General features: G+C 70.7%; 818 protein-coding genes, 10 tRNA genes, 1 other RNA gene, 6 pseudogenes and 1 riboswitch (2 of these 836 cut by a window edge). Of the genes and pseudogenes, 468 read left to right on the forward strand and 367 right to left on the reverse strand.

Features of this window, described 5'->3' with window-relative positions:
• Positions 1-730, forward strand: the end of a protein-coding gene (locus tag LL946_RS06400; protein WP_404385936.1) for an AAA family ATPase. It extends 2,183 nt beyond the left edge of the window; 730 of the gene's 2,913 nt are visible here — the last part of the coding sequence; the start codon falls outside the window, past its left edge; it ends in the stop codon at positions 728-730.
• Between the two features lie 8 nt (positions 731-738).
• On the opposite strand, the gene LL946_RS06405 is transcribed toward LL946_RS06400, so the two are convergent.
• Complete coding sequence (locus tag LL946_RS06405) at positions 739-2,688, reverse strand: amino acid transporter (protein ID WP_404385938.1); 1,950 nt, start codon at positions 2,686-2,688, stop codon at positions 739-741.
• A 131-nt stretch (positions 2,689-2,819) separates the two neighbouring features.
• Between LL946_RS06405 and LL946_RS06410 the strand changes: the two genes are divergently transcribed.
• The 5 genes from LL946_RS06410 to LL946_RS06430 are packed head-to-tail and all read left to right on the forward strand — an operon-like array spanning position 2,820 to position 6,529.
• Positions 2,820-3,602, forward strand: a complete 783-nt coding sequence (locus tag LL946_RS06410) for a prolipoprotein diacylglyceryl transferase (protein WP_404385940.1) — start codon at positions 2,820-2,822, stop codon at positions 3,600-3,602.
• Positions 3,603-3,622: 20 nt separating this feature from the next.
• Entirely contained in the window at positions 3,623-5,173 is a 1,551-nt protein-coding gene (locus LL946_RS06415) for a radical SAM protein (RefSeq protein WP_404386813.1), read from the forward strand.
• Complete coding sequence (locus LL946_RS06420) at positions 5,166-5,486, forward strand: hypothetical protein (RefSeq protein WP_404385942.1); 321 nt, start codon at positions 5,166-5,168, stop codon at positions 5,484-5,486. Before LL946_RS06415 ends, LL946_RS06420 begins: the two co-directional genes overlap by 8 nt.
• A 28-nt stretch (positions 5,487-5,514) precedes the next feature.
• Positions 5,515-6,054: a hypothetical protein gene (locus LL946_RS06425; protein WP_404385944.1), complete on the forward strand. Its 540-nt coding sequence runs from the start codon at positions 5,515-5,517 to the stop codon at positions 6,052-6,054.
• Position 6,055: 1 nt separating this feature from the next.
• Positions 6,056-6,529, forward strand: a complete 474-nt coding sequence (locus LL946_RS06430) for a hypothetical protein (protein WP_404385946.1) — start codon at positions 6,056-6,058, stop codon at positions 6,527-6,529.
• Here LL946_RS06430 and LL946_RS06435 read toward each other — a convergent pair.
• From LL946_RS06435 to LL946_RS06445, 3 genes are read right to left on the reverse strand one after another with little or no spacing between them, the layout of a single operon-like run.
• Positions 6,510-6,923, reverse strand: coding sequence for a PPOX class F420-dependent oxidoreductase (locus LL946_RS06435; RefSeq protein WP_404385948.1), 414 nt, complete (start codon positions 6,921-6,923; stop codon positions 6,510-6,512). The genes LL946_RS06430 and LL946_RS06435 overlap by 20 nt on opposite strands.
• An 18-nt stretch (positions 6,924-6,941) precedes the next feature.
• Positions 6,942-7,310, reverse strand: coding sequence for a UBP-type zinc finger domain-containing protein (locus LL946_RS06440; protein ID WP_404385950.1), 369 nt, complete (start codon positions 7,308-7,310; stop codon positions 6,942-6,944).
• An 18-nt stretch (positions 7,311-7,328) separates the two neighbouring features.
• Positions 7,329-7,706 (reverse strand): DUF1304 domain-containing protein, encoded by a 378-nt coding sequence (locus tag LL946_RS06445; RefSeq protein ID WP_404385952.1) that lies wholly within the window; start codon positions 7,704-7,706, stop codon positions 7,329-7,331.
• 190 nt (positions 7,707-7,896) lie between these two features.
• Here LL946_RS06445 and LL946_RS06450 point away from each other — a divergent pair, with 190 nt between their 5' ends.
• From LL946_RS06450 to LL946_RS06465, 4 genes are all read left to right on the forward strand, one after another.
• Complete coding sequence (locus tag LL946_RS06450; RefSeq protein WP_404385954.1) at positions 7,897-8,271, forward strand: ArsR/SmtB family transcription factor; 375 nt, start codon at positions 7,897-7,899, stop codon at positions 8,269-8,271.
• A complete protein-coding gene (locus tag LL946_RS06455; RefSeq protein WP_404385956.1) occupies positions 8,268-8,789 on the forward strand; it encodes an SRPBCC domain-containing protein in 522 nt (173 codons plus the stop codon). Before LL946_RS06450 ends, LL946_RS06455 begins: the two co-directional genes overlap by 4 nt.
• 68 nt (positions 8,790-8,857) lie before the next feature.
• On the forward strand, positions 8,858-9,610 hold the full coding sequence (locus tag LL946_RS06460) for a histidine phosphatase family protein (RefSeq protein WP_404385958.1): 753 nt from the start codon (positions 8,858-8,860) through the stop codon (positions 9,608-9,610).
• Positions 9,603-10,517 (forward strand): NAD(P)H-hydrate dehydratase, encoded by a 915-nt coding sequence (locus LL946_RS06465; protein WP_404385960.1) that lies wholly within the window; start codon positions 9,603-9,605, stop codon positions 10,515-10,517. The genes LL946_RS06460 and LL946_RS06465 overlap by 8 nt, the downstream gene beginning before the upstream one ends.
• 27 nt (positions 10,518-10,544) lie before the next feature.
• Here the strand turns inward: LL946_RS06465 and LL946_RS06470 are convergent, their stop codons facing one another.
• The 3 genes from LL946_RS06470 to LL946_RS06480 are packed head-to-tail and all read right to left on the reverse strand — an operon-like array spanning position 10,545 to position 11,918.
• On the reverse strand, positions 10,545-11,033 hold the full coding sequence (locus LL946_RS06470) for a pyridoxamine 5'-phosphate oxidase family protein (protein WP_404385962.1): 489 nt from the start codon (positions 11,031-11,033) through the stop codon (positions 10,545-10,547).
• Positions 11,026-11,475: a PPOX class F420-dependent oxidoreductase gene (locus LL946_RS06475; RefSeq protein WP_404385964.1), complete on the reverse strand. Its 450-nt coding sequence runs from the start codon at positions 11,473-11,475 to the stop codon at positions 11,026-11,028. Before LL946_RS06475 ends, LL946_RS06470 begins: the two co-directional genes overlap by 8 nt.
• Positions 11,472-11,918: an SRPBCC family protein gene (locus LL946_RS06480; protein WP_404385966.1), complete on the reverse strand. Its 447-nt coding sequence runs from the start codon at positions 11,916-11,918 to the stop codon at positions 11,472-11,474. The genes LL946_RS06475 and LL946_RS06480 overlap by 4 nt, the downstream gene beginning before the upstream one ends.
• 201 nt (positions 11,919-12,119) lie before the next feature.
• Here LL946_RS06480 and LL946_RS06485 point away from each other — a divergent pair, with 201 nt between their 5' ends.
• From LL946_RS06485 to LL946_RS06495, 3 genes are read left to right on the forward strand one after another with little or no spacing between them, the layout of a single operon-like run.
• Positions 12,120-14,297 carry a catalase gene (locus tag LL946_RS06485; protein WP_404385968.1) on the forward strand — a complete coding sequence of 726 codons (2,178 nt, stop codon included), beginning with the start codon at positions 12,120-12,122 and terminating at the stop codon, positions 14,295-14,297.
• Positions 14,294-15,469, forward strand: a complete 1,176-nt coding sequence (locus tag LL946_RS06490; protein ID WP_404385970.1) for a zinc-dependent alcohol dehydrogenase — start codon at positions 14,294-14,296, stop codon at positions 15,467-15,469. The genes LL946_RS06485 and LL946_RS06490 overlap by 4 nt, the downstream gene beginning before the upstream one ends.
• Positions 15,466-16,476: an SDR family NAD(P)-dependent oxidoreductase gene (locus LL946_RS06495; RefSeq protein ID WP_404385972.1), complete on the forward strand. Its 1,011-nt coding sequence runs from the start codon at positions 15,466-15,468 to the stop codon at positions 16,474-16,476. The genes LL946_RS06490 and LL946_RS06495 overlap by 4 nt, the downstream gene beginning before the upstream one ends.
• On the opposite strand, the gene LL946_RS06500 is transcribed toward LL946_RS06495, so the two are convergent.
• Genes LL946_RS06500 through LL946_RS06540 form a run of 9 tightly spaced genes read right to left on the reverse strand, consistent with a single transcriptional unit; the run spans position 16,458 to position 24,350 of the window.
• Positions 16,458-17,189 carry a response regulator transcription factor gene (locus LL946_RS06500; RefSeq protein ID WP_404385974.1) on the reverse strand — a complete coding sequence of 244 codons (732 nt, stop codon included), beginning with the start codon at positions 17,187-17,189 and terminating at the stop codon, positions 16,458-16,460. The two genes, LL946_RS06495 and LL946_RS06500, sit on opposite strands and share 19 nt — an antisense overlap.
• Positions 17,190-17,198: 9 nt before the next feature.
• Positions 17,199-18,044, reverse strand: coding sequence for a glycosyltransferase family 2 protein (locus LL946_RS06505; protein WP_404385976.1), 846 nt, complete (start codon positions 18,042-18,044; stop codon positions 17,199-17,201).
• The gene (locus tag LL946_RS06510; RefSeq protein ID WP_404385978.1) at positions 18,037-19,134 is read right to left on the reverse strand and encodes a glycosyltransferase; all 1,098 of its coding nucleotides are present in this window, start codon (positions 19,132-19,134) and stop codon (positions 18,037-18,039) included. The genes LL946_RS06505 and LL946_RS06510 overlap by 8 nt, the downstream gene beginning before the upstream one ends.
• The gene (locus LL946_RS06515) at positions 19,131-20,213 is read right to left on the reverse strand and encodes a glycosyltransferase (RefSeq protein WP_404385980.1); all 1,083 of its coding nucleotides are present in this window, start codon (positions 20,211-20,213) and stop codon (positions 19,131-19,133) included. Before LL946_RS06515 ends, LL946_RS06510 begins: the two co-directional genes overlap by 4 nt.
• Complete coding sequence (locus LL946_RS06520; RefSeq protein WP_404385982.1) at positions 20,214-20,912, reverse strand: glycosyltransferase; 699 nt, start codon at positions 20,910-20,912, stop codon at positions 20,214-20,216.
• Positions 20,909-22,285: a PIG-L family deacetylase gene (locus LL946_RS06525; RefSeq protein ID WP_404385984.1), complete on the reverse strand. Its 1,377-nt coding sequence runs from the start codon at positions 22,283-22,285 to the stop codon at positions 20,909-20,911. The genes LL946_RS06520 and LL946_RS06525 overlap by 4 nt, the downstream gene beginning before the upstream one ends.
• On the reverse strand, positions 22,282-23,367 hold the full coding sequence (locus LL946_RS06530; protein ID WP_404385986.1) for an acyl-CoA dehydrogenase: 1,086 nt from the start codon (positions 23,365-23,367) through the stop codon (positions 22,282-22,284). The genes LL946_RS06525 and LL946_RS06530 overlap by 4 nt, the downstream gene beginning before the upstream one ends.
• Positions 23,368-23,376: 9 nt before the next feature.
• Positions 23,377-23,811 carry a hypothetical protein gene (locus tag LL946_RS06535; RefSeq protein ID WP_404385988.1) on the reverse strand — a complete coding sequence of 145 codons (435 nt, stop codon included), beginning with the start codon at positions 23,809-23,811 and terminating at the stop codon, positions 23,377-23,379.
• Positions 23,808-24,350 carry a hypothetical protein gene (locus tag LL946_RS06540; protein WP_404385990.1) on the reverse strand — a complete coding sequence of 181 codons (543 nt, stop codon included), beginning with the start codon at positions 24,348-24,350 and terminating at the stop codon, positions 23,808-23,810. Before LL946_RS06540 ends, LL946_RS06535 begins: the two co-directional genes overlap by 4 nt.
• Before the next feature lie 85 nt (positions 24,351-24,435).
• Here LL946_RS06540 and LL946_RS06545 point away from each other — a divergent pair, with 85 nt between their 5' ends.
• On the forward strand, positions 24,436-24,687 hold the full coding sequence (locus LL946_RS06545; protein ID WP_404385992.1) for a DUF6582 domain-containing protein: 252 nt from the start codon (positions 24,436-24,438) through the stop codon (positions 24,685-24,687).
• A 1-nt stretch (position 24,688) separates the two neighbouring features.
• Here the strand turns inward: LL946_RS06545 and LL946_RS06550 are convergent, their stop codons facing one another.
• Positions 24,689-25,618: an amidohydrolase family protein gene (locus tag LL946_RS06550; protein ID WP_404385994.1), complete on the reverse strand. Its 930-nt coding sequence runs from the start codon at positions 25,616-25,618 to the stop codon at positions 24,689-24,691.
• A 141-nt stretch (positions 25,619-25,759) separates the two neighbouring features.
• Between LL946_RS06550 and LL946_RS06555 the strand changes: the two genes are divergently transcribed.
• Positions 25,760-26,242 carry a hypothetical protein gene (locus LL946_RS06555; RefSeq protein ID WP_404385996.1) on the forward strand — a complete coding sequence of 161 codons (483 nt, stop codon included), beginning with the start codon at positions 25,760-25,762 and terminating at the stop codon, positions 26,240-26,242.
• 40 nt (positions 26,243-26,282) lie between these two features.
• Entirely contained in the window at positions 26,283-26,708 is a 426-nt protein-coding gene (locus LL946_RS06560) for a hypothetical protein (protein WP_404385998.1), read from the forward strand.
• Between the two features lie 74 nt (positions 26,709-26,782).
• Here LL946_RS06560 and LL946_RS06565 read toward each other — a convergent pair whose 3' ends face one another.
• From LL946_RS06565 to LL946_RS06590, 6 genes are read right to left on the reverse strand one after another with little or no spacing between them, the layout of a single operon-like run.
• On the reverse strand, positions 26,783-27,364 hold the full coding sequence (locus LL946_RS06565) for a glycine cleavage system protein R (RefSeq protein ID WP_404386000.1): 582 nt from the start codon (positions 27,362-27,364) through the stop codon (positions 26,783-26,785).
• Positions 27,365-27,392: 28 nt separating this feature from the next.
• Positions 27,393-29,810, reverse strand: coding sequence for a phosphoenolpyruvate synthase (gene ppsA, locus LL946_RS06570; RefSeq protein WP_404386002.1), 2,418 nt, complete (start codon positions 29,808-29,810; stop codon positions 27,393-27,395).
• A 37-nt stretch (positions 29,811-29,847) separates the two neighbouring features.
• Positions 29,848-30,678, reverse strand: a complete 831-nt coding sequence (locus LL946_RS06575) for a pyruvate, water dikinase regulatory protein (RefSeq protein WP_404386004.1) — start codon at positions 30,676-30,678, stop codon at positions 29,848-29,850.
• Complete coding sequence (locus LL946_RS06580; protein ID WP_404386006.1) at positions 30,675-31,349, reverse strand: lactate utilization protein C; 675 nt, start codon at positions 31,347-31,349, stop codon at positions 30,675-30,677. Before LL946_RS06580 ends, LL946_RS06575 begins: the two co-directional genes overlap by 4 nt.
• Positions 31,346-32,821: a LutB/LldF family L-lactate oxidation iron-sulfur protein gene (locus tag LL946_RS06585; RefSeq protein ID WP_404386008.1), complete on the reverse strand. Its 1,476-nt coding sequence runs from the start codon at positions 32,819-32,821 to the stop codon at positions 31,346-31,348. The genes LL946_RS06580 and LL946_RS06585 overlap by 4 nt, the downstream gene beginning before the upstream one ends.
• Positions 32,818-33,588 (reverse strand): (Fe-S)-binding protein, encoded by a 771-nt coding sequence (locus LL946_RS06590; RefSeq protein ID WP_404386010.1) that lies wholly within the window; start codon positions 33,586-33,588, stop codon positions 32,818-32,820. The genes LL946_RS06585 and LL946_RS06590 overlap by 4 nt, the downstream gene beginning before the upstream one ends.
• 76 nt (positions 33,589-33,664) lie before the next feature.
• Here LL946_RS06590 and LL946_RS06595 point away from each other — a divergent pair, with 76 nt between their 5' ends.
• From LL946_RS06595 to LL946_RS06605, 3 genes are all read left to right on the forward strand, one after another.
• Positions 33,665-34,186 carry a hypothetical protein gene (locus tag LL946_RS06595; protein ID WP_404386012.1) on the forward strand — a complete coding sequence of 174 codons (522 nt, stop codon included), beginning with the start codon at positions 33,665-33,667 and terminating at the stop codon, positions 34,184-34,186.
• The gene (locus LL946_RS06600; RefSeq protein ID WP_404386014.1) at positions 34,186-34,674 is read left to right on the forward strand and encodes a DUF421 domain-containing protein; all 489 of its coding nucleotides are present in this window, start codon (positions 34,186-34,188) and stop codon (positions 34,672-34,674) included. The genes LL946_RS06595 and LL946_RS06600 overlap by 1 nt, the downstream gene beginning before the upstream one ends.
• 130 nt (positions 34,675-34,804) lie before the next feature.
• Positions 34,805-35,233, forward strand: a complete 429-nt coding sequence (locus LL946_RS06605; RefSeq protein WP_404386016.1) for a hypothetical protein — start codon at positions 34,805-34,807, stop codon at positions 35,231-35,233.
• A gap of 141 nt (positions 35,234-35,374) precedes the next feature.
• Here the strand turns inward: LL946_RS06605 and LL946_RS06610 are convergent, their stop codons facing one another.
• Complete coding sequence (locus LL946_RS06610) at positions 35,375-36,892, reverse strand: fused MFS/spermidine synthase (protein WP_404386018.1); 1,518 nt, start codon at positions 36,890-36,892, stop codon at positions 35,375-35,377.
• A 159-nt stretch (positions 36,893-37,051) separates the two neighbouring features.
• Between LL946_RS06610 and LL946_RS06615 the strand changes: the two genes are divergently transcribed.
• The 3 genes from LL946_RS06615 to LL946_RS06625 are packed head-to-tail and all read left to right on the forward strand — an operon-like array spanning position 37,052 to position 38,876.
• On the forward strand, positions 37,052-37,570 hold the full coding sequence (locus LL946_RS06615; protein WP_404386020.1) for a YqcI/YcgG family protein: 519 nt from the start codon (positions 37,052-37,054) through the stop codon (positions 37,568-37,570).
• Entirely contained in the window at positions 37,567-38,253 is a 687-nt protein-coding gene (gene gntA / locus LL946_RS06620; RefSeq protein WP_404386022.1) for a guanitoxin biosynthesis heme-dependent pre-guanitoxin N-hydroxylase GntA, read from the forward strand. The genes LL946_RS06615 and gntA overlap by 4 nt, the downstream gene beginning before the upstream one ends.
• Complete coding sequence (locus tag LL946_RS06625) at positions 38,250-38,876, forward strand: DUF1989 domain-containing protein (protein ID WP_404386024.1); 627 nt, start codon at positions 38,250-38,252, stop codon at positions 38,874-38,876. The genes gntA and LL946_RS06625 overlap by 4 nt, the downstream gene beginning before the upstream one ends.
• 59 nt (positions 38,877-38,935) lie before the next feature.
• Here LL946_RS06625 and LL946_RS06630 read toward each other — a convergent pair whose 3' ends face one another.
• The gene (locus tag LL946_RS06630) at positions 38,936-39,970 is read right to left on the reverse strand and encodes an NAD(P)-dependent alcohol dehydrogenase (protein WP_404386026.1); all 1,035 of its coding nucleotides are present in this window, start codon (positions 39,968-39,970) and stop codon (positions 38,936-38,938) included.
• Between the two features lie 149 nt (positions 39,971-40,119).
• On the opposite strand from LL946_RS06630, the gene LL946_RS06635 reads away from it, so the two are divergent.
• Positions 40,120-40,941 carry an SDR family NAD(P)-dependent oxidoreductase gene (locus tag LL946_RS06635; protein WP_404386028.1) on the forward strand — a complete coding sequence of 274 codons (822 nt, stop codon included), beginning with the start codon at positions 40,120-40,122 and terminating at the stop codon, positions 40,939-40,941.
• Positions 40,942-40,946: 5 nt separating this feature from the next.
• On the opposite strand, the gene LL946_RS06640 is transcribed toward LL946_RS06635, so the two are convergent.
• Complete coding sequence (locus tag LL946_RS06640; RefSeq protein ID WP_404386030.1) at positions 40,947-42,449, reverse strand: esterase/lipase family protein; 1,503 nt, start codon at positions 42,447-42,449, stop codon at positions 40,947-40,949.
• A gap of 32 nt (positions 42,450-42,481) precedes the next feature.
• Positions 42,482-45,070 carry a CHAT domain-containing protein gene (locus tag LL946_RS06645; RefSeq protein WP_404386032.1) on the reverse strand — a complete coding sequence of 863 codons (2,589 nt, stop codon included), beginning with the start codon at positions 45,068-45,070 and terminating at the stop codon, positions 42,482-42,484.
• Between the two features lie 128 nt (positions 45,071-45,198).
• On the opposite strand from LL946_RS06645, the gene LL946_RS06650 reads away from it, so the two are divergent.
• Positions 45,199-47,445, forward strand: coding sequence for a CHAT domain-containing protein (locus tag LL946_RS06650; protein WP_404386034.1), 2,247 nt, complete (start codon positions 45,199-45,201; stop codon positions 47,443-47,445).
• A gap of 93 nt (positions 47,446-47,538) precedes the next feature.
• On the opposite strand, the gene eda is transcribed toward LL946_RS06650, so the two are convergent.
• From eda to LL946_RS06675, 5 genes are all read right to left on the reverse strand, one after another.
• A complete protein-coding gene (gene eda / locus LL946_RS06655) occupies positions 47,539-48,225 on the reverse strand; it encodes a bifunctional 4-hydroxy-2-oxoglutarate aldolase/2-dehydro-3-deoxy-phosphogluconate aldolase (RefSeq protein WP_404386036.1) in 687 nt (228 codons plus the stop codon).
• On the reverse strand, positions 48,222-50,132 hold the full coding sequence (gene edd, locus LL946_RS06660) for a phosphogluconate dehydratase (protein ID WP_404386038.1): 1,911 nt from the start codon (positions 50,130-50,132) through the stop codon (positions 48,222-48,224). The genes eda and edd overlap by 4 nt, the downstream gene beginning before the upstream one ends.
• 235 nt (positions 50,133-50,367) lie before the next feature.
• A complete protein-coding gene (locus tag LL946_RS06665) occupies positions 50,368-50,871 on the reverse strand; it encodes a 2'-5' RNA ligase family protein (RefSeq protein WP_404386040.1) in 504 nt (167 codons plus the stop codon).
• A 46-nt stretch (positions 50,872-50,917) separates the two neighbouring features.
• On the reverse strand, positions 50,918-51,757 hold the full coding sequence (locus LL946_RS06670) for an Fpg/Nei family DNA glycosylase (RefSeq protein WP_404386042.1): 840 nt from the start codon (positions 51,755-51,757) through the stop codon (positions 50,918-50,920).
• Between the two features lie 3 nt (positions 51,758-51,760).
• Positions 51,761-51,982, reverse strand: a complete 222-nt coding sequence (locus LL946_RS06675; RefSeq protein WP_404386044.1) for a DUF2945 domain-containing protein — start codon at positions 51,980-51,982, stop codon at positions 51,761-51,763.
• Between the two features lie 209 nt (positions 51,983-52,191).
• Between LL946_RS06675 and LL946_RS06680 the strand changes: the two genes are divergently transcribed.
• Positions 52,192-53,007, forward strand: coding sequence for a class I SAM-dependent methyltransferase (locus LL946_RS06680; RefSeq protein ID WP_404386046.1), 816 nt, complete (start codon positions 52,192-52,194; stop codon positions 53,005-53,007).
• A 47-nt stretch (positions 53,008-53,054) separates the two neighbouring features.
• Here LL946_RS06680 and LL946_RS06685 read toward each other — a convergent pair whose 3' ends face one another.
• Entirely contained in the window at positions 53,055-53,525 is a 471-nt protein-coding gene (locus LL946_RS06685) for an META domain-containing protein (protein WP_404386048.1), read from the reverse strand.
• A 121-nt stretch (positions 53,526-53,646) separates the two neighbouring features.
• On the opposite strand from LL946_RS06685, the gene LL946_RS06690 reads away from it, so the two are divergent.
• Together LL946_RS06690 and LL946_RS06695 are read left to right on the forward strand one after the other, a co-directional pair.
• Positions 53,647-54,969, forward strand: a complete 1,323-nt coding sequence (locus LL946_RS06690) for a DUF2252 domain-containing protein (RefSeq protein ID WP_404386050.1) — start codon at positions 53,647-53,649, stop codon at positions 54,967-54,969.
• An 83-nt stretch (positions 54,970-55,052) separates the two neighbouring features.
• Positions 55,053-55,613, forward strand: a complete 561-nt coding sequence (locus LL946_RS06695) for a phage tail protein (protein ID WP_404386052.1) — start codon at positions 55,053-55,055, stop codon at positions 55,611-55,613.
• An 83-nt stretch (positions 55,614-55,696) separates the two neighbouring features.
• Here the strand turns inward: LL946_RS06695 and LL946_RS06700 are convergent, their stop codons facing one another.
• From LL946_RS06700 to LL946_RS06715, 4 genes are all read right to left on the reverse strand, one after another.
• On the reverse strand, positions 55,697-56,146 hold the full coding sequence (locus tag LL946_RS06700; RefSeq protein ID WP_404386054.1) for a hypothetical protein: 450 nt from the start codon (positions 56,144-56,146) through the stop codon (positions 55,697-55,699).
• 825 nt (positions 56,147-56,971) lie between these two features.
• Complete coding sequence (locus tag LL946_RS06705; protein WP_404386056.1) at positions 56,972-57,445, reverse strand: hypothetical protein; 474 nt, start codon at positions 57,443-57,445, stop codon at positions 56,972-56,974.
• Between the two features lie 286 nt (positions 57,446-57,731).
• Positions 57,732-58,331, reverse strand: a complete 600-nt coding sequence (locus LL946_RS06710) for a hypothetical protein (protein ID WP_404386058.1) — start codon at positions 58,329-58,331, stop codon at positions 57,732-57,734.
• A 225-nt stretch (positions 58,332-58,556) separates the two neighbouring features.
• On the reverse strand, positions 58,557-61,208 hold the full coding sequence (locus LL946_RS06715) for a replicative DNA helicase (protein ID WP_404386060.1): 2,652 nt from the start codon (positions 61,206-61,208) through the stop codon (positions 58,557-58,559).
• 469 nt (positions 61,209-61,677) lie between these two features.
• Here LL946_RS06715 and LL946_RS06720 point away from each other — a divergent pair, with 469 nt between their 5' ends.
• Positions 61,678-62,463, forward strand: coding sequence for a thioesterase family protein (locus tag LL946_RS06720; RefSeq protein WP_404386062.1), 786 nt, complete (start codon positions 61,678-61,680; stop codon positions 62,461-62,463).
• A 16-nt stretch (positions 62,464-62,479) separates the two neighbouring features.
• On the opposite strand, the gene LL946_RS06725 is transcribed toward LL946_RS06720, so the two are convergent.
• Positions 62,480-62,755 (reverse strand): DUF2277 domain-containing protein, encoded by a 276-nt coding sequence (locus tag LL946_RS06725; protein ID WP_404386064.1) that lies wholly within the window; start codon positions 62,753-62,755, stop codon positions 62,480-62,482.
• Positions 62,756-62,825: 70 nt separating this feature from the next.
• Between LL946_RS06725 and LL946_RS06730 the strand changes: the two genes are divergently transcribed.
• Positions 62,826-63,173, forward strand: coding sequence for a YidH family protein (locus LL946_RS06730; RefSeq protein ID WP_404386066.1), 348 nt, complete (start codon positions 62,826-62,828; stop codon positions 63,171-63,173).
• 2 nt (positions 63,174-63,175) lie between these two features.
• Positions 63,176-63,505 (forward strand): DUF202 domain-containing protein, encoded by a 330-nt coding sequence (locus tag LL946_RS06735; RefSeq protein WP_404386068.1) that lies wholly within the window; start codon positions 63,176-63,178, stop codon positions 63,503-63,505.
• 78 nt (positions 63,506-63,583) lie between these two features.
• Here LL946_RS06735 and LL946_RS06740 read toward each other — a convergent pair whose 3' ends face one another.
• Positions 63,584-64,228, reverse strand: a complete 645-nt coding sequence (locus LL946_RS06740; protein ID WP_404386070.1) for an NADPH-dependent F420 reductase — start codon at positions 64,226-64,228, stop codon at positions 63,584-63,586.
• Between the two features lie 109 nt (positions 64,229-64,337).
• Here LL946_RS06740 and LL946_RS06745 point away from each other — a divergent pair, with 109 nt between their 5' ends.
• Together LL946_RS06745 and LL946_RS06750 are read left to right on the forward strand one after the other, a co-directional pair.
• Positions 64,338-65,009, forward strand: coding sequence for a TetR/AcrR family transcriptional regulator (locus LL946_RS06745; RefSeq protein WP_404386072.1), 672 nt, complete (start codon positions 64,338-64,340; stop codon positions 65,007-65,009).
• A gap of 23 nt (positions 65,010-65,032) precedes the next feature.
• Entirely contained in the window at positions 65,033-66,409 is a 1,377-nt protein-coding gene (locus LL946_RS06750) for an MATE family efflux transporter (protein WP_404386074.1), read from the forward strand.
• Between the two features lie 204 nt (positions 66,410-66,613).
• Here LL946_RS06750 and LL946_RS06755 read toward each other — a convergent pair whose 3' ends face one another.
• Positions 66,614-68,149: a gamma-glutamyltransferase gene (locus LL946_RS06755; RefSeq protein ID WP_404386076.1), complete on the reverse strand. Its 1,536-nt coding sequence runs from the start codon at positions 68,147-68,149 to the stop codon at positions 66,614-66,616.
• A gap of 34 nt (positions 68,150-68,183) precedes the next feature.
• Here LL946_RS06755 and LL946_RS06760 point away from each other — a divergent pair, with 34 nt between their 5' ends.
• The 7 genes from LL946_RS06760 (at position 68,184) to LL946_RS06790 (ending at position 76,238) form a co-directional block, all read left to right on the forward strand.
• Complete coding sequence (locus tag LL946_RS06760; RefSeq protein ID WP_404386078.1) at positions 68,184-68,969, forward strand: S-methyl-5'-thioinosine phosphorylase; 786 nt, start codon at positions 68,184-68,186, stop codon at positions 68,967-68,969.
• On the forward strand, positions 68,966-70,312 hold the full coding sequence (locus LL946_RS06765; protein ID WP_404386080.1) for an amidohydrolase family protein: 1,347 nt from the start codon (positions 68,966-68,968) through the stop codon (positions 70,310-70,312). The genes LL946_RS06760 and LL946_RS06765 overlap by 4 nt, the downstream gene beginning before the upstream one ends.
• Positions 70,313-70,315: 3 nt before the next feature.
• A complete protein-coding gene (locus LL946_RS06770; RefSeq protein WP_404386082.1) occupies positions 70,316-70,807 on the forward strand; it encodes a cupin domain-containing protein in 492 nt (163 codons plus the stop codon).
• A 118-nt stretch (positions 70,808-70,925) separates the two neighbouring features.
• Entirely contained in the window at positions 70,926-71,987 is a 1,062-nt protein-coding gene (locus tag LL946_RS06775; protein ID WP_404386084.1) for a BMP family protein, read from the forward strand.
• Positions 71,988-72,238: 251 nt separating this feature from the next.
• Positions 72,239-73,858 carry an ABC transporter ATP-binding protein gene (locus LL946_RS06780; RefSeq protein ID WP_404386086.1) on the forward strand — a complete coding sequence of 540 codons (1,620 nt, stop codon included), beginning with the start codon at positions 72,239-72,241 and terminating at the stop codon, positions 73,856-73,858.
• Complete coding sequence (locus tag LL946_RS06785; protein ID WP_404386088.1) at positions 73,855-74,973, forward strand: ABC transporter permease; 1,119 nt, start codon at positions 73,855-73,857, stop codon at positions 74,971-74,973. Before LL946_RS06780 ends, LL946_RS06785 begins: the two co-directional genes overlap by 4 nt.
• A complete protein-coding gene (locus LL946_RS06790; protein ID WP_404386090.1) occupies positions 74,970-76,238 on the forward strand; it encodes an ABC transporter permease in 1,269 nt (422 codons plus the stop codon). Before LL946_RS06785 ends, LL946_RS06790 begins: the two co-directional genes overlap by 4 nt.
• Before the next feature lie 176 nt (positions 76,239-76,414).
• Here the strand turns inward: LL946_RS06790 and LL946_RS06795 are convergent, their stop codons facing one another.
• On the reverse strand, positions 76,415-76,744 hold the full coding sequence (locus LL946_RS06795; protein ID WP_404386092.1) for a hypothetical protein: 330 nt from the start codon (positions 76,742-76,744) through the stop codon (positions 76,415-76,417).
• A gap of 95 nt (positions 76,745-76,839) precedes the next feature.
• On the opposite strand from LL946_RS06795, the gene LL946_RS06800 reads away from it, so the two are divergent.
• The 13 genes from LL946_RS06800 (at position 76,840) to LL946_RS06860 (ending at position 91,522) form a co-directional block, all read left to right on the forward strand.
• Positions 76,840-77,730 carry an alpha/beta fold hydrolase gene (locus tag LL946_RS06800; protein ID WP_404386094.1) on the forward strand — a complete coding sequence of 297 codons (891 nt, stop codon included), beginning with the start codon at positions 76,840-76,842 and terminating at the stop codon, positions 77,728-77,730.
• Positions 77,731-77,803: 73 nt separating this feature from the next.
• Entirely contained in the window at positions 77,804-78,925 is a 1,122-nt protein-coding gene (locus LL946_RS06805; protein ID WP_404386096.1) for a ferredoxin reductase, read from the forward strand.
• A gap of 89 nt (positions 78,926-79,014) precedes the next feature.
• On the forward strand, positions 79,015-80,328 hold the full coding sequence (locus LL946_RS06810; protein WP_404386098.1) for a fatty acid desaturase family protein: 1,314 nt from the start codon (positions 79,015-79,017) through the stop codon (positions 80,326-80,328).
• Positions 80,329-80,463: 135 nt separating this feature from the next.
• A riboswitch (cobalamin riboswitch) is annotated at positions 80,464-80,706 on the forward strand.
• A 150-nt stretch (positions 80,707-80,856) separates the two neighbouring features.
• On the forward strand, positions 80,857-83,280 hold the full coding sequence (locus LL946_RS06815) for a ribonucleoside-diphosphate reductase subunit alpha (protein WP_404386100.1): 2,424 nt from the start codon (positions 80,857-80,859) through the stop codon (positions 83,278-83,280).
• Positions 83,277-84,299, forward strand: a complete 1,023-nt coding sequence (locus LL946_RS06820; protein WP_404386102.1) for a ribonucleotide-diphosphate reductase subunit beta — start codon at positions 83,277-83,279, stop codon at positions 84,297-84,299. Before LL946_RS06815 ends, LL946_RS06820 begins: the two co-directional genes overlap by 4 nt.
• Positions 84,300-84,518: 219 nt before the next feature.
• A complete protein-coding gene (locus LL946_RS06825; protein WP_404386104.1) occupies positions 84,519-87,380 on the forward strand; it encodes a Na+/H+ antiporter subunit A in 2,862 nt (953 codons plus the stop codon).
• Positions 87,380-87,883, forward strand: coding sequence for a Na(+)/H(+) antiporter subunit C (locus LL946_RS06830; RefSeq protein ID WP_404386106.1), 504 nt, complete (start codon positions 87,380-87,382; stop codon positions 87,881-87,883). Before LL946_RS06825 ends, LL946_RS06830 begins: the two co-directional genes overlap by 1 nt.
• Entirely contained in the window at positions 87,880-89,478 is a 1,599-nt protein-coding gene (locus LL946_RS06835; RefSeq protein ID WP_404386108.1) for a Na+/H+ antiporter subunit D, read from the forward strand. Before LL946_RS06830 ends, LL946_RS06835 begins: the two co-directional genes overlap by 4 nt.
• Positions 89,475-90,002, forward strand: a complete 528-nt coding sequence (locus LL946_RS06840) for a Na+/H+ antiporter subunit E (protein ID WP_404386110.1) — start codon at positions 89,475-89,477, stop codon at positions 90,000-90,002. The genes LL946_RS06835 and LL946_RS06840 overlap by 4 nt, the downstream gene beginning before the upstream one ends.
• On the forward strand, positions 89,999-90,292 hold the full coding sequence (locus tag LL946_RS06845) for a monovalent cation/H+ antiporter complex subunit F (RefSeq protein WP_404386112.1): 294 nt from the start codon (positions 89,999-90,001) through the stop codon (positions 90,290-90,292). Before LL946_RS06840 ends, LL946_RS06845 begins: the two co-directional genes overlap by 4 nt.
• Positions 90,289-90,648, forward strand: coding sequence for a monovalent cation/H(+) antiporter subunit G (gene mnhG / locus LL946_RS06850; protein ID WP_404386114.1), 360 nt, complete (start codon positions 90,289-90,291; stop codon positions 90,646-90,648). Before LL946_RS06845 ends, mnhG begins: the two co-directional genes overlap by 4 nt.
• On the forward strand, positions 90,645-91,022 hold the full coding sequence (locus LL946_RS06855; RefSeq protein ID WP_404386116.1) for a hypothetical protein: 378 nt from the start codon (positions 90,645-90,647) through the stop codon (positions 91,020-91,022). The genes mnhG and LL946_RS06855 overlap by 4 nt, the downstream gene beginning before the upstream one ends.
• Positions 91,019-91,522 (forward strand): DUF427 domain-containing protein, encoded by a 504-nt coding sequence (locus tag LL946_RS06860; RefSeq protein ID WP_404386118.1) that lies wholly within the window; start codon positions 91,019-91,021, stop codon positions 91,520-91,522. Before LL946_RS06855 ends, LL946_RS06860 begins: the two co-directional genes overlap by 4 nt.
• A 105-nt stretch (positions 91,523-91,627) precedes the next feature.
• Here LL946_RS06860 and LL946_RS06865 read toward each other — a convergent pair whose 3' ends face one another.
• Genes LL946_RS06865 through LL946_RS06900 form a run of 8 tightly spaced genes read right to left on the reverse strand, consistent with a single transcriptional unit; the run spans position 91,628 to position 100,882 of the window.
• On the reverse strand, positions 91,628-93,130 hold the full coding sequence (locus LL946_RS06865; RefSeq protein ID WP_404386120.1) for a CoA-acylating methylmalonate-semialdehyde dehydrogenase: 1,503 nt from the start codon (positions 93,128-93,130) through the stop codon (positions 91,628-91,630).
• Positions 93,127-94,212, reverse strand: coding sequence for a Gfo/Idh/MocA family protein (locus LL946_RS06870; RefSeq protein ID WP_404386122.1), 1,086 nt, complete (start codon positions 94,210-94,212; stop codon positions 93,127-93,129). The genes LL946_RS06865 and LL946_RS06870 overlap by 4 nt, the downstream gene beginning before the upstream one ends.
• Positions 94,209-96,152: a 3D-(3,5/4)-trihydroxycyclohexane-1,2-dione acylhydrolase (decyclizing) gene (gene iolD / locus LL946_RS06875; RefSeq protein ID WP_404386124.1), complete on the reverse strand. Its 1,944-nt coding sequence runs from the start codon at positions 96,150-96,152 to the stop codon at positions 94,209-94,211. Before iolD ends, LL946_RS06870 begins: the two co-directional genes overlap by 4 nt.
• Positions 96,145-97,068, reverse strand: a complete 924-nt coding sequence (gene iolB / locus LL946_RS06880; protein WP_404386126.1) for a 5-deoxy-glucuronate isomerase — start codon at positions 97,066-97,068, stop codon at positions 96,145-96,147. The genes iolD and iolB overlap by 8 nt, the downstream gene beginning before the upstream one ends.
• Positions 97,065-97,943 carry a deoxyribose-phosphate aldolase gene (locus LL946_RS06885; protein ID WP_404386128.1) on the reverse strand — a complete coding sequence of 293 codons (879 nt, stop codon included), beginning with the start codon at positions 97,941-97,943 and terminating at the stop codon, positions 97,065-97,067. The genes iolB and LL946_RS06885 overlap by 4 nt, the downstream gene beginning before the upstream one ends.
• The gene (gene iolC / locus LL946_RS06890; protein WP_404386130.1) at positions 97,943-98,908 is read right to left on the reverse strand and encodes a 5-dehydro-2-deoxygluconokinase; all 966 of its coding nucleotides are present in this window, start codon (positions 98,906-98,908) and stop codon (positions 97,943-97,945) included. The genes LL946_RS06885 and iolC overlap by 1 nt, the downstream gene beginning before the upstream one ends.
• Complete coding sequence (locus LL946_RS06895) at positions 98,901-99,857, reverse strand: TIM barrel protein (protein WP_404386132.1); 957 nt, start codon at positions 99,855-99,857, stop codon at positions 98,901-98,903. The genes iolC and LL946_RS06895 overlap by 8 nt, the downstream gene beginning before the upstream one ends.
• On the reverse strand, positions 99,854-100,882 hold the full coding sequence (locus LL946_RS06900) for a Gfo/Idh/MocA family oxidoreductase (protein ID WP_404386134.1): 1,029 nt from the start codon (positions 100,880-100,882) through the stop codon (positions 99,854-99,856). The genes LL946_RS06895 and LL946_RS06900 overlap by 4 nt, the downstream gene beginning before the upstream one ends.
• An 89-nt stretch (positions 100,883-100,971) precedes the next feature.
• On the opposite strand from LL946_RS06900, the gene LL946_RS06905 reads away from it, so the two are divergent.
• Positions 100,972-101,712: a GntR family transcriptional regulator gene (locus LL946_RS06905; protein WP_404386136.1), complete on the forward strand. Its 741-nt coding sequence runs from the start codon at positions 100,972-100,974 to the stop codon at positions 101,710-101,712.
• 199 nt (positions 101,713-101,911) lie between these two features.
• Positions 101,912-102,406, forward strand: a complete 495-nt coding sequence (locus LL946_RS06910) for a helix-turn-helix domain-containing protein (RefSeq protein ID WP_404386815.1) — start codon at positions 101,912-101,914, stop codon at positions 102,404-102,406.
• A 176-nt stretch (positions 102,407-102,582) separates the two neighbouring features.
• Here LL946_RS06910 and LL946_RS06915 read toward each other — a convergent pair whose 3' ends face one another.
• Entirely contained in the window at positions 102,583-103,077 is a 495-nt protein-coding gene (locus tag LL946_RS06915; RefSeq protein ID WP_404386138.1) for a hypothetical protein, read from the reverse strand.
• A 165-nt stretch (positions 103,078-103,242) separates the two neighbouring features.
• Here LL946_RS06915 and LL946_RS06920 point away from each other — a divergent pair, with 165 nt between their 5' ends.
• The 6 genes from LL946_RS06920 to LL946_RS06945 all read left to right on the forward strand — a co-directional run bounded on the left by LL946_RS06920 (position 103,243) and on the right by LL946_RS06945 (position 107,359).
• Positions 103,243-103,983: an AIM24 family protein gene (locus tag LL946_RS06920; protein WP_404386140.1), complete on the forward strand. Its 741-nt coding sequence runs from the start codon at positions 103,243-103,245 to the stop codon at positions 103,981-103,983.
• 71 nt (positions 103,984-104,054) lie between these two features.
• Positions 104,055-104,585 (forward strand): OsmC family protein, encoded by a 531-nt coding sequence (locus tag LL946_RS06925; protein WP_404386142.1) that lies wholly within the window; start codon positions 104,055-104,057, stop codon positions 104,583-104,585.
• Between the two features lie 57 nt (positions 104,586-104,642).
• The gene (gene lysS / locus LL946_RS06930; protein WP_404386144.1) at positions 104,643-106,151 is read left to right on the forward strand and encodes a lysine--tRNA ligase; all 1,509 of its coding nucleotides are present in this window, start codon (positions 104,643-104,645) and stop codon (positions 106,149-106,151) included.
• A gap of 2 nt (positions 106,152-106,153) precedes the next feature.
• The gene (locus tag LL946_RS06935; RefSeq protein ID WP_404386146.1) at positions 106,154-106,321 is read left to right on the forward strand and encodes a lysyl-tRNA synthetase; all 168 of its coding nucleotides are present in this window, start codon (positions 106,154-106,156) and stop codon (positions 106,319-106,321) included.
• A 46-nt stretch (positions 106,322-106,367) separates the two neighbouring features.
• Positions 106,368-106,700, forward strand: a complete 333-nt coding sequence (locus tag LL946_RS06940; RefSeq protein WP_404386148.1) for an Lsr2 family protein — start codon at positions 106,368-106,370, stop codon at positions 106,698-106,700.
• A gap of 251 nt (positions 106,701-106,951) precedes the next feature.
• Positions 106,952-107,359, forward strand: coding sequence for a (2Fe-2S)-binding protein (locus tag LL946_RS06945; RefSeq protein ID WP_404386150.1), 408 nt, complete (start codon positions 106,952-106,954; stop codon positions 107,357-107,359).
• 348 nt (positions 107,360-107,707) lie between these two features.
• Here the strand turns inward: LL946_RS06945 and ligD (LL946_RS06950) are convergent, their stop codons facing one another.
• A complete protein-coding gene (gene ligD / locus LL946_RS06950; protein ID WP_404386152.1) occupies positions 107,708-108,589 on the reverse strand; it encodes a non-homologous end-joining DNA ligase in 882 nt (293 codons plus the stop codon).
• The gene (ligD, locus tag LL946_RS06955; RefSeq protein WP_404386154.1) at positions 108,582-109,523 is read right to left on the reverse strand and encodes a non-homologous end-joining DNA ligase; all 942 of its coding nucleotides are present in this window, start codon (positions 109,521-109,523) and stop codon (positions 108,582-108,584) included. The genes ligD (LL946_RS06950) and ligD (LL946_RS06955) overlap by 8 nt, the downstream gene beginning before the upstream one ends.
• Before the next feature lie 46 nt (positions 109,524-109,569).
• Between ligD (LL946_RS06955) and LL946_RS06960 the strand changes: the two genes are divergently transcribed.
• From LL946_RS06960 to LL946_RS06990, 7 genes are all read left to right on the forward strand, one after another.
• Positions 109,570-109,902 carry a hypothetical protein gene (locus LL946_RS06960; RefSeq protein ID WP_404386156.1) on the forward strand — a complete coding sequence of 111 codons (333 nt, stop codon included), beginning with the start codon at positions 109,570-109,572 and terminating at the stop codon, positions 109,900-109,902.
• 45 nt (positions 109,903-109,947) lie between these two features.
• Entirely contained in the window at positions 109,948-110,862 is a 915-nt protein-coding gene (locus LL946_RS06965; protein WP_404386158.1) for a Ku protein, read from the forward strand.
• Positions 110,863-111,714, forward strand: a complete 852-nt coding sequence (locus LL946_RS06970) for a hypothetical protein (RefSeq protein ID WP_404386160.1) — start codon at positions 110,863-110,865, stop codon at positions 111,712-111,714.
• Positions 111,715-111,840: 126 nt separating this feature from the next.
• Positions 111,841-112,677, forward strand: coding sequence for an Fpg/Nei family DNA glycosylase (locus tag LL946_RS06975; RefSeq protein WP_404386162.1), 837 nt, complete (start codon positions 111,841-111,843; stop codon positions 112,675-112,677).
• A 352-nt stretch (positions 112,678-113,029) separates the two neighbouring features.
• Positions 113,030-113,701 (forward strand): slipin family protein, encoded by a 672-nt coding sequence (locus tag LL946_RS06980; RefSeq protein WP_404386164.1) that lies wholly within the window; start codon positions 113,030-113,032, stop codon positions 113,699-113,701.
• 153 nt (positions 113,702-113,854) lie between these two features.
• Entirely contained in the window at positions 113,855-114,589 is a 735-nt protein-coding gene (locus LL946_RS06985) for a hypothetical protein (protein ID WP_404386166.1), read from the forward strand.
• A gap of 206 nt (positions 114,590-114,795) precedes the next feature.
• The gene (locus LL946_RS06990) at positions 114,796-117,339 is read left to right on the forward strand and encodes an ATP-dependent Clp protease ATP-binding subunit (RefSeq protein ID WP_404386168.1); all 2,544 of its coding nucleotides are present in this window, start codon (positions 114,796-114,798) and stop codon (positions 117,337-117,339) included.
• 168 nt (positions 117,340-117,507) lie between these two features.
• On the opposite strand, the gene LL946_RS06995 is transcribed toward LL946_RS06990, so the two are convergent.
• Positions 117,508-118,188 carry a DUF305 domain-containing protein gene (locus LL946_RS06995; protein WP_404386170.1) on the reverse strand — a complete coding sequence of 227 codons (681 nt, stop codon included), beginning with the start codon at positions 118,186-118,188 and terminating at the stop codon, positions 117,508-117,510.
• Between the two features lie 174 nt (positions 118,189-118,362).
• Between LL946_RS06995 and LL946_RS07000 the strand changes: the two genes are divergently transcribed.
• From LL946_RS07000 to LL946_RS07010, 3 genes are all read left to right on the forward strand, one after another.
• Positions 118,363-119,778 carry an LVIVD repeat-containing protein gene (locus tag LL946_RS07000; RefSeq protein ID WP_404386172.1) on the forward strand — a complete coding sequence of 472 codons (1,416 nt, stop codon included), beginning with the start codon at positions 118,363-118,365 and terminating at the stop codon, positions 119,776-119,778.
• A gap of 262 nt (positions 119,779-120,040) precedes the next feature.
• A complete protein-coding gene (locus LL946_RS07005) occupies positions 120,041-120,610 on the forward strand; it encodes a hypothetical protein (protein WP_404386174.1) in 570 nt (189 codons plus the stop codon).
• Positions 120,611-120,860: 250 nt separating this feature from the next.
• Positions 120,861-121,313 carry an amino-acid N-acetyltransferase gene (locus LL946_RS07010; RefSeq protein ID WP_404386817.1) on the forward strand — a complete coding sequence of 151 codons (453 nt, stop codon included), beginning with the start codon at positions 120,861-120,863 and terminating at the stop codon, positions 121,311-121,313.
• 68 nt (positions 121,314-121,381) lie between these two features.
• Here the strand turns inward: LL946_RS07010 and LL946_RS07015 are convergent, their stop codons facing one another.
• The 11 genes from LL946_RS07015 to LL946_RS07065 all read right to left on the reverse strand — a co-directional run bounded on the left by LL946_RS07015 (position 121,382) and on the right by LL946_RS07065 (position 132,380).
• Complete coding sequence (locus tag LL946_RS07015) at positions 121,382-123,025, reverse strand: MFS transporter (RefSeq protein ID WP_404386176.1); 1,644 nt, start codon at positions 123,023-123,025, stop codon at positions 121,382-121,384.
• A complete protein-coding gene (locus LL946_RS07020) occupies positions 123,022-123,936 on the reverse strand; it encodes an A/G-specific adenine glycosylase (protein ID WP_404386178.1) in 915 nt (304 codons plus the stop codon). The genes LL946_RS07015 and LL946_RS07020 overlap by 4 nt, the downstream gene beginning before the upstream one ends.
• Before the next feature lie 18 nt (positions 123,937-123,954).
• Positions 123,955-125,007, reverse strand: coding sequence for a DNA integrity scanning diadenylate cyclase DisA (disA, locus tag LL946_RS07025; protein ID WP_404386819.1), 1,053 nt, complete (start codon positions 125,005-125,007; stop codon positions 123,955-123,957).
• A gap of 124 nt (positions 125,008-125,131) precedes the next feature.
• A complete protein-coding gene (locus LL946_RS07030; protein WP_404386180.1) occupies positions 125,132-125,419 on the reverse strand; it encodes a DUF4287 domain-containing protein in 288 nt (95 codons plus the stop codon).
• A gap of 37 nt (positions 125,420-125,456) precedes the next feature.
• Positions 125,457-126,842, reverse strand: coding sequence for a DNA repair protein RadA (gene radA / locus LL946_RS07035; RefSeq protein ID WP_404386182.1), 1,386 nt, complete (start codon positions 126,840-126,842; stop codon positions 125,457-125,459).
• A gap of 102 nt (positions 126,843-126,944) precedes the next feature.
• Positions 126,945-127,391 (reverse strand): 50S ribosomal protein L9, encoded by a 447-nt coding sequence (rplI, locus tag LL946_RS07040; protein WP_404386184.1) that lies wholly within the window; start codon positions 127,389-127,391, stop codon positions 126,945-126,947.
• A 34-nt stretch (positions 127,392-127,425) separates the two neighbouring features.
• Complete coding sequence (rpsR, locus tag LL946_RS07045) at positions 127,426-127,662, reverse strand: 30S ribosomal protein S18 (RefSeq protein WP_035904052.1); 237 nt, start codon at positions 127,660-127,662, stop codon at positions 127,426-127,428.
• Positions 127,663-127,741: 79 nt separating this feature from the next.
• Positions 127,742-128,344, reverse strand: coding sequence for a single-stranded DNA-binding protein (locus LL946_RS07050; RefSeq protein WP_404386187.1), 603 nt, complete (start codon positions 128,342-128,344; stop codon positions 127,742-127,744).
• 117 nt (positions 128,345-128,461) lie between these two features.
• Positions 128,462-128,749 (reverse strand): 30S ribosomal protein S6, encoded by a 288-nt coding sequence (gene rpsF, locus LL946_RS07055; protein ID WP_147063234.1) that lies wholly within the window; start codon positions 128,747-128,749, stop codon positions 128,462-128,464.
• Positions 128,750-128,889: 140 nt separating this feature from the next.
• On the reverse strand, positions 128,890-130,125 hold the full coding sequence (locus tag LL946_RS07060) for a hypothetical protein (protein ID WP_404386190.1): 1,236 nt from the start codon (positions 130,123-130,125) through the stop codon (positions 128,890-128,892).
• A 62-nt stretch (positions 130,126-130,187) separates the two neighbouring features.
• A complete protein-coding gene (locus LL946_RS07065; protein ID WP_404386192.1) occupies positions 130,188-132,380 on the reverse strand; it encodes a transglycosylase domain-containing protein in 2,193 nt (730 codons plus the stop codon).
• Between the two features lie 253 nt (positions 132,381-132,633).
• Here LL946_RS07065 and LL946_RS07070 point away from each other — a divergent pair, with 253 nt between their 5' ends.
• Together LL946_RS07070 and LL946_RS07075 are read left to right on the forward strand one after the other, a co-directional pair.
• Complete coding sequence (locus tag LL946_RS07070; protein ID WP_404386194.1) at positions 132,634-133,215, forward strand: PadR family transcriptional regulator; 582 nt, start codon at positions 132,634-132,636, stop codon at positions 133,213-133,215.
• A 71-nt stretch (positions 133,216-133,286) separates the two neighbouring features.
• Positions 133,287-134,378 carry an inositol-3-phosphate synthase gene (locus LL946_RS07075; RefSeq protein WP_404386196.1) on the forward strand — a complete coding sequence of 364 codons (1,092 nt, stop codon included), beginning with the start codon at positions 133,287-133,289 and terminating at the stop codon, positions 134,376-134,378.
• Between the two features lie 91 nt (positions 134,379-134,469).
• Here LL946_RS07075 and LL946_RS07080 read toward each other — a convergent pair whose 3' ends face one another.
• The 3 genes from LL946_RS07080 to LL946_RS07090 form a co-directional block, all read right to left on the reverse strand.
• On the reverse strand, positions 134,470-135,150 hold the full coding sequence (locus LL946_RS07080) for a hypothetical protein (RefSeq protein WP_404386198.1): 681 nt from the start codon (positions 135,148-135,150) through the stop codon (positions 134,470-134,472).
• A gap of 16 nt (positions 135,151-135,166) precedes the next feature.
• On the reverse strand, positions 135,167-136,057 hold the full coding sequence (locus tag LL946_RS07085) for a hypothetical protein (protein ID WP_404386200.1): 891 nt from the start codon (positions 136,055-136,057) through the stop codon (positions 135,167-135,169).
• 256 nt (positions 136,058-136,313) lie between these two features.
• Positions 136,314-136,922, reverse strand: coding sequence for a M23 family metallopeptidase (locus tag LL946_RS07090; RefSeq protein ID WP_404386202.1), 609 nt, complete (start codon positions 136,920-136,922; stop codon positions 136,314-136,316).
• A 221-nt stretch (positions 136,923-137,143) separates the two neighbouring features.
• Here LL946_RS07090 and LL946_RS07095 point away from each other — a divergent pair, with 221 nt between their 5' ends.
• Positions 137,144-137,359 (forward strand): biotin/lipoyl-binding carrier protein, encoded by a 216-nt coding sequence (locus tag LL946_RS07095; protein WP_404386204.1) that lies wholly within the window; start codon positions 137,144-137,146, stop codon positions 137,357-137,359.
• A gap of 12 nt (positions 137,360-137,371) precedes the next feature.
• Here LL946_RS07095 and LL946_RS07100 read toward each other — a convergent pair whose 3' ends face one another.
• From LL946_RS07100 to LL946_RS07155, 12 genes are all read right to left on the reverse strand, one after another.
• Positions 137,372-143,755: an Ig-like domain-containing protein gene (locus LL946_RS07100; RefSeq protein WP_404386206.1), complete on the reverse strand. Its 6,384-nt coding sequence runs from the start codon at positions 143,753-143,755 to the stop codon at positions 137,372-137,374.
• 112 nt (positions 143,756-143,867) lie between these two features.
• Entirely contained in the window at positions 143,868-150,257 is a 6,390-nt protein-coding gene (locus LL946_RS07105) for an Ig-like domain-containing protein (protein WP_404386208.1), read from the reverse strand.
• Positions 150,254-152,665, reverse strand: coding sequence for a transglutaminase domain-containing protein (locus tag LL946_RS07110; protein WP_404386210.1), 2,412 nt, complete (start codon positions 152,663-152,665; stop codon positions 150,254-150,256). Before LL946_RS07110 ends, LL946_RS07105 begins: the two co-directional genes overlap by 4 nt.
• Positions 152,666-152,744: 79 nt before the next feature.
• On the reverse strand, positions 152,745-154,388 hold the full coding sequence (locus LL946_RS07115; RefSeq protein ID WP_404386212.1) for a DUF58 domain-containing protein: 1,644 nt from the start codon (positions 154,386-154,388) through the stop codon (positions 152,745-152,747).
• Between the two features lie 35 nt (positions 154,389-154,423).
• Positions 154,424-155,392, reverse strand: a complete 969-nt coding sequence (locus tag LL946_RS07120; RefSeq protein WP_404386214.1) for an AAA family ATPase — start codon at positions 155,390-155,392, stop codon at positions 154,424-154,426.
• 408 nt (positions 155,393-155,800) lie between these two features.
• Positions 155,801-158,554, reverse strand: a complete 2,754-nt coding sequence (locus tag LL946_RS07125; protein WP_404386216.1) for an immune inhibitor A domain-containing protein — start codon at positions 158,552-158,554, stop codon at positions 155,801-155,803.
• A gap of 288 nt (positions 158,555-158,842) precedes the next feature.
• Positions 158,843-159,535, reverse strand: a complete 693-nt coding sequence (locus LL946_RS07130; RefSeq protein ID WP_404386218.1) for a hypothetical protein — start codon at positions 159,533-159,535, stop codon at positions 158,843-158,845.
• A gap of 4 nt (positions 159,536-159,539) precedes the next feature.
• Complete coding sequence (locus tag LL946_RS07135) at positions 159,540-161,030, reverse strand: serine/threonine-protein kinase (protein WP_404386220.1); 1,491 nt, start codon at positions 161,028-161,030, stop codon at positions 159,540-159,542.
• Positions 161,027-162,535 carry an FHA domain-containing protein gene (locus tag LL946_RS07140; protein WP_404386222.1) on the reverse strand — a complete coding sequence of 503 codons (1,509 nt, stop codon included), beginning with the start codon at positions 162,533-162,535 and terminating at the stop codon, positions 161,027-161,029. The genes LL946_RS07135 and LL946_RS07140 overlap by 4 nt, the downstream gene beginning before the upstream one ends.
• A 13-nt stretch (positions 162,536-162,548) precedes the next feature.
• Complete coding sequence (locus tag LL946_RS07145; RefSeq protein ID WP_404386224.1) at positions 162,549-163,361, reverse strand: PP2C family protein-serine/threonine phosphatase; 813 nt, start codon at positions 163,359-163,361, stop codon at positions 162,549-162,551.
• Positions 163,358-163,837 carry a hypothetical protein gene (locus LL946_RS07150; RefSeq protein WP_404386226.1) on the reverse strand — a complete coding sequence of 160 codons (480 nt, stop codon included), beginning with the start codon at positions 163,835-163,837 and terminating at the stop codon, positions 163,358-163,360. The genes LL946_RS07145 and LL946_RS07150 overlap by 4 nt, the downstream gene beginning before the upstream one ends.
• A 224-nt stretch (positions 163,838-164,061) precedes the next feature.
• A complete protein-coding gene (locus LL946_RS07155) occupies positions 164,062-165,513 on the reverse strand; it encodes a CCA tRNA nucleotidyltransferase (RefSeq protein ID WP_404386821.1) in 1,452 nt (483 codons plus the stop codon).
• A 316-nt stretch (positions 165,514-165,829) separates the two neighbouring features.
• Here LL946_RS07155 and LL946_RS07160 point away from each other — a divergent pair, with 316 nt between their 5' ends.
• From LL946_RS07160 to trxA, 6 genes are all read left to right on the forward strand, one after another.
• Complete coding sequence (locus LL946_RS07160) at positions 165,830-166,312, forward strand: NUDIX hydrolase (RefSeq protein ID WP_404386228.1); 483 nt, start codon at positions 165,830-165,832, stop codon at positions 166,310-166,312.
• Between the two features lie 61 nt (positions 166,313-166,373).
• Positions 166,374-168,731 carry a hypothetical protein gene (locus tag LL946_RS07165; protein WP_404386230.1) on the forward strand — a complete coding sequence of 786 codons (2,358 nt, stop codon included), beginning with the start codon at positions 166,374-166,376 and terminating at the stop codon, positions 168,729-168,731.
• Between the two features lies 1 nt (position 168,732).
• Positions 168,733-169,311, forward strand: a complete 579-nt coding sequence (sigM, locus tag LL946_RS07170; protein WP_404386232.1) for an RNA polymerase sigma factor SigM — start codon at positions 168,733-168,735, stop codon at positions 169,309-169,311.
• Positions 169,312-169,396: 85 nt separating this feature from the next.
• On the forward strand, positions 169,397-170,197 hold the full coding sequence (locus LL946_RS07175) for a hypothetical protein (RefSeq protein WP_404386234.1): 801 nt from the start codon (positions 169,397-169,399) through the stop codon (positions 170,195-170,197).
• 101 nt (positions 170,198-170,298) lie between these two features.
• Positions 170,299-171,327, forward strand: a complete 1,029-nt coding sequence (gene trxB / locus LL946_RS07180; RefSeq protein WP_404386236.1) for a thioredoxin-disulfide reductase — start codon at positions 170,299-170,301, stop codon at positions 171,325-171,327.
• 61 nt (positions 171,328-171,388) lie between these two features.
• Positions 171,389-171,715, forward strand: coding sequence for a thioredoxin (trxA, locus tag LL946_RS07185; RefSeq protein WP_404386238.1), 327 nt, complete (start codon positions 171,389-171,391; stop codon positions 171,713-171,715).
• 236 nt (positions 171,716-171,951) lie between these two features.
• Here the strand turns inward: trxA and LL946_RS07190 are convergent, their stop codons facing one another.
• The 8 genes from LL946_RS07190 to rpmH form a co-directional block, all read right to left on the reverse strand.
• Complete coding sequence (locus LL946_RS07190; RefSeq protein ID WP_404386240.1) at positions 171,952-173,091, reverse strand: ParB/RepB/Spo0J family partition protein; 1,140 nt, start codon at positions 173,089-173,091, stop codon at positions 171,952-171,954.
• Positions 173,088-174,395, reverse strand: coding sequence for a ParA family protein (locus LL946_RS07195; protein WP_404386242.1), 1,308 nt, complete (start codon positions 174,393-174,395; stop codon positions 173,088-173,090). The genes LL946_RS07190 and LL946_RS07195 overlap by 4 nt, the downstream gene beginning before the upstream one ends.
• 901 nt (positions 174,396-175,296) lie before the next feature.
• Positions 175,297-175,983 carry a 16S rRNA (guanine(527)-N(7))-methyltransferase RsmG gene (gene rsmG / locus LL946_RS07200; RefSeq protein ID WP_404386244.1) on the reverse strand — a complete coding sequence of 229 codons (687 nt, stop codon included), beginning with the start codon at positions 175,981-175,983 and terminating at the stop codon, positions 175,297-175,299.
• 20 nt (positions 175,984-176,003) lie between these two features.
• Positions 176,004-176,600 carry a protein jag gene (locus tag LL946_RS07205; RefSeq protein WP_404386246.1) on the reverse strand — a complete coding sequence of 199 codons (597 nt, stop codon included), beginning with the start codon at positions 176,598-176,600 and terminating at the stop codon, positions 176,004-176,006.
• Between the two features lie 91 nt (positions 176,601-176,691).
• Positions 176,692-177,699 (reverse strand): membrane protein insertase YidC, encoded by a 1,008-nt coding sequence (yidC, locus tag LL946_RS07210; RefSeq protein ID WP_404386248.1) that lies wholly within the window; start codon positions 177,697-177,699, stop codon positions 176,692-176,694.
• Positions 177,700-177,754: 55 nt separating this feature from the next.
• On the reverse strand, positions 177,755-178,048 hold the full coding sequence (gene yidD / locus LL946_RS07215; protein WP_404386250.1) for a membrane protein insertion efficiency factor YidD: 294 nt from the start codon (positions 178,046-178,048) through the stop codon (positions 177,755-177,757).
• Positions 178,045-178,410, reverse strand: coding sequence for a ribonuclease P protein component (gene rnpA / locus LL946_RS07220; RefSeq protein WP_404386252.1), 366 nt, complete (start codon positions 178,408-178,410; stop codon positions 178,045-178,047). The genes yidD and rnpA overlap by 4 nt, the downstream gene beginning before the upstream one ends.
• Before the next feature lie 7 nt (positions 178,411-178,417).
• Positions 178,418-178,555, reverse strand: a complete 138-nt coding sequence (rpmH, locus tag LL946_RS07225) for a 50S ribosomal protein L34 (RefSeq protein ID WP_010849920.1) — start codon at positions 178,553-178,555, stop codon at positions 178,418-178,420.
• A gap of 401 nt (positions 178,556-178,956) precedes the next feature.
• On the opposite strand from rpmH, the gene dnaA reads away from it, so the two are divergent.
• From dnaA to LL946_RS07250, 5 genes are all read left to right on the forward strand, one after another.
• Entirely contained in the window at positions 178,957-180,543 is a 1,587-nt protein-coding gene (gene dnaA / locus LL946_RS07230; protein WP_404386823.1) for a chromosomal replication initiator protein DnaA, read from the forward strand.
• Between the two features lie 644 nt (positions 180,544-181,187).
• On the forward strand, positions 181,188-182,321 hold the full coding sequence (dnaN, locus tag LL946_RS07235) for a DNA polymerase III subunit beta (protein WP_404386254.1): 1,134 nt from the start codon (positions 181,188-181,190) through the stop codon (positions 182,319-182,321).
• Positions 182,322-182,382: 61 nt separating this feature from the next.
• Entirely contained in the window at positions 182,383-183,495 is a 1,113-nt protein-coding gene (gene gnd, locus LL946_RS07240; protein WP_404386256.1) for a phosphogluconate dehydrogenase (NAD(+)-dependent, decarboxylating), read from the forward strand.
• Positions 183,496-183,504: 9 nt separating this feature from the next.
• A complete protein-coding gene (gene recF, locus LL946_RS07245) occupies positions 183,505-184,701 on the forward strand; it encodes a DNA replication/repair protein RecF (RefSeq protein ID WP_404386258.1) in 1,197 nt (398 codons plus the stop codon).
• On the forward strand, positions 184,694-185,299 hold the full coding sequence (locus LL946_RS07250) for a DUF721 domain-containing protein (protein WP_404386260.1): 606 nt from the start codon (positions 184,694-184,696) through the stop codon (positions 185,297-185,299). The genes recF and LL946_RS07250 overlap by 8 nt, the downstream gene beginning before the upstream one ends.
• A 91-nt stretch (positions 185,300-185,390) precedes the next feature.
• Here the strand turns inward: LL946_RS07250 and LL946_RS07255 are convergent, their stop codons facing one another.
• From LL946_RS07255 to LL946_RS07270, 4 genes are all read right to left on the reverse strand, one after another.
• Positions 185,391-185,738: a YbaY family lipoprotein gene (locus LL946_RS07255; protein WP_404386262.1), complete on the reverse strand. Its 348-nt coding sequence runs from the start codon at positions 185,736-185,738 to the stop codon at positions 185,391-185,393.
• A gap of 72 nt (positions 185,739-185,810) precedes the next feature.
• Complete coding sequence (locus tag LL946_RS07260; protein ID WP_404386264.1) at positions 185,811-186,776, reverse strand: hypothetical protein; 966 nt, start codon at positions 186,774-186,776, stop codon at positions 185,811-185,813.
• Positions 186,777-186,780: 4 nt separating this feature from the next.
• Positions 186,781-188,190: a Dot/Icm T4SS effector Zinc-dependent metalloprotease LegP gene (legP, locus tag LL946_RS07265; protein ID WP_404386266.1), complete on the reverse strand. Its 1,410-nt coding sequence runs from the start codon at positions 188,188-188,190 to the stop codon at positions 186,781-186,783.
• A 162-nt stretch (positions 188,191-188,352) separates the two neighbouring features.
• Positions 188,353-189,423, reverse strand: coding sequence for a T6SS phospholipase effector Tle1-like catalytic domain-containing protein (locus tag LL946_RS07270; protein WP_404386268.1), 1,071 nt, complete (start codon positions 189,421-189,423; stop codon positions 188,353-188,355).
• A 132-nt stretch (positions 189,424-189,555) separates the two neighbouring features.
• Between LL946_RS07270 and LL946_RS07275 the strand changes: the two genes are divergently transcribed.
• The 7 genes from LL946_RS07275 to LL946_RS07305 all read left to right on the forward strand — a co-directional run bounded on the left by LL946_RS07275 (position 189,556) and on the right by LL946_RS07305 (position 201,437).
• Positions 189,556-191,892, forward strand: coding sequence for a S8 family serine peptidase (locus tag LL946_RS07275; protein ID WP_404386270.1), 2,337 nt, complete (start codon positions 189,556-189,558; stop codon positions 191,890-191,892).
• Entirely contained in the window at positions 191,892-193,304 is a 1,413-nt protein-coding gene (locus tag LL946_RS07280) for an MBL fold metallo-hydrolase (RefSeq protein ID WP_404386272.1), read from the forward strand. The genes LL946_RS07275 and LL946_RS07280 overlap by 1 nt, the downstream gene beginning before the upstream one ends.
• Positions 193,305-193,323: 19 nt before the next feature.
• Positions 193,324-194,841 carry a tyrosinase family protein gene (locus LL946_RS07285; protein WP_404386274.1) on the forward strand — a complete coding sequence of 506 codons (1,518 nt, stop codon included), beginning with the start codon at positions 193,324-193,326 and terminating at the stop codon, positions 194,839-194,841.
• A 6-nt stretch (positions 194,842-194,847) separates the two neighbouring features.
• Positions 194,848-195,582 carry a DUF2182 domain-containing protein gene (locus LL946_RS07290; RefSeq protein WP_404386276.1) on the forward strand — a complete coding sequence of 245 codons (735 nt, stop codon included), beginning with the start codon at positions 194,848-194,850 and terminating at the stop codon, positions 195,580-195,582.
• Between the two features lie 389 nt (positions 195,583-195,971).
• Positions 195,972-197,480, forward strand: a complete 1,509-nt coding sequence (locus LL946_RS07295) for a protealysin inhibitor emfourin (RefSeq protein ID WP_404386278.1) — start codon at positions 195,972-195,974, stop codon at positions 197,478-197,480.
• Between the two features lie 103 nt (positions 197,481-197,583).
• The gene (locus LL946_RS07300; RefSeq protein ID WP_404386280.1) at positions 197,584-200,616 is read left to right on the forward strand and encodes an alpha/beta fold hydrolase; all 3,033 of its coding nucleotides are present in this window, start codon (positions 197,584-197,586) and stop codon (positions 200,614-200,616) included.
• Positions 200,613-201,437: an ABC transporter permease gene (locus tag LL946_RS07305; RefSeq protein WP_404386282.1), complete on the forward strand. Its 825-nt coding sequence runs from the start codon at positions 200,613-200,615 to the stop codon at positions 201,435-201,437. The genes LL946_RS07300 and LL946_RS07305 overlap by 4 nt, the downstream gene beginning before the upstream one ends.
• Here the strand turns inward: LL946_RS07305 and LL946_RS07310 are convergent.
• Entirely contained in the window at positions 201,430-204,090 is a 2,661-nt protein-coding gene (locus LL946_RS07310; RefSeq protein WP_404386284.1) for an AMP-binding protein, read from the reverse strand. The genes LL946_RS07305 and LL946_RS07310 overlap by 8 nt on opposite strands.
• Positions 204,091-204,176: 86 nt before the next feature.
• On the opposite strand from LL946_RS07310, the gene LL946_RS07315 reads away from it, so the two are divergent.
• The 16 genes from LL946_RS07315 (at position 204,177) to LL946_RS07390 (ending at position 220,150) form a co-directional block, all read left to right on the forward strand.
• Positions 204,177-205,214 carry an extracellular solute-binding protein gene (locus LL946_RS07315; RefSeq protein ID WP_404386286.1) on the forward strand — a complete coding sequence of 346 codons (1,038 nt, stop codon included), beginning with the start codon at positions 204,177-204,179 and terminating at the stop codon, positions 205,212-205,214.
• A 60-nt stretch (positions 205,215-205,274) separates the two neighbouring features.
• Positions 205,275-206,966, forward strand: a complete 1,692-nt coding sequence (locus tag LL946_RS07320; protein WP_404386288.1) for an ABC transporter permease — start codon at positions 205,275-205,277, stop codon at positions 206,964-206,966.
• A gap of 13 nt (positions 206,967-206,979) precedes the next feature.
• Positions 206,980-208,089: an ABC transporter ATP-binding protein gene (locus LL946_RS07325; protein WP_404386290.1), complete on the forward strand. Its 1,110-nt coding sequence runs from the start codon at positions 206,980-206,982 to the stop codon at positions 208,087-208,089.
• 180 nt (positions 208,090-208,269) lie between these two features.
• On the forward strand, positions 208,270-209,262 hold the full coding sequence (locus tag LL946_RS07330; protein ID WP_404386292.1) for a methionine ABC transporter ATP-binding protein: 993 nt from the start codon (positions 208,270-208,272) through the stop codon (positions 209,260-209,262).
• On the forward strand, positions 209,259-209,942 hold the full coding sequence (locus LL946_RS07335; RefSeq protein ID WP_404386294.1) for a methionine ABC transporter permease: 684 nt from the start codon (positions 209,259-209,261) through the stop codon (positions 209,940-209,942). Before LL946_RS07330 ends, LL946_RS07335 begins: the two co-directional genes overlap by 4 nt.
• Before the next feature lie 149 nt (positions 209,943-210,091).
• The gene (locus LL946_RS07340; protein ID WP_404386296.1) at positions 210,092-210,949 is read left to right on the forward strand and encodes a MetQ/NlpA family ABC transporter substrate-binding protein; all 858 of its coding nucleotides are present in this window, start codon (positions 210,092-210,094) and stop codon (positions 210,947-210,949) included.
• Between the two features lie 45 nt (positions 210,950-210,994).
• A complete protein-coding gene (locus tag LL946_RS07345) occupies positions 210,995-211,441 on the forward strand; it encodes an acyl-CoA thioesterase (RefSeq protein ID WP_404386298.1) in 447 nt (148 codons plus the stop codon).
• The gene (locus LL946_RS07350; protein WP_404386300.1) at positions 211,438-212,118 is read left to right on the forward strand and encodes a GNAT family N-acetyltransferase; all 681 of its coding nucleotides are present in this window, start codon (positions 211,438-211,440) and stop codon (positions 212,116-212,118) included. Before LL946_RS07345 ends, LL946_RS07350 begins: the two co-directional genes overlap by 4 nt.
• A gap of 87 nt (positions 212,119-212,205) precedes the next feature.
• Positions 212,206-212,928, forward strand: coding sequence for a hypothetical protein (locus tag LL946_RS07355; RefSeq protein WP_404386302.1), 723 nt, complete (start codon positions 212,206-212,208; stop codon positions 212,926-212,928).
• A 346-nt stretch (positions 212,929-213,274) separates the two neighbouring features.
• Complete coding sequence (gyrB, locus tag LL946_RS07360; RefSeq protein WP_404386304.1) at positions 213,275-215,458, forward strand: DNA topoisomerase (ATP-hydrolyzing) subunit B; 2,184 nt, start codon at positions 213,275-213,277, stop codon at positions 215,456-215,458.
• A 273-nt stretch (positions 215,459-215,731) separates the two neighbouring features.
• Positions 215,732-218,509 (forward strand): DNA gyrase subunit A, encoded by a 2,778-nt coding sequence (gene gyrA / locus LL946_RS07365; RefSeq protein WP_404386306.1) that lies wholly within the window; start codon positions 215,732-215,734, stop codon positions 218,507-218,509.
• Positions 218,510-218,577: 68 nt separating this feature from the next.
• Positions 218,578-219,039, forward strand: coding sequence for a DUF3566 domain-containing protein (locus tag LL946_RS07370; protein WP_404386308.1), 462 nt, complete (start codon positions 218,578-218,580; stop codon positions 219,037-219,039).
• Between the two features lie 129 nt (positions 219,040-219,168).
• Positions 219,169-219,245 (forward strand) — tRNA-Ile (locus LL946_RS07375).
• Positions 219,246-219,276: 31 nt separating this feature from the next.
• Positions 219,277-219,417: a DLW-39 family protein gene (locus tag LL946_RS07380; RefSeq protein WP_404386310.1), complete on the forward strand. Its 141-nt coding sequence runs from the start codon at positions 219,277-219,279 to the stop codon at positions 219,415-219,417.
• 27 nt (positions 219,418-219,444) lie between these two features.
• Positions 219,445-219,520: transfer RNA gene (locus tag LL946_RS07385), tRNA-Ala, on the forward strand.
• A gap of 84 nt (positions 219,521-219,604) precedes the next feature.
• Complete coding sequence (locus tag LL946_RS07390; RefSeq protein ID WP_404386312.1) at positions 219,605-220,150, forward strand: hypothetical protein; 546 nt, start codon at positions 219,605-219,607, stop codon at positions 220,148-220,150.
• Positions 220,151-220,262: 112 nt separating this feature from the next.
• Here the strand turns inward: LL946_RS07390 and LL946_RS07395 are convergent, their stop codons facing one another.
• From LL946_RS07395 to uvrA, 3 genes are all read right to left on the reverse strand, one after another.
• Positions 220,263-221,555, reverse strand: a complete 1,293-nt coding sequence (locus LL946_RS07395; protein WP_404386314.1) for an RNA polymerase sigma factor — start codon at positions 221,553-221,555, stop codon at positions 220,263-220,265.
• A 32-nt stretch (positions 221,556-221,587) separates the two neighbouring features.
• Positions 221,588-221,935, reverse strand: a complete 348-nt coding sequence (locus LL946_RS07400) for a YciI family protein (protein WP_404386316.1) — start codon at positions 221,933-221,935, stop codon at positions 221,588-221,590.
• Positions 221,936-222,106: 171 nt separating this feature from the next.
• Complete coding sequence (uvrA, locus tag LL946_RS07405) at positions 222,107-224,587, reverse strand: excinuclease ABC subunit UvrA (protein ID WP_404386318.1); 2,481 nt, start codon at positions 224,585-224,587, stop codon at positions 222,107-222,109.
• Positions 224,588-224,670: 83 nt separating this feature from the next.
• On the opposite strand from uvrA, the gene LL946_RS07410 reads away from it, so the two are divergent.
• Entirely contained in the window at positions 224,671-225,846 is a 1,176-nt protein-coding gene (locus tag LL946_RS07410; RefSeq protein ID WP_404386320.1) for an NAD(P)/FAD-dependent oxidoreductase, read from the forward strand.
• Positions 225,847-225,974: 128 nt separating this feature from the next.
• On the opposite strand, the gene LL946_RS07415 is transcribed toward LL946_RS07410, so the two are convergent.
• Positions 225,975-227,390 carry an FAD-binding oxidoreductase gene (locus LL946_RS07415; RefSeq protein WP_404386322.1) on the reverse strand — a complete coding sequence of 472 codons (1,416 nt, stop codon included), beginning with the start codon at positions 227,388-227,390 and terminating at the stop codon, positions 225,975-225,977.
• A gap of 108 nt (positions 227,391-227,498) precedes the next feature.
• On the reverse strand, positions 227,499-227,918 hold the full coding sequence (locus tag LL946_RS07420) for a Rid family hydrolase (RefSeq protein ID WP_404386324.1): 420 nt from the start codon (positions 227,916-227,918) through the stop codon (positions 227,499-227,501).
• Between the two features lie 138 nt (positions 227,919-228,056).
• On the opposite strand from LL946_RS07420, the gene LL946_RS07425 reads away from it, so the two are divergent.
• On the forward strand, positions 228,057-229,199 hold the full coding sequence (locus LL946_RS07425) for a helix-turn-helix transcriptional regulator (RefSeq protein WP_404386326.1): 1,143 nt from the start codon (positions 228,057-228,059) through the stop codon (positions 229,197-229,199).
• On the opposite strand, the gene LL946_RS07430 is transcribed toward LL946_RS07425, so the two are convergent.
• On the reverse strand, positions 229,171-230,013 hold the full coding sequence (locus LL946_RS07430) for a DUF998 domain-containing protein (RefSeq protein ID WP_404386328.1): 843 nt from the start codon (positions 230,011-230,013) through the stop codon (positions 229,171-229,173). The genes LL946_RS07425 and LL946_RS07430 overlap by 29 nt on opposite strands.
• 230 nt (positions 230,014-230,243) lie before the next feature.
• Between LL946_RS07430 and LL946_RS07435 the strand changes: the two genes are divergently transcribed.
• Entirely contained in the window at positions 230,244-230,960 is a 717-nt protein-coding gene (locus tag LL946_RS07435) for a hypothetical protein (protein WP_404386330.1), read from the forward strand.
• Between the two features lie 55 nt (positions 230,961-231,015).
• On the opposite strand, the gene LL946_RS07440 is transcribed toward LL946_RS07435, so the two are convergent.
• Genes LL946_RS07440 through LL946_RS07455 form a run of 4 tightly spaced genes read right to left on the reverse strand, consistent with a single transcriptional unit; the run spans position 231,016 to position 235,479 of the window.
• Positions 231,016-231,966, reverse strand: coding sequence for a hypothetical protein (locus LL946_RS07440; protein ID WP_404386332.1), 951 nt, complete (start codon positions 231,964-231,966; stop codon positions 231,016-231,018).
• Positions 231,941-232,945, reverse strand: a complete 1,005-nt coding sequence (locus LL946_RS07445) for a glycosyltransferase family 4 protein (RefSeq protein ID WP_404386334.1) — start codon at positions 232,943-232,945, stop codon at positions 231,941-231,943. The genes LL946_RS07440 and LL946_RS07445 overlap by 26 nt, the downstream gene beginning before the upstream one ends.
• Positions 232,942-235,257 carry a glycosyltransferase gene (locus LL946_RS07450; protein WP_404386336.1) on the reverse strand — a complete coding sequence of 772 codons (2,316 nt, stop codon included), beginning with the start codon at positions 235,255-235,257 and terminating at the stop codon, positions 232,942-232,944. Before LL946_RS07450 ends, LL946_RS07445 begins: the two co-directional genes overlap by 4 nt.
• Positions 235,258-235,260: 3 nt before the next feature.
• Entirely contained in the window at positions 235,261-235,479 is a 219-nt protein-coding gene (locus LL946_RS07455) for a hypothetical protein (protein ID WP_404386338.1), read from the reverse strand.
• Between the two features lie 206 nt (positions 235,480-235,685).
• Between LL946_RS07455 and LL946_RS07460 the strand changes: the two genes are divergently transcribed.
• A complete protein-coding gene (locus tag LL946_RS07460; protein WP_404386339.1) occupies positions 235,686-235,946 on the forward strand; it encodes a hypothetical protein in 261 nt (86 codons plus the stop codon).
• A gap of 2 nt (positions 235,947-235,948) precedes the next feature.
• Positions 235,949-236,263, forward strand: a complete 315-nt coding sequence (locus LL946_RS07465) for a hypothetical protein (RefSeq protein ID WP_404386341.1) — start codon at positions 235,949-235,951, stop codon at positions 236,261-236,263.
• Between the two features lie 28 nt (positions 236,264-236,291).
• On the opposite strand, the gene LL946_RS07470 is transcribed toward LL946_RS07465, so the two are convergent.
• Positions 236,292-236,681: a PPOX class F420-dependent oxidoreductase gene (locus LL946_RS07470; protein WP_404386343.1), complete on the reverse strand. Its 390-nt coding sequence runs from the start codon at positions 236,679-236,681 to the stop codon at positions 236,292-236,294.
• A 92-nt stretch (positions 236,682-236,773) separates the two neighbouring features.
• Here LL946_RS07470 and LL946_RS07475 point away from each other — a divergent pair, with 92 nt between their 5' ends.
• Positions 236,774-237,388, forward strand: a complete 615-nt coding sequence (locus LL946_RS07475; protein WP_404386345.1) for a dihydrofolate reductase family protein — start codon at positions 236,774-236,776, stop codon at positions 237,386-237,388.
• 18 nt (positions 237,389-237,406) lie between these two features.
• Here LL946_RS07475 and LL946_RS07480 read toward each other — a convergent pair whose 3' ends face one another.
• Complete coding sequence (locus LL946_RS07480; RefSeq protein ID WP_404386347.1) at positions 237,407-238,729, reverse strand: glycoside hydrolase domain-containing protein; 1,323 nt, start codon at positions 238,727-238,729, stop codon at positions 237,407-237,409.
• A 123-nt stretch (positions 238,730-238,852) separates the two neighbouring features.
• The gene (locus LL946_RS07485; protein WP_404386349.1) at positions 238,853-239,464 is read right to left on the reverse strand and encodes a LysE/ArgO family amino acid transporter; all 612 of its coding nucleotides are present in this window, start codon (positions 239,462-239,464) and stop codon (positions 238,853-238,855) included.
• A gap of 86 nt (positions 239,465-239,550) precedes the next feature.
• Between LL946_RS07485 and LL946_RS07490 the strand changes: the two genes are divergently transcribed.
• Both LL946_RS07490 and LL946_RS07495 read left to right on the forward strand, forming a co-directional pair.
• Complete coding sequence (locus tag LL946_RS07490) at positions 239,551-240,417, forward strand: LysR family transcriptional regulator ArgP (RefSeq protein WP_404386351.1); 867 nt, start codon at positions 239,551-239,553, stop codon at positions 240,415-240,417.
• Positions 240,418-240,576: 159 nt separating this feature from the next.
• Positions 240,577-241,389, forward strand: a complete 813-nt coding sequence (locus LL946_RS07495) for a hypothetical protein (protein ID WP_404386353.1) — start codon at positions 240,577-240,579, stop codon at positions 241,387-241,389.
• A gap of 63 nt (positions 241,390-241,452) precedes the next feature.
• Here LL946_RS07495 and LL946_RS07500 read toward each other — a convergent pair whose 3' ends face one another.
• The 3 genes from LL946_RS07500 to LL946_RS07510 form a co-directional block, all read right to left on the reverse strand.
• Positions 241,453-243,666, reverse strand: a complete 2,214-nt coding sequence (locus tag LL946_RS07500) for a PxKF domain-containing protein (RefSeq protein ID WP_404386355.1) — start codon at positions 243,664-243,666, stop codon at positions 241,453-241,455.
• A gap of 235 nt (positions 243,667-243,901) precedes the next feature.
• Complete coding sequence (locus tag LL946_RS07505; protein ID WP_404386357.1) at positions 243,902-245,017, reverse strand: PLP-dependent cysteine synthase family protein; 1,116 nt, start codon at positions 245,015-245,017, stop codon at positions 243,902-243,904.
• Positions 245,018-245,150: 133 nt separating this feature from the next.
• On the reverse strand, positions 245,151-246,020 hold the full coding sequence (locus LL946_RS07510) for a hypothetical protein (protein WP_404386359.1): 870 nt from the start codon (positions 246,018-246,020) through the stop codon (positions 245,151-245,153).
• A 156-nt stretch (positions 246,021-246,176) separates the two neighbouring features.
• On the opposite strand from LL946_RS07510, the gene LL946_RS07515 reads away from it, so the two are divergent.
• Positions 246,177-246,695: a peptidylprolyl isomerase gene (locus LL946_RS07515; protein WP_404386361.1), complete on the forward strand. Its 519-nt coding sequence runs from the start codon at positions 246,177-246,179 to the stop codon at positions 246,693-246,695.
• 72 nt (positions 246,696-246,767) lie between these two features.
• Positions 246,768-247,697, forward strand: coding sequence for a rhomboid family intramembrane serine protease (locus LL946_RS07520; protein WP_404386363.1), 930 nt, complete (start codon positions 246,768-246,770; stop codon positions 247,695-247,697).
• Between the two features lie 332 nt (positions 247,698-248,029).
• Here the strand turns inward: LL946_RS07520 and LL946_RS07525 are convergent, their stop codons facing one another.
• Entirely contained in the window at positions 248,030-248,284 is a 255-nt protein-coding gene (locus LL946_RS07525) for a cell division protein CrgA (protein ID WP_404386365.1), read from the reverse strand.
• Between the two features lie 67 nt (positions 248,285-248,351).
• On the opposite strand from LL946_RS07525, the gene LL946_RS07530 reads away from it, so the two are divergent.
• The 4 genes from LL946_RS07530 to LL946_RS07545 are packed head-to-tail and all read left to right on the forward strand — an operon-like array spanning position 248,352 to position 250,661.
• Positions 248,352-249,107: a DUF881 domain-containing protein gene (locus LL946_RS07530; protein ID WP_404386367.1), complete on the forward strand. Its 756-nt coding sequence runs from the start codon at positions 248,352-248,354 to the stop codon at positions 249,105-249,107.
• On the forward strand, positions 249,104-249,787 hold the full coding sequence (locus tag LL946_RS07535; protein ID WP_404386369.1) for a class E sortase: 684 nt from the start codon (positions 249,104-249,106) through the stop codon (positions 249,785-249,787). The genes LL946_RS07530 and LL946_RS07535 overlap by 4 nt, the downstream gene beginning before the upstream one ends.
• Positions 249,787-249,993 (forward strand): hypothetical protein, encoded by a 207-nt coding sequence (locus tag LL946_RS07540; RefSeq protein WP_404386371.1) that lies wholly within the window; start codon positions 249,787-249,789, stop codon positions 249,991-249,993. Before LL946_RS07535 ends, LL946_RS07540 begins: the two co-directional genes overlap by 1 nt.
• Positions 249,990-250,661: an aminodeoxychorismate/anthranilate synthase component II gene (locus LL946_RS07545; protein WP_404386373.1), complete on the forward strand. Its 672-nt coding sequence runs from the start codon at positions 249,990-249,992 to the stop codon at positions 250,659-250,661. Before LL946_RS07540 ends, LL946_RS07545 begins: the two co-directional genes overlap by 4 nt.
• Before the next feature lie 70 nt (positions 250,662-250,731).
• Here LL946_RS07545 and pknB read toward each other — a convergent pair whose 3' ends face one another.
• The 10 genes from pknB to LL946_RS07595 all read right to left on the reverse strand — a co-directional run bounded on the left by pknB (position 250,732) and on the right by LL946_RS07595 (position 262,606).
• Positions 250,732-252,609: a Stk1 family PASTA domain-containing Ser/Thr kinase gene (pknB, locus tag LL946_RS07550; RefSeq protein WP_404386375.1), complete on the reverse strand. Its 1,878-nt coding sequence runs from the start codon at positions 252,607-252,609 to the stop codon at positions 250,732-250,734.
• Between the two features lie 7 nt (positions 252,610-252,616).
• Positions 252,617-254,074 carry a peptidoglycan D,D-transpeptidase FtsI family protein gene (locus tag LL946_RS07555; RefSeq protein WP_404386377.1) on the reverse strand — a complete coding sequence of 486 codons (1,458 nt, stop codon included), beginning with the start codon at positions 254,072-254,074 and terminating at the stop codon, positions 252,617-252,619.
• Positions 254,071-255,453: an FtsW/RodA/SpoVE family cell cycle protein gene (locus tag LL946_RS07560; RefSeq protein ID WP_404386825.1), complete on the reverse strand. Its 1,383-nt coding sequence runs from the start codon at positions 255,451-255,453 to the stop codon at positions 254,071-254,073. Before LL946_RS07560 ends, LL946_RS07555 begins: the two co-directional genes overlap by 4 nt.
• On the reverse strand, positions 255,450-256,829 hold the full coding sequence (locus LL946_RS07565; protein ID WP_404386379.1) for a PP2C family protein-serine/threonine phosphatase: 1,380 nt from the start codon (positions 256,827-256,829) through the stop codon (positions 255,450-255,452). The genes LL946_RS07560 and LL946_RS07565 overlap by 4 nt, the downstream gene beginning before the upstream one ends.
• A gap of 3 nt (positions 256,830-256,832) precedes the next feature.
• Positions 256,833-257,363, reverse strand: a complete 531-nt coding sequence (locus LL946_RS07570; protein ID WP_404386381.1) for an FHA domain-containing protein — start codon at positions 257,361-257,363, stop codon at positions 256,833-256,835.
• Between the two features lie 19 nt (positions 257,364-257,382).
• Positions 257,383-258,267 (reverse strand): FhaA domain-containing protein, encoded by an 885-nt coding sequence (locus tag LL946_RS07575; RefSeq protein WP_404386383.1) that lies wholly within the window; start codon positions 258,265-258,267, stop codon positions 257,383-257,385.
• Positions 258,268-258,409: 142 nt separating this feature from the next.
• Positions 258,410-259,324, reverse strand: coding sequence for a LysR family transcriptional regulator (locus LL946_RS07580; RefSeq protein WP_404386385.1), 915 nt, complete (start codon positions 259,322-259,324; stop codon positions 258,410-258,412).
• 40 nt (positions 259,325-259,364) lie between these two features.
• A complete protein-coding gene (locus LL946_RS07585; RefSeq protein WP_404386387.1) occupies positions 259,365-260,579 on the reverse strand; it encodes an acetyl-CoA C-acetyltransferase in 1,215 nt (404 codons plus the stop codon).
• The gene (locus LL946_RS07590) at positions 260,572-261,822 is read right to left on the reverse strand and encodes a CaiB/BaiF CoA transferase family protein (protein ID WP_404386389.1); all 1,251 of its coding nucleotides are present in this window, start codon (positions 261,820-261,822) and stop codon (positions 260,572-260,574) included. Before LL946_RS07590 ends, LL946_RS07585 begins: the two co-directional genes overlap by 8 nt.
• Positions 261,815-262,606, reverse strand: coding sequence for an SDR family oxidoreductase (locus tag LL946_RS07595; protein ID WP_404386391.1), 792 nt, complete (start codon positions 262,604-262,606; stop codon positions 261,815-261,817). Before LL946_RS07595 ends, LL946_RS07590 begins: the two co-directional genes overlap by 8 nt.
• Positions 262,607-262,875: 269 nt before the next feature.
• On the opposite strand from LL946_RS07595, the gene LL946_RS07600 reads away from it, so the two are divergent.
• Genes LL946_RS07600 through LL946_RS07645 form a run of 10 tightly spaced genes read left to right on the forward strand, consistent with a single transcriptional unit; the run spans position 262,876 to position 271,688 of the window.
• Positions 262,876-263,856: a tripartite tricarboxylate transporter substrate binding protein gene (locus LL946_RS07600; protein WP_404386393.1), complete on the forward strand. Its 981-nt coding sequence runs from the start codon at positions 262,876-262,878 to the stop codon at positions 263,854-263,856.
• 7 nt (positions 263,857-263,863) lie between these two features.
• Positions 263,864-264,328, forward strand: coding sequence for a tripartite tricarboxylate transporter TctB family protein (locus tag LL946_RS07605; RefSeq protein ID WP_404386395.1), 465 nt, complete (start codon positions 263,864-263,866; stop codon positions 264,326-264,328).
• A complete protein-coding gene (locus LL946_RS07610) occupies positions 264,328-265,938 on the forward strand; it encodes a tripartite tricarboxylate transporter permease (RefSeq protein WP_404386397.1) in 1,611 nt (536 codons plus the stop codon). The genes LL946_RS07605 and LL946_RS07610 overlap by 1 nt, the downstream gene beginning before the upstream one ends.
• Positions 265,935-266,789 carry an enoyl-CoA hydratase-related protein gene (locus LL946_RS07615; RefSeq protein ID WP_404386399.1) on the forward strand — a complete coding sequence of 285 codons (855 nt, stop codon included), beginning with the start codon at positions 265,935-265,937 and terminating at the stop codon, positions 266,787-266,789. Before LL946_RS07610 ends, LL946_RS07615 begins: the two co-directional genes overlap by 4 nt.
• Positions 266,789-267,529: a 3-oxoacyl-ACP reductase FabG gene (gene fabG, locus LL946_RS07620; RefSeq protein ID WP_404386401.1), complete on the forward strand. Its 741-nt coding sequence runs from the start codon at positions 266,789-266,791 to the stop codon at positions 267,527-267,529. The genes LL946_RS07615 and fabG overlap by 1 nt, the downstream gene beginning before the upstream one ends.
• Positions 267,529-268,014, forward strand: coding sequence for a MaoC family dehydratase (locus LL946_RS07625; RefSeq protein WP_404386403.1), 486 nt, complete (start codon positions 267,529-267,531; stop codon positions 268,012-268,014). Before fabG ends, LL946_RS07625 begins: the two co-directional genes overlap by 1 nt.
• A gap of 1 nt (position 268,015) precedes the next feature.
• A complete protein-coding gene (locus LL946_RS07630) occupies positions 268,016-268,822 on the forward strand; it encodes an enoyl-CoA hydratase/isomerase family protein (RefSeq protein ID WP_404386405.1) in 807 nt (268 codons plus the stop codon).
• Between the two features lie 36 nt (positions 268,823-268,858).
• Positions 268,859-270,034, forward strand: a complete 1,176-nt coding sequence (locus tag LL946_RS07635) for an acyl-CoA dehydrogenase family protein (protein WP_404386407.1) — start codon at positions 268,859-268,861, stop codon at positions 270,032-270,034.
• A 2-nt stretch (positions 270,035-270,036) separates the two neighbouring features.
• Positions 270,037-270,888 (forward strand): HpcH/HpaI aldolase/citrate lyase family protein, encoded by an 852-nt coding sequence (locus LL946_RS07640; RefSeq protein WP_404386409.1) that lies wholly within the window; start codon positions 270,037-270,039, stop codon positions 270,886-270,888.
• Positions 270,885-271,688, forward strand: a complete 804-nt coding sequence (locus LL946_RS07645; protein ID WP_404386411.1) for a mesaconyl-C4 CoA hydratase — start codon at positions 270,885-270,887, stop codon at positions 271,686-271,688. Before LL946_RS07640 ends, LL946_RS07645 begins: the two co-directional genes overlap by 4 nt.
• A gap of 47 nt (positions 271,689-271,735) precedes the next feature.
• Here the strand turns inward: LL946_RS07645 and pcaD are convergent, their stop codons facing one another.
• Both pcaD and LL946_RS07655 read right to left on the reverse strand, forming a co-directional pair.
• Positions 271,736-272,521, reverse strand: a complete 786-nt coding sequence (gene pcaD, locus LL946_RS07650) for a 3-oxoadipate enol-lactonase (RefSeq protein ID WP_404386413.1) — start codon at positions 272,519-272,521, stop codon at positions 271,736-271,738.
• On the reverse strand, positions 272,521-273,741 hold the full coding sequence (locus LL946_RS07655) for an acetyl-CoA C-acetyltransferase (RefSeq protein WP_404386415.1): 1,221 nt from the start codon (positions 273,739-273,741) through the stop codon (positions 272,521-272,523). The genes pcaD and LL946_RS07655 overlap by 1 nt, the downstream gene beginning before the upstream one ends.
• Positions 273,742-273,849: 108 nt before the next feature.
• On the opposite strand from LL946_RS07655, the gene LL946_RS07660 reads away from it, so the two are divergent.
• The 6 genes from LL946_RS07660 (at position 273,850) to LL946_RS07685 (ending at position 278,642) form a co-directional block, all read left to right on the forward strand.
• Positions 273,850-274,743, forward strand: a complete 894-nt coding sequence (locus LL946_RS07660) for a LysR substrate-binding domain-containing protein (RefSeq protein WP_404386417.1) — start codon at positions 273,850-273,852, stop codon at positions 274,741-274,743.
• Positions 274,744-274,999: 256 nt separating this feature from the next.
• Complete coding sequence (locus LL946_RS07665) at positions 275,000-276,103, forward strand: mandelate racemase/muconate lactonizing enzyme family protein (RefSeq protein WP_404386419.1); 1,104 nt, start codon at positions 275,000-275,002, stop codon at positions 276,101-276,103.
• Positions 276,104-276,150: 47 nt separating this feature from the next.
• On the forward strand, positions 276,151-277,014 hold the full coding sequence (gene catA / locus LL946_RS07670) for a catechol 1,2-dioxygenase (protein WP_404386421.1): 864 nt from the start codon (positions 276,151-276,153) through the stop codon (positions 277,012-277,014).
• A gap of 1 nt (position 277,015) precedes the next feature.
• A complete protein-coding gene (gene catC, locus LL946_RS07675; protein ID WP_404386423.1) occupies positions 277,016-277,306 on the forward strand; it encodes a muconolactone Delta-isomerase in 291 nt (96 codons plus the stop codon).
• Positions 277,306-277,977 carry a 3-oxoacid CoA-transferase subunit A gene (locus tag LL946_RS07680; RefSeq protein WP_404386425.1) on the forward strand — a complete coding sequence of 224 codons (672 nt, stop codon included), beginning with the start codon at positions 277,306-277,308 and terminating at the stop codon, positions 277,975-277,977. The genes catC and LL946_RS07680 overlap by 1 nt, the downstream gene beginning before the upstream one ends.
• Positions 277,974-278,642 (forward strand): 3-oxoacid CoA-transferase subunit B, encoded by a 669-nt coding sequence (locus LL946_RS07685; protein WP_404386427.1) that lies wholly within the window; start codon positions 277,974-277,976, stop codon positions 278,640-278,642. Before LL946_RS07680 ends, LL946_RS07685 begins: the two co-directional genes overlap by 4 nt.
• A 146-nt stretch (positions 278,643-278,788) precedes the next feature.
• Here the strand turns inward: LL946_RS07685 and LL946_RS07690 are convergent, their stop codons facing one another.
• From LL946_RS07690 to LL946_RS07700, 3 genes are all read right to left on the reverse strand, one after another.
• Entirely contained in the window at positions 278,789-279,373 is a 585-nt protein-coding gene (locus LL946_RS07690) for a DoxX family protein (RefSeq protein ID WP_404386429.1), read from the reverse strand.
• A 211-nt stretch (positions 279,374-279,584) separates the two neighbouring features.
• Complete coding sequence (locus tag LL946_RS07695; protein ID WP_404386431.1) at positions 279,585-282,086, reverse strand: phosphoketolase; 2,502 nt, start codon at positions 282,084-282,086, stop codon at positions 279,585-279,587.
• A gap of 37 nt (positions 282,087-282,123) precedes the next feature.
• On the reverse strand, positions 282,124-282,696 hold the full coding sequence (locus tag LL946_RS07700; protein WP_404386433.1) for a DUF4188 domain-containing protein: 573 nt from the start codon (positions 282,694-282,696) through the stop codon (positions 282,124-282,126).
• Positions 282,697-282,799: 103 nt separating this feature from the next.
• Between LL946_RS07700 and LL946_RS07705 the strand changes: the two genes are divergently transcribed.
• Genes LL946_RS07705 through LL946_RS07715 form a run of 3 tightly spaced genes read left to right on the forward strand, consistent with a single transcriptional unit; the run spans position 282,800 to position 285,791 of the window.
• Positions 282,800-283,423 (forward strand): MerR family transcriptional regulator, encoded by a 624-nt coding sequence (locus tag LL946_RS07705; protein WP_404386435.1) that lies wholly within the window; start codon positions 282,800-282,802, stop codon positions 283,421-283,423.
• Complete coding sequence (locus tag LL946_RS07710) at positions 283,420-284,535, forward strand: NYN domain-containing protein (RefSeq protein WP_404386437.1); 1,116 nt, start codon at positions 283,420-283,422, stop codon at positions 284,533-284,535. The genes LL946_RS07705 and LL946_RS07710 overlap by 4 nt, the downstream gene beginning before the upstream one ends.
• Positions 284,532-285,791, forward strand: a complete 1,260-nt coding sequence (locus tag LL946_RS07715; protein WP_404386439.1) for a glycosyltransferase — start codon at positions 284,532-284,534, stop codon at positions 285,789-285,791. Before LL946_RS07710 ends, LL946_RS07715 begins: the two co-directional genes overlap by 4 nt.
• 24 nt (positions 285,792-285,815) lie before the next feature.
• Here the strand turns inward: LL946_RS07715 and LL946_RS07720 are convergent, their stop codons facing one another.
• Genes LL946_RS07720 through LL946_RS07730 form a run of 3 tightly spaced genes read right to left on the reverse strand, consistent with a single transcriptional unit; the run spans position 285,816 to position 288,126 of the window.
• Positions 285,816-286,685: a biotin-dependent carboxyltransferase family protein gene (locus tag LL946_RS07720; RefSeq protein WP_404386441.1), complete on the reverse strand. Its 870-nt coding sequence runs from the start codon at positions 286,683-286,685 to the stop codon at positions 285,816-285,818.
• The gene (locus LL946_RS07725) at positions 286,682-287,350 is read right to left on the reverse strand and encodes an allophanate hydrolase subunit 1 (protein ID WP_404386443.1); all 669 of its coding nucleotides are present in this window, start codon (positions 287,348-287,350) and stop codon (positions 286,682-286,684) included. Before LL946_RS07725 ends, LL946_RS07720 begins: the two co-directional genes overlap by 4 nt.
• Positions 287,347-288,126, reverse strand: a complete 780-nt coding sequence (locus LL946_RS07730; RefSeq protein WP_404386445.1) for a LamB/YcsF family protein — start codon at positions 288,124-288,126, stop codon at positions 287,347-287,349. Before LL946_RS07730 ends, LL946_RS07725 begins: the two co-directional genes overlap by 4 nt.
• A gap of 263 nt (positions 288,127-288,389) precedes the next feature.
• Between LL946_RS07730 and LL946_RS07735 the strand changes: the two genes are divergently transcribed.
• Positions 288,390-288,472 (forward strand) — tRNA-Leu (locus LL946_RS07735).
• Positions 288,473-288,657: 185 nt separating this feature from the next.
• Positions 288,658-289,842: a YibE/F family protein gene (locus tag LL946_RS07740; protein WP_404386447.1), complete on the forward strand. Its 1,185-nt coding sequence runs from the start codon at positions 288,658-288,660 to the stop codon at positions 289,840-289,842.
• Here the strand turns inward: LL946_RS07740 and LL946_RS07745 are convergent.
• Positions 289,839-291,005 carry a sensor histidine kinase gene (locus LL946_RS07745; RefSeq protein WP_404386449.1) on the reverse strand — a complete coding sequence of 389 codons (1,167 nt, stop codon included), beginning with the start codon at positions 291,003-291,005 and terminating at the stop codon, positions 289,839-289,841. The genes LL946_RS07740 and LL946_RS07745 overlap by 4 nt on opposite strands.
• A complete protein-coding gene (locus LL946_RS07750; RefSeq protein WP_404386451.1) occupies positions 291,002-291,745 on the reverse strand; it encodes a response regulator in 744 nt (247 codons plus the stop codon). The genes LL946_RS07745 and LL946_RS07750 overlap by 4 nt, the downstream gene beginning before the upstream one ends.
• 148 nt (positions 291,746-291,893) lie before the next feature.
• On the opposite strand from LL946_RS07750, the gene LL946_RS07755 reads away from it, so the two are divergent.
• The 4 genes from LL946_RS07755 (at position 291,894) to LL946_RS07770 (ending at position 296,374) form a co-directional block, all read left to right on the forward strand.
• Positions 291,894-292,136 (forward strand): SHOCT domain-containing protein, encoded by a 243-nt coding sequence (locus LL946_RS07755; protein WP_404386453.1) that lies wholly within the window; start codon positions 291,894-291,896, stop codon positions 292,134-292,136.
• Between the two features lie 87 nt (positions 292,137-292,223).
• A complete protein-coding gene (locus tag LL946_RS07760) occupies positions 292,224-294,656 on the forward strand; it encodes a heavy metal translocating P-type ATPase (RefSeq protein WP_404386455.1) in 2,433 nt (810 codons plus the stop codon).
• A 180-nt stretch (positions 294,657-294,836) separates the two neighbouring features.
• Positions 294,837-295,442: a DUF305 domain-containing protein gene (locus LL946_RS07765; RefSeq protein WP_404386457.1), complete on the forward strand. Its 606-nt coding sequence runs from the start codon at positions 294,837-294,839 to the stop codon at positions 295,440-295,442.
• Positions 295,443-295,486: 44 nt separating this feature from the next.
• A complete protein-coding gene (locus LL946_RS07770; protein ID WP_404386459.1) occupies positions 295,487-296,374 on the forward strand; it encodes a F510_1955 family glycosylhydrolase in 888 nt (295 codons plus the stop codon).
• 40 nt (positions 296,375-296,414) lie between these two features.
• Here LL946_RS07770 and LL946_RS07775 read toward each other — a convergent pair whose 3' ends face one another.
• Both LL946_RS07775 and LL946_RS07780 read right to left on the reverse strand, forming a co-directional pair.
• Positions 296,415-297,086 carry a DUF2625 family protein gene (locus LL946_RS07775; protein WP_404386461.1) on the reverse strand — a complete coding sequence of 224 codons (672 nt, stop codon included), beginning with the start codon at positions 297,084-297,086 and terminating at the stop codon, positions 296,415-296,417.
• Between the two features lie 40 nt (positions 297,087-297,126).
• Positions 297,127-297,414: a hypothetical protein gene (locus LL946_RS07780; protein ID WP_404386463.1), complete on the reverse strand. Its 288-nt coding sequence runs from the start codon at positions 297,412-297,414 to the stop codon at positions 297,127-297,129.
• Positions 297,415-297,558: 144 nt separating this feature from the next.
• Between LL946_RS07780 and LL946_RS07785 the strand changes: the two genes are divergently transcribed.
• Positions 297,559-299,097, forward strand: coding sequence for a serine/threonine-protein kinase (locus LL946_RS07785; RefSeq protein WP_404386464.1), 1,539 nt, complete (start codon positions 297,559-297,561; stop codon positions 299,095-299,097).
• Between the two features lie 10 nt (positions 299,098-299,107).
• Here LL946_RS07785 and LL946_RS07790 read toward each other — a convergent pair whose 3' ends face one another.
• The 5 genes from LL946_RS07790 to LL946_RS07810 form a co-directional block, all read right to left on the reverse strand.
• A complete protein-coding gene (locus tag LL946_RS07790) occupies positions 299,108-299,731 on the reverse strand; it encodes a rhodanese-like domain-containing protein (protein WP_404386465.1) in 624 nt (207 codons plus the stop codon).
• 61 nt (positions 299,732-299,792) lie between these two features.
• A complete protein-coding gene (locus LL946_RS07795; RefSeq protein ID WP_404386466.1) occupies positions 299,793-300,602 on the reverse strand; it encodes a sulfite exporter TauE/SafE family protein in 810 nt (269 codons plus the stop codon).
• A gap of 6 nt (positions 300,603-300,608) precedes the next feature.
• A complete protein-coding gene (locus tag LL946_RS07800; RefSeq protein WP_404386467.1) occupies positions 300,609-300,788 on the reverse strand; it encodes a hypothetical protein in 180 nt (59 codons plus the stop codon).
• A 64-nt stretch (positions 300,789-300,852) separates the two neighbouring features.
• Positions 300,853-302,250 carry a rhodanese-like domain-containing protein gene (locus LL946_RS07805; protein ID WP_404386468.1) on the reverse strand — a complete coding sequence of 466 codons (1,398 nt, stop codon included), beginning with the start codon at positions 302,248-302,250 and terminating at the stop codon, positions 300,853-300,855.
• A gap of 83 nt (positions 302,251-302,333) precedes the next feature.
• Entirely contained in the window at positions 302,334-302,663 is a 330-nt protein-coding gene (locus LL946_RS07810) for a rhodanese-like domain-containing protein (RefSeq protein ID WP_404386469.1), read from the reverse strand.
• A gap of 142 nt (positions 302,664-302,805) precedes the next feature.
• Between LL946_RS07810 and LL946_RS07815 the strand changes: the two are divergent.
• The 4 genes and pseudogenes from LL946_RS07815 (at position 302,806) to LL946_RS07830 (ending at position 304,585) form a co-directional block, all read left to right on the forward strand.
• Positions 302,806-303,173, forward strand: a pseudogene (locus LL946_RS07815) (thioredoxin family protein).
• 56 nt (positions 303,174-303,229) lie between these two features.
• Complete coding sequence (locus LL946_RS07820) at positions 303,230-303,622, forward strand: DUF302 domain-containing protein (protein WP_404386470.1); 393 nt, start codon at positions 303,230-303,232, stop codon at positions 303,620-303,622.
• 142 nt (positions 303,623-303,764) lie between these two features.
• On the forward strand, positions 303,765-304,007 hold the full coding sequence (locus LL946_RS07825; RefSeq protein ID WP_404386827.1) for a metal-sensitive transcriptional regulator: 243 nt from the start codon (positions 303,765-303,767) through the stop codon (positions 304,005-304,007).
• Between the two features lie 68 nt (positions 304,008-304,075).
• A complete protein-coding gene (locus tag LL946_RS07830) occupies positions 304,076-304,585 on the forward strand; it encodes a hypothetical protein (protein ID WP_404386471.1) in 510 nt (169 codons plus the stop codon).
• Between the two features lie 41 nt (positions 304,586-304,626).
• On the opposite strand, the gene LL946_RS07835 is transcribed toward LL946_RS07830, so the two are convergent.
• Genes LL946_RS07835 through LL946_RS07850 form a run of 4 tightly spaced genes read right to left on the reverse strand, consistent with a single transcriptional unit; the run spans position 304,627 to position 310,388 of the window.
• Entirely contained in the window at positions 304,627-305,286 is a 660-nt protein-coding gene (locus LL946_RS07835; RefSeq protein WP_404386472.1) for a hypothetical protein, read from the reverse strand.
• The gene (locus LL946_RS07840) at positions 305,283-306,653 is read right to left on the reverse strand and encodes an SWIM zinc finger family protein (RefSeq protein ID WP_404386473.1); all 1,371 of its coding nucleotides are present in this window, start codon (positions 306,651-306,653) and stop codon (positions 305,283-305,285) included. Before LL946_RS07840 ends, LL946_RS07835 begins: the two co-directional genes overlap by 4 nt.
• Positions 306,650-309,460, reverse strand: a complete 2,811-nt coding sequence (locus LL946_RS07845) for a hypothetical protein (RefSeq protein WP_404386474.1) — start codon at positions 309,458-309,460, stop codon at positions 306,650-306,652. The genes LL946_RS07840 and LL946_RS07845 overlap by 4 nt, the downstream gene beginning before the upstream one ends.
• A gap of 58 nt (positions 309,461-309,518) precedes the next feature.
• Positions 309,519-310,388 carry a hypothetical protein gene (locus tag LL946_RS07850; RefSeq protein ID WP_404386475.1) on the reverse strand — a complete coding sequence of 290 codons (870 nt, stop codon included), beginning with the start codon at positions 310,386-310,388 and terminating at the stop codon, positions 309,519-309,521.
• A gap of 287 nt (positions 310,389-310,675) precedes the next feature.
• On the opposite strand from LL946_RS07850, the gene LL946_RS07855 reads away from it, so the two are divergent.
• Both LL946_RS07855 and tssD read left to right on the forward strand, forming a co-directional pair.
• On the forward strand, positions 310,676-314,977 hold the full coding sequence (locus tag LL946_RS07855) for a DUF2272 domain-containing protein (protein ID WP_404386476.1): 4,302 nt from the start codon (positions 310,676-310,678) through the stop codon (positions 314,975-314,977).
• Positions 314,978-315,116: 139 nt separating this feature from the next.
• Positions 315,117-315,461, forward strand: coding sequence for a type VI secretion system tube protein TssD (tssD, locus tag LL946_RS07860; RefSeq protein ID WP_404386477.1), 345 nt, complete (start codon positions 315,117-315,119; stop codon positions 315,459-315,461).
• Between the two features lie 38 nt (positions 315,462-315,499).
• Here tssD and LL946_RS07865 read toward each other — a convergent pair whose 3' ends face one another.
• Positions 315,500-315,841, reverse strand: a complete 342-nt coding sequence (locus tag LL946_RS07865; RefSeq protein WP_404386478.1) for an MmcQ/YjbR family DNA-binding protein — start codon at positions 315,839-315,841, stop codon at positions 315,500-315,502.
• 38 nt (positions 315,842-315,879) lie between these two features.
• Positions 315,880-316,683 carry an aminoglycoside phosphotransferase gene (locus LL946_RS07870; RefSeq protein ID WP_404386479.1) on the reverse strand — a complete coding sequence of 268 codons (804 nt, stop codon included), beginning with the start codon at positions 316,681-316,683 and terminating at the stop codon, positions 315,880-315,882.
• A gap of 103 nt (positions 316,684-316,786) precedes the next feature.
• On the opposite strand from LL946_RS07870, the gene LL946_RS07875 reads away from it, so the two are divergent.
• The 4 genes from LL946_RS07875 to LL946_RS07890 all read left to right on the forward strand — a co-directional run bounded on the left by LL946_RS07875 (position 316,787) and on the right by LL946_RS07890 (position 322,099).
• The gene (locus tag LL946_RS07875) at positions 316,787-317,332 is read left to right on the forward strand and encodes a hypothetical protein (RefSeq protein ID WP_404386480.1); all 546 of its coding nucleotides are present in this window, start codon (positions 316,787-316,789) and stop codon (positions 317,330-317,332) included.
• Between the two features lie 117 nt (positions 317,333-317,449).
• Positions 317,450-318,202: an SDR family NAD(P)-dependent oxidoreductase gene (locus LL946_RS07880; RefSeq protein ID WP_404386481.1), complete on the forward strand. Its 753-nt coding sequence runs from the start codon at positions 317,450-317,452 to the stop codon at positions 318,200-318,202.
• A 150-nt stretch (positions 318,203-318,352) separates the two neighbouring features.
• Entirely contained in the window at positions 318,353-321,589 is a 3,237-nt protein-coding gene (locus tag LL946_RS07885) for a P-loop NTPase fold protein (protein ID WP_404386482.1), read from the forward strand.
• A gap of 216 nt (positions 321,590-321,805) precedes the next feature.
• Positions 321,806-322,099: a DUF1905 domain-containing protein gene (locus LL946_RS07890; RefSeq protein ID WP_404386483.1), complete on the forward strand. Its 294-nt coding sequence runs from the start codon at positions 321,806-321,808 to the stop codon at positions 322,097-322,099.
• A 92-nt stretch (positions 322,100-322,191) separates the two neighbouring features.
• On the opposite strand, the gene LL946_RS07895 is transcribed toward LL946_RS07890, so the two are convergent.
• Complete coding sequence (locus LL946_RS07895) at positions 322,192-323,214, reverse strand: sensor histidine kinase (RefSeq protein WP_404386484.1); 1,023 nt, start codon at positions 323,212-323,214, stop codon at positions 322,192-322,194.
• Positions 323,211-323,945, reverse strand: coding sequence for a response regulator transcription factor (locus LL946_RS07900; protein WP_404386485.1), 735 nt, complete (start codon positions 323,943-323,945; stop codon positions 323,211-323,213). Before LL946_RS07900 ends, LL946_RS07895 begins: the two co-directional genes overlap by 4 nt.
• A gap of 172 nt (positions 323,946-324,117) precedes the next feature.
• On the opposite strand from LL946_RS07900, the gene LL946_RS07905 reads away from it, so the two are divergent.
• Positions 324,118-324,585, forward strand: coding sequence for a hypothetical protein (locus LL946_RS07905; protein ID WP_404386486.1), 468 nt, complete (start codon positions 324,118-324,120; stop codon positions 324,583-324,585).
• Between the two features lie 76 nt (positions 324,586-324,661).
• Here the strand turns inward: LL946_RS07905 and LL946_RS07910 are convergent, their stop codons facing one another.
• Complete coding sequence (locus LL946_RS07910) at positions 324,662-326,044, reverse strand: alkaline phosphatase PhoX (RefSeq protein WP_404386487.1); 1,383 nt, start codon at positions 326,042-326,044, stop codon at positions 324,662-324,664.
• 165 nt (positions 326,045-326,209) lie between these two features.
• Positions 326,210-326,443, reverse strand: coding sequence for a PLD nuclease N-terminal domain-containing protein (locus tag LL946_RS07915; protein ID WP_404386488.1), 234 nt, complete (start codon positions 326,441-326,443; stop codon positions 326,210-326,212).
• A 227-nt stretch (positions 326,444-326,670) separates the two neighbouring features.
• On the opposite strand from LL946_RS07915, the gene LL946_RS07920 reads away from it, so the two are divergent.
• Entirely contained in the window at positions 326,671-327,594 is a 924-nt protein-coding gene (locus LL946_RS07920; protein ID WP_404386489.1) for a hypothetical protein, read from the forward strand.
• A 6-nt stretch (positions 327,595-327,600) separates the two neighbouring features.
• On the opposite strand, the gene LL946_RS07925 is transcribed toward LL946_RS07920, so the two are convergent.
• On the reverse strand, positions 327,601-328,071 hold the full coding sequence (locus tag LL946_RS07925; RefSeq protein ID WP_404386490.1) for a hypothetical protein: 471 nt from the start codon (positions 328,069-328,071) through the stop codon (positions 327,601-327,603).
• A gap of 94 nt (positions 328,072-328,165) precedes the next feature.
• Here LL946_RS07925 and LL946_RS07930 point away from each other — a divergent pair, with 94 nt between their 5' ends.
• Complete coding sequence (locus tag LL946_RS07930) at positions 328,166-331,627, forward strand: ATP-binding protein (protein WP_404386491.1); 3,462 nt, start codon at positions 328,166-328,168, stop codon at positions 331,625-331,627.
• Positions 331,628-331,712: 85 nt separating this feature from the next.
• Here the strand turns inward: LL946_RS07930 and LL946_RS07935 are convergent, their stop codons facing one another.
• Positions 331,713-332,396 (reverse strand): GNAT family N-acetyltransferase, encoded by a 684-nt coding sequence (locus LL946_RS07935; protein WP_404386492.1) that lies wholly within the window; start codon positions 332,394-332,396, stop codon positions 331,713-331,715.
• 67 nt (positions 332,397-332,463) lie between these two features.
• Between LL946_RS07935 and LL946_RS07940 the strand changes: the two genes are divergently transcribed.
• On the forward strand, positions 332,464-332,826 hold the full coding sequence (locus tag LL946_RS07940; protein WP_404386493.1) for an antibiotic biosynthesis monooxygenase family protein: 363 nt from the start codon (positions 332,464-332,466) through the stop codon (positions 332,824-332,826).
• On the opposite strand, the gene LL946_RS07945 is transcribed toward LL946_RS07940, so the two are convergent.
• The 6 genes from LL946_RS07945 to LL946_RS07970 all read right to left on the reverse strand — a co-directional run bounded on the left by LL946_RS07945 (position 332,723) and on the right by LL946_RS07970 (position 339,372).
• Positions 332,723-335,242 (reverse strand): AAA family ATPase, encoded by a 2,520-nt coding sequence (locus LL946_RS07945; protein ID WP_404386494.1) that lies wholly within the window; start codon positions 335,240-335,242, stop codon positions 332,723-332,725. The two genes, LL946_RS07940 and LL946_RS07945, sit on opposite strands and share 104 nt — an antisense overlap.
• A 4-nt stretch (positions 335,243-335,246) precedes the next feature.
• A complete protein-coding gene (locus LL946_RS07950; protein ID WP_404386495.1) occupies positions 335,247-335,735 on the reverse strand; it encodes a hypothetical protein in 489 nt (162 codons plus the stop codon).
• A 150-nt stretch (positions 335,736-335,885) separates the two neighbouring features.
• Complete coding sequence (locus tag LL946_RS07955) at positions 335,886-336,335, reverse strand: cupin domain-containing protein (protein ID WP_404386496.1); 450 nt, start codon at positions 336,333-336,335, stop codon at positions 335,886-335,888.
• 58 nt (positions 336,336-336,393) lie between these two features.
• Positions 336,394-337,134, reverse strand: a complete 741-nt coding sequence (locus LL946_RS07960) for a hemerythrin domain-containing protein (protein WP_404386497.1) — start codon at positions 337,132-337,134, stop codon at positions 336,394-336,396.
• Positions 337,131-338,096 carry an SDR family oxidoreductase gene (locus LL946_RS07965; RefSeq protein ID WP_404386498.1) on the reverse strand — a complete coding sequence of 322 codons (966 nt, stop codon included), beginning with the start codon at positions 338,094-338,096 and terminating at the stop codon, positions 337,131-337,133. Before LL946_RS07965 ends, LL946_RS07960 begins: the two co-directional genes overlap by 4 nt.
• A 166-nt stretch (positions 338,097-338,262) precedes the next feature.
• Entirely contained in the window at positions 338,263-339,372 is a 1,110-nt protein-coding gene (locus tag LL946_RS07970) for an EcsC family protein (protein ID WP_404386499.1), read from the reverse strand.
• A gap of 82 nt (positions 339,373-339,454) precedes the next feature.
• On the opposite strand from LL946_RS07970, the gene LL946_RS07975 reads away from it, so the two are divergent.
• The 7 genes from LL946_RS07975 to LL946_RS08005 all read left to right on the forward strand — a co-directional run bounded on the left by LL946_RS07975 (position 339,455) and on the right by LL946_RS08005 (position 349,322).
• The gene (locus tag LL946_RS07975; RefSeq protein WP_404386500.1) at positions 339,455-340,975 is read left to right on the forward strand and encodes an N-6 DNA methylase; all 1,521 of its coding nucleotides are present in this window, start codon (positions 339,455-339,457) and stop codon (positions 340,973-340,975) included.
• The gene (locus tag LL946_RS07980; RefSeq protein WP_404386501.1) at positions 340,972-342,108 is read left to right on the forward strand and encodes a restriction endonuclease subunit S; all 1,137 of its coding nucleotides are present in this window, start codon (positions 340,972-340,974) and stop codon (positions 342,106-342,108) included. Before LL946_RS07975 ends, LL946_RS07980 begins: the two co-directional genes overlap by 4 nt.
• 3 nt (positions 342,109-342,111) lie before the next feature.
• Positions 342,112-343,209, forward strand: coding sequence for an endonuclease NucS domain-containing protein (locus LL946_RS07985; RefSeq protein WP_404386502.1), 1,098 nt, complete (start codon positions 342,112-342,114; stop codon positions 343,207-343,209).
• A gap of 45 nt (positions 343,210-343,254) precedes the next feature.
• Positions 343,255-346,608 (forward strand): DEAD/DEAH box helicase family protein, encoded by a 3,354-nt coding sequence (locus LL946_RS07990; protein ID WP_404386503.1) that lies wholly within the window; start codon positions 343,255-343,257, stop codon positions 346,606-346,608.
• 116 nt (positions 346,609-346,724) lie between these two features.
• Positions 346,725-347,540, forward strand: a complete 816-nt coding sequence (locus LL946_RS07995) for an SHOCT domain-containing protein (protein WP_404386504.1) — start codon at positions 346,725-346,727, stop codon at positions 347,538-347,540.
• Positions 347,541-347,806: 266 nt separating this feature from the next.
• Positions 347,807-348,700, forward strand: coding sequence for a hypothetical protein (locus LL946_RS08000; RefSeq protein ID WP_404386505.1), 894 nt, complete (start codon positions 347,807-347,809; stop codon positions 348,698-348,700).
• Positions 348,701-348,731: 31 nt separating this feature from the next.
• Positions 348,732-349,322: a DUF5701 family protein gene (locus LL946_RS08005; protein WP_404386506.1), complete on the forward strand. Its 591-nt coding sequence runs from the start codon at positions 348,732-348,734 to the stop codon at positions 349,320-349,322.
• A 10-nt stretch (positions 349,323-349,332) separates the two neighbouring features.
• On the opposite strand, the gene LL946_RS08010 is transcribed toward LL946_RS08005, so the two are convergent.
• The 3 genes from LL946_RS08010 to LL946_RS08020 form a co-directional block, all read right to left on the reverse strand.
• Complete coding sequence (locus tag LL946_RS08010) at positions 349,333-349,800, reverse strand: hypothetical protein (protein ID WP_404386507.1); 468 nt, start codon at positions 349,798-349,800, stop codon at positions 349,333-349,335.
• Positions 349,801-349,862: 62 nt separating this feature from the next.
• Positions 349,863-354,131: a hypothetical protein gene (locus LL946_RS08015; RefSeq protein ID WP_404386508.1), complete on the reverse strand. Its 4,269-nt coding sequence runs from the start codon at positions 354,129-354,131 to the stop codon at positions 349,863-349,865.
• Between the two features lie 11 nt (positions 354,132-354,142).
• Positions 354,143-358,336 carry a hypothetical protein gene (locus tag LL946_RS08020; RefSeq protein WP_404386509.1) on the reverse strand — a complete coding sequence of 1,398 codons (4,194 nt, stop codon included), beginning with the start codon at positions 358,334-358,336 and terminating at the stop codon, positions 354,143-354,145.
• A gap of 409 nt (positions 358,337-358,745) precedes the next feature.
• Here LL946_RS08020 and LL946_RS08025 point away from each other — a divergent pair, with 409 nt between their 5' ends.
• The gene (locus LL946_RS08025) at positions 358,746-359,645 is read left to right on the forward strand and encodes a GNAT family N-acetyltransferase (RefSeq protein WP_404386510.1); all 900 of its coding nucleotides are present in this window, start codon (positions 358,746-358,748) and stop codon (positions 359,643-359,645) included.
• Between the two features lie 93 nt (positions 359,646-359,738).
• Here LL946_RS08025 and LL946_RS08030 read toward each other — a convergent pair whose 3' ends face one another.
• Both LL946_RS08030 and LL946_RS08035 read right to left on the reverse strand, forming a co-directional pair.
• Entirely contained in the window at positions 359,739-360,512 is a 774-nt protein-coding gene (locus LL946_RS08030; RefSeq protein ID WP_404386511.1) for a hypothetical protein, read from the reverse strand.
• A gap of 375 nt (positions 360,513-360,887) precedes the next feature.
• Positions 360,888-363,764 (reverse strand): hypothetical protein, encoded by a 2,877-nt coding sequence (locus LL946_RS08035; protein WP_404386512.1) that lies wholly within the window; start codon positions 363,762-363,764, stop codon positions 360,888-360,890.
• Between the two features lie 164 nt (positions 363,765-363,928).
• Between LL946_RS08035 and LL946_RS08040 the strand changes: the two genes are divergently transcribed.
• Positions 363,929-364,609 (forward strand): alpha/beta fold hydrolase, encoded by a 681-nt coding sequence (locus tag LL946_RS08040; RefSeq protein WP_404386513.1) that lies wholly within the window; start codon positions 363,929-363,931, stop codon positions 364,607-364,609.
• Positions 364,610-364,618: 9 nt separating this feature from the next.
• On the opposite strand, the gene LL946_RS08045 is transcribed toward LL946_RS08040, so the two are convergent.
• The 3 genes from LL946_RS08045 to LL946_RS08055 are packed head-to-tail and all read right to left on the reverse strand — an operon-like array spanning position 364,619 to position 367,624.
• Positions 364,619-365,671, reverse strand: a complete 1,053-nt coding sequence (locus tag LL946_RS08045; RefSeq protein ID WP_404386514.1) for an LLM class flavin-dependent oxidoreductase — start codon at positions 365,669-365,671, stop codon at positions 364,619-364,621.
• Between the two features lie 10 nt (positions 365,672-365,681).
• The gene (locus tag LL946_RS08050; protein WP_404386515.1) at positions 365,682-366,326 is read right to left on the reverse strand and encodes a response regulator; all 645 of its coding nucleotides are present in this window, start codon (positions 366,324-366,326) and stop codon (positions 365,682-365,684) included.
• A complete protein-coding gene (locus LL946_RS08055; RefSeq protein ID WP_404386516.1) occupies positions 366,323-367,624 on the reverse strand; it encodes a sensor histidine kinase in 1,302 nt (433 codons plus the stop codon). The genes LL946_RS08050 and LL946_RS08055 overlap by 4 nt, the downstream gene beginning before the upstream one ends.
• A gap of 139 nt (positions 367,625-367,763) precedes the next feature.
• Between LL946_RS08055 and LL946_RS08060 the strand changes: the two genes are divergently transcribed.
• Positions 367,764-368,345, forward strand: a complete 582-nt coding sequence (locus LL946_RS08060) for a hypothetical protein (protein ID WP_404386517.1) — start codon at positions 367,764-367,766, stop codon at positions 368,343-368,345.
• Between the two features lie 13 nt (positions 368,346-368,358).
• On the opposite strand, the gene LL946_RS08065 is transcribed toward LL946_RS08060, so the two are convergent.
• The gene (locus LL946_RS08065; protein WP_404386518.1) at positions 368,359-369,279 is read right to left on the reverse strand and encodes a hypothetical protein; all 921 of its coding nucleotides are present in this window, start codon (positions 369,277-369,279) and stop codon (positions 368,359-368,361) included.
• A 200-nt stretch (positions 369,280-369,479) separates the two neighbouring features.
• On the opposite strand from LL946_RS08065, the gene LL946_RS08070 reads away from it, so the two are divergent.
• The 9 genes from LL946_RS08070 (at position 369,480) to LL946_RS08110 (ending at position 378,693) form a co-directional block, all read left to right on the forward strand.
• Complete coding sequence (locus LL946_RS08070) at positions 369,480-369,872, forward strand: four-helix bundle copper-binding protein (protein ID WP_404386519.1); 393 nt, start codon at positions 369,480-369,482, stop codon at positions 369,870-369,872.
• Positions 369,873-369,911: 39 nt separating this feature from the next.
• Complete coding sequence (locus LL946_RS08075) at positions 369,912-370,868, forward strand: SDR family NAD(P)-dependent oxidoreductase (RefSeq protein WP_404386520.1); 957 nt, start codon at positions 369,912-369,914, stop codon at positions 370,866-370,868.
• 12 nt (positions 370,869-370,880) lie between these two features.
• Positions 370,881-371,522 (forward strand): DNA-3-methyladenine glycosylase family protein, encoded by a 642-nt coding sequence (locus tag LL946_RS08080; RefSeq protein ID WP_404386521.1) that lies wholly within the window; start codon positions 370,881-370,883, stop codon positions 371,520-371,522.
• 38 nt (positions 371,523-371,560) lie between these two features.
• Positions 371,561-372,073 carry a pyridoxamine 5'-phosphate oxidase family protein gene (locus LL946_RS08085; protein WP_404386522.1) on the forward strand — a complete coding sequence of 171 codons (513 nt, stop codon included), beginning with the start codon at positions 371,561-371,563 and terminating at the stop codon, positions 372,071-372,073.
• A 419-nt stretch (positions 372,074-372,492) separates the two neighbouring features.
• Positions 372,493-372,933, forward strand: coding sequence for a Fur family transcriptional regulator (locus LL946_RS08090; protein WP_404386829.1), 441 nt, complete (start codon positions 372,493-372,495; stop codon positions 372,931-372,933).
• 41 nt (positions 372,934-372,974) lie between these two features.
• Positions 372,975-375,176: a catalase/peroxidase HPI gene (gene katG / locus LL946_RS08095; protein ID WP_404386831.1), complete on the forward strand. Its 2,202-nt coding sequence runs from the start codon at positions 372,975-372,977 to the stop codon at positions 375,174-375,176.
• A gap of 161 nt (positions 375,177-375,337) precedes the next feature.
• Positions 375,338-375,673 (forward strand): hypothetical protein, encoded by a 336-nt coding sequence (locus LL946_RS08100; RefSeq protein ID WP_404386523.1) that lies wholly within the window; start codon positions 375,338-375,340, stop codon positions 375,671-375,673.
• A 109-nt stretch (positions 375,674-375,782) separates the two neighbouring features.
• Positions 375,783-376,778 (forward strand): DNA topoisomerase IB, encoded by a 996-nt coding sequence (locus LL946_RS08105; protein WP_404386524.1) that lies wholly within the window; start codon positions 375,783-375,785, stop codon positions 376,776-376,778.
• A gap of 121 nt (positions 376,779-376,899) precedes the next feature.
• Positions 376,900-378,693: an alkaline phosphatase D family protein gene (locus tag LL946_RS08110; RefSeq protein WP_404386525.1), complete on the forward strand. Its 1,794-nt coding sequence runs from the start codon at positions 376,900-376,902 to the stop codon at positions 378,691-378,693.
• 84 nt (positions 378,694-378,777) lie between these two features.
• Here the strand turns inward: LL946_RS08110 and LL946_RS08115 are convergent, their stop codons facing one another.
• Complete coding sequence (locus LL946_RS08115) at positions 378,778-379,479, reverse strand: M50 family metallopeptidase (RefSeq protein WP_404386526.1); 702 nt, start codon at positions 379,477-379,479, stop codon at positions 378,778-378,780.
• A 140-nt stretch (positions 379,480-379,619) separates the two neighbouring features.
• Here LL946_RS08115 and LL946_RS08120 point away from each other — a divergent pair, with 140 nt between their 5' ends.
• Positions 379,620-381,716, forward strand: coding sequence for a M14 family zinc carboxypeptidase (locus tag LL946_RS08120; RefSeq protein ID WP_404386527.1), 2,097 nt, complete (start codon positions 379,620-379,622; stop codon positions 381,714-381,716).
• A 98-nt stretch (positions 381,717-381,814) separates the two neighbouring features.
• Here LL946_RS08120 and LL946_RS08125 read toward each other — a convergent pair whose 3' ends face one another.
• Positions 381,815-383,521, reverse strand: a complete 1,707-nt coding sequence (locus LL946_RS08125; protein ID WP_404386528.1) for a LuxR C-terminal-related transcriptional regulator — start codon at positions 383,519-383,521, stop codon at positions 381,815-381,817.
• A gap of 106 nt (positions 383,522-383,627) precedes the next feature.
• On the opposite strand from LL946_RS08125, the gene LL946_RS08130 reads away from it, so the two are divergent.
• Positions 383,628-387,479: a CARDB domain-containing protein gene (locus LL946_RS08130; RefSeq protein ID WP_404386529.1), complete on the forward strand. Its 3,852-nt coding sequence runs from the start codon at positions 383,628-383,630 to the stop codon at positions 387,477-387,479.
• Positions 387,480-387,591: 112 nt separating this feature from the next.
• Here the strand turns inward: LL946_RS08130 and LL946_RS08135 are convergent, their stop codons facing one another.
• The 5 genes from LL946_RS08135 to LL946_RS08155 all read right to left on the reverse strand — a co-directional run bounded on the left by LL946_RS08135 (position 387,592) and on the right by LL946_RS08155 (position 391,273).
• Positions 387,592-388,797 (reverse strand): N(5)-(carboxyethyl)ornithine synthase, encoded by a 1,206-nt coding sequence (locus LL946_RS08135; protein WP_404386530.1) that lies wholly within the window; start codon positions 388,795-388,797, stop codon positions 387,592-387,594.
• The gene (locus LL946_RS08140; RefSeq protein ID WP_404386531.1) at positions 388,781-388,915 is read right to left on the reverse strand and encodes a hypothetical protein; all 135 of its coding nucleotides are present in this window, start codon (positions 388,913-388,915) and stop codon (positions 388,781-388,783) included. The genes LL946_RS08135 and LL946_RS08140 overlap by 17 nt, the downstream gene beginning before the upstream one ends.
• Before the next feature lie 183 nt (positions 388,916-389,098).
• Positions 389,099-390,019, reverse strand: a complete 921-nt coding sequence (locus LL946_RS08145; protein ID WP_404386532.1) for a universal stress protein — start codon at positions 390,017-390,019, stop codon at positions 389,099-389,101.
• Positions 390,020-390,206: 187 nt separating this feature from the next.
• Positions 390,207-390,839 carry a GntR family transcriptional regulator gene (locus tag LL946_RS08150; protein ID WP_404386533.1) on the reverse strand — a complete coding sequence of 211 codons (633 nt, stop codon included), beginning with the start codon at positions 390,837-390,839 and terminating at the stop codon, positions 390,207-390,209.
• Positions 390,840-390,850: 11 nt separating this feature from the next.
• Positions 390,851-391,273 carry a VOC family protein gene (locus LL946_RS08155; protein ID WP_404386534.1) on the reverse strand — a complete coding sequence of 141 codons (423 nt, stop codon included), beginning with the start codon at positions 391,271-391,273 and terminating at the stop codon, positions 390,851-390,853.
• A gap of 112 nt (positions 391,274-391,385) precedes the next feature.
• Here LL946_RS08155 and LL946_RS08160 point away from each other — a divergent pair, with 112 nt between their 5' ends.
• The 3 genes from LL946_RS08160 to LL946_RS08170 all read left to right on the forward strand — a co-directional run bounded on the left by LL946_RS08160 (position 391,386) and on the right by LL946_RS08170 (position 393,397).
• Entirely contained in the window at positions 391,386-392,147 is a 762-nt protein-coding gene (locus LL946_RS08160) for a class I SAM-dependent methyltransferase (protein ID WP_404386535.1), read from the forward strand.
• A gap of 81 nt (positions 392,148-392,228) precedes the next feature.
• Entirely contained in the window at positions 392,229-392,660 is a 432-nt protein-coding gene (locus LL946_RS08165) for an OsmC family protein (RefSeq protein ID WP_404386536.1), read from the forward strand.
• A complete protein-coding gene (locus LL946_RS08170; RefSeq protein WP_404386537.1) occupies positions 392,657-393,397 on the forward strand; it encodes an MOSC domain-containing protein in 741 nt (246 codons plus the stop codon). Before LL946_RS08165 ends, LL946_RS08170 begins: the two co-directional genes overlap by 4 nt.
• Here LL946_RS08170 and LL946_RS08175 read toward each other — a convergent pair.
• Positions 393,381-394,469, reverse strand: a complete 1,089-nt coding sequence (locus LL946_RS08175) for an NAD(P)-binding domain-containing protein (RefSeq protein ID WP_404386538.1) — start codon at positions 394,467-394,469, stop codon at positions 393,381-393,383. The genes LL946_RS08170 and LL946_RS08175 overlap by 17 nt on opposite strands.
• Before the next feature lie 179 nt (positions 394,470-394,648).
• Between LL946_RS08175 and LL946_RS08180 the strand changes: the two genes are divergently transcribed.
• The 10 genes and pseudogenes from LL946_RS08180 (at position 394,649) to LL946_RS08225 (ending at position 404,232) form a co-directional block, all read left to right on the forward strand.
• Positions 394,649-396,307 carry an HNH endonuclease gene (locus LL946_RS08180; protein WP_404386539.1) on the forward strand — a complete coding sequence of 553 codons (1,659 nt, stop codon included), beginning with the start codon at positions 394,649-394,651 and terminating at the stop codon, positions 396,305-396,307.
• Positions 396,308-396,484: 177 nt separating this feature from the next.
• The gene (locus tag LL946_RS08185; RefSeq protein WP_404386540.1) at positions 396,485-396,874 is read left to right on the forward strand and encodes a hypothetical protein; all 390 of its coding nucleotides are present in this window, start codon (positions 396,485-396,487) and stop codon (positions 396,872-396,874) included.
• A 49-nt stretch (positions 396,875-396,923) separates the two neighbouring features.
• Positions 396,924-397,229 (forward strand): hypothetical protein, encoded by a 306-nt coding sequence (locus LL946_RS08190; protein ID WP_404386541.1) that lies wholly within the window; start codon positions 396,924-396,926, stop codon positions 397,227-397,229.
• A gap of 100 nt (positions 397,230-397,329) precedes the next feature.
• Positions 397,330-397,566, forward strand: coding sequence for a hypothetical protein (locus LL946_RS08195; protein WP_404386963.1), 237 nt, complete (start codon positions 397,330-397,332; stop codon positions 397,564-397,566).
• A 52-nt stretch (positions 397,567-397,618) separates the two neighbouring features.
• Positions 397,619-397,987, forward strand: a pseudogene (locus LL946_RS08200) (hypothetical protein); the annotation flags it as partial.
• 214 nt (positions 397,988-398,201) lie between these two features.
• The gene (locus tag LL946_RS08205; RefSeq protein WP_404386542.1) at positions 398,202-399,272 is read left to right on the forward strand and encodes a BMP family protein; all 1,071 of its coding nucleotides are present in this window, start codon (positions 398,202-398,204) and stop codon (positions 399,270-399,272) included.
• A 12-nt stretch (positions 399,273-399,284) separates the two neighbouring features.
• The gene (locus LL946_RS08210; protein ID WP_404386543.1) at positions 399,285-400,886 is read left to right on the forward strand and encodes an ABC transporter ATP-binding protein; all 1,602 of its coding nucleotides are present in this window, start codon (positions 399,285-399,287) and stop codon (positions 400,884-400,886) included.
• Positions 400,883-402,022: an ABC transporter permease gene (locus LL946_RS08215; RefSeq protein WP_404386544.1), complete on the forward strand. Its 1,140-nt coding sequence runs from the start codon at positions 400,883-400,885 to the stop codon at positions 402,020-402,022. Before LL946_RS08210 ends, LL946_RS08215 begins: the two co-directional genes overlap by 4 nt.
• Positions 402,019-402,897 (forward strand): ABC transporter permease, encoded by an 879-nt coding sequence (locus tag LL946_RS08220; RefSeq protein WP_404386545.1) that lies wholly within the window; start codon positions 402,019-402,021, stop codon positions 402,895-402,897. The genes LL946_RS08215 and LL946_RS08220 overlap by 4 nt, the downstream gene beginning before the upstream one ends.
• A 294-nt stretch (positions 402,898-403,191) precedes the next feature.
• Positions 403,192-404,232: a thermonuclease family protein gene (locus tag LL946_RS08225; protein WP_404386546.1), complete on the forward strand. Its 1,041-nt coding sequence runs from the start codon at positions 403,192-403,194 to the stop codon at positions 404,230-404,232.
• An 18-nt stretch (positions 404,233-404,250) separates the two neighbouring features.
• On the opposite strand, the gene LL946_RS08230 is transcribed toward LL946_RS08225, so the two are convergent.
• The 4 genes from LL946_RS08230 to LL946_RS08245 all read right to left on the reverse strand — a co-directional run bounded on the left by LL946_RS08230 (position 404,251) and on the right by LL946_RS08245 (position 407,936).
• Positions 404,251-404,745, reverse strand: coding sequence for a hypothetical protein (locus tag LL946_RS08230; RefSeq protein WP_404386547.1), 495 nt, complete (start codon positions 404,743-404,745; stop codon positions 404,251-404,253).
• A gap of 142 nt (positions 404,746-404,887) precedes the next feature.
• Positions 404,888-405,298, reverse strand: coding sequence for a DUF2177 family protein (locus tag LL946_RS08235; RefSeq protein WP_404386548.1), 411 nt, complete (start codon positions 405,296-405,298; stop codon positions 404,888-404,890).
• A complete protein-coding gene (locus tag LL946_RS08240) occupies positions 405,298-406,230 on the reverse strand; it encodes a lysophospholipase (protein WP_404386549.1) in 933 nt (310 codons plus the stop codon). Before LL946_RS08240 ends, LL946_RS08235 begins: the two co-directional genes overlap by 1 nt.
• A gap of 167 nt (positions 406,231-406,397) precedes the next feature.
• Positions 406,398-407,936 (reverse strand): DEAD/DEAH box helicase, encoded by a 1,539-nt coding sequence (locus LL946_RS08245; protein ID WP_404386550.1) that lies wholly within the window; start codon positions 407,934-407,936, stop codon positions 406,398-406,400.
• 277 nt (positions 407,937-408,213) lie between these two features.
• Here LL946_RS08245 and LL946_RS08250 point away from each other — a divergent pair, with 277 nt between their 5' ends.
• Both LL946_RS08250 and LL946_RS08255 read left to right on the forward strand, forming a co-directional pair.
• Positions 408,214-409,116, forward strand: a complete 903-nt coding sequence (locus LL946_RS08250; RefSeq protein ID WP_404386833.1) for an ROK family protein — start codon at positions 408,214-408,216, stop codon at positions 409,114-409,116.
• Complete coding sequence (locus LL946_RS08255; protein ID WP_404386551.1) at positions 409,113-410,042, forward strand: 1-phosphofructokinase family hexose kinase; 930 nt, start codon at positions 409,113-409,115, stop codon at positions 410,040-410,042. Before LL946_RS08250 ends, LL946_RS08255 begins: the two co-directional genes overlap by 4 nt.
• Before the next feature lie 181 nt (positions 410,043-410,223).
• Here the strand turns inward: LL946_RS08255 and LL946_RS08260 are convergent, their stop codons facing one another.
• Together LL946_RS08260 and LL946_RS08265 are read right to left on the reverse strand one after the other, a co-directional pair.
• Complete coding sequence (locus LL946_RS08260) at positions 410,224-411,063, reverse strand: class II fructose-bisphosphate aldolase (protein ID WP_404386552.1); 840 nt, start codon at positions 411,061-411,063, stop codon at positions 410,224-410,226.
• A complete protein-coding gene (locus LL946_RS08265; RefSeq protein ID WP_404386553.1) occupies positions 411,063-411,962 on the reverse strand; it encodes an SIS domain-containing protein in 900 nt (299 codons plus the stop codon). The genes LL946_RS08260 and LL946_RS08265 overlap by 1 nt, the downstream gene beginning before the upstream one ends.
• A gap of 117 nt (positions 411,963-412,079) precedes the next feature.
• On the opposite strand from LL946_RS08265, the gene LL946_RS08270 reads away from it, so the two are divergent.
• From LL946_RS08270 to LL946_RS08305, 8 genes are all read left to right on the forward strand, one after another.
• Positions 412,080-412,889, forward strand: a complete 810-nt coding sequence (locus LL946_RS08270; protein WP_404386554.1) for a DeoR/GlpR family DNA-binding transcription regulator — start codon at positions 412,080-412,082, stop codon at positions 412,887-412,889.
• 34 nt (positions 412,890-412,923) lie between these two features.
• Positions 412,924-413,427, forward strand: coding sequence for a glutathione peroxidase (locus LL946_RS08275; protein WP_404386555.1), 504 nt, complete (start codon positions 412,924-412,926; stop codon positions 413,425-413,427).
• 277 nt (positions 413,428-413,704) lie between these two features.
• The gene (locus LL946_RS08280) at positions 413,705-414,970 is read left to right on the forward strand and encodes an extracellular solute-binding protein (protein WP_404386556.1); all 1,266 of its coding nucleotides are present in this window, start codon (positions 413,705-413,707) and stop codon (positions 414,968-414,970) included.
• The gene (locus tag LL946_RS08285) at positions 414,967-415,902 is read left to right on the forward strand and encodes a carbohydrate ABC transporter permease (RefSeq protein WP_404386557.1); all 936 of its coding nucleotides are present in this window, start codon (positions 414,967-414,969) and stop codon (positions 415,900-415,902) included. Before LL946_RS08280 ends, LL946_RS08285 begins: the two co-directional genes overlap by 4 nt.
• Positions 415,899-416,735 (forward strand): carbohydrate ABC transporter permease, encoded by an 837-nt coding sequence (locus tag LL946_RS08290; protein ID WP_404386558.1) that lies wholly within the window; start codon positions 415,899-415,901, stop codon positions 416,733-416,735. Before LL946_RS08285 ends, LL946_RS08290 begins: the two co-directional genes overlap by 4 nt.
• Before the next feature lie 234 nt (positions 416,736-416,969).
• The gene (locus tag LL946_RS08295) at positions 416,970-421,490 is read left to right on the forward strand and encodes a BTAD domain-containing putative transcriptional regulator (RefSeq protein WP_404386559.1); all 4,521 of its coding nucleotides are present in this window, start codon (positions 416,970-416,972) and stop codon (positions 421,488-421,490) included.
• Between the two features lie 110 nt (positions 421,491-421,600).
• The gene (locus LL946_RS08300) at positions 421,601-421,873 is read left to right on the forward strand and encodes a hypothetical protein (protein WP_404386560.1); all 273 of its coding nucleotides are present in this window, start codon (positions 421,601-421,603) and stop codon (positions 421,871-421,873) included.
• Between the two features lie 95 nt (positions 421,874-421,968).
• Positions 421,969-422,904 carry an N-acetylglucosamine-6-phosphate deacetylase gene (locus LL946_RS08305; protein ID WP_404386561.1) on the forward strand — a complete coding sequence of 312 codons (936 nt, stop codon included), beginning with the start codon at positions 421,969-421,971 and terminating at the stop codon, positions 422,902-422,904.
• Between the two features lie 82 nt (positions 422,905-422,986).
• Here the strand turns inward: LL946_RS08305 and LL946_RS08310 are convergent, their stop codons facing one another.
• The 4 genes from LL946_RS08310 to LL946_RS08325 all read right to left on the reverse strand — a co-directional run bounded on the left by LL946_RS08310 (position 422,987) and on the right by LL946_RS08325 (position 427,908).
• A complete protein-coding gene (locus LL946_RS08310; protein ID WP_404386562.1) occupies positions 422,987-423,625 on the reverse strand; it encodes an alpha/beta hydrolase in 639 nt (212 codons plus the stop codon).
• Between the two features lie 80 nt (positions 423,626-423,705).
• The gene (locus tag LL946_RS08315; protein WP_404386835.1) at positions 423,706-425,319 is read right to left on the reverse strand and encodes an ATP-dependent DNA ligase; all 1,614 of its coding nucleotides are present in this window, start codon (positions 425,317-425,319) and stop codon (positions 423,706-423,708) included.
• Between the two features lie 23 nt (positions 425,320-425,342).
• Positions 425,343-425,762, reverse strand: a complete 420-nt coding sequence (locus LL946_RS08320) for a VOC family protein (protein WP_404386563.1) — start codon at positions 425,760-425,762, stop codon at positions 425,343-425,345.
• Between the two features lie 130 nt (positions 425,763-425,892).
• Positions 425,893-427,908: a PhoX family protein gene (locus LL946_RS08325; protein ID WP_404386564.1), complete on the reverse strand. Its 2,016-nt coding sequence runs from the start codon at positions 427,906-427,908 to the stop codon at positions 425,893-425,895.
• A gap of 126 nt (positions 427,909-428,034) precedes the next feature.
• Here LL946_RS08325 and LL946_RS08330 point away from each other — a divergent pair, with 126 nt between their 5' ends.
• Positions 428,035-428,403 carry a DUF5655 domain-containing protein gene (locus LL946_RS08330; protein WP_404386565.1) on the forward strand — a complete coding sequence of 123 codons (369 nt, stop codon included), beginning with the start codon at positions 428,035-428,037 and terminating at the stop codon, positions 428,401-428,403.
• Between the two features lie 22 nt (positions 428,404-428,425).
• Positions 428,426-429,184, forward strand: a complete 759-nt coding sequence (locus tag LL946_RS08335) for a VOC family protein (protein ID WP_404386566.1) — start codon at positions 428,426-428,428, stop codon at positions 429,182-429,184.
• On the opposite strand, the gene LL946_RS08340 is transcribed toward LL946_RS08335, so the two are convergent.
• Entirely contained in the window at positions 429,174-430,253 is a 1,080-nt protein-coding gene (locus tag LL946_RS08340) for a hypothetical protein (RefSeq protein WP_404386567.1), read from the reverse strand. The two genes, LL946_RS08335 and LL946_RS08340, sit on opposite strands and share 11 nt — an antisense overlap.
• A 91-nt stretch (positions 430,254-430,344) precedes the next feature.
• Between LL946_RS08340 and LL946_RS08345 the strand changes: the two genes are divergently transcribed.
• The 5 genes from LL946_RS08345 (at position 430,345) to LL946_RS08365 (ending at position 435,509) form a co-directional block, all read left to right on the forward strand.
• Positions 430,345-431,091, forward strand: a complete 747-nt coding sequence (locus tag LL946_RS08345; protein ID WP_404386568.1) for a GAF and ANTAR domain-containing protein — start codon at positions 430,345-430,347, stop codon at positions 431,089-431,091.
• 101 nt (positions 431,092-431,192) lie between these two features.
• Complete coding sequence (locus tag LL946_RS08350; RefSeq protein WP_404386569.1) at positions 431,193-432,311, forward strand: App1 family protein; 1,119 nt, start codon at positions 431,193-431,195, stop codon at positions 432,309-432,311.
• Positions 432,312-432,315: 4 nt separating this feature from the next.
• A complete protein-coding gene (locus LL946_RS08355; protein WP_404386570.1) occupies positions 432,316-433,176 on the forward strand; it encodes an Fpg/Nei family DNA glycosylase in 861 nt (286 codons plus the stop codon).
• A gap of 187 nt (positions 433,177-433,363) precedes the next feature.
• A complete protein-coding gene (locus LL946_RS08360; protein ID WP_404386571.1) occupies positions 433,364-435,010 on the forward strand; it encodes an alkaline phosphatase D family protein in 1,647 nt (548 codons plus the stop codon).
• Positions 435,011-435,170: 160 nt separating this feature from the next.
• Positions 435,171-435,509: a rhodanese-like domain-containing protein gene (locus LL946_RS08365; protein ID WP_404386572.1), complete on the forward strand. Its 339-nt coding sequence runs from the start codon at positions 435,171-435,173 to the stop codon at positions 435,507-435,509.
• Here the strand turns inward: LL946_RS08365 and LL946_RS08370 are convergent.
• Entirely contained in the window at positions 435,506-436,453 is a 948-nt protein-coding gene (locus tag LL946_RS08370) for a hypothetical protein (RefSeq protein ID WP_404386573.1), read from the reverse strand. The two genes, LL946_RS08365 and LL946_RS08370, sit on opposite strands and share 4 nt — an antisense overlap.
• A gap of 195 nt (positions 436,454-436,648) precedes the next feature.
• Here LL946_RS08370 and LL946_RS08375 point away from each other — a divergent pair, with 195 nt between their 5' ends.
• Positions 436,649-437,221: a peptidoglycan DD-metalloendopeptidase family protein gene (locus LL946_RS08375; RefSeq protein WP_404386574.1), complete on the forward strand. Its 573-nt coding sequence runs from the start codon at positions 436,649-436,651 to the stop codon at positions 437,219-437,221.
• Between the two features lie 343 nt (positions 437,222-437,564).
• On the forward strand, positions 437,565-438,782 hold the full coding sequence (locus LL946_RS08380) for an ATP-binding protein (protein ID WP_404386575.1): 1,218 nt from the start codon (positions 437,565-437,567) through the stop codon (positions 438,780-438,782).
• Positions 438,783-438,938: 156 nt separating this feature from the next.
• On the opposite strand, the gene LL946_RS08385 is transcribed toward LL946_RS08380, so the two are convergent.
• On the reverse strand, positions 438,939-439,208 hold the full coding sequence (locus LL946_RS08385; protein WP_404386576.1) for a hypothetical protein: 270 nt from the start codon (positions 439,206-439,208) through the stop codon (positions 438,939-438,941).
• A 162-nt stretch (positions 439,209-439,370) separates the two neighbouring features.
• A complete protein-coding gene (locus tag LL946_RS08390; protein ID WP_404386577.1) occupies positions 439,371-440,336 on the reverse strand; it encodes a DMT family transporter in 966 nt (321 codons plus the stop codon).
• Between the two features lie 135 nt (positions 440,337-440,471).
• On the opposite strand from LL946_RS08390, the gene LL946_RS08395 reads away from it, so the two are divergent.
• Positions 440,472-440,945: a DUF4234 domain-containing protein gene (locus LL946_RS08395; RefSeq protein ID WP_404386578.1), complete on the forward strand. Its 474-nt coding sequence runs from the start codon at positions 440,472-440,474 to the stop codon at positions 440,943-440,945.
• Positions 440,946-440,958: 13 nt separating this feature from the next.
• On the opposite strand, the gene LL946_RS08400 is transcribed toward LL946_RS08395, so the two are convergent.
• Positions 440,959-444,189, reverse strand: a complete 3,231-nt coding sequence (locus LL946_RS08400) for an MDR family MFS transporter/patatin-like phospholipase family protein (RefSeq protein WP_404386579.1) — start codon at positions 444,187-444,189, stop codon at positions 440,959-440,961.
• A 195-nt stretch (positions 444,190-444,384) separates the two neighbouring features.
• Here LL946_RS08400 and LL946_RS08405 point away from each other — a divergent pair, with 195 nt between their 5' ends.
• Positions 444,385-445,425: a hypothetical protein gene (locus LL946_RS08405; RefSeq protein ID WP_404386580.1), complete on the forward strand. Its 1,041-nt coding sequence runs from the start codon at positions 444,385-444,387 to the stop codon at positions 445,423-445,425.
• Here the strand turns inward: LL946_RS08405 and LL946_RS08410 are convergent.
• Positions 445,380-449,405 (reverse strand): tetratricopeptide repeat protein, encoded by a 4,026-nt coding sequence (locus tag LL946_RS08410; protein ID WP_404386581.1) that lies wholly within the window; start codon positions 449,403-449,405, stop codon positions 445,380-445,382. The genes LL946_RS08405 and LL946_RS08410 overlap by 46 nt on opposite strands.
• An 80-nt stretch (positions 449,406-449,485) precedes the next feature.
• Between LL946_RS08410 and LL946_RS08415 the strand changes: the two genes are divergently transcribed.
• Positions 449,486-452,416, forward strand: a complete 2,931-nt coding sequence (locus tag LL946_RS08415; RefSeq protein WP_404386582.1) for an ATP-binding protein — start codon at positions 449,486-449,488, stop codon at positions 452,414-452,416.
• Between the two features lie 114 nt (positions 452,417-452,530).
• On the opposite strand, the gene LL946_RS08420 is transcribed toward LL946_RS08415, so the two are convergent.
• The 3 genes and pseudogenes from LL946_RS08420 to LL946_RS08430 all read right to left on the reverse strand — a co-directional run.
• Entirely contained in the window at positions 452,531-454,213 is a 1,683-nt protein-coding gene (locus LL946_RS08420; protein ID WP_404386583.1) for an ABC1 kinase family protein, read from the reverse strand.
• 27 nt (positions 454,214-454,240) lie between these two features.
• The gene (gene arr, locus LL946_RS08425; protein WP_404386837.1) at positions 454,241-454,693 is read right to left on the reverse strand and encodes an NAD(+)--rifampin ADP-ribosyltransferase; all 453 of its coding nucleotides are present in this window, start codon (positions 454,691-454,693) and stop codon (positions 454,241-454,243) included.
• A 165-nt stretch (positions 454,694-454,858) separates the two neighbouring features.
• A pseudogene (locus LL946_RS08430) lies at positions 454,859-455,326 on the reverse strand (putative immunity protein); the annotation flags it as partial.
• Positions 455,327-455,349: 23 nt separating this feature from the next.
• Between LL946_RS08430 and LL946_RS08435 the strand changes: the two are divergent.
• The 4 genes from LL946_RS08435 to LL946_RS08450 all read left to right on the forward strand — a co-directional run bounded on the left by LL946_RS08435 (position 455,350) and on the right by LL946_RS08450 (position 461,715).
• Positions 455,350-455,847 (forward strand): SRPBCC family protein, encoded by a 498-nt coding sequence (locus LL946_RS08435; RefSeq protein WP_404386584.1) that lies wholly within the window; start codon positions 455,350-455,352, stop codon positions 455,845-455,847.
• A gap of 244 nt (positions 455,848-456,091) precedes the next feature.
• The gene (locus tag LL946_RS08440) at positions 456,092-458,515 is read left to right on the forward strand and encodes a zinc dependent phospholipase C family protein (RefSeq protein WP_404386585.1); all 2,424 of its coding nucleotides are present in this window, start codon (positions 456,092-456,094) and stop codon (positions 458,513-458,515) included.
• A 2-nt stretch (positions 458,516-458,517) separates the two neighbouring features.
• Positions 458,518-459,849 (forward strand): hypothetical protein, encoded by a 1,332-nt coding sequence (locus LL946_RS08445; protein WP_404386586.1) that lies wholly within the window; start codon positions 458,518-458,520, stop codon positions 459,847-459,849.
• 123 nt (positions 459,850-459,972) lie between these two features.
• The gene (locus tag LL946_RS08450; protein WP_404386587.1) at positions 459,973-461,715 is read left to right on the forward strand and encodes a DUF222 domain-containing protein; all 1,743 of its coding nucleotides are present in this window, start codon (positions 459,973-459,975) and stop codon (positions 461,713-461,715) included.
• A 220-nt stretch (positions 461,716-461,935) separates the two neighbouring features.
• Here LL946_RS08450 and LL946_RS08455 read toward each other — a convergent pair whose 3' ends face one another.
• From LL946_RS08455 to LL946_RS08465, 3 genes are read right to left on the reverse strand one after another with little or no spacing between them, the layout of a single operon-like run.
• The gene (locus tag LL946_RS08455; protein WP_404386588.1) at positions 461,936-462,517 is read right to left on the reverse strand and encodes a DUF664 domain-containing protein; all 582 of its coding nucleotides are present in this window, start codon (positions 462,515-462,517) and stop codon (positions 461,936-461,938) included.
• Positions 462,514-463,389 carry a DinB family protein gene (locus LL946_RS08460; RefSeq protein ID WP_404386589.1) on the reverse strand — a complete coding sequence of 292 codons (876 nt, stop codon included), beginning with the start codon at positions 463,387-463,389 and terminating at the stop codon, positions 462,514-462,516. Before LL946_RS08460 ends, LL946_RS08455 begins: the two co-directional genes overlap by 4 nt.
• 11 nt (positions 463,390-463,400) lie before the next feature.
• The gene (locus tag LL946_RS08465) at positions 463,401-463,973 is read right to left on the reverse strand and encodes a dienelactone hydrolase family protein (protein ID WP_404386590.1); all 573 of its coding nucleotides are present in this window, start codon (positions 463,971-463,973) and stop codon (positions 463,401-463,403) included.
• A gap of 71 nt (positions 463,974-464,044) precedes the next feature.
• Here LL946_RS08465 and LL946_RS08470 point away from each other — a divergent pair.
• Positions 464,045-464,194: pseudogene (locus LL946_RS08470) on the forward strand (HTH domain-containing protein); the annotation flags it as partial.
• A gap of 335 nt (positions 464,195-464,529) precedes the next feature.
• Complete coding sequence (locus LL946_RS08475; protein WP_404386591.1) at positions 464,530-465,015, forward strand: helix-turn-helix transcriptional regulator; 486 nt, start codon at positions 464,530-464,532, stop codon at positions 465,013-465,015.
• Between the two features lie 45 nt (positions 465,016-465,060).
• Here the strand turns inward: LL946_RS08475 and LL946_RS08480 are convergent, their stop codons facing one another.
• Positions 465,061-465,972: a peptidoglycan DD-metalloendopeptidase family protein gene (locus tag LL946_RS08480; RefSeq protein ID WP_404386592.1), complete on the reverse strand. Its 912-nt coding sequence runs from the start codon at positions 465,970-465,972 to the stop codon at positions 465,061-465,063.
• 143 nt (positions 465,973-466,115) lie between these two features.
• The gene (locus LL946_RS08485) at positions 466,116-466,634 is read right to left on the reverse strand and encodes a CHRD domain-containing protein (protein ID WP_404386593.1); all 519 of its coding nucleotides are present in this window, start codon (positions 466,632-466,634) and stop codon (positions 466,116-466,118) included.
• A gap of 149 nt (positions 466,635-466,783) precedes the next feature.
• Here LL946_RS08485 and LL946_RS08490 point away from each other — a divergent pair, with 149 nt between their 5' ends.
• The 3 genes from LL946_RS08490 (at position 466,784) to LL946_RS08500 (ending at position 469,940) form a co-directional block, all read left to right on the forward strand.
• Positions 466,784-467,224: a VOC family protein gene (locus LL946_RS08490; protein WP_404386839.1), complete on the forward strand. Its 441-nt coding sequence runs from the start codon at positions 466,784-466,786 to the stop codon at positions 467,222-467,224.
• Between the two features lie 60 nt (positions 467,225-467,284).
• Positions 467,285-467,878 carry a DedA family protein gene (locus LL946_RS08495; protein ID WP_404386594.1) on the forward strand — a complete coding sequence of 198 codons (594 nt, stop codon included), beginning with the start codon at positions 467,285-467,287 and terminating at the stop codon, positions 467,876-467,878.
• Positions 467,879-468,032: 154 nt separating this feature from the next.
• A complete protein-coding gene (locus LL946_RS08500; RefSeq protein WP_404386595.1) occupies positions 468,033-469,940 on the forward strand; it encodes a penicillin-binding transpeptidase domain-containing protein in 1,908 nt (635 codons plus the stop codon).
• 26 nt (positions 469,941-469,966) lie between these two features.
• On the opposite strand, the gene LL946_RS08505 is transcribed toward LL946_RS08500, so the two are convergent.
• On the reverse strand, positions 469,967-471,331 hold the full coding sequence (locus LL946_RS08505) for a cryptochrome/photolyase family protein (protein WP_404386596.1): 1,365 nt from the start codon (positions 471,329-471,331) through the stop codon (positions 469,967-469,969).
• 38 nt (positions 471,332-471,369) lie between these two features.
• Here LL946_RS08505 and LL946_RS08510 point away from each other — a divergent pair, with 38 nt between their 5' ends.
• Together LL946_RS08510 and LL946_RS08515 are read left to right on the forward strand one after the other, a co-directional pair.
• Positions 471,370-472,875 (forward strand): hypothetical protein, encoded by a 1,506-nt coding sequence (locus tag LL946_RS08510; RefSeq protein ID WP_404386597.1) that lies wholly within the window; start codon positions 471,370-471,372, stop codon positions 472,873-472,875.
• A 106-nt stretch (positions 472,876-472,981) separates the two neighbouring features.
• Positions 472,982-473,434, forward strand: coding sequence for an SRPBCC family protein (locus LL946_RS08515; RefSeq protein ID WP_404386598.1), 453 nt, complete (start codon positions 472,982-472,984; stop codon positions 473,432-473,434).
• A gap of 175 nt (positions 473,435-473,609) precedes the next feature.
• Here the strand turns inward: LL946_RS08515 and LL946_RS08520 are convergent, their stop codons facing one another.
• From LL946_RS08520 to LL946_RS08540, 5 genes are read right to left on the reverse strand one after another with little or no spacing between them, the layout of a single operon-like run.
• Positions 473,610-475,823: a heavy metal translocating P-type ATPase gene (locus LL946_RS08520; RefSeq protein ID WP_404386841.1), complete on the reverse strand. Its 2,214-nt coding sequence runs from the start codon at positions 475,821-475,823 to the stop codon at positions 473,610-473,612.
• Between the two features lie 16 nt (positions 475,824-475,839).
• A complete protein-coding gene (locus LL946_RS08525; protein WP_404386599.1) occupies positions 475,840-476,802 on the reverse strand; it encodes a hypothetical protein in 963 nt (320 codons plus the stop codon).
• Entirely contained in the window at positions 476,799-477,002 is a 204-nt protein-coding gene (locus tag LL946_RS08530) for a heavy-metal-associated domain-containing protein (RefSeq protein ID WP_404386600.1), read from the reverse strand. The genes LL946_RS08525 and LL946_RS08530 overlap by 4 nt, the downstream gene beginning before the upstream one ends.
• Before the next feature lie 46 nt (positions 477,003-477,048).
• On the reverse strand, positions 477,049-477,357 hold the full coding sequence (locus tag LL946_RS08535; protein WP_404386601.1) for a metal-sensitive transcriptional regulator: 309 nt from the start codon (positions 477,355-477,357) through the stop codon (positions 477,049-477,051).
• A gap of 43 nt (positions 477,358-477,400) precedes the next feature.
• On the reverse strand, positions 477,401-478,321 hold the full coding sequence (locus LL946_RS08540; RefSeq protein ID WP_404386602.1) for a pirin family protein: 921 nt from the start codon (positions 478,319-478,321) through the stop codon (positions 477,401-477,403).
• 52 nt (positions 478,322-478,373) lie between these two features.
• Between LL946_RS08540 and LL946_RS08545 the strand changes: the two genes are divergently transcribed.
• The gene (locus tag LL946_RS08545) at positions 478,374-478,688 is read left to right on the forward strand and encodes a GNAT family N-acetyltransferase (protein ID WP_404386603.1); all 315 of its coding nucleotides are present in this window, start codon (positions 478,374-478,376) and stop codon (positions 478,686-478,688) included.
• 30 nt (positions 478,689-478,718) lie between these two features.
• On the opposite strand, the gene LL946_RS08550 is transcribed toward LL946_RS08545, so the two are convergent.
• Positions 478,719-479,240, reverse strand: a complete 522-nt coding sequence (locus LL946_RS08550) for a GNAT family N-acetyltransferase (RefSeq protein ID WP_404386604.1) — start codon at positions 479,238-479,240, stop codon at positions 478,719-478,721.
• 18 nt (positions 479,241-479,258) lie between these two features.
• Between LL946_RS08550 and LL946_RS08555 the strand changes: the two genes are divergently transcribed.
• Positions 479,259-480,038 (forward strand): fructosamine kinase family protein, encoded by a 780-nt coding sequence (locus tag LL946_RS08555; protein ID WP_404386605.1) that lies wholly within the window; start codon positions 479,259-479,261, stop codon positions 480,036-480,038.
• Between the two features lie 39 nt (positions 480,039-480,077).
• Positions 480,078-480,896, forward strand: a complete 819-nt coding sequence (locus LL946_RS08560) for a VOC family protein (protein WP_404386606.1) — start codon at positions 480,078-480,080, stop codon at positions 480,894-480,896.
• Here the strand turns inward: LL946_RS08560 and LL946_RS08565 are convergent.
• Positions 480,880-482,610: an ABC-F family ATP-binding cassette domain-containing protein gene (locus LL946_RS08565; RefSeq protein WP_404386607.1), complete on the reverse strand. Its 1,731-nt coding sequence runs from the start codon at positions 482,608-482,610 to the stop codon at positions 480,880-480,882. The two genes, LL946_RS08560 and LL946_RS08565, sit on opposite strands and share 17 nt — an antisense overlap.
• Before the next feature lie 185 nt (positions 482,611-482,795).
• Here LL946_RS08565 and LL946_RS08570 point away from each other — a divergent pair, with 185 nt between their 5' ends.
• The 4 genes from LL946_RS08570 (at position 482,796) to LL946_RS08585 (ending at position 485,720) form a co-directional block, all read left to right on the forward strand.
• Positions 482,796-483,482, forward strand: coding sequence for a hypothetical protein (locus tag LL946_RS08570; protein ID WP_404386608.1), 687 nt, complete (start codon positions 482,796-482,798; stop codon positions 483,480-483,482).
• Positions 483,483-483,631: 149 nt separating this feature from the next.
• Positions 483,632-484,819, forward strand: coding sequence for an acyl-CoA dehydrogenase family protein (locus LL946_RS08575; protein ID WP_404386609.1), 1,188 nt, complete (start codon positions 483,632-483,634; stop codon positions 484,817-484,819).
• A gap of 101 nt (positions 484,820-484,920) precedes the next feature.
• Entirely contained in the window at positions 484,921-485,304 is a 384-nt protein-coding gene (locus LL946_RS08580; RefSeq protein WP_404386610.1) for a tetratricopeptide repeat protein, read from the forward strand.
• A gap of 110 nt (positions 485,305-485,414) precedes the next feature.
• The gene (locus LL946_RS08585) at positions 485,415-485,720 is read left to right on the forward strand and encodes a hypothetical protein (protein ID WP_404386611.1); all 306 of its coding nucleotides are present in this window, start codon (positions 485,415-485,417) and stop codon (positions 485,718-485,720) included.
• A gap of 136 nt (positions 485,721-485,856) precedes the next feature.
• Here the strand turns inward: LL946_RS08585 and LL946_RS08590 are convergent, their stop codons facing one another.
• The 3 genes from LL946_RS08590 to LL946_RS08600 form a co-directional block, all read right to left on the reverse strand.
• Positions 485,857-486,780, reverse strand: coding sequence for a MerR family transcriptional regulator (locus tag LL946_RS08590; RefSeq protein WP_404386612.1), 924 nt, complete (start codon positions 486,778-486,780; stop codon positions 485,857-485,859).
• A 67-nt stretch (positions 486,781-486,847) separates the two neighbouring features.
• Complete coding sequence (locus tag LL946_RS08595) at positions 486,848-487,453, reverse strand: methylated-DNA--[protein]-cysteine S-methyltransferase (RefSeq protein ID WP_404386613.1); 606 nt, start codon at positions 487,451-487,453, stop codon at positions 486,848-486,850.
• Positions 487,450-487,929, reverse strand: coding sequence for an RNA polymerase sigma factor (locus LL946_RS08600; protein ID WP_404386614.1), 480 nt, complete (start codon positions 487,927-487,929; stop codon positions 487,450-487,452). Before LL946_RS08600 ends, LL946_RS08595 begins: the two co-directional genes overlap by 4 nt.
• A 76-nt stretch (positions 487,930-488,005) precedes the next feature.
• Here LL946_RS08600 and LL946_RS08605 point away from each other — a divergent pair, with 76 nt between their 5' ends.
• Genes LL946_RS08605 through LL946_RS08625 form a run of 5 tightly spaced genes read left to right on the forward strand, consistent with a single transcriptional unit; the run spans position 488,006 to position 492,565 of the window.
• Positions 488,006-488,842, forward strand: coding sequence for a glycerophosphodiester phosphodiesterase (locus LL946_RS08605; protein WP_404386615.1), 837 nt, complete (start codon positions 488,006-488,008; stop codon positions 488,840-488,842).
• Between the two features lie 10 nt (positions 488,843-488,852).
• Positions 488,853-489,314 carry an ATP-binding protein gene (locus LL946_RS08610; RefSeq protein ID WP_404386616.1) on the forward strand — a complete coding sequence of 154 codons (462 nt, stop codon included), beginning with the start codon at positions 488,853-488,855 and terminating at the stop codon, positions 489,312-489,314.
• Positions 489,315-489,349: 35 nt separating this feature from the next.
• The gene (locus LL946_RS08615) at positions 489,350-490,246 is read left to right on the forward strand and encodes a DUF5926 family protein (protein WP_404386617.1); all 897 of its coding nucleotides are present in this window, start codon (positions 489,350-489,352) and stop codon (positions 490,244-490,246) included.
• Positions 490,246-491,064, forward strand: a complete 819-nt coding sequence (locus tag LL946_RS08620; protein ID WP_404386618.1) for a glycosyltransferase — start codon at positions 490,246-490,248, stop codon at positions 491,062-491,064. The genes LL946_RS08615 and LL946_RS08620 overlap by 1 nt, the downstream gene beginning before the upstream one ends.
• Complete coding sequence (locus tag LL946_RS08625; RefSeq protein WP_404386619.1) at positions 491,045-492,565, forward strand: hypothetical protein; 1,521 nt, start codon at positions 491,045-491,047, stop codon at positions 492,563-492,565. The genes LL946_RS08620 and LL946_RS08625 overlap by 20 nt, the downstream gene beginning before the upstream one ends.
• Here LL946_RS08625 and LL946_RS08630 read toward each other — a convergent pair.
• Complete coding sequence (locus tag LL946_RS08630) at positions 492,492-494,693, reverse strand: hypothetical protein (RefSeq protein ID WP_404386620.1); 2,202 nt, start codon at positions 494,691-494,693, stop codon at positions 492,492-492,494. The genes LL946_RS08625 and LL946_RS08630 overlap by 74 nt on opposite strands.
• Positions 494,694-494,769: 76 nt before the next feature.
• On the opposite strand from LL946_RS08630, the gene LL946_RS08635 reads away from it, so the two are divergent.
• On the forward strand, positions 494,770-496,062 hold the full coding sequence (locus tag LL946_RS08635) for a glycosyltransferase 87 family protein (RefSeq protein ID WP_404386621.1): 1,293 nt from the start codon (positions 494,770-494,772) through the stop codon (positions 496,060-496,062).
• 15 nt (positions 496,063-496,077) lie between these two features.
• Here LL946_RS08635 and LL946_RS08640 read toward each other — a convergent pair whose 3' ends face one another.
• Positions 496,078-496,695 (reverse strand): TMEM165/GDT1 family protein, encoded by a 618-nt coding sequence (locus LL946_RS08640; protein ID WP_404386622.1) that lies wholly within the window; start codon positions 496,693-496,695, stop codon positions 496,078-496,080.
• 102 nt (positions 496,696-496,797) lie between these two features.
• Here LL946_RS08640 and LL946_RS08645 point away from each other — a divergent pair, with 102 nt between their 5' ends.
• Together LL946_RS08645 and pheA are read left to right on the forward strand one after the other, a co-directional pair.
• Complete coding sequence (locus tag LL946_RS08645; protein WP_404386623.1) at positions 496,798-497,214, forward strand: DUF4446 family protein; 417 nt, start codon at positions 496,798-496,800, stop codon at positions 497,212-497,214.
• A complete protein-coding gene (gene pheA, locus LL946_RS08650; RefSeq protein ID WP_404386624.1) occupies positions 497,211-498,143 on the forward strand; it encodes a prephenate dehydratase in 933 nt (310 codons plus the stop codon). The genes LL946_RS08645 and pheA overlap by 4 nt, the downstream gene beginning before the upstream one ends.
• A 36-nt stretch (positions 498,144-498,179) precedes the next feature.
• On the opposite strand, the gene LL946_RS08655 is transcribed toward pheA, so the two are convergent.
• Both LL946_RS08655 and LL946_RS08660 read right to left on the reverse strand, forming a co-directional pair.
• Positions 498,180-499,187, reverse strand: a complete 1,008-nt coding sequence (locus LL946_RS08655) for a 1-acyl-sn-glycerol-3-phosphate acyltransferase (protein ID WP_404386625.1) — start codon at positions 499,185-499,187, stop codon at positions 498,180-498,182.
• 18 nt (positions 499,188-499,205) lie between these two features.
• A complete protein-coding gene (locus tag LL946_RS08660) occupies positions 499,206-500,018 on the reverse strand; it encodes a patatin-like phospholipase family protein (RefSeq protein ID WP_404386626.1) in 813 nt (270 codons plus the stop codon).
• Positions 500,019-500,095: 77 nt separating this feature from the next.
• Between LL946_RS08660 and LL946_RS08665 the strand changes: the two genes are divergently transcribed.
• The 5 genes from LL946_RS08665 (at position 500,096) to LL946_RS08685 (ending at position 509,325) form a co-directional block, all read left to right on the forward strand.
• The gene (locus tag LL946_RS08665) at positions 500,096-501,490 is read left to right on the forward strand and encodes an HAD-IB family hydrolase (RefSeq protein WP_404386627.1); all 1,395 of its coding nucleotides are present in this window, start codon (positions 500,096-500,098) and stop codon (positions 501,488-501,490) included.
• 174 nt (positions 501,491-501,664) lie between these two features.
• Positions 501,665-504,967: an SNF2-related protein gene (locus LL946_RS08670; RefSeq protein WP_404386628.1), complete on the forward strand. Its 3,303-nt coding sequence runs from the start codon at positions 501,665-501,667 to the stop codon at positions 504,965-504,967.
• A 26-nt stretch (positions 504,968-504,993) separates the two neighbouring features.
• Positions 504,994-506,091 carry an esterase/lipase family protein gene (locus tag LL946_RS08675; protein ID WP_404386629.1) on the forward strand — a complete coding sequence of 366 codons (1,098 nt, stop codon included), beginning with the start codon at positions 504,994-504,996 and terminating at the stop codon, positions 506,089-506,091.
• A complete protein-coding gene (zwf, locus tag LL946_RS08680) occupies positions 506,088-507,572 on the forward strand; it encodes a glucose-6-phosphate dehydrogenase (protein ID WP_404386630.1) in 1,485 nt (494 codons plus the stop codon). The genes LL946_RS08675 and zwf overlap by 4 nt, the downstream gene beginning before the upstream one ends.
• Before the next feature lie 91 nt (positions 507,573-507,663).
• Positions 507,664-509,325 (forward strand): MFS transporter, encoded by a 1,662-nt coding sequence (locus LL946_RS08685; RefSeq protein ID WP_404386631.1) that lies wholly within the window; start codon positions 507,664-507,666, stop codon positions 509,323-509,325.
• 48 nt (positions 509,326-509,373) lie between these two features.
• On the opposite strand, the gene LL946_RS08690 is transcribed toward LL946_RS08685, so the two are convergent.
• A complete protein-coding gene (locus tag LL946_RS08690; RefSeq protein ID WP_404386632.1) occupies positions 509,374-510,576 on the reverse strand; it encodes a diacylglycerol/lipid kinase family protein in 1,203 nt (400 codons plus the stop codon).
• A gap of 66 nt (positions 510,577-510,642) precedes the next feature.
• Between LL946_RS08690 and LL946_RS08695 the strand changes: the two genes are divergently transcribed.
• Positions 510,643-511,164: a DinB family protein gene (locus LL946_RS08695; RefSeq protein WP_404386633.1), complete on the forward strand. Its 522-nt coding sequence runs from the start codon at positions 510,643-510,645 to the stop codon at positions 511,162-511,164.
• Entirely contained in the window at positions 511,161-512,489 is a 1,329-nt protein-coding gene (locus LL946_RS08700; RefSeq protein ID WP_404386634.1) for a cation:proton antiporter, read from the forward strand. Before LL946_RS08695 ends, LL946_RS08700 begins: the two co-directional genes overlap by 4 nt.
• A gap of 121 nt (positions 512,490-512,610) precedes the next feature.
• Here the strand turns inward: LL946_RS08700 and LL946_RS08705 are convergent, their stop codons facing one another.
• Entirely contained in the window at positions 512,611-513,075 is a 465-nt protein-coding gene (locus LL946_RS08705) for a hypothetical protein (protein ID WP_404386635.1), read from the reverse strand.
• Between the two features lie 121 nt (positions 513,076-513,196).
• Between LL946_RS08705 and LL946_RS08710 the strand changes: the two genes are divergently transcribed.
• The gene (locus LL946_RS08710) at positions 513,197-513,460 is read left to right on the forward strand and encodes a hypothetical protein (protein WP_404386636.1); all 264 of its coding nucleotides are present in this window, start codon (positions 513,197-513,199) and stop codon (positions 513,458-513,460) included.
• A 121-nt stretch (positions 513,461-513,581) separates the two neighbouring features.
• Here the strand turns inward: LL946_RS08710 and LL946_RS08715 are convergent, their stop codons facing one another.
• The 3 genes from LL946_RS08715 to LL946_RS08725 all read right to left on the reverse strand — a co-directional run bounded on the left by LL946_RS08715 (position 513,582) and on the right by LL946_RS08725 (position 516,437).
• Positions 513,582-514,196: a DUF4352 domain-containing protein gene (locus tag LL946_RS08715; RefSeq protein WP_404386637.1), complete on the reverse strand. Its 615-nt coding sequence runs from the start codon at positions 514,194-514,196 to the stop codon at positions 513,582-513,584.
• Positions 514,197-514,479: 283 nt separating this feature from the next.
• On the reverse strand, positions 514,480-514,803 hold the full coding sequence (locus LL946_RS08720; protein ID WP_404386638.1) for a hypothetical protein: 324 nt from the start codon (positions 514,801-514,803) through the stop codon (positions 514,480-514,482).
• Positions 514,804-514,979: 176 nt separating this feature from the next.
• Entirely contained in the window at positions 514,980-516,437 is a 1,458-nt protein-coding gene (locus LL946_RS08725; protein WP_404386639.1) for a Fis family transcriptional regulator, read from the reverse strand.
• A gap of 181 nt (positions 516,438-516,618) precedes the next feature.
• On the opposite strand from LL946_RS08725, the gene LL946_RS08730 reads away from it, so the two are divergent.
• The 16 genes from LL946_RS08730 (at position 516,619) to LL946_RS08805 (ending at position 537,049) form a co-directional block, all read left to right on the forward strand.
• The gene (locus tag LL946_RS08730) at positions 516,619-518,724 is read left to right on the forward strand and encodes a hypothetical protein (protein ID WP_404386640.1); all 2,106 of its coding nucleotides are present in this window, start codon (positions 516,619-516,621) and stop codon (positions 518,722-518,724) included.
• Between the two features lie 3 nt (positions 518,725-518,727).
• Positions 518,728-520,356 (forward strand): type I restriction-modification system subunit M, encoded by a 1,629-nt coding sequence (locus LL946_RS08735; protein WP_404386641.1) that lies wholly within the window; start codon positions 518,728-518,730, stop codon positions 520,354-520,356.
• Complete coding sequence (locus LL946_RS08740; protein ID WP_404386642.1) at positions 520,349-521,473, forward strand: restriction endonuclease subunit S; 1,125 nt, start codon at positions 520,349-520,351, stop codon at positions 521,471-521,473. The genes LL946_RS08735 and LL946_RS08740 overlap by 8 nt, the downstream gene beginning before the upstream one ends.
• Before the next feature lie 28 nt (positions 521,474-521,501).
• Positions 521,502-524,723, forward strand: a complete 3,222-nt coding sequence (locus LL946_RS08745) for a type I restriction endonuclease subunit R (RefSeq protein WP_404386643.1) — start codon at positions 521,502-521,504, stop codon at positions 524,721-524,723.
• Complete coding sequence (locus LL946_RS08750) at positions 524,723-525,361, forward strand: DUF4433 domain-containing protein (protein WP_404386644.1); 639 nt, start codon at positions 524,723-524,725, stop codon at positions 525,359-525,361. Before LL946_RS08745 ends, LL946_RS08750 begins: the two co-directional genes overlap by 1 nt.
• 18 nt (positions 525,362-525,379) lie before the next feature.
• Entirely contained in the window at positions 525,380-526,444 is a 1,065-nt protein-coding gene (locus LL946_RS08755) for a macro domain-containing protein (protein ID WP_404386645.1), read from the forward strand.
• Between the two features lie 78 nt (positions 526,445-526,522).
• Positions 526,523-527,125 (forward strand): hypothetical protein, encoded by a 603-nt coding sequence (locus LL946_RS08760; RefSeq protein ID WP_404386646.1) that lies wholly within the window; start codon positions 526,523-526,525, stop codon positions 527,123-527,125.
• Positions 527,122-528,018: a hypothetical protein gene (locus LL946_RS08765; RefSeq protein ID WP_404386647.1), complete on the forward strand. Its 897-nt coding sequence runs from the start codon at positions 527,122-527,124 to the stop codon at positions 528,016-528,018. Before LL946_RS08760 ends, LL946_RS08765 begins: the two co-directional genes overlap by 4 nt.
• Positions 528,019-528,042: 24 nt before the next feature.
• Positions 528,043-529,311 carry a serine--tRNA ligase gene (serS, locus tag LL946_RS08770; RefSeq protein WP_404386648.1) on the forward strand — a complete coding sequence of 423 codons (1,269 nt, stop codon included), beginning with the start codon at positions 528,043-528,045 and terminating at the stop codon, positions 529,309-529,311.
• A gap of 385 nt (positions 529,312-529,696) precedes the next feature.
• Positions 529,697-530,752 carry an iron-siderophore ABC transporter substrate-binding protein gene (locus LL946_RS08775; protein WP_404386649.1) on the forward strand — a complete coding sequence of 352 codons (1,056 nt, stop codon included), beginning with the start codon at positions 529,697-529,699 and terminating at the stop codon, positions 530,750-530,752.
• Entirely contained in the window at positions 530,749-531,846 is a 1,098-nt protein-coding gene (locus LL946_RS08780; RefSeq protein WP_404386650.1) for a FecCD family ABC transporter permease, read from the forward strand. The genes LL946_RS08775 and LL946_RS08780 overlap by 4 nt, the downstream gene beginning before the upstream one ends.
• A gap of 80 nt (positions 531,847-531,926) precedes the next feature.
• Positions 531,927-533,024 carry a FecCD family ABC transporter permease gene (locus tag LL946_RS08785; RefSeq protein ID WP_404386651.1) on the forward strand — a complete coding sequence of 366 codons (1,098 nt, stop codon included), beginning with the start codon at positions 531,927-531,929 and terminating at the stop codon, positions 533,022-533,024.
• Complete coding sequence (locus tag LL946_RS08790) at positions 533,021-533,815, forward strand: ABC transporter ATP-binding protein (protein WP_404386652.1); 795 nt, start codon at positions 533,021-533,023, stop codon at positions 533,813-533,815. Before LL946_RS08785 ends, LL946_RS08790 begins: the two co-directional genes overlap by 4 nt.
• On the forward strand, positions 533,812-534,654 hold the full coding sequence (locus LL946_RS08795; protein WP_404386653.1) for a siderophore-interacting protein: 843 nt from the start codon (positions 533,812-533,814) through the stop codon (positions 534,652-534,654). The genes LL946_RS08790 and LL946_RS08795 overlap by 4 nt, the downstream gene beginning before the upstream one ends.
• Positions 534,655-534,750: 96 nt before the next feature.
• On the forward strand, positions 534,751-536,223 hold the full coding sequence (locus LL946_RS08800) for a peptide ligase PGM1-related protein (RefSeq protein WP_404386654.1): 1,473 nt from the start codon (positions 534,751-534,753) through the stop codon (positions 536,221-536,223).
• Between the two features lie 28 nt (positions 536,224-536,251).
• Complete coding sequence (locus LL946_RS08805; RefSeq protein WP_404386655.1) at positions 536,252-537,049, forward strand: HAD family hydrolase; 798 nt, start codon at positions 536,252-536,254, stop codon at positions 537,047-537,049.
• Between the two features lie 3 nt (positions 537,050-537,052).
• Here the strand turns inward: LL946_RS08805 and LL946_RS08810 are convergent, their stop codons facing one another.
• Complete coding sequence (locus tag LL946_RS08810) at positions 537,053-538,609, reverse strand: AMP-binding protein (protein WP_404386656.1); 1,557 nt, start codon at positions 538,607-538,609, stop codon at positions 537,053-537,055.
• Positions 538,610-538,737: 128 nt separating this feature from the next.
• Here LL946_RS08810 and LL946_RS08815 point away from each other — a divergent pair, with 128 nt between their 5' ends.
• From LL946_RS08815 to LL946_RS08830, 4 genes are all read left to right on the forward strand, one after another.
• Positions 538,738-539,538, forward strand: a complete 801-nt coding sequence (locus tag LL946_RS08815; protein WP_404386657.1) for a DUF1206 domain-containing protein — start codon at positions 538,738-538,740, stop codon at positions 539,536-539,538.
• A gap of 6 nt (positions 539,539-539,544) precedes the next feature.
• Positions 539,545-539,982: a pyridoxamine 5'-phosphate oxidase family protein gene (locus LL946_RS08820; RefSeq protein ID WP_404386658.1), complete on the forward strand. Its 438-nt coding sequence runs from the start codon at positions 539,545-539,547 to the stop codon at positions 539,980-539,982.
• A gap of 21 nt (positions 539,983-540,003) precedes the next feature.
• Complete coding sequence (locus LL946_RS08825; protein WP_404386659.1) at positions 540,004-540,819, forward strand: TrmH family RNA methyltransferase; 816 nt, start codon at positions 540,004-540,006, stop codon at positions 540,817-540,819.
• Positions 540,820-540,919: 100 nt separating this feature from the next.
• A complete protein-coding gene (locus LL946_RS08830) occupies positions 540,920-541,555 on the forward strand; it encodes a VOC family protein (RefSeq protein ID WP_404386660.1) in 636 nt (211 codons plus the stop codon).
• An 85-nt stretch (positions 541,556-541,640) separates the two neighbouring features.
• Here the strand turns inward: LL946_RS08830 and purB are convergent, their stop codons facing one another.
• Both purB and LL946_RS08840 read right to left on the reverse strand, forming a co-directional pair.
• Positions 541,641-543,050 (reverse strand): adenylosuccinate lyase, encoded by a 1,410-nt coding sequence (purB, locus tag LL946_RS08835; RefSeq protein ID WP_404386661.1) that lies wholly within the window; start codon positions 543,048-543,050, stop codon positions 541,641-541,643.
• Between the two features lie 5 nt (positions 543,051-543,055).
• Positions 543,056-543,592 (reverse strand): low molecular weight protein-tyrosine-phosphatase, encoded by a 537-nt coding sequence (locus LL946_RS08840; RefSeq protein ID WP_404386662.1) that lies wholly within the window; start codon positions 543,590-543,592, stop codon positions 543,056-543,058.
• Between the two features lie 56 nt (positions 543,593-543,648).
• Between LL946_RS08840 and LL946_RS08845 the strand changes: the two genes are divergently transcribed.
• Positions 543,649-544,245, forward strand: a complete 597-nt coding sequence (locus LL946_RS08845; protein ID WP_404386663.1) for a dihydrofolate reductase family protein — start codon at positions 543,649-543,651, stop codon at positions 544,243-544,245.
• Positions 544,246-544,293: 48 nt separating this feature from the next.
• On the opposite strand, the gene LL946_RS08850 is transcribed toward LL946_RS08845, so the two are convergent.
• Genes LL946_RS08850 through LL946_RS08875 form a run of 6 tightly spaced genes read right to left on the reverse strand, consistent with a single transcriptional unit; the run spans position 544,294 to position 551,364 of the window.
• Positions 544,294-545,199 carry a M56 family metallopeptidase gene (locus LL946_RS08850; protein ID WP_404386664.1) on the reverse strand — a complete coding sequence of 302 codons (906 nt, stop codon included), beginning with the start codon at positions 545,197-545,199 and terminating at the stop codon, positions 544,294-544,296.
• 16 nt (positions 545,200-545,215) lie between these two features.
• Positions 545,216-545,608 carry a BlaI/MecI/CopY family transcriptional regulator gene (locus tag LL946_RS08855; RefSeq protein ID WP_404386665.1) on the reverse strand — a complete coding sequence of 131 codons (393 nt, stop codon included), beginning with the start codon at positions 545,606-545,608 and terminating at the stop codon, positions 545,216-545,218.
• Between the two features lie 9 nt (positions 545,609-545,617).
• A complete protein-coding gene (cydC, locus tag LL946_RS08860; RefSeq protein ID WP_404386666.1) occupies positions 545,618-547,198 on the reverse strand; it encodes a thiol reductant ABC exporter subunit CydC in 1,581 nt (526 codons plus the stop codon).
• A complete protein-coding gene (gene cydD / locus LL946_RS08865; protein WP_404386667.1) occupies positions 547,195-548,820 on the reverse strand; it encodes a thiol reductant ABC exporter subunit CydD in 1,626 nt (541 codons plus the stop codon). The genes cydC and cydD overlap by 4 nt, the downstream gene beginning before the upstream one ends.
• Positions 548,821-548,836: 16 nt before the next feature.
• A complete protein-coding gene (cydB, locus tag LL946_RS08870; protein WP_404386668.1) occupies positions 548,837-549,880 on the reverse strand; it encodes a cytochrome d ubiquinol oxidase subunit II in 1,044 nt (347 codons plus the stop codon).
• A gap of 14 nt (positions 549,881-549,894) precedes the next feature.
• Positions 549,895-551,364, reverse strand: a complete 1,470-nt coding sequence (locus LL946_RS08875) for a cytochrome ubiquinol oxidase subunit I (RefSeq protein WP_404386669.1) — start codon at positions 551,362-551,364, stop codon at positions 549,895-549,897.
• Positions 551,365-551,538: 174 nt separating this feature from the next.
• On the opposite strand from LL946_RS08875, the gene LL946_RS08880 reads away from it, so the two are divergent.
• The gene (locus tag LL946_RS08880; protein ID WP_404386670.1) at positions 551,539-551,991 is read left to right on the forward strand and encodes a hypothetical protein; all 453 of its coding nucleotides are present in this window, start codon (positions 551,539-551,541) and stop codon (positions 551,989-551,991) included.
• A 25-nt stretch (positions 551,992-552,016) separates the two neighbouring features.
• Here LL946_RS08880 and LL946_RS08885 read toward each other — a convergent pair whose 3' ends face one another.
• On the reverse strand, positions 552,017-553,705 hold the full coding sequence (locus tag LL946_RS08885; protein ID WP_404386671.1) for a substrate-binding domain-containing protein: 1,689 nt from the start codon (positions 553,703-553,705) through the stop codon (positions 552,017-552,019).
• Between the two features lie 40 nt (positions 553,706-553,745).
• Positions 553,746-554,135 (reverse strand): phage holin family protein, encoded by a 390-nt coding sequence (locus LL946_RS08890; RefSeq protein ID WP_404386672.1) that lies wholly within the window; start codon positions 554,133-554,135, stop codon positions 553,746-553,748.
• Between the two features lie 95 nt (positions 554,136-554,230).
• Here LL946_RS08890 and hisC point away from each other — a divergent pair, with 95 nt between their 5' ends.
• Together hisC and LL946_RS08900 are read left to right on the forward strand one after the other, a co-directional pair.
• Entirely contained in the window at positions 554,231-555,331 is a 1,101-nt protein-coding gene (hisC, locus tag LL946_RS08895) for a histidinol-phosphate transaminase (RefSeq protein WP_404386673.1), read from the forward strand.
• Positions 555,332-555,625: 294 nt separating this feature from the next.
• A complete protein-coding gene (locus LL946_RS08900; protein WP_404386674.1) occupies positions 555,626-558,913 on the forward strand; it encodes a S8 family serine peptidase in 3,288 nt (1,095 codons plus the stop codon).
• 84 nt (positions 558,914-558,997) lie between these two features.
• Here the strand turns inward: LL946_RS08900 and LL946_RS08905 are convergent, their stop codons facing one another.
• Complete coding sequence (locus LL946_RS08905) at positions 558,998-559,675, reverse strand: hypothetical protein (protein WP_404386675.1); 678 nt, start codon at positions 559,673-559,675, stop codon at positions 558,998-559,000.
• A gap of 57 nt (positions 559,676-559,732) precedes the next feature.
• On the opposite strand from LL946_RS08905, the gene LL946_RS08910 reads away from it, so the two are divergent.
• The 5 genes from LL946_RS08910 to LL946_RS08930 all read left to right on the forward strand — a co-directional run bounded on the left by LL946_RS08910 (position 559,733) and on the right by LL946_RS08930 (position 565,789).
• On the forward strand, positions 559,733-560,530 hold the full coding sequence (locus LL946_RS08910; RefSeq protein ID WP_404386676.1) for an NAD-dependent epimerase/dehydratase family protein: 798 nt from the start codon (positions 559,733-559,735) through the stop codon (positions 560,528-560,530).
• A 313-nt stretch (positions 560,531-560,843) separates the two neighbouring features.
• A complete protein-coding gene (gene pdhA, locus LL946_RS08915; protein ID WP_404386843.1) occupies positions 560,844-561,938 on the forward strand; it encodes a pyruvate dehydrogenase (acetyl-transferring) E1 component subunit alpha in 1,095 nt (364 codons plus the stop codon).
• Between the two features lie 4 nt (positions 561,939-561,942).
• Positions 561,943-562,929 (forward strand): alpha-ketoacid dehydrogenase subunit beta, encoded by a 987-nt coding sequence (locus LL946_RS08920; protein ID WP_404386677.1) that lies wholly within the window; start codon positions 561,943-561,945, stop codon positions 562,927-562,929.
• A gap of 19 nt (positions 562,930-562,948) precedes the next feature.
• A complete protein-coding gene (locus LL946_RS08925) occupies positions 562,949-564,424 on the forward strand; it encodes a dihydrolipoamide acetyltransferase family protein (RefSeq protein ID WP_404386678.1) in 1,476 nt (491 codons plus the stop codon).
• A gap of 162 nt (positions 564,425-564,586) precedes the next feature.
• Positions 564,587-565,789, forward strand: a complete 1,203-nt coding sequence (locus tag LL946_RS08930; RefSeq protein WP_404386679.1) for an MFS transporter — start codon at positions 564,587-564,589, stop codon at positions 565,787-565,789.
• A 90-nt stretch (positions 565,790-565,879) separates the two neighbouring features.
• Here the strand turns inward: LL946_RS08930 and LL946_RS08935 are convergent, their stop codons facing one another.
• The 3 genes from LL946_RS08935 to LL946_RS08945 all read right to left on the reverse strand — a co-directional run bounded on the left by LL946_RS08935 (position 565,880) and on the right by LL946_RS08945 (position 568,976).
• Positions 565,880-567,556: an MDR family MFS transporter gene (locus LL946_RS08935; protein ID WP_404386680.1), complete on the reverse strand. Its 1,677-nt coding sequence runs from the start codon at positions 567,554-567,556 to the stop codon at positions 565,880-565,882.
• Positions 567,553-568,026 (reverse strand): MarR family winged helix-turn-helix transcriptional regulator, encoded by a 474-nt coding sequence (locus LL946_RS08940; RefSeq protein ID WP_404386681.1) that lies wholly within the window; start codon positions 568,024-568,026, stop codon positions 567,553-567,555. Before LL946_RS08940 ends, LL946_RS08935 begins: the two co-directional genes overlap by 4 nt.
• 101 nt (positions 568,027-568,127) lie before the next feature.
• Positions 568,128-568,976, reverse strand: coding sequence for a maleylpyruvate isomerase family mycothiol-dependent enzyme (locus tag LL946_RS08945; protein ID WP_404386682.1), 849 nt, complete (start codon positions 568,974-568,976; stop codon positions 568,128-568,130).
• 41 nt (positions 568,977-569,017) lie between these two features.
• Between LL946_RS08945 and LL946_RS08950 the strand changes: the two genes are divergently transcribed.
• Genes LL946_RS08950 through idi form a run of 5 tightly spaced genes read left to right on the forward strand, consistent with a single transcriptional unit; the run spans position 569,018 to position 572,999 of the window.
• A complete protein-coding gene (locus LL946_RS08950; protein WP_404386683.1) occupies positions 569,018-569,809 on the forward strand; it encodes a UbiA family prenyltransferase in 792 nt (263 codons plus the stop codon).
• A complete protein-coding gene (locus LL946_RS08955) occupies positions 569,806-570,915 on the forward strand; it encodes a type III polyketide synthase (protein WP_404386684.1) in 1,110 nt (369 codons plus the stop codon). Before LL946_RS08950 ends, LL946_RS08955 begins: the two co-directional genes overlap by 4 nt.
• Entirely contained in the window at positions 570,912-571,454 is a 543-nt protein-coding gene (locus LL946_RS08960) for an isoprenylcysteine carboxyl methyltransferase family protein (RefSeq protein WP_404386685.1), read from the forward strand. The genes LL946_RS08955 and LL946_RS08960 overlap by 4 nt, the downstream gene beginning before the upstream one ends.
• Positions 571,447-572,469: an NAD(P)/FAD-dependent oxidoreductase gene (locus LL946_RS08965; protein ID WP_404386686.1), complete on the forward strand. Its 1,023-nt coding sequence runs from the start codon at positions 571,447-571,449 to the stop codon at positions 572,467-572,469. The genes LL946_RS08960 and LL946_RS08965 overlap by 8 nt, the downstream gene beginning before the upstream one ends.
• Positions 572,466-572,999 carry an isopentenyl-diphosphate Delta-isomerase gene (gene idi / locus LL946_RS08970; RefSeq protein ID WP_404386687.1) on the forward strand — a complete coding sequence of 178 codons (534 nt, stop codon included), beginning with the start codon at positions 572,466-572,468 and terminating at the stop codon, positions 572,997-572,999. The genes LL946_RS08965 and idi overlap by 4 nt, the downstream gene beginning before the upstream one ends.
• Here the strand turns inward: idi and LL946_RS08975 are convergent.
• Positions 572,950-573,381 carry an SRPBCC family protein gene (locus LL946_RS08975; protein ID WP_404386688.1) on the reverse strand — a complete coding sequence of 144 codons (432 nt, stop codon included), beginning with the start codon at positions 573,379-573,381 and terminating at the stop codon, positions 572,950-572,952. The two genes, idi and LL946_RS08975, sit on opposite strands and share 50 nt — an antisense overlap.
• 80 nt (positions 573,382-573,461) lie before the next feature.
• On the opposite strand from LL946_RS08975, the gene LL946_RS08980 reads away from it, so the two are divergent.
• The 7 genes from LL946_RS08980 to LL946_RS09010 all read left to right on the forward strand — a co-directional run bounded on the left by LL946_RS08980 (position 573,462) and on the right by LL946_RS09010 (position 580,130).
• Positions 573,462-575,438 (forward strand): cytochrome c oxidase assembly protein, encoded by a 1,977-nt coding sequence (locus LL946_RS08980; protein WP_404386689.1) that lies wholly within the window; start codon positions 573,462-573,464, stop codon positions 575,436-575,438.
• Position 575,439: 1 nt separating this feature from the next.
• Positions 575,440-576,285 (forward strand): carbon-nitrogen family hydrolase, encoded by an 846-nt coding sequence (locus LL946_RS08985; protein ID WP_404386690.1) that lies wholly within the window; start codon positions 575,440-575,442, stop codon positions 576,283-576,285.
• Between the two features lie 116 nt (positions 576,286-576,401).
• Positions 576,402-577,046, forward strand: a complete 645-nt coding sequence (locus LL946_RS08990) for a fasciclin domain-containing protein (RefSeq protein WP_404386691.1) — start codon at positions 576,402-576,404, stop codon at positions 577,044-577,046.
• A gap of 50 nt (positions 577,047-577,096) precedes the next feature.
• Positions 577,097-577,909, forward strand: a complete 813-nt coding sequence (locus tag LL946_RS08995; RefSeq protein ID WP_404386692.1) for a DUF4397 domain-containing protein — start codon at positions 577,097-577,099, stop codon at positions 577,907-577,909.
• Position 577,910: 1 nt separating this feature from the next.
• On the forward strand, positions 577,911-578,693 hold the full coding sequence (locus LL946_RS09000; protein WP_404386693.1) for a class F sortase: 783 nt from the start codon (positions 577,911-577,913) through the stop codon (positions 578,691-578,693).
• On the forward strand, positions 578,686-579,243 hold the full coding sequence (locus LL946_RS09005; RefSeq protein WP_404386694.1) for an RNA polymerase sigma factor: 558 nt from the start codon (positions 578,686-578,688) through the stop codon (positions 579,241-579,243). Before LL946_RS09000 ends, LL946_RS09005 begins: the two co-directional genes overlap by 8 nt.
• Entirely contained in the window at positions 579,240-580,130 is an 891-nt protein-coding gene (locus tag LL946_RS09010; RefSeq protein ID WP_404386695.1) for an anti-sigma factor, read from the forward strand. The genes LL946_RS09005 and LL946_RS09010 overlap by 4 nt, the downstream gene beginning before the upstream one ends.
• 10 nt (positions 580,131-580,140) lie before the next feature.
• On the opposite strand, the gene LL946_RS09015 is transcribed toward LL946_RS09010, so the two are convergent.
• Entirely contained in the window at positions 580,141-580,950 is an 810-nt protein-coding gene (locus LL946_RS09015; protein ID WP_404386696.1) for a PIG-L deacetylase family protein, read from the reverse strand.
• A 42-nt stretch (positions 580,951-580,992) separates the two neighbouring features.
• Positions 580,993-581,661: an ankyrin repeat domain-containing protein gene (locus LL946_RS09020; RefSeq protein ID WP_404386697.1), complete on the reverse strand. Its 669-nt coding sequence runs from the start codon at positions 581,659-581,661 to the stop codon at positions 580,993-580,995.
• A gap of 59 nt (positions 581,662-581,720) precedes the next feature.
• On the opposite strand from LL946_RS09020, the gene LL946_RS09025 reads away from it, so the two are divergent.
• From LL946_RS09025 to LL946_RS09035, 3 genes are all read left to right on the forward strand, one after another.
• Positions 581,721-583,115, forward strand: a complete 1,395-nt coding sequence (locus tag LL946_RS09025; RefSeq protein ID WP_404386698.1) for an FAD-binding oxidoreductase — start codon at positions 581,721-581,723, stop codon at positions 583,113-583,115.
• 54 nt (positions 583,116-583,169) lie between these two features.
• Positions 583,170-583,430, forward strand: coding sequence for a DUF6458 family protein (locus LL946_RS09030; protein ID WP_404386699.1), 261 nt, complete (start codon positions 583,170-583,172; stop codon positions 583,428-583,430).
• Between the two features lie 278 nt (positions 583,431-583,708).
• Positions 583,709-584,344 (forward strand): hemerythrin domain-containing protein, encoded by a 636-nt coding sequence (locus LL946_RS09035; protein ID WP_404386700.1) that lies wholly within the window; start codon positions 583,709-583,711, stop codon positions 584,342-584,344.
• Positions 584,345-584,449: 105 nt separating this feature from the next.
• Here the strand turns inward: LL946_RS09035 and LL946_RS09040 are convergent, their stop codons facing one another.
• Entirely contained in the window at positions 584,450-586,321 is a 1,872-nt protein-coding gene (locus LL946_RS09040; protein WP_404386701.1) for an acyl-CoA dehydrogenase, read from the reverse strand.
• Positions 586,322-586,499: 178 nt separating this feature from the next.
• Between LL946_RS09040 and LL946_RS09045 the strand changes: the two genes are divergently transcribed.
• The 3 genes from LL946_RS09045 to LL946_RS09055 all read left to right on the forward strand — a co-directional run bounded on the left by LL946_RS09045 (position 586,500) and on the right by LL946_RS09055 (position 588,766).
• Entirely contained in the window at positions 586,500-587,099 is a 600-nt protein-coding gene (locus LL946_RS09045) for a hypothetical protein (protein ID WP_404386702.1), read from the forward strand.
• A 191-nt stretch (positions 587,100-587,290) separates the two neighbouring features.
• The gene (locus LL946_RS09050) at positions 587,291-588,226 is read left to right on the forward strand and encodes a serine/threonine-protein kinase (RefSeq protein ID WP_404386703.1); all 936 of its coding nucleotides are present in this window, start codon (positions 587,291-587,293) and stop codon (positions 588,224-588,226) included.
• Positions 588,227-588,325: 99 nt separating this feature from the next.
• On the forward strand, positions 588,326-588,766 hold the full coding sequence (locus tag LL946_RS09055) for a DUF3592 domain-containing protein (RefSeq protein ID WP_404386704.1): 441 nt from the start codon (positions 588,326-588,328) through the stop codon (positions 588,764-588,766).
• A 76-nt stretch (positions 588,767-588,842) separates the two neighbouring features.
• Here the strand turns inward: LL946_RS09055 and LL946_RS09060 are convergent, their stop codons facing one another.
• Positions 588,843-589,718 (reverse strand): hypothetical protein, encoded by an 876-nt coding sequence (locus LL946_RS09060; RefSeq protein ID WP_404386705.1) that lies wholly within the window; start codon positions 589,716-589,718, stop codon positions 588,843-588,845.
• 218 nt (positions 589,719-589,936) lie between these two features.
• Here LL946_RS09060 and LL946_RS09065 point away from each other — a divergent pair, with 218 nt between their 5' ends.
• The 7 genes from LL946_RS09065 to LL946_RS09095 all read left to right on the forward strand — a co-directional run bounded on the left by LL946_RS09065 (position 589,937) and on the right by LL946_RS09095 (position 599,382).
• Positions 589,937-591,175, forward strand: coding sequence for an NAD(P)/FAD-dependent oxidoreductase (locus LL946_RS09065; RefSeq protein ID WP_404386706.1), 1,239 nt, complete (start codon positions 589,937-589,939; stop codon positions 591,173-591,175).
• Positions 591,176-591,450: 275 nt separating this feature from the next.
• Entirely contained in the window at positions 591,451-592,389 is a 939-nt protein-coding gene (locus LL946_RS09070) for a peptidoglycan-binding protein (RefSeq protein WP_404386707.1), read from the forward strand.
• 103 nt (positions 592,390-592,492) lie between these two features.
• Positions 592,493-593,329: a DUF5995 family protein gene (locus LL946_RS09075; RefSeq protein WP_404386708.1), complete on the forward strand. Its 837-nt coding sequence runs from the start codon at positions 592,493-592,495 to the stop codon at positions 593,327-593,329.
• A 194-nt stretch (positions 593,330-593,523) separates the two neighbouring features.
• A complete protein-coding gene (locus LL946_RS09080; protein ID WP_404386709.1) occupies positions 593,524-596,220 on the forward strand; it encodes a response regulator in 2,697 nt (898 codons plus the stop codon).
• On the forward strand, positions 596,217-596,612 hold the full coding sequence (locus tag LL946_RS09085) for a response regulator (protein WP_404386710.1): 396 nt from the start codon (positions 596,217-596,219) through the stop codon (positions 596,610-596,612). Before LL946_RS09080 ends, LL946_RS09085 begins: the two co-directional genes overlap by 4 nt.
• Complete coding sequence (locus tag LL946_RS09090) at positions 596,609-597,802, forward strand: response regulator (RefSeq protein WP_404386711.1); 1,194 nt, start codon at positions 596,609-596,611, stop codon at positions 597,800-597,802. Before LL946_RS09085 ends, LL946_RS09090 begins: the two co-directional genes overlap by 4 nt.
• Complete coding sequence (locus tag LL946_RS09095; RefSeq protein ID WP_404386712.1) at positions 597,799-599,382, forward strand: peptide ligase PGM1-related protein; 1,584 nt, start codon at positions 597,799-597,801, stop codon at positions 599,380-599,382. The genes LL946_RS09090 and LL946_RS09095 overlap by 4 nt, the downstream gene beginning before the upstream one ends.
• Before the next feature lie 44 nt (positions 599,383-599,426).
• Here the strand turns inward: LL946_RS09095 and LL946_RS09100 are convergent.
• Positions 599,427-599,500, reverse strand: a tRNA-Gly gene (locus tag LL946_RS09100).
• 169 nt (positions 599,501-599,669) lie between these two features.
• On the opposite strand from LL946_RS09100, the gene dcd reads away from it, so the two are divergent.
• Genes dcd through LL946_RS09115 form a run of 3 tightly spaced genes read left to right on the forward strand, consistent with a single transcriptional unit; the run spans position 599,670 to position 601,219 of the window.
• Positions 599,670-600,245, forward strand: a complete 576-nt coding sequence (dcd, locus tag LL946_RS09105) for a dCTP deaminase (RefSeq protein WP_404386713.1) — start codon at positions 599,670-599,672, stop codon at positions 600,243-600,245.
• Between the two features lie 3 nt (positions 600,246-600,248).
• On the forward strand, positions 600,249-600,587 hold the full coding sequence (gene cutA, locus LL946_RS09110) for a divalent-cation tolerance protein CutA (protein ID WP_404386714.1): 339 nt from the start codon (positions 600,249-600,251) through the stop codon (positions 600,585-600,587).
• Positions 600,584-601,219, forward strand: coding sequence for an alpha/beta hydrolase (locus tag LL946_RS09115; RefSeq protein ID WP_404386715.1), 636 nt, complete (start codon positions 600,584-600,586; stop codon positions 601,217-601,219). The genes cutA and LL946_RS09115 overlap by 4 nt, the downstream gene beginning before the upstream one ends.
• Here the strand turns inward: LL946_RS09115 and LL946_RS09120 are convergent.
• The 7 genes from LL946_RS09120 to LL946_RS09150 all read right to left on the reverse strand — a co-directional run bounded on the left by LL946_RS09120 (position 601,216) and on the right by LL946_RS09150 (position 610,727).
• Positions 601,216-602,868, reverse strand: a complete 1,653-nt coding sequence (locus LL946_RS09120; protein WP_404386716.1) for an ABC transporter ATP-binding protein — start codon at positions 602,866-602,868, stop codon at positions 601,216-601,218. The two genes, LL946_RS09115 and LL946_RS09120, sit on opposite strands and share 4 nt — an antisense overlap.
• Complete coding sequence (locus tag LL946_RS09125; protein ID WP_404386717.1) at positions 602,865-604,556, reverse strand: GNAT family N-acetyltransferase; 1,692 nt, start codon at positions 604,554-604,556, stop codon at positions 602,865-602,867. Before LL946_RS09125 ends, LL946_RS09120 begins: the two co-directional genes overlap by 4 nt.
• Before the next feature lie 5 nt (positions 604,557-604,561).
• On the reverse strand, positions 604,562-605,776 hold the full coding sequence (locus tag LL946_RS09130; protein ID WP_404386845.1) for an anhydro-N-acetylmuramic acid kinase: 1,215 nt from the start codon (positions 605,774-605,776) through the stop codon (positions 604,562-604,564).
• A 1-nt stretch (position 605,777) separates the two neighbouring features.
• The gene (locus tag LL946_RS09135) at positions 605,778-606,659 is read right to left on the reverse strand and encodes an ABC transporter permease (RefSeq protein WP_404386718.1); all 882 of its coding nucleotides are present in this window, start codon (positions 606,657-606,659) and stop codon (positions 605,778-605,780) included.
• On the reverse strand, positions 606,656-607,633 hold the full coding sequence (locus tag LL946_RS09140; RefSeq protein WP_404386719.1) for an ABC transporter permease: 978 nt from the start codon (positions 607,631-607,633) through the stop codon (positions 606,656-606,658). Before LL946_RS09140 ends, LL946_RS09135 begins: the two co-directional genes overlap by 4 nt.
• Entirely contained in the window at positions 607,630-609,219 is a 1,590-nt protein-coding gene (locus LL946_RS09145; protein WP_404386720.1) for an ABC transporter substrate-binding protein, read from the reverse strand. The genes LL946_RS09140 and LL946_RS09145 overlap by 4 nt, the downstream gene beginning before the upstream one ends.
• Positions 609,220-609,317: 98 nt before the next feature.
• A complete protein-coding gene (locus LL946_RS09150) occupies positions 609,318-610,727 on the reverse strand; it encodes an MFS transporter (RefSeq protein WP_404386721.1) in 1,410 nt (469 codons plus the stop codon).
• A gap of 48 nt (positions 610,728-610,775) precedes the next feature.
• On the opposite strand from LL946_RS09150, the gene LL946_RS09155 reads away from it, so the two are divergent.
• Positions 610,776-611,891 carry an acyltransferase gene (locus tag LL946_RS09155; RefSeq protein ID WP_404386722.1) on the forward strand — a complete coding sequence of 372 codons (1,116 nt, stop codon included), beginning with the start codon at positions 610,776-610,778 and terminating at the stop codon, positions 611,889-611,891.
• 97 nt (positions 611,892-611,988) lie between these two features.
• Here LL946_RS09155 and LL946_RS09160 read toward each other — a convergent pair whose 3' ends face one another.
• Genes LL946_RS09160 through LL946_RS09170 form a run of 3 tightly spaced genes read right to left on the reverse strand, consistent with a single transcriptional unit; the run spans position 611,989 to position 615,330 of the window.
• The gene (locus LL946_RS09160) at positions 611,989-613,425 is read right to left on the reverse strand and encodes an ABC transporter substrate-binding protein (RefSeq protein ID WP_404386723.1); all 1,437 of its coding nucleotides are present in this window, start codon (positions 613,423-613,425) and stop codon (positions 611,989-611,991) included.
• A gap of 52 nt (positions 613,426-613,477) precedes the next feature.
• Entirely contained in the window at positions 613,478-614,368 is an 891-nt protein-coding gene (locus LL946_RS09165) for a carbohydrate ABC transporter permease (RefSeq protein WP_404386724.1), read from the reverse strand.
• Positions 614,365-615,330, reverse strand: coding sequence for a carbohydrate ABC transporter permease (locus tag LL946_RS09170; RefSeq protein ID WP_404386725.1), 966 nt, complete (start codon positions 615,328-615,330; stop codon positions 614,365-614,367). The genes LL946_RS09165 and LL946_RS09170 overlap by 4 nt, the downstream gene beginning before the upstream one ends.
• Before the next feature lie 185 nt (positions 615,331-615,515).
• On the opposite strand from LL946_RS09170, the gene LL946_RS09175 reads away from it, so the two are divergent.
• From LL946_RS09175 to LL946_RS09200, 6 genes are all read left to right on the forward strand, one after another.
• Positions 615,516-616,676, forward strand: coding sequence for an ABC transporter ATP-binding protein (locus LL946_RS09175; RefSeq protein ID WP_404386726.1), 1,161 nt, complete (start codon positions 615,516-615,518; stop codon positions 616,674-616,676).
• Positions 616,673-617,320, forward strand: coding sequence for an ABC transporter permease (locus LL946_RS09180; protein ID WP_404386727.1), 648 nt, complete (start codon positions 616,673-616,675; stop codon positions 617,318-617,320). The genes LL946_RS09175 and LL946_RS09180 overlap by 4 nt, the downstream gene beginning before the upstream one ends.
• On the forward strand, positions 617,317-618,099 hold the full coding sequence (locus tag LL946_RS09185; protein ID WP_404386728.1) for an ABC transporter permease: 783 nt from the start codon (positions 617,317-617,319) through the stop codon (positions 618,097-618,099). The genes LL946_RS09180 and LL946_RS09185 overlap by 4 nt, the downstream gene beginning before the upstream one ends.
• 86 nt (positions 618,100-618,185) lie before the next feature.
• Positions 618,186-619,100 carry an ABC transporter substrate-binding protein gene (locus LL946_RS09190; protein ID WP_404386729.1) on the forward strand — a complete coding sequence of 305 codons (915 nt, stop codon included), beginning with the start codon at positions 618,186-618,188 and terminating at the stop codon, positions 619,098-619,100.
• Between the two features lie 139 nt (positions 619,101-619,239).
• A complete protein-coding gene (locus LL946_RS09195) occupies positions 619,240-619,848 on the forward strand; it encodes an AAA family ATPase (RefSeq protein ID WP_404386730.1) in 609 nt (202 codons plus the stop codon).
• Positions 619,848-620,759: an LLM class flavin-dependent oxidoreductase gene (locus tag LL946_RS09200; RefSeq protein ID WP_404386847.1), complete on the forward strand. Its 912-nt coding sequence runs from the start codon at positions 619,848-619,850 to the stop codon at positions 620,757-620,759. Before LL946_RS09195 ends, LL946_RS09200 begins: the two co-directional genes overlap by 1 nt.
• A 178-nt stretch (positions 620,760-620,937) precedes the next feature.
• Here LL946_RS09200 and LL946_RS09205 read toward each other — a convergent pair whose 3' ends face one another.
• Positions 620,938-622,329: a DUF222 domain-containing protein gene (locus tag LL946_RS09205; protein WP_404386731.1), complete on the reverse strand. Its 1,392-nt coding sequence runs from the start codon at positions 622,327-622,329 to the stop codon at positions 620,938-620,940.
• Between the two features lie 213 nt (positions 622,330-622,542).
• Positions 622,543-626,388, reverse strand: coding sequence for a heterodisulfide reductase-related iron-sulfur binding cluster (locus LL946_RS09210; protein WP_404386732.1), 3,846 nt, complete (start codon positions 626,386-626,388; stop codon positions 622,543-622,545).
• A gap of 354 nt (positions 626,389-626,742) precedes the next feature.
• Between LL946_RS09210 and cysK the strand changes: the two genes are divergently transcribed.
• Both cysK and epsC read left to right on the forward strand, forming a co-directional pair.
• Positions 626,743-627,678, forward strand: coding sequence for a cysteine synthase A (gene cysK / locus LL946_RS09215; protein WP_404386733.1), 936 nt, complete (start codon positions 626,743-626,745; stop codon positions 627,676-627,678).
• A gap of 4 nt (positions 627,679-627,682) precedes the next feature.
• The gene (epsC, locus tag LL946_RS09220; protein WP_404386734.1) at positions 627,683-628,315 is read left to right on the forward strand and encodes a serine O-acetyltransferase EpsC; all 633 of its coding nucleotides are present in this window, start codon (positions 627,683-627,685) and stop codon (positions 628,313-628,315) included.
• Positions 628,316-628,371: 56 nt separating this feature from the next.
• On the opposite strand, the gene LL946_RS09225 is transcribed toward epsC, so the two are convergent.
• From LL946_RS09225 to LL946_RS09240, 4 genes are all read right to left on the reverse strand, one after another.
• Positions 628,372-630,741 carry a CHAT domain-containing protein gene (locus LL946_RS09225; protein WP_404386735.1) on the reverse strand — a complete coding sequence of 790 codons (2,370 nt, stop codon included), beginning with the start codon at positions 630,739-630,741 and terminating at the stop codon, positions 628,372-628,374.
• 229 nt (positions 630,742-630,970) lie between these two features.
• Positions 630,971-631,474 carry a carboxypeptidase-like regulatory domain-containing protein gene (locus LL946_RS09230; RefSeq protein WP_404386736.1) on the reverse strand — a complete coding sequence of 168 codons (504 nt, stop codon included), beginning with the start codon at positions 631,472-631,474 and terminating at the stop codon, positions 630,971-630,973.
• Positions 631,471-632,103 carry an RNA polymerase sigma factor gene (locus tag LL946_RS09235; RefSeq protein WP_404386737.1) on the reverse strand — a complete coding sequence of 211 codons (633 nt, stop codon included), beginning with the start codon at positions 632,101-632,103 and terminating at the stop codon, positions 631,471-631,473. The genes LL946_RS09230 and LL946_RS09235 overlap by 4 nt, the downstream gene beginning before the upstream one ends.
• Complete coding sequence (locus tag LL946_RS09240; RefSeq protein ID WP_404386738.1) at positions 632,100-633,644, reverse strand: S8/S53 family peptidase; 1,545 nt, start codon at positions 633,642-633,644, stop codon at positions 632,100-632,102. The genes LL946_RS09235 and LL946_RS09240 overlap by 4 nt, the downstream gene beginning before the upstream one ends.
• A gap of 329 nt (positions 633,645-633,973) precedes the next feature.
• Here LL946_RS09240 and LL946_RS09245 point away from each other — a divergent pair, with 329 nt between their 5' ends.
• Together LL946_RS09245 and LL946_RS09250 are read left to right on the forward strand one after the other, a co-directional pair.
• Entirely contained in the window at positions 633,974-634,678 is a 705-nt protein-coding gene (locus LL946_RS09245; RefSeq protein ID WP_404386739.1) for a phosphotransferase family protein, read from the forward strand.
• A 139-nt stretch (positions 634,679-634,817) separates the two neighbouring features.
• Positions 634,818-636,092, forward strand: a complete 1,275-nt coding sequence (locus LL946_RS09250; RefSeq protein WP_404386740.1) for a lanthionine synthetase LanC family protein — start codon at positions 634,818-634,820, stop codon at positions 636,090-636,092.
• Between the two features lie 42 nt (positions 636,093-636,134).
• Here the strand turns inward: LL946_RS09250 and LL946_RS09255 are convergent, their stop codons facing one another.
• Positions 636,135-636,485 carry a protoporphyrinogen oxidase gene (locus LL946_RS09255; protein ID WP_404386741.1) on the reverse strand — a complete coding sequence of 117 codons (351 nt, stop codon included), beginning with the start codon at positions 636,483-636,485 and terminating at the stop codon, positions 636,135-636,137.
• 121 nt (positions 636,486-636,606) lie between these two features.
• Between LL946_RS09255 and LL946_RS09260 the strand changes: the two genes are divergently transcribed.
• Both LL946_RS09260 and LL946_RS09265 read left to right on the forward strand, forming a co-directional pair.
• A tRNA-Ser gene (locus tag LL946_RS09260) sits at positions 636,607-636,691 on the forward strand.
• 127 nt (positions 636,692-636,818) lie between these two features.
• Positions 636,819-639,350: a GH32 C-terminal domain-containing protein gene (locus tag LL946_RS09265; RefSeq protein WP_404386742.1), complete on the forward strand. Its 2,532-nt coding sequence runs from the start codon at positions 636,819-636,821 to the stop codon at positions 639,348-639,350.
• A 122-nt stretch (positions 639,351-639,472) separates the two neighbouring features.
• On the opposite strand, the gene LL946_RS09270 is transcribed toward LL946_RS09265, so the two are convergent.
• Complete coding sequence (locus tag LL946_RS09270) at positions 639,473-640,498, reverse strand: LacI family DNA-binding transcriptional regulator (RefSeq protein ID WP_404386743.1); 1,026 nt, start codon at positions 640,496-640,498, stop codon at positions 639,473-639,475.
• 140 nt (positions 640,499-640,638) lie between these two features.
• Here LL946_RS09270 and LL946_RS09275 point away from each other — a divergent pair, with 140 nt between their 5' ends.
• The 6 genes from LL946_RS09275 to LL946_RS09300 all read left to right on the forward strand — a co-directional run bounded on the left by LL946_RS09275 (position 640,639) and on the right by LL946_RS09300 (position 646,204).
• A complete protein-coding gene (locus tag LL946_RS09275; RefSeq protein WP_404386744.1) occupies positions 640,639-641,730 on the forward strand; it encodes a substrate-binding domain-containing protein in 1,092 nt (363 codons plus the stop codon).
• Positions 641,731-641,732: 2 nt separating this feature from the next.
• A complete protein-coding gene (locus LL946_RS09280) occupies positions 641,733-642,755 on the forward strand; it encodes an ABC transporter permease (RefSeq protein ID WP_404386745.1) in 1,023 nt (340 codons plus the stop codon).
• Positions 642,752-643,594, forward strand: coding sequence for an ATP-binding cassette domain-containing protein (locus tag LL946_RS09285; protein WP_404386746.1), 843 nt, complete (start codon positions 642,752-642,754; stop codon positions 643,592-643,594). Before LL946_RS09280 ends, LL946_RS09285 begins: the two co-directional genes overlap by 4 nt.
• Positions 643,591-643,980, forward strand: a complete 390-nt coding sequence (locus LL946_RS09290; protein WP_404386747.1) for a universal stress protein — start codon at positions 643,591-643,593, stop codon at positions 643,978-643,980. The genes LL946_RS09285 and LL946_RS09290 overlap by 4 nt, the downstream gene beginning before the upstream one ends.
• A gap of 313 nt (positions 643,981-644,293) precedes the next feature.
• Complete coding sequence (locus LL946_RS09295; RefSeq protein ID WP_009776543.1) at positions 644,294-644,497, forward strand: cold-shock protein; 204 nt, start codon at positions 644,294-644,296, stop codon at positions 644,495-644,497.
• 189 nt (positions 644,498-644,686) lie between these two features.
• A complete protein-coding gene (locus LL946_RS09300) occupies positions 644,687-646,204 on the forward strand; it encodes an LCP family protein (protein ID WP_404386748.1) in 1,518 nt (505 codons plus the stop codon).
• Between the two features lie 5 nt (positions 646,205-646,209).
• On the opposite strand, the gene LL946_RS09305 is transcribed toward LL946_RS09300, so the two are convergent.
• The 8 genes from LL946_RS09305 to LL946_RS09340 form a co-directional block, all read right to left on the reverse strand.
• A complete protein-coding gene (locus LL946_RS09305; protein WP_404386749.1) occupies positions 646,210-646,758 on the reverse strand; it encodes a methylated-DNA--[protein]-cysteine S-methyltransferase in 549 nt (182 codons plus the stop codon).
• Positions 646,759-646,858: 100 nt separating this feature from the next.
• Positions 646,859-646,948, reverse strand: a tRNA-Ser gene (locus LL946_RS09310).
• Between the two features lie 292 nt (positions 646,949-647,240).
• Positions 647,241-648,695: a sensor histidine kinase gene (locus LL946_RS09315; RefSeq protein ID WP_404386750.1), complete on the reverse strand. Its 1,455-nt coding sequence runs from the start codon at positions 648,693-648,695 to the stop codon at positions 647,241-647,243.
• A complete protein-coding gene (locus LL946_RS09320; protein WP_404386751.1) occupies positions 648,692-649,426 on the reverse strand; it encodes a response regulator transcription factor in 735 nt (244 codons plus the stop codon). Before LL946_RS09320 ends, LL946_RS09315 begins: the two co-directional genes overlap by 4 nt.
• Positions 649,427-649,526: 100 nt before the next feature.
• Positions 649,527-650,693, reverse strand: a complete 1,167-nt coding sequence (locus LL946_RS09325) for an acyl-CoA dehydrogenase family protein (protein WP_404386752.1) — start codon at positions 650,691-650,693, stop codon at positions 649,527-649,529.
• A gap of 42 nt (positions 650,694-650,735) precedes the next feature.
• On the reverse strand, positions 650,736-651,602 hold the full coding sequence (locus LL946_RS09330; protein ID WP_404386753.1) for a CoA transferase: 867 nt from the start codon (positions 651,600-651,602) through the stop codon (positions 650,736-650,738).
• Between the two features lie 4 nt (positions 651,603-651,606).
• Positions 651,607-653,796, reverse strand: a complete 2,190-nt coding sequence (locus tag LL946_RS09335; protein ID WP_404386754.1) for a 3-hydroxyacyl-CoA dehydrogenase NAD-binding domain-containing protein — start codon at positions 653,794-653,796, stop codon at positions 651,607-651,609.
• Between the two features lie 44 nt (positions 653,797-653,840).
• Positions 653,841-655,061, reverse strand: a complete 1,221-nt coding sequence (locus LL946_RS09340) for an acetyl-CoA C-acetyltransferase (RefSeq protein WP_404386755.1) — start codon at positions 655,059-655,061, stop codon at positions 653,841-653,843.
• A gap of 126 nt (positions 655,062-655,187) precedes the next feature.
• On the opposite strand from LL946_RS09340, the gene LL946_RS09345 reads away from it, so the two are divergent.
• The gene (locus LL946_RS09345) at positions 655,188-655,799 is read left to right on the forward strand and encodes a TetR/AcrR family transcriptional regulator (RefSeq protein WP_404379961.1); all 612 of its coding nucleotides are present in this window, start codon (positions 655,188-655,190) and stop codon (positions 655,797-655,799) included.
• Between the two features lie 98 nt (positions 655,800-655,897).
• Here the strand turns inward: LL946_RS09345 and LL946_RS09350 are convergent, their stop codons facing one another.
• From LL946_RS09350 to LL946_RS09360, 3 genes are all read right to left on the reverse strand, one after another.
• Positions 655,898-657,121 (reverse strand): SGNH/GDSL hydrolase family protein, encoded by a 1,224-nt coding sequence (locus LL946_RS09350; RefSeq protein ID WP_404379963.1) that lies wholly within the window; start codon positions 657,119-657,121, stop codon positions 655,898-655,900.
• 277 nt (positions 657,122-657,398) lie between these two features.
• Positions 657,399-660,389, reverse strand: a complete 2,991-nt coding sequence (locus tag LL946_RS09355) for a M36 family metallopeptidase (protein ID WP_404379965.1) — start codon at positions 660,387-660,389, stop codon at positions 657,399-657,401.
• 349 nt (positions 660,390-660,738) lie between these two features.
• Entirely contained in the window at positions 660,739-662,571 is a 1,833-nt protein-coding gene (locus LL946_RS09360) for a phosphoenolpyruvate carboxykinase (GTP) (RefSeq protein WP_404379967.1), read from the reverse strand.
• Positions 662,572-662,956: 385 nt separating this feature from the next.
• Between LL946_RS09360 and LL946_RS09365 the strand changes: the two genes are divergently transcribed.
• Positions 662,957-663,029: transfer RNA gene (locus LL946_RS09365), tRNA-Arg, on the forward strand.
• A gap of 75 nt (positions 663,030-663,104) precedes the next feature.
• On the opposite strand, the gene LL946_RS09370 is transcribed toward LL946_RS09365, so the two are convergent.
• A complete protein-coding gene (locus LL946_RS09370; protein ID WP_404379969.1) occupies positions 663,105-663,548 on the reverse strand; it encodes a PA2169 family four-helix-bundle protein in 444 nt (147 codons plus the stop codon).
• Between the two features lie 217 nt (positions 663,549-663,765).
• Here LL946_RS09370 and LL946_RS09375 point away from each other — a divergent pair, with 217 nt between their 5' ends.
• The 4 genes from LL946_RS09375 to LL946_RS09390 all read left to right on the forward strand — a co-directional run bounded on the left by LL946_RS09375 (position 663,766) and on the right by LL946_RS09390 (position 668,226).
• Positions 663,766-664,149 carry a hypothetical protein gene (locus tag LL946_RS09375; RefSeq protein ID WP_404379971.1) on the forward strand — a complete coding sequence of 128 codons (384 nt, stop codon included), beginning with the start codon at positions 663,766-663,768 and terminating at the stop codon, positions 664,147-664,149.
• Between the two features lie 243 nt (positions 664,150-664,392).
• Entirely contained in the window at positions 664,393-665,478 is a 1,086-nt protein-coding gene (locus LL946_RS09380; protein ID WP_404379973.1) for a DUF418 domain-containing protein, read from the forward strand.
• Positions 665,475-667,145 (forward strand): gamma-glutamyltransferase, encoded by a 1,671-nt coding sequence (locus LL946_RS09385; protein WP_404379975.1) that lies wholly within the window; start codon positions 665,475-665,477, stop codon positions 667,143-667,145. Before LL946_RS09380 ends, LL946_RS09385 begins: the two co-directional genes overlap by 4 nt.
• A 70-nt stretch (positions 667,146-667,215) precedes the next feature.
• Complete coding sequence (locus LL946_RS09390; protein WP_404379977.1) at positions 667,216-668,226, forward strand: aldo/keto reductase family protein; 1,011 nt, start codon at positions 667,216-667,218, stop codon at positions 668,224-668,226.
• Between the two features lie 65 nt (positions 668,227-668,291).
• Here the strand turns inward: LL946_RS09390 and LL946_RS09395 are convergent, their stop codons facing one another.
• Together LL946_RS09395 and LL946_RS09400 are read right to left on the reverse strand one after the other, a co-directional pair.
• Complete coding sequence (locus LL946_RS09395) at positions 668,292-669,665, reverse strand: MBL fold metallo-hydrolase RNA specificity domain-containing protein (RefSeq protein WP_404379979.1); 1,374 nt, start codon at positions 669,663-669,665, stop codon at positions 668,292-668,294.
• Positions 669,662-670,558 carry a universal stress protein gene (locus tag LL946_RS09400; RefSeq protein WP_404379981.1) on the reverse strand — a complete coding sequence of 299 codons (897 nt, stop codon included), beginning with the start codon at positions 670,556-670,558 and terminating at the stop codon, positions 669,662-669,664. The genes LL946_RS09395 and LL946_RS09400 overlap by 4 nt, the downstream gene beginning before the upstream one ends.
• Positions 670,559-670,725: 167 nt before the next feature.
• Here LL946_RS09400 and LL946_RS09405 point away from each other — a divergent pair, with 167 nt between their 5' ends.
• From LL946_RS09405 to LL946_RS09425, 5 genes are all read left to right on the forward strand, one after another.
• Positions 670,726-671,670, forward strand: coding sequence for a Gmad2 immunoglobulin-like domain-containing protein (locus LL946_RS09405; RefSeq protein ID WP_404379983.1), 945 nt, complete (start codon positions 670,726-670,728; stop codon positions 671,668-671,670).
• A 140-nt stretch (positions 671,671-671,810) separates the two neighbouring features.
• A complete protein-coding gene (locus tag LL946_RS09410) occupies positions 671,811-672,920 on the forward strand; it encodes an aromatic acid exporter family protein (protein WP_404379985.1) in 1,110 nt (369 codons plus the stop codon).
• A gap of 91 nt (positions 672,921-673,011) precedes the next feature.
• The gene (locus LL946_RS09415; protein ID WP_404379987.1) at positions 673,012-674,370 is read left to right on the forward strand and encodes an APC family permease; all 1,359 of its coding nucleotides are present in this window, start codon (positions 673,012-673,014) and stop codon (positions 674,368-674,370) included.
• A 53-nt stretch (positions 674,371-674,423) separates the two neighbouring features.
• On the forward strand, positions 674,424-675,248 hold the full coding sequence (locus tag LL946_RS09420) for an SDR family NAD(P)-dependent oxidoreductase (protein ID WP_404379989.1): 825 nt from the start codon (positions 674,424-674,426) through the stop codon (positions 675,246-675,248).
• Positions 675,245-676,033, forward strand: coding sequence for a 2-oxo acid dehydrogenase subunit E2 (locus tag LL946_RS09425; protein WP_404379991.1), 789 nt, complete (start codon positions 675,245-675,247; stop codon positions 676,031-676,033). Before LL946_RS09420 ends, LL946_RS09425 begins: the two co-directional genes overlap by 4 nt.
• A gap of 16 nt (positions 676,034-676,049) precedes the next feature.
• On the opposite strand, the gene larC is transcribed toward LL946_RS09425, so the two are convergent.
• Genes larC through uidA form a run of 4 tightly spaced genes read right to left on the reverse strand, consistent with a single transcriptional unit; the run spans position 676,050 to position 682,041 of the window.
• Positions 676,050-677,255 carry a nickel pincer cofactor biosynthesis protein LarC gene (larC, locus tag LL946_RS09430; protein WP_404379992.1) on the reverse strand — a complete coding sequence of 402 codons (1,206 nt, stop codon included), beginning with the start codon at positions 677,253-677,255 and terminating at the stop codon, positions 676,050-676,052.
• Positions 677,252-678,796, reverse strand: a complete 1,545-nt coding sequence (locus LL946_RS09435; protein ID WP_404379994.1) for a gluconokinase — start codon at positions 678,794-678,796, stop codon at positions 677,252-677,254. Before LL946_RS09435 ends, larC begins: the two co-directional genes overlap by 4 nt.
• Before the next feature lie 2 nt (positions 678,797-678,798).
• Positions 678,799-680,256, reverse strand: coding sequence for an NADP-dependent phosphogluconate dehydrogenase (gene gndA / locus LL946_RS09440; protein ID WP_404379996.1), 1,458 nt, complete (start codon positions 680,254-680,256; stop codon positions 678,799-678,801).
• Positions 680,257-680,259: 3 nt separating this feature from the next.
• A complete protein-coding gene (gene uidA / locus LL946_RS09445; RefSeq protein ID WP_404379998.1) occupies positions 680,260-682,041 on the reverse strand; it encodes a beta-glucuronidase in 1,782 nt (593 codons plus the stop codon).
• Between the two features lie 259 nt (positions 682,042-682,300).
• Between uidA and LL946_RS09450 the strand changes: the two genes are divergently transcribed.
• The 3 genes from LL946_RS09450 (at position 682,301) to LL946_RS09460 (ending at position 687,568) form a co-directional block, all read left to right on the forward strand.
• Positions 682,301-683,770, forward strand: a complete 1,470-nt coding sequence (locus tag LL946_RS09450) for a glycoside-pentoside-hexuronide (GPH):cation symporter (RefSeq protein WP_404380000.1) — start codon at positions 682,301-682,303, stop codon at positions 683,768-683,770.
• Between the two features lie 162 nt (positions 683,771-683,932).
• Positions 683,933-686,329 carry a glycoside hydrolase family 3 N-terminal domain-containing protein gene (locus LL946_RS09455; RefSeq protein WP_404380002.1) on the forward strand — a complete coding sequence of 799 codons (2,397 nt, stop codon included), beginning with the start codon at positions 683,933-683,935 and terminating at the stop codon, positions 686,327-686,329.
• A gap of 168 nt (positions 686,330-686,497) precedes the next feature.
• Positions 686,498-687,568: a LacI family DNA-binding transcriptional regulator gene (locus LL946_RS09460; protein WP_404380004.1), complete on the forward strand. Its 1,071-nt coding sequence runs from the start codon at positions 686,498-686,500 to the stop codon at positions 687,566-687,568.
• Here the strand turns inward: LL946_RS09460 and LL946_RS09465 are convergent.
• Positions 687,472-688,770 carry a lactate racemase domain-containing protein gene (locus tag LL946_RS09465; RefSeq protein WP_404380006.1) on the reverse strand — a complete coding sequence of 433 codons (1,299 nt, stop codon included), beginning with the start codon at positions 688,768-688,770 and terminating at the stop codon, positions 687,472-687,474. The genes LL946_RS09460 and LL946_RS09465 overlap by 97 nt on opposite strands.
• Before the next feature lie 91 nt (positions 688,771-688,861).
• On the opposite strand from LL946_RS09465, the gene uxaC reads away from it, so the two are divergent.
• Both uxaC and LL946_RS09475 read left to right on the forward strand, forming a co-directional pair.
• Positions 688,862-690,274 (forward strand): glucuronate isomerase, encoded by a 1,413-nt coding sequence (gene uxaC / locus LL946_RS09470; RefSeq protein WP_404380008.1) that lies wholly within the window; start codon positions 688,862-688,864, stop codon positions 690,272-690,274.
• The gene (locus LL946_RS09475; RefSeq protein WP_404380010.1) at positions 690,271-691,662 is read left to right on the forward strand and encodes a mannitol dehydrogenase family protein; all 1,392 of its coding nucleotides are present in this window, start codon (positions 690,271-690,273) and stop codon (positions 691,660-691,662) included. Before uxaC ends, LL946_RS09475 begins: the two co-directional genes overlap by 4 nt.
• 101 nt (positions 691,663-691,763) lie before the next feature.
• On the opposite strand, the gene LL946_RS09480 is transcribed toward LL946_RS09475, so the two are convergent.
• The 3 genes from LL946_RS09480 to LL946_RS09490 form a co-directional block, all read right to left on the reverse strand.
• The gene (locus LL946_RS09480) at positions 691,764-693,080 is read right to left on the reverse strand and encodes a TRAP transporter large permease (protein ID WP_404380012.1); all 1,317 of its coding nucleotides are present in this window, start codon (positions 693,078-693,080) and stop codon (positions 691,764-691,766) included.
• Positions 693,081-693,087: 7 nt separating this feature from the next.
• Positions 693,088-693,609, reverse strand: coding sequence for a TRAP transporter small permease (locus LL946_RS09485; protein ID WP_404380014.1), 522 nt, complete (start codon positions 693,607-693,609; stop codon positions 693,088-693,090).
• Positions 693,610-693,814: 205 nt separating this feature from the next.
• On the reverse strand, positions 693,815-694,834 hold the full coding sequence (locus LL946_RS09490; protein ID WP_404380016.1) for a TRAP transporter substrate-binding protein: 1,020 nt from the start codon (positions 694,832-694,834) through the stop codon (positions 693,815-693,817).
• A gap of 245 nt (positions 694,835-695,079) precedes the next feature.
• On the opposite strand from LL946_RS09490, the gene LL946_RS09495 reads away from it, so the two are divergent.
• The 4 genes from LL946_RS09495 to LL946_RS09510 all read left to right on the forward strand — a co-directional run bounded on the left by LL946_RS09495 (position 695,080) and on the right by LL946_RS09510 (position 698,725).
• Positions 695,080-696,171: a LacI family DNA-binding transcriptional regulator gene (locus tag LL946_RS09495; RefSeq protein ID WP_404380018.1), complete on the forward strand. Its 1,092-nt coding sequence runs from the start codon at positions 695,080-695,082 to the stop codon at positions 696,169-696,171.
• Positions 696,172-696,248: 77 nt separating this feature from the next.
• On the forward strand, positions 696,249-697,097 hold the full coding sequence (gene larE, locus LL946_RS09500) for an ATP-dependent sacrificial sulfur transferase LarE (protein ID WP_404380020.1): 849 nt from the start codon (positions 696,249-696,251) through the stop codon (positions 697,095-697,097).
• The gene (larB, locus tag LL946_RS09505) at positions 697,090-697,779 is read left to right on the forward strand and encodes a nickel pincer cofactor biosynthesis protein LarB (protein ID WP_404380022.1); all 690 of its coding nucleotides are present in this window, start codon (positions 697,090-697,092) and stop codon (positions 697,777-697,779) included. The genes larE and larB overlap by 8 nt, the downstream gene beginning before the upstream one ends.
• A 76-nt stretch (positions 697,780-697,855) precedes the next feature.
• Positions 697,856-698,725, forward strand: coding sequence for a dimethylarginine dimethylaminohydrolase family protein (locus LL946_RS09510; protein ID WP_404380024.1), 870 nt, complete (start codon positions 697,856-697,858; stop codon positions 698,723-698,725).
• Between the two features lie 4 nt (positions 698,726-698,729).
• On the opposite strand, the gene LL946_RS09515 is transcribed toward LL946_RS09510, so the two are convergent.
• Positions 698,730-698,897, reverse strand: coding sequence for a hypothetical protein (locus LL946_RS09515; RefSeq protein ID WP_404380026.1), 168 nt, complete (start codon positions 698,895-698,897; stop codon positions 698,730-698,732).
• Between the two features lie 148 nt (positions 698,898-699,045).
• Here LL946_RS09515 and LL946_RS09520 point away from each other — a divergent pair, with 148 nt between their 5' ends.
• From LL946_RS09520 to LL946_RS09530, 3 genes are all read left to right on the forward strand, one after another.
• Entirely contained in the window at positions 699,046-699,720 is a 675-nt protein-coding gene (locus LL946_RS09520) for a hypothetical protein (RefSeq protein WP_404380028.1), read from the forward strand.
• Positions 699,721-699,956: 236 nt separating this feature from the next.
• Entirely contained in the window at positions 699,957-701,282 is a 1,326-nt protein-coding gene (locus LL946_RS09525) for an acyl-CoA dehydrogenase family protein (RefSeq protein WP_404380030.1), read from the forward strand.
• Between the two features lie 41 nt (positions 701,283-701,323).
• On the forward strand, positions 701,324-702,583 hold the full coding sequence (locus tag LL946_RS09530; protein WP_404380032.1) for an acyl-CoA dehydrogenase family protein: 1,260 nt from the start codon (positions 701,324-701,326) through the stop codon (positions 702,581-702,583).
• Between the two features lie 20 nt (positions 702,584-702,603).
• Here LL946_RS09530 and LL946_RS09535 read toward each other — a convergent pair whose 3' ends face one another.
• Positions 702,604-702,957 carry a hypothetical protein gene (locus LL946_RS09535; RefSeq protein WP_404380034.1) on the reverse strand — a complete coding sequence of 118 codons (354 nt, stop codon included), beginning with the start codon at positions 702,955-702,957 and terminating at the stop codon, positions 702,604-702,606.
• Positions 702,958-703,056: 99 nt separating this feature from the next.
• On the opposite strand from LL946_RS09535, the gene LL946_RS09540 reads away from it, so the two are divergent.
• Together LL946_RS09540 and LL946_RS09545 are read left to right on the forward strand one after the other, a co-directional pair.
• Positions 703,057-703,557: a hypothetical protein gene (locus tag LL946_RS09540; RefSeq protein WP_404380036.1), complete on the forward strand. Its 501-nt coding sequence runs from the start codon at positions 703,057-703,059 to the stop codon at positions 703,555-703,557.
• 50 nt (positions 703,558-703,607) lie between these two features.
• On the forward strand, positions 703,608-703,982 hold the full coding sequence (locus LL946_RS09545) for an MmcQ/YjbR family DNA-binding protein (protein ID WP_404380038.1): 375 nt from the start codon (positions 703,608-703,610) through the stop codon (positions 703,980-703,982).
• A gap of 116 nt (positions 703,983-704,098) precedes the next feature.
• On the opposite strand, the gene LL946_RS09550 is transcribed toward LL946_RS09545, so the two are convergent.
• The 6 genes from LL946_RS09550 to LL946_RS09575 form a co-directional block, all read right to left on the reverse strand.
• Complete coding sequence (locus LL946_RS09550; protein ID WP_404380040.1) at positions 704,099-704,449, reverse strand: fluoride efflux transporter FluC; 351 nt, start codon at positions 704,447-704,449, stop codon at positions 704,099-704,101.
• A complete protein-coding gene (locus tag LL946_RS09555) occupies positions 704,446-704,859 on the reverse strand; it encodes a fluoride efflux transporter FluC (protein ID WP_404380042.1) in 414 nt (137 codons plus the stop codon). Before LL946_RS09555 ends, LL946_RS09550 begins: the two co-directional genes overlap by 4 nt.
• A gap of 1 nt (position 704,860) precedes the next feature.
• The gene (locus LL946_RS09560; protein WP_404380044.1) at positions 704,861-706,090 is read right to left on the reverse strand and encodes a pyridoxal phosphate-dependent aminotransferase; all 1,230 of its coding nucleotides are present in this window, start codon (positions 706,088-706,090) and stop codon (positions 704,861-704,863) included.
• Positions 706,091-706,102: 12 nt separating this feature from the next.
• Positions 706,103-706,921 (reverse strand): PIG-L deacetylase family protein, encoded by an 819-nt coding sequence (locus LL946_RS09565; protein WP_404380046.1) that lies wholly within the window; start codon positions 706,919-706,921, stop codon positions 706,103-706,105.
• A 76-nt stretch (positions 706,922-706,997) separates the two neighbouring features.
• Positions 706,998-707,615, reverse strand: a complete 618-nt coding sequence (locus LL946_RS09570) for a hypothetical protein (RefSeq protein WP_404380048.1) — start codon at positions 707,613-707,615, stop codon at positions 706,998-707,000.
• A gap of 96 nt (positions 707,616-707,711) precedes the next feature.
• Positions 707,712-708,626 carry a universal stress protein gene (locus tag LL946_RS09575; protein ID WP_404380050.1) on the reverse strand — a complete coding sequence of 305 codons (915 nt, stop codon included), beginning with the start codon at positions 708,624-708,626 and terminating at the stop codon, positions 707,712-707,714.
• Between the two features lie 72 nt (positions 708,627-708,698).
• Between LL946_RS09575 and LL946_RS09580 the strand changes: the two genes are divergently transcribed.
• Complete coding sequence (locus LL946_RS09580) at positions 708,699-710,339, forward strand: AMP-binding protein (RefSeq protein WP_404380052.1); 1,641 nt, start codon at positions 708,699-708,701, stop codon at positions 710,337-710,339.
• Positions 710,340-710,439: 100 nt separating this feature from the next.
• Positions 710,440-712,965 carry a hypothetical protein gene (locus LL946_RS09585; protein ID WP_404380054.1) on the forward strand — a complete coding sequence of 842 codons (2,526 nt, stop codon included), beginning with the start codon at positions 710,440-710,442 and terminating at the stop codon, positions 712,963-712,965.
• A gap of 116 nt (positions 712,966-713,081) precedes the next feature.
• Here LL946_RS09585 and LL946_RS09590 read toward each other — a convergent pair whose 3' ends face one another.
• On the reverse strand, positions 713,082-713,519 hold the full coding sequence (locus LL946_RS09590) for a hypothetical protein (protein ID WP_404380056.1): 438 nt from the start codon (positions 713,517-713,519) through the stop codon (positions 713,082-713,084).
• Positions 713,520-713,672: 153 nt separating this feature from the next.
• Here LL946_RS09590 and LL946_RS09595 point away from each other — a divergent pair, with 153 nt between their 5' ends.
• The 3 genes from LL946_RS09595 (at position 713,673) to LL946_RS09605 (ending at position 717,732) form a co-directional block, all read left to right on the forward strand.
• Entirely contained in the window at positions 713,673-715,220 is a 1,548-nt protein-coding gene (locus tag LL946_RS09595; protein WP_404380058.1) for a Re/Si-specific NAD(P)(+) transhydrogenase subunit alpha, read from the forward strand.
• 7 nt (positions 715,221-715,227) lie between these two features.
• Positions 715,228-716,607, forward strand: coding sequence for a Re/Si-specific NAD(P)(+) transhydrogenase subunit beta (gene pntB / locus LL946_RS09600; RefSeq protein WP_404380060.1), 1,380 nt, complete (start codon positions 715,228-715,230; stop codon positions 716,605-716,607).
• A gap of 339 nt (positions 716,608-716,946) precedes the next feature.
• Entirely contained in the window at positions 716,947-717,732 is a 786-nt protein-coding gene (locus tag LL946_RS09605) for a hypothetical protein (RefSeq protein WP_404380062.1), read from the forward strand.
• Between the two features lie 49 nt (positions 717,733-717,781).
• Here LL946_RS09605 and LL946_RS09610 read toward each other — a convergent pair whose 3' ends face one another.
• The 4 genes from LL946_RS09610 to upp all read right to left on the reverse strand — a co-directional run bounded on the left by LL946_RS09610 (position 717,782) and on the right by upp (position 721,161).
• Positions 717,782-719,269, reverse strand: a complete 1,488-nt coding sequence (locus LL946_RS09610; RefSeq protein ID WP_404380064.1) for an amino acid permease — start codon at positions 719,267-719,269, stop codon at positions 717,782-717,784.
• Positions 719,266-720,138 (reverse strand): PH domain-containing protein, encoded by an 873-nt coding sequence (locus tag LL946_RS09615; protein WP_404380066.1) that lies wholly within the window; start codon positions 720,136-720,138, stop codon positions 719,266-719,268. The genes LL946_RS09610 and LL946_RS09615 overlap by 4 nt, the downstream gene beginning before the upstream one ends.
• A 2-nt stretch (positions 720,139-720,140) precedes the next feature.
• Positions 720,141-720,317, reverse strand: a complete 177-nt coding sequence (locus LL946_RS09620; RefSeq protein ID WP_404386957.1) for a hypothetical protein — start codon at positions 720,315-720,317, stop codon at positions 720,141-720,143.
• 205 nt (positions 720,318-720,522) lie between these two features.
• On the reverse strand, positions 720,523-721,161 hold the full coding sequence (gene upp, locus LL946_RS09625) for a uracil phosphoribosyltransferase (protein WP_404380068.1): 639 nt from the start codon (positions 721,159-721,161) through the stop codon (positions 720,523-720,525).
• Positions 721,162-721,246: 85 nt separating this feature from the next.
• On the opposite strand from upp, the gene tadA reads away from it, so the two are divergent.
• Together tadA and LL946_RS09635 are read left to right on the forward strand one after the other, a co-directional pair.
• Complete coding sequence (tadA, locus tag LL946_RS09630) at positions 721,247-721,678, forward strand: tRNA adenosine(34) deaminase TadA (protein ID WP_404380070.1); 432 nt, start codon at positions 721,247-721,249, stop codon at positions 721,676-721,678.
• Entirely contained in the window at positions 721,675-722,286 is a 612-nt protein-coding gene (locus LL946_RS09635; protein ID WP_404380072.1) for a DedA family protein, read from the forward strand. Before tadA ends, LL946_RS09635 begins: the two co-directional genes overlap by 4 nt.
• Positions 722,287-722,311: 25 nt before the next feature.
• Here the strand turns inward: LL946_RS09635 and LL946_RS09640 are convergent, their stop codons facing one another.
• Both LL946_RS09640 and LL946_RS09645 read right to left on the reverse strand, forming a co-directional pair.
• Positions 722,312-724,036 carry an alpha-amylase family protein gene (locus LL946_RS09640; protein WP_404380074.1) on the reverse strand — a complete coding sequence of 575 codons (1,725 nt, stop codon included), beginning with the start codon at positions 724,034-724,036 and terminating at the stop codon, positions 722,312-722,314.
• Positions 724,037-724,046: 10 nt separating this feature from the next.
• Positions 724,047-725,024 (reverse strand): TIGR03885 family FMN-dependent LLM class oxidoreductase, encoded by a 978-nt coding sequence (locus LL946_RS09645; protein ID WP_404380076.1) that lies wholly within the window; start codon positions 725,022-725,024, stop codon positions 724,047-724,049.
• A 75-nt stretch (positions 725,025-725,099) separates the two neighbouring features.
• On the opposite strand from LL946_RS09645, the gene LL946_RS09650 reads away from it, so the two are divergent.
• The 3 genes from LL946_RS09650 to LL946_RS09660 all read left to right on the forward strand — a co-directional run bounded on the left by LL946_RS09650 (position 725,100) and on the right by LL946_RS09660 (position 727,534).
• On the forward strand, positions 725,100-725,999 hold the full coding sequence (locus tag LL946_RS09650) for a cation diffusion facilitator family transporter (protein WP_404380078.1): 900 nt from the start codon (positions 725,100-725,102) through the stop codon (positions 725,997-725,999).
• Between the two features lie 374 nt (positions 726,000-726,373).
• The gene (locus tag LL946_RS09655; RefSeq protein WP_404380080.1) at positions 726,374-726,988 is read left to right on the forward strand and encodes a CueP family metal-binding protein; all 615 of its coding nucleotides are present in this window, start codon (positions 726,374-726,376) and stop codon (positions 726,986-726,988) included.
• A 240-nt stretch (positions 726,989-727,228) separates the two neighbouring features.
• Entirely contained in the window at positions 727,229-727,534 is a 306-nt protein-coding gene (locus LL946_RS09660) for a hypothetical protein (RefSeq protein ID WP_404380082.1), read from the forward strand.
• Positions 727,535-727,783: 249 nt separating this feature from the next.
• On the opposite strand, the gene LL946_RS09665 is transcribed toward LL946_RS09660, so the two are convergent.
• The 7 genes from LL946_RS09665 to LL946_RS09695 form a co-directional block, all read right to left on the reverse strand.
• Positions 727,784-727,873, reverse strand: a tRNA-Ser gene (locus LL946_RS09665).
• Between the two features lie 133 nt (positions 727,874-728,006).
• Positions 728,007-728,639: a DUF305 domain-containing protein gene (locus LL946_RS09670; protein ID WP_404380084.1), complete on the reverse strand. Its 633-nt coding sequence runs from the start codon at positions 728,637-728,639 to the stop codon at positions 728,007-728,009.
• Between the two features lie 17 nt (positions 728,640-728,656).
• Positions 728,657-729,403, reverse strand: coding sequence for a DUF3105 domain-containing protein (locus tag LL946_RS09675; protein ID WP_404380086.1), 747 nt, complete (start codon positions 729,401-729,403; stop codon positions 728,657-728,659).
• Positions 729,404-729,479: 76 nt separating this feature from the next.
• Positions 729,480-730,625 carry a mannosyltransferase family protein gene (locus tag LL946_RS09680; protein WP_404380088.1) on the reverse strand — a complete coding sequence of 382 codons (1,146 nt, stop codon included), beginning with the start codon at positions 730,623-730,625 and terminating at the stop codon, positions 729,480-729,482.
• Entirely contained in the window at positions 730,622-731,488 is an 867-nt protein-coding gene (locus LL946_RS09685) for a CHAD domain-containing protein (RefSeq protein ID WP_404380090.1), read from the reverse strand. Before LL946_RS09685 ends, LL946_RS09680 begins: the two co-directional genes overlap by 4 nt.
• Positions 731,485-732,036: a LytR C-terminal domain-containing protein gene (locus LL946_RS09690; RefSeq protein ID WP_404380092.1), complete on the reverse strand. Its 552-nt coding sequence runs from the start codon at positions 732,034-732,036 to the stop codon at positions 731,485-731,487. Before LL946_RS09690 ends, LL946_RS09685 begins: the two co-directional genes overlap by 4 nt.
• 6 nt (positions 732,037-732,042) lie before the next feature.
• A complete protein-coding gene (locus LL946_RS09695) occupies positions 732,043-732,336 on the reverse strand; it encodes a type II toxin-antitoxin system VapB family antitoxin (protein ID WP_009776380.1) in 294 nt (97 codons plus the stop codon).
• 339 nt (positions 732,337-732,675) lie between these two features.
• On the opposite strand from LL946_RS09695, the gene LL946_RS09700 reads away from it, so the two are divergent.
• Complete coding sequence (locus LL946_RS09700) at positions 732,676-734,193, forward strand: helicase HerA-like domain-containing protein (protein ID WP_404386849.1); 1,518 nt, start codon at positions 732,676-732,678, stop codon at positions 734,191-734,193.
• A 39-nt stretch (positions 734,194-734,232) separates the two neighbouring features.
• Here LL946_RS09700 and LL946_RS09705 read toward each other — a convergent pair whose 3' ends face one another.
• The 5 genes from LL946_RS09705 to LL946_RS09725 are packed head-to-tail and all read right to left on the reverse strand — an operon-like array spanning position 734,233 to position 737,615.
• Positions 734,233-734,628 carry a hypothetical protein gene (locus tag LL946_RS09705; RefSeq protein WP_404380094.1) on the reverse strand — a complete coding sequence of 132 codons (396 nt, stop codon included), beginning with the start codon at positions 734,626-734,628 and terminating at the stop codon, positions 734,233-734,235.
• 53 nt (positions 734,629-734,681) lie between these two features.
• Positions 734,682-735,530 carry a M15 family metallopeptidase gene (locus LL946_RS09710; protein WP_404380096.1) on the reverse strand — a complete coding sequence of 283 codons (849 nt, stop codon included), beginning with the start codon at positions 735,528-735,530 and terminating at the stop codon, positions 734,682-734,684.
• Between the two features lie 47 nt (positions 735,531-735,577).
• Entirely contained in the window at positions 735,578-736,042 is a 465-nt protein-coding gene (locus tag LL946_RS09715) for a VTT domain-containing protein (RefSeq protein WP_404380098.1), read from the reverse strand.
• Positions 736,032-736,652 carry a CDP-alcohol phosphatidyltransferase family protein gene (locus LL946_RS09720; protein WP_404380100.1) on the reverse strand — a complete coding sequence of 207 codons (621 nt, stop codon included), beginning with the start codon at positions 736,650-736,652 and terminating at the stop codon, positions 736,032-736,034. The genes LL946_RS09715 and LL946_RS09720 overlap by 11 nt, the downstream gene beginning before the upstream one ends.
• A gap of 39 nt (positions 736,653-736,691) precedes the next feature.
• The gene (locus LL946_RS09725) at positions 736,692-737,615 is read right to left on the reverse strand and encodes an AEC family transporter (RefSeq protein ID WP_404380102.1); all 924 of its coding nucleotides are present in this window, start codon (positions 737,613-737,615) and stop codon (positions 736,692-736,694) included.
• A gap of 200 nt (positions 737,616-737,815) precedes the next feature.
• Between LL946_RS09725 and LL946_RS09730 the strand changes: the two genes are divergently transcribed.
• The 4 genes from LL946_RS09730 to LL946_RS09745 all read left to right on the forward strand — a co-directional run bounded on the left by LL946_RS09730 (position 737,816) and on the right by LL946_RS09745 (position 744,565).
• Positions 737,816-738,193: a hypothetical protein gene (locus LL946_RS09730; protein ID WP_404380104.1), complete on the forward strand. Its 378-nt coding sequence runs from the start codon at positions 737,816-737,818 to the stop codon at positions 738,191-738,193.
• Positions 738,194-738,302: 109 nt separating this feature from the next.
• Complete coding sequence (locus LL946_RS09735) at positions 738,303-739,934, forward strand: NAD(P)-binding protein (RefSeq protein WP_404380106.1); 1,632 nt, start codon at positions 738,303-738,305, stop codon at positions 739,932-739,934.
• A 3-nt stretch (positions 739,935-739,937) separates the two neighbouring features.
• Entirely contained in the window at positions 739,938-743,525 is a 3,588-nt protein-coding gene (nifJ, locus tag LL946_RS09740; RefSeq protein WP_404380108.1) for a pyruvate:ferredoxin (flavodoxin) oxidoreductase, read from the forward strand.
• On the forward strand, positions 743,522-744,565 hold the full coding sequence (locus LL946_RS09745; RefSeq protein WP_404380110.1) for a dihydroorotate dehydrogenase-like protein: 1,044 nt from the start codon (positions 743,522-743,524) through the stop codon (positions 744,563-744,565). The genes nifJ and LL946_RS09745 overlap by 4 nt, the downstream gene beginning before the upstream one ends.
• Positions 744,566-744,572: 7 nt before the next feature.
• On the opposite strand, the gene LL946_RS09750 is transcribed toward LL946_RS09745, so the two are convergent.
• Entirely contained in the window at positions 744,573-746,483 is a 1,911-nt protein-coding gene (locus LL946_RS09750) for a propionyl-CoA synthetase (protein WP_404380112.1), read from the reverse strand.
• 252 nt (positions 746,484-746,735) lie between these two features.
• Here LL946_RS09750 and LL946_RS09755 point away from each other — a divergent pair.
• From LL946_RS09755 to ffs, 12 genes are all read left to right on the forward strand, one after another.
• Positions 746,736-746,820: transfer RNA gene (locus LL946_RS09755), tRNA-Ser, on the forward strand.
• Between the two features lie 293 nt (positions 746,821-747,113).
• On the forward strand, positions 747,114-747,836 hold the full coding sequence (locus LL946_RS09760; protein ID WP_404380114.1) for a hypothetical protein: 723 nt from the start codon (positions 747,114-747,116) through the stop codon (positions 747,834-747,836).
• 232 nt (positions 747,837-748,068) lie between these two features.
• Positions 748,069-749,874 (forward strand): glycoside hydrolase family 3 protein, encoded by a 1,806-nt coding sequence (locus tag LL946_RS09765; RefSeq protein ID WP_404380116.1) that lies wholly within the window; start codon positions 748,069-748,071, stop codon positions 749,872-749,874.
• 74 nt (positions 749,875-749,948) lie between these two features.
• Entirely contained in the window at positions 749,949-751,277 is a 1,329-nt protein-coding gene (locus tag LL946_RS09770) for an exo-beta-N-acetylmuramidase NamZ domain-containing protein (protein ID WP_404380118.1), read from the forward strand.
• The gene (locus LL946_RS09775; protein WP_404380120.1) at positions 751,274-753,010 is read left to right on the forward strand and encodes a serine hydrolase; all 1,737 of its coding nucleotides are present in this window, start codon (positions 751,274-751,276) and stop codon (positions 753,008-753,010) included. Before LL946_RS09770 ends, LL946_RS09775 begins: the two co-directional genes overlap by 4 nt.
• 9 nt (positions 753,011-753,019) lie before the next feature.
• Positions 753,020-753,904, forward strand: a complete 885-nt coding sequence (locus LL946_RS09780) for a MurR/RpiR family transcriptional regulator (RefSeq protein WP_404380122.1) — start codon at positions 753,020-753,022, stop codon at positions 753,902-753,904.
• A 72-nt stretch (positions 753,905-753,976) separates the two neighbouring features.
• Entirely contained in the window at positions 753,977-755,008 is a 1,032-nt protein-coding gene (locus tag LL946_RS09785) for an N-acetylmuramic acid 6-phosphate etherase (protein WP_404380124.1), read from the forward strand.
• Complete coding sequence (locus LL946_RS09790) at positions 755,005-756,309, forward strand: ABC transporter substrate-binding protein (RefSeq protein ID WP_404380126.1); 1,305 nt, start codon at positions 755,005-755,007, stop codon at positions 756,307-756,309. Before LL946_RS09785 ends, LL946_RS09790 begins: the two co-directional genes overlap by 4 nt.
• 43 nt (positions 756,310-756,352) lie before the next feature.
• On the forward strand, positions 756,353-757,252 hold the full coding sequence (locus LL946_RS09795; protein WP_404380128.1) for a carbohydrate ABC transporter permease: 900 nt from the start codon (positions 756,353-756,355) through the stop codon (positions 757,250-757,252).
• Positions 757,249-758,166, forward strand: coding sequence for a carbohydrate ABC transporter permease (locus LL946_RS09800; RefSeq protein WP_404380130.1), 918 nt, complete (start codon positions 757,249-757,251; stop codon positions 758,164-758,166). Before LL946_RS09795 ends, LL946_RS09800 begins: the two co-directional genes overlap by 4 nt.
• A gap of 13 nt (positions 758,167-758,179) precedes the next feature.
• Positions 758,180-759,133 (forward strand): BadF/BadG/BcrA/BcrD ATPase family protein, encoded by a 954-nt coding sequence (locus LL946_RS09805; RefSeq protein ID WP_404380132.1) that lies wholly within the window; start codon positions 758,180-758,182, stop codon positions 759,131-759,133.
• A 229-nt stretch (positions 759,134-759,362) separates the two neighbouring features.
• Positions 759,363-759,459, forward strand: an RNA gene (gene ffs / locus LL946_RS09810) — signal recognition particle sRNA small type.
• A 10-nt stretch (positions 759,460-759,469) separates the two neighbouring features.
• On the opposite strand, the gene LL946_RS09815 is transcribed toward ffs, so the two are convergent.
• The 4 genes from LL946_RS09815 to LL946_RS09830 all read right to left on the reverse strand — a co-directional run bounded on the left by LL946_RS09815 (position 759,470) and on the right by LL946_RS09830 (position 762,806).
• Complete coding sequence (locus LL946_RS09815; protein WP_404380134.1) at positions 759,470-760,189, reverse strand: DsbA family oxidoreductase; 720 nt, start codon at positions 760,187-760,189, stop codon at positions 759,470-759,472.
• Positions 760,190-760,255: 66 nt separating this feature from the next.
• The gene (locus tag LL946_RS09820) at positions 760,256-760,810 is read right to left on the reverse strand and encodes an Hsp20/alpha crystallin family protein (protein WP_404380136.1); all 555 of its coding nucleotides are present in this window, start codon (positions 760,808-760,810) and stop codon (positions 760,256-760,258) included.
• Between the two features lie 143 nt (positions 760,811-760,953).
• Positions 760,954-762,180 (reverse strand): alpha/beta-hydrolase family protein, encoded by a 1,227-nt coding sequence (locus LL946_RS09825; RefSeq protein ID WP_404380138.1) that lies wholly within the window; start codon positions 762,178-762,180, stop codon positions 760,954-760,956.
• Complete coding sequence (locus tag LL946_RS09830; protein WP_404380140.1) at positions 762,177-762,806, reverse strand: hypothetical protein; 630 nt, start codon at positions 762,804-762,806, stop codon at positions 762,177-762,179. Before LL946_RS09830 ends, LL946_RS09825 begins: the two co-directional genes overlap by 4 nt.
• 164 nt (positions 762,807-762,970) lie before the next feature.
• Between LL946_RS09830 and LL946_RS09835 the strand changes: the two genes are divergently transcribed.
• Genes LL946_RS09835 through LL946_RS09850 form a run of 4 tightly spaced genes read left to right on the forward strand, consistent with a single transcriptional unit; the run spans position 762,971 to position 766,135 of the window.
• Complete coding sequence (locus LL946_RS09835; protein WP_404380142.1) at positions 762,971-764,287, forward strand: sensor histidine kinase; 1,317 nt, start codon at positions 762,971-762,973, stop codon at positions 764,285-764,287.
• 5 nt (positions 764,288-764,292) lie between these two features.
• Positions 764,293-764,952 (forward strand): response regulator, encoded by a 660-nt coding sequence (locus LL946_RS09840; protein ID WP_404380144.1) that lies wholly within the window; start codon positions 764,293-764,295, stop codon positions 764,950-764,952.
• A gap of 15 nt (positions 764,953-764,967) precedes the next feature.
• Complete coding sequence (locus LL946_RS09845; RefSeq protein ID WP_404380146.1) at positions 764,968-765,624, forward strand: class I SAM-dependent methyltransferase; 657 nt, start codon at positions 764,968-764,970, stop codon at positions 765,622-765,624.
• A gap of 40 nt (positions 765,625-765,664) precedes the next feature.
• Positions 765,665-766,135 carry a hypothetical protein gene (locus tag LL946_RS09850; RefSeq protein ID WP_404380148.1) on the forward strand — a complete coding sequence of 157 codons (471 nt, stop codon included), beginning with the start codon at positions 765,665-765,667 and terminating at the stop codon, positions 766,133-766,135.
• Here the strand turns inward: LL946_RS09850 and LL946_RS09855 are convergent.
• Both LL946_RS09855 and LL946_RS09860 read right to left on the reverse strand, forming a co-directional pair.
• Positions 766,092-767,552, reverse strand: a complete 1,461-nt coding sequence (locus LL946_RS09855) for a hypothetical protein (protein WP_404380150.1) — start codon at positions 767,550-767,552, stop codon at positions 766,092-766,094. The genes LL946_RS09850 and LL946_RS09855 overlap by 44 nt on opposite strands.
• A gap of 5 nt (positions 767,553-767,557) precedes the next feature.
• Positions 767,558-768,193, reverse strand: a complete 636-nt coding sequence (locus LL946_RS09860; RefSeq protein WP_404380152.1) for an ATP-binding cassette domain-containing protein — start codon at positions 768,191-768,193, stop codon at positions 767,558-767,560.
• 81 nt (positions 768,194-768,274) lie between these two features.
• On the opposite strand from LL946_RS09860, the gene LL946_RS09865 reads away from it, so the two are divergent.
• The 8 genes from LL946_RS09865 (at position 768,275) to LL946_RS09900 (ending at position 777,946) form a co-directional block, all read left to right on the forward strand.
• On the forward strand, positions 768,275-770,782 hold the full coding sequence (locus tag LL946_RS09865; RefSeq protein ID WP_404380154.1) for a DNA polymerase III subunit gamma and tau: 2,508 nt from the start codon (positions 768,275-768,277) through the stop codon (positions 770,780-770,782).
• Positions 770,779-771,462, forward strand: a complete 684-nt coding sequence (locus LL946_RS09870; protein ID WP_404380156.1) for a lysophospholipid acyltransferase family protein — start codon at positions 770,779-770,781, stop codon at positions 771,460-771,462. Before LL946_RS09865 ends, LL946_RS09870 begins: the two co-directional genes overlap by 4 nt.
• Positions 771,463-771,568: 106 nt before the next feature.
• Positions 771,569-772,168 (forward strand): recombination mediator RecR, encoded by a 600-nt coding sequence (recR, locus tag LL946_RS09875; RefSeq protein WP_404380158.1) that lies wholly within the window; start codon positions 771,569-771,571, stop codon positions 772,166-772,168.
• Entirely contained in the window at positions 772,161-772,760 is a 600-nt protein-coding gene (locus LL946_RS09880) for a DUF5063 domain-containing protein (RefSeq protein ID WP_404380160.1), read from the forward strand. Before recR ends, LL946_RS09880 begins: the two co-directional genes overlap by 8 nt.
• Positions 772,761-773,040: 280 nt before the next feature.
• Positions 773,041-774,324, forward strand: coding sequence for an aspartate kinase (locus LL946_RS09885; RefSeq protein WP_404380162.1), 1,284 nt, complete (start codon positions 773,041-773,043; stop codon positions 774,322-774,324).
• A gap of 20 nt (positions 774,325-774,344) precedes the next feature.
• Entirely contained in the window at positions 774,345-775,415 is a 1,071-nt protein-coding gene (locus tag LL946_RS09890) for an aspartate-semialdehyde dehydrogenase (protein WP_404380164.1), read from the forward strand.
• A gap of 243 nt (positions 775,416-775,658) precedes the next feature.
• Positions 775,659-776,648 carry a LytR C-terminal domain-containing protein gene (locus tag LL946_RS09895; RefSeq protein ID WP_404380166.1) on the forward strand — a complete coding sequence of 330 codons (990 nt, stop codon included), beginning with the start codon at positions 775,659-775,661 and terminating at the stop codon, positions 776,646-776,648.
• A gap of 98 nt (positions 776,649-776,746) precedes the next feature.
• Positions 776,747-777,946: a pyrophosphate--fructose-6-phosphate 1-phosphotransferase gene (locus tag LL946_RS09900; protein ID WP_404380168.1), complete on the forward strand. Its 1,200-nt coding sequence runs from the start codon at positions 776,747-776,749 to the stop codon at positions 777,944-777,946.
• 145 nt (positions 777,947-778,091) lie between these two features.
• Here the strand turns inward: LL946_RS09900 and LL946_RS09905 are convergent, their stop codons facing one another.
• Entirely contained in the window at positions 778,092-779,303 is a 1,212-nt protein-coding gene (locus LL946_RS09905) for an oxygenase MpaB family protein (RefSeq protein ID WP_404380170.1), read from the reverse strand.
• Positions 779,304-779,458: 155 nt separating this feature from the next.
• On the opposite strand from LL946_RS09905, the gene LL946_RS09910 reads away from it, so the two are divergent.
• Positions 779,459-780,442, forward strand: coding sequence for a hypothetical protein (locus LL946_RS09910; RefSeq protein WP_404380172.1), 984 nt, complete (start codon positions 779,459-779,461; stop codon positions 780,440-780,442).
• A 107-nt stretch (positions 780,443-780,549) separates the two neighbouring features.
• Positions 780,550-781,815 (forward strand): AGE family epimerase/isomerase, encoded by a 1,266-nt coding sequence (locus LL946_RS09915; RefSeq protein WP_404380174.1) that lies wholly within the window; start codon positions 780,550-780,552, stop codon positions 781,813-781,815.
• Between the two features lie 60 nt (positions 781,816-781,875).
• On the opposite strand, the gene LL946_RS09920 is transcribed toward LL946_RS09915, so the two are convergent.
• Positions 781,876-781,952, reverse strand: a tRNA-Pro gene (locus LL946_RS09920).
• A gap of 103 nt (positions 781,953-782,055) precedes the next feature.
• A complete protein-coding gene (locus tag LL946_RS09925; protein WP_404380176.1) occupies positions 782,056-782,997 on the reverse strand; it encodes a metallophosphoesterase in 942 nt (313 codons plus the stop codon).
• Positions 782,998-783,039: 42 nt separating this feature from the next.
• On the opposite strand from LL946_RS09925, the gene LL946_RS09930 reads away from it, so the two are divergent.
• Complete coding sequence (locus tag LL946_RS09930) at positions 783,040-783,501, forward strand: GatB/YqeY domain-containing protein (RefSeq protein WP_404380178.1); 462 nt, start codon at positions 783,040-783,042, stop codon at positions 783,499-783,501.
• A gap of 86 nt (positions 783,502-783,587) precedes the next feature.
• Here the strand turns inward: LL946_RS09930 and LL946_RS09935 are convergent, their stop codons facing one another.
• Positions 783,588-786,014: a transglycosylase domain-containing protein gene (locus tag LL946_RS09935; protein ID WP_404380180.1), complete on the reverse strand. Its 2,427-nt coding sequence runs from the start codon at positions 786,012-786,014 to the stop codon at positions 783,588-783,590.
• A gap of 210 nt (positions 786,015-786,224) precedes the next feature.
• On the opposite strand from LL946_RS09935, the gene LL946_RS09940 reads away from it, so the two are divergent.
• Positions 786,225-786,533 carry a WhiB family transcriptional regulator gene (locus LL946_RS09940; protein ID WP_404380182.1) on the forward strand — a complete coding sequence of 103 codons (309 nt, stop codon included), beginning with the start codon at positions 786,225-786,227 and terminating at the stop codon, positions 786,531-786,533.
• Positions 786,534-786,625: 92 nt separating this feature from the next.
• On the opposite strand, the gene LL946_RS09945 is transcribed toward LL946_RS09940, so the two are convergent.
• A complete protein-coding gene (locus LL946_RS09945; RefSeq protein ID WP_404380184.1) occupies positions 786,626-787,786 on the reverse strand; it encodes an ArsA family ATPase in 1,161 nt (386 codons plus the stop codon).
• Positions 787,786-788,802: an ArsA-related P-loop ATPase gene (locus tag LL946_RS09950; RefSeq protein WP_404380186.1), complete on the reverse strand. Its 1,017-nt coding sequence runs from the start codon at positions 788,800-788,802 to the stop codon at positions 787,786-787,788. The genes LL946_RS09945 and LL946_RS09950 overlap by 1 nt, the downstream gene beginning before the upstream one ends.
• Positions 788,803-788,840: 38 nt before the next feature.
• Here LL946_RS09950 and LL946_RS09955 point away from each other — a divergent pair, with 38 nt between their 5' ends.
• From LL946_RS09955 to LL946_RS09975, 5 genes are all read left to right on the forward strand, one after another.
• Complete coding sequence (locus LL946_RS09955; RefSeq protein WP_156969677.1) at positions 788,841-788,999, forward strand: DUF4177 domain-containing protein; 159 nt, start codon at positions 788,841-788,843, stop codon at positions 788,997-788,999.
• 2 nt (positions 789,000-789,001) lie between these two features.
• Positions 789,002-789,475: a RidA family protein gene (locus LL946_RS09960; RefSeq protein ID WP_404380188.1), complete on the forward strand. Its 474-nt coding sequence runs from the start codon at positions 789,002-789,004 to the stop codon at positions 789,473-789,475.
• Between the two features lie 18 nt (positions 789,476-789,493).
• Complete coding sequence (locus tag LL946_RS09965) at positions 789,494-790,192, forward strand: NUDIX hydrolase (RefSeq protein WP_404380190.1); 699 nt, start codon at positions 789,494-789,496, stop codon at positions 790,190-790,192.
• A gap of 161 nt (positions 790,193-790,353) precedes the next feature.
• A complete protein-coding gene (locus LL946_RS09970; protein WP_404380192.1) occupies positions 790,354-791,253 on the forward strand; it encodes a hypothetical protein in 900 nt (299 codons plus the stop codon).
• A 128-nt stretch (positions 791,254-791,381) separates the two neighbouring features.
• A complete protein-coding gene (locus tag LL946_RS09975; protein WP_404380194.1) occupies positions 791,382-792,176 on the forward strand; it encodes an MBL fold metallo-hydrolase in 795 nt (264 codons plus the stop codon).
• A gap of 3 nt (positions 792,177-792,179) precedes the next feature.
• Here LL946_RS09975 and LL946_RS09980 read toward each other — a convergent pair whose 3' ends face one another.
• A complete protein-coding gene (locus LL946_RS09980; protein ID WP_404380196.1) occupies positions 792,180-792,857 on the reverse strand; it encodes a Crp/Fnr family transcriptional regulator in 678 nt (225 codons plus the stop codon).
• An 86-nt stretch (positions 792,858-792,943) separates the two neighbouring features.
• Here LL946_RS09980 and nth point away from each other — a divergent pair, with 86 nt between their 5' ends.
• Positions 792,944-793,729 (forward strand): endonuclease III, encoded by a 786-nt coding sequence (gene nth, locus LL946_RS09985; protein WP_404380198.1) that lies wholly within the window; start codon positions 792,944-792,946, stop codon positions 793,727-793,729.
• Positions 793,726-794,391 (forward strand): NUDIX hydrolase, encoded by a 666-nt coding sequence (locus tag LL946_RS09990; RefSeq protein ID WP_404380200.1) that lies wholly within the window; start codon positions 793,726-793,728, stop codon positions 794,389-794,391. The genes nth and LL946_RS09990 overlap by 4 nt, the downstream gene beginning before the upstream one ends.
• Positions 794,392-794,513: 122 nt before the next feature.
• On the opposite strand, the gene LL946_RS09995 is transcribed toward LL946_RS09990, so the two are convergent.
• Together LL946_RS09995 and nhaA are read right to left on the reverse strand one after the other, a co-directional pair.
• Complete coding sequence (locus LL946_RS09995; RefSeq protein ID WP_404380202.1) at positions 794,514-794,900, reverse strand: phage holin family protein; 387 nt, start codon at positions 794,898-794,900, stop codon at positions 794,514-794,516.
• Between the two features lie 69 nt (positions 794,901-794,969).
• A complete protein-coding gene (gene nhaA, locus LL946_RS10000) occupies positions 794,970-796,307 on the reverse strand; it encodes a Na+/H+ antiporter NhaA (RefSeq protein WP_404380204.1) in 1,338 nt (445 codons plus the stop codon).
• A gap of 171 nt (positions 796,308-796,478) precedes the next feature.
• Between nhaA and LL946_RS10005 the strand changes: the two genes are divergently transcribed.
• A complete protein-coding gene (locus tag LL946_RS10005; RefSeq protein ID WP_404380206.1) occupies positions 796,479-797,273 on the forward strand; it encodes a glycerophosphodiester phosphodiesterase family protein in 795 nt (264 codons plus the stop codon).
• A gap of 82 nt (positions 797,274-797,355) precedes the next feature.
• On the opposite strand, the gene acs is transcribed toward LL946_RS10005, so the two are convergent.
• Positions 797,356-799,320, reverse strand: coding sequence for an acetate--CoA ligase (acs, locus tag LL946_RS10010; RefSeq protein ID WP_404380208.1), 1,965 nt, complete (start codon positions 799,318-799,320; stop codon positions 797,356-797,358).
• A gap of 265 nt (positions 799,321-799,585) precedes the next feature.
• Between acs and LL946_RS10015 the strand changes: the two genes are divergently transcribed.
• Positions 799,586-800,539, forward strand: coding sequence for a hypothetical protein (locus LL946_RS10015; protein ID WP_404386959.1), 954 nt, complete (start codon positions 799,586-799,588; stop codon positions 800,537-800,539).
• A gap of 83 nt (positions 800,540-800,622) precedes the next feature.
• On the opposite strand, the gene LL946_RS10020 is transcribed toward LL946_RS10015, so the two are convergent.
• Together LL946_RS10020 and LL946_RS10025 are read right to left on the reverse strand one after the other, a co-directional pair.
• Positions 800,623-801,066, reverse strand: a complete 444-nt coding sequence (locus LL946_RS10020) for a hypothetical protein (RefSeq protein ID WP_404380210.1) — start codon at positions 801,064-801,066, stop codon at positions 800,623-800,625.
• Between the two features lie 419 nt (positions 801,067-801,485).
• Positions 801,486-802,100: a DUF6318 family protein gene (locus LL946_RS10025; RefSeq protein ID WP_404380212.1), complete on the reverse strand. Its 615-nt coding sequence runs from the start codon at positions 802,098-802,100 to the stop codon at positions 801,486-801,488.
• 256 nt (positions 802,101-802,356) lie between these two features.
• Between LL946_RS10025 and LL946_RS10030 the strand changes: the two genes are divergently transcribed.
• Positions 802,357-803,250, forward strand: a complete 894-nt coding sequence (locus tag LL946_RS10030) for a phenylalanine 4-monooxygenase (protein WP_404380214.1) — start codon at positions 802,357-802,359, stop codon at positions 803,248-803,250.
• 102 nt (positions 803,251-803,352) lie between these two features.
• Here LL946_RS10030 and LL946_RS10035 read toward each other — a convergent pair whose 3' ends face one another.
• The 3 genes from LL946_RS10035 to LL946_RS10045 form a co-directional block, all read right to left on the reverse strand.
• Positions 803,353-803,889: a hypothetical protein gene (locus LL946_RS10035; protein ID WP_404380216.1), complete on the reverse strand. Its 537-nt coding sequence runs from the start codon at positions 803,887-803,889 to the stop codon at positions 803,353-803,355.
• Positions 803,890-804,119: 230 nt separating this feature from the next.
• Positions 804,120-805,760 (reverse strand): cation acetate symporter, encoded by a 1,641-nt coding sequence (locus LL946_RS10040; RefSeq protein ID WP_404380218.1) that lies wholly within the window; start codon positions 805,758-805,760, stop codon positions 804,120-804,122.
• 3 nt (positions 805,761-805,763) lie between these two features.
• Positions 805,764-806,105, reverse strand: coding sequence for a DUF485 domain-containing protein (locus LL946_RS10045; RefSeq protein WP_404380220.1), 342 nt, complete (start codon positions 806,103-806,105; stop codon positions 805,764-805,766).
• Positions 806,106-806,361: 256 nt separating this feature from the next.
• On the opposite strand from LL946_RS10045, the gene LL946_RS10050 reads away from it, so the two are divergent.
• Positions 806,362-806,859 carry a GNAT family N-acetyltransferase gene (locus tag LL946_RS10050; protein WP_404380222.1) on the forward strand — a complete coding sequence of 166 codons (498 nt, stop codon included), beginning with the start codon at positions 806,362-806,364 and terminating at the stop codon, positions 806,857-806,859.
• A 15-nt stretch (positions 806,860-806,874) separates the two neighbouring features.
• On the opposite strand, the gene LL946_RS10055 is transcribed toward LL946_RS10050, so the two are convergent.
• Both LL946_RS10055 and LL946_RS10060 read right to left on the reverse strand, forming a co-directional pair.
• Positions 806,875-807,399: a TetR/AcrR family transcriptional regulator gene (locus LL946_RS10055; protein WP_404380224.1), complete on the reverse strand. Its 525-nt coding sequence runs from the start codon at positions 807,397-807,399 to the stop codon at positions 806,875-806,877.
• On the reverse strand, positions 807,396-807,842 hold the full coding sequence (locus LL946_RS10060; protein ID WP_404380226.1) for an SRPBCC family protein: 447 nt from the start codon (positions 807,840-807,842) through the stop codon (positions 807,396-807,398). The genes LL946_RS10055 and LL946_RS10060 overlap by 4 nt, the downstream gene beginning before the upstream one ends.
• A 110-nt stretch (positions 807,843-807,952) precedes the next feature.
• Here LL946_RS10060 and tdh point away from each other — a divergent pair, with 110 nt between their 5' ends.
• A complete protein-coding gene (gene tdh / locus LL946_RS10065; protein WP_404380228.1) occupies positions 807,953-808,993 on the forward strand; it encodes an L-threonine 3-dehydrogenase in 1,041 nt (346 codons plus the stop codon).
• Between the two features lie 93 nt (positions 808,994-809,086).
• Entirely contained in the window at positions 809,087-809,929 is an 843-nt protein-coding gene (locus LL946_RS10070) for a peptidoglycan-binding protein (RefSeq protein ID WP_404380230.1), read from the forward strand.
• A 22-nt stretch (positions 809,930-809,951) separates the two neighbouring features.
• Here LL946_RS10070 and LL946_RS10075 read toward each other — a convergent pair whose 3' ends face one another.
• Positions 809,952-810,386: a DUF732 domain-containing protein gene (locus tag LL946_RS10075; RefSeq protein WP_404380232.1), complete on the reverse strand. Its 435-nt coding sequence runs from the start codon at positions 810,384-810,386 to the stop codon at positions 809,952-809,954.
• A 104-nt stretch (positions 810,387-810,490) separates the two neighbouring features.
• On the opposite strand from LL946_RS10075, the gene LL946_RS10080 reads away from it, so the two are divergent.
• Positions 810,491-811,684: a glycine C-acetyltransferase gene (locus LL946_RS10080; protein ID WP_404380234.1), complete on the forward strand. Its 1,194-nt coding sequence runs from the start codon at positions 810,491-810,493 to the stop codon at positions 811,682-811,684.
• Between the two features lie 85 nt (positions 811,685-811,769).
• On the opposite strand, the gene LL946_RS10085 is transcribed toward LL946_RS10080, so the two are convergent.
• Together LL946_RS10085 and LL946_RS10090 are read right to left on the reverse strand one after the other, a co-directional pair.
• Entirely contained in the window at positions 811,770-812,123 is a 354-nt protein-coding gene (locus tag LL946_RS10085) for a cupin domain-containing protein (protein ID WP_404380236.1), read from the reverse strand.
• A gap of 159 nt (positions 812,124-812,282) precedes the next feature.
• A complete protein-coding gene (locus LL946_RS10090) occupies positions 812,283-813,593 on the reverse strand; it encodes a PP2C family protein-serine/threonine phosphatase (RefSeq protein WP_404380238.1) in 1,311 nt (436 codons plus the stop codon).
• A gap of 209 nt (positions 813,594-813,802) precedes the next feature.
• On the opposite strand from LL946_RS10090, the gene LL946_RS10095 reads away from it, so the two are divergent.
• A complete protein-coding gene (locus LL946_RS10095) occupies positions 813,803-816,391 on the forward strand; it encodes a hypothetical protein (RefSeq protein WP_404380240.1) in 2,589 nt (862 codons plus the stop codon).
• A gap of 15 nt (positions 816,392-816,406) precedes the next feature.
• On the opposite strand, the gene LL946_RS10100 is transcribed toward LL946_RS10095, so the two are convergent.
• The 4 genes from LL946_RS10100 to LL946_RS10115 all read right to left on the reverse strand — a co-directional run bounded on the left by LL946_RS10100 (position 816,407) and on the right by LL946_RS10115 (position 820,460).
• On the reverse strand, positions 816,407-817,939 hold the full coding sequence (locus LL946_RS10100; protein WP_404380242.1) for a cation acetate symporter: 1,533 nt from the start codon (positions 817,937-817,939) through the stop codon (positions 816,407-816,409).
• Positions 817,932-818,324, reverse strand: a complete 393-nt coding sequence (locus tag LL946_RS10105; RefSeq protein ID WP_404380244.1) for a hypothetical protein — start codon at positions 818,322-818,324, stop codon at positions 817,932-817,934. Before LL946_RS10105 ends, LL946_RS10100 begins: the two co-directional genes overlap by 8 nt.
• Entirely contained in the window at positions 818,324-819,151 is an 828-nt protein-coding gene (locus tag LL946_RS10110) for a LytR/AlgR family response regulator transcription factor (RefSeq protein ID WP_404380246.1), read from the reverse strand. The genes LL946_RS10105 and LL946_RS10110 overlap by 1 nt, the downstream gene beginning before the upstream one ends.
• A gap of 115 nt (positions 819,152-819,266) precedes the next feature.
• Positions 819,267-820,460 (reverse strand): sensor histidine kinase, encoded by a 1,194-nt coding sequence (locus LL946_RS10115; protein ID WP_404380248.1) that lies wholly within the window; start codon positions 820,458-820,460, stop codon positions 819,267-819,269.
• Between the two features lie 75 nt (positions 820,461-820,535).
• Between LL946_RS10115 and LL946_RS10120 the strand changes: the two genes are divergently transcribed.
• The 9 genes from LL946_RS10120 to LL946_RS10160 all read left to right on the forward strand — a co-directional run bounded on the left by LL946_RS10120 (position 820,536) and on the right by LL946_RS10160 (position 828,169).
• Positions 820,536-821,366: a thioesterase family protein gene (locus tag LL946_RS10120; protein WP_404380249.1), complete on the forward strand. Its 831-nt coding sequence runs from the start codon at positions 820,536-820,538 to the stop codon at positions 821,364-821,366.
• 11 nt (positions 821,367-821,377) lie between these two features.
• Complete coding sequence (locus LL946_RS10125) at positions 821,378-822,241, forward strand: hypothetical protein (protein WP_404380251.1); 864 nt, start codon at positions 821,378-821,380, stop codon at positions 822,239-822,241.
• Between the two features lie 537 nt (positions 822,242-822,778).
• Positions 822,779-823,504, forward strand: coding sequence for a hypothetical protein (locus LL946_RS10130; protein ID WP_404380253.1), 726 nt, complete (start codon positions 822,779-822,781; stop codon positions 823,502-823,504).
• 38 nt (positions 823,505-823,542) lie between these two features.
• The gene (locus LL946_RS10135; RefSeq protein WP_404380255.1) at positions 823,543-824,826 is read left to right on the forward strand and encodes a TadA family conjugal transfer-associated ATPase; all 1,284 of its coding nucleotides are present in this window, start codon (positions 823,543-823,545) and stop codon (positions 824,824-824,826) included.
• The gene (locus tag LL946_RS10140; RefSeq protein WP_404380257.1) at positions 824,823-825,575 is read left to right on the forward strand and encodes a type II secretion system F family protein; all 753 of its coding nucleotides are present in this window, start codon (positions 824,823-824,825) and stop codon (positions 825,573-825,575) included. The genes LL946_RS10135 and LL946_RS10140 overlap by 4 nt, the downstream gene beginning before the upstream one ends.
• Positions 825,575-826,144 (forward strand): type II secretion system F family protein, encoded by a 570-nt coding sequence (locus LL946_RS10145; RefSeq protein ID WP_404380259.1) that lies wholly within the window; start codon positions 825,575-825,577, stop codon positions 826,142-826,144. Before LL946_RS10140 ends, LL946_RS10145 begins: the two co-directional genes overlap by 1 nt.
• 249 nt (positions 826,145-826,393) lie before the next feature.
• A complete protein-coding gene (locus tag LL946_RS10150; protein ID WP_404380261.1) occupies positions 826,394-826,948 on the forward strand; it encodes a hypothetical protein in 555 nt (184 codons plus the stop codon).
• A gap of 33 nt (positions 826,949-826,981) precedes the next feature.
• Positions 826,982-827,767, forward strand: a complete 786-nt coding sequence (locus LL946_RS10155; RefSeq protein ID WP_404380263.1) for a sortase domain-bontaining protein — start codon at positions 826,982-826,984, stop codon at positions 827,765-827,767.
• A gap of 312 nt (positions 827,768-828,079) precedes the next feature.
• The gene (locus LL946_RS10160; protein ID WP_404386851.1) at positions 828,080-828,169 is read left to right on the forward strand and encodes a DUF4244 domain-containing protein; all 90 of its coding nucleotides are present in this window, start codon (positions 828,080-828,082) and stop codon (positions 828,167-828,169) included.
• On the opposite strand, the gene LL946_RS10165 is transcribed toward LL946_RS10160, so the two are convergent.
• On the reverse strand, positions 828,140-828,445 hold the full coding sequence (locus tag LL946_RS10165; RefSeq protein WP_404380265.1) for a hypothetical protein: 306 nt from the start codon (positions 828,443-828,445) through the stop codon (positions 828,140-828,142). The two genes, LL946_RS10160 and LL946_RS10165, sit on opposite strands and share 30 nt — an antisense overlap.
• Before the next feature lie 141 nt (positions 828,446-828,586).
• On the opposite strand from LL946_RS10165, the gene LL946_RS10170 reads away from it, so the two are divergent.
• From LL946_RS10170 to LL946_RS10300, 27 genes are all read left to right on the forward strand, one after another.
• Positions 828,587-829,039 carry a helix-turn-helix domain-containing protein gene (locus tag LL946_RS10170; RefSeq protein ID WP_404380267.1) on the forward strand — a complete coding sequence of 151 codons (453 nt, stop codon included), beginning with the start codon at positions 828,587-828,589 and terminating at the stop codon, positions 829,037-829,039.
• A gap of 405 nt (positions 829,040-829,444) precedes the next feature.
• Entirely contained in the window at positions 829,445-829,843 is a 399-nt protein-coding gene (locus LL946_RS10175; protein ID WP_404380269.1) for a hypothetical protein, read from the forward strand.
• A 719-nt stretch (positions 829,844-830,562) separates the two neighbouring features.
• Positions 830,563-830,802 carry a hypothetical protein gene (locus tag LL946_RS10180; protein ID WP_404380271.1) on the forward strand — a complete coding sequence of 80 codons (240 nt, stop codon included), beginning with the start codon at positions 830,563-830,565 and terminating at the stop codon, positions 830,800-830,802.
• Between the two features lie 14 nt (positions 830,803-830,816).
• The gene (locus LL946_RS10185; RefSeq protein ID WP_404380273.1) at positions 830,817-831,515 is read left to right on the forward strand and encodes an SAF domain-containing protein; all 699 of its coding nucleotides are present in this window, start codon (positions 830,817-830,819) and stop codon (positions 831,513-831,515) included.
• 4 nt (positions 831,516-831,519) lie between these two features.
• On the forward strand, positions 831,520-832,311 hold the full coding sequence (locus LL946_RS10190; protein WP_404380275.1) for a hypothetical protein: 792 nt from the start codon (positions 831,520-831,522) through the stop codon (positions 832,309-832,311).
• Positions 832,308-833,858 (forward strand): ATPase, T2SS/T4P/T4SS family, encoded by a 1,551-nt coding sequence (locus LL946_RS10195; protein WP_404380277.1) that lies wholly within the window; start codon positions 832,308-832,310, stop codon positions 833,856-833,858. The genes LL946_RS10190 and LL946_RS10195 overlap by 4 nt, the downstream gene beginning before the upstream one ends.
• Complete coding sequence (locus tag LL946_RS10200; RefSeq protein WP_404380279.1) at positions 833,855-834,724, forward strand: type II secretion system F family protein; 870 nt, start codon at positions 833,855-833,857, stop codon at positions 834,722-834,724. The genes LL946_RS10195 and LL946_RS10200 overlap by 4 nt, the downstream gene beginning before the upstream one ends.
• Entirely contained in the window at positions 834,724-835,632 is a 909-nt protein-coding gene (locus LL946_RS10205) for a type II secretion system F family protein (RefSeq protein ID WP_404380281.1), read from the forward strand. Before LL946_RS10200 ends, LL946_RS10205 begins: the two co-directional genes overlap by 1 nt.
• A gap of 80 nt (positions 835,633-835,712) precedes the next feature.
• Positions 835,713-835,916 (forward strand): hypothetical protein, encoded by a 204-nt coding sequence (locus LL946_RS10210; protein ID WP_404380283.1) that lies wholly within the window; start codon positions 835,713-835,715, stop codon positions 835,914-835,916.
• Between the two features lie 110 nt (positions 835,917-836,026).
• Positions 836,027-836,332: a pilus assembly protein gene (locus tag LL946_RS10215; protein ID WP_404386853.1), complete on the forward strand. Its 306-nt coding sequence runs from the start codon at positions 836,027-836,029 to the stop codon at positions 836,330-836,332.
• 35 nt (positions 836,333-836,367) lie between these two features.
• Positions 836,368-836,760, forward strand: a complete 393-nt coding sequence (locus LL946_RS10220) for a TadE/TadG family type IV pilus assembly protein (protein WP_404380285.1) — start codon at positions 836,368-836,370, stop codon at positions 836,758-836,760.
• Positions 836,761-836,774: 14 nt separating this feature from the next.
• Positions 836,775-837,209, forward strand: coding sequence for a pilus assembly protein TadG-related protein (locus tag LL946_RS10225; RefSeq protein WP_404380287.1), 435 nt, complete (start codon positions 836,775-836,777; stop codon positions 837,207-837,209).
• A 44-nt stretch (positions 837,210-837,253) separates the two neighbouring features.
• Positions 837,254-840,463 carry a LysM peptidoglycan-binding domain-containing protein gene (locus LL946_RS10230; protein ID WP_404380289.1) on the forward strand — a complete coding sequence of 1,070 codons (3,210 nt, stop codon included), beginning with the start codon at positions 837,254-837,256 and terminating at the stop codon, positions 840,461-840,463.
• 280 nt (positions 840,464-840,743) lie between these two features.
• A complete protein-coding gene (locus tag LL946_RS10235) occupies positions 840,744-841,532 on the forward strand; it encodes a hypothetical protein (protein ID WP_404380291.1) in 789 nt (262 codons plus the stop codon).
• A complete protein-coding gene (locus tag LL946_RS10240) occupies positions 841,532-841,780 on the forward strand; it encodes a hypothetical protein (RefSeq protein WP_404380293.1) in 249 nt (82 codons plus the stop codon). Before LL946_RS10235 ends, LL946_RS10240 begins: the two co-directional genes overlap by 1 nt.
• On the forward strand, positions 841,777-842,610 hold the full coding sequence (locus LL946_RS10245; protein ID WP_404380295.1) for a hypothetical protein: 834 nt from the start codon (positions 841,777-841,779) through the stop codon (positions 842,608-842,610). Before LL946_RS10240 ends, LL946_RS10245 begins: the two co-directional genes overlap by 4 nt.
• Positions 842,604-842,903, forward strand: coding sequence for a hypothetical protein (locus LL946_RS10250; protein ID WP_404380297.1), 300 nt, complete (start codon positions 842,604-842,606; stop codon positions 842,901-842,903). Before LL946_RS10245 ends, LL946_RS10250 begins: the two co-directional genes overlap by 7 nt.
• Entirely contained in the window at positions 842,903-843,748 is an 846-nt protein-coding gene (locus tag LL946_RS10255) for a hypothetical protein (RefSeq protein WP_404380299.1), read from the forward strand. Before LL946_RS10250 ends, LL946_RS10255 begins: the two co-directional genes overlap by 1 nt.
• A 2-nt stretch (positions 843,749-843,750) precedes the next feature.
• Positions 843,751-845,241 (forward strand): hypothetical protein, encoded by a 1,491-nt coding sequence (locus tag LL946_RS10260; RefSeq protein ID WP_404380301.1) that lies wholly within the window; start codon positions 843,751-843,753, stop codon positions 845,239-845,241.
• A 12-nt stretch (positions 845,242-845,253) separates the two neighbouring features.
• Positions 845,254-846,756: an SCO6880 family protein gene (locus LL946_RS10265; RefSeq protein ID WP_404380303.1), complete on the forward strand. Its 1,503-nt coding sequence runs from the start codon at positions 845,254-845,256 to the stop codon at positions 846,754-846,756.
• Between the two features lies 1 nt (position 846,757).
• Positions 846,758-848,278 (forward strand): ATP-binding protein, encoded by a 1,521-nt coding sequence (locus tag LL946_RS10270; RefSeq protein ID WP_404380305.1) that lies wholly within the window; start codon positions 846,758-846,760, stop codon positions 848,276-848,278.
• Between the two features lie 10 nt (positions 848,279-848,288).
• The gene (locus tag LL946_RS10275) at positions 848,289-849,842 is read left to right on the forward strand and encodes a peptidoglycan DD-metalloendopeptidase family protein (RefSeq protein WP_404380307.1); all 1,554 of its coding nucleotides are present in this window, start codon (positions 848,289-848,291) and stop codon (positions 849,840-849,842) included.
• 57 nt (positions 849,843-849,899) lie between these two features.
• A complete protein-coding gene (locus LL946_RS10280) occupies positions 849,900-850,352 on the forward strand; it encodes a hypothetical protein (RefSeq protein WP_404380309.1) in 453 nt (150 codons plus the stop codon).
• Positions 850,353-850,681: 329 nt separating this feature from the next.
• Positions 850,682-851,830, forward strand: coding sequence for a type IV secretory system conjugative DNA transfer family protein (locus LL946_RS10285; protein ID WP_404380311.1), 1,149 nt, complete (start codon positions 850,682-850,684; stop codon positions 851,828-851,830).
• Positions 851,827-852,489, forward strand: coding sequence for a hypothetical protein (locus tag LL946_RS10290; RefSeq protein ID WP_404380313.1), 663 nt, complete (start codon positions 851,827-851,829; stop codon positions 852,487-852,489). The genes LL946_RS10285 and LL946_RS10290 overlap by 4 nt, the downstream gene beginning before the upstream one ends.
• Before the next feature lie 37 nt (positions 852,490-852,526).
• Entirely contained in the window at positions 852,527-853,069 is a 543-nt protein-coding gene (locus tag LL946_RS10295; protein ID WP_404380315.1) for a thermonuclease family protein, read from the forward strand.
• Positions 853,066-853,581, forward strand: a complete 516-nt coding sequence (locus LL946_RS10300) for a hypothetical protein (RefSeq protein WP_404380317.1) — start codon at positions 853,066-853,068, stop codon at positions 853,579-853,581. Before LL946_RS10295 ends, LL946_RS10300 begins: the two co-directional genes overlap by 4 nt.
• On the opposite strand, the gene LL946_RS10305 is transcribed toward LL946_RS10300, so the two are convergent.
• The gene (locus LL946_RS10305; protein ID WP_404380319.1) at positions 853,559-854,728 is read right to left on the reverse strand and encodes an ATP-binding protein; all 1,170 of its coding nucleotides are present in this window, start codon (positions 854,726-854,728) and stop codon (positions 853,559-853,561) included. The genes LL946_RS10300 and LL946_RS10305 overlap by 23 nt on opposite strands.
• A gap of 583 nt (positions 854,729-855,311) precedes the next feature.
• Here LL946_RS10305 and LL946_RS10310 point away from each other — a divergent pair.
• Entirely contained in the window at positions 855,312-856,226 is a 915-nt protein-coding gene (locus LL946_RS10310; protein WP_404380321.1) for a DNA adenine methylase, read from the forward strand.
• Here LL946_RS10310 and LL946_RS10315 read toward each other — a convergent pair.
• Positions 856,165-857,646 (reverse strand): hypothetical protein, encoded by a 1,482-nt coding sequence (locus LL946_RS10315; protein ID WP_404380323.1) that lies wholly within the window; start codon positions 857,644-857,646, stop codon positions 856,165-856,167. The two genes, LL946_RS10310 and LL946_RS10315, sit on opposite strands and share 62 nt — an antisense overlap.
• A gap of 254 nt (positions 857,647-857,900) precedes the next feature.
• Positions 857,901-863,624 (reverse strand): MobF family relaxase, encoded by a 5,724-nt coding sequence (mobF, locus tag LL946_RS10320; RefSeq protein ID WP_404380325.1) that lies wholly within the window; start codon positions 863,622-863,624, stop codon positions 857,901-857,903.
• 253 nt (positions 863,625-863,877) lie between these two features.
• On the opposite strand from mobF, the gene LL946_RS10325 reads away from it, so the two are divergent.
• On the forward strand, positions 863,878-864,237 hold the full coding sequence (locus tag LL946_RS10325; protein ID WP_404380327.1) for a hypothetical protein: 360 nt from the start codon (positions 863,878-863,880) through the stop codon (positions 864,235-864,237).
• A gap of 1,245 nt (positions 864,238-865,482) precedes the next feature.
• On the opposite strand, the gene LL946_RS10330 is transcribed toward LL946_RS10325, so the two are convergent.
• The 4 genes from LL946_RS10330 to LL946_RS10345 all read right to left on the reverse strand — a co-directional run bounded on the left by LL946_RS10330 (position 865,483) and on the right by LL946_RS10345 (position 868,281).
• Positions 865,483-865,674, reverse strand: coding sequence for a heavy-metal-associated domain-containing protein (locus tag LL946_RS10330; RefSeq protein WP_404380329.1), 192 nt, complete (start codon positions 865,672-865,674; stop codon positions 865,483-865,485).
• Between the two features lie 170 nt (positions 865,675-865,844).
• Complete coding sequence (locus LL946_RS10335) at positions 865,845-866,168, reverse strand: metal-sensitive transcriptional regulator (RefSeq protein ID WP_404380331.1); 324 nt, start codon at positions 866,166-866,168, stop codon at positions 865,845-865,847.
• Positions 866,169-866,488: 320 nt separating this feature from the next.
• Entirely contained in the window at positions 866,489-867,571 is a 1,083-nt protein-coding gene (locus LL946_RS10340; RefSeq protein WP_404380333.1) for an ATP-binding protein, read from the reverse strand.
• 53 nt (positions 867,572-867,624) lie between these two features.
• Positions 867,625-868,281: a winged helix-turn-helix domain-containing protein gene (locus tag LL946_RS10345; RefSeq protein ID WP_404380335.1), complete on the reverse strand. Its 657-nt coding sequence runs from the start codon at positions 868,279-868,281 to the stop codon at positions 867,625-867,627.
• A gap of 233 nt (positions 868,282-868,514) precedes the next feature.
• Here LL946_RS10345 and LL946_RS10350 point away from each other — a divergent pair, with 233 nt between their 5' ends.
• The 3 genes from LL946_RS10350 (at position 868,515) to LL946_RS10360 (ending at position 871,160) form a co-directional block, all read left to right on the forward strand.
• Positions 868,515-868,757 carry an SHOCT domain-containing protein gene (locus LL946_RS10350; RefSeq protein ID WP_404380337.1) on the forward strand — a complete coding sequence of 81 codons (243 nt, stop codon included), beginning with the start codon at positions 868,515-868,517 and terminating at the stop codon, positions 868,755-868,757.
• Between the two features lie 49 nt (positions 868,758-868,806).
• A complete protein-coding gene (locus LL946_RS10355; protein WP_404380339.1) occupies positions 868,807-870,300 on the forward strand; it encodes a multicopper oxidase family protein in 1,494 nt (497 codons plus the stop codon).
• 323 nt (positions 870,301-870,623) lie between these two features.
• The gene (locus tag LL946_RS10360) at positions 870,624-871,160 is read left to right on the forward strand and encodes a DUF2892 domain-containing protein (RefSeq protein WP_404380341.1); all 537 of its coding nucleotides are present in this window, start codon (positions 870,624-870,626) and stop codon (positions 871,158-871,160) included.
• Positions 871,161-873,057: 1,897 nt separating this feature from the next.
• Here the strand turns inward: LL946_RS10360 and LL946_RS10365 are convergent.
• From LL946_RS10365 to LL946_RS10430, 14 genes are all read right to left on the reverse strand, one after another.
• On the reverse strand, positions 873,058-873,471 hold the full coding sequence (locus LL946_RS10365; RefSeq protein WP_404380343.1) for a hypothetical protein: 414 nt from the start codon (positions 873,469-873,471) through the stop codon (positions 873,058-873,060).
• Complete coding sequence (locus LL946_RS10370; RefSeq protein ID WP_404380345.1) at positions 873,468-875,231, reverse strand: NUDIX domain-containing protein; 1,764 nt, start codon at positions 875,229-875,231, stop codon at positions 873,468-873,470. Before LL946_RS10370 ends, LL946_RS10365 begins: the two co-directional genes overlap by 4 nt.
• Positions 875,186-875,653, reverse strand: a complete 468-nt coding sequence (locus LL946_RS10375) for a hypothetical protein (protein ID WP_404380347.1) — start codon at positions 875,651-875,653, stop codon at positions 875,186-875,188. The genes LL946_RS10370 and LL946_RS10375 overlap by 46 nt, the downstream gene beginning before the upstream one ends.
• Before the next feature lie 153 nt (positions 875,654-875,806).
• On the reverse strand, positions 875,807-877,198 hold the full coding sequence (locus tag LL946_RS10380) for a DHA2 family efflux MFS transporter permease subunit (RefSeq protein ID WP_404380349.1): 1,392 nt from the start codon (positions 877,196-877,198) through the stop codon (positions 875,807-875,809).
• Positions 877,199-877,518: 320 nt separating this feature from the next.
• Positions 877,519-880,008 (reverse strand): heavy metal translocating P-type ATPase, encoded by a 2,490-nt coding sequence (locus LL946_RS10385; RefSeq protein ID WP_404380351.1) that lies wholly within the window; start codon positions 880,006-880,008, stop codon positions 877,519-877,521.
• Positions 880,009-880,131: 123 nt separating this feature from the next.
• Complete coding sequence (locus LL946_RS10390) at positions 880,132-880,407, reverse strand: DUF2933 domain-containing protein (RefSeq protein ID WP_404380353.1); 276 nt, start codon at positions 880,405-880,407, stop codon at positions 880,132-880,134.
• 329 nt (positions 880,408-880,736) lie between these two features.
• Complete coding sequence (locus LL946_RS10395; RefSeq protein WP_404380355.1) at positions 880,737-881,675, reverse strand: magnesium transporter CorA family protein; 939 nt, start codon at positions 881,673-881,675, stop codon at positions 880,737-880,739.
• A 1,067-nt stretch (positions 881,676-882,742) separates the two neighbouring features.
• Positions 882,743-886,012, reverse strand: a complete 3,270-nt coding sequence (locus LL946_RS10400; protein WP_404380357.1) for a beta-phosphoglucomutase family hydrolase — start codon at positions 886,010-886,012, stop codon at positions 882,743-882,745.
• Positions 886,013-886,251: 239 nt separating this feature from the next.
• Complete coding sequence (locus LL946_RS10405) at positions 886,252-887,130, reverse strand: SPFH domain-containing protein (protein ID WP_404380359.1); 879 nt, start codon at positions 887,128-887,130, stop codon at positions 886,252-886,254.
• A 244-nt stretch (positions 887,131-887,374) separates the two neighbouring features.
• Positions 887,375-888,925 (reverse strand): ABC transporter permease, encoded by a 1,551-nt coding sequence (locus LL946_RS10410; RefSeq protein WP_404380361.1) that lies wholly within the window; start codon positions 888,923-888,925, stop codon positions 887,375-887,377.
• The gene (locus LL946_RS10415; protein WP_404380363.1) at positions 888,922-889,707 is read right to left on the reverse strand and encodes an ATP-binding cassette domain-containing protein; all 786 of its coding nucleotides are present in this window, start codon (positions 889,705-889,707) and stop codon (positions 888,922-888,924) included. Before LL946_RS10415 ends, LL946_RS10410 begins: the two co-directional genes overlap by 4 nt.
• Positions 889,704-889,907, reverse strand: a complete 204-nt coding sequence (locus LL946_RS10420; RefSeq protein WP_404380365.1) for a hypothetical protein — start codon at positions 889,905-889,907, stop codon at positions 889,704-889,706. The genes LL946_RS10415 and LL946_RS10420 overlap by 4 nt, the downstream gene beginning before the upstream one ends.
• On the reverse strand, positions 889,894-890,595 hold the full coding sequence (locus tag LL946_RS10425; RefSeq protein WP_404380367.1) for a methyltransferase family protein: 702 nt from the start codon (positions 890,593-890,595) through the stop codon (positions 889,894-889,896). Before LL946_RS10425 ends, LL946_RS10420 begins: the two co-directional genes overlap by 14 nt.
• Before the next feature lie 157 nt (positions 890,596-890,752).
• On the reverse strand, positions 890,753-891,187 hold the full coding sequence (locus tag LL946_RS10430) for a hypothetical protein (RefSeq protein WP_404380369.1): 435 nt from the start codon (positions 891,185-891,187) through the stop codon (positions 890,753-890,755).
• 77 nt (positions 891,188-891,264) lie between these two features.
• Between LL946_RS10430 and LL946_RS10435 the strand changes: the two genes are divergently transcribed.
• On the forward strand, positions 891,265-891,516 hold the full coding sequence (locus tag LL946_RS10435) for a hypothetical protein (RefSeq protein WP_404380371.1): 252 nt from the start codon (positions 891,265-891,267) through the stop codon (positions 891,514-891,516).
• A 509-nt stretch (positions 891,517-892,025) separates the two neighbouring features.
• Here the strand turns inward: LL946_RS10435 and LL946_RS10440 are convergent.
• Both LL946_RS10440 and LL946_RS10445 read right to left on the reverse strand, forming a co-directional pair.
• Positions 892,026-893,162 carry an acetate/propionate family kinase gene (locus LL946_RS10440; protein WP_404380373.1) on the reverse strand — a complete coding sequence of 379 codons (1,137 nt, stop codon included), beginning with the start codon at positions 893,160-893,162 and terminating at the stop codon, positions 892,026-892,028.
• Positions 893,147-895,525: a phosphoketolase gene (locus LL946_RS10445; RefSeq protein WP_404380375.1), complete on the reverse strand. Its 2,379-nt coding sequence runs from the start codon at positions 895,523-895,525 to the stop codon at positions 893,147-893,149. The genes LL946_RS10440 and LL946_RS10445 overlap by 16 nt, the downstream gene beginning before the upstream one ends.
• Positions 895,526-896,218: 693 nt before the next feature.
• Between LL946_RS10445 and LL946_RS10450 the strand changes: the two genes are divergently transcribed.
• From LL946_RS10450 to LL946_RS10460, 3 genes are all read left to right on the forward strand, one after another.
• Positions 896,219-897,172: a zinc-dependent alcohol dehydrogenase gene (locus LL946_RS10450; protein WP_404380377.1), complete on the forward strand. Its 954-nt coding sequence runs from the start codon at positions 896,219-896,221 to the stop codon at positions 897,170-897,172.
• 411 nt (positions 897,173-897,583) lie between these two features.
• Complete coding sequence (locus LL946_RS10455; RefSeq protein WP_404380379.1) at positions 897,584-898,021, forward strand: hypothetical protein; 438 nt, start codon at positions 897,584-897,586, stop codon at positions 898,019-898,021.
• A 176-nt stretch (positions 898,022-898,197) separates the two neighbouring features.
• Complete coding sequence (locus tag LL946_RS10460; RefSeq protein ID WP_404380381.1) at positions 898,198-898,845, forward strand: cation diffusion facilitator family transporter; 648 nt, start codon at positions 898,198-898,200, stop codon at positions 898,843-898,845.
• 68 nt (positions 898,846-898,913) lie between these two features.
• On the opposite strand, the gene LL946_RS10465 is transcribed toward LL946_RS10460, so the two are convergent.
• From LL946_RS10465 to merA, 3 genes are all read right to left on the reverse strand, one after another.
• Positions 898,914-900,575, reverse strand: a complete 1,662-nt coding sequence (locus tag LL946_RS10465; protein ID WP_404380383.1) for a gamma-glutamyltransferase — start codon at positions 900,573-900,575, stop codon at positions 898,914-898,916.
• Entirely contained in the window at positions 900,572-901,657 is a 1,086-nt protein-coding gene (locus LL946_RS10470) for a DUF418 domain-containing protein (protein ID WP_404380385.1), read from the reverse strand. Before LL946_RS10470 ends, LL946_RS10465 begins: the two co-directional genes overlap by 4 nt.
• A gap of 964 nt (positions 901,658-902,621) precedes the next feature.
• The gene (gene merA, locus LL946_RS10475) at positions 902,622-904,001 is read right to left on the reverse strand and encodes a mercury(II) reductase (protein WP_404380387.1); all 1,380 of its coding nucleotides are present in this window, start codon (positions 903,999-904,001) and stop codon (positions 902,622-902,624) included.
• Between the two features lie 55 nt (positions 904,002-904,056).
• Between merA and LL946_RS10480 the strand changes: the two genes are divergently transcribed.
• Complete coding sequence (locus LL946_RS10480) at positions 904,057-904,455, forward strand: heavy metal-responsive transcriptional regulator (protein ID WP_404380389.1); 399 nt, start codon at positions 904,057-904,059, stop codon at positions 904,453-904,455.
• Between the two features lie 321 nt (positions 904,456-904,776).
• Here LL946_RS10480 and LL946_RS10485 read toward each other — a convergent pair whose 3' ends face one another.
• Entirely contained in the window at positions 904,777-907,104 is a 2,328-nt protein-coding gene (locus LL946_RS10485; protein ID WP_404386855.1) for a heavy metal translocating P-type ATPase, read from the reverse strand.
• A gap of 770 nt (positions 907,105-907,874) precedes the next feature.
• Here LL946_RS10485 and LL946_RS10490 point away from each other — a divergent pair.
• The 3 genes from LL946_RS10490 to LL946_RS10500 all read left to right on the forward strand — a co-directional run bounded on the left by LL946_RS10490 (position 907,875) and on the right by LL946_RS10500 (position 909,140).
• A complete protein-coding gene (locus LL946_RS10490) occupies positions 907,875-908,114 on the forward strand; it encodes a hypothetical protein (RefSeq protein ID WP_404380391.1) in 240 nt (79 codons plus the stop codon).
• 76 nt (positions 908,115-908,190) lie between these two features.
• Positions 908,191-908,349, forward strand: a complete 159-nt coding sequence (locus LL946_RS10495; protein ID WP_404380393.1) for a hypothetical protein — start codon at positions 908,191-908,193, stop codon at positions 908,347-908,349.
• The gene (locus LL946_RS10500) at positions 908,346-909,140 is read left to right on the forward strand and encodes an SGNH/GDSL hydrolase family protein (protein WP_404380395.1); all 795 of its coding nucleotides are present in this window, start codon (positions 908,346-908,348) and stop codon (positions 909,138-909,140) included. The genes LL946_RS10495 and LL946_RS10500 overlap by 4 nt, the downstream gene beginning before the upstream one ends.
• Positions 909,141-909,193: 53 nt before the next feature.
• Here LL946_RS10500 and LL946_RS10505 read toward each other — a convergent pair whose 3' ends face one another.
• Positions 909,194-909,454: a sensor histidine kinase gene (locus LL946_RS10505; RefSeq protein WP_404380397.1), complete on the reverse strand. Its 261-nt coding sequence runs from the start codon at positions 909,452-909,454 to the stop codon at positions 909,194-909,196.
• Between the two features lie 283 nt (positions 909,455-909,737).
• Positions 909,738-909,836: pseudogene (locus LL946_RS10510) on the reverse strand (hypothetical protein); the annotation flags it as partial.
• 125 nt (positions 909,837-909,961) lie between these two features.
• Between LL946_RS10510 and LL946_RS10515 the strand changes: the two are divergent.
• From LL946_RS10515 to LL946_RS10530, 4 genes are all read left to right on the forward strand, one after another.
• A complete protein-coding gene (locus LL946_RS10515) occupies positions 909,962-910,606 on the forward strand; it encodes an HAD-IC family P-type ATPase (protein WP_404380399.1) in 645 nt (214 codons plus the stop codon).
• Positions 910,607-911,072: 466 nt separating this feature from the next.
• Positions 911,073-911,669 carry a DUF305 domain-containing protein gene (locus LL946_RS10520; RefSeq protein ID WP_404380401.1) on the forward strand — a complete coding sequence of 199 codons (597 nt, stop codon included), beginning with the start codon at positions 911,073-911,075 and terminating at the stop codon, positions 911,667-911,669.
• Between the two features lie 67 nt (positions 911,670-911,736).
• The gene (locus LL946_RS10525) at positions 911,737-912,585 is read left to right on the forward strand and encodes a F510_1955 family glycosylhydrolase (protein WP_404386857.1); all 849 of its coding nucleotides are present in this window, start codon (positions 911,737-911,739) and stop codon (positions 912,583-912,585) included.
• A gap of 702 nt (positions 912,586-913,287) precedes the next feature.
• Positions 913,288-913,383, forward strand: coding sequence for a histone-like nucleoid-structuring protein Lsr2 (locus tag LL946_RS10530; protein ID WP_404386859.1), 96 nt, complete (start codon positions 913,288-913,290; stop codon positions 913,381-913,383).
• Between the two features lie 1,258 nt (positions 913,384-914,641).
• On the opposite strand, the gene LL946_RS10535 is transcribed toward LL946_RS10530, so the two are convergent.
• Both LL946_RS10535 and LL946_RS10540 read right to left on the reverse strand, forming a co-directional pair.
• Entirely contained in the window at positions 914,642-915,532 is an 891-nt protein-coding gene (locus LL946_RS10535; RefSeq protein WP_404380403.1) for a hypothetical protein, read from the reverse strand.
• A 376-nt stretch (positions 915,533-915,908) separates the two neighbouring features.
• Entirely contained in the window at positions 915,909-916,391 is a 483-nt protein-coding gene (locus LL946_RS10540; RefSeq protein ID WP_404380405.1) for a hypothetical protein, read from the reverse strand.
• Between the two features lie 332 nt (positions 916,392-916,723).
• On the opposite strand from LL946_RS10540, the gene LL946_RS10545 reads away from it, so the two are divergent.
• Positions 916,724-916,891, forward strand: a complete 168-nt coding sequence (locus LL946_RS10545; protein WP_404380407.1) for a hypothetical protein — start codon at positions 916,724-916,726, stop codon at positions 916,889-916,891.
• A gap of 450 nt (positions 916,892-917,341) precedes the next feature.
• Here the strand turns inward: LL946_RS10545 and LL946_RS10550 are convergent, their stop codons facing one another.
• Positions 917,342-918,211, reverse strand: a complete 870-nt coding sequence (locus tag LL946_RS10550; protein ID WP_404380409.1) for a hypothetical protein — start codon at positions 918,209-918,211, stop codon at positions 917,342-917,344.
• A 226-nt stretch (positions 918,212-918,437) separates the two neighbouring features.
• Here LL946_RS10550 and LL946_RS10555 point away from each other — a divergent pair, with 226 nt between their 5' ends.
• The 4 genes and pseudogenes from LL946_RS10555 to LL946_RS10570 form a co-directional block, all read left to right on the forward strand.
• Positions 918,438-918,779 carry a hypothetical protein gene (locus LL946_RS10555; protein ID WP_404380411.1) on the forward strand — a complete coding sequence of 114 codons (342 nt, stop codon included), beginning with the start codon at positions 918,438-918,440 and terminating at the stop codon, positions 918,777-918,779.
• A complete protein-coding gene (locus tag LL946_RS10560) occupies positions 918,776-920,224 on the forward strand; it encodes a hypothetical protein (RefSeq protein ID WP_404380413.1) in 1,449 nt (482 codons plus the stop codon). The genes LL946_RS10555 and LL946_RS10560 overlap by 4 nt, the downstream gene beginning before the upstream one ends.
• Positions 920,225-921,173: 949 nt before the next feature.
• The gene (locus LL946_RS10565) at positions 921,174-922,316 is read left to right on the forward strand and encodes a hypothetical protein (protein WP_404380415.1); all 1,143 of its coding nucleotides are present in this window, start codon (positions 921,174-921,176) and stop codon (positions 922,314-922,316) included.
• A gap of 78 nt (positions 922,317-922,394) precedes the next feature.
• A pseudogene (locus LL946_RS10570) lies at positions 922,395-922,746 on the forward strand (transposase); its annotated part runs 158 nt beyond the window's last position; the annotation flags it as partial.

A 922,746-nucleotide genomic window follows, 5' to 3' on the forward strand; every position in this document is an offset into this window, starting at 1 on the left:
CCGCACCTGGGGCCGCTATCACGCTGTCGTCCGCCTCGCCGCGCTCGTGGCCGGGCAGGCCGCGACCAACGCCCCGCACACCGACGCCACCGTGCTGCGCCGGGCCCGGGCGGACCTCGAGTCGCTGACCGCCAAGGTCGACGCCATTGTCCGCGAGCCCCAGCCAGGGGTGCGCGAACCGACGACGGAGGCCGTCGAGGAGACCAACACCGAGACGTGGGCCTGGAACGTCAGGCTGCGGGCCGAGCTGCTGCGCCTCGACTGGCACGCGGGCCAGGGGTCGCCTCCCGACCCCACCACCATGGTCGACGCCTGGCGTGCCTCCGTCGAGGCGTTCGAGCGCTACGGCCATGCCTACGAGACCGCACGGTCGCGGGCCCGCTGGGCTGCGGCACTCAAGGCGTCGGGCGACGCGGCCGGTGCCCGCCACGAGGCGCACCTCGCTCGCGAGGTCGCGACCCGGTTGGGGGCGGCACCGCTGCTGCGCGAGCTCGACGACCTCGTCGCCACACCGTCGAGCGGGCCTGACTCCCCGGACGCCCTCACCCCGCGCGAGCAGGAGGTGCTCGAACTCGTGGCCAAGGGGCTGAGCAACGGCCAGGTCGGCGCGCAACTGTTCATCTCGACCAAGACCGCGAGCGTCCACGTCTCGCGGATCCTCGCCAAGCTCGGCGCCGCCTCCCGCACCGAGGCCGCAGCCCTCGCCCGCGAGCGGGGCCTCGTGCCCTGAGCCCTGCGTCAGCCGCCCACGTGCACCCGTGGACGCAGCAGCTCCTCGGGCTCGGCGCGGCGCAGGATCTCGTGGGTCAGCGGGGGAACGTCACCCTCCCCTGCGAGCAGGAATCGGAGGACGTTGGCGCCGGGCGCCCGCTCGCTCCACTCGAAGTAGGCGTGCGGCGGCACCCCCGTCCGGTCCCTGATGTCCAGCAGGAACGCGGCCAGCACGTTGGGGACCGACGTGCCGGTCGCACGCAGGATCTCGTGACGGCCAACCCGGACCGCGCGCACCGACACGGGTGAGTCGAAGTCGCTCGCATCGGTGATCTCGACCTCGATGAAGAGGGCCTTCTGCCACCCCTTGAGGTGGTTGTCGACGCGGACCTCGAGGTCCTTCTCGTCGTACTCGGCGTGGTCGCCCTCGTTGAGCTTGTTGGCGATGAAGCGGAGCGGGTTGCGTCCGTCGGTCGTGCGCCCGATGAGTGCGGTCGCACCCTCGTCGTAGACGACGTCGCGCACGCGCAGCTCGGTGCTCCGGGAGATCCGGGAGGCCACCGACACGGCGAGGATCATCGCGATGAAGAGCAGGGCGATGATGAGGCCTTCAGGGCGCTCGACGACGGTGACGACGAACGTGTAGACGAAGATCGCGCTGACGACGGCGAAGAATGCTGCTGCTCCACGGTGCCCCCGGCGGAGCTCGGTGAGGAACACCGCGATCGCCGCCGAGGTCATGAGCGCGAGGACGCCGGTGGCGTAGGCGCCCGCCTGCTCGTCGACGTCCGCCCGGAAGGCGATCGTCACCAAGGCAGCGATGCCCGAAAGCACGAGGACCAGGGGCCGGGTCGAGCTCGCCCAGTCCGGCGCCATGCCGTACCTCGGGAGGTAGCGCGGGACGATGTTGAGCAGCCCGGCCATGGCGCTCGCACCGGCGAACCAGAGGATCCCGATCGTCGCGGCGTCGTATGCCGTGCCGAACCCGTCCCCGAACATCTCGTGGGCGAGGAAGGCCAGTGCCCGACCGTTGGCCTCGCCACCGGGCTGGAAAGCCTCCGCCGGGATGAGCATCGTCGTCACGAGCGAGGACCCGACCAGCAGCACGCTCATGATGAGCGCCGCCGTCGTGAGCAGCTTCTTGGCATTGCGGATCCGGCCGAGCGGTGCCTCAGGGGTGTCCGTCGGGTCGCCCTTGACGAGTGGCATGACCACGACACCTGTCTCGAAGCCTGACAGTCCAAGTGCCAGGGCCGGGAAGACCAGCAGGGACGCGGCGATGATGCCGAAGGGCATCGAGTGGTCCACCGTCATGTGGTCGGTCCAGTCGCCGACGACGGTGGGGTGCGTGACCACCTCGTAGACCCCGCGGGCCAGGACGACCGCGCTCAGCCCGAGATAGGCGACGACGAGGACGACGGCCACCCCGATGGCCTCCTTGAAGCCCTTGAGGAAGACCGCCGCCAGCGCCGCGACGAGGGCCAGGGTGATCACCACCTCCTGGCCGTGGAGCGCCGCCTTGACGAAGGGGTTCTCGGTGATGTGCGCGGCGGCGTCAGCAGCCGAGAGTGTGATCGTGACGATGAACCCTGTCGCCACGAAGCCGAGGAGAGAGAGCACGAGGAGCTTGCTGGGCCAGTACGACAGCAGCCGCTGCAGCATCGAGAGGCTGCCGTCGCCGTGGGGACTCTCGACCGCGACGCGTCGGTACATCGGCAGCGCCGCGAAGAGCGTGACGAGGACGAGCACGAGGGTCGCGACCGGGGCCAGCGCGCCGGCGGCGAGCGCGGCGATTCCCGGCTGGTAGCCCAGCGTCGAGAAGTAGTCGACGCCCGTGAGGCACATGACCCGCCACCACGGCTGGACGTGGTGCTTCTCGAGTGCCTCGCGCTCGCCCTCGTAGTAACCACCCGGGTCCGAGTCCTCGACCTCGAGCAGCCAGTTCCTCAGCGATCGCCGCGGCGAGTTCGTCGTCACTGCCCGCACGCTAGCTGCCTTCCACGCAATCCCGGACATCTTGACGCGATCTTGACGTCCGGTCGCGCCCGCCTCGTGGCCTGAGTGGCGATACTCGGGCGCGACGTGGATTCGGGTGGGAGGGTGTCAACGTGATTCCCCGCCTCGGCCCGGTCCCGACCCACGAGCTGTTCGTGGCGCTCGGTGTCCTCGCCGCCGCAGCGGTCTTCGTCCTCGAGGTACGACGCCGCGGTCACCGGGACGAGCGCCTGCTCCACGTCGTGCTGGGAGCGGTCGTCGGTGGTGCGATCTTCATGCGGATGGGGACGTGGCTCCAGCACGTCGACCTCCGCGAGAACGCCTCCGTCATGGAGCAGTGGCTCCACGGCAACCGCTCCATCCTCGGGGGGCTCGTCGGCGCCTGGCTCGGTGTCCACGTCGCCAAGCGCCTCACCGGCTACCGGCTCCGCACCGGCGACCTCTTCGCCCCCGCCGTCGCGCTCGGGATGGCGGTGGGTCGCATCGGCTGCCTGCTCACCGAGAAGCCCGGCACCCCGACCGGCCACGGCTGGGGCATCACCCTCGACACCGCGCAGGCCGCCCGCACCGACAGCGTCGCCGGGGTGCCGCTGCACCCGTCCTTCGTCTACGAGATCGCCTTCCACGCCGCGGCGTTCGCAGTGCTGTGGCTCTGGCTGCGCCACCGCGACAACCCTCCGGGAGAGACGTTCGTCTGGTACGTCGCGGCATACGGGGTCTTCCGGTTCGTCGTCGAGGCGGTGCGCGGCAACGAGGTCGCGTGGCTCGGGCTCACCCGGCCGCAGCTCTTCCTCGCCGTGACCGTTCCGCTCCTGCTGGCTCGCATCGCGTGGCGCTGGCGGTCCGGCGCGTATGAACCCACCCGTCCCGACCAGTCCGTGGAGGTGAGCGCGTGAGCGCACCACGAGGAGCCGGTATGCCGTTGCGCGACTACCGCGTCCACCGCTACGTCAACGCGTTCTGCCCGTTCTGCCACGAGGAGCAGCCCGACCGATCCCTGGCCGAGGTGCGCCGGCTCAGCGGCTGGCTGGCCGTGCGCAATGACCGAGTGTGGCTCGAGCGCGGCTGTCCTGATCACGGTCTCATCCGCACGCTCTACGACGAGTCGCCCGAGATCCTCGCCTACCTCGAGCAGTGGACGGCCCCGACGAAGGTCCACCAGCCCGACACGACCGGCAACTTCAAGCCGGTGCCGAGCGCCTACGAGGACGGGCTGCCCCAGATGCAGACCCAGCACACCTGCATCCTCCTCGAGGACCTCCTCGACCACTGCAACCTCAAGTGCCCGACGTGCTTCGCCGAGTCCTCGCCGGCCCTCGCCTCGGTCGCCCCGCTCGAGCAGGTGCTCGCGTCGATCGACGCACGGCTCGCGCGCGAGAACGGCCGGATCGACGTGCTCATGCTCTCGGGTGGCGAGCCGACGCTCTACCCGCAGCTCGAGGAGCTGCTCGAGGCGGTCATCGCCCGGCCCATCGTCCGCATCCTCGTCAACACCAACGGCCTGCGGGTGGCCCAGGACGACGAGCTCCTGGCACTGCTGCGACGCCAACGCGAGCGAGTCGAGGTCTACCTCCAGTACGACGGCGAGTCGGCGCAGGCGTCGATCACCCACCGGGGCGCCGACATCCGCCGCTTCAAGGAGCGCGCGATCGAACGCCTCTCTGCCGCGGGCGTTTTCACCACCTTGACCATGACGGCCTCGCTCGGGGTCAACGACGACGAGATCGGCCACGTCATCAAGAGAGCCCTCGACACGCCCTACATCGGCGGCGTGACGATCCAGCCCGTCTTCGGCAGCGGACGCTCCAGCGGGGTCGACCCGCTCAACCGGCTCACCCACACCGGCGTCCTCGCCCGGCTCGAGGGGCAGACCGCCGGGCAGGTCACCTGGCGCGACCTCACGGCGCTGCCGTGCAGCCACCCGCACTGCTGCTCGGTCGGCTACCTCCTCAAGGACGACGCCGGCGCCTGGAGCTCGCTCACCCGCCTCATCGGCCACGACCGGCTCAAGGAGTGGCTCGACCTCGAGCCCGACCTGCTCGCCAACCGGATCGCCGACGACACCATCCCCTCCGCCATGAGGGCGGTCGTCAAGGGCTCGATCCTCGACCTGCTCAGCGAGCAGTCCTCGCTCTCGCACCCCTCGATGGCCACCATCTGGAAGGACATCTGCGCGAACTGCGACCTCGGGATCGGCACGCTCGCCACGCTCGCCTCGTCACGCCTGCCCGGCCAGCACGAGAAGCTGCGGGCCATGCTCGGCGAGCGGGTGCTGCGCGTGACGGTCAAGCCGTTCATGGACATGAACACGATGATCGAGGAGCGGCTCACGCAGTGCTGCGTGCACGTCGCCACGGTCAACGCCGAGACCGATGCCCACCAGTGCGCGCCGTTCTGCGCCGTCCAGGCGTGGGCACCGCTGTCCCGCACGAGGATCTCGACCGCGACCGGAGGGCGACATGACTGACCCGCGCATCGTCCCGACCGACCTGCCTCCGAGCGGTTCCGCGTCGGCCCCGCAGGCGGCGGAGGTGTTCGACCCTCTGCGGCTGTGCATCTTCGCGACCGTCGCCCTGCTCGGCTGGCTGCTCGGGCCGATCGCGCTGGCGTTCTTCGCCGGGCTGGGGGTCGTCGGCTACACCAAGGCGCGCCGGGCTGGTCTCCTCACCTCGAAGTGCCTGCTCGGCGACACCCGTCTCGTGCTGGCCTACCTCGGCGCGCTCGTCGTCCTCGGCGCCGCCGCACTCGTCGTCGGCTTCGGGCCCTGGCGGCTCTGGTGAGCACCATCCTCGACCCACGGGAGGAACGATGACCGACCAGCCGCCGGACGGGCAGGACGTCCCGCAGCCGCAGCAGCCCGCGCAGCCACCTTCCCAACCGCCGCGGCCGCCCCAGCAGCTTCCGCAGCAGCCTTCGTGGGGCTCGCCACCGGGCACTTCGCCGGGCACTCCGCCGGGACAGTGGCCCGCCCAGCCGCCGCACCAGGCAGGCCAGCCGTACCAGCCGGGCCAGCCGCAGCACCTCCCCCCGCCGTACGGCGCCTATGGACCTCCCCAGGGGGCGCCGCCACTCCAGACCGGCCTGCCGAACTGGGCCAAGGTCGTCCTCGGCGCTCTCATCGGGCTCGTGGCATCGGTCGGCTCACCCCTGATCGCGTTCGGCGTCGCGGGCCTCGACGCCCCCGTCGAGCTTCTCGTCCTCCTCGTCACCGTCATCCCACCGCTGCTCGCCACACCGCTGCTCATCGCCAGGAGCACGCGGGCGTGGGGCGTGGGCGTCATGCTCGGCCTCGCCGTCGGCAGCTTCATCCTCGGCGGGGCCTGCGTCTCGCTCATCTCGGGCTACTGACATGGCGACCTTCTCCGCCACCCGGACGTCCGAGGCGACCGTGGCCCACCCGCGAGCCCTCGTCTGGGACGTCCTCACCGACCCCGTGACGGTCGCCAGGCTGACCCCGATGGTCCGCTCGATCACGCAGGTCGAGGACCGGTGGCGGTGGCAGCTGGCGAGGATCCCCGTCCTCGGGCAGACCTTCGAGCTCGCCTTCACCGAGCAGATGGTCTTCGAGCCCGAGACTCGGATCACCTTCAGCCACGCCCCGGACGGCAAGGAGCGCGCCGGGACCGACGGTCGCTACGACCTCGCCGACGCCGACGACGAGACCTATACCCACCTGCGGATCGAGCTCGCGGTCAGCGTCGACCTGCCCTTCCCGGGCATCACGAGACCTGCCGTCCAGGCCTCGATGCACGGCGTCCTCGCCGCCATGGGCTCCGGCTTCGCCCACTCGATGGACAAGGAGCTCAGGGCTCGAGCAGCCTGACGTCGGTGACGACGATCGCGGCCCGGGGCTTGCGTCCCGGCAGCCGCACCAGCACCGGCTCCACCGTGGTGAGAGCGCGGTACCACCAGCCGTACTTCGCGCCGATGGCCCGCTTGACCCGAGCGATCGCCGCCGCGTCGCGATGGACGGTGGCGCGGCCGGCATACCGGGGTGCGTCGGGAGCGACCCCGCCCCGCACGGTGCAGGGGCGCAGCTCGACGCGGGCGGTGTGCGCGAGCCGCTTGGTCTTGCCGGTGGCGTCGACGCTGACCACGAGGAGGTCGTCGCCGTCGGGGGCGATCCACACCGGCGTGGCCACACCGTTGCCGTTGCGGCGGAACGTCGTCAGCTCGACGTACTGCTGCTCGGCGAGGAACCTCGTCGCGTCATCCATGCTCCGTATGCCGTCCGCTCACCTGTGGATGAGGTCGCGCCAGTTGTCGGGCACGCTCCCCGATGGCCCCGGCACCGGCTGGTCCTCGGGGTGCGCGGACGGCTCGGCCAGCGCGGGTCCGCGTCCCGTCTCCTCGGTGGCGTAGTTCCAGAACCAGGCCTCGCCGGGCTCGAAGCTCGCGACCACGGGGTGGCCGCTCTCGCGGTAGTGCGCAGTGGCGTGCTGCTCCGGCGAGGTGTCGCAGCAGCCGACGTGACCACACGCGGTGCAGCGTCGCAGGTGGACCCACCAGCCCCGTGCCGCAGTGCATTCGGCGCACCCGGGCCCGGATGGCGGGACGCTCGGGTCGAGGTCGGCGGACTCCGGGAACTGGACCGGTGCGGGCATGGGTGCGACGCTACGCGGTCAGCCGACGAGGAGCGCGAGGACCGCGAGCGCCGGGGCGAGCCCTTGGATGAGGGCGGCCCGGAGCTTGCTCGCGTCGCTGGTGACGAGGACGAGCGCGGCGCCCACCATCGAGCCGCACGCGGCGTAGACGAGGGCAGCGCCGACGTCGTCCGGTCCGGAAGCGCCCACCGCGATGCCGATGAGGGCGATGACGGCGAGGAACAGGTTGTAGAAGCCCTGGTTGTAGGCCATCGGCTTGGTCACCTCCGCGGTCTCGGGCGTCGTGCCGAAGACCTTGCGGGTGGCGGGGTCGGTCCAGGCCAGCGACTCGAGCCGGAAGATGTAGACGTGGACGAGGGCGGAGGCGGCAGCCAGCACGTAGGCGACGGTGACCATGTCGTGAGCGTAGGCCCCGAGCGGCAGGATGAGGCCATGGATGCACCGCGCCACCACGACGGCGGGCCGCAACATGTGCGACAGCGGCCCCGTTCGGCTCGCGCTCGGCGAGCCGCGCGACGTCGGCGCGGGGGCAGCTGGGCGGGCTGACCCCTTGACCCATTGGTAACACGTCTGTTACCAATGATCCATGGACGTGTTCACCGCTCTCGCCGACCCGGTCCGCAGGGACCTCGTGAGCCGGCTGGCCAGCGGGTCCGCACGGGTCGTCGACCTCGCGGGAGAGCACTCCATCAGCCGACCGGCGATCAGCCGACACCTCCGGGTCCTCGCAGACGCGGGTCTCGTCACGGCCGACGACGTCGGGCGCGAGCGCCACTACCGGCTCAGCCCCGACGGGCTCACCCCGATGGCTGACTACCTGGCCGCTCTGGCACCGGCACCGCGGTTCGACGAGTCGATGCTCGACGGGCTCGACCTCGAGGTCCGGCGCACCGTCCGCGAGCGCTCGGCCACCGGTCCCACCACTACCACCACGACCACCACGACCGAGGAGACGGCATGACGAGGACACGCAGCCCGAGCGCGACCGGACGCAGGGAGGACCGGGGCGGCACGGCATACCTCGTCTTCGAACGCACCTTCCGCGCGCCCGTGACGGACGTGTGGGCGGCGGTGACCGAGTCCGACCGGCTCGTGCGGTGGATCGGCCACTGGGCCGGGGACCCGGCGAGCGGCACGGTCTCGTTCTGGATGACCGCCGAGGCCGCGGACGCACCCGAGGAGACCATCCACATCGACGAGTGCGACGCACCTCGGCGGCTCGTCATGCGCTCGGCCCGCCCCGACGACCACAGCCTCGAGTGGAGGTGGCAGATCGACCTCGCCGAGACCGACGGCGTGACGACGCTGACCTTCGCCCAGGAGGTCGGTGACACCGTGCTCGCGGAGAGCGTGGGACCCGGGTGGGACTACTACCTCGACCGGATGGTGGCGGCCGAGACCGGCGGCGACCTCGCCGCGATCGACTTCGAGGACTACTACCCCGTCCTCGGCGAGCACTACCGGGCCGAGCTCGCCTGACCCACGCCTCGCCGGAAGGGTCGTCCGCGACGGCTGCGCGATGGCGTGAGCCGCAATAGCCTCGGGGCATGCCTGCTCGAAGCCTCATCCTCGTCCGCCACGGCCAGTCCGAGGGCAACGTCGCCGCGGAGTCCGCCCAGCGCGACCGCCTCGAGCGGATCGCGGTTCCCGCCCGAGACCCCGACGTCGAGCTCTCGGAGCTGGGACGGGAGCAGGCCACCGCCGTGGGCCGGTGGCTCTCGGACCTCCCCGAGGGCGAGCGCCCGAGCATCGTGTGGACCAGCCCCTACCGGAGGGCCCGCGAGACCGCCGAGATCACGCTGCAGGTCGCCGAGACCGAGCTCAAGCTGCGCGTCGATGAGCGGTTGCGCGACCGCGACATGGGCATCACGGACATGCTCACCGCCGCCGGCATCCGGGCGAAGTACCCGGAGGAGGCGGAGCGGCGCGAGTGGATCGGCAAGTTCTACTACCGGCCGCCGGGGGGCGAGTCGTGGGCCGACGTGGCGCAGCGAGTGCGTGCCGTCCTCACCGACATCGCGAACACCGAGCGGCAGGAGCGGGTGATGGTCACGGCGCACGACGTCGTCATCCTCATGTTCACCTACGTCGCCGAAGGACTCGACGAGGAGGCGGTGCTCGAGCGGTCACGACGCGAGCCGCTGAAGAACGCGGCCATCTGCCGGCTCAGCCGCGACGAGGAGTCGCCGACCGGCTGGGTGGTGGACGACTACAACATCGACACCCACCTGCGCGAGCTCGGCGTGGAGGTCACGCAGCAGCCTGGCGCCTCGGACGAGGTCGGTGCGGGCCGTGGATGAGCTGCCCGAGGCCGTCCGCGGTGGCACGCCGCGCTCACCGCGGCTGGTCACCCCCCACCTCCTCGCCGACTGGCCACTGCCGGAGCCGAGCGGGTCGAAGTACTCCCGTGGACAGGCGTTGGTCGTCGGCGGCGCCCGGGCGACGCCCGGTGGCGTCCTGCTCGCGGGGCGGGCCGCCCTGCGCACCGGGGCAGGGCGCCTCAGCGTGGCGGTGGCGGAGAGCGTCGCCCAGCACGTGGCCGTGGCACTGCCGGAGTGCGGGGCCCACGGCCTGGCCGAGGACGCGCACGGCTCCGTGACGGGGTCGGGCGCCGGGCGGGTGCTGGGCCGGGAGCTGGGGCGGGCCGACGCCGTCCTCGTCGGACCGGGCCTCGACGACGCCAACGGCACGGCGCGCCTGCTCGACGAGATCGTGCCGGAGCTCCCCGCCGAGACGCCCGTCGTCCTCGACGCCTACGGCCTGACCAGCCTGCCCGATGCGGACCCGGCCACGAGCCGTGCGCTGCGAGGACGCCTGGTGCTCACCCCCAACGCCGTCGAGCTCGCCCACCTCCTCGGCCGCGAGCGCGTCGACGACGGGGAGGTCGTCGAGGCCTCGCTCGAGGCGGCGCGGCGCTACGACGCGGTCGTCGGCTGCGGCACGACTGTCGTGAGCGGTGGCCGCACCTGGCAGGTCACGACGGGTGACACGGGGCTGGGCACGTCGGGCAGCGGAGACGTCGTCGCCGGCGCCGCCGTCGGCCTGCTCAGCCGTGGGGCGACGCCGTTGCAGGCCCTCGTGTGGGCCAAGTACGTGCACGCGGCGGCCGGAGACGACCTCGTCATGACCTTCGGCCGGGTCGGCTACCTCGCCGGCGAGCTCGTCGACCAGCTGCCGCGCGTCCTCCGCTCGCTGCACGGCAACTGACGCCGGCGACCTGTGGGCCGGCCGCCCTCAGAGCTTGACGACACCGCTCGAGTCGTCGTCCTCGTCCTGCGCCTTGTCGTCGGTGACGAGCCCCTTGACGAGGTGGACGAGCATCGCCGCCTTGCCCGGCGACTCCCAGTACTCGGCCGTGTCGGCGGTGACCTGGATCAGGCCGTTGTTGGGGTCCTGTGCGTCACCCTTCATGTAGGCCGACACCGACGGGTCCCACAGCTCCTCGAGCTTGGCCCGGTCCTCGCTCACGACGGCGTTGCCGGCGAGCGAGACCCAGCCGGTGTCGCTCGCGTAGGCGACGTTGACGGCCGGCCGCTGACGGATGGCGGCGACCTTGTCGGTGTCGAGCTCGGTGATGAACCACACCGTGCCCGGGTCCTCGAAGTCCTGGGTGCCCATCGGCGTGGAGACCAGCCGGCCCGCGTCGTCGACGTAGGTCAACGTGGCGATCCGGGTCTCCTTCATGATCTCGGCGGTCAGCTCCTTGGGGTTTTTGTCAGCCATGGTCTGCTTCCTCTCTGTCGGAACTGCGGGGCGTGGGGGTGATGAGGACGACGGTGTCGCGGTAGGTCAGGCCCTTGCGCCGGGTCGCCAGACCGCCGACGACGGCGAAGAGCGTGGTCTGCCAGCCGTACTTGGCGCGGATGGCTCCCTGCACCTCGTCGAACTCGCGGCCGGACTGCACCATCTCGGCGGTGGCCTCGACCGGTTCGGTGCCCGGGGTGGGCGTGCCGGTCCGGCTGCAGGGCTGCACGGTCACCCGCGACGTGTGGCGCAGGCGCTTGGTCTTGCCGGTCCCCATCGTCGTGTAGAAGCCCAGCCGCGACTGGTCCGTCAGACGGGAGATCCACACCGGGGTCGGCACGCCCTCGCCGTTGCGCCGGAACGTCGTGAGCAGCACGAAGTCCTCGGCGCCGAGCGTGGCGGCGTCAGCGGTGACGGTCACCGGGCCACGCGGGTGAGCGCGGCCGTCATGTCGTCGACGGTCTCGTCGGCGATCCCCCGGAACACCAGCGCCATGAGCGGGTCGGTCAACCGGGCGAGACCCTTGAAGGTGATGGTCGCCTCGTAGCGGATCCGGCTCGTCCGCTCGTCGACCGCGGTGACCCTGAGATCGTCGCGCGAGTCGGCGGTCTTGTTGCTGCCCTCGAGGACGACATGGTCGGCCTCGAGGGTGACGAGCTCGTAGGTCAGGGTGGTCTCGCGGCCCAGGACCTTGCTCACGTTGGTCCAGGTGGCGCCCGGAACCACTGGGGCGGCCGGGTCACCGACGCGCACGCAGGAGACGGTGCCCGGGTCCCACTCGACGGCGTTGGCGAAGTCGGCCAGGTAGGCGACGGCGGCGTCCTGCGGGCAGGGCACCTCGAACTCTCGAACGATGTGGACCATGCGGTCCTCCTCAGGTCGGGACCTCCCACCCTAGGTCACGCGTTCAGCCGGTTGACCTGCGAGAACGCGGCGAGTCCCGCGACCGGCACTCCACCCCGAGGAAGGTGGCGACCTACGCCACTTGGGCTTAGTGTCGAGAAGACGTCCGCATGCTCGCGGAGCGGTCGCTCCCGGGCAACACCCGCAAGAGGGAGCACCAGCATGGCGACGAAGAAGACGTCCAGCACGCGTACCACGGCCCAGGCGAAGGCCGGCGCGAGCGGCGGGAGCACGGCCGGCAGGCGCACGGCGAAGGCCGGCGGCACGCCCGGCGCCGGAACCGGCGCGGAGGAGATCGGCAACGGGGGCGAGCTGCACCAGCTCGCGGGCGGCGACAGCCCGGTGCTGACGACGGCACAGGGGGCGCCGGTGCAGGACGACAACAACTCGCTGCGTGCCGGCGACCGCGGTCCCACCCTCATGGCCGACCACGCCTTCCGCGAGAAGATCTTCCACTTCGACCACGAGCGCATCCCGGAGCGCGTGGTCCACGCCCGCGGCTACGGCGCCCACGGTGTCTTCGAGTGCCACGAGTCCCTCGCCGACCTCACCCGGGCCAGCGTCTTCGCCGAGGCCGGCAAGAAGACCGAGACCTTCGTGCGCTTCTCGACGGTCGCGGGCAACCTCGGCTCGTTCGACCTCGCCCGCGACGTGCGCGGGTTCGCGACGAAGTTCTACACCGACGAGGGCAACTGGGACCTCGTCGGCAACAACATCCCGGTCTTCTTCATCCAGGACGCGGTGAAGTTCCCGGACCTCGTCCACTCGGTCAAGGAGGAGCCGGACCGCGGCTTCCCGCAGGCCGCCTCGGCCCACGACACCTTCTGGGACTTCATCTCGCTCATGCCGGAGTCCACCCACATGACGCTGTGGACGATGTCGGACCGGGCGATCCCTCGCTCGTTCCGGATGATGGAGGGCTTCGGCGTCCACACCTTCCGGTTCGTCAACGACGCGGGTGAGAGCTCCTTCGTGAAGTTCCACTGGAAGCCCGTCCTCGGCATGCAGTCCGTGGTGTGGAACGAGGCCGTCAAGATCAACGGCGCCGACCCCGACTTCCACCGGCGAGACCTCTTCGACGCCATCACGGCGGGCGACTTCCCGCAGTGGGAGCTCGGCATCCAGGTCTTCGACGACGCGTTCGCCGACGAGTTCGACTTCGACGTGCTCGACGCGACCAAGCTCATCCCCGAGGAGCTCGTTCCCATCCGGACGGTCGGCACGATGACGCTCAACCGGGTGGTGGACAACGTCTTCGCCGAGATCGAGCAGGTGGCGTTCATGACCCAGAACGTCCCGCCGGGCATCGACTTCAGCAACGACCCCCTGCTGCAGGGCCGCAACTTCTCCTACCTCGACACCCAGCTCAAGCGCCTCGGCAGCACCAACTTCACCCAGCTGCCGGTCAACGCCCCCCGCTGCCCCGTCGCCCACTTCCAGCGCGACGGCCACATGCAGACGTCCACGCAACCGGGGCGGGCGGCATACGAGCCGAACTCCTTCACCGGAGACGACCGGGGGCCGCGCGAGGCCGGAGCCGACGGACACGTGCCGTTCCCCGCGCCGGTCGAGGGTGAGACCCGGCGGATCCGCGCCGAGTCGTTCAGGGACCACTACAGCCAGGCGCGGCAGTTCTGGCTGAGCCAGACCGACGTCGAGCAGGACCACATCGTCGCGGCCTACGCCTTCGAGCTCGGCAAGTGCGAGATCCCGGCGATCCGCGAGCGGGTGCTCGCCAACCTGCGCAACGTCGACGAGACCCTCGCCTCCGGGGTCGCGGACGGACTGGGTATGCCGTTGCCCGCGGCCTCCGAGCCCGCCGCACCCGTCGTGGAGACCGAGCCCTCCCCCGCGCTGAGCATCCTGGCCAACGCCAAGGAGACGTTCAAGGGGCGCAAGCTGGGCCTGCTCGTCGGCGACGGCGCCGAGGCGGCCGTGGTCAAGCGGCTCACCAAGGGCGTCGAGAAGGCGGGCGGCACCGTCGAGGTCATCGCGGCCAAAGTCGGCGGCGCCACCCTCTCCGACGGCTCAACCCTCGCCGCCAAGCAGGCCGTCGCCGGCGCCCCGTCGGTCCTCTACGACACGGTCGCGATCGTCACCGGCGACGAGGGCGGACCCGTCCTCGCCGACGACCCTGCTGCTCGCGACTTCCTCACCGACGCCTTCACCCACTTCAAGGTCATCGGCCTCAACGGCGCCACGGACGCGCTCGTGCAGGCCACCGGCCTCTCCGGGAAGCTCGACGACGCCTGCCTGCCCGTGGGCAAGCCCGCCGAGACGACGGCATACGTCGCCCGGATCGCGGGTCCGCGCCACTGGGACAGGTCGGTGACCGCATGAAGGCACTGACCTGGCAGGGCAAGCGCGACGTCCGCGTCGAGGAGGTTCCCGACCCCCGCATCCAGGAGCCGACCGACGCGGTCATCCGGGTGACGTCGACCGCCATCTGCGGGTCCGACCTGCATCTCTACGAACCCCTGGGTCCCTTCCTGTCCAAGGGCGACGTCCTCGGCCATGAGACGATGGGGATCGTCGAGGAGGTCGGCGACGAGGTGACTCACATCAGGGCCGGAGAACGCGTGGTCGTCCCGTTCAACATCTCGTGCGGTCACTGCTGGATGTGCGAGCGGGGCCTGATGTCGCAGTGCGAGACGACCCAGGTGCGCTCGCAGGGCAAGGGCGCCGCGCTCTTCGGCTACACCGAGCTCTACGGCTCGGTGCCGGGCGGGCAGGCGGAGTACCTCCGGGTGCCGCAGGCCCACTTCGGCCCGATCCCCGTGCCCGAGGGGGTGCCCGACGAGCGGTTCCTCTACCTCTCCGACATTCTCCCCACGGCGTGGCAGGGCGTCGAGTACGCCGAGGTGCCCGAGGGCGGCAGCCTCGCCGTCTTCGGCCTCGGACCGGTGGGCCTGCTCGCCGTCGCGATCGGCGTGCGCCGCGGGCTGCGTGTCATCGGGGTCGACAACGTCCCCGAACGCATGGCCAGGGCGGAGGGGTACGGCGCCACCGTGGTCACCTCCGACGACGACCCGGTTGCCGCGATCCACGAGCTGACCGAGGGCCGCGGCGTCGACGGCACTCTCGACGCGGTCGGCATGGAGGCCCACGGCAGCCCGGTGGCCGAGGCCGCCATCAAGGGGGTCGGCTTCGTGCCCGACGTCCTCGCGAAGCCGCTCATGGAGCGGGCCGGCATCGACCGGCTCGCCGCTCTGAGGTCGTCCATCGGAGCGGTGCGTCGGGGTGGGACGGTGTCGGTGAGCGGGGTGTACGGCGGGATGACCGACCCGCTGCCGATGATGGAGATCTTCGACAAGCAGCTGTCGCTGCGCTTCGGGCAGTGCAACGTCAAGCGGTGGGTGGACGACATCGTGCCCGTCGTCATGGAGGACGGGGACCCGCTCGGTCTCGAGACCCTCGCGACGCACCGACTGCCCCTCGAAGACGCGCCTGCGGCATACGAGATGTTCCAGAAGAAGGAGGACGGCTGCATCAAGGTCGTCCTCAAGCCATGACCGGCGTCGCGCTCGTCGCGGGCGCATCACGCGGGCTCGGACTGCTCATCGCCGCCGAGCTCGTCGCTCGCGGCTACCGCGTGCACGGCTGCGCCCGGGACCGGGACGAGCTCGACCGTGCCGAGGAGCTCCTCGCCGCTGGGCGGGTGGGTGCGCTGGCCGCCGCGGAGCATAGTGAGTGGGCCCCCGGGTCCTTCACCGGCGACGTCTGCGACGTCACGGATGCGGACGCGGTCTCGGCCTGGGTCGAGGACGTCCGCACACGGGAGGGCTCGGTCGACGTGGCGATCCACGTCGCCGGGATCATCCAGGTCGGTCCCGTCGAGTCGACGACGCTGGGCCACTTCCGCGCCGCGGTCGAGACCATGCTCATGGGACCGGTCCACCTCTGCCTGGCGGTGCTGCCCGCCATGCTCGAGGCCGACAGGGGCCACATCGGCGTCGTCAGCTCCGTGGGGGGCGTCGTGGCCGTCCCCCACCTGCTGCCCTACTCGGTGGCGAAGTTCGGGGCCGTCGGGCTCACCGAGGGCCTCCAGGCCGAGCTGACCGGCACCGGCGTCACGGCGACGACCATCGTCCCCGGCCTCATGCGCACCGGTGGCCACCTCCACGCGCAGTTCGTCGGGGACGCACCCAAGGACTACGCGTGGTTCGCGCCCGGGGCCTCGCTGCCGCTGCTGTCGGTCTCGGCGGAGCGGGCTGCCCGGCGGATCGTCGACGCGGTCCTCGCCGGCCGTTCGCAGGTGGAGCTCACGCCACTCACCTGGGTCGGGCGGCGGGTCCACGGGCTGCTCCCGGGGCCGACCTCACGCCTGCTCGGGCTCGTCGCCCGAGCGCTCCCGCGAGGCGGTGACAACGGGCCGGACGCCACCTCGCGGGACACCGGACACGTCGAGGGCGAGAGTGCGCGCCGGGAGCTCGGCTCGCGGGTCGTCGACGCCGTCAGCGTCCTCGGTGACCGTGCGGCGCGCCGCCTCAACGAGACGGTTCAGCGCGACGGCCGGTAGCCGTCCTGCTGGGCCAGGTCGGACACGGAGCCTGCCGACACCGCACCGGCCGTGTCGGCGGCCGGCAGGAGCACCCGCATCCGGGTCGGTGCCATGCCGTGGTCGATCCCCCAGAGCACGGCTTGGCTGCGGGTGCTCACGCCCATCGTCCGGTAGGCGGAGCGGATGTAGGACTTGACCGAGTTGATGCTCAGGTAGGTCCGTTCGGCGATCTCGTTGTTGCTCAGCCCCGAGGTGACCAGGGCGATGATCTCGGCCTCGCGGGGGGTGAGGCCGTGGTCGCGTCCCGGCCAGGACTGGGTGGTCATGACCGGCTCCTCGTTGACGGTGACGAGGTCCATCTCGCCCTGGTGCACCTTGACCAGGGCTGCCGCGAGGCCCGCCCCGTCGAGGGACTTGGGCAGGGCGGCGTGGACGCCGCGCGCCCGTGCCGTGGTGACGAGCTCCTCGGTGAGCACCCACGTGAAGAGGACCAGCCGCCCGACACGAGAGCTGGCGGCGAGGTCGTCGAGGTCGGGCTCGTCGAGGCTGGTGTGGGTGAAGGTGTCGTAGAGGGCGACGTCGACCGGGGTGACGGGCATGAGGTCGGCGTCCAGCTCGACCACGCGGACGAGGTCGGGGTAGGGCTGCAGCATGGACGCGACGCCCCGCACGATGAGCTCGTGGTCGTTGATCACCGCCACGTTCACGGGACGGTCGGGAGCAGGGGTCATGGATGAACGCTACCTCCGCGGCTCGCGGGCTCGTGCCGGCTGTGACGTGAGGGTCAGGCGCCCGCCGGTCCGGTCGACCAGTCCGCGGCGCTCGAACTCCTCCAGCCACCCGGCCATGGGCCACTCCCCCCAGCGCTCGTGGAAGGTGGTGGCGTTGCGGACGATGTCCTCGAGGTGGTCCACGGGCGGCATGGACACGGGGTGGAACTGGTGGAAGGCGTCGGCCCCGCCCACCCACACGAGGTCGACGCCACGTGACCGCGCGACCCGACCGAGGTCGGTGTCCTCGGCGCCGTAGCCGACGTAGCCCTCGTGGAAGCCACCCAGCACGCGCCACGTGCTTGCGGTCATCGCACAGCTCAATGACCAGAAGAGGTCGTGCTCGCCGCCGCGCTCGAGCGTCCCCGGAGGCGGGTCGGGTCGGGCGGCATGGGGAGCGCGGAGCGCGGCGAGGTCCTGCGGGTCGTCGGGAACGGGGACGCCTTCGGGCAGATACGTGACCGGTCCGGCGAGCAGGGCGTCGGGGGCTCGCTCGGCCGCGTGCTCGTAGGCCGCCAGCAGACCCGGGGCGGGCACGCAGTCGACGTCGAGCAGCACGACGAGCTCGGCCCCGGCGGCCAGCGCGGCGGCGACCCCGGTGTTGCGCGCCCTCGCGAGCGGCAGGCCCAGCGGGTCGGTGTCGAGGTGCACCACGGTGACCCACTCGTCACGGCCGACGACGCCGTCGATGTCCGGGTCACCCATCGACACGACGACGTGCGGTGTCCGGGGAGCGACGGTGCGCAGGACGCGTCGCTGCTCGCGGAGGTGGTCGTGCCGACCGCTCACGACGGTCACGACGGTGGAGTCACGCACCCGCGACCACCTCGACGAGCGAGGCAGCACGCGCGGCGGCACCCTCGCAGCCCCAGGTCGCCCACCGGTCGCCGCCGTCGGTGCGGGCCTGCCGCACGAGGTCGCCCCACCGGGCACCCGGCACGTCGACGAGCTGCACCACCTGCGCCATGCCGGAGCTCGCCAGCACCGCACCCATGTGGCTCTGCTCCTCGAAGGGGCGGCTCTGGGGCAGCACGACCGCGGGGAGACCCCACCCCGCGACGTCGGCGATCGCGTTCTGTCCCGCGTGGGTGACGACGACGTCTGAGTGTGCGAGGTGGTCGTGGACGTCCGGCACCCAGGCCCGCCCGCCCACCACCGTCCAGTCGACCTCGGGTACGGCGGCGGCGATGACGTCGGGAAGGTCCGGGTCGTCGAAGCCGTCTGACCCGGCGAGTACGAGGCCGCGGGCGCGCCGCGAGGGCTCACCCGTCCGGCGGCCCCCTCCGGGTTCGTCGCCGGTCGGCTGCGCTCCTGCCGCGACGGACGGAGCAGTGACGAGGGTGGGCTCGCGCGCGATCCCACCGACCGCGACGACCCGGGGATCGGTTCCGTGCCCACCTTCCGTGGCGCGGGACGTGTGCCAGATGTCGTCGGTGGCCCACGCCGGCCACGGCGCGAGGACGGCGGTCGCTGCGTCGTAGGCCGCCGCATGGGCACCGTCCGTGCGGGCGCCGGGTTGGGCCACCACGACCACGGGGACGCCCAGGAGTCGCACCATGACGGCGACCTCGCACGACACGTCGACCACGACGACATCGGGCTCCTCGACCTGGACCCAACGCGCGATGGTCGTCATGCGCTCGCGAAATCCACTGTGCCCCAGGGGCGCCCAGTGCATGAACCCGTGCGCCGTGACATCAGCACCGCTCTCGCTCATCGCCTCCGGCAGGGGCGCGTCCATCGCGAGACGAACCGAGGTGACCGCCGACGGGTGGGCAGCGTCGCCCTCGAGCGCCGACCCCAGGAGGGTCACGTCCGACCCCCGGGCCATCAGTTCGCGGCCGACCACCATGGCGCGGGTGCGGTGACCGGCGCCGTGGTGATGGACGTACCAGCCGACCTTCACGACCGCACCCCCTGGGCCTCGAGGAGCTCGCGGTAGAGAGCGACATAGTCATCGACCATGCGCTGCGACCCCAGCGCGGCGCGCGCGGCGGCGTGGACGTCCCTCCGGTGCAAGCCCGTGGCGGCCGGAACGGCGTCGGCGAGCCTGTGAACGAGGGTGTCGTCGTCGCCGTCCGAGTCGACCATCACCCCGAGGTCAGCGGTGATGAACTCAGAGAGGCCTCCTCGGTCCAGCGCGACGACGGGCGTGCCCCACATGACCGACTCGGCGGCGACGAGCCCGAACGGCTCGTCCCACCGGGGGGTGACGAACGTTGCTGCGCTGCCGCGAACGAGCGTGGCGAGCTCCGCGTGGGAGAGGTGGCCGACGTACTCGATGTCGCCATCGAGCTCTGGCGCGACGACCTCGTCGAACCAGCCACGGTCGCTGACCGGGCCGGCGATCCGTAGTCGGCGCCCGGCCGCACGGGCCGCGCGGATCGCGAGGTCGGTGCCCTTCTCTGGGGTCAGGCGCCCGGTCCACACGAGGTGCTCGCCCCCCTCCCCGGGGCCGCCGCCGTCGTCCTCGACGCCGTTGTGGATGATCCGGGGGCCCGCCGGCAGAGTCGTCCAGCCAGTGCTGTTGGCGAGAGAGACGCAGACGTAGGCCGCCAACGGGCCCGCAAGCGCGATTCCCATCTCCATCCAGGGCAGGGGCGGTGTGTGCAGCGTCGTGACGACGGGGACCGACAGCGCCCCGCTGAGCGCGAGGGGAAGGAAGTGGAGGCTCTGGTTGTGGACGACGTCGACGCCCCTCTGCTCCAGCAGGTGCCCGACCGCACCCGTGAAGGCGGCGTGGTCGTCCAGGAAGTCCGCTGGCAGCGCGTAGTCGAGGCCCGCGACCTCGCTGAGCCCCGGCAGCTCGACGTAGGGCACGATCTCGTCGGCAAGGGCCGGGTCGGAGCCGGCGCAGGCGTACAGGCGCACGTGGTGACCCTGCCGTCGCAACCCTCGCGCCAGCAGAGCGGTGTGCGACTCCTGTCCGCCGGCATACGGCTCGACGATCGGGTGCCGCGAGGTGGCCAGCATGGCAATCCTCATTCAGCCCACCTCCTCGCCGAGCCCCGCCAGGAATCCCGCGAACCCGCCGGTGCTGCGGCCGTGCGAGCGGGCTGACGTGGCCACGCGGACCGAGTCCGTCGCCACCCACCGCGGGGTGTGCGCCCTGATCCGGCGCACGAGGTCGACGTCCTCGTGGAGGCTGACCGGCTCGAAACCGCCGACCTCGAGGTAGGTGCTCGCCCGGAACCCGAGGTTCGCACCGTGCACGTGGGCATGACCCTCGACGAGCTCGTGGCGCTCGCGCCACCGCTCGAGCAGCGCCGCGTCGGTGAGCCCGATCGGCTCGACCGTCCCGATGACGAGGTCGCGGGTCGCGGCCAGCCCGACCTGGGTCACGAGCCAGTGCGGGGGGACGAGGGAGTCGGCGTCGGTGCAGGCGATCCACAGGTCGTCGCCACTGACACCGAGCGCGCCGGCCGCCTCCACGGCTCGGGACACGCCCGCGTGGCGTGCCGCGCCGACGACACCGTGGTCGACGACGAGGCTCCCCACCCGAGCGGTCTCGACGACGTCGGCCGACGCATCGACACAGCTGTCGAGGACCACCGTGACGTCGACGAGGAGGTCGGGCCGACAGGTCCGCAGCACGCGTCGGGCCCGCTCCACACTCGTCAGGCACCGCGGCAGGAGCACGGCCTCGTCGCGCGCCGGGATGACGACGTGCACCGCCCGGATCACGAGGTCACCTCATAGCAGTCCACGAGCACGTCTCGCTCGACGTGGGTCACGCTCGCCCACCTGCCGCAGACCTCCGCCACCTGGCGGTGGACCGCGGGCCCGTCGAGGGGGATGCGCTCCGTCGGGTGGCGCCAGTCGACGAGCACGAGCTCGCCTCCCGGAGCCAGCCTGGGCAGGAGGGCTCCCAGCGTCAGCCACAGCTCGAACGGCGTGAGGAAGTAGGCCACCTCGGAGAGCACGGCGAGGTCGAAGGTCCCGTCGAGGCCCTCCACCACCTCGGGGGCCCGGCCGCGCACCCACGTGACCGTCTCGGGGGCCTCGCGTCGCGCCACCTCGAGCGCCGGCTCGCTCGCGTCCACCGCCACCACGTGGTCGGCCCGCCCGGCGAGGGCCCCGCTGAGGACGCCGGTGGAGCAGCCGAGGTCCAGCACCCGCTCGTAGCGCTCGCGGGCGAGCACGGCGAGGGTGAGGTCACGCTTGCGGCGTTCGTACCAGGAGTCGCTCGACCACGGGTCGTCGCCGTCCTCGAACATCGCGTCGAAAGAGGCGACCCTGTCGTCGTCGCTCCCGCTCGGGTTCTCCGGCGGCGCGGTCCCGTCCGAGACGAGCAGCGTCGTGAAGCCCCGGCGGGCCGGGGCGAGCACACCGTCGGTGAGCAGTCGTTCGTCACCCGGGGCCGGCGAGAGGGGAGCGACCTGCGTCCGGTGCTCGTCGAGGGCCCGAGCCGCACGTCGGATCGCGCCGAGCGACCCGTCGACGACCAGCAGGCGGTGCCACGGCAGGTCATCCGGCGAGCTCCAGTGCCAGAACCAGACGAGGTAGTGGGCCAACCCCACCGAGCCACCGTCACCACCGTTCGCGGCCGCGACTGCCGCCGCGGCCGCGCGGCCCGCGGCGTCGTGGTCGGCGTGCCCGTCCCCGGTCCAGGGCGCGACGACGAGGGTCCGCTCGTCCAGCAGGTCGCAGACCCGGTCGACGACGACCTCGTGCCGCGCGGCGAGCCCACCGTCGGGCAGACCCGCGTGGACGACGCGCGCACCCGGCGCCAGGACCGACAGCGCACGGTCGCCCTCAAGCACCCTGCGCGACCGCATCTCGTCGGTGGAGACGGTCGGCGAGGCGGGGTGGGAACCCTCGCCGTCGGTCAGCAGGAGGACCGTGACCTCGACGCCGAGGTCCGCGGCATCGGCGATGAGCGTACCGGCACCGAGGCACTCGTCGTCAGGGTGCGCCGCCACGACGAGAAGGCGGTCGTATGCCGTGAGCAGGGCTTGCGGGTCCGCGCTCGCCACCGTGGCCCACCGGCGGTCGCGGACCCAGCGCGCCTCGCCGTCGGGATGGTCGAGCCGTGGCGGCGACTGCTGCCTGCTCACGGTGCGTCCTCGAGCAGCTGCGCGCCGATCCGGGCGAGGTCACGCTCGCCGTGGTGCTGGCGCACGTAGACGGTGAGGTCGGCGACGCGACGGGCGTGCTCCTCGTCGCTGGTGAGCGGCGCGGGGCCGAGCGCCTGACCGGTCTCGGCCAGGACCAGCTCGACGGTCATGGCCGAGCGGCTGCGCACGCGGGCGGCCAACAGCTCGCCGGCCCGCCCCTCGGCCGCGCCCTCGTCGATCAACCTCGCCGCCTCGCGCAGGGCGAGGAGGGTGGCGTGCAGGGCCGCGTCGATCCGGCCGAGGTGGGTGAGGGCGAGCTGGTCCGGCTCACGCCTGCGGGCGCTGTCCATGACCGACTGGCCGAGGGCGCAGCTCGCCCCGAACCAGACCGCGGCCACGCCGATCCCGCCCCAGGCGAACCCCGGACGCTCGAGGTACCACTGCGGCGGGCCCACCCGCGCCGCGGGGACGGACTCGAGGGCGATGGCCGTGCTGCGCACGTCGGCCAGGCCGCGGGCCACCCACGGCTCCTCGACCACCCGGACGCCCGGGTCGGACAGGTCGACCGCGAACGCCTGTCGCCGGTGGTCGTCGACGTGGGCGGTGACGACGGCGTGGCTGACCCGGTCGGCCAAGGAGCACCACGGCTTGGTGCCGGTGAGCGTCCACTCGCCCCCCGACACGGCGGCCTCGAGACGATGGCCCGGAGCGTGTGCGGCATACACGCCCCACGTGCTGTCGGGAGGCGGGACCGGGCTCGGCCAGCTGGCGTCGGTGGCGCGATCGTGCGCCGCGGCCTGGGCGAGGATCGCGAGGGCGTCGAGGTGTGGCTCGACGACCCGGGCGGCGGTGAGGTCACCGGCGCCGAGGGAAGCGAGGGTCCGCATCCATGTCCACGTGGAGCGCCCGAGCCGGTCCGCGACGGGAGCCAGCGAGCGGGCGAGCGCGAGCCCTGCGTCGATGTCGGTCCCGGCCGTGCGCGCGGCCGTCACGAGCGCGTCGTCGGACCATCCGAGGAAGCCAGGTGGTGCGGTCGCCACGGGCGCTGGTGCGCCGTCGACGACGCAGGGGAACTCAGCCACGACGCCTCCTCAACCGCTCGACGGCGGGTTCGGGCGCCCGGTGGCCCCGGGCGTCCCGGTGCGTTCGGCCAGCGCCGCCCGCAACAGGTCCGGTCGCGCCACCGTGAGCGTGGCGCCCGGGTGCCGGATGGTGCGCGTCGGGTCGATGGCGGGCACGGGCTCCCGGAAGCTCACGCACAGCGCCCGGTCACCGTTCGTCGCGAACGTCACGCCGCGGTCGGTGAAGGAGAGGTGGGGAGGCCCCGCGGTCTTGAGCCAGCGGAAGTCACCGGTCTCCTCGAACCCGCTGACGTTGTCCAGCCCGGTGACGAGCCGCCACGGACCGAAGCGAACGCGCAGCTCGTCCTCGGTGACGACGACGTCGGCGGTGCCGGGCCGGATCCCGAAGAGCAGCGCGGGCAGTCGGTATGCCGGGGCGAACGCGAAGTCGAAGCGCTCGCTCATCTGCGACGGAGCAGGGACATGGGCCGGTCGAGCAGGCCGGCGGCGCCGCGCTGCTGCTCACCCAGGTAGGCGTCGAGCACGAGCAGGCCACCGGTCGCCGCCGGGGTCGCCCACTGCAGCCAGCGCATGACCCCGGCCAGGGTCTCCTTGCGGCGCCTCTGCACGGGGTTGGCGTCCGCGGCCTCCTGCGCCTCGCCGAGGCGCGCGCCGTAGACGTAGGCCGCTCCGCTGGCTGCGAGCGCCGCCCCGGTGAGGACGGTCTTGGCGACCACGGCGGCCGTGGTCGGCGGGTGGGCCACCGTGCGGCGGCGGTTGTCCGCGAGGATCGCCAGTCCGCTGACAAGGTGGAGCCCGATCGCTGCTCCCTGTACCGGGCCCCACCTCGTCCACCCCCGGTCCGAGATCTGCGACCGTTCGGCCTCGCTGTCCCCCTCGCGAGCCGCAGGGTTGAGGCCCACCGCGCCCATGAGGGAACCACCGAACCACGCCGCGTTGGTGACGAGGTGGGTGGCTCGGACGGTCGTGCTGAAGGCGGTCATGCTCTCGACGGTAGGCAGGTACCGCCGCCACCGGCTCACCCCAAAGGGCGGAACGATCGGCGCGTGACCGGCATACGGTGAGGGGATGGGAACACACATCTCGAGGCGCGACGACGTCAACCCCGACGAGGGCGAGCGCGAGTACGGCGACGTGGAGTTCGCCGACCCGACGAACAACAAGTACCCGATCGACACCGAGGAGCACGTGCGGGCGGCGTGGTCCTACATCAACAAGAAGTCCAACGCGGCGAAGTACGACGCCGACGAGGTCGACGCCATCAAGGGCCGCATCACCCGCGCGGCGAAGAAGTTCGACATCGAGATCGACGCCGACTGAGTCACCCGGCCCCGCGGGGGCCGTCGAGACCGTCGAGGCCGAAGAGCCGCCGGGCGTTCTCGCGCAGCACGTTGCGCGTCCACTCCTGCCCCAGGCCCAGGTCGATGACGGCGTCGACCGCCTCGAGGTAGGGGTAGGGAATGTTCGGAAAGTCGCTCCCGAAGAGGATGCGCTCCCCCATGGCCGCGAGCAGGTCACGCTGCCCGGCGGGGAACGGGTGCATGTCCTGCGTGAAACTCGTGAACACCATCGTCGTGTCGAGGTGGACGCGCGGGTGCAGGGCACAGAGCTCGAGGAACTCGGCGTACTCGGGCATGCCGGCGTGGGCGACCACGAGGGTCAGCTCCGGGAAGCGGCGCAGCAGCGCACGCACGCCTCCGACCCCGGTGTGCTCGCCCGGTGCCGGGCCGTGGCCCGCATGGATGACGACCGGGGTGCCGCTCTCCTCGAGGGCCGACCAGACCTCGTCGAGCAGGGGGTCGTTCGGGTCGAAGGCGCCGACCTGCACGTGCACCTTGAACACCCGGGCTCCGTCCGAGATCGCCTCGCGCACATAGCCGCCTGCGCCCGGCTCGGGGAAGAACGTCGCCGAGCGCAGGCAGTCCGGGTGGGCGTCGGCGAAGTCGCCGGACCACGTGTTGAGCCACGACGCCATGTCGGGCCGGTGCGCGTAGCTCAGCGAGGTGAACGCCTCGACCCCGAACGACCGCAGCCGCTCGACCCGCTCGGAGTCACCGGTCCGGTAGGCGATGGGCCACGGTCGCCCGAACGCCTCCTCGGCCCGGTCGAACCAGGCCCAGACCTTGTCGAGCACGCGCTGCGGCATGAAGTGGGTGTGCACGTCGACGAGTCCCGGCAGGCCGAGGGCATCGAGGCGGGAGCGGACCAGCTCCGCCTCGCGAGGGGGGAGCGGGACGGGGGCGGACGGCATACGGCCATCGTCCCCTGAGTGGATCTCGAGGGCGGACGGGCCCGCGCGCCCGCGGAGCCGGGTCGCAGCGAAACCGCAGCCGATCCGCAGTGCCCTCCGCCACGGTGCTCCACGACCCGAACCCGTCCGGAGAGGAACCCCATGAAGCGCTTCGCCACCGCCCTCCTGGCCAGCACGGCCGCCGTCGGCGCCGTCCTCGCCTCCGCGCCCGCCGCCAGCGCCGAGAGCAACACGACGACGTACGCGTCGTGCCGCGGCACGCTGAGCAGGTCCGTCCCCATCACGAACAGCAGCGGCACCGTCCTCAGCCGGGTGCAGATCTGGGAGTACGGCGTGTACCGCGAGTCCGAGGTGTGCGTCAAGAACGTCCACGTCGGCGGCACCGTCGGCACAACGATGTGGACGATGGTCTCGATCGGCAGCCTCTACGACCGCGGGGACTACTCGCAGTACGCCGGCGCCATCCGCACGTCCGGTGACTGGTACGGCTCCTACGACATCCACGTCGGTGGTGCCAACCCCGCAAACCCCGACCGCGACTACTACTGCTTCAAGGTCGACGGCCGGATCGGCGACCACTGGGCCCCGAACATCTGGCTCTGCTACGTCTTCAACTCCCGCTGAGCCCGCTCCGCCCCGCACCCCTCACCGACAGGCAGGCCAGATGAACCACCCCCGACTGCTCGCCCGGATCACCGCCACCCTGGCCGCTCTCGTGCTCGTCGTCGTCGGCTCGGCAGCGGTCTCGTCCGCCGTCGTCACCGGGGACACCGTGTCGGCGACCTCGCCCAACGGCCTCGCCTACGGCAAGGCCACGATCGAGTTCCAGAGCGAGGGCTTCGTCCGCTGGAACGACATCTACCTCAACGACAGGTGTCCCGGTGACGGGGTGCGCGCCAGCATGAAGCTCTACATCCGCCAGTACGGCAACGTCGTCCACGTCGGCACCCGTGAGGACGTCGGCGGCTGCGAGAGCGACCCCTTCAAGGGCTCGGCCTACTGGTCCTCCGGAGGCCCGATCGACTACGCCGGCATCCGGGTCTGCTCCGACGGTGGCTGCTCGGCCATCAAGTGGGTCATGCGCCCCTGACGCGACCCACAGGAGGGGGAGAGCCGGTATGCCGTGGCGCGCCACGGCATACCGGCTCTCGTCGTTCCTCGGGCTCAGGCGGGGTCGGTGGGCGAGAGGTCCGCGGAGTCGGCGGGCTCGAGCGTGACGTCGACCATGATCTCGGTGGCGAGCTGCTCGAGGTCGGCCTGGAGCGCCTCGAGGTCGGTGCCCGCGGGCACGCTCGCGACGGCGGTCGCCTCGAAGAGCCGGCCTCCGGCCATCGGGGCGTCCCGGGTGCCGCTCTCGAGCTCGGCGACGCTCACGCCGTGCTGGGCGAGCACGCCCGAGACGGCGCCGACGATGCCGGGGCGGTCGTTGCCCAGCAGGGAGATTCGGACCTCGCGCCGCTGGCCCTCGCCCTCGCCCTCGGCGTCGGCCGTGGTGGCACCCTCCGCGGCGACCGCGTCGTGGACCGACACGTCGAGCAGCCCCTGGAGCGGCTCGAGCGCGGCACGCAGCGCGTCGGCGCGGTCCTCGGGGACGGTGACGACGACGATGCCGGCGAACTTGCCCGCCAGCTCGCTGAGGTGGCTGCGCTCCCAGTTGCCGTCGTTCGCGGCGATGACGTCGGCGAGGGCCTTGACGAGCCCGGCGCGGTCGTCACCGATGACGGAGAGGACGAGTGTCGTGGTCACGCTCGATCGTAGCGCCGCGGCGCCGCCCCTACTTCGAGGCCCGCGCGGCCAGGCGCAGCCAGGTGTCGACGACGGTGTCGGGGTTGAGCGACATCGACTCGATGCCCTGGTCGAGAAGCCAGTCGGCGAGGTCCGGGTGGTCCGAGGGACCCTGCCCGCAGATGCCGACGTACTTGCCCCGGGCCTTGCACGCCTCGATCGCCATCGACAGCATCTTCTTGACCGCCGGGTCGCGCTCGTCGAAGCCGCCGGCGACGAGCGCCGAGTCGCGGTCGAGCCCCAGCGTGAGCTGGGTGAGGTCGTTGGACCCGATCGAGAAGCCGTCGAAGTGGTCGAGGAACGCGTCGGCGTTGACGGCGTTCGACGGCACCTCGCACATCATGACGACCTGCAGGTCGTTCTCGCCGCGCACGAGCCCGTGCTGCCCGAGGAGGTCGATGACACCCTCGGCCTCGGCGACGGTGCGCACGAACGGGATCATCACCTTGACGTTGGTCAGGCCCATGTCGTCGCGCACGAGCTTGAGCGCCTCGCACTCCATCGCGAAGCACTCGGCGAAGTCGGCCGACAGGTACCGCGCAGCGCCGCGGTAGCCGATCATCGGGTTCTCCTCGTGCGGCTCGTAGCGAGCGCCGCCGAGCAGGCCGGCATACTCGTTCGACTTGAAGTCGCTCATCCGCACGATGACCGGCTCGGGCGCGAAGGCCGCCGCGAGCATCGAGATCCCCTCGGCGACGCGCTTGACGAAGAAGTCGCGAGGCGAGTCGTATGCCGCGATGAGGCTCTCGATCTCGGCCTTGAGCTCGGGCTCCTGGTCGTCGAGCTCGAGCAGGGCCCGGGGGTGGATGCCGATCTGGCGGTTGATGACGAACTCGAGCCGGGCGAGCCCGATTCCCTTGTGCGGCAGGCGGGAGAACTCGAAGGCCTGCTCCGGGGTGCCGACGTTCATCATGATCTTGACCGGCACGTCGGGCATGGAGTCGAGCTCGGTCTGGGTGACCGAGAACTCGCGCAGCCCGTCGTAGACGAAGCCGGTGTCGCCCTCGGCGCAGGAGACCGTGACCTCGCGGCCGTCGGCGAGGTCGCGCGTCGCGGAGCCGGTGCCCACCACGGCGGGGATGCCGAGCTCGCGGGCGATGATCGCCGCGTGGCAGGTGCGGCCGCCGCGGTTGGTGACGATGGCGCTGGCGCGCTTCATCACCGGCTCCCAGTCGGGGTCGGTCATGTCGGCGACGAGCACCTCGCCGGCCTTGAAGTCGTGCATCGCCTCGGGGGTCCCGAGCACCCGGACGGCACCGGCGCCGATCTTCTGGCCGATGGCGCGGCCCTCGACGACGACCTCGCCAGGCGCGTCCATGCGGAAGCGCTGCAGCGTCGAGCCGGACTGGCGCGACTTCACCGTCTCGGGGCGGGCCTGGAGGATGTAGATGCCGCCGTCGACGCCGTCCTTGCCCCACTCGATGTCCATGGGGCGCCCGTAGTGCTCCTCGATCCGCAGCGCGTGCTCGGCGAGCTCGGTCACCTCGGCGTCGGTGAGGCTGAGCCGGGCCTGGTCGGCCGGGTCGACGTCGACGAAGTCGATCGAGCGTCCGACCTCGTCGTCCTGCGTGTAGACCATCTTGGTGGCCTTGCTGCCCACCCCGCGCTTGAGGATCGCCGGACGTCCGGCACGCAGCGCCGGCTTGTGGACGTAGAACTCGTCAGGGTTCACCGCGCCCTGGACGACGGCCTCGCCGAGGCCGTAGCTGCTCGTGATGAAGACAGCGTCGGAGAAGCCGGACTCGGTGTCGATCGTGAACATCACGCCGGAGGAGCCGATGTCCGAGCGGACCATCCGCTGGATGCCGGCCGACAGGGCGACGGACTCGTGGTCGAAGTTGCTGTGGACGCGGTAGGCGATCGCACGGTCGTTGTAGAGGGAGGCGAACACCCGCTTGATCGCGAGCAGGATGTTGTCGATGCCGCGCACGTTGAGGAACGTCTCCTGCTGCCCCGCGAAGCTCGCGTCGGGCAGGTCCTCGGCCGTCGCGCTCGAGCGCACCGCCCAGCTCACCTCGTCGCCCGAGCCGCCGGCGCCGCTCGCCTCACCGACGAGCCGTTCGTATGCCGTGCGGATCTCGCTCTCGAGGTCGGCCGGGAACGGCTGCTTCTCGACGGCGTCCCGGATGTCGGCCCCGGCTGCGGCGAGCGCCCGCGTGTCCTCGACGTCGAGCTCGGCCAGGACACCGTTGATGTGGTCGGCCAGGCCCTCGTGCGAGAGGAAGCGGCGGTAGGCGTCGGCGGTCGTGGCGAAGCCGTCGGGCACGCGGACCCCGGCCTTGGAGAGGTGCTGCACCATCTCGCCGAGGGAGGCATTCTTGCCGCCGACGTGCTCGACGTCGCCGAGGCCGAGCTCGGCGAACCAGGCGATGTTGGTGCCCGTGGTCCCCTGCTGGGTGGCGGTCATGGTGGTCCTTTCGTCGGACGGCGTCGGCCGGGCGGCCTCAGCCGAGGTCGGGCAGGCGGCTGCTCTGCATGATCACGGCAGCCATCTCCTCCACGGACATCTTGGCGGAGTTGATGGACGGGATCCGATGCGCCCTGTACATCGCCTCGGCACGGCGCAGCTCGAAGCTGCACTGGGCGAGCGTGGCATAGGTGGACCCGGGCCTGCGCTCCCCTCTCACCTGGCTGAGGCGAGCGGGGGTCGAGAGGAGGCCGAAGCACTTGTCGGCGAGCTCCGTGAGCGGGCGGGGCAGGCGCTCGGTGTCGAAGTCCTCGGGGACCAGCGGGTAGTTCGCGACCTTGAGCCCGTGCTGGAGCGCGAGGTACATGGAGGTCGGCGTCTTCCCGCACCGGGAGGGCGCCACGAGGATGAGGTCTGACTGGGCGAGGTTGCGCAGGCTCGCACCGTCGTCGTGCTCCATCGCGAACTCGATCGCCTTCATCCGGCGGTCGTACCGCAGGGTGTCGCCGACGCCGTGCAGGGCCGCCGCGCTGTGGGTGGCGTTGACGTGCAGCACCCGCTCGACGGTGTCGAGGTGCGAGCCGAAGAGGTCGATGAACGCGGCCTTGGTCTCCTGGAGCTCCTGGCGCAGGGACTCGTCGGACACGGTCGAGAACGCCAGCGGCGTCACCGAGTCGGTCATGGCGGCGTCGACCTGGGCGACCACCGCGCGTGCCTGCTCGACAGTGGTGATGAAGGGGATCTTGCGTCGGGTGAAGGTCAGGCCCGGGAACTGTGCGAGCAGCAGGTTGCCGAGGGTCTCGGCCGAGATCCCGGTGCCGCCGGCGAGGAAGAACACGGGGGTCGCCGCGTCGCCCGCGGGGGTCATGACGCCGCCCCCGCCGCGATGACGACGACCAGGGTCCGAGGCCCGTGCACGCCCTCGACCCGTTGGAGCTCGATGTCGCTCGTCGCGCTCGGCCCGCTGACCCACGTGAGGGGCCGGCCACGGTGCGCCTCACCTCCGAGCCGCGCCACCGCCTCGGGCACGTCGTGGACGACCTGGTCGTCACGGATGACGCATACGTGGGTGTCGGGCACGAGGGTCAGCTCGCGCCGCCCCTGGTCCGGACCGTGGTCGAGGACGATCGTGCCGGTGGTCGCGATGCCCACCGCCGACGCGGTGACGACGGCATCGATCCGGTCGAGCTCGGCCGCAGACCCCGCCTCGCTCTCGGCGACCACGTCCGCGACGTCGGCGAGTGCCGCCGACCAGGACGCGTCGAGCCCGGCGGGCACGACGACGGACCCGAGCCCGCGCCGCATCAGGACGTCGGCGACGGCTGCCGCCACGTCCGCGGCATCGACCCGGACGACCTCGGCCCGGTAGTCGGCGACGTTCTCGGCGAAGAGGTCGAGCACCTTGTCCCTCTCGTCCAGCACTTCGTGACCAATTGGTCGATTGTTGCCGCCCGGACGTGGGGCGGTCGTGACGTCGCTGGTCGCGGCCCGGACCCGGGCCAGGACCTCGTCGCGGGCACCACTCACACTGGCGCTCATCGGCTGCCCTCCCCTCGTTCACGGGCCCACCACTGGCGGAAGGTCTCCTTCGGCGGCGTGGGCACGTCGCGCGCATCGGTCCAGGCACCAAGGCCGGGGACCCGTCGGACGGTCCGCTTCCCGATGAGCCGCCCCGCCGTGGTCGCGCCCCGCTGGGCGACGGCCAGGCGCTTCGGGTCGGACAGCACCCAGGCCGCCGCCTTCATCGCCGCCGACTCCGCCCGGTGCCCGCCCTGCTGCGCCACGGTGCCGCGCAGCTCGACGAGGAGCTCGGGGATGTCGATCCGCACGGGGCACGCGTCGAAGCACGCACCGCACAGGCTCGACGCATAGGGCAGTGACTTGTCCACCTCGCTCGCCGTGCCGCGAAGCTGCGGGTTGAGCACCGCCCCGATCGGACCCGGGTAGACCGAGCCGTAGGCGTGCCCGCCGGTGCGCTCGTAGACCGGGCAGACGTTGAGGCAGGCCGAGCAGCGGATGCACCGGAGCGCCTGCCTGCCGACGCGGTCGGCGAGCACGTGGCTGCGACCGTTGTCGAGCAGGACGACGTGGACCTCCTGCGGACCGTCACCGTCGTGGACCCCCGACCACATGGTCGTGTAGGGGTTCATCCGCTCGCCGGTGCTCGAGCGCGGCAGCAGCTGGAGCATCGGGGCAAGGTCGTCCCACGTCGGCAGGACCTTCTCGATGCCGACGACCGAGATGAGGGTCTCGGGCAGGGTGAGGCACATCCGCCCGTTGCCCTCGGACTCGACGACGACGAGCGTCCCGGTGTCGGCGACCGCGAAGTTCGCTCCCGAGACCGCGACCTTGGCCCGGAGGAACTTCTCGCGCAGGTGGAGCCGGGCGGCCTCGGCGAGCCGCGCCGGGTCGTCGGTCAGGTCGTCGGGTGCCGCGCGTCCGATCTTGCCCATCTCGCGGGCGAAGACGTCGCGGATCTCGGTGCGGTTGCGGTGGATCGCGGGCACGAGGATGTGGCTCGGCCGGTCGCCGAAGAGCTGGACGATGAGCTCGGCGAGGTCGGTCTCCCACGCGCTGATCCCGGCCTCCTCGAGAGCCTCGTTGAGCTCGATCTCCTGGGTCGCCATCGACTTGACCTTGACGACCTCGTCGACGCCCTTGGCCCTCGCGATGTCGACGACGATCCGGTTGGCCTCCTCCGCGTCTCGCGCCCAGTGCACGGTCGCACCGTTGGCCGTCAGGCTCGCCTCGAGCTGCTCGAGGTAGTCGCCGAGGTGCGTGAGCGCCTCGTCCTTGGCGTCGGCGCCCGCGACCCGCAGCGCCTCCCACTCGGGTACCTCGGCGACGACGGAGGCGCGCTTGGCCCGGATGGTGTGGGTGGCGTCGTGGAGGTTCTGCCGCTGCTGCGTGTTCGCGAGCGCGGCGCGCGCGGCCTCGGGGAAGGACGGCATACCGACGAAGGTCGCGGAGGTGCGCTGGAGCGGTGGGGTGCTCATGCGGGGTGCGTTCATGCGGGGTCCTCCCTCGTCGAGGCGAGGACCTCGGCGAGATGCAGGCTCCGTATGCCGGTGCGTTGCCTCCCGAGGATCCCTCCGATGTGCGCGAGGCAGGAGTTGTCGCCGGCGACGACGACCTCGGCGCCCGTCTCGAGGACGCGCGCGGCCTTGTCGGTGCCCATCGCGACGGAGACGTCGGCGTTCTTCATCGCGAAGGTGCCACCGAAGCCGCAGCACTCCTCGGCCCCGGGCAGCTCGACGAGGTCGATGCCCTCGACCGCCCGGAGGAGCTGGAGGGGACGGTCGCCCACCCGGAGCATCCGCAGCGAGTGGCAGGTCGGGTGGTAGGTCACGCGGTGGGGGAACCACGCACCGACGTCGGTGACCCCGAGGACGTCGACGAGGAACTCGGACAGCTCGTGGACCCGGGGCGCGACCTGCTCGACCTCGCTCGCGAGCCCTTCGTCCCCGGCGTGACGGGCGACCATCGCGTGCTGCTCGCGCACCGACCCGACGCACGACCCCGACGGCGCGACCACCGCGTCGTAGTCCCCGAACACGTCGACGAAGCGCCGGACGAGCGGCAGGGCCTCGCCGGCATACCCCGTGTTGGTGAGCATCTGGCCGCAGCAGGTCTGCGCGGCCGGGAACTCGACTCGGCACCCGAGCCGCTCGAGGAGGCGCACGGTCGCCTTGGGCGTCTCCGGCCACATCGTGTCGTTGAAGCACGTCGCGAAGAGCGCGACCCGGAGGTCGGTGGCCGGACGCTGCGCTGCCGTCATCCCCCCATCCAACCAACAACCTGCCGTCCCGCGTGGCGTGGAGGCATCAGGACCGCGGCGGTCGTAGCGTCAGGATGTGGCTCAGACCGACTCGACCACGGACGACCTCGCCCACGCCCCTCGCGGGGCCGTGGGTCACTGGGCGCACCGCAGCGGCATCGCCGTCGTGGCCCTCATCGTCGTCGCCGGCCTCGTGGGACTCGTGGGTCCGCGCACGGACACGGTCTCGTCGTCGTCAGGTGGCTGGATCCTCGAGGTCGAGCACGCCACCCTCACCCGCGCCGGTCAGCCGGCCCCCCTGCACATCCGGGTGGAGCACGCGGAGGGCTTCACCGGGCCGGTGCAGGTCTCGCTGTGCGACGACCTGTTCGACCACCTCGACTTCCAGAACTGGTACCCGAACCCGTCGGCCGAGACGAGCACCGACCGCGCCCTGCTCTACGAGTTCGACCCGCCCTCCGGCCCCGTCCTCGAGGTCAGCCTCGACGCGCGAGCGGCGCCGGGGCAGTGGGGCGGTTCGAACGACTGCCGGGTGGAGGTGCTCGCCGACGACGCGCCTGTGGTGTCGGCGGCGTTCAGCATGCGGGTGGTGCCCTGATGGACATCGTGCTGCGCGCAGCGTTGATCTTCGTGCTGCTCTGGCTCGTCATCCGGGTCACCGGCAAGCGCGAGGTGGCCCAGCTGTCCGCCTTCGACATGATCCTCGTCGTCACCCTCGGTGACCTCGTCGCCCAAGGCGTCGTGCAGGAGGACTACTCGCTGAGCGCGGCGGCGCTGGCCGTCGCGACGTTCTCGATCCTCAGCCTCCTCCTGGCCTGGGCCGGCTACCGGTTCCCCCTCACCCGACCGTTGCTCTCGGGCAGGGCGCGCGTCGTCATCCGTGACGGCGAGCCGGTCCTCGACGTGCTGTCGTCCGAGCACCTGACGATCGAGGACGTCAGGGAGGCCGCTCGGGAGAAGGGAATTCGCAGGCTGCGCGACATCGAGCTGTGCGTGCTCGAGGTGGACGGCGGGTTCTCGTTCTTCACCGTGGAGCACCCGGACGACACCGAAGGAGCCCGGTCCGACCGCAAGAAGGTCGAGTGACCGGGCCGGGCCGGAAGTTCCCGCACGAACGGGACACCTGACCCTGTCCCCCGGGACGTCGGGCGAGCCACCGTTGAGGCACATCGACGGCGGCTCGACAGGAGCCCCGACACCAACCCAGGAGAACACCATGCACCGCACCACCCTGCGTCGTACCGGCCTCGCGATCGCCGCCGCCGGCACGACCGCCGTCCTCGCTGCTGCACCGGCGATGGCGCACCACTGCTTCGTCCCGATGTACAGCCTCGACGCGCCCGAGTCGTCGAACTGGTTCGTCATGTCGGCCCAGGACGGTGCCTTCTACGAGGCCGGCTACGAGGCCGCGTGCGACGCCGCCGTCGACGCCGGGTACGACGCCCTGCGCGCCGAGGGCCTGCCGGTCGGCATCAAGATCTTCGAGAAGATGACGATCGGCGACCCGAAGCACACCGGCCGGATGAACCCCAACGGCGCCGACGGCAAGGGCCTGGAGTACTTCATGGCCGGCTCGGAGCTCCCGTTCCAGATGGTCGAGACCTGGATCGAGGGTGCCGAGTCGGCCGACTGCGGCCCGGCCTGAGCCCTCTCCATCGCACCCGCTCGCAGGGGAGCGGGTGCTCGGTCCCACGGACCGCGACGGCGACGTCGCGCTCCGTGGGACCTGCTTTGCCGCCGTCAAGCGGTTCGGGTCGTCGCCGTCGGGTCGCCCGTCGAGCCGCCGTCAGGCCGACGGGAGCGGCGGGGACGTCGTGACGAGCTGGTCGACCGGGGCGTGGTCGTCGGTGAGCACCATCGCGTCACCGACCCAGTCGTCCAGACGCCGGCCCTCGAGCAGGTCCCACTCGAGCGCTCGGCCACCCATCCGCTCCGCGAGCGCGGCGGTGTCGACGGGCGCGTCGGACGCGACCGCGACGAGGTTGCCACCGGAGCCGGCCTGCCCGGCGAGGGTCTCCGGGTCGGCAGCGAGCACGACGTGGTCGAAGACGGACCGGAGCGTGGCGAGCTCGGCCCGGACGAAGCGGAGCTCACCGAAGTCGATGAGGTTGGCGGCATACAGGCCGTCCTCCCCCAGCACGCGGCGAACGTCGGTGAGCGCCTCGCGCGTCGTGAGGTGCCACGGGATCGTCACGCCGCCGAAGGCGTCACCCACGACGAGGTCCCGCGAGTCCGGGTCGAGGGCCCGCATTCCGATCCGCCCGTCCTCGACCCTCACGTCCAGACCGTCGCCGGTCCGCAGCCCGAGCCGCTCGACGTCCACGTCGAGGACTCCCGCGTCGATCTCGGAGACGACGCTCGTCGTGCCCGGTCGCACCTGCGCGAGGTAGCGCGGCAGCGTGAGTCCCCCGCCCCCGAGGTGGTATGCCGTGATCGCCTCGCCGTCGGGGAAGGCCGTGTCCGCGACGGACGCCAGGGCCTGCACGTACTCGAACTCCAAGTGGGTCGGGTCCTGCACGTCGACGTAGGAGTGGCGCAGCCCGTCGAGGACGAGCACGCGTCCGGTGGGGCGCGCGTCGTCGCGGATGACCTCGGCACAGTGGTAGACAGTCTCGGCGTCACAGCTGCCGGGTCCCCAGGCAGCGCCGAGGGTCCCGGGCAGGAGCAGCAGCAGCGCCGTCGCCGAGCCACGGGTGCGCCGCTCGCGCCGACCACGTCGCGCGCCCAGCGCCAGAGCGGTGGCTGCGAGGACGAGCGCGACCCCGAGCCCGACGAGCACCGCACTCACCGGGAACGCCGAGACGAAGACGAACCCGGTGAGCACGGTGCCGGCCAGCGCACCCAGAGTGCCCGTCCCGGACAGCCCGCCGACGACGCTGCCGGTCTCGGACAGGTCGGTGAGCCGCAGCTTCGCCACGATGGGCGAGACGGCGGACAGCATCGCGGCCGGGACGAAGATCGTCATCGCCCCGACGACGAAGACCCCCGCACCCGCGAGCTCACCGCCGCCGCGGACGAGGAACGGCATGAGCGAGACCGCGGTGCCGGAGGCCGCGAGCAGCGGGGCCAGCAGGCGCCCCGGGTCGCCGGAGTCGGCCACCCTGCCACCGGACCAGGCACCGACCGCGATGGCGGCCAGGGCGATGCCGATGACGAGGGTGCTCGTCTCCAGGGTCAGCCCGAGGTAGGGCGCGAGCAGCCGCAGCGACACGATCTCGACGACGAGGACGGCCGCGCTGGAGCCGAAGACGAGGGCGGCGGCGAGCCTCGGGCCCAGCTCGGTGTCGTGGCTCGGGCTCGTCACCCGTGCATCCTCGCCCACGCGGACCCCTCCGTCGAGGCACCCCGTCGAGGCACCCCAAGGGAGGTAGTCCCGGCGCACCGTCCCCACCTACGTTCGATGAGAACCCGGGAAGTCGGCCTCCTCCTCGCCGACCTTCCATCCTTCGGACCCGGAGACCCCATGACTGACACCGCCCCTCGCCTTGCTGCCGACGCGACCACCCCCGGCGCCCCCACCCCCGACGCCACGACCCAGCGCACCCTCGCGGACTGGCTCCGCAGCGCCGACGAACCCTTCGCCGGCGCCCGCGACCTCGTCCGGGACGGTGCCGAGGTGGTCGTCACCGGTCGGATGGGCGCTCCCACGAGCAGTTTCGACGTCTACGCCGCCCTCCGCCGGCGGGAGGCCGACGAGCGCTCGGCGCCCTTGGTCGCGGTCTTCGCCGGGCCCGTCCCGAAGAGCGACGACGGCCTCGAGGACCTGCTCTGGGAGACGCTGCAGCACCTCAGCGACTTCGACGAAGTCCCGTGGAGCGACGGAGTCGTCGCCGCCCTGGACACCGGCGACCACGTGGTCGTCGTCGCGGGTGAGGCCTGGACGGTCGACGCCCTCCACCCCCACGCCACGGAGAGCTCGCGTCGCGCCCCGTGGCCGGCCCTCGTCATCCGGCCAGCGACGGCGCCCCGCGTCGCCCCGTGACCCGACCACCCCTGCCCGAGGACGTCCTGGGCCGGATGAAGGAGTGGGTGCTCGACCCGGACTACCCGTGCCTGGGTGCCCGAGCGGTCTTCAACCGCGACCGTGCGCACGTCGTCACCACCGGGCGGCTCGGGAGCGTGTCGAGCAGCTATGACGTGTTCCGCGGCCTGCGGGAGTTCGCCACCACCGCGGACCCGGACGAGGGCTTCACCTCGTTGCTCGCCGTCTTCGGAGGGGCCCCGCCGGCATCGGAACGGGCCTTCGAGGAGGGCCTGTGGCGCACGCTCCAGCACCTGTGCGACTTCGACGACACCCCCTGGAACCCCGAGGTCTCGAGCGACCCGGACGACGTGAACTTCTCGTTCAGCGTGGCCGGGACGGCCTTCTTCGTCGTCGGCCTGCACCCGCACGCGTCACGGCTCGCACGACGGACACCGTGGCCGGTGCTCACCTTCAACCTGCACTCGCAGTTCGAGGAGCTCAAGGAGACCGAGCGCTTCGCCCGCATGCGCAACACGATCCGGGACCGGGACGTCGAGCTCCAGGGCTCGGTGAACCCGATGGTGGCCGACCACGGGACGAGCTCGGAGGCCCGGCAGTACTCGGGGCGGGTCGTGCCCGAGTCCTGGCAGGCACCCCTGACGGTCACCGACGAGCACGACACGGCAGGCTCGAGGTCATGACCGACGACCTTCAGCCCGGCTTCACCCGCCTCGCCCCCCAGACCGGGACCTGCGTCCGGCTCGGGCCGGGCGACGTCCTCACCGTCGTTGACCCCACGGGCGTGCAGGTGAGCGACCTCTACTGCGTCGCTGCCGACGACGTCCGCGAGACCCTGTCGTCGGGCCGCTCCATCGACTTCGAGAACACCATCCGCTTCGGCACGGGCAGCAGGCTCTGGAGCAACCGCAGCCGGCCCATGCTCACCGTCGTCGAGGACACGTGCGGCACGCACGACTTCCTGCTCACGCCGTGCAGCCAGCAGACGTTCGACATCCTCTACCCCGAGTTCGAGGGCGCCGAGCACCCGAGCTGCTTCGCCAACCTCGTCGGCGCACTGTCACCCCACGGCGTCCAGCCCGACCAGATCGGCACCACCCTCAACATCTTCATGAACGTCTGGGCCGACGCCGAGGGCGAGCTGCACATCGACCCGCCGCCGAGCCGGGCCGGCGACCGCTTCTCGGTGCGCGCCGAGCTGGACCTTCTCGTCGGGATCACGGCCTGCTCCGCGGAGAAGTCGAACGGCGGCGTGTGCAAGCCGATCGACTGGGCCGTCACCCGCTCCGGAGACGGCGACCGCTGAGGGCGGCGCCCCGACCCACGGACGGCCGCGGACGGCATACGACGTCCGTATGCCGTCCCTCACCTCCCTGAGTCTGCGCCACCCGCGGGTGTGAGGACGACGCGGCCGAGGGCCCGGCCCGAGGCGAGGTGCTCGAGCGCGGCACCGGCCTCCTCGAGCGAGAAGGTGCGACCCACGACGGGGCGCACGTGACCGGCCTCGGCCAGCTCGGCCAGGGCCCGGAGGTAGTCGAGCTTGGGGCGGCTCCGGAACGACCCGCGCGGGATCTGGTCGGTCACGGCTGACCGCGCCATGAGGCCCACCATCCTCGGGATGCTGCCGAGGACCCGGCGGCCCTCGCGGCCGTACTGGTCGTGACCCACGAGGACGTAACGGCCGTGCGGGGCGAGCGCCCGGCGGATCTCGGAGAAGGGGTGGTTGCCGGGGATGTCGACGACGACGTCGTAGCGCGCGTCGCCTCGGGTGAAGTCGTCGCGGGTGAAGTCGATGACGTGGTCGGCGCCCAGGGCGCGAAGGAGGTCCTGCTTGTCCGCGTCGTCCACCGCGGTGACCGTGGCGCCGTCGGCCTTCGCGATCTGGACCGACAGCGACCCGACTCCTCCGGCCGCCCCGTTGACGAGCACCTGCTGGCCCGGTGAGACCTGGGCCTGCTCACGGACGGCCTGCAACGCGATGATCCCGGCGGTCGGCAGGGTGCAGGCCTGCTCGTGGGTGAGCCCGGCGGGCATCGTCAGGAGCCGGTCCTGCTGCACGGCGACGAACTCGGCCCAGGTCGCACCGTTGACCCACTGCATGCTCGGCAGGGTCTCGCCGAACACGTCGTCGCCGACCCCGACGGTGGAGACGTCCGAGCCGACCGCCACGACCTCACCAGCGAAGTCCGTACCGGGCACGGGCTGCTTGGGTCTGCGGACGCCGCCGCCCATGAGTCGCAGGGCGGCAGGCCGGCCGGTGACGACGTGCCACACGTCGGGATGCACCGACGCCGCACGCACGCGCACGAGCACCTCGTCGTCCCCGAGCCGGGGGACGGGCAGGTCGACGCACCGCAGGTCCGAGGGCGACCCGTAGTGGTCCTGCACGACGGCTCTCACCCTCGTGACGCTAGACCTGTGCCCACCGGTGGCGTGGCGGTTTGCGCCACGCCCCCCGCGGTCGCAGGCACCGGCAGCCGAGGGTCCCTGCGCTGACGGGCCCTTGCGTCGTGACACAGTCGGTCTTCCGCACACGCACCAGGAGAGACATGACCGAGCCGCGCACGATCCTCATCACCGGCGCCAGCGACGGCATCGGGGCGGCCTCCGCCGGCCAGCTCGCGGCCAAGGGCCACCGCGTCGTGCTCGTCGGCCGCTCCCCCGAGAAGACCGAGCGCGTCGCAGCAGCGATCGGCGCGCCCCACCACACGGCCGACTTCACCGACCTCGGCCAGGTACGCACCCTCGCCGCCGAGCTGCTCGAGGCCCACCCTCGCATCGACGTGCTCGCCAACAACGCCGGCGGGGTCTTCGCCCACGAACGCACGGTCGACGGGTTCGACAAGACCTTCCAGGTCAACCACCTGGCGCCGTTCCTCCTCACGCACCTCCTCATGGACCGGCTCGTCGACTCGGGTGCCTCCGTCGTCCAGACGTCGAGCCGGGCCCACCGGCTGTTCGGCAACCTCGACCTCGACGACCTCGACAACACGCGGGCGTGGGGCGCCAACAAGGCCTACGGGGACGCCAAGCTCGCCAACGTCCTCTTCACCACCGAGCTCCAGCGACGCTTCGGGGCCCAGGGGGTCAACGCGGTCGCCTTCCACCCCGGGGTGATCCGCACGAACTTCGCCAACGACACGTCCAGCCCGATGCGATGGATCTACCGCACCCCGCTGGCACGGCTGCTCACGAGCGTCGAGACCGGTGGCGAGCGCCTCACCTGGCTCGCCGACGGCACACCCGGCGTGACGTGGGAGCCCGGTCGCTACTACGGGGCCAACAGCGTGGCGGCGGTCAACCCGCAGGCGAACGACCCGGCCCTGGCCAGCGGCCTGTGGGAGCGCAGCGAGTCACTGCTCGGCCTCTGAGGGCGTCAGCCGGGAAGCCACTCGAGCAGCTTGGAGTTGACGGCCGGGTCCCGGAAGTAGCCACCGTGGGTGACCTCGCCCCCGAGAACCAGCCGGTCCCCACCCTCGATCGGGAAACCGGGAGCATCCGCCACCTCGAAGACACCGTTCGTGGGGACGACGAGGTCGTTGTCCGCGTTGCCGAAGACGATGTCGACCCCCTTGTTGCTCGCCACGCGCAGCAGCGGGCTGCCGGCGGCCGGTTCGTAGTTGGAGGCGATCGCGCAGAGCCGGACACCGTCGAGCGGGAGGGAGTTGAGGGCCGGCAGGTAGGGGCCGTCCGGGTTCATCGACATGATGCCGTCGAGGCCGCCGAAGGCCCCGACCGCCAGCTGTTTGAGCACCGCCAGCACCACGCCCACGACATCGGTCACCGGGCCGCCGGGCGCGAACTGCACGAGGTCGGTGATGCGGTCGAGCAGCGTGGACAGGTGCTCCTTGTGGGCCAGCACGGTCCCGGCGTTGGGGGCGCCGACCATGACGAGCGTGCGGACCTTGAGGTGCTCCCCCAGACCCAGTTCGGCGCCGCGGGCCGCCAGGGCCCGGCCGACCAGCCCTCCGCGCGAGTGGCAGACCACGTCGAGCGTGACCGGCCCGCCGGGGCCGTCTGCGACCGCTTCGGTGAGCTGCTTCGCGAGCCAGGCGACGTTCTCGTCCGGCGTCGCCGAGACGGTGTGGTGGTCGACGGCGAACACCCGACCGTCATAGCGCCGGTGCAGCTCGGCCATCGTCTCGTCCGGCAGCCCAGGGAAGGCGCGGTGCGCCTGCGAGAACGTCCCGTGGAGGAACAGCAGCGCAGCGCCGCCGCGGACCCGGCCCCAGTCCGCCGTGGTGAAGGCGGGTGCCTCGAGATCTCGGAAACCGACCGGGCTGAACCATCGGACCAGGTTGCGCCGGTGCTGCTCCTCCCATCGCGAGGCGAAGTGGTCGCCGACCCGACCCAGCACCGGGTCGACGAGTGGGAAGACGAGCACCTTGAGCAGCTTGGAGCCGAGCGCACCCAGGATGCCGCGTTGCCCGCTGGTCTGCGAGTCCGTCGGCGCACCCGTCACCACAGCCCTGGGCACCCGGTACGTTCGCCGCTCACCCCCACGCGACGGGACGAGGTCCGGCTCGATGTCATCGGGAAGGTGCCACGTCAGGGAGCCGTCCTCCGCGGCATACAGGAGGACCTGACCCATGTCGGTCCCGGGAGCGGGCACCTCGACGGTGATGTCGCCGTCACCGCCCGAGGCGCGGGTGCCACCGGCGTCGTCGAGCTCCTCGGGGAAGGCAATCTCGACGGTGAGCTGCTCGGTGAGGTGCGCCTCGGCGAGGGCCGCGCGGAACTGTTCGGTGCTGTCCTCCGCGGCTCGCATGCCCTCGGATGCCGGCGGGTGGACGGTGACGGTGCCGGTGAGACCGGGAGTGGTGAGGACGACGTCGTCGACGACGACCGGAATCCCCTCGGGTCGCAGCTGCTCGGACATGGCGTTCCTCTCGGTCGGTCGTGAGCTGGCGGTCAGGCGCCGGTGAGGCGCAGCTGGGGGTGGGCGAGGCACTGGAAGGCGACGAGGGTCGGTGACACTCCTGGGACGCGCTGCGTGACTCCCTCGACCGTGTAGCGAGCCCGTGCCCGACGCACGGCCTCCGCGACCGAGACCCGTTCGTCTGCAGGGGCCGACCACGTCGCCGCATAGAACTCGCGAGCCATCGCCGCCGCCACGTCGTCGTCGACGTTCCACAGCGGCGCGACGACGCCGGTGGCGCCGATCCGCAGCAGGGTGCTCGCGAACCCGCCGTAGTCGCCGAGCACGGCACGGTCGGCACCGACCTGGCAGGCATTGAGGAAGACGAACGGACCCGCCGCCAGATGTCCGTTCTCGGCGGCCAGCGGGCTGAAGAACGTGGCCTTGGCGGTCTGGGTGCCGGCCGCGTCGACGGCGAGGAGGACCAGGCCCTCGGCAGTGCCCTCGGTGTCGAACTGTCCGTGCAGCGCGACGTGGACGAGCTGGGCGGCCGGTGTCCCGCCGAACAGGTCCGCGACCGCGCGGATCGTCGGGGGCACCGACACCGCACCGAAGAGCTCGGTCACCTCTGCGGCCTCGGCTTCCGCGTCGTCGAGCTTGCCCCACTTGGTGACGCCGTCGTACTTCGCGCTGAGCACGGCTGCCTTGACGACCTCCACCGTGGGCCTGGGCACCGGACGCGGTTCGCCCTCGGACAGCGGCCAGCGCCCGATCGCGGCGTGCGCGCCGAGGAACGGTGCGTCGCCACCCCAGGACGACACCAGGGGCGGCTGGAAGGTCACGAGCTCCCACGGCAGGTGAAGCTCCTCGGTCAGGAGCAGGATCGTGGGCGCCACCGGGCGGGTCGCGTCCTCGACGACGGCGCGGATCACCGACCGCACGCTGGCGGGGACGATCCGACCCAGGGTGGCACCCGCCCCGGCGAGCTCCTGGTACAGGGCGTCGGGGTCGCTGCCGAACTGGATCTTGAAGCGCAGCGCCTTCGCGAAGCCGGCCGCCGTGTCGTCCATCGGCGCACTGCGCGGCCCGTCCAGCGCAGCCTCGCCGTCGACGCCCGGGTAGACGGTCCAGACCAGCCGCCTGCCGTCGGCGCCGTCGGCAGCGCAGATGCCGACGACGAGGTCGGGTGGCGTCTCGTCGAGCAGGGGGCTGAGGTTGATGAGCCGGTGGTCCCGGGTGGTGGCAGGCGCGGCGCCGGCGACCTCCGCCACGCTGTTGACGGCGACGACGGTGCGCCAGGCGATCCCGACGACCTGACCCTGCCGCACGTAGTGCACGCCGATCCGCCGCTCGACGGGGAGCTCCGCGTCGATGTAGCTCGCGACGAACGGCAGCGTGACGCTCGGGTACGGATCGGCCGCCGTCACCCTGAGGGTCTGCCGGGTCGGCGCGGTCGTGGCGAGCGAGTGAGGGTCGAACACGAGCACCACGTCGATGAGCTCCTCGGCCGACACCGTCAGGACGCCCGTGCTCGTGAGCGTGTGGTCGCGTCGCCGCCCGAGCCCGACGGTCACGAGGAACTCCTGCTCCACGACGACCACGTCGCTCCTGCCGGTTCCCGTCGAGACGTCGATGCGTGGGTATGCCGGGTGGTCGGCGCCCGCTCCGCCGTCGCCTTCCGGGTGTGCGGACTCCGAGGGTGTGCCGGCCGCGAGGTCGTCGACGCGCTCCTCGAGCGGGCCTTCGTGCGGGTCACCGCCCATGGGCAGGGCGGAGCGCCACCGCTTGGCGATCCGGCCGAACACCCCTCCGGCGGAGCTCTTCGTCCGCCGCGGCAGACGGCCGGGCGGCGACCCCAGCGGTTCCTCGGGAGGCAGGGAAGCGGCGGGAGGCGGGACTGACGTCCGGGTCGACTCGACCCTGCCGGTCACGGGAGTCGAGCCGCGGCTGCGCAGCCGCGCGACGTGCTCCACCACCGCGAGGATCGCAGCCGGGTCGGCACCTTCGGCGATGGCCAGCGCCAGTCCGGAGAGCAGCCGTGGCGTCCGGACCCGGGCCAGGAGGTCTGCGACCCCCGGGTACTCCGGAGGCAGTCCTGCCCGCACGCGGATGCCGGCCCGCACGAGGCGCGCGACCGGCATACGGGCGGTGTCGAGGTCGCGGGTGTGCACGACGAAGGCGCGCAGGGCCGAGAGGCGATCCCGTTCGGTGCCTTGCGCGGGGCAGAGTTCGAGGAGCTCGATGGCGAGCTCACCGGCCCGGTCCGGCGAGAGCGCACGGGCGAGCGCGGCCGGCATCGCCGGGACCGACGACAGCTCGACCGGGCCCCGGGCGAGCGCCGGCGCGAGTGTGCTCCGCAAGGTTTCTGCGGCCGACAGCGCGGCGTCCATCTCCGCCACGGTGGCTGGGGCCGGCGGCACCCAGGGCTCGGTGGAGGGGCCGGCGAAGGCCGCCACCCGGACGAGCAGCACCGCGGCTGGATCCTGCCGACCCTCAAGGCTGCTGAGCAGCTCGTCCTTCTCCGGGGAGGTCATCCCCAAGGTCGTCAGAGCGGCACCCAGGCGCGGTCCGAGGTCAGGATCCGCGGCAAGCGTGGCGTCGGTCAGCTCGTGCCACGCCGTGACGTTCGGGAAGTCACCCATGCCCTACAGGAGTCGACCGCCGGTGCCCTGATACCCACCGGCGAACACCTCCTGGCAGTCGGCGATGTATCTGCGCGGCCGAGAGCCCCTCTTCTCGGACGTCATGGTCCATCCGAAGGAGGCCGGACATGAGCCCGCGCCAGTACGAGAACTTCGACCTGCTCGTCGAGTCCGTCGACGGTGGGGAGTTCCGAGCCCTGGTCACCCAGTGCCCGTTGGACGAGAGCCCCAGCGCTCGCTTCACCATGCCCTTCGACCCGACGCGTCTGGAGAACCTCCTCCTCAAGCTCGACCCCGGTCGCTCCGGCACGCGACGGGTCGCCACCGACCCGGCGAGCCGGGCTGCCCAGGAGTTCGGGGTGGGCCTGTTCGACGCCGTCTTCCAGGAGGACATCCGGTTGGCCTGGCAGCGCAGTCTCGACGTCGTCGGCCGCGAGCGCGGGCTCCGACTGCGCCTGCGGCTCAACGACGCTCCCACACTCGCCGGCCTCCCCTGGGAGCTGCTGCACGACACCCGTGGACGCGGCTACCTCGCCCAGTCGGAGCAGACCCCGGTGGTCCGCTTCATCGATCTGCCGCAGCCCCCACGGCCCCTGGTCGTCGGTGGCGCACTGCGGATCCTCGCCGTCATCGCCTCCCCGACCGACCTGCCGGCGCTCGACGTCGAGGCCGAGTGGGCGGCCCTGAGGCGGTCGCTCGCCGACCCCGTCGCGGCGGGCACCGTCCACCTCGACCGCCTCGAGCGGCCGATGATGTCCGAGCTGGCGAAGTGGCTGCGCACGAACTCCGTGCACGTGCTGCACTTCGTCGGTCACGGGGCCTACGACGTCCAGCACCAGGACGGCGTCATCTACATGTCCGACAAGTACGGACGGAGCTCGGCGGTATCGTCCGCGGTGCTGGGGCCGTACAGCCGGGACCACGATGCGCTGCGCCTCATCGTGCTCAACGCCTGCCACACCGCCCGGACGGACGCCGACGACCCGTTCAGCGGGATGGCGCAGAGCCTCGTGCGCCAGGACACGGCCGCCGTGGTGGCGATGCAGTTCCCCATCTCGGACGAGGCCGCAGCCTCGTTCAGCGGCGGCTTCTACGGCGCCCTCGCCGACGGGCTCCCGATCGACCAGGCAGCCACGGCTGCTCGCAAGGAGCTCATCGCGGACTTCGCGACGGAGTGGGCGACGCCCGTGCTGTTCCTGCGCGCCCCCGACGGCAAGATCTTCGCCGACATCACGCCGGTCCCGGAGGAGGAGGCCGCCGCCGTCGTGGCCGCGCCGGAGGCGGAGCCCGTGCCGCAACCCGAGCCGCTGGTCGAGCCCGTGCCCCGGCGGAGCCTCGCGGCCGTGCCGCGCGTCGACGTGGCAGCCCGGCGCGCGCCGGTGGCGGAGCCCCACCCGGAGCCGGAGGTGGAGCCCTACCCGCCCGCGGACCTGGAACCGGACGAGGACGAGGACGTGGACCAGCCCCAGCTCGTCGTCGATGTGCGGGTGCCCCCGCGGAGGCGTCCTCGTGGCGTGCTCGCCGGTGTCGGTGCGGGCCTGGCCGCCCTGGCTCTGGGTGGCGGCTGGTGGGTCACCCGCGACGACCCCCTTCCGCCGCCGGTGGCCTCCACCAAGACGGGGTCGGCCACGACCACAGCCAACCCCAGCGCCAGCGCCAGCCCCACCACCTCACCATCGCCCTCGTCGTCCGGCCCCTCCACGGTGCGCCTCATGGAGCCGGCGGTCCGGCTGACGGCGAAGCGGCTCGGGTCACCTCCGACGCTGGACGGCGACCCGTCGGAGTGGGCCGAGGTGCCGGTGCTGGTGTCCGATGCCGTGGTCTACTCCAGGACCAGCGGCAGTCCGACGATTGCCGGCCGCTGGCGACTCGGCTGGGACAGTGCGGCCCTCTACTTCTTCGTCGAGGTGACCGACCCACGGGTCGAGCAGCTCGACCTCCCCGACAACAGCCAGCTCTACAAGGGTGACGGTGTCGGCTTCGAGATCGGCACGTGGGCGGCCAGGGTCAGCACCACGACCCTCCCGAGTCGCGACCTCAACGTCCTCTTCGGCATCACCGACGGGGTCGAGCGGCCCACCATCATCGGGGCCGTCAACGGCCCCAAGGGTGCGAACTTCGAGAAGCTCACCGACCTCACCGTCGACGGCACCGGTGTCATCACCTCCGAGGGCTACCGCATCGAGGCCGCGGTCCCGTGGGAGCGCCTGAACGTGACCAGCCCGCAGCGCGGGACGCTGCTCTCGATGAACCTCACCGTCAGCGACGGCAACGCGGACACCCGCGGCCTGCGCACGATGGTGAGCAACAACCCGGAGCGCACGCTGAACGACGCCAAGGGTCGCTACCGCTGGGGCCAGCTCGCCCTGAGGTGACCAGCACACGGGACTTCTGGGATGACCGCAGCGGGACGGCATACGAAAAAGCCTTTCGTATGCCGTCCCGTCACGTTCGCGGTCCGGCGCCGGTCAGGCGGTGGGCTGGCGTAGTGCGGCGGCCTCCACGGCGAGGGCCTCGATACGAGCCCAGTCACCCTGTGCCACAGCGTCCTTCGGCGTCAGCCACGAGCCGCCGACACAGCCGACGTTGTCGAGAGCAAGCCATTGGGGCGCTGTCGACGCGGTGATGCCTCCGGTCGGGCAGAACCGCAGCTGCGGGCACGGTCCGGCGACCGCGGAGAGGTAGGGCCGACCGCCGCTCGCCTCCGCGGGGAAGAACTTCATCGCCTCGAGCCCGGCCTCGGCGAGGGTGAGCATCTCGGTGAGCGTCCCCGCGCCGGCGAGCAGCGGGAGACCACTGTCCAGGGCGGCCTCGAGCAGCCGGGGCGGCGAGCCCGGAGTCACGACGAACTGGGCGCCGGCGTCCTTGACCTGCTGGACCTGCTGCGGCGTCACCACCGTGCCGGCACCGACCACCATGCCCTCGACCCGGGAGGCGACGGCCTCGATGGCTCCGAGGCCGGCCTCGCTGCGGAGGGTGATCTCGATGACGGGGATGCCGCCGGCGACGAGGGCCCGGGCGAGGGGCACGGCCTGCTCGACGGTGTCGACCACCACGACGGGGATCACTGGCGCGAGGTCGAGGACCTCCGGCCCGCTGGCCACCCGTGGCGTCGTCGCGGTTGACGGGGGCGTCTCGGTCAGCAGCGGGTTCATCGGGTCTCCTCGTGGCTCAGGGCGGGTGCTGGTGTGGCGTGGTCGGGCGCGAGGCCCAGGTGCCCGAACACGTGCGCACCCTCGTCGGCCCGGCCCACCGCCGCCCGCATCGGGGCGAACAGCTCGCGCCCGGTGCCGGGCTCGTCCGCGGTCACGCGCGGGGAGGACGGCCTCGCCGCGAGCTCGTCGGCGTCGACGAGGAGGTCGAGGCGGCCGGTGAGGGAGTCGAGACGGATGACGTCGCCGTCGCGGACCTTCGAGATCGGTCCGGCGTGGACCGACTCGGGGGTCACGTGGATCGCCGCCGGGATGGCTCCCGAAGCGCCACTCATGCGTCCGTCGGTGACGAGAGCCACGGCATACCCACGCTTCTGGAGCACGCCGAGCGAGGGGGTGAGGGCGTGCAGCTCCGGCATCCCGTTCGCGCTCGGGCCCTGCTCACGGATGACGACGACCACGTCGCGGTCGAGCTCGCGCCGCGAGAACGCCTGGAGGAAGCCGACCTGGTCGGTGAAGACGCGGGAAGGCGCCTCGATGACCCGGTGCGCGTCGGCGACGGCCGAGACCTTGATGACGGCGTGCCCGAGCGAGCCGCGCAGGATCCTGAGCCCCCCGTCGACGGTGAAGGGGTCGCCGGCGCTGCGCAGGACGGTGGGGTCACCGGACGTGGCTGCGACGTCGACGAACTCGAGGCGTCCCTCGACGAGCACCGGCCGCTGCGCGTAGCGACGCAGCCCCTCGCCAGCGAGGGTCAGGACGTCGTCGTGGAGCAGGCCGTGGTCGAGCAGCGTGCGCACGACGAAGGCGGTGCCACCCGCGGCGTGGAAGTGGTTGACGTCGGCGGAGCCGTTCGGGTACATCCGGGCGATCGACGGGACGACGGCCGACAGGTCGTCGAAGTCGTCCCAGGTGAGGTCGACTCCGGCGGCTGCGGCCATCGAGATGAGGTGCATCGTGTGGTTGGTCGAGCCACCGGTCGCGAGCAGGGCGACGACCCCGTTGACCACCGACTTCTCGGAGACGACCTGGCCGATCCCGTACGGCGACTCGGAGGCGGCGATCTCGGCGACGCGCTCCGTGGCCGCCGCGGTGAGGGCCTCACGCAGCGGGTCGTCGGGGTGGACGAACGCCGCGCCGGGCAGGTGCAGGCCCATGACGTCCATGAGGAGCTGGTTGGAGTTGGCCGTGCCGTAGAACGTGCACGTGCCCGGCGAGTGGTACGACGCGACCTCGCTGCCGAGCAGCTCGTCGCGGCCCACGTCGCCGGCGGCGAACGCCCTGCGGGTCTCCGCCTTGTCGGCGTTCGAACGGCCGGAGGCCATCGGCCCGGCCGGGACCAGCGCCATCGGCAGGTGGCCGAAGGACAGTGCGCCGGCGACGAGCCCGGGCACGATCTTGTCGCAGACGCCGAGCAGCAGGGCACCGTCGAACACGTCGTGCGAGAGGGCGATGGCCGTCGACATGGCGATGACATCACGGCTGAACAGGCTGAGCTCCATGCCCGCCCGGCCCTGCGTGATGCCGTCACACATGGCGGGCACGCCGCCTGCGACCCGGGCCACGGCCCCGAGACTGCGCGCCGACTGCTTGACCTGTTCGGGGTAGTGCTCGAACGGCGCGTGCGCCGAGAGCATGTCGTTGTAGGACGTGACGATGCCCAGGCTCACCCCGGTCGTCGCGGACATCACTGTGCGGTCGGCGCCGCCGCAGGCGGCGACGGCGTGAGCGAGGTTGGAACACCCGAGGTCCGTGCGGGCGGGGCGCAGGCTCAGCTCGGAGGCGGCCCGGGCGGTGCGCTGCAGGTAGCCCGTGCGGCCGGCGCGGCTGCGCTCGGTGACACGGGCGGTGACCTGGTCGAGAACGGGGTGGATGGCAGGCGGGAGGGCAGGATGAACGGCGGGCGCCATGGGTCTCCTGGGACGAGTGGTCGAGAGGGGACGGGCGCGGACGGCGACGATGGCGCACGCGTTGTGATCCGGGTCACAAGTGTGGCGACGTCCCGCCACAGGGCAAACGGTCGTCCCGGTATCCGGACACTCGGACCGAGACGCGGGTTGGCCGCACGCGGCGCAGAAGGTCCCACGAAGTGCGACGTAGAGCTCGCGATCCGTGGGACTTTGTGGCGCTGACCCGAGGTCGCCCTCAGGTGAGCGTGGTGGCCCGACGGGCGTCGCTGTCCCAGTGGCGCAGGAGGGTCGCCGTCCCGTCGTGGCCGGGAACGCGCAACAGCGACAGGGCCTCGCCCACCCGGTCGGCCGGTATGCCGCGGGCGAGCGTCACGTGCGGGACCCAGCGTCCCACAGAGGTCAGTGGCGTGGGCTCGGCTCGGCTCGCGGCGACCGCGGTCGCGTGCAGGTGGAGCAGCGCCGGGTCGGCGACCACGAGCCGGGCGACGACGACGCGGCGACCCGGGAAGGCGACGGCCGGCCCGAGCCGCACCGGGAGTGGGAGCAGCGGCACGAGGGCCGCGGCGAGCTCGTCGTCACTGGCGGGCAGGCGCTCGGTCGCGAGCACCGTGACGTGCGGGGCATTGGTCTCACCCGTGTGGTCCGCCTGGCTCGGGAGCCCGGCCTCGCCGAGGATCGCCCACTCGCCACGCACCACGGCGTCGGTGTCGGGGTCGAGGAGCAGCTCGAGTGCCTGCATGCCGCCCATCGTGCCGCGCGGATGGTCTCGCGAGGGCGGCTGTGGCTCAGGAGTGCTGGCAGCCGGGGCACCAGAAGAGGCGCTGCAGCCCGACGCGTTCGGCCCGGAGGGTCGTGCCGCACACGTGGCAGGGCTGGCCCGCGCGGCCGTAGACGGCATACCGCTTGGGCCACCGGGGCACCGGCTCGCCCCGGACGAGCGCCTCCCGGGCTGCGGTCATCTGGCCCTCGTCGGTGACGATCCAGCCGGCGCCGAGCCCGAGCGTCATGAGCTCGACGGTGTCCTGCCAGAGGGCCGCGAACGTGTCGTCGTCGACGTCGTGGCCGGGTGTGAAGGGGTCGAGCCGGGCACGGTGCAGCAGCTCGGCCCGATAGACGTTGCCGATGCCGGCGATGACCTTCTGGTCGATGAGCAGGGCACCGATCGGCCGGCGGGAGTTCTGGATCCGTCGTCGCGCAAGGTCCGGCTCGGCATCGTCGCGGAGTGGGTCGGGACCGAGTCGGGCGCGCAGGGCGAGGACGCCGTCCTCGTCGAGGACCTCACAGACCGCGGGGTCGGTGACCTCGGCGTGATGTGTTGCCGACAGCAGCCGCCAGGCGACGTTGCCGTGGACCGGCGGCTCGGTGCGCGGGTAGGCGCCGTCGAGGGCGCGGTGGTGCTGCCGGACCGAGACCGCCCCGTCCATCGCGAGGTGGAGGTGCACGGTGAGCGGGACGTCGACGGCGGTGACGAGGAGGTGCTTGCCGACGGCCTGCACGTCCGCGATGACGCGGCCGTCGAAGACCGCCGCCTCGAGCTCGCCGTTGGGTGAGCTCGAGCGCACCGGCTGACCGGCGAGCCGGCGCAGCCTGGCCGCGATGCCGTGGACGGCATGACCCTCGGCCACGGGTCAGTCGCCGTCCGCGCGCTGCACCTCGCTGGCGAGCTTGAGGACGACCGTGCCGTCGTCCTGGTGGATGACGTATGCCGGGTCGTCAGCGCTGCCGTGCCGGGTGACCTCCTCCCCCTTGGTCGTGCGGGTGACGCTGTCGTGGTGCACCTCGGCGACGGTGCCCTCTGCCCACGACTGTCCCCACTTCCACGTGACGGTGGTGCCGCTGCGGATCGTCATGGCTCCCAGCATGTCCCACGGCGGTGACATCTGGCCGCTCGCGCCTTGGCCGGGACGGACCGCGGGATGGGTGACCGAGTCGGTCCGAACCGGCCACGCCCGACCTGCTCCCGGGAGACGATGGCCACACGAGGATTCGGTCGAGCCGAGGGAGGGACGCGATGGGTTCCGGTGCGGCCATGCGGCTCAGGGTCATGAGGCTGGTGCTCATGGAGCGTGCGACCAAGCACCCTCGGGATCGGGTGCCCGAGCCCATGGTCATGGACGACGTCGAGGGCGTGCGCGCCTTCCACGAGGCGGCACAGGACGTGCAGATGCCGATCTACGAGTTCAACGCCTCAATGATGAGCCGCCTCGTTCCGGAGGGCGGCCGGGTCCTCGACCTCGGCTCGGGATCCGGACAGCTCGCGGCCCACCTCGCCGCCGGTCGACCCGACCTCACCGTGACGTGCGTCGACCTCTCCGAGCCGATGCTCGAGACCGGCCGGGCCATGGCGGACAAGCGCAGCCTGGATACCGTGGAGTTCGTCGCCGGCGACGTCACCTCACTGGACGACGCAGTGGTCGGGAGGCCCGACCTCGTCTCCTGCAACTGGACGCTGCACCAGCTCCCCGACCGCGACACCACCGTCGCGGCGCTGACCCAGATCGCGGCGATCCGGCGCGAGCACGGGAGCGCCGTGTGGCTCTTCGACTTCGCCCGGATGCGCCGCGACGCGACGATGAGGGCGTTGATGGAGGTGTTCACCCCTGGTGCCGGTCCACAGCTGCGCAAGGACGCGCTCGCCTCGGAGGCCGCCGCCTGGACCCGCGACGAGATGCGCGAGATGCTCACGGCCGCCGGACTCGACGACCTGCACGAGTCGTACGACCGCGTGCTCGAGACCTACCAGGTCTGGTGGGCTCCCGGCGAGCGTGCCGCTGACGCACCGACGTGGGGGCAGCCGAGCATCTCGCGCGACGCCGCCAAGGTCGCCCAGCTCATCACCGGAGCACAGACCGACCTCCCCGCCGCCGACGGCTGACCGGGCAACCCGGTCAGCGGTCAACGGGGTCAACGGTCGTCGGTCGGTCAGCGACGAATGAAGCCGATCCAGCCGGCGTCGGTGTTGAGGCTGAACATGTCGCCCTCGGTCGACCCCTTGAGCTGGACCTGCGCCCGGTCGGCGACGAGCGCGGCGAGCCAGGCCTCGTGGGCCGCGATGTCCGGTGGGCAGCCCATCCTGGTCGCGGCCACGCCCTGCTCGGACCGGAGCCGGTGCTCCTCGACCGTGACGGTCGCAGTCATCCGGTTGCACCCCACGTCGAACTGCAGCTGGTCGCCCTCCACGCTGAGGTTGACGGGCACTGTCCACGGCGTCGAGCCGTCGTAGGCGAAGCCGGTGCGCGAGACCCACTGCCCCTGGACGGGCTGCAGCGAGTCGAGCCAGCCGGCGCCGTCGTCAGCCGCACGCACCAGGGTGAGCCGCACGGCATACAGGCCACCGACGACCACGAACACGACCACCGCCGCGAGCGCGACCCACTTCGCCTGAAGCCTCATGCAGGTCAGACTGCCGTGCGACACGCCCGGTTCCCTCCAGGTCGGGCAGGTTCGCCGCCGGATCGCGGTTTCGGACGGCGGACTCTGACGACGAGGGCGCTGCCGGGGCTAGGGTCCGTGCATGCCCAAAGCCCGGACGGACAGCGCGCGCACCCGTGTCATCGTCGACGTGCTTCGCGACGCCTTCGGCGACGCGATGGCGGACTCGCCCACGGCATATCGGACGAAGTTCCGCAGCATGGCGCACGACCCGCACTCGTTCTACCGCGGATCGGCCGGGCTCTTCTACCGCGACGTCACCCGCATGGAGGCGCCCTGGGTCGACGAGCGGTCCTCGCGGATCTGGGTGCACGGGGACCTGCACGTCGAGAACTTCGGGACCTACCTCAACTCGGCCGGACGCCTCGTGTTCGACGTCAACGACTTCGACGAGGCCTACCTCGGGCACTACACGTGGGACCTCCTGCGCTTCGCCACCTCCCTGGCCCTGGTCGGTTGGCAGAAGGCGCTGCCCGACGACGAGGTGGGCGCACTCATCGAGTCCTATGCGCGCGCCTACCTGCGCCAGGTCAACCACTACCTGGACACGCACGGTGACGACGACTTCGCGCTGCGGCTCGACAACGCCCGCGGTCCCGTTCTCGGGGCCCTGCACAAGGCGCGGGAGGTGCGCCGGGTGGATCTGCTCGACTCCATGACGGTGGTCGAGGACCACCAGCGCGTCTTCGTCGTCAAGGACGGAGTGCGACGGCCGGGGAAGGCCGAGCGGTCGACGGTCCTCGAGGCCTTCGAGCGCTACCTGGACACCATCCCCGAGGACAAGCGCAGCCGTATCCCCGTCTTCTACGACGTGCGCGACGTCGTCTCCAGCGTGTCGCACGGCATCGGCAGTGCCGGGCAGCCGAGCTACAGCGTGCTGCTCGAGGGCTACAGCCAGGCCCTCGAGAACGACGTCGTCGTCCAGATGAAGCAGGCGAGCGTGCCGGCGCTCAGCAGGTACGTCGACAGCACCGGCGTGGAGGCAGCCTTCGAGCACGAGGCCCACCGCACGGTCGTCAGCCAGCGCGCCCTCCAGGCCCACACCGACTCACTGCTCGGTCACACGACGATCGACGGCGTCGGGTTCGTCGTCTCCGAGATCTCCCCGTACGAGGTGGACCTGCCGTGGGCCGACCTCACCGAGCCCGACGAGATCAGGCTCGTCGTCCGGCAGCTCGGTCAGGCGACGGCGAAGATCCACTGTGCCTCCGACGAGGACAGCGACCAGGACCTCGTCGACTTCCAGGTCGAGGAGGCGATCGCCGGGTCGGTCGAGGGGCGCCGCACCGAGTTCATGGCGTGGCTCGTCGAGAGCGCGATGGGGTATGCCGGTCAGGTGCGGACCGACTACGCGCTCTTCGTCGAGGCCTTCCAGGCGGGGCGCGTGGGGCTCGACGCGGTCTGAGCGTCCGGTGGTGACCATTGACGGGTCGTCTCGGTGGCTGGGACGCTGCTCGGGACGGGGTGCTGCGAGCGAACGGAGGGGCCATGCCAGGTCGACGGGAGCCGGGCGGCGCGCTGGGGTTCGGGCTGCAGCTGGAGCTCGACGGGGTGCAGGTGGCGATGCTCACCGAGGTGACCGGCCTGACGATCGAGCGGGAGGTCATCGAGCTGAGGGAGGGCGGCGCCGACGGCACCCAGGTCGTCCGCAAGCTGCCCGGTCGAGCCAAGTCCGGTGACGTGGTCCTCAGCCGAGGGCTGACCACCGACGACTCGTTCGAGCAGTGGATGGCGCAGGTCGGGACCGACACGGCCGCGGCGCGCAGGAGTGCCACCATCGTCGTCCTCGACCGTCAGGGACAGCGCGTCACTGCCTTCTCGCTGGTCAACGCGTGGCCCAAGAAGCTCGAGTACACGGGTCTCCGGGTCGGTTCCGGCGAGCCACTCACCGAACGCCTCGTTCTCGTCCACGACGGCATCGACCGCGCGTCTGAATTCTGCGCCGTCCACGGGCTTGGCAGGATGCTTGGCCAGACGACCGTCCGTTCGGTGCTGGTCTTCCTCCTCGCCGCCGTGTCCGAGATCGGCGGGGTGAAAACAGGGCGGTGAGGGCGGCGGGCCGGGTGGCCGTTGCTCTCGCAGAAGGCCCCCACCTTCGACAAGGCGGGGGCCTCCGACCTGAGAGTCGAGGTCTAGGAGCTGCTGATCGGGATGCTCAGACCTTCGCCGGAGAGGACGAGGTCATAGTCCACCGACTCGATCACGACGACCTGGTTACCCGGGCAGTCGAGCGTGGAGAGGGGTTCGATCGTGAACGAGACGTTGGTACGGCCGTTGCGCACCGGGAAGGTGTCGGTCTCGCTGACGGCGATGGTCTCCTCCTTGTTGTCCGCGGCCGGGTTCTTCCCGCCCCGGTTGTAGCACTGGGAGAACACGGTCACGTCGCCGCTCAGTGTGAAGGTCGCAGAAGGCACGTTCCCGAGCCCCGCGATGGAGGCGGTGATGACGAGGGCGTTGCCATCCTGGGTGACGTCGGGTCCCTTCACGACATGGGGGTTCCCTGCGAACGCGGGAGGTGCTGCCAAGCCCAAGGTGAGGATCATGATTGCGGCCACGAGGAGCCGCTTCGCGATGCTCTTCATCGCGGTTCCTTTCGATAAGGACAAGAATTGGACGGGTTGCTCGCAGCCCGACCCGAACAGGGAGGGCGGCGAGCAGAGTGCGCCGGGAGTAGCCGGGGACCGTCCTGCCTGGAGGCCAAAGAGCCTGCCTGGAGGTCAGGGAGAGCCCGAGTTCCGGCACATGTCTGAGCGTCCTGGAACAACTGAGGTCACTCGAACAGCGGGTACTCCGGCTACGTACCGTCATTCACGATTCACCTGAGACGGATCCAGCACCATGACGAAGCTGGTCTGTCGTCATGACGACTTCGGGCGGTCCATGGCGAGGCTCGCAATGCCTACCCATACGCCATCCCGGTGCGCAGGCGGTGCCTTCGCGTCAACGACGGGAGCCTCATGCGGTCGTCGAGGTCACTCGGCCCAGTGAGCAGGGCCCCTTGCTGACGGCCGACGAGCTGGTGCTCCACGGCCGCCATGAGCAGGAGCGGTGCGGGTTGTCGCCGGGTCTTCAGTCAGTCGGCGCTGGGCGCACAACCGTGTGCGTGTGAAGCGACACGGAAGTGTCACCAGTCGTGACACAGGGTGTCGCCGGTGACACTCCATGTCGCTTATCCACAGGCTCGGGGACAGATCAGGTCGCCCACGGCGATCGTCGGGCCCCATTTCGCAGGGGACCTACCCACGCCCGCGGCTGAGCCTGGACAACCGCTCTGAAGGGCCTTGAGTGCTGTGACCTCGGTCCATTCGCAGGTGAGAGCGTTCCGCCCCGCAACTCACGTGAACTGCCGCCAGAGGGCGCTGTCACGACGACCCGCTCCGCCTCTGGTTCCACGTCCACAGATTCGATCACGATTGCCCCCTATTCGGTCGCGAGAAGAACGTCTTGGCGGTGTCACCGTCACGTTCGCGCTGCCGGATCGTCGCCGACTCGTAGGCCAGCACTGCGGAGGCGCCGATCGCCAACGCCACGCCCAGGATGATGGGGAGGCTGCCGTCTCGGACGATGCTGAGCCCGCCGACAGCCAGCCACACAACGACGAACTCCCACGCGGCCATCCGGGTCGGTTCGATTCGGAGGAACCGCGAGACGACCGGGTAGATGACCCAGATCAGCGCGATCAGGCACGGGAAGGCGAAGAGGACCTCAGTCCGGTCGCTGGGCTCTGCCCCCGGTCGTGTGACGATCGCGTAGGCCGTCGTGGTGACCGCGAGAGCGGCCCATCGCCGTCCGAACTCACGCATGTTCACCGAGGCCGACTTGGTCTTCTGCGCACTGGGCTGCTCGCTCGGCGCGGATGACGTGTGCTGGTCGGTGGTCACGTGGACAGTATCGGCGTCCCGGGCGAACAGGTGTGGCCCTTTGGACGTCGCCGTTGACACTCGATGTCACTAATCCACATCCACTGGTGACACTCGCACGTCGTTGGCGGTGACACTTACGTGTCGTTGCTGGTGACACTCGATGTCGCGAGCGGTGACACTGTCGTGTCGCTACACACGGTGTCGTTACACATGTGCAGCGACATGTGAGTGTCACCAGTCGCGACACGATGTGTCACCGGTGAGACATCGTGTCGCTCATCCACAGGGCATGCTGGCCGTTCGCTTAGGGCGATGGACGCTTGCGCGACAGTCGAAGGCGAACCCTGTTGGCGGCGAAGAGCGCCACTGCAGAGGCGACGCCGGTGAGCCCAAGGGTTAACCCGATCTCCGGGTCGGAGTTGTCAACCGTCCAGTACGTGTAGTCCTCCTTAGCCATCGCACCGGTCACATTGCCGTCGCTGTCGCGTCGGATGCGAACCATCAACGGAGCCTGGTATCCGGTTTCGGGTGTTGCCTGGCGCCAACCATCCGCCCCTCCATCGCTCAGCATGGGCTCGTCCCGGGTGGAGTACAGGTTCTCCAGAGGCACCGGACCATCCGAGCCGTCGACCCGAACTCGAACCGCTTCAACTATGCCCTCACGACCCTGCCGATACTGGGCGTAGACGACGTTGACCTCGACGCGCGCAACCCGGGCCCACTCGCCTTGTGCTTGCAGGGAATCAGCCCGGGCACTGTCGCGGAAGTCCGAGGGCACATTCGCGAACCCGAGTATCGAGACGCCCACGCATAGAGGCATGGCCCACCAGACCCCACGACCGGCGCGGACGACCCTGTCCCATGCCTTGGCGAGCACCGACGTCTGATCGCTGGGGAGGGCCATACCGGCATTATCGGCGTCCGCCTGGACAGCACGTCGGCACTGGTCGCCGTCTACGACGCCAACCGAGACGCCCCGGTTAGGGCTCCACCGTCGCTCGACTGCGATTTCCACAGGCACTGGTGCCACTGATACGCCGCCACTGGTGACACTCAGGTGTCGTCACCGGTGGCGCTGCGTGTCGGGACTGGTGACACTCCGGTGTCGTTACACAACACATGGGCGCCGTCAGAACCCGCCGTCTCGAGCCATGTTGCTGAACCGGCTGTAGTGGCCCTGGAAGGCGAGCACGATGTCGGCGGTCGGGCCATTACGGTGCTTGGCCACGATGACGTCGGCCTCCCCGTCCCGCTCGGGGTCCGAACGGTCACGGTGCAGCAGGATCACCATGTCGGCATCCTGCTCGATCGAGTTGTGCACAGCGATGCCGTTTGCGATGAAGTTGTGGCAGTCGAGGACCGTCGCGTCAAAGACCTCTTCGACACCGTCCGGCTCGATCGACACCACCGAGTCCCAAAACACGTCGTTGACGGCCATGAGCTCGAGGGCGGCGTCATCGAGGACTTCCGCCACCTTCGCCAGTCGTTGCCGGGACGGGTTGCGGGCGTACAGCGCCGAGCCGCAGTACTGCGTTCCGAGCGCCGCCTGGAACTCCCGCGTGGTCATCCCCTTGGCGGTCATGGACTCGCGAACGTCGTCCCACACCTGCCGGGGAATCGTGTCCACGTTGGTGTTGCCAGTGAGTCCCCGGACGATCTCGAGGAGTCGGTCTGCGGCCGCTCCACGTGCTCCGTGGACACCGACCTCCTGAAGGAAGCGTCGCTGGCTGTCCACACCGGAGATGTCCAGCGTGTAGCCATCCCGATAGCCGGCCTTCTTGGTCACCTTGATCCGGGTCTGGATGCCGAAGCGGAGCAGGAGGCGCGACACGTCGTCGACGAGCCGGCGGGACGTGGATGCGTAGTAGATCCGCCCACCACGACCACTCTTGTTGACGGACACGGAACCATCGGTGGCCCACAGGTGGCGGACGAAGAGCGCAATCTGTTCTTTGGGAAGGGTGAAGACGTCTCGGGGCACGAACTTCTCGTGCGACCGAGCACCGAAGAGCCCCAGTCCGTCGAGCCACTCGGCGATCGGGTTCCTCCGACCACGCGCCAGTCGATACGGAGCCGGGAGGCGCAGGGTGGTGCACCGAGCCACGGCGTACTCGTCGCGCACGGCGGAGATGCCGAACACGAGCGCGGCCTTGGTGACGGCCTCGAGGTTGGCTTCGTCGATGCTGGCGTAGCGGATGGGCTGTCGCTTAACGAAGGAGCCATCCCCGATGAGATGGGCCAGCATGATGACCTCGCCGTCAGCCCAGTCGCTGACGAGCAGCGGCGACGGAACGTGACGCGGGACCGCGACGCGATCGCCTGTCCGCAACGACGCCAGCGGCGCCCAGCCCTCGTAGGTCAGGAACGGGTGGTTCTCGGTCGCGCGCACGGTCTTGCCGGACGCCAACCTCAGCGTGAAGACGGGCGCCGTACCTGTCGAGAAGGCGTGGGTCATCGTGCGCTTCGTGTAGCGCAACCCGTCATCGAGGGCCCAGACCGTGAGGTCCTTCTCCCCGGATCGGGCGATCTCGCCGATCGTCGTCTCGGCTCCGGTGTCTGCTCGGAGAATGCGCGTCTCGGCAGGGAGGCAGCCCGACTCGCGAAGGTCGGACATCTGGGGGCGCTTGTCGGTGCGCTGCTCGGGACCACGGTTCAGCTGCGAGATCGCGATGACCGGAACCTCGAGCTCCTTGGCGAGGAGCTTGAGAGCACGCGAGAACTCAGCGACCTCCTGCTGACGCGACTCGACCTTCTTGCCCGAGCTCATGAGCTGCAGGTAGTCGATGATGACCATGCGCAGGTTGTGCTGCTGCTTGAGCCGGCGGCACTTGGAGCGGATCTCCATGAGCGACATGTTGGGCGAGTCGTCAATGAAGAGCGGCGCGTCGGAGATCTTGCCCATGATCCGCGCGAGCTTGTTCCACTGTTCCTGACCCTTGAGCCCCTTGCGGAGGTCCTGAAGCTGGATCGTCGCCTCGGCAGAGAGGATGCGCATCGTGATCTCGGTGCGGCTCATCTCGAGCGAGAACACCGCGGTCGCCATGTTGTGCTTGATCGCCGCGGCCCGGGCGATGTCGATTCCCAGGGTCGACTTCCCGACGGCAGGTCGAGCTGCGACGACGATCATCTGGCCGGGGTGGAGGCCGTTGGTGAGCTGGTCGAGCTCGAGGAAGCCGGTCGGCACACCGGTCATCTCGTCGGTGCGCCCGGCGGCGGCCTCGATCTCCTCCATCGTCGCGTTGAGGATCTCGCCGAGCTGGTGGTAGTCCTCACCGCCGCGCTTCTCGGCGACCGAGTAGACCTCGGCCTGGGCCCGGTTGACGATCTCGTCGACGTCGCCCTCACCCTGGCCGTAGCCCATCTGCACGATCCGGGTGCCCGCCTCGACGAGCCGGCGCAGGACCGCGCGCTCGTGGACGATCTCGGCGTAGTAGCCGGCGTTGGCGGCGGTCGGCACCGACTGGATGAGCTGGTGCAGGTAGGCCTGCCCGCCGACACGGGTGAGGTCGCCGCGCTTGCCGAGCTCGTCGGCGACGGTGATCGCGTCGGCCGGCTCGCCGCGACCGTAGAGGTCGAGGACCGCGTCGTAGATGAGCTCGTGCGCGGGACGGTAGAAGTCGGTCGACTTCGTGACCTCGAGGCAGTCGGCGATCGCGTCCTTGTTGAGGAGCATCGAGCCGAGGACCGACTGCTCGGCACCGAGGTCCTGGGGAGGAAGCCGGTCGTCGGGGGGACCGTCGCTCGAGCCCGTGTAGCTGCTGCTGAGCTCCGCGATTGACACCCGCTCACCCCTTCTCTTCGAACATCTGTATGCCGTGTGGTCCAGTGCATCACCGCCCACCGACACGCGCCGTGGTCGGCTCGGCCGCACGCCCGGGAACGACTGGCCCGGCCCAACCTAGGACCTCCGGGGACGAGGCCGAAACGGGTCGTGGGGACAAGGTGTGGACAAGGGGTGGAAAACGCCGACCAAGGTTGTGCACAGTCGGTGGAAAGGCCTGTGGACAGACCTCCGGCGAGCGTCTTCACGCGCCTGTGACCTGCAGGTTTGCGATCCACCCGGTGTGGGCAGAAGAAAGTTTCGGGCGTGTCTCATCCACATGAGCCAGGTCACACCCGAGGGGGTCAGCACGACCCGCGCAGGTGGCCCATCCACACCTACCCGGGAGTACTCCCCACCCGCTCCCGCACCCCAACGACACGCCCTGGCCCGACGCCGAGCCCCGTGTCGATGCGTCAGGATCGGTGCCATGGCCTACTTCGAGCGCACCGGACCGACGACGTTCCGCGCCACAGAGCACACCGGCGGGGCCTGGGCGCTCGACGAGCAGCACATCGCCCCGGCCCTCGGCCTGCTCGCCCACGTCGTCGAGTCCGACCGCGGCACCCGACGCCCCGAGACCGGCGACGACCGACTCCCCCTCGCCCGCCTCTCCTTCGACATCCTCGGCACGCTCCCCATCGACGAGGTCGAGACCACCGTCCACGTCCGCCGACCCGGCCGCACGATCGAGCTCGTGGAGGCGACCCTGAGCCACGGCGGCCGACCGGCCGTCCTGCTGCGCGCCTGGCTCCTCCGGCAGCGAGACACCGCAGCCGTCGCCGGCACGGACACCGGGCCCCTCCCCTCGCCCGACGCCACACCGGAGTGGGACCCCACGACCGTCTGGCCCGGCGGCTTCATCCGCGCGGCCCACCTGCGTCGCCACCAGGTCGCGCCGGGCCGCGCCCACTTCTGGGTCCGTACCGACGAGCCGCTCGTCGACGGCGAGCACGTCTCCTCCACGGCGGCGGCGGTCGGCCTCATGGACATCGCCAACGGGATGACGGTGCGCGAGGACCCGACGAGGGTGGCCTTCCCCAACCTCGACCTCACCGCCCACCTCGTCCGCGCGCCGCGACCCGGCTGGCTGGGCTTCGACACGACAGTGACGTTCGGGGACAACGGGATCGGCGTGACGAGCAGCGTCCTGCACGACGAGTCCGGGCCGCTCGGCACGCTCGCGCAGGTCCTCACGGTCCGCCCCGACGGCTGACCGGAGGGAGCGGCGCTCAGCCGGCGCGGCCGTACCTCTCGGCCGAGCGGGCCCGGGCCTTGGCCGCCTCGATCTCGCGGTCCTTGGGAGGGGCCGTCGTCACGAGGTGGTCGAGCAGGTGCTGGGTCGCGTCGGCGACCTCACGCACCGCGGCGTCGAACGCCTCCTGGTTCGCCTGCGACGGCTTGGTCGACCCGCTCACCTTGCGCACGTACTGGAGCGCGGCGGCATACACCTCTGAGTCCGTGGCGGGAGGCTCGAAGTTGTGCAGCTGACGGATGTTTCGGCACATGCCCTTCAATGTATGCCGCCCGCTCGCCTCCCGACACCCCTCGCCTCGCGAGGTGGCTAGGGTCGTGAGCATGCGCCCCCAGGCCCTGCAGGACGGCATCGAACCCGACCCCCGGTTCACCCTCGCCAACGAGCGGACGTTCCTCGCATGGATCCGCACCGGCCTCGCGCTCATCGCCGGAGCCGTCGCCATCGAGGGCTTCGGCGTCGACCTGGACGAGACCGCCCGCGGTGTCGTCGCCGTCGCACTCACCGGGCTCGGTGTCGCCGTCGCGGTCGGCGCCGGCATCCGCTGGCTGCGGGTCGAGCAGGCCATGCGCCACGGACGCCCGCTGCCCTTCCCCACCCTCGTGCCGTTCCTCGTCCTCGCGAGCGTGCTCGTCGCGGCCGCCCTGCTCGTCCTCGTCCTGACGCGGTAGCCGTGACCGACCACCCCACGCCCCGCGTCGACGCCGGCCTCCAGCCGGAGCGCACCGCCCTGGCCTGGCAGCGCACGGCGATCTCGTTCCTGGCGGCGTCACTGCTGTTCCTGCGGTGGGCCACCCAGCACGGTCCGGTCGTCGCCGTGGTCGTCACCCTGGCCGCACTCACCGCGACGTGGACCTTCTTCCACACCCGCACCCGGCTGCGCCGCGTCGCCCACCACTTCCCCTCCCCGGGGCTCGACCCGGCGACGGGTGAGGTGCTCGTCGTGACGACGGCCGCGGTCGCCCTCGGCGCCGCCGCCCTCTGGGTCGTCCTCGCGCCCTGAGGCGTGCCACCGCCGCCGTGACCGTCAGAGAAGCGGACTCACGGCACGCGTGGCGACCCTGCGGGGCGGCGCGCCCGCTCAGCGGACGATGCTGAGGTTGAACTCGGGTGTGCCGAGCGCACCCCAGAGCCGCAGCCACAGCGGCAGCCACATCTCCGGACCGCGCGCGGTCGTGATGTCCCCGAGGTCGATGACGTCGGCGTGCCCGAACTCGCGCAGGAGCCCGGCCACGACCTCCTTGGCCTGCGCGTCGTCGCCCGAGACGAAGACGGAGCTGTCCCGGCCCAGGCTCGAGGGGCGCACCATGAGCTCGGCGGTGAGCGTGTTGAGCGACTTGACCACCCGAGCGCGCGGGTGTGCGCGCTGGATCTGCTCGGCCAGGGAGTCGTCGTCCTTGACGAACAGCGTCGGGGGCATGCCGGCCGAGAAGTCGAGAGGGTTCGACACGTCGACGAGGACCTTGCCGTCGAGGGCGTCGCCGGCCAGCTCGAGGACGGCCAGGGTCGCGCCACCGTTGGTGGCGTTGACGACGAGCTCGGCGGTCTGGGCCGCCTCGGCGAACGAGGCGAGGCGGATGTCCGTGTGTCCGTCGAGGAACTCGGCGTCACGGGTGCGGGTGGCCTCGGGGTCGCGGGTGCCGATGACGACGTCGTGGCCGAGCTCCACGAGGCGTGGGGCGATGGTGCGGCCGACCACTCCGGTGCCGAGGACTGCGATCTTCATGGGTGCTCCTGGGGTGGGTGGCTCAGCGGCCACATGGGGCAGACAGGTCTGTCTACTTGTCTGGTCGGGTAACCTAACAGACAGGTCTGTCTACTGCAAGGGAGGACGTATGCCGCGCACCGCACCTGCCGCGCCGGTCGCCACCCGGTCCACCGCACCAGCCACCGCTCCAGCCGCTGCTCCGGCCACGGCTTCGGCGACGGCGTCGGGCACCGCTCGCCAGCGCGTCCTGGACGCGGCGTTCGGTCTCTTCTACGCGCGCGGCATCCGCGCCGTCGGGGTGGACCTCATCATCGCCGAGTCGGGGGTGGCGAAGGCGACCTTCTACAAGTACTTCCCGGCCAAGGACGACCTGGTCGTCGCGTACCTCGACGTCGTCGACGAGGTGTGGTCCCGCCAGCTGCACGAGGCCGCCGAGGCCGCGGGTCCGGCGCCCGCCGACCAGATGGTCGGCCTCTTCGACGCCCTCGCACACGCGTGCCGCCGGGAGGGCTACCGCGGCTGCGGCTTCATCAACGCCGCCGCCGAGTCGACGCCGGGGAGCCGGGTCCACGACCGCACGGTCGCGCACAAGACGGCGGTGCGCGACTGGGTGCGCGGGCTCGCGGCCGCCGCCGGCGCCGACGACCCCGACGAGCTGGCGAGGGGCCTCACCCTGCTCCTCGACGGCGGGCTCGCCAGCGGCGCGCTCGACGCCTCGCCGGAGGTCCCCGAGATCGCGAAGACCTCGGCCCGTGCGCTCGTCGACCTGGCCGTCGGTCGGACCGCGCAGCGCTCCTGAGCGCCGGGCACTAGCGTCGCGGTGTGCGCGACGAGAGGCCGGACGACGGCGCGGAGACCGCGAGCCAGCACCGCGAGGTCCTCCGGCTCGCGCTCCCCGCGTTCCTCGCCCTCGTCGCCGAACCGCTCTTCCTGCTCACCGACTCGGCGATCGTCGGCCACCTCGGGACACCGCAGCTGGCCGGCCTCGGGGTCGCGAGCGCGATGCTGCTCACCGCCGCCAACATCTTCGTCTTCCTCGCGTACGGCACCACCGCGGTCGTCGCCCGACAGCTCGGCGCCGGCAACCGTGGCGGCGCGATCGCCGCAGGCATCGACGGCACCTGGCTCGCGGTCGGGCTCGGGACGCTCACCGCCGTCGTCGTCGCTGTGCTGGCCGGTCCGATCTGCTGGGTCTTCGGCGCCTCCCCCGAGGCGCTCGGCCACGCCGTGACCTACCTGCGCATCTCCGCGATCAGCATCCCGGCGATGCTCGTCGTGCTCGCGACCACCGGTGTCCTGCGCGGCCTCCAGGACACCCGTACCCCGCTGGCCGCGAGCGCGCTGGGCTTCACGTCCAACATCGTCCTCAACCTCCTCTTCGTCTACGGCTTCGGCTGGGGCATCGCCGGGTCGGCGCTCGGCACCGTCATCGCGCAGTCCGGCATGGCCGCGGCCCTCGTCGCCGTCCTCCTGCGCGAGGCCCGGCGTCACCGCGTCACGGTCCGGGCGCATCCGGGACGGATCCTCGGGGCTGCACGCACCGGCATACCTCTGCTCGTGCGAACTCTGGCGCTGCGCGCCGTCCTGCTCGTGACGACCTGGGTGGCAGCCGGGCTCGGTGACGTGCCGCTGGCGGCGTACCAGGTGTCGGCGACGATCTGGAGCTTCCTCGTCTTCGCCCTCGACGCCATCGCCATCGCCGCCCAGGCCATCACCGGGCGCACCCTCGGCGAGGGCGACGTGATCCGGACCCGCTCCGCCACCACGCTCATGGTGCGGTGGGGCATCATCTCCGGCTTCGGGCTCGGCGTCGTCCTGCTCCTGGTGCGCACAGTTCTGCCGAACCTCTTCACCGGCGACCCTGCGGTGCAGGCGGCGATCGCCGCCGCCCTCGTCATCGTCGCGTTGTCACAGCCGCTGAGCGGCTACGTCTTCGTCATCGACGGCGTGCTCATCGGCGCAGGCGACGGGCGGTGGCTGGCCCGGGCGATGCTCGCGAACCTGCTCGCCTACCTGCCGCTCATCCTCGGTGTGCACCTCATGGGCGACTGGCTCCTCGAGGACGGCAGCGTGCGCGCCACCGGCAACGCGGTGATGTGGCTGTGGCTGGCGTTCACCGGGTTCATGGCGATCCGGGCCCTGCTCATGTGGGCCCGGGTCCGCACCGACGGCTGGATGGTCACCGGCGCGACCCGCTGAGGCCGCAGACGTCAACGTCCGAGCGGTGAGGCGCCACATCCTGGGGCCGCGTGGTGTCGGAGACTGCCGCATCGCGCACGACGGTGTGCACTGCTGCGTCCCAGCGCAGCAGTGCACAGCGCGAACGCGCACCTCCCGTGCGCACCGCCACGCGGCGGCTCGACGCGCCGGCTCGACGCGTCAGCCGACGCAGAGCCCTGCGACTCAGGAGACGCCGACTGCCGCCTCGCGCCGCGGGTCGCCCGCTGCGCGCAGGTCACCGTCACCGCGGAGGTGTGCCGCACCCACCCCACCGAAGTACATCGACAGCTCACCGTGGTCGAGACCGCGCAGCCCGGCTGCGGCGATCGCCTCGGAGATCTCCGGGCTCGCCTCGTGCTCGACGACGGCCTCGCCGGACTCCTCGAAGCGCACGTGCACGCGTGGCGCCTGGATGGCGGTGTCGAGGTCGGCGCCGTGGAGGCAGAGCTGTGCGAGCACCTGCATGAGCGCGGTGGTGATCCGGTCGGCTCCGGGCGAGCCCACGGCGAGCACGCCACCGTCGAGGGACCGGGCAACGGTGGGCGCCATGTTGGAGGCGAGCCGTGTGCCCGGCTCGAGCACGTGCAGGCCCAGCCGGTTGAGCTCGGGCTCGCCGAGGGCGTTGTTGAGCAGGATCCCCGTCCCCGGGATCGTCACGCCGGACCCGTAGCCGCTCGACATCGTCACGGCGCAGGCCAGCCCGTCCGAGTCGACGGCGGAGATGTGCGCGGTCGACGACGAGGTCGGCAGTCCCGCCAGCCCGTGCCGCTCGACCGCCGCGAGCAGGGCGTGTCCGTCGGCGTCGAGGTCACGCGACACGTCGTGCACGGCCAGCCGGTAGGCGAGCACCGTGCGCTGGATCCGCAGCACGTCGTCCCAGGAGAAGCGGTGGGTGCGCTCGAGCTCGGAGAGCATCACCGCGAGCATCGGCCCGCCGACCGACGGCGGCGGGTTGACCGCGACGTCCCAGTCGCCGATCCGGCGCCGGACCGGCTCCCGCTCCACCACCTCGTATGCCGTGAGGTCGGCCTCCGTGACCAGCCCACCGTGGGCGGCCAACTCGGCCGCGAGCGCCTGCCCGATCTCGCCGGTGAGGAGCAGCGCCGCCCCGTCTCGCGCGACTGCGTCGAGCACCGCCGCGAGCTCGACGTTGCGCGCGAGGTGGCCTGCGACGAACGGCGACCCGTCAGGGTTGCGGGTCACCCTCCGCGCCCCGGCGTCGTGCCCGAACAAGCCGTCGGCGACGAACCCGAGGTAGCGAGCAGCGGCCCCGCCCACCGGGTACCCGTCGCGACACACCGCAGCGGCGGGAGCGACGACCGACGCCCACGGTCGCGAGCCGAAGCGCGTCACGGCGGCCTCGCACGCCGACACCGCGCCGGGCACGGCGACCGACCCGTGGCCGGCGTGCATCGTCACCCCGCCGCCGTAGTCGGTGACGACCTCGCGCACCCCGGCACCGAACGCCTCACGAGAGAGTCCACGTCCGGGCATCGCGACGTTGCCGTCGAGGACCACGGGCGCACCGGACGCCGGCCACACCGTGACGAACGCGCCGCCGGCGAGGCTGACGATGCCGGGCTCGGTGCTCATCGAGGCGATGGCCGCAGCGACGGCGGCATCGACGGCGTTCCCCCCGTCGGCGACGACCGCCTGGCCCGCGCCGAGCGACGCGGGCCCCGTCGCCGCGATCGCCACCCGTCGCGCAGGACTCGTCATGAGCCGATCCTCGCACCCCGGTAGCGTGGCAACCGTGACTCTCCAGCCCCTGGGAATCATCGCCGGCACCGGCTTCTACGACCTCGACGCGCTCGACGACGCGCACCACGAGGCCGTCGAGACGGCATACGGGCCTGCGTCGGTGACCCGAGGGACGTGGCACGGACAGCCGGTCGCCTTCGTCACCCGGCACGGAGCCGGGCACGACGTCCCGCCGCACCGGGTCAACTACCGCGCGATCATCCGGGCGCTCGTCAACCTCGGCGCCCACGACGTCATCGCCGTCAACGTCACCGGCGGTATCGACCCGGACCTCGAAGCCGGCGAGCTCGTCTGCATCGACGACTTCCTCGACCTCACCCGCCGCCGGGACTCGACGTTCCACGACGGCGACGGAGCCGGCGGCGTCGTGCACACCGACATGACCAACGCCTACGACGCGGTGCTCCGCCGCGAGGTCCTCGACGCCGCCAGCGCCATCGGGCAGCCGATCATCGACGGCGGCACCTACGTCTGCTTCGACGGGCCGCGCTTCGAGTCCCCCGCAGAGATCCGGCTCGCCGCTCTCGCCGGTGGCACGGTCGCCGGCATGACCGGCGTCCCCGAGGTGACCCTCGCCGCCGAGGCAGGACTCCGGTATGCCGCGATCAGCCTCGTCGTCAACCCTGCCGCCGGCGTCCGGCCGGGTGAGCCGATCACGATGGAGGAGATCAACGACGTGCTGGCCTCGAGCGCACCCAAGGTCCTCGCCGTCCTCGACGAGCTCGTCCACACGCGCTCGGTCTTCCGGGCCGACGACACCGACGAGGTCTCCCTGTGAGCCGGCTGGTCCTGCGCGACCTCGCAGTCCTGGTGACCGTCGACGCGGACGACACGGTGCTGCACGACGTCTCGATCGCCGTCGAGGACGGCTCGATCACGGCGATCGGCGAGGTCGAGGCGCGCGACGGCGACGAGGTGGTCGACTGCCGTCGACGGCTGGCGCTTCCCGGGCTGGTCAACCTGCACACCCACCTGCCGATGACGCTGCTGCGCGGGATCGCCGAGGGGGTCGACCTCCAGGGGTTCCTGCAGCGCGTCTGGGCCGCTGAGGGCGCCGTCATGGACCCGGCGACGGTCGAGCTCGGCGCGGCCCTCGGGGCTCTCGAGTCGCTGCTCGGCGGGTGCACGACCCAGCTCGACATGTACTTCCACCACGAGGCCGCGCACCGCGGCGCCGCCTCCGTCGGGTCCCGCCACGTCGGGGGGCCGACCTTCTTCGACGGCCCGGGTCCGGACGGCCTGTCGTGGGAGGAGCGGATGGCCGGGTTCCGCGCCTGGCCGGCGGAGCTGCGTGCGGTCGGCGGTCCCGAGGTACCCGTGGCGGCGATGCCGCACGCGACCTACACCAACTCGGTCGAGCACCTGGCCGAGGTGGCCTCGGTCCTGCGCGAGCTGGCCCCGACCGGCGTCCTGCACACCCACGTCTCCGAGAACGCCGCCGAGAACGCCGACCTCGCCGCCCGGCTCGGCGCGACACCGACCGAGCTGCTGGCACAGGCCGGTTGGTTGCCTCGGGGCGGCACCGAGGGTCAGCACGTGGTGTTCGGGCACGGCGTCCACCTCGGCGACTCGGACCGGGCCACCGCAGCGGCGGCCGGCGCCACCGTCGCCCACTGCCCCGGCTCCAACCTCAAGCTCGCCTCCGGCGCGCTGGACTGGCAGCGGTGGCGCGCGGACGGCATACGCCTCGGGATCGGGACCGACGGCTGCGCCAGCTCGAACGACCTCGACATGTGGCAGGCCATGCGGCAGGCCGCCCACCTCGCGTCGCTGACCAGCGGACGGCCCGACATCGACGCGACCCAGGTGCTGCGGGCAGCGACGATCGACGGCGCCACCGCGCTCGGGATGGAGCACCTCGTCGGCAGCCTCGAGGTCGGCAAGCGCGCGGACGTCGTCCTTCTCGACCTCGACCAGCCCCACCTCACCCCGGTTCACGACGTCCCCGCGCTGCTCGTGCATGCCGCGGGCAGGGGTGATGTCACCGACGTCCTCGTGGATGGCAGGATCGTGGTCCGCGAGCGACGCAGCACCATGGTCGACACGCTCGAGCTGCTGGACCGGTGCCGCGCCCGAGCTCGCGAGGCCGCAGCCGCCGCACACGAGGTCGAGGAAGCCTGATCCATGCGTACGCCCGAGCAGATCATCGCCGAGCACAAGATGAAGCCCATCCCCGACGAGGGAGCGTGGTTCGCCGAGGGACCGCGAACGCAGGGGCTGTCCTCGATCCTCGTCCTGCTCACCTCGGCGCCGGACGGCTTCTCGGCGATGCACCGCCTCGGCGTCGACGAGGGCTGGCAGTGGCTCGAGGGCGCGCCGACCGCGCTGCTGCGGCTCAAGGAGGGTCCGAAGCGCAACCACGGCACGCTCACGCTGCTCGGCCGGGAGCGTCGTCAGATGCTCGTGCGCTCCGGTGTCTGGCAGGGCGCCGCGACGATGGGCGCGTGGAGCCTGCTCTCCTGCTGGTGCAGTCCTGCCTTCCGCCCCCATCACTTCACCCTCGGCGAGCGCGAGCACCTCACGTCGGCCTTCCCTGCGTATGCCGCAGAGATCGCTGCGCTGACCCGCTCGGCCTCCTCGCAGACGCTGCCGACGGCCGACGGCGCACGTCCCTGACCTGCGGTTTCGGACCCGCCAGTAACGACACGGCAACGGAATCTCAACCGAGTCTCAGGTCGTGGCTCCGGGGGCTAACATTCGGGGGCATCCTGCACACCCCCAAGGAGTAACCCCTATGAAGGCCAAGCCTTTCCTCGTCGCGGCACCTGTCGCGCTCGCCCTCGTTCTCGCCGGATGTGGCGGTGACTCCGGCGACACCAGCACGGGCGACAGCACCGCCAGTGGCACCGGCACCGCCGCAGCCAAGAAAATCGTCGTCGGCATCGCCTACGGCGTCGGTGGTCGTGGCGACCAGTCCTTCAACGCCTCCGCTGCGGTCGGCCTCGACAAGGCCAAGTCCGAGCTCGGAGTCGACTTCAAGGAGGCCACGCAGGTCAACGGCGAGGCCCAGGCCGCGACCGAGGAGCGCCTGCGCCAGTTCATCGACGGCGGCGCGACCCACGTCATCGGTGTCGGCTTCGCCTACGCGAAGGCCATCGGCGCGGTCGCCAAGGAGAACCCCGATGTCTCCTTCGCCATCATCGACGACTCCTCCCCCGACTCCGCGGGCGCCAACGTCGCCCAGCTGACCTTCGCCGAGGAGCAGGGCTCCTTCCTCGTCGGTGCCGCGGCTGCCCTGAAGTCCAAGACCAACAAGGTCGGCTTCGTCGGTGGCGTCGGTGTCGACCTCATCAAGAAGTTCGAGGCCGGCTTCAAGGCGGGCGCCAAGGCCGCCAACCCGGCCGTGACCGTCCAGAGCCAGTACCTCTCGCAGCCGCCGGACTTCTCGGGCTTCAACGACCCCGCGAAGGGCAAGACCGCCGCCGAGGGTCTCCTCCAGGGTGGCGCCGACGTCGTCTACCACGCTGCTGGTGGCTCCGGCTCCGGTGTCTTCACCGCCGCCAAGGCCGCCAACGGCCTCGCCATCGGTGTCGACTCCGACCAGGCCCTCACCGCTGCGCCCGAGGTGCGCGACGTCATCCTGACCTCCATGGTCAAGAAGGTCGACGTCGCCGTCTTCGACTACCTCAAGAACGGCAGCGAGGGCTCGGAGCTCAGCGGCGTCAAGGTCTACGACCTCAAGGCCGGCGGTGTCGACTACGCCGCGACCGGCGGCAAGGTCGACGACATCAAGACCAAGCTCGACGAGTTCAAGGCGCAGATCGTCTCCGGCGCCATCACCGTTCCCACCAAGTGAGCACGGCTCCACTCGCCTGAATCACCACGAGTGGGGCGACACGGCCCGCGTGGCGCGATAGCGTCAACGCGGGCCGTGCTCGTCCCCGGCACTGTCGCCGCAACGGTCGCGCCTTAGGGTTTGTCGGTTGTCGGCCCCGGGCCATCGACCACCACCGCCCGGAGCTCTCCGGGCCCGGACGAGGAGTGTCAGTCATCTCTGCATCCGCACCAGCCACGACCCCGACGCCAGCGAGTGAGGCCCCGTACTCGGTGGAGCTCGAGGGCATCACCAAGCGCTTTCCGGGCGTCGTGGCCAACAAGGACATCGGCTTCAAGGTCCGGAGCGGGACCGTCCACGCGCTCGTCGGCGAGAACGGTGCCGGCAAGTCGACACTCATGAAGATCCTCTACGGCGTCCAGCGCCCCGACGAGGGATCGATCCGCGTCGACGGACGAGAGGTCCACCTGCACTCCCCCTCCGACGCGATCGCCGCCGGGATCGGCATGGTGTTCCAGCACTTCCAGCTGGCCGACAACTTCACCGTCCTCGAGAACGTCGTCCTGGGCGCCGAGAAGCTGCACGGCATCGGAGAGTCGGCGCGGGCCAGGATCCGCGAGATCTCCGACGCCTACGGCCTCGACATCGACCCTGACGCGCTCGTCGCGGACCTCGGTGTCGGCGCCCGCCAGCGGATCGAGATCCTCAAGGTGCTCTACCGCAACGCCCGCGTCATCATCCTCGACGAGCCGACGGCCGTCCTCGTGCCCCAGGAGGTCGAGGAGCTCTTCGACAACCTCCGCGGCCTCAAGGCCGAGGGCCTGACGGTCCTGTTCATCTCGCACAAGCTCGACGAGGTCCTGTCGGTCGCCGACTCGATCACGGTGATCCGCCGAGGCACCACCATCGACACCGTCGACCCGAAGTCGGTCAACGCCCGCCAGCTCGCCGAGCTCATGGTCGGCTCCGAGCTGCCCACGCCCCAGACCGAGGAGTCGACGGTCACCGACAGGGTCGTCCTGCGAACCGAGGACCTCGTCCTGTCAGGCGGCAGCGACAGCCGCAACATCCTCGACGGCATCAGCCTGACGATCCACGCCGGAGAGGTGCTCGGCATCGCCGGCGTCGAGGGCAACGGCCAGGCCGAGCTCGTCGAGGTCATCATGGGCATGCGTGAGCCGACCTCCGGGCTCGTGTTCCTCGGTGACACTGACATCAGCGACTGGCACGTACGAGAGATCCGCGAGGCCGGTGTCGCCTACATCCCCGAGGACCGCCATCGGCACGCCCTCCTGCTCGAGGCGCCACTCTGGGAGAACCGCATCCTCGGGCACCAGACCGAGGAGCCCAACGCCAAGGGCGCGCTCATCAACGCCGCCGGAGCCAAGGCCGACACCGAGCGGATCATCAAGGAGTACGACGTCCGGACTCCCTCGATCCACGTCAAGGCCGCATCGCTCTCGGGCGGCAACCAGCAGAAGCTCATCATCGGCCGCGAGATGAGTCACGAACCCAAGGTCCTCGTGGCCGCCCACCCGACGCGCGGCGTCGACGTCGGCGCCCAGGCGGGCATCTGGGACATCATGCGACAGGCACGGCGCGACGGTCTGGCGGTCCTCCTCATCTCGGCGGACCTCGAGGAGCTGATCGGCCTGTCGGACTCGATCCACGTCATCCTCCGCGGTCGCCTCACCGGCACCTTCGACCCGGACACCGTGTCGGCCGAGGACCTCGGTGCCGCCATGACCGGTGCCGCGTCGGCATCCGAAACCGCGACGCACCCCGCCCCTGACGCGCCGCAGATCGGGGATGCGACACCCTCACCACGCTCCCCTGACGCGACGGACGGCACGGACGACGCGCCCTCGAAGGACTCGGAGGAGGGCCGATGAGCCGCTTCAACCCGCGCAAGGCCCTGCTCGGCGTCGCGGCGCCGGTGCTCGCCCTGCTCGTCGCCTTCCTCATCACCTCGCTGCTCCTGCTCCTGTTCGGGGACCCGGTCGGCGAGGTCTGGTCGACGATCCTGTCGGCGCCGAAGCCGCGCCAGCTCGTCCAGATCATCAACGAGGCGACGATCCTCTACCTCTCGGCCATCGCGGTCGCGGTCGGCTTCCGGATGAACATCTTCAACATCGGCGTCGACGGCCAGTACCGCATCGCGGCATTCGCCGGAGCGGTGTTCGCCGGCCAGGCGTGGTTCCCGGGGCCGATCAACATCCTGCTCACCCTCATCGTCGCGATGGCGGCCGGCGGGTTCTGGGCCTGGATCGCGGCCTTCCTCAAGGTCAAGCGCGGCGTCTCCGAGGTGATCAGCACGATCATGCTCAACGCGATCGCAACCGGACTGGTCCAGTGGCTCCTGCTCAAGGTCGCCGTCAAACAGCCGGGCAGCAACACGATCTCGACCGAGCCGATCCCGGAGAGCTCCCAGCTGGGAGGCTTGGCGCTCATCCCCGGTGCGAGCAACAAGGTCTACACGCTGATCTTCCTGGCCCTCATCGTCGGGTTCGGCTACTGGTTCGTCTTGGGCAAGACCCGCTTCGGGTTCGACCTCAGGGCGACCGGCCGGTCCGAGTCCGCCGCCGTCGCGAGCGGCGTCAAGGTCCCCCGGATGGTCGTGAGCACGATCGTGGCCTCGGGCGCGCTGGCCGGCCTCATCGGCATGCCGCTCCTCTTCGGCCAGGACTACAGCTACGGCACGACGTTCCAGGCCGGGCTCGGGTTCGCCGGCATCGGCATCGCCCTGCTGGGTCGCAACCACCCGATCGGCATCGCGCTCGCCGCGCTGCTCTGGGCCTTCCTCAACGTCCAGGCCAACGCCCTCCAGATCCAGGCGGGCGTCGCGACCGAGGTCGTCAACATCATCCAGGGCACGATCATCTTCGCGGTCGTCGTCGCCTACGAGCTGATCCGCCGTGCGGACGTCCGACTCGAGCAGCACCGCGTCGCCCGTGAGCTGGCCAGTGCCAACCCCAACGCCCCCGCCCCGGAAGGAGCCAAGGCATGAGTGCCGCAGGCCTCGAGGTCGGCACCGTCAAGACGGTCGCCAAGGCCCCCCGACGTCGCCTGACGCCCGCGCACTGGGCGATCATCGTCTTCGCCGCGATCCTGGTCCTGTCGGTCCTGCGCGTGGTCACCGGCGCCAACGACATCGCCTCCTCAGGGCTGCTCATCGCGGCCTTCGGACTCGCGGTCCCGATCGCGATGGCCGGTCTCGGCGGCCTCTGGTCGGAGCGCGCCGGGGTCGTCAACATCGGCCTCGAGGGCATGATGATCCTCGGCACGTTCGGGGCCGGCTTCTTCGGCTACCACATGGGACCGTGGATGGGACTGGTCGGCGCGATCCTCGGCGGCGTCATCGGCGGCATCATCCACGCGGTCGCCACGGTGATCTTCGGCGTCGACCACATCGTCTCGGGTGTCGCGCTGAACATCATCGCGCTGGGCTTTGCGAAGTACCTCTCGGTGCGGTTCTTCGCCCCCCTGCCCGGCGGTGGTCCGACGCAGTCCCCCCAGCTGCCGCAGCTCCCGTCACTGACGTTACCCGGCGTCTCGAGCGGGCTCGGGACGCTGGAGCAGAAGCACATCTTCTTCGTCTCCGACCTCGCCGGGGTGCTGCGCGCCCTCTGCACCAACGTGTCGATCGTGACGATCCTCGCGGTGCTTCTCTTCGTCGCCACGTGGTGGATCCTCTGGCGCTCGGCCTTCGGCCTGCGCCTGCGCTCCGTCGGTGAGTCGCCGGTGGCGGCCGAGTCCCTCGGCGTCAACGTCATCCGCTACAAGTTCATCGCCGTCGCCGTCTCGGGCGGCCTGGCAGGACTCGGTGGAGGCTTCCTCGCGCTCGTCGCCGCGAACCTCTTCCGTGACGGCCAGACCGGTGGCCGCGGCTACATCGGCCTCGCCGCCATGATCTTCGGCAACTGGCGGCCCGGCGGCCTCCTCGCCGGCTCGGCCCTGTTCGGCTACACCGACGCGGCCCAGCTCCGAGGGGGCGGGACCACCGTCCACGCCTTCCTTCTGGCCTTCGCCGTCATCCTCGTGGGCATCGGTATCTGGCAGGTGGTCCGGCGCGGTCGCACCGTGCAGGGTGTCCTCGCGGTCGTCGTGGGTATCGCCGTCGGCGTCTGGTACTTCGCCACCGACGTCATCCCCGCTGAGCTGTCGGGTACGACCCCCTACGTCGTCACGCTGCTCGTTCTCGCCTTCGCTTCCCAACGCCTGCGCATGCCTGCCGCCGACGGGCAGATCTATCGCAAGGGCGAGGGGCACTAGCGCCGGGCGACACGCTGACGGCATACCGGCAGCGTGTCGACGCATGCCGAGAAGGGGCGCAGCGACCGCTGCGCCCCTTCTCGTCGTCGGTGGCGGGTGACAGGCTGGACGCCTGGGCCATGCAGGGCGTGGGCATCGTAAATCCCCCGGATGCTGCCCGGGCGGGTGCGCACGCGTCAGCGGCAGGCCTGGGCGAGCTCGGCCAGCGCGGACTCGGGCGGGGTGCCGTCGGAGGCGGCGATGTCCTCGGCCGCCGTCAGCAGCTCGGACTCCAGGCCCAGGCCCTGGGCGAGGTCGAGGGCGGAGCCGAGGGTCGCCCGGTCGGACTCACTGAGGTCGTTGTCCGCGACGAGTGGGCACGCCGTGCCACGCAGCTCGCGCAGCGCCGTCTCCTTGGCCTGCGACGTGGCCGCGGACGCCGCGTCGGACGCGACGTCCTCCGCGGCCTGACAGCCGCCGAGCAGGGCGACGCCGGCGAGGACGGTGAGGGCAAGACGATGGGTCATGCGCCGCAGTGTCACAGACCTTCCTGAGCCGGGCCCTGACAGGTCGCCGCCACGGGGGGTTCTCGTGGGCGCCCGTCCCTGACAGGGTGGACGTCATGGCCACCATCCAGCCGGACGTGACGACGCAGACTCTGGAACTCCCCGACGTGGACCTCGTCCACGACGTGCGCGGCCCCCTCCCCACCGCCGACGGGCGGCCGCCGCTGCTCATGATCGGGCAGCCCATGTGTGCGGACGGCTTCGAGGCCCTCGCGGCCGAGTTCAAGGACCGCACCGTCGTCACCTATGACCCACGGGGGCTCGGGCGCAGTACGTCCCGACGCGACGGCCGCACCGACCAGAACCCGACGGACCAGGCCGCGGACCTGCACGCCCTCGTCCAGCACCTCGACGCCGGTCCCGTCGACGTCTTCGCGAGCAGCGGCGGTGCGGTCACCGCCCTGACGTGGGCGGCCACCCACCCCGAGGACCTCGTCACGGTCGTCGCCCACGAGCCTCCTTCGATGTGGGCCCTGCCCGACGCGGAGGCAGCGGCACGGGCGTCCGACGAGGTCGCCTCGGCCTATGCCGAGCGCGGTTTCGGAGCGGGGATGGCCGCCTTCATCCGGATGTCGAGCTGGCAGGGCGAGTACTCCGACGAGTACTTCGCGCAGCCGCCGGCCGACCCGGCCCAGTTCGGGCTGCCGACCGAGGACGACGGGTCTCGCGACGACCCGCTGCTCTCCGACCGCGCGGACGAGGTGACGTCGAGCAGGCCCGACCTCGAGGCGCTGCGCAGTGGCAGTCCCCGGATCGTGCTGGCCGTGGGCGAGGAGACCGGCGACGCGATCACCGCCCGCACCACGCGCGGCGTCGCGGAGGCGCTCGGGCTCCCGGTGACGGTCTTCCCCAGCCACCACGGCGGCTTCGCGAGCGCCGAGGGTCCGTGGCCGGGCAAGTCGGTCGAGTTCGGCGCGCGGTTGGCAGAGGTCCTGGCCACCCCCTAGTCGATCGGGGGCGTGCGCCACCTCACTACCTACGGACTCGTAACTTACGGGAACGTAGGTTAGGCTCGCGGATGTGACTGCAACGCTGACCCGAACCTCTCCGACCGGGCCCCCTGCGCCTGCACGGCGGATCGCCGGTCTCCTCGACGGCGCGCGCAAGGTCGCCCAGGCCCTGGCCACACCGCTCGTCCCCGCCGACTACCTCGACCTCATCGACCCGCTGCGCTCCGGCGCCGACCTGCGCGGTCGCATCGTCGACGTCACCCCCGAGACGGCCGACTCAGCGACCATCACCATCCAGCCCGGCCGCGGCTGGAACGGCCATGCGCCCGGTCAGTACATCCGGATCGGCATCGACATCGACGGCGTCCGCCACTGGCGCGCCTACTCGCTCACGCACCGAGCCGACACGGCCGACGGGCTCATCACCATCACGCCCAAGGCCATCCCCGACGGCAAGGTGAGCAACCACCTCGTGCGGGCCACGACGCCGGGCACCCTCGTCATGCTCGACCAGGCCACCGGTGACTTCACCCTGCCGGGCACGCTGCCGGACAAGGCGCTCTTCATCACCGCCGGGTCCGGCATCACGCCCGTGATCGGCATGCTGCGCAACCATCTCGACGACCTCACCGACGTCGTCCAGGTCCACTGCGCCCCGACCGCTGCCGACGTCATCTTCCGTGCCGAGCTGCTCTCGTATGCCGCCGCGAGCCGGCTCACGCTCCACGAGAACCACGACGACGTGGCCGGAATCCTCGACCTCGCCTCGCTCGACGCCCTCGTCCCCGACTGGCGCGAGCGTGAGGTGTGGGTCTGCGGCCCGACCGGCCTGCTCGACGCCGCCGAGGCGCACTGGGAGGCGGCGGGCCTGGCCGACCGGCTGCACGTCGAGCGCTTCCGCCCGAGCGTCGTCGAGCCCGGTGAGGGCGGCACCGTGACGTTCGACCGCAGCACCATCACCGTCGACGCCGACGGGGGCACCCCGATCCTCGATGCCGGTGAGACTGCCGGCGTCCTCATGCCGAGTGGCTGCCGGATGGGCATCTGCTTCGGCTGCGTCGTCCCCCTGCGTGAGGGCGCCGTCCGCGACCTGCGCACCGGAGAGATCACCTCGACCGACGAGAACTCCGGCACCGTCCCGATCCAGACCTGCATCAACGCTGCTGCCGGCCCCTGCGCCATCGACCTCTGACCCCCACCCCACATCCTGCCTCGTGTGCCCCACCGGGAGCCCTGGCTCCCGCTCAGGCACACAAGGCGAAGAGTGAAGGAGACCCACCCATGACCCTCGCCCCGGAACGCACCCGCGCCGCCGAGACCGCCAGCGCACCCACCGGCATCAACTCGCGCCTGTCGGTGACGAGCACCGAGCCGCGCCCGCAGCGCCCCGAGCTCAAGAAGTCCGGTCGCCCCAACCCCGCCGCCCACCTCAGCCCGGAGCAGATCGAGGAGATCGGGCGCGAGCTCGACGCGATCCGCGCCGAGGTGATGGACTCACGCGGAGCCAAGGACGCGGCATACATCCGCAAGGTCATCAAGACCCAGCGCTACCTGGAGATGGGCAGCCGAGCCGCTCTCCTCTTCTCCGGCGTGAAGTACCGCGGTGTGCGCCCGTTCTGGTGGATCGGCACCGCGGGCCTCTCGGTCTCCAAGATCCTCGAGAACATGGAGATCGGCCACAACGTCATGCACGGCCAGTGGGACTGGATGCGTGACCCCAAGATCCACTCGACCGCGTGGGAGTGGGACAACGCCTCCCCGTCGAGCCAGTGGAAGCACAGCCACAACGAGATCCACCACACCTTCACCAACGTTCTCGGGCGCGACAACGACCTCGGCTACGGGATCCTGCGCGTCGACGAGGACCAGCGGTGGACGCTGTTCTACCTCTTCCAGCCGATCTGGCACGTCGCCAACGCGCTGATGTTCGAGTACTCCATCGCGGCCTACGACCTCGAGCTCGGCGGCTACCTCGCGAAGAAGAACCGGATGAGCGAGGAGGAGAAGGCGAAGTTCCGCAAGGACGCCCAGGAGGTCGTCGAGAAGATCAAGCGCCAGGCCACGAAGGACTACGTCGTCCACCCGGCGATGTCTGCGGCCACGTTCACCGGCTCGACGCGGCACACCCTCACGGCCAACATCGTCGCCAACCTCGTGCGCAACGTCTGGACCAACACGGTCATCATCTGCGGCCACTTCCCGCCCGGCATCGAGACCTTCGAGAAGACGTCGATCGAGGGCGAGACCCGCGGTGACTGGTACCTGCGCCAGATGCTCGGCTCGGGCAACATCTCCGGCTCCAAGGCGATGCACGTCATGACCGGCAACCTCAGCCACCAGATCGAGCACCACCTCTTCCCGGACATGCCGAGCAACCGCTACGCCGAGATCGCCCCGACGATCCGCGACCTCATGGAGCGCCACGACCTCAAGTACGTCACCGGCTCGCTCGCCAAGCAGGTCGGCGGCGTCTACTGGAAGGTCGTCGAGCTCTCGCTGCCCAACAAGGTCGAGGGCAAGCGCCGCCGCGACACCATACTCAGGGCCGCCAAGAAGGCCATCAAGGGCAAGGGCAACCAGGGCCGCCGCTACTGAGCCACCCTGAGCGGGCACGCTTGACGAAGGTCCCACGGATCGCGGCGTAGACGTCGCGTTCCGTGGGACCTGCTCGTGTGCCCGTCGACACGCCGACACCACATGTGGTCCTCGCGGCCGGAGCAGCCACCACATACGGTGGGTCACGCAGCTGGTTCGGCGCTCCACCCAGGCGCGTCGAGGCAACAGGGAACCCGGTGTGATTCCGGGACTGCCCCGCAGCGGTGAGTGGGAACGACCGCCATCCCACACGGCATACGCCGTGTCGGCAGCACTGCGCCTTCAAGGGCGTGGGAAGCGATGGCCACTAGGCGGCCCGGTGTCAGCACCGGGCCGAGCCCGCGAGTCCGAAGACCTGCCAGCGCACCGTGCCCGCCGGGCACGGTGGTCCGACGCCGCGCGGGACGGCTGACGGCAGGAACGTGTGTGCGTTGCGGCAAACCCTTGGGGTATGCCGTGTGCCCACCTCCCCTCGTCGTCCTCCCCGTGCGACCCGGACCCCAGGTCTGATCTCGCGAGGAGAGAGTCATGACAGTGGTGGAAGCATCCACACGTCCCCAGATGCACGTCCGCAAGCGCAACGGCGACCAGGAGGTCGTCGACGTCGGCAAGATCGTCCGCGCCGTCGAGCGGGTCAGCGCTGACCTGCTCGAGATCGACCCGCTGCGGGTCGCGACCCGCACGATCAGCGGCCTCTACGACGGCGCGAGCACGCAGGAGCTCGACCAGCTGTCGATCCAGACGGCCGCGCAGATGATCGGCGAGGAGCCGCAGTACTCGCGGCTGGCCGCCCGGCTGCTGTCGGGCTACATCGACAAGGAGGTCCGAGGGCAGGGCGTCGCGTCGTTCAGCCAGTCGGTCGCGCTCGGGCACGCCGAGGGCCTCATCGGCGACGAGACCGCTCGGTTCGTCAAGGACCACGCCCGCAAGCTCGACACGGCCGTGGACCCGCTGGGGGACAACCGGTTCGAGTACTTCGGCATCCGCACGGTGGGTGACCGCTACCTGCTGCGTCACCCCACGACACGGCTTGTCATCGAGACGCCGCAGTACTTCATGCTGCGCGTGGCCTGCGGGCTCGCGACGTCGGCGAAGGAGGCCATCGGCTTCTACCGGCTCATGTCGAGCCTGGCCTACCTGCCCTCGAGCCCGACGCTGTTCAACTCCGGCACGCGGCACCCCCAGATGTCGTCGTGCTACCTCGTCGACAGCCCGCGCGACGACCTCGACTCGATCTACTCGCGCTACCAGCAGGTGGCCCGGCTGTCGAAGTTCGCCGGCGGGATCGGCATCGGCTTCTCGCGCATCCGCTCGCGCGGTGCGCTGATCCGCGGCACCAACGGGAAGTCCAACGGCATCGTGCCGTTCCTGCGGACCCTCGACTCGTCGGTGGCCGCGGTGAACCAGGGCGGACGGCGCAAGGGTGCGGCCTGCGTCTACCTCGAGCCGTGGCACCCGGACGTCGAGGAGTTCCTCGAGCTGCGCGAGAACACCGGTGAGGACGCCCGTCGCACCCACAACCTCAACCTCGCCCACTGGGTCCCGGACGAGTTCATGCGCCGCGTCGAGGCCGACGAGACGTGGTCGCTCATCGACCCCGACCAGGCACCCGAGCTCGTCGACCTCTGGGGGCCGGCGTTCGACGAGGCCTACCGCCGGGCCGAGGCCGAGGGCCGCTACGTGCGGCAGGTCAAGGCACGCGACCTCTTCGCGCGGATGATGCGGACCCTCGCCCAGACCGGGCAGGGATGGATGACGTTCAAGGATGCCTCGAACCGGACGTGCAACCAGACGTCGGACTCGGGTGAGGTCGGCGCGCCCATGGTGCACCTGTCCAACCTCTGCACCGAGATCATCGAGGTGTCCTCCGACGGCGAGACCGCCGTCTGCAACCTCGGCTCGGTCAACGTCGCGGCCCACCTCACCGCCGACCGCAGCGAGGTCGACTGGGAGCGGCTCCGCACGACCGTGCGCACCGCCGTGCCGTTCCTCGACCGGGTCATCGACATCAACTTCTACCCGTCACCGGAGTCCGCGGCGTCGAACCCACGCTGGCGGCCCGTCGGCCTGGGGCTCATGGGGCTGCAGGACGTCTTCTTCGCCCTGCGGCTGCCGTTCGACTCGGCCGAGGCGAAGGAGCTGTCGACCCGCCTCTCCGAGGAGATCTACCTGACCGCGCTCGAGGTCTCGAGCGAGCTGGCCGAGCGCGAGGGTGCGCACCCGGCATACGACTCGACCCGGGCGAGCACCGGTGTGCTGCAGCCGGACCTGTGGGACGTGACCGGCACGCAGACGGAGCGGTGGGCCGCGGTCCGCGAGCGCATCGCCGAGCACGGGCTGCGCAACAGCCTGCTCATCGCGATCGCCCCGACGGCGACGATCGCCTCGATCGCCGGCTGCTACGAGTGCATCGAGCCGCAGGTGTCGAACCTGTTCAAGCGCGAGACGCTGAGCGGGGAGTTCATGCAGGTCAACAGCGCCCTCGTGCGCGAGCTCAAGTCGCGTGACCTGTGGAGCCCGGAGATCCGCGAGCAGATCAAGCGGGCCGAGGGCTCGGTGCAGGGCCTGACCGCCCTGCCCGAGGACGTGCGCGTGCTCTACCGCACCGCGTGGGAGCTGCCACAGCGGGCGCTCATCGAGCTCGCCGCCGCCCGTCAGCCGTTCATCGACCAGAGCCAGAGCCTCAACCTCTTCCAGGCGTCGCCGACCATCGGCAAGCTCAGCTCGATGTACCTCTTCGCGTGGAAGTCCGGGCTCAAGACGACCTACTACCTGAGGTCGCGACCGGCGACCCGGATCCAGCAGGCGACGACGAGCGTCGCTGGAACGACCGCGTATGCCGGAACCTCACCTGCTGCATCCGCCCCCGGTGACGCGGCGCTCACCATCACCGACGAGGCGGCAGTCGCCTGCTCCCTCGAGAACCCCGAGACCTGCGAGGCATGCCAATGACCCTGTCCCACACCGACACCCGGATGCTGCTCGACCCGGGGATGAACCTCACCCTGCGGCCGATGCGCTACCCGCACTTCTACGACCGCTACCGCGACGCCATCAAGAACACGTGGACGGTCGAGGAGGTCGACCTGCACTCCGACCTCGCCGACCTGCACAAGCTCACGGCGGCCGAGCGGCACCTCGTGTCACGGCTCGTGGCGTTCTTCGCCACCGGCGACACGATCGTCGCCAACAACCTCGTGCTCAACCTCTACCAGCACATCAACTCGCCGGAGGGGCGCCTCTACCTGTCGCGCCAGCTCTTCGAGGAGGCGGTGCACGTGCAGTTCTACCTCACGCTGCTCGACACCTACGTGCCCGACGAGGCCGAGCGGCACGAGGCGTTCGCGGCGGTCGACACCATCCCGTCGATCAAGCACAAGGCCGACTTCTGCTTCCGCTGGATCGACTCCGTCTTCGACCTCGACGCCCTCGAGACGCGGGAGCACCGGCGGGCCTTCCTGCTCAACCTCATCTGCTTCGCAGCGGTGATCGAGGGTCTGTTCTTCTACGGCGCGTTCGCCTACGTGTACTTCCTGCGGTCGCGCGGGCTGCTCAACGGGCTGGCGTCGGGGACGAACTGGGTCTTCCGCGACGAGTCGATGCACATGGCGTTCGCGTTCGACGTCGTCGACACCGTCCGCGAGGAGGAGCCCGAGCTCTTCGACGACGAGATGGCCGCGCAGGTCCGGCAGATGCTCGTCGAGGGCGTCGAGGCAGAGGCGCAGTTCGCCGAGGACCTCCTCGGTGGTGGCGTCGCCGGGCTCTCGACCTCCGACATGCGCAGCTACCTCGAGCACGTCGCCGACCGGCGGATGCAGCGGCTCGGGCTCGACCCGATCTTCGGGTCACCGAACCCGCTCGCCTTCATGGAGCTCCAGGACGTCCAGGAGCTGTCGAACTTCTTCGAGCGCCGCGTCTCGGCCTACCAGGTGGGGGTGAGCGGCTCGGTCGGCTTCGACGAGGACTTCTGAGTCGTCGAAGGCACCACGCACGTATGCCGTGTGCCCACGCAGGGGTGGGCGCACGGCATACGTGTGTCGAAGGTGCGGTGAGCACCCGGCATACCGGGCCCTGCCACGCAGCAGCCATAATTGACCCACCAGGGATGTTGTCCCGGGGAGCTGGTCGTTGCGACGACTGACCTCAGTCAACCCCCACCCCACAGGCCCACTGCGCGGATGGAGGCACTCATGATCACGATCGTGACGCTGCACTTCCTCGCGGCAGCCCTCGCGCCCTTCCTCGTCCGGCGGCTCGAGCGGCGCACCTTCCTGGTCCTCGCCCTCGTGCCGCTCGGCTCGTTCGTCTGGCTGCTCGGCCAGGCCGAGGCGGCCTTTGACGGTGACGTGCGCACCGAGCGCGTGGAGTGGATACCCACGATCGACGTGCAGATCGACCTCGCGCTCACGCCGCTCAACGCGGTCATGGCCCTCGTCGTCACCGGCGTCGGAGCGCTCGTCCTGGCCTACTGCCGCTGGTACTTCCGCGAGGGCGACCGCGAGATGTGGCGCTTCTCAGCGGTGCTCACGGCGTTCGCCGGGTCGATGCTCGGGCTCGTCGTGTCCGACAACCTCTACGTGCTGTTCGTCTTCTGGGAGCTCACGACGATCCTGTCGTTCCTGCTCATCGGTCACAACCCCGAGCGCAAGGCCAACCGCCGGGCCGCGATGAACGCCCTCATCGTCACGACCTTCGGCGGGCTCGTCATGCTCACCGGGCTCTTCGTCCTCGGGCACGAGGCCGGCACCGCGCGCATCTCCGAGATCCTCGCCACGCCGCCGGAGGGCACCGCGACGACGGTCGCCGTCCTCCTCATCCTCATCGGCGCGATCAGCAAGTCCGCGCTCGTGCCGTTCCACTTCTGGCTGCCGGGGGCGATGGCGGCGCCCACCCCCGTGAGCGCCTACCTGCACGCCGCGGCCATGGTCAAGGCCGGCGTCTTCCTCGTCGCGCTCCTGGCGCCCGCGTTCTCGGACATCCCCGGCTGGCGACCGCTGCTGCTCACGACCGGCATCGTCACGATGGTCGTCGGTGGGCTGCGGGCGCTGCGCCAGCACGACATCAAGCTGCTGCTCGCCTACGGCACCGTGAGCCAGCTTGGCTTCCTCATCGCCGTCGTCGGCGCGGGCACGCAGGCCGCGGCGTTCGCCGGGCTCGCGCTCGTCCTCGCCCACGCCCTCTTCAAGTCGGCGCTCTTCCTCGTCGTCGGTGTCATCGACCGCAGCACCGGCACCCGCGACCTGCGCGAGCTCACCGGACTGCACCGCTCGCTGCCCGTCGTCTTCGTCGCGACCCTGCTCGCCGCCGCCTCGATGGCCGGGCTCCCGCCGCTGCTCGGGTTCACCGCCAAGGAGGCCGCCCTCGCGGCGTTCCTCGACCTCGGGGAGGACGCCTCCCTCGGTGTGTGGGGGATCGTGGCGCTCGTCGGCCTCGTCGTCGGCTCGACCCTCACCGTCGCCTACACCGCGCGCTTCGTCTGGGGCGCCTTCGGGATCCGCTCCGTCAGGCCGCCGACGGTGACGCCGCAGCGCGTCGGCTTCGTCGTGGCCCCGGCGCTCCTGGCCGGGCTCTCGCTCGTCGGCGGCTTCTCGGGTGGTTTCCTCACGCCACGACTCATGGCGTATGCCGGTGACCTCCCTCGCGGGGCCCACGAGCCACTGCTCACGCTCTGGCACGGCTTCACCCCGGCACTCGGTCTGTCGGTCCTCGCCGTCACCGCCGGCCTGCTGCTCTGGGTCGCCCGGCGTGCCGTGGCTTCGGCGCAGCACCGGCTGGTCGAGCGGCTGCACCTGCCCGAGGCCGAGCTGGTCTACCACGGCATCATCCGCGGGGTCGACCGCCTCTCGATCGAGATCACCGGCCGCACCCAGCGGGGTTCGCTCCCCGTCTACGTCGGGATCACGCTGCTCGTCCTCGTGGTCATCCCCGGCATCGCGCTCGTGCAGGCGTGGGAGGGAGTGCGGCTGCGCGGGCCGGACAACCTGTTCCAGGTCGCCATCGTCATTGTCGTCGTCCTCGCCGCGATCCTCACCGTCCGCTCCCGTCGACGTCTGCGCGCGGTGCTGCTGCTGGGCGTGACCGGCTACGGCACCGCGCTGCTCTTCGTGGCCCACGGCGCACCCGACCTCGCGCTGACCCAGGTGCTCGTCGAGACCTTCTCCGTCGTGACGTTCGTGCTCGTCCTGCGCCGGCTCCCACCGTTCTTCTCCGACCGTCCCTTCACCTCCGCCCGGCGCATCCGGGTCGCCGTCGGCTGCCTCGTCGGCCTCGCCGTCGGCGGCTACGCCCTGCTCTCGGCCAGCGCGCGCACGGCTCGACCCGTGGGACTCGACTTCGCCGAGCCGGCCTACGACTACGGCGGTGGCAACAACATCGTCAACGTGACGCTCGTCGACATCCGGGTGTGGGACACGTTCGGCGAGCTCGCCGTCCTCGTCGTCGCGGCCACCGGTGTCGCCAGCCTGATCTTCCTGCTCACCGACCGGGCGACCTCCCACCGAGAGAGACGGCGTGCCCGGGCCGATGACGCGGCGGCTGGGTGGCTGCGCGGGGCGGGGCTCATCGCCGACCGGCGCCGTTCCGTCGTGTTCGAGATCGTCGCCCGCGTCGTCTTCCCGGTGCTCATGGTCTTCTCGATCTACCTCACGTTCGCCGGGCACAACCTGCCCGGTGGCGGGTTCGCCGGTGGGCTCATCGCCGGCCTCGCGCTCATGGTCCGCTACCTCGCCGGAGGCCGGGCCGAGCTCGACTCCGCGGCCCCGGTCGACGCCGGCGTCGTGCTCGGCTCCGGGCTCGTCATCGCCGCCCTGTCGGGGGTGGTGCCGGCGCTGCTCGGCTACAACGCGTTCCAGAGCGGGATCTTCGACATTCCCACCGGCCTGTTCGGCTACGAGGTCCACCTCGTGACGTCGCTCTTCTTCGACCTCGGCGTCCACCTCGTCGTCGTCGGTCTCTCGCTCGACGTCCTGCGCAGCCTCGGCGGCGGCATCGACAAGCAGGGCGAGGACCAGGGCGAGATCGAGACCGCGAACGGAGAGGTGTCGATCGCCTGATGGCCACCAACTACGTCCTCATCATCGCCATCGTCGTCCTCGTCGCCTGCGGGACCGTCCTCGTCCTCGAGCGCAGCCTGACCCGCATCCTCGTGGGCTTCGTCATGCTCGGCAACGGCGTCAACCTCACCTACCTCGTCGCCTCCGGCCCCGCGGGGGACGCACCGATCACCGGCCTGGGCGACGGCGAGATGACCGACCCGCTGCCGCAGGCGATGGTGCTCACCGCCATCGTCATCACGCTCGGCGTCACCGCGTTCGGGCTCGCGCTGGCCTACCGCGCCTGGCAGCTGACCGGCCACGACGACGTGCAGGACGACCTCGAGGACGACCTCGTGCGCCGCCGGGCCGACCTCGACCACCCGTCCGCGTCGTTCGACGACATCGCTGCCGGCATCCCCGACGAGGAGGGCGAGGACCTCCCCTCCGCGCCGACCGGCGTCACCGACGAACAGCTCGCCGCGGACCTCGCGGCCGAGGACGCACGCGAGGAGGGCCGATGACCCAGATCGTCGTCCTCCCCGTCCTCCTGCCGCTCCTCGGCGCCGGGCTCTGCCTCGTCTTCGGACGCTCGGCTCGCGCCCAGCGGCTCATCTCCGTCGTCGTGCTCACCACGGTCGTCGTCACGGCCGGGACCCTGCTGGTGCGGGCCGACCGCTACGGCCCGCAGTCGGTGCAGATCGGCGGCTGGGGACCCGACATCGGCATCTCGCTCATCGCCGACCGCCTGTCCGCCCTCATGCTGCTCGTGTCGACCTTCGTCACCCTTTGCGTCCTGCTCTACTCGTTCGGGCAGGGCATCGTCGAGTACGGCCGCGAGACCCCGCTGTCGGTCTTCCACCCGACCTTCCTCGTGCTCAGCGCCGGGGTGTCCAACGCCTTCCTCTCGGCGGACCTGTTCAACCTCTTCGTCGGGTTCGAGGTGCTGCTCGCGGCGAGCTACGTGCTCATCACCCTGGGCGGCACCGAGGCCCGGATCCGCGCGGGGACGATCTACGTCATCGTCAGCCTCATCTCGTCGGCGATCTTCCTCGTCGCCATCTCCTGCGTGTATGCCGCGACCGGCACCGTGAGCTTCGCGGAGCTCGCCGGCCGCATCGGGGACCTGCCTCCCGGCGTCGCCCAGATGCTGCAGCTGCTCCTGCTCACGACCTTCTGCATCAAGGCGGCGGTCTTCCCCCTGTCGGCCTGGCTGCCGGACTCGTACCCGACGGCGCCCGCGCCCGTCACGGCCGTCTTCGCCGGCTTGCTCACCAAGGTCGGCATCTACGCCATCGTCCGCACCCAGACGCTGCTCTTCCCCGGCGACGGGCTGCGCGGGCTGCTGCTGTGGGCCTCGATCCTCACGATGGTCATCGGCATCCTCGGCGCCGTGGCGCAGTCGGACATCAAACGAATCCTGTCCTTCACGCTGGTGAGCCACATCGGGTTCATGCTCTTCGGGATCGCGTTCGCCACCCAGCTCGGCCTCTCGGGTGCGATCTTCTACATCGCGCACCACATCACCGTGCAGACCGTGCTCTTCCTCGTGGCCGGGCTCATCGAGTACCGCAGCGGCACGACGAACCTCAGCCGCCTCGGTGGCCTGGCCCGGTCGGCACCGGTGCTGTCGGTGGTCTTCTTCATCCCCGCGATGAACCTGGCCGGCATACCCCCGTTCTCCGGGTTCCTCGGCAAGGTCGCGCTCGGTCAGGCGGGGGTCGCCGACGGCGACTGGCTGGCCCTCACCACGGTGGCGGCCTCGATCGTCACGAGCCTGCTCACCCTCTACGCCATCGCCAAGGTGTGGAACCGGGCCTTCTGGCAGCCGGCCCCGGACGCCGACCACCAGCACGAGGACGAGGACGACTGGTCGCACGGACCCCTGCACGGCCACGGCCAGGTGTCGACCGGCACGCAGGTCACGACGATGTGGCAGAAGGTCGCGACCACGCAGCGGCTCCCGATGGCGATGGGCCTGCCGACGGTCCTGCTCGTGACGTTCAGCGTCGGGCTCACCGTGCTCGCCGGCCCGCTGTTCGGGATCACCGACCGTGCGGCCGCCGAGCTGCTCGAGCGCACGCCCTACGTCCAGGCCGTCCTCGGGGACCGGCCGTGAGCGGGGCGCTGCCGATGGTCGTCGGCCTCACACTCATCTGGGTCCTCCTCTGGGGCGCCGTCACGCCGACGGTCGTCGTCGGCGGGGTCCTCGCCTCGGTCCTCGTCGTCACCGTGTTCCCGTTCCCGAAGGCCCCGTGGACCTGGGTGGTCCGGCCCTGGCCGACGCTCGTCCTCGCGGTGCGCTTCTTCTGGGACCTCGTCCGCGCCAGCATCGAGGTGTCCTGGTTCGCCCTCCGGCCGAGCGGACCCCCGCCGAGCGCCATCCTGCGAGTCGGCCTGCGCACGCGGTCCGAGCTCGTCATGACCATCACGTCCGAGCTGGTCTGCCTCGTCCCCGGCTCGCTGCTCGTCGAGCTCGTGCCCGAGGAGGGCGCCATCTACCTGCACGTCATGGACGCCCGCACCCCCGAGCGGGTCGCGGCGTTCCACCAGTCCGTCCTCGACCAGGAGGAGCGTGTCGTCAAGGCGTTCGCCCCCCGCGAGGAGCGCGACGCCGTGTGCAGCCAGGAGGCGGCGCCGTGATCGTCGTCGGCATCATCTGCGCGGTCCTCCTCGCCATCGGCGGCGTGCTCTGCCTCGTCCGTGTCGTGCGCGGCCCCTCGATGCTCGACCGGACCGTCGCCACCGACGTCTTCGTCGCCTCCATCGTCGGCGCGGTCGGCGTCCACGCGGCCGTCGGGCGCTACTCGAGCACGGTGGCGGTGCTCCTCGCGCTGTCACTCGTCGGGTTCCTGGGGTCGGTGAGCATCGCCCGGTTCGCGGCCCGCGACGGTGACGGCAGCCCCCACCTCGAGGACGGTGACCACCCGTGATCGACATCCTCGCCGGTGCGTGCCTCCTCCTCGGTTCGATGCTCGCCCTCATCGCCGGCATCGGCCTCGTCCGCTTCCCTGACGTCCTCACCCGCATGCACGCCGCGACCAAGCCCCAGTCGCTCGGCATCCTCCTCGTCCTGCTCGGGCTCGCGCTCCGGGTCGAGGACCGCAGCTCCCTGACCGTCATCGCCCTGGCCGCGATCTTCCAGCTCGTCACCGCACCCGTCTCGGCGCACATGCTCGGCCGAGCCGCCCTGCGAGCCGGGCACATCGACCGCACCCGCCTGACCCGCGACGACCTCGCCGAGCAGGACGGCGGGACCTCGTCCAGCCGTGAGAAGGGCGCGCCATGAGCAGGGTCACCGAGGTGGTCGGTGTCTACGACGCCGACGGCGGGTTGCGCGGAGAGCTCGCCTACGTCGTCGGGCACCTCCTCGGCCGTGTCGAGTGCTCCCTGTGCGACGTCACCCACGCCGCGGTGCGCCGCAAGCCCGAGTGGGACGCGATGGCCGCCCGGCTTCCCGTCACCGTCCGGCTCGTGCACCGCAACGAGACCACCGCCACGGAACGGGCGGCCTGGGCGACGGTCGGGCTCCCGGTGGTGCTCGGCGCGACGGTCGACGGAGACCACGTCGTGCTGCTCGACCGCGAGGCCCTGGGCTCGCTCGAAGGGTCGGTCGAGGCGTTCGAGCAGGCTCTGGGCCGCGCACTCGAGGTCGCGACATGAGCGACCCACACCCCGTCCGCGAGGTCCCCGCCCCCGGCCAGGAGTCGGTGTGGGACTACCCGCGCCCCCCGCGGGTCGAGCCGACCGACGAGACCGTCGAGATCCGCCTCGGTGGGCGGCTCGTCGCCCGCTCGACCCGGGCGCTGCGCGTGCTCGAGACGAGCCACCCACCGACCTACTACCTGCCGGTCGAGGACTTCACCGAGGGAGCGCTGCGACCCGCGCCCGGCTCGAGCTGGTGCGAGTTCAAGGGCACGGCGGCATACCTCGACGTCGTCGGAGGTGACGTGACCGCGCGAGGTGCCGCGTGGACCTACCCCGACCCGACGCCGGGCTTCGAACCCCTCGTCGGCCACGTCGCCGTCATGCCCGCGGCCATGGACGAGTGCACCGTCGACGACGAGGTCGTCGTGCCGCAGGAGGGCGGCTTCTACGGCGGCTGGATCACGAGCCGCGTCGTCGGCCCCTTCAAGGGAGCCCCGGGCACCCGCGGCTGGTGACCCAACGCCCGGTCCCCCTGTGCGACTTATTGCCCCTTTCGGCCCGTTCCAGCGAAGGTTCCGGACGAGCGGAGGGGGCCGAAAGGGGCAATAAGTCGGTGGTGGTCAGGTGTTCTGGGGGAACCCGAGCTCGATCCCGCCGTGGCTGGGGTCGAGCCAGCGCGAGGTGACGACCTTGCCGCGGGTGAAGAAGTGCACGCCCTCCATCCCGTGGGCGTGGCTGTCGCCGAAGAGCGAGTTCTTCCAGCCGCCGAACGAGTAGTAGGCCATCGGCACGGGGATCGGCACGTTGATGCCGACCATGCCGACCTCGACCTCGTTCTGGAAGCGCCGGGCAGCGCCGCCGTCGTTGGTGAAGATCGCGGTCCCGTTGCCGTAGGGGTTGGAGTTGATGAGCTCCAGGCCCTCGTCGTAGGACTGCACGCGCAGCACGGAGAGCACCGGCCCGAAGATCTCGTCCTGGTAGACCGACATCTCCGGCGAGACCCTGTCGAAGAGCGTCGGGGCGAGGAAGAAGCCGTCCCCGTCGGCGTCGAAGTCGGCCTCACGACCGTCGACCACGAGCTCGGCACCTGCCTCGACCCCCGCGTCGAGGTAGGACGCGACCTTGTCGCGGTGCTGCTGGGTCACGAGCGGCCCCATGTCGGTGCCCCGGGTGCCGTCACCGGTGACGAGCTTGCCGACCCGGTCCTTGATCTTCTCGATGAGCTCGTCGGCGATGGGCTCGACGGCCAGCAGGGCCGAGATCGCCATGCAGCGCTCGCCGGCCGAGCCGAACCCGGCGTTGACGGCGGCGTCGGCCGCGAGGTCGAGGTCGGCGTCGGGCAGGACGAGCATGTGGTTCTTGGCGCCGCCGAGGGCCTGGACCCGCTTTCCGTTCGCCGTGCCCGTCTCGTAGACGTAGCGGGCGATGGGGGTGGATCCGACGAAGGACACGGCGCGCACGTCCGGGTGCGTCAGCAGGGCGTCGACCGCCTCCTTGTCACCGTGGACGACGTTCATGACGCCGTCGGGCAGCCCGGCCTCGCGCCACAGGTCCGCGATGGCGACGGTCGCCGACGGGTCCTTCTCACTCGGCTTGAGCACGACCGCGTTGCCGCAGGCGATCGCCACCGGGACGAACCACAGCGGCACCATCGCGGGGAAGTTGAACGGGGAGATCACCGCGACGACACCCAGCGACTGCCGGATCGAGTAGACGTCGACCTTGGTGGACGCGTTCTCGGTGAAGCCGCCCTTGAGCAGGTGCGGGATGCCGCAGGCGAACTCGACGACCTCGAGCCCGCGCGTCACCTCGCCGAGCGCGTCGGACAGCACCTTGCCGTGCTCGGCGGTGATGAGGGCGGCGATGTCCTCCTTGCGCTCGTTGAGCAGCTCGCGGAAGCGGAAGAGCACCTGCGTGCGCTTCGACAGCGACGAGCTGCCCCAGCCCGAGGCCCACGCCTCCTTCGCGGTCGCGACGACGGCGGCCACGTCGTCGGCGGTGGCGAGGTCGAGGGCGCCGGTCTCCTCACCCGTGGCGGGGTTGAACACCGGGCTGGTGCGTCCGACGGGGCCGTCCCAAGGGCGACCGGCGACGTGGTGGGTGATGCGGGTGGGAGTGCTCATGACGGTTCCTTCATGCTGGATGCGTTCTGGGACAACGTGTGTGGGTCGACGAGGTCGACCGTGACTCGCTCGCCCGTGGCGAGTGAGGCCATTCCCGCAGTGGAGACGGCCGTGGCGGCATACCCGTCCCAGGCGGACGGACCGACGAGGTGGCCCGAGCGCACCGAGTCGACCCACGCCTGGACCTCGAGGTCGTATGCCGTGGCGAACCTCTCGCGGTAGTCCGCCGGGACGCTGCCGCCCCACTGGCCGACCCCGTCGGCGGCGAGTGAGGTGGAGTAGGCGCCCGACGACGGCCGCCCGATGACGACCGACCCGCGCTCCGCAACCGCCTCGCACCGGACCTCGTAGCCGACCTGGCTGTTGACGAACACCTCGTTGGTGACGATCCCGCCGCCGGCCATCGTGAAGATCGCGACCTGCGGGTCGATGACACCCTCGGCGGCGTGCGAGGTCGGAGCGGGCGAGAGCACCTGGATGGCGACCACCTCCTCGCCGAAGAGGAAGCGCGAGACGTCGACCTCGTGCACGAGGCTGTCGCGCACGATCATCTCGGAGCGGAAGTCCGCACTCGGGACCGACGCGTTGCGATGGACGTTGTGCAGCAGCAGCGTCCGGCCGAGCGACCCTCCCGCGAGCACCGCCCGCAGCCGGGCGTACTCGGGGTCGAACCGCCGCATGAACCCGACCTGCACGAGCGGGCGGCCCAGCCGGGCCTTCGCCTCGCGGTCGGCGCGGACGATCCGCAAGGAGGACTCGGAGTCCATCGTCAGCGGCTTCTCGCAGAGCACCGGCTTGCCGGCGGCGATGCAGGCGAGCACCTGCTCCTCGTGGACGAACCCGGGCGAGGCGAGGACCACCGCGTCGACGTCGTCGGACGCGATGAGCTCGAGGGCGTCACCGTGCGAGCGCACGGCGTCGTAGCGGGTCGCGAGCTCCTTGGCGCGCACCTCGTCGGGGTCGGCGACGGCGACGAGCTCGGCGTGGGCCGTGCGCCGGGCGAGCCGGTCGACGTGGTCGGCACCCATGATCCCGACGCCGACGACGCCAACGCGCACGGGAGCGGTGACGGCGGCGGTCATGATCCCTCCCCCGGTGCGAGGAACGGGCGCTGGTCCTGCTTGTGCTCGACGTAGTCCGCATGGGCCGACTGCGTCGAGGACAGGTCACTCACCTCGGCGACCGGCACGTCCCACCAGCTCTCGCTGTCCGGCGCGAAGACCCGCGGGTCGGTCTCGACGTGGATGACGACGGGCCCACCGTCGGACGGCCACGCCTTGGCTGCGGCGATCGCGTCGGCGAGCTCGTCGCGCGAGTGGACCTCGATGACGTGCGCGCCGAGGCTGCGGGCGTTCGCGGCGAGGTCGACCGGCAGGACGTCGCCGTCGAGGCGGTGCGACCCCTCGCCACGCATCCGGTAGGACGTGCCGAACCGCTGCGAGCCGAGACCCTCCGACAGCGAACCGATCGAGTGGAACCCGTGGTTCTGGACGAGCACGATGACGACCTTGACCCGCTCCTGGACGGCGGTGACGAGCTCGGTGGGCATCATGAGCCAGCCACCGTCGCCGACCATCGCGAAGACGTCGCGGGTCGGGTCGGCGAGTCGGATCCCGATCGAGGCGGGCACCTCGTAGCCCATGCAGGAGTAGCCGTACTCGACGTGGTAGCCCTTGCGGTCGCGCACCCGCCACAGCTTGTGCAGGTCGCCGGGCATCGAGCCGGCGGCGCAGAGGACGACGTCGCGCGGGTCGCTCAGCTCGTTGACGGCGCCGATGACCGACGCCTGGGTGAGCAGACCGTCGGCCAGCGCGTCGGTGACCGAGGACGGCGGGTCGTATGCCGTCTGCACGGCCTTGTCCCACCGGCGCCACAGGGTGCCCTGCCGCTTGCGGAAGGTGTCGGAGACCGACCACCCGTCGAGGGCGTCGGTGAGGGCGACCAACGACTCGCGGGCGTCGGCGACGACCGCGACGCCCGACTGCTTGCCGGCGTCGAACCCGGCGATGTTGAGGTTGACGAAGCGGACACCCCTGCGCGCGAACGCCGTCCGCGACGCGGTGGTGAAGTCCGACCAGCGTGTTCCCACACCGATGACGACGTCGGCCTCGGCGGCGAGGGCGTTGGCCGCCGTCGTGCCGGTGGAGCCCACGGCGCCCACGAGCTGGGGGTGCCCGTGCAGCAGCGAGCCCTTGCCGGCCTGGGTCTCGGCGACAGGGATGCCGGTCGCTTCGGCGAAGGCGGCCAGTGCCTCCTCGGCCCCCGAGTAGTGCACGCCACCGCCGGCCACGACCAGCGGCTTGCGCGCCGAACGGACCACGTCGGCCGCGGCAGCGATCCGCGACGCCTCCGGCACCGGTCGGGCCACGTGCCACACCCGCTCGTCGAAGAGCTCGACCGGCCAGTCGAACGCCTCGGCCTGCACGTCCTGAGGCAGCGAGATCGTCACAGCGCCGGTCTCGACGGGGTCGGTGAGCACCCGCATGGCCGACAGCAGTGCCGACGGAAGCTGCTCGGGCCGGTTCACCTCGTCGAAGAAGCGCGACAGCGGACGGAAGGCGTCGTTGACGGTGACGTCGCCGGCATACGGCGTCTCGAGCTCCTGGAGGACCGGGGCCGAGACGCGCGTCGCGAAGGTGCCGGACGGCAGCAGCAGCACCGGGATCCGGTTGATCGTCGCCAGCGCGGCACCGGTGAGCATGTTCGTCGAGCCGGGTCCGACCGAGGCCGTGCAGACCCACGTCTGGAGACGGTCCTTCTGCCGCGCGTAGCCGACGGCGGTGTGGACCATCGCCTGCTCGTTGCGGGCCAGGACGTAGGGCAGGTCGGCGATGCGGCCGGCCTTCGACGCGGAGAGCTCCTCCTGCAGCAGCGCCTGCCCGATCCCGGCGACGTTGCCGTGCCCGAAGATCCCCAGGCACCCGGCGAAGAGCCGCTGTCGCTCGCCGTCGCGCTCGGACCACTGCTGGCCCAGGAAGCGGATCGTCGCCTGCGCGACCGTGAGCCGCACGGTCTCACCCATCGTTGCCACCCTTGTCGTCGCTGAACGGAAGTCTGGGGTCCACCGGCTCCCCGGTCCACCCCTCGCGCACCCACGCGTGTGCGGGGTCGTCGCAGATGAGCCAGGCACGCTCGGTGCCGGGACCGGCCATGACGTTGAGGTAGTAGAGGTCGGCGTTCGGTGCGGCCATCGCCGGTCCGTGCCACCCGTGCGGCACAAGCACCACGTCACCGGTACGGACCTCGGCGAGCACGTCGATCGGCCGGTCGTCGGTGCCGTAGACGCGCTGGTAGCCGACCGGGTCCGCGCCCCGCGGGTCGGTGGAGCGCGCCTCGAAGTAGTAGATCTCCTCGAGCTCGGACTCCTCGCCCGGCCGGTCCTCGTCGTGCTTGTGCGGAGGCCACGAGCTCCAGTTGCCGGCCGGGGTGAGGACCTCGCAGACAAGAATGGCATCCGCGTGCAGGGTTGGAGGCAGCCCGAAGGCCCGCACCTCGCGGCTCGCGCGCCCGGCTCCCCGCAGCTCGGCCCCGGCCTCGTCGGCGGCGATCCGGCGCGGCTCGCGGTCCGTGGTGGCGCGGGCGCCACAGAGGGCCACGCGCGCACCAGTTCCGCTGTCGCGCACCGTGATCGTGCGCCTCCGCGGGACGTATGCCGTGTCGCTCGGTCCCTCGAACACGCTCCCGCGGCCGTCGAGCGAGATCGACTCGCCGCCCTCGATGTCAAGGGTCACCGAGCCGGACAGCGGCACGACGACGAGCTCCTCGTCACCCGTGTCGTGGGTGAGCGAGCCGCCGGCGTCGAGGTGGGCGACCCGGAGCGACGTGTGCTGCCACCCGTCGACCTCGTCGGTGACGGACACCGCGAACTCCCCGTCGGAGGCTTCACCGAGCGCACGCACCCACCGGGTGTTGTCGGCACCGACGCCGGCGCGGCTCACGAGCCGCCCCCGTGGACGAGGCCGGACGCGATGTCGACGGCGGCCGCGACGTCGCCGTCCGGGGGATAGAGCAGGGCACGCCCGACGACCAGGCCGGAGACCGACGGGAGCGAGAGCGCGTCGGACCACGCGGCATACGTGTCCTGCGCGTCGCCCTGGGGGTCGCCGCCGAGGAGGAGGGTCGGCATCGTCGTCGCGTCCATCACGCGGGCGAGGTCGTCGACGACCGGCAGCTTGAGCCAGGTGTGGGCGCTGCTCGCGCCGAGCCCGCTGGCGATCGCGATCGACGCGATGGTGGAGTCGGGGTCGAGGAGGTTGCGGACCCTGCCGTCCTCGACGACGGACAGGAAGGGCTCGACCATCGCCATGAGCTCGTGTGCCGCGAGCTCGGTGACAGCGCGAGCGCTGGCCTCGAGGGTGGCCGCCGTGCCGGGGTCGCCAAGGCAGATGCGGGTGAGCATCTTGCCGCCGTCGAGGCCGCGGGCGGCCAGCTCGGCCGCGGTGTAGGCAGTGAAGCGGTCGTCGAGCTCGAACACCGCTCCCTGGAGGCCACCGCGGTTCATCGAGCCGATGGCGACCTTGTCGTCGAGGGCGCCGAGCAGGAGGAGGTCGTCGAGGACGTCGGGCGTGCCCAGCACCCCGTCGACGCCCGGCCGGGCGAGAGCGGTCACGAGGCGGTCGAGCAGCTCGGTGCGGCTCGCCATCGCCGTGGCGTTGCCGCGCACGCCGAGTGCCCCGCGGGCCGGGTGGTCGGCGGCGACGAGCAGCATCCGGCCGTCGTCGGCGACGAGCGGACGGCGACGACGCTCGGACCAGGCCTTGGCGATGCGCCCGGGCTCGGTCGCCCGGATGCGGGTGATCTCGGCAAGGTCCATCACTGCCCCACCGCCGCTCGCAGGGAGTCCTCGACCTCGTCGGTCGTGGGCATCGCGGTCGAGCACTCGAGCCGGCCCGCGACGATCGCGCCGGCCACGTTGGCGAACTCGAGGACCCGGCGCAGGTCCCAGCCGGCGAGGAGCCCGTGGACGAAAGCGCCACCGAACGCGTCACCGGCACCGAGACCGTTGACGACCTCGACCGGGAACGGTGCGACCTCGACCCGCTCCTCGCGGGTCGCGGCGAGCACGCCCTTGGGTCCCTGCTTGACGACGGCGAGCTCGAGCCCGCGCTCGAGCAGCGCGTCGGCGGCACGGTGCGGGTCGGTCTCGCCGACGGCGACCTCGCACTCCTCACGGTTGCCGATGGCGATGGTCACGTGCTCGAGCGCCTTGCCGACCTGCTCACGGGCCTCGGCCGGATCGGCCCAGAACATCGGCCGGTAGTCGAGGTCGAGGATCGTGTGCTGCTGTCGCTCCCGCGCCTCCCACGCCGCGAAGTGCGCCGAGCGAGAGGGCTCCTGGGACAGGCCGGTCACCGTCGACCAGTAGACGCGTGCGTCGCGGATGTCCTCGACGGGCAGTTCGGACGCCTCGATGAGCAGGTCGGGAGGCGCGGGGTACCGGTAGAAGTAGAGGGGGAAGTCGTCCGGCGGGAACACCTCACAGAAGGTCACCGGCGTCGGCGGTCCGTCGCCCTCGATCTCGGTGATGTGCACCGGGTCGATGCCCAGGCGCTCGGCCTCGAGTCGCACGTAGCGCCCGAACGGGTCGCGCCCGACCTTGGTCACGAGGCTGACGCGGCGGCCGTGGCGGGCGGCGGCGACGGCGACGTTGGTCGCGCTCCCACCGAGGAACTTCTGGAAGGTGCTGACCTCCTCCAGGCCCACCCCGTGCTGGAGGGGGTAGATGTCGACACCCGTGCGCCCCATCGCGACGAGGTCGTATGCCGGCCGCTCACCCATCGCTGCGCCCGCCGTCCCCGCTTGCGTCCGCCGAGGTGACGGCGGGACCCCCAGAGGGGCGGACGTTGTGGATGAAGTCGATGGAGGCGCGGACGTCGGCCAGCGGGTCGACGCCGGTCTCGGCGGGCGGCCCGGTGAGGATGGTGTCCTGCTCGAGGACGTACCACCCGGCATACCCGTCGTTCTCGAGCGAGCCCACGATCGCGGCGATGTCGACGTCACCCTCGCCGAGCGGGACGTACATCCCCTGGCTCACGCCGTCGGTGTAGGTGAGGCTGCCGGCACGCACGCGCTCGGCGATGTCGAGGCGCACGTCCTTGAGGTGGACGTGGCCGATGCGACCGGGGTGGGCACGAGCGATCTGGACCGGGTCGCCGCCGCCGATGAGCAGGTGGCCGGTGTCGAGGCACAGCCCGATGCGCGAGCCCGCGAGCACCCGCTCGGTCTCCTCGCCCGACTCGACGAGCGTGCCGACGTGCGGGTGCAGGGTGGCGGTCAGCCCTCGCGCCTCGGCGGCCGCCGTCACGAGGTCGAGGTTCGCCAGGAGGGTGTCCCACTGGGCGTCGTCGAGCTCGGGGCGGGCGTCGTAGCCCTCCACCCCCGTGGCCGCGGCGACGACGACCGTGGTCGCGCCGGCGACGGTGAGCGCCTCCATGGCGGACTCGACCTCGGGCAGGGGGTCGTGGCCGGGGTCATGCAGCACGACCGGCACGAACTGGCCGACGGCGCGCAGGCCCGCCGCCTCGAGGGCCTCCGCCTTGGCGACCGGCTCGTCGGGCAGGAAGCCGTCGGGCCCGAACTCGGTCGCGACGATCCCGACCTCGCGCATCTCGCGGAGCACGGAGTCGACGGCGAGCTGGAACCCCCAGCCGGGGACCTCGCAGACGCCCCACGAGATCGGGGCGCCGGCAATCCGGTCGGAGACGGACGGGCGGGCGGTGGTGCTCATGCAGTGGCCTTCGCTCGGACGGGGGCATCGGGGATCTCGGACATGGCGACGACGCGTCGCTGAGCCCTGGACAGCTCGCAGGCCTCGGCGGTGCGGAAGGCCTGGAGGGCGTCTCGGACCGTGCACGGGCTGGGCGCCCGACCGGCGGCGACGTCGCAGAACGCGGTGAGCTCCGCGCGGTAGGCCGCGAGGAAGCGCTGCATGAATGACCGGTGCGCCGGCCCGGCGGGGAAGGTCACGCCGTCCTCGGCGGAGCGCAGCGCGAGGGAGTCGTCGAGGCCGACGGCGATGCTGCCGTCGGACCCCATGACCTCGAGCCGCACGTCGTGGCCACCGCCGCTGTAGCGGGTGGCCGTCGCGGTGACGAGCGTGCCGTCGTCGAGCGTGAGCACGGCCGCGGCGGTGTCGACGTCACCGGCGGCGCCGAAGAACGCGGCGCCCTTGTTCTCACCCGTGGCGTAGACGGTCTCGACCTCGTGCCCGGTGACGAAGCGGACGATGTCGAAGTCGTGCACCGAGCAGTCGCGGAAGATGCCGCCGCTCGTCGGGATGTAGGCCGCGTGCGGCGGCTCCTGGTCGTGGGTCAGGGCGCGCAGCGCATGGATCGTGCCGAGCTCGCCGGACTCGACGGCGGCCCTCGCGCGCCGATAGCCCGCGTCGAAGCGGCGCTGGAAGCCGATGTGGACCGGCGTCTCGCTGGCCTCGCTCAGCTCGGTGAGCGCGATCGTCTCGTCGAGGGTGGCGGCGACCGGCTTCTCGCAGAACGTCGGTATGCCGGCCGCGAGCGCCTGCCGGAGCAGTGCGGCGTGCGCCGTGGTCGCCGTCGTGATGACGAAGGCGTCGAGGCCCGAGGTGAGGAGGGTGTCGATGTCCGGCGCGTGGCGCAGGCCCTGCTCCGTGGCGACGCGCTCGGCGAGGGCCGCGTCGAGGTCGGCGACGACCACCTCGTCGACGGCGTCGAGCCCCGCCAGGGTGCTCGCGTGGAACGCTCCGATGCGGCCCACACCGGCCAGTCCGATCCTCATGCCGAGAACTGTTCCGCGCCGCTGACCCTCCTGTCAACCTTTGTCAGGACATATGGTCATTTGTTCTCCTCTTCGCTACTGTGCCCGACATGACCGCACAGCTCGTGGACGTGAGCATCGACCGGACGTCGCCGGTCCCGCTCTACCACCAGCTGTCCGAGCAGCTGTGCGCCGCCATCACCGACGGACGACTCCAGCCGGGCGACCCGTTCGAGAACGAAGTCGCTCTGGCACAGCGCCTTTCGCTCTCCCGACCCACGGTCCGGCGAGCGATCCAGGAGATGGTCGACAAGGGCCTGCTGGTCCGCCGCCGCGGTCTCGGCACGACAGTGGCCAACCGCAAGGTGCACCGCCGGGTCGCCCTGAGCAGTCTCTTCGACGACCTCTCCCGTGAGGGCCGTGAGCCGAGGACCGTCCTGCTGGAGCACGACACCGTCCTCGACGAGAGCGCCGCTGCAGCCCTCGACCTCCCCGCCGACACCCCTCTGCTCGCGATCGTCCGGCTTCGACTGGCCGGGGACGCTCCGCTCGCGGTGATGCGCAACTGGCTGCCGCCGGCATACGGAGACATCTCGCGTGACGAGCTCGAGGCGACCGGCCTGTATGCCGCGTTGCGCGCCCGCGGCGTGCATGCCGTCGTGGCGCACCAGTCGATCGCCGCGCGGATGCCCACCCCCGCCGAGCGCAGGCACCTGCGGATCCGGGGCACGCAACCCGTCCTGACGATGACCCGGATGGCCTTCGACGGCTCAGGGGGCGCGGTCGAGTACGGCGACCACAGCTACCGCGCCGAGGACTACACGATCGACCTCATGGTCGACGAGCGCTGAGCCCACACCGACTGCTGGGTCCACGATCCACAGGGTGGCCGGTCGCGTCGACCTCGTCCACAGGTTCGTGGGACCCGAGTGACGGTCGCCGTCACTGTGGGCTCTCATGGCACCCATGAGTCAGGACATCCCCGACCGTTCGCTCACAGACGGTCACGCGATCGGCGCAGCGATGCGCCTGGCCCGACGCCGGCTCGGAATGAACCAGAGAGGGCTGGCCCATGCCCTGGGCTGGGACCGGGCGAAGGTGGGGCGCTGGGAGGCCGGAGCAGTCCCGGCGGGTTTCGACGAGGTGCTCGCCCTGCTGCGCATCCTGGGATTCGGTGTCCACCTCACCGACCCCCACGCCGGATCGTGGTCCGCGTGGGACGGCCCGGCCGAGCACGTCGTCGACCGAGCCGGTCGTCGCTTCCCGGCACACCTCGAGCTCTGCGAGGAGCACGAGCTCTCCCCCTGGAACTGGACCAGGCACCGCGGGGAACCCTCGCCACTGGCGTCCGGGACCTCGTTCCGACGTCGGACGCAGGCCACGGTCGTCGCCGAGGAAGCACGGCGGGGGTCCGCGCTCGATGCTCCCTGTGCCCCGGATCCACCCGGTCCGACAGCTTCGACAGTTCCGACAGCGCCGACAACGTCAGGAGCTCGGTCCACTCCGACACTCGACGAGTCGTCATCCCCGACGCGGACATCCTGAGCGCGCCAGCCCGCTCCGCACCATGCCGCCGCGGCGCTGTGCACTGCTGCACCTCACTGCAGCAGTGCACAGCGCTGAGCGAGGACCATGTCGGGGCGGCCGCCCGCGAGCGCTGTCCCCCTCGCCCTCAGGTCACCCGGTGTCACGACCAGCCCGGTGTCACGCCCAGCCCGGTGTCACGACCAGTTCGGCGGAGGCGGCGGGGGTGGCGGCGGGCTCTGGCTCGGTGCGGGCGGGAGGGGAGCGGACTCCTCCGCGGCAGATGGCGTGGAAGGTGCCGGAGGAGGGGGCGCGGGCGGCTGGACGCCGCCCGACGCCGTCGACGCGGAGCCGGGCGGAGGGGGCGGAGGAGGAGGACTCGCCTGGGACCCCGGCATCCCGGGTCCGCCGGCCATCCCGGGGGGCGGCGGGGGTGTCGTCCGCAGCGCGAAGGAGGTCAGACCACCCTGCTGCTCGGCCTCGCGCAGGGCCGCCATGACCCGGTCGCGCTCACCCTCCGGTGCCGCACGACCGGTCGCCTCGAGGTAGGCGATGACCCCCAGGTCGCGGAGGTACTTCTCAGCCGCGGCCGAGGTCGTGCCGGGGGTGTTGATGCCGGCCTGCGCCATCGCCCCGTCGGCCTTCGCCGCGAGCTCGGTCGCTGCCGCCTTGGCCTTGTCGAGGAAACCCATGACTGCCTCCTGGAACCCGGTCGACCGCGCGTCGACCTGTTCCTCCAAACGATAGGTCCGTGCTCGCCGGGTCGAATACGTTTGGGAGCAATCCGCGTCGGACCCTCGAGGGCACGGTCGGCGTGACCGCGGGACCGGCGAAGCTGCACTGACAGGGGTTCGACGATGGCCATCCACGGCTCGCTCTTCACCGACCACCAGGAGAACGCGTCGCAGGACCCGTTCTCCCACCAGAACAAGAAGCTGCTCAAGATCCAGATGGGCTACGGCGCGGTCTACGCCAAGTCGGGGAGCATGGTCGCCTACCAGGGCGACGTCCGCTTCCAGAACACCGGTGCCGGCGGGATGTCGAAGTTCGTCAAGTCGGCAATGACCGGCGAGGGCGTCAGCGTCATGAAGTGCGAGGGGCAGGGCGAGCTCTTCGTGGCCGACCTGGCCAAGGAGATCCAGATCATCTACCTCCAGGACGACCTGGTCTCGGTCAACGGCAACAACGTCCTGGCCTTCTCCGGCTCGATCGACTGGGACATCCACCGGCTGCAGGCACGGGGCGCGGCGATGACCGGTGGCCTCTACAACGTGTCGCTGCGCGGGACCGGCTACGTCGCGATCACGACCGACGGCGAGCCGGTGGCGCTCAACGTCGCGGGTGGCAACACCTTCGCCGACGCCCAGTCGGTCGTGCTATGGACCGCCGGGGTGCGCAGCGACATCCGCATCGACACCGGAGGCCTCAAGTCCATGCTTCGCGGCGGCTCCGGCGAGATGCTGCAGATGGCGTTCTCCGGCGAGGGCTACGTCCTGGTCCAGCCGAGCGAGTCGGTGCAGGACGGCAGCCACAAGGCCGCCGGCCAGTCCGGCGGCGGTGGGCTGGGCGGCAACCTCGGCAACATCCTCGGCGGCTGATCCGTCCACCCACCCCCCCCCGTTCGGCGGCCGAACCACGGGCGAGGGAAGGAGCAGGCAGACTCTCCCTCATGCACGAGCTGCACGAACCGATGGACGCCGCCACCCTCCGAGCCCTTCAGGCACCCCTCAAGGACCTCTACAAGGAGGAGCCGGACGAAGCCGTCGTGCACCTCACGGCCCGCGCCGACTGGCGCGACCCCGGCATCACGACGAGCGTCGACGTCTGGTCCGGTCGCACCCGCGCCGGGCTCCACCCCGCCACCGGCGGCGACGGTGACGACGCCTGCTCCGCCGACATGCTGCTCGAGGCCGTGCTCGCCTGCACAGGTGTGACGATGCGCGCGGTGGCGACCTCCATGAAGATCGTCGTCCGCGGCGCACACCTGCGCGCGGACGGCGAGTTCGACGCCCGGGGCACCCTCGGTGTCGACCGTGACGCCGTCGTCGGGATGACGGGCATGAGCATCACGGCCACCCTCGACACCGACGCCGACGACGCGGCCCTGGCCCGCCTCGCCACCGCCACCGAGCGCTACTGCGTCGTCGGCCAGAGCCTCGCCACGCCCCCCACGGTCAGGATCCGCCGGGCCGCACGGTGAGCCTGTTCCCAGCGGGCGTGTCAGGAGCACTCAGGCAACCCTCGTACCCTTGAGCGTGTGAGCGAGACCCCCACCGGCACCACCACCGTCCCCGAGATCGACCTGTCCGAGCAGCAGCGCATCCGCCGCGAGAAGCGCACCCGCCTGCTCGAGGCGGGCACGGCGGCATACCCCGTCTCGGTCGACCGGACCCACGCCCTCGTCGACGTGCGCGAGCAGTGGGGCCACCTCGAGACCGGGCAGGAGACCGACGACGTCGTCTCGGTCGCGGGTCGGGTCGTCTTCGTGCGCAACACCGGCAAGCTCGCCTTCGCCACCCTCCAGGAGGGTGAGGGCATCCGCCTCCAGGTCATGCTCAGCCTCGCCGAGGTCGGTGAGGAGTCGCTCGCCGACTGGAAGGCCCACGTCGACCTCGGTGACCACGTCTCCGTCACCGGTCGCGTCATCAGCAGCCGCCGCGGCGAGCTCTCGGTCATGGCGACGAGCTGGACCATGGCGTCCAAGGCGCTGCGCCCCATGCCGACGCTGCACAAGGAGCTCTCCGAGGAGAGCCGCGTCCGCCAGCGCTACGCCGACCTCATCGTGCGCCAGGAGGCGCGCGACATGGTCCGCACCAAGGCACGCATCCTCAGCGCCATGCGCCACGAGCTCGAGGACCAGGGCTACCTCGAGGTCGAGACGCCGGTCCTCCAGCTCATCCACGGCGGCGCCGCGGCTCGGCCCTTCCGGACACACCTCAACGCGTTCGACCAGGAGATGACCCTGCGGATCGCGCTCGAACTCAACCTCAAGAAGGCCGTCGTCGGTGGTGTCGACCGGGTCTACGAGATGGGCCGCATCTTCCGCAACGAGGGCGTCGACGCCACCCACTCCCCCGAGTTCACGATGCTCGAGGCCTACCAGGCGTGGGGCGACCAGGGCACGATCGCCGACCTCATCAAGGACCTCTACCTCGCCGCCGCCGACGCGGTCGGGTCGCGCCTCGTAGAGACCGAGCGGGGCACCATCGACCTCGACGGCGAGTGGCGCTGGCTGCCGGTGCACGAGGCCGTGAGCGAGGCCGTCGGCGAGACCGTCACCATCGACACCGACCTCGAGACCCTGCGCGGCCACGCCGCCCGGCACGACGTCGCGATCGACCCCTCCTGGGAGCGCGACAAGGTCTTCCTCGAGCTGCTCGGCGAGCTCGTCGAGCCGACGCTGCTCCAGCCGACCTTCCTGTGCGACTACCCCGCGAGCGCCCAGCCCCTCGCCCGGCCGCACCGCTCCGAGCCCGGGCTCATCGAGGCGTGGGACCTCATCATCGGCGGTGTCGAGCGCGGCACCGGGTTCTCCGAGCTCATCGACCCCGAGATCCAGCGGGCCGTCCTCACCGAGCAGTCGCGCAAGGCGGCCGGCGGTGACCCCGAGGCCATGCAGCTCGACGAGGACTTCCTGCGGGCGCTCGAGTACGGCGCGCCGCCCATGGGCGGTCTCGGCCTGGGCGTCGACCGGCTCGTCATGCTCTTCACCGGCGCCAACATTCGCGAAACGATCCTTTTCCCCCACCTCAAGCCGGAGGCCTGACCATGTGGGACTCCATCTGGCCATATCTCGCGGCCATCCTGCCCACGATCATCGTGGCCCTGCTCTTCTATTTCCTCATGAAGCGGATCCTCGAGGGAGACCGTCGTGAGCGGCTCGCACAAAGTCAGTGGGAGTCCGAGCAGTCGAAAAAGCCGAAAGACAATTCCTGAATGCTAACCTTCGCTCGTCATATTCGACGTGTGAAGGGAATTCAAGATGGCACAGCGCGTGCAGGTGCTGCTCGTCGACGACATCGACAACACCGATGCCGACGAGACAGTCACGTTCGCTCTTGACGGCGTGTCCTACGAGATCGACCTCAACACCGCCAACGCCGCCAAGCTGCGCGATGCGCTGGCCCCGTGGGTCGGTCACGCCCGCCGCTCGGGTGGCCGCAAGGTCTCCGGCCGCGGCAGCAGCGGTGGTGGAGCGCGTCGCAAGGACGTCAGCGCCGTTCGCGAATGGGCCCGCAAGAACGGCCACGACGTGAGCGAGCGCGGTCGCATTCCCGCGGCCGTCCAGGAGGCCTACGACAAGGCCAACAGCTGATCTCGAAAGACGTCAGCGAGGCGACGGCACCCGACCCGGGTGCCGTCGCCTCCGTCATGTCACGACACCACGGATATCTCGAATTCGTCGGTGGCGAGACCCTTTTCACGGCCCTGACCAGCGCTTTTGCCAATTCTGCGCAATGGTGCCAAAAACTCACGGCGCAGAACTCCAGACTGTATGCCGTTCCCGCACCCCCGCAGGTCGCTTCCGCATTCGTCCTCCAGCACCTCCTGAGCATTCCCGCGCAGGTGTCCGCATTTGCTGCCTGCACCGGCCCCTGGCGCGTCGTGCTCGGCACCCTCGAGGCCTCCGGGCTGTCGTGCGACCTCGCGCCCGGGCTCTACCCCGAGCGGATCGGGTTCCTCGCGGTGGAGCCGGCCGACCACGAGCCGGCGGCGCGCGTCGAGGAGGCGCGTACGGCATACCTCCGGCTGGGCCGCGAGATCGCGAACGCCTACGACGTCGACGTCAAGATGTCGACCCGGCAACGGCTCGGCATGGTCGAGGACCTGTGGGAGATGGCCCTGCGCGAGGCTCGGGCGGCGACCGGCGGTGGCTGGGGGCCGACCGTCGAGCGCCGGTCGTGCTGCCTCATCTACGCCCTGCCCGGCTGCCACGAGTGCGCCGGCTGTCCTCGCCTCACCACGTCGACCTGAGTAGCCCGCCCCATTCCGGGCCGACCGGTGCGGGTGGATCGTGGAGTCATGGCAATCCTGCGACGCGTACTGGGTGTGGCGCTGATGTCCTTCGTTCCCGGCGTGGTGGGCTCAGCCCTCGAGTGTGCCGTCCCCGGCACCCGGCCCAGGACCGCCGGAGGCGAGGCCCGATGAGTCCCTCACGGCTGGTCGGTCTCGTGATCCTGTGCGTCACGATCGCCGCCCTGGCGTACGCCCTGTGGGTCGTCTGGCTGTGGACCGCCTGACGTCGTCAGGTGCGCTCGAGCCGACCGCCTCTGACCCGGCTGGGAGCGGCATGTGCCGGTCCGATGAGCCCCACCGGCAGGGTCAGAGCAGGTCCTCGAGCAGGTCGCCGTACTCCTCGATCCGCTCGAGCATGTCGTCGAACATCACCTGCTCGAACGTCTCGCCCGCAGCACCGGCCTCCAGCTCGTCCCAGGTCCGCGGAGCCGCGACGCAGGGCAGCTCCCGGCCGCGTAGCGAGTATGGGCTGATCGTCGTCTTGGCGGCGACGTTCTGGCTCCAGTCGAGGAAGATCTTCCCCGGCCGCAGCGACTTCGTCATCTTCCACAGCACGAGGTCGGGGTGCTTCTTGGTCATCTCCTGGGCGAGCTGCTGGGCGAGGTCGCGCACCTGGTCACTCGTGAGGTCGCCGCCCAGCGAGGCGTAGAGCTGCATCCCCTTGCTGCCCGACGTCACGGGGTGCAGACCCAGCCCCAGCGCCTCGAGCCGCTCGCGCAGCAGCAGCGCCACCCGTGCGCACTCGGCGAGGCCCGCGGGGCTGCCGGGGTCGAGGTCGATGACGAGCCTGTTGGGGTTCTCGCGCTCGCCGTCCTCGGTGACGGTCCACTGCGGCACGTGCACCTCGAGGGAGTTGAGGTTGACGAGGTAGACGAGGTGCGACACGTCCTCGACCATCGGGTAGGTCACGTCGTCGACCTGCACCCGGGGCAGCCACGAGGGCGCACCGCTGGGCAGGTTCTTCTCGAAGAAGCTCTGGTCGGCCACCCCGTGCGGCCATCGGACCCGCGTCACCGGACGAGCAGCGATGTGCGGCAGCAGGATCGGCGCGATCGTGACGTAGTAGTTGAGCACCTCGCCCTTGGTCGTCTCGGTCGACGGGTACATGACCTTGCTCAGGCTCGAGAGCTTGAGGGTGCGCCCCCCGACGTCGACGCGCGTGATCTCCGGGGTGTACTTCTCAGGCATCGGTCACCTCGTGCAGGTCGGCGGGAGTGAGGTCGGTGCGAATGCCGAGGTATGCCGGCTGGCGCAGCTTGCCGGTCGAGCCCCGTCCCAGGGACTGCACCTCCACGACGACGGTGGGCTCGACCCACACCGCGCCGGCAGCGTCCTCGCGGGGCACGTCGTTCGAGAACGGGGATGCGCTGCGCTGCAGCGGTTCCAGCATCCTGCCGACCCGGGCACCCGCCGTGCCGGCGAGCCCGGCACCCACGCGGCCGGCATACTCCCAGCCGCCGGCTCCGTCAGGGGTGCCGACGAGGACGGCGCCGAGCCGGTTCGTCGTCCCCGTCTCGGGGCGCCACCCGCCGACGACGACCGACAGCGTGGCGCGGTGCGGTGACTTGCGCCAGTCCGCGGAGCGGCGCCCCGCGGCATACGGGGAGGAGCGTCGTTTGCTGACGATGCCCTCGAGACCCTGCTCGCGCGTGGCCTCGAAGAGCTCCTCGCCGTCGTGGTAGGTGGGCGGCACCTGCCAGGCCGCGCCGCCGAGCTCGAGGCGTTCGAGCAGCTCGCGGCGAGCCGACCACGGCTGGCCGGTGAGGTCGGAACCGAAGAGCCGCAACAGGTCGAAGGCCATGAAGGTCACCGGCCGGGTCGTCGCGAGCTGGGCCGCCCTGCGGGGCGACGACACGTGCATCCGCTCGGCGAGCGCGGCGAAGGAGGGCATGCCGCCGTCGAGGGCGACGACCTCGCCGTCGAGGAGCAGGTCGTCGTAGGTGTCGGCCAGTCCCCCGAGCTCGGGGAAGCTCACCGACACGTCCCGCCCCGTCCGGCTCGAGAGCACCAGCCGCCCGTCACGGACGTCGGCGAGGACCCGCATGCCGTCCCACTTGACCTCGTGCACCCACTCGGGTCCGCGCGGGATGCCGTCGGCGACCGACGCGAGCATGGGCTGCATCCGCCCATCCTCTCCGAACCCGGGTCCGAGGGTGTGGAATGGACCCATGGCGGTGGACGGGGCGAGGCGCACGCGCAGCAACCTGCCCTGGGCCCTGGGGTTCGCCGCACTCCTCGTGGCGATGCTCCTGGCCGCTCCTTGGGTCGGGGCCATCTGGCCGAAGGCCCCGTACGCCATCTTCGCGCTGGTCATCGTGCTGACCCCGGTGGCGTTGGTGTGGGTCGCCGGTGAGGCCCACCTGCGGTGGTCGCCCCGTGACCGTGTCGCCCGGGGCGCCGCCGGGTGGAGTCTGGCGCTCGTCTGCCTGGGACTGCTGGTCTTCCTCGCGCCGCCCGGGATCTACCTCCTCGTCATGTCGCTGGCCTACCTCTTCGGCTGACGACGACCGCCCCTGCGAGGTGAGCACGCGGCATACAGTGGCTCCATGCGTGCGATCTGGAAGGGCGCGGTCTCGTTCGGGCTGGTCAACGTGCCCGTGCGGCTCTACTCGGCGACCGAGAACCACGACGTGCAGTTCCGGCAGGTGCACCGCGAGGACGGCGGCCGGATCAAGTACAAGCGCACGTGCAGCATCGACGGCGAGGAAGTCGCGTACGACGACATCGCCAAGGGCTACGAGACCGAGGACGGCGACATGGTCGTTCTCACCGACGAGGACTTCAAGGACCTGCCGAGCAAGTCCTCGAAGGAGATCAACGTCGAGAAGTTCGTGCCCACCGAGCAGATCGACCCGATGCTGCTCGACAAGAGCTACTACCTCGAGCCGGACAAGACGGCGACCAAGCCCTACGTCCTGCTGCGCGAGGCGCTCGAGTCCGAGGGCCGGATGGCGGTCGTCACCGTCTCGATCCGCACTCGCATGACCATGGCCGTGCTCCGGGTCCGCGAGGGCGTCATCGTCATGCAGACGATGCTCTGGCCCGACGAGATCCGGCGCCCCGACTTCGCGCACGTCGACGACGCCGGAGAGGCGACCGACAAGGAGATGGCGATGGCCAAGCTCCTCATCGAGCAGCTCGCCGGTGACTTCGAGGCCGACGACTACGAGGACGACTACGCCATCGCGCTCCAGGAGCTCGTCAAGGCCAAGGTCGAGGGCGGGGAGGTCCGGGCACCTGCCGCCAAGGCCGAGGAGTCCGGCGAGGTCGTCGACCTCCTGGCGGCCCTGGCGAAGTCGGTCGAGAAGGCCAAGGCCTCCCGCGGTGAGGCGCCGTCCAAGCCCGCCGCCAAGGCGTCCGACGACAAGCCGGCCACGAAGGCGGCGGCCAAGAAGACCACCGCGAAGAAGTCAGCGGCCAAGAAGACGACGGCGAAGAAGGCCACCAAGAAGGCCTCCTGAGTGTCCGACCACCAGGAACCCTCGCTCGACGCCGTCCTGGATCATGGCGGCTGGCTGCTCATCGACCCGCGGCCGGTCGCCGCCGCGCATCCGGACACCTTCGAGATGCCGACGCGCGAGGAGCTCGATGGGCTCGGACGCGGCTCGGGAGTCAAGGCGATGTTCACCCTCGCCGACCTGTCCGATCCCGTCCGCGACGGTCGGCCCGCCTACTCCAGCGCAGGCGTCCCGCAGCTCACCCTCGTCACCGAACGCATGTGGCTCCAGGTGCTCGGCCGGGACGGGGACCTGCTGCGCTGCGTGCTGGACAACGTGCCGTTCTCCACGCACACCCGGCTCGTGGTGAACGCGAGGATCGACATCCCCGTGAGCCACGTCATCGCCACGGACCCCGACGGGAGCGGGGGCCTGGACGACTACCTCGCCGAGCTGGAGCGGTCCGACCTTCCGCCTGTCGCCGAGCACTCGCTGACCCGTCCTGAGGACGCCACGCGCTGGCCTTCGGTCCGTCCCGACCAGGACGAGATCTGCCGTCGCGCCGGGGTGTGGCCCCATCCACCGTGGCCGTTCGGCCAGATGCTCGTGGCGAAGGACCTGTCGCCCGACGCTGCGCCGGTCCACGGGGCCCGGTTTGCCGCCGAGCCCGAACGCGGCGACTGTGGCTGGGTCGTGTTCGCCGGCTACGGCTCCATGGACGAGGCCCACGAGGCCGTCGGGTTCGAGGTCGTGACCGTGCAGGAGGCCTGTCGCCGCCAGCCGAGGCTCCTCGCGTACCTAGCACTGCCCGAGGCCTGGGGATTCACGTTCGGCCCCGATGGCGACGACGTCTACCTCGCCGACATCACCGACTGAAGCGACGTCGAGCACACCTTCCCGGTATGCCGTCCGCACGGCATACGGGCCCGTGTCTCGCCCCAGCCGGGCTGGGCCTCGGTGGCTGCCATGTGGCGCAGTCCGGGTGTGGCCGATGATGGGCCCATGCCCGAAGGCCACACCCTCTACGCCCTCGCCCGCGACCTCGACACCGCCTTCCGCGGCACCTCGCCGGTCGTGACCAGCCCGCAGGGGAAGTTCGCCGAGGGCGCCGCACTGCTCTCGGGCACCGAGGTGCTCGAGGCGACGTCGTGGGGCAAGCACCTCTTCGTGGAGTTCGCCGGCGACCGGATCCTGTGGGTGCACCTCGGTCTCATCGGCACCTTCACGATCGACACGACGTCGTATGCCGGTGAGATGCCGGTCGTGGGTCAGGTCCGGTGCCGCTTCGCAACCGACGACCACGTGGCCGACCTGCGCGGACCCATGGTCTGCGACGTCGTCACCCCCGAGAAGGTCGACGAGGTCCTCGGACGGCTCGGCCCGGACCCGTTGCGTCCCAGCGACCCTCGCTCCGACCCGGACCTCGCGTGGAAGCGGATCCAGCGCTCGGGCAGGCCCATCGCCGAGCTGCTCATGGACCAGGCCGTCCTCGCCGGGGTGGGCAACGTCTACCGCTCCGAGGTGCTCTTCCGGCTGCGCGTCCACCCGTTCCGCCCGGGCGACAAACTCCAGCGCAAGACGTGGCGGGCCATCTGGGAGGACCTCGTCGCGCTCCTGCCGCTCGGCGTCGCGACGAGCAAGATCGTCACGGTGCACGAGCAGGTCGACGAGGTCTCGCGCGCCCTGGAGGAGGGTGAGGAGGTGCGGCTCACCGAGCGCGAGTCCTACGTCTACAAGCGACAGGGCGAGCCGTGTCACGTGTGCGGTTCGCGGATCCGCACCCAGGTCGTCGCCGGCCGCAACCTCTTCTGGTGCGGCAACTGCCAGCGCCGAGGCTGACGGCAGCCGACCGTAATTCGGTGGCGGACGGCATACGCCGGTCCGCACACTGGTCCACGGACGGACGAGAGGAAGCAGCCGGAGCGGCGTGCCGCACACCGGTCCTGCGCATCGCCTCTCGTCGATGGATCCACTGGCAGGCCCTGTCAAGGCTTCGGGTTCAACTCCCGCTTCACAGACAGGTGGTGCCGGTCGGAGTCACGGACGTGAGTGCTCAGTGGCCCGGGTGGTCAGGGAGACGCCCGCAGCCCCGCACGCGCGTCCGCCGACCGGCACCATCACCTGCCCGCTCCGTCACGTCCGACGCCACACCACTCGTCCTGCCCACCGGCGCACCCGAAGGAGGTTGCCCATGTTCCTCGTCCACGTCACCGTCCCCGCCCACACCGTGGCAGTCGAGCTCGTCGACGGCACCCCTGTCCGGGTGCTCGATCCGGGCCGTCACCGCAGGGCCCGCAGGGCGACCTACGTCCAAGTGGACGTGCGCGAGCAGCTGCTCGCGGTCGCCCCGCAGGAGATCCTCACCGTCGACGGCGTGCAGGTGCGCGTCTCGGCGGCGGTGCGGTGGACCGTCGCGGACCCCGTCGCGTGGCTCGAGCGCGCGACCGACCCGCTCGGTCTGGTCTACCTCGGGACGCAGGTCGCGCTGCGGGACGCCGTCGCCGGGCTGACGCTCGACACGGTGTCGCAGCGCGGGTCGGGGCTCGACGCCGTTGCCCTCACTGCGGCGGTGGCCTCGGTGGCCCGACCGGTCGGGGTCGCGGTCACCGAGGTCGTCGTCAAGGACGTCATCCTCCCGGCGGAGGTCCGGGCGGCGACCCTCGAGCTCGCCACGGCACGCCGCCGTGGCGCAGCCCAGCTCGAGATCGCGCGGGCCGAGACGGCCGCCCTGCGGTCCTTGGCCAACGGCGCGAAGCTGCTCGACGACCACCCTGCCCTGGCACGGATGCGCCTCGTCCAGGCGCTGCCGTACGGCGCCCAGCTCGTCGTCACGGTCGGTGAGCCGGGCACCGACGGCGCCTGACCCCGCCGGATCCGGGGCGGCGGTCGCCCTCGTGGGCGGCCGTCGCCGCGGACGCCGCCGTATGCCGTCCGTTCCGGTCCCGTGCGCAGCGAACTCCCGGCGTCGTCACAGGTTGGAGGAGCATCCTGAGGGGTGAGCGGAAGGACCCCTCCCATGAGCCAGACGCCTGACCAGCCGGGTTCGCCCGAGTCCCCGGCGAACCCGCCCACGATGCCGATCGAACCGACCGCGCCGCCCGCGCCGCCTGCTTCGCAGCCGGCCATGTCGCAGGCCGCCCCGGGAACGACCGCGCGCCGTTCGATGTGGGGGGAGGCGACCTCGACGCGAGGTGGAACGCTCGCGGTGATCCTGGCGGGCGCCAGCCTCGCACTCGTCGCCCTGCTCGTGGCCGCCCTCGGCGCGGTGTTCGTGGCACGGCACGTCGGGGACGACCGCGGTCGCGGACCGTGGGCGACCGACTCCCGGGACATGCCCGGACGCGAACGGATGAACCCCGAACGCGGACCCCAGCAGCTCCCGCCGGGCCAGAACGGTGGCAACGGGCGCGGCGGCGCGGGTGACCTCCCGGGTCTGGGGCTGCCGGGCCTGGGGCTGCCGGGCGCCGGCGCCCCGTTGCACGGCGAGGCGGTGGTCCCGGGCGAGGGAGCGGCCACGACCACCGTCGTCTTCCAGCGGGGAGTGGTCACCGCGGTGACCGCGGACACGCTCACCGTCAAGAGCACCGACGGCCACACCGCGACCTACACGATCGGCGCCGACACCCGCCAGCGGCTGCAGGACAAGGTGTCCACCCTGGCCACGGGCGACGAGGTGACCGTGGTCGCCACCAAGGACGGCAACGTGACGCTCCGCATCCTCAGGACGGGACGCACCGAGGCGGGCGACTGACCCGCCGGAATCCGCCGACAGCGAACATGAGTGGGCTCGGCTCACCCCGCGGAACACCCGGCCCGTATGCCGCGTTGGACGCCTTGACACACCTCGAACCCCGCTGACCACTCCCCGATCGGTGACCTCCCTGTGAAAGGGAGGTCACGGCATACAGGGAGCGGGGATAGCATCGAGGTGACTCATATCAGTCAGGAGCCAGCACCATGTTCGAACGGTTCACCGACCGGGCCCGCCGGGTGGTCGTCCTCGCCCAGGAAGAGGCGCGGCTGCTCAACCACAACTACATCGGCACCGAGCACATCCTCCTCGGCCTCATCCACGAGGGTGAGGGTGTCGCGAGCAAGGCCCTCGAGAGCCTCGGGATCTCTCTGGACGCCGTCCGCGAGCAGGTGCAGGAGATCATCGGCCAGGGCCAGCAGGCCCCGACCGGTCACATCCCGTTCACGCCCCGAGCCAAGAAGGTGCTCGAGCTCTCGCTGCGCGAGGCGCTCCAGCTCGGCCACAACTACATCGGCACCGAGCACATCCTCCTCGGCCTGATCCGCGAGGGCGAGGGCGTCGCCGCCCAGGTCCTCGTCAAGCTCGGCGCCGACCTCGGTCGCGTGCGCCAGCAGGTCATCCAGCTCATCTCGGGCTACCAAGGTGGCAAGGAGGGCGCCACGGCCGGTGTCGGTCAGGGTGGCCCCGCCGAGGGCATCCCCGCCGGTTCGCTCGTGCTCGACCAGTTCGGTCGCAACCTCACCGTGGCTGCCCGCGAGGGCAAGCTCGACCCGGTCATCGGGCGTGAGAAGGAGATCGAGCGGGTCATGCAGGTGCTGTCCCGCCGCACCAAGAACAACCCCGTCCTCATCGGTGAGCCCGGTGTCGGCAAGACCGCCGTCGTCGAGGGCCTCGCCCAGGATATCGTGCGCGGCGAGGTCCCCGAGACCCTCAAGGACAAGCAGCTCTACACCCTCGACCTCGGCGCTCTCGTCGCCGGCAGTCGCTACCGCGGTGACTTCGAGGAGCGTCTCAAGAAGGTCCTCAAGGAGATCCGCACCCGCGGCGACATCGTGCTGTTCATCGACGAGATCCACACCCTCGTCGGTGCCGGTGCGGCCGAGGGTGCGATCGACGCCGCGAGCATCCTCAAGCCGATGCTCGCGCGTGGTGAGCTCCAGGTCATCGGTGCGACCACACTCGACGAGTACCGCAAGCACATCGAGAAGGACGCCGCCCTCGAGCGCCGCTTCCAGCCGATCCAGGTGGCCGAGCCGACGCTGGCCCACGCCATCGAGATCCTCAAGGGCCTGCGCGACCGCTACGAGGCGCACCACCGCGTCTCCATCACCGACGGTGCGCTCGTCGCGGCGGCCAACATGGCCGATCGCTACGTCAACGACCGCTTCCTCCCCGACAAGGCCATCGACCTCATCGACGAGGCGGGCGCCCGGTTGCGCATCCGCCGGATGACCGCACCGCCGGACCTGCGCGAGTTCGACGAGCGCATCTCGGCCGTCGTGCGCGAGAAGGAGTCGGCGATCGACGGGCAGGACTTCGAGAAGGCCGCGCGCCTGCGCGACGACGAGAAGAACCTGCGCGCCGAGAAGGCCCAGCGCGAGAACGAGTGGAAGAGCGGTGACCTCGACGTCGTCGCCGAGGTCGACGAGGAGCTCATCGCCGAGGTCCTCGCGGCGAGCACCGGGATCCCGGTCTTCAAGCTCACCGAGGAGGAGTCCTCGCGGCTGCTCCACATGGAGGACGAGCTGCACAAGCGGGTCGTCGGCATGGACGACGCCATCAAGGCGCTCTCGCAGGCGATCCGTCGCACGCGTGCGGGCCTCAAGGACCCGCGCCGTCCCGGTGGTTCGTTCATCTTCGCCGGTCCGACCGGTGTGGGTAAGACCGAGCTCGCCAAGACGCTCGCCGAGTTCCTCTTCGGCGACGAGGACAGCCTCATCCAGCTCGACATGTCCGAGTACAGCGAGAAGCACACCGTCTCGCGGCTCTTCGGCTCGCCTCCCGGCTACGTCGGCTACGAGGAGGGCGGCCAGCTCACCGAGAAGGTCCGGCGCAAGCCGTTCTCGGTCGTGCTGTTCGACGAGGTCGAGAAGGCCCACCCCGAGATCTTCAACAGCCTGCTGCAGGTGCTCGAGGACGGCCGCCTCACCGACTCCCAGGGTCGGATGGTCGACTTCAAGAACACCGTGATCATCATGACGACCAACCTCGGTACGCGTGACATCACCAAGGGCGCCCTCGGCTTCACTGCCGGTCCGGACACCCAGAGCACCTACGACCGGATGAAGAACAAGGTCATCGACGAGCTCAAGCAGCACTTCCGCCCCGAGTTCCTCAACCGCGTCGACGACACGATCGTCTTCCCGCAGCTCACGCAGGACGAGATCATCCAGATCGTCGACCTCGAGATCGCCAAGCTCGACAAGCGCCTCAAGGACAAGGACATGGGCATGGAGCTCACGCCCGCGGCCAAGATGCTGCTCGCCAAGCGCGGCTACGACCCGGTGCTGGGTGCGCGACCGCTGCGTCGCACGATCCAGCGCGAGATCGAGGACGTGCTGTCCGAGAAGATCCTCTTCGGCGAGCTCAAGGCCGGCGAGATCGTCGCGGTCGACGCGACCGGCGAGGGCAAGGACGACACCTTCACCTTCGAGGGCACCGCGCACGCGCATGCCATCGAGGTCCCGGTCGTCACCGCCGGAGCGTCGGCGCCGCCGAGCAGCGGGTCCGCCGCCTCGAGCGAGTGACCCACCCGGTCAGTTGACCTGACCGAAGCAGAAGGCGGGGTATGCCGCGAGCGCGAGCTCACGGCATACCCCGCCTTCCGTCGTGTCTCCTGCCCACGCACTTGTCGACCAGGGGGTCACGAACGGCGCTGCCGACAGTTCGTGACCTCTTGGTCGAAAAGTGTCGGGTCAGGAGAGGCGCGCGAGCATGCCCTGCATCTGCTGGATCTGCTTGGTCTGCGTGACGTTGATGTCGGCCGCCATCTCCTCGACCATCTCCTCGCCGGCGGAGGTCCCGTGCTGGCCCACCATCGTCAGGGCGCCCTGGTGGTGGGCGATCATCAGGCGCAGGAAGAGGCGGTCGGCGGCGACGCCGGTGGCCTTGGCGAGCTCCTCCATCTGCGCAGGGGTCGCCATGCCCGGCATGCCCGCGTGGTCGTGGTCGCCCAGGCGGGGGTTCGTCGCCTGCGGCGGGACCTCCTGCTTGCGCTCCTGGAGCCATGTCGTCATCGCGAGGATCTCGGGCCGCTGCTCGTCACCGATCCGCGCGGCGAGCGACTTCGCCTGGGTGTCGGTGAGCCGTGGCAGCGCCGTCTCGACCATGACGAGCGCCTGCGAGTGGTGGACGATCATGTCCTGGTAGAAGGTGACGTCGCCCGGTGAGACCGTCCGAGGTGCGCGCGTGGCGGCGCTGCCGCTGACCGTCGCGTTCGGCTCGCCGGGCAGCCCGGGCTGGATCACCGGATCGCTCGAGGTCGGGCCGGGAGTGCCGGGCACCGGCTGCGGCTTCTCGTCACCGGAGCATGCCGTCAGGGCGAGGGCGAGGAGGGCGCTGAGGGCGACGGCTGTCGTGCGGCGGCGAATCGGCATGTGCGGCACTGTAGTTGGCGTCCCTGTCCATCGCCCCGTCCGATGCGGACACAACTGGCGAGTAGGGAGTTCTTACCCTCCCTTTACCCACCTGTGGGAACTTTTCGACGAGCATGACCTCACCGCACACACATTTGGGCAGTCGCTCCTGGCCTGCCCGACGGAGGAGGAACCATGAGGCTTTTCCGCACAGTGGGGATCGCGGCCGTTGCCGCGCTCGCCGCGAGCGGCTGGGGCGTGGCTTCGGCCGGCGCCGCTGACGTCGAACCGGAAGCGGTCGGCAAGTCAGGCGTCCAGCTCGCACCCGACCAGATCGGGCGCAGCGCCAACGTCCAGCACCTCTTCAACACCCCGCACGTCACCCCGGTCGACGGCACGGGCAGCGACATCGCCTTCTCGGGCAACAAGGCCTTCGTCGGCAACTACAACGGCTTCGTCATCTACGACGTCTCGACCCCGGCCTCGCCCAAGGTCCTCGCTCGCGTGAGCTGCCCCGGCTCGCAGAACGACATCACCATCTCGGGCAACCTGCTCTACCTCTCGACCGACTCCTCGCGCAGCGACACCTCGTGCGCCTCGACGACCTCGCCGGTGACGGTGAAGGAGTCGTGGGAGGGCATCAAGATCTTCGACGTGTCCGACCCGACCAGCCCCAAGTACCTCAAGGCCGTCGAGACCAAGTGCGGCTCGCACACCAACACGCTCGTGCCCGGCGACAAGAACGACTACCTCTACGTGTCGTCCTACTCGCCCCGCGCGGAATACCCCGACTGCCAGCCGCCGCACGACTCGATCAGCATCGTCGAGGTCCCCAAGGCCGACCCGACGGCGGCCAAGGTCGTCGCCGAGCCCAACCTCTTCCCCGACGGCGGCAACCCCGGTGGTGTCCACCCGTCCGGTGACACCTACTCGACGACGAGCGGCTGCCACGACATCACGGCCTACCCGTCCAAGAAGATCGCGGCCGGTGCCTGCATGGGCGACGGCATCATCATGGACATCTCCGACCCGGTGGCTCCCAAGGTCATCGAGCGCGTCCAGGACACGGCGAACTTCGCGTTCTGGCACTCGGCGACGTTCAACAACAAGGGCACCAAGGTCATCTTCACCGACGAGCTCGGTGGTGGCGGCCGCGCGACCTGCAACACCAAGGTCGGCCCGACCCGTGGCGCCAACGGCATCTACGACCTGTCGGCCGACAACCAGCTGACCTTCAAGTCGTACTACAAGATCCCCCGGCACCAGAACGACTCCGAGAACTGCGTCGCCCACAACGGCTCGCTCATCCCGGTTCAGGGACGCGACGTCATGGTCCAGTCCTGGTACATGGGTGGCACGTCCTTCTGGGACTTCACCGACTCCGAGAACCCGCGTGAGATCGGCTACTTCGAGCGCGGCCCGAACGGCGGCGTCGGTGGTGGCGGCGGTGGCACCTGGTCGTCGTACTACTACAACGGCCACGTCTTCTCGTCCGACCTCGGCAAGGGCTTCGACGTCCTCAAGATCACCGACCGCAGCCTGATGAAGGCTGCCGACGTGAAGATGAACGAGCTCAACCCGCAGAGCCAGCCGGTCTACGCGACCCGCTGACCCTCACCTCGGACGTCGGCCCAGCCGGGGCGTCCGAACGGACCGGCCGTCCGCGCTTCGTGCGCGGGCGGCCGGTTTTCGTGTGTCGCGAGCGCGCCGTGGGTCCGGGTCCCCGGCGCGGCTCGCGCCAATGGGACTAGTGAATTTGCCCGCCCTTTACCCTCTTTTGCTCCCATGTGGACCACGATGACGTCACCCGGATGCGCGTCGGATGACCATGGACCGGACGATCCCGTCGTCTCGGTGTGAAGGAGTGAGCACCATGAGGGCTTGGACCACGGCGTTCCTCGCTGGGCTGCTCGCCTGTGCCACGACCCTGCTCACCCCACCGAGTGCGGTCGCTGCCACGGCGTGGGTGGACTACCCCTTCTTCCGTGACACCATCCCCGTCCACAACCGCCTGGGAGTCGTCGGGACGACGACGGCTGCCCACCGCTGGGAGGTGGGCACGGGCATCGACCTCGTCCCGGTGACCACCGAGCCGTCCCGAGGCATCACCATCCGGTGGAGCTCGGCCAGGGCAGGCACCAAGATCGGGGGTTGGGTGGAGGTGCCCACCTGGCTCACGACCGGACCGAACGGCGGTCTCGAGATCGGTGACTGCATCGTCAACGTGAACACGTCCGTCGGCGGCGTCGGTCGCCCGTACGGCAAGTGGCTGGCCGCCATCGTCAGCCACGAGGTCGGGCACTGTCTCGGGCACTGGGACCACGCGGCCGACCCGCACATCATGAGGGCGTTCATCTCCAAGAGCGCGACTCTGGCCGGCTACTCCTGGACTCCCACGTCGACCGACCTCGCTCGCATCCGAACGGCGTACACGACCAACTGAGACGCCGCTCGGGAGGGTGCCGTCGGACCGGCCGTCCGCGCTTCGTGCGCGGGCGGCCCGTTTCCGTGCGGGCCGCGATACTTGTCGTATGCCGTCCTCGCACTCCGAGCCCGCCGCACCTGCCGCTCCTGTTGCCTCCGCCGAGACCGCCGACGCCGTCGAGCCCGACGACGGGACCGGGGCGCGGGTCCCACGCTCTGCGTGGGCCGGCATACGGATCCGTCCGGCACGCACGCGGGACGTCAGGGCCATGCGGGCCCTGGTGGCGCCGCTCGCGGAGCAGCGGGTGCTGCTCCAGAAGGAGGCGGTCGCCTACTACGAGTCGGTCGGCGACTTCGTCGTGGCCGAGCGTGACGGCGAGGTCGTCGGGTGCGGCGCCGTGCACGTGCTGTGGGAGGACCTCGCCGAGATCCGCACCCTCGCCGTGTCGTCCGCGGCACTCGGCCACGGCATCGGCTCGCGGATCATCGAGAGCCTGGTCGCCCGGGCAGTCGGGCTCGGGGTGGAGCGCCTGTTCTGCCTCACCTTCGAGACCGAGTTCTTCGCGAGGCACGGGTTCGCGCCCATCGAGGGCCAGGCGGTCGAGCCCGAGGTCTACCTCGAGCTGCTGCGGTCCTACGACGAGGGTGTCGCGGAGTTCCTCGACCTCGAGCGGGTCAAGCCGAACACGTTGGGCAACACGAGGATGCTGCGCGTCCTCTGAGCCTTGACCACTTTCGACCAATTGGTCACGAAATGCGGGCCGGTCCAGCCACGATCGTGACCTAGTGGTCAAACGGCGGCGCGTCTGGGTGGCTGGGTTCGGCGCACCTGGATGGACAGCAGCAGGACCGCGACGAGCAGCCCGCTGATGACGCCGAACCCGAGCCGGGGCACCAGCGGGAGGGCGATGCCGATGCCGCCGCCGACGACCCAGGCGATCTGGAGCACCGTCTCGGACCAGGCGAAGGTCTGGGTCCGGACGTTCTCGGCGACGTCGCGCTGGATGATCGCGTCGGTGCTCAGCTTGATGACCTGGGAGCACAGTCCGGCGCACAGGCCGAGCACGAGCAGGGTGAGCAGCGAGTACGCGAAGGCCGTCGTCAGGGCAGCCGCGACGATGAGCAGGAACGCCGCGGCGACGATCCGGTCGGGCGGGAACCGGCGCAGGGCGTTGCCGACGACCGTCCCGAGGGCGTTGCCCGCTCCCGCGGCGCCGACGACGAGGGCGAGGACGAGCGGTCCGCTGTAGCCCGGGATCGGCTGCTCCCGCATGAGGAAGGCCATGAAGAGCGTGAGGAACCCGGTGAGCAGCCGGCCCCCCATCGCGCTCACCAGAGCGGCGCGCACGGTCACCGGCAGGGCCAGGACGCGCGCCCGCAGCCGGTCGCCCATGCGACCGGTTGCCCGTTCGGGCCGTCGCGCGGACGGTGCTGATGCGGACCGAGGAGCCCGAACGGGCAATAGGTCGACCGTGTCCTCGATGTCCTCCTCGCCGGCGGAGGAGTCGACCCGCGCGGGCAGCCGGATGGCGAGGACCGTCCCGACGACGTAGATGACGAACGCGAGCCGGAGCGACCACTCGGGCCCGACGCGCGCGATGGCACCGGCCAGTCCGCCACCGACGGCCATACCTGCCACGCCGGCGAGGGCGATGCGCGAGTTGGCGTTGACGAGCGTGAAGCCAGCGGGCAGCAGTCGAGGGATCGCGGCCGAGCGGGTCACGCCGTAGGCCTTGGACGCGACGAGGCAGCCCAGCGCGGCGGGGAAGAGCCAGGGCGAGTCGGTCGCGACGGCGCCGGCGAGGACCCAGCAGAGGAAGGCCCGCAGTGCGAGCGTCGTCCCGATCGCCCAGCGGCGACCGCGCCGGAAGCGGTCGAGCAGCGGCCCGATGAACGGCGCGAGCAGGGCGAACGGCGCCATGGTGAGCACGAGGAACTGCGCGACCTGGGCCCGCGCCTCGTCGGTGGGGATGGCGAAGATCGTGCCGGCCAGGCTCACCGTGAGCGCGGCGTCGCCGCAGATGTTGACGAAGTGCAGCTCGACGAGGCGTGCGAGCCCGCTCTCGCCAGCACCCTGGGAGCGGGCGAACGCCCGGGCGCGCTGGGCTCCGGCGCGGCCTCCGCGACCGGCCATGCGGGCCCCCCCGACGGTGCCGCGGCCGACGACCCTGAACGCCCTGGCCGCCCCGGCCCGCACGCCGTAGGGATCCGGCGGCACGCGGCGCCCGTCCCGCTCCCCGCGTCCGTCCCGTCCGTCCCGTCCAGCGCGTCCGTGCGCCTCCCGGTCGCGAGTGCCCTGCTCGCCCCACTCCCCCTGCCCGGCCGGCCGCGTGGGGTCGACGGGACGCAACGGCTGGGTGGGATCGACCGGGCGCAGCGGCTCGGTGGGCTCGTCCGGGCGCAGCGGCTCGGTGGGCTCGTCCGGCGTGCTCACCCCGCGACCTCCTCGAGCCCAGGCAGCGCGAAGTGGTCGTCACGAACGGGCTCGACGAGACCGTCCTCGACGAGGCCGGCGAGGCACCGGTCGACCTGGACCTCGTCGCGACCCGGTGCGAGCGCCGCTCGTGGCAGCGGCCCGGAGCTCTCGCGCAGCGCCTGGACGATGATGCCCCGCACCTGGCGGTCCGTGCCGTTCCACTTCTGCCCGCGTCGCGGCGGGCCGTCGTATGCCGGCCGCCCCCCGAGCACCCAAGCGCACCGGGCGCTCACGGGGCACTCGTCGCACCGTGGGCTGCGGGCCGTGCACACGAGCGCGCCGAGCTCCATCACCGCGACGTTCCAGACGGCCGCATCCTCGTCGTCATCGGGCAGCAGGTCCGCGGCGAGCGCGACCTCGGCCCGGGTCATCGACGGCGAGGCGTGGGCCCGGCCGGTGACGACTCGCGCCTGCACCCGGCGCACGTTGGTGTCGACGACGACCGAGCGGTCACCGTACGCGAACGCCGCGACGGCCGCCGCGGTGTACTCGCCGATGCCGGGCAGCGCGCGCAGCTCGGCCTGGTCGCGTGGCACCTGTCCATCATGGCGTTCGGCGATCGCCGTCGCGGCCTCGTGGAGCCGCAGGGCGCGCCGCGGGTAGCCGAGCCGGCCCCAGGCCCGCACGACCTCCCCGGGCGACTCCCGAGCGAGGTCGGCCGGGGTGGGCCAGCGCTGCATCCACGCGCGCCAGATCGGCTCGACCCGCGCGATGGGCGTCTGCTGCGACATGACCTCGGAGAGCAGCACCCCCCACGCCGAGCACGACGGGTCGCGCCAGGGCAGCGGACGGGAGCTCACGGCATACCAGTCGAGGACGGCACCGTGCAGCGCGGCGACGTCGATCGCGCAGGGGAGCGATGCGCTCACGGTCGCCAGCGCCCCGGGTCAGACGTAGCGCTCGAGGATGCTGCTCTCCGCGAGTCGCGACAGGCCCTCGCGGACGAGACGGGCGCGACCCTCGCCCACGCCCTCGACGCTCATGAGGTCGTCGACGCCGGCGGCGAGGAGCTTCTGGAGGCTGCCGAAGTGCTCGACGAGGCGGTCGACGATGGCGCCCGGCAGCCGCGGCACCTTGCTGAGCATGCGGTAGCCGAGCGGGCTCACGGAGGAGTCGAGCGCGTCACCGACGACGGTGAAGCCGAGCGACTTCGCGCCCGCGGCCGGGTCGAGCAGCTCGGTGGCGTCGATGTCGGTGAGGTTTGCGATCGCCCGCTCGAGGTCGTGCTCGCCGCGCGACTCGTGGAGGTAGTCGCGGATGACGAGGCCGAGGTCGTCGGAGAGCCCGCCGGTGAGCTCCTCGAGCTGGAGGCTGAGGAGGCGGCCGTCGGTGCCGAGCTGGAGGACGTAGTCGCCGATCTCGTCCTTGATCCGGCGGACCATCTCGAGACGCTGGAGCACGTTGGCGACGTCGCGGACCGTGACGAGGTCCTCGATCTCGAGGGCCGAGAGCGTGCCGGTGACCTCGTCGAGGCGCTGCTTGTAGCGCTCGAGGGTCTGCAGCGCCTGGTTGGCCCGGGAGAGGATCGCACTGGAGTCCTCGAGGACGAACCGGCTGCCGCCGACGTAGAGGGCGACGATGCGCATCGACTGGCTCACCGAGACGACGGGGAAGCCGGTCTGCTTCGCGACCCGCTCGGCCGTGCGGTGACGGGTGCCGGACTCGCTGGTCTCGATGGTCGCGTCCGGGACGAGCTGGGTGGCGGCGCGCAGGATCTTGGTGACGTCGCGGTCGCACACGATGGCGCCGTCCATCTTGGCGAGCTCACGCAGGCGGGTGGCCGAGAACTCCACGTCGAGCGGGAAGCCACCCGTGGCGATCGCGTCGATGGTGCGGTCCTGGCCGAGCACGATGAGGGCGCCGGTGCGGCCGCGGAGGATGCGTTCGAGACCGTCGCGCAGCTCGGTGCCCGGCGCGACGGCGGCGAGGGTCGTCCGCATCAGCTCGTCCTCGTGCAGCGGCGTGGCCACGTACGTCCCCTTCAGGTCGTTGCAGGTCAGGTACCCCTGCCCGATCGGAGTCTAACGGCGCAGGTATGCCGTCCGGTCCCGTGACGGATCACGGTCAGGACTCGCGTGCGGCGATCCCGTCGAGCCGAAGGGTGTCGGACTCGTCGCGGTGGCTGCCGGTGGTGCCGACGTGCTTGTCGCCGATGTGGGCACCCTGGCGCACGACTTGGGTGAAGGCCATGGCGTGCCCGTGACCGAGACCGACGTCGGCCTTGAGCCAGTCGACGATGACCCCTGCCTTGGTGTCCGGTCCGAACCCCTGTGCCTGTGCGAGCTCGAGGAGCTCCTGGGGGGTCTTGCCGGTCTGCTTCTCGATGGCGTCGAGATAGGCCTGGAACGACATGCTGCTCTCCCGTGGACGAGTGGACGTCAGGACATGTCTATCCCACGGGCGTGACCGAGAGCTGGACCGCTTCGAGCACGCTGGCGACCTCGATGACGCGCAGGCCGTCAGGCACGGGCCCGCCCCCGACGACTCCGGGCGGGACGATCGCGGTGGTGAACCCGAGCCGCGAGGCCTCGGCCAGACGGCGGTGGGCGCCGGTCACCGGTCGCAGCTCACCGGCGAGGCCGACCTCGCCGAACGCGACCGTGCCGGTGGGCAGCGGCTGGTCGTTGATCGCGCTGGCGAGCGCGAGCGTGACGGCCAGGTCGGCCGCCGGCTCGGTGATCCGCACCCCGCCGACGGTCGACGCGAAGACGTCCTTGCGACCGATCGGGGCCCGGGCGCGGGTGCCGAGTACGGCGAGGATCATGCCGACCCGGGCCGAGTCGAGACCGCTGGTCGCGCGCCGGGGGTTGGGCACCTCGCTCTGGTCGACGAGCGCCTGGACCTCGGTGACGAGCGGGCGGCGGCCCTCGAGCGTCACCGTGACGCAGGTGCCGGGGACGGCGGCGGTGCGGTTGGACAGGAAGAGCCCGCTGGGATCGGCGAGTCCGGTGATGCCGACGTCGGACAGGTCGAAGCAGCCGACCTCGTCGGTCGGGCCGTAGCGGTTCTTGACCGCCCGCACGAGCCGGAGCCGGCTGTGCCGGTCACCCTCGAACTGCACGACGACGTCGACGAGGTGCTCGAGCACCCGCGGGCCGGCGATGGAGCCGTCCTTGGTGACGTGGCCGACGAGCAGGGTCGAGATGCCCCGCGACTTGGCCATGGCGATGAGGCTGGCCGCGACCTCGCGCACCTGCGAGACGTTGCCCGCGGAACCGTCGACCTCGGCGCTGCTGATGGTCTGGACCGAGTCGATGATCACGAGCTCGGGCTCGACCTGGTCGATCTGGCCGAGCACGGTCGCGAGGTCGGTCTCGGACGCGAGGTAGAGGGTCCGCGCCATTGCCTCGATGCGCTCGGCACGGCTGCGCACCTGCGCCGCGGACTCCTCGCCGCTGACGTAGAGCACCCGGCGCTCGTGCCCCGGCTCGCCACCGCGGGCGGCCCGGCCGGCGACGTCGAGCAACAGGGTCGACTTGCCGATGCCCGGCTCACCCGCGACGAGGACGACCGCGCCCGGGACGAGCCCGCCACCGAGCACGCGGTCGAACTCGGGCACCCCGGTGCCGCGGGCCTGCGCCCTGCTCGAGTCGACCTCGCCGATCGGGACGGCGGGGCGCTCGACGGACTTGGCGGCCGTGGTCCGCGCCGTCACCGCGCCGACCTCGGTCACCGACCCCCAGGCCTGGCACTCGCCGCACCGACCCACCCACTTGACGGTCGTCCACCCGCACTCCGTGCACCGGTATGCCGGTCTCGTGCCCTTCGCTGCCATGGGCGCCAACCTAGGCGAGCGTACCGACAGTCCCTCGCAACGGCATACGGGAACGCAGCAGCGCCCGGCCCCAAGGGGACCGGGCGCTGCTCTGTCAGCGAGTCAGCCGGCGACGACGTTGAGCGCGACCTTGGCCTGCACCTCGGGGTGCAGACGGACGAGGGCCTCGTGGGCACCCGTGGTCTTGATCGGGGTCGGGACCTCGATCTTGCGCTTGTCGATGTCGGTGCCGATGGCGTCCTTGACGGCCGCGGCGATGTCGGCGGTGGAGACGGCACCGAAGAGACGTCCCTCCTTGCCGGCGTGCGCGGGGACCGTCACGGGCCTGGCCTCGAGGTTGCCCTTGATCGACTGGGCCTCCTCGAGCGACTTCACCGCACGGACCTCACGGCCCTTGGCGAGGGAGTCGACCTGCTTCTGCGCGCCCTTGGTCCACCCCGTCGCGAGACCGCGACGGAAGAGGAAGTTGCGGGCGTAGCCGTCCTTGACGTCGACGACGTCACCGGCGGTGCCGAGGTTCGAGACCTCGTGCGTGAGAATGACCTTCATTGTTCAGCTCTCCTTGTCGGTGCTGGGTCGCGCGTCAGCGGGACGAGCTGGAGTAGGGAAGGAGCGCCATCTCACGGGCGTTCTTGACCGCGTTGGCGATCAGACGCTGCTCCTGGACGGACACGCCGGTCACCCGACGAGCGCGGATCTTGCCGCGGTCGGAGATGAACTTGCGCAGCAGCGCAGTGTCCTTGTAGTCGATGTTCTCGACCTTCGCCGCCTTGAGCGGGTTGGCCTTCTTCTTGGGCTTGCGCACAACTGGCTTGGCCATCGTGGTGCTCTCCTTTTCGCTGAATGCCTCAGCGGATGAGCCCTGGTCTCCCAGGGATGGTGTGAATCTGTGGTGGTGGTCAGAAGGGGGGCTCGTCGTAGGCCGGGGCGTTGCCCCAGCCTCCCTGGCCACCCTGCTGTCCCTGCGAACCCTGCTGCGGTGCCGCCGGTGCGCCGCCGCCCTGCTGGTTCCAACCGCCGCCCTGTGACGGTCCGCCCTGGCCTTGGCCCTGAGGTGCGGAGCCACCGGTCGCCCACGGGTCAGGCTGGCCGGAGCCACCTTGGTCGCCGCCGAAGCCGCCACCGCCGCCGCCACCGCGCGAGGTCTTGTTGACCTTGGCGGTCGCGTACTTCATCGAGGGGCCGACCTCGTCGACGTCCATCTCGATGACGGTGCGCTTCTCGCCCTCCTTGGTCTCGTACGAACGAGACTTCAGACGGCCGGTGACGATGACCCGCGTGCCCCGCTGCAGGGACTCGGCGACGTTCTCGGCCGCGTCACGCCAGACCGAGCAGCGCATGAACAGCGTCTCGCCGTCCTTCCACTCGTTGCTGGTCCGGTCGAACGTGCGCGGCGTGGAGGCCACGGTGAAGTTCGCGACGGCAGCACCCGAGGGGGTGAAGCGCAGCTCGGGGTCCCCGGTGAGGTTCCCGACGATCGTGAGGACGGTCTCGCCTGCCATGGATCAGATCCCCTTTGGTCTGGTGCAGCGTGAGTCTGGGTGTGCGGCGTTCGTGGGTGGTGCTGGGTTCAGCTGGGTCCAGCGAGGTTCGCTGGGGTGGAGTCGTGAGGACGAAGGTCAGGCGCCGGGGCGCAGGAGCTTGGTCCGCATGATCGACTCGTTGAGGCCGAGCTGACGGTCCAGCTCCTTGGCCGTGGCCGGCTCCGAGGTGAAGTTGACGACGGCGTAGATGCCCTCGGCCTTCTTCTTGATCTCGTAGGCGAGGCGACGACGGCCCCAGATGTCGACGTTGTCGACGGTGCCACCGTCCTTGGTGATCACCGTGAGGAACTTGTCGAGCGACGGCTGGACCGTGCGGTCGTCAAGCTCCGGGTCGAGGATGACCATGAGTTCGTACTGACGCATGCGTTAACCCGCCTCCTTCGGTCTGAACGGTCACGGTCTCTCCGTGACAGGAGGGTATGCATCGCTGCCGACACCGCCGTGGAGTTGTCCACAGGGCACACAGGCAACCCGGCAAGGGTACCGGGCCGGACGGCATACGACTAAATCGTCGTCGCGGTCGGCGAATCGGCAGCTCCGGTGCCCTCGACACCTTCCCTGGGCGGCGGGTCCCACACGCCGCGTGGCCCGGCGGTGGCCGTCTGCCAGGCACGGACGGCCAGGTAGACGACGGCTGCGACCCGGCCGAGCAGGGCGACGGCGTACCAGCTCGCCGGGAGCCCGCGGTTCGCGTCCTGGAGGCCGCCGAGGTAGAGCCAGACAGCGACGAAGTGCACCGCCTCGGCCAGCGCCCAGACGAGGTGGTCGCGCCAGCGCAGCCCGGCCAGCGCGACGAGCGGCACGAGCCAGAGCGAGGACTGCACCGGGAACGACTTGCCGCTCACGAGGACCACGGCCACGAGGACGAGTGCTGCCGCGCCGATGCGGGGGGCGGTCGGCGCCCCGAGGACGAGCACGCCGGCGAGCACGACCGCGAGGACGACCCCGAGCACCGCCAGGACCGTGAGCAGGCCCGCGGACCACGCGCTGCCGGCGAGGGTTGGGAGGTACCAGACCGACCCCAATCCGGCGAGGCTGTCGTTCCACAGGCCCCACGAGCGGGTGACCAGGGCGGGTTCGGCGACGAGGAGGGGCACCACGACGACGGCGACCGCCGCGAGGGCCCCCACGGCCACCCGCCCGAGCTCGTGCTCACGACCGGTGCGCCAGGCGTGCGCGGCGACGACGAGGAGGAGCAGGCCCGGGTAGGTGCGTGCCAAGAGACCCGCACCGAGCAGCGCGCCGGCCAGCACCGGGTGCCGTCTCGACCAGGCCCACAGCCCACCGGTCGCCAGTGCGACTCCGAGGAGGTCCGGCGAGAGCAGGAGCGTCAGGGCGGCGACGGGGGCGAGGACGACATGCCTCGGGTCCAGGCCCCGTCGGACTCCATCGTGGCCCGCGTCCACGTCGCGCACCCACCACGCCATGAGCGCGAGCGCCGCGACCGAGAGGACGGCCCAGAGGCCGAGGACCCAGCGCTGGGTGGCGAGCGCGTCTCCACCGGGTCCCGCGCCCGCCACGAGCGACAGCAGGGCACCGGTGAGCGGCGGGTGGTCCAGGGGCACGTCACCGGCGAGCCAGGTGACCAGCCCTCGGTCGGCCCCGGCCGTCTGGGTCGAGACGGCGAGGTCGGAGTAGCAGTAGCGCCAGAACGGCTCCTGCCCTCCCCAGCCACGGTCGAGGCAGGGCGCCTGCTTCCACAGGGACGCGAGCACCGGCAGCGCCGCGAGCAGCGCCACCGGTGCGAACGTGGCCGTGGGTCCACGGGGACCCGCCCGGCGAAAGGCGGGCGCGGTCACTCTCAGCCGCCCCCCGAGGCACCCGTCGTGGGTGTCGGGTCGGGGAAGGGCAGCGTGGCCGACGGCTTGGGCCCCTTGGTCTTGGTCGGGACCGGCACGGGCGGGATGCTCGGCTCCGGGGGTGCCGTCGTGGGCGGGGCCGTGGTCGAGGGCACCGGCTCGGGCTCGGGCTCGGGCTCGGGCTCGCTCGTCCGGGTCGGCTGCTGGGTCTTCTTCGGTTCGGCGTTCTTGTTGATGTATGCCGGCTCCGGGAACTCCTGCTTGTCCATGCCCTTGGTGGCCGCCACCATGAAGTCGGTCCAGATGCGCACCGGGATCGTGCCACCCGTGATGGATCCCCAGCCGGGGACGTCGTTCATCTGGTTGGCCTCCTTGATCGACCCGTCACCCTGGAACATGCCGACCGCGGTCGCGAGCTGCGGGGTGAAGCCGTCGAACCAGGCCGAGTAGTTGTCGCTCGAGGTACCCGTCTTGCCGGCGGCCTCGCGGTCGAGGCGCTCGCCGGCGTAGTCGCCGCTGCCGTCCTCGATGACCTGCTCCATCGAGTAGACGACGTCGGAGACCAGGTCCTCGGGGAAGGCCCGCGAGGTCTTGGGCTTCGCGGCGTAGTCGAAGCTGCCGTCCGTCGACTTCACGGACTTGACGAAGTAGGGCTGGGCCCGCACGCCCTTGGCTGCGAGGGTCGCGTAGGCGTTGGCCATGTCGAGGACCTTGACGCTGTCGCTGCCGAGGACGTTGGCGTAGTTGGGGTTGAGCTTGGTGGTGATGCCGGCCTGCTTCGCCGCGGCGGCCGTCTTGGCCGGCGTGGCAAGGATGTTGAGCTGGGCGTAGACGGTGTTGACCGAGTCGGCCGTCGCCTCCGGCACGGTGACCCGGCCGTAGTCGCGGTTGTTGAAGTTGCGCACGCCGCCGCGACGGTTGAAGTCGGTGGCGCCGGCAGAGTTCGCGAACTCCTCGAAGTACTGCGGGCTGTCGCCGTCGAAGCTGTTGCGGATGCTCAGGTCACCACTTTGCAGGGCGGCGATGAGGGTGAAGATCTTGAAGACGGAGCCGGCCTGCATCGTCGCGTCTGTCGCGGTGTTGAACTGGTTCTTGGCGTAGTCCTTGCCGCCGTACAGCGCCTGGACGGCACCGTCGCCGGGCTTGATCGATGCGAGTCCGACGTTGAGGTTCTTGGCCTCGGCGGGGATGCGCTCGGCGACGGCCTCGAGGGCGGCCCGCTGTTTCGCCTTGTCGATGGTCGTGACGATCCTCAGCCCGTCGCTGGAGATGTCGGCCTCGTCGAGCTTGACCTTGTTGACGAGCTCGTCCTTGACGAGCTGGACGATGTAGCCGTTGGGGCCGGACACCGACGGCGGCCGGTACGGGGCGAACTTCTTGGGGAAGGTGGCGGCCGTGCGCTGCTGTGCGGTCAGCCAGCCCTGGGCCTCCATCGCGTCGAGGATGTAGGCCGAGCGGGTCTGGGCGTTCTTGGTCTGCTCCTCGCCCAGGCGCGGGTCGTAGAACGACGGTCCGCGGATGGCCGAGGCGAGGAAGGCGCCCTCGGCCGGGGTGATCTTGGAGACGTCCTTGCCGAAGTAGGCCTTCGAGGCGGTCTGGATGCCGTAGGCGCCGCGCCCGTAGTAGATCGTGTTGAGGTAGTTCTCGAGGATCTCGTCCTTGGACTGCTGGCCGTCGATCTTGACCGAGATGAGGATCTCGCGCGCCTTGCGCTGCAGCGTCCGGTCCTGGCTGAGGAAGTAGTTCTTGACGTACTGCTGGGTGATCGTGGAGCCACCCTGCGTCGCCTGGCCGCCCTTGACGGCGACCCAGACCGCCCGGGCGATGCCGGTCGGCGAGATGCCGTTGTTCTCGTAGAACTTGCGGTCCTCGGCGGCGAGCATCGCCCGCTGGACGTGGATCGGCACCTGCTTGAGCTTGACCGACTCGCGGTTGTACTCGGAGACCCGGCCGATCTCGGACTTGCCGTCGGAGAAGTAGATGACCGAGGTCTGGGCGGTCGCGACCTCGTTGGGCTCGGGCACGTCCGTCATGGCGTAGGCGATCCCGACACCGGCGACGCCCAGGACGAACAGGGCGAGCAGCGTGTAGAGGAGGCGGCGCGGCCACGACCGCTTCCGGCCCTCCTGGGGGCGGCGTGCCTTGACGTCGCTGCGGCGGCGAGCCTCGGCGCGCGAACGGGGTGCGGTGCTCATGGACAACTTTCGAAGGACGGCAGTACGGACGAGGGCGCGAACCACCGCAGGGCGGGCGCGCCTGCTCCAGTATGCCGTCCCGAACCTGAGTGCGACGTTCAGGAAACCTGCTGGTCACGCTCACGGGCGGGGTGCGGACGTCATGCACCTCACATCGACGATGTATCGCAGCGATATAACTTCGGGGTACAGTCGCACTGACAAGCAGCGAGTTTGTCAGGTGGACCGACCGGCACGGAAGAGGTGGACGAGCGTGAGCAAGCGATCCGAGCTGCTCGACTTCGCCCTCCTCGGCCTGCTCCACGAGGGCCCGGCCCACGGCTACGAGCTGCGCCGCCGGCTCAACGAGGCGCTCGGCGCCTTCCGCGCACTGTCCTACGGCACGCTCTACCCGGCCCTGTCCGGGCTGCTGGACCGCGGTCTCATCGCCCAGTCGGCGGGCGACCCCGGTGCTCGCGGGTCCGCCGGCGCCACGTCGGGCCGCAACCGGATCGTGTACGAGATCACCGCGGCCGGCAAGGAGTCCTTCGAGCAGGCGGCGCGTCGGATCGACACCGCGGCCTACGAGGACGACGGCTTCGGTGTGCGCCTGGCCTTCTTCGGCCGGACCGAGGCCGACGTCCGGCTCCGGATCCTCGAGGGACGTCGCTCACGCGTCGAGGAGCAGCTCGAGACGGTCCGCGCGAACTCCACCCGCAGTCGCGAGCGCATGGACACCTGGACCCAGGCCCTCCAGCGCCACGGCGAGGAGAGCACCGAGCGCGAGGTCCGGTGGCTCACCGAGCTCATCGACGCCGAGCGCCGCCACCCCACCGACCCGGGGCCCCAGCCCTGACAGACCACCCCGGCCACCCGGCATACGCCGGGACGAACGGCACCACACCATCACTGAAGGAGAACACCATCATGGGTTCGATTCGCGTCGCCATCGTCGGCGTCGGCAACTGCGCGAGCTCGCTCGTGCAGGGAGTCGAGTACTACAAGGACGCCGACGCGACCGCGTCGGTGCCCGGCCTCATGCACGTCAAGTTCGGCGAGTACCACGTCAACGACGTCGAGTTCGTCGCCGCGTTCGACGTCGACGACAAGAAGGTCGGCAAGGACCTCTCCGAGGCCATCAACGCCTCCGAGAACAACACCATCAAGATCGCGGACGTCCCCACCACGGGTGTCGAGGTCCAGCGCGGCCACACGCTCGACGGCATCGGCAAGTACTACGCGATGACCATCGACCAGTCCCCCGCGGAGCCGGTCGACGTCGTCCAGGTGCTCAAGGACGCCAAGGTAGACGTCCTCGTGTCCTACCTCCCGGTGGGCTCGGAGCAGGCCGACAAGTTCTACGCGCAGTGCGCCATCGACGCCAAGGTCGCCTTCGTCAACGCCCTCCCCGTCTTCATCGCCTCCGACCCCGAGTGGGCCAAGAAGTTCGAGGACGCCGGCGTGCCGGTCATCGGCGACGACATCAAGAGCCAGGTCGGCGCGACCATCACGCACCGGGTCATGGCCAAGCTGTTCGAGGACCGCGGCGTCACGCTGGACCGCACCTACCAGCTCAACGTCGGCGGCAACATGGACTTCAAGAACATGCTCGAGCGCGAGCGCCTCGAGTCCAAGAAGGTCTCCAAGACGCAGGCCGTGACCTCGAACCTCACGGGCGCGCTGGCCGGCGTGACGGACAGCAAGAACGTCCACATCGGCCCGTCGGACTACGTCGCGTGGCTCGACGACCGCAAGTGGGCCTACGTCCGCCTCGAGGGTCGCGCCTTCGGTGACGTGCCGCTCAACCTCGAGTACAAGCTCGAGGTCTGGGACTCCCCCAACTCGGCCGGCATCATCATCGACGCCATCCGTGCGGCGAAGATCGCCAAGGACCGCGGCGTCGGTGGCGCCCTGCTCTCCGCGTCGAGCTACCTCATGAAGTCCCCGCCGGAGCAGCGTCCCGACGACCTGGGTCGCGAGAAGCTCGAGGCGTTCATCGCGGGCACCGAGGAGCGCTGACCCTCCGCTCGAGAGAAGACAGAGTCCCGCTCCCGGTGTCCGGGGGCGGGACTCTGCCTTCTCTCGACGGCGTCGCCTGCCGGCCCGGTCGTCAGGGGCCCAGGTAGACGACGGCAGCACCGTCGGCGCACCGCAGGAGCGGGCTCCCGGCGCAGGTCACGTCGTACCAGCGCTTCGTCACCGTGCTGTAGACCCGGAACGGTGTCGGCTGGGTGGGGGCGCCCGCCTCGCGGTAGGCCGCGCGGACGGCGTTGGTGAAGGCGCACGACGTGTCGCGGTTGCCGGACCAGGCGCTGGCGACCGCGTCGCTGCCACTCCTGGAGCACCGGCGGGCACCCTCGGGCAGGGACGCCGACGCGGTCGGTGACGACACCGAGGCACTGGCTGAGGGGGTGCCCGGTCCGGAGGGCGTCGCCGACGCGGTCGCCGGGGGTGATGCCGCGCCGGTGTCGCTGGACGACGGCGTGCCCTGCGCGGCCGTCGAGGACTCCGGGGGGTCCGACCCGAAGAGCTGCGCCAGGACGAACGTTCCGATGACGGTCAGCACGACGAACGTCGCGACCATCGCAGCGACGCGCCCCGGGGTCAAGTCGCCGCCTTGACGGGATCCGTCAGCGGCCGAGATGTCGGGCTGCTCCGGCTCCTCGCTCGGCGGAACCGGCGGGAGGTCGGTGCCGACGCCGAGGAGTGAGCCGAGCTCCACCCTGGCGCCGCAGCGTGGGCAGAACCTGGCGTCCGGGGCGAGGACGCCCCCGCAGGTGGCGCAGTTCATGTCGCAGTCTCCTGGGTCAGGGCGCGAGGAGGACGATCGCGTTGGTCGTCGACGTGCAGCGCACCGGCTCGCCGCCGTCGCAGGACAGCGAGTACCACTTCTTCGTCACCGGGCTGTAGGCCCGCAGGCTCGTCGCGCCGCCGGGCGTGCCCGCGTTGCGGTAGGCCTCGCGGACCGCGGCCGCGAACTCGCAGGACGTCCGCTCAGTGCCGGCGTATGCCGTGGCGACCGCGTCGCTCCCGCTCGTCGAGCACCGCCGCGCCTGCGGCGGCATCGAGGTCGAGGCGGAGGGCGACACCTCCTGGGTCGGTGACACGGAAGGAGACCCGGAAGGCGACGCGGACGGCTGCGCAGGGCTGGCGCCCGTCGACGGTGCATCCCCGGACTCCTCGGCGGTGACCGAGCTCGAGGCCGACGACTGGGTCGTCGGCTGGGTCGTCGGCTGGGTGTCGTCGCCGCCGACGAGCCGGGTCAGGGCGAGGGTGCCGATGATCGTGAGGACGGCGAAGGTCGCGACCATCGCGAGGATGCTGCTGCGCGAGTGCGCCGGCGCTCCGTCGTCCTCGGCCATGGGTGCGGAGGGAGGGGCCGTGGCAGGAGCCGGCTCGCGGTGGGCAGTCGCTGGCGCGGGAGCCGGAGCCGTGGGCCGGGCCGTGGGCCCCGCCGCACCGGGGTCGATCCGCGGCAGCTCGCGGGTCTGGCTGAGGTCGTCGGACTCGTCCGGCGCAGGCGCGTGCGTGGAGGGGACGTCGCGCTCGGCGTCGACCTCCGGCGCGGGGGTGGCGGACGGCGGAGACTGCGGGCGGTCCCGTGGCGGGACGGGCGGCAGGTCGGTCCCGACGCCGAGGACGGATCCGAGCTCGACGCGGGCACCGCACTGCGAGCAGAAGGCGTCGTCGACGGGCACGTCGACTCCGCAGGATCGGCAGCGCATGAGTGGTCCTTCGTACACGGGGGCGGCACGCTGGGGTGCCGGGTCATCGGCCCGGACGGCCTGGCGGGACAGGCTGTCGCGCGGCGTCCGGGGGTGGATCGACCCTCCACGGTAACGGCAGGCCGTCACCGGCACGAAACTCTCGCGCCCCCGTGAGACGGGGGCGGACGGCATACCGAGGGCTTTTCCCGGTATGCCGTCCGCCCCCCTTCGTGCGGGACCGCGCAGGTCAGCAGGCGTTGGTGCTCGTGATGTAGTGCACGTCGTTCGGGTCGAACCGGACGCCCTGGACGACGGCGTCCACGACGTTGCCGTCCGCGATCTGCTCGTAGTGCAGGTGCGAGTACGTCTGGCCGCCTGACTGGCCGACCTTGCCGATGACCTTGCCCTGGTTGATGACGTCGCCCGCCGAGACCTCGAGCGAGCCGACGAGCAGGTGCGCGTAGCGCGTCTTCCAGCCGTCGCCGTGCCTGATGAGGACCATCTTCCCGTAGCCGCCCGAGCCGTCGCCGGCGAACTCGACGGTCCCGCCCGCCGAGGCCCGCACGAGCTTGCCCTTGTCGTCGTTGCCGCTGCCCCAGTTCCAGTCGACCGACTTGAGCGGGTTGTGCTGGTGGCCGTCGGACCACGTCCACGCGCTCCCCCGCCACTGCGTGCCGCACTGGAACGGCGCCTTGAAGGCCGGGCGCGTCCCGGCGAACATGACGGACTGCGTCGCCTGCGCCGAGGTGCCGTCGCCGGCGGTCGGAGCGGCGCTCGCGATGCCTCCGCCGAGGGCGGCCACGGCGACCGCGAGTCCGAGGGTGACCCGGCCCGCGCGTGCGGTGATGGTGTTCATGTCGTGCTCCTGTCTGTGGAGGTCGTGCCTGTCGATGTCGTGCCTGTCGAGATCCTGCGCCGGGCTCGGTGCCCGACGTGGTCGAGGCTCGGTCGCGCCACTGCGAAACCGCTGCGAGCGCACTCGGATCGACTGCGAATCGGCTGCGGACGGCGGACGCGACGCGGTCGGGAGCCCGGGCAAGGCGGGGTTACCGGTGCGTAGTGGATACGGTCGGCGGTATGCCGCACCACGTCGTCTCAGACCTCGTCGCCAACGTCCTGTCCATCGCCGTGAGCGCGGGGGACACCGTCGAGGTGGGCGCGGAGATCGCCCTGCTCGAGTCGATGAAGATGGAGATCCCCGTCCTCACCGAGCACGCCGGGACGGTCAGCGAGGTCAAGGTCGAGGTCGGCGACGTCGTCCAGGAGGGCGACATCCTCGCGGTCATCGACTGACCGGAGCCCCTGTCACCACGGCACCCAGTTGGAGCGCACGACCTCTCCGCCGCGGTTGAGCACGATCCTCGCGTCACCGGCGAGCGCCTTGTCGAAGACGCAGTAACCGGCCCAGGTGTAGCCGTTGCCAGCGGGCCCGACATTGACCGGGGAGGAGCTGGTGAAGTCTCCGGCGGCTCCCGAGGAGTGCTGGCACGTGATGGTCCACGACGTGTTGCCCGGGAAGTCCCTGATGTCGAAGTCCATCTTGGGGCAGCCGCTGGCACAGCTGCCGCCGCCGATGCCGCTGCCGTTGGCCCGCACGTTGTAGATCTCGGGGTTCTTCGGCTCCGGGACGGTCGTGGCGCCTCGCGGCCCCGCGGCTGGGCTCCACCCCGTCGGAGTGGCATGCGCCCGGACCTCGAGCTGGTGGGTCTCCGAGTAGCCGAAGGTCTGGCTGTGGCTCTGCCGGTTGTCCGGTGCCCGCCAACCACGACCGTCGAACGTCCTGATCTCGACCTGGTCGATGGCCCGGCCGTTGGTGCGCAGGTCCCAGCTCCACGTGATGGTGCGGCCACTCACCGACGCCGTGAGGTTGACCGGTGACAGGGTGTCGCCGTAGGGCTGGACCTGGTTGCTCGTCGCCTCGCTCGACTGTCTGCCGCCCGTGTTGACCGTCCGCACCTTGACCGTCAGCGGGTCGATGCCCATGTTCGGCAGGGTGAAGCGCACCGTCGAGCCGGGCGCGCAGCCGCACGTGTGGGTGCCGGACTTGCCCCCGCCGCGCCACTGGATCGACTGGAAGCCACCCGCCCGGGGCTGTCCGACCTGGACGTCGACGACGACGGACTTGTCGGGGTTCGGCGTGCGCGCGGTCACCGACGGGTTGCTGGGGACACCGACGGAGGTGTAGGTCCAGGGGGTGCCCTTTGGCGACTCGAGGTCGGCGCCGTTGGTGGCCGTGACGGTGTACCCGTAGCGCCGGCCGTCGTAGGGGATGGTGTCGGCGAGGGTGCGGGTCTGGGCCCCGACCCGGCCGATCTGGGTCCACCTGCCGTCGTCGACGTTGCGGTAGACGGTGTAGTGCTTGAGCGGCGGACCGTTGGGGTTGGCCTGCTGGTTCCACGACACGGTGATCGACTCGGAGTCGTAGCCCGCACCCGGTCCACGGGTCGCACCGGTGACACCGGTCACCGCCGGGGGCGTGCCCGCGGACTGCATCTCGACGGCGGGGCCGAAGGGACCGGCGCCCGCGCCGTTCCACGCCTGGACGGCCACCGAGTACGGCGTGTTGTTGTCGAGGCCGGACACCGGCGTACTCGTCGCGCCTCCACCCGCCTGGACGGTGCGCGCACCGGCGCCGGAGCTCGTGGGGATGAGGCGCACGACGTACTTGGTGATCGCCGAGCCCTTGTTGGGGGCAGGTGACCAGCCGACGACGAGCGTGCCGTCACCGCGGGAGATCATGTTGACACCGGAGGTCGCCTCGGGCTTGGTGTCCGGGCGCACGACGTTGCTCGGGCTGCTCGGTGGGCTGTCGCCGATGGCGTTGCGGGCGAGCACCGTGAAGGTGTAGTCCTCGCCGTTGGTCAGACCGGTGATCGTGCACGGCGACGACGAGCACTCGAGGGTGCTCGAGCTGCCACCGGTCCAGCGGACGACGTAGGTCGAGATCGTCACGCCGCCGTCGTACGAGGGCGCGTTCCACGAGACTCGGGCCTGCCCGCCGGCGATCCGGTCGGCGATGGCGCTCACTCCGGTCGGCGCGATGGGCTTGCCGCGCATCGTCACGGTGACGCGCCCGGCGGCGGTCCGGTTCGGGCCGTCGGCGACGAGCAGCGAGACGGTCGCGGTCGGGCTCGGCTGTGCGGTGGCGCGCAGGGTGAGGGTGCAGCCGCTGCGGGAGACCTCGATGCCGGAGCCGCTCTCGAGCGCGGCCGCCTGGATCGAGCACGACGGCTTCTCGAGCGGGGAGTCGAGGTAGCGGCTCACGTCCACCGACTCCGACTCACCCTCGTTGAGGCCGTCGACCGAGATGGGTCGCAGTCGGGGTGGGCCCAGGACGGCCAAGGGGTCGTTCGCGTCACCGGCCGCCGCTCCGGCGACGTTGCCCGCGGCGTCGCGACCAAGGACGCGCACAGGGAACTGCACGGACGGCATACCGGGAGAGGTGACGGTGACCGACCCCGTGCCGGAAGGCGCGCGCTCACCGGCACGAAGGGTGACGAGGCGCCCGCCGGTCTCGGCCTGCTCGAGCTCGGCGCCCTCGGCCTGCGGCTCCCACTTCACGTCGAAGCGGACGTCGTCGAGGTTCATGCCGAGCGGCAGCCAGGCGCGGCAGTAGGTGGGGATGTCGACCTCGCGCGCGCGTCCGCCGGCTGCGAGCACGAGGGGTGCGTCGGGGCAGCGGAGCAGTGGCACCTGGGGTCCCACCTGGACCGGGATGGACACGTATGCCGTCCGCACGTCCTTGTCGTCGGGGCTCTCCTGGTCGCTGACCTCGAGCATGAGCGCACCGGGGCCGATGTAGCCGCCCTTCGACGTCAGCTCGATGGTGTCGGTGCCCTCGGCGACCGCCTCGAGCGACTGGGCCGGCGAGGCCGACACCGTCGCGGCGGCGGTGATGCTCACGGCCTTGCCGCGCGGGGACTTCACGTGGTCGGCGAGCCGGACGGTCTTCGTCGAGTCCTGGTCGATCTCGATGAGCGCGCCCTCGACGACGAACGGCACGCCGTTGTCCCCCGCGGGCACGTGGATGAGGGCCAGCGCCCGCGCCTGGTCGTCGTCCTCGATGACGTAGGGGACGGCCTGAGGGTGGTCGAGCAGGGTCACCCGGACCTTGCCGTTCTCGACCCTGCCCTGCGGGGACAGCACGTCGACGATCCTCAGCGTGGCGGGATCCGAGTCGATGTCGGTGTCGTTGGCGAGCGCGTCGACGAGGGCCGTCGTCTCGCCCGGGGTGGCCCTGGCGACGTCGTCCTGCGCGATCGGCGGGTTGATGTGGCCCTTGACGCCGCGCACGAGCACCGTCGTGCGCGACGGGTCGAAGATGCCGTTGTCGATGCCGTAGACGAACTGGTGGGTGGGGACGTCCGGCTCGGGCGTGAGCGTCGAGACGGTGTTCTCGTCCTCGTCGACCTTCCACGAGCCGAGGACGTCGCCGGGGTTGAGGTCCTCGTACTCCATCCGGACGGCGTCGCCCCGGGCAATGAGGTCGTTGCGCAGGACATGCGCGGTGACGCGCTTGCCCGGCGCTGCGACGACCTCGTCCTCGACGGCGACCGGCGGCTGCGGGTCGCCGGGGCGCACCACGCCGACCCGCACGAAGGCCTGGCTCGTCGCGCCGAAGCGGTCCTGGACCTCGTAGCGGATGAGCTCGGTGCCCGCGGCGTTGGGGTAGCCCTCGTAGCGGATCGTCGACGGGCCGACGGAGACGACACGTCCGAAGGTGAGGTCGAGCGCGTCGGCGTCCTTGCCGACGATGCCGCGCATCGTCACGGTGTCGCCGTCGGGGTCGACGCCCGTCGACGGGATCGTCAGGGTGACCGACTCGCCGGCGGTCACCGAGCCGGAGAAGCTCCGGGCGATCGGGGCCTGGTTGGGCGTGGCGCTGGTCGGCAGCGGGGTGACGGTGACCGTGAGGCGACCGGTCTTCGCCCGCTCGGGTGCGCCCTCGGCATACGCCGCGTACTCGATGACGACGTCCTTGGGCGCGCGGAGCCCGGTGAGCTCGGGGACGTAGCGGATGAGGTTGCCCGAGGCGAAGGCCCGGGCCTCGGCGCCACCGAGGACCTTGACGCTCGCGGGGTCGAGCACGAGCGGGATGCCGTCGGCCATGGTGTCGTTGTCGAGCACGCCGACGGACACGCTGTCGCCCTCGCGCACAGTGGCCCGGTCGTCCTCGACGGTCGGCGCCGCGCCGGCCACCGGCGGGCGCTGGACGACGTTGATCCGTCCGGTGGTGCGCTTGGTGCCGTCGCTGATCGTGTACTCGACCGTGCCCTGACGGCTGCCCTCACCCGAGATCGGCGAGGGCTCGAGGGCCTCGATCCGCACCCACCGACCCTGGTAGATGGTGGGACGCAGCCACCCGTTGTTGCCGTCGACCTTGGCGCTCTGGGTGACGACGACGTCGGCCCGAGGGCTGTAGTCGTTGGCGAGGACGTCGACCATCGTCGGCGCCTGGTCGCGCAGGGTCGCCCCGTCGGGGACGGCGACGGGTGGGGCCTCGGGGTCGGCCGGCTCGACGACGTCGATCCGGATGCGACCGGGAGAGACCGTGCCGCCGGACTGCGCGGCATACGCGAGCTCGGTCGTCCCCAGCCCGTTGGGCGTCACCGTGACGACACCGGTCGTGAGGTTGGTGTCGACGTCGAGCGGACCCGAGGGCGCGATCTCGCCCGCGAGGCGGAGGCGGGCGTCCGGGTCGCCCGGGTCGGCACCCGGGATGTCGTTGCCGAGCGGCTCGAGCTGCACCGGCTTGCCGAGGACGGCGCGCACGACGTCGGGCTGGGTCTTGGGCGCGACGGCGTTGGGCTGTGCGAGGTCGAGCACGGTGAGGTTGACCTCGCCCTTGGTGCTCTGGCGGCCGTCGTTGATGCCGTAGGCGACCGTCGCCGGCCCGGGCTTGACGGGAGCGGTGATGCCGATCCGGTTCTGGCCGTCGATGACCGTGCTCGGGTCGGCCGCGTCGACCGTGAGCGGGTCGTTCTCGCCGTCACGCCAGTCGCCGAGGACCGAGGCGGCGACCCGGCCGCCGGAGACCACCGGGTACGTCGTCCTCGCGAGGTCGGCCTGCCCCTCGCGCACCTTCGGCGGGGTGTTGATGTCGTCGCCGACGACGGTGAGGACGATCCTGGCCGAGCCCTTCTGCTTGGCCTTGCCGTTGCTCACCTTGTAGGAGAACGTGATCGTCGACGAGGACGGGTTCGCCGGGACGTTGACGTCGACGGTCTGGCCGTCGCTCGACACGGTCGCGGTGACGTCGGCGGCGCTCGGGGTCGTGAGGTCCTTGGGGTCGATCGCGAGGATCGAGCCCTTGGCGTCGGTGTCGTTGTCGAGCGGGTGGATCTTGCTCGTCCGCCCGGGGCGGATCCGCAGGTTGTCGGGCATCGCCTTGGGCGGCTGGCTCACCTGGTTGTCGTCGACGACGTTCTGGTCCTTCTTGTCGTTGTCGTCGTCCTTCTTGGTGGGCGGGATGAGCGCGTCCCAGTTGTCGATCTTCTGCTTGGACGAGTCGAGGTCCCAGACGTCGCCGGTGTCGAGCTGGTTGAGGACGACGTTGCCGCGGTTGACGCGGAAGGCGACCCCGTCGCGCACGACCGCCTTGCCGGCGCCGCCGAGCGTGCCCGCGCCCACCGCGTCGCTGCGCCCGCAGTTGGCTCCGTAGAAGACGTTGCCGGTCTCGGCCCACGCGGCGTGCAGGCAACCGCGCAGCAGCACCGGGCGGGTGACCACCGGTGGCTCGACGGAGCGGTTGGCCTGCTCGCGGACCTCGACGCCGCCCGGTCCGCCGCCACCACCGGAGAGCTGGACGGGACGAGCGGCGACCGCGTTGGCGACGACGACCGTGTCGGCGTCGGGCCCCGGTTGCTGGAGGGCGGCGTATGCCGGCCCGTCACCGAGCGCTGCACCGGCGCTGATCGGCTCGTCACGTCCCTCGACGTGGAGCTCGTCCCTGGTGGGGTCGTAGAGGACCCACGTGTCGCCGACCGCGGTGACGTCGAGCAGGGGCGCGCGAACGCTCGTGGGGACGGTGACCGGCTTGGCCATCGCGTCGCCGGCGGGGGCGATGGTGACGATACGTCCGGTCGCGCCCGACGCCGCGACGACGGTGCCACTCGTGTCGACGGCGACGGAGGCGTTGCCGCCGATCGTCGCGAGCGGCTTGGCCGTGCTCGTGATGTCCTGGAGGGACTCGATGCCGTCCTTGGCGTCGACCCGCTGCGCCCAGACCTTGCCGGACCTGGGGTCGACCGTGGCGATCGTGCCACCACGCAGGTCGACGGTCGCGGGGACGAACTGGCCGGGGCGGCTCGGCAGCGGCGCCGGCGCGGCCGCGCCGGAGTCGCCTGACGTGGCGGTGCGCACGTCGATGGGCAGCAGGGTGTTGCCGGTGGCGACACCCACGACCGCGGCGCCGTCCTGGAGGATGTCGACCTTCGAGCCGTCGGCGAGGGCCGTCGCGACACCGGCGTCGAGCTGGCGGGCCTGGGTGTTGAGCCGCCCGAACTTCGCCTGGGCCGACGACGAGACCCACACCCCGCCGTCGCCCACGTCGGCCTCGTGGACCGTCGACCCCTGGCTGGTCACCGCGGCATATGTGAGCACCGAGGCCGCGACCGCGACGACGCCGACCGAGGCGACCCCGCGGCGACCGCGGGGGACGCCCGCGACCCGCCGTGCTGACTGCTTCATGACCCAACCCCACTCAGGGAGGCGGCGACCGCCTCGAACCGACGCCCGCCAGCATGGCACGCGAACGGGTCCACGTGGATGGGGAGAACTCCCCTCCTCAGGTGGGTGCGCACTAGTAGTTCGGCCATGGATACCAGTCCGAGGCGATCGTCCTGCCGTCCTTCCACGCGACGATCCTGACCGGGCCCACACCGCGTCCGAAGATGCACCACGCCGTCACCGTGCCGCTGGCCGAGGTGACGTTCCAGCTGTAGGGGCCGACGTTGCCCGCGCCCGCGGACTGGCACTCGTAGCTCGCGGCGCCCGTCGTGAAGTCCCTGAAGTCGAACCTCACCTGCGGGCACCCGGGCGCGACCCGGCACGTCCCCACACCGTTGGGGTCGGTGTACATCGGGCCCTGTCGGACGTTGTAGATCTCCGGGGCCGGCGGGTCGTCGGTGCGACGGGTCATGTCGAGCGCCGGGGACTCGCCGCCCTCGGAGTAGGCCCGGATGCTGATCGTGAGGTTCTGGGCGAAGTTGCCCCGGGCGGAGATCGAGGTGATCGGGCTGCCGTCGTAGGACGCGTCGCCGGTGACCCGGACCCGGGTGATCGGCCGGCCGTCGGTGGGCAGGGTCCAGTTCCACGTGACGGACTGCCCCGAGGTCGAGCCGCCGTTCGGGTCGGGCCGGGGGGTCGGTCCGAAGGGCTGCACCTGGTTGCTGCTGCCCGACTGCTGCGAGCTGCTGGTGCCGTTGCTCGTGCGCACGGTGAAGGTCTTCGGGCTGGTGCCGAGGGCCGAGGTGAGGAAGGAGACCTGACCACCCGAGGGGCAGGTGCCACAGGAGAACGACCCGTTCTCGCCGTCCGACGAAGTCCAGGCCACGGAGGCGAAGCCAGCGGCACGCGGCTGCCCGAGGCTGACGGTGAGCCGGACGCGCTTGTCGTTGCCGTTCTCCTGGGCGCTCACCGATGGCGTCGAGGGCATGCCGATCGACGTGAACGACTGCACGGCACTGTCGGGCGAGGTGAGGTCGGCGCCGTTCGTCGCGGTGACGACGTAGTCGTAGCGGCGGCCGTCGTAGACGACCTGGTCGCTGGTCTGGGTCGACGAGGCCGGCACCGTCTTGAGCTCCGACCACGCGCCACCGTTGACGCGGCGCTTGACGGTGTAGTGCTTGAGCGGCGGACCGTTGGGGCTCGTCGTGTTCCAGGTGAGCGTGATCGCCGCCAGGTCCTTGTTGGCGCCGGGCCCGTCGGCGGTGGCCCGGAAGCCGGTCGGCGCCGGTGGGGTCCCGGCCGACTGCATCATCGTGTCGGGGCCGAACGGCCCGGGCCCGGCCTCGTTGTAGGCCTGGGCGGCCACGGCGTACTCGCTCATGTTGTCGAGGCCGGTGACCGTCGTCGTCACGGTCGACGACGCCGGAGCCGGCACCTCGGCCGTGCGGGGCGTGCCGCCGCTCGTGGGCACGAGCCGCACGAGGTACTTGGAGACGGGCGAGCCCTTGTTCTCGGGCGGCGACCACGTCATCGTCAGCGACCCGTCGCCACGGCTCGCCATCGACACCGCGGTGACCGGGCTGGGCTTGGTGTCCGGACGGGCGGCGTTGCTCGGGCCGCCCGGGTCGCTCTCGCCGACGGTGTTGGTCGCGGTGACGGTGAAGAAGTAGTCCTTGCCGTTGGTGAGCCCGTCGATGGTGCACGGCGAGGCCGTGCAGGGCTGGCTGCCCGTGGAGCCGCCGGTCCACTTCGCGGTGTAGGTGCGGATCGGGGCGCCACCGTCGTAGGAGGGAGCCGACCAGCTCACCCGCGCGCGACCGCCCGCGTCGCGGTCGGCCTGGGCGGCGACGGCGGTCGGCGGGTCGGGACGGCCGAGCATGGTCACGCTCACGGCGCCGTTGGCGGAGCGCCCCGGAGCGTCGGACACGCTGATCGAGATGCGGCCCGTCGGGCTCGGTCGGGGTCCGGCGGCCACGGTGATGGTGCACCCGCTGCGCGAGACGGTGAGGCCGGTGCCACTCGTCACCGTCGCCGCGTCGACGGAGCACCTGGCGTCCTGCAGAGGCGAGTCGAGGTAGGAGCGGAGGTCGACCTGCTGGCTCTCACCCTCCTGGAGCCCGTTGACCGAGATCGGGCGCAGCCGCGGCGGCGGCATGTTGGCGAGCGGGTCGCCCAGACCGGCCTGCTGCTGGTTCGGGTCCCCGACGACGGTGACGTTGACCTGGCCGGTGACGTCGGAGCCGCGGGTGCCGACCGTGAGCACTCCCCTGCCCGACCGGGCGCCGGGGCCCGCGCTCAGCGTGACGACGCGCTCGCCGGCGCCGCTGCGCTCGAGCCGGACGTCGGAGGGCTCACGCTCCCACTCCGACGTGAAGGCGACGTCGTCCATGGTGAGTCCGACCGGCAGCCAGGCCCGGCACAGGGTCGGCAGGTCGAGTGCTCGGGGCAGACCGCCGGCCAGGACGGTGACGGCGGAGGCGGGGCAGCGCAGCAGCGGCACCTTGGGCCCGATCTGGACCGGGACCGAGACGTATGCCGTGTGGACGTCCTTCTGGTCGTCACTCATCTGGTCGGTGACCTCGAACATCACCGACGCGGGCCCGACGTAGCCACCGGAGGAGGTGAGCGTGAGGTTGCCGCCGCCGTCGACGGTCATCGCCAGCTTGTCGCGCGGCGCGGTCGAGACCGTGCTCGCCGAGGTGATCCCGAGGGTCCTGCCCTGGGGTGACCTCACGTAGTCGGCCAGCGCGACGGTCCTCGTCGCGTCCTCGTCCATCTCGATGAGCGCGCCCTCGACGACGAACGGGGTGCCGCCGGCGCCGCGTGGGACGTGCACGACGGCCATCGCGCGCGCGCCGTCCTCGTCCTCGATGACGTAGGGCACGGTGTGCGGGTGGGTCAGGATGTCGACGCTGACCCTGTTGGCCGTGATCCGGGCGTGTGGGGTGAGGACGTCGACGACCTTGAGCGTCGCCGGGTCGGAGTCGATGTCGGTGTCGTTGAGGAGGACGTCGACCGTCGTCGCCGCCTCGCCGCCCCGGGGCTTGGCGACGTCGTCGGTGGCGGTCGGCGGGTTGACCCAGTCCTCCTGCCCGCGCACGAGCAGGCTGGCGCGGGACGGGTCGAACAGGCCGTTGCCGATGCCGTAGGTGAAGTCGTGCACCGGAGCCCCCTCGGCCGGGGCCTTGGTCGTCACGCTCTCCTCGTCGAGGTCGACGCTCCACTGCGACCGCTCCGAGGCGGGGTTGAGCTCCTCGTGCTCGACCTCGACAGAGTCGCCGCGGGCGATGAGGTCGTTGGCCGTGACGGGCACGGTGACGGTCTTGCCGGGCGCGGCCGTGACCGTGTCGTCGATGGCGACGGGCGGCTGCGGGTCGCCGGGGGCGACGACACCGACCCGGACGAAGGCCCGGCTCACACCACCGAAGCGGTCGACGACCTCGTAGTTGATGACCTCGGTCCCCGAGGCCGTCGGGAACGACTCGTAGCGGATCGTCGAGGGTCCGGTGGAGACGACGCGGCCGTGGGTGAGCGTGACCGGCCCACCGTTGGTGCCGACCACACCGGTGACGCCGACGGTGTCTCCCTCGGGGTCGACGCCGGTGGTGGGCACCGTGATCGTCAGCGGGTCCCCAGCCGTCACCGAGGACGAGAAGCTGCGGGCGACCGGGACCTGGTTGGGGCGGGCGGTGCTCGGCAGCGGGGTGACCCGGATGCTGATGCGACCGGTCTGAGCCCGCTCCGGCATCCCCTCCGGGTAGGCGGCGTACTCGACCGTCACGAGCTGCTCGGCCGTGAGACGGCTCGCCCAGGGCACGAACCGCACGACGTTGCCCGACGCGAACGCGTTCTGCTTCACGCCCCGACCGAGGACCTTGACGCTGTTGGGGTCGATCCGCAGTGGGATGCCGTCGGCCATCGTGTCGTTGTCGAGGACCGGGACGGCCACGGCGTCGCCCTCGCGGACGACCGCCCTGTCGTCCTCGACCACCGGGTTGAGGTCGAGCGTCGGCTTCTGGGTCACGGTGACCTCGCCCGTGGCACGCTTCGAGCCGTCGCTCACGGAGTAGCGGATCGTCCCGCGTCGGGTCGAGTCGGCGGCCGACCCGGCTGGCTCGAGGGCGACGACCCGGATCCAGCGGCCCTGGTAGATCGAGGCCTGGAGCCACGAGTCCTCGCTCGTCGCCGCGGACGCGCCCTGGGTGACGAGCACGTCGGCCCGCGGGCTGTAGTCGTTGGCCAGCGGGTCGACGAGGGTCGGCGACTGGTCGCGCAGGGTGGCGGTGTCGCCCACGGCGACCGGTGGTGCGTCGGGGTCCGCGGCCTCGATGACGTCGACCCGGATCCGACCGGGAGCGACACCACCACCGACCTGGGCGGCATACGAGAGCTCGAAGGTCCCAGCGGCCGAGGGCGTCACGGTGACCACACCGGTGTCGAGGTTGGTGTCGACGGTGAGTGCGCCCGTGGCGCGGACCTCGCCCGCGAGGTGCAGGCGGTCGTCGGGGTCGCTGGGGTCGGCACCGGCGATGTCGTTGCCGAGCGGCTCGATCTGGAGGGACTTGCCGACGACGCCACGGATGACGTCGGGCTGGGTCACCGGCGGACGGGCGCGGGTCTCGGTGAGCGCGATGACCTCGACGGGGACCGCACCCTTGGTGCGGCCGCCGCGCCCGTCGTCGGCGACGTACTCGATCCGGGCCTTGCCCGGCTCCGGCGGTGCGAGGTAGGCGAGGCGCCCCTGGCCGTCGATGCTGAGGCGCTCGCCCTCGACCGTCGCGAGGACGGGGTCGGACTCGGGGTCGCGCCAGTCGGCGACGACCGGGACCGCGAGCCGCTTGCCGGCCAGGACCGGGTATGCCGTCCTGGCCAGCTTCGCCTGTCCCTCGCGCAGGAACGGCGCGTTGTTGACGGCGTCGGGGGCGATGCTCACCTTGACCGCCGCCCGCGACTTGGCCTTGACCTTGCCGTTGCCGACGAGGTAGGTGAACTGGAACGGGACCTCGCTGCCGGCGGGGACGGTGACGTCGATGCTCTGGCCGTCGGCGGACACCGAGGCCCGGACGTCGGGGTCGGTGACGGCACTGACGTCGCGCGGGTCGATCGCCAGCACCGAGCCGGCGGCGTCGGTGTCGTTGTCGAGGACGTGGAGCTTGCTCGTGCGGCCGGCCCGCACCGTGAGGTTGTCGGGCTTGGCGGTCGGCGGCTGCTGGGCGACGGCGTCGTCAACCAGGTTTTTGTCCTTCTTCTTGCTGTCCTCGTCGCGCTGCGGCGGCGGGATGAGCGCGTCCCAGTTGTCGATCTTCTGCTTGTCGCGCTGGATGTCCCAGGCCGAGCCGTTGTCGAGGTCGTTGAGGACGATGACGCCGCGGTTGACCCGGAAGGCGACCCCGTCACGCAGCGGGGTCTCGCTGATGTTGTCGATCGTCGCGGTCGGCACCGGGTCCTCGCGCCCGCAGTTGGCCGCGTAGAAGACCTTGCCGACCTCGGACCAAGCGCCGTGGACGCAGCCACGCAGGACGACGGGGCGGGCCGGCAGCGGGACGGCGCCGCTGCGGTTGATCCGCTCGGCGACCTCGATGCCGCCGCTCGGGGCCCCACCGTCGAGGCGGACCATGCGCAGGGCGTTGCCACCGGCGACGGCGACCACGTCGGCCGAGGCTCCCGGGAGCTGCAGCGCGGCATACGCGGCCTCGCCCTCGCGCGCGGCGAAGCCGGCCGCCACACCCTCGGTGCGACCACTGCTGTGGAGCGCGTCGCGCTGCGGGTCGTAGACCGCCCACGTCGACCCGAGGGCGGTGACCTGGAGCCGGTCGCTCTTGGCACCGCTGGTCTCGGTGACGGGCTTGGCGAAGGACCGGCCGCCGGGCCGGATCGTCGTCACGGTCCCCTTCGCCCCGGACGCGACGTGGATCGCGCCGTCCTCACCCACCGCGAGGACGGCGTCACCGCCGACGGTCGCGAGCGGCTTGGTCGCGGCACCGAGCCCGCTGAGGCTCTCGACGCCCTCCCGGGCGTCGACCCGCTGGCCCCACACCTTGCCCGACCGCGGGTCGACGGCGGCAAGCGTGCCGCCCCGCAGGTCGACCAAGGTCGGCGCGACGCGGCCCGGCTCGCGGGTGGGCGCGCCCGGGGCCGCGGCAGTCTCCTCACGGAACTGTGCGGTGCGCACGTCGATCGGCTGGAGCTGGGAGGTGCCCTTGGACCACGCCACGACGGCGCTGCCGTCCTGGAGGATGTCGATCCCCGACCCGGGGGCGGCGTCCGACGCGACACCGGCGTCGAGCTGTGAGACGGCCTTGTTGAGCCTCCCGAACTTCGCCTGGACGTCGGAGGTGATCCACACCCCGCCGTCGCCGACGTCGGCCTCGTGCACGGTCGCTCCCTGTGAGGTCACCGCGGCGTAGCCGAGCATCGACGCGGCGAGAACGACCACAGTCGTCGAGGCGATGCGGGCCCGGCTCCGGCCGTGACGGAGCGACCGGCTCCCAGGTGTCGACCGGGTGCGGCGCACCGGCTTCACGCGGATCCCTCGGCGCCGCGCGTGCGGCGCAGCGACGGCAGCGCCGGGAGCCGGCGCTGGGTCGGGTGCGGGCGCCGGTCACGTTCGAGAAGGGGCCGGATGCTCACGTCGGAGCGCAGCCGGCGCCACCGGCTGACCGAGCCACGCAGCTCCCTGCGGACGGCGTCGGCCTCGTCGAGGAGGGTCGTGGCGACCTCGGGGCCGGGCTCGCCCGGGCCGAAGACGGCGGCGTTGGCGCCGACGGCGATCGGCTCGGCGCTCACCGCCTCCGGGAAGGCCCGGGCCTGCTCGAGACGGGTCGCGCCGCGGGGCACGGCGACCCCCAGGCTGCGGGCGTCACTGACGAGGTCACGCCAGACCCACGCCGCTCGGGACGTCGTCGGCCCGCTCGTGGCGTGCCGACGGCGCCGCCTCGCCTTGAGCCAGCGGATGAGGCCGTAGGCACCGAGCGCGAGGAGGATCGGCAGCAGGAGTCCGGCGACGAGGACCTTGAGCCACAGCGGCCAGGCGCCGAAGTCGAGCGGGTTGCGCTTCTTCTTCTTGATGTCCGTGGCGTTCTGCGCCTGGTCCGGGCCCTGGAGGACGGACGGCGGGTTGACGCCCGCAGGTGGCGGCACCTGGGCGCCGACCTTCTGCTCCTCGGACTTGAGCTGCTGCTCGTTCGGCTTCTTGTTGCGGTCGGGCAGGAAGGTCGAGGGGAGGAGTGCGTGCCAGGTGCCGTTGTCGACCTTGACCTCGACCCAGGCGTGCACGTCCTTCCCCTTGACGACGCCCCCGCCCTCGGGGATGGCGCCCATGACGACGCGGGTCGGGATGCCGAGCCGGTTGCCGGCGAGGGCCAGCGTGGAGGCGTACTGCTCGTCGTTGCCGGCGAGCTGGGTGGAGCCGACGAATCGGCTCAGCCGGCTGAGGCCGTGGCCCGGGAGGTAGACCTTCTCGTAGGAGTTGGCCGTGCCGCCGTCGGTGTAGGCGCCGTCCGAGCTCATCGTCTGCGCGACGGCGACGAACTTCTCCCAGGGGCTGCCGGCCTGACCGCTCCACGCGTCGAGCCTGGCGTCGAGGAAGCTCGTGTCCTCAGCGACCTGGCCCCCGCTCTCGACCGGCAGCTCCTTGGGCAGCGTCGTCGACCAGCTCCTGGTGAGCACGGCGTCGAAGGAGTAGGTGTCGCCCGGCCGGACGAGGGCGGGCACGACCGCGGTCTCGGTGGCCGTGTTGAGCCACAGCGCCTCGGCGAGGTCGTCCCCGCGGGCACCGTCGAAGCGCACACCGGTGGCCGAGCCGGCGACGGGGAGCCAGGCGCCTTCGTAGCCACCCTCGGGCACGGTGACGCGCGCGGTGACCTTGTCGCCGGTGACGCGCGGGGCGATCCGCGAGCCGACCTGCTGGAACGGCGTGCCGTCCATGGCCCGGTCGGCGGCGCCCCACACCAGCCCGTCGTAGTTGTCGAGGGTGGCGAAGCGCAGCGGGGTGCCCTCGGGCAGTCCGCTGACGCGCAGGATCTCGGCGTCGTAGAGCTCGGCCCAGTTCGGCTCGGTGTAGCGACGGAAGCCGGAGAGGGGGGACGTGAACTGGGCGACGTCGTAGGGCGGGGTGAGCCGGTCGCGCACGACCGCGCGAGCCGAGGTCTCGTCGGTCCCGGGGAGGAACTGGCCGAGGAAGGTCCCGGCGAGGGCAGCGACGGCGATGAGGGCGATCCCAGTGACGGCGCGCGCCTGGCGCCCGGCACCGTTCTGCAGGGCGGCCCGGGTGCGGGCGGCCCGCACGACGAGCCAGAGGATGAGCACGAGGGCGAAGAGGACGCCCTGGACGAGCTTGGCAGCAGGCTGCTGGGTGCCGAGCGCGATGCTGCCGACGAGCAGGACCACGGGTGCGACGGCCGCCCCGCCGACGCTGCCGAACCGACGTGCGACACCGTAGGTCGCGGCCGAGCCGAAGAGTCCGGTGAGCCACGGCAGCGCCACCAGCGGACCGCGGGCGTCGACCGGGGGAAGCAGCGTGAGCCATTCCTTCCACCCCGTCACCGGAGTGACGGCGAGGTCGGTCAGGGTCTGGAGGCTGGGGACGAACCCGGCGATGAGGTCACCGCGGACGGCGACCGGACCCCCGAGGACGAAGTGGACCGCCACGAGGGCCAGCACGGTGGCGAGCAGCGGCCACGCCCTCGTCAGCGCGACCTGGGTGACGAGGATGCCGAGGACGACGCCGACGGTCGCCGCGAGGATCCACTCCCAGCCGATGAAGCCGGTCCGGAAGCCGACAAGGGCGATCGCGACGAGCACGAGGGCGAAGGCGAGGTCGACGAGGGCCTCGCGGGACGGCATACCGAGGAGGGAGGGGCCCGAGGACGGCTGGCCCCCGGCCCGGTCCTGGGCCCGGGAACGGCGGCTCGCGGTGGCGTCGACGCTCATTCGGGGTCCCCGCGAAGTATCTGGGGGAGCGCAGCGGCGCGGGTCCCACGCTCCGCGTGGAAGGAGCTTCGTGGGGTGATCATGCCAAGGCTCCGCTGAAGAGGACGCGGCGCAGGTCGGCGAGCTCGCGGACGGTGAGGATTGTCAGGCCGCCGGCGTGCCGGACGCCGACCTGCGCGTCCGGGTCGATGACGAGGGCGACCTTGATGACCTCGACCTCGAACTGGGCGAGGGCGCGCTGCACCTGGATGAACGGGCGGTGGGACCCGGTGACGAGGATGGCGACGCTCGCGTCGGGCGCGAGGGCGGCACCGTCGCCGGCCGAGCCGAAGATGTCGACCGGACCGACGGAGGCCCGGGCAAAGGTGTCGAGGGTGAGCGGCGCCGTGGCCCGGGAGATCTGCTGGTCGTGGCACACGACCGTCGTGTCCTGCTCGTCGAGGATCGAGCGGACGGCGAGCGAGGCGGCGCACGAGATGGCGAGCTCGACCGCGGCGTCCTCGCCGGTGTAGACCTCGGGCGTGGTGTCGACGACGACGGCGAGGTGGGAGCGCCGGGTGTCGAGGAACTGTCGGACGAGAAGGCGTCCGTGCTTCGCTGTCGAGCGCCAGTGGATGTAGCGACGGTCGTCGCCCGGCTGGTACTCGCGCAGCGCGTGGAAGGCGAGGTCGGACATCGAGAGGTCCGGGGTGACCTGACCCTCGAGGTCGCGCAGGAGCCCGGCGCCGAGGGGCTCGAGCGACGTCGTCATCGGGTGGACGAAGAGCTCGGTCTGCTCGGTCCACTCCATCGTGCGGCGGACGAGGCCGAGCGGGTCGCCGTGCACGGTGGTCGCCGGGCCGACCTGGATGACGCCTCGCCGCTCGGTCGGGACGACGAAGAGCTCCTCGTGGGACTTGCCCGACCCGAGCGAGGGCAACGTGAAGCGCGCCGCGGACCGGCCCACCGGGAGCTCGACGAGGAGCGGGAGCATGCCGCGCCCGGAGAGGTTGCGGACCTCGATGCGCCCGGTGGCGGGGTCGCCGACGATGACCCGGGTGGGGTCGACATCGGTGCGGATCTCGACCTTGGCGTGCCCGATCGCGAGTGCGACGCAGGCGAGGAAGAGGACGAGGCACGCGACGGCGATCATCGCCAGCTCGGTCCACTCGTAGCGGCTCGCGAGGACCCAGGCGACGAGTCCGAGAGCCAGGACGGTCCAGCCGAGCGGCGAGACCCAGCCGAGGGTGCGCGCGACCGGCCGCCACACCGGTGCCGAGCGCTCGGCCAGCGGCTTGATCCGGTCGCCGGTGAGGTCGAGCAGGCGGGCACCGGTCTGGGTGATCGCCGAGGGGATCTGCACCCGCGGCAGCGTGATCGTCGGGAGCTCGGGGCGACGCCGCGTGGACCGACCGCTCGACGTGGCGGGCCGGCGGTCGTGGCGCCGGACCGCCTGGGTGTCGTCCTCGGTCTGCCGCAGGCCCAGCAGCGAGCGCCAGCGGGAGACGCCCGTCGCGGTGGCCCCGGAGGACCGGCGCCGGCTGGGCTGGTCCTGGGCCGGGCGGACCTTGAGCGAGGAGCGGGAGACGGTCGCCTCGGCCTCGTCGGGGAGGGGTGCGGGGCTCGGGCTGCGGCCGCCGCCCGCGCGCTGCCGCGGCGCCGTGGCCGGCGCGGGCGCGGTGGCGGGCGCGGGTGGGCTCGCCGGGGTCGGCGAGGAGGGCCCGCTCAGGTCGGACCGCCTCACCGTCGCCTCGTCGGGCTCCACCGGGTCGGACATCGTCAGGCGACGCGCTCGGTCGGCGGCGCGACCTCGCCGAGGATCTGGTCGATCACCTGGTTGACCGTGATGCCGGCGAACTGGGCCTCGGCCGTCACGAGCAGACGGTGGTTGAGCACCGGCTGGGCGAGCAGCTTGATGTCGTCGGGGATGACGTGGGTGCGGCCCTGGCCGATGGCCCACGTCTTGGCGCAGCGGACGAACGCGAGGCAGCCACGCACCGACAGGCCGAGCCGGACGCTCACGTGGCGACGGGTCTCCTCGGCCAGGCGCGAGACGTAGTCGAGGATCGCGTCGTCGACGTGGACCTCGTCGGCGAGCTCGGCCATGTCGAGGATGACCTGCGAGGTGACGACGGGCTCGAGGGCCTTGGTGCGGTCGCGGGTCTTGGCGTCGCGCAGGACGCGGACCGTGGCGTCGTGGTCGGGGTAGCCGAGCGTCGTCTTCATGAGGAAGCGATCGAGCTGGGCCTCGGGGAGCCGGTAGGTGCCGGCCTGCTCGATGGGGTTCTGGGTGGCGATGACCATGAACGGCTCGCCGACCTCGTGCCGCACGCCGTCGACCGTCACCTTGGCCTCCTCCATGACCTCGAGGAGGGCGGACTGGGTCTTGGGCGAGGCGCGGTTGATCTCGTCCGCGAGGACGATGGTCGCGAAGATCGGACCCTGGTGGAACTCGAACTTCTTGCTGTTGGGGTCGTAGATCGTCACGCCGGTGACGTCACTGGGCAGCAGGTCGGGCGTGAACTGGATGCGGCTGTTGGTGCCGTGCACCGTGCTCGACAGCGCGCGGGCCAGCTGCGTCTTGCCCGTGCCGGGGAAGTCCTCGAGGAGGAGGTGCCCCTCGGAGAGCATGCACGTGAGGGCCAGCCGGATGACGTGCTCCTTGCCGAGCACGGCCTTGTCGACGTTGCTCACCATCGCCTCGAAGGTCGTGGTGAACCACGCGGCCTGGTCATGGGTGACCGTCATGGGTCAGGGGTCCTCTCGTCGCGGTGGGGGCAGACCCTCTCGCCTCAACCGGAATCCCACTGCGGTCCCCGACGATGCGCCACCCCCCATGGGTGCTCAGGCACCAGCGCTCCCCCTGACGTGTCAAGAACTCACGCGCGTGCCCGGACGGCATGTTACCGGCTGCCCGGGCCCGTCCCGTCTGGGTGTCCATACCCATCTGTGCGATCCCGAAGGTCGTTGAATCGTCGCCTTTTCCGCCGGCCCCGCTCCCCCACGACGGGGTATGCCGTGCGCCCCGTTCGACGTTACCGGCGCCACCGAGGTGTGGGCGGGGAGCCGGGCAGGGCACGGGCGAGGTGGGGGCGAACGGCGTCGGGCCCGCACCCCGGCTGGGGTGCGGGCCCGATGCCCGTGCTGCTGCCCTGACTACTCCGCGCTGGGCGGGGTGATCTTGATGAGGGCGGCCTGGTTGCCGGCGAACGCCTTGGCGACGTTCACCACGGTCCCGAAGCCCACGCCATCGTCGGCGGGGTTGCCCGACCCGAACGGGCCGAGCCCGACGTCGAGCCCGTCGTACGCCGGGAGGCGGTTGCCGGCCAGGTCGTACAGGGGCGTGGAGTACTGCGCGTTGCCCACCGACGGGACGACCGTGGAGGCGTCGCGGTCACGGAAGAACAGCGCACCGTCGGACTCGCGCAGGGCGAAGCCGGGCACCCAACCCTTGTCGTCGGTGAAGGTGCTCACCGCGCCGAGGGCCGCGACATTGGTGCAGTACTCCTTGTACGCGGCGTCACTGACACACTCCGTGAAGGGGTACGTGCTGTTCAGGCCGAACGCGGCGTTCGACGACTGTGCCCGCGAGGGCATGACGTTGAGCGTCGTCGGGTCGAAGTCGGCCGCTGCACCCGTTCGCTGGAGCGGGTTGAAGTGGCTGTCGACGATGAGCAGCCCACCCTTGGCGCCGTAGCTCGGCAGGTCCGCTTCGTTGTTCAGCACGTGGTTGGCGTTGCCGTAGGACGTGTCCCGGTACCAGACGAGCGCACCGGGAGCGTTGTACTTGATCTTGTCCACCTTCCACGCACCCTCGGCGCCGAGCTTCTGGTACGACGTGTCGTAGGCGTACTGAAGGCCCTTGTCGAAACCGTCGAAGTTGCGCCACTCGACCAGGTAGTACTGCGCGTAGTCGTGCGCACCCGGGTCGATGACCCAGCCGGCACCGGTCGTGTCGGTCCATGTCCCGACGGTCGCGGTCCAGCCGTTGTTGGTCTCGGCGTCGTCGCTCCAGACGGTGGCGGAGCCGTTGGTCAGGGCCAGGTCGTCGACGAACCAGCCCGTGTCCTCGAAGCCCGCATCGGTGGCGTAGAGCAGACGGACCTTGATGTTCTGGCCGGCATACGCAGTGAGGTTGGCGTAGTAGTGCTCCCAGCCGTCGGTCGCACCGGTGAGGCCGTACTTCTTGTTGCCGTAGTCCTTCATGCGACCGTTGGGGTCGGCGTAGCCGTCGGGAGTCGTGACCTCCTTGCCCGCCTCGTCGTACTGCTTGAGCTCGGTCCACGTGGAGCCGCCGTCGGTCGAGACCTCGAGGAAGCCGAAGTCCCAGTCCTCCTCGATGTGGGCGTTGTTCCACGTCCAGAACCGGGCGTCGGTGGCTCCGGCCGGGACGGCCAGGTCACGGGTCAAGGTGTTCTTGGCCCATGCCTGGTCGGCGCTGGAGTACCACATGTTCGTCCCGCTGTGCGGCACGGCCAGGGCCACTCGCTTGGTGGGGAGGTTGATCTTCACGCCGTCGGCCGAGCCCTTGGGGGTCCGGCTGGTCTGGCCCACCTTGACCGCCCTGGGGTCGTCACCGGGGTTGACGACGACCGGGTCGGCCCAGCCGAGAACCCACTTGTCCCAGAGGCCCATGTGCGTGGGCATCGACTGGAAGATCGGGCCCGAGTGCGAGCCGGAGCTCATGAGGTCCCAGAAGTCGACGTCGGACTCACCACCGGAGGCGGTGTCGTAGAGGTCCGGCAGGCCGAGGTCGTGGCCGTACTCGTGGGCGAACACGCCGACGCCCGAGTCCTCGGGCTGGACGATGTAGTTCGACAGCCGCAGGTCGGTCCCGGGCACGGGTGCCCCGCCGGCCACGGCCGAGGAGTGCGCCCAGATGGCGTACGGGCCCTCGGCGCCGCCGCCGCCGGACTTGTCCTCACCGGCGTGGACGAGCACGACGTGGTCGATGACGCCATCGGGCTCGAGGACGTTGCCGTCGCCGTCGCGGTCGCCCTGGTCCTCGAGGTCGTAGTCGGACCACGGGAAGCTGGGCTGCGCGTCGGACAGGGCCTTGACCGCGTCGATGGGCAGCTGGCCCGGCCCGAGCGGGTTGTCGGGGTGACCCTGCATGTCCTGGATGGCGTCGTAGACCCACACGCCCTTGTCGTCCTTGTGGCAGGTCGTGGCTCCGTAGTAGCCCTCGGAGTGCGGGACCGTGATCCACGGGGTGGCCGCACCGCTCACGGTGTAGGCGCCCTTGGACATCTCCTCGTACATGTTCTTCATCGTGTAGCCGGAGATGTCGACGCCGGGCTTGCCGTCGGGACCGGTGAGGTCGGGGCGGACCCGCTCGGTGATGCCGGTCTTCGTGTAGAGCATCGTGTTGAAGTGCTCGGAGGAGAAGTCCTCGACCCACATCGAGTTGTTGTCCTTGAGCTCGCTGTCAGCGGGGTTCGGGATGTTGTTGTGCGTCGGGCCGTTCTGGACGTTGCCCGCGACGCAGGTGTCCGAGCCGAAGCCGTCGGGCACCATGACATCGCTGAAGTCGTCCTGGGCCGACTCGTTGAACTCGACGAGGATCGTGAGGAGCTTGGCCTCCTGCGTCGTCTTGGCCTGCTTGAACCGGTTGGCCTTGATCTCCTTCGGGCTCTTGCCGGTCCTGATGGCCTCGGCCTCGAGCTTGGCGAGCTGGCGCGCCGCCACCGGGTTGCCCCTGGAGTGCTTCTTGTCGACCTGCGCGGCCTTGGCCAGCGACTGCTGCTGCACCTCGGGCTTGACCTTCGGGGCAGCCTTGCCGTTGACCTTGGCGACCTTGTCGGCGGAGAACGCGGACTCCATACGAGGCGCGACGTAGTTGATGTAGCCCTCGGACGGGGCCGTCTCGGTGCCGGCCCCTGACGAGCCGGTCGTGGGAACGGCTGCCACGGAACCCGACCCCAGGGTCAGGCCGGTTGCAGCCAAGGCAAGTGCGGGCACGGTCGCGAGGTAGCGCCACCGTCCTCGCGGAGATCTACGAGCTGTCATGTCTCTCCTCCAGGAACCGGGTGGTGAGCCCGGGTGACCATGCCCCAATTGCACGATCATTTGTGCATAGTGCACTGCAGAAACGTCTGTGGGAAGAGTCGTGCGCCGACCGGTCGCCCGAGAGGGTGCGAACCACCCGTTGTGACCATGCGTCCGCGGTCGCCGAACGGCCCGTATGCCGCCCCCGCGTCAGTCGAGCAGCGCGAGGTCCGCCTCGGTCACCATCCGCGTGGAGAGCGCGTGCTCGACGAGGCGCGCCTTGCGGTTGCTGGCGAGCTTGCCCGGGCCGCCGTGCAGGCCACGCGTCCCCGCGTCGGCGAGCTTCTGGCAGACGTTGTCGAGCTTGCGGTTGAACTTCGTCGTGGTCCAGCCGAGCCGCTCGGCCGCCTGGGCGGACGACGGGATCTGGCCCTGGCCGGCATACGTCGTCCGCAGGAAGCTCTCGCAGAGAGCGATGACGAGCAGCTTCTGGTCCGGCGTCATCGACACCCGGCCGACCGTGGTCTCGCCCGGGGAGTCCTCGGGCTCGAGCTCGGGTTCGGTGACGATCGAGGTGAAGGTCGCGTCGTCGACGGTGATGTCGAAGTCGTAGGTCGTCGGGCCGGCGGTGAACCAGACCGTGAACGCCTCGAGCGCGAGCGGGATCCGCGCCCCCGGCGACAGCCACGCCTGGAAGAGCCCCTTGCGGTCGCCGACCGTCGCCGTGAGCGTCGAGCCGACGTTGGTGAGCCACCACAGGTCGTGCTCGCGGTGCACCTGGAGGAAGACCCGGTGCAGGTAGGGGTTGTCGTCGATCTCGATGTCGGCCACCCGCCCGATCGTCAGCGGGGCGTCGAGCGGAGCGGTGAACTCCTCCCCACAGAACTCCACGGTCACGGCCATCGGCTCATCCTCCCTGAACGCACTTGACCCGCGAGTATGCCGACGTCGGGCCGGCGGCGCGCGCGACGGCCACCTGGGCACAGACGGACTGGCCCGGCTTGGCGGTCACGCGGTGCGGCATGACCCGGACGGTCGTGATGGCGGCGTCGGCGACCTGGGCCTCGCTCGGCGCGATCCGCATCCGGAAGTAGTCGCCCTTGCGGACGCCGGCGTACTGCCATGTGAAGACCGCGCCGCCCGCGATGCCCTGGCCGTCGATCAACGGGGGCTCGGGGACGTCGACGACCGGGCCGCCCGGGCCGGCCGTCACCGACGCGGTGGGCGGGTCGGTCGAGGCGTCGGTCGGCTCGTCGCCGCCGCGGAAGCCGATGGCCCACACGAGGGCACCGACGAGGGCGAGCATGAGGACGCCGACGCCGGCGAGGAGCGCACCACCGCTGATCGTGGCGGGCTGCGGCGACAGGTCCACGTCGTCGGCCGCCGGCCGGGTCGTCGACGTCGGGGTCGGCGCCATGGCCTGGGCCGAGGCCACGCGCGGCGCGCGCACGCTCGTGCGGTCGGGGTCGGTGTGCTCGGGGGCGGGCTGCCCGGTGCTGTCGGCGACGGTCGTGTGGCCCGACTCGTCGAGCACGACGATCGGGGTGCGGGCGAAGCGCTGCTCCTGCTCGATCGCCTGGAGCCCACGCGCGAGGTCGATGGCCGACTGGGGTCGGGCGTCGGGCTTCTTGGCCATGGCGTGGCCGAGGAGGCGCTCGAGGCTGAGCGGGACGTCGGCCCGCCCGGTCTGGGGCACCGGCGTCGCGCGGATCCGGGGCATGAGCGCGTAGGCCGAGTTGTCGCCTCCCGGCTGCTCGAACGGCGAGCGCCCGACGAGGAGGTGCCACAGGGTGGCGCCGAGGGAGTAGACGTCGCTGCGGGCGTCGCCGTTGCTCTGGCCGTAGAGCACCTCGGGCGGCGACCACGGGACGGAGACACCCACGTCCTCGTCGTGCTCCTCCTGGCCGACCGCCCGTCCGGCGATGCCGAAGTCGGTGAGGCCGGGTGCGCCGTACTGGCTCACGAGGACGTTCGCCGGCTTGATGTCGCGGTGGACGATGCCGGCCCGGTGGGCGGTCTCGACGGCGCTGGCCAGCTGGATGCCGGTGCGCAGCACCTCCTCGACCGTGAGCCGCTCCCGCTTGGCCCGGGTGGCCAGGTTGGGCGGCGGGTAGTACTTCATGACGAGGTAGGCACCGCCGTCGGCGAGCTGCTCGCTGCGGAAGACCTGGACGATGTAGGGGTGGTCCGCGAGCTGGGCCATGGTGTTGGCCTCCTCGACGAACTGCCTCCGGATCGCCGGGGTGAGCCCGTCGCGCTTGAGGACCTTGACCGCCACGGGCATCCGCGGCTGCTGCTGCTCGTAGAGGAAGACGTCGGCGTAGCCGCCCGAACCCAGCGGCTGCCGGTAGACCAGACCCGGGATCTCCGGCGCCGCCCCCGGTGCTGCTCGCGTCACTCGGAGACCTCGTAGGTCAGCGCGACCTCGTCGGCGAGCGTGACGACGGCACCCGGCTCGATGCCGAAGTCCTCGGTCGGGCGCAGCCGGACCGGCTCCTGGCCGGGGAGCGTGACGGTGGTGCCGTTGGTCGAGCCGAGGTCGCGCACGAGCACGTGCCAGCCCTCGAGGATGACCTCGGCGTGGTTGCGCGAGATGTCGTTGTCGCGCGACGCCAGCCGGACGAGGTGGGGCCGGCTGCTCGGCGGCAGGTCGGAGTTCACCTTGGGCGAGCGGCCGAGGAGGATCCCGCGGTCGAGCGGCACGAGCCCTCCCGTCGAGACGCGGAAGACGCCCAGCTGGGGGCGCGGCGTCTGGAACGGCTGCTGCGTCGGGATGTCGCGCCCGCACACGCGGCAGGCGCTCGCGTGCGGCGAGGAGTGGTGTCCCGCCGGGCAGATGACGGCGAGGACGATCGGGCTGTCCGCCGGCCCGTCAGCGGCAGGGTTGAGCGCGCTGCGGTCCATCGTGACGTCCGGCACCGGCAGGGCGCTGGTGGCGGGACGCTCGGCGTCGGCGTTGACTGCGGCGGCCGGATCGGGCGCGTGGCCGGGCGCCGGCGCGGGCTCGTCGCCGGATGGGGCGAAGCCGGGCGGAGGGCCCGTCAGCCCCCAGTTGTCCGGACCCGTCGGCCCGGAGGCGGCGTCCGGCTCCGGCTGGTCCGGCGGCGGAGGGGCGACGTCCGCCGCCGCCGCTGCCGACGCCCCGGGGGGTGCGGCCTGCGTGACGGGGGCCGAGGCCGCCGGTGTCCCGGCACCCCCGCCGTCGGGCAGCGTGCGCCACGGGACGCTGTCGATGAGGACCTTCTTCTCGGCCGGCGGCTTCGGCTCGGGGGTGACCCGCTCGGCCGGGGCCGACCCGGCGTACTCCTCCGACGGGGGCAGGGTGAGGTCCGCCGGCGGGACGGCCGGCGTGGCCGGCGCCAGGGCTGCCGGGGAGAGCTGCTGCGACGCCGACGCGTCGTCCACGGCCTCGGGCTCGGGCTGGGGCTCGGGCCCGTCGTGTGGCTGGGGCTCTGCCTCGGGTTCCGGCGCGGCCTCGGTCGCTGCCGCTGCGCCCGCCACCGCCGCAGCGCCCGCACCTGCCGGGCGACCGAGTCGGGTGGGCCGCTGCCAACCACCTCGGCCACCGGGCCCGGCCAGCTCGATCGCGGAGGCCGAGAGGTCGAGGTCGCGCCACGGCATACGACCGTCTGCGACGACCTCGTCACCGTCGGCGCGCACGACGGCGGCACCACGCACGAGCACGCGCGCCTGCTCGCCCGAGGTGTCGACGAGGGCGAAGTCCGGGAGGGCGCGCAGCCCGTCACGCGAGAGGGCCTCGAGCACCTCGACGAGGCCGGCCTTGAGCGGATCCCTGAGGTCCTCGGCCACAGCGGCCGAGCCCTGCACGACGAGGTGCCGGTCCCCGGCGGACAGCGCGACCCAGCCCTTGGGGGTCTGGGTCGTGACGTCGGTGCTGCTCACGGTGTGGTCGTCCTCAGGTCGGCGTCAGGGTGTGACGGGGAGCCGTGTCGGCCTCGTCGGTGTCGTCCTCGTCCGAGTCGAAGGCGACGACGACGACACTGATGTTGTCACGACCGCCCGCGTCGAGGGCGGCCTGGCACAGGGCGTCCGCGACCTGCTGCGGGTCGTCGTACTTCTGCAGCGCCACCATGATCGTGCGGTCGTCGACCTCGTTCGAGAGCCCGTCGCTGCACAGGACGAACCGCTCCCCCGGGTGCGGCGGGAAGACCCAGACGTCGGCGTTCGGCCCCGGGTCGGTGCCGAGGGAGCGCGTGATGATGTTGCGCAGGGGGTGGCGCAGCGCCTCCTCGGCGGTGATGAGGCCGGCGTCGACCATCTCGCGCACCTCCGAGTGGTCCTGGGTGACCATGCTCATCCGGTTGCCGAGGAAGCGGTAGACCCGCGAGTCACCGACGTTGAAGACGATCCAGTGGTCGGCGCCGCCCGCGTCGACGACGGTGAGCCCGGCGACGGTCGTGCCCATGCCGGTCTGCTCGGGGTGGTGCGCGGCGGACTCGAGGATCCGGTTGTTGGTGTGGCGCAGCAGGGCGACGACGTCCTCGGAGCGGACGTGGGTGCGGGTGTTGAGCTCGCCGAGGCTCTGCACGGCGATCCCGCTCGCGACCTCGCCGGCGGCGTGGCCGCCCATCCCATCGGCGATGGCGTAGACGAGCCCTTCGGCGATGAGACTGTCCTCGTTGTGGTCCCGGACCCGCCCGACGTGGGTCGCGGATCCGGAGCGGATGCGCACGTCCGGACCGGTGAGCGAGGCGTAGTGCCCGCTCACGCGCCGCCACCCATCGGGTCGACGATCACGGTCTCGAGGATGCCCTGCACGCCCTCGTAGTCCTGCTCGGAGTCCGGCCCTGCGACCCGCCCGCACAGCCGGACGAGGTGGGTGACCTCGCCGGCCTCGACCGGCGTGACGAGGTGGACGACGTAGACGGGCTCGCCGTCCTCGATCCACGACACGTTGAGCCCGGTCCACGTGCGCTCGCCGATCTCGACCTCGAACGTCGGGTCGGCCTCGCCCTCCTCGTGCTCCTGGGCGCCGGTCGCGAGGTCGTCGACGAGGTCCGCGGTGCTCGCCTCGCGAGACGTGTGGACGTATGCCGTGAGCTCCGGCGCGAGGTCGCCTCCCCTGCCGTGGGTGGCGCGGAACAGGGCGTCACCCCCGGGCTCGGCGACCCACTCGTCGGGCAGGGTCAGCTCGATGCGCGGGTATGCCGGGCTGAGAGCACTGGGATGGCCCACCGTGGGCATCGGCCACCTCCGAGGGGTTGGTGGAGAGCCCGGGTCGGGGCGCTCTGCATGGACCGAACAACCCTATCCCCGTGCTCAACCGGCCGCGATGGGGAGTTCTCCCCATCGCGCGAGCTCGTGGCAGCTGTCAGGTGGTTCAGGGCGCTGGCGTGCGGCCGGACGCGTGCTCTGGCCCGCGTCCGGCTGGACACAGGGCGGACGGCGAGTGCGGCGCCGCCCGACGGCTAGGGCGACTGCGACTCGGGCTGATCGGCCCACCAGGCGCGCAGGCGCTCGGCGGCGGTCTCCTTGCCGACCGGACCCTCGTCGAGGCGCACGGACAGGAGGTACTTGTAGGCGCGCCCCAGCACGGGGCCGGGCGTGATGCCGAGCACCTCGGCTATCTCGTTGCCGTCGAGCTCGGGCCGGACGGCGCCGAGCTCCTCCTGCTCGAGGAGCTTCTCGATCCGCCCCTCGAGCTCGTCGTAGGTGCGGGAGAGCCGCTGGGCCTTGCGGGCGTTGCGGGTCGTGCAGTCGGCCCGGGTGAGCCGGTGCAGCCGCTGCAGCAGGGGCCCGGCGTCAGTGACGTAGCGACGGACCGCCGAGTCCGTCCACTGCCCGTCGCCGTAGCCGTGGAAGCGCAGGTGCAGCTCGACGAGGCGGGACACCGCCTTGACCGTGTCCTTGTCGAAGCGCAGCGCCTTGAGCCGTTTGGCCGTCATCTTGGCGCCGACGACCTCGTGGTGGTGGAAGCTCACGCCACCCCCCGCCTCGAAGCGGCGGGTCGGCGGCTTGCCGATGTCGTGGAGCAGGGCGGCCAGCCTCAGCCAGAGGTCGGGCCCGGGCACCGACTCGGCCGGACCGTCGCTCGGTCCCTCGAGCGCGATCGCCTGGTCGAGCACGATGAGCGAGTGGACGTAGACGTCCTTGTGGCGGTGGTGCTCGTCGACCTCGAGCTGCAGCGCCGGGAGCTCGGGCAGCACGTGCGCCGCCAGTCCGGTCTCGGTGAGCAGCTCCAGCCCGGCCCGCGGGTTCCGGGCCAGGAGCAGCTTGACGAGCTCGTCCCGGACCCGCTCGGCCGAGACGATCTCGAGGGTGGCGGCCATCTCGCGCATGGCCGTCGACACCTCGGGCGCGGGGGCGAGGCCCAGCTGCGCGACGAAGCGCACGGCGCGCATCATCCGCAGCGGGTCGTCCCCGAAGCTCACATCGGGCGTCGAGGGGGTGCGCAGGAGTCCGGCCCCGAGGTCGGCCAGGCCGCCGTGCGGGTCGACGAACTCGAGGGAGGGCAGCCGCAGCGCCATCGCGTTGACGGTGAAGTCGCGGCGGACGAGGTCGTCCTCGAGGGACTCACCGAACGCGACGACGGGCTTGCGGGTCACGCCGTCGTAGGCGTCGGCACGGTAGGTCGTCACCTCGACCGTGGTCTCGGTGCCGGCCTCCCTCCGGACGGCTCCGATGGTCCCGAACTCGCGCCCCATGTCCCACGTCGCCGACCCCCAAGCCCGCAGGATGGCCTCGGTCTGCTCGGGCGACGCGCTCGTCGTGAAGTCGAGGTCCGGCGGCGTCCTGCCCAGGAAGGCGTCACGCACCGGGCCTCCCACGAGCGCGAGCTCGTGACCCGCCGCGGTGAAACGCGACCCGAGGTCGGTGAGCAGCGGCAGCACCGGCGCGAGGCGCGCGACGGCCTGCTTCATCAGCGCGGCGGGAGGCGGGGTGGACGACACGGAAGACAAGACTAGGTGCCCTGCCGGGCCACCCCGTTCACGCGTTCTCGTGCCCCCGCGTCCCACGTGCCGCCCGGAGAAGGGGGCGGCGAGCGTGGCGCGGGCCTCGACCGTGACCCGAGCACCGAGCCGATCGGCCCGCGAGTGGCGGCGTCGACCAGGCGCCCGTCCATGTCGAAGGGTCCGCGCCGAGCCTGCGGACGAGCGCCCCGGCGGCATGGGCCCTGACCCTCCTCCAGCCCCTCGGCCCGGGTCGTGCCGATGCCGACGTGGTTAGAGTGACCAGATGAGTCATGCCGCAGCCGAGCCACCCCGGGTCACCCGGCGGCTGCCTGCGGTCGAGGAGCGTTCGGCCGGCGGAGTCGTCGTCGACGTGCACGACGGACAGGCCCGGATCGCCGTCATCGCGCGGCGCAACCGGGCCGGCCGGGTCGAGTGGTGCCTGCCCAAGGGACACATCGAGGGGGCCGAGACCCTCCCGCAGACCGCCGCCCGCGAGGTCGCGGAGGAGACCGGCATACAGGGCACCGTCCTCATCGAGCTGGGCACCATCGACTACTGGTTCGCCGTCGGTGAGCGGCGGATCCACAAGTACGTCCACCACTACCTCCTCGAGGCGGTCGGTGGTGACCTCACGATCGAGAACGACCCCGACCACGAGGCCATCGACGTCGCCTGGTTCCCGCTGCGCGACGCGCACCGCCACCTGACCTTCCCGAACGAGCGCCGCATCGCCCGGCTGGCCTGGCAGCGGCTCGCCGGAGACTGAGCCCGGCTTCCACTCCGGGCCCACCTAGGATGGGCGCCACACCGAGCGGAAGGGGCACCCGTTGGAGGGCGTCGGACCCGGAACCACCCTCGACGGGCGGTACACCACCCAGCGCAGGACCGAGCAGCGCCACGGGTGTGAGCGGTGGACCGCTGACGACACCACGCTCGGTCGCTCCGTCGTCATCCTGTGCCTGCCCGACTCCGACCACCGGGCCAGCGCCGTCCTCGACGCCGCACGACGTGCCGCCGGGCTCGACACGCCCAACCTGCACCGCGTCCTCGACGTCGGCCGCGAGCGCGGCGTCGCCTGGGTCGTCGAGGCCGACACCTCCGGCGCCCGCTCGCTCGCGCAGCTCGTCCACGAGGGCGGCCTGCCCGCCGACGAGGTCCGGCGCATCGTCGGCGAGGTCGCAACCGCCCTCGAGTCGGCCCGCCAGCGCGGCCTTCACCACCTCGACCTGCGTCCCGAGGACGTCCTGCGCACCGTCGACGGCGAGGTCCGCCTCCGGGGCGTCGCGACGAGCGCGGCCATCGTCGAGCTGGACGACGTCGAGTCCGAGGAGGCCTCCCGGCGCGACGCGATCGGGGTCGTCTCACTGACGTATGCCGGCCTCACCGGTCTGTGGCCCGGTCCCACCGAGACCACGCTCGGGGCCGCACCTCGCGTCCTCGGCGGGGTCGCCGCGCCGTCCGAGATCGCTGCGGGCGTCCCGCGCGACCTCGACGCGCTCTGCCGCCTCACCCTCGGTGACGACCAGGGGCCCACCTCACCCGGTGACTTCGCCCGGCAGATCGCGCCGTGGCCCTCCCGGCAGGTCGCCGGCCGTTCGACCATCGCGACGACCGCTGCGGTCGACCCGCGCGTTCCCGCGGCCCTGTCCCCGGCCGCGCTCTCCCCCACCGCACCCGCGCCCGCCCGCCCAGCACCGGCCGGCCCCACGCCGGCGCGCTCCGAGACAGTCACGCCCCCCTCGACGGCAGCGCCCGAGGCGCCCACCGAGGAGCTGGCCGCGGTGCCGTCCCAGCTGCCGGCTGCCGCGACCTCGGCCGCCACCACCAGCGCCGACGAGCCGGTCGAGGTCTTCGAGGACGACGCACCGACCCACGTCATCGACCGGTCGGCGCAGACGAGCCCGCCCACCGAGGCGATCCCGGTGGCGGGTGGCGGCGCTACCGCGCCGCTCGACCACACGGCCGAGCTCGAGCCCGTCTCCCGGAACGCGCCCGCCGACAGCCCGACCACCGACAGCGCAACGGGCGAGGCAGACCTGACCGTCACGTCCGGCGACACGCGCCGGACGGCCCCGGACCAGGACACCACGTCCGCCCAGGACGAAGCGACGGCCCAGGACCCGACGACGGGCCCGGGCGCCCGCACCGCCGCCATCACCTACCGCCCCCAGAACACCACCGATGACGGCTCCGCTGCTCCGGCGGACCGCGAGCCGGGCTCGCCCAGTGGTGCCAGCGCTGCGGCGAGCGCCGCTGCTGCCAGTGCCGCTGCCGCCGCGACCGCAGCCGGTGCAGCCATGGCGGGCGCCGGCTCCGCCGTGGCCGGCGCGATGAGCCGGGCCGGGTCCAGGGTCGGGTCGCTCGGTCGCCAGGTCGGCGAGCGCGCTGCCGAGAAGGCCGCCGAACGCCGTGGGTTCCGCGAGCGGATCACGGCGCCGAACGCGCCGGGCCTCACCGACGAGGGCGAGCGGATCCGCCCCGGCACGGGCACCGACGCGTTCCTCGAGGCACCAGCGCCCCTCGTCCCGGCCGAGCCGCTGACGAAGGACGAGTCCAAGACGGCCCTGGGCATCGTCGCCGCCTTCCTCGTCCTCGCCCTCGCCATCGGGGTCTGGGGCGTCTCGCGCATCGGCTCCAACACCGACCTCGACTTCGGCGGTGTGCCCGACCGGGCGGCCAGCGCCACCCGCACCGCCACCGGAACCCGCACCCCCACGCCCGGAGTCACGGGACCGGCGCCCAGTCCCGTGGGTGAGCCGCTCCAGATCCTCGCTGCCGACGGGTTCGACCCCGAGGGTGACGGTCGTGAGAACGGCACCCGCGCCCCCCGCGTCTTCGACGGCGACCCGGCGACGACGTGGCAGTCCGAGGGCTACTCGTCCTCGGCTCTCGGCGGGCTCAAGGATGGCGTGGGCGTGGTCGTCGACCTCGGGCCCAACGTCAAGGCCCGCGAGATCACCCTGACCCTGGCCAACACCGCCGACGTCGAGGTCTACATCGGCGGCGACAAGGCCCTCACCGGTGCCACCAAGATCGGCGAGAAGGCCGCCGCCAACGGCGCCGTCACCCTTCCGGTCAAGGCCGGCACGATTGGCCAGTACGTCATCGTGTGGTTCACCAAGCTCACGCAGGACGACAACGGCCGCTACCGCGCGATCCTCGGTGAGGTCGAGGTCAAGAGCTGACATGGCAGGGCTCGAGGACGCTCCCGACCGCGACCTCATGGCCCTGCACGTCGGCGGCGACCCCGACGCGTTCGGTGAGCTGTTCCGCAGGCACCGCGACCGGCTCTGGGCCGTCGCGGTCCGCACGACCGGTGACCGCGAGCTCGCTGCCGACTGCGTCCAGGACGGCTTCATCAACGCCTTCCGGCGCGCCGCCTCCTACCGCGGCGACGCCGCGGTCTCCACGTGGCTGCACCGCATCGTCGTCAACGCCTGTCTCGACCGCCTCCGGCGCGAACGCGACGTGCTCAGGCGCGCGGGCGACGTCGCCGAGATCGACATCATCGACCTCCACGACCGGCACTCCGAGGCCGAGACCGGCCTCGACGTCCGCGCGGCCCTCGCTCGGCTGCCCGAGCACCAGCGGCTCGCCCTCGTCCTCGTCGACATGCACGGTATGCCGGTCGCGGACGCTGCGGACGTGCTCGGTGTCGCCGTGGGCACCGTGAAGTCCAGGTGCGCCCGCGGCCGTGAGGCGCTGGCGGCACTGCTGGGCGGGCAGGTCGAGGATGCCCCGAGGGAACCTCGGGAGACCTCATGACGTCCTACCCCGGAGAGCCCTGTGCGGCTGCTCGCGCCCGGTTGCACTGCGCCGAGGCCCACGACATGACGGAGAGGAGACAGCGGTGAGCACGCACGACGACGACAACGACCCCACGGGCATGCGCTCCCTGCTGCGCGGCCTCCCCGACCCGGGTCCCATGCCGGACGACCTCGTCGCGCGCATCCACTCCTCGCTCGCCGAGCTCACCGACTCTGACGTCACCGTCTCCGACCTCGGCGACACCGCCGGGGCCCGCAGCGGGGGCGGCCCCGTTTCACGTGGAACGGACGACGCGCACCGCCCCGTCCGACCTGCCTGGTGGGTCCGCTACGGACCCCGGGCCGTCGTCGCGGCCGTCGTGCTCGTCGGTGGTGGCGCCGTCGTCTCGGGCCAGCTGGGCCTGGGCGGCTCGGGCAACGACAGCTCCACCATGTCGGCGGACAGCTCCTCCGGCGGCCGCGCCGAGGGCCTGTCGGAGGACGGCACGGACTCCGCTCCACAGGCGGGGCGCGACACCGCGGACTCCGGCGCCGGCACCGCGGAGCCGGGTCCTGTCGTGGTGACGATGTCCGGCCGCCCCTACACCGTCGCAGACCTCGCCGGTGAGGTCCTCGCGGTCGGGTCGGCCACCCCGACGGCGCCCCTCACGGCGGAGTCACCCGGCATCGGCCCGATCGGGACCGAGATCGGGGTGCGCTCCTGCCTCGTCGCCCTCGGTCTCCCCCGCGACACCGGCGCGAGGGTGGACCTCGCGCTGGTCGAAGGCACCCCGGCCGCCGTGGTCGTGGTGACCCGCGAAGGTGGGCGGACGGCATACGCCGTCGGTCGCGAGTGCACGCTCGGCAACCCGGCCCTGCTCGCCGGCCCGGTCGACCTGCCCTGACCGCGGGTCGGGCCGCGTGTCGGGAACACGGAGCGCCTAGGATCGGTTCAACCTGAACCACCGCATGTAGCGGTGGTTCACCATGACAGACACAAGGGACGGTGTTCGTGAGCTCCCCCGCCACAGCGTACGGCCAGGACGACAGTGACGTCAGGAACGTCATCATCATCGGCTCCGGCCCGGCCGGCTACACGGCCGCCGTGTACGCCGCGCGCGCCAACCTCCACCCCGTCGTGTTCGAGGGGGCGGTCACCGCTGGTGGCGCCCTGATGAACACCACCGAGGTCGAGAACTTCCCCGGCTTCCGCGATGGGATCATGGGTCCGGACCTCATGGACGAGATGCGGGCCCAGGCCGAGCGGTTCGGCGCCGAGCTCGTCACCGACGACATCACCTCGGTCTCGCTCGACGGCGAGATCAAGACCGTCGTCGACGGCGAGGGCCGCACCTGGCGTGCGCGTGCCGTCATCCTCGCCATGGGCTCGGCCTACCGCGAGCTCGGTCTGCCCGACGAGAAGCGCCTCTCGGGTCACGGGGTCTCGTGGTGTGCGACCTGTGACGGGTTCTTCTTCCGCGACCAGGACATCGCCGTCATCGGTGGCGGCGACTCCGCCGTCGAGGAGGCCACCTTCCTCACGAAGTTCGCCCGCTCCGTGACGATCGTGCACCGCCGCGACGAGCTGCGGGCCTCCAAGATCATGGCCGAGCGGGCCCTGACCAACGAGAAGATCCGGTTCGCCTGGAACAGCGAGGTCGTCGGCATCCGTGGCGAGGACAAGCTGTCCGGCATCACCCTGCGCGACACCGTCACAGGTGCGCAGAGCGACCTCGACGTCACCGGACTGTTCATCGCGATCGGCCACGACCCCCGCAATGAGCTGCTCAAGGCCGCTGACGACGCCGGCCGGGTCGCCCTGGACAACGAGGGCTACGTCCTCGTGCAGGGCCGCTCGACGCTGACCAACGTGCCCGGCGTCTTCGCCTGTGGAGACCTCGTCGACCACACGTACCGCCAGGCCATCACGGCTGCCGGCTCCGGCTGCGCCGCCGCCCTCGACGCCGAGCGCTTCCTCGCCGCCTCCGAGCACGCCGGGGCACCTGCGCGCGACGCGGCCCTCATCGCACCCTGACCGGCCTCCGGCCACCCACCCCGCACACCTGATCCGCACCAACCCAGGAAGGACCCCCGCCATGGGAGCCACCCGAACCACCGATGACGCCTCGTTCGACACCGACGTCGTCAAGAACTCCAAGGTCACCCTCGTCGACTTCTGGGCGCCTTGGTGCGGCCCGTGCAAGGCGATCGCCCCTGTCCTCGAGGAGATCGCGCGCGACCACGCCGACAAGCTCGACGTCGTCAAGCTCAACACCGACGAGAACCCGGCCATCACCGGCAAGCTCGGGATCACCTCGATCCCGACGATGCACGTCTACAAGGACGGCGAGATCGTCAAGACCATCGTCGGCGCCAAGCCCAAGCCCGCCCTCCTCCGCGAGCTCGAGCCCTTCCTCGCCTGAGCCCTCCGCACCTCACGACGAAGCCCCGGTCCGTTGGACCGGGGCTTCGTCGTCCGCCGTACCAATCCCCTTGTCCCCCAAGCGAATTGGCGACTTATGGACCGAGCGAGCACGAGCCTGTTCGCCGCTGGCTGGGCCTGGCGGGAGACCGAAGCGCGCTCAGCGCGCGCAGCGCGGATGGGACTGCGGCGAACAGGCTCGTGAGCGCGCAGGGCGCCTGGGCGCCGAGATCGCGATCAGGCCGTGTCGCGCAGGTGCATCGCGTCGAGGATCCGGTTGAGGTCCTCGACCGAGGCGAAGTCGATGGTGACCTTGCCGCGGGACTTGCCGAGCGTGATGCCGACGCGGGTCTCGAGGCGGTCCGAGAGCCCGGCCGCGATGTCGTCGAGCTGCGGGTGGCGCCCACCGGCCCGAGGACGCCTCCTGACCGGCTTCTCGTCCTCCACGCCCATCGAGACGATCTCCTCGACAGAGCGGACCGAGAGTCCTTCGGCGACGATGCGCTGGGCCAGGCGTTCCATGGCCGCGCCGTCACCGACACCGAGCAGCGCACGCGCGTGACCGGCCGAGAGCACGCCGGCGGCGACACGGCGCGCGACCATCGGCGGCAGCTTGAGCAGTCGCAGCGTGTTGCTGATCTGCGGCCGTGAGCGGCCGATGCGGGTGGCGAGCTCTTCCTGGGTGCAGCCGAAGTCGTCGAGCAGCTGCTGGTAGGCGGCGGCCTCCTCGAGCGCGTTGAGCTGGCTGCGGTGGAGGTTCTCGAGGAGGGCGTCGCGCAGGAGGTCGTCGTCCTCCGTCGCCTTGATGATGGCGGGGACGGTGTCCTTGCCCGCGTCACGGCTCGCGCGCCACCGGCGTTCGCCCATGATGAGCTCGTACTCGACGCCCTCGGGCACGTCCGTGGCGTCGGCCGGCACGCGCCGGACCACGACCGGCTGGAGGACGCCGATCTCCCGGATGCTGTGGACGAGCTCGGCGAGGTCGTCCTCGTCGAAGACCGTCCGCGGCTGACGCGGGTTGGGACGGATGGAGTCGAGGGGCACCTCGGCGAACTGCGCACCCGGCACCGCGACGAGCTCGGAGTCGCTGCCGTTCGCCGTGGCGGCATGACCCTGCTCCGCAGCACCGTTCTGGCGGCTGACCTGCACAGATGCAGTGTCGCCATTCTCCGCGTGGCTGGGCCCGGACCCGTTCTGCGCCGACTGCTCGCCCGTCTCGGACGGACGGTCAGCGGTGTCGACCGACCCCGACGGCAGAGCCGTCGTCTCGGAGCGCTCCTTGAAGAAGACGTCCGTCGGGCGGGTGGTGCTGGCCCCACCACCCGGCGGGATGAGGGCTCCGAGGCCGCGGCCCAGGGCACGTCGCTTGTCACTCATGAACGGTCCTCGCTGTTCTCGGCGGCGTTCTGCGCGGCCATCTCGGAGGCGGCCTCGAGGTAGGAGAGGGCGCCACTGCTGTTGGGGTCGTAGGTCATGACGGTCTGGCCGTGGCTCGGCGCCTCGGAGATGCGCACGGAACGGGGGACGGTCGCCTTGAGCGTCTGGTCGGGGAAGTGGGTTCGCACCTCTTCGGCCACCTGGGCCGAGAGGCGGGTGCGCCCGTCGTACATCGTCAGCAGGATCGTCGAGACGTGCAGCGCCGGGTTGAGGTGGTCGCGGATGAGCTCGATGTTCCTGAGGAGCTGCGAGAGACCCTCGAGGGCGTAGTACTCGCACTGGATGGGGATGAACACCTCTGTGGCCGCGACGAACGCGTTCACGGTGAGCAGCCCCAGGCTCGGCGGGCAGTCGACGAAGACGTAGTCGAGGCGTTCGCCGTGCTCGGCCAGCTCAGCCCGGTATGCCGTGACCGCCTTCTGCAGCCGCGTCTCGCGGGCGACGAGCGACACCAGCTCGATCTCCGCGCCGGCGAGGTCGATCGTGGCCGGCGCACAGAAGAGGTTCGGCACGTCCGGGCACGCCTGGACGACCTTGCCCAGCGGGTCACCGTCCACGAGCACGTCGTAGATGCTCGGCACCTCAGCATGGTGCTCGATGCCGAGCGCGGTGCTGGCGTTGCCCTGCGGGTCGAGGTCGATGACGAGCACGGTGGCCCCGGCCTGGGCCAGCGCCGCTGCGACGTTGACGGTCGTCGTCGTCTTGCCCACGCCACCCTTCTGGTTCGCCACCGTGAGCACGCGGGTCTCAGTCGGGCGGAGCAGCTCACGGCCCGACAGGGTGATTCGCTTGCGGGCGTCGGCCGCCACCGCCTGTGCGAGCGGCGTGTCAGCACCTGGCGCCGGGAGGTCGGCGACGTCGTCGTGGGCATCGCGCGAGACATTGGCGAGCGCCTCTGCCGCCCGTGCCGACTCGCTGACCTCCGTTTCACGTGAAACGTCGGACGCCACATTCCCCGCGTCAGCCGATGGCAGGTCACTCTCGCTGTTCAGGGACTCCGCGTCGTGGGTGGTCCCGACCTCGGCCCCGTCGGCCGCAGTGGTCCTCGCGTCGTTTGCTGCCTCGATGCTCGTCACGTCACTCTCTGCTGAAGTCGCCTGGTTGGCGTCCGACGCCGTTTCACGTGAAACATCACCGCGCTCGACGCCGTCCGGTCCGGGCCATCCCAAGGGGGCAGTCTGGCTGCCGGGCAGGGCCGGGAAGCCCAGCCCCGGCGTCACTCGGCGTTCGGTCTCGACTGCCATCGTCGGGATCCACCTCACAGTCGTTGGTCGGGAAGCCCCAATCCAACCCCGCCACCCCCCGACACGCCAAACCACCCGGCGCGCCATCTCGACATTCCGCCCACAGCGCAACGTTTCACGTGAAACACCGCGCCTGGCTTGGCCTTTGGTCGGGACGCTTCGGTCGCCGTTCGCTCGGGTCGCGCTACAAGGACGGATCGCCGGAGTCCCATCCGCGCTCGCGCGCTGAGCGCACTCCGCGCTCCCGTCAGGCCCAGCCAGCGGCGATCCGTCCTTGCTTCGCTCCCCTGCGGTCACTTGGGTCTGTGGTCCCGTTTCACGTGAAACATCACCCTGTCTCAGTCCCGACTCAGTCTCCGAGCAGCTCCGCTGTGGGCGGCTCGTTTCACCGCGACCTTCAACTCACCACCGACCACTCGTCAGACCATGGCGTGCCCGGTCGTCACCTCATTCACGGGCGACATCCCGGAACGTGAAGTCGGGACAGGCGTGAGCCGGGTAGGGCGAGAGTGCTCAGCGCTGGGCGGCGACCGGCCACGGCCACCCGGGCCAACGAGCAGTGGGATGCCAGGCCGTGCACCTCCGGTGCGAGGCTGGCCCGACTCGCGCGAGAGATCCGACCCGACTCAGTGATAGGTCCGGCGAGACTCAGGGATCGGTATGCCTGAGGACCGGGCCGGGCTGTGAGGTGCCGTTGGGGAGTCAGGCTGTGCCGGTTCGCCGCTGGCTGGGTTTGGCGGGAGCGCGAAGCGCGCTCAGCGCGCGAGTGCGGATGGACTGCAGCGAACCGGCACAGCCGGACGACCACCCAGGCGTCACGGGGACAGGGGCGCCAGGCAGGTAGAAAGCACGCGGCCCCGGTTCGGAGGAATCGGGGCCACGAGCAGGGAGCAGCAGGAGCTCAGCGCTTCTTCTTGCCCTTGGTGGGGCGTTGCTTGGGTTGGAAGACCAAGTCCAGCGTGAGGGTGGGCTCGTCGAGGACGGCGGCACCGTGCTCGGAGAGGGTCGCGTCCACGAGGCCGAGCTTGTTGAGGTCGCGACGGTCGGCGTCGAGCTCCTCCTGGGCGGAGCGGCCCTTCATGGCAACGAGGGTCCCGCGACCCTCGAGGAGTGGCACGCACCAGCGGGCAAGCTTGGCGATGCGGGCGACGGCGCGGGCAGTCACCCAGGGCGCGGAGAGCACGCCGACGAATTCCTCGGCCCGGCCTCGGTTCACGGTCACGTTGTCGAGCCCGAGCTCGGTGACGGTGGCGGTCAGCCAGTCGGTCCGCCGCTGCATCGGCTCCACGAGGTGGATGTCGAGATCGGGGCGGGCGATGGCCAGCGCCAAGCCAGGGAGCCCGGCGCCGGAGCCGACGTCGATGAGCTTCGCGCCCTGAGGGAAGGCGTCTTCGATGACCGCGCAGTTGAGCACGTGCCGCTCCCACAGTCGCGGCACCTCACGAGGACCGATGAGCCCATGGGTGACACCGGTGTCGGCGAGGATCTCGACGAACTGGGTGGCGGACGGCATACGGTCCCCGAACACCGCAGCCGCACCCGAAGGTGCGGCTGGCGGGGTAGTGACGAACTCCTCGGAGTGCGTCACCGTTTCACGTGAAACATCGCTCACGCGGGCAGGACCACGACGTGACGGCGCGGCTCGACACCCTCGGACTCCGAGGAGAGACCGGCGGCGAGGACCTCGTCGTGGACGACCTTGCGCTCGAACGCGGTCATCGGCTCGAGAGCAGCCTTCTCGCCGCTCTCCTTGACCGTCGTGATGGCCTCCTGCGCGATCTCGACGAGCTCGGCCCGCCGACCGGCGCGGTGACCCGCGACGTCGAGCATGAGCCGGCTGCGGTGGCCGGTGGCGGACTGGACGGCGAGGCGCGTGAGCTCCTGGAGGGCGTCGAGCACCTTGCCGTTGTCGCCGACGAGGCGACGGGGGACGCGGCCCTCCTCGGAGTCGACGATCGCGACCGCAGCACGGTCACCGTCGATGTCGACGTCGATGTCGCCGTCGAGGTCGCAGATGTCGAGGAGGTTCTCGAGGAAGTCAGCGGCGACCTCACCCTCCTTCTCCAGGTCCGCGGGCGCAGCCGAGGGCTCGGAGGCAGAGTCCGTCGCCGTGGTGTCGTCGGACATGGTGCCCTGCTCCTCCGCCGAGGTGGGCTCGTCGGCGTTCGCCGCCGGCTCGACGGCCTGGTCGGTCACTTCACTCATGGGTGGTTCCTCTCGTGGCGGCTGACGTGCTCGTCAGCCGGTCCGGCGCCACATCGTCGCAGGTCAGAGACCTGATGCGGCTGGAATGGGTTCAGTTGTCGGTCTGCGGGGCCTTCTCGGTGACGGCCCCCGAGGTCCCCTTCTTCTTCGCGCGCTTCTTGCCCTTGGGCTGGGCCCGCTGGCCCTGCTTGGCTGCCGCCTCGGCGGCTTCGGCCTCCTCGGCCGCCTTGCGCTCGGCCCCACCGGGGATCGGCTTGCCGCGCTTGGCCAGGCGCTCGTGCAGGGCCCGCTCGGCGGCCGACCCGGGAGCCGGCATCTTCCGGATGACGTAGAACTGCTGGACCATCGACCACAGGTTGGTGGTGAACCAGTAGAGCAGGACACCGATCGGGAAGTTGATGCCGGAGACCGCGAAGACGATCGGCATGACGTACATGATGAGCTTCTGCTGCTTGGCGAAGGGGTTGTCCAGCGCGGAGGCCGGCATGTTCTTCGTCATGAGCTGGCGCTGCGTCGTGAACGTCGTCGCCGACATGAGGATGATGAGGATGACCGTGACGACGTAGGTGGCGGTGTTGTCCGCGCTGAGGAACGTGTCGGAGAGCTGGGCACCGAAGAGCGTCGCCTGCTCGGCCTGACCGGCCACCTCGCGGGTGATCGGCCCGATCTCCTCGTTCTGGCCGGTCGAGATCTTCTCGAGGCCGTTGAGCACGCGGAAGAGGCCGAAGAAGAAGGGTGACTGCACGAGGATCGGCAGACACGAGGAGAACGGGTTGGTGCCCTCCTTGCGGTAGAGCGCCATCGTCTCCTGGGTCATCGCCTGGCGGGACTCAGGGTCGGTCTTGCCCTTGTACTTCTTCTGGATCTTCTGCAGCTCGGGCTGGATGAGTTGCATCTTGCGCGAGGCGTTGATCTGCTTGACGAACAGCGGGATCATCGCCGCCCGCATGACGATGACGAGGCCGATGATCGACAGGCCCCAGGCCAGACCCGACGCGGGGTCGAGCCCGATGGTCGTGAAGAGCGAGTGGAACCCGTACATGATCCACGCGACGAGAAGCTCGATCGGGCGGAGCAGGGTGTTGAAGAAGTCTCCCATGCTGTCCTTCGGTTGTTCCGGCGTCTCTGCCGGGGTGGGCCCACGCGGGCGTGGGTCAGGTGGTGGTCTCGTGGGGGATGTGGCGAGCGACGAGCTCGCCGTCATCGGGCTGCCCGGGGAGGGCGGGGACGTGGTCGACGCCGCCGGGCGACCAGGGGTTGCACCTGCCCAACCGGCGCAGGCTCAGCCAGGTTCCCCGGACGATGCCGTGCCGGCTCAGGGCGGTCACGGCATACGCGGAGCAGGAGGGGTAGTAGCGGCAGCTGGGCGGGGTCAGCGGCGAGAGGACGAGCTGGTAGGCGCGCACGAGCCAGACGAGTGGCTTGGCGGCGACCTGTCCCAGCGTCATCTGGCGACCTCGAGACGCCCAATTGCCTTGTGCAACAACGGATTCAGCGCATCGGACAGTTCGGCGAACGTCGCGCCGGCGGCTGCCGGTTGCGCTCGGACGACGACGTCGACCCCTGCCGGTATGCCGGGCAGCTGGGTCGCGACGGCAGCGCGCAGGCGGCGCTTGGTCCGGTTGCGGACGACGGCGTTGCCCACGGCCTTGGACACGACGAAACCGACCCGCGGCGGAAGTCCCGCACGAGAGTCGGTCACGTTGGCGTGCACCACGAGGATCCTCGATCCCGCTCGCGTCGCACCGGGGGCCCGGATCGCCGACGCGAAGTCCGACCGCTCACGCAGTCGGTTCGGCGCCGGCAGCACCGAGGCCTCAGGCGGAGAGCTCGGCGCGACCCTTGCGGCGACGGGCAGCCAGGATGGCGCGGCCGGCGCGGGTACGCATGCGCAGGCGGAAGCCGTGGGTCTTGGCCCGGCGACGGTTGTTGGGCTGGAACGTACGCTTGCTCACGGAAATCTCTCTTCACGAGACGACCCACACGGACGGGATCCGCATGGTCTGGGGCTGGTCATGGTGGTGCTCGCTCATAGGCTGTGGGCAGGCGTCAACGACCGCCACAACAGGCCTGTCAACGGTACGGGAGACCGTCCGTCCGGGTCAAACTCACGCAAGCGCACCATCCGGCTGGAGGCAAACCGGTTAGGGTCTCACCTCACGACGCGTCGTTCCGTGCACGACACGCCGTCACCCCACACTCGAGCCGTGCTGAAAAGGCGCGACGGGTTGCCGCAGGGTTCACCCCTTGTTAGCGTCACCCGGCATACCCACAGTCTGTGGACAACCCTGTGGACACACGCAGGGGACGCGCGCACAACATCGGAAGGCTGAGTGGTCAGGTGCCAGACGTGGGGATGGACCAGATCTGGCGGACGACGCTCGACGCCCTGGACTCCGACGGGATCCCCGTGCAGCAGCGCGCCTTCCTCTCGCTGGCCAAGCTCGTCGGCCTGCTCGACGACACCGTGCTCATCGCCGTCCCCAACGACTTCACCAAGGACATCGTCGAGACCCGGTTGCGCGACCGGGTCGCCGAGACCCTGGGCAGCCAGCTCGGTCACCCGGTCCGCCTCGCCGTCACGGTCGACCCGAGCTTGGGTGACGTCCCCGTGCAGGAACCGCCGGCCACCACCCACGAGGACGTCCCCCACGGCACCTCGAACGGAGTGGCCAACGGCCTGCCGCACGGCGCGCCGACCCACTCCGACACAGCGGTCGGCCACACCGGCCCCACCACCGGGGACGCCGACGGCCGCCGGGCCGAGCGCCGCGCCGAGCTCGACGGCATCGCCCTCGTCGACGACGACGACGACCAGAACGCCGCCCGCACCGACCGCGCCACCGCGCACACCCGGTCACCCGGTGCCCTGCGTCCCCGTCCCGGCGCCACGGTGCCCGAGCAGGTGGAGCTGACCCGGCTCAACCCGAAGTACACCTTCGACACCTTCGTCATCGGCGCGAGCAACCGGTTCGCCAACGCGGCCGCCCTCGCGGTCGCCGAGACGCCGGCCAAGGCCTACAACCCGCTGTTCATCTACGGGGAGTCCGGGCTGGGCAAGACCCACCTGCTCCACGCGATCGGGCACTACGCGCGCAACCTCTTCCCGCACGTCAAGGTGCGCTACGTGAACTCCGAGGAGTTCACCAACGACTTCATCAACAGCATCCGCGACGACAAGGCCGCCAACTTCCAGCGCCGCTACCGCGACGTCGACGTGCTGCTCATCGACGACATCCAGTTCCTCCAAGGCAAGGTCCAGACCCAGGAGGAGTTCTTCCACACGTTCAACACCCTCCACAACGCCAACAAGCAGGTCGTCATCACGAGCGACCTGCCCCCGAAGCTGCTCAGCGGCTTCGAGGAGCGCATGCGCAGCCGGTTCGAGTGGGGACTCATGACCGACGTACAGCCGCCCGACCTCGAGACCCGCATCGCGATCCTGCGCAAGAAGGCCGCCCAGGAGCGGCTCAGCGTGCCCGACGACGTGCTCGAGTTCATCGCCTCCCGCATCACGACCAACATCCGTGAGCTCGAGGGCGCCCTCATCCGCGTCACCGCGTTCGCCAGCCTCAACCGCCAGCCGGTCGACATCTCGCTCGCCGAGATCGTGCTCAAGGACCTCATCCCGCACGACAGCTCCAGCCAGATCACGAGCGCGACGATCATGGCGCAGACCGCCGCCTACTTCGGGCTCACCCTCGAGGACCTCCAGGGACAGTCCCGCTCGCGCGTGCTCGTCACAGCCCGCCAGATCGCGATGTACCTCTGCCGCGAGCTCACCGACCTCTCGCTGCCCAAGATCGGCCAGCAGTTCGGCGGCCGGGACCACACCACGGTCATGCACGCCGACAAGAAGATCCGCCAGCTCATGGCGGAGCGCCGCGCGATCTACAACCAGGTGACCGAGCTGACCAACCGGATCAAGCAGCAGTCGCGCTGACCGCACCTGGCTGCGCGCTGCCTCAGCCGACGCCCCTGGGCCTCCGATCGTCCACACCGGAGCCCTCTGTCCACAGGGCTGTCCACAGCTGTGGGTCCACCGACACCGGTTCGTCATCTTCGTGACGCCGCACGGACGTGCTCAGCGACCCGTCCACGGGGTGTGCACAACTCTGTGGACAACGCCGGATCCCCGCACGTTGGACAAACCTTCCATCCCCAACTGCCTGTGGATGGCTGTGGACAACTGCGCTGCGAGGGTGGACGGACGGTGACGGACCGGTGGACCGGGCGGGACGGCATACGGGCCGTCAACAGGCGACCGAGCTCGCTCCACACCCGGTCCACGGCTCGTCCACCGACGACAAACAGGCTCTGACCTGCACGGATGGCAGGTTGTCCACAGAATCCACACCTCCTACAAACCTGACGAGATCCATCTATCTCCGGTCCTGCCCCGATGACCTGCCTGTGGAACCCCTCCCGACCCGAGACCGAACGACAACATTCCTGCTCGGGTGACCCCGCGCTCGTTCGTGCACTAATGTCATCTTTCCCGCGTGCCCGGGCCGTCCCGGGATGCGCCCTTGCCTTGTCGTCCTGTCGTTCCACCCCGTTGCACCCACACAGTTAGGTCGGTATGCCGTGAAGTTCCGCGTCGAGCGTGAAGTCCTGGCCGAGGCGGTCACCTGGGTTGCGCGCGGACTTCCTGCGCGTCCTCCCGTCCCCGTGCTCGCCGGCATCCTCATCGAGGCCAGTGACGAGGGCACCGTGACGCTGTCGGCCTTCGACTACGAGGTCTCCGCCCGGCTCAGCGTGCCCGCCGAGGTCAGCGACTCCGGCACCGTCCTCGTGCTCGGCCGCCTGCTCGCGGACATCTCGCGCAACCTGCCCAACAAGCCGGTCGACGTCGAAGTTCTGGGCTCCAAGGTCCAGGTGACGTGTGGCTCGAGCCGGTTCAGCCTGCTCCAGATGCCGTCCGACGACTACCCGACCCTGCCGTCCTCGCCCGAGCCGAGCGGGTCGATCGACGGCCACGTCTTCACCCAGGCCGTGAACCAGGTGTCGGTCGCGGCCGACCGCGGCGACACCCTGCCGATCCTCACCGGCGTGCGGGTCGAGATCGAGGGCGACAAGATGACCCTCCTCGCGACCGACCGCTACCGCCTCGCCATGCGCGAGCTCACGTGGAACCCCACCGACAGCGCCGCGAGCCACATCGTCCTCGTGCCGGCCCGCACCCTGGCCGACACCGCCCGCTCCCTCGGCGCGAGCGGATCGATCGACGTCGCGCTCGGCTCCGCCGCCGGCGGCGACGGCCTCGTCGGCTTCGAGGCCGGCTCGCGCCGCACGACCACCCGCCTGCTCGACGGTGAGTACCCCAAGGTCAGCTCGATCTTCCCGTCGACCTCCGAGACCGAGGCCGTCATCAACACGGCCGAGCTCGTCGAGGCGGTCAAGCGCGTGGCCCTCGTCGCCGAGCGCAACACCCCCGTGCGCCTGCGGTTCACCGAGGGCCAGGTCGCGATCGAGGCCGGCACCGGCGAGGACGCCCAGGCCAGCGAGGCCGTCGAGGCCACGCTCACCGGGCCCGACATCGAGGTCGCCTTCAACCCCGGCTTCCTGCTCGACGGACTCGGCGCCGTGGGCACCGACTTCAGCCGGCTCTCGTTCACCCAGCCGTCCCGGCCGGCCGTCCTCAGCGGCCAGGCCGAGGCCGACGGCGAGGCGGACACGAGCTACCGCTACGTCATCATGCCGGTGCGCTTCGCGAGCTGACCGGCGTAGCCTGACCAGCACTGCGCGCACACCACCGTCCGTCACCTGAAGGGGCAGCCACATGCAACTCGGACTCATCGGCCTGGGCAAGATGGGCGGCAACATGCGCGAGCGCATCCGCCGCGCCGGCCACGAGGTCGTGGGCTACGACCGCAACCCGGACGTGTCGGACGTCAGGACCCTCGCGGCGCTCGTCAAGAAGCTCGAGGCGCCGCGCACCGTGTGGGTCATGGTCCCGCACGGCGACCCGACCCGTGAGACCGTCGCCAGGCTGGCCGACCTTCTCGACAAGGGTGACCTCGTCATCGACGGCGGCAACAGCCGCTTCACCGACGACATCGAGAACGAGAAGCTGCTCAAGGCCAAGGGCATCGGCTACCTCGACTGCGGCGTCTCCGGCGGCATCTGGGGCCTCGAGAACGGTTACGGCCTCATGGTCGGCGGCACCAAGGCCAACGTGGCGAAGGCGATGCCGATCTTCGACGCGCTGCGCCCCGAGGGCCCGCGCGACGAGGGCTTCGTCCACGCCGGCGACATCGGTGCCGGCCACTACGTCAAGATGGTCCACAACGGCATCGAGTACGGCCTCATGCACGCCTACGCCGAGGGCTACGAGCTGCTCGCCAAGAAGGACATCGTCAAGGACGTCCCCGGGTCGTTCAAGGCGTGGAGCCGCGGCACGGTCGTCCGCTCCTGGCTGCTCGACCTCATGGTCAAGGCGCTCGAGGACAACCCCGACCTCGAGGACGTCTCGGACTACACCGCCGACTCCGGCGAGGGTCGCTGGACCGTCGAGGAGGGCATCGCCAACGCCGTGCCCATGCCGGTGATCTCGGCCTCGCTCTTCGCCCGGTTCGCCTCCCGTCAGGAGAACTCGCCCACGATGCAGGCCGTCGCCGCGCTCCGGGGACAGTTCGGTGGGCACCAGGTCATGACGAGCGACGAGGGCGAGAAGCTGCGCCGCGAGGCCGCCGCCGGTCCGAAGTCCGTCAAGGCCGCCCAGAGCAAGGCCGCCCGCAAGGAGAAGCCCACCCAGAGCGCGGCCAAGGCCGCCTCCAAGGGACGCGAGGCAGCCGCCGCCGGTCCCTCGTCCGGGTCGGGCTCGACCGGGTCGCCCGGTGGCCCGACGTCGGGCACCGCGTCGACGCGGAAGCGCGCCACCACGAAGGCCTGAGCGGGTTCGGTGTTCGTTCGGCACCTCTCCGTCGGCGACTTCCGGAGCTATCCGAGCGCCGAGCTCCCGCTCGAGCCGGGCATCACGACGTTCGTCGGGCTCAACGGCCAGGGCAAGACCAACCTCGTCGAGGCGATCGGCTACCTGGCATCGCTGTCGAGCCATCGGGTCTCGAGTGACGCCCCGCTGGTGCGCTTCGGTGCGAGCCAGGCGATCATCCGCGGCGCCGTCGTGCGCGACGGCCGCGAGGCGATGGTCGAGATCGAGGTCAACCCGGGCCGTGCGAACCGGGCCCGGCTCAACAAGTCGGCGCTGACCCGCACGCGCGACGTCCTGGGCCAGGTGCGCACCGTACTCTTCGCGCCCGAGGACCTCGCGCTCGTCAAGGGCGACCCGTCCGAGCGGCGACGCTTCCTCGACGACCTGCTCGTCGCCCGCCAGCCGCGGTGGGCGGGCGCCCGGGGTGACTACGACCGGATCCTCAAGCAGCGCAACGCCCTGCTCAAGTCGGCCGCACCCGTCCTGCGCGGCCGGGGCAAGCAGCGGCGCCCCGTCGAGGGCGCCGACACCGCGACCGAGCGTGAGAGTGCCCTGCACACCCTCGAGGTGTGGAACACCCAGCTCGCCCAGGTGGCTGCTCCCCTGCTCTACGCCCGGCTCCGGCTGCTGCGAGACCTCGCTCCCCTGCTCGGTAAGGCCTACGACGAGGTGAGCGCAGGGCAGTCCGATGCCCGTGTCTCCTACCGCTCCTCGTTGCGCGAGGAGATGGCCGCGCGCATCGCGGCCGGCGAGGTGCCCGAGCTCGAGGAGCTGCACGCCGAGCTGCTCGAGACCTTCGCCGAGGTGCGAGCCCAGGAGATCGAGCGCGGCGTCACCCTCGTCGGACCGCACCGCGACGACGTCGTGCTCACCCTGGGCGAGCTGCCCGCCAAGGGCTACGCCAGCCACGGCGAGAGCTGGAGCTTCGCGCTGGGACTCAAACTCGCGGCATACCACCTGCTCCGCCACGACCTCGGCGACGACCCGGTGCTCATCCTCGACGACGTCTTCGCCGAGCTCGACTCGGGGCGGCGCGAGCGCCTCGCCGCCATGGTGGCCGACTGCGAGCAGGTGCTCATCACCGCTGCCGTCGAGGCCGACGTCCCTGCCGAGCTGCGCGGACGCACGTATGCCGTGTCGCTGGGTGAGGTGATCGCGCGTGAGTGACGACGTGGATCCCGCTGCGGGACAGGGGAACTCAGCAGGCGCGAGCGGCGTGGGGCCCGGGGGCGACGCCGAGGGCGCGATGGTTTCACGTGAAACCGACGAGGACCTGCAGTCGGCGCCGGCCGACGCGCTGGCGCGGGCCCGGGCGGCGGCTCGGTCCCGAGGGCTGCGGCCCGGGGTCAAGCCGAAGCGCCGCTTCAAGGATCTGCCCGGAGGCGGCGGCGAGGGACGGCGTGGCGGCCGTGACCCGCAAACACTGGGTGACGAGCTCGACGCGTTCGTGAGCGAGCGCGGGTGGAAGGTCGACGTCGCGGTGGGCTCGGTCATCGGGCGATGGCCCTCGATCGTCGGAGCCGAGGTCGCCCAGCACTGCCAGCCGGTGGAGTTCGTCGAGTCCGTCCTCACCGTGCGCGCCGACTCGACTGCGTGGGCCACCAACCTGCGGCTCATGTCGAACACCCTCATGACCTCGCTGGCCCGTGAGGTCGGCGAGGGCACGGTCAGCGAGATCCGGGTGGTCGGCCCGAGCGCGCCGTCGTGGTCGCGAGGGGCGCGGCGGGTCCAGGACGGCCGGGGGCCGCGCGACACCTACGGCTGATCCGTCGCGATCGCCGAAGGGACCCGGCTCCGGCTCGAGCGCCGAACCACGAAGCCGCCCCGCAACACTGCCCCGCGACCGGGCCCGGGACTCAGCCGCCGACGAGCCGGGGGCGGACCACGACGCTCGAGTCGTGGCCGCGGGTGAGCACCGGGTGCGACTGCGTCGTGATGAGGTCCCCGACCTCGACCTGTCGGCCCTGCCCCGGTCGCTGCGTCACGTGCACGCGCACGACGAGGTCGGCGCCGGGGTCGACATCGTCCACTTCGACCGCAGCCCGGGTCGGTCCGCTCGGGTCGAGCTCCTCGAGGACGGTCTCCCCCACGACCGTCGCCGCGGCGTCCAGGGCGGAGACGTCCTCGACGCTGACCCGGGCGCACGCGCCGGCCGGGAGGGCGATGCCCTCGGGCCACTCGATCTGCACGTGCACGGTGGTCATCGGGGCTCCCGGGGTGTGGGTCGGAGTCGGTCTCGCGTGTCGGGGTCGCTACGGTTCTCGGAGGAGCGTCGCTCAGGGCTGGAACGGGTCGAGGTCGGTGAGCAGACGGGCCATGGCCGCCGTCACCGGCTGGCCGGTGACCTCCTCGACGAACCTCCACTGCCCCGCGGGGTTGACCTCGAGGAAGACGTGGCGGCCGTCGGGGGTGCGCCGCATGTCGACCGCACCGTAGCGCAGCCCCGCGGCCTTGAGCAGCCGCAGCAGGGCGTCGTTGACCTCGTCGGGCAGGGTCGTCGCGGTCATCCGCACACCGGCTCCCCAGTCGAGGAACATCCGGAAGTCGAGCGGGTAGGGCAGCTCCTGGCTGTGGATGGCGGCGGCGAAGACCTCCTCGCCGACGACGGTGACCCGCACGTCGACCTCCGCCGGGACGAGCTCCTGGAAGATCACCGGAGCGAGGGCGACGCGGTCGAGGAGCTCGTACTCGGCTGGTCCCACGCGCCGGGTCTCGCGCCAGTGCTCCTGGGTGGCCGAGAACGCCTTGCAGATCACCTGGCCCTGGCCGATCCGGTCCACGAACGCCCTCGCCTCGCCCGGGTCGCTCGTCACGAGGGTCCTGGGGATCTCGAGGCCGACCGAGCGGGCAGCCGGGAGCTGCCACGTCTTCATCATCGACGTCTCGATGGCCTTGGGTGGGCTGACCCAGGCGACCGGCAGCGCGTCCCAGAAGCCGGTCATGGCCTCGTAGGTCTCGTTGGCCGCCCACGACGCCTGCGCCGGGTCCTCGATCCGGGGGTCAGGGGCCGGCGGGAGTGGTCGGCGCCACCAGCCCGACCCCACGCGGTCGAGGTCGAGCCACGTGCCGTCGATCAGTCGCAGGCGCCGCCGGTCGCCGCCGGGACCGTGCTCCGCGGCGACCGCGATCGACGCCGGCAGCCCGGCGGTGTCGACGACGACCGACTCGCTCCCGATGCGGGCCAGCTCGGCGAGCATCGGGGCGAGGTGGTCGTCCTCGTCGTGGGAGACGAGCAGGATCACGGTGTCAGCCGAGTGACTGCATGGCCGCGACCACGGCGTCGTAGCCCTCCTGGGCCCGGGCCAGCTCGGACGTGGCCGAGGTGAGCGCGGTCTGGAGGGCGACGACGTTGCGACGGGCCTCGTCGACGGCCGCGCCGGCCGCGTCCAGTGCCTCCGCGAGCTCGGCATCCGCCGCATCGAAGCCGCCGGCCCCAGCACCGGCCGCCCCGACGTCGGCGTGGTGCCCGGTCGAGAGCAGGAACGGTGACAGGCCGCCACCCAGAGGGCCCGGCAGGCGCGGGAACGGGAAGGGCACGCGCACGTCGTCCGCGACCTTCTTGAACCTGGGCCCGGACACGTCGTCCCGCAGCTTCTTGATGGGGAGAGGGTCGCGCCAAGGCGGCTTCGGCGTAACGTCGTCGCGCAGCTTCTTGATCCGGGGCGGGTCGGTGAACGGGGTCTTGCCCCCACCCATCCCGTCGTCCCTGATCTTCTTGAACGTCTGGAGCCCCCCACCGTCGTCGAGGTTCTTCTTGACCGTCGGACCGGGCGAGCCGTACATCGCCGCCACCGCGTCGAGGTCGCCCTGGCTCAGCGCCGTCCGCTGCCCGATCTGGGCGGTGGCAGGACTCGTCGGGGTAATCGTGTCCTGACCGTTGCTCGAGAACGCCGTCCGCTCGTAGTGCATGATCGAGCCGTAGTCGTAGGCCCCGACGTCGTCGCCGTCCACGATGTGCTGGTTGAAGTTGTGCTCCCGGCCGGCCTGGATGTTCTGCCAGTGGATCGTGACGAACTGGTCGCGGTCCTCGCGGCTCTGCTCGTGCCAGAGGCCCACGGCGTGCCCGATCTCGTGGATGCCGCGGCCGGCGTCGCAGCCGGTGCCCATCGAGATGTCCTGCCGCCCCGTGCCGCGCATGCCCACCTGCGAGGAGCAACCGGTCCCGTGGATGAACCGGACGAAGTTGGGGAAGCTCGCCGCGTTGGCCGCGGTCCGCACGATGAAGCGGATGACGGTGTGCTGCTCCCAGTGGGCGATCGCGTCGTGGACCCGCTGCTGGTCCGGCATCGCCGGGTCGATCTCGTAGGGCACCTGCCCACCGGGCCAGCGGAACTGGCTGCCGGGCAGGATGACGCCCTGCTCGAGGCCGCCCTCGCCCCGCATGGCGGCGGTGGCCGCCTCGACCTCCTCGACGCTGCCGAGGTCGATGTCGCCCTCGAACATCGCCCGTCCGTCGACGACGGCGTACTGGACCGCCTTGGGCCCGAACGTCAGGCCCGAGATGATCGCGGTCCCGACCTCCGGAGAGCTCATGAGCTCGGGGTTCTCGGTGGATCCGGATGACCCGGACGATGCGCCGGAGCGCGACGTGGACTTCTTGGTGGTGCTCTTCCTGGCGGCACTCTTCTTGGCACTGCGCCGCGGTGTCTCTGACATGCCCGTACCCCTTGCACTAGGCGAAGTGGGTGGCCACGTCGGGGGCGGCCGTCCGAGGAGTCCTCGTGTCCAGCATCTGCGGCCGACGCCACCCACTGGGCAGGCTAGGCCCGTTGGGGGGAGTGGACAATGATCCGCAATGACCACGCGGGGCTGGTCACCTCAGGACGTTGGTGGCGCATCGCCTGCGTTCGGACCCGAGTACCACTGCGGGTCGTCCCACTCGTGTCGTGCCGGCAGCCGGGAGGCGTATGCCGGGTCGCGCGTCACGCGGTCCTGAACACTGGCGTGGACCAGGGCTCCCTCGGGAACGGTCCGGCGGCGGTAGCCGAGCAGGGCCCAGGCCCGGCCCATCTCGTGGATGCGCCCATGGGCGAACTCACGGTCGACGGCCAGCGCCGCGGCATACGGCTTCTCCTGCGTCAGCAGGTCCCACGCGACCGCGTCCTCGACCATCCACTTGAGCACGATGTCCGAGAGCTGGTGGTCCTCGAAGGTGCCCCCGACGTCGGAGTGGACGCCGGCGAACCACACCTCGGAGAGCTCGCGAGCGGGGGCCTTCTCGGACTGCAGATCGGTGGGAGGGACGAGGTAGGCCTCGAAGGGGCGTCGCTTCTCGTCGATCGAGACCGCGTGCCGGATCCGGTGGACGTTGGGCAGCTTGCGGGTGTCGGGCCACTTGAGCCCGCCACGCAGCATGCCGGCGGCCTTCACGGTGTCCCAGATGCCGAGGTAGTGCACGCGCAGGCCCATCCGGCCCTCGGCGTCCTTGCGTGACATCGCGCTGCCGAACTGGCCGAGCCGCGCCCAGTCCGGGTCGCGCGAGGTGAACAGGTTCACGGCATACGGGACGAGGTTCTGGGCACCGTTGCGCAGCAGGCCGAGCTTGAGCAGCATCCCGCACAGGGCCCGCGCGGTGTAGGCGCCGCGGCTGAAGCCGAAGACGTAGATCCGGTCGCCCTCCTCGTGGTGGCGCATGAGGAACTCGTAGGCCTCGCCGAGGTTCTCGCGCAGACCCAGGCCGAAGCCGAGCCCGAGGACCTTGGTCGTCCGCTGGCCCCACGGGGTCCACGAGCGTGACGAACCCATGGTGCCGACGCCGGGGTCGTAGTAGCCGACCTGACGGCTGGCATCGGAGAGGTCGAGCAGCGAGAACATCCGCACCACGCTGGTGTTGTCGCGGGCCTGGACCTGGTTCCCCGTGCCGTCGAAGCAGATGACGATGTTTTTCATCGGTTCGCCCTTCTCCGTACCGAGCTGAGGTCCATCATCGTGGGAGAGGAGCGGGTCTGTCAGCGGAATGCGCCGGGAGGACGACGGCGCAACACACCAACCACCACGGGGGTCGGGCGCTAAGGGGTCACGATGAAGCCTGCCGAGGTCAGGGCACTCAATCCCCGCCTGTCCCCGAAGCTCGACGTGTTCCTCGGTGGCTCCGACGAGGTCAACGCCGGTCGGGCCGAGCAGTGCGCGTCGGTGGCCGTGGCCGCGCCTGCTCCGCTGGTCCCGACGGACACCGCGGCGTCCCCGGGTGGGGAGCAGGGAGCCGAGGTGGGAGCGCAAGCCGAGGAGGCCGCGTGGCCCGCACCGAGCGGGGCGGAGGCGCCGGACGGCCTCGCCGCCTCCGTCGACGCCGGTGCCGTGGGGGCCGTGGGTGCCGCGGGTGCCGTGGGTCCCACGGGCACGACGGTGCTCGGCGCCGAGCCCGACCCCGAGGTCACCCGGTCCATCAGCATCCTGCCCGTCGCCAAGGTGGCTCGGCTCGCAGCACGGCTGGAGGAGGACGTCACCCCGACCCAGGTGGGCTTCTCGCTCTTCGTTCAGATCGACCGTGACCTCGACCCGGACGCGCATGCCGCGGCCGTCGATGCGGTGCAGAAGTGCGCGACCCGGGTCCGGTGGAAGCTCGACATGGCCTCCGTCGAGGCGCCCGCCGGGCAGGTCGCCAGGCTGTTGGAGATCCCGGGCGTCTCCTACGTCGAGCCGGGGCAGTCGCTGCGCGGACCGGAGCCGGCGGTGGGGGCCCGCACTGCGGCACCGGAGCGCACCGCTCGCCGGGTCGCCTCCGAGCGGCGGCGGCACAAGGACGGCCAGGAGGTGCTCGTCGGGGTCATCGACGTCGGCGGCTTCGACTTCGCCCATCCCGACTTCCTCGACGGCGACACGACCCGGTGGGTCGCGATCTGGGACCAGGGCGGCACGACCCGCCCTCCCCCGCACTCTGAACGGCAGGACGACCGCGAGGCGATGGGCTACGGGTCGGAGATCCTCGCCGACCACATGAACGCCGCGCTCAAGGCGTCCGCGAAGCGCCACATGGCGGCGACCGCGCTCGAGCCGCAGTCGCAGATGGCGGTCGCCTCGCACGGGACGCACGTGGCCTCGATCGCGGCCGGCAACCGCGGCGTGGCGCGCAAGGCCCTCATCGCAGGCGTGCTCGTCGCCCTGAGGCCCGAGGACAAGGACGCGGCGTCGAGCTTCTACGACTCCACCCGAATCGCCGACGCGGTCGACTACCTCATGGACCTCGCCGCCCGGCTCGGTGCGCAGCGGCGCGAGGACAAGGCCCCGATGCCGGTCTCGATCAACATCAGCCTTGGCACGAACGGCCACGCGCACGACACCTCGAGCTCGATGGCCCGCTGGATCGACAACGCCCTCGCCACCCGCGGCCGGTGCGTGTCGGTCGCTGCGGGCAACGCCGGCCAGGTCGAGCCCCGCTGGGCCGAGGACCGCGACTACGTCAAGGGCCGCATCCACGCCGGCGGGACCCTGCCCGCGACCAGCCTGCGCCACGAGCTCGAGTGGGTGGTCGGCGGCGAGGACATCCTCGACGTCTCCGAGAACGAGCTGGAGATCTGGTACGGCCCGCAGGACCGGTTCGACGTCGAGGTGAAGCCGCCGGGACTGCGCTGGCTGCCCCGGGTCTCCCAGGGGTCGAAGATCCGCAACCAGATCCTCGAGAACGGCACGGTGCTCAGCGTCTACAACGAGGCCTACCACCCGGCGAACGGGCTCAACCGGATCTCGGTCCTGCTCTCGCCGTTCTTCGGCGAGGTGGCGGCCGACGGCTCGCGCTCGCTCGGTCCGATCGCCTCGGGTGAGTGGCGGGTGCGGCTCACGGGGGTGGTCGTTCGGGACGGGAGGTTCGACGCGTGGATCGAGCGCGACGACCCGGTCCGCCTCCCGGGCACGGGCAAGCAGTGGCGCTACCCGTCGTACTTCGGGCCTGCCTCCTACACCGACGACCGGATGATCAGCTCCCTCGCCTGCGCGGACCGGATCCTGTCGGTGGCCAACGCCGACCTCGGCCTCAGCGCCGCCCACGTCACGTCGAGCCGGGGCCCGACCCGTGACGGCCGGTCCAAGCCCGACATCGCCGCTGACGGGACGAAGGTCGTCGCGGCTCGCGGCTTCGACGCCCGGTTCCCGTGGATCGAGATGACCGGGACGAGCATGGCCTCGCCCTACGTCTGCGGCGTCGCCGCCCTCATGCTCGGCGTCTCGCCGTGGCTCACCTCGGCGCAGATCCAGGGCATCATGCGCTCGACGTCGGCACCCCTGCCCGGGCAGACCTTCGGCTGGCGCAACGACACCGGCTTCGGGGTCATCGACGCCGAGGCGTGCCTCAACCGGACCCGGGAGTTCGCGGACATGCACCACGAGATGCTCAAGGACGAGCGACGCAAGGCGGCCAAGTGATGCGGCTCAAGGTCTTCTTCGCCGGTGACGGTGACTGCCTGCTGCTCACCACCGGCGACGGGCGCCACGTGCTCGTCGACGGGGGCCGCACGGCAGCGTTCCGGGAGAACGCGCGGCCCCACCTCTCCGAGCTCGCCGCTGCAGACGAGCCGATCGACCTGCTCGTCGTGAGCCACATCGACGCCGACCACATCTCGGGGGTCATCTCCCTGCTCAAGGAGGTGGCCGCCTGGGAGGTCCACGACTACCAGGTCGGCGAGGGGCAGAACCCGACCTTCCCCGAGCCGGCGACGCCGCGACCCCCGACGATCCGAGGCCTGTGGCACAACTCGTGGCGGGCCCAGCTCGGCGACCTCGAGGGGCCGATCAGCGCGCTCGCCGCCCAGGCCTCCGAAGCCCTCTCCCTCGCGACGTCAGAGGTCGAGGAGCTGACCGGCGCCGGTCAGCTGGCACTCGAGTCCGTCGCCGGACTGGCCGAGAGCATCACCGACGGCGTCACGCTGCTCCGCCTCGTCGACGACGAGACACCCGTCGTCCGCAACGCCGCCTTCGACTCGGGCCTGGTCCTCCTGCGCAGCCCGGTGCACGAGGAGCAGGTGGGCTCGGCGACCCTGCGGGTCATCGGCCCCGGGGAACACCACCTCAAGAAGCTCCGCGAGGAGTGGCGGGCGTGGATCGAGCGCCAGCCGGCCGCGGTGAGGAACGCCGCGGCCCGGGGCGGCGGCGGCAGGAGGGGGTCGGGCACCGGCTCCGAGACCGGGCACGAGGTGGCGGGGAGCACGCTGCCCATGTCTCCGCCGCAGGCCCACGACCTCGTCCGGGACGTCGCCCGGGCCGCCGAGGCCATCGCGTCCTCCGCGCACGCCGACGAGGCGGCCGACCCGCGGGCCCTCCCGGCGATCATCGAGAAGACGCGCCCGACGAACGTCACCACCCCCAACCGCGCCTCCATCACCCTGCTCGTCGAGGAGGACGGCCGCACGCTGCTGCTCACCGGGGACGCGGCCGAGGAGGAGATCCTCGAGGGCCTCACCGCGTCGGGACACCTCACCGACGGCGACCCGTTCTGGTGCGACGTCGTCAAGGTCCAGCACCACGGGTCCGAGCACAACCTCAGCCGGGGCTTCGCCAGCCGGGTGCTCGCCGACCAGTACGTCTTCTGCGCCGACGGCGCCCACGGCAACCCCAACCCCTCCGTCGTGCGCACCCTGCTCGAGACCCGCATCGAGGCGGACCCCGAGCGGCCGTTCACGGTGTGGTTCAACTGCTCGGAGGAACGCACGATCCCCCAGCGCCGCAAGGCGATGCGCGCGGCGCTCAAGGAGGCACGACGGCTGGAGTCACGGCATACGGAGCAGGTCACGGTCCGCGTCCTCGCGGACGACGAGCCGTTCCTCGAGATCGAGGTGTAGGCCCCACGAAGGAGGAGTCATGACACGGACCCGGATGGACGTCTGGAACCGGACGCAGGGCGAGGGCGACTGGCCGGAGGTGCTGCTCGCCTACGCGAGGGCGGTCGAGGTGATGCGCTCGCTCGACCCGAGCACGGGCAAGCCCACCGACCCGCTGTCGTGGCAGTTCCAGGCGGCGATGCACGGGCGCGCGACCCGGACCGGCAGTGCCGACCGCAGCCACGCGCTGTGGAGCCGGTGCCAGCACGGCAGCTGGTTCTTCCTGCCGTGGCACCGGATGTACCTCGCCGCCTTCGAGGCCGTCGTCCAGCACCACCTCGGTGACGACCAGTGGTCGCTGCCCTACTGGTACGCGCTCGACCCCGACCGACCGGCGACGTCGGTCCTGCCCCCGGCCTTCCGCGAGGCCCGCGCCGACAACCACCTCTTCACGGAGAACCGCTCCGTCCTTGCCAACGGCGGCGACCCCCTGCCCGACGTCTCCGACTCGGTGACCCAGGCGCTGCAGGTCGAGCTCTTCAGCACCGACACGGGCGTCGCGTCGTTCGGGGGTGGCGAGCGCTCGCAGCCGAGCTTCTTCGGCGAGGAGATGGGCGCCGTCGAGGACACGCCCCACGGCTTCGTGCACGTCGTCGTCGGCAACGACTTCGACGCCGCGGGCAACACCGTGCGCGAGGGCTGGATGGGCTCGTTCTTCACCGCCGGGCTCGACCCGCTCTTCTGGCTTCACCACGCCAACCTCGACCGACTCTGGCAGGTCTGGCTCGACGCCGACCCGTCGCACCGCAACCCGCCCGACGGCGACCCGGCGTGGTTCAGGACGAAGTTCCGCTTCCCGGACCCCGCGGGTGGCACGCGCACCTACCGCGTCGGGGACGTGCTCGACCCCGAGGCGCTGGGCTACACCTACGAGGACCTGTCCGTGCCGAGCACCTTCCCGGCGCCGCCCCCGGTGCCTGCGCCTCCGGCGCCACCCGCACCCGAGGGTGGGGGCATCGAGATGGGTGGGGCCGAGGAGCCGCCTCCTCCACTCCGGGCCACGCCGCAGGTCGTCGGGGCGACGCAGGACGTGTCGCTGGCAGCGGCGTCACCGGCGATCGTCGAGCTGAGCGAGCCGTCGGACCTCGGCCTGGGCGATGCCGGGGTCACCGGACCGACCCGGGTCTACCTCAGGATCGAGGGCATCACCGGGACCGCAGCGGCGCCGGCATACGAGGTCTACCTCAACCTCCCAGCGGGAGACGCGGGCGCCGACCACCCGGAGCTGCTCGCCGGGCGGCTCGCGACGTTCGGGCTGGCGGAGGCCTCGCGGGGCGACTCGGTGCACGGCGGCTCGGGGCTCACCAAGGTCTTCGAGATCACCCCCGTGCGTGACGCGCTCGCGGACCGCGGCCGCTGGGACCCGGCTCAGGTCACGGTGTCGTTCGAGCCGGTGCTGCCGACGCCGTCGGACACCGATGCCCTCGCCCAGGCCGCGACCGGTGAGGCGCGTGCGCCGGACCTGCGTGCCGCCCGGGTCGTCGTCCTCAGCGCGTGATGCGCGATGACGGCGCTCCCGTTGTCGCGTCCGGTCGCCGGCTGGTCTCGGCTCACGCGACCTGACCGGCGGCCGCCGCTCTGGCTCGCCGCGGTGGCGGTCGTGGCCGGGGCGGTCCTGCTCGGGCTCTCCGTCGGCGGGGCCGGGCACGCGGGTCACCACGAGCAGGGTTCTCTCGTGCGCGACTGGGGCGTGTGGGCGCTCATGGTCACCGCGATGATGCTGCCGATGGTCAACCCCGTCGTATGCCGTGTGGCCGCCGGTGGTCTGTGGGCTCGCCGTGGGCGGACGGTCGCCGAGGTCGTGGTGGGCTACCTGCTGCCGTGGCTCGGGTTGGGGCTCGCGGCAACGGTTCTCGTGAGGATAGCGGCGCCGCAGCCGGCGTCGGCCGGGGTCGTCGCGGCTGTGCTCGTGCTCGCTGCGGCGTGGCACGTCGCACCGCCTCGGCGCCGGATCATGAGCCGGTGCGGGGCCGTCCAGCCCGGCGCGCTGCGTGGACGCCGGGCGACGATCGACGCGTTGCGCAACGGCGGGGTTCTCGGGCTGAGGTGCGTCGCGACGTGCGGTCCGGCGATGGCGGCGATGCTGCTGTCGCACTCGCCGGTGCTCATGGCCGGTGTCGCGGCGGTGCTGTGGAGCGAGCGGCTGCGCGGGCCGAACCCGGCCGAGCGCGTCGCGCACCCGGCGCAGGCGGTGGCGCTGCTCGTGGTGGCGCTGGCCTCGGTGATGACCGCGTCGTAGCCGGCGACGCCGTGGGTGCGTCCGCAGTCAGGTCCGCCGGGCGGTACCCGTCAGGTCGGCGCTGTGCATTGCTGCGCTCAGGTGCAGCAGTGCACAGTCGAGCGGGTCCAGCAGTGTGCGTTGCTGCGGTCCGGTGCAGCAGTGCACAGTCGAGCGGGTCCAGCAGTGTGCGTTGCTGCGGTCCGGTGCAGCAGTGCACACGCGAGCGGGTCCAGCAGTGTGCGTTGCTGCGGTCCGGTGCAGCAGTGCACAGCGTGCGCCGAGGACCACCGCGTGACCGGCCCCGAGGATCGCCCACCTGCCGCCCGAGGATGACCACGGGGTGCCGCCGCCTCATCCCCGGGCGCGCTCGGAGTGCGGGTGTCGGAGGGCTGGCACAGGATGGGGTCATGACGACGCACGAGCCCCACCCGCAGCCCACGACGACGAGTCGAGCGGTCGTGCGGTGCGGGATCGTGCCGCCCTACCTGCTCGAGGCCCTCGCCACGTCGGGTGAGCCGCACCTCGAGGAGCGGGCTCGCGAGACGCTGCGTCTCGACCAGCTCCGCTACGAGGAGCGCGCCCGTGAGCGGGCCCTGCGCCCTGAGCCGCGGGTGAGCCGTCGCGCCAACCGCGCCACGACCGAGTCGCCGAACCGCGTCGTCCACGACGCCGAGAACTCCACGACCCTCCCGGGCACCAAGGTGCGGGGCGAGGGCGAGCCGGCCACCGACGACACCGCGGTCAACGAGGCCTACGACGGGCTGGGCGCGACCTGGGAGCTGTGGAACGCGGCATACGGGCGCAACAGCCTCGACGACAAAGGGCTCGGCCTCGTCGCGACCGTCCACTATGGCACCAACTACGACAACGCCTTCTGGGACGGCAGCCAGATGGTCTTCGGCGACGGTGACGGAGAGGTGCTGCTCGGCTTCACGCGCAGCCTCGACGTCATCGGGCACGAGCTCGCGCACGGCGTCACCCAGTACACCTCCGGTCTCGTCTACCAGGACCAGCCCGGCGCGCTCAACGAGCACGTCTCCGACGTCTTCGGGATCCTCGTCAAGCAGCGGGCGCTCGGGCAGAGCGCCGAGGAGTCGGACTGGCTCATCGGCGCCGAGCTGCTCGGACCCGACGTCAAGGGTGTCGCGCTGCGCTCGATGAAGGAGCCGGGCACGGCCTACGACGACCCGCGCCTGGGCAAGGACCCGCAGCCCGGGCACATGCGCGACTTCGTCGTCACCGACGACGACAACGGTGGGGTGCACATCAACTCGGGCATCCCGAACCGCGCCTTCCACCTCGTCGCGACCACGCTCGGCGGCAACGCCTGGGAGCGGGCCGGCGCGATCTGGTATGCCGCGGTCACCGGTGACATCAAGGCGGACTGCGACTTCGTCACCTTCGCCGGGCTCACCGAGGTGGCCGCCGTCGAGGCGTACGGAGAGGACTCGGCCGAGGCCCAGGCGGTCCGCGACGCGTGGCGCGAGGTCGGGGTCACCGGCGACCAGACCCCTGCGTCCGGTGACGCGTCCGGCGCCGGCTCGACCGGCACCGACTCGACGGGTGACGACTCGACGGGTGAGGACTCGACGGAGGACGACTCGTCGGACGGCACGCCCGCGCCGGCGCCCGACGGCGAGGGACCGCGCGAGGTGCAGGTGCGCCGCACTGGTGGTTTCGCTGGCCAGGTGCGCGAGCGGACCGTCCTGCTCGACGAGCTCCCCGACGACGACGCCACGGCTTGGCGCACGCTGCTCGCCAGTCCCACGCTCAGGTCGCTCGCGCAGGGCCGGATGATCCCGGACGCCTTCCGCTACGCCGTGCGCTGTGACGTGCCTCCGCTCGAGGTGACCATCCCCGAGCCGGCCCTGCCCGACGGGGTCCGAGAACTCTTCGACCGCACGCTCGAGGCCTGAGCCCGGCACGTCGTACGCGGAACCACGGCCCGCGTCGAAGCGTTCGTCCGGTTGTGCGGCCAGCACAGAACCGATCCCCGGCGTCGTCGCGAGAGGATGAGCCATGCAGCGGCTCGTTGAGGCACGGCGTCGACGCACCGGCCTGAGCGTCGCTGGTCCCGCCCGGTCGGAGACCACCACAGCCGTCCGCGCACGCATCGCCGCGCCCGTCCTCGTCGGGTTCACCGGCCTCGCCCTCCTCCTGGTCTCCGCCGCCCCGGCTTCCGCCGCACCGGCTTCCGCCGCACCGGCTTCCGCCGTCCCGGCGTCGGCCGCGCCGAACCTCGCCTCGCGTGCGCTCGCCGAGAGCGCCGGCCCCCAGGTCACGACGACCGACCGGTTCGTCGACGTCGGTCCCGACACCGACGGCACCCCGGTCCGGCTCGACACCCGCCTCTACCTTCCGGGCGGCGACGAGCCCCTGCCAGCGGTCCTGCTCGCGCACGGCTTCGGCGGCAACAAGGAGTCGGTCGACGAGGAGGCTCGGCAGTACGCCGCCGACGGGCACGTCGTCCTCACCTTCACCGCCCGCGGCTTCGGGCGCTCCGGCGGCCGGATCCACCTCAACTCCCCGGACCACGAGATCAAGGACGGCACCGTCCTGCTCGACCTCCTCGCCAAGCGGCCCGAGGTGAGGCAGGACGGACCCGAGGACCCACGGGTCGCAGTCGTGGGCGGGTCCTACGGCGGCGCGTTCGCGCTCATGCTCGCCGGGGTGGACCGGCGGGTCGACGCCACGGTCGCAGCGATCACCTGGCACGACCTCTCGAGCGCCCTCTTCCCCCAAGCAGCGGCGGGCAGCACGACGCCCGGCCCCTACAAGCAGCTGTGGGGCAGCCGCTTCTTCGGCGCGAGCGTCGGCTCGCTCGCCGGTGGTGTCAACGGCGCGGCACCGAACCCGTCGGCCACCTCGACACCGCCCCCCTCAGCTCCCAGCCCCACGACGACACCCTCAGGCGCCCCCGCCGGACCCACCACCCCCGCCACCCCCACCGACCAGGGCACCCCGGCCGACCTCCTCTGCGGCCGCTTCGAGCTCGCCCTCTGCGCCGAGCTCCAAGACGCCGCCGAGCCCGGGCGCCCGAGCCCCGAGCTCGCCGCCACCCTGCGCCGCAACAGCCCGCGCCAGACGATCTCGTCGGTCACCGCGCCCACGCTGCTCGTCCAGGGTGAGGCCGACACCCTCTTCGGACTCGACCAGGCCGACGCCAATGCCGCCGGTCTCGCCTCCGCCGGCACCCGCCACGCTGTGCGGTGGACCGACGGCGGGCACGACGGTGCCTCCTCCAACCCGGGCCTCGACGAAGCCGCCGCTCGCACCTGGCTGCGCACCTACCTCGCCGGCAGCCGCACCGACCCGCTCCCGGTCCCCGCGTTCACGTACTCGCTGCCCGTCCCCCGACGCAGCGACACCGCGCCGGTCGCGACCCTCGACACCTACCCCGGCCTGCGGGGCAGCACCCAGCAGGTGCCGCTGCGCGCCCCCGACGAGCCGGCCGTCCTTCTGACCCCACCCGGCGGCCAGCCGAGCTCGATGACCTCACTGCCAGGCCTCGGCTCGCTCGAGCTCCCGACCTACCGCCTCGCCGCCCTCCCCGGGATGTCGGCCGCGTTCGACAGCACCGTGCTCGAGCGCTCGCTCACCGTCGTCGGGGCGCCGAGTGTCCGGCTCCAGGTCACCTCCACCGGCAGCGAGGCGACGCTCTTCGTCTCGCTCTGGCGGATCGAGGGCGCCGACGCCGTCCAGCAGCGTTCGCTCACCGCCCCGGTCCGGGTGGCGCTCACCCCCGGCCGGCCCACCGACGTCACCGTCGACCTCCCCGCGTCCGTGTGGTCGATGGCGGCGGGCAGCCGGTGGCGCGTCCTCGTCACCTCGACCGACAGCTCGTTCACCACCCCGCGCGAGGCGCGCGGCGACCGGGTCACCCTGGCCACCCCCACGCTCACCGTCCCGACGGCGGAGGGCCGGATCCTGCCGTCGACGACCGAGCGCGACACCGAGTCGCTCGCCCTCGGCGGTGGCATCCTCGTCCTGCTCGCCGGGATCGGCGGCTCCGCGCTCCTGCGCAGCCGGCGCCGACACCGCGAGGTCATCCGCGAGGAGTACGCAGACGTCCCGCTCGTCGTCGACCGGCTCGTCAAGACCTACGCCGACGGCCACCGCGCCGTCGACGACGTGTCGTGGCGCGCCGAGCGAGGCCAGGTCGTCGGGCTGCTCGGCCCCAACGGCGCGGGCAAGACGACGACGATGCGGATGATGCTCGGCCTCATCACCCCCGACTCCGGGTCGGTGCACGTCCTCGGCCGTCCGGTCCACCCCGGCTCGGAGGTGCTCGGCCGGGTCGGCGCGCTCGTCGAGGGCCCCGGCTTCCTCCCCCACCTCACCGGCCGCGAGAACCTCCGCGCCTACTGGGCCGCCACCGGTCGCCCCGCCGAGGAGGCCGCCATGGACGACGCCCTCGCCGTCGCCGCGCTCGGCGGTGCCCTCGACCGGCCGGTCCGCACCTACAGCCACGGCATGAAGCAGCGGCTCGGCATCGCCCAGGCCATGCTCGGCCGGCCCGAGGTCCTCTTCCTCGACGAGCCGACCAACGGGCTCGACCCGCCCCAGATCGCGGCGATGCGCCCGATCCTCCAGTCGTATGCCGCGTCCGGCCGAACCGTCGTCGTCTCCAGCCACCTCCTCGCCGAGGTCGAGCTGACCTGCAGCCACGTCGTCGTCATGCACGCCGGCAAGGTCGTCACGGCCGGACCCGTGGCCGCCCTGCTCTCGAGCGAGGACACGACGGTCTTCGAGCTCGCCTCGGTCGCCTCGCTCGCCCCGGCCCGCGCCGCGCTCGCGGGGGCGGACGGCATACGGTCGATCGAGGTCATCGACGACCCGTCCAAGCCCACCCTCACCGTGGTCGCCGACCGCCCACGCGAGAGCGTGGTACGCGCGGTCGTCGACGCCGGCGCCGAGGTCGTCGGGGTCGGCAGCCGCCGCCACCTCGAGGAGGTCTTCCTCGGGGTCATCGCGTCCTCGCAGGCCCCGTCCGACGACGCGGCCGGAGACGGCTCGCTCGTCGAGCGCCTCCGTCAGGTGCGGGCCCGATGAGCCGGCCCCTGTCGTGGCGCGCCGAGCTCCGGCGCCAGCTCGGTCGACGCCGCACGCTGTGGGTCCTCGGGATCGTCGCCGCCCTGCCGCTCATCCTCGTCGCGGCGTTCTCGCTCGACGACGACCCGGGCCGGCCCGGCGACCCGACCATCCGGCTGGTCGACCTCGCCACCGGCGGCGGCCCCAACTTCGCGGTCTTCGCCTTCTTCGTCTCCGCCGAGCTGTTGCTCTTCATCGTCGCCGCGCTCTTCGCCGGCGATCCCGTCCCGGCCGAGGCGTCGTGGGCCTCGCTGCGCTACCTGCTCACCGCGCCGGTGTCGCGGGCGCGGCTGCTCACCAGCAAGCTCGTCATCGGCTTCCTCTCGACCGCCGCGCTCGTCATCGCCCTCCCCGTCTGGGCGCTCACCGTCGGCACCCTCGCCTACGGGACCGAGCCGTTCAGCATCCTCGGCGGCGGCGAGCTGCCCTGGGGCGAGTGGCTGCCGCGGATGGCGCTCGCCATCGGCTACGTCCTCGTGATGATCGCGCCGATCGGCGCCTTCTCGTTCTGGGTCGGGGTGCGCAGCCAGACGCCGCTCGCCGCGGTTGGTGGCGCGCTCATCCTGCTCATCGTCTCGGGCATCCTCGACTCGATCGACGCCCTCGGCGACTGGCGCAAGGCGCTGCCGGGCCACTACTCCCGGGCCTGGCTCGACCTGCTCGTCTCGGGCCCGATCGACTGGGCGGACCTGCGACACGGGGCACTCTGGGCGGTCCTCTACACCGTGCTCTTCGTCGGGCTCGGCTACCGGCGTTTCCGCCGACAGGACATCCTCAGCTGACGGAGCGGGACCTCGGCACGCGGGCCCCGACCCACCGGGCGACCGGCTCGATGAGCGGCGACGAGCCCCGCCACGCGATCCAGCCGGTGAGCACCGAGACCGCCGCACCGAGCAGCGAGTAGCCCACCCGGCCCATGACCTCCCACTGCACGAGGTAGATGAACAGCGACGCTGACGCGATCGGCACGACCACGGGCACGACGAACGCGGGCACCTTCACCGAGCGCACCCAGAGCAGGACGAGCAGCCCGGCTGCCATCGTCGCGTCGCGCACCGGGTCGGTGAAGAAGCCCGGGACGACGACGAGCACGTATGCCGTGAGCAGCCACCGCTGCCACGTCACCGTCGCGCGGGCCATGGCCCACCCGAGGACGAAGAGCCACAGGACCACGGCGGGCCGGCCGTTGACGTGGTGCGAGCCGACGTCGACGATCCCGTAGCGGAAGACGAGGGCGAGTAGCGCCAGCGCCATCGGGACGGCGAACGGGCGCACCCGCTCCAGCCGATCGAGGGCAGGGACCGCGAGGAGGGCGGTCATCGCGACGAGGATGTGGACCACCGCCTCGACGAACCAGTAGCGCCACTGCGGGTGGACGTTGCTGCCCCCGACGGAGGTGAGCAGCACCGGGTTCCACCACGAGTACCGCTCGTCGACGAGGAAGAGGACGCCGAGCCACACAGCGCCCGGGACGGCGATCCGTGTCACCGACTCGAGCACGTGCGCGACCCGCTCCGAGCGCGGACCGCCCGAGAGCTGGAACCGCGCGAACGCGAACCCGGCGACGGCGAGCAGGACGTGCGCCCCTCCGCGGACGTCCAGCACACCGGCGTGGGTGAGCACGATGACGGCGATGGCGACCGAGCGCAGGACGACCGAGGTCTCGAGCGAGCGCCAACGACGCCACCGCGGGATCCCACGGACGATGCCGGAGGCGGCAGCGTTCGGGGTGGACGCGGGCAGGCGCCGGGCGAGCTCGCGCACCGGCCGGACATGCCAGGACTCGGGGAGCTCACCGAGCAGCCCCTCGAGCCTGACCGAGGCCTCGACGTAGGACAGCGAGTCGCCGCGCAGGCTGACGAACGAGTCGTCGAGGGTCGCGTCCGGGCGGTCGAGCAGCTCGGCGTAGAGCGCCCGCACCCGCTCCGCCTGCGACTGATGGACCGTTCCAGCGCCGTCCGCGGCACCGTTACCGGTGTCGGGACCGCCGGAACGGGCAACCAGTCGGGAGGGGGTCGGGCAGGTGCCCTCACCGAACGCGTCGACGAGGGTGGCCAGGGCCGGGCGGTCGACCTTGCCCGACGCGGTGCGCGGCACCTCGCCGACGTCGCTGATGTCGGTGACCACGACGGCAGCGCGCGGGACGGCATACCGATCGCTCACCTCGCGGCGCACGGCCGCGACGTCGACCGGGTCCCGACCCTCGTCGGCCGTGACGGCGACGAGCAGGCGGTCCCCGCCGTCCATCGCGTATGCCGTGCGGCCACCTCGGGTGAGGTCGCTCTCGACCCGGTCGAGGTCGATGCGCAGGCCGCACACCTTGGCGAACCGGCTGCGGCGCCCGACGATCTCGACGAGCCCGTCGGCGGTGAAGCGGGCGAGGTCGCCGGTGTGCAGCGAGGTCACCTCGGCGCCACGGGCGAGGTCGGCCGGGGACGTGGCGTAGCCCATCATGACGTTGCCGCCCTCGTAGACGAGCTCGCCGACCCCGGCTGCCGCACCCTCGACGGGGGCCAGCGAGAAGCGACCACCGCGCACGGCGACGCCGATGCTCGACGGGTTCTCGGCGGCCAGATGCGCTGGGAGAGTTGCCATCCGGGCCGTGGCCTCGGTCTGGCCGTACATGACGAGCAGGTCGAACCCGCGCTCCTGGCCGAGCTCGGACCAGCGCCGCACGGCGGCGGGCTCCATCCGGCCTCCCGCCTGGGTGACGAGCCGGAGCCGGGGCAGCGCCATCGACGTGAAGCCGGCTGCGTCGAGCAGGTCGAACGTGTAGGGCACGCCCGCGAGCGTGGACCCGCCGGCGGCGCGGAACGCGTCCCAGAAGCAGGCGTCGACGACGGAGAGGTCGCTGAGCAGCACCCCGGCGCCGACGGAGAGGTGGCTGAGCAGGACCGAGAGGCCGTAGCAGTACTGCAGCGGCAGGGTCGTCGCACCGACGTCGTCGCCGGACAGCCCGAGCGCGTCGACGATCTGCGCGGCGTTGCAGTCGAGGTTGGCGGTGCTGATCCGCACGAGCTTGGGCGAGCCGGTGCTGCCCGACGTCGAGAGCATGAGGGCCAGGTCGGGGTGCACCTCGTGGGCGCTCCCCTCCCGGCGCGACTCGAGGTCGGCACCGCTCGCGACGACGTCGGGGTCCCACGCGTCGACCATGCCGTCGCTGCCACCGGGTGCCGTGAGGATGACCGGGTGACCGCCGGCGAGCGCGGCGAGCAGGGTGACCACCGACTCGACGTCGTTGCCCGCCTCCAGCACCACGAGGCGGGGAGCCCTGCCGAGCGCGGACCGGCGCTCGTCCACGCGACCGGCGAGGACGGCATACGACATCGTCTGCATCCCGGACGGGCCCGCCCACTGGAGCGCGACCGCGTCGCCGAAGGACCGCAGCCGCCCGACGAGGGCGACGCGGTGCCGTGGCAGGACGGGCGTCGTCATGACGCAGGATGATAGGGGGATTTGGACAGGCTTACCTAACTCCGCAAGAATGCACGCGTCAGCGTTCGACCCTCCCAGGAGTCCCCGTGCCCTCTCGTCGCCTCGTGCGGACCGGCCTCGCCGGCCTCGTCGCCACCGCCACCGTCCTGCCGCTCGCGGGCTGCGGTGTCCTCGGGATCGGGGGCAGCACCGCCGACCTCCAGATCTACTCGGCGCGCCACTACGACCTCGAGGGCGCGTTCAAGGAGTTCCAGGACGAGACCGGCATCAGCGTCGAGTTCATCTCGGGCAGCGACGCCGAGCTCCTCCAGCGGATCAAGGCCGAGGGTGGCGACGGCGAGGCCGACGTCTTCATGACCGTCGACGCGGGCAACCTCTGGAACGCCGCCGAGCAGGGCGTCCTGCGCCCCCTCGACTCGGCCGCGCTGACCGAGGCCGTGCCCGAGGACCTGCGCGACAGCGGCAACCAGTGGTTCGGCCTCGCGATGCGCGCCCGCACGACGATGTACAACCCCGACAAGGTCACGCCGGCCGACTTCGACGCGACGAGCACGTATGCCGGTCTCGCCGACCCGAAGTGGAAGGGTCGCCTCTGCATGCGCGACGCCACCTCGGCCTACACGCAGAGCCTCGTCGCCAGCCTCATCGGGCTCGACGGCCGCGACAAGACCCTGGCCACGGTCAAGGGCTGGGTGGCCAACGAGGTCGACATCAAGTCCAACGACGTCGAGCTGCTCAAGGCGATCGACGCCGGCACCTGCGACGTCGGCATCACGAACCACTACTACCTCGCCCGCGAGCTGAAGAAGAAGCCGGACATGAAGGTCAAGCCGTTCTGGGCCTCGCAGGACGGCGCCGGCACGCACGTCAACATCTCCGGCGCGGGCGTCGTCAGGACCTCCGACAACGCCGCCCAGGCGCAGCAGCTCATCGAGTGGCTCGCCACCAAGGGCCAGAGCTCGTTCGTCGACGGCAACCACGAGTACCCCGTCAACGAGAGCGTCGAGCCCGAGCCGGTCATCGCCGAGTTCGGCGAGTTCGAGCGCATGCCCATCTCGGCGGAGGCCTACGGGTCCGAGAACGCCGAGGCCGTCAAGCTCCTCGCCGAGGCCGGCTACAAGTGACCGTTGCCGCGAGGGCACTGCGCCGCGAGGGCGCGGCGCGCGCGCTGAGATGATGCCTGCGTGAGCGCCGAGGTCGAGACCGACCGCCCGGTCGCCGGCTCCGGCCGCGCGACCCGGCTCTCCGGCTCCGGGCGACCCCGCTGGTCCGCGCTCGTCGTCGTCATCGCGCTGGTCGTCTCGGTCCCCGTCGTCTCGGTCCTCGTCCAGGCGCTCGCGAGCGCCGGTGACCTCGCCCTGCCCGGCGATCTCGGCGAGATGGTCCTCACCACGGTGGCGCTGCTGGCGTTGGTGGGTCTGGGGACGGGCGTCCTCGGCGTGGGGCTCGCGTGGCTCGTCACGGCCTACGACTTCCCCGGGCGCCGGCTCTTCTCGTGGATGCTCGTGCTGCCGCTGGCGATGCCGGCCTACGTCCTCGGCTTCCTCTTCCTCTCGACGTTCGGGCCGGCGGGTGGCCCGGCGCGCGCGGCGCGCTCGGTGTTCGGCGGCTCGGGTGGCGTGGAGCTCCTCTCGGGGTGGCTCGGTGCGCCGGTCGTGCTGTCTCTGACGCTCTATCCCTACGTCTTCCTCTTGGCGCGTGCGGCGTTCCGCGGCCAGGGGCAGGTGACGTGGGACGCCGCGCGGATGCTCGGCGCGACGCCGTGGCGAGCCTTCCGCCAGGTGCTGCTGCCGCTCGCGCGACCGGCCCTGGCCGGCGGCCTCGCCGTCGTCATGATGGAGACGCTCACCGACTTCGCGACGGTCCAGTACTTCGGGGTCCGCACCGTCTCCGTCGGGGTCTACCTCACGTGGAAGGGCACGTTCGACTTCGCCTCGGCCGCTCAGCTGTCGGTGCTCGTGCTCGGCTTCGCGGTCATCGTCCTCACCGGCGAGCGGCTGCTGCGCGGTGGCGCCCGCTACGACGCCCGCGGCTCGCACCGCCCGCCGGCCGCACCCCACGTCCTCACCGGAGCCGGGCGCTGGTGGGCCTTCGCCGCCGCGACCTCGGTGCTCGCGGCCGGCTTCGTCCTCCCCGTGGTGCAGCTCCTCTGGTGGGCGGTCACCTCGACCCTCGACGACTCGTCGTCGCTGTCGACCGGCCGCTTCGCGACCAACCTCTCCAACAGCGCGGTCATGGCGGCGCTCGCCGCGCTCGCGTGCGTCACCCTCGCGCTCCTGCTCACCCACGGCGTGCGGATGACCGGCGGTCGTCTCGCCCGGGGTGCCGCGCAGCTCACGACCTTCGGGTATGCCGTGCCGGGCGCCGTCATCGGTATCGGCGTCCTCGTCTCCTTCGCGGCGCTCGACCGCTCGCTCGAGGCCCTCGGCGTCCCCGGTGGGACCGGCCTCGTCGTCACGGGCTCGGTCATCGGGCTCCTCGCGAGCTACGTCGTGAGGTTCCTCGCGCCGGCATACCAGGCGGTCGACGCGAGCTTCGCGACGATCTCGCCGTCGGTGACGAACTCCGCGTTCTCGCTCGGCGCCTCCCCGCTGCGGGTGCTGCGGAGGGTGCACCTCCCGCTGTCGCGTTCGGGCATCGCGGTTGCACTCGTGCTCGTGGCCGTGGACGCCGTGAAAGAGTTGCCCCTCGTGCTGCTCCTGCGTCCCTTCGGCTTCACCACGGTGTCGGTGTGGGTCTACGAGCTCGCCAACGAGAACTTCTGGGAGCAGGCGGCGCTGCCCGCCCTCCTCATCGTCACGCTCGCGATCATCCCGGTGTTCTTCCTCGTCCGGCAGGTGCGCCTCGCCGAGCCCCACCGGCAGGTGACGTCGTGAGCGCGGTGGTGTCATGAGCGGCGCGGTGACCCTGCGGGGCGTCTCGAAGTCCTACGGCGACACCCTCGCCGTGCGCGAGCTCGACCTCACGGTCGAGCAGGGCGAGATCGTCGCGCTCATCGGCCCGTCCGGCTGCGGCAAGTCCACCCTGCTGCGGCTCGTCGCGGGGCTCGAGCGCCCGGACGCGGGCACCGTGACCGTCGGCGACCGCGTCGTCGCGGGCCAGGGCTGGGTGCCGCCGGAGCGCCGCCGGGTCGGCCTCGTCTTCCAGGAGCACGCGCTCTTCCCCCACCTCAGCGTCGGTGACAACATCCGCTTCGGCCTCGACGGCCAGCCCCGCTCGGAGCAGGACGCGCGGGTGCGCGAGGTCCTCGACCTCGTCCACCTCCCCCACGTCGTCGACCGCTACCCGCACGAGCTCTCCGGCGGCGAGCAGCAGCGCGTCGCGTTGGCCCGGGCCCTGGCGCCGCGGCCCGAGGTCGTCCTGCTCGACGAGCCGTTCTCCTCGCTCGACGAGTCGCTGCGCGCCCGGGTCCGCGCCGATACGGTGAGCGCGTTGCGCGCCACCGGCACCACGGCGATCCTCGTCACCCACGACCAGACGGAGGCCCTCTCGGTCGGCGACCACATCGGCGTCATGCGCGACGGCGTCGTCGAGCAGTGGGGTCGGCCCCTCGAGGTGTTCGAGCGGCCGGTGAGCCGGTTCGTCGCCTCGTTCATGGGTGACGCCGACTTCCTGCCGGTCACGCTCGTCGACGGCGGGCTCGCCTGCGAGCTCGGCCTCGTCACCGTCCGCAAGGACGTCGCCGACGCCGAGGTCGTCGTCCGCCCGCACGAGGTCAGCCTGCGCCTGCCCGGAGCCGGGGTGACTGGTGCTCCGGCGGTCGTCGACCGGGTCGAGTACCAGGGCGCCTTCATCCTCCACACCGTCCGCCTCGCCTCGGGACGGACGGTCCGGTCCTGGCAGCCGCACTCGGTGCGCTACCCCGTCGGCACCGAGGTGCTCGCCTCGATCTCGGCCGGGATCGTGCCGAGCCTGCTCAGCGGCGACGCCGCGCTCACGCACCACGCCCCGGTCGACTCCGCCCGCCACCCCGACCCCGAACACATCTCCCCCGCCTGACCCGCACTTCGTCACGTCAGCGTCGACGGTTGTTCTATCCACCGTTGACGCTGACGTTGCGAGCAGCGGCATTCCGACTCGTATGCCGTCCCGCCCAGTCCCTGAGACCACCTCACCGCCGATTTGCTTATCTATTGGATAACGTCTACTTATTGACGGGTGGTTGACGATTCATCAGATGTGACGGCGCTCGCCGTGCGTGACCTCACCAAGGTCTTCGATGCCAGGGGGACGAGGGTCACCGCCCTCGACGCGGTGTCGCTCAGCGTCCCCCGGGGCGAGATCCACGGCATCGTGGGCCGTTCGGGTGCCGGCAAGTCGACGCTCATCCGGTGCCTCACCGGTCTGGAGCGCCCGACCTCGGGCGAGGTCGTCGTCGCCGGCGAGGACATCACCGCCCTGCGCGGCGCCGACCTGCGTGCGGCCCGGCGACGCTTCGGCGTCGTCTACCAGCACGCCAACCTCCTAGACTCGCGCACTGCCGCCGACAACATCGCCCTCCCCCTCGAGGTCGCCGGCTGGGACAAGGCGGACCGCGACGCCCGCGTCGCCGAGCTGCTCGACCTCGTCGGCCTCACCGACCGCGCCGGCAACCACCCGGGCCAGCTCTCCGGCGGTCAGCAGCAGCGTGTCGGCATCGCCCGGGCGCTCGCCGCACGGCCCGAGATCCTGCTCTGCGACGAGCCCACCTCGGCCCTGGACGCGAGCACGACCGGCCAGATCCTCGACCTGCTCCGTGAGCTGCGCGACCGCCTCGGCATCACCGTCGTCATCATCACGCACGAGCCGTCCGTCGTCCGCGAGATCTGCGACGCCGTGACCCTCCTCGGCGACGGCGCCGTCCTCGAGCAGGGGCGCCTCGGTGAGGTCATCTCGGACCCGACGACCCGGCTGCACCGCGAGCTCATCCCGCTCGTCGAACCGACCACCGACGGTCTCGTACGCCTCCAGGTCGCGCTCGGCCACCCCGACTCCACGGTCGGCTCGATCGACGGCATCATCGCCCTGCTCCGCCACGAGGGCATCGAGGCCGACCTCGCCGCCGCGACGGTCGAGACGATCGCCGGCCGCCGGGTCGGGCGCCTCCTGGTCGAGCTCGCCGACGCGACGACGACCGACCGCGCCCGCGACCTGCTCGAGCAGGCGCGACTCCACCCGGAGGTGGCGGCATGAGGTTCGAGGCCGACCCCACCTGGCTCGACAACCCGGTCATCCGCGAGGGCCTGCCCACCGCGCTCTGGGAGACGCTGGCCATGACCGTCGGCTCCGCGCTCATCACCGCGATCCTCGGTGTCGTCGTCGGTGTGCTCCTCCACAACTCCTCGCCCGGCGGCATCAACCCGCAGCCGACCCTCAACCGTGTCCTCGGCGCGGTCGTCAACGTCGGCCGGTCGCTGCCCTTCCTCATCCTGATGATCGCGATCATCCCGGTGACGCGGTTCATCGCCGGCACCACCGTCGGCTGGCGGGCGATGATCGTGCCGCTCACCGTCGGCGCCGTGCCCTTCTTCGCCCGGCTCGTCGAGACCTCCCTGCGCGAGGTGAGCTCCGGCAAGGTCGAGGCGGCCACGATCATGGGCGCCACCCGCTGGGAGATCACCCGCAAGGTGCTCCTGCCCGAGGCCCTGCCCGGCATCGTCGCCGGGCTCACGACGACGGTCATCGCCCTCATCGGCTACAGCGCCATGGCCGGCGCGGTCGGCGGCGGCGGGCTCGGCGCGACGGCGATGTCCTACGGCTACAACCGCTTCCAGACCGACGTCATGATTGCGGCCGTCGTGCTGCTCGTCATCGTCGTCCAGCTCGTGCAGGTCGCCGGCGACCGGGTCGCCCGCGCCGTCGACCACCGCTGACCCCACCTTCAGGACGGCCGTATGCCGTCCTCCCCCGACACCGTCGTCGGCCCACCTGACCTGCCGGGCACCTCCCGGCACGACACGTGTCGGCCACGAGGCCGGCATACCCACGTCGGCCGACCGGCCGGCATACGAAAGGAAGTCCCATGTCCCCGTTCTCCCGTCGTGGCCTCGTCGCCGGTGCGTCCCTGCTCGCCGCCATGAGCCTCGCGGCCTGTGGCGCGGGCGGTGGCGACTCCAGCGGTCCCGAGGCGGACGACAACGGCGTGACCACGCTCGTCGTCGGCGCGTCCCCGACGCCGCACGCCAAGATCCTCGAGTTCGTTGACGCCAACCTCGCCAAGGAGGCCGGCCTCGACCTCGAGATCAAGAGCTTCGACGACTACGTCCAGCCCAACGTCCAGCTCGCCGAGGGCACCCTCGACGCGAACTACTTCCAGCACCTGCCCTACTACGAGGCGCAGGTGAAGGACCGCGGCTACGACTTCGCGCACTACGACGGCGTCCACATCGAGCCGTTCGCCCTGTACTCGAAGAAGGTCAAGGACGTCTCCGAGCTCGCCGAGGGCGCCCAGGTCGGCATCAACAACGACCCGTCCAACCAGGGCCGCGCACTCGAGCTGCTCGCCAAGGCGGGCGTCATCACGCTCAAGGCCGGCAAGGACGCCACGAACGCGACGATCTACGACATCGACCAGAACACCAAGAAGCTCCAGTTCAAGGAGACCGACCCGGCGCAGCTCGTGCGCTCGCTCGACGACCTCGACGTCGCCGTGATCAACGGCAACTACGCCCTCGAGGCCAACCTGTCGCCGACCAAGGACGCGATCCTCGTCGAGGAGGCGGAGGGCAACCCCTACGCCAACTTCCTCACGGTGCAGAAGAAGGACGAGAGCAACGCGGCGCTCAAGAAGCTCGACGAGCTGCTGCACTCGCCGGAGGTCAAGGCCTACATCGAGAAGACCTGGGCCGACGGCTCGGTGCTCCCCGGCGCCAACGCCTGAGTCGTCGATCCGCGTCATGGCGTCGGCGCGGCTACTGTCGGCGCCATGACCGCGGATCCCCGGACCCTCACCCGCGCCGACTTCCCCGAGATGCAGCGGGTGAGCACGCGGTGGGCCGACAACGACATGTACGGCCACCTCAACAACGCCGTCTACTACGAGCTCTTCGACTCGGTCCTCAACGCGTGGCTCATCCGCGAGACCGGCACCGACGAGACGTCGACCTCGACGCTCGGTGTCGTGGCCGAGTCGTCGTGCCGCTTCTACGCCGAGCTCGCCTACCCGCACCCGATCGACGTCGGGGTGCGGGTCGAGCGGGTCGGCACCAAGAGCGTGACCTTCGCGTTCGGCCTCTTCGCCGACGGCAGCGACGCCATCGCGGCGCACGGGCTGTGGGCGCAGGTCTACATCGACCGTGCGGGCCGGCACTCGGTGCCGATCCCGGACGACGTGCGGGCGGTCGTCGAACGCGCCCTCGCCGCCCAGGCGTGATCTCCGCACGCGAACTGGTCCTGCGCGCCTGGCGTGGGCCGGACCTTCCCGCGGACGGTTCCTGGGTGCGCATGTCGCCCTGGCGTCCGGACCTGTATGCCGTCCTGGCCGTCAACGCGCACGCCGCGGTCAGCGCCCCGGACGAGGTGACCGACGCCGAGCTCTCGTCGTGGGGCGTCGACGGGTTCGGCGGCGCGCACGATCCGCGCGTCATGACCCGGCTCGCCGGACAGTCCGGCTGGGTGGACGTCCTCGACGCGGTGCTCGTCGCACCCGGGACCGGGAGCAGTCCCCTCGTGGCTCGACCCGACCTGGCCGACCACCCCCGGGTCCGGCACGCGGCGGAGGTCCGGGACGCGGTGCGGGTCCTCGGCTGGCCCGACCGGGACGACGTGGTCGTCACGGTGGGCGACTCCCTCGGCGGGCTGCCGGTCGTGAGCTACGAGGTCGCGCCCTCGGCTCGTGGCGTGGGACTCGGCGGGCGGACCGTGGCGGCAGCCCGCGGGCTGGTGCCGGAGGGCGAGCCCGTCGTCGCCCTGGTCGCGCCGGGCAACACCCCGAGCCTGCGGGCTGCACTCCGGGCGGGGTTCGTCCCCGTCGGGTCAGTTCAGCTCTACGCACCGGAGGGCCGCCCCGGTGGCGCCGACGAGTCGAGATCGGGTGAAATGCACTCCTGATCGCCGCCGGCGAGCACTCTGCCGGATCTCGACGGAGCCGAGCGTGGCAGCAAAGTCACACGAGTCACTCCCGTTACAGTGGGCGGCATGACGAACCGGGGCCCCGTCCTGTCCGCACGCCGTGTCACCCGCACGGTGGCTCCGCTCCTGTTGGCCGCGCTCGCGCTCGGCGCGTGCTCGGACGACGAGCCCACCGCGGCGCCGTCGCCCTCGACCAGCGAGAGCGTCGCGAGCGACAGCCCGATTCCCACGCCGACCCCGACGACGGAGACGGCCACCGCGACGCCCACGCCCACCGCGACGCCGACCCCGACGCCCACGCCGACGACGAAGGCGCCGACCCCGACGCCGACGCCCACCCGCACCCCGACCTGCGCCGCGGCCAGGGCTGGCGCGGTCAACACCACTGGCATGTCCGGCGCCGCCGCCACCAAGGCGAAGAAGCTCCACGCCGCAGCCAGGAAGTGTGACGCCAAGACCCTCATCGCCCTCGCTCGCGCGGACGGCACCGGCCTCGTTGGCGACAAGGCGGCGACGTCGGTGTTCACGAGCACCTCGGCGCAGAACTACTCGGCGCTCGCCATCCTGCTCTCGCTGCCCCCGACCGAGTCCTTCGACGGCACGATCCAGCCCAAGGTCTTCTCCGAGCAGTTCGCGCAGAGCGACACTGAGTGGGAGCGGGTCATCGACGCCGGGCTCGTCACCCGGACCCAGGCCGCGCGGATGCGGGCCGACGACGGCGGCTACACCGGCTACCGGGTCGGCATCGCCGAGGATGGCACCTGGACCTTCTTCACCACCGGTCGCTGACGCCCGCTCCCCTCGTTCGGGTCCCAACTTGCCCACGCAGAGCGTGGGACCCACCGCCGGAAGTGGGTTCCTCGCACCTCGCCTGACGGCCGCGGCGACGCGAGGTGAGAGCTTCCCCGGTGGAGTGCCGCGGCCGAGCCCGAAAAACGCCTCCAGACCGCCTCAGAGGGGTGGGGGCCGTATGCCGGGTCGGAAACAGGTGTGAAATGTCGAAGAAACCCGGTTCCCGGGCCTCCAACGGCGTGCGCTGACAGGACTGACAGGTAAACTGGACGGTGAACGTCGCGCCCAGGGCGAATTTCCGCCCCGGGCGCGTGGCATGAGCCAGACCAGCTGAAGGAGCACCGTGCCCAGCACGCCCGAGGACAACAGCATCGAGACTCCGGACACCGCCCCCGACGGGACGCCGCAGCACGCCGAATCCGCAGCGGCGACCGACGCCTCCGACGCGATCAGCGCAACCGACGCCGGCGACGCGGCCACCGGCGCAGTCGACCCGACGCGCGAGGCCCGGACGACCACACCGGGACGGTCCTCGTCCGCGGTCGCCGAGGGCACGGCATACGACGCGTCTGCCATCCAGGTGCTCGAGGGTCTCGAGGCGGTGCGCAAGCGCCCCGGTATGTACATCGGGTCCACGGGTGAGCGCGGCCTGCACCACCTCGTCTGGGAGATCGTCGACAACGCGGTCGACGAGTCGCTGGCCGGCCACGCCGACACCATCGACGTCACGCTGCTCGCCGACGGGGGCGTCCGCGTCACCGACAACGGCCGTGGCATCCCGACGGGCATGAACGACGCCTACGGCATCTCCACCGTCGAGCTCGTCCTCACCCAGCTGCATGCCGGTGGCAAGTTCGGCGGCGGCGGCTACAAGGTCTCCGGTGGCCTGCACGGCGTCGGCTCGTCCGTCGTCAACGCGCTCGCCACCCGGCTCATCGCCGAGGTGCGCCAGCTCGGCCACGTGTGGCGGATGGAGTTCGACCACGGTGAGCGCCTCGCGCCCCTCGAGAAGGTCGGCGAGACCGACGACACCGGCACGACGATCACCTACTGGGCCGACGACCAGATCTTCGAGACCGTCGCCTACGACTACGAGACGATCCGCGCGCGGTTCCAGCAGATGGCCTTCCTCAACAAGGGCCTGACGATCAACCTCACCGACGAGCGCGTGCAGGAGGTCTCCGAGGAGGACGAGGCCGAGGCCGTCGAGGGCAACGAGACCCGCAAGCGCACCGTCTCCTACCGCTACGACAACGGGCTCGTCGACTACGTCACCCACCTCGTGTCGAGCAAGAAGTCCGACCCGGTGCACCCCGACATCATCAGCATCGAGGTCGAGGACACCGACCGCGCGCTGAGCCTCGAGCTCGCGATGCAGTGGACGACGGCCTACAGCGAGTCGGTCCACACCTACGCCAACACGATCAACACGCACGAGGGCGGCACCCACGAAGAGGGCTTCCGCGCCGCGATGACGAAGATGATCAACGACTTCGCGCGCAAGCAGAACCAGCTCAAGGACAGGGACGAGAACCTCACCGGCGACGACGTCCGCGAGGGCCTCACCGCCGTCATCAGCGTCAAGCTGGGCGAGCCGCAGTTCGAGGGCCAGACCAAGACCAAGCTCGGCAACTCCGAGGTCAAGGGCTTCGTCCAGCGCGCCATGACCGACTCGTTCGGCGACTGGCTCGAGCGCCACCCCGCCGAGGGCAAGGAGATCGTCCGCAAGGCGATCCAGGCCGCGACCGCCCGCCTCGCCGCCCGCAAGGCGCGCGAGGCCACCCGCAAGCGCGTCCTCGAGTCCGGCGGCCTCCCCGGCAAGCTGCGCGACTGCCAGGCCAAGGACCCGGCAGTCTCCGAGGTCTTCATCGTCGAGGGCGACTCCGCCGGCGGTTCGGCCGTGCGTGGCCGCAACCCGCACACCCAGGCGATCCTCCCGATCCGCGGCAAGATCCTCAACGTCGAGCGCGCCCGCCTCGACAAGGCCCTGGCCAACCAGGAGGTCCAGGCGCTCATCTCGGCGTTCGGCACGGGCATCGGCGAGGACTTCACGATCGAGAAGGCCCGCTACCACAAGATCGTCATCATGGCCGATGCCGACGTCGACGGCATGCACATCCGGACGCTGCTGCTCACGCTGCTCTTCCGGTTCATGAAGCCGCTCATCGAGGCCGGCTACGTCTACCTCGCGCAGCCGCCGCTCTACCGCATCAAGTGGAGCAACGCCCCGCACGAGTTCGCGTTCACCGACCGTGAGCGTGACGCGCTCGTGGCCGAGGGACAGAGCAAGGGCCGACGCATGCCCAAGGACAACGGGATCCAGCGCTACAAGGGTCTCGGCGAGATGGACTACCAAGAGCTGTGGGAGACCACGATGGACCCCGACAACCGGGTCCTGCTCCAGGTCACGCTCGACGACGCCGCTGCTGCCGATGAGATCTTCTCGGTGCTCATGGGCGAGGACGTCGAGTCGCGGAGGTCGTTCATCCAACGCAACGCTCGCGACGTGCGCTTTCTCGACATCTGATGCGTATGCCGGTCAGCTGGGTCTCGCGAGTCGCGGAGGGGTACGCCGTTCGGCGCAGTCCCATCCGCGCTGCGCGCGCAGAGCGCACTCCGCGCTCCCGCCAGACCCAGCCAGCGGCGCACGGCACACCTGCTCGCTCGCAGTGGCGCGCACCCGGCGCTTGCGTCGCCCTGCGGAGCGCTCGCTGCTCGACTCCCGGGCCACAACTGGTCCGGCACGACTGAACGATTTCCCCCGGCATCTGCCGAAATGTATTGAGAGACAAGGGAACTGATGGCTGACGACATCGATGGCACGGAGAACGAGCTGGACACCGAGGACACCGGTGAGCTCGGATCGGTGATGCATGACCGCTCGCCCGGTGAGACGGACCGGGTGGAGGCGGTGGATCTCAACACGGAGATGCAGCGCAGCTACATCGAGTACGCGATGTCGGTCATCGTCAGTCGCGCCCTGCCTGATGTGCGGGACGGCATGAAGCCGGTGCACCGCCGCGTCATCTATGCGATGTACGACGGTGGCTACCGGCCCGACCGCGGCTTCAACAAGTGCAGCCGCGTCGTCGGTGACGTCATGGGTCAGTACCACCCGCACGGTGACGGCGCGATCTATGACGCCCTCGTCCGGTTGGTCCAGGACTGGTCGCTGCGCTACCCGCTGGTGCAGGGGCAGGGCAACTTCGGCAGCCCCGGTGACGACCCGGCTGCTGCCCCGCGGTACACCGAGTGCCGGATGGCGCCGCTGTCCATGGAGCTCGTGCGCGACATCGACAAGCGGACCGTCGACTTCGCCCCCAACTACGACGGCAAGACGCTCGAGCCGACCGTGCTGCCGGCGCGCTTCCCCAACCTGCTCGTCAACGGCTCGTCCGGCATCGCCGTCGGCATGGCCACGCAGATCCCGCCGCACAACCTGCGCGAGGTCGCGGCCGCCGCCCAGTGGGTGCTCGAGAACCCGAAGGCGTCGCGCGAGGAGGCCCTCGAGGCCGTCATGTCGCGGATCTCCGGGCCGGACTTCCCCACCGGCGCGCTCATCATGGGCCGCAAGGGCATCGAGGACGCCTACCGCACGGGCCGTGGCTCGGTCATCATGCGGGCGGTCGTCGAGGTCGAGGAGATCCAGAACCGGCAGTGCCTCGTCATCACCGAGCTGCCCTACCAGGTCAACCCCGACAGCCTCGCGCAGAAGATCGCCGAGCACGTCAAGGAAGGCCGCCTCCACGGCATCGCCGACATCCGCGACGAGACGTCCGGCCGCACCGGCCAGCGGCTCGTCATCGTGCTGCGGCGCGACGCGGTCGCCAAGGTCGTGCTCAACAACCTCTACAAGCACACGCAGCTGCAGACGAACTTCGGCGCCAACATGCTCGCGCTCGTCGACGGGGTGCCCCGCACGCTGCCGATCGACGCCTTCATCCGGCACTGGGTCGACCACCAGATCGACGTCATCCAGAGGCGGACGGCATACCTCCTCAAGGAGGCCGAGGACCGGATCCACATCCTGCGCGGCCTGCTCAAGGCGCTCGACCTCCTCGACGAGGTCATCGCGCTCATCCGTCGCTCGCCGACGGCCGAGGCCGCCCGCGACGGGCTCATCGAGCTCCTCGAGATCGACGAGATCCAGGCCCGCGCGATCCTCGAACTCCAGCTGCGTCGCCTCGCGGCGCTGGAGCGCCAGAAGATCATCGACGAGCACGACGCGATCCAGCGTGAGATCGAGGACTACCAGGACATCCTCGCCAAGCCCGAGCGCCAGCGGACCATCGTGTCCGAGGAGCTCGCCGGGATCGTGGACAAGTACGGCGACGAGCGCCGCACCGCCATCCACGGCTTCGACGGCGACATGTCGATGGAGGACCTCATCCCCGAGGAGGACGTCGTCGTGACGATCACCCGGGGTGGCTACGCCAAGCGGACCAAGGTCGACGCCTACCGCTCGCAGAAGCGCGGCGGCAAGGGCGTCAAGGGAGCGCAGCTGCGCGGCGAGGACGTCGTGGCGCACTTCTTCACGACGACGTCGCACCACTGGCTGCTCTTCTTCACCAACCTCGGCCGGGTCTACCGCGCCAAGGCCTACGAGCTGCCGGACGCGAGCCGTGACGCCAAGGGCCAGCACGTCGCCAACATCATGGCGTTCCAGCCCGACGAGCACATCGCCCAGGTGCTGGCGCTGCGCAACTACGAGCAGTCGCCCTACCTCGTCCTCGCGACGCGCAACGGCCTGGTCAAGAAGACCCGCCTGGCCGAGTACGACTCCCCGCGCTCCGGCGGCCTCATCGCCGTCAACCTGCGCGACGGTGACGAGCTCGTGGGCGCCGGGCTGACGTCGTCCGCGGACGACCTGCTGCTCGTCTCCAAGAAGGGCCAGTCGGCGCGCTTCCACGCCGACGACGCGACGCTGCGCCCCATGGGTCGCTCGACGTCCGGCGTCACCGGCATGAAGTTCCGCAACGACGACTCGCTGCTGTCGATGTCGGTGGTCGAGGACGGCACCGACCCCGACGTCTTCGTCGTCTTCGAGTCGGGCCTGGCCAAGCGCTCCAAGGCGTCGCAGTGGACCGTCAAGGGCCGCGCGATCCTCGGTGTCGCCGTCGCCAAGCAGACCGAGAAGGGCGGCGACCTCGTCGGCGCCCTCACCGTCGACGAGGACGACGAGGTCATGGTCGTCTTCGAGCGCGGCAACATCGTCCGCTCCCGCGTCGACGAGGTCCGCCTCACCGGCCGCAACACCGCCGGCGTCTGGTTCGCCAAACCCGGCAAGAACGATGCCATCGTCGGTGTCGCCCGCAACGCCGAGAAGGTCGTCGAGGAGGAGGTCGCCGAGGCCGACGCCGAGGGTGTCTCCCCGGTCGACGGCGAGCCGCTCAGCGCGGAGGAGGCCGAGGCGGTTCTGGCTACCGCCGGAAGCTCCGACGAGGGCTCGGGTGACGTCGCCGGCGACACGTCGGCACCCACCCCTGCGGAGGATGACCACGCGGTGACCGATGGCGTACCGTCGTCGGACAAGGACGACGCTGACGCAGAGGCAGCGGACGAGGGAGGCGACGAGTGAGCACGGCAGACCAGGCAGGTACCTCGATGCGATCGGTGTCGGGTTCCTCTCCTGAGCCCACGCGCTCGATGAGCCGCCCCTCCGACAATGCGGCCTCGGCTGGGCGTCCGGTCGGGCAGGCCCAGACGGGCTCGGCCTCGTCGTCCGCGCAGGGCGGGCGGGCAACGGGACGTCGCGTCCGCCTCACCGTCTCGCGGGTCGACCCGTGGTCGGCGATGAAGATGTCGTTCCTGCTGTCGGTCGCCCTCGGCATCGCCGGTGTCGTCATGGTCGCCGTGCTGTGGACGATCCTCGCCGGCATGGGCGTCTTCGAGTCGGTCAACGGCCTCGTCGGCCAGATCATCCAGGACGGCGAGAACACCTTCGACATCATGGACTTCCTCGGCTTCGGCCGGGTGGTGTCCTTGGCCATCGTCGTCGGCGTCATCGACGTCATCCTCATGACGGCGCTCGCGACCCTCGCTGCCTTCCTCTACAACGTGTCGAGCAGCCTCGTCGGCGGCCTCCAGCTCACCCTCACCGACGACTGACCGAACCGCCCACATCCGGTATGCCGGCCGCTCTCGTGAGCGGCCGGCATACCGTTTTGGTGGGGGGCCGGAGGGTGAGGTAACCTCGTCTCTCGCGCCGCCGTGTGGTGGCGCCGCCGGATCGGCGACGGGCCTATAGCTCAGACGGTTAGAGCGCTTCCCTGATAAGGAAGAGGCCAGAGGTTCAAGTCCTCTTAGGCCCACCATTCGATCCCCAACCCGCCAGGTGGTGCACTCGTGAAGAAACTCCTCTTCGTCGTCCTGACCGCGCTGACGGCGGGCGTGGTCAAGAAGAAGCTCGACGCACAGGGCGCCGACCAGCGCCTGTGGGCCGAGGCCACCGACTCGGGTTCGGGTTCGGTCACCACCCAGAAGTGAACACCCGGCGGTGCACGTCACCGCCCAGGGGCCATGGCGCAATTGGTAGCGCACCTGCTTTGCAAGCAGGGGGTTAGGGGTTCGAGTCCCCTTGGCTCCACCACCTCACGATTCCCGGCCCGGCATCAGTTCGGTTGGACGCGGGTCGGCCCTAGCTTCGGTGGCTGTCAACTGACAAGCTCCCGAGGTGGCCATCGAGTACCAACGACTGCAGCGGTCCCGTCTCGAGGACCATCTGCATTCCGTCATGGCGGTCGATCGATTGGCGGAGCGCTTGAGGATCGCCCTCGAGGAGCACGCGCTGGCGATAGACATCGCGCATGTTCATGGCGCCAGCAGTGCAGCTGTCCAGCGGATCGTCTCCACCATCCTCAAGGACGAACTCGGCTTCGACGAGGAGGTCCTCTTGACCGCTGAGGACGGAATCGTCTCGAAACCACGCCCCGACTTCTACTTCTCGCTGGGTCCGTCCGAGGGTGTGATCGCAGAGGTCGAGCGCGGTGGCACCGTGACGAACAACCACGACCTGAAGGACATCTGGAAGGCTCACATCGCTCCGGATGTCCAGCATCTCTTCCTCATAGTCCCGAACTCGAACTGGCGTGAAGACGGTCGTTCGCGCGAGCGTCCATTCGTCCGTGTCGCTCATCGGATGAGTGCCTTCTTCGGAGATGCTCGGCGCGAGATCGACGTCCTCACGTGCCACGTGTTCGGCTATGGCCGACCAGGTTGAGGCCTCCCGGCCCTGCTTCCTGTCACGGGGTTCGCCGTCGCGTGACGGGCGAGGACGCTGTGAAGCGACGCCCGCATCCGACACGGCATACGGGCAAGCCCGCAGGGCAGAGTCAGTGCGACGTCGGCCGGTGCCCCAGGTTCTCAATAACGCGGCGTTGCAGGACAGCCCGCTCGCCCTCGTTGTTCGTGAGTCCGGCCGCCTCGGTGAAGGCCTCGGCGGCCTGCGCGTGCAGACCGGCACGCTCCAACAGGTCGCCGCGCACGCTGGGCAGGAGTGGGGAGTCGCGCAGTGCGCCTGCGTCGAGCCCTGCCAACACCGCGAGCCCAGCATCCGGGCCGAACGCCCGCCCGTGGGCCACCGCCCGGTTGACCTCGACGACAGCTCCCGGTGCAGCCGAGGCCAACACGTCGTACAGCGCCGCGATCCGGTGCCAGTTCGTGTCCTCCGCCTGCCCCGCCCGAGCATGCTCTGCAGCGATGCACGCCTGCAGGAAGTACTTCCCGACCGGATCGCCACTCGCGGCCAGCTGCTCGGCCCGCCCCAACACGGCCAGCCCACGTCGGACCAGCAGTGCGTCCCACCGCGACCGGTCCTGCGCCTCCAGCAGCACCGGCTTCCCGTTCGAGTCAAGCCGTGCAGCCATCCGAGACGCCTGGATCTCGAGCAGCGCCTGGAGCCCGAGCACCTCGACGTCGTCGGGAGCGAACGCGACGAGCATCCGCGCGAGCCGCATCGCCTCGTTCGCCAGGTCGACCCGCATCCAGTCCTCACCCGCGGTGGCGGAGTAGCCCTCGTTGAAGATCAGGTAGATCACGGCCATGACGTCCCCGAGGCGAGCGGTCCGCTCCGACCCGCTCGGCAGCTCGAACTCGGCGCGCGTCGTCACGAGCGTCTTCTTTGCGCGCGAGATGCGCTGACCCATGGACGACTCGCTGACGAGGAACCCGCGGGCGATCTCCGCAGTGGTGAGCCCACCGACCAGCCGCAGCGTCAGTGCGGCGCGCGACTCCGGCGTCAGCGCCGGGTGGCAGGACAGAAAGATCAGGCGGAGGACGTCGTCCTCGATGTGGTCGACCTGGCCGTCGAGGTCGGGCATCGCCGCCTCCTCTCCAGCATGGGCACGCTCGAGCTCGGCCGTCTTGTGGCGCAGGGTGTCGGCGCGACGGAAGTGGTCGACACCGCGGCGCTTCGCGACCGCCATGAGCCAAGCACCCGTGTTCTCGGGCACCCCGGTGGTCGGCCACTGCTCCAGCGCGGCGACGAGGGCGTCCTGCGCGAGGTCCTCGGCCAGGTCGAGGTCGCGCGTCATCCGCGTGAGAGCCCCGACGAGGCGGGCCGACTCGGCCCGCCACGTCGTGACGATGACGTCGTTCAGGTTCTCAGAACTGGGCTCCGCCGGCACGAGGCCAGCGTAGGCAGTCCCACCAGTCCCGGTCAGTCGCCGGGTGCGTCCGGGCCCTCGGAGATCTGCCGGAGGGTCGCGACGACCGTGACCTCGGGCCAGTGCTCGGCGTGCAGCTCGGCGAACTTCTGCTGGTCGGCCACGGCGTCCTCGAGGCTGTCGTACTGCAGGAGCGACCATCCGCCGACGACCTCCTTGGCCTCGGCGTACGGACCGTCGACCCGGCTCACCTCACCCTTGCGGACGACGAAGTTCACCGCGTCCTCGGTGCCGTAGAGCCCGCCGCCGTCGAGGAACACCCCTGATGCGGCACGCTCGCCGATGTAGGTGTCCATCGCCTCGAACAGCGACTGGGGCGGCATGCCGATGCCCTCTTCCATCCTCACGAATCCCATGAAACGCGGCATTGGAGTTCCTCCTGCTTGCTTGACGGTGTGGTGCTTCGTGCACGTACGTCGAACGACTCCCAGTGTCTTCGACATCGGGTTCCGACGTTCTTCTCGCCGCTCCTACGGGTAGCACCCGACGGGGTAGGGCCCCTGAGGGTGTTCTCAGCGCCGTATGTCGAGCGCGGCCAGCCGTGCGGCCAGGTACGGCGCTGTCACCGAGTCCTTGGACCGGGCGACGTCTCTCGGTGTGCCCGTCGCCACGACCCGCCCGCCGTGGTCGCCTCCACCGGGACCCAGGTCGAGCACCCAGTCCGCACCGACGATCGTGTCGAGGTCGTGCTCGACCAGCACCACGGTGTTTCCGGCGTCCACCAACCGGTGCAGCTGGTCCAGCAACAAGGCGATGTCGGCCGGGTGGAGGCCGGCCGTGGGCTCATCGAGCAGGTAGAGCGCGTGCCCACGGCGGGCTCGCTGCAGCTCGGTCGCGAGCTTGATGCGCTGCGCCTCCCCACCGCTGAGCTCGGGAGCCGGCTGCCCCAACCGCAGATAGCCCAGGCCCACCTCGCGCAGCGTCGCCAGGCTGCGGGCGGCAGCAGGAACGTCGGCGAGGAACTCCGCAGCCTCGTCCACCGACAGCGCCAGCACCTCGGCGACGTTCTTGCCGCGGTGCTCGATCTCGAGAGTCTCCGCGTTGTAGCGCGCACCGTGACACGTCGGGCACGGTGCGTAGGTGCCGGGCAGGAAGAGCAGCTCGACGGAGACGAAACCCTCGCCTTGGCAGGTTTCACAGCGGCCCTGGGCCACGTTGAAGGAGAAGCGACCGGCTCCATAGCCGCGCCGACGCGCCTCGGGTGTCGCGGCATACACCTTGCGGACCGCGTCGAAGAGCCCGGTGTAGGTGGCGAGGTTGGACCGTGGGGTGCGTCCGATCGGACGTTGGTCGACCCGCACGAGCCGGTCGAACGCCTCGAGGCCGGTGGCGTCGTCGACGTCGATCTCGAGCTCGTCGTCGTCCACGTCGTCGACGGCCTGCCCCAGGTGGCGACGGACGAGCTCTGAGAGAACCTGGGAGACGAGGGTCGACTTGCCCGAGCCCGACACGCCGGTGACTGCCGTCATGACATCCAGCGGTATGTCCACCGAGAGGTCCACGAGGTTGTGCCGGCTCACCCCGTGCAGGTGCAGCCACCCGTGCGGGGTGCGCTGCTGCCTCTCCGCAGGCACCGCCCGGCCGAAGAGGTGCTCCCCGGTGATCGACTCCGTCACCGTCTCCAGACCGGCGACCGGTCCGGAGTAGAGCACCTCACCACCCAGCTCCCCCGCGCCGGGACCGATGTCGACGACCCAGTCGGCCCGGCGCACGAAGTCCATGTCGTGCTCGACGACGAAGAGCGAGTTGCCGGAAGCCTTGAGGGAGTCCAGCACGTTGAGCAGCGGCTCGGCGTCCGCAGGGTGCAACCCGGCCGACGGCTCATCGAGCACGTAGACCACCCCGAACAGGCCCGAGCGCAGCTGTGTGGCGATGCGCAGACGCTGCGCCTCCCCGGGGGAGAGCGTCGTCGAGCTGCGCCCGAGCGACAGGTAGCCCAACCCGAGGTCGAGCAGCACCTGCACCCGGGCCACGAGGTCGGCGCAGATCCGCACCGCCACCTCGGTGGCCTCCCCCGAGTCGGCCGAAGCTGTGGCTGCTCCAGCGTCCGCGAGCTCGGCGACCGGGCGCAGCAGTGCCGTGAGCTCGACGAACGAGAGCGCGTTCAGCTGCGCGATGTTGAGGCCTGCGAACGTCACGGCGAGTGAGTCGGCCTTCAGTCCGCTGCCGCCGCAGGCCGAGCACCGCATGCTTCGGACGAAGCGCATCGCCTTGTCGCGCATCATCTGGCTCTTCGACGTGGCGAGGACATGGTTGACGTGCGCGCGGGCGCTCCAGAACAGTCCGTGGTAACCGTGGTCGATGCGGTCGCGCTCCGGCTTGATGAGCACCTTGGGCTGCTCGTCGGTGAACAACAGCCACTGACGGTCCTTGGCCTTGAGCTTGCGCCATGGAGTGTCGACGTCGATCCCGAGCCCGGAGACGATGCTGCGCAGATTCGCGCCCTGCCAGGCACCGGGCCACGCAGCGATGGCTCCCTCGCGGATGCTCAGCGAGGTGTCGGGCACCATCAGCTCCTCACTGACGTCGTGCTCCTCACCCAGGCCGTGACAGCGCGGACAGGCACCGGCCACGGTGTTGGGTGAGAAGGCCTCCGCCTCCAGCCGCGACGCCCCCTGTGGGTAGGTGCCGGCCCGCGAGTAGAGCATTCGCATGAGGTTCGACAGCGTCGTCAGGGTGCCAACACTCGAGCGCGAGCTCGGTGCACCGCGTCGCTGCTGCAGTGCCACGGCGGGCGGCAGTCCCGTGATCTCCTGGACGTGGGGCGCTCCCACCTGCTGGAGCAGCCGGCGGGCATAGGGCGCCACCGACTCGAAGTAGCGGCGCTGTGCCTCGGCATAGAGCGTGCCGAACGCCAACGAGGACTTCCCCGAGCCCGACATCCCGGTGAAGGCGACGATCGCGTCGCGTGGCAGGTCGACGTCGACGTTCTTGAGGTTGTTCTCGCTGGCTCTGCGGACACGGACGAACTGGTCAGTCGGATCATGGGGCACCGACCATGTCTATCCGCTCCCGGTGGCCGAAGCACCATCCGAGTTACGGTCGAAGCCCACAGCCCAACCTTCCAGAGGACGACATGGACCATCACGAGGTGCTGATCGTCGGCGGCGGCAACGCGGGCATCTCACTGGCCGCCAAGCTGCTTCGCGACGGCGCGAAGGACGTCGCGATCGTCGAGTCGGAGTCGGTACACCGCTACCGCCCGATGCTCAACTACGTCGGGGGCGGCGAGGCCACGATGGAGGATCTGGAGCGACCTGCCGCCGCGGTGATGCCGAAGGACGCCACATGGATCCGGGGCAGAGTCGTCTCCTGCGACCCCACCGGGCCGAGCGTCACCACGCGCGATGGCCGCACGATCACGTGCACCACGCTCGTCATCGCCACCGGCTTGGAGGAGGACTGGGGAGACACCCCCGGACTCGAGGAGGCGTATGCCGCGGGGTGGGCCGGGTCGACCTTCCTCGTCCAGACTGCCCCGAAGGTGTGGCCAGCCGTGCGGGACCTCACGAACGGGCGGGTCGTGTTCTCCATGCCGCCGGAGCCGGCGCCCTGCGCGGCGACCGCGCTCAAGCCGCTGTTCATGGCGTGCGACCACTGGCAGCGGGCGGGCGTGCTTCAGAACCTCGACATTCACCTCGCCCTGCCCGGCCCCACATCGATCGGTGTGCCCAAGGCGGACTCGATCCTCGAGGATGCGCTCACGGCATACGGCGTGCAGGTCCTGCGCAACGCGCGCGTCACCTCGGTGAGCGAGCGCCAGGTGACAGTGAGGACCGACGAGAGAGACGTGGTGCTCGACGAGATCGCCTACGCCCACGTCATCCCGAGCTACCGCGCTCCTCGCTGGGTCGCCGAGAGCGACCTGGCCGGGACGAGTGAAGCCGGCCTCGTCGACGTCGACCCACTCACCCTGCGCCACCGGCGGCATGACGGTGTGTGGTCGCTCGGTGACGTCGCCGACCTCGGGATCAAGCCCTCGGGTGGTGCCCTGCGCAAGCAGGTCGCCGTGCTCTCACCGAACATCCTCGCGAGCGGCGGCGGTGAGCTCCAGCACTACGACGGCTACACCGTCATGCCGATCACGGTCGCACGCCACCAGCTCATGCTCGTCGAGATCGACCGCGAGGGCCGGCCAGCGCCCTCGGTCCCCGTGCTCGACCCGGTCCGGCCGCGACGGCTGACCTGGGCGATCGACCGGTACGCGCTGCCGGTGGTCTACTTCAGGCGCATCCTGCGCGGCCGCGTCTGACCCGACTGCGGAGCCGAGCCGGCCCGCGCCACCCGACGCCCCCCGGCACCGCGTCCAGACCCGACGATGTCCCGGGTGCCCCCTGCAGGCACCCGGGACATCGCGGCCGTGTCACCTCGGCAGGCGGCTCACGCCTTCCCGCGAGGACGTCCCGGCACAGGGTGGTTGGCGGCGAACAGCCCGTCGGGGTCGACCGCGGCCCGGATCGTGCGCAGCCGCTCCCAGTCGCCCTTGCCGTATGCCGTGCTGGTGTCGGTCCGCTCCTCGGTGAAGTTGAGCACCGAGGTCCCGGTGGCCCACGGCGCCAGCGCCGCCACGAGCGCGCGAGCATCGGCCTTGCCCTGCTGCGCCATCTCCGGGGTCGCCGCGATCGCGACGAAGAACCCGGCATACGCGCCCTCCAGGCGAGACAACGCACCGGCGTCGGCGGACGAGCGACCCAGCGCACCACCCAGGTGGCGGAGCTCGGCGGCGAGCAGCGAGGTCGTCGTGCCCGGACCGACCTGGGCCAGGAACGCCTCGATCGCGGCGTCGGGCAGCTCGTCGAGCACCGTCGCCGCAGCAACCGCGGGGGTCGGGCCCTCGGGGTCCATGTGCAGCCGGGTGAGCGACGCCGACGGGACCCGAGCGAACGTGTCCATCTCGGGCTCGAGGGCGCGAAGCGGAGCCAACACAGCCTCCGCCACGGCGTCATCCGCGAGCACCGCCCCGTCGATGACCACGAGCTGGCGACCGCTGAGGAACGGCGGCAGCTCGGGCAGCGGCGGGAAGCTCAGCACCCGCATCGACGTCGTCACCGAGTCAGGCGCGGTGCGGGACCACTCGGCCCAGGCCCGGACCACCTCAGGAGCGCGCTCGCGGTCCCAGAGGAGCATGCCGGCATACACGTCCGGGATCGGGTAGAGACGGAACTCGATGGCCGTGACGACACCGAAGTTGCCGCCGCCGCCGCGCAGCGCCCAGAACAGGTGGGGGTGGTTGCGCTCGTCGGCCCGGACCAGCGCACCGTCGGCGGTGACGACCTCGACCGCGGTGACGCTGTTGGTGGCGAGGCCGAGCTGGCGGGCGTACCAGCTGAGTCCGCCGCCGAGCGAGTAGCCGACGACGGCGACGTCGGGCGAGGAGCCGTGCAGCGCTGCGAGTCCGTGCGGTGCCGCGGCCTCGACGACGTCCTGCCAGAGGGCGCCGCCCTCGGCGCGGGCGATTCGCCTGGAGGCGTCGACGTGCACCGCCGCCATCTCGTTGGTGCGCAGGAGCACGACGTCGTCGAGGCGCTGGTCGGCCAGCGCGCCGGCGTTGTGCCCCGTGCCCTGCGGGGCGACGCGGAGTCCGGCGGCCGCCGCGGCTTGCACGACGTCGACGACGTCCTGCGCGTGGCGCGGGAAGGCCACGGCGGCGGGCCGCTGGTCGACGGCGACGTTCCACGGCATACGGGCTGCGTCGTAGCCGGGATCGCCGGCCAGGTGGACGGCTCCGCCGCACAGGTCGCGGAGCGACTCGGCGGGGGACGACGGGCGGGGGTCGAGGGTGGTCTCGACGGTCATGGTGGTGTCCTTCTCTGGTGGGGCACACGGGTCCCCGGGTGCGGGGCCGTGACGGAGGGGGGTGGGTGGTGGTGATGGCACCGGGACTGAGGAGGGCGTGGACCCGTCTCAGATACGTCCCGAGCGATCGGGTTGGCCCGGTGTGCCGAGGGCGAGGCCGTCGAGGTCGACGAGCGCTCCCTCGACCGGCAGGGCCGCAACGCCGATGACGCTGAGTGCCGGCGTTGCGCCGACCTCGGTGAGGCGGTCGGTGAGGGTGTCGATCACGGCGAGCACCGCCGGCAGGTCGGTCGCACTGACCCGGAGCTGGGCCAGGTCGGCGGGTGACAGCCCGGCTGCTGTCACGCTCGCCTCGATCCCGGCGAGGGCCAGGGCCAGCTGGGCTGCCGGGTCCTCGGCGTGCACGAGGCGGCCCTGGTCGTCGAACGGTCCGTGGGAGCCCAGCGGCAGGATCGCCACCGGGTTCTCGTGGAGGGTGGCCGTCGTGGAGAGGGTGACCGTTCCGGGTTTGGTGTCGGTGCTCGTCATGGGACCAAGGCTCGATCCGAGCCCGTATGCCGCACCATCCCTCGCGACCGGGGACCTCGCGCCCCACTGTGGTGGGCCATCAAAGACCCCACTTTTGTGGGATGGCGCGCCGTCGACAGCGGCCGCCACACTCCGAGGATGGCCAACGGACTGACCGCCGAGCGGGTGCGCAGGGACGTGGAAGTCGTCGCCCGCGCCGGCCTCGACATCGACACCTTCCTCACGGAGGCGGTCGAGTCGCTGCAGCGCGCCGTACCCCACGTCGCCGCCTGCCTGGCCACGGTCGACCCGAGCACCGAGCTGCTCACGAGCACCCGCAAGTTCGGTGACCTGCAGGGCAAGGACGACCACGACCACGAGTGGGGCTTCATCGAGTACGGCACCGTCGAGCCGACTGGCTTCCTCGAGATGTCCCGCACTGGGATGACCGCCGCCGGCGTCCACGCGACCCACGGCGACACCGAGCGCTCCCTGCGGATGAGCTCGTTCATGAAGCCGCACTTCGGCTACGGCGACGAGCTGCGCGTGCTGTTCCGCGACAACGGCCAGGTGTGGGGTGGTGCCGCGCTCTTCCGTGAGCCGGAGAGCCGGCCGTTCGAGGCCGACGAGGTCGCGTTCGCCGGGTCGCTGTCGGCGATCTTCGCCGCGGGCGTCCGCACGGGGCTGCTGGCCCGGATCGCGACGACCGCGCCGGCACCCTCGACCGGGCCGACCGTGCTCATCGTCGGTGCGGATGACCAGATCCGGCAGATGAGCATGGGCGCCGAGGAGCGGCTGCGCCAGCTCGAGAGCCCCACACACAACGTCCGCTGGACCGGCATCATCAGCTCCCTCGTCGCCGCCGCCCGGCGCTACGCCCGCGGGGCGACAACCGTGCCGCCGCGCAGCCGGGTCCGCGCCCAGAGCGGCATGTGGCTCGTGCTCCACGCGACCCCGTTGCTCGGCCCGGACGGCGTGAGCGGGGACGTCGTGGTCACCGTCGAGGAGGCGCGTCCACCCGAGATCGTGCCGCTTGTCGTCGCCGCCTTCGACCTCACCCAGCGCGAGCGCGACGTCACGCAGCTCGTCCTCCAGGGCGTCGACACCAAGGAGATCGCGGCGACGATGCACGTGTCGGCCTACACCGTGCAGGACCACCTCAAGTCGGTGTTCGACAAGGCCGACGTCCGCAGCCGTCGCGAGCTCATCGCCCGGATCTACTTCGACCAGTACGTCCCGCGGATGGGTGCCGAGCTCGGCCCGTCCGGCTGGTTCACCTCGACGGCACCCGCGTCCGGCTGACGCTCACCCTGCGGGCCGCACGTGACCGTGCCGCGCGCCGTCCTGTCAGCCGCGGTCCTGACGGTCGCGGCCGTGCCGAGTGCGACCGTGCCGAGACCTCGGCTGCAGCGACCTCGTCCCGAGCGCGGTCGCGCCGGAGGAGGACCACCGCGACGACGACCATCCACAGCAGCCACGCCCCCATCCCGACCCGCTCGAGCAGGCCCATCCAGGGCGTCGGGTCGCCGGCCTCGATCCGCTCGACCTGCGCGCTGAGGCTGCCGAACACGAGGGCGGTCGCGAGCGTGAGCGCCGAGTAGACCCGGAACCGCCAGCCGAAGCCGAACGCGAGGACCGCGACGTACGCCGCGACGAAGAGCCCGGTCGCCGCGGCCAGCACGAGGTGCATCGTGTCGGCCGAGGTGGAGCCACCGGCCGCGATGACCTCACGCCGCGACATGGGGGCGACGATCCAGAGCAGGCTCGTGACCCCGTGCGCGACCATCAGGGCGCCCGCGATCCTGACCGAGCGTCGGCCGTCGGCGGCCCGCCAGATGCCGACGCCGAACCCCACCTGCAGCAGGACGAAGACGGGCGCGAGGACCATGAGGAAGGTCCGCGTCGGGGCACCGGTGGCGGACAGCTCGCTCACGGCCTGCGACATCCGGTCGTACCCCTCGTAGGCCGTCGCCGCGATCGCGTCGTTGGCGACCGGGTAGAGCACGGCATACAGGAGTCCGCACGCCAGCAGGGCCCGGCCCAGGTCGAACCGCGTGCCGCGTTGCCGAGGGCCGTGCCCGAGGTGGTGGATGGCGGGTCGCGTGCTGGTCGACATGGCGTCCTCCTCCGGTGGTGACCGGAACCCTTCTGTGACCACCCTTCTCCCGTATGCCGTGCCTCGGCAGGGACCTATGTCACCCGACGCGTGGCTCGGGAAAAGGCGGACTCCGTCCTTGACACCCCATTCGGGCAGGACTAGGACGGAGACGACGCCTCGTCGAGGCCTCGGCGGGCGAGTGCAGGACGGGTCGGCGGCTGAAGCCTCGCTGCCGAGAGGAGCACGCCATGTCCCTTCGCAGAGTCATCTCCCTGATCGTCATCGGCCTCCTTCTGGGGCTGGCCGCACCGCAGGCGGCGCAGGCAGGTCGGCCCGGAGCGGGCGGGTCCGGTGGCCAGAGCGGCATCAGCTGCAGCCTGCCCAGGTCCGACGCCGAGGCGCTGGTCATCCTCAACAACTACTACCCGGGCTACTGGTGGGACCACACCGACCTCACGATCGCGGTCCAGGCGCACCCCAGCGCCACCGACGAGCAGCTCGCGGCGATCCAGGATGCGATCGCCACGTGGAGCAGCGTGCTGGAGGAGTGCTTCGACGGGCTCATCACCCTCACCGACGTCACCGGGTCCAAGCGCCAGACGGCCGACATCGTCGTCCACTACGTGCCGACCGCCGGTGGTGTGGTGTTCGGGGGCTACGCGCTCTGCGGCGACCACGGCTGCCCGAACATCATCGTCCGGTCCGACCTGCCGCCGAGCCTCGACCGCGACCCCTACGACCCGGAGTACCTCGGCTGGGTGACCTTGCACGAGGTCGGCCACGCGTTGGGTCTGGGGCACGCGACCAACCTCCTGGAGAGCACCGACCTCATGGGCTACGGGTGGCCGGACCTCGGCGACCCGGTGCTGTCGCAGTGCGACATCGAGGCACTCGCCTTCGTCTTCGCCTGGGCGCCGGAGAGCGCCGAGCCGTACGAGCCCGCCGAGGGTCCCTTCGTCTGCTGACCACCGCTGACCAGGGCCCGGCCCAGCCGTCGCCCGTGACGCGAGTGCCGGACACCTAGCCGCAGTGCTCCAGCAGGTCGAACACGTCGGACAGTGACGTCTCGGCCATCGCGATGACCGTGTCGGCTCCGCCGTAGTAGAGCCGCAAGGTCTCGGTGAACGGGTCGTGCACCCACCCGCAGGGGAAGACCACGCCGGGCACGTCGCCCTGCAGCTCGTACGGAGCGACGGGCCCGAGGACCCACTCGCGCGAGCGGCGCAGGACGACCCGAGGATCCTCGAGGTCGAGCAGCGCCAGCCCGACGCGGTAGAGCTGCCCGGCCACGGTGTCTCGCACCCCGTGGTACGCGACCAACCACCCGTGCTCGGTCTCGATCGGTGGCGGGCCCATGCCGATGCGGGTGCTGTCCCACATCCCCGCACGGGCCCGGAACACCGGCTCGGGGGCCAGCCAGCTGACGAGGTCGGCCGATCGGGACATCCAGATGTCGGCGTGGTTGCCGACGACGGTCCTCGGCCGGTGGAACAGGACGAAGTGACCGTCGATCCGGCGCGGCAGGACGGCGGCGTTCTTGTCCTCCGGAGGGCAGACCACACCGATGCGCTCGACGGTGCGGAAGTCCGTGGTGGTCGCGAGCGCGACCGCCGGCCCGGTGGGCCCGTATGCCGTGTAGGCGATGACCCACAGCCCCAGCTCCTCGACCCGGGTCACGCGGGGATCCTCCACGCCCCAGGCCTCGGCGGGGTGGTCGTGCGAGGGGTGGATGAGCGGCTCGGGCTCGATGACCCAGCCGCTGAGGCCGTCCTCGGAGCGCGCCACGCTGAGGTGGCTGTGGCCCTCGAAGTCCTCGACGCGGCATACGAGGATCGTCTGTTCGCCGTCGTGGGCCGCGGCCGGGTTGAAGACCGCGTTGACCGGGTAGGGCCAGTCGTCAGCGGTGAGCAGCGGGTTCCCGACCGCCCGGCGGAAGATCCTCTGCTCACTCGGGTGCCAAGACTCCGGCATAGACCTCAAGGTAGTCCTCGACCATCCGAGTTGCACCAAATCTCTGCACCGCACGTTCGCGACAGCGGCGCCGGTCCAGGGCCGCGGCCACCTCGACGGAGGGCACTGCTTCATCGACACCCGACACCAGGAAGCCGGTCACCCCCTCGTCGACGACCTCCGGCATCGAGCCGCGGCGATAGGCCACGACCGGTGTGCCACAGACCATCGCCTCCACCACCGAGAGGCCGAACGGCTCGTCGAACCCTATGGGGTGCAGCAGCGCTGCCGCCTCGCCGAGCACCCGGGACCGGTCGCCGGGTCCCACGGGGCCGAGGAACACCACGGCGTCCCCGTCGACGTGCGGCGCCACCTCGGCGTCGAAGTACTCCCGGTCGTGGACGATGCCGCAGATGACGAGGCGCCGACCGGCCCGTCGCGCGATGGTGATCGCGTCGGCCGTCCCCTTGTCGGGGTGGATCCGACCGAACGACACGAGCGCATCGCCACCCCGGCCGAACGGCAGGCCGTCGACGTCGACACCGTGGTGCACCGTCGCGACGTAGTCGAGCTCGCGAGCGCGGTCGGAGTCGGAGATCGAGACGTAGGCCGACGCTGCGCGCAGATAGGCCGGGAGTATGCCGTGTCCCGAGAACCCGTGGATCGTCGTCACCATGGGTGCCGCGAACGAGTGGGAGAAGCACAGCGGCAGCCAGTCGAGGTGGTTGTGGACGAGGTCGAAGTCGCCCGAGCGGGCCAGAGCATGCGCGACGTGCAGCCCTTCCCAGACGCGGCCGTCCATCGTGTCGTCCTCTGAGTACCCGTGTGGCGCAACCGACTCAAGGTGGGCACGGGTCTGCGAGTCGGCCGTCGCGAAGAGGGTGACGTCGACGCCACGGTCCGCGAGCCCGTCCGCGAGCAGTCCGGTCACCTGCTCCCACGGGCCGTAGTGCACGGGCGGGGTCCGCCACGCGATCGGCCCCAGGAGCGCGATCCTCACCTGTGGCCGCCCGGCGGGAGCAGGTCGACCGAGTCGAGCGCGAGCCACGCCTGGAGATAGGCCAGCGTCGACTCTGCGCCCTCGTTGGCGTTGAGCCCGCGCGGGCCCACCCCGTCGTGACAGCCGCCGGAGACCGGGTCGTGCACGGTGAGCCCCCACCGGTTCCGTCCGTGGAACCACCCGAACGCGGCCCGGGCTCGCTCGGCGAACTGCGGTGAGCCGGTGGTCCGGTAGGCCTCGACGCACGCCTCCGCGAGCGCGGCGGCGTCGAGCGGCTGCTCGTCACCCTCGTCCCGCCCGCTCTGAGCGCCACCGGAACCCTGCGGCCGGCGCCGCCAGGAGTTGCCGACGAGGGAGACGGCACCCGAGTCGACGTCGCACTGCCCGCCGTACCACTCGAGCGACTCCAGCCCGAGACGGAGCAGGGTGGCGTCCCGCTGCGCGGCACCAGCGGAGATCAGGGCCTGGGCGAGGCGGGCGTTGTCGTAGGTCAGCTCGTCCTCGAACCAGCTCCACTCGGGCGTGGCGTTCTTGGTGTAGAGCGCGCCGAGCTGCTGGGCGAGCTGCCCGAGGCTTCGGCGCCCCGTGGTGCCCAGCTCGTGGGCGGGCACCCGCGCGAGCCCGATGACCGCGAAGGCGGCGGTCCTCGGGGCGTCGAGCGGCGGATCGGAGGCGAGGATGTCATGGAGCAGTCCCCTGCAACGCCCCGCGACCTCACCCACCCCCGACCCAACCTGTCCGAGGGCCCAGAGCGTCCGGCCCACGTGGTCCCCCGGGTGGGGGTCGTCGACCCACCGACCCTCGAGGTCGCGGAAGTTGCGCATCATCGCGCTCGGGCCGTCCCACGCGTCCTCGAGGAGGTCGAGCCCGCGGGTGCGCATCAGCTCCAGGGTGACCCGCTCACGGTCCGGCGCTCCGCGGCGCAGGAAGCCATCGGCGACGATGACGAGGCGCGCGACGTCGTCGACGCACGTTCCCGTCGTCGGGTCAGGGTGGAGTCCCGTCGCGTGCTGCACGATCCCTCCGGCGTCGACGAGGCGGTGCAGGTGGGTCAGCGTCGGGAGCGGCCCTCGCGCCGGGGCTGCCTCGCTGACGCCGCCCCGAGCGGTCGCCTGCCGCTCCTGAGCGGCCGCTCCGAGGAGCTTGAGGGTCTCGCGGCCGACCTCGGGCCACGTGTACTGGCTCCCGACCCGGTATGCCGTCTCGGCGGCCTGCGCGCGGAGGTCGTCGTCCGCAAGCAGCGCGACCACCGCCTCGGCCATCGCCTCGTGGTCGTCGAAGCCGACGAGGGTGCCAGCACCGGTCCCGAGCAGCTCGGTGGCGTAGAAGTAGGGCGTCGACACCACCGGGCAGCCAGCCACGAGGGCGAAGGTGAGGACCCCGGACACGACCTGTTCCTGGTGCCGGTAGGGCGTGAGGAAGACCTCGGTCCGGCGCAGCAGGGCCCGGATGTCGGCGTCGCTGAGATATCGGTCGACGACGAGGACGTGGTCGTCGAGGCCCAGCTCCGACGTGAGCCGCTCGAGCTCGCTGCGGTAGCCCTCGCCATGCCGCCGGATGACCTCCGGGTGGGTCCGGCCCGCCACGACGTAGAGGGCGTCGGGGTGCTTCTCGACCACCCGCGCCACGGCGCGCACCGCCACCTCGACACCCTTGCCCGGGGAGAGCAGGCCGAAGGTCGAGATCACCCGCCTCGACAGGTGGTCTGCCAGCTCGGGCAGGGCATCGCTCTCGTGGACACCGTCATCGACCTCGGATCCCTGACCCCCGGAGGCGACCCCGGCGGGCTGCAGCTCGGCCGGTGCGCCGTGGTTGACGACGGCGACCCGGCTCCACGGCGCGATGCCGGAGCGGACGAGCTGGTCCCGGGCCAGCGCCGTGAACACCGTCACCACCGCCGCCCCCGCGACGACCTCACGCAGCACGGATCGCTGGTGCTCGTCGGGAGCGAGCAGGAGGGTGTGCAGGGTGGCGACGTAGGGCACCGAGAGCGCCCTGGTGAGGTCGAGCAGGTACTCCCCGGACTCCCCGCCGAAGATCCCGTACTCGTGCTGGACGAGCACGACGTCGACGCCGGCCGCGTTGATCGCCTCAGCCGCACGGGCGTAGTCGGCCCGGTGTTGCTGGCGGATGCTCAGCAGGACCTCCGGCGCTCCGGGGGGCGCAGGCTCCACCGCAGGGTCGTCGAGGACTGCGGCGACGACGATGTCCACGGAGGAGTCGGCATCGAGGAGGGCCTGCCGCAGGTCCGTGGCGAAGGTGGCCAGACCGCAGTGTCGCGGTGGGTACGTGGACAGGATGGCGACGCGCATCGTTCACGCACCCCCTGCGGCGTCACCACCGATGGCGCTGTCGCCTGCCGCCGGCTCCGCTGTGCCCTCCTGGGGCGGGGCGCCTCCCACGAGGTCGCTCTCGAGCCCTTCGAGCGGGTCGATGTAGCCAGGTGGGGGCGGGGGGTCGGGCGTGACCGGCGGGAAGGTGCTTCCATCCGGTTGCAGGTGCGAACGGTGCTGGTCCATGCGGCTGCTCTCCATTCCCGACTCTTCCCCGAGTCGGTGCATTCGAAAACCCTTGGGAGTGACCATTTACCGGGGGGTCCGAACAGCCCGGACCTCATGCGTCCCGACAGATCCCTCGTTCCCGCGCCAGCACATCACGTATGCCGTCCGTCCGGCAGGGACCTTGTGCCCCTGTGGGCACCGGACCCGCGGACCGCGATGGAGGTGAGGAGGTGGGCGCGATGAAGGTGTCCACGCGAGAGAGACGAGACCCGGTCGGACGGAACCGCCACGCCCCCGGACTTTGGCCGGCGGTCGGCGCCGCGGTCTTCCTCTCAGGGGCGACGGCGTTCGCGATCGGTGAGCCCTTCGGAGACCTGGACTTCACCCGAGCGCTCACGCTGACCGCTGTCTGGGTCCTGCCCGCGCTCGTCCTCACGGGCCTGGTCCTGACCGGCCGGACGTGGGCCGCCACCCTCGCCGTCGCCGCGGCCTGGGGCTGATCGTGGTCCAGTCCGTGTTCCGACCGCTCGACGTCAACACCTATGGGCCGGTCACGGCGTTCGCCGCGCTCGCGGCCGCGTGGCCGGTGGCAGCCCTCGGACTCCGACACCCGGACTGGGCGGCGAAGGCGATGCTGGCCTTGGGTGGTGCGATGTTCCTCGCCATGGCCCTGGCCCGTGGGCCGCGCGCCTCCACGGCCGTCGTCGCGCTCCCCCTGCTCCTGCTCGGGGGTGCCTTCGCACTGGCTGGGCGTGGACACGAACGCGGCGCCCGAGTGTCAGGGCGAGATGGGGTCCGCAGGCCCTTGACGAGGTGACCAGGGCCCGCTCCCCCTGGGGCGATGCTCAGACGTTGCCGAGGATGCGGTCGACCGAGATCTCGACGACCACACGCGCAGGGTTGACGCGCGGCTGCCGGTAGCGGACGGCATACCTCTCGACGGCGTCGGCGACGGACTCCGCGTCGGTGAGCACCCGCGACCGACCCTCCAGGGCGAGCCAGTGGCGTCCCTCGACCTGGCACAGCACGGCCCGACCGCCGCGGCCGGCGTTACGCGCCTTCTGCGACGTGCCGCTCGTGATGACCCGGGCGACCCCAGCCGCCTCGTCCCACGTGAAGCCGACCGGCACGACGTGCGGGCTGCCGTCGCGCCGCAGCGTCGTCAGGGTCGCGAGGTGTCGCTCGGTGAGGAAGGCGAGGGCCTGCTCGGACAGCTCGCGGGGGTCGATGGCCACCCGGTGAGGATGTCACGAGAGGACGCCACGAGGATGCCTCAGCCCGTGCCACGACGTCGCCAAGACGTCGCCAACAGGAGCAGACTCGGCCCATGGGTGAGCTGCACGTCAACATGAACATCACGCTCGACGGGGTGATCCAGGCCAACGGCGGTGCGGGTGAGCAGGACGCCGGCTACGAGTACGGCGGCTGGGAGCGCCCCTACGGCGACGAGCAGTCCGGTGCCCAGCTCGTCGCCGACGTCGAGGCCTCCGACGCCCTGCTGCTGGGCCACACGACCTACGAGATCTTCCGCGGCTACTGGCCGGGGCAGCCCTCACCGCTCGGGCGGGCCTTCGACCGCGTCCCCAAGTACGTCGCGTCGAGGGGCACGCCCGAGCTCACCTGGGACATGTCGACTCAGCTCACCGACGCTGCCACCGACGTCCGCCGCCTCCGTGACGAGCACGAGCAGATCCACACGTGGGGCAGCGCGGACCTGCTCCAGACGCTCTTCCGCGAGGGTCTCGTCGACCGGCTCAACCTCTGGGTCTGCCCCGTCGTCATCGGGACGGGCAAGAGGCTCTTCCCGGAGGGCGCCGTGCCGACGCGCTTCGAGCTCGTCGAGGCGCCCACGGCCTACCCGGCCGGCGCCGTGCTCATGCGCTACCGCCGGCTCGAGGGACCGCCGGAGACCGACGGGCCGCCGGAGACCGGGAGCGCCTGACCCTCGCCGACGTTCACCTCACGGGCAGCGCGGCACGGAGGCGCTGAACGAGGTGTTCGACCCGTTCGAGACGTAGTAGTCGCTGACCCACCGGTTGTCTACTAGCTGGTTCCAGACCCGCGTCGTGCCGACGGTCGTCCCTACCTTCTGGCAGGCGACGTAGGCCAGGCCGCCGCCCTGGATCGAGCCGTTGACGGCATACGAGGTCCCGGGTCCCGAGCGGGTGTTGACCGGAGTCGAGATGGTGATCTGACCGGGGTAGGAGCAGCGCTGGAGCGGGGCGCTGAACGTCGTGCTCGACGGCGTCGAGACGTAGCGGTCGGTCACGAAGCCGCCCGTGCCGATCCGGTCCCAGACCGAGGTGGTGCCGACGACCTGACCTCGGGCCTGGCAGATGACGGAGACCGTGGAGTTGGCGGCCAGGGTGCCGACGACGGGATAGGCGCTCGAGGGTCCGCTGCGGACGTTGAGCGTCCCGGAGCTCGTCACCCGGTAGGCCCGCAGCACCGTCGCCACCGGACCCCTGATGATGTCGCTGTCGATGTTGAGCGTTACGCCACCCCAGGTCTCGTTGTGGTCGCCCTGGTACTGCTTGGCGCGCTGCCACTCGGCCCAGAGGGTGTTGCCGGCGGTCGGCCAGTTCGTCGTCGTCGCGTTGAGGTCCCAGCGCGCCATCCACACGGCGTCGGGGCGAGCCAGCGTCGTCGAGGTGTAGCTCGCGGCGAGGTCGCGCAGGCCCGAGTCCTGGTGCACGTAGACACCGGCGAGGTAGCCGCTGCGGTGCAGGGTCCGCGTCCACTCCGAGACGTAGGTCCGGACCGCGCCGATGCATCCGACCGCCGCGCGGTCGTAGTGCTCGACGTCGGCGTAGAGCGCGCTCCCGGCGAGCAGTCCCAGCGCCCGCGCCTGCGCCACGGCGTCGGCGCCGTCTGCGGCACCGCGCGCGGCCGCGCCCGACGCGGCATACCGGTAGGGCTTGGTCCCGAACACGCAGAACGGCTGGTCACCGAAGTACGTCGGGACGAGCGACCAGCCGGCCGCCGTCGCGCTGCGGACCCACGGTGCCGTGAGGTTGGGCTGGGCGCAGCCGCGGTTGCGGCCGCCGAAGTAGATGTTGACGCCGGTGTAGGGCGCCCGCCCCCTCCACGCGGCGAGCGCCGTGAGCGACGGCGCGGTGCACGTGTCGAAGAAGCGGCCCGACACCCGGGTCGCGGACGACGCGGCGGGGTAGCTGCCGGGGGTGGCGGGGTCGGCCTGGGCCGCGGTGGGCGCCGCCACGGCGACCGCCAGCGTGGCGAGTCCTGCGGTCACCCATGCGGTGGTGCGGCGCGCGAGTCCCATGACGACCTCCAGCGCGGAGCCGTCGACGGGCGCGAGGCCCCACCCTTCGATGATGCGCCTGCCTGCACGGGGGCGGGAGGGCTTTGGCGAACTCGGGCCGACGCCGCCTCAGGACGTGGAGCCTCAGAAGGTGGAGCGCAGCAACATCGCCGCCAGGGCGAACATCACCAACCCGATGAGCACCTCGATGACCTGCCACGTCCGCGGCCGCGCGAGCCAGCGCGAGGCGAGGTGTGCGGCATACCCGAGAGCGCTGAACCACACGACGCTCGCGACCCCCGCGCCCAGGCCGAACCACCACCGTCCGGTGGGCCCGTGCGCCGTGCTGAGGTTGCCGAGCATGAGCACCGTGTCGAGATAGACGTGCGGGTTGAGCCACGTGAGCGCCACGGCGGTCAGGGCCGCGGACCCCCGGGCCGGCGCACTCGCGCTCAGGGCCTGCGGGTGCCGCGCCGACAGCAGCGATCGGATCCCGAACCAGACGAGGTATGCCGCGCCCGCACCGGTGATGACCCGCAGCAGTCCCGGTCGGCTCTCGACCAGGGCCCCGACGCCGAGGACCCCGGCGACGATGAGGAGCAGGTCACTGATGGCACAGATGGCGACGACGACTCCGACGCGGTCGCGCGAGATGCCCTGGCGCAGGACGAAGGCGTTCTGGGCGCCGATGGCGATGATGAGGGTGAAGCCGGACAGGAGTCCGCTGAGGACGGCGGCGGTGGTCGTGGTGTTCATCTCGCCTGACGCTAGAGGTGGGCGGACATGACGACCAGCGAAGGATTCTCCGGTTTCCTTAGGCACGCTTCATCTAGGGTCGAGGCGTGCAGACCGACCAGCTCCGTGCCCTGCTCGCCGTCGTCGACGAGGGAACGTTCGAGGCCGCTGCCCGACGGCTGCACGTCACGCCGTCGGCGGTGAGCCAGCGGATCAAGGCCCTCGAGCACGGGCTGGGCCGGGTCGTCGTGCGGCGCGGGCTGCCGTGCGAGCCCACCGAGGCCGGCGAGGTGCTCGTCCGGCTTGCCCGTCAGCAGCACCTGCTCGAGCAGGAGGCCCGCGCCGCCCTCGACGAGAGTGCCGCCCCACGTGAGCTGCCGGTCGTCGTCAACGCCGACTCGCTCGCGACGTGGTTCGCGAGTGTCCTGCACGAGGTGGCTCGGTGGGAGGGCGTCGTGCTGCGGCTCCACGTCGAGGACGAGGGCCACAGCCACGAACTGCTGCGCGCCGGCACGGTGCTCGGTGCTGTGACGTCGAGTCCCGCTGCGGTGCAGGGCTGCTCGGTCGAGCGGATCGGCGGGATGCGCTACCTCCCGGTGGCGACGCCAGAGCTGCGCGACCGGTTCGCGCGGGGGCGCGGTGTCGACTGGGCCCGGATGCCGGTGCTGCGCTTCAACGAGCACGACGACGTCCAGCGCGGGGTGCTTCGAGGTCACGGGGTGCCGGACGACGAGCAGCCACCGACCTCGCGGATCCCGTCGTCGGAGGCGTTCGCCGAGGCGGTGCGAGCCGGACTCGGCTGGGGCGCCCTGCCCGAGGCCCAGTGCCTCGACGACCTCGAGCGGGGGCGGCTCGTCCGGCTGGGTGCTCGGGAGCACGTCGACGTGCCGCTGCACTGGCAGGCGTGGCGGCTGCGCTCACCCCTGGTCGACCGCCTCACCGAGACAATCCGGGCCCACGCGCCGGCTCGCTGAGCTCACTCCGACGGAGGTGGGCCGATGGCGGCGCCTTGGGGTGAGGACGTTCGACCTTCGTGGGCGCGGTTAGGTGTTCACTGGTGCCACAGCGGACGTGCCACGTCGATCGTCGAAATGTCGGCGACCTCGAGCACGGCCCTTCACCAGGAGGTTCTCATGAGCAGCACACCGCACACGCCGGGTTCTCGCGACCGGAACGACGGCCCCTTCGACCGAGACCGTCGGACCGAGCACGACGCCGGGGACCGCGGGCCGCTCGACCGTGACCGCATCCGTGACGACGACAGGTACGACCGCGGCGAATCGGCTAGCCGGGGCGACATGTACGAGCGGGATGATCGCGATCACCGCGATGAGCGGGATCTGCACCGCGGCGACACGAGCGCACCCGTGGTGGCCGGCACCCACTCCGTCACCGATGTGGCGATGCAGAAGGAGGCCTACGGCGGTGTGAAGCCCGGGGCAGCCTTCTTCGGCTGGCTGACCGCCACCGGCATGGCGGTCCTGCTCACGGCCCTGCTCGCCGCGGCGGGCGCTGCGCTGAGCATCTCCACCGGTACGGACGTCGACCAGGCGGCAGGAGACGCGGCCCAGAATGTCGAGGAGGTCGGCATCGCCGGCATCATCGGTCTGAGCCTCATCCTCCTCGTCGCCTACTTCTGCGGCGGGTACGTCGCCGGCCGGATGGCTCGCTTCAGCGGCGCACCCCAAGGCGTTGCCGTCTGGGTGTGGTCGCTCGTGATCGCCGGACTGCTGGCCCTGCTGGTCGTGCTCGCGGGCGACGAGTACAACGTCCTGCAGGACGTCAACGTCTTCCCCCGGTTCCCGGTCGACGAGGGCACGCTCACCACGGCCGGGATCACCGCCCTGGTCGTCGCCCTGCTCGCCAGCCTGATCGGCGCGATCCTCGGCGGCGTCGCGGGAGTCCGCTACCACCGCAAGGTCGACCGCGCCGGCATGGTCGGCTGACCACCAGGTCATCGTGCACGACGAAGGCCCGGAAGCGCAGTGCTCCCGGGCCTTCGTCGTGGGTCACTTCAGCTTGAAGTTGGCGCTGATCTTCGACCCGTCATCGGTCGTCATCGTGACCATGTAGCACGAGCCCGGCGTCTTCGGCGTCTGCCAGTTCTGGACGAACTGACCACCCGTGGCGTCGTAGCGCAGGGTGGTGCCGCCCGTCGTGACGAGCTCGATGTCGTCGGTGATCGTGCTGGTTCCACAGGTCACCTGCTTGACGACGAAGCTGTCGACGATCGACGGATCGGTCAGTTCGGTGGCGCCGGCGAAGACCTCGAACTTGAGGGGCACGGTCGAACCGTTCTTGACGGTGTTCACCACCCCAGCCATGTCGACCGGCTGGTAGAAGCCGCGGAGCGTCCAGGCGAGGACCGAGTACGAGCGGGTCAGCGCGGTGGTGTTGCCCGCGACGTCACCGGCGGTGGCCGTCATGGTCTGCGAGCCGGTCGTGGTCGCGTACCCGCTGATGGCGCAGGCGCCGGGTCCGGACAGGTCGTCGGTCGCCACGCACGAGCCCTCGGCGGGAACCGAGCCGAAGTAGTAGCTCGCACCGGCCGCCGGGCCACCGACCCAGGACACGCCGGGGCCGGTGAGGTCGACGTAAACGTCGCTGACACCCGCCGATGCGCTGTTGCCGGCCACGTCGAAGACGGTGCCACTGTGCTCCTGGTCTGCGCCCTCGCCGAAGAGGTGCGCTGCCGGACACTCCACGACGCCAGAGCCGCTGTCGCCGCAGGTGTACGTCACCGTCGGTGCACCGCTGGTGAGGTTCCACCAACCCGTCCCGGGGCGAACGGGGGTGAGCGCGGCCGAGATGGTCGGGTTGGTCTTGTCGACGTTGATGCCCGTGACCGTGTCCGAGGCCGAGTTGCCGGGGACGTCGGTGCAGGTGCCGGTGGCGGACTGGTCGGCGCCCTCACCGCGGGTGACGGTGGTCGTGGACCGACTCGCGTCGATGCCCCTGAGGTCCGCACAGGACCACGTGACCGTGACGTCGGAGCTGTTCCAGCCCGCGCCGTTGGCGGCAGGGAGCCGGCTCACCCGGGTGATGACCGGTGCGGTGAGGTCGACGTCGACGTTGGTGACCTTGGCGCTGGCGGTGTTGCCGGCCATGTCGGTGACCGTGCCCGTGTCCTCCTGGTCCACGCCCTCACCGAAGGTGCGGGGGGCGGTGCAGGAGTCGACACCAGACAGGTCGTCCTCACAGGAGTAGGTCACCGTCGGGGCGCCGGTGCCGATGTTCCACCAACCGTTCGCGGCGGCAGGATCGAGATCGGCCGTGATGGTCGGGGCGACGGTGTCGACGTTGATGTCCTCGACGGTGTTCGAGGCCGCGTTGCCGGCGACGTCGGTGCAGGTCCCGGTCGCGGACTGGTCGGCGCCGTGGCCCAGCGGGACGCTCGTGATGGAGGCGGCGGCGTCGATCTCGCCGTTGTCCGTGCAGGACCACGTGACCGTGACGGCCGAGTTGTTCCACCCGGCACCATTGGCCTCGGGCAGGCGGCTGACGAGTGTGATGACCGGCGCGGTGTTGTCGACGATCGAGTACGTCACCGACGACACGGCGTTGAGGTCCCCGTCGTCCGTGTAGTCGCACGTCGCCGTCTGCAGACCGAGACCAGATGCCGCGAGCGGTCCGGTCACGGCGCTGAGCTCGGCGTTGAAGGTGGACGGACCGTCCTCGGCGTCCACGACCGAGCATCGAGCCCTCGGCACCGCTCCGACCTCGTATGCCGTCCCGGCCACCACGTCGATGACGTCCACCGTGGGAGCCGTGTTGGTCGGGGTGGCAGCGGTGACGTCGACCCGGAAGCTGGCCGGCGCGAGGTCGAACGTGCCTGCCGTGGTGTTGCTCGTGGCCGTGAGGCTGACGGTGGTCGACCCTGCCGACACCGGGGTCACGGTGACGACCTTGGTGTCTCCGCAGCTCGTGAACGTCAGGCTGCTCGGTGAGACAGTGGCCCTGCCCGGGTTGAGGGCGCTGACGGACACGGTGAGGGTCGTGGAGCCCGTGAGGTTGCAGCCGTTCTTCCCGTCGCCGTTGGTCTCCACGACTCGGAGGGTGGTGCTGCCCGAGGCGCCACCGACGGTGAGCGGCATTACCTCTGCAGCGGGGTCGACGGAGACATCGAGGTTGTTCGAGATGTCGTCGGCGGTGGCGCTGGCGGCGCCGAGAGCGAGGGTGACCGCCGCGATGGCGACGGCGGATGTTCGGCGGAGCATGGTCATGTTCACGGGCACTCCTGAAGTGGCAGGGTTACTGGGAGGAAAGAGAGAGGGTTCCCACCTGCCGAAAACGTAGGCCTGACCTGCAGGTTCAGGGAGCGGATTGGCACAACCTGACTAGTCAAATCGGGATAGCCACAACGGGCCATCGCGGGGTCATGCCCGCGGCTGATGTGTCCAGTCGAGAGCGGCTCCTGGCCCGCTGCTGACTGGACTCAGACCCACCGCCCGTGGACCCTCAGCCGGTCCAGACGCCGTCGTCCCACGCGGCAGCCAGCACCGCGGCATACGGGGCGATGTCGTGACCACGCTCGGCCACCCACTCATCCGAGTTGTAGGTCTCGTCGTAGCGGTCGCCGCGGTCGCACACCAGCGACACGATCGAGCCGCGCTCGTCCGCGGCCTGCATCTCGGCGGCGAGCCGCAGTGCGCCGTAGATGTTGGTCCCCGTCGACGGCCCCGCCGAGATTCCGGTGCGCTCGCGCAGGAACCGCATCGCCGCGATCGAGGCGCAGTCGGGGACGCCGAGCATGCGGTCGACGACGAGCGGGAGGAACGACGGCTCCAGCCGCGCCCGCCCGATGCCCTCGATCCGCGACGGCTCGAGCCTCGCTTCCCCGTCGCCCTGCCACGCCGGCAGGAACGCCGAATGCTCCGGGTCGACGACGCACACCCGCGTGTCGAGCGCCTGGTAGCGCACGAACCGCCCGATCGTCGCCGACGTCCCGCCGGTGCCGGCGCCGACGACGATCCACGCCGGGACCGGGTGCTCCTCGAGAGACATCTGCTCGAAGATCGACTCGGCGATGTTGTTGTTGCCCCGCCAGTCGGTCGCCCGCTCGGCGTTGCTGAACTGGTCGAGGTAGACCCCAGCGGCAGCCTCCGCCACCCGCCGGGCTTCGTCGTAGACGGCGGTCGGGTCGTCGACGAGGTGGCAGCGCCCACCCTCACGCTCGATGAGGGCGATCTTGGCCGGCGACGTCGACGACGCCATGACGGCGACGAACGGCAGGCCGAGCATCCGCGCGAAGTGTGCCTCGCTCACCGCGGTCGAGCCCGAGGACGCCTCGACGACCGTCGTGGTCGGGCCGACGATCCCGTTGCACAGCCCGTAGAGGAACAACGAGCGCGCCAGCCGGTGCTTGAGCGAGCCGGTCGGGTGGGTCGACTCGTCCTTGAGGTAGAGGTCGATCCGCCCGCAACCGGGCAGGTGCACCTTGATGAGGTGCGTGTCCGACGAGCGCATCGCGTCGGCGCGCAGCTTGCGGATCGCCTCGCTCACCCAGGACCGGTCGGGCTCGGTCCGCAGCCCGGTGTCGACGAGCGGGGTGGGGGCAGACGTCCGCGATGACATGCCGCTCACCGTATCGGTGGCCGAGAGGGCCGCACCTTCGGCCCAGAAACGCAGCGTTCCCCCCGGAACAGTTCCGGGGGGAACGCTGCGTTTCCGTGATCAGGCGGAAAAGGTGGTGCGGGAGGGCCGCGGGTCAGGTGTTGCTCGTGTTGCGACCCTCGTCGATGTTGGGCGTCGAGAGGTCGGAGCCCTCGGAGGTGCCGGACGTCGACGGGGCCGAGCCGTCGGCGAAGTCGCCGGCGTCGGTCCAGGCGTTGCCCTCGGAGACCTGCTCGGTCGTCGGCTCTCCACCGAACTCCGAGGCGCCCGCGTCGTCGCCCAGCTCGTCGCCCTTGTCGGACGCCTTGTCCTTGACCTCGGCGGCCTTCTCCTTGGCAGCGGCACCGGCAGCGGCCGCCTTGTCCTTGGCGGCGGCACCGGCAGCAGCGGCCTTGTCCTTCGCCGCGGACGCCAGGTCGGTCACCTTGTCGCCGACGGACGAGTCACGCCCGTGCGACGGCGGGGTGTAGGCACCGGCGCTGGCCCACGGGTCCTTCTTCTCGGTCGACTTCTTCCACGCGAACGCCGCAGCGCCGGCGGCGAGGAGCAGCAGGAGCGCGCCCTTGCCACCCTTCCGCTTCTGCTTGACGACGGCGTCGCCCTTGAGCACGTGGTAGGCGTCGGGTGCGCGGTCGGCGGCCTCGGCGGCAGCGCCCTTGGCGGCAGCCGCACCGGCGATCACGGTCGCGAGCGCCGAGGCCAGCTTGGGCACGACGTCCTCGACGAACGTGTCCCTGGCGTCCTGCACCTTCGGGGCTGCTTGGTCGGCGTACTCGCGGGCCGTCTCGCGTGCGGTCTCGACCTTGGGGGCGGCCTTGTCCTTGAGGTCCGCGGCACGGGCGCGCAGGTCGGCAGCGTGCGACTGCGCGCTCGATCCGGCGTCCGAGGCGGTGGAGGCAGCGGACTCGACCCTGGCCGCGACGGCGTCACGTGCCTGCTCGCTCTTGCTCTTCGTGCGGAACACGTCGTTCTCCTATCGATGGACGATCGGGTTCCTTCCATCAAACACTGTTTCCCCACGTCACGACACCTAGGGGTCCTGCCGAACCCACCTTTCGTATGCCGGGTGCACCCTCCCCGCGCTCCTCACCCGCCGTGGGCCTCCCCATAGAGTGGAGGCATGAAGGCAACCCTCAAGACCAACCACGGCACCATCAACCTCACCCTGTTCGCCGACCAGGCGCCCAAGACCGTGAAGACGATCACCGGTCTGGCCACCGGTGAGCTCGACTACAAGGACGACTCGGGCCGGACCAACCCCGACAAGTTCTACGACGGCCTGATCTTCCACCGCATCATCCCCGGCTTCATGATCCAGGGCGGCGACCCGATGGGTCAGGGCTTCGGTGGCCCCGGCTTCACCTTCGACGACGAGATCCACCCCGAGCTCCAGTTCGACCGTCCCTACCTGCTCGCCATGGCCAACGCCGGCAAGCGCATGGGCAAGGGCACCAACGGCAGCCAGTTCTTCATCACGGTCACTCCGACCCCGCACCTCAACGGCAAGCACACGATCTTCGGTGAGGTCGCCGACCAGGAGAGCCGCGACGTCGTCGACAAGATCGCGGCCGTGAGCACCGGCGCGAACGATCGGCCCCGCGAGGACGTTGTCATTGAGAGCTTCGACATCGAGGCCTGAGACACAACGTCCGGCACGCCGACGGCCTGGCCACCGAAGTTGCGGACGCAAGACGGAAGGTGACCTGAGCGCGTGAGCGAGCCCACGGCATACGGACAGACCGGCACCCCAGACGAGGTGCCGGTCTGCCCGCGTCACCCCGACCGGATCTCCTACGTGAGATGCCAGCGCTGCGGGCGACCGGTCTGCCCCGAGTGCCAGCGACCCGCCGCCGTCGGCGTGCAGTGCGTCGACTGCGTGCGAGAGGGCCAGAAGTCGGTGCGGCAGGGCCGGACGATCTTCGGCGGCGACGTGGCCGGCGTCGGCGAGAAGCCGTTCGTCACGATGACGATCATCGGCATCTGCGTGGCCGTCTTCCTCGGCCAGATGGCCCTGCCGCGGCTCACCGACGAGGTGGCGTTCGCGCCCTACCTCGGCGACAGCGAGCCGTGGCGCTTCCTCACGTCGGCGTTCGCGCACTCGCCGCGCAACTTCCTGCACATCGCGTTCAACATGTACGCGCTGTGGATCATGGGCCAGTACCTCGAGCCGATGCTCGGTCGCGCCCGGTTCGCCGCGCTCTACCTCATCACCGCGTTCGGCGGCTCTGTCATGTACCTCCTGCTCGCCTTCCCCGCCTCGGTGGAGGAGCTCAACCGTGGCGAGTTCGGCTCGTGGGAGACCCCCGCGGTCGGTGCCTCGGGCGCGGTCTTCGGGCTCTTCGGCGCGTTCCTCGTGCTGCAGCGCCGCCTCGGCCGCTCGGCCGGCCCGATGGTGGCGACGATCGGCATCAACGCCGTGCTCGGCTTCGTCATCCCGGGCATCGCCTGGCAGGCCCACCTCGGTGGGCTCGTCGTCGGTGCGGCGTGCGCCCTGGTCTTCGCCTACCTCGGGCGCCGACCCGACGGGCCGGGCACCCAGCGCGCGACGTTCGGTGTGCACTGGGTCGGGCTCGGCGCGATCACCGCGGTGCTCCTCGTGCTCGCCGTGGTCAAGTACGCGCTGACGTCGTCCCCCATCTGACGCTGTGCAGTGCTGCGCTCTGCTGCAGCACTGCACAGTCGGGCGACGCGTGGCCGTGGTCGCTGTGCACTGCTGCGCCGTGCCGCAGCAGTGCACAGCGCCGGCACGGGTACTTGGCGGGCCCGCCGCGCCGGGAATCCGTGGATTACACCGCTGTCATTCATCCACACTGGGGACAACTCCTGTGGACAACTCCCGTTTGTCCACAGTTGTCCACAGGCGGCGTGGGGTAAATCCGCTCGTCCGCAGGGCCGGACGGCATCCACACGCGGGACGCAGATCGGCCCCCGACCACAGAGGTCGGGGGCCGCTCGAAGCGTGCAGGGGAGGCGTCAGCGCCAGCGGGTCGTCATGAGGAACCCGGCCATCATGAACGCGAAGCCGGCCCCGAGGTTCCAGCGACCGATCTGCGGCAGCGGGTACTCCTTGGCGCCGGAGATGTAGTAGGTCACGACCCAGACGAGACCGATCAGCATGAGGCCGAGCATCACGGGAACGAACCAGCGCGGGTTCGGCTTGACGCTGTTGCTCTGCGCCGTGCGGGGCGGGGTGTAGGCGGGCTTGGCTCGGCCCTTGGACTCTGGCACGGACTGTCTCCTTGGCTATCGGTGTCGTGGCCTAGCGTAGAGCCTTGAGCAGAGAGGCGGTGACCCCATGGCCCGGCACAGCACGTTCCTCACGGCGCGACCCTCCATGTGGTCGGTCCTCGTGCCGGTCGTCGCCATCTTCGCGGGCATCCTCTTCGCGACCAGCGGGTCGGTCGCCCAGGGCCGCAGCCTGCGCTCGGACGCCTCCGGACTGCCGGACATCATCCGCCAGCAGACCAAGGACAACACGCGGATGACCGAGGAGCTCGAGACCCTGAGCACCGAGGTCGACGAGCTGACCCGCGGTGGGGCTCCGGGCAACGCCGAGGTCGACGAGATCAAGCGTCAGGGCGACGCGCTGGCTCACGCGGCCGGCCGCACCGACGTCGCGGGCCCGGGAGTCGAGGTCCAGCTCACCGACTCCAAGCTCCCGGTCGACCAGCTGCCTGACGGCTTCTCGGTCGACGACATCGTCGTGCACCAGCAGGACGTCCAGGCCGTCGTCAACGCGCTGTGGGCCGGTGGCGCCGAGGCGATGATGATCCAGGACCAGCGAATCATCACGACGAGCGCCGTCCGCTGCGTCGGCAACACCCTCATCCTCCAGGGCCGGGTCTACTCCCCGCCCTACCGCATCCGGGCCATCGGCGAGCCCTCCCAGCTGCGCGACATGCTCACCCAGTCGCCGGAGGTGCAGATCTACCAGGAGTACGTCCGCGCCGTCGGCCTCGGCTACCAGGTGAGCTCGTCCGACCGGTTCGAGTTCCCGGCCTACGCCGGGTCGATCACGCCCGACTACGCGACGGTGGACGGGCGGTCGTGAGGCGGACCGCTGGCGTGGTCGGCGAGCTCCTCATGACCCTGGGCGTCCTCGTCCTGCTCTTCGTCGTGTGGCAGCTCTTCTGGACCGACGTCGTGTCGGACCGGGCCCAGGCCAAGTCCGTGACGAGCCTGGAGCGCAAGTTCGCCGAGGCGGCGCGGACCCCCGAGGGCCCCCGTGACCCGGCGGCCGCCATCGAGGGCGACGCCTTCGCCGTCGTGCGCGTCCCCCGGTTCGGGGCCGACTACGCGCGCCCCCTCGTCAGGGGCACGTCGGCGGCCGAGCTCGCGCGGGGCCTTGGCCACTACGTCGGCACGGCGGGCCCCGGTGAGGTCGGCAACTTCGCCATCGCCGGGCACCGCACGACCTACGGCAAGCCGCTCGCCGACATCGACCGCCTCCGGACCGGGGACGAGATCATCGTCGAGACCGCCGAGGGCGAGAACGTGTATGCCGTGACGAGCCACGAGATCGTCCGCCCCTGGGAGTCCGAGGTCATCGCGCCCGTGCCCGGTGAGCCCGGGGCGAGACCGACGAAGGCGGTCCTAACCCTGACGTCGTGCCACCCGAAGTTCAGCGCCAAGCAGCGCTGGGTCGTGCACGCCGAGCTGACGCTCACCCGGACGAGGGAGCAGATCGCCTTGTCCGACAATGTGCCCGCCCCGGCCCTGGAGCCGTCCTGATGTATGCCGCGCTCTGGCGTGCGCTGCCGGGTCCCGCCGTCGTGCGGCTCGTCCTCCTCCTGCTGCTGCTCGCCCTCGTCGTGCTCGCCTGCTTCGAGTGGCTCTTCCCGCTCGTCGCATCGTGGCTGCCCTACGACGAGACCACCGTCGGTGCGGATACTGGTGGCACGGCATACCCGTCCTTCCCGACTCCGGAGACCTTGTGACCGACACCGCCCGACGCATCCTCGTCATCGACAACTACGACTCGTTCGTCTTCACGATCGTCGGCTATCTCGAGCAGCTCGGCGCGGAGTGCACCGTCGTGCGCAACGACGCGATCGCCGCGACCGACGGTGCGGACTACGACGGCGTGCTCGTCTCGCCCGGGCCGGGGACGCCCGAGGAGGCCGGCGTCTCGATGGCGATGATCGAGGCGTGCGCCGAGCGGACGCAGCCGATGCTCGGTGTCTGCCTCGGCCACCAGGCCCTGGGCGTCGTCTTCGGCGGCACGGTCGGGCGCGCGCCCGAGCTGCTCCACGGCAAGACCTCGCTCGTCCAGCACTCCGGCGAGGGCGTGCTCGCCGGGCTGCCCACGCCGTTCACGGCGACGCGCTACCACTCGCTGACGATCGACCCGCCGACCTTGCCGGAGTCGCTGCTGAGCACCGGGCAGACCGAGAGCGGCATCATCATGGCCGTCCAGCACCGTGAGCTGCCCCTGCACGGCGTGCAGTTCCACCCCGAGTCGGTGCTCACCCAGGGCGGACACCGGCTGCTGGCCAACTGGCTCGAGGTGTGCGGCGACGAGGGCGCCGTCGGGCGGTCGGAGGGGCTGAGCCCGCTCGTGCACGACGCCGCCGTGGCCCACGTCGCCGCCCAGGTCACCGGCTGACGCCCACCCCCGACGCGCACGCCCCGGCCCCAAACCCCCGACGCCCCAACTTCCCTCCCCATGCGGGGAGCTACGGGCCGGGGAGGGTGATCGACGGCGTCGGCGTGCTGGTCGATGACGCCGTCGGAGACGGGGTCGCCGTCGCGCTCGGCGTGGGCGTCGGGGTCGGCGTGGGCGGGGCGGGTGGCGGCTTCTGCGCAACCCGGATCGTCACCTCGGAACCCTGGGCGATGAGCTCACCCTCGTCCGGCTCCTGGGCGATGACCGTCCCCTCCTTCGCCTCCGCCGTCTGGCGGTAGACCGTCTTCGGCTTCAGGCCGATCGCGAGCAGCGCCGCCGATGCCTCGTCCTGGGTCATCGTCGTCAGCTTGGGCACGGCGACCTGACCGGACGCGACGTTGAGGTTGACGAGGTCGCCGGGCTCGAGCGACTCCCCGACCTTCGGGGCCGTCGACACGACCCGGTCCTTGGGCTGCAGGTGGCTGTTGATCCGATCGGTCTTGCCGACGGTGAGCTTGAGCCGCTCGAGTGCAGCCGTGGCCTCGGCGACGGTCATCCCGGCGAGGTCGGGGACTCTCACCGAGCTGGGCCCGGACGAGACGACGAGCGTGACGGTGGTGTCGGCAGGGTCGACGCGCACGCCGGCGTTCGGGTCCTGGGAGATCACTGACCCCTCAGCGACCTGGTCGCTCTGCTCGGTCCGCTGCGTCACCTGGTCGAGCCCGACCTTGCGCAGGTCGGACAGGGCGGTGGCCACGGGCTTGCCCTCGACGGGTGGCACGGAGACCTTGGCTGCCTCCGCCTGCATGGCGCGGTACTGCATGACGCCGAACCCGAGCAGCGCCAGCGCCGTGAGCAGTGCGACGGTGACCAGGGCGAGGCGTCGTCCGCGGTGTCGATCGGGCGGGGACCCCTGACGGTCGACCGCCGGGAACGTCGAGGTCACCGGACCGGCCGGGGCGCCCGCGGGCGCGTCCTCCCGCGGACGGGTCTGGGCGGCATACACCTCGGTGGGTTCGGAGGTGCTCACGGTCGTCGCGGCACCCGCGGCGAGCACCGCGAGGGCGGCGGCCGCCTCGGCGCTGACCGGGCGTCCGAGTCGGGCGTTCTGGAGGTCGCTGCGGAACGATGCGGCGTCCTGGTAGCGCTCCTCGCGGGGCTTGGCGAGCGAGTGCAGCACGACGGCGTCGAGGTCCTCGCTGAGCGAGTCCTCGATCGCCGATGGCGGGATGGGCCGCTCGCCGACGTGCTGGTAGGCGATCGAGACCGGGCTGTCGCCGACGAACGGCGGGCGTCCGGTGAGCAGCTCGTAGAGCATGCAGCCGGCGGAGTAGAGGTCGGAGCGGGCGTCGACGGCCTGGCCCTGCGCCTGCTCGGGCGAGAGGTACTGGGCGGTGCCGATGACGGCCTGCGTCTGCGTCATGGTCGCGGCGGTGTCGGCGATGGCGCGGGCGATGCCGAAGTCCATGACCTTGACCGAGCCGTCGCCGGTGATCATGACGTTGGCGGGCTTGATGTCGCGGTGGACGATGCCCATCCGGTGGCTGTAGCCGAGCGCGTCGAGGACCCCCTCGGTGACGCGCAGGGCCTCCTCGGTCTTGAGCCGGCCCTCCTCCGTGAGGACCTCGCGCAGCGTCCGGCCCTCGACGTACTCCATGACCATGTAGGGCACGGCGACGCTGGCGCCGCCGGACTCGATGGTGTGGTCCTCGCCGGAGTCGTAGACGGCGACGATCGAGGCGTGGTTGAGCCCGGCCGAGGACTGCGCCTCGCGCCGGAACCGCTTGATGAACGACTGGTCGCGAGCGAGGTCGCTGCGCAGCATCTTGATTGCGACGGGTCGCCCGAGACGCGTGTCATGGCCGAGGTGCACCTCGGCCATTCCCCCTCGACCGATGAGCTCCCCGACTTCGTAGCGGCCCCCCAGCAGCAGGGGATCCTCGCTCATTGCGTCCTCACTTCTTCAGCCCTGCTTCGATCATGGCCTTGGCGATGGGGCCGCCGACGGCGCCACCTCCGCGGGCCTCGCTGTCGGGGTCCCCACCGTTCTCGACGACCACCGCGACAGCGATCTGGGGGTCGTTGGCCGGTGCGAAGCCGGTGAACCAGGCATGGGCGCGCGAGACCCGGTCGGTCTCGGCGGTGCCGGTCTTGCCGGCGACGCGCACCCCGTCGATCTGCGCGGGCTCGCCGCTGCCGTCCTCGACGACGGCCTCCATCATCTCGGTGAGCTGCGCGGCGACCTCGGGGCTCACGGCCTCCGAGAGCTCCTCGGGCTCGGCCCGCTCGATGACGCTGAGGTCGCTCGAGAGCACCGAGCGCACGAGGTGCGGCTTCATGACGATGCCGCGGTTGGCGACCCCGGCGCTGAACATCGCGACCTGGAGCGGGGTGACGCGCACGTCGTACTGGCCGACGGCCGACTGTGCCAGCTGCGGCTGGTTGAGCTCGGCCGGGACTGAGCTCGGCGTGACCCGCATGGGGATCGAGATCTGGTCTCCCACACCGAACTTCGCCGCCTGGTCGCGCAGCGCGTCGGCGCCGAGCTCGAGGCCGAGGTAGCCGAAGGCGCTGTTGCAGGACGTCGCCATGGCGCGCAGGAACGTCGTCCTGTCGTCCGGGCCGCACGAGCGGTCGCCGAAGTTGGGCAGGCCGACGGTCGTCTGCGGCAGGTCGAGCTCGGCCGGCCCGGGCAGCACGGTGTCGGGCGCGAACCTCCCGCTCGAGAGGGCGGCCGCAGCCGTGACGATCTTGAACGTCGAGCCCGGCGGGTAGAGGTCGCCGCCGATCGCCCGGTTGACGAGCGGCTTGTTCGCGTTGCCGTTGAGACCCTTGTATGCCGCGTCGACCTTGGCGAGGTCGTGTCCCGAGAGCGGGGACGGGTTGTAGGTCGGGTTGCTCACCATCGCGAGGATCTCGCCGGTGGACGGGTTGAGCGCGACCGCGGCGCCCTTGCGCCCGTCGAGCGCCTTGATCGCGGCCTGCTGCACGGCAGCGTCGATGGTCAGCTCGAGGCTCGCGCCGGTGGTCTTGCGGCCGGTGAAGAGGTCGGACACCCGCCGGAACGCGAGCTTGTCGCTGCTGCCCGAGAGCAGCCCGTTCTCGGCCTGCTCGAGGCCGCCGCCGGCGCCGTAGAAGGAGTAGTAGCCGGTGACGTGCGCGTATGCCGTCCCCTGCGGGTAGGTGCGCAGCCACTTGTACTCGTTGCTGGCCGGGACCGACTTCGCGATGGCGGTGTCGCCGACGAGGATCTGGCCGCGCTCGCGGGCGTAGCTGCTGAGCAGGGTCCGGCGGTTGTCGGGTCGCGCGTTGAGCTCCTTGGCCCAGACGAACTGGATGAGCGTCGTCGAGACGAGCAGCGAGGCGAAGAGCAGGGCGACGACGAAGGAGAGACGGCGGATCGGCTGGTTCACCTCAGCTTCACCACCTGGGTCTGTTCGTTGGCCACGGGGTTGGGGGCCTCCGGGTCGGGGACAGGACGGCGGGCGTGGTCGCTGATGCGCAGCAGGAGCGCGACGAGCGTCCAGTTCGCGAGGAGGGAGGAGCCGCCCTGCGAGAGGAACGGCATCGTCAGGCCGGTCAGCGGGATGACCCGCGTGACACCGCCGACGACGACGAAGCACTGGAGGGCGACCGAGAAGGCGAGGCCGGAGGCGAGGAGCTTGCCGAAGCCGTCGCGGGCACCGATGGCGGTGCGCAGGCCGCGCTCGACGAGGAGCACGTAGAGGATGAGCAGGGCGAAGAGCCCGATGAGCCCGATCTCCTCGCCGAAGCTGGGGATGATGAAGTCGCTCTCGGCGAAGTAGGTGAGGTCGGGTCGTCCGCGCCCCAGGCCGGTGCCGACCATGCCGCCGGAGGCCATGCCCATGAGCCCGCGCGCCAGCTGGTCGGAGGTGTCGAGCGCCTCCCGGCTGAACGTGTCGAGCCAGAGCAGGACACGGCGCTGCACGTGGTCGAAGAGCAGGTTGGCGACCCAGCAGCCAACGCCGAAGAGGAGCAGGCCGATGGCGACCCACGACGTCCGCTCGGTGGCGATGTAGAGCATCGCGACGAAGAGGCCGAAGAAGAGCAGCGAGGAGCCGAGGTCCTTCTCGAGGACGAGGACCCCGACGGACAGCATCCACGCGACGAGGATCGGGCCGAGGTCGCGCGCTCGCGGCAGGGTCAGGCCGAGGATCCGGCGACCGGCCACGGAGAGGGCGTCGCGGGTCTGGACGAGGTAGCCGGCGAAGAACACCGCGAGCACGATCTTGGCGATCTCACCAGGCTGGAACGAGAACGGCCCGAGCGCGATCCAGATCCGCGAGCCGTAGTTCTCGACGCCGAGGCCCGGCACGAGCGGCAGGACGAGGAGCCCGAAGCCGATGGCGCCGGCGAGGTAGGTGTAGCGGCGCAGGATGCGGTGGTCGCGCAGGATGATGAGCGCCGCGATGGCGAGGGCGGCCGCGAGGGCGCTCCACATGAGCTGGCGCAGAGCCATGCCCTCGGCGAGGTCGCGGCCGTTGGCGAGGTCGAGCCGGTTGATCATGACGAGCCCGAGGCCGTTGAGCAGGGTGGCGATCGGGAGGATGAGCGGGTCGGCGTAGGGCGCGCGCAGCCGCATCGTGATGTGGAAGGCGGCGGTGATGAGGAGGAAGCCGGTGCCGACCGCGACGAGGCTCGGGGGCACGGCGCCCTCGACTGCGATGCCGACGTTGACGTAGGCGAGCGCGACGATCGCCACCGCGAAGACGAGGAGCCCGAGCTCGACGTTGCGGCCCTTGCGCGCGGGGATGGCGGAGACGGTGGTCATGCGTTCGGGCTGGCGGTCGGGGCCGGTGACCCCGTCACCGTCGCGCTCGGCGACGGCGCCGGGCTGCCCGAGGTGGTCGGGGTGGGAGTCGGTGTGGGCGTGGGCGTCGTCCACGTCGAGGGGACGGTCGCGCAGTCACGGCCCTGGGTCTGGGCGTAGCGGCACGCCTGGGCCTGCACCTCGAGGTTGCTGACGAGGGCGGCGGCGTCGGAGCGGGTCTTCATCGTGATCCCGCGCGCGAGCTGGGCGCGGTAGAAGTCGGGCAGGTCCTCGACGACGATGCCGCTCATCGTCTCGGGGCTCGAGAGGTCGATCGGGCCGATCGTCTGGTCGACGCCCTTGAACACGGTGACCCGGCCGTCGTTGACGCCGACGTAGAACTGCGCCTGCGTCCACGCGTAGGCGGCGTAGCCGCCACCGACGAGCAGCACGAGCGCGAGGACTGCGGCCCCGAGTCCTCGCAGCACCGTGCCCGTGCGGCTGCGCGGTCCCTCGTCGGCGAGGTGCAGGTCGTCGTCGGCGGCCCCGCTGGCCTCCTGCGACAGCGCGGCCGCCTTGGCCGCCGGTGTCACGGGGATCGGGCGGGTGTGCGAGCGGATGGCCGCTGCGGCGCCGACGACCTCGGGTGAGTCGCTCGGCACCGGGCCCTTGGTGAGGTCGACGACGTCGCCGATGACGACGGTGACGTTGTCCGGGGCGCCGGCTCGCAGCGCCAGCTGGACGAGACGCTCGGCGCAGTCACCGGGCTTGCGCTCGGTGGTGAGGACCTCGTCGATGGTCTGGCGGGTGACGTAGTCGGACAGGCCGTCGGAGCAGATGAGGTAGCGGTCGCCGACGATCGCCCGGCGCACGACGACGTCGGGCTCCTCACCCTCGGCGCCGGTGAGCACCCGCGTCACGAGCGAGCGCTGAGGGTGCGTCGTCGCCTCCTCGGGGGTGATCCGTCCCTCGTCGACGAGGGACTGGACGAAGCTGTGGTCCTTGGTGATCTGGCTGACCTCGCCGTCACGGACGACATAGGCACGCGAGTCGCCGATGTGCGCGAGGACGAGCTTGTCGCGGGCCCGCAGGATGGCGATGAGCGTCGTGCCCATGCCGTCGAGCTCGGGGTCGTCCTCGGCGAGGTTGCCGAGCGCCGCGTTGGCCGCGGTGATCCGCCGCAGCAGGGCCTTGGTGGCGTCGACCCCCGAGAAGGACTCGCCGTCGAGCGGCACGAGGGCGCCGAGGATCGTCGAGGAGGCGACGTCGCCGCCGGCGTGGCCGCCCATGCCGTCGGCCATCGCGAGAAGGTGCGGGCCGGCATACCCGCTGTCCTCGTTGTTGGTCCGCACCATCCCGACGTCGGAGCGGGCAGCGAAGTGGAACGCGATACCCACGGGCTACCTCCGGAGCTCGACGATAGTCGTCCCGAACCGGATCTCGGTGCCGGTGGTCACCGGCGTCGCGGTGGTGAGCCGCTGGGGACCGATGAAGGTGCCGTTGGTCGAGCCGAGGTCCTCGACGACCCAGCCCTCGGGACCCTTGTAGATGCGGGCGTGGCGGCCGGAGGCGAAGTCGTCCTCGAGGACGAGCGCGGACTCCGGGCTGCGGCCGATGAGGATGCCGGCCTCGCGCAGCGGCAGGCTCGTGCCGGCGAGCGGCCCGCTCATGACGCGCAGGTGGCTGGGGTCGCGGCTGGCGGCACGGGCGTTGAAGCGGCGGCCGACGGGTCGCTGCTCCGCGGGGACGGAAGCCGGTGCGGCGCCACGGGCCACTGGTCGCGGGGTGCTGCCGCGAGGGGGGACGGCTCGACGGGGCGTGACCTGGGTGCCGTAGAGGTCGCCGCGCAGGACGCCGACGACGGCGATGACGAAGGCCCAGAGCGCCACGAGGAGCCCAAGGCGCATGACGGTGATGGTGAGTTCACTCATCGAGTCGTGCTCACTCCTGTCACTTCCGACCGGCGCGGTAGGTCACCGAGGTCCGGCCGACGGTGATCCGGTCGCCGCCCTCGAGGTGCTCGGTCGTGATGGGCTCGCCGTTGACGAACGTGCCGTTGGTCGACCCGAGGTCGCGGATCGTGGCGACGGTGTTGGGACCGTCCTGGGTCACGCGGATCTCGCTGTGCCGACGCGAGATCCCGGGGTCGTCGAGGATGATGTCGGCGCTGTCGTCACGGCCCAGGACCGTGATCGCGCCCATGAGGGGGTAGCGCTCGCCGTCGACGTCGAGCCACGGCCGGTCGGCCGGGTTGGTCCGGCGCGGCTTGGCCGGGGGCTTCGCCGGTCGGTATGCCGTGGTCTCACCGAGGTCGTCGTCCTCCTGGCCCCGGGGTGGCCGGGTCCGCGCGGCGGGAGCGGCTGCGGGAGGTGCGGCCGAGGCGGCGGGCGGGCGGCCGGCATACGGGTCGGCGGTCCGGGACGGAAGGGGCTGGTGCTGGCCGGTCATCCCGGTGGCGCGCGGGCGCTTCGCGGTGCTCGGGCGGATCCGGAAGACGCCGGTCTCGAGCTCGGTGTCCTCGTCGAAGAGGATGTCGATCGGCCCGCCCGGCTGGTAGTGCTGGCTGTCGGCGTGCTCCTCGGCGGCGGCGATGAGCTCGTTCTCGAGCTCGACCCCGTGCTCGGTGAGGCGCTCGTAGTCGGTCTCGCTCAGCTCGATCGTGAAGACGTTGGGCACGAGGCTGCGGCCCTTGCCGGCGGTCGCGGCGCGGTCGTCCATCGCTCGCCGGATGGCGCTCGCGATCTCGACGGGCTGCACCTCGGAGCGGAAGGCCTTGGCGAAGACGCCGTTGACGGCGCGCTCGAGCTTGCCCTCCATGCGGTCGAACAGGCCCACGGCACACCTCCTTGCTCGTCGTCGCGCTCAGCCTCGTCGTGGCCGATGTCCGTTGCGATGCTATCTGCCGGGACTGTGGTGGCTCGCGAGGCGGGCGTGAACGATGTCTGGAGACGATGGACAGGCCGGCGTGATCCCACCATCAGGCTTGCTGCTCGGCGGTGAAGTCTTCGCCCAGGTCGGAGCGCCCTACCATCTCGATGAACCGCCGGAGGAGGGGAAGGTCGTTGTCCCGTCGCCAGGCGAGGACGAGGTCGCTCGAGGCCTTGGGCCACTCGAGCGGTTTGTGCACGGCACCGGTCACCTGGATGTGCCGCACCGACTCAGGGGCGATGGCGACGCCGAACCCTGCTGCGACGAGCGCGATCAGGGTGGAGGTCTGCGTGACCTCCTGGATGATGCGTGGTGAGAAGCCTGCCGTCCTGCACGTCGCGATCGTGGCCTCAAACATTGTCGAGCCGACGCGGCTGTCGTACGTAACGAAGGGGTCGTGGGCCAGGTCGTCGAGGCGGATCCGGTCCGCGCCTGCCAGCCGGTGGTCCCGCGGTAGAACCACGGCCAGGGGCTCGGCCCAAACCACCCGCGACTCCAGCTCGGGGCGAGGGAAGGCGAGTCGGCCGAAACAGGCGTCCAGCCGGCCCGTCACGAGTGCCTCGGACTGGGCCGGCGAAAGCATCTCGCCCTCGGCGTGGAGCTCGGCGTCAGGGAACTCGCGACGGAAGTTGCTCGCGACCACCGGGAGCAACGAGTAGGTGTTCGAGCCGGTGAAGCCGACTCCCAACCTCCCGGTGATGCCCTGTGCAGCACGTTGGGCGGCGGCTGCGGCGATGTCGACCCGGTGCAGGATCTCGCGAGCCTCCTTCTCGAAGGCACGCCCGGCAGCGGTCAGCTTGACCGAACGCGTTGTGCGCTCGAAGAGCTCGGCCCCGATCTCGTTCTCCAGCTGCCGGATCTGACGGCTCAGCGGCGGCTGTTGGATGTGAAGCCTCTGAGCCGCTCGGTTGAAGTGCAGCTCCTCCGCGACCACGACGAAGTAGCGCAGGTGCCGGATCTCCACGTCGGCAGCATGTCACAGCCCGGGAGTGCCCACGAGGGACTCAGTCCACCCTCTCGAAGACCGCCGCAAGTCCCTGCCCACCACCGATGCACATCGTCTCCAGGGCGTATCTCGCCGACCTTCTCTGCATCTCGCGCGAGAGGGTCGCGAGGATGCGCGCGCCGGTCGCGCCAACCGGGTGGCCGAGCGAGATCCCGGAGCCGTTGACGTTGAGGCGCTCGAAGTCCGACGGCGCGAGGTCCCACTCGTGGGTCACGGCAAGGGCTTGGGCTGCGAACGCCTCGTTGAGCTCGATGAGGTCCATGTCCGCGAGAGTCAGCCCTGCCTTGGCGAGGGCTGCTGCAGACGCGGGCACCGGCCCGATGCCCATGGTCCGAGGCGGCACCCCGGCGACGGCCCACGAGACGAGCCTGACGATCGGCTTGAGCCCGAGCTCGTCGGCGCGTTCCCTCGAGGTGACTATGCACATCGCCGCCGCGTCGTTCTGGCCGCTGGCGTTGCCCGCGGTCACGGTGGCGTCGGAGTCCTGTGCACCCAACAACGGCTTGAGGGTCGCGAGCTTCTCCACGGCCGCGTCGGGGCGGGGGTGTTCGTCACGGTCGACCATCCGGGTCGTCCCCTTGGGTCCTCGGACCTCGACCGGGATGATCTCGTCGTCGAAGAGGCCCGACTCCTGTGCCGCGACGGCCCTGCGGTGGGACTCGACGGCCAGCTCGTCCTGCGCCGTTCGCGTGATGGCGTACTCGCGGCGGAGGTTCTCGGCCGTCTGGATCATTCCACCCGGCACCGGGTGGTGCCTCCCACCCGCCATGACCCGGGCGCGGGCGAGGCTGTCGTTGAGTGGCACGGCCGGTGCGGACACCCCCCAGCGCATCTGCGTCGAGTAGAACGACGCGTTGCTCATGCTCTCGGTGCCGCCCGCGACGAGTAGGTCGTTCACGCCGGTCTGCACCTGCATCGCGGCGTTGAGAACGGCCTGGAGCCCGGACCCGCAGCGCCGGTCGAGGTGGTAGCCGGCGACCGAGATGGGCAGCTCGGCGTCCAAGGCGACGACCCGGCCGATCGATGGCGCATCGCTGGAGGCGTTGCAGTGACCCAGGATGACGTCCTCGATGAGGCCTGGGTCGATCCGGGTGCGGTCCACCAGACCACGGAGCGCTGTGGCGCCGAGTTGCGCCGCGGACAGGTCCCGGAAGGCACCGCCGAAGCGTCCGATTGGCGTGCGGACGGGCTCGCAGATGACGACGTCACGCATGGGACGGCTCCTGGGGCCGGCGTGCTTGGTGATCCGACGCCTGGCCACGCCGAATCATGTCCTCGACCAGGTCCTCGTCCAGGCCGACCTCCCTGAGGATGTCGATGGTGTGCTGGCCGAGCACCGGCGGTGCGTGGCGCATGGTGGTCGGGGTGGCCGAGAGCTTGAGCGGTGATCCGACACTCCTGACCGGTCCGACGGTCGCGTGCTCGAGCTCGACAACCATCTCGCGCTCGGCCAGGAGTGGATCGGTGAGCGCCTCGCCGATCGAGTTGACCCGGGCTGCCGGGACACCGGCGGCGTCGAGTCGGTTCAGCCAGGTGCTGGTCACGTCGCTGGAGAGGACCTTCTCGAGCTCGCTGCGCAGCTCGTCGCGGTGCGAGACGCGGGAGGCGTTGGTGGCGAACCGCGCGTCCGCGCTGAGCTCGGGCACGCCGAGGGCGCCAGCCATCCGGAACCACATCGCGTCGTTGCCGGCAGCCACCATGAGAAGGCCGTCCTGCGTGCGGAAGGCCTCGGACGGAACGATGCTGGGGTGCCCGGTGCCGTAGCGCCCCGGAACCTCGCCGGAGGCGAACCAGGCGCTAGCCACGTTGGTCAGCCACGACACCTGTGCGTCGAGCAACGAGATGTCGAGCGACTGGCCCTGTCCGGTGACAGAACGGTGGTGGAGCGCCGCGAGGATGCCGATGGCTGTCCACAGGCCGGCGCTGATGTCGGCTGTTGCCACACCCACACGGGCTGGTAGTCCCTCGACGTCACCGGTGATGCTCATGAGGCCGCTGCGGGCTTGCATCATCGGGTCGTAGCCCGGCTTGCGGGACTCCGAGCTGGCCTGTCCGTAGCCGCTGATGGAGGCGTAGACGAGCCCGGGGTTCTCGGCGCTCAGCGCCTCGTAGCCGAGGCCGAGCTTGGTCGCGACTCCGGGGCGGAAGTTCTCGACGACTACGTCGGACCTGCGGGCGAGCTCGAGAACAGCGGCGCGGCCACCCTCGGACTTGAGGTCGACGGCCAGGCTGCGCTTGTTTCGGTTGATGCTGAGGAAGTAGGTCGACTCCTCGCCGATGAACGGGGGTCCCCACTGTCGCGTGTCATCGCCGACGCCCGGCTCCTCGACCTTGATGACGTCGGCACCCAGGTCGGCCAGGACCATCGTGGAGAAGGGTCCGGACATCACGCGAGTGAGGTCGAGGACCCGCACCCCGTTGAGGGGTCCGCTGCTGGTCGTCCGCGGGTCAGCCACTGAAGACACCGCCAGCGCGACCGAGCGACCGACCGCCGTCGATGACGAGGTTGTGACCGGTGACGTAAGCCGCGTAGTCGCTGAGCAGGTAGGCCGAGGCGTCCGCGGCCTCCTGCCGGGTGAGCATCCGCTTGAGTGGGATTGCGGCGACCTGTTCCTCCCACTGGCCCTCCTCGCCGAAGAGGAAGGTCATGGCCCCGGTGTCCTCAGTGGGACCGGGCGTCATGACATTGACCCGGATTCCATGCTGCGCCCAAGCCGCGCCGAGCGACTTCGTCATGGCGAGGACGCCGGCCTTGGCGGCAGTGGAGTGGACCGTGCTGGGCCCGCCGATGAGCGCGGCCGTCGTGCCGATGTTGAGGATGGAACCGCCCTCACCGCGCTGGATGAGGTGTTGTCCGACGGTCTGCGTGAAGTTCCACGTGCCGTCGAGGACGATGCCCACGACTGCGCGCCACGCGTTCTGCGAGAGGTCCTCGGGGTTGGCCTGGAAGTTGCCGGCGGCCGAGTTCACGAGGTGGTCGATGCGACCGTAGGTGGCGACGACGTCGGCGACGACCTCCTCGACCCTATCCCGGTCGCGCACGTCCGCTGCGTAGGTGCCGATGCGGGTGCCGTGGACTGCGAGCCGGGCGACAGCGGCGTCGAGCGCCTCCTGCCGTCGCGCGACGATCACTACGTCTGAACCCAGTCGGGCAAGTTCGGTCGCGATCCCCTCGCCGATCCCGGAGGACCCGCCAGTGACGATCGAGACCCGGCCGGCGAAAGAACCGTCAGGAAGCATCGTTGACTCCTTCATGCGTTGTGGGCCCGCGCCGGGCGCTCGAAGCGCTGTTGAGGGGCGGGGTGGAGTCCACCGTAGGGAGACTGGGAGATACCTACAAGGACTTGTTTGGTCCGCTATTGATACCTGTGACTACGAGGAGGCGTTCAACCGATTGATACCTGGGGCCGGGCCTATTGATGGCAAATAGGTCCTTCCCATCGCATGAGTCGTCAGGGAGTCTGGTCAGCGACGGGTCGCTCGACCCCACCCTGATGAGGAGAATCGCAATGGCGCGACGCACTGTTTCTGCAGCCCTGGCCGGATCCACGGCCGTCCTGACGCTCGCCGCGTGTGGTGGCGGTGGAGGGTCCCAGGCGGCGGCTGGCTCGGCAGATGGCTATCCCAGCAAGACCGTGCGAATGGTCGTCCCGTACCCGGCCGGAGGTGGTCTCGACATCGCGGCCCGCGCCGTGGCCCCCTGCCTCGAGAAGGACCTCGGCAAGAACGTCATCGTCGAGAACAAGGCCGGAGGTAGCGGTGCCGTCGGCACGACCGACGTCCTCGGCAAGCCCGCTGACGGCCATACGCTCGAGATGGTGCTCACCAGCTCGGCCGTCATCACCCCGCTGAGCAACGAGGTCGGCTACAAGCTGGCCGACCTGCAGCCGGTGGGACAGGTCGCGGAGTTCCCGTACGTCGTCATCGTCGGCAAGGGCTCGCCCCACCAGAGCCTCGAGGACCTGCTCACATCGAGCGACTCGCTCAAGGCCGCTGCGCCGGGAGCCTCCTCACAGGGAGCCGTTGAGCTCGAAGCCCTCAAGCGCGCGGGGGCCCCCATCACCCTGGTGCCGTTCGACGGCACCGCTGGCGTGAAGACCGCACTCCTGGGCAAGCAGGTGGACTTCGGCACGGCCGTCGTCGACGACGACATCCTCAAGCAGCACGCGGCAGGCACGCTGCGGATCCTCGGGGTCACCTCCGGCGACCGGGTCGATTACCTCCCGGACACCCCTGCGGTGAAGGAGATTTCGGGCTTCGAGAGCCTCGGCGCCGGCATGTCGTACTTCGGCATCGTGGTCAAGAAGGGCACGCCCGCGAACGTCATGACGAAGCTGAGCGGAGCGCTCCAGGGATGCCTCAAGGACTCGGCGACCCGGGGACAGATCGGCGACGAGTTCGTCGGCGACACGTTCGTCGACGGCGCGCAGCTCACGAAGGCGTTCGAGGCCCAGTCGGAGGCCTACGCACCGATCGTCAACAAGAGCTGAGCTGGCGATGACTGCCCACGCATACCGGCTTGGGGCGGCCGTAGTGCTCGCGATCGGGGCGTTCGCGGCATACGGCGCTGTCCGGCTCACGCTCGGGAGCCTCGCGGCCCCGGGGTCCGGGCTGTGGCCGTTCATCGTCGCGGTGGTGGCGCTCTTCTGTGGGCTCGTCCTGCTCGCGGTGGACACCCCGGACGATTACGAACGCTGGACGAGCCACTCGCGCAAGGTCGGCCTGGCCTTCGTCGCGCTGGGCGTCTTCATCCCCCTCTTTCAATACCTCGGCTTCATCGTCTCGGGTGCGGCGCTGCTCTTCGTCTGGCTGCGCTTCCTCGGTCGTGAGACGTGGCAGCGCTCGCTCGTGCTCGCCGTGGTCGGGGCGGTCGTCGTCTACGTCCTCTTCGGCCAGCTCCTCGACGTGCCCTTCCCGTCGGGCCTGCTGGCGCGGGCGACCGGCATCGAGATCGGACTCTGATGGACATCTTCAACGGCGTCGTCGAAGGATTCTCCACGGCAGCCAGCGCACAGAACCTGCTCTACGTGTTCCTTGGTGTCCTCATCGGCACCGTCATCGGGGTTCTCCCCGGACTGGGGCCGTCGGCCACCATCGCTCTGCTCTTGCCGCTGACCTACACACTCGAGCCCGCAACCGCGGTCATCATGCTCGCGGGCATCTACTACGGCTCGATGTACGGCGGGACCATCACGTCGGTCCTGCTCCGCCTGCCCGGTGAGGCCGCATCGGTCGTCACGAGCATCGACGGATACGAGATGGCCAAACGGGGCCGCGCCGGGGCCGCCCTGGGCATCAGTGCCGTCGGGTCGTTCATCGGCGGCACGGTGTCGGTGATCGGACTCATTCTGCTGGCGCCCACCCTCGCCTCGGTGGCCGTCAGGGTGGGCCCGCCCGAGTACGTCGCCCTCGCGGTCCTCGGCCTTCTGCTCGTGACCTACCTCGGCACCAAGCACCCGTTCAAGGCCATGGCGATGGCTGCGGTCGGGCTCCTGCTCGCGACCGTCGGGCAGGACCCGATCAGCGGAGCCACGCGGTTCACGTTCGGCCAGCTCTCCCTCATGGACGGCTTCGACTTCGTCGCCGTCGCGATGGGCCTCTTCGGCGTCGGCGAGATCCTCCACAGCATCGAGCAGGACACCCCCGTCAAGCTGCTCACCTCCAAGGTGAAGAACATCTGGCCGACGCGCCAGGACTTCCACGACTCGAGAGGTCCGATCGCTCGAGGCTCGGTGCTGGGCTTCTTCATCGGCGTCCTGCCCGGCGGCGGTGGCGTCGTGTCGTCGCTGGCCTCCTACGCCACCGAGAAGAAGGTCGCCAAGGGCCGCGCGAACTTCGGGAAGGGGGCGATCGAGGGTGTCGCCGGGCCCGAAACCGCCAACAACGCCTCCTCGACCTCGGCGTTCGTGCCGCTGCTCACCCTTGGCCTGCCCTCGAACGTCGTGCTCGCCCTGATCTTCGGTGCCCTGACCATCCAGGGCATCACGCCCGGTCCGACGCTCATCAACGACCACCCCGACATCTTCTGGGGCGTCATGGCCTCGATGATCATCGGCAACGTCATCCTGCTCATCCTGAACGTGCCGCTGGTGGGCCTCTTCGTCCAGCTGCTCCGGGTGCGACCCGCCGTCCTCGGCGCCTTCGCCCTGCTCGTCACCATGACCGGCGTCTACTCGATCAACAACGACGTGACGGACATGTGGATCGTGCTCGGGTTCGGCATCGTCGGGTGGCTCATGAAGAAGACCGGGTTCGAGCCCGGCCCGCTCGTGCTCGCCTTCGTCCTCGGCCCGATCCTCGAGGGCTCGTTCCGCCAGACGATGCTGCTCTCGGACGGGAGTCTTTCGATCTTCGTGCAGCGCCCGTTCACCGCGGTCGTGCTCCTCATCGTCGTCCTCCTGCTCGCCTTCAGCACGTTCTCGGCCCTGCGGGGCCGCGCGCAGAGCGGCGCCGAGCTGTTGGAGCACGCAGCGATGGACGACGCGTCCGAGGTGGACAAGCCCATCGACCACGCCCGCGAGACCGAGTCGCCCGTCGACGACGACCGGCCGATGTCGAAGTCGCTGCGGTGACCACGGCCGAGGCCCCGACCGCAGAGCGCCCAGTTGTGGGTCTTGCGGTCGACGAGCGAGGCGTCGCCAGTTTGCGCCTGCAGCGACCTGAATGCGGAAACGCCTACGACGGGGACCTGCTCCGGTCCTGGCACGCGGCGCTCGACGACCTCGAGTGCGTCGAGGACCTTCGTGTCGTCGTGCTCTCGGGCGAAGGTCGCCACTTCCAGGCGGGCGCGGACCTCGACTGGGTGGCCCGGGTTCGTGAGTCCTCCGTCGAGGAGAACGCCGCTGCCTCGGCGCTCACCGCCACGGCGGTCGAACGGCTGGAGGCCCTGCCGGTGCCTGTGATCTGCCTCGTTCAGGGCAGCTGCTTCGGTGGCGGCACGGGACTTGCTGCGGCTGCCGACGTCGTCGTCGCGGCGGAGGGGGCCACCTTCTCCGTGGCCGAGGTGCGGTGGGGTCTCGAACCGTCGATCGTCCTCCCACAACTCACGCGGGCGATGTCCGGACGTCACCTGCGGCGCTATGCCGTCACAGGAGAGACCTTCGACGCCGTCGAGGCGGTCCGGACGGGTCTTGTGCACGAGGTCGTCGACGGAGGGGAGCTGGCACGACGCTCCGAGGAGCTCGTCGTCGAGGTGCTTCGCTGTGCCCCGGGAGCGGTCCGGCACACCAAGGGCCACCTCACCCGAGCACATCTGCGGGACGACCTGCTCCGCGCGCACATCCTCGCGCGCACCTCCTCCGAGGCGGCGGAAGGGTTGGCGGCCTTCGCATCGCGTCGTCCACCGGCCTGGTCCCAGTCGGGCTATCGGGCGACGCGCCACCTGTCACCCCGCCACCAACCCAGCACGAAGGAAGAGAACTGATGGCACTGCTCGAGAACAAGGTCGCCGTCGTCACCGGCGGCGCGCAGGGCATCGGCCTCGAGATCGCCCGAGCCTTCATCCGTGAGGGTGCTCGCGTTGTGATCGGCGACATCAACAAGGAGGCGGGGGCCGCGGCCGTCGCGGAGCTCGGCGGTGACGAGGTGGCGCGATTCGTCCACTGCGACGTCCGGTCCACCACGGACGTTGACGTCATGCTCCGCGCCGCCGAGGAGTCGTTCGGGCCGATCGACGTCATGGTCAACAACGCCGGCATGACCCGCGACGCGACGATGCGCAGGATGTCGGAGCAGGACTTCGACGACGTCATCGCCGTCCACCTCCGCGGTGCCTGGAACGGCACGCGGGCGGCTGCCGAGCGCATGCGGGAGCGGGAGACGGGGTCGATCATCAACATCTCCTCGATCTCCGGCAAGGTCGGCATGTTGGGGCAGACGAACTACTCGGCCGCCAAGGCGGGCATCGTCGGGCTCACCAAGGCCGCCTGCAAGGAGGTCGGCTTCAAGAACGTGCGGGTCAACGCCATCCAGCCCGGCTACATCCGCACCGCAATGACCGAGGCGATGCCTGAGGCCGTCAAGGAGCAGAAGAAGGCCGAGATCCCGATGGGCCGACCCGGTGAGGCCGTCGAGGTCGCCAACGTCGCAGTCTTCCTCGCCAGCGACCTGTCGAGCTACATGAGCGGCACCGTCCTCGAGGTCTCGGGCGGGCGGCACATCTGATGTCGGCGCGCAGAATCTTCGAGAGCCCGGGCCACCTCGCCGACGCGATCGGCTCCTCGCTCGGCACGAGTGGCTGGGTGAGCGTCGACCAGCAGGCGATCGACCGCTTCGCCGTTGCCACCGGTGACGACCAGTGGATCCACGTCGACCCCGAACGTGCCGCCGACGGTCCCTACGGCATGACCATCGCGCACGGCTACCTCGTGCTGTCCCTCCTGCCCGCCCTGGCTGCCGAGGTCTACACGGTGCGCGGGGTGCGGGCGGCCGTCAACTACGGGCTCGACCGAGTGCGTTTCCCCGCCCCGGTCCGCTCGGGCAGCCGTGTCAGGGCTGCCTTCGAGCTCGTCTCGGCCGACACCCGCAGCGACTCCGCCGTGAGGATCGTCGTCCGGGGCACCGTCGAGGTGGAGGGTGAGGCGCGGCCCGCGTGCGTGGCTGACACCATCCGGCACCTGATGCCCGAGCCCGCTCCGGTGACGGCCTGACATGGACGACCGCACGCTCATCGCGAACCGGGTGGACGGCATACTCACGCTCACGCTGAACCGGCCCGAGCGCAAGAACGCTCTCGACGACTCGACCATCCAGCATCTGCAGGACGAGCTCCGGGTGGCGCGGGACGACGTCGGGATCAAGGCCCTGGTCGTCACCGGCGCCGGCGGGGACTTCTGCTCGGGTGCCGACGTGGGTGCCGAGCGGCGCCCGGGCCACCCGGTCGACCGCATGAGGTGGTTCGGCGACACGGCGCTGCTCCTGCACGAGATGCCCAAGCCCGTCATTGCCAAGGTCTCCGGCGTCGCAGTGGGCGCCGGCTGCAACCTCGCGATCGCTGCCGACGTCGTTGTCGCCACCCCCGACGCACGGTTCTCCGAGATCTTCAGTCGGCGCGGGCTCAGCGTTGACTTCGGCGGCACGTGGTTGCTGCCCCGCGTCGTGGGGCTCCAGCAGGCCAAGCGACTCGCCCTGCTCGCCGAGATCGTCGATGCCGAGGAGGCGCACCGGATCGGCCTCGTCACCTGGGTCAAGGAGGCGGCCGAGATCGACGGCTTCGTGGACGACCTCGCGCGCCGGTTCTGCCAGGGTCCTCCGGTCGCCCTGGCGCAGACGAAGGCGATGCTCGACCAGTCCTCGGCGATCGGCTTCCGTGACGCCCTGGACAACGAGGCGCGAGCAGCCGCGATCAACCTCGCGACCGACGCCCTCGAGGCCCGCCGCGCCTTCGTCGAGAAGCGCGAGCCCACCTTCGACGGTGGCTGGCTGCTCGACCCGGTCGCCGCGCACACCACCACCTGACGGCCACCTCCGGCCAACGAGAAAGCGAGTACCCCCATGGAAGGCCTCTCCGAAGAGGAAGTGGCGATCGTCCAGATCGTCCGCGAGTTCGTGAACCGTGAGGTCAAGCCGGTCGTCAACGAGCTCGAGCACGCCAACACCTACCCCGGGAAGCTCATCGACCAGATGAAGGAGATGGGGATCTTCGGACTCGCGATTCCCGAGCCGTGGGGTGAGGCGCAGGTGTCGCTGCCGGCCTACTGCCTCGTCACCGAGGAGCTGGCACGAGGGTGGATGAGCCTCGCGGGTGCCATGGGCGGCCACACGGTCGTCGCCAAGCTCATCCTCACCTACGGCACGCAGGAGCAGAAGGACCGCTACCTCCCCCGAATGGCCTCGGGAGAGCTGAGGGCCACGATGGCCCTCACCGAGCCCGGCGGCGGCTCAGACCTCCAGTCGATGCGGACCACCGCGCGTCGCGACGGCGACGACTACGTCGTCAACGGGTCGAAGACGTGGATCACCAACGCACGCAAGGCCGAGCTCATCGCGCTCATGGTCAAGACCGACCCCGGGGCCCGGCCCAAGCACAGGGGCGTCTCGCTCCTCCTCGTCGAGAAGGACGGCGAGGACGGCCTCGACGGCTTCCACCTGTCACGTGACCTGCCCAAGCTCGGCTACAAGGGCGTGGAGTCCTGCGAGATCACCTTCGACGGGATGCGGGTCCAGGCCTCGGCTCTTCTGGGCGAGGCCGAGGGACAGGGCTTCGCGCAGATGATGAAGGGTCTCGAGGTGGGCCGTCTGCAGGTCGCCTCCCGCGCCCTCGGCGTCGGCCGGGCCGCACTTGAGGACTCACTGAGGTACGCACAGGAGCGCGAGTCCTTCGGAACCCCGATCTGGAAGCACCAGTCGATCGGCAACTACCTCGCCGAGATGGCGACGAAGCTCACCGCCGCCCGCCAGCTGACCCTGTACGCCGCACGTGCCTTCGAGGATGGTCGCCGCGCCGACATGGAGGCGGGGATGGCCAAGCTCTTCTCCTCGGAGATCGCGATGCAGATCGCGCTCGACGGCATCCGCATCCACGGTGGTTACGGCTACTCGACCGAGTTCGACATGGAGCGCTACTTCCGTGATGCCCCACTCATGATCGTCGGCGAGGGCACCAACGAGATCCAGAAGAACGTCATCGCCAAGCAGCTGGTCCAGCGCGGCCACGTCAACCCGGTGTGACCGTGCCTGCCACCGAAGCCGCCGGAACCTCGTATGCCGTGACGTCCCTCGCGGACGCTCGCTCGCTCCTCTTCGTCCCCGGCGACCGGCCGGACCGCTTCGACAAGGCAGCCGCCTCGGGCGCCGACCTCGTCGTGCTCGACCTCGAGGACGGCGTCGCCGCCGAGCACAAGGACGCCGCGCGGACGGCGGTCTCGGGCTGGCTGCGCGCTGGTGGGCCTGCCGCCGTCCGTGTGAACGCGCTCGACAGCGCCGAGCGCACGGCCGACCTGCGGGCACTGGGCGGCCTCGACTCGCTCGTCGCGGTCGTCGTACCCATGGCGGAGGACCCCGAGGCGCTGCGGGTGTTCGCCGACGCGCTCGGGGCGCAGGTCCCGCTCGTGGCGCAGGTCGAGACCGCCGTCGGAGTGGCTCGGGCCCAGGATCTGGCCGGCGTCGACGCGGTGGCACGGCTGGCCGTCGGCCACCTCGACCTCGCCGCCGACCTCGGGTGCTCACCGGGTCGGGACGGTCTCCTGCACGCTCGTTCCATCATCGTGCTGGCGTCACGGGTGGCGCGGCTGCCCGGGCCCGTGGAGAGCGTGACGACCGCCCTCGGTGACCCCGAGGCCGCACTGGACGACGCGGCCTACGCCCGTGACCTCGGGTTCACCGGCAAGCTCGCGATCCACCCGTCGCAGGTCGCCGCCATCCACGCAGCCTTCGTGCCGGACGAGGACTCGATCCGGTGGGCCCGCCGCATTCTGGCCGTGGCCGACGGGATGGGTGCGGTCCGGCTCGACGGTGAGATGGTCGACGGGCCGGTCATCGCAAGGGCGCGTGCCGTCCTGCACCGGGCGCGGGTCGGCGCATGACCATCCAGACACGCACCGAGGTCATCGCCAACGAGCCTGCCGAGTCCCTGGCGGCGCTGCTCGACATCGAGCAACCCGGCATGGGGGTGCTCGTGCCCCCGCTCTGGCACTGGACCTACCTCCTCGACCGCCGTCGTCAAGCAGAGCTCGGACCGGACGGGCACCCGAGCTCGGGCTTCCCCGCACCGGCGGCTCCCGGCATGCGTCGGATGTTCGCCGGCGGCCGGGTCGAGACGCACGCCCTGCTCCGGATCGGCGCCCCCGCCACGCGCGCCGTCCTCGTGGCCAGCACCACCGAGAAGCGGGGGCGGTCAGGACCCCTGACCTTCGTCACCGTGCGCCACGAGATCACCCAGGACGACCAGCTCTGCATCGTCGAGGAGCAAGACATCGTCTACCGCGCTCCCGGGGCAGGTTCGCTGCCCGTCACCGACCAGTCGGTGTCGGCGCCCGTCCCGGTTGGGCTGCACCTCACCCTTGATGTCGACGAGACCCTGCTCTTCCGGTTCTCCGCCGTGACGTGGAACGCACACCGGATCCACTACGACCGCGAGTGGGCCCGGCACGAGGGCTACGACGACCTCGTCGTCCACGGTCCGCTGCAGGCGCTCATGATGGGAGAGTTCCTGCGTCGCAGCGGAACCGACCTCGTCGGGCGAGAGTTCGCGTTCCGACTCGTCGCCCCGATGGTCGGTCCGCAGCCCCTCGTCCTGGCCCTGGACCAGTCCGGTCAGGGTGCAGAGGCTCGCGACCTCACCGGCCGCGTCACGGCCACGAGCACCACCCGACCCCTCCCCTGACCTTCCGACCGGAGGTCCGGTCGTGTCGCGAGGCGAGGGAGAGCGCGTCAGTGGGTGAGGCCCAGGTGGCGGAGGATCGCCGGGGTGATGGTGCCGGGCTGCTCGTCGTTGGCGAGGTGGGCCGAGTCGGGAACGACGAGACAGTTCCCGTCCTGCACCGAGTCGGCGATGAGCTGGAGGTGGGGCGGCGGCGTCGCCGGGTCGTCGTCGCCCGCGATCGCCAGGGTCGGCGCCACGATCAAGGGGAGGTCGGGCCGCAGGTCCATGCCGGCGATCGCCTCGCAGCACCCGGCATAGCCCTCAGCCGGCGTCGCGCTCACCGTCGCGATCGCCGAGGCGACCCGAGCGGGCTCGGACGTGCGGAAGCCCTCGGTGTACCAGCGCGACACGACCGCCTCGGCCACAGTGGAGGTGCCGCCCTCGCGCACGGTCGCGGCGCGGTCGTGCCAGCCCTGGGTGGGCTCGAGTCGCGGGGAGGTGCAGAGGACGACGAGCCGGTCGACGCGCTCGGGGTTGCGCGCGGCGAGCCGCATCCCGGTCATCCCACCGAGCGACAGCCCGACGAAGTGCACCTTCGCCAGGCCGAGCCGGTCGAGCAGGGCGATGACGTCATCGGCGAGGTCGTCGAGGGAGTACGGCCCCGGGACGACCGGCGACTCCCCGTGCCCTCGGACGTCGTAGCGGACGACCTGGGCGACCCGCGACAGCTCGGGCACCTGCGCGTCCCACATCGACATCGCCGATCCGAGCGAGTTGGAGAGGACGACCGTCGGGGCGTCCGCGGGGAGGGACGCGTCCCTCTCGATGCGATGGGCCACGTCGACGATCCCCATCAGGTCACCCGCTCGAAGACGGCCGCGAGGCCCTGCCCGCCACCGATGCACATCGTCTCGAGCGCGTAGCGGCCCTCGCGGCGGCGCAGCTCGTGCGCCATCGTCGCGAGGATCCGCCCGCCGGTGGCCCCGACCGGGTGGCCCAGGGAGATGCCGGACCCGTTGACGTTGACCCGCTCGACCTCGGCGTCGGTGAGCCCCCACTCCCGGATGCTCGCGATGACCTGCGAGGCGAACGCCTCGTTGAGCTCGATGAGGTCGAGGTCGGCGAACGCCAGACCGGCCCGCTCCAGAGCGAGCCGGGCCGACGGCACCGGGCCGATGCCCATGAGCTCGGGCTCGACCCCCGAGACCGCCCACGACGTGAGCCGCAGCATCGGGTCGAGGCCGCGACGCTGCGCCTCGGCCCGGGTCGTCACGACGCACATCGCGGCGCCGTCGTTCTGGCCGCTCGCGTTGCCCGCGGTGACGGTGGACTCGGGGTCGAGCTTCACGCGCACCGGACGCAGCCCGGCGAGCACCTCGGCCGTCGTCTCGGGGCGGGGGTGCTCGTCGGCCGAGACGGTCACCGGCTCGCCACGACGGGCGGGCACGGTCACCGGCACGATCTCGTCGTCGAACCGGCCGGCCGCGACGGCCGCCGCGGTGGCCTGCTGCGATCGCAGCGCCCACGCGTCCTGGTCCTCGCGGCTGATGCCGTACTTCGCGCGCACGTTCTCCGCGGTCTCGAGCATCCCGCCCTCGATCGGGTGGTCACGGCCGCCGGCGGTCACGCGGGCCCGGGCGAGCCGGTCCATGAGCTGCACCCCGTCGCCGCGAACCCCCGTGCGCAGCCCGAGCGCGTAGTGCTCGACCTGCGACATCGACTCCACCCCGCCGGCCACGATGGTGGTGGCACCGCCGGACGCTACCTGGAGCACGGCATACAGGATGGCCTGGAGACCCGACCCGCAGCGGCGGTCGACCTGCACGCCGGGCACGCCCGTGCCGAGTCCGGCGTCGAGGGCGGCGATGCGGCCGATCGCGGGCGCCTCGCCGCTGGGGTAGCACTGGCCGAGGATGACGTCGTCGACCTCCCCCTCGCCGAGGCCGGTCCGTGTGGCGAGCTCGCGCAGCAGACCACTCGCGAGGTCGGCTGCCGTGAGGGACGCGAAGGCGCCACCGAACCGCCCCACCGGCGTACGCAGGGGTGAGCAGATGACGACGTCGTCGAGGGTCATGTCTCGAGGGTAGGTTCGCCGGATAGAGACGGGCCAATACTCATTCCGGCATCACCATGACGTCGAACGTCTGGACGATGTCGTATGACGTCCCCTACCGTTCCGAGGGTGGAGCTCCGTCACCTGCGCTACTACGTCGCCGTCGCCGAGGAGCTGCACTTCGGCCGGGCCGCGCAGCGCCTCCACATGGCGCAACCCCCGCTGTCGCAGCAGATCAAGCAGCTCGAGGCCGAGATCGGGGTCGTGCTCCTCAACCGGTCGACGCGCCGGGTCGAGCTGACCCCGGCCGGCGAGCGGTTCCTGGACCGGGCGCGCGCGATCCTCGCCGACGTCGACCACGCCGGCGACGAGGCGCAGCGGGTGGCGGCGGGTGAGGTCGGCCGGGTTGCCCTGGGTCTGATCGGCTCGGCGACCTACGACCTGCTCCCCACCATCGTCCCGGCCCTGCGGAAGGCGTGCCCGGACATCGTGCTCGACCTGCGCGGTGAGCTGCTGACGCCGGCGCAGGAGGAGGGGCTGCGCGACGGCACGCTCGACATCTGCATCCTGCGACCGCCCGTGCGCGACCCCGGTCTGCGCGTTCGGGTCCTGCGGCAGGAGCCGCTCATCGCGGTGCTGCCGGCCGCCCACCCGCTGGCCGAGCGGGACGGCATCCGGCTCGAGGACCTGCGGGACGAGCCGTTCATCACCTACCCGTCGCGCCACCGGTCCGTGCTCCACGACGCCACCTTCGACGCCTGCCAGCGTGCGGGCTTCGTGCCCAAGGTCGTGCAGGAGGTGAGTGAGACCTCCACTCTCGTCGTGTTCGTCGCCGCAGGGCTCGGGGTCGCGCTCGTCCCCGAACCGGTACGGCACCTCACCATCACCGGCGCCGTGTACCGCCCGCTCGTAGGGGAACCATCGTTCGTCGAGCTCGCCGTGGCGACGCGCGGCGACGAGCGCTCGCCCCACGTCCTGCGGATCCTCGAGGCCCTGCGCTCGCTGCTCACCACCCCGGACTGACCGGCCTCACCGCGACTTCTTGCCCCAGGACCACCGGTGGTGGCCCTTTTCGTGGCGGTTTGGGTGGTCGTGGGGCAATGAGTGGGTATGCCGGGCGGTCCGGGGAGCGGGAGCGCACCTGGCCGGACGGCATACGGGCGCCTGTTTGAGAGGCGCAGCCTCTCAGTGTCACGGATCTGCGTACTTCACACGACAAGATCGGGCGAGCAGACTCGACAGGGTCCGGTACCGCTGCCGGGCTCGACAAGGAGCTCACGTGAAGATCACGGCCGTCGAGGCGATCCCCTACGCGATCCCGTACCGCAAGCCCCTGCGCTTCGCGAGTGGCGAGATCCTCGCGGCCGAGCACGTGCTCGTGCGGGTCCACACCGACGACGGACTCGTCGGCACCGCGGACGCCCCGCCTCGCCCCTTCACCTACGGCGAGACCCAGGCGTCGGTGACAGCGGTCATCGACCAGCTCTTCGCGCCCGCCATCACCGGCCTCGGCGTCCTCGAGCGGGAGGTCGTCCACGCCCGCATGAACCGCACCGTCGCCAACCCTGTCGCCAAGGCGGCCATCGACATGGCGATCTGGGACGTCCTCGGCCAGTCGCTGGGGGTCTCGGTGAGCGAGCTGCTCGGCGGCTTCACCGACCGGCTCCGCGTCTCGCACATGGTCGGGTTCGCCCCGCCTGCCGAGATGGTGGCCGAGGCCGAGCGGATCCGTGACACCTACGGCATCACGACGTTCAAGGTCAAGGTCGGCCGCGACCCCTTCACCGACGACGTCGCCGCGGTGCGCGCGCTCCGGGAGGGCCTGGGACCGGACGTCGAGCTCTACATCGACGGCAACCGCGGGTGGAGCGCCCGCGACGCGGCCCGCGCGCTGCGCCAGATGGCCGACCTCGACCTCACCTTCGCCGAGGAGCTGTGTCCTGCCGACGACGTCCTCGGCCGGCGCTGGCTCGTCTCGCAGAGCACGATCCCGATGTTCGCCGACGAGAGCGTCGCCCGCCCCGGCGAGGTGACCCGGGAGCTGCTCGGCGGCGCCGCCAACGGGATCAGCATCAAGACCTCCCGCACCGGCTTCACGACGAGCCAGCGAATCGTCGGGCTTTGCGAGGGGCTCGGCGTCGACGTCGTCATCGGCAACCAGATCGACAGCCAGATCGGTTCCCTGTGCGCGGCGGCGTTCGGTGCGGCCTTCCCGACCACCGCCCGGCGTCCGGCCGAGCTGTCGAACTTCCTCGACCAGACCGACGACCTGCTCGCCGAGCCCCTCGAGATCTCGCAGGGCTCGCTCCGGGTGCGCCAGGGCGTCGGCCTCGGCATCGAGATCGACGAGGACAAGCTCGCTCACTACCGCAAGGACACCTGAAGTTCCCCACCGACGGCAACGACGCCGCCACGATGAAAGGCACGACCATGACCACCGAGACCCACCAGCTCGACGAGACGGACGCCAAGGCCGCCGTCACCGGAGCTGACGCGACCCGCTACTTCAAGGAGAAGGAGAAGTCGGGCGGAGCCGTCGACCCCGAGCGCGTCTCCACCGTCGCCGGTGCGGCGCTCAAGGCGCTGCACGACGTCATCCGCGAGCACGACGTCACCTACGACGAGTACGACGCGCTCAAGGCGTGGCTCATCCGTGTCGGTGAGGACGGCGAGTGGCCGCTCTTCCTCGACGTCTTCGTCGAGCACGTGGTCGAGGAGACGGTCAACAAGGAGCGCAACGGCACCAAGGGCAGCATCGAGGGCCCCTTCTACGTCCCGGGCTCCCCGAACCTCGGCGCCGAGGGCACCCTGCCCCAGCGCGACGACGAGCCCGGCACCCCGCTCGACTTCGGCGGCGTCGTGGAGTCCGAGGACGGGACCCCGCTCGCCGGCGCGGTCGTCGAGCTCTGGCACGCGGACGACCTCGGCTTCTACAGCCAGTTCGCTCCGGCCCTGCCCGAGTGGAACCTCCGCGGCAGCTTCACGACGGGCGAGGACGGCCGCTTCCTGGCGCACACCGTGCAGCCCGCGCCGTACCAGATCCCGCACGACGGGGCGACGGGCGCGCTCATCGCGGCCGCCGGCTGGCACGCCTGGCGTCCGGCGCACCTCCACCTCAAGGTCACGGCGCAGGACCACCAGACGATCACGACCCAGCTCTACTTCGAGGGCGGCGAGTACCTCGACTCCGACATCGCCTCGGCCACCAAGCCCGAGCTCATCCTCGCGCCGACCCCGAAGGCCGACGAGACGGGCGTCGAGGTCACCTACGACTTCACCCTGGCCAAGGCCTGACGTGCTGTATGCCGTGACGATGGTCGTCGACCTCCCGCGTGACCTCGACGAGGACGTGCGGACCGAGACGCTCGCGCGCGAGAAGGCGTACAGCCAGGACCTGCAGCGGGCAGGTCAGTGGGTGAGCATCTGGCGGCTGCCGGGGCAGTACGCGAACCTCAGCATCTTCGACGTCGCGGACCACGACCGGCTCCACGAGATCCTCTGGAACCTGCCGCTCTTCCCGTACATGGAGATCGAGGTGCAGCCGCTGGCACAGCACCCCTCGGCGCTGCCGGCGGACCAGCGCTGATGGTCGACTTCGTCGAGACGGCCGCCGAGGCGGTCGCGGGCATCGGTGACGGCGCGACCGTCATGGTCGGCGGCTTCGGCGCTGCCGGCCAGCCGGTCGAGCTCATCGACGCGCTCATCCAGTGCGGCGCCCGCGACCTGACGATCGTCAACAACAACGCCGGCAACGGCGACTTCGGGCTCGCAGCCCTCATCCGGGAGGGCCGCGTGCGCAAGGTCATCTGCTCGTTCCCGCGGCAGAGCGACTCGTGGCACTTCGACGAGAAGTACCGCGCGGGCGAGGTCGAGCTCGAGCTCGTGGCGCAGGGCAACCTCGCCGAGAGGATCCGCGCCGCGGGTGCCGGGATCGGCGGCTTCTTCACCCCCACCGGCTACGGCACGCTGCTCGCCGAGGGCAAGGAGGTCCGCGAGATCGACGGGCGCCACTACGTCCTCGAGCTGCCGCTGCGGGCCGACGTCGCCCTCGTCAAGGCCCACATCGCCGACGAGGCCGGCAACCTCACCTACCGCAAGACGGCCCGCAACTTCGGCCCGATCATGGCCGCGGCTGCGACGACGACGGTCGTCCAGGTGGCAAAGGTCGTTCCCGTCGGCGGCATCGACCCGGAGAACGTCGTCACCCCGTCGATCTACGTCGACCGGGTCGTGCGCGTGACAGGAGCAGGACAGTGACGACACCGGCGAAGGCCGCACACGGCATACCCCTCGACAAGGACGGCATCGCCCGCAAGGTCGCCGCGGACATCCCCGACGGCTCCTTCGTCAACCTCGGCATCGGCCTGCCGACGACGGTCTCCAACCACCTCGACCCGGCGAGCGGCGTCGTCCTCCACACCGAGAACGGCATGCTCGGGATGGGACCCGAAGCGCACGGCGACGAGGTCGACCCCGACCTCATCAACGCCGGCAAGATCGCGGTGACCGAGCTGCCGGGGGCGTCGTACTTCCACCACGCCGACTCGTTCGCGATGATGCGCGGCGGCCACCTCGACTACTGCGTCCTAGGCGCCTACCAGGTGTCCGCGACCGGCGACCTCGCCAACTGGCACACCGGGCGACCGGGTGACATCCCCGCGGTCGGCGGCGCCATGGACCTCGCGCTCGGGGCCAAGGAGACGTTCGTGATGATGACGCTGCTGGCCCGGGACGGGACTCCCAAGCTCGTCCCCGAGTGCACCTTCCCCCTCACCGGCGTCGGCTGCGTCTCGCGGGTCTACACCGACCTCGCGACCTTCGTCATCACCGGTGACGGGGTCGAGGTGCGTGAGGTGTTCGGCACGACCTTCGCCGACCTCGCTGCCCTCCTGGCGGTGCCGCTCATCGACGCGACCCCCTGACCCCCTGACCCCTGACCCCCTGACACTTTTCGACCAATAGGTCACGAAGTGTCGCGACAGTTCGTGGCCTATTGGTCGAAAAGTGCGGGGGCCGGACATGGGTCGACCGCCGCACCGGAGGGGATGCGGCGGCCGAGTTCTGTGGGTCAGCGAAGGATGCTGTCGCTACCGACGATCCTGCTCCACCAGCGGCCGAGACCGAGCTTGTCACCGGCGAAGGTGTAGGCGAGGACGATGAGGCCGAGGGCCTCGATCCAGTGGCTGTCGAAGATCGGGTTGGTGAAACCCTCACCGTCGCGGCCGATGGGGAACTCCGCGAAGTACATGAGGGCCATGAGGAGCGTGCCGCCCCATGCAGCGATCTTCATGCCAGCGCCGGCGAGGAACGCGACGCCGATGCCGAGGAGTCCGAACATGAACAGCCAGTCCCAGACCCCGCCGGCGAAGTTGGCGAAGAAGTCACCGAACGGACCTTCGACGACTGCGGGGTTCTTGGTGAGGAACCCAGTGGTCGGCGAGCCTCCATCGATCCAGGCGTTCTCCGCGGGAGTGCCGTAGCCGAGTCCGAACATCTTGTCGAGGAACGGCCACAGGAAGGTGAAGCCGAGGACGTAGCGCAGGGCGACGAGCGCCCAACGTGCGACCGGGTTGCGGACGACGTCCTCGAAGTGCGTGGCCCCGTGGTCCGGGACCGTGTCGAGGTCGTGCCGCGTGGCGTGAGTGGTGTTCATGGTGCTGACCTCCGGTTGATGGTGGGCCGGTGGTGTTTCCTCCGGTGTTCTCAAACTAGGTCGGCGCGCTCGGCACGGGATGGGCCTTAGGTCCTGACTTCCACAGCCCGCGTGCAGGTGCCGTACAGACCACTGCTCAGCCCCCGCTCACGACGTGAACGAGGACTGGGCAGAGGGCTGGGCAAGAGCTGAGCGAAGGCTGGGCAGAGGGCTAGTCGTTGTCGCCGCCGGTGAGCTGAGTCGCGTTCGGCCCGCCCTCCCCGGTCCCGGTGTCACCGGCGTCGGCCCACACCCAGTCACGCACCTCGGGCAGGTCGTCGCCGTGGGTGATGGCATAGGCGCGTGCCTCGAATCGCTTGTCCTGCATGCGTTGTCGCAGCCCGGCCGCCTTCGAGCCGAGCCCGGGGACGCGGTCGATGACGTCGATGACGAGGTGGAAGCGGTCGAGGTCGTTGAGCATGACCATGTCGAACGGCGTCGTCGTCGTCCCCTCCTCCTTGTAGCCGCGGACGTGGAGGTTCTCGTGACCGGATCGGCGGTAGGTCAGCCGGTGGATGAGCCACGGGTAGCCGTGGTAGGCGAAGATCACCGGCTTGTCCGGCGTGAAGATCGTGTCGAAGTCGCGGCTGCTCAGACCGTGCGGGTGCTCGAACTCGTCCTGCAGCCGCATGAGGTCGACGACGTTGACGACGCGCACCTTGAGCTCGGGGAGGTTCTCGCGCAACAGCTGCGCGGCGGCCATGACCTCGACGGTCGGGACATCGCCGGCGCACGCGAGGACGACGTCGCACTCCGCGCCCGACCCCTCGGACCCGGCCCACTCCCAGATGCCGAGGCCGCGGGTGCAGTGGTGGATCGCCTCCTGCATCGTCAGCCACGACGGACCCGGCTGCTTGCCGGCGACGACGACGTTGACGCACTGGTCGGTGCGCAGCAGGTGGTCCCACGTCGAGAGCAGGGTGTTGGCGTCCGGCGGTAGGTAGACCCGGATGATGTCGGCCTTCTTGTTGACCACGTGGTCGATGAAGCCGGGGTCCTGGTGGCTGAAGCCGTTGTGGTCCTGTCGCCACACGTGCGAGCTGAGCAGGTAGTTGAGCGACGAGATCGGGCGGCGCCACTCGATGTGGTTGGTGACCTTGAGCCACTTGGCGTGCTGGTTGAACATCGAGTCGACGATGTGGATGAACGCCTCGTAGCTGCTCATCATGCCGTGGCGCCCGGTGAGCAGGTAGCCCTCGAGCCAGCCCTGGCACTGGTGCTCCGAGAGCATCTCGAGGACCTTGCCCACCCTGGCCATGGGGTCGGCCTCGTCGAACGGCTCGTATGCCGCGTTCCACTGCTTCGCGGTGACGTCGAAGACCCCGCCCAGGCGGTTCGAGGCGGTCTCGTCCGGGCCGAAGATCCGGAAGTTCTCCGGGTTGGCGCGCATCACCTCGGCCAGCCAGTTGCCGAGGACCCTCGTCGCCTCGGCCATCTGGCCGCCGCGCGCCGCCTCGTCGACCTCGACCGCGAAGTCGCGGAAGTCGGGCAGGCGCAACGGGGTGCGCAGGAGTCCGCCGTTGGTGTGCGGGTTCGCGCCCATCCGCAGCTGGCCCTCGGGCGCCAGGGAGGCGATGTCCTCGTGGAGGCGACCGGACTCGTCGAAGAGCTCGTCGACGGCATACGACTGGAGCCAGTCCTCGAGGTTCTGGAGGTGCTCGTCGGTGTCGCGTGCGCTCGCGAGAGGCACCTGGTGGCTCCGCCAGTGACCCTCGGTGGGCTTGCCGTCGATCTGCTTGGGGCCGGTCCAGCCCTTGGGGTGCTCGAAGACGATCATCGGCCAGCGCGGTCGCTCCACCTTGTCGGCGCCGACGCGCGCGGCCTCGGCCTTGATCGCGGCGATCTCGTCGAGGACCTCGTCGAGCAGCTCGGCGAAGCGCCGGTGGTAGCCCTCGGGAGACTCGTCGTCGAATCCGGCCTTGAAGAAAAAGGGCTTGTGCCCGTAACCGACCATGAGCGACTCGAGCTCGTCGTGGCCGATGCGGGCGAGGACGGTCGGGTTGGCGATCTTGTAGCCGTTGAGGTGCAGGACGGGCAGAACGACGCCGTCGGTCGCCGGGTTGGCGAACTTGTTGGCGTGCCAGCTCGTCGCGAGCGGACCGGTCTCGGCCTCACCGTCGCCCACGACGGCGAAGACGAGCAGGTCGGGGTTGTCGAGCGCGGCGCCGTAGGCGTGCGAGAGCGCGTAGCCGAGCTCGCCACCCTCGTGGATGGAGCCGGGCGTCTCGGGCGCGACGTGCGAGGGGATGCCGCCGGGGAAGCTGAACTGCTTGAAGAGCCGCTCCAGGCCCGCCTCGTCCTGGGTGATGTCGTGGTAGGTCTCGGTGTAGGTGCCCTCGAGGTAGGTGTTGGCGACGAGGCCGGGACCGCCGTGCCCGGGCCCGGTGATGTAGATCGTGGGCTGCTTGCGCTCGTCGATGACCCGGTTGAGGTGGGCGTAGAGGAAGTTGAGCCCCGGCGTCGTCCCCCAGTGCCCGAGGAGGCGGGGCTTGACGTGGTCGCGGTGCAGCTGGGTGCGCAGCAGCGGGTTGTCGAGCAGGTAGATCTGGCCGACCGAGAGGTAGTTGGCCGCGCGCCACCACCGGTGGATGCGGTCGAGGGTGGTGTCGTCGAGCGACTCGGGTCCGGCGTCGGCGCGGGACTGCCAGGGCGTGCCCAGGGCGGCGGTGGTCATCGTGTGGCCTCTCGGGAGGGGACGTCGACTGCCTTCCTCACCCTAGTGACGCGGCGCCTCCTGTGCCGGTGTTCAGCGAGCTCCCCAGCCGCTCCCGCGCGGTGCGTCCCCGACGCATCACCGGCACCGTCCCGGTGACGGCCCCGAGGCCCACCCTGGCGCCGTTGCCGTAGATCGACTCGACCGAGCCGGCGGGGACGGCATACGTCTCGTGCCAGATGCCGACGGCGCCGGGTGAGCGGCGCGCAGCGGCGTTGAAGGCCCGCCACGCCGGGAGGTGCGCCTTCGTGGCCATCCGCGAGTAGGCGTAGAGGTGCTCGGTGCTGCGCCACCACTGGACGATCCAGGGCCCCTTGGCGCCGACGAGGGTCGTCGCACCGAGGAACCCGAGGTCCTCGGCCTCGCCGCGCGCCGCTGCCGCCTTGTTGCGCTCGAGCTCGGCGAGCATCTTGGGCATGGCGAGGAAGACCGGCATCCACAGGTCGACGCGGTGCGGCTTCTCGAACGTCATGCCGATGTGGAAGACGACGATGGAGTCGTCCCACGCGTGGGTCGTGCGCACCACGGCGGGCACGTCGGTCGTGGACGAGGGTGCGGCGGTGTCGGTCATGGCGGCCTCCGGAGTTGTTGGATAGTGGCACTATCCGGGCTCTCCACAGTTTGGAGACGTCTACTATCCAAAGTCAAGGGTTTTCCCATCGAGGAGGTATGCCGTGCGGCTCGCCGAGCTGTCCGCCGAGACCGGCGTCGCGATCCCGACGCTCAAGTACTACCTGCGCGAGGGGCTGCTCCACCCGGGCCGGAGCCTGTCGCGCACCCAGGCGGACTACGACGAGTCGCACGTCGACCGGGTGCGGCTCGTGCGGGCACTGAGCGAGGTCGGCGGGCTCTCGCTCGCCCGGATCGAGCAGGTGCTCGACGTCATCACCGACCCCGGAACCGACCGGCTGCACGTCCTCGAGGCGGCGCAGCGGACCCTGGCGCGCTCCGGCCGGCCCGGCGAGGGTGACGAGGGTGTCTCCACCGATCGGGTGCGTGCGTGGGTCGAGCAGCACGGTTGGGAGATCGACCCGCAGGACCCGTTCCTCGACGACCTCGCCCTGGCCTGGGAGGCGTGCGACCACGCCGCGCTCGGGCTCGACGAGGAGCGGATGAGCCGCTACGCCGACCACGTCGAGGGCGTTGCCGCGGTCGACGTCGGGACGGTCCCGGCGGATCCGGAGGGCGCTGTGCGCCACGTCGTCGTGGGAACCGTGCTCGTCGACCCGGTGCTCGTCGCCCTGCGTCGGCTCGCGCAGCAGCACGTCTCACGTCGTACTGAGAGGGTGGGGACATGAGCTCCTGGTGCGCGGTCTACGTCGACGTCGGCTACCTCCTGGCGTCCGCGGCCACGCGCGTCACCGGCTCGTCCCTGCGCAGCAGCGTCGAGGTCGACTACCCGGGGCTCGTGCGAGCCCTCGTCGAGCAGGTCGAGGCCGACTCGGGGCTGCCGGTGCTGCGGGTCAACTGGTACGACTCCGGTGCCCGTCCCGGTGGCCAACCCGACCACCACCAGGACCAGATCGGACTGCTGCCCAAGGTCAAGCTGCGCCTCGGCCGACTCTCCTACGCCGGTGAGCAGAAGGGCGTCGACGTGCGCCTCGGCCTCGACCTCGCGCTCCAGGGACGGGCCCGGGTCGCCGACGTCGTCTACCTCGTCTCCGGCGACGACGACCTCACCGAGGCCGTCGAGGAGGCGCAGGGTGCCGGGGTGCAGGTCCGTCTGCTGTCGGTGCCGGGCGTCAACGGCACCTCGCACGCGGTCTCCAAGCACCTGCGGCGGGCCGCCGACGACGAGCTGCTCGTCGACACCGAGATCATCGACACGTGCGTGCGCTCGCGGGCGCTGGCTGCCGGGCTGGTGCCCACCCTCGACGAGGACGACGCGGCCGCGGACGAGCTGGGCGCGCCCAACGACGAGGCCGCTGCCGAGGTGCTCGAGCCGACCGACGTGGACCCGGCGGCCGCGGTGTCTCCGACTCCGGAGCCCGCAGCCAAGGGTGTCGTCGAGGCCGAGCCGGCCGATCCTGTTGTGGCACAGGGCGAGCCGGACCCCGAGACGGAGGCGGCCGGCATACCGGTTCCGTCGCCCGCCGTCCTCGGACGCAAGCGCGCTCGCGAGGTCGTCCTGCCGGAGCCGCTCACTCCCATCGTCGGTGCGGGGACCGAGTCCGGTCCCGGTCTCTGGGACGCCGTCGCGTATGCCGTCGTGTCGTCGTGGTGCCGCACGGCCACTCCCGAGTCGCTCGCCGAGCTGCGCGGCGCACAGCCGACGGTCCCCGGCGAGCTCGACCGGGCGCTGCTGCTCGACCTGTCGAGCCGGTCCGGTGCCTACGACATCGACGACGCGGCCAGACATGGTGTGCGCGAACGCTTCTGGCACCACGTCGGGAGGATCCGCCTCACGTGAGGGTCAACATCCTCGCCGCCGGTTCGCGCGGCGACGTGCAGCCGATGGTGGCTCTCGGGGTGGGCCTGCAGCGGGCCGGTCACACCGTCACGATCTGCGCCGGTGACGACTTCGAGCCGTTGGTCACGTCGCACGGCGTGGGCTTCGTGCCTGCCGGCCTGCGGATCGACGAGCTCATCGCCTCACCGCTGGGCGTCGCGTGGCTCGGCGAGTCCAGCCGCAGCCCGTGGCACGAGCTCGTCGCGCTCCGCCGCTTCGTGCGCTCGACCGTGCGCGAGTATGCCGGAGCCTGGCTCCCGCTCGTCGGCTCGGCCGACCTGTGGGTCAGCGGGATGCTCACGGTGCACGCCGTCGACGCCCTGGTGTCGGTCGGCGGGGGGCGCCACGTCACGACCGAGTTCGCGCCGATGCGGCCGACCCGAAGCGGGTGGGCGGGGCTGCAGCCCGTGCTGCCGAGGCGGTCGTCGATCGCGAATCGTGTTGCGGCACAGTCACTTCTCGCCACGACCGCCTCGGTGTTCGCGGTGGCCGGGGACGAGGTGCGCCGGGAGCTCGGACTCGAGCCGACCGGGCGCCGGGGCATGGTCGACGCGATCCGCCGCACTCCGGGCCTCCTCGCTGCCTCGCCGCTGGTGGTGCCCCCGGCGCCCGACTGGCGCGGGAACCCGCAGGTCACCGGCTACTGGTTCCTCGACGAGATCCAGGGGTTCGTGCCGGACGAGCGGCTGGCGGGCTGGGTCGCCGACGGGGAGCGCGGGTCCCACGCTCTGCGTGGGCCGGCATACGTCGGGTTCGGGTCGATGTCGACGAGCGAGGCGAGCCGACTCGGGGACCTCGTGGCCCGCGCGGCGCGGGCGGCGCGGGTGCGGGTCGTGCTGCACTCGGGAGCGGCCGGGTTGGCCTCGCACGACGACGCGTGGGTGCACGAGGTGGGGAGCGTGCCGCACGGGTGGCTGTTCCCGCGGATGGCCGGGGTCGTGCACCACGGTGGCGCGGGGACGACGGCGGCAGCGCTGCGCGCGGGGGTGCCGCAGGCGGTGGTCGCGCACATCGGTGACCAGCCGTACTGGGGACGACGGGTGTGGGAGCTCGGCGTCGGCGCACGGCCGGTGCGACGCCACGAGCTGTCGGTGGAGTGGCTCACGGAGGTGCTGCGGGGGTTCGCTCGGGGCGAGTCCGCGACGCGAGCATCGGCGCTGGGAGCCGGAATCCGCCAGGAGGACGGGGTGGCACGGGCTGTGGAGCTGCTCGGCTGAGCACGGGATCGCGTCACGCAGGCATCAGTGCCAGCGGAACCGGACCGGCTGGCCGGGCTGGAGCTGGGCGGCGCGGTCGACCGAGGCCGACCTGACGACACCGATGACGGGGTAGCCCCCGGTGACAGGGTGGTCGTTGAGGCACAGGACGGGCTGGCCGCCGGGTGGGACCTGGATCGCGCCCCGGACCATGCCTTCGCTCTGGAGCTCGGCGCCGCGCAGCTCGGGTCGGCGGGCGAGCGGGGCGCCCTCGAGGCGGATTCCCCTGCGGTCGCTGCGTGACGACACCGTCCACGGTGAGCCCGCGAGGGCGGTCGGGTCGGCGAACCAGTCGTGACGCGGGCCCGGCGTGACGTCGAGCTCGACCGTGCCCGAGGCTGGATCGGGGACGACGGCTGCGTCGAGGACGGGGAAGCTCTCGGTCCGGCTGCCGACGGCGAGCACCTGTCCGGCCATGAGCGGTGCCGGGCCGAGGCCGGACATCGTGTCGCTCGACGCCGAGCCGAGGGTGCGCGGCACCTCGAACCCGCCGCGGACGCCGACGTAGGTGCGCAGACCTGCGGAGGGCCTACCCAGGGTGAGGACCTGACCGTCTCGGACCTCGACGAGGGCAGCGTGGGCGACAGGGCGGCCGTCGACGTCTGCGGGTGCGGGTGCCCCGGTGAGGCTGACGAGTAGGTCGCCGACAGCGCGCAGTCGGAGGCCGCCGAGGGTGACCTCGAGGGCAGGAGCGCCGACGGCGTTGCCGACTAGCCGGTTCCCGAGGAGGTAGGAACCTCGGTCGGCGGCGCCCGCGTGACCGACACCGATGGCGAGGTGCCCGACGCGACCTAGGTCCTGCACGAGGGTGAGCGGGCCGGGGTCGAGGACCTCGACGGCGTGAGCCCGACTCACGTGGGCACCTGCGTGAAACGGACGGTGGTGCCGGGCGTGAGCAGTGCCGGCGGATCGCGGTCGGCGTCCCACATCACGAGGTCGGTGGTCCCGATGAGCTGCCAGCCACCGGGTGACTCGCGCGGGTAGACCCCGCTGAACTCGCCTGCCAGCCCGACCGCACCGGCGGGGACGTGGGTGCGCGGCTCGGTGTGACGGGCGACGGCGAGGCGCGGGTCGCCACCGACGAGGTAGGCGAACCCGGGTGCAAACCCGCTGAACGCGACCCGCCACGGAGTGCCGGTGTGGGCGGCGACGACCTCGGCGGTGCTGAGGCCGGTGTGGGCGGCCACGGTGTCGAGGTCGGGCCCGTCGTAGCGGACGGGCACCTCGACGACCTCGGTCGCTGTGGTGGGCGGGGTCGGGTCGGTGGTCGCGGCGACGTCCCGGATCTCGTGGGCGAGGACGTCGAGGTCCGTGCCCGGGCGGGCCACGACGAGGAGCGTGCGGGCCGCGGGGACGAGGTCCTCGACGTCGGCCCAGACGCCCCGAGCGCGGTGGATGAGCGGGTCGAGGGCCGACTCGAGGGCCAACACGGAGTCGAGGTCGTCGGTCTCGACGAGCCAGGCGAACTCGCCCATCGGCAGGATCCGGACGCGGATGCCTCGCTCGGGTACCTCGGTCATGTCGCGAACGGGGCGATCTCGATGCCCGCCCCGGTCAGGGCGGCGCGGACGGCGCGGGCCGACGCCACGGCACCCGGTGAGTCGCCGTGGGTGCAGATCGACTGGGCACGCACGTCGATGTCGGTGCCGTCCACGGCGGTGAGGCGCCCCTGGGTCACGAGCCGAACCATCCGCTCGGCGATCTCGCCGGGGTCTTCGAGGACCGCTCCTGGCTGGCTCCGAGGAACGAGGGTGCCGTCCGGCGCGTAGCCGCGGTCGGCGAACGCCTCGGCCACGGTGGGCAGCCCGGCGGCCTCGGCCCGGCGCAGGAAGACCGAACCCGGCAGGCCGAGGACCGGCAGGTCGGCGTCGACCGCGACGACCGCTCCAACGACCGCTGCCGCCTGCTCCTCGTGGTGGACGATCGCGTTGTAGAGCGCGCCGTGCGGCTTGACGTAGGCGACGCGACCACCGGCGACCCGGGCCAGCATCTCGAGGGCGCCGATCTGGTAGATCACGTCGGCGGTGAGCTCGGCCGGGTCCATGTCGATGAACCGGCGTCCGAAGCCGGCGAGGTCGCGGTAGCCCACCTGGGCGCCGATGACGACGCCGCGCTCGACCGCCATCGCGCAGGTCCGCTGGAGGGTGAGGCTGTCACCGGCGTGGAACCCGCAGGCGACGTTGGCGCTCGTGACGACGTCGAGCATGGCCTCGTCGTCACCGAGCCGCCACGTGCCGAGGGACTCGCCGAGGTCGGCGTTGAGGTCGATCCGCCCGGCTGTCGTCGCGCCCGTCATGGGGGCCAGTCTGCTCCGAGTGGTCGCCCGGGGTCGCGGATCGGGGTCGTGTGTGCGGTTGGCCGCGATCCGGGGGTGGCCGGCCGACGAGGGGTCGTGTGGAGGAGTGCCTGTGCTTCACCAGCTGACGCAAAGGCACGTCCACGACGCACACCCTCGCGACGCCCCGACCGAGTGGAGCCGGTCCGAGGGACGCGGGCGGACGGCATACGGGCCCTGGTTTGGAGGACGCGGGGTGCGTGCGGCACACTGAGACGGCTCACGCGCAAGTGGCGGAACGGCAGACGCGCTGCGTTCAGGTCGCAGTGTCCGAAAGGGCGTGGGGGTTCAAATCCCCCCTTGCGCACGTGTGTGATGTCTCAGGACATCGGCAACACCCCGAACCCCCACGGTTCGGGGTGTTGTGCGTTCTGGCCCGGGCGCTGCGCTCGGGCCGCGGGCGCGTCGGGCCCACACAGCCCCCGCTACGATCGACGCGGACGTCGCCCGCTGACGCGGGCTGCACTCACCCCTGCAAGGAGTCGATGCCCCATGGGCGGACATCACGCCCGCCACGGTGGGGACGAGTCCGCCTCGATGCGGATGCTGGCCGTCGCCGTGATCGTGCCCATCGCCCTCGCGACCCTGGCCGCCCTCATCTGGCTCTGGCCCACGGGTGAGGTGGCCCAGCCGGACCAGCCGGCCCAGGGTGAGCAGACCAACGGCCACGTGGTGTCGGTCGAGAGCGCGCCGTGTCCCGAGGGCCAGCCCGGCACCGACCGGTGCGGGACGGTGCAGGTGCGTCTGAGCGAGGGGTCCGGGCGCCAGGTGGTCGAGGCACCCCTGCCCACGGGTCCGGGCGCACCCCCGATCGCCGAGGGCGAGGACGTGGTGCTCCTGCGCCTCGACAACCCCCAGGGCGGCGAGTATGCCGTCGTCGACCACCAGCGTGAACGCCCCCTGTGGGTCATGGCGATCGCCTTCACGCTGGCCCTCGTCGCGTTCGGCCGGTGGCGTGGCGTGTCGGCGCTGGCCGGACTCGCCGTGACCTTCGGACTGCTCGTCTACTTCGTGGTCCCGGCGATCATCGGCGGGGAGTCCCCACTCCTCGTGGCCATCGTCGGCTCGGCGGCGATCATGCTCACCGTCCTCTACCTCACCCACGGGTTCTCCCTGTCCACGACAGTGGCCGTGCTGGGGACCCTCATCAGCCTCACCCTGACAGGGGTGCTCTCGGCGCTCTCCGTCTCGGCGCTGCACCTCACCGGCATGACCGACGACATCTCCACGTCCGTCGGACTGTCCCTCGGGATCAACATGCAGGGTCTGCTGCTCGCCGGCATCGTCATCGGGTCACTCGGCGTCCTGGACGACGTCACCGTGACCCAGGCGGCGACCGTCAGCGAGCTGGCGGAGGCGAACCCGGCCTACGGGTTCGTCGAGCTCTATCGTGCAGCCGGGCGCGTGGGGCGCTCGCACATCGCCTCGGTGGTCAACACCATCGTTCTCGCGTATGCCGGCTCGTCCCTGCCGCTGCTCATCCTCATCGTCGCGGGAGGAGACTCGCTGGGCGGCGTCCTCACCGACCAGGTCATCGCCCAGGAGATCGCGCGCAGCGCCGTGGCCACCCTGGGGCTCGTGGCGGCGGTGCCGGTGACCACGATCCTCGCCGCGCTGACCCAGCAGCGGGTGCAGAGGGGGACGACCGCGGGTGCGGAGCACGGAGGCAGAGGCTAGGGCCGGACGACGGGCAGCCTGATCGTCAGCACCGTGCCGTGACCGGCGCCCGGGCTGGCCACCGACAGGCCGCCACCATGGGCCTCGACGAGCGCCTTGCTGATCGTCAGGCCGATCCCGCTGCCACCCCGGATGCGGCTGCGGGACGGGTCCGCGCGGTAGAACCGCTCGAAGATGTGCCCCAGGTGCATCGCGTCGATGCCCTCACCGTCGTCCGCCACGACGATCTCGACCCACTCCGGGTCGGGGCGGCGCAGCGACACGTGGACGGAGCCTCCGGAGGGCGTGTGCTGGAGGGCGTTGTCGAGCAGGTTGGCGAGCACCTGGGCGATGCGGTCCGGGTCGGCCAGGATGGAGGTCGGCTGCCCGGCGTCCACGACGAGGGCGACCCCGTGGGCGGCGAAAGCGTCGGCTGCCGCTGCTGTCGCCGACACGACCAGGGTGTCGGCCCCGACCACCACCTGACGGAGGTCGAGACCGTCCTCCTCCGCGCGGGCGACGGCGCCGATGTCCTCGGCCAGGCGGTGCAGCCGTGCCGTGTTGCCATGCAGGATCTCGAGGGTTCCGTCGTCAAGGCGGCGGACGCCATCCTCCACCGCCTCGAGGTGCGCCTCGATGCTGCCGAGTGGGGTGCGCATCTCGTGGGCGAGGTCGGCGAGGAGCCTGCGACGCGTCGTCTCCACGTCACCGAGGCGCTGGGCGAGGTCGTTGATGGTGGACGCGAGCTGGTCGAACTCCGCACCGAGGCCGGGGCGCGGGACCTGCGTGCCGTAGTGCCCGTCGGCGATCCGCGAGGCCGAATGCGAGACGGCGGCGGTGGAGCGCTGGACGCGTCTGGTGAAGAACGCCGTGACCCCCAGGGCGAGGATCACGGACGCGGTCAGGGCCGCGCCGAGTGAGATGAGCAGCGCCGAGCCGAACGCCTCCTCCACGTGGGCAGCCTCCGACGTCGAGTGTCCGACTCCGGCCTGGCGCAGGTGGTCGTGGAAGATGCTCGGCCCGACGACGGAGGCGACCAACCAGGTCGTCACGGCACCCGCCAGCAGCACCAGCGTCTGGGCGATGAGCAGGCGCGGAGCGAGCCCGGCCCGCCCGGCTCGCTCGGCCCGCGCTGGCCGCGCTGGCCGCGCTGGCCGCCTCTGCGGCTCGCCGGGCCCGCTCATGCCCCGGAGCCCATCCGGTAGCCAATGCCACGCACCGTGCGAATGAAGCGGGCCGCCCCTGCGTCGTCCCCGAGCTTGCGCCGCAGGTGTCCGACGTGGACGTCGACGAGGTGCTCGTCGCCGACCCAGGTTTCGCCCCACACCTGGTCGATGAGCTGCCGTCGATTGAACGCCATCTGCGGTCGGTGCGACAGGGCCGCGAGGACGTCGAACTCCGTGCGAGTCAGCCGCACCGGCTCCTCGTCGAGCCACACGTCCCGGCCGATGGGGTCGATGGCCAACGAGCCGAAGCGGCGCAGCGACGGCACCTGGCCCGATCCGCCCATCGGACGCGGACGACGGAGCATCGCCCTCAGACGTGCCACGAGCTCGCGAGGGCTGAAGGGCTTGGTCATGTAGTCGTCGGCGCCGACCGACAGCCCGACCAACGTGTCGAGCTCGTCGGTGCGGGCGGTCACCATCACGACGTACGCATCCGAGAAGGTGCGCAGCTGCCGGCACACCTCGATCCCGTCCAGCCCCGGCAGCCCGAGGTCGAGGATCACCACGTCGGGGTCGACGTCACGAGCCGCCTGGACGGCGTCGACGCCGTCGTGGCTGACGTGGACCTCGTAGCCCTCGCGTTCCAGGTAGCTCTCGATGAGGGTCGCCATCGGGACGTCGTCCTCGACCACCAGGGCCCGGACGCCGCGAAGCGGCACCGAGTTCGTCGGCCGCTCGGCTGCCGTGTCGTGGACCATCACCACATCGTGGCAGCCCGGGTCCCTCGGACAGGCGGGGGCGAGGGGTGAGCGGCACATCTTCAGCGAACCTTCACAGAACGGCGGCCGGACGAGCCGGGTGGGTGTCCGACAGTGAGGTCACAGACCGACGAAGGAGCTGAGGACGATGATGTGGAACGACGGTATGGGTTGGTCCGGATGGCTGCTGATGAGCCTCACGGCCATTGCCTTCTGGGCACTGGTGGTGGTGGCGGTCGTGGCGCTGTTCAGGGACAGCGGCCGCGACTCGCGGCAGCGCCCGCGTGAGGACCACGACGCGCAGCTGATTCTCGACCAGCGTTTCGCGCGCGGTGAGATCGACGCCGCCGAGTACCACGCCCGCCAAGGCGTGCTGCGTTCGGCGCACTGATTTCGCCCTGAACGGAATACCCCTAGGGGGTATATGGTTGTCGCGTTGACAGCGGTTTCGACACCGACCCACGGGAGCTGAGTTGTCATGAGCCAGAGAACCGTCCTGCAACTGGGGGGCCTGCACTGGGCCACCTCAGCCCGCGTCATCGAGTCGACGCTGACACGCCGGCGAGGTGTCGAGCAGGTGGCGGCCAACGCCGCGAACCAGACCGCCACCGTCACCTACGACCCGTCGGTCACCTCCGTGGCCGAGCTGGCCGGGTGGGTGCGCGACTGCGGCTACCACTGCTCCGGCCGGTCGGTGCCTGACCACGTCTGCGAACCGATGGACGAGCCACCCGCTCACGGGACACACGAGGGAGCCGGCGCAGGCGAGTCGGTCCACGCGCCCGTCCGGCATACCCCTGACCCAGGGGAACCCGGGACTCACTCACCGCACGCGATGATGGGCCACGGCGGGCACGGCGGGCACGGCGGCATGTCCATGGACGACATGGTCCGCGACATGCGCAACCGGTTCCTCGGCGCGCTCGTGCTCACCGCAGGGATCACGTTGTGGTCGCCCATGGGCCGGGACATGTTCGGGTTCACCGTGCCGACGCCGTTCGGACTGCGCGACGACGTGTTCGCCCTGATTCTCAGCCTGCCGGTCGTGTTCTACTCCGCGTGGATCTTCGTCGACGGCGCCTGGCGGGCGCTGCGCAACCGGACGCTCGACATGATGGTGCTCGTCGCCGTCGCGGTCGCGGCGGGGTGGCTCTACAGCGTCGGCGTCACCCTCACCGGCGGTGGCGAGGTGTTCTACGAGGCGGCCGCCATGCTCACGACCTTCGTGCTGCTCGGTCACTGGTTCGAGATGCGTGCCCGCGGAGGGGCCAACGACGCGATCCGCGCCCTCATGGACCTCGCGCCCCCGATGGCGACGGTGCTGCGGGACGGCCGTGAGGTCGAGGTGCCGACCGCCGAGGTGGTCGTGGGCGATCTCGTGCTCATCCGCCCCGGAGGCAAGATCCCGGTCGACGGGGCGGTCGAGGAGGGCGTCTCGGAGGTCGACGAGTCCATGGTCACCGGCGAGAGCCTGCCCGTCGGCAAGTCGCCCGGCGCCGACGTCATCGGCGCCTCGATCAACACCACTGGCACGTTGCGGGTCCGAGCCACCAGGGTCGGGTCCGACACCGCGCTCGCACAGATCGTGGCCCTGGTGCAACAGGCGCAGAACTCCAAGGCCCCGGGGCAGCGACTCGCCGATCGCGCGGCGTTCTGGCTCGTGCTCGTCGCGCTCGTCGGCGGCGTCGGGACCTTCCTCGTGTGGCTGGGGGTCGGCGCAAGCGTGCAGGTGGCCCTGTTGTTCGGCATCACGGTCGTGGTCATCACCTGTCCCGACGCGCTCGGTCTGGCCACGCCGACCGCGATCATGGTCGGCACCGGGCTCGGCGCCAGACGAGGAGTCCTGTTCAAGAACGCCACTGCCCTGGAGTCCGCCGCCCGCATCGACACGGTCGTGCTCGACAAGACCGGCACCCTCACCAAGGGCGAGCCCGACGTCACCGACGTGGTCGTCGCCGACGGGCTCACCGAGGACGAGCTGCTCCGTCTGGTCGCTGCCGTCGAGCGGGAGAGCGAGCACCCGTTGGCCGGGGCAGTCGTCCGGTATGCCGTGGAGCGGGGGATCGCGTCCCCGGTCCCCTCGGGCTTCCGGAACGTCCCCGGGCACGGAGCCATCGCCGAGGTCGGCGGTCATCGGGTGGTCGTGGGCAACCGCACGCTCATGGCACAGGAAGCCATCGACGTCGAACCGCTGCTGGCTCGCCGCGACGAGCTGGCCGCCAGCGGCCGGACCGCGGTGCTCGTGGGAGTGGACGGGCGGGGCGCAGGCGTCATCGCCCTGGCGGATGCGGTGAGGCCCACCTCGGAGCAGGCCATCCGTGAGCTGCACGAGCTGGGCACCGAGGTCGTCATGCTCAGTGGCGACAACCGGGCCACCGCCGAACGCATCGCGGGCCAGCTCGGCATCGACACGGTCATCGCCGAGGTGCTTCCGGGCGACAAGGCCGCCAAGGTGGCCGAGCTGCAGGCACGGGGCAAGAAGGTCGCCATGGTCGGCGACGGCGTCAACGACGCTCCCGCGCTCGCGCAGGCCGACCTCGGCATCGCCATCGGGGCCGGGACCGACGTCGCGATCGAGACGGCCGACCTGGTGCTCATGCGCTCTGACCCCCTCGACGTGCCCATCGCCCTGAGGGTCGGACGAGGCACGCTGCGCAAGATGCGACAGAACCTCGGCTGGGCCGTCGGCTACAACGTCGTCGCCCTCCCCATCGCCGCCGGCGTCTTCGAGCCGTCCCTGGGCCTCGTCCTCCGACCGGAGGTCGCAGCCCTGTCGATGTCCGGGTCCAGCGTCATCGTGGCCGTCAACGCGCTGATGCTCAAGCGGCTCAGACTCCCTGCGCCGCCGCCGGCGGTCGACGGTGCGAACCCCGGCCAGCACTCCCTCGCACCGGCCACTCACCACGTCTGACGAGTCCGGCCACGGGCCGAGGCCGGGCGACTCGTCGTGCCTCCGCCATCTACATCAAACCTTCAGGGAATCCATGTCCTTCGGCCGGCCGTCACTGTGCAGGCTGGTCACCGGTGCGTACCCGCCTCCCCCTTCACGCGGGTGCGCCCACCACGACCACGCGACCAAGGAGCAGACCTCGTGCACCGCCACCAGCGCCACCTCATCCTGACGGCACTCGGGACCACCGCCGTGCTCACACTCGGCGCCTGCGCGTCGAGCGGCGCCGGATCCGGCGCGCACGGCGGGATGATGTCCACGTCGTCGAGCGCGTCGACGAGGGCGAACGCCGGCGAGAGCGGCGACGTCATGTTCGCGCAGATGATGATCCCGCACCACGAGCAGGCGGTCGAGATGGCGGACCTGGCGCTGCAGAAGGACGCCTCGGCTGAGGTGACCACGCTCGCCCGGCAGATCAAGGCAGCGCAGGATCCCGAGATCGCGACCATGACGCGCTGGCTCGACGAGTGGCAGGCGCCCATGTCATCAGACCAGGGCCATGAAGGACACGGCGGCGGGATGATGTCCGGCGGGGACATGAGGGAGCTGTCCGCGGCAACCGGACCGAAGTTCGACGAGCTGTGGCTCACGATGATGATCGAGCACCACGAGGGCGCGGTCGTCATGGCGCAGGATGTACTCGGCACGACCGCCAACCCGGAGGTCGAGACGATGGCTCGGGCCATCGTCAAGGGTCAGAAGGAGGAGATCGCCACCATGAAGTCCCTCCTCGCCACAGCCTCATGACGGCCAAGCGAGTCGCGCGAAACGCGTCGCCCCTGGCGCGGCCCATGCGCCGAGCAGTCCGCGCGGCACTTGCCGCGGCGACCGTCGCTGTCCTGCCGGCCGGGTGCGCGACCGATGGCGGAGGCGCGGCCGCTCCTGCAGCGGTGGCGCCCAGCGTCGCGAGCGACCCCAGCACCTCGGTGGGCGCGAAGAGCGTCACCCTGCCGGCCGCACACGTCCACGGCGTGGGTCGCGATCCGGGTGACGGGACACTGCTCCTGGCGACCCACGAGGGCCTGTACCGATACGGCCCGACCGGCCCGACGAGGGTCGGCCCGAGCATCGACCTCATGGGTTTCGCCGTGGCCGGTCCCGGTCACTACTACGCGTCGGGTCATCCGAACAGCGTCCGTGAGCTGCCGCAGCCGATGGGGCTCATCGAGAGCACCGACGGCGGAAGGAGCTGGACGGTGCTCTCCCGTGGTGGGCAGTCGGACTTCCACACGCTCACGCAGGCGGGCGACACGCTCGTCGCCTTCGACGGAGTGCTGCGACGTTCGAAGGACCGCCGGAGCTGGTCCACCACCGGGCTCACGCAACAGCCGAGGACTCTTGCCTCCGACCCCGAGGGACGGACCGTTCTCGCGACGACTCAGGACGGACTCATGGCGTCCCGGGACCAGGGTGCCTCCTGGGCGCCGGTCGCAGGTGCTCCGCTGCTCCTTCAGGTCGCCTGGGGTGATGCCCGCTCGGTGGCGGGGGTGACACCCGCAGGGGCCGTCGCGATGAGCACCGACGGGGCGCGGACGTGGCGCCTGACGGGCGCGAAGGTGCCACCTCCGCAGGCCATCAGCGCGAGCATGACCGCGACCGGGTTCGAGGTTCTGGTCGTCACCGAGCGGGAGGTCCTCGGATCCCGCGACGGAGCGACGTTCACCCCGGTCAGTGGCTAGACCGCCCTCGAGTGTTTCGTGATGCGGTGCTGACCGGGCCTCAGTGGCTGAGCTGGCCGGCCGCGTCGTCGTAGAAGCCCAGGAGCTCGTCCATCGGCACCGCCCCGCGGGACACGGCCGACAGGTCCTGGCCCTCGACGGTGAACGGCGGTGGGTACAGCGCGAAACCCTCGGTGGACGCCAGGCGGGCGCACTCCTCCTGCCAACCGGGCCAGCGCTGCCCGTCGTAGAAGCGCTCGGTCGCACCGCCGATCATCGCGTGGACGAAGGCGGTGTGGCCGATGTCGAGGCTGTCCCACTGCAGCGAGTCGGGTGCGAAGTAGCAGACCTGGCCCGTGGCCACTCCCAGCCCGCCGCCGTCGATGGCGAAGCGGCCCCCGAGGACGTCGAGCGCGACCAACAGGTGGGGCGGATCGGTCGAGGAGTCCGAGGGGTCGTCCAGTCCGTTGGCGGTCGCGAGATCCGGTATGCCGTCGTGCCCGCCTCCGAGGATCCGGAGCCACCCGTGGTCCACGAGGAGGCCGCCACACTCCAGGGCGAGTGCGCCGAGGGCGGAGTGCGTGGTCACCTGGAGGCGGTGGAGCGTCCGCTCGCCCTGCTCGCGGGTGACGGGGAGGACCTCGACCGTCGTGGCCGTGCTCTTGGTGGCCTCGACGAGCTGGGGCCAGGTGGGGCTGTCGACGTCGACGAGCTGCTCGACGGATCGGGTCATGACGGGTCTCCCTCGGCGTCGCTCGACGGGGCACCCGCCATCACGAGACCACGGGAGCGACGATCCGGGTCCTGCCGGCGACGACGGTCACGTAACCGCGGTCCGACACCGCGTCGTCCCAGCCCGCGGGGGTGAGGTCGGTGCCGTTGCCTTCGAGGCGACGGATCAGGAAGCCCTCGTCACCGGGGCCGTCGACGACGAGCAGCGTCGCGCGGTTGAGGACGGACCACCCGTCGCCGGCCGAGACCTCGACGCCGGCCAGCGTGATGGTCGGGATGCCGTCGGACAGGCTCAGGTCGACACGGTTCGGCTCGAGGAACTCTGGCATGGCGCGACGATACCGACGGCGGGCCCGGCAGCAGGGCGCAGCGCAACACCCGATCCGTCGGTGCTTCACCGTGGGCTCCCTCTTGGCGACCCGAGGCCCATCCGGCCTAGGCTCGATCACATGACGTCAGGAGGGAGATCGCGCGTGGGTGAGCCGGAGGCTCTTCTTGCCGGCCGCTACCGACTCCTCAAGGTGATCGCCACCGGAGGGATGGGTGTGGTCTGGGAGGCCTGGGACGAGCGCCTGGAGCGGTCCGTGGCCATCAAGCAGCTGCACGCCCTTCCGGGTGTCCCGGACGACGAGGCGGAGCTGGCGAAGGAACGCGCCATGCGTGAGGCACGCATCACCGCTCGGCTGCACCATCCCCATGCCGTGCCGGTGTTCGACGCCGTGGAGCACGACGGCCAGCCGTGTCTCATCATGCAGCTGCTGCCGTCGACCCCGTTGTCCAGCGTGATCCGCGACAGCGGACCCCTGCCCCTGGGCCAGGTGGCCAGGATCGGCAGCGAGGTCGCCTCCGCCCTGAGCGCCGCCCACGAGCTCGGCATCATCCACCGCGACGTCAAGCCCGGCAACATCCTCATCACCCCCGACGGCGGGGCGCACATCAGCGACTTCGGCATCTCGCACGCCATGGGCGACGCCACCCTGACCCGCACCGGCATGATCCACGGCACCCCGGCCTACCTCGCGCCGGAGGTGGCTCGCGGCGAGGATGCCTCCTTCCCCGCCGACGTCTTCTCGCTGGGCTCGACCCTGTATGCCGCGCTCGAGGGCGCCCCTCCGTTCGGCATGGACGGCAACTCCATCGCCCTGCTCCACAAGGTCGCTGCGGCCCAGCTGCCGCCACCGACCCGTGCGGGGAGCCTGACCCCGTTCCTGCTCGAGATGCTGGCCTCGGAGCCCGGCGAGCGTCCGACCATGGAGGTGGTGGCCCGATCGCTGGCGGATCTCGACACAGGGGACCCATCGCTCGCGGTGTCCCCGACGGTTCCGCTGGCCCCAGTCCCCGCTGGCTCGACGTCGACGCCGGAGCCGCACGACATCGAGGTCCAAGAACACCGCGAGCCCGTCGTCCCCGACGTCGATGAGATCCGGCGCCGACGTCGTGCCTCGCCGTGGGTCGTGCTCCTGGGTGCCGGGATCGTGGCCGCGCTCGCATGGGTGATGGTCGCCTCGCTGAACGACGACCCGTCGGGTGGGGGCGCCGCTGGGGACCGAACTGCCACGACGGAGACGACCCCGACCAGCCCGTCTCCGAGCTCTGATCAGCCGACCCCGACCACCGCTGCGCCCACGACCGCCTCCCCCACGAGCGCCACGCCCACCGCGTCCGCCACCGGTTCGGCAGCCCCCAACCTGGCGACCCGGCTCTCGGCGGCGATCACCGACTACTACGCCCTGCTCCCCGACGACACGTCGGGAGCCTGGCCACTGATGACCGCCGACTACCAGACCGGGACGTCCGGCGGCCGGAGCTCGTACGAGCGATTCTGGGGTGCCATCCGCGACGTGACCGTGACCGACGTCCGGGCCACGCCACCGGACCGGGTCGTGGCCACGATCACGTACTCGCGCGACAGCGGCCGGGTCGACATCGAGCGCACCAGCTATCGGCTGGTCGACGAGGGTGGTGTGCTCAAGATCGCCGCGTCCCAGGTGCTCAGCAGCCGACGCGGGTGACGCCCGAGGTTCAGGCGCCCAGCGCTTTGACGACCGTCGCGATGTCGGGCTCGTCCCGACGGTTGTAGGGCAGTCGCGACAGCAGCATGCCCATCGCGCAGCTGTTGGTGAGGGCGGCGAACGCGAGCCCGGCGCCGATGGCCGCAGAGACCCACTTCGCCCACGGCGCCATGGTGCTGGCCAGCACCCCCGCGAGGACGATGCTGCCCGCCACGAGCCTCACCTGGCGCTCCAGCTCCCACGTCTGCCGCCCGCGGTTGAGGGCGCCGCCGGCGTTCTCCCAGGCGGTGATCCCGCCGTTGAGGACGTGGAGGTGCTCCAGGCCGGTCGCCCCGAGCAGGGTCTCGGCCTGCGTGGCCCGGGCGCCGGACCGGCAGACGAGGACGACCTCGTCGTCCAGGTGGTTGCGGAGCTCGTCACGGTGCTCGCGGAGCAGGTCGAGAGGGACGTTGTAGGACCCCGGGATGTGGGACGTGGCGAACTCGGCTGGACTGCGCACGTCGAGGAGCCGTGGTCCCGCGTCGGACGAGAGCCACTCCATGACTGCGTGGGCGTCGAGCGCCGCCGCGTGTCGCGCACCGGTCTGGGCGGAAGGGGTCTGGTGGGCAGGGGTGGACGAGAAGGTGGAAGGCACGGTGACCTTTCGGTGAGTGGAGAAGAGGATGGACGAGATGGACGAACAGGTGGATCTCGAGTCAGACCAGCGCGGGCAGGCTGCTCGCTGCCGTGTACGTGGCCACGACGAGCACCAGGGAGGCGAACGCGCGGGTCAGCACGACGGGTTGCAGCCGTGAGGCGAGCCGGCCTCCGACGAGGCTGCCGGCCACTGCGGCGACGGTGAACCCGGCGATGAGCGGCCAGTCGAGGTCCGCCCCCACCGTCGACACCCGCGCGAGCAGGGCGGTGCTGCTGTTGACGGCGATGACGAGGAGCGAGGTCCCCACCGCCACCGGCATGGGGAAGGACAGTGCGAGGACGAGGGCGGGGACGAGCACGAACCCGCCTCCGACTCCGAAGAAGCCGGTGAGGAGCCCGACCCCGGTCGCCGTGAGCACGAGCTTGGCGAGTCGAGGACAGGCGCAAGTGAGCGGGCGCACGGTGACGATCGGCTCTCGCGAGAGGTCAGCGGGACCGTCGCCCGCCCCGCCGCGTCGTGACCGGACGAGCATCACGGTGGCGACGACGAACATGAGCCCCGCGAACGCCGTGAGGAGCACGGCAGGGGCCACGCGCGACGCGAGGAGCGAGCCGGCATACGAACCGCCTGTCCCGAGCGCTCCGAACATCAGGCCCTGACCGACGCGGACGCGTCCGGCCCGCGCATGCGGGAGGACGGCGATGAGCGACGTGGCGCCGACGATGAGCAACGAGCTCGTCGTGGCCGTCCCGGGCTCCTGGCCGAGCAGGTAGACCAGGGCCGGGACGGTGATGATCGAGCCACCTCCGCCCAGCGCGCCGAGCGCGAGGCCGATGATGAGCCCGAGGGGGATGACCAGGGGTGACACGCGGCGTCAGGAGCGACCGAAGAAGCGGCCGAAGACCGAGCCGCTGGCTGCGGCAGCCTTCTCCGAGTCGCTGTGGCCGGGGCAGCGCTCACCGCGCGGGACGCCGGCCATGACCTGGTCGACGTGCTGGCCGCAGCCGGCCCAGGTGGTCTTGTTGCAGATCTTGCAGGTGGCGGGACGGCACATGGGGGTTCTCCTTGGGTGTGTGAGAGAGCAGGGGTGAGGGTCGGTCAGGGGCGGGCGGGCTGTGTCAGGCGGCCGTGGCGATGGGCAGGCCCGCCGGAGCGGCGCCCTCGTCGAAGCTGTCGTCGACGGCCACGACATTGACGCCTCGAGCGGCGAGGACCGACGCCGCGATAGAGGCCCGGTAGCCGCCGGCGCAGTGCACCCAGACCTCGCCCGAGGGCACCTCGTCCGTGCGGGACAGGAGCTCGTGGAGGGGGATGTTCACGGCGCCCTCGATGTGGCCGGCGTCGTACTCGGAGGCGCGGCGGACGTCGAGGACGGCGACGGCCCGGTGGTGCCGGACCTGGGAGAGGTCGGCGAAGACCGCGCGGTCGAAGCGCCCGAGGTCGCCGTCGGTCCAGTCCTGCGGGGAGCCGGTCGCGGCACCCTCGAGGCGGTCGATGCCGATGCGGACGAGCTCACGCTGTGCCTCGGCCACCTGCTCCGGCGAGTCGCCGAGCAGGGTCAGCGGCGTCCCCCAGGGGATGAGCCAGCCGAGGTAGGTGGCGAACTGCCCGTCGAGACCGAAGTTGAGCGTCCCGGTCACGTGGCCCGCGGCGAAGGCGGTGCGGGTGCGCAGGTCGACGACCCACTCGCCGGAGTCGATGCGCGCGGCCAGGGTGTCCTTGTCCGCGGTCTCGGGGGCCGACAGGTCGGGTGCGGCGGGTCCGGCGCTGTTGCCGGGGCCCATGTGGGCGTAGTAGGCGGGGTAGGCATCGAGGCCGGCGAGGGTGTCGGCGACCCACCGCTCCTCGTCCTGCGTGAGCGCAGGGTTCTGCCGCTTCTCGGCGCCGATCGTCGACTCGGTCGTGTCCCCGGTGGAGCCGGCGGAGCAGAACGAGCCGAACCCGTGGGTGGGGAGGACGGCCGCCTGCTCCGGGAGCTCGTCGGCGAGCCGCTGGGCAGAGGCGAACTGGTGGTGGACGAGGTCGTGCGTGTGCTCGGTGCCGAGCAGGTCGGGACGGCCGGTGGCTCCGAAGAGGAGCGATCCGCCGCTGAACACCCCGACCGCCTCGTATGCCGCGCCGGAGCCTTCGGACGTCGCCGCCTCGAGGGCGTAGGAAAGGTGGGTGTAGGTGTGGCCCGGCGTGGCGATGGCCCGGATCCGCATCGTCGGGGACACCTCGACGACGTCACCGTCGCTGATCGGGGCGCGGTCGTAGGCCACGTCGTCTGCGGCGTTCACGTGGTAGGTCGCACCGGTGGCCTCGGCCAGGGCGAGCCCACCGGTGAGGTAGTCGTTGTGGATGTGGGTCTCGAAGACGTGGGTGATCCGCACCCCGGCCTCGTCGGCGAGGGCGATGACGCGGTCGATGTCGCGCTGCGGGTCGACGACCACGGCAGACGTCCCGTCGTGCGCGAGGTACGAGCGGTCGCCGAGGGTCGGGGTGTCGATGGGGATGATCACGGGGAGGGTGGTCATGGGCTGGTCGGTTCCTTCCGTGGAACGGGGACAGGGTGTCAGGGGCTCGGTTCAGGTGGTCAGCAGGTCAGGTGCTCTGCAGGTCAGGAGGTCTGGAGGGCCGGGTGCGCACCGGTGACGACCGGCCGACCGGAGCGGACCCAGCCGCCGACCCCGCCGAGGACCGACTTCGCGTCGAAGCCCTGGCCGATGAGGAAGTGGGTCATCGCGCTCGAGCGGTTGCCGCTCTCGCACACGACGTAGACGGGCCGTGACCGGTCGAGCTCGCCGAGCCGCGACGACAGCTGTGTCAGCGGCACGAGCAGTGACCCGGGAATGTGTCCGGCGACGTACTCACGGGGTTCGCGCACGTCGATCACGCTGGCGCCACGCGACAGCTCGGAGGCGAGCTCATCGAGGGTGATGTCGATCATCGGGGAAAGCTCCTGGGACGTGTTGGTGCATACCCAGTGGGGTATCCGTGCAGTTGCCACCGTAGTACCCCCGGGGGTATATTTGTCAAATACCCCGCGGGGTACCTCAGAAACCGCCCGACCCCACAAGAAGGAGCACCGTATGACCACCACGAACCTCACGGCCGAGACCTTCGAGCCGACCGTCACCGCCGGCGGGATCGTCCTCGTCGACTTCTGGGCGTCCTGGTGCGGCCGTGCCGCCAGTTCGCGCCGGTGTTCGAGGCGGCCTCGGCACAGCACCCCGACATCGTCTTCGGCAAGGTCGACACCGAGGCCGAGCAGGCCCTTGCCGGGGCAGCGCGGATCACGTCCATCCCCACGCTCATGGCGTTCCGCGACGGCATCCTCGTCTTCAGCCAGCCCGGTGCCCTCCCGGCCTCCGCCCTCGAGGAGCTCATCGAGAGCGTGCGCTCCCTTGACATGGACGAGGTCCGCGCGAGCATGGCAGCACAGGCCCAGTCCGCCTGACGCTCATCTCACGACCTGCAGCCACCCACCCAGCCGTACCCCACGAGGAGCCCACCGTGACCTACGCCCTGAGCACGACCGTCCACCGTCCCTTCGACGCCACGCTCGACGACGTGCGCGGCGCGCTCGCCGACCAGGGTTTCGGCGTCCTCACCGAGATCGACCTCGCCGCGACCCTCAAGGCCAAGCTCGACGTCGACATCAACCCGCAGGTCATCCTCGGGGCGTGCCGCCCACCGCTGGCGCACGCGGCACTCTCGGCGGAGCCCTCCATCGGGCTCCTCCTCCCGTGCAACGTCGTCGTCCGGGCGCTCGACGCGGACACCACGCTCGTCGAGGCGATGGACCCCGACATCATGGTGAGCCTCACCGGCAACCCGGAGCTCACCGACGTCGCCACCGAGGCGCGCGACCGGCTCACCTCAGCCCTCGACGCGCTCGCGCGCTGACCCTCGACGCGCTCGCGCGCTGACCCTCGACGCGCTCGCGCGCTGACCGCGACACGCTCACAAGCTGACCCGCGACACGCTCACCAGACCCACCGTCCCCACCTCCAAGGAGTTCCCCGTGGTCACGCTCAACCAGGACGACATGGCACCCGTCGTCAACCGCCTGCGCCGTGCGCAGGGTCAGCTCGGCGGCGTCATCCGCCTCATCGAGGAGGGGCGCGACTGCAAGGACGTCGTCACCCAGCTCGCCGCCGTGAACCGCGCCCTCGACCGGGCCGGCTTCGCCATCGTCTCGTCCGGTCTGCGCGAGTGCCTCACGGCGCCGGACGGCATCAACGCCGAGGACCACGCCGCCATGGAGAAGCTCTTCCTCACCCTCGCGTAGTCGGTCCGGTCGGACCATCGCAGGGGGGTGCCCTGAGGCTATTGGCGAGGTCGAACGGCGCGAGGACCGTGAGTCGTAACCAGCAGAAGCACACCCTCCAGGAGGACCTCATGCTGCGCCGACTCGCCATCACCCTGCTCGCCCCCTTCTTCATCGTCGTGGCCGCTCCGGCTCACGCGGCGCCACCCACCACGACGACGACCACCCAGCAGGGCGTCATCGAGACCTTCGTGGACCTCGTGCCCACGTGCGAGGGCGGCGGGCCCCTCTACACGATCACGACGACGACCAACCGCATCGAGCACGAGACGGTGTTCGAGGACGGGCGGGTGCACGCGACGTTCACGGACACCGGGACCTTCTCGGCGGTGCCGCTGAGCGACCCGAGCCTGCCGAGCTACACGGGCAAGGTCACGATCTGGGGCGGCTTCAACCAGAGCATGAAGAACGTCAACGGGACCTTCACGTTCAACGTCCGCGGGACGGGCTCGGACGGCTCGACGTTCTCCAACCACATCGTGGAGCACTTCAACGAGCGTCCGAACGGGACCGTCCAGGAGTTCTTCCGCTGTCACTGACCTGATCCGGGAGCCAACGGTGCTCGCGGACTCGCGACCGGTCAGCTGGAGAGCTCGCTGACGATGGCCCGTGCCCGGTTGACGGGCTCGTCGCCGGCGAGCTCGTCCCGCGCCGCCTCGTCGGTGGCGTAGAGCGCGACCATCTCCTGGTAGGGCAGGGGTGGCAGGCCGCGGCGTGGAAGTCCGATGGCCTCGTCGAGCACGACGCCTCGCCGACCGAAGAGCGGGAGCATGCGGTGGATCGGCACCACCGGTCGGGTGGTCTCGACGATGAAGTCCGTCGGAGTCGTGACGAGGCCGCGCACGACGTCCCACGGCACGAAGACCTCGGAGCCGCCGTAGAGCTGGTAAAGGCCTTCGGGGGTGAAGGTCAGTGTCCCGTCGCCCGCTCGACCGGTGGCGCGAGCCCAGCCGACGTAGCCCATGAGCCCGCCTCCCACGAGACAGAACGCGGCGGCATACGGAGCCGAAGGCAGGTACCACAGACCGAGTGCCACCACCCCGGCGACGAGGACCCAACCCAGGACGAGGACGACTGGGTGCCCACGCCACGGGTGGATGGCGAGCCCGTCACGGCCCCGGGCCGAACCGCGGGTGATGACGTCGTCCACCGGGCGCCTCCGCATCGACAGGGCGATGACCGCGACCGGCAGCGCGATGACGGCGGTGAGCGCGAGGACTCCGCCGAGGGTCACCCTCACGGCCTCTCCCGTATGCCGTCGCGCGGCTTCGCGGCCGCGCTCGGCCGCGCTTCGGAGGCGAGGAGAGCGGCCAGGACGTGCGAGCACGGGCCGCGCCCGCCGGCATACCTCGCGTACCAGCGACACGTGCAGCTCGGCGGCACGTCGGCCAGTGACACCCAGTGACGATGGGTGCCGTCCCCGACGACCCAGCGCTGCCCGTCGGGTGAGACCGCGCCCTCGTCGACGAGCCGGCGAGCGGAGCGCAGGCGCGGGTGGTCGCGCTCGACGGCGTCGGTGTCGAGCGGCACCTCGCGGTGGAACCAGGCGGCGTCCGTGACGTCGTAGCCGACCTTGCCCGAGGCGGCCAGCTCGGCGATCGCAGCGACCACACGCGACTCGTCGAGCGAGGTCTCGAGTGCCAGCCAGGTCGGGTCGATGACCGGCTCCCAGGCCAGGTGCTCGAGGAGCAGTGCCGCGTCCCCGCCGTGGCCGCGCCCAACGCCGGCACCGGCGAGCGAGGGCAGGAGCTGCCCCTCGCCGGAGAAGCCCCGGTAGGGCTGGGGGCTGACGAGCAGCGTCACCCGGCCGCCCTCGACCTCGGCCACCCAGCCGCTCGCCCCGGACTCGTGGGCGAACACTGAGAGCGTCCGCACGTGCCGCATGAGGCGCCGCAGCGAGGTGAGCCGGGCGGCGCCAGCGAGGGTCGCTCCGCCGCCGACCCCGGACGCGGTCGTTCGCAGGCCCCGCGGTCCGGCGACGACACCGATGGTCGGGCCCGGTGCGCCACGCGGGAGCCCGGCGAGGAAGGCCATCGCCTGCGTCCGGCCGACCTCGGCGACCTTCGTGAGGCCGCGCGCGATCATGGGGACCTCGGCGAAGCCACGGACCCAGCGCGTCGGGAGCTCGACCTTGCGCTCCTCGTGGACGGCTTCCGGGGTCGACATGCGCAGGGCGTCGGGGCCGACACCTAGGTGCATGAGCTCGTGCCGTGGGAGCGAGGCGAGCGCGCCGCGCAGGGGCTGGTTGACGTCGACGTTGGTCGTGCCGAACCCGACCTCGCCCGAGGCGATCCCGTCGGCGAGGAGGTCGAACCGCGCGTGCACACCGTTGCACCCGCTGAACGACTCGAAGCGGAGCCGGTCGCCGCTCGCGGTGACGACGGGGTCGCGGATGCCCGCGAGCGCCGACAGGTCGAGGTAGGTCGTCGATGCCACGTCGGCGACCGCGAGGATGCCCGCCGCCACGACGTCCGGCCGCTCGACGATCCCCGAGAAGAAGGTGGGGTGCTCGACGAGCCCGGTCGGGGTCAGGCCGGTGCCGGTCTCGAGCTGGAGCCGCACGTCCTCGGAGACGTCCAGGCGCGAGGCGCCGACGAGGTTGCTCACGCGGACCTCTCCTCGGAGTCCTCGGAGTTCTTGGTTCCGGTGGAGTCGTCGGGGCCGGCCGCAGCATCCGGCGCCGGCGAGTCGGCGAGCTCGGGGAGCTCGGGGAGCGCGGCGAGGTCGACAAGGGCACGCGCCTCGGTGACCGCCTTGCCCCTGCCCTTCTCGCCGGCGACCTCGCGAACCGACGCGGGCAGGACCTCGCCCTCGACGTGGGCCGCGGCGACCGGCACCTGGTCGCGGGCCGCACGGAGCAGGTCGGCGAGGCCGGCGGGCTTGCGGGAGGCCCGGCACGCCTCATCGAGCACGGCGACCCACGCGGGCCAGACGACGGCGAGCCCGGCCATCGACGCCAGTTGCTCCCACCCGTGCGCGGCGCGGGGCAGCGACAGCTCGCCCGCCTCGAACAGCGACAGGCTCCGCTCCCCCAGGAGCTCCGGGTCGAGCCGGCCCTGTGTCGCGAGCTCGGCGGTGTACTTGGCCGCGAGGAGGCGGCTGTCCTCACGCGGATGGACGAGGAGCCGGGCGATGTGGTGGTGGGTCGCGGCGCCGATCGGCCCGGCCGACCACGCGAGGACCGGCAGGTTCTGGGCGTGGAAGACCGAGTCGAGGTCGCCCCGCTGCTCCGTCGTCGTCACGGCCACCTCGGTCGCGAACGGCGTGACACCCAGCACGAGCGTCGGCGAGTCGAAGAGCCCTGCCGGCACGTTCGAGTCCCCGTGCCCGACCGCTGCGCAGATCTCGGCGAGCCCGTCGAGCCCGGCGAGGGGCCCGGGCAGCGGCAGGGTCACACCGCCCAGACGCGGTCGCGTCCCGTCGAAGTCCAGCTCGCGTCGCGGCATCCCACCGGCGGCGATCCAGCCGCGGATGACCTCGACGCCGTCGACCCCCGCCGAGGCACCGCCTCCCCCGCTGCCTCCACCCTTCCTGCTGCCGCCGCGCCCCAGCAGCCGCCGCCACGACGAGCCCTGCTCCTTCGGCACGTCCGACGGCACGGCCGCCGGGGGCAGGGTGAGCCCGTCGAACGCCCCCACGTCGTCGGCATCACGCAGGTCGAGGCGCAGCAGAGCCTGCACGAGGTCGTACGGCGCGTAGCCGGCCCTGGACGCGCGCCTCACCCGAGCGGCGAGGTCGGCCACGGTGACCGTCCCGTCCACCCGCGACGGCGTGCTGAGCAGCTCGGTCACCGTCCCCAAGCGGCGCAGCGACTCCTCCACGAGCCGGTCGGTGAAGACGACGCACCCGGGTGGGACCCACTCGTGGACCCGGGTCGTCGTCACCGGGTCCTTGCCGGGCTCGTGGGTCGTCATCGTCCCGGTGCGGCGGTAGGAGCGGTGCGGGTCGCCCGTCGTCACCCACTGGTGCAGGAGCGCGCGGGTGCGCGCCGCCGACCACCAGTCGACCCGCTCGTCGGCCACGACCGAGGCCCTGAGCACGTCGAGGTCCTTCGCGCCGACCCGGACCACGAGGTCGAGCCAGGCCGCCTCGCTGGTGATCCGCAGCCACGTCTCCGAGTCGGAACGTGCGCGGTCCAGCCCGGCTGCGTCACCGGCATACGGGGAGAAGTCCCCGGGACGGAAGCCGGTCGCGGGCCGTGACCACGTCGAGACCGCGTCCGGTCGCCCTGCACCCTCTCGTATGCCGTCCGCCGACTCGTCGTCGCCGTCACCGAGGAGCGCGCGTGCCTTGGCGGCGAAGGCGGCGTCGTCGCTGTCGGCGGCCATGGCGAGGAGCGGCTCGCGGGCGTCGGAGGTCGAGGTCTTGAGGTGGCGCAGGAGCGTGGCCTTCTGCGCCTTCTCCTTGCGGGCGAGGACGACCGTGCCGAGCTCGACGAGGTCGTCGTCCTCCAGCCCGGCAGCCAGCGCGAGGTCGAGCAGCACTGTGGTCACGCTGCCGTGCACGGTCGGCAGGACGTGCAGGATGAGCGCGGCGCGCTCGCGGACCTCGTCGGGGGTGGGCTCGAGACCGAGGATGACCTGTGCGGTGACGCGTTGGGTGCCGGCGCGGTCGTCGCGGCTCAGGGACCGGAACGCGGGGTCGAGGGCCGCCTCGCGGTCGAGGATGCCGTCGGCGACGGCCGCACGGATCGCCGCGGTGAGGCCCCAGCCCTCCCCCTTGAGGTCGGTCCACTCCGCCAGCGCGTTGGGCAGGTCGAGGGCGGCGACGAGCAGGGCCGTGAGGTCCCGGGTCCCGTGCAGGCACGCCTCCAGCGAGGCCTCCGGACCGAGCGGGTATGCCGCGTGCGCACCGCTGTCGTCGGCGGCCAGGAGGGTGAGCGGCCGCCACTGCGAACCCTTGTCGGCACGTGTGTGGGAGTGAGCCAGGCCGACGAGGGTGGTCCAGCCGCGGACGTAGGTCTCCTCCAGCGGTGTGTCCAGGTCGAACGCGTCGACGGCGGCGCTGGCCAGCGTCGTGATCTCGCCGGCGCCCCGGCGCGAGTCGCCCCGCAGGGTGGTGGCGGTGGACAGGGTGACGAACGCGCGCGCCCACTCCTCTCCCCGTGCGAGGAGGAGGTCCGCGCAGCCGGGCACGGCGTCGAGGTCGTCGCTCCAGATCCAGCGGCGTCCCCACTGGCAGTTCTTGCTCGCCTCCTGCGGCGTCTCCGAGAGCCCGAGGGCGAGCTGGAGCTGGACGATGCGCGAGTGGGGACGCCAGTCTCGCTCGGAGACCTTGCGGGCGCGGGCCCGGCCGGTGCGCCGGTACCACGTCAGGGCGGCGGCGCGGCCCTCGTCGTCGAGAGAGGTCAGGGCGCGCTGGAGGCCCCGCCAGTCGCTCTCGTCGACCTGCTGCTCCCACCCCGCCGCATCCACAGCGACAGGCTAGGGGTCACGAGCCGCGCCGACGCCGGTACTGCGAGACCTCTTGGGGTCAGGCCTGGGGGCGGGCGACGATGACGGACCTCAGCGGTGCTGCGGTGTGCTCGAGGCCCTGCACGGCGAACTCCGGGACGCCGTGCTCGCGCATCGCGTTGCCGAGGGTGGCCGCCAGTCGGTCCCAGACCGGCTCGCTGATCGGCTCACCGCCGGCCTGGACGTGGTGCAGGTGGGCCTCGGCCAGCCGGCGCACCGCCCCGACGGTGACGCCCTCTCCGGTGAGCATCATCAGGGTGGACATGACGTGGCGCTGGAGGGTGGCCCGCTCCAGCGAGCCGAAGAACGGCTCGAGCTCACGGTCGCCGGTGATCCGGTCGGAGATGCTCTGGATGACGCCGGACCAGGCGTTGCCCTCGGCGTAGTAGCGCAGCCAGTCCTGGAGCGGCACGTCCTGCGCCCGCACCCGGATGGTGGGTGGCGAGCTGAGCCGGTGCCCGATCGGACGGTCCGCGAACAGCGGTGGAGGCTTGGGTGCGGCGGTGGGCAACGGTGCGAGGCCGGCCTTGACGGCTCGCCTGCTCAGCACGGGTTCCGTGGAGGGCTCGAAGGTGGGCTGCGCGGTCTGCTCGGCGCCTACGTGGACGGCTGGACGGGAGGTCGGCCGGTCGGGCTCCGGGGTGGGCTGCACGATGGCGGGCTCCACGGTGGCCGGCCGAACCGTGGTGCGTTCGGCGGCAGCCCGCCCGGCGAGGGCGCGTTCGGCTGCGAGGTTCACGGCGTCGACTCGCGAGGCGACCTCGGCCGCGCGCGCGGACGACTCACCCTGGGCGAGCTGAGTCCGGTAGTCACGCATCATCCGATGCCGCGCGACGAGGGCTCCGATGATGATGAGCGTGCCCGCGATGATCATGAGCCAGGGCCACATGACTGGCGCTCCTCCTGAGGGATCCCGATCGTGGATGTGCCGGTCAACTCTGTCAGGCGCCTCGGCAGATCGCCACAGCGGCCGGTGCGCGGCGGTCTGGCTGGCCGCATCCGGGCACTACGGGACGTGGGTCCAACGCGCCCCCGGCCATGGTCATCGCGGATCGTTGACGCGTCGTCCGACCGGGGAGGATGGTTGAGGGTTGCAGGCGGTCCCCTCGGGTGCGGGAGTTGGGTCAGATGGCTGATGTGACTGTGGTGGTGTCGGCGGGAGACACCGTTCCGAAGATGGCACGTCGGACCGTCGAGGTGACCTACACCCGTGAGGTCGCGAGCGGCGATCCGGCCAGCAAGAAGCCGGTCAAGGTCTTCGATGTCGCCCTGACCGAGCTCGCCGCCGACGCGGCCGCGACGGTCCTCCTCGAGGACGCCGACATCGAGAGCCCGCTGGCAGTCAGGTTCCTCAGCGGGACCGGCTCGGTCCGGCTCCTCCGGACCGTGGACCCGCAGCTGCCGGCGAGCGTCGACGTGAAGCTGACCAAGGAGGACCTCAAGGCAGTGGCCGAGGAGGAGCTGACGGCCGAGGTCCAGGACAAGCCGGCACTCCGTCGCGCCACGCTCGTCGCCGTGGGTGCCGTGCCCGTCCGATTCGTGACCTCCGAGCTGCGCGTCGTGCCCTTCAAGCAGGCAGACTGGACGGCGCTTGGACTGTCCACGGTCTTCGCCCTTCCGCAGCCCGCGACCACCTCCGTCGAGGCCCAGCCGGCGAGCGTCCCCCAGCTCGTCAACCTCCCGTGGATCCCGGTGGTGGTGGGCGTGGACGGCGGGTTCGTCGCCGCCCTGCCACGGGACAAGGGCACGCCCACCAACTGGCTCTGGTGGCTCACCGACGGCTCGAACGTCGCCTTCGGCGCGGTGGCCGATGACCTGGACGTCGACCGCCCTGACGAGCTGGCCCTACCCCTGCCGCCCTTCGCTGCGGCGCCGACCGGCGACGTCCCGCCGGGGCGCACGCCGTTCGCGACGAGTGACCGTGAGCTCGCGGACAACCCCGACGTCTACGGCGAGGACCCGGGAGCCTTCTGCTCCCCGTTCTCCAACCCTGAGCGCATCCTGGGTGAGCGGGCCTTCCACGTGATCCTGCGCGCCGAGCAGCCGGCGATCAGCTCCGAGCCCACTCGGAGATTCCCGTCCTTCCCGGTCGTGGACTACGACCCGACCGTCCTCGGACCACGAGAGGAGGAGAGTCCGACGCGCAAGCGACGCAACGTCTTCGACGCGCGAGTGCGAGTCCCCTTCGACCAGGTGGTCAACCTCGGCAACGCCGTGGCCAGACCGTCCCTCCCGGAGGAGTATCTCGACCTGGTCCGCCGGACCCCGCGGGGGAGGCAGGTCGTCGACGCGACCAACCCCCTCGACTGGGAGGGCGACTCGTCTCGCTACCAGGCCGCCACGGTGGCCCGCGGCCACATCCTCGAGTACCGCATGCGCTGGCGCTCCAACGGCTACTCCCTCGGCACCGTGGCGCACACGCTCACCCTCGCTCCACGCCAGCAGCGGCGGATCCAGAAGATCGAGTTCGAGCGGCTCGAGCGCACCCGCCGCACGGAGACGACGCAGCTGGTCGACGAGGTCGCGGACGAGGTCTCCCGTGACCGGACCTACCAGGACACCGTCGAGGCCAACCTGTCGGAGTGGGCCAAGGGCGAGTCGTCCTCACGGACGTCCTCGGGAGCGGGCGGCTTCGGGTTCGCGGTGGGGTCCTTCGTCGCGGGCGGCGGTGGCGGGCACTCGCGTGCCTCGAGCACGTCGACGCAGTCGGGCGGACGGGAGACCCGTGCCGCCGAGGAGCAGAAGCTGCGCGACACGATTCGCCGCTTCGCCGACTCGCGTCGCCGCCTCGACAGCGTCGTCGTCACGGAGGTCAGCCAGGAGGAGACGGTCACCGGCACGGTCGAGGTCGTGCGCAACGCCAACTACGCGCACTCCCTGACCGTCATCTACTACCAGATCCTGCGGCACCTCAAGCTGGACACGGAGTTCGCCGGTGTGCGCGAGTGCGTCTTCGTGCCCTTCGCCATCAAGCCGTTCACCCTCGCCCGCGCCTACCGGTGGCGGGAGTCCATCCGCAAGGGCCTGCGGGACCGGCAGTACTCCACTGCCCTGACCTACCTGCGAGACGTGTGGAGCAACTTCGCCGACTCGCCCGTGCCGGACCTCGCCAGGGCCGACCAGCCGGTCCGCCACCTGCGGGGGTCGATGACGATCCACCTCGGCGTCGAGCGACCCCAGACGACCTTCGACGCCTTCGACGACATCCCGTGGGCGCCGCTGCGCCCCTTCCTCGGTTCCCCCGCCCTGTCGATCTTCTCCCGGCTCCGCGAGCTCGTCGACTCCGCGCGCGACGCGTGGTTCCAGGCGGAGCAGGCACCACGCATCGCAGCAGGCTGGGTCGACACGCTCTCGGTCACGGTGGGCGGCACCTCCCTGCCCGCCGACTTCACCCTCGCTTCCCGTTATCGGTTCAACGGTTCGGTGCGGGTCGACTTCACGGTTCGGATGCCGGTGGGATCGACCATCACCCGTCGACGGCTCACCGACCTGCGTATCGACGCAACGCGGCCCCTCACGCCCGGCTCGGTGGCCAACGTGACGTCGCTCAGCTACACCTATGACACCGACCACTTCCGACGGTCCGTCAGCGTCCAGACCGGCGTCGACGACCTCATCTCCCCCGAGACGGGCGCGGTGGACACCCTCGGAGTCACCGGGTCTCAGCCACCCGACGAGTGGGAGCTGAAGAACGAGCGTGACGAGATGGTCAAGGCCGTTCAATCGCTCCTGGGCCACCTCAACGAGCACGTCGAGTACTACGACAAGTGGGTGCTGTGGGACATGGACCGCGACCGCGTGTTCATGATCATCGACGGCGCGCTGATACCCGGCACGAACGGGGTGAGTGTGGCCTCCGTGGTCGAGCGCGACCCGATCGCGATCATCGGCAACTCGATGGTCTTCCGCGTGTCGGCCGGCGCCTTCCTGGGGATCGATGGGCTCAAGACACCCGATGACCTCTACGGCTGGTACGCGGGCAAGGAAGGGCACAGCGAGCCGATGCACGTCGCGCTGCCGACCGACGGGCTCTATGCGCAGACGATCATGGATCCCTGTCTCGCCCTTGAGGAGCACTACGGCGACCTGGACTGGGTCCTGTCCGACACCGAGCCGGAGCTGGGCGAGCTCGACCCGTCGCTGCTCATGTCCCGGCGCACCGACCCGATGGCGACCGCGCCCAGCGCCTTCCCGCAGACCATCATCAGCCTGCAGAACGCTCCCGACGCCCCGGCGCCGGCCGGGCTGGCCGGAGCCCTCGGCGCCGTGCAGAACGCCGGTGCCTTCCGCGACATGGCGGGGCTCGCCGGAACCCAGGCCAACGCGGCAGCGGGGCTGCAGACCGCCGCCAACCTCGCCACGTCCTTCGGTCAGCAGGCTGCCGCACTCAAGATGGCCGAGATGGCGGCGAACACCCAGAAGACCAAGGAGGCCAACCAGAAGCTGGCGTCGGTCAAGAAGGCCGCCGACGACAAGCTCGTCGAGCCCGCGAAGGCGAAGGAGGAGGCTGGCAAGATCCTCGAGGGCCTGACGGAGAAGTCGTCCATGCCCGTCTTCGGAGGGCTGGAGGGCCTCGGCGCCATGCTCAAGAGCGCTGCTGCCACACCCGGCAGCGACGTCGTGGCCACCCCCGACGGCCTCAAGGTGGCTCTTGGCGGAGGCGGTGGCAGCGGCGTCGGTGCCGCGGCGGGCGCCCTCCAGCTGGCGTCCTTCGGGTCGGTGCTGTCAGGCACCTCGGGTGTGCTCCCCGGCGGTCTCGACTCGATTGTCGGACTCATCCCCGGGGTCGGCGGCGCCCTCGAGGCGGTCCAGGACTGGATGTCCAAGGTCGAGGTGTTCAAGCGCGAGGCGGCCCTGGCTGCGCGTGCTGAGCTGGCGACGTGGAACGGCCGCGCCGAGAGTGACCCGGCCGTGCTCCCCCTGCTCGTGGCCTACGGTCGCGCGGGCAGGACCTCGGATCCCGCGGGATGGGCTGCCGGAGCGGCCACGGGGACGACTGCCTGGAGCGCCGGCTTCATCTCCTTCTGCGTGCAGGAAGGGGCCAGGGTCGCCGGGATCCCGGGGGACCCGTTCGGACGGAGCACCCTGCACGCCCGCTACGCGTTCGCGGCCAGGACGAACCGGGAGAAGAAGATGATGGGCTTCGCGAACCCGTTCTGGCTCTACCGGCTGGACGAGATCAAGCCAGAGGTCGGTGACTTCCTCTGCAAGAACCGGCCGGGAAGCAACGCCGTGACCTTCGACGGTCTCCAGGGCACCGAGGCCAGCCACGTCGACATCGTCACCGAGGTCGTCAGCGACCAGCAGCTCCTGGCGTGCGGAGGGAACCGTGGCGGTGGAGGAGTGACGGTGGTGGAGGCTCCGGTCACGCTGACCGACGGCTTCGTCACCACCGCATCCGCCACGCAGGCGGCCGGTCCGTACTTCGCGATCCTCAGAGTGCGTACCAGCCCTCTCGAGGGGATCACCCTGCCGTGACGCGTCGCGAAGGGGTGAGGACGCCGTGCTGGATGCCGAGCTGAAGATCGTGGGGACCCAAGGACCCTTCCGCAGTGGACCCGACCCTCGGGGTGGCACCGGGATCACCATTCTCGAGGTGCGGCATACGCTCGTCTCCGTGCGGGACGCCACCACCGGTCAGGCGACCGGGAAGCGGCGGCACTCCCCGATCGTCGTCGTCAAGGACGTCGACCGTGCCAGCCCTTCGCTGGCGTGGGCCTGGGCGTTCCACGACGTCCTCACGACGTGGCGTCTCGACGTGTTCGGGACGGACCAGTTCGGTCGACGCAGGGCGACCTACTCGATCGAGCTGAAGCGAGCCGCCGTCGTCGAGATCACGGTGACCACGCCGGAGTCGGCGCCCGCGCTGCGTGAGGCGGTGGCGTTCGGCTACGAGGGCATCACGTGGACCTGGCACGAGGGCAAGACCACCGCTCAGGACGAGTGGGTCGCCCAGACGTGACCTCGACGCGCGGCTCCAGCTGGCGCCGGTCCCCGACCTCAGCGGCCGGCCATCGGCCACAGCTTCTTGGGAACGACCATGCACCACGCGTCGAGGACGAGCTCACGCATCCGGTCGTGGTCCAGCGCGGCGAGGTGGCACTCGACCCAGTTGAACCGCAGGTCCGACGGCCGCGGCATGAAGAACACGTCCGGCTCGCTCGCGACCAGCGCCTCGCGCTCCTCCTTGGGGAACGCGAACCCCATCTCGGTCTCCTCCTGGTTGAAGGCGAGCCAGACGATGCTGCCGACGCGGAACTTCACCCGGTCGCGCACGACGACCTCATGGCTGCGCGGCAGGCCGTCGGCCACAGCCCGCACGTCCTCGATGGTCACCGCCATCCGACCAGAGTGACAGCCCCGACCGACAGGCCAGGCCGCTACCTGCGCGGTCCGATAGGACCGGCCTCGAGGGCGCGGCGATGGCCCGGGAGGTCGGGGTTCTCGTCACTGAGCAGCCGGAACATCGCCGCCCGCAGCATCGCCTGCCGCGAGGCTCCGCGAGACCACTCGCCCATGACCGCCACGTCGGCGCCGAGGTGGACGACGGCATCGAGGACGCACACCGCCTCTGCCCAGAGCGTGGGCCGCCACGCCGGAGAGACGTCGATGACGAGCGGCACGCCGTCCGCGTCGAGCAGGACGTTGTGCGCGAGGTCGGCGTGAACGAGCTGGTTCGGGCCCAGGTTCGTGGCGTCGAGCTCGGCCAGGAGCCGTGAGACGACCGCTGCGACCGCATCCGGTATGCCGGCCGGCTGGTCCTCGCCGAACGCCATGCGTTCCGCTGCGGCCCACCGGTCGTCACGATCCCGTATGCCGTCCGGTGCGTTCGGGACCGCCTGCGCGAGCCGGGCGTGGAGGAGCCGGCCGGTGGCCAGCAGGACCTCGAGGTCGCGGCAGGGCCGGGTGTCGGGCTCGTACCTCGTCGCCCCCCAGCCGCCCACGACCCACTGGAGGTCGCGCGTCGGGATGGGCATGACCAGCCGGAGGGAACGGGGCCGCTCGTGGTCGAGCTCGGCAGAGAGCGGCGCGATGATGGGGTTGAGCCACTGGGCCACCCGTCGGCTGCGGCCGGGCGAGAGGACGAGGTCACCGGCGAGGACGCTGTGGCCGTGACCGCCCTCGACGGGCACGGCCTCGCCCGGCACGGCGAAGAGGTCGAAGACGTCCGGACTGGGCTTCACCCTCCGAACGTAGCCCTCCGGGCCGGACGCGGGACAACGGCCCGGTGTCACCGGAGCACCCAAACGGCTGACGCGTCCGTCCCTGCGCGAGCACACTGTGGGGATGACCCCCAGCTCGATGCTTCGGGCTCGCTTCGGCGCGGCGCTCGCCGGCGTCGCGATCGCCCTGGCCGCGGCGACCGTCGTGGCGCACTCCGCGACGCGTGCGACCGAGCGTGCGCCGTCCTCCAGTGCGCCGGCGGACGTCCCGAGTCCCACTGCGTCGCGGAGCCCGGTCGGGCCCGACGCCACGGGGCCTGCTGCGTTCGGGCTGTGCAGGGCGTGGGCGAACCACGCGAAGCACGACGACGGCAAGGAGCGGGCGGCCGGGTCGGTCGCCATGCGCAACCTGGCCGAGGCTGCCGGCGGTGAATCGAAGGTCGAGGCGTACTGCGCGACGGTGCCCCACCCGAGCCAGCGGGCCAAGCCCGATCGTGGCAAGGGCGAGAAGGCCGGTCCGAAGGACGAGCTCGAGAAGGACGAGAAGGCCGGCCCGAAGGACAAGGTGGAGAAGGAGCCGGGCAAGGCCGGGCGGTCCGGCAAGGACAAGCCCGCAAAGCCGTCACCCTCCGCATCGCCGTCCGCGTCCTCGAGTCCCAGCGGCTCCTGAGGGTTGACGGTGCCGCGCGACCACCGACCGCACGCGGCAGGGTCGTTGGTCCCTGTCCGGCCTGCCCTCCGAGGTCTTGACTGACCGTGGAGGCACCACCCACCGAAGGAGCACAGCATGAACAGGCTCGAAGGCCGCGTCGCGCTCGTCACCGGAGCAGCCAGTGGCATCGGCAAGGCGACCGCGCAGCGTCTCGCCGCGGAGGGCGCAGCCGTCCTCGTCACCGACATCCAGGTCGAGGCCGGTGAGGCGACGGTCAAGGACCTCGTCGACGCGGGCCATCGCGCCGCCTTCCTGCGCCACGACGTCACGAGCGAGGCCGACTGGGAGGCAGCCACGGCCAAGGCGGTCGAGGATCTCGGCGGGCTCGACATCCTCGTCAACAACGCGGGCATGGGTGACATCAAGCCCATCGAGGACACGACGCTCGAGGAGTGGGACCGCACGATCGCCATCGACCAGACCGGCGTCTTCCTCGGCATGAAGATCGCTGCCCCGCACCTCAAGTCCTCCGGGCACGCATCGGTCATCAACATCAGCTCGATCTTCGGCACGAGCGGCGGCTTCGGTGCGTCGCCCGCGTACCACGCCGCCAAGGGCGCGGTCCGGACCCTGACGAAGAACATCGCCCTGCACTGGGCGACCGAGGGCATCCGGGTCAACTCGATCCACCCGGGGTTCATCGAGACCCCGATCCTCGAGCAGGCCAGGGGCACGGAGATCTGGGACGGCATGACGGCGCTCACCCCGATGGGTCACCTCGGACAGCCGGCCGACATCGCCGCAGGGGTCGCCTACCTCGCCAGTGACGACGCGGCGTTCGTCACCGGACTCGAGCTCTACATCGACGGGGGCTACATGGCTCGCTGACCAGCCCTACGCCCCCAGAAAGGGCGCTCGTATGCCGCGCAGCCGGCTCCACGGCATACGGGCGTCTTTGCGTCGTCGGCCAAAGGCCTGCCGCGAGGTCTCCGGGTGCGGGACAGTGGAAGGCGCAGAACTGGCGGCGGGAGGTGCGACATGAACGAACCGCCACCGCCCGGATCGGGCAACGTGTCCACGGACGTCGCGCTCGACCCCGTCGTGGCGATCATCGAGGGTGCCGGCCACCAAGCCGACCCCCGGGTGGTCGAATGCGCCGCCGCGGCGGCCGCCGCGCATGCGCAACGACTCGAGGACCGCCGCGCCGATGGTGCTGCGGTCAACCGAAGCACCTTCTTGTGGGCGCTCGGGCGAGGCGACGACATGGTCCGAGCCGCACTCGAGCAGAACTCGGTTCGGGTCGAGGCATTGCAGAACCTGCTCGGGATCAGGGCGGAGCAGCGTCCGCTCACCGGTACGTACGCGCTGGCGGAGGACCTGGAGCGAGCTCTGCGGAACTTCGTCGAGCCCACCCGGGGCATGGGGCTCATGCTCACCCCGTGGTCGATGGGGGTGGCGGTCCTCCAGGACGTCGTGGCCAACGGAGGCCTGCTCGGGGACCGGCTGCGTCGGCTGGGGACGAGCGCCGAGGCCGTGCTGGCGACCCTCCGCAGCCTCCTGCTCGAGGCCTCCGGACCACCTGACGGTGCGCTGGACTTCCTGACCCTCATGCGCGACATTCCCCCACGCCGGTTCGGGGTGGTGCTGCCCCCGGGGGAGGCCGAGCCGAGACCCTATGTGCCCCGTGACGTCGACCGCGAGCTGCGCCGACAGCTGCAGGAGCAGCTGCCCGTCGTCACCGTCGTGGCGCCCGCAACGAGCGGAGCGATCCGTACCGTGTACGAGGCGCTTCGTGCCGAACGCGCGAATGACCGCGTGCTCCTGCTCCACGAGTGGCTCGAGGGGCGCACGGGTGAGCGCCAGCCTCGACACGAGGACATCGAGCGGCGCATGGTCAACGGCGCCGACGTGGTGTGGGTGCGCAACCTCGGAGAACTGGTTCTGCTCCACCCCGCGCTCGAGGGCTGGTTCCGGTCACATGATGACATCACCCCGACGATCGTGAGCATCGTCCGTCCGGACTTCGAGGAGCAGGCGCGGGGGCTGGGTCTCCTGTCGGACACCGCGGTTCGGCTCGGCGTGCAGCTCTCGGAGCCGGAGCAGCAGCGGGCCGAGAGGCTCTACGAGGGCGAGGTCACGGCGGCGTCCGCGCTCGCGGCCGCGAGCGTTCGGCGTTTGGGCGGCGTGCGGGCCACCTATGCCGCCGACTCGGCCAGGGCCGAGCTGCTCGACGAGGCCAGCGACGACCTCGACATCCGCGCCGACGTCGACATGATCGCCAAGCTCATCGCGTCGAAGAACGTCACGCCTCCCCTGTCGATGGGCCTCTTCGGGCCGTGGGGGTCGGGGAAGAGCTTCCTCATGCGGCAGGTCCGGCTGCGCATCGCCGACCTGTCCCGCCGCTCCCGCGAGGGGGTGACCAGCGGAGCCGAGACGGGCTACCTGCGCGAGGTCGTGCCCGTCGAGTTCAACGCGTGGCAGTACGCCCATGGCACGGCGCTGTGGGCCGCGCTCATCAACCGCGTCTTCGAGCAGATCCAGGAGCAGCTGAGCAACGACGCGCGCTACCAGAAGGTGCTGCAGGACCTCGCCGACAAGGACATCGGTGTCGCCCAGGCGCGCCAGCGTCTCGAGGCGGCGCAGGCAGTCGTCGAGGACTCGCGTCCGGCTGCGGCCGACCGCGTCATCAAGGTCGTCGCCCAGGAGCACGCCCTGGGCGAGGACTCCACGAAGCAGATCAAGGAGGGCCTCGACCTCGACGTGGCGAAGCAACAGGTGAGCGACCTCAAGACGGAGTACGACCGCCTCATGACCACCGGGTCACGGCTGCGCAAGGGGTGGGCGACCGCGTCCGATCGGCGCAAGGCACTCGTCTTCGGCCTCGCGGTCACCGGCCTCGCGCTCGTGGTGCTCTGCCTGCTCGTCCCGGCGGCGCTGGGCCAGCTCGCGGCCCTCGCGACGGCAGCCGTGTCGCTCGTCGGTGCGGTGGTGCAGGTGCTCAGGCCGGTCAACCAGGGGCTCGAGCAGGCAGTCAAGGTGCTCCGGGCGGACGACGCCGACAAGGAGAAGCTCCAGCGCGCGCGCGACGAGCTCGACCGCGCCACGAAGGAGCTGACCGCCGCCCGGGCGTCCGGTCTGGCCGGGCTCTACGGATTCGTCAGCGACCGCAGCAGTGCGGCGGAGTACCGCCAACAGCTCGGCATGGCACCGATGATCCGCGACGATCTCGAGCGCCTCGCGGAGCTGTCGCGCAGGGCGGAGGGCATCGACGGGATCGACCGGATCGTCATCTTCATCGATGACCTCGACCGCTGCCCGGCGGAGGAGGTCGTCCGTGTCCTCGAGGCGGTCAACCTGCTGTTCGGGTTCGAGCTGTTCGTCGTCGTGGTAGCGGTCGACTCCCGCTGGCTCATGCGCTCGCTGCTGAGCAAGTTCAGCGAGGCCTTCGACGCGGACGACGCCTCGGCACCGACACCTCAGAACTACCTTGAAAAGATCATCCAGATCCCGTTCTGGGTGCAGCCGATGCGGCCGACGGGCTTCGGCAAGCTCGTCACCAGCCTCGCCGGGGAGGTGGACGTCTGGCAGCGCAACGGTAGCGACGCCGACGGCGACGGAGCCGGTGGGAGCGGCTCTGCGGACGGGGGCACACGCGCTGACGGCGTGGACCTCATGCCGGGGGTCTCCTGGCCCGGCCGCGAGAGAGGCGAGGACGGACACCTCACGGACGCGCTGCGGGAGGCGGACGTGGCCGGGGTGACACCCGACCTCGGTCAGGCCGCGGGCGTGGGCGAGGTCCCCGATGAAGCGGTCGAGGAGGCCGAGCCGGAGGACCTCAACCCCGCTGCTCTGCGCCTCACCTCCGACGAGCGGGATCTCATGAAGAAGTTCCTCCCGCTCGTCGAGACCCCGCGGGCCGTCAAACGGTTCATCAACACGTACCAGCTGCTGCGCGTCTCCGTCGACGATGTCGACGGCTTCCTGGAGCGACGGGAGTTCGAGCCCGTGCTGCTTCTCCTGGCTCTCATGACCGGGACGGTGGGGCTGTCCGATGACCAGATCCGGGAGGTGGCCTCGATGACCGAGACTGACTTCGCGACGTTCCTCAACCCGCCCACGGGTGCGGAGCCGGAGGCCTCCACCCTGCCGCGGGCCGGCTGGGAGCGGGTCGCCGCCGCCTGCACCGGGCTGCCGATGAGCACCCTGACCCCGGTGCTCATTAGGGAATGGCTCCCGCGGGTGGCGCGCTACTCGTTCCACCCCGTGGAGGGGTGAGGATCCGCCGAGAGCCGGGCAGGAGGGGCCGATCGGAGGTACCCCGTGCGGGAGGTGCCTTTGCTGCGAGATGTGACGCAAAGGCGCGTCGGCGCAGACCACGTGAACGGGCGTCGAACCCAGAGCCGGCCACCTCGTGGCCGCCCGCCACGGCCGCGGGCGACTGCACTGATCCGGGCCGGGGGCGGTGACAGGGGTCGGTCGTAGCATCCGGGGATGGAGTTCCGATTCACCGCTCCACTGTGGGAGTGGAGTGCTCAGGGCGGGTGGTTCTTCGTCACCCTGCCCACGGACGCGGCGGACGACATCGCCGAGATCCACCGCGCGGCACGGGGCTTCGGCTCGGTGCGCGTGCAAGTGGTCGTGGGGCGCACCACGTGGTCCACGTCGGTCTTCCCGGACACGAAGCTGGGCAGCTACGTCCTCCCTGTCAAGAAGGCGGTGCGCTCGGCCGAGGATCTCGCGGTCGGCGACGCGGTCGACGTCGCGCTCGAGGTCCTCGACAGCTGATCGTCGCGCCAGACGTGGGCGGAGATGTGTCGCAGGCGATGTGGCCAAAGTTCGAGTCAGAGCGCGGTGGCAGGCGGCCGTCGTGCTGGCGCTCAGCCGGCAGGGAGCTGAAGGGTGAAGCGGCAGCCCGGACCGGCGTTCTCCACGTGGACGGACCCTGCGTGGGCGTCCGCGACGCCGCGGACGATGGCCAGCCCCAGCCCTGCTCCCCCGGCGTCCGGCGTGCGGGCGTCGCTCCCGCGCCACCCCGTCTCGAAGACTCGGGCGAGCTGGTCCTCGGGGATACCACCGCAGCCGTCGGCCACGGTGACCACCGCACGCTGGCTCTGTTGACCCGGCTCTCGGCGTCCGTGAACTCCGACCTCGACCCGACCGCCGCGCGGCGTGTGCCGGATGGCGTTGACGAGGAGGTTGCCGACGGCCCGTCCCACCTCCCGGGCGTCGACGACGGCGGTCACGGACTCGGTCACGCCGTCGACGGTCACCCCGGCCTCGTCAGCCAGTGGTTGCGCCGCGGCGACCGCATCGGACACGAGGTCGGTGAGGCTGACCGCGTCGCGTCGGAGTCTCAGCTCCGGAGACTGGAGCCGCGACAGGGCCAGAAGGTCGTCGACCATCGCGTCCATGCGGTCGATGTCGGCTCGGAGTCGATGGAGGTATGCCGTCGGGTCGGCTACCAGCCCGTCCTCCAGGGCCTCGGCGATCGCTCGCATGCCGGCCAGTGGTGTCCGTAGGTCGTGGGACACCCACGTCACGAGCTCGCGTCGCTGGGCCTCGACCTCCTGCTCGCGCAGGCGCTCCATCTCCGAGCGGGCCGCAGCGCGGTTGAGCGAGTGGACGCGCACGGCGATCACCAGGCCCACCCCGAGCGCCACGGGCACGGCAGCGGCGAGCACGAGCAGCATGGTCGTGGAGTCACCCGGGTCGAGGAACATCGCCCGCGAGCTGGCCCACACACCCGCCGCGAGGGAGAGCACGACGACCAGTGGAGCGCCGGCCGCAGCGACGACGACCCGGCGACGGGCCGCCGCGAGCACCACGGCCGCGCCGACGATCCCGAGGACGAAGGTGACTCCGGCGGCGAGCCCGACCGCGTCGAGGGACAGCCCGCTCATGGTTGGGGGTCCCAGCGGTAGCCGACCCCGAACACGGTGACGAGGCGGCTGGGCATCGAGGGTGTCCGCTCGACCTTCTCCCGCAGTCGGCGGACGTGCACCGTCACCGTCGACGGGTCGCCGAAGTCCCACCCCCACACCTCGGTCATGAGGCGCTCCCGCCGGAACGCCTCCCCCGGGTGCTTGAGGAACCATGCCAGCAGGTCGAATTCGCGGGCGGTGAGGGTGAGCTCTGCGCCGGCGAGCTCCACCCGGTGGGCCACCTGGTCGAGCCGCAGGTCCCCATCGACGAGGATGCCGGGCCCGTCGCCGACCCCCGCAGTCACCGCCGCGGTCGCGTCGCCCGTCGTTGCCGGACCGGTGGGCGCCGTCGCGCGCCTGAGGACGGACTGGACGCGCAGGACGAGCTCGCGCGGGCTGAACGGCTTGGTGACGTAGTCGTCCGCGCCGACCTCGAGGCCGAGGATGCGGTCCTCCTCCTGGCCGCGGGCGGTGAGCATCACCACCGGCAGCCCGGGCGTGCGCTGGCGCAGCTGACGGCACACCTCGATGCCGTCCATCCCCGGGAGCATGAGGTCCAGCACGACCGCAGCGGGTACGACGGCGCTCGCCGCGGCGACAGCGGCAGGTCCGTCACCGGCATACGAGGTCTCGAAGCCGGCACGCTCCAGGTAGGCGCGCACCACTCCGGCGACAGTGGCGTCGTCGTCGACGACGAGCACGAGGGGCACCTCGTCAGGATAGGCGGGCGCTGCACGCCGACCGAGGGTCTGCGCAGCACGTCACCAGCTCGTAAGCACGGGGTAAGCCGGCCGTCATGGTCACCGGGCGTGCCTCTGCCCTTGACTCGAAGGGAGCCGGTCAACAGGCCGGACACCCTCCCTTCCTTCGAGGTGAATTCCCGTGTTCCACAAGCGCATTCGTCACAGCATCGGAACCCTGACCGGCGCCGGTCTCGCCGTCGCCGGGCTCGGCCTGGCTCTCGCGGCGCCCGCATCGGCCGGTGTCAGCGGCCCCGCCTTCTACGTCGACGGAACGTGGTACCGCACCGTCGCCACACCGACCGACCTGTCCGGCACGGGCGCTCCGGCGCACAGCTTCGACACGATCTACTCCCTCGGCGTCCAACCGAGCATCGCGACCGCTGCGCCCGGCGACCGCGACTACAACGGTGGCCGCTGGGTGGTGCACGCGGTGAGCCTGCCCCACGGCTACGCGGCAGCGCTGGACTCCGGCGACCTCGACGGGGACGGCGTCCTCACGTCCGACACCGAGCTCATGGCCGCCATGATGGCCGGCGACGCCGTCGACGCGGGCGCCGTGAAGTACTTCGTCTGCACCGTGAACAAGCTCCCGGCCGGCCAGCGCTGACCTCCGGACCGGATGAACGCGAGCCCTGCTCGTCCGCGGCCGGTCGATGGCCGCGGACGAGCAGGTTCACGCAGGCTCAGAGGGAGCCGGTGCGCCAGGGGCCGATGATCGCGAAGGTGATGCCGGGGCTCTGGGCATTCGCGAAGAGCCAGTTGCCGGCCTTGGGGTCGAAGACCGAGCCGCACCACTCCGAACCGGTGTAGTCGCCCGGCGCCACGCTCTTGCCGGGGACGCCGCCCTGCGGGATGACGACCTGGTTGAGTGCGAACGGGAAGATCTCTCCGTCCTGGGTCAGGCCGTGGAGGTACTCGCCGCTGCTGCCGTCCTCGCAGAGGACGATGCCGCCGCGCGGGGAGACGCAGATGTTGTCGGGGTTGTTGAGGACCGACGCGTCCGGGGAGGCGAAGAGCACCTTCATCGTCTCGGTGGCCGGGTCGTACTCGAAGACCTGGCCCTGGCCCTTCGGGCCACCACTCGTCGAGACGACGTAGGCGCGGTCGTTGCCCCACCAGATGCCCTCGAGGCGCTTGAAGACCGCGGCACCCTTGGCCTGACCTTGGAGCGCCGGGCGCAGCTCGCCCGGCGCGTAGTCGGGGTTGTCGATCGTGACCCACGAGGTGCGGTACTCGGTGCCGGTGGGGTCGCTGTAGGTGTTGTAGGAGACCCCACCGTTCTCGATGACCATCATCTGCAGCTCGCCACCGGCGGCGAGGTCACGCCGCACCCTGGGCAGGTAGCGGTAGAGACCGGACGGCGTCGCGTCCTCGGTGAGGTAGACGATGTCGGTGCTCGGGTCGACGCAGACGGCCTCGTGGCTGAAGCGACCCATCTGGGTGAGCGCCTCACCGGTGCCCTGCCCTTCGGCCGGGACCTCGAACACGTAGCCGTGGCGGGTGCCGTCCGGAGCGATCTCGGTCGTCTCCTCGCAGCTGAGCCACGTGCCCCACGGCGTGGTGCCGCCGGCGCAGTTGCGGATGGTGCCGCCGAGGCTCGGCTTGGTCGAGAGGAACTGGCCGGCGTCTCCGTCGAAGACGAGGGTGGTCGTGCCGCCGCGGGCGGACGGGTTGTATGCCGGCGTGCCGGCGATGGCGCCCGTGTAGCCGCCGCGCTCGTGGTTGCGCACGATCGCCGTGGTGCCGTCGGGGCGGATGAAGGCGCCCATGCCGTCGTGGGCGCTGGGGGTCGGGTTGCCGTCGTCCATGGCGTCACCGGTCCAGCCGTACGAGAGGTACTCGAAGCCGCGCGGGAGCCGCAGCAGCTCCAGTCCGGTCGTCTGGTCCTTGACCGGGAAGAGCGGGCCGTAGTCGGGGCTGAAGGGTGCGCGCGCCATCGGCGCTGCGCCGGCGGTGCGGGCACCGAGGGCCTGGAGCGGGCCGAGGGCGGCCAGGGCAGCGAGACCACCCGTGAGGGCGGTGCGGCGGTCGATGCCGCGGGAGTCGGTGGGGCGAACGTCGGTCATGGAGAACCTCTCGGAGCTGTCAGGGAGCGTGCACCGTCAGCCAACCGGGTCGTTCGCCGCGCCGGACAACGTCCGCATGGCCATCGGGCGGCGAGGAGGTGGCCGGGGGCCATCCCTGACGTGCCGGCCCCGCTCCGGCAGCGGGCCCACCCGGTTCGCGGGCGCTCAGTCGAAGGCGGGCAGCCCGCGGCGTCGCCCGAAGAGGAAGTAGGCGAACGGGCCGATCGTGTTGACGAAGGTCGCGCCGACCCAGGCCCACTTCGGGCCCTTGACCTCCTCGGGCGCGCGGCGGCGCAGGTCACGCAGCGCGGCTCCCTGCAGCGTCAGCTGTAGCGCGCCGCCGAGCACGACGAGACGGCGCTGGGTCGGGGTGAGTTGGGACCAGGACTTCTTGGGCATGACGGGTCGCTCCTGTCGGTCGGGTTCGTCCGGGTCCAGCCCACCCGAGCTGGTGCGGGCGCGGCAGGGCCGGAGGTCCCGAGGAGACGGTGCGTGGCGGTACGTGACGACGTGGAGAGACGGAGCCGACTGCACCCGAGTGTGGTGACCGCTGTCGTTGCCGACTCGGTGTGTACTGGGCTCGCCCCGTGCCCGGCCCTGATCGGCAACCGCTGGAGAACTTCACCATGACGACCGCGCCCAAACCCCTCCCCCTGTACCGCCGGCCGTCCGAGCTTGGCCGCAGGCTGGTCGGCGCGGTGGTCGCGTTCGTCCTCAAGGCCTACGGAGCGGCGGCGGCCCTCAGCGTGGTCCTGAGCAGCTCAGAGACGGTGGGCGGCAAGGCCTACGACGCGGTCCACGCCGTCCCCAACCTCACCGAGCGCCTCGGACAGGCGAAGTACGTCGTCGAGCACCGCGAGCAGGTCCAGGCCACCCTCGACTACGCCCGCGACCATGCACCCGACCCCGAGGAGCTCGACGCTGCAGTGCAACGGAGCTCCGAGACCGCTCAGCGCATCAGCGCGACGTTCGACGAAGTCACCGCGGCCAAGGATGCCCTGCTGGGCGTCCGCCCGAACAACGTCCTCGGGAACGGCCCGAAGGCCATTGAGCACGTCAAAGCAGCGTGGGCTGGCAGGCCCTCACTCGACTCGATCGGGGATCTCGCGGACGAGGCACAGAATGCGACGGCCTTCCTCACGCAGCTCAACCTCCAGGATCCAGTCGTCCGCAAGATCTACGGCGACCTGCGCAGCGTCCTCGACAACTTCGCGAGCGACGAGGTCGCCGCCACCCTCGGCGTCATGGCGGCGGCGCTCGCGCTTGCGTGGGTCGTGAGCACGGCGGTCGGCTTCTGGAGTCGCCGGGGCAGGCCGGGGTTCATCGCAGGGACCCTCCAGCGCTGGGGCGCGCGGCGCTTCAAGCCCTGGTATGCCGGGAACCTGGAGTACGCCATGGGCGGACCGATGTACGCCGTGGCCCGGGAGCGCATCCAGCAGGACCTCGTCGAGGACCCCGCAACGACGCTTGATCCCGAGGCGCTCGCCGAGCTCGAGCGATGGTTCGAGCGCCGGCGCGCCGTCACCTCTGCCTGGTCCGCAGCCGACTGAACCCCATCAGGCATCTCGCAGCACGCGATTGAACCGTCGCGCAGCGAGGATTCCCACGACGGCGAGCATGCTGACGAGCAGCACTTGGTATGCCGTGTGCGCACCTGTCCGTGCCGGGTCGGAGTAGCCGCCGTCGAAGAATCCCGAAACGATGCAGACCGGTTCGACGAGCGCGAGCAGCGCGCTCGCGACGAGGGCCGGCCGGCGGCGACGTCCGGATGCCACCCAGGCGGCGACGAGCTGGGCGAGCATCATCGGGACCGGGATCGACAGCCGGCCGGTGGGTCCCATGGCGTCGAACAGGGTCTCGGCCAATCCTCCCGTGACGGAGACGACCGCGCCGCCGACGGACACGGCGGCCAGAACGACGGTGGCGACGAGGGCTCGGCGGTCAGGGGCAAGGGCGCGGTCCGAGGTTCTGAGTCCGCCCGGGGTCTCGGGTCGCTCGACGATGGGGGCTGTGCGTGTGCTGGTCATGCAGCCAGAGTCCCGGTGGGCGCTTGAGCCCGGCTTGAGTGCGGCTGACGCCAAAGCGGCCACCCCGCATCGGCAACCTCAGTAGCGTGGCGGCGTGCCGGAGCAGGTGCAGGTCAGCGTCCTCGGGGCGACCGCGCTCGAGGGGCCGGACGGGCCCGTCGACATCGCGGCGCGCAAGCGCCGAGCGCTCCTTGCCGCCCTGGCGCTCGACCTCGGGTCGGTCGTCTCCGCGGACCGGCTCGTCGAGCTCATGTGGGGTGACGACGCTCCGCCCGGAGCGTTCGGCACGCTGCACTCGTACGTCTCGAGCCTGCGCCGTCTGCTCGAACCCGGGCTGCAGCCGCGCGCGCGGCCGACGATCCTGCTCACCTCGGACGAGGGCTACCGACTGGCGCTCCCCCGGGAGGCAGTCGACGCGACGGCGTTCGTCGACGAGGTGCGCTCACGCCACCGGGTCCTCGACCCCCTCGCCTCACAGCTCACGACCGGACCGGATAACAGCTGGCCCACCCGCGCCGAGGTCGAGGAGCAGGTCGAGGGACTCGAGCAGGTGCTGCGGACCTGGCGCGGCACTCCCTACACCGACCTCGGCGACCACCCCGACGTCCTCGCCGAGCGCACTGCCCTCACCGGACTGCGCACCACGGCCAGCGACGACCTGGCGCTCGGGCTGCTCGCCCTCGGCGAGCACGCCACGGTCCTCGCGCTGACCGAGCAGTCGACCGTTCGCGACCCCATGCGCGAGCGGGGCTGGTCCCTGCACGCCCTGGCGCTCGCCCGCGCGGGCCGGCAGGCGGAGGCGCTCGACGCGATCCGACGGCTGCGTCGGCTCCTCGACGACGAACTCGGGCTCACTCCAAGCCCAGAGGTCCGAGACCTCGAGACCGCTCTCCTGCAGCAGGATCCGGCCGTCCTCGGCGGGTGGCTCGCCCCGGAGTCGTCCCCCACGACATCGACCCGGCCGGCGACCACCACCCCCGCCCCCATGCCACCGACGTCGTCACCCCTCGATCCAGCCGACAGGCCCCTCGTCGGGCGCTCGCGCGAGCGCGAGGTCATCGGCCACCTGCTCGAGGGGGTGGCAGCGGGACGGCCAAGCACCTTGCGGATCATCGGCGAGGCCGGCGCCGGCAAGTCCCGCCTCGTCGAATGGGCCGTGGGAGAGGCGACCAGCCGTGGCATGGGCGCTGCGGTCGGCACCTGTTCCGCCGACGAAGGAGCCCCACCCCTCTGGCCGTGGCGGCAGGTCCTCACGGGTCTCAGGCTCCCTGCGCCGCCGGAGCTCACCGCGGCCCTCTCGGGCGACCTCCCGGCCGACTCCCCGTCGGATGACGGCGCCCGGGGCTCTCGCGGGGCCAACGTCGCCGTCGCCGAGCGCGCGTTCGCGACCCATGACGCCATCGCCCGATCCCTGCGCGAGGCGGCTCAGGACTGTCCCTTGCTCGTGGTGCTCGACGACCTGCACTGGGCGGACACCTCGACCCTGCGCTGCCTCGCGCACGTCGTCGCCAGCCTCGTCCCCGGTGACCGGATCGCCCTCGTCGCGACCCGACGCCCCATCGCGACCGGCAGCCCCGGACTGGCTGAGCTCGATGCGACGCTCGCCCGTCACGGCGTGGTGACGCTCGAGATCGAGGGTCTCGGCGCCGAGGAGGCACATGACCTCGTCGACTCGATCCTCGGTGAGCACACCGATGCCGGGGTCGTGGAGGACTGGCGGGCCCGCACCGACGGCAACCCCTTCTTCCTCGTCGAGCTGGCTCGCCTCGCGGAGCACTCGGGTCGGGTCGACGGCGAGGTCCCGGAGAGCGTCCAGTCGGTGGTGCGGCACCGCATCGCGGACCTGCCGGAGGCCACGCGGGACGTCCTGCTCCTCGCCGCGGCGTTGGGGCGTCAGCACCCGCCGCTCGTGCTCGCGCGCGTCGCGGACCTCGATCCGGACGAGCTGCTCGACCGGCTCGAGCCCGCGCAGGAGGCCGGTGTCATCCACGGCCAGCAGGGGCTGCTCACCTTCGACCATGCCCTGACCCGTGACGCCGTGCTCGCCATGACCACGCAGAACCGGGTCGCCCGGACTCACGCGCGTATCGCCCGCAGCCTCGAGTCGACGCCACCCGCGCCGGCCGGCGGAGCCGAGCGCGCTTTCGACCTGGCCCGCCACTGGATCGCGGCCGGACCTCTGTATGCCGCGAACGCCTGGCCCGCGGCTGCCGCCGCCGGGGCCATCGCCGCGGACGACTTCGCCAACGTCGAGGCCGCCGACCTGTATCAAGCGGCGCTCGACGCGCACGCGGTCGACCCGTCCGGCACGACGCCCGAGCGCTACGACCTGCTCCTGCGGTTCAACGAGGTCGCGGCCCGCGCCGGCATCTGGCGCGAGGGTGTCGCCGCCGTGACGTCGGCCGTCGCCCTGGCCCGCTCGCTCGAGGACCCGGTGCGGGTGGCGGGCGCGGTCGCTGCCCTGACGCGCTACTCGGTCTGGACCCCCATGGAGCTCGGCGTCGTCGACCACGAGCTCGTCGAGGACCTGCGGGCCACGCTGGCCCGGCTGGGCCCGGGCGACTCCGTCGAGCGCTGCACCCTCATGCTCGCGCTGGCAGCCCAGCTCTACTACCAGCCCGGCTCGGACGCCGAGGTCGAGGCGCTCGTCGACGAGGGCATGGCCCTCGCGCGGCGGCTGGGCGACCCGGCGCTGCTCGCGTGGTCCGCGCGGGCGGCATACATCGCCGTGTGGCGCTGCGACCTGCTCGACCGGCGGCGGGCGCTGGCGGCGGAGGAGGTCGAGGCTGCGAGAGCCAGCGGCGACGCCGCCGCGAAGGCCGTTGCCCTCACCGGGATGGCAGGAGCCGCGCTCGAAGCCGGCGACCGTGAGGTCTGGGAGAGCGCCAGCGCCGCGGCCTTGGCCATCGCCCGTCGGCGACGCCTGTCCTTCGTTGAGTTCGCGCTCCGCTTCGTCGAGCTGGGCCTCACCGTCCTGCGTGGCGACGGCGACGAGGTCGCCATCGCCGATGAGCTGCGCGCGTTGACGGGCGTCAAGATGTCGATCCCGGCGACCGAGTACATCGAGTTCGGCATCGCCTACATCCTGGCGGGGAGGGATCCCGTCGCCGCACGGGCGCTCGCCGAGCAGATGCTCGCCGTCGACCCCGAGGTGGTCGACGACATGACCCGCACCCCGGTCCTCCACCTGCTTGCGGTCGCCGGTGAGGGTGAGCGGATCGGGCCGCTGCTGCGCGGTGCCCTGATGCCGGCGGAGGACTGGAGCGAGTCGACGGACCTGGCCACGCTGGCGGTGGGGGCAGCGGTCGCCGGTGACGTCGAGCAGTCACGCCAGGTGGCCGCCCGCCTGGGCGCCCTCTCCGGCCGGATGGCGGTCGCCGGGATCGCTAACCTCGAGGGACCGGTCGACTGCTTTCTGGCGATCGCGCTCGCTGGCTCCGGGGACACGGCTGCGGCCCGCGAGGCCGCCGACCGCGGAGAGGCGCTGGCTCGCGAGTGGGGGTTCACGGCATACCTCGAGCGGTTTGCGGAGCACCGACGCAGGCTCGGCTTCTAGGCTGCGGGCGAGCGGACGGCATACCCGGCTGAGGGGGTGCCTGTGCTGCACGACGTGACGCAAAGGCACGTCGGCGCACGACAGGTCAGGCGGACGGACCCGGCCGCGCCAGGTCGAGCTCGTCGAGCCGCGACAAGGGCAACCGGTCCGGGACCGAGCCGCGGAGGGCGCGATACGACGGGTCGCCGACAACGACGTCCTCCCCCTCACACGCGCCGTAGTACTCGTCGAGGAAGGCCCGGAGCAGGCCCCCGTCCACCTCGGCCGGCGGGGCGGCCGACGGGATCGTGATGAGCAGCAGGTCATCCACCCGCGGCGAGCCCGGACGCAGAGACGGCTGGGTATAGGGGATCGCGAGCAGGTGGCTGCCGAGCCGGTCGTAGAACCTCACCCGCGCCGATGGGTCGCCTCCGTGCTCGTGCGCCTCGTGGAAGCGAGGGTCCTCGATCTCGGCGAGCACCAGGCGGGGTTCGTGGCCGACCGCTCGACGGATCAGCCGCGACCCCAGACCCTGTCCGCGATGTCCTGACGACACGACGACGTAGGCCAGCAGGAGCAGCGAGGCGTCGAGATAGTCCTCGGTCACGAGGCCGGCCACGGGCTCCCCGTCGTCGAGGAGGAGAAGGCCCTCCGTGCCGCGCGACGCCAAGGCCTCGTCGAGCTCGTCCCACGTCATGAGCTCGGCGGGCGCGAAGGCGGGCTGCATCAGCTCGTCGTAGTAGCGGCGCAGCGCCGTGCGTGGCACCTCGGTCATAGGCACGGTCTCCATGCACTCCATGGTCTGCTCGTGAGCGGTGCTTGTCGACATCGGTGCGGTGGAGGAGCACCATCGGTGCATGGAGATCGTGCTCTTCAAGATCAGGACGCGCGCCGACATCGACGAGGCCGAGTACGAGCGGACGTTCGAGGAGATGGTGGGGATCGTCTCGGAGGTGCCGGGTTTCGTCAGCATCGACGGGTATGCCGCGGAGGACGGGACCGAGATGGCCGTCGCCGTCTTCGAGTCGGCTGAGTCCCTGGCGCACTGGCGCCGGCTCGAGGAGCACGTCCGCACGCAGGAGCGAGGGCGGGAGGAGTTCTTCGAGGCCTACGACATCACGGTGGCGACGGTGAGTCGTCACTACTCGTGGGACCGAGAGGGAGGTCGTCGGCCAGCATTCGGAGAAGCTGAGGGACCCGTGGACGGATCTCTGACATGAACGCCGAGGTCGTCTGACCCAGCTCCTCGACCTTGGGCCCGCGGGCGAACAACCGGTCGGCCAGATCGGGCACACTCAGCGAGGCCATCTCGTCGGCGAGCCCCTCGGGGTCCGGGCGTGGCCACCGTGACGTGGGCATCGAGCCGACCACTGCCTCGATGCCGCGGACGAGTGCCGCACGGTCACCGCTGTCCCGCAGCGCGAGCAGACGTTCGAGCGCTCGACCGCGGATCTCGAAGTAGAACTGCATCGTGTAGTCGTCGGGCGACTCACCCGCGTGGTGGAACAGGTAGGCGTGCAGGACCGCAGAGGCGCACTCGCGCAAGGCCGCTTCGTGATCGCCCGTCGACCACAGGCAGTCTCCTCGCAGCCGATGCAGGTTGGCGACCAGCTCGTCGTCCACGTCGTCCTCGATCTGTGCGTGGATCGCGGCCGCCCGCTCCGCACCCCGGAGGGCTTCCGCCACCCTCCCCGCCTCGAAGAGAGTGTCGGCGTGCTCGAAGACGACCCAGGCGAAGTCCCAGTTGCCCCGCATGCCCTCCAGCGTCGCCGCGGCCGACTCGTAGTGCTCGAGGGCCAGGTCGATCGTTCCCTCGTAGCGGTGGCTGTGCGCCATGAAGACGTCTATCAGCCCGGTCACCTGCCGGGTCGTGTCCAGTCCCTTGGCGGCCGCTGCCACTGCCGGGGCTGCGGCGGCGGCACCCGCGCGGCGGGAGGTGCGGCGGGCGAGGAGCCCGCAGTGGTCGAGGATGTCGTAGAGCGCTCCCCGCACCTGCTCCCAGTCCGCTGACTGATGACGGTCGTCGAACTGACGCCGGTGCTTGGCGCGGTAGGGGTAGTGGTGGCCGAAGCGTCGCAGGGCGTCGGCGAACTCCGCCATTCGAGCGTTGTCCGGCACCGTGGTGGCGAGGTCGGCCAGGTCCTCCACGAGCACGTCGCAGAAGTCGAAGTGGACGTAGTTCCCCCACCACCAGAAGGCGTCGAAGTAGATCGAGGCCACCTCGAGGTAGGACGACTCGTCCTTGGTGTTCACGAGCTGTCGTAGCCACTTGCGGAGCAGGGACTGGGTGGCCGGCTGCTCGTAGGTGAACATCTCGCCGTAGTCGGAGCGACTCTTGAGCCTCGCAAAGTAGTAGGTGGCTGCGATGCGGTGCAGCCTCGTCAGGAGGTCCGCCTCGTCGTGGCGGGCGAGCGACTCCACAAGACCCTTGGCGATGAACGGGTGCACCCTCACGTGGTAGCCGTTCTCGTCCCTGAACTCCTCGGTGAAGCTGAACGTCTCCAGGTCCTTCATCACCTCGCGCAGCCGGAAGTCCTCGTGGCCCATCTCCCGGAGGAGGTCGGCCAGCAGCTCGGCATCACAGTCGTCGGTGACGCTCACCGCCCGGAGCGCATCCCCCACGACGTCACCCTCCAGGCGCTCGACCATCCCCGAGACGACGCCGGCGATCCGGTCGTGGGGGTCGGAGGAGGACATGTCGAGGCGACCGCGCAGGTGGTCGGCCGAGAGCCCGGTGCTCCTGTCGGCCAGCAGGTCGGCGACGAGAGCGACGCCGATCGGGACGCCGCCGCTGGAGCGGTGGACGAGGGCAGCGAGTTCCGGGCCGTTGTCGGCCACCTGTCGCCGCTCGAGGTAGAGCGCCACCTCTTCCACCGTCAGCGGTGGGATCCGGACTCGCTCACCGATGCCCTCGGGCAGCTGGGTCTCGCGTCCCGGCTCGTGGGTGAGCACGACGACGGTGCGCTCGAGCTGCTGCACGACGCGGAGCAGCCAGCTCCCCAGCTCGGTGTCGATGACGCGGTCGACGTTGTCGACGAGCAGCATGATCGGGCGAGTCCGGGAGATCTCGTTGAGGCACTCGATCAGCGCGTCACTCAGGTCGATCCCGGCACTGATGATGCGTTGCACGCGCAGCTGGTCGTAGGCGGCTGCGGAGTCGTCGCCCGCAGAGGCTGAGGACTGGCCCGAGTCGCTGACGCTGGCGTGGGGCCCCACGTTCATGACGTTGGAGACGCTGATCTGGGAGGGCGTCTGCAGCTCGAGGACGGGCACCCGGGCCAGCCGCGCGGCCTCCTCGATGCGGTCGACGAGGTCGGGGCGCAGGTGCTGAACGAGGGTGCGCGCCACGCTCTTGAGGGCGTCGAAGTTCTTCAGCGCGTCGGTGTGGGTCATCCTGGAGTGGGATCGTCCGGCGTAGCCGGGCTCATAGAAGGTGAGGTCCAGGAGCACGGTGGAGTAGGCAGACTCGTGTGCGGAGTCCCGGATGCGGCGTAGCAGTGTGCTCTTGCCCATCCCCGTCGCACCGGTGACCTCGTCGGCTCGCATGGCTCGGTCGGGTTCAAGGTCGCGAACGACCCTGCGCAGCAGGTGCTCGCGGCCGACGAAGTAGGCGTCGTCGTCGCGCCTGGGCTCCATGACGTCAGGAGTGTGGGGCGCCGGAGCCGGAGCCGGGACGAAACCCGGAGCCGCCCGCGTCTGCGCTCTGACCGCTGCCGGTGACCGTGGCGCCCTCGCCGACCTCCATGCGGTTCGTCGCTGTGGAGTCGCCGCTCGCCGTCGCGCGCTGGGGTGAGTCGCTCACCCGCGCGTCTCGCGCCAGACGCATGATGTTCTCGGCTGTGCTTCCGGTGGCGTCGACCACCGACTGGGCCATCGCCACGAGCTCCTTGTCTTCGCCGGCGCCCTCGTCGGACAGCGCGAACGTGAGGGCGTCCCGCCGGTCGACGTTGTCCGGGTGCTCCTCGAGCCGTTCGACGCCCTGGGTGACGCTGCGCCGATCCGAGAACCTCGCGAGCAATGCCTTGCGCAGAGCGGAGTATGCCGCCTTGACCTCGTCCTTCACGGCGTCGCTGAGCGCGCTCCCCGCTCCCGCGACGACGGCCGCGACAATGATGCTGACCGGATCCACGTGGACCTCCCCGAGTCGACCTGCACGTCTTCGCAGTGTCGACCCACTTCTCCGGGTTGGCAAGGGACCTGTGTCTCTTCCCAAGCGCCGCACGACGACGGTCGGGACCCGAGCGTTCGAGCCTTGGCTCTCGACGCTGGCTTCGGGTGATCAGCCCGGCTGGACGGTCCACTCCGGCGGCTCGTCAGTGCCGGCCTCCTCGTCCCTCTCGGCGTCCTCGGCGGTCTGGTGGACCTTGCCCGGGGCGTGGTGTGAGGGCGCGTAGATCGCATAGAGCTTGAGCGGCTCGTCACCGGTGTTGACGACGTCGTGCCACGTGCCGGCGGGCACCTGGATGGACCAGCCGTCGCCGACCTCGGTGTCGGTGAGGTCGGCCTCGGAGGGGCCCATACGGCATACGCCCTGTCCCGCGTCGAGGCGAAGGAACTGGTCGGTCTCGGGGTGGACCTCCAGCCCGATCGCCGCGCCCGCGGGGATCGACATGAGCGTCACCTGGAGGTACTTGCCCGTCCACGCGACCGAGCGGTATGCCGTGTTGTCCTTCGTCGCCGCCTCGATGTCGAAGGCGTTGGGCTGCGGTCCGTTGTCGGTCGGGCTCATGGCGGGAGGTCCTCTCGGTCGGCTGGATCGAGCCTAGCCCCGGCGCCGTCGCCACCGTTTAGCCTTGGACGGCGGTGAGCAGCCCGCCGTAGCGGAAGGCACGCTGCTCGCGCCGGGCGTGCGAACGGCGCACCACGGCATACAGGAGCCGGAAGGGCGGACCGCCCTGGGTGAGGATGCGCTCGAGGACGTCGGCGGGGAGTCCGTCGGCGACCCAGCCGATGAGGAAGGCCGAGTCGCGCACCCGGTAGCTCCGCTCGATGGCCCGCTCCACCGCCGCGAACTCGTCGGCGCTCATGACCCGCTGGATGAGCGGCAGGACCACGGTCTCCTCGTGCTGGAGGTGGGCGCCGAGGACCTCGCGCAGCCCGGCCAGCCGGATCTCGAGGGCGTGCCGGTGGTCCTCGCAGGGGTGCTCGGCCATGGCGCGGTAGGCGGTGGTGAGCGCAGCCAGCGCGGGGTCGATCTGCGCGTGCTCGTCGCTCATCGCCGCGACCTCGGCGCGGTCCTCGGGAGTGCCGTGGGCGTTGACGGCGGAGTGGAGGACAGGCCAGTAGTGCTCGTCCTCGGCGTGGTGGTGCTCGTGCAGGACGTGGGTGAATCGGTCCCAGCGCCGGCTGATCGCCACCCAAGTGTCGACCTCGCCGAGCGGCGTCATCGCGACGGCCGCCTCGAAGCGGGCGAGGTCGCGCCGGAACGCGTGGTGCATGACGTACATCCCGGTGTGGTCGTGCGGCCCGTCTGCGACATGGGTCTGGCCGGGCAGGTTGACCTGGCCGACCTCGCTGACCCGGCTCACCGGAGTGCCGCGTCAAGAGGAGCCGGTATGCCGTCGGCTCCCGTGGCGCTCTGGGGCTGCGGCGCGAGTCCGCGCTCGTGGACGATGCGCAGGACGAACTCGGTGAAGTCGGTCGGCGGGCGGCCGAGCAGCCGCGTCGTGGCGTCGACCTCGGACTTCTTGGTCTTGATGGCGAAGCCGCGCAGAGCCTTGAACGACGACTTCCAGTCCTCGAGGCGGTAGCCGGTGAGGTGGGCGGTGAGGGCGGCATCGATCGCCTCGTCGTCCTCGCCCGCGTAGGTGACGGGGACGCCGAGCGCGTCGGACCAGGTGGCGGCGCACTCCTCGCCGGTGAGAGAGCGCGGGCCACAGACGGGGTAGGCACCGGCGGGGATCGTCGGGTCGAGCAGGACGTTGGCAACGATGTCGCCGAGGTCGCGCAGGTCAACGCGGTTGAGGCCCTTGGGGTGGGTCGGGAGGACGAACTGGCCGGCGCGGATGACGTCGAGGAGGACCTCGTCGCACTGCATGAAGTTGCCGACGCCGAGGACGACCGGGCGGGTGTCGGAGGTCTCGACCAGGTGGCCGATCGAGATCTTGCCGCGGTAGCGCGGCATCAGCCGGCCGTAGACCGTGCGCATCGCCCACCGGGCGAGCGGGTTCGAGGCGTCGATGTGGATGCCGGAGAAGACGAGGCGGGCGCCTTCGTGCTCGACGGCGTCGAGGACCGTGCGGGTGAGCTCGACCTCGTCGGCCTCGTGCGGGGAGATGTGGAAGACGGCGTCGACGCCTCGCATGGCTTCGCGGAGGGAGGCGGGGTCGCGGAGATCGCCGATGCGGAGGTCGACCTGGTCAGTGGGGCGAAGGCGGGACGGGTCGCGGACGAGTACTCGCGGCGTGACGCCGCGCTCGTTGAGACCGCGGACGACCTCACGGCCCATGAGGCCGGTCGACCCGAGGACGAGGATGGTGGGGCTGGACATCGTGTGCCTTTCGTGGACGGGTGTGTTGCTGTCCACGAGGTTGGCCTGACGGTCTTGAGTCGCCCTTGAGTGAGGCTTCAGGCCAACGAAGGCCGGGCTGCTCACGAGAGGTTGGCTACGTGCATTCACGACGATTAGTCAGGGGGCGCCCGCACCGAGCCGCACATCAACGCAAGTCCGGACCCCCAGCCTCTTTCAGCTCGTCGACAACGCTGATCACCTCGTCCGACTCATCTGCCTCCGCACCGTCCAGGTCAATCAGGTCTGTCGGCTCGGCCTCGAGGAGCTGCGGATACTTCTCCAGTAGGAACCGGCGCCGGTAAGCGAAGTTGGCTGCATCCACGATGGACTCGGCGGTGGCCCAGTTGAGGCTTCCAGCGATGACGACGCCGACTGCCGGGACCAATTTGCCCAGACCTTGTTTCGTGAGCCGAGTGGTGAACTTCTTGGCGAACGCATTGGCCACCCGAGCCACGACGGACTCGTTGAGCACGGCCCAAGTCTTGCCTCGCACCAGTGACTGGGTGAGTTGGGAGAGGTCCCGCATAGCGGCCGTCTTGGCGCCCGACGTTAGGGCCGTTCCTGCGTTGACGATCGAAAGAATGAAGAGTTTCTCGGAGGGCTCCTCCGGGTCGAAGCCATAGTGCAGGGCGATGTGCCCGACTGACCGCGAACCGATGCCCAGCATCCAAGCCGCGTCTCCGGCCATGGCACCCATGACAGCACCCGCCGATGGTGCCGCAGCAGCGCCTGCGGATGCAGCGGTGGCGACCTGCCCGCCTGTGATGACGATCGCAGACCCGACTCCGGACAGGGCAGCACTCGCTGGGTAGTACCAGCTCGCCGCGCGTCCGCGGACTGCGTCGACCTGCTCAAGATCCAAACTGCGCACGTCAGAGAGGCGCCGCACTGAATGGCCATGCTTCCTGTGCTTGGAGACCACACGCTTGGGTGACAGGCCAGCACGCGCCACCTTTGCGCCGCTTCGACGCGCTGCATGCAGGGTGGTTCCCGTCCAGTCGGGTAGGACCTCCCCAAAGGCCTTTGCACCTTGCCCCAGAGCGCGACCGCCCTTGGATGCGGCCTGCTGTCCCCTGGACACGGCCTCTTGAGCCCTCGGATGCTTTTCCAAGGCGGTAGAGGTTCGTTCCCCCAAGGCGTTGAGCCCTGATGCGGCCCTCTGACCCAGCTCGGTGACGATCCGCGTCGAAGGGCGGCCGCGGAAGCGTTGGAGCTCGGCCCACGCGTCGAGCTCGTACTCAGAAGGCTCACTCATGGCGTCACAGTAGAACGTTGACGGTTACAGCCATCTCTGCCACTCCCGACGGGCCACTCACTGAGTGGGTAGCCTGCCCAACGTGATCACAGGAGACCTCAAGAGCAAGATCGACCGAGTCTGGGACGCCTTCTGGTCGGGCGGCATCAGCAACCCGATCGAGGTCATCGAGCAGATCACCTACCTGCTCTTCATCCGTCGCCTGGACGACCTGCAGACCCTCAAGGAGAACCGGGCGCGCACGACGAAGCAGCCGGTCACCGACCCGACCTTCCTCCCCGGTCAGGAACACCTGCGCTGGTCGCGATTCAAGAACAACGACCCGGCCGTGATGTTCAAGGTCGTCGGCGATGAGGTCTTCCCCTTCCTCCGCCAGTTGGGCGGCGAGGGTTCGACGTACTCCGACCACATGCGGGACGCCCGCTTCACGATTCCCACGGCGGCACTGCTCAGCCGAGTCGTCGACATGCTCGACGACGTCCCGATGCACGACCGCGACACCAACGGGGATCTGTACGAGTACATGCTCAGCAAGATCGCCACCGCCGGTCAGAACGGCCAGTTCCGCACCCCACGCCACATCATCCAGCTCATGGTCGCCATGATGGCGCCGAAGCCCGACGACGAGATCTGCGACCCGGCATGCGGCACCGCCGGCTTCCTCGTCGCCGCATCCGAGCACCTGCGCGAGACACACCCGAGCGTCATGACCGACGCCGCGCAGCGCCATCACTACAACCACTCGATGTTCCACGGCTACGACTTCGACAACGCCATGCTGCGCATCGGCAGCATGAACATGCTGCTCCACGGCATCGAGGCCCCGGACATCCGCTACCGCGACTCCCTCTCCGAAGGCGCGGCAGGCGATGAGGGCAAGTACTCCCTCATCCTCGCCAACCCGCCCTTCGCCGGCAGCCTCGACTACGAGTCGGCGAGCAAAGCACTGCTCATAGATGTCAAGACGAAGAAGACCGAACTCCTGTTCCTTGCCCTTTTCCTTCGCCTACTCAAGCCCGGTGGTCGCGCCGCGGTCATCGTCCCGGATGGCGTCCTCTTTGGGTCGAGCACTGCGCACGAGACGTTGCGCAAGCGGCTTGTCGAGAATCAGAAACTCGATGCGGTGGTGAAACTCCCCTCCGGTGTCTTTCGTCCGTATGCGGGAGTCTCGACTGCCATCCTCTTCTTCACTCGCACCGACTCGGGCGGTACTGACGATGTGTGGTTCTACGACGTCCAAGCGGACGGATGGAGCCTTGACGACAAGCGAGCACCTTTGCTTCCCGAAGAACAACTCGGTTGTATGCCGTCCGCTCCCCTCTCCGATGGCGTTCACCTCAGGAACAACTTGCCCGATGTCCTTAATCGTTGGGGGACTCAGGAATCCGATGAGGAGCGAGACCGGGCCCGGACCGAACAGTCGTTCATGGTGTCCAAGGCTGACATCGTTGCGACCGGGTACGACTTGTCACTCAACCGGTATAAGGAGATCGTTCACGAGGAGGTCGATCACCGCCACCCGCGCGATATCATCGCCGACCTTGAGAAACTCGAAACCGAAATCCAGCGAGGCCTCGCCGATCTCAAGTCGATGTTGTCATGAGCACGGCTCTGCTCGGCGACATCGCTAACTTGGAATATGGCTTCGCCTTCGACTCGAAGAGGTTCAACTCCGACGGTCGCGGGCTGCCACTCGTGCGCATCCGTGACGTTGTCCCTGGTCGGTCCAGCACCTACTACGAGGGCGAGTTTGCAGATCGGTACCTCGTGGAAACAGGCGATCTCCTGATCGGGATGGATGGACAGTTCAATCTCGCTTCTTGGCGGGGAGGGACGGCTCTGCTCAACCAACGTGTGTGTCGCATTGGAAAGACCGAGCGTCGCGTGCATCGACGCTATCTGTTCCATTTCCTGCCGTCAGCGCTCAAGCGGGTTGAAGACGCAACGCCCTTCGCCACGGTGAAGCATCTGTCGGCGCGGGTGCTCAAAGGGATCGAGGTGCCACTGCCCCCGATCGAGGAGCAGCGGCGCATCGCCGCCATCCTCGACCGCGCCGCCGGCCTGATCAAGGTCCGTCGACAATCCTTGAAAGGGCTGCAGTTGGTCGGGGATGCCGTCATTGGACGGCTACTCGCCTCGGAAGCGGCCGCGCGAGAGGTCCCACTAAGCCAGTTGGCCGAGATACGGATTGGACCATTCGGATCCTTGCTGCATCGCGACGACTATGTCCCGGACGGTGTTCCACTAGTAAATCCGATGCATATCGTGGATGGTCGCATCGTTCCGAACGACAACTATTTGGTCTCGCAGGAGAAGATGTCCACGCTTCGTCGATATCAGCTGCGACGAGGCGATGTCGTGATGGGCCGGCGTGGAGAAATGGGAAGATGCGCGGTGGTGGGCGAGCAGGAGGATGGGTTCCTATGCGGTACCGGTTCCTTGATTGTGAGGCCCAAGACTAGCTCGGCGCGCGCGGTATTCCTGCAAAGAGTTCTTTCGCACAGTTCAACGGTTCGGTCGCTTGAAGCGCGTGCCAGGGGAGTGACAATGCTCAACCTGAATACTCAGATCTTGGAAAACCTTCCCGTCCCCAACGTTGGCTTGCAGCAGCAAGATCGGCTACTCGAAGGGTTGGCAGCCCTCGAGGCCCGCCGGGACCAGATGGAATTGAGCCACGCCAATTTGGTTGAGCAGCTCGATTCACTGCAGGCACGCGCGTTCTCGGGCAGGCTGTGAACCATGCCAGTGGAAATGGGGATCTGGCGGATTGACGGGGACACCCCGCGCCGCCTCGAAGGGTCGACGCTCCCGTCGGAGTCGACGCTCGAGGAGTACTTGGAACACGACCCATCTCTGCTGGGTGATCGCCTTCTCGTTGTCGGGCGCCAGGTCCGGACGCCGCACGGCAAGTACATCGACCTGCTCGCGATGGATGCCGAGGGCAATATCCACGTCCTCGAACTCAAGCGTGACAAGACGCCGCGTGATGTCGTGGCACAGGTTCTGGACTACGGGTCCTGGGTGTCCACCCTCGACCGCGACACGATTATCGACCTCGCCAACGAGCACCTCGACGTGCCTTTCGAGTCGGCCTTCGAGGACGTGTTCGGCACGTCGGCCCCCGACGAACTGAACGCTGCGCTCCAGCTGACCATCGTCGCCACTGATCTCGATGCCGGCTCGGAGCGGATCGTCACCTACCTCCGCAGCTTCGGTGTCCCGGTCAACGCCGTCTTCTTTGCCTACCTCGAGGACGGCGATCGTCGCTACCTCGCTCGATCTTGGCTGGCCCGAGATAACGAGTCCGAGGCCGGGTCAGCCAGCACAGCAAAGACCAAGAAGGGAAAGCGCGCCGAGTGGAACGGGCGTGACTGGTTCGTCTCATTCGGTGCGTACACCGGCGGCCGCAAATGGGAGGACGGGCGGAAGTACGGGTTCGTGTCAGCCGGGGGCGGGGCGTGGTACTCACGCACGCTGCGCGAGGTGCCCATTGGGGCTCGGGTCAACGTGTGCATTCCCCAGCAGGGCTACGTCGCCATCGGTGAGTCAACTGGTCCGGCGCAGCGATTCGATGCCGCTCACGTGACTGTCGAGGGCGCCGACGTCGCGCTCGCGAGTCAGTCGTTGGTCGGGACGTACCTCCACGGCGGGGAAATGGAAACCGATGAGGACTCTGAATGGGTCGTGCCGGTGCGGTGGTTCACATCGGTGCCGGCCGAGGACGCCTACTGGGAGAAGGGCATGTTCGCCAACCAGAACAGCGCCTGCAAGCTCCGCCAGGAGTTCACCTTGGAGCGTCTGGCCAAGTACTTCAAGATCGACGAGGACGAGGACTGATCGGTGGGGACAAATTTCGACTTCGTGCCGGACGCTTGGGGGGACGTGCGAGCCGACGCATTGCGTGCCGAGGCGTACGGACGTAGCGATCCGCGGTCGTGCGTCTTCTATGCGCGACGAGTTGTTGAACAGGTCGTCGTGCGGATCTTCGACCTTGAACGGCTCGATGTGCCCTACAAGTCGGACCTGGCTGCGCGGATTGGCGACAGCGGTTTTCGCGCGGCCGTTGGCCCCGACGTCGCGGCCAAAGCGAACATCATCCGCAAGACGGGCAATGTGGCGGTCCACGAGAGTCGGGACGTCACGCCCCAAACCGCCCTGAATGTTCTCCGGCAGCTGCACGACCTCCTCAAGTGGGCGGCATACACGTATTCGACGGCACCGGAGCAGGTGCCAACCGCGACGGCATACGACCCCGCCCTCATCCCCGCTCCGGCCGAAAACGGGAGCCCGCCGCCGCTGAGTCCCGCCGAGCTCAACCATCTGCTCACGACCTTTGAGGAGAAGGACACCGCCCTCGCAGACCAGAAGGCCACGAATGCCAGCCTTCAGGACGAGCTGGAGAGGCTGCGTCAGGAGGTGGCGGCTGCACAGGCAGCGAAGGCACCCAAGGCGCTGACCGTCAGTGTGAAAGAGGCCGAGACTCGGAGGCAGTTCATCGATGCCGACCTCCTCGAAGCTGGGTGGGAGCTCACGGAGGAGCAGGATCGCGAGTACCCAGTCACGGGAATGCCGAACGCCCGGGGCGCAGGTTTCGTGGACTACGTCCTCTGGGGTGACGACGGGTTGCCTCTGGCCGTTGTCGAGGCGAAAAAAACGATGGTCGACGCCTTGGTCGGGCAGCAGCAGGCCAAGCTCTACGCCGACTGCCTGGAACAGATGATGGGCCGGCGTCCGGTCATCTTCTGCACGAACGGCCACGAGCGATGGATGTGGGATGACGCCGCTGGCTATCCACCACGTCGGGTCGCAGGCTTCTTCACCAAGGGCGAACTTCAACTCATGGTCCAGCGGCGTCAGACGCGGCTGTCACTCAAGGACGCTGTCATCGACAAGTCCATCGTCGAGCGGCACTACCAGACCCGCGCCATCCGATCGGTGGGCGAGGCGTTCGAGTCGCAGCGGCGGGAAGCGCTGCTGGTCATGGCGACCGGCTCGGGCAAGACCCGCACCGTCATTGCTTTGGTCGACCAACTCATGAAGCGTGGATGGGTCAAGCGGGTTCTCTTCCTCGCCGACCGCGTCGCCCTCGTCAACCAGGCGGTCGGGGCGTTCAAGACCCACCTCCCGTCTGCCACGACGGTCAACCTCATCACCGAGAAGAACGCCGACGGGCGGGTATTTGTCGCGACTTACCCCACGATGATGGGTCTCATCAACGGGACCGATAGCGGGGGTGGGCGTCAGTTCGGCCCGGGCTACTTCGATCTCATCGTCATCGATGAAGCGCACCGGTCGGTGTACGCGAAGTACAAGGCGATCTTCGACTGGTTTGATGCGATGCTCGTCGGTCTCACCGCGACCCCGAAGGACGAGATCGACCGCAACACCTATTCGCTGTTCCACCTGGAGGACGGCGTCCCGACCGACGCCTACAGTCTTGACGAAGCCGTGGCCGAGGGCTACCTCGTGCCCCCCGTGCCTGTTTCGGTGCCACTGCGCTTCATGCGGACGGGCATCCACTACAACGAACTCTCCGACGCCGAGAAGCATGACTGGGACTCGCTCGACTGGGGTGAGGATGATGACGTCCCCAGGGACGTCAACCCCGAGGAGCTCAACAAGTGGCTCTTCAACGCCGACACCGTCGACAAGGCCCTGAAGCACCTGATGAAGCATGGGCACAAGGTTGCCGGCGGCGACCGGTTGGGCAAGACCATCATCTTCGCCAAGAACAACGCCCACGCTGAGTTCATCCGTGAACGGTTCGACACGGCATACCCAGAGTTCGGGGGTCACTTCGCGCGGGTGGTGACGTACAAGACTGAATACGCGCAGAGTCTCATCGACGACTTCTCGATCAAGGAGAAGGCACCGCACATCGCGATCAGTGTCGACATGCTCGACACCGGCATCGACGTGCCCGAGGTCGTCAACCTCGTCTTCTTCAAGCTCGTCCGCTCGATGTCGAAGTTCTGGCAGATGATCGGACGTGGGACTCGCCTCCGCGAGGACCTGTATGGGCCGGGCGATCACAAGAAGAACTTCTACGTCTTCGACTTCTGCATGAACCTCGAGTACTTCAGCCAGCCCGGTGCCAGTTCCGAGGGCTCCTTGCAGAAGTCCTTGGGGCAGCGTCTGTTTGAGGCGAGGCTCGGTCTTGCGGCGGCGCTGGACGCCGAAGACGTGGAGGGTGAGGTGGTCACGCTGCGCGAGGACACTGCCCGTCACCTGCACTCCGTGGTCGCTGGGATGAATCTCGACAACTTCGTCGTCCGTCCTGAGCGAGAGTGGGTGCAGCGCTATGCCAGCTGGGAGGCATGGGCTGCCTTGTCGCCCCACGAGGCTGGGGACATCGCCCAACACCTCGCTGGGTTGCCCTCGTCGGTGCGGGACGACGACGAAGAGGCCAAGCGATTCGACCTGATCATCCTCAAGGCTCAGTTGGCGCGGCTGGACGGGGACGCGTTGACGCTCGACCGGCTACGTGGGCAGGTGCAGCAGATCGCGTCAGCTCTGCTGTCGCAGACTGCGATTCCCGCGATTGCCGAGCACGCTGGGCTCCTGGCGGAAGTCGCAGAAGACGAGTGGTGGGTGGACGTCACGCTATCCATGCTTGAACTGGCGCGTCGGCGGATCCGAGGTCTGGTTCGACTGATCGACAAGACCAAGAAGGCGATCGTCTACACCAACTTCGAGGATGAGATCGGGGACGCGTCGATCATCACGCTACCTGGGGTGAGTGTGGGGACGAACTGGGAGCGGTTCAAGGCGAAGGCTCGCGCGTACCTGAAAGAACACGAAGACAACGTCGCCTTGCAGAGGCTGCGTCGAAACATGCAACTCACGGACACCGATCTCTCGGCTTTGGAGCAGATGCTGATGGCCTCAGGCGCTGGGGCCCCCGAAGACATTGCGCGGGCCAAGGAGGAGTCCCGAGGGCTGGGCCTTTTCATCCGGGGACTCGTGGGACTCGACAAGGCAGCCGCCATGGAGGCGTTCTCTGATTTCTTGGCTGACTCCAAGCTCGACGTCACCCGTATCCGTTTCGTCGAGCTGATCGTGGACCAGTTGACCGCCAATGGCGTGATGGAGGCGAGTCGTTTGTACGAGGCGCCATTCACCGATCACGCGCCCACAGGACCTGATTTCTTGTTCTCTGAACTGGACGTCGATCGCATGGTGTTCATCCTCGACCAGGTTCGGTCGCATGCCACGGCTACCGAAGAAGTGGCCTGACTCGCAGTGCCGACCGAAGAAGCCGGATCAGGCCGCAAGGCCGTTCACCGAACTTGGACGACGGAGCTTCGCTGGACCAGCGTGGCGATCACGTCGAGAGTTCTACACTCACGGGCATGAGCGAGGAAAGTGCGGCAGCGGGCTGGTACCCGGTTGACGGAGGGCGACTTCGTTACTGGGATGGCTCGGCTTGGACGGAGCACTTCTCGGATGTGCCAGCCGAGGGCACAGGTGCCGGTGCGGGCGGTACGGGGAGATTGAAAGGTGCGGCCTCGGCCGCTGCACGGAATTTGACGTCGAACGAGATGGAGCTTCCAGAGGGGACCCTCTGGTCGGCGATCGGTAAGGGCGTGAGCGGTATCACGACCGGCAGATACCGCCTCGATATTCACTACCTGTACTTCGCCAAGGGTGCCTTGAGGACCGATGCTCAGCAGATTCCCGTCTCGGGCATCGTGGACGTGGACGTTCGCCAGACCATGACCCAGAAGGCGCGGAATCTCTACACGGTTGTGGTGCACGTCCAGCGCGCCAACGGCATGCGCGAGATCGCCATGATGGATGACATCCCAGATGGCCCTGCTGCGCAGCGCATCCTGAACAAGGTTTCCTACGACGCCAAGCTGCTGCTGGAGCACCGTTCGATCCAGATGGACGGGCTGAGGCATCAGGCAACCAACACCACCCGCCAAGAGGTTTCGTATCAAGGCGGCGTTCCGCTCATACATCAACCTGGCATGACTACGGCGCCGCCGATGGCGTTGTCGACGGGGCCAGAGCCCGCCCAGATCGAGCCGGCGGAGCCGATCCTTGACGGTGTCGTGGTGGATCCCATCGCACAGCTCAAGGAGCTGGGCTCCCTTCGTGACATGGGGATCCTCACCGAGGAAGAGTTCTCTGCAAAGAAGGCTGAGATTCTCCGCCGTCTCTGAGGAACCAGCGGGCGTCCCAGCCGCTGGCGGCTCACGGCATACGAAGATGAGCCATCGCTGGGAGGGCGTCGAACGCGACGACGACGGCAGTTGGCGACTCTCCGACGACGCCGGCAAGTGCCTCAGCCACCACGCAGGGGTGGCCCCTGCGTCGTCGTCCTGCTTCGGGACGTGGTCCTGCATCGCGGGCCAGGGGGACCTTCGCCCCTGCCGGGCCTTTTCATCCGCGTGTGAGCGTGGAGGGGCAACGGACGAGGTGGGCAGTCATGAATCTTCCTGGTGTGCGGTCGAGCCGCAACGAGCGGACCACAAGCCGAGGGAACGAGCGCTCCCGAGCGTCGCGCTCGGACCCGCCGTCGCAGTCGCCGGACCAGTCGCCGGACCAGTTGCGGGACCAGTCCTCAGACCGGTTGTGGCGCCCGGATCCAACGTGGCGCCGGCTGTACCGCGTAGGGGGCTGGGCGGCCCTGGTTTACGTCCTGCTCGTCCTCGTCCCGGTCACGCTCGTCTTCGTCGCGCCCCTTCCTCCCACCCGCGGCGCCGCACTTCTGGACTACATCGCGGACCATCGAGCCGTCTACCTCACTGAGCTGGTCTGCTTCGTCGGGCTGGCCGTCCCTGCGATGGTCGTGTTCGGTGCCCTGTCGACAGCACTGAAAGGCGTGGACAGGAGCATCGCTGCCATCGGTGGGCTCTTCGGAGTGACCTCCGAGGTCATCGCGCTGGCCCTCGGCAGCAGTCCACAGTCGTTGCACGGCGGGCTCGTCGTGCTCGCCACCGCCTACCAGGATGCTGAAGCCGACGCCGAGCGAGCTGGACTGGTCAGTGCCGCGGAGGCGCTCATCGCCACCACGAATGCGGTGTCCTGGGCCGGGATCCTCACCGCGGCCGCCATCCTGCTCCTGTCGCTCCTCATGCGTCGGGAACCCTCTTTCGGACCCATGATCGGCCCTCTCGGGATCGTCACCGGGGCTGTAGGGATCGTCGCCGAGGCGTTGCGCCCCATGATCGGCCCGGGCTATCTCCTCTATGGGTTGCTCCTTCCGGCCTGGTTCGCTTTGGTGGGATGGAAGCTGCTCCACCTGGAGCCCGACGCCCAGCTCCCCAGTTCACCCGGCGCGAGGTCGCGCCGGGAACCCGTCACCGCCGAACGCCGTTGAACTCCTCATGCCTCTCGCGCCGCTCCCCTCGTTGACCGACCAGGCCCGTCGACTCGTGGAGCTGGGGGTGCACGACCTCGCGGGCGTCACCCAGTCAGAGCTCCTCGAACGCGCCACCACCCCTGACGCAGAGGCACTCCTCGTCACGCCAGCCAAAGCCTCAGCCCTCGCGCCCCTCCTGCGGCTGGACGGCATACAGGGTTTCGTCGTCGAGGACATGACCGACGTCGACGACTTCGCTCCGATCGAGGAGGCGGCCCGTCCCGACGGCACCTACGTCGTCAGCGGTCTCGACCTAGGCGACGACTACCGCAACCGCACCCCCGCCGAGTCGCTCCCGGAGATCGTGGCGGCAGGACGCTCGCCGCTCACCCTCGAGGAGAGGCTGCACTGGGCGATTCAGGATCCGAGCGTGCTCGAGCGCAACCACTGCTTCATGACGATCGGCTCGCGGCTGCGCAAGCCCAAGGGCGGGTTCGACGCCCGCACCCCAGCCTTGTGGATCAGCAACGGCACCGGCCGCGACGGCCGTGCGCGGGCCGGCGCGCCGAAGCTCGGGTGGTGCTGGTGGGGCAACCGCCACACGTGGCTCGGCATCGCCTCATGCTCGGGCCGCCACTGAGCGGGACCAGTCAGTACTCGTGACGTCCGAAGGACAGCTCGAGGGCGTCGATGGTGGCGGTCCGCTCGCGCACCGCGAGCCAGTGGAGTACCGGGGTCGCCAGCCGGTAGAGCCCGTGCGTCTCGAGTCTGGCGTGGTGGTGGACGAGGGTCGTGTGGTCCCCCTTGGCCTCGAGCCGGTACCCCGGCCAGCCCTCGGCAGTGACCTTGCCGCGCCTCGTCTTGTCCCACCAGTGGTAGACGAGCGTGGTGGGGCGTTCGAACTCCGTGACGTCGCCCGGCGTCCACCCCACGATGGTCTGGTCGAGGAAGGTGGTCCCCACGCCGATGGGGCCCGGCGACGTCTTCTCGCTGTGGTGGAGGATCGTGCCCTTGGTGGGCATCCAGTCGTTGTGACCGTCGATGTCGGCGAGGCGGTCGAAGACGTCCTCGATCGGCGCGTGGATGATGCGCTCCATCTCGAACTCGACGACACCCATACCTCAGAGTCCTCCGCCGAGCGGTGATCCTCAAGAGGGCGAGCAGCCCCGAGGCGCAGCGATCAGACGACGAAGCTGTCGGCGTAGACGAGGCGCTGCCGCACCGTGCTCCGGAAGAACAGGAAACCGGCCTCGCGCACGCTGTCGAAGGGGTCCAGCTCGTCGCCCTCGTCGGTGGGGTGGATCTCGAACTCCCGGATCAGCAGCCGGTGGGAGAAGCCGGGCCGCTCGATGGGGGCGGCGACCAGACCGCTCCAGCTGACGTCACCGAGGCCGGCCTCACCGACGCTCACGGCGAGCTCCACGGGATCGGCGTCCTGCACCCACTCGAGGTCCGGGTCTCCCCCGTCGGCCAGCCGCTCGATCGTGGCCGTGACGAGGCGCGTCGCGCGCACCGAGCTCACGGTGACGGTGGTCCCGCCCAGCTGCCCCACGCCGACGGGACCGGACAGGCTCACCGCGATGCCCCGCGCCTGGGGTCGCACCGTCGCGACGCGCCGCGGCAGGAGCTGGGCGAAGTCGGCGAGCACGACCTTCGAGATGTGGTGTCCGTCAATGGATTTGGCCTGGTAACGGCAGAGCGCCAGCCGCACGAATGGCTGGTAGGCGGCGCCGGCGTCGAGCTCGATGTCGCAGTACCAGAGGTTCCGGTCCGGGTCGAAGCGCGGCGTGTGCGCGACGACGGTCACCGTCGCCTTCGAGGTCTCCGCGAGCGACAGGCCGCCACGCACCCCCGACCGGAGCGGGAACTGCGAGATGTAGGGGCCGGTCGTCGCGGACTTCGACGCGAACACCGGGTCGGCACCGACGCGGGTCAGGAGCTTCTCCGGGTCCAGGCCGAGCTTGAAGGGCCCGATGAAGATCGGGTTGATCAGGACGTCGCCGACGCGGCCCATGAGGTCGCTCAACGCGAGCTGCAGCGCGTCGGTGTCCCCGTCCTCCCCGTCCTCCGCGAGCTGCTTGGCGGTGAGCCCACCACCTCGCAGCACCTGCTCGAGCGCTGTCGCCCGCTGGGACCCCGCCACGGGGAGCGCTCCTGCCTCCACCACGCGCGCCGCGAACTCGTCCGCGCGCAGCCGGTCGGACACGGCGACGTCCAGGCCCCACCGCACGTCGATCGGCCACGTCAGCCACGGCTGGTCCTCCAGCACGACCCCGAGCCGCTCGTCGTCACCCGAGGAGTACCAGGGCCGGCGGAGATAGACCCGCAGGCCACAGTGCCGCACCCGTCGGCGGGCCAGGCCGGCTGCCGGCCGCCCACCCCCTCGAACCAGCTCCGTCGTCCACCTGAACGTGGGGATGACGTAGGCGATGTCCGGCGGGTCCGGCCGTCGTGAGCTCGGCACGGGAAGCGTGATCTTGCCGCCGGTCCGGGTGATCAACGACGCCCCCGTCTCGTCGACACCCTCGGTCACCGCGGCCGGGAAGTACTCGCGGAAGCGTGTCGTCGCCATGGCCTCGTAGGTGACCGTGCGGTGCCGTGTGTCACCGAACTCGTGCCGCAGGCGGTGCGTCGGCCCGGTCCCCCCACCCGCCTTGACGTCGTCGCGCCCCACGAGGCAGGCATCCTCCGTCGCCTCGAGCAGGAAGTCGCCGACGTGCCCCTGCACCGCCGGAGGCGGCTCCCGCCCGTCGACCCCGTCGACCGGCCGGTCCTTGGTGACGTCGTCGACCTGCTCGGTCCAGGTGGCGTCGATGTCGAGGCGACCGGTGCTCTTGGCGTGCGTGGCGATGCTGCCCACGAGCGCGCAGAACGTCTCCCCGGACCCGCGGGTCATCCCGGCTGCGGTCACCCCGATCACCGGGTCGGCGAGCGGCTTCTCGACGGCGTGCACGATGGTCAGCTCGACCCACGGTGTGAGCAGCCAGTTGCGGCTCTCCAGAGCCTCGTGTCGACGCGCCCACCAGTCGTCGGCGTCGGTCGCCCAGAGCAGCCGCTCGTACATCCCCATGAGCTCGAGGTCGGTCTCGTCGACCGCAGAGCTGATCCGCACGGTCCGCATGTCGGCCTGCGCGACGGGCACGGTGAGCGTCCCCTGCGCCGCGTCCCACACCGGAGTGGCGTAGGCGCCCGTCGGGGTCACCGGCGACGGACCAGCCCCGTCGACGAGGACCACCCGGAACGGCTGTCGGTCCCACCACCCGCCACCCGTCGTCGGCCAGTCCTGGCGGCGGTAGTCGGCCTCGGCGAGGAACCGGTTGAAGCGCACCCCACGACTGAACACGTCCGGCAGGTACGGCGTCACGAGCGACGCGTCGGGCACGAGCTCGGGCAGCTGCCCCGCCTCACGTGCCGCCACCTCGTATGCCGCCTGGATCCGTGCCGGGTCCCCGCTCCCGATCGCGTCGTCGAAGACACCGTGCAGCTCGGCCAGCTGCTGGGAGGTCTTCGGCGGCACGACCCAGCGCTCGTCGGACGCCAGGTAGCCGATCCCCGTCACCGTCGCGGGCGGCAACGCCGTGACCCGCGGCAGCGCGAGGTAGTCGGCGACCCCCACACCCGCTGTGCTGCGGATGACCATGCGCAACTGTGACTCGCCCTCACCGAACGCCCGTCGTGCGACGAGCACGGGAGCGGGCACGGGCTCCCACCGCTGGAACCGGGTCGGTGCGCTGGCGTGCTGGTCGTCAAGCCGGTCGGCCTCGATGCTGTTCGCGGCGAGGTCGACCGTGCGGGCGCGCAGCCGGTACTCGTGGCCGAACCGGAGCGTGGGCAGGCTCCCCGGCCGCGCCCGGAAGCTCGTCTCCAGCGGCAGCCCCGAGTCCAACGCGTCCGCGTCGCGCTCGAGCGGCGTCTGGCCGCCGTCGAGCTGGTCGTCCTCCGTGACGCCACCACCCGGCCGCGGCGTCACCATGCTCCAGCCGGACCACGACGCGATCGCCTCGTGCAGATAGAGGTCCTCGTCGCCGGGCACCGAGGTGGTCGACGACCCCTTGACGAAGCCCTCGTCCTCGGCGGGCACCGCCACCGGAACGACCGCGCCTCCACCGCTCGGGTGGTAGGCGTAGGTCCCGACCCTGGCCACGAGCGACCGGAACTCGCCGGTGCCGTCCTTCTCGGCCTCCCAGCGGTAGCCGCGGATGACGTCGTCAGCCCACAGATCCGCCCGTATGCCGTTCAGCTCACCCTCCGCGTGGGTCTGGGTGTGGTCGAACTGGCCGACGACCGTCTCCGCCGTGTCCTGGCGCGTGACGGTGAGCCCCGCACCGCGGAGTGCCGGGAGCGACGACGTCGTCGAGGCCATGGTCTGCGCCTGGGCCTTCGCGATCCGGAGCTGGCGGCTCACCGTCGAGGCGGTGTTGGTCGCCTTGAGGGCCGACCCGTCGATGTCGATCTGGTGGACCCGGAACCAGTCGGTGCTCTCGAGGAGGAGCTGTCCGTCGCGGATGTCGTGCCGCCCGTCGTCGCGGGTGCGCGGGACGAACCAGCGGTCGTCGTACCACTCGTAGTTCATCCACGGCGTGGCCGTGTCGTCGTTCATCCACGGCTCGGGCTCACCCTCGACGACTACGCGGTAACGGTGGGTCCCGGCGAAGGCCGGGTCGGACGGCATACGGACGTCGATCGCGAGGCCGAGCATCCGCAGGAGGTTGCGGTAGTCACCGAAGGCGGCCACGTAGTTGTGGAAGTCGAGCTCCTTGCGCTCGGGGCGGGGTGGCACGTCCCCGGGCTTGATCGGTCCGCGGGCGTCGCGCAGCCGCTCATCCTCCAGGCGCCGGTCGTAGAAGCGGTTCGCGAGGGCGAAGGCGTTTTCGCGGCTGGCCCGAGCGACGCCGGCGGGCACGAAGCGCCCACGGCGACCCTTCTGCCCGCGGTCGTCCGCGGCGAACCACCCGCGCAGGCGGTCCTCCTCCTCCTCAGGGTGGTCCCCGATCCGACCGAGGTCGGCGGCGAGGTCGGCGATGAGGGGGTCGTGGATCGACGGGTGCTCGGTGGCGTGCTGGGCGGCGACCCGTCCGTAGAGGCCGAGCAGCTCGTCGGCGACCATCGCCGCCGGGAACGAGTGGACGCGGCGGGTGCCGAGGTCGCGGACCTCGGTCTCGTCGACGAACACGTCGCCGCCGAACAGCAGGTCCCACGTGGCGAGGTCGGGAGTGCCGTTGCGGTCGTCCCGCTCGAGGTCCACGGTGCCGATGCCGTCGACCTCGGCGAGGAACTTCAGCCGGTCGAGGGCCGCCGGCCAGTGGTGGAAGGTCGGGAAGGCCTTGAGCGGCTCACGCGTCCCGCCGGTCCGCAGCCGGGGGCTGACGAAGATCGTCGAGCGGAGCTCTCCGGTCTCGAGGTCGAAGCCGTCGGGAAGGAGGGTCCAGATCAGGGATTCGGTGGTCATCGCGAGTCCTCTCAGACCGGGGCGAACGCGTCGCAGTACTCGTCCCAGGGCCGGACGGCCAGCCCCGGGTTGCCCATGACCTCCGCGAAGGTCGGGTCGGCGTTGGACCCGGTGAACTTCTTCTCGCACGAGATCTCCACCGACGTGGAGAGGAAGAGCACCTCGACCTCGATCGTCAGCGTGGCGCGCCCGGTCGCCTTGCCCGAGGGTGGCTCGTAGGCCAGCTCGAGGTAGAGCTCGATCGAGGCCGAGATGAGGCCGAGGACGTCGACCTCGCCGCGGATCCGGAAGTAGCCGGTGAGCTCGCCGTCGTCGGTGCCGTCCGGGTTGCTCTCGAGGCGGAAGTACACCCCGGCCATGCACTCGATGCTGCCGCTCGCCACCCCGAAGTCGAGGGCCACCGCGGCGCCGAACTCGAACGCGGCCTCGAGCATGCGGCACCGGTCGGGGGTGACCGAGATGGCGAAGAAGCCGCCACCCCCGAAGCACCACACGGTGAGGCGGAACGGGTTCTCCCGGGTGCAGAAGCTGAACGTGAAGTCGAGCGAGTCGCCGATGAAGGGAACGCGGGCCTCGGCGCCGAGCGAGATGTTCGCCAGCGTGAAGACGCCGATGGAGATGTCCGGCAGGGCCAGGTCGAAGCCGGCCCGAAGGCCCTTGCTGTCGACGTCGAGGTAGGGCGGGTCGGAGAACCCGTCGAACGGGATGAGCTCCTGGAGGGTGTTGACGAAGCTCAGCGGCCCGCCAAACACCATGCCGGGGTCGGCGAGGACGATGTTGACGTCCGGCTTCCGGCCCGGCAGCAGCGTGAACTCGAGGGTCTCGACGACGAGCTGGATGAAGGGGTCGTCCCCGAGCAGCCTGAGTGAGAAGGGGCTGATCGAGCAGACGATCGTCGCGGTGGGGTCGCCCGTGGCCGTGACCGGCGCGCGCACGTCGACGGCGAGGTCGAGCCTTGCCCGGGCTGCCGCTGGCGTCTGGCTCGGCTTCGGCCGGGGCTGGAACAACGCGGCGCCGGCCGGCCACGGTGCCAGCTCGGTCGACCAGGTGAGCCGGGCGTTGACCGTCTCCGGCAGCGCCTCACCGCTGAGGAACTGCCCCGCGAGCGCCAGCAGCTGGTCGGCCGACTCGAGCGCCTGGGCCAACCGCCGCACGACCTCCGCAGCATCGGTGAGGAGTGCGGTCGGCACGGCTGCGGCCACGCCGTTCGCCGCGGCCACCGTGGCCGACGCGGCCTCCTTGACTGCGGGCAGGGCGTCGGGCGCGACTCCCGCCGTGGCCTGGGCCGCAGCGCTCACGGCGTCGGCCGCCCTGGCCACCGCGGCGTCGATGGCCGTCGCGAGCTGCACGAGCTCGGCAGCCAAGGCGTCGAGCGCGGGCTCTGCCGTGGCGACCGAGCTGATCGTGGCGAGGGACTGCAGCGCCGCGGTGGCGCGGGTCTGCACCACCGCGAGCCGCGCGGCGAGGTCGGCCACGGCGGCCTTGGCTGCGGCGACGGCCGTGGCGACGGCGGCATCGACGGTCGGCCCGACCGGCACGCCGGCGCCACCGGCCAGCCTGCTCCCGAGCGCACCGGCGAGGTCGATGATGCGCTGCACGTCGGTGAGGAAGGCGCTGACCTCGTTGATCGAGTCGGCGACGAAGGTCGGCATGTTGGCGGGGGTGAGCCCGACGTCCTTGAGCAGGTCCGAGATCTTCACCGCGCCGAAGAGCTTGGCGGCGTCGAGCCCGCCGAAGAAGGCGGTCGGGTCCATGACCCCGTCCATCGCGCTGGCGACGGGCCCGCCCACCGGGCCCTTGCTGCCGGAGAGCCCCGTCACCGCGAGGTTCGGCGTGACGAAACCGCCCGAGCGGTCGCCGCGGCCACTGAAGCTCAGCGCGGCGGTCGTTCCCGCCACCTCGAGGAACACGTGGGTCTTGTTGCCGGTCCAGCCCTGCTCGAGGTAGCGCTGCGGCAGCCGCATGGGCGTCGGCGTCGAGGCGCCGGCGAGCGCGTTCATGGCAGGCACGACGACGTCCGACTGGCGCAGCACCGGTACGAACCGTGGCTCGTCCTGCGTCCGGCCGGCCACCATGACGGCGGCGTCGAACTCGAGGGCCTCGGTCGCGAGCGTCGTGTCCAGGATCGAGCCATCGGGTGCCTTGCTGCTCGCGAAGGCGACGCGCTGACCACGCAGGGGGTGCCGTCGCTGGTGCACCGGAAGCTCCCAGTAGGCCTGTTCGATGAGATCGAGGGAAGCCTTCGACGCGTTGAGTCCACGTTCGACGAACATCAGCGGGCCGGCATACTCGACGAGGTTGTCCTCTCGGTCGGTGGCGAGGACGTGGAACGCGTAGGGGACCCCGTCGACGTGCGGGACGAAGCAGAATCCCGTGATCCCCGGCGGCGTGGTCGGTTGCGTGGGTGCGTTGAGGTCGGGTGTGACCCGGGTCAGGATCGTCAGGGACGACAGGGGCATCGCCAGGTCGAGCTGCTTGGGGCCGGAGCCGGCTGGGCTGCGCGGGTCCTGCCATGTCGCGCCCGACAGGGGGAAGGTGAGGGTCCGGTCGCGGACGACGATGAAGAACCGCTGGCGCAGGTAGGCGATGCGGCCGGTCATCCCCGACCCGGCAGGGGCGTCCTCGAACTGGCGCTCGGTGAGCTTGACGAGCGAGGCGCGGTGCCCGAACGGGAAGAGGAAGCCGGCGTAGACCACCTTGACCTCGTGGTCGCGGCCCATCGTGGCGCGGTGCTTCCACTCGGTGATCGAGTAGTCGCCGTTCGGCAGGTCCGGGACGTCGAGGTCGGAGCTGAGCCAGCCGCCGAGGGCGGTGAGCATGAGGCGGTCGACCTTGACCGGCTGGGGCTGCCAGCGCGCCCGGCCCCGGCGCAGCCGCCAGTTGGACGTCTCGTCGACGAGCATCCGCCGGTCGTGGGTGGTGAGCGACTTCGTCCAGCTCGGTACGTCGGTCGTGCCCGTGGCGTCGGGCGCAGCCGGGGCGAGCGGGCCGGCCGTCATGTCGCGGGTCCAGATGGCCCGGACGGTGCGCGCGCTGGAGTCCTTCTCGTCGACCGTCGGCGTACCTGCGTCGTCGGTGGCCCGCTGACCGAGACGGGAGTGCCACAGCTCGACGCGGCCGTCGTGCTCCACCGGCTGGTGGGCGTGGGTGAACGCACCCTCGTCGTGGGGGGACAGCTGGAGGCGCCAGGGCAGCTCGATCGCGGTCTCGGTCGGCTCGGGTGCGCGTGGAGAGGGGAGCGGGAACTCAGCGCCCCTCGGCGGTCTGATCGGGAAGGGGCTCTCGATCTCGATCGGCAGCCTCGGGGTGACCCCGAACTCCTTGGCGATGTTGGACGCCGAGCCGATGGCCAGGCTGGCTCCCCGACCGAGGCGCTCGTCGAGGACCCGCGAGAGGGCGGCACTGCGTGCGACCGCCCGGACGGTGCCTGGGACCGCGAGGCCGCCGCGGGCCGCGAGCCGCCGCTGGACCTTGATCGTCTGGCTCTTCTTCACGAGCTCGAAGGGGAGCTCGATGAGGATGAGCGGCCGGCCAGTGGCGTGGGGCGCGACGCTCAGCGGGAGAGTGCTCATGGCGGTGAGCAGCCCGTCGAGCGACCACGGGATCGTCTCGTCCGTGACCACGAACGACAGGCGCGAGTGCTGGCTGAGGATGGCGGACACGGGCGGAGCGGTCGTTGTGGAGTCGGGGTTCTCCGGCGTCTCGGGCTGTACGACCGTGCCGCCGGGGAGTTCCCTCTTGCGCGCCAGCTCTGGAGGTCCACTCTTGGGGAACGCCTGCTCGACGAGGTGCTGGGGTGGGAAGTCGGCGATGAGGTATGCCGGGCTCGTCGCCTTCCGTCGCTGCAGGGCTCCCCGGCCGGCGTCCGACCGGACCCACTGGAGGTTCTCGAAGCTGAAGCGCACGAGCAGCATGTCGGTGGTGCGCAGCGCGGTGACGGGGGTCATCCTGCGGAGGAACTCGGCGAGCTCGTCCGGGTCGAGCCGGGCCCAGTCGACCTCGCGTGGGGGCTGACCGATCCACACCGGCTCAGCGGGCTCGGGACCGTCGATCCCACGCTTCTTGACGGTGATCCCGGGCGGCCGACGCCACTCGTCGGGACCGACGCGTCGAACCTCGCCGTCGGCGTCGTTGTCCTGCGGCATTCGCCTCGCCCCGATTCCGGCGATGTGGGTGATGCTGGCGCCGTGCGTGCGCGCGGCCATCCCACGTCTCGTGCACCTGCCCCGGGCCCGCTCTCCCCGGTGTTGCGCGGCCCCCTGCGTTCTCAGGCGCGCCTCGTGGACTCACCCTGAACGTAGCGCCGATGCCGGGCCCGGCGACATAGCCCGCCTGAGCCCCATCGGCGTCCCGCTGACGTTCTGCGTCCGGTGCCCTTCCCTGCCCGGGCGCCCCGCAGCGCCCCCGATCTCAGTCGTCGGTGATGGCAGGGAACTCGCTCACGAGGACGGTGAGCCGACGACGGAGGGGGAACCGACTGGGCTGATGGTCCCGCCGGTGGACCGCCTCCACAAGAGCCGGTCGTGACCATCTGTCGATGCATCGAGGGGCTTCGGGTCACGGTTGTCGACGTCTGCCCACGGTGCGTTTCGCTCCCGAGTAGCGTCTCGGGTCATGACACGGACGTCAGCCGGGTCGCGTCGCTCGGACCCCTACAGGAACTTCAACTTCAGGGTGAGTTTCGAGGGTAGACCGGTCGCCGGGGCCTCCACCGCCAGCGGGCTCAAGCGAGCGAGTAAGCCTGTGCGACAGCATCTTTCAGGTCGTGAGCCCGAACCCGGAGCCGTGACCATGGAGCGCGGAGTGAGCCACGACGCCGACTTCGTGGCGTGGGCCGGCCGCGGCTCCGAAGGAGGTCGGCGGGAGCTCACCATCGAGGTCCACGACGCGGCCGGCGAGGTGGCGACGGCATACCGGCTGTCCGGTTGCTGGGTGTCGGAGTTCGAGGCCCTGCCCGACCTCGACGCGGATGCCCACGCGGTGAGGATCGAGCACCTACGGCTCGAGCACGATGGCGTGGAGGCCATCGACGTCACCCCGGGGCCCATCACCTCTGGTCTCGAGGACGCCTCCGGCCGACCCGTGACCCTGCGCCTGGTCGGCGATGACTGGCGGGCCGTCGCCGACGTGCGCCCGACCGACGCCCAGCGGGAGTTCGTCTTCCCGATGGCCGCGCGCTACCTGCTCATGACCGAGAAGGGCGGCCCGTGGACCTCGCTCGGCATCTACGCGGGCGAGCAGGTCGTCGGGCACGTCATGTGGGGCCTCGACGACGACGGCTCGCACTGGATCGGCGGCCTCGTCGTCGACCAGGCGGAGCAGGGGCGTGGCCTCGGGCGAGCGACGACGCGCACCCTCATGGCGTGGTTCGAGCAGCTGCCGGGCCACTGGACGACGCGGCTCACCCATCACCCCGCCAACACGGCAGCGGCTCGGCTCTACGCCGACCTCGGCTTCACACCGACGGGTGAGGTCGACGAGGACGGCGAGGTCGTCCTCGAGCTGCTCGCGTAGCTGTCCCGGCGCGCGCGAGTCCTGTTGTCCGACAGACGCTTTCGTATGCCGTCACGCACCCCGCGCGCCACCCCCGCTGCGTGACTCGTTTCGTCACAGATGGCCCGCCACCCGCGCGGCCCGCGCGGCCCAGCTGAGGTTCGTGTGAACCCTCGACAACGTCGAGGAGTCCCCGAGGTTCAGGGCAAGCTTCTGGCTCAGGTTCGGGGTCGGCGTCAGCACGCGGGTCGGCATGTGCACCCACTTTGCGGCGGCGACGCACTTCTGCGCCTGGACACTCGCACCGACCACGTCCAGGAGGAAGCTCTGGGTGTCTGCGTCAGTGAGATCGCGCGAGTCCGGCGCGATGAGCTTGGGCGCCGAGAGCCCGACCTGGAAGCCCGAGAGGGTGCACTGGGTCAGCGCGGCTCGCTCCGCGCCGCGCCTGTGCAGCGCGGCCTCGATCCGGCCCACCCCGAAGGACGTGATCTGGTCCAGCGTGACGTCGTGCGCCTCCCACGCCAGGTTCGTCGGCAGGTCGATGGTCCAGCGCACGAACCTGGGCCCGCTGTCGATGAAGACCTCCTCGCCGGGAGCGAGGAGCTGCAGCTGAGAGGGATTGCTCGCCATGATCGCGCGGAAGGAGATCCCCTTGAGAGTCTCGACCCGATGCATGAGGGATGCGGGATCCGCGACGGGAGCACTGCTGTGGACGACCCAGACGACCGTGGAGTTGTTCTTCAGCCATGTCCGGGTGTGACCTTGCGCGCACGCTGGCACCTTCTGCAGGTAGCCGATCTCGGCGGGGGCCCCGGCCTGCACCGTGAGGCCACTCCACTGGGCATCGGGACACAACCAGGTCGGCGTGGTGTGGTGCGCCCAGGGCATGAGCCACGGCGGCTTGGCGCCGGGACCATCCGGGGACCCGCGTATGGGCCCTGCGGGGGCCGGCGCGGGTGAGGGCTTCGGGGCCGTGAGTGACGCGGCACCCAGGTTCGGTGACACACACGCCGTGCCGCACAGGAGGGTGAGTGCTGCGACAGCGCCCGACACGAGGCTCCGATGGCCCGAACGCGCTCGGTGGCGCAGGCTGATCGCCTGGGCTGTCAGGTGAGATGGCATGGAAGCCTCCCTCGAACGCGCGGTTCACCTTCAAGGCTCCGCTCGCTCACGACCGGCGGACATGGCCCAGGAGGGCGGCCCTCGCGGTCGCATCGGGATGACCGTGCCTGAGCACCACGAGTCCGACGTTGGCCGGCACGCTCAGTGGACGATGCCCAGCCCGTCGACGTAGATCCGCTTGGTGCTGACGCTGCGAACGGCGACGGTCCCGTAGCGGGTCCTCGTCTGCAGGGGCAGCCAGATCACCTGGCGGACCTTCGTGGTCGACGAGTACAGGCTCACCCGGCCGACCTTCACCCCCGCGTGGTAGACGTCGACGGTGCCGCAGGTGGGGCAGGTCGTGGCGACGAGGGCGAGGCGTCGGGCGCTGACACCGGTCCGGGTCAGCTGCGCTCCGCTCCTCACCGTGGTGCTGTAGGTCGAGAACAGGTAGTTCGTGTGCTTCCCGCGGGTCCACCCCGTCGAGGCGCTGAGGTTCCCGTCGTCCAGGGGCATCGAGGTGCACCGCTCCGCGCTCCAGCCGCCGAGGTTGCCGGCGCGGTCCCGGGCACGCACCGAGAAGCAGTACTGGTAGCCCTTGCTCAGCGTGAGCGGCAACGTCCGGACGGTGAGCTTCTGCCAGGAGGTGGGGTACTGGTAGGCGCCGAAGCCGGAGGACGGCGCAGCAGTCCGGGTGCGGACGTCATAGTTCGCGAGGCCGGAACCCCCGCTGTCGGCTGCGACCCACGAGAGCGTCATCGGCGTGGCCGTCTGGACGAGCGCAGGAGCATTGAGCGTGGCGGTGGGTGCTGCGGCGTCGACGACCCAGCTCTTCGTGACCACCGCAGACTGCTTGCCGCTGGCATCGGTCACCTGGGCACTCACCGTGTGCGTGCCGGCGGCAAGTCCGGTGAGCGCCACTGTCGGGCCGCAGGCGGTCCATGCCCCCGCGTCGACACGGCACTGTCGGCGCAGCGACCCCACGAAGTCGTCACCGTCCGCTGCCCCGATGGCCAGCGTGGCGTTGCGGCTGGTGTGGCTGCCCACGGTGACGCTCGTGGTCGGGGCCAGGCGGTCACCCACCGACCACTTGAGGTCGATCCACCCGAGAGTGCTCGAGGAGAGCTGCTCGGCGCCCGATCCGTCGGCGGCCGCGGTCCAGAGCGTCGCCTCCCAGTCACTGGTGTAGCGCGCGAACGCCACGCGGGTGCCGGTGTGGTTGAACGTGGCCTGCCGGTTGTCGCCGACGGGGAGTGCGAGGCGGCGCGCCCCCGAGCCGTCGAGGTTCATCAGCGTCGTGGTGCGCGGCCCGTGCGTCACCGACTTGTCGTCACGGCTCTCGACGACAAGCAGTCCCTGGGTCGTGACGGTGAAGTCGTCGATCCACTCGGTGCCGGGCACCGGCGTGATCCGGCCGTCGGCGAGGGCCACCCGCTCGAGCCGGCCGAAGCCCTCCATGCTGTGGACGACAACCTCACCGTTGCCAGCAGTCGCGGCGAGCTGCGCGCGCCGCGGCAGGTTGGCGACCTTGCGGAGACCGGAGCCGTCGACGTCGACGACCCACAGGCTGCGCAGCTCCTCGGACCATCCACGCAGGAAGGCGATCCGGCCGTCGGGGAGCCACACCGCCTCACGAGTCGTGTCGGCGTCGCCGGTGCCCGCGATCCCCGGCACAGTGACGCACTGCTCCGTCGCCACGGGACAGACGCTCACGTCGCCGCGGGCAGCGGTCACCCACCGCGTGCGGGATGGGTCGAGGTCGACGCGCTCGAGACCGAGCTTGCGCGGCGGCAAGGGTGATGCCGGTGACGTTCCCGCATCGGTGGTCTGGACGGCGACGGCGTCGCCGTACCAGTCGTTGCCGACCACCTCGCTCGCGACGGAGGGGACGTCCACCGTGACATCCGGGGACTCCGCGTAGCGACCGTTGATCGCCACGACGGCAAGGGTCCGCGGGCCAGTGCCGGGGACCAGGACCGACGTCACCGACGGAGCCGTCGTGGTCAGGAGGGTGCGTCCCCCGCCGGTGACGTCGTAGACCCGGTAGCCGGTGACGGTCGACGTGCCCGAGGGCTGCCACGAGACGGTGGCCGAGAGCCGGCCCGGTGCGGCGGTCACGGCCGTGGGCGGCAGCACGGGGGCATAGCCCTCGAGCGAGATCGGCACGACCAAGGTCTGCTCGGCGTCGCCCCCGACGAGCAGGTGCTCGTTGACCCACCACGTCGGGGCCGTGGCGGAGACGGCGAGAGTGCACGTCTCGCCCGTCCGGAGCGTGCGCCCGGTGCAGGCGTTGGCCTCCGGGACGACGGTGAACCGTGGGGACCAGCTGTTGGTCGACGCCGTCCCGGCGGCACCGACGGTCCAGGGCTTGGTGCCCGAGTTGGACAGGGTGATCTCGTGGGTGACCACCGTGCCGGCGAGGGCGCCGCTGGAGAAGCGCGCGGGCTCGGCACGCGGGGTCGCGAGGACCCGATTCGGGTCGGGGTCGCCGATGCGGACCTGGGCGCTGGCGTAGTAGCCGCCGCCGTACACCTGGCACGATCCGGTCACGTCGGCGGTGAGCGCAGCCACCTGCCCGGTGGACGTCGCCTCGGCGCGGTGGACCGTCAGCGTCCCGGCGGTGAACGTGCACTCCTTGCCGTCGCGGGTCAGCTTCACGAGCTGCTCGGGTTCGGTCTGGGAGATGCCGAGCGACCACGAGCCGATGCGCGCTGGCCAGGCCATCGTCATCGTGCCGGTGGAGTCCAGGGTCTGGTCGGCGACCGTCACGGTGACCGTACGGGCGGCCGAGTCCACGAGGGTCGTCGGGCTCCCGGCGACCGGACCTGCCGTGAACCGCTTGTAGCCACCGGCCTGGGCGCTCGGCGCCACCCGGTCACCGATGACGGCGTAGTCCGTCTCGGCAGCGGCGTCCACGGTGGCCGCCGCGCCCGACGCGCCTGCCCCGCCCGCCCCGGCAGCCACGGCCGAAGGTGCTGCAGTGCCTGCGCCACCCATCCACGCCAGTGCCGCGACGACCACCCATGAGACTGCGCGCACGCCTCGCACCATCCACCCCTGCTGTCATGCCTGGGTGCACGATGCCCCCGATCCGGCGCACAGCCTACGGTCGGCCCGGGCCCCGCGCAGCGGGAATGCGCAACCGCGCCAGATCGACGACACCCACGACTTCGACACCCCCGCCCCCGAACTAGCGTGGACGGATGCCCGAGCCGACCGCACTGTTCGCCCTTCCCGGGCTAGGTCTCGGTGCGGAGGCGTGGCAGCCGACGCTGGAGCACCTCGGTGACCGGCCGGCATACGTGCACCTGAGTCCGGGGTACGGACGGCCGGCCAGTGGGCGGGAGGAGCTCGATCCGAGGCGCTTGGCCGAGGGCGCCCTCGCTGCGCTCCCACCCGGCGCCGGCGACGTCGTGGTCCTGGGTCACTCCGCCGGCTGCCAGATCGCCGCACACCTGACCACGCTCGCCCCGGACCGGGTCCGCGCGCTGGTGCTCATCGGCCCGTCCACCGACCCCCGGGCCGCGACCTGGCCCCGTCTGGTCAGAAGGTGGGTGGCGACCGCCGTGCACGAGCCGCCGCGGCAGTTCCCGGTGCTCGCGCGGCAGTACCTCCGTACGACGTTCCGGACGATGCTCCACGGCATGGACGTGGTTCGGCGCGACGCGATCCTCACGACCTTGGGCGACGTCCACGTGCCGGTCCTCGTCGTCCGCGGGGCGCACGACCACATCGCACCGGCCGACTGGGTGGCGGAGGTCTCTCGGCGTGGCGGTGCGGGCAGCCGACACGTCACGTTGTCCAAGGGTGCGCACATGGTCCCGCTGACTCATGGTCCGTTGGTCGCTGAGGTGGTCGCTCCGTTCCTCGCCGAGCTCGACTGACGCGGTGGCTCAGTCCCCGGACTCGGCAGCCAACAGCTCGCGCACCCGCGGTGCGACCTCCTCCCCGAACAGCCGGATCGACGACATCCGCAGCTCGTGCGGCAGCCGCCCGTTGGAGTACTTGAACTGGAACCTCGTCGCCCCGAGCGTGCGACACGTCGCCACGATCTTGCGCGCCACCGTGTCCGGCGAGCCGCAGTACGCCGCACCCTCCGGGCCGACCTGGGCCCGCGCCGCCTCCTCGGTCATCGGCGCCCACCCGCGCTCGCGCCCGAGCTTGCGCATCTGCTCGATGAAGTGCGGCAGGTACTCCTCGACCGCCTGCTCGTCGGTTGGCGCAACATGTCCCGGCGAGTGCACACCGACCGGCAGGCCGGCATACCCGTATTCGGCACACGCCCGCCGATATTGGTCCGCGAGGGGTGCGAACTGCGCAGCCGACCCACCGATGATCGCGATGACGACGGGGAAGCCGTACTGCGCGGCCCGCACCACCGACGCCGGCGTCCCGCCCACGCCGACCCACGTGCGCAGCGCACCCGACTCGGTCGGCGGCATCACCGGACCCGTCCGGACAGGCGGCCGCACGGTCCCCGACCACTCGAAAGCCCTCTCCTGCAACACCTTTGCGAGCAGGTCGAGCTTCTCGCTGAACAGCACCTCGTAGTCGTCGAGCGACAACCCGAACAGCGGGAACGACTCGATGAACGACCCGCGTCCGACGCAGATCTCGGCACGCCCGCCCGACAGTGCGTCCACGGTCGAGAAGCGCTGGAACACCCGGATCGGGTCGTCCGACGACAGCACCGTCACCGACGTGCCGAGCCGGATCCGCGAGGTCGTCGTCGCGAGGCCGGCCAGGAGCGTGTCCGGCGCCGAGATCGCGTAGTCCGGCCGGTGGTGCTCGCCCACCCCGAAGAAGTCCAGGCCCAGCGAGTCGGCGAGCTGCCCCTCGGCGAGCACCTCGCGGATGACGACGGCGGCCGGCAGCGGCTCGCCGTCCGGCCCGAGCGCGATGTCACCGAAGGTGTCGAGTCCCAGCTCCAGAGCCGTGTCCGTCATGCGATCGAGACTAGCGAGCGAGTCCGGCGCGGTAGGCGACGACGACGGCCTGGAGCCGGTCGCGGACACCAATCTTGTCGAGCACCCGGGCGACGTGCGTCTTCACCGTCCCCTCACCGATGTAGAGGGCCGCGGCGATCTCGGCGTTCGACGCACCCTCGGCGAGGAGCAGCAGCACCTCCCGCTCACGCGGCGTGAGAGCGTCGATCGTCTCGGGCACGGCGGGCCGGCGCACCGAGGCCAGCTCGTGGGCGATCCGCCGGGCGACCACCGGCGACAGGACGGCGTCACCCGCCGCCGCCGCGCGGATCGCCGCGACGAGCTGGTCGGCCGGCGCGTCCTTGAGGAGGAACCCGCTCGCCCCCTCGGCCAGCGCGGTCCGGACGTTCTCGTCGGTGTCGAACGTCGTGAGCACGACGACCCGGGCCGCATCGCCCGCAGCCGTGAGCGCCCGGAGCGTCCCGAGCCCGTCGAGCACCGGCATTCGCAGGTCGAGCAGGACGACGTCGGGCTCGGTCGCCGCGACGACCTCGAGCGCCTCCGCCCCGTCCGCGGCCTCCCCGACGACCTCGATCCCGTCCTCGGACCCCAGGATGAGCCGCAGGCCGCCGCGCGCCAGCGCCTCGTCGTCGACGAGCACCACGCGGACGCTCACGGGCCCGCCACCCTCGCCGCCCCACCCGCGCCGTCCACGCCGTCCACCGGGAACCGCGCCGTCACCTCGAAGCCGCCCCCGTCCCGCGGCCCCGCGACGAGCGTGCCGCCGTAGAGCGCCGTCCTCTCGCGCATCCCGATGAGCCCCCGCCCCGCCTCGGTCCCTGCACGCTCAACCCCGTCCCCCGCGTCCGGCATCCCTCGCCCCGTGTCGACCACCGACACCGTCAGCGTCTCCCCCCGACGCGACACCGCGACCCGGGCGGTCGCCGGCCCCGCGTGCCGCAGCGAGTTCGTCAGTGCCTCCTGGACGATCCGGTATGCCGTGAGGTCCAGTCCCGCAGGCAGCGCCCGGTCCGCGCCCCGCCCGTCCGCGCCTTGCCCGTCTGGGCCACGCAGGTATGCGCCCCGCGCGTCCGCCGCCAGCTCCACCGACAGGTCGACCGGCAACCCCGCGGCACGCACCCGAGCCACCAACGCCTCGAGGTTCTCGAGCCCTGCCGAACCCCCGGCGTCGTCAGGTGCCTCGCCCATGATGCCGAGCAGCCGGCGCAGCTCAGCCATCCCGTCACGCCCCAGGCCCTCGATCGCGCCGAGCGACGACCGAGCCGCGACCGGTTCGGAGTCGAGCACCCGCTGCCCGGCCTGCGCCTGGAGCACGATGACGGACAGGCTGTGCCCGACGAGGTCGTGCAGCTCCCGCGCGATGAGCGCCCGCTCGTGGGCGACGGCTGCACGGGTCGCCTCCTCACGGTCCGCCTCGGCGGCCAAGGCCCGCTCGTGCAGCCGAGCCTGGTCCGCGCGACGCGTCGACACCCACCGCCCCAACCCGTACACCGCGCCGACGATGAGCCACCCCGGCAGCACCTCGTCGAGGGGCGCGTCGTCCCGCAGTCGCGGCAGGTCCACGGCCAGCGTGAGTGCAGCAACCGCCGCCATTCCCACCGCGCGAGCAGCCGCACCGGCGCGGTCCGCCAGGACGTACACCGCCACGAGCGTCGCGAACCACGCCTGCCCCAACGACCCTCCCAGCCAGTAGTCGAGACCCGCGCCCGCGAAGACGAGCAGCCCCGCCGGCAGCGGCCACCGGTCGGCCACGGCCAGCGGCAGGGTGAGGAGCGCGGCGATCGCGGTCTCGGCCACCCGCCCACCGGCGAGCTCCGGATCCGACGTCCAGACCTCCGCTGCGCACCAGGCGAACAGCCCGAGGGACAGCAGGGGCAGCACGCCGCGGAACCCCCGCCGCCGCGCTACCCACCGGGGCGCCGCGGACGCGCCCGCCATGGCGCCGCCGCTCATGCCACCGAGAGTACGACCGCGCGCACCTCCCCACGTCTGCCTTGAGGCAGACCCGGCCGCTCCGTCATGAGGGTGACGACCCGGCATACGGGCCGCTCCTAGCGTCGAAGGACAGCAATCCCGACCCGAGGAGTCAGTCATGAACCCGTTCCCCCGAGCCGTCATCGGATCGCTCCTGCTCGCGGTGCCCGTCGGTGCCGAAGCGGTGCTCGACGAGCCGTTCGACAACCTGGCCGGCGACGTCCTGTTCGTCATCACCCAGCTGCTCGGCTGGGCCCTCCTGCTCACCGTGGCTCGACGGGTCCGCCGGCTGTCGACGTGGGGCGCGCGACTCCTCGTCGCCGGCTGCGCGTTCCAGCTCGTCTTCTCACTCGCGTATGTCGTCAGCCTGCTGTCCGAGGGAGAGGTCGCAGACTGGGCGTTCCTGCCGTTTCTGCTCGGGTTCGTCTGCCTCGCCGTCGGGTCCGGTGTCACCGTGCGCTCGTCCCGTCGTGTCCGTGAGGCCCGCCTCGCGACCCGGGGTGCGGCCCTCGTCGGTGGACTCGGGCTCGCCGCAGTGGTTGTGGGCACCGACCCCTGGCACGACATCGCCCTCATCGGCAGCTACCTATCGTGGCAGCTGCTCGCCGCCGACCGGCACCTCCACTCCTCACCGAGTCGGGTCCACAGGCACTCTCCGCTTCTCGCTCATCGCGACGGTGGTGACCGGGTTCGTCCCTGACTGCCCGCTGGGCTCACCCCTTGGGGTTCACGATGAGCGCAAAGCGCACACCTCGCTGCCACCACGTCATGGCCGTGTGGGCCTTGCCCAGCGCGGTGGGGTTCACGAGCCGCGCCTTGAGCCCCGCTTCCATGGTCTTCGTCGAGCCAGGAGTCGATACGGATCGAGTGGCACTCCAGCACTGACTCGAATCGACACCGATGCCCAAGGCCTGGGTCATCAACGTCTGTGTGTCGACCGGATCCGTCGGCATCTTCATCTCCGCCGCCGTCCTCCCCATCTGGAAACCCGACAGCGTGCACGTCGCGAGCGCGGAACCCGCAGTGTTTCTCCGCCGCAAGGCGCCATCGGCGATCCCCTCGCCCCAGGACTCGAGCTCATCGGCTCCGATGTCATGGGTCAGCCAGGCGATGTTGACTTCGGAGTCCAACTTCCAGGAGACGCTCGTTGGTCTGGCAAAGATGACTACCTGATCGTCAGGTGCAAACACGGTGCGACCTGGCAGGTCCCGCGACAACGGGCTTTGAGCGAGCGCACCGCGGTAGGAGGTCCCGCGTAGCGAGCCATGGGTGCGTTCGGGTGTCTTGGTGATCATCGGCGACGTGATGACCCAGACCGCCTCGGAGTCGTTGCGCAGCCAGAGCTTGGTGCCGTCGGTCGTGCACGCCTGGATGCTCTGGAGGTACTCCACCTCTTCGTCGAGATGCGTGACGACGGTCAGCCCTGTCCACTCCTGCGGGCACTTGTCGTCCGGCGTCCTGTAGCTGCCCACGGGCATGGGAGTCGCCGTGGGCGTGCGTGTGACTGACGTCGGCGTGGGGAGAGGCTCGAATGTCTGCCCATCGTCGTCAGCCGCGTCCCCTGGCGCCGAACCACAGCCGGCCAGCACCAAAGCAGTCACGAGCGAAATGCCGCAGGCGCGCCCTGAACGCATGTCGTCCCCCTCGCCACGTCGAGTGCAGACCCCAGCCCTCACCAGGGCTGTCGACATGTTCTCGCTGCTCGTCGACCGGCGGCACCACCCGTAGTGACTCCCCGACAACCGCCCAACTGGAGCCCGTGAGGAGCGTGTGGCCCAGATGTGGCTCGGCGGCAAGCCGCGCGACGTGCTTCCTTGGGTCCTATGGTCGAGTGATGGACGAGATCCTCAGCACCCACCCGAAGAAGGACACGTTCGGCCTCGAGCTGCTCCGCGCGGCCATCGACGCGGCCAACCGCTGCGCCAGCACGTGCGCCACCTGCTCGGACGCCTGCCTCCACGGCGAGGACGCCGGCTCCATGACGCGCTGCATCGACCTCGACAACCAGTGCGCCGCGATCTGCCGCACGACCGCGGACATCCTGTCCCGTCCCGGACCCAACGGCGACAGCTGGCGGGCGATCGTCGAGGCCTGCATCGCCGTCTGCACGGAGTGTGCCGACGAGTGCGCGCAGCACGCCGACCACCACGACCACTGCCGGATCTGCGCCGAGGCCTGCCGCGCCTGTGCCGACGCCTGCCGCGCCCTGCTCGACGCCGCCAACTGACCCAGCCGCCTCCCAGCACCGCGTCGTAGGGTCGCAGCCATGCCCCTGCGCCCCGCTGCCAAGCTGCTCGACTCCGCGCTCGACCGCACCGTCGTGCCCGGCTTCTCCAAGATCGGGTATGCCGTGCGCCGGCGCCTCCCGACGTGGCCGGCCGACCCGGCGCCCGGGTCGCTCGACGGCAAGCACGTCGTCGTCACGGGCGCGACGTCCGGCCTGGGCACCGCCACGGCGCACCAGCTGAGCGCCCTGGGCGCACACGTGCACCTCGTCGTCCGCAACGCCGACAAGGCGGCCGAGGTCGCCGCCGAGCTGCCCGGTCCCTCGACCACGTGGACCTGCGACCTCGGCGACCTCGACAGCGTCCGTGCCTGCGCCGCAGCGATGCTCGCCGACGCCCCGCCACTCGACGCGATCGTCCACAACGCCGGCGCCATGCCCGCGGAGCGCACCGAGTCGCCGCAGGGCCACGAGCTCTCGATGTCGATCCACGTCCTCGGCCCGGTGCTGCTCACCGACCTGCTCCTGCCCAAGCTGGAGGGACGCGAGGCTCGGGTCGTCCTCGTCACCTCGGGCGGCATGTATGCCCAGGCGCTGCCCGTCGACGACCCCGACTACGAACTCGGGGACTACGCGCCGCCCACGGCATACGCGCGGAGCAAGCGCACCCAGGTCGAGTTCCTCTCACTCCTGACGGTCCGCTGGGCCAAGGCGGGCGTGGCGGTCTACGTCATGCACCCCGGGTGGGCGGCCACCCCCGGAGTCACCGAGTCGCTGCCGACGTTCGAGAAGGTCATGGGGCCGGTCCTGCGCGACGCCGACCAGGGCGCCGACACGACGACCTGGCTCGTCGCTGCCCAGCCCCGACCGCGTGGCGGGGGGCTCTGGATGGACCGGCGTGAGCGTCCGACGACGTTCTTCGGACGGAACGCCCCGACCTCGGACGAGCGGCGCCGGATGTGGGAGTGGGTCGCGGACGCCGCCGACCTCACGCCCTGACCCGGAGCTGACGTGGAGCAGGCGCACTGGGAGCGGCACGTCCTCGACGTGGCGGCCCGGCATCCGCACCTCGCGGCCGAGCTCGACGACCACGGGCTGCCCGAGCGTTGGTCGCGGCCGCCGGGCTTCCCGAGCCTGGTGCTCCTCATCCTCGAGCAGCAGGTCTCGCTCGCGTCGGCGGCTGCCTGCTTCGCCCGGGTCCGTGCCCGAGCGGGAGCGATGACGCCGGCCGCCCTGCTCGCGACGACGCCGGAGCAGCTGCGCGAGGACGGCGTCTCGCGCCAGAAGGACCGCTACCTGCGGGCGCTCGCGACCGCGGTCGAGACCGGCGAGCTCGACCTCGATGCGCTGGCCACGCTCCCCGACGCCGTCGTCGCCGAGCAGCTCACCGCCCTGCCGGGGATCGGCCGCTGGACCGCCGAGGCCTACCTCCTCGCCTGCCTCGACCGGCCCGACGTCTGGCCGGTCGGCGACCGCGCCCTCCAGGTGGCCGTGGCCGAGCGCCTCGGGCTGGCCGACGTTCCGGTCGGTGCCGCGCTCGAGGCACTCGGCGAGCAGTGGCGCCCGCACCGGTCGACCGCGGCGCGGCTGCTCTGGCACGGCTACCTCGCGCGGCGTGGCCGGCGGGAAACGGTCGTCGACCTCGCTCCGTGACCTGTCCCGGTGTCCGTGGCCGGGCGTAGCGTCGACACATGGACACCACGGCAGCAGCACCGAAGGCCGACCGTCCCGAGTTCCCTGACGGCTACGGCATTCCCGAGACGACCAAGGGCCTGCTCACGTGGGCCGACGTCGAGCCCCGGCTCGAGAAGTCACTGCACTACTGGATCAGCAGCGTCCGACCGGACGGCACACCCCACTCCGTCCCGCGCTGGGGAGTCTGGCTGGACGGCCGGTTCTGGTACGACGGGGCGCCGACGACCCGGCACACCCGCAACGTCGAGCTCAACCCCGCCGTCACCCTCACCCTCGAGAGCGGCACCCAGGTCGTCATCGTCGAGGGTGAGTCCGTTGCGACCCGCGCCGATGCCGACGGCTTCGGCGTCGAGCTCTCCACCGCCTTCCGCAAGTACGCCGACAGTGCTTACGCGCCCGGCCCCGACTCCTGGTCCGGCGAGGACGGGGGAGGCCTGCGCGTCATCACGCCCCGCCGGGCGATGGCGTGGTTCGCCTTCCCCAAGGACTGCACCCGCTTCACCTTCTGACAATCGCGCCGTCCACAGTCCCCTGGGGACAAGCTGGGGACACGAGCACGGAACGTGTGCACAACCGCACTGAATCGGTGGACAGGCTGTGCACGACGAAAGTTCTTCGAGAAGTTTGGTCAAACCCCTTGTGGCACAAGGCAACTGAGGCGTAGACATCTCCTACGCACTCCCCTCGGGGAGAGCGGGACAGCTCGGAGACGAGGGTCCGCACGGCGGGTTCGCTCGCCGCGAGAGCCAGGTGACGGGGCGCTCGGGACCGGAGTGGAAGAGCAGTCGATCGGGATCGTCACATCGACCGGTCACCCAGAAGGGCCCTTGGAACTCATACTTCCAAGGGCCCTTCGCCCGTCCCCTGGACTTTGCCTTCTGTTTTCTTGACACATTCAAGAAAAGGGAGCAGGGTGGCGGTCGTGTCCATGGATGTCGAGCAGCTGCTCCGTGGGGCGAACCTCCGGGTGACCCGCCCCCGCGTCGCCGTCCTCCACGCCCTGCACGACAGCCCGCACGCCGACACCGGGACGGTCATCGAGGCGGTGCGCGGACGGCATACCTCGGTCTCCCACCAGGCGGTCTACGACTGCCTCCACGCGCTCACCGACGCGGGCCTCGTCCGCCGCATCCAGCCGACCGGCTCGGTCGCGCGCTACGAGCTGAGCCTGGACGACAACCATCACCACGCCGTATGCCGTGTGTGCGGCTCGATCACCGATGTCGCCTGTGCGACCGGCGAGGCTCCGTGCCTGCACGCCGCCGACCCCAAGGGCTTCGCCGTCGACGAGGCCGAGGTCATCTACTGGGGCCTGTGCCCGAACTGCCAAGAACCCACCGCAACACAGAATGAGAAGGGACGCCGATGACCATCCACGACAACATGCCGGATGACGCAGAAGTCAAGGAGATGAACCAGGAGGCGCCGACCACCCCGGACGGCGTCACCACCCCTGAGGGCGAGGAGCCGAGCGGCTGCCCCGTCATGCACGGCGCCGCGGCGCACCCGACCCAGGGTGACGCGAACCGTGTGTGGTGGCCGAACCGCCTCAACCTCAAGATCCTCGCCAAGAACCAGCCGGTGACCAACCCGCTCGGTGCCGACTTCGACTACGCGGCGGCCTTCGAGGCGCTCGACCTCGCCGCGGTCAAGAGCGACATCGCCGACGTGCTCACGACCTCGCAGGACTGGTGGCCCGCCGACTTCGGCCACTACGGCCCGTTCATGATCCGCATGGCGTGGCACAGCGCCGGCACCTACCGCGTCCAGGACGGCCGCGGCGGCGGTGGCACCGGTCAGCAGCGCTTCGCGCCGCTCAACTCCTGGCCCGACAACGGCAACCTCGACAAGGCCCGCCGCCTGCTCTGGCCGGTCAAGAAGAAGTACGGCAAGTCGCTCTCCTGGGCCGACCTCATGATCCTCGCCGGCAACGTCTCGCTCGAGACGATGGGCTTCGAGACCTTCGGCTTCGCCGGTGGTCGCGTCGACGCCTGGGAGCCCGACGACGACGTCTACTGGGGCCCCGAGACCGAGTGGCTGGGCGACAAGCGCTACCAGGGTGACCGCAAGCTCGACAACCCGCTCGCCGCCGTCCAGATGGGCCTGATCTACGTCAACCCCGAGGGCCCCAACGCCAACCCCGACCCGCTGCTGTCGGCCATCGACATCCGCGACACGTTCGGGCGCATGGCCATGGACGACGAGGAGACCGTCGCCCTCATCGCCGGTGGCCACACCTTCGGCAAGACCCACGGTGCCGGCGACCCCGGCGCGTTCGTCGGTCCCGAGCCCGAGGCCGCATCACTCGAGGAGCAGGGGCTGGGCTGGAAGCAGACCTATGGGTCCGGCAAGGGCGCCGACGCCATCACCTCCGGCCTCGAGGTCACGTGGACCCCGACACCGACGCAGTGGGGCAACGGCTTCTTCGACATGCTCTTCGGCCACGAGTGGGAGCTCTCGCAGTCGCCCGCCGGCGCCTCGCAGTGGGTCGCCAAGGACGCCGAGGCGATCATCCCGGCACCCGACGAGGGTGGCGCCAAGCGTCTGCCCACGATGCTCACGACCGACCTCGCGCTGCGCTTCGACCCGATCTACGGGCCGATCTCCAAGCGGTTCCACGAGAACCCGGCCGAGTTCGCCGACGCGTTCGCCCGTGCCTGGTACAAGCTGACCCACCGCGACATGGGCCCGGTCGACCGCTACCTCGGCCCCGAGGTGCCGCAGGAGGAGCTGCTCTGGCAGGACCCGATCCCGGCCAACTCGCTGGGGACCTCGGCGGATGACATCGCTGCCGCCAAGGCCGCGATCGCCGACTCCGGTCTCTCGGTCAGCCAGCTCGTCAAGACGGCCTGGGCCGCCGCTGCATCGCACCGGACCAGTGACAAGCGTGGTGGCGCCAACGGTGGTCGCATCCGCCTCGAGCCGCAGCGCTCGTGGGCGGTCAACGACCCGGCCGAGCTCGGTGACGTCATCGCGAAGCTCGAGGGGGTCGCGTCGGCGCACAACGTCTCGTTCGCCGACGCCGTCGTCCTCGCCGGCAACGTCGGTGTCGAGCAGGCCGCTCGCGCCGCCGGTGTCGAGGTCGAGGTGCCGTTCACCCCGGGCCGCGGCGACGCGACCCAGGAGCAGACCGACGTCGAGTCGTTCGCCTGGCTCGAGCCGGACGCCGACGGGTTCCGCAACTTCGAGAAGCGCGACAACCGCCTCCCGGCGGAGTACTCGCTCGTCGACCGCGCGAACCTGCTCAGCCTCTCGGCGCCCGAGCTCACCGTGCTCGTCGGCGGTCTGCGTGCGCTCGGCGCCAACGCCGGTGGCTCGACGCACGGTGTCCTCACCGACCGCGTCGGCACCCTGAGCAACGACTTCTTCGTCAACCTGCTCGACCTGGGGACGACGTGGACGCCGGCGGACGACGACACCTACACCGGTCGCGGCGCGAACGGCCAGGAGTGGACGGGCACGCGGGCCGACCTCGTGTTCGGCTCGAACTCCGAGCTGCGCGCCGTCGCCGAGGCGTACGCCTCCGACGACGCCGGTGAGAAGTTCGTGCACGACTTCGTCGCCGCGTGGGCCAAGGTCATGGACCTCGACCGCTACGACCTCAAGAAGTAGTCACTGCGACTGATTGCCCCATCGGGACCCACCACGGACGCCGCACGTTCGCTGGAACGCTCCCGATGGGGCAATCAGTCGTCCAGGGGTGTGTATGCCGGCCGCCCCAGGCGTTGTGCACCCCTCCCCGCACGGAGCAGACTGGTTCCGAGGTGAGCAGGATGGTCGTCACCCTCGGCATGGTCGCGCTGGTGATGTTCTGCGCCGTGACGGCGGTGGTCGTCGCCGTCCGGGAGCGCCCGACGAAGGAGCCGGTGCCTCCCGTGCTCCTCGCCCTCGAGCTGGCCCGGCTGGCCGAGCACGTGGTGGAGGTCGAGGAGGGCAACCAGCCGTGGAAGGCCGAACGCCTTGCCGCCAGCACCCTGGCCTACGACCTGGCGTTGCGGGACTACTGCCGCAGTGTCGACCTCCCCGTGCCGGAGGGGCGCGGCTCGTTGTCCCGAAGCGAGCGGTTCGAGATGGAGTCGGCGCTGCTCCTCCACGGCCACGACTGGTAGCCCACCCCGGCGACTTATTGCCCGTTCCAATGCCTCCCAGCAGAGGTGCGAGACCGCGGACCGCGCTGGAACGGGCAATACGTCGCGCTGACCTGCGACGATGGCGCCCATGACCCGACTGCGCACCGTCTCCCCGCAGGACCGCGGCTGGACCCGGCGCCGCGCCGGCAAGGGCTTCACCTACCTCGACCACGAGGGCAAGCGCCTCCCGCAGGACGAGGTCGAGCGGATCCGCTCCCTGGCCATCCCGCCCGCGTGGGAGGACGTGTGGATCTGCTCGGTCCCCAACGGGCACATCCAGGCCGTCGGCACCGACGACGCCGGCCGGCGGCAGTACCTCTACCACCCGGACTGGCGGGTCAAGCGCGACCAGATGAAGTTCGACCGCATCCTCGAGGCAGCCGCCCATCTGCCGGCCGCGCGCCGCCGCGTGGGCCGTGATCTCAAACGCGACGGTATGCCGCTCGAGCGCGCCTGCGCTGTCGCCGTCCGCCTGCTCGACCTCGGCTACTTCCGGATCGGCAACGACGTCTACACCGACGCCAACGGCTCGTTCGGCCTCACCACCCTCGAGCGCCAGCACGTCCGGAAGGTCGGCGAGGGCCTGCAGTTCGAGTTCGAGGGCAAGAGCGGCATCGACCAGCAGGTGACGATCCGCGACAAGGACGTCGCGGTGGCGATCGGCGAGATGCGCCGTCGGCGCACGAAGTCCAAGCGGGTGCTCGCCTACCAGGCCGACTCGGGCTGGCGTGACCTCGAGGCACCCGACGTCAACGCCTACCTGCACGACCTCGTCGACGCCGAGCTCACCGCCAAGGACTTCCGCACCTGGCATGCCACCGTCCACGCGGCCGTGGCGCTCGCGTCCTCACCCGAGCCGGGCGACACCCAGGCGTCCCGCAAGCGTGCCGTCAAGGAGGCCGTCGAGCAGGTCTCGGACTACCTCGGCAACACCCCCACGATCGCCAAGAACTCCTACGTCGACCCCCGCGTCATCGACCGCTACGACCGTGGCGAGACCATCACCGTGCCGAAGTCGTCGGGGCGGAACCCGATGAAGCGGCAGGAGGGCATCGAGAAGGAGGTCCGCGCGCTCCTCGGCTGAGGCGCGCGGCCCGCCTCCGACCTGTCACGGTGATAGCTCGGAGCTCCGACTCGAAGTCCCCCACCGGCCGGTGTTCGCCGAACCGCCTCCGGGACCGCGGCCACAGGAATAGCCTCCGGGAATGACGAACCCCTCGGTCGACCGCCGCAGCCTGCTCAAGGGCGTGGCCGCCGCCAGCGCAGCGCTGGCCCTTCCCCGCGCCTTCGATCCTGCGGCTGCCGCCGCACCCGCCAGCAAGGGCATCTTCGGCTACGGCGTCGCCAGCGGCGACCCCACCGGCGACGCCGTCATCATCTGGACGCGAGCCACCCCGCCCCCGCGCGGCAAGGACGACGCGATCGCCACCCCGGGCAGCGGTCTCGGTGCTCCGATCCCGGTGCGCTGGCAGGTCGCACGGGACGCCGGCTTCGCCAAGGTCGTCGCCCACGGCACCGTCATCACGAGCCCGGACACCGACCACACCGTCAAGGTCGATGTGGGCGGGCTCGACGCCTACACGCGCTACTTCTATCGCTTCTCGAGCCTCGGCGAGTTCTCCGAGGTCGGCCGCACCCAGACCGCCGGCGACGTCGCCGGCGAGACCCACGCCCTGCGTCTCGCGCTCGTGAGCTGCAGCAACTACACGGGCGGCTACTTCACGGCATACAGGGCCCTCGCGCAGCGAGACGACCTCGACTTCGTGCTCCACGTCGGTGACTACATCTACGAGTACGGCAACGGCGCCGACCGCTACGGCCCCGCGTCGCTCGCCGGTGTGCGCGACAGCAAGCCCGAGACCGAGACGATCGACCTCGAGGGCTACCGCCTGCGCCACGCCCTCCACAAGGCCGACGCCGACCTGCAGGCAGCGCACCGGCAGCACCCGTGGATCACGATCTTCGACGACCACGAGGTCGCCAACAACGCGTGGGCGGCCGGTGCCGGCAACCACTCGGGTTCCGAGGGCGACTACCTCGAGCGGCGCGAGCAGGCCATGCAGGCCTACCTCGAGTGGATGCCGTTCCGTCTGCCCGACCAGTCGCAGTCGACGCCGCACCAGGGCACCCGGTTCTTCCGGCGATTCACCTTCGGCGACCTCGGCGACCTCTCGATCGTCGAGACCCGCCAGAACCGCAGCCTTCAGGTCACCGTGCCCAACGTGCCGTTCGACGGCTTCGTCCCGGTCGGCCTCAGCCCGGCGATCGACGGCGCCATCGCGCACCCGGGCCGGCACCTGCCCGAGCCCGAGCAGCTCACCTGGATCAAGGACGGGCTCGAGGAGAGCCGCCGCTGGCACCTGCTCGGCAACCAGGTCATGGTCTCGCCGGTGCTCTACCCCGGTGCCGCCCTCGGCGCGCCCGGCTACACGTTCGTCAACGCCGACCAGTGGGACGGCTACACCGCCGACCGCACCAACCTGCTCACCCACGCCGCCGCCCAGCCCAGCGCCGACTCCGGCGACGTGGTCGTCCTCACCGGCGACATCCACGCGTCGTTCGTGTGCGACCTGCCCGTGGCGGCGGCACCCGGCAGCCCGAGCTACACGTCAGCAGGCGTCGAGTTCGTCTGCCCCAGCGTCACGAGCGACGGGTTCGTCGAGGTGCTCGCCGGGACGCCGCAGCTCGCCGGCCAGCCGCCGGAGGTCGTCGTCGGCGCCACCCGCCAGGCCATCGGCGCGGCGCAGCAGCTCAACCCGTGGCTGCGCTACATCGACGGCGTCAGCCACGGCTACACCGTCATCGACGTCACGCCCGAGCGGGTCCAGGCCGACTACCACCACACGCCCGTGCCGACGAGCGCCCAGCCGGACCCGCGCGTCGTCTCGAGCATCACGCCGACCTACGCCCGCAGCTTCCAGACGGTGGCCGGCAGCCGTCGGGCCACCCCGGCGACCGGCCCGGTCGGCCCCCGCTCCGACCGGCCCGCCGGCGACTGACCCCTCCCCTCGCGCACGGTCCTCACGAACGCGTCACATCTCACGCGTTCGTGAGGACCGTGGCGTTCCCACCCCTGTCGAGGTTCAGGCGAGGTCGAGGACCAAGCGCGCTGCGGCCCACGTCGCTGCCGCCAGCACTGCTGCGAACGTCAGGACCCAGACGGGAGCCGGTATGCCGGTGAGCTGGCCGAGCACGGCCGAGTCACTTCCCGGGTCGCGGCGTCCGCCGACGAGCGCGCCGACGTGGCGCCAGGCGCCGACGAGGAGGACGAACCCGGTGGCGACGACGGCGAGGAGCTGCACCTCGTCGTTGCGCCACCACCACAGCGCGCCGACGCCCGCGCCCGCGGCGAGCACGGTGAGCAGCGTCCCGCCGGAGCGCACGAAGACCAGGACGACGACGAGGGTGAGCAGGCACGCGAAGAGGAGCGCGTCGGCATACCCTCGCGTTGCCCCCCACAGCATGAGGAGCCCGACGAGAGCCGGCATCGGGTAGCCGGCCCACGTCGTGACGACCCGCCCGAGACCGCGCGCCGGGCCGACGGTCACGGCGTGTCCGGACATGTCACCGCGCACGACGAAGCCGGTGAAGCGGCGGCCGGACAGGACGCCGGCGACGGCGTGGCCGAGCTCATGGACGAGGGTGATCGCGATGCGCAGCCGGAGCCAGACCGTCGGGATGAGCACGACGACGAGCGCCGCGATCCCCGCGGTGGCGATGGCGCCGGCCGGGATGCCCGGGTTCGCGGCGACGAGGCGGGTGCTGAGCTCGGGGCCGACGTCCATGGGGGCAGAACGTAGCCGTCGAGCCTGTGACCGCGTTCGTGCCAGGGAGATGTGCACTTTCTGCAGTTCAGGTCAGGGGTCGGCACAGCGTTTGCTGATGCGCATCGATGTGCTCAACGCCCGCCCACCTGGAGGATCCTGTGGCTCGCCCATCCCGCCTCATCCCGCTGACGTTCGCGGTGTCCGCGCTGATCGCCTGCGGCGCCGTGCCGGTCGTCAGTGCGCTCCCGCTGCCGACGGTGACCGAGTTCCCTGTCCAGCTGGTCACGGTCGACACACCGACGCGCGAGCACAAGGCGCTGCTCCAGACGCTTGGACTCGACCTGACCGAGCACGCCGGCCACGACTACGTCGAGGTGGTCCTGCACCGTGCCGCTGACGCGGAAGCGCTCCGGGCCGCAGGCCTGACCCACACGGTCCGCATCCCCGACCTCACCCGGCGCGAGGCCGAGAACAACCGCACCAACGCCACCTTCGCTGCTGCGAACGCGACGACGGCGCTCCCGTCGGGGCGCAACGCCTACCGCACCCTCGCCGAGTTCAACGCGGACATGGCCGCACTCGCGGCGGACCACCCGACCCTCGTGAAGGAGATCACCCTCAACCGCCGCAGCCTCGACGGCCGGGAGGTCAAGGGCGTCGAGATCGGGCGCAACGTCACCGGAGCCGAGGACGGCAGGCCGGTGTTCGCGATGCTCGGTGTCCACCACGCCCGTGAGTGGCCGTCGGGCGAGCACGCGATGGAGTTCGCCGTCGACCTCGCCAGCGGCTACGGGACCGACGCGCGCATCACGGCGCTCCTGGACCAGGCCCGAGTCGTCGTGGTCCCGGTCGTGAACGTCGACGGGTTCCACCTCTCGCGCACCGACGGTGCCCTCATCGACCTGCGTGAGGCAGACGGCGGCGGCACGGCCTCGATCCTCGGCACCCCCGGCAACGCCTACAAGCGCAAGAACTGCCGGGTCGTGGACGGCCAGGACACCCCGGACGGGACGTGCGCCGCGTTCAGCGCGACGAGCCCAGGTGGGTTCGGCATCGGGACCGACCTCAACCGCAACTACGGCGGTTTCTGGGGTGGCCCGGGCGCGTCCGACCTCGGGGCCGACCCGACCTATCGCGGCGCCGGGCCCTTCTCCGAGCCGGAGACGGAGAACATCCGCGAGCTCGTGAGCAGCCGCCAGGTCACGACGCTGATCACGAACCACACGTTCTCCAACCTCGTCCTGCGGCCCAACGGCGTCGCCCCGGACACCATCGGCCAGGACGGCCTGCCCGTGGGCAACGCCCCGGACGAGGAGGGCATGAAGGCACTCGGCGCGCGCATGACGGCGCAGAACGGCTACTCCAACCAGCACGGGTGGGAGCTCTACGACACGACGGGCACGACGGAGGACTGGTCCTACAACGCGACCGGCGGCTACGGCTACACCTTCGAGATCGGTCCGGACGAGTTCCACCCACCGTTCCCCAAGGTCATCGACGAGTACCTCGGCGCGGGCGCCTACGCCGGCAAGGGCAACCGCGAGGCCTACCTCATCGCCCTCGAGAACGCCGTGGACCGTGCCACCCACTCAGTGGTCACGGGCAAGGCCCCGGCCGGTGCGACGCTGCGCCTGCGCAAGACGTTCGCGACCCCGACCTGGTCGAGCTCGGTCTCGGACACGCTCGACACGACGATGGTGGTGGGCCCGACCGGTCGCTACACCTGGCACGTCAACCCCTCGACGCGTCCCGTCGTCCAGTCGCGCCAGATCCGAACGCTGGCCGGTGAGCCGACGAAGACGGAGACGACCACGGGTACGACCGCCCCACTCTCGTCGACCGACACCGAGTTCGTCGTCGACCGTCCCGCGTCGGTCATGGAGGTCAAGCTCGACTGGGCCACGCCCGACGACTTCGACCTCGAGGTCTACCGCAAGGCAGCTGATGGCACGCTCACCCTGGTCGGCTCCTCGGGCAACCTGCCGGGTGAGAAGGAGCGGGTGCTCCTCCAGGACCCGGCCCAGGCGACCTACGTCCTGCGAGTTCTCAACTACGCCGCGGTCTCGCCGACCTGGACGATCACGGCCTCCCTGTTCGACGCCACCACCTCGGCGACAAGCGGGCTCGTGGAGGCTTGGACACTCACCTGCGAGCGTGCTGGCCGAGTGCTCCAGACGATCCCGGTGGTCGTCGAGCGCGGACAGCAGGTCAAGGCGGACCTTCGCACCTGCGCCACCGCCTGGGCGAAGGGGTGACGGTCCCAGCCCCCTGACGAACGGGTCGTATGCCGCATCCCCTGTCCGCGGCATACGGCCCCGCTCGTCCGTGGTGGGCCTGTGCAGGGGCCTCGGACTCAGGGGTTCTCGCCGAACAGCTGGGCGAGCTTGCGCTTGGGAACTCCACCGAACTTCTCGCGTACGTGCAGGACGTGGTTGCGGGCGGTTCCGATGGAGATGTGAAGGCTCTCCGCGATCTCCTGCGCGGTGAACCCGCGAGCCGCGAGGACCGCGACCTCCCGCTCCCGGGGCGTGAGCCCGGCGCTCGCGACCATCCGCTGACTCTCGGGGACCGGAGGCAGGTCGGGCCCACGGTGCAGCTTGCGGTCGCGCAGGACGATCGCGAGCGACCGCTCGGCGCGGTGCTTCCGGAAGATCTCGATGGCCTGCCAGCGCAACCGGTTCCCCTCGTGCGTGGTGGGAGCGACCGATGCGGCCGCATGGAGGGCCCGCGCCGCCGTGATGGGCTCGGGGAGCGAGGCGAAGGCCTCGGCCGCATGCATGAGCTCACGGAAGCCGGAGTCCTCCTCGGCGACGAGGCCTGCAACGTAGGAGCGCACCGCCTCACCTCGCGGGTAGGTCGGCCAGAGGTCGGCCATCCGGGCCAGTGCGGCGCGGGCGTCGGCAGGACGGTGCTCGGCCATGACGAGGACGAGGTCCTCCCAGCCGAAGTGGATCTGCATGCGCTCGGCCTGCTCGAGCGCGGGGGCGACGTCCCGCAGCGGTGAGGGTTCACGGCGGGCCACCCGCAGCGACGCCTGCACGGACAGCGCGAGCCAGAGCATCTGCTCGTCGAACTCGATGTGGCGCAGCGAGTCGTCGATGAGCCTCGTGTCGGGACGGCCCTCGCGCTCGAGGGCGTAGGCGGACATCGCGACGCCACCCATGCCGGTCGCGATCTGGTGTCGCCCCGCGCGGGCTGCCTGGCCGGCGTGCATGGCCTGGTCCAGGTCGCCCGTGCGCCACGCGACGAGCGCCTCGACGCCGGCGAACTTGCGGGCCCACGTGGCGCCGTGTGCGAGGACCTTGCCCTCGTTGGAGACACGGCTCGCCAAGCGGTAGTTGCCGTGCCCGAGGGCGGTGTGCGCCCAGTTGAACTGGTTGAGGGAGGCGATCTCGGCCGTGATGGCGTCGGGGCTGGACGGCAGCACCATCGCCGCCTGCTCCCAGTGCTCGAGGGCGCCCGGCATGTCGAGGTAGGTCTCACAGCCGGCAAGTCGACCGGCACAGAAGGCGATGGCCCACTGGTCTCCCGTCTGCTTCGCCAGGTCCAGGCCCTCCGTGCCGACGCGGACGCGGTACGCGGAGCTCAGGCCGTCGTCGCGCGGCCACGCGAGCTCGCCGAGGGTGACCGCACGGCCCCGCAGGTCGCCGGCGATGGTGAACTCGCCCAGCGCCTGCGTGAGGAACTGTGGTGTCTCGGACGCGGTGCCGGTCCGGCCACGGGTGAAGAGCAGCGCGCCCTTGGCCTTGGGGTGCTCCGCAGACTCGGCGAGCGACTCGAGGAACTCGTGGTGCGCCGGCAGGTCTCCACCCCACGTGGCGACGACGGTCGCCATCTCTCCGATGGCGACCAGGTCGTCGTCGACCCCGGGCCTCCCGGCGAGGGCGGCCGCGGCGGACCGCAGGATCTGCATCGCGGCCTCGGTGTCGCCCCGCAGACCCAGCAGCTCCGCGGCGCGCAGATCCTTGGCGACCTCCGGCGTCACCTGCTCGGCGAAGGACGCCCACGCGGACCGGGACGCGATCCGCCGGTTCCTGGAACGCCGAGGAGAGGGGGGCACGTGACGAAGATATAGGCAGTTTTGGCAGATCACGTGCACACAGGGATCCGATTGGCTTGGCCGACGGCGCGGACACCCTGCGCGCCGACGGAGTGGAGGATCCCCCATGCGACGGTTCACGACCATCGCCGTTGCCACCACGTCGATCGCCGCGATGGCCATGACCATCGCGGCGGTGGCGCCGACGGCATCAGCGTCCAACCCCGCCTCGACCACGCTTGGCCCCCCGACGTCGGGGAGCACGAGCTCGGTGACCTGGACGGGCGGCCCCTACACGGGCGCGGTCCTCGCCCCCGAGGCCTGCACGGCCGCGACCTGCGACACGCATGCCGTCTCGCTCGAGGTCCCTGCCGACTACTGGCAGAGCCACGACGGCGGCGTGACCCTCGACATCAGCTGGGCCTCGAGCACGGACGACTTCGACCTCTACGTCGACGGCCCGGACGGGAGCCAGATCGCCTCGAGCGCGGCGGGCGGCACCACCTCCGAGTCCGTCGACCTCGGTCAGCTCGCGCCGGGTCGCTACACGGCACGCGTGGTCCCCTACGCCACCGCCGGGTCCGGCTACACGGGCACCGCGAAGATCACTTCGAGCGCGGTCCCGACCGGGATGAAGTACCCCGAGACGCGCCAGGCGGTGGAGGACGAGCTGACCGTCGACTACCCCGTCAACGTCGTCTTCGTCGGGCGCACCCCGAGCGCGCAGGAGGTCGCCGACCTCAAGGCGTGGACTCCGGACAACTACAAGCCGACGGTGAGCTCGAAGAGCAGCTCGAGCGGTGAGCTGACCGGGGTCGGAGCGGGACTGCTCAACTGGAACAAGGACCACGTCACCGCCGACCCGTACTTCCTCGGCATCAAGTACAACTACAAGGTCAACGTCCTCACGGCGACCGACGAGTACGCCAAGGCGCTCTTCGCCGTCGCCGAGCAGAACACGGCCCAGGCGCAGACCTACCACGCGGGAGCGACCAGCGCCCGCACGGTCAACCAGGTGAAGTACGACCAGACCCACGGCAACACGCGCGTGCTCGCCAAGGGCGGCGACACGGCATACAAGGTCACCGACCCCAGCAAGACCGACCTCGTCGACGCCTATGCCGTCGAGGACTGGATGTTCAACACCCGGGCCGACGCCACGTGGTCCTGCGCCTTCCGGAACCTCGAGACCGGCGCCTGCGTCCCGGCGTCCATCATCAACCCGGACGCGACGGCCTACCACGACCCCTACTACGACAAGAAGGGTCTCAACCTCGACCGGATGCCGCAGGGCCTCAACACCGGCTCGTCGTTCTTCTTCCTCGACACGTTCACGCCCGACTACGCCAAGGACTACTTCCGCCCGAACGCCTACCACACGTACGGCACCGACAAGGTGATCGACGGCGCCATCGTGCCGAAGAAGGTCGAGGACGGTGGCTCCTGGCGGATCACGGACCCGGACACCGGTGACTGGGACGGTGTGGACTACGGCCGCACCTGGGGTGGCCGGTACCGCTTCCACTTCGTCGACCTGGGTGCGGCCCCCAACGACTTCGAGTCCGCGACGTGGGCGGGCAGGGGAGCCGGCATGTCGAGCGACTATCCGCACGGCGACCCGCCGGTGTGGCAGTACGCCGCCGACCCGCTGTGGCAGCAGACCGGCGACACGTGCAGGACCGAGGGCATCAAGGTCTTCGAGAACAACCTGCCCTACAACAACAACACGCCGTGCCGCATCATGCCGCGACTGGCTCGCGACGTCGCCTACGGCCTGTTCTTCCGGTCGACGCCCGGCTACCTCTACCGTCCGATCCCGCGCGGTGACACCTACTGGCTCGCCGTGTCCTCCTGGACCGACTTCTACTCGCGCCCGCAGTGGGTGAACGGCCAGCTGACCAACGCGCCGTACTACGGCACGTGGTGGACCGACACCTCCAAGCTGTACAAGATCGGCGACGTCAGCGGCGGCCGCACCCAGGACGACACGTTGCGCTGGCTGTCGTCCGCGACGCCCTACGCCAAGTGGGTGGGGCGCAAGAACGAGGTCATCCCGCTCTACGACCCGACGAACAACCAGCCGACGGGCGAGGTGCTCGACACGTCCCCCAAGAACGAGGACCTGCCGGCCCCCTCGCACCACGTCCACACCAACGAGGGCGGTGACTCGGGCCTGGTCCCGGAGCCGCTGCACGACGGGCACGACCACAAGGTCACCTACGGTGACAAGACCGTCAACCTCACCGCGGTGTCCAACGCCCTCGAGAAGGCGAAGGCTCGGGGCACGGGTCTCGGCGCAGGGTACGACGGAGCCGTGAGCCACGAGTCGTTCCGCGACTTCATCGACGCCAACCCGGACGGCATCGCCGACCAGGTGCCAGGGGTCAACACCATCCCGTCGATCAACATGGTCTTTGAGAAGGCCTACACGTGGGCCCTGCCGGCGATCGTCGGCGGAATCGCGGTCGGCACCGACGACGGCGAGGCGTGGGGCGTCATGAACAACGTCAACGATCGCTTCAAGTGGTCGGAGTCGCACTACCCGGGCGTCCAGCCGGGTGACGCGCCGGGCTCGAAGCGCTCGATGACGGACGCGTCCCTGCCCACGCAGGACTCCGGCGGCGGCTTCAGCTACACCATCGAGCACGAAGCGGCGCACAACCTCGGTCTCTCGCACCCGCACGACGGGTCCATGGGCGTCGACAAGTGCCCGGCCGGTCACCCGAAGGCGGGCCAGTGGGCCTGCTACTGGCAGGGCCTGGGCTGGATGTACGACATCTCGGCCGCTCCGACGACCTACGCGATGTCCTACCGGCCCTACGAGGTCGAGGACCAGGACAACCTGCAGCGTGGGCACACCGCGGAGTACCTCGTGGGCTCCCAGGAGGCGCTGACCGAGCGGCTCCGTGCCGAGGCCGAGAGTGGCCGGACGACTCCGTCGGCGGCGTGGACGGCGGACTTCACCCGGATGAAGGAGTGGCGCGCGAAGGCGGGCGAGCTCTTCCGCAAGGGTGACTACCTCCACTCGGAGTACGCCGCACGCAACGCGGCGCTCGCCGCCCGAGGTGTCCCGCAGACGACCGCCAACACGTCTGCCCCGAAGCTCCTCGAGGCCGGGCAGGTCTTCTACTTCGACGTGAACCCGCAGGCCGACGGCCAGGCCACCAAGGCTGACCTGTCACCCAAGAACGTCGTCGCGACCCAGCCGCAGCCGAAGCAGACGCTCGTCACGGTCACCGTGACGAACACGGGTGGCACGGCTGCCCAGGGCGTTGTCGCCGAGGTCTTCGACGGGTCCACCTCACTCGGTCGCACGACCGCCGCCGACCTGGCCCCCGGGGCGCAGGCCGATGTGACCCTCCCCTGGGACACGCGGCAGGTCAAGGGCGAGCGCGTGCTCACCGTCAAGGTCGATCCCGCCAACGTCGTGACGGAGTCCAACGAGGGCAACAACGAGGCGACCCGCACCGTGACGATCAGGGGCAACAGGGTCACGAACGGCTCGTTCGAGCAGTCGACCGGCGGCACCTCGCCGAACAGCTGGACCGGTGGCCCCGGCACCGAGTACGAGAAGACCGGTGTGTGGTCGACGGACGGGCTCGCGGCCGTCGGGCTCAAGGGCGGCGTCCTCGGCTCGACCTGGGAGTCCACACCCGTCGCGGTAACTGCAGGGCAGGCGTACCAGCTGGCCCTGACCTCGGCCGGGGAGGCGCCCGCCGTCACGGCGTCGTACCTCGACGCGGCTGGCCGGGTCGTCAGCAAGATCGCCGTCGAGACCGTCGTGAGCAAGATCGGCGAGTCCGGAGTCAGCAAGATCGCGACGTCCGGCGTCAGCAAGATCACGAGCACCGGCGTGAGCAAGATCAGCGGTCAGCTCGTGGTCCCGGCTGGGGCGACCCAGGTGCGCCTCTCGCTCGATGCTCCGCGGTCCCTGCCGCTGGGTACGACGACGTGGGCGGACGACCTCTGGCTCTGGTAACCCCCGGACCGGCGCGGCGCCTCCCACCACTCCGGGGGGCGCCGCGTTGGTCGTGCGTGCGTGAAGGGTGAGGCCGTCGCCCCGTCGCCCCGTCGGACGGTGGGCGACCGGCTCAGGGGGCGCTGGAGACGTCCGACGAAGGAGCGCGGACGGCATGCGGCCGGACCGAGTCCCGGCCCTGGAACGAGAGAATGGCCGGGTTGCGGATCTCGCCGTCCTGGATCTCGATGGCCCGCCCGATCGTCGGCTCGGCGGCCCACGCGTCCGGCCCGGACATCACGGTGCGCAGGTGCGGCAGCAGCGCCTCGCTGTTGACCCACGTCGCGGAGTTCCAGAGGTAGGACGGCGTGTGGTCGACGGCGTAGTAGGTGATGTTGTCGCCCACGACGAACGTCGGGTCCTCGAACGACGTCGGCCTCGCCCAGCTGAAGCCCATGGCCTCGTCGCACGACACGTCGACGATGAGGCTGCCGGGCCGGAACGCCTCGAGGTCGTCCTCGGTGAGGAACGTCCAGGGCGCCAAGGGGTCCTGGAGGACGCAGTTGACGACGACGTCGTTGTCCGCGAGGTAGTCGGCGAGTGGCACCAGTCCCTCGATGGTCACGGCGGAGGTCTGTGACGGATCGTCGGCGTCGTGGTCGACGTGGACGATCTGCACCGAGTGGATCGGTGAGGCGACCGCGGCGACCTTGCGGTGGGTCAGCACCCGGACGTCGCTGATGCCCAGGGCGCTGAGGCCGGTCACCGCACCTCGGGCCGTGGCGCCGAAGCCGATGACGGCGGCGCGGAGCTTGCGGCCGTAGGTGCCCGTCCTGCCGGACAGCGAGAGCGCGTGCAGCACGGAGCTGTAGCCGGCCAGCTCGTTGTTGAGGTGGAAGACGTGCAGGAGGAAGCCGCCGTCGCGGCCCCAGTGGTTCATCGCCTCGAACGCGATGAGGGTCAGTCGGCGGTCGATCGCCTCCTGGGTCAGCTTGGTGTCCTGCACGCAGTGCGGCCACCCCCAGACCACCTGGCCGTCGCGGAGCTCGGTGAGGTCCTCGGACTGCACCTTGGGGAGCAGGATGACGTCGCACTCGGCGATGAGCTCGGCCCGGGTGCGGACGCCCCCGAGGGCAGCGGCCAAGGTCTCGTCGGAGATGCCGAAGGGCAGGCCGTAGCCCTCCTCGACGAAGATCCGGGCACGCAGGTCGGGGTCGATCCGGTCGACGTGCTCCGGGTGGATCGGCAGCCGGTGCTCGTTCTCCTTGCGGGAGTGCGCCGGCACTCCGAGGGTCAGTCCCCCGCTCGCGGAGGGACCGGTCTCAGCGCTTCTTGCCATGCAGTGTCGTCTCGATCCCCGTGGCTTCGGTGGACTTGGCACGCTTGTCGGCGCGCTTCTCCTTGATGGACTTGCTGGACTTCTTCGAGAGGGAGTGGCGTGGTGACTTGTCGGACATGATCAGTCCCTTGGGTGGGGAGACCCGAAGGGTCCCGCTACCTCGAGCGTACGCCCGTGACGTGCCGCCTGGCTGCGCCCATCCCGATCGGGTCGCCGCTCATGTCACCGGGTCGCTTCACCGGCTCGCGTCACCGGGTCGCGTCACCGGGTCGCGTCATCGGCTCGGGTCACCGGGCTCGGGTCATCGGGTGTCGGCGCGGACGACGGCGACCGGACAGTGCGCCCGAGCCAGCACGCCTTGGCTCACGGAGCCGACCAGCCTGCCGCTGAGGCCGCCGAACCCTCGGCTGCCGACGACGAGCAGCTCGGCCCCACGGGAGTGGTCGACCAGCGCCGTGACCGGGTCGGCGCGCAGGACGTGCTGTCGGACGCGGACGTCGGGGTACTGCCCCGACCAGCCGGCAACCTCCTCTGCCGTGACCGCCTGCTCCTGCGCGACCTTGGCCGCCGGGTCGTCGGAGAGCCACGGAGCGACGTAGCTGCCGCTCGATCGAGCCGGGCACGCGTGCACCACTGTCAGGGGGAGTCCCCGGAGGGAGGCCAGCGCGAAGGCGTAGCCGATGGCCTCGGTGGAGAGTCCCGACCCGTCCGTCCCCACGACCACGCTCGGCCGCTCGGGCTCGACCTCCGCCAGGCGGCGCACCACGACGACGGGGCAGGCCGCGGTTGCTGCGACCTCTGCCGAGGTCGTCCCGAGCACGGCTCCGACGAGCGCTCCACGACCCCGCGACCCCACGACGAGGCTGAACGCGGATCGCGAGGCGCTCACCAGAGCGTGGGCCGGGCTCTCGTCCGTCAGCTGGGTCGTGACCTCGAGGCGTGGAGCCACGGCGCGGGCGCGAGCCAGCGCCGCGTCGAGGACCGTCCGGGCGGGGTCCGGCTCAACGGCGTCGCTGTCCTCGACGTGGGCTCCTTCCGGCCGACGATCGTCAGGGTGGGCGCCGGCATGCAGCAGGTGGAGCGGTCGCTTGCGGCGCACCGCCTCCTCGATCGCCCACGTCAGCGCGAAACGGCTCTCGGGCGCACCGTCCACGCCGACGACCACCGGGCGTCGCTGCGGCATCACTGCCGCCCCGTGCGACGGGTCCGCTGCAGAAGTCATCGCCTCGTCCATCCCCAGTCCGTCCGCGCGCTCATTACTCCTTGGTCGCCACCCAGCCTCGCGAGGCGGCGTCCCGTCGGACAGTGCCGAACGTCCCGAGTCCCCGGGAGTCGGATCCGAGCGTGGGAGGCGCGTCCAGGGCGCCGGGCACTGGCTCAGGCGCGCGATCGGGACGCCCGGCCCCGGCTCAGGCGCGTGGGCTGGTCCGCTCGATGTGCGCGGCGAGCGTCGACCGCAGCTTCGCCGCCCGTCGTGATCGCAGCAGCGACACGAGCTCGGCGTGCTCGCCGACGAGCCCGAGCATGTGGGGCGTCGTCGTCGCCTCGCCCAGCCGCCCGAGCCGCACGAACGCGCCGAGCTGCTCGAGCATCCGGGAGAGCGTCGGCATGCGGGCCGCACCGGCCAGCGTCAGGTGGAACGTCTCGTCCAGACGGAGAAACGCCTCGGCGTCACCGGCCTCGGCCGCGCGCTCCTGCTTGAGCAGCAGCAGCTCGAGCCCGTCGAGGTCGTCCTCGTCCCGCAGCTCGCAGGAGGCCGGGGTCGCGGCGCCTTCCAGGGCCACGCGAAGCGTCATGACCTCGCGTCGGCGCTCCGGCGAGACGTCGACGACGAGCAGCTGGCGCCGTGGCCCCACCGAGAGCAGCCCGTCGCTCTGGAGCCGGCGCAGGGCCTCACGGACCGGGGTCCGTGACACCGAGTGCTGCTCGGCGAGGGCGACCTCGTCGAGGGGCGCGCCCGGCGCGAGCGCGCCCGACATGATGTCGGCGAGCACCGCCCGACGCACCCGGTCGGCCTTGGTCGAGCCCGCTGGGGAGGTCACGGGCGCAGACCCTACTTCGCGAAGATCTGCGACTCGTCGGCGAAGGCCTTGAACTCCATCGCGTTGCCGGCCGGGTCGAGGAAGAACATCGTCCACTGCTCACCGGGCTGCCCCTCGAAGCGCAGGTACGGCTCGATGACGAACGTCGCGCCCGCGGACTTCATCTTGGCGGAGAGGTCGTGGAAGTCCTCCACCGCGAGCACCGCGCCGAAGTGCGGCACCGGCACCTCGTGGGAGTCGACGTGGTTGTGCCCGGCTGGGCCGGGGTGCACGGCGACCTCGTGGGTCACGACCTGGTGGCCGTAGAAGTTCCAGTCGATCCACTGCTCGGCAGAGCGTCCCTCGGACAGTCCGAGCACACCGCCGTAGAACTCGCGGGCGGCGGCGATGTCGTCGACGGGGACGGCGAGGTGGAAGCAGGGGCGAGCGGTCACGGCATACTCCTCAGTTCTTGTGTGCAAGTTCATCAAATGTATACATACGTCGCAAAGTCGCGCAAGGCCGAAGCGGGCTCGCGCGCACCCGGCCGGGAGTAGCGTCGGCGCCATGACCTTCGACGTGGCGGGTGAGGCGTACGGGCGGTTCATGGGGCGCTACTCGGAGCCGCTCGGCCCGGTGTTCGCCGACTGGGTCGGCGTGCGGCGCGGCGACCGCGTGCTCGACGTCGGGTGCGGTCCGGGGGCGCTCACCGCGGAGCTCATCGACCGCGTCGGCGTGAACCATGTCGCGGCGGTCGACCCGTCGGCGCCGTTCGTCGAGTCGGTGCGGCAGCGCTTCCCCGACCTCGAGGTCCACAGGTCGCCGGCCGAGCAGCTGCCGTTCGACGACGGGCTGTTCGACCAGACCCTCGCCCAGCTCGTCGTCCACTTCATGCAGGATCCCGTGACCGGGCTGGGCGAGATGGCCCGGGTGACCCGGCGCGGCGGTCTCGTCGCGGCCTGTACGTGGGACCTCGCCGGCGACCGTTCTCCGCTGAGCCACCTGTGGAGCACCGTCCGGCGCATCGACCCGCTCGTGGGCGACGAGTCGCACCTGCCCGGTGCGCGCGAGGGTCACCTGGTCCAGCTCGCCACGGAGGCTGGCCTGGTCGACGTCGAGAGCACCGAGCTCTCGGTCACGGTGACGCATCCCGACTTCGACGAGTGGTGGGAGCCCTTCACGCTCGGGGTCGGCCCCGCCGGCGACTACGTCGCGTCCCTCGACCCGCGGTCCCGCGACGAGCTGCGCGACGAGTGCCGCGAGGGCTTCCCGGCCGACGGCCCGTTCGACGTCACCGCGGTGGCGTGGGCCGTCCGCGGGCGGGCCTGACCGCACGCCTAGCCTTGTGCGTGGGCCTGCCCGAACGACAGGGTGGGTCAGGACAGCCACCCTTCGAACCAGGAGAACGCCATGGCAGGAACCACCCGCACGGCAACGAACCACTGGGAGGGCGACCTCTTCAACGGCAACGGCCAGGTCACCCTCGAGTCGTCCGGCATCGGCACCTTCGACGTCAGCTGGCCCTCGCGCGCCGAGGAGGCGAACGGCAAGACCAGCCCCGAGGAGCTCATCGCGGCGGCGCACTCGTCCTGCTTCAACATGGCCTTCTCGAACATCCTGGCCAAGGCCGGCACCGCGCCGACCTCTCTCGACACGACGGCGGCCGTGACGTTCGTGCCGGGCCCCGGGATCACCGGCATCGTGCTCAAGGTTGTCGGCTCGGTCCCCGGCATGTCCGCCGAGGACTTCCAGGCCGCGGCCGAGGACGCCAAGGAGAACTGCCCCGTGAGCCAGGCGCTCAAGGCCGTGCCGATCACCCTCGAGGCGAGCCTGTCCGAGTGACCTCCCTCGTCTCGCGGCTCGGGCTCGCCCTGGTCAAGGGCACCCGCCACACCGACCGGGACGAGATCGAGCTCGACGACCACGGCCCTGTCGGCGACCGCACCTGGTGCGTCGTCGACAGGGCCGCGGCGCGTGTCCTGCGCACCGTCGAGAACCCGCGCCTCCTCCGTCTGACCGTGGCGGAGCACGGCGACCGGCTCGTCGTGACGACCCTCGAGGGTCAGAGGGTCGAGGCGACGACGCGCGGCGCCGCGCACGGCATACGGGCGTTCGACTACTGGGGGCGAGGCGCGCGAATCCGGTTGCAGGACACCGCACTCAACGCGCTGTTCTCCGAGGAGCTCAGGCGCGATGTCGTCCTGGCTCGCGCCGAGCGGGGTGACGTCGTCTACGCCGACCCGGTCTCGATCGTCACCACGGGTGCCCTCCGTCGCCTCTCCGAGGCGCTGCGCGGCAGCGGGTATGCCGTGCCGTCACCTCTCGACGCCCGCTTCCGGGCCACGCTCACGCTCGACCTCGATGACGACCCGCCGGCCGGGTCGCGGGTCCGGGTCGGCGACGCGGTGGTCGAGGTGACCGCGCCGCTCGAACGGTGTGCGGTCATCGACCTGGACCCGGTGACGGGCGAGCGCACGGGTTCGGCTCTGCTGCACCACATTCAGGCTCAGGACGGTCGCCTGCTCTTCGGGATGGGAGCCCGCGTCGTGACGCCGGGGACCGTCAGGCGCTCTGGCTGACGGACGTCTGCCGGTACGCGGCGGCTCCCACCTGCTCCGCCACCTCCATGGCGGCCCGGCGAGCGGCGCGGCTGGCGCCGATGGTGCTTGCCGAGGGCCCGTAGCCGACGAGGTGGACGCGTGGGTCGTGGGCCGCGGTCGTCGCCGCCTGCACATTGCCGGGCACCCGCACGAGGGGGATCCCACCCCGTGGTCCGCGCAGCCCGAGCGGCTCGAGGTGGTCGACCGCGGAGCGGAAGCCGGTCGCCCAGAGGATGGCGTCGGCGCGTTCGACGGTGCCGTCGGCCCACCTCGCACCGCTGTCCTCGAGGCGCTCGAACATGGGGCGTGGGTCGTCGTAGGCGCCGAGCCGAGCCGCTTCCTGCTCCTGCTCGCGCAGCATGAGTCCGGTCGCCCCCACGACACTCGTGGGGGGAAGTCCTGCGACGACGCGCCGCTCGACCTCGGTGACGACCTGCAGCCCCGTCTGCGGACTGAACTCCTCCGTCCGCCACTGCGGTGGGCGTCGGGTGACCCACACGATGTCGGCCACGGGCGCGAGCTCGCCGATGAGCTGGACCGCCGAGGCACCCGCGCCGACGACGATGACCCGCTTGCCGCGCAGGTGCTCCGCGCCCGGGTAGGTGGCGGTGTGGAACTGCTCGCCACCGAAGTCGGCCACCCCCGGGTAGTCGGGCCAGTTCGGTCGCGTCCACGTCCCGGTCGAGTTGACCAGGGTGCGCGTGCGCCAGCGACGGTCACCGGCGTGGACGACGAGCAGGTCCCCCTCGCTCGTGACCTCGGTGACCGTGACCGGCCGCTCGACCGGGAGGTCGTGTTGCCGCTCGTAGTCCGCGAACCACGTCGGCACGGCGACGTTCGCCCGGGCGGTCGAGCGCTCGGGGGCGGGCTGGCCCGGGAGGTCGGCGACGCCGTGCACGTCGTGCATCGTCAGGGAGTCCCAGCGTTGCTGCCACGCGCCGCCCGGGGCCGGGTTGCCGTCGAGGACGAGGTGGTCGACGCCGCGCTGGGTCAGGAAGTACGACGCGGCCAGTCCACCTTGGCCCGCGCCGATGACGATCGAGTCCCACACGTCCACATGTCGTTGAACATCGAACCAACCGCCTGTATGCCGTCCGCCCCGACTGCAGTGATTCCGCGCCTTGTCACTCCTCTGCCCCATCGACGAAAACCGCTGTGCGACTGCGAAATTCAGTCGAAAGAGATCCAGCGCGAACTTGACAGTCGAACGCATGTTCGAGACAATGGAGCATGGACGAGGACGTCAGCAGCCCGGAGGTCGCGCAGCTGTGCGCGGCCCTCGACGGCGCTCGCGATGCCCTCGGCTCAGACGGCGTAGGGGAGGTCTTGGCCCGCATGAGTGGGCCCGAGCTGGCGCGAGTGATGCGTGTCGCTGACGACGTTGCTTCCCGTGCCCGAGCGGCGCAGGTGCGGGTCACCGCGGAAGCGGCGCACCGGGGCGAGTTCACGGCTGCCCGCCGCGGGATCGGGTCGGTGGACGCATGGGTGCGCGAGCACGCACCGTCGCTGCGACAGGCCGGGTGCAGCCAGGTGGCGCACCTGGCACAGGAGGTCGCCTCGTCGGTGCCCGGCGGGCTCTGGTCGAGCGCGGGTCCGGCGGCGGGCGCGTTCACGGACCTCGACCGGGCCGAGGGAGTGGTCTGGGCCCGGGTGGTGACCGGTGAGGTCGCGCCGGCGTTGGCCGTGACGGCCCTGCGCGAGATGGCCCGGATGAAGGACCTCCTCAACCCGGCCGCCGTCCCGACGGTGGCCGGTGCCGTCCTCGACCACGGGGTGGCCTGGGGTGCGCGGGAGGCGCAGAAGATCCGCCCGCACCTCCTTGCCCGGTTCGGGGCGGAGGGTGAGTTCGACAAGCATCAGGGGCGCCTGCGGTCCTCGGCCTTCCTCACGAGCCCGCGGATCAACGACGGCGACATCACCGAGTACAGGCTCGGGCTGACGCCGGAGCAGGCCGCCACCCTCGAGGCGGCAATCGGTCCGCTGTCGCGACCCGCGCCGAACGAGCAGACGGGCGAGCGAGACCTCCGGCCGGCCGAGCTGCGACGTGCCGAGGCCCTGGCTGCCGTCTGTGCCGGTGCCGCCTCCGAGGAGGGTGCCCGGCGTTCGGGCCCGGGGTCGGCGTCGATGTCGTTGCACGTCTCGATGACCCTGGCCGACCTCATGAGCCGTCTCGAGACCGCAGGCCAGGCGGCCGACGCAGACGACGCAGACGACGCAGACGACAGGGTGCGCACGGGATGCGGGCAGGTGCTCGCCTCGCGAGCGCAGGGGACGATCCTCGCACCGGCGGTCGTGCGTCGACTCGCCTGCGACGCCGACGTCCTCCCGGTGGTCCTCGGCTCGGAAGGTGAGGTGCTCGACCTCGGGCGTGCCGTCCGGCTGTTCAGCCGGGGACAGCGGCGTGCCCTGTGGACCCGCGACGGTGGCTGCACGTACCCGGGCTGTGACATGCCCGCGGGATGGTCCCGCGCGCACCACGTCGTGCACTGGGTCGACGGAGGACGGTCCGACCTCGAGAACGCTGCCCTGCTGTGCCAGCGCCACCACACCTTCGTGCACGACCGGCGTCTCATCGCGACCGTCCACCCACCCGACGAGCACGGCCGCTCCGTGACCTGGGACCTCACGCCGGGCTCCTACGACCGGGTGCTTCCCGACCGGATGGCGTCGCTCCGCCGCGCCCGAGTCGGACGAGCCGAGGGCCGAGCACGGCTCGACACCGGACCTCCCGACGCGTGGGCCAGCAGCCCTCCGGACGAGGTCCTGCGCGAGCTCGTCGACGACCTCCTCGCCGAGCACCTCGCACGCGACGCCCACGAACGCGACGCACCGGGACTCGACGACGTCGACCCCCGTGACCTCGTCGACGACTGGCGCCTGACCGCCTGACTCCCGTGCCCTTGCGACGCCTGGCCACCTGACCTGCATGCTCGTGCGCGGGCCCGACCGCGCCCCCAGCCCGGTGATCACACGTCCCCTGACTCCGGTCTCGGCGTCCATGACCAACGTCCCTAGCCCCATCAGGGTCACAGGGGAAGTGTGGAAGTGCAGCGAAGGAGGTTCGCAATGACCACCTCGAACATCGGACCCCGAAGCGACCACGCACCCGTCGCCGCGGTTCCTCACAATGACGCCGATCGGGCCTACCGGCGGGCCTGGTGGTCGCTGGCCTTCTTCCCGGTGTCGTTCGTTCTCGCGTTCGTCATCGGCGAAGGGCTCTTCAGCATGCTGACGGATGGCGAGGTCGACCCGGCCGTGTGGAAGGTCCTGCTCTCGGGACTGCCGGCGCTGGTCGTCCTCGTTCTCCCCGGCGTGCTCGCGGTCCACCAAGGACGACAGGCGCGCCGGCTCGGCCGCCGCGACGGTTTGATCCCCGCGATGGTGGGTGGGGCAATCGCCCTCGGTGTCGTCGGGCTCAACGCCGTCTCCTACCTCCTCATCCTCCTCGTCGAATGACGCGGCCGTGAGCAGGCGAGGCACGGCAGCCCCAGATCGGAGGCCGAGGATGAGCACCCCCGCAACGAGCCCGTGGGCCGGGTCGGCCCGAGCGGGGACAGTGGCACTCGTCGCGGGCGCCGTGACGCTGGCTGCCACCGCCTTCACCTACGTGCTCAGCCTCAGCGACGTCATCGATCCGCCCAACTGGCTCCGGATCCTCGGCATCGTGTGGATGCCCTTGGGATTCGTCGCCACACCCATCCTGTGTGCCGTCGCTCGGTTGGGTCCGGGACGTCAGCGAGCCGGCGTCGGGCTGGCCCTGGCACTGGCCGGTCTGGTCGCCTTCGTCGTGCTCCTCTTCGTCGCGGGCTGACCGGTCCCGGGGGACCGTTGTCGGGGGCGAGCTTGATGGCTACTGTCCTTTCGTCTGGTCGTGGCAACAGAGGTGCCAACGGAGGTGCCATGAGGCGGTCGTGTCCGCGAGTCCTGGCGGTGCTCGCCGCCGCCCTGCTCGGCTGCGCCGCACTCACCGCCTGCAGCGACGACGGCGCGGACGCCTCGCCCCCAGCATCCGCGGCCCGCTCGAGCGCCGGCTCCCCCACAGCGGCACTCCCACGGTCAGCGGGCTCGACCTCGACCTCGACCCCCTCCGCATCCCCAGCCACGGCTCCGGCGACGCCAGCGCCCACCAGCACGGCTCCTCCTCCTGAGCCGCGAGAGCCCACGGCCGCCCGGTCTCAGACCCCCGAGGGGGCGGCGGCCTTCATCACCTACTACGTGGCGCTGCTCGACCGCGCCTACCGGGTCGCCGACCCCAGCGGTGTGGCGGCATACGAAGGACCCGAGTGCGCACAGTGCCGCACGCAGGCTGCCGAGATCGGAGCGCTGCGTGCGAAGGGGCAGCGAGCCGGCGGGCCGGCATACACGGTCGTCGTCGAGCCGCCCACAGTCCTGAGGTCCACGCGCTACGACGTGCCGGTGACCCTGACGCGGGCGGCGGCACCGCTGGTCGACCGCTCCGGGGCCACCGTCGGCAGGCTCAGGGCGAGCACGACGCGGCACAGGGTGGTCCTTGACTGGACCGGTATGGGCTGGCAGCTCAGCCACCTCCGCCCGCTCGGCGCAGCCTGAGGCCAGCCGGGGCGCCAGGTGCCGGGAGGAGAAACCGCGCCGTCACGTGGCAGCAACATGGGGGCCTGCGTTCGGTCGAGACTGACAACCGCGCGGACCACCGTTGGCAGGTGCTGCCAATGAGCGGCTGTCTCTCGCGGAGCCAGACTGCTCGGCACACCGAGTGACCGACCTCGAGCCCCAGGGGTCGGCCCCGTCCACCAGAGGACCCGTCATGACCCGCTCGCGCATCTCCATCCCCTCCATCGCCGCGCCGCGAGGCCTGACCCGCCGCGCCGCCACGACTCTCGCCTTCGCCTCGATCTCCGCCCTCGTGCTCGCCGGCTGCGGTGGCGCCGAGGAGGGTGGCGACACCGGCAGTGATGCCGGTGACGGCGGTGACAAGCAGGTCATCGCCGCGATCTTCTCCGGCCCGACCAACGACGCGGACTACAACGCCGTCGGCCTCACCGCCCTCAAGGCCGCGGAGTCGGCCGGCGCCGAGATCTCGTTCAGCGAGAAGGTCGCCGTCCCCGACGTCGAGGCCCGCCTCACCGAGGCCGTCGGCGACGGCGCCACGGTCGTGTGGACCCACGGCTCGCAGTTCTACGACGCGACGGCCAAGGTCGCCAAGAACAACCCCGACGTCAACTTCATCGCCGAGTACGACGGCGTGCCCAAGGACCAGCCCGCCAACGTCTGGACCATCGACCGCCAGTTCCACCTCGGCTTCTACGGGATGGGCGTCTTCGCCTCCAAGCTGAGCAAGACCGGAACGGTCGGCTACGTCGGCGGCCTCTCGCTGCCGTTCTCGATGGCCGAGGTCCACGCGATGGAGCAGGCGCTCAAGGACACCGGGGCGAAGACCACCGTCAAGCCCGTCTGGACCGGTGACTTCAACGACGCCGCGAAGGCGCAGCAGTTCGCCACCCAGCTGCTCGGCCAGGGCGCCGACGTCATCGTGGGCTCGCTCAACCAGGGCTCGACCGGCACCTTCCAGGCCTTCGAGGGCCGCGCCGCCGGCGACGGCTGGGTCACCGCGAAGTACACCGACAAGTCCGCGGCCGCCGGTGAGCACTACGCCGGCAGCCTCGTCTACGACTTCGACAAGCCGCTGGCCGACGTCCTCGCCAAGATCAAGGCCGGCGAGGAGAAGGGCAACTACCTGCTCGGCTTCGACACCGGTGTGACGATCAAGATGGCCGACGGCGTGCCCGCCGACGCCAAGGCCGCGGTCGAGAAGGCCATGGCAGACGTGAAGTCCGGTGCGGTCAAGGTCGAGCTCAACACCGAGAAGATCGGCTGACCCTTGCTCCAGATGTCCGGCATTCGCAAGACGTTCGGGCCGGTCGTGGCTCTCGACGGCGTCGACTTCACCGTCGCCGACCGTGAGATCCACGGCCTGCTCGGGGGCAACGGCGCAGGCAAGACGACGTTGATGAACGTCCTCTACGGCCTCTACGCGCCCGACGCCGGGACCGTGCAGATCGACGGCACCCCCGTCGAGATCCAGTCCCCGAAGGACGCGATCGCCGCGGGCATCGGCATGGTCCACCAGAACTTCCTCCAGGTGGACGTCTTCACGGTCGCCGAGAACATCGTCCTTGGCACCGACAGCTCCGGGCTCACCGCCGCGGACGGCTCACCCCAGACCGCGACGCAGCGGATCACCGAGCTGTCCGAGCGGTTCGGCCTCACCGTCGACCCGTCCGCGCGGGTCGCCGACCTCCCCGTCGGCGTCCGCCAGCGCGTCGAGATCCTCAAGGCGCTCTATCGCGGGGCCAAGATCCTCGTCCTCGACGAACCGACGACGAACCTCACCCCGCAGGAGGTCGACGACCTCTTCTCGTCGATGCGCGCCATCGTCGACGACGGCATGTCGGTCGTCCTCATCACCCACAAGATCCGCGAGACCATGGAGGTCTGCGACCGGATGACGGTGATGCGCGACGGCCGGTGGATCGCCACCGTCGACAAGGCCGACACGACGGCCGACGACCTCGCGGCGACCATGATCGGCGAGGTCGGCGGCAGCGAGGCCGAAGCGGCCGCACTGGCCGAGGCGGCGCAGGTCGCCCTCGGTGAAGAAGACCTTGGTGAGGCCTCCCTCGCGCACGCCCTCCCGGGTGCGCAGGAGGCCGAAGCCGGGGGTGGCGTCGCGGACACGGTGGCCAGGACCCCTGCCAGGGTCACCGTCCGCGGCCTCACCGTTGCCGGGCAGGGGGGCAAGCCGCTCGTCGACGACGTGACCCTCGCCCTCCGGCCCGGCGAGATCCTCGGCATCGCCGGGGTCGCCGGCAACGGCCAGGGCGAGCTTGCCGAGGCCCTCACCGGCACCCGGACCGCCACCGGCTCGCTCGTCGTCGACGGCGAGGAGCTCGTCGGCCGGCCCACCGCGACGTGGCTGCGCAGCGGCGTCGTCTACGTTCCCGAGGACCGCCAGCGGGACGGCATACTCCCCGGAGCCGGCATCACCGAGAACCTCGTCCTCGGATCGCACCGGAGCCGAGCGAAGGCCGGGATGATCAACTGGCGCGCCGCGCGCGCCGAGGCGGTCGAGGCGATCAAGGAGTTCAGCGTCAAGACGCCGAGCGCCGCCACCGCCTGCGGACAGCTCTCCGGAGGCAACATCCAGCGCGTCATCCTCGCCCGGGCCTTTGCGCACCACCCCAAGCTGCTCCTCCTGCACAACCCCACCCGCGGGCTCGACATCCGCTCGACCCAGTTCGTCTACGACCGGGTGCGGGGCGCCGCCGCCGACGGCTGCGTCGTCATCGTCATCTCCGAGGACCTCGACGAGGTGCTGGCACTCGCCGACCGCGTCACCGTCGCCTACTCGGGCCGTCTCGTGGGCGAGTTCTCCCGCGGCGAAGCCAACCCCTACGACCTCGGTCGACTCATGACAGGAGTCGGCGCATGAGCACCGACGTCACCCGGGCGCCGGAGGTCGGCGACGTCGCCGCGACCCCGCCGCTCTCGCAGCAGGCGCGTTCGCTCGCCTTCGCAGCCATTCCGTATGCCGTCGCCGTCCTGGCCGCGTTCGTCGTCGTGGGCGTGCTCATCACCGTCCTCGGGCACGACCCGGTCAGCGCGTTCCGGGCGGTGCTGACGAACTCGTTCCGCAACCAGACGGGCATCGTCCAGACCCTGCACAAGTGGGCGCCGCTGACGCTGCTCGCGCTGGCGTTCGCCATCCCGCTCGGTGCCGGCCGGTTCAACATCGGTGGTGAGGGCCAGATGATCCTTGGCACCGTGGGCGCCGCGGCGGTCGGCATCACGATGTCGGAGCTGCCGCTCGTGCTGCTGCTGCCGCTCGTGCTCGTCGTCGGCACCCTGGCCGGCGCGGTGTGGTCTGCCATCTCGGCCTGGCTCATGGAGTCGTTCAAGATCAACGAGATCCTGTCGACGGTGCTGCTCAACTTCGTCTCGTTCGAGGTCCTCGACTACATCGCGTCCGTCGTCTGGTCCGACCCCGGAGCCGGTGGTGCGGTGACGCTGCCCGTCGGCGAGGGTGCGGTCCTGCCCGGCATCGGCCGTCCGCCCATGCACACCGGCGTGCTGCTCGTGCTCCTCGTCTCCGTCGTGGCGGCCGTCATGGCCAAGCGGTCGGTCGCCGGCTTCGAGCTGCGTGCCGTCGGCCTCAACGAGCGGGCGTCCAAGCTGCACGGCATCCGCACCGGGCGGGTCGCGGTGACCTCGATGATCGTCGCCGGTGCGCTCGCCGGGCTGGCCGGGGCCATCGAGGTCGCCGGTGTCCACCAGCGCACGCTCGAGGGCATCCAGTCCAACTTCCTGCTGCTCGGCATCATCATCGGCCTCATCGCCCGCGGCTCGCTCACGGCGGTCCCGTTCGTCGCGTTCGGCATCGCCGTCCTCGAGGTCGGCGCCGGCTCGATGCAGCGCGTCTCGGGGGCTCCCTCCGAGATCGTCCTCATCCTCGAGGGCCTGATCCTGCTCTTCCTCCTCATGTCCGACGTCGCGACCGAACGGTTCCGGCGAGCCAGAGCCTCACGTGCCGCCAGGTCGGCGCAGCTCACGAAGGGAGCGGTGGCATGAGTGAGTTCCTCACCCTGACCATCACCGCCATGGTGCCGTTCCTCTTCGTCGCGCAGGGCACGATGCTCAGCGGTCGCGCCGGCATCTTCAACGTCGCCCAGGAGGGGCTCATGCTCCTCGGTGCCGCGGTCGGCTACATCATCTCACTCAAGGCCGGTGGGAACGTCGTGGGACTCGTCGTCGCGGCGCTCGCGGGTGCCGTCGTCGGCTTCGTCCTGTCGTGGGCGACGACCTCGCTCCGGCTCGACCAGTTCGTCGTCGGGCTGGCGCTGTTCTTCCTCGCCGGTGGCACCGCCTCGCTGCTCTACCGCGTGGTCATCGGCAACGACGAGCCGCCGCGCATCAAGCCGCTGCCCGACCTGATCCTGGGTCAGGACGCGATGGTGTTCGTGGCGATCGGGCTGTCCGCCTTCCTCTGGTGGTGGCTCTACCGCACCGACGCCGGCATGCGACTGCGCTCGGTCGGCGAGAACCCGAAGGCGGCCGACTCGCTCGGCATCAACGTCGCCCGCACCCGCATGTGGGCCGGCACGGTCGGAGCGGCGCTCATGGCCGTCGGTGGCGCCTACCTCCCGATGGTGTTCTCGGGTGTGTATGCCGACGGGATCGTCGCGGGTCGCGGCTGGCTCGCGATCGCCCTCGCCTTCTTCGGTGGCTGGCGTCCGCAGTACATCCTCGCCGGCTCGGCGTTCTTCGCGGCGATGGAGGTGCTCGCCCAGCGGGCCCAGGTCTCGGGGATCGGCATCCCCCACCAGTTCGTGTCGATGCTCCCCTACGTCGCGACCCTGCTCGTCATGGTCTTCGCCCTGCGCTGGGCCCTGGTGCCGCAGTTCCTCGGCAAGAACTACGACCGCGAGTCCCGCATCGTCGGGTGACCCAGCCTCACCGGTCGACGGCCCGCATCGTGGGCGATTCGGCCGAACCGCCCTCACCCTCGAGGCCGCGCCGATAGCATCGGAGCGGCCTCGACGTGAGCAGTACGGCGATCCGCCACCACTGCAACCGCCATCCACCATCACGAGGCCGGTGCACGCGCTCGCACCGTGTTCTCGTACCCGAGACAGGGGTGCCACCACGATGCGTCGTCCCGCCGCCGGGGCCGTCAGTGCCCTGCGAGTCCGCCGCGCCGACGTCCGGAAGCCAGCTCGTCGATGAGTGACTTCCGGAGGATGACGGAGGCGAACGTCGCGGTGCCGGCGGGGCGCCGGATGGGCATCCTCGTCGCCTGTCTCATCGGACTCGCCCTCACCGTGCTGGGTGCGACCGGAGTGGTCGCCCTCACCGGCACCGTGCGCCCATCGGACTCGACCGACGTGGCGAGCCGCGGACCGGAGCGCGGGCCCGCCGCGCCCGGAGACACCTCGGGCCCATCGGCCACGCCGTCGTGGACGTCACCCGGCGCGACATCCACCTCGACGGTTGCGCCCTCCTCTCCGACCCCGGGCGACCCGGGCGCGACGGGTGGCACCGGCGCGACGCCGACCGGGTCCACGGGCCCGTCGTCGACGGCTGCTCCGCGGACCCCGCGCCCTGTGGCACCCCCAGCCGGTGGTGGGGCCGGTGCCTTCGTCCCCGTGGTCGGGGTGACCGACGGCGACACGATCAGGGTGCGGGTCCCCAGTGGCACCGAACGGGTCCGGCTCATCGGCCTGGACGCACCGGAGCGCAAGGGCGACGAGTGCTGGTCGCAGCAGGCGGCGAGCCGGCTGCAGAGCCTCGTCCAGAGCCGCACCGTGCAGCTCGTGGCGGACCCGACGCAGGCGGACCGTGACCGCTACGGGCGGCTGCTGCGCCACGTCGTCACCGAGGACGGGCAGCTGGCCGCCCAGGTGCTCATCGAGGGCGGCTTCGCCAAGGAGTACACCTACGCGGCGGCCTACGAGCACCGCGACACCTACCTCGCCGCGCAGAAGCGCGCGCAGACCAAGCGTCTCGGGGTGTGGAGCGCCGCCTGTGCAGCGCCGACCCGAGCCCGCCCGGCCCCAGCCGCGACGCCCGCGCCCGGAGCGTCGGCCGGGACACCGGCGGATGGGACTCCGGCCTCGGGGTGCGTCATCAAGGGCAACATCTCCTCCTCGGGCGAGAGGATCTACCACGTGCCCGGCGGCGGCAGCTATGACGACACCGTCATCTCGCCCGGCAAGGGCGAGCGCTGGTTCTGCACCGAGCAGGACGCTCTGGATGCCGGCTGGCGCAAGGCCCTCAACTAGCTCGGGCCCGCACCCGGCTCAGGCCAGGGCGGCCTCGGTGAGCTGGTCGGCCGCCTTGGCGAACAGGTCCTGCAGGTCACCCTCGGGATAGCTCGCCGCGAGCTCGGCCGCGGCAAGCGCCCCACCGAGCAGCGTCGACGGGGTGATGTGGCCGCCCCGCGGGTCCGGGAACGGGCCGGGCTGCGGCGGGCGGGGCCAGTGCTTCGGCCACCCGGTGCCGCACCAGTCCTCGATGTCGGCGAGGAAGGCCTCGCGGGCATCGGCGTCCCGGCCGCCCACGATGATGATGCCGCGAGCCATGACCTGGAGGAGGAGCCGACCCGCGTCGACCGGCGGCAGTGGCTGGGGGTTGAGCGACACGAGGTCCACGCGGCTGCGCAGACCCTGGGGCCCGCCACCGACGAGTTCCCAGATCCTGTCGTTGAAGTGGGCGGGGAACTCGAGGCGGTCGTTGTGCGGTGAGGTGATCCTCGAGGCCGCGATCGCCTTGATGAAGTCGGATGCAGTGGCCATGGGCTGGTCCTTCGTGAGGTCGGGGCGGCCCGCACCGGGCCGTCACGACCAAGGAGGGCGAAACCCTCCGCCAGATACGCCGACCGGCCACGACCACCTCTGCCGGTCGCGCCCAGCGGAGGCGTCCACGTGCGCGACCTCGTCAGCCGAGCGCGGGCACGCGGCGGCACACGGCATACGTCACGAGTGAGGCGACCGCGGTCGCGAAGGTGCCCCAGGCGAGGTCCACGGCGACGATCGACGCCGGGAAGCCCTCGATGACCGCGAGGTTGGTGAGGTCCCACGTCGCGTAGGCCACGAAACCGAGCAGGGCGCCGGCGACGAGCGCCTTCCGCCCGGAGCCCGCGGCGAGCGCCGGGCGGGTGACGAAGTAGGTGATGCCGACGATGTAGATCGCGTAGAACGCCACTGCCGCAAGGGCGTTGGGCTCGGCGGCGAGGAGGTCGCCGAGCTGGTCGTCATAGATCGGCCGGCCGATGACGCCCAGCCACAACCCGTCGAGGATGCCGAACACGACTGCGGCGACGGCGTACTGGCCGAGCGCGGCGCGCATCAGTCGCGGGTCGGCAGGTGCTCGTCGAGCCACGCGATGACGTCGGCGGTGACCTCGTCGCGGTTGGTCTCGTTGAGGATCTCGTGCCGGGCATCCGGGTAGAGCGTCATGGTCACGTCGGCGACGCCAGCCTCCCGCAGCCTCTGGGTGACCTCGCGCGGACCCTTGCCGTCCTCACCGACCTGGCACCGCGACCCGGAGATCACGAGGACGGGCAGGTCCTTGGGAAACGCCTGGAACGCCTCCGGCCGGGTCACCGAGCGCCAGCCGCGAAGCAGGTCACCGTAGGACGCCGCGCTGAGGACGCCGCCGCAGAGCGGGTCCGCGAGGTAGGCGTCAACCTCCGCCTCGTCGCGCGAGAGCCAGTCGAAGGCCGTGCGGCTCGGCTTGAACGCCGAGTTCACCTGGTTGTTGTAGATCTTGTCGAGGAGTCCGGAGGGGCGGCGCCGTCCGAGGACCCTGGCCTGTGCGACCGACAGCGCGAGCGCGGGGAGGGCGACGGCCGGGGGGTTGCCACCGGTGGCCGACAGGACGAGGCCGGCCAGGTCGTGGGCGTGCTCCACGACGTACGCGCGGCTGAGGAACGAGCCGAGGCTGTGCCCGAAGAGCACCACCGGCACACCGGGGTGCTCGGCCTGGGCGAACTCGGTGACGGTGCGGAGGTCGCCGACGACGGTGTTGAAGCCGTCGTGGTCGCCGAAGTGCCCGAGCTCGCCGTCGCGCGCGGTGCGACCGTGGCCACGGTGGTCCTCCGCGTAGACCGCGTACCCGGCCGCGGTGAGCGCCTCGGCGAACCGCGCGTAGCGGCCGGCGTGCTCGGCGACCCCGTGCACGATCTGCACGATCGCGCGAGGTGGACCGTCCGGGAGCCAGCGGTAGGTGTGCAGTGGCGTGCCGTCGGTGGCGCTGACGGCGATGGTGCTCGACTCCATTGACGGCTCCTGAGGGGGATGTGGCTCGCGGCTGCCGACGCTACCGCGTGGGCGCCGCCCTCACGTCCCGGTTGTGGCTGACTTCTCGCGCGCCGGTATGCCGTCCGCCCCCGGACGCGACTGTGCCCCGCCGCGCGAGGCGACGGGGCACAGGAAGCGAGGCTGGGTCAGCCCCGGTAGCCGCGCGACTGCGACGAGAACGCCGCGGCGCCGCCGCCGGTGCTGCGCTGGCCGCCACCCTGGCCGCCGGAGCGACGCGGGGCGCCGCTGCGCTGGCCACCGGACTGCTGCCCGCGAGCCTGGCCGCCACCGCTGGAGCGCTGGGCGCTGCCGGTACGCGGGGCGCCGGAGCGCTGACCGCCACCGGAGGCCTGGCCACCGCCGGAACGCTGGCCGCTACCGGAGGCCTGGCCACCGGCGGAGCGGCGACCGCCACCCGAGCGCTGGCCACCGCCGGAGCGCTGGCCCCCACCCTGGGGTGCGGCGCCGGGCACGGTGAACGCGCCGGGGAAGGTGCGCTCGCCGGGAGCGAGCTCGGTGAGGAGCGGGTGCGCCTTGTTGACCTTGGTGGTGGTCGGCTTGATGCCGGCCTTGCGGGTGAGGTCACGCACGTCGCGGATCTGGTCGTCGAGCATGAGCGTGACGACGGTGCCCGAGTTGCCGGCGCGGGCGGTGCGGCCCGAGCGGTGCAGGTAGGCCTTGTGCTCGACCGGCGGGTCGGCGTGGATGACGAGGCTGACGTCGTCGACGTGGATGCCGCGCGCCGCGATGTCGGTCGCCACGAGGGTGTGCGCGGTGCCGGCGTGGAAGGCGTCCATCGTCCGGGTCCGGGCGTTCTGGCTGAGGTTGCCGTGCAGCTCGACCGCGGGGATGCCCTCGGCGTTGAGCTGGCGGGCCAACTTCTTGGCGCGGTGCTTGGTCCGGGTGAAGACGACCTTGCGGCCGGGAGCCGCGGTGAGGTCGACGAGCACGGGGAGGTGGGCGTCAGCCGTGACGTGGAGGACGTGGTGGCTCATCGTCGAGACCGGCGACTGGGCCGAGTCGGCCTCGTGGGTCTTCGGCGAGGTGAGGTAGCGCTTGACGAGCGTGTTGATGGCGCCGTCGAGCGTGGCCGAGAAGAGCATGCGCTGACCGTCACGCGGGGTGCGGTCGAGGATGCGCTTGACGACGGGCAGGAACCCGAGGTCGGCCATGTGGTCGGCCTCGTCGAGGACGGTGATCTCGACCGAGTCGAGGTTGACGTGGCCCTGGCCGATGAGGTCCTCGAGCCGGCCCGGGCAGGCGACGACGACGTCGACGCCGCGGGCGATGGCCTGGACCTGAGGGTTCTGGCCGACTCCACCGAAGACCGTCTTGGACGTGAGTCCGAGCGGCTGGGCGAGCGGGGCCAGTGCCTCGTCGATCTGGATGGCGAGCTCACGGGTGGGAGCGAGGATCAGGGCGCGGGGGCGCTTCGGCTGACGGCGACGGCCGTCGGAGGCGAGGCGGGCGAGCACCGGGAGGAGGAACGCGTAGGTCTTGCCGGAGCCGGTGCGGCCACGTCCGAGGACGTCGCGGCCGGCGAGGCTGTCGGGGAGGGTCGCGGTCTGGATCGGCGTCGGCGACGTGATGTCGCGGTCGGCGAGGACGCGGACGAGGGACTCGGGGACGCCCAGGGCTGCGAACCCGGTGGACGTGCGAGCAGGGCTGAGGGTGTCAGTGGACACGAAAGGGTGTACTCCAGAGAGTTCTGATGCAGTCGGTTCTGCCCGGCACGTTCCGGAGTCGCGACGAGGCGAGCAACATCGGTGTTGTCGTCGTCGTGGGTCTCTCGGTCGCAGCGCATCGGCATCGACAGTGAGAAAGAAGAAGCAGGTCCGAGGCAGAACGGTGCGGACCGCTGGGGTCAACACTAGTGGCACGGGGCCACATTCCCCGCATCGGCGCTCGCCGAGACGCCTGCGGACGGCGTTGGGGACGGCCCCTAGACTGGCGCCCGTGGCGATGAGGCTGATGGCGGGAGTCGATGTGGGGGGCACCCGCGTGAAGTCGGTGCTCGCCGACTCCGACGGCTCAGTCCTGTTGTCCCACACCGCTTCCACGCCGGATCACCCGGGCGAGGCCGTCGTCGACCTCATCGTCTCCACGGTCTCCGACCTGCTCGAGGCGGCGCGCGCGAAGGGGATCACGGGCGAGCTGGCCGCCGTGGGGGCCGTCGTCCCTGGACTCGTCGACGAGTCGCTCGGCACGGCTGCGTGGTCGGCCAACCTCGGCTGGCGCGATCTGCCCCTCCGAGAACGGCTCCGCGAGCTGTTCGACGTTCCTGTGGCGGTGGGTCACGACGTCAGGGCGGGGCTGCTCGCCGAGTTCCACCTCGGGGCCGCGCAAGGCGTGCCCGACGTGCTCTTCGTCCCGCTCGGCACCGGCATCGCCAGCGCGCTCCTCGCCTCCGGCCGGGTGGTCGCGGGCACCGAGTGGACCGGCGAGATCGGCCACGTCGTCGTCGACCCCGACGGTCCCGTGTGCGGCTGCGGTCGCCGCGGCTGCCTCGAGGCCGTGGCGAGTGCCGGTGCCCTGGGTCGCGCGTGGCGCTCACTCGGCCGTGACGGCGACGCCGAGACGCTGAGCCGGGCCGTGGCCGACGGCGACCGTGAGGCGATCCGGCTCTGGGAGGGCGCGATCGACGCTCTCGTCCGCGTCATCGCCCCCGTCTGTGCCGCGGCAGGCACTCGTGTCCTTCTCATCGGCGGTGGGCTCGCCGAGTCCGGCGCCCTCCTGCTGGATCCGTTGCGGGACAGGTTGGTCCACTCACTCGGCCACGACCGCATCACCGTCACCCGTGCGGCGCTCGGCGACCGAGCCGGCGCCCTCGGGGCAGCTCTTCTCGCCATGGAGGCGGCCGCGTGATCTTCACCCTCACCCCCAACCCCGCTCTTGACATCACGTATGCCGTGCCGAGACTTCACGTGGGCGAGTCCCACCGTGTCTCGGTCACCGGGACCCACGCCGGTGGCAAGGGGCTCAACGTGGCCGGGGTCCTCGCCTGCATGGGTGTCGACCACGTCGCGATCGCCCCCGTCGGCGAGCGCCAGCGCGCCTTCTTCACCGAGGACGCGGCCCAGCGCGGCATCCGCCTCCGGCTCGTGGAGTCGCCGGTGTCGATGCGACGCTCCGTCGCCGTCCTCACCACCGATGGCCAGGCCACGGTGCTCAACGAGCAGGGCGACCCGCAGCCCGAGGACGTCTGGGAGGAGATGACCGCCATCGTGCGCGCCAGCGCCCGACCCGGTGACGTCCTGGCCGTGTCGGGGAGCCTGCCGCCCTCCACCTCGGACGACCTGCTCGCCGCGCTGTGCCAGGCGGGTGTCGACGCCGGAGCCGAGCTCGTCGTCGACGGTCGCGGGCGGTGGGTGACCGAGGTGCTGCGCCAGACACCGGCCCTGGTCAAGCCCAACGCGTCCGAGGCCGCGGCCATGACCGGGATCGACGACCCCACCAGGGCCGCGCACCAGCTCGTCGCCGATGGCGCCTGGGCCGCGCTCATCTCGCGTGGAGCCGACGGCCTCGTCCTCGTCACCGAGGAGGGACGGGTCATCGAGGCGCGTCCCCGCACACCCGGCGCGGGCAACGCGACCGGCGCCGGTGATGCGCTCACCGCAGCGATCGCGACCGGCCTCGACGGGACGCCACGCAGCGAGGTCGACTGGCCCGAGGTGCTCCGCGTGGGTGTCGCGTGGTCGGCGGCCGCCGTGCGCCAGACGGTGGCGGGTGTCATCGACCGGACCGACGTCGACGCCCTCCTCGACGACGTCGAGGTCACCGAGCGCTCCTGATCGGGACCCATCGAACGCCACCGGTGCCGACATCTTTCGACCAATAGGTCAATAGATGTCGGGACCCTGCGACAGAACGTGACCTATTGGTCGAAAAGTGTCGGGATGGTGCCCGACCAGAAGTGACCTATTGGTCGAAAAGTGTCGGGATGGTGCCCGACCAGACGTGACGAGAAGTGACCTATTGGTCGAAAGATGCGAGGAGGCGGAGGAGGCGTTCGGCCTCGTCGGTGACGGCGTCGCGAGCCGCGCCGAGGTACTTCCTGGTGTCGACGGTCGGCGCCGCGTCGAGCCGCTCGAACATCGCCTCGGTCCACACCTGGTTGAGGTGGGTGGCGATGTTGACCTTGGTCATGCCGGCCGCGACCGCGGCGACGAGCCCGTCGTCGGGCACCCCGCTCGACCCGTGGAGCACGAGCGGCACCGGCACCTGCGCCGCGATGGCGGCGATGAGGTCGGTGTCGAGCACCGCGACACGTTCGGTCATGGCGTGCGAGCTCCCCACCGCGACGGCGAGGGCGTCCACGCCCGTATCGGCGACGAAGCGTGCCGCGTCGGCCGGGTCGGTGCGCACCCCGGGTGCGTGCACGCCGTCCTTGCCGCCGACCTCACCGAGCTCGGCCTCGACCGAGACCCCCGCCGCGTGGCACTGCTCGACCACCCGTCGCGTCGTCTCGCGGTTGGCGTCGTCCGGCAGCCGCGACCCGTCGAACATCACCGAGGTCAGTCCCAGCCGCACGGCCTCGTCGACGAGCTCGACCGACACGGCGTGGTCGAGGTGCACGACGACCGGCTGCGAGCAGGCCTCGGCGATCGCCAGCGTCGCGGCCGCGATGGGCCGCAGCGAGCCGTGGTATCGCACGCAGTTCTCACTGATCTGCATGACCACCGGCAGCGAACAGCGCTCTGCCGCAACGGCATACGCCTCCGCATGCTCGATCTGGATGACGTTGAACGCGGCGACCCCGCGCCCGGCCGCGCGAGCCTCGGCCAGGACCGGGGTCAGTGCGGACAGGCTCATCAGCTGGCGTCGTCGAGGATGATCGAGCGGGTGAGGTTGCGCGGCTGGTCGGGGTCGATCCCCGCGGCAGCGGCGCGCAGGACGCAGTAGCGGTGCAGCCGCACGAGCTCGGCCATCGGGTCGATGTCGCGGTGCTCGAAGTGGCCACCGGTCGCCCGGACCTGCTCGGCGAGCCCGTCGGGGACCTCGCCGATCGCCCACGTCGCGCGCCCGGGAGCGGCGATGCTGATCGGGCCGTGGCGGTACTCCATCGCCGGGTAGGCCTCGGCCCAGAACTGCACCGACTCGCGCAGCTTGAGCGCAGCCTCGTTGGCGAGGCCGACCGTCCAGCCGCGCCCGAGGAAGCTCACCTGCTCGACGTCGACCAACCCGGCGTATGCCGTGTCGTCACCCTCCGCGAGCACCTCGCGGGCGTCGGCGATGGCGGCGTCGAGCGACTCGCCGAGCGAGGCACGGAGCAGAGCCAGGACCGTGGTGGCGAACCGCGTCTGGACCACGGACTGCTCGTCGACCTCGGACAGGAGGATGACCGACTCGGCGGCTTCGGCGACGGCGGTGCCTGCAGTGGCGACGAGTGCGACGTGCGGCGTCCCGGCGGCACGCAGCTCCTCGACGACCTCGATGACCTCGGTCGTCGTGCCCGAGCGGGTGATGACGACGACTCGGTCGTACCCACGGGCCAGGTGGTGCTCGCTCGCGGCGAACGCGTCGGTGACGCCCTGACCCAGGGACTCGCGCAGGACGGCATACGCCTGGCCCATGAACCACGACGTGCCGCAGCCGATGGTCGCGACCCGCTCACCCGGGCGTGGCAGGAGCTCGGCCACCTCGGGAAGGCGGGCGGCCACGGCGGCCCAGTCGTCGGGCTGGGTGGAGATCTCCTGCTCGAGGTGGGTCACGGTACGTCCTCACATGGTCGGCTGGTTGCGCGAAACTGATCGACACCTAGCCTAAGTGTGCAGAGTCGTGCACGACAACCCTTCGCCCCTGCGTGAAGTGCGCGTTAGAGTCCAGCCATGTCACCCACGGACGAGGCGGTCCAGGACGCGCCCCGCCACCGCGCCTCGCGGCTCTCGGCGATCCTCGACCTGCTCGCCACCCAGGGCCGTCTCACGGTCACGGCCGCAGCGGACGCCCTCGCGGTCTCGGAGGCGACGATCCGGCGGGACTTCGCCGAGCTCAGCCAGCGCCAGCTCGTGACACGCAACCACGGCGGTGTGGTCGCGACGTCGGTGGCCTACGAGCTGCCCTACCGCTACCGCTCGAGCCAGCACGACACCGAGCTCGACCGGATCGCCCGTGCCGCAGCGGACCTCGTCGAGCCCGGCGCGGTCGTCGCCATGAACGGCGGCACGACCACGACGGCCGTCGCCCGTGCCCTCACCGCACGTGACGACCTCGAGAGCACCGGCCTCACCCTCGTGACCAGCGCGCTCAACATCGCCGTCGAGGCGGTCCTGCGTCCCCACGTGCGCTGCGTCAGCCTCGGCGGGATCCCGCGGCCGGAGTCGTACGAGGTCACGGGGCCCCTCGCGATCGCCGGGCTGGGCCAGCTCTGGCCGGACGTCGCCATCCTCGGGGTCAACGGGCTGTCGCACCGCGAGGGCGCCACCTGCGAGCACGAGGACGAGGCCGCGGTCTCGCGCCTCATGGTCGAGCGCTCCACCGAGGTGATGGTCGTCGCGGCCGAGGCCAAGCTGGGCCAGCGCGCCTTCACGGTGATCTGTGACGCCGACCAGGTCACCACCCTCGTGACGACGGCCGCGCAGGACCATCCCCAGGTCGTCCTCATGCGTGGGACCGGAACGACCGTCCACTGCGTGTGAGGACCAGCCCCTCGTCGCACTAGGGTCGGTGACCATGACTGACCAGAAGACCCAGCTGACGCTGTCCGACTTCTCCGCGACGACCCTCGACGGCCGGCCCCAGGACCTGAGTGCCTACGACGGCCAGGTCGTCCTCGTCGTCAACACCGCCTCCGAGTGCGGGCTGACCCCGCAGTTCGAGGGCCTCGAGAAGCTCTGGCAGGAGTGCCGCGACCAGGGCCTCGTCGTCCTGGGCTTCCCGTGCAACCAGTTCGGCGGCCAGGAGCCGGGCGAGGCCGAGCAGATCGGCGAGTTCTGCCAGCGCAACTACGGCGTGAGCTTCCCGATGTTCGACAAGGTCGAGGTCAACGGCGACGGCGCCCACCCGCTGTTCCAGTGGCTGCGCCAGGAGAAGGGCGGCCTGCTCGGCAGCAAGATCAAGTGGAACTTCACGAAGTTCCTCGTCGGGCGCGACGGCCGGGTCATCGACCGCTACGCGCCGACCGCCGCCCCGGACTCGCTCGCCGGCGACATCGAGAAGGCGCTCGCCGAGAGCTGAGCGGGGTCCGCGACGCCGGCCGCACGGCATACGAGCGGCTCGACCCGAGTTGGTCCCGCTCGACCCGAGATGCCAACTCGGGTTCAGCGGCGCAATATCGGGTGACCCGATATTGCGGCCGCTCGGCGCTGCCGTGTTGCGCGAATGTGATCGAAAGTCGGCAAATTCGCTCATGTTTGTCATTGCGTATGCCGTCATCTCGCCCTACGTTGGCTGGCAGCCGGTCCGGGCGCACCGAAGCGCACCGGGGCAAGTGCCGGGAGCTGATGGGAGAGTCATGAGGTCGACAAGGAAGTCCGCCCTGATCGCCGGGGCCGCGTTCGCGGTGCTGTTCGCGAGCGCCTGTGGGGGCGGCTCGGGAGCCGGCGACGCCAGCGGCGGGGACGGCAGCAGCGGGGGCGAGGAGGTCAAGACGATCAAGCTCGTCGCGGCCGAGTACTCCAAGGACAACACCAAGGCGTTCTGGGACGCGTTCGCCAAGACCTACAAGGAGAAGACGGGCTACACCCTCGAGGTGCAGGTCGTCAGCTGGGACAACATCGACCAGCAGTCCTCCACGATGATCCAGAACAACCAGGCGCCGGACATCCTCAACCTCAACGCCTACGCCAGCTACGCCAAGGATGGCCTCCTCCACGACGCCGACACCGTGCTGCCCGACGCGGTGAAGTCCGACATCCTCGAGACCTTCGTCAAGTACGGCACCTACGACGGCAAGTTCTACGGCTTCCCGGACCTCTCCAGCGCCCGCGCCCTGTTCTACAACGCCGACCTCTTCAAGCAGGCCGGCATCGCCGGCCCGCCGAAGACGTGGGCCGAGCTCGAGGACAGCGCCAAGAAGGTCGCGGCCCTCCCCGGCGGCAACGCCGGCTACGCCCTCCCGCTCGGGCCGGAGGAGAGCCAGGGCGAGTTCTCCATGTGGCTGTTCAACAACGGCGGCGCGTGGAAGGACGGAGACTCCTGGGCGATCAACTCGGAGAAGAACGTCGAGACGCTCACCTTCCTCAAGAAGATGACCGACGCCAAGCTCACCCAGAACAACCCGGCGCGCACCAACCGCGCCGACGCGTTCGACCTCTTCAAGTCCGGCAAGGCCGGCATGGTCGTCGGCTTCAGCCCGCTCGCCGCGGCGCTCGACACCGACAAGAAGGTCAACTACGTCGTCGCGCCGTTCCCGAGCAACGACGGGTCCGAGTCCAAGACGTTCGGCGTCACCGACTACCTTATGGCGTTCAAGAAGCCGGGCAACGAGAAGGCCGTCAAGGCGTTCTACGAGCTCTACTACCAGCCCGACCAGATCAACACCTTCATCGAGAAGGAGGGCTTCCTCCCGGTGACGAAGACCGGTGTCGAGAAGTTCCAGGGCAACGAGAAGCTCAAGGTCTACCTCGACACCCTGCCCAACGCGCAGCTCACCCCGACCGACGACCCCACCTGGGACAAGGTCAAGCTCGCGGTCCAGCAGAACCTCGGTGGCGCCATGGGCGGCGACCCCAAGGCCGTCCTCGACGGTCTCCAGAAGACGGCTGAATCGCAGAAGTGAGCCAGGACGTCTCCCGCGCCCCGCGGCATACGAAAGGTTCGTATGCCGTGGGGCGCGTCCGCCCCCTCGTCGCCCTCGCCTGGCTCGCTCCCGCCCTCGCATTGATCTTCGGGGTCGTGCTCTTCCCGGCGGTCATGCTGTTCCAGGCCTCGCGCAGCGAGTACTCGATCACGGGCCTGCGCAAGGGGGCGGCCGGGTGGCGCAACTACACCAACGTGCTCGAGCACCCCGACCTCGGCACGGTGCTCACCAACACCGTCATCTGGGTCGTCGCGGTCGTCGGTCTGACGATCGTCATCTCGCTCGGCCTCGCGCAGTTCCTCGTCAAGAACTTCCCGGGGCGGCGGTTCGTGCGGTGGGCGATCATCGTGCCGTGGGCGGCCTCGCTCGTCATCACGGCGCAACTGTTCGTCCTACTCTACGACTACAACTACGGCCTCATCAACCACGCGCTCAAGTCGCTCGGGATCATCGAGACCTCGATCGACTTCCTCGGCAACGACTCCTGGACGATGGCCTCGATGGTCCTCGTCGGCGTCTTCGTGTCGCTGCCGTTCACGATCTTCGTCTTCATCGCGGGCATCAATGCGATCCCCGACGACGTCCACGAGGCCGCGGTCGTCGACGGGGCCTCGCCGTGGCAGCGCTGGCGCCGGGTGACCCTGCCGCTGCTGCGCCCGGCACTCCTCGTCGCGACGGTGCTCAACGTCATCTACGTCTTCAACAGCTTCCCGATCGTCTACACGCTCAACGACCGCAACCCGGGCTACCTGCACGACACGACGATCACGTTCATGTACAAGCTCGCCTTCAAGAGCCAGGAGAAGGACGTGGGCATGTCGGCCGCCGCAGGCGTCATCAACGTGCTGCTCATCCTCGTGGTGGTCGCGATCTACCTCAAGGTCGTCAACTGGCGGGAGGAGACCAAGTGAGCTCGCCCACGACGACCTCGCGCCGCCGCTGGACGCTCAGCGCCATGGGGCTGCTGCTCGCGGTCGGCTTCCTCGCGCCGTACGTCGTCATGGTGCTCGGCTCGCTCCGCTCGTCCTCGGACAACAAGGCGACCCCACCGTCGTTCCTGCCTCAGGTGTGGCAGTGGTCGACCTATGCCGACGTGCTCGGTGACGAGCGCTTCCGGTCGTGGCTGTGGACCTCGATGCTCGTCGCGGCCGCGTCGACCGTCGTCGTCGTCCTCGTCTCCGTGCCGGCTGCCTACATGACGGCCCGCTACAAATTTCCCGGCCGCACGCCGTTCCTGCTCCTCGTGCTCGTGACGCAGATGTTCTCTCCGACGGCGCTGGTGGTCGGCCTCTACCGCGAGTTCTTCGAGCTCAACCTCATCAACACCTACGGCGCGCTCATCCTCACCAACGCGGCGTTCAACCTCGCCTTCGCGGTGTGGATCCTGCACGGCTTCTTCTCGTCGATCCCGACCGAGGTGGAGGAGGCGGCGCTGCTCGACGGGGTCTCGCGCTGGCAGTCGCTGCGCAAGATCATGCTGCCGCTCACGCTGCCCGGGCTCGTCACGGCGACAATCTTCACGTTCATCGCCGCGTGGAACGAGTACGTCGTCGCGCTGACCCTGATGATCGACGACTCGAAGAAGCCACTCACCGTGGGCTTCCGGTCCTACGTCACCGGCTACGAGCAGAACTGGGACCAGCTGTTCGCGGCCTCGGTCATCGCGGTCGTGCCCGTGGTCATCCTCTTCGCGATCATCGAGAAGCACCTCGTGGGTGGCCTGACCGCCGGCTCGGTGAAGTAGCCCCAGCCCCACCCCACACCACCCCGGCCCTGACCACTTTTGACCAATAGGTCACGAACTGTCGGAGACATTCGTGACCTATTGGTCAAAAGATGACGGGCTCCGTGGTGTGGCGGGGTCGGTAGCGGGCGGGTTGTGAGTCGCTCGTGAGCGCTTCGCGACCCCGGTGCGGTGGCCTTGGCGGGTTGTCCCGAAGAGGAGTCCCGCATGCCAGCCCAGCCCTACCATCGCCCCATGGAGTTCGGCGTCCTCGGGCCGTTGCTGGTCCGCGGCAGTCAGGGGGTCGTCGACGTCGTCGGCGGCAAGGAACGCCTGCTCCTCGCCCACCTCGTCTCCGCCGCCGGCCGGATGGTGAGTGTCGACGAGCTGAGCGACTCGCTGTGGGGCGAGCGGCCGCCGCGTGCGCCGGGCAAGGCGATGCAGACCTATGTGCTGCGCCTGCGCAACGCGCTCGAGCCCGAGCGCCGCGGCGTGCCCACGGTCGTCCTCACCGAGGGCACGGGCTACCGGCTGGCGGTCGGCGCCCACGAGGTGGACGCCGCCCGGTTCGCCCGGCTCGCCGACGCGGGACGGGCCGCGCTCGACGACGGCCGGCCCTCGGACGCGGCCGTCGCGCTCCGTGAGGCGGACCAGCTCTGGCGCGGGCCGGCATACGCAGGGTTCGAGGAGACCCCGTTCGGGCGCTCGGAGGGGCAGCGGCTCTCGGACCTGCGGGTGAGCGCGACCGAGAACCTCTGGGCGGCCGAGGTCGACCTCGGTCACGCCGCCTCGGCCATCCCGGAGCTCGAGCGGCTCGTCTCCGAGAACGCGTGGCGCGAGCGGGCCTGGGCCACCCTCGTGCTGGCCTACTTCCGCGCCGGCCGGCAGGGCGACGCGCTCGGCGCGCTCGACCGGGCGAGGTCGCGCCTGGCCGACGACCTCGGTGTCGACCCCGGCCCGGAGCTGCGCGACCTCCAGGCCCGGGTGCTCGCCCACGACGAGGAGCTGCTGCGCCTGCCCGTGAACCCGACGGTCACGGCGACGAGCCCTCCCGTCGACGCGCGGGAGGTGGCCCGCGTGCGAGCGGAGGCGACCGCCGTCGTCCGGCAGGAGACCGACGCCGTCGCCTCCGCGGGGGACCGGGCCCGCGGCGGCCGCGCGGCGCTCGCCGAGGGGATCCTCGTCCTCCAGTCCGGGGCTCAGCCGGGCAGCCTGCCGAGCGAGGTGTGTCCGTGGCGCGGGCTCGCGGCATACGACGTCGAGGACCACCCCTGGTATGCCGGCCGCGAACGGCTCGTCGCCGAGCTCCTCGCGCGCGTGTCCACCGACCGTCTCGTCGTGGTGGTGGGCGCGTCGGGCAGTGGGAAGTCGTCGCTCGTGCGGGCGGGTCTCGTCGGCACGCTCGCCTGCGGTGGCCTTCCGGGAAGCGGCGCCTGGTCGACCATCGTCATGAGACCGGGTGCCTCCCCGATGCGCGAGCTCGCCGAGCGGGCGCTCGGAGCCGCCCACGTCACCTCGACGCTCGGGGACCTGCTGCTGAGGATGGCCAGCGAGGGCACCGATGGCACCGAGGGGGAGGGCGACCAGCGGGTCGTCCTCGTCGTCGACCAGCTCGAGGAGGTGTGGACGGCCTGCACCGACGAGCACGAGCGACGCAGCTTCCTCGACGCGCTCGCGGGGATCGTGCACGAGACCGACACCCGCGTGGTGCTCGCCGTCCGCGGCGACTACTTCCCCCTCATCGCGGAGCACCCGGCCCTGGCAGAGCTGACCCGCGACGCCACGGTGCTCGTGGGAGCGCCGACCCGGGCCGAGGTCCGCCGCATGGTCGAGGTGCCGGCAGCGGCGGCGGGGTTGGAGCTGGAGCCGGGGCTGGCCGAGACAGTGTCGGACGACGCGGGTGAGGCCGCGGGGCTGCTCCCGCTGCTCTCGACCGCACTGCTCCAGCTTTGGGAGCGCCGCGACGGCCGGCGGCTCACCTACGGCAGCTATGTCGGGATGGGCGGCCTCGTGGGCGCGGTCGCGCACGTGGCCGAGGAGGCGTATGCCGCTCTCGACGAGGCCGACCGTCCCGTCGCACGCACGGTGCTGCTCCGGCTCGTCGGTCGCGCGTCGGGTGGAGACGTCGTGCGTCGACGCGTCCCGCTCACCGAGCTCGACGGGCTGCGCGGCAACGCCGCCGAGGTGGTGACGGCCCTGGCCGGTGCCCGGCTGCTCACGCTCGACGGGGACAGCGTCGAGGTGGCCCACGAGTCGCTGTTCCGCGAGTGGCCCAGGCTTGCCGGCTGGATCGCGGACGACGAGTCGAGCCTGGCGGTGCAGCTGCGGCTCGCGACAGCAGCGCAGCAGTGGGACGAGCAGGGGCGCGACGGCGACCTGCTGTGGCGGGGCGCCGGGCTGCAGTCCGCCCTCGAGGTCGAGGCCGCCCGACCGGAGGAGCTCACCGACCTCGAGCGCGGCTTCCTCGCCGAGAGCGAGGCGGCGCTCGAGGCGGAGCGCCGCGAGGCCGAGGACCGGGCCACCCACCGGGAGCGGCAGAACCGAGTGCTCCGAGCGCTGCTCGCGTCCGCCACGGTGCTGCTGCTCGTCGCCGTCATCGCCGGCGTTGCCGCGGTGCTCTCCCGTCGTGATGCTGCCGAGGCGCGGGACCAGGAGGCGGCAGCCGCGGTGGCGGCGGACGCGCGGCGGCTGGCTGCGGCGTCGCTGTCGGAGACGGGTCTCGACCTCGCGCTGCTCCAGGCGGTCGAGGCGGTGCGCACCGAACCGGGTCCGCAGACGCACGGCGCACTGCTCACACTCCTGTCCAGGACACCCGACCTCATGCACCTGCGGCGCGGGGAGACGCCGTTCCTGCGGGGAGCGGTGAGTGCGGATGGACGGCTGGTCGTCGCTGCGGAGTACGACCCCCGGGTGGTCGCGCTCGACGCCGTCACGGGCGAGGAGGTGTGGAAGCGCGGGGTCCCCGGGGACGGGCACGTCTGGAGCATCGACGGTGGCGAGAAGGGGTTCCTCGTGTCGTCCGAGGACGACCGAGGTGGTGCGCGGCTGCAGCTCTGGGACGAGCGCACGGGAGCGGACGTGTGGACCGTCGAGCCGCCGGACCTCACCGGGGTCGTGGGTGCCGACGGGGACGCACGACCCGGCGACGCGGTCTGGGACGCGGCCGGCCGGGTGGTGCTGCTGACCTCGACCCACGTCGTCGTCCTGACCGCCGCGGGCACGCCGGTGCGCGCCACCCCGCTCAAGGACAGCCCGTCGGGCTATCTCGAGGCCTGGCCTGACGGGAGGGTCAGCTACGAGGCGGGCCCGGACGTCGGCGCGGTCCTCCACCCGGATCGACCGGGAAGGGTCACGACCCACGGCTTCACCATCCACTCCGTCTCGCCGGACGGGTCACGCGTCGTCACCGCCGACCGCTCCGAGGTGGGGATGGCCCGCGTGGTGCTACGGGACGCCGTGACGATGCGCCCCGTGGGGGAGGAGATGACGGTCGAGTCCTTCGACGGTCCCGTGGCCTGGTCCGCCGACAGCCAGTCGTTCGTCCTCGGGGCAGGGCAGGTGCTCCAGCAGCGGGACCGCAACGGTCGGCTGCTGCGGGAGCTGTCGGGGGCCCACAGCGGCCAGGTCATGGCTGTCCTGCTCGCCGGCCCGGCACGCGATGTCGTGTGGGCACCGGGCAGGGACGGGCTCGTCTCCGCGTGGGACCTGTCGGGAAAGCGGGGGCTCATCGGGAGCGTCCCCCTCGAGCGGGGACCGCACAACGGACAGGCCGACGCGTCGGGCGCCACCGGCGCGGGCACCCTGTTCGCCTCGACCACCGAGAACACCGCGTCGCTTCTCGACGCAGGCACCGGGCGCGCCCGACCGCTGGCGCTCCCGCCCGGGTGCGAGTGCCAGGTGGCGTCGACGGCGATGAGTCCGCGCGGCGACCTGGTGGTCGGTTCGGTGACGGGCTTCTCTGCGGTCGTCAACGCCGACCTGAAGTCCGGAGCCCTCGTCGTCTGGTCGGCGACCGACGGATCGCTGCTCCACGACGTGACCCTCCCGTGGGACGCGATCTCCGCCGCCGTGACCCCCGACGGGAAGCGCGCCGTCGTCAACGGCTGGGGCGGGATCGCCGTGGTCGACCTCCTCACCGGAACCATCGTCGGCCCGGCGCTCGACCTGCCCGAGCTCCAGCCGTCCGGGACGGGGCGGACGGTCTCGGTCGCCGCCGATGGCAACGTGGCTGGTGTTCTGCGTCAGGGGGAGGTGGTCCTGGTCGACACCACGACCGGGAAGCTGCTCGGGCGCCAGGAGCTCGGGAGCGCATCCGCCACCGCAGGCGACGGGACCGCCATCGCGTGGGCCGGCGACAACCTCGTCGTCGCAGGCCTCGACGGGCGGCTCAGCTTCCTCGACGGCGTCACGCTGCAGGCGCTCGCGCCTCCACGGGAGGCGGCGGCGGGCTTCGTGGTCGACCTCGTGACCGTCGGCGACACCCTCGTGAGCCTGGGCTCGGACGGCGACCTGCGGCTCTGGGACGTCGCCACGTGGGAGCCGGTCGGGCTCGGCCTCACCAAGGAGAACGCGTGGGGCTTCCTGTCCGCCGGGGACGGCGTGGTCAAGGCCTGGTTCGAGGGTCCCACCGAGGGAAGTCCCGGGCGCCTGCGCACCCTGCCCCTGAGCCCCTCCGTGTGGCGCGAACGAGCCTGCTCCCTCGTTTCGCGCGAGCTCAGCAAGGACGAGTGGAGCGTCATCCACCCCGGCAAGGAGTGGCGTCCCACCTGTTCGTGAGCGGTTCGTGAGCGGACCGCGACCGGTCACGGCCAGCGTGGTGCCACCGGGATCGCCCCGGGTGGGTCGCAGCCACATCGTTGGCCGGCCACGAGGACAAGGAGCACGACATGCGCCGCACCGTCATCTCTTCCGCAGCCGCCGCACTCGCCGTGGCGGGATCCGTCGCCCTGGCATCCCCGGCCTCGGCGGCCGCCCCGACCGCCGCCGCCGGACCCTCCGAGAACGCCTCGTGCGTGGGGATCGTCTTCGTCCCTCAAGCCACCGGCGACCCGCGGGCCATCGCCCTTCGCATCGCGGAGATCAAGCCCTGGAGTGAGCTGCCGTGGGGACAGGTCGTGAGCCACCTGCTCGCCCACTGGGACGGCTGCAAGGAGGCCTGACCCCCGGCTCGGTGAGGTGACCCCCGGCCATGTGTGCCTGAGCGCGGGCTACGGCGCGCGCTCAGGCACACAAGGCGAGGTTCTAGGGTGGGTATGTGAGCACCTCGAACCTCGTCGACCTGCACTGCCACGGCGCGCTGGGGCACGAGTTCGGGAAGGACACCGCAGGCTCATCAGCCGCTGCGGCCCACCACCGCGCAGCCGGTGTCGGGTCGCTCGTCGCCTCGCTCGTGTCGGGGACTCCGGACACGCTCGTCGCCCAGGTCGCCACCCTCGCCCCGCTCGTCGCGCGTGGCGAGCTGGCCGGAATCCACCTCGAGGGACCGTTCCTCTCCGAGGAGCGCCGCGGGGCGCACGACCCCTCCGTCCTCACCGACCCGGACCTAACCCTCGTCGAGTCCCTCGTCGCCACGTGCGCCGAGGCGGGCGCCCCGGACGCGCTGGTGCAGTGGACCTTCGCACCGGAGCGCCCCGGCTCGGGTGACCTGGTGGCAGCCCTGGCGCGGCACGGCATACTCCCCGCCGTCGGCCACACGGACGCCTCGGCGACCGTGGTCTCGGACTCGCTCGCCGCGATCTCGGACGCCTGCGGTCGCCCGCCGCTCGTGACCCACCTCTTCAACGGTATGCCGGCCTTCCACCACCGCGCGGGCGGTCCCGTCGCAGCCGCGCTGGCCTCGGCGGCGAGGGGCGAGTGCATCGTCGAGCTCATCGCCGACGGCGTGCACGTCGCGCCGGACGTCGTGCGGATGGTCTTCGAGACCGTCGGCCCGGAGCGGATCGCGCTGGTGTCGGACGCCATGGCCGCGACCGGGCTCGGTGACGGGGCCTACACGATCGGGACGCTGGCGGTCGAGGTTTCGGACGGTGTCGCCCGGCTGGCCGACGGCAGCTCGGGCCGGGGGTCCATCGCGGGGTCGACGTCGACGCTCGCCGACTGCGTGCGGTGGGCCGTCGAGGAGGCGGGCCTCCCCGAGGCCGACGTCCTCACCGCGGCGACGACCACCCCGGCCTCGATCCTCTCTGCCTGACCCACCCGCCACACCCCGACTTCTTGCCCCTGGACCACCGGGAACGCCCTGATTCAGGGCTCGGGCGGTGGTCGTGGGGCATTCAGTCGGCGGAGCGGGCGGGGGTGAGGAGGCGCAGCGAGGACTCGATGGCGACGTCGTTCCAGCGGTCGGGCCGGCCGAGCATGTAGTGACCGAGCATCCCCATGTCGACGAGCTCGGCGTGGGCGGTGACCGCGCGAGCCCGCTCGACGAACCGCCGGGTGTGCCCGAACGAGGTGATCCGGTCGCGGCGCCCGTGGGCGGCGACCAGCGAGCGACCGGCGAGGGTGCGGACCGGGTCGGTGTCCGCCCACCAGGGTGCGAGCGCGACGACGCCGGTCACCGAGTCGTCGTCGGCGACGTGGACGGCGACCCGGGCGCCCATCGAGTGCCCGAGCAGGACGACGGGCACGTCCCCGTGGGCGGCGCGCACCTCGTCGAGGGCCCAGCGGGTGTCGGCGGTCCGGTCGCGCCCGCCGTTCCAGCCGCGCTCGCGGTAGCGCAGCAGCCAGACGCAGGTGTCGGCATCGTGCGCGCGGCCGGCGATGGAGCGCGCCATCCAGGCCGAGCGCTGCCACGACGCGCTGAGGTTCTCGACGGGGTCGGTGGAGCGCGGCTTGCCGCCGTGCAGCATGAGGATGACCGCACGCGGCGTGCCGGGTGCGTCGAGACGGGTCAGCGAGGGGGTCGGAGTGCTCACGAGTTCTCTTCGGAGTGGGCGGGCTCAGCGATGGGTCACCGCGGACGGAGCCGCGACTCGGGCCGTGAAACGGTCGGCCGTCACCGGAGCAACGACCGGAGCGACTGGATCGTGTCGGCCTCGCCTGCCGGCTTGGCATCGTCGCCCACCCGGTAGCGCTTGACCCGGGCGAACCGCAGCGCCACGCCGCCGGGGTAGCGCGACGAACGCTGCACCCCGTCGAGGGCGATCTCGACGACGACCTCCGGGCGCATCATGACCGCCCAGCCGTTGTCGTCGACGGCGAACTCCGGGAACGTCTCGGTCTGCCAGCGCAGCAGCTCGTCGGTGAGGCCCTTGAACGTCTTGCCCACCATGACGAACCCGCCAGCCGGCCCGAACTCGCCCTCGGGGTCACGGGCGCCGAGGTGCAGGTTCGACAGCCACCCCTTGCGCCGGCCGGACCCGCGCTCGACACCAAGCACGACGAGGTCGTAGGTGTGCACCGGCTTGACCTTGACCCAGTGCTTGCCGCGGCGGCCGGCGGCGTAGGTCGAGTCGATGCCCTTGACCATGACACCCTCGTGCCCGGCGGCCAGTGCCTCGCGCGAGATCCGCTCCGCCACGGCGGGATCCGTGGTCACCGCGCCCTCGATCCGGTATGCCGGCGCGATCCGTTCGAGGACCGCGAGCCTCTCGCGCAGTGGCTGGTCGATGAGGTCCTCGCCGTCGACGTGCAGCACGTCGAAGAACCGGGGCGCGAGCACGCGAGCGGCGGTGGCGTCGCCGACCTCCTCGGCCGTGATCTCCTCGGCGTTCACGTCGGAGGCGGCGCCTGCACGTCTGGCCTCGGCCCGCTGCTCGTCGGTGCCGAACCGGCTCATCGTGTCCTGGAAGGGGCGGGGCGACCCGTCGTCGTCGAGCATGAGCGTCTCACCGTCGAGGATGACCGACTCCACGGGCAGCGACAGGGCCACCTCGACGATCTCGGGCACCCGCGGCGTGATGTCGGCGAGCGACCGCGTGTGCACCCGGACCTCGGTGCCGCTGCGGTGGACCTGGATCCGGGCGCCGTCGAGCTTGTGCTCGACCGACGCCTCGCCGGTGACCTCGAGCGCGGCGCCGACGTCGGCCGCCGTCGACGCGAGCATCGGCTGGACGGGGGTGAGCACGGCCAGCCCCACGCCCGCGACGGCGGTGGGGTCGGCGAGCGCCACCCTGACGGTGCCCGAGAGTGAACCGCTGAGCATGACGGCACGACGCACGTCGGCCAGGGGCAGCCCGACGGCCTTGGCGAGCCCGTCGGTGAGCACCCCCTCGAGAGCGCCAGTGCGCATCTCACCGGTCATCGCCCGCACGAGGTGGTCCTGCTCGGTCCGTGTGGCCCGAGCGAAGAGAGCGACCAGCTCGGCACTGCGCGCTCCGGACGAACCGGAGCCGCTGAGCCCGGCGATGGTGTCGAGCACCGCATCGACGTCGGTCACGGTGAGAGAGGGCTCCTCGGCCGCGTCCGCGGTGTCGCGGGCAGCACCCACCGTCCGGTAGCCGAGCCCGATCGAGCCCTGGCGGAGCCGGCCGAGGAGCAGACCGACCGCAGCCTCGGCCTCCTCGGGTGCGAGGTCGCGGATGAGGGCGGCGAGCAGCTCGGTCTTGGCCGTCCGGGAGCGGGTCGCGGCGAGTGCCCCGGCGGTCTCGACGAGGCGAGCCAACGGCATACGGCCGCCGGCAGGAAGCACGCTCACTCGGAGGCGGCCTGCTCGCCGGCGATGTTGACCATCCAGCCGATGCCGAAGCGGTCGCTGCACATGCCGAACTCGTCGCCCCACATCTGCTTCTCGAGCGGGACCTGGACCTGACCGCCGTCGGCCAGCTTGTCCCAGAAGCCACGCAGCTCGTCGGCGTCGTCGCCGGAGAGGCTGATCGAGATCCGGGCGCCGTCGGAGCCGGGCATGCCGGGAGGGGTGTCGGAGGCCATGAGGGTCATGCCACCGGCCTCGAGCTGGCCGTGCATGACGCCATTGGGGTCGGCCTCGCCCGGGTCGCCGAAGTCACCGAAGGTCGAGATGGTGAGGTCGCCGCCGAAGACGCCCTGGTAGAACTCCAGCGCCTCGCGCGCGTTGTCCTTGAACTGGATGTAGGGGTTGAGTGTCGTAGCCATGACCCTCAACGTAGACCCGTCCCCCGACAGGCGAGGCCGACTTATTGCCCTTTCCAGCGGCGCCCGGGAGGTGAGCCAAACCGCAGGGCGCTGGAAAGGGCAATAAGTCGGGGTGGCGTCGGGTCGTGGATCAGCGGCCGTGGCGGCGGTAGGCGTGGATCACCGACGGGCGGGGCTGGCCGTCGCCGCGGTAGGGGAACTGCGAGACGACGTTGTCGGGGCTCGCGTTGCCCACCTCACCGGGGTGCTGCACGGCCACGATGACCGAGTCCGGGCCAAGGATCGTCGGGCCGCACGTCTCCGCACCGACGGGCACCGAGAGGAACTGCTGGAGCTTGCCCTTCTCAACGCCCTCGAGCGGCATGACGTAGAGCGCGTCGCAGTAGTTGAGCGTGCCCGGCATGCCGTCGGTCGAGATCCACAGGTTGCCGACCGCGTCGAAGGCGACGTTGTCGGGGCAGCTGATCGGGCTGACCTCGGACTTGTCGTAGCCGTTGAAGTACGTCTGCGGGTCGCTCGGGTTGCCGGCGACGAGGACGATCTTCCAGGTGAAGGTGAGCGCCGCGTGGTCGCCGCCCGCCTCGGTGAACTCGGTGACGTGGCCGTGCTTGTTGCTCGCCCGCGGGTTCGCCTCGTCGATCTGGGCGGGCGTGCGCGCGGTGTTGTTGGTCATCGCGGCGTAGATGCGGCCGTTGACCGGGTTGGGCTGGACGTCCTCGGGGCGGTCCATCTTCGTCGGGCCGACCTTGTCCGCGGCCAGGCGCGTCCAGATGAGGACCTCCTCGACCGTGAAGCCCGGCACCGCGGAGACGCCGTCGACGACGAGCGGCAGCCACTGGCCGGTGCCGTCGTACTCACCATCGGCGGCACCGTCACCGGCGAGCTTCGCGACGTAGAGGTCGCCCTCGGAGAGCAGCCCCATGTTGTGCCGCTTGTCGCCCTCGCGGTAGGTGTCCCGGGAGAGGAACTTGTAGATGTAGTCGAAGCGCTCGTCGTCACCCATGTATGCCGCGACGCGACCGTCCGCGGTGAGCGTCACCGTGGCGCCCTCGTGCTTGAAGCGACCGAGCGCCGTGTGCTTGACGGGCGTCGACGTGGGGTCCTCCGGGTCGACCTCGACGATCCAGCCGAAGCGGTTGACCTCGTTGGGCTCGCCGACGACCGAGAAGCGGTCGCGCACGCGCTCCCACCCGCGCCCGCCCGACGTGACGCCGTAGCGCTTGAGGCGTCCCTGCGGGTCCGGGGCGCCCTTGGCGTTGAAGTACTGGTTGAAGTTCTCCTCGCCGGAGAGGTAGGTGCCCCAGGGGGTCTCACCGCCGGCGCAGTTGTTGAGCGTGCCGAGCACGCGCTCGCCCGTGGGGTCCTCGGAGGTACGCAGGTGCACCGAGCCGGCGGCCGGTCCGTCGACGGCGAAGGGGGTGTCGGTGTGGATGCGGCGGTTGCGCTTGCCGCCCTGGACCCAGCGCCACGGCGAGCCGGCGTCGCGCCGGGCGACCTCGGTGATGGTGATGCCGTGGGCAGCGAGCACGATCTCGAGCTGCTCGTCGCTGAGGTCGGCGGACGAGGAGACGCCGCGGAACATCAGCTCGTCGTTGGTGTACTCGTTGTTGAAGGCGAGCAGGCCCTTGTGGGCGCCCTTGTTGCCGGGGCCGCCCTGCATGAACTGGGTGTAGTCGGCGTTGTAGCCGGCCTGCTCGCGCTGGGCCTCGGGCGTCTGGTTGTCGAAGTCGAACGCGGGAGTGCCGTCGAAGAGCGGGTCGCCCCACGAGATGATCGGCGCCCAGGCGAAGCCCTCGGGCACCTTGACCGCGTCGGTGGAGGCCGGGGTCGGCGCGATGCCGGTGAAGCCGAGGGCGCTGCCGGAGCCCGTCGCCGCCGCAGGGGCCGCGACGGCAGGCGCGGCGGCCGCGGTGGTGGGCAGCGCCCACGCGGTGAGCCCGACGAGCGTGGCACCGGCGCCACCGGCTCGCAGGGCGGCGCGGCGCGAGACGCCCGCGGCGACGAGGTCACCGAAGTACTCGTTGTCGGACGTGTTCGGCACGTCCTGGTCGCAGGCGTTGCCGCAGCGGTACTGACAGGTCATCGAGTTGCGGCCGCCCTCGTGCGAGCGGGTGAACAGCGGGAGCAAGCGTGCGGGAGTTGTCACGTCGGATCCTTCGTCAGGGCAGGGAGAAGCGGGGCCGCGGTTGACGCTAGGGAGGCTGAGGGCCCTCCCGCAGTCGCGGTGGTGAACGGTGGGTGACGGCTCGTCGACGGGTGGGAGGCTGTGGGGGTGACCTCGGACCCCGCCTCGGTGGACGAATTCTTCGCCGGCCACCCGGACGGCGCGGCCGTCGCGGCGCGGGTGCTCGCCACCGTCGACGCCCTCGGGACGCACACGGTGCGGGTCACGAAGAGCCAGGTGGCGCTACGGCGGCGCCGTGGTTTCGCCTGGCTGTGGCGCCCCGGTCAGTACCTCCGCAGCGAGGTGCCCGTCGTCCTCTCCGTCGCCCTCCCGCATCGCGACCCGTCACCCCGTTGGAAGGAGGTCGTCCGGCCCAGCCCACGTGCCTGGATGCACCACCTCGAGCTCGGCTCGCCGGACGAGGTCGACGACGAGGTCCGCGCGTGGCTGCGGACGGCATACGACGCCGCTGGGTGACGCCCGGTGGTAGGCAAGGGGCATGTACCTCGAGAACGTCGTCGTCGACGCCGCGAACCCGCAGGGCCTCGGACGCTTCTGGGGGTCGCTGCTCGGGTGCACGCCCCTCACCGACGAGCCCGGCAGCTACGAGACCCGGCTGACCGTCGCCGACGGGCCGACCCTCGACCTCTGCTTCGAGAAGGTCGCCGAACCTCCGCGGCCGAGCCCGCGGCTCCACCTCGAGGTCTACGGCGGGGAGGCGGACGACCAGGCCGAGGTCGTCGCGCGGGCCCTCTCGCTCGGCGCGCGACACCTCGACATCGGCCAGCGCGACGTGCCGTGGGTCGTCCTCGCCGACCCCGAGGGCAACCCGTTCTGCGTCATGGAGGCGCGGCCGGAGTATGCCGTGTCCGGCCCGCTCTCGTCGCTGCCGTTCGACTCCGCTGACGTCGACCGCGACGTGAAGTTCTGGTCCGAGCTCTCCGGCTGGATGCCCGTCGACAGCGCGATGCCGGGTGCCCTGCGACACCGCAGCGGCCGCGGCCCGCTCCTCGAGCTGTGCCCCGAGAGGGGTCCGAAGGACCCGGCGCTCAAGAACCGGGTCCACCTCGACCTCAGGCTCGAGGCGGGTGAGGGCGCCGACGAGGTCGCCCAGCGGGTGCTCGACCTCGGTGGCCGGCGCTACGAGCACGACTGGGGGGACCTGCCGTGGCAGGTGTTCACCGACCCGTCGGGCAACGAGCTGTGCGTCCTGCCTGCTCGCGACCAGGAGGCCGAGGACGCAGCCGTCAGCGACTGAGCGGCAGCAGGACCCCGGTGCGGACCATCTCGTCGATGCCCTCGCGGACGACTCGCGCGGCGTCGGGGTGCTCGCCGAACGCGTCGACGACGGCCCGGGCGGCGGCGTCGACGCCGACGCCCTCACGTGTGTCCCGGGCGGCCTCCCACACGACCTCGCCGACGCCGCCGAGCCGGACGACGTCCTCACCGACGAGCACCACCGTCCCACCCTCACCGTGCAGGGCGTCGCGCCACGGCGCCCGCACGACCCTGCCCTCCTCGCGCTCCGCCCTCTCCTCTCGCCTCGTCGTCGCTCCCGGGGTCGTGCGCCACGGTGCGCGCGCCGGGCGCTCGCGGTCCTCGAGCAGGTCCCGCACGAGGTCGACGCAGTCCGAGATCTCGGCGTAGCGCAGCACCCAGGGCCCACCGGACCGGCTCGCCAGCTCCGCCAGCCGGTGCAGCGGTCGCTCCAGCAGCGGCTGCGAGGAGGTCTGCGCGATGACCGCGAGCACCGCGTCGACGATCGGCAGGGGAGCGAGCTCCGGCACCTCCCGCTGTGGGTCACGTTCGAGGACGACAAGCGCTTCGAGGTATGCCGTCCCGCTCACCTCCCGCAGTCCGAGGGCGTCGGGACTCTCCTCGTGCTTGTCCCACGGCGTGTCCGGGTCGGTGACGACCGACACCGGCTTCGGGTAGGGCGACACGCTGCCGTCGGGCTCGACGGCGACGGTCTCGTCGCTGAGGTAGCCGAGCTCGCGACCCAGAGCCAGCGCCGCGGTGGACTTGCCGGCCCCCGACTGCCCGACGAGCGCCACCGCTCGACCCTCCTGCTCGAGTCCGGCTGCGTGGAGCAGCACTGCGCTGCCGCGGCGACGTCGCAGGGACTCCAGCGTGACGGCACGGGACACGGCATACGGATCGGGGTCGGTGACCACGAAGGGTTCGACGCCCGGGTCGCCGGGTCGCGCGCCCGGGACGCGGCACCGTTCCCAGAGCGTCTGCAGGCGTCCCCGCTCGACCGTGTGGAGCAAGCCCAGGTCGAGGGCCCACCGTGCGCCGAAGGCGTCGATGACGAGGTCCCCGCTCATGCCCGCATCCTCGCAGGCGCCTGCTTGCCCGGACCGTCCCAAGAGGCCGGACGCCGGGTCATACTTGGCCGAGGAACGAACGAGGAGAGCCATGACCGACACCACCACGGGTTCGCACCCGCACGAGGACCTGCTCAGCGAGGTCTCCGGCGTCCTCTCCTCGGTGGACGAGCTGCAGGACTACCTCACCCGCACCGTGCACGCGGTCCGCCGACACGTCACGGGCTGCGACGAGGTCGGTGTCACCCTCCTCGTGGACGGTCGACCGAGCACCGCCGCCTACACGACCGTGACGACGCTGGAGGTCGACGCCGTCCAGTACCAGCTCGACCAGGGCCCCTGCCTCGAGGCTGCTCGCGAGCGCACCGACGTGGCCGCGACGATCGGTGAGGGCGGCGACGCCGACGAGCGCTGGCCGCTGTTCGCCGAGGCCGTCCGGGGCGACGGCATCAGGTCGCTCATGGCGCTCCCGCTCCTCAGCGGGGCCGAGTGCGCCGGCGCCCTCAACCTCTACGCCCGCGTGCCGCACGCCTTCGACGAGTTCGACGCCTCGGTCGCGCGGGTCGCCGCCGCCCGTGCTGCGGACGCGATCGTCGCGGTGACCCGGCTCGACGGTGCCCGCCGGCTCGCCGGCCAGCTCGAGCAGGCCATGGCCAGCCGGGCCGTGATCGAGCAGGCCAAGGGGGTGCTCATGGCGCTGCGTGGGGTCGACGAGCACGAGGCCTTCGACTGGCTGCGGACGTCGTCGCAGGCGCGCAACGTCAAGGTGCGGGACCTCGCGACGCAGGTCGTGGCCGGGGTCGTCACCGGGCGCGCCCAGGATTCGACGGCGGGCTGAGCGCAGCCGGGGGAGCCGCACCCCGCGCAGCCGCACGCCGCGGAACCGCACGCTGCGCTGCCGCGCCGGTCGGGGACACACCCGCCCACTAGAGTCGGTGCATGGCCCGCCCGCACCTCGCCGCGCTCATGGAGGACGCGTGGAACCGTCGCAAGAGCGACACCCTGCGCGAGCGCGGCTGGGGCACGAAGATCGTCCCGCACACCGGCTACGGCAGCGTCGGGTTCGTCCGCGTCCTGGCCCGCGTCCTCATGTCGCGCGACCCGATGCGGGCCGCCTCCGGAGATGCCGCCGGCAGCGTCCAGTCCCTCAAGTCCGCCGACGACGAGACGCGGGGCTGGCGGGCGTTCGTCACCTCGCCGGCCATCGACGTCCCGGTGACGATCCGTATCGGCGAGCGCGAGATCGACGGGCGCACCGACCGCTCCGGGCTGGTCGATATCGTCGTCCACGGGCACGGGCTCGGCCCCGGGTGGCACCAGGTCGAGATCGACTCGCCCCTCGCCCGGCCGCGCACGGCGTCGGTGCTCATCATCGGCACGCGGCAGACGTTCGGACTCGTCAGCGACATCGACGACACGGTCCTCTCGACGTCGCTGCCGCGTCCGGTCATCGCCGCCTGGAACACCTTCGTCAAGGCCGAGGGCACGCGCAGCCCGGTGCCGGGGATGGCGACGTTCTACCGCGCGCTCATCGACTCGCACCCGGGCATGCCGGTCATCTACCTCTCGACGGGCGCGTGGAACACCGCTCCGTCGCTCACCCGCTTCCTGCGCCGCAACGGCTACCCGCCGGGCCCGATGCTCCTCACCGACTGGGGGCCGACGCACACCGGATGGTTCCGGTCGGGCCAGGACCACAAGCGGTCCGCCCTCGCCCGCCTCGCGCGCGAGCTCCCGCACGTGCAGTGGCTGCTCGTCGGTGACGACGGCCAGAACGACCCCAAGCTCTACACCGAGTTCGCGGCGCGACGGCCGGACTCGGTGCGGGCCATCGCGATTCGCCAGCTGAGCGCCGGAGAGCAGGTGCTCCAGAACGGCATCCCGCTGGCCAACGACGACCTCGTGCCGGCGCCCACCGAGGACATCGCGGCGCCGGTCCTCCGGGCACCTGACGGCTACGCGCTGGCGCGCCTGGTCGCGCCCATCGTCGAGGGCGACGTCGCAGATCCCGAGGCCGGGGCGAGGGCGCTCGAGGCCTCCGACATGTGGGGAGTGTGAAGCCATGCCAGAGCTGCCCGAGGTGCAGGCGCTCGTCGACTTCCTCGCATCGCGCACGGCCGACCTGGCCGTGACCGGTGTCGAGCTCGGGTCGATCTCGGTGCTCAAGACGTTCAACCCGCCACCGGAGGCGCTCGTCGGCGCACCCGTCGACTCCGTGTCGCGCCACGGGAAGTTCCTCGACCTCGACTGCGGCGGGACGCACCTGGTCTTCCACCTCGCCCGGGCCGGGTGGCTGCGGTGGTCGGACGCGCTGTCCGCGACGCGGCTGCGGCCGGGCAAGTCGCCGATCGCCCTCCGGGTGCGGATGTCCGACGGGTCCGGCTTCGACCTCACCGAGGCCGGGACGAAGAAGTCGCTCGCGGCGTACATCGTGTCGTCCCCGGAGGAGGTGCCCGGGATCGCGGCGCTGGGACCGGACCCGCTCGCGGACTCGTTCTCGCTCAGCACCTTTCGCGAGATCCTCGCCAGCCGCAACGCCCAGGTCAAGGGTGTCCTGCGCGACCAGCGCATCATCGCCGGGGTCGGCAACGCCTACTCGGACGAGATCCTGCACGTCGCCAAGCTCTCGCCCTTCGCGATGGCTGCCAAGCTCGACGACGAACAGACCGAACGCCTGTATGCCGCGCTGCGCGAGACGCTGTCCGCTGCGGTCCTCGCGGCGTCGGGCAAGCCGGCCGCGGAGCTCAAGGACGCCAAGCGACAGGGGATGCGCGTGCACGGTCGCACCGGTGAGATCTGTCCCGAGTGCGGTGACACCGTGCGAGAGGTGTCGTTCGCGGACTCCTCGCTCCAGTACTGCGCGACCTGTCAGACCGGCGGCAAGCCGTTGGCCGACCGGCGGACGAGCAAGTTCCTCAAGTAGGCATCGTCAGGCCTCCGGGCCTCTGGCTCACGCTGGGTCGCTGGAGCGAATGACCTATAGGTCGTTGACCTCGAACACATGCACGGTGCGGGTCCCTCGGGTCTTGGTGCAGAGCAGAGAGACGGTTCACCCGATCGCCTCGTGCGCGTCCCCCGGACGTCGCTGAGGGGCCGAGAGGGTGGAGGTCATGGACACCACACGTCGCACGGCCCTTCGCACCGGCCTCGTCGTCGGCTCCGCAGCCCTCGTCACGGGAGCGGGCGCGCGCGCCGACGCCCGGCCGACCGCCGCCGCCGTCACCCCGCGGACGGACCCGTTCACCCTCGGCGTCGCCAGCGGCGACCCGGAGCCGGACGGCTTCGTCATCTGGACCCGGCTCGCGCTCGAGCCGCTCGCCGCCGACGGGCTCGGAGGTATGCCGGCCTCGACCTACCAGGTGAACTGGCAGGTCGCGACGGACGAGCGCTTCGAGGACGTCGTCCGGGCGGGGGTGACCGTGGCGGACCCGGCGTGGGCGCACTCCGTCCACGTCGAGGTCGTCGGGCTCGCGCCGGGGCGGGAGTACTGGTACCGCTTCCGGCTCGGCCCGCACCTCTCCCGCAGCGGGCGCGCGCTCACCACCCCGGCTGCGGGCAGCTCGCCGTCCTCGCTGCTCATGGCCTTCGCGTCCTGCTCCAACCTGCCCGCGGGCTGGTTCACCGCCTACCGCCACCTCGCCGAGGAGCGGCCCGACGTCATCCTCCACCTCGGCGACTACCAGTACGAGGGCGGCGGCACGGGCACCGGCCGCACCCACGCCGGCCCGGAGACGAAGACGCTGGCCGGCTACCGGCAGCGGCACGCGCAGTACAAGACCGACCTCGACCTCCAGGAGGCCCATGCCGCGGCGCCGTGGCTCGTCGTCTGGGACGACCACGAGGTCGACAACAACTACGCCGACGACATCGCCGACCGCGCCGTCGAGCGACCCGGCTTCCTCGACCGCCGCGCCGCGGCCTACCGGGCGTACTACGAGAACATGCCGCTGCGCCGTCGGTCGGTGCCGGCCGGTCCGGACCTCGACCTCTACCGGCGCAGCACCTGGGGCGACCTCGCCACCCTCCACATGCTCGACACCCGGCAGTACCGGTCGGACCAGGCCTGCGGCGACGGCTACAAGGACTGCGCCGCCGCCGACGACCCGGCGCGCTCGCTGCCGGGCCTCGAGCAGGAGCAGTGGCTGCTCGACGGCTTCCGCGACTCGCGGGCGCGGTGGGACGTGCTCGGCCAGCAGGTGTTCTTCGGGCGCCGCGACAACGACCCCACGGCGGCGACGACCGTCTCGATGGACGCGTGGGACGGCTACCGCGCCTCGCGCCGGCGGATCACTCAGGGCTGGGTGGACGCGGGGGTGCGCAACCCCGTGGTCCTCACCGGCGACGTGCACGCCCACTGGGCCGGGGACCTCTACCTCGACTACGACGCGGTCGAGAGCACCAAGCCGGTCGGCTCCGAGCTCGTCACGTCGTCGATCACGTCCGGCGGCAACGGCTACGACGAGGCCGACGGGACCCACCCGTGGGCGGAGTGGAACCCGAACCTGCGCTTCTGGACCAACCTGCGCGGCTACGTCTCGACGACGATCACGCCCACCGAGATGACCGCCCGGTTCCGGTGCGTGCCGTTCGTGACGACACCCGACGCCGAGGCGTTCACGCGAGCGACGTTCGTCATCGAGGACGGGGTGCGCGGACTCCAGCAGGAGCAGTCCGCACCCACACCGCAGCTGCGCTCCAGCCGCACGGACGAGCAGAAGATCGCCGACACCATCCGCGCCGAGACCCACGGCGACTGACCGACGGCGTGCGGCTCCCTCTACGTCCGGCATGGTGGGGGGTATGCCGTCGGGTTGCCGGACGCAACGCGGTGCACCTGTGCTTGCGTCCGGCAATGTGGGGGGCATGCCGTCAGGTTGCCGGACGTTGCGGGCGGCGGCGTGGGTTAGCGTCTGAGGCATGAGCCAGTTCCCCCAGGTGCAGCCGACCGACCTCGCCGACGACGCCGTCTTCCTCGACATCCGGGAGCAGGATGAGTGGGACCGCGGCCACGCGCCCGGCGCGGTGCACATCCCGATGAGCGAGCTCCCGGCCCGCGTCGACGAGCTCGCCCCGTTCCTCGAGCGCGACGAGACCGTCGTCGTCGCCTGCCGCAGCGGCGGCCGGGTCGCGCGGACCCTGCCGTGGCTCGAGCAGCAGGGCTACGAGGTGGCCAACCTCGACGGTGGCATGCGTGCCTGGCACTTCGCCGGCAAGCCGATGGCGACCGCCGACGGCAGTGAGCCCCTGGTCCCCTAGTCCGACAGCGGCTGGAACGCGCTCATGATCCGCACGTCGCGCTCACTCAGCCATGGGCGGACGGTCGTCAGGATGAGGTCCCGGGTCGGGGCGTCGAGCACGGTGACCTGGACGTCGAGCCGGCCGTTCATGGCGTCGCCCCCGCTGCCGAGCAGCCCCGGGACCCGCGTGGCGAGAGCGTCCTGGGCCGCTCGCACGTCGGCCTCGGTCGGGAGGTCGCGCTGCTCGACGCACAGCCCACCGGGCCACACCCGCCGCAGCTCCGCCCGCGCCGCAGCCGCGTCACGCGTGACGAGCACGTTGAACATCGAGGACCCGTCGGAGACCCACGAGCCGACGTAGCCGTCGAGTGCGGTGAGCCGCTCGCTGAGCTGGGCCTGCTCCTCGGGTGACCCGGCCCCGCGACGGCCGCCGCCGGCATACGGGTCGTCGCAGAGCTGGGGGAAGGTGACGGGCGACTCGGACGGGAGCGTCACGCCCGCCGGCGGGGTGAGGCTGACCGGCCGGGTGAGGGTCACGGTGCCACCGGCCGATCCCGGTCGGCCGGTCGCCGGCGAGTAGCGCCCGACGACCCACACCGCACCCTCGGTCCAGGTCACGCCGCTCGCCCGCTGCGGCCGCAGCGCCTCCCAGTCGACGTCCCCGTCGAGCCGGGGTCCACCGCACTGCGGCGGGTAGGACTCGGCGACGCCACCGACGCAGAGCTCGACCGGGCTCGTCGGGCTGTCCTGCATGAGCAGGCCGCTGGCGACCAGCTCGTCCGTCGTGTCGACGACGGTGCTGGTGGGGGCTGGGGTCGACGTCCGCGGTGTGCTCGAGCCACCGCCGGGCTGCTGGGCCTGCCCGCACGCGGTGACCGGCGCCAGCACCAGCAGGGCCACCGCTGTCGTCCGGGCCGCAAGGCGCCCGGCCCTGCGGTGTTGCGGGTTCGTGCGTCGTCGCACCGTGGCCGCCTCGGGGTCGTCCTGTTCGTTGGACGCCGCGCAGGACCCCGCGGTTCCCGGCCGCGCGCGGCCCGGGCCGGAACCGCAGCGCTTCCGCAGCGGTTCCGCAGCGGCATACCCGACTGTTCGTGGAGGCGGGCACCTCGCTCCGCCGCAGCGGGGTCCGTTGACCTCCGAACCTCCCGAAGGAGCACAGTGAAGACAAAGCGTGTGTATGCCGGCCTCGCCGGTGCGGTGCTGGGTGCGGCCCTGATCTCGGTCGCCGTGCCGACCGCGGGTGCCACCGCCGGTCAGGCCGGCACGATGAGCGTGGCCGCGATGGAGGACCTGTCGTGGAGCCTCTACAACCTCGACGGTGGCCGGATCACGGCCGGCTTCGACGGCTACACCAGCACCTCGGGTCGTCACGAGGGGATCGACATCGCCCGAGCGTCCGGCTCGCCCGTCCGGGCCCTCATCGGCGGCACGGTGACCAACGTCGTGGAGTTCGACGCCTACGGCATGTCGACGATCGCGATCTACAACCCGACCTTCGACAAGACGATCGTCTACCTGCACACGAACCCGCTGGACGGCCTGTACGTCAACCAGTCGATCGCGCGCGACCAGAAGATCGGCACGGAGGCGTCCCGCGGTGCGGGTGGGGTCCACACGCACGTGGAGATGCGGACCGACTACCGGACGCTGGCAGCACGCAGCAGCGACTCGGTCCTCGACAACCCGAACCCGAACGAGTTCTGGCGGGCCAGGGGCTACTACATCCGCTGACCGTCCGCCACCCGCTGCGGGTCCGCAGTGGATCCGCAGCGGCTTCGCAGTGACCCGTCGGATGCTGCGAGGAGCACGGTGGCGTGCCGCGTGCCTGGGGGCGCGGCACCCCACCTGCGGCACCCCACCAGCGGCAACGCAGCCGGCACGTCGAGGGGCGCGGGTCACGACTTGGCATCTGGCACGCCGACGCGCGCCGGGCGAGCCGTGCCCGTGCCCGTCCTCGTCGGGTCCTCCTCGTGGCTCTGGCAGCGCCCGCTGGTGGCCCGTGCAGGCGCGACACGGCATACGTCGTTATTCGGATGTATGCCGTCCGCCCTAGACATGCGGATACGGTGCCATCGTGGATCCGATCCGTAACCCCTATGCCCCGGGCGCGGGCCAGCGCCCGCCCGAGCTCGCCGGTCGCGACGAGCAGCTCGACGCCTTCGAGGTCGTGCTCGAACGCGTACGCCGGGGGCGCCCCGAGCGCTCGATCGTGCTCACCGGGTTGCGCGGTGTCGGCAAGACCGTGCTGCTCAATGCGTTGCGGTCAGCCGCTGTTCGCGCGAAGTGGGGGACGGGCAAGCTCGAGGCCCGTCCCGACCAGTCGCTGCGCCGCCCGCTGTCGTCGGCGCTGCACCAGGCGGTGCGCGAGCTGGGCCACCCGAGCGACGACGAGGTGCAGCACGTCCTCGGCGTCATCAAGGCGTTCGCCCAGCGCGACGCCCCGAGCGGGACGAAGCTGCGCGAGAAGTGGAACCCCGGCATCGACGCCCCGGCGGCCTCGGGGCGCGCCGACTCGGGTGACATCGAGATCGACCTCGTCGAGCTGCTCACCGACGTCGGCGGGCTCGCCTCGGACACCGGTCGCGGGATCGCCGTGTTCATCGACGAGATGCAGGACCTCGGCCCGGACGACGTGTCGGCGCTGTGCGCGGCGTGCCACGAGATCTCCCAGTCGGGGCTGCCGGTCATCGTCGTCGGCGCGGGACTGCCGCACCTGCCCGCAGTGCTGTCGGCGTCGAAGTCGTACTCGGAGAGGCTCTTTCGCTACTCGCGCATCGACCGGCTTCCCCGCACGGCCGCCGATGCGGCGCTCGTCGTGCCGGCCGAGGAGGAGGGTGCCGCCTACGAGGGTGAGGCGCTCGAGGCCCTGTATGCCGCGACGGGTGGCTACCCCTACTTCATCCAGGCCTATGGCAAGGCCGCGTGGGACAGGGCGCCGGCGTCACCGGTCACGGCCGACGACGTGCGGGTCGCGGCGCCGGAGGCGGAGGCCGAGCTCGCGGTCGGGTTCTTCGGTTCCCGCTTCGAGCGGGCGACGCCGGGTGAGCGCGAGTACCTCCGGGCGATGGCCGACGTCGCTGTCGCGATCGCCGAGGGCGGGGTCGAGGAGCTCGACGAGATCGAGTCCGTGCCGACCGCGGACGTCGCGTCCCACCTCGGGCGCAAGCCGCAGTCGCTCTCGCCGGCGCGCGACGCCCTGCTCAAGAAGGGGCTCATCTACTCGGGCGAGCGAGGCCGGATCGCGTTCACCGTGCCGCACTTCGGAAGGTACCTGCGCGAGCAGACGGCCTGAAGATCCACGCCGTGGGCAGGGCCGTGCATCGACGGAGCGGACCCCTCAGATGTCGACGTGGTGGTTCGACCCGCGGTGCTCGTCGTGATCGACAAGGACTCATCGACCACGACGAGCACCCCTGCGGTGGGAGCAGGACGCCGCCCCTGGGTCGTCTCAGCGCCAGGAGATCTCCACCGAGTCGTAGTTCGTGCGGTAGTCGCCGGCGCTGCAGGTCGCGCGAGACGTCGAGCCGGACGCCACCCACGGGCCGTAGGCCCAGTAGAGCCGGGCCGGCCTCCACGAGTCACGACACTGGGTCTTCGTCCGGAAGATGAGGATCTGATAGCTCGTGCAACGTTGGGACACGCCCGTCGACGTCGCGTTGAAGATGTAGCAGCCCTCCGCCTGTGCGGGCTGGGCAGCGACCACTGTGCCGCCAGCCATGAGTCCGGCAACCATCAGCCGTCCGAGAATCCTGCGTATTGCTTCCCCTCCTGTCGGGAGCCCCCCTTGGGCTCGCGCCGCAACACTAGGGCCCGCTGTGCCCTGTCACGCGGAAGAGCGACAGTGTTTGTGGGCGACCCCCAGACGCAACCTCCCGTCGGCTCAGGTGGTCCGCGGCCCTCGCGGTCGACGGCGGGTGAGGAGGACGCCGACGATGGCGAGCGCGCCACCGACGAACGTCAGGGCCGGCGGGACCTCGGAGAGCAGCGCCCACGCGATGAGGGTTGCGATGAACGGCACGAGGAAGGTCGTCAGCGTGACCTTGCCGGCGTCGCCCCGGGACAGCACGTAGGCCCACGTCGTGAAGGCGATCGCGGTCGGGAAGATGCCGAGGTAGGCGATCCACAGGATCGTGCCCGCGTCGGCCACCCGGACCACGTCGACGAGCTCACCGCTCCACGGCAGGCACGTCACGGTGCCGATCACGCAGGCGATCCACGTGACCTCGGCAGCCGGCAGCCGCCCGAGCAACGGCTTCTGGGCGAGGACCCCGATGGCATAGGTGACGGCGGCCAGCACGGCCAGCCAGACTCCCACGGTGTCGGCCGAGCTCTCGCCGGAGAAGCCGCGGGCGATGACCGCCACACCCGCGAAGCCGACGACCATGCCGGCGAGGAGCCAGCGGCTCATGTGCTCGCCGAGGAACACGGTGGCGAGCAGCGCCACGATGAGCGGGCCGATCTGGACGATGAGGGCGGCTGTGCCGGCGTCGACGCGGCGCTCGGCCTCGTTGAGCGCGAGGTTGTAGATCCCGAACCAGCCCACCCCGCAGACGACGAGGAGCCACCAGTCGCCGCGCCTCGGCCAGGTCGGGCGGCGGCGGAACACCAGCACGGACAGGGCGACCGAGGCGACCAGGAGCCGTCCGAGGGAGAGCGCCCCGGCCGGGACGTCCTTGCCGAGGTGGCGGATTGCCACGAACGCCGACGCCCACAGGACGAGGGTGACCCCCATGGCCAGCAGCGCGCGCCACTGGAGTCCTCCTGATCCGCCTGCAGTGGGCGCAGCGGAGCTCGGGGCTGCGGCGGGTTCGACGGGCAGGGGTGCGCCGTTCGAGAGCGTGGTCACCCGTGCCACGGTAGGCGGACCGGGCCGCCCGGCTCGCATGATTTTCGGTCAGATGAGGTCAGGTTGTTGCCACTTTCTTCCACGACTTCTGCGAACCGTCGGACAGGTGCGGCAGCGTGCGAATAGCGTCCGCCCATGAGCCAGACCCCTGACGAGACGTTTGCCCACCGAGGCCTTCCCGCTGCTCCCACCTCCGCGCCCCTCGGGCAGGGCATGGTGCACGCACCGCCGGCCCACGCACTCCTGGGCCGGCCGGCATACGGGATCGGCAAGGTCCGCTCGACGGGCACGTGCTTCCTGCTCCTCGTGGTGACCCTCGGCTTCTACTCGCTGTTCTGGTACCACGGCACGCACTCGGAGATGCAGCGTCACCGGGGCTCCGGCGTCGGCGGTGGCGTGGCACTGCTCCTGGGCTTCTTCCTGCCGTTCGTCATGCTCTTCATCACCCCGTCCGAGGTGGGATCCCTCTACACGGCTCGAGGCCAGCGGTCGCCGGTGAGCGCAGCCACCGGGTGCTGGATCCTGCTCCCCTTCGTCGGTGCGATCGTCTGGTTCGTCAAGACCAACGGGGCGCTCAACGAGTACTGGCGGTCGGTCGGCGCCTCCTGAGCCTCGGTGCGGGTCAGACCCGCGAGGCGCCGTGGAGGTCGCCGCCGGTGCGGTCGAGGAGCTCTCGTGCCGACTCGCGACCGGACTCGATCATCTGGTCGAGCTGGTGGAACTCGAGGAGCCCGACACCCTTCGAGGGCGGGGCGATGACGTGGATGCCTGATCCGGCCGCGGCCGAGTAGTCGGAGCTGCCGATCATCATCGTGCGCAGCAAGGTCTCACCGAGCATCGGGATGCGGATGGCCCGGGGCGGCCTGGCGGGCTGGGTTCCGTCGGCACCGGGGGAGACCGGTCGGTGCGGTCGAGCACCCATCGTCACGTTGACGACGACCAGTGGCCCCTCGTCGCGCTCGGTCAGGACGTCGACGGGCGTGTTGTCGAGCACCCCGCCGTCGACCAGGAGCTGGTCGGCCGTGGGGATCGGCGGGAAGAGTCCGGGCAGGCGGGACGACGCGCGGACGGCGTCACGCAGGGACCCGTTGCGGAAGACGACCTGGCTGCGGGTGAGCAGGTCGACACTGACACAGCGGAACTGGCGCGGGAGGAGCTCGATCTGCTGGGAGCCGAAGATGCGGTCCAGTGCCTCGTCCGTGCGCTTCCCGCGCGCCAGGGCGACCCGGGGGACGGTGTAGTCGCTGAACGGCTTGCGTCGCACCATCTCCTCGTAGACCACCGCCTCGAGGTCGCTCGCGCCCAGGCCCAGGGCGTAGCCACCGGCGATGATGGCGCCGAAGCTCGCGCCTGCGAGGCGGTCGACGTGGAGCCCGGCCTCCTCGAGCTCGAGGAGGACACCGACGTGCGACAAGGACCGCGCACCACCGCCGGACAGCACGAGGCCCAGCGAGCGCCCGGCCAGCCGAGCACCGAGCCTGGCGAGCCCGGCGTGGAGGTCGTCGCGCGCCGCCACGGTGACGTGCCACGGCTCGAAGGCCGACCACGCAGCGAGCTCGGCGTCGGTGGGGGGCCGACCGACGAGGACGACGTCGGGCCCGGCCCGCTCGGTCGGCTCCACGGTGACCGGCTCTCCCGAGTTCGCCACGAGCACCACGACGTCGGCCTGTCGGCGGCACGCCGACGCCCATTCGGTGCCGTGGTCCGTGGCGACGAGCAGCACGCGGTCGTGGTCGCGCTCGACCCGGTCGAGCTGCCCGTCGCCCGTGCCCCGCAGGACGGCGACGCGGAGGTGTCGGGCGAGTGCGGCCCGCAGGGCCTCGGCCACGTCGTCGACCGGGGCGCCGGCGGTGGCCGCGACCACGGCCACCACCCCGGGCCGCATGACCTCGGTGACGGGTGGCCGCGCCTCGGCGAGCTGGTGGGCGAGCGCGGTGACGAGGGCGGTGAGGGCGCGCTGGTCGGTCCACACGGTCTCGCCCAAGAGGTCGCGATCCACCTCGAGGAGGGTGCAGTCGCGGCGGGCACGCACCGACGCCGAGCGCCGCCCGCCCGTGAGCAGGGCGAGCTCGCCGATGACGGCACCGGGACCGAGCTCGCGCACCGACTGCTCGCCGACGAGGACCTCGGCGCGCCCCGCGGTGAGGACGAACAGGGTCTCCGCGACGTCACCCTCCCGGACGATCCACGAGCCGGCGGGGAAGGTCGCGGGCCGCGCGGAGGCCTCGATCCGGGCACGGGTCTCCTCGGGCAGCTGCGAGAAGAGCGATCCGCGAGCAGCCGTGACGGCGGCGTCCGACTCGGCCAGAGCGGTGGCCTCGTCGTCCCGCCCGGAGGACCCAGCACCCGCACCCGCCATCACTTCGGCCGGCGACGGTGCCGACTCGGGAGCCCTGACCCCACCGAGGAAGAGGGCCGCGACGGCACACAGGACGAAGCAGACGATGCTGAAGGTCCACCCGTTGCGCAGCACCTCGACGGCGTTGAGCGGGGTGGGCGTGCCGAGGATGACGACGAGCAGCGCGATGCCGATGACGCCGCCGACCTGCCGGACGCTCGACACGATCGCGGACGCCGTGGCCGAGCGACCACCGGGCACGACCTCGAGCGCGAGGCTGCCGAGCAGCGGCAGCGTGGCTCCGACCCCGATGCCGCTGAGCACCTGGCCGGGCAGCCACTCGCGCAGGAACTCCGGCTCCGTCCCCACCGCGCGGACGTACCAGACGAACGCGGCGACCCACACGAGCGCACCGAGGACGATGACCCCGCGGTAGCCGCGTCGGGCCGCGACCGGCCCGAGGGCACCCGCCACCACCGCGGCGGTGAGCGCGCCCGGCACGAGCGCCATCCCGGCCGAGAGAACCGAATAGCCCCAGACGTACTGCAGCCACAGGATGTTCGTCAGCAGGTAGGCGAAGAACCCGGCGCCGGCGACGAGCGTGACGACGTTGGACATGAGGAACGGACGACTGCGCCACAGCTCCACGTCGATGAGCGGGGACGGGTGGCGGCGCGAGCTGACGACGAAGCCTCCGGTGAGGACGAGGCATCCGACGACGACGGCCCACAGCCGGGGGTTGCCCGGGCCCCAGTCGTTGCCCTTGATGACCGCGGTCGTGAACAGTCCGAGCGCACCCGCGAAGAGCAGTGCGCCCATGAGGTCCGGCATCGTCCGGCGCCCTGGCGCCCGGCTCTCGACGAGCATCCGCTTCGAGAGCACGAGGGCCACGGCGCCCAGGGGGAGGTTGACGAGGAAGGCCCAGCGCCAGCCGCCCGCCTCGACCAGCGCGCCACCGATGGGCGGACCCAGCCCGGCGGCGACGGCCGCCGCCGCACCCCACAGGCCGATGGCGTGCGCCCGGTGCTCACCCGGGAACGCCTCGATGACGAGGGCGAGGGACGCCGGGATGAGCATCGCCGCGCCGAGGGCCTGGACGAGCCGCGCGATGATGAGCACGTCGACCGACGTTGCGAGCGCGCACCATGCCGACGCCGCCGTGAAGAGCGCGATCCCCGAGACGTAGAGGCGTCGCCGGCCCAGCAGGTCCGACAGGCGGCCGCACACGACCATGAACGCGGCCAGCACGATGTTGTAGGCGTTGAGCACCCACGAGATCGTGCCGATGGACGCGTCGGGGAAGGACTCCCGGATGCTCGGGAAGGCGACGTTGACGATGGTCGCGTCGAGGAAGGCGAGCAGCGCGCCGAAGGACGCCACGATGAGCACGGTCCGGCTCGCGACCCGCCCCCTGCGCACGAGGGGCGCACCGACCGCGACACTGCCCGCACCCGGACCGCCGCCCATCGCGCCGTCGCCGACCGAGCCCGGGCTGGTGTCGACTGTCGAGGCCATGTCAGCATCCTCCGGACCCCACGCCCGCGCTGGCATCGGTGAACTCACGGAAGTTCGCCTCCCGACACCCGTGCCCCGTCTCCCTCCCAAAGTTCAGTGAGGACACGGATGCCCGCCCGGTCGGCGTCCGGGACAGTGGAGAGGTCGCGGCCACGTGCGCGCACGGTCGGCCGTCCCCCTTTGCCAGGAGCCGTCATGCCAGATGCACGCCACCCGTCCCGGCCGACCCGGCCATCCCAGCCCGGACGCCGCAGGCCGCGCTCCCGGTCGCGCCTCGGGCTGACCTTCGCCGCCGTCGTCGGCCTCGTCCTCGGCCTCGGCCAGGCGGTGTCCTCGCCGGCCGTCGCCGGCCCGCTGCCCACGCCGACCGGCATGGTCGTCAGCGCCTACAGCCCCGAGTCGGTCATCGGGCCGATCTCCGGAGCCCCAGGAGCGGCGATCCCGGCGGTCCTCGCGGCCAAGGGTGACACCTTCCTCGTCTCCGTCCGCCTGACGGCCGGCGACAACGGGACTCTCGACGCGGCATACCCGAAGGACCAGGCGGTCACCCTCGTCGCCTCCGGGCCCGGCGTCCTCACGTCGCCGACCCCCACCATCATTCCGCGCAACACGACGCTCTCGGTGTTCGAGGTCTCCTACTCGAAGGAGGCGACGGGCGTCACCGTCCGGGCCTCGGCCGGCAAGGCCTCCTCGCTCATCTCCGGGACGAGCAACGCCTTCGACATCAACCGGTTCCTGAGCTTCCTGCCCGGCACCGCACCGTCGCTGCTCAACGGCACCGCCGGCGCCGACGGTGCGGGGTGCGCGGTCGTCGACCGCGACAACCCCCTCTGTGGGCGCGTGCTCCTGCCCGAAGGTGCCTCAGGGTCGGTCGCGCTGTCGCTCGGCCTGTGCCCTGCGGACGCGGGATGCAAGCCCGGCAGCCTCGTGACCCAGCTGATCGGCGACCTCACCGACCAGGACGGCGTCAACATCTACGACCGGCAGAACCCGGCACGGATGGAGCTCATCTGCGACAAGACGTTATGCGGCAAGGCCGGGGTCAGCGCCTTCACCGCCCTGTGGTCGACGCAGGCGTTCGGCGAGCTCGACACCGTACTGCCCTGTGCCGAGAAGGACGTCATCGACCCCGCCCCGGTGACGTACTGCACCGACTACCGGTCGAGTCGGCGTGACGGCGCCGGCGACCTTCACCTCATCGTGCTCTTCCTCACCGACGTCCGGGGAGGCATCTGAGCAGGCCCGACGCCGACCAGCCGCTCCACCCCGAGCTGATCGAGGTCGGCGCGTCCGCGGGCGCGCATCGCCTCGACCTCGTCCAGCGCACCCGGGTCCAGGACCGCCAACGCCTCGGCCCGAGCCAGGGCCAGCAGCGCTGTGTCGTAGCCGTGGTCGTCGCTCGCGACGAGCGCCAGGCCCTTCTCGGCCTGCTCGAGGGCCGCGCCCGGCCGGCCCGCTGCCAGGAGGGCGAAGGCGTGGACGCGGTGCAACCGCGGAAGCGCCTCGGTCAGTCGGTCGGCCACGGCCTTCCGCGTGGCCTCCTCGACCAGCCGCAGCCCCTCGCCGACCCGATCGGCGTCGAGCAGCGCCTCGGTCCGCGCGGCGTCGAGCAGTGCGGTCTCGATGGGCAGGTGCAGGTCGACGAACCGGGTCCGGGCGTCATCGAAGAGCGTCCACGCCCGCTCGGTGTCGCCGAGCGCGGCATACGCCCTCGCGCCCTCGCGCAGGGCGAGGGCGACGAGCTCCTCGTCGTCGACCCCACGAGCGAGTCGCAGGGCGCGGCGGAGCACGGGAAGGGACTCCTCGAACCTCCCCCTGGAGACGTGGACGTCGCCGAGGTTGTAGGTGACGTTGCCCTCGTTGGCCTCGTCGCCGACCCGCCGGAAGATCGAGGCGGCCCGTTCGAACATCGCCGCCGCCTCGGTCCACCGCCCGGCCCGGTAGTCGTCGATGGCGAGGTTGTTCGTGCACAGCGCCTGCCCGCCGAGGTCGCCGAGTCCCTCGTAGGCGGCCAGCGCGAGCCGGCCGTAGGGCTGGTCCTCCGGCACGCTCGAGGCGCCATGGGCGAGGTGGAGCGCGTTGTACGCGTGGGCGATGACCTCGACGTCGCCGCTCGCCTCCGCCCAGCGCGCGCCGAGCGTCGACCACCGCAGCGCCTCGTCGGGGCGCCCCTGGAGGTGGCGGCAGAAGCCGTAGCGCGTGGCGAGCTCGGCACGGACCGCGTCCGCCGACGCCCCCGGCCTGTCCCCGACCGTGCCCAGGGCCCGCGTGATCATCCGCAGCGCCTGCGGGTGCTTGCCGAGCCGGAGGGCGATCCGCGCCTCGCGGTACATGAGCCGCGCCTGGCCGACCGGGTCCCCCGGCAGCAGCCGTCGCGCCGCGCGGTAAGCCGTGATCGCCTCGACCGAGCGACCGGCCATGTCGCGTGCCTCACCCAGACGCACGTATGCCGTGGAGCGCGTCTCCGGGGCCAGCTCGGGCAGGTGCGCGGCGGAGTCGAGCGCACGCCCGAAGAAGTCGGCCGCCTCGCCGTACGCGTACGCGGCGGCGGCGTTCTCGCCCGCGGCGAGGGAGTGTGTCCACGTCTCCTTGTGCATCCCGGCGGCGTGGAAGTGGCGGCTCAGGGACGCCGGACCGGCATCGCCTCCGCCACCCTGCGCGAGGAGCACACCCACCTGCGCGTGCATCGTGCGACGCAGTCGGAAGGGAAGCCCGTCGTAGGCGACGTCGCGCATGAGCGCGTGCCGGAACTGCACCGTCCCGTCCTCGAGCGCCTCGACGAAGTCGACCAGCTCCTCGACCGCGCCGGCGGCGAGGGTGCGTGGGACGAGGGACTCGAGGAGGCGGGGGTCGAAGCGGGCACCCAGCACCGCGGCATACCTCAAGAGGGTGCGCGCTCGCGGCTCGAGCCGGTCGAGCTCGTGGACGTAGACCCCCTCGACCGAGGCGGGGAGCACGGCGCCGTCGGACCCCCGTCGGGCCATGGCGGCGAGGGAGGTGAGGAAGAGCGGGTTGCCCGCGCCCCGCTCGGCCATCGCCTCCACGGCGCGCAGGCCCAGCGACGCCTCGCCGGTGATGGCCTCGACGAGGTCGACGGCCGCGTCGTCGGGCAGCGGGCCCAGGGCGATGCGGACGTTGCCGGGACGCTCGCCGGCGGCCGCGAGCGCCCGGGCGAGGTCGGCGCCGGGCCCGGCCTCGGAGGTGCCGTCGAGGTCTCGGCGGGTGACGACGACGCACCACGGCCGGTCCGGTGCCGCCTCGACGAGCCGCGTGAGCAGCGATGCCGAGGCCTCGTCCGCGAGGTGCGCGTCCTCGAGCACGAGGACCGTCGGCGTGGGGAGGGTGGACGTGAGCAGGGCGAGGGTGACCTCCTCGAGCCGGTGCCGCCGGAAGCGCGGGTCGAGGTCACGGGTCTCCGCGGTCGAGGGCAGCTCGATCGACAGGACGGGGCCGAGAAGGGGCAGCCACGGCACGAGGTCGGGGGAGTCGTCGCGCACGCGTCGGGCCAGCCGCTCGAGGACGAGGTCGCCGGGATCCTGCGCGCGCACCCCGAGCAGGTCGCGAAGCATCGTGCGGAACGCGACGTACGACGTGCTGGAGTCGTAGTCGCTGCAGTCGGCCTCGAGGAGGACGAGACCGGCGGGCAGCGGGGCGAGCTCGGCGACCAGCCGCGACTTGCCGATCCCCGGCGGCCCGGACAGGTCGACGACCGAACCGACCCCGCGCGTCGCGGCCTCGACGGCCGCGCGGAGCCGGCCCAGCTCCTCCTCGCGCCCGGTGAAGGGCGCCTCCGTCGCCACGGCGGCGTGGCCCTCCGCCAGGCCGAGGACACGCAGCGCGTGCACCGGGTTCTTCTTGCCCTTGGCCGTGAACGGCGCGAGCGGCTCCGTGCGCACCTGGATCCGTGAGCGGGAGACGACCTCCTCGGTGGCGAGGACCTCGCCCGGCGCGGCCCGCGCCATGAGCCGCGCGGCGAGGTTCACCGCATCGCCCTTGACGGAGTAGGTGCGGCGGAAGTCCGGGCCGAAGTCGCCGGCGAAGACCGACCCGCGGTTCACCCCGACGCGGGCCGGGAGCACGCCCACGGCGTCGACCACGTCGCGGGCCGTGCGCAGCAACCTTTCGCTGTCCTCCCCGGCGCTGCGTGGCGCACCGGCCGTGAGCAGGAACCGTATGCCGTCCTGCGCCACGTCGGTCTCGAAGAAGGTCACGTCGTGGGCCAGGCATGCGCCCTGGACGGTTCGCACCGCCTCGTCGAGGGCGTCCGTCAGGGCCGTGGGGCCATGCTCGGTCAGCAGGCCGCCGACCCCGGAGAACTCGACGAAGGCCACGGCGACGGAGCGGTGCTCGGACTCTCCTCGGGCGCTGACGAGGTGGGCCCGGATCCTCGGCGGGATCGCCACGGAGACGTCGGTGCCCGCTGACCCGGATCGGGAGGTGGGGGTGGTGGCGTCGGGGGGACGGGTGGCGTCGGGGGGACGGGTGGCGTCGGGAGGACGGGGAGTGGCGGCGACAGTGGACGGGTCGCGGGTGGACGGCGGGTGAGGCGAGGAGCGCAGCAGCCGGCCGCCCGGCGTCGTCGTCCCCTCCAGGGCTGGGCCCCGTGAGGTGGCGGGCAGGAGGGCCGCGGTGGCTGCGCTGACCGCGATCTGTCCGGCATCCGCGAGGCGCTCGAGCTCGACGAGCTGGTCCGAGGCTCCGCCGGCCACGAGCAGCTCGCGGTGGCTCGAGGGGTCGCCGACGAGGAAGACGTCGAAGGCCCCGGTGTGGACGCCGATCGACATGCGGAGGTCGACCCGGACCGGCAGCGCCCCCCGGCGCACGAGGTCACGCAGCACTGCGCGCATCCGGTGGGCCGTGCGCGCGGCGCGCACCGCGTGGTCCTCGTCCTCGAAGAGGAGGATCACGGCGTCTCCTCCCCACTTGAGCAGGTCGGCACCCTCGGCGCGTGCGGCGGTCAGGAGCTCGCCGAACGTGCAGTCGAGGGTGTCGCTCATCTGCTCCGCACCCACGGCCCCGAGCCGGGCCAGTCGCTCGGTCAGAGCGGTGAAACCGGAGATGTCCGCGAAGAGCATCGAGGCGTCCAGCGTCCGGTGCCTCAGGTCCGGGGTCGCCTCCAGCCAGGTCGCGACGAGGCGGGGGACGTAGGGCAGCAGCTCGGCCGGACTCGGCCAATCGCCCTCGGGCCGACCCTCGTCGGCGCTACGTTGGGACATCCTGGGCACGGTTTGCGGCATCAGCTGCTCCGACAGCGTCGTCCCGCACCGGTGCTCCCCAGACCGGACGAAGGGTTCCGATGGCGCGTGCCGTGCACGGTCCGGGAGCCGAGCGCCCGTTCGTCGGACGAGACGCCGAGCTGCGCACCCTGGTCGAGGCGCTCACCCGACCGACCGACGGGCGCTTCGTGCTCGTGCAGGGGGAGCCGGGAATCGGCAAGTCCGCGCTCATCGCGTCCGCCGTCGCCAGGGCCGACACGGGCTCCGGGTCGGTGCTGCACGCCACGGCCGACGCCATGGACCAGCGGCGTCCCTACGGACTGCTTCTCGACGCGCTCGCCTCCCGGGACACGCGCGTGAGCACGCGGGTGGCCGGCCTCGTCGAAAGGGGTCGGCAGGGCACCGCGCCGAACGTCGCCCGCTCGGACGTCGAGATCGGGGAACAGGTCCTCGACCTCGTCGACGTGCTGGCGACGCGTGAGCCGCTCGTCCTCGTCCTCGAGGACCTCCAGTGGGCGGACCCGGGCTCGCTGGCGGCGCTCACCCGGCTGAGTCGGACGCTGCACCAGCAGCCGGTCGTCGTCGTGTGCTCCCGTCGCCCCCTGCCGGCGTCGCCGGACGTCGACCACATCCTCGTGGAGGCCGATGCGCGCCAGCACCTCACCACCATCGACCTCGGTCCCCTGGGGCCGCAGGAGTGTGCCGCCCTCGTGGAGGCGGTCACCCGGGCACGCGTGGACGACGTCGTCCTGCACCAGCTCGACGCTGCCGGCGGCAACCCGCTGTTCCTCCTCGAGATGCTCGGCGTGATCCAGCGCGAGGGCTCCCTGACGGTGGACGCGGACGGCTCGGCGCGACTCGGCGCCATGCCGGCCAGGCAGCCGTCGCTGGCCCTGATGATCATGAACCACCTCGGGTCGCTCTCGGCGCCGGCCCGTCACCTGCTCGTCCTCGCCGCCGTGCTCGGCGTCCGGTTCCCCATCGCGGACCTCCGGCTCATCGCCGCCCAGCCGATGACCGAGCTCATGCCGGTCCTCAACGAGGTGATGACCGCCGGTGTCCTCGACGAGGACGGCGAGCGGATGCTGACCTTCCGCCACGCCCTCATCCAGGAGGTGCTCATCGCGGACGTCCCGGCGACGATCCGGGGTGAGCTGCACACGGAGATCGCTCGGCGACTCGACGCGGTGGGTGCACCGCCGGTGTCGGTGGCAGAGCACCTCCTGCGTGCGCCCTCCTCTGCCGAGCTGGTGCCATGGACGCTCGAGCTGGCCGACCGGGTGCGGTCGATCTCGTCCGACACCGCCGTCGAGCTGTGGCGCCACGTGGTGGAGGCCGTCGGTCCCGAGGACTCCAGCCACGTGCGGGCCGTGTCCGGCATCGCGCGCGCCGTCGTGAGCGCGGGGCGCAGCGCCGAAGCGGCCGAGCTCGCTCGTGGAGCCCTGGAGCGGCGCGTGCCCGCGGCGCTCGAAGGGGCACTGCGCACGACCCTGTGCCACGCCCTGCTCTTCCTCGGCGACCCCGTGGGTGCCCAGGCCGAGGCGGACAGTGCCGCGCAGAGCCCCCGGCTGTCCGCGGCAGAGCGTGCCGCGCACCTCGCCTTCTCGGGGTGGCCGCGTCTGCTGCTCGGTGAGACCGCGCAGGCCGTCGCCCGCGCCCGGGAGGCCGAGGACGCCGCGAAGGCGGCGGGCAACGTCGATGCCCAGATCTTCGCCATGATCCTGCGCGGTCACGTCGCCGCCTGCCGGGGCGAGCTGGACCTCGCCCACTCCGTGCTCAGCGAGGCCGTGTCCCTGGCCGACGGCCGGCAGACCGTGGCGGCGGTCGAGGCGTTCCCGCACCAGATGGCCGCCACGCTCCTCGCCGACCTCGACCGGCCGGTCGAGAGCATCGGGTTGTTCGAGCGCGGACGCAGGCTCGCCGAGCGGCTGGGCTACCCACCCGGTGTCTTCACCGCCTTCCAGCTCGGCTCGCGGGCCCGGGCCCTCACCGGCCACCTCAGCGACGTCGAGGCCGACCTCGAGGCGCGCGACTCGCTCCGTGGCCGGCTCGACCTGCACAGCGAGGCACCCGTGCTGGGCACCCGCGCCTGGGTGGCCCTGCACCGTGACGGACCGGACGCCGCCGACCCCTGGGTCCAGCGGCTCGGGGACCTCGACGCGATCTCCGGGCTGGGCCGAGGGCTGGCGTGGGTCTACGGACCGGTCGGCGCGCACGCCCTCTCCCGCGGCGACCGGCGCGGTGCTCTCGAGGTCCTCTGGCGCGGCTGGGAGCGCTGCGTCGCGCGCGAGATGGTCATGGACTGCGTCCTGCTCAGCGTGCCGTTGGTGGTGCTCGCCGTCGAGGCCGGTCACCACGACCGGGTGACACACGTCGTCGACGTGGTGACGGCGGTGGCAGACGGCAACCCCGACGTCGTCCACCTCGGTGCGACCGCCTCGGTCGTCCGTGGCCTCGCTCGCGGCGAGACCGACGAGCTGCTGGCGGGCGCGAACGGGCTGGCGACGACGCCACGCCGCATGGCCCACGCCCAGGCCGCCGAGCTCGCCGCGGCTGCCCTCGCCCGGGACGGCCGGGTCGAGGAGGGCACCGTCACCGGCCTGTCCGCGTTGCGCTCCTACCAGGAGGTCGGTGCCGACCACGAGGTGGCGGAGGCGCGAGCGCGACTGGCAGCGGCCGGCATACGGCTCAAGGGCCACCGCGTCGTGCCCCGGCCGACCACGGGCTGGGCCGCTCTCACGCGTACCGAGGAGACCGTCGCCCGGCAGGTGGCCACGGGACTGTCGAACCCCGAGGTCGCCGAGGTCCTGTTCGTGTCGCGGCGCACCGTCGAGACCCATGTGTCACACGTCCTCGCCAAGCTCGGCCTGCGCTCCCGCAGCGAGCTCGTCCTCTTCGTCTCCCGACGCGCCCACGAGCGCGCCGAGAGTGGCGAGGAGGTCGAGCCACCCCAGGAACGGCGTCGCCGCCGCCCCTCCGATGACGGCGACGCTGCCCGCCGGAGGGCGTGACGCGTCGAGGGTGATCTCAATCCGCACGCCTCACCGTTGCACCAGCGCCATGCGGTGTCGTCCGTGGTCTCACTGAGGTTGGAGCGGTCAGCCGCCGCGGGGAGCCGGCGCTCCTCAGCGCGACGGGCCGTGCCGGTGGAGATCGGCCCGGGCGACCTTGCGGTCGGTCGTGATGATCCAGACGGCGAGGGCGATGCCGGCGACGGCGGCGAGGAGGAAGAAGAGGATGGCGATCCCCGGGTAGCCGAGCACGGTCCAGGACGAGGGCACCCGCATCATGAACGCCGCGCCGATGAGGGTGGCGGCGATGACGAGGCCCAGGGTGAGGCGGTTCGCGACCCGCTGGAGGACGAGGTGGAGGCGCTGCTCGTCGATGGCGTCGACGCGCAACCGGAACTCGCCGTCGGCCATGGCGTCGAGGATCCGGTTGGCTCGCCGGGGCAGTTGGGCGGTGAAGTCCTTGGCCTCGATCGCCGCCGAGAGCAGCCCTCCGGGCGAGGTCTTGAGGCCCGAGGCGAAGATCTCGCTGACGTTGTCACGGATGCACTGGGCCGGGGCGAACGTCGGGTCCAGGTGCGACGTCGCCTGGTCGAGGTTGAGCATCGCCTTGCCGATCATCGACATCTCGGCCGGGGGGCGGAGGCCGTGGATGCCGGAGAGACGGCTCAGGCCCACGAGGGTCGTGCCGACCTCGAGGTCCGCCCCGCTGGCCACGGCCTCCGACACGAGGTGGCTCACGTCGTCGCGGAAGGCGGCGGCGTCGTAGCCCTCGACCGGGTGGCCCATCGCCGCGAGGATCACCGCCGTCTCCTCACCGTCGCCGTCGCTGATCGACAGCAGGAGCTTGACGACCTCGTCCTGCAGGCGCGGGGAGACGGAGGCGGTCATCCCGAGGTCGAGCAGCGCGAGTCGTCCGTCGTCGGTGAGGAGGAGGTTGCCCGGGTGCGGGTCCGCGTGCAGGACGCCCTGGTCGAGGATCATCCGCAGGTAGGCCCGGAAGAGCTCCTCGACGATGGGGCGGGCGTCGATGTCGGTGAGCCCGAAGCGACCGATGTCGGTGATCTTGCGACCCTCGATGCGGTCCATGACGAGGAGGTTGCTCGTCGTGTACTCCATGACGGGCTGCGGCACGACGAGGTGCTCGTAGTCGGCCGTGAGCTCGCCGAACGTCACGAGGTTCTTGGCCTCACGCCGGTAGTCGAGCTCACCGGCCAGCGACCGGCGGAACTGGGTGAGCAGCTGCCCGAACCCGAACCTGCGACCGGCCTCCGTGCGGGCGTCGGCGACCGTCGCCAGCCGGGCGAGCACCTCCATGTCCTCGCGCACCGTCTCGCGGATTCCCGGCCGCTGGACCTTGACGACGACCTCGTGGCCGTTGCGGAGCGTCGCGGCATGGACCTGCCCGATCGAGGCCGAGGCCAGCGGGTCCATCGAGAAGTCGCTGAACCGCTCGCCGATCGTGGCACCGAGCTCGGCCTCCACCACCTCGCGAGCCTCCGCGAAGGGGATGGGCTCGACGTCGTCCTGGAGCCGGGTCAGCGCCGTCGTGTAGGCAGGAGGGAGCAGGTCGAAGCGGGTCGAGAGCAGCTGTCCCAGCTTGATGAAGGTGGGGCCCATCCGCTCGAGGTCGGCCGCGAACCGCTCGGCGGTGGACTGGTCGCCGGTGACCGGGTCGTCCGCGTCGGCGTCGTCCGCCGCGAACTCGTCGAGCTGGGCTCCGGAGACGAGGTCGGACCGGCCGTAGCGCCGCAGGAGCCGGACGAGGTCCATGTAGCGGCTGTCGAGGGGGTTGCGCATGGTCACATCCTTGCGTGCGGCCGCTCCTCAGTCGTCCATCGCCTCGATGCCGAGCTCGGCGAGCTCGGCCACGCGTGCGCGCATGTGCCGCACCGTCTCTTCGGGCGGAAAGGTCAGACCGACGATTTCCTCGACCACACGAAGCGGCTCGGTCGTGCGGTAGGACCGGGTCGGGTTGCCGGGGAAGCGCTTGTCCGTGACGTTGGGGTCGTCCTCGATGGTGCCCAGCGGCTCGACGCGGTAGACCCGTCCCGGTCCCTCGCCGCGGGCGAGCGCGGCGGCCAGTGGCGCGCCGTCCCGGGTGGCCGTGAGGTAGATGTGGCCGGCCCTTTTGCCAGACCCGTAGTTCGTGTCCCACCCCGGCGTGAGCAGGTCGCCCGGGCGCAGGTCCGCCCGAGTCCCGTGGAAGAACGGACCCGGGTCGTCGACGACGCGAGGCGTGGGAGGGGGATCGCGCAGCAGGCTGTCGAGCCGGGTCATGAGGACGCTGACGCGGCTGCGCCCCTGCGGTGCCCGTGGATATCGCGACAGCACGCCGAGCAGCTCCGGGGTCGCGCGCTTCGCCGCCGCGTGGAGGACGTACTCGGCAACCACCGGGTCGTCGCCGCGTGAGAGCTCGGCCGCGCGCGCCGCGTGCGCGGCGGCCCCGAGAATGTGCCGCACCTGGGTCGCCGTGGCGATCGGATGCAGGTATGCCGCGGCGGCGGCGTCGCCCGCGGCCGTCGCCGCGTGCCCCGCGGCGGCGGCCGCGCTCGCGGCGTCGCCCGCGGCGTCGTCGTGCGCGTCCTTCGCAGCCCGGTGGGCCTCGGTCGCGGCGGTCCTCTGGAGGCTGGAGCGCGCAGCGCCGCCGGCGAACACGCGGGCGGCGTCGAGCGCCGCCGCAGGACGCGGGTCGTCGGGACGAGCCCGCCGGAAGAGCACGAGCACCGGTTCGGCGCAGGCGACGGCATACCGGGTGACCGAGCGCAGCTCGTCGGTCGTCAGCTGGAAGTCTCCCGAGGTGCTCCCCACCTGGACGAGTCTGGCACGCCTCCACCTCCCTGCGGGTGGAGCACGACCACCCAGGGGTGGCCACAATGGGCAAGGCGCCGGCGCCCCGTGCGCCGCACCCACGTCCCGACGAGAAGGAGCCGAGCATGCAGCACCACGACGGGGTCGTCACGATCCTGCGCGACGTCGAGGCACCCGCCCAGACAGTGTGGGACGTGCTCAGCGACGGCTGGTCGTACGCCATGTGGGTGGTGGGCGCCTCCCGGGTCAGGGAGGTGGACGAGGGCTGGCCCGCCGAGGGCACGCGCATCCACCACTCGGTCGGTCTCTGGCCCGCCCTGCTCGACGACAGCACCCACGTCGTGGAGTCCCTCGAGCCCATCCGGCTGGTGCTCGGTGCCCGGGCCTGGCCGGCCGGGGAAGCCCGCGTCGTCATCGAGATCCGGCAACGAGGCGCGCAGGCGTGCACGGTGACGATCGAGGAGGACGCCCACAGTGGCCCGGGTGCCCTCGTCCCCAAGCCCATCCGTCAGCTGGGCATCGGACCACGCAACGTCGAGGCGCTCAAGCGACTGGCCTACCTCGCCGAGGGCCGCCATCGTGACGCAGGTGGCTCCGGCCCGGTCCCGCCTGACGGTGCCTGATCGGGGCCTGATCGGGGCCTGATCGGGGCCTGATCGGGTCCCGTCCGAGCAGAGGCGAGCCGGGCCGGGGCGACGCGAGACGAGGCGACTGAGCCGTGCCGCGGCATGCGGCAACGGTCTCGCCAGCGCCCCACCGGGGTGGAGACTGGAAGGCAGGCGGCCGCCCTCACCCGGACGCCGGTGTATCTGACGCGCGCGCGATCGCTCCTCCCCTGGAGAGCCCGTCGTCGCCCAGGAGGCCGTCATGCCCGGTTGGTACGTCCACATGGAAGCAGCCCACGACACGGCCGCCCGGCTCCGGAACGGCACCGTCCCGTCGGGCTTCCCGATCCCGATGGCCGACGCCCAGGGCATCGGGGAGCACTGCCACACCTGGCGCAACTACCTCGAGCTCGGCTCGCTCGGACCGGACCTCTTCTACCTGCTGCCGGACTTCAAGAACACGACGGGCCAGGTCATCCGCCAGGTCGTCCAGTGGTGCCTCGACGTGTGGGAGGTCATCGACGGCGAGTTCGTCTCCAAGTGGGAGAAGTGGATCGACCCGATCACGACGAACAACTCCCAGCTCGCCTCGCAGCTCACCGGTGGCCTGTCGACCCAGCTCGCGCAGGTCCTCGACGAGGTGATCTCCTCGATACTGTCCGCGTTCAAGGGGCTGCTCGCCGAGATGGGTGACTGGTTCGGCATCCTCACTTCCGGTGTGCCACAGGCATTCGGTGACGACGCGTTCTACTGGTCCGACATGTTCCACTACCGCCGCACCTACCAGTTCCCGTTCGTGCTCTTCCAGCAGGCGCAGCAGGCGCTGGCCAACGCCGGCTCGGACGCCGAGCGGCAGGACGCCGAGGCCCGGATCGCCTTCGCCGTCGGCTGGATGTCTCACTGCGCCACCGACGTCACCGGGCACGCGTTCACGAACGCGAAGTCCGGGGGCCCCTACCGCGACCACTGGCAGCGCCACCACCTCGTCGAGAACCACATGGACTCCGAGAACTACGGCGCCCGCCACCCAGGTCCCCTCTACGGCGAGTACGGCACCTCGGCGCTGCACTTCCGCGTCGCGTTCCGGCAGCGCAACGACTCGCCGTACAACGGCCGCGACGACGCGCCGGCATACGACTACTGGAGCGGCTTTCCGGCATACGACAACGGAGACGGGCCGACGGCCACGTCGCACCGGCGCACCTTCTTCGACCTCGAGACGGGCCCGCTCCCCAGCCACCTCGTCGAGGGGCTGCTCGACGCGATGTCGTCGGTCTACGGGTCCGAGGGGCCGCACATCCTGCTCCAGGACCCGCCGTTCTCGGCGACCGACCCGGCGACCGGTGACCCGGACGGGCGGCCGAACGAGGACGCGATGGCGCAGATGTGGGAGATCGTCTACCGCTACCTCAAGATGACGAGCTCGGACGCGATCAGCCTGCGCCTCCCACCGCCACCGTCGGTCTTCACCGACCACTCCTTCCCGACGCCACCAGGAGGTGGTGGCTCCGGCATCGACGACGACCCGAGCCGCGGCGCCGACGTGGACGACGACGACTCGTTCACGCTCCTCGACCTGCTGCTCGCGCTCTTCGCGTGGATCGTCTACATCGCGCAGGTCGTCGTCTGGCTGCTCACGGTCCTGCCCGGGCTCATCGTCGACATCACGACGTTCCCGGCGCGCGCCGTCATCTACTGGGCCGTCATCGTCCCGCTCTGGAACACCTACCTCCTCGCCCGCCGCTCGCTCGTCATGTCGGGCTTCGCGATGCCCAAGCCGGCCGAGATCAACACCGGCCTGACGACCCTGGGCAAGGCCGGTACCTACGACATCGCGTCCGCCCTCGACAACCCCCTGGGTATGCCGTCCGCTCCCAGCGCGGTCACGGAGCCTTCCGGGCGGCTCACCTCCTCCCACCCGCGAGGGCTGGACCGCGCCTACCCCCGTGGCATCGTCCGCGACCTGCCGAGCGCCATCGGCCGACCCGACCTCGCAGGAGCGCTGGGACTCACGAGCGCGCTCCGCTACCGCGGCGACGCGGCGAACGAGGAGTTCAAGCCGTCGGAGTGGGTCGCTCCGTGGCGCTACCCGCTCACCAACCAGGCCGGCGCGGGTGTGGCCCAGGAGGGTGCGGAGACCCATGCCGGTCCCTACGTCGTGGGCTCGCGCTCGACCATCCTGCTTTCAGGGTTGGTCGGTGACGATGGCGCCCGGACGTCGCTGGAGAAGGCGGCGTCGCCGGCCGAGACGCTGGCCGCCCTCGACGCCCACCTCCCCTCCGACGAGCACCTCGGCGGTCCGGTCGACTACGGGCTCTACCTCGTCGGCCGGATGGTGGCGAAGTCCGGTCAGTCCCAGTTCGACGTCCCGGACTTCAACCTCGACGGCGACCGCGGCTACGCCTGGCGCTGCTGGGACTGGGACCGGGGCAAGGAGACGTGCCGTCCCGACATCAACCCGGCGTTCGGGGAGGACTACTCCTACCCGCAGCCGTGCACCTCGCCGCAGTTGTTCCACGCGGACCACGACCTGCCCTCGCAGCCCGGCCTCTGGTACGTCGAGACCCAGGACCTGGCGGTCCACTACCTGCCCGGTGACGGTCCCCCGACCTGCCTCGAGCGGCACGACCACGACCCCGTCACCGACCCCCGGTGGCGCGACCAGCTCCGCGAAGGGAGGGGATGACCATGCCGCGCAGCAGGAGACGTCGTCACGACGAGCACCCGGTCCTCACGCTCAAGGAGGACGAGGTCCAGCGGGGGAGCGACCCGCCGGGGTCCTTCGGGCACGTCGACCCGCCTTCGGGTGAGCTCGGGCAGGGTTGGACGCCGGGGAGCGCGAAGGACGATGCCGAGTCCCTCATCAAGGAGATCGGCGGCGGCGAGCACCGACCGCGACGCGAGGACGTCTACCCCTACCTCCTCATCCGGGCCCACAGCCCCGGTGACCGCGGGGCGAGGCCGACCTGGCCGCCCGTGCCGTGCTGGGAGTCACCGGACATCGGGCTCATCGACGCCAGCTGGACCGGCCCCTACGACACGAGCATGCTCGTGGCGAGCCCGACCGCCGGTCGCCGCTACCGGGTCTTCGTCCGGATCTGGAACCTCGGGCTGCTTCCGGCGATGGGCGTCCACGTCCGCGCGTGGGCGGTGAACCCGGGCTTCTTCGGCGGGGACCCCTCGAACCCGGCGTACCAGCCGGTGCCGATCGGTGGCGCGATGGTGCACCTCGAGGACCGCACGCGTCCCGGTGCCATGGCCGTGGTCGAGCTCGACCAGACCTGGGACATCCCGCCCGAACTCACGGGGCACGAGTGCCTCATGGCGACGGTGAGCTGCCCGCTCGACCCCTGGAGCGGGGTCCTCGACGCGAACAACGACCGGCACGTCGGTCAGCGCAACCTCACGATCCTCGCCGGGACGACGAGCGCCAAGGACCTCCTCCTCACGCTGGGGGCGGCCGTCACGAAAGGCGGCACCCTGGAGCTCGTGCACGGCGGCGCCGCCGTCCTCCCGCTGCTGCGAGGTGTGCTCGGCACGGCGAAGTCGGAGTTCGGTCCCGTGACGAGGCTTCGGGCCCCGAGCGCTCGCGCCTTCCGGCTCGGCGTGGACACCGGAGTCGGACGGCACCTGCTCACGATGTTCATGGTCGAGGGCGGGTGGCTGGTCGCCGACAGTGCGCGCGTGTGGGAGCTCGCCGTCGAGCACGAACTCGTGCTCGACCGTTTCCACGGTCGTGGCGGCGAGCAGCACCCGTTCGCCACGGTGGGCGGCGCACGCAGGATCATCGAGGAGCTGGGCCCGAACGCCTACGAGCGGATCGGCGTCGTCCTCGACTCCGATGCCGGCTCTGCGCTCATCGACGGCCTGATGCGCCTGTGGGACCTGCAGGGCCTGGACGCCGGGGACCTCGCTCGCGCGGTGGCGGGCGACAAGGCCGCAGCCCACCTGCTGCGGTTCGCCCACGTGGACCCTGAGCTCCAGGACGTCGGCGGCTACTCGCTCGTCGTCATCGGCTGATGCCCACCGAGGACGACCAGATGCGGTCGCCAGCTGTTTGGCCTGTGTGTGTTCGCCTGCAGCAGAACCGAATTCGTGCCGTGCGCACTTGTATTCGAACACCTGTTCGGGTAGTGTGGGTGCATGGACACCAGCAGCGACGCAGCCGCCCGTGAGGGCCGGTATGCCGCGCTGCTGGGGTCCGCTGCCACCCTCACCACCGAGGAGCTCCTCGACGTCATCGAGGACGCGCAGCGCGACAAGGACGCCGCCTCGGCCCGGCAGGCCGTCGCCCTGGCGCACCTCTCCGCACTCGAGCCGACGCGGCAGGAGGATGGCACCGAGGCCGAGGTGCACCACGGGATCGGCCACCAGCGCCTCGACGCTCCCGAGCTCGCGGCGCCGCGGCTGGGGGTCTCGGTGCACGTGGCGACCAACAGGGTCGCCGACGCGATCCGCCAGATGAGCCGCACGCCGGCCGTGGTCGACGCGATGGCCGAAGGCGAGCTCGACGAGCGTCGCGCCGCGGTCGTCACCGAGGAGACCGACCTCCTCGACGCCGCCGAGGCGGCCGAGGTCGTCGACGCCGTGCGCGAGCACTGGGGTGGGCTCACCGTCGGCCCACTGCGCCGGTTCGTGGCCCGGACCGTCGCCCGTCTGTTCCCCGAGGCCGTCGCTGACGACGCCGAGAAGGCCCGCGAGCGGCGCGGTCTCACCCGCGTCACCGGCGAGCACGGCACCGACCAGTGGCGTGCCGAGCTCGAGGTCGAGAAGTCGCGGCTCGCGTGGAGCGCGGTCACCGAACGCGCCCGTCAGCTCGTCCGCGACGGCCACGCCGACTCCCTCACCCAGGCCCGCGCGGACGCCATGACCCAGCTCATCCTCGAGCACAGCGACGTGCGAGTCGTCCTCCACGCCACCCGGCCCGCCACCGACCCCTCCGGTCAGGACGCCGCCCCTGCGGTCCCGACCGCGGCCGCTGACGCCGACGGCAGGGACGGCACGAACGGGACGAACGGGACGAACGGCGTGAGCGGGACGAACGGCGCGAGCGGCTGGTGCGAGGTCGGTGGGCTCGGCGCTCCCGGCACCACGTTCGTGCCCGCACGGTGGCTCGAGGGCGCGACCACCGCGGGCGCGTTGACCTGCCACCCCGTGACGGGCGCGCTCCTCGGCGGTCACGTCCCCGCCGGGCTCGCCACCGGTCGCGACACCAGCCGCACCACGCCGGCCACGGCCACGAGTCCCGCCACGACCTACCGGATCCCGGCGGCCATGGCCCGCTTCGTCCGCCTCCGAGACGGCGGCTGCCGGTTCCCGGGCTGCTCGACCCCCGCCCGGCAGTGCGACCTCGACCACGTGCGCCCGTGGCCCACCGGCCCGACCGACCCCAGCAACCTCATGGCACTCTGCCGCCGGCACCACCGAATCAAGCAGCGCGACGGCTGGACCGTGCGCCTGCGCCCCGACGGCACGGTGGTCTGGACCGACCCCTCCGGCCGGAGTCACACCACCTCGGCCGTCGACCACCTCCACCTCGGCAGCACCTCAACCGCCTCGCCCGCCGCCTCCGCCTATGCCCCGGCCTCCGCCGATGCCGCGCCGTGTGCCAACACCGTGCGGTCGAGCGCGCCTGCCAACGGGACCGCGCCTGCCGTGTCCACCGGGACAGCGCGGCGCACCCACCACATCGACCTCAGCCTCCTCGACGAGGACCTCACCGAGCTCCTCGCCGGCGCAGCCCGGGGTCGACGGCGGACTCGACGGCCCGACGCGATGACCGAACCCCTCGCGATGTGTGTCGACCACCATCCCGACAACCCTTGGGCCACGGTCCTGCTCGACATCCCGCCGCGCGAACCCCAGCCAGACGTCATCCCGTTCTGACGGCGGCTCGCATCGCAGGGCGCCGCGCCCTGCTCGAGGTCATCCCGTTGTCACGTCTCGGCTCGCAGCGTGCGCCCCACCCTGTTCGAGGTCATCGCGTTGTGACGGCTCGCAGCGTGTCCCGCTCTGACCGAGGCCATTCCGTTCTGACGGCCCGGCTCGGCTCCGCTTGCCGCCCCGACGCGCCCCTTCCGGCCGGACACCATCCGGCCCTGTGCCCTCAGCCTCCGCTGGTGGGGCGCCAGCCGGGCGGGGGATCCTCTCCCACTCGCCCGTCGACCGCCTCGCGCAGCAGGTCCGCGTGCCCCGTGTGCCGGCCGTACTCCTCGATCGTGTCCAGCAGCAAGCGCCGCACGCTCGCGTGCCGGCCTTCGTCGCTGACGTGCACTGGATGGTCCAACCCACCGGCCGCCAGGACAGCCGCCGTCCGCGCGCGGGACCGTTCGACGGCCCTGTCCCAGAACCCATACAGCGTCGCAGGGTCGTCGGAGTCCGCGGACGTGAGCTCCCAGTCGTCATCGTCGTCCCACCCGTTGTCGGCCCAGTCGTCCGGCATCGGGTCGCCGGCCAGCTTGACCTGGAACGTGTGGTCCTCGGCGACGGCGAGGTGCTTGAGCAGGCGCCCGAGCGTCAGCGTCGAGGCACCGATGTGCTGCCCCAACCCGTCGGCGTCGAGCCCGTCGGCCTTCCACCGGAACGTCCACCGCAGCCGGTCGAGCGCACCGAGGACCTGCTCCGCCTCCCTTCCGGCGATCGGTGGCTCCCAAGGCGTGTCGTCGTGCGGCTGAGCTGCGTCGGTCATGACTCCTCCACCGTCGTATGCCGTCCACTCGAGTCCGCGTCCGACCTGGCCTCGAGAACGGCGAGGTCTCGTTCGGCGAACTGGCGGTGCCACCACTCCTCGTTGAGCAGGGTGTCGAGGCACTCCCTGACCGGGAAGCTCTCACCGGCGGGCGGCCAGCCGACCCCCTCGGCCGGAGACGTCCGCCCGGCCAGCGTCTCCTCGGTGAGGCTGGCCAGGAACGCCCGAACTCGCTCGAACCGGTCGCGCCGCAGCGCCAGCGCCTCGTCGAGCGACGGCCGGGCAGTGCGGTCCCTCGGCACGCCGGGCGTCTCACGCATCTCGTCCCAGGGCAGCTCGAGCGGGTGCCATGGGGACGGGTCGCCCTCGATGGCCCGGCTGAGCCACGAACTCGTCGCGAAGGCAAGGTGGCGCAGCGTCTCGATGAAGGACCACTCGCCCTCGACACTCTCGTGGAGCACGCCGGGGTGGATCGCCTCCAGCGCTCGGGCTCGCTCGACCGTGCCGCCCCACAACCCGTCGAGCACCTTCCACGCCTCCCGGTACCCCGCGGGATCGGTCGGGTGCATCGCCCGACGCTCGGGGTGCCGTCGGTCGAGCTCGGCCTCGACCAGCGCGCCGACGTCAACCCCGTTGATGCTCACTCGCTCGACCTCACCCCAGATCTCGACGTCACTGAGGTAGGCGCCACGCACCCTCGCCTGCGTGATCGCGACGTTGCGGATGTCCACCTCCGTCAGGTCGACCGAGCGGAGCGTCGACCCGGTGAGGTCCACGCGGTTCCACCGGGAGCCGGAGAGGTCGACGTGGTCGAAGGTGGCACCCAGCAGCTCTTCGTCGCGAAACTCCCGCCCCGTGGGGGGCGGCTCCACCACGGGCTCGCTCACAGCGTCCGCAGCCACTCGATCGAGCGCTCGAGCACCAGCCGGGTCGCTTCCTCGTCGTGGTCCGGGAGCGAGCTGTCCGCGAACAGGTGGCCGTTGCCGGGATAGAGGAACAGCTCCGCCTCGGGGTGCGAGTCGATGAAGGGCCGCACGGCGTCGAGATCACCCTCGTCGACGAAGTACGGGTCGGCGTCCATCGAGTGGACCTGCACGGGAACCCCCGACGGCCACTCGCCGAACTCCTTCGGGTCGACGAACGAGTGGAAGAACAGCCCGCCGAGCGCTCCCGGCCTGGTCTGGAGGAGCTGTTGCGCCGGCATGACGCCGAGGGAGAACCCGGCATACACGAGGGCGTTCGGGAGGTCCGCCACGGAACGCTCCCCACGCTCGCGCACCTCGCCGAACCCGACCTCCTTGCAGAACGCGGCCCCCTCGTCGATGGAGCCGAAGGTCTGCCCCTCGAAGAGGTCGGGGGTGTGGACGACGTGGCCCGCGCCGCGCAGCGTGTCGGCGAACGCCGTGACGCCGGAGGTGAGGCCCTGGATGTGGTGGAAGAGCACGATCTCGGTCATGGCGGACAACGTAGGAGAGATTGCGGACGGAAGCCTTCCGCAATCGTCGGCGATGCGAAAAACTCTCGACCATGACCCTCGATGCCGACCTCGTCGACGCCAGCCCCACCGCCCGGGCCCTGCGCACGCTCGAGCTCATCCAGGGCCAGCCGGGCATCACCGCCGACCGCCTCGGTGACCGTCTGGGCGTCACCCCGCGCGCCGCCCGCCGCTACGTCGCGACGCTGCGGGAGGCCGGCATACCCATCGCGTCCGTGAGCGGACCGGCCGGCGGCTACCGGCCCGGACGCGGTCTCCGGCCGCCACCGGTCGTCTTCACCCCCGCCGAGGCGCTGGGCCTGGTCATGGCCGTCCTCGACGGTCCCACGACCCCGACGACACCGATGACCCGGTCGGCAGCGGGATCGGCAAGATCCTGCGCACCCTGCCCGAAGCCGTTGCGGCACAGGCGGAGACGGTTCGCCGAGTCGCAGCTCCCGTCCCCGACCACCCGGACGCGAGACCGGCGCCCGAGTCGACGGCCGTGCTCGTGCAGGCCTGCGCGGACGGGAGGGAGGTGCGGATCGACTACCGCACCGAAGCCGGTCGTGAGCTCCTGCTCGACGTGCAGCCGTGGGCCGTCGTCGTCCGGCACAGCCGCTGGTACCTCCTGTGCCACTCACTCACCTCCGAGGCGACCCGCGCCTACCGCATCGACCGGGTCCGGCGGGTCTCGCTCCTCGACGGCACCTTCATCCCGCCGAGCGACCTCGACCCGGTTGAGGCGCTCGTGCGCCACCTCGGCGAGGGCTGGGACTACGCCGTCGAGGTCGTCGTCGACGCCCCGGCCGACCAGGTCGTGCAGTGCATTCCGACGACGATGGGCCGGGTCGAGCCGCTCACGCCCACCACGTGCCGCCTCGTCGGGAGCACGAGCAACCCCCGTGGGTATGCCGCTGACCTCGCCACCCTGCCCGGCGCGTTCCGGGTCGAGCAGGGTGACGAGGTCAGGGCGGCGGTGCGGGCCCTCGGCGAGAGACTGGTCCGGGCCGCCAGCACCTGAGGGGCGGCCGCCCCGCTCAGCTCACCTCAGCAGCCAGCGCACCCCTCAGCTCGCCGGACGCTCCAGGAAGGCGTTGCGCAGCAGCGGCTGGTTGTTGACGAAGCCGTACGACGCGCAGTCCGCGCCGCTGCAGCCCACGCGCTCGTCGACGCCGACCCGCATGTCGAGGTGCAGGTGCGCCGGCGTGCCGAGGGCGTGCGTCGACGTGCCGACGGTTCCGATCCGCTCGCCCTTGCTCACCCGCTCGCCCACCACCACGACCGGGGCCGGGCTGTGGTGCATGTGCGCGAAGTACCAGAGCCGCCCCAAGTCGTCCTTGACCGTCACGGTGCTGCCGACGCCGCTCGAGCGGACGTTCTTCGTCATGACGACACCGCCGACCGGTGAGACGACCGCGGTGCCGGCGGCCGCGAAGATGTCGGCCGCGTTGTAGTCGTGGTGGCAGTTGGTCTTGCTGTCCCAGCACCAGTGCGGCGAACGGTTCTTGATCTGCGCCTGCGTCACGTTGAGCGGGAAGCGCAGCGACGCGTCGCCGAGGATGTGCGAGGCGTTGTCGTTGTAGACGTTGGCGTTGAGGTTGGCCTGGACCCCGCTCGGAACGACGTCGTAGGTGCCGCCGAAGTCGGAGCTGTAGAACTCGTATGCCGTGCCGCCGGTCCGGTTCCACACCGACTTCGCGTGGTTCTGGACGCAGACCCCGTTGCCGGCCTTTCCGGCACCCTCGAACGTGATGCACGACCCGCTCTCGGTGTAGTCGCGCTTGCTGTTGGTGAAGTCGGCGACCGCACCGGTCTGTCCCTCGCCGTAGTACAGGCAGAACTCGCCCGCGTTGCAGGTGCCGTCGCGCGGTTCCGCCGAGGCGGGTGCCGCGGTGGTGCCGACGAACGTCGCGCCCATCAGGGCGGCGGCGGCACCGGCATACAGGGCCTTCTTCAGTGTCCTCGCAACGGTCGTCACGATGGCCTCCTTGCTCCGGGCGGGCCGGGTGCCCGCGCGCAGGACGAGGCTCCGGTATGCCGCTGCGGAACCACTGCGGTCACGCTGCGCCCGCGCTGCGGACGATCTGTGGACGATCTGCGGGTGCGACGACCAGGAGAGAGTCAGCCGATCTGCCCCCGGATCTCGCCGCCGGGGATGTCGCCCGGCTCGTTGGTCACGGGTGTGACGCCGTCGTTGGTGTGGGCGTTGACGTAGGTCCCGCCCGACTCGATCGCGTCGACGAGGGCCGACAGGGGCTGCCCGGCCAGCGGGCCGACGAGGTTCGCCGCCGTGATCGTCCCCGTCGCCACGACACCACTGGTGCGCCCGCCTCCCGGGGGAACCGCGCCGAACAGGAAGGCGACGACAGGACCGTTGACACCGGCCGGGGCGAGGTGGATGTGCGCCGCCACCAGGTTGTCGATGTTCGCGACGACGAGGCGGTAGTCCAGGGCGGTGCCGTCGTCGGACAGCGAGAGGATGAGCTGTCCCTGGGCCAGCGAGGCATTGGGCGGGACCTCCTGCGCGGCACTGAGGTGTGCGGTCCACCTGTCGTCCGCGGCGGAGGCGGGCTGGACGGACAGGGCGCTCGCCCCGAGGACGAGGGCGAAGGACACAAGGACGCGAGACATCAGCTTCATGGGGAACCTCCGGGATCCGCGCCGGCCCGGGACGAGCCGGACACCTCCCACGATCCTCCGGACCTCGCCTCGCGCACATGGTCACTGGGAGTGGTATGCCGGTAGGGCGAGTTCCCCAACCCTCACCGACGACGAAGGGAGTGACCGCCATGGGCAGCCACCCGGCATACGTCCACACGGTTCTGGACTGCCAGCGGCCCCGCGAGCTGGCCGAGTTCTACCGCCGGCTGCTCGGACTGGTCTACCGCGCCGGCGACGAGCCGCCGGCCGACGGCAGTCCCGACGACGCGGACTGGCTCGTCCTCACCCGGCCCGACGGCACGCGGCAGCTCGCGATCCAGGAGGAGCCGGAGCACCGGCCCACGACGTGGCCCGACCACTCCGTGCCCCAGCAGGTCCACATCGACTACATCGTCGACAGCGTCGAGGAGCTCGAGCGCCACAAGGACGTCGCGCTGGGGCTGGGGGCCGAGCTGCGGCTCGACCGGAGCGACGACGAGGAGGAGCCGCTCTACGTCCTCGCCGACCCGGCGGGGCACACCTTCTGCCTGTTCACCGGCGGCTCCGTGGGGTCGACGCCCGGCACCTGAGCCCGCCTCACCGGGGCGGCCGCTCGCCCGGCACACGGAGCCTGCCGTCAGACTGGGGGCATGCTGGAGTCGGTCAACGAGCTCATCGAGGCGAACGCCGGCGCCGGTTGGCTGCTGCCGGCGCTCTTCGTCTACTTCGCCGTCGACGGCATCGTCCCGCCGCTGCCGAGCGAGGGCGTCCTCATCGCGCTCGCGGCGGTCGGCGCCTCCACGGGTGCGCCGCACTGGTTGGGTCTGCTCGCCGTCGCCTGGGCAGGCGCCTGGGTGGGCGACAACCTCGCGTACCTGCTGGGAAGCCGCACCGGCTTCGACCGGCTCGTCCGGCGCAGTGACCGTGGACGACGGACCATGGACTGGGCGCGTCGCGGCTTCGACAGTCGCGGCGCACTCATCGTCGTCGTCGGTCGCTGGATCCCGGTGGGACGTGCGGCCGTCAACCTCATGGCCGGCGCCGCGGGGTACTCGCAACCGCGCTTCGCTGCCTGGACCGTCCTGTCGGCTGGTCTGTGGGCGGCCTGGTCGGTCGCGCTCGGGACGCTCGCCGGACGGTGGGTGGAGGACAACGCCCTGCTCGCCGGCGCGCTCGGTGCGGGCCTCGCCCTCGTCGTCGCCGCCATCGTGGAACGCGTCTCGCGCCGGTTCGCCACGTCGTGAACCGAGATGTGACGATCCGGTGTGGATCGGCGCCACCCCGCGCGCTCGGTGCGACCTGGCCCTGCCGTCGGTGACAGAGTGACGAGGGCGGGCCGGTCGAGCGGCCCGTCAGGGATGTGACCAGGAAAGCCGTCGGACCGTGAGGGGTCGTGCAGTGCGTTCGCGTGGGTGGGGAGTCAAGGTCGGGGTGGTCGTCGTCGTGCTGGCACTCGTGGCGGCAGGCGGCTTCGTGTGGTGGCGCGACAGGGAGGCCGAGGCGGTCCGAGCGGCGGCCGCACTCGTCGCCGAGGACCTCTCGCAGGGAGGGTTCGCCGACTCGGGCGCGATGGTCGACGCCTCCGGCGGGACGCCCGAGCTCGAGCCGATCATCAGGGGGATGGGCGGGGCCACGCACACCGTGCGGGCCCAGGCGGTCACCGAGCCGGACGGCGGATCGGCGCGTGCCACCCTCGCGCACTCGTGGACCCTGCCCGGGAGCGAGACCCCGTGGACATACGAGACACCGCTCCGGCTGACGAAGGTGGACGGGAGGTGGGTCGGCAGCTGGGATCCCGCCGTCGTCGCACCGGACCTCGCCGAGGGTGAGCTGTTGCGGACGAAGCGCCAGCAGCCCGAGCGCGCACCGGTCCTCGGGGCCGGCGACCGCCCCATCGTCGAGCTGCGCGACGTCGAGCGCATCGGCATCGACAAGACCAAGGCCACGCCGGCACAGGCCGCCTCGTCGGCCCGGCTGCTGGCTCAGGCCGTGGGAATCAACGTCGAGAACTACGTGTCATCGGTGCAGAAGGCGGGCGAGCGCGCCTTCGTCGAGGCCCTGACCGCCCGGGTCGGCGGCCCCGAGGAGCTGGCGGCCCGTGAGGTCGACGAGCCCGGAGTCTTCTTCGTCAGCGCCAAGGTGCCGCTGGCGCCCACGGCGACCTTCGCCCGGCCGATCCTCGGCGTCGTCGGTGACGCCACGGCCGAGATCGTCGAGAAGTCCGAGGGCCGCGTCGTCGCGGGAGACCGCGTCGGCATCGGAGGCGTGCAGGCGGCATACGACACCCAGCTGGCCGGCACCCCGGGCTACACGGTCGTGACCTCCGGAGGCGCAGAGGAGCGCACCCTCTTCACCACCGAGCCGGAGCCGGGCACCCCGGTGACCCTCACGCTCGACATCGCGACCCAGACAGCGGCCGAGACGGTGCTCGCCGGCGTCGCGCCCGCCTCCGCCGTCGTCGCGATCCAGCCGTCGACCGGTCGCGTCCTCGCCGCCGCGAGCGGACCGGGCAGCAAGGGGGTCTCGACCGCGACCCAGGGTCGCTACGCACCGGGCTCGACGTTCAAGACGGTGTCGACGCTCGCCCTCCTGCGCTCCGGGCTGACCCCGACGGCGCCCGTCCAGTGCACGCCGACCGTCACCGTCGACGGGCGCTCGTTCAAGAACGTCGACGGCTTCCCGGCCTCGGCCCTGGGCTCGGTGCCGTTCAGCACCGCCTTCGCGAACTCGTGCAACACCGCCTTCATCCGCGCCGGCGAGGACCTCGATCCCGCCGAGCTCCCCGCCGCTGCTGCCGGTCTGGGCCTCACCGCCGAGCCGCAGCTGGGGATCTCGGGGTTCCTCGGCTCCGTGCCCGAGCCCGAGCCCGGCACCGACGAGGCGGCCTCGATGATCGGCCAGTCCAAGGTGCTCGCTTCCCCGCTCGGCATGGCGACGGTGGCGGCCTCCATCGCAGCCGGCAAGCCGGTCTCCCCGACCCTCGTCGTCCCCGGCGCGGCAGCGACTCCCACCGCGCCGAAGGCCCCGGCCTCGCCCGTGACCGCGGCCGAGGCGGGCCAGCTCAGGGCCCTCATGCGTGGCGTCGTCACGTCGGGCAGCGCGACGTTCCTGGCGGACGTGCCGGGCGAACCCGTGCTCGCCAAGTCGGGCACCGCCGAGTTCGGCGAGGCGGGGGCGCTCAAGGAGCACGCCTGGATGGTCGGCATCCAGGGCGACCTCGCGGTCGCGGTCTTCGTCGGCGAGGGCGAGGGTGGCGCCACGACGGCAGGCCCTCTGCTCGAGAGGTTCCTGCGCGCGGTCGGCTGACGCAGGACCTCGCGGTAGGTGGGCCCTCAGTGCTTGGTGGCGTCCAGCCGACGCAGCGCCTCACGCCGCTCCTCGGTGTGGTCGACGATGCGCTTCGGGTAGTCGTGGGCGTAGCCGTCGTCGTGCTCCCACGGCTGGTGCGCCGCCTTGCCGCGCAGGTGCGCGAGCTCGGGCACCCAGCGCCGGACGTACTCCCCGTCGGGGTCGAACTTCTCGCCCTGCGTCACCGGGTTGAAGACGCGGAAGTACGGCGAGGCGTCGGTCCCCGTCCCCGCGACCCACTGCCACCCGTGGTTGTTCGACGCGATGTCACCGTCGACGAGGTGGTCGAGGAAGTGCCTCGCGCCGACCGGCCACCAGACGTGCAGGTCCTTGGTGAGGAAGCTCGCCGTGATCATCCGGACGCGGTTGTGCATCCACCCCTCGGCGAGCAGCTGGCGCATCCCGGCGTCGACGATCGGGTATCCCGTCGTGCCGGTCCGCCACGCCTCCACGGCGTCGGACTCGTCGTCGTAGGCCATCCCGTCGAGGGCGTCCCGCAGGTCCTTCCACGCGCTGGAAGGGTTGTGCCACAGCACATCTGCATAGAACTCACGCCACGCCAGCTCGTTGACGTAGGTCTCCTTGCCCTCGCCACGACGGCTCGCGAGGTCGGCGAGGAGCGTGCGTGGGTGCGCCACGCCGAGCTTGAGGTACGGCGACATCCGTGACGTCCCGTCGGTGCCCGGCCGGTCTCGGTCGCCCTTGTATGCCGTCAGCGCGCCGTCGAGGAACTCGCGCCACCGCGCCATGGCGGCCTTCTCACCCGCAGCCGGCAGCCGGGGCAGGTCGGGTGCCGCGAGCGCCTCCCGGATCGCACGGGTCGCCTCGGCGTCGTTGCGGGCCTGCCGCAACGGGAGGCTTGCCGGACGGGGTGCGGGGTCGGGCCAGCCGTGCGCCCGCCACGCCTTCGCGAAGGGCGTGAAGACCTTGTATGCCGTCCCGCTCCCGTTGGTCACGAGACCGGGCCCGACGGCATACGGGGTCCCGGTCTCGACCCACTCGACACCGGCAGCCGACAGCGCCTCCGCGACGGACTCGTCCCGGCGGTGGCCGAAGGGCGTGGTCTCGCGGGTGACGTGGACCGATGACGCCCCGACCCGCTCGGCGAGGGCCGGCAGCACCTCGAGGGGGTCACCCCAGAGCAGGGTCAGGGCGTCGTCGTACTCCGTGTTGGTGGCCTCGAGGGTGGCGGCCAGCCAGGCCCGTCGCACCGGCCCCGCGCCGTCCCAGAGCCCGGGGTCGATGACGAAGGCGACGACGAGGTCGTCGCCCGCGGCGTCACGGGCCGCGAGCAGCGCGGGGTGGTCGCTGCGCCGCAGGTCACGACGCAGCCAGAGGATCGAGGTCATGCCCCGATCGTGTCATCTCGGTCCTAGGGTGACCTCCCGTGAGTGCGTTGTCGTCGGTGCTGCCCTACCTCGGGTTCCTGCTGCTGTGCGTCCTGGGCGGAGTCGCCTTCGCCATGCTGCGGGACGCGTCGGCTCGGCGTGGTGTCGCAGCAGCCCAGCGGGGCAGGGCCGTCACCGTGCCCGTCCTCGTGGGCTCCGGCGACGCGCAGCGTCGGGCCCGCGCCTACGTCGATGGGGACGATGTCGTCGTCATCGGTCCACGAACCCATCTCCGGGTGGGCCGAACCACGTTCCGCGACGCCGGGGCACGCCGCCAGGTCGTCGACGACGAGCTGCTGGACTTCGCCGAGCAGCGGGGGTTCGTCGACGCCTCGGGTCAGCACCACCTCGTCGGAGCCCTCGACGAGTGGGGGCCTGCGTTCGACGCCCAGCTCGACCGTCCTGCGAGCCGGGCAGGGCGCTGGCGACGGGTGCGCGCGGCCCTGCCGACGGTTCCCCTGGCGCTCATCGTGCTCTCCGTCCTCGCCTTCGCCGCCTTCCAGGGACTGTGGGCGATGGGCCGGGACGTCGACGCGACGATGGTGCGCGCGGTCGAGTACCCCGAGGACGGCTACACCGACTGCGGTGTGCGGTGGCCCGACAGCACCGACGGGTCGGTCCTGGGTGGCTATGCCGAGGTCGACTGCTACGAGCCGTACCCCGCGGTGGGCGACACCGTCCCGATCCGTGTCCTGGCCTTCCCGTTCGAGGGCAGCGCGCTGGACCGCCCGGACTCCTACGACGCCCTCAGCGTGGTGACCGCGGTCCCCGGAGTCCTCAGCCTCCTCGCGCTCGGAGGCATCACACTGGTCCGGCTGCGCCGACCGCCGATCCGCCTGGGCCGGCTGGCCATCCCCGAGGTGAGGGTGGCGCCGACCGTCGAGGTGGCCGCGGACGCCGACCTGCTCACACTGCTCGACGCGCTCGCCGTGAAGGAGGGCTGGGACCGGGACGGCACGGGCAGCCCACCCGACGAGCCGGCCTACCGACCTCTCCTCATCGCCCTCGGCAGCGCGCGGTGGTGGCCGGCGGTCGTGCTGGGGGCGGCCGCGCTCCTGGTGTTCGAGCTCCCCATGAACCTGCGCTACGGTCTGGGCGCGGGGGCGGTCGCGGCCCTCCTGTGGGCGCTGGTCCAGTCGGTGGGGACCTTGCTCACGGTGCGACGCGCGTATGCCGGCCCGGTGACGTCCGAGTGGGACTACAGCCTCGTCCGGGGCATCGACGACGAGTGGTGCGCCCTGCTGACCCTGGGCCGGAACCCGCACTGGCTCGTCTACCTCGCCGGCCCGAACCACCCACCCGTCCGGGGACGGTGCGGGGTTCGCGGTGAGCTCGTCGACGGCGGGGCGATCCACCTGAGGATCGCCGGGGAGTTCTGGCCGACGGACTCGCCGGTGGTGCGCATGGACGACGAGATCCTGGCCGACATCGTCGAGGACGTGGGCTACCGGCTCGGTCCGGCGGGCGGCCGAACGGGTCGACCGGGCACCGGGCCCGTCGGGTAGCGCTCACGCCAGCGTGCTGTCAGCGCCAGCGGCAGGGCCAGCGCCCTCGTCCCGCTCCTCTCGTCCGGACGGCGACCCGGCGTCGTCGACGTGCTTCGATGGGCACATGGAGACCGAGAACCGCGTCGTCAACGCCACCAGGACCATCGCCGCTCCCGCCGAGACCGTCTTCGAGCTCATCGCGGACCCGCGCCGCCAGCCGGAGTGGGACGGCAACGACAACCTCGTCGAGGTCATCAAGGGCGACCGGATCCGCGCCGCCGGTGAGGTCTTCGCGATGCGGACGACCAAGGGCAACCACAGGGACAACCTCATCGTGGACTTCGAGGAGGGCCGGCGCATCGCGTGGCGCCCCGGGAACGAGGGCGAGGCGCCGGCCGGTCACGAGTGGCGCTGGGAGGTCGAGGCCCTCGAGGACGGCAGGTCCCGGGTGGCGCACACCTACGACTGGACCGGGCTCACCGACGAGGCCCGTATGCCGCGGGCCCGCGCCACGGGGGAGCCGCAGCTCCGCGCCTCGCTCGATCGGCTGGCCACTCTCGCCGAGTCGCTCGCCTGAACCGCCCCGCGCGCCACACGCCACTCGCCGCTGGTCCGCCGGTCCGCGCCCCTCGCCCGTGACGCGGAAGTCGTGGTGCGACGCGGATATTGCCGCGTCGTGTGACGACTTCCGCGTCACGACAGGGCGCGGAGCGTTCCTGGGCTCGGTCTCCGACGCTGGGAGGGGTGTGGCGTCACGTCTCGGCGCGGAAGCCACGCAGCCGCAGGCTGTTCGTCACGACGAAGACCGACGACAGGGCCATCGCCGCACCGGCGAGCATCGGGTTGAGCAGCCCGGCTGCCGCGAGCGGGATCGCGGCGACGTTGTAGCCGAACGCCCAGAACAGGTTGCCCTTGATCGTCGTCAGGGTGCGTCGCGCGAGCCGGATCGCGTCGGGTGCGACCCGGAGGTCGCCGCGCACGAGGGTGAGGTCGCTCGCCTCGATGGCGACGTCGGTGCCGGTGCCCATGGCCATTCCCAGGTCCGCGGTGGCGAGGGCCGCCGCGTCGTTGACCCCGTCGCCGACCATCGCGACGACCTTGCCCTCGTCCTGGAGTCGCCGGACCACGTCGACCTTGTCGGCCGGCATGACGTCGGCGATGACGTTGGCAGGGTCGATGCCGACCTCGGCGGCGACCGTGCGGGCCGCCTCGACGTTGTCGCCGGTGAGCAGCCACGGAGTGAGGCCGAGGTCGCGCAGCCGCGAGATCGCCTGCGCCGCCTCGGGCTTGACGCCGTCGGAGACGGTGAGGATGCCGCGTGCCTCGCCGTCCCAGCCGACCACGACCGCGGTGCCACCGCTCGCCCGGGCCGCGGCGAGTGCCTCCTCGAGCTCGGCCCCGACAACAATCGACCAATTGGTCAAGAACTGCGGGCGGCCGACGACGACGGCGTGGCCGTCGACGACGCCCTGGACGCCGAGCCCGTCGGTGCTCGTGAAGCCCTCGACGGGCAGGAGGTCCAGGCCCGCGGCCTCGGCACCGCCGCCGATCGCGCGGGCGATGGGGTGCTCCGAGCCGTGCTCGATCGAGGCGGCGAGGGCCAGGACCTCGTCGCGGTCCTCGCCCGGGGCGGCGACGACGTCACGCAGCGACATCTGCCCGGTCGTGACGGTGCCGGTCTTGTCGAGGACGACGGTGTCGACGCGGCGCGTGGACTCGAGGACCTCCGGGCCCTTGATGAGGATGCCGAGCTGGGCGCCGCGCCCGGTGCCGACCATGAGGGCGGTCGGCGTCGCCAGCCCGAGGGCGCAGGGGCAGGCGATGATGAGGACCGAGATCCCTGCCGTGAGCGCAGCCGTCCAGCCGCCGCCGCTGCCGAGCCAGAAGCCCAGCGTGCCGACGGCCAGCGAGATGACGATCGGGACGAAGATGCCGGAGATCCGGTCGGCAAGCCGCTGGACCTCGGCCTTGCCGTTCTGGGCGTCCTCGACGAGCCGGGCCATCTGCGCGAGCTGGGTGTCGCCACCGACGCGGGTTGCGCGCACGACGAGGCGACCGCCGGAGTTGACCGTGGCACCGACGACCGCGTCGCCGACACCGACCTCGACCGGCACGGACTCGCCGGTGAGCATCGACGCGTCGACGGCGGAGGCGCCCTCGGTGACGACGCCGTCGGTGGCGACCTTCTCGCCTGGGCGGACGACGAACTCGTCACCGACGGCGAGCTGCTCGACGGGGATGCGCTGCTCGGTGCGGCCGCCGGGACCGTCGCGCAGGACGGCGACGTCCTTGGCGCCCATCTCGAGGAGCGCCCTCAGGGCCGCGCCGGAGCGCCGCTTGGCCCGGGCCTCGGCATAGCGCCCGGCGAGCAGGAACGTCGTCACGCCGGCGGCGGCCTCGAGGTAGATGTTGCCCGAGCCGTCCCCTCGCTCGATGGTGAGCTCGAAGGGGTGCGTCATGCCCGGCGTCCCGGCAGTGCCGAGGAACAGTGCGTAGACGGACCAGCCGAACGCCGCGAGCGTGCCGACCGAGATGAGGGTGTCCATCGTCGTCGCGCCGTGGCGCAGGTTGACCCAGGCGGCCCGGTGGAACGGCCAGCCACCCCACACGACGACGGGGGCGGCGAGCACGAGCGAGAGCCACTGCCAGTAGGTGAACTGCAGGGCTGGCACCATCGCCATCGCGACGACCGGGACCGACAGGACGGTCGAGATGAGGAGCCGGTCGCGCAGTGCCCGCGTCGGGTCCGGCTCGGCGTCCTCGCCCGAGGGCCGAGGTGCGTCGGGTGCGGGAGGCAGGGTCGCGGCATACCCGGCCTGCTCGACGGTCGTGAGCAGCTGCTCGGGTGAGACGGTCTCCGGGAACTCGACCCGCGCCTTCTCGGTGGCGTAGTTGACCGTGGCCGTGACGCCCTCGAGCTTGTTGAGCTTGCGCTCGATCCGGTTGGCGCACGAGGCGCAGGTCATCCCGGTGATGTCGAGGTCAATGCGTGTGGTCACTGCTGCCTCCTGTCGGCAGGGCAGCGGGCGTGCCCGCGGTGACGGTGAACGCGGCGGTCCGCACGACGCCCGCGTGGCGGAAGTCCAGGAAGAGCCGGTAGGTCCCGGCGCTCGGGACCGTGGTGCCGAAGGTGATGCCGGGTCCGGGCTGCGTCGAGCCGTCGCCGGGCTCGCCCTCGGGGTGGACGTGCAGGTAGGCGAGGTCGCCGGTGCGCAGCGCGACGAGGTGCCCGTAGGCGCCGAGGTAGGGCTGGAGGTCCGTGACCGGAGCGCCTCCGCGGCTCACCGACAGGGTGACCTCGGAGTCGGTGCCCGGTGTGAGGTCGCCGGCGAGCTCGACGGTGTAGCCGTCGACCGTGGCGGTGCGAACGTCCCGCGCCGGGGGAGCGGCGGGCGCGTAGGCCCCGGCCACGGAGACGTCGGCGCCCAGGGTCAGGGGCTCCGCACCGGCCGGCGTCATGTCGGCGAAGACGCGCCAGGCGCCCGGCGTCAGCGCGAGCTCGGTGCCCCAGGTGCCGTCGGCGTCACGGGTCGGGTGGACGTGCTGGAAGCCGGAGAAGTCGCGTCGCACCGCGATGAGGTGGAGCTCCTTCTCGTGCTGCGGTGTGTATGCCGTGACCGGCCTGCCGTCCGGACCCTCGACGACGAGCTCGAGCGGGGTCCGTGCCCCGGCCGGGAGGTCGTCGTGGAGCAGGCGGAGCGTGTAGCCGTCCTGCGAGACCTGGAGGCCGCCGGGCTGGTGCGCCGCGTCGGCGGACCCGTCGGGCGCGCCGGACGGGTCCGGCGTCGCTCGACCCGGGGTGGGCGACGCGTGGGTGTCGTGGGTCGGGGTGCTCCCGCCGCCCAACGCCTCGACGGGGCCGATGGCGCGACCCGCGGCGAGCGTGATCCCGAAGACCGCCGCCAGTGCGGCGAGGAACCCGACGACCCGCACGGAGGTGCTCATGCCAGCTGGTAGCCGGCTTCCTCGACGGCGGCGCGCACGGCGTCGTCCTCGAGCGGCTCGGTGCTCGTGACGGTGACGGCTCCGGTGGCGAGGTCGACGTCGACGTTCTCGACGCCGGAGAGCTCGCTCACCTCCTCGGTGACGGAGGCGACGCAGTGGCCGCAGGTCATGCCGGTGACGGTGAAGGTCTGGGTGCTCATGGATGGCTCCTTCGGAGTGGTGGGTTGGGAGTGGTGGCTCAGCGGATCAGGACTTGACGAGGCGGGCGATCGCGTCGCTCGCCTCCTTGAGCTTGGCGTCGGCCTCGGGGCCGCCCTGGCGCGCCGCGTCGGCGACGCAGTGGCTCATGTGCTCGTCGAGCAGGCCGAGGGCGACCGACTGCAGGGCCTTGGTCATCGCGGAGACCTGGGTGAGGATGTCGATGCAGTACTTCTCCTCCTCGACCATTCGCTGGAGGCCGCGGGCCTGCCCCTCGATGCGACGCAGGCGCTTGAGGTAGTCGTCCTTGTTGCCGCTCTCGATGTAGGCGTGCTGGTGGCCCTCGTGCTCGCTCATGCCTCGATACTATACCCCCCTTGGGTATCTGTCGAGGGTGCGGTCAGTGCCGCCCGTGGCGGTCCCGGCTGCGGAGGCGTCCACCGGGGAGCTCGGGGGCGGGCAGCCAGGTGAGCCGGCCGGCATACCCCTCGACCTCGCCGAAGCGCTCGGCGCGCGACTGCCACGCGTCGCGGAAGGCGACGATCTCGTCGTGGTCGCGACCGATGAAGTTCCACCACATGACGATCGCCTCGTCATAGGGCGTGCCGCCGAGCAGCACGATGCGGGTCGGCTCGAGCGCCTCGACGGTGAGCTCGCCGAGGCCGGCGTCGACGATGCCGAGGTCGCCCCGCCCGAGCGGGGTGCCGTTGAACGTCACGCTCCCGGTGTCGACCAGCACCCCGTGCTCGTATGCCGTGTCGACCGGAGCCGTCCACGTCGCGCCTGCCGCGAGGGTCACCTCCGCGCCGAGCAGCGGTGTGCGGGTGCGGATGGGCGAGGAGTGCCCGGCGAGGGACCCGACGAAGACGCGCCCCTCGACACCGTCACCGAGGCGGAGGACGGGTGCGGCGTGGTGCTGGAACTCGCGCTCGAGGTCCCGGTCGGCCTCCGGCAGGACCACCCACAGCTGGACGCCGTGCAGCTTCCTCGTCCCCGCGGTCGAAACCTCGGAGTGGGCGATGCCGTGACCGCTCGTCATGAGGTTGACCTCGCCCGGGCGCACCATGGCGTGGACGCCGCCGCTGTCGCGGTGCTCGACCTCGCCCTCGAAGAGCCAGCTCACGGTCTGTAGCCCGGTGTGCGGGTGCGGCGGGACGTCCATCCCGCCGGTGCTGTCGACGTCGTCAGGGCCGTAGTGGTCGACGAAGCACCATGCGCCGACGAAGGACCGGTCGCGGTGGGGCAGGGTGCGGCGCACCGTCATGGCGCGCGGACCGCCGAGGGGCACCTCGCGCGGGGTGAGGACGTGGACGTCTGCCATGGGGCGCTCCCTGGGGTTCTCGGTCCGGGTGGCGTGTGGTCTGATGACCAGCATGGCTGATGACGTCGTCGTGACGAACAACCAGGGCAAGAACCGCTACGAGGCGCACGTGGGAGGGGACCTCGCCGGAATCGCGGCCTACCAGCTGACCGACGAGCTCATCGTCTTCACCCACACCGAGGTCGAGCCGGCGTTCGAGGGCAGGGGTATCGGCTCCGCTCTCGCCCAGTTCGCCCTCGACGACGTGCGCGAGGCCGGCACCCGCAAGGTGCTGCCGCTGTGCCCCTTCATCAAGGGGTGGATCGAGCGGCACCGCGACTACGTGCCGATCGTCTACGGCGCCCGCCCGAGCACCGCCACCGACTGACCCGTCACCGCGGACGCCCGTCCTGAGGGCTCAGCCCGAAGGCGGTGGGCCGTCGCCGCCGAGCGACTTCTGGAACCACGCGACGTCGCGCCAGGCGCCGAGCTTCCAGCCGATCCTGCGGTAGGTGCCGACGGGCTCGAACCCGAGGGCCCGGTGCAGGGCGACGCTCGCGTCGTTCGGCAGGGTGACCCCTCCGCAGGCCATCCGCAGGCCGAGCGACTCCATGCGACCCAGCAGGACGGCATACAGCTCCCGGCCGAGGCCGGCCCCGCGAGCCGAGGGGTCGAGGTAGACGCTCACCTCGCACGAGAAGCGGTAGGCGGCACGCGCCTTGAACGGGCCGCCGTAGGCGTAGCCGACCACGACGCCGTCGCGCTCGGCGACGAGCCAGGCGTGCTGCTCCTGCGCCACCGCGATGCGCCCCGCCATGACCTCCGCCGAGGGCGCGACCTCCTCGAAGGTCACCGTCGAGTGCTCGACGCAGTGCGCGTAGATGGCGGCGCACGCCGCGGCGTCATCGGCGGTCGCGTCTCGGAGGGTCACGTCGCTCACGGATGACATTGTGGGCGGGTGGCTGCTCCGGATGCGACATGGGTCAAGCGGGTCGACGGCGGACCCGTCGGGTACGCCGACTGGGAGGCTGCCGGCTTGAGGTGGCTGGGCGAGGCGACCACCGGGGGTGGAGCCGACGTCGTCGGGGTCCGTGAGGTGCGGTCCGACGGGCTCGTCCTCGACCGGCTCGTCGCAGCGGCGCCGACAGCGAAGGCGGCCGAGGACTTCGGCGCAGCCCTCGCGTCCACGCACCGCGCGGGCGCGGCCGCGTGGGGTGCCCCGCCACCCGGTTGGGACCGCGAGGGCTGGTTCGGACCGGCGGCGTCCCCGCTTCCCCTCGAGGTCGGCTCGTGGCCCAGCTGGGGAGAGATGTATGCCGTCCGCCTCGCCGCCCTGACCCGGCTCGCGCGTGATGCCCGCGAGCTGGACGCCGAGGATGCCAGCGCCGTGGACAGACTCGGGGGGCGCTGTGCCGCAGGAGATTTCGACACCGGCGACACGCCCTCCCGGGTCCACGGGGACCTCTGGTCGGGCAACCTCATGTGGACCGCGCACGGTGTCGTGCTCATCGACCCGGCGGCGCACGGGGGTCACCGTGAGAGCGACCTCGCGATGCTCGCCCTCTTCGGTGCTCCGCACCTGGACCGCATCGTCGCGGCCTACGAGGAGGTGAGTCCGCTCGACGACGGGTGGCGCGCCCGGATCCCACTCCACCAGCTGCATCCGCTGCTCGTCCACGCAGTCCTCTTCGGGGGTGGCTACGCCGGACAGGTGATGGCGGCGGTCCGAGCCTGCTGACGCTGGCGCGGCGGCGAGCGGACGGCATACGGTCGCGGCATGGCGACGCACGCGCAGAGGTGGCCGGCGGGAACGCCCTGCTGGGTCGAGATCACGGTCGGCGACCTGGCTCGCAGCCAGGAGTTCTACCGGTCGGTCCTCGGGTGGGAGTTCGAGGACAGCGGGCCCGAGTACGGCCACTACAACAACGCCCTCGTCGGCGGCCGCCGCGTGGCCGGCATGTCCCCGCCGATGGATGCCGGTGGCGAGTGGGCCTCGGTGTGGACGACCTATCTCGCGACCGACGACATCGGGGCGACGGCGCAGGCGGCTGCTCTCGCCGGCGCGCACCTCGTGCTCGAGCCGATGGAGATCGGGGCCTTCGGGCGGATGGGGCTGTGGGTCGACACCGCCGGTGCGGCGTTCGGCGCGTGGGAGTCTCGCGAGCACACCGGCTACGACGCGCACAACGAGCACGGCGCCGTCGGCTGGGTTGACCTCGTCACGAGCGACCTCGACGCTGCGAGGGCCTTCTACGCCGGCGTCTTCGGCCTCACCTACGAGGACCTGTCGGTGTCGGGCATCGGCTATGCGACCTTCACCCCACCGGGCGGGAGGTGGCCGGCCGGCGGCATGGGCGACCAGCAGGACGGTGACTCGCTGGGGCCCCGGTGGTGCGTGACCTTCGAGGTCGACGACGTCGACGCGGCCCGCCAGCGCGTGCTCGACGCGGGCGGCGCGGCGCCGGACGACCCCTGGGACGTCGAGTTCGGCCGGATCGCGACGGTGCGGGGTCCCGACGGCGAGGAGTTCTCGCTCATGCGTTCCGCTGGTCCCACCGAGTCCTCCGATGGTCCGGGGATCAGCGGGCGCGGCTGACCCGCGCCTCGTCCCACACCGGCTCGGGCGTCTCGACGACGCGCCCGTCGCTGCCGAACACGAGGAACCGGTCGAACGCGCGCGCGAACCACCGGTCGTGGGTCACCGCGAGCACTGTCCCCTCGAAGGCGCCGAGGGCGATCTCGAGCGCCTCGGCCGAGTGCAGGTCGAGGTTGTCGGTCGGCTCGTCGAGCAACAGCAGTGTGGCCCCCGACAGCTCGAGCAGGAGGATCTGGAAGCGCGCCTGCTGACCGCCCGAGAGCGAGTCGAAGGTCTGCTCGCCCTGGCGGGCCAGCTCGTAGCGGTCGAGGACGCGAGAGGCCTCCTCGCGGCCGCGCCCGGCGCGGTGCTCGTCGCCGCGGTGGAGGATCTCGAGCAGGGTGCGTCCCCGGAGCTCGGGGGAGTCGTGCGTCTGGGCGAACCAGCCCGGGCGCACGCGTGAGCCGAGCCGTGCAGAACCGCTGTGCCGCACCGGTTCCGGTGCGATCTCACCCACCGGTTGGTGCTCGACGTCCGGGTCGCTGCCGCCGGCCGCGAGGAGCCGGAGGAAGTGTGACTTGCCCGAGCCGTTGGACCCGAGGACGGCGACGCGCTCGCCGAACCACACCTCGAGGTCGAACGGCTGCATCAGGGCATCGACACCCGAGGGTTCGGCCGGATCGCCCGGATCACCCGGCGCGAGCAGCTCGACAGCGGTGCACACCACGGCGCGCTTGGCCGTCCGGCCACCGGTGAGGCGCATCGTGACGTTCTGTGCGAGGGCAACCTTCTCGGGCGGCCCGGCCTTCTCGAACTTCGCGAGCCGGGTCACCGCCGCCTGCAGCCGCGAGGCCATGCCGTCGTTGTAGGCCGCCTTCTGCCGGTACATGACGACGAGCGCCTTGAGCTTGGCGTGCTCCTCGTCCCAGCGTCGGCGCATCTCGTCGAGCCGGTCGTTGCGGTCGACACGCGCCTGGTGCCACGTCGCGAACGAGCCGGGGTGCGTCCAGGCGCTCGCACCGTTGGCCCCGGGCTCGAGCGTGACGACGGCCGTGGCGACGCGTGACAGCAGCTCGCGGTCGTGGCTGATGAAGAGCACCGTCTTGTCCGAGGCGATGAGCCGGTCCTCGAGCCAGCGCTTCGCCGGCACGTCGAGGTAGTTGTCGGGCTCGTCGAGGAGGAGCAGGTCGGCCGGGCCGCTGAGCAGCGCCTCGAGCACGACCCGCTTCTGCTCGCCTCCCGACAGGGAGGTGACGGCACGCCACTGGGCCCGCTCGAACGGCATACCCAGGGCTTGTGTCGTGACGGTGTCCCACACGGTCGTCTCGAACTCGTAGCCGCCCGCGTCGCCCCAGTCGGCGAGTGCCTGCGCGTAGGCCATCTGCGCCGGCTCGTCGTCGACCTCCATGATCCGCAGCTCCGCCGCATCGACCGCCAGCGCCGCCTTGTGGATGCGCTCCGGGGCGACGGTGATGAGCAGGTCGCGCACCGTGGAGTCGTCGCGGACCTTGCCGACGAACTGGTTCATCACCGCGAGCGTGCCGCTCAGCGTGATGGCGCCCTCGTGCGCGGCGAGGTCCCCGGAGATGATCCGGGTCAGGGTGGTCTTGCCGGTGCCGTTGGGCCCGATGAGCGCGACCCGCTGGCCCTCGCCCACGCGGAACTGGACGCCGTCGAGCAGGGGACGCCCGTCGGGGAGCGTGAACCCGACCTGGTTGACCTCGAGATGTGCCACGAGAGTCCAGTCTCCCTGCCCGTATGCCGTCTCGTCACCTGTGTTTCGGCGGGCCCTGCCGTCGTGAATCCGACTCGGGTGCTGGGCCGACCTGTCGGTGGTCGATCGACCCGAGGCGGCACTGCGGCCGGGCGATCATCGGCTTTGGCGTGCCGTGTGCGCGCTCGGAGGACTACGTTCGGGTCGTGAAGTCTCCGCGTGACTGTGCGGTCGAGCGGGAGCGGCATCCGCAGCTCCCGCCCGGTGCTGACGAGCGCGTCTCGGGCTACGGGGTGATGGGGCAGCCGTTCGACTCCGGTCATGTGCTCGGGTTGCGTCGGTGGACCGCGTCGTCGGTCGGCGACCAGTTCACCTCGATCTGGCATCGCGACCCGGCCGGTGTCTGGCACTTCTACGAGTCCGCCCAACCCCGGTTTGCCTGCTCGCGCTGGTTCGGCCACGGTGTGCGGGAGTCGACCGTGGTCGACATCGACCTCACCTGGGACGCGCCGAACGTCCTGCGCGTCGAGTCGCCAGGGCTGGTCGACTGGACCGTGACGCTGGGCAGCTCGCCCATGACCCACGTCATGAACGGCGTGAGCTCCGTGCTGCCCTACCGCGCCTGGCGGTCGGCGGCGATGCTCAAGGCGATGGGAGCCGTCGCGTCCGCGACGTTGGGCGCGGGAAGGGTCGGCATGACCGGGCTGACGGCCAACGGGCAGCCGTTCGATGCCAACCCACTGCGCATCTGGCGCGTCGTCGACTCCGTCGCCCGGATCGACGGTCAGGATGCCGGGCATCCGGCCCCGCTGCCCGGGCAGGCGCGCCTGGGCGACTTCTGGATCCCTCAGCGGGGGATCTTCGCGATGGGGCGCGTCTTCGTCGGGGCATGAAGGATCCAGTGGGGGACAACGGGGATCGTGCCGCTTGGCGCACTCCGATGGCCACGGTCTCCTCAGTTCGTCGAGGTCGTGTGACGGCTGAACCGCTCTGGCATGCTTCGATCCTCGAGCGCTGGGTGCGGCGCAGGTAGGTTGGCGGCATGGCCCAGCACGCTCAGCACCCCCTCGACCTCTTCGGCATCGACGGCCTGCTCGCTGCCGACGACCGCGACATGCGCGACACGGTGCGGACCTTCCTCGACTCCGAGGTCCGGCCCCACGTGCCGGGATGGTTCGAGTCCGGCTCCGTCCCGGTGCGCGAGCTGGCGCCCCGGTTCGGCGAGCTCGGCCTGCTCGGGATGCACCTCGAGGGCTACGGCTGCGCGGGAACGAGCGCCACGGCATACGGACTCGCCTGTGCGGAGCTGGAGGCGGTCGACTCGGGCATCCGCTCGCTCGTCTCGGTCCAGGGCTCGCTCGCGATGTTCGCGATCCACCGCTTCGGCAGCGAGGAGCAGAAGCAGGAGTGGCTGCCGCGGATGGCCGCGGGCGAGGCGATCGGCTGCTTCGGGCTCACCGAGCCGGACTTCGGGTCGAACCCGGCGGGCATGCGCACGCGCGCCCGCCGCGACGGTGACGACTGGGTGCTCGACGGCTCGAAGATGTGGATCACCAACGGGTCCGTTGCCGACGTCGCCGTCGTGTGGGCGCGCACCGATGACAGCGACGGCGCGACGGTGCGCGGCTTCGTCGTGCCGACGGACTCGCCCGGCTTCTCGGCGCCGGAGATCACCGGCAAGCTCTCGCTGCGTGCGTCGGTGACCTCCGAGCTCGTGCTCGAAGGGGTGCGGCTGCCCTCGTCGGCGATGCTGCCCGAGGCCCGGGGTCTGTCCGGGCCGCTGTCCTGCCTCTCGGAGGCCCGCTTCGGCATCGTCTTCGGTGCGCTGGGAGCGGCGCGGGACGCACTCGAGGTGACCATCGCCTACACGCAGGACCGCGAGATCTTCGACAAGCCGCTCGCTGGCTACCAGATCACCCAGACCAAGCTTGCCGACATGACGCTCGAGCTCGGCAAGGGCATGCTGCTCGCCCTCCACCTCGGCGCCCTCAAGGACGCGGGCACGCTCCGTCCCGAGCAGGTCAGCCTGGGCAAGCTCAACTCGTGCCGCGAGGCCATCAAGATCGCGCGCGAGTGCCGAACCCTGCTGGGCGCCAACGGGATCGCGCTCGAGTACTCGCCGATGCGGCACGCCAACAACCTCGAGTCGGTCCTCACCTACGAGGGGACGTCCGAGGTCCACCAGCTCGTCATCGGACAGGCCCTGACCGGGCAGTCGGCCTTCCGCTGACGCGCCCCGGTTCGGCGGTCGATCGGCACGGATAGCGAAGTCTAGGACGGTTGCTAGAAGACGCTAGCGGCTGGCATCGAAAGGGATCGAAGGAGATCGACATGAGCGACGCGACGTTCGCCGACGACTACGAGGCGGCGCGTCAGAGGTTCGAGACGGGGGAGTACCGCGAGGCGGCCGTGCTCTTCATCGACCTCGTCGACCGCAGTGCGCTGGAGCCGCCCCTGCACGGGACGACCGAGCTGCGCCTCTACCTCGCGCGGTCGTACTACCACTCCGCCCAACTCGCCCGGGCCGAGGAGATCCTCCGGGCGATGCTCGTCGACCACCGTGACGACCACTACGCCCTGCTGCTCCTCGGGCGGACGCTGCAGCGCCAGAGCCGGCACGACGAGGCCAGGCCGCACTTGGCGATGGCCAAGCTGCTCGGCGGCTACGACATCGACGGCCCGGACATCGACGGCCCGGACCCACGCCGGGGCTGAGCTCTGCGAGCCCAACGTTGTACAAACCCTTGACAAAGGTTGCACAACGGAGTCTTCTTGACGTCGAGGCCCCAACGACTCGAGGGCCCATCCCGACCCAGGAGACCGCCATGCACAAGCTCGTCACCACCGCCGCTGCCGCTGCTGCCGCCGCCCTCGCCGTCGCCGTCGCCCCCGCGGCGAGCGCCGCCCCCGACACCGACTGCCAGCGAGCGGGAATGGGCGTCCTCAAGGACGCCGGCCTGTTCTCGGCCGTCGCCAAGGGCGGCCTCCCGATCAGCACCGCGGTGTCCGTCGGCGTCGTGCCGCGCGCCGGCACCGACGTGGCCTCGCTGCCGGACCCGCTGCCGCTGAGCGTCGTCCTCGCCGACCACCGCGCCGGTGACTCGAGCCTGTTCATCTACCCCTGGTGCTGAGGGGGGTCCCCCCTTTCCCCCTCGCAGCCGGGCTGCCACGCGCCGCCCCCCACCCCGGACAGGGGTGAGGGGCGGCGTCCTGCGTGGACGCTCACGCCCCTCACCCCACGCGGCCGGCCTCCGGCCCAGCTCGGGCTCAGGCGCCGCCGCGCGCCCGAGCGCGGCCGAGTGCGTCGCCCAGCGCCTCGATCCCCGCGTCGAGGTCGTGGCCGAGCAGGAGGGCGCCGGTGACGTCCTCCTGGTGACGGCCTCCGACGGCGACGACCACACCGGGTGTGCTCGCGATGATCCGGTCGACGATGACCTGGGCCGCGACGACGTCCGCGAGCCGCGGGACCGCCAGTACCGCCGCTCCGGCGTGGCGTCCCGACACCGCGCCCACCCAGTCGATCGTCGGGAGGTCGGCGCCGAGGTAGGCCGTCCGCAACCCCGCCTGACGTGCCCCCACGGCGAAGGCGAGGACCCCGAGCTCGTGGCGTGAGCCCGGGGGCAGGCCGAGGACGACGAGGGGTCCGCTCGTCACCCTCGGGGCCGCGTCGTAGAGGGCGGCGAGGCGGCGGTGTACGGCATGGCTGACGAGGTGCTCACCTGCAGGCGAGATCCGGCCGTCGGCCCACGCACCGCCGACGGCGGAGAGCATCGGAAGCAGCCACTCGTTGGCCCGGCGGGTGAACTCCTCCGACCCGTCGAGGCCGCGGTCCAGCGCGGCGCCCAGCCGGGGTCCGTCGAGGTCGCTGGCGGCGGCGAGGACCTCCTCGATCCCCTGGGGCGGGGGGTGCTCGGCCGAGGCGAGGACGGCGTCCGTGCCCAGCGCTTCGGCCCGCGAGACGCCACCGACGCCACCGACGCGACGCAGGGTCTCGGCCGCTGCCTCGCTCGCCGTCCACCCGTCGTCGACGAGCGTGGCCATGATGGTCAGTGCCCTGACGTCGGCGTCGGAGTAGAGGCGGTACTTGCCCTCCGAGCGCACCGGTGACACGACACCGTAGCGGCGCTCCCACGCCCGCAGCGTCGGCAGGCCGATGCCGGTGAGCTCGGCGGCACGCTTGATCGTGTACATGGTTTGTCCAGAGTAGACCTGCGGCGGATCCGCCGCCCGGACGCGGTGCCGCGGCGCGCTGCTTCGGTCAGGCCGACGGCCGGTGGGTGGCCTCGAGCGCGAGGAGGTACTCCTTGGCCGCCGGCCCACCGGCATACCCGCCGACGCCGACCCGGCCACCCACGGACCCGCCGGCCGGCAGGACACGGTGGCACGGCACGAAGACGCACACGGGGTTCGCACCGAGCGCCGTGCCGACCGCGCGAGAGGCCTTCGGCCGCGAGATCGTCGACGCGAGCTGGCCGTAGGTCGTCGCCGAGCCGTAGCCGACGTGCGCCGCCAGCTCGCCGAGCACCTCGCGTTGGAACGCGCTGGCCAGTGCGAGGTCGGTCGGCACGGTGAACCGCGTCAGCCGCCCGGCCAGGTAGTCGTCGAGCTCGCGGCGTACGCCGTCGAGGGGTCGCGCGTGGCGCAGGACGCGCGGCGACACGACGTCGGACAGCCGCTGGAGCCAGGCTGCCTCGTCGTCGGCGGACCGGACGTACGCGCTCGTGACGAGCCGGCCGTCGGCCCGCACCGCGAGCAGCAACCGGCCCACGGGCGTGTCCTCGACGGCATACGAGACGTCGGACTCGGGAAGCACGGGTGGGCGCACATCGGGGGCGTAGGCGTCGAACACCTCGGCAGCAGTCATCGCAGATCCTCCAGATCCACTCGGAGAGCGGCGAGCGCGTCCGACACGAGTCGGCGGCTCATCGCGGGAGTCGTCCCCAGCGCCGCGGCGACGGCGCGGTGGTCGAGGTCGCCGACGTACTTGAGGACGACGGCCTCGCGCTGGCGCGGTGGCAGGTCGGCCACCCGGGACCACAGGCCGTCGTCCGGAACGGACGGGCCCTCGACGACCGGCGCGGACGCCAGCGACGCGGGGTCCTCGTGGACGGTCGTGCGCCGTGCGGCACGGTGCGCGTCCATCGCGCAGCGGTGGGTGATGGTGAGCAGCCAGCCACGCAGGTTCCGCGTCGAGGTGACCCTGGGATAGGCCGCGAGGGCCTGCGTCCACGCCTGCTGCGCGACGTCGTCACCGAGGTTCGGACCGGCCAGGGCGTGGGCGAGCCGCCCGACGTCGCGCCAGTGCGCGTCGACGAGGCTCTGGAAGGGCGGGAGGCTCACGATGGTGAAACGGTATGCCGTGCTCTCGTGTGAGTCGCTCCCGTCACCGGGCGCTCCGCACTGGGACGATGGCGGGATGGAGGCGCGCTGGGCGGGCGCCCCGGCTGGGCCGGGGGACCGGACGCGACCCCTCGTCGTCGCGCACCGGGGAGCCAGCGCCGAGGAGCCGGAGCACACGCTCGAGGCGTACACGAAGGTCTTCGCCCACGGCGTCGAGGGCATCGAGTGCGACGTGCGGCTCACCGCGGACCACCACCTCGTCTGCGTCCACGACCGGAGGGCCGACCGGACGAGCAGCGGGAACGGCGTCATCTCCACGCTCGAGCTCGCCCGGCTCGAGGAGCTCGACTGGGCGAGCTGGAAGCGTCTCGACGACGGCACGTCGCGCGAGGACGCCGACGTCGACACCGAGCGCGGGCGCCTGCTCACCCTGCGGCGGCTGCTCGACTCGCTCGTCTCGCAGCGCCAGGAGCTGCTCACCCTCATCGAGACCAAGCACCCGACCCGCTACGGCGGACTCGTCGAGCGGCAGCTCGTCACGGTGCTGCGGGAGTTCGGGCTGACCATCGGCGACCTGCCGCAGCTGCCGCACGTGCGGGTCATGTCGTTCTCGATCCTCGCGCTCATGCGGATGCGAGGCCTGGCTCCGCAGGTGCCGCTCGTCTATCTCGTCGAGGCCTCGGCTCCCCGGTTCTCGTGGGACGGGTCGTTGCCTCCGGGGGTCAACACCATCGGGCTGGACGTCCGGATCCTGCGCCGGACCCCCTCCGTCGTCCGGGCGCACCAGCGGCGCGGGCACGAGGTCTACGTGTGGACCGTCAACGAGCCCGACGACGTCCAGCGGTGCGCCGACCTCGGTGTCGACGTCGTCATCACCGATCGACCCGGGGACGTCCGGAGCATGCTCGACTAGAGTCCCCCGCGTGACTTCCTCCAACGAGCCCGAGCTCGACGAGTTCGGCGGCGCGATCGGCCACGGCCAGGTTCGCACCATCCGCGCGCCCTGGGGCCCCTCGACGGTGACGCGCGTCCGCAAGGCCGTCGTCGCCGACCTGCGTGCCCGCGACCTCGACGAGCAGACCATCGACGAGTCCGAGATCGTCGTCTCCGAGCTCATGACCAACGCGATCCGCCACGCCCGTCCGCTGGCCGACGGCTGCCTCCGCGTCCGCTGGAAGGTCCGCGGCGAGGTCGTCGAGGTCGAGGTCACCGACGGTGGCGGCGACACCGTCCCCGTCCCGGCCGCGCCCGCGGTATGGCTGTCGAGCGGCCGCGGCCTGCGCATCATCCGCTCCCTCGCCCACGAGTGGGGCGTCGGTGAGGACAAGGGCGGCCAGACGGTGTGGGCCGCCATGGGCGGACCGAGCCGCCGACGCGCCACCTGACGAGGCACTGCCACCGCACCACTACGCTGACGCCCATGGGCAAGGCTTCTCGACGACGCAGGACCACCGACGACCAGGGCGCACCCGCCAAGCGGCAGCGCACTGCGGCCGTCCCCTACGTGAACCGGCCCTTCGAGGGCCTTCCGCAGGAGACCGAGTGGGTGGCGATCCGCGAGATCCTCCCGGCGGCCACCGTCAACGTGCGGTTCGCCGAGGGCCAGGCGCCCGAGGGCATCGACGCCGCCACCATCGCCACCGTCCTCCCGATGGCGTGGCCGGCGCTGCACCGCGCCGACGGCACCGTCCTCGTCGGCACCCAGTCGGGGTCGACCACGGGTGACCCGAGCCGCGACCTCGCCGCCCAGCTCCTCGCCGGTGCCGCCGCCGAGCCCGGCAGCGCCGTCCAGCACGTCCCCGCCGCGACGGCCGAGACGCCCCGCCTCCAGGACCTCCTCGACACGAGCGCACCGTTCGAGTTCGTCGTCCACGAGGGCTTCGACTTCTGGGTCGAGGGTCAGGACCTCGACGAGGAGGGTCGGGCCTCGCTCGACCGCGCCAACGAGTCGGTCGTGCCGACGCAGCGTATGTCGGCGCTCACCTCGGCCTACTGGGTCCGGATCGGTGAGCGCACCTACATCCGCCTCGTCCTGCCCGACGACGAGGACACGGCCACCGACGCCCTCGCCCGCCTGCACGCCGCGGCCGAGTCCGGCCTAGGTGACGGCACCCGCCTGCTCGGCGCCTTCCGCGCCTGCGGCCTGCTCGTGCCCGTCTTCGAGGTCCCCGCCGACAGCGACCCGGCCGACCACGAGGACGCCCTCGGCGTGTTCGGGACCCGGTATGCCGCGGCGCTGGCCTCCAAGGAAGCCCTCACCGCGGACGAGCGGCGGGCACGTTCGGGCCTGCTGAGCCGCCAGGTCACGCTGCGCTGATGAGCCCGGGCACCGGCGCCGCCCCCGACCCGTCCCCGCCCGGTGGACGCACCGTCGCCGCGATCATCCCGTGCAAGGACGAGGCGGACCGGATCGCTGCGACGGTCGAGGCCGTCCTCGGTCTCGAGGGGGTCGACCGGGTGGTCGTCGTCGACGACGGCAGCACCGACGACACCGCTGCCGCGGCTCACGCGGCCGGCGCCGACGTCATCGTCCACGCCCGCAACGCCGGCAAGGCCGCCGCACTCGAGACCGGGGTCCGCCACCTCCGCGAGCTCGAGGCCAGCGAGGCCCGCGATGCCACGAGTCCACTCGCCACCGGCGCCCACGCTCCCCGCCACCTCCTCTTCGTCGACGGCGACCTCGAGGGCTCCGCGTCCAATCTCCACGTCCTCGTCCCCCCGGTCCGCGAGGGCCGCGCCGACATGACGATCGCGACGCTGCCCCCGCAGAAGGTCGCCGGCGGCGGACACGGCTTCGTCGTCCGCCTCGCGCGCGAGGGCATCGAGGACCTCACCGGCTGGATCGCGGTGCAGCCCCTCTCCGGGATGCGGTGCCTCACCGCCGAGGCGTTCGAGGCGGCCAGCCCGCTGGCGCCGGGATGGGGTGTCGAGGTCGGCCTCACCGTCGACGTGCTCGGGGCGGGCCTGCGGGTCGAGGAGGTCCCGTGCGAGCTCCACCACAGGGTCTCCGGCAGGGACTGGCGCGGCCAGGTGCACCGCGCCAAGCAGTACCGCGACGTCTGGCGGGCCCTCACCCGACGGCGTGTCCGCCGGGCCCTCTCCGAACGTGCACCCGGTGTCGCACACCGCATCTGACGCCGAGCAGGGCCGGGCGCCGAGCCGCCTCGCGCTCGGCGGCGCCGGCGAGCTCATCCACGGCCGCCTCGGAGGGCGAGTCCGGGCCGTGCTGCTCGCCGCCTCCTTCGTCCTGCTGCTGCTCGTCGGGCTCGCCCTCCCGCACGCCGCGGCCCCCGACCTCGGCCAGCGCGGCTGGGCGCCGGGCACCCTCCTGCCGATCACGCTGGGACCGGCGCTCGTCACGGCAGCGATGTGGACGGCATACGTGCTGGGGGCCGTGGGCGTGCTCCTCGCGGTCCTGCGCCGCGACGCCGAGCTGCCCCGCCCCCTCGTGGCGGTCCTCGCGGTGGGCGCGGCGCTCACTGCGCCGTTCGGCTCGGGCGACCACGTGAGCTACGCCGCCTACGGCCGGATCCTCGCGCTCGGCGACAACCCGTGGCTCGAGTCGCCCGTGGACTGGCGCGGTGGCACCGACCCCGTCGTCTCGGCGGTGGAGGCACCGTGGACCGAGGAGCCCAGTGTCTACGGGCCGTTCACGACGATCGTCCACGGGCTCGCGTCGCTCGGCGGCGGCGACAACCTGCGCCAGACCGTGTGGCTGTGGCAGCTCGTCGTCATCGCGTCGTGGCTCGCCGTGCGCTGGTGCCTGCGCCGGATCCTCCCCGGCCGCGAGGGGCGGATCGACGCCGTCTGGACCGCGAACCCCCTCGTCTTCTCGGTCGGCGTCCTCGGCGCGCACGTCGACCTGCTCGCGACCGCGCTCGCCGTCGCCGCGGTCTGGGCCGCCCACCGGTATGCCGGCCTCGGCGGTGCCGCGCTCGCCGGCACCCTCGCGGCCCTCGCCGTCTCGTCGAAGTTCACGTATGCCGTCCTCCTCCTCGCGATCGTCGTCGCGTTCGCCGCACGCCGGGTCGCCCGCTCCGGCGTCCTGCTGGCCACGGCTGTCGTCGTCACCGCAGCCCTGCACCTGTGGGCTGGCCCCCACGTCTACGACCAGCTGGGCCGGTCGGCGCGCGCGGTGTCGCTGGCCACCCCTTGGCGGTGGGTGTTCGAGACCCTTGGTCGCGACGTCGCGGCGCGCAGCACCGTCTCCGCGCTCGCCGCCGTCACCGCGATCGCCTTCGCGCTGTGCCTGTTGCGGGTCGTGCGGGCCGCAGACGAGAGCGTGGGGGCGCGGGCACTGACCGGGGTCGCCGTGCTCACCGGCGCCTATGCCCTGGCCGCGCCCTACTCCCTGCCCTGGTACGACGTCGTCGTCTGGGCGACGCTGCCGGCCGTCGTCGCCGGCGTGGCCGACCGCATCCTGCTGCTGCGGCTGTGGGTCATGGCGATGGCCTACACCCCGGGACGCGTCCTGGGCATGACCCCGACGGTCGAGGACGTCACGATGACCGTCCGGACGACCGTCGCCCCGCTGGTGCTGCTCGGGGCGTGGCTCTGGCTGCTCAGGAGCGCCTGGCGCGGCGGGTTCCGGCGACCGCTCGCAGGTCCTCCTCGAGGTTCCTCACGACGACGCTGACGATGAGCGGCACGGCGACCGTCGCGCCCACGGCGGGGATGGCCGTGCCCGAGTCGTTGATGAGGAAGCCGATCGTCAGCGTGATGACGAGGGCGATGAGGCCGGCGCGCAGCGTCGGAGCCTTGTCGAACGACTTGCCCAGGCCTCGCGAGCCCCACGAGGTGGGGCGCGCGAGGACGTAGATGACGAACAGCAGCGCCGCCGGGACGAGCAGGGTGAGGGGCGCGTTGCCGAGCAGGATGCTCCAGTTCTGCTCGGCCTTGCGCACGACGATGTCGAGGGCGTTGCCGTCGATGATGGCCTGGATGAAGCGGCCGAGGTGGCTGCGGCTGTCGGCCGTGCGCAGCCAGTCGAGGAACGCGACGGCGAAGAAGAGCGCGACCGACCCGAGCCCGATGAGCGCGACCCGCTGCCACGTCATGCGCAGGCCGAGGATCGAGAGGACGAGGTAGGCGATGCCGGGGATGAAGGCCGGCGGCCCGCCGCCGTCGGCGCCCCAGAACGGCGCGCCGTCGACGATGACCGTGGCGACACCGATGGCGAGCACGACGATGGCGGCGATCCGCTGCCGCCCGTGGCTCACGAGATAGCTCGAGACCGCCGTCGCCAGCAGGATGGCGGAGGTCGCGAAGAGCGCGAAGGTCACGTTGCCCATGCCGTAGAAGCGGCCGGCGACGACCGGCTGCAGGCCCATGAGCGAGGACTGCTGGAGCCGTGACCCGGTGATGACATCGCCGGCGAGGACGGCCACGGTCACGGCCGCCACGAAGGCGAGCGGCCCGAGAGCCGCGCGGCCCCACGGACCGCGCAGGGCGGCATACGCGATGAGGGCGACGAACAGGCCGACGGCACCGACGATCGAGAGCATCGGGACCGGGAAGCGCCACCACGGGAGGAGGTTCGCGAGGAAGGTCGAGGCGGGCACGGAGGCCGCGGCGACGGCGACGACGCGCACGATGCCGAGGACGCGGCGGCGGGTGTCCGGGCCACCGATCTTGCCCTTCCAGACGAGGAGGACGAGCAGGTAGATGACGAGCTGGCCGTAGGCGAAGGTGTTGAAGAACGGCGGCACGAGGCTGTGCACCTCGTGGCTGGCGAGGTCGTAGTCGACGAGGCTCTGGAGCCGGTCGGCCGCGCGGCGCTCGGAGTTGTCCGGCGCCTGCTCGCTCGTCATCGTCGTGCCACCGAGGCCGTCGGGGACGGCAACGCTCGTGAGCGACATGACCGTCGCCGGGATGTCCTGTGCCTGGACCAGGCCGGGCTGGCGGGTCGAGGGGGCGTTGAGCCGGCCGGGGCCGAAGTGTGGTCCGCGGGCGACGACGAGGCGGAGGCGCTCGGTCACGCCCGCGTCGGACAGGCTCGCCACGATGAAGTCGGCGCCACCCGGAGCCGCGTCGATGACCTCGCCGATGCGCTGGTCGACGCCCGCGATCTGCTCGCGGCGTGACTGCGCGACCGGCTCCTCGCCCTCGGCGATGTCGGCGGGGTCGCGCACGCTGCCGACGTCGACGATCGTCAGTGGGCAGGTGTTCATGTCGACGAGCAGGGTGGAGGGGGAGTAGGTCGAGTAGCGGTCGGTGGTGCCCTCGGGCATGGCGGCGGCGATCGCTGCACCCGGGCCGACGGGCTTGATGCAGATGTCCGACTTCGAGGCCGCCTCGCCGAGGAGGCCGAGCTTGCTGTCGAACTTGCGGGACGCGGCGGACTCCTGGAACTCGGCCCAGCCGGGCACGACCCCGCCGCTGGGCTCCTCGAGGGGGCCGCACGGGCGCGACTGGGCGCTCCCCGTGCCGTCACGCGGGGCGGCGGCGCGGTTGGCGGCGGACAGGCCGAGCCACCCGTCGACCGGGCAGGTGTTGGTCTCGACCGAGCGGATCGACATCGCGGCGCTCGACCCGTCGCGCAGCAGCATCCAGAGGTTGGGGGTGTCCTTCTCGCTGACGTCGGTCCAGGTGATGCCCCCGGTGCCGATGAGCACGGTGGCGCCGAAGGGCTCGGGCGTGGCCGGCGCGGAGGCGGCCGACTCAGCCGTGGCGGGCGTGGCGGGCGTGGAGACCAGCGCTGCGCCACCCAGACCGAGGACAGCCGCCACGGCGGCGAGGAGTACGGCCAAGGCTCGACGAGTCACGCGAGCGATCCTACGTGCGGCCGGTCGGGCGTCATGTGGTGAGCAAGTGCGCGGGGCGTGAAGACAGAATGGTCCGGTGACCCCGACGCAGCCACGCCCCAGGCGATCGCTCCCCGCCCGCTGGCAGTGGCCGCTCGCCGTGGCGCTCATCGCCCTCGCGTCCGTGCCGGTGGTCCTGCGCTACCTCGTGTTCTGGCCGATGGACCAGTGGCAGGTCGACGTCGAGGTCTACCGCGAGGCCGGCGTCTCGATCCTCACCGGCCGCCCGATCTATGCCGCGATGACCGAGGCGCCGCAGCTGCTCCCCTTCACCTATCCGCCGTTCGCGGCTCTGCTGGCCATACCTCTCGCGTGGGTGCCGTTCGGCGTGGCCGGCTGGCTCTGGACCGCCGCCCAGGTCGCGGCCACGACCGCGATCGTCTGGTATGCCGGGTGGCGGCTCATCCATCGCGCCGGTCCCTGGGTGCCCCTCGCGCTCGCGGCGCTCGTCGCGCCGATGCTCTGGCTCCACCCGGTCTCGGACGGCATCCGCTTCGGGCAGGTCAACGCCTTCATGGTGCTCGCCTGCCTCATGGACCTGCGCCGGCCGCGTCCCGGCCTGCTGCGGCACGTTCCTGCGGGTGTGCTCGTCGGGCTGGCGATGTCGATCAAGCTCACGCCCGGGGTCTTCGTCATCCACTACCTCGTCAACCGCCGCTGGCGCGAGGCGGCGACCGCCGTCGGGACGGCCGTGGGCGTGACGCTCGGGTCGTGGGTGCTCCTGCCCGAGGCGTCGTTCGCGTTCTGGGGAGGGGCGCTGCAGGACCCTGCCCGGCTCGGGCCCAACTTCGGCACGTCGAACCAGTCGATGCGCGGGTTCCTGCTCCGGGTGGGTCCCGAGGGCTTCGTCGGGACGGCGATCTGGCTCGTGCTCGTCGCCGTGGTCGGGGTGTTCGGCTACCGGCTGGCGCGGCAGATGTGGCTGCGCGACGACTCGATCGGCGAGGTGGCCGTCGTCGGGCTGCTCGCCTGCCTGCTCTCGCCGGTGGCGTGGATCCACCACTTCCACTGGATCGTCGTCGTGGTGTTCGCGCTGCTGGGTGCGCGGCCCTGGGAAGGCTCCGTCGCCGGGGCGCCTTGGTGGCGTTCGAGGCGGCTCGTCGCCGGTGTCGTCGTCGGCGCGTGGTTCCTCATGCGGATGCCGTGGTGGGGGATCACCTGGCTCAACCACCCCGATTGGCCCGAGCTGCCGGGGCGCATCCTCCAGAACGCCGACGTGGCCGGTGGGCTGGTGGCGCTCGCCCTGCTGTGGTGGGTCAACCGCGACCCCGGCCCCCTTGCGTCCGCCACTTCGGGGGTCAGGGCGGCATCTCGGCGGACGCAAGCCTGAGGGGTGACTCCGGCGTCAGAAGACCCCGAGGATCTGCAGGACGCTGACCGTCGCGAGGACGAGGCAGACGACACCGCCGACGCGGCGGATCGTCGACAGCCGGATCCGCTGGAGCAGCGTGCGGCCCAGGAGCGCGGCGAGCCCGGACACCGCGGCCAGCGCGAGGAACGCGCCGATGAAGACCGACAGCGGGTCGTCGAAGCGCAGCACCATCGACGCCGTGAGGATCTGCGACAGGTCGCCCCACTCGGCGAGGAAGAGCACGGTGAAGGCGAAGGTCACGACCTTCCACCCGGCGAGCTGCCTGGCGGCGGACTTCGCGCCGAACTCCTCCTCGGTCTCGGCCTCCTCGGCGTCGGCCTTGGACGCCCCGCGCAGGAGGATGATGCCGCCGACGAGGAAGAGCAGCGCGGCGACGATCTCGATCGGGCGTTTGGGCAGCTGGGACAGCACTCCGCCGATGGCGACCGCGACGAGCGTCTGCACGAAGAAGGCGGCGACCACTCCGACCCACACGAGCAGCGGCCGGAACCGCGTCGACATCACGAGCGTCGCGATGAAGGTCTTGTCGGGGAGCTCGACGACGAAGATCGTGCCGAAGACGATGGCGATGGTGACGATGTCGATACCCATGGTGGGGCCAAGCCTAGGAGCCGGGGCGGCAACCGCCGGAGGCGAGTCCACGACTCGGTGGGGCACGCACCGGAGGTGGGCGGACGGCATACGCTGGCGGGCATGTTCGCGTCCGGCGTCGTCGAGGTGGTCCTCCTCCTCGTCCTCGTGCTGCTCCCGCTGGCCGCGCTCGTGGCGCTGGTCGTCGGGGTGCTGCGACTGCGTGCCCGGGTGCAGCAGCTCGAGCGGCAGCGGCCCGTCGGCGCCGGTGACCTCGCCGCCCTGCGGGCCGACATCGGGCAGGCCCTGCGGCACGTGGCGGTCGTCCGCTACGACGCGTTCGGTGACATGGGCGGGCGGCTGAGCTTCAGCGCGGCCATCGTCGACGACCGCGGCGACGGCGTCGTCCTCTCCTCGATCCACGCACGCGGCGAGTCCCGGACCTACGCCAAGGGCATCACCGGCGGCGGGTCCGACGCCACCCTCACCCCCGAGGAGCAGCAGGCCCTGAGCGCCGCACGGACGGGACAGCAGCGATGAGCGCGCCCACGCGCTACGGCTACCTGGGACCCGAGGGGACGTTCACCCAGATGGCCCTGCTGGCCTGGTCCGAGTCGCACGACGGTGAGCACCTTCCGTTCGGGTCGGTGGACTCCGCGCTGGATGCGTTGCGCCGCAGCGAGATCGACGCGGCGATGGTCCCGATCGAGAACTCCGTCGAGGGCGGCGTCTCCGCGACGCTCGACGCCCTGGCCAGTGGCGACCCGCTCGTCGTCATCGGCGAGGTGAACGTCCCGATCACGTTCGTGCTGGCGGCCCGCGCCGGTATGCCGCGTGCGCACATCCGTGCCGTCGGCACCCACTCGCACGCCTGGGCCCAGGTCCGCGGCTGGATGGATGCGAACCTCCCGGGCGCGGCATACGTCCCCACGCTGTCGACGGCGGCTGCCGCGGCGGGACTCGCGGGTGGTGTCGGGCAGGGCTACGACGCGGCGGTCTGCGCACCCGTCGCCGCCTCCAACCACGGGCTCGAGGTGCTCGCCTCCGACATCGGTGACCGCGCGGGCGCCGTGACCCGGTTCGTCCTCGTGTCGCGGCCCGGCTCGTTGCCCGAGCGCACCGGCGCCGACAAGACGACGGTCATGCTCTTCCAGCGCGACGACCGCGCCGGCGGGTTGCTCGAGCTGCTCGAGCAGTTCGCGGTGCGCGGCATCAACATGACCCGGCTCGAGTCCCGCCCGACCAAGGACTTCCTCGGGTCCTACTGCTTCTCCATCGACTTCGAGGGGCATGTCCTCGACGAGCGCGTCGGCGAGGCGCTCATGGGACTCAAGCGCGTGTGCGCCGAGGTGCGCTTCCTCGGGTCCTACCCGCGTGAGGACGGCGCGGCCGTCGAGGTGGCCCCGCTCACCGAGGACGCCGACTTCGCCGGTGCGCGCGACTGGCTGCGCTCCCTGCGCGGAACCTGAGCCTGCGACCTCCCAGCGGTCCCGCGTCCGGCGTGGTCACTGCTCGTATGCCGTGACCCACGCGTCGATCTCGGTCCAGCGCTCGTCGAGCCAGGCCTCGATGGCCGGGGCGTCGTCGGGCACGTCGCCCGCGGCATAGGTGTGGGTGCGCACCAGGAACGGGCGGTCGGTGAACGGGATCGCCTCCCACAGCTCCTTGGGTGAGCTGAGCCGTCCGAAGCCCGCGTGGCCGACGATCATGACGTCGGCGTCGGGCCGCTCGTCGAGCACCGCGACGACGCCCTTGGTCTTGGGCGGCAGGGTGTTCCAGAGCGAGAGGGCACGCCGGGCCCGCAACTCCTGTCCGGCGTCGCGGAGCCGGTCGATGAGCCGGCGCCTCCGGTCGGGGGAGAAGTTCTGGCCCTCCGGGAAGAGCAGCAGCACATCGTCGTGCTTGAGCCCGCGGGCCAGCTCGCGCACCCCCTCGACCCGGTCGTCACCGGCGCCCGTGCGCGACGGCACGAAGTAGGACCGCATCTGGGTGAGCAGAGTGTCGACCATCGGGTCCCACCGCAGTGCCTCTGCAAGAACGATCTTGGGCATCCGGCCCGCCGTGTGGCCGAGCAGCCACGCGAGGGCGACCGAGTCGCCGGGACCTGCGTGCCGTGCGAAGGCGACGAGCGGCGCACCCTCGTTGCCGAAGTGCATGCGCCCGTCGAGCTCGACCTCGAAGCCCACCCACCTCTTCGCGAGGATCATGGCCCGGTTGAGCCCCGCGAGGAACACCGCCTCGTGGTCGTCCTCCCACGTCGGGCCTGTGCCCTTGGGGTCCTTGAGCGAGAGCCGCCAGCACTCCATGAGCATCCGCACGTCGATCCACATGATCCCGACGCCGAGGCAGCTCACCCGGAAGAGCCGGGCCCGCTTGTCGACGAACGACGCGAACGCCCCGACGACCACCACCGGCGTCGCCAGCCCGGTCAGTGCCGCCGCTCCGACCGGCCACACGAAGGGGAGCACCCGTCGGGCGACCAGCGGCGGCTTGGGGATGCCCGCGAGACCCATGGGGGTGAGCGTATGGGGTCAGAGGGAGGAGAGGTATGCCGTCGACGCGGCATACGCCTGCTCGGCGCGTTCGGTGAGGCGCGCGGCCCGTCCGTAGGACAGGGCGACCGAGGGCGAGTCGGGCGCGCCGCTCGGGAGGACGTGGACCTCGACGCCCTCGGGGATCGACTCCATCTCGTGGACGTAGCGGTGCCGCCGGGAGATCTCGAACGCGACCACCCCCACTTCCCAGGGGCGCCGCGGCGGGGTGAGCGGCTGCTCGACCCGGCCGACCTGGAGCACGAAGATCCGGTCGGCGCCGAGGCTGACCGCCCGGCCCACCGGGATGGAGTGGACGAGCCCGCCGTCGAGGTAGTGCTGGCCGTCGATCTCGACCGCGGGGAAGAGCCCCGGCACCGAGCACGACGCGACGACCGGGTCGACGAGCTCGCCGGACGAGAACCACCTCGAGCCGGCCGTCTCGATGCACGCGGCGACGCACTGGAACGGCACCTCGAGCTCCTCGAAGGTGTCGACCGGCAGGTGGTCGTCGACGATCGAGCGCAGCGGGGCGCTGGAGAGCAGGTGGGTGCGGAAGCGGGCGATCCGGGCCGCCGAGCGCATCGGGTTCTCGAGGAAGATGCCACTCGCACCCACGGCCCGCCACGCGTCGGCGAGCGCGCGGATGCCGTCGACGGAGGGGTCGGCGGCGACGAAGGCCCCGTTGAGCGCGCCGATGCTCGTGCCGACGACGAGGTCCGGGCGCACCCCCCGCTCGGCGAGCGCGCGCAGCATCCCGAGCTGGGTCGTGCCGAGGACACCGCCCCCGCCGAGCACGTACGCCGTCGTCATGCCGGCCAGCCTATGCACCTGCCAGCGGACGCACCTGCCAGCGGATGCACCTGCAGCGGCGGCCATAGGCTGTGGCCATGTCCGGCGCCGCGTTCTTCGACCTCGACCGGACCCTGCTCCAAGGGGGCACGGGTCCGCACCTGACGCAGGCGATGGTCGACCTCGGCGTGGTGCCGCGATCCCTCCCCGGCCAGGGCCTGCTCTTCAAGGCGTTCGACCTCGTCGGGGAGAACCTCGCGTCGATCTTCCTCGCCCGTCAGGCGACGCTGGTCGCGAGGGGCAAGGACTCGCGCAGCTTCGACGCCGCGGCCACCAACGCCGCCGAGGTCATCGCCGAGCTCGTCCACCCGTTCGCGCTCGCGCTCATCGAGCAGCACAAGGCCGAGGGGCGCCCGGTGGTCATGGCGACGACGACGCCGGAGCACCTCATCAAGCCGCTCGCCGACCTGCTCGGCTTCGACCACGTCCTCGCGACCCGCTACGGCACCAAGGAGGACGGCCGCTTCGACGGCTCGATCCGCGGCCCGTTCGTCTGGTCGACGGGCAAGCTCACGGCCGTGAAGCACTTCGCGGCCCAGCACGACATCGACCTCGCCGACAGCTTCGCCTACTCGGACTCGATCTTCGACGTGCCGCTTCTCGAGGCGGTTGGCTCGCCCGCCGCGGTCAATCCGGACCCGCGACTGGCGATGTATGCCGTGGCTCGCCGGTGGCCGATCGTGCACTTCGACGTGTCGCCGGGAGTGTTCAAGATCCCCGTCGTCGGCATCGAGCTCCAGCGGTTCATCCTCGAGGGGCTGCGCTCGACGTTCTTCCCGTGCGCGAGGTTCGACATCGAGGGCATCGAGAACATCCCGCGCCACGGCCCGGTCATCCTCGTCGGCAACCACCGCAGCTACTTCGACGTCGTCGCCATGGCCAACGTCGTGCGCCGGTCGGGTCGCACGGCCAGGGTGCTCGGCAAGAAGGAGCTCTTCGACGTCCCGGTCCTCGGCTCGTTCATCTCGGCGGCCGGAGGGATCCGGGTCGACCGGGCCGAGGGCGGCGCCCTCTCCTACGACATGGCAGCGCTCGCGCTCGAGGGCGGCGAGATGGTCGGGCTGCTGCCCGAGGGGACGATCCCGCGCGGCGAGAAGTTCTTCGACCCGGTGCTCAAGGGCAAGACCGGGGCTGCCCGGCTCGCGGCGGCCAGCCGGGCGCCGGTGGTGCCGGTCGGCATGTGGGGGACCGAGAAGGTGTGGCCGCGTTCGTCGAAGCTGCCGAACCTGCTCAACCTGTCGAACCCTCCGACCGTGCGGATCCGGGTGGGTCCTCCGGTGGAGCTGAACTACCGCTCGCCGGCCGCCGACACGAAGCGGATCATGGCCGCGATCAGCGACCTGCTCCCGCCCGAGGCCCGCGAGGCACGGGTGCCCACCAAGGACGAGCTGCGCACGACCTACCCCGACGGGCGCATCCCCGGCGACGAGTGACGCCTGCGGACGCAAGGGCAGGTGAGCGGGCGGCATACGCAATGTCCACCGGGGTGACGGTGGGGGCACCACAGTGGCGGACGCACGGGCAGCCTGTGGATGACGGTTCCGGGGTGTCGGCAGGACGGCATACGGTGGACGTCGGCTGCGCGGACGAAGGAGGTGGGCCCGGCTGTGGAGCGAGAGGCAGACACCCTGGCCGAGGTCTCGGACCGCGAGCTCTCCGGCGCCTTCGACGCGGGGACCCTGGTCCGGGCCGGTGACTACGCCCGCGCCGGGCGCGTGACGAGCATCGTCGTCGCCGACGGGGGGACCCGGGCGGCCGCGAGGGTCATCGGCAGCGGACCGGCGATCTACCGCACCGAGGTCTCGCTCGCGCACGACACCCACGGGCCGTTCCTCGACAGCGACTGCACCTGCCCCGTGGGCGTGGCATGCAAGCACGCGGCGGCCCTCGTCATCGCCCTGCGCACCCAGCGGCCGTGGCGCTCCGACGTCGGCTCGGGCGAACCCTCGCGCGGCACGTCCTGGCGCGACGCCCTCGACGAGCTCCTCGACGTCGTCGAGCCCGAGCCCGAGTCCGGGACGGTCGGTCTGCTCCTCGACGTCGAGACCCCGCGAGGTCGGCCCAACCCGTGGCAGCCGGACTCCGACACCGTGCGGATCCAGCTGCGACCGGTGGTGCCGGGTGCCGTGCCCGGTCGCTGGATCAAGACCGGTATCTCGTGGGAGGCCGTGGCCGGCGGCTACTACTCCTCCTACGCGTTCCGGCTCGACGGTCCGCCGCTCGACGCGCTCACGGCGATCGCCGACGCCCACCGCCGCGGCACGCGGATGGCGTCCTACGGGCGGATGCCGGCCTCCATCCCGCTCAGCCAGCTGGGACGCGGGTGGGTCGACCTGCTCGTCCGGGCGCGTGACGCCGGGGTCGTCCTCGTCCCGCACGCCACCGCCGGCGGCGAGGTCCACCTCGTCGACGACGAGGGGCACTTCGTGCTCGACCTGTCGCCGGAGGACGACGGTGGGGTGCGTGCGGTCCCCAGCCTCGACCTCCCCGACGGAGAGGGAGAGGTGGTGGTCGTCGGCGACCCGCCCACCGGCTGGTTCCGGCAGGAGGGGCGCGACCTGCGGCTCGGCGGGTTCGGAGCCGACGTCGACCTCGCGGCGGCGCGCGTCGTCGAGCGCGGGCCGTTCAGCATCCCGCGTGAGGACTGGTCGACCTTCGCCATCGAGAAGCTCCCCGTCCTTCGTCGTCGCGCCACGGTGCGCACCCACGACGGGCTGGCCCTGCCCGAGGTGGCCCCGGCGCGGCTCCACCTGTCGGTCCGCTTCGGTGCCCACCACCGCGCCAGGCTCGCGTGGTCGTTCCACTACGGACCCATCGAGGCGCCGGTCCGCGTGCCGATCACGCGCGAGCACGTGACCTTCCGCGACCCCGAGGCGTTCCGTGACCCCGCCCGCGAGGCCGAGCTGCTCGATCTCGCACCCGCCCGCCAGGACCTCCCCGCCCTCTGGGACCTCACCCGCCTCGGCTGGCGGTTGCGCGACGAGGTCACGCTGAGCGACTTCGACACCGTCGCCCTCGCCGAGCTGCTGCCCCGTCTCGAGGCCCACGACGAGGTGGAGGTCGACGTCATCGGGGAGCGGGCGGCATACGCCGAGGTGACGGAGGCTCCGCGGATCGCGGTCGGAACGACGCAGTCGAGCGAGGGCAACGACTGGTTCGACCTGAGGATCACCGTGACCGTCGGCAGCCACGAGGTGCCGCTGGCCGATCTCGTCACCGCGCTCGCCCGCGACGAGGAGCGGATGCTCCTGCCCGACGGTGCGTGGTTCAGCCTCGACCACCCCGAGCTGCACCGCCTGCGCTCGCTCGTCGAGGAGGCACGGGCGCTGCAGGACAAGGCCTCCGACCCGTTGCGCCTCTCCGTCCTGCATGCCGGGTTGTGGGACGAGCTCGTCGAGATCGGCGTCGTCGAGGAGCAGTCGACCCGCTGGCGGCAGTCGGTCGACGCGCTGCTCGGCATCGACACCGAGCACACGCCGCCGCCGGCCGAGGTCCCGACCACGCTCAAGGCGACGCTGCGCCCCTACCAGGAGGAGGGCTTCCGGTGGCTCTCGCTCCTCTGGGACCTCGGGCTGGGTGGGGTCCTCGCCGACGACATGGGGCTCGGCAAGACCGTGCAGGTCATCGCCACTGCGCTGCGGGCCAAGGAGCGGGGCGAGCTCGCCGACCCGATGCTCATCGTCGCGCCCACGTCGGTGCTCGGCACGTGGGTCGACGAGGTCGCGAAGTTCGCCCCCGACCTCACCATCGCCGTCCTCGACCGCACCCGCGCCAAGGCCAGGGTGCCCATGGCCGAGGCGATCGCGGGCGCCGACCTCGTCGTGACGACGTATGCCGTGGGGCGGATCGACGCCGAGGCGTTCCGGTCCGTGAGGTGGTCGGCGGCCGTGCTCGACGAGGCGCAGTTCGTCAAGAACCACCAGGCGAAGACGTATGCCGCGATGCGCCGGCTCCCGGCGCGCGTCACCTTCGCCCTGACCGGGACGCCGCTCGAGAACTCGCTCATGGACCTCTGGTCGCTGCTCTCGATCGTCGCGCCGGGGCTGCACCCGCGCCCGCAGGTGTTCCGCGACCAGTGGGCCAAGCCGATCGAGGCGGGGACGTCGCCCGAGGTGCTCACCACCCTGCGCCGGCGGATCCGTCCGCTCCTGCTGCGCCGCACCAAGGAGGCCGTCGCCGCCGATCTGCCGCCCAAGCAGGAGCAGGTCCTCCACGTCGCGCTGCACCCCAAGCACCGGGCGATCTACGACCGGCACCTGGCTCGCGAGCGCCAGCGGCTGCTCGGCCTCATCGACGACCTCGACGGCAACCGCATCGCCATCCTTCGCGCCCTCACCGTGCTGCGCCAGATGGCCCTCGATCCGACGCTCGTCGATGCCGAGGCCTACGGCGGGGCCGCTCCCAGCGCCAAGGTCGAGGCGCTCATCGAGCAGGTCGCCGAGCTCGCCGCCGAGGGGCACCGGGCGCTCGTCTTCAGCCAGTTCACCGGCTTCCTCGCCCTCGTGCGCGCCCGGCTCGAGGAGGAGGGCATCGCCCACGCCTACCTCGACGGGTCGACTCGCGACCGGGCCGAGGTCGTGCGCGACTTCCGTGAGGGTGACGCGCCGGTCTTCCTCATCTCGCTCAAGGCCGGCGGGTTCGGCCTCACCCTCACCGAGGCCGACTACGTCTTCGTGCTCGACCCCTGGTGGAACCCGGCCGCCGAGAACCAGGCGATCGACCGGGCCCACCGCATCGGCCAGACGAAGTCGGTCAACGTCTACCGGCTCGTCTCGAGCGACACCATCGAGGAGAAGGTCGTCGCCCTCCAGGGCAAGAAGCGCGACCTCTTCGCCCGGGTCGTCGACGACGGCAACCTCCTGTCGAGCGCCCTCACGGCCGAGGACCTGCGCGGACTGCTCGAACGCTGAAGCCCGACGCGTGCGAGTCTTTGGACATGAGTGACACTCCGGAACCCGGCGCTGAGGAGCCCGGCGACGAGGAGCCCGGCGCTGAGGAGCCCGGCGGGGACGAGCACGAGCCGACCCGGGTCGAGCAGGCGCTCACCCGCGGCGTGCGCCGGGTCGCAGGTGTCGCCGACGACCTCGTCCACCACCCGGCGCCCAACGGTGCCAGGGCATTCGTCAACGCCTTCGTCGGTGACCGGCTGCACGGGTCGGGCTCGCCGCTGTCGCACACGATGGGCGTGCGGCGCCGCGGCCGGTCGGTGCCGCTCACCGGCGCCGGGCTGGCCGACGCCTACCCCGACGCGACCGGCGACATCGTCGTCCTCGTCCACGGCATGCTGCTGACGGAGACGGCGTGGGTGGCCGGCGGCTACGGCCCACGCCTGCGCGACGACCTCGGCTTCACCCCGGTGACGGTCCGCTACAACACCGGGCTGCGCATCTCGGCCAACGGCCACGACCTCGACCGGGTCCTCACCGCCCTCTCCGCGCACTGGCCAGTGCCGGTGCGACGGATCGCCCTGATCGGCCACTCCATGGGCGGTCTCGTCATCCACAGCGCGCTCGCGCAGGCCGACGTCGAGGCCGACTGGATCCCGCTCGTGAGCGACACGGTCACGCTCGGCTCACCCCACCTGGGCGCGCCCCTCGAGCGAGGCGTCAACCACGTCGCCCGTGCTGCCGACACCCTGCGCCACGCGCGGCCGGTCGCCCGGCTCCTCCGGGTCCGCAGCGTCGGCATCCAGGACCTGCGCCACGGCAACATCCTCGACGAGGAGTGGGACGGGTTCGAACCCGGCGACCACCGGAGGCGACGCGTCGACGTCCCGCTGCACCCCGGCATACGGCATCTCGCAGTGGTCGGCCTGCTCGGCAAGCGGATCGACGGCCGGGTGGCCCAGCTCTTCGGCGACGGCATCGTCACCGCGTCGAGCGCGCGCGGCTCGGGACGGCACTCACCCGAGCGGCGCCGCTTCCCGGCGGAGGACGTCGTCGTGCTCCCGGGGGTCAGCCACCTCGCGCTCGTCCACGACCAGTCGGTGTATGCCGCGATCCGCGAGCGTCTCGGTGCCAGAGTGGACCCATGAGCGAGCCGACGACTGCACCGACGACCGTCATCCTCTTCGGTGCGACGGGGGACCTGGCCAAGCGCAAGCTCATCCCCGGTCTGCTCCACCTGTTCCAGTCCAAGCTCCTCGACGACCTGCGCGTCGTCGGGACCTCGCTCGACGAGATCACCGTCGACGCCTTCCGCGACCTCGCCCACGAGGCGATCAAGGAGTTCTCGACGCGAGAGCTCGACGAGGCCGAGTGGCAACAGTTCGCGGTGCGTCTCGACTACGTGCCGCTGTCCGCGGGTCCTCAGGCGCTCGGGGAGGCGGTGCGGGCCGCCGAGTCGCAGCTGCCCGGCGAGACCGAGCTGCGGCTGCACTACCTCTCGGTGCCACCCAAGGCCGCGCTGTCGGCGATCCGGACCATCGCCGAGGCCGGTCTGGTCGACCGCAGCCGGGTCGTCATGGAGAAGCCGTTCGGCACCGACTACGCCTCCGCCGTCGAGCTCAACCGGCAGGTGCACGAGGTGTTCGCGGAGGAGCAGGTCTTCCGGATCGACCACTTCCTGGGCAAGGAGCCGGCCCAGAACATCCTCGCGTTCCGCTTCGCGAACGGGCTCTTCGAGCCGATCTGGCACCGCAACTCCATCGCCCACGTGCAGATCGACGTGCCGGAGACGCTGGGGCTGGCCACCCGAGGCGACTTCTACGAGGCCACCGGCGCCTACCGCGACATGGTCGTCACCCACCTCTTCCAGATCCTCGCGTTCACGGCGATGGAGCCGCCGACCTCGCTCGAGCCCGACGCCATCAGCCGCGAGAAGAACAAGGTCTTCCGGTCGATGCTGCCGATCAGGCCGAACGACGTGGTGCGCGGCCAGTACATCGGCTACCTCGACGAGCCCGGCGTCGCGCACGACTCGGACACCGAGACCTTCATCGCGCTCACCTGCTACATCGACAACTGGCGCTGGGCCGGTGTCCCGTTCTACCTGCGCACCGGCAAGCGGATGGCCGAGGGCGCGCGGATCATCTCGATCGCCTTCCGCGAGCCCCCGCAGTCGATGTTCCCGCCCGGCTCCGGCGTCGGCGACCACGGCCCGGACCACCTCACCTTCGACCTCGCCGACAAGGCCCGGATGTCGCTGTCCTTCTATGGCAAGCGTCCGGGGCCGGGCATGAAGCTCGACAAGCTCTCGATGCAGTTCGCCATGCAGGAGACGCACTGGGCGGGTGCCGTGCTCGAGGCCTACGAGCGGCTCATCTACGACGCCGTGCGCGGCGACCACACCCTCTTCACGTCGGCCGAGGGCATTGAGCGGCTCTGGGAGGTCAGCCAGCCGCTGCTCGACAACCCTCCGGTCGTGCGGCCCTATGCCATCGGCACGTACGGCCCGAACCAGATCCACCAGCTCGTCGCACCGCACACGTGGCGGCTGCCGTTCGAGCGCAAGTGGCGCGACAAGAACCCGGACCCGGGGCCGCAGTCGCCGATCGAGGGCGGCGCCCGGCACTGACGCGTGCCCGGTCGGCCGGCGCCAGAGCTCGCCACTGACCACTCCCTGTGGGTCTGGTCGTCGGGTCACCGCCGAACCTAGGGTCGGGCGCATGACGCCTGACGGCAGCAGCCGGCTCCGCCATGCCGCGGCCGCCTTCACGAGCAACGCCCGGAACCAGAACCTGCGCCGCGCACAGCTGAGCTTCCTCGGTGCCTGGACGGCCGAGTGGGCCTTCACGGTGGCCCTCGGCATCGTCGCCTACCGCGACGGCGGGGCGGCGGCAGTCGGGCTCGTGGGCCTGCTGCGCATGGTCCCCTCGGCGGTGCTCGCCCCGATGCTGTCGCCGCTGGTGGACCGCGGTCGTCGCGAACGCGTGCTCGTCGTCGTGTCGACGTTGCGTGGGCTGGCCACGGCCGCCGCCGCGGTCGTCGTCACGCTGGACGCGTCGGTGGTGCTCGTCTACGCCGCTGCCGTCCTGTCGACGATCGCCGCCACGCTCTACCGGCCGGCGCACTCGGCGCTGCTGCCCTCGCTCTGCCGCACCGGACACGAGCTCGCGAGCGCCAACGTCGTCCGTGGCCTGCTCGACTCGGTGGCGACGCTGGTCGGACCGCTCGTGGCGACGGTACTGCTCGGATTCGCCGGGGTCGACCTGGTCTTCGCGGTGGCCGCACTGGCGTCGTTCTGGTCGGCGGCGCTCATGGTCGGGCTGCGCTACGACGCACCACCGCGACCCGCCGCGACCCGCCCGAACCTCGTCGCCGAGGCCCTCGACGGGGTTCGTGCCGTGGCCCGTCACCGTGGACTCTCGTTGGTGCTCGGCCTGGCGGCGGCGCAGGCGCTGACCCGTGGCGCGCTCACCGTCCTGTCCGTCGTCGTGGCGATCGAGCTGCTCGGCACGGGGGAGCCGGGGGTGGGTGCGCTCATGACCGCCGTCGGGGTGGGGGCCGTCCTCGGGTCGCTGGCCGCGTCCTTCCTCGTGGGGACGGGTCGGCTCGGCGCCTGGTTCGCCCTCGGGGTCGCCCTCTGGGGCCTGCCGCTGGCGCTGGTGGGGGCCTTCCCGCAGGAGGCCGCGGCGCTGGTGCTCGTCGCGTTCATCGGGGTGGGCAACGCGCTCATCGACGTCGCCGGCTTCACCCTCATCGGCCGGATGGCTGCCGACGAGGTGCTGGGCCGGGTGTTCGGGGTGCTCGAGAGCGTCGTGACCGTCTTCATCGGGCTCGGGGCCATGTCGGCGTCACTGCTCATCGGGTGGTTCGACGTGCGCACCGCGCTCGTCGTGACGGGTCTGCTCTGTCCGGTGCTGGCCATCGCGTCGTGGCGGTCGCTGCGTGGGCTCGACCGGTCGGTCCACATGCTCGACGACGACGTCGCTCTGCTCCAGGGCGTGCCGATGCTCGCGCCGCTGCCGCTCCCGGCGGTCGAACGGCTGGCGCGAGGTCTCCGGACCGTGACCGTGGAGAGTGGCGCCGCCGTGTTCCGGCAGGGTGACGAGGGCGACGACTACTTCGTCGTCGGGTCCGGGGAGGTCGACGTCGTGGGTGACGGGCAGCTCGTCACCACGCTCGGGTCCGGGGAGGGGTTCGGCGAGATCGCCCTGCTCCGACGCACCCCGCGCACGGCGACAGCGCTCGCTCGCAGCGACCTCACCCTGCGCGCCCTCGCGTCCGAGCGCTTCCTGCCCGTGGTCCTGGGCTATACCCCGAGCACCCGGCAGGCCGAGGAGGACATGGCCGGCCTGCTCGAGCGGTTCGACCCGGAGAGCGCCTGAGCGCCTGAGCGCTTGAGAACCCGCGCGCCTGACGTCGTCGCCCGTCGGTCAGACGTAGCGGCCGAGCTGGTCGGCCGCCACCACACCACTCGTGCGCACGATGAGCGACTTCGGCCGGACCTCGAAGCGCACCCGGCGGGCCTCGCCGATGACGTCGCCGTCGATCTCCACCAACTGCGGTGCGTCGAGGGAGACGAGGATCGACTGGCAGCGGTAGCGGTCGAGCTTGGGGTGGTTCTGCCCGCGCTTGGCGAGCACGTGGACGGCCACACCGGCCCAGCCGACGATCCCCTTGGGGGTGATCGCGACGACGTCGAGGATGCCGTCGTCGACCTCGGCGTCGGGCATGAGGGTGATGCCGCCGGTGAGGCGCCCACAGTTGCCGACGACGATGGTGCGGGCGGTGTGCGCGATCGGGTCCCCGCCGTCGATCCGCAGGCGGGTGGCGAACCGGGCGCCGAGGAGGTTCCTGGCACCCGTGGCGACGTAGGCGCCCCAGCCCATCCGGGCCTTGGCCTCCTCGGTCGTCGAGTGCATGATGCTCGCGTCGAGGCCGAGGCCGGCCATGACGAGGAAGGCGTGCTGGTTCGGCGCCGGGTCGGAGCCGTGGGTGTCGTCCGCGCCGACGTCGGGCTCGGTGGGGCCGTCGCGGTCGGGGTCGAGCTCGGCGGTCGAGGCCTGCTCGGGGTCGGGGTCCATCGTCAGCCAGCCGACGTCGATGTGCCGGTTGCGGCCGGTGAGCGCGACCTCGATGCCCGTGGGGACGTCGAGCGGGAGTCCGAGGTTGCGACCCATGAGGTTGCCGGTGCCCGCTGCGATGAGGCCCATCGGGGTCGAGGTACCGGTGAGGACGTGCGCGACGGCGCGGGCGGTGCCGTCGCCACCGATGGCGCAGACGAGGTCGACCCCGTCGGCCAGCGCGGCCCGGGCCTGCCCGAAGCCGGGGTCCTCGAGCGTCGTCTCGCTGATGATCGGCTCGTCCCACTCCGGGTGGGCGAGGACCGACTCCCGCACGAGGGCGTGGGCAGCCGGGACGTCGACGAACTTCGTCGGGTTGAGGATGACGGCGACCCGCTTCTTGGGCGGCTCCGGAGCGTCCTCCTGGCCCTGGCGGAACGACGAGCGCGCCGGGCGCTTCGGCGAGGCGTGCCGTCCGCGCGAGCGGCCCCACCCGGTCGCCACCGCGACAGAGATGCCGATGACCAGCAGGAGTCCGAGGATCGCTGCGATCACGGGAAGGGTGTCGGTCACGACAGGGACCGTACCCCAACGTCGAAGGCCCCCACGCCCGGTGCGCAGCCCGCCTACCCTGTGGTCATGAGCGAGATCGTCCCTGACGACAAGGACTGGACCTGGACGCTCGAGCGAGCGTGCCCGGACTGCGGCTTCGACGCCCCGAGCGTCGGCGCGGACGAGGTCGCGGGTCTCGTCACGGCATACACGCAGCCGTGGAGCCAGGTGCTCGCCCGACCGGACGCGGCGACGCGACCGGACCCGACGACCTGGTCCCCGCTCGAGTACGCCTGCCACGTCCGCGACGTGTGCGACCTCTTCGCAGCGCGCGTCCGGCTCATGCTCGACGAGGACGGCGCGCGCTTCGCCAACTGGGACCAGGACGTCACCGCGGTCGAGAGCCGGTATGCCGAGCAGTCGCCCTCCGTGGTCGCGACCGAGATCCCGGTCGCTGCCGCCCGCCTGAGCGAGGTGTATGCCGGCCTGTCCGGTCCGCAGTGGGACCGGCGGGGCGTGCGGTCCAACGGCTCGGAGTTCACCGTGCTGTCGCTCGGCCGCTACGCCCTGCACGACCTCGCCCACCACCTCTGGGACGTCAGGGAGTGAAACCGGCCTGGATCTACCTCGCCCTGGGACTGGCCCTCTTCCTCGCTGTCACCCTGCCCCCGCTGCTCGACCGGTGGCGGGTCAACGCGCCGATGGTCCTCGTGTCGCTGGGCCTGCTACTGGGCCTGCTCCCCGGCTTCCGCGACCTCGACCTCGACCCGGTCGCGCACGGTGATGCGGTCACGCACATCGCCGAGTTCACGGTGCTCGTCTCCCTCATGGGCGTCGGGCTGGCCATCGATCGCCCGCTGAGCTTCCGTGACCGGGGCTCCTGGCGGTCGTGGTCGCCGGCGTGGAGGCTGCTCGGGATCGCGATGCCGCTCTGCATCGGTGCCGTCGCGGCGCTGGCCTGGGGGGCCTTCGGGGTGGCCGCGCCCGCGGCCCTGCTCCTGGGCGCCGCGCTGGCGCCCACCGACCCCGTGCTCGCCTCGGACGTGCAGGTCGGCGGGCCCAACGAGAACACGGCCGAGCCGGATGCCGAGGCGAACGAGGTCGACGAGGAGGACGAGGTCCGGTTCGCCCTCACGAGCGAGGCGGGGCTCAACGACGGGCTCGCCTTCCCCTTCGTCCACGCCGCGATCATGCTGGCGGGCGTCGGCGCCGTGTCCGAGTGGGGCGCCGGGTGGGTCGCGTGGGAGCTGCTCGGCAAGACCGTCATCGGGGTCGCCGTCGGCGTGGCCCTCGGCTGGGGCGTCGCGCGGCTGGCCTTCACGTCCCGCGCGGAGGAGATCCGCTTCGCCGCAACCGGGGAGCCGCTCGTGGCGATCGCTGCGCTGCTCGCGGGCTACGGGGTGGCCGAGGTGTGCGGCGGCTACGGGTTCCTCGCCGTCTTCACGTGCGCCATGGCCATCCGCAGCTTCGAGCGCAAGAGCTCCTACCACCACGACATGCACGAGGTCATCGAGCGGCTCGAGCGCCTGCTCACGCTCATCGTCCTCCTCCTGCTCGGTATGGCCCTCACCAACGGACTCCTCGCGCACCTCGACTGGCAGGGCGTCGTCCTCGCACTGGCCCTGCTCCTCGTCATCCGTCCCCTCGCCGGGCTCGCCTCATTCGTCGGCCACCGACGCTCCCGCGGGCTCGCCGGCTTCGACGCCCGCGAGCGACTCGTGGCCGCCTTCTTCGGCGTGCGCGGCGTCGGCTCGATCTTCTACATCGGGTATGCCGTGACGCACGCGGACTTCCCCGAGGCCCGGTGGCTGTGGTCGGTGATCGCGTTCACCGTCGTGGTGTCCGTCTACCTGCACGGGTTCACGGCGCCGTGGGCGATGGCGTGGCAGGAGCGCGGGGAGCAGTCGAAGGCTCGAGCTGCAGCCCGCTCCTAGCGGCACCTGCGCAGGCTCGCCCTGTGTCCAGCAGAACGAGGGCGAGAGCCCGCGTTCGACCGGACTCCAGATTGCGGAGGCACGGCGCCTTCCAACTCGCCAGATCCCCTGGCTTCGCTGCCTAGTTTCGACCGTCGCCGTTGAGTCGGGTGCTGGTCTTCCTCTCTGGCACACGGATGAGATCTACATCGATGCCATCGCGACGGGGCACGTAGTGCCAACCGTCCACCGTGTCTGGGTCGTAGTGGACGACGGCGTCAGCCTCCGCCAGGTTGATATGCCACATGGCAAGCCGCTGCTCGTCGACCGAGCGGAGGGTGAGGCCCGCACGAATGCGGGCCTCTACGCGGAGCATCGCGAGGGGGTAGGCCCATCGGTGCTCCGGTCGCACGGCCCACGGGATCAGGTCGTCGTTACGGGCGATTCGTCGAGTGAGGCCCTTGCGCCGCCGAAAGTTGCTCCAGAGCGACGGAACCGTGTCGATGTTGTACTTGCGTCGATACTCGTCTGTCATCCACTGATAGGTCTTGCCTTCCTGTATCCACCGAACAACTTCAGCCTCGTCCTGAATCTTCGTGGCCGCCATGGATGCAATTCCTGTCAGGTCGAATGGGGAATGTTAGTGACGCGCGCCGACTTTAGACGGCCGGTCAAGGAGGCGGTTCACCGCTCGCATACGATCTCGTCGAACTCACGGAGGAAACAAGGTGGCGAAGATCAGCCTGACAGTCTGCGATGTGGACCAGGACCGTTCCAAGAGTGCGCGCAGCTATCACCTCACGGTCGAAGGCAGGTCCTACAGCGCTGACCTGTGTGACGAACACGCGGCTCCGCTGTTCAGGCTCATGTCTTTGTCGATCCCCCCGCGCGCCCGGAAGGTGGACGGCCGTAATCGAGGAATCGCCACCAAGATCAGGACGATGGACGAGATCGAGGCCGAGAAGCGCAACCGCCGGGACACGCGTGGGTGAACGCGTGGGCAGGTGAAGAGGCCGGGCAGCCAACGTCCCAAGGCGACTGGTTATCGTGGCTCACCTTCCGACTGAGCGCGGTATGAACGCCGCGTCCTTCAGGACTCAGACGTGGTATCTGTTACTTCCACATGAAGAGGTCGTCGCCGCCGAAGCTGTCGGTGAGCATGATGATGGCGAACGGACCCTTGGGTGCTTCGAAGGTGAGCGTCGACGAGTAGGTCGAGCCGGGGCGCATCGTCTGCGAGTACTCCATGGCGTTGTCGGGGGTGTAGTCACTCGCCGCACCGTCATTCGGCTCCAGCCGGGTGCCGTCGGCGAACTCCACCACGAACTGGCTCGAGCTGACCTCGATGGGCGCCGAAGAGGTGTTCTTGATGACGACCTTGGTGGTCACGACCCGATCTCCCGTCTTGGGCTTCTCGCAGCCCAGGGACGAGTACTGACACTTGGCCTTGCCCGGTGCGGCCACGTTCACCGTGAACGAGTTGGTGTCGTCCTGAGTGAAGGATCCGGTCTCGCCGAACTGCGCCTGGCCGAGAGTGGGGGTCGGCGTTGGGGTCTCGACGACCGGGTCGTCGGTGGGCGTCGCCTCATCCGGCGGGGGCCAGTTGCGGCTCTCGCTGACCGTCGGCGACGCAGCTCCGGGCTCGGCAACTTGGTTCTTCTCGGCGCATCCGGCCGAGATCAATGCGACGACGGCGAGTGCGGCTGCAGTCCTGAGGTGGTGGTTCATGCGCTCTCCTTGTGTGCGGTTGGGGTGTCAGATGTCGCGGATGACGACGTGGTGGAGACGAAGCCACTCCTGCATGGAGTCGCGCAGCGCCTGACGGATTCGGTCGTCGAGATCGGGTGGCAGTGGGCATCCGTTGCCTCCGTCCGCTGTCCCGGTCGGCGCGGTGCACTGCACCTGAGGAGGCAGGCCGGGGTGAGCCGAAGGAAGGCAGAGCCGGTGCTCGTGCCCGTGTCGGCATAGGAAGAGGACGCTGACGTGGCGCCTCGCGAGCTGGCTCATGGCGTCACGGCGCTGTCTGGTAAGACCGATGCATGGGTGCCGACGTCGCGAGGCCAAGGCACAGGCCCAGGACGAGAAGGGTCAGCAAGGCAGCCGGGCGGTGGTCGCGGGCCTCGACACCTTGGGTCGCGGTCAGCTCGAGCAGGTCTCGGGCTGTCCAGCCGTTGACGACGGACTGCTGTGGCGCGCCCTCCGTCCTGCCCTGGTTGAGGGTGTCATCGAACATGACGCTGGAGACGTCGGCGGCGGTGACGCTGTCGTGCGGCGCTAGGGCCACCATGACGACGGCAGCTGCGATCGCAAGCACCAGTGCTCCGAGCCGGCGCACGAGCAGCGCTCGATCGCGTCGGTGAGGCGGCGTGGCAGGTGCGTGAGGCGTTGGTGGTGTGGTCAGTTCTTCGGTCATTGGGTTCTCCCTATGAGTGAGGTGGTGCCCCGGCGCTCCGGAACGTGATGGGGGTGAGTCGGCCGCTCCCCTCCTTCTGTAGCGGCCGACCCACCTGGTCAGGCGGCGCCCTGCGCCGACCCGTCGGGTGCCGAGGCGTCGCCCTCGACGGCCTCCATGGCCACCCCGGCGAGGGCGTCGAGGGCCTCGCCCAAGTGACGGGTGATGCCGGTCTGGATGCTGTTGCACTGCTTGTCGATGAGATCGGCGTTCTTGCGAACCGACCCCGACGCCTTGCGGATCGTGTTGATCCCCTCGAGGAGCGCGATGGCTGCCTGGATGCTCTCCTCCGCGGTCTCGAGCCCCTCGACGTCACGACGGGACGACGCCGCGATCGCGGAGGTGCGGACGAGCTGCACGACGGTGCGGAGCAGGTTCGAGTCGTCAGAGGCGGGGTCGAACGCCAGGACGACGCGTCGCGGCCCGAGGACCCGGATCGTCTGCCCCTTGTTCTGACCGGTGTTGCGCACGACGCCGATGGACGCGACCGCCTCACGGTTGCGCTCGGCCTCGTCGAGGTAGTCGTTCCACACGCGACCGTCGGTCGAGTCGTGCATCTCGATGACGACACGCGCCTGGCCCGCCCCGACGACGAGCAGCCCGTCGCCCTTCTTGCACCGCGCGATGGTCCCGGCGATCCCGCCCGTGTCCGAGTACTCGTCGCCGAGCCCGACCGCGATGTGGTCGATGACTGCGCCCACCTCCGATTCGAAGGTGCCGCCCTTGAGCGGGGTCACGCTCGCGGTCCTGACGACCGCGGCCCGTGCCGCCTTGTCGACCTCGACGGCCTTGGCGAGCTCCTCGACCTTGCCGACGAGGGCGAGGTGGTTCTTGTCCATCGAGGCGGTGAGCGCCTTCTGCTGCTCGGCGAGCGCGGTCGCCTGCTTGGCGAACGGTGACGTCGGGTCGGCCGGGTCGAACTGCCGGCTCACCTTCGCCAGGAGCTTGTCCGTCTGCTCGAACGCCTGCTCCCCCATCTTGCGACCGGCGGCATCCAGCACCGGGCCGAGCCGCGCGAGCAGCTCCGGGTTGTCACCGCCGACGAGGCGCTCGACCTCGTCGCGCAGCGCCTTGGTCGAGACGGCCACGGTGTCGGCGAAGCCCTTGCGGGTGGACGCCTCCGACTCGGCGATGGCCTTACGGGCAGCCTCGGCCGCCTTGCCCATCGTCTCGGCGGCGTCTGCCGCTGCCTTGGCGGTGGCGTCGGCAGCCTCTGCGCTCGACGCGACCGTCTTGTCGCCCACCTCGGCGACGAGCCGCTCCAGCTCGAACGTGTCCTGCGCGCTGCCCGCGCCGGCGATGGCCCGGGCGCCCACGGACATGGCCTGGGTGACGAACGAGCCGAGGTCGGCATCGCCCATCTCGAGCGCCGCGATGGCCGCTCCACGGCGACCGGTCGACCAGCGGCGGGCCTCGGCGACGACCTCGCTGTCTGTCAGGGCAAGGTGCTCGATGACGACGGCCGGCTGGCTCGGGTCGAAGGACGCCGAGTGCGGCGTGGGGTTCGTGGTGCTCATGAGCGAGCTCCCTTCTCGTCAGCGGCTGCGTGGTCGCTGCCGTCGAGAAGGACACTCCTCGGTTCTGGCTAGGCTCTCGATCCAAACGGGTGATAAGCGGGGTTATCACCAAGTTGCGCGTGCACGTGGCCATCGAGTCGTAGGTTGTGCGGAAGGCCAGCCCGCTCGAGAGGAGATCCGCATGACGACAGCAACTCGCCATCAGCTCTCCCTCAGCGACATCGCCCGTCTCGCAGGTGTCCAGCGTCCGGTCGTCTCCATGTGGCGCCGTCGACCGCTGGCGGGCCACGTCTTCCCTCCACCCGTGGGCCGCGTCGGAGGCGAGGAGCGCTTCGACGCCGACAAGGTCGTCGCCTACCTGACCGCCACGTCTCGCGGCAACAACCCCGAGGCGGCCGACGACCTCGCGGCGCACTCCCAGCTCGCCCAGCTGACCGACCTCGACGAGGTCGTGGCCGTCCAGGGCCTGACTGCTCTGCTCTGTCTGGCCGCCGCACACGACGAGCCCCTCGCTGACCTATCCGAGCGAGACCTCCTGGCCCTCGTCCGTGAGGTCGACCCCGACGACACCTTTCTCGCTCGCGAGGTCGTTGCTCTAGGCCCTGACCTGTCGCGGCTCGCCAACCATGCCGACGACCTCGCGAGCGCGTCCTACTCCGCGGAGGCCGCCGTCGAGCGCATCCTGCGACGGCATGCCGCCGCGGTCCACCCCGGCGTGACCGCGACCGCCCTCGATCCCGTGGCTCGTGCGCTGGTGGCCCGGACCGCGGCAGCGCTTGCGGCCGATGCGACCGACGGCGTCCCGCTCTTCGTCGACGTCACCGACAGTGCCGCTGACCTGTTGCTCGCAGTCGAAAACCTGTATGCCGGTGAGCTCGCTCCCAGCGTCGCCACCCTCGCGCTCGACACCCCGACCGCTCGGCTGGCTCGGCGCCGACTTCGCATCCACGATGTGCACCGCATCGATGTCCTGACCGACAAGGTTGGGGACTTCAGCCTCAAGGGCGGTGCGAGCGACGTCGCCGTCCACGTCCTCCAGCTCCCGCCGGCGGGTGACCCGGGCCTGTCCGACCTCGACGTGCTCGATGTCGTCGGCGATCTCCTGGTCCAGCTCGACGACACCTCACGGGTCGTCGTCATCGGTCCGGCGAGTGCGCTCACCGATCGACCGCGCACTGCCGAGGTCGACCGGGCTCGGGACGCCGTGCTGCGCAGCGATCGCCTTCGCGCCGCGGTTCGCCTGCCCAAGGGTCTTGTGGTGCACTCGCCGCGGAGGCCCCTCGCGCTGTGGGCCTTCGGCCCAGCGCACCCCCAGGTCGCGGTCCGTGACCGCTGGACCGTCGTTGCCGATGTCGGCCACGACGTGCTGGATGAAGCGATGCTCGAGGGGCTCGTCACCGACGTCGTCGCGGCGATGCGACCTGACGAGCGCTCAGCGAAGGATGGCGACGTACTGGGCCTCGTGGGGGCTGACACCGCACAGGTAGTGGGGCACCAGTTCCGCTTCGGTCGCCGGGTGGCGACCTCGCAGCTGGTCGTCGGGAGGAGGTCGCTGGTCGACGTCACCAGCGTTCGACCTCGCATCGACGTCCACGAGGTGCCGGGCATGGAGCTGGCGTCCGTGGTTCGCCGGCTTATCGACGACCTTGCCTCGGAGTCGCTGGCCGGTCTGCACATCGAGGCCACGCCGACCGCGGGCACGGCATCGCGGCACGCTTCCACCACTGGGGCACGCGCCGTGGCTGACGGACTGCTTCGAGTCCTGCCGGGAAACCGGATCGAGGCAGCGGATCTGTCGTCCAGCCCGGAAGGTCTCGCCGTGCTCGGTCGCGACGAGGTGCTCGGGCGCATCACGCGCGGTGGGCGCCGGATCGCTCTGACGACCCTCGCCACCCGCTATCCCTCGGGTCGGCTGACGGAACCGGGAGATGTGGTCATGTGCACCTCTCCCCGCGTGGGCGCGCTCGTCGACGCGGAGGGCGGCTCGGTCGTCCAGTCCCCGGCACGAGTCCTCAGGATCACCGAAGCAGGCCGTCGTCGCCTGCTGCCCTCGCTCCTCGCCGCCGACGTCAACGGCCCCGCCACGCAGCGCGTGTCCGAGTGGCAACGGTGGCCGCTGCGGCTCCTGCCTCCCGATGCCAGCGAAGCGCTTGCTCTCGCCACTGCCGCACTCGACCGCGAACGTGACGCCCTGCTCGCCCGGCTCACCACTCTCGACCAGCTTGTCGCGACCGTCACCGACGGCGTGGCGCAAGGAACGTTGACCATCTCCATGAAAGGACTTTGAGACATGCCCCCCAGGACCAAGAAGGTCGTGGCGCCCGCTGCGCCGTCGACGATGAAGGAACTCAAGGACACGCTGTGGAAGGCGGCCGACAAGCTGCGCGGCTCGATGGACGCGTCGCAGTACAAGGACGTCATCCTCGGCCTCGTCTTCCTCAAGTACGTCTCCGACTCCTTCGAGCACCGTCGTGAGGAGATCCGCGCCGAGCTCCTCGCCGACGGCTGGGACGAGGGCAAGGTCGAGGGACAGCTCGACGACATCGACGAGTACACCGCCCACAACGTCTTCTGGGTCGGACCGCCCGCCCGCTGGGCGTACCTCGCGCACCACGCCAAGGGCCTGCCGGCGCAGGACGGGCAGCCGGCCAAGAACATCGGGCAGCTCGTCGACGAGGCGATGGACCTGCTCGTCGGGGCGAACCCGAGCCTCAAGGGTGCAGTACCGCGGATCTACAACCGCGACAACGTCGAGCAGCGCCGTCTCGGCGAGCTCATCGACCTCTTCAACAGCGCCCGCTTCGGCGGTGAGGGCGTCTCGAAGGCCCGCGACCTGCTCGGTGAGGTCTACGAGTACTTCCTCGAGAAGTTCGCCCGCGCCGAGGGCAAGCGGGGCGGCGAGTTCTTCACGCCGCCGAGTGTCGTGCGAACGCTCGTCGAGGTGCTCGAGCCGACCAGCGGTCGCGTCTACGACCCGGCGTGCGGATCGGGTGGCATGTTCGTCCAGGCCGAGAAGTTCCTCGAGTCCCACCACAAGGACCTCACCGCGATCTCGATCTACGGCCAGGAGCTCAACGAGCGGACCTGGCGGCTCGCGCGCATGAACCTGGCGATCCACGGGCTCAACGGGAACCTCGGCACGGTGTGGAACGACACGTTCGCGCACGACGTCCACGCGGACGCCGAGATGGACTACGTGATGTCGAACCCGCCGTTCAACATCAAGGCGTGGGCGCGCAAGGAGGACGACCCGCGCTGGCGCTTCGGAGTGCCGCCGGTCAACAACGCGAACTACGCCTGGATTCAGCACATCATCAGCAAGCTCGCGCCCGGGGGCTCGGCCGGCGTCGTCATGGCGAACGGCTCGATGTCGTCGAACTCCGGTGGGGAGGGCGACATCAGGGCGCAGCTCGTCGAGGCCGACCTCGTGTCGTGCATGGTGGCGCTGCCAACCCAGCTCTTCCGCAGCACCGGGATTCCGGTGTGCGTCTGGTTCTTCGCCAAGGACAAGTCGAAGGGCAAGAGCGGGTCGGTGGACCGCACCGGCGAGGTGCTCTTCATCGACGCCCGCGAACTCGGCTTCATGGTCGACCGCGCGGAGCGGGCGCTGGCGGACGAGGACATCGCGAAGATCGCGAACACCTTCCACGCCTGGCGCGGCACGAGCTCCGCTGTCGCACAGAACCTCTCGTATACCGACCTGCCCGGTTTCTGTCGAAGCGTCCCACTCGCGGACATCAAGGCTTCGGACTACGCACTCACGCCGGGGCGGTACGTCGGCGCTGCCGAGGCCGAGGACGACGGGGAACCCATCGAGGACAAGATCGAGCGCCTCACGAAGGACCTCTTCGCCCAGTTCGACGAGTCGAGTCGGCTTGAGTCCGAGGTCCGTTACCAGCTCGGGAGGGTCGATGTCTGAGCGACGTGTTGTGCGCTTGGGCGAGGTCGCAGACGTTGGATGGGGCGACACGGCAACAACGAAGTCTGCTTACGCCCTCGACGGGTATCCCGCCTTTAGCGCTTCAGGGCCTGACGGCTTTCTTCCGTGGGCACAGTTCAATGGACCTGGGATCGTCCTCAGCGCCATTGGGGCACAGGCGGGGCGAACGTGGCTCGCTTCGGGGGAATGGTCGACAATCAAGAACACGATCCGGATCCTGCCGAAGGACCCGTCGGTGTCGATCGAGTTTCTCTATTGGGTTACGCGCGATCCGTCGATCTGGCCGATCCGGGGGTCGGCTCAACCATTCATAAGTCAGGGAGACGCGAGGGACCTGCTCGTATCGCTTCCTGACCTGCAGCAGCAACGGGGGATTGCGGAGGTGTTGGGGGCCCTCGACGACAAGATCGCCGCCAACGCCGCACTCGCCCAGTCCGCGGACGCGCTCGCAGGGCCAGTCTTTGCTCGGGCTTGCACGGATCCGGACGTTTCCGCTGCGCCGCTGGGCTCGCTAGCGACCATGGTGCTCGGTGGGACACCGAGCCGGACGAACGAGGCTTACTGGCGCGACGGCACTGTTCCCTGGCTCAATAGCGGCAAGGCCAACGAGCAGCGGGTGATCAGCCCTTCTGAGCTGATCACGGAAGAGGCGTTGGCCAAAAGCGCGGCAAAGATGATGCCCATCGGAGCGACTGTTCTCGCCATCACTGGGGCCACCCTGGGGCAAGTTGCACGTCTTGAGATTGAGGCATGCGGCAACCAGTCACTCGTCGGCGTGTGGGGTCCCTCGGACGCTGACACGGACTGGATCCACTTCGCTGTCCGTGAGGCCATACCCGAACTCCTCAAGTCGGCAACTGGGGCTGCTCAGCAGCATGTGAACAAGCAGGCCGTAGCGAATTTGCCCATCATCACCGCGTCAAAGGAAACGGTTGCGAAGTTTGGTGCTGCAGTGCGGCCCCTGCTTTCACGAGCGGCTCAAGCGGACCGAGAGTCTGCAGTGCTTGCGGAAACGCGAGACGCGCTGCTTCCGCAGCTGATGTCCGGGAAGATCCGGGTCAAGGACGCGGAGCGCGTCGTCGAGGAGGTCGTCTGAGATGGCGGCTGTTGCAGGGGGAGCCACCATGGAAGGAATGTCGGAGGCGGCGTGGGAGGAGTTCGCTCTCGAGGCCCTGGCGGAGCAGGAGTGGCGGCCGGTCGACGGACGGACTGTCGCCCCGGGCTCGGGTGAGCGAGAGTCGTGGGACGAGCTCGTCATGCCGACGCGGTTCATCAGGAAGCTGCGTGACCTCAACCCGCTCGTCCCGATTGAGTACCTCAAGCAGGCCGCCGCCGACATCCTTCGCCCGACGTCGGGCGATGCCCTGACCGAGAACCACCGCGCCCACGGCTTCATGGTCGAGGGCTACCGCGGGGTGTCGTGGATCGACAGCGACGGCACCGAGCAGAACCCGACGATCCGGCTGATCAGCACCGACCCGAGCGAGAACGACTGGCTGGCCGTCAACCAGGTCACCGTCCGCTCCCGCGACGTCGAGCGCCGCTTCGACATCGTCCTCTACTGCAACGGCCTGCCCGTCGCGATCATCGAGCTCAAGAAGGCCGGCACCGTGGGCGCCACGTCTGCTGCTGCCCACGCCCAGCTCCAGACCTACATCCGCGAGCTGCCGATGGTGTTCCGTTTCGCCGTCCTCACGGTGGCGAGCGACGGCGTCACGGCGAAATACGGCACGCCGTTCACGCCGCTCAACCACTTCTCGCCGTGGAACGTCAACGACGACGGCAAGCCGGTGGTGTTCGGCGAGGCCAGCGACGACGAACACATGGGTGTCGAGCTCGAGTTCCTCATCGAGGGCGTCTTCAACGTCGAGCGCTTCCTCCAGCTCCTGCGCAATTTCGTCGCCTTCGACGCCGGCGCGGAGGGGCTGTCGAAGCGGATCGCCAAGCCGCACCAGTACTTCGCCGTGACCAAGGCTGTCGCCTCAACGGTCGACGCGGTCGAGTCCGACGGCAAGGCCGGTGTCGTCTGGCACACCCAGGGCTCGGGCAAGTCGATGGAGATGGAGCTCTACACCCACGCGGTGCAGCACCACCCGAAGCTGCTCAACCCGACGATCGTCGTCGTCACCGACCGCACCGAGCTCGACGGCCAGCTCTTCGACTCCTTCAGCAGGAGCGAGCTCCTCGGGGAGAAGCCCAGGCAGGTGACGACGCGCGCCGAGCTCCGTCGGGAGCTGACCGACCGTACGACGGGCGGCATCTATTTCACGACGCTGCAGAAGTTCGGGCTGTCCAAGGACGAGAAGGACGCGGGCGACAACCACCCGCTGCTCTCCGACCGCCGCAACGTCATCGTCATCGTCGACGAGGCCCACCGCAGCCACTACGACGACCTCGACGGCTATGCGCGCCACCTCAAGGACGCGCTCCCCAAGGCGACGCTCATCGCCTTCACCGGCACACCGATCTCCTTCGACGACCGCAACACCCAGGCCGTCTTCGGTGACTACATCGACATCTACGACCTCAGCCGTGCGGTCGACGACGGCGCCACCGTCCCGGTGCACTTCGAGCCGCGCCTCATCAAGATGCGCTTCGCCGAGGGCGTCTCCGAGGAGGAGGTCGACCAAGCCGCCGACGAGCTGACTTCCGGCCTGGACGACGTCGAGCGCGAGCAGCTCGAGCGCAGCGTCGCCGTCGTCAACGCGGTCTACGGCACGCCCCAACGGCTCGCCGAGCTTGCGCGCGACCTCGTGCAGCACTGGGAGACCCGGCGCTCCGCCATGGAGAAGTTCATCTCCGGACCGGGCAAGGCGCTTGTCGTGTGCGGCACGCGCGAGATCTGCGCCAACCTCTACGACGCGATCATCACCCTGCGCCCCGACTGGCACGACGACGCCATCGACAAGGGCCGGATCAAGGTCGTCTACAGCGGTGACCCCACGGACACGCCACCAGTGTCGAAGCACGTCCGCCGTGATGCACAGAACAAGGCGATCAAGAAGCGCCTCAAGGACCCCGACGACGAGCTCGAGATCGTCATCGTCAAGGACATGATGCTCACCGGCTTCGACGCGCCGGCGTGGCACACCCTCTACCTCGACCGTCCGCTCAAGGGCGCCCTGCTCATGCAGACCCTGGCCCGGGTCAACCGCACCTTCCGTGGCAAGGAGGACGGTCTCCTCGTCGCCTACGCACCGCTCGCCGAGAACCTTCAGAAGGCACTTGCTGAGTACTCGCCGGAGGACCAGGAGCGACGTCCGCTCGGGCGCAACGTCGCCGAGGCCGTGGTCCTCACGAAGGAGCTCATCGCGAAGCTCGACGACCTGCTCGCAGGGTACGACTGGCGCAAGGCGTACGCCGACCGGAGCGCGCGAGGCGACCGGACGGCATACGGCTTCGTCGTCAGGAAGGCCGTCGAGCACCTCCGGTCACCGAGCACGCCGGGGAACGAACCGCGCGCGGACGGCGACGACAGCGAGACCCTCGGTGCGGCATACCGGCGACTGTCGAGCCAGCTCTCGCGCGCGTGGGCGCTGTGCGGAACGTCCATCGACGTGCACGAGCTCCAGCCCGTGGCGCGGTTCTACGAAGAGGTGCGCGTGTGGATGGCCAAGCTCGACGCGGCCGACCGCGAGTCGCGCGGCGAGCCGATCCCCGAGGACATCCAGCGGCTGCTCGGAGCGCTCATCGCCGAGAGCACTGAGACCGGTGAGGTGCTCGACATCTACGAGGCCGCGGGGATGCCCCGGCCGAGCCTCATGGACCTCAGCCCCGAGTTCCTCCGGCAGACCCAGGAGGCAACGAACCCGCACCTGGCCATCGAGGCGTTGCGTGACCTCATCGCCAAGGAGTCGGTCAAGGCGACGGGATCAAACACCATTCGGCAGCAGGCGTTCTCCGACCGGATCAACGACCTCATGCGCAAGTACACGAACCAGCAGCTGACCTCGGCCGAGATCATCGCCGAGCTCATCTCGCTCGCGCACGACGTGGTGGCTGAGGCGGGGCGGGGCGCGACGTTCTCGCCACCGCTGGATTCGGACCAGCTGGCGTACTTCGACGCGGTAGCGACCAACGAGTCAGCGGTCGACGTCATGGGTGAGGGAGTGCTCGCCGAAATTGCGCGTGAACTCGTGGCGATCATGCGGCGCGACATCCGCACGGACTGGACAGTGCGCGAGGACGTGCGGGCGAAGCTGAGGACCTCGATCAAACGGCTGCTCGTGAAGCACGGGTATCCGCCGGACGGTCAGCCGGCCGCGATCAAGCTCGTCATGGATCAGATGGAGTCGATGGCGCCGCGGTACGCGCAAGATACCCGTCATGAGGGGGTGGGTGGTTGATGTCACGTCCCATCCCGACGCCCATCATGCATTTCACCCGCGTGGAGCACTTGCCCACGATCCTTGCGGAAGGGCTGCTTAGCGATACGGGGGCGCAGCGGTCCGGCAGCTTGCAGATCGAGATCGGACACAACGAGATCAAGGAACGTCGACGCCGCCTCAGAGTGGACGTAGGACCAGGCGGTGTGGTGGCGGACTACGCACCCTTTTACTTCAGTGAGCGGAGCCCAATGATGTACACGCTCAGCCGAGGAAACGTGGCCACGTATCAGGAGGGTTTCGATCGTGTGATCTACCTCGTCAGCACCGTGGAGGCACTGGATGACTGCGGATGCCAGTGGGTCGTCTCGGACCGAAACGCCGCCCAAAGTCTCGCGTCGTTTGCCATGGGGGCGGATGGGTTGAACGACTCCGTCGACTGGCCCCTGATGTCGGCCATGCAATGGGGCTGGTGTGCCGAGGATCCCGAGCGTCCGGATCGCCGTGCGGCTGAGTGCCTCGTACACGAGGTGGTTCCATGGCGAGCGTTCAACGAGGTGGTCGCCAGGAACAACTCGACGGCGGAGGAGGCACGGGCGGTGATCGCGGCCACCGGGCACGACACACCGGTTAGTGTCAGACCCGACTGGTATTTCTAGTTCATGGGAAGCGACAGGATGATTTCGTACGCCGAGGGCAACCTGCTCCAGGCCGACGTCGACGCCCTGATCAACACGGTTAACACCGTCGGCATCATGGGCAAGGGCATTGCACTGCAGTTCAAGCGCGCCTACCCGCACATGTTCAAGGCCTACGAGCGTGCAGCGAAAGCTCGCGAGCTCTCCATCGGTCGCATGCACGTGTGGCCAACGGAGCAGATGACTGGACCGCGGTTCATCATCAACTTCCCGACGAAGAGCCACTGGAAGTCGCGGTCACAGCTCAGTGACGTCGAGCGGGGCCTTGACGCATTGGTCGATGTCATCCACGCCGAAGGCATCCGCTCCATCGCGGTCCCACCGCTCGGTTGCGGCAATGGCGGCCTCGACTGGCGTGACGTGGAGCCGCTCATCGTCCGCAAGTTGTCGCCGCTCACCGATGTCGACGTGATCATCTACCCGCCCAACGGCGCTCCCGCGGCCGTCGACATGCCCAACGCTGAAGCGAAGCCCGACATGACCGCCGGTCGAGCCGCCCTGATCTCACTCATGGCCGGCTACGAGACCCATGCCTTGGCGATGCCCTCCCTCATCGAGTCCCAGAAGCTCATGTACTTCCTACAAGAAGCGGGTGAGCCGCTCCGGCTCGAGTTCACCAAGCACCTGTACGGCCCGTATGCCGACAACCTTCGGCACGTGCTTCGGGTCGTTGAGGGGCATTACGTCACCGGCTACGGGGATGGCTCGAGCCCGGTACAAGAGGCCGAGCCACTCACGGTCCTCCCCGGGGCGCTCGAAGAGGCCCAGCCAGTTCTTCAGGCTCATCCCGAGACGAATCAGCGCATCGAGCGTGTACTCGAGCTTGCGGCGGGATTCGAATCGGCCTACGGACTCGAACTCTTGGCCACGGTCCATTGGGTTGTGCGTGAGAATCCGGCCCAGGCGGACGATCTTGACGCTGTGGTCGATGGCGTACAGCGGTGGAGCTCGCGCAAGGGACGGATGTTCAGTCGCGACCACATCGAGACCGCATGGCAGAGCCTCCGCGACCGCGGCTGGATTCGAACTCTCACGTCGGTCTAGCGCCCACGTTGTTTGGTCTGTCCCAAGAGGGATACGGCTCCAAGGCGGTTGTCAGTGGTTGCGCCTAGGTTTTGGGTCATGGAGGGGACGCCAGCACTGAAGGGGCCTGAGGGCTTCGTCCGTTCGGTGGTGTCCGCGCTCGCACAGGTCACCGCCGAGGGGCTGACCGAGGCGGAGCGGATCGAGGTGGTGTCGGCACTCGAGTCGCTCAAGGGTGGGGCCTCGGCAGCGCAGGCGCGCATCACCGCTTCGGCGGTGACGGATCGCGAGGCGCTCGGTGAGGACTCTCGCAGCGTGCGCGCGGACCTCGCGTTGGCGCGGCGGTGCTCGCCGACGCTGGCGGACCAGCACGCCGGTGTCGCGCGGGCCCTGGTGGACGAGATGCCCAAGACGATGGCTGCGCTGACTCGTGGTGAGATCAGCGAGCGCTGGGCGGCGATCGTGGACCGCGAGACCGCGTGCCTGAGCCGTGAGCACCGCAGCGAGGTCGACCGGCGGCTCGCACCCGGCATCTCGCGTCGCTGGGCGACAAGGCTCTGGCCGCCGCCGCGCGGCGGGCGGGTGCTGCGCTCGACTCCGAGTCACTCGCGGAGCGCCACCGGCGTGCGGTCGCCGGCCGACGTGTCAGTGTCCGCCCGGCCGCGGACGGCATGGCATGGCTCTCGATCCTCGGTCCGATGAAGGAGATCATTGGCGCCCACGTGGCGCTCGTGCGCGAGGAAGGCCGCCGGCACGTCATCGACCCCGACCTGCCCGACGACGAGTGGGAGAAGGCGGCGACTGCGGCTCGCGCTGACACCCGTGACAAGGGCGCGTGGCTGGCCGACCGTGCCCTCGAACTGCTCTCCGGGCGCGCGCAGGGCCAGCCGCAGCCCGTCGAGGTCAACCTCGTCATGACCGACCGCACGCTGTTGCCGGCCGCGTTCGGTGGCACGGCGCCGGTCGACGACTGCGCCTCCATCCCCGGCTGGGGTCCGATCCCCGGATCCGAGGCCCGCGCTGCAGTCTCCGCCGTCCTCGACTCCGACACCGACGACTCCTCGGCCTTCGCATGGCTGCGACGGCTGTTCACTGATCCGACCGGTCGCGACCTCGTCGCGCTCGACTCCACACGGCGCCGCTTCCACGGCGGGCTGCGACGATTCCTCGAGCTCCGCGATCCCACCTGCCGGATCCCGTGGTGCGACGCGCCCGCCATCGACGCCGACCACACCCAGCGAGCAACCGACGGCGGCGCCACGACCGCCGCCAACGGAGACGGCCTCTGCCGACGCCACAACCAGGTCAAGGAGCATCTCGGCTGGCACGTGCGCGTCGAGTCCACCGGCCTCGACGGCGAAGGCTCGCCACGAACGGGACCACACGGCATACGGATCACGACCCCGACGGGGCACACCTACGACTCGACTGCACCACCCATCCTCGGTGAGGGCTGGGTGCCACCCGTGCCCGACGACTGGCTGGACGACGTCCACCTGCTCGATCGGCCGTTGCCCGTGGACCCGTGGGGAGGTTGGATCCCCGACCCGCCCGACGAGTGGTTCCCGCAGGAAGACGAGATGCGGGCCGCGTGACCCTGCCCCACTAGGCTGACCCGCGTGATCGACCTCAAGCTGCTCCGAGAGAACCCCGACCGTGTGCGCGCCTCCCAGCGCGCCAGGGGCGAGGACGAGAGCGTCGTCGACGCCGTCCTCGCCGCCGAGGAGAAACAGCGGTCGAGCCTCACGGCATACGAGCAGCTGCGCGCCGAGCAGAAGGCGATGGGCAAGCAGGTCGCCCAGGCGCAGGGCGACGAGAAGCAGGCCCTGCTCGCCCGGACCAAGGAGGTCTCGGCGCAGGTCAAGGCCAACCAGGCCGCCGCCGACGAGGCCGCCGAGGAGCTGGGCCGCCTCACGCGGACCATCGGCAACGTCATCGAGGACGGCGTGCCGGTCGGTGGCGAGGACGACTACGTCGTGCTCGAGGAGGTCGGAACCCCGCGGGACTTCGCGGCCGAGGGCTTCGAGCCCAAGGACCACCTCACCCTCGCCGAGGGCCTGGGCGCGCTCGACATGGAGCGCGGCGCCAAGGTGTCGGGCTCACGCTTCTACTTCCTCAAGGGCGTCGGCGCCCGCCTCGAGATGGCGATGCTCAACCTCGCCATGCATCGCGCCATCGAAGCCGGGTTCGTCCCGATGATCACGCCCACCCTCGTCAAGGCCGAGGTCATGGCCGGCGCCGGGTTCATCGACCACCACGCCGACGAGGTCTACCGCCTCGAGGCCGACGACCTCTACCTCACCGGCACGAGCGAGGTCGCGCTCGCGGGCTACCACGCCGACGAGATCATCGACCTGAGCAAGGGCCCGGTCCGCTACGCGGGCCAGTCGACCTGCTACCGCCGCGAAGCCGGCAGCTACGGCAAGGACACCCGCGGCATCATCCGTGTCCACCAGTTCAACAAGATCGAGATGTTCGTCTACTGCCGTCCCGAGGACGCCGCCGAGGAGCACCAGCGTCTCCTCACCTGGGAGCGCGAGATGCTCGAGCTCATGGAGCTGCCCTACCGCGTCATCGACACCGCTGCGGGTGACCTCGGTGGCCCGGCCGCGCGCAAGTTCGACTGCGAGGCATGGGTCCCGACGCAGGGCCGGCACCGCGAGCTCACGTCAACCTCGAACTGCACGACCTTCCAGGCGCGTCGCCTCAAGACCCGTTACAGGGTTGAGGGTGGCGGCACCCATGTTGCCGCCACCCTCAACGGGACGCTTGCCACGACTCGTTGGCTCGTCGCCATCCTGGAGAATCACCAGCAGGCGGACGGCTCCGTCGTCGTCCCTGAGGCATTGCGTCCGTTCATCGGGCTCGACGTCCTCACCCCAGCCTGAGGGCGCCGAGCAGGCCCCCCTTCTTGAGGCTTCGTGGAGCTTTCTCCGTTGTCAGGGATACCACCGCGCCAGTTGGGGCGTCGAGCGTTCGGATGAATCTGGTCATTCTGGGAGGGATCCCCTGGCCACCCCTTTCGTCCACACAGGCTGAGTCGTATGCCGTCCGCCCACCGATCGCTGTCACCGTCGGGGACGTCATCGCGGCCCCGGGCTGATGCGCTCGGTCCAGGGCCCGGCTCAGCCCACGCCCAGCGCGGTCCACGCCCGAAGGGCCGGGGCTCGACGCCAGCGATGAACGGGATTTGACAAGGTGAGGGCACCCTAACTTAGGTTTGCCTTACTGACCTTGTCGCCGCGTCCGTGCGGCCCGATCCCAGAAGGCTCCATGCTGACACGTCGCTCCCTCGTCGCCGCCGCCGCATCCGGCGTCGCCGCGCTCGCCCTCACCGCCTGCTCGACCGGCCCGACGAGCGAAGCCTCGGCCGACCCGTCGACGTCCACCTCGTCTGCGGTCGACGAGGGCGCCTTCCCGACGACCGTCACGCACGCCTTCGGCGAGACGACGATCAGCTCCGAGCCCAAGCGGGTCGCGACCGTCGGCTGGAACGACGCGGACGTCGTCGTCTCGCTCGGCGTGCTGCCCGTCGGGGCCACGAAGATCACCTGGGGCGGCAACGCCAAGGGCTCGACCGACTGGTTCGACGCCGCCGTGACCCAGCTCGACGCCGACGCCCAGATCGCCCGCTACGACGACACTGCCGGCATCCCGGTCGAGGAGATCGCGGCGACCAAGCCGGACCTCATCCTCGGCGTCAACTCGGGCATCACCAAGGAGGACTACGACAAGCTCTCCAAGATCGCTCCGACCGTCGCCTACCCGGGCGCCGCCTGGGGCACCGCTTGGGAGGACAGCGTCAAGGTCGTCGGTCAGGCCCTCGGCCGGACCGAGCTGGCCACCCGGGTCGCCGCCGACACCAACAAGGCGATCGACGACGCCGTCGCGAAGTACCCCCAGATCAAGGGCAAGTCGGCCGCGTGGGCCTGGTTCACCCCGACCGACCTCTCGACGGTCGGTCTCTACACGAGCAGTGACCTGCGCCCCCAGATCCTGCGCCGCTTCGGCATGGTCGACGCCCCGACCGTCACCGCACTGAGCAAGGGCAACAACCAGTTCAGCGCCAACCTCTCCGCCGAGAAGTCCTCGACGCTGGCCGCCGACGCGCTGATCTTCTACGTCGAGAAGCCCGAGGAGGTCGAGACGCTCAAGAAGCACCCGCTCCTCGGCCAGATCCCCTCGCTCAAGAGCGACCACTTCGTCGCGAGCGCCGACAACGCCGTCGCCCTGACGATGTCGTCCCCGTCCCCGCTGTCGATGCCGGTCGCGCTCGAGAAGTTCCTGCCCAAGATCGCCTCCGCGGTGGACGGAACGCCGGCCCAGTGAGCGTCCGGGCCACCACGGCGCCCGGTATGCCGGCCCATGCAGAGCGTGGGACCCGCGCCCGGTCGGCTGGCCCGGCCCACCTGCTCGAAAAGACGGGCCGGGGCGGCCGCGTGCCCTTCGCCGTGGTCGTCGGTGGCGGCCTCCTCGCGGTGGCGCTCGCCGTGACGCTGTCGCTCCTCGTCGGGACCCAGTCCGTGTCACCGTCGGACGTCGTCGGAGCCCTCACCGGTGGCGTCGTCAGCGACGAGGTCCGCGGCATCGTCGACTCGCGCCTCGACCGCACCCTAATCGGTCTCGTCGTCGGGGCGGCCGTCGGCATCTGCGGGGTCGTCCTCCAGGGCCTGACCCGCAACCCGCTGGCTGAGCCGGGGATCCTCGGCATCAACTCCGGCGCGGCCCTCGCCGTTGTCGTCGGCATCAAGGTCTTCGCGATCTCGAGCGTGGCCGGCTACGTGTGGTTCGCGCTCGCCGGCGCCGTCGTCACGGCGGTCGTCGTGCAGCTGCTCGCCCTGCTCGCCCCGCTGCGTTCCCGCCCGGTGACCATGGCTCTCGCCGGGGCGGCGGTCATGGCGACCTCGACGAGCCTCGTCGGCGCGATCCTCGTCTCGGACCAGGGCGCGCTCGACGTCTTCCGCTTCTGGCAGGTCGGCTCGGTCGCCGGCCGCGACGCCTCGATCGTCCTTGATGTCGCGCCGTTCCTCGTGATCGGCTTCGCCCTCTCCTTCGCCTCGGGGCCGCTGCTCAACACGGTCGCGCTGGGCGACGACCTCGCGCGCGGGCTCGGTCAGCGGGTCCTGCTCCACCGGTCACTGGCGGCCGCCGGGGCCATCCTGCTCGCCGCCGCGGCCACCGCCCTCGCCGGACCCATCGCCTTCGTCGGGCTCGTCGTGCCCCACGTCGTGCGGGCCGTCGTCGGACCGGACCACCGGCGCATCCTGCTCGGCTCGCTCTTCGCCGGACCGGTGCTCGTCGTCGTCGCCGACACCCTCGGTCGCGTCGTCGCGGCGCCGAGCGAGGTGCAGGCCGGCATCATCTGCGCCGTCGTCGGCTCACCGTTCCTCGTGGGCCTCGTGCGCCGGATGAACGTCGCATGACCACCCCACGAAGTTCCGCCCACGCAGAGCGCGGGACCCGCTCCGCTGCGCTCCCCCAGATACTTCGCGGGGACCCCGGCATGAGCGCGGCACCCGTCATCGAGCCGGTGCGCACCGCGCGCGACGAGGCAGCCGCCACAGGCGGTCGCGACACCGTTGCCTCGATCCGCGCCGTGCGACGCCGGGTGCACCGGCGCCAGCGGCTCCTGCTCGTCGCCCTCACCCTGTTCGTCGTCGCCCTGTTCCTCGTCCGGGCACTCCTCGGCGACTACCGCGTCTCGTTCGTGGACGGCATACGGATGATCTCCGGGACGACGATCCCGGGTGCGTCGTTCATCTTCCTCGAGTCGACGCTCCCGCGCGCCTGCATGGCGGTGCTCGCCGGTGCGGCCTTCGCGTCCGCGGGCGCGGCCTTCCAGTCGATGCTGCGCAACCCGCTCGCCAGCCCCGACGTCCTCGGGATCAACCTGGGAGCCAGCGCCGCCGCGGTGTTCGCGGTCGTGCTCCTCGGCTGGTCCGGCACCCCCGTCGCCATCGTCGCGTTCGCCGGTGCGGTGGCGGTCGCGGTGACCATCCACGGGTTCGCCGGCCGTGGCGGAGCCGCGACCGGACGGATGATCCTCGTCGGCGTCGGTCTCGCGGCGGTGCTCAGCTCGGTCGTGCACTGGGTGCTGCTCCGGGCCGACATCTACCGCGCCCAGGACGCCCTCGTCTGGCTCACGGGCAGCCTCGGCTCGGTGTCGTGGGACGAGATCGCGCGCCTCGCGGTCGTCGTCGCCGTCGTGCTGCCCCTCCTCGTCCTCGTCACCCGTCAGCTGGGGGTGCTCGGACTCGGCGACGACCTCGCCGCCGGGCTCGGCGTGCGGGCCGGGCGGCTGCGCGGGCTCATCACGGTGCTCGTCGTCCTGCTCACCGCGTCGGCGACGGCCGCGTGCGGACCCATCGCCTTCGTCGGCTTCCTCAGCGGCCCGATCGCCCGCCGGCTCATCGGCGGTCGCACCTCCGTGCCGGCTGCCGCCCTCGTCGGCGCGGCCATGGTCCTCGCCTCCGACTACGTCAGTGCGTATGCCGTGCCTGGCACGGCCTACCCCGTCGGGGTCGTGACCGGTCTCGCCGGCGCACCCGTCCTCGTCTGGCTCCTCGTCGCCGGCCGCCGATCGATTCAGGAGCACGCATGAGCACCCTCGTCGCCGAGTCATTGAGCCTGGCCTACGACAAGCGCGTCGTCGTCGACGGGCTCGACCTCGTCGTCCCCACCGGCAAGGTCACCGCCATCGTCGGGCCCAACGGGTGCGGCAAGTCGACGCTGCTGCGCGGGCTGTCGAGACTGCTCGCCCCGACCGAGGGGCGGGTGCTCCTCGACGGGCAGGTCATCGGCGAGCTGTCGACCAAGCAGGTCGCCCGGCAGCTCGGACTGCTGCCTCAGCAGCCGATCGTGCCCGAGGGGATCACCGTGGTCGAGCTCGTCGAGCGTGGACGCCACCCCCACCAGGGGCTCTTCCGCCAGTGGTCGCGAGAGGACGAGGCGGTCGTCGCCGCAGCCCTCGAGCAGACCGAGCTCGTCGAGCTCGCCGGCGTCCCCGTGGACAGCCTGTCCGGCGGTCAGCGCCAGCGCGCGTGGATCGCCATGGCCCTGGCGCAGCGCACCCCGGTGCTCCTGCTCGACGAGCCGACGTCCTTCCTCGACATCGCCCACCAGATCGACGTGCTCGAGCTCGTGCGCGACCTCGGCGCTCGCGAGGAGACCACCGTCGTCATGGTCCTGCACGACCTCGCCATGGCCGCCCGCTACGCCGACCACCTCGTCGCCATGAACGGCGGCGAGATCGTCGCCCAGGGCACGCCCGCCCAGATCGTCACCCCCGATCTCATCGAGTCGGTCTTCGGGATCGCCGCCTCGGTCGTCGCCGACCCGACGACCGGAGACCCCGTCGTCATCCCCCACCGCAGGAAGCGAGAGAAGCCATGACCGTCCTCGACAAGGTCGCCCTGAAGGCCGCCACCGCCTACGCCCGGCTCACCATGGCCTCCCCCATCTACCGCGACAGCGACGCGCAGTTCGAGATGACCGTGGCCGCGGTGAGCGACCTCGGTGGTGGCATGCGCCGCATCACCTTCGCCGCCGACGAGCTCGCCGACTTCCGCCGCGTGGGCGCCGACGAGTACTTCGGTCTCCTCATGCCGCGTCCCGGTGCGGGCCTGACGCTGCCCGACGCCGACAGCGACAACGTCCGGGCGGCCATCGCCGGCATGCCGGAAGGCGAGCGACCGGACCTGCGCTGGTACACGATCCGCGCCCACCACGCCGTCAACCGCACCATCGACGTCGACATCGTCACCCACGGCGACTCCGGTCCCGGCTCGGCGTGGGCGGTGCGTGCGATGGCCGGTGACCGCGTCGGGTTCCGCTCCGGTGGCGCGCTCTTCCGCGGGCACGAGTGCGACGGCCCGGTGCTCCTCGCGGCTGACGAGACGGCCGTGCCTGCCCTCGCCGCCATCGCCGACGCGCACCCCGAGGTCCTGGACCGGGCCACCATCCACCTCGAGGTGGCCGACGCGGCCGTGCTCACGGCATACACCTTCGGCGGAGCCGACGTCACGGTGCACGTCCGCACGGACGGGGTCCCCGGCTCGGTCCTGCTCCCGGCACTGGCGGCCGCGGAGCTCGGAAGTCTCGGCTACGCCTGGGTCTGCGGGGAGTCGGGCATGGTCACCGAGGCGCGACGGCACCTCGTGCGCGCCGCGGGAGTCGACCGGCGCAAGATCCTCTTCTCCGGCTACTGGAAGCTGGGCCAGGAGCGCGGCTGACGCCGCAACGCCGCCGCACGACGCAGCCCGATCGGGCGGGTCGGGCCGTGCGATCGGGCCATGCGTGCCGACCGCCCCGGTCCCTACGCTGGGCTGGTGGATGCGTTCCGGCGCCTCCAGGAGCGCCTCCCGGCGGTCCTGGCCCTCAACGACCTCGGCGGCACCGCCTCCCACGTGGTCGTGGCGCTGCCGTCGTTCAGCATGGGCGAGACCCTGCTCTCGCACTACGCGACGAGGCTCCCGGCCATGGAGCACCGCTACCTGCTCGCCGCGCTCCTCGTCGGGCGCATCCCCGGCGCCAAGTTCCTGCTCGTGACGTGCGGCGCGGCCGACGACGTGGTCCTCGACTACTACGCCCGGCTCGCGAGCGGTGACGCATCAGGCCGCTCGGACGGCGTCCGGCGCCGCATCTCCACGCTCGTCGTCCCGGACGACACCCCACGTGGCGTGGCGGCCAAGCTGCTCGACCGACCCGACCTGCTCGACGAGCTCCGTGCGCGCATCGGTGACCGGCCGGCGTTCATCGAACCGTGGAACGTCACGACCGACGAGGTCGAGGTGGCGCTGGCCCTCGATGCGCCCGTCAACGGCACGCATCCCGACCTGTGGCCGTTGGGGTTCAAGAGTGCGGGGCGCCGCCTCTTCCACGAAGCGGGCGTCCCGACGCCGGCCGGCGCGGAGGACGTGCACGACGCGGCCGAGATCGCCCAGGCGGTCGCGCTGATCCGGCGCAGCAGGCCGCGGCTCGACCGCGTCGTCGTCAAGCAGGACAACAGCGGGGCCGGGGACGGCAACCGTGTCGTGTCCACGCGTGACGCCTCGGGACACCGACTCTCGCGCCGGACGCTGGGTGAGCAGGCCCTCGTCGGAGCGTCGCCCACGTTCGCGGTCGACCTGGCTGCGGGCGGGGTCGTCGAGGAGCTCGTCGCCGGCTCGACCGTCACCAGCCCCAGCGTCCAGCTCGACCTCCGCCCCGACGGTGACGTCCGTGTGGTGGCCACCCACGAGCAGATGCTCGGCGGTGACAACGGACAGGTCTTCGTGGGTTCCCGCTTCCCTGCGGACCCGGCCTACGCCGACGTCCTCGCGCGGCACGGCCAGGCGGTGGGGCGCCTCCTCGCGGAGGCAGGCGCCGTCGGTCGGGTCGCGATCGACTTCGTCGCGCTGCGGCGCGCAGGTGCCTGGCAGGTCTTCGCGCTGGAGCTCAACCTGCGCAAGGGTGGGACGACCTACCCGTATGCCGCCCTGCGCCACCTCGCCCCCGGCCACTACGACGTGCAGGCAGGTCGGTGGCGGGCGGACTCGGGCGGGGAACGCTGCTACCGCGCGGGCGACGCCGTCCTCGACCCGGCCTGGCTCGGCATGCCCCCAGAACAGGCGATCGACGCGGTGGACGCGGCGGGTCTGGCCTTCGACCCCGCTCGGGGCACCGGCGTCGTGCTGCACATGCTCGGAGGCCTCGCCATCGACGGACGCGTCGGTGTCGTCGCCATCGGCGGGACGCGGCAGGAGGCAGAGACGCTGTATGCCGCCGTCCCGGCAGCCCTGCACCGCACCGTGCGCCGCTGAGGGTCGCGCCACTGGATAGGTTGGCCGCATGACGGTCACCCCGCACCTCGTCGCGCTCGACGTCGACGGCACGACGATCACCCATGCCGGCGAGATGTCGCCGGTGGTCCGTGACGCCGTGCGAGCGGTCGCGGACGCGGGCCACCACGTCACCATCGCCACGGGTCGCTCGATCGTTGCGACCACCCCGATCCTCGCGGAGCTCGGTCTCGAGACCGGGTATGCCGTGTGCTCCAACGGCGCGGTCACCCTCCGCCTCGACCCGGGGCTGCCGGAGGGCTACGAGGTCATCGAGGCCGTGACGTTCGACCCGGCCCCGGCGCTCAACCTGCTCCGGTCCGAGCGTCCGGACGCCGTCGTCGCCGTCGAGGACCTCGGGGTCGGCTTCAAGGTGAGCGCGCCGTTCCCCGACGGTGAGCTCCAGGGCGACATCACCGTCGTCCCCTGGGAGGAGCTCGTCGCAGACCCGGTCACGCGTGTGACCTTCCGGGACCCGAACGGCACCGCCGAGGACTTCATGGGCCTCGCCGAGCGGATCGGCCTGCACGGGGTCAACTACGCGGTCGGGTTCACCGCCTGGCTCGACATCAACCCCGAGGGCGTGAGCAAGGGCTCGGCCCTTGAGATCGTGCGCCGCCACCTCGGCGTCGAGCCGGCCCACACGGTCGCCGTGGGCGACCAGCGCAACGACCTCGAGATGCTCCACTGGGCCGCGCGCGGTGTGGCGATGGGCAACGCTCCCGACGAGGTCAAGGCGATCGCCGACGAGGTCACCCTCGACGTCGACGACGACGGGCTCGTACCCGTCCTTCAGTCGCTGCTCTGACGGTCAGCTCGTGACCCTGGCCGCCTCGCGGTCCCAGGTCGACGCCGAGACGCCACGCTCACGCAGCTCGGCCTTGCGGACCTTCGCCGTCGGCGTGCGCGGGACCGACTCGACGATCTCGACGTAGCGGGGCTGCGCGAAGCGGGGCAGGACGGCGTGCGCGGCGACGGCAGCCTCGTCGAGGCTCGTCCCGGACGGACCGGAGTCGCGGACGACCGCAAGCATCACCTCGTCCTCGGTGCCCGCGTCACCGGCGGGCACGGCATACGCCACGACCTCGGCCACCCCGTCGAGCCGGCTCACCGCGGCCTCGACCTCGAAGGACGAGATGTTCTCGCCGCGGCGGCGAATGCAGTCCTTGGTGCGGTCGACGAAGGTGACCCAGCCCTGCTCGTCGATCAGCCCCGAGTCCCCGGTGTGGAACCAGAAGCTGCGCCACGCCTCGAGGGTCTTCTCGGGGAGGCCGACGTAGCCGGCCATGAACCCCGCTGAAACCTTCGGTCGCACCATGATCTCGCCGACCTCGCCGGTGCCGACCTCGACGTCGGTCTCGGCGTCGCGGACGGTCACCTCGAACCAGCGGTCGAGGACGAGGCCGGCCGTCCCGGGGCGGGACACCCCGAGCCGCCCGTAGAGCGGGATGTTGACCTCGGTCATGCCGTAGGCCGACACGACGTCGGGGACGCCGAACCGGTCCCGCCACACGGACTCGTGGGCGGGTGGGTTGGGCACCGGGCACACGACCCGCAGCCGGTGATCGCGGTCCGCGGCGTCAGCGGGCTGCGCGTGGACGAACTGCGTCATCGACCCGAGCAGGTTCGTGACGGTGCAGCCATGCTCACGGAGGTCCGTCAGCCACCGGGTCGCACTGAAGCGGGGACGCAGGACTGCGGTGGCTCCGGCGACGAGCGTCGCGGCGAGCTGCATGAAGAGCCCGTTGGCGTGGAAGAGGGGCATGCACACGTAGTAGCGGTCCGCGCTCGTCACGGCGAGGGCCTCGATGCTGCCGAGGCCGAAGAGGTGGCAGTGGGCGTGCGGCATGAGCACGCCCTTGGACGGGCCGGTCGTGCCGGAGGTGTACATGACGCAGGCGGTGTCGGAGAACCTCGGGAGCGGCCCGGTCCACTCACGCGACCCCTCCCAACCCTCCGGTCCGACCACCGAGAGACCGGGCAGCCCCTGCGCCACCGCACCGGCGACCGCTGCCAGCTCGTCGGAGGCGACCACGAGACGGGCGCCGGAGTCGCTCAGCTGGTGGAGGAGGAACTCGCCGGTGAGGGCCGTGTTGAGCGGCACGACCGTGGCGCCCAGCCGACCCAGCCCGAGCCAGAGCCGCAGGAAGTCGAGCCCGTTCGGCAGCAGCAGGGCGACCCGGTCGCCCGGTCCCACCCCGAGTCCGGTGAGCCAGGACGCGACCTGACGGGCCTGGACCGCCGCCTCGGCGTAGGTGAGCTCACCCTCGTCGATGACCGTGACGAAGACCTGGCCGCCCCGGTCACGCTCCTGCTCCTCCAGCACCGCCGGCAGTACCCAGCCGGTCGGGTCGTCCTCAGCACTCATTCCCCGACACAACCACGCGTCGTCGGCGCCGTCACTGTGCCGCCCACACACAACGTGAGCAGCCTCGTGGTCCGCCCACGTGACCGAGGCGGAGTGACGGGGACGGTCCCGGCGTGCTCCAATGCACCGTGACCCAAGACCCCAGCATCACTGCCCAGCACACAGCCCGCGAGATCGGCGACCATCCCGTCGTCGAGAAGGGGGCACGGCTCGGGTTCGCCGTGAGTGGGTTGATCCACCTGCTCATCGGCTGGCTTGCCCTCAAGATCGCGTGGGGGCTCGGCGGCAGCTCCGCCGACAAGTCCGGTGCGCTCGAGACCGTCGCCGACGGCTCGACCGGTCCGTTCCTGCTGTGGCTGGCCGTCATCGGGTTCGCGCTGCTCGCGCTCTGGCAGGTGACCGAGGCGGTCGTGGGCCGTCACGGCGGCGAGGCGAAGGACCGGGCCAAGGCCGCCGGCAAGGCCGCCATGTACACGTTCTTCGCGTACTCCGCCTTCGCGGTGACCAAGGGCGCGGTCTCCTCGGACGAGAAGAAGACCGACGAGGCCACTGCCGGTCTGCTGTCGAGCCCCGGCGGCAGGGTCCTCGTCGGTCTCCTGGCGGTCGCGATCCTCGCCACGGCCGCCTACCACCTCCACAAGGGCTGGACCAAGGGCTTCCTCGAGGAGCTCGAGAGTCACCCCGGCACCTGGGCCGAGCGGTTGGGCCGCGCGGGCTACCTCGCCAAGGGCGTCGCCCTCGCGGTCGTCGGAGTGCTCTTCGGCTCCGCCGCACTGTCCTCACGGGCGGCCGAGGCCGGCGGGCTCGACGCCGCACTCAAGACGTTGCGGGACCAGCCGTTCGGACCCTTCCTGCTCACCGTCGTGGCGCTCGGTTTCGTGGCGGCCGGGCTCTACTCGTTCGTCAAGGCGCGGCACGCCAAGCTCTGACCAGCCGTGCCGGGGCAGGATGGGCGGCATGCCCAAAGCACCCTGCCGCCCGAGGTCGCCGAGCTCTTCGCCCGACCCAACCCCGCCGTCGTCGCCGTCCTCCGGCCCAAGGGCGCACCCATGTCGGTCGCCACGTGGTACCTCGTCGAGTCCGACGGCACCGTGCTGCTCAACATGGACGCCGGCCGGGCGCGCCTGGACTGGATGCGCGAGCGACCCCAGGTCGCGCTCACGGCTCTCAAGGAGGGTGAGTGGTACACCCACGTCAGCATCCGCGGCGAGGTCGTGAGGTGGGACGACGACCCCGAGCGCGGGCTGGCCGACATCGACCGCCTGTCCGTGCACTACACGGGCAAGCCCTACCGGGTCCGTGACCGCCCGCGGGTGAGCTGCTGGGTGCGGGTCGACCACTGGCACGGCTGGGGCGGGGCCAAGGCCGACTGAACGTCACCCACAATGACCCGTATGCCGTCCCGCCCCGACCTCGAGATCACCTCGCCCGCCAACCCGCGCCTCAAGCAGCTCGTGGCCCTGCGCCGCCGACGAGCGCGCGACGAGGCCGGGGTGACGGTCGTCGAGGGCTTCGAGGAGCTGGGCCTCGCCCTCGACGCGGGCGTGCGACCGCGCACGCTCTTCTACTCGCCCGACCTCATGCTCGACCCCGACGAGCAGGGCCGCGTCGTCGACGACATCCGCGCCTCGGGAGTCGAGACCGTCAGGGTCTCGCGGGCCGCGTTCGAGAAGGTGGCCTACCGCGAGGGGCCGGACGGGTTCCTCGCCCTCGTGCCGGCCGTTCGCGCCGGGCTGTCCGACCTCGAGCTGCCGCCGTCGCCGCTTTTCCTCGTCTGCGAAGGGCTCGAGAAGCCGGGCAACCTCGGCGCGATGCTCCGCACCGCGGACGCCGCAGGCGTGGACGCCGTCATCGCCGTCGACCCGGTCACGGACTGGGGCAACCCCAACGTCGTGCGTGGCTCCAAGGGGACGGTGTTCTCCGTCCCGGTCGCGAGCGCCACGCTCGGCGAGACGCTCGACTGGCTGCGGGAGGGCGGCATACGCCTCGTCGCGACGACACCGGACACCGAGACGCTCCACACCGAGGCCGACCTGACCGGGCCCGTCGCGATCGCGGTCGGGACCGAGAAGTTCGGGCTCACGGACGAGGCCCTGCGCGCCGCGCAGGTGCGGGTGCGCATCCCCATGCACGGCAGCGTCAACTCGCTCAACGCCTCGGCGGCCGCCGCGATCGTCGTCTACGAGGCGGTTCGCCAGCGCTCGTCCTGAGGCCGTGACCGGGCGAAACCGGGCCTGATCAGCGGCGGAGGGTCGTGGTCGGGTGCCCCTGTGTCAAGAGCACCCCTCGAGATGTGCCACGATAATCGGCATGCGAGTTGACCATGTTGTCTATGCCGCAGAGAACGACGGCGCACGAGCGACGGCCGAACGCCTGGCCGCGCAGCTCGGGGTCGAGGCCGTCGACGGGGGTGTGCATCCGCGCTTCGGGACGCGCAACGTCATCCTCCCGCTTCTCGGCGACCGTTACCTCGAGGTCGTCGAGGTGCTCGACCACCCCGCGTCCGACAAGGCCCCCTTCGGCCAGGTCGTGCGCGCCCGCTCCGCGTCCGGCGGTGGCTGGCTCGGCTGGGTGCTGAGCGTCGACGACATCTCCCAGCAGGAGGCGCGACTGGGCCGTGAGGCCGTCATCGGCAGCCGTCACCGCCCCGACGGTGTCGAGCTCCGCTGGAAGCAGCTGGGCATCAAGGGCCTGCAGTCCGACCCGCAGCTCCCCTTCTTCGTCGAGTGGGACGCGGAGGTGCCGCATCCCTCGGGCGTGGGTGAGACCCGGGTCGCCCTCAAGTCGCTCGAGATCGCCGGCGACCCCGACCGCGTGCGCGACTGGGTGGGCGTCGACGTCGACTACGTGCCCGAGGGCATCGACTTCAACTTCGTCTCGCCCAAGGGCAACCCCGGCATCATGTCGGTGACCTTCGAGACCCCGGACGGTCTCGTCACCCTCTGAGGCGACACCACGGCATACCGAAGCGCCCCGCACGGACCACGGTCCGTGCGGGGCGCTTCGCTGTGTGCGGCGGGGAGGTCGGCGCTCAGGCGAGGTGGTCGACGAGCGCCGGTGCGACGCCGACGTAGGTCGCCGGCGTCATCGCCGCGAGCCGCTCCTCGACCTCGGCGGGCAGGCCGAGGCCTTGGACGAACTCGACGAGCTCCGGCTGGCCGATGCGACGGCCACGGGTGAGCTCCTTGAGCCGCTCGTAGGGCTCCTCCATGCCGGGGACGCCCTGGGCGCCGAGGGCACGCATCGCCGACTGGATCGGCTCGCCGAGGACCTCCCAGTTGGCGTCGAGGTCGCGGGCCATCGCCTCGGGCACGGCGTCGAGGCCGGCGAGTCCGCGCGTGGCGTTGTCGAGGGCGAGCAGCGAGTGACCGAGGGCGACACCGATGTTGCGCTGCATCGAGGAGTCGGTGAGGTCGCGCTGGAGACGGGACTGCACGAGGGTCGACGCGAGGACGTCGAGCAGGGCGTTGCTCACCTCGAGGTTGGCCTCGGCGTTCTCGAAGCGGATCGGGTTGACCTTGTGCGGCATCGTCGAGGAGCCGACGGTGCCCTGGCCGCGGACCTGGGCGAAGTAGCCCATCGAGATGTAGGTCCAGACGTCCGTGCACATGTTGTGCAGCACCCGGTTGAAGCGGGCGATGTCGGCGTAGAGCTCGGCCTGCCAGTCGTGGCTCTCGATCTGGGTGGTCAGGGGGTTCCACGTGAGGCCGAGGCCCTCGACGAAGGACTCGCTCACGTCCTCCCAGTCGGCCCCGGGGACCGCGGCGAGGTGGGCGCCGTAGGTGCCGGTGGCGCCGTTGAGCTTGCCGAGGAACTCGGCGTCCTCGACGCGGCGCAGCTGGCGCTGGAGCCGCCACGCGAGCACCGCGAGCTCCTTGCCCAGGGTCGAGGGCGTGGCCGGCTGACCGTGGGTGTGCGAGAGCAGCGGAACCTCGCGCAGGTCGGAGGCCATGGTCGACAGCGCCTCGACGAGGGTCGCGGCACGCGGGAGCCACACGTCCTCCACGGCGCCCTGCACCATGAGCGCGTAGGAGAGGTTGTTGATGTCCTCGCTCGTGCAGCAGAAGTGGATGAGCTCGGCCAGGCCGCGGTCGGCCTCGTCCGGGGCGATCTCGGCGAGGCGCTTCTTGAGGAAGTACTCGACGGCCTTGACGTCGTGCTGGGTGACCTTCTCGGTCTCGGCCATCTCCGCGATCTCGTCCGGGCCGAAGTCCCCGACGATCTGGCGCAGCGCGGACTTCTCGTCGTCGGTGAGGGAGCGCACGCCCGGAACGACCTGCCGGTCGGTGAGGTGGATGAGCCACTCGATCTCGACGTGGATCCGCTGGCGGTTGAGCGCCGGTTCGGAGAGGTGGTCGACGAGCGGTGCCACGGCCCCGCGGTAGCGACCGTCGAGGGCGCCGAGCGCGATGGGAGGAGTGACGTCAGCGAGGGAGGCCATGATGCTCATTCTCCCATCCGGGCCAGGGACGCCCGCACGTGCTCGACGATGCCGGGGAGCGCGGCACGCACCTCGGCATAGGTCTGGTCGAAGGCCTCGTCGTCGCCCCACCACGGGTCGGCCATGTCGAGGTCGTCGGCGGCCGTGGACGCCGGGTCGAACGAGCGGATGAGCCGCACCTTGGCCCGGTCCTCCTCGCTCGGGGCGAGCCGGTGCAGCGCACGCTCGTGGCCGCGGTCGGCGGCGAGCACGAGGTCGAGGTCGGCGAAGTCCGAGGCGGTGAAGCGTTGCGCCCGGTGCGCGTCCCACCCGCCGTCGGCGTGACCGTTGCGGCGCATCACCGCGGCCGTGCGGGTGTCCATCGGGTTGCCGCTCTCCTCGGCGGACGTCCCGGCGGAGGACACGACGGCGCCGTCCCCCAGCCCCGCGTCGTCGAGGGCCTCGCGCAGCAGCCACTCGGCCATCGGTGACCGGCAGATGTTGCCGGTGCAGACCACGACGATCCGGTATGCCGTCCGCTCACCCTCGGTGCCCTCGCTCATGTCCCGATCCTCGCACCGCCTTGTGCCGCGTCCGTCGGCGAGAGCAGGGTGGGGCCATGAGCACCGTGGTCGCCGACATCACGATCTCCCTCGACGGGTTCGTCACCGGCCCCGATGCGGGCCCGGACGCCGGACTCGGCCGAGGAGGCGAGGAGCTGCACGCCTGGGTGATGTCCGACCACGAGGTCGACCGGGCGATGCTCGAGGAGGCCAGCGCGGCCTCGGGAGCGGTCGTCATGGGCCGCAACCTCTTCGACGTCATCGACGGACCGCACGGCTGGAACGACGAGATGGGTTACGGCGCCGACGTCGACGCCAGGCCGCCGTTCTTCGTCGTCACGAGCAGCAGGCCCGAGACGGTGCGACTCGCCCCGAGCCACGACTTCACGTTCGTGCTCGACGGCCCGGCTGCGGCGGTCGAGCAGGCACGGGCCGTTGCGGGCGACCGGGACGTCTACGTCATGGGTGGCGGGCAGGTCGTGCGGAGCTGCCTCGACGCCGGTGTCGTCGACCGGCTGCGCCTCCACATCGCCCCGCTGGTGCTCGGCGGCGGCACGCCACTGTTCGACGCAGCGGTGCCCCGGTCCCTCGTGCAGCAGGACGTCCGGGTGTCACCCCACGCGGTCCACGTGACCTACGACGTCACGCGCTGAGCCAGCCGTCGTAGGTCGCGCGACGGTCAGCGTGCCAGCCAGTGCCAGTCAACGCCAGGCGAGCCAGAGCAGCGCGAGCGGCAGCGCGACGACCGCGACGGCATACACGTACATCACGGCGACGGTCGGCGCGGGAAGCGGGTCCTCGGCCAGGAGCCGCATCCGCGCCGCGGTGGTGCCGTCACCGCCGGCGCCGAGGCCGGCCTCGGGGGCCTGGCCCTGAGCGAGGGTGAGCAGTGCCCGGGCGGTGACCACCGGTCCGGACGTGCGGACGGCGGCCCGGTCGGCGAGGGCCTCGACGAGCAGGCGGACCTCGCGCAGCGCCTCGGGCGAGCGCACCGGCTCGGGGACGGAGTGGTGCAGCACCGTGAAGTACTCGAGGAGCAGGTCGTGCCTCCCGCGCAGGTGGGCGCGCTCGTGCGCGAGCACGGCGTCGAGCTCGTCCGCGGGCAGTGCTGCGAGCGCGCCCTCGGTGAGGACGACCCGCGAACGGCGCCCGGGGAGGCAGTAGGCGGTCGGCGTGGCGTGGTCGAGCACCCGTATGCCGTCCTCCTGTCCCGCGCTTCCGGGTGCGGCGAGCACGTCCACGAGGTCACGGTGGCGGGTGCGCGCCGCACGGAGCCGGGTGCCGATGCGGTGGCCGGACAGGAGCAGGCGGGCGAGGACGGCCAACGTCACCGCGCCCGCGATCCCGACGACGACCCACTGGCGGGTTCGGACCCAGCCCAGTGCCCCAGCGCAGTCGTCGGTGCAGGCGAACCACCCGGGTCCGTCGAGGTACGGCACGGCGGCGGGCGCCGCGCAGAGGGCGGCGAGCACTGCCGCGAGGGAGACCGCCTGCCAGGCGACGAGGGCGGCGCGCGGTGCGCGACGGAAGCTCACGAGGCGGGCCATGACCCGGGGCGCGACCCCGGACAGCACGACGGCCAGGGCGGTGAGGAGGAGCGCGAACACCGATGCGCACCCGGGGTCAGCCGCGCCGCTGCTCCACCTCGGAGAGGGCTGCGCGCAGGTCGTCGAGCTCCTCCGGGGTGGCACCGTCGAGGAAGTGCAGCAGCGCCGCGCGACGGTCGGTCACGTCGTCGAGCGAGGCCCGCATCGTCTCGGCCGTGAGGGACTCGCGCGTACCTGCCGGGGTGTAGCGCCAGGCCCGCCCGTCGCGCTCGCGGGTGACGAGACCCTTCTTGCTCAGGCGGTCGAGCACCGTCATCACCGTCGTGTAGGCGAGCCCGCGCTCGGCCGGGAGGGTCTCGAGCACGTCGCGGACACTGGCACCCTCGGGACGCTGCGCCGCGAGGTCCCACAGCTGCTCCATGACGGAGCGCTCGAGGTCACCGAGGCGGGGGGCGGAGGAGGTGGGCACGGCGGGGTCCTAGCGGGCGGGGCTGAGGTCGAGGACCTCGTCGAGGGAGTCGAGGCCCTCGTGGCGGTGGCTGACGACCACCACGGTACGCCCCGCGAGGGCGGCGCTGACGTCGCGCATCACGCTCGTCGCCGTGGGGTGGTCGAGGTGGGCGACGGGCTCGTCGAGCAGCACGACCGGGCGGCCGGACAGCACCGCGCGGGCCAGGGCCAGGCGCGCTCGCTCGCCGCCGGAGATGCCGCGCCCGCCGGAGCCGAGGTGGGTGGCCAGGCCCTCGGGGAGCTCGGCGAACCACCCTCCGAGCCCGGCGACGTCGAGTGCCTCGACAAGGTCGTCGTCCGAGGCGTCCGGGCGGGCGAGGAGGAGGTTGGCTCGCAGGTCGGCGCCGAACACGTGGGGCTCGTCGTCAACCACTGCGACGAACTCGCGAACGGCGTCGAGGTCGAGGTCCTTGGCGTCCTGCCCGCCGACGAGGTAGCGGCCCGACGTCGTGTCGAGGGCGCGGGCGAGGACGGCCAGCGTCGTCGACTTGCCCGACCCGTTGGCGCCGACGATCCCGACCCGACGGCCAGGGGGCAGGTCGAGCTCGACACCGGACACGTCGGTGCGGCCGTCGACCCACCCGGCGCTCACCCCCTGCAGACGGAGGTGCGGTGCACGCGAGGTCGGACGCGCCGTGCCGCGTGCAGCGACCGCCGGCTCCTGGTCGAGCAGGGACTCCACCCGCCGCTCGCTCTGCTCGGCGCGGGCCCGGGCCCGGACGGCGTCCGCCAGCGGCAACATCGCGTCGGCGAGGGCGGCAGGCACGACGACGAGCAGCGCCATGACGCCGGGCGAGACGTCGGCACCCACGGCGACCCGGGCCATCGCGAGGGTGGCGACTCCGGTGAGGGCGAGGACACCGCCGGTGACGAAGGCCCGGCCGCGGCTCTGGCGACGCAGCGCTCGCCCGAGGTCGTCGTGGGCCCGGTCCAGCCGGGCGAGCACGTCGCCCTCGGCTCCGATCGCCCGGAGCTCGGACGTATGCCGTGCCACGAGCTCCGCCGCCCGGCTCACCTCCGCGCGCGCCGCGCCGAGGACGGGCTGGGCCGAGCGCTCGAGCGCCAGACCGGCAGCCGCCACCGCCACGACGAGCGCCACCCAGCCGAGGACGACGACGGCGGCCGTCGGCACGAGCAGTCCGGTGAGCAGGGTCGTCGACGCAGCGGCCACGACGGCCGACAGGACGGGGACGCGCACGCGCACATGGGCCTCGACGACGTCGGTGAGGTCGTCGACCACACCGGTGAGCACCGCGCTGCGGGACCGGCGGCCGAGGCGGGCCGGGGTGAGCGGGACGAGTGCGGCATACACGCGGGTGCGGGCGTCGGCAAGGTCGCCCAGCGCGGTGTCGTGCGAGCGGAGCCGCTCGAGGTGGCGGAAGAACGGGCGGGCCATGCCGAAGGCGCGGACCCCGACGATCGCGGTGAGCAGGGTGAGGATGACGGGGCGCTCGGCGGCGCGCACGATGAGCCAGCCCGAGGTCGCGGTGAGCGCGACGCCCGAGGTGAGGGCGAGTCCGCCCCACAGCCCGGCGAGCCGGCCCTTCATGCCGGCACCGCCTCGACCGTGGACCCGGCGAGGTGCAGGTGCTCGTCGGCGACGGCCACGAGGTCGGCCGCGTGCGTCGCGGCGACGACGCAGCGGTCGGCGCCGAGGTCACGGACGAGGGCCCGCACGAGCGACTCCGATCCGGCGTCCAGGTGCGCGGTCGGCTCGTCGAGCAGGAGCACCGGAGCGGTCGACAGCACGGCCCGCGCCAGCGCGAGCCGGGTGCGCTGCCCCGCCGAGAGGCCGAAGCCGTCGTCCCCGAGCGCACTGTCGAGTCCCCGGGGGAGCCCGGCGACGAACGCCGACAGCCCGACCCGGCCCAGCGCCGACCACAGGTCCGCGTCGGTCCGCGGCTGTGTCGCCCCGAGTCGCAGGGCGTCGGCGATGCTCCCGTCCGGCAGGAACGGGCGCTGCGTCACGTAGTGGGTCGCGGCCGACGCCACGCGCCCGGCCGTGGGCACGCGGAGCCCGGCGACGACGTCGAGCAGGGTCGACTTGCCGGCCCCGGACTCGCCGGTGACGACGGTGAGCCCCGGCCCGGCGACGAGCGAGACGTCGTCGAGCACCCGCCGGTCAGCCTGAGGGAAGACGTACGAGACCCGCTCCACCACCACCCGACTTCTTGCTCCGGGACCACCCATCTGGCCCGAATCCGGGGCTGAGTCGGTGGCTGCGGGGCAATCAGTCGCGGGGGTGAGCTCGGCGAGGATGGCGTCTACGGCCGTGGCACCGTCGGCCGCCGCGTGGAACTCGGCGCCGACGCGGCGGATCGGCCAGTACGCCTCCGGGGCCAGCAGGATCGCGAGCAGCCCGGCCTCGAGCGTCATCGACCCGTGGGTGAGCCGCAGCCCGACGGTGACGGCGACGATGGCGACCGAGATCGACGCGAGCAGCTCGAGCGCGGACGAGCTGAGGAAGGCCACCCGCAGCGTGCGCATCGTCGCCGTGCGGTGCTGCTCGGAGACCGCGCGCACGACCTCGACCTGACGGCCGGCCCGCCCGTAGGCGACGAGGGTCGGCAACCCGCGCATGACGTCGCCGAAGTGACCGGCGAGCTGCTCGAGCGCGCGCCACCGGCTCATCGTGTCGTCTTGCGTCGTCCGGCCGATGAGGGCGGCGAACAGCGGCAGCAGCGGCAGGGTGAGGACGACGATGAGCGCACTGAGCGGGTCGACGACGACGAGGGCGCCGACCGCGAGCACCGGCACGACGACCCCGGCGACGAGGGCCGGGAGGAAGCGGGCGGCATACGGCTCGACGGCGCTCGCGCCCTGGACCGCGAGGGTCGAAGCGCGCTCCGCCTCGGGGCGGCGTTCGACCGGCTCCGCGAGCCAGTGCTCGAGGAGGCGTCGCCGCAGCACCGAGCTGACCCGGTGCGAGGTGCTCGCCCCCACACGTTCGACGAGCATGCCGAGCAGGGCGCGCACGCCGAAGACCCCGACGACCCAGACCCCGCTGCGCTGCCACTCGCCCCCGGACACGACGTCCGTGACGAGCCGGGCGAGGGCGAACGCGAGCCCGATCGCGGCCATGCCCTGGAGGCCGGCGACGACGACGAGCGCGGCCACCGGTCGCCGCACCGCGGGTGCCCCGCTGAGCAGCCGTGGGTCGAAGGGCCTCATCGGGTATGCCGTCCGCTCACTTCACGAGGACCGGTGCCGGGATGTGGTGGGTCGCCAGCCGGCGCCGGAACACCCAGTAGGTCCACGTCGTGTACATGAGGACGATGGGCACGAAGCACACGGCCGCGATCGTCATGATCTGGAGCGTCATCGTCGAGCTGGCCGCGTTCTCGATGGTGAGCGACGTGCCGCCGGCGAGGGTCGTCGGCATGACCGCTGGGTGCAGCGCCACGAAGTAGGCCGCGGCGGCAGCCACCCAGGTCAACGCGGTGCCGGCGAAGGCCGGGCCCTCACGTCCCTGCCGGTTGGCGGCGAGGGCGCCGACGAGCGCGACAGCCGCGACGAGGGCGAGGGCAACGACGGCGACCGACCCCTGCGTCACGACGAGCCAGCCGAGGAGCGCCACCGCGAGGACGGCCGTGCCCACGCCCACGCGCTCGGCGACCCGTCGCGCGTCCTCACGGATCGGGCCGTCGGTCTTGAGCGCGAGGAAGAGCGCGCCGTGCGTCACCGAGAGGGCGACGAAGGTGAGGCCGCCGAGCAGGCTGGGCACGTTGAGCAGGGTCCAGAGCGAGCCGACGTACTCGAAGTCGGCATCGAGCGGGACGCCCCGCACGACGTTGGTCAGCGCCACTCCGACGAGGAAGGGCGCGAGCACGGACCCGGCGATGATCGCAACGTCCCAGCGCCGGCGCCATGCGTCGTCGTCCCGCTTGTGGCGGTACTCGAGACCCATGTTGCGCACGATGAGCGCCACGAGGAGGAGCAGCAGCGGCAGGTAGAACGCCGAGAACATCGTCGCGTACCAGTGCGGGAACGCCGCGAAGGTCGCACCGCCGGCAGTGAGCAGCCAGACCTCGTTGCCGTCCCAGTGCGGGCCGATCGCGGTGAGCATGACGCGGCGACGGTTCTCGCCGTCCTCGACGGCCCGGCCGACGCGGGCGCCCCGGCCTCCCAGGACGGGGAGCAGCGCGCCGACCCCGAAGTCGAAGCCCTCGAGGACGAGGTAGCCCGTCCAGAGGACGCCGATGAGCAGGAACCAGATGAAGGGGTAGTCCATGTCGAACTCGCTTCTCAGTAGGCGAACTGGAGGGGAGCGTCCTCGGCGGGCACGTCCTCCGCCGGGTCGTGGAACGGCTCCGCCCCGTGAGCGACGTAGCGCAGGAAGAGACGGACCTCCACGACGGCCAGGACGGCATACACGAGCGTGTAGACGACCATCGAGATCCACACCTCGGCCGCGGAGACCGACGGCGAGACGCCGAAGGCGGTCGTCATGAGGCCGTTGACGAGCCAGGGCTGGCGACCCGTCTCGGTGAAGATCCATCCGAAGCTGTTGCCGACGATGGGCAGCAGCGGCGCGGCGACCGCGGCCCAGACCCACCACCGCGAGACGGGCGGGCGCTCCCGGCCACGGGTGACCCAGAGCAGGAGGGCGGACAGCGCCATCGACGCGAAGCCGACGCCCATCATGAGCCGGAACGTCCAGTAGGCGAGGGGCACGTTGGGGGTGTAGTCGCGGTCGGCGGTGATGCGGGCGACGTCGCTGCCATAGGTCCGCTCGATGGCGGCCACCATCTCCGCGTTGCGGGCCTTGATCTCGTTGATGCCCTCGACCGTGCCGTTCGGGTTGCCGGTCGCCATGAACGCGAGCACCTTGGGCACCTTGACCGAGAAGTGCTCCTGCGTGCCGTCGAGGGAGCCGATGGTGAGGATCGAGAAGCCGGCACCGGCCTCGGTCTCGTAGAGCGCCTCCGCCGCGGCCATCTTCATCGGCTGGACCTCGGTCATGATCTTGCCCTGGACGTCGCCGCTGACGATGACGCCGAGGCTGGCGACGAGCGTCATCACGGCACCGAGCCGTGCCGCCCGGCGGTACATCGGCACGTCGGACGCGTCCGCGGCGCCCGGCCTCGCGGCCCGTCGCCACAGCCACACGCAGACACCCATGACGGTGGCGCCGCCGACCATGTAGGCCGACGTGATGACGTGCGGGAACGCCACGAGCTGGACCTTGTTGGTGAGGATCGCGACGAAGTCGGCCATCTCCGCCCGGCCGTTCTCGGCGTTGTAGCGGAAGCCGACCGGGTTCTGCATGAACGAGTTCGCGGCGAGGATGAAGTACGCCGAGAGGAGCGTGCCGACGTGGACGACCCACATCGTGGCGGCGTGGACCTTCTCGGGGATCCGGCCCCACCCGAAGATCCACAGGCCGAGGAAGGTCGACTCGACGAAGAACGCGAGGAGCGCCTCGAGCGCGAGCGGCGCACCGAAGATGTCGCCGACGAAGCGCGAGTAGTCCGACCAGTTCATCCCGAACTGGAACTCCTGGACGATGCCGGTGACGAGGCCCAGCGCGAAGTTGATCGTGAAGAGCTTGCCGAGGAACTTCGTCATCCGCAGCCACTCCGGCCGGCGCGTGCGCACCCAGGCGACGTGCGTGACGCCGACGACGAACGAGAGGCCGATCGTCACGGGCACGAAGAGGAAGTGGTAGACGGTCGTGATGGCGAACTGCCACCTCGCCAGGTCGACGGGGTCCATGGGTCTCCTCGGGGCAGTCCTGACGGGGCGATCTACTACGACGGATCGTAATACGACGTCACGTAGTAGTTCCAAATCCGTCCGTATGCCGTCCCTCACGTCCCTCGCGAGGGCGGCGCGGTCGTCCGCGCGCGAGTTTGGCGACGGCGCCCGAATGGCTAGCGTGGCGGTGTCATGACGCAACGCCACTCACCACGCCACTCCGCCGCCAAGACCCCTGGCAGCTGGCTCGCGCTCGCGGCCGCCGGCGCCTGCCTCGTGCTCGCGGGCATCTTCGCGCTCGTGAGTGGCGACGACGGCGTCCCGTCCGGACCGGCGTCGACGCCGCGCACCCAGGAGGGCGACGGCGGGCCCACCGGCGTGGGTGGGTCGTTGCCGAGCGGGGAGAGCCCGACGGTGAGTCCGTCGTCGACGACGACCGCGGATCCCCTCGCCAGCTCGTCCCCGGTGCGGACCGACGGGGTGACCCAAGCGACCCCGCGACCGACCTCGACGACTGCGGAGCCGGCCCCCGTCCAGACCACGGCGCCGACGACCGGTGCCGCGACGGCCACGGCGACCGCGACCAAGCGCCCGAAGCCGACACCCCCCGGTGTCACGAACCGGCCGACGAAGACCCCGAAGTAGGAATCCCTGGCTCAGGGACCTTGGCTCAGGGAGCCTGGGAGGGCTCCCGGGCGAGGAGGGCCTGGACGAACACCGTGAGCAGGTCGTCGGAGGTGTTGGCGGTGTAGCTCGCGCCACCGGACGCCGCCGCGATGGCCTGGAGTGCCTTCGGGTCGGCCTCGCCCATGCCGATGGTGATGCTGCGCACCGGCCTGGTCGGGTCGTGCGCCGTCTTGATCTGCGCGAGGAGCTGGCTGAGCCCGAGGCCGCCGCCGGGGTCGTCGTTCTTGCCGTCGGTGATGATGACGACCGAGTTGAAGTACCCGGGGTCATAGGTCCGCGTCATCTCGGCGAAGGCCGCAGCCGTCGTGTCGTAGAGGCCGGTGTCGCCGCTGATGTAGCTCGGGAACTTGCGCAGCGCGGTGACGATCGCGTCGCGGTGGGTGCCCGCGCCCTCGGGCTCGTCGAGCCGGGCGATGGGTGCGATCGGCGCCCAGTCCTTGCCCTTGCCGCCCTTGTCGGTGGAGAAGATCCAGCCACCGACCTGGCTGCCGTCGGGCAGTCGCTGGACCGCGGTGGTGAGCGACTCCTCGGCGACCTTGGCGCGGGTCTTGCCGCCGGTGTCCTTGGCCACCGTCGTCATCGACCCCGAGACGTCGATGATCGCGAGCATGCGGGCGTCGGCCTTGAGGACGTCCCACTGGCGCAGCGCCGCCAGCCGGGCGTCGGTGGGCATCGCCTCCAGCGTGGTGAACCTCGCTGCCTCGACCCCTTCGATCACCGGACCGCCGCTGTCGTCGTCACCGCGGAAGCCGGCCGCGGCGAACGCCTCGGCGGCACCGGGAGAGGTGACCGCGCGCAGGCCGGCGTCGGCGACCTCCTTGAGCGCGGGGGACAGGTCGGGTGCGGGCACCCACGGGTAGTCCATCGACAGTGTCCCGGCGCGGGGGAAGAGCGGCCTGAGCAGGCCCGGGCTCTCCTTCGTGTATGCCGCGAGGGCCTGTTCGCTGATCGGGAACGGCTCGCTGCGGGTCGTCGTCGACCTCGACGGGTCCTCGGCGCCCGCGAGCAGGTCGCTCGTGCTCGTCGCAGCGAACCGCGACAGCAGGATGATGCGCTGCCCGGCCGTGACGTCCTTGGTCGTCGCCCCGGCGCCGGCCCTGGACCCGAGGTAGGCCAGCCGGCTGGCGGTGTCGAGGTGGGGGTTGGCGAGGTGGATCGCCCCGCTCTTGTTGATGAGGGCGTTCCACGACGCGAACTCGCCGGACAGCTTGTCCGCGCTCGTCACCGGGTTGGCGAGGACCACGGGGGAGTGCGCGAGCGAGTCCGCCGCGACCCAGTCGGCCGTGACGGCCGAGCCGGTGCTCCCGGCGGTCGTCTGGTCGAGCCACACCGACGAGTCGGGGACCCACACGTCCGGGGCCCGGTCCTGCCGGATGCGGCTCGCGACGCTGGACGAGCGGCTGCCCGACACCTCGAAGCGGTGGCAGGGGTTCGCATTGGTCGCGCTCGCCAGCTGAGCCTTGACGAGGTCGGCGAGCTCGGCCGCGACCTCGACGCGCAGCGGCGGGGTGGTGCAGGCAGGCCCGTTCCCCGAGGCGGCGGTGCCGTCGTCCGAGCCGGTTCCGCGGCCGAGGGCGTAGGCGCCACCCGCGACGACGAGGGCGCCGGCGACGAGCGCGGCGATGATGCCGCGCTGGCTGGGGGCGGCGCTGGGAGCCTGGTGACGACCCATGAGTGAGGCAGTTCGTGAGGAGGGGAGCTGGTGCCGGTGGTCAGTCGTCGTCGCCGTCGGGCAGGACGACGCTGAGGAGCCACGAGACGATGGTGATGATGACCGCGCCGAGGACGGCGTCCCAGAAGAACTCGGTGATCGTGAAGGCCAGTCCCAGCGGCTCGGCGATCCACTCGGTGATCTGCAGCATGAACGCGTTGACGATGAACGTGAACAGGCCCAGCGTGAGCACGATGACGGGGAACGACAGCACCTTGGCGATCGGCCGGATCACGGCGTTGACCAGCCCGAACACCAGGGCGACGAGCACGATCGTCACGACCTTGCTGGTCCACGCGTCGTCCTCGCCGAAGCTGATGCCGTCGATGAGGCCGGCGGCGGCCCAGAGGGCGACCGCGTTGATGAGGACTCGGATCAGGAAGTTCTGCACGCGGTCATGCTCCCATGAGCACCACGACGGGGGGAACGAGTGGCCCGGAAGTGGTGTCTCTCTCGTCCTCTGGCGCTGGCCCTACAGTGGCGGGCATGACCGACGGCACGCCTTCGACCCCCTCCACCACCGTGCGGCTGCGAGGGTCGCTCGACGCCGTTCCCGCCTACGTGGCAGGGAAGCCGGCCGCGGCGCAGGCCGGCATCACGGCATACAAGATGTCGTCCAACGAGAACCCGTACCCTCCGCTGCCGTCGGTCCTCGACGTCGTCCGGGAGCAGGCGGCGCAGATGAACCGCTACCCCGACATGGGGGTCACGGCCCTCACGGCCGCGCTCGCCGAGCGCCTCGACGTGCCCGCGGCACGCATCGCGACCGGTCCGGGCAGCGTCGGCGTCCTCGGGCAGATCATCACCGCGCTCTGCGACGCCGGTGACGAGGTCGTCTTCGCCTGGCGCAGCTTCGAGGCCTACCCGATCCTCGTCGCGCTCGCCGGCGCCACCGCCGTCCAGGTTCCGCTCACCGCTGAGGCGCGGCACGACCTCGACGCCATGGCGGAGGCCGTCACCGAGCGGACCAAGGTCGTGCTCGTCTGCACCCCCAACAACCCGACCGGCCCGAGCGTGCGTGCCGACGAGCTCGAGGCCTTCCTCGACCGCGTGCCGCAGGACGTCCTCGTCGTCCTCGACGAGGCCTACCTCGAGTTCGTCACGAGCGAGGAGGCGCCCGACGCGCTTGCGATCCACCGCGCTCGCCCCAACGTCGCCGTCCTCCGCACCTTCTCCAAGGCCTACGGCCTGGCCGGCCTGAGGGTCGGGTATGCCGTGGCGCACGAGCCCGTCGCCGAGGCGCTGCGCAAGGCCGCCATCCCGTTCGGGGTGAACTCGCTGGCGCAGGCCGCCGCCATCGCCTCGCTCGAGGGCTACGACGAGCTCGACGTCCGGGTCAAGGAGCTCGTCGCCGAGCGCGCCCGTGTCGTCGCCGCGCTCGAGGAGCTCGGCTGGGACGTCCCGGACACCGACGCCAACTTCGTGTGGTTCGGCGTGGGCGAGCGCACTGCCGAGCTCGCGGCGGCATGCCAGGCGGCCGGTCTCACGGTGCGGCCCTACGGCACCGACGGCGTGCGCGTCACCATCGCCGAGCCCGAGGCCAACGACCGGTTGCTCGAGGTCATGGCGTCCTTCCCTCGCGACTGACCCCGGTCTCCTGGGTTGCGCTTGCGTCCGCCGCTTTGGGGCCCAGGCCGTCAGGTTGTCGGACGTTGTGTATGTCGTCCGATGTGACCAGAACACATCCACCGAGTGGGTGGTGCGTCGGATCCTGTCCACCCCTAGGGGTGATAGTTCGATGACTTCCCGCACAACGCACAGATTTCTCTGGCAAACCTCTGGCGGGTCGCGGCTCCAGAGGTCACACTCATGGTTCTGCCCGCGAGTGCGGGTGAGTCGTGGCCCTTGCAGGTGTCCACGAGAACCGAGAGGACACCGAACGTGACCCGACGCACCATGCGCCGAAGCTTCACGACGGTCGCCGGAATCGCCGCCGCCGCACTTGCCGCGACGGCTGCTGCACCCCAGTCGGGTGCAGCACCGGGAGACCGTGAGATCACCGTGGCGAAGGCGCCCACGGCGCAGTCGCAGAACGGCAAGGTCAAGGCCGCCAAGGCCAACGACAAGCTGGGTCGCCACGACCGCGACCTGCTCGAGAAGGCCGTCAACGCCAAGACGTCCAACGTCGTCGTCATGATCTCGACCGAGAAGGGCCAGACCGCGAAGGCGGTCAAGGCCATCACGGCGAGCGGGGGAAGCGTCGCCACGGTCAACGACCGGGTCGGCTACATCAGCGCCAGCGTCCCGACCGGCAAGGTCGACGCCGTGGCCAAGGACGCCGCCATCGTCGCGGTCGACCTCAACGAGCGCATCGAGCTGCCCCGCCCCGAGGCCGAGTCGGCCGCCGGCGCCGAGGCCGCAGGCGTGACCGCACCCGGTGCGGGCACCTCGGACGACAACCCGTTCATGCCGACGCGCGACACCGGGTCTATCGCCTTCAAGCAGGCCAACCCGACGTTCGACGGCCGGGGCACGACCATCGGCGTCATCGACTCCGGTGTCGACCTCGACCACCCCGCGCTGCAGACGACCTCGACCGGCGAGCGCAAGATCGTCGACTGGGTCACCGGTACCCACCCCGTCCTCGAGGGCGACGGCTCCTGGCGGGCCATGGTGACGGACGTCGCTGGCCCGAAGTTCGGCACTTGGACCGCGCCTGAGGGCACCTACAAGTTCTCCACCGTCGCAGAGTCCATCTCAACCGCCTCCGAGGCCAAGGGTGACTTCAACCGTGACGGCGACAAGACCGACACGTGGGGCATCCTCTACAGCGAGACCACCAACGACATCTGGGTGGACGCCAACCAGGACCGCACCTTCTCGGCCTCCGAGAAGATGCGTCCCTACAAGGAGAAGTTCGACATCGGCCACTTCGGTGTCGACAACCCCGACACCGACATCGCCGAGTCCATGCCGTTCGTCGTCGAGTACCGCGAGGACGTCGACATGAGCCCCTACGGCGGCACCTGGGTCGGCCAGAAGCGCGACTTCGTCAACATCGGCGTCGTCGAGTCCGCGCACGGCACGCACGTCGCCGGCATCGCCGCGGGCCACTCGCTCTTCGGTGGCGAGATGGACGGCCAGGCGCCCGGCGCCAAGGTCGTCTCCACCCGCGCCTGCTCCTGGGGTGGCGGCTGCACCGCGGTGGCGCTGACTGACGGCATGGTCGACCTCGTCGCCAACCGTGGCGTCGACGTCGTCAACATGTCCATCGGTGGCCTCCCGGCCCTCAACGACGGCAACAACGCCCGGGCCCGTCTCTACGACGCGCTCATCAAGGAGTACGGCGTCCAGATCGTCATCTCCGCGGGCAACAGTGGCCCCGGCATCAACTCGATCGGTGACCCCTCGGTCGCCACCGACGTCGTGTCCGTCGCCTCCTCGATCACCAAGGAGACGTGGAAGTCCAACTACGGCGCCGACGTGAGCTCGGCCGTCGCGCTGCACAACTACTCCTCGCGCGGTCCGCGTGAGGACGGCGGCTTCAAGCCCAACGTCATGGCTCCCGGCTCGGCCGTCTCGTCGATCCCGACCTGGCAGCCCGGAGGTCCGGTCCCCGAGGCCGGCTACCAGCTGCCCGCCGGCTACGCCCACTTCAACGGCACGTCGATGGCCTCGCCGCAGACCGCCGGTGCCACGGCGCTGCTCATCTCGGCCGCCAAGGCGACCAAGGTGAAGATCACGCCGCGCCAGATCCGCGACTCGCTCTACACGACGGCCGACTACAAGGACAACGTCGAGGCCATCGGCCAGGGCGCCGGCCTCGTCGACGTCCCCGAGGCGTGGACCCTCCTCAAGACGGCCCCGAAGTCGCAGGACTACACCGTCACGGCACCGGTCTGCACCCCCCTGTCCGGCTTCCTCGCGACGCCGCACCAGGGCACGGGTCTCTACAACCGCTGCGCCACCGGCGCAGGCGGCCTCACCTCGGGCGTCGAGCAGAACTTCGTCGTGAAGTCGACCCGCACCACCGGTGCCAAGGGCAACGTCTTCCACAAGCTGCGTCTCGTCGGCAACGACGGCACGTTCAAGCTGCCGGTGACGTCGCGTCCGCAGCCGCTCGGCGAGTCGGTCGACATCCCGGTCACGGTCAAGACCTCGACGCCGGGCGTCCACTCGGCGATCCTCGAGATCGACGACCCGGCCACCACGGTCGTCGACAAGCGGGTGCTGCTCACCGTCGTCCTCTCGCAGGACCTCAAGGCGCCGTCGTTCCAGGCGTCCAAGAGCGGCTCCGTCGAGCGCAACCTCTTCGAGAAGTTCTACGTCACCGTCCCGGCGGGCGCCAAGGCCCTCCAGGTCAACCTCGGCAAGTACGCCGACGGGTCGCAGGTCCGCTGGATCGCCTACAACCCGTACGGCAACCCGGTCGAGTCGACGTCGTCCCTCATGTGCTTCACCAACTTCAACGACGGTGGCGGCTGCAACTCCACGTCGCGCAGCTACTCGAACCCGCTCCCGGGCATCTGGGAGCTCCAGGTCGAGGCGCGTCGCACCAGCCCGGTGCTGGCCAACCCGTTCGAGATCACCGCGAGCGCCCAGGGTGTCGCCGTCAACCCGGCGACCCAGACGGTGCCGTCCGCCAAGGTCGGGGTCGCCACCCCGGTCTCCTGGACGGTCACCAACCAGCTGGCGCCCGTGACGATCGCGCCCAAGGGCGGGCCGCTCGGCTCGGCCGTGGCCGAGCGCAAGACGATCGCCAACCACGAGCTGCAGAGGTTCACGGTCACCATCCCCTCGGGTGCGACCAAGTTCGTGGCCAAGATCGGCAACCCGTCCGACCCGGCGGCTGACCTCGACCTGTTCGTCCGCGACGCGGCCGGCAAGATCGTGGCCCAGCAGGCCGACGGTGACAGCGAGGAGGCCGTGACGATCACCGCCCCGGCTGCCGGCACCTACACCGTCGAGGTCGACGGCTACGCCGTTCCTGCCGGCTCGACCCAGTACGACTACCTCGATGTCTTCTACTCGGCCGGTCTCGGCACCCTCACGGTGCCCGCGACGACGACCGAGCTGGGCACGGGCGAGTCGACGTCGGTCACCGGCGAGCTCACGGTCGCGGCGGTCCCCGCCGCCGGCCGTCAGGTCTCTGGCGAGATGCAGGTCCAGTCCACCTCCGGTGCGCTCCTCGGCACCGGTGAGGTCCTCATCGGATCGGTCACCCCGTGACCTCGGTCTGACCACGACGAGGGGCCCCGCGGCGAGCTTTCGCCGCGGGGCCCTTCGCTGTCCGCGCAGACCTGGGTATGCCGTTCAGCGGACGGGGATGACCGTCTGCACCTCGAACGCCGGGCCCTGCTGGCAGGTGGTCATGAGGTCGTCCCGGCGCACACCGCGCACCGTGACGCGCTGGCCGTCGGGCACGGTCACCGAACCGACGAGGACGAACGTGCCCTGATCGCTCTGGAACACCCGGCAGCCGGCCTCGACGCCGTCGGTCGCGACGCCCGTGAGCGTCATGGTCTGTCCGGTGGAGGGCGGGGTCGGCAGCACAGGCAGGTCCTCGACGTAGTCGCCCTCGATCGCCCGGCTCACGAGGAAGGGCAGCCCCTGGGGGCAGTCCGGGTTCACCGCGTCCATCGCGACCCCCTCGACACGGTATGCCGTCCCGGCCCGCAACCCGTCGACCTCGCCGATGAGGACCCACCGGGTGGCGTCACGGTCGTTCTCGAAGACGGTGCAGGCGCCGGTGCTCGTGACGCGGCCGCCCATCGTCGTCGGGCGCGCGCGCCCGCTCGGCGGCATGCTCGGGGTCGTCCCACCGGGATCGGCAGAGTCCGAGGGCGAGGGGGAGGGCATGCTCGAGGGTGACACGCTCGACCCGCCGTCGCCACCGTCGCCACCGACCGAGCCGCAGGCAGACAGGAGAACGAGGGCGAGGAGTGAGCCCACGGCATACCTGGTCGTCGGTGGGGGCGAGGGCGTCCGCATGGTCATGAACCTACGACGCGACCTGCGCCGTCCCGGTTCCAGACCTACGCTCGACGCATGGGCACCACGCGACGCCGGGTCCTCATCACGGGGGCGACGGGGACCATCGGCCAGCTGCTGTCGGAGCGGCTCGCCGACGACTACGAGCTGATCCTGCACGGTCGCACGCCCCGCACCCCGGCACAGAAGGAGTCGCTGCGGCGGGCCGACCTCCAGGACGAGGCCGCCGTCGCGGCGCTCATGACCGACGTGGACACCGTGGTCCACCTCGCCGGCTCGGCCTCACCGGACTCCTCGTGGGAGGACGTTCTCTCGGCCAACATCGTCGGCTGCCGCAACGTCATGCAGGCCGCCGTGTCGGCGGGGGTTCGGCGGATCGTCTACGCCTCGTCGAACCACGCCATGGGGATGTACGACCGGCACGGGGAGTGGCCGGTCTCCTCCGGCGACCTCCCGCGCGCCGACTCCCTCTACGGCGTCTCCAAGGTCTTCGGCGAGGTCCTCGGGCGCTTCCTGCACGACGAGCACGGCATCGACGTCATCAACCTGCGGATCGGGTGGACCTCGGGCGACCCGTTCCTCTCCGACCTCGAGCTGCTGCGTGCCATGTGGCTCAGCGAGGACGACACCGAGCAGGTCTTCCGGCGTGCCATCGAGGCGCGGGTCCTGTTCGGGACCTACTACGCCGTCTCGGACAACCCCGACCGGCGCTGGGACATCACGGACACCATGCTCGACCTCGGCTACCGGCCCCGTGACTCCTGGACCGAGCGCGCCGGCGGCGAGCACCACACCGAGCCCGACGTCATCGAGGGTGGCGCGCCCTCGCCGAAGGACTGGCCCAAGGGCTCCTGAGGACCCGGCCGGCCAGCACGTTTGGGAGGACGCGGCACCCTCGCGGTACGTTTGGGCCAGCAGGCTTGGTGAGCCCGTTCACACCCCGAACGCGCTCCCCAGACACCGCCGTCCGGGCCGCGCGCGCACGAGCGTGTGGAGCCGGCGGCCCGAACCGGACGACCGCCACGAGCGGACGCCCCAGGGAACAGGAGCCCCCGTGAGCGACACCGACGTCGCTGCCACCCCGCCGCCCGGCGGGATCGACCACCACGTCTCGGTCGACCCGGCAGTACCCACTGAACCCCGTGCGGCGGCCGACGGCGGCCCCGACATGGTCCAGCTGCTCACCCCCGAGGGCGAGCGCGTCGCGAACGCGGAGTACGACGCGATCATCGACGCCCTGAGCCACGACGACCTGCGCGGCCTCTACCGCGACCTGGTCCTCATCCGCCGCGTCGACCAGGAGGCCACGGCCCTCCAGCGCCAGGGTGAGCTCGGCCTGTGGGCCTCGCTCCTGGGCCAGGAGGCGGCCCAGATCGGTGCCGGCCGCGCGATGCGCAAGCAGGACCACTGCTTCCCCGGCTACCGCGAGCACGGCATCGCCTGGGCGCGCGGCGTGGACCCCATGCGGCTCATCGCGATGTACCGCGGTGTCGACAAGGGCGCCTGGGACCCGGCCGAGTTCGGCTTCCACCCCTACACGATCGTCATCGGCAACCAGAGCCTCCTCGGCACCGGTTACGCCATGGGCATCCAGCGCGACGGCGCGGTCGGCACCGACGACCCCGAGCGCGACTCCGCCGTCATCGCCTGCATGGGTGACGGCGCGACGGCCCAGGGCGACAACAACGAGTCCTTCGTCTTCGCCGGTGTCTACAACAGCCCGGTCGTCTTCTTCTGCCAGAACAACCAGTGGGCCATCTCCGAGCCCAACGAGCGGCAGACCCGCGCGCCGATCTACAAGCGCGCCGACGGCTTCGGCTTCCCCGGCATCCGTGTCGACGGCAACGACGTCCTCGGTGTGTATGCCGTGACGACCGCGATGCTCGACCGCGCCCGTTCCGGTCAGGGCCCGTCCCTCATCGAGGCCTTCACCTACCGGATGGCGGCACACACGACCTCCGACGACCCCACCAAGTACCGCGTGTCCGCGGAGGTCGAGATCTGGAAGCTGCGCGACCCGATCGCCCGCTACAAGCGCTGGCTCCTCTCCGAGGGCGTCGCCGACGCCGACTTCTTCGACGCCCTCGACCGTGAGGCCGACGAGCTCGGCGAGCACGTGCGCAGCGCGACCATCTCGATGGCCGACCCGGACGTGTCCGACATCTTCGACCAGGTCTACGTCGAGCCCCACCGCCAGGTCGCCGACGACAAGGCGGCGTTCACGGCATACAACGACTCCTTCGACACCGCACAGGGGGCCTGACGCGATGGCTGTCCAGAAGACCACGATCGCCAAGGCCCTCAACGCCGGCCTGCGCAAGGCGATGGAGAACGACCCCAAGGTGATCCTCCAGGGCGAGGACATCGGCAAGCTCGGCGGCGTCTTCCGCATCACCGAGCACCTCCAGAAGGACTTCGGCGAGGACCGGGTCATCGACACCCCGCTCGCCGAGTCCGGGATCATGGGCACCGGCATCGGGCTGGCCCTGCGCGGCTACCGACCCGTCGTCGAGATCCAGTTCGACGGGTTCGTCTACCCGGCGTTCGACCAGATCGTGTCGCAGCTCTCCAAGCTGCACTCGCGCTCGCGCGGCGCCGTCAAGGTGCCCGTCGTCGTCCGCATCCCCATGGGTGGCGGCATCGGCGCCGTCGAGCACCACAGCGAGTCCAACGAGGCCTACTTCGCGCACACCCTCGGGCTGCGCGTCGTCTTCTGCTCCAACCCCGAGGACGCCTACTGGATGATCCAGCAGGCCATCGAGTGCGACGACCCGGTGATCTTCTACGAGCCCAAGCGGCGCTACCACGAGAAGGGCGAGGTCGACTTCGACGCGCCCTCGGCGTCACGCGACCTCTTCTCGGCGCACACCGTGCGCGAGGGCACCGACGTCACCGTCGCCTGCTGGGGCCCGATGGTCAAGACCTGCCTCGACGCGGCCAAGGTCGCGCAGGAGGAGGGCACGTCCCTCGAGGTCATCGACCTGCGCTCGGTGAGCCCGCTCGACATCGACGCGATCACGCGTTCGGTCGAGAGGACCGGTCGCCTCGTCGTCGCCCAGGAGGCGCCGTCGTTCGTGTCGGTCGGCTCCGAGATCGCGGCGCTCGTCACCGAGCGCTGCTTCTACTCGCTGGAGGCGCCGGTCATCCGCGTCGCCGGCTGGAACACGCCCTACCCGGCGAGCAAGCTCGAGGAGCACTACCTGCCCGACCTCGACCGCGTGCTCGACGGCGTCGACCGCGCGCTGTCCCACTGACCTGAGGAGACTGGACCACATGGGTGCCAAGCACTTCAACCTCCCCGACCCCGGTGAGGGCCTGCTCGAGGCCGAGATCGTCGAGTGGAAGGTCGCCGTCGGCGACACCGTCAAGGTCAACGACATCGTCGTCGAGATCGAGACCGCCAAGTCGCTCGTCGAATTGCCCATCCCGTGGGCGGGCACCGTCTCGGCGCTGCACGTCAACGTCGGCGACGAGGTCGAGGTCGGCACGCCGATCATCACCATCGACGACGGTCAGGGTGGCGACTCGGCGCCCTCCGCGACTCCCGACGTGCAGGCCGGTGCGCAGAGCTCGGTCGAGGTCGGACCGGGCAACGCCGCCGCTGCGGCCGACGCGGAGGTCGAGGAGGAGCCGGTCAAGACCCTCGTCGGCTACGGCCCCAAGGCCGGCGGCACGACCCGCCGCGCGCGCAAGGCGTCCGCCCCGTCGGCCGCTGCTGCTCCGGCGGCTGCGCCGGCGGTCCCGGCGCCTGCTCCCGCACCCGAGCCGGCTGCTCCGGAAGCCGCTCCGGCGTCGGGCGGCAAGGCGCTCGCCAAGCCTCCGGTCCGCAAGCTCGCCAAGGACCTCGGCATCAACCTCGCGTCCGTCCCCGGCTCCGGCGAGGGTGGCATCGTCACGCGGGCCGACGTCGAGGGGTATGCCGCAGGCGCACCGTCCTCGACCGGCTCACCTGCTCCTGCGGCCGGGGCCACTGCGGCACCGGCGGGCGGGATCGGTTCTGGCGCAACGGCATACGGCGCCTTTGGTTCGGGCGAGCGAGAGGTGCGCGTGCCCATCAAGGGTGTGCGCAAGATGACCGCCCAGGCGATGGTCGGCAGCGCGTTCACGGCGCCGCACGTCTCCGAGTGGGTCACCGTCGACGTCACCGCCACGATGGACCTCGTCGCCAAGCTCAAGCGCGACAGGGAGTTCAAGGACGTCAAGGTCACGCCCCTGCTCATCCTCGCCAAGGCGATGATCCTCGCCGCCCGCCGCAACCCCGGCATCAACGCCTCGTGGGACGAGCAGGCCCAGGAGATCGTTCTCAAGAGCTACGTCAACCTCGGCATCGCCGCGGCGACCCCGCGTGGGCTCGTCGTGCCCAACGTCAAGGACGCCGACCGGCTCGACCTGCGCGGGCTCGCCGAGGCCATCGGTGCGCTCACGGCCACGGCCCGCGAGGGTCGCACCCAGCCGGCCGACATGTCCGGTGGCACGATCACGATCACCAACATCGGTGTCTTCGGGATCGACGCGGGCACGCCGATCCTCAACCCGGGGGAGGCGGCGATCCTCGCGTTCGGCACGATCAACCGTCGCCCGTGGGTCGTCACCGACGACGACGGCAACGAGACGATCGAGCCGCGCTCGGTGACGACGCTGGCGCTGAGCTTCGACCACCGGCTCGTCGACGGCGAGCTCGGGTCGCGCTACCTCGCCGACGTCGCCGCGATCCTGCAGGACCCGGCCCGCGCCCTCGTCTGGGGCTGACACCACCGCGGCCGCGCCGCACGTCGCATCACGCACACGCGAGGTCCCTCCGACAGCTTGTCGGGGGGACCTCGCGCTGTCGCCGGTCTCTGCCCGGGCGACAGCGCAGGATGCGCCCGACAGGCGGGGAACCCCTCGCCGCCGCGTGACAGAGTTGGGCCCGTGCTCTCGACGTACCGCCCCCTGTTCGCCATCCCGGGAGCGTGGCGGTTCCTCGCGGCGGGTGCGCTGTCGCGGGTCGGCGGTGCGATGTTCGGGGTCGCGATCATCGTCATGATCGCCACCCGCCGCGACTCCTACGGGCTGGCGGGCGCCGTCTCGGCCGGAGGGATCGTCGTCCTCGCCGTGGCCGGCCCGGTCATCGGCCGCCTCGTCGACAAGCACGGCCAGCGCCGGGCCTCGTTGCCGTTCATCCTCGTGACGTTCGTCGCGGGACTCGTCACGGTGGTCCTCTCCGCAGTCGGCGCACCTGCGTGGACCCTCTTCGTCGGGTATGCCGTGTCGGCGTTCCTCCCCGAGATGGGACCGATGTCGCGGGCCCGGTGGGTCCACCTCTTGCACGACGAGCCGGAGGCGCTGCACGCAGCGATGTCGCTCGAGCAGGTCGTCGAGGAGGCGACGTTCGTCCTCGGGCCCGTGCTCGGCGTGCTCGCGGCCACGACGCTCTTCCCCGAGGCGGGTCTGCTCCTGGCGTACGTCGTCTTCACGGCCGGGTCGGTGCTCTTCCTCGCGGAGCGGCGATCGGAGCCGCCGGTCGTGCCCCACGACGAACGCCCGCACGGTCTGGCGATCGGCCGTCCCGGCGTGGCCGCGGTGGCCGGCGCCCTCTTCATGGTAGGTGCCGTGTTCGGCGGCAACGAGGTGGTAGCCGTGGCCGTCGCGGACGAAGCGGGGCGGACGGGGATGAGCTCGGTGATCCTCGGTGCGTTCGCGCTCGGGTCGGCGCTGTCGGCGATCGTCTTCGGCACCAGGCGGTTCTCGGGGCCGATCGCCCGGCGGTTCGTGTGGTGCGCCCTCGCGATGTTCGTCCTCGAGGCGCCGGTACTCCTCATCGACGACCTCTGGGGTCTCACCGCGATGATGTTCGTGGCCGGCTCCGCCACGGCGCCGACCCTCATCACCGGGATGACCCTCGTGCAGCACCTCGTGCCGCGGGCCTTCCTCACCGAGGGCCTGGCCGTGGTCATCACCGGCCTGCTGATCGGGCTGGCTTCGGGGACGGCACTGAGCGGCATCCTCGTCGACGCCTGGGGAGCGCACGAGACGTACGCCCTGCCCGTCACGGCCGCACTGCTGTCGGCCGTCATCGCCGCAGCATCCGGGCGCGCCCTCGGCCGCTCCGTTCGTCGTTCCTCCCACGGCTGACGCGCGGACGTGTTGGGCGCGGCCCGGCGACGCGGACGCGTCAGCGGCCCCGCGGCGGAGGCCCTGACGCGGCCCCGGGGGGCTGGCGCGTCAGCGGCCCGCTGCAGCCTCCGACGCCGCCTCGGCGTCCGCCTCGTTGCGCTCCTGGTAGGCCGACCCCTTGCGGAGCTCGACCTCGGGCAGGAGCCACATGACGAGGAAGCCGAGCACCATGACCGCAGCGCCGACGAGGAACACGTGGTCCATCGCCTCGGAGAAGCCCATGAGGAACGGCTTGGCCAGCCGCTCGTCGAGGGTGGTGAGGAACGAGCTGTCCTGCAGCACACCGCTGCTCGCGGCTGCGGAGGCGTTGCCTCCACCGCCGGACTGGGCGAGCTGCTTCGCGAACTCGGCGTTGGCCGGGTCGCGCAGGGCTTCCTGGAACTCCGGGGTGGGGGCCGCAGCCCGCATGGCGACGGCGATCTTCTCGGGGACCTGGGAGAAGAGGATCGACAGGAAGACGGCGGTGCCGATGGTGCCGCCGATCTGGCGGGTGAAGGTCGCCGTCGACGTGGCGACGCCGATCTGCTGCGGCGGCACGGCGTTCTGGACGGCGAGGGTGAGCGGCTGGAAGTTGAAGCCGAGTCCGAGGCCGAAGAAGACCATGACGACCATCGTCTGCCACAGCGGGGTGTCGTAGTGGACGTAGTGGAAGACGAAGAGCGAGACCATGAGCAGCGTGACGCCGATGATCGGGAACACTCGGTAGCGGCCGGTGCGGCTGATGACCTGGCCAGAGATGATCGAGCCCGACATGATGCCCAGGGTGAGCGGCAGCAGCAGGAGTCCGGCCTCGGTGGGTGAGGCCCCCTTGACGATCTGCAAGTAGAGCGGGAGGGCGGCCAGGCCACCGAACATCGCGATGCCGATGACGATCGAGGCGATGGACGAGACGGCAACGGTGCGGTTGCGGAAGAGCGACAGCGGCAGGATCGCCTCGGGTCCCATCCGCGACTCCTGCCAGAAGAACAGGACGGCGGCGACGACGCCGACGGCGTAGCAGGCGATGGCGTTGCCGGATCCCCAGCCCCACTCGCGGCCCTGCTCGGCGACGAGCAGCAGCGGCACGAGGGCAACCGACAGCAGGGCCGCGCCGGTCCAGTCGATGCGGTGGTCGAGGCGCTGGTGGCGCAGGTGCAGCGTCTTGGAGACGAGGGCGAGGGCGGCGATGCCGATCGGCACGTTGACGAGGAAGACCCAGCGCCAACCGGTGATGCCGAGGATCGAGTCCGCGCCGGCGAAGAAGCCACCGACGACCGGGCCGAGGACCGACGACGTGCCGAAGACGGCGAGGAAGTAGCCCTGGTACTTGGCCCGCTCACGCGGCGGGACGATGTCGCCGATGATGGCCAGAGCCAGCGAGAAGAGGCCGCCGGCGCCGAGCCCCTGCACCGCGCGGAACGCCGCGAGCTCGAGCATCGAGGTGGAGAAGGTGCACAGCACGGAGCCGATGACGAAGATCGTGATGGCGGCGGTGAAGAACCGCTTGCGGCCGTAGATGTCGGAGAGCTTGCCGTAGAGCGGCGTGACGATCGTCGACGTGATGAGGTAGGCCGTCGTCGCCCAGGCCTGGTGCTCGAGCCCCTTGAGGTCGTCGGCGATGGTGCGGATCGCGGTGGCGACGATCGTCTGGTCGAGCGCGGCGAGGAACATCCCCGACATGAGCCCGACGAGGATCGTGACGATCTGCCGGTGGGTCAGCGGCTGCTCCGCCGGTGCGGTGGTCATGAGGGGTCCTTGGTGGTGAAGGGCGGGTGTGCCTCGACGTCGTCGGAGAAACGGCGGAGGAGGGAGTCGAACGTCGCGAGGTCCTCATCGCCCCAGTCGGAGGTGACGTCGGCGAGCCAGCCGTTGCGACGGTCGCGGATCTGGGTGAGGAGCGTGCGGCCCTCGTCGGTGAGAGTGAGCATGTGCGCCCGCCCGTCGCTCGGGTCGGAGACCCGGGAGACGAAGCCCTGCGCAACGAGCGCGCTGACCTGCCGGCTCACCGTCGAGATGTCGAGGTAGACGCTCTCGGCGATCTCGGAGACCCGGCGCGGCTCCCCCGTGAGGTTGAACATCAGCGGGTAGCCCACGGGGTCCACGAGCGGGTTGACCCGTGGGGCCTTCTGCCTGACGGCCCCCATGAGCTTCATCGCCCGGACGAGCGCGTCGCCGAAGGCGGAGCGGTCGACAGCGTCCTCAGGTGGTTGCGGCATACAAGCAACTGTGCACCGATTGGTTGCAGGATGCAACTTTCAGCTGCTCGGGCTGGGCTGGGGCCGGGACGGGGGTTGGTGCTGCCGTGGGACGGCCCGCGTCAGGGCGCGATGACGAGGGCGTCGAGGACGCGGCGCGCGATCTCCTCGTCGCCGGTCACCGTGACGTGCGTGTCGGCCGTGCTCACCCGGCCGGCCGCGCGCCGCGTCGCAGCCTGGGTCGACAGCGTGAGGGTCGTCGTGACGACGTCCGGGTGCTGGTCGGTGCCGCCGGTGAACAGCGGTATGCCGTGCGGCTTGCCGTCCCGCTCCTCGACCCGGGCGCCCGCGCGACCGACGACTGGCCCGCTGAGGTCGAGGATGACGGCGTGCCCGGCGGGGACCTTGGCGGTGCGGGCGACGATGCGGGGGAGGGCGTCGAAGAGGAGCCGCACGACGTGGGCGGCGGCGGGGCTGTCGAGGTTGCCGGGGCGGCCGATCGCCTCGCGAATGTCCTGCTCGTGCACCCAGAGGTCGAAGAGGCGGCTCTCGGTGAGGCCGAGCACGGTCGTCGGCCCGAACGGCCCGATGGCCGGGTCCTCGGGAGAGGTCGACTCGGCCTCGAGGTGCTGGACCCGGCTGCTGGCGAGGAAGTCGAGCTCCTCGAGCAGCTCCTCGAGCGAGCGGTCACGGCGGGACGCGAGGAAGCGCTCGACGATGCCGCCGATGCCCTCCTTGACGTCCGGACGGTCGGTGAGGTTGATGTCCGGGACCTCCTCGCCCTGGACCCACGCCTCGAGGCTCACGACGTGCGCGAACTGGTCGCGCACGGTCCAGCCGGGGCAGGCCGTCTCCCGCTCGACGTCCCCGGGACGCAGCGAGTGGCCGAGGTCGCTGATCGTCTGGATCGTCTGGGCGTAGGCCGCCGTGAGTGCGGGCAGGTCCTCGGGTGCGGCGGGGTGCAGCGACATGTCGTCACCCTAACGAGTCCCGGCGTGCCTAGGGTGAGGCTGTGACGACCGGTGCCGGGGCCCTGCTGCGGGCGGCCCACGCCGGTCCGGGACTCGCCGTCACCGTGCTGGCCGGCCTGCTCGCCCTTTCCGCCGACCTCTCAGCGGCCCGGGTCGCGACCGTGACCGCGGCCGTCCTCGCCGGACAGCTCTCCGTCGGGTGGTCCAACGACCTGCGTGACCGCGTCCGTGACGCCACCGTCGGCCGGACCGACAAGCCCCTCGCCACCGGGGCGCTCTCGGTCACCACGGTCCAGCGGGCCTGCGCGCTCGCGGTCGTGGCCACGGTCGTCCTCTCGCTCGCGTGTGGCCTCCTGCCGGGACTCGTCCACCTGATGTGCGTCGCGTCGGCGTGGACCTACAACTTCTGGCTCAAGGCGACGGTGCTCTCCTGGCTCCCGTATGCCGTGTCGTTCGGCGGCCTGCCCGTCTTCGTCCACCTCACCGGGGGGTCGGCCCCGCCCGCCGCGGTCGTCGTCGGTGGCGCACTCATCGGGGTCGGCGGGCACCTCCTCAACGTCGTGCCGGACCTCGCCGACGACGCCGCCACCGGAGTCCACGGCCTGCCCCACCGCCTCGGTGCCCGTCGCAGCACCCTCCTCGCTGTCGGCCTGCTCGTCGGCGCGACGGCCCTCCTGCTCGTCAGCGGATCTCTCGCCACCGCACTCGTCGTCATCGGGGCCGTCGTCGTGGCAGGCTTGGCAGGGCTCGCCCTCGTCGGCCGGGGCCGGGCACCCTTCTACTCAGCCGTCGGGATCGCCCTCACGGACGTCGTCATCCTGGTGGTCCGATGAGCCGCTCGACTCGAAGCGAGGCCCCTGTGCGCACCCGCCTGCTGTCCGTCGGGACGGCCCTCCCCGGCCACCGGCACGAGCAGGGCGAGATCACCGACACGTTCGCCCGGGTGGTCGGCACGCGGGGGGTCGTCAGCGAACGCCTGCTGCGCTCGATCCACGGCAACGCCGGTGTCGCGCAGCGCCACCTCGTGCTCCCGCTCGAGGACTACGAGGGCCTCGCGGGGTTCGACGAGGCGAACGACCTCTTCCTCGAGCACGCGGTGGCTCTCGGGTCGCGGGCCCTCCAGGACGCGCTCAAGGCAGCGGACCTCACGCCCACCGATGTCGACCTCATCGTCTCGACCACGGTGACCGGCCTCGCCGTGCCGTCGCTCGACGCCCGGATCGCCGGGGTCGTCGGGCTGCGAGAGGACGTCAAGCGCATCCCGCTCTTCGGCCTCGGCTGCGTCGCCGGTGCCGCCGGCATCGCGCGTCTGCACGACCACCTGCTCGGCCACCCCGGCGACGTCGCGGTGCTCGTCGCCGTCGAGCTGTGCTCCCTCACGGTCCAGCCCGACGACGTGAGCGTGGCCAACCTCGTGGCGAGCGGACTCTTCGGCGACGGAGCCGCCGCGGTCGTCATGGGTGGGGCCGAGCGCGAGGGCCGGATCGAGGTCCTCGACAGCCGCAGCCGGCTCTATCCCGACAGCGAGCGCACGATGGGCTTCGACGTCGGCGCCTCCGGCCTGCGGATCGTGCTCGACGCGCAGGTCCCGGCAATCGTCTCGCGCTACCTCGGGGAGGACGTCGACCGCTTCCTCACCGACCACGGCCTCACGCGTGACGACATCGGCTGGTGGGTCTGCCACCCGGGCGGTCCCAAGGTCATCGACGCGCTGCGCGACACCCTCGGGCTCGCCGACCACGACGTCGCGCTGACCCGCAGCAGCCTGTCGCGGATCGGCAACCTGTCGTCGGCCTCGGTCCTGCACGTCCTCGCCGACACGCTCGCCGAGCGGCCACCCGCGCCCGGAACCCACGGCCTGCTCATGGCGATGGGGCCCGGCTTCTGCTCCGAGCTCGTCCTCCTGCGTGCACGCGACGACGAGGAGATGGACCGGTGACGACCCTCACCGCCTTCGTCGTCCTCGTGCTCCTCGTCGGGCTCGAGCGGCTGGCCGAGCTCGTCGTCTCCCAGCGCAACGCGGCCTGGAGCCTGGCCCGGGGCGGTGTGGAGACCGGTCAGGGCCACTATCCCTTCATGGTCGTGCTGCACACCGGCTTCCTCGTGGCGATGCTCCTCGAGGCGTTCGTCCGCCGGCCCGACGTGCCCGCCGCCCTCGCGTGGTCGATGCTGGCGGTCGTCGTCGCGGCGCAGGCCCTGCGCTGGTGGTGCATCGTCACGCTCGGCCCTCGGTGGAGCACCCGGGTCATCGTCGTGCCGGGCCTGGCGCCCGTGCGTTCGGGCCCCTACCGCTGGCTCTCGCACCCCAACTACGTGGCGGTGGTCGCCGAGGGTGTCGCGTTGCCGCTGGTGCACGCGAGCTGGGTCACGGCGCTCGTCTTCACCGTCGCGAACGCTGCCCTGCTCACCGTGCGGCTGCGTGCCGAGAACGCCGCGCTCGCCACCCTGCCCCCGGTCGAGGTGGGCTCCCGTGCGTGACCTGCTCGTGGCCGGCGGCGGTCCGGTGGGGCTGGCGACCGCCCTGTATGCCGTCCGCTCCGGTCTCGACGTCACCGTGCGCGAGCCGCGGGCCGGGACGATCGACAAGGCCTGCGGGGAGGGGCTCATGCCGGGCGCCCTCGCGGCGTTGGAGGACCTCGGGGTCGATGTGGAGGGTGTGCCCATCGACGGCATCCGCTACGTCGACGGACACCACGCCGTCGACGCGCCGTTCCGGTCGGGCCAGGGACTCGGGGTGCGCCGGACCCGCCTTCACGCGGCCCTGCTCGAGCGCGTCATCGAGGCCGGGGTGACCATCGAGCAGTCGGCGGTGAGCTGGGTCGAGCAGCGCTCCGACCACGTCGTCGTCGACGGCGAGAAGGTCCGCCACGTCGTGGCCGCCGACGGCCTGCATTCTCCGCTCCGCAGACTCCTTGGCCTCGACGCCCCCCGCGCGAGGCACCGGCGCTACGGGCAGCGGGTCCACGTCGACTGCGCGCCGTGGTCCTCGATGGTCGAGGTGCACTGGGCTGCTGCGGGCGAGGCCTACGTGACCCCCGTCGGGCCCGATGAGGTCGGGCTCGCGCTCCTCAGCGCCCAGCGTCGGCCGTTCGACGACCTGCTCGGCGAGTTCCCCGTGCTGCGAGACCGGATCGCCGGCCACGCGAGGTCATCGGTGCTCGGCGCAGGCCCGCTCCGGCAGCGCTCGCGCCGCCGGGTCCGCGGGCGGGTCCTGCTCGTGGGTGACGCCGCCGGCTACGTCGACGCCCTCACCGGCGAGGGTCTCGCGCTGGGTCTGGCGCAGGCCAGGGCGGCGGTCGAGGCGGTCGTCGCCGGGGACCCGGAGTCCTACGAGGCTGCGTGGCGACGGGTCGGCCGCAGCCACGACCTGCTCACCCTCGGGCTCGTCACCGCGACCCGGGTGCCGTCCGTGCGCCGCGCCATCGTCCCCGCTGCCCGCGTCGCCCCGCGGGTCTTCCGGGCCGCGGTCAACCAGCTCGCGCGGCCCGCATGACGACCGCACCGGAGCGGGTCGTGCTCCTCGCCGAGGACGGACGGCCGATCGGCGACGCCCTCAAGAGCGAGGTGCACCACGAGGACACCCCGCTGCACCTCGCCTTCTCCTGCTACGTCCTCGACGACGCCGGCCGGCTGTTGGTCACCCGGCGCGCCTGGTCGAAGGCGACCTGGCCGGGGTCCTGGACCAACAGCTGCTGCGGCCACCCGGCGCCGGGTGAGCCGGTCGAGGACGCCGTGACCCGCCGCCTCCGCCAGGAGCTCGGGATCGAGGTCACCGACCTGCGCGCGGTCCTGCCGACGTTCCGCTACCGCGCCGTCATGGACGACGGAGTGGTCGAGAACGAGGTCTGCCCCGTCTTCGTCGCCCGCTGCGAGGACCCGATTCAGCTCTCTCCGGACCCGACCGAGGTGGCCGAGCACGAGTGGGTGGACTGGACCACGTTCCGCAGTGATGCCCTGGCGGGCCGTCGCGAGATCAGCCCGTGGTGCCGCCTCCAGCTGGACGTGCTTCCGCCAGTGCTCTGACCCGCCGCAGGCCGAGCCACAGGACGGGCGCGTAGCCCCCCGCCCACCACGGCGCCGACATCTCGACCCGGCACCTGCCGGGCGCGAGCCGGGTCACCGTGTGGCCGGTTGCCGGTATGCCGGCCACGCGCCACGACCAGTGCCGCACTTCGTCGTCCGCTCGCCAGCCCTCGACACGGAACGGCACCCAGGGGCCGGCGACCGTCCGCACCCGACCGGCCGCGCCGGCATACAGGACGGGTGAGCCGTCGTCGAGACGCGCCTCGCGCACCGTCGGCCCCCACCGCGGCCATTCCGACACCCGGACGAGCAGCTCCCAGACGGCATCGGGACCCGACTCGACGTCGAGGCCGAGGGTGAGGGGAGAGGTCGGGGTGATCACGGTCCCGCCAGTCTGGCAGGACCGTGCCGGAGGGCGGGTGGCTGGACCGTCACCGCCTCCCCCTGCCTACGCTGTGGGGCATGAGCACCGCCACCGCACCCGCCCGGACGCCGATCGGGCCGGTGGCCGTCGTCGGCGTCTCCGGGCTCGTCGTGGCCCTCGTCGTGTCGTCGCTGGCGGGTGTCCTCTCGCCGCTCGTCCTCGACGACCCCGGTCCGCTGGTGCGCTGGTCCCTGCCGCTCGTGCGCGTCGTGAGCGACCTCGCCTCGGCCGCGACCCTCGGCCTCCTGCTCCTCGCCGCGTTCCTCGTCCCCGAGCGCCGCTCGACCGAACGCCGGGTCCAGGCCTCCCGCCTCGCCGCGGTCACGGGCGTCATCTGGTTCGTCGCCGCCGGGCTCGGTGTCTTCTTCACGTTCGCCTCGCTCGCCGGGCTGCGGCTCGGCGACCCGGAGCTGGGGCGCCAGTTCCTCACGTTCGTGTGGTCGCTCGAGGTGACCCGGGTGCTCTCCATCTCCACCGGGGTCGCCCTCGTGGTGACGATCGGGGCGCTCCTCGCGAGGTCGCGGACGGCATACGCGTGGCTTGCGGCCGCAACGCTCGCCGGCATCGTCATCGTCGCGCTCACCGGGCACTCGGCCGGCAGCGCGAGCCACGAGGACGCCGTGAACTCGCTCGGCGTCCACCTGGTCGGCGTCACGGTGTGGGTGGGTGGACTCCTCGCCATCGCCCTCATGCAGCCGCGGATCGGGCAGGACCTCGCCGCGACGGTCGGGCGCTACTCGGTGCTGGCCGGCTGGTCCTACGCAGCGGTCGCCGTCACCGGGCTCCAGCAGGCAGTCATCCGGCTCGGGTCGTTCGCCGGGATCACGTCCGCCTACGGCGCGATGGTCGTCGCCAAGACCGTGATCATCCTCGTGCTCGGGGTCATCGGGTGGCAGCAGCGGCGTCGCGTCATCGCGACGATCAGCACGGACGGCACCGGGTTCGGTCGCCTCGTGCTCGTCGAGCTGGGTCTCATGGCCGCGGCGCTCGGCCTCGGCGCCGTCCTCGGCCGCACGCCGCCGCCGGTCCCGGACGCCGAGCTCACCCCGAGCGCGGTCCTGTCGATCACCGGCTTCCCCGACCCGGGTCCGATGTCGACGGCCGACTGGCTCACGCAGTGGCGTCCGAACTGGCTCATGCTCGCCATCGCGGTCGTGGCGGTCGGACTGTATGCCGCGGGCGTCGCCCGCCTCGCCCGGCGCGGTGACGCGTGGCCGGTCCACCGCACGGTGCTCTGGACGCTGGGCTGGTTCGCGTTCGTCTGGGCCACGAGCGGTGCCCCCGACATCTGGGGCCGGGTGCAGTTCTCGGTGCACATGGTCATGCACATGGTCGTCGCCATGGTCGTGCCGCTGCTGCTCGTGCCGGCTGCGCCCTTGACCCTCGCCCTGCGCACCCTGCCCTCCCGGCCCGACCGCACCTGGGGGCCACGCGAGCTCATCCTCCAGGTCGTCCACTCACGCGCGATGGGAGTGCTCGCGAACCCGGTCGTGGCGGCGGTCCTCTTCTTCGGCAGCCTCGCCGCGTTCTACTGGTCACCGCTGTTCGAGCTGGCCCTGACGACGCACTCGGGCCACCTGCTCATGCTCGCCCACTTCTTCCTCACCGGCTACCTCTTCACGTGGGTCCTCATCGGCATCGACCCCGGCCCGCCGAAGTGGTCGCCGGCCATCCTCCTGTTCATCCTCTTCGCGACGATCACCTTCCACGCCTTCTTCGGCGTCGCCCTCACCGGCACCCAGTTCCTGCTGGCCCCCGAGTTCTTCGAGCAGATCAACCTGCCGTGGGCTCCCGACCCGCTCGCCGACCAGCAGCGGGCCGGCGAGATCGCCTGGGGCTTCGGTGAGGCGCCGACGCTCGTGCTCGCGATCCTCGTCGCCCGGCAGTGGTTCCGGCGCGACCGGCAGGAGACGGTGCGACTCGACCGGCAGGCCGACCGCGACGAGGACGCCGAGCTCAGGGCCTACAACGAGCGCCTGCGAGGTCTCGGCAAGCAGGTCGAGGAGGTCGACTGACATGCGCATCGCCCTGGTCCAGGTGGGGTACGACGACGACGAGCCGCTCGCCCAGCGCGTCGACCGGGTCTGCGCCCTCGTCCGATCCGTGGCGTCCGCACCTTCGGGGGCCATGTCGTCAGGACGCCGGACGCAACAGGGCCCGGACCTCGTGGTCCTGCCCGAGCTCTGGGCGCCGACGGGCTTCGACTACCGACGGTGGGAGGACGCCGCCGAGCCGCTCGATGGCCCCTGGGTGGGTGCGATGGCGAGCCTCGCTGCCGAGGTCGGTGTCACCCTGCACGCCGGGTCCTTCGTCGAGAGGCTTCCCGAGCCCGGGCCCGACGGGCGCACGCTGGCCAACACGTCGCTGCTCGTGACCGCGGACGGTGGGCGGACGGCATACCGGAAGATCCACCGCTTCGGCTTTGGTGCGGGAGAGCCCAAGCTCCTCGAGGCGGGCACCGACGTCGTCACCGTCGAGATCCCCTGCGGCGCAGGCGAGTCCGTCACTGCCGGGCTCTCGACCTGCTACGACCTGCGGTTCCCCGAGCTCTACCGGCGGCAGCTGGACGCCGGCGCCGAGATGTTCGTCGTGCCCGCGGCCTGGCCGGCTGCTCGCGTCGCGCACTGGACCCTGCTCGGGCGGGCGCGCGCGGTCGAGGACCAGGCGTTCGTCGTGCAGTGCAACACCGCCGGGACCCACGCCCGCACCGAGATGGGCGGGCGCAGCCAGGTCGTCGCGCCGACGGGCGAGGTCCTCGCGGAGGCAGGCACCGACGAGGAGGTCCTCGTCGTCGACCTGGACCCCGGGCTCGTCGCGAGGACCCGAGAGGCGTTTCCCGTGCTCGCCGACCGCCGGCTCTGAGCACGGCCGGAGAAACTTTGTAGAAAGTTTGTCCAAGGTGCATCCCTCTGGGGGGTCGGGGCGGAAGTAGAGGCATGGACGTACTTCCGCGTCCCCGAGAAAAGGGAGCCCGACCGATGACGCCTCGCAGGATCCTCGCCGCCGCAACCGCCGCCGGCCTTGCCGGAGTGATGCTCGCCCCGTCCGCCTCAGCCACGAGCACTGCCACCGGGACGACCGGCACGCGCAGCCTCGCTGCGGTGCTCACCGCGGACGGCAACCAGTTCGACAGCAACTGGTACGACTACGACATCGTCACCGAGGCGGTCCTCGCCGTCCTCGCGAACAAGCCCGCCAGCAAGGTCGGGCTGCTCGCCGACGGGTCCGTCCCGCTGACGGCCTTCATCCCGAACGACCGTGCCTTCCAGTCGCTCGTCGCCGACCTGAGCGGCTCGCGCCCCTCCTCCGAGAAGGCCGTCTTCGGGGCCGTTGCCGGGCTCGGCATCGACACCGTCGAGACCGTCCTGCTCTACCACGTCGTCCCCGGCCCCGCGATCACGTCGAGGCAGGCCATCGCCGCCAACGGCGCGGTGCTGAAGACGGCCCAGAGCGGAACGATCACCGTCCGCTCCTACAGCCGCTACCTGCCGATCATCGAGCTCCGCGACCAGGACACCGACGACCGCAACCCGTTCGTCAACCCGTTCGCGCTCAACCTCAACAAGGGCAACGCCCAGCTCGCCCACGGCATCACCGACGTCCTCCGTCCGGTCAACCTCTGACCGCGCCCACCCCACCCCTTCTCGCCAGACCGAACTTCAGGAGTCCAGCCATGCGACACACCCGTCCCCTCGCCATCCTCGCCGTCACGAGCGGCCTCACCGCCGCCCTCAGCGCCCCGGCGTATGCCGCGGACGCGACCGTCTCGATCCTGCACGCCGTCCCCGGCGCCACCGTCGACGTCTACGCCAACGGTGACGCGATCCTCGAGGACTTCACGCCCGGCACCCTCACCGACCCGCTGACCCTGCCCGAGGGGTCCTACGACCTCAAGGTCACGGCAGCGGGCGCGGGCGGCGACGGTGCGGCGGTCATCGAGGCCAACGACGTCGCCGTGCCCGGTGGCGCCAACGTCACCGTCGTCGCGCACCTCAACGAGGGCGGCACTCCCGTGCTCACGCCGTTCGTCAACGACACCGCGCCGACCGCGGCCGGCCAGGCGCGGATCACGGTGCGCCACACCGCCGCCGCGCCCGCGGTCGACGTGCGGGCCAACGGTGAGGTCGCGTTCCCGAACCTCGTCAACCCCAAGGAGGCCAAGACGGACCTGCCCGCGGGCTCCGTCTCCGCCGACGTCGTGCTCGCCGGCACCGACACGGTCGCGATCGGCCCCGCCGACGTCGACCTCAAGGAGGGCACGAACACCATCGTCTACGCCTGGGGCTCGGCTGCCGACGACAACCTGGACCTCGCCGTGCAGACCATCGACGGGCTGCACAGCGCGCCGAGCGGCGTCCCCAGTGGTGACGGTGGCCAGTCGGCCACCAGCGGCTGGCAGCAGCTGACCGTCGCCGGTGGCGCGGCGCTGCTCATGGGTGGGTTCGCCTTCGCCGCGACCCGCCGTCGCCAGGACGTCCGCGCCTGACGTGAGAGTCACGACCAGCTCCGGTGTGGGGAGGGCGGCCATCGTCACGGTGGTCGCGCTCCTCGCCGGTGTGCTCGGCTTCGCCGGGTATGCCGCCTTCTCACCACCGAGGCTCACCGACCCCGTCGAGGTGACCGCGGCCCTCGAGCCGTCGTCCTCGGCGGGGTCGTCGCGCACCACCCCACCAGCGACGCCCTCACCGCCGGGTTCCCCCACTGCGAGCAGTGCCCAGGATCGGCCCGTCGTCCGACCGGCGGTCCCGTCCCGCACGCCGGCTGCTCCCGCCCCGGAGCAGGACGCCGGCGCCGACCGGTTCCGCGTGGAGATCCCGTCGCTCGACGTCGTGCTCCCCGTGGTCCCGGTCGGGGTGGCGGCCGACGGCCAGATGGCCCTGCCCAAGGATCCCGACATCGGCGGCTGGTACCGCTTCGGCCCCGAACCGACCGCGGCGGCCGGCGCGAGTGTCATCTCGGCCCACGTCGACTCGCGCGACGAGGTCGGGCCCCTCGCGAAGCTCCCCCGCCTGAAGAAGGGCGCCACGATCGTCGTCACCGTGGGCGGCGCGCGGGTGAAGTACGTCGTCGAGCGGGTCGACCAGTACGCCAAGACCGCCCTGGACACCGACGCCCTCTTCTCACGATCCGGCCCAGCCCGTCTGCACCTCGTCAGCTGTGGCGGCGAGTGGAACCCGAGGACTCGCCACTATGAGGACAATGTCGTCGCCATCGCCCGCCGTGCCACCGTCACTGATGGTGTCGCCTATCGTGAGCCGGGTGGTGAGTGATGCGCCCCCGGGGGTCAGCGACGCCGCGCTCATGCAGCGAGTCGCCGACGACGACCGGGATGCCCTCGCAGAGGTCTACCGCCGGTTCGGTGGCCTCGTGCACACCCTCGCCATGCGGTCGGTCGGGAGCCACCACGACGCCGAGGACATCACCCAGCAGGTGTTCGTCGCCCTGTGGCGGAGCCGCCGGTCCCTCGACCCGCGGTCGGGGTCGCTGGCCGGATGGCTCGCGACGATCACCCGCCGTCGTTGCGCCGACCACCACGCTGCGAGGGCGCGCCGTGACCGGGACGAACAGGTGCTCTCCGTCGTCGCTCCCGACGTCGCGACCGGTGCCCACCCCGAGGACGCCACCGACCGCGTCGTCCTCGCCCACGAGCTGCAGGCGCTGGGCGACCCCCGCGCCACGATCATCCGGATGGCGATCCTCGAGGACCGCCGTCAGCAGGACATCGCCGATGCGCTGGACCTGCCGCTGGGCACGGTGAAGAGCCACATCCGTCGCGGTCTCCTGGACCTGCGCAACCGCCTCGAGGAGGTGACCGCATGACCCCCACGCCACGCTCGCACGACAGCCTCACCGATGGCACCCACATCGCCGAGGAGCGCCTCGTCGACCTCGCGCTGGCCGACGTGCCGCAGGGCGACGAAGGCTCGCACCTGGCCGAGTGCCCGGTCTGCGGGGACCTCCTCGCGTCGTTGCGGCGCACCGTCGAGGTGGCGCGCGACGGGTCCACGGTGAAGCTGATGACTCCTCCTCCCGCAGTCTGGGAGGGCATCGAGGCCGAGCTCGACGCCGACCCGTCGGCTGTCGACGACCCGTCGATCGCGAACGAGTCCGCTGGCGACCACTCCTCCGCCGACCGGCCGTTCGCAGGGCTCATGTCCGACGAGACCACCTCGGCGGCCACGACCACAGGTCCACCCGAGGTCGTCGTGCCGCTGCGGACCCGCCAGAACGCGGCGTCGTCGAGTCCGCGTCGACGCCCTCCGCTCTCGTGGCTGGCCGCTGCGTGTGCCGCAGGGGTGCTCGTCGGTGCAGGCGGGTTCGTCATCGCGGACCGGATCCAGACCCCAGGCTCCGAGCCCGCTCGCACCGTCGCGTCCGCCGAGCTCGACACCCTCGACACCCAGCAGCAGCTGGGTCGGGCGACGGTAAGCGAGCAGGCAGACGCGGTCACCCTGCAGGTGTCCGCGTCAGCGCTCGACCGCGGCGCGAGCGGCTACGTCGAGGTGTGGCTCATCAACCGCGACGGCAAGCGCATGGTCTCGGTCGGTGTCCTCGGGGAGGACGCCCGCGAGGGGTCGTTCCCGATCTCGCGCCGGCTGCTCGACGAGGGCTACGTCGTCGTCGACCTGTCTCGCGAAGAGTTCGACGACAAGCCGCAGCACTCCGGCGACAGCATCGTCCGCGGCTCGCTGACGACCCCGGCCTGAGCAGCGTCGGTCAGCCGGCGTCGAGGTCGGCGAACGGCCACCCGTCGACCATGCCCGCCGCGCGCCCCGGCTCGATGTAGAACTCGGTGCCGAACCAGGCGAGGAAGACGTCCTCTGGCATCTGGAGCATCATCCCGACGTCGCTCGTCTGGCTCGCGTGGCAGGCCAGTGCCGCCCGCTTGGCCTCGATGTCGGCGGTGACGTCGACCCGCCAGTGGATCCCGGCCTCGGGAGTCCCCAGTGGCTCGCCACCGTCGATGGGGGCGTCGGGATCCCAGCTCTCGTCTCCCCGACCCGCCGCCAGCGCCTGCTGGTAGCCGACGCGCATGGCGTCGCGGTTCATCGTCGACTCGAGCAGCCGCGGCCGCTGCGCAGCCAGGTCCGCGGCACGGTGGGCCACGTGGTGGACCTTGACGTGGTCGGGGTGGCCGTAGCCGCCGTGCCAGTCGTAGGCGACGAGGACGTCGGCGTCCTCCTCGTCGAGCACCTCGACCAGCCGGCCCGCGGCCTCGTCGAGGTCGGCGCCGTGGAACGACTGCTCGTGCGCGTTCTGCTCCCAGCCGTGCATGCCCGAGTCGACGTAGCCGAGCCACTCGATGCGCTCGGCGCCAGTCACCCCGGCGGAGGCCTCGGCCTCGCGCCGCCGGAACTCTGCGAGCGTCATCCCATCAGGCAGGTCGTCGGGCGAGGTGCCGTGCTCGCCGCCGGTGCCGTAGACCACGACGACGCGGTGCCCCTCGCGGGCGAGACGGGTCATCGTGCCCGAGGTCCCGGAGGCCTCGTCGTCGGGGTGGGCATGGAGGAAGACGATCGTGGCCATGCGTCCCATCCTGCCCCGAGCCTCCGACACCGAGTGACGCGTTCAGCCCTCGAGGATCCGCGCGATCTCGGTGTGACCCTTGGTCCGGGCATGCTCCAGCGCGGTCACGCCGTCGCGGTCCGCGAGTGAGCGGTCCGCTCCGGCCTCCAGGAGGATCCGCACGATCTCCTGGTGGCGGGAGCCGCCGTCACCGAGGAGCACCGCCTCGAGCAGCGCGGTCCAGCCGAGGTCGTTGACGTGGTCGACGTCGATGCCGGTCCGGACGACCCGGCGCACGTAGTCGACGTGCCCGCGCTCACTCGCCGGGATGATGGACACCCCGCCGTAGCGGTTGCGGATCGTCAGATCGGGCTGCGCCGGCAGCAGTGCCTCGAGCATCGCGACGCTGCCGGTCACCCCCGTGACGAGCCAGGGGGTGTCGTGTCGGTCGTCGAGGGCGTCGGCCGACGCTCCCTCCGCGACGAGCACCTCGGCCACCGAGACGTGGTCGTGGGTGGCGGCGAGCAGCAGCGCGGTCCGGCCCAACGAGTCCCGCGACTCGACGTCCGCGCCGGCGCGCAGGGCTGCGGTCACGGCCTCGGCGTCGCCGGCCTCGGCGGCGGTGAGCAGGTCCGTCGCTGGTGTCGTCATCCCCGCATCCTCCCGCGCCGTGCATGCAGCCGCCGTGAGCGCGAGCGCGACCAGCACGGCGACGACCCACCAGCGCCTCACAGGACCCTCCTCCACGGCCTCGACCGGCACTCCAGTGTGCGCGTTCCTAGGATGGCCGGGTGACCGATCGCAGCGCCGCCGTCGCCGAGCTCGCCGACTCCCTGCCCGAGGGGGTGGTGGCCACGAGGCCGGAAGCGCTCGAGAAGTACCGCTTCGACTGGGCCAAGGACCCCGAAGCCGGTATGCCGTGTGCGGCCGTGCGTGCCGAGACCGCCGAGCACGTCCAGGTGGCCGTGCGCTGGGCGGCGAGCCACGGCATACCCGTCGTCCCCCGCGGAGCGGGATCGGGACTGAGCGGAGGCGCGTCGGCGGTCGAGGGGGGCCTCGTCGTCAGCCTCGAGCGGATGACCGCGATCGAGATCGACCCGGCTGCGCGGTGCGCCGTCGTCGAGGCGGGCGCGTTCAACGCGGACGTCAAGAAGGCCGCGGCCCAGCACGGCCTCTGGTACCCGCCGGACCCCAGCTCGTTCGAGATCTGCTCGATCGGCGGCAACGTCGCGACCAACGCCGGTGGACTCTGCTGCGTCAAGTACGGCGTGACGACCGACTACGTCCTCGGCCTCGACGTGGTGCTCGCCGACGGGCGGCTGGTCACCCTCGGTGGCAAGCGGATCAAGGACGTCGCAGGACTCTCCCTCCTCAAGCTCTTCGTCGGCAGCGAGGGCACGCTCGGCATCGTCACCCGGGCCACGCTGCGTCTCGTGCCGGCCCAGCTCGCGCCGTCGACGCTCGTCGCGACGTTCGACACGGTGCGCGCCGCCGCCGACGCCGTCGTCGCCATGGGCCGGGTCGTGCGCGCGTCCATGGTCGAGCTCATGGACCGGCCGACGGTGAACCAGGTCGAGGACTTCGCGCCGATGGGCCTCGATCGCGAGCGCACCCTCCTGCTCGTGCAGTCCGATGCCCCCGAGGGCGCGCGCGAGCAGGAGATGGAGGTCATCGAGAAGGCCTGCGTCGAGGCCGGCGCGGTCGACGTCTTCACGACCCACGACCCGGCCGAGGGCGAGTCGTTCGTGCGCGCCCGCCGCCTCGCCTTCCCCGCGGCGGAGGCGGCGGGGTCGTTGCTCCTCGAGGACGTCGGCGTTCCCGTCCCGCAGCTCCCCGACCTCGTGGCGCGGGTCGAGGAGATCGGTGTCGAGCGCGGCGTCGACATCGTCTGCGTCGCCCACGCCGGTGACGGCAACACGCACCCGATCGTCATGTACGACGCCGCCGACCCGGACTCGACAGCCCGGGCCAGAGCGGCGTTCGAGGACATCCTCGCCGCCGCCATCGCGCTCGGCGGCACGATCACGGGCGAGCACGGCGTGGGCCGGCTCAAGCGCGACGCCCTCCCGGCGATGCTCGGTCTCGACGTCATGGAGCTCAACCAGCGGATCAAGAACGCCCTCGACCCGGAGGGCCTGCTCAATCCGGGTGCTGTCCTCCCCGTCATTCGCGCAGGTCAGAGGTAGAGTCGATCACCGGATCCGGGCACCCTGACCCGGACACGGCCACAAGGAGTGACCATGTACATCGGACTCGGAATCGTCCTCATCGTCATCGGCGCGATCCTCGCGTTCGTCCTGCAGGTGGACATCCCCGGAATGGACGACGGGATGCTCGGGTGGATCCTCATCGCCGCCGGCGTGCTCGCCATCCTGCTGTCCTTCGCCATGCGCGGCCGGACCCGTCCGGCGGGCTTCACGACGACCCGCTCCTCGCAGGTCGACCCGGTGTCGGGCTCGCGCGTCGACGAGACCCGCGTCGACCCGGACTCGCGTCTCTGACCGACTCCGCGGCACCACGACGACACCCCGGCGACCTCGGTCGCCGGGGTGTCGCGCGTCCGGGGGAGGGCTCCCCATCGACACCCGCCGACAGGGCTGGGAAGGTTGGCACCAGCGCGGATCGGGGGATCCGCCGGCTCGAGCGGGCGACCGGTCGAGGCCCGTGGCCGGGCGCCTGCTCGTGGAGGGGAGAGCAGGCGCCCCGGCCCGGTCGTGCCAGCCCGCACTCACCCGTGTGAGGCATGTCCGGTCGAGCCCACGGCCCATACCTTCGTGGTGTGGCCGAGCTGAGCATGAACGAGATCATCCACTCCGCGGTGCGTCGCGACTTCGCGCGCTTCGAGGCGGCGCTGCGCTCGTTCCCCGACGGTGACAGCCGCCGCGCGCGACAGCTGCGCCGGGCCTGGGAGACGGTGGACCGCCAGCTGCACCACCACCACCAGAGCGAGGACGCCCACGTCTGGCCCTACGTCCGGAACCTCGGTGTGGCCGACCCCGCCCTGCTCGACGCGATGGAGAGCGAGCACGGGGCGATGGCCAGCGGTCTCGACGCGGTCTCGGCGTCCCTCGACACGCTCGTGACCTACCCGACCGCCGCGAGGGCCGCGGCCGCGGGGGACGTCCTCGCGGAGACGGCCCGGGTCACCGAGCGCCACCTCGAGCACGAGGAGACCGAAGTGATGCCGATCATCACCGAGCGGGTCGAGACCCCGGAGTGGAAGGCCGTCGAGAAGCAGCTGCGCAAGGGCCCACTGAGCCTGTCCGGGGAGCTCTTCGCGTGGCTCCAGGACGGCGGCGACCCCGCCACCCACGAGGCGCTCGCCCGGACCGTCCCGGCACCGGTGAGGTTCCTCCTGAGCAAGGGCTTCGGCCGCAGCTACCACCGCGAGGTCGCCCCGGTCTGGCGCACCTGACGCCCTGCTCGCGGCACTGACCCCAGACGCAGGTATGCCGTCCGCGCTCGTGGCGCGGACGGCATACCTGGTGTTCGTGACCGGGAGCCCTGGCTCAGGAGTGGATCAGAAGGCGGACTCGGGCACGTCCATGAGCTCGTTGTCCGTGGCCTCGGCCATGGTGCGCTCGGCCGCGAGGCGCGGGAGCACCTGACGGGCGTAGAACTGCGCGGCCGCGACCTTGCCGGTGTAGAAGTCCTTGTCCTTCGCGCTGACCTCGCCCTCGAGCGCGGTGAGGGCGACGTCGGCCTGGCGCAGGAGCAGCCAGCCCACGACGAGGTCACCGGCGCCGAGGAGCAGGCGGCTGGTGTTCTGTCCGACCTTGTAGAGGTTGGTGACATCGCCACCCTGGCGCGGGTCGGACTTCATGAGCTCGCCGACCATGTAGCCCAGGATGCCCTGGACGTTCTCGAGCGCCTCGCCGAGGAGCTCGCGCTCGCGGTCGAGCCGGCCGCCGTGGCCGCCGAGGTCCTTGGCGAACTCCTGGACCTGCATGGCGATCGTGGTCAGGGCCTGCGCCTTGTCCTTGATGATCTTGCGGAAGAAGAAGTCGAGGCCCTGGATCGCGGTCGTGCCCTCGTAGAGGGTGTCGATCTTGGCGTCGCGGACGTACTGCTCGACCGGGTAGTCCTGCAGGAAGCCCGAGCCGCCGAACGTCTGGAGCGACTCGGTGCCGAGCAGCACCCACGCCCGCTCGGAGCCGAGGCCCTTGACGATCGGGAGCAGCAGGTCGTTGACGCGGTTGGCGAGCTCGGCGGGCGTGCCCTGGTCGATCTGCTCGGCGCCGGTGCGCAGCTGCTCGGTGTCGACGACGTCCTGCTGGCTCGCGGTGTAGTGGACGAGCGCGCGCAGGCCCTCGGCGTAGGCCTTCTGCAGCATGAGGCTGCGGCGCACGTCGGGGTGGTGGGTGATCGTCACGCGCGGCGCGGCCTTGTCGGTCTGCTGGGTGAGGTCGGCGCCCTGGACGCGCTCCTTGGCGTACTCGAGAGCGTTGAGGTAGCCGGTCGAGAGGGTCGCGATGGCCTTGGTGCCGACGAGCATGCGGGCGTTCTCGATGACACGGAACATCTGGGCGATACCGTCGTGCACGTCGCCGAACAGGGTTCCGGTGGCGGGCTTCTCGCCGCCGAAGGTCAGCTCGCAGGTCGTCGAGACCTTGAGGCCCATCTTCTTCTCGACGTTGGTGACGTAGACGCCGTTGCGCTCGCCGAGCTCACCGGTCTCGAGGTCGACGGCGTACTTGCTGAGGATGAAGAGCGAGAGGCCCTTGGTGCCGGGGCCGGCACCCTCGGGGCGGGCGAGGACGAAGTGGACGACGTTGTCGACCATGTCGGACTCGGCGCTGGTGATGAAGCGCTTGACGCCGGTGATGTCCCAGGTGCCGTCCTCGTTCTGGGTCGCCCTGGTGCGGCCGGCGCCGACGTCCGAGCCCGCGTCGGGCTCGGTCAGGACCATCGTGCAGTGCCAGTCCTTCTCGATGATCCAGCGGGCGAGCTTCTTCTGGTCCTCGGTGCCGAGGACGTAGAGGAGCTTGGCGAAGGAGTAGGAGGCGTTGAACATCGCGAGCGCCGGGTTCGCGCCGAGGACGAGCTCGTTCATGGCCCAGCGCAGGCTCGGCGGGGCGACCGTGCCGTCGAGCTCGCCGGGGACGTCGACGTTCCAGAAGCCGCTCTCGCGGTAGGCGGCATACGACCTCTTGAACGACTCCGGCATCGTCACGACCTGGGTCTCCGGGTCGTAGACGGGCGGGTTGCGGTCCGCGTCCTGGAAGGACTCGGCGATCTCGTTCTCGGAGAGGCGCGCCAGCTCCTTGAGCATCTCGCGCGCGGTGTCGGCGTCGACGTCGGCGTAGGGGCCCTGCCCCAGGACGTCACCGCGACCGAACACCTCGAAGAGGTTGAACTCGATGTCGCGCAGGTTGCTCTTGTAGTGGCCCATGGATTCCATGGTGCTACCGGCGAGTAGGTCGAGGCAAGGCAGTGTCCGGGTTTGTGACTAAGCGCACGCTTAGTGGGCTGGGTCACGTCGCGGGGGCGGACGGCATACGGGCAAAGCGTTCGTATGCCGTGTGTGCCGGTCGCGCGGACAGGTGCGGCGGTGTGGTTCGCTGGCTGTCATGCCTGACGCTCCCCGCGACTCCGCACCGTCGACCGACAGGTCCGACACACACACCACGTCCGACTCCGCCGCCGACGCCGGTACGAGCAGCCCGGTCGTCACGGAGGCGACCGCGGCGATCGAGCGCAAGGAGCTGTGGGTGGCGCGCGACCTGCTCGCAGCGCACGTGCGCGAGGAGCGCGACGTCGAGGCGCTGCGCCTGCTCGGTGAGGTCCACCACGGCATGGGTGACCTCCCGGCCGCGGGGGCGGCGTGGTTCGGGGCCGGGGTCAAGGGGCCCGAGGTCGAGGCTGCGGTCGAGGCCTGGCGGGCGACCCACGGCGACGACTTCGCCGCGATGTGGCGCTCGTTGCCGCGCTCGGTCCGGCAGGAGCCCCGCTCCAAGAAGGTCGAGGCGCTGCGGGCCAAGGCCCTGGAGGCGAGGGACGCTCGTGATGCGGCCGCCTTGGCTGCGATCGGGACGCCCAGCTCGCCGCCGGAGTCGACGGGTGGCATCGATGCCGCCCAGATCATCGCGTGGGTCATCGCGGCGTTCGTCGTGGTGTGCGCCGTCGTCGGGCTGGTCGAGATCCTGCGCTGGATGGTCCCCGGCGGTTGAGCCGTGCGGTTCATCGCTCACGCGTCGCCCACTCGTGATGTCCACCGCGGGCCCGCGACCTGCGACAATGGTGTCCAGCCGTCCCTCCGATGTGGAGGGCGCCCACCCGCCAGGACTCCCGTGACCACCGCTCGTCCCTGCCTCCCGATGCCCTGCACCTCCCCCGCCGCAGGTGATCTCGGGCCTCGCCCGTGAACTACGCACCCGGCCTGCTGCTGACCGACCGCTACCGCCTCGAGGAGCTCATCGCCGAGGGAGGCATGGGTCAGGTCTGGCGCGCCCTCGACGAGACGCTGCAGCGACCCGTCGCCGTCAAGGTCCTGCGACCCGACTCCAGTGGCGACGAGTCCTTCGCCGAGCGGTTCCGCATCGAGGCGGTGAACTCCGCCGGCCTCCAGCACCCCAACATCGTCACCGTGCACGACTTCGGCGAGGGCGAGCATTCGGCCTTCCTCGTGATGGAGCTGCTCGAGGGCAAGCCGCTGTCCTCGGTGATCTCGGAGCGGGGTGCGCTGCCTCCTGAGGAGGCCACCGAGATCCTCCACCAGGCGGCGTCGGCTCTCCAGGCCGCCCACGACGCCGGGGTCGTCCACCGCGACGTCAAGCCGGCGAACATTGTCGTGGATGCCGACGGCTACGCGCGCCTGACCGACTTCGGCATCTCCAAGGCGATGGCGGGCTCCGGCCTGACCCAGACCGGCGAGATGCTGGGCACCGCGCACTACCTCTCTCCCGAGCAGGTCCAGGGCCGCCCCGCCGGGCCCGCCAGCGACATCTACGCGCTGGCGGTCGTCGGATTCGAGATGATCACCGGCACCCGACCGTTCGTGGGTGAGTCGATGATCACCACCGCCTTGGCCCACGTAGGGCAGCCGGCGCCGGAGCTGCCCGAGACGGTGCCCGAGCCCCTGCGCACCACCGTGCTGGCCGGTCTGGCCAAGCTGCCCGAGAAGCGCCCCGCGGACGCCGCGGCCTTCGCGGAGGCGCTGCGGCTGCCCGCCGGCACGGCACCTGAGCACCTGCTCGAGGGCGCCGCGTCCGCGGTCAGCCCCGTGGTCGCCGGGCTCCCGGGCGGGATGTTCACGCCCTACCCGCCGGCGCGCGTCGACACGGCCGAGGGCGCCTGACCCGGATGGTCTCCGACGGTGGACCCCACCGTTGTCTGTGCGGCCGTGCGCCCGGTGGCGAGGTCAACACCAGTTGGTGAGGACGGAGCATTCGACCTCGTGAGCCGGTTCGCGCGCTGGGTGAACAGCCCCACCGTGGCGGGGTGGACCCTGACGAGTGTGGCGTTGGCCTGCCTGGCCGGGACGTGGATCTCGTGGGACGCGGCAACCTCGCTGCGAGATCACGGAGTGCGGGCGACAGCTGTGGTGACCGAGGTCCACGGGGGGCGCAGCTCCCACGTCGTGCTCGAGTTCCGGGACGCGGCCGGCCATGGTGTCGTCGCCGACGTCGGCAACTACTTCTGGGATCCCGAGCCCGAGGTCGGTGATCGAGCCGAGATCCTGTACGACCCCGAGGACCCCGAAGGCAACGTTGCGGACCTCAGGATGGGCCCGGACTTCACCGCTCCGTGGTTCTTCGGCGTGGGGGCCGCCGTCGCAGCGGGGCTGGTCTGGCCGACCTTCACCGGTCGGATCGACTGGGACACGCTCAGGAGCTGACCGGGACTCGAACCCGCGAAGGACCTGACCAGCCGAACCGCTGGCCCCCTCGGCCATGTCGGCGACCCGAACGGGGTCAGGTCTTCTTCGTCTTGTCCTCGGTGAGGCCCGCGGTGTGCTTGTCGAGGATCCCGGTCAGAGCCTGTTGCGCGTAGCCGAACGCGACCCCGATGAGCAGGGCTGCAGGGACCGACGTGAACTTGCCCACCAGGACCCCGGTCCCGACGGCGACCGCGGCGATGACGCTGGCCCAGGCCCCGACCGACACCTTCGTCAACGCCAGGGCAGGACGCGGGTCGAACCAGCTGGTGTCCTCGACGTCCTTCGTGAGGTACAGGGAGAACATCGCGCTCAACATGCCGCCCAGTGCGCCCGCGCCCAGCAGCAGGGCGAGGAACAGGGTGGGCTCGACCTTCGAGGACCCCGGCAGCGGCACGAACGCCTCCGAGGTGCGCGACTGGGCGAAGACCGTGATGGCCGCGAAGACGGTCAGCGCGGCCGCGCACCAGTTCAGGCCGATGCGGGTCTTCCGGGCGGAGTCGAACTTGACCCGCGAGCGGCTGTGCGAGTCGCGGATGATGGCTCGGGCCCGCTCCAGCGCTCGCGCGTGCTTCGCGGTGTCGGAGGGGTGGTCCTGCGCCTGGCGCTGAAGCCGGTCGAAGTCGGCTCGTGCGTTGCGGCGGGCGGTGGCGCTCGGCTCGTTGGCGAGGTGATGGCCCAGCTGCTCGGCCAGGAAGTCGAGCCTCGTGTCGCGCGCGTTCACCCGTTCCTCCAGTGAGTGGACCTGGGGCCATCCCTGTTCCGCGCGCCAGGTCTCGCGTGCGAGGCCTCGGCATTCCTCGAGCTCCTCCAGGATGCCCTTGCGCCATGGGCTGTTGCCGTCCGGTTCGACGACCTCGACTCGCTCGATCAGCTCCGTGAGCCGGCTGATCGCTCGCTGGTCCCCGCTCATGCCAGTCCCCTTTCGTCGAGGGCCCGACCACCGTCCGGGAGCGGTGCGTGGACCGGGTTCCCCGGAGGAGGTGCTCGGTGGCTCCCTCCAGTCCCGCTCATCTCCTCCTCTTCTCATTGTGACGACCAGAGCGCTCCGCAGGGTCCGCAATCGGAGGATTGGTGACGGTGCGGGGGAGGGGAGGGCGACGGCATACGGAGCGCCTGAAAGGGTGAGGTGTGACGACGATCGTGATCGGTGGCGGGATCATCGGCCTGACCACTGCGTACCACCTCGCCCGCGAGGGACACCCGGTGTCGGTCGTGGATGCGCGGACGCCGGGACAGGGCGCGTCCGACGTCAACGCGGGGTGGGTGGTCCCCGCCGTCAGCGGGCCCGTGCCGGCGCCGGGCATGGTCCTCGCGTCGTTGAAGTGGATGCTCAGCCGAGACAGCCCGCTCTCCATCCGGCCGTCCGTCCGGCCCGAGTTCATGCGCTTCATGCTCGGCATGTGGCGGCACTCGAACGCTCGCGACTACCGGCGCGGGTTCGAGGCGCACCTCCGGTTGGCCGCGGGGAGCATGGAGATGCTCGACGAGTACCGCGCCGACGGGCTGGACTTCGAGATGCACGACGGTGGGCTCCTCATGGCGTTCCTCGACGAGGGGCGGCTCGAGCACTACGCCGACGACCTCGAGCTGGTGGGGAACCACGGGATCGAGTCACGAGTCCTCCTCGGTGATGCCGTGCGCGAGCAGGAGCCGCTGCTGTCCGACCGGGTGCGGGGCGGCATCCACTTCCCGGCCGAGCGGTACCTCGACCCCGGTGCCCTGGTGGCTGCGCTGCGGGGTCGACTTGCCTCGATGGATGTCGATGTCATCGAAGGAGCGCCCGTCGACGACGTCGTGCTGCAGGGGGACCGGGTCACGGCCGTCGTGTCGCGCGGGCGGCGGTTCGAGGCCGACAGCGTCGTGCTGGCTGCGGGCGCGTGGACCGGAGTGCTGTCTCGCCTCTTCGGCGAGCCACTGCCGGTGCGGTCGGGCAAGGGCTACTCGCTCGACACGGCACCCCTGCCACTGCGCAGCGCCGTCAGCCTGTCCGAGGCCAAGGTGGCGGTGACGCCGTTCGACGGGCGCCTTCGGCTCGCCGGGACGATGGAGTTCGGAGGGCTGGACGAGGACGTCGACGAGGTGCGCGTCGACGCGATCCGGAGGGGGCCAGCGGCGTACTTCCGGGACTGGACGCCCGTGCCGCCGACGTCCGTGGCGCGAGCGGGGATGCGCCCCATGACCCCGGACGGCCTGCCGATCATCGGGCGCCTCGGTCGGCTCGCGAACGCCTACGTCGCCACGGGGCACGGGATGCTCGGCGTGACCTTGGCTCCGGGTACGGCTGCTGCGCTCACCGGGCTGGTCGTTCGCGGAGTTGCCGTGCCCGCCCTGGAACCCTTTGGTACGGGTCGTTTCCGTCGGCAGTGAGTGCCGACAGCCGATACGGCACACGCTCGGTGGTGGCCTTTCCGGCTATGGGCGCGACCTCAAGGAGGGTGGCCTGACTGGGCACCACGGGCTCTGGTCCGTGTGCTGCTGCGGCCGGACACTGGCGAGGTCGTCATCAAGCAGGGGTGCGTTCGGAGGGACTCCCGTCTTGGCAGCGGCGGCCCCGCGCCGCCGCCCTCTTCCTCGAACTGACCTCGGACCTTGGAGCCGTCGTGGCCCAGACCGCTCGAACTCGGCTGTTCCCCCTCGCACGCGTGGTAGCCGTCGCGGCAGCGGCCGCGGGCCTCGTCTTGGCGCCCGCTCTCGCCCCACCCGGTGTCGCGCCGTCCGCACGGGCGGCCGTGCAGTCGTGCTCGTCGACCACGCCCGTGGCCGACCGGCCCACCCTGCGTCGCGGTGACACCGGCAGCTGCGTCCGGGTCCTTCAGCGACTGCTCATCGCCAAGGGGTACTCCGTGGGTAGCGCCGGGGTCGACGGATCCTTCGGGGCCGCGACCCACCTCGCGGTGAGGCGCTTCCAGTCGGACTACGTCGGGGTGACGATCGACGGCATCGTCGGGCCGCAGACGTGGGGGACCTTGGTGAACGGCGGCACCCGTTACTCGCGGACTCGAGGACCCAACCTGACGAGCCGCGTCGTGCTGAGCTTCGACGACTGCCCTCCGAGCTACTCGGCCTTCCAGGGTGCGGTGCTGGGCGCCGAGCGCCTCGGCGTCGCGCTGGTCCTCTTCCCCACGGGGAGCTGCCTGTCGACGGGACGGTTCAGCCCGTCGTACGCCCGCAGCCATGGCCACTACGTCTTCAACCACACGATCTCGCACCCGGACCTCACGCGGTTGAGCTACTCGAACGTGCTGACCCAGCTGGGTTCACCCGGCGTGGTCACGACGTTCGGACGCCCGCCCTACGGCGCCGTCAACAGCACCGTCCTCAACGCGTACGCGACCAAGGCGATGCGCCCGTGGACCTGGACGGTCGACACGAGGGACTGGACCGGCAAGACGCAGGCCGCAGTCGTGTCGTATGCCGTGGCCAACTCGACTGCCGGCGGGACCGTCCTCATGCACATGGGTTGGCGGGCCTTCAACACGACCGCCATCACGCAGATCAAGGCCGGCCTCGCCAACCGTGGGCTGGGAGTGTGCCGCAACGTCGGAGCCACCCTGGTCGCGCCTCGGACCGTGCCCTGCTGAGCGGTGGACTCGTCGACCCGGAGCCAGCACACGCAACGGTGACGAGGTGGCCACCACCCCATATCGTGAGCGGCATCGGTCCGCACTCACGAAGGGTCGCGCGATGGGGTTCTTCGGCGATGTCTCCAAGGCGCTGCGGCGAGGCGTGACCCGCGCATCGTCTGCGGTCACCCACGTGACGGCCGCCCTGAACGGCGGTCGCGGCCTCGGGACAGTCGACCCGCCGCCGGACCAGCCGGCCTCCATCGCCGAGGTCGTCGAGGAGATGCGGCGCCTGCGAGCCACCATGCCCGCCGACGACGGGGTCGCGGACTTCCACCGCATGTACCTCCACGTCACCGAGCTCGTCGGGCATGCGGCAGCCGCGCGCTCCTTCAAGGACGCGGTCTTCATGGAGCGCCTCGACTGCGTGTTCGCCGGGCTCTACCTCGACGCCTGCCGGGCGACCGACGAGAGTCGCAGCAGTGCCTGGCAGCCGCTGTTCGCACTCAGGGCGCAGCGGGACACGGTCGGACTGCAGTACGCCCTGGCCGGGATGAACGCCCACATCAACTTCGACCTCGGGCTGGCTCTCGTGCGCACCTGCCGTCAGCTCGGCCGGACCCTGGACTCCCCGGGAGTGCGCGCCGACTTCCTCGCGATCAACGCGATCCTCGCCGGTGCCGTCCAGGAGGTGCGCGAGTCGTACCTCGCCGGGGTCGCCCTCCACGTCGACCGAGCGGCATCGCCGGTGCTCGACGTCGTCGGTGGCTGGAGCATCGAGGCCGCGCGTGACGCCGCGTGGGTCAGCGCCACGGTCCAGTGGGCGCTCCAGAGCCGTCCGGACGCGTATGCCGCGTACCTCGACTCGCGCGCGTCGATCGTCGGGCTCGTGACCCGGCAGCTGCTCACGCCGGTGACGTTTGCCGAGCTGGACCCGGCGCCGGGCAGCGGCGGCTGACAGCTGTCCGATCGTCGTGTGCGGCGACGTCGAGCCGCTGCCGTGCCACTCCGAGCCCGGCGCCGTCGGGCGCTTGCCATGGGTATGGGCCCTTCGGGGGATTTCCCGCCATTCCGCAGAGGCCGTGCGGCTGTGGGGAGCACACTCGTGGGTGACCTTCGGCAGCCACGGCCGGCGGTGGGATGGAGACCTCGGTGGACACGACTCGCGATGCGGAGAGAGGGGAGTCACTGTCGCCCGGGTCGGGTGACGGGGTCACCGACGAGCATCGTGAGGTGCGACGGCAGCTGGCAGCGACGAGCGAGATCCTCGCCATCCTCGCGGCCTCATCCTCCGCACCCGACGACGTCTTCGGCGCGATCGTCGAGCGAGCGCGGGTCCTCTGCCACGCGGACGCCGCCCAGATCCACCTCCTGCGCGACGACCACTTCCGCCTGACCCGGGCCGTGGGGGTGAGCGCCGAGCTCGTCGACCTGTCCGAGGTCGAACCCTCGCCCCTCGACCGCAACTCGCTCGTCGGCCGGGTGGGCCTCGACCACACGACCCAGCAGATCCACGACGTGCTCGCCGACCCGGAGTACGACCGTCCCGACTTCCAGCGGATCGAGGGGTACCGCACCATCCTCGGCGCCCCGATGCTCGTCGACGACGAGGTCGTCGGGGTGCTGTCCGTGTGGCGGACCACGGTCTCGCCGTTCGACGACCGGATCTGCGCCCTGCTGACGACGTTCGCCGCCCAGGGCGCGCTGGCGGTGCGCAACGTCGAGCTCATGCGCGCTCTGGAGGCGCGTTCCGCCGAGCTGGCGAGACGCGTGGACCAGCTCGAGGCGCTGTCCGAGGTCGGCGACGCGGTGAGCTCGAGCCTGGACGCCGACGAGGTGCTGGCCACGATCGTCAACGTCGCGGTCGAGCTCTCCGGGACGAGCGGCGGCTCGCTGGTGGACCTCGACGAGGACTCCGGCCTCTTCAGCGTTCGCACGGCCACCGGCACGAGCGCCGAGGTCCTGCAGGCGCTGCGGGACAGCAGGATTCACATCGACGAGACCCTCATCGGACAGGCCTGTCGCGAGGGCAGGCCGATCCAGGTCGCGGACCTCTCGACCATCGAGGAGAACCTCGACCCGCACCTCTCCATCCTGTATACCGCCGGCTGGCGGTCCGTGGTCGCCGTCCCTCTCGTCCGGTCCGGGAAGACCGTGGGGGCCCTCGTGGTGCGTCGCAAGATCCCGGGCGAGTTCAGCGAGGAGACGTGCGAGCTGCTGGAGGCCTTCGCCAACCAGTCGGCCATCGCCCTGACCAACGCCCGCATCCACCGCCAGCTGGAGGTGCAGAGCGCCGAGCTCGCCGAGGCGAGCCGGCACAAGTCGGAGTTCCTCGCGAGCATGTCGCACGAGCTGCGCACCCCGCTCAACGCCGTCATCGGCTTCTCTGAGGTCCTGCTCGAGCGCATGTTCGGCGACCTCAACGAGCGGCAGGAGGACTACCTGCGCGACATCCTCACGTCGGGCCGCCACCTGCTCGACCTGCTCAACGACGTGCTCGACCTGAGCAAGGTCGAGGCAGGACAGATGGAGCTCGACCGCACAGACTTCTCGATGGAGGACTGCATCGCCTACGCCCTGTCCATGGTGCGCGAGAGGGCCGTCGAGCACCGCGTGACCCTGAGGACGGAGCTGCCCGAGGGACTGGGCCCGGTGAACGCCGACGAGCTGCGGATCAAGCAGGTGCTGCTCAACCTGCTCAGCAACGCCGTGAAGTTCACGCCGGACGGGGGGACGGTCGTCGTCGGTGCCACCCGTCGGCACGACAGCCTCGAGGTCACGGTCTCGGACACCGGCGTCGGCATCGCGGCCGCCGACCAGGAGCGGATCTTCGACTCCTTCCAGCAGGGCAGCCGGGCTGCTCGCAAGGTCGAGGGGACGGGTCTGGGTCTCACGCTCACGCGTCGCATCGTCGAGCTGCACGGCGGACACGTCTGGCTGCGCAGCGAGCTCGGCCACGGCAGCACCTTCGGCTTCACCGTGCCGCTCGTCCGTTCTCGCTCTGAGGCGGTCGCGACGTCCCGAGACCCGCGGGCCCAGGCCGACGAGGAACAGTCGGACGGGCCCGCGCCGCCAGACGAGCGTCCTCTGGCGGTCATCATCGAGGACGACCCGAGCTCGTCGGAGCTGCTGTCCCTGCACCTGGGTGCCGCCGGCCTGCGCACCCTGGTGGTGTCCGACGGCCGGAGCGGGCTCCAGGCGGTGCGTGACGAGCACCCGGAGGTCGTCGTCCTCGACATCCACCTGCCCGAGATGGACGGCTGGGACGTCCTCACCGAGATCAAGAGCGACCCGCTCGTGGCGGCGACGCCCGTCGTCGTGGTCTCGGTCCTGCCCGACCGCAGCCGAGGGATGGCGCTCGGTGCGTCCGACTACTTGGTCAAGCCCGTGGCCCGGGACGAGCTCGTCGACGCGCTCCGGCGAGTGGTGCCGCTGCCCACCGAGGAGTCGGGGCGTCGGGTGGCGGTGCTCGTCGACGACGACCCCAGTGCACTGGAGCTCGCCCGGCTCGCCCTCGACCCGGCCGGGTGGACCCTCCTGACGTGCACCCGGGCCGAGCAGGTGTTCACGCTGGTGCGGGAGTCGCGCCCCTCGGTCGTCCTCGTCGACCTGCTCATGCCCGACATGGACGGCTTCGAGGTCATCGACCGTCTCCGCAGCGACCCGGTCAGCGCGTCCGTGCCGATCGTCGTCCTCACCTCGAAGACCCTGACCCCCGCGGAACGCCGCACGCTCGAGGGGCGGATCGAGTTCGTCACCTCGAAGAACGCGGTGGACCTCGGTCTGCTGGCCACCCGGCTCAGCGAGGTCACCGTGCCGCGGGGAGCGGCGGGAGGTGATGGCGCATGAGCGACAGCCATGTCGGGGGCAGCGTCGTCCTCCTCGTCGAGGACAACGAGAAGAACCTCAAGCTCGCTCGCGACGTCCTCGAGTTCGCGGGCTTCACGGTGCTCGTGGCCACGTCCGGCGAGGAGGCGGTGGACCGCGCCCGGGCGGACCTGCCGGACATCGTCCTCATGGACCTCCAGCTCCCCGGGATCGACGGTCACGCCGCCCTGGCGCGGCTGCGCACTGACGAGCGGACGGCCGGCATCCCCGTCGTGGCCCTCACGGCCTTCGCGATGCAGGCCGACCGCGACCGGGCGGCGGAGGCCGGGTTCGACGGGTACCTCGAGAAGCCGATCAGCGTGCGCCAGTTCCCGGACCAGGTCCGACTCCATCTCAGAACGGAGCAGCCATGAGCATCGATGACCAGCTGACCCCCGCCTCGGAGGACGTGCCGCAGCCCGCGGCGCGCGGCGGGAACGCCGACGGCGCCGTGGTGCTCGTCGTCGACGACCTCGAGCCCAACCGCAAGCTCATGGACGCCGTCCTCTCGCCCCGGGGCTTCCGCGTGCAGATGGCGGAGTCCGGGGAGGACGCGGTCGCCCAGCTGGCGGGGGACCTGCCGGACATCGTGCTCCTCGACATCCAGATGCCCGGGATCGACGGCTACGAGACGTGCCGGCGGATCCGCGCGGACGAGCGGACGGCATACCTGCCGGTCGTCATGGTGACCGCCTCGGGAGGTGAGCAGAAGGTCCGGGCCATCGAGGCGGGCGCGGACGACTTCGTCACCAAGCCGTTCGACCAGTCCGAGCTGCTCGCGCGCGTGCGCTCGCTCATCCGGATCAAGCGCTACCACGACACGATCGAGCGGCAGGCGGCCGAGCTCGCGGCGTGGAACCGCGAGCTCGAGGACAAGGTGGCCGCGCAGGTGGACGAGCTGCAGCGGGTCGGTCGGCTGCGCCGGTTCCTCTCGCCGCAGGTGGCCGGCCTCGTCGTCGAGAGCGGGGACGAGGGGTTCCTCGCGAGCCACCGAGCCGAGATCACGGCGACCTACTGCGACCTGCGGGGGTTCACGTCGTTCGCGGAGACGGCCGAGCCCGAGGAGGTCATGACCGTGCTGCGCGAGTACCACGAGGCCCTCGGGGAGCTCGTCTTCCGCTTCGAGGGGACGCTCGAGCACTTCGCCGGCGACGGTCTGCTCGTGTTCTTCAACGACCCCATGCCGTGCCCGGATGCGCCGGCCCGCGCCGTGCGGATGGCCGTCGCCATGCGCGGGCGCGTCGAGCAGCTGGCCGAGGAGTGGCGTCGGCACGGCTACGACCTCGGCTTCGGTGTGGGCATCGCGCAGGGGTACGCGACGCTCGGCCGGGTGGGGTTCGAGGGGCGCTACGACTACGCGGCGATCGGCACCGTCACGAACATGAGCGCGCGGCTGTCGGGGCTGGCGCAGGCCGGTCAGATCCTCATCACGCAGAAGGTCGCGGCCCGGGCCGGTGAGGTGGCGGTGACCCGAGCACTCGGCGCGCTCGAGCTGCGCGGGATCACCAAGCCGGTCGAGACGTTCGAGGTCCTCGGACTCGACGCCGCGCGGACCGCGTCATGAGCATCGACGACCGCCTGCGCAGCAGTGAGCCCCAGCTGCTCTCGGACCTCGACGAGGCGGGGCGGAACGCGGCGTTCGACCGGCTTCAGGCGCGGCTGCCCGACGTGTGGCGGTCGATGCGCCTCAACGAGGCCGACGAGTCCGTGGTGGTCGTGCCGTCGGTGTCCCTGGACCGTGTGAACGCCAAGTTCGGAGCGGTCAACCAGGCCATGGAGGAGCGTTATCTCTTCCTCCTGCTGCTGCTGCGCCAGCCACGGCTGCGCATGGTCTACGTGACGTCGGGGCCGGTGGACCCGGCCATCGTCGAGTACTACCTGGCGCTGCTGCCCGGGGTCATCCCGAGCCACGCGTGGTCGCGGCTGACGATGGTGTCGGTCGGCGACCTCACGCCGCGCCCGCTCAGCGAGAAGCTCCTCGAGCGACCGCGGCTGCTCGCCGACATCGCGGCGCTCATCCCCAACCCGAAGCGGTCGCACCTCGTGCCCTACACGACGACGACGCTGGAGCGGGACCTGGCCATCGAGCTCGGGATCCCGATGTACGGCGCGGACCCACGCCACCTCGCGCTTGGGACCAAGTCGGGCTGTCGGAAACTCTTCGACGAGTCGGGCGTCTCGTACCCCGTCGGGTTCGAGGACCTGAGCTTGCTCGACGACATCGTCGACGCGTTGGCCCGGCTGAGGGAGCGGCGGCAGGACGCGTCGGTCGCCATGGTCAAGCTCAACGAAGGCGTCTCCGGTGCGGGCAACGCCGTCGTGGACCTGGCGGGCCTCCCCGCGCCCGGTGCCCCTGACGAGCGGTCCGCCCTGCTCGAACGGGTGCGTGTCATGGAGCTCGAGGGCCGCTCCGTCACGCATGAGACCTACTTCGCCAAGTTCGAGCAGAAGGGCGGGATCGTCGAGGAGCGCATCGTCGGCGACGAGGTCCTCAGCCCGAGTGTGCAACTGCGGGTCACCCCGCTGGGCGAGCTGGAGGTGCTCTCGACGCACGACCAGATCCTTGGCGGCGCCACCGGGCAGTCCTACCTCGGGTGCACGTTCCCTGCGGCTGCGGGGTACGCCTCGCTCATCACGCGGGAGGCGGAGGCGATCGGGCGGAGGCTGGCCGAGCTGGGCGTGCTGGGGAGGTTCGCCGTCGACTTCGTCGTGGTCAGGCATGGCACCGCGTGGACGGCGCACGCGATCGAGGTGAACCTGCGCAAGGGCGGCACGACCCACCCCTTCCTCACCCTGCAGTTCCTCACCAACGGGCGATACCACGGCGACACCGGGCTCTTCACGACGCCGATGGGGCGCGAGAAGCACCTCATGGCGACGGACCACCTCGAGGACCCGAGCCTGCGAGGTCTGCGGGTAGGCGACCTCTTCGACATCGTCGCGCGCACCGGGCTGCACTTCGACCCGGCCCGTGAGAGCGGTGTCGTGTTCCACATGATCAGCTCGGTGACTGAGGCCGGGCGGGTCGGCATGACCGCTGTCGGTGACACTGCGGCGCACGCTCGGGAGGTGTACGACCGGGCCGAGCGGATCCTTCTGGCTGAGGCTCGCGAGGCAGTCTCCCCACGTCCTGTCCGGGCCTAATACCGATAGGTATGCCGTCCGCTCACGGTTGGGCGGGTCACAGGTGGAGCCGGTGACGGGAATCGAACCCGCGTGTCCAGCTTGGGAAGCTGGCGCTCTACCATTGAGCTACACCGGCGTGCGCCGCCCGGAGCCTGAGAACAAGACCCGGATGACGGCGCGGCAGGCAGTCTAACCCGAAGCCCGCACCTCCTCGTGAGCAACCCGGCCGCCTGCAGCCGACAAGCAAAAGAGAGCCGGACGGGCAACCGGGGCACACGGCATACGGCTCGGTTAGTCTCGACCCCGTGCTGCTGAGCGACAGAGACATCAAGGCCGAGGTCGAGGCGAACCGCGTGGTCCTGGACCCGTGGGACCCGGCGATGATCCAGCCGAGCAGCGTCGACGTGCGCCTCGACCGCTACTTCCGGCTGTTCGACAACCACAAGTACCCCTACATCGACCCGTCCGAGGACCAGCCCGACCTCACCCGCCTCGTGGAGGTCGAGCCGGACGAGGCGTTCGTGCTGCATCCGGGCGAGTTCGTCCTCGGCTCGATCTACGAGACGGTCACGCTCCCCGACGACATCGCCGCGCGGGTCGAGGGCAAGTCGAGCCTGGGCCGCCTCGGTCTGCTCACCCACGCCACCGCCGGCTTCGTCGACCCCGGCTTCTCCGGTCACGTCACGCTCGAGCTGAGCAACGTCGCGACGCTGCCGATCAAGCTCTGGCCGGGCATGAAGGTCGGCCAGCTCTGCTTCTTCCGGCTGTCCAGCCCGGTCGAGAACCCCTATGGCTCCTCGGCCTACGGCTCGCACTACCAGGGCCAGCGCGGGCCCACGGCGAGCCGTTCGTTCAAGAACTTCCACCGCACCCAGGTCTGAGCCATGGCTGGTGGCAACGGTCTGCTCGAGGTCCGCATCGCGGTCCCGGCGAAGGACGCTTCCCGCATCGCCCGCCTCCTCGTCGAGGAGCGCCTCGCGGCGTGCGCGCAGGTCGTGCCCGGCATGACGTCGACCTTTCGCTGGGACGGTGAGGTGACGACCGCCGAGGAGCAGCTCATCCTCGCGAAGACCCACCGCTCGCGCTTCGAGGAGATCCTCGACCGCGTCGGCGAGGCGCACCCCTACGAGACGCCCGAGATCATCGCCGTCCCGATCGTCGAGGCCAGTGCCGCGTATGCCGCGTGGCTGGTCGACGAGGTCGCCGCCGGCGAGCGTCCGTGAAGGACCCACTCGGCCGGCTCGTCGCCCACGACCTGCGCGGCACCATGCCCGACTCCCCCGAGGGCGTCGCGCTCGTCCTGCACGGCGGCGGCGAGCGGGGTTTCGGCCCGATGCCGTGGTGGGAGGGTCCGGTCCTGCGGATGCGGCCGTTCGCCAGGGCGATCGAGAAGCGGGCCGGCGACCGGATTGCGGTCGTGCGCCTCAAGAACCGCTACTTCGGCTGGAACGGCCCCGAGCAGACGCCGCTCACCGACACCCGCTGGGCGCTCGACCGCATCCGCGAGAGGTATGCCGGCCTGCCCGTCGCGCTCATCGGTCACTCCATGGGTGGTCGGGTCGCCACCCATCTCGCCGGTGAGCCGGACGTGACGACCGTCGTCGGTCTGGCGCCCTGGGTCGAGGAGGGCGACCCGCGGCCCGGCCGACCCGGTCTGCGCGTCCTGCTCATGCACGGCACCGCCGACCGCACCACCGACCCACGCCGGACGAAGCGTCTGGCCGACGAGCTCCGCGCCAAGGGTGCCGACGTCACGTGGCGGCCCATCGACGGCGACATCCACGGGATGTTGCGACACGCCCCGACCTGGCACCGTGAGGTCGCCGAGTTCGTGACGGCCTCGCTCCTGCGCTAGGCGCCCTTCGGGATGGCCGAGAGCAGCTCCTGCGTGTAGTCCTCGCGCGGCGAGGTGAACAGCGCCTCGGGAGAACCGGACTCGACGATCTTGCCGCTCTGCATGACGTGCACCTCGTCGGAGATCATCCGCACGACGGCGAGGTCGTGGCTGATGAACAGGTAGGCCAGCCCGAGCTCGGACTGCAGCCGCGCGAGCAGCTCGAGGATCTGCTGCTGCACGAGGACGTCGAGGGCCGACACCGCCTCGTCGAGGACGACGAGGTCGGGCTCGAGCGACAGCGCCCGGGCGATCGCCACGCGCTGACGCTGCCCGCCGGACAGCTGGTGCGGGTGCCGGTCGGCGACGTCGGGCGGCAACGCCACCTGCTCGAGCAGCTCGGCCACCCGCGCCCGACGCGACTCCTTGGAGCCGATCCCGTGCACCACCATCGGCTCGGCGACGCTGCGCCCGACGGTGAACCTCGGGTCGAGTGACGCGTACGGGTTCTGGAACACCGGCTGGATCCGCCGCCGCACGGCCTTGAGCGCCTTCCGCCCGCCAGCGACCTCTTTGCCGTCGACGAGCACAGTGCCCGATGTCGGCTCGACGAGCCCGAGCAGCATGTTGGCGACCGTGGACTTGCCCGACCCGGACTCCCCGACGATCGAGACCGTCCTTCCCGCCGGGATCGTGAGGCTCACCCCGTCAACCGCCGCGTATGCCGGCCCACGCAGAGCGTGGGACCCGCGCCCACCTCCGTAGACCTTCACCAGGTCGCGGACCTCCACGAGCGCGGTGGGCCCGGCGTCGGCGGGGGCGTCGCGCAGGTCGCGTGGGGTCGCCGTCGTGCCGGGGATGGCGGCGAGCAGCCGCTTCGTGTAGTCGTGCTGCGGCTGGTGCATGACGTCGTGCGCGGTGCCGATCTCGACGATCTCCCCGGCCTGCATGACGGCGACGCGGTCGGCGCGCTCGGCGGCGAGGGTGAGGTCGTGGGTGATGAGGAGGACGGCGGTGTCCATCTCGGCGGTGAGGTCGTCGAGCAGGTCGAGCACCCGCCGCTGCACCGTGACGTCGAGGGCCGAGGTGGGCTCGTCCGCGATGAGCAGTGCGGGCTTGCAGGCCAGGCCCATCGCGATGAGCACGCGCTGGCGCATGCCTCCGGAGAACTCGTGCGGGTACTGCCGGGCGCGCTCCGCGGGGTCGGCGATGCCCACCGCCGCCAGCAGCTCGACGGCGCGGTCGTGGGCGGCGGAGCCGCTCGCGATGTCGTGGACCTCGAACGCCTCGGCGATCTGCTCGCCCACCCGCATCACCGGGTTGAGGTTGGTCATCGGGTCCTGGGGGACGAGTCCGATCCCGGCTCCGCGCAGCGCCTGCAGCTCGCGGGCCGGGAGCTCGGCGACGTCGCGACCGGCGACGACGATGCGCCCCTGGCTGATCTCGGCGGTGTCGGGCAGGAGGCGGTTGACAGCAGCGGCGGTCGTCGACTTGCCCGAGCCGGACTCGCCGACGAGGGCGAGCGTCTCACCGGGGGCGATGTCGAACGACACCCCGCGCACGGCGGTGGAGAGCCCACGCCGGGAGCGGAACCCGATGTGCAGGTCGGTGATGCTCAGCGCGGGGCCGGGCGTCGGGTCGGTCGTGCGACCCGTCGTGGCGTCGGTCATGGGTGCGCCTCCTCGGAGAGCAGCTCGGCCTGGAGCACGCGCTCCCACAGCCGGTCGGTGGGCACGGGCACGCCGTCGTGCAGGTGCCGGTTGGTGGCCATGGCGACAACGGCGGGCTCGGCGCCGAGCCGCACGCCGAGCGCGGTGCCGGTGAAGCCGGGGTGCCACGCGAGCCGCGAGCCACGCCGGGCTCCCGCGACCGTCGGACCGGCACCTTCCGGACCGAAGCCCGCCAGACCCGCGGTCGGCAGTGGTCGGACGCGGAATCCCAGTCCCTGCAAAGGGTCCGGGCCGGGAGTGGTGAACTCCTCGACGACGTCGTCGCTCCACAGGCCGTGGCCGGTGTCGACGAGCGCGCGTCCCAGTCCCAGGAGCTCGGGGACCGAGCCGAACAGGCCGGCGTGGCCCGACACGCCTCCCATGGCGTGCCACGCGTTGGCGTCGTGGACGCTCCCGCGGATGGGGCCGGTGCGGCGCACCACCGGCGGCAGGTCCGGGTCGGGGGAGAGGTGGACCGGGTAGGGCTCTCCGGTGGCGATCATCCGCTCTTCCCAGCCCTCGTCGAGCGCCGACTCGGCGATGTCCTCGTCGGTGCTGGTGCTGGTGCTGGTGGTGGTGCCGGCTCCGTCGAGGGTGCGGGCATCCCCCAGCGTGTCTGCGGCATCGACACGGCCTGCAGGACGGAAGTGCAGCCCCAGCCCCAACGGTCCTGTGACCAGCGACGCGAGCGCAGCGTCCAGCGACTGCCCGGTGACCGCCTCGACGACGGCCCCCAGGGTGATGAACGACAGGTCCGAGTAGGCGAACGACTCACCGACACCCCCACTCCGCGGCAGCCCCGGCAGCATCGCGAGCACGTCCTCGCGGCGCCGCGCGACGTGGTGCAACGGCTGCCACGGCAGCAACCCGGCGCGATGCTGCAGCAGCTGACGGATCGTCGGGTCCGCACCCGACCACGGGACGTGCTTCGACACCGGCGCATCGAGGTCGAGCCGCCCGGCCGAGACCAGCGACATCACCGCGCAGGTCGTCACGAGCTTGGTCACCGACGCGAGGTCATGAACGGTGTCCGGCGACATCGGCGTTCCGGCGGTGTCGCGCACCCCGGCCGCAACGACCGACTCGCCGCGCGCCGTCCAGACCCCGACGACGGCACCGGCCGGCGGCTTCTCGGAGTCCGTCACGCACACGCCCGGGCCCACGAGGACCCGTGCCGCCCGTCCGGGCGCCGTGCGCGTGAGGTGGGCCTCCGGCATACCGAAGCGGTCGTCGACCCGAGTGGCGCCGTCCGGCAGCCAGCCGCGTCCCTCGTAGAACGACCGGGCGGTGTCGTTGTCGCAGAACACCCAGAGGTCGGACCCGGAGACGTCGCCCACGGCCTTGTCGACGGCGTCGAGCAGCTGCCCACCGATGCCTTGCCCCTGAGCAGCGGGAGAGACGTAGAGCGAGTGCACCGCCAGCCGGACGTCGTCGGCGGAGAACCGCACGACCCCCACGACCCGCTCGTCATCGTCCGTGGCCACCAACGTCCGGTCGCGACCCAGCGCATCCGACCACAGGCCATCGGCGTCTGCCCGCGACAGCCGCGCGAGAACCTCCGGAGGTGCGAACGCGGCATACGAGCCCGTCCAGCACTCCCAGAAGACGTCCTGGACCGCCGCGAGATCCTCTCGCGTCGCGACTCGCACTCGCGTCACTCGACGACCACCAGCGCTCGGGGCAGGGCGACGATCGGCTCGGGCAGCCGCAGCGGCTCGGCGCCCGGGGTGATCGAACCCAGCACGCGCGGCCCCGACGCGCCGGTCGCCGCCGGGACGTTGCCGGGCAGCCCGTGCCACGTCGCCCACCCCATGAGCGCGAACGCGAACGCCTCCTTGAGGTCCGTCGGGATGCCGAGGTCCTCGGTCGTGTCGATCCGCACGCCGGGTGCCGCGTCGGCGATCGCCTGCATGAGCACCGGGTTGTCGCAGCCGCCGCCGGACGCGAGCACTCGAGCGACGCCGGTGCGCAGCAGCTCTCGCCCGACGACCTCGCCGGTGAGCCGGGTCAGGGTCGCGACGAGGTCGGCGTCGGGGAGCGTCCGCCCGCCGAGGGCGGCGAGGACGTGGTCGAGGTGGAAGTACTCCTTGCCCGTCGACTTCGGCGCCGGCAGGTCGTAGTAGGGGTCGGCCAGGAGCGTCGTGAGCAGGTCGTCGTCGACCGTGCCGCTGGCCGCGATGACGCCACCCACGTCGTAGCCCTCCGGAGTGAGTCCGCGTGCGGTCACCACCGCGTCGACGAGCCCGTTGGCCGGACCGATGTCGTATGCCGTGATGCTGGGTTCGCTGCCCGGCTGCGGCTCGACGCGGGTCATGTTGGAGATGCCGCCGAGGTTGAGCGCGGCGACGACGTCCTCGGTGTCACCCGCGCCGGCCAGCGCGAGCACGTCGAGCAGCGGCACGAGCGGTGCGCCGTGGCCCTGTGCCGCAACGTCCCTCGCGCGCAGGTCGCTCACGACGGGGACGCCCAGCCGTTCGGCGATCCACGCGGGCTGGCCGATCTGCATCGTCCCGAGGGCGCGGCCACCCTCGACCCAGTGGTAGACCGTCTGGCCGTGGCTCGAGACACCGTCGACGCCGCCGTGCTCGTCCGCGACCGAGGCCGCCACGTCGGCGAAGTGCTGCCCGACGAGGGTGTCGAGCCGGGTGAGCTCGTGGGCGGTGCAGGGCCCCGGCGGCAGCGCCGCGACCAGACGAGACCTCAGCTCCGGGGGATAGGGCGTCGAGCGACCGCCGACGACCCGCGCCTCGAGCACGTCACGGGCGGGGTCGCCGCCGTCGGCGTCGTCGCCACCACCCAGGGTGAGGTCCACGACGATCGCGTCGACCGCGTCGAGCGAGGTGCCGGAGATGAGTCCGAGCCAGCGCATGTCAGTCACGTCCCTTGACGTCGAAGGCGTCGCGCAGTCCGTCGCCGAGGAGGTTGAGCCCGGCCACGAGGAGCACGACGATGATGCCGGGCGCGATCATCGTCCAATTTGCGATCGACACGATGTTGCGCGACTCGAAGATCATCGAGCCCAGCGACGGTGCCGGCGGCGGGGCGCCGAGGCCGAGGAACGACAGCGATGCCTCGGTGAGCACGGCCCACGACAGCGAGAGCGCGGTCTGGACGATGACGAGCCCGCTGATGTTGGGCAGCACGTGCAGCGCCATGGTGGCCCACGGGTTCTGACCGGTGCTCACAGCAGCGCGGACGAAGTCCTGCTCGCGCAGCGACAGCACCGGCCCGCGCGCGACCCGGAAGAAGATCGGCACGTAGACGACGGCGATGGCGAGCGCGACGGTGAACCATGTCCGGTCCAGCACCGACACCAGCGTCAGCGCGAGCAGCAGCGGGGGGAACGCGAAGAACACGTTCGCCACACCACCGGCCACGGCGTCGACCGCACCACGCAGGTAGCCGGCGACGACACCGGCCAGCGTCCCCACCACGGCGGACAGAGCCACGGCCACTCCGGCGATGAGCACCGAGTTCGCCAGGCCCGCCGCCACCCGCGAGAAGACGTCGCGCCCGAACTGGTCGGTGCCGAACCAGTGCGCACCCGAGGGTCGCTGGAGCCGGTTCGGGGCGTCCTGCGCGATCGGGTCGTAGGGGAGCACACCGAGCCACGCCAGCACCGCCACCACGAGCAGCACGGCCATGATGGCCAACCCGAGCAAACCGGGCACCGAACGCCGCAGCCGGTGCCACGGCCTCGTCGGCGCCGACGTGACGTCGACGCTCAGCCCGGCGGTTGCCTCGCCACTCATGACGCACGCACCCGGGGGTCGACGACGCGGTAGGCCAGGTCCGTGACGATGTTGACGAGCACGAAGGCCAGGGCGATGACGAGGACGGTGCTCTGCACGACGGCGTAGTCCTTCTGCTGGATCCCGAGCAGCACCTGTCGTCCGATGCCGGGGAGCGAGAAGATCTGCTCGACGACGACGGCGCCACCGAGCAGGTATCCGAGCTGGAGGCCGGTCATCGTCGTCACGGGCAGCAGCGCGTTGCGCAGCACGTGTCGACGACGCAGCCGGCGCTCGCCGACTCCCTTGGCCCGCGCCGTGCGCACGAAGTCCTCGTCGCGCACCGACAGCACTGCTGTCCGGGTCGTCCGGGCGATCGGTGCCGCGATCCCGAACCCGAGCGTGAACGCGGGCAGCAGCATCTGCTGCAGGTTGAGACCCAGCGACGACACCGAGGCCCACGGGACGGCATACGGCTGGCCGTTGGGGTTGAAGCCGAGTCCGGATGCGGCATACGTGAGGAGGAAGCTCGCCAGGAGGAACGCCGGGACCGACAGGCCGAGCAGCGCGACGAGCTGGCCGAGGCCGTCACGCCACGTGTTGGGCGCGGCGGCGGCGAGCATGCCGACCGGGATGCCGATGAGCAGCGCCACGATGATCGACAGCAGCGCCAGCTCGAGGGTGACCGGCAGGGCCGCTGCGGTCAGCGACGCCACGCTCGTGCGCGAGCGCACCGACCAGCCGAGGTTGCCCGTCACCAGCTCGCGCAGCCACGAGAAGAACTGGGTGACGAGCGGCTGGTCGATGCCGTAGTACTCACGCAGCGCCGCCTGCTGCGCCGGGGTGAGCGCCGCAGCCTCGGTGCCGAGCGAGGCGGTGATCTGGTCGCCGGGGATCGCGCGGAGCATGACGAAGACGAGCAGCGCGACCCCGAAGAGGGTCGCCGCGACCGCGACGAGCCGCCAGGCGAACCGCCTCAGGGACTGCGAGGTCACTGGATGGTCGTCGTGCGCAGCGACTGCAGGCTGCCGTTGCTCATCGGGACGAAGCCCGCGACCTTGGACGACGCGACGGTGTTCGAGTTGCCCGTGAACAGCCACACCCACGCGGCGTTGTCCTCGAGCTCCTTCGAGACCTTGACGTAGACCTCCTTGCGCTTGGCCTCGTCGGACGTCGCCTTGCCCTCGGCGAAGAGCGCGTCGAGCTCGGGCGAGGAGTAGCCGGCGACGGCCTGGAGGTTGCCCTTGCTCGTGAAGTAGCGGCCGTACATCGTGTCCGGGTCCGGGCGACCGCCGTTGAGCGCGACCGCCGCCTCGAAGTCACCGGCGACCCAGCGCTTGACGAAGGCCGCGATGTCGAGGACCTCGAGCTCGAGCGTGATGCCGGCCTCGGCGAGCTGGGACTTGAGGTTCTGGGCCTCGTTGACCGACGTGGCGTACTCGCCCTGGCTGACGATCGTCTTGATGACGAGGGCGCCGCCGCCCGCCTTCGCGAGGTGTTCCTTGGCCTTGGCGACGTCCCGCTTCGGGCAGGGTCGAGCGTTCGGGTCGGACTTGTATGCCGGTGCCGTGATCGGGCCGGTCACCTCACCCTCGCCGTATGCCGCCGTGTCGAGGACCTGCTGCCGGTCGATGGCGCACTGGATCGCCAGACGGACGTTGACGTCGGCGAGCGCCGGCTGGGTCGTGCTCGAGGCCTTGAGCTGGAGCGTGTGGTAGCTGAGCTGGGGCGTCCTGGTGACGGTGAGGTCGCCACCCTCGGCGGTCTGCGCGACGAGCGGGTCGTTGATCGAGGCGAGGTGGACGTTGCCGGACTTGAGCGCCGTGACGATGGCGTTCTCGTCGGGCATGACGCGGAACTCGATCCCGTCGAGCAGGGCCTTGTCGCCCCAGTAGGCGTCGTTGCGCGTGAGCTTGACCGACTGCGACGGCGTGCGGCTCTCGAAGGTGAAGGGCCCGGTGCCGTTGGGCTTGGTCTCCAGCGCGCTCATCGCCGCCGGTGCTGAGGACTCGGAGGGCAGCATGGCGACGTTGACGCTCGCGAGGCCGGCAGGGAGGGCCGCGTCGGGCGCGGACAGGGTGAGCGTGACCGTCGACGGGTCGGTCGCGGTGACCTCGGTGACGCTGGCGAGGGCGCTGCGGGCGACCGCCGCGGTCTTCTCGTCGCGGATGGCGTCGAGGGAGAACTTGACGTCGGCGGAGTCGAACTCGCTGCCGTCGGTGAACTTCACGCCCTTGCGCAGGGTCAGGGTGAGGGTCTTGCCGTCCTCGGACGGCTCCCACTTCTCGGCGAGCCCGGGGACGGTCTTGAGGTCCTTGTCGTACTCCGTGAGCGTGCCGTAGACGTTGCCGAGGACGTTGACGGCCTGGAACTGGGTGGCCTTCCACGGCATGAGGGTGTCGGGGTCGCTCGTCATCGCGAACACCGCCGTGCCGCCGGCCTTGCCGGGCTCCGTCCTGGCCTCGGTGCCGCTGCCTGTGCCTGTGCCAGCGCCGCTCGAGCAGGCCGTCACGAGGACGAGGGAGGCGGCCGCGGTGGCGGCGAGGCTCATCGGTGCCAACGGGCGGGCGGTGCGGATCATCGTCGATCTCCTGGTGCCATCGGGTGCTGTCGAGGGCTGTCGGGGGCGCAGCCAGACCGGAGAAACCCTACAGTCGACAAGCGCTCGGCGGAAGATTCCTACATGACCATCTCACGGTCGCGGGGCGCGGTGCGGGCCAGGCCGAACCAGCTCACGACGCCTCCGATGGTGAGCAGCACGGCGCACACAACCATCGCGTCCCGGAAGCCCGAGGTCATGGCAGACGGGTCCAGGTAGTCGTCACCGGACAGGCCCACGAGGGCCGGAAGCGCTGCCACCGCCAGCAGCGAGCCGGCGCGCGCGACGGCGTTGTTGACGCCACTCGCGACGCCGGCATACCGGTCGGGGGCCGCGGCGAGGACGGTCGAGGTGAGCGGGGCGACGAGGAGCGCGAGACCCAGTGAGAAGACGACGAGTCCCGGGAGCACGCTCCACCACGTCGCGTCGCGCCCGGCTGGCAGCAGGAGCAGCACCCCGGCGGCGCAGATGAGGGGGCCGAGGGCCATGGGGATGCGCGGCCCGATCCGTTCGGACAGCTGCGACGCCTTCGACGAGAGGAACATGAGCGCGATGGTCGTGGGCAGCCCGGTGAGCCCCGCGGCCAGTGCCGACCAGCCGGCGGACACCTGGAGCTGGAGCACGAGGATGAAGAAGACGACGCCCAGCGCGCCGTAGACGACGAAGGTCATCGCGTTCGCGGCCGAGAACACGCGGTCGGCGAAGAGCGAGAGGTGCACCAGCGGTGTGCGTGAACGCGACTCCACGACGACGAACCCGACGGCGGCAGCCACTGCGACCACAGTGACCGCCACCAGCAGGGGCCGGCTGATCGTCGCCGAGGCGGTGAGGGCGTAGGTGAGCCCACCGAGGGCGAGGACGGTGAGGGCACCACCGAGCACGTCGAACCCCCGTCCGGTGGCCTCGGTGTCACGCGACTCGGGTGTCGCCCACAGGGTCAGCCCGATGACGACGAGGCACAGGGGAACGTTGATCCAGAAGATCCAGCGCCAGCCGCCGTTGTCGACGAGCCACCCGCCGACGAAGGGGCCGATGGCCGCGGCGATCCCGGACAGGCCCGCCCAGGTCCCGATCGCCGCCGCGCGGTCCTCGCGCCGGAAGGCCGACTGGATGATCGCGAGACCACCCGGCGTGAGCAGCGCCACCCCGACTCCCTGGAGCACGCGCATCGCGACCAGCTGACCCGGCGTCTGCGCGACGGCACACAAGGCGCTGGCCAGGAGGAACCAGCCCATGCCCCAGAGATAGACCCGGCGTCGGCCGAGCCGGTCCCCGAGCGCGCCGCCGACGAGGACGAGGGACGCGAGCGCGAGCATGTAGCCGTTGATGACCCACTGGAGCTGCTCGAGCGAGGCGTCGAGCTCGGTGCCGATGGTGCGCAGGGCGACGTTGACGACCGAGCCGTCGAGGATCGCGATCCCCGACCCGAGGGTCACGGCCGTGAGGGTGAGGCGGCCGCGGGTGTCGCCCCGGTCGAGGAGTTCGGTCACCCGGCCATTGTCGCCCGACCCCGCTCGTGGTGGATGCTTGTCGGTGCCATGACAACGACCAGCCCCGCCACTGCCCCCGACGTCGACGCCCGCGTCCGTGACCTGGCCTGGACCAGCTACGCCCGCATCGTCGCGATCGTCGCCGTCGTCCTCATCCACGTCGCCGGCTACACGTACGCCAATCCCGCCCTCAAGGGCACGGGCACCTGGGACCTCGCCGCCGTCCTGACCTTCAGCACGAAGTGGGCCGTGCCCGTGTTCGTCATGGTGAGCGGCGCCCTGCTGCTCAAGCCGCCGCGCGACGCGTCGCCGCTGACCTTCTACCGCCGACGGCTGTCCCGTATCGGGATCCCCCTCGTGGTGTGGCACGCGGTCTACATCGGTGTGCTCGTGCACCAGGCCGAGGGTGCGGTGAGGTGGCGCTCGATCGCCGCAGGCCTGCTGCGGGGCGAGGTCTACACGGCGATGTACTTCTTCTGGCTCATCCTCGGTCTCTACGTCGTCACGCCGCTCATCTGGCCCGTCGTCGCGGCGTTCAGCCGTCGCGCCCTCGTCGTCACGGGACTCGGTCTCACCGCCCTGCCCGCCCTGGACCTCACCCTCCAACGCCTGATCCCGGTCCTCAAGGGGACCAACAGCGTGCTCAACGGACCCACGCTCGTCACCCAGTTCCTGCCCTACGTCGGGTTCTTCGTCCTCGGGTACGCGCTCAAGGACGTCATCGTCCGAGGTGGCCGCCTCGTCGCCCTGACCCTCGCGACCCTGGCGATGAGCGCGATCTTCACGCTCCAGGTGACGCTCCTGCCGAACCTGCCCGACCCGTGGCCCAAGGCCGTCAACACGCTGCTGCCGCTGTCCTACCAGGGCTGGCTCCTCGGTCTCGGGGCGATCGGCGTGTTCATGACGTGCCGCAGCATCGCAGCGCCGAGCTCGCGGCTGGCCGCCCCCGACATCGCCTCGAAGGTGCGTCACCTCGGCAACCTCACGCTGGGGGTCTTCGCCTGCCACCTGCTCGTCCTCTACGTCGCGCTGCGCGTCCTCGACCTCCCGAAGGGCGCCACCAGCCCCGGGATGCTGCTGGCGCTCAACGCCGGGGTCGTCGTCGTGTCGTTCGTCGTGAGCGAGGTTCTCAACCGCCTCCCGCTGGTGCGCCGGGCCGTCTGAGGCCGAGGCCTCCACGGGCCTGCACGGGTGGAGCGCGAAGAGGCCCCCTCGAGATCGATCTCGAGGGGGCCTGTCCGGTCCTGCCTGCGTCAGTGGGTCAGTCCACCGAGCTGTTGTACTGGCTGATCTGGCTCGACAGCGACTCGGCGGCCTTGGTCATGGCCTCCTGCGGGTCGGTGCCGTTGAGCGCGGCCTCGAGGCCGTCCTCGGACGCCTTGCGCGCCTGCGGCATGACGCCGAGCAGGCAGCCCTGGGTGGCCTTGCTCAGCTTGGTGCTCTCGAGCTGCTTGACGGCGACGTCGAAGAGCGGGTTCGCCTTGCGGTACTCGACGTCGGACGGCTCGTTGAGGGCGCCCTTGCTGATCGGGAAGTAGCCGGTGCCGATGTGCCACTGCGCCTGGCTCTTGGGGTCGGCGAGGAACTTCACGAAGCGCCACGCGGCCTCCTTGTTGGCGTCCTCGTGGTTCTCGCCGTTGATCCACAGCGAGGCGCCACCGATGATCGGGCCACCCTCGGTGCCGGCCTTGATGTGCGGGTAGTTCGCCGCACCGAGCTCCCAGCCGCCCTCCTTGGCCGCCTTGCTGAAGCCGCCGAGCTGGCCCGTCGACTCGAGCGTGATGGCGAGCTGGCCGGACTTGAAGGCCGCCTGGGCCGCCTTGGTGTCACGGCCCGTGTTGGCGGCGAGGCCGTCCTTGACCATCGTCTGCCACCACTTGACGACCTCGACAGCCTCCGGCGCGTCGAACTGGACCTTGGTCGCCTTGCCGTCGCGCCCGTTGCCCTGGTCGCAGTACTCCTTGCCGTCGGTGGCGATGAACTGCTCGAGCAGCCAGCCGTAGATGGCCGCGCCGAAGCCGTAGTCGGCCGGGCCGCCGCCCTTCTTGGACAGCTTCTCGGCGGCGGTGCGGATGGCGGCGAGGTCCTGCGGCGGGTTCTCGGGGTCGAGACCGGCCTTCTTGAACAGGCTCTTGTTGTAGTAGAGCACCGGCATCGAGGTGTTGAACGGCATCGAGTTGAGCTTGTCGTCGATGCTGTAGTAGCCGGTGATGTTGGGCTGGAGGTCGCTCACGTCGAGCTTGTCGCGGTCGATGAAGGACTGCATCGGGATGGTCTGCTTCGCGTCGATCATGAAGCGGGTGCCGATGTCGTAGATCTGGATGACGTCCGGCGTCGACTTGCTCTGGATCGCCGCCTTGTACTTGGTGATCGCGTCGTCGTACTTGCCGGCGTAGGTCGCCTTGACCTCGATCTTGCCGGAGTTCTGCGAGTTGAAGTCGGCGACGAGCTTGGTCAGGGCCTCGGCGTTGGTGCCGTCCATCGCATGCCAGAACGCGACCGTCGTCACGCCGCTCGCCTTGTCGAGGACGTCGGCTGCGGGAGCTCCTCCGCTGCCCCCGTCGCCACCGTCGCTCCCGTCGTCCGTGCCCGAGCCGCCGCCGCAGGCCGCGAGGAACAGCGACGCGGACGCGAGAGCCGCCGGGACGGCATACCGAAGTCTGCGCCTCGTCGGGACGCCTGGTTTCGTGGTGATCACGTGGAACTCCTTTGTTCGCAACTTCACTGGGGCACTGCTGGGACTGCGTGGACTACTTGACGGCACCCGCGGTGAGGCCGCGGACGATGAAGCGCTGCCCGAAGATCACGAGCAGGAGGGTGGGGAAAAGCGCGAGCATGACGCCGGCGAGCACCATGCCGGGGGAGTCGGAGTCCGAGCTCTGGAGCTGGCTGATGCCGATCTGGATCGTCTGGTGCTTGGGGTCCTCTGTGGCGAGCAGCGGCCAGAAGTACATGTTCCAGGCCGACAGCGCCGACCAGATCCCGAGCGCCGCGAGGCTGGGACGGCTGAGCGGCAACAGGATCGAGAAGAGGAACCGGAAGTGTCCGGCGCCGTCGACCCGCGCCGCGTCGCGCAGCTCCATCGGGAACGACAGGAACGACTGCCGCAGCAGGAACGTCCCGAAGCCGGTCGCGAGGAACGGGAGCGTGAGCCCGGCGATCGTGTCCTTGAGGCCCCACTGCGAGATGAGCAGGTAGTTCGGGATGATGATCGACTCGAACGGGATCATCATCGTCGAGAGGAAGACCCCGAACCAGAACGCGCGCCACCGCAGGTTGAGGAAGACGAACGCGTATGCCGCGAGGGCGCTGGTGACCATCTGGCCGAGCGTGATCCCGAGGGTCTGCAGGACGCTGGTGAGGTACTGGTTGCCCAGCGGGATGATGTCGAGCGCGTTGGAGTAGTTCTCGGGGTGCAGGCCGTTCTTGGGCCACAGCGCCGGCGGGAAGCTGTTGGTGTCGCGCTCGCCCATGAACGAGCCGACGAGCCCGTAGTAGACGGGGAACAGCACGATGAGGAAGAGCACCCCGAGGATGAGGTAGGTGCCGACGTTGGACGGCTTGCGGGAGCTGCGCCTGGGGGACGTTGTCGCCTTCGGTGCAGGTGTGGGCTCGACGGGCCTGGCTGTCTGCGCAGTCACCGGTAGAACACCTTCCGCTCGAGGACGCCGAACTGCAGGGCCGTGATGACGAGGACGATGATGAGCAGCACCATCGCCTGGGCCGAGGCGTACCCGTAGTTGCTGTTGTTGTTGGCGAACGCCTGCTCGTAGATCGAGTAGACGAGCGTCGTCGTGCGGTCCTCGGGCCCACCGACGGTGAGGATCTTGATCTGCCCGAAGCTCTGCAGCGAGTGGATCGTGCCGACGACGACGAGGAAGAAGAGCTGTGGCGTGAGCAGCGGCAGGACGATGGACCGCTGGAGCCGCAGCCCGGAGGCGCCGTCGAGGCGCGCGGCCTCGAGGACGTCCTCGGGAAGGGCGCCGAGCCCGGCGGAGAGGACGAGCAGGTTGTAGCCGATCTGCATCCACACCGTCGCGCCGGACACCGACCACAGGGCGAGGTCCGGGTTGGTCAGCCACTGCACCTTATCGACGCCGAAGGTGTTGAGGATGCCGTTGAGGACACCGGAGGCCGGGTTGAAGAGCACACCGAAGATCACCGACGCCGTCGCCACCGAGAAGGCGAAGGGCAGCGCGAAGGCGGTGCGGAAGAACCGAACTCCCTTGATGCGCGACTGCAGGAGCAGCGCGATGACGAGGGCGATGGCGATGCTCGGGATCACGGTGAGGATCGTGAACGCGAACGTCACCCACAGCACCTGGAGGAAGTCGGGGTCGCTGAACAGCCTCGTGTAGTTGACGAACCCGACGAACCCGCTCGGGTTGCCGAGGATGTCGGTGCCCTGCACCGAGAGCAGGATCGACTTCACGAGGGGCCAGAAGATGAAGAGGCCGAAGATCACGAGAGCCGGCACGAGGTAGCCGAGGGCGACCCAGCGCTCCCGCTTCGCCTCCCTGCCCGCCGGGCTCGTCGTCTGCGGCGGTGGCGGCTCCTCGGGGTCGTGCTCGGCGAGCACCGGTTCACCGGTCGTCGTCGTCACGTCACACCTCGTCCCTCGTCGTTGTGGGTGGTCGGCGTCATGCTAGGCGCGATTGCGGGCTTTCCGCCGATCCAGCGTCGCAGTCCGGGGGTTTTCTCCCCGGCGATTCCCGGGCCCCTGAACTGCGCGTATGCCGTGGGCGCCGGTTAGTTTGGGGGAACCATCCGCTTGGCGAGGGGCAGGGCATGATCCGGTTCGACGGCGTGACGAAGAAGTACCCCGACGGCACGGTCGCCGTCGACGACCTGACCCTCACGGCACCGACCGGCAAGATCACGGTCCTCGTCGGCCCGTCCGGGTGTGGCAAGACCACGTCGCTGCGCATGATCAACCGGATGATCGAGCCGACCAGCGGCCTCATCTCCCTCGACGGCCAGGACACCGGCCGGATGAACGAGGCGCAGCTCCGCCGTGGCATCGGCTACGTCATCCAGCACGCGGGGCTCTTCCCGCACCGCACCGTCCTCGACAACGTCGGCACCGTGCCGCGCCTCCTCGGCTGGGACAAGAAGGAGACGCTCGAGCGCTCGCGGGACCTGCTCGACCGGGTGGGGCTGGCGCCCGAGCTGGCCGACCGCTACCCGTCGCAGCTGTCCGGTGGCCAGCAGCAGCGTGTCGGCGTCGCCCGGGCGCTCGCGGCCGACCCACCGGTGATGCTCATGGACGAGCCGTTCAGCGCGGTGGACCCCGTCGTGCGCGAGCAGCTCCAGGACGTCTTCCTGGACCTCCAGTCCGAGCTCGGCAAGACGATCGTCTTCGTCACCCACGACATCGACGAGGCGATCAAGCTCGGTGACCAGGTCGCGGTGCTCCGCGTGGGTGGCAGGCTCGCGCAGATCTCGGACCCGGCATACCTCCTGGCCCACCCGGTCGACGACTTCGTCGCGGACTTCGTGGGACGCGACCGGGGCTACCGCTCGCTGCAGTTCACGCCGGCCCCGCGGCTGCCACTGGCCGCCGAGCGCACCCTGCTGCTCGGCGAGTCCACCGCGGGCGTGGGCGGGGAGTGGGTTCTCGTGGTCGACGAGGCCCGTCGGCCGCTGGGCTGGGTCGAGCCCGAACGCGTTGGTGGAGAGGTGCGGACGGAGCACCTCCACCGCGGTGGGACGGTGGCGCGGGCCTCGGGGTCGTTGCGCGGGGCGCTCGACGCCGCACTGTCGTCGCCGTCGCGACGAGGGGTCGTCGTCGACGACGAGGGCGAGCTCGTCGGCACCATTCGGGCGCACGAGGTGCTCTCGCTCATCGAGGAGACGGACCGGCCCAAGGAGGACAAGGCGGACGCGTTCGCGCAGGCACGTCCCGAGGGCGGCGCTGGGTCAGGTGCCCGGGCCGGGGACTCGCCGTGACCTGGGTCAACGACCACTGGGGCGACATCTTCGCGCTGGCGCGCAGCCACGTCTGGCTCGCGGGGCTGCCGTTGATCCTCGGGCTGCTCATCGCGCTGCCCCTGGGGTGGGCGGCCCGTCGGTGGTCCCGGCTCTACCCGGTGCTCATCTCGGCGTCGGGGCTGCTCTACACGATCCCCAGCCTCGCGCTGTTCGTGCTCATGCCGCTCATCCTCGGCACCCGCGTGCTCGACCGCGTCAACGTCGTCGTCGCGATGACGGTCTACACGGTGGCGCTGCTCGTGCGGACGGTGGCCGACGGTCTGGGCTCGGTGCCCGACCACGTGCTGCAGGCGGCCCGCGCCATGGGCTACAAGGGTTTTCGTCGCTTCTTCGGGGTCGAGCTGCCCCTGGCGGTGCCCGTCATTGCCGCCGGGCTGCGCGTCGCTGCGGTGAGCAACGTCAGCATCGTGTCGGTCGCGTCCCTCATCGGCGTCTCACAGCTCGGCAACCTGCTCACCGACGGCTACGACCGCTTCATCACTGCCGAGATCGTCGCCGGCATCGTCGCGTGCGTCGTCCTCGCGCTGCTGTTCGACGGTGTCATCCTGCTCGGCCAGCGGCTGCTCACGCCGTGGCTGCGCGTGCAGGGAGGCCGGTCGTGATCGCGAGCATCCTCGAGTGGCTGACCTCCTCCGCGACGTGGTCGGGCGACACCGGTCTGGGAGCGCGGATCCTCCAGCACCTCTGGTACTCCGTGCTCGCCGTCGGCATCGCGGCGGTGATCGCCGTGCCGTTGGGGCTGTGGGTCGGTCACACCGGGCGCGCGAAATGGCTTGTGTCGCTGGCGAACTCACTTCGTGCAGTGCCGACGCTCGGCCTGCTCTTCGCCGTGGCGCTGTGGCTCGGACCCAAGATCCAGTCGGACCTCGCGTTCCTCATCCCGAGCGTCGTCGTCCTCGTCATCCTCGTGATCCCGCCGATCCTCTCCGGCGTGTATGCCGGCGTGGAGGCCGTCGATCCCGCCACCCGTGACGCTGCGCGCGGCATGGGGATGCGAGGCAGCGAGATCGTGCTGCAGGTCGAGATCCCCAACGCCATGCCGCTCATCCTGTCCGGCCTGCGCTCGGCGTTCCTCCAGGTCATCGCGACGGCGACGGTCGCGGCATACATCGGTCTCGGCGGCCTCGGCCGCTACCTCGTCGACGGGATCAAGACGGGCGACTACGTCTCCACCGCGGGCGGTGCGCTGGTCGTTTCGGTTCTCGCCCTGGTCGTCGACGGGGTGCTGGCGATCGTGCAGCGACTCGTCGTCTCGCCCGGGCTCACCGGTGGACGGTCGGGGCGGGCGCGTCGCGGTCGCCGCAACCCCGAGCTCGCGAACTCGTCTTCCCGAGCCGGAATGTCCGGAGCCGATGGTGGAGTTGACTCCGATGCGACGTGAGCCCCTCGTGCGATGTCGCGCGCTCCACCCCAGGCCCGCTCGTCACCTGCTCTGATCTCAGATCGATCGCAACCGAAGGATTCCCCATGAAGCGCATGACCGCCGTACTTGCCCTCACCACCTCAGCGATCCTCGGTCTGTCGGCCTGCGGCGGCGGGAGCGACCCGCTCGCGTCCGACTCGCCGTCCGCCACGGGCTCCGCCGGCGGCGGCGACGTCATCATCGGTTCGGCCGACTTTCCCGAGTCCGAGCTGCTCGCCGAGATCTACGCCGGCGCCCTCAAGGCGAAGGGCATCAACGCCACGACCAAGCCGCGCATCGGCTCGCGCGAGATCTACCTCAAGGCACTCGAGGACGGCTCGATCCAGGCCATCCCCGAGTACACCGGCGCCCTCGGCTTCTTCTACGACAAGAACTTCAAGGAGACCGACCCCGAGAAGGTCTACACGACGGTGCAGGGTCTCCTGCCCGCAGACTTCGCGATGCTCGAGAAGTCGGCGGCCGAGGACAACGACTCGATCGTCGTCACCAAGGAGACCGCGGACTCCAAGCAGCTCAAGACGATCGCCGACCTCAAGGCCTCGGCCGGCGAGATGTCGCTCGGAGCCCCGCCGGAGTTCAAGGCGCGTCCGCAGGGTGTGCCGGGTCTGACCAAGACCTACGGCGTGACGTTCGGGTCGTTCCGTGAGCTCACCGGCCAGGGACTCGTCCAGGCGCTCAAGAACGGCCAGGTCGACGCGGCCAACATCTTCACCACCGACCCGTCGATCGCCGAGAACGGCTTCGTCTCGCTCGAGGACACCGACAAGCTCTTCGGATCCCAGAACATCGTGCCGCTCGTGGCCAAGGACCAGGCCGAGCAGCTCGCTCCGGCGCTCAACGCGGTGTCGAAGGTCCTCACGACCGAGGTCATCTCCGGGCTGCTCAAGCAGACGGTCACCGACAAGAAGGACGCCAAGGACGTGGCGGCCGAGTTCCTCAAGGAGAACAACCTGGGCTGAGCCGCCGCGCTCACCTGCGGGTCACCCGCGGAAGGGGTGCCGAAGGCGTCGGATCTGACGCGCTTGGCGCCCCTTCGCCGTGCCGAGCGTGGGTCCCCGAGTCCGGTCGGGCGAACCTGCCGGGTGCAACACTGCGACCATGCAGATCCCCGACCCTGCGCTGGTTGTCCTGGTCGGCGCGGCCGGATCCGGGAAGTCGACCTGGGCGGCGGCGCACTACCGGCCCACCGAGGTCGTGTCCTCCGACGCCCTGCGCGCCGCGGTCGGGAGCGGGACTGCTGATCTCGACGCCTCGGACGAGGCCTTCCAGATCCTCGACCAGGTCGTGGCAGGACGATGCCGACGCGGGCTCACCGTGGTCGTCGACACCCTCGGTCTGGACGCCGACCGGCGTGCGGGCTGGGCGGCACTGGCGCGCAAGGCGGGGCTCCCCGTCGTGGCAGTCGTGTTCGACACCCCCGCTGCGACGTGCCGAGCCCGCAACGCCGCGCGGGACCGTCCGGTTCCTGCGTCAGTCCTCGGCTTACAGCTGCACCGCATGCGCGACATCCAGCGCGAGCTCGAGGCCGAGGGTTGGGACGTGCACGTCGTCGACAGCGAGACGTCTGTGGCGGCCGCGCCGACTGCGCCGGTCGCGACGGGGCCGGTCGCAACGCGGCCGATCGCGGCGCGGCCGGTCGCGGTCGCTCGGGGACGGCATACGGGGCAATGCCCGTGGCGACACCGGGAACCGACGGTCCACGGGTGATGCTCCAGGTCTCACGCTTCCCGTGGGGCGAGGATCCTCTCGACTGGCTGCGTGGCATCGCGCTCGCCGCGGACGAGGCCGGGTTCGCGGGCATCGCGCTGATGGACCACCTGATCCAGATCCCGCAGGTCGGGCGCGCGTGGGAGCCGATTCCGGAGCCGTGGGTGACGTTGGGCGCGCTGGCGGCTCTCCCCACTGACCTCAGGCTGGGCACCTTGTGCACGCCAGCCACCTACCGACCCGCCGGCATCATCGCCAAGTCGGCAGCGACCCTGGACGCCCTCAGCGGAGGGCGCGCCTTCTGCGGTCTGGGCGCGGGTTGGTGGGAGCAGGAACACGCGGCGTTCGGGGTGCCCTTCCCCGACACTGCCGGCCGTCTCGACGGGCTCGAGGTGGCCGCGGAGACACTGCGTGCTCTGTGGGCGCCTGGCACCAAGGCGTACAAGGGCGCGCGCGTGGCTCTGCCCGAGACCACCTGCTATCCCAGACCAGTGGGGACGTTGCCGCTCATCATCGGTGGGGGCGGCGAGCAGCGCACCTTGCGCATCGCAGCCAGATGGGGCGACGCCTGCAACGTGCAGGGCGACCTGGACGTCGTCACGCACAAGACCGGCATCCTTCGTCGCCACTGCGACGAGGTGGGCAGGCCCCACCACGAGGTCGAGGTGACGGTGCTGGACGTCGCCATCGTCGGCTCCGACCGGGACGACACCTGGACACGGGTCGAGCGACTTCGTGGCCGTACGCAAGCGGCCCCCTATGCCGCCAGACACCACGCCGCTGAGGTCGCTGCTCACCGGGAGCGGCATGACCGGCTCTTCGAGGCGGGCGTCGGAACGGTGTTCCTGGCGCTGCCGGATCTTGCAGGTGCTCACGACGTGGAGAGGATCGGTGCGCTCGCTCGGCGCTGACGACATCGAGAGGGTTGGCGCGGGCTCGGAGCTGATGCCCCTCTCCGGCGCTCATGGCCCCCTCTGGCGCTGGCGAACACCGCTTGGTGCTGATGCCAACCGTGGGTGCTGGGAGAGATCGAGCCCCACACGCGCCTGTGGCCCCGTCGCCTGTGTGGCTTCGGGGTGTGGGGCGGGCTCATGGTCGATGCCAGGTGGTGTCGTCGCCGGAGACGCGTTGTTCGTGGTGGGGCTGCCGGATCTGTCCCGCAGCTGGGCCACGGCCGAGTCCTGGGTCGGGGTGTGTGAGGGCGGTGTCGTAGGAGCCGCGGGTGAGGTCCCACGTGACGCGCTGGCGCCCGTCGTCGTCGATCGTGACGTGGCCGTGGAGGCGGCGCGAGTGGACGGTCGTGTGATGTCGCTGGCACAGCAGGGCCGCGTTGGACAGGTCGGAAGGTCCGTCGTCGGCCCAGTGAATGAGGTGGTGCGCGTCGGTCCAGGCCGCAGGTGCGTCGCACCCGGGGTAGGTGCAGTGCCGGTCCCGCAGCCACAGCCGTTTGATCTGGGCAGGGGTGAAGAGACGTTCGGCGCGACCGAGGTCGACGACCTCACCACACGAGTTCAGGACGGCGGGAATGACCGTGGCGTCGCAGGCCCAGCGTCGGACGGTGTCGGCGGTGACGAGGTCGCCGGTGGTCAGGGCACCGAGCAGCGACCCTGCACCGGCGGAACGTTGGAGATCCTCGAGGCCGACGGTGACGAAGACCTGCGTCTTGGTCGAGGACCAGGCGCTGTCTCCCGCCTTGAGCGCACGCCCGATCACGGCGACCAGCGCTTCGGCGCGGCGTTGCTCGTGCGGGCGTTCGTCGCGTTCGCCGTCGGATCCGGGAGTGGGCGCGGACAGCGGCCCGATGGCGGCTTCGAGCAGGGCCCGGCCCTCGCGGGTGACCCGCAGGAGGTACTCGAACAAGCCGGGCGCGATCTCCTTGCCCACGGTGAGGCCGGCGCCCTGGCGGGCCTTGTCCTCGGTGTCCTCGAACGCGTCGTCGGCGCCGTACGCGGCCAGGAGCCGTTCGCGCAGCTGCCGGACGGTACGGGCGTCGTGCCGCTCACCCAGGGTCATCAGCCCGTCCCAGACGGTGTCGACCGCGTCCGGGTGCAGGTGGGGCTTGAGCAGTCGCATCTCCTTGAGCGCGACCTGTGCGGTGCCGATGCTGACCCGCCCGCTGACCACCGCCGCGCGCAGGATGTGGTGGCGGGTGTCGCGACAGGCCTGGGCGACGTCGACGAGGCGGGAGGCGCCGGCGACGGCATACCGGCGGTGGTGCGCGACCACCCACTCGCGGGGCGTCTGTGGGGGTGAGGCGCACCCGGGCTCGCCGCGCTCGATGGCCTCCGTCGTGATCGCGACCTCGGCTCCCTCGGACACCGCGGACAGCTCACCCAGAGCCTCCAGACCGTTGACGAGGTCGGCTCCACTGGCCTGCCACAGCACCGACGGCAGGGCGGCCGCGGCCTCGTGCGCAGCCGCGATCCGAGCCACACACTCGGCGTAGCTCAGACCCGGCTGCTCCGCTGTCCCCTCTGTCATGCCACCCACGCTACGGGCCGGCACTGACAGTCTCACCTCCCGAACTCCATTGTCCTGCAACCATATTCGCGTCGTTGAATGGGTTACGTCGCACCCGTCACACCCACCTCAGGGGTTGCGCATCACCCCGGAACGTTCCCACTCAAAATGGATGGGCATACATCGAGCCCCGCCGACACGAGGTCGACGGGGCTCGACGAAGAGCAGGTGCGCTCAGTCCCAGGGGTCGGGCGCGTTCAACAGCTCATCGGCGTTGGCGACGGGAGCCGCCGGCTTGCTGCCCTTGGACTCGGCCTCGGGCGACCCCTCCTCGGTCGACTCGTTGTCAGCCGCGGGCTCGGATTCCGCGTCCGGTTCGGCGTCGACGTCGGAGCTCGGTTCTGAGTCCGCCTTGGCAGGTGCTGGGGCGTTGTCGTCGGCGGTGGCGCTCGGCTCGGTGTCCGGCGAGGCGCCCGAGTCGTCAGCCGTTGAGGGTGCCGTGTCGTCCGAGGTAGCCGCCTGCGTCGCGGCTTCGGTGGTCACGGTGGCGCGCTCCGAGAGGGAGCTGGCGTCGTCCCACGGGTCGGGGGCTGCCAGCAGCGCGTCGCTGTTCTCGACCTCGGCGGCCGTGTTCGCCGTGGGGGCCGGCTCGGAGGAGTCGGAGTCTGTGGTGTCGGCGAGGGGCGCCGCCGGCTCGTCGGTCTCGGGCTCCGGCTCGGGTGCCGTGTCCTCGGCTGCCGGTGCGGCGGGTTCGTCCCAGGGGTCGACGTCGTCGCTGGCCGCGGGTGCTGCGGGCGCCTCGGTCTTGGCCTCGGGCTCGGGTGCCGTGTCCGCGGCGTCCTCGGTGTTGGCACCCTCGGCGGCCGGGGTCGCGGGGGTGGCGGGCTCGTCCCAGGGGTCGACGTCGTCGCTGGCCGCGGGCGCTGCGGGCGTTTCGGTGTTGGCCTCGGGCTCGGGTTCCGTGTCCTTGGCTGCGGGTGCTGCCGCGGGGGTGGCGGGTTCGTCCCAGGGGTCGACGTCGTCGCTGGCGGCGGGTGCTGCGGGCGCCTCGGTCTTGGCCGCGGGTGTTTCGGTCTTGGCCTCGGGCTCGGCTGACTTGTTCACGGACGTGGGAGCAGCCGCTGCGGGTGCAGCGGGCTCGTCCCACGGATCGACGTCGTCGCTGGACGCGGCGGCTGCTTCCTCGAGCTTCTCGGGCGTGGGCTCCCCCTCGGACGCGCTGGCCTTCTCGTCCGCGGCCGCGGGGGTGTCCCAGGGGTCCGCGTCCGTGTCGGCGGTGGTGTCAGCAGGGGTCGATGCGGCCGGGGTGGTGGCCGCGGGGGTGTCCCAAGGGTCCGTGTCCGTCTCGGCAGCGGAGGTCGATGCGGCTGGTGTGCTGGCCGCTGGGGTGTCCCACGGGTCTGCATCCGCGTCGGCGGTGGTCTCGGCAGCGGAGGTCGATGCGGCTGGTGTGCTGGCCGCTGGGGTGTCCCACGGGTCTGCATCCGCGTCGGCGGTGGTCTCGGCAGCGGGGGTCGAGGCAGCCGGCGCGGCAGCAGGGCTGTCCCATGGGTCGGCGTCGGGCGGCGTCGCGTCCTTTGCGTCACCAGCGGGAGCAATGGCACTCCCCGAACCAACAGGTGTCTCAGCCTCGTCCCCGCCCTCGGCAGAGTCCGCACCAGCACCAGCACCAGCACCAGCAGCGCCCGCGGCCACAGCGGCCCCGCCAGCAGCAGCGGAACCGGACTGACCGGCATACGACTCGGACTCGGAGGCGACCGCAGCGGCAGCCGACTCGTCGACGCCAGCCTCGTCGTCAGCACTGTCCTCAGCACCACGACGCACGGCCGCGAGCAGCATCTGCGCGACGTCGACGACCTCGACGTCCTCGCCGACGCCCTCGGACTGCTTGGCGGTGAGCCCGTCGGAGATCATGACGCGGCAGAACGGGCAGCCGATGGCGATCCGCTCGGCCCCGGTGGCGAGAGCCTCCTCGGTGCGGTTCATGTTGATCCGACCGCCGAGCTTCTCCTCCATCCACATGCGAGCACCACCGGCGCCGCAGCAGAACGACTTCTCCTTCGAGCGCTCCATCTCACGCAGCTCGACGCCGGGCAGAGCGCCGATGAGCTCGCGCGGCGGGGCATAGACGCCGTTGTGGCGACCGAGGTAGCAGGGGTCGTGGTAGGTCACGGACGGCGCGGTCGAGGCCGCGTTCTTGGCCGACGACATGCCCGGAGCATCGGACGGGCGCGCGACCGGCACGAGCTTCTTGTCGCGCACGAGCCGGTTGAGCAGCTGCGTGTGGTGCACGACCTCGAACGTCCCACCGAGGTCGGGGTACTCGTTCTTGATCGTGTTGAAGCAGTGGGCGCAGGTGACGACGATCTTCTGGACGCCCGACTCGTTGAGCGTCGAGATGTTCTGCTCGGCGAGCATCGAGAAGAGGATCTCGTTGCCGGCCCGTCGCGCCGAGTCGCCGGTGCAGGTCTCGCCGTCACCGAGGACCGCGAAGGACACCCCGGCGGTGTCGAGGAGCTCGGCGACCGCGCGCGTCGTCTTCTTGGCGCGGTCCTCGTAGGCGCCGGCGCAGCCGACCCAGAACAGCCAGTCGACCTCCGAGGCGCTCTCGACGTCCTTGCCGAGGATCTTGACCTCGAACGGCAGGTCCTTGGCCCAGTCGAGGCGGGCGCGCGCACCCATGCCCCACGGGTTGCCCTTGGACTCGAGGTTCTTGAAGAGGCCACCGAGCTCGGAGGGGAACGCCGACTCGATGAGCGTCTGGTAGCGACGCATGTCGACGATGTGGTCGACGTGCTCGATGTCGACCGGGCACTGCTCGACGCACGCGCCACAGGTGGTGCACGACCACAGGACGTCCTCGTCGATGACGGCGTCCGGGCCGTGGGGGTTGTATGCCGTGAGCGGGTTGGTGATGTCGTAGCCGGTCTGCCCGATGAGGGGGAGCTCCGCGAGGGCCGTCGTGGCCGCGGGGAGGGACGCGCGCGCCTCCTCGGACGCGGTGAGCCACGGCGACTTCGCGTTGGCGTGGTCGCGCAGCGTCATCATGAGCATCTTGGGCGAGAGCGGCTTCTCGGTGTTCCACGCGGGGCACTGCGACTGGCAGCGACCGCACTCGGTGCAGGTGGAGAAGTCGAGCAGGCCCTTCCAGGTGAAGTCCTCGACCTTGCCGACACCGAGCACCGGCTCCACGGCGTCCTCGTGCTCGTGCAGCTCCTCCATCGCCTCCATGGAGAACGGCTTGCCGTCGCCCATCGTCATCGGCTTGAGGTTGCCGAGAGCGGTGCGCCCGGAGGCTTCACGCTTGAACCAGATGTTGGGGAAGGCGAGGAAGCGGTGCCACGCGACACCCATCGTCGGCTGGAGCGAGACCGTGATCATCCAGGCGAACGAGATGATGATCTTGATCGCCGCGACGATGACGACGAGGGTCTCGAGCGTGACGGCCGACATCCCGGACCAGAGGCCCGACATCCAGCCGGTCAGCGGGAAGTGCAGCCCGATGCTCTCCTCCGGCAGGCGCGCGGAGACGAGGGCGGCCTCGAGCGTGCGCAGCGTGAGGATGCAGAGCGTGACGCCGAGGATCGTGGCCTCGACGTAGTACGCCTGCCACCACGTCGAACCGAAGAAGCGCGAGCGGCGGCCCTGCTCACCCGCCGCGGAGCGGGGGTGCTGGCGCTGGCGGATCGCGATGAGCACGACGATGCCGATGAAGCCACCCCAGGCGAACACCTCGGTCATCCACTCGAACGGCGGGAAGTGCCCGACGATCGGCAGCCGCCACATCGGGTCGATGAGCTGCCCGAACGCGTTGACGAGCGTCCCGAAGAGCAGGAGGAACGACAGTGCCGTGAACCAGTGCGCGACCGCGACGACCGGCAGTCGTGCCATGCGGGTGTGCCCGAGGAACTCCTTGGTCAGCGTCCACGTGCGCGACACCGGCGCGTCCGTGCGGCGCGGATCCGCCTGTCCCACGCGGTAGAGCGCCACGAAGCGCCCGATCTGCCGGAAGAGCAGGGCCCACCCGACGAGCATCAGCGGGAAGCAGATGGCGGAGGCGACGATCTGGAGCGCGGACATGCCGGCGAGTCTAACGACGGCTAAGCGCTCGCATACCGCTCAGTGACCGCCCTCGCACGCGTTGTGTCCGGACTCACGAGAACCCGATGTATGCCGTGGCCCTGCAGCTCTGGGGCCGGTCCGGTCCGGGCCGGGCCGGACGCCGGCTCGGATGCTCCCGAGGTCAGCGGCGCGAGCCACGGACGCCACGGTTGGGGACGGCATACGGACTCGTCTGTCGGCCCGAACACGCGAGAGATAACGTGGTGTTGGAATGCACATAAGCAGTGCCGACGTTTCTGAGACACTGGCACCACGACCCACCGACCCACCCACCGGCCACCGCGCCGGGCGACACGAAGCAACGGAGACCCCATGCCCATCCTCGAGGACGTCACCCAGGCCGTCGGCAACACCCCGCTCGTGCGGATCAACCGCATCATCGAGGCCCCGGAGGGCACGACGGTCGCCGCGAAGCTCGAGTTCTACAGCCCGGCCAGCTCGGTCAAGGACCGCATCGGTGTCGCCATCGTCGACGCCGCGGAGGCCTCGGGTGAGCTTCCCGCCGGCGGCACGATCGTCGAGGCGACGTCGGGCAACACCGGCATCGCGCTCGCGATGGTCGGCGCGGCCCGCGGCTACAAGGTCGTCCTCGCGATGCCGGAGTCGATGTCGAAGGAGCGCCGCGCGCTGCTGCGTGCCTACGGCGCCGAGCTCGTCCTCACCGACCCGGCCACGGGCATGAAGGGCGCCGTCGCCAAGGCCGAGGAGATCGTCGCCGAGCGCGAGGGCGCCGTCCTCGCCCGCCAGTTCGCCAACGAGGCAAACCCCGAGATCCACCGCAAGACCACCGCCGAGGAGATCTGGCGCGACACCGACGGCAAGGTCGACATCGTCGTCGCCGGCATCGGCACCGGCGGCACCATCACCGGCGTCGGGCAGGTCCTCAAGGAGCGCAACCCCGACGTCAAGATCATCGCCGTCGAGCCCGAGGAGTCCGCGATCCTCAACGGCGGACAGCCCGGCCCGCACAAGATCCAGGGCATCGGCGCCAACTTCGTCCCCGAGATCCTCGACACCGACGTCTACGACGAGGTCATCGACGTCAACGCGGGCACGGCCGTCGAGTGGGCGCGCAAGGCAGCGACCCAGGAGGGCCTGCTCGTCGGCATCTCGTCGGGTGCCGCCCTCGCCGCCGCCAACCAGGTCGCCACCCGTCCCGAGAACGCGGGCAAGACGATCGTCGTCATCATCCCGAGCTTCGGTGAGCGCTACCTGTCCACCGTGCTCTTCGAGGGTCTCGTCGACTGACGCCGTGCTCACCTCCCCACCTCCCGGTATCCCGTTCGCTCGCCTGCGGTCCCGCCTCGCGCGGGCCGCGGCGAGCGTGCGCGAGGACGTCGACGCCGCCGTGGCCCGGGACCCGGCGGCCGCGTCACGCACCGACCTCGTGCTGAACTCGCCCGGCCTGCACGCGATCTGGTCCTACCGGCTCGCCCACAAGCTGTGGTCGCGCGAGCACCTCAAGCCTGCGGCGCGCGTGTTGTCCACGGCCACTCGGGCGGTGACCGGCGTCGAGATCCACCCCGGCGCCACGATCGGCCGGCGCTTCTTCATCGACCACGGGATGGGAGTCGTCATCGGCGAGACCGCCGAGGTCGGTGACGACGTCATGCTCTACCACGGGGTCACGCTCGGTGGTCGCTCGCTGGCGAAGGTCAAGCGCCACCCGACCGTCGGCAGCCGGGTCACGATCGGTGCCGGCGCCCGCATCCTGGGGCCGGTCGAGGTCGGAGACGACGTTCAGATCGGCGCGAACTCGGTGGTCGTCAAGGACATCCCGGCGGGGGCGATCGCGACGGGTATCCCGGCCCGGGTGCGCTTCCCCGACCACGTGGGCGAGGACCCCTACGAGGCCCTCTTCCGCGAACCGGCCCTCTTCATCTGACCCGTCCGCCACAACAATCGACCAAGAGGTCACATCCTGCGCGTGCAGAACGTGACCTATTGGTCGATTGTGGCGCGGGACCAGGTGCTGCCGTAGGCGCAGAACGCCTCGGCTCCCGGCACCGCAACGGCCGTCTGCTGCAGGGCTGCCGCGACATCCGTGCCGGCCACCAAGCGGGCGTGCAGGTCGACCATGGCCGCCGCCGCGACGTCGTCGTGCACCGGGTTGGTGGCGGCGACGACGCACTGCACGCCGAGGCCGAGCAGCGCCGCCGCCAGGCCGAGCGGCTCGTCCCCGGTCCGGCCCCGGCTGCGGCCGACGTCGCACGCCGACAGCACGACGAGCTCGGCCGCCAGCGGCGCCCTCAGCTCGTGGGCGAACACCGGCCCGTCGGCCATGTCGAGCGACGAGAAGAGCGGGCTCTGGTCGACGTGGTGGCCGTGCGCGGCGAGGTGGACGACGCTCGCCGACGCGAGGGCGGAGCGCACGTCCGCGCTCACGGCATACCCGTTCGTCGTGGTCCCCGAGAAGGCCTCGGTATGCCGTCCCCACGCCTCCGCGACCGCTCGCACCTCCTCGCGCCCGCGGGGGAGACCGGGACCCGACAGGCTGGCGACGACCGGTTCGCGGCCGGCGCGCACGGGTCGACGGACCCACGCGGTGGCCGACGGGGCGGCGACCACCGGGTGCTCGCGCAGGGACGGGAGAGCCCGCCACGGGAGAGCGGTCAGCGCCACGGTAGGGACGACCACCACGGTGCCGGTGAGCTGGACTCCCTGCAGGAGCAGGGCGTCCACCTCGCGCAGCGACGACTCGCGGGCGCGGGCGAGGAACGCCGCCATCGAGGGCCGGGCGACGGCTGCCGCTCGCACGTCGGACGTCAGGCGTGACGTGACGGCGGCGATCTCGCGCACCGGTCCGAGCACGCTCTGGCTGGTCGCGCCGCCGCCGACCACGAGGCGCACGAGGGTCCCGCGGACCTCGTGGAAGGTCACCACGGTCGCGTCCCGCGCGGTCGCGGCTTGCACCGTCTGCTCGAAACCCACGGCGCGCACGTCGGCCTCGGCGCGGGAGCCCTGGGCGGCGCGCAGCCGATCGGTGATCTCGCCCTGGAGGACGACCACCTCGCGCTGGGTGCTCGACAGCGGGCTGTCGTCGTCGCGTTGGCGCAGCCGCCGCAGCTGGCCGACCAGCGCGGCGGTCCGCTCGTCGTCGGGTGGCCGGAGCGGCGGGGCGCGGTGCGATGCGGCCCGCCAGCGCTCGACGCTCTCGAAGAGCTGCGGCAGCGAGCCCGAGTCGGTCGCCACCGCGACGTCGGCATCACGGATGCGGGCGGCGTGGAAGGCGAGCCCGGCCCGGATCTCCATGCTGTGCACCCCTCCCTGCTCGAGGGCCAGCTCTTCGGCCGCGTCCTCGAGCATCGCGGTCGCGCGGGCCGGGTCGCCGTCCGCGGCCGCGACCCGGGAGGCGAGGAGGTGCTCGTGGAGCCGGGCGCCGAGGGACTGGTGCTGGTCGGTGCCGAGCTGGTCGAGGTGGGTGCGGGCCGTCTCGTGGTCGTGGCGCGCGAGGGCGACCTCGGCCCGGATCCTCGTCGCGAGGCGTTCGGGCGGGGTGACGGGCGTGGGGGTGGCCCACTTCGCCGCAACCTTTGCGGCTCGGGTGAGATGGCGCCCGACGCCGAGGTCGACCGCCGCACCGAAGAGCTCCACCTCCTCGGTGCGGCGGTCGGCATGGAGCGAGCGGAAGGTGCGCACGGCGTGGCCGGCCCGGACCCGGGCCAGGGCGACGTCCCCGCGCAGCAGGGCCGACCGGGCGAGGTCGAGCTGGACGTCTCCACGCTCGAGCGGCTGTCGGTCGCGGCGCGCGGCCTCGAGCCCGCGCTCGAGCACGGTCTCGGCCTCGTCGATGAGCCCGGCGTCGAGGAGGACCTTGCCGAGGTCGAGCAGCCCACGGGCCGTCGTGATGTCGACCGGCATCTCCGACGCCTCGCGCATGAGCGTGAGGGCGCCGGGGATGTCACCGGCGAGGTAGGCGACGCAGCCGAGGTTGTGGCGGGCCTTGTACTCCTGCGCGGCGAAGCCGTGCGTCACGGCGAGGTCGAGGGCCCGGTCGAGGTCGGCCCGACCGCGGTCGAGGTCCCCGAGCGAGACCGAGGCCAACCCGCGGTTGAGCAGCGCGGAGCAGCGCTCGCGGGGCACGAGCTCATCGAGGTGCGCCTCCACGTGGCTCAGCTCGTCGAGGGACTCGATCCAGTTCGAGCACATGACGTGGATGGCGCCGGCCTGGAGGTGCGCCTGCACCTCGAGGATGGGCGCCTCGTTCCTCCGGGCGATCTCCCGCACCCCTGCCAGCAGCGCCAGGGCGGCCTCCGGACCCTCGATGCCGAGGCGCGAGACCGCCCGCGTGATGAGGATGCGGGCGCGCATCCGTTCGAGGTCGCGGCTCAGGCCGGTGGGGTCGTGCGTGCCCGGAGCGTCCGGCGCACGCGTCTCGTCGTTCGCGTATGCCGGGCCGGCCGCCGACCCGATCCGGTCCAGCGCCCGGAGGGCGCGCGACAGCGCGGCGTCGGCACGTCGGTAGTGTCCCGCCGAGTTCTCGGCCTGGCCCTTCTGGTGAAGGCTGCGGATGCTGTCGAGCGTGGTCGTCGGCCGCCTCTCAGATCTCGATCCCGGGAGTGATCACCGGGCGTGCGCCGGGTTCGTCGGCATGGCGGATGACGAGGTGGACGGTGCCGCGCTCGACGCCCTCGAAGACGAAGCGTCCCTCGTCGTCGGCGGTGGTCGTCGCCGAACGGGAGCGCTCGCGCAGCTCGACCTCGGCGCCCGGAGAGGTCACCCAGCCGCGGACGGTGGTGCTGCCGCGGTCCACCTCCTCGAGGGTCACCATGATGCTCAGCCCCTCGCTCTCGAAGGTCACGGTCGTCGCCCGGTCGTACTCGGTCTTGCGCACGGTCGCGGCCATCGACCCCTCGCTCATGAGGTGGGCGACCTCGGCCTCGAGGCTCGCCACCGTCATCGCGAACTTGACGCGTTCGGCGAGGTCACCGGGCACGGGGTCGACGAGCGTGAGGTGGCGACGGAGGAGCGCGAGGGCTCGCTCGTCGTCGGCGTCCATCGGCTGACCGGCGAGCACGTCCTCGTCGGGGTGGGGTGCGTTCATGCCGTCACCTCCCAGGCCGGGTCGGCGGTCAGGGCCAGCCGGAGCTTGGCCAGGCAGCGGCCCCGGGTGGGTCCGATGCTGCCGACCGGCATCCCGAGGGCAGCGCTCACGGCGGAGTAGTCGGGCCGGTCGACGAAGGCGACGAGGCGGAGCAGCTGCTGGCAGCGAGCCGGCAGCAGCTCGATGTGCCGCCAGATGGCCGAGGCGAGCTCGGACTCCTCGGAGGCGACCGCCGGGTCGGGGCCGGCGACGGGTGCGGTGGGGTCCCCCGGGGTCGGCTCCTCCCACGGCTCGCGCGGCACGGTGCGCCGTCCGCGGCGCACGGCGGTCCAGGCCTCGCGCTTCGTCGTCATGAGCAGCCACTGCAGGACGGCCTGGGGGTCGGTGATGTCGTGGGTGTGCTCGACGAGCTTGAGCCAGGTCGTCTGGACGACGTCCTCGGCCATGGCCCGGTCCGCCCCCTGGGACCTCGCGGTGTGCCAGAGGAGTGGCGTCACGTCGTCGACGAGGGTGTCCATGGCGCTGGAGTCGCCGTCGCGGTGCAGCGTGAAGGCGCGTGCCGCCGCGGCCGCGAGGCCGGGAGCGGTCTGCCCCGACGGCCCGGTGCGCTCGGTGGGCCCGGTTCTCACGGCGTCTCCTCGAGCGCCTTCGCCGTCGACTCGAGCACCGTGTCGACGACCGTCTTGGCCTGCTCGCTCCGCTCCTCGACCCCCGTGACCCCGCGGCCCGCGAGGCCCTGCGCGATGTCACCGGCGAGGGCGGGGGCCGCGAAGGACGTCCCGCTCCACAGGCCGAAGCCGCCGCTGTAGTCGTCGGTGTCGACGGCCCCCCGCGTGGGCACGGCCGGGAGGGCGCCGGGGTTGGCCTGCTGGAGCATCTCCCCTCGGCGGGAGGCGTTGAAGCCGGTCGGCATCGTGCTCACGACCGACGTCGCGGCGAAGTAGGTCCGCACCCAGGGGCCGGTGTTCGAGTAGACCGAGACCGTCCGGCGGTCGGGGTTGAGGGCGCCGACGCTCACCATCGGCGCACCCTCGGTGACGTGGGAGGCATAGGCCGCCGGGAAGAACTCGAGGTCGCTCGCGTTGTTGCCGGCCGCCGCGACGACCGTCACGCCGAGGGACGCCAGACCACGCAGCACCCTGAAGAGGGCCTCCTCGTCGTCGAACGCTCCCGGGGTCTCGTGCCGGTAGCCGAGGGACAGCGTGACGACGTGCAGGGCCCGCTCGGTGTCGCCGTCTCGCACGGCGAGGAGCTGGCGCAGGTAGAGCCCGGTGAGGGCCCGGACCACGTCGTCCTCGTCGGCGACCCCGTCGCCCCACATGACCGGAACCGACAGGATGCGCGCGTCCGGGCAGTGCTGGCGGATGACGCCGGCGATGAACGTCCCGTGACCCGCGAGGCGGTCGAGGTGCCCGTTGACCGGGTCCATCGTCACGCCGTGGTCCTCGGGGTCGTACCCGTTCGGGAAGGTCACGCCGAGCGACCCGGCGGACCCGTCGGGGTGGCGCTCGACGCCCGAGTCGAACCACGGGTGCTTGCCGAGGCCGGTGTCGAGGACGGCGACGACCGGGCCGTCCTTGGTCGAGGGCGTGGGCACCGGTGCCGACCACACGACCGGCATGCGGCCCCCGGACCCTCGTCCGATGCCGTCACCCCAGCCGATGCCATCGCCCCAACCGATCCCGTCACCCCAGCCGATGCCATCGCCCCAACCGATCCCGTCACCCCAGCCGATGCCGTCGCCCCAACCGGCGGCAGTCATGACGTGGGCGAGCCCGACCCCACGGGCACCCCGGGTCCGGACAGACTGGAGGATCTCCCAGGCGTCCGCCGGCGGTGTGTTGCGCTGCGTGCCGACGAGCTGGACGGCGGTGTACCCCACCGCATTGAGCTGCTCGACGAGGTCGTTCTGCCGGGCGAAGCCCAGGAGGGAGTCGCCGGGAACCGGCTCCACGGCATACCCGGCCTCCTTGGCCACCTCGGCGAGCACGTCGTAACGCGCGTCGAAGGCCGAACCCTCGAGACCGCTGACGAGGAGCACGTCCCCGACGTATGCCGTGGGGTGCGGAGCGACTCCCTTGGTCCGCAGCGACGTGGTCGGGTCGAGGAACCGGACACCCAGGCGGCGTACGGCCGTGCCCGGGATGACGGTCGTGGGGATGCGTCGCATGGCCCGATCGGGGCGCTCGTCGTGGTTCATCTGTGCCTTCCGTGAGCTCTGCTGCTGACTCGCGGCGGCTGGTGCCGTCAGTTCAGCGTAGGGATTGGCCGGTCACCACGAAAGGAGTTTGGGGAACCTCCCCAGATACCCGTTCGCCACATATTTCTCTGCGAATCCGCTGGCCTCGGATGTATCTGGCGGGCGCCCGCCGACTCCTCCTGGCTGTCGGGGCCGCGCAGGGGCGGCCCCGGCACTCACTTTCGGAAAGCAGCAAGGAGCAGTCATGGCACCGTCCGCGGACCAGGCCTTCCGGACCGACATCCCGGCCGGTGTCTGACATGGTCGCTCCCCTCCAGCTCGCACCGGCCCCGATCGTTCAGCCGGCATCGGGGTCGGTGTGGGGTACGGCAGTGCCGGGCATCGAGCTCGATGGCGTCGGGGGAGATGCCGTCCTCCGCCCGGTCGCCGTCGGCCTCGGGCGTGCCCTGGCCCGTCGGCACCGCGTCCCGGTCGCGGGCTCGCACCTGCCATCCGCCGCTCGGCCCTGGCCGCTGCTCGAGAGCCTGCCGCCGTCGATGGCAGGCGGCCCGCAGCGCGCCACCACCCGCGTCGTCCTCGGCCGCCTCGCCGACCCGGTGATCCGCCGCGCGGTCCGGGTGGCCCGCGACCAGTCGCGACCGACCCACGTCGTGCATGGCGACATCGCCCCCGGCAACATCGTCGTGGAGACCTCCCCGGCGGGCACGGTGCGGATCGGGCTCATCGACGTCGGGTCCGGCGGTCTCGGCGCCACGGAGTACGACCTCGTCGCTGCGGCAGCGACGCTCAATCAGTTGTCGCGTCCCGGGCTCGACCTCGAGGCGCTCTGCCTGGAGGCCTACTGGGCCGCGTGCGGGCCCGGCTCGCTCAACCCCGCCTGGCGCTGCATCAGCGCACTCATGTCCGCCTGGCAGGTCGCCCTCCACCACGGCGACGACAGGGCCACGGACGTGGCCCGACTTCTCTCGCGGGCCACGGCAGCCGCCGAGGAGGTCAGGTCATGAGCGGGTGGCGACCCGAGTACCTGGCCGCCCCGGGTTCGTCACCCAGGAGGGGTGGTGACGCGCTCGGGGCCGTCGACAGGACCGAGGTACTCGATGCCGCCTCACCTCGCTGCGGCACCCCGGAGATGGAGGCAGTGCGATGAGTGCTGCCACGAACGAGATGGAGCTGGTCGGGATGCGGAGTACGGACCCGATCGACCACCACGCACCCGTGCTCGATGCCGCCCACCGCTGCGTCGACCTGCTCGTGCGGACGGCGGTCATCGACGACACCGGAGCGCCCACCTGGCCGTCGTGGGAGATGGGGCCCGAGGGTGCCCTCGGCGTCGTCGCGGGACGGCGCTCCCTCTGTGACGGCGATGCCGGGGTGGTGTGGGCGCTGACCCACCTCGGCACCGCCCTGAACCGCGCGGACGCCAAGGAGCTCGCGGCGTCCGGTGCCGAGATGCTCCTGCGGGCGCGCCCGACCGACCCGGACGCGCCCGCAGGCCTTCTCGTCGGCGAGGCCGGAGTCGACCTGCTCCGAGCCGGTGGCCGCGGCGCCGTTGCCGGGTGGTCCGACGGCAGCGACCTCACTGACGGGCTCGCCGGGATCCTCCTGTCGTTGGCGCTCAGCCGCCGCCACGAGAGCCACGCGGCGGCCGTCGTCGCCGAGCTGCGCCACCGGTCGCGCGTCGAGCCGTGGGGGCGCAGCTGGCCCGACGCGCGACTCGCGGGTGAGGCGGCGCATCCGCTGTGCGGTCTGGCGCACGGGGCTTCGGGGATCGCGTGGGCGCTCACCGAGGCGGCCGCCGTGTGGCCGTCCCTGTCCGGACCGGCACTCGAGCTCGCGGCCGAGGCGCTGGACTGGGAGGCGACGTGGTCCGAACCCGTGCGCGGCGGGTGGCCCGACCTGCGCGAGGGGGAGGTGACCTGGCCGGACCTCTGGTGCCACGGCAGCGCCGGCGCCGGGGCGGTGCGGCTGCGCATCCTCGAGCTGGTCGCGGCGGGCCTCGAGGTGCCGTGGTCGGGCGACACGACGCGCGCCGAGGCGGAGTTGGCGGTGCAGCGGTGCGGTCGCGCGATGAGCGAGGCGGCCGAGCAGGCGGCGTCCAGCGGACCCGAGTCGGTCGCCGGTGGGTGGACGCTGTGCCACGGAGTCGGCGGTGCGGCAGGTGTCGTGGCACTGGCCGCGGACGTCTTCGACGTGCCGGAGCACCGCGAGCAGGCGCTCGCGGCGGCGACGGACTTCGTCGCCGCAGCACCGACGGACCCGGGGGCCTGGCCGTGCGGGCTGCGTGGTGCCGACAGGGACGTCTCCCTGCTCACCGGCGTCGCGGGGACCGCGGTGGTCCTCGCCGACCTCGCGCTGCCCCGATCGGTCCCATCGGTGGTCCTCCTGGGCGCCGGCGGTGTGCGGGCGGCCTCCGGCTAGGGCCGGTCGGCTCCGGGTGGGGCCCCGGACGGGGAGAAGGGCTCAGCGACGGGTGGCGGTGCCCCAGGGGTCCTCGTCGCGTGCGGTGGACGACGCCACCCACGGGTCCTCACCCGTCGTGCGGTCGCGCCCGGTGCTCACCTGCGAGGGAACGGTGCGCGAGGCACGCAGCTTCTCGCTGGTCGCCTTGGCGGCGTCCGCGACGAAGTCGGCGACGACGGGAGCGGCCTTGGTCCTGGCGCTCTCCTTGGCCGCGGCGACCTGCTTCTGGACGGGCTTGCTCTGCCAGACCTTGCCGGAGACGGTCTTGATCTGGGCGTAGCGCTGCTTCCCGGCGCGTGCGCCGAGGACGTAGCCGGCCGCGAGGCCGACGAAGAAGCTCATTCTGGGCATCGGTGGCAGTGTCCCTTCGGTTGGCCTTCGACCCTACCTGCCCGACGCTGCGGTGCGGGTTCCGCGTCAGGGGCGCTCGCGGCATACCCTGTCTGTCGGTCACCGGTTCTCCGGTGGGCCGGGCGGGTTCGCATAGTGGCCTAGTGCAGTCGCCTTGAAAGCGACCAGAGGGAGACCTCTCGTGGGTTCAAATCCCACACCCGCCGCCCCGTGTGCGACGCCGTCGGCTGACCTCCGACGCGTCTCACGATGCGACACCCCCGGTTGACGTACTCGCCGGTCACGTGTGTCGTGTCTTATGACAACGTTGTCATATCCGGGGAGACCAACCACATGTCACATCTCGTCAGACCACATGCGCGCCGCCACGGGCTCGTCCTCTTCGTCGTCGCGGTCCTCACGGCGCTCGGCGTCGCACCGGCCTCGGCCGACACTCCGCAGCACCGTCCCGCCTACCACTTCAGCCCGGCCAAGAACTGGATGAACGACCCCAACGGGCTCGTCTTCCACAAGGGCGTCTACCACCTCTTCTTCCAGTACAACCCGCTCGGCGACCGCTGGGGCAACATGTCCTGGGGCCACGCGACGAGCACCGATCTCGTCCACTGGGAGGAGCAGCCGGTCGCCATCCCGTTCGACGCGAACGAGGGGGTGTTCTCCGGCTCGGTGGTCGTCGACACGACGAACAGCTCCGGCCTCGGCACGGCGCAGAACCCGCCGCTCGTCGCGATGTACACCAGCGCCTACACGCAGGCGAGCGGTCGCGACGGCATCCAGGCTCAGTCGCTCGCGTACTCGACCGACGACGGCCAGACCTGGACGAAGTACTCCGGCAACCCGGTCATCGACATCGGCTCGCGCGAGTTCCGGGACCCCAAGGTGTTCTGGTACGAGCCGGCGAAGGAGTGGCGGATGGTCGCCGTCATCGCCAACGAGCACAAGGTCCTCATCTGGCGCTCGGCCGACCTCAAGCAGTGGACGCGGCTCTCGGAGTTCGGCCCGCGCAACGCCGTCGGTGGCGTCTGGGAGTGCCCCGACCTCTTCCCGCTGGCCGTCGACGGCGACCCGGCCAACGTCAAGTGGGTCATGCTCGTCAGCCTCAACCCCGGCGGGATCGCCGGCGGATCGGGCACGCAGTACTTCGTCGGCGACTTCGACGGCACGACCTTCACCGCCGACGGCCCCGCCACCTACGAGCCGCCGACCGGCACGCTGCTCCAGGGCTTCGAGGACGGGTATGCCGGCTGGACCCCGACCGGGACCGCCTTCGGCTCCCAGCCCGCGGCCGGCACGCTGCCCGGGCAGCAGACCGTCACGGGCTACGTCGGCGAGCGACTCGCCAACAGCTTCATCGACTTCGACGCCGCCCAGGGCGAGCTGACGTCGCCGGCGTTCACGATCGACCAGCGCTACCTCAACTTCCTCGTCGGCGGCGGCCGTCACCCGGCTGTGCCCGGTGCGACGCAGGGCGACCCGGGTGGCGAGGTGTTCACCGACTTCGAGACCCTCGACCCGGCGACCCACCTGCCCGCGGGCTGGAGCGCCACCGGCGAGTTCGTCGGCTACGGCGCGACGAGCTCAGGCCTGCCCTACCACCAGGGCGACAAGGTCCTCGACACCTGCGTCGTGCCCGACCGCTGCGACCCGGCGACCGGCACGTTCGTGTCGCCGGAGTTCACGGTCACCCGCGACTGGGTCAACCTGCTCATCGCCGGTGGCACCCACCCGCTCGGGACCAGTGGGCCGACCGTGGTCGAGCTCGTGTCGGGTGGCCAGGTCGTCGGCTCCGTCACGGGCAACAGCTCCGGCGACATGGACTGGCGCCACATCGACGCGCGCTCGGTCGTCGGCTCGCAGGCTCGCATCGTCATCCGCGACGAGAACAGCAGCGGCGACTGGGGACACCTCATGGTCGACGACATCCGGTTCTCCGACACCGCAGCCGGCCCGCGTGACACCCAGACGACGGTGAACCTCGTCGTCGACGGTGAGGTCGTGCGCTCGAGCACCGGCTCCGACAGCGAGGCCCTCGACTGGGCCTCCTGGGACCTCGCCGACCTGCAGGGCCGCTCGGCGCAGATCCGCGTCATCGACCACAGCTCGGGTGGCTGGGGGCACATCCTCGCCGACCAGTTCATGCTCGCAGCGGCTCCCGCGAAGAACGGGACCGACCGGGCGGACTGGGTCGACTACGGGCGCGACAACTACGCCGGGGTGACCTTCAACGGGCTGCCGGACTCGCAGCGCACCACCATCGGCTGGATGAACAACTGGCAGTACGCCCAGGACGTGCCGACGAGCCCGTGGCGCGGCCAGATGACGATGCCGCGGACGCTGTCGCTCGTGTCGTCCGCGGCGGGCCCGCAGCTGCGCCAGACACCTGTCGCCGGTGTCGAGGCGTCGCTGGTCAACCGGGACAAGCAGCAGGTCAAGGTGCGGCCGGTCGCCGCTGGCGAGAAGGCCACGGGGCTCGACGCGACGGTGGCGCGGGTCGAGGTCCGCGTGGCGCTCGGCTCGGCGACCGAGGCGGGCGTGGTGCTGCGCCGCAGCGCCGACGGCTCGGTCGGCACCCGGGTCGGCGTGCGCCGTGACGGCACCCTCGTCGTCGACCGGACGGCGAGCGGTGACGTCGGGTTCCACCCGCTCTTCCCCAGCGTGGAGGAGGCACCGGTGACGGTGCGCGACGGTGAGGTGACCTTCACGGCATACCTCGACCGGAGCTCGGTGGAGGTGCTGGCCGAGGGCGGTCAGCGTTCGGTGACCGACCTCATCTACCCGCCGGCGTCGGCCACGGGCATCGCCACCTATGCGGTGGGTGGGACGGCCAAGGCGGTCGACGTCAAGGTGACGCCGCTGCGCCCCTGACCACTGCGGACTGATTGCCCCGGGACCACCGGCGGAGCCCCGAAAAGGGCCTCGCCCGGTGGTCCCGGGGCAATGAGTCGTGCGGGTCGTGCGGGTGGTGGGGGGTCGCCGGGTCGCGACGCTCAGGCCGGGGGCGGGATCTCGCCCGAGCCGCGCACGACGAGGGTGGGCTCGATGACGACGCGCTGCGGCGGCGAGGCGTCGCCGTCGATCCGCGCGAAGAGGATCTCGGCGGTGATGCGGCCGATCCGCCCGACGTCCTGCCTGATGACGGTGAGGGCCGGCGTGAGCAGGTCGGCGAGGGGGAAGTCGTCGAAGCCGACGACGGCCACCGACTCGCTCAGCCCGCGGCGGCGCAGGGCCCGGACCGTGCCCTGGGCGAGGTCGTTGCGGCCCGCGAAGACGGCCGTCGGCGGGCGGTCGAGGTCGAGGAGCTGGATGACCGCCTCCTCGGCCGCGGCCGCACCGCGCAGGCCCGAGATCGCCAGACGCTCGTCGGGTCTCTGGCCGCGCTCGGCGAAGGCCTGGACGAAGCCCGCGTACCGCCGCTGCGCGGTGGAGATCTGGGGCAGGTCGGTGAGGCAGGCGATGCGCCGATGTCCCTGTGCGAGAAGGTGTTCGGCGCCCATCTGGGCGCCCTCGAAGTTCTCGACGCTCACCGAGTCGGCGGCCACGCCCTGCGGCTCGCGGTCGACGAAGACCACCGGGAGACCGACGCGGACCTCCGACGACAGGTAGTCCTGCCGCAAGGTCGAGGGCATGATGACGAGCCCGTCGACCCGCCGGGAGACGAGGTCGTTGACGAGGCTGACCTCGCGGTCGGGCTCCTCGTCGAGGCTCGCGGAGAGGATGGCGGTGCCGCGGCTGCGGGCGGCGTCCTCGAGGGAGCGCAGCAGCGCGGCGGAGAAGCTGTTGCTCACGTCCTGGAGCAGGGCGCCGATGAGACCGCTCCGGCTCGACCCGCGGCGCAGGTTGCTCGCCCCGAGGTGGTGCCGGTAGTCGAGCCGGGTCACCGCGTCCTGCACGCGCTCGCGCACCGGGTCGGCCACGCCGGCCTCGGCGTTGACGACCCTCGAGACGGTCTTGATGCTCACTCCGGCGAGGGCGGCGACGTCGCGCATCGTGGCCCGCCCAGCGCGCTCAGTCATGGCCGAGAGGGGGCTGCGGGCCTGACAACGATGTCACCTTCATGTCACGAGTTGTACGGCATCCCTTGACCTGAGCGCAAGGTGCCCCTATAAATGACCTTGACAACGTTGTCATCGGACACTCAAAGGAGAGACCACCCATGCGCACCACCTCACGCGCCAAGCGCACCATCGTCCTCGCCGTGGCGGCCACGACCGCGTTCGGACTGTCGGCCTGCAACCGCGCCAGCGAGTCGGACACCGGCTCCGGGGGCGAGGCCGCCGTCGGCGTCGTCCTCATCACCAAGGACTCGACGAACCCGTTCTTCGTCGCCATGCAGAACGGCGCCAAGGCCGACGCGGCCAAGAACAACGTCAAGCTCACCATCGCCTCAGGCAAGCAGGAGGGTGACGACCAGGGCCAGATCACGGCCATCGAGGACGCCATCGCCCGCGGTGACAAGGGCATCCTCATCACCCCGATGAGCACCGGCGTCAACGCCGCCATCAAGAAGGCCCGCGACGCCGGCCTCTACGTCATCGCCCTCGACACCCCGCCCGACCCGGCCGACACCGTCGACATCACCTTCGCCACCGACAACCGCCAGGCCGGCAAGCTCATCGGCCAGTGGGCTGCGGCTCAGGTCGCCGGCAAGCCGGCAACGATCGCGCTGATCGACCTCTTCAGCGACAAGATCGTCTCGGTCGACTACAACCGCGACCAGGGCTTCCTCGAGGGGATGGGCATCGACGTCGCCGACGGCAAGAAGAACGGCGACGAGGCCAAGACCGGCAAGTACACCGCGGCCGGCGGTGGCGACTACACGATCGTCTGCAACGAGGCCGGCAACGGCGAGGAGGCTGGTGGCCGGTCGGCCATGGAGAAGTGCCTCGCGAAGAACCCGAACATCAACGTCGTCTACACGATCAACGAGCCGACGGCTGTCGGCGCCAACGCTGCCCTCAAGGCGGCGGGCAAGACGGCGACGATCGTCTCGGTCGACGGTGGTTGTGCAGGTGTCGCCTCGGTCAAGAGCGGCGTCATCGGAGCCACCGCGCAGCAGTACCCCCTGAAGATGGCCACGCTGGGTATGGAGGCCATCGCCAAGATCGCCCGTGGTGGCGAGAAGCCGAAGACCACGGAGGGCCTCGACTTCTTCGACACCGGCGTCGCGCTGGTCTCCGACAAGGAGGCCGAAGGCGTCGAGAGCATCACCTCCGACGAGGGCTCCAAGATCTGCTGGGGCAACTGACCATGAGTGCCGACGTCACGTCTGCTGCCGCCGAGTTCGCTCGGCGGCAGCAGTCCCCGGTGCAGAGGCTGCAGCACCAGCTGCACGGCAAGCCCTGGCTGAGCCCGCTGTTCCTCCTGCTCGTCGCGTTCCTCGTGTTCTTCATCGCGACGCCGACGTTCCTCACGGCGAACTCGATGGGCATCCTGCTCCAGCAGACCGCGGTCGTCGCGGCCCTCGCCGTGGGTCAGACGCTCGTCATCCTCACCGCCGGCATCGACCTCTCGGTCGGCGCGATCATGGTGCTGTCGATGATGGTCATGGCCACCCTGGCCAGGGACGACGGCATGCCGGGCATCCTCGCCATCCTCATCGGCGTCGCCCTGGCCACGGGGGCAGGGTTCCTCAACGGCCTGCTCGTCACCAGGATCAACCTGCCGCCGTTCATCGTGACCCTGGGGACGCTGAGCATCTTCACGGCGATCGCGCTGCTCTACTCGGGCGGCTCGAGCATCCAGGCCGACCGCATGCCGGACCTCCTCAACTTCCTCGGTGAGGGATTCGGGATCGGGCAGTTCCGGCTCACGTGGGGCATCGTCGTCGTCATCCTCCTGTACGTGGTGATGGGCTTCGTCCTGTCGCAGACCGCATGGGGTCGTTACGTGTACGCCGTCGGCGACGACGCAGAGTCGGCTCGCCTGTCGGGCGTCCCGAGCAAGCGGATGCTGCTCGCGGTCTACACCGTGGCCGGTCTCATCTACGGCGTCGCTGCGTGGATCCTCATCGGCCGTGCCGGCGCAGCGACGCCGAACGCCGCTCCGGACGCCAACCTGGCGAGCATCACCGCTGTCGTCATCGGTGGCACGAGCCTCTTCGGCGGACGCGGCCGGCTCGTGGGCACGCTCATCGGCGCTCTCATCGTCCAGACGTTCGCGTTCGGTCTGTCCCAGATGGGTGTCGACCAGCAGTGGCGAGTCCTCGCCACCGGCATCCTCGTCATCGTCGCGGTCGCGATCGACCAGTGGATTCGAAAGGTGAAGGCATGAGCACCACGACATCCGACCTCGAGGTCGCCCACGGCGGCGTCCCCGCGGGCAAGGAGCACGTCTACGACAAGCCTCCGGTCCTCTCGGCCCGCAACCTCGTCATCACCTTCGGCCGCGTGGTCGGGCTGGACGGCGTCAACCTCGACCTCTACCCGGGAGAGGTGCTCGCGGTCATCGGCGACAACGGCGCCGGCAAGTCGACGCTCATCAAGTGCCTCACCGGCGCCTACGTGCCCGACTCCGGCGAGGTGACCATGAACGGTCAGCCAGTGTCCTTCAAGAAGCCCCAGGACGCCCGCGACGCAGGCATCGAGACGGTCTACCAGCAGCTGGCCGTCATTCCCGCCCTCGACATCGCGAGCAACCTCTACCTCGCCCGCGAGGAGCGGCGCAAGGGCCCGCTGGGGTCGGTGCTGCGGATGCTCGACAAGAAGGGCATGGAGAAGCGGGCCGGCGAGTCGGTGCAGAACCTCGGCATCCAGACGATCCAGAACATGGGTCAGGCCGTCGAGACGCTCTCCGGTGGTCAGCGCCAGGCCGTGGCCGTCGCCCGCGCCGCCGCGTTCGGCAGCAAGGTCGTCGTCCTCGACGAGCCCACTGCCGCGCTCGGCGTCAAGGAGTCGGGCATGGTGCTCAACATGGTCAAGCAGCTGCGCGACAAGGGGCTGTCGGTCATCCTCATCTCCCACAACATGCCGCACGTGTGGGAGGTCGCCGACCGCATCCACATCCAGCGGCTCGGAGGCCGGGCCGGTGTCATCACGCCCGACACCCACGACATGGGCGAGGGCGTGGCGATCATGACCGGCGCGACCAAGCTCAGTCAGGACGCGCCGTGACCATCGTCGTCGGCTACATCCCCAGCCCCCAGGGGCTGGCTGCCGTCGACGCAGCGATCGTCGAGGCGCAGCGGCGCGACGAGCGGCTGGTCGTCGTCAACTCCGGTGTCCTCGGCGACTACACGGTGGCGAGCTTCGCCGACCCGAAGGACCTCGACGCCCTCGACGCCCAGCTCACCGAGAAGGGCATCGACCACGAGGTCCGTCAGTCGACACGGGGCCTCGCCCCGGCCGAGGAGATCCTCTCGGTGGCCGCGGAGGTGAACGCCGACCTCATCGTCATCGGGGTCCGCAAGCGCTCGCCCCTGGGCAAGGTCGTCACCGGCAGCACGGCCCAGCAGGTGCTGCTCGACGCGACCTGCGCGGTCCTCGCGGTCAAGGCCTGAGACGCACGACGAGAGGTATGCCGGGAGCCCGCTTCCCGGCATACCTCTCGTGCGTTTCTCACTGCGTGAACATTTGGGGACGCGACTTCGCCGAGCAGGCACACGATGAAGGTTTGCTGGTAAGTTCGTGAGCGGTTGCACAACAGCAGTTCCTCGCAGGTCGCAGTACGCGCCCGTCTCGCTTCCACAGAAGGCGGGCGTTGATGTGTCCGAACCGGTTGTCCGGTTCACCTGGGGTTGGGCAGGAGTGCGGCCGGTGGGCGCCGCGATTCTGCTGCGTCCGAGTGCTACACACAGGAAAGAGTTACCCCACATGGCACAGGGCACCGTGAAGTGGTTCAACGCTGAGAAGGGCTTTGGATTCATCGCCCAGGACGGCGGTGGACCCGACGTGTTCGTTCACTACTCCGCCATCGACACCCAGGGCTACCGCAGCCTCGACGAGAACCAGCAGGTCGAGTTCGAGGTCACCCAGGGTCCGAAGGGTCCGCAGGCCGAGCAGGTCCGCCCCCTCTGATCGAGGACTCCACACAGTCTTTGAGCGAGGCCCCCTCCGCCACTGGCGGCAGGGGGCCTCGTCACGTCCGGGCCGCCGCGCCGCGCCCCGGAACCGGGGTGTCAGCGCGCTCTCAGAGTCGGCCCCTAGAATCGTCGCGCTCCGTGGGGGACGGAGCGCAGGTCCCACTGGTACGACGAAGAGGAACGTGTGCAGGACGACGAGCGCGCAGGACGAGGTGAGCTGGAGGAGCACGGGCCGGGGTCCGGCACGCGCGCCGCGATGCGTGGGCAGCGCCAGGCACGCAGCCAGCGGCGCCGTCGTCGGTGGATCGGCGTCGTCGGTGCGGTGGCCGCCCTGCTCGTCGTCGGCATGGTCGGCACCTACCTCAAGCTCAACGGCAACATCGACCGCCTGGACGTCTCCGACATGGTGGGCGAGGACCGGCCGACTCCGGCGGGGAACGTGTCGAGCGGCCCGCTCAACATCCTGCTCATCGGCTCGGACGTCCGCACCGGCGAGGGCAACGAGAGCTACGGCTCCGGCGACTGGGAGCCCGGCCAGCACTCCGACACCAACATCCTCATGCACATCTCCGGTGACCGGAAGTCCGTGACGATGATCTCGATCCCGCGCGACTCGATGGTGCCCGCACCGGTCGACTGCGACGGTGACGCACCCGAGGACCAGTGGCGGGTGCACCAGTGGAACCAGAACTTCAACACCGGTGGTCCCGGCTGCGTCATCCGCACCCTCGAGGGCAACACCGACGTCTTCGTCAACCACTTCGCGGTCGTCGACTTCAGCGGGTTCAAGGACATGGTCGACGCGCTCGGCGGCGTCCCGGTCTGCACCCCCTTCGACATCGACGACCCCAAGGCGAAGTTCACCCTCGCCGCCGGCCGGCACACCCTCGACGGCGAGCAGGCGCTGGGCTACGTCCGCACCCGCAAAACCGTCGGTGACGGCTCCGACATCCAGCGCATCAAGCGCCAGCAGGCGTTCATGTCGTCGGTGGCGCAGAAGGCCACGGACACCAAGCTGCTCCTGCGCCCCGACAAGCTCCTCCGCTTCCTCGGCGCGGCGACGAGCTCGCTCCAGATGGACCCCGACTTCGGGCTCGGGCCGATGAAGGACATCGCCGAGAGCGTCAAGGGCATCGGCGTCGACAAGATCCAGTTCGTCACGGTGCCGACGCAGGTGTACCCGAAGGACCCCAACCGGGTCGAGTGGGCTCCGGAGGCCGATCAGCTGTGGGAGTCCATCCGCTCCGACCGCGAGCTCGGGGCGCCGACCCCCACGCCGAGCCCGTCGTCCACCGAGCCCCTCACCGTCTCACCGGACTCGATCCGGGTCGAGGTGGTCAACTCCTCCGGCGTCATGGGCCTGGCGAAGCAGGCCGTCGCCGCGCTGCGCGTCCAGGGCTTCGGCGAGGTGGTGTCGAGCAACGGCGACGCCGTCGTCAAGGGTGCGACCGTCGAGTACTCCGGGGCCAACGAGGAGGCCGCGCGCACCGTGGCCGCCGCCTTCCCGGGAGCCACGCTCAAGGAGTCTCGGACCGACCTCGGCCAGCAGGTCCGCGTCACCCTCGGCACCGGCTCACCCGACGTCGTCGAGGTCCCGAACCGTCTGGGCACCGAGCCCCTGCCCAAGCCGACGCTGTCCTCGACCCCGTCGTCGTCGGTGACGATCGAGCCGCGCAAGGCGAGCGACGACATCTGCTCCTGACCGTCTCAGAAGAGGCGGGACTCGGCGACCTCGGGCGGCTCCTCGATCGCGAGGAGGCGGGCCTTGCGGTCCAGCCCACCGGCATACCCGGTCAGGGAGCCGTCGGCTCCGATGACACGGTGGCACGGGATGAGCACGCTCACCGGGTTGCGGCCGACCGCCTGCCCGACGCGTTGCGCCAGACCGGGGTTGCCGAGCTCGCGCGCGATCGCGCCGTAGGTCGTCGTCTCGCCGTAGGGGATCGTCACGAGCAGGTCCCAGACCCGCTCGGAGAAGGCGTCGCCGTGGGTGACGGTGGGGACGGAGAAGGAGGTCCGCTCACCCCGGACGTACTCCGCGAGCTGGTTGCGAGTGGCCTCGAAGACCGGGTCGCCGGTGGCCGAGACCTCAGGGCCGATCTCGCCGGGCTTCGGCGGGTGCCAGTGGCTCGGGAAGTAGAGGCCCGCGAGGGCATCACCCTCGGCGACGGCGAGCAGCTCCCCGAGCTCGGTGGCGAGGGTGGTGTGGCGGCGGGCTCGATGGGTTGACGCTGGGGTCGCGGGCGACGTGCTCATCACGGCCATTCAACGCCACGCCACCGACAGGTGTGAGCGCGTCCGCCGCGGGACCTGAAAATGCCCCGGGTCGCGGGCGACCCGGGGCAGTTCCAGTGTGCGGAGGCGGAGGGATTTGAACCCTCGATGGGCTTTTAGCCCAAACCGCATTAGCAGTGCGGCGCCATAGACCGGACTAGGCGACGCCTCCTCAGCCGGAACAGGGTAACCGTCCAGCCAGTCGCACAGCAAAAGCGCCCTCTCCGCGTCTCGCCGGGCGGCGTGTTTCGACCGTATGCCGGGCGGTCACCTCACGCCTCCGCCCCGGGGCCGGCTCGGTGCTTCGGCAAGGGTGGGCGGGTGCTGTGACCTCGCGGCGTGGGTGAGGGTGTGAGCCATGGGCGTGCGGTCGTCCCCGGCCGGCGCTGTGCACTGCTGCGCTGGGGTGCAGCAGTGCACACGGCCGAGCGGAGAGGTGCGCGGAGTGGACCTCCGGGGCCGGCTCAGGCGTCGGCGGGGAGCATCACGGCGAAGGTCGTGTGGCCCGGGCGGCTGTCGAGGCTCACCCGACCACCGTGCGACCGTGCGACGGCGTCGACGATCGACAGCCCGAGGCCGGTGGAGCCGTTCGCCCGGACGCGCGCCTCGTCCCCTCGCGAGAACCGCTCGAAGACGGTGTCCTGCAACGACTCCGGCACTCCCGGTCCGTCGTCGGTGACGGCGAGCCGGACCCAGTCGCCCTCGCGCCGCAGCGAGGTCACCACCCGCGTCCCCGACGGGGTGTGGGTGCGGGCGTTGGCGAGGAGGTTGGCGACGACCTGATGCAGGCGGGCCTGGTCCCCAGGCACCTCGACCGCCTCGTCGGGCAGGTCGAGCTCCCACGTGTGCGTCAGGGCGGCGGCGTGCGCGTCGGAGACGGCGTCCATGGCGAGCAGCGACAGGTCGACGGTCCCGCGCTCGAGCGGGCGGCCGGCGTCGAGACGGGCGAGGAGCAGCAGGTCCTCGACGAGGCTCTGCATCCGGAGGGACTCGGACTCGACCCGGGTGAGGGCATGGGTGACGGAGGCCGGCACGGGTTCGCGCTCGCGGCGCGACAGCTCGGCGTAGCCGCGGATCGAGGCCAGCGGCGTCCGGAGCTCGTGCGAGGCGTCCGCGACGAACTGGCGCACCTGGGTCTCGGACTCGTGGCGGGCCCGGAGTGCGCCCTCGACGTTGTCGAGCAGGTCGTTGAGGGCCTGCCCGACCTGCCCGACCTCGGTACGGGGGTCCGTGTCGGCGGCCGGGACGCGTTGCGCGAGGGCGACGTCGCCGGAGTCGAGCTGGAGCCGGCTCACCTGGGTCGCCGTGTGCGCCACGCGCTGGAGGGGAGCGAGGTTGCGGCGGATGAGCCACTGCCCACCGAGGGCGACGAGGGCCAGTCCGGTGATGGTCGTGCCGACGACGAGTCCGAGGATGGCGTCGATGATCCGGTCGATGCCGCCCATCGGGAGGCCCGACACGACGGTGGCGCCGCCGGGCTGGCGGGCGGCGGCGATGCGGTAGTCCCCCAGCCCCTCGATCTCGACGGTCCGCGGTGTCGGCCCGAGGCCGGCCCGGTTGAGGGCGACGAGTTGCTCGACCGTCAGCTGTCCGACCGTCCGTCCGCTCTCGACCCGGTTGACGACGACCTCGCCGTCACGCCGGACGACGAGCAGCGACTCGCCTCCACCTCCGGGGATGGGTCCGCCGCCACCTTCGCCCGAGCCGCGGGGCCCGCCGGCGCGCACGAGGCTGGACGTGACGTCCTGGTCGATCTGGTCGAGGAGGTGGTTCTCGAGGGCGAGGACGGTGAAGGTCGACGTCGCCACGGTGATGACGAGGAAGAGCCCGACGACGGCGGCGACGAGCTTCGTGGTGAGCGACCAGCCGGTCGGGTCGAACCACGAACGGACCGGGCGGGCCGTCGTGGGCGTGCTCACGGAGCCGGCTTGAGGACGTAGCCGACGCCGCGCATTGTGTGGATCATCGGCTCACGACCGGCGTCGATCTTCTTGCGCAGGTAGGAGATGTAGAGCTCGACGACGTTGGCCTGGCCGCCGAAGTCGTAGTTCCAGACCCGGTCGAGGATCTGCGCCTTGGAGAGGACGCGCTTGGGGTTGCGCATGAGGTAGCGCAGGAGCTCGAACTCCGTTGCGGTGAGGGCGATCTCGACACCGCCACGGGTCACCTCGTGACTGTCCTCGTCCATCGTCAGGTCACCGACCACGAGCAGCGACGAGGACTCCTCGGCGACGACGGTGGTGCGCCGCATGAGGGCACGCAACCGGGCGACGACCTCCTCGAGGCTGAACGGCTTGGTCACGTAGTCGTCGCCACCGGCCGTGAGTCCGGCGACCCGGTCCTCGACGGCGTCCTTGGCGGTGAGGAAGAGCACCGGGACGGCGTCGTTGTCGGCGCGCATCCGGCGCAGGACCTCGAGCCCGTCGAAGTCGGGCAGCATCATGTCGAGCACGACGGCGTCGGGCTGGAAGTCACGCGCCGCCTTGACCGCCTTGATGCCGGTGCCCGCCGCCCGGACCTCCCAGCCCTCGTAGCGCAGCGCCATGGAGAGCAGCTCGGTGAGGTTCGACTCGTCGTCGACGACGAGGACGCGGACGGGGCTGCCGTCGGGGCGCTGCAGCTTGGCGGAGGAGGTGGGAGTCGTGCTCATGGGTACCAGTAGACCGGCGCCGGCTCGGCCCAGTCCATGAGTTGCCTGTGTGCTTCCTGTGAACCGTCGGGCACCGGCGGCCGACCCCGGCCTCCCACGCTCAGAGGCTGCGCGAGATGAGCTCCTTCATGATCTCGTTGGTCCCGCCGTAGATCTTCTGCACGCGGGCGCCGGCATACAGACGCGCGATGGGGTACTCGAGCATGTAGCCGTAGCCACCGAAGACCTGGACGCACCGGTCGATGACGTCGCACTGGACGTCGGTCGTCCAGTACTTCGCGCGCGACGCCGTCGCCGCGTCGAGCCGACCCTCGACGTGGAGGCCGATGCAGTAGTCGAGGAAGGTGCGGGCCGCGAGCACGTCGGTGCTCACCTCGGCGAGGGTGAAGCGGGTGTTCTGGAAGCTCGCGATCGGCGCCCCGAACGCCTCGCGCTCCTTCGAGTACGCCACCGCCAGCTCGACGGCCAGGTCGGCCGCGCCCACCGCACCGACGGCGATCGCGAGCCGCTCCTGGGGAAGCTGGTGCATGAGCTGGTAGAAGCCCCGGCCCTCCTGCTCGCCGAGGAGGTTCTCGACGGGGACGTGCATGTCGGTGAACGAGAGCTCGCGGGTGTCCTGCCCGTGCTGGCCGACCTTCTGGAGGACGCGTCCGCGCTCGAAGCCCTCGAGCCCGTCGACCTCGGCGGCGATGAGCGAGATGCCCTGGGCGCCCTCTCCACCGGTGCGGGCGACGATGACGACGAGGCCGGCGTGGGAGGAGTTCGTGATGAAGGTCTTGCTGCCGTTGACGACGTAGTGGTCGCCCTCACGCTTCGCGGTGGTGCGGATGCGCTGCAGGTCCGAGCCGGTCGACGGCTCGGTCATCGCGATCGCACCGATGAGCTCACCCGACGCCATCCGCGGCAGCCAGCGCTGCTTCTGCTCCTCGGAGCCGTAGGTGAGGACGTAGTGCGCCACGATCGTGGAGTGCACCGAGTAGCCGAGCGCGTCGTCGCCGGCGCGACCCTGCTCCCACAGCACCGCGGCCTCGTGGGCGAACGTGCCACCACCGCCGCCGTACTCCTCCGGCACCGAGATGCACAGCAGTCCCGCGGCACCCGCGGCGAGCCAGGTCTCCCGGTCGACCTGGTGCTGCTCGGCGAAGCGCGCGAGGTGCGGGGTCACCTCGCGCGCGAAGAAGGTGCGCGCCAGCTTGAGGACGTCGGCGACGTCGTCGTCCTGTCCCCACGCGGGCACGTAGGGCGGGGGCTTGAGGATGTCGGCCATGGTGACTCCTGGGTGCGGTTGGGGCGAGGGAGGTCGGGCGGGTCAGGGTGTCGCGGATCCTGGCTCGGCGACGGCGGCGAGCGGGATGTCGTGCTCGTCGGCCCACTGCTGCCACTCGCAGGCCGATCGGCCTGCGAACACCTCGGCGAGCCGCTCCCGCGTGACCTCGTCGGGCGCGAGGTCGAGGGCGGCGAGCAGCCGGGTGACGAAGTGCGGCTCGAGCGCGGCCAGGGCGACGTGGCCGTGAGCCGCGGCATACACGTCGTAGACCGCGAGGCCGCCACCGATGGGCCCACCGGGTGAGGTCAGGCCGTGGGCCACGGGACGCGCCAGGGCGTCCGCGACGTCGGACAGCGCCACCTCGCGACGGGAGCCGCGCCCGGTGCTGGCGCGCTCCAGGAGAGCCGCGCACGCCTCGGCGGCCACACGCTCGGCGCCGGCGAGGTCCACGAAGGTCGTGGCCGGCATACGGCCGTCCCTGAGCAGTCCCGACGAGGCCTGGTAGGTGAGGTCGTGGCCGGGGACCTCGGCACCCGCACCGGGCTGGCCGACGACGTCGACCTGACAGACCTGGGTATGCCGTCCGCCCACCGTCGCGTGGTCGAGGCCGAGCCGGGCGAGGGCGGAGGGCCGTGAACTCGTGACGAAGAGGTCGGCACCGGCGAGGAGCTCGTCGAGGCGTGCCCGGCCCTCATCGCTCTTGAGGTCGAGGTGCTCGAGCATCTGGCCGGCGTGCAGCTCGTCGAAGTAGGCCCTGGCGTAGTGCTCGAGTGGGTCACCGCTCGGGGGCAGCACCGTCGTGACGGACGCCCCGAGCGAGGCCAGCCGCGCGACGGCGGCCGGCCCCGGCAGGTTGATCGCGATCGAGACGACGCGCACGCCCGCGAGTGGCCCGGTCACGGCGGTCACGACCTCACGTCGCCACGGGAACGGGCGCGTCGACGAGGGTGCCCGTCGCGGCGCGCGCGGTCAGCCAGGCCGACGGGCGGAAGCGCTCGCCGTAGGTGTCGGCGAGCTCCTCGGCCCGGGCGACGAACCCGGCCAAGCCGCCCTCGTAGTTGGTCATGAACGTCGCCGGGCCGCCCGTGTGCGGCGGGAAGCCGATGCCGAAGATGCCACCGATGTTGGCGGACGCGGTGTCGCGGAGCACGCCCTCCTCGAAGCAGGCGGCGGTCTCGAGCGCCATCGCGAAGAGGTAGCGATCCTGCAGGTCGCCCAGCGGGACCTGCGTCCCACGGCTCCAGCGCTCGCGCAGCCCCGGCCACAGGACCTTGGGCCCGTCCGCGGGGTAGTCGTACATCCCCGCGCCGGAGGCCCGGCCCTTGCGGCCCAGCTCGACGAGCTCGTCGATGAGCACCTCGCCGGGGGAGCGCTCGAGCGCGCGGCCCTCGGCGGCGGCGGCCTTCTCGGCCTCGGCGCGGATGTGCTGGGTCAGGGTGAGCGACACCTCGTCGAGCATCGCCAGCGGCGGCGCGGGGAAGCCCGCCGACGTGGCGGCCCGCTCGACGGTCATGGGGTCGATGCCCTCGGCCACCGCCACCGCGCCCTCGAGGATGAGGGTGCCGAACACCCGGCTCGTGTAGAAGCCGCGGCCGTCGCCGACGACGACCGGGATCTTGCGGATCTGCTGGACGAGGTCGATGGCGCGGGCGGTCGCCCCGTCGGAGGTCTGCTCGCCGCGGATGATCTCGACGAGCTTCATCCTGTCGACGGGCGAGAAGAAGTGCAGCCCGATGAAGTCGGCGGGGCGGCTCGTGAAGCCCTGGAGCCCGGTGATCGGCAGGGTCGAGGTGTTGGAGCAGAGGAGGGTGTCGGGACCGACGACGGACTCCACCTCGCGGAAGACGCTCTCCTTGAGGGCGTGGTCCTCGAAGACCGCCTCGATGACGACGTCGACGCCGGCGAGGTCCGCGACATCGGCGGTCGGGGTGATCCGGGCGAGGATGGCGTCACTCTCGGCGGCGTCCATGCGGCCCTTGGCCACCTGGGCGTCGAGGAGCGTCGCGGCGTGGGCCTTCCCCCTCTCGGCCCCCTCGACGCTCACGTCCTTGAGGACGACGTCGATGCCGGAGGTGGCGCAGGCGTGGGCGATCCCGGCCCCCATCATCCCGGCGCCGAGGACCCCGACGCGGCCGACGGAGCGCTTCTCGACACCCCGGGGACGCAGTGCACCCCCGTTGACGGCCTGCAGGTCGAAGAAGAACGCCTGGATCATCGCCGTCGACTCACGTCCGGCGGCGAGGCCCGCGAACCAGCGGGACTCGATCCGGCTTGCCGTGTCGAAGTCGACCTGGGCCCCCTCGACAGCGGCGGACATGATGGCCCGCGGTGACTTCACCGGGCTGCCCTTGAGCTGCTTGCGCAGGGTGGCGGGGAACGCCGGGAGGTTCGCCGCGAACGCCGGGGTGGTCGGCGTTCCGCCGGGGATCTTGTAGCCCTTGACGTCCCACGGCTTGGTCGCGGCGGACTCGTCGCCGGCGTGGTCGCGGATCCACTGCTTCGCGGCCGGCACGAGCTCCTCACGGGTGGCGACGAGCTCGTCGATGACGCCCTTGGCGTGGGCGTCGGCCGGGGTGCGCTGCTGGCCCTGGAGCAGCCAGCCCATGAGTGCGTCGGAGATGCCGAGCATCCGCACGAGGCGGGTCACGCCACCGCCGCCGGGCAGGAGCCCGAGGGTCACCTCGGGCAGTCCGAGCCGGACCCTGTCGTCGTCGACCGCGATGCGGTGGTGGCAGGCGAGGGCGATCTCGAGCCCGCCGCCGAGCGCGGCGCCGTTGATCGCGGCGACGACCGGCCGCCCGAGGCGCTCGAGCCGCCGCAGCTGGGCCTTGAGCTCCTCGACCTCGGCGAACGTCTCACCGACGGTCTCCGGGGTGACCTTCTGGAGGTCGGTGAGGTTGCCGCCGGCGAAGAAGGTCTTCTTGGCCGAGGTGAGGACGACGCCGGTGATCTCGTCGCGCTCGGCCTCCAGCCGGTCGATGGTCTCGCCCATCGCGACCTTGTATGCCGTGTTCATCGTGTTCGCGCCCGCGGCCGGGTCGTCCATCGTCAGGGTGACGATGCCCTCGTCGTCGCGCTCGTAGCGGATCATGTTCTCGCTCATGGTGTCTGTGGTTCCTGTCCGGGTTCAGGTGCAGTTCGGGGCGCTCAGATGCGCTCGACGACGGTGGCGATGCCCATGCCGGCGCCGATGCAGAGGGTGGCGATGCCGCGCTCGAGGTCGCGCCGCTCGAGCTCGTCGACGAGCGTCCCGAGGACCATCGCGCCGGTGGCGCCGAGCGGGTGGCCCATGGCGATGGCGCCCCCGTTGACGTTGGTCTGCTCCTCGCTCCAGCCCATGTCGCGCATGAGCTTGAGGGCGACGGCCGCGAAGGCCTCGTTGATCTCGACGAGGTCGATGTCCTTGGCGGTCATGCCGACCCGGTCGAGGGCCTTGCGGCAGGCCGGCGCCGGGCCGGTGAGCATGATGGTCGGCTCCGAGCCCACGACGGCGGTCGAGATGATGCGGGCCCGCGGCGTGAGGCCCATCTCCTGGCCGATCTGCTCCGTGCCGACGAGCAGCAGGGCGGCGCCGTCGACGATGCCGGAGGAGTTGCCGGCGTGGTGGACGTGGTTGATCTGGTCTACGCTCGGGTACTTCTCGGTGGCGACGAAGTCGAACCCGCCCTTGTCGCCGATGCCGGCGAACGACGGCCTGAGCGCCGAGAGGGACTCGACGCTCGTGTCGGGGCGGATGGTCTCGTCGCGGTCGAGGATGGTCAGCCCGTTGGCGTCCCTGACGGGCACGACCGAGCGCGCGAAGTGGCCTGCCTCCCAGGCGGCGGCGGCGCGCGCGTGCGACTGGGCGGCGAAGCGGTCGACCTCGGCGCGGTCGTAGCCCTCGAGGGTCGCGATGAGGTCGGCGCCGATGCCCTGGGGCACGAAGTCGGTGGCGAGTGCGGTGGCCGGGTCCATCGCCCAGGCCCCACCGTCGCTGCCCATGGGGACACGCGACATCGACTCGACGCCACCGGCGAGGATGAGGTCCTCGAAGCCCGAGCGGACTCGGGCCGCGGCCTGGTTGACCGCTTCGAGGCCGGAGCCGCAGAAGCGGTTGACCTGGACGCCGGCGACGGGCTCGGGCAGCCCGGCATACATCGCCGCGACGCGGGGGAGCACGGCTCCCTGGTCCCCGACCGGCGACACGATGCCGAGGACGACGTCGTCGATCTGCGCGCTGTCGAGCCCCGGGTTGCGCTCGCGGAGGGCGTCGATGAGGCCGACGACGAGGTCGATCGGCTTGACCTCGTGGAGGGCGCCGGTGGACTTCCCCCGGCCGCGGGGAGTGCGGAGGGCGTCGTAGATGACGGCCTGGGACTGCTCGGGCATGGACCGGCTCCTTCGAGGTGCGCGAGAGGGGTTCGTCCAGCACGATACGCAGCGGTTGAACACTTGTGCAATGCCGTCGCCGAGTGTTGACTGTCACCCACGTCCACGACAGGGAGGGCTGGCGCCATGACGCAGCGAGCGACGGGTTCGGCGGTCGGCTCCGGGGCCGCCCCGGCGTCCGACTCGCGCGTCCGGATCCGCACCGCCGCCCTGCGGCTCTTCGCCGCGCGCGGGGTCGCCGCGACGAGCCTGAGAGAGGTGGCGCGGGAGTCGGGGGTCGCCCCTGGCCTGGTCGTCCACCACTTCGGGGGCAAGGACGGGCTCCACGCCGAGGTCGACGAGTTCGTCGTCGGCCTGTTCCGCGAGGCGCTCGACTCGGTGGCGCTCGAGGGCGCTGCGTCCGAGGTCGTCGCCGCCCGCGACGACGCCGTGACGACCATGTTCGAGGACAACCCCGAGGCGATCGACTACCTGCGCCGGGTGGTCGTCACGCCCGACCCGGGTGACGAGGGGCTCGCTCGCCGGCTCGTCGACGAGACCATCGCGCAGACCACCACGCTGCGCGAGCACGGCATCGCCCGGAGCCGGAAGCCGGTGGAGGAGCAGGCCGTGGCCGTGCTCGTCGGCCAGCTCGGCAACCGGCTGCTGCAGCCGACGCTGGGTCGGCTCTGGGCCCTGGCGGGCGCGACGTCACCGGTCCCGTCGGTGCGGGTCGACCTGCGGCGCCCCGGCGACTGAGCCACCGGACATGCACAACCCGCAGTGAGCCGAGCGGTCGTGCGGGGCGCGCGACAGCGGCGATCCGTTGTGCATGTCCGACGGCTCGACGAACCGCCTCAGCGGCGGCACTCCAAGTCCTCGAGGTCCACGGCGGCGGCCATCGCCTGGTACCCGGCGTCACCGGGGTGCAGGTGGTCGCCGCTGTCGTAGGCGGGCAGCATCCGCGTCGGGCGCTGCGGGTCGCGAAGGGCCGCGTCGAAGTCGACGACGGCGTCGAACTCGCCGGTCGTCCGGATCCACTGGTTGACCTGGACCCGGATGGCCTCGCGCTGCGCCGACCACCGGCTGCCGCCCTCCCAGGGCGCGATGGTCCCGCCGACGATGCACACGCCCCGGGCGTGGGCGCGCGCCGCGAGCTGGCGGTAGGCGTTGATGAGGTCGGCCGGCTTCGTGGCGAAGTCCCAGCGCAGGTCGTTGACGCCCTCCATGACGACGACGGTGCGCACGTCCGGCTGGGCGAGGACGTCGCGGTCGAAGCGCGCCTGCGCACTCACCCCGGAGCCGTCGGCGAGCACCCGGTTGCCCGAGATCCCGGCGTTCATCACGCCGTACTGCAGCGGCGCGGGCCGGTCGAAGAGGCGGCGGGCGAGGTAGTTGGGCCAGCGCCGGTTGAGGCTCGTGGTCGACTTGTCGCCGTCGGTGATCGAGTCGCCGAGGGCCACGACCGTGTCCACCTGCTGCGGCGTCTCGACGACCGCGGACTCGACCCACGCGTAGCTGTTGGTCGGCGTCGGGAACGCCTCGGCGCCCTCGTCCGCGGCGTGGTCACCGGGCGTCGACACCCAGTTCGTCTGGTGGGCCAGCTTGTGCCCGCTCACGGTCCCCGCGTCCCCGACGACGTGGATGCTCACGGCGAGGGTCGACGCCGGGGGCAGGTCGCCGGGCAGCGGGTCGCTGAGCACCTCGGCGCCCACCGGCACGGTCACCGCCTCGTCCTCGCCGAACGTCAGCTGGCGGTTGGTGCCCGGCTCGATGCTCGCGCCCTCACCGGCCACGCCCACCCACACCGAGTCGAACGTCACCGGCACCGAGCCGAAGGCGTTGGACAGCGAGATCCGCAACCCTGACCCGCCGACGCTGGTGTGGACGATGTTGCGCACCGTCTGGTCGCTGAGGGTGAAGCTGGTCGTGTCGACGGCCGTCCCCCAGGTCCCGACCTCGTTGGTCGGGCCGCCCGAGACCGCCGGGGCCGGCTGGGGCAGCAGGGCCACGGCGGCGGTCGTGACAGCCGCCGCCGCTGCGGCGACGACGGTGGTCCGGGTGCTGCGCGCGAAGCTCACCCGACCAGTGAACCCCGTCGTATGCCGTCCCGCCACCGCTGGCGGCCGGCGCACCGAGCGCTCCCGCAGCGCTCACCTTCAGGCCACCACCCGGCATACGGGCTGTTGCGTCCGCAGGTGTGGTGGTCAGGGCGGCATCGTGGCGGACGCAACGCGAGGCGGGCTGTTGCGTCCGCCGGTGTGGTGGTCAGGGCGGCATCGTGGCGGACGCAAGGAGCAGCGAGAGGCGCCGCCCCCCCCGGGAAGGGGAGCGGCGCCTCACGGTTGAGGTGTCACGTCACTTCCGCAGAACCTGCACCTCCGACACCGCGATCGTCCGCGCACCGGCGTAGGCCGTCGTGCAGTCGGTGGCGTTGTTGGGGTCGTCGTCCTGCTCGCCCTGGAACTGCGGGCCGCCCTGGCACTGGTTGGCGTCGAGCTGGAAGCGCAGGTGCGTCGCCGCCGTCTGGGGGATGGCGAACGTCCGCATCTTGAGCTCCGGGGCCACGGGCCGGGGAGCCGCTCCGGGGAACGCATCCGGCGCGGACGTGAAGACCGGCCGGTAGTCCGCGTCCTGGTCGCACAGCACCGCACCCTTGGCGTCGCAGGCGAGCACCGTGAACGAGCGCAGGTTCTGGAAGCGCCCGGCGGCACCCGGCTCCGGCAGGGCGCTCACCTGGACCGCCCGGACGACCTGACGGCCGCCGGCGAGGTCGATGGTGAAGCGCTTCTGGGCGGACGACGGCGCAGGCACCGTCGTCGTCGTCGAGCCCTCGTCGCCGTCGATCATGGCGGGGAGGTCGACACCCTCACCGGTGACCGTCGCACCCGCCTGGCTGCTCGCCAGGTTGGTGAGCAGCTGCACCGGCATGTCCCGGGTCTGGGACGGGTTGGCGGTGAAGCTCAGCGACGTCTGGGCCCGTCCCGGAGCGAGCACGGTGTAGGTGCGCGTCCCGGGCAGGATCTCGAAGGTGTCGTCGAGCTCGGTGGCTGCGTCGGTGTCAGCGACGGGCGTGGACCGTGCGGTGTACTCGCCGACGAAGAGCTGGGCCCCCGTCACGGGGCGTCCGTCCTCGTCGGTCGGGTTGAAGCGCAGCGTCGCCGGGGAGCCGTGGCTCGAGGTGAACGACGGCGTCGGGTTCGAGTCGCCGCTGCTCGTCGAGGAGGCTCCCTGGCCGAGGCCGCGTCCGGCGAAGCCGTTCCACAGCAGGTCCTGGTTGGCCCCACCGAAGCGGAGCAGGTCGGCCGCGAGCATGGCGTCGCGGGCGTTGACCATGCTCACCGACCCGCTCGGCATGAGCAGCCAGGCGTCGAAGACGAGCTGCATCCATCGCCGGTTGCCGGGGCAGGCCGTCACCGGCGTCTCGCCGGTCGCACAGCTGCGCTGCACCGCGGCGTCGCCGACCCCGTAGCGGTCCATGAAGGCGCTGCGGAGGTCGCTGTTCGTGGCCGACCAGATCTCGCCGTCGGCGTGCACCTGCGGACCGGTGAGGTCGTAGCCCACGTTGCTGTAGTTGAGCGGGCTCTTGCTGAAGTTGTAGTTGCGGATGCCGCGGCTCTCGTTGCCCGTGACGTACGCGCCCATCGGGGTCGCCGTCGCGCTCACCGGGACGTAGCCCCACTCCTGGAGGTACTCCGTGGCGATGAGGTCCGACCAGCTCTCACCCATCGCACCCGCCTGGAGACCGGACAGGCCGCTGTTCGGGCCACCGGCCATGCGGTTGCTGATGCCGTGGCCGTACTCGTGGCCGATGACCGACATGTCGTAGTCGCCGTCGACGCAGGGTGCGTAGAACGAGCCCGCGAGCGGCTGCCAGAGGTACATGTTGCTGTAGCCGCTCGTGCCCTCGGGTGGAGTGCCGAAGTTGGCGTTGTTGCGCGACCCCGACTGGGCCCCGGACTGGCTGTAGCCAAGAACTGGGTCGTTGCCGAGCCCGCCCTTGCCGGCGTTGTCGCGCTGGAAGTTCCACGCGGTCTCGGTGAAGCCGAGGTTGTAGGCCCAGTCGTGCGTCCGGTTGTGCATCGCGAAGAGGTTGGCGGTGGCCGCGTCGATGTCGTTGCGGGCCGCGCTCGTGTAGGTGGCCGGGTTGCACTTCTCCTCGGACCACTGGTTGGTCCACGGGTAGACGTAGCTGCGGTCGGCGGTGAGCGGCACCGGGTTGACGGCGCCGAAGCCACGCCAGCGCTCGCCGCTGTAGGCGTTGTTGCCGTTGGTCGTCGTCGTGCTGAGGCCCGTCACCGGGTCGACGTCCCACGCCCGCGGCGAGGCCGGGTTGCCCACGGTCTCGGTGCAGCCCGCGGCCGTCGTCCAGCACCACTCGACGCGGGTGTCGGTCGAGCTGTGGTCGGTGGACGGCGTGCCGGTGAAGACCTTCCAGCGCGGGTTGTCGCTGTCGAAGTCCACGAGGGACTCACGGGCGATGACGTCGCCGGTCGCGGCGTCGACGTAGACCGAGTAGCCGCTGTCCTCGCCGTCGCGAAGAACGACGTGGTATGCCGTGCGGGCGTCACCTCCCGGGACGGGCACGACGACCTGCTTGGCCTGCTGGTCCCCGACGAGGCCCTTGGCCGTGAGGGTCGTCCAGCCGGTCTCCTTGGCGCGCTGGGTGGCCGCGCCTCGCGTGACCTCCGAGGCCTTGGCGCCGACGTTGGCCGCCGCCTTCTGGAGGGCCTGCTCGGGCGTGACGGTGGCGGCAGCACGGCGGGCGCCGCTCTTGCCGCGCAACGGCGCCAGAGTGGAGCTGACGTAACGGGCGCTGCCCTTCTCGACCGCGACCACGACGAGGCCGTCGATCCCGGCGGAGACACCGCCGATGACCTGGCGGAGCATGACGACGGACGAGCCGCCGACGGTGTTGGTGCTCACGTGCTCCATCGACGAGATGTCGGCGGCGGTGAGGCCGAAGGCGGTCGCGTTGCGCTGCAGGTAGGTGCGGGCCGCGGCCACCGGGTCCGACCCCAGGCCGGTGGCCAGGGGTGCCGTCCCGGCCGGCGTGACCGTGCCGACCGAGCCGAAGCGGTTCCAGGTGACCGTCGCCCCGCCGGTGCCGCGGCGGGCGTCCCCGCCGGGAGCCGCTGCCGACTTCTGCGCGGCGGCCGGTGCGACCGACGCCCGGCGCAGGTCGAGGTCGGGGAGCTGCTCGTGGCTGTCTCCCGCGGGTGGCACGGAGCCGGGCCGGTTGTCCGGTGCTGCGACGGCGGCACCCGACGAGACTGCACCCACCGCGACTGCCGCTGCCAGTGCCGCCACGGAGACGGTGGTCCCCGGGCGCCTTCTTCTCTGCGTCATGTACGACTCCCCATCTCGGGGCACCCTCGACGGTCACGATCGCGCCGCTCGACCTGGTGCCGCCCCCAGCCAAGTCGGTCGTGGGTAAGGAGCGTTACCCGCTACGAGTCAGTAGTTGGCAAAGAGGGGGACGCGCCCGTGAACCGTTGGCGCGGACGGCATACCTCCGGCTTGCGTCCGCCACTGTGGGGGTCAGGGCGTCATCGTGGCGGACGCAAGGGGAGTGGACGGTGTACCTCAGGCTTGCGTCCGCCACTGTGGGGGTCAGGGCGTCATCGTGGCGGACGCAACGCGAGAGGCGCCGCTCCCACGAGGGGAACGGCGCCTCTCACGACGCGTCAGTGCCAGATCACGCGACGCCGAGGCGCGCCTTGAGACCGTCGAGCTCGACCTGCAGCGCGGTCGGGAGGTTGTCGCCGAACTTGGCGAACCACTCCTCGATCTGCGGGATCTCGGCCTTCCACTCCTCGGGGTCGACGGTGAGGGCCTTGGCGAGCTCGGCCGGGTCCATGTCGAGGCCGTCGGTGTCGATCGACTCCGGGGTGGGGACGTGACCGATGGGGGTCTCGACCGCGGCGGCCTTGCCCTCGATCCGCTCGATGGCCCACTTGAGGACCCGCGAGTTCTCGCCGAAGCCGGGCCACACGAAGTTGCCCTCCTCGTCGCGGCGGAACCAGTTGACGTAGAAGATCTTCGGCAGCTTGGAGGCGTCGGCGTCCTTGCCGATGTTGATCCAGTGCTGGAAGTAGTCGCCGGCGTTGTAGCCGATGAAGGGCAGCATCGCCATCGGGTCGCGGCGCACGACGCCGACCTGGCCGGTCGCGGCCGCAGTCGTCTCGGACGAGAGCGTCGCGCCCATGAAGGTGCCGTGCGTCCAGTCGCGCGACTCGGTGACGAGCGGCACGGTCGTCTTGCGGCGACCGCCGAAGAAGATCGCCGAGATCGGGACACCGTTGGGGTCGTCGTACTCCGGCGCCAGGATGTCGCACTGCTTGATCGGCGTGCAGTAGCGGCTGTTGGCGTGCGAGCTCAGCTCGCCGGCGGCGCCCTTCTCGGGGGTCCAGTCCTCGCCCTTCCACGACGTCGCGTGCTCGGGTGTGTTCTCGAGGCCCTCCCACCAGATGTCGCCGTCGTCGGTGAGGGCGACGTTGGTGAAGACCGAGTTGCCCTTGTTGATCGTCGACATGGCGTTGGGGTTGGTGTGCTCGTTGGTGCCCGGGGCCACGCCGAAGAAGCCGAACTCCGGGTTCACGGCATACAGGCGTCCGTCCTTGCCGAAGCGCATCCAGGCAATGTCGTCACCGAGGGTCTCGACCTTCCAGCCCGGGATGGTCGGCTTGAGCATCGCGAGGTTGGTCTTGCCGCAGGCGCTCGGGAAGCCGGCCGCGATGTAGTAGACCTGCTGCTCCGGCGAGGTGAGCTTGAGGATGAGCATGTGCTCGGCCATCCAGCCCTCGTCGCGCGCCATGACGGAGGCGATGCGCAGCGAGTAGCACTTCTTGCCGAGAAGGGCGTTGCCGCCGTAGCCCGAGCCGTAGGACCAGATCGTCCGCTCCTCGGGGAACTGGACGATGTACTTCTCGGGGTTGCAGGGCCACTTGACGTCCTGCTGGCCGGGCTCGAGGGGGGCGCCGAGGGAGTGCAGCGCGGGGACGTACTTGGCGTCGTCGCCGAGTTCCTCGATCCGGCGCAGGACGTCGGTGCCACAGCGGGCCATGACGCGCATCGACGCGACGACGTACTCGGAGTCGGTGATCTCGACGCCGAACATCGGGTTCTCGGACTCGACGTGTCCCATGACGAACGGGATGACCCACATGGTGCGGCCCTTCATGCAGCCGGCGTAGAGGCCGCGCATGAGGTCCTTCATCTCGTTCGGGTCCATCCAGTTGTTCGTCGGACCCGCGTCCTTCTCGTCGACCGAGCAGATGAAGGTGCGGTCCTCGACCCGGGCGACGTCGCTGGGGTCGGACGCGGCGTAGAAGCTGTTGGGCTTCTTGTCCTCGTTGAGGCGGACGAAGGTGCCCGCGGCGACGAGCCTGTCGGTGAGCTGGGTCCACTCCTCGTCGGACCCGGTCACCCACACGACCTCGTCGGGTGTGGTCATCGCGGCAACCTCGTCGACCCAGGCCTGGAGGCCTGCGTGCGTGGTGCCCTGAACGGGTGCGGCGGGGGCGGTCATCAGCGTCCGTTGTCCTTCCGGTTCCGGGGTTGAGCCCGGCATTGTGGCCCGGTCAGATGCCGGAGCCACCTCGGAGGCGATCCGACGACTGACCTGCTGGAGGTTTCACGGTACTCGCATCGTGAGACGCATCTTGCCTCGCGGACGAGGACCGTGGCTCGTGCCCCGAGGAGCACGATCTGTCCACCGTAGGAGGTCAGCCGGACAGGGACGGCAGCGGAAACCTTTCCGCATCTATGAGGTCCCTCACACGCGGCCCTACCTGCGGGTATGCCGTCCGGTCCGGCCCCGCCGGAGCGGTCGCGAACCCTGCCCCGTGGGCGGATTTCTCGTGCGGGCCGGTGCTCGCGTATGCTTTCCGATCGTTGCCCCGACGGGGCGACACGCGCCCGTAGCTCAACGGATAGAGCATCTGACTACGGATCAGAAGGTTAGGGGTTCGAATCCCTTCGGGCGCACTCTGTGTTGAGACAGAGGGCGAAGCCCCGGCCAGCGGAAACGCGGCCGGGGCTTCGTCGTGCGCCGGGGTGGTCTCAGTCGGCGATCTGGAGCGCCTTGACCTCGTCTCGCGCGGCGACCACGGCCTGGTGCTGGCGGGAGACGACCTCGCGGAAGCCGGCGCTCAGGTCCTTCTCGAGCGCCTTCTCGTACTCGGACACCGCGTGGTTCTCGCCGGTCACCGCGGCACCGAGGACGGCGCCGGCGTCGTCGCCGGTGAGGGCGTCCTTGAGGGCGATCCAGCCACGGTGCAGCGCGGCGGCGGCGGTGCCGCTCTCGTCGACGTCGTCGCCGTAGGCATGGCCGAGGGCCACGATCTCGCGCCGGAACTCGGCGCGCTGCTCGGACAGGCGCTGCAGGATGCCCGCCCACTCGGCGTGGTCGCTGTCCCGCAGCTTCTGGGCGGACTCGGCGAAGCCGCGCTCACCGTCGCGCAAGGTCTCGACCAGCTCCTCGGCAGCCTTCTCGTCGTCCGACATGGTGCTCCTTCCGTAGGGGTCATGACCCGGTGGGGCCTGCTCTCGACGTTACGTGAGGCTGGTGGCCGAAAGGGTTATTGAGGCCCCCTGACCTGCAGGAACGTCGAAGAGGGCTGCTGGTGGGGCGGGAGGGGTCCTCCGCGGTCGGGCCGGCGTCGCGCTCGTGAGAGGTCGGTGGTTTGGGTGGGGTGACGCCTTCCAACTACGCTTTCTCGGCATGATCGTGACGGCTGACCTCGCTCGGCGCCTCGGGCGCCTGCTGGTCGTCCTTGTCTGCGCCGTCGCTGCGACGTGGGGCTTCGCCTCCGGTCCGCACACCACGAGTCACGTGGTCGCTGGGGCCGCTACCCCGGGTCACCACCACGCGCCCGGTGGCCACGCACCGCAGACGACCGACGAGGGCACCCAGGTCCGCACCCGACGTCGCGTGCGTGACGTCGTGGTTCGCCTGCGCCCGGCGCCTCTCGTCCCTGCTTGGGCCGGGTTGAGGTCTCTGGTCCGGCGACGGCTCCGGCAGGCGCTGAGCGCGGACCTCGTGTCCGGATCCCGTCACGCCGCGTACTGGAGCTCACCGACGCTGCTCTGCGTCAGCCGGACCTAGGGCGAGCTCTGCCCGCCGGCGCCACGAGGCGCCGACGCATCCGAGGCACCCACCTGACCACCGAGCACGTCGCCGTCCTCCGAGCCGACGACCCGAAGACCGCTGGCGCATCGCGGAAAGCCGCTCCACGCCCCCAGGACACGAAGCACGCAAGAACGGACATCCACGCCATGACCACGCCCCATCCGGTCGAGACGCCGAGACGTCGACCGTCGATGCCGCCCCCGGGGCTGCGAGCCAGCCATGGCTGAGGCTCCCGCGCACGCAGCAGCCCGGGCTGTCGGGTCCCACGGCCCGGGACGGCTGCTCGCCATCGATGCCGCACGCGCCCTGGCTCTCATCGGCATGATGATGGTCAACCTCGGCACGGTGCGCTCCGACGGCTGGTTCAACAAGGTCTGGACGCTGCCCTTCGGCAGGGCGTCCATCCTCTTCGTCGTCCTGGCCGGCCTGGGGATGTCGCTCTTCCTCGGGTCGCGGAAGGCCGAGAAGCGCTGGCCGGTCATCGTGTGGCGTGCCCTCATCTTCATGGTCGGCGGTCTGGTCCTGCAGATCCTCACGCCTGCGGTGAGCGTGATCCTCCCGACCTACGGAGTGCTCTTCCTCGGGGCGCTGCTCTGGGACCGGTTGTCCAACCGCCTGCTGGCGGGGCTGGCACTGGTCATGCTCGTGCTGGGCCCGGTGCTCGTGCTGGCGCACCAGCTGCCCGGCGAGCACAAGACCCGCATGCCGACGATCCTCGACAGCCCCGACGTGCTCGTGCACTCGCTCTTCCTCTCGGGTGCCTACCCGCTGCTCGTGTGGGTCGTGCCCTTCCTCGCCGGGATGTGGCTGGGCCGTCAGGACCTGCGCGACATCCGGCTCCAGCGCCGCCTGGTCGCGGCGGGCGGTGCGGCCGCCCTGTTCGCCTTCGTCGTGGGGCAGGTCGCTGCACTGCTCCTCGACGCGGACGAGGAGGAGGGCTGGCCCCGGCTCCTCACCGGTGCCGCCCACGGACAGATGCCCCTCTGGCTCGTGAGCAGCGTGGGCAGCGCGGCCTTCGTCATCGGCGTCATGCTGCTGCTCTGGCCGCGGATCAGCGGCTGGGCCCTTCCGCTCGCCCACGTCGGCCAGCTCGCGTTCACGCTCTACGTGACGCACTTCTTCGTCATCGCAGCCATGGGCGGCCGGATCGACTCCCGGCTGGTCGGCGTCCCGGTGACCATCGCCCTGGTCGTCGTCTTCACCATCGCTGCCACCGTCTGGGTACGCCGACGAGGGGTCGGCCCCCTCGAGCGTGTGCTGCGGGCGTCCTGGCTCTCCAACCTCTCGAAGGGTGCACAGTCATGAGCACGTTCGGCCCTCACCCCGACGACGCACGGCGCCCGAGCCGCCGTGAGCTGCTCGGAGGGGTCGTCGGCGCCGGTGTGCTCCTCGCCGGGTGCACGGAACCCGAACGCCGCCAGCCGTCCACACCAACGCCGACCGCGACCTCGACCCCGCCGGCACCGACGACGTCACCGACGCGCGCTGCGCTCGGTGCGGCGGGCGCCAACACGGGGCACCCCCTGGCGACCGAGGCAGCCATGGGCGTCCTGCGTAGGGGCGGCAACGCCATCGACGCCGCGGTCGCGGCAGCCTTCGCCGACGCGGTGATGCAGCCGGCGTCGTCGGGCATCGGCGGCGGCGGGGTCACCATCGTGGTCCGGGACGGCGTCCGGGCCAACCACGACTACCGCGAGGTCGTCGCCCGGTCGGGCAAGGTCCCGGCCAGCGGCGTCGGGGTCCCCGGCTTCGTGGCGGGGATGGCCGACCTGCACGAGCGCTACGGCACCCAGAAGTGGGCCGACCTGCTGCAGCCGGCGATCGCCATCGCCGACGAGGGTGGCCCCGTGTCAAGGTACCTCGCGGACGTCCTGGCGACGACCCGCGGCCGCCGGGTCGTGCGCGACCTCGAGCACTTCCACCGGCCCGACGGCAGCGTGCTGCGTCAGGGTGACCGGCTCGTCCAGAAGGAGCTCGCCAGGACGATGAGGCTCATCGCGGCCGAAGGACCCGATGCCGTCCTCGACGGCCCGCTCACGCCCGCCCTGACGAAGGTGCCGGGGCTCGACGCAGAGACGTTCAAGGCCTACACGATCCAGCACTCGGTCCCGGCGAGCGGACGCCTCGGCGACGTCGTGCTGCTCTCCGGCGCACCCGCCCTGCCCGGCGGCGCGATCATCCAGATGACCCAGATCGCGGAGGCGCTCGGCATCCGTGGAGTCGGACCCGACTCGGCCGAGTTCATCGACCTGCAGTCCCGGGGCTGGCAGGTGGCCGACCGGTCGGTCCACCGGTGGTTCGGCGACCCCGACTTCGTCGACGTGCCCCTCGCGCAGGTCACCGACCGCGAGCGCAACGCCGCCCTGGCCCGGACTCTCAAGCGCGAGCCGCGCGCCAGGACCGGGCCGGACAGCTCGGGGGATCCGAACACGACCCACATCTCGGTCGTCGACGAGGACGGCATGGCCGTCTCGATGACGAACACCATCACGAGCTACTGGGGGTGCGAGACCTACGTCGGAGGCTTCTTCCTCAACGACCAGCTCGGGCGCTTCGACCTCATCGGCGACGGCAGGGCCAACCGGCCAGAGCCGGGTCGGCGGTCGGTCACGTGGAGTGCGCCGTCGATGGTGCTCGACCTCGACGACCGTCCGGTCCTCGTCATCGGGGCACCCGGCGGGAGCCAGATCCCGAACACCACGGCCTCGGTCGTCCTGAGGTGGGCCCTGCACGGACAGTCCCTCGCACAGGCCGTGCCCGCGCCCAGGTTCAAGCTGGACAACGGCCTCATGAGGCTCGAGTCGACCCAGCACGTCGCGGCGCTGAGGAAGCTCGGCTACCGCACCCGGGTGATGCCGAAGTCCTACCGAGCCTCGTGGGGATCGGTGCAGGCCCTCGAGGTCGACTGGGACGCCCGCCGGGTCAGCGGCGTGGCCGACACCCGACGCAGCGCCGGTGTCGCCGTGGCGTGAGGCCGCCCCCGGGACGCCCACCGCAGGTGCCACCGACGCGCGACGGGACGACCCGGCATACGGTGAATGGATGGACTACCGATACCTCGGCAACAGCGGGCTCAAGATCTCCGAGATCACCTACGGCAACTGGCTCACCCACGGCTCCCAGGTCGAGAACGACCTGGCGACCCAGTGCGTGCGTGCGGCGCTCGACGCCGGCATCAGCACCTTCGACACCGCCGACGTCTACGCGAACACCAAGGCGGAGACCGTCCTCGGCGAGGCACTCAAGGGTGAGCGCCGCGAGAGCCTCGAGATCTTCACCAAGGTCTACTGGCCCACCGGGCCGGGCGGCAAGAACGACACCGGCCTGTCCCGCAAGCACGTCATGGAGTCGATCAACGGCTCACTGCAGCGGCTGCAGACCGACTACGTCGACCTCTACCAGGCCCACCGCTACGACACGGAGACCCCGCTCGAGGAGACGATGCAGGCGTTCGCCGACATCGTCCGGCAGGGCAAGGCGCTCTACATCGGCGTCAGCGAGTGGACCGCCGACCAGATCCGCGAGGGTGTGCGGCTGAGCAAGGAGCTCGGCTTCCAGCTCATCTCGAGCCAGCCGCAGTACTCGATGCTGTGGCGCGTCATCGAGGACGAGGTCGTGCCGACGTCTGCCGAGCTCGGGGTGAGCCAGATCGTGTGGAGCCCGATCGCGCAGGGCGTGCTCACCGGCAAGTACCAGCCCGGCCAGGCACCACCCGAGGGCTCGCGCGCGACGGACGAGAAGGGTGGCGCCGACATGATCAAGCGGTTCATGAACGACGACGTCCTCACCCGCGTGCAGGGGCTGAAGCCGGTCGCCGACGAGGCGGGTCTGAGCATGGCCCAGCTCGCCGTCGCGTGGGTGCTCCAGAACGACAACGTCGCGGCGGCCCTCGTCGGCGCCTCGCGGCCCGAGCAGGTGCACGAGAACGTCAAGGCGGCCGGGGTCCGGCTCGAGCCCGAGCTCATGGCCCGCATCGACGAGGTCCTCGGTGACGTCATCGAGCGCGACCCGGCCAAGACGGCGGAGAACGCCCCGAAGCAGCGCGTCGCCTGACGCCGCTGGGCGCTCGCCTGACCGCGGTCGGCGGGGCCGGGCACGTGACGCGAAAGGAGTCCGCGTCAGGTGACGCGGACCCGCTCGCCGAGCCGGGGCACGACCACCGCTGACGAGAGCTCGTCCCGGATGCGGTCGGCGAGCGCCTCGGCGGACCGTGGCTCACCGTGGGTGACGAACACGGTCTCGGGGTCCTGGGGCAGCTCGTGCAGCCAGACGAGCAGCTCGTCGGCGTCGGCGTGCACCGAGAAGCCCTCGTCGTGCGCGATCTCGGCCCGGACGGGGACGTAGGTGCCGGCGATCTTGACCTCGTGGGCACCGTCGGCCAGGGCACGGCCGCGGGTGCCCACCGCCTGGTAGCCGGTGAGGAGCACGGTGTGCCGCCGGTCGGGGAGCATCGAGCTGAGGTGGTGCACGACGCGGCCGCCGTTGGCCATGCCCGAGGCCGACACGACGATGCTCGGCGTCCGGGGGCGGTTGAGCGCGCGGGACTCGTCGGCGGTGAGCGCCAGCTGCCACCGCGGGAGTGACGCGAGCGTGGTCTCCATGTCCTCGGCCAGCTCCCCGTCGGCGGCCGTGCTGCGGTAGACCTCGAGCACCTTGAGCGCCATCGGGCTGTCGAGGTGGATGGGGACGTCCGGGATGAGCCCCTGCGCGAGCATCCGGCCGAGGGCCTCGAGCACGAGCTCGGTGCGGTCGACGGCGAACGCCGGGATGAGGACCGACCCGCCGCGCTCGACCGTGCGCCTGATGGTGGCCGCCATCTCGTGGTGGTCGAGGTCGGGGAGGGGATGCGTCCGGTCGCCGTAGGTCGACTCGACGACGACGTGCCTCGCCGCCGGCGGCGCCGCTCGCGGCCGCAGGAGAGGGTGGCTCGGCCGTCCGAGGTCGCCGGAGAAGAGCACGGTGGTGTCACCGACGTCGACGAGGGCACTCGCCGAGCCGAGGACGTGCCCGGCCCGCACGAGCGTCAGCAGCCCTCCCGACCTCAGCCGGGTCGGGGAGTCGTATGCCGTGACGGCCAGCGAGGCGATCGCGCGCTCCGCGTCGGCCCCGGTGTAGAGGGGAAGGGGCGGGTCGTGCTTGGAGTAGCCGGAGGTGCGTGCGTACTCCGCCTCCATCTCGAGCAGGTGGGCGCTGTCCCGCAGGACGATCGGGGCGAGGGAGGCCGTGGCCCGGCTGCACCAGGTCGGGCCGGCGAAGCCCTGCCGGACCAGCGCCGGCAGGTAGCCACAGTGGTCGAGGTGCGTGTGGGTGAGCACGACCTCCTCGATGCTCGCCGCGGGCACCCGGAAGGGCTCCCAGTTGAGCCGGCGCCACTGCCGCTCGCCCTGGTAGAGGCCGCAGTCGACGAGGACGCGGCGCCGGTCGTGCTCGACCACCGTCTTGCTGCCGGTGACCGTGCCCGCCGCTCCGAGGAAGGTCAGGACGGCGCTCATGCCACAGGCCCGTCCGCGACCGCCGCATCGGTCTGCGACGGCACGACGACCACGGGGCAGTGGGCGTGGTGGACGACGTGCCGGCTCACCGAGCCGAGGAGCAGGCCCGGGAAGCCGCCGAGACCCCGGCGTCCGACGACGAGCAGCTGCGCGCCGCGAGACGCCTGCACGAGGCTGGTGCCGGCGAGGCCGTGCACGATCGACTCGGTGACCCGCACCTCGGGGTACTCCTCGCGGAAGCCCGCGAGCATCTCGGCGACGACGAGGCGGTGCGACTCGATGATCCGCTCGCGCTCCTCGTCGGGGTCCAGCCTGGCGAGGGACACGTTCCCCTCGTCCCACCACCAGGAGTGCTCGGCGACCAGGGGTGCCTGCCGGCGCTCCGCCTCGGCGAAGGCGAACGTCACTGCCGCTTCGGAGTGTGGGTGGGCGTCGACGCCCACGACGACGGGTCCGGTGGCCGAGCGGTCGGCCGCGAGGGGGACCACCATGACGGGGCACTCGGCGTGCGCCATGACCTTGTCGGCGATGGCCCCGAGGAGCACGGCCTCGGCCTGCCCGAGGCGGCCACCGTCGACGACGACCATCGCGGCCTCGCGACTGGCTGCCACGAGCATCGCCGCAGGGTCGTCGACCTCGGTGGCAGCCGAGACGGTGAGGTCGGGCGCGACGTGGAGGGCCCGTTGGCGGCACCGTTCGGTGTGGGCTGCCACCCGCAGGAGGTGCTCGTCGGTCCACGGGACGATCGTCAGCCCGGTGGCGTGCATGACGCGCAGCGGCCTGTGCCACCTGCGAGCCTGCGCGGCGGCCTCCTCCACCGCTCGTCCTGCGGACTGCCCGTTGTCGACGCCGACGACCACCGGTTGGCCGGACTGCGTGTCGGTCGTGCTCATGACGCTCTCCTTCCGCTCGTCTCCAGCGTCGCCCCCGCTGCGGCGCGGAGGGGAGGGGCCAAGGTCCTTCGGCGACACGGCATACGGGAGGGTTTGGGCCCTTCGGCCCTGTGCGGGTGACAGTCAACGTCGTTGACTGGGGTCACGGACCAGCTCGAGGAGGAGACATGACGCGACGATCGCGACGGACGCGAGTGGCGGCGGGAGCGGTGCTCCTGCTCGTCGGCCTGACTGCCTGCGGTGACGACGGCGACGGCGGGCCGACTCCGTCGGCGACCTCCTCGAGCTCCGCCACCACGACGAGTGCGCCGACGGCCACGCCCTCGACGAGCGCTCCCAACACCGGCACCCCGACGCCGAGCACGACCACCACCGGGTCGACGCTGCGCAGCATCCCGGTCTACTACGTCGGCGAGTCCCGCCGGGCCGTCCGGCTGTTCCGCGAGTTCCGGAGCGTCCCCGACACCGGCGGTCCGGTCGCGTCGGCGGTGGATGCGATGACGCGACTGGCTCCGCTCGACCGGGACTACTCCTCACCATGGCGGCCGGCTCGACGGGTCGCGGTGTCGCAGACGGGATCTGCGCTCACGGTGGACCTCTCGGGCGACGCGTTCTCCAACACCTCGGTCGGTAGCGAGTCCGCAGGGCTCGCGATCCAGCAGCTCGTCCACACCGCCACCGCCGCAGCGGCCCAGAGCGGCAGGCCGGCCACGACCGTGACGATCACGAAGGACGGTCGCGCCGCCGACGTCTGGGGCGTCGTGCGCGTCGGCAGCCCGGTGCGGCGTGCTCCGATGGCGGACGTGCAGGCCCACGCGTGGGTCGTGTCGCCCCAGCAGGGCCAGGCCGTCCGGGCCGGGCGGGTCGCCTTCACCGGCTTCGGGACCTCGTTCGAGGCGACGTTCTCGTGGGTGGTCCGCACCGAGACCGGCACCGTCGTCGCGCGCGGCAGCGCCATGGGTGGCACGGGCACGGGTGGCTTCGGGACGGTGCCCTTCAGCGCAACGCTGACCCGGGGCACCTACGTCGTGACCCTGTCGACGGACGACCCGTCCGGCGGCGCCGAGGGCAGCGGGCCCGCCACGGACGACAAGAGCTTCGTCGTCCGCTGACGCCGGCCCTGCGCCGGCCCTGCGCCGGCCTGCGCCGCCCCGGCGCCGCCCCGGCGCCGGCCCGCGCCGGGCGGCATTGGCGCCGTCGGCGTGCGCGGTGGCACGATCGAGGGCTGACGTCGACGACAGAGGAGGCCGAGATGGCAGAGCGGTTCGGTCGCCCCAGCCCGAGGGCGATGATCTCGATGGCGTGGCACCACCCGATGTCCGCGCTCGCCGCGAAGTCCGCGGCTGCAGCCGGGCTGGCCTTCTGGCTCGGCGGGCTGCTGCCCGGGGACCTGGGCGAGTACCGCTACTACGCGGCCCTCGGGGCCTACACCGTGATGTACCCGTCTGTCTCGGACTCGCTCACCCAGGCCGCGCGGGCCGTGGTCGCCGTGCTGCTCGGCGCCCTGCTGGCGATGGGCCTGCAGCTCACGGCGTGGACGAACCCGATCACCGTGGCCCTCGCGATCGGCCTCGGCGTCCTGGTCGGTGCCTGGCGGTGGCTGCGTGACCAGACGACCTGGGTGCCGGTCGTCGCGCTCTTCGTGCTCGCCGTCGGCGGTCCGCGGCCGGAGGGCTACGTCGAGGCGTACGTCGTCCAGATCGTGCTGGGCGCCCTCGTCGGCGCCGCCGTGAACTTCGTCGCGTTCACCCCCCTGCCGATCCACGAGCTCCAGAAGTCGACGACGGACCTGCGCCGCGAGCTGGCCCGACAGCTGCGTGCCGTGGCCAACGCGCTCGCGGACGACGGCGGCAGCCGCGCCGAGGGCGTGCTCGCCGGCCTGCCCGACGTCAGCCCCGCGCGAGAGCGGGTCCGGCTGGCCATCGCCCAGGCGAGGCGGGCCCGCAAGGGGAACCCGCGAGCCCCGCGCACCGCCCACATCCACCGCGCCCTGTTCGACCTGGGCGAGACCCTGCAGCGCTGCAGCACGAGCGTCGAGTCGATGGCCGTCGTCATCCTCGATCCCAACGCGCAACCGCTGACCGACAACCTCCGCCGCCGCACCGCCGACCTCATGATCGCGCTCGCGACCCTGTTCGAGGAGCTCGAGCACGAGGTGCCCGACGAGCAGCAGGTCGCGGCCGCGCGCGCCAGTGTCGACGGGCTCATCGACGCCGTCGAGAACGAGACCGGTGGCCGTGAGAGCCGCTACGTCGCCGCGGCCGCGGCGGTGTCAGGGCTGCGGTGCCTCGAGGCCTTCGTCACGGCGCAGCGCCGTTCGGGAGCCGACGCGACCGTCGTGCCGGGGCCGCCCCTCCCGTGAGTGGCCATGCAGGCCGCCGTATGCCGCGACCCGAGAATTTGGTGCGTTCGCAAAGTCGCCGTCGCGTCGCCCACAGGGCAGAGTGTGGCGAATGGCGACAGACACCGAGGTCACGGAGTCCGGGGAGACCGAGACGAAGCTCAAGAGGGGCATCACCCCGATGCTGCTCTTCTTCTTCATCGTCGGAGACACCCTCGGGGCAGGCATCTACACGCTCGTCGGGAGCATGGCGAAGGACGTCGGCGGAGCGATCTGGCTCCCGCTCCTGTTCGCGCTCGTGCTTGCACTGCTCACCGCCGGCACCTATGCCGAGCTCATCACGAAGTATCCGCACGCCGGTGGTGCAGCGCGCTACGCCGAGCGGGCGTTCAACAAGCCGTACGCGACCTTCATCATCGGCTGGCTCATGCTGGCGTCGGGGATCACGACCTCCGCGGCCCTGGCCAACGCCTTCGCGGGTGACTACCTCAAGGCCCTCATCGACCTGCCGTCCGTCCCGGTGACCCTGGTCTTCATCGGCCTGCTCGTCGCGATCAACCTGCGCGGTGTGCGCGAGTCGCTCATGGCCAACGTCGGTGCCACCGTCATCGAGATGACCGGCCTGCTCATCATCATCATCGTGGCCGCCATCGTCTTCGGCCGGGGCGACGCGGACCCGGGCCGGCTCACCACGTTCGCCGAGGGAGTCACGCCGATCCAGGGTGCCTTCGCCGCGACCGTCACGGCCTTCTTCTCGTTCCTCGGGTTCGAGGCGGCCGCCAACATGGCCGAGGAGGTCAAGGCGCCGACCAAGGCCTACCCGCGCGCCCTCTTCGGTGCGATCCTCACCGCCGCCGTCATCTACCTCCTCATCGCCCTGGGCGCTGCCGCTGTCGTGCCCACCGACCAGCTGGCCGACTCCGAGGGCCCCCTGCTCGAGGTCATCAAGGCTTCGGCCGTGTCCTTCCCGCCGTGGCTCTTCGGTGCCATCGCCCTCGTCGCGATCGGCAACGGCGCCCTGCTCTTCATGGTCATGGCCAGCCGCGCCACCTACGGCCTGGCCGAGGCCGGCCTGCTCCCGCGGATCTTCGGCGAGGTCGCCTCGACGCGTCGCACCCCGTGGTTCGCCATCCTCGTCGTCGGCGCCATGACGATGGTCATGAGCTTCGTCGGCGACGTGAGCACCCTCGCGGACACCACGGTGCTGCTGCTCGTCCTCGTCTTCATCTCGGCCAACGTCTCGGTGCTCGTCCTCAAGAAGGACGAGGTCAGCCACCCGTACTTCAGGACCCCGTCGATCGTCTCGATCCTCGCGCTGGTCGCGAGCATCGCGCTGCTCACCCAGCAGAGCCTCCAGACGTGGCTGATCAGTGGCGCCTACGTCGTCGTCGGGACCGTGCTCTTCCTCATCGCCCGTGCCCACCGCGGACGCCAGGGAGACCCGGTCGGCGACAGCGACCCGGTGGCCTGATCGCGCGGCTCGCCCGTGGTCGTGCCCGCGCTGTCGTGGGTGACACTGTGCAGATGCGGACCACGGGCGCGCACGTCCTCCTCACCGGCGCAACCGGGACCATCGGAGCGGCTCTCGCGCGCCGACTGGCGGACCGTGGTGCGCGCGTCACCCTCCTGGCCCGCACCCCTGCTCCGCTGGAGGCCCTCGCCCTTGCGACCGGAGGCACCGCCTTCGCGGCGGACCTGTGCGACCCTGCCAGCCTCGAGGGGCTCGTGGCGCGGGTCGAGGCACAGAACGGACCCGTCGACGTCCTGCTCAACAACGCAGGTGCCGAGACCACCGGGCTCCTGACCGACCTCACGGCGGAGCAGCTGCGCCGCACGATCGACCTCAACCTCACGGCGCCCCTCGAGCTGTGTCGACAGGTGATGCCGGGCATGCTCGAGCGCGGCAGCGGGCACCTCGTCAACGTGTCGTCCATGGCCGGCGTGGCGACGTTCCCGGGACTCGCGGTCTACGGCGCCAGCAAGGCCGGCCTGACCCACGCGACGTCGGGCCTGCGGGCGGACCTGCGAGGCAGTGCCGTCGGCACGCTCGCCGTCGAGATCGGCCCGGTCGCCTCCGAGATGATGGACCGGATCGGCCTGTACGGACCCAGCGAGGCGGCCTTCGCCCGGATCCTGCGGGCCAGGCTCCTCACGATGCTCGACCCGGACGACGTCGCGCGGCGGGTCGTGTCGGCCATCGAGCAGGGGCGTGCGCACCTGCGACTGCCGAGGAGGGCCGCGCCACTGGCGGCCGTGACGGGCACTCCCCGGGCGATCGCCCGGATCGCGCTGTCCGGCATCGCGACCCGCCACTCCTCGGACGCCCTCCCGTCGCGGACCACGCGATGAGCAGGCGCCGGACCTCGGTCCGACGCAAGATCGCGGTGGCGACGTGGCGAGCGCCGCGCGACGGCCGTATCTACGCCCGCATGGAGGTCGACGTCAGCGCGGCCCTGGCCTACCTGGAGCGCGTGCGGGCAGAGTCGGGGGAGCGTGTCACGATCACCCACGTCGTCGGTGCGGCGCTGGGACGGGCGCTGCGTGAGGTCCCGGAGATCCGTGCCCGCGTCGTGCTGGGGCGCCTCGTCGACCTCGACACCTGCGACATCGGCTTCGCGGTCGACATCGAGCAGGGGTCGGACCTGGCGCCGGTCAAGGTGCTGGGCGTCGACCGGCTCAGCCCCCTCGAGGTGGCGCGCGCGGTGGGGGCCGGTGCGAACCGGCTGCGGGCCCGCGAGGACGCGGCCTACCGCCGCACCTCCGTCATCGTCAGATGGGCTCCGACCTGGGCGATGCGGCCGGCGCTGGGGTTCGCCAGCCTCGTGGCCGGTGGCTTTGGGCGGTCCGCCCTGGGCCAGCCGGGCTTCCCCCTCGGCACGGCGTTCGTCTCCAACGTGGGCTCGCTCGGTCTCGACGAGGCGTTCCTCGCACCGCTGCCCTTCGCGCGCACCCCGGTCTACCTCTCCATCGGGGCGATCCAGTCCAAGCCGGTCGTCGTGGACGGTGAGGTCGTCGTGCGCCCGGTCGTCGTGCTCGTCGCGACGGCCGACCACCGCATCGTCGACGGCGCCCACGCCGGGCAGCTGGCGGGCATCGTGCGCGACCTCGTGCTGCACCCCGAGCAACTGGACTGAACGCCGCGGACCGCGGCTACCTCGCGGATTCGGGGCGGTCGCGGTCGAGGGCTCGGGCGGCCGCGTTCGCCTCCGCGAGGACGACCCGCTCCGGTATGCCGGTCGCTGCGGCTGCCGCCCGCACGTCCTCGAACTCGGGGGTCGCGTGCACGACCCGTCCGTCTGCGTTGTGGGACAGCTTGATCCGCACGTCGTGCCCTCGCACCGTCACGGTCTCCCACGAGCGGTCGAGGGCGACCCGCGCCACGGAGTGCTCGCGCACACCGAAGGTCGTCGTGTGCTCGAGGACGACCCGGCGCAGCGGCACGCGGTGGGCGTCGTCGCACAGCACGGACAGGGTGTGGGCGGGACGGCCCTTCTTCATGAGGATCGGCGTGAGCCAGGCGTCCGCCGCGCCTGCGTCGAGCAGCGACTCGACGACGCCGGGCCACAGCCGCGGGTCGAGGTCGTCGACGTTGGCCTCGAGCACCCAGAGGGTCTCCACGCTGCCGGTGCTCGAGCCTGCCGGCTCCCCGAGGACGACCCGGGTGACGTTGGCGCGGCCCTCGACGTCCTTGGTCCCGGCACCGGTGCCGGACGCGCTGATGCGCATCGGTGGCAGCGCCTCGCAGGTCTGGGCCAGCGCCCGCACGAGGGCCATCCCGGTCGGGGTGGCGAGCTCGCCGTCACCGACGGCCGCGACCTCCCAGCCGGTGGCCAGCGCGAGCGTCGCGGGCGCCGGGACGCCGACGGCGCCGTGGCTGGTCCGCGCCGTGCCGGAGCCGAGGGCGACGGGTCCGGCCGACACCGACGTCACGCCGAGGAGGTGGAGGGCGGCGGCCACACCCACGACGTCGGCGATGGAGTCCCAGGCCCCGACCTCGTGGAAGTGCACGTCAGCGACAGGCACGCCGTGCACCCCTGCCTCGGCCTCGGCGAGCACCTGGAACACGCGAATCGCACTGTCCTGCACGGGGTCCGGGAGGTCGGCGGAGCCGATCATCGACCGGATGTCGCTCCACCTGCGGTGCGGCTGGTCGGGGGTGAGGACCTCCACATCGACCTTGGCCGCCCGCAGGCCGGCCCGATGGACCTCGGTCACGGTCAGCCGCACGGTCTCCGGGAGGACGGTGTCGACGACCGACTGCACCTCCTCGAGCGAGGCGCCTGCGTCGACGAGCGCGCCGAGCAGCATGTCCCCGGCGACCCCGGCACTGGCATCGATCCAGAGGTGGGCGGTCATGGGTGCACGGTAGTGGCAGGCTCCCGCGAGGTGTCGAAGAGACCGCTCACTGCGGCATACGAGTCGATGAGGGCCGGGATGCGCTGGCGCGCGAGGGCGTATGCCGTCCGGTCGCCTTCCGGGACGACGACGGGGTCACCGGACGCCCGCAGGCCGGGGGAGAGCAGGTCGAGCCCGTGACGCAGTGACGTCGCCCGTCCGACCGCGAGGAGGCCGAGGGCGGCGGCGCCCAGCGCCGACCCCTCCGCACCGCCGGTGACCGTGACGGGGTGCCCGAGGACGCCGGCCGTGACCTCGCGCCACACGCGTGACCGGAAGACGCCACCCGTGGCGCGCACCGACGTGACCGGGGAGATCGCGTCGAGGCCGTCGACGATCGTCCACAGCTGGAGGGCGACGCCCTCGACGACGGCGCGCACGAAGTGGCCGCGGGTGTGCGAGTGGCGGACGCCGAGGATCGCGCCGCTGAGCGAGGGGTCCCACAGCGGGGCGCGCTCGGCGAGGAGGTAGGGCAGCATGACCAGGCCGTCGCTGCCGGCGGGCACGGTGGCAGCGAGCTCGAGGAGTGCGGCGTCGTCGCCGCCGTCGCTGCCGAGGATCTCGCGGGCCCAGCGGATCGCGATCCCGCCGTTGCTGATCGCCCCTCCGACGACCCAGGCGTCGTCGGTGAGGGCGTAGCAGAAAAGCCGTCCACGGGGGTCGGTGACCGGCTCGGGCACGACCATCCGCGCCGCACCGCTCGTGCCGACCGAGAGCCCGACGACACCCGGGTCGAGCGCCCCGGTGCCGAGGTTGCCGAGCGGCCCGTCCGCGGCGCCGACGACGACGGGGAGGGCGGGGGCGAGGCCGAGCCGGGCGGCCACGGCCTTGCTCAGGCCGAGCACCGCCGTGGTCGGCAGGATCGGGGGCAGCTGGTCCTCTCGTATGCCGGCCAGCTCGACCGCACGCGGGTTCCACCTGCGCGTCGTGACGTCGAGCAGGCCGGTGCCGGACGCGCTCGAGAGCTCGGTGACGGAGGTGCCGGTGAGGGCCTGGAGGACGTAGTCCTTGAGGCCGACCCAGGCACGCACCTTCGCGGCGAGGGCGGGCTCGTGGCGGGTGAACCAGAGGAGCTTGGCCAGGGGGCTCATCGGGTGGATCGGAGTGCCGGACGCCGAGTGGAGTGCCTCTGCCTCGTCCGAGGCCCGCAGCTCCGCGGCCTCCGCCACCGCGCGGGAGTCGGCCCAGGTGACGAGAGGGGTGAGGGGCTGCAGGAACTCGTCGAGCCCGATGACGCCGTGCATCGCGGTGCTCACCGAGATGCCGACGACCCGGGCACCGCGCGCGGCGGTGACGACCTCGGCGAGTGCACCCATGACCGCGGCGACGATGGTCGAGGGGTCCTGCACCTGCCAGCCGGGGCGGGGGGCGAGGAGCGGGTACTCGCGCACGACCGTGTGGCGCCAGCCGGACGCCAGGCCGAAGGCCACGGCCTTGGTCCCCGTCGTGCCGACGTCGAGGCCGATGACGACCTCGGCCGGGGGATAGGGACTCGTGGACATGGTCAGGACACCTGGACCTCGGTGCCGCCCTGCGACCACTGCGTGTGGAAGGCGCCGGGCCGGTCGGTGCGACCGTAGGTGTGCGCGCCGAAGTTGTCGCGCAGCCCTTGGACGAGGGCGGCGGGGAGGCGCTCGGCACGGACGGTGTCGTAGTAGGCGAGGGCGCTCGAGAACCCGGGGACCGGGACGCCGGCCGTCGTGGCGAGACCGATGACGCGGCGCCACCCGTCCTGGCGCTCGGTGAGGCCGGTGACGATGCTCGGTGCGACGAGCAGGGTGGCGAGGCCCCCCGCGGCGTACTCGTCGCTGATCTGGCTCAGGAGCCGGGCTCGGATGATGCAGCCGCCGCGCCAGATCCGGGCGACGGTGGCGACGTCGACGTCCCAGCCGTACTCCTCGCTGGCGGCGCGGATCTGCTCCAGGCCCTGGGCGTAGGCGACGACCTTGCTCGCCCACAGGGCGTGGCGGACGTCGTCCACGAGGCGCTGCCGGTCGACGTCGTCGAGGTCGCCGAGCTCGCGCGACGGGCCGGTGAGCGCACCCACGGAGGCCGCGCGGATCGCGGTGTCGCCGGAGGCCGCCCGGGCGAAGACGGACTCGGCGATCGTGGACACCGGCACGCCGAGCTCGAGCCCGGACTGCACGGTCCAGCGGCCGGTGCCCTTCTGCTCCGCGGCGTCGACGATGACGTCGACGAGGGCCTTGCCGGTGGCCGGGTCGACCTGGTCGAGCACCTCGGCCGTGATCTCGACGAGGAAGGAGTCGAGCTCGCCGGCGTTCCACTCGCGGAAGACGTCCGCGGCCTCGGCGGCGGAGAAGCCCGCCGCGGACAGCACGTCGTAGGCCTCGGCGATGAACTGCATGTCGGCGTACTCGATGCCGTTGTGGACCATCTTGACGAAGTGGCCGGCGCCGTCGGGGCCCATCCAGGCGCAGCACGGCTCACCGTCGACGCGGGCGGCGATCGACTCGAGGATCGGTCCGAGCGCGGCATACGACTCGGGAGAGCCGCCCGGCATGATCGACGGGCCGGTGAGCGCGCCCACCTCGCCGCCGGAGATGCCGGTGCCGACGAAGTGGAGGCCGAGGTCGCGCAGCCGCGCCTCGCGGCGGCGGGTGTCGGCGAACTGGGCGTTGCCGCCGTCGACGACGATGTCGCCCTCCTCGAGCAGTGGGACGAGCTCGTCGATGACGGCGTCGGTGCCTGCTCCGGCCTTGACCATGATGATGACGCGGCGCGGCCGCTCCAGCGAGGCGACGAGCTCCTCGAGCGTCTCGGCTCCCACGAAGGCGCCGTCGACGGCATACGACTCGAGGTGGGCGAGCGTGCGGGCGTGGGTGCGGTTGAACACGGCGACGGTGTGACCGTGCCGGGCGAGGTTGCGGGCGAGGTTGCTGCCCATGACGGCGAGTCCGATGACGGCGATCTGGGCGAGTCCGGGTGCGGGTGCGGTGGTCATGGCTCAGGCGTCCTTGTTCCAGCGGCGGCGCAGCGCGAACGCTGCGGACTTGGGGCGGCGGTCGCGGGTGAACGCGCCCTTCTTGTTGCCGTCGACGCGCATGATCCCGGAGGTCGTGGCGAAGTCGGCGAAGTTCCAGACGTGCTCACCGACGACGGCGTCGACGGAGTCGAAGACCCGGTGGTTCATGTCGAGGTAGTCGACCTGGTACTCCTCGCTCCACGGCTGCGGCGTGAGCGAGTGGTTGCCCGACAGGGTGTCGGCGCCGTACTCGGTGATGACGATCGGCTTGCCCTCGGTCGCCCAGCCCTGCAGCTCCTCGGTCCAGGCGATCTCCGCGCCGGCGAGGTCACCGGTGTTGACGTACCAGCCGTAGTAGCGGTTGAGCATGAGCACGTCGGCGAACTGCGAGACCCGGCACGTGCCGTGGGGCGCGAGCATGACGTTGACGAAGCCGACGGGGCGCGTCGGGTCCGCGTCGCGGGCGACGTCGAAGAGCGGGCGGAAGTAGTCCTCGGCGCCCTGGGTGTCGGACTCGGGCTCGTTGGCGATCGACCAGAGAACGACGCTCGGGTGGTTCTTGTCGCGGGCGACGAGCTCGCGGATGGCCTGGGCGTGGACCTCACGGGAGGCGTCGTTGATGGTGTCCGGGGAGAAGGTCGTGTAGCCCTGCCCGCCGAAGATGCCGCCGCCGAGGCCCATGTTGAGGCCCACCGCGGCGGTCTCGTCGATGACGACGATCCCGTGCCTGTCGGCGTAGTCGAGGACGTCCTCGCTGTAGGGGTAGTGCGACGTGCGGAACGAGTTCGCGCCGATCCAGTCGAGCAGCTCGAAGTCGTTGACCAAGTGGGCGTTGTTGTGCGCCTTGCCGATGACTGCGTGGTCCTCGTGCATGCCGAAGCCGGTGAAGTAGAACGGCTCGCCGTTGACGAGGAACTCGGTGCCCCTCACCTCGACGGTGCGGACGCCGACGTGCTGGTGGATCGAGTCGCGCACGGCGCCGCCGTCGTCGACGAGCCGGACCTCGAGGTCGTAGAGGTAGCCGTCCCCGGGTGCCCACAGGTGCACGTCCGGCACCTCGAGCGTGCCGGAGGCGCCCGACCCCTCGGCGACGGTCTCGCCGGTGGCGTCGCGGAGGACGACCTCCACGTCGAGCCCGTCGTGGTCGACGGCCTCCGCGGACCACTGCACCGAGCCCGTGCTCCCGGAGAAGCCGGTGACGACGGTGAGGTCCTCGAGCCGGGCCTGCGGCGTCGCTGAGAGCCACACCGAGCGGTGGAGGCCGGCGTAGTTGAAGAAGTCGTGCCAGTAGATCTGGGTGGCGCCGCTCGGCCGCTGCTCGATGACACCCGGCGGGATGCTCTGGAAGCTCAGCGTGTTGTTGACCAGTGCGGTGACGAGCACCTCCTCGCCGGGGGTGACGAACTCGGTGATGTCGGCCTCGAACGGCGTGTAGCCGCCCTCGTGGCTCACGACCTCGTGCTCGCCGACCCACACCGTCGCGCGGTGGGTGGCCGACTCGAAGTGCAGGACGACGCGCTGGCCGTCCCACCCGCGGGGGACCCGCACGGTGCGCTGGTACCAGATGTCGCCGAAGTAGTCGCGGACCTCGGCGTCGGCCGTGAGGTCGTTGAAGCTGGCGGGCACGGCCATGTCACGCGCGTCGGTGAGCGGGACGGCATCCCAACGCTTTTCGCGACCCAAGGACTCGGAGTCGAGACGGAACGACCAGATCCCGTCGAGGTTCTTGCGCTCGCGGGTGCTCGTGTCCTGGGGTCGCAGCATGAGAGGCCTTTCGGGTCCTGGGTCGGTCGGCGGATTGACACCCATTGAGTCAGGTCGCGGCTCGACTGAACAGCGATTGCCATCTGTTGCCAACGTCCGGAAGCATGTCCCCAAACGGGATCTCCAGGACGAGGCCGGCCCACCGCTGGCAACCCCGCGCAACAACTGGCAACTCGTTGTCGGCAGGCGTCGTCCGTGGCTTCACTGGGTGGCAGCACTACACCCCACACCGAAAGCGTTGCCATCAAAGGAGATTGACATGTCCAACGTGACCAAGGAGGAGATCGCCCAACGGTTCGTCGACGAACGGCTCCCCAAGCGCTCGATCGTCGGCTACGGATTCGGTGACTTCGCCAACAACCTGGCCTTCACGCTGGGCACTGCCTTCCTGCTCTACTACTACACCGACGTGGCCGGCCTCTCCGCCGCGTCCGTGGCCACGATGTTCTTCGTCGTCCGCCTCTGGGACGCCTTCGCCGACGTCTTCGCCGGCCGCATGGTCGACCGGACGATGACCCGCATGGGCAAGTTCCGGCCGTTCATCCTCTTTGGTGCGGTGCCCCTCCTCTTCCTCAGCTTCCTCACCTTCCACGTGCCGGCGTCGCTGGAGCAGGGCCAGAAGCTCCTCTACGCCTACGTGACGTATGCCGTCCTCGGCCTCGCGTACTCCCTCGTCAACATCCCCTACGGCTCACTGGCCTCGGCGATGTCCCAGTCGGTCAACGAGCGGGCCAAACTCGTCGCCTCGCGCTTCTTCGGTGGCGCCCTCGGCGGCATCGTCCTCACCTACGTCATCGCCCCGCAGATCTCCGGGCTCAAGCAGGAGAAGAAGACGCTCCGCTCGGCCGCCTACCAGGAGAAGGTGCAGGCGATCTTCACCCAGACGACCCTGCTCTTCGTGGTGATCGGGACCGCGGCCTACGCCGTCACCTGGTGGTTCTGCCGCGAGAAGGTCGTGCGCACCCAGCCCCGCGTCAACCTGCGCGACACCTGGCTTACCCTCAAGGACAACAAGCCGCTGGGTTACCTCTGTGCCGCGAGCTTCTTCTACCTCATCGGCCTCTTCGCGGTCGGTGGCGCGTCGGTCTACTACGCGCAGTACGTCCTCGGTGACATCAAGTGGGTCGGTCCGATCACCCTGGTCAACAGCGGCATCTCGATCCTCGCCGCACCCTTCATCCCGTGGCTCGTCGACCGCTTCGGCAAGAAGGCGCTGTTCCAGTACTGCGGCATCTTCACCATGGTCGGTGGCCTGGCGCTCTTCTTCAGCCCCGCGGGTGCGGTCATCCCGGCACTGGTCTTCCTCGGGATCAAGGGCATCGGCGCCGCCCTCATCAACACGCTGATGTTCGGCCTCGAGGCCGACACCGTCGAGTACGGCGAGTGGAAGTCCGGCATCCGCTCGGAGGGCACGACCTACGCCCTCTTCTCCTTCACCCGCAAGATCACCCAGTCGGTCGGTGGCGCCCTCGGCGCGGCGGCCCTCGCCTGGGGTGGCTACCTGTCAGCCACGGCTGACGTGCCGAACCCCATCCAGCCCGAGAGTGCCGTCACCGCCATCCGGGCGACGATGGGACTCATCCCGGCGCTCGCCGCCCTCATCGCGATGGTCATCTTCTGGAAGTACCCGCTCACCGACGCGCGCTTCCGCGAGATCCGCAACGAGACCGAACTGCGCAAGCAGCAGCAGGGGCACCTCACGGCCCCGGACGGTCACGTCATCGACTGAGCGCCCTCTCGGCTCGCGACCAGCCGGAGTGGCACGGCAACTCATGGCAACTCGTAGGCGGCTCACAGGCGGTGCACGAGCCTGTGTCAACCGGGCGCCACGGTTCGTCGATGCACCCGCCCGGGACGTCCTGCATCGCGTCTAGGACAGGAAGCCCGCCCTATGAAGCCCTCCCCACACCTGGTGCGGCACCGAGTTCTCCTCGGCCTCGCCACTGCCGTGCCGCTGACCCTGAGCCTGGGAGTCGCTGCAGCAGCGACTCCCGCCTCCGCCCCGGCTGCCCCCGTCGTCGGACTTCCCACCGCAGAGCTGGGCGACGAGGGCAACCACGGCCGCCCCCCGAGCCTGGAGTCCCGCGTCAAGGACGTCATCCGGGTCACCGGGCGCTCGTTCAAGGACCTCAACGACAACGGCCGGCTCGACACCTACGAGGACTGGCGCAAGCCCGTGACCGACCGGGTCGCCGACCTCGTCGCGCAGATGACGCTCGAGGAGAAGTCAGGCCTCATGCTCATCGACACGGTGAACGCGGCATGCGACCCGGTGACGAAGCAGCGCGGCACGGTCCCGGCCTCGGCCCTCGACTACGTCAACAACCAGAAGATGCACCGCTTCATCTTCCGCAACGTCGTCACCTCGCCCGACAAGGCCGTGTGCGGCGGGACCGACGGTGGCTTCGGCGCCTCGACCTCCGTGACCCCGAGCGAGGCCGCGAGCTTCATGAACTCGATGCAGGAGCTCAGCGAGCGGACCCGACTCGGCATCCCGGTCCTCTACAAGTCCAACGCCCGCAACCACATCGACCCCGACGCCCGCGCCGGGATCAACGAGTCCGCCGGGGCGTTCACGGCCTTCCCCAAGGAGGCCGGCGTGGCTGCTGCGGCGCTCGGCGAGGAGGCCAAGCGCACCGGCAAGGCTCCGACGGTCGGTGACATGTCGGTCGTCGAGGACTTCGCCGAGGTCATGGGCGACGAGTGGTCCTCGATCGGTCTGCGAGGCATGTACGGCTACATGGCCGACCTGTCGACCGAGCCGCGCTGGTACCGCACGCACGAGACCTTCACGGAGGACGCCGACCTCGGCGCCAACATCATGGGCTCGCTGGTCGAGACCCTCCAGGGTCCGGTCGGCACGGACGGCACCTCGCTCAGCCCGCAGACCGACGTGGCACTGACGATGAAGCACTTCCCCGGCGGCGGTCCCCAGGAGCTCGGGCTCGACCCGCACTACGCGTTCGGCAAGGCGCAGATCTACCCGGGAGGTGCCTTCGGCGAGCACCTCAAGCCCTTCACGTCCGCGATCGCTGCCGGCGTCAGCGCGATCATGCCGTACTACGGCGTGCCCGTCGGCGTGACCTACAACGGCAAGACCTACGACGAGACCGGCATGGCCTTCTCCGACCAGATCGTCAACGAGCTGCTGCGCGACGAGCTCGGCTTCAAGGGCTACGTCAACTCCGACACCGGCATCATCAACGACCGCGCCTGGGGCCTGGAGGAGAAGACCGTCCCCGAGCGTGTCGCCGCAGCCCTCAACGGTGGGACGGAGACGCTGTCCGGTTTCCACGACGTCAAGACCATCACCGACCTCGTCGACGCCGGCCTTCTCTCCGAGGAGCGCATCACGCAGGCGGCAGGTCGCCTGCTGGAACCGATGTTCCGCATGGGCCTGTTCGAGGACCCGTACGTCGAGGAGTCCGTCGCCACGGACACCGTCGGGAGCGCGGCCCACCGCGCCGTCGGCCTCGACGTCCAGCGGAAGTCCGCGGTGCTGCTCGAGAACAAGGAGCGGGCCGACGGCAGCAAGGCGCTGCCGCTGAAGTCGGGTTCAAAGGTCTACATCCTCGGCGACTTCAACGAGGCGACCGTGCGCAGCTACGGCTACGACGTGGTCAACGGCAACACCCTCGTCGACGGGAAGCGCCCGAGCGCCGCCGGGGCCGACCACGTCCTCATCTCGATGAGTGCGAAGAACAAGAACACGGGCTCGTACGTGAGCAACAGCCCCGCGACGGGCCTCAACCCGGACCACATCAACCCGAGTGTGGTCGACGGCCTCGCCGGCCTGGACGGCAAGAGCACCTACGGCACCGCCGACGCCTGTGTCTCGTACGGCGCCAGGGCGTGCACCGACAACGGCCTCCGTTTCGGCGGGTCCTTCCCCTGGGAGTCGAGCATCCTCGACTTCAGCGGGATGGCGAGCTCGCAGTCGTGGCAGGTCGTGCCCGCCCTCGACACGATCCAGCAGGTCATGGCAGAGGTCGGCGACCCGAGCAAGGTCGTTCTCCAGGTCTACTTCCGGCAGCCGTTCGTCATGGACGAGGCCAGCGGCCTGCGTGACGCCGGCGCGATCGTCGCCGGCTTCGGGATCAGCGACACCGCCCTGCTCGACGTCCTGTCGGGGAAGTTCGCACCGCAGGGCAAGCTGCCCTTCGCCCTCGCCGGCACCCGCGCGGCGATCGAGGAGCAGAAGGCAGATCTGCCCGGGTACGACGAGACGGGTGACGGAGCGCTCTACCCGTTCGGCCACGGGCTGAGCTACGAGGACAGCGCCGGCTGACCCCCGGCGTCTGGCTGACGACACGACGAGGCGGCCCGCATCCACCCGGTGCGGGCCGTCTCGTCGGCGCTGGGCGGCAGGCGCTGGGCGGCATACGCAGGCTGTTCTTTCCGCAACGGATCCGGACGTTCGTTGCCCCGGAGGCCCGGACGTCCATAGATTGACGGGATGGAGCGACGGCCGACCATCTACGACGTGGCTCAGGCCGCGGGTGTCGCGGCTTCGACGGTCTCGCGGGCGTTCGCCCGCCCGGGCCGGGTCAACGCCGAGACGGCAGCGAAGGTCTTCGCGGCCGCCCACAGCCTGGGCTACCGCTCGTCGTCGCTGCCCGGGCTCACGACGACGCGCACCCACACCATCGCGCTGGTCGTCACCGACATCACCAACCCGTTCTATGCCGACATCATCCGTGGTGCCCACGAGGCGGCGGGCGAACTCGGCTACACCGTCCTGCTCTCACACACCCAGGAGGACGCCCAGCTCGAGCGTGAGTGGACCGAGCGGGAGCTGCGTGGGGTCGACGGTGTGCTGCTCGCGAGCTCGCGGATGTCCGACAGCGCGATCCGGATGATGGCCAAGCAGAAGCCCGTGGTCGTCCTCAACCGCCGCCTGCCGGAGGTCCCCAACATCCTCGTCGACAACGCGCGTGGGGTGCGCCGGGCCATCGAGCACCTCACCGAGCTGGGCCACGACAGCGTCACCTACGTCGCCGGCCCCGAGTCGAGCTGGACCGACGGCACCCGGTGGCAGGCCATGAGGGAGGCGGCCTACGAGCTCGACATCCGGCTCCGGAGGGTGGGTCCGTGTGCCAACCCCACGGTGCAGGCTGGTTTCGCGCGGGCGCGCGACGTCGCCGAGCAGGGCGCGACCGCCGTCATCGCCTACAACGACGTCGTCGCCATCGGTGTGCTCAAGGGGCTGATCCGTCTCGGCCTGCGGGTGCCCGAGGACGTGAGCATCATCGGCTTCGACAACACCCTCCTGGCCGAGATCACTGAGCCGGAGCTGACGACCGTCGCGGCGCCCTTGCACGCGATGGGAGCGACGGGGGTCAAGAACCTCGTCGGCATGATCGGCGGGGCCGTGCCCAGCCGTGAGCCTGTCGTCATGCCGATCAAGCTCGTCGTGCGCCGCTCGACGGGTCAGCGCAGCCGGAAGAGGACCTCGCCGGCGTTGGGCACGACGAACGTGCCGCCCTCGGCCTCCGCGGCGACGTCGATGGAGTCGGGGTCCACGTAGCCGAGGTTCGCGCGGCGGCACTGCTCCTCGGGGATCCTCGTGGCCAGGGTGACCTTGACCCGCAGCCTCTCCTCGCCGGTGTCGGCGTCGTAGGTGCCCGCCCCGCGCAGGTGCGTCGAGTGCGCGAGAGTGCCCCAGTGGACGTGCTTGAAGCGGTCCCACTGCTTCACGAAGTAGTCGCGGCAGTGGTAGCCGATGTCGAGGATCTCGGGGTGGCTCGTCGAGATCTCGGTGATGTGGGGCGCGTAGAGGATGACCTCACCCCCGTCGGCGACGACCGGCTCGAGCTTGTAGAAGCCCTTGGCCCCGGTCCAGATGTCCTCGTACATCTCGGGGATGAGCGAGATGACGCGCGACACCGGATCATCGAGGTGGTGCACGTGGGTCGCAGCGCACACCTCGGCAGCGCTCGCCCACGACGAGATGGTGTCCCCGAACGAGATCGAGTGCAGGTCGAGGCTGCCGGCCTCGCCGACGACGCAGAACGCGAGCTTCTCGGCGGGGACGAGCGACGCGCCCTCGTTGATGAGTGCGCGCACCGGCGTGATGGCCGTCGTGCCGATGATCTCGGCCGAGGTGATGAGGGCACCGATCCAGTGCGAGACGTCGATGATGTCCTGACCGGCGACGCCCGGGAAGAAGTACTTGTTGCCACCTGAGATGCCGACGACCTCGTGGGGCAGGACTGGCCCGACGACAAGCGCGATGTCGTGCTCGACGACGGCCCTGTTGAGCAGCACCGGGACGTCCATCGTCAGTCGGCCCTCGGACAGCTCGGCGAGGCGCGACGCCGGGATCGTGCCGAGGTTCGCGAACGTCGACTCGTCCCACCACTCGTGGTTGACGACAGTCATCCCCGGATAGGTCTCCTCGAGCCGGCCCGCCTCGTAGCCGAGGTGCGCAGCGAGCGCCTTCTCGCTCATCGGCTGGTGTGTGCCGAGGGCGATGAGCGTCGTCATCCGAGTCACCCGCCCGTGAAGTGCTCCGTGCACGGCCTTGACGAGCATGGGCAGCGGGCACGTCCGGGTCCCGTCCGGGACGACGATGCAGACGCTCTTGCCGTCGACGTCGGTCTGCGCGAGCTGGTCGGCGATGAATGCCGTCACCTGCTCTGTGGGCAGGACGCCGTGCTCGTCGCCGATGCGGGCGGCCCGCGCCGCTGCCTCGGCGGGCGTCTCCAGGGCAGGTTCAGTCGTCGTCATGGCCTCACTCTCGCCGCGGTACGACGTGCAGGGCAAGACTGCCCGGCAACAGGTGGCAACCTGTGGACGCTGCGTGCAACCAGAACGGACGATGCTCAGCATGACCTCTCTGCACCCCGATCGGCTCCTGCCCGCTGACCCCGGTACGCGTGACATCGCCCGTCGCCTGTACGCCGCGACGGCGAGCCTGCCGATCATCTCCCCGCACGGTCACGTCCCCCCGGAGTGGCTGGCAGAGGACGTCCCCTTCGCCGACCCGACGGCCCTGCTGCTCTCGCCGGACCACTACATCTTCCGGCTGCTCCACGCCCAGGGCGTGCCCCTCGCCGATCTCGGCGTCGCCGGCACCGCGCTCGACGAGCAGGGCTCGAGACGGGCGTGGCGGCTCTTCTGCGAGAACTGGACCGCCTTCCGGGGCACGGCGAGCAGGTACTGGATGGAGAACGTGCTGGGCGACGTCTTCGGCCTGACCGACACGCCGTCCGCCACGACGGCGGACACGCTCTACGACTCCATCGCCGCCGCCCTGACGACGCCGGAGTTCCGCCCCCGTGCCCTGGCCAAGAGGTTCGGCATCTCCGTGCTCGCGACGACCGACGACCCGGTCGACAGCCTCGAGCACCATCGAGCACTCCGGGCCGACACTCGCTTCAAGACCCGGGTCGCGCCCACCTTCCGCCCGGACCGCTACCTCGAGTCGTCGCGCCCCGACTTCGCCGAGCTGACCAAGGCGCTCGGCCACGCCGCCGACATCGACACCTCGACCTACGGCGGCTACATCGCCGCGCTCGAGGACCGGCGCCGCCACTTCAAGGACCACGGCGGTGTCTCGACCGACCACAGCCACACCGACGTGGTCACGCTCACGCTCGAGCCGGGCGAGGCCGCGCGGATCTATGCGGCGGCGCTCTCAGGCGAGGCGAGCGAGGCGGAGGCCACGGCCTTCCGTCGCCACATGCTCGTCGAGATGGCTCGGATGGCCACCGAGGACGGCCTCGTCATGACGCTCCACCCGGGCTCCCTGCGCAACCACCACGCGCCGACCTTCGACAGGTTCGGTCCTGACACGGGCCACGACATCCCGATCGGGGTGGAGTTCACCCGGGGTCTGCAGCACCTCCTCGGCCGTTTCGGCACGGTCGAAGGCTTCCAGCTCATCCTCTTCACTCTCGACGAGACCGTCTTCAGCCGCGAGATCGCGCCGCTCGCCGGCTTCTACCCCAGCGTGTATGCCGGTGCGCCCTGGTGGTTCCTCGACGCCCCCGAGGCGGTGCGTCGCTACCGTGGTGCCGTGACCGAAACAGCCGGCTTCCACCGGACCTCGGGTTTCATCGACGACACCCGCGCGTTCCTGTCCATCCCCGCACGACACGACATGTCGCGTCGCCTGGACGCGGCATACCTCGCCCAGCTGGTTGCCGAGCACCGGCTCGGCGAGGACGAGGCGCACGAGACCGCGATCGACCTCGTCACGACGATCCCGACCCGCGCGTTCAAGCTGTGAGCGCCGCCGGCACCGCGCGCCGACTGTCCCGCACCGACGGGCGGCGGGAGGCCCCGGTGCGGATCATCCACCTCGGCCTCGGCAACTTCTTCCGTGCGCACGCCGCCTGGTACACCGAGCACGCCCCGGACGCCGACGACTGGGGCATCGCTGCTTTCACGGGTCGCTCACCTTCCGCGGCCGAGTCGCTCACCGCCCAGGACGGGCTCTACACGCTCCTCGTCCGCGGGCCCGAAGGCCCCGAACCGGAGGTGGTCTCCAGCCTCTCGGCGGTCCATGCCGGTGCCGACCTCGCCGCCCTTCGGGACTACTTCTCCCGCCCCGAGGTCGTCGTCGTCACCCTGACCGTGACGGAGGCGGGGTACCGGCGCAACACGGACGGCGGCCTGGACCTCGACGACGCGGGCGTCCGGGCCGATCTCGCTGCTCTTGCCGCGGACCCGGTGGCCGGACACGTGACGACGACCCCCGGCCGGCTCGTGGCGGGGCTTCTCGCGCGTCGTGCATCGGGTGCAGGTGGCATCGCGATCGTCCCCAACGACAACGTCCCGGACAACGGGGCGATGGTCGCGCGCGTCCTGGCCGACCTCGTGGGCGCCGTCGACCCGAGTCTCCGGCCGTGGGTGGACGAGCACGTCTCGTTCGTCACGACGATGGTCGACCGCATCACTCCTCGCACCACCGACGCCGACCGCGCCGAGGTGCTGTCGCTCCGCCACGTCGACGACCCTGAGGTCGTGCCCACCGAGCCCTTCAGCGAGTGGGTTCTCGCAGGGAGCTTCCCCGGTGGCCGGCCGGAGTGGGACGCGGTGGGAGCCCGCTTCGTCGATGACGTCGCACCGTTCGAGCAGCGCAAGCTGTGGCTGCTCAACGGTTCGCACTCTCTCATGGCCTACGCCGCCTCGATCCTCGGCCACGAGACCGTGTCCGAAGCGATCGCCGACCCGCAGGTGCGCCAGTGGGTCGAGGAGTGGTGGGACGCCGCATCGCCGCACCTCTCGCTCCCCGAGGGGGACGTCACGGCATACAGAAAGGCCTTGCTGGAGCGCTACTCCAACGCGAACATCAGGCACCTGCTCGCGCAGATCGCTGCCGACGGCTCCCAGAAGGTCCCGATCCGCGCCGTGCCCGTCATCCGGGCCGAGCTGGCCGACGGAGAAGCCAGCCTCGGTGCCCTGCGGCTCGTCTCGGCGTGGGTCGCACATCTGCGCGGCGCCGGCGCAGCGGTCACTGACACGCAGTCGGACGCGGTCGTGGAGCTTGCCGCCGGGTCGGTCGACGACGCAGTGACCCGGGTTCTGAAGTGGCTGTCCCTCGACCCGGCCGTCGTAGGTGACGTGGTCCGCGACCAGGTCCGCGAGCTCGAGGGACTTGAGAGCACCTCCTGACCCCCCGCTCGGCGGACCCCAGCCGAGGGCGCGGACTCCATGAACCACGAAGGCGGCGACCGGCATCTGCCGGTCGCCGCCTTCGGCGGTGGTGTGGTCGATCAGGGCGTGATCGTCATGAGGCCCATCTGGGTCGGGAGCCAGGTGGAGAGCGCCGGGACGAAGGTGACGACGAGCAGCCCGATGCACAGGGCCCAGAAGAACGGCATCACCTTGGCCATGAGGGGCTCGATCCGGACGTTGGCGACGCGTGCCGCCACGAACAGGTTGTTGCCGATAGGGGGCGAGATGTTGCCGAGGCACATGTTGAACACCATCATCGCTCCGAAGTGGATCGGGTCGACGCCGAGCTCGGTCACGGCGGGCAGGAAGATCGGCGTGAAGATGAGGATGGCCGGGGTCGGGTCCATCACGGTTCCCGCGATGAGCAGCACGACCATGATGATGAACAGGACGATGACGACGTTGTCGGTGAGGCCTAGCAGGGACTTTGCGATCGTCTCCGGGATCCTGGCGAACGACAGGACCCAGGCGAGGATCCCCGAGACCCCGACGAGCAGCATGACGATGGCGGTGGTCTTCGTCGCGTCGAGCAGGATCTGGGGCAGCTCACGGACCGGGAGCGTGCGCTGGATGAGCCCCTGGAGCAGGGCATAGACGACGGCGATCATCGCCGACTCCGTCGCGGTGAAGAAGCCCGCCAGGATGCCGCCGATGACGACGACGATCATGAGGAGCGACGGGACGGCCCGCAGGAAGACGGTGAAGGCCTGCGACGGCGTCGGGCGGGCGGTGCTCTTGAGCTCGGGGTGCTTGCGCGCGTAGAGCGCCACCATGAGGACACAGATTCCCGCCCAGAGCAGCCCCGGGCCGACGCCCGCCATGAACAACGCGGCGACCGATGTGCCTGACACCAGCGAGTAGACGATGAAGGTGTTGCTCGGCGGGATGAGCATGCCGGCGGGTGAGGCCGCTGCGTTCACACTGGCGGCGAAGGCCGGGTCGTAGCCCTCGTCCTTCATCCGGGGTGAGAGGACGGTGCCCACGGCAGCCGCGGAGGCGACCGAGGCGCCGGAGACGGCGCCGAACATGGCGTTGGCGACGACGGTCGTCTGCGCCAGGGAGGCCGGCAGCCGCCCCGACACCACGAGGGCGAGGTCGATGAGTCGTTTGGCGATGCCGCCGTTGTTCATCAGCCCGCCGGCGAGGATGAAGAACGGGATGGCCAGGAGCGCGAAGGAGTTGCTCGCCGAGAAGACCCGCTGGGCCGAGGTGAGTGCGGCGCCCTCGGGTCCCAGGAGGATGGCGATGGCGATCGCGGATGGCACGCCCATCGAGACGGCGACAGGCACGCCGAGGGCGATGAGCACCGAGATCCCCGCGAGCAGGACGACGGTGGCAAGGGTGACGTTCTCCATGGCGGTCTCAGATTCCTTGGTTGGCTTCGTCGATCTGCGGCACGGCTTCCTTCTCGCCGGCGAGGATGCCGACGAGGTGGCAGATCGCGAAGTACGTGATGAGGACCCCGGCGACGGGCAGGACGGCGTAGATCTGGCCCACGCTCAGCGGCATCGTCGAGATGTTCTGGCCCCAGGCGTTCCTCGTCGCTCGCAGCCCGCCGTAGATGAGGACGAAGACCGCGAAGAAGACGACGGTGAGCTCGACCGCCACGGCCATGGCGCGCTGGACGCCGAGGGGGAACCGGGTGGCGAGGAGTTCCACCGCGATGTGTCCCCGCTCGGAGAACACGAGGGCGCTGCCGAACATCGCGAGTACGACGAACACGTAGCGCGCGGTCTCCTCGGTCCAGGAGGCCGGGGTCGGGAGGACCTGCCGGGAGAAGACCTGCCAGCCCACGATGAGGACGAGGACGGTGAAGATCACCACGCACAGCACGGCGAGGACCCGGTCGATCACCTTGCGGGGGGCGTCGAGACCGCGGGCCACGACTCTCCAGCGCTCTGATCCGTTTGCGGTGTCCTTCGCCGCCGGTGCATCGGACCCGGGGTCGCCCGGGGGTCTGGGTCCACTGGTGCTCATGTCATCCTCCACGCTGTTTGCCGATCTGGCGCGATGCCGCCAGCCGCCCTCGAGCTCGGGACGGCTGGCGGCTCCGCGTTGGTGCTTGCCCGGGAGCGGGCGGTGGGCAGGGTCAGCCCGCGGCCTGTGCGGTCTCGTAGAGCTTCTTCTGCACGTCCGAGGTGAGGAACTTCGCCTTGAGGGGCTCGAGGGCCGCCTCGAAGGCAGCGGCGTCGACATCGTTGAACTTCGCACCCGCGGCCTCGGCCGCAGCGACGGCCTTGTCCGTCTCCTTGCCCCAGAGGTCGGTGTGCTCGGCCCACGCGGCCGCCCACTCCTTGTCGAACGCAGCCTTGTCCTCCGCCGAGAAGCCCTTGACCAGGTCACTGTTGACGACCAGGTAGTCGAGGCCGACGAGGTGGTTGGTGCGCGAGTAGTACTTGGCCACCTCGAAGTGCTTCTGGGTCACGTAGGAGACCTCGTTGTTCTCTGCGCCGTCGAGCACGCCGGCCTGCAGGGCCGTGTAGACCTCACCGAAGGCCATCGGGGTGGCGGAGGCGCCCATGGCCGAGATCATCGACGTGTGGAGGTCGCTCTCCTGCACGCGGATCTTCTGGCCCTTGAGGTCGGCGGGGGTGTTGACCGGACCCTTCTTCGAGTACACGTTGCGCGTGCCCTGCGTGAAGGCGCCGACGACCGTGATCTTGTTGCTCGACTCGAGCGACGAGTAGAGGTCGCCGACCGTCTTCGGGTCGTTGACGACCTTCATCTGCCCCTCGACGGACGTGAACGCCAAGGGCATGTTGAAGACGGAGAAGTCCTTGTTGAGGTTCTCGAGCTGGGTGCCGGAGACGATCGCGAGGTCCACGGTCCCGTCACTGACGAGCTGGAGGGTCTCCTGCTGCGCGCCGAGGGTCTCGTTCGGGTACACCTGAATGGACAGGCGACCGCCCGTCGACTCCTTGAGGCGCTTGCCGAAGTTCTCGAGGGCGATGAACGATGGGTGCTGCTCGGTCTGGTTGAGGGCGAGCTTGAGCGTCTTGCTCTCGCCGCCGCCGCCGGCCGCGTCGTCGTCGCCCGAGCCACAGGCAACCAGCGCCAGGGAAGCCACGGCGGCAACCGCGCCGGCTCGCAGGAAGGTGGTGTTGCGCATGAGTGTTCCTTTCGTGCCCACGGCTGCGTGGACGTCCTGCCGCCGGGATCTACCCGGCTGGTGGTGCCGCCATGGGGCGGAGTGCCCCAGCGCGTCGGTTCATTGACGCAACCCCCGACCGGGGGTGACAACTGGTTGCCGGATGTTGTCGTGACCGCCGACTCGATCCCCGGCCACCGCTTCATTCAGGGCAACACATGGCAACCCCTGCCATCCATCGGAGTCCGCGACATAGCCTCTCGGCCATGGGGAAGCTGCCGACCATCTACGACGTGGCCGAGGCCGCGGGGGTCGCGCCATCCACGGTCTCCCGTGCCTTCTCCCGCCCGGGACGGCTCCGGGCCGAGACGGTCGAACGCGTCAGGGTCGCCGCAGAGACGATCGGCTACCGATCCGCGCCGGCGCGGAGGCTGCAGGTCCGGGCGCGCACCCGGATGATCGGGCTCCTCGTCCCCGACATGACCAACCCCTTCTACTTCGAGATCATCCGCGGTGCCGAAACCGCGGCCTCCGAGGCGGGGTTCACCCTGGTGCTCGCCGATACGCAGGAGTCGCAGCGGCTGGAGCGCGAGGCGTTGGAGCGCGCCCTGCCGGTGGTGGACGGCATGCTCCTCACGAGCAGTCGGATGGCCGACTCGGCGATCACCGCCGCGGCAGGTGAGAAGCCCCTGGTCGTCCTCAACCGGGCCGTGGCCGGCGTCCCGAGCGTCACCACGGACAACGCCGCCGGAGCTCGTCGCGCCGTCGAGCACCTGGCCGAGCAGGGCCACCGATCGGTGGCCTATGTCGCCGGGCCGAGAGCATCGTGGGCAGACAGGGTTCGTTGGGCCGCGACCGGCGCCGCAGCGGAGGAGCTCGGCATCCACATCCGTCGGTTGGGTGAGTACCCACCCACCCTCGAGGGAGGCGTGTACGCCGCCCAGACCCTGGTGGCGGAGGCCGCCACCGGGGTCATCTGCTACAACGACGTGCTCGCCATCGGCGTCATACGCGGCCTCGACCGCCTGCACGTCAAGGTGCCCACCGACATCAGCGTCGTCGGGTTCGACAACACGCTCATCGCGGATCTCGTGACTCCGGGGTTGACGACGGTCGCGGCGCCGCTGTCGACACTCGGGTCCACCGCGGTTCAGAACCTGCTGGCCCACGTCGACGGCGCGGAGAGCCCTCCGGGGGATCCGGTCGTCCTGCCCACCCGGCTCGTCGTCCGCGGGTCGACGGGGAGGGCGAGGTCCGGGCATCGCGCGATGCCACCGACACTCCGCGACACGGCGGCGGACATCACCTCCACGAGGGCCACCCTGGATCACGTCGCCGGAGTGCTCCCGGCGTCGTGAGCTGTCCCGGACGCCGCCCTGCCCGCCGTCGAGGTCGGGGCGTCCGGCAACCCGCCGATCGGTGAGAAGGTGAAGCCATGCAGAGCGTGATGTTCGGGCAGGACCGACCGGGGGTCGAGCACGTCATGCGTGCTCTCGTGTCGTTCGACCGCATCGGGGTCGCCTACTCCGGTGGGGTCGACTCGGCCACGCTCCTGGCTCTCGCCGCCCTCGAGCTCGGCCCGACCCGCGTCGTCGCCCTGCTCGGGGTCTCACCGAGCCTCGCAGCCGACGAACGCACCGCGGCCCACGAGGTGGCCGCCTTCATCGGTGTGCCCGTCGTCGAGGTGCGGACCCACGAAGGCGACAACCCGGCATACCGCCGCAACGGCCCGGACCGCTGCTTCCACTGCAAGGACGAGCTGTTCACGCGGATCGACGACACGGTGGTCACCGCGCACCGGCTCGACGCGGTGGCCTACGGCGAGAACGTCGACGACGCCCTCCGCCCCGACCGCCCCGGCTCGCGGGCCGCGACCGAGCACCACGTGCTGCGACCGCTCGCGGACGCCGGCCTCGACAAGGCCGCGGTGCGCCGCATCGCCCGCGTCCTCGAGCTGCCCTGCGCCGACAAGCCCGCGGCGCCGTGCCTGGCGTCGCGGATCCCGCACTTCGAGGAGGTCTCGCCCGAGAAGCTCGCCCAGGTCGAGGCGGCCGAGGCCGGCCTGCGCTCGCTGGGGTTCGCCGACTGCCGGGTCCGCCACCACGGCGAGGTCGCCCGCCTCGAGCTGCTGCCCGAGGACATCGCGCGGGTCGCCGAGCCGGGTCTGCGTCAGGACGTTGAGGGCGTGGTGCGGGCCGCCGGGTTCCGCTTCGTCACGGTGGACCTCGCCGGGATCCAGTCCGGCGCGTTCACCCTCCCGCTCGTGGTCGCGGCCCGTGACTGAGGTGCCGTGGGAGCCGGGAGAGGCGCTGCGCGAGATCGCCGAGCTCGACCTCGACCGCTCTGCCCGCCGCGGCTACCCCGAAGCCGTCTACTGCGAGGGCAAGACCCCCGAGCAGGTCGGCGTCATCGCCGCCGCCGTGGGGGAGCGTGCGGCTCGCACGCTCTTCACCCGCGCCGAGCCGGCCCACGTCGAGGCGATCCTCGCGGCCCTCCCCGACGCCGTGCACGACGCGACGGCTCGCCTCGTGGCGTGGCCGCCCGACCCGCCGGAAGCCTCCGGCGGTCGGGTCCTCGTGCTCGCTGCGGGGACCTCCGACCTGCCCGTGGCCCGTGAGGCCCTGCTCGTGGCGCGCCACCTCGGCCGCGACGCCGACCTCGTCGTCGACGTCGGCATCGCCGGACTGCACCGCATCCTGTCGCGGCTCGACCAGCTTCGCGCGGCGCGGGCGATCGTCGTCGTCGCCGGTATGGACGGCGCGCTCCCCGGCGTGGTCGCCGGGCTCGTGGCGGCGCCGGTCATCGCGGTGCCGACCTCGGTGGGCTACGGCGCGGCCTTCGAGGGCCTCGCCCCGCTGCTCACCATGCTCAACAGCTGCGCCCCTGGCGTCGCCGTGGTCAACATCGACAACGGCTACGGCGCCGGCCACATGGCCGCCCAGATCGCCGCACCCGTGACGGATTGACCGCTCGCAGGCGGTAGCGTGCCCCCGAGTCTCCGTTTCCGTGAGGCGCGCCCCAACCCCGCACGGGAGTCCGACGGTGTTGAACTCGACGCTGCTCATGTCGTCCGCCCACTACTTCGGCAACGACCACAAGCTCAACCCGTACTACCAGGACGGCGCGACCGTCGACACGGCCAAGGCCGAGGTCGAGCACGCGGGCATCCGCGACGCCCTCCACACCGCCGGCGCCGAGATCATCTCGGTCGACGCGCCCCCGACCAGCCAGGACGGCGTCTACACCGCCAACTGGGCGCTCGTGCGCGGTGGTCGGGCCCTCATGGCGACCCTCCCTCCGTCGCGCCAGAGCGAGGAGGCCTGGGCCAAGGACCGGCTCACCGAGCTCGGCTACCAGATCGACCACCTGCCGAAGCCGTGGCGCTTCAGCGGCCAGGGCGACGCGCTCGTCTGCGGTGACCTCGTCTTCTGCGGCGCCGGCTACCGCTCGGACGAGGCCGCGCTGGAGTATGCCGCCCACCACTTCGGTCTCGAGCGCATCCAGCTCCAGACCCTCCCGCAGCTCGACGAGGCAGGGCAGCCCGTCACCAACGTCGTGAGCGGGTGGCCGGACAGCTACTGGTACGACATCGACCTCACCCTCGCCGTCCTGCGCGAGCCCGACTCGACCGGTCGCGGGCTCATCGCCTACTGCCCCGAGGCGTTCACCCCCGAGAGCCGCGCGCTGCTCGCCGGGCTCGACGTCGTCGACACGATCGAGATCGCCGAGGTCGAGGCGCGCGAGTCGTTCGCGTGCAACCTCGTCTCGACCGGGACGACGGTCGTCATGAGCGACAGCGCCCCGCAGCTGCGCGCCGACATCGAGAGTGCCGGCCTGTCGGTCATCACCCCGCACGTCGACGAGCTCGCCAAGGGCGGCGGCTACATCCGCTGCACCAGCCTCTGGGTCTGAGCCGCTAGGACCCGTTCTGCTGGGCGCGGGCGTGCCGCTCGTGCAAGCGCTCGCGCACCTCGTCGGGCGTGTAGGCCCGACGCTGTCGCTCACCCCGCGCGATGACCGCTCCCGTCGCCACGACCGACACGACTCCCGCGAGACCGAGCAGCTTCCACCAGTTCGACTGCATGACCGCAGCGTATGCCGTCCGCCCCCACGCGACTGATTGCCCTTTCCAGCGGCTCCCGTGGTCCGTCCGCGTTCCCGGAACGGCGCTGGAAGGGGCAATCAGTCGGGGGCTGGGGGGTCCGCCTCGTCTCATGGGCGAGACTGGGGGCATGAGCGCTTCCGCCGGGTCCTCCGAGCAGCTGTCCCTCGACGAGGCCGTCGAGCTCACCCGCACCGGCGACGTCTGGATCTTCCGCGGTCGCTCGGTCGCGGACCGGGCGATCCAGGCGGCGACGAACGCCCCGGTCAACCACGTCGGCATGGCCGTCGTCCTCGACGACCTCCCGCCGCTCATGTGGCACGCCGAGCTGGGCAAGTCGTTGCAGGACATGTGGACCGGTGACTTCCACCGCGGGGTCCAGCTGCACGACCTGCGCGCGGCGGTCACGCGGTGGCAGGAGAAGTACGAGCAGCGCGCCTGGCTGCGACAGCTGACCCCCGAGGTGGGGGAGGAGCACGAGGACGCGGTGCTCCGCTGCGTCGCCCGCCTCGACGGTGTCTCGTTCCCGTCGACGGGCCGGCTGGCGTGGCGCTGGCTCACCGGGCGGGACGGGCACGTGTCGGCGCGCGACCTCGACCTCAAGGCGATCCGCCCGGAGGTTGCCTACTGCGCCGAGGTCGTCGCGCTCACCTACGAGGAGATGGGGCTGCTCACGCCCGACGCGCCGATGAACTGGTACGACCCCGGCCGCTTCTGGAGCGGCGACACCCTGCCGCTCGTCCCCGGCTGGGACCTCGGTGTCGAGATCGCCGTCGGCCGAGGAGCCACCGCCGACCGACCCTGACACCTTCCGACCAGCCGGTCACGACGTGTCGCGACAGTTCGTAACCAATTGGTCGAGAAGTGTCGCGACAGTTCGTGACCAATTGGTCGAAAAGTGCGTGCGGTCGACGAGTTGGGCGCATCTGGTTACTCCGTGACAAGTGTGCGGTACCCTCGGTATCAGGCACTCGGAGTACCGGATACTTTGCCGCCACCGGGCGAGCCGCATCCTGACCACTTCCTCGAAGGGAAGCCACCATGGCGACGACGTCGTCCACCCTCGCCGACCGGGGCCAGCGCCTCGGCCTGCGCCTCATCTCCAAGGCCGGCGGCCTGCCCGTCATGGCCGACCCCAAGGTCCGCGGCCGGGTCGAGCGGATCCTCAGCCGCAGCGCGCACTCGGGCTTCAAGGCCCAGGTCGCCGTCGGCCGGGCCTTCAAGCAGGCCAAGGGCGCGGGCTCGGCGGCACGTCCCGCGGCCGCGCCCCGGCGTGGGGTCTTCGACCTCACGCCGACCGAGGACCAGCAGATGCTCCAGCAGGCCGCGCGTGAGCTCGCCGACGAGGTGATCCGTCCCGCCGGCTCACGCGGCGACGCCGACCGTGCCGTGCCCGACGACGTGCGTGAGGCGATGCAGGAGATGGGGCTCGGCCTGCTCGGCGTCCCCGAGGAGCTCGGCGGCATCGCCGAGGAGCGCTCGGCCGTCGCCGGCGTCCTCGTCCTCGAGCAGCTCGCCCGCGGTGACATGGGCATCGCCGTGTCGCAGATGGGCACGGCTGCCGTGGCGACCGCCCTCGCGCTCTACGGCGACGCCGACCAGCAGGCGACCTACCTGCCGCACTTCACCGGTGACGAGCCCGTGGCGGCCGCAGCCCTCGCGCTGCAGGAGCCGCAGCCGTTGTTCGACCCGTTCGCGCTGACGACCACCGCTGTGGCACAGGGGGACTCGCTCGTCCTCAACGGAACCAAGGCGATCGTCGCGAACGCTGCCACGGCCGAGCTGCTCGTCGTCTCGGCGATGCTCGAGGGCGAGGCCCGGCTCGTCGTCGTCGAGGCCGCCACCGAAGGAGTCACCGTCGAGGACGACCCGGCGATGGGAGTGCGGGCCGCCCACACCGGCCGCGTCGTCCTCACCGACGTCACCGTCCCCCGCGCCAACCTCCTCGGCAGCGCCGACGACCACCGCGACGCCGTGCGCCGCGGCCGCCTCGCCTGGGCCGCCGCCGCGGTGGGCACGGGCCAGGCCGTCCTGGACCAGGTCATCGGCTACGCCAAGGGGCGCAAGGCCTTCGGCGAGCCGATCGGCCAGCGTCAGGCCGTCGCGTTCATGATCGCCGACATCGCCATCGAGCTCGACGGACTCCGGCTCGCCGTCCTCAGGGCCGCGGCGAGGCTCGACGCCGACAAGGACGCCGGTCAGGTCGTGGCCGAGGTGCGAGCCATCACCGCGACGTATGCCGCCCAGATCGGCTCGCACGCGGTGCAGCTCCTCGGCGGGCACGGCTTCGTCAAGGACTTCGACAACGAGCGGTGGTACCGCGACCTCCGTGGAGCGGGTGTCCTCGAGGGCACCCTGCTCGTCTGAAACGGCATACCCAGAATGAACTCAGAGCAAGGGGCAGTGTTGTGATCGATCTCGAGGTTCCCCGCAAGTTCCGACCGCTCGTCGAGCAGGCCCGTGGCATGGCCGAGGAGGTCTTCCGCCCCATCTCGCGCAAGTACGACCTCGCCGAGCACGAGTACCCCCGCGAGCTCGACCTCGTCTCGGCCGTCATCGACGGCATGAGCAGCTCGGGCGCCGGGCAGGGCGCGGGTGCATCGAGCTCGACCCGCGCCGCCGAGGGCGAGGGTGAGGGCGAGGTCGCCGCGGTCGGCTCCGGCCGCCGGCTGCCCGCCACCGGCAAGGTGCGCAACGGCTCCAACATGTCGTCGGCGCTGTCGATCCTCGAGACCTGCCGCGGCGACGTCGGCCTCACGCTCTCGATCCCGCGCCAGGGCCTGGGCAACGCCGCCATCGCGGCGGTGGCCAACGAGGAGCAGAAGGCGCGCTACGCCGGCCACTGGGCCGCGATGGCGATCACCGAGCCCGAGACGGGCTCGGACTCGGGCGCGATCCGCACCACCGCGGTCAGGGACGGCGACGAGTACGTCCTCAACGGCGAGAAGATCTACGTCACCGCCGGGGAGCGGGCCGAGCTCGTCGTCGTCTGGGCGACCCTCGACAGGAGCCTGGGCAAGCAGGCCATCAAGTCGTTCGTGGTGCGCCGCGACAACCCCGGGCTCAAGCTCGTCCGGCTCGAGCACAAGCTCGGCATCCGGGCCTCGGACACCGCGGCCTTCCACCTCGACGACTGCCGGGTCCCGGCCGAGGACCTCCTCGGCGACCCCGAGATCCGGATCGAGGGGGGCTTCGGTGGTGCGATGCAGACGTTCGACAACACGCGACCGCTCGTCGCCGCGATGGCGCTCGGCCTGACCCGGGCGAGCCTCGACCTCACGACCGAGCTGCTCGCGAAGGCGGGCGTGAGCGTCGACTGGGACCGGCCGGCATACACGCAGTCGTATGCCGCCGCGCGCCTGCTCCAGATGGAGGCGGACTATGAGGCCGCGCACCTCCTCACGATGCGTGCCGCGTGGATGGCCGACAACGGCAAGCCGAACTCGATGGAGGCCTCGATGGCCAAGGCGAAGGCCGGACGCACCTGCGTCAACGTGTCGCTGGCCTGCGTCGAGCTGGCCGGCGCGACGGGCTACGCCGAGCGCGAGCTCCTCGAGAAGTGGGCCCGGGACTCCAAGATCCTCGACATCTTCGAGGGCACCCAGCAGATCCAGCTGCTCGTCGTCGCGCGGCGTCTGCTCGGGATGAGCTCGAGCCAGCTCAAGTGACCTGAGGCCGGAGGCGAGCGTCAGCCTCGGCGGCGCTCGCGCTGGCGCTGCACCCAGGGCACGCCGATCGCCAGCGTCGCCAGGGCGAGCACGACCGCCGCCGCAAGCAGTCCGCAGAGCACGGCGAACCCGACCTTGATGATCCCCTCCCACACGAGGTGGGTGTAGGCGAGGTCGGGCTCGTTCTGCGTGCCCGTCCAGAAGCCGAGGACGAAGGCGAGCGCGGTGAGCACCATGAAGCCCAGCGACAGCCCGGCGCCCTTGGCGACCTGGACGGCCTCCAGCGGCTGCTGGGCGTGCTCCTCCTCGTCGACCCGGTGCGCGAACGTCTCGAAGACGTCCGGCATCGGTCGGGTCGGGCGACGCTTGGGCATTCGCGAAGCATATGCCGCGGTCACCGGCGCCTCTGGTTTTCGACCCGCCACGCGAGTAGAACTGGCGCACCGCGGTTCTCCGAGAGGCAGGAGCTCGACATGGAGGTCAACGGTCTCCCCGCCCACGTCCTCGTCGTCCACGGTGCGGTCGTGCTCACGCCCCTGGCCGCCCTCGCCGCGATCCTCTTCGCCACGGTGCCGCGGTGGCGCTACCTCACGCGGTGGCCGGCTCTCGCGCTGGCGGTGGTCGCGACCGTCACAGTGTGGGTGGCGCGGGTCAGCGGCGCCGCCTTCTTCGACTCGCGCTTCGCGGCACTGCCCGCCGACAACCCGGTGCGGGACGCGATCCTCGAGCACCAGGAGCTCGGCGAGACGCTGTCGCTCGTGGCGACGCTGTTCCTCGTCGTGACCGCGGTCGGCGTCGGGATGCTCGGAGGGGCCTCGGGCCTGGCCAGCGGTCGAGGTGCGAAGGAGCGCGCGCAGGAGTGGGTCGAACGAGCCGTGCCCGTCCTCGTCGTGGTGGCTGCCCTCGCGACCCTGGTCTGGGTGTTCCTCACCGGTGACGCGGGCGCGCGGGCGACGTGGGGGGAGCCGGGCTGACGCTTCGGAGGTCGGGTGTCTGTCGGAGCCGGGTCCTAGGCTTCCGGGTCATGGCATCCGTCGAGCGACCGCCGGTGCCCGTCGAGTGGGTCGAGCGGCTCTCCGCGATCGTCGCCGCGTTCCCGGAGGTCCGCGAGCACGATGCGTGGGTCGGCATGGCCTGGCGGGTCCGCTCCGCCACCATCGCCCACGTCTTCGGCGGCGAGGACCAGGGCTTCCGGATCACCTTCCGCGCCGAGCCCGACGAGGTCATGGCGTTCCAGCACATGGGCGAGCCCTACTTCAAGGCGAGCTGGGGCAGCAACGTCGTCGGGCTCCTCCTCGACGACGACACCGACTGGGACGAGGTCGCCGAGCTGCTCACCGACTCCTACTGCATCCAGGCGCCGCCGGCCCTCGCCGAGCAGGTCCCGCGCCCCACCTGAGCGGTCCGGGGCCGCGTCCCGGCGCTCCTCGAGATCGGGGAGATTGCAGGCTCGGGGCCCGAGATCGTGCCGTCTGCCCGATCTCGACCGTGGGCCCTCGACCTGGGGCGGCGAGGTCAGGACGTGAGCGCCCAGCCCAGCCACGCGGCGCCGACGCCGAGCAGCAGGTGCAGCAGAACGTTGACGACGGCATCGCGCGGACGCTCGTCACCGAACGCGTCCTGCAGCTCCAGCGCGAGTGTCGAGAACGTCGTCAGCGACCCGCAGAAGCCGGTGCCGACGAGCGCCAGCCGGGAACCGTCGACGCCTGCACCCACGACCACCCCCAGAACCAGCGACCCGATGACGTTGACGGCGAGGGTGCCTGCGGTCGGGGTCGCGCCCCAGCGCTCGCGCATCCAGTGGTTGACGGCGTAGCGCAGGGGTGCGCCCACGGCCGCGCCCAGTGCGACGAGCAGCGCCGTCATGCCGGGATCCTCCAGAGGCGCTGTCCCACGGTCGATCCGAGCGTCACCGCGAGGACCCCTCCGAGGAACGACGCCAGCACGTATGCCGCGGCCTCACCTCCGTGGCCCGTCTCCAGAAGCGTGACGACGTCGATCGCGAACGCCGAGAACGTCGTCCAGCCGCCGAGCAGGCCCACGCCGACGACGGGGCGGGCCAAGCGGTGCGACCCGGGTCGGCCCAGGAGGAACGCCACCAGCAGTCCCATCGCCACCGCTCCTGTGAGGTTGACGACGATGGTCGACCACGGGAAGGAGCCGACGGGGTGCGGCAGGACCAGCCCGACGGCATACCGCCCGAGCGAGCCCACGACGCCACCGCCGGCGATCCCGACAAGGAGCGCGGGATCCGGCCGCGTCGCAGGGCTGCTCACGTCAGCGGCGGATCGTCTCGAGGTACTCCCCGATGCGCCCGATCGCCTCGGTGAGCACCTCGGTGTCGGGCAGGGTCACGAGGCGGAAGTGGTCCGGCTCGAACCAGTTGAAGCCGGTCCCGTGCGTCACGAGGATCTTCTTGGCGCGCAGCAGGTCGATGACGAACTGCTGGTCGTCCTCGATCGCGTACATCTCCGGGTCCAGCCGCGGGAAGCAGTAGAGCGCACCGTGCGGCTCGACCGACGTCACTCCGGGGATCTCGTTGAGGAGCCGGTTGGCGAGCTTGATCTGCTCGTAGAAGCGCCCGCCCGGCACGATGAGCTCGTTGATCGACTGGTAGCCACCGAGCGCTGTCTGGATCGCGTGCTGCGCGGGCACGTTGGCGCACATGCGCATGTTGGCGAGCAGGGTCAGGCCCTCGAGGAAGTCCTCGGCCATGTGCTTCGGCCCCGACACCATGACCCAGCCGGCGCGGTAGCCGCACACGCGGTAGGCCTTCGACAGCCCGCTGAACGTGAGGCAGAGGACGTCGTCCTCGGCGAACGTCGCGACGTGGTGGTGCACCGGCGTGATGGCGTCGTCGGCGTAGAGGATCTTCTCGTAGATCTCGTCGGCCATGAGGACGAGGTGGTGCCGGCGGGCGATGTCGACGAGACCGCGGACGATCTCCTCCGAGTAGACCGCGCCGGTGGGGTTGTTGGGGTTGATGACGACGAGCGCGTGGGTGTTCTCGGTGATCTTGGACTCGATGTCGTCGAGGTCGGGGTTCCACCCGTTCTCCTCGTCGCAGCGGTAGTGCACCGGCGTCCCACCGGACAGCGCCACCGCGCCGGTCCACAGCGGGTAGTCGGGCGCGGGGATGAGGATCTCGTTGCCGTCGTCGACGAACGCCTGGAGCACCATCGAGATGAGCTCGGAAACGCCGTTGCCGATGTAGACGTCATCGACGGTCGTCTCGGTGAGCCCGCGCGACTGGTAGTACTGCGCGACGGCGGTGCGCGCCGAGTAGATCCCGCGCGAGTCGCTGTAGCCCTGCGCGTCCGGCAGGTTGTGGATCATGTCGGCGACGATCGCCTCGGGCGCCTCGAACCCGAACGGCGCGGTGTTGCCGATGTTGAGCTTGAGGATCTTGTGGCCCTCGCCCTCGAGCCGCTGGGCCTCGACAAGGATCGGTCCCCTCACGTCGTAGCGGACGTGCTGCAGCTTCTTGCTCTGGACGATCGGGCGCATGGACGCATCCTGTCAGGAGCCGTATGCCGTCCGCTCGCCCGTTTCGTCGTCGAGCCCCGCGAAGAGATCGGTGAGGCGGGGTCGCCCGCGCTCCTGCGGCGGCCAGGCGATGGTGTGCCACTCGCGGGTGACGACCCGCCGGAGGCGGTCGAGGTCCAGAGGGGTGTCGAAGATGACGTGGTGCTGGCTGCGGTGCTCGAGCAGCCCCGCGATCGTCCGGTCGGTGACGGGCCGGGTGTCGACCTCGATGTCGATGGTCTCGTCCGGCACGCCCCTCATGTGGTAGATCACCGTGGGATCGAAGACCCACAGCCCGAGAGCGGCCCGCTGGGCGTTCCACCGCTCGAACACCGACTGGGGGATGACGCCGTGGACGAGGCGCCGGAACCCCGGCCCCCCGTCCGCGACCCCGCGCGCGAAGGCGGCATCGGTGGCCGCGCCCACTGCGACGTGGTCGGGGTGGCCGAAGATCCCGTCCGGGCCGAAGGTGCACACCACCGAAGGCCGCTCCGCTTCGAGCACCGACCAGATCCCGTCGACGAGGTCGGTGAACGGCACGTCGGCCACCTTGCCGTCGGGGTGCCCGAGCCACTCGTGGCGGTCGGGCACGCGCCCCGCGGCTCGCCACCCCGCCTCGTCCTCGGCGCGCCGGATCGCCCCGAGGGTCTCGCGCGTCGCCGGGAAGCCCGGGCGGATGTCGCCGGCGGCGCCGTCGGTCGCGTGCACGAGGACGAAGCGGAAGTCCGGGTCGTCGGCGTGCAGGCCGACCGAGCCCGCGATGCCGTACGCCTCGTCGTCGGGGTGGGCGAACACGCCCACGAAGGTGACCATGCCCGATTCTTGCGCGTCGCCGCCCCCGCGTCAGGCGGCTCCGAAACCGCGTCCCGATCATCGGTGCGGGAGGTCGCTACGGGGTATGCTGTCCGCTCGCCTCGCTGCCCCCGGCTCGGCCCACGCTCCGGCGGGTGACCGTTGCACCGCGTGCGGCCGACGTCACGACTGTCGTCACCACCGTCGTCACCGACGGCGTCCGTGGCGTGGAGGAGAACCCGAACCGGCAGGGCGGGTCGATGTCGGTGAGGCCGCCGAGCGCGGCCCCGTCGAACCGCCCGGCCATCGAGGTCACCCGCCGGAGGTCGGTCGCACCGTAGAACTCCCGGCGTCCCTCGAGGGCCGTTCCGACCGTGCGCACACCGGGGACGAGCACCCGGGCGACCGGGTCCACGAGACGGGCCCACACCGGGCTGGCGCCGAGCGGGCGGGGCACGGCGCGCAGGAGCCAGCCCAACGGCATACGGGATCCGACCTCGAGGTCGAGAGACAGGGACGGCGAGCGGACCTCCCACGAGGAGCCGTCGACGCGGCACGAGACCGGTTCGACGCGCACCTCGTCGAACGCGTAGGTCGACGTGACGTAGTCGGCGACGTCCTCGGTGGGTGCGAGCAGCACGCGGTGACCGGCGCCGGTCTCGACCATGACGTCGGCGAACGAGCCCAGGGGAGTCGTGTGCCACCGACCGACCACGACGCGGGTGCCCGAGGTCGAGCCGACGCCCGCGATGTGCCCGTGGAAACGGTCGCGGCGCCTCGGCCGTGACGAGCCGCTGTGAGTGCTGATCGGTCAGTCCGTCTGCTCGGCGCGCACGAGCATGACCGGCGACGCGGCCGTCTCGAGGACCTTGTGGCTCTGCGAACCGAGGAGCATCCCCGCGAACCCGCCGCGACCACGGGTTCCCATGACGAGGATCCCGGCCTCGGCCGACCGGTCGGAGAGAACCTTGGCGGCACCGCCGTGGACGATCTCGACGGTGCAGTCGACGTCGGGGTGCTGGGCGCGCAGGGGGTCCACGACACGGTCTGCGACGGCGCGGTACTTCGCCTCGACGTCCTGCCAGGCCTGGGTGCCCGGGGTCGTGACGACGAGGCCGTCGACGACCTCGACGTTCCACGTCGTAATGGCGACGAGCGGCGTCCTGCGCAGCTCGGCGATCCAGAAGGCGCGCTCGGCGGCCGCGACGCTGTGGTTGGAGCCGTCGATGCCAACGACGACCGGACCCTCGGACTCGACCCGGGCCCCCTGGGGAACGATGACGACGGGACACTTCGAGTGCATGGCGGCGGCGAGCGAGGAGCGGCCCAGGCCGAAGCGCTGGAGCGCGCTCGGGCGGGCGGCGCCCACGACGACGAGCCGGGCCGTGCGGGAGGCCTCGATGAGCGCCTCCTCGGGGCGTGAGAACGGGAGGCTCCCCGTGATCGCCAGGTCCGGCCAGCGCTCTCGGGCGCTGGCGAGGGTGTCGTCGAGCAGGCTGGCGTTGCCGATGTCACCGTCGGGCCCGAGCGAGATCGGGTTGCCCGCCACCGGGTCGATCGCCGAGAGCTCTGCGCCGAGGTCGTGGGCGTGCACGATGTGCAACGGGCTGCCGGACCGCTGCGCCGAGCTCCCGGCCCACGTCAGGCACTCCTCGTCGCGGTCGCTGTTCCCGATCCCGACGACCACTGCACCTTCTGGGATGGCGTCACCCTCGCTCGCGTCCATGCTCGCGACCATACCCACGCCGAGGCGGTGAGGAGTAGGTTCGGGCATCCACGCTGGCGAGAAGGGGATTCCATGACGAGCGTCGCCGACCTGAACCTGTCCCACGCCGTCGGCCCGCTCGAGCCGCCGCTGCTCGAGCAGACCATCGGAGCCAACCTCGACGCGACCATCGCCCGTCACGGGGATCGTGAGGCGCTGGTCGACCGCGCCCAGGGACTGCGGTGGACGTATGCCGTCTTCGGCGCCGAGGTCGACCGGCTCGCCAAGGGGCTGCTCGCGGCCGGCTTCGAGAAGGGTGACCGGGTCGGCATCTGGGCGCCGAACTGCGCGGAGTGGACCGTCGTCCAGTACGCCACCGCGAAGGTGGGCGTCATCCTCGTCAACATCAACCCGGCATACCGCTCGCACGAGCTGGGCTACGTGCTCGGGCAGGCCGGCATAAGAGGGCTGTTCACGGCTCGCTCGTTCAAGAACTCGGACTACGTCGCGATGATCGAGGAGGTTCGCGGCGAGTGCCCCGACCTCGAGCAGGTCTGGGTTCTGGGCGAGGACACCTGGGCCGACCTCGTCGCAGGGGCGGAGCTGGTGAGCGACGAGCGTCTTCAGATGGTGGGCGCCGAGCTCGACCCGCGCGACCCGATCAACATCCAGTACACGTCGGGCACGACCGGGTTCCCCAAGGGCGCCACTCTCAGCCACCACAACATCCTCAACAACGGCTACCTCGTCGGCGAGGTCTGCCGCTACACCGAAGAGGACCGGATCTGCATCCCGGTGCCCTTCTACCACTGCTTCGGCATGGTCATGGGCAACCTCGCGGCGACCACACACGGTGCCTGCATGGTCATCCCGGCGCCCGGTTTCGACCCCGCCCTCACGCTCGCGGCGACCGCCGAGGAGCGGTGCACCAGCCTCTACGGCGTGCCCACGATGTTCATTGCCGAGTGGGCGCTGCCGACGTTCGGGGACTACGACCTCAGCTCGGTGCGCACGGGCATCATGGCCGGCTCGCCGTGCCCCGCCGAGCTCATGAAGAAGCTCATCGCAGCCGGGATCGACGAGATGACGATCTGCTACGGCATGACGGAGACCTCACCGGTGTCCACGCAGACCCGCACCGACGACGACTTCGACCGCAAGGTCGGCACCGTCGGGCAGGTCGCCCCGCACCTCGAGGTCAAGGTCGTCGACCCGGTGACGCTCGAGACGGTGCCGAGGGGTGAGGCGGGGGAGCTCTGGACCAAGGGCTACTCGGTGATGCTCGGCTACTGGGGCCAGGACGAGAAGACCGGCGAGGCCATCGTCGACGGCTGGATGCGCACCGGGGACCTCGCCGTCATGGACGACGCCGGCTATCTCCAGATCACCGGCCGGATCAAGGACATGGTCATCCGCGGGGGCGAGAACATCTACCCGCGCGAGATCGAGGAGTTCCTCTACACCCACCCCGACGTCGTCGACGCCCAGGTCATCGGCGTCCCGGACACCAAGTACGGCGAGGAGCTCGCGGCATGGATCCGGATGCGCGAGGGGACCGAGCCCTTGACCGCCGAGACGCTGCGCGAGTTCGCCACGGGCAAGCTGGCCCACTACAAGATTCCGCGCTACGTGCGCATCGTCGACGAGTTCCCGATGACGGTGACGGGCAAGGTCCGCAAGGTCGAGATGCGTGAGATCTCGGTGGACGAGCTGGGACTGGAGCGGCGCGGCTGAGCCCACGCAGGACCCTGACCCCATCTGTGCAGGTCCGGCGGTAGTTTGGGGCGCGAAGCGGGTGCCGCCGCACTCGACGACGACGTCAGGAGCAGTCACCGTGAAGTACCTCATCGGCGCCCTTGTGGTTCTTGCCCTCCTCTTCCTCGCGTGGTGGTTCATCTCCCGGGGCAAGCAGCGCCAGCTCGACGAGCAGCGCGCCGAGGCCGCCCGCATCAGGGCCGGAGCCGGGGAGCGCGACGCCGCGCTCCGTGGCCAGGAGACCTTCGCCCAGCAGTCGACCGAGCGCGCCGACCTCGCGCGCCGGGAGGCGGAGGAGCGGGCCCGCCAGGCCGAGGAGAGCGCTCGCGAGGCGCAGCGGGTCGAGGACGAGGCCCGTCGCCACCAGGCCGACCTCGAGCGTGGGCGCCTGGAGCGCGACGCCGAGCTGCGTCGGGCCGACGAGCTCGACCCCGACGTCGAGATCGCCGACGACGACCCGCGTCCGCTCCCCGAGGACCTCGACGACGACGTCCGGCCGGTCGACGAGACCCGCGTCCACACGCCCGTGGCCGCCGCGGACGACTCCACGTCCGATCGCGACGTCGCTGACGCTGACCGTGACGCCGACCGTGACGCCGACCGTGACCGAGACCGTGGTTGGGGCACGGGTGCCGCAGCTGCCGGTGCCGGGGCCGCAGCCGTCGGCGGTGCGTATGCCGCGACCCGGGGCAACGAGCCCGACGACGCCTCCGCGCGCCTCGCGTCCGGGGTCGACTACGCCGACAACGAGCCAGCCCCCGCAGGGTCCCGTGAGCCGGGGGACACCACGCCGGCGGACGAGCCGGCCACGCGCGAGTGGGCGCCGGTCGAGGGTCGCCACGAGGCCGGGTCGACCTCCGCGGAGGACGCCCGCGACGACGAGGTCTTCGAGACGACGGTGTCCGACGACGAACTCTTCGGTGCGGCTGCGGCTGAACAGCTCTCGAATGACGAATCGCGGACCGGTGCACCGTCCGACGAGCACCTCGCCGACGGCGACTCCTTCGACGGGGACGCCACCGACCGTGACACCTCGAACGCGTCGGTGAGCGACGACTCCGACGGCCGCAACCGCTGGTCCGATGACACCGTTGCCGCCGGAGCCGCCGGAGCCGCCGGAGCCGCCGGAGCCGCCGGAGCCGCGGGAGCCGCGGGAGCCGCCGGGGCCGCCGGAGCCACCGACCGTGACGACTCAGGAGCCGATGCGGGCGCCAACACCCACGCCGATGGCGGAGCAGACATCGGAGCGGACGCAGGTGCCGACGCTCACGCCGATGCGGGGGCTGACGCCGGTGCTGAAACCCGCGCCGACGCGGGCGCCGACACTCACGCCGACACCGGGGCTGACACCGGTGCCGACGGCAGCGCCGACGCTGGGGCCGACACCTCGGACCGCGACGGCGAGATGACGATCATCAACGACGTCGAGGACTACGCGTCCACGGAGCCGCTGCCGGCTGACGAGCAGACGTCGGGGGTTTCGCCCGACTCGGCGGACCGCGGCTACGACGGGTCGCGCGACGACCTCGAGGACGACGACGCCACCGCCCGTGATGTGGACACTTCCCGCGAGAATGTTCTCGCGGACGAGCCGACCACCGAGGAGACGTGGGAGGACTCGACCGACGTGTCGGCGACCGACGCCGACGCGACGCGGGAGTCCGACACGACCGACGCCGACCGTGCGACGGACGTCGACTCCGCCACCGACGTGGAACGCGGCTCGGACTCCGACGCCACCTCTGCTTCGGACGCCGAGGCCGGCCGCGACACCGACGACTCCCGCGACTGGGGCACGACTGCGGCAGCTGGTGCAGGAGCTGCTGGCGCTGCTGGTGCCACTGCAGGTGCGACGTCCGACGCGGACAGGGACTCCGACACGACCGACCACGACGTGCAGAAGACGGACCGCACGAACTCGACGACCGAAGCGGACGACTCCCGCGCCACCGCCGACACCGACGACACGGACAGGGATGCCACGTCCGACAGCGACACCACGCCGGCCGACAGGCCGAACGACGGCACGTCGGACGATGGCAGCTCGGACGACGACGGCTCGGACGACGGCTCGTCGGACGGTGGCGACGCGTCGCACTGGCCCGACGGCACCGACCGGATCAACCCGGTCGACGACGGCTCGGACGGCGACGGGTCCACCACTGACGAGTCCAGCAGCAACGGGTCTGCCGCCGACGACTCCAGCAGCAACGGGTCTGCCACCGACGAGTTCGTCACCGACGGCGACCGCGGTGCCGACGGGGGCGACGATGCGTACGCGGACAGCGAGACCCGCTCCGACACCGGCGAGGACTCCGACCAGGACTCCGACGGTGACTCCGATGGTGACTCCGACGGTGACTCGGGCGCGTGGTCGCGCCGGATCTCCGAGGTCGAGGAGATCCGCGACGGCGGCTACGGCGTCGGCTCGGCAGCGCCGTTCGAGGACCGGGCCCAGCCGGTGGACCACCCGGTGCAGGCCTACCGCGACACGATGACCTACCGGGCCCCCGGTGCGGAGGGCTACGACTCGGCGGAGCCGGACGTCTGGTTCTACGACGAGGACGCCGCGCGCCGCGCCGGCTTCAGCCCCTCGGAGGGCTGAACCGCACACGCGGACGCCCCGCCGGTCTCGACCGGCGGGGCGTCGTCACGTCCCGGGCTCCGCGTCGGTGCCGCGAGGCGTCGGTGCCGCGAGGCGTCAGTGCGTCCGGCCGTCGCTCACCAGTGGCCACCGCGACGACGGTCGAGCTCCTCGTCGACTGCCGGGTTGGGATCGGACTGGTCGATCGAGACGTGGTGGTCGAGGGGGACGTCGGAGCCCTCCGCGGACGGGTCCTCACCCCGGGTGGGAGAGGAGCCGGCATACGCGTCGGTCGTCCTGCCCTCCGGCGCCGCTCCACCGTCACGCCATCCGGCGCCGCCGAGGCGGCTCAGCGGGACCGTCTGGTCGACCGTGGCGGTGGGCTCAGCGGTGTCGTCGGCGCCGAAGGTGACGTTGCCGCGGCCGCCGCGGTCGCTCGCGTCGACCTCCGGCGCGTCGTAGCCGTGGTGCTCGGGCAGGGCCGCGTCCTCACGGTGTCGCAGGACCCACACCAGCGCGGCGACGACGACAACGAGGGCAACCGCTCCGACCAGCCACAACACCGAGTCGTCCATGCCCACGACCGTAGTGGGCGGGCCGCTGACGAGGGGGACTTGGCGACCGCCGGAGACGACGAGCCCGTAGTCGCAGTCACATCAGCGCGCCTTCGACGGGCTCGACTAGTAGGTTCGCGGTCGTATGTCTGTCCCGGACCAGGAGGTCGTGTCATGCGCATCGGTGTGCCGTTGGAGTCGTTGGCGGGTGAGACCAGGGTCGCGGCGACGCCCAGGACCGTCGAGCAGCTGATCGACCTGGGGTATGCCGTGTTCATCCAGTCCGGCGCGGGTCACCTCTCGAGCTTCGAGGACGCGGCCTATGTCGCGGCCGGCGCCGACATCGTCGGGGACGACGTCTGGAACACCGACATCATCCTCAAGATCAACGCGCCCTCGGACGCCGAGATCCCGCACCTGCGGGAGGGCCAGACGATCGTCAGCCTGCTCTCGCCGGCCCTTCGCCCCGAGCTCGTCGCCGCGCTCGCGGAGCGCGGCGTGACGGCGCTCGCGATGGACGCCGTGCCACGCATCTCGCGGGCGCAGTCGCTCGACGTGCTGTCCTCGATGGCCAACATCGGCGGCTACCGCGCGGTGATCGAGGCGGCGCACGAGTTCGGCTCGGTCTTCACCGGTCAGGTGACGGCTGCCGGCAAGGTGCCTCCGGCCAAGGTCCTCGTCGTCGGCGCGGGCGTCGCCGGGCTCTCGGCGATCGGGACCGCGGGTTCGCTCGGTGCGGTCGTGCGAGCCTTCGACGCGCGCAGCGAGGTCGCCGAGCAGGTCGAGTCCATGGGTGCCGAGTTCCTCCGGATCGACGTCGAGGACACCGGCCCCTCCGCCGACGGCTACGCGAAGGAGACGGGGGAGGACTTCAACCGCAAGGCCGCGGAGCTGTATGCCGCCCAGGCCGCGGACGTCGACATCGTCATCACCACGGCGCTCATCCCCGGCCGACCCGCCCCGCGCCTCCTCGACGAGACGATGGTTGCCTCGATGAAGCCGGGGTCGGTCGTCGTGGACATGGCAGCAGCCAACGGTGGCAACGTCGCCGGCTCCGTCGCGGACCGCAAGGTCGTCACCCCCAACGGAGTGACGATCCTCGGCTACACCGACCTGCCCGCGCGGCTGCCCACCCAGGCCTCGCAGCTCTTCGGGACCAACCTCGTCAACCTCCTCAAGCTCGTCACGCCCGAGAAGGACGGTCACTTCGACCTCGACCTCGACGACCCGGTGCAGCGCGGGATGACGGTCGTGCGCGACGGCGAGGTGCTCTGGCCCCCACCGCCGGTGCAGGTGTCGGCGGCGCCCGCCGCGGGTGCCCCCGAGCAAGGCGGCTCGTCGAGTGCCGTGGCCGCCCCAGAGCCGAAGAAGCCGCGGGACCCGCGCCTGAAGTACCTCTGGATGGCGATCGGCGCACTGGTCTTCGCGCTCGTCGCGTCGGCGTCGCCCGCGGTATTCCTGGGTCACTTCACCGTCTTCGCGCTCGCGGTCATCGTCGGGTTCTACGTGATCTCCAACGTCTCGCACGCCCTTCACACGCCGCTCATGGCAGAGACCAACGCCATCAGCGGGATCATCGTCGTCGGGGGGCTGCTGCAGATCGACTCCGACGACCTCGTCGTCAAGACGCTGGCGTTCCTCGCGATCCTCGTCGCCAGCATCAACATCTTCGGAGGCTTCGCAGTGACCGGCCGCATGCTCGAGATGTTCCGGAAGGACTGAGGCGACGATGACATCGAACGTGGTCTCTGCGGCATACATCGTCTCTGCCGTCTTCTTCGTCCTCTCGCTCGCGGGCCTGTCCAAGCACGAGAGCGCCAAGGAGGGCAACGCCTTCGGCGTCACCGGCATGGTCATCGCGCTCGGCGCGACCATCTGGCTGACCCTCTCTCGGTCCGAGCACGCCCTCGTGACACTGCTGCTCATCGCCCTGGCCATGGGCATCGGCGCGGCGATCGGACTGTGGCGGGCACGCAAGGTCGAGATGACCCAGATGCCCGAGCTCGTCGCGATGCTGCACAGCTTCGTCGGGCTCGCGGCCGTGCTCGTCGGCTTCAACAGCCAGCTCACCGTCGGGGAGGCCTCCGACACGATCCACTCCATCGAGGTCTTCCTCGGTGTCTTCATCGGTGCGGTGACACTGACGGGCTCGATCGTCGCGTTCCTCAAGCTCTCGGCGCGGATCGCGTCGACGCCGCTCATGCTTCCCGCACGTCACTGGCTCAACCTCGCGGCCCTCGTGGTGTCGGCGCTGCTGCTCGTCTGGTTCGTCCAGTCGCACTCGCTCGTCGCCCTCGTGCTCATGACGCTCATCGCGCTGGCGTTCGGGTGGCACCTCGTGGCCTCCATCGGCGGCGGCGACATGCCGGTCGTCGTGTCGATGCTCAACTCGTACTCCGGGTGGGCGGCGGCTGCGGCGGGCTTCATGCTCGGCAACGACCTGCTCATCGTGACCGGTGCCCTCGTCGGCGCGTCGGGTGCGATCCTCTCCTGGATCATGTGCAAGGCGATGAACCGCTCGTTCGTCTCGGTCATCGCCGGCGGGTTCGGGCAGGAGGTCGTCGTCGGTGACGACAAGGACTACGGCGAGCACCGTGAGATCACCGCTGACGGGGCCGCGGACCTGCTGCGCGAGGCGAGGTCGGTCATCATCACGCCGGGCTACGGCATGGCGGTGGCGCAGGCGCAGTACCCCGTCGCCGAGCTCACGAAGCGGCTCCGCGACCGGGGCGTCGACGTGCGCTTCGGCATCCACCCCGTGGCGGGACGCCTGCCCGGCCACATGAACGTGCTGCTCGCCGAGGCCAAGGTGCCCTACGACATCGTGCTCGAGATGGACGAGGTCAACGACGACTTCCCCTCGACCGATGTCGTGCTCGTCATCGGCGCGAACGACACCGTCAACCCTTCGGCCGCCGAGGACCCCACCTCGCCGATCGCCGGGATGCCGGTCCTCAAGGTGTGGAACGCCCACGACGTCATCGTCTTCAAGCGGTCGATGGCGACGGGGTACGCCGGCGTGCAGAACCCGCTGTTCTTCCGCGAGAACTCGCAGATGCTCTTCGGCGACGCCAAGCAGCGCGTCGACGACATCCTCACCGCCCTCTGACCCCAGCCGCTGCCGCGCAGTCCGGCCGGGCGCCCCTCCGGTCCGGTCGAGATAGCAGGACCTGCCGTGCCCGTCGGCTGGCCGCGGCGTGTCCTGCTACCTCGACGTGGGCTGGGGACAACTCTCCGGCTCCATCCCACGAATCGGCCATGATCCGACTCGATGAAGCCGTTGCCCAGTGCCTTGAGGGACGGGCCCTTCTCCACGAGAGAGGCCCGGGTCCTGGGCGTGCGTTCGAGGGACCTTCGCAGCCCGCAACTGGTGTCGGTCACGCACGGCGCTCGCGCGCACGAGGAACCATCTGACCTGGTCGGTCGGGCGAAGGCGTACCTCGCCGCCATGCACGGCGACGTGTGTCTCTCCCACATCACCGCGGCGCAGCTCTGGCGGCTGCCGCTGCCGGCAAGTGTGGAGGAGCAAGTTGATCTGGACGTCATGTGCGGTCCGACGGCGGGGCCAGTCCGACGCTCCGGATGCATCGGGCACCGAGGCATCGACCGGCGCAAGGTCGTCACCCGTCACGCCCTACCGGTCACCGACCTCGCTCACACGTGGGTCGATCTGGGTGAGGTCCTCGGGCGGGGGCGTGGCCTCACACTCGACGACCTCGTGGTCGCGGGCGACGTGGTGGCACGCCTGCTCGACGAGGCCCGTGGCGAGGGTCGAGGCGTCATGGCGATGCGGACTGCGCTCGACGCGAGGACGAGGCCCCGCGGCAAGGTGCTGCTCACCGAGGCGCTCACGCTCGTCTCGCCACGATCCGGCTCGCCCGTGGAGACGCGTGCGCGCTTGGTGTTCGCACGCGGAGGGCTGCCCGCTCCTGAGCTCAACGCCGCGGTCCACTTCGACGGCGGCAGGGTGGGTGACGGGGCGGCCGGATGGATGCTCGAGGGCGACTTCGTGTGGCGCAGGCAGCGCGTCGTCGCCGAGTACCAGGGCGACCACCACAAGACGATCGGACAGCGGGCCGTGGACGTGTCGCGTCGGCACCTCGCCGAGGACGACGGGTGGACCTTCGTGGAGGTCTTCGCCGGCGACGTCTACACCCGGGGCAAGCGCATCGCCATGCTGCGTCGGCTGGGCCGAGCGCTGGGTGTCTCCGACATGGACCTCAATCTGACGTAATGCCGACCCGCAGAGGCAAGGCAGGTGGGGCAGCGGGGCAGCGCTGCGGTCAGGTGCTCGTCATGCTCGGCACCTCGTCCTCGCGGGCCTGGCCGGCCAGCTTGGAGCGCTTGTAGCCGTAGACGAAGTAGATGAGGAACCCGAGCGCCATCCAGATGGCGAAGCGGATCCACGTCTCCACCGGCAGCGTGAACATGAGGTAGGCGCAGATCGCCGCGGACAGCCACGGCAGCCACGGGCTGAACGGCACCCTGAACGGGCGCTCGAAGTCCGGGCGACGCTTGCGCAGCACTGGCACGGCGATCGACACGAGGAAGAACGCCGTGAGGGTGCCGATGTTGATCATGAACTCGAGCTTGCCGACGGGAGTGACGGCGGCGACGATCGCGACGAGCAGTCCCAGGCCGATCGTGATCTTGAGCGGCGTGCCGGTCTTCGGGTTGACCTTGCCCAGCGCCGCCGGGAGCAGCCAGTCGCGCGACATCGCGAAGACGACGCGGGACGAGCCGATGAGCAGTGTCATGACCACCGTCGTCAGACCCGCCACCGCACCCGCCGAGATGAGCGTGGCGTAGGCCGGCTTGCCCACCTGCTCGAACGCGCCGGCGAGCGACCCGGCCTCCTCGAGCTGGTCGTACTTGACCATGCCGGTGAGGACGAGAGCCGTGGCGCAGTAGAGGACCGTGCAGATGACGAGCGAGCCGAGGATGCCCCGGGGCAGGTCGCGCGCCGGGTTCTTGGCCTCCTCGGCGGTCGTCGCCACGACGTCGAACCCGATGTAGGCGAAGAAGACGAGCGAGGCCGCCGCGAAGATGCCCGAGATGCCGAAGGCCGACGGCGCGAACCCGAAGAGGAACTCGACGAGCGGCTGCTCCATCGTCGAGCCGCTCTCCGACGGCTTCGACGGCGGGATGAACGGGCTGTAGTTCGACGTCTTGATGTACGACAGCCCGGCGAAGATGACGAAGAGGACGATGAAGATCTTCAGCGCCACGAGCGCCATGTTGACCCGCAACGACTCCTTGATGCCGATCGAGACCAGCGCGGTGAGCAGCAGCACGAGGACGAACGCCGGCAGGTCGAAGGACGACCCGTAGGCCACCGACTCCGGGATGGTGATCCCGATGTGGTCGAGGAAGATGCCGAGGTAGGCCGACCAGCCCTGTGCGACAACGGATGCGCCGAGCAGCAGCTCGAGCAGGAGGTCCCAGCCGATGATCCAGGCGACGAGCTCGCCGAGCGACGCGTACGAGAACGTGTACGCCGACCCCGACACCGGGATGGACGACGCGAACTCGGCGTAGCAGAGGGCCGCCAGCGCACAGCAGATCGCGGCGACGATGAACGAGATGATGACCGCCGGCCCGGCGAGCTGGTTGGCCGCGCGGCCGGCGACGGTGAAGATACCGGCGCCGATGACGACGCCGACACCGAAGACGGTGAGGTCGAGGGCGGTGAGGCGCTTCTTGAGCTGGTACTCGGGCTCGTCACCCTCACGGATGGTCTGCTCGATGGTCTTCGTCCGCATGACGCTCATCGCATTCCCTTTCGTCCAGGGCGACGCTGGGTGCGCGGCCTGATGACGGGGATCTCACCCGTGTCCTCCAACCGAGAAGCGTGCAGGAGATCGGAGCTCCGGTAAAGGGTCTCGTGCGGCGGTGTCACGGTGTGCCGGTCGCGAACCGGACTCGGTATGCCGTCCGCCCCCGTGCCGCGCTCGCCTCGCCCGAGGTAGTCGCGCCAGCCGTGCGGGTCCTCCCACCCGTCCTGCCAGCCGTCGTCCCAGCCGCCGCCGGGACCCGGGCCGTGGCCGCCACCGAAGCCGCCACCGTGGCCGCCACCGGGGCCTTCCGGGCCCTCGTCGCCGTCATCCCAGCCGTCCTCGGGGTCGCGCGCCGCCTCGTTGGACCCGAAGAGCACCGTGCAGATCGCGCGGTAGTGACGGGTGGCGTCGGGGACGTACTCGATGTGCCCGAGCGCCTGGTCCTGGCCGGCCGACTCGAGCAGGAAGGTGCCGTAGCCGATGATCCGGCCCATGACCGAGCGGTCGAAGGTCATGTCGGTGACCTTCATGAGCGGCATCATCGCGACCTTGCGCCGGATGAAACCGTAGAAGAGCAGGAAGCGCTTGTCGGTGGCGACGAACCAGTCGTGGCGCCAGTTGAGGTAGCGCCAGAGGAAGTAGCCGCCGCCGGCGAACGCGGCATACCAGAACAGGTTCGCGAGCGTCGCCCCGCCGCGGGTCTGCGGGGCCTCGGCCTCGACGAAGGTCGCGAGGAAGAGCAGGCCGATGAAGAGGGCGGCCGGGCGGATCTGCGAGAACCAGTGCTGCCGCACCATCGTGACGACGTTCTCGCCGTCGACGAGGTAGCGCTCCAGCTCCCGGTCGAGGCGCCCGGACGCCAAGGTCAGCTCCGGGCGATCAGCGAGTCGAAGAACCGACCGATGTTGCGCACGCCGTTGGCGATGACGTCCCACGCGCTGCCGACGATGTTGGCGGCGTCAGCGGGCGACGTGAAGATGGCATAGAGCAGGAAGATGACGAGCAGCCATGTGACGATCTTCTTGACCGGGGGCATGGACACGTCGACTCTCTCTCGGGTTCGGGCCGGCGCAGGGGTACGCCGGCTCCACGGTGCAGCAACTCATGATGGCGGATGTGACTGGTGTGACTGCTGAGGTCTCGCGGCGTGTCGGACATCGACACGCCGCCGCACCCCGGCCGCAGTGACGGCGCCCGCAGGCGGCCGGCCCACGCCGCCCGGGGTCAGGCCCACGCCGCCCGGGGGGTCAGACCACGCCGTAGAGGCGGTCTCCCGCGTCACCGAGCCCGGGCACGATGTAGCCGAGCTCGTTGAGCTTCTCGTCGATCGACCCGGTGACCAGCTGGACCGGGACGCCCGCGTCGACCAGCGACTCCTCGAGGTGGGCGATGCCCTCGGGGGCGGCGAGCAGGCAGACCGCGGTGATGTCGTCGGCGCCGCGCTCGAGGAGGAACCTGATCGCGTCGACCATCGAGCCGCCGGTGGCCAGCATCGGGTCGAGGACGTAGACCTGGCGACCGGACAGGTCGTCGGGCAGGCGGTTGGCGTAGGTGATCGCCTCGAGCGTCTCCTCGTTGCGCTGCATGCCGAGGAAGCCCACCTCCGCGCTCGGGAGCAGGCGCACCATGCCCTCGAGCATGCCGAGCCCGGCGCGCAGGATCGGGACGATGAGCGGCTTGGGGTTGGACAGCTTGATGCCGGTCGTCGGGGCCACCGGGGTCTCGATCTCGAACGGCTCGACCCGCACGTCGCGCGTCGCCTCGTAGGCGAGCAGCGTCATGAGCTCCTCGGCCAGCCGGCGGAACGTCGGCGAGTCCGTCCGCTTGTCCCGCAGGTAGGTCAGCTTGTGGGCAATCAGCGGATGGTCCGCAACGTGAACGCGCATGGGTGAAACTTAGCGTGTGCTCCCTCACCCCGGACCAGCCTCGGGTCCGCCAACCGCTCCGGCACGCGAGGAGTATGCCGTCCCCATGCGTCGCGCGCTCGAGCTCGCCTCGCAGGCGGCGCGCGACGGCGACGTACCGGTCGGCGCCGTGGTCCTCGACCCCGGCGGCGAGGTCATCGGCGAGGGCCGCAACCTGCGCGAGGTCGAGGGCGACCCCACGGCGCACGCCGAGATCGTGGCACTGCGGGAGGCGGCACAGCATACGGGCTCGTGGCGTCTCGAGGACTGCACGCTCGTCGTGACGCTCGAACCCTGCCCGATGTGCGCCGGCGCCGCGATGCTCGCCCGCATCTCCCGGATCGTCCTCGGAGCCTGGGACCCGAAGCTCGGGGCGACCGGGTCGGTGTGGGACGTCGTGCGCGACCGGCGCGCGACCCACCGCATCGAGGTCGTCGGGGGAGTCCTCGAGGCCGAGGCGTCGCAGGTGCTGCTCGACTTCTTCGGGGAACGCCGGTGAGCGACCTCCTGGCCACTCTGCTCGACCAGCCACCGTGGATCATCCTCACGATCGCGGGTCTGGTCGTCTTCGGGGAGTGTGCACTCCTCGTCGGCATGGTCATGCCCGGCGAGACGGTCGCGGTCCTCGCCGGGGCAGCTGCGGCTCTGGGCCGCACCTCGCTCGCGTCGGTGCTGCTCGTCGTGCTCGCGGCCGCAATCGTCGGCGACAACGTCGGGTATGCCGTGGGTCGCTTCGCCGGTCCACGCCTGCACCGCCGGGTCACCAACCCTGCGCGCCGCCAGCGCCTCGCGGGTGCCGAGGCGCGGCTGCGGCTCCGTGGAGGACTGGCGGTCTTCCTCGGTCGGTGGACGCCGTTCGTCCGCTCGGTCATGCCCTCGCTTGCCGGCATCTCCCGTATGCCGTACGCCAAGTTCCTTGCCTGGGACCTGCTGGGTGCCGGGTCCTGGGCGGTCGGCAGCGTGCTCGCCGGGTACGCCGCGGGCAAGTCCTACGAGCAGGTCGTCGAGTGGCTCGGCACCGCGGGGGCGGTGCTGTTCGGGGCGTTCGTGATCATCGGCGTGGCCGTGTGGAGCTGGCGCAGGACCTCGTCCGTCGTGGGGTCCTGAGCCGCGAGCCCTTCGGGCCGCGAGATCAGGGGATGCGCACGTCGCCGACGGGGTGGATCCGCAGCCACTGGAAGCCGTAGCCGTCGAGGACGACCTCGAGCGACCCGTCCTCGGTGCGGCGGTCTGCTCCGGTGAGGAGGTCGGCGAGCTCGACGTCGCCCTCGTCCACCCACTCCGACAGGTCGAGCGTCACCGTCTGCGGCTCCGCCCCGAAGTTGTGGACGGCGACGACGGCAGCCTCGCCCGTCGAGCACTGGTGAGCGAGCACGGCCTTGTTGGGCTGGTCGAGCACGGTGAAGTCGCCCCAACCGAGCTCCGGGCAGGAGCGGTAGGTCTGGACCAGGTGGCGCATGAAGCTCCAGAGCGAGTCGGGGTCGGTCCGCTGCGTCACGACGTTGACGTGCTCGGGGCCGAAGCCGCCGGGGGTGACCTTGCGGACGAGCTTGCGCGGCGGCGCCGTCGAGAAGCCACCGGTCGGCCCCGGCGCCCACTGCATCGGGGTGCGGACGGCGTGCCGCCCCTCGCCCGCGAGGTCCTCGCCCATCCCGATCTCCTCGCCGTAGAAGAGCGTCGGAGTCCCCGGAAGCGTGAACAGGAGGCTGTAGGCCATGCGGACCCGGCGAGGGTCGCCGTCGAGCATCGGCGGCAGCCGGCGCTTGAGCCCGCGGTCGTAGATCTGCATCTCGGGATCCGGCCCGAAGGCTGCGAAGACCTCCTCGCGCTCCTTGTCGGTGAGCTTGTCGAGGGTGAGCTCGTCGTGGTTGCGCACGAACGTCGCCCACTGGCAGCTGCGGTGGATCGCGGGCCGGTCGAGCAGCGCCTTGGCCAGAGGCCGGGCGTCCTCACGGGCCAGCGCCAGGTAGAGCTTCTGCATCCCGATGAAGTCGAACATCATGTGCAGCTCGTCGCCGGCGTCCCCGCCGAAGTACTCGCGCTGCTGGGCGTGCGGGAGGTTGACCTCGCCGAGCATCATCGCCGCACCGTTGCGCCGGTTGATGAACGCGCGCAGGTCCTTGAGGTGCTGGTGCGGGTTGAGGTTCTCGACGACGTCGTCGTTCTTCTCGTGCTTCTCGGGCTGACCCTTGCCCGGCTTCGCCGCTGCCGTCTCGACGTCCTCGACGAAGAAGGGCACCGCGTCCACGCGGAAGCCGTCCAGACCGAGCTCCAGCCAGTAGCCGGCGATCCGGGCGATCTCGTCCCGGACCTCCGGGTTCGCGACGTTGAGGTCCGGCTGGTGCGAGTAGAAGTGGTGGAGGTACCACTCGCCGGTCCGCTCGTCGCGGGTCCAGATGGCGTCCTCCTTGTCGGGGAAGACGACCTTGGCGCTCGTGTCCGGCGGTGCGTCCGCGCGCCAGACGTACCAGTGCCTCTTCGGTGAGTCGACGCTGCGCCGCGACTCCTTGAACCACGGGTGCGTGTCCGAGGTGTGGTTGACGAGCAGGTCGGCGATGACGCGCAGGCCGCGGTCGTGCGCTGTGCGGATGACCTCGACGAGGTCGCCGGCGGACCCGACGCGGGGGTCGACGCCGTAGAAGTCCGCGACGTCGTAGCCGTCGTCCTTCTGGGGGCTCGGGTAGAAGGGCATGAGCCAGATGCACGTGACGCCGAGCTCGGCGAGGTAGTCCAGCCGCTCAGCGAGCCCGTGGAGGTCGCCGATCCCGTCGCCGTCGGAGTCGTAGAAGGTCTCGACGTCGAGGCAGTAGATGACGGCCGTCTTCCACCACTGGTCGCTGGTGTCGGTGATGCGCATCTCGGTCTCCTCAGGCGTGGGTGGGCGTGGAGGCGGTCAGGCGCGGGATGACCTCTGCGCCGAAGGCGTCGATGAACGCCTCCTGCTCCTGGCCGACGTGGTGCAGGTAGAGGTCGTCGAAGCCGAGGGAGGCGAGGTGGGCGAGGCGCTCACGGTGCTCGGACAGGTCGGCGGAGACCTGGACCGCGCCGCGCACGGCCTCGACGGTCACCTGCTCGCCGATGGCGTCGAAGGCCTCGGCCGTCTCGGTGTCCCAGGCGACCGGGGCGCCGATGACGTTGCTCCGCCACTGGTCGACGGCGATGTCCTCCGCCTCCTGCTCGTTCTCGGCCCAGCTGAGGTGGATCTGCAGCGACAGCTCACCGCGTCCGCCGGCCTCGCGGTAGGTCTCGATCACCCGTCGGAGCTGGTCCTCCGGCTGCACGATGGTGATGAGGCCGTCGGCCCAGGCCGCGACCCGCTTCGCGCTCTCGACCGACACGACGGGGGCGATGAGCTTCGGCTGCTGCTGGGGCAGGTCCCAGAGTCGCGCGCGGTCGACCGTGACGAGCCCGTCGTGGCTCACCTCCTCGCCGTCGAGCAGCCTGCGGATGACGTCGACGCACTCGTCGAGCCGCTGGTCACGCAGCTCCTTGCGGGGCCAGCCCTCGCCGGTGATGTGCTCGTTGCTCGCCTCGCCGCTGCCCAGGGCCACCCAGAACCTGCCCTCGAACATCTGCGACAGCGTGGCGATCTTCTGGGCGGCGATCGCGGGGTGGTACCTCTGCCCGGGCGCGCTGACGCAGCCGAACGACAGGTCGGTGGTCGCGAGGGCGGCGCCCAGCCACGCCCACGTGTAGCCGCTGTGGCCCTGGCGGGCGCTCCACGGCGAGAAGTGGTCGCTGCACATGGCCATCTCGAAGCCGGCCGCCTCCGCGTGCTGGACGTCGCGCAGGAGGGTGGCCGGACTGATCTGCTCGTGCGATGCGTGGAAGCCGTAGCGAGTCATGTCTCCACCACACCACACCGTCGACGCGTGGACCGCGCCCGCGTGGGGGTTGATGTGGGTCGATAGCGTGCTCCCATGGGCAGCGGGCACCACCACGGCCACGCCGGCGCGACGCACCGCTGGCGCCTCCGGCTCGCCTTCGTCCTCGTCGCGGCGTTCTTCGTCGTCGAGCTCGTGGCCGGCCTCACCTCGGGGTCGCTGGCGCTGCTGTCCGACGCCGGGCACATGGCCGCCGACGTTGTCGCGCTCGGCGCAGCCCTCATCGCGACGCGGATCGCCGCTCGACGCGACGTGTCCGGTCGCCGGACCTACGGGTCGTTCCGCGCGGAGGTCTTCGCCTCGGGACTGGCCGTGCTGCTCATGCTCGGCGTCGCGGCATACATCGTCGTGGAGGCCGTGCGACGCCTCGGCGAGACGACCACGGTCGCGACCGGGGCCATGCTCGTCGTCGGCGCGATCGGGCTCGCGGTCAACCTCGTGGCGCTGGTTCTGCTGCGCGGCGGCGCAGCCGAGTCGCTCAACGTCAAGGGCGCCTACCTCGAGGTCGTCGCCGACACGCTGGGGTCCGTCGGCGTCATCGCCGCCGGGCTCCTCGTCTCCGCGACGGGGGATGCCCTGTGGGACACCGGTATCGCGCTCGCGATCGCGGCGTTCGTCGCCGTGCGGGCGGTCCTGCTCGGGCGCGAGGTCCTCGGCGTCCTCGGCCAGCACGCGCCCGCCGGCATGAGCCCGGACGACGTGGCTGCGGCACTGTCGGCGGTCCCCGGGGTGCGCGACGTCCACGACCTGCACGTGTGGACCCTGACGTCGGGGATGAACGTGGCGACCGCGCACCTCATGACCGTCGAGGACGCCGAGCCGCACGCCGTGCTCGACGCGGCCCGCCAGGTGATGCGTGAGCGGTTCGGCGTCGAGCACGCCACCCTCCAGGTCGAGCCCGAGTCGCACGCCGGGTGCCACGAGGTCACCTGGTGAGTCCTTCACAGCACAAACCCGTTGCGGAGCGGCGCTTCACGAATTAGCGTCGGAGGACACGGAAGGGAGGTGGTCCAGGAAGTGATTTCTCATTGGACGCGTGAGGTGACTGCGCGCTAGTCGTGCACCTCGACTGCCGAGGTCGCGCCGCCCGGCGCAATCCCAGCAGCTCACCGCAGCCCGCGGGCCGTGCAGGTCGTCCCCTGCACCCGCCGACTCCCACACGGAGCGGCAAGGCCCGCGGGCTGTTCCGTGTCGCCCTCCGGTTCGGTTCGAGGTCCGTGGCGCGAGCCGCGGGGCGGTCGTGCCGTGGTCCGAAGGGCGCAGGACGTAGGTCCTCGTGGGTGCGTCCGTGCGCGAGGCATGTTGGTCCCATGCGAGTCCACCGAACTCTTGTCCTCGCGGCCGTCTGCACCACCGTGCTCGCCGGCTGTGCCGCCACCCCCGCCGACACCACGAGGTCGAGCGCCACTGCCACCGCACAGGCCTCGTCCGCGCCTTCGGACGCAGGCAAGGCGCTCCTCGCCAAGCACGCGCTCACGGGCAGGAGTGCCATGGAGGTGATCGACTCCCTCGACCGCATGCCCGTCGAGGAGCGCCCGGCGGACCTCCGCGCCTCGGTGCGCACCGACGTCCTGCTCGTCTCCGGCGACGACGCCGAGGTGTCGCTGCCGATCCCCGCCGACCGCTTCTACCTCTCGGTCGCGCCGTACATCGACACGACGCACGAGTGCTTCAACCACTCACTGACGACGTGCAAGGGCGAGCTCGGCGGCAAGGACGTCGACGTCAGCCTGGTCGAGGACGGCAGCGGTCGCGTGCTCACGGAGGGGGTGCGCACGATCTTCGACAACGGGTTCGTCGGCTTCTGGCTGCCGAAGGACACCACGGCCACCCTGCGGATCAGCCACGAGGGCAAGGTCGCCGAGGCGCGCGTCTCCACCGACGCCGACGCGCCGACCTGCCTCACGACGATGCAGCTGGCCTGAGCCCCGTCGCCCATCACGGGGCGGATGAGGCCGGCGGTCCTCAGGCGCGAACGTGGATCGTCCGGCCGACGCCGTGACGTCACCGTCACGGCGTCGATGGGCATGGTCCAACCATCCGATCGGGCCAGCCGTTCGTGCCCTGTGCCCGCGCCAACATTCGTCATGTCGCCGCTCCCAGTGGCGTCGGATGCTGAGGGGTGGTGCCGACGTCGGCGCCGCCTCGAGGACCGAAGGAGCTCGATGATGATGAGGAGACTGTTCGCGACCGCCGCCTGCGTCGCCGCCGCTGCGGTGATGTCCGCAGCCCCGGCCATGGCCGGAGAGGTCAAGGGTCCGCCCAGCACGGAACACAACGTGAACCTGACCGGCGCACTGGACCACGCCCGTTCGGCCTGTGCAGCCAGTGGGCTCAACGACATGGACCCTGAGGAGGGCCAGAACGCGTCGCAGGTGCAGACCGCAGCGGACTCGTGGAAGTACTACGGCCTGCCCAAGGGATCGCCCGGCACCCTCGGCCTGTGCCGCGGCGCCGGCGCCGCCGACTGACCTGCGTGGACTGGTCCCGCGTCCTCACGAACGGGGCACATTCGCCCCGCTCGTGAGGACCGTGGCCGGGTATGACGAAGGACCCCGGCGGTGACGCTGCCGGGGTCCTTCGTCATCTCGCGGTGGCGGTGGGAGCCGTCGTTCGCGACCGGCCTCGTTCCTCGGCCGTTCGCGAACTCCTCCCAAATCCCCCAGCTCTCGATAAACGAATCAGGACCCGGCGGTGAAGCTGCCGGGTCCTGATTCGTTTGGCGGTGGCGGTGGGATTTGAACCCACGGTGGGCTTGCACCCACACACGCTTTCGAGGCGTGCTCCTTAGGCCGCTCGGACACACCACCGCGAAGCAGGATACGCAACGAGCCCGCCGGAGCGAAATCGAGGGGTGGGCGGACGGCATACGGAGGCAACGTCGAGCCTCCGGGCCCTAGAGGTTCCCGCATTGGGGAGGAAGAGCAGAGGCGACGGCCGCCGTCAGGCCCGCGCGTCGAGCATCTGCTGCATCGCCTGGATCTCCGAGGTCTGGGCCGCCTTCATCGCCCGCGCGAGCGTCACCACCTCGGAGCGGTCGGAGCGGGCGAGCACGGCGTCAGCCATCTCCACGCCGCCCTTGTGGTGCGCCATCATCAGCGTGAGGAAGATCCGGTCCGCCTCGACGCCGCGCGCCGCAGCCAACCGCTCCAGGTCGGACTCGGATGCCATGCCGGGCATGTCCACGGACTCGCCCGAGGCCGACGTGGCGCCGTGGTGGTCCGAGCCCATCCACGCCATCGCCGGCTGCGAGCCCGTGGGCTTGAGGCCCCACAGCTGCACCCACGCGAACATCTGGCCCGACTGCTGCTGCTGGCTCGTCGCGATGTCGTTCGCGAACGTGCGCATCGCCGGGTCCTCGGTGCGCTCGGCGACGAGGAGCGACATCTGCACCGCCTGGCCGTGGTGGGTCTGCATGTCGCGCGCGAAGCCCGCCTCGGCCGACCCCTCAAGGGGGAACCCGCCGCGCCCGAACAGCGCCCACCCGAGCACGAGCCCGGCGAGCAGTGACAGCACGGCGAGCAGCACCGACAGGCCGACGACCTCACCCCGGGAGCGGGATGAGGCCGTCGACACTGTGGAAGGCGAGTCGGTCACGATGCCGACGGCGAGGGGCTCGCGCCGGGCATCGACGAGGGGCTCGTCGACGGCGTCGCACCGTTGGAGGGCGCAGGCGCGCCACCCGCGAGGCTCGGCGACACCGTCGGGTCGGTGCCGTCGGTGCCGTTGGTGCACAGCGCGCCGGGCTCGGGGGTGCCCGGACCCTGGCGGTACTCCTGGATGAACTCCTCGAGCCGCGGGTCGTCCGCACCGGTGAGCTGGAGCTGGTGGCCCCACGACGAGACGACGACCGGCGCCGGCAGGCCCTCGAACGGCGACAGCACCGCGTAGGTGCTCGGCGTGACGTCCTTGAGCTTGTCGACCTCGGCCGCGGCGAGGTCGGGCTGGTAGGTGATCCACACGGCGCCGTGCTCGAGCGAGTGGACGGCGTTCTCGGTGGGCACCGGCACGTCGTAGACGCCACAGTTGAGCCAGACCGGGTTGTGCTCGCCACCGACCGGCGGGCTCTCCTTGTAGGTCACCGGCGTCTGGACGTGAGCCCCGGCCTCGTACTTGTAGTCCTTGACCGCCTCGAGGCTCGGGGTGTTGGCCTTGTCGTTGATCACCGCGAACGCGACGGCGCCGACGACGATCGCGATGGTCACCGCGGCCGCCCCCCAGATGGCGAGAAGCCGGCGCTTGTCCTTCTTCTGCTGCTCCTTGCGCATCTGCGCCACACGGTCGGAGGCGTTGCGCTGGCTCGCGCGCACCTTCTTGCTGCCACTCCCGGACGGGGCCACGTCACACTCCTGAAGATCGATCGATGTCGAGAGATTGTCACCCATGCGTCTGGGAGTTCGCTGGGGCAGTCCGTTTTCAGGCGATCCAGTGACGGGTCGCGACAGCCCAGGTCGCCGCCACGAGGAGGACGGCCGACAGCCCCAGCCCCACGGCATACACGCGCCTGTATGCCGTCCCGTCCCGGAGCGTCGCGAGGGCCAGGTAGGCCGGGAACCACGTGAGGGCGTAGCGAGGTGAGGACACCCAGAGGGTGGAGCACACCACGACCCCGACGGTGAGCGCGAGGTAGGTGAGCTCGGGCCAGCGGCGCTGTCTCGCAAGGAGAACGCACACGCCGACGCCGAGTGCGACGGCCGCGATGTCGGCCGCCCGACTCGCCGCCAGCCAGGCGTTCGGGCTGTCGAGCAGGGCCTGCCACGCCTGCGCGAGACCGGTCCACGGAGTCGCGATCGAGCGGTCCCAGCCGCGGTCCTCGGCCTCGCGCCACGCGTCCCACGAGCCGGTCAGGGAGTGGAGGTGGGCCATGAAGGCGCCGACGCTCACGGCGGGCAGGCCCAGGGCGAGCACGTCCCACCGGGGCCGTGGCCGGCCGTCGCGGTGCCACTGGATGGCGTACATGACGACGAGCCCGGCGGCGAGGAAGAGGCCGTTGACGCGTACCCCGGTCGCGAGGGCGGCGAGCACGCCCGCCCACCACCACCGGCGCCGCGTCGCGAGCAGCCAGGCCCCGAGCGAGAGCGCGAGGAACAGGGCCTCTGTGTAGACCGCGACGAGGAAGAAGCCGCAGGGCGCAAGGGTGAGCAGCAGGACCGCCCGGCGTGCTGCAACCAGTCCGCCGCGGTCGTCCTCGACGACGAGCCGCCACAGGAGCCCGGCCGCAACGGCTCCCGCGACGAGGGAGACGAGGAGGCCGGCGCCGGTGACGCTGCCGCCGGTGACCGGCGCGAGCGCGGCCATGAGCAGCGGGTAGCCCGGGAAGTACGCCTGGTCGCAGCAGTCGAGGCCCGGGGGGAGGTAGCCGAGCGTCGCGATCCGGACGAAGTGGTAGCTGTCCCACGCCGAGAACCGGTCGAGCCACCACGTGCCCGTGGCCCACTCGTGCCCGACCGCGCCCTGCCCGGCGAGCGCCGCCATCGCGAGGACCGTGATGACGAGCAGCAGCCTGGAGCCGAGGAAGGCGAGGCCGGCGCGCAGCTCCGGGGAGGAACGCAGGCTCGTCACCGGCCGCGGTCGCGCCAGAACGGCTCGAGCGCCTCGAGGTGCCTGACCGCGGCAGTCGCCCGCTTCAGGTGAGGCTTCTTGTCGGGCTGGGGCTGGTGGGCCCCGACGAGCTCGAGCAGGTGGTGGCTCGTCTCCAGGTCGCCGAGGTCCCCGAGGGCGTCCTGGAGCTCCGTGGCGCGGCGCTCGAACTCGGACGGCGCGGACCGCGGCTCGTGCGCCGACTCGGGCAGGACGGCATACAGGCCGCTGAAGAACTGGACGCCGTAGCGCAGCTTCTTGGCCTCCTTGCGCACGGCGTGACGCTCGGCACGAGAACCCCGGTCGAGGTGGGCGCCGCCCTTGAGGACCCGGCGGTAGCGGCGTTCGAGCGCGGCGCCGGCGGCGTCGAGCACGGGTGGGTCGAGCGGGACCTCCTCGTGCAGGTGGCGGAGCAGCATGTCCACGTGGGTCCTGAGGTCGCTCCAGCGGTCCGAGCCGATGACCTCGAGGACCTCGTCCCAGGCGCCGGACTGACGGTGCAGCAGGCGCTCGCGCGAGGGTCCGGTGAGGTCTGTGGCGTGGTCACGGACCGCGACGTCCAGGTCGCGCGCCCGACCGAGGGGCACCCCGAGGTCGCGGATCTCCGCGCTCACCCACGCGAGCTTCTCGCCGTCACCGAGGGGTCGCCGCAGGAGGGAGATCGCCACCCGGGCGCGCCGGGCGCCGATCCGGACCTGGTGCAGCGACTCGGGGTCGCGCTCGGTCCGCAGGCGCCCGACGTGCTGGCTCACGTGCTCGCCGGCCGCGCGCACGATGACGTCGAGGGCCTCGGTCGCCGTGAGGTCCGGGGAGAGGATGATCGGCGACACCGGCGCGGGGGTCACGTCGACGATCCGGAGGGGCGCGAGCTCGGCGCCGGGCACATCGGCAGTCCGGCGGACTTGGGCGACGGCGCCAGGGTGGAGAAGGAGCTGCCCAGGACGAGGTCGACCGAGGTGTCCTTGCGCTTGTCGGCCATCGTCGTCGTGCCCCTGCCGCCGAGGGGGCTCACGAGGGCCACCCGGGTGCGGCCCGCCGGTCCGTAGCGCACCTCAGCGACCGCGACCTTGCGGCTCAGCGGGTCGTTGCTGACCGTGCCGATGAGGAAGCCACGCTCGCGCAGGTCGGCCGCCGTGCGCGCCGCGAGGCCGCTCTTGGAGGTCGCGTTGTAGACGTTGACCTTCGTCACCGCGGGCGTGGGCACCTTGGGGTTGAAGGGGCGGCAGGTCGGCCCCGTCGTGGGCGTCGCCTCGCCGGCACCCGAGGCCCGGTAGTACGAGTAGGCGTACCAGAACGCGAAGAAGAGCATGAGCAGCACGATGAGGATGGTCGTGGCCGCCCGCCTGTTCTGGTGGCGGTGGCGGAGCTCGGCGGTGAGGTCGCGGTCGGGCATGGCGGGCTACTCGATGACGAGGACGCGCGCATGCAGCGTCGGGCGCTGGTGCAGGGCCGCGCGCAGCGCCCGGTGCAGGCCGTCCTCGAGGTAGAGCGTGCCCTCGAACTCGACCACGTGGGCGAACAGGTCGCCGTAGAAGGTCGAGTCCTCGGAGAGCAGCATGCCGAGGTCGAGCGTGCGCTTGGTCGTCACGAGGTCGTCGAGGCGGACCAGACGCGGGGGCACGTTCGACCACTGACGCGTGCTGTACCCGTGCTCGGGGTACGGACGCGTGTCGCCGACGGCCTTGAAGATCACGTCGCCACTGTATGGGCCACGGTGGCCTGAGGCGCGCAGCCCCTCGCGTCGTGAGCGCACTGTGACCTGCCCGGTATGCCGTCCGGCCGACTCCTGTGGGTAGGGCTGACTCGAGATCGCGTTCTGGGGTGACCATCGGGTCGACCTGGCGGCACCGACCAACCGGACGCAAGCACGCCCCCGTATGCCGTCGGCCCGCCTTCCGCCCGCACTAGAGTGCCGAAGGTGACCGAGAACGCGACGCCCGAGAAGCCCGCCACCGACGCCACCGCTGCTTCCACGGAGGGTCCAGCGCCCGCCGAGACCCCTGCGGCCGAGGGCAGTGCCCACCTCGACGAGATCCGGGCCGGCTACGCCTTCGACGGGCCGTCGCTCAACTTCGGCGCCGCGGTCATCGACGACACCGCCCACGCCGACGCCCCGGTGCAGATCCCGCTCGCCGTCCTCAACCGGCACGGCCTGGTCGCCGGGGCCACCGGCACCGGCAAGACGAAGACGCTCCAGCTCATGGCCGAGCAGCTCTCCGGCCAGGGCGTCCCGGTCTTCCTCGCCGACATCAAGGGCGACCTCTCCGGGCTCGCGAGCCCCGGCGAGCCCAATGACAAGCTCACGGCCCGCGCGACGGACGTCGGGCAGGACTGGCAGGCCACGGCATACCCCACGGAGTTCCTCTCCCTCGGTGGCGAGGGCAAGGGCGTGCCGATCCGCGCGACGATCACCGACTTCGGTCCGACGCTCCTCTCCAAGGTCCTTGGGCTCAACGACACCCAAGAGTCGAGCCTCGGGCTCGTCTTCCACTACGCCGACAAGAACGGCCTCGCCCTCCTCGACCTCAAGGACCTGCGCGCCGTCATCAGCCACCTCGTGAGCGACGAGGGCAAGCCCGAGCTCAAGGCGCTCGGCGGCCTCTCGTCCGCGACGGCGGGGGTCATCCTGCGCGAGCTCATCGCGTTCGAGGACCAAGGGGCCGACGCGTTCTTCGGCGAGCCGGCGTTCGAGACCAGCGACCTCATGCGCACGACGAGCGACGGCAAGGGCCTCGTCACCTGCCTCGAGCTGCCCGGCGTCCAGGACCGGCCGGCGCTCTTCTCGACGTTCCTCATGTGGATGCTGGCCGACCTCTTCCAGGACCTGCCCGAGGTCGGTGACGTCGACAAGCCCAAGCTCGTCTTCTTCTTCGACGAGGCGCACCTGCTCTTCAATGACGCGAGCAAGGCCTTCCAGGACGCGATCGAGCAGACCGTCCGGCTCATCCGGTCCAAGGGCGTGGGTGTCTTCTTCGTGACGCAGTCGCCCAAGGACGTGCCGTCCGGCGTCCTCGGCCAGCTCGGCAACCGGGTCCAGCACGCGCTGCGCGCCTTCACCCCCGACGACGCCAAGGCGCTCAAGGCGGCGGTGAAGACCTACCCTCACAGCGAGTACGACCTCGAGGAGCTGCTCACCTCGCTCGGCACGGGTGAGGCCGTGGTCACCGTGCTGTCCGAGAAGGGCGCGCCGACCCCGGTGGCGTGGACGCGCATGCGCGCACCGCAGTCACTCATGGCGCCGTCGCCGGACGCGCTGCTCGACTCGACCATCGCGGCGTCACCGATCGGGGCCAAGTACGCCGCCGTCGCCGACCGCGAGTCGGCCTACGAGAAGCTCGCCGCACGGGTCCAGGCCACCGCCCCCGCAGCCGAGGCGCCCCACAGGTCACCGGCGCCGACCCCGGCGAAGAAGACCGCGGCACCCAAGGAGGACCCGGGCCTCGTCGAGCAGGTGGTCAAGTCCAGCGCGTTCCGTTCGGCGCTGCGCTCGGCCGGCACGGTGATCGGCCGCGAGATCACCCGCTCGATCTTCGGCACCCGCAAGCGCTGAGCCGGTGAGCACGCGGGCTCGCCCGGGCACGGCGGAGACTCAGAGGCTGAGCAGGGCCTTCGCGTAGGCGCACTCGACATCGGGATCGGTGACCGTATGCCGTGAGCCCGCGTTCCCGGCATACGTCACCTCCCAGCCCTCGGGGGTGCGCATCAGGGACTCGAGCCGGTCGCCCAGGAGACCGCGCAGCTGGTCCTCGCGGGGGAGCCACACCGCCTTGTCGAGGCTGACCGAGTCCAGCGCCCACTCGGTGGTGCCGTTGAACCCGAGCACCGTCTGCTCACCGAAGGTCTGCGGCTCGACCGTGAGGTCGCTGACCCAGAAGACCTGGCCGGTGAGGAGCTCGGCGTCGATGACGAAGCGGTCGCCGGCGGCGGGCTGCCACAGGACACCGGCGTCGTGGACGATGCGGCGGGCGAGGTCGAGGCTGATCACGTCCCCATCATGTCCCGCGTCGGTGCCGCATCGGTGCCGCATCGGTGCCGCGGTCAGCGCGCGGTGAGGGACGCCCGCGAGACGGGAAAGTCGAAGAACGTCGTCGGGAACAGCTCCGGCTTGTGGGTGAAGTGCCACCACTCCTCGGGCAGGTTGACGAAACCCTCGTCGCCGAGGACGCCCACGAGCAGGTCGCGGTTGGCGCGTGCCTCACCGGTGACGACCGGGTTCGCGGTGTGCGAGAGGACGTCGAAGCAGTCGAAGGCGGTCCCCATGTCGAGCGAGGCGTCGGGCACGCGATCGGCCACCGGGCCGAAGCAGGACCCGCCGGGCTGGGGTGAGTGAGGGGTCGGGCCGGGAGGCGCGTCGAGCGGCTGGATCGTGAGGTCGACGGTGCTCGCGCGGCTGTGCCCGGACTTCGCGGCGATGTAGCCGTCCTCGAAGAGCCGTGACTTCTCGACCCGCGGGTAGAACTCCGACTTCATCTGCTCGTCGTCGAGGTCCTCGGCCCAGCGGACGAAGTGGTCGACGGCGCCCTGCGGCCGGTAGCAGTCGTAGACCTTGAGGGTGAGGCCCTGTTGCCGCAGGACGTCCTGCGCCCGTGAGAGCGCCTCGGCCGCAGGACGGGTCAGGAGGCAGAGCGGCGCCCGGTAGTCGTCGATCCGCTCGCCGACGAAGTTGTGGCTCGTGGTGTAGCGCATCTCGTGGACGATCGTCGGGTCGACGTCGCGCAGGGCGACGATCTCCGGCGGCGCGCTCGGATGACCCTGTGCCGCAGCGCTGCTCGTCGCCCTGACGCCTCCCGAGGGGGCCGCGACGGCGCCGGACGAGACGGCTCCCGCCGACATGGTGGCGGCGACCGTGAGGCCGAGGATGAGGGCTGGGAGCGTGCGACGAGTCATGCCTCGTTCCTAGCAGCGGTCGCGTGGGGCCGCCACCGGAACGGTCGTCACCACCAGGAGATCACCGTCGCGGCGCCCCCGATGACGGCGGCGAAGCGCAGCGCCCGACCGAGCAGCCCGGTCACGAGGAAGACGACCAGGGGCACCCTGAGCGCCCCCGCGAGGACGGCGATCACGGCATACGGAGGGATGCCCACGACGGCCGAGAGGAGGAGCAGTCCCACGGCGTACCAAGGACGCCCCTCGGTGCGTGAGCGCCACCGCGCGAGGGCCGCCTTGGCCCTCGGCTTCTGCATGCGCCGCGCGACGAAGCCGAAGCGTTCGAGCTCGCGGCCGCCGTAGTACCAGAAGAGCTTGCCGAGCATCTGGCCGACGGACGAGACCGCGATGATGACCCACGTGGGTGCGTCGCCCTGGGTCGCCGCGAGCGCGACGATGGCCTCGATGTTGATGAGCGGGACGAGGGCCGAGGCGACGGCGAACCCGGCGATGCTGAGGACCTCAGCCCACATCGGTGGGCACCGGCAGCCCGATCCGCAACAGCCGGGCGACCGACCAGCACTTGAGGGCGAGGAGGGCGAGCGCGATGACCAGGCCGACCCACATCCAGCCGGTCACGAGCAGAAGCACCGCGAAGAGGGCGCTGTTGACGGCCTTGGCCGGCTTGGACCAGTTCCACAGCCAGATCGTCCGGTCGACGACGTAGAAGTAGTTGGGGCTGCGGATCGGCCAGGCGAGGAAGGCCAGCGACAGGAACGTGTCGACGACCATGAACTCGGCGAGGTAGGTGAACACCGCCGGTGCGAGGCCGGGCTCGAGCCACGCGAGCCCGACGTAGAACGCTCCGGCGTTGAAGCGGTCCGAGAAGATGTCGAGCACGGCGCCGATCCGGGTCTCGCACCGGCGCAGCCGCGCCCACGTCCCGTCGAGGATGTCGCCGACCCAGTAGATGCCCAGCGCCACGACGAGCAGGGTGAGGCTGCCCTCGACGGCTCCCCATGCGGCCACCGCCGCCGACGCCACCGTGCGCACGGCAGTGATGACCGTCGCCCCGGTCCACAGGTGCTCGCGCAGGATCCCGACGTCGGCCGATGTCCCCCCGTCCAGCACTGGTCCCGGCATTGGCTCAGGATAGGTGGCCGGAGCCGATCGCGCGCCGTCTCAGCCGAGCAGGGCGGCGATGAGGAGGATCACCGGCACCGACCCCATCGTGGTGATGAGGATCGTGTCGCGCGCGAGCACCGTCGCGCGGTCGTAACGGGTGGCGTGGACGAAGATGTTCTGCGCCGTGGGCAGGGCCGACGTCACGACGATGGCGAGCAGGGCGGGGCCCTCCACGCCGAGCGCGAAGCGCGCCACGGCATACGCCACGAGCGGCTGCACGAACAGCTTGAGCGCGGAGGTCGTCGCGAGCTCGGCGACCGAGCCGGCGGCACCCAGCCCGGGACCGAGCCGGAGCGCGATGCCGTAGGCGAGGAGCATCGCCGGCACCGCGACGTTGCCGAGCAGCTCGAGCGGGTTGCCCACGGACTCCGGCAGCGTCCACCCGGTGACCGAGAGCAGGACGCCGATGAGCGAGCCGACCGTGAGCGGGTTCCGGAGCGGCCGGGTGACGAGCTGGCCGAGCGACGGCGTGCGGCCGAGGGCGTCGGTGTCGAGCAGTGCCAGCGCGATCGGCTGGAGCACGAGCAGCTGGAGCAGGAGCGTCGGTGCGACGAGGGCGGCGTCGCCGAGGACGTAGCTCGCCACCGGGATCCCCAGGTTCCCCGCATTGACGTATGCCGCGGAGAGCGCTCCGATCGTCGCGTCGCCGAGCCGTCGCCGCCAGATGAACCGGGCGCCCGCGGCGTAGACCAGGACCGGGACGAGCACGGCGGCCGAGGTGGCGAGGAGGTTGGCGGACAGGACGTTGTGCACGTCCGCCCGGCTCAGGGTCATGACCATGAGGGCCGGCGAGCCGACGAAGAAGGCGACCTGCGACAGCACCCGCTGGGCGGTGAGGTCGACGATGCGCAGGTGGGCGAGGAGCGCACCGACGGCGATGACCACGCCGATGGTCGCGAACCCCGTGAAGACTCCCTGCACCCGTGCAGGCTAGATGCCCGGATGGATGAGCCGGGGAGCCGTCTCACCGGATTCACCCCTCGTCGTCCCCATCACCGGGGGACTCGAAAGTGTCGTTCCGGAGGCGGACCACCGTTCCTAGACTCCGAGCACGGGGTGCGGGCCGTGCCCACGGGAGGTGAGTGTCGGCATGCCCCCTTGACCGGAAAGGGGAAGGACTCATGCCCACCGTGACCGCGAACCCCAGACGTCGACTCGTCGTCGCCCTCACCCTCTGCTCACTGGTTCCCACGGCTCTGATGCCGGTAGCGGCTGCAGGCTCTCCGCCGCCGGGATGGACCAACGAGCGACTCCTGAGCTGCGACGGACAGGAGGTCCTCACAGCACTGACGCCGGCTGGGTTCGGGACGCCGTTCCACGTCGTCGACAGCCCTGACGTCATCATCCCCAAGCACGTCGAGGTGGTGTTCACCCCCGGGACCGATCCCGTCGTCACCCTCGATGTTCCCGGGTTCGACCCGACCGGCGACGGCGTCGTCCTCTGCGAGTACGTCGACCCGGTGGGCCTTGCCGTCGAGTTCAGCGGTCTCCGGGTCTGACCCGGAGGTGGGTTTCTCCGCTCCGGCACGGGCGCGCCCGGGCGTCCCTACGATGTAGTAGCGGGACGCAGAGCGACTCGCTGGCCCAGTCGGGCAGAAGGAGAACTCCGTGGCCGGAGCAGATCGGGACCTCACCCCACTGGCCCCCGTGGGCCTGGGGCGGACCCGTTCGGGTCCGGTCCGTCAGCAGCGCCCGGTCTACGTCGACCTGCTCCCGCCCTGCAACGTCGGCTGCCCCGCGGGGGAGAACATCCAGGCCTGGCTCGGGCTCGTCAAGGCGGGTCGCGAGGAGGACGCTTGGCGCCAGCTCACGGCCGACAACCCGTTGCCGGCCGTCCATGGGCGTGTCTGCTACCACCCGTGCGAGGCGGCCTGCAACCGCGTCGAGCTCGACGGAGCCGTCTCGATCCACGGCGTCGAGCGCCACCTCGGCGACCTTGCGATCGAGCGTGGATGGCGCTTCCATTCACCTCCGGCGCCGACCGGCCGACGCGTCCTCGTCGTCGGGTCGGGACCCAGTGGTCTCTCCGCGGCCTACCACCTCGCCCGCTTCGGGCACGAGGTCACGGTGCGTGACAGCGGCGCCGAGCCGGGCGGGATGATGCGCTACGGCATACCGTCCTATCGGCTGCCGCGTGCGGTGCTCGACGCGGAGATCGACCGGATCCGGGGGCTCGGCGTCGTCTTCGAGCAGGACCACCGGGTGGAGGACCTCGACGTCGAGCGTCGTGACGGTGGGTTCGACGCGGTCTTCGTGGCAGTGGGGGCCCATCTGTCGACGCGGGTCGACATCCCGAACCAGGACGCGTCGCGCGTCCTCGACGCCGTGAGCTTCCTGCGTGACGCCGCCGGTGGGGCGGGCTCGCCGCTGACCGGACGGGTCGCGGTCTACGGCGGCGGCAACACGGCGATGGACGCCGCGCGCGTCGCCCGCCGGCTCGGCGCCGACGACACGGTCATCGTCTACCGCCGCACCCGCGAGCAGATGCCGGCCCACGAGTCCGAGGCGCAGGACGCCGAGGAGGAGGGCATCCGGATCAGCTGGCTGCGCACCATCGCGTCGATGGGTGAGGGCGACCTCACCGTCGAGGTGCAGGAGCTCGACGAGCACGGGAAGCCACACGGCACAGGGCAGTTCGAGACCCTCGAGGCGGACACCGTGATCCTTGCGATCGGCCAGGAGAGCGACACGACGTTCCTGCGCGGGGTGCCCGGGATCGAGTTCCAGCGAGACACGCTCCGGGTCGACAAGGACACCCTCATGACGGGTGCGGCCGGGATCTTCGCCGGCGGCGACGCAGTCCCCAGCCAGCGCAACGTCACCGTCGGCGTCGGTCACGGCAAGCGGGCCGCTCGCTCCATCGACGCCTGGCTCCGTGGCGTCGCGCACGAGCAGGCGCCCAAGCACCCGCACGCCACCTTCGACAAGCTCAACCTTTGGTACTTCGGCGCCCACGACCGGCGGGAGCAGGTCGAGCTCGACCCCCGGGCCCGGGCCGACACCTTCGACGAGGTGCTCACGGGGCTGTCACCGGCGGAGGCCGCCTTCGAGGCCGGGCGCTGCCTGTCCTGCGGGAACTGCTTCGAGTGCGACGGCTGCCTCGGCGCCTGCCCCGAGGACGCAGTCATCAAGCTCGGCGAGGGCCTCCGCTACGAGTTCGACCTCAACCAGTGCACGGGCTGCGGCGCCTGCTACCGCCAGTGCCCGGTCCATGCCATCGAGATGGTCCCGGAGAGATGACCCATGCGCGTGACGATCGATGGCAACCAGGCGGCGGTCGACGTCGCCTACCGACTGAGCGAGCTGTGCGCGATCTACCCGATCACGCCGTCGTCGACGATGGCCGAGCTGGCCGACGAGTGGGCCAGCCACGGGCGGACCAACGTCATGGGGACCGTCCCCACGGTCATCGAGATGCAGAGCGAGGGCGGTGCGGCCGGCGCGATGCACGGCGCCCTCCAGGGCGGGGCACTGAGCACGACCTTCACGGCGTCGCAGGGTCTGCTCCTCATGATTCCCAACATGTACAAGATCGCCGGTGAGCTGACGTCCACCGTGTTCCACGTGGCGGCCAGATCCGTTGCCGCACAGGGGCTGTCGATCTTCGGCGACCACTCGGACGTCATGGCCGTGCGCCAGACCGGCTTCGCCCTGCTGTCCTCGGCCTCGGTGCAGGAGGCGCACGACCTCGCCCTCGTCGCCCACGCGGCCACCCTGCGCACCCGGGTGCCGTTCGTCCACTTCTTCGACGGGTTCCGCACCTCGCACGAGCTCAACACGATCGAGCTCATCGACGACGACGTGCTCCGTGCTGTCGTCCCCGAGCACCTGGTCCGCCAGCACCGGGCGCGGGCCCTCACGCCCGAGCACCCGTTCATCCGGGGCACCGCCCAGAACCCCGACGTCGCGTTCCAGGCCCGCGAGACGGTGAACCCGTTCCTCGACCGGGTCGCGGGCGTGGTGCAGGAGTTCATGGACGAGGTCGCCACGCACACGGGCCGCAACTACCGCGTCGCCGAGTACTCCGGTCACCCCGAGGCCGAGCGGGTCGTCGTCGTCATGGGCTCGGCGGGCGAGACGGTCCGCGAGACCGTGGCCCACCTCGTCGCCGGTGGTGAGCGGGTCGGTGTCGTCCAGCTGCGCCTCTACCGTCCCTTCCCGGCGGCCGAGCTGCTCGCCGCGCTGCCCGACAGCGTGCGGCAGGTGGCCGTCCTCGACCGCACCAAGGAGGCGGGCTCCCACGGCGAGCCGCTCTACCTCGACGTCGTCGCCACCCTCGCCGAGGCCCACGAGCGCGGTGACCGCGCCACCGTCCCGCGGGTCATCGGTGGTCGCTACGGCCTGTCGTCCAAGGAGCTGACCCCCGGCATGGTCGCCGGTGTCTTCGCCGAGCTGGCGCTCGCCCAGCCGCGTCGCCGGTTCACCCTCGGCATCACCGACGACGTCGGCGGCACGAGCCTCGACTACGACCACGACCTCGACATCGAGGACCCGCAAACCCTGCGCGCGGTCTTCTACGGCCTCGGATCGGACGGCACGGTCGGCGCCAACAAGAACACCATCAAGATCCTCGGTGAGGACCCCGACGTGCACGCGCAGGCGTACTTCGTCTACGACTCCAAGAAGTCCGGCGGCCTCACCGTTTCGCACCTGCGCTTCGGTCCGCACCCGATCCACGCGCCCTACCTCGTGAGCCGCGCGGGCTTCGTGGGCTGCCACCACCTCGGACTGCTCGACACCGTCGACGTGCTCGCCTGCGCCGAGGACGGGGCGACGCTGCTGCTCAACGCCCCGCAACCGCCCGAGGAGGTCTGGGACGCGATCCCCGGCCCCGTGCAGCAGGAGATCATCGACAGGCACCTGCGCCTGTATGCCGTGGACGCGACGACCGTGGCCCGTCTCGCGGGCCTGCCGGGCCGCACCAACACCGTGCTCCAGACGTGCTTCTTCGCGATCTCCGGCGTCCTGCCCGCGGAGGAGGCGATCACCCGGGTCAAGGCGTCGATCCGCGCGACCTACGGCCGCCGGGGCGCCGAGGTGGTGCGGCGGAACGAGGCCGCCGTCGACGCCACTCTTGCGGCGCTGCACGAGGTCCCGGTCCCCGGAGCCAGGTCGTCCGAGCGCGAGCTGCCCGACGTCGTGCCGCAGCACGCGCCGGAGTTCGTGCGCACGGTGACGGCCGAGATGATGGCCGGCCGCGGCGACGCCCTCCCCGTGAGCGCGATGCCGGTGGACGGCACGTACCCCAGTGGCACCACGGCATACGAGAAACGTCGGATCTCCGACCTCGTCGCCGACTGGGACCCGGACACCTGCATCCAGTGCGGCACGTGCAGCTTCGTCTGCCCGCACAGCGTCATCCGCTCGAAGTTCTTCGACGAGGGCGCCCTTGACGGTGCGCCCGAGGGGTTCCGCTCGGCTCCGCTGAACTCGGTCGGCCTCCCCGAGTCGCGCTACACACTGCAGGTCTACGTCGAGGACTGCACCGGCTGCGGCCTGTGCGTCGAGGCCTGCCCCGTGAGCCCGCTCAGCATTCCCGGTATGCCGGGGGAGCCGGAGCGCAAGGCCATCAACCTCGCGCCGCTCGAGCCCCTGCTCGGGCCCGAGCGCGAGAACATCACCTTCTTCGAGTCCCTGCCGGTGAACGACCGCTCGCGCGTCGACTTCGGGACGGTCCGCGGCACGCAGTTCCTCCTTCCCCTCTTCGAGTTCTCCGGGGCCTGTGCCGGCTGCGGTGAGACGCCGTACCTCAAGGTGCTCACCCAGCTCTTCGGCGAGCGGCTGACGGTGGCCAACGCGACCGGCTGCTCCTCGATCTACGGCGGCAACCTCCCGACGACGCCGTGGACCAAGAACGCGCAGGGCCGGGGTCCGGCCTGGTCGAACTCGCTCTTCGAGGACAACGCCGAGTTCGGGCTCGGGCTTCGGCTCGCCGCCGACCTCCACGAACGGCTGGCCCGCGAGCGCCTCACCCAGCTCCGCGACGAGGTGGGTGCCGACCTCACCGACGCCATCCTCGGTGCCGGGCAGGTGCGCGAGTTCGAGCTGACCGCGCAACGAGAGCGGGTCGCCGAGCTGCTGCGGCGCCTCGATTCGATGTCCGGGCCGGTGGTGTGCGACCTGCGCAGCGTCGCTGACCACCTCCTGAGGCGGACCGTCTGGATCGTCGGCGGGGACGGCTGGGCCTACGACATCGGGTCGGGCGGCCTCGACCACGTGCTCGCCAGCGGCCGCAACGTCAACGTGCTCGTTCTCGACACCGAGGTGTACTCCAACACCGGCGGGCAGTCGTCCAAGGCGACGCCGATCGGAGCGGTGGCCAAGTTCGCGTCGGCGGGCAAGGTCATGGCGAAGAAGGACCTCGCCCTCCAGGCCATCGCCTACGGCAACGTCTACGTGGCCCGGGTGGCGATGGGCGCCGACCCGCACCAGACGCTCACGGCGATGCGCGAGGCCGAGGCCTACGACGGGCCGTCGCTCGTCATCGCCTACAGCCACTGCATCGCGCACGGCATCGAGATGAGCAAGGGCCTGGACCAGCAGTACCGCGCCGTGGCCTCCGGGCACTGGCCGCTCGTGCGCTACGACCCGGCGGTGCGGGCGATCGGGGGCAACCCGTTCCAGCTCGACTCGCCGCGTCCGCGCATCCCGCTCGAGGACTACATCTACAACGAGCTGCGCTACCGGATGCTGCGCAACTCCGACCCCGCCGAGGCCGAGCGACTGCTCCACCTGGCGCAGGAGGCGGTCGACCAGCGGTGGCAGACGTACGAGGAGATGGCGACCCGGGGAGCGGAGAGGTTCCCCGCGGATGCGAGGAGGGCGCCGTGACCGACCTGTCGACGAGCTACCTCGGCCTCGCCCTGCGCAACCCGCTCGTCGCGAGCGCCTCCCCGCTCTCGCAGGGGGTGGACCGGGTCCGCGCGCTCGCAGACGCCGGCGTCGGGGCGGTCGTCATGTACTCGCTCTTCGAGGAGGAGGTGCACCGCGACCAGCTGCATGATCTCATGGTCACCGAGACCCACGAGAACGCGTTCGGCGAGGCCCAGTCGTACTTCCCCTCGACCGCAGCCCAAGGTGGCAGTGGTCCCGAGTCCGGTGGGGCGGATCGCTACCTGCGCCTGCTCGAGCAGGCCGCCGTGTCGGTGGACGTCCCCGTCATCGCCAGCCTCAACGGCAGCACACCCGGGGGATGGGTGGGATTCGCGCGGTCGATGCAGGACGCCGGCGCGGCCGCCGTCGAGCTCAACGTCTACTTCGTCCCGGGAGACCCGCACACGAGCGGCAGGGACGTCGAGGACCGGCACGTCGAGATCCTCCAGCAGGTCAAGGCCGCCGTCACCGTGCCGGTGGCGGTCAAGCTCAGCCCGCACTTCAGCTCCATGGGTGAGATGGCGATGCGCCTCGACCGGGCCGGCGCCGACGGACTGGTGCTCTTCAACCGCTTCCTCCAGCCCGACGTCGACCCCGAGCAGCTCGTCGTCACGACGAGCACCGGCCTGTCCGCTCCGGCCGAGGCACGGCTGCCCCGGACGTGGATCGCGATCCTGCACGGCCACGTCACCGCCTCGCTCGCGGCGACGACCGGTGTGGACCAGGCCGAGGACGTCGCCGCGTACCTGCTGGCGGGCGCCGACGTGGTCATGACGGCCTCCGCGCTGCTGCGACACGGGTTGGGCCACGCCGCAGTGCTCCTCGACGGGCTCGACGAGTGGATGCGGCGCAAGGGCTTCGGGACGCTCGACGAGCTCCGCGGGCGGTTGGCCGTGCCGGTGGGGGTCGACCACGACGCCTACGAACGGGCCGGCTACGTCGCGGCCCTGCAGCAGCTGCGCCGAACCTATGGCGACCCTTTGGGGGCTCGCAGCTGAACCGAGGTCAGCCGCCCGGGCGGAGGACGGGTCCGAGCGTGTCGAGCACGGACGCGTCCTCGATCGTCCCGGGCACGGTGGGCGTGCGGCCGTCGGCGATCTCGCGCATCGTCTTGCGCAGGATCTTGCCGGAGCGCGTCTTGGGCAGGGCGGCGACGATGTCGACCTGCCGCAGTGCCGCCACCGCGCCGACCTCGTCACGGACGCGCTTCACGAGCTCTGCCCGGATCCGGTCGCCTTCGACGCCGTCGGAGTCGACGCCGCCCTTGAGGACGACGAGCCCGCGGGGCAGCTGGCCCTTGAGCTCGTCGGCGACACCGATGACGGCGCACTCGGCGACGTCGGGATGGCCGGCGAGGGCCGCCTCGATCGAGCCGGTCGAGAGCCGGTGCCCGGCGACGTTGAGCACGTCGTCGGTGCGGCCCATGACGAACAGGTAGCCGTCCTCGTCGACGAGGCCACCGTCACCCGTCGCGTAGTAGCCGGGGTAGGTCGAGAGGTAGCCGTCGACGTAGCGCTGGTCGTCGCCCCACAGCGTGACCAGGGTCCCGGGCGGGAGGGGCAGACGGATCGCGATCGCGCCCTCCTCGCCCGCAGGCAGGGGTGCACCGGTCTCGTCGAGGATCGAGACGGCATACCCCGGCATGGGGACCGAGGGGGAGCCGGACTTGATGGGCAGCGGCTCCAGACCGCGGGGGTTCGCCGCGATCGGCCACCCGGTCTCGGTCTGCCACCAGTTGTCGACCACGGGCACCCCGAGCGTCGACGTCGCCCACTCGTAGGTGTCGGGGTCGAGGCGCTCGCCCGCGAGGAAGACCGTCTCGAGCGAGGAGACGTCGTAGTCGCGCAGCAGCTCGCCCCTGGCGTCGTCGCGCTTGATCGCGCGGTAGGCCGTGGGGGCGGTGAACATCGCCTTGACGCCGTGCTCGGCGATGACCCGCCAGAACGCGCCGGCGTCGGGGGTGCCGACCGGCTTGCCCTCGTAGAGGACGGTGGTGGCCCCGGTGAGCAGCGGCGCGTAGACGATGTAGGAGTGGCCGACGACCCACCCGACGTCGCTCGCGGTGAACCACACGTCACCCGGACCGATGTCGTAGACGTTGGCCATCGACCAGCGCAGCGCGACGGCGTGCCCACCGTTGTCGCGCACGATCCCCTTGGGGCGGCCGGTGGTGCCGGACGTGTACAGGACGTAGAGCGGGTCGGTGGCCGCGACCTCGACGCAGTCGGCCGGCTCGGCGTCGGAGACCAGCTCGTCCCAGTCCATCTCCTCCCAGTCGGTGTCGCGCTCACCCACCGCGGCCCGGGCCTGCTCGCGCTGGAGGACGATGACCGACTCGGGCTTGTGGCTGCTGCGGTCGAGCGCCACGTCGAGCATCGGCTTGTACTCGACGACGCGGCTCGGCTCGATGCCGCAGCTCGCCGCGACGACGACCTTGGGCTCGGCGTCCTCGATCCGCGCGGCCAGCTCCGCCGGGGCGAACCCGCCGAAGACGACCGAGTGGATTGCGCCGAGCCGGGCGCACGCGAGCATGGCGACGACGGCCTCGGGGACCATCGGCATGTAGACGACGACGCGGTCGCCCTTCTCGACCCCCAGGCTCGCGAGCGCTCCGGCGAAGGTCGCGACGCGATCCAGCAGGACGGCATACGACAGCGTCTGCTTGACGCCCGTCACGGGACTGTCGTGGATGAGCGCCGGCTGGTCGCCGCGGCCGTCGCGCACGTGCCGGTCGAGCGCGTTGAAGCACGTGTTGAGGGTGGCGCCGGGGAACCAGCGGTAGAGCGCTGGGTTCGAGTCGTCGAGGATCGTGGTCGGCGGCGTGAGCCACTCGATGCCGTCGGCGGCACGGCGCCAGAACGTCTCCGGGTCCTCGAGGGACTGCGCGTATGCCGTCGCGTAGGCGTCGTTGCTCATGGCACCCATCGTGTCGGTCCGTCGCGTGGCGCGACCAGTGGTTCGACGAGCGGCGAGCCGAGCGGCTCGGCAGGTGCGCCGAGTGGAGGCCGGTCGGTCATCTCCGTGCTGGGTGTCGGGTATCCGGGGTCACCGCTGCGCGCATGGACCCGGATCCCCGACACCCAAGGGGTCAGGTGCCCACTGTGGAGCTCCTCGCGCGAGCGCTGAGCCGATTTCGTCGGCGTTCGACGCTCGGGTAGCCTCCGCGGTGGAGGATTCGCATAGTGGCCTAGTGCGCACGCTTGGAAAGCGTGTTGGGTTAACGCCCTCAGGGGTTCGAATCCCCTATCCTCCGCCGGATGAAGGGCCCCGACCATGCGTCGGGGCCCTTCTGCATCGGGCTCGCCTCCCGGGTGGGAATCCCCCATCCGCCCACGCAGAGCGTGGGACCCGCGCCAGACGGAAGGGCCCCGACCATGTGTCGGGCCTTCTGCATCGGGCTCGACTCCCGGGTGGGAATCCCCCATCCGCCCACGCAGAGCGTGGGACCCGCGCCGGATGAAGGGCCCCGCCGATGCGTCGAGGCCCTTCTGCATGCCCGGTCCGTTTGGAGGGACACGGGGCCCCTCGGGTGGGAGCATCTCGACCATGACGGTCCAAGTGGGGGAGACGGTGCGTCCGGCCGAGCCGGAGGGCGCGCTGGCCCGGCCGGTCCTGCGTCGCATCCTGGCTGCGGTCGTCGTGGCGGCGTGGGTCGCCTGGGCGGTGCCGTCGTGGATGTCGAGCCTGCACGAGGTGAGGCCGCACGAGTTCATCGCCGACGTGGAGTCCGGACGGATCTCGGGCTACCAGGTGGTCACCACCGTCCGCAGCGAGCCGTTCAGCCTCGCCACGCAGTGGATGGCCGACGTGCCTGCCGCCGACGAGCAGGGACGTCCCGTCGACGGGCCGCCGCGCCAGGTCGTTTACATGCTCGAGGGTGAGACGCGGACGCGATGGTCCCCCGAGGTGGCGTTCTCGGTCGGCGAGCGCGACGTCCTGACGGCCTTGATCGAGTCCGGTGCCCGGCCGTTCACCCCCGAGACCCAACCGCCGAGCCGTGACTGGGCGGCCTACCCCGCCCTCGTCGCGGCGGGCCTGGCTCTGGTCGGTCTCGTGCTGCTGCCCCCGACACTGGGCACGAGGCCGTTCTGGGTACTCAGCGCCACCTTGGGCATGGGGCTCGGTGTCGTCGCGTATGCCGTCACCGAACTCTGGTGGCGAGGCTCGCCCTCGGCGGCCGAGGGCGCGCGCCTGCGGTGGTGGCACGGCGTGATCGTGGCGTTCGTGGGTGGGCTCGTGGTCGCCGTCCTGCGCGCCGCCATCACCTGACCCACGCGCGGACGTCGGGCGAGCCACAGTTTCGCGATCCTGACAATCGAGGCATGGCTGCATCGCTCGCGAACGTCTGGCTCGCTGGCCGGAGGGCGCGGCCACCCGAGCGATCCGGAAGTGACGGATCCGTATCTGTTGCGCATGTCCTGACGTGTGGCTAAGTTCCACTGTCAAGACCCCGTGCGTGAATCGTTCACATCGTCGTGAACCCTGAGAAACCGGAGATGTCATGTCCCGTCCGTCAGTCACCCGCCGCACCGCGATCGCCTCCGCGGTCGCCGCGACCCTCGCAGCGGGCGCCGTCCCGCTCACGACCGCGGACGCCGCGGTTCCCGCCGGACCGGTCGGCTGGGTCCAGTCGACCCTCGTCCGGATGACGCTCGAGGAGAAGGTCGGCCAGCTCTTCGTGCAGCAGGTCTACGGACAGGACGCGAACACCCCCGACGCCCGCAACGTCCCCCTCTACGGCGTCGCGAAGCCGTCCGAGGTCGTGCAGAAGTACCACCTCGGCGGGGTCATCTACTTCGCCTGGACCGACTCGGTGAAGAACCCGCAGCAGATCGCGGGCCTGTCCAACGGCCTCCAGCAGGCAGCCCTCGGTCAGGACTCGAAGGTCGACATTCCCCTCGGCATCTCGATCGACCAGGAGCAGGGTGTCGTCACCCGCATCGGCCCGCCCGCCACGCAGTTCCCCGGATCGATGGCGCTCGGCGCCGGCCGGTCCGCGCAGGACGCCCGCACCGCGGCCGCCATCACCGGCCAGGAGCTGCGCGCCATGGGCGTCAACACCAACTTCGCCCCCGTCGCCGACGTCAACGTCAACCCGCTCAACCCGGTCATCGGCACCCGCTCGTTCTCGAGCAAGCCCGAGCTCGCGGCGGAGATGGTGGCCGCGCAGGTGGCCGGCTACCAGGAGGACGGCAAGGTCTCGGCCAGCGCCAAGCACTTCCCCGGCCACGGCGACACCGCGACCGACAGCCACACGGCCTTCCCGGTCATCACCCACACGCGTGAGCAGTGGGAGCAGCTGGACGCGCCGCCGTTCAAGGCCGCCATCGACCAGGGCATCGACATGATCATGACGGCCCACCTCGCCTTCCCGGCCCTCGACGACTCGGGCGACCCGGCGACCCTGAGCAAGCCGATCCTCACCGACCTGCTGCGGGGCGAGCTCGGCTACGACGGCGTCATCGTCACCGACGCCCTCGAGATGGCGGGTGTGCGCGCGCTCTACGGCGACGAGGAGGTCGCCGTCCGCGCCCTCGAGGCCGGCGCCGACCAGCTCCTGATGACGCCGGCCATGGACAAGGCCTACGCCGCCGTGATCGGCGCGGTCGAGAGCGGCCGGATCAGCCAGGCCGACCTCGACGCCAAGGTCCGTCGTGTGCTCGAGCTCAAGGTCGAGCGCGGCATCGTGGCCGACCCGATGGTCGACCCGGCGGCGGTCGACACCGTCGTCGGCACCACCGAGCACCTCGCGACGGCCGACGCCGTCACCAACAGGACGAGCACGCTCATCAAGAACGACGACGGCGTGCTGCCCCTCGCGACGACCGGCAAGAAGGTCCTCGTCACCGGCTACGGCGTGACGACGACCCAGATCCTCGCCGACGGCCTGACCGAGGCCGGGGCCACGACGACGGTCAACCAGACCGGCACCTCGCCCACCGACGCCCAGATCGCGTCGGCGGTCGCCTCGGCACAGGGCAAGGACGCCGTCGTCGTCACGACGATGAAGGCGTGGGACACGAACGTCACCGACAAGCGCGGCGGCCAGCAGAAGCTCGTCAAGGCGCTGCAGGACACCGGGATCCCCGTGATCGTCGTCGCGACCCGCGACCCCTACGACATCGCCTACCTGCCCGGCACGACGACCTACCTCTCGACGTACTCGTACAGCCCGGTTGCCATCAGGGCAGCGGCTCGCGTCATCTCCGGTGCGGTCGCACCGACCGGCAAGCTCCCCGTCGACATCCCCGCCAAGGGCGCGCCGGGCACGGTGCTCTTCCCCTTCGGCCACGGCCTCACCTACTGAAACCCGGCCTTGTGTGCCTGAGCGCGACCTCCGGCTCGCGCTCAGGCACACAAGGCGACGAAATGGAGACAGCCATGACCTCACCCAACCGCCGCCAGCTGCTCACCGGTGGAGCCGGCCTCGCCGGAGTCGCTGCCCTCGGCCTCGGAGCGACGCCCGCGTCCGCCAGCCCGACGGCATACGCGACGTCCACGAACGACCCCAACCGCAAGGTGACGCCCGGCGCGGACGTGGCCGCTGCCAGTGGCTGGTCGGTCCTCGCCGGTCGCAAGGTCGGCATCATCACCAACCCGACCGGCATCCTGCTCAACCTGCGCACCATCGTCGACGAGATGCACGACGCGGGGACGGTCGACATCCGCGGGGTGTTCGGGCCCGAGCACGGCTTCCGTGGCACGGCGCAGGCCGGCGAGGCCGAGGACACCTACGTCGACGAGCGCACCGGCCTCACCGTCTACGACGCCTACGGCGCGAACACGGCGAAGTTCGCGTCGATGATCAGGGAGTCCGGCACGGACACGGTCGTCTTCGACATCCAGGACGTGGGTGCGCGCTTCTACACCTACATCTGGACGATGTACACGGCGATGAAGGCGGCCGTGGAGACCGGCGCCTCCTTCGTCGTCCTCGACCGCCCGAACCCCATCGGCGGCACCGCCTACGGGCCGATGATGACCGACGCCTTCACCTCCGGTGTGGGCGCCGAGAAGATCGTCCAGGCGCACGGCATGACCGTGGGTGAGCTCGCCCGCTTCCTCGACGCCGAGATCCTGCCCACCGACACCGGCGGCGCTCGCCTGAGCAGGCTCGAGGTCGTCGAGGTCAAGGGCTGGCGCCGCGACGTGACGTATGCCGGCACCGGCCTTCCGTGGGTCATGCCCAGTCCCAACATGCCGACTCCCGACACCGCGCTCGTCTACCCGGGTACGGGCATGTTCGAGGGGACGAACCTCTCCGAGGGCCGCGGGACCACCCGACCGTTCGAGCTCATCGGAGCGCCCTACGTCGACTACCGCTGGGCCGAGAAGCTCGCGGGTCGCGACGTCGCGGGCGTGGCCTTCCGCGAGGCGTACTTCACCCCGACGTTCAACAAGCACGTCGGCAAGGTCTGCGGTGGAGTCCAGGTGCACATCACCGACCCGTCGGCGATCGACCCGGTGCGGGTCGGCGTCGAGATGCTCGTGGCAGCCAAGTCGATCTTCAGCGCGTTCCAGTGGCGCTACGACACCTACGACCCGGCGCGACCGTACTGGATCGACAAGCTCACCGGCTCGACCCGGCTGCGCGACCAGATCACGGCCGGAGCCGACGTCGACACCGTCATCGGTGCCTGGCAGGCCGAGCTGGCGGCGTTCGACGCGGCCCGCCAGCCCTACCTCATCTACGGCGGCCCGGCCCGATGAGCCTCACGCGACGCAGCGTCATCGGTGGCGGCCTCGCCGCGGGGACGGCCCTGTTCGTCCCCGTGGCCGCGCCGCTCGTGGCTCGCGCCGACGACTTCGACCAGCCCTTCACCGGGTTCGCTCCGCCGTCGACGGTGCTCCGTGAGGGGACGCCGGCCTCGGTGGGCCTCGACCCGGCACCCATCGAGGTCGCCAAGGAGCAGGTGCGCAGCCGCCAGGTCGCACCGCCCGGTGGGCGGCCGCTCTACCCCGGGCACGTCGGGCTCATGGCACACGACGGTGTCGTCGTGGCCACGCAGGTGGACGGCTTCGCGCTGCGCTACCGCACCGCGACGGAGGAGCTCCCGCAGGACCAGTGGGTTCCCATGCGTCGCGACACGATCTTCGACCTGGCTTCGGTCTCGAAGCTCTTCACGTCGATCGCCGTCGTCCAGCTCATCGAGGAGGGGCGGGTCGAGCTGGAGGCGGCGGTCGCAACCTATCTGCCGGAGTTCGCGGCGGCGGGCAAGGGCGCGGTGACGATCCGGCACCTGCTCACGCACACGAGCGGGTTCACGTCGTGGCTGCCGCTCTACAGCCGCTACCCCGACAAGGCGTCGCGCATCGCTGCGGTGATGAACCAGCCGCTCACCAACCCGGTGGGCACGGTCTACCGCTACAGCGACCTCAACCTCATCACACTCGGCGTCCTCGTCGAGCGACTGCGGGGCCAGTCGCTCGACGAGGTCGTCGTCTCCCGGCTCACCGGGCCGCTGGGCATGTCCGACACCGGCTACAACCCGAGCCAGGTCGAGCGCACCGCCGCCACCGAGTACCAGGCCGTGCCGGCCCGGGGCATGGTCCGGGGCGAGGTGCACGACGAGAACGCGTGGTCCCTCGGCGGCGTCGCCGGGCACGCCGGGGTCTTCTCCACTGCGGACGACCTCGCGATCCTGGCCCAGGCCCTGCTCAACGGTGGGACCTACCAGGGCGCGCGCGTCCTCGACCGCAAGAGTGTCGCGCTGCTCATCACCAACTTCAACGAGGCGTTCCCGGGAGACGACCACGGGCTCGGCTTCGAGCTCAACCAGACCTGGTACATGGACGCCCTGAGCGGGCCGCGGACGGCGGGGCACACCGGCTACACCGGGACCTCGCTCGTCATCGACTTCGCCTCGCGCTCGTTCGCGATCCTTCTGACCAACCGCGTCCACCCGTCGAGGTCGTGGGGCAGCATCAACGTCGCCCGGCAGGCGTGGGCCGGCGGTCTCGGGCGCGCACTGCCGATCACCCCGCGGGGCAGCCACGTGTCGTGGGAGACCCAGCCCCAGCACGCGGCCAACGCCGTGCTGTCCGTCCCCCTCAGCCTTCCCGAGGGCGGGGCCAGGCTCGGCTTCGACCTCGTCGCCGAGACCGAGGAGACCGACGTGCTGCGCGTCGAGTCCTCCGCGGACGGCGTGACGTGGACCCTCGTCCCGCTGGAGATCCGGCACCCCGGCGACACGCGGGCCGGCGAGGAGGACGGATCCGTCAGTGGGACGCCGGGCGAGCGTCGCTGGACGCAGGTTCGCGCCGAGCTCGACGGCGCCGCCACGGCGCTGCGGTGGCGCTACACGACCGACGGCAACACCCTTGGTCGTGGCGTCGCGGTGAGCCGGATCCGCGTCGTCGGGCCCGGCGGAGTCGTCGTCGACAGTGACGACTCGGCGACCACATTTGCCGCTTCTGGGTGGACTCTGTCCCGGAGGTCGTAGTTTTGGCACATGTCGACCTCCACTCAGACCTTCGACGTGGCTGACGCCCCGCTCCTCGTCCGGTTGCGCGGGATCCTTCCGTCGCTCACACCAGCCGAGGAGCGGGTGGCCGCGCAGGTGCTCGCGGACGCCCGTCGTGCCTCCGACCTCACGATCACCGAGCTCGCGCAGGAGGCCAAGACCTCGGAGACGACGGTGCTGCGCTTCTGCAAGCGGCTCGGCCTCAAGGGCTACCCGCAGCTGCGCCTCGCCCTGGCGGCCGAGTCGGCGATGCCGCGTGAGCAGCGCATGGCCGGCAGCGACATCAGCGCCTCCGACACCATCGACGACATCATCGCCAAGGTCGCGAGCGTCGACTCGAGCGCCGTGGAGGAGACCGCCCAGCAGCTAGACCGTGACGCGCTCACCGCCGCGGTCGACGCCGTGGCCCGGGCCACGCGGGTGGACATCTACGGCATCGGTGCCTCGGCCACCGTGGGAGCGGACCTCCAGCAGAAGCTGCACCGCATCGGCGTCGTGTCGTTCGCCTGGAGCGACCCCCACATCGCCCTCACGAGCGCGACGCTGCTCACCAAGCAGGACGTCGCCATCGGCATCTCGCACTCGGGGTCGACGAGCGAGACCATCGAGTCGCTCGCGGTCGCTCGCCGTCACGGCGCGAGGACCATCGCGATCACGAACTTCCCCCTGTCGCCGCTCGCGAAGTCCGCGGACATCGTGCTCACCACGGCGGCCCGCGAGAACTCCCTGCGCTCGGGCGCCACGGCGAGCCGGATCGCGGCCCTCACCGTCGTCGACTGCCTCTACATCGCTGTGGCGCAGCGTGACCTGCGCCGTGCCCGCAAGGCCGTGGCCGACAGCCGCAAGGCCGTCGCCAGCCACCACCTCGTCTGACGCGGACCCGTCGAGACCGCGTCACTGATTTACATTCTTGACGCTGAGAGCGTAAGAAACTAACCTGCGGGAATGGCCAGCGACGTCCGGGTGAGTGCACCCACCGAAGAGCGCCATCCGGGCACGACCGAGATCGACACCGCGTCGACCCTCGAGGTCCTCACCCTGATGAACGACGCTGACCGCACCGTGGCCGACGCCGTGGCGGAGACCCTCCCGGAGCTCGCGCGTCTGGTCGACCACGCCGTCGACGCGATCCGGGCAGGCGGCCACGTCCACTACTTCGGGGCGGGCACGTCCGGGCGCCTCGCGGTCCTCGATGCCGCCGAGCTGCTCCCGACCTTCAACGCACCCGAGGGGCTCTTCGTCGCCCACCACGCCGGGGGTCCTGCCGCACTGCTGCGTGCGGTGGAGAACGTCGAGGACGACGTCGAGCTCGGCAGTGCGGACGCCGGCACCCTCACCGCAGCGGACGTCGTCATCGGGCTCACCGCCTCCGGGCGCACGCCCTACGTCAAGGGCGCCCTCATGTGCGCCCGGGAGATCGGTGCGCGCACCGCCCTGGTGACCGCCAACCCGGGATCGGAGCTCACGGCATACGCCGACCACGTCCTCGTCGCCGACACCGGCCCCGAGGTCCTCACCGGGTCGACGCGCCTCAAGGCCGGCACGGCCCAGAAGCTCATCCTCAACGCCTTCTCGACCGCCGTGATGATCCGGCTCGGCCGGACCTGGTCCAACCTCATGGTGGACGTCGTCGCGACCAACGCCAAGCTGCGCGGGCGCGTCGTCCGCATCCTCCAGGAGGCCAGCGGGGCGAGCGACGAGGACGCCCGGCTCGCCCTCGAGGCCGCCGACGGCCAGCTCAAGCCGGCGCTGCTCTCGCTCCTCGCCGAGGTCCCGGTCGACGTCGCGCTCACTGCGCTGGCGGCCCACGGCGGCTCCGTCGCAGCGGCGCTCACGTCCATCAGCACCTCAGATCCCTCAAGCACCAGCCCAAGCACCAGTCCCACCCCAAGCACCAGCCCCACCCCAAGCACCAGCCCCACCTCAAGCACCAGCCCCACCTCAAGCCAGTCAGTGTCGACAGGAGAGTTGTCATGACCCAGCGGACCCACCGCTCCACCCTCACCCTCATCGCCTTCACGGGTGTGCTCGCCGTGGCGGCGTGCGCACCGTCCAGCGACAACGACACGTCGGGCTCCACCGAGGGTGGTGACGGCAAGAAGACCACTCTCACGGTCTGGTCCTGGCGCGTCGAGGACGAGGCGGCATACAACAAGATCTTCGACGCCTACGAGGCCAAGAACGAGGGCGTGACCGTCGAGTTCAAGCCGTTCAAGGCGACCGAGTACAACAAGGTCCTCGCGACCGGCCTCGCCGGCTCCGACGGGCCCGACGTGCCGCAGGTCCGCTCCTACGGTCAGGTCGAGCCGACCATCGCGAGTGGCTCGCTCGTGCCGCTCGACGGCAAGGTCGACCTCTCCGGCTGGGACGAGAACGTCGTCAACTCGGCGAAGTCCAAGGCCGACGGCAAGCTCTACTCCGTGCCGCTCGCCCGTCAGACGGTCCAGATGTTCTACAACAAGGGCCTGTTCGAGAAGAACGGCATCACCGAGGCGCCCAAGACCTGGACCGACTTCACCGCTGCGGGCGACAAGCTGCTCGCCGCTGGCGTCACGCCCATCGCGGTCGGCGCCAAGGACGACTGGACGCTGCCGATCGTGCACGAGGTGCTCGCGGCGCCGCGCTTCGGCGGCGCGGCCTTCCAGAAGGATGTCCTGAGCGGCCAGAAGTCCTTCACCGACCCGAACTTCGTCGCCTCGATCGACGTCTTCAAGCAGCTCACCAAGTACTTCCCCAAGAACGTCACGGGTGTCGCCGTCACGGACGCGCAGACGCTCTTCTCGGCCGAGAAGGCCGCGATGTTCCCCGGTGGTTCGTTCGACATGGCCGTCCTCAAGAAGGCCAACCCCAACATCGACCTCGGTGTGTTCGAGGTCCCGGCGCCGACCGGCTCGCCCGAGGAGAAGACCACGACGCCCGGCTGGGCCGACGGCAACTTCGCGGTCAACGCCAAGTCGCCCAACCAGGAGGCGGCACTCGAGCTCGTCAAGTGGATGTCGACCAAGGAGTTCGGCCAGATGGTCGCCGACGAGGTCAAGCAGATCTCGGCGGTCCCGGGCGTCACCTACAACGACCCGCTGCTCAAGCAGATGGCCGACAACTACGAGAAGTCGCCGTCGCCGTACCTGCTGCTCACCGACTTCCGCTACGGCACCCCGTCGGGCACGGACCTCATGGGCAAGGGTGCGCAGCAGCTGCTCCTCGGCTCCAAGACGGCGGCGCAGGTCGCGGCCGACATCGACACCGGGGTGAAGACCTGGTTCAAGCCGACGCCGTGACGGGGCTGGATTCCGGCCTCGGGGCCGTGGTTGGCTCGCTGTCGTGAAGACGCGCACCGGACTGGCCTTCCTCGCGCCGGCACTCGTCCTCTTCGGCGTGTTCGTCCTCTACCCGATGCTGACGGCGTTCTCCTACGCCTTCTTCGAGTGGCAGGGGACGAGCCGCCAAGGGTTCGCCGGGTTGTCGAACTTCTCGGCGCTCGTCAACCGGGCACCGTTCAAGACCGACCTGCCGAAGGCGTTGCTGCACAACATCCTCTTCTTCGTCGGCACGATGCTCGTCCAGAACACGATCGGCCTCACCGTGGCGACCCTGCTCCACCGCCGGGCCCGCACCCGCAGGATGCTGCAGACGCTCTACGCGATGCCCTTCCTCGTGAGCCCGATCGTCATCGGCTACCTCTGGACGCTGCTGCTGTCGCCGACGTTCGGCCCGGTCAATCAGCTCCTCACCAAGATCGGCCTCGAGCAGTTCGCCCTCCCGTGGCTGGGTGACCCCAAGACCGCGCTCTGGGTGGTCATCCTCGTCTCCGTGTGGCAGTGGGTCGGCTTCCCGGTGCTCCTCTACGGCGCGGCCCTCGGCGGCGTGCCCGAGGAGCTCACCGAGGCGGCGCGCGTCGACGGCGCGTCGCACGGGCAGGTCTTCCGCCGGATCACCTTCCCGCTGCTCATCCCGGCGATCGGGACGGTCTCGGTGCTGACGTTCATCTTCGCGATGGAGGCGTTCGCCCTGCCGTTCGCCTTCGGTGGCTCGACGGGCAACCCGGCGGGGTCGACGGACTTCGTCTCGCTGCTCTTCTACCGGTCGGCCTTCGACTCCGGCGCGGTCGACGCGATCGGCACCTCGTCTGCCCTCGCGACCGTGCTCTTCCTCATCATCTTCGGTGGGGCGATGGCCGCGACCAAGGTGCTCCGCCGGCACGAGCGGGCGATGGCGTCATGACGACGACCCTGACCTCCGCCGACGCCGCGCCCGCGGCGGCTTCGACGAGCGACCCGGCAGCGCGCCGGACGCGTCGTCGCCGCGGCCCCCGCGCCAACGACCCGGTCGGTGGCGCGGGTGCGAGCATCCTGCTCTGGGGCTACGCCGTCCTCGCCCTGGCACCGCTCGTCATCATGGTGCTCAACAGCTTCCGCACCAACGCCGACTTCATCACCAACCCGCTAGGCCTGCCTACGTCCCCGACCGTCGCGGCATACAAGGAGGCCTGGACGGTCGGCAGCTTCGGGACGTACTTCGCCAACTCGCTGGCCGTGACGGCGGGCGCGGTCGCGATCTCCACCGCGGTCTCGACGATGGCGGCATACGGGCTGGCGCGTGGCCGCGCGCGGATCTTCCGCTGGCTCGAGTCGCTCTTCCTCTCCGGCCTCATGCTGCCGATCCACCTCGCGATCCTGCCGGTGTTCTTCCTCTTCGACGGCTTCGGCCTCATCGACAGCCGGCTCGGCCTGGCGCTCATGTATGCCGCGGCCGGTGTGCCGTTCTCGATCTTCGTCCTCACGACGTTCTTCCGGCAGCTGCCCGAGGAGCTCGAGGAGGCGGCGGTGCTCGACGGCGCCAGCGCGTGGCAGACCTTCTGGCGGATCATGGTGCCGATGGTGCGGCCGGCACTGGCGACGGTGGCGGTGTTCCGGTTCGTCCCGATCTGGAACGACTTCCTCTACCCGCTCGTGCTGCTGCGCTCGGAGTCCAAGTACACCCTGCCCGTCGGCCTCACGAACTTCTTCGGCGAGAACGCGACGAACTACTCGGCGCTGTTCGCCGGGCTCGTCATCACGACCATCCCGCTCATCCTGCTCTTCCTCGTCGCGACCAAGCAGATCGTCGCGGGGTTGACCGCCGGCATGTCGAAGTGATCGGCTCACGCCCGTGAGCGTGGACCGGTCGGGTGCCGTCGTGGGCGTGGACGTGGGTGGGTCGGGCCTTCGCCTGCAGTGGTCGTATGCCGGGGAGCTCGGTCCCGTGCTCACCGCACCCGGCGCACGGATCGGGTCCGGTGGCGTCGACGTCGCGGCCCTGGCCGCGGATGCCGCCCGTCTGCTCCGCGAGGGCGGGGTCGACGAGGTCGCGGCGGTCTGCTGGTCGCAGCGTGGGCTGCTCTTCCTGTCGGACCCGGTCGAGGTCGTTCGGACGGTGTCGAGCGCGCTCGGGGCGGCCCGGACTGCCGTCGTCAGCGATGCCGTGGCCTCGCTCGTCGGGGCGCTCGGTGGCGTGCGCCCGGGTGCCGTGGTCGCCGCTGGGTCCGGGGCGGTGGCGTTCGGCTCGGACTTCGGGTCGAAGGACACGTCGGTGTGGCGGCTCGTCGACGGCTGGGGGCACGTCCTCGGGGACCGGGGCTCCGCGGCGTGGGTCGGGCTCGAGGGACTGCGCGCCGGGCTGCGGTTCCACGACGGGCTGCCGGGCGGGTCCGAGCGGCTGCTCGTCGAGGGTGAGTCCCTCTTCGGTGTGACGTCGCACTGGCCGCGTCGCGTCATGACCGGCAGCGACGCCCCTGCGCTCCTGGCGTCGTTCGCGCCCAGGGTCGCGGACGCGGCGACCGCCGGCGACCCCGTCGCGTCGCGGATCTGCTCGACGGCGGGGGAGTCGCTCGCGGAGTCCCTGCTCTCGGCGGCCCGCGGCATCGAGTCTCCGGTTCTCGTGGTGACCGGTGGGCTGTTGGGGGCCGAGCCGGTGCGTGCGGCGCTGGAGGCGGCTGTCGCTGCGGCCGGTGCTGCGCTCACCCCCGCCGTGGGAGGAGCCCTCGACGGAGCCCTGCACCTGGCCACCGTGCTCGGCGAGACGGGCACGATCCCCAGGCATCCGGCATACGTGCATCTCGGCTGAGCATTCCGTGGGCTCGGACCCGCGCCACGTGCCCGTACGCCGCTGTGCAGTGCTGCGCCCCGGTGCAGCAGTGCACAGCGTCCAGTGTGCAGTGCTGCGGCCCAGTGCAGCAGTGCACAGCCTGGAGTGTGCACTGCTGCGGCCCAATGCAGCAGTGCACAGCGCTGACCGGGGACCGTGCCCGCGACGGCGAGTTGGAGTCGGCCGACGGCAGCGGGTTAGACTCGGACCCGGCACCCCGCGTGGTGGTACCTCACTGAACTCCCCCAGGGCAGGAATGCAGCAAGGGCAGGTGAGCTCTTCCAGGTACGCGGGGTGTCTTCGTCGTTCTGAGGGTCAGGCGCCGCAGGCGCAGCCACCCTCGCAGCCGCCACAGCCCCCGCCACGTGCCTCGGGGGCGTTGCCGCGGTCCTCCCACACGAGCTCGAGCGCCCGGACGAGCCCGTCCACGGGCTGGGCACCGGTGACCGCGAACTTCTGGTCGAGGACGTAGGTCGGCACGGCGGTGATGCCGATCTGGTTGGCGGTGGCCTCGTCGGCGCGCACGTCGTAGCCGTAGGCGTCCGAGCCGAGCGTCTCGCGCACGTCCTTCTCGCCGAGACCACCCTCGACGGCGAGCCGCACCAGGGTGTCGGTGTCGCCCAGCGCGGCCCCCTCGGAGTACCAGCCACGCATGACCCGGTCGGTGACCGGCGTCTCGAGGCCCCGGGCCCGGGCGAGGTGCAGCACGCGGTGGGCGTCGAACGAGTTGCCGCCGACGACCTTGTCCCACTGGAAGTCGAGCCCGACCTCGGCCGCGTCGGCGGCCATCGCCTCGTGCTGGGCCACCATCTCCTCGCGGGACCGGCCGTACTTGGCGGCGATGCGGTCGACGTTGGAGCCCTCGGCGACAGCGGGCGCGGACCGGTCGAGCTGGTAGCTGTGCCAGACCACCTCGACGTCGCGCGGCTCACCCGGCTCGGCGGCGGCCACGAACTGCTCCACGGCGAGCTCGAGGCGGCGTCGCCCCACGTGGCAGAACGGGCAGACCAGGTCGAACCAGACATCGATGCGCATGCCCTCGACGATACGTGGGCGACCCGACGACCCGGGCCGTCGGGCCGCCCACGACGGATGTGCCGATCAGGCCGACTGGGGCGTCTGCGACCCGCCACTGTCGGTCTGCGACCCGCGGTCACTGGACGACGACCCGCCGTCGGTCGACGACGACCGGCTGTCGCTGGCCGACGACTCGATCGTGCGCGAGGACCCCGAGCCGGCGTGCGAGACGCTGATCCGGCGGGGCTTGGCCTCCTCGGCGACCGGGATGGTCAGGGTGAGGACGCCGTCGCGGTAGTCGGCCTCGATCCGGTCGAGCGCGAGGCCCCGGCCGAGCGAGAGCTGGCGGGCGAACGTGCCGCTCGGCCGCTCGCGCGAGAGCCACTGCGCGTCCTCGGCCTCGGGGGCGCTGCGCTGGGCCCGGACCGTGAGGGTGCGGTCCTCGACGTCGATGTCGATGCTCTCCGCGTCGACACCGGGCAGGTCGATGTGGGCGACGAAGGTCTCGCCCGACCGGTAGAGGTCCATCGGCATGACGGCGCCGGTCGAGCCGGACGGAGCGCGCAGGCCCTCGGCGAGGAGTCGGTCGAACGTGCGGTCGAGGGCGCGGAAGGGGTCGTGCGAGGTGGTGGTGCTCATGGTGCTCTCCTTGCGGTGAACGGGAGGCCGATGCGGTCGACCTCGGCTGGCCTTTCTTGAGTGGGAGCCGCTCAACTTCGTGCTCAGTTCCTGTTCTAACCCCGACCCGTGGTCCCCGTCAAGCCGTCCTCGCCGACCCGGTGTCACGGGCACGTCCGGAGCCGGTCCGGCTGCTCGGCGCCGTAGCGGTGACCGGCTCCGGCGGGTACCGCCAGGGACGCCACGACGTCCGCGCCGGCGTGCACGAACGAGATGACGGGCAGCCACGGCCGGTGCCCACCGGTGGGCACGAGCGCCATCGAGGGGCTGGCGTGGACGATCGGGTCGTCGTCGTTGGCGGCCACGGTCTCGCGCGGGAGCCCGGTCCGGCCACCTCCCGGCGTGCCGAGCCAGAACGTCGAGCACACCGCCCGACGCAGGTGCGCCGCGTCGGGTGCGAGCAGCGCCGCCTGACCGGCCGTCGCGCCGAGGCTCTCGCCGACGACGTGCACCTGCGGCCGCTGGGCCTCGGGCAGCCGGGACACCACCCGGGTCACCTCGTCGAGCAGCGCCCTCGCACCCTTCACCGCACCCTCGCGGTCGAGGAGGAAGGCGACCCAGCTCGGCCTGGTGTCGTACTGCATCGACACCGTCGCCACGTCGGCACCGAACCGGCGCTCGGTGCCGGCGACGAACTCGGGGTTCACCCACCCGGAACCGGTCGGGATCGCCACGAGCAGGTGCTCACGGGTGAGGCCGCCAGCCCTCACGAGTCGGTCGACGGCGACAAGTGCGCGTGTGGCGTCGTCCTGCGAGTCCCCGATGCCGGCATACGCGCGGACGGCACCGACCGGAGAGGCCAGGAGGAGCACCTGGTCGCTCGCGGGAGCTGCTGCTTGAGCGCTCGCCGGGGCGAACGTGAGCATCGCGAGACCGGTCCCGAACGCCACCGACCGACGCGAGACAAGGGCCCGACGCCGCCAGACTCCTCGCGCCCCGTGACCGGCGACCAGGAGTGCTGCAGCCGTGGAGGCCGCGACACCGATGTCGGCGAGCACCAGTGGATCCATGCCGATGCGGGCCCGCATCCCGTTCTGCGTCGTGAGGGCAAGGAGCGCGACGTATGCCGTGAGCCCACCTCCCAGCCCCGCGGCCAGCTGCCGGGAGCGACCCGTGAGGCGGGGCTCAGGCCCGGCGAGACGACGGGTGACCATCAGGACGACGGTGAACCACAGGACGGCGAGCACCCCGAGCGCCACCGGCTGGAGGGGCAGGTACGACGGGAACGTGGCCAGCCCCAGCGCGACCGGGACGGCGAGCGCCGTCGATGCGCGCGGCATCCGGGTCCGGGGAAGCCGAAGGCACCACCACAGGTGCGGCAGTCGGTTCATCGCGCACCTCCACGACGGGCGCGACGGGCTCCCAGCCCGAGTCCGACTGCTCCCAGGGCCGCGACGCCGGCCGCGGCGCCGGGAGCCAGAGTCAGCGCCGACTCCCGCTCGGGGACGGCGTCGCCCTGCCGGACGCTGTTGATCCGGACGAAGCCGTGGGCGACGTCGGCCCAGGCCAGGCAGATCGCGCGACCGACGGGCCTCTCGCGCTCGGCGCACGACGCCTCCAGCGCCACGCCGAGCTGCGCGTCGATGGCCCGGCGCGCGTCGGGAGGCAGGGTGCGACCGGACCGGCCGGCATACCGGAGGAGGTCATAGCCGAGGTCGTGCTGACGGCACGCTGCCGTGAACTCGACCGGCAGCGGTACGGGGGAGGAGCAGCCGCCCGAAGGGTCGCCGAGCAGGCCGTCAGTGACCGATGGGGTGTAGCCGAAGCGACGTGAGAAGTCTTGTGGCAGAGCCGTGCTCGCGACGAGCGGGGGGCGCGAGACGAGCGCCGTCACCGCGTGTCCGGCGTGCGGGTCGGGGGTCGGCAGTAACGATGCGGAGGGTGCGAGCGTGAGCCCGACGGCAGTGGCGAGACCGCTGACGACGACGATGCGCAGGAGCTGGTGTCCGGGAAACATGCGGCAAGGCTCGGAGCCTCGGGCACTCGCGGTCGTCGCCCTCCGGAGCGGTCGCCCGGTGCGACGTGGGGGTGGGAGACCGTGCTGGGTGATACCCCGGAGTGACCCCGGGATCACCTCCTCGTATGACGACGCGGGGCCGGCCGCTCCCTAGGGTTGTGGACATGGTCCGAGGACGAGTGCGCAGTGGCGACGGACGCTCGAAGCGCGCCCTCGGCGGGCGCGTCGGGCGGGCGCTGCGCTCCCTCGGCCGACCGCTCTTGGCCGCGGCACGGGCCGTGAGCTCTCGCAGCGACCTCGCCCTGGGGCTGCTGGCCGTCCTCGTCCTCGTCCTCGCCTGGTCGACGACGCGGCCGTGGCACGACGTCCCCGCCTCGCTGCTCCCGGTCCTCGCGCTCTGCCAGGCGGCCCCCGTCCTCCTGCTCCGGCGGGCTCCCTTCGTGGGGTGGGGCGCCGCGGCAGTGGCGTGCGTGGTGTGGTGGGGCGTGGCGCCCGCCGGCCCGGAGGCGCCGATGCCGTGGCCGGTCGTGCAGTTCCTCGTGCTGCTCGCCACGATCGTCGCGGTCGGGCTCTGGGGACGGTGGCGCGAGGTGCCGGTCGTCGTCGTCGCCACGGGCGTCCTGCTGCTCGCGGCGATGCCTGACGGGCTCAAGCCCTGGGCCCTCGGTCAGGCGCTCGTCATGGGGGTCGCCCTGCTCGTCCGCTGGCTCGTCATCTCGCGACGCCAGATCGCCGTGCAGCAGGACGAGGTCGAAACCGAGCGGGCACGGCGGGCCGTCGTCGAGGAGCGCAGCCGGATCGCGCGCGAGCTCCACGACGTCGTCGCGCACCACATGTCGATGATCGTCGTCCAGGCCCAGAGCGCACCGCTGCGCCACGGCGTCGACGACCCTGCCGTCGTCGGGGAGTTCGCCGCGATCGAGGGGTCGGCGCGCCAGGCCCTCACCGAGGTGCGCTCCGTCCTCGGCGTGCTGCGTGACGAGAACGGGCCGGTCGAGACCGCGCCCCAGCCCGACCTCTCGCAGCTCCCCGCTCTCGTCCGCTCCTCCAAGGCAGCCGGTATGCCGCTCACGTCCAGCCTGCGTCTCGACGCGGCCGACGTGCCACCCGGGACGGCGCTCGTGATCTACCGCGTCGCGCAGGAGTCCCTCGCCAACGCCGCCCGCCACGCGCCGGGTGCCGCGGTCGAGCTCACCCTCGAGGAGGACTCGGGGTGGGCCCGGCTCATGGTCCGCAGCTCGGGGCCACCCGACGCTGACGTCCGCACCTCTGGGGGCCCTGACCCCCGAGTTGCCGGACGCAACGGTGACGACCGCGAGTCCGAAGGGGACGACGTGACCGGTGGCAACGGCATACGGGGCATGTCGGAGCGAGTGCGGGCGGTCGGCGGGACGTTCGAGGCGGAGTCGGTCGGGGAGGGGTTCGTCGTCATCGCGACGGTCCCGCTCGTGGGCCGGCCGCACGTGGCAGGGCTAGGTTGAGCGACGTGATCACTGTGGTCATCGTCGACGACCAGGCGATGGTGCGACAGGGGCTCGGCGCCCTGCTCGGCGCCCAGCCCGACCTGCAGGTCGTCGGCGAGGCCGCCGACGGCGCCGAAGCGGTGCGCGAGGTCGCGCGGCTGCGTCCCGACGTCGTCCTCATGGACGTCCGTATGCCGGAGGTCAACGGCCTCGACGCGGCCGCCACGATCCTCGCCTCACCGAGTCCGCACCGCCCGCACGTGCTCATGCTCACGACGTTCGACGTCGACGACTACGTCTACGAGGCGCTGCGGATCGGGGCGAGCGGGTTCATGCTCAAGGACGCGCCAGCGGAGGAGCTCGCGCGGGCCGTTCGCGTTGTGGCACAGGGGGACTCGCTGCTCGCGCCGAGCGTCACCAAGCGGCTCATCGCCGAGGTGACGAAGTCGCGGTCGGCGGTCCCGCGCGAGTCACCGCGGCTGCGGGAGCTCACCCCGCGCGAGCTCGAGGTGCTGGAGCTGGTGGCCCGCGGACTGTCCAACACCGAGATCGCGACGCGGCTCTTCGTCGCCGAGCAGACCGTCAAGACCCATGTCTCGCGGGTCTTCACGAAGCTGGGACTGCGGGACCGGGCGCAGGCAGTCGTCTTCGCCTACGAGCACGGCGTCGTCAGCGCCGGATGAAGCAGAGGTGACCTGATGCAGTGCTGCCCCGAACCCGCCGGATACGACGAGGTGTTCACGCGCCGGTTCTCACGACTGGTGTCGCGTCGCTACGAGAGTCGTGGGCTGTCCCGGCTCGCCCGCAGGATGGTCGACTTCCTCGAGTCCCGTGGCGTCGAGGGATCGACCGTCCTGGACATCGGGGGTGGGGTGGGCGACATCCCCGTCGAGCTGCTCCGCCACGGTGCCGGGTCGGCGACGACCCTCGAGCTCTCGTCCAGCTACGACGACGACGCTCGGGAGCTCATCGAGCGCTATGGGCTGTCGGACAGGGTCACGCGCCGGGCCCTCGACATCGCGCGCTCGTCCGAAGAGGTCGAGCCGGCCGACGTCGTCGTGCTCCACCGAGTGGTGTGCTGCTACCCGGACCATGTCGCCCTGCTGTCCGCGGCGGGTGAGCATGCCCGGTCACTGCTCGTCTTCAGCCACCCGACGAGCAACGTCGCCACCCACCTGCTGCTGAGGATGGAGAACGCCTGGCACCGGGTGCGCGGACGTGAGTTCCGGGCCTGGGCGCACGACCCGGCCGAGATGGTGCGGGTGGTCGAGGGCACCGGGCTGCGTCAGGTCATGAGCCACCGGGGACCGATGTGGAGTGCGGTCGGCTTCGAGCGCGTCCCGATCGCCGGTTGATCCGGCGGGGAAGCCAGGGAGCTCGGCCTACGGTGGGCCCATGGGCCTCCTGAAGCGTCATGTCCCGACCACGCTCTCGCAGAACCTCACCCGGCTCGCGCTCGGCGCCTTCATGGCCGGTGCCGGGGTGCTGCACCTCACCACCGGTCGTGAGGAGTTCCGGGCGCAGGTCCCTCACTGGGTCCCGGTCGACGAGGACCTCGTCGTCCTGGCCTCCGGTGCCGCGGAGGTCGGTCTGGGCGCCGCCCTGCTCGCCCTGCCGGGGCGCCGACGGCTGACTGGCCTGGCGCTGGCGGCGTTCTTCGTCGCGATCTTCCCGGGCAACGTCGGTCAGTACGTCGAGGGTGTGGATGCCTTCGGCCTCGACAGCGACACCAAGCGCCTCGCCCGTCTCTTCTTCCAGCCCGTGCTCGTCGGCGGAGCCCTGTATGCCGCGGGGCTGCCCGAGGGTGGGCTGCGACGGGCCCTCACACGTCGCGGTGCGACAGCGACTCGGACTGGACGCGGTTGAGCCCTGCATAGAGCATCAGGGCCGCGGCGACCCAGGAGCCGATGACGAGCAGTCCTGAGGTGGGCCACTGTGTCGCCCCCCAGACCATCCCGCCGACGAGCAGGGTGTCGAGGATGAGCGGCATCGCGAACCAGAGCAGGACGCCCTGCGCGCTGGGCACGGCGTTGAAGCGACTCGTCGGCGGGCGCCCGCGGTAGGCCGAGAGGAGGTTCCCGCCGGCGAGCACCAGCGTGGTCATGACCAGCCAGGGGAGCACCGTGCCGACCGAGGCGCCGGCGACGACGCCGGCGATGGTGCCGGCCACCGTCGTCAGGGTGAGGTGCAGTCCGCCGGGGACGAGCAGGTGCGTCGCGGCGGCACGCACCGGTGGCGACCCGAACAGTGCGGGCGTGCCCATCGTGTCGGCCTCGAGGCGCAGTCCCTCGGACAGCCCGGCGAATCCGACATGGCTCACGAGCGCCGCGACGAAGGCCACGAGCGGCGGGACCGAGCCGCTGGACAGGGTGGACCCCAGGGCCCAGGCCGCGGCGGCACTCAGGGCGAGGCCCACGACGGCCGCGCCCGGGGCGCGTCTCAGGCCGAGGACGTCCCTCGCGACGAGGGTCAACACAGGTCCGCGGTGGCGCAACCGGCTGGCTCGCGCCCGGGTGACGGGCCGGGCCGCCTCGAGCCGGACCGCGCGCAGGTCTCCGGCCTGGACGCCGCCGACCATCCGTCCCGAGCGAGCCGACTGCGTGCGGAGGTCGTGCAGGCCGAGCCTCCGAACCTCCTGCCTCCACACCCGACTTCTTGCGAATGCCGAACGGGATACCGGCCCGTCGGAGGCTGAAGATGTCCGGTTCTCGCGAGAAGTCGCGGGCAGGGGTGGCGACTGCCGGGACTGGCCGAGCAGCCACGCGGCACCAACGACCAGTCCCACGACGAGGCCGGCGAGCAGCGCCGGCGCAGCCACCCAGGTCGGTGCGACGCCCGCACCCCAGAGCGAGGCGCCGGCGAGCAGCCCGGCCATGCCACCGCCGACGAGCACGGCGAAGACCGAGTAGCCGAACCACGGACGCAGCGCCGCCCACCGGTCGACCGACGAGGCGACGACGTGGTCGACCCACGGCACCGGCGCGACGATCGGGCCACGCACCCGACCGGCCTCGCGGGCCATCGCCGCCACGGCTGCGACGGCGACGAGACCGACGAGGGCCAGCCACGGAGAGCGCAGCGCCTCGGCCATCCCGCCCCGGTCACCGGCGATGACGAGTGCTCGCAGGAGCGGGAAGCCGTAGAGGCCGACGACGATGAACGCGACGTAGGCGGCATACGCCACCTCCTTGCGTGCCGGGTTGCCGCCCGGACCATGGAGCACGTGGACGGTGTCGGCGAGGCGCTCGCGGTCGCTCGTGTGTGGGGTGCTGTCGGCACTCACGCGGCTCAGCCCTCGGCGGCGACGAGGTCGACGACCCGGTCCGCCACGCGGTCGGTGATCGCCGGGTCGTGACAGGCGAGGACGACCGTGGTGCCGCTGTCGCGGCGCGCCGCCACGAGACCGGCGACGAGGGCTCGCTTCTCGGTGTCGAGGCGCTGCTCGGGCTCGTCGAGGACGAGCACCTGGGCGGGCCGGAAGAGCGTGAGCGCGAGCCGGAACAGCTGGGTCTGGCCCGACGACAGCTCGTGCGGGAAGCGCCCACCGAGCTCGCCGATGCCCACCTCACCGAGCGATGCGGCGACCCTGTCGTCGCAGGTGTCGGCGTCGCCGGCCCACGTGGCGTCGAGCAGCACGAGATGGTCGCGCAGGGTGAGGTCGCGGTAGGTCGCGGGCGCACCCACGAGGGCGGCCACGGCCGCCCGAACCGCGGGGTCGCGTTCGTCGGCGACGTGCTCGCCGACGTGGGCCGTGCCCGTGGTCGCCGGCAGGGCGCCGATGAGGATGCGCAGCAACGTCGTCTTGCCCGAGCCGTTGGGGCCGCGGAGGACGAGACACGACCCGGTGGGAGCGCTCACCGACACGGGCGCGAGCAGCGACGCCGGCCCGATCACCTTCGACACGCCTTCGGCCCGGACATCCATGACAGGCACGCTAGCGACCCTGTCCACAGCCGCTCCCACGCGGCATACCGGCTGTCGCTCGCGCCGACTAGGTTGGTCGCCGTGAGCACCGCCCTCTACCGCCGCTACCGCCCCGAGACGTTCGCCGACGTCATCGGGCAGGAGCACGTCACCGAGCCGCTCATGCAGGCGCTGCGGACCGGGCGCGTCAACCACGCCTACCTGTTCAGCGGACCGCGCGGCTGTGGCAAGACCACGAGTGCCCGCATCCTCGCCCGCTGCCTCAATTGCGAGCAGGGCCCGACCGCGACCCCGTGCGGCGAGTGCGACTCGTGCGTCGCCCTGGCCCGTGGAGGCCCCGGCACCGTCGACGTCATCGAGATCGACGCCGCCAGCCACGGTGGTGTCGACGACGCCCGTGACCTGCGCGAACGCGCGTCCTACGGCCCGGCGCAGAGCCGCTACAAGATCTACATCATCGACGAGGCGCACATGGTGACGCCGCAGGGCTTCAACGCTCTGCTCAAGATCGTCGAGGAGCCGCCGGAGCACGTGAAGTTCGTCTTCGCGACCACCGAGCCCGAGAAGGTCATCGGGACGATCCGCTCGCGCACCCACCACTACCCGTTCCGCCTCGTGCCGCCGGGCCAGCTCACCGACTACATGGAGCGGCTCTGCGTCGCCGAGGAGGTGTCGGTCGCCCCGGGCGTGCTGTCGTTCGTCGTCCGTGCCGGTGGCGGGTCCGTGCGTGACTCGCTGTCGGTCCTCGACCAGCTCATCGCGGGCTCCGGCGACGAGGGGCTGACCTACGAGTCGGCGGCGTCGCTGCTCGGCTTCACCGACGGTGAGCTGCTCGATGCGTCGATCGACGCCTTCGGGGCAGGCGACGGCGCCGGCGCGTTCAACGCGATCGAGCGAGTCATCGAGACCGGCCTCGACCCCCGCCGCTTCATCGAGGACCTGCTCGAGCGGCTGCGCGACCTCATCGTCGTCGCGGCCGTCCCCGAGGGCGCGTCGGCCGTCCTGCGGGCGTTGCCCCCGGACCAGCTCGAGCGGATGCGCCAGCAGGCGGCCGCCTTCGGGACCGGCGCCCTGTCGCGGGCCGCCGACATCGTCAACGCCGGGCTCTCCGAGATGACCGGGGCCACGGCGCCGCGGCTCCAGCTCGAGCTCATCGCTGCGCGCATCCTGCTCCCGGCTGCCGCCGGAGAGACGGGGTATGCCGCACGCCTCGACCGTCTCGAACGCCGCCTCGACGTCGGCGGAGTTCCGAGCGGCACCGCGCCCGCTGCGACTCGCCAGCTGCCCTCGGCCCCGCCGCCCGCACCGTCGGCTCAGCAGGCGCCGGTGCACCACGCCTCCGTCCAGTCGTCCCCGGCGCAGCAGCCCTCCGGCCAGCAGGCCCCCCTCCAGTCGTCCCCGGCGCACCAGCGCCCCGCCCAGCAGGCACCGGGTCAGCAGCCCGCAGGGCAGGAGTCGCACCCCGCGCCGCAGCCCACCCCGGCGGTGGCGCCTCGTGTGCAGGCGCCGTTCGACCGAGACGAGCGACCCTCCGTCCCGAACCTCCCGCCCGCGGCACCGTCGACCCCTCCGGGACACTCTGAGGACGAGCCTCCCGAGCTCGACGAGCCGGAGTTCATCGAGCCGGAGCCGCCTCGCGGGCCCGAGTTCCTGCAGGCGCCACCGGCATCGACGTCGCCACCCGCACAGCTCCAGCAGCGTGACGGCCGGGCGGCTGAGCCTCAACATCGCGAGCCCCAACAGCCTGAAACTCACCAGACTGAGCCCCAGCAGCCCGAGCCTCAATGGCCGGAGTCCCAGCAGGTCGAGCCCCAGCAGGCTCCGACGCCGCCTGCGCCCGTGGCCCACAGTGCGCCCGGGCTCGACACCGCGGCGATCCGCCGGTCGTGGCCGGACATCCTCGCCAAGGTCTTCGAGCTGCGCCGCACGACGTGGACCTTCGTGTCCGAGCACGCCCAGGTCCTCGACTACGACGGCGAGCGACTCCTGCTCGGCATCGCGACGACCGGGCTCGCCAACACCTTCCGTCGCGGGCCGCACGCGACCTATGTCCAGCAGGCGCTCATCGACGTGCTCGGCATCGACGCGCGGGTCGAAGGTGTCCCTGCGGACGGCTCCTCGATCGGCGGAACCACGAGCGTCCCGACCATCGACCCCAGCCGCCCCGCCCCCCAGCCCCGGACCCAGCCCGAGGCGACCCGTCCCGAGCCGCAGCAGTCGGCGCAGGCCCGCGCCGAGGCGCACGGTGCCGCCGCCCAGGCCTCCTCGGACCGCGGGGGCGAGCATGCGGCATACGTGCCGAGCCAGCCGCCCACGACGCAACCGGAGTGGGGGAGCGGCGGCAACCAGAGCGGTGCTGCCCCCGACTGGGCGACCCAGGCGGCCGTCGCGGGTGGCGTCGACCCGGTCAGTCCGTTCGCGCGCGCCAAGGAGACCGTGGCCGCCGAGCCCGACCCGGATGAGACGCCTGTCGCCGATGACTCCGCGATCAGCGACGATGACGAGGACATCGAAGGCCTCGGTGAGGTCGGTGTCCCCGTCGTGGAGCGAGTCCTGGGCGGGAAGGTCATCCACGAAGAGGACGCATGAGCACCTACTACTGGGTCGGGCGCACCGCTCTGATGTCGCTGGCCCACGCGATCTGGCGCCCCACGATCCTCGGCAAGGAGAACGTCCCCAAGGAGGGCGGCGTCCTGCTGGCGAGCAACCACCTCTCGTTCATCGACTCGTTCGCGATCCCGGTCGCGGCGCCGCGCAAGGTGTCCTTCCTCGCCAAGGCCGAGTACTTCACCGGCACGGGCGCGCGCGGGCGGTTCGTGCGCGGTTTCATGGAGGCCGGCGATGCCATCGCGGTCGACCGTGACAGTTCGCGCGGTGCGCAGGACTCGCTCGACCTCGCGCTCGAGGTGCTGCGCGCCGGCAAGGCGTTCGGGATCTATCCCGAGGGCACGCGCTCGCGCGACGGTCGGCTCTACCGCGGCCGCACCGGCGTCGCCTTCCTGTCGCTCACGGCGAACGTGCCGGTCGTGCCCGTCGGCCTCATCGGCACCGACAGGGTCCAGCCGGTCGGCGCCCGCGGTCTCAAGATGGCCGACGTCACCGTGGCCTTCGGGTCGCCGATCCAGCCTTCCGCGTATGCCGGCTTGCCCGCCGGGCGCGCGCGTCGCCAGCTCACCGACGACGTCATGGACGCGATCGCCGCGCTCACCGGTCAGGAGCGGGCGGACACCTACAACGAGCGCCCGGCCACCGACGACCCCGACGACTGAGGGCGCGGCATCCCGGGACCGGGACCGGGACCGGGGACCGGGGACCGGGGACCGAGGGCATGCGCGGCGGGGTGGCGCTGACGGCCGGGTGGCCTAGGCTCAGGGTGTGTACGAAGGCGCAGTGCAGGACCTCATCGACGAACTCGGCCGGCTTCCGGGCGTGGGTCCCAAGAGCGCCCAGCGCATCGCCTTCCACCTGCTCCAGTCCGACGCCATCGACGTGCAGCGACTCACCGACGCGCTCACCCAGGTCAAGGCCAAGGTCCGCTTCTGCGTCATCTGCCACAACATCGCCGAGTCCGAGCAGTGCCGGATCTGCGCCGACCCGCGTCGCGACCTCACGAGCATCTGCGTCGTCGAGGAGCCCAAGGACGTCGTCGCCATCGAGCGCACCCGCGAGTTCCGCGGCCGCTACCACGTGCTCGGCGGCGCCATCAGCCCGATCGACGGCATCGGCCCCGACGACCTCACCTTCCGTGAGCTCATGACCCGGCTCGCCAGCGGTGAGGTCACCGAGATCATCATCGCCACCGACCCCAACCTCGAGGGCGAGGCGACCGCGAGCTATCTCGCCCGCTTCCTCAAGGGCATGGGCATCAAGGTCACCCGGCTCGCCTCGGGCCTCCCCGTGGGCGGCGACCTCGAGTACGCCGACGAGGTGACCCTCGGTCGAGCGTTCGAAGGCCGGAGGCTCCTCGATGCCTGACGAGCTGCCCGAGCCCACCGGGTCCGACCAGTCCGACCACCTGTCGGACCTGCGCGCCCTCGCCGCGGACTCGGCCGAGGAGGCCCGGACCTACCTCGCGACCGTCACCGACATCGCCTCGGGCGCCAACCCCGCGGCCGCACTCCCTCTCGGGCTGCTGGCCCTGTCGCAGGTGCTCGTCATGGGTGCCCGGCTCGGCGCGATCGAGGACATCGTCCCCGAGGACCGCTTCGAGGTGGACCCCGGTCCGGACGTCGAGCTGGACCCGTTGCGCGAGAACCTCTCCAACCTGCTCCACGGCATCGACGACTACGCCGACGTCGTCGACCCGGTGACCGAGCCCGCCCTCACGACCGGCTCGCTGTCCAACGACCTCACCGTCGTCGCGTCCGCCCTCGCCCACGGCCTGCGCCACCACGACGAGGGGCGGGTCCTCGAGGCGCTCTGGTGGTGGCAGTTCAGCTACCTCTCCGACTGGGGTGAGCGTGCGGCCAGTGCGCTGAGGGTGCTCCAGGCACTCCTCGCCCACATCCGGCTCGATGCCGACGCGGACGCCGTCGCCGAGGCCGAGTTCGACGCGCTCCACCCCTGAACCGCTGGCGCCCGCGCGGGGCCCAGCGGCCCCACCGACATGCACAACGGCCGTGACCGGGTCTCCGGCGTGCTCACGCGGCAGCGACTGCCCCGACAGCAGCGTCTTCTGCATGTCCGTCGGCCCGTCGCCCCTCGCCCCGCGCACATGCCGAGCGCCCGACCGGCGCCGCACACCGGAGGTGACGGACCGGCATACGGGCGTGGGCTCGGCCATCGAGCCGCCTCGTTAGACTCGCTGGCGACCACCTCCGAGACCCAGCCGCACCGGGAGAACGCTCGTGCCGATCGTCGTCCAGAAGTACGGCGGCTCCTCGCTCGCCGATGCCGAGAGCATCAAGCGCGTCGCTCGCCGCATCGCCGAGACGCGCAAGGCCGGCAACGACGTCGTCGTCGCCGTGTCCGCGATGGGCGACTCGACGGACGAGCTGCTCGACCTCGCGCAGGCCGTGAGCCCGCTGCCGCCGCCGCGCGAGCTCGACATGCTCGTGACGGCCGGTGAACGGATCAGCATGGCGCTCGTCGCGATGGCGATCCACGACCTCGGGCTCAGCGCCCGCTCGTTCACCGGCAGCCAGGCCGGCGTCATCACCGACGAGGCGCACGGCAAGGCCAAGATCATCGACGTCACGCCCGGTCGGATCACCGAGGCCGTCGACAAGGGCCACATCGTCATCGTCGCCGGCTTCCAGGGCGTGAGCCAGACGACCAAGGAGATCACCACCCTCGGTCGCGGCGGCACCGACACGACCGCCGTCGCGCTCGCCGCCGCGCTGCGCGCCGACGTGTGCGAGATCTACACCGACGTCGACGGTGTCTTCACCGCCGACCCGCGCATCGTGCCCAAGGCCCGCAAGCTCGACCGCATCTCGGCCGAGGAGATGCTCGAGCTCGCCGCGAGCGGCTCCAAGGTGCTGCACCTGCGCAGCGTCGAGTACGCCCGCCGCTACGACATCCCGATCCACGTCCGCTCCTCCTTCACGCCGAAGGAGGGCACGATCGTCACCGACCAGCCCGGCCCCGTGGGCCCCGAAGGAGAACCTGTGGAAGCCCCGATCATTGCCGGTGTCGCGCACGACCGCAGCGAGGCCAAGATCACCGTCGTCGGTGTCCCCGACACGACCGGCAAGGCGGCCGAGATCTTCACCGCCGTCGCCGGCGCCGAGATCAATCTCGACATGATCGTCCAGAACGTGTCGACGGTCGAGACCGGCCTCACCGACATCTCGTTCACGCTGCCCAAGACCGACGGGCAGACGGCGATGGAGGCGCTCACGGCGATCCAGGGCGCGGTCGGGTTCAGCGGCCTCCAGTACGACGACCAGATCGGCAAGCTCTCGCTCGTCGGCGCCGGGATGCGCTCCAACCCCGGTGTCTCCGCGACCTTCTTCCGCGCCCTCGCGGACGCCGGAGTCAACATCGAGATGATCTCGACCTCCGAGATCCGCATCTCCGTGGTCACTCGCAGCGAGCTGCTCGACGAGGCCGTCCGGGCGGTGCACACCGCGTTCGGGCTCGACACCGAGGAGGGCGAGGCGGTCGTCTACGCCGGTACCGGTCGCTGAGCCGGATCGGCATCGAACGCATGAGCACCGTGTCACCCGCTGCACCCACCCTTGCCATCGTGGGCGCCACCGGCGCCGTGGGCACCGTCGTCCGAGACGTGCTGCCCATGCGCCGTCACCTCTGGGGTGACGTGCGCCTGGCCGCCGGGGCCGAGGACGTCGGTTCCGTATGCCGTGTGGCCGGCGAGGACCTGCCCGTCGAGGCCCTGACCCCCGAGTTCTTCGACGGCATCGACGTCGCCCTCGTCGACATCCCGCCGGAGATCTCCGCCGACTGGGCCGGGGTCGCGGTCGAGCGGGGTGCGGTCGTCATCGACAACAGCCCGACGTTCCGGCGCGACCCGCTGGTGCCGCTCGTCGTCCCGGAGATCAACCCCGAGGCCGTGAGTGATCGCCCCAAGGGCATCATCGCCAACCCCGGCGCGACCGTGATGACGATGATCGACGTGCTCGCGGTGCTGCACGAGCACTGGGAGCTCACCGAGCTCGTCGTCACGAGCTTCCAGGCGGCCTCCGGCCTGGGCCGGGCCGGGATGTCACGGCTGCACGACGAGATGGCGGTCGTCGGTGGGCAGCGGGACCTCGGCATGAGCCCGGGCGACGTGCGCCGGGTCATCGAGCACGAGCTCGGCCCGAGCCTGTTCGGTGGTCCGCTCGCGCTCAACATCCTGCCGTTCGCCGGCTCGCACGTCGGCGACGGCTGGAGCTCCGAGGAGTCCAAGATCCGTCAGGAGACGCGCAAGATCCTCGGGATGCCCGACCTGCGGGTCTCGGCGACCTGCGTGCGGGTGCCGGTGGTGTCCACCCACTCCGTGTCGGTCCATGCCACCTTCGCCAAGCCGATCCAGGTCGACAAGGCGCGACAGGCGCTCGTCGAGGCGCCGGCGGTCGTCGTCATGGACGACCCCGATCACGGCGACTTCCCGACGCCGGTCGACATCGTCGGCGCGGACCCGAGGTTCGTCGGTCGGATGCGCCAGGCCATCGACTTCCCCCGCACCCTCGACCTCTTCGTGTGCGGAGACAACCTGCGCAAGGGTGCGGCGCTCAACATGCTGCAGACCGCCGAGCTCGTCGCCGCCACGCTCTAGCGGGTCGGGCGCGCAGCTGCGCCCCTCTTGACTCCGTCGTGACCTCTCGGCCGGGTCCGCGACACCTTGCCCTGCGACGCTGCGGCTGCCGCCGGGAGGCGCCTCGGGGGCCGGGTCGCAAGGTGCTTGGTCTCGGTTGGGTGACGGAACGGGCGTGTTACGAATGTGACTGGTGTGACTCGTGGTGCAATTCAGCCAAGCGGTTGTGGGACTGCTGTCGGTCGAGAGGTGTGAGGAGTGGTCGTGTTCACGAACCGGAAGTCGACGCCCGAGCGCAGGTCGCTGCCGGCACGTACGGGCCGCGCCGCCCGCGACCTCGCCCGCCGCAGCCTCGGCCTCACGCGTGACACCGTGCACCGCGAGCTGCTCGAGCGTGCGCGCGTCCAGGAGGAGCTGAGCGACGAGCAGATCTGGCGTCGCTACCAGTTCCGCCACCTCGCCGCCTTCATCACCATCCCGGCAGTCATCCTCGGCACCGCAAGCATCGCCACGGCATACGGCACCGGCCTGATGTCCAGCGACCCGGCACCGCCGGCCTGCCAGCCGGTCGTCGTCGCGGCACCGCCCGCCGCGTCGTTCAGGATCAAGGTCCTCAACGCCTCGGGCCAGAACGGCGCCGCCAGCCTCGTCGCCAAGAACCTGGCCCGTCGAGGGTTCACCGTCGTGGAGGCCTCCAGTGCGCCCCGCACGCTCTACGTCAGGGCTCCGGTGCGGATCTACCACGGCCGGGCCGGACTCGACCACGCGTTGCTGGCCGCGCAGACCGTCGCCGGGGCCGAGCTCGAGTACGACGGCCGCGCCGGCACCTCGATCTCGTTCGTCCTCGGCGCCGACTTCACCACCATGCTGCCCGCCCCGCCGCCGAAGCCGCCGGCCCAGAAGTCCTACAAAGTCAACGTCTACAACGCGACGTGGCGCCCCGGCCTCGCCAAGTCCACGCTCACCGAGCTGACCGCCCGTGGGTTCAACCCGGGCAAGCAGGGCAACGACCCGGACCAGTCCTTCCTCCCGAACGACGTCGCGGTGATCCGCCACGGACCCGACGCCGACCTCGCGGCCGCCCAGGTGGCCAAGCACATCGAGGGCGCGGTCCTCAGCGAGGTCCCGCGCGACAACCTGGTCATCGACGTCGTCCTGGGCAACAAGTTCGAGCAGGTCACGCCCTGGGCCGAGGTGCCTCTCACGCCCGTTCGCAAGGACCCGCCGCCGACGGTCTCGCGTCCCTGCGACTGACCCCGGGCCGGCCGCCCGACACGGGCGGTCGACCATGAGACGTCCACGGGTCGGTCACGCCGTGACTGTGCCGCCGGTCACACTGAGAGACTGTGGCCATGGCTGTCCAGACTGTCGCCCTGCTCACCGCCGGCGGCCTCGCCCCCTGCCTCTCGTCCGCCGTCGGCGGCCTCATCGAGCGCTACACCGAGGTCGCTCCCGATGTGCGGGTCATCGCCTACCAGAACGGGTATGCCGGCCTGCTCACCGGCCGCTCGGTCGAGGTCACCCCCGAGGTGCGCGAGGGTGCGGCACTGCTTCACCGTTTCGGTGGCTCGCCGATCGGCAACAGCCGGGTCAAGCTCACCAACGTGGCCGACTGCGTCAAGCGCGGGCTCGTCCAGGAGGGGCAGGACCCCCTGCACGTGGCGGCCGAGCAGCTCACCGCCGACGGCGTCGACGTGCTGCACACGATCGGCGGTGACGACACCAACACCACGGCAGCGGACCTGGCGGCGTTCCTCGCGACGAACGACTACCCGCTCACGGTGGTCGGCCTGCCCAAGACGATCGACAACGACATCATCCCGATCCGGCAGTCCCTCGGTGCCTGGACGGCTGCCGAGCAGGGCGCCATCTTCGCGCGCAACGTCCTCGCCGAGCACTCCTCCAACCCGCGGATGCTCATCATCCACGAGGTCATGGGGCGCCACTGCGGCTGGCTCACCGCCGAGACCGCCCGCCGCCACCACGCCTGGGTGGCCGAGCAGGAGTGGCTGCCCGGCATCGGCCTCGACTCCCGTCGCTGGGACGTGCACGCGGTCTTCGTGCCCGAGTCGCACATCGACCTCGCCGGTGAGAGCGCTCGTCTCAAGGCGGTCATGGACGAGATCGGGTGCGTCAACATCTTCCTGTCCGAGGGGGCCGGGGTGAGCGAGGTCGTCGCCGAGCTCGAAGCCGCCGGACTGGAGGTTCCGGTCGACCCGTTCGGGCACGTCCAGCTCGACAAGGTCAACCCCGGCGCCTGGTTCGGCAAGCAGTTCGCCGAGCGGCTCGGTGCCGAGAAGGTCATGGTCCAGAAGTCGGGCTACTTCTCCCGGTCGGCCGCGGCCAACGACGAGGACCTCGCCCTCATCCGTCGCTGCACCGACCTCGCGGTCGACGCGGCGCTGCGCGGAGAGTCCGGCGTCATCGGGGAGGACGAGGAGCGCGGGGACGAGCTGCGCGCGATCGAGTTCCCGCGCATCGCCGGCGGCAAGGAGTTCGACGCATCGGTGCCGTGGTTCACCGAGCTGCGCGAGTCGCTCGGCCAGGTCTGACGCGATCGCGGCGCACGGCATACCCGACGTCTTTCAGCCGGGTATGCCGTGCGCGCCAGTGATTCGTGGGACCGACCTTCGCTCCTCGCGACCGGCCCACTGAGGAGGAGTCCCTCGACGCCGTGCTGATACGTCGCGGCGGCCCTCACTCGCCGACGCGCGCGGGGTGCGGCGCGCCCGAGGAGGGCGAGTCGTCGACCATCTCGTGGGTGACGCCGTAGGTCGTGCGCAGGCGCACCTCCTGCCGGTCGACGTAGGCGTCGCCGCGACGGCGACGCCAATCGACGAGCGCAGGTGAGCGGTCCATCGCCCGGTTGAGCAGGCCCAGCGGGCGGCCGAGCCCGGCGACGAGGGGCCCCACCCGGGACGGAGGCACGCCCAGGTCGTCGGCGATGTCGTCGCCCAGGAAGAGGCGCTCGAGTCCGTGGACGGTGGTCGGCGACCAGCGCCGGAAGGGGCCGAGGATGACGTCGAGCTCGGGCACGAGGAACTCGGCGTTGATCCCGCGCACGAGAGCCCTGCAGAAGTCCTCCACCGGCGGGCGGGTCATGAGGTGCAGCTCCTCGAGGGCCTCCTGGTCGGCCTGCGTCGCGGGCAGGAGCTCAGGGACGACACCGAGCAGGAGACCGAGGTAGCGCCACCGGGCGTAGTGGCCGTCGGCGATCTCGTCGGGCCGGAAGTGGACACCCACGCGGGCCAGCGCCCGGATCACGATGAGGCAGAACTCGTCGAGCGTGTAGGCGAGGTGGGCCTGGGAGATCGGCTCGCCCCAGGCGGCGAGGTCCCAGGCCGGGTCGTCACGGAGGTGGCGGCGGACGAAGGCGTGGATCATCCGGACCCGCACGGTGCGCTCGAAGCCGGGGGAGAACCGGTGCAGCCCGCCGGGTTTGGTGACGGCGCGCAGCCACGTGGCCACCTCGATGGTGCGCATCCCGGCGCTCTCGACGTAGCGGCCGGTCATCGCGAGTGGGCGCGAGGCGGTGGGGTTCGCGTAGCCCACGAGGAGCGAGGCCGCGCCGAGGACGATGCCGGTCTCGCGGCTGTAGCGCGCGAAGTCGCGGACCCCGGCGTCGATCGCGGGGATGTCGACCCACGCGGGGACGTCGTCGAGCTGCCCGAAGAGGGCGACCAGGCTGTCCGGGGCGTCGGGGACCGCGTCGATGCCCTCGGCGAGAGCCTGACGCAGCAGCCGCATGTAGCGGCCATGTCCGATGCGTCCGGCCTCGTCGGCGCAGGCGTCGGCGAGCGGGTCACCGACCCACATGCCGGCGAGGTAGGCCGAGGCGAGCGGGCCGTGCAGGGCGACTGCCTCGGCCGCGTTGCGCACGCTCGTCGGTGGGTCGGCTCGGTGGGCCATCCTTCGAGGGTAGGAGCCGCCGGACGGCCTGTCCGCACAACGACGAACCCCGCGGCCCGGACGGTCCGGCCCGCACGGTCCGGCCCGCACGTATCTCGGGGTCTTCTCGAACCTCCTTCCCGACGACACACTGGTGTCGTCGAGAGGAGCGCGCCATGAGCAACCTGTCAGCCCAGCTGCCCGACACCCCCCGCCCGGCGGCGGCCGACGCCGCGGCCGGGCCCGGGGCCGTCACGCCGCCACGGGTGCGGGCCAGCGCCTCGGTCCGGACCTACCGCTACCTCCGGCTCAGCCTCGTCGGCCTCGTCGTGCTCCTCCTCTTCTGCGTCTGGACCGAGCGGCTGGGCGGTGCCGAGGCGAACCGCCACCTCGGGTCGATCAGCGCGTACTACTACACGCCCGCCCGCAGCGTCTTCGTCGGTGCCCTCGTCGCGATCGGCATCAGCCTCGTCGCGATCGTCGGTCGGCGCGGGTTCGAGGACACTGCGCTCAACATCGCCGGGATGCTCGCACCGGTCGTCGCCATGGTCCCGACGCCGCGCGGTGCGGGTGGGGCGCCGTGCGACCCTGAGGGCCGGTGCTCGGTGCCACCGGAGTTCGTGCCGTCGGTCGTCAACAACGTCTGGGGCCTCGTGGCCCTCGGGTTCCTCGGCCTGGCGCTCGGGGGCTGGATCGTCGTCGGGCGGCGACAGTCCTCGCGTGCGACGCGCATCGGGTTCTTCCTCGCTGCCGGGGTCTGGGTGGCCTTCGTCCTCTGGTTCCGGTTCGGCCGCGACTCGTTCCTCGACGCTGCGCACTTCGGAGCGGCGGTGCCGCTCTTCGGTCTCATCACCGCGGTCGCCTACGTCAACGCACGCAAGGCCGCGGCCCGGCGCGACGGGGTGCCCGGGCACGAGCCGACCCGGGAGGCGAAGTCGTACCGCGCGGTCTACGGCGTCGTCGCCGGCGTCATGGCCGCGACGTTCGCGGTCGCCATCGTGCTCGCGGTCATCGACCAGTTCCTCGGGGGCGGGACCCCCACCGAGTGGGTGCTGTGGGTCGAGGTCGTGCTGCTCGTGGCCTTCGCCGCCTTCTGGGTGACCCAGACGCTCGACTACTGGGCCGACGGGCTGCCGGAGGAGGCCGCTGCGACGACCTGAGGCCCTGCCCGCCCCTCTGGCGCCTTCACCGGGTTCGCCGCACGTCCAGCTCGCCGACCGACGATGATGGGACGCGCGCACGAACGCCGGGCAACCAGAGGAGCGGGATGAGTTCGCAGGACGAGGCGACCGGCGACGGCGTGAGGTGGATCGGCTCCGCCTGGCACACGCGGTGGCTCGAGGCCGAGACCGACCGGCTGCTGGAGTTCGGCCGTGGCTCCCGCCTCGACTCCGGGGGCTTCGCCCGGCAGGGCGACGACGGAGTGCCGCAGGACGGCTCACACGAGCTGTGGCTCACGTGCCGGATGACGCACGTCCACTCGCTCGGGCACCTCATGGGACGCCCCGGCTGCGGCGCCCTGGCCGACCACGGACTCTCCGCCATCACGTCGATCTTCGCGGACCCCGAGCATGGTGGATGGTTCGCCGAGGTCGGTCGCGACGGAGTGCCGGTGACGACGTCCAAGGCGGCCTATCCCCACGCGTTCGTCATCCTCGCCTCGTCGAGTGCCACCGCTGCCGGGCGCCCGGGCGCCGCCGACCTGCTCGCCTCCGCGCTCCGGGTCAGCGAGGAGCACTTCTGGGACGACGGGGCGGGGATGGTCGTCGAGGAGTGGGACCGGTCGTTCGCGACCCTGGACGCCTACAGGGGCGTCAACGCCAACATGCACAGCGTCGAGGCCTACCTCGCGGCTGCCGACGTCACCGGCCAGCGGATCTGGCTCGACCGTGCGGTCCGGATCCTCGAGCGGGTCGTGCACGGTTTTGCCCGTGACTGGTCGTGGCGCCTGCCCGAGCACTTCGACGAGGGGTGGAACGCCCTTCCCGACTACAACAGGGACCGGCCCGCCGACCCCTTCCGCCCCTACGGTGCGACGATCGGGCACTGGTTCGAGTGGGCGCGCCTGACGCTGCACGCCCGGGCCGCCCTCGAGGCGCTCGGTGACCAGCCGGCTGCGTGGATGCTCGACGACCCCAAGGGCCTCTTCGACGCCGGCGTGCGCGAGGGGTGGAGTGTCGACGGATCGCCGGGATTCGTCTACACCGTCGACTGGGAGGGGCGCCCGGTCGTGCGCGAGCGGATGCACTGGGTCGCCGCCGAGGCGATCGGAGCGGCGGCTGCGCTGCACCACGCGACGGGCGAAACGGCATACGACCGCTGGTACCGCACCTGGTGGGACTACGTCGACGAGGACGTCATCGACCGCGTCAACGGCTCGTGGTGGCACGAGCTCGCGCCCGACGGCTCGGTGTCGCGGACGACGTGGGACACCAAGGCCGACCTCTACCACGCGGTGCAGGCGACCGTCATTCCGCGGCTGCCGCTGACGCCGTCGCTGGCCACGGCCCTGCGGGAGTCACAGGGGGCCTGAGGCCCACCAGGAGAGGCCCTTCGCTCTGATGAGCAAAAGGCCTCTGACCTGCGGTTCTACTGGTCGGGGTGACAGGATTTGAACCTGCGACCTCTTCGTCCCGAACGAAGCGCGCTACCAAGCTGCGCCACACCCCGTGGCACGTCACGTCCTCGTGGAGGAAGCGACACCAGAGGATAGCCGACGCTCGCCCGCCTCCCGAAATCGGCTCCCGAACCCGGGCCCGGGACCCCCGAGTCGTCAGCGCGACACCAGCGTCAGCAGCGTCGCCTCGGGGCGGCACGCGAACCGGACCGGCGCGTACGGCGAGGTCCCGAGACCTGCCGAGACGTGCAGGTATGCCGTCTGCTCCGGTTGCGTGGGCACGTTGCCTCCCGCTCCGGGCCACCAGCGCGAGAGCCCCTTGGCCCGGCGCGTGTCGAGGTCGCAGTTGGTCACGAGCGCGCCGTAGAACGGCACCGCCAGCTGGCCGCCGTGGGTGTGCCCGGCGAGGATGAGCCCGGCGCCGTCGGCCGTCATCGCGTCGAGCACGCGCTGGTAGGGCGCGTGCACGAGACCCATCGTCAGCGCGACGTCGTCGGCAGCGGGACCGGACACGACGGCATACCGGTCCCTCTCGATGTGCGGGTCGTCGACACCGACGAGCTCGACGCGGTGGGGCCCGATCTCGACCGTCGTCCGGACGTTGTCGAGGTCCGCCCAACCACCCGCCGAGAGCCCGTCGACGAGCTCGTCCACCGGCAGGTCGATCCGGTCGTCCTTGGGTGGGCGGGCGTAGTTGCGGGTGAGGTAGCGCGCCGGGTTCTTGGGCACCGGACCGAACCGGTCGTTGGAGCCGAGGACGAACGCGCCGGGGAAGTCCATGAGCGGCTCCATGGCCCGCAGGAGCGGCGGGACGGCATGGAGGTGCGCCAGGTTGTCGCCCGAGTTGACGACGAAGTCCGGTGCCAGAGAGGCGAGTCCGCGGACCCACTCGATCTTGCGACGTTGGTTCGGCATGAGGTGCAGGTCGCTCACCTGGAGCACCCGGACGGGCTCCGAGCCCGGCGGCAGCACCGGCACCGTGGCCTCGCGGAGGGCGAACCAGTTGCGCTCGACGAGGCCGGCGTAGGCGACCCCGGCGACCCCTGTCGCCGCCACTCCGGCCAGCGCGGTCAGGGCGGTCCTGGTCGGGGAGGTCATCGCCCCAGTATCCCGGTTGACCCCGGGTGCGAGACTGGGGGCATGACCGACACGACCCTCAAGGGCACCCTCCGCAGTGACCTGCACGACGCGATCCGCAGCCAGGACAAGGTCCGCTCCGGCACGCTGCGCATGACCCTCACGGCCATCACCAACGCCGAGGTGGCCGGTGACGAGGCCAAGGAGCTCACCGACGACGAGGTTCTCAAGGTCATCGCCAAGGAGGCCAAGAAGCGCAAGGAGGCGTCCGCGGCATACGTGCAGGCGGAGCGTCCCGAGCTCGCCGCGACCGAGGACGCCGAGCTGGCCGTCCTCGAGACCTACCTCCCCCAGCAGCTCGACGACGCGGAGCTCGAGCGCATCGTCCGTGCCGCCGTCGAGTCCACGGGCGCGAGCGGGATGGCGCAGATGGGGCAGGTCATGAAGGCTGCGCAGGGCGAGATCGCCGGCCGCGCCGACGGTGGCCGGGTGGCCGCGATCGTCAAGCGGGTGCTCGCGGGCTGAGTCGAGGGCTGGCGCGCCACGCCCCGGGAACGACCTGACCCCGCCGGATTCCGGCGGGGTCAGTCGTCGTTCGCGTGCTCAGCGGCTCAGGGCCGTTTCGGGGGCTTGGTGGGTTTGGTGTTGGGCTGCGGTCCCACGGTCGGCTCCGAGGGTTGGGGCACGATCGTCTGCCGTGGCTGGGGCGCCCTGGAGGCGGTCTCGGAGGTGGTGTAGCCGCGGGAGATGAACAGGGTGATCGTGGCGCCCTTCGCAGCGCGGGCGGCGGGGCTCGTCTTGGCCACGCGGCCCTCGCGGATCGAGCTGTCGACCCGGCTCCCGATCTTGGCCCTGAAGCCGGCGGCCCCGAGCTTCCCCATGGCCGTGTCGACGCTGTCCCCGACGACGTCGGGGATCGGCACGTAGTTGCCGTTGAGCACGGCTGACGACGGGGCGGTGAAATTGACGACCGGCAGACCTGCCGAGGCGGCCTTCATCACCTGGGCCCAGACCGGCGCGGCGATGGTGCCACCGAACACGCTCTTCTTGCAGCCGTACTCGTTGAAGCACTTGCCGTTGAGGGTCATGAGCTGGCCGTTGGGCCGCGCCACCTTGACGTTGCCGATCCACACCGACGCCGCACGCTGCGGGGTGTAGCCGACGAACCACGACTGGTTGTGGTTGTTGGTCGTCCCCGTCTTGCCGGCCGCCGGGCGCTCGGCGACGTCCCAGACGCCCTCTGCGGTGCCCCGGCTGTCCTTGAGCGGACCCACGAGGAGCTGGTTGACGCCGTCGGCGACGTCGGGTCGGATGACCTGCTTGCACGTCGTGGGCGGCACCTTGATGACCTTGCCGTTCGACGTCGTGATCGACGCGATCGGGGTGGGCTCGCAGTACTTGCCGCGGGCGGCCAGCGTGGCGTAGGACGACGCGATGGTCATCGGCGTCATCGTGCCGGCGCCCAGTGTGATCGAGGCGACCGAGTCGTAGATCGGCTTGCCGTCACCCTGGTGGACACCCATGCGGTTCATGACGTCGTGGACCTTCTTGCACCCGAGGTCGATGACGAGCTGGCCGAACGCGGTGTTGATGGACTCGGCGGTGGCCTTGGCCAGCGGCATCACCCCGCCACTGCGGTAGTCGTTCTCGACCGACCAGTCCTTGTCGGAGTTGCACCGGCCCTTCATCTCGGCCCGGGTGAACGAGTGCGGGTCGTCCGGGGAGGCCGAGGGCGCGTCGATCGTGCCGTCGAGCGGCATCCCCGACTCGAGGGCCGCGACGAGGGCGTACATCTTGGCCGTGGAGCCGAACTGGTAGCCGTACTGGCTGCCGCCGTAGCGCTGGTCGACGTTGAGGTTGAGCTGGCTCGCACCGAAGTCCGTGGACTGGGCCATCGCGAGGATCTTGCCGGTGCCCGGCTCGACGACGGTCGAGGCCGCCCCGAGGTTGCTCTTGTTGCCGACCGGGACGGCGTCGGTCAGCGCGCGCATCGTCGCCGCCTGGAGTTTGGTGTCGAGCGTGGTCGTGATCGTGAGCCCGCCCTGGTTGATGTTCTTGAGGCGCTCGGCCGGCGTCTTGCCCAGGACCGCCATCTGCGGCGACTTCTGGAGGTACTCCATCATGTAGGCGCAGAAGAACGGCTGGCTCGAGCGCTGGCAGACACCCTTGGGCGGCTTGCGGTTGCCGAGCATGGCGGCCACGGGCTGCTTCTTGGCCGCGGCGACGTTGGTGGCGGTGGCCATGCCGAGGAACTGCATCCGGTCGAGGACGGCGTTGCGCCGCGCCTGCGACTGCTTGGGGTTGATGACCGGGTTGTACTTCGTCGGCTGTTGGACGATGCCGGCGAGGAGGGCGGACTGGCCGAGGGTGAGCTTGGCGGCTGGGACGCCGAAGTAGTTCTGGGCAGCGGCCTCGACGCCGTAGGCCTGGTCGCCGTAGTAGACGAGGTTGAGGTAGCCCGCGAGGATCTGCTCCTTGGTGAAGTTGCGCTCCACGTCGAGGGCGTACTTGAGCTCCTGCAGCTTGCGCGTGTAGGTCTTGGCGACAGCGGCCTCAGCGGCTTCCTTGTCGTCCCGGCGCAGGGCGTTCTCCTGGAGGGTGATCTTGACGTACTGCTGGGTGATGGTCGAGGCACCCTGGACGTCACCGCTGGAGAAGTTCGACACCATGGCGCGGGTGAAGCCGCGGACGTCGAGGCCCCCGTGCTCGTAGAAGCGGGAGTCCTCGATGGCGATCTGCGCCTTCTGCATCCACGGCGAGATCTTGGCCAGCGGGACGATGATCCGGTTCTCGTCGTAGGGGTTGGCGATGAGCTTGCGGTCGGCGCTGAGGATCTTGGACTGCTGCGCCAGCGGCGACACGGCGAACTCGCTGGGCAGGTCGTTGAACGCCTTGACGCTGCTCGTCGTGGCGCTCCCGCCGGCCCCGATCGCGGGGATGGCGATACCGGCCATGAGCAGCCCCATGAGGGCGCTCAGGACGACGAGCCCCAGCAGCAGGCGGAGCACGTGGGGCAGGTTTTGGGCACGACCTTCCATGCCAGCAGGGTAACGCGGCAACATGTGGCCCCCCGTCACGCAGCGCCGCGCGGCGAACGTGCCGGCCAGGCAGGGAAGTACCTAGGAAGTGACTAGTTAGTATGAGCCATATAACTAGTCCCCTAAATCGTCATGGTGCCACTTGCCCCTACTGCCTAGTTTTCGGGTAGCGCCATTCGGGAGGGAATGGCCTAGCCAAGGGAAAATCGCATGACGATCACTTCAGCTCCTGCCATTGCTTCAACCAGCTCGTCCGACTGGTCCACCCGCGGCACCTGCGTGGGCACCGACCCCGATGCACTCTTCGTCCAGGGGAAGGAGCAGCGCACGGCCAAGATCGTGTGCCGCGGCTGCCCCGTTGCCCTCGACTGCCTCGCCGATGCTCTCGACAACCGCACCGAGTTCGGCGTCTGGGGAGGGATGACGGAGCGCGAGCGCCGCGCCCTGCTCCGCCGCCACCCGGAGGTCCGCTCCTGGCGTGACGTCCTCAACAAGACCCTGGGTCGTCCGCACAGCTGACGATTCCTCGTATGCCGGGTCGGTGCCTTCGTGGACCGGCCCGGTTTTCGTCTGTTCTGGGCCTGCTGCCGGGCCGGATGTCGGCCCAGGCGTCAGCCGGCGAGCAGCGCGCCGATCTCACGCAGCCCGTCGAGGTCGTGGACGTCGGTGGCCGAGGCGGCCACCGTGGACACCTTGACGTGCGGGTGCGAGGCGGCGAAGCGCGAGACGAACGCGTGCTGGCGGGCGGTCGTCGAGGCGAGGTCGACGTGCAGGGACAGCAGCCCTGCCGTGACGGAGTCTCCCTGGCCTGCCTCGGTGAGCTGGGCGAGGCCGTCCTCGGCGCGTGACGCCGACAGGGCACTGGCACCGAGCGACTGGAGACGGTTGACGACGACGCCCGCGAGCGGCATACGTTCCTGTCCGAGGCGGTCCACGAAGAAGGCGGCTTCGCGCAGCGCATCGCGGTCGGGCGAGGCGATGACGACGAAGGCCGTGGTGTCCTCCTTGAGGAGGGCGTAGGTGACGTCCGCCCGCTCGCGGAACCCGCCGAACATCGTGTCGAGGGCGGCGACGAAGGTCTGCACGTCCTGGAGCATCTGCCCGCCGAGGACCCGGCTCAGGGTGCGCTGGGCGAGGTCGACCCCGACGCTGAACACCTTGAGGTAGGCACGCCCACCGGCCTTGGCCGGCGCCATGAGCAGCCGGACGAACCGGCCGTCGAGGAAGGAGCCGAGCCGCTTCGGTGCGTCGAGGAAGTCGAGGGCCGAGCGTGACGGGGGAGTGTCGACGACGATGAGGTCCCAGGTGCCGTCGCGCTCGGCCTGGGTGCGGAGCTGGCCGAGCTTCTCCATCGCCATGTACTCCTGCGTGCCCGCGAAGGAGCTGGAGACTGCTTGGTAGAAGGGGTTCTCGAGGATCTGCGCGGCCTTGGCCGGGGTGGAGTGCGCCTCGACGACCTCGTCGAAGGTCCGCTTCATGTCGAGCATCATCGCGTCGAGCGAGCCGCCCCCGGACAGGTCGACGCCGGCGACCGGGCGGGGAGTGTTGTCGAGCTCGCTGAGGCCGAGGGACTGGGCCAGGCGGCGGGCCGGGTCGATGGTGAGGACGACGACCTTGCGACCGGCCTCGGCGGCACGGATGCCGAGCGCGGCTGCCGTCGTCGTCTTGCCGACGCCACCGCTGCCGCAGCAGACGATGATGCCGACGCCGGGGTCGGCGAGCAGCCCGTCGACGTCGAGGCTCGGCGGGGTCGTGGGGGTGCGGGCGGGCATCAGGCGACTCCCTGCGCGAGGAGCTCGTCGGTCAGGACGGCGACGCCGCCGTCCTCGATCCCGTCGGCGAGGGCCGGCAGCTCGATCACGGGTGGCCCCGCGTCCGCGATCTCCCGCGCCATCTCGGCCTGGAGGTCGAGGCGGAGCGTGTGGTCGCGACCCTCCTGGATGAGGCCCTTGACCATGGGACCGGTCGGCCGGAGGCCCGCCGTCGTGAGCTCGGCCCGCAGCAGCTCGTCGAGGGCGTCGTCGGCGGAGCCGTGGAGCACGTCCAGGTTGGCGTCGGTCAGCCGCGGCTCGCGGATCTGGTTGACGACGATCGCCCCGATGTGGAGCCCCACGTCGGCGAGGTCCCGCAGGCCGTCGATGCTCTCCTGCACCGGCATCTCCTCGAGGAGGGTCACCATGTGCACGAGCGTGCGGGGGTCGTGCAGCATCCGGGTGATCGAGTCCGCCTGCGACTTGATCGGGCCCATGCGGGCGACGTCGGCGACACCGGCGTTGACGTTGAGGAACCGGACCGCGCGACCGGTCGGCGGGGCGTCCAGCACGACGGCGTCGTAGTGCAGCCGGCCGCCCTTGTGCCCGCGACCGCCCTCGGGTCGGCCCGCCGCCTCGTAGACCTTGCCGATGAGGAGCACGTCGCGCACACCCGGGGCAATGGTCGTGGCGAAGTCGATGGCGCCGACCTTCTCCAGGGCCGAGCCCGCCCGCCCGAGCTTGTAGAACATCTGGAGGTACTCGAGCAGCGCCGCCTTGGCGTCGACCGACAGCCCCCAGAGCTCGCCGCCGCTGGGGTGGGCCACGAGGCGGACCTCCTCGGTGCCGAGCGGCGCGACGTCGAACGTCTGCGAGAGGCCCTGCCGTCCCTCGACCTCGACGACCAGGACTCGCTTGCCCGTGCTGGCCAGAGCGAGCGCGAGGGCCGACGCGACGGTCGTCTTGCCGACACCGCCCTTGCCGGTGACGATGTGCAGCCGGGCGTCGGAGAGCTCCGCGAGGGTGGATGAGGGCACGGTGCCACCCTAAGGGGGGCCGCACTAGGGTGGGCACCATGCAGAAGTGGGAGTACGCAACGGTGCCGCTGATGATCCATGCGACGAAGCAGATCCTCGACAACTGGGGCGAGGACGGCTGGGAGCTCGTGCAGGTCGTCGCCGGGCCTGACGGCAATGGCCTCGTGGCCTACTTCAAGCGTCCGAAGGGAGCCTGACCATGGGTGCAGTCGAGGACCGCCTCGCCGAGCTCGGACTCACGGTGCCGGAGGTGGCTGCTCCGGTGGCGGTCTACGTCCCCGCCCTCCAGGACGGCTCGCGGGTGTTCACCTCGGGCCAGCTGCCGATGGTGTCCGGCCAGCTCGCCGAGACCGGCAAGGTCGGTTCCGGTGAGGGGTTCGTGTCGCCCGAGCGCGCCAAGGAGCTCGCGCAGCTCTGCGCCCTCAACGCCATCGCCGCGGTGAAGTCGGTCGTGGGTGACCTCGACAAGGTCGAGCGGGTCGTCAAGGTCGTCGGCTTCGTCGCCTCCGACCCGGCCTTCACCGGCCAGCCCGGCGTCATCAACGGCGCCAGCGAGCTGCTCGGCCACGCCTTCGGTGACCGCGGCGTCCACGCCCGCTCGGCCGTCGGTGTCGCGGTGCTCCCCCTCGACGCCCCCGTCGAGGTCGAGATCATCGTCCACGTCGCCGACTGACTCTTTACTTTTCTTCGTATGCCGTGGCGCGAGTTCGCTGCCCCGCGCTCCGACGCGTGGGTCGCCAACGCGCGGGCCTGGCTCGCCGCACCGGGTGAGCCGCTCGTTCCCCGGGGTGCGGCCACGGTCCTCGTCGTCCGGGACACCGCCAACGGTCCGGCGGTGTTCGTCCAGCGTCGGGTGTCCACGATGGCGTTCGCGCCGTCGATGTACGTCTTCCCCGGTGGGGGTGTCGACGCCGAGGATGTCGCGGCCGAGCTCGGCGCCGAGGCGGTCGAGGCTGTGGCCGAGGTCATGGGAGTCGAGGTCGCCGAGGCGGGGCCGCTGCTCGCCGCCGCCGTTCGCGAGGTCGAGGAGGAGTGCGGACTCCGGCTGTCCGTGACCGACCTCGTCCCGCGTGCCCACTGGATCACGCCGCCCTTCGAGAAGCGGCGCTACGACACGTGGTTCTTCGCCGCAGCGCTGCCTGCCGGCCAGTCCGCCGCCGGAGCGTCGACCGAGACCGACCACGACGCGTGGGTGCTCCCGCGAAGTCTCCTCACGGCATACGCCGAAGGCCACGCCGTGATGCTGCCGCCCACCGTGGTCATGCTCGAGCAGCTGGCCGAGTTCGCCTCGGTGGACGAGTTCCTCGCCGACCGGCCGGTCCTCACGGCCGTGTCGCCCCAGCTCGTCGACCTCGGCGACCGCCTCGTCATGCGCTCCGACATCCCCTGACCCGGCCGGTGGGCGCACGGACATGCAGTGCCTCGGCCCGGGCGTGACGTCGCGCGGGCAGCGCGCCGCGGCGAGGGCAACCCGAGTCGCCACTGCATGTCCGCAGGCCCACCTGTGGATATCCCACCTGCCGATCTCGAGGACTTCGGCAGGCTGACGCCATGTCCGTGGCACTGACGCTGACCCGCCTGGGTGGGTGCGCCACGACCAAGGAGCTGCGCCGGCACCACTCTCGCCGGGCCATCGCCAAGGCGCGTGGCGATGGCCATGTGGTCGCTGTGGGCAGGGGGCGGCTGACCCTGCCCACCACCGGCGAGCACCGGCGAGCGGCGCATGCGCGGACTGCCGTGCAGTCCCACCTCAGCGCGGCCCTGCACCACGGGTGGAAGGTCAAGACGGTCCCAGACCTCCCACACCTCACCTTCCCGAGGAACAGACGGCTCAGGGCGTCGCGGGGTGACGGCGTCGTCCCGCACTGGGCGGATCTGTCGACCGTGGAGGTGGCGGAGGGCGTGACATCACCGGTGCGCACGGTGCTCGACTGTGCCCGTACCCTGCCGTTCGACGAGGCACTCGCCGTGGCGGACTCGGCGTTGCGTTCCGGCGCGGTGCACGGGGACGACCTCGTGCGGGCTGCGTCGGGCCTGCGCGGTGTGGGGTCGGCGGCGGCGCGGAAGGTGGCTGCCTACGCCGACGGTCGTGCCGCCAATCCCTTGGAGTCGGTGCTCCGGGCCCTCGCGATCGAGGTGGGCCTGGACCTCACGCCGCAACTCGAGGTGGCCGATCCTGGGCTCTACGCCAGGGTCGACCTCGGCAGCGAGGAGCTGCGCCTCATCGTCGAGGCCGAGGGATACGAATCCCATGGCACCCGCAAGGGGTTGCGGCGCGACTGTCAGCGCCATTCGCTGTTCGCGATCTGGGCGTGGAGCTCGCTGCGCTTCGCCTACGAGGACGTCATGTTCGACCAGGAGTGGACGCGCTGGGTCCTGAGTTCCTGGCTCATCGCACGTCGTGGTGGGACTCCGGCGTCGCCACCGAGCCGGTTCCGTGCGGTGGCCTGAGCCGACGGACATGCAGTGCCGGCGACTGACCGGCCTCCCTCACTGGCTTCTCGCTTGGCCGCTCGCGACCGACCCGCACGTCCCGGCGCACTGCATGTCCGGAGGGTCACAGGTGGCAGGGTGGGGGAATGAGTGAGCAGGCGTGGGCTGGTGGGCAGGTCACGGCGCGGGCGCACTGCGTCCTCGCACCCAACCCCGGCCCGATGACGCTCGACGGCACCAACACCTGGGTCCTGCTCGAGCCCGGCGGCACCGACGCGATGGTCATCGATCCCGGGCCCTTGGACGAGGCCCACCTCCAGCGGGTATGCCGGGTGGTCGCCGATGCGGGTGCCCGCGTCACCGAGACCGTCCTGACCCACGGTCACCTCGACCACTCGGAGGCCGCCCCGCGCTTCGCCCAGATCACCGGCAGCCGCATCCGAGCGGTCGGCCGCGGCCACGACGACCTCGCCGACGGCGACGTCATCACCGCCGGGGCGCTCGAGATCCGCGTCGTCGCCACACCGGGACACACGAGCGACTCGGTGTCCTTCGCGCTCGCCGCCGACCACGCCCTCCTCACCGGGGACACCGTCCTCGGCCGGGGCACCACGGTGGTCGCGCACCCGGATGGTGAGCTCGCGGCATACCTGCGGTCCCTCGAGACCATCGCCGACCTGACGGGCAACGGAGAGGTGACCCGGATCCTCCCCGGCCACGGTCCACTGGTGCCCGACGCCAGCGCCATGGTCGCGTTCTACCGGACGCACCGGCAGGAGCGGCTGGAGCAGGTGCGTCAGGCCCTGCTCGACGGAGCGGCGGCCGAGGCCGATCCGGTGGAGGGCGTCCTCACGCGGGTCTATGCGGACGTGCCGCGTGAGGTGTGGCCAGCGGCGCGGATGAGCATCCGCGCGCAGCTCGACTACCTCGGCGTGCGCTGAGGGTCAGCGCGCTCGGCGCTGGAGCCGCTCCATGTCCTGGACGAGCACGGCGCGCGCCTCGAGCTTGAGCCAACCCCGGGTCGCGAAGTCGGCGAGCGCCTTGTTGACCGTCTCGCGGGAGGCGCCGACGAGCTGCGCGAGCTCCTCCTGGGTGAGGTCGTGGCTCACCATGACGCCACCCTCGACCGGGCGCCCGAAGCGGTCGGACAGGTCGATGAGGGCCTTGGCGACACGGCCGGGGACGTCGGTGAAGACGAGGTCGGCGAGCGACTCGTTGGTGCGGCGCAGGCGGCGGGCCAGTGCGGCGAGCAGCGTCGTGGCGACGCCGGGCCGCTCGCCGAGGAACGTCTTGAGCTGGTCGTGGGTCAGCCCGACGATCTGCGTCTCGGCGACGGCGGTCGCGGTGGCCGTGCGGGGCCCCGGGTCGAAGAGGCTGAGCTCACCGAACATCTCGCCCGGACCAAGGATGGCGAGGAGGTTCTCGCGGCCGTCGGCGGAGGAGCGGCCGAGCTTGATCTTGCCCTCGCCGATGACGTAGAGCCGGTCACCCGGGTCGCCCTCGTGGAAGAGCACGTCGCCGCGCTCCATGTGCTGGGCCGTCATGGACGTGATGAGGCTCTCGGCCGTCTCGTCGTCGAGAGCCGCGAACAGCGGGGCTTTGCGCACGATGTCGTGATCCACGGGGCACAGTGTGCCACGTCGTCGCTCGCCCGGGCGGGCGACGACGCGTCCCGTCACGGTCAGTCCTCAGCCGTAGTCTGGCGTGCGTGCCTGCCTCCACCGCTGCGTATGCCGCAGAGTCACCTGTCGCTCGAACGCGCCGGGCCCGCAAGATCTACCGTGCGCTCGCCGACCGCTACCCCTACGCGCACGCCGAGCTCGACTTCGAGACGCCGCTCCAGCTGCTCGTGGCGACCGTGCTGTCGGCCCAGACCACCGATGTCACCGTCAACAAGGTCACGCCGATCCTGTTCTCCCGCTGGCCGACCGCCGAGGCCCTCGCGGCCGCCGACCGCGCCGAGATGGAGGAGGTGCTCAAGCCCACCGGGTTCTTCCGTGCGAAGACCAACTCGGTCATCACGCTGAGCCAGGCCCTCGTCGAGCGGTTCGGTGGCGAGGTGCCGGCTCGCCTCAAGGACCTCGTCACCCTGCCGGGGGTGGGACGCAAGACCGCCAACGTCGTCCTGGGCAACGCCTTCGACGTGCCCGGGATCACGGTCGACACGCACTTCGGGCGGCTCGTCCGCCGGTTCGGCTGGACCGAGGAGACCGACCCGGTCAAGGTCGAGCACGAGATCGGAGCGCTCTTCCCGCGCAAGGACTGGGTCATGCTCAGCCACGTCCTGATCTTCCACGGCCGACGCACGTGTCACGCCCGCAAACCGGCGTGCGGCGCGTGCCCAGTGGCGCGGTGGTGCCCGTCCTACGGCGAGGGCGAGACCGACCCGGTCAAGGCCCTCGCGCTTCTCAAGTACGAGCTGGCCCCCGGCGCGGTCCTGCCGGACCCGCCGCCCGGACCCCTCCCCGGCGAGCGGGTCGAGGAGTCCGCGTGAGCGCTCCTCGCCCGACGTGGATGGAGCGTGTGCTCGAGTCGATCGAGGGCGATCGGCCCGAGGCGTTCACGACCTTCGCGCCGCCCGACGAGGTCGACCGTCGGTCGGCGGTGCTCATGCTCTTCGGGCCGAGCGACGACGGGGGCGCCGACGTCGTGCTCACGGCCCGGTCGCGGATGCTCAGGGCGCACCCGGGCCAGGTCTCCTTCCCCGGAGGGCGGGTGGACCCGACGGACGCCGGACCGGTCGAGGCCGCCCTGCGTGAGGCCCACGAGGAGGTGGGGGTCGTGCCGGAGAGCGTCGATGTGGTCAGCGCGATGCCCGAGCTGTTCCTCACCCCGAGCGGCAACGCCGTCACCCCGGTGCTCGGGTGGTGGCCGTCACCGGGTCCGGTGAGCGTCGTCGACCCCGCAGAGGTCGAGCGGGTGGAGCGGGTGCCGCTGTCCGAGCTGCTCGACCCGGCGCGACGCTTCACGGTGGCGCACCCGTCGGGCTACCGCGGGCCGGGCTTCGAGGCCGGTGGCCTGTTCGTGTGGGGGTTCACGGCGCTGCTGCTCGGCGCGGTGTTCGACCTCGCCGGGCTGGGTGAGCCGTGGGACCCGAAGGTCGAGCGACCCATCCCCGAGCACGTGCTCTCGGACTGGATGCGCAACCGCGGCTGAGCGCAACGTCCGGCACGGCGACGGCATACCCACCACAGTGGCGGACGCAAGCGCGGGGTGAGGCGCAACGTCCGTCACGGTGACGGCATACCCACCACAGTGGCGGACGCAAGCGCCAAGAATCAGGACTTGAGGGTGGCGATCGTCTGCTGGGCCTCGGCGATGGCGCGGCTCGGCGCGGGCTTGGCGTTCTCGAGCGCCTTCTTGCCGAGCAGGCCGAGCACGGCGGCGACGATGAAGAGCACCAGGGTCGTGATGCCGTAGCCCGCCCACACCGGCAACCACACGGCGATGACGCGGGCGAGGGTGTGGAAGAGGAAGATCAGCCCGAGGAGCCCGACGAAGGCGGCGCCTCCGAGCAGCCCGACGCCCTTGCCCATGACCTTGGCCCCGGAGGAGACCTCGGCCTTGGCCAGGGCGATCTCGCTGCGGACGATGCCCTGCACGTCGTGGGTGGCGTCGGCGACGAGCTGGCCGATGGTCCGCTCGGGTCCGGTTCCGGTTGTCATGCTGCTCACCTTCGCAGGTCGGGAGGGTTTCGGTGCGACTGGACCCGACCTTACCCAGTGGAGACCGACCTACTCGGGTCCGTCCTCACCCGAGCGTCGTGCGAACACGTCAGGAACCCCGTCGCCGTCGTCGTCGACCGCGTCCTCGAGGGCGATCCGCCGGTGGACGGCGTTGCGCCGACGCAGGACGACCGAGGCCAGGAACGCCGCGATGAGCGACCCGGCGATGACCGCGACCTTGGCGTGCTCATCGCGCTCGGAGCCGGCGCCGAAGGCCAGCTCGCCGACGAGCAGCGAGACGGTGAAGCCGACACCGGTGAGCAGCGCGAGGCCGACCACGTCGCTCCACGCCAGGTCGTCGTCGAGCCGCGCCCGGGTGAACCGCGCGAGCAGGTAGGTGCTGCCGAGCACGCCCACGAGCTTGCCGACGACGAGGCCCACGACGATCCCGATGGCCACCGGATCGCTGAGGGTCGCGCCGATACCACCACCGATGACCGTGACCCCGGAGGCGAAGAACGCGAACACCGGCACGGCGAAGCCGGCAGAAAGAGGCCGCAGCCGGTGCTCGAGCCGCTGCGCGACGTCGACCTCGGCGGCCAGGGTCGAGATCGACGGGACGCGCTCGCGTGCCTTGACCGGGACGACCAGGCCGAGCAGCACCCCGGCCACGGTCGCGTGGACGCCCGACGCGTGGACCAGCGCCCACGTCGCGAAGGCCAGCGGCACGAGGAGCCACCACACGACGATGCGGCGCTGCACGAGGAACGCGAACGCCGCCAGCGGCACCAGGGCCAGCAGCAGGGGCACGACCTCGAGGCCCTGCGTGTAGAAGATCGCGATGATCGTGATGGCGATGAGGTCATCGACGACCGCGAGGGTCAGGAGGAAGGAGCGCAGCCCGGACGGCAGGTGCGACCCGATGACGGCGAGCACCGCCAGCGCGAACGCGATGTCGGTCGCCGTCGGGATCGCCCAGCCCCGCAGGGCGTCCCCGTCGTCCCCCATCACGAGCACTGTCGCGGTGAAGAGGATCGCCGGCACCGCGACGCCGGCCGCCGCGGCCAGTACCGGTACCGCGGCCTTTGCCGGGGTGCGCAGGTCCCCGACGAGGAACTCACGCTTGAGCTCGAGCCCGGCCACGAAGAAGAAGAGAGCGAGCAGCCCGTCGGCTGCCCAGTGGCCGAGCGTCAGGTCCAGGTGCCAGGGCTCGTAGCCGACGGAGAGGTCCCGCAGGTCGGCATACGCCTCTCGCCAGGGGGAGTTCGCCCAGACGAGAGCGGCGAGCGCAGCGACCAGGAGGATCGCCCCGCCGACGGTCTCGGTGCGCAGCGCCTTCGTGACGACCTGGGCCTCGGTCCAGGTCGGTCGCCGGAAGAGCCGGTCGCGTGCGGTGGGGGAGATCATGGGGCCTTTCGGGGTCGGCGGCATCGTTGCCGACCAGACTTCCCGGCGCACCTGACGTCGATTCTATCGGTCACAGCGCACCCCTCGCTCCGCCGAACAGTCCGTGAACAGACGGCCGTATGCCGTGTCCGCGCCATCCGGCCGTCACCTCACCTCGCGAGCATGGGTGGCATGGGCTACCCCTCGCACGTCGGCCCGCTCGCCATCGCCCACCGCGGCGGCGGCGGGCTCGCACCCGAGAACACGATGGCGGCCTTCGCGCGCTCGACCGCGCTCGGGATCCGCTACCTCGAGACCGACGTGCGGCTCACGAGCGACGGTCAGCTCGCCTGCTTCCACGACGAGACCCTCGACCGCGTGACCGTGGCGCGAGGCCCGGTGCGTCACCGGACCATGGCCGAGCTGCGGCGGCTCGGCACCGGCGGTGAGCCCATCGTCACGCTGTCCGAGGCGCTCGAGGCCTTCCCCGACTCCCGGTTCACGGTCGACCTCAAGGAGGCAGCTGCCATCGAGCCGCTCGCCCGCGTGCTGGCCCGTCCCTCGGTCGGCGAGCGCGTCTGCGTGGCCGGAGCCTGGGACGGCTGGCTTCGGCGCCTGCGCGAGCTGGTGCCGCACACCCACACCGCGCTCGGCTGGCGGTCGCTGACCACCCTGATCTCCTGCGCCCGCGCCGGAGCCTCCGCGCCGCGCTGGGTCCGAACAGCGGACTTCGCGCACGTCCCGTTGGTTCTGGGTCGGGTGCCGGTGTTCGTGGACCGCCTCGTCGGCACGGCGCACGCACACGGCATACGGGTCATCGTCTGGACCGTCGACGAGCCGGCCCTCATGGACCGGCTGCTCGACGCGGGGGTCGACGGCATCATCACCGACCGCCCTGACCTGTTGCGCGAGACCTACGTGCGGCGGGGCATCTGGGAGCCGTTCCCGGCGCTCACGACCGCACCCGTTCGGCGACGAGCAGGCTGACGGCATACCCGCGACTGATTGCCCTTTCCCGCGGTCGTCGCTGCGCTCCTCGCGCGGGAAAGGGCAATCAGTCGCACATGGGTCAGTCGGAGGAGTCCTTCGACAGGCCCTTCTGGATGAGGTTCATCACCGAGCTGTCGGCGAGGGTCGTGACGTCTCCGACCTCGCGATTCTCGGCGACGTCCTTGAGCAGGCGGCGCATGATCTTGCCCGAGCGGGTCTTGGGCAGTTCGGGGACGACCATGATCTGGCGCGGCTTGGCGATCGGGCCGATCTCGTGCGCCACGTGGTTGCGCAGCTCCTGCACGGTCTGGTCGCCCTGGTCCTCGGCGCCGCCACGCAGGATGACGAACGCGACGACGGCCTGGCCGGTCGTCTCGTCGGAGGCGCCCACCACGGCGGCCTCGGCGACCGACGGGTGCGAGACGAGGGCCGACTCGATCTCGGCCGTCGACAGGCGGTGGCCCGAGACGTTCATGACGTCGTCGACGCGACCGAGCAGCCAGATGTTGCCCTTGTCGTCGTACTTGGCACCGTCACCGGCGAAGTAGTACTTCTCGCCGAACCGGCTCCAGTACGTCTCCTTGTAGCGCTCCGGGTCGCCCCAGATGCCACGCAGCATCGACGGCCACGGCTGCGTGAGCACGAGGTAGCCGACCTTGTCGGGCTCGGTGAACGGCTTGCCCTCGTCGTCGAGGATCTCGGCGCTGATGCCCGGGATGGGGCGCTGGGCCGATCCGGGCTCGAGCGTCGTGACGCCGGGGAGCGGGCTGATCATGATCGCGCCGGTCTCGGTCTGCCACCACGTGTCGACGATCGGCGCCTTGTCGCCGCCGATGTTCTTGCGGTACCAGAGCCAAGCCTCGGGGTTGATCGGCTCACCGACGGACCCGAGCACGCGGACCGAGGAGAGGTCGAACTTGGCGGGGATGTCGGCGCCCCACTTCATGAACGTCCGGATCGCGGTGGGCGCGGTGTAGAGGATCGACACCTTGTACTTTTCGACGACCTCCCACCAGCGGCCCTGGTGCGGCGTGTCAGGCGTGCCCTCGTAGAGGACCTGCGTCGCACCGTTGGCGAGCGGCCCGTAGACGATGTAGGAGTGGCCGGTCACCCAGCCGATGTCGGCGGTGCACCAGTAGACGTCGGTCTCCGGGTGCACGTCGTGGACCACGGCATTCGTGTATGCCGTCTGGGTCAGGTAGCCGCCCGTCGTGTGGAAGATGCCTTTGGGCTTCCCGGTGGTTCCCGACGTGTAGAGGATGAAGAGCGGGTGCTCGGAGTCCATCGGCTCGGCGGTGTGCTCCGGGCTCTGGCTGTCGACGAGGTCGTGCCACCAGACGTCGCGGCCCTCGGTCCACTCGACCTCGGACTCGGTGCGCTTGACGACGAGCACCTTGTCGACCGGGGTGTCGCCGTGGGCGATGGCCTCGTCGACGGCCGGCTTGAGCGGGGCCGCCTTGCCGCGGCGCCACTGGCCGTCGGCCGTCACGACGACGCGGGCCTCGGCGTCGTTGATGCGGGTGCGCAGCGCCTCGGCGGAGAAGCCACCGAAGATCACCGAGTGCGGGGCTCCGAGGCGGGCGCAGGCGAGCATCGTCGCGATGGCCTCGGGGATCATCGGGAGGTAGATCGCGACCCGGTCACCCTTCTTGACCCCGAGCTCGACGAGCGCGTTCGCGGTGCGGCACACGTCGGCCAGCAGGTCCGCGTAGGTCACGGTGCGGGTGTCGCCACCCTCGCCCTCGAAGTACAGGGCGACGCGGTCACCGTTGCCGGCCTCGACGTGCCGGTCGACGCAGTTGTAGGCGACGTTGAGCTCGCCACCGACGAACCACTTGGCGAAGGGGGCTCCGCTCCAGTCGAGCGTCTGGTCGAAGTCCTTGCTCCACGTGATGCGCTCGCGGGCCTGGCGCGCCCAGAAGGCCTCGCGGTCCGCGTCGGCCTCGGTGAAGAGGTCCTCGGTGCCGACGGCCTGAGCCTTCAGCTCGTCCGTGGGAGAGAGGTCGAGCTCGGCCAGGTGGCTGGAGAGGTTCTCGTCGGTCACTTCGGGCTCCTCGTCGTTGGGGGGCGGGCGTGGTGCGTCATGCGTAGTGCGTGAGGCGTGGCGCGTCAGCACGACTCTGGCCCAGCCAACCGTGTCCACTGCCCGGCATCAACACAGGGTGCCGGTTCGTCGCCGGGAGGCAGGTGCCCTGCGGTGGACGGTGCGGCAGGCGGTGCGATGGCCGGTCCCTGCGGGTCGGACGGAGGGTGCGACGAGCGGCACAGCACCCGCCCTCTGCTGGTGACCCCGCAGTAACCTCCTCCGCATGAGCGATGCACGGACCCGCGCAGAGGTGAAGGCTGCCGCTGGGGGCCCACGTGGTGCGAGTGCGGCGCGCGCCGCGGGGGCCACGGGGGCGACCGGGGCTGGGGGCACGAATGCTGGGGGCGCCACGTCGGGTCCGGCTGCGGGGGCGGCTGCTCCGCGCGACCGGTGGGCGATGGTGCGCCGGGTCTGGCCGTTCGCGGCGATGGCGCTCGCGCTGGCGCTGTGGTGGCCGGCAGGCTTCCACGGTCGGGCTGACTGGATGCACTTAGCGCTCGTGCAGGCAGTGGGCGGTGTGGCGCCAGTGAGTGGTGGCGAGCTGTTCCTCGGGGCGCTGGTCGCGTCGGCCGTCGTCTCCGCGCTCGTCTCATCGCCCTGGCCGAAGTTCGGGATCGCCGCCGGGCTCACCGCGATCGCGTGGACCCTGACCGACGGGGACGTGACGTTCGCCGACGGTGAGCGCGTGGTGCTGGCGGCGCTCGCTGCGGTGGGCATGCTGCTCGGCCTCGCAGTCGGGGCCCGCGCCACCCGTGGGGCCGTGTCCGTCGCCGCCTTCCTCGCGCTCGTGTCCGGGCTCTCGCCGGCGACGTGGTCGCGCGGTCTGCTGCTCGCGGTCGCCGTGGCCCTGCCCTTCTGGGTCGCCACCGCAGACCGGGTGGCGCCGACGATCCTAGGGGTGGTGCGGGTCGTGGTGACGTGGCTGGCCGCCGTGGTCCTGTCGATCAGCCTCTGGACCGGCTTCGGAGCACTCCAGGTCGGTGCGCTCGCGGACCCGGCCGCGGCAGCACCGGTGGTCGGGCGGACCTTCGTCGACCATGTGCGGGAGCAGGGTCTGCAGATCGTCCGGACGGCGCCGCAGATCTACACCGGCTGGATCTGGGTCGCGGTCGCGCTGGCGATCGCGTTCGTCGTGGCCGCGACCACGCTCAAGCGTCGGCGCTCGACGTCCAGCTGAGACCGACCCGGGCCGGGGGATGGTGAGTCATGGACGACGGGACGTCCCGTGGTGAGCCAGACCGAGCTGGGTTCGGAGGCTGCCTACTTGTAGAGCCGGGCCTTGGCCTCGCGGACGGTGAGCGTCACGGGCGTGCCCTGCACGGTGACGGTGTCGGGGATGGTCATCCACGCTCCACCCTGGAGGCGGAAGCGGGCGCCGTAGGTCGTGTCGACCCGCGTCGCCATGGCGCCGGCTCGCGTGTAGGTCCAACGGATGTCGCCGTCCGGGTGTGGGCCCCCGAGGGACTCGGTGGGTCCACTCGTGTTGCCGTCGCCGTAGACGTAGGTCAAGGACCGGAGCACCGGTTGGATCTCGAGGCGGTAGCCGAGCAGGTCGCTCGTGTCGACCTCGTCCGGTCCCACTCCTGCCTCTGGCCACGTCGCCTCGAAGTAGGTCGGAAGGTTGACGAGGGTGACGTTGCCGACCGGCTGCATGCTCAGGCCGCCCTCGGCGAAGTCGATGTCGCGGAAGGCCTGCCGGATCATGGCGATCGTCGGAAGGTTGCTGCCCGGGAGCTCGTGGGGGAAACAGGTGACGCCCCAAGTCGCCCATTGACCGCGAGCGTCGGGATAGGCCGACCCGTCGGCGTTGACGAGCCGACGCAGAACGACGGCCTGGAACTGGCCGTTGGTGCAGGCCGCAGCGGCCGTGGCGCAGCCCGAACCAGTCGTGTCGCCGGCGGTGCAGTTGAGGCGCGTTCGGTACTGCCAACGTGGCCCGGGTTTGCCGACGGCCGCAGCAGCCTCCGCCTTCGCCTTCCGAATGTCCTCAAGAGTCAGCGTGACCTTCGTGCCGTCTCCACCGATCTCTCCGTTGATTCCTCCGTCGGGTGGTGGTGGTCCCGCTGGCTCGGCGCTCGCGAGCGGTGAGCTGGCAAGCAAGGTCAGTGCTGCGAAAAGACCGATTACAGGTTTTCCATGCCAAACATTTGCCACGTGCCGTCCACCCACTTCAATGCGGCCCCCTTCTTTAAGGTGCTCGCCTTCGTTTTGTAGGTGGTCGCCGTGCCCCGAAGGTATTGGGTTTGGGCTCGTTCCACTGACGTGAAATTGATGATCACCCGATCCGCCGTTACCTCTGTGGCCAAGGCTGCCTCGCGGACTTCAAGTGGCGACTGCTTCACCGACCACCCGCCCCTCGCGTACTCAGTGATGGATTCTTGGGTCTTCCGGCACGCGATGCAGTCCTTGTCGGCGTATGCCATCAGTTCCGGAGCGTTGGGAGGGTCAAGGAAGCCCTTATTGATTTGGCCGAAATAGAAGTTGAGGAAGGCGATGGCTCCGGCTTCGGTGCGGGCTCGGGCGGCCGCGGGGACACTCGCGTTCGGCGCCGACGATGACGCGCTCGCACTCGCCGTCGGACTCGCGGACCCGGACGGCGATGGTGACGTCGAACCCGACGACGTCACCGACGAGCTGGGCGTCGGCGCCGCACTCGGCTCGGCCTCGTCACCGCACGCGGACAGCGCGACGGCAGCGATGGACAGGGCGACGACAGCGCGCCCCCAAGACTTGTTCACGGTGACTCCCCACCCCGGTCATCTGTCACGGACTGCGTTCGAGTTTAGGGAAATCCGCGGAGACCGCGACTCGAGTTGTCCACAGGGGTGAGGGGACGGCATACCCAGTTCGGTGTGGAAGTGGGCAAAGTGCACCGTATGCCGGTCTCCCGACTGGTCCGAACGTGCACTCTGTGCCCAGCGTGTCCGACAACGGTTCCCCTTTGACCACCGTTCTGCTTCCCTGTGGTCAACACGAACCACAAGGAGGTGGGCCATGTTCGACGACGGCCAGCTGTACTCGCCGGTGACCCAGCACGACGACGGAACCGTCGAGGTGCACCTGAGCGACAACCACCCCGGTCTGCACGACGCGGAGTACCGCGCGCGACGGGGCGAGATCGCGGGCGCCGCCATGGCCTGGACCCGTGGCGAGCCGATCCCGCACATCGACTACACCGAGTCCGAGCACGAGATCTGGCGGACCGTGAGCCACGAGCTCACGCCGAAGCACGAGAAGTACGCGCACAGCGAGTACCTCGCCGCCAAGCACGCCCTGCGCCTGCCGACCGAGCACGTGCCGCAGCTGCCCGAGGTGAGCGCGCTGCTCGAGCCGATCACGGACTGGACCTACATCGCCGCGCCGGGGCTCGTTCCGCTGCGTGACTTCTACGGCGACCTGGGCTCGCGCACGTTCAACTCGACGCAGTACCTGCGCCACGGCAGCCAGCCCCTCTACACCCCCGAGCCGGACATCATCCACGAGGTCATCGGCCACGGGAACCAGCTCGCCTCACCGCGGTTCGCGCGGATCACCGAGGCGGCAGGGCAGGCGTCGCTGCGCCTCGAGACCGACGAGGCGATGAAGTTCGTCGCCGACGTCTTCTGGTTCTCGATGGAGTTCGGGATCATGCGCGAGCACGGCGAGGTCAAGGCGTACGGCGCCGGCATCCTCTCGAGCTACGGCGAGATGGACGAGTTCGCCCACATGGAGCACCGCCCGCTCGACCTCGTCGAGATGGGCACGCTCAACTACGACATCACGGCGTACCAGCCGGTGCTCTTCTGCGCCGACAGCCTCGACGAGCTCGAGGGTGTCGTGGGCGCGTTCTTCGAGACGGTCGACGACGACCTCGCGGCCAGGCTCCGCGCCGAGGCCGCCACGCGCTGACCGGTCCTGACCGCCGCCGTTCCAGAGCAGAGAAGGTCCCGCCTCCCACTGTGGGAGACGGGACCTCCTCTACTCTCGACGGGTGGGGTGGCAGCCCCGCCGTCACCAGTAGTGGGCGACGTCGATGACGAGCCGGCTCGTGCCGGTCGCCGTGTCGTTGAGCGTGAAGACGCGGAACGGCAGCCGCGCCCGAACGCCGAGCCCGACGGTCGACTGGCCCTCGAACGAACCGGCCCACTTGACGTCCCTGAACGTCGTGTAGCCCGCGACGTTCGGCATGGCCGGCGGCGTCGTCCAGCGCGCGGCGCGGTCGACGATCTGGAGCTTGGCCCCGCCGGCGACCGGCACCGGGAAGCCCGAACCGTCCTGGGTCACCTGGGAGACGTAACGGACGTCGTAGCCCGTGGCCGATCCTCGGTGGTCGATGACGAGACGGTCGAAGCAGGTGTGGCGCCCCGCACGCACACCCGTGAGGGTCGTGGCCTTCATCGTCGAGGACGACTTGGCGAGCGAGCCCCAGTAGATGCCGCAGTAGGGGGCGGCGGAGGCGCTCGAGGCGCCGACGGCGGCGGGTGCGGTGGCGGCGGCGAGGCCCAGGGCGAGGGCTGCGGCGCTGCGACGGATGGTCTTGCGGTTCATGGTGTCCTCCTCGTGGTCGGTGTCACCGGGAAGACGCGCAGGTGACGCCTTCGGTTGACCCGGTTCGACCGGGCGGCAGCAACCGCGCTCCGGTCATGAGGAGGAGGAGGCCGCAGCGGCCGGCCAGATACATCGAGGAGGGGAGCGGACGGCATACGCCAACGAACGTCGTGTGCCCCAGCGGTCCCGGGAAGGGACCGCTGGGGCACACGTGGCGCGGGGTCAGCCGATCAGTGGTCGAGCGCCTTCGCGACGCCGTGACCGGTGAGGCTGCGCACCTCCATCTCGGCGTACTTCTGTGCGTTGTGCTCCTGGCTCGTCACGGTGCCCAGCCAGCCGAGGAAGAACGCCAGCGGGATGGTGACGAGGCCCGGGTTGTCGAGCGGGAACCACGAGAAGTCGATGTCCGGGTTGGTGATCATCGACGGGCTCACCGTGGTGCCGGGCAGCGGCGCCTTGCCCGACACGACCGGGCTGAAGATGATCAGCACGACCGTGGAGACGAGTCCGCCGTAGATCGACCACAGTGCCCCGCGGGTGTTGAACCTCTTCCAGAACAGCGAGTAGAGGATCGTCGGCAGGTTCGCCGAGGCAGCCACAGCGAAGGCCAGCGCCACAAGGAACGCGATGTTCTGGCTCTTGGCGAGCATGCCGCCCAGGATGGCGATGACGCCGATCGCGACGGCCGAGATGCGAGCGACCCTCACCTCGTTGTCCGATGTCGTCTCTCCGCGCTTGATGACCTCCTTGTAGATGTCGTGCGCGAAGGTCGCACTGGCCGTGATCGTCAGTCCGGCGACGACCGCGAGGATCGTCGCGAACGCGATGCCCGAGACGATGCCGAGGAACGGGCTGCCACCGAGCTCGAAAGCGAGCAGGGGAGCAGCGGCGTTGGCCTTGCCCGGTGCCGCGTTGATCTTGGCGGCGCCGACGAGCGCACCGGCGCCGTAGCCGACGACGAGCGTGAGCAGGTAGAACCCACCGATGAGCCAGATCGCCCACTCGACCGACTTGCGTGCCTGCTTGCTCGTCGGGACGGTGTAGAAGCGCTGGAGCACGTGCGGGAGACCGGCGGTGCCGAGGACGAGGGCGAGCGACAGCGAGATGAAGTCGATCTTCGACGTCGTCGTCGCGCCGTACTTCACACCCGGTGCGAGCAGCTTCTCGCCGACCTTGGGATTCTTGTCGACCGCAGCCTCGAAGAGCCCGGAGAGGTTGAAGCCGTACTTGCCGAGCACCCAGACGGTCATGATCGCCGTGGCGGCGATGAGCAGGACGGCCTTGATGATCTGGACCCAGGTCGTGCCGCGCATGCCACCGATGAGGACGTAGGCGATCATGACGATGCCGACGGCCGCGATGACGAGGTTCTGCGCGCCTTCACCCTCGATGCCGAGCAGGAGCGAGACAAGGCCTCCGGCGCCGGCCATCTGGGCGAGCAGGTAGAAGAACGACACGGCGAGCACCGAGGTGGCGGTCGCGATGCGGACCGGGCGCTGCTTGAGGCGGTAGGAGAGCACGTCCGCCATCGTGAGGCGGCCGGTGTTGCGCATGAGCTCGGCGACGAGCAGGAGCGCGACGAGCCACGCGACGAGGAAGCCGATCGAGTAGAGGAAGCCGTCGTAGCCCTGGAGGGCGATGGCGCCGGCGATGCCGAGGAAGGATGCCGCCGACAGGTAGTCGCCGGCGATCGCGACGCCGTTCTGGCGACCGGAGAAGCCGCCGCTGGCGGTGTAGAACTCGCCGGCGCTCTTCTTGCCACTCGCCAGCTTGATGATGACGACGAGGGTCACGAGGACGAAGCCGACGAAGATCGAGATGTTGAGCGCGGGGGAGCCGACCTGAGCCGCCTCGGTGGTGAGGAAGGTCATGTCTCAGTGCTCCTTCTGGCCGTCGAGCGTGGCGCCGATGGCGTCCGCCAGCGGGTCGAGCTCACGGTTGGCCCACCGGGCGTAGATGAACGTGATGGCGAACGTCGTGACGAACTGGCCGAGGCCGAACAGGAGGCCGATGTTGATGTTGCCGAAGACCTTGGTGCCCATGAACCCGGGAGCGAAGATCGACAGCAGGACGTAGACGAAGTACCAGACGAGGAAGAAGGCCGTCATCGGGAAGACGAAGCCGCGGAACTTCTTGCGCAGCGCCTGGAACTCGTCGGTGGTCTGCATGGCGACGTAGGGATCCTCGTCGCCTCGTATGCGAGCGTCGTTGCTCACCGTGCACCTCCACTGGTCGGTCCCGGACGGAGCCGGGTTCGCCTCACACTGTCGAGCAGCCGGTATGCCGTCCGCGAGCCTCCGCGGTGGCGGCTCGGCAGGCGGGTGCCCGGCCTCGTTCGGTGGCTCCGCCGTCGTTGCGGCGCTGCGCCGAGCGGCAGGTGAGGTGCGACGAGCGGTCGGGGGCGCGGGTCCCACGCTCTGCGTGGGCCGGCATAGCGAAGGGGGTGTCCGGGTCGTGGGGTTGGATGGGCGCGTGCAGACAGAGGGGCGCGAGCTGGAGCTCGGCGTGGTGCCGTTCCTGGACGAGCGGGTGCAGCGGCTGGTGGACGAGGTGCAGGCGCACTACGTCGCCATCTACGGCGGGCCGGACGAGTCGCCGGTGGACCCGCTGCAGTTCAGCGAGCCGCGCGGGCTGTTCGTGCTGGGGCTCGCCGGGGACGAGCCGGTGGCGATGGGTGGCTGGCGCTGGCGCCCGGAGCTCGACGCGCGGTTCGACGGCGACCGCGTCGCCGAGGTCAAGCGGATGTTCGTCTCCCCGTCGGTGCGTGGGCGCGGCTTCGCCCGCCGGCTGCTGGCCCACCTCGAGTCGACGGCGCAGGCGGCGGGTGTGGAGCACCTCGTGCTCGAGACGGGGCTCATGCAGCCCGATGCGATCGCGCTCTACGAGTCGTCGGGCTACGAGCCGGTGGTGCCGTTCGGGCACTATGCCGGTTCCGAGCTGGTGCGGTGCTTCGGCAAGCGCCTCGCGTGAGGTGAGCCGCAGCCGTCAGCTGAAGTGGCGGACGAGCTCGCGCCAGGTCGCCTCGGGTGCCCTGCCGGTCGGGAAGCGGCCGTCGAGCTCGAGGATGACCATGCCGTGGACCGCGGCCCAGAGAGCCTGCGCCCGGTGCGGGTCGCCGGTCGCCTCGAAGAACGGACTGCCGGACCAGTCCTCGAGCCCCGGCGGCAGGGTGTCGCGGTCGAGGGAGCCGCTCGTGGCGAGCCGGTAGAGCTGCGGGTTGGCGGTCGCGACCGCTCGGTAGCGGCGCACCAGCGTCCCGACGGTGGAGACCGGTCGGACCGCCTCGCCGAACTCCTTGAGCGCCAGGGCCACGAGCTGGGCCTTGAGGGCCTCCTTGCCCGCGAAGTGCTTGTAGAGCGAGGGCGCCGCGATCCCGAGCTCGTCGGCGAGGGTGCGCATCGTCAGCGTCTCCCAGCCCTGTCGCTCGAGGACGACGCGGGCGGCGTCCCGCACCGCTCGGGCGCGTGCCGTGAGGAGCGGCGAGGGGTCGAGCTCCTCGGGGCAGATCATCGGGCGATGGTATCCGTGGCCTCGACCCGCTCCCTGAGGGCGCGGTTCATCGCGTCGAAGTCGTCGCCGACGTCGATCGCCGTGCCGACGAGGGGCACGAGCACGCCGGAGAAGCGCTCGGCCTGGGTGAGGCGGGTGCCGCCGGCGAAGGGCTCGAGGGTGAACGAGTGCTCGCCGTCAAGGAGACCGGGGACGAGGACGCGTCCGAGCCAACGCAGCTCACGACCCGGCTGGGCGGCGATGACGGTGGGCCGGAAGGTCATGGCCTTCCCGGCGGCGGGGGAGATGGCGACGCGGAGCTTCTGGCCGGCCTCCGCGGTCCCGCTCACCTCGCGGATGAACGGGCTCCACTCCCCGTATGCCGTGAAGCCGGTCAGCGTGGCCCACACCTGCTCGGGGGTGGCGGCGATGTCGATGGTGCGGCTGATCTGGCGGACGAACATGTCGTGGCTCCTTCGTGGTGGGCGGGTCGACACCGGCGGTTTGGCTAACGTCGTTAGCCCCACTGTAGGCTAACAACGTTAGCCGCGCAAGAGGCGGCATGATGGGCGCCGTGCGCGCACTCGTGAAGACCACCGCCGGTCCCGGACTCGAGCTCATGGACGTCCCCGAGCCGGAGTGCGGTGACTCCGACGTCAAGATCCGCGTCCTGCGCGCGGGACTGTGCGGCACCGACCTCCACCTCGAGCAGTGGGACGACTGGGCGGCCTCGGTGGTCAACGCCCCGATGACGATCGGGCACGAGTTCTACGGCGAGGTCGTCGAGGTCGGGTCGCTCGTCGACCACGTCGCCGTCGGTGACCGGGTGTCGGGGGAGGGCCACCTCATCTGCGGCAACTGCCGCAACTGCCGCGCAGGCCGTCGCCACCTCTGCATCAAGACCGTCGGGGTGGGCGTCAACCGTGACGGTGCGTTCGCGGACTACGTCGTCATCCCGGCGATGAACGCCTGGGTGCAGCCGGCCGACCTCGACCCGGACCTGGGCGCCATCTTCGACCCGCTCGGCAACGCGACCCACACCGCTCTGCAGTGGCCGGTCGTCGGCGAGGACGTCGTCGTCACCGGTGCCGGACCGATCGGGGTCATGGCGGTGGCGATCGCGCGTCACGCGGGTGCGCGGCGCATCGCGGTCACGGACATGAGCGACCAGCGCCTCGAGCTGGCGCGCGGCGCCGGCGCAGACCTCTGCGTCAACGTCGCCCGGGGCGAGGACCTCGCCTGGGCCCAGCGCGAGCTCGGCATGCTCGAGGGCTTCGACATCGGGCTCGAGATGTCGGGTGCCCCGCGTGCGGTCGAGGACATGCTGGCCAACCTCAACCACGGCGCCCGCGTCGCGATGCTCGGGCTGCCCAAGGACCCCTACCCGATCGACTGGGGCCGGGTCATCACGCACATGATCACGATCCGCGGCATCTACGGTCGCGAGATGTTCGAGACCTGGTACCTCATGGGCTCGATGCTCGCCACGAGCCCCGAGCTGCGCCAGGCGGTCCAGTCGGTCATCACCCACCGCTTCCCGGCGGAGGAGTGGGCCAAGGGCTTCGAGGTGGCGCGCTCGGGGGAGTGCGGCAAGGTCGTCCTCGACTGGAGCTGAGGTTCGCGCCGAGGACCGAGGTATCAGGCTCTGCGGCCCTCCCTCCTTTCTCATGCGCGGGCCTGTCCGGGGTTCGGCACGAAGGAGTGGGCGATGAACGTCAGGCCGTGGAGGACAGTCGGATCAGGTGCGGTCTCGCCGGCGGTGAAGGGCGTCCAGTACCTCCTTCGCGCGCACGGGCGGACGGTCGCCGCGGACGGGTCCTTCGGCCCCGCGACGCGTGCGGCGGTAACCGCATTCCAGGCCGCCTCGGGCCTCACGGCCGACGGGATCGTGGGACCTGCGACGTGGGGCCGTCTCGTGATCCCGACGAGCAGCGGGTCGAGTGGCGACGCCGTGCGGGCCGTCCAGCAGTTCGGGCTCGTGTCGTCACCGGGGCTCGACCCGCTCGTCGTCGACGGTGCCTACGGACCGCTCACCCGGGATCGGGTCACCGAGCTCCAACGCCAGTGGGGGCTCTCGCAGGACGGCGCCGCGGGCGAGGAGTCGTGGTCGTACCTCAGCACCTTCAGCCCCGGTCCGCACCCGTGGCCGCTCGTCAAGCAGGGCGCCACCCAGAGCACGAACTGGCGGGTCCGGGCCGCCCAGCACCTGCTCCGTGCCAAGGGTGCCTCGATCGCCGCGGACGGCAGCTTCGGCCCAGCCAGCGGCAACGCGATCCGCGCCTTCCAGCAGACCCTGCGGGCCACCTACATCAGCACGACGGTGGGCCAGCTCGACTGGCCGGCCCTCATCGTGACGGTGAGGCCGGGCGACAGCGGGGAGGCGGTCAGGGCCGCCCAGACGCTGCTCCCCGGCGGGCTCGCCGTCGACGGGTCGTTCGGCCCGCTGACCGAGGCAGCAGTGCGCGAGTTCCAGACGATGTTCGCGCCCCCGTCCGACGGTGTGGTCGGCCCGGTCACGTGGCACGTGCTGACCATGCCGCTGTTCGAGTGAACGGCGGTCGGCGGCGTCTGGCTCAGCCGAGGGAGGCCTTGGTCCAGGCGTCAGCCTGACCGGTGCAGAAGTGCGTGACCGCGCCGGAGGCGAAGAGCTGCTGCTGGGTGTCGTCGAGGGCCAGGGCCGTGCCGAGGTCGGCGAGGATCGCCGTCGCGGTCGCCTCGTCGGGACTGGCCTCGAAGGTGGTGCAGACCTTCTTGGCGGCTGCTGCGACCTCCTCGTCTCTCCTGTCCGCCAGCGGCGGGAGGGCCTTCTTGAACACCGACGCCCAGGTGTTGTCCGGGACGATTCCGCTGTTACTGGGCTCGGGGGACGAACTGGGTGACGTCGCGTCGCTGGACGTCGACGTGGGCGTGCTGGCGGTGTCGTCGGGCGACTCGGAGCCGCACGCGGTCAGGGCGAGCGCGAGCGCGCATCCGGTGAGCAGGGTCGCGGGCGTGCGCAGTCTCAGCATGTCGACGACGCTAACCAGCGGTCGTCCCGGGCGCGACTCGAGGAGGTGGGCGGACGGCATACGCTCGGGGTTGCCCGCCACAAGCGCAGAAGAAGAGGTATGCCGTGTACGGATCCGTCAAGGACGAGCTCGCCGCCACGCTGGTCGAGATCAAGGACGCGGGGCTGTGGAAGAGCGAGCGTGAGCTGACCACGCCGCAGTCCTCACACGTGGGGACGAGCGGTGGTGAGGCGCTGAACTTCTGCGCGAACAACTACCTCGGGTTCGCCGACCACCCGGACGTCGTGGCGGCCTCGAAGGCGGCCCTCGACGAGTGGGGGTTCGGGATGGCGTCGGTGCGGTTCATCTGTGGCACGCAGACGCAGCACTCGCGTCTCGAGCACGCGATCTCGGACTTCCTGTCGATGGAGGCGACGATCCTCTACTCGTCGTGCTTCGACGCCAACGGTGGGGTGTTCGAGGTGCTGTTCGGCGCCGAGGACGCGATCATCAGCGACGAGCTCAACCACGCGTCGATCATCGACGGGGTGCGGCTGTCGAAGGCTCAGCGCTACCGCTACAAGAACGCGGACATGGCGGACCTGCGGGTGCAGCTCGAGGCCGCGGTCGCTGCCGGGGCGCGGCGCAAGGTCATCGTCACGGACGGCGTGTTCTCGATGGACGGGTTCTACGCACCGCTGGACGAGATCTGCGACCTCGCCGACGAGTTCGACGCGATGGTGCTCGTGGACGACTCGCACGCCGTCGGGTTCGTCGGGCCGAACGGGCGGGGCACGCCGGAGCTGTTTGGCGTGCAGGACCGGGTCGACATCGTGACGGGCACGCTCGGCAAGGCGCTGGGTGGCGCGTCCGGCGGCTACGTGTCGTCGCACCAGGAGATCGTCGACCTGTTGCGCCAGCGGTCGCGGCCCTATCTCTTCTCCAACTCGGTGGCGCCGGGAGTCGTCGCCGGCTCGCTCAAGGCACTGGAGATGGTCGACTCGTCGTCCGAGGCCCGTGAGCAGCTCAAGGCCAACACGGCGCTCTTCCGGTCGCTCATGGAGGAGGCCGGCTTCGAGCTGCTGCCGGGGTCGCACCCGATCACGCCGGTCATGTTCCCCGGTGAGGACGGCGCGCGGCTGGCCGGGGAGATCGCGGACCGCATGCTGGCGGACGGCGTCTACGTCATTCCCTTCTCGTTCCCCGTGGTGCCGCGAGGCAAGGCGCGGATCCGGGTGCAGCTGTCGGCCGCCCACTCGGAGGAGGACGTGCGGCGTTGCGTCGACGCGTTCAAGGCGGCTCGCGACGCCGTCGGCTGACGTGGGCTGTGCAGTGCTGCACTGTGCCGCAGTGCGCTGAGGCGTGGTGCATCACCCGGCGCTGCACTGAGACGCAGGCGTGGGATCAGCTGGGCGTGGCGTAGGCCGCGACCCCGGTGTCGACGAGCACGCACGGCTCGTCACCCACGGTCCACGCGTCATGGCCGGGGTCGAGGTCGATGACGTCGCCGGGACCGATGGTGATCTCCTCACCCTCGTCGGGCTTGACCGTCATCTGGCCGGAGAGGCAGAAGCCGGTGTGGTGGACCTGGCAGGAGTCGGTGCCGGCGATCGGCTTGACGTCCTCGGACCAGCGCCACCCCGGTTCGAAGACGCCGCGGCCCAAGGTGAAGTCGCCGAGAGTGACGACGTCCATGTGGCCGTGCGCCTTGAACGGGCGTCGTTCGTGCGGGGCCTCGATGTTCTGCTTGTCTGACATGAGCCTCTCCTGCCTGTTGAGTTGTCCCTCCGATCCGCATCCTCCTCGCGCCGGACGGCTTCGTCAGTGGCCCGGATGAGGCATCACGGAGCATCCACATGGCGTGGCCTCCCGACGGGTGGAGGTCGAAGGTCAGCAACAGGAGCAGGCCGGCTTCGGCTACGAGCTGGTGCGCTGCTGCTCAGCACCGGCAGTCGTCTCACGGGAGACGCCGTGGCCACCGTGCCAGTCCAGGATCATCAGGGTTGCGTCATCCGTGAGCCCACCCGGAGACCGTTGCACGACGAGGTCGGTGAGCATCCGGGTCGCCTCGCGAGGGTGCAGGGCACGGGTGTCGGTCACGAGGGACCTCAGGTCCAGTTTTCCGGCGGCGCGCTCGAGCATCCCGTCGGTGACCATGACCAACCTGTCTCCCGGCTCGAGCGCGATGTCCGTGGATCGGTACGTGGTCTCGCCGAACATGCCCAAGGGAAAGTCCACCGGCAGCCTGACGTCCACGACGGTCCCGTCCCGGCACAGGTAGGGCGCCACGTGGCCGGCGTTGACCATCGCGAGCACGCCCGTGCCGAGGTCCAGCCGTCCCAGCAGCCCTGTGGCGAAGTGCTCGGCACCACTGGCATCGGCGTGCTCGAACACGGCCGAGTTGGCCTCCTGCGCCTGGGCGAGTAGCGAACCCGTCTGGCGGCGGGTGTTGCGCAGGCTCCCCACGCACAGGGTGGCTGTCAGCGCGCTCGCCACTCCGTGGCCCATGGCATCCGTCAGCGACAGGTGCAGCGCGTTCCGCGCCAGGCAGTAGTCGAAGGTGTCTCCGCCCACGCTCGCAGCAGGTTCCAGCCAGGCCGACAGGGTGAACGCACCGGCCTCGCAGGTGAAGGCGGTGGGCAGCAGCCGGCGCTGGATCTCGGCCGGTAGCGAGAACACTGTGCTGCGCTGGGCCCACTCGAAGAGGTCCGTGTGGCGGCGGTTCGCGATGACGACGAACGCCAGCACGTGCCCGAGCCGGGCGATGTGGGTCAGGGTGGGCGCATCCGGGGCCGCCGGAAGCGACAGCTGGAGGAGCCCGAGGGCCTCACCCCGTTCGGTGACCGGCGCGAGCACCACCCAGCGGGCGGCTCGATCGTCCGGGTCCTCCTCCGTCGGAGCGATGATCTGCACCGTCTGGGTGCGCAGCGCGGCGGACACCGGCCCATCCTCGAACTGGACCACGACCGCCTGCTCGCCGTCGTCGAGCCGAACGACTCCCTCGACGCCACCGAGGCCATGGCTCGCCAGGTCGTCATCGGAGGCGCCATGGGACATGCGTACCAAGGCGCGACCCGAGAGGTCCGCGATGAGGAAGAAGGCGGCCGATGCTCCCAGATCTCGGGCCAGGGCCTCCGTCACCGCGTTGACCGCGTCGAGCGGGGATGCGTTCTCGGCCGCATCCAGCATCCGCCCCAGCGGTTGGTCGCCCTCCACCGGTGTGCGCATGCCGACGACACTACGACCTGGCGAGGCGGGTCTGGTCTTGGCCAGGAGACCGGGACTCGGAGGGGCAACGCCCGACGGCCGACTTCTCCGTTTTGGACGCACCGTGAAGCCGTGGGGTGAATCATTGACAGATGGCGCACATCGAGGTGCGCCGACCTTTCGGTGCGGGGGTCGTCATGCGTCTTCGTCGATCAGCGAGGGCCACTCGGATGGTGCGAGTGCCGGTCATGGTTGCGGTGCTGCTCGCCGTCGGCTCACCCACGACCAGCGTCTCGGCAGCCCCCGGTGACTGCGCAACCGCAACCGCGCTCGTCAAGCAGCAGCTGCCACAACGTGCCGTTGCCCTCCTCGACTCGCTGCCAGCCGCCGAGTGCGCGGCGGAACGTGGCGTGGCGAGGTCAGCTGTGGGACTCGGGGACACCCTCGCAGCCAAGGCCGCGGACGAGCTGACGTCGGAGCGCCTCTCGTCGGCGGAGTCCTTCGCCACGCAGGCGCTGAAGCACGACAGCGAGAACGAGAGCGCTGCCCAGACCCTGAAGACGATCGAGGACGCCCGTCCGTGGTCTGCGCGTCTCCGAGCCGGCTGGGACGGCTTCTGGGAGAAGCATCTCGAGCCGTCCACGCCCTTGGTGCTGCTCCTCCTCGGCGTGCTCGCGGCCATGTTCGTCCTGGCACGACTGGTGGCTCTGGGACGCGCGGAGTGGGCCGAGCCGGGGACCAAGCCGAACGCGTGGCGCGGCTGGATGCGCGTCGGTGCGGCCGCCGGACTGCTGGGCGGGGCCGTGATGATCTCGGTCGGGTTCGCCAACGTGCTGTCGGAGTCCCCCGACGAAGGGCTCATCTGGGCCGGACGAGGCCTCGCGTTCGTCACCGGCGTGGTCGCGCTGGTGGTCGGGGGCGTGTCACGCAGGACCTGGGGCGGGGCTCTGAGATCGTGGACCCTCTGGGCCGGCCTGGCCATCCTCGCTGCCCTTTGGGCAGACCAGTTCTGGGTGACCCTCGAGGGGTCGTCGAGCTGGCGCACCCCGCTCTGGCTGCTGCTCGCTCTGCTCACGGCCGCGGTCGGGATCTGGCTCGCCGCATGGCTGTTGGCCACACGACTCCGCCTCGACATCGTCGTCAAGGGCGAGGACGGGGCAGCCAGCTCCACCGGGGTGGGCACGGTCGTGGCTCTGCTCAGCGAGCTGGGCGCCGAACGAGCGCAGGGGATCGAGGTGCCGCGGGGAGCGGACGTCACAGCACTCGAGGGAGCCTTCTCGACGCTTCCCGACAACGCGTTCCTCAGGACGGTCAAGGGCCTGCTCGTGTCGCTGGGCGGGGTGACGCCATGGACCGCCACCGTCGAGGGTGGGGCGGCCTCGCGTTCGGTGAGCATCAGGCGCAACGGTCACGCCGTCGACTCGGCGGTCATCGACGTCGCCGCCATCGTGCCGTCGATCTCTGGCGAGCCCGGGGTGGAGGCGGCGACCACGACCTCAGAGGCGGACTCTTCGGCAGCCGAGCCCGATGCCTCCCTGCGCCTCGCTGCGGCCTTCATCCTCCTGGCCCTGGCCCAGAAGCACCGCGCGATCCGCTCGGGGCTGGCGGGCGCGACCCGGTGGGAGAGCGTGGGCCTGCAGTACATCGCCAGCTCCGACCTGACCGGCCCCTCCAACTCGGCGCGCCGCAGGGCGCTCCTGGCTGCCGCCCTCAACCGCGACCCGGCCAACCTCTCGGCCCAGCTGGCCTACCGCCACGCCCTGGACCGTCTCTCGGACGACAAGGACACCCTGAGGCGCTACCGCGAATGGCTCGCGGAGTTCGAGAAGGAGGAGAGGCTCACGCGGGGCCTGAAGCTCCGGGCGACCTACACCCGCGCGGTCATCGCCACGAACGAGGCCTTCGCGGGCGGGAGCCGGGCGGGCGGGCTGCAACCGATTCGTGAAGCCCTCGAAGACCACGCCGAGATCGCGGCCACGGTCAAGGAGGACGACCCCGAGTGGCGTCTCGTCCAAGAGCTCAAGGACCGCCTCAGCGGACTGCACTACCTCGCGAACGGCGGTCAGCGACCGTCGCCCCGCAGCCCGTGGGGGATGTACAACCTCGGCTGTGCCCTGGCCTCCCGTCACGACCTCTCGCAGACCCTGGTCTCGCCGGGCAACGGTGGGAAGGCGCAGGATGACGCCGAAGCGGCGATCTGGCTCCGTCGCGCCCAGGAGGACCCCTTGGACCGGGACTGGTACAAGTCGGATCCGCAGCTCGAGGAGTTCCGCAAGCGCGCGTTCTTCCGTCGGACGTTCCTGCCCGCGCCGAACTCAGACCTCTTCGCCGTCCCGGCCGTCGCCGCCGTCGCCGAGCCCCTGAGGCGCGCGGGCTACGGCCATCCACGGCTCCTCGCGGCAGCCCGCCCGCCCGTCGTCGCATCGGTGGCCGAGATCGACCGTGCCCAGGCCGGGGTGGTCGTCCGGCTCGCCGAGATCCACTGCAGCCTCGTGGACTTCGGGCGGGCAGCCGCAGGGAACCCCCTGGCAGACGGAGCGCCGCCGCGCCCGCTCGAGGACTGGGCCGGCGAGCTCGTCCACCGGTTCGTCGAGGAAGGCCGGCCGTCGCTGGAGCACCTGCGCGGCTTCCGCGACGAGCACGCAAGGTGCGGCTTCGCCCAGCTCGTCGCTGCGGACGTCCACGCGACCTCCAGGACGGACAACGAGCTCCCCAAGGTGCAGGAAGGGGCGCACTGGCCCCAGGCCTACCTTGCGGCGCCCGGGGTGAGCCTCACCCAGCTCAGGGGTGCACTCGCCGCGTGGCTCGCGACCCTCTGAGGATTCGCTCGAGGCTCAGTCCAGGAGGCGGCTGCGGGCGAGGTGGACCTGTTCGGGGGTGTGCAGCCGGACCATCAACCGAGCGGTGTCGCGGGGCACCGAGGCGGGAGTCGCGAGCGAGACGATGACCGCGGTGCCGAAGGCCAACGGCGTGCACCACGCGGCAGGGTTGGCCAGCAGCGCGCCGGGCCAACCGTCCAGGGGTCCGGCCACGAAGGTCGTCATCGCAGCGGAGGTCGCCGCCAGCGCCCCGACCGCCAGCCCGGCCACGGCCCCCGCCCGGGACAGCCGTCGCCACCACACGCCGAGCATGAGCAGCGGAGCGAAGGTCGCCGCTGCCAGCGAGAACGCGAACCCCACGGTCGTCGCGATGCCGATCTGCTCGACGAACCCCGACACGACGAACGGCACCACCACCGCACCCACCGTCGCAAGCCGGAACCCGCCGAACCCGAACGCGTCGCCACCGGTCAGCCGCGACAGCTGGGGCCGCAGCAGCTCCTGGTGCAGCACCCCGGTCACCGACATCGCCAGCCCCGACGCCGTCGACAACAGGGCGGCGAACGCCCCGCCCGCCAGCATCGCCGTCAGCACGTCCCCGCCCAGACCGGACACGACCCGCTCCGGCAGCTGGAGCACGATCGTGTCCGAACGTACCCCCGACGGGAGCGACGGCAGGTGCACGCGGCCGAGGACGGCATACACGGGTGGCAGGAGGTAGAAGACCCCGAGCAATGCAACGACCGAGACCGTCGTGCGCCGAGCCGCGACGCCGTCGGGGTTGGTGTAGTAGCGCACCAGCACGTGCGGCAGGCCCATCGTCCCGAGGCAGAGTGCGAGCATCATCGACGCCGTGCGGTAGTGCGGGTGGTCGCCGTCCGATCGCGGCGAGAACGGCAGCGACCAGGCGTCCGAGACGCTCGGGAGCCCTGCGCCAGAACGCATCCAGAGTGCGAGAAGGACGAAGGCGGGCACCGCGAGGCAGGTGAGCTTGATCCAGTACTGCATCGCCTGGACGAAGGTGATCGACCGCATCCCGCCCGCCCCCACCGCTGCCGCGACGACGACCGCCACGAGCAGGGCGCCGACCCACTGGGGCGCACCCGTCACGAGCGCCAGCGCCAGCCCGGCGCCCTGGAACTGCGGCACGAGGTACATCCAGCCGATGGCCACGACGAGCACCGCCGCGAGCCGCCGCACGAACACCGACCCCAGCCGCGCCTCGGCGAAGTCGGGCAGCGTGTACGCCCCGGACCGACGCATCGGCGCCGCCACCATGACGAGGAGGACGAGGTAGCCGAGCGTGTAGCCCACCGGCAGCCACAGCAGGTCGACGCCCTGGTCGTAGATCAGTCCCGCGACACCGAGAAACGATGCGGCAGAGAGGTACTCACCCGAGATCGCACTCGCGTTGAGCCGCGGCGACACCGTCCTCCCCGCGACGTAGAAGTCGGAGGTCCGTCGCGACAGCCGCAGCCCCAGCCCTCCGACGACGACCGTCGTCACGCAGACGAGCGCCACCGCGACGACCGAGAGCGAGTCAGCCATCGCGGCCGGCTCCGATGATGTCCGCGAACTCGGTCTCGATCCGCTCCGCCTGCCGCACGTACGCCCGAGCCAGCAGCCACGCCGCCGGATAGACGAGCACCCCGAGCACGAGCCACGGCAGCGGCACGCCCGCGAGCGTCATCGTCCGGGTCGACGGGATGAGGGTGAGCAGCAGCGGGAAGCTCCCCAGGCCCAGGACCATGAGGCCGAGCACCGTGAGACCCAGTCGCAGCTGGGCCCGCCGCAACCCGTCGAGGTAGACGTCGCCGAGCTCGGTCTGCTCGTCGAGGTCGGTCGACAGGGGACGCGTCCGTGCGGGCCTCGCGCCTCGCCGTGAGCTCGTGACCCGCACCCGCGCCGGGACGTCGCCGCGGTCGGCCCCCATCAGCTGCTCGAGCCGGGTCGCCTCAGCAGCACGTCACGCAACCCCTTCGTATGCCGTCTGCTCACCTGGAGCTCCACGTCACCGATCGCGACCGCGCACCGCCCGTGGTCCATCCGGACCTCGGTGACGTGGGCGAGCGAGACCAGGGTGGAGCGGTGGATGCGGACGAATCCGGCTGCGCCCCAACGCTCCTCGAGCACCGCGAGTGGGATGCGCACGAGGTGGCTGCCGTCGGCGGTGTGCAGGCGGGCGTAGTCACCCGACGCTTCGACCCACCGGATCTGGGACCGGTTGACGAACCGGGTCACCCCACCGAGCTCGACGGGGATGGTCTCGTCCTCGGCGGCGACAGCAGGTGCGCCGGGGAGCCCGGCGGGAGCGCCGGAAGCCTCGGCCTCGGGGAGGGGAGCGCGGGTCCCACGCTCTGCGTGGGCCGGCATACCCGCCTCGTCCTGCTTGGCCACGACGCGACGGACGGCCTCACGCAGGCGCTCGCTGCGGACCGGCTTCATGACGTAGTCGGTCGCGGCGAGCGCGAAGGCGTCGACCGCGTGCTGGTCGTGCGCGGTGACGAAGACGAGCTGCGGGGGCGAGGCGAAGCGTGCGAGCACGCGACCGAGGGCGATGCCGTCGAGCCCGGGCATGGAGATGTCGCTGAAGATGACGTCGACGTCGTGCTCCTCGAGCATCGTCAACGCCTCGGTGCCACTCGACGCCGTGAGGACCTCGCCGATCCGGGCGTCGGAGTCGAGGAGGAACCGCACCTCCGAGAGGGCGGGGAGCTCGTCGTCGACGACGAGGGCTCGAAGGCTGCCGGCACTGGCCATGGTCGTGAGGATAGCCACCGATCGTCCGGCGCGAGGGGGGTGCGAGACGACTGTCATGGGTGGATCGGTGCTGTGCACTGCTGCACCACGGCGCAGCAGTGCACAGCGCCGCTCGTCACTCCGCGTGGACACCGGGTGCGTACTTCGGCACCCGGAAGCTCACCCGGGTCCCCGCGCCCTCGGCCGTCTCGACGACGAGACCGAAGTCGTCGCCGTAGATCTGCCGCAGCCGGGCGTCGACGTTGCCGAGCCCGATCGAGTCGGCCTGCGAGACCCCGTCGAGGATGCGCTGCACTGCCTCGGGCGAGGTCCCCACCCCGTCGTCGTCGATCGAGATCTCGGCCTCCGAGCCCTGGTCCGAGGCGGTGATCGTCACGTGGCCGACGCCCTCCTTGGTGGCCAGTCCGTGGCGAACGGCGTTCTCCACCAGCGGTTGCACGGCGAGGTAGGGGATGCGGACGGGCAGCACCTCGGGCGCGATGAGCAGCGACACCTGAAGACGCTCGCCGAACCGCGCCTGCTCGAGCACGAGGTAGCGCTCGACGTTGCGCAGCTCCTCCGCGAGCGTCGTGAACGGCCCGCCCTGGCGCAGCGAGTAGCGGGTGAAGTCGGCGAACTCGAGCAGCAGCTCACGCGCCCGCTCCGGGTCGGTCCGCACGAAGCTCGCGATCGCCCCGAGCGAGTTGTAGATGAAGTGCGGGCTGATCTGGGCTCGCAGCGCCCTGAGCTCGGCCTCCATCGCCCGGGTGCGGGCGCGCCCGAGCTCGGCGACGTCGAGCTCGGCCGAGACCCAGCGGGCCAGCTCACCGGTCGCCCGCGCGAGGCCCGCCGACGCTGCGGGCGCGTATGCCGTGAGCGTCCCGACCACGCGTTCGTCGGCGAGCAGCGGCGCCGTGACCGCGGCGCGGACCGGGCAGTCGGGGTCGCTGCAGGTGATGACGTCCGAGCCGAGCACGGACGGCGCCCCCGACGTGCGGGTCCCCGAGGCGTGCTCGTGCGCCTCGACTGCGTGGTGCTGTCCCGGCCCGGTCCACGAGAGCAGGCCCGAGGCGTCGCAGATCGCGACCGAGCTGGCGCCGAGGATGGCGAGCAGGTGCCGGCCGGCGCGCTCAGCCGCCTCCGGGGTGAGCCCCTCGGAGAGGTGGCGGGAGGCGAGCGAGGCGGTGTGGAGTGTCGAGTACGTCACCCGGTCGACCGTCGACAGGAACCCCCGTCGCCGACCCCGCCCCGCGAGCCACAGCCCGAGGCCCAGCAGGAGCATCGCCCCGGCCACGACCACGGCGGTGGGCACGTGGAACGACGCTGTCATGCCGTCAGGCTAGGCCCTGCGGCGCTGCCCACACCCGCACGGAGGACCGGGCCGCACGGCATACGCTGTCGAGCCATGACCGAGTTCGACGACGCCCTGACCCTGACCGACGGACGGGCGGATCTCACCGACGGCTGGGTCATCGGCGAGGCCGTCAACGGTGGGCTCCTCATGTCGCTCGCGACGAAGGCCGCCGCCGACGCGCTCTCCGCCGTCGACAGCCACCAGGACCCGGTCGCGTTCAGCACGACCTTCCTCGCCGCGGCCCAGCCCGGACAGGTCCGGGCCGAGACGCAGGTGCTGCGGGCCGGCCGCTCGTTCTCCACCGCCGAGGTGACGCTCTCCCAGGGCGACGTCGCCTGCGTGCGGCACACCGCGACCTTCGCCGACCTGGACGCCAACAGCGAGCCGGTCCACCTCCAGGAGGCTCCACCCGAGCTGCCCGACCCCGAGGTGTGCGCGCCGGCGGCCCGCGGCGGGTTCGCCGAGAAGATCCGCCTGCTCGACCGTCTCGACATGCGGATCGACCCCCTCACCGTCGGCTGGGCGCTCGGCCAGCCGGCCCGCGACGGCGAGATGCGCGCGTGGATCCGCTTCGCCGACGGGCGCGAGCCGGACGTGCTGTCGCTGCCGTTCTTCCTCGACGCGATGCCGCCGGTGACGTTCACCTTCGGGGCCCTCGGCTGGGCGCCGACGATCGCGTTCTCGGGCCACGTCCGTTCGCGACCCGCGCCCGGCTGGTTGCGGATGCGGATCACCACCCGCAACGTCATCGGCGGCCTCTTCGAGGAGGACGCGATCATCTGGGACTCGCGCGGTCACGTCGTTGCGCAGTCGCGTCAGCTCGCCGGCGTCCGTATGCCGGCCGACTCAGAGCGTGGGACCCGCGCCCCCGAGAGCGCCTGAGGCCCACTCCCGTGCCACCGACTCCCCAGACTCCTGCCGAGGTCACCTCCGCCGTGATCGCCCTCGCCTCCCTGCCCGGTGTCGCCGAGAAGGTCGACGCGGCCCGCCAGGCCTGCACCCAGCTCCGCTGGCACAACGCCCTCCGTCGCCGCATCCTCGAGGCCGCGGCCGAGTCGCGCGTGCGCGGTGCCCGCGCGAGCGGTGAGCTCGACGGCGCCCGGCTCTCCGTCGAGATCGTGCGCGACCTCATGCGCGGCGCAGTGACGTGGCACGACGAGCTCGACCCGGTCGAGCAGGTCATGCGCGGCGTCATCGCCGCGACCGCCGAGACCGAGCGGCTCGGCCCAATCGTCCTCAACGCGCCGATGCAGGCCCTGGCCCGCCTCCACACCGCTGCCGCCGCCGGCCTCGTGCCCGACTCCGAGCTCGGGCGCCCTCGCCTCGACGGCGAGGACTGCCGCGAGTTCGTCGAGCTCGGCGAGGCGCCCCCGGCCGCCGAGGCCCGTGAGCGACTGGCCCGCGTCGTCGAGGTCCTCGCCAACGCAGCGACCCTCCCGGTGCCCGTCGTCGCCGCCCTGGCCCATGCCGAGATCGTCACGGCCCGCCCGTTCACCCGCGCCAACGGCGTCGTGGCCCGTGCTGTCGAGCGCGCCGTCATCCAGGCCGGTGGCCTCGACCCGACGGGCGTCGCGGTGCCCGAGATGGGGCATGGCACGGGAGGCGGGCCGGCCTACCTCGGTGGGCTCACGGCATACACGCGGGGTGACGCCGCAGGCGTCGGGCTGTGGCTGACGCACTGCTGCGACGCGATCGTCGCCGGCGCGCAGGAGGGCGAGCGGATCGCCGACGCCGTCCTCGCGGGCCGCCTCACCTGAGCATTTGTCAAGTCTTGTTGTTGCCGCCGCGGGGGAGTACACAGGAGGCATCGGACAGGCCCACCACGGGAACCGGCCGAACCACAGAACAACCGCGAGACGCAACGGGTACCCACGCGCGGGCAGTCCACTGATGGACCGGTCCGTCCGGGCTCGACCCGGTACGACGGCAAGGAAATGCACGCTTGGTCGCCCCGAGCACTCGCGGCGGATGACGCCCCTCTGGTAGGGGCGTCATCGTCGTTTGTGACTACGACTGACCAGATTTGTTCGAGTTTTACGTGTTCGTCTTGCACGGGGTCACTCCATCGGCGACGATGAAGCCATCGCTCCCCTTCGGGGTCGAGCGAAGGGTGGTCCGGCTTCTCCCCCCCGGAGCCTGGCCCACCCGACGGCCCCGGTCCTCCCCCCGACCGGGGCCGTCGCCTTTCCTCCTGCAGACCCGTTGTCCACACCCTCCGTATGCCGTCCGCCCCCGTCCACAGATCGGTTCCGCGGGGTGGTGGCCCGGTCGGCGCGGCGGCGAGGGTCGGTGACATGACCTCTCCGCCAGCTCCTCTCGTCGTGGTCCTCGGTGCCAGCGGTGGCCTCGGTGCGTCGACGTGGTCGGCCGCTCTGGCGCGGCGGCTGTCGCTGCACCTCGGTGAGTGCGTGCTCGTCGACGGGGACGTGCGCGGCGGCGGGCTCGACATGACGTGCGGCACCGAGCACGTGCCGGGGCTGCGGTGGCCGGACCTGGCACGGCTTCGGGGGACGACGTCGTGTCGGCGGCTGGTGTCGGCCCTGCCCTGCGGCGAGGTCCCGGTGCTGTCGGCGGGTGGCAGGGGCTCCTCGGTGCCCGACTCCGCGCTGCTCGACGTCCTCAAGTCGCTGCGCGGGGAGGTGCCGGTGGTCGTCGACGGCCGTGTGGGCACGGTGCTGGGCGAGACGTCGTGCGTCGGCGCGACGGAGGTGCACGTCGTGGCGGGGCTGCGGGCCCGACAGCTGGCGGACGCCGAGGCGGTGCTGTCAGGGCTGCCGGAGGTCCGGCCTGCCGGTGCAGTGGTGGGCATGGTGACGCGGGGTGACCGAGCGGTGACGTCCGAGGTCGCGGAGGTCATCGAGCACCTCGGCGTGCCCCACCTGGCCCACCTGCGCGACGACGCGCGGGTTCGACGCGACGGTGAACGCGGCGACTGGCCGGGGCTGCGCGGCGCGCTGCGAGACCGGGCCGACACCGTGGCCCTGGACCTCGTGGAGCGTCTCGGTCGGGGAGCCGCATGAGAGCCCGCGGAGCGGCAGGAGCGGACCGAGGGGGTGAGGTGGACCGGTGGCCGGGGGTGGCCGAGGCGATCCGCGGTGGCCTCGCGCCCGACGCGGACGTCATCGCCGAGCTGACCGGAGGGGTCGTCGAGCTCGGAGCCGACGGCGCCGCGGTCGAGGGACAGCGGTTGCGCGAACGCGTGCTCGGGTTCGGGCCCCTCGAGCGCTGGGTCAATGCGGCTGAGGTCACGGACGTCCTCGTCAACGGTGACGGCTCGGTGTGGGTCGACCGGGGCGACGGTGTCCGGGCGACCGGCCAGGTGCTCGAGGCGGCCGACGCCCGGGCGCTCGCGACCCGGCTGGCGGGGCTGGCCCGCCGGCGCCTGGACGAGGCACAGCCCTGGGTGGACGGCGTCCTGCCCGGAGGGGTGCGACTGCACGCGATCCTGTCGCCGCTCGCAGAGGCAGGGACGCACCTCAGCCTGCGGGTGCCACGCCGTCAGCCGGTCGGGGTGGAGGGGCTGCAACAGCTCGGCTCGGTGGGCTCGACGATGGCGTCGCTGCTGCGACGGATCGTGGCCGCCCGACTGTCCTTCCTCGTCGTCGGCGGCACCGGCGCGGGCAAGACGACGGTGCTCGGCGCGCTGCTGGCCGAGTGCCCCACCGACCAGCGGATCGTGGTGGTCGAGGACGTTCGAGAGCTCGCGCCCTCGCATCCGCACGTCGTGCGGCTGCAGGGGCGGACTCCCAATGTCGAGGGCGTGGGCGCCGTGACGCTGGTCGACCTCGTGCGGCAAGGGCTGAGGATGCGTCCCGACCGGCTCGTCGTCGGGGAGGTGCGCGGTGCCGAGGTTCGCGAGCTCCTGTCGGCACTCAACACCGGTCACGACGGGGGAGCCGGGACCCTCCACGCCAACGGCCTCGCGGAGACCCCTGCCCGCATCGAGGCGCTGGGGGCCCTGGCGGGGCTCGGGCGCGACGCGGTCCATGCCCAGCTGCGCGGAGCCGTGCAGGTGGTCGTCGACGTGGCGCGTGCCGGCCCGGTCCGCTTCGTCCGGGCTGTCGGGGTGACGCGCTGGACCGGGACGGAGGTGGTCGTCGACGAGGCCCTCGTGGCGCTGCCGGGCGGCGGGCTTGCGGGCACCGGTGGCACGAGTGGCACCGGTGGCACAGGTGGCACCGGGGGTGCAGACCCGGAGCGCGACGCGGTGGAGTGGGGGCCGGGTGCGGCGCGACTGGCAGAGCTGCTCGAGAGTCGACTGGGCACCACGGGTGGTGTCGAGTCACGTGTCGGGACCGGCGGCAGCGCGACTGGCGTCGCGACGCGCGGCGGGGTGGCGTGAGCGAGTCTGTCTGGATCGTCGTCGGGCTCGTGGTGCTCGCGGTGTGGGCTTGGCCGCGTGGTCGACCTCGCGCTGCCGGTGGGGGACCGCACCGGGGTGACGCGGGGTCGGATGGAGAACCCGTCGAGCCGCCGGGCGCGGTCGCGCTGGCTGCGGTGCGCAAGGTGCTGGCCCGCGAGGTGCGGTTCCGGAGGGTCCGTCGAGGCTGGGTGGCCGACTTCGCCGAGCTGGCAGCGGTGGGTCTCGACAGCGGGTTACCCCCCGACGAGGCCGCTCGGCTGGCCTGTGCGGTCGGTGCGTCGTCCGCCCATCCCGGGCTTCAGGCGTTGGCCGCGCGGCTGGCCGACGGCGCGGCCACGGGCGAGAGCGTCGGCAGCGGGCTCGCCGAGGTGGCGCAGGGGGACTCCGATCTGACCTTCCTCGCTGCGGCATGGCGGCTGACCGACGAGTTCGGCGTGCCCGCCGCGCCTGCCGCCCGCGCCGCGGCCGAGGTGCTCCGGGACCGGGCGGCGGCCGACGACCGGCGCACCGTTCTGGCGGCCGGTCCGCGCGCGTCGATGTGGCTGCTCACGCTCCTGCCACTCTCCGGTCCGGTGGTCGCCGTACTCCTCGGTCTTCCCGTGGGTGAGGTGTACACAGGCACGGCCGCGGTCGTCGCGACCGCCGGCGGACTCACCCTCACCGGTACGGGCTGGCTCTGGTGCCGGGCTCTGCTGCGTCGGTCGCTGCGACCAGCGGGGGTCGGCTGATGGTCGCCCTCGCCCTCTGCCTCATGGTCCTCGCGATCCTCATCTGGCCGCCTCGAGCACGGCGGGACGCGGGAGACGCGGGCCCGGCTGCGGTGCGGTCCGTGGAGGTGGATGTCGGCGAGGGCTCGACCGAGCCGACCGTCGACGACGCCGCCGACGCGCTCGTCCTGTGTGCCCTGGCGCTGAGGTCGGGCCTCGGTCCCACCGAGGCCCTCGAAGCCGTTGCCGACCGCGTGCCGGCTGGTGTGGGTCGCCACCTCCGCGTCGTGGCGAGTGCGCACCGATGGGGTCAGGACGCCGCCACGGCCTGGGCCCACGTGGGTGAGGGATGGAGCTCGGCTTCGGTGGCGTGGCAGGCGGCGGAGCGCTCGGGCGCGGCCCCGGCTGGCGTCGTGCTCGCCGCGGCGCAGCGGATGCGACGGCAGGAGGCGGCGCGGGTCGAGGCTGCGGTGCAGCGTGCCGGCGTCCTGCTCGTCCTGCCTCTCGGGGCGTGCTTCCTGCCCGGCTTCGTCGGCACCACCGTTGTGCCCGTCGTCCTGCACCTGGCCCGGTCGTCACTAGGCACATGAGGCCACCCTCGAGCAGGCGGACACACCCCTTCGGACGGGCATCTCCTCATGTGACCCAGGAGGTCGTCATCACTTCGGAGGATCAATGCTCGGACGCCGTTTCGCCTGTGCGACATGGGGTTACGTTCCGAATGGCCAGAACACGGGAGTAGTTCTGTGCCGCGTCTCGACCACATCGCGGCCGAGGCGGACGTCGGCGCTGGTCTCGCGCGACGACCGGCCGAACGAGGGAGAGCACGGATGTTTCAGATGAGAACGATCGGCCGCGGGGTGGCCGTAGCCGCCGCCGCAGGTCTGTTGAGCCTCGGCTTCGCGACGACGGCCTCTGCCGAGCCGAACGCCGACAACCCCAACAACGTGGAGTACTGGGAGGCCTGGCTCACCGAAGAGGGCTTCGAGAACGTCGAGTGCGAGAAGATCCACGACGAAGGCCTCGACACCGACACCTGGGTGTCGGACGGCGACTACCTGCTCGTCGTGCTCAAGGCGGGCTCGGACCAGAGCACTGACGACGGTGAGAACACCGTCTTTGGCGTGGACGAGGACGGCAACGTCGAGGGCGTCCTCGAGGGCGATGAGCTCAGCACCGAGTCCGGCAAGGACATCTCGCACATCATCACGTGCACCGGCGATATGGAAGAGGAGCCGACGCCGACACCGACCCGTCCCACCGGGCCCGTTGTGGAGACCGACGTGCCGGCGTCCGACAGCAGCAGCATGCCGGTGCTCCTCGGTGGAGCCGCAGTGCTCGCCGGCGCCGGCCTCGTCGCTGGTGCCATGCGTCGACGCGGCGGTCAGCACTGATCACACCCTCCTTGGTGAGCAGACGCGCACGCCATGGGTAAGTACTCGCGGAAGCGGGCGGTGCCGCCCGGCACCGCCCGCCTCTCGGGGCCCAGACGCGGCGTCGCCACCGTGGGCGTCGCCCTCGCGCTGACCGGCCTGACGTTGCTGACCCAGGCCTGCGGGGCCGCGGTCGAGGACTCGCGCTCGAAGGAGGCTGCGGCGTCGTCCATGGTCACCCCGACCGCGTCACCCCCCAGCGACTACCCCTCGACCACCCCCACCCCGACCGCAACAGCGAGGTCGGCGACGCCGACCCCGAAGCCGACCGTGGCACCGACCCGACGGCCGACGACGGCCGCCCCCAAGAAGACGAGACCACCCAAGGCGACGACCGGTGCCCCGATGTCGATCTCAGCACCGTCGATCGACGTTTCCGGCGCGTTGCGCCGGATCTCCGCCGTCAACGGCGTGGTCAACCCACCCGCCGGCGTCCTCGCGTGGATCTCCGGGTACGGCAGGGTCCGGCCCGGCGAGGTCGGGACAGCGGTGATCGCCGGCCATGTCGTCAACGGACGTCGTGCCGACGTCTTCCACGACCTCCAGGACATCCGTCGAGGTGACAAGGTCACGGTCTTCGACGCCTCTGGCCGCCGCATCGTCTACACGGTCACGGCCACCCGGGTCGCGACCAAGCAGGCAGTGAGCCACGACGCCGGGGTGTGGGGAGCCAACCGGTCGGTCCGACGCATCGCCCTCATCACGTGCGACGACGACGACGGCTTCCGCCCCGACGGGCACCGCGTGTCCAACTTCGTCGCCATCGCCGAGGCTCGCTGAGGCAGGTTCGTCGAGGCCAAGGCTCGTTGAGGCGTTGGTCTCGCGGACGCTCACTGAGGCAGGTGCGTCGCCGCCGAGGGTCGTTGACCTGGTCGGTCTCGCGGACGCTCACTGAGGCAGGTTCGTCGTCCACAGCCGCGGGCCGCAGCCTTCCTCGTCCACAGCCGGGCCGGCTCGGGCTGGCCCTGCCTCGCGAGGTCCGCTGGACTCGAGGCGAGGCGGGGACCTGCCCCGCACCGATCGAGGAGCAGGCCTGTGACACAGCGTCTTTCGCACCGTCTGGTGCATCTCAAGCAGTCCGCGGAGGCGGGCATGACCACCGCGGAGTATGCCGTGGGCACACTCGCAGCATGTCCGCAGCATACTTCTCAGTCACCATTCGGCCAGCGGCCAAGCGAATAGCCCCAGGCCGCCCGTCCCGCCTGCTGGCCGTCGCCCGGGGTCCGCACCGAAGGTCCACTGGGCCCAATAGGGCCTTCTGGAGCAGAAGCTCCACCACATCGAGCCCAGAGCGATGACGCGGATCACGTCACCGTCGTGCGGCTGGAACGCCAGCAGGGGAACGACGAACTCATAGAACATCAGACCGAGGTCGATCAGCAGGACACCGGAGAGCACCGTGGCCAGGGTCGTCATGAGGTCGGCAGACGCCAAGGTCACCGCCACAGTCATCGTCATCTCAGCTTTCGAGGTCGCGTGGCGGCAAGAGACCGAGAAGACGTCGCCAGTCGGGGGCGACCTGAGTGTGCGCACCGGTGGAGGAGTGTCGGTGCCAACAGGGCGCGAGTCGACCTGACCTAGCCATAGGGTGTTGCCGACATGCGCAAACCCGACTCACTCACCGATCCCACAGCCTTGCGGCTCGCCCGCACGCGCAAGGGTCTGACCCAGCACGAGCTGGCGCGCCTGATTGGCGTAGCCGGCGGCGAGCGGGTCTCCCGCTGGGAGCTGGGCACCTCCGAGCCGAGACCCGACGTTCTCGTCCGCCTGGCCGCGGTGTTGGACGTCGAGACCGCCGCCCTCCTCACCCCACCGGCGCGGGGGCAGGACCTTCGTCGTCTGCGCACTCTTGCCGGACTCAGCGCCCGGCAACTAGCCGATCAAGCCCATCTCTCACTGGCCAGCGTCCAAAGATGGGAAGCCGGTCGTCTTCAACACCTGCCGCCCGAGACCGCACTGGTCCGCATTGCAGATGCAGTGAAGGCGACCCCCGCCGCCGTGGCGGACGCCCTGAACCAGTCGCGACGCTCCACACGCGACCCCCTCGGATAGCCAAGCTCGATCGTCCGCCATTGGTGCATGTGTGGTGCCATAGAGCGGCAAGACAACGAACAGCAGGGGAGTCCTGTTGTGGGGCGAGGGCTGGGGACGATGACCAACACGACCCACCGGTGCGGCGGCGTCGGTGGCGGTCTGCGCCGCAAGTGCACTAGTGTTATCGCATCGATTCCTTGTAGTCTGACCGCCCAAAGGACGTTCGCGGCTTAAGCCATGGAGATCTAGGAGTGGAACACAATGACGATGTTTCGTAGGAACGGGCACCTAGTCCCGGTGGTTCTGCTTCTGACCGGGACCGTGGGTCTATCTGCTTGCGGTCCGGGGGAGCCCTCCTCACCCTCGGTTTCTCCGACGTCAAGCACTCCGTCAACTTCCCCCTCAACGCGTTCGCCGGCCGACGTGGACGAGGAGCGCGCCGGCCAGGCAGTCATCGAGTTGTGGAACGTGATCGACAAGGTCGGTACTGACCCAAAGAGCAAACTCGAGAAGATCAACACTGTGGCGCGGGGGACAGTCAACACGCAATGGACCAAGAATCTTTTCGATCGACGGGTCAGGGGGGAGCGGTTCGTGGGACACACGACGGTCAAGGTGCTGGAGGCATCGCTTAAGAAAGCCGCGGTGTATGAAGTCTCAGCCTGTTTGGATTTCAGTGGCTTGAACGTCGTGGATAGTAAGGGAAAGTCGATTGTCCCGGCAGACCGGCAACCGCGCCTTGGGTACACCTATGAGGTCACCCAAGATAAGAAGGATCAGAAGTGGTACGTGACGACTGAGAAGGTCACGGGCCCATGCTGAACAGCTTGCGGAGCGTCTGGATCGCTGCCCTTCTGACGACCCTCGCGTTGGCAGGGGTTGCGGTCGCCCCAGCGCTTGCGGCTGCAGCGCCACCCGTGTCGTGCCCTCCAGGCGAAGTGCTGGACCCGACGACTCAGACGTGTGTCATCAGCGTTGTCACACCTCCAGCTCCAGACGATCCGGATGACCCCACGGTGCCACCGAAGGGGTCCGATGACCCTGTCGCTGTCGTGAAGTGCGTCGATAGGCAACGGGGGAACCTTGAAGTGCCTTGCGGTTCAAGTGCGTATGGGGTAGCTGCCTACTGGTCGAACAGTTGGAACTGCTACGTGGCCTTGATCTCGCCCCAACCCCCCAAAAGCGAGCCTGTGTGGCAGGGGAACACAGATGGCGCCATCTACGGCTGCGTATACCCCTGGGGTTTCGGGGGCCTTCCCGCCGCCGTTCAGATGTGGTCGGCTACGCCACCTGCCGGGCCAGTGCAACCACCGAACCCCTTGGTGTTGGCGCGTAGAGCGATCGCCACCATGGCCCTAGGCGCCGTTGAGATCGGTATCGTTCCCGAGCCCCGACCCGGGAGCATCGGCATCATCGGGTTGCCGACTTGGATGTGGGTTCAGAACCCGACACAGAGCACTGTCGGACCGATCACGCGGTCTGCATCGGCGGGTGGTTTCACTGTGACCGCGACCGCGAAGGTCACGAAGACGGTCTGGAACATGGGCGACGGCACATCCGTGACTTGCACCGGCCACGGGACCCCGTATGCCGACAAGTACGGCAAAAAGAGTTCTCCAACGTGCGGGCACACCTACACCCGCCAGGGTCGCTATGCCGTGACGGCAACGAGCTACTGGACGGTGGCGTGGGCCGGGATCGGGCAGAGCGGAAACATCCCGTTGGACTTCTCGAGGACGACCAACATCACCATGGGCGAAAGCCAGGTGTTGAGCCAATGAGCAAGGGGGCAGAGATGGCCACGATGGTTGACCGCGCGCAGGAGGCACCAGTGGAGCAGGGTGGTCGACGTCGGCGTGGCGAGCCGGATCCGGTCTCTGAGGTTGCACCCGCACCGAAGCTGCGACGCCGGCCGGCGCTGATCGCCGCGTCGGTGGCGACCGTCTGCTTGGGCGCCCTGCTGGGTGCATGGGCATGGTCGTCGACCAGTAACGCGCAGCAGGTTGTTGCGGTTCGCAGCACGGTCGAGCGAGGCGAGGTGATCGTGCGTGAGGACCTCATGACCGTGCGGGTGGGTGTCGATCCGGCGTTGAAGACGATCCCGGGCGAAGACCTGGCTGGCCTGGTTGGGAGGCGAGCGACGATGGATCTTGCTGAGGGCAGTCTGCTGACCGCCGCGGCGGTGGCGTCAGGCCAAACGATCCCGGCCGCAGGGAAGTCCATTGTCGGTGTCGCGCTTCCTGCGTCCCTGCTGCCGGGGGAGCCGCTGCGTTCGGGGGACATGGTGAGGGTCGTTGCCACACCGGGGCAGGACGGTGAGGTCACGGAGGGCAAGCAGGTTGAGATCGAGGCAACGGTGGTGGGTCTGCACCCTGGTGCCGATCAGGGTAAGACGGTCGTGGCCGTGGAAGTTCCCGAGGCTGAGGCTGGTGAGCTGGCTGCGCGAGCGGCCACGGGCAAAGTCGCCATCGTGCTCGACAGTCGGGAGCGGTGAAGTCATGGCGCTGATCGTGCTGGCATCAGCCTCTGCCTCCCCGGGTGTCACTGCGACGGCCGTCGGCCTCGCTGTGACATGGCCCCGTCCGGTTCTACTCCTGGACGCTGACCCGACAGGTGGTTCAGCGATCCACGCGGGTTACCTGCGTGGGATGGTCCCCCCTGCCGACTCGTTGCTCGACCTTGCGCTGGCCAACCGTCACGGGCACCTGGTCGAGGCCATCTCGGAGACCTCAAGCCCGATCGAAGGCACACATGTCTCGCTGATTTCAGGGATCCGGTCGCACGCCCAAGCACCAACTCTGACAGGTCTGTGGAATCCGCTGGCGGCCGCGCTGAAGTCGCTCGAGCGCACCGGCCAGGACGTCATCGTCGACGCCGGCCGATTGGGGCTGGTCGGCTCTGCAGAACCACTGATGTATGCCGCCGATCTCTGCCTGCTCACCACACGATCTGACCTCGTCTCCCTGTCGGGCGCAAGGTCCTGGGCGGCAACCCTGCGGGACGGGTTCGAGTGCACGGGAGGCCTGTCGTCCCTGGGTGTCTTGATGGCCGGTGAAGGGGACCCGTACTCGGCGCGCGAGGTTCGCAAGGTCCTCCAGTTGCCGGTGACCGCCTCGCTGGCGTGGGATCCCGATGCAGCCCGAGTGTTCTCCAGGGGCGCCAAAGCGCCGAAGAAGTTCGACTCGTCACCGCTCGTGCGCAGCCTTCGAGCCGCACAGACCGCGATCACCGCCACAGTCACGGCCAACCGTGCGGACCTCACCCTCCAGCCTGTTGGGAGTTCACGATGACCCAGAACCCGGACTGGACCGAATCCCATAACCCGGCCGACCCGACGGCCTTGCCCATTTTCGGAGACCCCGCTCCTCAGCGACGCGGCAGGGTCCGTGGCACGTTCTCGATGACGCCACAGGACGAAGCCGCAGACACCGAATCGCATGAGGAGCAGCCAAGGGAGCCTACGTCGCTGCGTCGCGCGGCACAGCGACACGGAAGCGAGCTGGACTGGGACCTCATCGCGACGCTGCGGCATCAGGCATCGGAGCGGCTGAGCACAGCGTTGGGGGAGGACCGGGCCCACATGCCGCGCGACGTGCAGCGCGAACGTGGTCGCGCCATCATCCTCGAGCTGCTCAACGACGAGTCCGCCGCACGGATGACAGCCGGGCAGGACTCGTGGCCGCTCGCCGAGCAGGGCCAGATGGCCAAGGCCCTCGACGACGCCCTGTTCGGGTTGGGCCGTTTGCAGCCGCTCGTCGACAACGACCTTGTGGAGAACATCATCATCGCCGGGTCACAGTCGGTGTGGCTCGAGTACAGCGACGGCCGACTCGTGCGAGGACCCGCAGTCGCGACGAATGACCAAGAGCTGATCGACTTCCTGGTCTTCCTCGCGTCACGGTCGGAATCCAACCCACGCCCCTTCTCTGAGGCACAACCACGCCTGCACATGCGGCTGGACGGCGGTGCCCGGCTCGCGGCCACCGCGTGGGTTCACCCATACCCCTCAGTGGTGATCCGCCGCCACCGCCTGCGCCAGGTGACGTTGGGCGATCTGGTTGAGCGCGGAACCTTGACCGTCACCGCCGCATCCTTCCTGTCAGCTGCTGTCAAAGCCGGGAAGAACATCGTGGTCTCGGGTGCACAGGGTGCAGGCAAGACCACGTTGGTGCGGGCGCTCTGCGCCGAGATTCCCCGTCGCGAGATCATCGGCACGTTCGAGACCGAGTACGAATTGTTCTTGCACGAGCTGAAGGAACAGCACGACATCGTCTTCCCTTGGGAGGCCAGGCCCGGGTCGGGGGAGCGTGGCGCAGACGGTCGGCAGGCGGGCGAGGTCACCTTGTCCGAATGCCTCGTCGACAGCTTCCGGTTCAACCTGAGCCGCCAGATTGTGGGCGAGGTGCGCGGGCCGGAGATCTTGGCGATGTTCAAGGCGATGGAATCCTCCAACGGCTCGATCAGCACCACTCACGCCCGCAACGCAGTCGGCGCACTTGGCAAACTCGTCACCTGCGCCCTCGAGGCCGGCCCGCAGATCACCTACGACTACTCGATCCGCCAGATCGCGGCCAACGTCGACATCGTGGTCCACGTCCACCTGGACAAGAGCCCAATCGGTGACGACGCCTATCAGCTCGCACGGTGGGTCGAGGAGATCATCACCGTGGAGCCTGGCGAGAGGGAGACGGGCTACTCCTCCCAGACCGTGTTCAAGACCAAGCTCGGTCGCCGCGAGGCGGTGCCCTCAGTGATGCCCGATGAGTACCGCGACCTCGAGCTGTGGGGCTTCGACCTCAACGCCTTCTACGCCCAGAACGGGGAAGCTGCGTCATGACACCGCTCGTCCCCGCGCTGGCCGCCGCACTGATCGTCGCGGGTGCGATCGGCGTGCTCGTCGGTGTGCGTGGCACACCCGAGAAGGCGGCCGCACCAACCCGAAGGAGGATGCCCGGGGTGGCGCGGATCCAGTCGATGACCAAGCGCACCCAGAAGCTGCTCCTCGTCGGGGCTGGCGTCGGCCTCCTTGTGGCCATCCTCACCGGGTGGGTCGTGGCGATCATTCTTGTTCCTGCCCTCATCGCCGGCCTGCCCTGGCTGCTGTCATCGCCAGAAGCCAACGACAAGATCGAACGCCTTCAAGCGATGGAGGAATGGACCCGGTCCCTCTCGGGGATCCTGACCGTCGGCGCGGGCCTCGAGCAGGCCCTCATCGCGACCCTGCGGTCGACACCCGACGAGATCCGCCCTGAAGTGGCGCGGTTGGCCTCACGCCTGCGCGCCCGGTGGTCCACTGAGGACGCACTGCGGGCCTTCGCCGACGAGGTCGACGACGCTACCGGCGATCTGATCTCCGCGAACCTCATCCTCGCCGCCCGGCGCCGCGGTGCCGGCCTCGCGGCCGTCCTGGAAGCGTTGGCGGAGTCCGTTGCCGCCGACGTCCGGGCCCGACGAGAGATCGAGGCCGACCGGGCCAAGCCACGTGCGACAGCGCGAGCCGTCACCTTCATCACCTTGGGAGTGCTTGGGTTCCTGGCCCTCAACGGTGACTACATCGAGCCGTACGGGTCTCCACTTGGGCAGATGATCCTCGTCACACTGCTGGCCCTCTACGTCGCCACGTTGATCTGGATGAAGCGTATGGCGCTCGGCGGCAAACTGCCTCGCTTCATCGGGGCGGCCGCGAAGGAGGCGGCGAACTGATGCTGACCGGACTGCAATTGGCGATTACCGGAGGTGCGTTGCTCGGTCTCGGCGTGGTGTTCCTGCTGTGGCGTCTGGCTCCGGCGGACCCCGACCTAGGCCAGGCATTGGAACGGCTCTCACCGCGCGCCACGACAGGCGAGTCCGGTGAGGCCTCGACCACGGCCACGGACTCGCGTGACCGGCTCGGCCGCTGGGGGATGAAGACACTTCCCGCGGGGACCTGGGGAAAGGCGCCCGTCAAGGAACTGGCTCTCCTGAGGATCCCGCTCAGCCGGTTCTACGGGGAGAAGATCCTGTTCGCCCTGCTGGGACTGACGATCCCCCCGCTGTTTGGGCTCATGCTGGCCACGATCGGGTTGGGGCTGCCGATCATCCTTCCTGTTGGTGCGTCGTTGGCCTGCGCGGTGGCGTTCTTCTTCCTCCCGGACTACAACGCCCGCGATGACGCCAAGAAGGCCCGTGTCGAGTTCAACTGGGCGCTGGGTGCCTACATCGAACTGGTTGCCCTGGAACGCAACAGCGGCTCCGGCCCTCGGCAGGCGATGGAACTGGCAGCGGAAGTGGGCGACAGCTGGGTGTTTCGCCGTCTCGGGGAAGAGCTTGCCCGGACGCGGTGGTCAGGGGTGACGCCCTGGGAGGCGCTACACAACCTGGGCGACGAACTCGGACTGCCCGAACTCGATGACTTCGCGGACATCATGCGGCTCTCGGGTGAAGAGGGTGCCCAGATCTACACCAGCCTGCGAGCCCGATCAGCCGGGATGAGAGCAGCCATGCTCAACGCCGAGAAGACCAAGGCGAACGAGAGCAGCGAACGGATGTCGATACCGATGAGCGCGCTCGGCGTCATCTTCCTCGCCATCCTCGTCGTGCCCTCCCTCCTCAGACTCATGGAGGGGTCCTGAACCTGTTCACGTCACCGATAGCAACCAAGCTTTTAAGCCGTCCAACCAGGACCGGCACAACCACAGAAGGGGAGAGCCGCATGCACTATCTGGCCGCAGTTCTACACACGTTGGGCGTCACCGCGTCCGATCACGCAAGCAAGCGCATCAAGGGCGATCCGGAGCGCGGATCCGTGACCTTGGAACAGATCCTTTGGGGCGTGGCCCTCGCGGCCCTCGCGGCCGCTGTTGTGGCCGTCATCAGGACCTTCGTCATGGGTAAGGCCGGCCAGCTCGGCACATGATGTCGCCTCGCTCCTTCCGTTTGCTTCACCCCTTCGTGGGGTCGGGGCAAACCGAGCGTGGCTCGGGGTCGATCCAAAACGTCATCCTGCTGCCGCTGGTGTTCAGTGTGATGTTCCTGGGTCTTCAAGGCGCCCTGCACTACCACGCCCGAACGGTCGCTATCGCGGCCGCGCAGGAAGGCGCGCGAGCAGCAGGAGCTGAAGGGGGCTCAGGTGGGGACGGTTCCGCCGCAGCCTCGAGCTTTGTCGCCGACGCGGGAGGCTCGGACGTCATCAGAGGGGTCAGGATCACCAGTCAACGCTCTGCCACGAACGCCACGGTCACGGTGACAGGGAGGCCACTCACCGTGATTCCCGGTTGGGGACTCATGGTCAGACAATCGGCCACCGTCCCCGTAGAAAGGGTCACCGGATGAGGTGGGGCAAAGGAGGACGCGAGCGAGGGTCAGCGGTGATCGAGGCCGTCATTGGGATCCCTGCGTTCATGCTGTTCGTCGGCCTCATCATTGCTGCCGGACGGTTCACCATCGCCCAGCACAGCGTGGAGTCCGCAGCAAACGCAGCAGCCCGGGCGGCGTCCATCTCCCGTACCCAAGAACAGGCACAGGGTGCAGCCTCCTCGAGTGCTGCCACGACCCTGAACAACCAAGGCCTCAAATGCAGCTCGAAGAGCGTCTCTGTCGACACGACCGGCTTTGCTGCACCGGTCGGGACCCCAGCGCGAGTGACGGCCACGGTCACCTGCGAGGTCCAGGTCGCCAACCTAGCCGTGCCCGGTCTGCCCGGAACCCTTTCCGTCGAGGCGACCATGGCGTCGGCTATCGACACTTACCGAGAACGGTGATTCGGATGCGGACCTTGACCAACCCATGGCGCGACGACGAACGCGAACGCGGATCGATCAGCATCGTCCTCGTCGTGGGTGCCGTGGCCATGATCATTCTGGTGGGACTCGCCGCCGACGTCGGCGGCAAAGTCCACACACTCGAGCATGCCCGGGACGTCGCCAGGCAGGCTGCACGAGCGGGAGGGCAACAGCTCGTCGCCCCGGCAGCCATCCGTGGTGAAGGTGTCCAGGCCGACCCGTACGCCGCGCAGCAAGCAGCGCAGGCATACCTTGCCGGGGCTGGCGTGGCAGGGTCAGCCACCGTCATCAACGGCACGACCGTGAGGGTCACCACCACGGAGACCTACTCCACCAAGTTCCTCAACATCATCGGCATCGGATCCTTCACCGTCCAAGGTGACGCCGAGTCGAGGATCGTCCGCTCCGCTGGAGGTGTCGAACAATGAGACTGCGCACTCGACTTGTCGGACTGGTGGCCACACTCACCATCTTGGGGATCGTCATCGGACTCCCCGTGGCGCTCTTGGCTATCGGCGCCAACCCTCTGCCGAACGAGGTCCCCACCCTCGAGCAGCTCCGCGTCTTCTTTACGAGCCCGGATGACGGAACACTCGCCCTGGGTTTCATCGCACTCGTCGGCTGGGCGGCATGGGCCTTCCTGGCCGCCTCCCTTGCCCTGGAAGGTGTCGCCCGGGTCCGCCGCACCTCCTCGCCGCACCTGCCCGGCCTCGCGCTTCCGCAGTCGGCCGCCCGAGGACTGATCGGTGCAGCCCTGTTGCTGTTCGTCACGGCCCCCGTTGGCATGCCTACCGCCCATGCCAGCGCGGGGACAGCAGCGGCCGCATCCGCTGTTGCGAGCACCCCGTCGAGAGCCGCACCGGTTCCTTCCGGTCAGCTCGCACCCGCTGCGACACCCCAAGCTCAGTTGACTCCACCCGAGGCGAAGCCCTCCACGATGGACCACACAGTCAAGCGGGGGGACACGCTGTGGTCTCTGGCCGAAGCCCACCTTGGGGACGGAGCGCGATACGGCGAGATCGTCGAGCTCAACCCCAAGACCCTGGGTGGCGACCCGGGCTTCTTGACCCCGGGAACCGTGCTGACAATTCCCACTCCGCCTACAGAGGCGGCGGGCGCAGACGGCACCAGGGTCGTCGAACGCGGCGACACGTTGTCAAAGATCGCGAACGAGGAGCTCGGTGACCCTGACCGCTACCCGGAGATCTACGCAGCCTCCAAGGACACCGCTCAGCCCGGCGACCGCCAGCTGGTCGACCCAGACCTGATCCTGCCTGGATGGACTCTCACCATCCCCGGGGCAGCAACACCGGCGACAGCGCCCACTGCCCCCACCCCGAAGACACCTGCAGAGAGCACGGCTCCCTCACCGACCAGCGCCGCACCCCACAACGTGCCGTCGGGCGAAACGCCGGGCACAGAGAGCGCCCGCCCGCCGGCAGCGTCGACCCCAAGCATCCCCCCAGGCCAATCCGCACCAGTGCCTGCATCAGTGACTGACGCCCGCACGGTCGACGTCGAGGAGACTTCCTCCGTCGCACCGTGGATGTTGGCTGGACTCGTCGGTGGGGGAGGGGTGCTCGCCGGGTCGATGGCGCTCCTGCTGCTACGTCGGCGCCGGGCCCAGTTCCGTGCCCGGCGTCCCGGACGCACGATCGCGACCCCCGAGCCCGTGCTCGTCCCCGTCGAGAAGACCGTGACCGCGATCGGGTCAACGACCGCCCCGACCGTTGAGCACCTTGACGCCGCGCTCCGACGGCTGGCGGTCTCACACGCCGGCTCTGGGCAAGCGATGCCCGAGGTCGCGGCCGTCCAGATGACCCTGACCGGCCTCACCCTGCACCTGTCGGGTCCGAGCACCCTCGACGCACCTTGGCAGGGCACCGAAGACCACCTGCACTGGACGTTGCCGGCGCAGGCGGACCCTGCGACCGTCGGGCCACTCGTCGAGGATCAGCCCGCCCCGTACCCGATGCTCTGCACCATCGGAGCCAGCGACGCCGGCGACGTGTGGATGCTCAACCTGGAGGACATGGACCTGATCATCACCGGAGACGTGGACTACGGACGGGACTTCGCGCGGTACATCGCCGCCGAGATCGCGTGCAACCCGTGGTCACACGGCGTCACGGTGGACCTCATCGGGGTCGCCACAGAGGTCGCAGCCATGAACCCCGAACGGGTGCGCGTCCACAGCGGCGATGACCCGGCCGCTGATCTCGTCACGGACGCTGTCGCCATGATCGACCGCTCTCAGGACGCTGGCACCGACGTCAGCACCGCTCGAGCAGCCCAGCTGGGGGCCGACCCTTGGCCGGCGAAGATGCTGATGGTCGACGCGGCCGCGGAAACCACACCCGCCCTGGAGCAGTTGCTCGACCTCGTGCGCACCCACGGCGGGCACACCGGCACCAGCGTCGTGGTCAGAGGGGAGGAGCTCGCCGGCGACGGCATCGAGGTCCAGATCAGCGCATCCGGGCGGATTGTGATGCCAAGGTCAGGACTCAACCTGATTGCAGTGGGTCTGACAGCCGACGAAGCACAAGGGTGTGCGGCCCTCCTGGCACAGAGTGAGGACCTCGAAGATGTCGACATCCCCTCCGTCGACGAGTCAGACGAGGAAAGCTGGAAGGCCTGGACCGACGAGGCCGGAGCTCTGCGAGAGGAATACACACTTCCCCGCATCAGCCTCAACGACGTGGACGAGGAGGACGCCCAACCTGCTGCGCCACCAACGTCGATCCTGGCGGATCCGGACGAGGAGTACGTGGAGCACGGGGCGACCACCGTCGCCGATCTCAACGCCTTGGCGCCGCGGGTGACTCCCCAAGTCCGTGATGCGGTCTTGAATGCCGACCCGACCCTCGACGACGACCTGGAGCGGTGGCACTCAGACACGTGCGACCTTCCCAGACTGACCTTCCTTGGCCCTGTCACGGCGCGCACTCGAGGCGCTGCGCTGGCCAAGCGCAAGCCCTACTTCACCGAGCTGCTGGCGTACCTGGTGACGCGCCGGCACGGGGCGACCCCGGACGAGGTCGCGGACACCTTCAACATCTCCCAGACCAAGGCACGCGACTACGTGAACACCGTTCGCGACTGGCTGGGTACCAACCCTCGCACCGGGAACAAGCACCTTCCCGACGCACGCAAAGCACCACTGGCACAAACGCGCGGCACCAGCGTCTACCAGGTGTTGGACGCTCTCATCGATGCGGACCTGTTCCGTCGCCTCAGAGCGCGCGGCGAGGCGCGCGGGGCCGAAGGAATCGACGACCTCTGCGCCGCCCTGCGCCTGGTCCAGGGACGTCCTTTTGACAACCTCCGCAAGGGTGGCTGGTACTGGCTCTCCGAAGGAGATCGACTTGACCAACACATGGTCTGTGCCGTCGTCGACGTTGCCCATCTCATCACCACACACAGCCTGCGCGAAGGCGATCTCAAACGCGCCCGCCTGGCCGCCGAAACCGCCGCACTGGCCGCGCCGGACGAGGAGATCCCCCGCCTCGATCTCGCAGCCGTCGCGGCAGCAGAGGGTCACGCCAACGAGGCCGACCGAATCCTTCGGGACGAGATCCTCAACCGGACCGACGACGACGGGCCGCCCGCTGAACTCTCCGAGCGGACCCAACAAATCATCGCCGGAAAGGACTGGCTCAAGCACTCCCAACAGGCCAGCTGACAACTAGGGCCAAGCCAGACGAAAGGGCCTCACCATCCCCACGATGGTGAGGCCCTTTCGTTTTCGCGTGGCTCGAAACCCAACCCACAAACCCTGTGCCAACCCCTCCGCCACGAATTTCTTCAACTTTCGGGGGGACGTTGCATTTGTGCAGGTCACAGACCTGACCGCTTACCTCTAGAAGGTCGTACCCCCCAGCGAATCGCGCTCGACGGGGACAACCTCGGGGACGCCCGATCGGGATCTTCCTTCCATGCCCACACGGCGGAAGGAGCTCGAAATGAGCGTCGCAAGGAACCTCGGTCTGGATGACCCTGACAACAACATGCTGGCCCTCGCCAGGGATCGCTGGAGCAGCTGGCGTCTCGAGCACCAGGCACTCGACGTCGTCGAGGACCTCCTAGACCTGCCCACCTGGATGCGCAACGCCGAACCCGAGAACGCAGACCGGGTGCTGCTCGCCCTGGCCGAACTGGCCTCACCCGAAGGTGGCGACGATCTCGCTGCAACGGGAGCGTTGGCCTGGCTTCTTCTGCCCGGCGCCAGCCTCCTCGCAGCTCGACTGGCGACCCTGACCCCGAGCATCGACGAGGTCCTCGCGGCCCAGCTGTGGGTCGAGGCTCGAACCTTCCCGTGGCAGCGTGGACGCCGCGTCGCCGCCAACATCCTGATGAACGCACGCAAGGCGGTCATGCGGGATCTCGGAGTGGGCGTGGCTGCGGACCCCGCATGGTCCCGAAGCATCCTGATTGCCCCCACTGAGGACGTCTGGGGCGTCCTTCCTGGGCCGGCCACCGACACCCAACCCGAACACGAACTGGCCGAGCTCCTGGAGTGGGCATGCAGCCAAGGAGTCATCACTGAAGACGACCGGGCGCTGCTCGTCGACGTCGCCGCCACCGCGGACCGACACCAGCCGCGCCGTGCCGGTCGCGGGCATGCCGGACTGCTCTCCAACGACGTCTCCACCGAGGTCGCCCACCGCCACGGCGTCTCACCGATCACCATCCGCCGCCGGACCCGACGCTCAGTCCAAGCGCTGCGAGACGCACGAAAGCTGTCCGCCTGATGAAGACCGCCAGTGACCCCCATCCGGCTTTAGACGGCGAGGTGATGACAGTGACCGACCCCGCAGAGATCGAGCGACTCATGTACGTGGCCAACAGCGACGCCACTGTCCTCGACGACCTCGACCAGTGCATGACCAGGCTCCGCCAAGCGCAGCTGGCGAAAGCCGCCTTGGCCCGTCTCGACTCCAGCGACCTGCGCGAACTGTTTGCTGCCCGACGTCTCGCACTGGGAGACGGAACCCGATGAGTGCGACCCAGACGGCACCCCGCGCCGCCATCAGCGTCGACGAGCTGAAGCGTGCCTGGCAGGCCGTACAGACAGGACAGTTCCGCACCGACCAGAGCCGCCGCCCGACGGACACCCGCAACGGTAAGCCCGGGCCGACGTGGGAGCCCGATGAGGATGTCCTCCCAGTCATCGGATGCGGCGGCAACACCGGTGCCAGCACCGTCGCCCTGGCGATCGCCACCGTCGCTGACTCGGCCCGCGTCGTGGAGTGCTGCACCGTCACCGCGACCGGCCTAGCGGCCGCGGCCACTGCCGAGCTCGGGCGGGTTGGCAGCTGGACCCGAGGCACCCGAGACAACGTCACCCTCGAGCGCGGCACCGACGTGCTGCTGGGGATCGACGAGGTCCCACTGCCCCCGCCACCCATCAGCCCACTGGGCCTGACTGTCCTCGATATCGGCTGGGAGCTCGGGCAGGTCCTGGCCACGCCCTCCTGGGTAGGCGACCACATGCAACGTGCGCGGGCCGTCGTCGTCGTCACCTCGGCCACCGTGCCCGGCCTCCGACGACTGGAAGGGGCACTCGCGCTCCTCGAAGGAGCCAACGTCGTGGCCGCAGTCGTCGGCCCACGACGAAAGAAGTGGGCACGCGGCATCGACCACACCATGGGCGCCCTCACCCGTGCTCTGGAGCGCAACGGGCAACTCATCGACATCCCCGAAGACCGCAACCTGGCCAGCCACGGCCTCGACACGCGACCACTACCCGCGGCACTGACCACGGCAACAACCCACCTCCTTCGGCTTGTCCAAGCCAAGAACCACCGAGAAGGGATCTCCTCATGCTGAACACGATCACCTACCACCTCACCGCCCTCCCGACAGCGGTGTGCCCCACCGCGCCACCTCAGGCACAGAAGTACGCAGACCAGCTCATGGGCTACGTCCTGTGGGGCGTCATCCTCCTGTTCTTCGTTGGTGTCGTCGTCGGCATCGGCTCCATCGTGGCCGGTCGAGTGTTCGGCATGCCACATGCCAGCAAGGCCGGGATCGTGGGTGTCGTCGTCGTCTTCCTCGCCGTCATCGCCTACCTCGTGCTGCCGGGCGTGGTCCGTGCCATGACCGGGTCTGGCTGCATCTGATGGATCAGACGACGCACCTCACCGACGGGGCATGGGGAAGGCCACGACTGCTGGCCGTCCTCGCTGGCGGAGTCGTCGTGATGCTGGCCGGTCTGGTCGGGCTGGGCCTGGCGGTCTTCTACGCAGTGCAGTCCGCCGACACCTCCACCGTGGAACCCGGCTCGACCGAAATCCGCACCGGGGCCGCGGGGGAGCCCCACGGTCAGGCTCACCGGGACGCAGTCGCGGCCGCCCCCATGCTCGAGGTGGAACCGGACGACTCCAAGGCCGGCATCCCGGCGGCCACACCCGCGCCGGTCCTGGCCGTGCCCGCCGCCACCACGACGGGACCGGTCGAGGTGCCCACAGGATTCCCCAAGTCGCCGGCCGGGGCGATCGGACAACTTGCGGCAATCGAGACCACCGTCTTGCAGGGCATGTCAATCCCGCACGCCAACGACGTCTACAAGCAGTGGGCCATGCCGGGGAGTGTCGGAGCCGCGAACTGGCCCCTGATCAAGAACGTCCAAGCGTTCCTGGCCAGCGCCCAACAGGGGCAGACCAAGGACCCCACCATCACCGTCAGCGCCCACCCAGCGGCAGCCCAGGTCAAGGGCATCGATGGGTCGGACTGGGTGCTCGCCTGTGTCCTGCTCGACATGCGCGCAGTCATCACCACCGAAGCCCGGGTGGCGTACGGGTACTGCGAACGCATGCAGTGGGTCGGGGACGACCAGAGCGGGCGATGGATGATCGCCCCCGGCGACCTGCCCGCCACCGCACCCTCAACGTGGCCAGACACCGACCTTGCGATCAAGGCCGGCTGGCGTACTTGGGTCGACGCCAAAGACTCGGGGGTGAGCTGACAATGTTCAACCCGTTCGGATACCTCGCATCAGCCGCGGGCAAGGTCGTCGCTGACGGATGGACGGCGGTCTGCCTCGGAGTTTGGAACGCCGGGCTGTGGCTGCTCAAACTGGTGCTAACGATCGTCGACAGTTCCACCACTCCCGACCTCAGCGAGACTGGCCCAGGCGCGGAGATCTACAAGATCACGTTCTGGATCGCGCTGACCATGATGATCACGCTGTCCCTGGCGCAGTTGGGAATCTCTGCCTTCCGCAGGGACGGTCGCTCGGTGGGGCAGCTCCTCATCGGCACCGGCCAGTTCCTCATGGTCTGGGCCGCCTGGCTCGGCTACGGCGTCGCGCTCCTCGCGGCCGTCGGCGGTCTCACCAAAGCCCTCATGAACAAACTGCTGCATATCGACAAGTGGGCCCAGTTCGAACCCTTGGGCACGCAGATCTCCGTCCAAGACATCTCCGACGGCACGGTTGCCACAGTCCTCATGGTGCTCGGCATCTTTCTGGTATTCGCCGCCATCGGGCACCTGCTCGTCATGCTGGCCCGGGCCGGCTCGTTGCTCGTACTCGCTGCCACCACACCCATCGCGGCCGCGGGGCTGTCCTCCGACTTGGGCCGCGACTGGTTCTGGAAGAGTTTCCGGTGGTTCCACGCCGCTGCCTTCACCCCTGTCCTCATGATCCTCGTCCTGGGGATCGGGGTACAGATGACGTCGGGCGTGGCCACTGGCATGACCAACGAGCTGGAGAAGGCCGTTGGGACCGCGGTGCCTGGCGTGGTCTTGCTCTGCATCGGCTGCTTCAGTCCACTCGCACTTTTCAAACTCCTCGCGTTCACCGATCCCGGCACCACCTCTGGTGCGGCGCTACGTACCGGCCTCTCCGCACAAGGCGGGATCTCTGGACTGCTGGGCGGGCTCGGTGGAGCTAGTGCCAGCGACAGCAACTCAGCGGCCTCCGCCACTGACCAGAACGGCAAATCGCAAGGCGAGAGCGCCGGCGAAGACTCAACGAGCAGCCGGTTCAACGGCAGCGCGGCCGGAATGATGGGCAAATTCGGCGGCGCCCTCGGCCAGGCCGGCGCCGCCGGCATGGGCGCCATGGAGAAGATCGGATCCACCGGTGCCTCGGTGGGCGCGGACCTGACCAACCAGATGGGGGTCGGTCACAACAACTACGTCCCCGACTTCACCTCCGCCAAACGCGGCAGCGACGGCGGCCGACCCAAGGGTGGAGACGACGACAACCCCCAAAGCGGTGGAAGCGGTGGCCCCGACCAGGACCTCCACCCTGCCGCGACCGGCACCGACGGGGCACCCACCCCTTCCCTGCCCACCCCACCGACCCCATCGCTCCCAGCCTCCCCCGGAGGTGGGGCGCCATCGCCAGGCGGCGGTGGGGGAGGGACGCCCACCCCCGGAGCGGGTGGTGCGGGCGCAGAAGGTGCAGGAGCAGCAGGAGCCGGCGCGGGAGCCATCCCCGTCGTGCCGGTCTAGGAAGGAAGACACATGGCAGTCATCTACTCGGATTACTCCCGAGCTCGCATCGGGTGGTTCTTCGGACTGTCGGGGTGGCAGTTGGCGATCGTCTCGCTGACGTTCCTACCGATCGCCTGGTCAATGCGTAGTGGGGCCTGGATCTCCGCTCTGCTGTTCCTGCTCCTGTGGACCGTCATCCTCCTGATCACGATCACCCCAGTGCGTGGACGATCGGCCACGGGGTGGGCCACCGCATCCCTCGCCTTCGCCGCTGGCGGTCTGCTCGGTTGGACCAGATTCCGCTCCAAGGCTGCGCTCGGGCGAGCAGACGACCTGGACGAGCCAGACCTGCCCGGCATCCTTCAGGGCATCAAGATCCACGACGGCCCACCCAATGGTGCAATGTTCGCCCGAACGGCGATGGTCCAAGACCACCGATCCCGCACCTGGGCGGTGACCGCCTCCGTGGTCCACCCCGGCATCGGCTTGAAAGAGCTGGACGAGCGACAAAGGCAGGGCGCCGGACTCAGCGACCTCCTAGACCTCGCCGCACGGACTGAACTCATCGACGAGATCCTCTTGCTGGTGCGCACAGTTCCCGAGGACGGTGCCGAACGCGACCAATGGGTCACACGCCACCGCCGCGGGGAAGCGACCGCGGCCCGTGAAATCAACGACGAGTTGCAGAGCAACCTCACCCAGGCCAGCGTTCGCACTGAAGCATTCGTGACGTTCGTGGTCCCCGAGGGACGGATCGCGAAGGAGGCCAAGGAGTCAGGCGGTGGCCTCGACGGGCGCGCCCGTGTCATGTACAGCCTGGCCTCAGAAGTCGAGGCGCAGCTGCGCGGCGGCATGGGGATGACCACCGTGAACTGGCTCACCAGTCCCGAGCTCGCCCTGGTGTGCCGCACCGGATTCGCGCCGGGCGACCGCGCTGGAATTGTGGACGCGCTCGAGAGCCGAACGAGTGACCCGGACGTGAACGCTGACATCCCCTGGGCCATGGCCGGGCCTTCAGGTGCGGATCCTGTGGCCCGTCATTACAGCCACGACGCCTGGAACTCAATCAGCTCCACGATCAAGCTCCCCGTCAAGGGTGCCGCGATGGGTGCCCTGGCACCTGTCCTGACCCCGACCGCGCCAGGGGAACGCCGCAGCTTCATGGTGGCCTATCCGATCCTGACGCAGTCAGCGGCCGAGCGGCAGAGCGCCACCAGCGAATGGGCGGCCGATATCGGCGAGGAAATGCGCAACAGGGCGAAGGTCAAGCAGCGCACCAAGTCCAGGGACGAAGCCGACAAGGTGCGCCGCCTTGACCAGAAACTGGCCCGAGGAAACAGCCTCACTCGCCCGTATGCCGTCGTGACGGTCACGGTTCCCAAGACCGCCCGGGTCTCGGAATACGGCCGACGCCTCGACGCATCCGTGCGGCGGGCCGGGTTCGCGCCACTTCGGCTCGACCTCGCCCAAGACGTCGCATTCTCATCCTCCACGGTCCCCTTGGGGATCAGCCTCACCAGGAAGGCCAACTGACATGGCTACCAAACTCGGCAGCCGTCGCGGCGGACGCGACATGTCCCGTCTGCTCTCCGATTTCGGCCACGAGCTGCCCTCCATCCCGCGCCCGCTCCCGCCTGTTCAGGAAGGGCGGATATTCAAGCCCGCACCCCGTAGCGGGGCACGTCGCGCCGGGCGAGGCTGGGCTCCCACCTCCGCTCCCGTGTCGCTGTGGCGCATGACGAGTGACCAAGCCCCTGTCTTCTGGCCCTTCATCTCTACCCAGGGCCTGCCTCCCACCGGCGCGCAGATGGGCATCGACATGCTCTCCGGTGGCGCCTTCTACGCCGACCCACTCGGATGGGTCCTTGACGACAACGTCCCGGTCACCAACTCCAACATCTTCAGCTTCGGAAAGCCCGGTCGTGGCAAGAGCGCGACCACAAAAGCCTTCTGCCTGCGCATGATCGACTTCAACTACCGGGTCCTCATCCTCGGCGACACCAAGGACGAGTACGAACCGCTGTGCCGATTCCTGGGGGTCGAGCCCTTCGCCATCGGCCCCGGTCTGCCCGCCCGAATCAACCCACTGTCCTTCGGGCCGCTCCTGACCGGATGGGATCAGCTGAGCCCCGAGGAGGCACAGGCGCGGGCCACAATCGTGTTCTCCCGCTGGCTCACCCTCGTACGGGGCTTGGTCGGCTCACAACGTATCGGGGAACAGCGCGTCCCTTTCGGCCCCACTGACGAAGTGGTCGTCAAGGCCGCACTGCAACACCTGACCGGTTACGCCGCCGGACACACCCACATGCGCGAGACCACCATCCCCGAACTGTGGCACCTGCTCGACAACCCCACCAAGGACCTCATCGCAGAATGCCGCTACTCCGATGAAAGGCACTTCCTCGACGCCACCCGGCTCCTGCGTGATGCCCTCGGGCAACTCGTCAGTGGCGCTTTGGCGGGGCTCTTCGACGATCACACCACCGTCGACGTCGACTGGCGCGCCCCCATCCAGTCCCTCAGCCTCTCTCGACTCGACCCGCTCGGCGATGAAGCTGTCGGGATCGCCCTGACCTGTTTGAACTCGTGGGGGCGAGGCATGCGAGAGATCGCCCCAGCCGGCGACCTGCGTGTGGTCGTGCGCGACGAGTCCTGGAAACAGCTGCGGCTCGGACCCGAAGCCGTCAAGTCCTTCGACGCAGACCTGCGCCTATCGCGTCGTGACGGCGACATCCAGTTCGCTATCGCACACAAGCCATCCGACCTGCTTTCCGCCGGTGACACCGGATCCCAGGCCGTCGCGATCGCCAAGGACTTGCTCCACCTGGCAGACATCAAGATCCTGCACGGGCAGGACCTTGCGGTCGCCAACGAACTTGAGACTCTTCTTGGTCTGGGCCCGATCGCGCGCGACCTGGTGACGGGGTGGGCCATGCAAGGCAAGGGCCGTGCACTGTGGAGCGTGGGGGAGCAGACCTACAAGGTGCAGACCGTGTTGCACCCCACCGAGCGGCGGCTCACTTACACCAACGACGCCATCGAGGGCGCGGCCTGAGGCCGGACCGATGAAGAAGATCGCGCTCGGTCTCGTCCCCCTGCTCGTGTTGCTGTGCCTGCCCTTGGCCTTGGGTGCCATGGCGGTAGTCGGCGGCGCGGCGGTCGGGGCGCAGTTGCCTACCGTCGACTGTGGTGGAGCCATGCCGGCCACAGGTGAGTTTCGACCGCCGTTCCAACAGGCCTACGCAGTGAGTCAGCGAGGCTTCGGCAACGAGTTCCATCCCATCGCCCACGAGTGGCGCCAGCACACTGGCCAAGACCTTTCATCCCTTCCTGGGCCAGGTCCCGTGGTGGCGATCGCCGCCGGCAAGGTGACGTTCGCGGCCGCCAGAGGCGGGTACGGCAACTTGGTCGACGTCACGCACGCGGGGGGAGTGGTGAGCCGTTACGCGCACCTGGCCAAGATCACGGTCAAACCGGGCCAAGTGGTCAGCCCCGGCGCAACCCTTGGAATCGAGGGCAGCACCGGGGGAAGCACCGGCGAGCACCTTCACCTCGAGATCCACGTGGGAGGCCGCGCCGTGGATCCGGTTCCGTTCATGCTCGAGCGTGGCGCACCCCTCAACGGCAAGGCCGTCGCCCCAAGCACGACCACCAGGGACATCCCTAGCGACGTCACGGAAGGCGGCATTGGATTCGATCTGCCCGCGGCCGGTGCGCCGAGACAGGACTCACTACGCACCCCACCAGCAAGCATCCCGGCGGCGATCAAGAGCCTTTACGCCGCAGCGGCAGCCAGGTACAAGATCCCGTGGACCCTCCTGGCCGGCATCGGCATGGAGGAGACATGGCACGGGCGCAACAAGGGCAACTCCAGCGCCGGCGCCCAAGGCCTGATGCAGTTCATGCCAGCCACTTTCGCCACGATGGGCGTCGACGGCGATGGCGACGGCCGAGCCGACATCCGCAACGACGCCGACAGTGTCTACTCCGCAGCGAACTACCTCATCAAGAGCGGGGTGGCCAACGGGCCAACCGGTGTGAAGAAGGCGCTCTGGGCCTACAACCACGCCGACTGGTACGTCAACGATGTCCTGCACTACGCCCACGCCTACGGTGGCGGGCTCGTCCTTGGAGATCCCACCGACTGCGGGGTCGGAGGTGCCGGCAACCCGCAACTCCCGCCGCTGAGCAGTGACCGCCAGACCAAGGTGCTCACCTGGGCAGGGAGCCACGCAGGCGACCCCTACGTGTACGGCGCCAACGGACCCAACGCCTGGGACTGCTCCTCGTTCACCCAAAACGCCTTCGCGCAGGTCGGGGTATCGATGCCGAGGACCGCTGGCGCACAACGGGATTGGCTCGCCAAAGGCAACGGGTTCCGGGTCCAGCACGGTCACGAACGCCCCGGGGACATCATCTTCTGGGACTCCTATCTGGGCCCTGACCGCATCGGGCACGTTGTGATCGTCTGGGATCCCGCGACCAAGACCACGATCGATGCTAGGAGCACTGCCAAGGGAGTCGGCCACTTCAGCTACGCCGACGGCGCGAAGCGCAACATCTTCGAGATCTGGCGCGTCGGCAACATGGCCGATCAACCCTCCATGCAGCCCGTTTGATACTGGGTGACCGTCAGAGGCGTAGACGCGACTTACGGGCAGTGAAAGGAGCGACACATGCAAAGATCGCGACGGGTCAACCCGCACACGACGACCTGGGAAATACCGCTGGCGGCCGTGGTGGTCGTGGTGCTCCTCTTCATTCTGGGGGTGCACGCCGGTCGCGCCGGCGCCAACCTCATCGCCGGCGCCGGCCTGCACTTCCCGCCACAGGAGGAACTGTTCGTCAGCGTCTTCCCTGTCATCCGCGGCGACGCAGGCGCGGGTCTGATCCCCCAACCAGGCCATGTCGCCGGGCCCACTGCCACACGGATCTGGATTGGCATTGTCGAAGCACTCAACCTGGTGCTCATGCTTTGGGCAAGCAAGGTCGCCTGGGACCGGTGCGGTCCCGCCCGGGTCCACGGCATGGCCACCCGAACTGAAGCCGAGAAGCTCCTCGGGCGCAGTCGACTGCGCCGCAATGCCGCAGTCATCCGCCCCGACCTCTACGGGAAGCGGCAACGATGAAACACAAGCAGCGATTCGACCCACGGCAGATTGGGTGGCGTCTGGGGCGTGCCCGTCAACCCAGCGGAGGAGAACTGTGGGTGCCATGGGACCGCACCGCTGGTGTGATCGGCCCACAGGGCAGCGGAAAGACGCTCGACACTCTCATCCCAGCACTGCTCAACGCGCCCGGCGCAGCCCTGGTCACCCTCACCAAGGCCGACGACCTGCTGCTCAGCTTCACCGCGCGCTCGAGCAACGACCGACCCTGCGTCGTCCTCGACCCCTTCGGGATCACCCAAGGACTGCCCGAGCTCGTCTGGGACCCCATCGAAGGGTGCAGCGACCCTATGGTGGCCGAACGACGCGCCAAGGCGTTCACGGCCGGAACCGTCAAGGGCGCGGTCGCTGGCGGCCACGGTGACGACGCCGCCCGCTTCTACGCCGCTGAGGCGGCGAAAGTGATTCAGGCGTTCTTCCACGCTGCAGCACTCACGGGCCGCACGCTGGAAGACGTGCTGCGCTGGGTGGCCAACCCGCACAGCACCTCGGACCCGATCGAGATCCTGCGCGAGCACCCGCACGCGGCACCGTTCTGGCATGGGCTGCTCCACGGCGCCCTCCACGGGGACGACCGCACAGCCGGCAACACCATCACGACCGTGCAGCAAGCCATGTCCCTGTTCTTCCAAGAACCCATCAGGAAGCGGTGCGTCCCCGGACCCGGACGGCCCGCCACCGACATCGCCGACGTCATCCGCCGCGCAGGCACGATCTACCTGCTCGGCAGGGAGGACCCCTACGCCAGCGCTTCGCCGTTGATGACAGCCGTGGCCGAACATGTCCTGGACACCGGCCTCGCGGCGGCTCAACGGTCCCCGCACGGCCGACTCTGCCCACCGATGCTGGCCTGCCTCGACGAGCTGCCGTCGACGGCGCCTTTGCCGACGCTGCGCACCCGGATGGCCAACGAGCGAGCCTTGGGGATGGCCTTCATCTGGGCGGCGCAGACCCGCGCCCAACTGTCCGCAATCTTCGGGGAGCAGGAAGCCCGAACCCTTCTCGGTCTGACCAACAACCTCGTCCTCTTCGGTGGGAGCAAAGATGTTGCGTTCAACCAGGAGATCTCCGACCTCCTCGGGCCGGTGCGGATCAGTCGCAGCAACTGGCAGTCCGGGCAGATGGGAGGGCGCAACGTCGTGGGTGAGGACATCCCCATCCTTACCGGGGCAGAAGTGCGCCAGCTGAAGGAGGGGCATGCTCTCGTCGTTTCCGAGAACGGCAAGCCGATCATCGCCAAACTGGACCGATGCATCACCGGGAAGTCGGGCAAGCAGCTCCTGCATGACAAATCCGAGCTGCGAGCCCGACTCGGTGACAACCAGCGCATGACCGTGACCCCCGAGGCGCGGGCAACCGCGGCGCTCGTCCAGGCGCGACGACGAGGACTTCTGCACGACAGCGGAAGCCCGACCGACTACAGCTTCATCCAGCCATGAGCACCGTCCAGGGCTCCCCATCGACCCCACCCAGGCTGGCCCCGATCGTCCGAGCCTTTCCCGAGCCGGGAAGAGGAATCCAGCAGGCCTACCGAGAACTCGACCTGGCGGACACGGGTACGGATGCCCAGAGGAAAGCGCTCGGTGACCTGAACCTTCTGCCGCGCCCCTGGGACCCGGCAAGCCTGGCTCAGCCCCAGCTGCGCTTGGAGGTGTGGGCCTGGCTCGAGGCGGTCACGACCTGGCTGAATCTTGAGTACGTGTGGGACGTGTCAGCCATGATCGCGCCCTGCTGGCCCCAACACCCACACCTCGTGCACGAGATTGCCGTCATCGCCGACCAGCGGCGAAGGGCAGGGCGGGCCCTGACCAGCGACGCCCTCGAGGAGTGGCACCGATACGCGCTGCCGTCCTTCATCGACCGGATGAAAGGCCGCTCGCGCAACCACTGCGAGGAAGGGCACCAGGACTGGCCCGCGAAGGGCCGATTCGCCCGCCATGTCGGCGACGAGCAGGTCAACGAACGCAGACGAGCCTTCAACGCTGATCAGCAAACTCAACGGGCATCGCGGGCCAGCCAGCAACCGCAAGGCCCGCAGCTCCGAGTCGTCGACGACGACCTCGCGGTCGACACAGACACCGGCGAGATCGTCGACTGAAGCAAGGGGGAGAACGATGACAGAGCACCGGATCCACGTGAACCTCACCCTGATCGTCGTCTGCGCGGCACTGTTGATCGGGTGCGCCGCGCCGCTCACCAGCGCCACCTCAGGGCAGGCCCCGGTGACGCTCACGAATGTCACCGTCGCCGACGGCGACACCCTGCGTGCCACCGTTGGTGGTGCACGGGAACGGATCCGGATCGTGGGCATCGACGCAGCCGAGGTCGCCCGCGACCCGAGCCCAGCTGAGTGCTGGAGCACAGAGGCGGGCGTTGCGCTGGGCGAGCTGCTCGAGGGCCGACCAGTTCTCGCGTTCTCCGTCGACGACGTCGACGACCGCGATCGCTACGACCGGCTCCTACGCCAGGTCAACGTTGCCGGCCAAGACGTCGCCGAGTACCTCCTCGAGCAAGGTCACGCCACCTCGTTCCGAGCGCTGGAGAACCACCAGCTGTCGCGGTACTACCTCGACCTTGAGAGGGCCGCCGAACAGAGACAGCGCGGCCTGTGGGGTGCCTGTGACACGGCGCGAGGGAACGGGCCCCGCGGACTGACCAGCAAGGGAACAGACGGATGACCGCGGACGAGAACAGCGCGTCGTTGTCACGCTTCGACATCGAGTTCGGCGACTGTGACGAGTCGCTGCACCCTCACTGCGAAGGGGTGGTCTGCGACACGGTGCTCTTGGTGTCGGGATTCGAGACGGTGGAGCATGCGCGGGAGTACGCCCGGGACCTGCTCTACGACCGGTACACCGTGGCCGATGTTCTTTCCGGGCCAGGGGAGGGGCTGACCGCCTCGACGATGATGACCGGAGAACGCGATCCTGCGACGGTCATCATCCGTGACTACAACGTGGCAGACAATGCGTGCCCCAGCGGCGACAGGTCGTACACCTTCGTGGCCGGCGGCCACGACGAGTTCTCTTTGGAGGACCTCGATGCTGACCCCGCCCCGGAGGAACTGGCCACCGTCATGCCCGGACTTCAGCCAGAAGATGACCACGTGAAGCTGCGCCGGCTACGGGAGTCCGATGCCCGTCGCACAGAGGTCGCGACGTCGTCGGTTACGCGTGCTGTCGGGAGATGAAGTCAGCCATCTGAGGGACCGTGAACGCGACGCGGCCGTGCTCCGGCGCGTAGATCAGGCCCTTGGCGATCAGGTTCGACCGGGCCACGCTGACCTGGCTCATGGTCTTGTCCAGCCGGTCGGCCACCGCCCTGGAGTTGGAACCTGTGTCTCCGTCGGCCGCCATCGCCTTCAGGTAGGCCCGCTCCTGCGGGGTGGCCCGATCCCACCGCGCCCGGAAGAAGCCGTTGTCGAGCTCACGTAGACCTTCAGCGCACCCCAGTTCGGCGTCACGCTCGGTGATGACGGGCCCGGGTGCAACAGACCACGTCTTGGACCCGAACTCCTGCAGGAAGTACGGGTAACCGCGGGAGACCTCAACGGCCAGGGTGACAGCATCGCTCTCCCACTCCACTGACTCGAGTCTGGCCGGCTCGATCAACACCGCACGGGCGTCGTGGTCGGGAAGGTGCTGGACGTGAGAGAACTGGAAAAGACGCTCGGTGTAGGACTTCGCCTCCGCCAACGCCGCCGGCAGGCTGGGAAGGCCGGCGAGGGCCACGATGAACGGCAGCGACCGCTGGTTGGCAATGTGCACGAGGGAGCACAATGTCGCCATCTCAGCGTTGGTCAGGTCCTGCGCTTCGTCGATCAGCAAGGCGACGCCCTTCCCGTCCTCTCGAGTTGCGGTGGTGAGATCCAGGATCAGCCTGAGCAGATCCATCTCGAGGGCGCCCGAATCCGCCCCGCCACCGTCAGACCCGTCAAGGTCGAGCCCGAACGTCCATGTCCCCGTTGAGTCCACGCTCGCCTTGAACGAGACGAAGGTCTTGAGGGCGGTCTTGATCTTCTCGCTGGCACTTGGGCGGGCGAGGTTCTGTAGGGGGAGTTGGAAGGCCTCGGCGACGAGCTCACGCAAACCCTTGCCCGTCCCTGCCTCGATGAAACCTGCGACCCACTCGCGTTGCTCCGCCTCCTCGTGGAGTTTCCCCAGCAGCACGGTCTTACCGACGCCACGCAGACCGTAGAGCACTGAAGAGCGCCCTGGGCGGCCGTGTTCGGCGCGGGCGAGCTGGGTCATCCACTGGTCCTGCTGCGCGTCGCGTCCCAAGAGCGCGACTGGACGCATCCCAGCTCCCGGCATGTAAGGGTTCGTGATCTCGTCCACGGCGCGACCTCCTATAGAAGTTCCTAACGCAGTATAAGCGATTGTTAGACGTGCTTACAAAGTTTTACACATCGAGTGCCCACAGAGCATGCCGGGCAGCGTTGTTTCGGTCGGGCCGTCTCGTCCGCACGTCGACGTGCGACCCAATCAGGTGACAAAGCGCGGACGGCCATTGCTTCACCTCATCAGAGACAAGCCACTCGTGTACCCACCCTCGCGTGCCCAGCGTGGCGACCCTGGGCACGCGGACGCCGCACGGATGGAGAACTCACCATCTGCGGCCGCTCACACCCGCGCGGGAAACTCAGCCTGGGGCGAGGCCGGGCCCTTGGCATCCTCCGCGATTCCTCCCGCCATGCAGGCCATGTAACGGTTATATTTGTTACATGAGGAATCTGCGAGATCGCACCGACGAGGACCTGGTCGGCATGTCCAACCGCATCCGTCAGGAGCGGCTACGCAGACAGGGGCAGTGGCGAACCTGCGCAGCCTGCGACACCGAGTTCTTGGCCCGGGTCGGTGCAAGGTACTGCTCCGGACGGTGTCGCACGACGGCTCACCGTCGCCGGATAGCAGGTGCTGCATGAGCACCATCACGGTCGAGACGTCCCGCCGTTATGGCACCCTCTCACCGTTGCGCTATCCCGGCGGGAAGGCAGCCCTGGCAGGCCTTTTCGCAGACCTGCTGTCCACGATAGGACTGACCCATGGCACCTACGTCGAGCCCTACGCCGGCGGCGCCGGCGCCGGCATCGCCCTCCTGAAAGAGGGCCTCGTGGATCGGCTCGTCATTAACGACATCGACCCGGCTGTGCACGCCTTCTGGAGGTCGGTGGTCGACCGCAACGACGCCCTGATCGACATGGTCAACACCGCGCCCCTCACCGTCGCTCACTGGCACACCCAACGTGAGCTCTACCGGTCCGGAACCGCGGACACTCTTGCGCTCGGCTTCGCGTTCTTCTACCTCAACCGAACCAACCGGTCGGGTGTCCTCAACGCCGGCGTCATTGGCGGCCAGGCTCAGGAGGGGACGTACAAGATCGATGCCCGCTTCAACCGGGCCACCCTGACCGCGCGGCTCCAAGCGATCGGCGAACTCGCGGACCGCATCGAGGTGACCGACCTCGACGGCCGCACTGTCATCAGCCGATACTCGTCCGACGCAAGAGCGTTCATGTACATCGATCCGCCGTACGTCAGGGCCGGGTCACGCCTGTACCTCAACGCCTTCGAAGGGCGCGACCACGAGGCCCTCGCCTCCGCCATCTCATCGATCAACGGAGCCCACTGGCTCCTCACCTACGACGTAGCCCCGGTCATCGAGCATCTTTACCGCGAACACTTCCTCGCCCATCTGTCCCTGAACTACTCGGCACGGCACCCAGGTGCTGCGGACGAGCTTCTCGTGGCATCGCCCCGGGTGGCTGCGGCACTCACGACCCTAAAGGTTGGGCGGGACGCAGTAGCAGTCGCAGCAACGGATGCAACAGCCTGAGGGCATCCCGGACTGTCTGCGGGGTAGGCACCGCATCCGCGCTGTGCGTCACATCGTTGAACCAGCGCACCGTGCCCGGAGTCCTCGCGTCAGCCGAGTCGATCTTGTTGATCGCCTCCCGCACCTCCTTCTCCTTGCCGTAGGCCGTCTTCACCACGGTGATGCAGTCCTTCAGTTGCCCGTGGGCCGGGGTCGCTGTGCCTTCGAAGTGGAATTTGATCGTCGACTCCAGGACGGCACGCATGAGCATCGCGGCCGCCACCGGTGTCCGTGACAGCGCCAACCGCTGCAGCTCGTGGTACCGGTTCTGCAGGTTCACACTCGCATGAGTGGTGAAATCCAAGCCCGTCAGGATCAGCCGGTCCTTGGTGTCGGGATGGTTAGGCCCGCGAGGGTCTCCCGATCCGGGGTCTCCCTTCGGGTCCGCCGAGCCACCATCAGGGCCATCGTCCGGATCGTCCACCCAAGGATCCTCTGAACCTGGATCTTCCGGGTCCCCGTCTGGATCGTCTGGATCCTGAGGTTCGGCCTCAGGAGCGACGCCAGTCAGAGCAGCAAGCAGCCGCGCGAGTTCGGGAGTGTCCTTACCGAACTCCGGCGACCGGGTGTTGAGTCGACCGGCCCGGAACTCAGCCATCAGGTACTCAACAGCCGCCAGCTGCTGCCCCTCTAGGTCTGCACCGATGCGCTCCGGGCTCTTCGCCACCGGGAGGAGCAGGCCATCACGGTTGAAGCTCGCTCCGATCGCCGCAGCAATGGCGGCCTTCTTGTAGGCGTACTCGAACGCCGACATGGTCAGCCGCTCACCCGTGACGTACTCGTGAAGCGTGCGATCGGTGAACTTCACCCCACCGAGGAACTGCCGCATGACGGCCATCTTGATGAAGCGCGGCACGGACACCCCGGGGTAGGCCCGTCGCACGTCCTCCACGGTGGTCGTCGACCCGAGCAACGAGAAGTAGTACTTGGCCTGTTGGTCCCGGCTCCACCGCTTCTTCGGCACCGTTGTGTGAAGCCGCGCGATATGTCGGGCCGCGGCATCACGAGTGGGTGCCACGAGCACCCTGATGGCAGTCGGCAGATCCGCGGCCTCCGTGGCGTAGCGCTTCAGCAAGCCTCGGATCACGTCCTCGTGGTCCGGGATCAAGCTCGGATCAGCCAGTACCTTCAACGCGCTCACACGGCGGTTCCCCTCCAAGACCGTGTACCGCTTGCCGTCCTCGACCACGATGGGCACTTCATTGTCGAAGTACCCGTCGCGGATGATCATCTTGGCGGTCTCGAACACATCCTCCTCGGCGTACAAGTAGTTCAAGGCCGAGTTCTCGTCAGCACTGCGGACCGGGATCCGGTAGTTGTCCAAGTCCAGCGCGAGCTCGTCCAAGGTGTGCGTTTCGATTGGCAGTGCCTGATACGTCATGACTTCCCCTTCACCGGTTGCGCTCCCATACCGGACCGCAGTGAGACTCCCCGCCGACAACGAGCAGGCCAAGGCCTCCGCGACTCGCAGGCACGCCTACTGTGCCGCAACTCAGCGCTCAGAGTGCCACTTCGGACAGCACGTCGATCACACCACCGCAGATAACGCGAGTACGACGTACCCGATGCGACAACCACGCTCCGTCGATCACATTCATCACGCGGCATTTCGGCAGCCCAGATAAGTGCGCCCCTTCACCGGCGGGGTCGACGATCGGCCCGGGCGCCCGGTGGTGTCGCCTGGCGGCGGTCATACGCGGCACCGGTGCTGCCCACAGGTGCAGGCGCCGGGGTGGAGTCCGGTGGCGGGAGGTGCGCGGCCAGCCTGTAACGCAAGTCCTGTGCTGGGCGGTCTCCAAGAGGGTCGCCGTCGACCATTTGACGGATCAACTGGGGCACGTCGTGGTCCTCCAGGTGTGCCTGCTCGAGCATGTTGGCCAGTGCGGGCCAGTCCTTCTCGGTGGGCAGTCGAGGATCCAACTCGTGAGCCGTGGCAACCCACCGTTCGTCGAGGGGCAGCGAGGACGAGGCCGCGAGCCGATCGCGGACGGCTCGCACGTCAGCGATCCGCGCCTGAGCGATTTTGCGGGGATCTCGGTTCCACCGCTCCACGGCCGCGTGCAGTCGTCCACGGACGTCGCCCTCGGTAAGGCCCAGGTGTGTCGCGATTCGCTGTGCACCCTGGTCCCACTGGGCACCTGATTGTGCAGCCAGAACCTGGGACGCGTGGTCGAGTGCCTCATCACCAGTGAGGTTGGTCAGGCGCTCATCGAGCAATGCCTCGCCCAACGGCTTGGCTTGCTCAAGGGCGTCGACGAGCGCTTGGCGTCCCTGGCTGGCCAGCACGTCGGCAGGGTCGGAGCCTTCCGCGAAGGCGGCCACCGTTGGGGCCAACCCGTGCTGGGCCAGCAGCCAATAGTCCCGCTCGGCGGCCACCCGCCCAGCGATGTCGCCATCGGTGGCCACGATCGGAGCCCGCCTGAGCAGGGCCAATTCGGCGGCCTGGTCCTCGGTAAGGGATGTGCCGAGAGGCGCCAAACCAACATGGCGTCCGCCGCTGGCTAGCGTGACGGCGATCGCGTCCATGGGTCCTTCGACAAGGACAGGGATGACTGTGGTGCCCGCAAGTGCGGATCCCGCGCCGAACAGTTGGGCGCCCTTGTGGAAGAGCATGGTGTCCGACGTGTTGAGGTACTTGGGCCCCGCGTTGTCCTGGTCGGTGCGGTCTGGGTGGCGACGAGCCACGAAGCCCAAGATCTTGCCGTTGTGCACGATCGGGAACGTCGCCCGGTCACGGAAGCGGTCGATCAGACGACCGGTGCGAGCAACGGTGGCCAAGCCGGTGCACACCATCTCCTCGTCAGTGACACCTCGCCCGCGCAGGTGCGTCACCAGAGCGGTCCACCCTGCGGGTGCATGCCCGGGCGCGAACTCGGGGTGGTCCGTGAGGTCCTGGCCGAACCGCTCCTCGAGGTAGCTGGCGGCCCAACGGGACGAGAACCCTCGCGCGAAGAAGTCCTGGGCCATCTGGTTGAGCTCGACCATGCGTTCGCGCGGGACGGGGCTGTCGTCCCACTCCGCTGCCCGGCTGACCATGGTGTTTATCTGCTCATCGGTCGGGTCCAACGGACCCATGTGCTCGCGCATCATTGCGGCCAACTGGAGGCCGGTTTCGACGTCGAGATCATCCCCGGCCGCGTTAGGTTCCGGCTCGGCGACGACATCGTCGGCAACGGCCTGCGAGGTGCCGTGGATGAGGTTGTGCCACTCCGAATGGGTTGAGGCGCCGGCGGGGGCGTCCACTCCGTCCCACATGTCTTCCGGGGGGAGATCTTCGGGAAGGCTCTCGTCGTCTCCGTCGACGTTCTCCGGGGTGACGGGGTCGGTGAGCACAGAGATCTTCCACACCAAGGTCTGGCAGTCATCGGCGTCTTGGGTGCCGGTCAGTAGGTCCTCAAGCCGCCACCCGCGTTGGAGAGCGTGGTCGATCGACGTCACCAGCGCCGGCCACATGCTGTCCCGCTGCAGGTGTCGTGCCCGTTCGCCGCCGAGGATGTCGACGAGTCGGGGCTGCCAGGTCGTCGACAGGGACTGGTCGACCTCATGGAGGACGGCAGGGCCGATACGGCGGTTGATCCGCCACCAGATCGCAGCGGCCGCGTGGTCGTCGGGCAGGGTGCCCTCGTTCAGGGCGCTACGCAGCAGGCCGCGGGCATCCACGCCGACGTGAGACATGCCAGCCAGTCGTTCCGCCAGAACCGGCAGATAGTCGTCGTACCGGACAGAAGGAGCCACCCGCTCGAGGACGGGACCCCACTCCTGCAGGGCTGGTGTCCGTGTCCCGATGAGTGCCGCGAGCTGGCGCCTCTGCCACAGGGCCGCACTCTTCTGGAGCTGCGGTGCCCCGGTGGGGCGGTGGTCTCGGTCGGCAACTTGCATCGCAGCCCTCCACACCTCGACGTCACCAAGAACGTTGGGGGAGGGGAGGACCTGACCTTGACGCGCCCACGCCGGCGCTGGACCCGCCGTTGCCCCCTGGCGCACCTTCTCGGCGAGGCCCTCAACCAGTGCGCTTCGGGCGGTGAGGTAGTCGCCCCAGGTCGGGTGCTGACGCAGCGCAGGGGGGATGCCAGGCACCCACGGAAGGGGGCCTTCGCCCGCGTTGCGCAGGCCGGAGTCGTCGAGTCGCCAGCCCAGAACAGCTGCCGGGTCGCCGGCCGAATCCAGTTCCCGACTCGTCGCTGCCTGGCGTAGTGCGGCGACCGGGTCCACGTTGTGCGCACCCAAAAGGATGAGGTGGGCGCGGAGCGTCGGCCAGGCCGCGTGCTCGCTGAGACCCGGCACGATCGTGTCGGCCTCGGTCTCCAAGGTCGCGACAGCCGCGGCGCCGAGCGTGTTCTCGGCTGCGAAGTAGAGCGCGTCGGTGTAGCGGGCGGTGGCCTGCCCCAGCAGGATCCGCGGGTCCTGCTGCTCGCGCAGGATCGTCGTCGCCGATGATGGGGAATCGTCCCGGGCCAGGACGTTCTCGAGGATGTCGGTAGCGGTGGAGGGGACAAGGTTGTCCGGCCGGATGACGTTGTGGGGATCTCCGTCCCCGACCACCTCAAGGTAGATGTGGTTGGCGAGACGTCCGCGCGTCATCATCGTGTACAGCTGTTGTCGGGACTCGTCGCCGGTGGCCAGACCGTGCATGGCGTCGACGGAGACGCCTTGGGCGGCGTGCACCGTGGTGGCGTAGCCGAGTTCGGTAGAGGCCCGGACGTAGGCATCGGGCAGTGTGATGATGCGACCGTTCTGGGTGTGCTGAACGCTCAGGTCTCCGCCGGTCTCGACCTTGAGGACCGTCCAGCGGTCGCCGTTCTTGACCCAGTCCGAGGCCGTCATGCGCAGCTGGCGGTTGTTGGCGCGGGTGAGGATGAGATCGCCGACGGAGGCGGCGTTGCCGTCGGCCAGCTGCACCTCGTGGCCAGCAAGGGCGCCCTCGAGGCGGTGGGCTCGCGCACGCCGGTTGAGTTCGGACACGAGCTCGCGGGTGGGTGCCAGCATGATCGCGTCCAGACCTTTGGAGCGATCGTTCTGCCAGGCGGAGAACACGTCCTCGGTCATGGTGGCGAGGTCGCCGACATGGACCCGCGCGTGGTCGAGGTAGAACCCGAGCGATTCGGTTTCCCCTTCGCGCAGCGACAGTGATGCGGCACCCTCAGCGGGGTCAGCGAAGCGCATCAGCTCGGTCAGCCGCAGTGCACCGTGAGTGGTGTCCAGGTCGCGCAGCACACCGCCGGCACCGATGGCCGCGAGCTGTTGATCGTCGCCGATGAGCCGGACTGCGCCGCCTCGGTCGGTGATGAACTGCACGGCCGCGTCGAGGGTGAGGGTGTCGGCCATGCCTGCCTCGTCGATTACGACGAGGGTCCCGCTGTTGATCGAGGAGGCCCACTGCGGCAGGTCGCCGTGATCGATGGACCACACCAACTTGGCCAGAGTGTCCGTTCTGCTGTCGAGCTGGTCGCGCAGCACGGCGGCGGCCGCGGCGGAGGGTGCCAGACCGAGGACTGTGCCGCCGTCATTGCACCAGGCCGCAGCCAGGGCTCGCATCGCCGTGGTCTTGCCCGCACCGGCAGGTGCGATCGCCAACTGGAGCCGGGCACCGGAGGTGGCCATGCCGCGCATCAAGGCTGCTTGGCCCGCGTTGAGGGTGACGCCGTTCGCGGTCGACTCCAGCAGTGCCAGGTCGACGGCGTCGCTCGTGGCGACACGGCCGTCACGCACCGCGGCGGCGGCCACCAGGCGCTCCTCAGCGGCGAGCACTCGGCTCGAGGTGTACTGCTCCGCCCCGTAGACGGTGTACATGCTCGAGGTGTCCCGCCGGCGCAGTCGGGAAGGCTCCTCGATGCCGTCGGACGGGGAGGTCAGCCGCACCGACCGCGCGTCCAGGACGTCACCAACAAGGAGGTCGACAACCCGCTCAATGTCCGCCGCTGGCAGGTCCATGGCCCGCACCTGACGCTGGGCCTCGGCACGCACATGCCAGACCTGCCAGGTGCTTCGCCGAGCCTCAATCGTGGCGGTGATCTCCTCAGCCGTCGTCGTCATCCACGCTGAGGAGACAGGACGGGCAGGGACTTGGGTGGGGGAGAGGGCCGACCTCACCATGGCCTCGACACTTGCTGCTCCGCCCAACACCTCAGTGGCCTGGGTGCGCCACGTGGCGCGCTGCTCATCGAGCGTGCGTGGCGCCTTCTTCGCGTCGCGCGTCTCAAGCGTTGCGCGTTGCGCCAGCTGGATTGACTCGACCGGTGTCGGTGGCCTTCCGTGCGTTCGCTGGAACTCTTCGGCCAACTCGCCACGGCGCGTCTGGATACTCGCCCGTCGTGCCGACCACTGCTCGTTCAGCCGCGCGTCGACGCCAACGATTTCACGCACGGGCCGCTTGCGGGCGTCCTCGTTCGGGCGCTCCTCGAAACGCAGTCCCAGATCAGCCGTGAGGTGCTTCTCCAGCGCGGTGTTGTACGTCTCGGAGGCTGTGACGTTGGCCTTGAATAGCACCCGACCGTCGATCGCGAGCCACCGGCCGTCGTCGGTCTGGACCTTGTTGGCGACGGCGACATGGGTGTGCAGATCGGGATCCCCGGCCCGGCTGTCGCGGTGCGTGAAGGCCGTGGCCACCATGCCGTTGACGTCGACCTGCCGCACGCCGTTGGTTCCCGTGCGGGTGTAGAGAGCGTGCGACTCCAGGTACGTCAGAGCGTCTTTGACGGCAGCCTGATGCGCGCGCTCGATCCGGGCCGCGACCGTCGGGTCGGCGATCGCCCACAAGGTGCTGACACTCTTTACCGGGCTGAAGGTCAGGTCGTAGCCGGCGACGGCAGTGGTTCGCGGCCGCGAGTGTTTGGCGATGGTGGCGGCGATCTCGCGGGAGTCCTCAGGGTCGCGGCCGTACTGGGCGCGGAAGAACTCGACCGCGACCTCAGTGCGGATCCGGGCACGGTCATCGGTGGGAATCGGGTAGTCCGAAGGGTGGCCAAGCTCGGACGCGAAGTCTGCGATGCGCTTGGCGACCTCGAGGCGGAAGGCTGACACATCGCTGGAGTAGACCTTGTACGGAGCGCCGAGCCGGGTCACTGCTTCGTGGTCCCGGTCGGTCAGATCCGGGCCGGAAAGAGCGTCAGCCCGCTGCTGCGCCAGGGGGTGATACCCGGAGCCGAAGAGCGCCTGCATCTGCTCGGCCGTGACGACGTCGCCGGCCTGGATTCCATCGATACCGATCAGACCCGAGCCCATCCAGGCACCCGGGGTCTCGCCCTTCTCGGCGTAGTAGCTGGCCAAGCCCGTGTGACCTTTATCGGTCACGTCCTGTGCGGCTACCTGCCGGGTCAGGTAGTCGTACCCGCTCCCGGCAGTCAGCTTGTGCATGGACATCGTCACACCTAGAAAAGCCCGTCGGGCGCCCTCTGGCGGTCAATAATTGAAACTGAAAGCACCGGGAATGCATGAGGTGTGTGGCACATGAGATTTCGGTCTTCAGGGTGGGTAGGTCGGTGCTCTGGAGATGAGTTGTCTGGGGCTTGTGGTGGGCTGGCTGAGGTCGATGAGGAGGACGTGAACGCTGAACGTGGTGTGAGGGCTTACGGGGGTGTTGACGACACTCGATTCACGGAAGGTGGCGGCAAGGATGGGGCAGACAAAAGGTGATCAGTCGGTGCGTCAGACAGCGCGTCAGGCAGCGCTGAGTTCGCAGAAGTCAATGCGTGTCGAGCGGGAGCAGCGCGAGAAGCGGCTCAGTGGTCTCGGGGTGACGGTGACGGTCGCCTTGGCCGAACGGGATCACCAGGTGAGCATCTGGGAACGACAGGCCAGCGATGCCCTGCGGAAGATGGTCGAGGACGAGCGACTCACGCTGAACGAAGCAGTGGATTGGTGCGGTCCGGACCTCTCGCGCACTGAAGCTGCGCGGCTTCGACGGGTCGGGCAGGACTCGGCTGACGAGACGGAAGCAGGCGCGCCCGTGGAACGTCCTTCGGTCGAGTCCTAGGGACGGGTCGACGCGTGGGTGCTCGCAGGCTCGATGACCAGGGGTTGGCCTCCCTCGCGGCCGCGACTGAAGACAGGGACGTCGTCGAGCGCTGGCGGGCCAAGATTGTGACCGTCAAGGGGAGTGGCTGCTTGTGGTCGACCGGCGCAATCACTGGGGCGTGGTCACGGGCGGTTCTGGTACGCGGCGGGACGGGTTGTGATCGCGCATCGGTTCGCCTTCGCAGGGGCCACGACGTGACGGCGCTGGCGGGTGCGGAATTGCTCGGCCATCGGTGCGACAACCCACTGTGTCAGCGGGGCTAGGTCCGAGTGAGAAGGAGCCGGACGGGGACGGTCGCCCCAGACCGGGGCCGGGACCCGCCGCCGACAAGCCTCCACCGTGGTCCTCGGCGAGCACCTTGCTGATGGTCAGGCTGCCGCCGCGCGCCTGGCCGCGGGGCCGGGTCAGCGCGACGGCGCCTGTCCCCCGAGCGTCCACGGACGCGCATCTTTAGCGAACCTTCACGGAAAGGCGACTCCGCGACGTGGGTCGGGCGAGGAGGGTTGTGTTATCCAACCCCGTCACCAAGCGCCACCCATTGCTGGTACGAAGGCCTCTATCAAGGGTCAGCGCTTCCGGCCTTCGCCGGGAGACGCGGTGGCCTGCCGACCCATAACATCCATCGACAAGAAGGAACATCACATGACGCGCTTCGCACTGAGATTTGCTTCCGCAACAGCATCCGTTGTCCTCGGGGTGGTTCTGGCATCCACCTCAGCATCGGCAGCACCTTCTGCCGCCGCCACGTACGGCCAGCATGTTCGAGAATGCGCCCAGTCCATGGGCTTCGACCAAACCCACAACCCAGGCATGCACCGAGGCATCTCGATGTGGAACCCCGCTCACACCTGCTGACGCCCATGCGGGTCGAGCCGACGGTGCCATTGCACCGTCGGCTCGTGGTCGGCTCCTGCTGCCCGAAGGCCGGGCGGGCGACGAGCGCGGTCGTGCCCCGAAGATCCAAGGCCCCGGCGACCTGAGCGTGCTTCGTCTGCCGGCGCGCGTAGGAACGGCCAGGCGCAGCAGCCAAGCGGGACCGTGCAGGTGCCCGTTTCTACGGCCCTAGCGAGTGGGAGTGAGCCGCGCATGAGGCACAGGTCATGCCGCCGATCACGAGCTCGACCACCAGGTCGTGCTGCTGAACGTCGTCCACGTCCGTGCTCATGGTGCTGTCCTTTCCCGGCGGGCTGGGCTGGTGTTTCGTTACGGGCGGGCGAGGTGGTAGCCGCCGGCCTCGTCGAGGGCCGCAGCGACCTGGTCGTCCGTGAGGGGTGCCGTGGTGGCCACCGTCACGCTGGAGGAGCCACCGGCGACGAGGTCGACGTCGACCTCGGTGACGCCGGGGAGGTCCTTCAGCTCGGTGGTGACCGCAGAGACGCAATGGCCGCAGGTCATGCCGGTGACGGGAAAGGTATGGGTATTCGTGGCGGTCTCCTTGCTTGGGAATGCGTTGTCGGGTGCGGACGACGTCCCGGCGCAGCAAGCGCAGCCGTTCGACTGCGCCAGCGGCAGAGACATTTCAGGAGCGTTTTGCGACATCGGGTTTCGCTTTCTTGAGGTGTTGGCTAGGAACGAACAAGTCGGGCTATCGCGGCAGAGGCCTCGTCGATCTGACGGTCGAGGCCGGCCGTGGTCCCGTCCGCTGCGAGGGATATGCAATGGCGAAGGTGGTCGTCCAGTAGGCCGAGGGCCACTGCTTCAAGCGCTTTGGTGGCGGCGGAGACCTGCGTGAGGATGTCGATGCAGTAGGTATCGGACTCCACCATCTTCTGCAGGCCGCGGACTTGACCCTCGATCCGCCGCAGCCGCCGCAACTGGTCATCCTTGCTGTCGATGTAGCCCGGCACGACCCTGGTGGGACTTCTCTCGCCCATCAACTCCTCCTCCATGTCAACAGATCCAACATACCCTCCAGGGGTAATATTCCGAGATGTACCCCGGGTCGGAGCTGCGCTGTTGCGTCACGGTCGATGGCCTAGCCACTGCAGCCCGTCATTGGTTCAACGTCGGCGGAGCAGGTCACACGTGTGCAGATCTCACCCCAGTGGTGCTCCGACCTGATGAGAGACATGAGATCGGCGCGGAGCGGACTTTGGTCTCGTGGCTCCTCCGCCGTGGAGGCGTAGCCATCAGCCTGCTCAGCGCAGCCGAGGTGTTCGTCGGAGGTCCTATGAAGTTTCGACGCCCACGCAGACGCGTGCCGGGGCGGTCAGCGAGGGCTACGCCCGGTTGAGGGAAGTCGGATGGTGAAGGCGGCTCCGCCACCGGGGCCGGGGCTCGATGCGGACAGGCCTCCGCCGTGGGCTTCGACGAGCGCCTTGCTGATGGTCAAGCCGATGCCGCTGCCGCCACGCACGCGGCTGCGGGCCGGGTCGGCGCGGTAGAACCGCTCGAAGACGTGGACCAGATGTTGGGCGTCGATGCCTTCGCCGTTGTCGGTCACGGTGATCTCGACCCAGTCGGGGTCGGGCTTGCGCACGAAGACTCGAACGCGGCCGCCGGACGGGGTGTGCTGCAGCGCGTTGTCGAGCAAGTTGGCGAGCACCTGAGCCATGCGGTCCGGGTCGGCCAGGACGGAACTCGTTGGCCGGGTGTCCACTTCGAGGGCCACCTGCTTCGCGTCGTACGCGTTGTGTGCAGCCGCCGTAGCCGACTCAACCAGCGTGTTCGTATCCGTGGGTAGCGGTCGGAGGTCGAGCCCACCTTCCTCCGCACGGGCCACGGCAGAGATGTCGTCGGCGAGGCGCTGCAGGCGTGCCGTGTTGCCGTGCAACACCTCCAGGGTCTCGTCGTCAAGACTGCGAAGGCCGTCCTCGATCGCCTCCAGGTGCGCCACGATGCTGCCCAGCGGTGTCCGCATCTCGTGCGCAAGGTCGGCCAGCAGGCGGCGGCGGGTGGTTTCCACGTCGCCGAGGCGCTGGGCGAGATCGTTGATGGTGGTGGCGAGTTGGTCGAACTCAGCGCCCAGACCAGGGCTGGGGACCTGTGACTGGTAGTGCCCACTGGCGATCTTGGAGGCAGAGTGTGCGACGGCAGCGGTCGAGCGCTGCACGCGCCGAGTGAAGAACACAGTCACCCCAAGAGCGAGCAGCACCGACGCCGTCAACGCCACACCCAGCGCGATGAGCAGGGCAGACCCGAACGCCTCCTCCACATGGGCAGCCTCGCTGAGGGAGTGACCGACTCCGGCCTGGCGCAGGTGGTCATGAAAGATGCTCGGCCCGACGACAGAAGCAACCAGCCACGCGGTCACAGCACCCGCGACCAGCACGAGCGTCTGAGCGATGAGCAAGCGCGGCGCCAAGCCGGCACCCCCCAACCCCCGTGCCTCCATCTGAGGCCGCGTCACTCGCCCGTCCCCATCCGGTAGCCAATGCCACGCACCGTCCGAATGAACCGGGCTGCGCCCGCGTCGTCGCCGAGCTTGCGCCGCAGATGCCCGATGTGAACATCAACCAGATGCTCGTCACCCACCCACGTCTCTCCCCACACCAGATCGATGAGCTGGCGTCGGCTGAAGGCCATCCGCGGTCGGGCTGACAGGACGGCCAGCACGTCGAACTCCGTTCGCGTCAGGGGCACCGGCTCATCGTCGAGCCACACATCCCGGCCGATGGGGTCGATGGCCAGTGTCCCGAACCTTCGAAAGGTCGGGCCGTCATCTGCGCCGTCCATCGGGCGGGGCCGGCGCTGCATCGCTCGAAGTCGTGCCACGAGCTCGCGCGGGCTGAAGGGCTTTGTCATGTAGTCGTCCGCGCCGACCGACAGCCCGATCAGGGTGTCGAGCTCGTCTGCCCTCGCGGTCAGCATGACCACGTAGGCGTCGGAGAAGGTGCGCAGCTGTCGGCACACCTCGATCCCGTCCTGACCCGGCAGGCCCAGGTCGAGCACCACCACGTCGGGGTCGACCGCGCGAGCCGCCTGCACGGCGGCCACGCCGTCATGGCTCAGGCGGACCTCGTAACCCTCGCGTTCCAAGTAGTTGCCGATGATGGTCGCCATGGGTACGTCATCCTCAACGACCAGCGCCCGGACGCCACGGAACGGTGCTGGAAGGGTCGGTTGCCCGGCTGCCGTGTCGTGGACCATCAGCCCATCGTGCAGGACGCGATCGCCGCGACCCGACGGGACGCCTCGGCGCGAGCGCATCTTCAGCGAACCTTCACACAACCGCAGCCGCGCGAACCGGGTCGCCGTTCGACAGTGGGGGCATCGACACGAAGGAGCTGAAGACAATGATGTGGAACGACGGTATGGGTTGGACGGGGTGGCTGTTGATGAGCCTGACGGCCATCGCCTTCTGGGCGCTGGTGGTTGTAGCTGTCGTGGCCCTGTTCAGGGGTACGCGCAGCGATCCGAAGCAGACCCGGGACGGGAACGACGACGCCCGTCGAATCCTTGACCAGCGGTTCGCCCGCGGCGAGATCGACACCGACGAATACCACGCTCGCCAGGTCGTGCTGCGCTCGGCACATTGAGACCCACCGGCCGACCAAGCACCCCACCCCCCCTGAGGAGACGCGCAGCATGCCCACCATCAGCAGACGTACCGTCCTGCTCGGCTCCGCTGGCGGGCTGTTGACCGTCGGGGGAATGGCAGCGTGCAGCACCTCCACCGGTACTGCGGTCACGTCCTCATCCCAGGCCGTCGAGATGGCCGAGCGGGCACGACGGGTGGCCGGGCAACGCACCGTCACCACGCGCTTGGTCCCGCGCCCAGCGACCTTGGATCTGGGCGGTCCCATGGTCCGCAGTTGGGCCTATGGCGACAGCGTTCCCGGCCCGTTGCTGCGCGCCACAGCGGGTGACCGCGTGGTGGTGATCGTCGATAACGCGCTTCCCGAATCAACCAGCGTGCACTGGCATGGAGTGGCGCTGCGTAACGACATGGATGGCGTACCGGGGATGACCCAGTCCCCCATAGGGACAAGCAGCCAGTTCACCTATGACTTCACCGTTCCTGACCCGGGCACTTACTTCTATCACCCGCACTCGGGGGTGCAGCTGGACCGCGGGTTGTACGGCGTTCTTGTGGTCGACGATCCGGCCGAGCCCGGCGCCTATGACGCGGAATGGATCGTCGTCCTCGACGACTGGGTCGACGGCACTGGCCAGACGCCCGATGGCGTGCTCGCCTCGCTGCGGAGGGGCGCGGGCGCGGGAGGCATGGACCACGGCTCCATGGGCGGGATGCCAATGGGTGGCATGGGCGGGGACATGCAATCACCGCTCCTTGGCGGTGCCGGTGATGTGACCTACCCCCACTACCTCATCAACGGACGGGTGCCCTCGTCTCCTGTCACCTTGAGTGCGAAGCCCGGCCAGCGAGTGCGCATTCGCATGATCAACGCGGCATCGGACACTGCCTTCCGCGTCGCGCTTGGTGGCCACCGCCTGACGGTCACGCACAGCGACGGCTTCCCCGTGGTCCCGACCGATACGGATGCATTGCTGATTGGGATGGGGGAGCGCTTTGACCTTGTCGTTACCTTGGGCGATGGGACGTTTCCGCTGGTCGCGTCCGCCGAGGGGAAATCGGGCCAAGGCATGGCCTTGGTTCGCACAGCGGGCGGTGACGTTCCTGCTCCCGGAGTGACACCCGCCGAACTGCGCAAGCAGGTCGCTCTCGGCACTCAGCTCCGAGCCACCCCTGAAGTGGCCCTGCGCGCACAAGAAGTCGATCGCACTCACGACTTGGTCTTGGGTGGGTCGATGACGAACTACCGGTGGACCATCAACGGCAAGACCTTCGACGAGGCAGACCCGCTCGAGATCCGTCAAGGGGAGCGGGTCAGGCTGCGGCTGCGAAACATGTCGATGATGTTTCACCCCATGCACGTGCACGGCCACACCTTCGGACTCCGCAAGACAGAAGCACGCAAGGACACCGTGATCGTTCGCCCCATGGAGTCCGTCGAGGTCGACCTCGACGCTGTCAACCCCGGGCAGTGGGCGACGCACTGTCACAACATCTACCACGCCGAGGCCGGCATGATGACGACCCTGTCTTACCGTGCCTGACCAGCAGCCCAGCCGCCTGGCAGCCGTCCGGGACACCACTGGCACTGTCGTCGGTGCTGTTCTGGGGCTCGTACCTCACGTCCTGCACCACGTCGGTCTGATCGCAGGCACCGCGTTCCTGGACAGCCATGTTCCTCCTCTCGGCTCTCGCCGTAGGCCAGCCATCAGCGCCGACAGCGCCACGACCGATGCGCCGAGCCCTGGGCCAACAGAGCAGCACACCGAGCACCACCCGTAAAGCCCTTCAGCAAACCTTCACGACGGACCCGCTGCTACCTCTACTTGAGTGGACCACGGTGGAGATGGAAGAAAGGAGGGAAGACATGGGCATCGACAGACCGTCCGTGAACATCACCCCCACCGAACGCATCGCAAGAGTGGTTCTCGGCGCAACAGCCGTAGTCGCAGGAGTATGGCTCCTACAGGACGCAAGCTCCGTCACAGCATCGATCCTCAAGGTCCTGGTTGGCCTCGCCGGGTTCGACCTGGTCGTCACCGGTGCGACCGGTCATTGCCCGCTGTACAAGATGCTGGGCCACGTTCCGGCATTGCCGAAAGGACGAGGGAGCACTGCGCCAGACGGCGACCGCCATCGAGTCGATTGGCACGACGACACACCCACGGTGAAGCCGACATCCGACTATCTGACCGACGAGCCTGACGGCCAGCCGGCAGGCGAGTCCCACAGTCATGGTGAGGACCACGCTCAAATGTTGCTGGCCTGCTCCACTCTGATGCTGTTCATCGTGTCTGCGTTCGTCGGAACCGGTGTGTGGGGTGCGGGTGCCATCGCCTACGCGCTCCTGGGCGTGGCCATGATGGCCGCGATGATGTTGCCCATGCCCGGGCATCGAGATTGAGCGGAATACCCCAGGTGGGTGAAATGTTTCCTATGCCTGACATTGATTTTCGAGCCGGCCACGGTGATGCGTTGTCATGAGTCAGAGGACCGTCTTGCAGCTGTCAGGCCTGCGCCGGGCCACATCGGCCCACGCCATCAAGTCCACGCTGAGTCGTCGACGGGGGTAGAGGCCGTCCAGGCAAACGCGGCGAACCAGACCGCCACCGTGTGACCTACGACCCAGCGGTCACAGCGGTGGCGGAAGTGGCGGGCTGGGTTCGCGCCTGCGGCTGCCACTGCTCAGGCCGGTCAGTGCCCAACCATCGCTGCGAGCCGAGGAACGAGCCACCGCCCGCCCGCGCGGCTCACTCAGACCTCCACAGCCGTCAAGCCGCACAGCACGGCTGTCAGGGCTCAGAAACTGCCCTTCAACGACGCCGCAGTGGCCGACAACCATGAGGCTCACGCCCGGCATACCCCTGCCGCCGCTGGTGAGCCCAGCACTGACTCACCACACGAGATATGGGCCATGGTGGGCACGAGAAATCCGGTGACCCCTTCGGTCGATGCGGCCGAGGCCGCGGCGACGGTGAGCAGGGTCAGGCGATTCCTCCATGCCGCACAGGAGGCGCTGGCCTGCCTCGTCCTTCATCTCGAGCAGGCGCTCTCGTTGTGCCGCCAGCAGGAGCACAAGCTGAGCGCCGGAGGCGAATGGGTACGACCTCTGCAGGGTCGTACCACTGAGGCTAAGGACGATCCCTTGAGCGGTCTTGAGCGGTCTACAGTGGGTACGCTCAGGGTGGATGGGCGTGGGGTCAGGTCGAGCACGGGATCATACGGAGACCGCGGGAAGAGTCCGGCGCGGCGCAGGTCGGCAACCAATCAGGCGGTGGACCCGCTCCGCGGTCTCTGGTGACCTCGAGCACCGGCGCAGGTAGGCGGCGAACGGCTCACCGAGACCGGCACGATCCACCTCTCGGTCCCCAGCCTCGGAGACCGCCGTAGCCCAGGCACTGCGAGCATCGGGGTGACGTAGCTGAGGGTGACCACAAGGCCGGCGCCGGCGCCCGCGACGATCCCCGCGGGCCTGCGCTTGATATGGCTCTGTACGGGCGCGATGCCGCCGACGATGAACCGCAATCGCCACGCCAGCCTTGTCAACGGGACCAGGCAAACCACCGAGCCATGCCTAGGGCGACGATCCTGACGAGTTGTCACGGCAACGTCCGGAACTCAGGGCCGCGCCACAGCGGACAACTGCGGCGCGAACGGTCCCTGCTGCGTGGGCGATGACCGCCGCGCCATATTCGCAGGTAGCTGCCCCGCTGACACAGCAGTCTCGGCAGGGGCAAAGAGCCACTCCTCGGGTGCCGTGAGGCGCCCGCCCCGAAACAACATCCGGATGGCGAGGTCCTTGCCCAGTCCGCAGACCAGAGCGGCTATGGCCACAAGCCCGCCGACAACAGGATCCACCCTGCCAACGGCGGCAGAAGTGGAGCGAAGGTCACGGTCAGCAGGGTGTTCGCGCCCACGGCCGGCATGAACGCTGCCACCTTCAGGATGGATCGCGCCACTTTGACCACCTCACACGGTAAATGCACTAGTGCGACACGTCCGACTCTGACGCGTTCCGACCGCTGGCTCATTGCCGGCGGACGTTCGCGATCAGCCCAGTGTTGTTATCCCCAGGTCCGGAATACCGCTCTCGTCGTCCACAGGCCACCGCCTGGCTACTTGCGACAGCCAGCGCGCAGCCACGGACCCGGTCCGCGACGCAGACCGTCGGCTGGCTGCTCGACGCGGGCTCGAGGCGAACCACCCGTGGCAGCCCGCCATCTTGGTCAGCCACCGCTTGATCGACCCCGGGTTAGACCGGGGAAGTAGGCGCTGCACCATCGTTCTGCCGCGGCTGCGGGTCAGAGAGCGGCCGCGGCTAGCAGTAGGCCCAGTGCCCAAACCAGATCGAGGCACAGCAGCGCCCACTTGAAGTCCGAGCGGATCAGGAAGTTGACCGTGGTCATCCACGCGAGCGAGGCCACTCCCGACAGTGCCAAGATGGCCAGAGCGCCGGCGCTGCCTGCGCGCAGTCCGGTGTTGGCGACGTACAAGACCAGGAACCCTGTCGCGGCGACGTACCCGCCCAGCACCCAGAACACGCGACGTAGCCAACGGCCGAGACCGGGGACGGCATCGGAGATTTCCCTTCTGGTGGAGTTCATGAACCGGGCGTCCTCGGGCAGCAGTGCCGGCCGGGCCAGAACGAAGAATCCACCGATGCCCACGAGGCTGATGCCGCAGATCGTGAGGAGCCAGGCCGCAATCGACGTCATCGCGGCGCAAGAACTTCGCTGTTTGCTTTGGCCGCGGACGACTGATCCACCTTGGGTCTGCTGACACCGGGCGTGTCCCAGGGTACGGGCGGAGCCGTTCGCATGGTGACGGGGTGGTTGTTGATGGGTGCGGGTCCTCGACTGGGCTCGCCGCGAAGGAATCGGGCGAGCACCATGTCGATAACCGCACTCGTGACAGCTCCAAGTTGGGGCGCTTCAGCTGACCCGTGTGCATCGCCATCCACCGCAGGGGTGCGGCGATGTCGGTCGGCGAACTGGCACAGCGGTATGTCGAAGCGGGCCGCGACCTCTGTGTAGTTCACCGCAGAAGGGGATGCCGCTTGCTTAGCCCAGGCCAAGACCGGGTAGACGATGAAGCCGGTGTCCGGCAGCGCCAGCGGCGGAAGGCAGTCGACGACTGTGACGAGGTTGATGTCCAAGCCCACCTCCTCCGTGGCCTCTCGCAGCGCCGTTGCGACTGGGCCCCGATCCCCGGGTTCGGCGACGCCGCCTGGGAACACGACATGGCCCGGGTAGTCGGTCAGATCGCTGCTTCGTTCAGTCAATAGAACTTCTGGTCCTTGAGACCCTTCGGTGAGGAGAACGAGCACTGCCGCTTGTCTCAGGGAGACGCGTTCGGGCCCGTAGTCGATCGTGCGGGCGTCTCGGGCCTCCGCCATCAACCGGGTCACCCATTCCGGGCGTGTTCGCACATCGCGCTGTCCCTGGAGACCTTGATCCCCTTGCTCCGGAGTGGACGCGCCGGGCACCCACGTGATGTGAGCGGAATCGGCACGCATCAGGGCCACCCCGGGTTCGGGGTTTCCCGGTTGCACAAATCGAGTCTGCTGGCCCAGGCCCGGATGTCCGAACAATGCGCGGGCGGGACGACGCACCGACGAGATGTTCTCGTCGACCGTCCAGTCGCCGGGGTTGTTTGCAACAGCGACGAAGGCCTGGCCCGCGCCCACCAGGTGGGCAACTGGCCCACCAAAGGCCATGAGCGTCTCACTCATGGCCGGGACGAGAACCAAGTTCGCCCCCGCCTCCGCCAGAGCGTTCACCGCCAGGGGTTCAGCAGATCCCGGCAGATCGCGATCACGAGGTGCCACCCCTGGGCGCTGACGTAGACCCGGTAACTCCGGCCATCCCTCGGGCTGAATGTCCTCGAGGATCGGCCGATTTCCGCGAGAGTGCTTGTCGTGCAGCAGCGGCTGCTCGTGTCCGCGCATCCAGGCGATTGCGGTGTTGCGACGGCGGGGTTGTCCCGGTTCCTGGTCGTGTGGATCTTCGTGGTGGAAGCTGCCAGCGATCAGGAGGCCGGGACCGTCCGGTCGGCGTACCCATTCCTGCAGCTCCAGAGCGATCTCCTCGGTGAGGCACAACTCGGGCAAGACAATGATGGAGGCACCAGCGCCGGTTGCCTGGCTGATGAGCTGGTTGACTTCGACGCGCTGTCGCGCAGCGTTGATCGGACCGATGGGGAACGTCCGCCCGTCGCTGACCTGGGCGAGGTCCAGCTCTAGGATGCTGCGATTGGGATGGCAGGTAGCGATCACAGCGTCGTGGGTCATCAGGGTGTCGAGGTTGTCGGCAATGCTGTAGTCGAACACGACGCGGAACTGAACCGCCCATTCGCCGGCCAGTCGCACACGCCGCGTCTCGTCCAGCCGGTTCGCTAGCCGCCAGGGCGGTGAGGTGGACCGCATCGCGGTCACTCTCCGAAGGTCGGGATTGTCCAGCGGGATGGGGTCGCCCACTCCTGGTTGATACGGACTGCGCCGTCGGAAGGACTCAGGAAAGGTGTGCCCGAACCGGTCGTCGACGAGTTCTGCCAGGCCGTGGGCCACCAGCACGACGGGGACATCGGGAAGCAGCCCCAGTGCTTCGGAGAGAGCACGCCGGACCGAAACATCAGCAGCGTCGAGCACCCCTCCCTGGAGATAAGATCGTCGATAGCGTCGATAGCGTCGATGACGTTGACCACAGACCGGCGGCTCTCCGGTTCGTGCCGGCCTTCCCACAGCACCCGATGCTCGTCCCGACACAAACGAAGCAGGTGCGTCACCGTGATCAGCGGCTCGGACTCCGCGAGAATGGCTTCCTGAAGTGCCAGCCGCCGCTCGTGCGGTGAAGAGAGTTGCACGAGGCAAGGGCTGCACACGTCCTTGTCGCGTTCCATGCCGCCGACACTGTCAGCAACCGTGCCTCGGATACCAGAGGCTTTGGTCCCTTCGAGCCCGGCCACCGACCGGGGCGGGAGCCGTCTGCTTCGCCCGTTCATACCTGGGTTGGCCGACCGGGTTGGCGAGCAAGTTTGCCGCGGCGCGGTCGCTCATCGTTGATCGTGTTCGCCGCTGGCCGCGGCGGTGGGCGATTCGATGCCGATCGGGTGTGGGCGCAGGGTGAGTGCGGCGAGGACGGCGGCGAACAGGGCGATCGCGGCGTTGACGGTGAGGGCTGTGGAGAAGCCCTGGACGAACTCCGCGTGATGCTGGGCATCGAGGTTGCGGGTGAAGGTTGCGCCTGTACCGACTGACGCCAAGATCGCTCCCATGATCGCGATGCCGAGGGTCAGGCCGGTGGTTTGGAAGGTGCTGAACACGGCGGCGGTCGTGCCGTTATCAGCCGCGTCGGTGGACCCCATGGCGGCGGCGGTCGTCGGGGAGGTGACGAGTCCGATGGCCAGACCCGCCAGCGCGAACCAGGGCATCAACCCGCCGAGGTTCGAGTCCACACTCAGCCTCGACAAGCCGAATAGCGCCGCAGCGAGCAGGAGCATCCCCACCGTGACAGGCAGGCGCGGCCCGATCCGGTCGGCCAGCCGGCCGGCGAGCGGACCGACCGCCACGATGGTCACAGTCAGAGGCAGCAGACCGACCCCTGCGGCGAGTGCCGAGTAGCCGAGCACGACCTGGAGGTATAGGGACAGGAAGAAGAAGAGGCTGCACATCACCGAGGTTGCCAGCAGGATCTGGATGTTTGCCCCGGCGAAGGCCCGGTCCTTGAAGCGAGAGAGGTCCAGCAGGGGTTCGGTCGCGCGGTTCTCGTGCCAGGCAAACACTGTGAAGCACAGGGCGGCAGTAGCGAAGAGGATGATAACCCGCGGAGAGACCCACCCGGCCACGTTGCCCTGCGAGAGCCCAAGCAGCAGGGCAAGGAAGCCGGAGCCGGAGATGGCTGCACCCGCCGCGTCCAGATGTCGCGGCGCTTGGGGCACGTGAGACTCGCTGAGAACGCTGCGAGCAACTAGCCAGATACACACGCCTACGGGAACGTTCAGCAGGAAGATCCAGCGCCAACCAAGGCTGTCGTTGATGATGGCACCGAAGAGCGGGCCGAGTCCGAGCGCACTGGCCGAGACCCCGGCCCAGATCCCGATGGCCACGCCGCGCTGGTTGCGTGGGAATGTGTCTGCGATGATCGCCAGCGACGTCGGAGCGATCAGCGCGGCGCCGAGGCCTTGGACCGAGCGGGCGGCGATCAACAGTTCGCCGGTGGGGGCCATGCCCGCTCCGAGGGATGCCAACGTGAAGATCGCGAGGCCCGTGAGGAATATCCTGCGCCGACCGTCGCGGTCACCCAGCCGTCCGGCAAGCAGGGTGAACGCGGCGATGGTCAGCGTGTAGGCGTTGACCACCCACTCGAGTCCGTTGAGACCCATCCCGAGCTGACGTTGAATCGCTGGCAGCGCGACGGCTACGGCAGTGTCGTCCAGCAGCAGCACGAAGGTGACCAGAGTAAGTCCGGCCAGAGCGGTCCAGCGACCGTTAGGCCTCACCAACGGTTTCGGCAGTGGTGAGGCTGCGGGTCGCGTCCTAGACATGGGCCGTGCCCGAGATGGCGCGATCACGCACGCTCGTGCCCCCGGTGGGGTTTGGAGTCAGATCTTCGCGCTTACCCTGGGACATTCGCACCGTGAGCACGCCCACCACGCTCAGAACCGTCTCGGCGGTAGAGCTCGCGGTCGCAGAAAGGCACATGTTCGGTTCCTTCTCGTAGGTCAACGGCTGGGGCGGGCTTGACCTCAGGGGCCAGGACGCCTGGTCAATGCTTCTCGGTTGGTCCGCCGGCGCCCACCGACACAGCCGGCGCGTGTGTTGCCGAGTTGGGCGGGGTCAATGGCCCCGGGGGCTTGCGTGACTGCGAGGGCTTTGGCAGTTTGAGACGCTTGAGGGTCAGCGCGTTCACCGCGACCAGGAAGCTGGATCCCGCCATCGTGATCGCCGCGATTTCTGGGCGCAGGACGAGTCCGAAGGTGGGCTCGAAAACGCCTGCGGCGATGGGCAGGGCGATGGCGTTGTAGCCGACGGCCCAGAACAGGTTCTGCTTCATCTTCCGTACGGTGCCGCGGCCGATGCGCAGTGCCACGGCGACGTCGAGGGGGTCTGAGCGCATCAGGACGACGTCGGCGGTCTCAACCGCGACGTCGGTGCCGGCACCGATCGCGATCCCGAGGTCGGCCTGCGCCAGGGCCGGAGCGTCGTTGACACCGTCGCCGACCATCGCCACCCGATGACCGGCAGCGGCGAGTTCCTGGACCTTGGCTGCCTTGTCCACGGGCAGCACTTCGGCGATGACGGTGGTGACGCCCAACTGTGCGGCGATGCGTTGGGCGGTCGCGGTGTTGTCACCGGTGAGCATGACCACCTCCACGCCCATCTCGTGTAGCTCGGCCACCGCTGCGGCCGAAGTAGGGCGCACCGCGTCCGCAAGGCCAATCACGGCCACGGCGCGACCGTCGACCGCAGCGAGCACAGCGGTCTTGCCGCCGGCGGCGAGCTCCTCCTGTCGGGTCCCGAGGGTTCCGAGGTCGATAGATTCGGCCTGCATCAGGCGCAGGGTTCCCACCACGACCCGGCGGCCCTCAACCGTCGCGATCGCACCCTTTCCTGGCACGTTTGAAAAGTCTTCAGCAGTCAAGCGCGGTGCATCGGCGGTCTCTGCGTGACGGACGATCGCCGCGGCGAGAGGATGCTCGGATTCGCGCTCCACGGCTGCCATCAGAGCCAGGGCGTCGGTCTCTCCCATCCCTTCGATGATCAGGTCGGTCACGTCCGGCGCACCAAGGGTCAGCGTGCCGGTCTTGTCCATCACCACCACGTCGATCTTCTTCGACGTCTCGATCGCCGTGGCGTTCTTGAACAGCACCCCACGACCCGCGCCGAGACCGGTGCCCACCATGATCGCGGTCGGGGTGGCCAACCCGAGCGCGTCCGGGCAGGTCACCACCACCACGGTGATCGCGAACAGCAGCGCCTCGTCGACCGGGCGGCCAACCAGGAGCCACACCACGAACGTGCCGACCCCACCGACCAACGCCACGAACACGAGCCAGAACGCGGCCCTGTCGGCGAGCCGCTGCCCGGGTGCCTTGGAGTTCTGCGCCTCTTGCACGAGTTTCACGATTTGGGCCAGGGCTGTGTCGGCGCCGACCTTGGTAGCACGCACCCGCAGTGTCCCGGTGGTGTTGATGGTGGCCCCGACGACCTCGTCGCCGCGAGCCTTGTGTACCGGGAGGCTCTCACCGGTCACCGTCGACTCATCGACATCGCTCTCGCCGTCCTCGACCACCCCGTCGGAGGCGATCTTCGAACCCGGACGCACCAGCAGCAGATCACCCACCACGACCTGGTCGGTCGGGATCTCCACCGCCTCATCGTCCCGGACCACGACCGCGACAGGCGGCGCCAGCTTCAGCAGTGCACGGACGGCCTCGTTGGCTCCACCCCGAGCGCGCATCTCGAAGTAGTGACCTAGCAGGACGAAGGCCGTCAAGATGGTCGCGGCCTCGTAGAACACGTCACCGCCGCCGGTGAGGGTGACTCCGACCGAGTACACCCATCCGGCTCCCACGGCCGCCGCGACCAGCACCATCATGTCCAACGTCCGGGCCCGCAGCGCCCGGAACGCACCGGCGAAGAACACCTGCGCGGAATAAGAGATCACCGGCAGGCTTAAGACCAGCTGGAACACATCGTCACGCAGGCCGAACGGCGCTGGGACGGAGAAGTTGAGCACCTCGCGCCCGATCATCGACCACAGCGTGATCACGACCCCGAAGATCACCGCGACCAGAAAGCGGTTCCTCATGTCACGAACCATCGCGGCCATCGACATCTCACCATGACCGCCGTGGCCCATCACTTCGGCAGGGCTTGCGGTGCGTTCCGTCGATGGCGACATGGGCGCCACGGCGTCCATGTCGTGCCCGACATGACCCTCGTGTGCGGGCGTTGGCGTGGAACCTGGTGTTGGGTCGCCTCCTGCGACCGCGGGTGCGCAAACATGGTCCGGGATCGATTCGCCGCGGCAGTGGTAACCACAGTCCCTGATCCACCCTGCGAGTTCGGCGACGTTCGTGGTGGCGGGGTCATAGGTCACCGTCGCAGTCTGAGCAACCGGGTTTGCCGCCACCGCTACTACTCCGGGCCGACGGCCGAGTTCGGCCTCCACCGCGCTCTTCTGGGTTGCCCAATGAAGCCCATCAAGCTCCAAAACAGCGATCAGCGTGGCGTCATGCAGCGGTGTGGACATCAGTACTCATCTCCGAAACGTAAGGGGGTTCTCGATCGCCGGTCGCGGCATCGAACGCGGGTCATGGGTCGCCGTGTTGGAAGCCGAGAGCACCAACGTGAAGGCGAGGGATATGCATCCGAGCTAGGGCCGGTCGATACGTTCGTGCGACCCATCGAGGTCTGCGGAGCGAGTGGGCTGTGAACCCTGCTTCGGGTCATCGGGGGCACCGGACTCCCCGTGGCCGCTGTGCGCGTCACCGTGCATGCCGCCGCGCATCATGAAGAACATCATCAGAGGACACAGCACCAGAAGGATCAGAAGGAAGGGAGAGATCCCGGCCCACAGCCCAATCGCACCTCCCACCAGGATCGCTAGGGCATATAGGGGATATCGGCTGCTGTTCATTAGTGCCTCCATGGGTCGTTCAGCGGGATAGTTTCCGCCACGTGACCTAGGCTCTCAACCGGCCTCGGCGTGGAGCAGAGCCTTTGGTCCCGACTTGGCCGGGCATTCATCCGGCGCCCGCCCCGGGCAACCTGAGAGTGATTTCTGGTCTAGCACGAGGTAACCGCTGGGCACTGCCAGTGAAGGTGCTCGGGGGAACCTGTCAGTAGGTCCATCCGCTGAGGTCTTGGGTCAGCTCCGAGGTTGTCATGCTCGGTGCCGTTTGGCGGTGGGAGCCCAGTGCTTCCGCAAGCCGGTAGAAGTGCGGCCACTTCGGTTGGACGCGGGCTGCTCGACTTCCCTCAGAGCCACTGCTTGCGCCTGAACGCCATGTAAAGGCCCCCTGACAGCGTCACGATGAGAGCAGATGAGGTGATGAACCCCGAGTCGTTGCTAAAGCCGGGGTACGGCAGGTTCTGGCCGTAGAAGCCGGTGATGGCAGTGGGTACGGCGATGATCGCTGCCCAGCTAGTCACCTTCTTGGTGATGATGTTGAGCCGGTTTCCTTGGATCGTCAGGTTCGTTTCCACGATGGTGGCGACCAGGTCGCGCAGGCTCTCGGTCCACTCGGTGGCGCGTAGGACGTGGTCATAGACGTCTTGGAAGTGGGGCGTCATGTCGTTGGGGACAAGGCCGACGTCGCGACGCATGAGCGTGTTTAGCACCTCTCGCATCGGCAGCACGACTCGGCGGAGGTGGACAAGGCTCTTGCGCAGCTCAAAGCTTCGGCGTTGGACGTCTTTGTCGTGCGGGCGGTCGTCGAATAGCAGGTCCTCGAGCTCCTCGATCTGATCGTCGAGGGCCTGGACGGCATCGAAGTGTCCGTCGACGACGTAGTCGAGCAGTCCGTGCACGAGTGACCCGACCCCGTATTTGGCGAGGTCGGTGTTGTCGTCCCACCTGTCGAGCAATCCCTCGATGGGGAAGTCGTTGTCCTTTCGGACCGTGACCAGTGCCTGGGCGGTGATGAAGGCGGCGATCTCGCCGGTGACCAGTGCACCGGTTTGGACGTCCAGCTGCACGGCATACACGGTGAGGAAGTCGTGCCCGGTGAAGCGGTTGAACTTCGGCCGTTGGCGACCGCTGGTGGCGTCCTCCACTGCGAGGGCATGCAGCCCGAGCTCGTCGGCGACGAGCTGCAGATCCGCCACGTCGGGGGCGCAAAGATCGACCCACACCATCGCTGACGCGTCGTCGAGGTGCTCGGATACGTCCTCTAAGGCGAAGCCCTCGTCGGTCAAGTCCCCGTTGCGATAGCAGCGGGTTTGCACCATGTCTTGAGTATTCCGCAATTCCGCGGTGGTCGCGGCGCTCTCTATGACATCGGGCTTGTTAGGACCTTGAACGCTCGTTGGCGGACTCGAGCCCTGTTGGCCTTCAGACCCCGGGGCGGCGTCGCGTCGAGATGGTCGACGAGCAGAGCCGCACACCAGTCGCCTTCGGTCAGGGAAAGAAGGTGAATCGCCTTTTCGCGAATCCGGTGGCGCACACTCACCACCGCTTCGGCGAGTGCTGCGGCCCCGCACCGGGACAGGGTCGGCGCTGCCTTCGACCAGCGCGACCGGGTATCTGCCGCGGCGAGTCTGCCTAGTGCGGGCTCCCGCTAAGGTGCACGGAGGAGACCGTCGAGGGCGCCCCTGTGGCTGTCCGAGGTGTGGCGGATCACTGAGCGGGCCACTGGGACGGGCAGGTCCGGGCGGATGACCACTGCCAACCGTTCCGTCATGGCCCGGTGCCGGCCCACCCACGCGCACAGCCGGTTCGGCAGCGGTCCGTCACCGGCCAGCGCTGCGTCGAACGCCCATGAGGGCGATCCGTTCGCTTGCCTCCGCGGCGTCGCGGTACAGCGCGTCACGATGCGTACGCGGTCGCTGTGTCGCGCGGCGAACGCAGAGCGGTCGGCCCACCCATCGGGTGCCCGACGACGACGACGAGGGCCCGTGGGCCAGATCCAATGCCGCCAGCATCTGGTCCAGCGCATCGAGGTGGTCCTGTCCGCTGACGGACCCGGTGGCAGCATCGAACCACCGAAACCAACAGGTCGGGCACGACGGCCCGGGCGGAGTGGCCGAGCCGATCGAATGCAGCTCCGAAGCTGTTGCCGGCTCCTGCCATGCCGTGCAACAGCAACACCACTCGATTCCGATCCGGACGTCCGGACCTGAAGGATGCCTTCGCGGCGCGAGGTCCCGCCGCCAGCGCGCCACCGCCGCACGGCGGGCGCTGTCGCGTGGCGGATCCCCCCAGCCAGCGGAGCCGCTTGCCATCGACATCGCTACCCAGCTTGCGGCGCGGCCGGACAGGTAGGTCATCGTGCGAAGCCGGCCGACACGCGACTTATGTGGTGGCGGCTGGGGCCGACTGGCGTCTCGGGTGCGAGGGCTACGACGTGCTCGTCGCCCGGCGAGAGGACGCTTGTCTGGTCCTCGATGCACACGGTGATCGGTTGACCGGAATGCGGGTGCAACCGTAGCCGGACCTGCGCGCGGCTCAGCTCGACACTGATCGGCTGGCCGCGGTAGACCATCTGGAAGGCGGTGTGGCCAAGCTCCGGGGGGAGGCTCGGATGCAGTCGCAGTACGTCGTCGCGGATCTCCAAGCCGGCGTAGCAGCGCAGGATCAGGTCGACGGTGCCTGCCATGGCACCGAGGTGAATGCCTTCGCGGGTAGTGCCGCCTTGGATGTCGGCGAGGTCGCTGTCCAGCGCCTGGGTGAACAGCGACCATGACCGGTGCCGGTCGCTGCGCGCCAGCACCCAGGAGTGCACCAGACGGCTCAGGGTCGAGCCATTGCTGGTGCGGGCCAGGTAGAAGTCGAGGGTGCGCGGAATCGTGTTCGGCGGCAGCGAGTAGCCCATCGATTCAAGCAGTCCGCGAAGCTCCTCGGCGGAGAACAGGTAGAAGAGCATCAGCACATCAGCCTGTTTGGAAAGCCGGTAGTTGTTGGGGCTGTCACCCTCGGCCGCCAGAATCAGGTCCAGTCTCCCGATGTCGCCGTATCGCTCGCGGTACGTGTCCCAGTCGAACTCCGCGAGCTGCTCGTAACCCTCGAACTGGCTGATGATGCCGTCGGAGTGGAAGGGCACCCGCAGACGACGACCCATGAGGTCCCAACGTTCACGCTCCCCGGGGCGCAAACCCAACCTGTCCTCCAGCGGGCCGCAGTCCTGGCCAGCAAGAAGGTCCAGTGTCTCCGAGGTCCGGGCGGTGAGCCAGGCCACCATGACATTGGTGTAGCTGTTGTTGCGGATCCCCTGGCCGGGTGCGTCGGGATAGCCGTCGTGGAACTCGTCAGGCCCCATTACCCCGGCAATCTCGAAACGGTCCTCGGCTGCGTCGTACGTGGCCAGGCTCGCGAAGAGGCGGGTGACTTCGACCATGATCTCCGCCCCCACGTCGACGAGGAAGGCCAGGTCTGCGGTGGCCTGGTAGTACTGCCAGACGCTATAGGCGACCGCCAGACCCACGTGGCGCTGAAGGTGGGAGTTGTCCGGCATCCAGCTCTCGGTGCGGTGGTTGTAGAGCTCGTGCGGTGTCTCTTCCCGGCCGTCGCTGCCGCTCTGCCACGGGAACATCGCACCGTCCAACCCGGCTTCGCAGGCGGCGGCCCGGGCCTGGTCCAAGCGGAAGTGGCGGTAGCGCAGCAACGCCCGCGTCAGGTCAGGCCGGCGCAGGGTGAGCATCGGGTAGACGAACATCTCGTCCCAGAACACATGCCCGCGGTAGCCCTCCCCGTGCAGGCCACGGGCCGGCACACCCGCGTCCAAATCGGGTCCGGCCGCAGCGATCGTCTGCAAGACGTGGAAGGTGTTCAGGTTCAGCGCCAGCGACTGTCGCTGGCCTGCCCGCATGTCGACGCCGAACCGTTCCCACAGGCGCCCCCAGGCCGCCTCATGGGTCCGCAAGAGGGCGGCGGCAGTGGGCGCTCGCGCGATCCTGCCGGTCGCGGACAGAATGGGACTGGAGAGGGCTGGGTCCCGGGAGGTCGCCACCGCGACGACCTTTTCGATCGTGACTGGTTGGCCGGCTCGCAACTCAAGCACGATTTCATGTCCGACGTAGCCCGGGTCGTCGTGCAGCAGTCGACGTTCCACCTCGACGACGCCGGCGTCGCCGAGTGTTACCCGGCTTCGCGAGGCCATGGCGATGTGCACCCGGGACTGGCGGGTGACCACGTCCAGGAGCACCGTCTCGCGGTCGACCTCCAGGGCGGCGACCGGCTCCAGGTGCCGGTCGGCGAGAAGCCGGTCTGCGGCCACGTTGCGGTTGGCGACGCGACCCTCGATGCCGGAACGGATGACCAGCGGGCCGGACCAGTCCTCTGCCTCCACCGTCGTCTCCAGGACCGCAAGATGCTGCCGCGTCAAATGCACCAGCGACGTCGAGGTCACCCGGGTGGTGCGTCCGACGTTGTCGCGGTAGTGACAGACGCGGGTGAGCACGCCGCGGCGCAGGTCGAGCTCTTGGTGGCAGCTGACCATGTCAGCCGAGCCTGGTACGTACGGCTGTCCACCCGGGGGGCCAACCGTGAGCCAGGTCCAGTCGGGGGCGTTGACCAGGTGCTCGTTCTCGACCACCCGGCCACCGATGTCGCTGCTCAGCCGGTTGTAGACCCCGGCGAGGTACGTCCCGGGGTAGTGGACCCCGCTGGCGGTGCTACCTGGCGCGGACCCGCGCGTCGCCCAGTAGCCGTTGCCCAGCGTGCACAGTGCTTCTCGGGTGCCTTCCATTGCAGGCGCGAACCCGTCATAGGCCAGTATCCAAGGGTCTGAACTCACCGACGCGTCGGCGCACCAGTGTTCGGACGGTTCGGCGAACGCGGTGTCAATCTCGAGACCGGCCAGGTCTTCAACGACGATGTGCGCTCCCGCAACGAGCAGCTCGGCGCGATTGCCGGTGCGATCGACACCGACGACGAGACCAAAGCCGCCGACTGCCCCGGCCCGCACGCCGTCCTCGGCGTCCTCGACCACGACCGAGCGTGCCGGGTCTACCCCGAGGAGATGGGCCGCCTCCAGGAACATGGCGGGATCGGGTTTTCCGGGCAACGAGAGCCGCAGCGCGTCGCCGCCGTCGACCCGAACGTCGAAAAGGTCGCCGACGCCCGCTGCCTCTAGCACCGCCTGGCTGTTGCGGCTCGAGGTCACCAAGGCTGTCGGGATGCCGACGGCACGCAGGCGCCGTAACAACACAACAGAGCTCGGGAATGCCACCGCACCGGACTCAGCCATCTGTTCGCTGAACAGCTGCTGCTTGCGTGCCGCGAGTCCCCGCACGGTCCCGCGTTGTCTGGGGTCGTCGGCCTCCCCCTCCGGCAGCTCGAGCTTTCGAGAGGCGAGGAAAGCGCGGACGCCGTCCTCCGGGGTGCGGCCGTCGACGTAACGACGGTAGTCCTCAGAGACGTCAAAACTCGACGTCGGCATCACGGCCAGTTCGGGAAGCACCTCGTCGAACAAGTTCTTCCAAGCTTTGGCGTGTACCGCCGCGGTGTCAGTGACCACACCATCCATGTCGAAGATGACCGCGTCGTACGAACGCAGGCCAAGGTCAGGGTCGGAGGGCGCCGTCGGGCTGGTCACGACAACTCCGATGGGCGCCTCGTCATGCCGGGGACGCTGCCTCGTAGGGCCACGACCGGTCAGTGGTCGGAGGGTTGTATGTCCCGCGGGTGTCGGGGCCAGCCCCTTCCTGGGGTGTGGTGCCCGCAGCTGAGGTCGGGTGGGTCACGATCATCGATATCCCCAGTTGTCGTTGGCGGGTCTGAGGGGACGGTGGCCCCGCTGCGAGCCGGACCACCGCCCGCGGACTGCTGCGCGCGTCATACCGTGCTCGTTCCCGCGCCGACCTTCCCATTGGCGGCCACAACCGGGACCGGCTTGATGACCGGCTTGTCGTGTTCACCCGACGGTCGCTCGGAGTCAGAGGCTGCCGCGGACTCGCGGGCCAGAAACGCGCCGAGCTCGGCGATGGTGGTCATCAGCGGTGCCGGGAAGACGACGGTGGTGTTCTTGTCCACCCCGATCTCCACCAGGCTTTGGAGGTTGCGCAGCTGCAGCGCCAGGGGGTGCGCCATCATCGTGTCGGAGGCATCACCGAGCGCAGCGGCGGCCAGGGACTCGCCCTCGGCGTTGATGATCTTGGCTCGCTTCTCACGCTCGGCCTCGGCCTGCCGGGCCATGGCGCGCTTCATGCTGTCGGGTAGCTGGATGTCCTTGAGCTCGACCAGGGTGACCTCGACGCCCCACTCGACGGTGGTGACGTCGAGGATCTCGCGGATGTCCAGGTTGATCCGATCGGTCTCCGACAGGGTCTCGTCGAGGGTGTGCTGGCCGACCACCTTTCGCAGCGTGGTCTGGGCGATCTGGTCGATCGCTGCATACACGTTCTCGATCGCGACCACGGACTTGACCGTGTCCACGACCCGGAAGTATGCGACAGCGGAGACGTCCACGCTGACGTTGTCGCGGGTGATGATGCCCTGCGACTGGATCGGCATGGTCACGATACGCCGGGAGACCTGATGCATCACTTCGACGAACGGGATGATCGTGCGGAGCCCCGGCTCGCGTGCCCCCGTGACGCGTCCCAGCCGGAACACCACCCCCTGCTCGTACTGCTTGACGATCTTGATCGTCATCGAAAGAAGGAGGAACAAGACGGCGACGATGACTGTCAGGACAATTGCCAGGGTGCTCATGGTGGTGCTCCGATCGGATACGCGTGGGAGTTGTCGCTCTGCGACGAGCGCCTGTATTCCTCACTGCTCTCACACGACCATGAGCCCGCGCCGATTGGCAGGGTCCAAAGTCCCCTTCTGCCGCGATGAACACGATGCGCCGCCCAGCAGACGAGGAGTGGCCCCCCGAACGGCCACGGTGGGTCGCGTCCGGGGGTGCTATACCCCGAGCTTTGTGCTTTGGATCTGGTCATGAGCGCGCACCTTAGGTGGGGCGTTGCGAAGGCGGACTCATTGTCAGATCCGCGCTGGCCGCGCGAACCATGGTTGGTGAGGGCATGGTGGCGTGTCGATAGATCAGGGCGACGGCGATGCCAAGGGTGACGAGCCAGGCCACACCGATGAGCAATGGCTGGGCCTGGTCGAAGGTGCTGGTGAGTGCGCCGTCCAGGAGGACGCGGGATCCGCCGTACCCGGGGAGCAGCCTGGAGAACGTCGTCGGTTCGGCATGCAGCATCGGGCTTTGCGTGATGCCGAGGTCGAGGAAGGGCAGCAGGAACGCAATGAAGACACCCCCGACGCGGCCGAACAGCGGTCCGAGCAGCGCTCCGACGAGGGCGTAGGTAAACGCAAGGAGCAGGTTCGCGGCAGCGTAGGTGAACCAGCGGGTGGGTTGGAAGACCAGCGCTGTGGTGGCCAGCGAAACGACGGTGGCAGCCAGGGCCATCAGGGCGAGGACACCGAGCCGGGCACCGAAGAGAGTGCCCGGTCGTAGCCCGGCGAGGACTGATCGGCGGTCACCGTCTCGGCTGTCGAGGAGCACGAAGAGGCCGACGAGGGCGGCAAGCGAGGCAATCGCGATGGGCGCCATCGTTGCACCGTGTACGGCGGGCATGGCGAACGCCCTGGTGAGGCTGTGGCCGTGCTCCTGCAAGGTCAAGGTGATCGGTTTGTTCGGGGTGACGGCGTCCGCGGCCAAGATGAACACGACCGGGACGACGACGAACAGCACCCATTGGACACGGTTGCGACGTGCATCGCGCCAGGCGGCTCGCCCGGCCGCGGCAAGCTGGGCTCTCAGTCCGGCTGGGTCTGCGAGTCGGGAGCGGGGACTCTTGACCCGGGTGCGGGCCCCGGCCAGGACCCAGGCGGCGGCTACCGCCGTGACCGTCCACGCCAACGCCCAGCCGAGGTCACCGAGGCGGCCGCCGTGTCGGGAGGGAAGATCGACCATCCACAGGGTGACGAAGTGGGTGGGCAGCCCGCGGGTGGCGACCCGGTCCGCGGCCCCCATGGCCGGGCCGAAGAACACATCGATGATCCACACGAACATGACGATCACGGTGCCGTTGACCGGGTTTCCAGCGATGGAGCCGACTACGGCACCGATGGCGACGTAGATGAGGGCAAACATGAAGGTACCCACAATGGCCCGGCCTGGGTGATCGACACCGGTGCGCACCGCGAGAGCGACGACAGCCGCGGCGCTGGCCAGTGCCGCAAGTAGCGTTCCTGTTATCAGCCGCGCAGCAACCAGACGGTTCGCGGGGAGCCCTGCGATGACGACCCGGCGATCTGTGTCGCGCGTCGCGGCGGTCTGGAAGTACATCGCGATGCCGGCGAGGAACGCGGCCGCCCAGCCGGCGGTAGCGGTTTCGACGGCGGGGCCACCGACGCCACCGACAAGCTTGGCGGCATCAGCCATGCTGCCGGCAACGACGACGACGAAGACGGTGGGGACGACGACGAGCAGGATCAGGTTGATTGGGTTACGGGCGTAGTCGGCCATGAACCGGCGGACGAACACGGTGGTCATCGCGGCACCGCGAGACCATCCTTGACCTCTACGATGCGGTCAAATCGGTCCTCGTCCACAACAAAGTGGCTGACGATAAGCACCGAGCGACCCAGTTGTCGCCGCTCGGCAACCAGCGTCCAGAACTTCTGGTAGGTGTCCCAGTCAAACCCGGCATATGGCTCATCCAGCAGCAACAGGTCCGGGTCGGCGAGCAGCGCGATACCGAGGTTGAGCTTCGCCAGGGTGCCGCCGGAGAGTTGGTCTGCTCGGGTGCCTGCGTAGCGACCGAAGCCGAGCGAGTCGTAGAGGTCGTCGCGGGAAGCGACGATGGCTTCATCGGTGAGCGCGCAGGCGTGGCCGAACAAGTCGAAGTGCTCATCACAGGTGAGCCGCGCATACACCAATGGTCGCTGCGGGCAGTAGCCCAGCCGCCCGACGCGGGTCACAGCCCCGCTGTCGGCGGCGAGCGCACCGACCAGGATCTTCATCAGGGTGCTCTTGCCCGAACCATTCTCACCGACCAAACCCACCACTTCGCCGGCGTGCAACGTGAGGTCAGCGCCTCGCAGCACAGGCATGCTTCGGCGAATCGGCCAGAGTCCGCGGCCGAACGACTTCTTGATACCGATAGCGACGAGTAAGTCCGCCTTTGGGTTGAGTGCGTCTCTTCCGGCGGCCGCCTTGGAGGTCTCCGCCTCGCGCTCGGCTGTCGTCGTCTCTGTGCGTCGTTGGCTGCCTGCCTCCCGCCTCCTCGGCGAGCCGGCACTGGGGTCTGTGGCCCCCGTGGTGGCATCGATCACTGGCACGGTTCGCCGTCCCAGCCGGCAGCGCCTCGGTGCATCCCCGGGTTGTGGGAACCGCCGAATCCCATTGTTTGCGCACAGACACGCACATGGGAGCCGAAGTTGTTCGATGGCACGGCAAGCGCTGGTGCAGCCGGCAGCGCCAGCAGGCCCGCGGTCAGGATGATGGTGAAGATGAGCCGGTTACGGATGTGCATGATGGTTCTCCTTCTGGATTGAGCGAGGCCCTGCTTGCCCGGCGGGCGGTGGAGTCGGGGGCACCAGTGAGGGGCGGCGTGGCCGGAGTCGGTGCACACCGGCTGCGTAGGTGGGCCATTCATCGGGGTAACGGGCGGCGACCCCACGTTCCTCGGTTCGGGCCAGCCGCCAGTACACGTAGACGAGGACGGGGAACATCACCAAGGTGGGGAGGGTGGGCCACTGCAGGAGGAACCCCACCATGATCGCCAGGAACCCCAGGTACTGGGGGTGGCGTACCCAGGCGTAGGGACCTGTGGTGGCGAGTCGGTCCTCCCGCGCGGATCGGAGCAGGTGCGTCCACGCGGCGGCGATCAGCCAGAACCCGGCCAGCAGCACTGCGTAGCTGGCTAGGTGGAAGGGGCTGACGTGCGGGTCGCCTTGCCATCCGATGAGGTCGTTCCATAGGTGCCCACCCGAATGGGTCGCCTGCAACGCGGGGAAACGGGATCCGAGCCACCCAGAGAGTAGGTAGATGGTCAGTGGCAGGCCGTACATCTCGGTGAACAGGGCGACGATGAACGCCGAGTACGCCCCCATCGCATGCCAGTCCCGCTTACTGCGGGGATGGAAGAAGCTGCCCGCGAACGCGATGAGCAGGACGCTGTTGATGATTACCAGCGGCCACAAGCCATAGTCCTGGTCCATCACCGGTCACCGCTGGATCCACTGGTGGGGGCGACTCGTTCCGCCGGTGTGATGTCGATCTTCGAGTTGATCATTGCTTCCGCCTCATGAGATTGATTGTCTGGGCCGCTGGCTTCTCCCGGGTTCAGGTCGTGAGTCTTCGACGTCGATAGCTCCCTCAGTGCCCGTCATGCCCAGTGTGGTCTGACGTCTGTACGGGTGATGGGGTCTCCGTGACGGTGTCGCCGGAGATGTTGGGGCCAATGACGAAAGCAGAAAGGGAGAACATCCCGACGAAAACCGCGAGCGCAATCGCGGGCGCCTTCCATGTGTCGAAACGGATGTACAGGTGTCGAAGCAGAGGCATGGAAAAGAGCAGCCCTAGAACCCCGAACAGCAGGTTGCCTCCCGCGCCCGTGACGAGGGCGGCGCCGAAGATGAGCCCGGCATGGTGCAAAACGTGCGGAAGCAGTCCCAACAACGTCCCGAACACGGCGGCGACTCCACGCCAAGCTCTCCCGAGAAGACCGACCCGACGTGCGCCATTCGGCCGCTCGGTGTTGGCGTTCGCCTGGCTCTGAGCCAACCCAGTCGTGGCCGTGGGTGTGGTCATTTCCGTGCGACCTCATCCTCTTTCGAGGCAGAGGCAGGCTCTCTTCGTTCTTGCCCCTCATGCGGGTCGTGTCCCTCATGACCACCGCGCCCGTGCCCACCATGCCCGTGTCCACCGTGCCCGTGTCCACCATGCCCGTGGCCGCCAAGATGCATCATCAGCATCAGCACGACGAACCCGAAGGAGAAAACGCGGTCGACAGGAACACCTGCGAGCAGGAGGCCTCCGAAGGCGACAACGAGTGCAAGGTAGACGAGTGGTCTCTGTCTCAGCATCAGGAGCTCCTCGGTTCGACTCTTCCCACTTTTGTGGAGGGCGTGCCTGCGTAGTAAGGGATAAGGTCCTGCATCGGCCGGGGCGAAGGTCCCTGACCAAACATCGCCGATGAACTCTTGGGTCACCGAGCGACCCTGTTGGCGAGAGCAACAGGGGCTCGGGCTCTCGCGCGAGCAGGTCTACTGCCGATCACATCGAGCCATGCCGTCCGCGCCGGGAAGGACGAACCCGGCCCAACCTGCCGGCTGGATCGACAGTGTTGCTCTACTCGACGAGCCCCGTGAAGGCCATTGTCGGCTGGGCTTGCTTGGCCGATGTGGTCGAAGGTGCCCCTGAAGGCCGGCTCGGGTGGCGAGCAGGTCACCGCCCGCTTCGGCTCGTGGTGCTTGATCATGGGCAAGAGCCTGATCACCGTTTGGTGGCTCGGCTGCAACCGATACCTTGCCGTCCACACCTGGCCCACCACCAACCTCGGCCCCACCCGTCCTCCTTGTTGAACGTGTTGAGCTTCAGGCAAGGGCGCGTACGCCGCGTCGCTGAGCCTGCTCAGCTGAGGCGGGGACTATCGCTCGCCGGTGAGCGGGGGCGCGTTGACTTGCGCTTCCCGCGCCTCCCGCGCGATCTGCAGATCCTCGCGGGCGGCGATGATCAAGGTGCGGACCGTGGCCTCGGACTCGCTCATGTCCACGTCCCCGGCGGCCACGTTGCCGGGATAGGCCCTGACCTTCACACCCAGGTGGCTCAACCTCTCCGAGACACGCTGCCGGACCAACGCCGAGTTCTCGCCGACCCCACCGGTGAAAACGAGCACATCCAGGCCGTTGGTGGTGGCCACCATGGCACCGATGCCCGCGACAAGTCGGTGCAGATACACCTCAAGACCCAGCTGGGAGTCTGGGTCGCCTTGCGCTGCAGCCGTTTCGACGACCCGCAGGTCTGCGGCTCCTGTCAAGGCCAACAGCCCCGACTCGCGCTCGAGGATTGCGGCCATCTCGCGCGGCCCCATGGCTTCGTGTTCCTGAAGCCACAGAATAAGTCCAGGGTCGACCGAGCCCGAGCGAGTCGCCATCACCAGACCTTCGAGCGGAGTGAATCCCATGGTCGTGTCGACGCTGATCCCCTTGTGCACGGCGGCAATCGAGGCGCCCGCCCCCAAGTGGCAGGTGATGACTCGCAGCTCCTCAAGGGGACGCTCGACAAGTTGAGCGGCACGGCGCGAGGCGTAGGCATGCGAAAGTCCGTGGAATCCGTATCGACGGATCCCATGCCGCGCCCGCCACGCACGCGGCAGTGCGTAGGTCGACGCCGCAGCAGGGATGGTGGCGTGAAAGGCCGTGTCGAAACTGGCGAAGGCCGGCACCTCCGGCATCAGCTCGCCCACGGCGTCAATGGCTGACAGTGCCGCCGGTTGGTGCAGTGGTGCCAGCTCGCACAACGCCTCGATCTGCGTGCGCACGCTCGCGTCGATGCGTCGCGCGCTGGTGAGGTCGGGGCCGCCGTGAACCACGCGGTGACCCACGAGGTCAGGGGCTCCCCAGCTCGACAGCGTCTCGACGAGCTCTGCGCGGTTCGGCCCGTCGGCACCGACCACCAGGTCTGCGCTGTGCTCGAGGTTGTCGCTCCCGCTCAGCATGCGCAGCTTGAGACTCGATGACCCGGCATTGACGACCAGGGCCCGCCCGGTCACGCGCGCGCCCACGTCCAGTCGGTGATTCCCGCGGGGTCTTCGCCGAACTCGCGGGTGTGGGCGCGTGCGACGAGCCGCTCGTCGGCCATCTTCTGCCGAAGGGTCGCCGCACCACTGCCGAGCGATGGGACTCGGTCGATGACGTCCATCACCAGGTGAAAGCGGTCGAGGTCATTCATCATCACCATGTCGAACGGCGTCGTCGTGGTCCCCTCCTCCTTGTAGCCGCGGACGTGCAGGTTGCCGTGGTTGGTGCGTCGATAGGTGAGCCTGTGGATCAAGGCCGGGTAGCCGTGGAAGGCGAAGATCACCGGCTTGTCCGTCGTGAAGAGCGCGTCAAAATCGCGGTCGGACAGGCCGTGCGGGTGCTCGCTCTCCGACTCCAGGCGCATCAGGTCGACGACGTTGATGAACCGCACCCGCAGATCGGGCAGGTGGGTGCGCAGCAGGTCCGCAGCCGCGAGTGCCTCGAGCGTCGGGATGTCGCCGGCGCAGGCGAGCACGACATCTGGCTCGCCCTCCGTGTTGCTGGCCCACGGCCAGATGCCGAGCCCCCGCGTGCAGTGCGCCACGGCCTCGCCGATGGTGAGGTAGTTCAGCGACGGCTGCTTGCCGGCAATGATCACGTTGACGTAGTCGCGGCTGCGCAGGCAGTGGTCGGCCACGGACAGCAGGGTGTTCGCATCTGGTGGGAGGTAGACCCGCACGATCTCTGACTTCTTGTTGATGACGTGGTCTATGAAGCCGGGGTCCTGGTGGGAGAAGCCGTTGTTGTCCTGGCGCCACACATGCGAGGACAGCAGGTAGTTCAGCGAGGCGATCGGCGCCCGCCACGGGATGGCTCGCGTGGTCTTGAGCCACTTGGCGTGTTGGTTGAACATGGAGTCGACGATGTGGATGAAGGCCTCGTAGCAGTTGAACAAGCCGTGTCGGCCCGTCAGCAGGTAGCCCTCGAGCCAGCCTTGGCACAGGTGCTCAGAGAGGACCTCCATGACCCGGCCGTCGGGCGCGAGGTGGTCGTCACCGGGGAAGGTGTCCGCATCCCATGCCCTGGTGGTCTCGGCGAAGACGGCCGAAAGCCGGTTCGAGGCAGTCTCGTCGGGGCTCATCATCCGAAAGCGGTCAGGGTTGGCGGCGATGATGTCGCGGAGGAAATGGCCCAAAACCTTGGTGGCCTCGCTGAGCTGCGCAGCCGGGGCCTCCAGGCGTACTGCGTAGTCGCGGAAGTCCGGTAGGTCGAGGTCACGCAACAGGCGGCCGCCGTTGGCGTGCGGGTTGGCGCTCATGCGGCGCGTGCCGTGCGGGGCCAGTGCCTGCAGTTCTGGACGCAGCTGGCCGACCTCGTCGAACAGCTCCTCCGGACGATAGCTACGCATCCACTGCTCCAGCATGGCGCGTTGTTCGGCGTTGGTCCGGGTCTGGGACAACGGCACCTGGTGGGCACGGAAGGTGCCTTCGACGGGGAGGCCGTCGACCACTCGGGGGCCGGTCCAGCCCTTCGGCGTCTTCAGCACGATCATGGGCCAGGCAGGGCGCCGCGTGACGCCCTCTTGACGAGCCTCGCGCTGAATTCTCGCGATGCTGTCGAGGCTCCGGTCGAGCGCCGCCGCGAGCTCCCGGTGCACCTCCGCAGGGTCGTCGCCGGCCACAAAGATGGGCTCGTAGCCATAGCCGCGCATCAGGTCGGCCAGCTCGTCCTGCGGGATCCGCGCCAGCACGGTCGGGTTGGCGATCTTGTAGCCGTTCAGGTGCAACACGGGCAGGACGGCGCCATCTGTGACCGGGTTGAGAAACTTGGTGGAGTGCCAGCTGGCCGCCAGCGCCCCCGTCTCGGCCTCCCCGTCGCCGACCACACAGCACACGAGGAGGTCGGGGTTGTCGAATGCTGCCCCGAAGGCATGAACGAGCGCGTAGCCCAACTCTCCCCCTTCGTGGATGGAACCGGGGGTCTCAGGCGCCACGTGACTCGGGATACCTCCGGGGAAGGAAAACTGCCGGAACAGCTTTCGCATCCCGTCCTCGTCCTGGCTGATCGAGGAGTACACCTCGCTGTAGGTGCCCTCCAGGTAGGCGTTGGCCACCAGCCCCGGACCCCCATGTCCCGGGCCGGTCACGTAGAGAGCATTGAGGTCGCGTTCGACGATGACCCTGTTCAGGTGGGCATAGATCAGGTTGAGCCCGGGGGTCGTCCCCCAGTGCCCGAGGAGCCGAGGTTTGACGTGCTCCGCCAGGAGTGGCTGGCGCAGCAGGGGGTTGTCCAGCAGGTAGATCTGCCCGACGGACAGGTAGTTTGCCGCACGCCAGTAGGCGTCGATCAGCGCGAGGTCCGCGTCGCCAAGGACTGCGGCGGCGGGGTCAAGACTTGTTGAAGTCATGGGGGCTCCTAGGGGTGAGTCTGCGAGGGGGCGAGTGCTGCTCAACGGCGACGACAATTTGGGGTGCAACGGCGGCGACAGGCGCCGCCGCGGCATACCCGGTCTGGTCTTGCGTGTCCTTTGATGGCCGCTAGGGGGCCGGCTTCGCGAAGGGCCTGAACCAGTGCGCACAGGGTCGTCACACGGACTACGTCACGGGTGCTTTCGACGGGCCAGCCGTCCTCATGACCACGCAGACCTCCGCGTCCCTGCCGGATTTGCGCGATCCATGGCACGCGGCCTCTAGGTCCGCCCCAGAACACGGGCTGGAGGCGCAGTCTCTGACTCAAACTCATTGAGCACTTCCGTGAGGTCTTGGTATCGCCGACCGGGCAGGTCGCTGCATGGACCTCACGCTGGCAACTCCTGACCCCGGGCGGCAGGGGCAAAGGTCCTGTCGTCGCAGAGTCAACCTGCTCGGGGTGGCCGCGATTCGAGACACACGCCTGTCAACGACGCGCTGCAACCGGTGTTAGTCGCCGACCCTGGACCGGGTCGGGTCCTTTGGCCCTACCGGGGAGGCTTGGTTCTGCGGTTGGCTCGACCGCGCCAGCCGAACTCGGCTGCGCCAATCGATGTGGAGCAGGGAGTTTTGCAATGCGCGCAGCAGTAGTGCCGAGGCTGGGAGCACGGCTCGAGATCAGGGACGTACCCGTGCCCAGCCCCCAAGCGGGCCAGGTCGTCGTCAAGATCGAAGCGAGTGGCCTGTGTCATACCGACATTCACGCTGCCAGGGGCGACTGGCCGGTCAAGCCGAAGATGCCGCTCATTCCCGGACACGAGGGAGTCGGCCATGTCGTCGAGGTCGGACCCGGTGACTCTCTCGTACAGGTCGGCGACCGGGTGGCGTTGCCGTGGCTCGGCCACGCCTGCGGACACTGCCGGTATTGCGTGGGCGGCTCTGAAACCTACTGCCTGACGCCGCAGTACATGGGCTACACGATGGACGGCAGCTACGCCGACTACACGCTGGCCTACGCCAGTCACGTCGTGAAGATCCCCGACAGTGTCTCCTGGATCGACGCCGCGCCCATCACCTGCGCGGGCGTGACGACCTACAAGGCCGTCAAGGTCGCGCGGCCGCAGCCCGGGGAGACCGCGATGATCGTCGGGATCGGCGGACTGGGACACATGGCACTGCAGTACGCCAACATCTTCGGAGCGACCACGATCGCGGTGGATGTGGAGGACGAGAAGCTCCAGCTCGCCAAGGACCTCGGCGCCGCGCACGTGATCGACGGCCGCGGCAACCAGGGTGAGGAGCTCGCTGCCCTCGGCGGTGTTGACGTGGCCATCGTCACGGTTCCCTCTCCGGCCGCGATGCTGGCCGCCCACGAGTCGCTCAACCCACAGGGCCGGCTCGTGCTCGTGGGTCTGCCCGCGGACAACCGATTCGAGTTGCCCGTCTTCGAGACTGTTCTCAAGGGCATCTCCGTGATCGGCTCGCTGGTCGGGACTCGCAATGACCTCCTCGAGTGTTTCGCGCTGCACGCGAGCGGACGCACGAGGGTCGTTACCGAGACCCGTCGGCTCGAAGATGTCAACGAATGCTTCGATGAGGTCCTGTCGGGCCGGGTGCCCGCTCGCCTGGTTTTCGACATGACCTGACACAAGGCCGTTCATTCTCGACTCGCTGGTGTGTGCACATGAATCTGCGACCGCGGTTGACCCTGGTGGAGCTTCTCCCGTGCGTTCGATGGCCTCGACGTTCTGGTGGTTAGCGAGACCGGCACCCACCGAGGGCGGGTCTCTGCCACCCCGGGCCTCGACCCCCTGAACATCACACCGAGGCGGTTCCCATGCCCAACAGCGAGATCATCCGCGCCCTGCCCACAGTTGGGGGGCGTCGCCCAGCGCACCAGTCCTCCGCTTTCCGACAAGGTTCGACAAGCGGTCGAGAAGGACATGCAGTGCGGTCAGAGCGGGAAGCAGATGGGCATGCTTGGATGGACTTGACTCGTGTCCCCCGGGGCGAGCGTCCTTGGGGACGACGAGTCTCCCGACCGGGAGGTGCCACGCATGGCCGACAGCAAGAAGCCCATAGAGCCACCCGAGCCAACCGGGGGCACAGCCGCCGACCAGCAGGACCAGCGCGCCAACGAGCGCGTCGTTCCCGACGCGCGCCCCGAAGGTGCCCTCGACGAACAAGAGTTCGGAATCGATCATGTAAATGCCCAGGCCGACGGCCGCAGAGCCCAGGTACAGGGCATTCTGGACGACGCTGAAGCACGGGACGAGCAGGCCGACGTGCGGGACTGCGTAGCGGCCGGGCGGGACAGCGCGGCAGACCTGGAGTCGTTCCTCGACCCGGACACGGACTACAGCGCGAGCCTCCAAGCTCGGCGCTCCGCTGCCATGGACCGGTCGGACTCAAGAGTTGACCGGCTCTCCGCAGCTGATGACCGGTCCAAACTCACCCCGGACCACAATGCCCGTGCAGACGGGGACGATGGCTGAGGACGGCGGGAAGGGTGCGTCGACTGACCGCGCGGTAGACAACCTCAGGAGATTCGGTCAGCGCGCAGGAGGCGCGCGGATGTCCGACGCACCTGAAAGGTCGCGCCCCGCTGATTCCAGCGACGACTTGGGGCGGCAGCATTCACCTGCGCGACGGGCGCCACAGTCCTTCCGCCGTGCCGGATACCAGCGCGACGATGGTCGGTGGCAACACGTTCGTTAGCCGGTTGGCAGGCGGTGAGCCGACTTCTGGACCCGGCACCGGTCAGCCACCTCGGGGTGGGTCGCGGCTGCCGGTTTTCGTCGGTTTCCTCGGCAACGAGGCCGTGGCGTTCTTCCGGATCCGCGAGGGCAAGCCCATCGGGTCTGCCGCGCTCGTCGCTGACGAGCACCATGCCCGCACCGACGGCCTCAGCTCCCTGGCTGTGCTGGTTGGCGCCGGCGGGGTTGCTATGGGCTGGGCGTGGGCTGACCCTGTCATTGGCTTGGTCATCACCGCCGCCATCCTGATGGTCCCGCGCGCCGCCGCGCGCGATGTCTTTCGCAGGCTCATGGACGGTGTCGAGCCGAAGCTGGTCGACGATGCCGAGCAGGCTCTGGCACGTGTTGAGGGAGTGCGTGGCGTGCGTCGGGTCCGGATGCGGTGGATCGGCCACGAAATCCATGCCGACGCCGACCTCGAGGTGGACCCTTCGGTCAGTCTTGGGCAGGGGCATGCGATCGCTCACCGTGCAGAGGACGAGCTCGTGCGAGCCCTCCCGAAGCTCGCGGCCGCCGTGGTCCACGCCTATCCCGAGCACTCTGAAGTAGCCCAGCTGCGGTGACCCACTGACGACGGGCGGGTGTGCGCGTGTCCGCGGCTTGGGGGAAGTGAGAGGAGCCGCTGCGGACCCTATTTGGAGACGGCGACGCCTGCGGAGCGTCGGGTGTCGGCGACGCCGCTGACTGCACGTGATTCCCAGTCAACTGCCAGTGCCTGAACTGACCCCCATGAGGCGCGGTAGCTCTTGGGCATGACGCGGGTGCGGTAGCCGAGCTTCTCCAACGCCGTGACGTGGCGGGCGGATTCCAATCGCATGAGTCCGTTGTCCAGTTTGAACCGGGCCGCTGGGACCGCCTGTTCGAGGCTCTGGCCGAGCAGTGCCCATCGCAGGACCACGGAGGCAGTGGTGTTGGGTATCTGGCTGCCCCCGGGTGCTCCGATGACCAGAGCCGGCCGGCCGGTGCTGTCCAACACCATCGAGGGGGAGCTCCAGGTGACGGAGCGCCGCCCCGGTTGCGGGCGGTTGGCCGTCCCGTTGCCGATGAGGTCGAAGCGCCCCAGCTGGTCGTTGAGGAAGAACCCGGCCGTGTAGGTCTGGGATCCCCAGTAGCTGGTGATCGTGTTGGTCATCGAGATCGCCATGCCGTCGGCATCGACGACGGAGATGTGTGTCGTGTTCGGGTCACCGGAGTTGTCGGGCCCGGTCTTGGCGGCCGGTTCTCGTTTGAGGGTTTTTGCGAGGGCTGCGTTGCGGGCACGGTCGGTGATGCTGTCGAGCGGGACGTCGACGAAGTCGGGATCACCGAACCAGCGGTGTACGGATCGCTCGGCCACCTGCCAGCCGCGGGACTGCATGTCGATGAACTCGTGGGAGTCTGCCGCGACCTCTCCGATGCCCAGGGCTTCTGCGATCTGTGCCATCTGGATGATCGCGCCACCGGGGAGGGCCGGTGCCCCGGAGAGGAAGGTGAAGCCGCCCAGGCCACCGCTGGCGGGAACGGAGTGCTGGATCGCGTAGGCGTCGAGCGACGCCGCGTCCAGTCCCGGCACCCGGATGAGCCGCGGGGTCAGCGCGCCGTTGTAGAACGCTGAAGCACCTTCGGCGGCCAGCACCCGCATCGTCGAGGCCAGTTCCTTCTGCACGAGGGTGTCGCCGCGGCGCAACACGGTGCCGTCCTTGCGGTGAAAATGGTCGAGGCCGCGGACGACTCGTCGCCCGCGGCCGGTGGCCAGCGTTTCGGCGAGGTAGCCCGAGACCGGCCCCCCGTTCTCTGCGATGGTGATCGCCGGTTCCAGGAGGTCGGCCCACTTCTGCGTGCCGTAGCGCTCGTGCAGATCTGCCATGCCGGCCACGAAACCTGGAGTTCCCACCCCACTGGCGGGCACCTTGCCGGACCGGGCGACCACTTCCCGGTAGTCGTGGTTGGCGCGCTGGTCACCGTGGACGACGATGCTCACCCCGCCACCGCCGATGCCCGAGGACGCGGGCTGCATGACGGCGTCGGCGAAGCCTGCGGCAATGGCGGCATCGACGGCGTTTCCGCCCCGTCGAAGGACGTCCATCGCGGCTTCGGTGGCCAACGGGTGACCGGTGTTGGCTCCATGAGCGCCGAGAGCAGGAGGACGCGGGGGCGCCTCGTGCGACGTCGTCCCCGTGGGTGTGGGAGGTGTCGGCTCGCTCCGGTCGTCGGAGCAACCCGCAGCGAGCAGTGTCGTTCCGACGAGGCCGCTGATCGCTTGGCGACGGCTCGGCGGGCCGGGTTGGTTCGGCCGATTTTTGCTGTCGTTCATGCGTCTCCTCGAGAGGTGTTGGTGAGCCACGTCGCACGCAGGACCCGTTCCAAGGGGCCGATGCCCCAATGGCGCACCCACAGGGTCGCTGCTGCGGTGAACGCGAGCACTAACCCAATGGTGACGGGCACTCCCACAAGGCGGGACTCGATACGGCCCCCCATCGCGGCGATCACAAAGAAATGGGCGACGTAGAAGGTGAAGGCGAGCTGGCCGAGGTAGGCCAGTGGCAGAGCCCAACTACGCACCTGCGGCCAGAACCACAGCGTGATGCCGATGACGAAGGCCGCGCTACCGATGCTGCTCACCAGCCACAGCGGCATCTGGCCGTGGGCGGCGCCGGTCAGCAGCTGCTTCCAGCCGGAGTCCCCCTCGGTCCCCAAGAGCACCATCGAGACCTGGCTCGCAACGAAGGCCAGGACGCCGGCCGCACCACCTGCGAGCATCAGCCGTCGCTGAACCCGGCGGTCACGTAGGTCTTGGCGGCCCAGCCACATGCCAGCCAAGAACGGGACCACCCAGACCAACAGCGGGTACGCGCCGGACAAGAAGAGTGAGTGGATCACGGTGCCCGGCTCCTCACCCAACGTCGGCATCCGCGTCTTGTGCTCGCCCGCGATCTGGTCGCCCTGCACGACCACCGGACCCACCACCAGCATCAGGAGCGCGAACGTCGCAAGAGCGCGGTCGGAGAGTCGCCGCCACAGCAGCGCCCCGAGGAACAGCACCCCGTACGTGGGCAGGATGACGCTCACCGCTGGGGTCAGAATCTGCAGTGAGAGGCCGCCGAACAGGAAGATCATGGCGCGCCACGTCAGCACCGGCCAAAGGCGCGTGTGTTGACGCCGCGAGGTAAAAAATAGGGACATCCCGAGGCCAGCCAAGACCACAAAGAGGATGGAAGCTCGCCCGAAGGGCAACGTCCACAGCTTGTTGAACCAACCCTCGGACCGGACAGTACCGAGGTTGATCATCATCATGCCGATCAGGGCCAAGCCCCGAGCAGCATCGATCGCTTCGAGCCGCCCAGCTCGGTGGGTGAGGGTGCCGTGGGGGTTGGCCGACGTGTGCGCGTCAGTCACGAGGTGCTCCGATGACGGGGGGTGGTTGATGGGGTGGGCAGCGTCCGTGGCGCGCGGCTGGGATCGCGTTCCGCCCGCGCATGGTGGGTTAGCCAAGAGCGCTCACGAGTCGTTGAGAGCTACCGGAAGGTCACCGCAACGGGTGGTCCAGGTGTGCCCGCAACCAGGTCACTGAAAGGAACCCCGGGCGACAGGTCGGCCGCCGCGCGGGGCCCAAAGACCACGAAAAGCCGCGCACGCGGTGAGCGCACGAACTTGAAATGCGAGGGCCGTATGGGCCCGAGAGGTCCGCTAGCGCGGACGCAGGCGCTGGGGGAGGCGCTTACGTCCTACAGACGCATAATTGCTCTGGGGTGCTGGCCAATGAACGACGGCCCAGCCACAGATGGGGAGTCAGCGGAGGTGGGCAGAGTCGGCTCACCATCGACCGCAGGCCCACCCAAGCAGCGAGGACAGGCTCCAAGACCCTTCGAACCGATCCGACCTTGATGCGACGGGAGGTGCGGCTGCTCTCGTCCAGCGCCTGCGGCGTCTGGCCACCAGTCGAGTGATGATGACCGGGAGCAACCGCACCTGCCAGTGCATGCGTTGTGGCATGCGCGCCTGCCGCAAAGCCCCAAGCGCCGGTGGCGCAGACAAGGACGACGACCAGATGCACCACGCGTCGGGTCAGATTCTTCGCCGCGGGCATGCAGCGATCCTAATGCTGTGAAGGCCGCCGTAAACCAGCCACCATCTAGGAGGGGACGGCTAAAACTCAGATTCAAGGTCAGTGGGCCACAATAAGCGCAGATGCGATGACCCTGCTGCGCCCAAATTCTGTGGGATCGAAGCGGCTCAGTGACGATCGGTTAACAAGTCGGTGACCGAAATCCGCCAGGGTGGACGACGCAGCACGCTGTCGTAGTCCTACACACGGGCGGGCCTGATCCACGCCGCGGATGAAGTCGCAGATGCTGGTCGGTCACGCGCAACAACTCGTCGGCTTGTCGCTGCGGAACAGCCCGGCGCAGATCCGCAGCGCCTCGCTCATCGTCAGGTACGGCGCCCAGGTGTCGGCGAGCTGATCGGCGGTCAGGCCGTACTTGATCGCGTAGGTCGCAGCGAGCATCACGTCCCCGGCGCCGTCGAGCGCGGCGTGGACGCCCAAGACCTTGCCGGTACCCACATCCACGACGAGCTTGAGGACACCGCGGGTGTCGCGGTTGACGAGAGCCCGTGGGATGTCGTGCGCACCCAGGACCCGGCAGTCGCAGACGTACCCTGCGGCCAGAGCTTGCTCTTCGGTGAGCCCGGCGCTGGCCAGCTGTGGAGTCGTGAACGTCACCGCCGGCAGCCCCCGGTAGTCGACCATGGTGGGCTCACCGAGGGCTCCTGCAGCCGCCGCGTGCCCAGTCCGCGCCGCCACGTAGACGTGCTGCGCGGCGCCGGACACGTCGCCGGCGGCGTAGACCCGCGGGTTGCTGGTGCGCTGATACCGGTCGACCGTGATGAATCCGCGATCGTCGGTGCTGATCCCTGCGGCATTCAGCCCGAGGCCCCCGGTGTTCGCACGCCGACCGGTCGCCATCAGCAGTCGTTGCCCGGTCACCTCGTGGCCGAGTTCGGTCCGGACCAGAGCGTCGCCGTCGCCGGTGCGTTCCACAGCGACGGCGCGCTCCTCGACGACGGTGATGCCATCGTCGGCGAACACCCCGCGGAGCACGTCGGCCACCTCAGGCTCAGCGTGCGGCGCCAACCGGCCGACAACCGTGACGCGCACACCCAAGTGGGCCCACAGTTGAGCCTGCTCCAGACCGACATAGCCACCGCCGACGATCACCACCGACCCGGGCAGGTCCTGCTGCTCCATCGCGGTCGTGCTGGTCAGCGGGTCGACCGTGTCCATGCCCCGCAAGTCAGGAATGTGCACCACCGAGCCTGTCGCGACGACGTAGGCATGTGCAGCGACTCGCTCGCCGTGTACCTCCAGCGTCTCTTGGTCGACGAAGCGGGCGTGGCCGTACTTGACCTGGAAACCGTGCGCGTCGGCCACATCGGTGTATTTGGCCTGCCGGAGCCGGTCGATCAGTTCCTGCTTCTGCATCATCAGTGCCGGCATGTCCACGGCCGCGGCACCGGTCGGGACGCTCGGGAAGGGCTTGACCAGCGCCTGGTGGCGACGCCCGGCCGCCGCGAGCAGGTTCTTGCTCGGGATGCAGCCGACATTGAGGCACGTCCCACCGAGTACGCCATGCTCGACCAGCAGGACGGACTTACCGCGTGTCCTGGCCTCGATCCCAGCGGCCATCGCTGCGCCCCCACTGCCGACCACGACCAGGTCCCACGTGCCCTCGTTGTCCATCACCAGACCGTAAAGGTTCCAGCGCAGAGGAAGGTCAAGGCCGTAGGCTGCGGATGTGCAAATCGGGGAGTTGGCCAGGCGCGCCGGTCTCACGACCAAGACGTTGCGGTTCTACGAGCAGGCCGGGGTCCTGCCCCGACCCGAACGGACCGCGGCGGGATACCGGGACTACGACGAGACTGCGGCCTCCCGGCTGGCTTTCGTGCGGGCCGCGCAAGCCGCCGGTCTCACCCTCGCGGAGATCCGCACCGTCATGGCGGTCCGCGACGACCAAGGCCCACCGTGCTTGCATGTCACGGCGCTGCTGGATCGGCACGCAGCCGCGCTCGACGAGCGCATCGCCGAACTCGAGGCGACCCGCACGGAGGTCCGCCGGCTCCGGGGCCGGGCCGCCACTCTAGACCCGGCGGCCTGCCACGAGGACGGCGTCTGCCACATCATCCCGAGCGGCTGATCGTCAGCGGCGGGACGCCCGCCGCCACCACCGCAACAGCCACACCTCCGAACTGGTCCGGCCACATCCCGGCTGGTGTGACGCGCATCGTGGCTCCTCTCTTGCCTTACAACCCCGCACCAGAGCGACCCGATCACCACACCCTCCGCCGGATGTCGCCAGACAGCCACGTACCGCAGCATCCCCCGGGAGGCCCCGCGCTACAGGGCGCACGCCCATCAGGTGGGCGTCCGCAAAACAGCCGAAAGTGTCGGTCACGTACCCCTATCGCCATCTAGGTGACCTCGACTGACGCCCTAGGTGGCGCAGCTTGCTTGGCGCTCACAGTCGTTGTGCGCGCAGGCGTAGGGCGTTGGCGATGACACTGACCGAGGAGAGCGCCATGGCGGCTGCGGCGATCATCGGAGAGAGCAGGAGCCCGAAGGTTGGGTAAAGGACTCCGGCTGCGATGGGGATGCCTGCGACGTTGTAGATGAACGCGAACACGAGGTTCTGGCGGATGTTCGACATTGTCGCCTCGGACAGTTTCCGTGCTCGCACGATGCCGGTCAGGTCGCCCTTGAGAAGGGTGATCCCTGCGCTCTCGATGGCCACGTCGGTTCCTGATCCCATTGCGAGGCCCACGTCGGCGGCGGCGAGGGCGGGTGCGTCGTTGACGCCGTCGCCTGCCATGGCGACGACGCGTCCTTGGCTGCGCAGCCGCTTGACGACGTCGGCCTTGTGGTCTGGCATGACTTCGGCTTCGACATGGTCGATGCCGAGTCGACGCGCGACGGCTTCGGCGGTGACGCGGTTGTCACCGGTGAGCATGACCACCTCGACTCCTTCCGCGCGCAGCGCTTTCACGGCCTGCGGCGTTGTCTGCTTGATGGGGTCGGCGATGGCGATGATCCCTGCGACTTGGTCGTCCACGCCTGCGAAGATCACCGTGGCGCCGTCGGCGCGGAGTTGGTCGGCCTGTGCCATCAGCGCGCTCGGGTCGAGTCCTTCGCCGGTCAGGTATGACGCGCTGCCGACCCGGACCTGGCGCTGTTCCACCGTTCCGATCACGCCCTTGCCCACCGGTGCATCGAAGTCGGCCACGTCCGGGATGGTCAGAGCGGCCTTGGTGGCGGCGTTCACGATGGCCGTCGCCAGCGGGTGTTCGGAGGCTCGTTCGACCCCGGCCACGAGGCGGAGCAGGTCGTCCTGCGCGAATCCGATCGTGGCGACGACCTGCGTCACCGATGGTTTGCCCTCGGTGAGGGTCCCGGTCTTGTCCACCACGAGGGTGTCGACCTTCTCCATTCGTTCGAGCGCTTCGGCGTTCTTGATCAGGACGCCGAGCCCGGCTCCTCGCCCGACACCGACCATGATCGACATCGGTGTCGCCAGACCCAGGGCACAGGGGCACGCGATGATCAGGACGGACACGGCGACGACCAGCGCATGAGCCAGCCGTGGGTCGGGTCCGACCGCGGCCCACACGGCGAACGCGACGATCGCGATGACGATGACGGCGGGCACGAACCATGCGGCCACTTGGTCCGCGACCCGCTGGATCGGTGCGCGGGAGCGTTGCGCGTCGGCGACCATCTGCACGATCCGGGCCAGCATGGTGTCGCGGCCGACCTTCTCGGCTCGTACGATCAGCGACCCCGTCTGGTTGATGGTCCCGCCGATGACCGTGTCGTCAACGGCCTTGGTCACCGGCATCGACTCCCCAGTCACGAGGGACTCATCAAGGGTGGAACGCCCTTCCTCGACGATCCCGTCCACGGGGACCTTCTCGCCCGGCCGAACCCGAAACCGGTCGCCAACGGTCACCTGGTCCAGGGTCACCTCGTGCTCCGTGCCGTCAGGGTCGATCCGCCGTGCAGTGTCGGGGGTGAGGTCGAGGAGGGCCCGGATGGCGCCCGATGTTTGCTCGCGGGCCCGCAGCTCGAGGACCTGCCCGAGGAGGACGAGGGTGGTGATGACCGAGGCGGCTTCGAAGTAGACGTCGACCGCGCCATCCATCCGGAACGCCTCAGGGAAGATTCCCGGTGCGAGGGTGGCAACGACGCTGAACAGCCAGGCGACGCCCGTGCCCATGGCAATGAGGGTGAACATGTTGAGTTTCAGGGTGCGCACCGAGGTCCAGCCCCGCTGGAAGAACGGCCACCCGGCCCACAACACCACGGGGGTGGCGAAGACCAATTGCAACCAAGCGGACGCTCGCGGTGAGATCGCGTCGTGGATCGCGGGGATCAGGTCGCCACCCATGCCGAGGACGACCACGGGGACCGACAGGACCACACCAGTCCAGAAGCGGCGGGTCATGTCTGCCAGCTCAGGGCTGGGCCCACTGTCGGCGCTCACCATGACCGGTTCGAGGGCCATCCCGCAGATCGGGCACGAACCCGGGCCGGGCCGCCGGATCTCCGGGTGCATCGGGCAGGTCCACTCCGCGACCTCTCCGGGCCCTGGTGTTGGTCCTGCACTGTCCTCGCCATGGCCGTGGCCGCGGTGGTCATGCGCGCCGTGGTGATCGGGCGGCCCGTCGGTGCTGGCCGAGGAGTACGCCGCAGGATCGGCGTCGAACTTGGCCTTGCAGTGGGCAGAGCAGAAGTGGAACGTGCGGCCGTCGTGCTCACATCGGTGGGTGCTGGCGCCGCTATCGACGTCCATCCCGCAAACAGGATCCTTCACCGTAGTCGCAACAGTGGCGTGTTCGGGGTGTTCCGCGTGATCGCTCATATCGTTCATTATGTACCCCCTAGGGGTATGTGGTCAACGCGCTGCAAGTGCTAGGCCGTCCGCGCGATGGTCCTGGGGGCTCGGACCACGGACGGCTGCGCCCGACACGAATGCGGTAGGCGCGGATGTGTTCGTCGTGGAAGATCGGGACCTGGTGCCGGGTGCTGATGGGGTCCGGAGGGCCAGAACCCGCGAGGGTGATGTACAGGGAAGCCCGTCCGAACAAGCAGCCTGGTGGTGATCGCTGCACGTGGGGAAAATGAGCTTCGCGTCCTCTTGGTCGACCAACTGACGTGATACCCAGTGTTGTCGCCCCTCGGAGGGGGCCTCCGGAGGATCATTCGGACGCGGTTAGCGGCGGACCATCGCGTCGATGGTGCTCACGACAACGCGGGCTGCCTCATCCTCGGAAGGGTGTAGTTGCGCCCCTCAGTGGCAGCGCCGTGCAAGATGAAGTGGATCGCACTTCCCAGCCGCTGGGCGGACAGGTCGCCACGGTACGGGCGCCGATCGCGTTGGGCGAGGGCCGTGCCCGACAGGCCACGCCGTCGAATCGCTCGGTCGGCGGAGGCGACGGAGGGACCTTCGGCCCTGACCCTGCGAGCACGAAAGTCGTAGCGTCAGTATTGGGCTTGGAGGACCTGCTGGTTCACCGGCAGGAGTTCGCCCCGTTCGCCGCACACAGCCAGGAGCTGGACTAAATGAACCACAAGACGCATATGTACCTCATGCTCGGCTTGGTCGCCGGAGCGGGTGCGCTGTACTTCTCGGGCCTCATCGACGGCGCTGCGCTTTTCTGGCTGTGGCCGTTGGCCTGCATCGCGATGATGGTCGTGATGATGTGGGCCATGGGCAGCATGTGGCGTCGGCCTGTCGAGCACACCCACGACGACGGAGTGAGCCACTCGCACGGTGACGTCCCGGAGTCCCTGCGCAAGTAGAACTGTCAGCACCGACGCCTCAGGCTCGGCGCCCGACGTGGGAACGAGTGCCTGCGTGGCCGCCGAGGAGAGAGACATGACCACTGCACAGATCTTGGTGACCCTGCTAGTCGCCGCGCCGACCGGCGGCTTGGGCTGGTTCTTCTTCCGCTCTCTGGCGGCGACCCAGGCAGTCAACCTGGATGGCGCGCAAGCGGTGTCGGCACGCCGGCCCGAGGCGGCGCAGCCCCGATGAACCAGACCCCACAGCTGTTCTCAAGGCTCAGCAGGCTCTCACTCGGTGGTGTCGGGCTCGTGCTCGCGGCCGTCTGGGGTCTGAAGCTTGCCAAAGTCGCCAGAAGCACCGTCAGCTACGCCCACTACTGGGCAACACCTCAGGGCCGGTCCGGCGGACTCCTGTACGTCGCGCTCGGCGACAGCGCCGCACAGAGCATCGGCGCGAGTCGACCGGAGCACGGCTACGTCGGGGTGCTGGCACAACGACTACGGGACAGCACTGGGCAACGGGTGCAGGTCGTCAACCTGAGCCGCTCCGGTGCCCGCCTGCACGACGTAATCGACTCCCAGATTCCGGCTCTCGCCGCTCTCGGGCGCACCCCGCACGTCATCACCGTCGCGATCGGGGGCAACGACATCCTGCAGTACGACCGCGCCGCCTTCTCCTCGGCCAGCGACAGGCTCACCTCCGCGCTGCCTTGCGGCACCTACGTCGCGGACGTGCCGTACTTCATGCACGGCCACTGGGAGCGCCAGGCACGGCAGGCAGCCCGGGTGCTCACGACCAGCGCCACATCGCATGGTTTGCGGCCCGTTGCGCTGCACGAAGCTCTTGAAGCGCAAGGACTTCGGGCGATGCTCAACCAGTACGCGGCCGACTGGTTCCACCCCAACGATCGCGGACACCGCGTCTGGGCGGACGCCTTCTGGCAGCAGATGTCGGCGGAACGCGGCGACCAGGTCGGCATGCCGCGGCAGGCAGAAGTCCTACAAGGGGAGCCCGTCAAGCTCTTCAAGAGTCAACCGTAGAGTTCGTGAGCCTCCACTCCAACGCGAACGACATCGCTAGCGGACAACGCGGGCTACGCCGGGCTGTGGGGAAGCCGGATGGTGAAGGCGGCTCCGCCACCGGGGCCGGGGCTCGATGCGGACAGGCCTCCGCCGTGGGCTTCGACGAGCGCCTTGCTGATGGTCAAGCCGATGCCGCTGCCGCCACGCACGCGGCTGCGGGCCGGGTCGGCGCGGTAGAACTGCTCGAAGACGTGGACCAGATGTTGGGCGTCGATGCCTTCGCCGTTGTCGGTCACGGTGATCTCGACCCAGTCGGGGTCGGGCTTGCGCACGAAGACTCGAACGCGGCCGCCGGACGGGGTGTGCTGCAAGCGCGTTGTCGAGCAAGTTGGCGAGCACCTGAGCCATGCGGTCCGGGTCGGCCAGGACGGAACTCGTTGGCCGGGTGTCCACTTCGAGGGCCACCTGCTTCGCGTCGTACGCGTTGTGTGCAGCCGCCGTAGCCGACTCAACCAGCGTGTTCGTATCCGTGGGTAGCGGTCGGAGGTCGAGCCCACCTTCCTCCGCACGGGCCACGGCAGAGATGTCGTCGGCGAGGCGCTGCAGGCGTGCCGTGTTGCCGTGCAACACCTCCAGGGTCTCGTCGTCAAGACTGCGAAGGCCGTCCTCGATCGCCTCCAGGTGCGCCACGATGCTGCCCAGCGGTGTCCGCATCTCGTGCGCAAGGTCGGCCAGCAGGCGGCGACGGGTGGTTTCCACGTCACCGAGTCGCTGGGCGAGGTCGTTGATGGTGGTGGCGAGCTGGTCGAACTCAGACCCCAGACCAGGGCTGGGGACCTATGGCTGGTAGTGCCCGCGAATCCGAGCACCCCTTGGCGGGTGCCATCGTCGCGTATGCCGTGGAGCGGGGCTTCGCGCCCACGACCACTGTTGGCTTCCGAAACGTTCCCCGGCACGGTGCGACCGCCACTGTCGACGGCCACCGCGTCGTCGTGGGCAGCCGCAAGCTCATGACCCAAGAGGGAGTCGAGGCCGGTCCGCTGCTGGCACGTCGCGAGGAGCTCGCCGCCAGCGGCCGCATCGCGGTGCTCATCGGCGTGGACGGGCGAGGCACGTGCGCCATCGCCCTGGCCGACGCGGTCCGCGAGACCTCCGAGCAGGCGATCCGTGAGCTGAAGAGCTCGGCATCGAGGTCGTCATGCTCAGTGGCGACAACAACCCAGGCCACCGTCGAACGCATCGCCGGTCAGCTCGTGATCGACGCGGTCATCGCGGAGGTTCTCTCGGGTGACAAGGCTGCGAAGGTCGCCGAGCTCTGGGCAGATGGCAAGAGGGTGGCGATGGTGGGCGACGGAGTCAACGACGCTCCCGCTCTGGCCCAAGCGGCACTCGGCATCTCGATCGGCGCCGGCACCGACGTCGCCATCGACACGGCAGACCTCGTGCTCATGCGTTCGGACCGGCTCGACGTGCCCATCGCCTGAGAGTCGGCCGGGGAAACGCTGCGCCAGGTGCACCAGAACCTTGGGTGGGCCGTCGGCTACAACGTCATCGCGCTGCCCATGGCGGCTGGTGGCTTCGAGCCGTCCCTCGGCTCGTCCTGCGGCCTAAAGTTGCGGCGCTCTCGATGTCCGGATCCAGTGTCATCGTCGTCAACGCCCTGATGCTCAAACGGCTCCGCCTCTTCGCCCCGCCGCAGACGACGGTCAGGAAGCAAGCCCACGCAACGCGCAGCCGAGCCCGGTGTTCACCACAGCGGCTGACGCGAATCCGGGTCGATCAACGTCGTGCCGCTCGGCCACCCAAGGCCATCTTCATCAAACCTTCAGGGAATCCAGATCAAGAGGCACCATCGTCGCACCGCATGCTGGACACCGGTGCGCACCCGACTTCCCCCTCGCCGGGTGCGCACCACCACGATCGAAAACGCGACCCAAGGAGCAGACTCTCGTGCACGTCAAGAAGCGGTACTCCATCCTTGCCGGGCTCGGCATCGTCGCAGTCTTCACCCTCGGCGCATGCGGAACCGACGAAGCCGGGTCCGGGGCGAGTGGTGGGACGGGCTCCACGACGTCGAGCACACCCGAGAACGCTGACGCTGGCCAGAAGGGCGACGTCACGTTCGCACAGATGATGATCCCGCACCACCAGCAAGCCGTCGAGATGGCGGACGCAGCGCTCCAGAAGAACGCTTCGCCGAAGGTGACGGAACTGGCAGAACAGATCAAGGCGGCGCAGGGTCCTGAGATCGAGACCATGACGAAATGGCTCCAGGAGTGGAAGGCACCCATGACGTCGGATCAGGATCATGGAGGACACGGCCGCGGCGGCATGATGGCCGAAGGAGACATGAAGAACCTGTCCGCAGCGGGTGGTGCAGCGTTTGACGAGATGTGGCTCACGATGATGATCGAGCACCACGAGGGCGCGATCGACATGGCGGAGGACGTTCTCAAGACGACCAACAACTCTGAGGTCAAGGAGATGGCCCAGGCAATCGTCGATGGGCAGAACAAGGAAATCGCCACGATGAAGGCCCTGCTGTAACCGCCTCCGCACGCCACCAACGACCTGACCCGGAAGGCTGTCAATGAAGCGGCTAGCACGCAACGAAATGCGAGCAATAGTCGTGGTGGCCAGCTCGCTGGCGCTACTGGCTGGTTGCTCGGCGAACGCCAGCGACAATGCAGACCAGGCGCCAGCCGTTTCGGTCGGCGCCGCCAGCGCAGGGCTGCCGTCGGCCCACGTCCATGGGGTCGGCCGAGACCCTGGGGACGGTGCACTTCTGCTGGCAACGCACGAAGGCCTCTTTCGGTACGGCACGGACGGCCCCACCAGGGTGGGCCCGATCGTCGACCTCATGGGGTTCGCCGTCGTTGGTCCCGGTCACTACTACGCCTCAGGCCACCCCAACATGGTCCCCGAACTTCCCCAACCCATGGGCCTCATCGAGAGCACCGACAGCGGCAAGACGTGGACGGTTCTCTCCCGGGGCGGACAGTCGGACTTCCACGCGCTCACGCAAGCGGGCGACACTGTTGTCGCGTTCGACGGGCAGTTACGGCGCACGACAGACCGCCGAACGTGGTCGACGGCCGCGCTTCCAGGGGAGCCGCGGACACTCGCCGCCGACCCGAACGGTACGACCGTTCTCGCGACCACCGAGAGTGGACTGTTCTCGTCGAAGGACCGGGGACTCACGTGGGCACCGATCGCAGGCGCACCACCGCTGTTGCAGGTCGCCTGGGGAGATGCCCGCTGGGTTGCGGGCGTCACCCCCGATGGTGCTGTGATGTTGAGCACTGACGGCGCACAGACGTGGCGGATGACGGGCGCGACGGTTTCTCCCCCACAGGCGGTGAGCGCCAGCATGACCAAGTCGGGCTTCGAAATCCTCGTCGTGACCGAGAATGACGTGCTCGGGTCAGCGGACGGAACCAAGTTCGCGCCCGTGAGTCGATAGCGTCCGGCTCGAGCGACCACTCTCGGGGCTCGATGCCTCCATCTTCTCAGTGGCTCTGGCCAACCGATACGGGAGGCGGTCTCCAACTGTTTCTTGCGGGCCAGAGCGGTTAGCACCTCGAACCAGATGTCGTTTTGGACCTGACTTGCGGCACATGCGTAGGTTCGTCTGGTACGTCACCACACACAGTTGGAATCGTCTGAGGATCTCAATTGCCTGATCCGGCGAACCTTGTGTCCCAGTTGGCAGAACTCGCGTTCCCCGGTCTCGGACTCGACGAGCCTGATCTCCCTCCACGCGACTGCACAGGCCACCGCCGCGATGGCGACGTAGACGCCGCGTGAGTGGAGGGCCGCGATCCACAGCCGCAAGGCGGCGAAGTCGTCGCGAGCACTCAGTTGCGCTGAGTGGGCGACTCCAAGGAAAGAGCGAATCTCCCTCCCTGCCTCACCAACTAGCGTGCCGCCGGTGATCCGCGTCGGGGGACCTCGCAGGTCTGATCGGAGAAGAGGTCCGCTGCGGCCTCCAATAGCGACTCGGCCGCCTCGTACTCCACTATGAGGGCAGGGGAAGCAGGTACCCGCTGGTTGGCGACGGTGCGGATATCCTGCCCCAAGATCGGGGAAGCGCTCGACCTCGTCGCACAGGAGGTAGGCCCATGGCCGTTAACGAATTTCTCAGCGTTCGCAGCAGCGATCCAACATTCGAGCCTGGGCACGCGACCACGGGCACGACGTCGGACAGAAGGGCCGCATCGCCAGCGCTATTCGAGAGGCATACGCCGCAGCCCACAAATGAGGCAGGGTCGTGTGCGAAGCGATGCGCGCGGCATCAGCGCCCGCCTCGGTGCTTCATGGCTGTGTGGCGAAGCAGGTCCATCGGCCGCGCCCCGCACTGTGCGCACTCAGTGAGGTTCTCCGCCGCCCAACGCTCCACTTGGTCCCGATCCCATGCCTGGAGCCCGGGACGTCCTTTGATCGGCTCAGGTAGGCGTCCGAGCCGCTGCCATCGGTAGACGGTTGGGTGCCCCACGCCGAGCAACTGAGCAAGCTCGGTGATGCCCAGCTCTCCGGCCCCATGCACCCTGCGGGTGACGGTCCCGGCGTGGCGGGTGGAGTCGCGGACTCGGTGGACGGGCACCCGATCGCGTAGCGCGATGGCACTGGCCGACATGCCTTCTTGACGGGCCGTGATCCAACGATCGACCGTTTTTGTTGAGGGTGTGCCGGGCCGTGGGAAAGGGCCGAGCGGGTTGGTGACGCGAGAGACCCACTGATGGGTCACACCCGCGTCGACGGCGATCCGATCGGTGCTGACGCCCTCGCGCCGCTGTGCGGCCCACGCTGCGGCCCGCTGGTCGTAGGGGCGCGGCTTCGCGTAGTCGATGTGATGCGCCCACACCGCACCAATGAGGTTGTCAGCTGGCCTGTGCCGGACGACGCGAGGACACGCACGATCATGCAGAAGCCTCACCAGTTGCTCGTGTGAACCCGGGCCCGCAGCTGCTTGCGCGATGCCTTCAACGATGACGAACCGCGCGTCGTCGGGAAGGTCTAGCCAGGCCACCGCCCGGCCTCGAGGCGGACCTCGTCGCCGTCCGGTGTGGGCAGGACCTCGACGATAGCACCGCACTTGCAGCGCTCTAGTCGTGTCTGGGCGACAGCCAACTGCTCTTCCCCCTGTGCGGCTTTGTTGCTCATGTCAGTTTGATGAGATGGCCTCGGACCCACTGCTGGACCAGGGTGACGTCGCCGGTGGCGGTGATGGCATACACGACAAGCCCTCCCAGAGTCCTGCGTTGCGCCGACGGTCGAGCACCAGTCCTGGCCAAGGTCCTGGGCTATCCGCTGGGCCCGTGACCCAACAGTGTCGCGGCCCGGTGTGGTGGGAGCCGGCGACTGGGCGGTCACGCAGCGGGACGCCACGCGAAGGAGGTGCAGGTACGTCGGACACAGGTTCGAGGGTAGGCATGCGTGCCGACGAAGCCCAAGGGAAGAGGAAGGTGCGGGCAGTCTCCGAAGACTCTGCGTGATGATCGGAGTGGCCAGGTTCGGGGTCAGGTCGCCCTGTCTGCGCTTGGACGGGCGATGGGGCGGGCTGAGTTCGCGGCTCGGCGTGCGGCCTGCCGGAGGCGGGAAGCGTCGCGGGCAGAGTCGCCGGCGAAGGTGGCATCGGCGTCGGCAAGGTCGTGCTTTTTCCTCCAGCGAAGCACGGTCCGGTCTGAGGTGCCGACGATCGCCGCGGTGTCAGCGACGGACGTGCCACGTGTGGTGAGCTCGCGAACTGTCGCCAGTTGTTCGGGAGGTGTGAGGGGAATGGGCGCGGCCTTCGGATGGCTGGCCACTGCTCGAGCCACCGCCACGTTGTCGATCTCGATGCCAGTACCAGTGCTCTGGTGTGGTGTCGCTTGAGGGTCATCGAGGGTGTCGTCGTCCCAGGCGAGTGGGGGTGGGTATCCCCGGGCGATGGCGCGGCTGCGCGTGAGTTCTGACGGCCCGCGAGTCATGGACAGTTCGTCGTACACGTCTCTGACTTGCTGCCAGCCCTCGACACTGATTCGGGATCGAGGGCGCGTGACGAGCTGGGCGCTGGGGATGCCGGCAGCCTCCAGTTCCTGTTTGGGCCACCCAAGGGCCATGAGCGCTTGGACTCGGCGTTGTGCCCCGATGCTCGGGACGGTGCCGTGCGCCTGGTCGTAGATGGCGTTGAGTGTGAGGGCGTCGATGCGTTCGGCCGTGGCACGTTGCACGTGTGTGTTGCGGCCGTCGACGATGTTGCCAACGGCGGTGTCACTCAGGCCGCAGGCGCGGCTGATCGCCCGGTAGGGGACGTTTGCGTCGACGAAGCGTTGGAGCTTTGCTCGGGTTGGGTTGGCATCGACATATCGGCGCCGGCCATGAGCTCGGTCGCGGGCGTACTGGACTTCCCATGCCTTGTTGTAGACCATGCGGCCTCCCCCTCGAGGAGCGCTCGTGGCTTCGACTGCCCTGGGGCGCGTACCGACGAAAGCCCTGGATCCGGTCCTGGCGATCACAGCAATGGCGTGCGGGCGACCCCAGCGAGGGCGCATGCCCGGTTTCGCTCCGCCGTGACCGCTGGGGCGGAGTGCGTGGCTTAGGTGCGGTATCCAGGCGGCTCAGTTCACGCACCCATGAGGGGCGCTGAGCCGCAACGCAGACGGAGGACCTCGATGGACCTTGACCACCGATCACGACCGGAGCCGATCAAGAGGACACGGCATCACCTGGTGCAGGCCGCGCGCGCGATCGACGACCTGGAGAAGACCTTGAATCTGACTCACCTGCGACGTCGGTCAGACCAGGTCAGATCCGACCTGAGGCATGCAGAGGGCGGCCGTCATGGTGAATGAGCAGTTCGCGGCGGAGTCCGCTCAAGTGCAAGAGGCGCTGCACCAAGCGCGGCTCCGAATCAGTGCAGCCCATGGGCTGGTTCCGGAACTTCACATCGGTGTCGCGCATGCCTCTGCCGAGTTGTCCCACGCGGAACGCGCGCACTGGGCAGGCGCTACCAGTCACGCTGCTGGCAACCCGGTGGCCGCCAGTGACGCATTGGAGCAAGTCCAGAAGCTGTGCGGGACCTCCCACGCAATCGGTGCCGAGATCCAGCTCAAACTGGACGGTGCCTACCTTCTGGTCGAAGACGCCCGACAGGCCCTGCGGCGGATCGATCCCGAAACGCTGAGCGGACAGGAACGATCCGACTTGGCAGCACTGGGAGTGCGCGTAGACGCGCTCAGTGACGTCGTCGATCTGGGCAGGTCGATGACCGAGGCTGCCATGGGTCACCTCGGGTCTGCTTCCCAGTCAGCGGGCCAAATGCTTCCTCTGGAGCATCCACAGGGACAGCCACACGCGATGAGTCGCGTTGCTGCCCGCATCAACCTGGCGAGCAGCGACCTGGGTCAGGCAACTGCCGACAGCCGACACCTTGTTCGAACTGTCGAGCAGGCGGACGTGGGTGGGCAGCGTGCCGCACGACAGTCGGATGTCGTCAGTGAGGCTGCGCGCAGACGCCTTGGCCACGAGAGCCGACGCGGCAGTGCGCCGGCGGCAGCCGGAGCTCAGCCCCACTTCTTCGGGCAGTCCAGATGACTGCAATCCCCGCGCCCGCTGGGCAGGTGGACACCAAGATCGCCCGAGCCGTGGAGCGAGTCGTCGGACTTGCATCAAGCAGCCTCGCTGGCGTCCAGGACCGTGTTCGAGAGTTGACGGAGGTCGAAGAAGGGACCTATGGCTCAGGCGAGTTCGCCGAGAAGGTCAACGTGACGCGCAAGCTCTCCTGGTGATTGGTGACGACGTTCGTGAGGTGGTGCGGATCCTCCAAGGGACCGATGACTTGCCCGGTCACTCCCGCTATTCCTTCAGCATGCAACAGCCGTTGCGCACTGCGTCGGCCGCGACTGCCGGGACGCCACTGCATGCCGCGGTGCACGCCATGGCGCCTTTGACCGTTGGCACGAGAAAACCGGAGACCCTCTCGGGTGACGCGGCCGCGGTGAGCATGGTCATGCGATTCCTCCATGCCGCACAGGAGGCGCTGGGCTGCCTTTTCCTTCACCTCGAGCGGGGGGCTCTCGTTGTACGACCAGCACCAGCACGAGCTGAGCGCTCGAGGCGATCGGCGCGACCACTGCAGCGTCGTCCCGCTGAGGCTAGGGACCGTCCTTTAGCGGTCCCTAGCTATCTCCCCTGGGTGCGCTCGGTGGATAGGCGTGGGGTCAGATCGAGCACCGGGATCACAGGGACACCGTGGCAAGAGATGGGCGCTCTGCAGGTTCGGCCCCAACCAGGCGGTGGATCCGCTCCATGGTCTCGGGTGACCTCGAGCACCGGCGCAGGTAGGCGGCGAGTGGCTCACCCAAACCGGCACGATCCACCTCACGATCCCCTGCCTGGGAGACCGCGGTGGCCCATGATGCTGCGAGCCTGGGCGTGAGGTAGCTGAGGGCGACCACGAGGCCGGCGCCGATGCCTGCGGCGATCGACGCAGGGCGTCCGTCGATGAGTCCCTGGACGAGCGCGATGCCGCCGACGGTGAACCGCAACCGCCACGCAAGTCCAGCCAGCGGGATCCACGCAAACCAACGAGCAGCGCCTACGCCGACGGCCCTGACGAGTTGCCATGGCAACGTCCAGAACTCCAGGGCAGCGTCACAGCGGACGACTCCGGCGCGAACGGTCCCTGCCGCGTGGGCGATGACAGCGGCCGCCTGGGCCGAAGGCAGCTGGCCGTCGCGCACAGCCGCGATCAGCCCACCGGCGACGATCACAGATCGCCGCCCCACCCCCCAGCTGGAGATCGGGTGAACAGAGTCCCGAACCCAAAGTCGTGTCACCGGCGGGCCCAACCCCCGCTGACACAGCAATGTCACGGCCGGGGCAAGGAGTCGTTCCTCTGCTGTCGTGAGGCGCCGGCCCCGGAACAACGCCCGGATGGCGAAGTCCTCCACCAGCCCACAGCTCAACGCGGTCATGGCCACCAGCCCACCGACAAACAGGACCCACCCTGCCAACGGCGGCAGAAGCGGAGCGAAGGTCACGGTCAGCAGCGTGCTCGCCACCACGGCTGGCGCGAACGCGGCCACCTTCAGGACGGATCGACTCACCTGGACCACCTCACTCGGTAAATGCACTAGTGCGACATGTTCGACTCTGTCGTGTTCTGACCGCTGGCACATCGCTGGCCGGCGTTCGTGATCAGCCCAGTGTTATCCCCAGGTCCGACATGCCGCTCCCGTCATCCACAGGCCTCCCGACTGGTACTCGCGGCGACGGCCATGGGCGTAGGTGAATAGGCGTTGCCGAACGCACAGGACGAGGAAGAAGGACGCAATGAACTCCAGCACGATCACAGAACTGAGCAGTCGCAGTGCCCTCGAGGAGGTGGTCCAGCTGCTCAGCTGCGCTTCGGCGCGGGCACTCGCTCTCTCCTCTGCACGGCACGACCTCGCTATGGGCGCACTCGGTCTCGGGGCACAGCTTGCGGTGAGCCAGGCGCTCGGGCTGCTGCCGGCGGATGTCGACGTCGACGAGTCGGTCCCTGGTCATGCCACTCCGATCGACCTTGTGAGGTCGGCCGAAGCCGTCACCCGGACCGTGCCCATCGAGCAGTTTCCTCCGGGCACATCTCAGTTGATCGTCGCGATCTGCGACCTGATCCGAGAACACGGATGACTCACGGCGATCACCGCACCGTCGGTGAACTTCTCCTGGATTCGGAGTTCTTGGCACGAGATGTCCTCACGAACCCGGCACGGATGGATGGGCGCGCGATGCTGCGTACCTGGGGCGAGGTCGTCGAGAGCGCCGGCGAGCTATGGGAGACGCTCCCCCGCGGCGCAGACCCCATGGTCGCGGCACCACCCGACGCCGAAGACGCACTGATGGGCCGTCTCCAGAGCATGAACTCCACGTTGATGAGGAATAGCCGTGGACGCGAATGGCCAGGTGAAGGCCCGGCCGATGAGCGGCTCCTCACAATCTCAGGCAACCTCATCCGGGCCGCGGAACTCGTGCAGCGATACCGGTCGGATGTGACCCTCACGCGGGCACCGGTCCAGGCAGACCTGGCCGCCGCAAAGGCCCGGCTGATGCACACGCTCTACCTCGGCGCACACGGTGTGCACGTGGCCATCGGTCAAGACCTGCGCGCACTACAGGACGGCCGCTCCGCCGGCCTAGCCACCATTCCCCTGACGCCTGTGCGGGCCGCGCGCGACCGTCTCGCCTCGTTCGAGGCGATCGCCGGCTCCTACGTGTCCCGCACCTATCCCGCAGCACTGCGTGATGAGCACCGGTCCACTCCGGAACTCAACCGTGTCAGCAACGCACTGGCGACTTGGGAGATACAGACGCATCGCACCCTGGCCACCTCCATCAGTGGTGCCAATCTGATGGCGATCACGCAAACTCACGCCTGGGTGCTGATGGCCAGCCAAAGGCTGCTCCACGCCGCCGCGGATACCGGAGCCATCGACAAAGATCAGTTCAAGGAACGACTCTCCCCCGCACTGGAGGCCGCCCAGGCCAGCTGGGGGAACCTGGCCACTACCTGGCAGAACCTCACGCCGCCTAGCGCCCAGCGCATCGCCCCAAATCTCGTAGGGGCCACTCACGAGACCAGGGCTGCGCTCCTCGAGCTCGTCCACGACCGCACCGGCCCTGCCAGCGCTACGACAATCGCGACCCGGACAGACCTTGTGGATATCGCCAAAACGCTCCAACAGAGCATCTCCGCGTCCGTCGACGTGGCACACGGCCTGCTCGCGGCCACCGGCGACACCTCCCTCACCGTGGGGGCGCGGGCAGCATTAACCATGTCCACCGAACTGGACTCACACCGACCACAAAACAGTGCCGACCCCATCGAGGCCGCAGTCGACGCCAACGACGTCGTCGGCAACCGGCAAATCTCCCTGCCAGACCCGATCAGAGACGCCCTCGAGCAGCAAGGGCAGCGAGTCGTCGACACCAGCACGTATGCCGCCCGTGCTGCGGCAACCCTCGACCGTGCAACGGAGACCTCCCAGACATCCCCCGAGCGCATGAACGGTCGTAGCCATGAACAACGCGCGCCCAGCAGGGCTTTGGTGCCCAACCAGCGGGGGTGTGAACGTTAAGCCCTGCCTCCGGTCAACAGCCGTAGATCCCGCGCGATCCGTCGCCGGCGAGAGCCCTCGACATGCGACGGGACATCAATTTGAGATCGCCGGGGACTGTCCGGAATTTGTGTAAGTGAGCTTCGCGTGAACGCATAACCTGCGGTGGGGTTGGAAGGAAGGCTGGAGCGATGATCCACACCAAGCGCGTTCCTGATCCATCCCGCCGGCGGGGGAGTGGGTGTGACAGCTTGGATTCCAGCGAACGACGCGACCTTACTGGTGGCGGCGCCAGATCCCCGCCGCCCAGGCCAAGCTCGGGCAGCCGACGACGCCACCACCTTGCGCGACTACGCCCACGCCCTACCACTGGCCGACGGAGCCGGCGCAGACGCCATCGACCGCCACCTCCAACCCCACGACACCCACGTAGTCGTGGGGTTGACCCCACTCGCCGCACCCGAGCCGGGCCCTCAGTGGCGCGTGGACGCAGGTGCGGCACCGCGCCCTGACGAACCCGTGACCGCGGGTCGCGGCGGTGATCGACCGGGGCGCGAGTCGAATACCCCTAACGCGTCGCCGGCATCGCAACTTCGTGCTGCCCGCAGTTGCAGCGCTGGCTCAGACGATCACCAGAGGCCGTCACCACAGAATCCGCAAAGGCTCGCGACTCGCCCGGCAACGTCAGCCGAGCCGCCCGCACGTCCCACGGATCTGTTCGCGGGAGCGTCACTTCGCCCAGATAGGGCCACCACCCCATCGATGCAGTGACCGCCATCTGGCGACGGCAAGCCGGGGAGGCCTGGATTGGCGACCCGTCATGGGCCTTCGTGGCGCGGTGGGTGGGATCGCCGAGCTGACCACGACGATGTTGACGCTGGACCTTTCTCTGTACCTGTCAAGATGCTCTCGCGGCCTGATCGGTGAAGGCATCACGACCGACCCGCACGGGCACGGCTAGGTTCTGACCGTGAACATCGACTTCAGTGACTTGCGCTTGGTATGGCCGGATGGCCTGGTACGGCAAGTCGCGGCCCGACTCGCGCCGGATGGCGACATTGAGCCTTCAATCTTGGTGTGGCTGATGGCTGAGGCTTTTGTCGATCCTCGCGGTTTGTCGGCGATGAGGGATGGTGCGCTTCCGGGGGCTCCGTCCACGAGTTCGATGAACGTGTTCTCGGACGGGACTCCGTCGGACGTCTGCCGGAAGTACTTGGCCGCGCTTCTGGAAGGAATCAACGATGGCGCGGTCAAGCCGTACACGCCAGCTCGGTACTACCGGCGGCGAGCCGAGACCGAGGCCCATCCCTCTTTAGTGCGCGTTGAAGAACTCGCCCCCGCGCTGTGCAAGGTACTCGTCGACCTGGATCAGCACGGCTACTTCGACGACGCGTTCGGCTCTTCCTGTAGCGACACTCGTGGCGCCGATCGTGCTGAAGTCGCCAGGGACATCTTCGTTGAGCATCTGGGTGCTGATACGCCGTGGCAGTGGCCCCCAGTTGCCGATGCGGATGCGGATGTGGATGATCTCTATGACTTGGTGGAGATGTGCCACGACCTAGTTGCCCGCCCCAGCATCCGCAATCACCACAGCTTCTACGAGGAGTGGGACTACAGCGACTTCGATCGTCCGGCCGGCCGCTTTGTGTATCGCTGGAGGGTCAACGCAGCTCTGTCCAGGTCGCAGAGCGAATTGCGCATGTCGCAAGATGCCCAAGACGAAGGGCAACTCGTCACGACCCCTAACGACCCACGAGCGCAACTACCTGACAAAATCCTGGCTGCGTCGGGAACTGGGAAAGAGCGTGATCGGATCGAGCACGCCATCACTGAGTTCCGGGATCGGCATGCCTCCCGCGAGGCGAAGCGTGATGCCGTCATCGCCCTCGGTGCAGTGCTGGAACTTCGCCGAACTGAGGTCAAGGACCACCTCGGTTCCAAGGATGAGGGTGCGCTGTTCGAGATCCTCAACAACTTCGATATCCGCCACCTGAACAGGACCGCGCAGGGTGACTATGAAGACGACTTTCTTGAGTGGGTCTTCTGGACCTGCCTAGCGTCACTCGCGTTCATGAACGCCCGCACCGGACGCCAGCGCTTTGAAGACAGATGATCTCTCCCTCGGGGAGCGACGAAGGGCAATGTGCGCCCCGGCATACCGGCGGCATCCTCGTTCGGCAATCGGCAATGAGACACCCGGGCCGGCACGATCGATGTCCGATCCCGAAGCTGCGCGAGGGCACGGTCTTCCCGCACTGGCTGTTGGAGCGTCATCGCCGCGCGGAGGCGGCACTGACCACGGTGGTCGCGACCTGCTACCTGCTCGGGGTGTCCACCCGGCGGATGGACAAACTGGTCCACAGCTTGGGGATCACCGGGGTTGTCGAAGTCGCAGGTGTCGGTGATGGCCAAAGACCTCGACGAACAAGTCGCCGCGTTCCGGACGCGCCCGTTGACCGATGGGCCGTACACGTTCGTGGCAGCCGACGCGCTCGCGATGAAGGTGCGTGAGGGCGGTCGGGTGGTCAAGATCGCGGTCATGG

Source organism: Knoellia locipacati (genome assembly GCF_044791685.1).
GTDB classification, from domain to species: Bacteria; Actinomycetota; Actinomycetes; order Actinomycetales; family Dermatophilaceae; genus Knoellia; species Knoellia locipacati_A.

Excerpts from the sequence above, each read along its gene's own strand:
- LL946_RS06415 (WP_404386813.1), top strand. The coding sequence starts at position 3,623 with ATGCCGTTGCGCGACTACCGCGTCCACCGCTACGTCAACGCGTTCTGC.
- LL946_RS06420 (WP_404385942.1), top strand. The coding sequence starts at position 5,166 with ATGACTGACCCGCGCATCGTCCCGACCGACCTGCCTCCGAGCGGTTCC.
- LL946_RS06425 (WP_404385944.1), top strand. The coding sequence starts at position 5,515 with ATGACCGACCAGCCGCCGGACGGGCAGGACGTCCCGCAGCCGCAGCAG.
- LL946_RS06430 (WP_404385946.1), top strand. The coding sequence starts at position 6,056 with ATGGCGACCTTCTCCGCCACCCGGACGTCCGAGGCGACCGTGGCCCAC.
- LL946_RS06435 (WP_404385948.1), bottom strand. The coding sequence starts at position 6,923 with ATGGATGACGCGACGAGGTTCCTCGCCGAGCAGCAGTACGTCGAGCTG.
- LL946_RS06440 (WP_404385950.1), bottom strand. The coding sequence starts at position 7,310 with ATGCCCGCACCGGTCCAGTTCCCGGAGTCCGCCGACCTCGACCCGAGC.
- LL946_RS06445 (WP_404385952.1), bottom strand. The coding sequence starts at position 7,706 with ATGGTCACCGTCGCCTACGTGCTGGCTGCCGCCTCCGCCCTCGTCCAC.
- LL946_RS06450 (WP_404385954.1), top strand. The coding sequence starts at position 7,897 with ATGGACGTGTTCACCGCTCTCGCCGACCCGGTCCGCAGGGACCTCGTG.
- LL946_RS06455 (WP_404385956.1), top strand. The coding sequence starts at position 8,268 with ATGACGAGGACACGCAGCCCGAGCGCGACCGGACGCAGGGAGGACCGG.
- LL946_RS06460 (WP_404385958.1), top strand. The coding sequence starts at position 8,858 with ATGCCTGCTCGAAGCCTCATCCTCGTCCGCCACGGCCAGTCCGAGGGC.
- LL946_RS06470 (WP_404385962.1), bottom strand. The coding sequence starts at position 11,033 with ATGGCTGACAAAAACCCCAAGGAGCTGACCGCCGAGATCATGAAGGAG.
- LL946_RS06480 (WP_404385966.1), bottom strand. The coding sequence starts at position 11,918 with ATGGTCCACATCGTTCGAGAGTTCGAGGTGCCCTGCCCGCAGGACGCC.
- LL946_RS06485 (WP_404385968.1), top strand. The coding sequence starts at position 12,120 with ATGGCGACGAAGAAGACGTCCAGCACGCGTACCACGGCCCAGGCGAAG.
- LL946_RS06490 (WP_404385970.1), top strand. The coding sequence starts at position 14,294 with ATGAAGGCACTGACCTGGCAGGGCAAGCGCGACGTCCGCGTCGAGGAG.
- LL946_RS06495 (WP_404385972.1), top strand. The coding sequence starts at position 15,466 with ATGACCGGCGTCGCGCTCGTCGCGGGCGCATCACGCGGGCTCGGACTG.
- LL946_RS06500 (WP_404385974.1), bottom strand. The coding sequence starts at position 17,189 with ATGACCCCTGCTCCCGACCGTCCCGTGAACGTGGCGGTGATCAACGAC.
- LL946_RS06515 (WP_404385980.1), bottom strand. The coding sequence starts at position 20,213 with ATGAGGATTGCCATGCTGGCCACCTCGCGGCACCCGATCGTCGAGCCG.
- LL946_RS06535 (WP_404385988.1), bottom strand. The coding sequence starts at position 23,811 with ATGAGCGAGCGCTTCGACTTCGCGTTCGCCCCGGCATACCGACTGCCC.
- LL946_RS06540 (WP_404385990.1), bottom strand. The coding sequence starts at position 24,350 with ATGACCGCCTTCAGCACGACCGTCCGAGCCACCCACCTCGTCACCAAC.
- LL946_RS06545 (WP_404385992.1), top strand. The coding sequence starts at position 24,436 with ATGGGAACACACATCTCGAGGCGCGACGACGTCAACCCCGACGAGGGC.
- LL946_RS06550 (WP_404385994.1), bottom strand. The coding sequence starts at position 25,618 with ATGCCGTCCGCCCCCGTCCCGCTCCCCCCTCGCGAGGCGGAGCTGGTC.
- LL946_RS06555 (WP_404385996.1), top strand. The coding sequence starts at position 25,760 with ATGAAGCGCTTCGCCACCGCCCTCCTGGCCAGCACGGCCGCCGTCGGC.
- LL946_RS06560 (WP_404385998.1), top strand. The coding sequence starts at position 26,283 with ATGAACCACCCCCGACTGCTCGCCCGGATCACCGCCACCCTGGCCGCT.
- ppsA (WP_404386002.1), bottom strand. The coding sequence starts at position 29,810 with ATGACCGCCACCCAGCAGGGGACCACGGGCACCAACATCGCCTGGTTC.
- LL946_RS06575 (WP_404386004.1), bottom strand. The coding sequence starts at position 30,678 with ATGACCCCCGCGGGCGACGCGGCGACCCCCGTGTTCTTCCTCGCCGGC.
- LL946_RS06580 (WP_404386006.1), bottom strand. The coding sequence starts at position 31,349 with ATGAGCGCCAGTGTGAGTGGTGCCCGCGACGAGGTCCTGGCCCGGGTC.
- LL946_RS06585 (WP_404386008.1), bottom strand. The coding sequence starts at position 32,821 with ATGAACGCACCCCGCATGAGCACCCCACCGCTCCAGCGCACCTCCGCG.
- LL946_RS06590 (WP_404386010.1), bottom strand. The coding sequence starts at position 33,588 with ATGACGGCAGCGCAGCGTCCGGCCACCGACCTCCGGGTCGCGCTCTTC.
- LL946_RS06600 (WP_404386014.1), top strand. The coding sequence starts at position 34,186 with ATGGACATCGTGCTGCGCGCAGCGTTGATCTTCGTGCTGCTCTGGCTC.
- LL946_RS06605 (WP_404386016.1), top strand. The coding sequence starts at position 34,805 with ATGCACCGCACCACCCTGCGTCGTACCGGCCTCGCGATCGCCGCCGCC.
- LL946_RS06615 (WP_404386020.1), top strand. The coding sequence starts at position 37,052 with ATGACTGACACCGCCCCTCGCCTTGCTGCCGACGCGACCACCCCCGGC.
- LL946_RS06625 (WP_404386024.1), top strand. The coding sequence starts at position 38,250 with ATGACCGACGACCTTCAGCCCGGCTTCACCCGCCTCGCCCCCCAGACC.
- LL946_RS06635 (WP_404386028.1), top strand. The coding sequence starts at position 40,120 with ATGACCGAGCCGCGCACGATCCTCATCACCGGCGCCAGCGACGGCATC.
- LL946_RS06640 (WP_404386030.1), bottom strand. The coding sequence starts at position 42,449 with ATGTCCGAGCAGCTGCGACCCGAGGGGATTCCGGTCGTCGTCGACGAC.
- LL946_RS06645 (WP_404386032.1), bottom strand. The coding sequence starts at position 45,070 with ATGGGTGACTTCCCGAACGTCACGGCGTGGCACGAGCTGACCGACGCC.
- LL946_RS06650 (WP_404386034.1), top strand. The coding sequence starts at position 45,199 with ATGAGCCCGCGCCAGTACGAGAACTTCGACCTGCTCGTCGAGTCCGTC.
- eda (WP_404386036.1), bottom strand. The coding sequence starts at position 48,225 with ATGAACCCGCTGCTGACCGAGACGCCCCCGTCAACCGCGACGACGCCA.
- edd (WP_404386038.1), bottom strand. The coding sequence starts at position 50,132 with ATGGCGCCCGCCGTTCATCCTGCCCTCCCGCCTGCCATCCACCCCGTT.
- LL946_RS06665 (WP_404386040.1), bottom strand. The coding sequence starts at position 50,871 with ATGCAGGCACTCGAGCTGCTCCTCGACCCCGACACCGACGCCGTGGTG.
- LL946_RS06675 (WP_404386044.1), bottom strand. The coding sequence starts at position 51,982 with ATGACGATCCGCAGCGGCACCACCGTCACGTGGAAGTGGGGACAGTCG.
- LL946_RS06680 (WP_404386046.1), top strand. The coding sequence starts at position 52,192 with ATGGAGCGTGCGACCAAGCACCCTCGGGATCGGGTGCCCGAGCCCATG.
- LL946_RS06685 (WP_404386048.1), bottom strand. The coding sequence starts at position 53,525 with ATGAGGCTTCAGGCGAAGTGGGTCGCGCTCGCGGCGGTGGTCGTGTTC.
- LL946_RS06690 (WP_404386050.1), top strand. The coding sequence starts at position 53,647 with ATGCCCAAAGCCCGGACGGACAGCGCGCGCACCCGTGTCATCGTCGAC.
- LL946_RS06695 (WP_404386052.1), top strand. The coding sequence starts at position 55,053 with ATGCCAGGTCGACGGGAGCCGGGCGGCGCGCTGGGGTTCGGGCTGCAG.
- LL946_RS06700 (WP_404386054.1), bottom strand. The coding sequence starts at position 56,146 with ATGAAGAGCATCGCGAAGCGGCTCCTCGTGGCCGCAATCATGATCCTC.
- LL946_RS06710 (WP_404386058.1), bottom strand. The coding sequence starts at position 58,331 with ATGGCCCTCCCCAGCGATCAGACGTCGGTGCTCGCCAAGGCATGGGAC.
- LL946_RS06720 (WP_404386062.1), top strand. The coding sequence starts at position 61,678 with ATGGCCTACTTCGAGCGCACCGGACCGACGACGTTCCGCGCCACAGAG.
- LL946_RS06725 (WP_404386064.1), bottom strand. The coding sequence starts at position 62,755 with ATGTGCCGAAACATCCGTCAGCTGCACAACTTCGAGCCTCCCGCCACG.
- LL946_RS06730 (WP_404386066.1), top strand. The coding sequence starts at position 62,826 with ATGCGCCCCCAGGCCCTGCAGGACGGCATCGAACCCGACCCCCGGTTC.
- LL946_RS06740 (WP_404386070.1), bottom strand. The coding sequence starts at position 64,228 with ATGAAGATCGCAGTCCTCGGCACCGGAGTGGTCGGCCGCACCATCGCC.
- LL946_RS06745 (WP_404386072.1), top strand. The coding sequence starts at position 64,338 with ATGCCGCGCACCGCACCTGCCGCGCCGGTCGCCACCCGGTCCACCGCA.
- LL946_RS06755 (WP_404386076.1), bottom strand. The coding sequence starts at position 68,149 with ATGACGAGTCCTGCGCGACGGGTGGCGATCGCGGCGACGGGGCCCGCG.
- LL946_RS06770 (WP_404386082.1), top strand. The coding sequence starts at position 70,316 with ATGCGTACGCCCGAGCAGATCATCGCCGAGCACAAGATGAAGCCCATC.
- LL946_RS06775 (WP_404386084.1), top strand. The coding sequence starts at position 70,926 with ATGAAGGCCAAGCCTTTCCTCGTCGCGGCACCTGTCGCGCTCGCCCTC.
- LL946_RS06785 (WP_404386088.1), top strand. The coding sequence starts at position 73,855 with ATGAGCCGCTTCAACCCGCGCAAGGCCCTGCTCGGCGTCGCGGCGCCG.
- LL946_RS06790 (WP_404386090.1), top strand. The coding sequence starts at position 74,970 with ATGAGTGCCGCAGGCCTCGAGGTCGGCACCGTCAAGACGGTCGCCAAG.
- LL946_RS06795 (WP_404386092.1), bottom strand. The coding sequence starts at position 76,744 with ATGACCCATCGTCTTGCCCTCACCGTCCTCGCCGGCGTCGCCCTGCTC.
- LL946_RS06800 (WP_404386094.1), top strand. The coding sequence starts at position 76,840 with ATGGCCACCATCCAGCCGGACGTGACGACGCAGACTCTGGAACTCCCC.
- LL946_RS06810 (WP_404386098.1), top strand. The coding sequence starts at position 79,015 with ATGACCCTCGCCCCGGAACGCACCCGCGCCGCCGAGACCGCCAGCGCA.
- LL946_RS06815 (WP_404386100.1), top strand. The coding sequence starts at position 80,857 with ATGACAGTGGTGGAAGCATCCACACGTCCCCAGATGCACGTCCGCAAG.
- LL946_RS06820 (WP_404386102.1), top strand. The coding sequence starts at position 83,277 with ATGACCCTGTCCCACACCGACACCCGGATGCTGCTCGACCCGGGGATG.
- LL946_RS06825 (WP_404386104.1), top strand. The coding sequence starts at position 84,519 with ATGATCACGATCGTGACGCTGCACTTCCTCGCGGCAGCCCTCGCGCCC.
- LL946_RS06830 (WP_404386106.1), top strand. The coding sequence starts at position 87,380 with ATGGCCACCAACTACGTCCTCATCATCGCCATCGTCGTCCTCGTCGCC.
- LL946_RS06835 (WP_404386108.1), top strand. The coding sequence starts at position 87,880 with ATGACCCAGATCGTCGTCCTCCCCGTCCTCCTGCCGCTCCTCGGCGCC.
- LL946_RS06855 (WP_404386116.1), top strand. The coding sequence starts at position 90,645 with ATGAGCAGGGTCACCGAGGTGGTCGGTGTCTACGACGCCGACGGCGGG.
- LL946_RS06860 (WP_404386118.1), top strand. The coding sequence starts at position 91,019 with ATGAGCGACCCACACCCCGTCCGCGAGGTCCCCGCCCCCGGCCAGGAG.
- LL946_RS06865 (WP_404386120.1), bottom strand. The coding sequence starts at position 93,130 with ATGAGCACTCCCACCCGCATCACCCACCACGTCGCCGGTCGCCCTTGG.
- LL946_RS06870 (WP_404386122.1), bottom strand. The coding sequence starts at position 94,212 with ATGACCGCCGCCGTCACCGCTCCCGTGCGCGTTGGCGTCGTCGGCGTC.
- iolD (WP_404386124.1), bottom strand. The coding sequence starts at position 96,152 with ATGGGTGAGACCGTGCGGCTCACGGTCGCGCAGGCGACGATCCGCTTC.
- LL946_RS06885 (WP_404386128.1), bottom strand. The coding sequence starts at position 97,943 with ATGGACCTTGCCGAGATCACCCGCATCCGGGCGACCGAGCCCGGGCGC.
- iolC (WP_404386130.1), bottom strand. The coding sequence starts at position 98,908 with ATGGGTGAGCGGCCGGCATACGACCTCGTCGCGATGGGGCGCACGGGT.
- LL946_RS06895 (WP_404386132.1), bottom strand. The coding sequence starts at position 99,857 with ATGAGCACCACCGCCCGCCCGTCCGTCTCCGACCGGATTGCCGGCGCC.
- LL946_RS06900 (WP_404386134.1), bottom strand. The coding sequence starts at position 100,882 with ATGAGGATCGGACTGGCCGGTGTGGGCCGCATCGGAGCGTTCCACGCG.
- LL946_RS06905 (WP_404386136.1), top strand. The coding sequence starts at position 100,972 with ATGACCGCACAGCTCGTGGACGTGAGCATCGACCGGACGTCGCCGGTC.
- LL946_RS06910 (WP_404386815.1), top strand. The coding sequence starts at position 101,912 with ATGAACCAGAGAGGGCTGGCCCATGCCCTGGGCTGGGACCGGGCGAAG.
- LL946_RS06915 (WP_404386138.1), bottom strand. The coding sequence starts at position 103,077 with ATGGGTTTCCTCGACAAGGCCAAGGCGGCAGCGACCGAGCTCGCGGCG.
- LL946_RS06920 (WP_404386140.1), top strand. The coding sequence starts at position 103,243 with ATGGCCATCCACGGCTCGCTCTTCACCGACCACCAGGAGAACGCGTCG.
- LL946_RS06925 (WP_404386142.1), top strand. The coding sequence starts at position 104,055 with ATGCACGAGCTGCACGAACCGATGGACGCCGCCACCCTCCGAGCCCTT.
- LL946_RS06935 (WP_404386146.1), top strand. The coding sequence starts at position 106,154 with ATGTGGGACTCCATCTGGCCATATCTCGCGGCCATCCTGCCCACGATC.
- LL946_RS06940 (WP_404386148.1), top strand. The coding sequence starts at position 106,368 with ATGGCACAGCGCGTGCAGGTGCTGCTCGTCGACGACATCGACAACACC.
- ligD (WP_404386152.1), bottom strand. The coding sequence starts at position 108,589 with ATGCCTGAGAAGTACACCCCGGAGATCACGCGCGTCGACGTCGGGGGG.
- ligD (WP_404386154.1), bottom strand. The coding sequence starts at position 109,523 with ATGCAGCCCATGCTCGCGTCGGTCGCCGACGGCATCCCGCGCGGACCC.
- LL946_RS06960 (WP_404386156.1), top strand. The coding sequence starts at position 109,570 with ATGGCGGTGGACGGGGCGAGGCGCACGCGCAGCAACCTGCCCTGGGCC.
- LL946_RS06965 (WP_404386158.1), top strand. The coding sequence starts at position 109,948 with ATGCGTGCGATCTGGAAGGGCGCGGTCTCGTTCGGGCTGGTCAACGTG.
- LL946_RS06975 (WP_404386162.1), top strand. The coding sequence starts at position 111,841 with ATGCCCGAAGGCCACACCCTCTACGCCCTCGCCCGCGACCTCGACACC.
- LL946_RS06980 (WP_404386164.1), top strand. The coding sequence starts at position 113,030 with ATGTTCCTCGTCCACGTCACCGTCCCCGCCCACACCGTGGCAGTCGAG.
- LL946_RS06985 (WP_404386166.1), top strand. The coding sequence starts at position 113,855 with ATGAGCCAGACGCCTGACCAGCCGGGTTCGCCCGAGTCCCCGGCGAAC.
- LL946_RS06990 (WP_404386168.1), top strand. The coding sequence starts at position 114,796 with ATGTTCGAACGGTTCACCGACCGGGCCCGCCGGGTGGTCGTCCTCGCC.
- LL946_RS06995 (WP_404386170.1), bottom strand. The coding sequence starts at position 118,188 with ATGCCGATTCGCCGCCGCACGACAGCCGTCGCCCTCAGCGCCCTCCTC.
- LL946_RS07000 (WP_404386172.1), top strand. The coding sequence starts at position 118,363 with ATGAGGCTTTTCCGCACAGTGGGGATCGCGGCCGTTGCCGCGCTCGCC.
- LL946_RS07005 (WP_404386174.1), top strand. The coding sequence starts at position 120,041 with ATGAGGGCTTGGACCACGGCGTTCCTCGCTGGGCTGCTCGCCTGTGCC.
- LL946_RS07010 (WP_404386817.1), top strand. The coding sequence starts at position 120,861 with ATGCGGGCCCTGGTGGCGCCGCTCGCGGAGCAGCGGGTGCTGCTCCAG.
- disA (WP_404386819.1), bottom strand. The coding sequence starts at position 125,007 with ATGCGGACGACCCTCGCCGCCGTCGCGCCGGGCACCGAGCTGCGCGAC.
- LL946_RS07030 (WP_404386180.1), bottom strand. The coding sequence starts at position 125,419 with ATGTCGTTCCAGGCCTATCTCGACGCCATCGAGAAGCAGACCGGCAAG.
- radA (WP_404386182.1), bottom strand. The coding sequence starts at position 126,842 with ATGGCAGCGAAGGGCACGAGACCGGCATACCGGTGCACGGAGTGCGGG.
- rplI (WP_404386184.1), bottom strand. The coding sequence starts at position 127,391 with ATGAAGGTCATTCTCACGCACGAGGTCTCGAACCTCGGCACCGCCGGT.
- rpsR (WP_035904052.1), bottom strand. The coding sequence starts at position 127,662 with ATGGCCAAGCCAGTTGTGCGCAAGCCCAAGAAGAAGGCCAACCCGCTC.
- LL946_RS07050 (WP_404386187.1), bottom strand. The coding sequence starts at position 128,344 with ATGGCAGGCGAGACCGTCCTCACGATCGTCGGGAACCTCACCGGGGAC.
- rpsF (WP_147063234.1), bottom strand. The coding sequence starts at position 128,749 with ATGCGTCAGTACGAACTCATGGTCATCCTCGACCCGGAGCTTGACGAC.
- LL946_RS07065 (WP_404386192.1), bottom strand. The coding sequence starts at position 132,380 with ATGAGCACCGCACCCCGTTCGCGCGCCGAGGCTCGCCGCCGCAGCGAC.
- LL946_RS07075 (WP_404386196.1), top strand. The coding sequence starts at position 133,287 with ATGGGTTCGATTCGCGTCGCCATCGTCGGCGTCGGCAACTGCGCGAGC.
- LL946_RS07080 (WP_404386198.1), bottom strand. The coding sequence starts at position 135,150 with ATGAACTGCGCCACCTGCGGGGGCGTCCTCGCCCCGGACGCCAGGTTC.
- LL946_RS07090 (WP_404386202.1), bottom strand. The coding sequence starts at position 136,922 with ATGAACACCATCACCGCACGCGCGGGCCGGGTCACCCTCGGACTCGCG.
- LL946_RS07095 (WP_404386204.1), top strand. The coding sequence starts at position 137,144 with ATGCCGCACCACGTCGTCTCAGACCTCGTCGCCAACGTCCTGTCCATC.
- LL946_RS07100 (WP_404386206.1), bottom strand. The coding sequence starts at position 143,755 with ATGAAGCAGTCAGCACGGCGGGTCGCGGGCGTCCCCCGCGGTCGCCGC.
- LL946_RS07110 (WP_404386210.1), bottom strand. The coding sequence starts at position 152,665 with ATGAGCGTCGACGCCACCGCGAGCCGCCGTTCCCGGGCCCAGGACCGG.
- LL946_RS07120 (WP_404386214.1), bottom strand. The coding sequence starts at position 155,392 with ATGACGGTCACCCATGACCAGGCCGCGTGGTTCACCACGACCTTCGAG.
- LL946_RS07130 (WP_404386218.1), bottom strand. The coding sequence starts at position 159,535 with ATGGCCGTGACCGTGGAGTTCTGTGGGGAGGAGTTCACCGCTCCGCTC.
- LL946_RS07150 (WP_404386226.1), bottom strand. The coding sequence starts at position 163,837 with ATGCCCACGGTGGGCCATCCCAGTGCTCTCAGCCCGGCATACCCGCGC.
- LL946_RS07155 (WP_404386821.1), bottom strand. The coding sequence starts at position 165,513 with ATGAAGCAGGCCGTCGCGCGCCTCGCGCCGGTGCTGCCGCTGCTCACC.
- LL946_RS07160 (WP_404386228.1), top strand. The coding sequence starts at position 165,830 with ATGAGTCATGCCGCAGCCGAGCCACCCCGGGTCACCCGGCGGCTGCCT.
- sigM (WP_404386232.1), top strand. The coding sequence starts at position 168,733 with ATGGCAGGGCTCGAGGACGCTCCCGACCGCGACCTCATGGCCCTGCAC.
- trxA (WP_404386238.1), top strand. The coding sequence starts at position 171,389 with ATGGGAGCCACCCGAACCACCGATGACGCCTCGTTCGACACCGACGTC.
- LL946_RS07190 (WP_404386240.1), bottom strand. The coding sequence starts at position 173,091 with ATGAGTGACAAGCGACGTGCCCTGGGCCGCGGCCTCGGAGCCCTCATC.
- LL946_RS07195 (WP_404386242.1), bottom strand. The coding sequence starts at position 174,395 with ATGGCAGTCGAGACCGAACGCCGAGTGACGCCGGGGCTGGGCTTCCCG.
- LL946_RS07205 (WP_404386246.1), bottom strand. The coding sequence starts at position 176,600 with ATGAGTGAAGTGACCGACCAGGCCGTCGAGCCGGCGGCGAACGCCGAC.
- yidC (WP_404386248.1), bottom strand. The coding sequence starts at position 177,699 with ATGGGAGACTTCTTCAACACCCTGCTCCGCCCGATCGAGCTTCTCGTC.
- yidD (WP_404386250.1), bottom strand. The coding sequence starts at position 178,048 with ATGACGCTGGGACAGGTCGCCGCCAAGCCACTCGTCTGGCTCGTGCGC.
- dnaA (WP_404386823.1), top strand. The coding sequence starts at position 178,957 with ATGGACCAGATCTGGCGGACGACGCTCGACGCCCTGGACTCCGACGGG.
- gnd (WP_404386256.1), top strand. The coding sequence starts at position 182,383 with ATGCAACTCGGACTCATCGGCCTGGGCAAGATGGGCGGCAACATGCGC.
- LL946_RS07255 (WP_404386262.1), bottom strand. The coding sequence starts at position 185,738 with ATGACCACCGTGCACGTGCAGATCGAGTGGCCCGAGGGCATCGCCCTC.
- legP (WP_404386266.1), bottom strand. The coding sequence starts at position 188,190 with ATGTCAGAGACACCGCGGCGCAGTGCCAAGAAGAGTGCCGCCAGGAAG.
- LL946_RS07270 (WP_404386268.1), bottom strand. The coding sequence starts at position 189,423 with ATGAAAAACATCGTCATCTGCTTCGACGGCACGGGGAACCAGGTCCAG.
- LL946_RS07275 (WP_404386270.1), top strand. The coding sequence starts at position 189,556 with ATGAAGCCTGCCGAGGTCAGGGCACTCAATCCCCGCCTGTCCCCGAAG.
- LL946_RS07280 (WP_404386272.1), top strand. The coding sequence starts at position 191,892 with ATGCGGCTCAAGGTCTTCTTCGCCGGTGACGGTGACTGCCTGCTGCTC.
- LL946_RS07285 (WP_404386274.1), top strand. The coding sequence starts at position 193,324 with ATGACACGGACCCGGATGGACGTCTGGAACCGGACGCAGGGCGAGGGC.
- LL946_RS07290 (WP_404386276.1), top strand. The coding sequence starts at position 194,848 with ATGACGGCGCTCCCGTTGTCGCGTCCGGTCGCCGGCTGGTCTCGGCTC.
- LL946_RS07295 (WP_404386278.1), top strand. The coding sequence starts at position 195,972 with ATGACGACGCACGAGCCCCACCCGCAGCCCACGACGACGAGTCGAGCG.
- LL946_RS07300 (WP_404386280.1), top strand. The coding sequence starts at position 197,584 with ATGCAGCGGCTCGTTGAGGCACGGCGTCGACGCACCGGCCTGAGCGTC.
- LL946_RS07305 (WP_404386282.1), top strand. The coding sequence starts at position 200,613 with ATGAGCCGGCCCCTGTCGTGGCGCGCCGAGCTCCGGCGCCAGCTCGGT.
- LL946_RS07310 (WP_404386284.1), bottom strand. The coding sequence starts at position 204,090 with ATGACGACGCCCGTCCTGCCACGGCACCGCGTCGCCCTCGTCGGGCGG.
- LL946_RS07325 (WP_404386290.1), top strand. The coding sequence starts at position 206,980 with ATGAGCGGCGCGGTGACCCTGCGGGGCGTCTCGAAGTCCTACGGCGAC.
- LL946_RS07335 (WP_404386294.1), top strand. The coding sequence starts at position 209,259 with ATGAGGTTCGAGGCCGACCCCACCTGGCTCGACAACCCGGTCATCCGC.
- LL946_RS07340 (WP_404386296.1), top strand. The coding sequence starts at position 210,092 with ATGTCCCCGTTCTCCCGTCGTGGCCTCGTCGCCGGTGCGTCCCTGCTC.
- LL946_RS07345 (WP_404386298.1), top strand. The coding sequence starts at position 210,995 with ATGACCGCGGATCCCCGGACCCTCACCCGCGCCGACTTCCCCGAGATG.
- LL946_RS07355 (WP_404386302.1), top strand. The coding sequence starts at position 212,206 with ATGACGAACCGGGGCCCCGTCCTGTCCGCACGCCGTGTCACCCGCACG.
- gyrA (WP_404386306.1), top strand. The coding sequence starts at position 215,732 with ATGGCTGACGACATCGATGGCACGGAGAACGAGCTGGACACCGAGGAC.
- LL946_RS07370 (WP_404386308.1), top strand. The coding sequence starts at position 218,578 with ATGAGCCGCCCCTCCGACAATGCGGCCTCGGCTGGGCGTCCGGTCGGG.
- LL946_RS07400 (WP_404386316.1), bottom strand. The coding sequence starts at position 221,935 with ATGGAAGAGGGCATCGGCATGCCGCCCCAGTCGCTGTTCGAGGCGATG.
- LL946_RS07410 (WP_404386320.1), top strand. The coding sequence starts at position 224,671 with ATGGACCATCACGAGGTGCTGATCGTCGGCGGCGGCAACGCGGGCATC.
- LL946_RS07415 (WP_404386322.1), bottom strand. The coding sequence starts at position 227,390 with ATGACCGTCGAGACCACCCTCGACCCCCGCCCGTCGTCCCCCGCCGAG.
- LL946_RS07420 (WP_404386324.1), bottom strand. The coding sequence starts at position 227,918 with ATGACGAGCACCGACACCAAACCCGGAACGGTCACCCTCTCCACGACG.
- LL946_RS07425 (WP_404386326.1), top strand. The coding sequence starts at position 228,057 with ATGGCCAACGGACTGACCGCCGAGCGGGTGCGCAGGGACGTGGAAGTC.
- LL946_RS07430 (WP_404386328.1), bottom strand. The coding sequence starts at position 230,013 with ATGTCGACCAGCACGCGACCCGCCATCCACCACCTCGGGCACGGCCCT.
- LL946_RS07435 (WP_404386330.1), top strand. The coding sequence starts at position 230,244 with ATGTCCCTTCGCAGAGTCATCTCCCTGATCGTCATCGGCCTCCTTCTG.
- LL946_RS07440 (WP_404386332.1), bottom strand. The coding sequence starts at position 231,966 with ATGCCGGAGTCTTGGCACCCGAGTGAGCAGAGGATCTTCCGCCGGGCG.
- LL946_RS07450 (WP_404386336.1), bottom strand. The coding sequence starts at position 235,257 with ATGCGCGTCGCCATCCTGTCCACGTACCCACCGCGACACTGCGGTCTG.
- LL946_RS07455 (WP_404386338.1), bottom strand. The coding sequence starts at position 235,479 with ATGGAGAGCAGCCGCATGGACCAGCACCGTTCGCACCTGCAACCGGAT.
- LL946_RS07460 (WP_404386339.1), top strand. The coding sequence starts at position 235,686 with ATGAAGGTGTCCACGCGAGAGAGACGAGACCCGGTCGGACGGAACCGC.
- LL946_RS07475 (WP_404386345.1), top strand. The coding sequence starts at position 236,774 with ATGGGTGAGCTGCACGTCAACATGAACATCACGCTCGACGGGGTGATC.
- LL946_RS07480 (WP_404386347.1), bottom strand. The coding sequence starts at position 238,729 with ATGGGACTCGCGCGCCGCACCACCGCATGGGTGACCGCAGGACTCGCC.
- LL946_RS07485 (WP_404386349.1), bottom strand. The coding sequence starts at position 239,464 with ATGAACACCACGACCACCGCCGCCGTCCTCAGCGGACTCCTGTCCGGC.
- LL946_RS07495 (WP_404386353.1), top strand. The coding sequence starts at position 240,577 with ATGAGCAGCACACCGCACACGCCGGGTTCTCGCGACCGGAACGACGGC.
- LL946_RS07500 (WP_404386355.1), bottom strand. The coding sequence starts at position 243,666 with ATGACCATGCTCCGCCGAACATCCGCCGTCGCCATCGCGGCGGTCACC.
- LL946_RS07505 (WP_404386357.1), bottom strand. The coding sequence starts at position 245,017 with ATGTCATCGCGGACGTCTGCCCCCACCCCGCTCGTCGACACCGGGCTG.
- LL946_RS07515 (WP_404386361.1), top strand. The coding sequence starts at position 246,177 with ATGAAGGCAACCCTCAAGACCAACCACGGCACCATCAACCTCACCCTG.
- LL946_RS07530 (WP_404386367.1), top strand. The coding sequence starts at position 248,352 with ATGGCCCGGCACAGCACGTTCCTCACGGCGCGACCCTCCATGTGGTCG.
- LL946_RS07540 (WP_404386371.1), top strand. The coding sequence starts at position 249,787 with ATGTATGCCGCGCTCTGGCGTGCGCTGCCGGGTCCCGCCGTCGTGCGG.
- pknB (WP_404386375.1), bottom strand. The coding sequence starts at position 252,609 with ATGAGCGAGGATCCCCTGCTGCTGGGGGGCCGCTACGAAGTCGGGGAG.
- LL946_RS07560 (WP_404386825.1), bottom strand. The coding sequence starts at position 255,453 with ATGACCACCGTCTCCGCCATCCCCGCGCGCAAGGGCCGCAACGTCGAG.
- LL946_RS07570 (WP_404386381.1), bottom strand. The coding sequence starts at position 257,363 with ATGAGTGAACTCACCATCACCGTCATGCGCCTTGGGCTCCTCGTGGCG.
- LL946_RS07585 (WP_404386387.1), bottom strand. The coding sequence starts at position 260,579 with ATGCGTGACGTCGTCATCTGCGAGCCCGTCCGCACGCCAATCGGACGC.
- LL946_RS07595 (WP_404386391.1), bottom strand. The coding sequence starts at position 262,606 with ATGCTTCCTGACGGTTCTTTCGCCGGCCGGGTCTCGATCGTCACTGGC.
- LL946_RS07600 (WP_404386393.1), top strand. The coding sequence starts at position 262,876 with ATGGCGCGACGCACTGTTTCTGCAGCCCTGGCCGGATCCACGGCCGTC.
- LL946_RS07605 (WP_404386395.1), top strand. The coding sequence starts at position 263,864 with ATGACTGCCCACGCATACCGGCTTGGGGCGGCCGTAGTGCTCGCGATC.
- LL946_RS07610 (WP_404386397.1), top strand. The coding sequence starts at position 264,328 with ATGGACATCTTCAACGGCGTCGTCGAAGGATTCTCCACGGCAGCCAGC.
- fabG (WP_404386401.1), top strand. The coding sequence starts at position 266,789 with ATGGCACTGCTCGAGAACAAGGTCGCCGTCGTCACCGGCGGCGCGCAG.
- LL946_RS07625 (WP_404386403.1), top strand. The coding sequence starts at position 267,529 with ATGTCGGCGCGCAGAATCTTCGAGAGCCCGGGCCACCTCGCCGACGCG.
- LL946_RS07630 (WP_404386405.1), top strand. The coding sequence starts at position 268,016 with ATGGACGACCGCACGCTCATCGCGAACCGGGTGGACGGCATACTCACG.
- LL946_RS07635 (WP_404386407.1), top strand. The coding sequence starts at position 268,859 with ATGGAAGGCCTCTCCGAAGAGGAAGTGGCGATCGTCCAGATCGTCCGC.
- LL946_RS07645 (WP_404386411.1), top strand. The coding sequence starts at position 270,885 with ATGACCATCCAGACACGCACCGAGGTCATCGCCAACGAGCCTGCCGAG.
- pcaD (WP_404386413.1), bottom strand. The coding sequence starts at position 272,521 with ATGGGGATCGTCGACGTGGCCCATCGCATCGAGAGGGACGCGTCCCTC.
- LL946_RS07655 (WP_404386415.1), bottom strand. The coding sequence starts at position 273,741 with ATGACCCTCGACGACGTCGTCATCTGCTCACCCCTGCGTACGCCGGTG.
- catA (WP_404386421.1), top strand. The coding sequence starts at position 276,151 with ATGACCACCGAGACCCACCAGCTCGACGAGACGGACGCCAAGGCCGCC.
- LL946_RS07680 (WP_404386425.1), top strand. The coding sequence starts at position 277,306 with ATGGTCGACTTCGTCGAGACGGCCGCCGAGGCGGTCGCGGGCATCGGT.
- LL946_RS07690 (WP_404386429.1), bottom strand. The coding sequence starts at position 279,373 with ATGAACACCACTCACGCCACGCGGCACGACCTCGACACGGTCCCGGAC.
- LL946_RS07695 (WP_404386431.1), bottom strand. The coding sequence starts at position 282,086 with ATGACCACCGCCGCCCTGGGCACGCCCTGGCAGTCCCGCGCCGACGCC.
- LL946_RS07700 (WP_404386433.1), bottom strand. The coding sequence starts at position 282,696 with ATGACCGACACCGCCGCACCCTCGTCCACGACCGACGTGCCCGCCGTG.
- LL946_RS07710 (WP_404386437.1), top strand. The coding sequence starts at position 283,420 with ATGAGCTCCTGGTGCGCGGTCTACGTCGACGTCGGCTACCTCCTGGCG.
- LL946_RS07725 (WP_404386443.1), bottom strand. The coding sequence starts at position 287,350 with ATGACCGAGGTACCCGAGCGAGGCATCCGCGTCCGGATCCTGCCGATG.
- LL946_RS07730 (WP_404386445.1), bottom strand. The coding sequence starts at position 288,126 with ATGACGGGCGCGACGACAGCCGGGCGGATCGACCTCAACGCCGACCTC.
- LL946_RS07740 (WP_404386447.1), top strand. The coding sequence starts at position 288,658 with ATGGGCGGACATCACGCCCGCCACGGTGGGGACGAGTCCGCCTCGATG.
- LL946_RS07745 (WP_404386449.1), bottom strand. The coding sequence starts at position 291,005 with ATGAGCGGGCCCGGCGAGCCGCAGAGGCGGCCAGCGCGGCCAGCGCGG.
- LL946_RS07750 (WP_404386451.1), bottom strand. The coding sequence starts at position 291,745 with ATGGTCCACGACACGGCAGCCGAGCGGCCGACGAACTCGGTGCCGCTT.
- LL946_RS07755 (WP_404386453.1), top strand. The coding sequence starts at position 291,894 with ATGATGTGGAACGACGGTATGGGTTGGTCCGGATGGCTGCTGATGAGC.
- LL946_RS07760 (WP_404386455.1), top strand. The coding sequence starts at position 292,224 with ATGAGCCAGAGAACCGTCCTGCAACTGGGGGGCCTGCACTGGGCCACC.
- LL946_RS07770 (WP_404386459.1), top strand. The coding sequence starts at position 295,487 with ATGCGCCGAGCAGTCCGCGCGGCACTTGCCGCGGCGACCGTCGCTGTC.
- LL946_RS07775 (WP_404386461.1), bottom strand. The coding sequence starts at position 297,086 with ATGACCCGATCCGTCGAGCAGCTCGTCGACGTCGACAGCCCCACCTGG.
- LL946_RS07780 (WP_404386463.1), bottom strand. The coding sequence starts at position 297,414 with ATGCCAGAGTTCCTCGAGCCGAACCGTGTCGACCTGAGCCTGTCCGAC.
- LL946_RS07800 (WP_404386467.1), bottom strand. The coding sequence starts at position 300,788 with ATGTGCCGTCCCGCCACCTGCAAGATCTGCAACAAGACCACCTGGGCC.
- LL946_RS07805 (WP_404386468.1), bottom strand. The coding sequence starts at position 302,250 with ATGACCACCCTCCCCGTGATCATCCCCATCGACACCCCGACCCTCGGC.
- LL946_RS07810 (WP_404386469.1), bottom strand. The coding sequence starts at position 302,663 with ATGATCGACATCACCCTCGATGAGCTCGCCTCCGAGCTGTCGCGTGGC.
- LL946_RS07825 (WP_404386827.1), top strand. The coding sequence starts at position 303,765 with ATGGCACCCGTCGTCAACCGCCTGCGCCGTGCGCAGGGTCAGCTCGGC.
- LL946_RS07850 (WP_404386475.1), bottom strand. The coding sequence starts at position 310,388 with ATGTGGCCCTGGCTCATGATCATCGCGGGCACGCTCATCATCATCGGA.
- LL946_RS07855 (WP_404386476.1), top strand. The coding sequence starts at position 310,676 with ATGGCACGTCGGACCGTCGAGGTGACCTACACCCGTGAGGTCGCGAGC.
- LL946_RS07865 (WP_404386478.1), bottom strand. The coding sequence starts at position 315,841 with ATGGCGGTGACCATCGAGGACGTGCGGGCTGTGGCCGACGGCCTGCCG.
- LL946_RS07875 (WP_404386480.1), top strand. The coding sequence starts at position 316,787 with ATGACCCCCAGCTCGATGCTTCGGGCTCGCTTCGGCGCGGCGCTCGCC.
- LL946_RS07880 (WP_404386481.1), top strand. The coding sequence starts at position 317,450 with ATGAACAGGCTCGAAGGCCGCGTCGCGCTCGTCACCGGAGCAGCCAGT.
- LL946_RS07885 (WP_404386482.1), top strand. The coding sequence starts at position 318,353 with ATGAACGAACCGCCACCGCCCGGATCGGGCAACGTGTCCACGGACGTC.
- LL946_RS07890 (WP_404386483.1), top strand. The coding sequence starts at position 321,806 with ATGGAGTTCCGATTCACCGCTCCACTGTGGGAGTGGAGTGCTCAGGGC.
- LL946_RS07895 (WP_404386484.1), bottom strand. The coding sequence starts at position 323,214 with ATGAGCGGGCTGTCCCTCGACGCGGTCGGGCTCGCCGCCGGAGTCACC.
- LL946_RS07910 (WP_404386487.1), bottom strand. The coding sequence starts at position 326,044 with ATGACCGACGTTCGCCCCACCGACTCCCGCGGCATCGACCGCCGCACC.
- LL946_RS07915 (WP_404386488.1), bottom strand. The coding sequence starts at position 326,443 with ATGCCCAAGAAGTCCTGGTCCCAACTCACCCCGACCCAGCGCCGTCTC.
- LL946_RS07920 (WP_404386489.1), top strand. The coding sequence starts at position 326,671 with ATGACGACCGCGCCCAAACCCCTCCCCCTGTACCGCCGGCCGTCCGAG.
- LL946_RS07925 (WP_404386490.1), bottom strand. The coding sequence starts at position 328,071 with ATGACCAGCACACGCACAGCCCCCATCGTCGAGCGACCCGAGACCCCG.
- LL946_RS07935 (WP_404386492.1), bottom strand. The coding sequence starts at position 332,396 with ATGGAGACCGTGCCTATGACCGAGGTGCCACGCACGGCGCTGCGCCGC.
- LL946_RS07940 (WP_404386493.1), top strand. The coding sequence starts at position 332,464 with ATGGAGATCGTGCTCTTCAAGATCAGGACGCGCGCCGACATCGACGAG.
- LL946_RS07945 (WP_404386494.1), bottom strand. The coding sequence starts at position 335,242 with ATGGAGCCCAGGCGCGACGACGACGCCTACTTCGTCGGCCGCGAGCAC.
- LL946_RS07955 (WP_404386496.1), bottom strand. The coding sequence starts at position 336,335 with ATGAGCCCGACCGACAACGGACCGCAGCCCAACGCCTTCGACATCGAG.
- LL946_RS07965 (WP_404386498.1), bottom strand. The coding sequence starts at position 338,096 with ATGTCCAGCCCCACCATCCTCGTCCTCGGGTCGACCGGCCTCATGGGC.
- LL946_RS07970 (WP_404386499.1), bottom strand. The coding sequence starts at position 339,372 with ATGAGTGAGCCTTCTGAGTACGAGCTCGACGCGTGGGCCGAGCTCCAA.
- LL946_RS07980 (WP_404386501.1), top strand. The coding sequence starts at position 340,972 with ATGAGCACGGCTCTGCTCGGCGACATCGCTAACTTGGAATATGGCTTC.
- LL946_RS07985 (WP_404386502.1), top strand. The coding sequence starts at position 342,112 with ATGCCAGTGGAAATGGGGATCTGGCGGATTGACGGGGACACCCCGCGC.
- LL946_RS07995 (WP_404386504.1), top strand. The coding sequence starts at position 346,725 with ATGAGCGAGGAAAGTGCGGCAGCGGGCTGGTACCCGGTTGACGGAGGG.
- LL946_RS08000 (WP_404386505.1), top strand. The coding sequence starts at position 347,807 with ATGAATCTTCCTGGTGTGCGGTCGAGCCGCAACGAGCGGACCACAAGC.
- LL946_RS08010 (WP_404386507.1), bottom strand. The coding sequence starts at position 349,800 with ATGGGTGTCGTCGAGTTCGAGATGGAGCGCATCATCCACGCGCCGATC.
- LL946_RS08015 (WP_404386508.1), bottom strand. The coding sequence starts at position 354,131 with ATGACCACCGAATCCCTGATCTGGACCCTCCTTCCCGACGGCTTCGAC.
- LL946_RS08020 (WP_404386509.1), bottom strand. The coding sequence starts at position 358,336 with ATGGCCGCGCGCACGCACGGCGCCAGCATCACCCACATCGCCGGAATC.
- LL946_RS08025 (WP_404386510.1), top strand. The coding sequence starts at position 358,746 with ATGACACGGACGTCAGCCGGGTCGCGTCGCTCGGACCCCTACAGGAAC.
- LL946_RS08030 (WP_404386511.1), bottom strand. The coding sequence starts at position 360,512 with ATGCCCTGGGCGCACCACACCACGCCGACCTGGTTGTGTCCCGATGCC.
- LL946_RS08040 (WP_404386513.1), top strand. The coding sequence starts at position 363,929 with ATGCCCGAGCCGACCGCACTGTTCGCCCTTCCCGGGCTAGGTCTCGGT.
- LL946_RS08045 (WP_404386514.1), bottom strand. The coding sequence starts at position 365,671 with ATGACGGACACGGCTCTGGAGCTGGGACTCGACACCTTCGGTGACATC.
- LL946_RS08055 (WP_404386516.1), bottom strand. The coding sequence starts at position 367,624 with ATGAGCGGCGGCGCCATGGCGGGCGCGTCCGCGGCGCCCCGGTGGGTA.
- LL946_RS08060 (WP_404386517.1), top strand. The coding sequence starts at position 367,764 with ATGAACCCGTTCCCCCGAGCCGTCATCGGATCGCTCCTGCTCGCGGTG.
- LL946_RS08065 (WP_404386518.1), bottom strand. The coding sequence starts at position 369,279 with ATGCGTTCAGGGCGCGCCTGCGGCATTTCGCTCGTGACTGCTTTGGTG.
- LL946_RS08070 (WP_404386519.1), top strand. The coding sequence starts at position 369,480 with ATGGACGAGATCCTCAGCACCCACCCGAAGAAGGACACGTTCGGCCTC.
- LL946_RS08075 (WP_404386520.1), top strand. The coding sequence starts at position 369,912 with ATGCCCCTGCGCCCCGCTGCCAAGCTGCTCGACTCCGCGCTCGACCGC.
- LL946_RS08085 (WP_404386522.1), top strand. The coding sequence starts at position 371,561 with ATGGACACCACGGCAGCAGCACCGAAGGCCGACCGTCCCGAGTTCCCT.
- LL946_RS08090 (WP_404386829.1), top strand. The coding sequence starts at position 372,493 with ATGGATGTCGAGCAGCTGCTCCGTGGGGCGAACCTCCGGGTGACCCGC.
- katG (WP_404386831.1), top strand. The coding sequence starts at position 372,975 with ATGAACCAGGAGGCGCCGACCACCCCGGACGGCGTCACCACCCCTGAG.
- LL946_RS08100 (WP_404386523.1), top strand. The coding sequence starts at position 375,338 with ATGGTCGTCACCCTCGGCATGGTCGCGCTGGTGATGTTCTGCGCCGTG.
- LL946_RS08105 (WP_404386524.1), top strand. The coding sequence starts at position 375,783 with ATGACCCGACTGCGCACCGTCTCCCCGCAGGACCGCGGCTGGACCCGG.
- LL946_RS08110 (WP_404386525.1), top strand. The coding sequence starts at position 376,900 with ATGACGAACCCCTCGGTCGACCGCCGCAGCCTGCTCAAGGGCGTGGCC.
- LL946_RS08115 (WP_404386526.1), bottom strand. The coding sequence starts at position 379,479 with ATGGACGTCGGCCCCGAGCTCAGCACCCGCCTCGTCGCCGCGAACCCG.
- LL946_RS08130 (WP_404386529.1), top strand. The coding sequence starts at position 383,628 with ATGCGACGGTTCACGACCATCGCCGTTGCCACCACGTCGATCGCCGCG.
- LL946_RS08135 (WP_404386530.1), bottom strand. The coding sequence starts at position 388,797 with ATGGCAAGAAGCGCTGAGACCGGTCCCTCCGCGAGCGGGGGACTGACC.
- LL946_RS08140 (WP_404386531.1), bottom strand. The coding sequence starts at position 388,915 with ATGTCCGACAAGTCACCACGCCACTCCCTCTCGAAGAAGTCCAGCAAG.
- LL946_RS08145 (WP_404386532.1), bottom strand. The coding sequence starts at position 390,019 with ATGACTTCTGCAGCGGACCCGTCGCACGGGGCGGCAGTGATGCCGCAG.
- LL946_RS08160 (WP_404386535.1), top strand. The coding sequence starts at position 391,386 with ATGACCTTCGACGTGGCGGGTGAGGCGTACGGGCGGTTCATGGGGCGC.
- LL946_RS08165 (WP_404386536.1), top strand. The coding sequence starts at position 392,229 with ATGGCAGGAACCACCCGCACGGCAACGAACCACTGGGAGGGCGACCTC.
- LL946_RS08180 (WP_404386539.1), top strand. The coding sequence starts at position 394,649 with ATGGACGAGGACGTCAGCAGCCCGGAGGTCGCGCAGCTGTGCGCGGCC.
- LL946_RS08185 (WP_404386540.1), top strand. The coding sequence starts at position 396,485 with ATGACCACCTCGAACATCGGACCCCGAAGCGACCACGCACCCGTCGCC.
- LL946_RS08190 (WP_404386541.1), top strand. The coding sequence starts at position 396,924 with ATGAGCACCCCCGCAACGAGCCCGTGGGCCGGGTCGGCCCGAGCGGGG.
- LL946_RS08205 (WP_404386542.1), top strand. The coding sequence starts at position 398,202 with ATGACCCGCTCGCGCATCTCCATCCCCTCCATCGCCGCGCCGCGAGGC.
- LL946_RS08210 (WP_404386543.1), top strand. The coding sequence starts at position 399,285 with ATGTCCGGCATTCGCAAGACGTTCGGGCCGGTCGTGGCTCTCGACGGC.
- LL946_RS08215 (WP_404386544.1), top strand. The coding sequence starts at position 400,883 with ATGAGCACCGACGTCACCCGGGCGCCGGAGGTCGGCGACGTCGCCGCG.
- LL946_RS08220 (WP_404386545.1), top strand. The coding sequence starts at position 402,019 with ATGAGTGAGTTCCTCACCCTGACCATCACCGCCATGGTGCCGTTCCTC.
- LL946_RS08225 (WP_404386546.1), top strand. The coding sequence starts at position 403,192 with ATGACGGAGGCGAACGTCGCGGTGCCGGCGGGGCGCCGGATGGGCATC.
- LL946_RS08230 (WP_404386547.1), bottom strand. The coding sequence starts at position 404,745 with ATGGCCACTGCATCCGACTTCATCAAGGCGATCGCGGCCTCGAGGATC.
- LL946_RS08235 (WP_404386548.1), bottom strand. The coding sequence starts at position 405,298 with ATGCGCGCCGCGCTCGGCCAGTACGCCGTCGCCGCAGTCGTGTTCGGC.
- LL946_RS08240 (WP_404386549.1), bottom strand. The coding sequence starts at position 406,230 with ATGGAGTCGAGCACCATCGCCGTCAGCGCCACCGACGGCACGCCACTG.
- LL946_RS08250 (WP_404386833.1), top strand. The coding sequence starts at position 408,214 with ATGAGGCTGATGGCGGGAGTCGATGTGGGGGGCACCCGCGTGAAGTCG.
- LL946_RS08260 (WP_404386552.1), bottom strand. The coding sequence starts at position 411,063 with ATGAGCCTGTCCGCACTGACCCCGGTCCTGGCCGAGGCTCGCGCGGCC.
- LL946_RS08270 (WP_404386554.1), top strand. The coding sequence starts at position 412,080 with ATGTCACCCACGGACGAGGCGGTCCAGGACGCGCCCCGCCACCGCGCC.
- LL946_RS08275 (WP_404386555.1), top strand. The coding sequence starts at position 412,924 with ATGACTGACCAGAAGACCCAGCTGACGCTGTCCGACTTCTCCGCGACG.
- LL946_RS08280 (WP_404386556.1), top strand. The coding sequence starts at position 413,705 with ATGAGGTCGACAAGGAAGTCCGCCCTGATCGCCGGGGCCGCGTTCGCG.
- LL946_RS08295 (WP_404386559.1), top strand. The coding sequence starts at position 416,970 with ATGGAGTTCGGCGTCCTCGGGCCGTTGCTGGTCCGCGGCAGTCAGGGG.
- LL946_RS08300 (WP_404386560.1), top strand. The coding sequence starts at position 421,601 with ATGCGCCGCACCGTCATCTCTTCCGCAGCCGCCGCACTCGCCGTGGCG.
- LL946_RS08315 (WP_404386835.1), bottom strand. The coding sequence starts at position 425,319 with ATGCCGTTGGCTCGCCTCGTCGAGACCGCCGGGGCACTCGCCGCGACC.
- LL946_RS08320 (WP_404386563.1), bottom strand. The coding sequence starts at position 425,762 with ATGGCTACGACACTCAACCCCTACATCCAGTTCAAGGACAACGCGCGC.
- LL946_RS08335 (WP_404386566.1), top strand. The coding sequence starts at position 428,426 with ATGTACCTCGAGAACGTCGTCGTCGACGCCGCGAACCCGCAGGGCCTC.
- LL946_RS08340 (WP_404386567.1), bottom strand. The coding sequence starts at position 430,253 with ATGAGCGGGGACCTCGTCATCGACGCCTTCGGCGCACGGTGGGCCCTC.
- LL946_RS08345 (WP_404386568.1), top strand. The coding sequence starts at position 430,345 with ATGACCGACACCACCACGGGTTCGCACCCGCACGAGGACCTGCTCAGC.
- LL946_RS08350 (WP_404386569.1), top strand. The coding sequence starts at position 431,193 with ATGGCCCGCCCGCACCTCGCCGCGCTCATGGAGGACGCGTGGAACCGT.
- LL946_RS08355 (WP_404386570.1), top strand. The coding sequence starts at position 432,316 with ATGCCAGAGCTGCCCGAGGTGCAGGCGCTCGTCGACTTCCTCGCATCG.
- LL946_RS08360 (WP_404386571.1), top strand. The coding sequence starts at position 433,364 with ATGGACACCACACGTCGCACGGCCCTTCGCACCGGCCTCGTCGTCGGC.
- LL946_RS08365 (WP_404386572.1), top strand. The coding sequence starts at position 435,171 with ATGAGCCAGTTCCCCCAGGTGCAGCCGACCGACCTCGCCGACGACGCC.
- LL946_RS08385 (WP_404386576.1), bottom strand. The coding sequence starts at position 439,208 with ATGGCTGGCGGCACAGTGGTCGCTGCCCAGCCCGCACAGGCGGAGGGC.
- LL946_RS08395 (WP_404386578.1), top strand. The coding sequence starts at position 440,472 with ATGAGCCAGACCCCTGACGAGACGTTTGCCCACCGAGGCCTTCCCGCT.
- LL946_RS08400 (WP_404386579.1), bottom strand. The coding sequence starts at position 444,189 with ATGGCCTCGACAGTCGACACCAGCCCGGGCTCGGTCGGCGACGGCGCG.
- LL946_RS08405 (WP_404386580.1), top strand. The coding sequence starts at position 444,385 with ATGCCAGATGCACGCCACCCGTCCCGGCCGACCCGGCCATCCCAGCCC.
- LL946_RS08410 (WP_404386581.1), bottom strand. The coding sequence starts at position 449,405 with ATGTCCCAACGTAGCGCCGACGAGGGTCGGCCCGAGGGCGATTGGCCG.
- LL946_RS08415 (WP_404386582.1), top strand. The coding sequence starts at position 449,486 with ATGGCGCGTGCCGTGCACGGTCCGGGAGCCGAGCGCCCGTTCGTCGGA.
- LL946_RS08420 (WP_404386583.1), bottom strand. The coding sequence starts at position 454,213 with ATGCGCAACCCCCTCGACAGCCGCTACATGGACCTCGTCCGGCTCCTG.
- arr (WP_404386837.1), bottom strand. The coding sequence starts at position 454,693 with ATGACCCGGCTCGACAGCCTGCTGCGCGATCCCCCTCCCACGCCTCGC.
- LL946_RS08435 (WP_404386584.1), top strand. The coding sequence starts at position 455,350 with ATGCAGCACCACGACGGGGTCGTCACGATCCTGCGCGACGTCGAGGCA.
- LL946_RS08440 (WP_404386585.1), top strand. The coding sequence starts at position 456,092 with ATGCCCGGTTGGTACGTCCACATGGAAGCAGCCCACGACACGGCCGCC.
- LL946_RS08445 (WP_404386586.1), top strand. The coding sequence starts at position 458,518 with ATGCCGCGCAGCAGGAGACGTCGTCACGACGAGCACCCGGTCCTCACG.
- LL946_RS08450 (WP_404386587.1), top strand. The coding sequence starts at position 459,973 with ATGGACACCAGCAGCGACGCAGCCGCCCGTGAGGGCCGGTATGCCGCG.
- LL946_RS08455 (WP_404386588.1), bottom strand. The coding sequence starts at position 462,517 with ATGACCGACGCAGCTCAGCCGCACGACGACACGCCTTGGGAGCCACCG.
- LL946_RS08465 (WP_404386590.1), bottom strand. The coding sequence starts at position 463,973 with ATGACCGAGATCGTGCTCTTCCACCACATCCAGGGCCTCACCTCCGGC.
- LL946_RS08485 (WP_404386593.1), bottom strand. The coding sequence starts at position 466,634 with ATGAAGCTGATGTCTCGCGTCCTTGTGTCCTTCGCCCTCGTCCTCGGG.
- LL946_RS08490 (WP_404386839.1), top strand. The coding sequence starts at position 466,784 with ATGGGCAGCCACCCGGCATACGTCCACACGGTTCTGGACTGCCAGCGG.
- LL946_RS08495 (WP_404386594.1), top strand. The coding sequence starts at position 467,285 with ATGCTGGAGTCGGTCAACGAGCTCATCGAGGCGAACGCCGGCGCCGGT.
- LL946_RS08505 (WP_404386596.1), bottom strand. The coding sequence starts at position 471,331 with ATGACCTCGATCCTCTGGCTGCGTCGTGACCTGCGGCGCAGCGACCAC.
- LL946_RS08515 (WP_404386598.1), top strand. The coding sequence starts at position 472,982 with ATGGAGACCGAGAACCGCGTCGTCAACGCCACCAGGACCATCGCCGCT.
- LL946_RS08520 (WP_404386841.1), bottom strand. The coding sequence starts at position 475,823 with ATGACCTGCGCCTCGTGCGCCAACCGGATCGAGCGCAAGCTCAACAAG.
- LL946_RS08525 (WP_404386599.1), bottom strand. The coding sequence starts at position 476,802 with ATGAGCACCTCCGTGCGGGTCGTCGGGTTCCTCGCCGCACTGGCGGCG.
- LL946_RS08530 (WP_404386600.1), bottom strand. The coding sequence starts at position 477,002 with ATGAGCACCCAGACCTTCACCGTCACCGGCATGACCTGCGGCCACTGC.
- LL946_RS08535 (WP_404386601.1), bottom strand. The coding sequence starts at position 477,357 with ATGAGCGAGCACGAGGGCCACCAGCACGCCTACATCGAGAGCGGCAAC.
- LL946_RS08540 (WP_404386602.1), bottom strand. The coding sequence starts at position 478,321 with ATGGCAGACGTCCACGTCCTCACCCCGCGCGAGGTGCCCCTCGGCGGT.
- LL946_RS08545 (WP_404386603.1), top strand. The coding sequence starts at position 478,374 with ATGGCTGATGACGTCGTCGTGACGAACAACCAGGGCAAGAACCGCTAC.
- LL946_RS08560 (WP_404386606.1), top strand. The coding sequence starts at position 480,078 with ATGGCGACGCACGCGCAGAGGTGGCCGGCGGGAACGCCCTGCTGGGTC.
- LL946_RS08575 (WP_404386609.1), top strand. The coding sequence starts at position 483,632 with ATGGCCCAGCACGCTCAGCACCCCCTCGACCTCTTCGGCATCGACGGC.
- LL946_RS08580 (WP_404386610.1), top strand. The coding sequence starts at position 484,921 with ATGAGCGACGCGACGTTCGCCGACGACTACGAGGCGGCGCGTCAGAGG.
- LL946_RS08585 (WP_404386611.1), top strand. The coding sequence starts at position 485,415 with ATGCACAAGCTCGTCACCACCGCCGCTGCCGCTGCTGCCGCCGCCCTC.
- LL946_RS08590 (WP_404386612.1), bottom strand. The coding sequence starts at position 486,780 with ATGTACACGATCAAGCGTGCCGCCGAGCTCACCGGCATCGGCCTGCCG.
- LL946_RS08595 (WP_404386613.1), bottom strand. The coding sequence starts at position 487,453 with ATGACTGCTGCCGAGGTGTTCGACGCCTACGCCCCCGATGTGCGCCCA.
- LL946_RS08605 (WP_404386615.1), top strand. The coding sequence starts at position 488,006 with ATGGAGGCGCGCTGGGCGGGCGCCCCGGCTGGGCCGGGGGACCGGACG.
- LL946_RS08615 (WP_404386617.1), top strand. The coding sequence starts at position 489,350 with ATGGGCAAGGCTTCTCGACGACGCAGGACCACCGACGACCAGGGCGCA.
- LL946_RS08620 (WP_404386618.1), top strand. The coding sequence starts at position 490,246 with ATGAGCCCGGGCACCGGCGCCGCCCCCGACCCGTCCCCGCCCGGTGGA.
- LL946_RS08640 (WP_404386622.1), bottom strand. The coding sequence starts at position 496,695 with ATGGGTATCGACATCGTCACCATCGCCATCGTCTTCGGCACGATCTTC.
- LL946_RS08645 (WP_404386623.1), top strand. The coding sequence starts at position 496,798 with ATGTTCGCGTCCGGCGTCGTCGAGGTGGTCCTCCTCCTCGTCCTCGTG.
- pheA (WP_404386624.1), top strand. The coding sequence starts at position 497,211 with ATGAGCGCGCCCACGCGCTACGGCTACCTGGGACCCGAGGGGACGTTC.
- LL946_RS08655 (WP_404386625.1), bottom strand. The coding sequence starts at position 499,187 with ATGGGTCTCGCGGGCATCCCCAAGCCGCCGCTGGTCGCCCGACGGGTG.
- LL946_RS08660 (WP_404386626.1), bottom strand. The coding sequence starts at position 500,018 with ATGACGACGGCGTACGTGCTCGGCGGGGGCGGTGTCCTCGGCACGACC.
- LL946_RS08665 (WP_404386627.1), top strand. The coding sequence starts at position 500,096 with ATGTCCGGCGCCGCGTTCTTCGACCTCGACCGGACCCTGCTCCAAGGG.
- LL946_RS08675 (WP_404386629.1), top strand. The coding sequence starts at position 504,994 with ATGAGTGACACTCCGGAACCCGGCGCTGAGGAGCCCGGCGACGAGGAG.
- zwf (WP_404386630.1), top strand. The coding sequence starts at position 506,088 with ATGAGCGAGCCGACGACTGCACCGACGACCGTCATCCTCTTCGGTGCG.
- LL946_RS08685 (WP_404386631.1), top strand. The coding sequence starts at position 507,664 with ATGACGCCTGACGGCAGCAGCCGGCTCCGCCATGCCGCGGCCGCCTTC.
- LL946_RS08695 (WP_404386633.1), top strand. The coding sequence starts at position 510,643 with ATGAGCGAGATCGTCCCTGACGACAAGGACTGGACCTGGACGCTCGAG.
- LL946_RS08705 (WP_404386635.1), bottom strand. The coding sequence starts at position 513,075 with ATGGCGGCCACGAAGATTCAGGACGAGGCTGAAGTTGTTCGGTGGATA.
- LL946_RS08715 (WP_404386637.1), bottom strand. The coding sequence starts at position 514,196 with ATGAACCACCACCTCAGGACTGCAGCCGCACTCGCCGTCGTCGCATTG.
- LL946_RS08725 (WP_404386639.1), bottom strand. The coding sequence starts at position 516,437 with ATGAGCACCACGAACCCCACGCCGCACTCGGCGTCCTTCGACCCGAGC.
- LL946_RS08730 (WP_404386640.1), top strand. The coding sequence starts at position 516,619 with ATGACGACAGCAACTCGCCATCAGCTCTCCCTCAGCGACATCGCCCGT.
- LL946_RS08735 (WP_404386641.1), top strand. The coding sequence starts at position 518,728 with ATGCCCCCCAGGACCAAGAAGGTCGTGGCGCCCGCTGCGCCGTCGACG.
- LL946_RS08740 (WP_404386642.1), top strand. The coding sequence starts at position 520,349 with ATGTCTGAGCGACGTGTTGTGCGCTTGGGCGAGGTCGCAGACGTTGGA.
- LL946_RS08745 (WP_404386643.1), top strand. The coding sequence starts at position 521,502 with ATGGAAGGAATGTCGGAGGCGGCGTGGGAGGAGTTCGCTCTCGAGGCC.
- LL946_RS08750 (WP_404386644.1), top strand. The coding sequence starts at position 524,723 with ATGTCACGTCCCATCCCGACGCCCATCATGCATTTCACCCGCGTGGAG.
- LL946_RS08755 (WP_404386645.1), top strand. The coding sequence starts at position 525,380 with ATGATTTCGTACGCCGAGGGCAACCTGCTCCAGGCCGACGTCGACGCC.
- LL946_RS08760 (WP_404386646.1), top strand. The coding sequence starts at position 526,523 with ATGGAGGGGACGCCAGCACTGAAGGGGCCTGAGGGCTTCGTCCGTTCG.
- LL946_RS08765 (WP_404386647.1), top strand. The coding sequence starts at position 527,122 with ATGAAGGAGATCATTGGCGCCCACGTGGCGCTCGTGCGCGAGGAAGGC.
- LL946_RS08775 (WP_404386649.1), top strand. The coding sequence starts at position 529,697 with ATGCTGACACGTCGCTCCCTCGTCGCCGCCGCCGCATCCGGCGTCGCC.
- LL946_RS08785 (WP_404386651.1), top strand. The coding sequence starts at position 531,927 with ATGAGCGCGGCACCCGTCATCGAGCCGGTGCGCACCGCGCGCGACGAG.
- LL946_RS08790 (WP_404386652.1), top strand. The coding sequence starts at position 533,021 with ATGAGCACCCTCGTCGCCGAGTCATTGAGCCTGGCCTACGACAAGCGC.
- LL946_RS08795 (WP_404386653.1), top strand. The coding sequence starts at position 533,812 with ATGACCGTCCTCGACAAGGTCGCCCTGAAGGCCGCCACCGCCTACGCC.
- LL946_RS08805 (WP_404386655.1), top strand. The coding sequence starts at position 536,252 with ATGACGGTCACCCCGCACCTCGTCGCGCTCGACGTCGACGGCACGACG.
- LL946_RS08810 (WP_404386656.1), bottom strand. The coding sequence starts at position 538,609 with ATGAGTGCTGAGGACGACCCGACCGGCTGGGTACTGCCGGCGGTGCTG.
- LL946_RS08825 (WP_404386659.1), top strand. The coding sequence starts at position 540,004 with ATGCCGTCCCGCCCCGACCTCGAGATCACCTCGCCCGCCAACCCGCGC.
- LL946_RS08830 (WP_404386660.1), top strand. The coding sequence starts at position 540,920 with ATGCGAGTTGACCATGTTGTCTATGCCGCAGAGAACGACGGCGCACGA.
- purB (WP_404386661.1), bottom strand. The coding sequence starts at position 543,050 with ATGGCCTCCCTCGCTGACGTCACTCCTCCCATCGCGCTCGGCGCCCTC.
- LL946_RS08840 (WP_404386662.1), bottom strand. The coding sequence starts at position 543,592 with ATGAGCGAGGGCACCGAGGGTGAGCGGACGGCATACCGGATCGTCGTG.
- LL946_RS08845 (WP_404386663.1), top strand. The coding sequence starts at position 543,649 with ATGAGCACCGTGGTCGCCGACATCACGATCTCCCTCGACGGGTTCGTC.
- cydC (WP_404386666.1), bottom strand. The coding sequence starts at position 547,198 with ATGAAGGGCCGGCTCGCCGGGCTGTGGGGCGGACTCGCCCTCACCTCG.
- cydD (WP_404386667.1), bottom strand. The coding sequence starts at position 548,820 with ATGAGGCCCTTCGACCCACGGCTGCTCAGCGGGGCACCCGCGGTGCGG.
- cydB (WP_404386668.1), bottom strand. The coding sequence starts at position 549,880 with ATGGACTACCCCTTCATCTGGTTCCTGCTCATCGGCGTCCTCTGGACG.
- LL946_RS08875 (WP_404386669.1), bottom strand. The coding sequence starts at position 551,364 with ATGGACCCCGTCGACCTGGCGAGGTGGCAGTTCGCCATCACGACCGTC.
- LL946_RS08880 (WP_404386670.1), top strand. The coding sequence starts at position 551,539 with ATGACGCAACGCCACTCACCACGCCACTCCGCCGCCAAGACCCCTGGC.
- LL946_RS08885 (WP_404386671.1), bottom strand. The coding sequence starts at position 553,705 with ATGGGTCGTCACCAGGCTCCCAGCGCCGCCCCCAGCCAGCGCGGCATC.
- hisC (WP_404386673.1), top strand. The coding sequence starts at position 554,231 with ATGACCGACGGCACGCCTTCGACCCCCTCCACCACCGTGCGGCTGCGA.
- LL946_RS08905 (WP_404386675.1), bottom strand. The coding sequence starts at position 559,675 with ATGCGGACGCCCTCGCCCCCACCGACGACCAGGTATGCCGTGGGCTCA.
- LL946_RS08910 (WP_404386676.1), top strand. The coding sequence starts at position 559,733 with ATGGGCACCACGCGACGCCGGGTCCTCATCACGGGGGCGACGGGGACC.
- pdhA (WP_404386843.1), top strand. The coding sequence starts at position 560,844 with ATGGTCCAGCTGCTCACCCCCGAGGGCGAGCGCGTCGCGAACGCGGAG.
- LL946_RS08920 (WP_404386677.1), top strand. The coding sequence starts at position 561,943 with ATGGCTGTCCAGAAGACCACGATCGCCAAGGCCCTCAACGCCGGCCTG.
- LL946_RS08925 (WP_404386678.1), top strand. The coding sequence starts at position 562,949 with ATGGGTGCCAAGCACTTCAACCTCCCCGACCCCGGTGAGGGCCTGCTC.
- LL946_RS08935 (WP_404386680.1), bottom strand. The coding sequence starts at position 567,556 with ATGACCACCGCACCGGCGGAGCAGCCGCTGACCCACCGGCAGATCGTC.
- LL946_RS08940 (WP_404386681.1), bottom strand. The coding sequence starts at position 568,026 with ATGCCGCAACCACCTGAGGACGCTGTCGACCGCTCCGCCTTCGGCGAC.
- LL946_RS08945 (WP_404386682.1), bottom strand. The coding sequence starts at position 568,976 with ATGTCGCTGCACCCCGCCGCACCCGAGGACCTGCCCGCACTCACGGCG.
- LL946_RS08955 (WP_404386684.1), top strand. The coding sequence starts at position 569,806 with ATGAGCCGCTCGACTCGAAGCGAGGCCCCTGTGCGCACCCGCCTGCTG.
- idi (WP_404386687.1), top strand. The coding sequence starts at position 572,466 with ATGACGACCGCACCGGAGCGGGTCGTGCTCCTCGCCGAGGACGGACGG.
- LL946_RS08980 (WP_404386689.1), top strand. The coding sequence starts at position 573,462 with ATGAGCACCGCCACCGCACCCGCCCGGACGCCGATCGGGCCGGTGGCC.
- LL946_RS08985 (WP_404386690.1), top strand. The coding sequence starts at position 575,440 with ATGCGCATCGCCCTGGTCCAGGTGGGGTACGACGACGACGAGCCGCTC.
- LL946_RS08990 (WP_404386691.1), top strand. The coding sequence starts at position 576,402 with ATGACGCCTCGCAGGATCCTCGCCGCCGCAACCGCCGCCGGCCTTGCC.
- LL946_RS08995 (WP_404386692.1), top strand. The coding sequence starts at position 577,097 with ATGCGACACACCCGTCCCCTCGCCATCCTCGCCGTCACGAGCGGCCTC.
- LL946_RS09010 (WP_404386695.1), top strand. The coding sequence starts at position 579,240 with ATGACCCCCACGCCACGCTCGCACGACAGCCTCACCGATGGCACCCAC.
- LL946_RS09015 (WP_404386696.1), bottom strand. The coding sequence starts at position 580,950 with ATGGCCACGATCGTCTTCCTCCATGCCCACCCCGACGACGAGGCCTCC.
- LL946_RS09030 (WP_404386699.1), top strand. The coding sequence starts at position 583,170 with ATGTACATCGGACTCGGAATCGTCCTCATCGTCATCGGCGCGATCCTC.
- LL946_RS09040 (WP_404386701.1), bottom strand. The coding sequence starts at position 586,321 with ATGGGCCACTACAAGAGCAACCTGCGCGACATCGAGTTCAACCTCTTC.
- LL946_RS09045 (WP_404386702.1), top strand. The coding sequence starts at position 586,500 with ATGCCTGACGCTCCCCGCGACTCCGCACCGTCGACCGACAGGTCCGAC.
- LL946_RS09060 (WP_404386705.1), bottom strand. The coding sequence starts at position 589,718 with ATGAGCGGGGACCAGCGAGCGATCAGCCGGCTCACGGAGCTGATCGAG.
- LL946_RS09075 (WP_404386708.1), top strand. The coding sequence starts at position 592,493 with ATGGGGTTCTTCGGCGATGTCTCCAAGGCGCTGCGGCGAGGCGTGACC.
- LL946_RS09085 (WP_404386710.1), top strand. The coding sequence starts at position 596,217 with ATGAGCGACAGCCATGTCGGGGGCAGCGTCGTCCTCCTCGTCGAGGAC.
- LL946_RS09090 (WP_404386711.1), top strand. The coding sequence starts at position 596,609 with ATGAGCATCGATGACCAGCTGACCCCCGCCTCGGAGGACGTGCCGCAG.
- LL946_RS09095 (WP_404386712.1), top strand. The coding sequence starts at position 597,799 with ATGAGCATCGACGACCGCCTGCGCAGCAGTGAGCCCCAGCTGCTCTCG.
- cutA (WP_404386714.1), top strand. The coding sequence starts at position 600,249 with ATGGCTGGTGGCAACGGTCTGCTCGAGGTCCGCATCGCGGTCCCGGCG.
- LL946_RS09120 (WP_404386716.1), bottom strand. The coding sequence starts at position 602,868 with ATGACCGACGCCACGACGGGTCGCACGACCGACCCGACGCCCGGCCCC.
- LL946_RS09130 (WP_404386845.1), bottom strand. The coding sequence starts at position 605,776 with ATGCGCTGGCTCGGACTCATCTCCGGCACCTCGCTCGACGCGGTCGAC.
- LL946_RS09135 (WP_404386718.1), bottom strand. The coding sequence starts at position 606,659 with ATGAGTGGCGAGGCAACCGCCGGGCTGAGCGTCGACGTCACGTCGGCG.
- LL946_RS09145 (WP_404386720.1), bottom strand. The coding sequence starts at position 609,219 with ATGATCCGCACCGCCCGCCCGTTGGCACCGATGAGCCTCGCCGCCACC.
- LL946_RS09155 (WP_404386722.1), top strand. The coding sequence starts at position 610,776 with ATGACAACGACCAGCCCCGCCACTGCCCCCGACGTCGACGCCCGCGTC.
- LL946_RS09175 (WP_404386726.1), top strand. The coding sequence starts at position 615,516 with ATGATCCGGTTCGACGGCGTGACGAAGAAGTACCCCGACGGCACGGTC.
- LL946_RS09190 (WP_404386729.1), top strand. The coding sequence starts at position 618,186 with ATGAAGCGCATGACCGCCGTACTTGCCCTCACCACCTCAGCGATCCTC.
- LL946_RS09195 (WP_404386730.1), top strand. The coding sequence starts at position 619,240 with ATGCAGATCCCCGACCCTGCGCTGGTTGTCCTGGTCGGCGCGGCCGGA.
- LL946_RS09200 (WP_404386847.1), top strand. The coding sequence starts at position 619,848 with ATGCTCCAGGTCTCACGCTTCCCGTGGGGCGAGGATCCTCTCGACTGG.
- LL946_RS09205 (WP_404386731.1), bottom strand. The coding sequence starts at position 622,329 with ATGACAGAGGGGACAGCGGAGCAGCCGGGTCTGAGCTACGCCGAGTGT.
- LL946_RS09210 (WP_404386732.1), bottom strand. The coding sequence starts at position 626,388 with ATGTCCGCGCTCCAGATCGTCGCCTCCGCCATCTGCTTCCCGCTGATG.
- cysK (WP_404386733.1), top strand. The coding sequence starts at position 626,743 with ATGCCCATCCTCGAGGACGTCACCCAGGCCGTCGGCAACACCCCGCTC.
- LL946_RS09225 (WP_404386735.1), bottom strand. The coding sequence starts at position 630,741 with ATGCGCGCCCGCATCCTCATCACGCGGGCGGTCTCGCGCCTCGGCATC.
- LL946_RS09230 (WP_404386736.1), bottom strand. The coding sequence starts at position 631,474 with ATGAACGCACCCCACCCCGACGAGGACGTGCTCGCCGGTCAGCCGATG.
- LL946_RS09240 (WP_404386738.1), bottom strand. The coding sequence starts at position 633,644 with ATGCGACGCATCCCCACGACCGTCATCCCGGGCACGGCCGTACGCCGC.
- LL946_RS09245 (WP_404386739.1), top strand. The coding sequence starts at position 633,974 with ATGGTCGCTCCCCTCCAGCTCGCACCGGCCCCGATCGTTCAGCCGGCA.
- LL946_RS09250 (WP_404386740.1), top strand. The coding sequence starts at position 634,818 with ATGAGTGCTGCCACGAACGAGATGGAGCTGGTCGGGATGCGGAGTACG.
- LL946_RS09255 (WP_404386741.1), bottom strand. The coding sequence starts at position 636,485 with ATGCCCAGAATGAGCTTCTTCGTCGGCCTCGCGGCCGGCTACGTCCTC.
- LL946_RS09265 (WP_404386742.1), top strand. The coding sequence starts at position 636,819 with ATGTCACATCTCGTCAGACCACATGCGCGCCGCCACGGGCTCGTCCTC.
- LL946_RS09270 (WP_404386743.1), bottom strand. The coding sequence starts at position 640,498 with ATGACTGAGCGCGCTGGGCGGGCCACGATGCGCGACGTCGCCGCCCTC.
- LL946_RS09275 (WP_404386744.1), top strand. The coding sequence starts at position 640,639 with ATGCGCACCACCTCACGCGCCAAGCGCACCATCGTCCTCGCCGTGGCG.
- LL946_RS09280 (WP_404386745.1), top strand. The coding sequence starts at position 641,733 with ATGAGTGCCGACGTCACGTCTGCTGCCGCCGAGTTCGCTCGGCGGCAG.
- LL946_RS09285 (WP_404386746.1), top strand. The coding sequence starts at position 642,752 with ATGAGCACCACGACATCCGACCTCGAGGTCGCCCACGGCGGCGTCCCC.
- LL946_RS09295 (WP_009776543.1), top strand. The coding sequence starts at position 644,294 with ATGGCACAGGGCACCGTGAAGTGGTTCAACGCTGAGAAGGGCTTTGGA.
- LL946_RS09305 (WP_404386749.1), bottom strand. The coding sequence starts at position 646,758 with ATGAGCACGTCGCCCGCGACCCCAGCGTCAACCCATCGAGCCCGCCGC.
- LL946_RS09320 (WP_404386751.1), bottom strand. The coding sequence starts at position 649,426 with ATGAGCACGACTCCCACCTCCTCCGCCAAGCTGCAGCGCCCCGACGGC.
- LL946_RS09325 (WP_404386752.1), bottom strand. The coding sequence starts at position 650,693 with ATGGCCGACATCCTCAAGCCCCCGCCCTACGTGCCCGCGTGGGGACAG.
- LL946_RS09335 (WP_404386754.1), bottom strand. The coding sequence starts at position 653,796 with ATGAGCGAGAACATGATCCGCTACGAGCGCGACGACGAGGGCATCGTC.
- LL946_RS09340 (WP_404386755.1), bottom strand. The coding sequence starts at position 655,061 with ATGCCCGAGCAGTCCCAGGCCGTCATCTACGACGCCCTCCGCACTCCC.
- LL946_RS09345 (WP_404379961.1), top strand. The coding sequence starts at position 655,188 with ATGACGCAGCGAGCGACGGGTTCGGCGGTCGGCTCCGGGGCCGCCCCG.
- LL946_RS09355 (WP_404379965.1), bottom strand. The coding sequence starts at position 660,389 with ATGACGCAGAGAAGAAGGCGCCCGGGGACCACCGTCTCCGTGGCGGCA.
- LL946_RS09360 (WP_404379967.1), bottom strand. The coding sequence starts at position 662,571 with ATGACCGCCCCCGCCGCACCCGTTCAGGGCACCACGCACGCAGGCCTC.
- LL946_RS09370 (WP_404379969.1), bottom strand. The coding sequence starts at position 663,548 with ATGTCGGACGACGAGAAGGCTGCCGAGGAGCTGGTCGAGACCTTGCGC.
- LL946_RS09375 (WP_404379971.1), top strand. The coding sequence starts at position 663,766 with ATGATCGTGACGGCTGACCTCGCTCGGCGCCTCGGGCGCCTGCTGGTC.
- LL946_RS09380 (WP_404379973.1), top strand. The coding sequence starts at position 664,393 with ATGGCTGAGGCTCCCGCGCACGCAGCAGCCCGGGCTGTCGGGTCCCAC.
- LL946_RS09385 (WP_404379975.1), top strand. The coding sequence starts at position 665,475 with ATGAGCACGTTCGGCCCTCACCCCGACGACGCACGGCGCCCGAGCCGC.
- LL946_RS09390 (WP_404379977.1), top strand. The coding sequence starts at position 667,216 with ATGGACTACCGATACCTCGGCAACAGCGGGCTCAAGATCTCCGAGATC.
- LL946_RS09395 (WP_404379979.1), bottom strand. The coding sequence starts at position 669,665 with ATGAGCGCCGTCCTGACCTTCCTCGGAGCGGCGGGCACGGTCACCGGC.
- LL946_RS09400 (WP_404379981.1), bottom strand. The coding sequence starts at position 670,558 with ATGAGCACGACCGACACGCAGTCCGGCCAACCGGTGGTCGTCGGCGTC.
- LL946_RS09405 (WP_404379983.1), top strand. The coding sequence starts at position 670,726 with ATGACGCGACGATCGCGACGGACGCGAGTGGCGGCGGGAGCGGTGCTC.
- LL946_RS09410 (WP_404379985.1), top strand. The coding sequence starts at position 671,811 with ATGGCAGAGCGGTTCGGTCGCCCCAGCCCGAGGGCGATGATCTCGATG.
- LL946_RS09415 (WP_404379987.1), top strand. The coding sequence starts at position 673,012 with ATGGCGACAGACACCGAGGTCACGGAGTCCGGGGAGACCGAGACGAAG.
- LL946_RS09420 (WP_404379989.1), top strand. The coding sequence starts at position 674,424 with ATGCGGACCACGGGCGCGCACGTCCTCCTCACCGGCGCAACCGGGACC.
- LL946_RS09425 (WP_404379991.1), top strand. The coding sequence starts at position 675,245 with ATGAGCAGGCGCCGGACCTCGGTCCGACGCAAGATCGCGGTGGCGACG.
- larC (WP_404379992.1), bottom strand. The coding sequence starts at position 677,255 with ATGACCGCCCACCTCTGGATCGATGCCAGTGCCGGGGTCGCCGGGGAC.
- LL946_RS09435 (WP_404379994.1), bottom strand. The coding sequence starts at position 678,796 with ATGTCCACGAGTCCCTATCCCCCGGCCGAGGTCGTCATCGGCCTCGAC.
- gndA (WP_404379996.1), bottom strand. The coding sequence starts at position 680,256 with ATGACCACCGCACCCGCACCCGGACTCGCCCAGATCGCCGTCATCGGA.
- uidA (WP_404379998.1), bottom strand. The coding sequence starts at position 682,041 with ATGCTGCGACCCCAGGACACGAGCACCCGCGAGCGCAAGAACCTCGAC.
- LL946_RS09450 (WP_404380000.1), top strand. The coding sequence starts at position 682,301 with ATGTCCAACGTGACCAAGGAGGAGATCGCCCAACGGTTCGTCGACGAA.
- LL946_RS09455 (WP_404380002.1), top strand. The coding sequence starts at position 683,933 with ATGAAGCCCTCCCCACACCTGGTGCGGCACCGAGTTCTCCTCGGCCTC.
- LL946_RS09460 (WP_404380004.1), top strand. The coding sequence starts at position 686,498 with ATGGAGCGACGGCCGACCATCTACGACGTGGCTCAGGCCGCGGGTGTC.
- LL946_RS09465 (WP_404380006.1), bottom strand. The coding sequence starts at position 688,770 with ATGACGACGACTGAACCTGCCCTGGAGACGCCCGCCGAGGCAGCGGCG.
- uxaC (WP_404380008.1), top strand. The coding sequence starts at position 688,862 with ATGCTCAGCATGACCTCTCTGCACCCCGATCGGCTCCTGCCCGCTGAC.
- LL946_RS09480 (WP_404380012.1), bottom strand. The coding sequence starts at position 693,080 with ATGGAGAACGTCACCCTTGCCACCGTCGTCCTGCTCGCGGGGATCTCG.
- LL946_RS09490 (WP_404380016.1), bottom strand. The coding sequence starts at position 694,834 with ATGCGCAACACCACCTTCCTGCGAGCCGGCGCGGTTGCCGCCGTGGCT.
- LL946_RS09495 (WP_404380018.1), top strand. The coding sequence starts at position 695,080 with ATGGGGAAGCTGCCGACCATCTACGACGTGGCCGAGGCCGCGGGGGTC.
- larE (WP_404380020.1), top strand. The coding sequence starts at position 696,249 with ATGCAGAGCGTGATGTTCGGGCAGGACCGACCGGGGGTCGAGCACGTC.
- LL946_RS09515 (WP_404380026.1), bottom strand. The coding sequence starts at position 698,897 with ATGCAGTCGAACTGGTGGAAGCTGCTCGGTCTCGCGGGAGTCGTGTCG.
- LL946_RS09520 (WP_404380028.1), top strand. The coding sequence starts at position 699,046 with ATGAGCGCTTCCGCCGGGTCCTCCGAGCAGCTGTCCCTCGACGAGGCC.
- LL946_RS09525 (WP_404380030.1), top strand. The coding sequence starts at position 699,957 with ATGGCGACGACGTCGTCCACCCTCGCCGACCGGGGCCAGCGCCTCGGC.
- LL946_RS09535 (WP_404380034.1), bottom strand. The coding sequence starts at position 702,957 with ATGCCCAAGCGTCGCCCGACCCGACCGATGCCGGACGTCTTCGAGACG.
- LL946_RS09540 (WP_404380036.1), top strand. The coding sequence starts at position 703,057 with ATGGAGGTCAACGGTCTCCCCGCCCACGTCCTCGTCGTCCACGGTGCG.
- LL946_RS09545 (WP_404380038.1), top strand. The coding sequence starts at position 703,608 with ATGGCATCCGTCGAGCGACCGCCGGTGCCCGTCGAGTGGGTCGAGCGG.
- LL946_RS09550 (WP_404380040.1), bottom strand. The coding sequence starts at position 704,449 with ATGACGGCGCTGCTCGTCGCACTGGGCGCGGCCGTGGGCGCACCCCTG.
- LL946_RS09560 (WP_404380044.1), bottom strand. The coding sequence starts at position 706,090 with ATGCGCCCGATCGTCCAGAGCAAGAAGCTGCAGCACGTCCGCTACGAC.
- LL946_RS09565 (WP_404380046.1), bottom strand. The coding sequence starts at position 706,921 with ATGGTCACCTTCGTGGGCGTGTTCGCCCACCCCGACGACGAGGCGTAC.
- LL946_RS09575 (WP_404380050.1), bottom strand. The coding sequence starts at position 708,626 with ATGGACGCGAGCGAGGGTGACGCCATCCCAGAAGGTGCAGTGGTCGTC.
- LL946_RS09580 (WP_404380052.1), top strand. The coding sequence starts at position 708,699 with ATGACGAGCGTCGCCGACCTGAACCTGTCCCACGCCGTCGGCCCGCTC.
- LL946_RS09590 (WP_404380056.1), bottom strand. The coding sequence starts at position 713,519 with ATGGACGACTCGGTGTTGTGGCTGGTCGGAGCGGTTGCCCTCGTTGTC.
- LL946_RS09595 (WP_404380058.1), top strand. The coding sequence starts at position 713,673 with ATGCGCATCGGTGTGCCGTTGGAGTCGTTGGCGGGTGAGACCAGGGTC.
- pntB (WP_404380060.1), top strand. The coding sequence starts at position 715,228 with ATGACATCGAACGTGGTCTCTGCGGCATACATCGTCTCTGCCGTCTTC.
- LL946_RS09605 (WP_404380062.1), top strand. The coding sequence starts at position 716,947 with ATGCACGGCGACGTGTGTCTCTCCCACATCACCGCGGCGCAGCTCTGG.
- LL946_RS09610 (WP_404380064.1), bottom strand. The coding sequence starts at position 719,269 with ATGAGCGTCATGCGGACGAAGACCATCGAGCAGACCATCCGTGAGGGT.
- upp (WP_404380068.1), bottom strand. The coding sequence starts at position 721,161 with ATGCGCGTTCACGTTGCGGACCATCCGCTGATTGCCCACAAGCTGACC.
- tadA (WP_404380070.1), top strand. The coding sequence starts at position 721,247 with ATGCGTCGCGCGCTCGAGCTCGCCTCGCAGGCGGCGCGCGACGGCGAC.
- LL946_RS09640 (WP_404380074.1), bottom strand. The coding sequence starts at position 724,036 with ATGCGCATCACCGACACCAGCGACCAGTGGTGGAAGACGGCCGTCATC.
- LL946_RS09645 (WP_404380076.1), bottom strand. The coding sequence starts at position 725,024 with ATGACTCGCTACGGCTTCCACGCATCGCACGAGCAGATCAGTCCGGCC.
- LL946_RS09650 (WP_404380078.1), top strand. The coding sequence starts at position 725,100 with ATGGGCAGCGGGCACCACCACGGCCACGCCGGCGCGACGCACCGCTGG.
- LL946_RS09655 (WP_404380080.1), top strand. The coding sequence starts at position 726,374 with ATGCGAGTCCACCGAACTCTTGTCCTCGCGGCCGTCTGCACCACCGTG.
- LL946_RS09660 (WP_404380082.1), top strand. The coding sequence starts at position 727,229 with ATGATGATGAGGAGACTGTTCGCGACCGCCGCCTGCGTCGCCGCCGCT.
- LL946_RS09690 (WP_404380092.1), bottom strand. The coding sequence starts at position 732,036 with ATGCCCGACCGCGACCTCACCGCCGAGCTCCGCCACCGCCACCAGAAC.
- LL946_RS09710 (WP_404380096.1), bottom strand. The coding sequence starts at position 735,530 with ATGACTCGTCGCACGCTCCCAGCCCTCATCCTCGGCCTCACGGTCGCC.
- LL946_RS09715 (WP_404380098.1), bottom strand. The coding sequence starts at position 736,042 with ATGTGGGCTGAGGTCCTCAGCATCGCCGGGTTCGCCGTCGCCTCGGCC.
- LL946_RS09720 (WP_404380100.1), bottom strand. The coding sequence starts at position 736,652 with ATGCCGGGACCAGTGCTGGACGGGGGGACATCGGCCGACGTCGGGATC.
- LL946_RS09730 (WP_404380104.1), top strand. The coding sequence starts at position 737,816 with ATGCCCACCGTGACCGCGAACCCCAGACGTCGACTCGTCGTCGCCCTC.
- nifJ (WP_404380108.1), top strand. The coding sequence starts at position 739,938 with ATGCGCGTGACGATCGATGGCAACCAGGCGGCGGTCGACGTCGCCTAC.
- LL946_RS09750 (WP_404380112.1), bottom strand. The coding sequence starts at position 746,483 with ATGAGCAACGACGCCTACGCGACGGCATACGCGCAGTCCCTCGAGGAC.
- LL946_RS09760 (WP_404380114.1), top strand. The coding sequence starts at position 747,114 with ATGACGGTCCAAGTGGGGGAGACGGTGCGTCCGGCCGAGCCGGAGGGC.
- LL946_RS09765 (WP_404380116.1), top strand. The coding sequence starts at position 748,069 with ATGTCCCGTCCGTCAGTCACCCGCCGCACCGCGATCGCCTCCGCGGTC.
- LL946_RS09770 (WP_404380118.1), top strand. The coding sequence starts at position 749,949 with ATGACCTCACCCAACCGCCGCCAGCTGCTCACCGGTGGAGCCGGCCTC.
- LL946_RS09775 (WP_404380120.1), top strand. The coding sequence starts at position 751,274 with ATGAGCCTCACGCGACGCAGCGTCATCGGTGGCGGCCTCGCCGCGGGG.
- LL946_RS09780 (WP_404380122.1), top strand. The coding sequence starts at position 753,020 with ATGTCGACCTCCACTCAGACCTTCGACGTGGCTGACGCCCCGCTCCTC.
- LL946_RS09785 (WP_404380124.1), top strand. The coding sequence starts at position 753,977 with ATGGCCAGCGACGTCCGGGTGAGTGCACCCACCGAAGAGCGCCATCCG.
- LL946_RS09790 (WP_404380126.1), top strand. The coding sequence starts at position 755,005 with ATGACCCAGCGGACCCACCGCTCCACCCTCACCCTCATCGCCTTCACG.
- LL946_RS09800 (WP_404380130.1), top strand. The coding sequence starts at position 757,249 with ATGACGACGACCCTGACCTCCGCCGACGCCGCGCCCGCGGCGGCTTCG.
- LL946_RS09815 (WP_404380134.1), bottom strand. The coding sequence starts at position 760,189 with ATGCGCATCGATGTCTGGTTCGACCTGGTCTGCCCGTTCTGCCACGTG.
- LL946_RS09820 (WP_404380136.1), bottom strand. The coding sequence starts at position 760,810 with ATGAGCACCACCACCTCGCACGACCCCTTCCGCGCCCTCGACCGCACG.
- LL946_RS09825 (WP_404380138.1), bottom strand. The coding sequence starts at position 762,180 with ATGAACCGACTGCCGCACCTGTGGTGGTGCCTTCGGCTTCCCCGGACC.
- LL946_RS09830 (WP_404380140.1), bottom strand. The coding sequence starts at position 762,806 with ATGTTTCCCGGACACCAGCTCCTGCGCATCGTCGTCGTCAGCGGTCTC.
- LL946_RS09835 (WP_404380142.1), top strand. The coding sequence starts at position 762,971 with ATGGTCCGAGGACGAGTGCGCAGTGGCGACGGACGCTCGAAGCGCGCC.
- LL946_RS09845 (WP_404380146.1), top strand. The coding sequence starts at position 764,968 with ATGCAGTGCTGCCCCGAACCCGCCGGATACGACGAGGTGTTCACGCGC.
- LL946_RS09850 (WP_404380148.1), top strand. The coding sequence starts at position 765,665 with ATGGGCCTCCTGAAGCGTCATGTCCCGACCACGCTCTCGCAGAACCTC.
- LL946_RS09860 (WP_404380152.1), bottom strand. The coding sequence starts at position 768,193 with ATGGATGTCCGGGCCGAAGGCGTGTCGAAGGTGATCGGGCCGGCGTCG.
- LL946_RS09870 (WP_404380156.1), top strand. The coding sequence starts at position 770,779 with ATGAGCACCTACTACTGGGTCGGGCGCACCGCTCTGATGTCGCTGGCC.
- LL946_RS09880 (WP_404380160.1), top strand. The coding sequence starts at position 772,161 with ATGCCTGACGAGCTGCCCGAGCCCACCGGGTCCGACCAGTCCGACCAC.
- LL946_RS09890 (WP_404380164.1), top strand. The coding sequence starts at position 774,345 with ATGAGCACCGTGTCACCCGCTGCACCCACCCTTGCCATCGTGGGCGCC.
- LL946_RS09900 (WP_404380168.1), top strand. The coding sequence starts at position 776,747 with ATGGCTGTCCAGACTGTCGCCCTGCTCACCGCCGGCGGCCTCGCCCCC.
- LL946_RS09905 (WP_404380170.1), bottom strand. The coding sequence starts at position 779,303 with ATGGCCCACCGAGCCGACCCACCGACGAGCGTGCGCAACGCGGCCGAG.
- LL946_RS09910 (WP_404380172.1), top strand. The coding sequence starts at position 779,459 with ATGAGCAACCTGTCAGCCCAGCTGCCCGACACCCCCCGCCCGGCGGCG.
- LL946_RS09915 (WP_404380174.1), top strand. The coding sequence starts at position 780,550 with ATGAGTTCGCAGGACGAGGCGACCGGCGACGGCGTGAGGTGGATCGGC.
- LL946_RS09925 (WP_404380176.1), bottom strand. The coding sequence starts at position 782,997 with ATGACCTCCCCGACCAGGACCGCCCTGACCGCGCTGGCCGGAGTGGCG.
- LL946_RS09930 (WP_404380178.1), top strand. The coding sequence starts at position 783,040 with ATGACCGACACGACCCTCAAGGGCACCCTCCGCAGTGACCTGCACGAC.
- LL946_RS09935 (WP_404380180.1), bottom strand. The coding sequence starts at position 786,014 with ATGGAAGGTCGTGCCCAAAACCTGCCCCACGTGCTCCGCCTGCTGCTG.
- LL946_RS09940 (WP_404380182.1), top strand. The coding sequence starts at position 786,225 with ATGACGATCACTTCAGCTCCTGCCATTGCTTCAACCAGCTCGTCCGAC.
- LL946_RS09945 (WP_404380184.1), bottom strand. The coding sequence starts at position 787,786 with ATGCCCGCCCGCACCCCCACGACCCCGCCGAGCCTCGACGTCGACGGG.
- LL946_RS09955 (WP_156969677.1), top strand. The coding sequence starts at position 788,841 with ATGCAGAAGTGGGAGTACGCAACGGTGCCGCTGATGATCCATGCGACG.
- LL946_RS09960 (WP_404380188.1), top strand. The coding sequence starts at position 789,002 with ATGGGTGCAGTCGAGGACCGCCTCGCCGAGCTCGGACTCACGGTGCCG.
- LL946_RS09965 (WP_404380190.1), top strand. The coding sequence starts at position 789,494 with ATGCCGTGGCGCGAGTTCGCTGCCCCGCGCTCCGACGCGTGGGTCGCC.
- LL946_RS09970 (WP_404380192.1), top strand. The coding sequence starts at position 790,354 with ATGTCCGTGGCACTGACGCTGACCCGCCTGGGTGGGTGCGCCACGACC.
- LL946_RS09975 (WP_404380194.1), top strand. The coding sequence starts at position 791,382 with ATGAGTGAGCAGGCGTGGGCTGGTGGGCAGGTCACGGCGCGGGCGCAC.
- LL946_RS09995 (WP_404380202.1), bottom strand. The coding sequence starts at position 794,900 with ATGACAACCGGAACCGGACCCGAGCGGACCATCGGCCAGCTCGTCGCC.
- nhaA (WP_404380204.1), bottom strand. The coding sequence starts at position 796,307 with ATGATCTCCCCCACCGCACGCGACCGGCTCTTCCGGCGACCGACCTGG.
- LL946_RS10005 (WP_404380206.1), top strand. The coding sequence starts at position 796,479 with ATGGGCTACCCCTCGCACGTCGGCCCGCTCGCCATCGCCCACCGCGGC.
- LL946_RS10015 (WP_404386959.1), top strand. The coding sequence starts at position 799,586 with ATGAGCGATGCACGGACCCGCGCAGAGGTGAAGGCTGCCGCTGGGGGC.
- LL946_RS10020 (WP_404380210.1), bottom strand. The coding sequence starts at position 801,066 with ATGATCCGGCAGGCCTTCCGCGACATCGACTTCGCCGAGGGCGGCCTG.
- LL946_RS10030 (WP_404380214.1), top strand. The coding sequence starts at position 802,357 with ATGTTCGACGACGGCCAGCTGTACTCGCCGGTGACCCAGCACGACGAC.
- LL946_RS10035 (WP_404380216.1), bottom strand. The coding sequence starts at position 803,889 with ATGAACCGCAAGACCATCCGTCGCAGCGCCGCAGCCCTCGCCCTGGGC.
- LL946_RS10040 (WP_404380218.1), bottom strand. The coding sequence starts at position 805,760 with ATGACCTTCCTCACCACCGAGGCGGCTCAGGTCGGCTCCCCCGCGCTC.
- LL946_RS10055 (WP_404380224.1), bottom strand. The coding sequence starts at position 807,399 with ATGATCTGCCCCGAGGAGCTCGACCCCTCGCCGCTCCTCACGGCACGC.
- LL946_RS10060 (WP_404380226.1), bottom strand. The coding sequence starts at position 807,842 with ATGTTCGTCCGCCAGATCAGCCGCACCATCGACATCGCCGCCACCCCC.
- LL946_RS10070 (WP_404380230.1), top strand. The coding sequence starts at position 809,087 with ATGAACGTCAGGCCGTGGAGGACAGTCGGATCAGGTGCGGTCTCGCCG.
- LL946_RS10075 (WP_404380232.1), bottom strand. The coding sequence starts at position 810,386 with ATGCTGAGACTGCGCACGCCCGCGACCCTGCTCACCGGATGCGCGCTC.
- LL946_RS10085 (WP_404380236.1), bottom strand. The coding sequence starts at position 812,123 with ATGTCAGACAAGCAGAACATCGAGGCCCCGCACGAACGACGCCCGTTC.
- LL946_RS10090 (WP_404380238.1), bottom strand. The coding sequence starts at position 813,593 with ATGCGCACACCGGTGGAGGGCGACCAACCGCTGGGGCGGATGCTGGAT.
- LL946_RS10095 (WP_404380240.1), top strand. The coding sequence starts at position 813,803 with ATGGTGCGAGTGCCGGTCATGGTTGCGGTGCTGCTCGCCGTCGGCTCA.
- LL946_RS10100 (WP_404380242.1), bottom strand. The coding sequence starts at position 817,939 with ATGGCTGACTCGCTCTCGGTCGTCGCGGTGGCGCTCGTCTGCGTGACG.
- LL946_RS10105 (WP_404380244.1), bottom strand. The coding sequence starts at position 818,324 with ATGGGGGCCGACCGCGGCGACGTCCCGGCGCGGGTGCGGGTCACGAGC.
- LL946_RS10110 (WP_404380246.1), bottom strand. The coding sequence starts at position 819,151 with ATGGCCAGTGCCGGCAGCCTTCGAGCCCTCGTCGTCGACGACGAGCTC.
- LL946_RS10115 (WP_404380248.1), bottom strand. The coding sequence starts at position 820,460 with ATGACAGCGTCGTTCCACGTGCCCACCGCCGTGGTCGTGGCCGGGGCG.
- LL946_RS10120 (WP_404380249.1), top strand. The coding sequence starts at position 820,536 with ATGACCGAGTTCGACGACGCCCTGACCCTGACCGACGGACGGGCGGAT.
- LL946_RS10130 (WP_404380253.1), top strand. The coding sequence starts at position 822,779 with ATGACCTCTCCGCCAGCTCCTCTCGTCGTGGTCCTCGGTGCCAGCGGT.
- LL946_RS10145 (WP_404380259.1), top strand. The coding sequence starts at position 825,575 with ATGGTCGCCCTCGCCCTCTGCCTCATGGTCCTCGCGATCCTCATCTGG.
- LL946_RS10150 (WP_404380261.1), top strand. The coding sequence starts at position 826,394 with ATGAGAACGATCGGCCGCGGGGTGGCCGTAGCCGCCGCCGCAGGTCTG.
- LL946_RS10155 (WP_404380263.1), top strand. The coding sequence starts at position 826,982 with ATGGGTAAGTACTCGCGGAAGCGGGCGGTGCCGCCCGGCACCGCCCGC.
- LL946_RS10160 (WP_404386851.1), top strand. The coding sequence starts at position 828,080 with ATGACCACCGCGGAGTATGCCGTGGGCACACTCGCAGCATGTCCGCAG.
- LL946_RS10165 (WP_404380265.1), bottom strand. The coding sequence starts at position 828,445 with ATGACGATGACTGTGGCGGTGACCTTGGCGTCTGCCGACCTCATGACG.
- LL946_RS10170 (WP_404380267.1), top strand. The coding sequence starts at position 828,587 with ATGCGCAAACCCGACTCACTCACCGATCCCACAGCCTTGCGGCTCGCC.
- LL946_RS10180 (WP_404380271.1), top strand. The coding sequence starts at position 830,563 with ATGGGCGACGGCACATCCGTGACTTGCACCGGCCACGGGACCCCGTAT.
- LL946_RS10185 (WP_404380273.1), top strand. The coding sequence starts at position 830,817 with ATGGCCACGATGGTTGACCGCGCGCAGGAGGCACCAGTGGAGCAGGGT.
- LL946_RS10190 (WP_404380275.1), top strand. The coding sequence starts at position 831,520 with ATGGCGCTGATCGTGCTGGCATCAGCCTCTGCCTCCCCGGGTGTCACT.
- LL946_RS10195 (WP_404380277.1), top strand. The coding sequence starts at position 832,308 with ATGACCCAGAACCCGGACTGGACCGAATCCCATAACCCGGCCGACCCG.
- LL946_RS10200 (WP_404380279.1), top strand. The coding sequence starts at position 833,855 with ATGACACCGCTCGTCCCCGCGCTGGCCGCCGCACTGATCGTCGCGGGT.
- LL946_RS10205 (WP_404380281.1), top strand. The coding sequence starts at position 834,724 with ATGCTGACCGGACTGCAATTGGCGATTACCGGAGGTGCGTTGCTCGGT.
- LL946_RS10210 (WP_404380283.1), top strand. The coding sequence starts at position 835,713 with ATGCACTATCTGGCCGCAGTTCTACACACGTTGGGCGTCACCGCGTCC.
- LL946_RS10215 (WP_404386853.1), top strand. The coding sequence starts at position 836,027 with ATGTTCCTGGGTCTTCAAGGCGCCCTGCACTACCACGCCCGAACGGTC.
- LL946_RS10235 (WP_404380291.1), top strand. The coding sequence starts at position 840,744 with ATGAGCGTCGCAAGGAACCTCGGTCTGGATGACCCTGACAACAACATG.
- LL946_RS10240 (WP_404380293.1), top strand. The coding sequence starts at position 841,532 with ATGAAGACCGCCAGTGACCCCCATCCGGCTTTAGACGGCGAGGTGATG.
- LL946_RS10245 (WP_404380295.1), top strand. The coding sequence starts at position 841,777 with ATGAGTGCGACCCAGACGGCACCCCGCGCCGCCATCAGCGTCGACGAG.
- LL946_RS10250 (WP_404380297.1), top strand. The coding sequence starts at position 842,604 with ATGCTGAACACGATCACCTACCACCTCACCGCCCTCCCGACAGCGGTG.
- LL946_RS10255 (WP_404380299.1), top strand. The coding sequence starts at position 842,903 with ATGGATCAGACGACGCACCTCACCGACGGGGCATGGGGAAGGCCACGA.
- LL946_RS10260 (WP_404380301.1), top strand. The coding sequence starts at position 843,751 with ATGTTCAACCCGTTCGGATACCTCGCATCAGCCGCGGGCAAGGTCGTC.
- LL946_RS10265 (WP_404380303.1), top strand. The coding sequence starts at position 845,254 with ATGGCAGTCATCTACTCGGATTACTCCCGAGCTCGCATCGGGTGGTTC.
- LL946_RS10270 (WP_404380305.1), top strand. The coding sequence starts at position 846,758 with ATGGCTACCAAACTCGGCAGCCGTCGCGGCGGACGCGACATGTCCCGT.
- LL946_RS10275 (WP_404380307.1), top strand. The coding sequence starts at position 848,289 with ATGAAGAAGATCGCGCTCGGTCTCGTCCCCCTGCTCGTGTTGCTGTGC.
- LL946_RS10280 (WP_404380309.1), top strand. The coding sequence starts at position 849,900 with ATGCAAAGATCGCGACGGGTCAACCCGCACACGACGACCTGGGAAATA.
- LL946_RS10285 (WP_404380311.1), top strand. The coding sequence starts at position 850,682 with ATGGTGGCCGAACGACGCGCCAAGGCGTTCACGGCCGGAACCGTCAAG.
- LL946_RS10290 (WP_404380313.1), top strand. The coding sequence starts at position 851,827 with ATGAGCACCGTCCAGGGCTCCCCATCGACCCCACCCAGGCTGGCCCCG.
- LL946_RS10300 (WP_404380317.1), top strand. The coding sequence starts at position 853,066 with ATGACCGCGGACGAGAACAGCGCGTCGTTGTCACGCTTCGACATCGAG.
- LL946_RS10310 (WP_404380321.1), top strand. The coding sequence starts at position 855,312 with ATGAGCACCATCACGGTCGAGACGTCCCGCCGTTATGGCACCCTCTCA.
- LL946_RS10315 (WP_404380323.1), bottom strand. The coding sequence starts at position 857,646 with ATGACGTATCAGGCACTGCCAATCGAAACGCACACCTTGGACGAGCTC.
- mobF (WP_404380325.1), bottom strand. The coding sequence starts at position 863,624 with ATGTCCATGCACAAGCTGACTGCCGGGAGCGGGTACGACTACCTGACC.
- LL946_RS10325 (WP_404380327.1), top strand. The coding sequence starts at position 863,878 with ATGGGGCAGACAAAAGGTGATCAGTCGGTGCGTCAGACAGCGCGTCAG.
- LL946_RS10330 (WP_404380329.1), bottom strand. The coding sequence starts at position 865,674 with ATGACCTGCGGCCATTGCGTCTCTGCGGTCACCACCGAGCTGAAGGAC.
- LL946_RS10335 (WP_404380331.1), bottom strand. The coding sequence starts at position 866,168 with ATGGAGGAGGAGTTGATGGGCGAGAGAAGTCCCACCAGGGTCGTGCCG.
- LL946_RS10345 (WP_404380335.1), bottom strand. The coding sequence starts at position 868,281 with ATGGCGACCATCATCGGCAACTACTTGGAACGCGAGGGTTACGAGGTC.
- LL946_RS10350 (WP_404380337.1), top strand. The coding sequence starts at position 868,515 with ATGATGTGGAACGACGGTATGGGTTGGACGGGGTGGCTGTTGATGAGC.
- LL946_RS10355 (WP_404380339.1), top strand. The coding sequence starts at position 868,807 with ATGCCCACCATCAGCAGACGTACCGTCCTGCTCGGCTCCGCTGGCGGG.
- LL946_RS10360 (WP_404380341.1), top strand. The coding sequence starts at position 870,624 with ATGGGCATCGACAGACCGTCCGTGAACATCACCCCCACCGAACGCATC.
- LL946_RS10365 (WP_404380343.1), bottom strand. The coding sequence starts at position 873,471 with ATGACGTCGATTGCGGCCTGGCTCCTCACGATCTGCGGCATCAGCCTC.
- LL946_RS10375 (WP_404380347.1), bottom strand. The coding sequence starts at position 875,653 with ATGGAACGCGACAAGGACGTGTGCAGCCCTTGCCTCGTGCAACTCTCT.
- LL946_RS10385 (WP_404380351.1), bottom strand. The coding sequence starts at position 880,008 with ATGTCCACACCGCTGCATGACGCCACGCTGATCGCTGTTTTGGAGCTT.
- LL946_RS10390 (WP_404380353.1), bottom strand. The coding sequence starts at position 880,407 with ATGGAGGCACTAATGAACAGCAGCCGATATCCCCTATATGCCCTAGCG.
- LL946_RS10405 (WP_404380359.1), bottom strand. The coding sequence starts at position 887,130 with ATGAGCACCCTGGCAATTGTCCTGACAGTCATCGTCGCCGTCTTGTTC.
- LL946_RS10410 (WP_404380361.1), bottom strand. The coding sequence starts at position 888,925 with ATGACCACCGTGTTCGTCCGCCGGTTCATGGCCGACTACGCCCGTAAC.
- LL946_RS10420 (WP_404380365.1), bottom strand. The coding sequence starts at position 889,907 with ATGCACATCCGTAACCGGCTCATCTTCACCATCATCCTGACCGCGGGC.
- LL946_RS10425 (WP_404380367.1), bottom strand. The coding sequence starts at position 890,595 with ATGGACCAGGACTATGGCTTGTGGCCGCTGGTAATCATCAACAGCGTC.
- LL946_RS10430 (WP_404380369.1), bottom strand. The coding sequence starts at position 891,187 with ATGACCACACCCACGGCCACGACTGGGTTGGCTCAGAGCCAGGCGAAC.
- LL946_RS10435 (WP_404380371.1), top strand. The coding sequence starts at position 891,265 with ATGACCACCGCGCCCGTGCCCACCATGCCCGTGTCCACCGTGCCCGTG.
- LL946_RS10445 (WP_404380375.1), bottom strand. The coding sequence starts at position 895,525 with ATGACTTCAACAAGTCTTGACCCCGCCGCCGCAGTCCTTGGCGACGCG.
- LL946_RS10455 (WP_404380379.1), top strand. The coding sequence starts at position 897,584 with ATGGCCGACAGCAAGAAGCCCATAGAGCCACCCGAGCCAACCGGGGGC.
- LL946_RS10465 (WP_404380383.1), bottom strand. The coding sequence starts at position 900,575 with ATGAACGACAGCAAAAATCGGCCGAACCAACCCGGCCCGCCGAGCCGT.
- merA (WP_404380387.1), bottom strand. The coding sequence starts at position 904,001 with ATGGACAACGAGGGCACGTGGGACCTGGTCGTGGTCGGCAGTGGGGGC.
- LL946_RS10485 (WP_404386855.1), bottom strand. The coding sequence starts at position 907,104 with ATGGACGTCGATAGCGGCGCCAGCACCCACCGATGTGAGCACGACGGC.
- LL946_RS10490 (WP_404380391.1), top strand. The coding sequence starts at position 907,875 with ATGAACCACAAGACGCATATGTACCTCATGCTCGGCTTGGTCGCCGGA.
- LL946_RS10495 (WP_404380393.1), top strand. The coding sequence starts at position 908,191 with ATGACCACTGCACAGATCTTGGTGACCCTGCTAGTCGCCGCGCCGACC.
- LL946_RS10500 (WP_404380395.1), top strand. The coding sequence starts at position 908,346 with ATGAACCAGACCCCACAGCTGTTCTCAAGGCTCAGCAGGCTCTCACTC.
- LL946_RS10515 (WP_404380399.1), top strand. The coding sequence starts at position 909,962 with ATGGCTGGTAGTGCCCGCGAATCCGAGCACCCCTTGGCGGGTGCCATC.
- LL946_RS10525 (WP_404386857.1), top strand. The coding sequence starts at position 911,737 with ATGCGAGCAATAGTCGTGGTGGCCAGCTCGCTGGCGCTACTGGCTGGT.
- LL946_RS10535 (WP_404380403.1), bottom strand. The coding sequence starts at position 915,532 with ATGGTCTACAACAAGGCATGGGAAGTCCAGTACGCCCGCGACCGAGCT.
- LL946_RS10555 (WP_404380411.1), top strand. The coding sequence starts at position 918,438 with ATGAACTCCAGCACGATCACAGAACTGAGCAGTCGCAGTGCCCTCGAG.
- LL946_RS10560 (WP_404380413.1), top strand. The coding sequence starts at position 918,776 with ATGACTCACGGCGATCACCGCACCGTCGGTGAACTTCTCCTGGATTCG.